Here is a 908,309-nt window from a genome sequence, read left to right on the forward strand (position 1 = left end):
ACCAGGGTGCCGGGCCTTCGCAGCGTTTCAGGACCGGGTGACCAGCCCGCGCAGGAAGAACGCGAGGTTCGCCGGACGCTCGGCCAGCCGGCGCATGAAGTAGCCGTACCACTCGTCGCCGCAGGGCACGTACACGCGCATCGTCTCGCCTTCGGCCGCGAGCCGCTTCTGCTCCTCGGGCCGGATGCCGTACAGCATCTGGTACTCGTGGTCGCCGGACGTGCGGCCGGCGTCGGCGGCGAGCTTGCCCGCGATCGCGATCATCCGCGGGTCGTGCGAGGCCACCATCGGGTAGCCCTTGCCCTCCATCAGCACGCGCAGGCAGCGCACGTAGGACTTGTCCACTTCGGACTTGTCCTGGAACGCCACCGACTCCGGCTCGGCGTAAGCGCCCTTGCACAGCCGCACGCGCGACCCGGGACCGGACAGCTCGCGGCAGTCCTGCTCGGTGCGGTGCAGGTAGGCCTGCAGGACCGCGCCCACCCACGGGTACTCGGCGCGCAGCTCGCGGAGGATGCCGAGCGTCGAGTCCGTGGTGGTGTGGTCCTCCATGTCGAGCGTCACTGTCGCGCCGACCGCTTCGGCCGCCGCGCAGATCTTCCGCGCGTTTTCGAGCGCGACGCCCTCGCCGTCGCCCGGCAGGAACTGCCCGACCGCGGACAGCTTCACCGAGACGTCCGCGCCCTTGGCGAGGCCCTGTTCGGACAGCGCCGTCAGCAACTCCTCGTACGCCTGCACGGTGGCGGTGGCCTGTGCGGCGTCGGTGGTGTCTTCGCCGAGGTGGTCGATGGTGATCTTCCGGCCGTCGGCGGCCAGTTCCCGTGCGGCGCGCACGGCGTCGGCGGTAGCCGAGCCGGACACGAACCGGCGCACTACGGACCGGGTGACCGGTACCGCTTCGACGAGCGCACGCATCCGCTGCGAACGAGCGGCGGCGAGCAACGGGGCACGCAGCATGACGGTGTCTCCTTCTCAGCCCTGGTGCGGGTAGCGCACGGAGGTCGGCGGCACGAACGTCTCCTTGACCGAGCGCGGGCTCGTCCAGCGGAGCAGGTTGAAGACCGAGCCGGCCTTGTCGTTCGTGCCCGAGGCGCGCGCCCCGCCGAACGGCTGCTGGCCGACGACCGCGCCGGTCGGCTTGTCGTTGACGTAGAAGTTGCCCGCGGCGAACCGCAGCGCCTGCGAAGCCTTCGCGACGGCCGTGCGGTCGTTCGCGATGACGGCGCCGGTGAGGGCGTACGAAGCGGTCTCGTCGACCAGCTGCAGCACGGCGTCGAAGTCAGCGTCTTCGTACACGTAGACCGACAGAATCGGGCCGAAGTACTCGGTGCTGAAGATCTCGTGCTTCGGGTTCGTCGACACGAGAACGGTCGGCTGCACGAAGTAGCCGACGCTGTCGTCCGCAGTGCCGCCGACGAGGATCTCGACCTCGCTGTCGTTCTTAACGCGCTCGAAGAGCGAGGCGTGCTTGTCGAAGGCCCGACGGTCGATCACCGCGCCACCGAAGTGCGACAGGTCGGTGACGTCGCCGTACGAGAGCGCGGCGGTTTCGGACGCAAGGCCGTCCTTCAGCTGCTCCCAGACGCTGCGCGGCACGTACGCACGCGAAGCGGCGGAGCACTTCTGGCCCTGGTACTCGAAGGCGCCACGGACAAGCGCGGTGCGAAGCACGTCGATGTCGGCCGACGGGTGCGCGAGCACGAAGTCCTTGCCGCCGGTCTCGCCGACGAGACGCGGGTAGCTGCGGTAGCCGGCAATGTTCGCGCCGACAGTGCCCCACAGGTGCTGGAAGGTCGCCGTCGAGCCGGTGAAGTGGATGCCCGCAAGGTCGCGGTGCGTCAGCGCGACCTCGGAGACGGCCTTGCCGTCGCCCGGCAGCAGGTTGATCACGCCCGGCGGCATGCCGGCCTCTTCGAGCAGCCGCATGGTCAGGTGCGCGGCGAAGCTCTGCGTCGGCGACGGCTTCCACAGCACGGTGTTGCCCATCAGGGCGGGCGCGGTGGGCAGGTTGCCGGCGATGGCGGTGAAGTTGAAGGGCGTGATCGCGTACACGAAGCCCTCGAGCGGACGGTGCTCCATCCGGTTCCACACGCCCGGCGAGCTGACCGGCTGCTGGTCGAGGATGCTGCGGCCGAAGGCGACGTTGAAGCGCCAGAAGTCGGCGAGCTCGCACGCGGAGTCGATCTCGGCCTGCGTCGCGGTCTTCGACTGACCGAGCATGGTTGCCGCGTTCAGCGTCGAGCGCCACGGGCCGCTCAGCAGGTCAGCGGCGCGCAGCAGGATCGCCGCACGGTCGTCGTAGGACAGCGCGCGCCACTCCGGAGCGGCCTTCGCGGCGGCAGCGATCGCGTCGGTCGCGTCCTGCTTCGTGGCGCTCTGGATGGTGCCGAGGACGTGGCCGTGGTTGTGCGGCTGGACAACGTCGATCTTCTCGCCGCCGCCCGCGCGCTGCTCGCCGCCGACGGTGACCGTCAGGTCGACGGGACCGGCCTGACCCAGTTTCTTCAGCGCACCCTCCAGCTCGGCGCGCTCGGCGCTGCCCGGCGCGTACGTCAGCACCGGCTCGTTCTTCGGGGCGGGGGTCTGGGTCACGGCGTCCACGGCGGCTCCCTCGTTGGCTTACTCGTCGGATGCCCGAAAGATAACGCTGCGCGGCGTTCAGGGGTTTGTTCAAGCGGCTAGAATCGCCCATATGGTTTTGTCCGATCGGCCTACGCGATGACGGCCGCCGAACCGTTCGCCAGCACCTCGCTGCGGCACGTGCTCGCGACGCTCGGCGAACCGCTCGTGCGGGTGCTCGTCGCGCCGCGCGGACTGGGCGTTCCGGTGCAGGACGTGGTGATCCTCGACCCCGAGGACCCGCCCGAAACGCACCCCGGCGACCTGGTCCTGGTGATCGGCGCGCGCGGCCGGTCGGCAGCGGCGGCGATCCGGGCGGCCGGACGCGCCGGAGCGGCCGCGGTGGCGGTGAAGGGCGAAGGGGGCACCGACGTCGCGGCGGACGCTGGCGTCGCGCTGCTCACGGTCGGCGCGGAGGCGCGGTGGGAGCAGGTCGAGGCGCTGGCGCGCGGGGTCGTCGACGCGGCCCGCGCGGGCGGCGAAGCGGAGACCGGCGAGGTGCTCGGCGACCTGTTCGCGCTGGCCCAGACGGTCGCGACGCTCACCGGCGGCCTGGTCAGCATCGAGGACACCGCGAGCCGCGTCCTGGCGTATTCACGAGCCGGCGACGAGGTCGACGAGCTGCGGCGGTTGTCGATCTTGGGCCGCGAAGGACCGGAACGGTACCTCGCGATCCTCCGCGAATGGGGCGTCTACCAGCGATTGCGGGCCGGCGAAGGAATCGTGCGCGTGGACGAGCGCCCGGAGCTGGGAATCCGCCGCCGCATCGCCGCCGGGATCCACGCCGGATCGCAGCCGCTCGGCACGATCTGGGTCCAGGAAGGCGCGCAACCGCTGACCGAACAAGCCGAGGTGGCACTGCTCGGCGCGAGCAGAACCCTTGCCCCGCAACTGATCCGCGCCCGAACCCTGCCCGATCCGCAACTTCGGCTGCGCGAGGATTTGCTCGCCGGATTGCTGGAAGGACGCGTCGACGCCGAGTCGGTCGCAGACGACATCGGGGCCGATCCGGCGCGTCCAGCACAGGTTTTGGCGTTCACGCTCTCGCGGCAGCAGTCGACCGCCGCTTCGGACCGGTTGCTGCGCCGGGCCGAATTGGTGCACCTGATCGCCGTGCACACCGCGGCCTATCGGCGGACCGCGCTCGTGAGCGTGCTCGGCGGCCGGGTGTACGCGTTGCTCCCGGATCTGCCGGAACACTCGGATGCGCCAGTGCTGGCGTTGGCGAAGGAAATCGTTGGTGCGGCGCGGAAACACCTCGACGCCCCGGTCCGCGCCGCGCTCGGCGGGGTCGTGCCGAGACTGTCGGACGCAGCATTGTCGCGCGGCGACGCCGATCGGGTGCTGATGGCGATGACGCGCGGTCATTGGCCGTCCGACGTCGCGTCGCTGGCTGACGTCCGGGCGGACGTGTTGCTGTCGGAAGTGTTGGCCTACTTGGGAGATCAGCCCCGGTTGCGCGATCCGCGGCTCGCGCAACTGCGTGCCCACGACGCCGACCACGGTGACATCCTGATCCCCGCGGTGCTGGCGTATCTGAACGCTTTCGGCGACGTCCGCACGGCCGCGCGTTCGCTGAACATCCACCCGAACACCGTGCGCTACCGGGTGCGGCGGGCGTCGGAGGTGTCCGGGATCGACCTGACTGATCCGGCTCAGCGGCTGCTCACTGAACTGTTGCTGCGGCTGTAAATCGGATGCCGCGGGGGTTCGTGATCGCTAAAGTGCCGTCGTGGACCTCTTCTTCCGCTCCTGGAACGCACTTCAGAACGCCGTGAAATCGCTCGAAGGCGGGCAGTGGCTGGCCCCGTCGGGATGCACCGGCTGGCTGGTGCAGGATCTGGTGTTCCACCTGGTCATCGACGCGCAGGACATCCTGATCACGCTCGCGACCCCCGCCGAAGGCGAGCCGACGCACACCGCCGCGCAATACTGGGAACTCGGCACCGACCTGCCGACCGGCATGGACGAAGAAGGCCTGTTCACCCGCCGCGCGGCGCTCAGCTACGGCTCCACCGCCTGGCTGGCGCACCACTTCGACGACCTCGCCCAGGCAGCCGGACGCGCCGCCGCGCTCGCGGACCCGGCGTCGAAGGTCGAAACCCGCGACTACGTGCTCACGGTCGCGGACTATTTCGAGACCTACGTCGTGGAAGCGACGTTGCACCACCTGGACCTCGTCATGCATCTGTCCGGAGTGGACGGTCCAGACGCAGACTGCCTGGCCGCGACCCGGCGAACCGTCGAAACCGCGCTGGGTTCACCACTTCCGGCAGCGCCGGACGACCAAGCCGCGCTCCTGGTAGCGACCGGCCGCCGTGCCGCGACCGACGAGGAAAAAGCGGCGCTGGGGTCGCTGACGGAGAAGCTGCCGATCGTCCTCGGCTAGACCGAAAGCCGTTCCGCCGCAGTCAACTCAGCAAGCGCGGCAAACGATTCGACGCGCGCCGCCGGGTCGTAAGTGCTGGTGCTGACGAGCAACTCGTCCGCCCCGGTCGAGTCGACCAGATCCGCGAGACGTGCGCCGACCTCGTCCGGGGTGCCGCTGATCTGCCCGGCCAACGTGTCGTCGAGACGACGGCGTTCACGGTCGGTCATCGGCAGCGCCAAAATCTCGTCCGCAGGCGAAAGCGGCGGGAAAACGCCATGGCTGCGCGAGTACACAGTGGACCAAGCCTCGGGCACCAGCAGCCGCCGAGCCTCCTCCGCGGTGTCCGCCACCGCGACCGCTGTCGACACGACGACATAGGGATCGTCCACATCGGACCGGAACGTTTCGCGGTACCGCGAAATCGCCTCGACCATCGCACGCTGCCCATGGGCCGGAGCGATCACCAGCGGCAACCCGAGCCCAGCGGCCAACTCCGCCCCCGCACCAGTCGCAAGCAAGAACACCGGCACCGACAACCCCTCGGCCGGGATCGCGTGTACCCCGTCGTGCTCACCCCGGAAGAACGCGAGAAGCTCGCGAACCTGCCCGTCGAAGCCGTCGGCCGCGTCCTTGCCTTGGCCAAGCACACGCCGCACCGGCTCGATGAACCCGACAGAACGCCCGATCCCGAGATCGATCCGCCCGGGAAACAAGGACTCCAGAATCCCGAACTGCTCAGCAACCACGAGCGGCCGATGGTTGGGCAACATCACGCCCCCGGACCCGACCCGGATACGCGAGGTCGCAGACGCAACGGCGGACGCGAGCACCGCAGGCGAAGACCCGGCGACCCCAGGTACGCCATGGTGTTCGGAAACCCAGAACCGGTGATAGCCGAGAGCTTCGATGTCACGCGCGAACGCGACCGTGTCCCGGATCGCCTGCGCGGTCCCCCGCCCTCGCCGCACGGGCGACCGGTCCAGCACAGAAATCGGAACGTCCACGCCCACGGCAACGCCATCCGGACAGCGCGAATTCCCCCGCCCCCACGACCGCCGTGAGGGCCACCCTCACAGCCCCAGATTCCCTCAGGGTTCCCCTCACGGCCCTAAAACCGCAGCCGGTGCACCCAACCATCGAGGCACCCACACCTCCCCCGCACCCCGATACGAAGCTCATCTGCGGTCGGTGGGTGCTTGTCAAGGCATCTTTCCCGCCTTGACAAGCACCCACCGACCGTCAGCACAATCAAACTTCGGGGTGCCCCACGCAACCCTCAAAAGCAATGTCGCCGCCAGGCGACGAGTCGAGCCCGCTCAGGGCCTCCACCGCTCGCTGTAATCCGGATGATCCGCATACGGCAACGCCAGCAACCGCAACGTCAAACACCAATTCGACCCGGCCTCGTCCGCGGGCACATGACAGGTCTCACACCAATACTCGCTGCCGTACAACGGAAACCCAGGCACCTTCTCCGACACCGTGGTCCGATGCGCGAGCATGATCCGCCGCGTCGCCTCGATCTCGTTGATCATCTGGTTGACCACGTCGAGTTCGAGGTCGCCAAGGGAGCGGACCCGCTCCTCGAGCCCGACCTTGGCCTCGCCGCGGTTGAGCGACTCGCCGGCCTTGCCCTTCTGCACCGCCTGCATGATCAGCGCCTGCCGCTGTCCGACGCGCGCGGCCAGGAACGCGATCAGGTCGTCCACGACGTCTCCCTCCTCCGGTCCCGGCTCCCCTCCGGTTCCGGCAATAGTCGCACCTCGACCCCGGCGCGTTACCGCTTAGCGGTGCACCTCACGGTAATCGACCTCGGAAAAACCAGTACGACCTGCGGAAACATTCGCGAAATTCCCCGCAATGTTGATCACCGAGAGTGAACACGCCCGGCGATCGGACGATCACGCCTGGTCGGATCGGGCCTTGCTCGGCTGCACCCGCTTCGGTTCGCCAGGCATTTTCGGATAGTCCGGCGGGTATGGCAGTTCCGCACCGCCGAGGTCGCGGTCGTCGCGCTCGTACCACTCCAGCAGCGTCTCCAGTCCGAACGCCTTCTCGTCCATCGGCGCGTGGAGGTCGCCGTGCTCAGCGAGGAAGCCGGGGACGGTCAGGACGTCGAAGTCGTCCGGGTCGACGTCGGCGAGCAAGTCCCAGGTCAGCGGGGTCGACACGGTCGCGCGCGGGGTGCCGCGCACTGACCAGGTGGAGGCGACCGTCCGGTCCCGGGCCGCCTGGTTGTAGTCGAGGAAGACGCGGCCGCCGCGTTCCTCCTTCCACCAGGACACCGTCGCTTTGTCCGGGATCCGCCGTTCGACCTCGCGGCCGAGCGCGATCACCGCGTGCCGCACCGCGATGAAGTCCCATTCCGGGCGGATCCGCACGAGGACGTGCACGCCGCGGCCGCCGGAGGTCTTCGGGTAGCCGGTGAGCCCGGCGTCGGCGAGCACCTCGCGGACGACGCCGGCGACCTCGACCGCGTCGGCGAACCCGGCGCGCTCCGGCGGGTCGACGTCGATCCGCAGCTCGTCCGGATGATCCAGGTCAGGGCGGCGGACCGGCCACGGGTGGAAGTCGAAGGTGCCGAGGTTGGCCGCCCAGGCGAACACCGCGGGTTCGGTCGGGCAGACCTCGTCGGCGGTGCGGCCGGACGGGAAGGTGATCCGCGCGGTCTCGAGCCAGTCCGGCGCACCCTTGGGCACGCGCTTGGCGTAAAACCACTCGCCGGTGACGCCGTCGACGTAGCGTTTCAGCGTCGTCGGCCGTTCGCCGATCGCGCGCAGCAACGGATCGGCCACGGCGAGGTAGTACTCGACCACCTGCCGCTTCGTGATGCCGCGTTCGGGGAAGTAGACCTTGTCCGGGCTCGACACCCGGACGGTGCGCTCCCCCACCTGGTACTCGACCGGATCGCCGTTTTTGGCCATGCGGCCACCGTAGCCGCGAGTGCCGTACCGTGGCGGGGTGTCCGGGAGAACCAAGCTGATCGCCGCCCTGGTCGTGCTAGCTCTTCTCGGCGCCGCCGCGCTGTGGCTGCCGATTCCGGGACCGGCGCAGCTGCGCACCTGGGCCGCGGAGACCGGATCGATGACTCCGCTGGTGCTCCTCGTGGCTTACTCGTTGCTCACCGTCGCGCCGATCCCGCGCACGGTGTTCAATCTGGCCGCCGGTTTGCTCGTCGGCAGCGTCGCGGGGGTGGTCATCGCCTTGGCGGCCACCACGATCGCCGCCGGGCTCGCGTACGGGCTGGCCCGGCTGCTGGGCCGCGACTTGATCCTGCGGCACCTGCACCGCGCGCCGGTGCGGGCGGTCAACGACCGGCTCTCCGACGGCGGCGTGCTCGCCATCACGTCGCTGCGGTTGATCCCGGTCGTCCCGTTTTCGGCGATGAACTACCTGTGCGGCGTTTCGTCCGTGAAACTCGTTCCGTACCTTGCCGGAACGGCGCTCGGGAGCGTCCCCGGAACCATCGCGGTGGTCGTTTTCGCGGACGCGCTGACCGGCGACACGCCGCCCGCTTTGCTGGCTTGCTACGCGGTCTTCGCCGCGCTCGGCGCGGCAGGATTGGTGCGGGTGCTGCGGAAGCGCGTCCCCGCCGCCGAGCCGGAGGCCCCCGTGCCGTCGGCACCGGCTGGCTGACGGCGGGCAGGTACTTCCGACCGCTACACTCGTTCGGGTGCGCGAGGGGTATCCGCGCTGCGCACGACCACGATCACGGGACTTTCGTCAGGAGCGGGCGTCATCGACACCGGGCAGCTGATCGCGGGGCACTACCGCCTCGTCGAGCACATTGGTAGCGGTGCCATGGGCGTGGTGTGGCGTGCCGTGGACGTGCGCCTGGAGCGGTCGGTGGCGATCAAGCAGATCCTGCCGCAGCCGGGCGTCTCCGAGGCCGAACGCGACAACATGCGCCAGCGCGCGATGCGCGAGGCGAAGAACGCGGCCCGTTTCCAGCACCCCAACGCGATCGTCGTGTTCGACGTCGCCGAGCACGGCGGCGACCCGTGCCTGGTGATGGAGTACCTCAACGGCCCGAGCCTGTCCGCGGTGCTGTCCGAACAGGGCACACTGCCGGTCGGCCAGGTCGCGCGGATCGGCGAACAGGTCGCCGCGGCGCTCGTGGCCGCGCACCGCGCCGGGATCGTGCACCGGGACGTCAAGCCCGGCAACATCCTCATCGACGAAACCGGCACCGCGAAAATCACCGACTTCGGCATCTCCCGCGCGGCCGGCGACATGACGCTCACCCAGACCGGCCTCATCGGCGGCACCCCGGCGTACCTCGCCCCCGAACTGGCCCGCGGCGCCGACCCGGTGCCCAGCTCGGACGTCTTCGCCCTCGGCGCGACGCTCTATCAGGCGATCGAGGGGCAGACGCCGTACGGCAACACCACGAACCAGCTCGCGCTGCTCTACGCGGCGGCGAACGGCCAGGTCAACCCGCCGACGCAGGCCGGTCCGGCGACCGCGTTGCTGATGAGCCTGCTGCGCAGCGAGGCTTCCGAGCGGCCGAGCATGGCCGAGGCACGGGAGCGGCTGGCTCAGCTGGCGACCGGGGAACCGGCTGCGCCGCAGCAGTTGCTGTCGGGGAATCGCGGTCCGGGGAGTAACGGGTCCCGTCCGCCGTGGGCGCGTGCGAGTGCTCCGGCGGCGGCTGCCGCTGCCGCGCCGAAGGCTCCGTCGAACCCGCCTCGGACGCCGACTGCGGCGTTCATGCCGATGGGTGCGCCTTCGCGTCCCGCTCCCCCGGCGAACACTCCGCCGCGTCCGCAGCCCGCTGTGCGGCCTACGCCGACTGCTGCTGCGCCGAACTACTCCGGCGCTGGGTCGGGGGATCGGGTTTCGCCTGCTGCGGCGCGGAAGAAGAAGATGGCGTTCCTCGCTGGCGGTGCCGCGGCGGTCGTTGCGGTGGCGTTGGTGGTGTTTCTCGTGTTGAGCAGCAGCCGGGACAAGGGCGGGGCTGCGTCGAACGCGCAGCCGCCCGCGCCGAACTCCTCCGCTCCGGCGTCTCCGTCGAGCACGCCGAGTTCCTCTGCACCGCCGGTCAAGTCCAGCGGGAACGTGCAGTGGCAGCCCGCAGGCGACCGGGTCATCAAGTTTTACGAGGCCGCAGGATCGCCTGAGGCGTGGGCCATGCTGACCCCCTCGGCACAGGCGGTTTTCGGCGACCAGGCCGCTTTCGCCTCTTACTGGTCACAGAACGAGCTGAGCGGCTACAAGAGCGCAAGCGTTTACAAACGCCAAAATAACCCGGACGGCTCGGCCGACGTGCAGATCCTGCTCACGCCGAAAGGCGGCGCGCAGACGCCGAAGGTCGTCCAGGTCATCGCCACGGAGGACGGCACGCTGATGATCAACAGCGACCCTCGGCTCGGAAGCGGCGCGCCCGCGCAGTGACACTCGCCGCAGAGGTGGGTCCAGCGGGACGAATAGCCTACCTTTGAAGCATGGCCGAGAACGGAGCTCTGCCGCCGGGCTGGAATACTCGGTTCCACGAGGATCTGGTCGGGCTGGATCCGTACGACCCGGAGGCCCGTGCGTTCGCCGCCCATCTCGACCGGATGGAGCGCACCGGGCCGACTTTCACCGTCGAGGCGTGCCTGGACCAGGTCGCCGACTTCGCCGAGTCCAGCAACCGCACCGGCGGGCTCCGCTACTGGGTGTCCGCGCTGGTCGTGGTGCTGATCGTGCTCGGGCTGCTGGTCACCGCCTGGGACATCGCGCTGCACACGGTCGCTTTTCTCTCCAGGTAACGTGGGAAGGGTGAAAGGTATGAAACCCGTCGTCGGCACCACTCCGCGCGTGGTGAAGTCCGACCAGGAATGGCGGGAGCAGCTTGCCCCCGAGGAGTACGCGGTGCTCCGGCAAGCCGGCACCGAACGGCCGTTCACCGGCGAGTACACCGACACCAAGACCACCGGCGTGTACGAGTGCCGGGCTTGCGGCGCGGAGCTGTTCCGCAGCGACACGAAGTTCGAAAGCCACTGCGGCTGGCCGTCGTTCTACGACCCGGCGGACTCCGACGCGGTGCTGCTGCGCGAGGACCGCACCATGGGCATGCGGCGCATCGAAGTGCTGTGCGCCTCGTGCCACAGCCATCTCGGGCACGTGTTCGAGGGCGAGGGCTACGCGACCCCGACCGACCAGCGGTACTGCATCAACTCGATTTCCCTGAAGCTCGTCGAGGACTCCGGCGACTGACGCCGAGGTCCGCTGAAACCGCCCTTCCCGCTCCCGGGGAGGGCGGTTTTTCGTCCGGCGGCAACCCCGGGCAGGCGGGTAACGTGGTTTGTTCATCCGGAGGGGGACCGTGATGGACTGGACGATCGAACGCGCGATGCCGGCCGCGCTGATCCTGGTGCTGGCGCTGGTCTGCTGGTGGCTCGGACGGCGCACCGCCGCCCGGCTGCACCTGGGCAGGCATCCCGAAACCCGGCTGACGTCCGCGGCTCAGGTCGCATTGCTGACGAACGGACCGTTCCGCGTCGCCGAGACGACGGTCGCCTCGATGCTGGAGCGGGAGCAACTGCGCGCGGATTCCGTGGGACGGCTGTATCGCACGCCCACCGAGCCGTCGGACGCGCTGAGCAGGGAAGCTGCCGAGCTGACCGGCACGGGGGTCGGGATCGCGACGGTGCTGCGCGGTCTCGTCTGGGGCGACACGGTCCGCGAACTGGTCGACGACCTCACCAAGCGCGGACTGCTGGTCGACGGCCAGGCGCTGCGCAAGGCGTGGAAGTGGACCGCGATCGGAGAAGCGGTGCTGGCGGCGGCCGGTGTGGCGGCGTTCGTCGGCGGGCTGAACGGCTATGTGCTGGTTTCCGTTCTGCTGCCCGCGTGGTTCGTGTTCGCCGCGCTGTCCCGTCGCCGGGCTGCCCGGCGGATCCGGCCGACCGACGCCGGACGTGAAGCAGCCGAAGCGGCGTGGCCGGATCAGAGCCTGATCAGCGGGCTGACCGGGAGCGTCGCGGTCGGCGGACTGTCGAACCACCCGGATCGCGAGCTGCGGGTCGCCCTGCTCCGCGGTCTCCCGGCGACCCGTCGGGCGGGGGCGGCCATCGCGGGAGCCGCGGGCGGGTTCGCCGGACCGGCGGGGTACTGGGCCGCTGGGACGGGCTGCGGGTCTGGTTGCGGCGGCGGAGCGGGCTGCGGCTCCGGATGCGGCGGTTCCGGGTGCGGGTCGGGATGCGGCGGCGGGGGCTGCGGCGGCGGGAACAGCTGAGCCGGGAACGAACCGGACATCGAGTGCGTCAGTTCTGCCGACAGCCTCCGGCGACCGGCCGGTTAGGGTTCCGGCAACGCTGAAACGAGGGGGAAGCCGTGGACGAACCGTGGGGTATTTCCGGCCCGCAATTCCTGCTGATCTTCGGCCTGGCGCTGGCCGTCGTCCTGCTGGCGCAGATCAGCTGGCCGTCGATCGCGCGGTCGCGGCGGCAGAACGCGCCCGCGACCGTCGACGCGCCGCTGCAGCCGGACGTCTACCAACTCGCGTACCTGGCCGGCGGCTCGGACCGCACGGTCGACACCGCGATCGCGACGCTGCTGGAACAGGAACTGCTGCGGGTGAGCAGCAAGGGCAAGCTGAGCGCGATCGGCAAGCGACCAGCTCGCAAGAGGCTGGAACGTGCGGTGCACGACGCCGCGCAGGGCGGAACGGCGACCGTCGCCATGGTGCGCAAGTCGCCGGCGGTCCAGCCGGAAGTGGAGAAGATCCGCGCGGACCTCGAACGACGCGGGCTGCTCGTCGCCGGCGACGGACTGGACGGCTTCCGCGCCGGCATCGTGGCCGCGTACGCCGTGTTGCTGCTGATCGGGATCATCCGCGCGGTCAACGGCGCGCAGCTGGACCGGCCGATCGGCGGGCTGATCGGGTTGCTCGTCGTGGCCGGGACCCTGACATTGATCGCTTACGCGGTCCGCAAGGGCTCGAAGACCTCCCGCGCCACCGACGCAGGCCACGCGATCGTCGTGCGCGCCCGCGAAGACGCGAAGGCTGCCGAGGAGCGGCCTGAGGAGTTCGCTGCCACGAACCGGAACGGCAACGGGGCGTTGCTCGTCGGCGCCGCGGCGGTGGTCGCGCTCGGCGGAATCGCGCTGTACCCGGACGAGGAGATGAGCACAGCGCTGATCAGCGGCGGCGGCAGCTGGACCGGGGGCGGCGGGTCGAGCGGCGGATCGTCGTGCAGCAGCGGCGGTTCCTCGTGCAGCAGCGGGTCTTCGTGCGGCGGAGGCAGCAGTTGCGGCGGCGGGGGCGGCTGCGGCGGATAACCGAAGGAGGGAGGCGCCGTGCACGAGCCTTGGGGAATCTCCGGCCCGCAGTTCCTGGCGGTCTACGGTTCCGCACTGGCCTTGACGCTGGCGGTGCAGCTTGTCTGGCCGCTGCTGCGCCAAGCGCCTGCGGACATGCACCGTCCGCTCGACGTCTACCAGCTCGCCTGCCTCGTCGGCGGCCCTCACCGCACGGTCGACACGGCGATCGCGGCGTTGCTGGAGCGCGGGCTGCTGCGGGTCGACAGCAGGGGTCAGCTCACGGCCGTCTCCGGAGCGCCGACGGGGCCGGTTGAGCAGGCGGTCTACGAGGGCGTGCGGAAGCGGCCCCACACGGCTTCGACGCTGCGTACGGCGGAAGCGGTCTCCGCGCCGGTGCGGAGCATCGGAAACGACCTCCGCAAACGCGGTCTGGTTACGGTCGCCTCCGCATCCTTCGCGACCGGAGTGGTTCTGGTCTACGCCGCCCTGTTCATAGTCGGTCTGGTGCGCTCAGTGAACGGCTCCGCGCTGCACCGGCCGACTGCGGGATTGAACGTCCTGCTGGCCATCACCGCGATTCTGACGGTCCTGGCGGTGGCCGGCCGCAGGCGGCCGAAAGTCCGCCCGACCAAAGCCGGGCGCGCGCTGGTCGTCGCGGTGCGGACCGACCCAGTGACGCAGCGGGCGCAGTCCGGCGCGCTGCTGTTCGGTGCTGCTTCGCTGGTCGCGCTGGGCGGGTTCGCGCAGTACCCAGACCATGCGACAAGCTTGGCGTTGACGAGCGGTGCGGGAACGTCGTCCGGCGGTGGATCGTCCTGCGGCGGTGGCAGCGGGTGCGGAGGCGGAGGTGGGTGCGGTGGCTGACCGGTTGGGGATCGGCATCGGCTGGCGGCCGGAACTGGACCTGTCGATCGCGCGGCTGCCGGGCGTGGACTGGGTCGAGGTGGTCGCGGAGAATCTGCACGCCCCGCACCTGCCGGAAAGCCTGCTGGCGTTGAAGGATCGCGGGATGCCGGTGCTGCCGCACGCGGTGTCGCTGTCGCTGGGCGGGGCCGAGCCATTGGACACCGCGCGAGTGGAGCACCTGGCCGAACTGGCGCGCGCTCTCGACGCGCCGCTGGTCAGCGACCACGTGTGCTTCGTCCGCGCGGGCGGGCTCGACTCCGGCCATCTGATGCCGCTGCCGCGCTCGCGTGCGGCGCTGGACGTGCTGGTGGACAACGTCCGGCTCGCACAGTCCATTGTGGACGTACCGTTCGCGCTGGAGAACATCGCCGCGCTGCTGGAGTGGCCGGACAACGAGCTGACCGAGGAACAATTCCTCACCGAGCTGACCGAGCGGACCGGCTGCCTGCTGATCATCGACGTCGCGAACCTGTATGCGAACGCGCGCAACGTGGGCACCGATCCAGTGGCTTTCCTGGACGGGATTCCGTGGGAACGGCTCGCGTACGTGCACATGGCGGGCGGCGTGGAGCGCGACGGGGTTTACCACGACACGCACGCGCATCCGGTGCTGCCGGAAGTGCTGGAGCTGCTTGCCGAACTGCGCCGTCGCACGGATCCGCCAGGCGTTCTCCTGGAGCGCGACGACGACTACCCCACCGATTCCGAACTCGCCGCCGAACTGGTCGCGTTGCGCAGCGCGGTGACGTTGTGAGCCGGGAAGAACTGGCTGCTCGGCAAGCTGCGTTGCTGGACTGCTTGCTGACCGGGGCCGAGGCGCCGTCCGGCTTCGATGCCTCGCGGTTGCGCATCGAAGCGGACGTCCTGCTCGCCAAGCGACGGCGGCTGGTGGCTTACCTGCGGCCGGACCTGCCCGAGGCGCTGGGCCCGCGGTATCGGCCATTGTTCGACGCGTATGCGGCGGAGCGTCCGAAGACGACTTCGATCCGGGCGCGCGAGTATGCCGACGCGTTTGCGGAGTGGCTCATCGCCCGCGGTGACCTGCCCAAACCTCGGCGCAGATGGTTCCGGCGCTGAGCCCGTTCGGTTTTTGTCGGTGGTGCTGGCTACGCTGACGACATGTCTGGTTACGGCGGTGTTATCCGATCTCTGCCGAGCCGGGAGGGAGGGAACCTGTCGTGAACGGATTCTGGGCCGCGGTGAGCCCGATGCTGCTCGTCTACGTCGCCACCGCCGCGGGTTTGGCGAGCATTTTGGCCACTGGCAAGGACAAGCTGGCCACACAGGCGTCCGCGCCGGAGTCGGCCGCCGTGCCGCGCGATGTCTACGACGTCGCGTACCTGGCGGGCGGGCGGCCTCGGCTGGTCGAGGCCGTGATCGCGACCCTGCTCGCGCGCGGCCAGTTACAGGTCGGGTCGCTGGGCGAGATCGTCGCCGCTGGTCCGCCGCCAGCGTCGCCGCCGCTTGAGCAAGCCGTGCATCAGGCGGCTGGTCGCGGTCGTCTCGCGTCGTGGGTCGCGCGGTCGTCGGTGCTCAAGCCTTCGATCCGGTCGCTCGAAACCGATCTCGTCCGGCGGCGGCTGGTCAGCAGGCGCAGGCCGTTGACGGGTCTCGGGTACACGCTCACCGCGGTAGCCGTGGTTTTGCTGGCGGCCGGGGTGGGACGGACGGTCTACGACGTGGGCCGGTCTCATCTGAACGCCATGGTGGTGCTTGTTTTCGGCGAGGTGGCGCTGACGCTCTGGCTCTGTCTCGTCGGCAGTCAGCGGATCACCAAGAAGTTCGGCGAACGGAAGGTCAGTTCGCTGCCGCCGACGACTGCGGGGGCGACGGTCCTCGCGCGGGCCGAACAGCAGGCCGCTGCGGGTGGCGGCGCAGGACCGGCTGAACTGGTCGCGGTGGGCGGGCTGGCGGCTTATCCGGACAAGCGGGTTACAGGAGGGCTTATGCCGATTTAGCCGCTGCTTCACGGGCGGCGTTCGCTGGCGGTGCTACAGGAGGCTGGGGGTGGGCACGGCAGCGCTCGCGTGACCGGCGTGCGAGCCGGGACTGGCGGGACGACCGCAGACCTGGGCGCGCGGGAGCTGGCGGTGCTCGCTGGACTGGCAGGTGTCACGCGAGGCTGACAAGGCGCTCGCCGGACCGACGCGACACTCGCGGGGCCGACGGCGCTCACCACACCGGCGGCACCACGCGAAACCACCACGGCGCTCTTGCGGAACGCGGCACCCACGAGACCGGTGCAGCACACCGGTGTCCGTGTCGCCAGCGCGGCCGCTCAACGGGTCTGGCGTCGCTTACGAGACCGGCTGAGGCACGACCGGCGACCACACCGGCGATCCGCCCCGGGTCGGTGCGACGGGTGGTCCCAGTGCGGCGGCGCACCCGGCAGCTCGCCGGCCATCCGCACGCGGGTCACCTGGCCGACGTCGCGCACGAGGCCGGTGCAGCACACCGGTGTCCGCGTCGCCAGCGCGGCCATTCGCCGAGGCTAGCGCCGCTTACGAGAGTGGCTGAGGCACCACCGGCGACCACACCGGCGTGTCCGAGCCAGGCCGGTGCGACGGGTGGTCCCAGTGCGGCCGCTCGCCCGGCAACTCGCCGACCATCCGCACGCGAGTCAGCTCGCCGAAGCCGCGCACGAGGCCGGTGCAGCACACCGGTATCCGCGTCGCCAGCGCGGCCGCTCGCCGGGTCCGGCGTCGCTTACGAGACCGGCTGAGCCACGACCGGCGACCACACCGGCGTATCCGCGCCAGGCCGGTGCGACGGGTGGTCCCAGTGCGGCGGCGCGCCCGGCAACTCGCCGGCCATCCGGACGCGGGTCAGCTGGCCGAAGTCGCTGTCGACCGTCTCGAGCACGTCCGTGTAGTCCACTTCGGACGGTTCCGGATCCTTGCGGCCCAAGGAATCCAGCCACCGTCCGGTGCCGGCGAGGGACAGGCGGGCGTGCCAGGTGCCGCCGTCGGTGACTGTGCGGCGGATGGCCGTCATGATGGCGGCGGCGGTGAGCCAGCCGGTGGCGTGGTCCAGTGCTTGCGCGGGCAGCGGCACCGGGGCGTCGGTGGCGTACTCCTCGGCGATGCCGGACGACATCTGCACGAGGCTGTCGAAGCCGCGGCGGCGGGCCCACGGGCCGGTCCAGCCGTATGCCGAGATATCCGCGACCACGAGGCCTGGGCGGAGTTCGGCGAGCTCTTCCGGGCCGAAGCCGATGCGGGCGAGTGCGCCGGGGCGGAAGGTCTGGAGCAGGACGTCCGCGCGGGCGATGAGCTTCTTCAGCTTCGCGCGGCCGCCCTCGGTGTCGAGTGCGATGAACGCCGAGCGCTTGCCCTGGCCGGTGTCCATGGTCAGGACCGGGATTCGCGGCAGGTGTGCGGCACCGACGTGCAGCACGTTCGCGCCGTGCGCTGCCAGCACGCGGCCTGCGACGGGTCCGGCGAGGACGTGCGTCAGCTCCAGCACGCGGACGCCGCCCATCGGACGGTCCGAGTCGAACAGGGTGCGCTTCGGCGCGTCCCCGATGCGGTTCAGTTCGACCAGCGGCAGGTTCGCGACGGCTTGGCCTTGCGGATGGGCCAGCCAGTCCTCGCGCGAGCGCATCAGCGCTGCCGCGCCGCCCGCGGTCACCACGGCGGATTCGACCTCTGCCATGGATTTCGCGGCCACGGTCTTGGTTACGGCTTCACGGGTCGCCGGGACGCCGAGCGCCCAGCAGACCGCCGCTTCATGCCGTGGGGTGTTGCAGTGCAGCTTGATCCAGCCGTCGGCCGCGCGGTAGTCGCCTGCGATCCTGCCCCACGGGCTCGGTCCGGGCTCGCCGTCGATGCGCAGCAGGTGCTCGCTGCGGAACGCGGCGGCGGCGTGCCGGGTGTCGACCGACACCGTGCCTGGGTCGATGCCGCGCAGCCGCAGCAGTTCACCCGCGGACAGGGTGGCCGCGGCGATGCTCGCGGTCGCCATGGCGGGGACCCGGAAGTGTCCGGGCAGCACCGATTCGTCGCCGGTCAAGGACACGGCGGGCAGCGGTTCCCCGGCGAGCGACTGCCAGGCCCCGGCGAGTACGTCCTGCACCGGCGGTTACGGCAGAGCCGCGACGAGTTCGGCGGGCGGCACCTTCGTGCCGGTGTAGAACGGGATTTCGACGCGCACGTGGCGACGCGCCTCGGTGTTGCGCAGGTGGCGCATCAGGTCGACGATCCGGTGCAGTTCGTCGGCCTCGAAGGCGAGGATCCACTCGTAGTCGCCGAGCGCGAACGACGCGACGGTGTTGGCGCGCACGTCCGGGTAGTCCCGCGCCTCCTTGCCGTGGTCGGCCAGCATCTTGCGCCGGTCCTCGTCGGGCAGCAGGTACCAGTCGTAGGACCGGACGAACGGGTACACGCAGATGTACTTGCGCGCATCCTCGCCGGCCAGGAACGCGGGCACGTGGCTCTTGTTGAACTCGGCGGGCCGGTGCAGCGCGGTCTGGCTCCAGACCGGCGTGGACGCGCGGCCGAGCGGCGTGCGCCGGAACCCGGTGTAGGCAGCCTGAACCTGCTCGATCTCCTCGGCGTGCCACCAGATCATGTAGTCCGCGTCAGCCCGGAGGCCGGACACGTCGTACACGCCCCGGACGACGACGCCCTTGGCCTCGAGCCCGTCGAGGTACTCGGCTGTCTCCCGGCCCGCGGCGCCGCGGTCCTCCCCCAACTTCCCCGGTTCGATCCGGAAGACCGACCACGTGGTGTAGCGGATCGTGTCGTTGAGTTCGTTGTAATTCAGCCGCGCCATGACTCCATCCTGGCACTCCTCGCACGGCGATCGCCATGGGGCTCCGTCACACGAAGAGCTGCTCCGCGATCCGCCGGGCAGCGGCGTCGGCCGTGGCCACGCACGCTGGCAGGCCAACGCCGTGCAGCGTGGCGCCCGCCACGGCCAGGCCCGGGACATCTGCGACTGCCCTCTCGATCCGGGTCACCCGTTCCAGGTGCCCCGTGCCGTATTGCGGGAGGCCGCCGCCCCAGCGCGTCACCAGGGTGTCGATCGGCTTCGCGGTGACGCCGGCGAGCCGGGCCAGATCCGCGCGGACCGCTGCGACCAGGGCATCGTCGTCGCCGTTCAGCGCGCCGGGCTCGCCGAACCGGCCGACTGAACCGCGTACCAGCACCGGTCCGGCGTCGCCGAGGTGAGCCCACTTGTTCGACGAAAACGTGAACGCCTTGGACGCGTACGGCACGCCTTCCGCGTCCCGCTCCCCCGCGCCGATGAGGATTCCGGACGCATCCGGCAGCTCCGTGCCGGGCGGGAACGCGAACGCGACGACGGCCATCGACGCCAGTTCGACCTCGCCGAACGCGGTCGAAGCCGCCGGGACCACCCCGTCGAGCAGTTTCCGGGCGGCTGGCGCGGGCACGGCGAGCAGCACCGCGTCCGCATCCGCCGGGCTGTCGGCAGGCGCGTGCGCTGGCGCGGCAGCACCGAATTCGAGACGCCATCCGGACGGCGTCCGCGTCAGCGCGCGGACCGTCGACGAAGTGCGCAGTTCGGCGCCGGAAAGCTCCAGCAACCGGTCGAGCAAGCCTCGCAAGCCTCCGGTGAGGCTGCCGAAAACCGGTGCGGTGCCCGGCGTTTTCGGCAGCAGCGACGACGCAGCTTCGGTGAGCGAACCCGCTCCGCCGTCGATCGCGTTGGCCAGGCCGGGCATCGTCGCGCGGAGGCCGAGGCCGTCGGCACCGCCCGCGTACACGCCGCCCAGCAGCGGGTCGACCAGCCGGTCTACCAGCTCATCTCCGAAGCGTGTGCGCAGCAAGGGCCCGAGCGGGACGTCGCCCTCGCCCAGTTCGACCGGACCTAGCGAGCGTTCCTTCTCGACCGCGCTCCGGCCGTCCTCGGACAGCACGCCCGCGACCGAGTCCGCGGACGCCGGGACTCCCATCACGGTGCCGGGCGGCAGGCTCTGCACCGAACCGCCGGCGTGGATCTTGGCGCGCGCCTTCGTCGGATGGACCAGGCGATCGGCGAGGCCGACCTCCTCGACCAGCGAAACCATCTCGGGCCGCCGGGCGAGGAACGCCTCGGCCCCGACGTCGTAGCTGACTCCGCCGACCTCCGCCGTGCGCAGCTTGCCGCCGATCGCGGACGTGCTCTCGAAAACGGTGATCGTCACCCGGTCGCCGAGCAGCCGGCGCACCCGGTACGCCGCGGCCAGCCCGGAGATCCCGCCGCCGACGACCGCGACGTGTTTCACAGCGAGTGCACCAGGTCGACGACCCGCTTCAGCACCTCCGGGTCGACGCTCGGCAGCACGCCGTGGCCGAGGTTGAAGACGTGCCCGCGAGCCGCGCGGCCCTCTTCGACGATCCGGCGCACCTCGGCCTCCAGGACCGGCCACGACGCGTACAGCAGCGCCGGGTCGAGGTTGCCCTGCACGGACACCTTGCCGCCGAGCCGGTGGACCGCCACGTCGAGCGGGATCCGCCAGTCGACGCCGACCACGTCCGCGCCCGCCTCGCGCATCGCGCCGAGCAGTTCGCCGGTGCCGACGCCGAAGTGGATCCGCGGCACGTCGTACTCGCCGGCCACGGCCAGCACCCGGGTCGAATGCGGCAGCACGAACTCGCGGTAGTCGCGCTCGGACAGCGCACCGGCCCACGAGTCGAACAGCTGCACCGCGTCGACGCCCGCGTCGAGCTGGGCGCGCAGGAACGTGACGGCGATGTCGGCGAGGCGCGCGGCGAGGTCGTGCCAGACCTCGGGCTGCGAGTGCATCAGGGCTTTGGTGTGCTCGTGGTTGCGGCTCGGGCCGCCCTCGATCAGGTAGCTGGCCAGCGTGAACGGCGCGCCGGCGAACCCGATCAGCGGCGTTTCGCCGAGCCGCTCCACCAGCAGCCGGACGCCCTCGGCGACCTTGCCGACCTGCTCCGGTTCGAGCTTCGGCAGCGCGCGCACGGCGTCCGCGTCGCGCACCGGCGAGGCCACGACCGGGCCGGTGCCGGGGACGATGTCGATGTCGACGCCCGCCGCCTTGAGCGGGACCACGATGTCGCTGAACAGGATCGCCGCGTCGACGCCCAGCCGGCGGACCGGCTGCATCGTGATTTCGGCGAGCATCTCCGGGTCGAAGCACGCGTCGAGCATCGGGACGCCCTCGCGCAGCGCGCGGTACTCCGGCAGCGAACGACCGGCCTGGCGCATGAACCACACCGGAACGTGCGCCGGCCGCTCCCCGCGCGCGGCGGCGAGGAAGGCCGAGCCGGGCAGGGCGCGACGGGGCGAAACGGACGGGGCGCCGACGGGCGCGGACGAAACCTGAGGCACGAACCCCATGGTCCCACGCGGGCCCGACAGTCCCGGGCCGCCCCGTGTCCAACGCGCCCAGCCCCCGGCGGTGCGTCTTCCGCGGAGCGAGAGTCCGCCCAGCACAGCGCCGCCGAGCAGATCCGCGAGGGGAACCCTGGGGGACGCGCCCAGACCCGGCGCTGCGTCTACCGCAGACCGAAGGTGCGCCCAGCACAGCGCGCTGATCAGGTCCGCGAGGGGGACTCTGGAGACGCACCCAGCCCCAGCGCAGCCCCTACCCCAGAACGAGGGTCCGCCCAGCACAGCACGGCTGAACAGATACGCGAGGCGAGCCCTGGGGGAACGCGCCCAACCCGGCACCGCATCTACCCCAGAGCAAGAATCCGCCCAGCACAGCGCAGCACCTACCCCAGAACGAGGGTCCGCCCAGCACGGCGCGCTGATTAGGTCCACGGGGGGAAACTCTGGGGAATCCACGAGGGGAACTCTGGGGAATCTGATTCGCTCTCCCCGCGCAAGGGAAGCGGAGGGCAGCCGGAGCCGTCCCGTGGTCTGATTCCGTCACGGACCTCTACACGCCGCGGCCCACGCCGCGAGGCGGAGGGCAGTCGAAGCGGTCCCGTGGGTCGCGGGTCGGTCTCGCTCGGCGCGCCTGCGTCCGCAACCGGGTGTCGCCGCCCTACAGTCGGAGCGTGACCGCGATGACGCCAGTGCCCGATCTCTTCCGCGAAGCCGTCGCGGCGCTGCAAGCCGTCCGGCCGCGCCCGGAGATCCGCCTGGAGACGATGCGTGCGCCGCAGCGGCTCGCGCCGTGGTCCTATGCGTTGAGCTGCGACGTTTCCGGGCCCGCGGACGTGCTGGCGTCCGGCAGGCTGGTCCTGCTGCACGACCCGGACGGCCAGGAGGGCTGGGACGGCGTGCTGCGGCTGGTCATGTACGTCCGCGCCGAGCTCGACCGCGAGCTGGCCACGGATCCGTTCCTCCCGGCGGTCGGCTGGTCGTGGCTCACCGACGCGCTGGAGGCCTCCGGTGCGTCGTGGAAGGCGCTCGGCGGCACCGTCACCGAGACGTCCTCGGCCCGGTTCGGCGACATCTCCGGTCCGGCCCGCACCGACGACCTCGAGCTGCGGGCGTCCTGGACCCCCACCGACGGCGCGCTCGGGCCGCACGGGCTCGCGTTCTGCCAGGTGATGGCGAGCGTCGTGGGGTTGCCTCCGGTGGGCGTCACGCTGTTCGAGCAGCGGCAGAGTTCCTGATTTCCTAAGTTCACCCGGTCGGGCAGCGTCTCCGCGGCGCTTGCACGCGCACGAACGCGCCTTCCCGGGCGGATCCGGGCCCCCGCGGCGCTCCGGCGGGATCTTCGGCGGGGCTTCCGGGCGTCCGCTCCCGACCGTCCATCGTGGACCGCAGCGGGCGCTGCTCCGGATGCTGCACGTTCGTGGCTGGGCGTGATCACAGGCAGTGAACCCCCGGTAACCAGCTCCGACGCGGTTTCCGGGCCCTTTCCGGGCACTCCGGCCAGGAGCGGGCGGCCGCGCGGCGCGGGCGACAAAACATGAAAGAAAATGATCTTGCCCCGGCCGGGGCGCATTTCCGGATCCGGATCGCGGGGGCGGCGGCCCGGCTCCGCGAGCACCCGCAGGTGCACGGGCCATCTGCACGCCCGTTTCATTGCCGGTAACTCAGGTGCATCGCAGCCCGGTCGTCAGTTGTTAACAAGACTCCGATCGTTAGTCCGATCGTGTTACAACGACCTCGCTGAGTGACGAACTGTTTCGGATAGATACCCATTCGATCCCCCCGCAACGGCGTCCGGACGGCTACAGTGCCTGGGACGACACCACTTTCGGTCTAAAGCTGGCGCGGCTGAACGGCCGAAGGTCCCGGTGCCGGTCGGGGGGCACGACCGACTCCAGGGAGGTAGTGACGTGGCTACCGTCGGCTTATCTCAGGCCGTCCGATCCACGCCAGCCGGCGCCTTGCCGGCGAGCATGGTTCCGCACCCGCGGGAAGAGCTTTTTTCCGTGTTGGTGGTCGATGACCACCCGCTGTTGAGGGAGGCAATCGCAGCACGACTCGCACAAATGGGTGCGGGCACTGTCCACGAAGCCGCCACGGTGGCCGAGGCGAGGGCGCGAGCACAGGCCACCGGCCCGTGCGACCTGGCGATCCTCGATCTCGGACTGCCGGACGGCAGCGGAATCGAACTGGTTACGGAACTCCGTAGCCACGGCTGGCCGCGCGTGGTGGTCCTGGCATCCTCCGACGACCCGTACGCGGTGCGCTCCGCGTTCCAGGCCGGAGCTCAGGCGTACCTGCTGAAGTCGGCGTCGCCGGTGGTGGTCACCGACGGCGTGCGCCGGGTTCTCGAAGGCGGCGTTTACGCCGACCCGAGCGTGGCCCCGGTCCTGGCGACCGGCACGCGAGTGGCGGGCACCGACAACACCCCGCGCGAGCTGTCGGCTCGCGAGGTGGAGGTGCTCCAGCTCGTCGCGGACGGGCAGTCGAACAAGGAGATCGGGGAGGAGCTTTCCCTCTCCGCGCTCACCGTCAAGTCCCACCTGTCCCGCATCGGGCGCAAGCTCGGCACGGGCGACCGGGCGCAGATGGTCGCGCTGGCGATGCGAGCCGGCGTGATCCGCTGACGACGACGAACCACGTCCCTGCGGGGCGGGCGGACCAGGCGCGGTCCGCCCGTCCCGTAGGGTCGTCGGACATGGGAACTGCACAGGCGGACGGAGCCCGGACCGGAGACGAGACCACCGACCCCTCCGGGGACTCCCGAACGCCGGTGCTGCTCAGGGAACCGGCGGAGGGCACCCCACCGGTCGTGGCCGATCCCGACGCGCTCGCCGAGGCGTGCGCGCGGCTCGCCGCGGGCACGGGCGCCGTGGCCGTCGACACCGAACGGGCGTCGGGCTATCGCTACTGGCCCAAGGCCTATCTCGTCCAGCTGCGCCGCGAAGGCTCCGGCACGGTGCTGATCGACCCGATCGCGCTCGCCGACGACCTCGCCCCGCTGCGGGACGTCCTCAACGACACCGAATGGGTGCTGCACGCCGCGTCCCAGGATCTGCCGTGCCTGGCGGAGCTGGACCTGCGGCCGCGTTCGCTGTTCGACACCGAGCTGGCCGGACGGCTGGCCGGGTACGAACGCGTCGCGCTGGGCACGCTCGTGGAGCTGCTGCTCGGGTACACCCTCGAAAAGGGCCACAGCGCCGCGGACTGGTCGAAGCGTCCGCTGCCGATCGACTGGCTCAACTACGCCGCGCTCGACGTCGAGCTGCTCAACGAACTGCGCGCGAAGCTCGAGACCGAGCTGGCCGCGCAGGGCAAGCTGGAGTGGGCGCAGCAGGAGTTCGAGGCCGTGCGCACCGCTCCCCCGCCCGCGCCGCGCGCCGAACCGTGGCGCCGGACGTCCGGGGTGCACAAGATCCGCAGCCCGCGCGGCCTCGCCGCGGTGCGCGAGATGTGGCAGGCCCGCGACGAACTGGCCCGCAAACGCGACCGCGCGCCGAGCCGGATCCTGCCCGACAGCGCGATCGTCAACGCGGTGACCTCCGACCCGAAGACGGTCGAGGAGTTGCAGGCGCTGCCGGTGTTCAGCGGACGCGTGCAGCGCAAGTACACCGCGAGCTGGCTGCGGCACCTCCAGGCGGCCAAAGCGCTGCCGGCGAGCGAGCTGCCGAGCCCGAGCCAGCCCAACGACGGTCCGCCTCCGGTGAACCGCTGGGCCGACAAGGACCCCGACGCCGCCGCCCGGCTGGCCGCCGCGCGTGCCGCGTTGGCCGCGATCGCGGAGGACCGCAAGCTGCCGGTGGAGAACCTCCTGCTGCCGGATTTGGTCCGGCGTACCTGCTGGCGTCCCCCGGCCGATCTCGCGGAGGACTCGGTCGCGGACGCGCTGCGGGCGGGTGGGGCGCGGCCATGGCAGGTCGAGCTGACCGCGGCGGTGCTGAGCAAGGCGTTGCACAGCACGGCTTCCTGACCTGCGCCGGGTGGTTCAGACCTCTAGGTGAGACCTCACGTACGGCGACGCGTCGGTCGGCGGTAGCCGAGCGACCGCGCCACGCCGGTCGCCGTGGTGACCACCGCGGGCACCAGATGGGCTACCGAGGTCGTCTCCCGGCGGCCCACGACCGCGACCGCGGCGGTGACCCGTGCGGTGGCGTCGCGGATCGGGGCGGCGACGGCGACCGCGTCGTCGGCGAGTTGGCGGTCGGCGACGCAGTAGCCGGTGCGGGCGATGTCGGCGAGTTCGGCGCGCAGGGTTTCCGGGTCGGTCGTGGTGTGCGGGGTTTCCGCGGCGATCGGGCTGGTCAGCGCGGATTCGCGGGTGTCGGCGGCGGCGTGCGCGAGCAGGACGCGGCCGGTGGCGGTGGTGGTCGCGGGAAGGCGGCTGCCGGTCGTGGTGAGGATGCCGACGGAACGGTGTCCGGCCAGCCTGGCCAGGAACACGACGTCGGTCCCGTCCAGCACGGACAGGTGCACGTTTTCGCCGGTCGCGTCGAACAGGTCGCCCAGGTACGGCAGGGCGATTTCGCGGATCGACGCCCTGGCCAGCGACAGCGAGCCCAGCTCCCACAGTTTCAGGCCGAGGTGATAGCCGCCGTGTTCGTCGCGGGCCAGCGCTCCCCAGTCGGCCAGCTCGCCGACCAGCCGGTGTGCCGTGCTCAACGGCAGGCTCGCGGACTGGGCGATTTCGGTCAGGGAAAGCACCGGCGTCCGCGGGCTGAAGCAGTCCAGGACCGACAGCAGCCGCGCCGCCGCGGTGGGTCTGGCTTCCATGTGGCGGAAGTCTGATTGAGGCCGGGCCTCGGCGCAAGCGACACTGCGGGCGTGGGTCGGCCAAGCGAGTCAGTTGTGATCACCGGGGCGGGATCAGGTCTGGGGCTGGGAGCGGGACTGACGCTCGCGGCGCGCGGGCATCGGGTGTTCGCCACCGTCGAACGGAACGACCAGATCGAGCCGACGCGGGCGGCGTTCGCCGAGCGCGGGCTCGCCGCGGAGGTCTCCCGGCTCGATCTGCTCGATCCGGCTGATCGCGAGGCAGCGGCGGCGCTCGACGCGTCCGTTCTGCTCAACAACGCCGGATTCGGTGCGGAAGGTCCGCTTCTGCGCACGGATTCCGCGATGGTCCGGAAGACGTTCGAGGTCAATGTCTTCGGCACGCTCGAGCTGACGCGGCTGGTCGCCGATCGGCTCGTCGCCGCCGGGCGTGGCGGGCGGATCGTGTTCGTGACGTCGGTGGCCGGGCTGTTCGTCGCGCCCGGCGCGGGTCCGTACGGGGCGAGCAAGTTCGCCCTCGAAGCCATGGCGCAGGCGGTTCGCCAGGAACTGCGGCCGCACGGGATCGAAGTCCGGGTCGTCGAGCCCGGGCCGTTTTCCACGGGATTCAACGAAAAACTCGTCGAGAACGCGCCTGCCTCGGAGCACGACTTTTCGGATTTCCTCGCGATGCAACGCGATCCGGCGCCGGCGGTCGAGACGATCGCTCGGGTGGCGGTCGAATCGGGGCCGTACCGGACGATCGTGCCGGGCGAATTCGGGGCGATCGTGCGCGAGCAGCAAGATCGGCTGTGGGCCGAGACCGACCTGGTCGATCCGTGAGAAAGTGCGACAGCACACCAGTACGAGACAGGAGCACATGACAGTGAAGATCGCGGTTCTCGGGGGCGGACACGGTTCCTGGGCCACGGTGGCGGAGCTCGCCGAGAACGGCCACGAAGTGCGCTGGTGGCGGCGGAACGCCGAGGCGCTGGAAGCGGTGCGCGCGACCGGAGCAGTGAGCGTCCGGGATTACCGAGGTTCCCGATCGGTGCCGGTGGGCGAGGGCGCCGGGGAAATCAGCCCGGTGGCGGACCTCGCCGAGGCGGTGCGCGACGCGGCCCTGGTCGTGATCCCGCTGCCGTCGACCACGCACGACGACCTGGCTCCTCAGCTCGCCCCGCTGCTGACCGAGGGCCAGGTGGTGTTCATGCCGCCGGGCACGTTCGGTTCGATGGTGTTCGCCAAGGCCGTCGCGGAGGCGGGCGGAAGTGCGGAGATCGCGTTCGCCGAAGCCGGGACGCTGCCTTATCTCGCGCGCCGGCACGGGGACGCGGAAGTGGTGATCAGCGGGTACGCGACCCGGCTGCCGACCGGGGTTTTCCCGTTGCGGCTGGCGGAAAGCGCGTTCAAGACGCTGCGCGAGGCGTACCCGAGCGTCGAGGACGCGGGCGACGGGCTCAGCGGCGCGCTGATGAACGCGGGCCCGATCATCCACCCGCCGCTGATCACGATGAACGCCGGTCCGCTGGAGCATTTCGCCGCCTGGGACATCCACAACGAGGGCACGCAGCCGTCCATCCGCAGCGTCACCGACGCGCTGGACGCGGAGCGGGTCGCGCTGCGCGAGGCGTTCGGCTACGGCGCGCCGCACTTCCCGCTGGCCGATCACTACGCCGCAGACGGCGACGAGTGGATGTACGGCCGCTCGGCGCATGAGCGGCTCACCGACAGCGGCGACTGGCGCGAGAAGATCGACCTCCACACGCATCGCTACATGGTGGAAGACACCCGGCTCGGGCTGTCGCTGCTGGTGTCCGCGGGCCGGTGGGCCGGGGTTCCGACGCCGGTCGCGGAAGGTCTGCTGGCGCTCGGTTCCGCGATCACCGGCCGCGATTTCTACGCCGAGGGACGGACTTTCGAGAATCTCGGCCTGGCGGATCTCGACCGGGCCGGGCTGACCAAGCTGCTGCGGGACGGAGTCCAGTCGTGATCGCCATCGTCGGCGCCGGGCGGATGGGCGAGGGCATCGCGCTGGCCTTCCTCGCGGCGGGACATCCGGTGCTGCTCGCGGACGTCAAGGACCGCACCGAGGAGGAACGCCAGCTCCGGCGCGACGAGGTCCGCAAGCGTCTCGCCGACCGGCTCCGCGCGATGTTCGGCCACGCGGACGCGCTGGAAAGCCTGACGCTGGGCGACCGTTCGGCGAAGGAACTCGCCGACGCGACCGTGGTGTTCGAGGCCGTGCCGGAGGTCATGGACGTCAAGCGCGAGGTGTTCGGCTGGCTCGGTTCGCAGGTGCCGGAGTCGGCGGTGCTGGCCTCGACGACGTCGACCTTCCTGGTCACGCAGATCGCGGAACTCGCCGAACGGCCGGAGCGGGTCGTCAACGCGCACTGGCTCAACCCGGCCGAGTTGATGCCGCTGGTCGAGGTCAGCCGCAGCGACGCCACCGACCCGGCCGCGGTCGGCCGGCTCGTGGAACTGCTGCGCGAAATCGGCAAGGTGCCGGTGGTGTGCGGGCCCGCCGCCGGGTACATCGTGCCGCGGCTGCAGGCGCTGCTGATGAACGAGGCCGCGCGGATGGTCGAGGAAGGGGTGGCCGGAGCCGCCGAGATCGACCTCGCCGTGCGCGCCGGGCTCGGGCCGCGGTTTTCGGTGCTGGGCCCGCTGGAATTCATCGACTGGGGCGGCGGCGACATCCTGTACTACGCCTCGCGCTACCTGACCGGCGAACTCGGCGAGCGGTTCCAGGCGCCCGCGATCGTCGAGGACAACATGACCGGCCGGCGGCGCGGCCTCCAGGACGGAGCCGGGTTCTACCGCTTCGACCAGGACGGAGTGCCCGACTACCGGGCGGCGCGGATGCGGGAGTTCGAGGAGATCTTCCGGCTGCGGGAACCGCATTTGCGGGACGGGACGCCGGTTCCGGTGCGTCCGGAGGACGAATCGGCGGAGTGATCCTTCGGCGGCCGCGGGTTCGGGCCCGCGGCCGTCAGCACTCCTTCAGCCAGCCGGTTGCCTGGACGGTGCGCGGATGGGCATCGCCGAAAACCGCTTTGAAGCCGGATACCACGGATTCCAGCTCGGCCGCGGCACCCGTTCGGTCGCCGCGTTGGGCGGCGGCTCGGGCCAGTGTCGCGCGGAGGCCGAGCACCACGGGGTGTCCGGCTGGCCAAGCACCGGCGGCCAGCACGGTTCGCGCGGAGTGCTCCGCTTCGTCCAGGTTGCCGCTCTCGACGCAGGCTTGCGCGAGGGTGCCGCGCAGGAGCAGCGCGCCTCGGCCTCGCGCTTCAACCAGAAGCTCGCGGAGCAGGTCGGCTGCCTCGGCGGCTTGCCCCGCTTTCAGCAGCACGGTCGCCAGGCTTTCCGCCAGAGCTTGCCGCTTCCCGTGCAACTCGCGCAGCGGAGCGATCGCCGCCTCCGGGTCCCCGGTTTCGGCTTGCACCACCAAACGGAGACCGCGGATCGCGTCCCGTTGCTCGTCGGTCTCGCAGAGCGAATCCTCGTCCGACAGCAGATGCTCAGCCGCCTCGTAGCGGGCGAGCGCACGCAGCACGGTGATCTTCCGGCGTCGACCGGCTCTCGTCCGAGGGTGCGCCGGGCCGAGTTCCGCTGCGCAGTAGTCGACGTGCGCCTCAAGCACCGTCAACGCGTCTTCGTACCGCGCTGCCACGCTGCACGCTTCCGCGAGGAACAGCTGGGTCTTGAAGGTCGCGGGCTGGCGCGCGCCCCACGTTTCCTCGAACAGCTCCGCGGTGCGTTCCAGCAGCGGGATCGCCTCTGCCGGACGGCCCTGCGACGTCTGGCACCACGCCAGATTCGCCCACGCGGCAAGGGTGTTCGGCTCGCGCGGACCGAAGACGTCCGTCAACGCGGGCACCAGGTCCGCGTAGTGCCGTTCGGCGGCGGGCCAGTCCTCGTTCTTGACCAGCGACTGGCCCAGCAGAAGCCGCCGACGCAGGTTCGGCACGCTGTTCGGGTTGCGCGCCTTCGCGAGGGCGGACTGCAGCGCGGCGACCTCGTCGGCCGGCTCTGGCTTCGTGCGGAAGAGTCCCACTTGGACAGTCTGCCTGCTGCGCCGTTCAATCCTTCGGCAACCACCCGGATGCTTCGACGGCATCCGGATGCTTCGGACCAAACGCCTCCGCAAGCAGCAGCCGTGGCCGGGTCGTCAGGGCCGCCCCGCGAACCCGGGAGTGTGCCGTCCCCCACTCGACCGGGCCACTCCCCTGGTTACCCACCGGTAACAAGGGCTAGGGTGCGGGACAGGAACACTCTCGACTTCAGGAGCATTCGTGGCCGCACCAGCAACGCCGCCGCTCGCGCCCACCGCGCGAGGGGTGCGCAATGTCGTCTTCGTCGAAGGGGTACGCACGCCCTTCGGCAAGGCGGGCGACAAGGGCATGTACGCCGGGACCCGGGCGGACGACCTCGTCGTCAACGCCATCCGCGAGCTGCTGCGGCGGCATCCGGAGCTCCCGCCCGAGCGCGTGGACGAGGTGGCGATCGCCGCGACGACGCAGATCGGCGACCAGGGCCTGACCATCGGCCGCACCGCCGCGCTGCTCGCCGGGCTGCCGAAGTCCGTGCCGGGCTTCGCGATCGACCGGATGTGCGCGGGCGCGATGACCGCGGTGACCACCACCGCGAGCGGCATCGGCTTCGGCGCGTACGACATCGCCATCGCGGGCGGCGTCGAGCACATGGGCCGCCACCCGATGGGCGAGGGCGTCGACCCGAACCCGCGGATCGTCGCGGACAAGCTGGTCGACCCGACCGCGCTCGTGATGGGCCAGACCGCGGAGAACCTGCACGACCGCTTCCCGGAGATCACCAAGGAGCGCACGGACGCGTTCGCCGCGCGCAGCCAGGAGCGCTACGCCGAGGCCGTGAAGACCGGCAAGATCGGGCCGGAGCTGGTTCCGGTGGCCACGCGCAGCAAGGAACTCGGCTGGGGCCTCGCGACCGAGGACGAGCCGCCGCGCCCGGGCACGACCGTCGAGCAGCTGGCGAAGCTGAAGACGCCGTTCCGCCCGCACGGCCGGATCACCGCGGGCAACGCGGCCGGGCTGAACGACGGCGCCACCGCGGCGATCCTCGCCGACGAAGACACCGCGCGCGAGCTGGGCCTGCCGATCGGGATGCGGCTGGTCGGCTACTCGTTCGCGGGCGTCGAGCCGGAGGTCATGGGCATCGGCCCGGTGCCTGCCACCGAGAAGCTGTTCAAGCGCACCGGCCTGTCCATCGACGACATCGGCCTGTTCGAGATCAACGAGGCGTTCGCGGTCCAGGTGCTCGCGTTCCTCGACCACTTCGGCATCGCCGACGACGACCCGCGGGTCAACCAGTGGGGCGGCGCGATCGCGTGCGGCCACCCGCTGGCCTCGTCCGGCGTGCGGCTGATGACGCAGCTGGCGCGCCAGTTCGCCGAGCGGCCGGACGTGCGCTACGGCCTCACCACGATGTGCATCGGCATCGGCATGGGCGGCACCGTGATCTGGGAAAACCCGGCCTACAACGGCTCTGAGGGGGCGAAGTAATGACTTTCACCGCTGAAGAGGCGAAGGCCGCGTTCCCGGACGAGGTGGTGACCAACGCGGTCACGAACCTGGTCAAGGTCCCGGGGCTGGACAAGCCGGTCGCACTGATCACGTTGGACAACGGCCACGACCACACGCGGCCGAACACCTTCGGCCCGCAAGGTCTCGTCGCGCTGAACGCCGCGCTGGACGAGGCGTTCGCCGCCGAGCCCGCCGCGATCGCGGTCACCGGCAAGCCGTTCATTTTCGCCGTCGGCGCGGACCTTTCCGGCGTCGAGGCGGTGTCGGACCCGAAGCTGGCGCGGGAGATCGCGCAGACCGGGCACGACGTGTTCCGCCGGCTCACCGAGTCGAAGATCCCGACGTTCGGGTTCGTCAACGGCGCGGTCATGGGCGGCGGGCTCGAACTCGCGCTGTCCTGCCACTACCGGACGCTGTCGGAGAACACCGCGGCGATCGCGTTCCCCGAGGTGTTCCTCGGCCTGTTCCCGGGCTGGGGCGGCACGCAGCTGCTGCCGAACCTCATCGGCCCGGACGCCGCCGTCACCGTGATCATCGAGAACGCGCTGGCGCAGAACAAGATGCTGAACGTGCGCAAGGCCGCCGAACTCGGCATCGTCGACGAGGTCTTCGGTTCCGCGGACTACCTCGAGCAGTCGCTGCTGTGGCTGGCGAAGGTGGTCAACGGCGAGATCACCCCGGCTCGCCGGGAAATCGACCGCGGCGCGGAGTGGGACGCGGCGATCGCGCGGGCCAAGTCCATCGTGGACGGTCGTACGCACGGTGCGTCGCCGGGCGCGACCAAGGCCGTCGAGCTGCTGGAGCTGGCGCGGGAGAACGACCTCGACCGCGGTTACGCGGCGGAGACCGACGGGCTCGCCGAACTGCTGATGTCGGACGTGCTGCGGGCCGGGCTGTACTCGTTCAACCTGGTCAACAAGCGGGCGAAGCGGCCGGCCGGCGCGCCGGACAAGTCGTTGGCGCGCAAGGTGAACAAGGTCGGCATCGTCGGCGCGGGCCTGATGGCCAGCCAGCTGGCGCTGCTGTTCGTGCGCCGTCTCAAGGTGCCGGTGGTGCTCACTGACGTCGACCAGGCGCGCATCGACAAGGGCGTCGGCTATGTCCACGAGGAGATCGACAAGCTTCTGGCCAAGAAGCGCGTGTCCCCGGACGGCGCGAACCGCCTGAAGGCGCTCGTCACCGGCTCGCTCGACAAGGCCGCGTTCGCCGACGCGGACTTCGTGATCGAGGCCGTGTTCGAGGAGCTGGGCGTGAAGCAGCAGGTGTTCGCCGAGCTGGAGCAGCACGTCTCCCCCGAGGCGATCCTGGCCACGAACACCTCGTCGCTGTCGATCACCGCGATGGCGTCGAAGCTGCAGCACCCGGAGCGCGTGGTCGGCTTCCACTTCTTCAACCCGGTGGCCGTGCTGCCGCTGCTGGAGATCGTGCGCGGCGAGAAGACCGACGACGCGGCGTTGGCGACGGCGTTCTCGGTCGGCAAGCAGCTGAAGAAGTCGAGCGTGCTGGTGAAGGACGCGACGGCGTTCGTCGTGAACCGGCTGCTGCTGCGCTTCCTCGGCGAGGTGCTGGTGGCGGTGGACGAGGGCACGCCGTTCGACGTGGCCGACTCCGCGCTGGAGCCGCTCGGCCTGCCGATGTCGCCGCTGAACCTGATGCAGCTCGTCGGCCCCGCGATCGCGCTGCACGTCGGCGAGACGCTGCACGGCTCGTTCCCGGACCGCTTCACCGTGAGCGAGAACCTGGACAAGTTCGTGAAGGCGGGCAAGAAGGGCGTCTGGACCTGGGACGCGACCGGCACGCCGTCGGTCGACCCGGAGGTCGCCGCACTGTGGACGCAGGGCGACCAGCCGTCCACCGCCGAGCAGGTCCGCGACCGCGCGCTGAACGCGATCGCCGAAGAGGTCCGGATCATGCTCGACGAGGGCGTGGTCGCGGAGGCCCAGGACATCGATCTGTGCCTGATCCTCGGCGCGGGCTGGCCGTTCTGGCTGGGCGGCATCACGCCGTACCTCGACCGGGCGGGCGTGTCCGAGCGGGTCAACGGGAAGCCGTTCCTGTCCCAGGGTGTCGCTTCGGTTCCGGCGTAACGCCTTGGCGGAGCCGCCCTGTTCCGTGCAGGGCGGCTCCGCCGTGAACCCGGACACACCGAGCGCTTCGTGACCTTCTGAGCACCAGCCGTTCACCGCTGCCCCATAGCGTCCTGCCGAATCATCGGAGCAGGTCAGGAGCAGGATGAACAGCACGAACCCGGACGGCGTCGGCCGTCGCGGATTCCTCAAGCGCGCGGGACTGGCCGGCGCGGTCGCGGCCGGGGTCCCGGTGCTGACCTCGGGCCAGGCCGACGCGGCGGGCCTCGATCTGGGGCTCGACCTCGGGATCGATCTCGACTGGCTGTTCGGCCGCCGCTACCAGTGGGTCGTCGGCGATCACCACACGCACAGCCAGTACTCGTACGACGCGATGTACACCATCGACCGGATCGCGTCCGGCGCGCGCGAGCACGGCGCGAAGTGGATCGTTTTCACTGATCACGGGCACGCGACGCACGAGAAGTCGTCGGTGGAGCCGACCAGCCGCGACGTGCTCGCCGCGCAGCGCAAGCATCCGGATCTGCTGCTGTGGCAAGGCATGGAGTGGAACGTGCCGGGCGCGGAGCACGCGACCTTGTTCTTCCAGGCCGGCCGCGACCAGGCCACCGTGCTGCGCGAATTCGAGCGCGGCTTCGACTGGCGGCTGACGGGTTCCGAATCGTCCAGCCCGGAGCACGAAGCGCTGGCGCTCAAGGGTTTGCGGTGGCTTGCCGAGCAGGAACGCAAGCGCCGGATCCACGCGCCGGTCGTGCTGATCAACCACCCGCTGCGCAACGGCCGGGTGTCACCGCACGAACTGCGCAACTACCGCGACACCGCGCCCGGAATCGTGATCGGCATGGAAGGCGCGCCCGGTGCGCAGGCCGACGGATTCCCCAAGCCGCAAGGCAATGGCGGCGCACGAGGCGGCTACGCCAACAACCCCGGCGCGGATTCGTGGCCCGGCTTCCCCGCCGAGGCGTACCGCACGTTCGGCGGCTGGGACTGGACCACGGCGAAGGTCGGCGGGCTGTGGGATTCCCTGCTGGCCGAAGGAAAACCGTGGTGGATCACCACGAACTCCGATTCGCACTACAACCGCGGCGACCAGCTGGTGCGCCCGGCGGTGCCGGACGGCTGGTACGAGCAGACCGGCAAGTACCCGGACCCGGTCGACAGCGGGGTCCCGCAATTGTCCGCGCCGTACGCGGATTTCTACCCCGGAGAGTTCAGCCGCACGGTGGTCGGCGTGTCCCGGCCGGGCTTCGAGGGCGTGCTGGAAGGCCTGCGCGCGGGCCGGATTTGGCTGTCCCACGGCGGTTTGGTGCAACAGCTGGAAGTCGGCGTGCACGGCAGCGGCGACTGCGCGACGTTCGGCGGACGGCTGCGCGTGCGCCGGGGCTCGACGGTGACGGTCGCGGTTTCCGCGGTGACCGCATACCGGCCGAACGGGTCAGGTTCGGTGCCGCGCCTCGGCCGGCTGGACCTGATCTCGGGCCCGGTCACCGGCCCGGCGGCGGATCGCGACACGATGACTGCGCCGGGTACGCGAGTGGTCGAGTCGTTCACACCTTCGCGCGGCTACGCAGGACGGCGGGTGACGTTCAAGCACACGTTCCGCAACGTACGGGAGCCGTTCTACGTCCGGGTGCGCGGAACGGACGGGAAGCGGCACGTCGCGGGCGGGATCGAGCCGGCGATGGACGTGATCGGGCAGGCGAACCCGTACGAAGATCTGTGGCTGTACGGGAACCCTACGTTCGTCGACGTCCACTGAGGACAGTCAGGCAGGCGCGGTTCCGGCCGCGCCTGCCTGCTCAGCCGTCACTCCGGGAGATCCCGGCCTTTCCCCTCGCGGGTGCACAACACCGCCGCCAGACAGACGACAAGCGCCCCGATCCACACCATGCCCAGCAGCGTCGTCCCGCCCCCTGCCGTCAGGACCAGGCTGGCGGCGATCGCCGGGGTGAAACCCGCCCACAGGGTCGAGGCGCCTTGGTAGCACAGGGAAGCTCCGGTGAATCGCACCCGCGTCGGGAACAGTTCGGCGAGGAACGCCGCGTACGGACCGAGAACGACACCCTGGAGCCCCTGCCCGACAGCCACCGCCACGGCGTAACCGAGCGCCGACCCGCTGCCGACGAGACGCAGCATCGGGAAGGCGAACGCCATCATGGCGACGATCCCGGCGACCATCACGGGTTTGCGGCCCACCCGGTCCGAGAGCAGCGCGCTGCCCACGGTGGCGCCGAACATGAGGACCGCCGCCCAGGTCTTGGCGTTGAGCACGGCGGTGCGGTCGGCTCCGTGGCCCACCGCGAAATCGACGGCCCACATCGTGGCGATGCCCATCATGCCGAACATGGCCAGCCCGGCGAACAGGCCGAGGACGACCTGGCGGGAGTGCCCGGCGAACACCTCCGCCAGCGGCATCCGGCGTTCCGCCGCCTCGGCCTGGAACCGCCGGAACAGCGGGCTTTCCTCGACCGAGGACCGCACCCACAGCCCGACCGCGACCAGCACGAGGCTGAGCAGGAAGGGGATCCGCCATCCCCAGCTGAGGAAACTCCGGTCCGGCAGCAGGCTGGCGAGCGTCACCGCGCCGCTGGCCAGCACGGCGCCCGCGGGGCCGCCCAGGTTGGCGAAGCTGGCGGCGAACCCGCGTTTGCCGCCGGGCGCGTGTTCGAGCGCGATGGTCATCGCTCCGCCCCATTCGCCGCCGACGGCGAAGCCTTGCAGCACCCGCAGCACGATCAGCAGCGCCGGTGCGGCCGCGCCGATCTGGGCGCTCGACGGGAGCAGTCCGATCAGCGTGGTGGCCAGGCCCATCGTCAGCATCGACACGACGAGCACGCGTTTGCGGCCGAGCCGGTCGCCGAAGTGCCCGAAGACGATCCCGCCGAGCGGGCGCGCGGCATAGCCCGCCGCGAGGGTGCCGAAGGAGGCGAAGGCGGCGAGACCGGGTCCCAGGCCGGTGAAGAAGACGTGCCCGAACACGATCGCGGCGGCGGTCGCGTAGAGCACGAAATCGTAGAATTCGATGGCGCTGCCCAGAAAACTGGACGCCAGGACCCGCCGCAGGTGCTTGCGGCCGAGCCCGTCGACGAGAGCGGGTGCCTCTTGGGCGGAGTTCGCGGTCACGCTTCACCGACCGGCTGCGGGACACGGGATCCGGCCCGCGCGAAACTGATCACCTGCAAGTCGTCGGGCACCAGGACCGGGCCGTCGTAGGTGTCCCGCGCGCCACGCCAGACCGACGGGTCCGCGTCGCCGGGAACGAGGTGGTGCAAGGCCAATGCCCGCGCGCCTGCCTCGGCGGCCACTCGCCCGGCTTGCTGCGGCGAACTGTGCGACTTGTGGTGGTGCTGTTTGGCCGCACGCGCGACTTTCGGGTCTTCGTCGGCGTAGCTTCGCTCGACCCAGTCGAAGTCGATCGCTTCGTGCATCAGAAGGTCGGTGTCCTCGGCCAGCCGGACGAGGTTCTCGCAGTAGGCCGTGTCGCCGGAAATCGTCACCGATCCCCCGTCGGTGTCGAACCGGAACGCGAACGCCGGCGCGACCGGAGGATGCCGCACGAGCGTCGCGGTGACACGCACGAGTTCGTCCCGGTAGACCTCGAACGGCTCCATTCCGGACGGGCAAGGGTTGTCGTTCGGGTGATAGCCGATGCCCTGGGGCACCGCGATGTCGCTGGCGGTGAAGAAGCTCAGCGGGGACGGCCGCAGCGAGTCGAGCATGCGGTCGGTCAGGTCGGTGCTGTAGGCCTGCAACAGCTTCGTCACCATCTCGGCAGTGCCGGGCGTCGGGTTGTCCGGGAACGCCGGACGAGGTGCGACGTCCGCGACCGGCGAGACCGGCGGCAGCGCGCCGCGGTTGCCCGGCCCGAGGATCGCGACCGGACGCTGCCGCGGGCTCCGCATGGACATGAAGCCGAACACGGTCAGCGCCGCCAGGTCGACGGTGTGGTCCGAATGCAGGTGCGTCAGGAAAACGCCGCGCAGCGACCGGAGCGGGATGCCGGCCCGGCTCAGCTGCTCCCCCGCGCCCTGCCCGCAGTCGACCAGGTACGCGGCGCCGCCCACGACGACCGCGGTGGCGATGCCGGACCGGCGCGGACCGGGGCCGGAGCCCCACCACCTCGGCCCGCCCGCGGTGCCGAGCGCGACGGCGTGCGGCGGGGCGGATTCTGGGGATTCTGGCTGCATGCGGACCTCCACGTTGAGCAAGTCCGGCTCAGTATGGGAGGCTCCCGATCTCAGGAAAAGCCATAAAAGATGCGGATCTTTTTAAGAAGAACTGATGAAGGAACTCACTCTCAGACAGCTCCAGTACTTCGTCGCGGTGGCGGAGAAAGGGTCGATCAGCGACGCGGCCCGTGCTCTGCACGTCTCACCCGGGGCCGTTTCGCAAGCGCTGACCGACCTCGAGTCCAGCCTCGCCGTTCAGCTGACCCTGCGCAGACGAGCCACCGGCGTCACGCTCACCCGCGCCGGACGGCTCGCCGCGGACCAGGCACGCGCGGTGCTCGCCGAGACCGACCGGCTGCGCGACACCGCGCACGTCATGCGCGGCGAGTTGGTCGGCACGCTGCGGATCGGCTGCTTCCCGACGCTGTCGCCGTGGCTGCTGCCGAGCATCATCGAGCACTTCCTCCGCGAACATCCCGCGCTGCGCCTGGAGATCGCCGAAGGCCCGTCCGACGAACTCCAGCGGCAACTGGCCGACGGCGACATCGACGCGTGCCTGATGTATTCCGCGCATCTGCGCCGCGGACTCGACCACGAACGCATCGCCCCGGTCCGGCTGCGCCTGGTGCTGCCCGCGAACCACCGCCTCGCCGGCCGCGACGAGATCGCCCTCGCCGAACTCAGCGCCGAGCCCGCCGTGCTGACGTCCCTGCAGCCCGCGCGCGATCTGGTCGAGAACCTGATGCGGCACGTCGGCGTCGAACCGCGGGTCGGCTGGAGCATGTCCAACGTCGACACCATCCGCGCGATGGTCGCGCGCGGGCTCGGCTATTCGCTGCTCATGGGGAGACCGCACGGCGACCTCAGCTACGACGGGCTGCCGCTGATCTACCGGCGCATCGCCGACGACTTGCCCGAGAACGCGGTCGTGCTCGCCCGGGTCCGCGGCAGCAAACCCACGGCCGCGCTCGCCGAGCTCACGGAATTCTGCCTCCGGGAGTTCGGGACCGAAGGCCGTCCAGTCCAATGAGGACAGTCGACGGCCGTGCTCAGACCTCGATGACGGTCAGCAGCCGGTCGAGCCCGGCGAAGTCCTTGAGATTCCTGGTGAGCAACGGGATCTGGTGCGCCGCCGCCGTCGCCGCGATCTGCAGGTCCATCCGGCGGGGACGCGGATCCCGCCCGAACCGCCGGACCAGTCCCGCACCCGTTCCGTACATCTTGGCTTCGTCGACGCCGAACGGCAGCACCGCGAACTGGTCGAGAACACGGCGGTAGCGCTCGATCCGTTCCGCGAGCCGGACCGGATCGTCGGTGACGAGGCCGTAGGCCAGCTCCGCGACGGTCACCGAACTGACCGCGGGCACCGAGGACGCGTACGGGCCCAGATCGATCCGCTCGAGATCGATGACCACCGAAGTGTCGAGCAGCACCCGGGACGGAGCGGTCACTGGTCTTCGCCGGGATCGCCGATGCGGTCCGGCCCGAAGACAGCGTCGTCGGCTTCCCGCTCGCGACGCCATTCGGCGCTGTCCATCGGCGGCAGCCCGCGGAAAGCTTCCTGGATCTCGCCGAGCGTCCGGTCTCGCCGCGGCTCCTCCGGGGCGCGGTGCGGCACCAGGTCGGCTACCGGCTTCCCGTTGCGGGTCACCACAAACGACTCGCCCGCTGCTACGCGACGCATGATCTCCGCGTTGTCGTTGCGCAGCTCTCGCTGGCCGATTGCGTACCCCATAGGCAGGAGTGTAGCAACCTTTTCTCTCATGTGCTACATAAGTGCTACACCGACGGCAGCCGCACCGTCACCGCCAGCCCGCCGCCGACCACTGGCTCCGCGGACACCGTCCCTCCGTGGGCCTGCACCGCCGCCCGCACGATCGAAAGTCCCAGTCCCGCACCGGAACGCGCCGTCCGGGCCACCCCGGCGCGGCGGAACGGCTGGAACAGTTCCGGGACCGCCGCCGGGTCCAGCAGCCCGCCCGACGAACGCACCCGCAGCGTCGACCATTGCGCGCCCGGCTCCGTCGTCACCTCGATCCAGCCGCCGTCGACGTTGTGCCGCACCGCGTTCTCGACCAGGTTCCCGGCGATCCGTTCCAGCAAAGCCGAATCCCCGATCGCGGGCGAGGGCTGCATCGCGAAATCCGCGCGCAGGCCGCGTTGTTCGGCCTCGCCGCGGACCGCGGACCAAGCCCGTTCCACGAGCACGGTCAGGTCGACCAGCTCCCGCGTCACCAGACCGGCTCCGTCGGTCCTGGCCAGCAACAGCAACGAGTTCACCAGCTGTCCCGCCCGGTTCGTCGCGTCCAGCACGACCCCGGCCATCCGGCGGAATTCGGCCACGTCGGCGTGTTCGTCGGACAGCGTGACGTCCAATTCCGTGCGGATCACCGACAGCGGCGTGCGCAATTCGTGGCTCGCGTTGGCGACGAAATGCCGCTGCGAATCGAACGCGTCCTGGAGCCGGTCGAGCATGTCGTCGAATGTCCGCGCCAGCTCGGCCAGTTCGTCGCGCGAGCGGATCTCGCCGATGCGCTCCCCCATCGACTCGATCGACAGCCGCCGCGCGGTCCCGGTGATCTCGCGCAGCGGCCGCAGCACGCGGGAGGTGAAGGTCCAAGCCAGGATCGCCGCCGCGGCCACCACGAAACAGAACGCCAGCGAGCCGAAGATCAGCACCCGGGTGACCGCGTGCTGACGCAGGTGCTGCGCGAGCGTGGACGCGTCCACGTCGATGCCGTCGACCCGCACGATGGTGCCCGGCGGCATGTGCGGCACGGCGTCGACGGCGTCGCCGACGAGCGTCCACGCCAGCCACAGCAGCAGCAACCCGGCCGCGGCGACCAGGACGGTCGCCAGGACGGTGACGCGCACCCGCAGGCTGCGGGCGCCGGGAAGCTTCACTCGGAACCGGCGACCGACACCCGGTAGCCCGAGCCGACCACGGTCTCGATGATGCCCGGTTCGCCGAGCTTCTTGCGCAAGGTCATCACGGTGACCCGGACCGTCGTGGTGAAGGGGTCGGCGTTCTCGTCCCACACCCGTTCGAGCAGTTCCTCGCTGCTGACCACGGATCCGCCCGCGGACAGCAGCACCTCGAGCACGCCGAACTCCTTGCGGGTCAGCTCGACCGGCCCGCTCGCGCGCCGGACGGTGCGCTTCGCCGGGTCCAGCTCGACGTCGCCCGCGGTGAGCAGCGGCGGAGCGGCGGGCGTCGCGCGGCGGCCCAGCGCCCGCACGCGCGCGACCAGCTCCGGGAACGCGAACGGCTTGGCGAGATAGTCGTCCGCGCCCAGGGACAGCCCGTCCACCCGGTCGGACACCGAACTGCTCGCGGTCAGCATCAGCACGCGCGTCAGCTCGCCGGACGTCACGATCTCGCGGCACAGGTCGTCGCCGGACATCCCAGGCAGGTCGCGGTCGAGCAGCACCACGTCGTACCGCGTGACGGACGACTTCTCGTGCCCGTCGTCGCCCGTGAGCGCGATGTCGACGGCCATGCCCTCCCGCCGCAGCCCGCGGGCGATCGCGTCGGCCAACGGCTCTTCGTCTTCGACTACCAGAACTCGCACCAGACCACAATCCCATAGTTTCCTGAGAGCACCTGAGAGAGTCATGCAACGCGTGGATGAGCGTTTGCTTCCGCCGCTGAAGCAGCCGGCGCGGGTGCGACTCGTGGCACCATGGTGTTGCGTCGCTGAACCACATCGGCAAATCTCAGTCCCCAGCGGGCCTGGAAGTCGTTGTCGAGTGCGGTCAGGATGTGTCCACGAGGCCGGTCGAGCCAGTGCCGGTCGAGCTGGGAACGTCCCAGGATTGTGCGGGCGCCGCCGATGTCGGCGTGGACGATTTTTCCGCAGAACCGGCACCGAAAGATGTCCTGGGTTCGGCGGTTGCCAGGGTGCGTGTATCCGCAGCCGTCGCATTCGCGGCTGGTGTGGGCAGGATTGACTTCGACAGTGGACAGTCCCGTGTCTTCACGCAAGGAATCGAGCTTGGCTCGCACAGCCCCGCGTCCCGCGACGGTTATCAGACGGCGCATGCGGCGGGAGAGCTGGCCTTGCCGCACCATGCCTCGCAGGTCCAGCCGTTCGACCGCCAGCGTCGAGATCGCGGGGTCGGCCGCGATGCGGTTGAGGCAGCGGTTGGTTTCGTTGGTGACGAACTCGCGGATGTCGTTGACCAGCGCCCGATAACGCCGGGAGTTGCCGAGCTTGATTCCGTTGCGCTGCAACGCCGCCGCCAAAGGCTGCAATCGGTCGTCGTACGCACGGAGCCGGGCGAGAAAGCCACGTCCGCGCAGATGGCCGTCGCTGGTGGCCAGCAGTGTTGAGAGACCCCAGTCCACGCCGACAGTGCGTCCGCCTTCACGTGGTCTGGCGACGGGGGTATGGACAGCCAGCCGGTAGGTCACGGTGCCGTCCTCCGCAACTCGAACCTGGCAGTGGCTGGCCAGCCGCGCATCCGGTGTGGCGAGGCGTTCGAGGAAGGCACGGTGAGCGTGCAGCGGAATCCGCACCGGCTTGCCCGCCCGCAGCGTGGAAATCCGCACCCAATAGTCGGCGTGCTCCCTTTCGGAGGTCTCCACGGCGGCTATTTTACCGTCCATCACCATCGTGCGGACCCGCCGCAAATCCGGATGCCGGACACGAGTCCTGGCCTGTTTGAAGATACGGCGGGCCAGCCTCAGCACCTCTGCCGGGATACTGCTTTTGCCGGAGATCGCCACCTGCTCGCCGGTCGCGGGAGCATGCCATGCGTGTGCTTTGTTGAGGTAGAACAGGTCGCGCTTGCACGCGGCTGAAAGAGCGGAGCGAGCGACTGTTCGACGGAACTCGTTCTCGCAACTGCCCAGCCACGAACGGTGCGCCGCGATCGCCTGCGCGACGACCGAATCCCACTGGCGCTGCGACAACCCGCCGCCCCATGTTTTGGCGTCGATCCACCGCGGCAGCTTTCCTGTGGTGAAGAAGATAGCGACCGCTTCGGATTGCGCTCGGCCCAGACCGGCTTGCCACCGCGGCAACAGAGCTGCCACTTGAGCGTGCTTGCCCTCGTTGGCACTGGAATGCAGCCGAAACGAACGGACAACAGTCACGATGTCTCAATCCTGCCTTCCATGATCTCGCTGACGCATAGCGGGTTCTGCGCCGATCGGCGCAGTTCCTGCTAAAAAAAGCTCGTTTTCCGGTCTTGAACAGATTTCACGCGGTCCGGCATGCGACCGAGTTCCGGTGGACCAGCACACAATACCGGAGGGGGACGCTCGCGTTCAGCCCCACCGCAACGCGAACCACAGCCGCATTCGCGTTTCCGGGTCGGCCAGTTCGACGCCCAGCGCCCGTTCCACCTGACCGATCCGGTGCCGCACGCTGTTGCGGTGCACGCCGAGTTCGGCGGCGGTCCGGTCCCAGCTTCCGTGGTTCGCCAGCCACGTTCGCAGCGTCGGCACCAGTTCGCGGCTGTGCGCGCGATCCAGTTCTCGCAGCGGGGCCAGCAGACGTTCGGCGAACGCGCCTGCCGCGGCGGGCGGGATCAGTTCGTCGAAGCCGAGCGGGTCGGCGCTGGCGGCCAGCGGACGGGCCAGCGCGCGGGCGCGGGCGAGCAGCAGTTCGGTTTCCGCGACGGCGGCGGGCAGGTTCGCGGCGGGGTGCGGCGGGCTGGCGACCGCGAGCCAGCCGTGGTCCAGGAGACCGTCCAGGTCGCTGGGTTCGCCTGCGATGGCGTAGAACCGGGGGCCGGGCAGGACCTGGACCAGCGGGGTGTCGAGGCGGGCGCGCAGCCAGTCCGGCCGCCGGGCGAGCGCGTCCGGACCCTTTCGGTGGGCGATTCCGGCGACGAGCCGGGCTTGATCGCTGCCGACGACTCCGGCGAGCGCATCCGCGCCGGGACCGCCGAGCAGCAACGCTGTCGCCGCGGCACCGAGTTCCGCGCTGTCCGATCCGGCGCGGCCGACGAGGCCCAGCAGCGCCGCGCCGACGGCCAGGATCGCCCGGTCTCCGCTGTCGAACCGTTGCGCCCGGCCGACCACGACCAGGTGCGCCGCGGTCGCCTGCGGATAGACCGGCTGCGCGACAACATGCGTGCCGTCCGGCAATTCAGTGGAGGCGATGCGGATTCCGGAGCGAGCTCGCAAGGTCGCGAGCAATTCCTTCACCGGCGACGGCAACGGTTGCGGCGCGTCGTAGCCCGCCGCCAGTACGTCCCCGGCACCGACCATCGCGACCCACCCGCGCAATCGTCCGGCGAGCGCGGCGACCAACTCCCCCAGGCCGCCGCCAGCGGCTCGCGTCAGCGCTTCGCGGCCTTCCGCCAGTCGCCGTTCTTCATGCCGCCCGGCTTCGGCGAGCGCGACCGCGACGGCGCGGTTGATCGCCAGGAACGGCGTCGCGGGCGGCACCACCAGCAGCGGCAGGCCGTGCTCCGCGCAGGCGTCGCGCAGCGAGGACGGCAGAGTTTCCGAGACCGTCGGGGTGAGGCCGAAACCGAGCGCGGTGACGCCCGCGTCGCGCAGCCCTCGGACGTACCGGTCGGCGTCCTTCGGCAGGTTCACGCCCGCGGTGAGCACGAGTTCGGCGCCCACCAGGTACGGCGCGGGGTCGGCCAGTTCGCTCACGTGCGCCCACCGCACCGGCCGGTCCAGCGCGCCCGGACGGAGCGTTTCGGGCACGACGTCGAGCGCCAGCTCCGGGTTGCCCGCGACGGTGCGTAGTGGAACTGTCACCTCCGCGGGCAACAGCACGTCCTGGTGGGTCATTTCAACCAATCTCCGGCGAAGTCCTGGATACATCGTCCCATGCCGCCGCGGGGTCGCCCGACCCTACGGTGTCCCGCAAGAACCCCACCCCGTATCGAGGAGGACCCGTGGGCGGCGACTATGCGGTGATCGCGCTGTACATCGCGGGCATGATCGGGGTCGGCTGGATCGGCCTCCGGCTGGCCAAGACCAAATCCGACTACCTGGTCGCCGGACGGCGGCTCGGCTGGTTCATGTACTCCGGCACGATGTCGGCCGTCGTGCTCGGCGGCGCGTCGACCGTCGGCGGCGTGAAGCTCGGCTACACCTACGGCATCTCCGGCGCGTGGCTGGTGATCACGATCGGCGTCGGGATCCTCGTGCTGCACGCGGTTTTCGCGCGGCGGCTGGTGAAACTGCGCGTCTACACCGTCGGCGAGATGCTCGACCTGCGCTACGGCGGCCGCGCGAGCGCGGTGTCCGGCGCGGTGATGTGGGGCTACACGCTGATGCTCACGGTCACCTCGACGCTGGCGTTCGCGTCGATCTTCAAGGTGCTGTTCTCGATCCCGAGCTGGGCCGGGATCGCGATCGGCGGGTCGATCGTGGTGCTGTACTCGGTGCTGGGCGGCATGTGGTCGATCACGCTGACCGACATCGCGCAGTTCGTGATCAAGACGATCGGCATCCTGTTCGTGCTGCTGCCGGTCGCGCTCGTCTCGGCGGGCGGTTTCAGCGGGATGGCCGAGAAGCTGGACGCGTCGTACTTCGAGTTCACCTCGATCGGCGGCGAGACGATCCTGACCTACTTCCTGATCTACACGTTCGGGTTGCTGATCGGGCAGGACATCTGGCAGCGCGTGTTCACCGCGCGCACGCCGCGCGTCGCGACCGGCGGCGGCGTCATCTCCGGCGTGTACTGCCTTGTCTACGGCATCGCTGGCGCGCTGATCGGTACGGCGGCGAAGGTGCTGTACCCAGACCTCGGCAGCGCGCAGGACGCCTTCGCCACCATCGCCGAACGGCTCCTGCCCACCGGCGTACGCGGTCTCGTGCTCGCTGCGGCGCTGTCGGCGCTGATGTCGACTTCGAGCGGCGCGCTCATCGCGTGCGCCACCACGACGACTTCGGACCTGTTCCGCAAGATCGGCCTTAAGAGTGGCGAGGTCTTGCGTAACCGAGTGACGACACTTGTGCTGGGCATCGTGGCCATCGGTATCGCAATGCTCGTGGACGACGTCGTCAACGCGCTCACCATCGCGTACGACATCCTCGTCGGCGGCCTTCTCGTCACGATCGTCGGCGCGCTGTTCTGGAAGCGCGGCACTCGCGAAGGCGCGTACGCGTCGATGGTGGCCGGCACGGTGTCCGTCATCGCCTTCATGATCATCGACGGTGTCGCGGCCAACAGTCCGATTTATTGGGGCCTCGGCGTCAGCCTGGTCGTGTACGTCGGCGTCAGCCTCGCGACACCGCGTACGCCGGACAGCATTCTTTCCGTGTGGACACAACGTCTGCACGGGTCCGAAGCCGCTGAAGATCTCAGCGCATCCGAAACCCGACAGGAGTTGACCCAGTGAGTGAACAGCGTCCGGTCGGCCCGCTCGACTCGTCGCAGATCCCGCGTTTCGCCGGCTTCGCGACCTTCGCGCGGCTGCCGCGGATCGACGAAGTGCCGAGCGCCGACGTAGCCGTGGTCGGCGTGCCGTTCGACTCCGGCGTGTCCTACCGCCCCGGCGCGCGGTTCGGTCCTTCGGCGCTTCGCGAGGCGAGCCGGCTGCTGCGGCCCTACCACCCGGGTCTGGACGTTTCGCCGTTCGCGGAGAAGCAGGTCGTCGACGCCGGCGACATCGCGGTCAACCCGTTCCACATCGGCGAAGCGATCGAGAAGCTGCAGCAGGAAGCCGAAGCGCTTACGGCGGGCGAGACGAAGCTCGTGACGGTCGGCGGCGACCACACCATCGCGCTCCCGCTGCTGCGCGCGGCGGCGAAGAAGCACGGTCCCGTTGCGCTGCTTCACTTCGACGCTCACCTCGACACCTGGGACACCTACTTCGGCGAGCCGTACACGCACGGCACGCCGTTCCGTCGCGCGGTCGAAGAAGGCATCCTCGACACCAGCGCCGTGTCGCACGTGGGCACGCGCGGCCCGCTGTACGGCAAGCGCGACCTTGAAGAAGACCGTCGCCTCGGCTTCGGCATCGTCACCTCCGGCGACGTACTGCGCCGCGGCATCGACGAGACCGTGGACGCGCTTCGGCAGCGCATCGGCGACCGTCCGCTGTACGTGTCCGTGGACATCGACGTGCTCGACCCCGCGCACGCGCCCGGCACCGGCACCCCCGAAGCGGGCGGCATGACCAGCCGCGAACTGCTGGAGATCCTGCGCGGCCTGCGCGGGCTCAACCTGGTCGGCGCGGACGTCGTGGAGCTGGCCCCGGCCTACGACCACGCCGAGATCACCGCTGTCGCCGCTTCGCACGTCGCCTACGACCTGGTCAGCCTGCTGGCGCTGGGACGCGGCGCATGACCCGGATCGGCGGCGACGTTGTCGTAGAGACGCTGCGGGCGCTCGGCGCGGACACTGTGTTCGGACTGCCCGGACAGCACGCGCTCGGTTTGTTCGAAGCGCTGCGCCGCGCTGAAGACGTGCGCGTGGTCAGCTCGCGGGTGGAGAACAATCTCGCCTTCGCCGCGGACGGCCACGCGCGCGCCCGGCTCGCCGCCGATCCGCACGGCCCGGTGCCGGTCACGCCGATGATCGTGTCGACCGGCCCCGGCGCGCTGCTCACGCTGGCGTCGCTGCAGGAATCGCGCGCGGCCTCGGTGCCGGTGCTCGGCATCTCCAGCCAGGTCCCGGTCGCCGGACTCGGCGGCGGACGGCACGGCTACCTGCACGAACTCACCGACCAGCAGGCCAGCTTCCGGGACGTCGCGAAGTCGGTGCACGTGGTCCGGTCGATCAGCCAGATCCCGACCGCGCTGCGCGAGGCGTGGGAATCCGCCGCGACCGCGCCGTACGGGCCGGTGTGGGTGGAAATCCCGCAGGACGTGCTGCTCGCTGAGACGATCCTGCCGCAGCTGACGTCAGTGACCACGGCTCCGGCTCCCCTCGAACCGTTGCCGGAGCTGGTGGCCGAAGCCGCGAAACTCCTTGACGCAGCGAAGAATCCGGTGATCCTCGCCGGTGGCGGCGCACTGCGGTCCGGAGCGCAGGAGGAACTGCGCCAGCTCGTCGAAACGCTGCGCGCACCGGTGGTGTCGACGTTCGGCGGCAAGGGCGTTTTCGCCTGGGACCACGAACTGTCCGCCCAATCGTGGATGGAAGACTGGCACACCACGGAATTCCTCTCCGCCGCCGACGTCCTGCTGGTGCTCGGCTCCGGGCTCGGCGAGCTGTCCAGCAACTACCGCGAGTTCGCGCCGCGCGGCCAGGTCGTGCAGGTCGAAGCGGATCTCGGGAAGCTGGAGTCGAACTACCCCGCGCTCGGGCTGCACGCCGATGTCCGGCACACCCTTCGCGCACTGCTCGGCCAGCTCACGCCGCGCACTCCGGACGGCCGCGCCGAAGCCGCGGTGAAGGATCTGCTCGCGCGCGTCGAGTCCAGGTTGGACAGTCAGCCGCTCACGCTCGAACGGAAGCTGATCGACGACATCCGTGCCGCGCTTCCCGAAGGCACGCAAACCTTCTGGGATATGACCATCGCGGCCTACTGGGCGTGGTCGGTGTGGAATCCGGACGGCGCGCCGATTCATACCGCGCAAGGTGCGGGCGGGCTCGGTTACGGCCTTCCCGGCGCGCTCGGCGCTGCTGCGGCAGGCGTGCGGTCGCTGGCCGTGTCCGGTGACGGCGGCGCGATGTACGGACTGGCTGAGCTGGCCACCGCCGTGCAGCACCAGCTCGACGTGACCTGGCTGGTCGTCGACGACGGCGGCTACGGCATCCTCCGCGAGTACCTCACCGGCGCGTTCGGCCAGACGACCGCGACAGAACTGCCGCGACCGGATTTCGTCGCGCTCGCCGAATCGTTCGGCATCCCCGCCCGAAAGACCACTGTGGACAGTGTCCGCACGGATCTCGCCGAAGCGCTGCGCACTCCGGGGCCGTCGGTCGTCGTGCTTCCCGCGCTGCTGAAGATGTTCGCCCCAACCCATTTGGAGCACTCATGACCCACGTCCGCAACTTCGTCGGCGGCGCCTTGGTCGACACTCCCGACACCGAGGCGACCCTCGAACTGACCAATCCGGCTACCGGCATGGTCTTCGGCACCAGCGTCATTTCCCGGCGGAACGAAATCGACCTGGCGATGGAGTCGGCGGCGCGCGCGTTCCGGTCGTGGCGGCGCAGCACGCCCGCGCAACGTCAGGAAGCGCTGCTCAAGATCGCCGACTCACTGGAAGCCCGCGCGGAAGAGTTCGCCGACGCCGAGGTCCGCGAGACCGGCAAGGTCCGTTCGGTCATGCTGGACGAGGAAATCCCGGAATGCGTGAGCACGCTGCGGTTCTTCGCCGGCGCCGCGCGGCAGCTCGAAGGCACCGGCGCGGGCGAGTACCTGCCCGGGCACACGTCGGTGATCCGCCGCGAGCCGATCGGCGTGTGCGCGCAGATCGCGCCGTGGAACTACCCGCTGATGATGGCCGTCTGGAAGATCGGCCCGGCGCTCGCCGCGGGCAACACCGTGGTGCTCAAGCCGGCGGAAACCACGCCGTCCACCGCGGTGCTGCTGGCCGAGGCCGCGGCGGAATTCCTGCCGCCGGGCGTGTTCAACGTCGTGTGCGGCGACCGGGAAACCGGCCGCGCGCTGGTCCGGCACCCGCACACCGACCTGGTGTCCATCACCGGCTCGACGCGCGCCGGCATCGACGTGGCCACCGTCGCCGCGGCCGATCTCAAGCGCACCCACCTGGAACTGGGCGGCAACGCTCCCCTGCTGGTCTTCCCGGACACCGACCTCGCCGACACCGCCGAGCGGATCGCCGACGCCGCGTTCTACAACGCCGGGCAGGACTGCACCGCGGGCAGCCGCGTGCTGGTGCACGAGAGCGTCCACGACGAATTCGTTGCCGCGCTGGCGAAAACGGCCGCCACCCGCCGTCCGGACATCGACTACGGCCCGCTCAACAGCCGTGCCCAGCTCGACCGCGTGCTCGGCCTGCTGGAGCGGCTGCCGTCGCACGCCCGCGTCGAAACCGGCGGCACCGCGCCCGGACCAGGCTTCCAGCTCGCGCCGACCGTCGTGTCCGGCCTCCGCCAGGACGACGAACTGGTGCAGGAGGAAGTCTTCGCGCCGGTGATCACCGTCCAGCCGTTCGCCGACGAGACGGAAGCGCTGGAACTGGCCAACGGGGTCCCGTACGGGCTGGCTTCTTCGGTCTGGACGAACGACGTCGCCCGAGTCGCACGGGTGTCGCGCGACCTCGATTTCGGCTGCGTGTGGGTGAACACGCACGGCCCGCTGACCGCCGAGATGCCGCACGGCGGGTTCGGCCACTCCGGGCACGGCAAGGACCTCTCGGCGTACTCGTTCGCCGAGTACACCCGGGTCAAGCACGTGATGACGAGGTTCGAGTGATGAGCGACAAAGTCACCGAGGTCGAACAGCACGGCATCGCGCCGATCCCGCCCGCCGAGCAGACGTCCCGGCCGCGCGACCTGTTCCGGCTCGCGTTCGGCGGGGCCAACACGTTCGCCACGATCATCCTCGGCACGCTGCCCATCGCGTACGGGCTGAGCTTCTGGGCGGCACTCGCGGCGACCGTCGTGGGCGTGGTGCTCGGCGCGCTCGTGCTGTCCCCGATGGCCCTGTTCGGCCCGGTCACCCGCACCAACAACGCGGTTTCGTCCGGCGCGCACTTCGGCGTGGTCGGCCGGTGCGTCGGCTCGTTCCTGTCGCTGCTCACCGCGATCACCTTCTTCGCGATCTCGGTGTGGGTGAGCGGCGACGCGGTAGCCGGTGCGGCACAACGGCTTTTCGGCATCGACGGCGGTCCTGTGCTGCGCGCTGTCGCCTATGGCGTGATCGCGATCGCCGTCCTCGTCGTGTGCATTTACGGCTACCGCTTCATGCTGCTGGTCAACCGTGTCGCGGTAACGCTGGGCACGCTCATCATGCTGGTGGGGATCTTCGCCTACGGCGGCTCGTTCGACCCGTCATTCGCGGGCAGCGGCAACTTCGCCCTCGGCGGCTTCTGGCCGACGTGGATCCTCGCCGTGCTGACCGTGATGGCGAACCCGATCTCGTTCGGCGCGTTCCTCGGCGACTGGTCGCGCTACATCCCGGCCACCCACTCGCGCCGCTCGCTGCTGGCCGCGCCGTTCCTCGCCCAGCTGGCGACGCTGCTGCCGTTCGGCTTCGGCATCGCGACCGCGACCCTGGTCGCCGACCCGGCCGACTACGTCACCGGCCTGACCGCGATTTCCCCGCTCTGGTACGCGATCCCGCTGATCGTGGTCGCACTGATCGGCGGGCTGTCCACCGGCACCACCGCGCTGTACGGCACCGGACTGGACTTCAGCTCGATCTTCCCGCGCTTGTCCCGCGTGCGGGCCACGCTGCTGATCGGGACGCTCAGTGTGTTGTTCATCTTCGTCGGCAATTTCGTGCTCGACATGGTGTCCAGCATCAACGCGTTCGCGACGCTGATCGTGCTGTGCACGTCGCCGTGGATGGTGATCATGATGATCGGCTACGTGCAGCGCCGCGGATACTACGACCCGGCCGACCTGCAAGTCTTCAACGAGGGCCGCACCGGCGGACGATACTGGTTCCACCGGGGCGTCAACTGGCGCGCGATGGCGGCCTGGATCCCGGCCACCGGACTGGGCCTGCTGTGCGCGAACACGCCGATGATCACCGGACCGCTGGCAGGCATCGCGGGCGGGGTGGACATCAGCCTGGTGGTGACGCTGTGCACGGCCGCGGTGGCGTATCCGGTGCTGGTGAAGGTATTTCCGGAGCCCCGGGAGGTGTTCCGGCCTTCGACGGCTATCGCTGCGGAAGCGGTGGTTGCCGAAGCGTGAGCGGCGGGCGGCTCCACTGTGCGGACAGGATCGCGTCCGCCAGCGCAGCCGCCGAACCCCGCGCCGTCCCTCGGTGGCTCAGCACGAACGTCACCGATCCCGGATCGGGCAGGTCCGCGATCGGCACCAGCCCGTCCGGGACCACGGATTCCGCGAACAGGCCCACGCCGAGCCCGGCTTCGAGCGCGACCCGCAGGCCGTTCAGCCGTTCGCTGACGCAGCCGATCCGCCACTGGACACCGTTGCGGCGCAACGCGGTCAGCGCGCGGGCCCGGGTGACGCTCGGCTCCGGGTAGAGGACCAGCGGCACCGGCTCGCCCGGGATCAACTCCAGCCCGGCCGCGCCCACCCACACGAGCGGGTCGCGTCGCACGCCCTGTCCGGAATCGCGTTTGGCGAGCACCAGATCGAGGTCTCCGTCGGCGAGCCGGGAATGCAGCACGTCGCTCAACTCGACCGACAGCTCGAGGTCGATCCCCGGATGCGCGCCGCGGAACCGGCCGAGGACGTCCGCGGCGTGGCCGAGCAGGAAGTCCTCGCACACCCCGAACCGGACCCGCCCGCGCGGGCCCGGCCGGGAGAAATAGCGGAGTGCGCGGTCCTGCTGGTCGAGGATGCCGCGGGCGAAGCCGGTCATCGTCTCGCCGTCGCCGGTGAGGCGCACGCTGTGCGTGTCGCGCTCGAACAGCACGCAACTGAGCGCCGTTTCGAGGCGGCGGACGTGCTGGCTCACTGTCGACTGCCCGAGATCCAGCCTGCGAGCGGCTTCGGAGAACCCGCCCGCCTCGGCAACCGCGAGAAAAGTGCGCAGCAGCACCGGATCGATCACTATTCCGGAGTACCACTCTCAGTGTGCGACCGTGCACCAGGTGTGTCGACTGCCACTACCGGCGGCGAGTGATCACCACCGGCTTGAGGTCCTTCGGCACCGCGGCGAACGCGGACACCGGAACCCCGAACGAGGCGGCGAGGATCTCGCGCGGCAGCGAGTTCAGCGTCCCGACGATGCCGATGTCATCGTTCGGCTCCCCGCTGCTGGTGTTGAACATGACGAGCACGTCCAGCCCGTCGGTGTTGCTGGAATTCGCGAAATAATGAAAGAATCCCTGCGGCGCGAAGACGAGCTCCCCGGCTCCCGCACTGAAAACCGCATTGTGGTAACTGCCGTCCTCGTGCGTGCCGAGAATGCTCCAGTCCGCCTTGCCGGAAATGATGTAGTTCAACTCCCACGCAGACGGATGCCAATGCGGCTCGCGCACACCGCCGGGGTCGAGATGCACCAGATACACCGAACCCTGCTGACCTGCAAATATCGGGAAGTTCTTCTCGTGAGCCCCGCGCAACGTCCCGCCGTCGTGGACGGCAGGCGCGGATTTGGCGAGCGGTAAAACGTACGTCGGTTTCGCTGGTTTCTCCGTGCTCGCCCGCGCGGTCCCGCTCGCCCCGAGCGCGGTCGCCGCAGCGATTCCCGCACCTGCCCCGAGCGCGCCCCGCCTGCTGATTTCCGACATTCTCTCCACCTTTCCCATAACCTGCTTCCCTGATTCTTCCGGGAACGCGGAAAACGGAAAGGGCCCAGCGAGGATCACAGCTATCGCGCGCAGCGATGACCAAACACGGTACCCGCGCGGGACAGTTGTGGGAGGATCCCGGAAACCCCGGTCCTGGAGGCGATTCGTGACGTTCGCAGTCGGCATCTTCGACTTGTTCAGCTTCGCCGTGCCCGGAGCGGTCCAGTTGTCGCTGCTGGTCTACGTACTCGACCGGCTGGGTGTGCTGCACGTCGCCGCTCTGACGTCCGCACCGGGCGCGCTGCTGGTCGCCGGTGCTGTAGTGGCGAGTTACTTGCTCGGACACCTCTTCCACCCCCTGGCCGCACAACTGGAGCGACTCCGCCCCCGCCGGGACGCGGAGGCCGCGCGGCAGGAGTTCGTCGCCCAGGTCCCGCAGGCGCGCGAACGCGCTTACGTCCAGTCCAACCCGGCGCTGCTCGTCGCCGCGGCTGAACTGCACGACAAGGACGCGGCGGGAGAAATCGTCCGGATGCGCGCGCAGTCGGTGATGCTGCGCAACATCGCGTTCGCGTTCGCGCTGGCCGCGGTGGTCGCACTCGTCCAGACCGCGACGGGGCCGCACCGGGTGATCGCCGCCGGAGCCGCCGCGCTTTCGCTGCTCGGGGCGGCCGGGGCTCTGGGCAGCAGCCGGAAGGTCTGGCACATGTCGCGGATCAAGACGCTCGAGATTTGCTACTGGATCCCGGACATTGACCAGACCTTCGCTGCCGAGGTCCCGGCCGCTGCCGCTGAGTAATGAACACGGCGGGTTTCTGCGCCGGAGACCCGCCGTTCAAGCGCGGGACTTCTTTCGCTCCTGCCCCACTGCGCGCGGGCTCGCAGCTGGTCCCTCGCGTTCCGCCATGTCAGCAGCCAGCCGACCCCGGAGCCCACTCGGCTCAGACGCGCAACTTCTCCCCGCTGCTCCCTGCAAGTCGGCACCGAGTGCCGACCCCAGCCCCACTCCGCTCAGGCGCGCTTGTCTCCTGCGGTCCCTCCGAGCCAGTGCCGACCCGAAGCCCGCTTTGCTCAAGCGCGCCCTACCTCCGCGCTCCCGCCAAGCCAGCAGCCAGCCGCCCCGGAGCCCACTCCGCTCAGGCGCGCGGCTTCTCGCCCGCCGTCTCCTCCACATCGGCACCCAGCCGACCCGACGCCCACTCCGTGATCCGCCGCGCCACGTCCTGGGCGGTCAGGCCGATCCGGTCCAGCACCTCCGCGCGGGTTCCGTGGTCGTGGAACGCCTGCGGCACCGCGAGGTCGCGCAGCGGGACGTCACACTCGGCGTCGCGCAGCACCGCCGCCAAGGCCGAGCCGAAGCCGCCGTGGCGGCCGCTGTCCTCGACTGTCACCACGAGTTTGTGCTGCTCAGCCAGCGCGACCAGCTCCGCGGGCACCGGGACCACCCAGCGCGGGTCCGCGACCGTCACGCCGATGCCCTGGTCCGCCAACCGGTCCGCGGCCGACAGGGCCAGCTGCGCGAACGGACCCACCGCGACCAGCAGCACGTCCGTCGAACCCGAGGGGCGGCGCAGCAGGTCGACCGTGCCGATGCGTTCCACCGCGGGCACGTCCGGGCCGACGCTGCCCTTCGAGAACCGCAGCGCGGTCGGGCCGTCCTGGACCGCGACCGCTTCGCGCAGTTCCTCGCGCAGCGTTCCCGGGTCGCGCGGCGCGGCCACCCGCATGCCCGGCACCATGCCCAGCAGCGACAGGTCCCACATGCCGTGGTGGCTCGGGCCGTCCGGTCCGGTGATGCCCGCGCGGTCCAGCACGAACGTCACCGGCTGGCGGTGCAGCGCGACGTCCATCAGGACCTGGTCGAAAGCCCGGTTCAGGAACGTCGAGTACAGCGCGACGACGGGGTGGCAGCCGCCCATCGCGAGGCCCGCCGCGGACGTCACCGCGTGCTGTTCGGCGATGCCGACGTCGAACCAGCGGTCCGGGAAGCGCTCGGAGAACTTCTCCAGCCCGGTCGAGCGCAGCATCGCGGCGGTGATCGCCACGACGTCCTCGCGCTCCTCGCCGATCTTCGCCAGCTCGTCGCCGAACACGCCGGTCCAGCTCGGGCCCTTCACCGGGGGCAGGCCGGTCTCCGGGTCGATCGGGTCGGTCTGGTGCATCTGGTCGGCCTGGTGGTTCACCGCGGGCGCGTAGCCGTGGCCCTTCTCGGTGACCACGTGCACGATCACCGAACCGCCGAACGCCCGCGCGCTCTGGAACGCCTTCTCCAGCGCGACCAGGTCGTGGCCGTCGACCGGGCCGAGGTACTTCAGGCCGAGGTCGGAGAACATCACCTGCGGGCTCAACGCATCCTTAATGCCCGCCTTAGCCGCGTGCAACGCCGCGTAGATCGGCTTGCCCACCACCGGGGTGCTGCGCAGCAGTTCGCGACCGCCGTCCAGCAGCCGCTCGTAGCCCGGCTGCAGCCGCAGCGAAGCCAGGTGGTCGGCCATCCCGCCGATGGTCGGCGAGTACGACCGGCCGTTGTCGTTGACCACGATCACGACCGGGCGGTCCTTGCGCCCGGCGATGTTGTTGAGCGCCTCCCAGCACATGCCGCCGGTGAGCGCGCCGTCGCCGACCACCGCGATCGCGTGCCTGCGCGGGCCGCCGGACAGCTCGAACGCCTTCGCCATGCCGTCCACATAGGACAGCGCGGCGGACGCGTGGCTGTTCTCCACCAGGTCGTGCTCGCTTTCGCCGCGGCACGGGTACCCGGTGGGTCCGCCCTGCTGGCGCAGCTTGTCGAAGTCGCCGTGCCGCCCGGTGACGATTTTGTGCACGTACGCCTGGTGTCCGACGTCCCACACGATCGCGTCGCGCGGCGAGTCGAACACGCGGTGCAGCGCCAGCGTCAGCTCGACGACGCCCAGGTTGGGACCGAGGTGCCCGCCGCTGCGGCGGACCTTGTCCACGAGGAAGTCCCTGATCTCGGCCGCCAGCTCCCCGAGGTCCTCGACGCTCATGCGCTTCAGGTCCGCCGGTCCGTGCACCGAGTCCAGCATGGTCACCGCTCCACCCCGTCCGTCTCTTCCTCCGCCGGTTCCGGCCAGTCTACGGACGGCCGCCACCTCGGTCCGGCCGCCCGCGTCCCGGATCACAGCTCCGGCGGAAACGCAACTCCACGAGCGGGGAAGATCACGAGGCCGGTCAGTCAAGTCGCGGTCACCCCGCGTGGCCGTGATAATCCCGGACGGACCCCCGAGCTCGAGAGGACCCCATGGCGGACTTGTACATCGGCGGCGAATGGGTGGACGCGCGTGCGGGAGGGCGGCGCGAGATCCGGTGCCCCGCGGACGGCAGCCTGGTCGCCGAGGTCGCCGAAGCGACCGCGGAGGACACGGAGGCCGCCATCGCCGCGGCTCGCCGGGCGTTCGACACCGGACCCTGGCCGTCGACCCCGGCGGGCGAGCGCGGCAACCTGCTGCTGCGCGCGGCCGACCTGCTCGACCGCGACGCCGAGGAATTCGCCCGCGCCGAATCGCTCGACACCGGCAAACGCCTGGTGGAGAGCCGCTACGACATGAGCGACATCGCGGCTTGCCTGCGCTATTTCGGCAAGCTCGCGGGCAACGACGCGGGCCGGGTCGTGGACACCGGCAGCGCGGACTCGTTCAGCCGGATCGTGCACGAACCGGTCGGCGTCTGCGGCCTCATCACCCCGTGGAACTACCCGCTGCTGCAGACGGTGTGGAAGATCGCCCCGGCCCTGGCCGCGGGCAACACGTTCGTGCTCAAGCCGAGCGAGCTGACGCCGCACACCTCGATCCTGTTCATGCGGCTGCTCGCCGAGGCGGGGCTGCCCGGCGGGGTCGCGAACCTCGTGCTCGGCGCGGGTCCGTCGGCCGGTGCGCCGCTGTCGGAGCACCCGGACGTCGACCTCGTGTCGTTCACCGGCGGCCTGGCCACCGGACGGGTGATCGCGGCGAACGCGGCGGCGACGGTGAAGAAGGTCGCGCTCGAACTCGGCGGCAAGAACCCGAACGTCGTGTTCGCCGACGCGGACTTCGAGACCGCTGTCGACTACGCGCTGACCGCGGTGTTCTTGCACTCCGGGCAAGTCTGCTCGGCCGGTGCGCGGCTGATCATCCAGCAGGAATGGCATGACAAATTCGTCGACGAGCTGGTGCGCCGCGCGGAGCGGATCCGCCTCGGCGGCCCGTTCGACGAGAACGCCGAGACCGGGCCGCTCATCTCCGCCGCGCACCGCGAGAAGGTGGAGCGCTACGTCGCCACCGCCATCGAGGAGGGCGCTGTCCTGCGCACCGGCGGCAAGCGTCCGGACGACCCGGCGCTGCAGGACGGCTTCTACTACCTGCCGACGATCCTCGACAACGTCCAGCAGGGCAGCACCGCGGTGGTCGAGGAGTCCTTCGGCCCGGTGCTGACCGTGGAGACGTTCACCGACGAGGACGACGCGGTCCGCATCGCCAACGACACCCACTACGGCCTGGCCGGCGGCGTGTTCACCCAGGACGCGGCCCGCGCCCAGCGCGTGGCGAACCGGCTCCGCCACGGCACGGTGTGGATCAACGACTACCACCCGTACCTGCCGCAGGCCGAATGGGGCGGCTACAAGCAGTCCGGCTTCGGCCGCGAGCTCGGCCCGACCGGCCTGGCCGAGTACACCGAGGTCAAGCACATCCACCAGAACCTGAAGCCCGGCCCCCAGCACTGGTTCTCCGGCTGATCCCCCCTCCCCCACCGAAAGGACCGTGCCCTTGAGCGACACCGGCGACCGCGAACTCGGCGAATTCGGCTACACCAACCAGCTCAAGAGAACGCTCGGCAGTTTCCACACCTTCGCTGCCGGCATCAGCTACATCTCGGTGCTGACCGGGGTGTTCCAGCTGTCCTACCTCGGCCTGTCCGAGGGCGGACCGGCCTACTGGTGGTCCTGGCCCGCGGTGTTCGTCGGGCAGCTGATGGTGGCTCTCTGCTTCGCCGAACTGGCCGCGCAGTACCCGGTCGCCGGGTCGGTCTACAACTGGGCGAAGAAGCTCAGCAACCCGCACATCGCGTGGATGGCCGGCTGGATGATGCTGCTGGCCTCGATCGTCTCGATCTCCGCGACCGCGCTCGCCTACCAGCGGACGCTGCCGCAGATCACGTCGTTCTTCCAGTTCATCGGCGACGGCACGGGCACCAGCGACGCGGCCAACGGCGTGCTGCTGGCCACTGTGCTGATCGTGTTCACCACGCTGGTGAACGCGTTCGGCGTGAAGCTGATGGCCCGGATCAACAGCGCGGGCGTGTTCGTCGAGCTGCTGTTCGCGGTGCTGCTGGTGGTGTTCCTCGCCTTCCATTTCGTGCGCGGCCCGTCGGTGGTGACCCAGACGAACGGCACCGAGGCCGGGCATTCGTCGGGCTACCTCGGCGCGTTCCTGATCGCCGGCATCGCCTCCTCGTATGTGATGTACGGCTTCGACACCGCCGCCTCGCTCGGCGAGGAATCGCTGAACCCGCACCGCAACGCGCCGAAGGCGATCCTGCGCGCGCTGGTCGCCTCCTTCGTGCTGGGCGGGCTGATCATCCTGTTCGCGCTCATGGCGGTCGGCAACATCAACGCACCGGAACTCGGCACGGTCGGCCTGCAGTACGTGCTCACCGACGCGCTCGGCCCGGCGATCGGACGCGTGTTCCTGTTCGTCGTGTTCATCGCGATCACCGTGTGCGTGCTGGCGGTGCACACCGCGGCGATCCGGATCGCGTTCGCGATGGCACGGGACAACGCGCTGCCCGGCGGCCGGAAACTGGCGCGGGTCAACAAGAAGACCGGCACCCCGGTGCTGCCCGCGATCGTGATCGGCGTGCTCGCGGTCGCCCTGCTGGTGCTGAACATCAACTCCACGCAGATCTTCTCGGCCGTGACCAGCCTCGCCATCATCCTGATCTACCTGTCCTACCTCCTCGTGACTGTGCCGATGCTGATCCGCAGGCTGCGCGGGCGGTGGCCGCGCGAGGGCACCCCGGCCGGCCGGTTCTCCCTCGGCCGCTGGGGTCTCCCGGTGAACGTGCTCGCGGTGCTGTGGGGCGGCGCGATGACGGTCAACCTTGCCTGGCCCCGCAACGAGATCTACAACGCTTCCCCGCCCTTCCACTGGTATCTGAAGTGGATTTCGGTGCTGTTCGTCGGCGTCTTCGCGGCCGGCGGCTTCGCCTACTACTGGTTCGTGCAACGGCACAAGGTCGGGGTGCTGGCGGACCACGCCGCCGCCCCGGCGCCCGATGAGGAGGTTTCCCGGTGAGCGCAAGCGAGTTCGACTACGTGGTGGTCGGCGGCGGAACGGCCGGATCGGTGGTGGCCGCCCGGCTGTCCGAGGATCCGGACGTGACCGTCTGCCTCCTCGAGGCCGGACCGTCCGACACGGACGTGCCCGAGGTGCTGGAGCTGACCCGCTGGATGGGCCTGCTGGAATCCGGGTACGACTGGGACTACCTGGTGGAACCGCAGGAGGCGGGCAACTCCTACCTGCGCCAGGCCCGCGCGAAGGTGCTCGGCGGCTGCTCGTCGCACAACTCGTGCATCGCCTTCTGGGCCCCGGCCGAGGACCTCGACGAATGGTCCTCGATGGGCTTGCCCGGCTGGTCGGCCGCGGATGTTTTCCCGCTGTACCAGCGGCTCGAGACCAACGACGGCCCCGGCGACCATCACGGCCGCTCCGGCCCGGTCACCATCCGGTCGGTCCCGCCGAACGACCCGGCGGGCGCGGCGCTGCTGTCCGCGTGCGCCCAGGCGGGCATCCCGACGACGGAGTTCAACTCCGGCAAAACCGTCACCCACGGCGCGAACTGGTTCCAGATCAACGCCCGCGAGGACGGCACCCGGTCTTCGGCGTCGGTGTCCTATCTGCACCCGATCATGGGCAAGCGGCCGAACCTGGAAATCCGCACCGGAGCCCGCGCGAAACGGCTGCTGTTCGACGGCCGCCGCTGCACCGGCGTGGAGGTGCTGGACGCGGACCTCATCCACCACAGCACGATCACCGCGCGCCGTGAGGTCGTGGTCAGCTCCGGCGCGATCGACACGCCGAAACTGCTGATGCTGTCCGGCATCGGGCCCGCCGAGCACCTGCGCGAGGTCGGCGTGGAGGTGCTCGTGGACTCGCCGGGCGTCGGCTCGAACCTCGAGGACCACCCCGAGGGCCTGGTGATGTGGGACGCGCTGCAGCCGATGGTCACCGAATCCACGCAGTGGTGGGAAATCGGCATCTTCACCATGACCGAGGAGGGCCTGGACCGCCCGGACCTGATGTTCCACTACGGTTCGGTGCCCTTCGACATGAACACCGTCCGGCACGGCTACCCGACGACGGAGAACGGCTTCTGCCTCACGCCGAACGTGACGCGCAGCCGCTCGCGGGGCACGGTGCGGCTGCGCACGCGCGACTTCCGCGACAAGCCCCGCGTCGACCCGCGGTACTTCACCGACGAGTACGACATGCGCGTGATGACCTACGGCGTGAAGCTCGCCCGCGAGATCGCCGCCCAGCCAGCGCTCGACGAATGGGCGGGCGTGGAACTCGCGCCGGGCCGCGACTGCACGACCGACGACGAGATCGCCGACTACCTGCGCAAAACGCACAACACCGTGTACCACCCAGCGTGCACGGCCCGGATGGGCGCGGACGGCGACCCCGAGGCGGTGCTGGACGAGCGACTGCGCGTCCGCGGCGTCGAGGGCCTGCGAGTGGCCGACGCTTCGGTGATGCCGTTCCTCGTGACAGTGAACCCGTGCATCACGACGATGGCGATCGGCGAGAAGTGCGCGGACATGCTGAAGGAAGACCGGGGCTGACCTCGCGGCGGGTGGTGGTGGTGGTGTCCTGACGGTGCACGACCACCCGCCGAACCACCTCGGGTCCGCCTGCGCTGGCTCGATCGCGTGCTGCGCCGACGAAATGGGCAGACTGGGCACATGTCTGGTCTGACCGCCGAACTCGTGGTTGATGGTCGAGCACCGCAGACCCCAGCCCTGTCCCCGAACGGACACTTGCTCTGCTACGTCCTCGCCCCGCTCAGCCGGACCGGCGACCACCTCGACACCGAACTCTGGCTCGTCGATACCGACGGCACCGCCGCGTCGCGCCGGGCGACCCCCGACACCGCAACGGAATCCCGGCCGCGCTGGTCCGCGGACTCGGGCACGCTGTTTTTCCTGTCCGACCGAGGCGACCGCGGCACTCCGCAGGTGTACCGGCTCGCGCTCGCCGACGGTGCGACGACCGCCGTGACGAGTTGGCGCGCAGGCATCGTCGACCACTTGCCGCTCGCGGACCCCAACCTGGTCGCTCTGCTCGCCTACGACGAACCCACCGAACAGGACGCGCGTCGCGCCCGCGACCGCGACGACGCCATCGTCTTCGGCGAGCGCGAACCGCGTGCCCGGTTGCGGCTGCTCGACCTGCGCACCGGCTTGGTCACCACCCCGGACGTGTTCGGCGACCGGCACGTCGTGGAACTGCGGCAACGACCCGACGGCGGCCCGCTCGCCGTGCTGACCCAGGCCAGCGACGACAACGACTACGGCCCTCGCACCGGCCACCTGCACCTGTTCGATCCCGTAACCGGGGCCACCACAGATCTCGGAGCTACGGAGGCTGACGCGGGATCCCTGGCTTGGTGGCCAGGCGAGGACGGCTGGCACCTCGGCTACCTCGCCCTCACCCCACCGGTTCTGCAGGCCGGCACCGCCGTGTTCGACCTTGCGGTGGACAGCTGTGTCCTGCGCAACCGCACGTCCGGCCTCCCGATGTGCCCGACCGAACTGCACGAGACCGATACCGCCCCGCTGGTCGTTTTCGCTGAGGGCCTGAACACGACCTTGGCCCGGCTCGACCCCACCGGCCCCACGACCTTGTCGCAGCACCCCGGTCTCCTCGGCGCACTCACTAGCACCTCCGAGGGCACGACGATCGCGGCGGTCACCGGCAGCCGCTACCAGCCCGCGAACGTTCACATCGGCCCGCCGACTGGACCGCTGCGAAAGATCACCGACACCCGACCCGAACTGAACGGCATCGACTTCGGCACCCAGCGACCGCTGGCCTACCGTGCCGCCGACGGCCTCGACCTGAACGGTCTGCTCGTACTGCCGGTGGGGAAATCCGCTTCGGACGGCCCGTTCCCGCTCATCACGATCGCGCACGGCGGCCCCTACGACCGCTACGCCGATCGCTTGCAGCTGTTCTGGTTCCCCAGCGCGCAGTGGCTCGCCACCGCCGGCTACGCGGTGTTCCTGCCCAATCCGCGCGGCGGACAGGGCCGCGGCCACCAGTTCGCCCTCAGCGCGGCCGGCCGGGTCGGACACGAGGAGTGGACCGACATCCTGGCCGGGATCGACCTGCTCGTCGCCGAGGGCGTCGCCGACCCCGATCGGCTGGGCATCGCAGGCGGGAGCCACGGCGGGTTCGTGTCCGCCTGGGCCGTCGGCCAGACCGATCGGTTCAAGGCCGCGCTGGTCCTCGCCGGCGTCATCGACTGGGGCATGCTCGCCGCGACCGGTGAGTACGGCCAGTTCGAAGCCGCCCTCGGCGGCAGCACCGGGTGGGACGGCGCCGGTCCGCATCCGCACGACGCGGTCAGTCCGATCTCCTTCGCCAGCCGCGTCCGCACTCCGGTGCTCCTTCTGCACGGCGCCGAGGACACCAACGTGCCTCTCGGCCAGTCCGTGTACTTCCACCGGGCGCTGCGCCATTTCGGCGCCGAGCACGAGTTCGTGATCTATCCGCGCGAGGGGCACTCGATCCGGGAGCGCCGTCACCAACTCGACGTCCTGCTCCGGACCCGTGCGTGGTTCGACCGCTGGCTCCGGCTCTGACCGAGGACGCGAGAGCCGGTGCTGACAACCGGTTCTCAACCGGGTGCCGCCGCTCCGGCGGCGCCCCGCCAGCAGAACACCTGCCAGTGACAGAATTTTGCGCAGAATCATGGCCGCCCCTCGCTTCGTCCTCCGGCCCGCTGCCGGAGAACCGCGCATCTTCCGCGATGCACATCCGGTCAGTCGCCAGGGAGCGCGCTGAGGTTCTCGTGTGACCGAATCGTGACCATCAAAGGGGTGCCTCTCCCCTGGGCGAAGCAGCAGATTCCGTTGCGAGACAACCAATCGGAAGCCGACGCAGACTTCCTTTGCGCGGCAGGAAATCGGGCGATCCCGTGGGCCGGAGCGTTCGCGCTGGCGATCCCGACCATCCGCCGACGCCAAGGCGAACCACTGGCGTTCGCCAGTTTGACCGGCATCGCGGTAGCGGGAATCCTCCTGCGCTACCTCGTGATCACGCTCCCGTGGTTTGGCCGCGACAGGACTCGCCGCGGCAGCCAATGTCCAACGGGCGCAATAAAAGTCACTGCAGCAGCGCCACGCACTCCACGTGATGCGTCATCGGGAAAGCGTCAAAAGCCCGCAGATCCGTCAGCGAATACCCGTGTTCCGAGAAGAACTGCACATCCCGCGCGAGAGCCGCCGGGTCGCATGCCACGTAGACGATCCGGTCCGGTTCGCCCTCGGCGATCGCGTTGACGACCGCTCGGCCGGCGCCCTTGCGCGGCGGGTCTAGGACCACGACGTCGACCGGCGTCGGGGCGTCTCCGATGAGGTGTTCCACGCGTCCGGAACGCCAGCTCACCTGCGGCAGGTCGGCGAGGTTGCGCTCGCCGTCGGAGACCGCGCGCCGGCCGGATTCGATGGCCAGCACCTGGCCGTCCGGGCCGACCTGGTCGGCTAGCACCGAGGCGAACAGGCCGACCCCGGCGTACAGGTCCCAGGCGACCCCGCCGCGTGGCGCGGCCGCCCACTCCCGCACGAGTTCCGCGAGTGTGTCCGCCGCCTGCGGGTGGACCTGCCAGAAGCCGTGTGCGTCGAGCCGCCAGTCGCGGCCGGCCGCGTGCTGGATCGCCATGCCGCCGGAGAGCTGCTTGCCTTGCGTCCGCCCGCGCACCGTGGCGAGTTCGCGCAGGTGGAGGTGGTTCTCTGCGTCGCTGGTGACTTCCAGTTCGGTGCCCGGCCGCCAGCGCTTGCTCAGCGCGGTGTCGAGTGAGCCCGGCACCGCGATCGGGCAGTCGTCGATCGGGATGACGCGGTGGCTGTGGTGCGCGCGCAACCCGGCCTGGCCGTCGCGTCCGGCGACGAGGCGGACCCGGCTGCGCCAGCCGAGCGGGCCGCCTTCGAGCGGTTCCACGACCACGTCGCGGGTGATCCCGGCGAGCCGTTGCAGCTGTTCGGCCACCACCGCGGCCTTCAGTTCCCGCTGGTAGGCCGGTTCGGCGTGCTGCCAGTCGCAGCCTCCGCACCCGCCGGGAGCGGCGAGCGGGCACGGCGGCGCCACCCGGTGCTCGGACCCGCTGAGCACCTCGATCGCATCGGCGCGGCAGAACGAGCCGCCCTTGTCCTCGGTCACTTCGGCCCGGACGCGTTCGCCGGGCAGCGCGTGCCGCACGAACAGCACTCGTCCGTCCACACGCGACACACAGTGCCCGCCGTGCGCGACTGGGCCGACTTCCAGTTCCAGGATCCGGCCTAGCCAGCTCTCGGTCATTCTGATGATTCCTTTGTCGCAGGGGCTGGCTTCGGGGCGTCCGGGGGACGCGGCGTCGTCGGCGTGAAGCCGCGCCGGACGTCACCGGCGGACGGGCGGGCCTTGCGCAGCCGCGCCACCGCCTTCTGCGACGACTCCAGCTGCCACGGCACGCTCGCCACGACCACGCCGGGCTGGAACAGCAGCCTTCCCTTGAGCCGCAACGCACTCTGGTTGTGCAGCACCTGCTCCCACCAGTGCCCCACGACGTACTCCGGAATGAACACCGTCACGACGTCGCGCGGATTGGCGCCGCGGACCCTCTTCACGTAATCCAGCACCGGCTTCGTGATTTCCCGGTACGGGGATTCGACGACCTTCAACGGTACCTTGAACTTGTGCGCTTCCCACTCGTGGGTGAGCGCGCGGGTGTCGGCGTCGTCCACATTGACCGTCACCGCCTCGAGCACGTCCGGGCGCATCGCCTTCGCGTACGCCAGCGCGCGCAGCGTCGGCCGGTGCAGTTTGGACACCAGGACGATCGCGTGGTTGCGCGAGGGCAGCACGGTCGGCGCGTCGCCCATGTCCTTGAGTTCCTCGGACACCCGGTCGTAGTGCTTCCGGATCGCGGTCATCAACGCGAAAATCGCCACCATCGCGGCGATCGCGATCCACGCGCCGAGCAGGAACTTGGTGATCAGCACGATCACCAGCACGGTGCCGGTCATGGTGAGGCCGATCGCGTTCACCGTCTGCGAACGGCGCATCCGCCGCCGCGCCGCCGCGTCGGTTTCCTTGGCCAGCAACCGGTTCCAGTGCCGGATCATGCCCGCCTGGCTGACCGTGAACGACACGAACACGCCCACGATGTACAGCTGGATCAGCCGGGTGACCTCGGCGTCGAACGCGATGATCAGCACGAGCGCGAAAATCGAGAGGAACAGGATGCCGTTGGAGAACGCCAGCCGGTCGCCGCGGGTGTGCAGCTGCCGCGGCAGGTAGCGGTCCTGGGCGAGGATCGAGCCGAGCACCGGGAAGCCGTTGAACGCGGTGTTCGCGGCCAGCAGCAGGATGATGCCGGTGGAGAACGAGATGTAGTAGAACGCGGGCGGGAAGTCGGCGAACACCGCGTGCGCGATCTGCGCGACGATCGTCTTCTGCTCGTAGCCGGGAGGCGCGCCGGCCAGCTGCCGCGCCGGGTCCTCGGCGAAGTTCACCTTCGTGACGATCGCCAGCGTGATGATGCCGACGAGCATCGTCACCGCCAGCACGCCCATCAGCAGCAGCGTGGTGGCCGCGTTCTTCGACTTCGGCTTGCGGAACGCGGGCACGCCGTTGCTGATCGCCTCGACCCCGGTCAGCGCCGCCGCGCCGGAGGAGAACGACCGCAGGATCAGGAAGACGAAGGCGATGCCCGCCCAGTTGCCTTCCTCGTGCAGCGTGAAACCCGCGCTCTCGGCGCGCATCTCGGTGCCGGTGACGGTCTGGAAGAGCCCCCAGACGACCATCAGCAGGATGCCGGCGATGAACCCGTAAGTCGGAATGGCGAACGCTTTGCCGGATTCGCGCACTCCGCGCAGATTCAGCGCGGTCAGCACGGCCACGATCACGACCGAGGCGAGCACTTTGTGGTTGGCCACCCACGGAATCGCCGAGCCGATGTTCGCGACGCCGGACGAAGTGGACACCGCGACGGTCAGCACGTAGTCGACCAGCAGCGCGCTCGCCACCGTCAGGCCGAACTTCCCGCCGAGGTTGGTCGTCGCGACCTCGTAATCGCCGCCGCCGCTCGGGTACGCGTGGACGTTCTGCCGGTACGACGCCACGACGACGAGCATGACCAGCGCGACCGCGACCCCGATCCACGGCGCGAAGGCGTACGCGGACAGGCCCGCGACGCTCAGCGTCAGGAAGATCTCCTCCGGCGCGTAGGCCACGCTGGACAGCGCGTCGGAGGCGAAAATGGGCAGCGCGATGCGCTTGGGCAACAACGTGTGGGCGAGACGGTCGCTGCGGAACGGGCGCCCTAGGACCAGTCGCTTCAGCACTGTCGGGAACTTCGACACCACGAGAGCGTAACCGGGTCGCCGCAAGGTAGGTTCGGCGCTGGTGTCCGAGGGTACCCACCGACGGGTCATCCGCACCCTGCGAGGAGGCTAAGCGTGCACGTGGTGATCATGGGATGCGGCCGCGTCGGCGCGTCTCTGGCCGCGGCGCTGGAGCGGCTCGGCCACGACGTGGCCGTCATCGACAAGAACCAGCAGGCGTTCCGCAGGCTGGGCAGCGACTTCCACGGCCAGCAGGTCGTCGGGGCGGGTTTCGACCGCCGGGTGCTCGTCGAGGCCGGGATCGAGCGCGCGGGCGCTTTCGCGGCCGTTTCGAGCGGCGACAATTCCAACATCATCTCCGCGCGGGTCGCGCGCGAGAACTTCGGCGTCGAGCACGTGGTCGCGCGCATCTACGACCACAAGCGCGCCGCGGTCTACGAACGGCTGGGCATCCCGACCGTCGCGACCGTGCCGTGGACGACCGACCGGTTCCTGCGCACCCTGCTGCCCGACGGCGTCGCCTCCGCCTGGCGCGATCCGTCCGGCAACGTCGCGCTGCTGCAACTGCCGCTGCACGAGGGCTGGGTCGGCCGCAGCGTGCACGAGCTGCAGGAGACCACCGGCGCGCGGGTCGCGTTCATGATGCGGTTCGGCACCCCGGTGCTGCCGGACGCGAAAACCGTCGTGCAAGCCGACGACGACGTGTGGGTGGCGGCGCGTTCGGGCACCGTCGGAGACGTGACGAGCCTGGCCGCTCGCGCCCCCGAGGAGGAGAACTGATGCGGGTCGCGATCGCGGGCGCGGGCGCCGTCGGGCAGTCCATCGCCGCCGAGCTCATCGACGGCAACCACCAGGTGATGCTGATTGAGCGGGACGCCGACCAGTTCGAGCCGGAATCCGTTCCGCAGGCCGACTGGGTCCTCGGCGACGCGTGCGAGGTGTCGATCCTCGAGGAGTCCGGCATCGAACGCTGCGACGTCGTGATCGCGGCGAGCGGCGACGACAAGGCCAACCTCGTGGTGTCGCTGCTGGCGAAGACGGAGTTCGCCGTGCGGCGCGTGGTGGCGCGGGTGAACAACCCGGCCAACGAATGGCTGTTCACCGACGCGTGGGGCGTCGACGTGGCCGTGTCGACTCCGCGGATGCTCGCCGCGATGGTCGAGGAGGCGGTGAGCGTCGGCGATCTGGTGCGGCTCATGACGTTCCGGCAGGGGCAGGCGAACCTGGTGGAACTCACCCTGCCGGAGGAGACGCCGCTCGCGGGCAAGCCGGTGAGCGAACTTGCGCTGCCGCGCGACGCGGCGCTGGTGACCATCCTGCGCGGCGACCGGGTGATCGTGCCGCAGCCGGAGGACCCGCTCGAGGCGGGCGACGAGCTGCTGTTCGTCGCGACCTCGGACGTCGAGCCGGAGATCCGGACGGCGCTGGGCTACTGAGACGCGAAAAAGGGCGGACCCGCGACGGGTCCGCCCTTTTTTCGTAAGTCGGATCAGGTCTCCGGAGTCGGTGCCTGCGCGTACTTCTGCCGCAGCCGCGCCTCGACCTGCGCGTCGGTCTCCGGCTCCGGTTCTTCCTCGGCGAGCGCCTTCAGCCGCTTGTCGGACCGGCGGACCGCCCAGACGACCACCAGCAGCCCGATCGCGTACAGCGGGTAGCCCATCGCGATCTTGGCGAACGCGAGCCAGCCGGTCTGGTCGCCGTCGTACAGCCAGCGCTGGACCACGAACCGGGCGGCGAAGATGACGGCCATCGCGAGCGTCGCGACGTCGTAGCCGTAGCGGGACGGCTTGTCCTTGCGCCAGGCGGTGCCGTTGCCGTTGAGCGCGTTCCACACGACGCCCGCCAGCGGCCAGCGCACCACCACCGAGATCACGAACACGGCGCAGTACGCGAGGCTCGCCCAGATGCCGAAGAGGAAGAACCCCTTCGCGGACCCGGTGCGGAACGCGATGAACGCCGCGATCGCGACGCCGAAGAATCCCGAGATGGCCGGCTGCAGCGGCTCCTTGCGCACGACGCGCAGGACGGTGATCGCCACCGCGCTGCCGATCGAGCCCCAGATCGCCACGGTGAGCCCGAAGAACGCGTTCAGCAGGACGAACACGATGACCGGCACCGAGGAGTAGAACAGGCCGGAAACCCCGCCCATCTGCTCCATCAGCGTCGGCTGCCGCTCGGGCTCGTCCCCGTTTCCGGGCGCGTCCTTGTCGTCGCGGGGAGCAGCGGGTTCAGTCACGAGTGTTGATCACCCTACCGGGCTCTGGAGTTCGTAATACGGGTTGTAGAGCACCTTCTGCCCGTCCCGTTCGGCCATCCGGCCGCGAACCTTGACGGTACGGCCGGGCTCGATGCCGGGAATCCGGCGCCTGCCCAGCCAGATTAGCGTCACGCCCTGCGTGCCGTCGAACAGCTCCGCCTGCAGCGAGGCGGGCCCGTCGGTCGGCGACAGCTCGACGCTGCGGAGCCTGCCGAGCACCGTCACCTCTTCGCCGGACCGGCAGTCACAGGCGCGCTGCGCGCCTTCGGCACCCGACCTCTCGGACATCTCGTCGGCGTCGAGGTCCTCGACGTCGCTGGTCAGCTTGCGAACCAACCGGCTGAAGTAGCCGCCGTCCTTGGCGGACATGGTGTGCTCCTGTGCTCCGGGGCCCCCGACTTCGTTCGGCCCGTGCGTATTCCAGCGTAGCTGCGGTCTCAGCCAGGGAAACGGGTTTGCGGCAAGATCGCAACGTGACGTCCGCAATCCGTCTCCCGGCCGCCGTCCTGCTTCCCGGCACCGGCTCGGACGACATCTTCGTGCGCTCGGTGTTCGGCGGCCCGCTCGCGGCGCTCGGCGTGCCGATGATCACGCCCGCGCCGGCGCCCGGGCCGGGTCTCGCGGAAGCGTTTTTGGCCGAACTGGACCGTCTCGCTGACCGGCACGGGACGGTCCTGGTGGGCGGGATCTCGTTCGGGGCGCATCTCGCGGCGGAGTGGGCGGCGGCGAATCCGGGGCGTTGCGGGGGGCTGCTCGCGGCGCTCCCGGCTTGGAACGGGGAATCCGGGCAAGCACCCGCGGCGCTGGCCGCGACGGTCACAGCGGATCTGGTGGCCGCCGAGGGGGTGGACGGGGCGCTGGCGCAGGCCGCGGCAGGGAGTCCGGGATGGCTCGCGGAGGAGCTGGACCGGGCTTGGCGGCGACACGGGGCGGGGCTGGAGGCCGGGCTGCGGGCGGCGGCGGGGAGAGCCGCGCCGGTTTTGGCGGACTTGCGGAGCGTGGACGTGCCGGCCGGGGTGGGCGGATGCGCGGATGATCCGGTTCATCCCGCTTCGGTTGCCCGGGAATGGGCTCGTGCGTTGCCGCGAGGGCGGTACGGGGAGACGTCGCTCGCCGCGATGGGGCGGGATCGCGAGGCGTTGGGGCGGGCGACTGTTTTGGCGTTTTTGCGGGCGTTGTGAGGATGCGCCGAAAAGGCCCTCACGGAACGGTGTCCGCGAGGGCCTTCTGGAGAGCGAAAGCGGTCAGCCCTGTTGTTCGGCGATGTGCTGGGCGACCGCGTCCGGGAGGGTGATCGGCAGCGGGGTGCGCACCGGCATCGGGGAGTTGCCTCGGTCCACGACAGTGCGGCGCACGATCGCCCGCAGCACCTCGGGAGCTTGCGAGGCGGTGGACTGCGGGCCCGCGATCACGCCGCGCAGCATCCAGCGCGGGCCGTCGACTCCGACGAAGCGCAGGGCCACGTCGCCGACGATCGCGGACAGTTCCATGCCCCATTCGCCCCGGCCGACGTTGACCTTCGCGCCGTCCGCGCGGAGCTGGTCGGCCAGTTCGTTGCTCACCTCGCGCCACAGGCCGCCGGATTTCGGGGCCGCGTAGGCGCTGACGGTGATCTGCCCGACCTCGGTCACGACGTGCACCGCGCGCACGCCGCCTTCCTCCGGGTCCATTTCGACCTGCACCTGCGAACCGTCGGGCACCGGCACGCGCACCGAGCCCAGGTCGATGCGCGGGATGCCGTCTTCCTCGGCTTCGGCGGCGTCGAACGGGCCGTCGGTCGTCTCCGACAGCTGGTCCTCGGGTTCGAGCGCGTCGTCGGCGCCGTCAGCTTCGGCGTTCTCGCCGCGCTGGGAAGCGACGCCTCCGGTCTCGTCGTCGCCGGACCGGCGCTTGCGTCCGAAAATCCCCACTATCGTTCCGTTCCTTCCCCGGTGCCCGCGCCGGTGTCTCCGGCGCCGGGTGCCAGTGTGGCGTGCCCGCCGGTCGAGCCGTAACCTCCCGCGCCGCGTTCGGTCGTCTCGAGTTCGGCGACCTCGACGAACTCCGCGTGCTCGACCCGCTGGACCACCAGCTGCGCGATCCGGTCGCCGCGCGCCAGCACGATCTTCTCGCGCGGGTCATGATTGACGAGGCAGACTTTGATCTCGCCGCGGTAGCCCGAGTCGATCGTGCCGGGAGTGTTCACCACGGACAATCCGACGCGCGCCGCGAGCCCCGAGCGAGGATGCACGAACCCGGCGTACCCGGCGGGCAGCGCGATCGCGACCCCGGTGCCGACGACCCCGCGCTCTCCGGGTCCGAGCACGATATCCGAGGTGGTGACGAGATCGGCCCCGGCGTCGCCGGGCCGGGCATAGGCGGGCGGCGGGACTTCGGGGTCGAGCCGCTGGAGGAGGACCTGAACGCTGGACACGGGCGGCGAGACTACCCTTGTCCTGTGGCTGACCGCGTGAACACCGCCGCGACGGGCGTCGTCGCACACTCCGAACGGCTCTACCTGCCGTGGTGGGGCTGGCCCCTGCCGATGGCAGGCGCGATCCTGCTGGGCGTCGAGGTCCACCTGGGCTACCCGTCCATCCCGATGTGGATCCCGCTCGCGATCGCCGTGCCGGTCATGGCCGCCCTCCTGCTGTCGCTGGGAAGGGCGAAAATCAAGATCACCAGCGGAGACGACCCCGAACTCTGGGTCGGCGACGCCCACCTGCCGCTCCGCTACGTCGGCGAGATCACCGTCGTGGAAAAGGACGCCAAACGCCACGCCCTGGGCCGCGACGGCGACCCCGCCGCCTTCGTCCTGCACCGAGGCTGGGTGGGCCCAGCAGTCCGCATCACCCTGACCGACCCGGCAGACCCCACCCCGTACTGGCTCTTCAGCACCCGCAAACCGAAGCGAGTCGTAGAACTCCTCCGCAACAACGCCTGACCCCACGCGCTGGTCGTGAGGGGAACCCTCACAGCCGCTGATTCCCTCAGGGTTCCCCTCACGACCCTAAAACCGCAGCCAGTGCACCCAACGAGCGAGGCACCCAGCCCCTCCCCCGCACCCCGATACGAAGCGCATCTGCGGTTCGGGGGTGCTTGTCAAGGCATCTTTCCCGCCTTGACAAGCACCCCCGAACCGTCAGCACAATCAAACTTCGGGGTGCCCCACGCAACCAAAAGCCGATGTCGCCGCCAGGCGACGAGAACCCCCGAACACGAGTAAGGGGGCCGACCACCGGCCGACCCCCGTGCTTACCCGGTCTTCCCAAGACCGCGAAAACGCTGACCCCGTGAATCTCCCCTAGATCTCCCTGTGAAAATCCCCAGGTCAGGCGCAATCGCGGCAGATCAGCCTGCCGCCGTTGTCCTCGGCGAGCCTGCTCCGGTGGTGCACCAGGAAGCAGACCGAGCAGGTGAACTCGTCCGCCTGCTTCGGCACGACCTTCACGGTCATGTCTTCCCCGGAGAGCCCGGAAAGGTCCGCGCCGGGAAGTTCGAAGTTCTCCGCGGTCGCGTCCTCGTCGACGTCGACGACGCCGGACTGGTTCTCGTTCCGCCGGGCCTTCAGCTCCTCCAACGAGTCTTCGGCCAGCTCGTCGGCTTCGCTGCGGCGCGGAGCGTCGTAGTCGGTAGCCATGGTGTCCCTCACCCCTGCGATTCAGCGTGTCGTCCTGCACCGGTTCCGGAGGCGCCCGATACCGGTCGTGCCGCTGGTCAACGTTCCAGCGCCCCTGTTTGTGCCCGGCCCGCGAGTGACCCAGGTCTCAGCCTGGCGGGCCTCGTTCTGCGGCCGGAGCCCGGGAAGGGTAGCTCACCGCCGGACGCGTCTCGCACCGAGTCGGACATTGCCGGTCCAGCGTCACCCGGGAGGGGGAACGCGCAGGTGAGACGCCTGTCCTCCGTTCGGGTTGCCCCGGCGTCGTAAACATCACCTCGCCGCCGAGTCGGCTTGCTCGCGCGGAGCCGTCCGTGGTGCGATCGCCACCGAGGGGCATTACGCGGAACGGGTGAAGGTGACCCGCGACACCGCGCGTCGCGAACAGCGCCTAGGCTCACCGGCTACCACGCCGGTGCGTACGCTGGCGGTTACCGCGAGGCGCGGCGGGGCGACCGCGGCCGGTTCTGCGAGGGGAAGGGACGGGGCAGGTGGCGTCGGGGAACGGGGCGGGGAACCGTGGTGCGCGGCCTTACCGCAAGCACCGTCCGCTGCCCGCGTTGATCGTGATCGGCGTGCTCGCGCTCGGCGCGGTGTTCGTCTGGGTCAACGCCGTGGTCGGCCGCGGCGACATCGACGAGGCGGTGCGCTGCAGCCCGGAGCCCAAGGCGCCGCCGGGGATCACCTACACCTCGGTCCCGCACAACGGCCTGGACGACCGCTCGCCGATGCCCCCGGACAAGGTCGCGCTGAAGGTGCTCAACGCCAGCAGCACGCGCGGGCAGGGCAGCATCGCCACCAACGCGCTGCGCGAACTCGGCTTCACCGCGATCGGCGATCCCGCCAACGACCCGGCGTACCCGAAGGGCGACGCGCGCTGCCGCGGCCAGATCCGGTACGGCGACAACGGCGCCGCCGCGGCCCGCACGGTCAGCCTGGTGGTGCCCTGCGCGGAACTGGTGCACGACACCCGCAAGGACGCCTCCGTCGACCTGGCCACCGGCAAGCTCTTCACCGACGTCCAGCCGCGGCCCGAGGCGGTCAAGATCCTCAAGCAGCTCACCGCCTGGTCGCAGGCGCATCAAGGGGGCGGCGGCAGCGAGCAGTCCGCCAGCCCCGGCGCGCCGGTGATCGACCAGACGCTCCTGGCCTCGGCGCGCTCCGTCACCTGCTGACCCCGCGGACGAGGTCAGCAGGCCCGGCCCGCGGTCACACCTCCGCCGCACCTCCCGCGACCAGCGCCGCGCGCAGTTCCGTCGCGATCCCCGGCGACGCCGCGAACGTCGCGTCCTCCCCCAGATCCGCCGCTTCGCCCGGCAGCAGCACCGTCGCGCCCGCCTCCTGCGCCACCAGCGCTCCGGCCGCCCAGTCCCAGCGGTGCAGACCGTGCTCGAAGAATCCGTCCAGCCATCCGGCCGCGACCGCGCACAGGTCCAGCGAAGCCGCGCCCCGGCGGCGGATGTCGCGCACCTGCCCGACGAGATCCGCGGTCAGCTTGCCCTGCCGGATCCGGCGGTCCCGCGCGTAGGAGAAGCCCATCCCGACGAGCGCCAGGTCCAGCCGGTCCGCCGCGGACACCGACAGCCGCTCGCCGTCGAGCCACGCACCGCCGCCGCGGACGGCCGTCCAGCGCCGGCCGCTCACCGGCTCCACGACCGCTCCCGCGACCGACACCCCGTCGATCTGCGCCGCGATCGACACCGCGAAGGCCGGCAGGCCGTACAGGAAATTGACGGTCCCGTCGATCGGATCGACCACCCAGGTGACGCCGCCGCCGAGCGCTCCCCCGCCTTCCTCGCCGAGCACCGGTTCCCCGGGCCGGATCCGCTCCAGCCGGGCGCGGACCAGTTCCTCCGACTCCCGGTCCACCGCGGTCACCACGTCGGTCTCAGCGGACTTCGTGTCCACCGCGACCTCGCCGCCGGACCGCATCCGCACCCAGGCCGTCCGGACCAGGTGCGCGGCCTCGACCGCGACCTGTTCGGAGGTGTTCTTCAGGTCGTTCAGCATCGCCTCGTCAACTCCCACGCCCGCCATGTCACCACATCCGGTTAAAGTCTCCGCAGCAGACTTCTGAATCGTGCGAGAAGGGACCACGTCAGTGACGGCGACCCGAGGTTTCGGAATCGACATCGGCGGCAGCGGGATCAAAGGCGCGCTGGTCGATTTGGAACAGGGACAGCTCATCGGGGACCGGCACCGGATCGAAACGCCGCAGCCCTCGACGCCGGACGCGGTGGCGGACGTCGTCGCCGAGATCGTCCGCGCGGCGGAATGGGACGGCCCGGTCGGCGTGACGCTTCCCGCGGTGGTCAAGAGGGGCACCGCGCACACCGCGGCGAACATCGACCACAAGTGGATCGGCACCGACGCCGAGGCGCTCTTCGCGAAGCGGCTCGGCAAGAGCGTCGGCGAGGTCACGATGCTCAACGACGCCGACGCCGCGGGCCTCGCCGAGATCCGCTTCGGCGACGCGGCCGCGCGCACCGGCGTGACCGCGCTGCTCACCTTCGGCACCGGCATCGGCAGCGCGCTGTTCCACGACGGCAAGCTCGTGCCCAACACCGAATTCGGCCATCTCGAGGTCGACGGCCACGACGCGGAAAAACGCGCCGCCGCTTCGGTGAAGGACAACGAGGGCCTGTCGTATCCGCAGTGGGCCAAGCGGGTGCACCGGTACCTCTCGGTGCTGGAGAACCTGATCTGGCCGGACCTGTTCATCGTCGGCGGCGGCGTCAGCAAGAAGGCCGAGAAGTGGGTGCCGCTGCTGGACATCCGCACGCCGGTGGTCGTCGCGTCGCTGCAGAACAACGCGGGCATCGTCGGGGCCGCCGCGGCCGCCGCGGAGGGCGCCGGGCACTGACCGCCGGGTCCGCGCCGGGTCTCGGACCGGTCACCGGGAGGCGCCGGGAAGGGGGCCGGAGGGTGATCGCTTCGCGACGCAGTGGGCCGACGTCGTTACAATGGAACACGGCGCAGGAGCTGCGGAGGCAAAACCGCAGGCCGAGGCGTGTTCCCCGAATGTGAGGCAGCTGAGGTGGCGACATCTCGGCTCGTCATGATCGACCGCTGCGAAAGGGCGTAAGTGGCAGCCGCAAGAACCGCAACCCGAGGCGGGACGAAGACAGCGACCGAAGCCGGCGAGCCGGCCGACGAGGCAGCCACCGGAGCGGCGAAGTCCCCGGCGCGCAAGACCGCCGCGAAGCCGGCGGGCGCGAAGAAGACTCCGGCCAAGAAGGCCGCCGCGAAGGGTCCGAAGACCGACGACGGCGATCCCGACGGCCCGGTCGACCTCGACGAGGCCGAACTCGACAGCCCGGATCTGTCCGATCTCGAAGAGGTCGAGGTCGACGTCGTCGACGAGACGGTCAACGACGAGACCGACGACGATGACGACGACTCCGAGGACGAGGCCGAGGCGACCGAGGGGGCCGCGGGCGCCGCGACGTCCACTGCCGCCCGCCGCCGCGCGAGCGCCGCCGAGAAGGGCGGCAAGTCCTCGGACAACCCGGACTTCGTGTGGGACGAGGAGGAGTCCGAGGCGCTGCGCCAGGCGCGCAAGGACGCCGAGCTCACCGCGTCGGCCGACTCGGTCCGCGCCTACCTCAAGCAGATCGGCAAGGTCGCGCTGCTGAACGCCGAGGAGGAGGTGGAGCTCGCCAAGCGGATCGAGGCCGGGCTCTACGCCGCCGAGCGCGTGCGCACCGCCGAGGAGGAGGGCGAGAAGCTCGTCACCCAGATGCGCCGCGACCTCAAGTGGATCGTGCGCGACGGCGAGCGGGCCAAGAACCACCTGCTGGAGGCGAACCTCCGGCTGGTCGTTTCGCTGGCCAAGCGCTACACCGGCCGCGGCATGGCGTTCCTGGACCTGATCCAGGAGGGCAACCTCGGCCTGATCCGCGCGGTGGAGAAGTTCGACTACACCAAGGGCTACAAGTTCTCGACGTACGCCACGTGGTGGATCCGCCAGGCGATCACCCGCGCGATGGCCGACCAGGCGCGCACCATCCGCATCCCGGTGCACATGGTCGAGGTCATCAACAAGCTCGGCCGCATACAGCGCGAACTCCTGCAGGACCTCGGCCGCGAGCCGACGCCCGAGGAGCTCGCCAAGGAGATGGACATCTCGCCGGAGAAGGTCCTGGAGATCCAGCAGTACGCGCGCGAGCCGATCTCGCTGGACCAGACCATCGGCGACGAGGGCGACTCGCAGCTCGGCGACTTCATCGAAGACTCCGAGGCGGTCGTCGCGGTCGACGCGGTGTCGTTCACGCTGCTGCAGGACCAGCTCCAGTCGGTGCTGCAGACGCTGTCCGAGCGCGAGGCGGGCGTGGTCCGGCTGCGCTTCGGCCTCACCGACGGCCAGCCGCGCACCCTCGACGAGATCGGCCAGGTCTACGGGGTCACGCGCGAGCGGATCCGGCAGATCGAGTCGAAGACGATGTCGAAGCTGCGTCACCCGTCGCGTTCGCAGGTGCTGCGCGACTACCTGGACTGAGCTTCTCCGGTTCCCGCGAGAAACCCCGCCCCGCACTACGCGGCGGCGGGGTTTCTGCGTTTACCGACAACGCCGCCGCGGCATCGGCCCGGCATTTCCGCGAAATCCTTCCTTCGTCTGACCACAGTGGACGCCGACGACTCCGGAAAACCCGGCGACACCGGATCCCGATGCGAATTACGCTGCGGCGCAAGGGTAATCCGCGCAGTGAATCGCGGCGGGCGAACGTGCACCCGAACATGCAAGTCCGCGGCGACTCGGAGCGGCGGTGTCGCGCGCGTGTCCGTTTCCTGTTCACAACCGTTCACCCGGAACCCCCGGAACCGTTCCGGAATACTCATCGCCGGTGCACAGTCGCGCACCCACCGCGACACTGAGACCCGGGCAAGAGGCGAAAGTCGGTTGTTCTCTGCCCGAACACGGAAATCGTGATTGTTTGGTTGCCTGAAAACGAAGATCGCAACGACTGATCGCCATTAGGCTGCGCCCACAACGAGCGTCAGTATTGGAAGGCAGCACCGCCCAGTGTTTTCGACGAAAACTCAATCGCGAGCGAGCCAGGGATGCCCGGCGGCGCGGAGCGGATCCTCCGGCCCCGGTGAAGCGAGGCAACTGTGATCGGGTTCCTCCTCCGCAGACTCGTCAACTACATCGCCCTGTGCCTCGTCGCGACTTTCGCGGCGTTCTCCTTGGCGTCGCTGTCGTTCAGCCCGCTGGACGCGCTCAAGCTGCGCAATCCGCCGGCTCCGCAGGCGACCATCGACGCCAAGGCCGCCGAGCTGCACCTGGACCAGGCGATCCCGCACCGGTTCTTCACCTGGCTGGGCGGCGTGTTCCAGGGCGACTTCGGCCGCACCGTGGCCGATCAGGCGATCACCGACGAACTGTTCCGCCGCGCGGGCGTGAGCCTGCGGCTGTTCCTGCTCGGGATCACGATCGGCATCATCATCGGCGTGCTGGTCGGCGTGGTCAGCGCGATCCGGCAGTACAAGATCAGCGACTACATCGCCACCACGTTCTCCTTCGTGGTGCTGTCGACGCCGGTGTTCGTGATCGCCACGATCCTCAAGGCGGGCGCGCAGTCGGTCAACGACAACCTGCTCGACGGCTACCAGTTCTTCATCGTGCAGGGCGAGGGCGGCGCGGTCGACGGCGGTTTCGGCGACGTCCTGCTCGACCGGCTGCAGCACATCATCGTGCCGACCCTGGCGATCGTGCTGACCCAGGTCGCCTACTACAGCCGCTACCAGCGTTCGGCGATGCTCGACGTGCTCGGCTCGGACTTCCTGCGCACCGCCCAGGCCAAGGGCCTCACCCGCAGGCGCGCGCTGTTCAAGCACGGCCTGCGCACCGCGCTGATCCCGATGGCGACGCTGTTCGCGTTCGGCTTCGGCCTGCTCATCACCGGCGGCGTCTTCACCGAGAAGATCTTCGGCTGGTACGGCATGGGCGACTGGCTGGTGACCGGCATCCAGAAGCAGGACACCAACATCGTCACCACCGTGACCCTGTTCATCGCGATCTGCGTGCTGCTCGCCGGCTGGCTCGCGGACGTGCTCTACGCCGCGCTCGACCCGAGGGTGAGGATCTGATGGCCGCCCCATTGAACGAGGCCGACCTCGCCGACTCGGCCGTCGCCGCCACCGAAACGGACGCCTCGCAGCAGACCGGGAAGTCCTCCAGCCGGGGCAGGCTCGTCGCCCGCCGGTTCTTCCGCAACAAGCTGGCCCTCGTCGGGCTCGTCGTGATCCTGCTGTTCTACGTGCTGGCGTTCACCTACAGCTGGTATTCGCCGTGGGGCTACGACGAACTGGACCCGACCTCGACGCTGATGCCGCCGGACGGCACGCACTGGTTCGGCACCAACCAGATCGGCGGCGACATGTTCGCGCAGACCATGCGCGGGCTGCAGAAGTCGCTCACCATCGGCCTGCTGGCCGCGCTGTTCTCCACCGGCGTGGCCTCGATCGTCGGCTCCGCGGCGGGCTACTTCGGCGGCTGGACCGACCGGGTGTCGATGTGGGTCGTCGACCTGCTGCTGATCCTGCCGCCGTTCCTGATCATCTCGATCCTGTCGCCCGCTTTCCGCGGCAAGACCTGGCTGATCCTGGTCGGCCTGATCGCGCTGTTCCAGTGGATGATCACCGCCCGCATCGTCCGCGGCATGACGCTGACGCTGCGCGAGCGCGAGTTCGTGAAGGCCGCCAAGTTCATGGGCCAGTCCCCGTGGCGGATCATCTTCAAGCACATCGTGCCGAACATGGCTTCGCTGCTGATCATCGACGCGACGATCAACGTCGGCGTCGCGATCATCATGGAGACGTCGCTGTCGTTCTTCGGCTTCGGCGTGCAGGCTCCGGACGTTTCGCTGGGCACGCTGATCTCGGCGGGTTCCGACGCGGTCCGGACGTTCCCGTGGCTGTTCTACATCCCGGCCGGCTTCCTGGTGTTCACCGTGCTCGCGGTGAACTTCGTCGGCGACGGCCTGCGCGACGCGCTCGACCCGTCGTCCAGCCGTTCGCGGCGCAAGGAACGCAAGCGGATCGAAGAAAAGACGAAGTCGACCGCGTCGACGCAGACCGTGGGAGCAGAAGCATGAGCGCCGCACTCGAACTGAGCGCGGAAACGGGCAAGCCGACTGGCACCGTGCTCGAGGTTTCCGACCTCGAAGTGTCCTTCCCCTCCGAGTCCGGCCGCGTGCACGCGGTGCGCGGGCTGAACTACCAGGTCGAGGCCGGCGAGGTGCTCGGCATCGTCGGCGAGTCCGGTTCGGGCAAGTCGGTGTCGTCGCTGGCGGTGATGGGGCTGCTGCCGCCGCAGGCGCGCGTGTCGGGCTCGATCCGGTTCCAGGACAGCGAATTGATCGGCAAGTCCGACACCGAGCTGTCGAAGATCCGCGGCAAGAAGATCTCGATGGTCTTCCAGGACCCGCTGTCGGCGCTGACCCCGGTGTACACCGTCGGGGCGCAGATCGCCGAAGCCCTGCTGGTGCACGGCAAGGGCACGATCACCAAGCAGCAGGCGAACAACCGCGCGGTCGAACTGCTCGACCTGGTCGGCATCCCGAACGCGGCGGCGCGGGCGAAGGCGTTCCCGCACGAGTTCTCCGGCGGCATGCGCCAGCGCGCGGTGATCGCCATCGCGATCGCCAACGACCCGGACCTGATCATCGCCGACGAGCCGACCACCGCGCTCGACGTGACGGTGCAGGCGCAGGTGCTGGAGGTGCTGAAGACCGCGCAGGAGGTCACCGGCGCGGGCATCGTGATCATCACGCACGACCTCGGCGTGGTCGCCGGGTTCGCCGACCGGCTGATGGTGATGTACGCCGGGCGCGCGGTGGAACAGGGTCCGGTCGAGACGATCTACGCCCAGCCGCGGATGCCGTACACGCTGGGCCTGCTCGGTTCGATTCCCCGCGTCGACGCGCGGGAGAAGCAGCCGCTGGTGCCGATCGAGGGCCAGCCGCCGTCGCTGGTGAACCTGCCGCAGGGCTGCCCGTTCGCGCCGCGCTGCCCGCTGGCGATCGACGCCTGCCGGACGGCCGAGCCGGAGCTGTTCACGATCACGCCGGGCAACCCGAACGCGCCGGTCGACACGACGCACCGGGCCGCCTGCATCCGCACCGAGGAACTCGCCCGTCCCGACGCGGACGCCGCCGAGGTCTACGGGGCCGAGGTGATCGAGGAGGCCGAGGTCGCGTCCCTGCCGCGCACCGAGCGCTCGACCGTGCTGGACGTGCAGGACCTGCAGAAGCACTACGCGGTCAGCAAGGGCACCGTCTTCAAGCGCAAGGTCGGCGTCGTGCGCGCGGTCGACGGGATCACCTTCGACATCGTCGAGGGCGAAACCCTGGGCCTGGTCGGGGAATCCGGCTGCGGCAAGTCGACCACACTGATGGAGATCCTCGAGCTGGCGGCCCCGTCGCACGGTTCGGTCGCGGTGCTCGGCAAGGACGTGGCGAAGCTCGCGGGCAAGGACCGCAAGTCGATCCGCCGCGACCTCCAGGTGGTCTTCCAGGACCCGATGGCCGCGCTCGACCCCCGGCTGCCGATCGGCGACATCATCGCCGAGCCGATGGTGACGCACGGGTTCTCGAAGGAGCGCATCGACCAGCGGGTGCCGGAACTGCTCGGGCTGGTCGGGCTGCGGCCCGAACACGCCGACCGGTACCCGGCGGAGTTCTCCGGCGGGCAGCGCCAGCGCATCGGCATCGCGCGGGCGCTCGCGCTGGAGCCGAAGCTGATCGTGCTCGACGAGCCGGTGTCCGCGCTCGACGTGTCGATCCAGGCCGGCGTGATCAACCTGCTGGACGAGCTGAAGGCCAAGCTGGGCCTGTCGTACCTGTTCGTGGCGCACGACCTGTCGGTGGTCCGGCACATCGCCGACCGCGTGGCCGTGATGTACCTCGGCAAGATCGTGGAGATCGGCGACGTCCGCACGGTTTTCGAGGCGCCGCAGCACCCGTACACGCAGGCGCTGCTGTCCGCGATCCCGATCCCGGACCCGGCCAAGGAACGCGAACGCGGCCGGATCATCCTCACCGGCGACCTGCCCAGCCCGGCGAACCCGCCGTCGGGCTGCCGGTTCCGCACCCGGTGTTTCGTCTTCTCCCAACTGTCCGAAGAGGACAAGAAGAAGTGCGTCGACGTCGAACCTCCGCGCGAATCCCGCGCCGAGGACCACGACGTCGCGTGCCACTACGCCAAAACCCGCGAAGTCGTGTAGCCACGATCCGTTGGCACACCAGAAGAAGGAAGGTAAACACATGCGACGGAGAATGGCCGCGATCGTGGCCCCCGTTGCCGCTCTGGGGCTCCTGCTCGCCGCTTGCGGCGGAGGCAGCGGCGGCGGCGACAAGGGATTGCAGGACACCGGTTCCTCGGGCGTCAAGACCGCCGACATCAACGCGCAGCCGATGGACAAGGTGAAGGACGGCGGCGACTTCAAGTGGCCGGTCGACCAGCTGCCGGACAACTGGAACTACTACCAGGTCGACGGCACGGTCCTGGACGGCGCGAGCATGTTCGGCGCGATCCTGCCCTACCCGTTCCCGCAGAACGCGGACGCGACGGTCGGCCTGGACAAGAACTACCTGACCTCTGCTGAGATCGTCAGCAAGGACCCGCAGGTCATCGAGTACAAGATCAACCCGAAGGCCAAGTGGAGCAACGGGCGCCAGTTCTCCTGGGAGGACTTCGCCGCGATGGCGAAGGCGCTGAACGGCAAGGACACCGCCTACCAGGTGTCCAGCACCACGGGTTACGAGGACATCGCCAAGGTCGAGAAGGGCACTGACGACCTCGACGTCAAGGTCACCTTCGCGAAGAAGTTCGCGGAGTGGAAGTCGCTGTTCTCGCCGCTGTACCCGAAGGAGGCGATGGCCGACGCCAACACGTTCAACAAGGGCTGGGCGCAGAAGGCGCTGATCACCGCGGGTCCGTTCAAGATCAAGAGCGTTGACTACACCGCCAAGACCGCGGTGTTCGAGCGCGACCCGAACTGGTGGGGCGACAAGCCGAAGCTGGACACCGTGACCTACAAGGTCGTGGACCGTCCCGCGCTGGCGGACGCGTTCGCCAACGGGCAGATCGACTTCTACCCGCTGAACAACGACATCAACGCGTTCAAGCGGGCCCAGGCGGACCCGAACGCGGTCGTGCGCCAGTCGGCCTACCCCGACTACACGCACATGACGCTCAACGGCGCCCCGTCCTCGATCCTCGCGGACAAGGACCTGCGGCTGGCGGTCATGCGCGGCGTCGACACGGTGACCATCGCGAAGTCGATCCTCGGCCAGATGCAGAAGGACACGACGCCGATCGGCAACCACCTGTTCCTCAAGGGCTCTAAGACCTACGAGGACAACAGCGGCCCGTACAAGTTCGACCAGAACGCGGCCAAGGCCGAGCTGGACAAGCTGGGCTGGAAGCAGTCCGGCGACCTGCGTGCCAAGGACGGCAAGCAGCTGAAGCTGCGCCTGGTCATCCCGTCGGGCACCCCGATCAGCCAGCAGACCGGCCAGATCCTGCAGTCGCAGCTGAAGGCGATCGGCGTGGGCATCGACATCGTCGCGGTCCCGTCGACCGAGTTCTTCAAGAACTACGTGAACGTCGGCAACTTCGACCTCACGCTGTTCCGCTGGATCTCGAACTCGTTCCCGATCGGCGGCAGCAAGGGCATCTACTACCTCGACCCGAAGAACGTCAACCAGAACTACGGCCGGATCGGCAGCGACAAGGAAAACCAGCTGCTCGACACCGCCGCGCAGGAACTGGACGACACCAAGCGGGCCGCGGACATCAACGCCGCGGACAAGGAGATCTGGGCGCTGGGCCACCAGCTTCCGATCTTCCAGTCGGTCGGAGCCTTCGCCGTCCGCAAGACGGTGGCCAACTACGGTTCGCCGGGCTACGCGAACAACCCGTACGACTACCCGAAGATCGGGTTCGTGAAGTAATCCTCCCCCAGCGGGAATCGAAGGAGCGGCGCGGACTCCCCGCGCCGCTCCTTCCTTTTTGGACAGTTAAGGTGATCCTTGTGCGGAAGTTCCTGCGATTGCGGCCGGTGCGGCACATCCTGGTGACGAGCGCGGTCGTGCTCGTCGCGTGTGCCGCGGTGTTCGTGGTGCAGCTGCTGGAGTTCAACAGCGCCCGGCCGCGGCTGCAGGGGCTGATGGCGAACGCGACCGGGATCGTCTCGCGGGTCGACGACAACACGGTCACCGTGCGGTTCCCGGTGCCGAACCAGCCGGAAGCGAGCGCGGCGGTCGAACTGGACACCACTCCCCCGCCGCTGGGCACGAAGGTTCCGGTGCGCTACGACCCGTCGGCCCCCTCGCGCGCGGTCACGACCGGCGCTTCGGCTTTGGTGACCGCCGACCGTGCCTCGACGTACGCGACCGTCACCGTGGTCGCGGTGCTCGCGATGCTGGCGGTGAACGGCTTCCTGCTCTTCACGCGATTCGTGCAGCCCTCTCGGCGCAAGGTGAGCGCGTCGGTGCCGATGCGCCGGGTGAAGGTGCAGCGCGGCTTGCTGACGCGGTCGTGGCTGGAGACCGACACCGCGACGCCGCGCTGGATCCCGGTGTATTTCTCGCCGACGCTGATCGGCCTTCCGTCGCCGTCGCGCGTCGAGGTGCTGGGCGACCTGCGTACGGACCGCCACGTTGCCGTCCGGATCAACGACGAGGTGCTGTACCCAGCGGGTTCGGTGCGCACGGGCGAGCCTCGCGGCCGTCGCCTGGACAACCCTTCCGAGCCGGACGAGGAACGCGCACTCGCCGCTGCCACGCCGGTACGGCTCGCGCGACAGTTCCGTGCCGACCTGCCGGTGCTGGCGGTCGCCCCGGTGGTGGGCGCGTTCTGGGCGCTGGTCGACGGGAGCGGATTCGCGGGCTGGCTGACGGTCAGCGTGCTGATCGCGGCGTTCGGGTTCTGGTGGGCCGCTCTGCGCGGCTCGGACCCGTCACTCTGAGCGGATTCGCTGCTACAGTCGCGCCATGTCGTTCGAACGGCCCTAGGAACCCGGACGGGTCTACCCGTCCCTCGCGACCCTGCCTTGTCCTGAAGGCCGCAGTCCCCTGCGGCCGTGTCGCCGTTCCCAGGAGCTGTTCTTGTCCAGTACATCGAGTGCTGGGAGCTACCGTGCTGTCCTGACGATCCCGCATGCCGCCGCGACCTTCGGCGCGGCGTTGACGGGCCGTCTCGCGTTCGGGGTGCTCCCGCTTGCGTTGTTGTTCACCGTCCAAGAGGCCACCGGATCCTTCACCGCCGCGGGCGCCGCCGTCGCCTGCTTCGGGCTCTCCTCGATTCTCATGCCGTTCAAAGCCCGTGTCATCGACCGCTTCGGGCCAGCCCGAACCCTTCCCGTTCTCGCCACCGCCACTGCCGCCCCACTCGCCGCACTAGCGCTGCTGGCCTGGTCCGGCGTCGCTGCCTCGGCCCCGTATCTGCTGCTCAGCATCTTCTTCGGCGTCTGTGCCCCGCCGTTGGGGCCGGTGATGCGGATGCTCTGGCGAACCCTCACCGAGAACACCGCACTCCTCGAACGCGCGTACAGCCTGGACTCTGCCTGCGAGGAAGCCCTCTATCTCGCGGGTCCGGTCATCACCGGCGCGATAGTCGCGACCGCGTTCCCGGCTGCCGCGCTGCTCGCCGCCGCGGGGTTGCCCGGTCAGCCGTGTCGGCAGAACCGCTCAACTGGAGTCTGGGACCGCTGAGCACCCGTCGATTCGCCGCACTCGCCACGATCATCCTCATTACCGCTGCGGGCACCGGCATCGCTGTCACCACCGTCGTCGCCCGCGCACAAGAGCACGGCAACCCGGGAGCCACCGGTACATCGAAGCCGCGCTCGCCCGCAGGAGCCTCCTCGGCGGACTCGCCTGGGGCCAACGGAAACACCAGCGGCCAGCGTCCACCCAGCAGGCCGCGTTGATCTTCGTGCTCGCCGCGGGGATCGCGCTCGCTGCGACAGCGGAAAACCTGGTGGTACGGGGCATCGTCATGGCCGCCGTCCCGTGTTCGTCGTGTCCTACCTGGCTTCGGACAAGCTGGTTCCCGAACACCAGAGCACCGAAGCCAGCACCTGGGTCGACACCGCCAACAACCTCGGCACCGCAGCGGGCTCCACCACCGCAGAGTTCCTCGTGGCGCAGTCATCCTCGGCGATGGCGAAACCGCTACTCCGATGACTCCAGCGCCGTCAGGATCTCCGCCACCTCCGGATACGACTCCTCGACCTTCCCCTCCTTGCCCAGCCGATACCGCTCCAACCGCACCGCACCGAGATGGCGGGCTTCGTAGTACAACGCCCGCCTCCGCGCCGACGGGGATGCGTCCGGCTGGCCGTAGGTGTCCCAGAACCAGTCCCGCCTCGAGCCGGTTTTCGCTGACGCCATGCGGATCGTCCAGTCCGCCGCCGGGTCGCCCCACCAGCTGCGGTCGTGGTCGAACACCCCGACGATCTCCAGTTCCGGCGTCAGCATCACGTTCACGTGCCACAGATCCCCGTGCAGCAGGCGCGGTTCGGCGATCTCGTCGAGCAGCGCGGCGTCGCGCTTCGCCCAAGCGGCTACCTCGCGCAGGTCCGATCCGTCGAGGCCGAGGTCTTCGACGTCCGCGGCGTTGTCCTCGAAGTACGCGATCAGCGCTTCGCTCCAGGTCGCGAAATGCGGCCCGGCCACGAGGCCGAAACCGGGGGCGCGCACGTCGTGGATGGCGCGGGTGATTTCGCCGAGCTGGCGGAAGTACGGCGCCCGTTCCTCCGGCTCGAAGCCCCGGAGGACTTCCGGGCCGGGCTCTCCGGGGAGAACGGCCTGCAGCACGTAATCGCGGCCGATGACCTGGTGCGTGAAATCGGCCGCGAGCGTGCGCGGCATCAGCGGCGAGATCGGCGCGAAGTACGGCGCGGCAAGGTATTCGTTGCGCATGAACTGGGGCTCGATCCGCGTCTGCCGCGCCGGTTCCGGGGCGACGCGCAGGATCGCCGGGCCGTCGGCCAGCTCCACCCGGTAGGTGTTGTTGTAGCCGCCCCATCCGATTTCGACGGCGGACCGCACGCTGGTGCCGAGCGCGCGGCGGCACAGCAGTTCGATCTGGTCGGCGGAGAGGGGTTGCTGGAACGCGTCCGAGGGCCGGTCTTGAGGCTGGAAGTCCACCGGGGCATCCTGCCACTCCGCTCAGGACAGCACTAATCCTTTACGGCTCAGCGATTCCTCGATCCGCAGCCGTTCGAGATCCCGGTCGGCACCCTCGCGCAAGCCGTCGAGCCGGTGTTCGACGCCGATCTCGCGGCAGGCGGTGACGAGCAGTTCGTCGTACGCCTGCCGGGTGCCGATGCGGCGCGCGGCAGGCGTTCCGGCGGGGAGTTGCGCGAGGGTCCGGCGTACTCGGCGCAAGTCCGCCGCCACCTGCTCTACCGGCGGTGCGGACGGCACGGGAGCGGCACGTCGCCGACGCAGCCAGCGGCAGAGCGCCGGGACGCGGAGGGCAGCCCAGAACAACGCCGAGGGGGCCACGCTGACCACGGCGAACAGCAGAACCGGACCGGCCGCCATGCTCCCGAGTTTAGCCGCGGCGGCGGTTGCGCGCCCGGTTCGCGAACAGCACCGCCACGCCCGCGCCGAGCAGGACGATGCTGGCGATCACGTGCAGCTGCGGCGGCAGCACGTGCAACTGCAGGAACCAGCTCGGATGCTCGGATCCGGCGATCCGGTTGATCAGCCCGCCCGCGCCCTGCACCACCAGGAGAACGCCGATCAGCTCGATCATCGCGACGCCTCCTTTTTCGGCGCGGAGGAACCGAAAATCTCCTGCCACAGCGGTCCGAACACGAACCACAGACCGGTGACCGTGCCCAGCCGCGGCAGCCAGCCCCACAGCGGCTCGACGTGGCCCGATTTGCCGACCACCACGATCGCGAGCAGCAACAGCCCGGCGCTGATCGCGCAGGCCAGCACGCATTTGCCCCATTCGCGCCATTCCTTGCGGGCCTTAGCGCGGCCGTACAGCTTCTCCGGCCGAGGACCGCCGGCGAAGCGGTGCGCGAACCGGACGTCGGCCCACTCCACCATCGACGGACCGAATACCACCGAGAAGCCCAGATACACCGCGGCCAGCCCGTGCGTCACGTTCGGCGTCGCGCCGTTCATCAGGTCGATCACCGTGATCACCAGCAGCACCAGGTCCACCACGGGCACCAGCGCGAGCAGCACGGTGCTGGCCTTCTGCTTGCGCAGCGCGTACCGGGTCAGCAGCCCGGCCGCGATGAAGACCCAGAACCCGATCTCGCACGCCACGATGGCCGCGGTCAGCGGGCTGTTCAGAAACTCGTCCATGGCTTCACTGTCGCGGGCGCGGGAGTCCGCGCGCGTCAGCGGACGGCACGATCGGGGGGTCATCATTTCGTAGGACGACCGGGCCGCCGCGGTGTGCTGTCATGGTCGGGTGCGCCTGCGAGACCTGCGCTCGGCCCTCCCCCGGCCGCGCGAACTGCCGCCGTGGCAGCAGAACGGCCTCGTCGCGCTCGCGGTGTTCGCCGGCGGCACGATGCTGTACCTCACCGGCGGCCACCAGCTGCTGCCGAACGGCGACCCGTTCCCGCTCTGGGTCCGGTTCGCCGAACTCGGCGCGATGTGCCTCGCCGCGTTCCTGCGCCGGACGGTGCCGTGGGGGCTGCTGGCCGCCACCGGGATCGTCGGCGTCGACGTCGCGCTGGGCCTGTCGCTGCCGATCGTCATCGCGTACACGGATTTCCTGTACTCCGCGATGCTGCACGGTTCACGATGGACAACCCGGGTGCTGGTCGGCGTGACCGCCACCGTCACGCTCACCGTGCTGTTCGTGTTCCTGGCCGTGGCGGGCTGGCGGGCGGCGGCGCTGGGCGCGTTCAGCATGTTGTCGTTCCTGCTGGTCCCGGTGTGGTGGGGCGCGAATGTGCGCCAGCAGAGCGACATCGCGGCGAGCGAGCGCGCCAACGCCGAGCAGCTCGCGACGATCGCCGCGCTGGACCGGCGGGCAGCGGTGGCAGCCGAACGCGCGCGGATGGCCCGCGACCTGCACGACGTCGTCGCCGGGCATCTGTCGGCGATCGCCATCCAGTCGGAGGCGGCACTGTCCATGGCGGACGATCCGAAGACCGCGCAGACCGTGCTCGTCGCGGTGCGGGAGAACAGCGTGCGCGCGCTGGAGGAAATGCGCGCGATGATCGGCCTGCTGCGTTCGGAATCCGCCGAGGACGAGGTGACCGCTCCGGCCCGGCTTGCCGAACTGGCCAGGCTGGTGGAATCGGCGCGCGCGGCCGGCATGACGGTCGCCGTGGATTCCACTGTGGACGAAGAACTGCCGACCGCGGTCGACCTCACCGCGTACCGGATCGCGCAGGAGTCGCTGACGAACGCGGTCAAACACGCGCCGGGCGGCCGGGTGACGGTGCGGCTTCGCGTGGCCGACAGCACGCTGACCGTCGAAATCGGCAACGAACTGCTCGGCGCGCCGACCCCGTCCGACAGCGGCGGGCACGGTTTGCTGAGCATGCGCGAGCGCGCGCACGCCGTCGGCGGCACCCTGCGAGCAGGACCGTCCGGGCCGCGCTGGCTTGTCCACGCCGAACTTCCCCTCGCCGGAGAGCCGTCATGACCGTCCGAGTCCTCGTCGCCGACGACCACGGCGCCATCCGCGCCGGGCTCGCGCTCATCCTCGGCAACGCCGAGGGCATCGAGGTGGTCGGCGAGGCCGCCGACGGCGAGGTAGCCCTGCGCCAGGCCCGCGCGCTGCGGCCGGACGTCGTCCTGATGGACGTCCGGATGCCCGGCACCGACGGGATCACCGCCACCCGCCAGCTGATCGCCGAGGGGCTCGCCGAAGTCCTCGTCCTCACCACCTTCGACCTCGACGAGTACGTGCACGCCGCCCTGCGCGCCGGGGCCGCCGGCTTCCTGCTGAAGTCGGTCGAGGCGCCGCGGCTGATCGAGGCAGTCCGGCTGGTCGCGGCGGGCGAGGGCGTGCTCGCCCCGCAGGTCACGAAACGGCTGATCACCGCGTTCGCCAGCACCCCGGCCGGACCGTCGCCCGCCCCGACGGGTCTCGCCGACCTCACCGAACGCGAACGCGAGGTGCTCGGCTGCCTCGGCGCGGGACTCTCGAATGCCGAGATCGGCGCCCGGCTGTACATCGGCGAGGCGACGGTGAAAACGCATGTTTCCCGGGTGCTGGCCAAGCTCGGCCTGCGGTCCCGGGTGCAGGCGGCGATCCTCGCCCAAGACCATGGCATTGAGCCACCCGGCTGACCGTTCTGCGCATCCGCGCGCGACCTTCTAACGTTCCCCCATGGGTGAGCGGAGAACTCTCGACGTCGACGAAGTCCTCAAGCGACAGGAATCCGGCGAGCTGAAGCGGCGGCTCAGGGGACGCGACCTGATCGGGTTCGGCGTCGGCATCATCATCGGCACCGGGATCTTCACCCTCGCCGGGGTCGAGGCGAAAACGCACGCCGGGCCGTCGGTGACGCTCTCGTTCGTGATCGGCGCGGTGGTCGCCGGCCTCGCCGCGCTCTGCTACGCCGAGCTGGCCTCCAGCGTGCCGACCGCGGGCAGCGCCTACACCTACGCCTTCGCCACCCTCGGCGAGGTCTTCGCCTGGATCATCGGCTGGGACCTGCTGCTGGAGTTCGCGCTCGGCGCGGCCGTGGTGTCGCGCAGCTGGTCCGGCTATCTCGCGAACCTGCTCGGGCTGTCGCCGGACTGGTTCGGCGAGAGCGCGACGGTCAACGTCGGCGCGGTGCTGATCATCGCGGTGCTGACGGTCGTGGCCGTGGTCGGCATCAAGGAGTCCTCGTGGCTCACGAACCTGCTGGTGCTCGTCAAGGTCGCCGTCTGCGTGCTCATCCTCGCCGTCGGCGTGTTCTTCGTGAAGGGTTCGAACCTCACCCCGTTCGTCCCGCCCGCGCAGCCGCCGTCGAGCAGTGCGAACGCGTTGCACCAGCCGGTGGTCCAGGCCGTGCTCGGGCTCGAGCAGTCGGTGTACGGCATCGCCGGCATGGTCACCGCCGCGGCGGTCGTGTTCTTCGCCTACACCGGGTTCGAGGCGCTCGCCAACCTCGGCGAGGAGACCATCAACCCGCGCAAGGACCTCCGCGTCGGCATCCTCGGCGCGCTGGCCGTGTGCGCGGTGCTCTACATCGGGGTCTCGATCGTGCTGACCGGCATGGTCCACTACACCGACATCGACTCCGGCGCGCCGCTCGCGGACGCGTTCGACCGGGTCGGCCAGCACTGGGTCGGCGCGCTGATCTCGCTGGGCGCGGTCACCGGGCTGACGTCGGTGATGATGGTCGAACTGGTCACGATCGGCCGGATCGGCTTCGCGATGGGCCGCGACGGCCTGCTGCCCAAGGCGATCGGCACGGCGCACCCGCGCTGGGGCACGCCGCACCGGATGACCATCGGCGGGGCCGCGCTGATCGCCGTGCTGGCGGCGTTCGTGCCGATCTCGGCGCTGGCCGACATGGTCAGCATCGGGGCGCTGTCGGCGATGATCATCGTCGCGGTCGCGGTGCCGGTGCTGCGCAAACGCCGCCCGGACCTGAAGCGCCCGTTCACCGTGCCGTTCTCGCCGGTGGTGCCGATCATCGCCGCGGTGGCGTGCTTCTACCTGATGCTGAACCTCGACGTGATGACCTGGATCCGGTTCGCCGCGTGGCTCGTGATCGGCCTGCTGATCTACTTCTTCTACGGCCGCAAGCACTCCCGCTTCGCCAAGTAGGTTCAGGCCACTGCCAGGTGCACGCGGTGGTGCCGCGGGTTCTCGACCTCGTCGAGCAGCGCCACGGCGAAGTCGGCGTACGAAATCTTGGCGGAGAAGTCGAACTGGTCGCCGATTTCGTAGCGGCCGGTGCGCTCGCCGTCGTGGTCGAAGTCGCCGACCGGGCTGACGTACACCCAGTCCAGCCCGGTGCCTTCGGCGCGCAACACCTCGAGCCCCGCCGCGTGTGCCAGGCAGAAGGGCCGGAACTCCGCCGGACCCGAGTCCAGCGCCCGGGTTCCGTCAGCGGTGGGCAGCAGCACGGACAGCCCGACCGCGACCAGCCGAGCCTGCGCTAATCCGGCAACGAGAGCGTGTGCGGCGTTGGTGAAGAACGCGTGCGGGTCGGTGCCCTCGCCGTAAACAGCGGCCGCGTTGATGACCGCGTCGTGCCCGGCGGCGAGGGCTGCGACATCGTCCGCGCTGGTGACATCGCCTGCGACGACGTCGGCCAAGTCTCGGTAGCGCGCGGGATCGCGGACCACCGCGGTGACGTCGTGCCCGCGCCGCCGTGCCTCCGCGACCGCCTGCCGTCCGGCCCGGCCGCCCGCCCCGAAAACAACGATCTTGCTCATCGTGGGAATACCTCCTGAGGTGTCGATGCTCTGGAAGGTAGCCAGGGGGCCGGTTCCCTCCGGGATACTTCGAGAGGAGACCGCGATGACCGTTCGGCAGCCCTTGCCTCCCGACCTGTTCGAGGAGCTGTGCCCGTCCGCGCTGGTGCCGTTCCGGTTCGGGGACAAGTGGTCCGCGCTGGTCATCCGCTGCCTGGAGGACGGGCCGCGCCGGTTCTCCGAACTGCGGGTGCCGCTGCATCGCGTCACGCCGAAGGTGCTGACCCAGACTTTGCGCGGCCTCGAACGCTCCGGCCTCGTCTCCCGCACGGCGCACGCCGACCCGGCGTCAGGCGTCGAATACGCGCTGACGCCGCTGGGCCGCAGCCTGTTGGAGCCGATGAAGACGGTGTACGGCTGGGTCGCCGAGCACTGGGAAGAACTGCTGGACGCGCAGGAACGCTACGCCGCGCCGGTGCGCAATCCGGCGTAGGAAACCGCCTGCGCCAACGCCTCCGCGTACCGGGAATCCGCGACCAGCAGCACCGATTCGAGCCCCGCCGCGATCCATTCCACCGGCTGGTCGTGCACGCCGTCGTCGCCCAGTTCGCGGTAAGTGTCCACAACGGACAGCAGCGTTCCCTCCGCGCCGAGCCGGACTCCGGCGATCAGCACGTGATGCGGCGCGGGCGGCCGCCACCGGTTCGTCCACAGTGGAGGGATGCCGGTGTCGAGGTAGTCCAGCAGCGCTCGTTCCGGCGTGTCCGGAGATCCCAGTTCCGCCGGGTCGACCCGCGCCAGCACCGCCACTCGCGGCAATTCCCACAGGCCCAGCAGCAAATCCGAGACCGTCGACGCGCTCCACGCCCCCAGCGCCGGAACCACCGCCAGCTTCTCTTCCGACAGCGTCCGGATAGCTGCGGCCAAGCCGTCCAGCGAGGTGCCCGCAGCTGTCTCGTCGAACGGCACCGGAAGGCGGAAGTCGTTGCGGGACAACGCACCTGCCGGACGACTGGGCGATGCGCGCACGGTCCCGGCAGCGATCGCGACCTCGTCCTGGTCCGGCACCGCGATGTCCGCCGCGCGCAGCGTCACGAGCCCGGTGAAGGCCGCCGCCAACCCGTCTTTCTGCGGCAGTTCCGCCCGGGCCTCGGCGACCAGGCGCGCACCGCCGGGAAGCCAGTGGACGTCGGAAAGCCCCGTGTTCAGTACCGCCACAGATGCGCCGCCACGATCTCCTCAGGCGCCCGCTCGGCGGCCCACGCCGCGTCCGAGGCGCGCACCGCGCGGAACGCGCCGAGCAGCTCGTCCCCCAGCGCCCCGGACACGCGCGGATTCGCCAGCAGCGCAGTGTCCTGTTCGGACGGACTCGCCGGCAGCGGCAGCACGCCCGCGGTGTTCCGTTCCCCTTCGCTCCAGCCGCCCGGGTCCTCCGCGATCGGCTCCGGCAGCACCGCCGAATCCTCGATCCCGGCCATTCCGGCAGCGAGCACTACCGCCAGCGCGAGATACGGATTGGCCGACGCGTCCGACGTCTTCAGCTCGACATTCGCGTGCTCCGTCCCGAGCAGCGCCGTGCCCGGGACGTACCGCAGCGGCGCTTCGCGGTTCTCGACGCCCCAAAACGCATACGCACCAGCGAAAAACCCTGGCCGCAACCGCATCGTCGACGGCACGCTCGGCGCGGTGATCGCCGTCAGCGCGGGCAAATCCCGCAGCAGCCCGCCGAGGTACGCCGCGCCGTCGCCTTCCGGCACCCCGTCACCAGCCAGGAGGTTGCGGCCCTTGCGACGGACCGAAGTGTGCAAGTGCCAGCCGTTTCCCGCAGCTCCGAGACCGATCATCGGCGCGAAAGCCGCCACCAGCCCGTGTGCGTGCGCGGCCGCGTGGATGGTCTGGCGCGCCAAAAGCTGATCGTCCGCCGCGGAGACCGGATCCGTGGCAGCGAGCGACAATTCCAGTTGCGCGACGCCGTATTCCGCGTGCAGCTGGCCGATCTGCAGGCCGTTCGCGGAGAAATCGTGCAGCAGCGCGGCGATGAAGTCGTCCAGGCCGATCAGCGCGTGCGGACTGTAGGCCGGACCGCGGTGTCCCGGCGCGGACACGACGTCCTCGCTGCCCGCTGGCGCTACGGAAAACTCCAGCTCGTACCCCGCCCGGAATTCGAGACCACGTTGTGCTGCCTCGGCGACCTGCCGCTCCAGCACGGAACGCTGGCAGTACGGCCACGGCGAACCGTCCGCCGCGATCTGCCGCACCGGTGCCCAAGCCAGCGCAGGCTGCCCGGCGAGCCGGCGGAGGCGTTCCACGACCGGTACCAGCCGGATGTCGCCCGACGGAGTGCCGAGGCCGGAATGGGCGTACGTGATGGCGTCGTGGCTGTCGAAGACCGCGAACAGCGAGGTCGCGCCCACGCCGCGGACCGCCGCGTCGGCCAGCCCGCCGACCGGGACCACCCGCGAGCGCGGGATGCCGTTGTTGTCCGCCCAGGCCAGGTGGACGCCACCGACCCCCGCCGCGGCCAGGTCTTTCGCCGCCGCCGACGCCGCCTTGGTCATGGCAACCTCCTCGGGATCAGTATCGCGGGCCCGCGCCGTCCGGGCCATCCGCGAATGTTCACCCGGGCGGCTCAGTGACCGGCCCGGAGTCGTCACGGCTGCGCAACGCCACTCCCGCGACGACGGCGAGCGTCCCGATCGCTTCGACGACGCTCGGCACCTGCGCGAGCACCACGAACCCGACGACCCCCGCCGTCACCGGCAGCAATGCCAGCAGCACCGCGAACCGCGCCTGCCCGAGACGGCGCAGGACCACTTGGTCGAGCGCGTACGGCACAACGGTGGACAACACGCCGACGCCGATCCCGAGCAGCAGCATGCGTGGCGAACCCCACACTTCGCCGGTGCCCAGCGCGAGCGGCGACAGCACGACGGTCGCCACCACGAACCCGACCGCGAGCGAATCCAGCCCGTCCCCGCCGATCGCGACCCGCTTGCCCAGCACGATGTACCCAGCCCAAGCAGCCGCCGCGGCCAGCGCGAACACGACGCCGAGGGGACTGCCCGCGATCCGCACGTCCGCGATCGCGACCACCCCGAGCGCCACCAGGACCAGCGCGATCAAATCGCGCCGGGTCCGTGACCCAATCGCCGCTACGACCACCGGACCGGCAAACTCCAGCGCGACGACCGTGCCCAGCGGCAACCGCGCGATGGCCTCGTAAAAGACCACGTTCATCCCCGCCGTGACGACGCCGAAAGCGCCCGCGAGCAGCAGCCGCTTGCCCCGCCAGGCTGCTTTCGGTGGCCGCCGCCACAGCAGCAGCACGACGGCCGCACCGAGACAGCGCAGCCACGCAACCCCGGAGGGCGTGGCGTGCCCGAAGAGGTCGACCGCGATGGCCGCACCGGCATACATGGAAATTCCGCTGAGAACGAACAAGACCGGTGCCGGAATCGCGTTCACGCGTTTCCAGGAGAGTGCAATGCCCACTCCCGCATGGTGCCTGACCACGGAAAACGCCAAGCGGCGGGTGGTCTGGTCCTACGGGTTGGGACGCCGCTGCGGCAACCGGGCTAATTCGGCGTGACGCACCTCCCACCGGCGCGGGAACACTTGCGGGCCGCCAAACGTCTGCAAGAGTGGAAGCACGAACACAGCGGAGCCGGAAGCGATCCCCGCCGAAGGCATCGACACCGAAGTGGGCGTAGCTGGATCGAGGCACCGGGCGACCGGTGCCGGGACGGAGGGAGACCCCCATGACAACGCCGACGCTCACCCGCCCCGAATTGACCGCAGCCGACCGATGCGACCGGTGCGGAGCAGCAGCTCAGGTACGCGCTGTCCTCAGCTCCGGAGGCGAGCTGCTCTTCTGCGGGCACCACGCCCGAGAGCACGAGGCCAAGCTCAAGGAACTGGCCGCGGAGATCCAGAAGTAAGTTCGCTCACCCGACAACAGCTACCCGGAGGCGGCAGGCGCAGCGCGCTTGCCGCCTCCGGCGTTTTCGGGCCGAGTTACGCGCTCGGTTTGCTGTGGCCGCGTCAGGCAGTGAGGCGCGAACCGGCTCCACTCGGCTGCCTGAGCGAGTCCTAGGCCTCCACACTGGCCCCGCACGCCCGCCACGGCGGCAAGTGCTGACCTCCGCACGTGGGCACCACGCCGGACCCCCACCTCGCCGCGTTCCTGCCCCCGTCAACCGGGCAATGCACGCTCCGCATCCGAGACGCTTCCCCCACGTCAATGAGGGGAACCCTCATTGACTCTGATTCCCTCAGGGTGGCCCTCACGACCAGCCACCGGCGGTGAGGGGCCCCTTCACGGACCTAGATTCCCTCAAGGAGCCCTTCACGGACCACCCTCGCCGCAGCCCCGCCAGCGATGCGCCCCCAATGCGGCATTGGGTGCATCCCACGCACCGAACGCCACATTGGGTGCATCCCACGCACCCAATGTGGCATTGGGGCCGCTAGCCGCCACCACCCACGAGACCGAAGCTGGTGCATCCGACGGTGGAGGAGGCACCAATCCGCTCCCGCAGCCGATGCACCCAAAGCATCAAGGCACCCAGCCCAAACCGCAGCCGGTGCACCCAACGAGCGAGGCACCCAGCCCTCCACCGCAGCCGATGCACCCGCTATCGAGACACCCAGCCCCTCTCTACCGCAGCCGATGCACCCAAACATCGAGGCACCCAGCCCCTCCCCCAACCCCGATACGAAGCTCCCCTGCGGTTCGGGGGTGCTTGTCAAGGCATCTTTCCCGCCTTGACAAGCACCCCCGAACCGTCAGCACAATCAAACTTCGGGGTGCCCCACGCAACCAACGGGCGCAATGTCGCCGCCAGGCGACGAGCCGAAGAGGACGAGCCGAAGAGGACGTCAAACCGTATCCAGAACCACCTCAAAAGCCACCTCAGCAGCCCCCAGCAGCTTCACATCCGCCCCCAAAGCCGAACTCACGATCCGCGTCCCCCCAACAGCCCGAGACACCAAACTCCGCCCCCGAACCTCCTCGGCAACCGCCCGCATCACCGACTCCGGCAGCACAGTCAGCAAATCCCCCAGCACCACCAGCTCCGGCCCTAGCAGGTTGACCACGTTGACCAACCCCAACGTCAGCCATTCCGCATACTCAGCCAACCGAGAGGAAGCCGCGACAGCATCCAGCCCCAGCTCCCGCAGCTCAACGAGAATCACCCCGCGCGGCGTGTCCTCCGGCAACCCCAGAGCCCGGCACAGCGCGGCCTCGCCGATCTCGGTCTCCCAGCATCCGCGGCTGCCGCAATAACAAGCCCGCCCGCCAGGCCGGATCGCCATGTGCCCGATCTCGCCGACATACCCAGCGCCGCCGCGCAGCGAAGACCCCTGCGAAATCACCCCGCCGCCGACACCGACGTCCGCGGACACGTACACCGAGTCCGAAGACCCCCGAGCCGCCCCGCGCAAATGCTCGGCAACCGCGCCCAGTTCGGCGTCATTGGCCACCAGCACCGGAATCCGCAGCACCGCCGACAGCCGGTCCCCGAGCGCCACATCGGTCCACCGCAGGTTGGGCGCTTCGTGCACCAGCCCGTCGGCCCGTCGCACCACCCCGGGCACCGACACGCCGACCGCGATCGGTTCCACGCCCAGGTCGCTCGCCAGGACCCGGGTCGACTCGATCACGTGCGTGATCACCTCGTCCGCGGTCCGCGTCCGGGTGTGCAGGTTCCAGCTGTTGCGCCCGAGGATCTGCCCGCCGAGCCCGACCAGCGCGATCGCCACGTGTTCGACCTGCAAATCGACCGCGAGCACCACCGCGGCGTGCGGCTGCGGCAGGACCAGGAGCGAGGGGCGGCCCGCCCCTCGCCCTGGCCTCGGCACTTTTTCCTCGACCACGCCTGCCTCGGCGAGACCGTCGACGAGGGTCTTGATGGTGCTCCGGTTGAGCCCCAGTTCGGTGGCCAGGGCAGCCCGCGTACTGGGCCCGCCGACGTGCAGCAGGCGCAACAGAGTCGTGCGGTTGTGCCGGCGCACCTCGTCCGGGCGGGCGACGGGCGGGCTGCTCACCGGATCATCTTCCCATCTGCCCTCAGCGTGCTGACGCCTCAGCCCGCCGTCGCGACAACGCGTCCACCGAAGCGGCCAGCAGCAGCACCAGGCCGGTGATGATGTTGACCACCGCGGCCTTCTGCTGAAGCAGGCCGAGACCGTTGTTCACGATCGCCAGCACCGCGCCGCCGATCACCGCGTCCATGATCCGGCCCTTGCCGCCGAACAGCGAGGTGCCGCCGATGACCGCCGCGCCGACCGCGAACAGCAGGGTGTTCAGACCGCCGGACTGGCCGCTGACCGAACCGACCTTCGACGAGTACACGATCGCGCCGATCGCCGCGAACGACGAGCTGATCACGAACACGCTGGTGCGCAGCTTCGGCACGTTGATGCCGGCGCGACGCGCGGCTTCCTTGTTGCCGCCCACCGCGTACAGGTGCCGGCCGTACTTGGTGCGGTTGAGCACGTAGGTGCCCGCCACCAGCAGGACCAGGACGATCGGCACCACGTACGGCACGCCCGCGATCACGACGAGGTCGTTCGACGCGCGGTTGATGGTGAGCAGATAGGTCGCGACCGCGGCGACGACCGCGATGGCGCCGACCTTCGCCAGCACGATCGGCGTCGGCTGGACCACCAGCCCGCGCTTCAGCCGCGAGAAGTGCTGTCCGAGCGCGAGAACCGCGTATCCGCCTGCCGCGACGACGAAAAGCACCCAGCTGCCGACGATCGAGAGGTTGCCGTTGGCGACCGCGTTGAGCGTGTCGCTCGTGCTGATCGGCAGCGTGCCGCCTTCGCCGACGAACTGCAGGATCACGCCCTGCCAGACGATGAACAGCGCCAGCGTGACGACGAAGGACGGCATGCCGATCTTCGACACCAGGAAACCCGTGATGCAGCCGATCGCGGTGCCGGTGCAGACCGCGATGAGCATTTCGACCCACGCGTTGACCGGCGCGCCGACCATGATCACCACGATGCCGACCAGCGAAACCGCCGCCCCGGCCCAGATCTTCTGCAGCAGCGCCAGCACCACCGCGAGCACGAGCACCGCGATGAACGTGATGAAGACGCCGGTTCCCATGGAGCCCAGCAGGTTTCCATTGTGGACATAGTGCAGCGCCATCAGCGACGCGCAGACGCCGGACGCGGTGCCCGCGGACAGGTCGATCTCGCCCAGCAGCAGCACGAACACGATGCCCATCGCGATGATGGTCTGGCCCGCGCCCTGCTCGAGCAGGTTGGCGATGTTCTGCAGGGTGAAGAAGTCGCCGGACAGCGCGCTGAACAGGACGGCGAGCACGATCACGCCGAGCACGGCGGGAATCGAGCCGAGCTGCCCGTCCTTCATCCGCGCGAAGTAGTCCTTGATCGCCTCGCCGGTGGACAGCGAGGTCGTGTCGATGCCGAAGTCGGCGATCGCCCCGGAGGGCGCGTCCGGCGTCTGCGGCTTCTCGGAAGTTTCGGTCATGGCGGGTTCTTTCTCGCTCACAGCGCGACAGCTTCGGGACGGGCCAGGCCGAGATCGCCCGATCGGCCCGCGGTGATGAGTTCGACGACCTGGCTGTGCGTCACGTCGCCGGTCTGCACCTCCGCGACCAGCCGGCCGAGGTACAGCACCGCGATCCGGTCCGCGACCTCGAACACGTCGGCCATGTTGTGGCTGATCAGCACCACGCCGAGGCCCTGTTCGGCCAGCCGGCGCACCAGATCGAGCACCTGCTTGGTCTGCGCGACGCCGAGCGCCGCGGTCGGTTCGTCGAGGATGACGACTTTGCTGTTCCACAGCACGGATTTCGCGATCGCGACAGTCTGGCGCTGACCGCCCGACAGCGAGGAAACCGGGGTGCGGACGGATTTCACCGTGCGCACGCCGAGCGACGCCAGCGTCTCGCGCGCGGCCTTCTCCATGCTGGCCTCGTCGAGCAGCCAGCTGCTGCCGCGCTCGCGGCCGAGGAACATGTTCTGCACGATGTCGAGGTTGTCGGCGAGGGCGAGGTCCTGGTAGACGACCTCGATGCCGAGTTCGGCGGCGTCCTTGGGGCCGCGGATGTGCGCGTCCGCGCCGTTGAACCGCACGGCTCCGGTGTCGTACGGGTGGATGCCCGCGATGCATTTGACCAAAGTGGACTTGCCGGCCCCGTTGTCGCCGACGAGCGCGGTCACTTCGCCCGCCCGCACGGCGAAGTCCACGTCGTGCAGGACGTGGACCGGGCCGAAGCTCTTGTTCAGGCCGGTGATGTCGAGAATGGGCTCGCTCATGGGATTCGCTTGTCTCTCGCGTGGATACCGGGCCGGGACGCGCGTCGGGGGAACGCGTCCCGGCCCGGCTGCTCTGGCGGGGAGTTACTGCTGCGTCAGGAGATGCCGTTTTCGGTGCACTTGGCGGCGAGGTCGCCGGTGCAGATGTCGGACGCCTTGACGTAGCCCTGCTGGACGACGGTCTTGATGTCCTTGATCGTGATCAGCTGCGGCTGCAGCAGCACCGACTTCAGGTCGCGGTTGTTCTTCGGGTCGTGCAGCTTGCCGGTGGCGATCGCGTCGGCGGCGGCCTTGTCGCCCTTGGCCAGCGCGGCGGCCAGCTTCGCGGTGTTCTCGGCCTCTTCCTTGATCGGCTTGAAGATCGTCAGCGTCTGGTCGCCGCGCAGGATCGCCTGCAGACCGGCCGCGGTCGCGTCCTGGCCGGTGACCGGGACCTTCCCGTTGAGGCCGTTCTTCTTCAGCACGGTGATCACCGCGCCCGCCAGCTCGTCGTTCGCCGCGACGACGCCGTCGACCTTGCCGCCGACGCGGGTGAAGATCTGCTCGAACGTCGTGCCGCCGACCTGGGCGTCCCAGTTGTCGATGGGCTGCTTCTGCACGAGGTTCAGCGCCTTGGACTCGTACAGCGGCTTGAGGACCTTGTCGTGGCCGTTGGCGAACAGGGTCGCGTTGTTGTCCGTCGGCGCGCCCTCGATCTGGACGACGTTGGCTCCCGGCTTGCTCTTCAGCGCGTCCGCGAGGCCCTGTGCCTGGATTTCGCCGACCTTCTCGTTGTCGAACGAGACGTAGTAGTCGGCCGAACCGCCGAGACTCGGGCGGTCGTAGTCGATGACCGGGATGCCGGCGTTCTTGGCCTTGGCCTCGATCGCCGCGCCGACCGCGGGGTCGGACGGGGCGATGACCAGCACCTTGACGCCCGAGCTGATGAAGCCGTCGGCCAGAGTGGAGAACTTCTGGTTGTCGCCCTGGGCGTTCTGGATGTCGGCGCTGAAGCCCTGCGCGGAGAGCGCGGCCTGCAGCATCGGCTTGTCGAAGGCTTCCCAGCGGGCCGAAGTGGCGGTCTCCGGCAGGATCACGCCGACCTTGCCGTTGGCGCCGCCGCCTGCCGGGGCGGAGGCGGAGCTCTTGCTGTCCCCCGAGTTGCCGGAGCCCGCGCTGTTGGCGCCGCACGCCGAAAGCGCCAGGCCGGCGCTCACCGTCGCGGCGAGGAGGGTAAGGGTTCTGGTGCGCATCCTCGTTCCTTCTCCGATCATGCTCGCGGGGTGATCGGGAGGGGTCCCCGTGCACCGTCGCAGATATGTTGTGGCCGACAACATATGCCGCGGAGCGGCTCTGCGGAAGATGGCGGGATCGAGTAACCGACACCAAATGGACACGGTTCGGCAACGCAGCCCTCATCAGGGGCTTGCGCTGACTGAGTGATCCCTGCCACGCACCGAGCGTAACGAGAACTTGTCCGGTCTTGTCCGGTCCGCAGGGCAGGGGTGCCCGTTCAGGCGCCCGGATCGAACCGGACGAACCGTTCTACCTGGGGAAGGGGCGCACGGACCCGCCGTGCGCCCCGCTGTTTCGCCCGGAGAACTACCAGGAGCGCAGCGTGACGATGCGCTCTTCGAGCTGCTCCACCGTCGCCATCGCGGTGGGCGGGCCGCCGCACTGGCGGCGCAGTTCGTTGTGGATCGCGCCGTGCGGCTTCTTCGTGCGGTGGTGGTACACGCCGACCAGCGCGTTGAGCTCCTTGCGCAGCGCGCCGAGCCGTTCGCTCACCGACTGCGACCGGACCGGCGGCGCGGCCGGCTGCTCGTCCTTCGGCTTGCGCCGCTTCTCGTCGGAGATCTGCTCTTCCTGCCGCTTGCGCAGCAGCGCGCGGACCTGGTCCGGCTCCAGCAGCCCGGGAAGGCCGAGGTACTCCTGCTCCTCGTCGGATCCGGAGAAGACCGCGGTGCCGAACGAGTTGCCGTCGTAGATGACCTGGTCGAGCTCGGCGGAGGCGTGCAGCGAGGTGAACGCCTTCTCCTCCTCGCCCGGTTCGTCCTCGGTGCGGTTGGCCTGGGCGAGCAGTTCGTCGTCCCAGCCTTCCTTCTCCCGGTGCGGTTTGCCGAGCACGTGGTCGCGCTGCGCTTCCAGCTCGCTGGCCAGTTCCAGCAGCACCGGCACGCTCGGCAGGAAGATGCTCGCCGTCTCGCCTTTTTTCCGGGCCCGCACGTAGCGGCCGATGGCCTGTGCGAAGAACAGCGGGGTGGACGCGCTGGTCGCGTACACGCCGACGGCCAGCCGCGGGACGTCGACGCCTTCGGACACCATCCGGACCGCGACGATCCAGCGTTCCTTGGTCTCGGAGAACTCCTTGATCCGCCCGGACGCCTTCGGGTCGTCGGACAGCACCAGCGTCGGCGTTTCGCCGCAGATCCGCTCCAGGATCTTGGCGTAGGCGCGCGCGGTTTCCTGGTCGGTGGCGATCACCAGGCCGCCCGCGTCCGGGATTCCTTGCCGTACCTGGCTGAGCCGCGTGTCGGCGGCCTGCAGCACCGCCGGGATCCACTCGCCCGCCGGATCGAGCGCCGTGCGCCAAGCGCGCGCGTTCTGCTCCGCGGTGAGCGGCTCGCCCAGCCGCGCGGTGAACTCCTCGCCCGCGCTGGTGCGCCACGACGCCTCGCCGGAGTAGGCGAGGAAGACGACCGGCCGGACCACGCCGTCGGCGAGGGCGTCGGAGTAGCCGTAGGAGTGGTCGGCCTTGCTGCGCTGGAACCCGCCGCCGTCCGGTTCGTAGGTGACGAACGGGATCGGCGAGTCGTCGCTGCGGAACGGGGTCCCGGTGAGCGCGAGCCTGCGCACCGCGGGCGTGAACGCCTCGCTGGTCGCGTCGCCCCAGGACTTCGCGTCGCCCGCGTGGTGGATCTCGTCGAGGATCACCAGGGTCTTGCGGTTCTCCGTGCGCACCCGGTGCAGCGTGGGGTGCGCGGCGACCTGCGCGTAGGTGACCGCGACGCCGCGGTAGTCCGACGACGTGACGCCGGTGGTGTTGCGGAAGTTCGAGTCGATCGGGATGCCCGCCGCCGCGGCCGAGGCCGCCCACTGGTGCTTCAGGTGCTCGGTCGGGGTGACGATCGTGACCGCCTCGACCGTGCGGTCCGACAGCAGTTCGGCGGCGATCCGGAGGCCGAAGACGGTCTTGCCCGCGCCCGGCGTCGCGACCGCGAGGAAGTCCTTCGGCTTGCTCGACAGGTACTTCGTGAGCGCTCGGCGCTGCCAGGCGCGCAGCGGGCGCGCGGTGGAGTCCGTCGCTGCGGGCGGCGCCCCGAGGACCGGCTGGGTCGTCTCGGACAAAACTCGGTTCACCCCCTCCTCGGGCCGCTCCGCGCGGCCGTGACGTGCGAAAACCCCCACTGTGGCACCGGCTTCGCCGCCGGGCGCCGCGATGAGGGCACGTCGGCCAGCTTACCTTCCGAGTCCCCGGGCGCCCGCCACCGCCACGGGTGGTGTCCTCCGACACGCCCCCTCTCGGCGGGGGTGACGAGCCAAAACCGCGCGCATGGACCATGCTGGGACACACCATGGGCGAGGTGACACCGGACGCCGGCGAGGCAGAGCCGGACGGCAAGGCAGTGCCGAAGAAGAGCGTGCCGGAGAAGACCGTGCGCAGGGGGCCGTGGCGGCTGCTCACCCGCACGCTCGCGAAAGCGTGGGACGGCAACATCTTCTCCGAGGCCGCCGAGGCGGCGTTCTGGCAGACGCTGTCGCTCCCGCCGCTGCTGCTCGGGCTGCTGGGCAGCGTCGGGTTCATCGGCGAGTGGTTCGGCCAGAACGTGGTCACCGCGGTGCACGACCGGATCATCACCTTCAGCCACACCATCTTCAGCGCCAACGCCGTGCAGGAGATCATCGAACCGACGGTGAACAGCATCCTCACCGTGGGCAAGGGCGAGATCGTGTCCGTGGGCTTCGTCATCTCGCTGTGGGCGGGTTCGTCGGCGATGTCGTCGTTCGTCGACGCGATCACCGTCGCGCACGACCAGTACGGCGTCCGCAACGAGGTGTGGCAGCGGATTTTCGCGCTGCTGCTGTACCTGTGCGCGCTGATCGGGCTCGTGATCGGGCTTCCGCTGCTGGCGATCGGGCCGGACCTGCTGCCGGAGTTTTTCCCGGTCGACTGGCGGCCGACGGTCTCGTCCTGGGTCGGCACGCTCTACTACCCGGTGCTGGGCGTGATGATCGCGCTCGCGCTGACGACGCTGTACAAGCTCGCGCTGCCGCGCCGGCTGCCCTGGCACCGCGGGCTGCCGGGCGCGATGCTGGCCGGCGTGGTGTTCCTGGTGTCGAGCATCGGGCTGCGGATCTACCTGAACTGGATCACCAAGACCGGCTACACCTACGGCGCACTGGCCGCGCCGATCGCGTTCCTGCTGCTGATGTTCTTCATCGGCCTCGCGGTGGTCGGCGGCGCGTACTTCAACAGCGCGATCCAGGAGCTGTGGCCCGCGAAGGCGACCCGGCGGCAGCGGCGCAAGTGGCGGCGGCTGGAGATGGAACGCGCGAACGAGCGGATGCGGGCCGAGGAGGGCCGCCGCCTGTGGGACCGCACGACGATGCCGTTGCGCCGGCCGAAACGGCACCCCGAAGACGACACCGCCGAGTCCGAGACCGGCCACGACGAGCCGAACGGCGCCGAGGTGCAGCGCCCCGGATCGGAGACCGTGCAGCTCGCGCGGCCTGAGCGTGCCCCGGACCAGCGCGGCTCCGAGCCTTCTTCCGGCTCAGAACCGCGCTCGCAGCAGGGCTGAGGTCAGCCCTGGCGGAACCGCCACGTTTTGCTGTCGAAGGCGATGCAGACGCTCGGCGACATCACGACCACGCGCAGGGTGCCGCCGTCGCGTTCGTCGTAGTCGATGCCCTCGACCTCGAAGTTGCCGCTGCAGCCGCTTTCCAGCGGCAACTGGCCGAGCGAGGTGACGTGCCCGGTGACGTCGGAGCCGGAGACCGAACCGGAGAGATCGACCTGCAGCAGCGGTTTGGTGGTGCCGAAGAGGCTGCCGTCCGGGTCGTCGGAGGAGCACATGAGCCGGGTCGCGGAGACGAAATCGCAGCCCTGGACGTCGCGTACCTGGTGGTCGAGCCGGATCGCCGAGGCGTACGGCAGGTTCTGGCCGGGATCGGTGGCCGCGACGCCGGGCATCGGGTAGACGAGCAGGCGGTCCATCGTGCCCCATTCGCCGGACACGAGCCAGCGCGCGTCGGGCGACACCGCGGCGAACGAGTTGTTGTTGGCCTCCCACGATTCCAGCGCGTGCTGGTAGTCGGCGCGGGAGCCGTCCGGGGCTTCGACGCGGAAGAGCTTCGCGCCGCGGTCGTCGCGCTGATAGGGCTCGACGTACCAGCCCTTCGCCGACCCCGGGTCGCCGATGTGGTTCCAGCCCTTCGCGGCCAGACCCGGGTCGACGGTGCCGATGCCGGTGTAGCGGATGCTGGTGCCGGACGAGCGCTCGACAGTGGCGAGGCCCTGGCTCTCGTCGAGCGGACGGGCCCGGTCCGAGCCGACGGTGGTCCATCCGGTCACCGCGTCCGCGGCGCCCGCCGCGACGGCGCTGAAGGCGGACATCAGGACGACGAGGGAAAGCACGATCCCGGTTGCGCGCATGCGGGGACACTCCTGCGGGGAGGCGACTGGCCGGACTGCAGGTCTACCAGTTCCTCCCCGGGTGCACAGCCACCGAGTGAAGGATTTTCACCTTTGTTCCCGCGCACCGGGACGCGCGGGAAGCGCGCTCAGTCGTCGCCGCCGGGACGGAGGCCCTCGTAGATCTTCTTGCACTTGGGGCAGACCGGGGACCCCGGCTTGGGCGACTTCGTGACCGGGAAGACCTCGCCGCAGAGCGCCACGACGTGCGTGCCCATGACCGCGCTCTCGGCGATCTTGTTCTTGCGCACGTAGTGGAACATCTTCGGCGAGTCGTCGTCGGTCGACTCGGTGCTGTCGGTCTCCGGCTTGGTCAGCGTTTCGGTGCTCACCCCACCATCATGCCTCAGCGCCGCGCCCGCGGTAATGCCCGGCTAGGCTCGCCTGACCTGCCAAGGGACCCCTCAGGAGCCCGGATGCCGCACGAGTCCGCACCCCGCTGGCACAGCTGCCTCACCCGCCTCGGCGGCGACCACCGCGTCGGCCACGACGCCTGGGCCGACCTCGAAACGCGCTACACCGAACCGCACCGCCGCTACCACGACCTCGCCCACGCCACCGCCGTCGCGCACGACGCGGAGCAGCTAGCGGCCGACCTGCCCTTCCAAGAACGCGCTGTCGTCGTACTCGCCGCGTGGGCACACGACGTGGTCTACGACGCCGTACCCGGCGAAGACGAGCAGCGCAGTGCGGAGTGGCTTCGCCGTTGGCTCACGCGCACAGGGGTTGCCGACGCACACATTGAGCGAGCCGAAGCCCTCGTACTCGCCACCGCCGCCCACGAAGCCCCTGAAGGCGACTTAGCCGCAGCAGCCCTCCTCGACGCCGACCTAGCCATCCTCGGCGCACCGCCCGCTGCGTACGCCGCGTACGTGGACAACGTGCGCCAGGAGTACGCGCGCTATCCCGACGATGCCTGGGCGACCGGCCGCGCCGCGGTACTGGAAAGCCTCCTCGCGCGGCCCGCGCTGTACCTCACCGAAAGCGCGCGCTCACGCTGGGAAGCCGCCGCGCGGCGAAATCTGCAGGCAGAGCTGACCCGATGCCGCAGCGTGCGCGGCGATCACAGATGATGTCCGTTCGTGACCACCCAGACCACTCCCCTGTTCGTCCACGAGGAAGTCGCCTCGGCGTTGCGTGACGGTCACCCCGTCGTCGCGCTCGAGAGCACGATCCTTTCGCACGGCCTCCCGTACGGACGGAACCTCGACGTCGGCCGCCGTATCGAGCAAACCGTGCGAGACGGCGGCGCCGTCCCGGCCACCATCGCCGTACTGGACGGACGGCCGGTCATCGGCCTGTCCCCCGCCGAACTGGAGCGCGTCTGCGCCCCCGACGCCGGCCTGGACAAGCTGTCCTTGCGCGACCTTGGCCCCGCAGTCGGCCTCGGCCGCTCCGGCGCCACGACCGTCGCCGGCACCTCGGCGCTCGCCGCGGCAGCCGGGATCGGCGTCTTCGCCACCGGCGGCCTCGGCGGCGTGCACCTGGGCGCGGCACAGAGCTGGGACGTCTCGGCCGACCTCGGCGTCCTCGCCAAGGTGCCGACCGTGGTCGTGTGCTCCGGCGTGAAGTCCGTCCTGGACATCCCCGCGACCCTGGAAGTTTTGGAAACGAACTCGGTGCCCGTCCTCGGCTACCGCACCGACGACTTCCCCGCGTTCTACCTCCGCTCGTCCGGCCACCCCGTCGGCTGGCGCGTGGACGATCCGAAGCAGGCCGCCGCGGTCATCTCCGCGCACCGCCGGTACGCGAATTCGGGCGTACTGTTGACAAATCCGATCCCGGAAGAGTCCGAAATGGACCGTGCACTGCACGACCGCCTGCTGCGCGAGGGCCTGGCAAAACTGGCCGACGGCGACGTACACGGCGCGGACGTGACCCCCGTGCTGCTCGAACACTTCCACACCGCCAGCGAAGGCGTCAGCATCGACGCGAACGAGGCTTTGGTGCTGTCCAACGCCAAACTCGCGACCGAGGTAGCGGTGGCCCTGTCGTGACCGGAATCGTAGTAGTCGGCGACGCGGGCCTAGACGTCGTCGCACGACACGACCAGCCCCTCCCCCACGGCGGCGACGCCCGAGCAGCAATCCGCTTCACCGGCGGCGGCGCCGGAGCGAACACCGCCCTGTGGCTGCGCTCCCTGGGCGCAGAAACCACCCTGGTCGCCCGAATCGGCAACGACTCGGGCGGCCGCCTGATCCGAGCCGAGCTGGAAGCCGCAGGAGTCCGCTGCGCCTTCGCGACCGATCCGGAAGCCCCGACGTGCTGCGTAGTAGTCCTGGTAGACGGCGAAGGCCAACGCAGCATGCTCGCCGACCGAGGCGCGAACAAACGCTTCGCCCCCGAAGACGTCACCCCCGAGGCACTGGCCGGCTCCACCCACCTGCACCTGTCCGGCTATGTCCTGCTGGACCCGTCCTCCCGCCCCGCAGGCCTAGCCGCACTGGCCGCCGCGAAGAAAGCCGGGCTGACGACCTCCGTGGACCCCCAAGCAGCCGCCCACATCCACGACCCGTCAGCCTTCCTGGACGACGTACGCGGCACCGACCTGCTCATGCCGAACACCGAAGAACTAGTCGCCCTGACCGGCTCCGCAGACCCGTCCTCGGCCACCGAACTGCTGAACACCGTAGGCGCAGTAGTAGTAACCGCAGGCCTGGACGGCGCAAGCTGGATCGACGCAACCGGCGTCTCCTCAGTCCCAGCAGTAGAAACAACCTGCGTGGACTCCACCGGCGCAGGCGACGCCTTCGACGCAGGCGTCCTCACCACCTGGCTAGCCGGAAAGTCCACAGTGGACGTACTACGCACAGGCACCCAACTAGGCGCACTGGCAGTAAGCCGAATCGGCCCGCAACCCTAAAACAAGGTCCGTGAGGGGCCCCCTGACAGCCCCAGATTCCCTCAGGGCCCCCCTCACGGCCCCACCCTCGCCGCCCGGGATGCGCCCCAATGTGGCATTGGGTGCGTCAGACGCACCGAACGCCACATTGGGTGCGCCACATGCACCCAATGCCACATTGGGGCGCTAGCCCCGCCCGAGAACCGGCAGCCGACGCACCCAAACCAGCGAGGCACCCAGCCCTCCCCCGCACCCCGATACGAAGCTCATCTGCGGTCGGTGGGTGCTTGTCAAGGCATCTTTCCCGCCTTGACAAGCACCCACCGACCGTCAGCACAATCAAACTTCGGGGTGCCCCACGCAACCCTCAAAAGCAATGTCGCCGCCAGGCGACGAGCCGAATCACCCGTCAATCACCCGTCAATCACCCGATGCTTCCGCCCCTCAATCTGCCGAGCATCCCGCGCATACCGATTGACCTTCTCCGACTTCTTAGGCGGCCGGTCATTCGCAATCAACACCGCGATCCAAGGCAACGGCACGGAAATCACCAAAAACAAAATAGCCAGCCACCACGTGTGATAAGTCAGCCCGGCCAAAATAAGACAGGGAATCCGGCACACCATCATGATGACGTACTTCCGCTTCCGCGACGCCAGCTGATCGTCCAGCGACGGCTCGGCCTCGGTGATCAACACAGGTTCGGGGCGGGGATCGGCTCCGTGGGGTGCGTTCACAGCACCACCTCCGTGTTCCATCGTCTCACTCACCGGCCTTCCGCGACACCCGGGCGGGCAAACCGGGACAACGCGGCGACGACCAGCGTCTCGACCCCGGTCCGCAGCGTCGGGTGCAGCACCGGCGCGAACTTGGACGAGTGATTCGAGGGCACGTCGGTCTCGAACCGCCCCTCGGTCATCGCCGTGATCACCTGCTGCGCGTCGAACCCTCCGACCAGCCAGAACACCGACGGCACCCCGGCCGCCCGGCCGAATTCGCTGAAGTCCTCACTGCCGGTGACCAGCGGCGCGGGCATCGTCGCCTCCGCACCGAAGTGCCCGCGAAACACCTCAGTCAACTCGTCCGACGCGGCAGTGTCGTTCGCCGTGACCGGATAGGACGCGACGACCTCCACCGTCGGCGGCTGAGGGGCCCCCGCGGCCGCGGCTTCACCGTTCACGATCCGCTCGATCGCCTTGCGCAGCCGCACCAACACGGCGTCGTCGAAGGCACGGGTATTGACCTCGAGCACGGCATGGTCAGCAATCACGTTCGCTGCGGTCCCGACATGCATCGAGCCGACAGTCACCACGGCAGGCTCAGTCGCCGCGATCTCGCGCGACACGATCGTCTGCAGCTTGAGCACCACGGACGCCGCCAGCACCGCCGGATCGACTGTGGTTTCCGGCCGCGACCCGTGCCCGCCGCGACCGTGCAGGGTGATCCGCAAGGTGTCGGTCGCCGCCATGATCACGCCCGGCCGGGTCAGCACCCACCCGGCCGGACCAGGCACGATGTGCTGCCCGAAGACCACGTCGGGACGGCCGACCCGGTCGAAGAGACCGTCGCGGACCATTCCGGCAGCCCCGTCCCCGGCCTCTTCCCCAGGCTGGAACAGCGCGAGCAGCGTGCCGGACCACTCGTCCCGCGAAGCCGCGAGAAGATGCGCGGCACCGGAGAGCCACGTCGCGTGCATGTCGTGCCCGCAGGCGTGCATCAGCGGCACTTCGCGACCCTCGGAGTCGACGCCGCGCGCAGTGCTCGCGTACGAGAGCCCCGTCTGCTCCTCGACCGGCAACGCGTCGATGTCCGCACGAAGCAGCACAGTCGGTCCTTCGCCGTTGCGCAGGACGCCGACTACACCGGTGCGACCGATGCCGGTGTGCACCTCGAAGCCGTCTTCAGTCAGCCGTCGGGCCAGCTCGGCTGCCGTGCGGGTTTCGGTGAACGCCAGCTCGGGATGACGGTGCAGATCGACGTACAGCGCTTCAAGCTCCGGCAGTGCCGCTTCAAGCGGAGCCAGGACACGCTCGGTGGTCTCGGTGGTCACGATGCTCATCGTGGCAGGCTTACCCACCGTGAGCACGAACACGCCTCTTCCTGACCTTTCCGACGACGTCTGCGCGCGGCTGCGCGAAGCGTTCCGACGCACCGGCTACGACGCTGACGGCGTCGTCGACGCGCTCGGCGGCGCAGCGCACACGGCGCTCGGCCGCGGCGAGCCCGAACCCGCCCGCCGCGCGAGCCTCGACGCCGGCGACCTCGGCGTCTTCATCCGGCTGTTCCTGCTCGGGCTCGCCGAGCCGGAGAAGGCCGTCTCGTCGGCGTTCGCCCCGCTCAGCGCGGACGAGGCGGTGGCCGCGGGCATCCTGCGGACGGCCGGGGACGAGTTCCGCGCCGCGCTCGACATCCGCCCGCACGGCGACGAGGACGGTTCGTGGTGGGTCGTCTCCGACCTCGACGCCGACATGCTCGGCCACGTCGTGCCCGAGGACCACGTGCTCGGCGTCGGGCACGCGTCGCTGAGCCTGATCCGCGCGACCAGCCGCCGCCCCGTCGGCACCCTGCTCGACCTGGGCACCGGCAACGGCGTCCAAGCGCTGCACGCGACCCGGCACGCGCAGCGAGTCACCGCGACCGACGTGTCGGCCCGCGCGCTCGCGCTGGCCGCGGGCACGTTCCGGCTGAACGAGCTTGACGTCGAACTGCTGCGCGGCGAATGGTTCGCGCCCGTCGCGCGCCGCCGCTTCGACCAGATCGTGTGCAATCCGCCATTCGTGGTCGGTCCGCCGCGCGTCGACTACACGTACCGCGACTCCGGCTTGGCCGGCGACGACGCGAGCGCGCTGGTCGTCCGTCAGCTGCCGAGCTTCCTCAACGACGGCGGCACGGGTCAGCTCCTCGCGTCGTGGCTGCACCGTCGCGGCGAAGACTGGGGCGACCGCGTCGCGCGCTGGCTGCCGCCTGAGACCGACGCCTGGTTCGTACAGCGCGACGTCGCCGACCCCGGGCTGTACGTCGGCACCTGGCTTCGCGACGAAGGCATCGACCCACGCTCACCCGAAGGCCGCGCGAAAGCCGCCGCGTGGCTCGACTGGTTCACCGAAAACGACGTACAGGGCATCGGATTCGGCTTTGTGACGCTGCGGCGCGCGAACGGTCAGACGCCGACTGTTGTCTGCGAAGATCTGCGACAGGCTTACGACGACCCGCTGGGCCCCGAAGCAGCGAACTGGCTCGACCGCGTCGAGTGGCTGCGTACGCACGGCGACAATGTGTTGGACGTAGCGTTTCGGGTACCCGAGACAGTGCTGCTCGAACGCGTCGACTCTCCCGGAGATGAGGGCTGGGAAACAACCGTGCGGCGGTTGCATCGCACCGACGGACCCGGTTGGCAGCACGAGGTCGACGAACTCACCACGCGCCTTCTCGCGGGTTGCCGCGGCGCGTTGCCGCTGTCGGATCTGCTGGATCTGCTGTCCGCCGCGCAGGGCCTCGATTCGGCCGAACTGACCGCCGCCGCTTTGCCGATCGTCCGCGAACTTGTGCGGCACGGCATGCTCGTGCCGGGTTCGCCGCGGTGAGGGCGGTGGCGGCGCGGGTCACCCGCGCGAGCGTGACCGTCGCGGGGGAGATTGCCGGAGAGATCAAGGAACCCGGACTGCTCGTGCTGCTGGGCGTGCACCGGGACGACGATCCCGGGAAAGCCGAAACGATGGCCCGCAAACTGCACGAGCTCCGGTTGCTGCGCGACGAGGAATCGTGCGCGACGACCGGCGCGCCGCTGCTCGTGGTGTCGCAGTTCACGCTCTACGGCGACACCCGCAAGGGCCGCCGCCCGTCGTGGACCGCCGCCGCCCGGCCGGAAATCGCCGAACCCCTGGTGGACGCCGTGGTCGCGGAACTGCGCGGCCGCGGCGCGACCGTCTCGACCGGACGGTTCGGCGCGGAGATGGCGGTGGAAAGCGTGAACGACGGCCCGTTCACCGTTCTCGTTGAGGTCTAGACCACATTGGAGAAGGCCGCGTAACATCGAAGGCACGGAGCGCGATTCGAGCGCATTCCCCGGAGCGCAGCGGTTCTCAGCAAAACCTCAGTTTTGGTGGAGCAACCGCGAGGCGGGTACGCCCGTCCTCATTTCAGCGAGCCGGGAACGTTTCACCTACCCGGAGCGTTGAGACCAGTGTCCAGCCAAGCCGGCTGGGCCCGCGGACACGGGATTCCACAGGCCCCGTCCCGCAGGCGCCGGCGAGACACGTTCAGCCCGTGACCGGGGAGGCAGAATGTCAGTCCAGACTCTCGAACGCGAAGCGCGCGGGATTCGCGAGCGCGGGATTCCAGCACAGCAGACCGAGGAGCGGGTGAGCGTGGGGGCGCTCACCGACGCCGACCTCGACGCCCAGAGCCCCGCCGCCGACCTGGTGCGCGTGTACCTGAACGGCATCGGCAAGACCGCGCTGCTCACCGCGGCCGACGAGGTCGAGCTGGCGAAGCGGATCGAAGCCGGGGTCTTCGCCCAGCACATGCTCGACACCGCCGAGGGCCTCACGCCGCAGCGCCGCAAGGAACTGCGCGCGCTGGTCCGCGACGGCCACGTCGCGAAGAACCACCTGCTGGAGGCCAACCTCCGGCTCGTGGTGTCGCTCGCGAAGCGCTACACCGGACGGGGCATGCCGCTGCTCGACCTGATCCAGGAGGGGAACCTGGGCCTGATCCGCGCGGTGGAGAAGTTCGACTACTCCAAGGGGTTCAAGTTCTCCACGTACGCCACGTGGTGGATCCGCCAGGCCATCACCCGCGGCATGGCGGACCAGGGCCGCACCATCCGGCTGCCGGTCCACCTGGTCGAACAGGTGAACAAGCTGGCCCGGATCCGCCGCGACCTGCACCAGCAGCTGGGCCGCGACGCGACGCACGAGGAACTGAGCGCCGAATCGGGCATTCCGGTGCACAAGATCTCGGACCTGCTCGACCAGTCGCGCGACCCGGTGAGCCTCGACATGCCGGTGGGCACCGAAGAGGACGCCCCGCTGGGCGACTTCATCGAAGACTCGGAGGCGACCGACGCCGAGAGCGCCGTGATCTCCGGCCTGCTGCAAGACGACCTCCGCCGGGTTTTGGCCACGCTGGACGACCGCGAACAGCACGTCATCCGCCTGCGCTACGGCCTCGACGACGGCCAGCCGCGCACGCTCGACCAGATCGGCAAGCACTTCGGCCTGTCGCGAGAACGCGTGCGGCAGATCGAACGCGAGGTCATGGCGAAGCTGCGCCAGGGCGAGCGCGCCGACCGGCTGCGGGCGTACGCCAGCTGAGTTTTCTTCCCTCCCCGGATCCGGGCCGGGGTTCGGGCTCGGGTTCGGGTTCCGGGGAGGGCGGAGAAGCCGGTCAGCGAGCATTCGGGCTGGCGCGGCGGACTGACCGGGCGCGGGGTCCGGTGAGCCCGGCCGCGGCAAGCACGCGGACAGGCACGGTGAGGGTTTCCGTGGGGATCGGGTGGGGCCCGGTCAGGCGGGACGGGACTCTTCGACCACAGATTGTTTCGATGGGCAGCGGTTCGCGCCGCTGGTTGCGCAAGACCCTCGGTTCGGCTTTCGGACCGGGGGTCTTGTCGTGTCCGGACCCGGATTTCCACTGCCTGCCGCTCCGAGGACGGCGGAGTCGCCCGCCTTTGGGCTGGGGCCGGGTGTCCGGCCCCGGATTTCTCGCATCCACCGCTTCGACAACGGCGAGGTCGCCCGGCTTCTGGGCCGGGGCGTCGCGTCCAGCCCCGGATTTTCGCCATCCGCCACTCCGATGGCGGCGGCATCGCTTCGCTTCCGGACTGGGTGCCGGAGCCAAACCCTGGATTTCCCCGTCCGCCGCTCCGATGACGGCAGCGTCGCTGGCTTCGTCGTCTCCAACCCCGTCCGTCTCCCTGGAGACGGCGGAGTCGCGCGGCTCTCGGACTGAGGGCGTGCCCAGCCCTCTCACCTGCTGCCCCGGCGCCAGCGGCCTCCCCGACTCCCGGACCAGCGGCTTCGTCCTACCCAGCCCCGATTTCCCCCGTCCACCACCCCGCCGAGGGCGCCGTCGAATTGCCGACAAATCGCCTCATCAACACCACCAGCCCCACCAGCCACTTTGAGCCCCACAAGCCACTTCAGCCCCTTTTGAGCGCATCCTCCACCTTCCGTGCCCCGTTTCCTCCCCTTGATCCGATTCGTCCTGACACCCACCGCAACCCCGTCACCACTCCGCGCACCCGATCGTGGAATTCGCGTCTCGTTCGCGTTTGGCGGTTCTGGGCAGTGGGTAGCAAGCGTTCGCGACCCCGCTGTGCGGCGTCCGGTCAACGCGCCGGCGGGGGTCCCGTTGGTCACGCGGGGCGGGTGTGTGCGCATCCGGTCCGCTTTCCCCGGGAGGTCGGGTCCGTCGGGGTGGGCCCGGCCTCCCGACCATGCCTGCCCGAAACCCGCGGGAAGCACCGCTGGCGTGCGCTATCCCACAGCGTCCCCGCGCCCGTGCGACCGGGCGGAACCCGCTGAGTACCGTGAGCCAATCCCGATCAGGGCAAAGGAGCCTCGCTGTGCCGCCCACCACGTTCCAGCACACCGAAGTCCTGCCGCTCGGCAAGGACACCACCACCGAATACCGGCTGGTCACCGCCGACGGCGTCGAGACCGTCGAAGCCGCCGGGCGGAAGTTTCTGAAGGTCGATCCGGAAGCGCTGACGACGCTCGCGCGCACGGCGATCACCGACATCCAGCACCTGTTGCGTACGTCACACTTGCAGCAGCTGCGCGCGATCGTCGACGACCCCGAAGCCAGCGGCAACGACCGGTTCGTCGCGATGGACCTGCTCCGCAACGCGGCCATCTCGGCAGGCGGCGTGCTGCCGATGTGCCAGGACACCGGCACCGCGATCGTCATCGGCAAGCGCACCGAGGGCGTGCTCTCCGGCGGCGACGACGAGCGCGCGCTGTCTCAGGGCATTTTCGACGCCTACCAGCAGCTGAACCTGCGCTACTCGCAGATGGCCCCGATTAACTTCTGGGAAGAGCGCAACACCGGCACGAACCTCCCGGCGCAGATCGAGCTGTACCACAAGGACACCGACGCGACGGACCCGTCGTACGAGTTCCTGTTCATGGCCAAGGGCGGCGGCAGCGCCAACAAAACGTTCCTGTACCAGGAAACGAAGGCGGTTCTGAACCCGAAGCGGCTCGCCCGGTTCCTGGACGAGAAGCTGCGCAGCCTGGGCACCGCCGCGTGCCCGCCGTACCACCTGGCGATCGTCGTCGGCGGCATGTCGGCCGAGTTCAACCTCAAGGTCGCGAAGCTGGCTTCCGCGCGCTACCTGGACAACCTGCCCGCCGAGGGTTCCGAGCTGGGCCACGCGTTCCGCGACCGCGACCTCGAGCAGCAGGTGCTGGAGATGACGCGCCAGTTCGGCATCGGCGCACAGTTCGGCGGCAAGTACTTCTGCCACGACGTCCGCGTGATCCGCCTGCCCCGGCACGGCGCGAGCTGCCCGGTCGGCGTCGCGGTGTCCTGCTCGGCCGACCGCCAGGCGAAGGCGAAGATCACGAGCGAGGGCGTGTTCATCGAACAGCTCGAGCGCGATCCGGCCCGCTTCCTGCCGGACGTCACCGAGGAAGACCTGTCCGACGAGGTCGTGTCGGTCGATCTGAACCAGCCGATGGACCAGATCCGCGCCCAGCTGGCGCAACTGCCGGTGAAGACGCGCCTGTCGCTGACCGGCCCGCTGGTCGTGGCGCGCGACATCGCCCACGCGAAGATCGCCGAGCGCCTCGACGCCGGCGAGGAGATGCCGCAGTACCTCCGCGACCACCCGGTCTACTACGCGGGCCCGGCGAAGACCCCCGACGGCTACGCGTCCGGTTCGTTCGGCCCGACGACCGCGGGCCGGATGGACTCGTACGTCGCCCAGTTCCAGTCCGCGGGCGGTTCGCTCGTGATGCTGGCGAAGGGCAACCGCTCGAAGCAGGTCACCGCGGCCTGCAAGGAACACGGCGGCTTCTACCTCGGCTCGATCGGCGGCCCGGCCGCACGGCTGGCGAAGGACTGCATCAAGAAGGTCGACGTGCTCGAGTACGCCGAACTCGGCATGGAAGCGGTCTGGAAAATCGAGGTCGAAGAGTTCCCCGCGTTCATCGTCATCGACGACAAGGGCAACGACTTCTTCTCCGAAACCAGCGAACCAGTCCTGCAGATCAGCTTCCGCTGATTCCGGCCGACGCCGAGGTCATCCGGGAAACATCCCGCCCAACCGGGCGAGAGTCTTCTCGATGGCCTCGGCGTTGCGCTTGGGAAACCCGAGCAACCGAATAGCCAGCGGCGACCGCGCAGTAGACCAGTCGAAGGTCTCGGTGACCTCGGTGCGCCCGTCCTCGGTCGGCTCGAGCAGCCAACGCCACCGATGCCCGGAGAAGTGCCGCCAAGCAATCAGCCGATTCTCCTCGAACTCGACCACGGTGTTCTGAATCCGGTACGGCGCCCCCATCCGCATCTCCATGCCGAACCGCGCCCCCAACGACAACCGCGCCGGCGCCGACCCCTGACTGGCCCGCACCGTGCCCGACCCGTCAATGAGCGGATGCTGCGCCGGATCGACGAGCAACGCGAAAATCCGTTCCGGCGCCGCAGCAACAACAGCACTGCGCGAAACCTGGCGAGTACCCATTCACGCAGCCTAAGGCCGCACCCCTCCCCCTGCCATCGACGCACACAACAAGTCCACTATGGACTTCCGAAGGAAGTCCAGACCCGCGCCGATGCACCCAACGATCAAGGCAGCCACCCCCCCCCCAACCCCGATACACAGCCAAAAACACGGCGCGGAGGTGCTTGTCAAGGCATCTTTCCCGCCTTGACAAGCACCTCCGCGCCGTAGTCACAATCAGGCTGAGGAGTGGTGGCCAACCTCAAGGCGCAATGTCGCCGCCAGGCGACGAGCCGAACGACCCCCCGACGAAGCCGTCCGACCCCTCACCCCACGACCTCACCGAGGCGGAGACTGCTTCAACACCACAGTCCTCTCCCCCAACGGCGCCCCCAACGGCACCGAAATCACCGGATGCCGCAAATCCATCGTGCACATCTGCCCGGTCTGCGCCTTGGTCTCGCTCAAATCCACCACCACCCGCTGCGCAGACTGCTCCACAGCGGACCCGAGCGCATGCCCGCACCCGCCTTCCTCAGCCCGCACCACGAGCACCTTCCCCCCGCTGTCCGAATAAACCTCCTTGGGAAACGTCTTAGGCAACGCAGCCCCGTCCACCTGTTTGTCCGGAACCCGCACCGCCCCCGCGGGCGGGTTGAACTGGGGCTTGCCCGGCGACGACGGCGGTGCCGAAGCACTGCCGCTCGGCGGCGCAGTCTCGGTCCCGGACGCTGGTGCGTTCGCCATGCTCGTCGGACTGCCGCACGCGGCTGCCATCGTGAGCACCAGTGCCGCGCCCGCCAGTCGTGTCGTTCCGATCAGCTTCGTCGAGTACCTCATGATCCCTGGACGGACCGACCGCCCCGCCGGGTTGCACCCGATCTTCACGGACCGGGTTTCAGCACCAATTCCCGTCCGCCCAGCGGCGCGGCGAGCCGCACCGGCAGCGAAATCTCCCGGATGTGCATGGGACACATCTGCCCGTGCGGCGCCTTGGTGAGCGTCACCAGCACGACAACCTGAGTCGCCGTCTGCTCCCCCGCCTTCGCGCTGAGCTTGTCGCATCCGCCTTCCTCGGCCTGGATCACCACGACCGAGCCGCCCTCGGCGAGCGTGACGTCGTGCGGATAGCCAGCCGGAAGGGCCGAAGCGTTGATCTGCCCGGCCGCAGGCGCGGTGTCCCCCGGCGGCACGCCCTGCGTCGGACGGCTCTTCGGCGGCGCTGAAACCGGCGGCGGAGACACCGACGGCGAAGAAGACGGCGGCGAGGAAACCGACGTCGAACTAGCTGGCGGCCCCGAGGAAACCGGCGCAGCGACGGTTCCGTTGCCCCCGCACGCCGCGACCGTCAGCAGCAGCGCGCTCGCTCCCACGATTTTCCCTGTAGTCCGCATGCAACGCGGACGGAATCGCGCCCCGGAAGGTTGCATCCGGGCGGGAAACTATTTCACCGGGCCGCAGCCTTCCCCCGCACCAGCCCCAGCAGCACCACCCCGGCCAGTGTCACCACCAGCAACAGCACCGTGCTCGCGGACGCGAGAAACACCTGTCCCCGGTCAGTGAGGGAGAAAATGGTCGCCGGGAGCGTCCGCCAGTCGGGCGGGTACAGCATCATCGTCGCGCCCAATTCGCCCATCGACATCGCCAGCGCCAAACCGGCCGAAGCCGACATCGCGGGCAGCAGCACCGGCAACCGCACGCGCACCAGCACCCGCAACGGACGCGCGCCGAGGCTCGCCGCGGCCTGCGCGAGCAGCGGATCAACGCGTTGCAGCGCGGCCGAAACCGTGCTGTACGCGAAGGGCAGCAGGATCATCAAGTGTCCGGCGAGGACGATCCAGCGCGTGCCGTTGAACGCCACCGGCGGACGGCTGAACGCCACCAGCAACGCGAGCCCCAGCACCACCGACGGCACCGCGAGCGGGAGGTGGAACAGCGAATCCGCGATCCGGCGCAGCCGCGGCGGCGCGTGGTCGACGGCCAGCGCGGCCCAGGTGCCGAGCACCACCGAGACCAGCGACGTGATCACCCCGGTCTGCACGCTCACCGACAAGCTCGCGAACGTCTCGCCGGACAGCGCGTCGGCGTAATGCGCCCCGGTGAGTCCGCTGGGCAGCACACCGGTCCAACTACCGGCGAACGACGCCAGCACGATCATCACCAGCGGCGCGGCCACCACCCCGAGGAAAACCACGCCGAACACCAGCCACACCAGCAACCGGCTACGCCGCGTCCACAGCAGCACGACGGCCTCCTCCCCTGACGACGCGCCGGTAAACCGTGTAGAGCACCAGCGACAGCACCACGTTCACCACCGCGACCACGGACGCAGCCGGGAAGTCGAACGTGACGATTCCCTTGCCGTACACCAGCATCGGCAATGTCGAGACACCCTTGGCACCGAGGAACAGCACGATGCCGAACTCGTTCATCGTCAACAGCAGCACCAGACACGCACCGGACGCGAGCGACGGCAACGCTTCCGGCAGCACCACGCGCCACAGCACCCGGCCCGGCCGCGCGCCGAGGCTCGCCGCGACGTCCAGTTGAGCCGACGGAACCTGGCTGAACGCCGCAAGAGCGGGCCGCATCACGAACGGCGTGTAGAAGGTGATCTCGGCGAGCAGCACGCCCCACGGCGAGTACAGAAACCCGGCGGTGCCGAAGACTCCCGCGCCGCCGTAGAGGAAGGTGAAGGCCAGCGCGATCAGGAACGACGGGAACGCCAGCACCGTGTCCACGAGGCGGGCGAGCAGCGTCGCCCCGGGAAACGGGACGAACGCGACAACCAACGCGAGAAATCCGCCGAGCAGCACGCAACCGGCGGTGGAACCCAAGGCCAGCAACACCGTCTGCCACACCGCGCGGCCGAATTCCGGTGACGACAGCACTTGCGTCCACACCGAAAGCCCGAAGCTGCCGTCCTGCGCGGTGAACGACTGCAGGATCACCAGCACCAGCGGATAGCCGAAGAACCCGGCGACCACGATCGCGGGCGGGAGCAGCCAGCCGATCCGGTACCGGCGGGGCCGCGTGCTGCGACGGGCCGGGGCGACCGCGGCGGTGCCGAGGGCGAGGCCGGTCATCCGCCCACCCCCACCAGCGGGCAACCGTCCGGAATGGACACTCCGACCCGGTCGCCGACCGCGGGCAGCACCGGACTGTCCGGCACCTCGGCGCGGATGTCGCACACCTCGTCGGTGAGCCGCAGGTCGAGCCGGTATCCGGAACCGCGCCACTGCACGCCGCGCACCAGTGCCGGGAAGGTGCCCGGTCCGGGTTCGCCGACCGAAATCCGGTGCGGCCGCACGCCGAGCGCCACCGGCCGCTCCGGCTGAAGCGTGCCGGACGGTTCGGCGGACAGCTCGCGCCCGGCCAGCCGGACCGTCGCGACGGTCCCGGCCGCGCGCACCAGTTCGACCGGGATCAGGTTCGCCGCGCCGAGGAAGCTCGCGGTGAACTCGGTGGCCGGACGACGGTAAAGCTGTTCGCACGGACCGAGTTCGACCAGCCGGGAGTCGCGCAGCACCGCGATCCGGTCGGCGAGCGCGAGCGCTTCGCTCTGATCGTGGGTGACGTAGATCAGCGTCGTGTCCGGCAATTCGGCACGCAGCCGCAGCAGTTCCGCGACCATGTCCTCGCGCAGCGCGGCGTCCAATGCGGACAGTGGCTCATCGAGCAACAGCACGTTGGGCCGGATCGCGAGCGCCCGCGCCAGCGCGACCCGCTGCTGCTGCCCACCGGACAGCTCACGGGGATACCGGCGCGCGTACTCGCTCATCCCGACCAATTCCAGCACCTCGCCGACGCGCTTCGCGACGTCCGCCCGGCGCGTCTTCCGCGCCTTCAGTCCAAACGCGACATTGTCGGCGACCCGCTGGTGCGGGAACAGCGCGTAGCTCTGCACCACCACGCCGAGACCGCGCCGGTGGGGCGGCAGATCGGTGACGTCCTGGCCGTCGAGCAGCACCCACCCGGCGCTCGGCCGGAGGAATCCGGCGAGCGCCTTGAGCGCGGTCGACTTGCCGGATCCGGACGGTCCCAGCAGCGCGAGGGTTTCGCCGCGCGCTACCGAGAGATCCAGCGGGGCAAGCGCTTGCGTCGCTCCGAAGTGGACGGATACGCCGCGGAACTCTACTGCCGGAGTCACTGCCCGGTGGCCTTCCGGTACGCGGCGAGGTCGGCGTCGAGACGGCTGAGGACGGAGTTCCAGTCCGGGGTCCAAATGTCCACTCCGGACATCGCGGCGGTGATCTTCTCCGCTTTCGGGCCCTGCGGCTTGACGTCGGAGCGGGCCGGGATGCCGTACGCGTCGCTGGCCTTCGCCTGGGTTTCCGGCGAGAACAGGAAGTCGAGCAGCTTGCGCGCGTTGTCCGCGTGCGGAGCGTTGTTGACCAGACCGGCGAAGTACGGCAGCGCGAAGGTGGACCGCTTGCCCTGCGCGTCGGCCGGGAAGAACACCGAGAACCCGCCGCTCTTGTCGATCTCGGCGAGGTTCATCTGCAGGTCTCCGTTGGCGACCAGGATCTCGCCCTTCGCGACCTTCGGCTGCAGCTTGCCGGTGGACGACGACGGCCCGACATTGTTCGCCTGCAGGCGGCCGAGGTAGTCAAGCGCGCCCTGCTCGCCGAACACGTGCTGGGCCTGCAGCAGCACCGCGGTGCCGTCGCCCGCTTCGCCCGGCGTCGAGTACTGGAGCTTGCCCTTGTACTTCGGGTCGAGCAGGTCGTTCCAGCTCTTCGGGGCCGGATTCGCCTGCTTCGGGTTGTAGATGAAGCTCAGATAGTTGTTCATCATCGCGTAGTAGCGGCCCTGCGGGTCCTTCTGCGCGGCTGGAACCTGGTCGACGCCCTTCGGCGCGGACGCCGCGAGCAGGCCTTCCTTCGCCGCCTGCTGGACGAACGGCGGGAGCGTCACGAGGACGTCAGCCTGGGTGTTGGCCTTTTCCTTGCCCACGCGCGAAACGACCTCGGCGGAACCGGCGGTGACGGCCTGGACGGTGATCCCGGTCTGCTGCTTGAACTCGGCGAACCGGGCGTTGTACCAGTCCTCGAGCCCGTCCGCGGTGTACACGGTGACGGTCTGGTCGCCGGACGCGCCGCCCGCCGTGCCGCCGCACGCGGACAGCAGGCCGGCGAGGGCCGCGACGAGAGCGACGACGGTCGCTTTCCGGATTCTCATGGCTGGGTGGCTCCTTCGAGTACGGCGGGGAGGGCGGAGACGGAGTCGAGAACGTGGGTCGCGCCTGCTGCTTCCAGGTCGGCGCGGTTGCTGGCGGCGGTGAGCACTCCGGCGGCGATTCCGGCGCCGGCGGCGAGACCGGTGCGGACATCGGTGGGGGTGTCGCCGACCACCGCGATGTTGCGGACGTCGGTGACCTGCAGTTTCAACGCGACGGCGAGGATCAGGTCGGGATACGGCCGGCCGCGCACGCCGTCGCCGGGAGCGAGCGCGAGGTCGGCGAGGTCGTGCCAGCCGAGCGCGTCCAGCAGCGCGCGCTGCGTCGTGGGCGCGAATCCGGTGGTCAACGCGACCCGGATGCCGTTCTCCCGCAGGCCGCGGATGGTTTCCTCGGCACCGGGGATCGGCTTGCACTCCCCGGCCGCGACCAGCCGTCCGTACGAGCCCTCGAATTCGGCGTTCGCGCGCTGGGCGAGGTCTTCGTCGCCGAGCAGCGCGCGGAACACGGTGATCTTCGACTGACCCATGGTTTCCCGAACGTAGTCGAGCATTCCGGCGTACTGTTCGTCCTCTTCGGACACTCCGGCGGCGGCGATCGCCGCGGTGAAGGCGCGTTCGACCAGTCCGTCGTCCGCGACGGTGGTTCCGGCCATGTCGAGCACGACGAGTTCGGTGGTCACCAGCCCAGCTCCTTTGCGGTGTCTTCGGCGATTGCGGGCGAGCAGGTCATTCCCCGGCCGCCAGGACCGGTGACGAGGAAAGCGTTGCCGGACAACCGTTCCCGGTGCACCACCGCGGCCGAGTCGGTTGCCTGGGCGTAGACGCCTGCCCAACGGCGGCGGATTCGCGGCAGCGGACGGCCGAGCAGGGCACCCGCCACTTCGGCGAGGTGTTCGTACGGGTCTTCGGTGACGTCGAAGGAGAACGGCTGCGCGTACTCGTGCGTGTCGCCGATGGTGAGCGAGCCGTCGCGGCGCTGCACCATGAGCAGCTGCATCGCGTTCTGCGCGGCGATTTCGCCCTGTGGCTGGCCTTCGTTCATCACGTCGAGCGCGGCGCCGCGGTAGGCCGGGTAGTACCGGAAGCTGTCGCCGTCCGCGACGCTGGTGGGCAACGGCTCGTCGAGAGGTTCGGTCTGCGCCATCTGCAACCGGACCCGCCGCACCGGGATCTCGCCCGCGATCTCGCGGACCAGCCCGCCGAGCCACGCGCCGGTGCAGAACACCACGACGTCGCCTTCGTGGCGCTCACCGTGATCGTCCACGACGCCGTTTTCGGTCAGGTTCCGCACCTCGCGGCCCGGCAGCCACTCGTAACGCCCGCTCGCTTTGAGCGCTTCACGGAGCGCAGGCTGCGCGGTCCGCGGTTCGACCGCCGCGTCGCGCTCGCACCACAGCGCGCCGGTGAAGTTGCCGCGCAAAGCCGGGTTCAGCGCCCGGGTTTCCTTCGCGTCGAGGAGCTTGAAGCCGCGCTCCGCCGCCTCCGGCCCGGCGACGACCTCCTGCGCGACAGCCAGCTCAGCGTCGGTCCGGACGACCGTCAGTGAGCCGTTGGGCCGGAAACCCAGCGCGGGCACGCGTTCGCCGATCCGCTCCCACAGTTCCCGGGCGCGCACCGCCGTCTCCAGCTCCGGACCGGCAGCCCGCCCGCCGACCCAGACCAGCCCGAAGTTGCGGACCGACGCTCCGCGCGCCTCCGGCTCGCGTTCGAGCTGAAGGACTTCGTGGCCGCGTTCCACGGCCTGCCAGGCGTGCTGGGTGCCGAGCACGCCGCCGCCAACGATGAGGATTCGCACGGCCGCAACAGTCGCCGCCCGCGCTCAACGGAGCCTGTCGGCACGGGGAACGCCAGGTGAAGCAGCCTCGAATATTGGACCAGATGAGTTACCGTTCCGTTATCTTCAGAGCCGGCCGACTGCGACGAACACGCAGACCGCCAGGATCACGACATTCGCCGCGACGTTGCGGTACTCCTTCGGGCGGTGTTCCGTGACCGCCAGCCGCGCGTGCCCCGCCATCGCCCCGATCATCACCACGGCCAGGCCGACCGCCGCCCACCCGGTGAGCACCGGGGCGATCCCGGTCAGCCGGGGCAGGATCAGACCGGCCGCCGCGAGGAGTTCGCAGATCGCGGTGAAGCGCACGACCGGCATCGGATAGGCCGCCACCCCGGTTTGCCCCGTTTCGAGCAGCCGCTCGCGCGACATCGCCGACTTCAGCACGCCGGACAAAGCGAAGAGCAAGGCGAGAGCCGCCTGCGCGGTCCACAATGCGATGTCCATGGTTGTCCCTCCGTTCGATGCAGAGGGAACGAACCGGCGGAACGGACTGTGACAGCTACTCGACGCGGCTCAGTCGCGTGACGAAACTCAGCCGGTCCCCGCGGTAAAGCGACCGGACCCGCTCGAACGGCTCGCCGTCCGGGCCCCACGACACGCGGTGCATCAGCAGCATCGGCAGCGCCGGGTTCGTGCCGATGAGCAGCGCCTCGCGGGGCGTCGCGAGGACGGTCTCCACGCGTTCCTCGGCCCCGTCGAAGACGACACCCAGTTCGTCGCGCAGATACGCATACAGCGACTGCTCCGGGTCGAAATCCTCCGGCAGCGTGGGGAACCTGTCGGCGCGGAGGAAGGTCGATTCGAGGCCGACGCGTTCGTCGTCGGCGAGCAGGACGCGTTCCAGGTGGATCACCTCGGCGGCCGGTTCGATCCGCAGGTCGGCGGCCAGTCCGGTGCCCGCGGCGCGGCGTTCGAGCGTGATCACCGTGCGCCCCGGCCGGATTCCTTGGCGGCGCAGGCCTTCGGTGTAGCTGACAAGCGCGAGCGGCTGGACCAGCTTCGGCGCGGCGACATACGTGCCGCTCCCCTGCCGTCGCGACAGCCTGCCTTCGAGGACCAACTCGCCGACCGCCTGCCGGACCGTCGCGCGGGACACCTCGAACCGTTCGCACAGTTCGCGTTCCGTGGGCAGCGCGCTCCCCTCGCCCAGTTCGGCGATGACGGCCAGCAGTTCGACCTTCACCGCGTAGTAGCGCGGCACGCGGCCGTGATCCGGGATGCCGTCGCGGACCGGTCCGTCGGCGGACAGGCGGGACAGCGGCGAAGACGTGGGCACGAGACCCGAGCCTATGCCAGACGCGCGGCGCGTGGTTCGCTGTCTCGCGAACTGACCCCACGGGAGGACCCCGCAATGCCTTTGGCCCGCCGGTTAGGCCTCGCCGACGCCGTATTCATCGGACTCGGTTCGATGATCGGCGCGGGCGTTTTCGCCGCGTTCGCCCCGGCCGCGCGCGCCGCGGGCGCGGGATTGCTGCCCGCGCTCGCCGTCGCCGCGTTAGTCGCCTACTGCAACGCGACTTCTTCCGCCCGGCTTGCCGCGCTGTATCCGGAATCCGGTGGCACGTATGTGTACGGACGCGCTCGCCTGGGTGAATTTTGGGGATACTTAGCGGGTTGGGGCTTCGTCGCCGGGAAAACGGCGAGCTGCGCCGCCATGACGCTGACCGTCGTCGCTTACGCCGCGCCCGGGCTCGGGCAGCCCTGGCGGAGCATTCTCGCGGTCGGCGTGATCGGTTTGGTCACCGGCGTGAACTATCTCGGCGTGCACCGGTCCGCTTTGGCTACCCGGGTGATCGTGTGCATCACCCTTCTCGTGCTTGCCTTGGTCGCGGTTTTCGGATTTTCCGGCCCGCACGTTTCGCCGTGGACTCCGTTTCACGGCGGCGGAGTGCTCGAGGCCGCCGGATTGCTGTTCTTCGCATTCGCCGGTTACGCCCGGCTGGCCACGCTGGGCGAGGAAGTCCGCGATCCAGCCCGCACGATTCCGCGCGCCATTCCGCTCGCTTTGGGACTGACGCTCGTGGTGTACGCCGTGGTGGCGGTGGTGCTGCTGGTGTCGTTGGGGCCGGACGGGATCGGCGCGAGTCCCGATCCGCTCGCTTCGGCCGTGCCGTCGCTGTCGCTCGTGGTTCGTGTCGGTGCCGTGGTGGCCGCGTTGGGATCGTTGCTGGCGCTGGTGCTGGGCGTTTCGCGGACGACGCTCGCGATGGCGCGGGACGGGCATCTGCCTCGGTTCTTGGCCGCGGTGCATCCTCGGTTTTCGGTGCCGCATCGGGCTGAACTGGCGGTGGGCGTGGTGGTGGCGGTATTGGCGACGACGACGGATTTGCGTGGTGCGATTGGGTTTTCGTCGTTCGCGGTGCTGGCTTATTACGCCGTGGCGAACGCTTCGGCGTTGACGCTGCGCCGGGACGAGGGAGCAGCGCCGAAGGTGGTCGCGGCCGGTGGGCTGGCGGGGTGCGCGGTGCTGGCGTTCAGTTTGCCGGTCGCCTCGGTGATCAGCGGGTGTTTGGTGCTGGGGCTCGGAGTGGTGGCGTACTTGGTGCGCCGCCGAGGGGTTGCGCGCTGAGTTTTGGCTTTCTCGCACGGGATTCCGGCTCGTGCGCAGCAGGCGGTGCGCGAAAGTCCCCCTCGCGCCGTCTCCGGCGGGTTACTCCGATTCTCCTACATCCCCAGGTCAAGGCTGCTTTTTCGCGTCGTCTGCGGCGGCGAAATCTGCCGGATCCGGTGAAGAATCCGAAAGATCCGAAGAAAGTTGGTTGTCCACTTACCGCCGCTCTGGTGTAGTCGATTCGTCACGCACGACACCTCCCCGCCCCCGGGAGCGGAAGCTCCACTGTGGACACCGGAAGGACAATCCCCTTGGCCGACAAGCGAAACTTCAGCATGCTCACGCGAGTACTGGCAGGCGCGGCAGCACTCGCGGCCGCCGCCGGACTGGCGACACCCGCCGTCGCGTCGACGCCGCCGTCGCCGGGTGCGGAGCCTCAGGTCGTCGGCGGGACCCGCGCCGACCAAGGGGAATTCCCGTGGATGGTCCGGCTTTCGATGGGCTGCGGCGGCGCGCTGTACACCGACCAGATCGTGCTGACCGCCGCGCACTGCGTCGACCGCACCGGAGCGGACTCGTCGATCACCGCGACGCTCGGCGTGGTCGATCTGCAGAGCTCGAGCGCGAAAAAGGTGCGCTCGACCTACGTCTACCGCTCCCCGACGTACGACTCCACCGGCGGCGACTGGGCGCTGATCAAGCTGGCGAGCCCGGTGAGCGGAATCCCGACGCTGCCGATCGCGAAGAACGCCGACAACAACTCCGGCACCTTCACCATCGCCGGCTGGGGCGCGGCCCAGGAAGGCGGCGCGCAGCAGCGCTACCTGCTGAAGGCCGAGGTCCCCTTCGTGGACGACTCGACGTGCCAGTCCCAGGGCGGCGACTACGCCGACCTGAAGCCGGACGCGGAACTGTGCGCGGGCAAGCTGGACACCGGCGGAGTCGACACCTGCCAGGGCGACTCCGGCGGCCCGATGTTCCGCCGCGACGGAGCGGGCGAATGGATCCAGGTGGGCATCGTCAGCTGGGGCGACGGCTGCGCCAGGGCCCACGCACCCGGCGTGTACACCGAGGTGAGCACGTTCGCCTCCGACATCGCCGCGGCGGCCGGGAAGATCTGACCCCTGCGCCGACGAGCCGGGTGCGGAACTCCGCTGGGGTTCCGCACCCGGTTTGTGCGGCGTTGTGCCGGGCACGTCGCAGAATCTGGCCCCTGCAGTGACGAGCCGGGCACGGAACTCCGCCGGGGTTCCGCGCCTGGCTTGCGCGGCGTTGTCCCGGGCACGCCGCAGAATCTGACCCCTGCAGTGACGAGCCGGGCACGGAACTCCGCCGGGGTTCCGCACCCGGCTTGCGCGGCGTTGTGCCAGGCACGCCGCAGAATCTGACCCCTGCAGTGACGAGCCGGGCACGGACTCCGCCGGGGTTCCGCACCCGGCTTGCGCGGCGTTGTGCCAGGCACGCCGCAGAAGCGGAGAGGCCTGGACTGCTGCTGGAAGGCACAGCTCGCGAACCTCCGTCTGAGACAAAGCCTGCGATGCCACGCTGGCAACCCGCCCGGAGTCGCCGAGTTCCGCGCCGCCGCGTCGGAACCAACCCCGCCACCAGAACCCGCGAAACCTAGCCCGCAGGAAGCCCCGCTCCCCGCTCCTCCAGCACTCCCCGCAGCTCGGCGAGCACGGCGACGACCTCCGCGACCCGGTCCTCCCCCACCACCGAGCCGATCAGCAGCTCGAGCTGGTCCTGGAACGTCTTCTCCATCGCCTCGGCCAGCTCGCGTCCGGCGGGAGTCAGCTCGAGCAGCGACGACCGGCGGTCCTCCGGGTTCGGCACCCGGCGCACCCATCCGCGTGCTTCGAGCCGGTCGACGCTCTTGCTGGTCGCCCCGATCCCGACGGCGAAGTTCACCGCGAGGTCCGCGACCCGCGACTGCGGATGCCGTCCCAGGTACTGCAGGAATTCGAACTGCGACGCGCCGATGCCGTGCTCGGCCTTGAGACCGTCCGTCAGCGCGTTGTAGATCCGGGTCTCGCAGCGCACGAGATGGTCGAAGAACTGCTCGTTTGCCGAAGTACCTGCCATGGCATATAGTCTAGCATTAGATGCCTCGGCATATACTTCCACGGAATCCTGAGGGGACCCCATGAGCAGGGAACAGCGCCGCGCGGTGGACGAAAAACTGCGAAACGCACCGGAGCGGCCCGAAGCGACTTCGATCGATCAGATGCGGGCCGGGTTCGCCGCGTTCATGAGCCAGTACCCCGTGCCGGCCGAACATCGCGAGACTCCGACCACGCTCGCCGGGAGACCGGCCGTCCTCGTCGAACCTCCGGGCACGCCGCGGCCGGGCACGATCCTGTACTTCCACGGCGGATCGTTCGCGCTGGGTTCGCCGCACACCGCGATGGGGCTGACCGCGAACCTGGTCCTGCGCACCGGAATCCGCGCGCTCTCGCTGGATTACCGGCTCGCGCCCGAGCACCCGTTCCCGGCCGGGATCGAGGACTGCCTCGCCGCCTACCGCAGCCTCCTGGAAGACAACGACCCGTCCTCGATCGTCTTCGCCGGCGACTCCGCGGGCGGCGGTCTCTCCGTCACCACCACCCTCGCCGCGCGCGACGCGGGACTGCCGATGCCTGCGGGGATCGTCGCGTTCTCGGCGGGACTCGACCACACGCATTCCGGAGCGTCCGTGGCGGACAAGGAAGCCGCCGACCCCTTCTTCACCGGGGAAAGCTTGCGCAAGACCGGCAAGTTGTACCTGGCAGGCGCGGACCCGGCCCAGCCGCTCCTCGCCCCGGCGGTCCACGCCGACCTGACCGGCTTCCCGCCGATCCTGCTGCAGGTCGGCACGAACGAGGTCCTGCTGGACGACTCGGTCCGGCTGGCAAAACGCGCCCGCGAGGCGGACGTCGACGTGATCCTCGACATCACCGCCGACGTCCCGCACGTCTTCCAAACCTTCACCGACACCCTCGACGAAGCAGGGCAAGCCCTCGACCGGGCCGCCCTCTTCGTCAAGCAGCGCCTCGCCTGAAGCTCAGCGGAGCTTGTCCAGCCGGGACACCGTCTCGTCGAACCCCTGCACCAGATCCGCCATCACGTCGGCCACCGGGCGGACCCGGTCCATCCTGCCGACGATCTGGCCCACCGGCATCGACACCACCGACGGGTCCGCGGCGGCGTGGATCCGGTTGTGCGCGTGGGAAACCAGCAGGTTCTGCAACGGCATCGGCAGCGGTTCCGGCGCACCCGGCGCCGCCCAGGCCTCCGTCCAGCGGGTCTTCAGCAGGCGGGCTGGCTTGCCGGTGTAGATCCGCGTCCGGACGGTGTCCGCGGAGGTCGCCGCGACCAGTGCGTCCTGCATCGCCTCCGATTCGGGCATGGTCTGGAGGTACTCCTGCGTCGCGAGCCAGTACGAGCCCATCCACGCACCCGAAGCGCCCAGTGCCAGCGCGGCGGCGACCTGGCGGCCGGAGCCGATTCCTCCGGCTGCCAGGACCGGGGCGCGATCGCCCACGGCGTCCGCGATTTCCGGCACCAGCACCATGGTCGCGATCTCGCCGGTGTGGCCGCCTGCCTCGTGTCCTTGTGCGACAACGAGATCCACGCCGTTGTCGACGTGCCGAGCCGCGTGCGAGCCCTTGCCCGCCAGCGCTGCCACCGGGACGCCCGCGTCGTGGGCTCGGGTGATCACGTCGACCGGGGGCGAGCCCAGTGCGTTGGCGATCAGGCTGATCCGGTGGTTCAGCGCGACGTCCACATGGGACCGGGCGACCGAGTGCAGCCAGCCCAGCACCCCGGCGCGTTCGTCGGTGTCGTCGGGCAGCGGCGGGACCGCGAGGTCCTTCAGCACTTTATCGACAAATTCCCGGTGTCCCGGCGGGATCAGCTCGTTCAGGTCGGTCTGGGTGCCTTCGGACGGGATCTTCGCCGGCATCACGATGTCGACGCCGTAAGGCTTTCCGTCGGTGTTCTCGTCCATCCAGGACAGCACCGCGTCGAGTTCGGCGGCGTCGTTGAACCGGACGCAGCCCAGCACGCCCATGCCGCCCGCGCGGCTGATCGCGGCCGCGACGTGTTCCGACGGGGTGAATCCGAAAATCGGCACCTCGATGCCGAACCGGTCGCACAACGATGTGCGCATGCGCCCTCCTAGGCGGGTTCGTGTTCGGCGGCGTACCGCTGGGCCCACGGATAATCCGGTTTCCCGCTCGGCGAACGGCCGATTTCCTCGGCCAGCCACACCGTTCGCGGCACCTTGTATCCGGCGACCTCGGTCCGCACGTGCGCTTCCAGCGCCGCCAGATCAGGCCGCACGCCGGGCCGCGGCTGGACGACGGCGGCGACGCGCTGGCCGAGCCGGTCGTCCGGGATGCCGATGACCAGCGCGTCGAAAACGTCCGGATGCGATTTCAGCGCGCCCTCGACTTCTTCGGGATACACCTTTTCGCCGCCGGTGTTCACGCACTGCGATCCCCGGCCCAGCAACGTGACCGTGCCGTCTTCCTCGTAGCGCGCGTAGTCGCCGGGCACGACGTAGCGGACGCCGTCGATCTCGGTGAAGATGGTGCGGCTTTTCTCCGGGTCGCCGTAATAGCCGAGCGGGACGTGCCCGCGGCGGCCGATCAGCCCGATCGCGCCGGGCTTCGGTTCGACCAGGTTGCCGTCGTCGTCGAGCAGGATGGCGTCCTTGCCGAAGTTCACCCGCGGCCCGGCGGAATGGTCGGAATCCTTGCCCACCATGCCGATTCCGGTGAACCCGCTCTCCGACGAACCGATCGCGTCGGTGATCACGACGTTCGGCAGCATCTCGAGGAATTCCTGCTTCACCGAATGCGAGAACAGCGCCGCGTGGCTCGACACCGCGACCAGCGACGACGCGTCGTATTCGCCGGAGCGGTACGCGTCCACAAGCGGCCGCGCCATCGCGTCGCCGACGATCGTCAGCACCTGCACCTTGTGTTCCTGCACCGCGCGCCACACGTCGTGCGCGTCGAACTGCGGGACGAACACCACCGGGCTGCCGGTGAACAGCGCACCGAACGCGGCCCACTGCGCGGCCCCGTGGATCAGCGGCGCGGCGGGCAGGCGCACGAGCGAACCGGATTTGCCTTGTTCGCTGAGCGTCCATTCGTCCGGGACGTACTCGCCGGTGACGAAGTTGATGCCGCCGCCAAGCGCGCGCCAGATGTCCTCGTGCCGCCACAGCACGCCCTTGGGGTAACCGGTGGTGCCGCCGGTGTAGAGGATGTACAGGTCGTCGGCGCTGCGCTCGCCGAAGTCGCGTTCGTCCGACTCGCCCTCGAGCGCCGACTCGTACTCGACGCCCGTCTCGTACGGCGTGTCCGACCCGTCCTCGACGACTACAACGTGTTTCAGTTTTGGCGTTTCCGGCAGCACCGCCGCCACCCGGTCGGAGTAGCGCCGCTCGTGCACCAGCGCCACCAGGTCGGCATTGGTGAACAGATAGCGGAGTTCTCCGTGGACGTAGCGGTAGTTCACGTTCACCGCGATCGCGCGCAGTTTGTACGCGGCGAACATGACTTCCAGCGCCTCGATGGAGTTCCGGGAATAGACACCGATGTGGGAACCGGGTCCCACGCCGTGCGCGGACAGATGGTGCGCCAGCCGGTTCGCGCGTTTCTCCAGCTGCGCGAAGGTGACCTGGCGTCCGCCGCACACGACCGCGACGCGTTCCGGCACGGCGTCGACGGCGTGCTCGAGTAGATCCGCGATGTTGAGTGCCACGCACCCAAAGTAGAACATGTTATCGTTCTGGGCAATGACCCCGGCCAGCTGAGAAGGAGGCCCCGGTGGCCGAACCCCACGCACTCGTCAGCCTCGAAGGCCACACGCTCGTGGTGACGATGAACCGCCCGGAAGCCCGCAACGCCCTCACCGGCGAAATGCTTTCGATCATGGTCGAGGCCTGGGACCGGGTGGATTCGGACGACCAGGTGCGCAGCTGCGTCCTCACCGGCGCCGGCGGCGCGTTCTGCGCGGGCGCGGACCTGAAATCCATGTCCCGCAACGCCCCCGACAAGTCCTTCTCGAACGGCTCCTTCGACCCGAGCCGCATCGAGGGCCTGCTGAAGGGCCGCCGCCTCACCAAACCGCTCATCGCCGCAGTCGAAGGCCCGGCCATCGCGGGCGGCACGGAAATCCTGCAGGGCACGGACATCCGGGTAGCCGCGGAGAGCGCGAAATTCGGCGTCTCCGAACCCCGCTGGGGCCTGTTCCCGATGGGCGGCTCAGCCGTGCGGCTGCCCAGGCAGATCCCGTACACCGTCGCCGCCGACCTCCTCCTCACCGGCAGGCACATCACCGCCGCGGAGGCACGCGACATAGGCCTGGTAGGCCACGTCGTCCCCGACGGTCAAGCGCTGGCTCGCGCGCTGGAACTCGCTGAACTGATCAACGACAACGGCCCCCTCGCGATACGCGCGATCCTCAAGACCATCCGCGACACCGAGGGCATGCACGAGGAAGAAGCCTTCAAACTGGACGCCAAATACGGCATCGAAGTCTTCGCCTCCGCCGACGCGAAGGAAGGCCCGAGGGCCTTCACGGAAAAACGCAAGCCCGACTTCCAAGGCCGCTGACGAAGGTACGTGAGGGGACCCCTCATTGACTCTGATTCCCCCAGGGTTCCCCTCACTCGCCTCCCGCACCTCCCGCACGCCGTGAGGGACCCCTTCACGGACCGCCCGCCCCCGTACGCCGGACGCCCGCGATGCGCCCCAACGCGGCATTGGGTGCGTCAGATGCACCGAACGCCACATTGGGTGCGCAGGATGCACCCAATGCCACATTCGGTGCGTCACATGCACCCAATGCCACATTGGGGCGCTAAACCGCCACCCGCGAACCCCACCGCAACCAACCACCCAAGCCGCGCACCAACCGCAGCCGACGCACCCAACCAATCAAGGCACCCACACCCCCGCAACCCCGATACACAGCCAAAAACACGGCGCGGGGGTGCTTGTCAAGGCATCTTTCCCGCCTTGACAAGCACCCCCGCGCCGTAGTCACTGAGGTTTCCCCCGGCGGTCGGACACCGGGTTTCATGCCGCGTGGGCGTGGTGGTGACGATAGTTCAGGCGGGTTTCGTGTGGTGTGCGGTAGCCGAGGGTGGAGTGCAGCCGGTCGTGGTTGTAGTAGGCGAGGTAGGCGAAGACGGCTTCGCGTGCGTGGTGGCGGGTGGTCCAGGAGCGGGTGCCGATTTCGGTTTTGAGGGTGGCGAAGAAGGACTCGGCGGCGGCGTTGTCGTAGCAGGACCCGGTCCGGCCCATCGACGGGCGGATGCCGTGTGCGGCGAGGGTGGCGCGGAATTCCGCTGAGGCGTATTGGGTGCCGCGGTCGGAGTGGAACACCGCGCCCGCGTTGACCAGGCCGCGGTCCGCGGCGAGGGTGATCGCGTCGCAGACCAGGCCGGCGCGCATGTGCGGGGCGAGGGCGTGGCCGACGATTTCGCGGGTGTGCAGGTCGAGCACGGTCGCGAGATAAAGCCAGCCTTCCTGCGTGGGCAGGTAGGTGATGTCCCCGACCAGCCGCTGTCCCGGCGCGTCGGCGGTGAAGTCGCGGCCGATCAGATCCGGCGCGGCCGCGGCGGTGTCGGGGCGGGTCAGCGACTGCCGCCGGCGACGGGTGAATCCGGCGATCCCGCGTTCGCGCATCACCCGCTCGACGCGCTTGTGGTTGACCGCTTCGCCGCGGCGGCGCAGTTCCGCGGTGATTCTCGGACTGCCGTAAGCACCCTGGTGAGCAGCGTGGATCTCGATGATCTCCCCGGCCAGCCGGTCCTCGCCGGCGGCCCGCTGTTCGCGGGCCGGGCCGGCGGCGAGCCACTCGTAGAAACCGGGACGGCGCACATCGAGGACACGGCACAGCCGGGCGACGCCGTAGGCGCCGCGGTGTTCGGAGATGAACCGGTAGCTGCGGGTCAACGATCCATCTCCTGCGCGAAATAGGCGGCCGCTTTCCGCAGGATCTCCTTCTCTTTCTCCAGCTCCGCCACCCGCTTGCGCAGCTGCCGCAGTTCCCGCTCCGCGGCGTCGCCGCCGGTCGCGGCCGCCTGGTCGGCGCGGTCGGCGGCCCGCACCCACGTCCGCAGGGTCTCGTGATTCACCCCCAGCTCACGAGCCACCTGCGCCAACGGACGAGACGCCGACCGCGCCAACGCGACCGCGTCCCGCCGGAACTCCTCCGGATACCTCGACGAACCAGACACAACAACATCCTTCCCCAGGCCAAAGCCAAGGATCAGAGTGTCCGGCACACCGGGGGAACCTCACACAATCAGGCTGAGGGGTGGTGGGCCCCACCTAGCGACCAGCTGACGGGCGGTGAGCCCCCATCCCACGACAGGGCCGAAGGCCAGCGGCCCACCCAACGACCAGCCTCAGGGGTGATGGGCCCATCCCACGACCAAGCCGAGGGACGGCGAGCCCCCACCCCACGACCAGTCGAGGGACGGTGAGCCCCACCCCACGACCAGGCCGAAGGCCAGCGACCCACACAGCCACCAGGCCGAGGGTCGATGGGCCCATCCCACGGCCGGGCCGAGGGGCGGTGAGCCCGACCCAACGACCAGTCGAGGGGCGGCGAGCCCCCGCCGAAGCGCAGCGGACCCACCGCACGCTCCGCGTGCGAGACACCAGGCCCAGCCGCAACAACTCACCTCAAGAAACGTACAACTCCCGCAACTTCCGCTTATACAACTTCCCATTCGGATCCCGAGGCAATTCCGGCAAATAATCCACCGACCGAGGCAACTTGAACCGAGCCAGCCGAGTCTCCGCATAAGCCAGCAGCTCAGCCGTCAACTCCTCCGACCCCTCAACCCCCTCCGCGGGCTGCACCACCGCCTTGATCTCCTCCCCCCAATCCTCATGCGGCACCCCGAACACCGCGACGTCCGCGATCTTCGGATGCATCACCAACTCCCCCTCGATCTCCGCGGGATAAATGTTCACCCCGCCGGAAATGATCATGTCGGCCTTGCGGTCATGCAGGAACAAATACCCGTCCTCGTCGAGATGCCCGACGTCACCCAACGTGAACAAATCCCCGACCCGGGCCTTCTCCGTCTTGGCCTTGTCCCGGTGATACTCGAACTTCGAGTCGCCCATCTTCATGTACACCGCACCGGTCTCGCCGACCGGCACTTCTTCCCCGGCATCGTCGAGAATCCGGATCGTCGACCCCGGCCACGGCAACCCGACCGACCCGGGCTTCCGCAACCAGTCCTCGCCGGAAATCACCGTCCCGCCGCCCTCAGTCGCCGCGTAGTACTCAGTAACGACAGGGCCCCACCACTCGAGCATTTGCCGCTTCACCTCAAGCGGGCAAGGCGCGGCCCCGTGAATCATCACGCGCAGCGAACTCAGATCGTATTTCGTGCGCACGTCGTCCGGCAGGGCAAGCAACCGCCGGAACTGAGTCGGCACCATATGGCTGTGCGTGACCCGATGCCGCTCGATCAGCCGCAGCATTTCCTCGGCGTCCCAACGATCCATCAGCACCGCGGTATGCCCCAGCTGCAGCGAAATAGCCACAAAATTCAGCACCGCCGTGTGATACAGCGGCGACCCGCACAGATGCACGTGCTCGTCGAACGGCTGCAGCCCGAACACCCCGAAGAACCACGTCGAAGCAGCAGGCACCTGATCCGGATCCGCTCCGGTCAACGGCCGCTTGACTCCCTTGGGCCGTCCGGTCGTGCCCGAGGTGTAGAGCATCGGCGACCCGGCGGTCCGGTTGTCCGGCCGCCCGTCCCCGAGCCCGGCACCCAATTCCTCGACCCGGCGGAAGCCCGGCACCGAACCGACGGCGAACCGCGCCGAAGCAGGCAGTTCGGCCTCGTCAGCCGCAGCCACCGCGACGTCGGCGAACCGCTCGTGCGCCAGAAACGCCTTGGCTCCGCTGTCGGAGAGGATGTACGCGACTTCCGGTCCGACGAGATGCCAGTTCACCACCACCACGTACAGCCCGGTCTGGATCGCCGCGAAGTACGCCGCGACCAGGTCGTCGCCGTTCGGCAGCAGCAGCACTACCGCGTCGCCGACGCCGAGGCCGAGCTCGCGCAGCCCCGAGGCGTACCGGTTTGCTTTCGCCGTCAGATCGCCGTAGGAAATTTCCCGCCCGTCCGGATCCACCAGCGCCACCCGGGCGGGCTCGGCCGCGGCGATGGTCCACAGTCCCAGGTCCATAGCTCCCAAATCTAGAACGCGTTCCACATAGACACAACAGGTTCCTTGCCTCGGATTCGAGAACGTGTTTCACTCGGAGCCGTGACGGTTTCGGATGCCCCTCTGTCGGCGCCGCTCAACGTCGGCTTCGACTACACCCGTTCGACCGGCCCCGTGCTCGGCCGGTTCGTCAACGCGCTTCGCGAACGCCGGATCGAAGGCGTGCGCGGCAGCGACGGTCGCGTGCACGTGCCGCCGGTCGAGTACGACCCGGCCACCGCGGACCCGTTGACGGAGTTCGTCCCGGTCGCCGACGAAGGCACCGTCGTTTCCTGGTCCTGGTGCGCGGATCCGCTCGACGGCCAGCCGCTGTCGCGCCCGTTCGCCTGGGTGCTGGTGAAACTCGACGGCGCGGACACGAGCCTGCTCCATGCCCTCGACGCCGGCTCCCCGGACAATGTCCACATCGGACAGCGGGTGCGCGTACGGTGGGCCGACGAAACCGTCGGCCACATCCGCGACATCGCGTACTTCCTGCCCGCCGACGCGCCGGACACCACGCCCACCGAGGCCGCACCGCCGGTGGCGGAACGCGAGGAAGGCGCGCCGGTCAGCGTGATCATCACGCCGGTGCACCTGAAATACCAGCATTCCGCGTCGCCGGAGGAAAGCCGGTACCTGCGCGGTCTCGCCGAAGGCCGGATGCTCGGCCAGCGCTGCCCCGAATGCGGCAAGGTCTACATTCCGCCGCGCGGCGCGTGCCCGGTCGACGGCGTGCCGACCACCGACGAGGTGGAACTGCCCGACACCGGCATCGTCACGACGTTCTGCATCGTCAATGTGCCGTTCCTCGGCCAGCGCATCAAACCGCCGTACGTCGCGGCCTACATCCTGCTGGACGGGGCCGACATCGCCTTCCTGCACCTGGTGCTCGGCTGCGCCGCCGAGGAGGTCCGGATGGGCATGCGCGTGCGCGCCAACTGGCGGCCGCGCGAGGAATGGTGGACGTCGCTGGAGAACATCAGCCACTTCGAGCCCACCGGCGAGCCGGACGCCGAGTACGAGACCTTCGCCCACCACCTGTGAGGAACCATGCCTGAAGTAGCCGTAGCCGGTTTCGCGCAGGCGCCCAACGTCCGCAAGACCGAGGGCACCACCAACGGCGTGGAAATGCTCGTGCCGATCCTCGCCGAGGCCTTCGCCGCGACCGGACTGTCCAAACAAGACATCGGATTCTGGTGCTCCGGCTCGTCGGATTACCTTGCCGGGCGCGCGTTTTCGTTCATCGCCGCGGTCGACGCGCTGGGCGCGTTCCCGCCGATCAACGAGTCCCATGTGGAAATGGACGCCGCCTGGGCGTTGTACGAAGCCTGGCTGAAGATCCGCACCGGCGAGGTCGACACCGCGCTGGTGTACGGATTCGGCAAAGCCAGCGCCGGACAGCTCCGCCGGGTCATGGCGATGCAGCTGGACCCGTACCTCGTCACCCCGCTGTGGCCGGATTCGCTGGCGATCGCTGGGTTGCAAGCCCGGTTGGGTCTCGAAGGCGGGCTGTGGTCCGAAAAGGACTTGGCCGAAGTCGCTGCCCGCTCACGGGCGGACGCGGCGAACAACCCGGCCGCACAACTGTCCGGAACGGTGGACGTCGCCGAACTGCTCGACACCCCTTACGTCGCCGATCCCCTTCGCGCACATGACATCGCGCCGGTGACAGATGGCGCTTCGGTGATCATCCTGGCTTCGGAGGAACGAGCCCGCGACCTCGTGGAGCGGCCCGCGATCATCTCCGGGCTGGACCACCGCATCGACTCCCCCGTTCTCGGCGCGCGCGACCTCACGCGTTCCCCGTCGACCGCCGCAGCCGCGGCCCGGCTGGATCTCGACGGGGTCGAGCTGGCCGAACTGCACGCACCGTTCACGCACCAGGAACTCATCCTGCGCCGCGAACTGAGTCTTGATGACAGCGTCCGGATCAACCCGTCCGGCGGCGCGCTCACCGGCAATCCCATGTTCTCCGCCGGGCTCGCGCGCATCGGCGAGGCCGCCGCGCGCATCCACCGCGGCGAGGCGGCGAAGACGCTCGCCCACGCGACCAGCGGACCTGCCCTGCAGCAGAACCTCCTCGCCGTGCTGGAGGCACGATGACGAAACAGCTCGCCGCGGTGCTCGGGACCGGGCAGACGCACCACCGCGCGAAGCGCACCGACGTGTCGATGGCCGGTCTGCTCCGCGAAGCGATCGACCGCGCGATGGCGGACGCCCAGGTCGGCTGGGACGACATCGAGGCCGTCGTGATCGGCAAGGCGCCGGACCTGTTCGAGGGCGTCATGATGCCCGAACTGTTCCTCGCGGACTCGTTGGGCGCGAACGGGAAACCGTTGATTCGCGTGCACACCGCGGGTTCGGTCGGCGGGTCGACCGCGCTGGTCGCCACTTCGCTGATCCAGTCCGGCGTGCACCGGCGCGTGCTGACGGTGGCGTTCGAGAAGCAGTCCGAATCGAACGCGATGTGGGGCCTGTCGATCCTGCCGCCGTTCCAGATGCCGGTCGGCGCTGGCGCTGGTGGCTATTTCGCGCCACACGTGCGGTCGTATATTCGTCGTTCTGGTGCGCCCGAGCACATTGGGGCGATCGTGGCGGCGAAGGATCGGCGCAATGGCGCGCTGAATCCGTTCGCGCACTTGCAACAGTCCGACATCACGGTCGAGTCGGTGCAGGCGTCGCAGATGCTGTGGGACCCGATCCGGTACGACGAAACGTGTCCGTCCTCCGACGGCGCCTGTGCGATGGTGCTCGGCGACGAAGCCGCCGGCGACGCGGTGCCGGGCGGCGCGGCGTGGATCCATTCGACGGCGATGCGGACCGAGCCCACGACGTTCGCCGGACGCGATCAGGTCAGCCCGCAAGCCGGTCGCGACGCGGCCGCCGCGTTGTGGCGCGACGCGGGCATCAAGGACCCACTGTCCGAAGTGGACGTCGCGGAGATCTACGTGCCGTTCTCCTGGTTCGAGCCGATGTGGCTGGAAAACCTCGGCTTCGCCGCCGAGGGCGAGGGCTGGAAGATCACCGAAGCAGGCGACACCGCGATCGGCGGACGGCTGCCAGTGAACCCGTCCGGCGGCGTGCTGTCGTCGAATCCCATTGGCGCGTCCGGGATGCTGCGGTTCTCCGAGGCGGCCAAGCAGGTGATGGGCCGCGCTGGCGACTACCAGGTGGATGGCGCCCGGATCGCGATGGGGCACGCCTACGGCGGCGGCTCGCAGTACTTCAGCATGTGGGTCGTCGGCTCGGAAAAGCCCTAGTCTCTCCGCCGCCCCCGCAAGGCGAACAACGTCCCCAGCGCCCCGACCACCGCGCCCAGCACGGCCGCCTTCGCGCTGTCCTGCTTGGGCGCGATGATCGGGCGCAGCTGCGTCGCCGCCGGGGGCTGGATCGGTTTGCGCGGAGCGTCGCGGGCGGTGGCGGTCCAGGCGGTGATGTACACGAGCATCCGCGCGATCAGCGAGATGAAGAACAGCAGACCGATCACCGAACCGAACGCCACGCCGGACGGCGACTTGCTGATCAAGTTCAGGTAGAACCCGCCGGCAAGTTTGAGCAGCTCGAATCCGATCGCCGCGGCGACCGCGCCGCGCATCGCGCTGCGCCATCCGACCCGCTCGCGCGGCAACCGGGTGAGCACCCACAGGAACACCATCCAGTCCGCGAGCAGCGCCAGCGGCACCGACACGAACGACAGCAGGTTGTGTCCCCAGCTCGTGTCCTCGACCCCGACCAGCCCGAGCAGGGAACGGCCGACCGCGGTGCCGGACACCGAGATCCCGAACGACACCAGCAGCGCCGCGGCGAGCCCGAGCAACGCCAGGATGTCCATGAGGATCGTGCGCAGCAGCGGCCCGTCGGACCGGTTCTGGCCGTACATCGCGGTGAGCGCGTCCCGCAGCGCGTTCATCCAGTTCCAGCCGGAGTACAGCCCGACCACGAGACCGGCGACCCCGACGCCGGTGCGCTGCTCCACGAACCCGGTCAGGATCGACGACACCTGGGTGCCGATCGGGCCGGGCAGCGATCCGGAAATGCCGCGCACCAGCGCGTCCAGCAGATGCGGCTGCGTCGCGAGCACGAACCCGGCCGCCGACGAGGACAGCATGAGGATCGGCACCAGCGAGAGCAGGCTGAAGTAGGTGATCGACGCGACGTAGTGGTAGCCGCCGTAGTCGATGTACCGGTTGGTGGCGCGCGCGATGTGGTCCAGCCATCGGTACCGGGCACGCGCGCGGGCCCACTTGCTCGGCCCGGGGGTCCTGCGGGAACGCTTCACCGTCACTGTTTACCCAGCGGACGCGCTGTTTGTCGCAAAAGACACGCATTCAGGCCAGTACGACCGGGGCGTGCCCGTCGTCACGCGGCAGCGGCTCGTCGGTCGTGGCGAAGACGGTCGCGCCGAGGAAGTCGAGTTCGCAGCCCAGCGTCGCGAGGAACGGGGTGTCGGCGGCGTCGCGTCCGGTCGCGATGCGGAGCATGGTCTGGCGCGGGGCCAACCGGGTGGCGTCGAAGACGTACCAGCGGCCGTCGATGCCTGCTTCGAAGACTGCGTGGAAGTCCATCGGCTGCAAACCCGGCGCGTAGACCGAGGTGTAGCGCGCGGGTACGTCGACGAGTCGGCACAGCGCGACGCATACGTGCGCGAAGTCGCGACAGACGCCTTCGCCGGCGAGGAGCGTGTCGATGGCGTCGTGGGTGGGGCCGCCGGAACCGACGGCGTACACGAGCCTGCGGTGTACGTGGTCGACGATCGCCTGCACTCGTGCCCGCGCGCCGTCCAGTTCTCCGATGCCCGGCGGCAGCAGTCCGCCCATCCGGTCGGACGGGCAGTACCGGCTGGGCCGGGTGTACCGCGCGATGTCGGCGAGCGTGACGGGTTCGGCGTTGCCGCGGTGCAGCACGCGTTCGCCGTGATAGGCGACGCGATGCTCGCCCTCGGCGAGGTCGTACACCTCCGCGCGCGTGCCGTGTTCGAACTCGGCGGTGCGCGCGGAACCGGCGTCGGACACGGTGAGTTCGCCGGCGTCCGCGCGCACGGCGGCGACCGAGATCGCGGCGAGACCGGGTTTCGTCACCCGGACGCCGAATTCCGCGTCTACCGTCGTGCGCACGGGGCCATCATGCCGGTGCGCCGCGCTCCTTGCCGGTCAGGTCGTGTCCCCGGGCGTTTCGCCTGCTCAGGCGTAGCGGACCTGGTAGTGCTTGATCCCGTTGAGCCAGCTGGAACGCAGCCGCTCGGGAGCGGACACCTCGGCGATGTTCGGCATGACCTCGGCGATCGCGTTGAAGATCAGGTCGATCTCCAGCCGCGCCAGGTTCGCGCCGATGCAGTAGTGCGATCCGGTGCCGCCGAAGCCGACGTGCTGGTTGTCCTCGCGCAGGATGTCGAATTTGCCGGGCTCGTCGAAGACCTCGGGGTCGAAGTTGGCCGAGCTGTAGAACATCCCGACGCGGTCGCCCTTGCGGATCTGCGCGCCGCCCAGTTCGGTGTCGCGGGTCGCGGTGCGCTGGAACGCGACGACCGGCGTCGCCCAGCGGACGATCTCGTCCGGCGCGGTCTTCGGGCGCTGCTCCTTGAAGACGTCCCACTGGTCCGGGTGGTCCAGGAACGCCTTCATGCCGTGCGTGATCGCGTTGCGGGTGGTCTCGTTGCCCGCGACGGCCAGCAGGATCACGAAGAAGCCGAACTCGTCGGAGCCGAGCGATTCGCCGTCGACGTCGGCCTGGACGAGCTTCGTGACGATGTCGTCCATCGGGCAGCGGCGGCGGTCCTCGGCCATGTTCCAGGCGTAGCCGACGAGTTCCGCCGACGCGGCGATCGGCTCGAGGTCGTATTCCGGGTCGTCGTAGGCGATCATCTGGTTGGACCAGTCGAAGATCTTGAGCCGGTCCTCCTGCGGCACGCCGATCAGCTCGGCGATCGCCTGCAGCGGCAGCTCGCACGCGACGTCGGTGACGAAGTCGCCGGAGCCCTTCTTCTTGGCCTCGTGCACGATCCGCTCGGCGCGGTCGCGCAGGGTGTCCTCGAGCTTCGCGATCGAGCGCGGGGTGAACCCCTTCGACACGATGCGGCGGAGCTTGGTGTGCTGCGGCGCGTCCATGTTCAGCAGGACGAGCCGGTTCGCGTCGAGGCCCTCGGCGGTCATCTGGTCGTCGAACCGGATGATCGCGGTCTTTTCCCTCGACGAGTAGAGCTCGCTGTCGCGCGAGACCGCCTTGACGTCGGCGTGTCGCGTGACGACCCAGTAGCCGTCGTCGCCGAATCCGGCGGTGTTGTGCGGCTGCGGGTTCCACCAGACGGGCGCCGTGCGGCGGAGTTCGGCGAACTCCTCCAGGGGCAGCCGGCTGGCGTAGAGGTCCGGATCGGTGAAGTCGAAACCGGCGGGCAAAAGCGGGGCTGCCACGGCTTGGCCTCCTGCGCGGGATCGGCGGTGATACCCAACTGCAACGCGTTCTATGACCCCAGTAGAGCATACGGTGTTAACCAACGGAACCCGCTTGAGTGAAACCTGTTTACTTTACCGTTCCAGAAGCTGTTGGCGCAGGTGAGCGCTCGCTCATCGGTTCGTGATCGACTTCCGCGCTGTCGTGCGCTCGCTTGTCATTAACAGGAACGTGTTCTAGTTTTGCGAGGTACAGGGCTTCCGGAAGGGGACACTCGTGGGCGAACCGGTGATCGTGGCCGCGGCACGCACGCCGATCGGCAAGCGCGGCGGGTGGCTGTCCGGCCTGCACGCGGCCGAACTGCTGGGCGCGGCGGTGCGCGGGGTGGTCGAACGGGCGGGCATCGATCCGGCCGAGGTGGAGCAGGTGATCGGCGGAGCGGTCACGCAGGCGGGCGAGCAGTGCGGCAACCTGACCCGCACCGCGTGGCTGCACGCGGGCCTGCCGGAATCGACCGGGGCCACGACGATCGACGCGCAATGCGGTTCGGCGCAGCAGGCCGCGCATCTGGTCGCCGGCTTGATCGCGGCGGACGCGATCAGCGTCGGCGTGGCGTGCGGTGCGGAAGCGATGAGCCGGGTGCCGCTCGGCGCGAACCGCGGCGAGGGCGTCGGCTCCCCCAAACCGGACGCGTGGTCGATCGACATGCCGGACCAATACGGTGCGGCGGAACGGATCGCGATCCGGCGAGGCATCACGCGCGAGGACGTCGACGCGTTCGGAGTGCGGTCGCAGGCCAACGCCGCCGCCGCGTGGTCGGCCGGGCATTTCTCGCGGGAAATCGTGCCGGTCACGACGGAAGCCGGTGTGGTGGACCGGGATCAGGGCCTGCGAGAGACCACAATGGACGGTCTGGCGCGGTTGAAGCCTGTGGTGCCGGACGGAATCCACACGGCGGGCTCGTCGTCCCAAATCTCCGACGGCGCCGCGGCGGTGCTGATCATGGACGCGTCGCTGGCCCGTTCGCTGGGCCTGCACCCGCGCGCCCGGATCCGGCGGCAGGCATTGGTCGGCGCGGAACCGTACTACCACCTGGACGGCCCGGTGCAAGCGACGACGCGGGTCCTCGAGGCGGCCGGCATGAAGATCGGCGACGTGGACCTGTTCGAGGTGAACGAGGCCTTCGCGTCGGTCGTGCTTTCGTGGCAGCGCATGCACAATCCGGACGAGACGCGAGTGAACGTCAACGGCGGAGCGATCGCACTGGGACACCCGGTGGGCAGCACCGGCGCGCGACTGCTGACGACCGCCCTGCACGAACTGGAACGCCGCGACGCGACGACGGCGCTGGTGTCGATGTGCGCGGGCGGGGCGATGGCTACGGCGACGATTCTGGAGCGGATCTGAGCTGGACGGGCAGGGCCGCTGCGACGGATTGGGGCTGAGCTGGCGGAGCAGCGGCCTTGCGACGGATTGGGGCCGGAGCTGAGCTGGCGGAGCGGTGCCTCCGCGGCAAACCCGAAGCCCAGCCGGGCCAACAGGACACCGCCGCTGCGACAAACCCGAAGCGCCGAGCACCGTGGCCGCGACGAACCGGAAGCACGGCCGAGCCAGCAGAGCACCGCCCGCCGCCACAATCCGGAACCCCCACCGAACCAGCAAAGCACCGCCCGCCGGAACAAACCGGAAGCGCAACCGAGCCCACAGAACACCACCCGCCGCCACAATCCGGAAGCGCAACTGTGCCAGCACAGCACCGCTGGCCGCGACAAACCGGAAGGGCAGCCGAACCAACAGAACACCACCCGCCGCGACAAACCGGAAGCGCAGCTGTGCCAGCGGAGCGCCGCGGCCGCGACGAACTGGAAGCGGAGCTGAGCAGGCAGCCCGGGCCCGGTCGGGTCCGGGCTCGCTTCTTGCCGCGCTGGCACAATTCAGCTGCGGCAAGGCAACTCTCACCCGGGACGCGGCGGAAAAGGGGCGTGCGATGCCACGGCTCTAGAGCGCCAGCGACCGAAACTTCCGCCGCCGGTGCGGTGGCGGTTAAGGCCGGTCGTCAGTCCAGAAGCAGAACGGATGCCCAACCGGATCCAGCAGCACGCGCACGTGCTGTTGCGGCTGAAACTCGGCCATCCGAGCCCCGGCCGCGACCGCCTTCGTGACTGCGGCTTCCAGCGCGGCGCGTCCGTCGACCTCGAAGTCGAGGTGCAGTTGCATCTGCTGCTTCCCCGCGTCGACAGGCCACACTGGCGGCACGTACTGCGTCTCCAGCTGAAACGACAGACCAGCCCCACCGCCGGAAGGACGCAACGTGACCCACTCCGGTTCGTCGGCGCCGATCGGCCATCCGAGCAGTTCCCGGTAGAACTCGGCCAGCGCTCGGGGGTCGGGCGCGTCGAGGACGGTGGACGTGAGTTTCATCAGCCCAGGCTAGGGCTCCGCGGGGTCCGCTCCACGCTCCTCAACCGTTCTCCTCCCCCGTCAACCCCAGCTCCGTCCGGACCGCGGGACCGTTGTCCGGCCTCGCGAAGCGCACCCAGCTCCCGGGGTGCCACGATTCGATCCACAGCGTGTTGTCCTCCACCCACGTGACCACGGCCTCCCGCAGATCCAGCCGGAACAGGTGGCTCTCCTGTCCCTCCTGGATGCGCGCGACCTCCGCCGGATCGGTGATCTCCACCGCGTGGCCGGCGATTTTCGCGTCCCCGCCTTCCTCGATGCCGGGGTAGGCGTGCAGGGCGAAGCGGCCGTCGCGCTGGAGGTCGCGGGCCTTGCGGGCGTCGAGCATCGACCCGATGTACGCCTCGCCGTCGCGGAAGTCGATCTCCGAACCGCTCACTCGCGGCGAACCGTCGCTGCGCAGGGTGGCCAAGACGTGCGAATCCGCGGCGGCGAAGCGGGCTCGTACGCGCGAGGCCAATGCCGGGGCGGCGGCACTGAACTCATCCCAACTCGTCATTCCCGGAGTCTCGCACCCCCCACCGACAAAAACCGGCGTCCCGGAAGCGATCAGGTGACCCGGGTTGTGCTTGACTCTCGGCATGATCGCGGAAGATGCGGAGACTGCCGAGCATCGCTGTCCGGTCGAGGGCGGCGAGCTGGCCGTCCGCACGACCGGCGAGGGACCGCGGCTGCTGCTGGTCCCCGGCGGGACCGGTGCGGCGGACTCGTTCCGGGCGCTGGTCAAGCTTTTGCGCACGGACTTCACCGTGATCACCTACGACCGGCGCGGCCATTTCGCCAGCACGGACACCACCACCGGGCCCGTTCCGGTGGCGCTGCAGGCGGACGACGCGCTCGCGGTGCTCGACCACGTCGGCGGGAGCGGGCCGGTGTCGATGTTCGGGACCAGTGCCGGTGCGTTGATCGGGCTGGACCTCGTCGCGCGGTATCCGGACCGGGTCGCCGTGTTCGTCGCGCACGAACCGCCCGCGATCCAGTTGATGCCGGACGCCGAGGGGATTCTCGAGGCCGCCGCGGCGCAGGTCCGGCTGGCCCGTTCGGGTGATCTGATGGGCGCGGTCACGCGGTTCGCGGACGGGATCGCCGGCGCCGCGCTGCCCGACCTGCCGCATCTGCGGCTGCCGAACGAGGGCGACTGGCTCCGGCTGTTCGACCGCGAGCTGACCGAGTTCTTCGACTACCTGCCGGACTTGCGCGCACTCCGCCGGACGAACACCGAGATCGTGCCGGTCGCCGGGGAGGGCAGCCGCGGCTGGTACCACTACCAGCCCGCCAAAATCCTCGCGCTCGAACTCGGGCTGCCGTTCACCGAGACGCCGGGCGCGCACCTGGCGCCGCAGCGCAATCCGGCGAAGTTCGCGGCCGCGTTGAAGGATCTCCTCGCCAACGTCTGAAAGCCGTGAGGGGGTCCCTCACGACCAGCGCGCCGTGAGGGGCCCCTTCACGGAACTGGATTCCCTCGAGGAGTCCTTCACGGGCCTTCCGCGCCCGACGCAGCAACCGGCCGACGCCGCGGAAACTCCCGCACCAGCCCGGGCACGATCGCGAGCAGCAGCAACCACAAGAACCGCGCCGGGGTCAGCGTCGCGCCGGCCAGGCCCAGCGCGGCCGGAACCCCCACCCCGGCGAGCACCGCGACGAAGTCCCACGGCTTCCACCTCCCGGAAGCCACCCGCGCCACCACGCCCACGACCGTGAACGCCGCGACGCACCCGCACAGCAGCCATCGCGTCCCCGCCGCGAGGTGTCCGTGCGCGACCGACTCCACGGCGTCCCCGAACCCCGCCGCCAGCGCCGCCAGCAATCCGGCCACCAGGCAGTGCACCGGCAGCAGGACCCGCGGGCCCCAGGCAGTCTGGGACAGATAGGGAATCCCGCCGAATCCCTGGAACAACGCCGCTCCCCACAACGCCGCCAGCAGCGCCAGCACCCCGAGCACGGTCGAGAGCAGCGGCCATTCCCAGTCGGGGATCTCCGTCATCGCGTCGGTGACCGTCAGGACGCCCTCGCCCAGCACGATGATCGTGAACAGCCCCAGCCGCTCGCCGAAGTGCGCGAGGTCCAGGTGCGCGAAGGCCAGCCCCGGCACCGGCCGCTTCGACTGGGTGGCCCGTTCCGCCACCTTGGCCGCGACCTGCTCCCCCGACATGGTCAGCCCGGCCACCAGGTCGATCGCCAGCCCGAGTGCCCACAGCAGGTACTTCCCCGGCGCGTCGACCCAGAACGAGACGACCCACGGCACCACGCCCATCCCGGCGTGCACCACCGGCCATTCGACGATGATCCGCGTGTTTTCCCGGCCTTCCCAGACCCGGCTGGCGAGCGCGCGCACCGCCACGTAGGAGATGGCGAAGCCCTGTGCGTGCTCGCCGATGTCGTGCACCGAACCGGCCATGAAAACCAGCCCGGCCATCGCGAGCAGCACCGGCATCGCGCGCGCCGCTTCCCCGGTGACGTTGCCGTACACGGTGAAGCACATCCACGCGGTCCAGAACGCGAGGAAGCACACGACGTAGAGGCCGGCGTCGCTCCAGGAAGTCGTTCCGCGCACGAGGTGCGAAAGCTGGGCGACGCCGGCGACCGCGACCAGGTCGAAGAAAAGCTCGAGCCAGGACGCGTGGCGTTCCTCGGTTTTCATGATCACGGCGGCAAGTATGCCGTGCTCGGGAATGCCCCGCCCTAAACCGCGCGCGCTCCGTCCTGCCACACTTCCCGAACATTCCCCGCCAGAGCCGGGAAATCGTAAATATCGCCCGAAACAACCACGAGGTCCGCGCGATACCCCGGTGCCAAGCGGCCCAGTTCGGCGTCCTTGCCCAGCAGCCGAGCGGCCGACGACGTCGCGGCGACCAGCACGTCCGCCGGGCTCATCCCGGCCGAGCGCATCAGTTCCAGCTCTTCGAGATTCGTCCCGTGCGGGCCGACGCCGCTGTCGGTGCCCATCGCGATCCGGACCCCGGCTTCGACGGCCCGGCGCACCGACTCGAGGTGGACTTCCGCGACCTCTTTCGCCTTCTGCACCACCGCATCCGGCAACGCGGCGCCGGCGGCCGCCGCGCGGATGACGTTCACCGGAGCGACCAGCGTCGGGACGAGCCAGGTGCCGCGCGCGAGCATGAGCTCGATCGCCTCGTCGTCGAGGTAGATGCCGTGTTCGATCGACCGGATCCCGGCGCGGACGGCGTTCTTGACCCCCTCCGCGCCCTGTGCGTGCGCCATCACCGCCCGCCCCTGCATGGTCGCTTCGGCGACCAGGACGTCCAATTCCTCCGGCGTGAACTGCGAATGCCGAGGATCGTCCCGAGGGGACAGCACGCCGCCGGTGGTGCAGACCTTCAACACGTCCGCCCCGGCGCGCAACAGCGTGCGCGCCACCCGGCGCATCTCGTCGGGGCCGTCGGCCAGCGCGCTCGGACGGCCGGGATGCGGGAGCGACAGCGGGACGCAATGCCCGGACGGCATCCACCCGTCGCCGTGCCCGCCCGTCGGGCTGATCAGGCCGATCGCGATTTCCAAGCGGGGACCGGGAATCAGGCCGTCCGCGACGGCCTGCTTGATGCCGAGATCGGCCCCGGCGGCGTCGCGCACGGTGGTGATGCCGAGCTTCAGCGTGGTCCACAGGTTCCGGGCCGCCTCGTAGAACTGGTACGAGAACGGCTTCTGGACGCGCTGCAGCAACCCGAGGTCGGAGACCGTGACGTGCACGTGGCAGTCGAACATCCCGGGCAGCAGCATCGTGCCGGCGCAGTCCACCGCGCGGTCGCCGTCGAGGCCGGTGCCGACCTCGACGATCCGGCCGTCCTCGACCACGACGTCCGCGGGGGCGGGCGCGCTGCCCGTCCCGTCGAACACCGTGCCGCCGGTGAAAAGGGTCCGCGTCATACCGGTTCTCCTGTCTGCACAACGTTTCCGGACCGGGTCACGGCCCGTTCGACGGCTGCCGCGATGGCGAGCACGACCACGTTGACCGCGAGCCCGACCAGCCCGACGTTCACCGTGCCGACGAGCTTGGTGTCCACGAAGGTCAGCCAGATCACCACGACCTCGCCCGCCAGCAGCCCGGCGAACACCGGGACCTTGCCGACCGGGACCTTCTTCAGGAAGCCCAGCAGGTTCGCCGGGGCCAGCTGCACCGAGCCGGAGTAGGTGAGCAGCAGCAGGTTCGCCAGCAGGTCCGGCCGGAAGATGCCGAGCACCAGGGCGAGCGCGCTGGCCAGCACGACCGTCCCGTGGTTGATCCAGAACTGCTTGCGCTCGCTGCGCACCCGGGTGATGTTCCGTGCCACCAGCGAGGAAATGCCGATCAGGATGCCCGCCGCGGGCACCATCGCGGTGGCCGTCGCGGCGACCACCACGAGCCCGGTGACCCAGCCCGGCAGCGCGTCCTTGCTCAAGGTCAGCAGCACGCCGTTCGGGTCGCTTCCCTTGGGCACCACCAGGACCGCCGCGAACCCGATGATCATCGGCAGCAGCAGGCACAGCTCGTACACCGGCATCCAGGTGTAGTTGCGGCGCAGCACCTTCGGGTCGCGCGCGGACATCAGCGCGGGCCAGGTGTGCGGCAGCGTCATCAGCCCGACGCCGATCGCGCTGACCAGCATGCTCGTGATGAACCACGTGTGGTCGTTGGCCCCGGCGTGCACGAACAGCTTCTCCGGATGCAGCTGGTCGATCTTGTGGAAGACCCCGGACACGCCGCCCGCGAAGTGCGCGGGCACCGCGATGATCAGCACCACCAGGACGACGAGCATGATCGCGTCCTTGAAATACGACGTCGCCGCGACGCCGCGCAGCCCGGCCCACAGCACGAACGCGACCACCAGCACGCTGCCCGCGATCATGCTGAGCGTGCCGGACGCGTGGTCGCCGGTCACGAGCCGGACGATCAGCCCGAGCCCGGTGATCTGCAGTTGCAGGTACGGCAGCACGAACACGACGCCGAGGATCGCCGACACGGTGCCCAGCGCGCGGCTCGAATACCGGTCTTCGAGGAAGTCGCCCTGGGTCAGGTAGCCGCGTTCCTTGCCCATCCGCCAGATCCGCTTGGCGAGGAAGAACAGGATCACGTAGGCGATCGGCACGTACGGCAGCGCGTACATCGCGGCCACGCCGCCGGAGAACGCCAGCCCGGCCATGCCGAGGAAGGTGAAGGTCGTGAAGACCTCGCCAGCTTGCAGGAACCACATGGTCAGCGCGCCGAACTTCCGGCCGCCGACGGTCCATTCCGCGAGGTCCGCGGCGGGACGGCGGCGGCCGACGAAGCCGAGCACGCCGATGAGCACGATGCCGGCGAGAGTGAAGGCGAGGATCATCGTCAATCCTCCTCGCCGCTGCGGGACAGCAAGCGTTCCGACAGCAGCAGCGCCGGAGTGAACATGAGACACCAGAACGCGCCCCAGACCATCATCTTCGGCAAGCCCAGCCACAGGCCGGAGGAGTTGACGAAGGGGAGGAACGGCATGAGGACGAGAGCGACTACGGGGACGATCGGGGGGAGGTAGTAGCTGCGCATGCGCACACGCTGCCAGACGGCGCGGCACTCGGCAGGTTAGTTTCATACCGGTTTCGCAGCCCTCGAGCCGCAGTCCGGTTTACAGCGGGATGGCGTGTTCGGTCGCGTAGTGGTGGATCAGCGACTCGATGGTCCGGCGGAACGCGTCCTGGCGGCTGTCGCTCAGGGTTGCCGCCAGCTGGCCCAGTTCGGTGTCGATCGCTTCGCGCACCTGGTGCACCACGGCTCGCCCCGCCGAGGTGACCGTGACGTGGACGGCTCGGCGGTTGCCGGGGACCGCGATGCGCTGGACCAAGCCGCGGCGTTCGGCCCGGTCCACCAGCCCGGTGACGCTGGACTTCTCCAGTTCGAGGATCCCGGCCAGTTGCCGCATGCCGATCTCGCGGTCGTCCAGCACGGCGAGCATGCGCAGCTGGGTGACGGACAGTCCTTCGTCCCCGGCCAGGCGGCCCAGCACGGCTTGCACGATGAACGACAGCTGGACGAGGGCGTCGGTGAGGTTCAGCTCCGGCGGCGGTGCGTCTGCGGGCGGGGAAGCGGTCACGGGACCAGGTTAGCTTGACTTAGTTCGTGACACCAACTATTTTGGTTCGTGTCACCAACAGTCCGTGAGACGAACCGAGGGAAACGCGCTGATGGCAGGCACGAAACGCATTGCCGTCGTCGTGGGCAGCACCCGTCCTTCCCGGATTTGCGCGGATGTCGCGGCCTGGACGCGGGCCCGGCTGCAGGAGGACAGCGAACTCGGCTACGGGCTGGTCGACCTCGCGGAGATCGCGTTGCCGTTCCTGGACGAGCCCGTCAAGGCCGCGGCGCAGCAGTACACACACGAGCACACGCGGGCCTGGAGCGAGCTCGTGCAGAGCTATCACGGGTTCTTTTTCGTGTTCCCGCAATACAATTGGGGCTATCCGGGGGTGCTCAAGAACGCGCTGGACTATCTCTACCGGGAGTGGCGCGATCGGCCCGCGAGCCTGCTCGCCTACGGCGCCCGCGGCGGCGGGAAGGCCGCCGAGCAGTTCGTCACCGTCCTGCACGGGCTGCACATGCGAGTACTCGACACCCACGTCGAAGCCATCATCACCGACGCGGACGTGGACGACAACGGACAGCTGCGCGACGTCGAAGGAACGCTGCGTCCGAACCGCGCGCTGCTGCGCAAGATCGACGAAGAAATGACCGAAGCGCTGAGCTGTCAATGACTGGAGGAATGATCATGACCGAGCAATCACGCCGGGTAGGTTTCATCGGGCTCGGAAGGATGGGCACCGCCATCGCCGGACGCCTGCTCGACGCGGGCTACGACGTCACCGTGTGGAGCCGCAGCGCGGGCAAAGCGGACGAGCTGGCCGCCCGAGGCGCAACCGTGGGCGAAACTCCCGAGGACGCGATCGCCACCGGAACAGTCTTCTCCATGCTGAGCGACGAAGCCGCGGTGCGGCAGGTGTTCACCGCCGAGCGGCTCCGTTCCGCTCCGGAGGGTTTTGTCCACGTCAACCACGCGACGATCAGCCCGGGCGGGGCGCGCGAGTTCGCCGCACAGGACGGGCGATACCTCAGTGCACCGGTGGTCGGCCGTCCGGAAGCCGTGGTGGCCGGGAACCTGACCGTGCTGGTGTCCGGCGCCGCGGACGTCCGGGCCGAAACCGCGCCGATGCTGGCTGCGATCGGACGGCGGGTCTGGGAGTTCGGCGACGCCGTGGACGCCGCGCCGACGGCGAAGATTTCGGTGAACTATCTGATCATTCACGCGTTGCAGGCGCTGTCCGAGTCGATCACCTTGCTGGAGAACGCCGGACTGGACGCCGGGCAGTTCGTCGACATGATCAATGATTCCGTCTTTCCCGGCGCGGTGTACCGAGGCTACGGCGACGCCATCGCCACCAGCAGTTACACGCCGCCGGGGTTCACCGCCGCGCTCGGGCTGAAAGACCTGAAGCTCGCGCTGGACACCGCCGGCGAACTGGGCGTCGAACTGCCCGCCGGACCGGTCCTTCAGGACGTGTTCGCCACCGCGGTCGAGCAGGGAGGCGCGGACCTCGACTGGGCGAGCATCGCGGAGGTGACCCGGCGGCGGTCGCACTGAGCAGCGGCCGCTTCGCGGAGGGGCAGACCGCCGAACGATGGAAATTTCCCTGGCACCTGGAGTAACCCTGCTGCCCCCGGAGGCCGTTCCGGAGCCGTCGCCCGGCACCTCGGCAAGCGCTTGAGCAGCACCGCGCCGGGAATGCACAGGAGCGGGGTGGGGACAACCCCAGCACGAGCCGTCGGGTCTGCTGGTTTCCCGCCGGGGCGCCGCGCCGCAATACTCGCCCGGGTGACCACCGAAAAGCTCGTCCTCCCCTCGCCCCCACGGCCGGGAAGCGACTTCGCCCGGCTCTGCCGCCGGATCACCGACGCCGGTCTGCTCGACCGCCGCCCCGGCTACTACACCGCTCGAATCGCGCTCCTGACCGTGCTGTTCGCGGGAGGCTGGGTCGCGTTCGCGCTGCTCGGCGACTCGTGGTGGCAGCTCGCCGTGGCCGCGTTCCAGGCGTTCATGTTCGGGCAGATCGCCCTGCTTTCGCACGATCTCGCGCACCGGCAGGTGTTCCGGACGCGCCGTCCCGCGGAGATCGCCGGGCGTCTCGCCGGGAACCTCGGCATCGGGATGAGCTACGGGTGGTGGATGGACAAGCACACCCGCCACCACGCCAACCCGAACCACGAGGAACTGGACCCGGACGTCGACCCGGACGTCCTCGTGTGGTCCCAGCGCCAGGCCCGGGAGGCGCGCGGCGTACCCCGGTTCATCGGCCGCCACCAGGCGGTGCTGTTCTTCCCGCTGCTCACCCTCGAAGGCCTCAACCTGCACTGGTCCGGCATCCGCGCGGTCGCGCGCCCCGGCCTGCGCCGTCGCGGGCTCGAAGCGACGCTGCTGTTCACCCACGTCGCGGTCTACCTCGCCGCGCTGTTCATCGTCCTCCCGCCGGGTCTGGCGCTGCTGTTCTTCGCGGTCCACCAGGGACTGTGGGGCGTCTACATGGGGTCGATCTTCGCGCCGAACCACAAGGGCATGCCGACCCTGACCGGCAAGACGGACCTGGACTTCCTGCGCAAGCAGGTGCTCACCTCCCGGAACGTCGCGGGCGGACCGGTGATCGACGTCCTGCTCGGCGGCCTCAACCACCAGATCGAGCACCATCTGTTCCCGAGCATGCCGTCGGTGCACCTGCGCCGCGCCCAGCCGATGGTGCAGGCGTACTGCGCCGAGATCGGCATCCCGTACCTGCGCACCGGGCTGGTGTCCTCCTACCGGCAGACGCTGCGTCACCTGCACGAAGCTGGGGCTCCTCTCAGGAACGCTTCGTAGACTCGGTGGCATGACCTTCCAAGCATTGACTCCGGCGGCCTTCGGCGCGAAGGCCGCCGGAGCTCGTGCTGAGCGGATGCGCCAGTCTCCGCAGTACGCCGACGGCGTCTTCCACAACGCCGCCGCCACGCGCGCGACGCCCTCCTCCCCCGGCGGGCTCGTCCGCGAGTTCCTGTTCGGCGAGGACCGCGCCCGCCGCCGGCCGGGCGGTGAGATCCCGCTGGTCTCCTCGCCCGCCGCCTCCGCCGCAGACGGTCTTTTCCTTACCTGGTACGGACACGCGTCCACGCTGGTGGAGATCGACGGCGCCCGCGTGCTGTGCGATCCGGTGTGGGGCGACCGGGTTTCGCCCGCCGCGTTCGCCGGGCCGCGGCGGCTGCACGCTCCCCCGGTTTCGCTGCGCGAACTGGGCAGGCTGGACGCGATCGTGATTTCCCACGACCATTACGACCATCTGGACCTGCCCACCGTCCAATCCTTGATTTCGCTGACGGACGCACCGTTCCTCGTCCCGCTCGGCGTCGGCGCGCATCTCGAACGGTGGCACGTCCCGGCCGCGCGGATCATCGAACTCGACTGGCACGAGGACGCGCACGTCGCCGGGATCCGGTTCGTCGCCACGCCCGCGCAGCACTTCTCCGGCCGCGGCCTCGCGAACGACAGCACGCTGTGGGCGTCGTGGGTGATCGCCGGTCCGGAGCATCGCGTCTACTACAGCGGCGACACCGGATACTTCCCCGGTTTCGCCGAGATCGGCGCGAAGCACGGCCCGTTCGACGCGACGCTGATCCAGGTCGGCGCGTACGCCCCGCATTGGCCGGACATCCACATGACGCCGGAAGAAGGCGTCGCCGCCCATCTGGACGCGCGCGGCGGGCTGCTGGTCCCGGTGCACTGGGCGACGTTCACGCTGGCCATGCACACCTGGTCGGATCCCGCGGACCGGGTGTGGCGGGAGGCGAAGGCGAACGACCTCCCGCTCGCGATCCCGAAACCCGGGCAGCGGATCGACGCGGCCGCCCCGCCGCCGGTGGACGGATGGTGGCAGACCCTGGGCTGACGGACGGCCGCCCCGTCCGTCAGCGTCCGGATCCCGCCGCGCTGATCCACGCCGTCACGAACGGACCCGATTGGCGCGCCGACGACCTGCTGCGGGCCTCCGAACGGACCCAGCTCCGCGTGATCCGGGCCGGCGGTCCCCCGGATGCGTTGACGGTGCTGGGATTGCTCGGCCGCACCGCCCTCGTGCGCCGGTCCGCGCTCGCGTGCCTCCGCTAGACGGCGGCGCGAGAGGACCCGAATTCGATCCGGTGCCGATGCACGCCGCCGAACATCTTTTCCGGGCTCATCACGGTCTTCATCATCAACGGCATCAGCAGGTCACGCATGATCCGCGCGACCGGCCCCGCCGCCTTGTCGTTGTTGATCTTCGCCGCCCGCGCGATGATCCGCTCGACCCGTTCCCGCCGGGCCGCCTCGTATTGAGCGAAAGCCGTTGCCACGTCCGGAGAATCCCGCAGCGCACGAGCCAGTTCGAGCGAGCTCTCGACCGCCTGCGACGCTCCCTGCCCGGAACTCGGCGACGTCGGATGCGCGGCGTCGCCGACCAGGACGACCCGGCCGCGATGCCACGTCCGCACCGTCGGGATGTCCTCCAGGACCCCAGGCTGGCCAACGTCTTCCGGCTTCAGCAGGGCGATGATGTCGCGCGCCGGGACGTCGTCCGCGTGCCGTTCGCGCAGCACCGAGAGCCAGTGCTCCGGCGACGCGGTCTTCGCCTCGGCCGGGTCGGCGGCGGGGACGTTGCTGAACCAGAGAATCTCGTCCGCGTCGATGAAGTAGCCGAAGAACGCCCGCTTGCCGAAGGCGAAATGCTGGTAGTTCCCGGTGACCGGCAGGCCGGGGTTGCGGATCCAGCCGCCGAGACCGAGCAGTCCGGTGTAGCGCGGAGCAGGTGCCGCCGGGTCCAAAGTGGACCGGACAGCCGACCGGATGCCGTCCGCGCCGATCAGCACGTCGCCGGTCGCGGAAGAACCGTCCGCGAAGTGCGCGATCACCCGGTCTGCTTTGTTCTCCACGGACTTCAGCCGCTTGCCGAATTCGACCGTGATCCCCCGACCCAGCGCTTCGTCCATCAGGGCGCGGTACAGCCGGTCCCGGCGCAGCAGCAGGCTCGACGGCAGACCCGGCAGCCCGTCGAATCTGCCGACCACCCGGCCTCGGTGATTCTGCATTATCATCCCGGGCACTTCGATGCCGACCGCGGCTACCGCGTCGTCGGCATCGATCTGCCGCAAAGCGTTGCGGCCGTTGGGAGACAGCGTCAGCGCGCTGCCGACTCCGTCCGCCGACTTCGGGTAAGCCTCGTAGACAACCGCTTCGATTCCCGCTCGCTGCAACGCCATCGCGGTAGTCGCACCGGCGATGCCGCCGCCGATCACTAGTACGTTCATGTTCTCCCCTTGAAATAGGTTTCCCACGCCTGCCGGTAGTCCTCCCCGGCAACCGACTCGGCGAGCCGTTCGACGAAGCCGCGCTCCGCCTCGACCTTCGTCAGCCGGTAGTCCTCCTCGACCAGGAACCACCAGGCGAGCCCCTGCTCCCGCGCGGCGCCGATCGTCGCGCGGATGTCGTCGGCGATCGCGGTGAGCGCGGCCAGCCGCTGCTGGAGCAGCTCCCGCACCTCGTCCGCCGGCAGCACCACGAACAGCGACAACGCCGCCCCGAACAGCGGATACTCGGTGGCCGGTTCGGCGACGAGCTCGCGCATCCAGTCGAACAGCTCGAGCCGCCCGGTGGGAGTGATGGCGTAAACGGTCCGCTCCGGACGCGCCGAATCGCGCAGCGTCTCCTGCGCCGCGATGAACCCGGCCTTCTCCAGCTGCCCGACCACCATGTACAGCGAGCTGCGGGTGTACTTGAAATCCCGCTCCTTGCCGTACTCCACGAACCGCCGTGCCATCTCGTACGGATGCATCGGCTCCTCGAGCAAGCCCGCCAGCACGGCCAGCCCGAGCGGATTCCCCACCACGCGTCGCTTCACCCACGAACTCCTTTAGTCAGGATCGACTATACGCAGAAGAGTAGTCGATGTCGACTATGCGGGCGTGGGGTAGGAAGGAGGCATGAAGCTCAAGCTCGATCTTCACGACATCTACAACCGCGGCGGGGAGATCGACCGGGCGCTGCGCGCGGTCATCGACGAGGCGGTCGCGAAGAAGGCGCCGCTCGTGGAGATCATCCCGGGCAAGGGGTCCGGGCAGCTGAAGAAGCACGTGCTGCGGTTCCTGGAGCGCAAGGACGTGAAGGCGCTCTACCACCGCGTCGAGAAGGACAAAGACAACTTCGGGCGGGTGTTCGTGCACTTCCGCTGGAAGTAGCGCGAACACCCGCGCGGAGTCAGAGCCAGTCGTCCGGGCGGGGCCAGGGCATCAGCGCGGTGAGCGCGTCCGGCACCGGCTCGGTGACCGTGTACTGGCCGCGGTGGAACAGCAGCGGGCGCGCGTCGGACGTCTCGCCCAGCGCGGTCACGCGGCCGACCACCACGTAGTGGTCCCCGGCCGGATGGACCGCCTGCACTGCGCAGTCCACCCAGGTCAGGGCTCCGTCCAGCAGCGGCGCACCCGACGGAGCCGGTCGCCAGGACACTCCGGAGAACTTGTCGCCGCCGCGGCGGCCGAACTCGGCGCAGACCGCCTGCTGGTCCTCGGCGAGCACGTTCACCGCGAACGTGCCCGCCGCGGCCAGCGCGGGCCAGGTGCGCGACGTGCGGGCGACGCAGAACAGCACCAGCGGCGGGTCCAGCGACAACGCGGCGAAGGACTGGCAGGCGAAACCCACCGGTCCGGTCGGCGCGACGGCCGAGGAGTCCTCGACGTAGCCCGTCACCACGGTCACTCCGGTGCAGAAGTGGCCCAGCACCTCGCGAAACCGGTCCGGCACGGCGTCGGAGACCGCGGCTGTCATTGCGCGCCCACGGAGAAGTCGTGGCCCCACAACGAAACCGCGGTGCTCTCGCGAGCGATCCACGCCTCGTCCTCGACCTGCCTGCCCTCACAGCCGAACTCGACGTCGAAGCCGCCGGGGGTCTTCATGTAGAACGACAGCATCAGGTCGTTCACGTGCCGGCCGAGCGTCGCCGACATCGGGACGTTCTTGCGCTTCGCGCGGTCCAGGCACAATCCGACGTCGTCGGTCTCCTCGACCTCCACCATCAGGTGCACGATCCCGCTCGGCGTCGGCATCGGCAGGAACGCCAGGCTGTGGTGGCGCGGATTGCAGCCGAAGAACCGCAGCCACGCCGGGTCGCCGTCGGCCGGGCGGCCGACCATCTGCGGCGGGAGGCGCATCGAATCGCGGAGCCGGAAGCCCAGCACGTCGCGGTAGAACCGCAGCGCGGCCTCGTCGTCGTGGGTCGACAAAACCACGTGGCCCAAGCCCTGCTCGCCGGTCACGAACCGGTGCCCGTACGGGCTCACCACGCGCCGGTGCTGCAGCGCGACGCCGTGGAACACCTCCAGCGTGTTGCCGGACGGATCGGTGAAGCTGATCATCTCCGCGACCCGGCGGTCCGCCAGTTCCTCCGGCGTGCCTTCCTTGTACGGCACCGAAGCCGCGTCGAGGCGGGCGCGGACGTCGTCCAGTTCCGCGGCGTTGGCCGCTTCCCAGCCCGCCTGCGCCAGCCGGTCCTTCTCTCCCGGCACGATCACCAATCGCGCCGGGAAATCGTCCATGCGCAGGTAGAGCGCGTTCGGGTCGGTGCCCGAACCCTCCACCATGCCGAGCACCTTCAGCCCGTAGACGCGCCAGGCGTCCATGTCCGTGGCTTCGATGCGCAGATATCCCAGCGAACGGATAGCCATCACGAACTCCCGAGGAAGTCGAGGGCGAGTCGGTTGAACTCGTCGAACTTCTCCAGCTGCGCCCAGTGCCCGCAGCCGCCGAACACGTGCAGTTGCGCACGCGGAATCGTCTTCAACGCCAGCAGTGCGCCGTCGAGCGGGTTGACCCGGTCCTCCCGGCCCCACACGAGCAAAACCCGTTGGCGCAGGCGGTAAGCCTCGCGCCACAACATGCCTTCCTCGAAGGAATCCGGCAGGCTGAACGACTTGCCCATCGCCCGCATCGCGGCGAGCGATTCCGGCGAACGCGCGATCTCGAAGCGTTCGTCGATCAGCTCGTCGGTGACCAGAGCCTGGTCGTGCACCATGATCCGGAGGAACGCTTCCATCCGCTCCCGCGTCGGGTCCCCGGCGAACTTCGACAGCAGCCGCACGCCTTCGGTCGGGTCCGGGGCGAACAGGTTGACGCTCAACCCGCCCGCGCCCATCAGCACCAGCCGCCCCGCGCGTCCCGGATGGTTCAACGCGAGCCGCACCGCCGCGCCCGCGCCGAGCGAATTGCCGACGAGGTGCGCCTTTTCGATGCCGAGCTGGTCCATCAGGCCGACGACCGCGTCCGAGCTGTGCCGGAAGTACTGCGGGTGGTCAGTCGGCTTGTCCGACCGGCCGAACCCCGGCTGGTCGACCGCCAGCGTCCGGTAGGACTTCCCGAACACCGGCAGGTTCCGGCCGAAGTTGCTCCACGCCGAAGCACCGGGACCGCCGCCGTGCAGCAACAGCACCGTCTCGGCGTTTTCGGCACCGGACTCGTGGTAGTGCAGGCGAATACCGCCCGCAGTGTCTACATAGGAACCTTCAGGCGCCATCAGACCATCGCATTCTCAACAGGCAAGCCGAACTCGCCGGTGCCGAACATGACGTACGCGCGCTCCGCGTCGTTCGCCGCGTGCACCCGGCCCGCGTGCGCGTCGCGCCAGAAGCGCTGGATCGGCGTGCCCCGCTGCAGCGCGCGGCCGCCGGAGTTCTCGAAAAGCCGGTCGATCGCGGAGATCGCCCGCTCGGTGCCGCGCACCTGGTCCCGGCGCACCCGCAACCGCGTGCTGAACGGCAGCTTCTCGCCCTTGCAGGCCAGCTTGTACAGCTCGTCGATGTTGTGCGTCAGCTGCAGCCAGGCCGCGTCGATCTCGCTGCCCGCCTCGGCGATCCGCACCTTCGAGAACGGGTCCTCTTTGGACTGTTCGCCCGCGTACGCCGCCCGCACCCGCTTGCCCTGGTGCTCCACGTGCGCGTCGTACGCGCCCTGCGCCATCCCGATGATCGGCGCGGTGATGGTGCTCGGGTGCACGGAACCGTACGGCAGCCGGTACAGCGGACCCGGATTGACTTCCTGGCCCGGGGTCTTGCACTTCGACGTCGCCATGAAGCTCAGCGCGCGGTGCTTCGGCACGAAAACGTCCTCGACGACGATGTCGTTGGACCCGGTGCCGCGCAGCCCGACCGTGTCCCAGACGTCCACAATGGAGTAGTCCGAGATCGGCACGAGATACGTGCAGAAGTCCACCGGCTTGCCGTCGGCGAACGCCGGACCGCCCAGCAGCACCCACGTGCAGTGGTCGCTTCCGGACGAGAAGCTCCATCGCCCGGACAGCCGGTAGCCGCCCTCGACGACGGTCGCCTTGCCCATCGGCGCGTACGAAGAAGAAATCCGCACGTCGTGATCCTCGCCCCACACGTCCGCCTGGGCTTGCGCGTCGAACAACGCGACGTGCCACGGGTGCACGCCGAGAATCGACGCGACCCAGCCGGTGGACCCGCAGGCGCTCGCGATCATCTTGACCGCGGTGTAGAAGGTGACCGGGTCGGCTTCCAAGCCGCCGTACGGTTTCGGTTGCAGCAGGCGGAAAAATCCGGTCTCCTGCAGCGCTTTCACTGATTCGGCGGGGATCCGACGGGCATCCTCGGTCTCCTGTGCGCGTTCCCGCAGCACGGGAAGCAGGTCGCGCACCCCCGCGATCACGGCAGCCAGCTCGCTCATCGGCCGTCCTCTCTCGCTCGACACGCTCAAGACTAGAACACGTTCTCGTTTTTGTCGACGCGGTCCGCCCCGCGCGCGCCGTGCAACCCTGCCCGGCGGCCGGAAAACACGCAGTCAGCCAGCGAAAGGCCGCTCACATACGACCTGGAACAGATTCCCACCGCGGTGCGTCCGGCAGCGTAGAGACCGCGGACGCCGGCCACCGCGCCGGTGTCCTCGTCGACCACCAGACCGCCCAGCGTCAGCATCGGGCACGGGTAGCCGAGGTTCGGTTTCACCGACACGTCGATCAGCGAGTACGGCGGCGTGTCCAGCGGGCGCGCGAAGTCCGCCGGCTTGCCCGCCGGATCGGGACCGCGCTGGTACTCGGCGTAAGTCGCCGCCAGCCCGTCCGGGTCGATTCCGGCGCGCGCGGCCACCTCCTCGATGGTCCCGGCGGTCACCCGGCCCTTGCCGAGCAGATACCGCAGTTGCAGCGTCGCGAACCACTGGCCTTGTTTCCGCCCGTCGCGCCGCGCTTCGGCGACGATCGGCTCGTCGACCAGCAGCCAGCCGCGTCCGCCGTGCTCGGCGATCATGCGCTCGCCGATCGCCGCGCCGTACCGGGATTCGTCGATGATCCGGCGGCCGTCCGCACCCACCAGCAGGCCGCCCAGAAACGCCGACGGCGGCGTCAGGAACCGCCACGCCGACACCCGGTCCAGCTCCGCCGTGCGCCCGCCGACCTCCACGCCCATCCGGATGCCGGAACCGTCGTCGGCGGAAGTTCCCAGATCGAGCCCGCCGCGGTACGCGGGCGCGTGCTCGCGCACCATCGCCCGGTTCACGATGAACCCGCCCGCCGACAGCACCACGCCTCGGCGTGCACTGATCCGCAGCTCACGCGCGTGCTTGCGTTCAATCCGTTCCACCCGCTGGTGCAGCGACCGGCGCATCGCGGGCACGTAGATACCCGGCTTCGCCGCCCAATCCGCGAGCCGCGCGTGCCGTGCCCGCACCCACGAAGGCGCGTCCCGCAAACTGTGCGTGAGCACCCCGTTCACCGTGCCCGAGTCGTCGGTGATCAGGTTCATCGCCTGCGTCTGCGGCAGCACCCGCACGCCGCGCTCGCGAGCCGCCGCCAGCAACTGCTTCATCAGCAGCTTCCCGGACGTGCCCGGCCCCTTGACCCGGTGTCCCCGCGGCGCGGGTTTCGCCACGTCGCGGAAGCCGCCGGACAGTTCGCTGCCGGAGTAGTACAGATAGTGCTTGTTGCTGGGATACGACGTCTTGTAGTCGCACATGCTGCCCTCGAACGGCACACCTTGGCGCTCCAGCCACGCGACCATGTCGACGCTTTCCTCGCAGAACCGCCGCAACGTCCGCTCCGACACGACCTCGCCGGTTTCCATCCGCAGGTACGCGTACATCGCGTCCACGCTGTCGTCGACGCCCGCGGCGCGTTGCTGCGGCGTCCCTCCCCCGGCGTAGACCACGCCGCCGCTCACGCGACTGGCCCCGCCGCCGGAAAACCGGTCCACGAGGAGCACGCTGGCGCCCGCGTCGGCCGCTTCGATGGCCGCGCACACGCCGGCCGCGCCGGCTCCGATGATCACGACGTCCGCCCCGAGCTCGTCCATAGTCCGCCACCCTAGAACTGGAACACGTTCTCGTCTATGGTGACGGAAGTGGCCCCGAGCAGGCCAGCTTTAGCCGATAACACGTTGCATGTGAGGTGGCATGTCGGACGAGTACGACGTGGTGGTGGCCGGCAGCGGCGCCGCCGGGATGACCGCCGCGCTCGCCGCCGCCCATCGCGGGCTTTCCGTGGTGGTGCTGGAAAAGGCAGCCTGCTTCGGCGGTTCGACCGCCCGCTCCGGCGGGGGCGTCTGGCTGCCCGGCAACCACGCGCTGCGGGCCGCGGGCATCGAAGAACCACCCGAACGCGCGAGGCAGTACCTGGAGTCGATCGTCGGCGACGTCGTTCCGGAGCACCTGCGCACGACCTTCCTCGACCACGGCCCCGAGGTGCTCGAGTTCGTCACCCGGAACACGCCGTTGGAGTTCAAGTGGGTGCCCGGGTACAGCGATTACCACCCGGAGGCGCCCGGCGGACGCCCCGGCGGCCGGTCGGTCGAGCCGAAGCCGCTCGACGGCAAACTGCTCGGCAGCGACCTGGCACAGCTCGAACCGCCGTACAGCGCGCCGCCGCTCGGCGTGCCGATCACCCAGTCGGACTATCGCTGGCTGAGCCTGATCGCCCGGCATCCGCGCGGCTTCGCCCGGATGCTGTCGCTCGGGATGAAGTGGCTGGTCGGGCGCGTCCGCGGGCAGCAGCCGCTGTCCATGGGGCAAGCGCTTGCGGCCGGGTTGCGGAAGGGCCTGCGAGACGCGGGCGTCGAGGTCCTGCTGGACACGCCGCTGGTCGATCTGCAGGTGGAGAACGACGTCGTCACCGGCATCGTGGCCCGGCACGACGGCGAGGAAAAGCTGTTCCGCGCGCGGCGCGGTGTGGTGCTGGCCTGCGGCGGCTTCGAGCACAACGAAGAGATGCGCATCAAGTACCAGCGCGCGCCGATCGGCACCGAATGGACCGTCGGCGCGGAGGCGAACACCGGCGACGGCATCAACGCCGGGCTCAAGCTCGGCGCGGCGACCGACCTGATGGACGACGCCTGGTGGGGCCCCTCGTTCCCGCTCACCGGCGGCCCGTGGTTCGCGCTCGCCGAGCGCTCGCGGCCCGGCTGCCTGATGGTCGACGCCGCCGGTACCCGGTTCGTGAACGAATCCGCGCCGTACGTCGAGGCTGTGCACGCGATGTACGGCGACGGCGACGGCCCGGGCAAGCACGTCCCCGCGTGGCTGGTGTTCGACCAGCGCTACCGCGACCGCTACCTGTTCACCGGCCTCGGCCCGCGGCAGCCGCTGCCCGGGCGCTGGTACAAGGCCGGGATCGTGGCGAAGTCCGCGACGCTGGCCGGGCTCGCCGAGAAGATCGACGTGCCCGCCGATGCGCTGGAGCAGACCGTCACGCGGTTCAACGGCTTCGCGCGCAAGGGCGTCGACGACGACTTCCAGCGCGGGCTCAGCGCCTACGACCACTACTACGGCGACCCGCGCAACCGCCCCAACCCGAGCCTCGGCGAACTCGCCAAGGCCCCGTACTACGCGGTCCGCGTGGTGCCCGGCGACCTGGGCACCAAAGGCGGGCTGCGGATTGACGAGAACGCCCGCGTCCTGCGCGAGGACGGCACGGTCGTGCCCGGCCTCTACGCGGCGGGCAACACCAGCGCGCCGGTGATGGGCCGGACCTACGCCGGGCCGGGCGCGACCATCGGCCCGGCGATGGTTTTCGGCTACCTTGCGGCGCAGGCGCTGGCGAACGAAGATCAGACCGGCACGGGAGGCAGGCAGTGACGCCGAAGACCGATGGATCCGAGATCCGCACGATCGACGCCGGGGCGCCCCCGGCGCGGTACGCCCGCGGCTGGCACTGCCTCGGGCTTGCCGACAGCTTCCGCGACGGCAAACCGCACGCGGTGCAGGCGTTCGGCACGAAGCTCGTCGTGTTCGCGGACACCGCGGGCAAGCTGAACGTGCTCGACGGGTACTGCCGGCACATGGGCGGCGACCTCACCCAGGGTTCGGTGAAGGGCGACGAGATCGCCTGCCCGTTCCACGACTGGCGGTGGGGCGGCAACGGCAAGTGCAAGTCGATCCCCTACGCCAAGCGGGTCCCGCTGCGGGCGCGCACCCGGGCGTGGCAGGTGCTGGAGGAGAACAAGCAGCTGTTCGTCTGGCACGACCCGGAGGGCAACCCGCCGCCGGAGAACGTCGTGATCCCGCGCGTCGAGGGCGCGTTCAGCGACGAGTGGAGCAACTGGACCTGGGACTCGATCCTGATCGAGAACGCCAACTGCCGCGAGATCATCGACAACGTGGTGGACATGGCGCACTTCTTCTACATCCACTACGCCTTCCCCACGTATTTCAAGAACGTGTTCGAGGGCCACATCGCCACCCAGTACCTCAACACCAAGGGCCGCCCGGACATGGGCATGGCGTCCAATTACGGCGGCGAGGAAAACCTGCTGCGCTCGGAGGCGTCGTACTTCGGCCCCTCCTACATGATCAACTGGCTGGTGAACTCCTTCCAGGGCTTCGAAATCGAGAACGTGCTGATCAACTGCCACTATCCGGTTTCGCCGACGTCGTTCGTGCTGCAGTGGGGCATCATGGTCAAGAAGATGCCCGGCATTTCCGACGAGCACGCGGACAAGATCGCGCAGAAGCTCGCGAAGGGCATCGGCGTCGGCTTCCTGCAGGACGTGGAGATCTGGAAGAACAAGACCAAGATCGACAATCCGCTGCTGTGCGAGGAGGACGGCCCGGTCTACCAGCTGCGCCGCTGGTACGACCAGTTCTACGTGGACGCCGCCGACGTCACCGAGGACATGACGCGCCGGTTCGAGTTCGAAGTGGACACCACGAAGGCGAACGAGGTGTGGGCGGCCGAGGTGCAGGAGAACCTGGCGCGCCAGCGCGCGGAGGCCGAGGCGGAGGAGGCTGGGGTGTGACGGCCGAAGCGACCGAATTCCTCACCTCCGGGCTGCGGCCGCACGAGTGCCGCAGCTGCGGGACCTGTGTGCTGGTCAAGAAAAACAGCCTGAAGCACACCAGCATCCAGTGGACCACCGACGCCTCGACCAGCTGTCCGGTGTTCGCCGCGCATGCCGCTTCCGGCGGCACCACTGCGTTGCTGGACACCTGCGAGAAACTCGCGGACAGCATCGACAGCGCGGTGCGCGACGGCGATTTCGGGCCGGTGCGCAATGGCTGACGTCGTCACACTTACCGTCGCCGAGGTGATCGAGGAAACCGCGGACGCCCGGTCCATTGTGTTCACCGTCCCGGACGAGCATCTGGAGCGGTTCGCGTACTCCCCCGGGCAATTCCTCACGCTGCGGATTCCCAGCGACCGAACGGGTTCGGTCGCGCGGTGCTATTCGCTTTCGAGCGCGCCGCACGAGGGCCGGGTGCAGGTCACGGTCAAGCGGACTGCCGACGGGTACGGCTCGAATTGGGTTTGCGACGAACTGCGGGCGGGCGCGACGATCGACGTGCTGCGGCCGTCCGGCGTGTTCTGTCCGTCCTCTTTGGACTCCGATTTTCTGTTGTTCGCCGCGGGCAGCGGGATCACGCCGGTGATGTCGATTCTCAAGTCCGCGCTGGAAAAGGGCGCCGGACAGGTGGTGCTGGTCTACGCGAACCGCGACGAGCAGTCGGTGATTTTCGCCGCCGAACTGCGCGAACTGGCCGAGCGGTTCGGCGATCGGCTCACCGTGGTGCATTGGCTGGAAAGCTTGCAGGGCTTGCCGACCGTCACCGCATTGCGGGCGCTTGCCAAGCCTTACGTCGGGCACGAAGCGTTCCTCTGCGGCCCAGCGCCGTTCATGGCCGCCGCACAGGACGCGTTGCGCGAACTCGGCGCGCCGCGGGAACGTGTGCACGTGGAGAAGTTCCACTCGCTCACCGGGAATCCCTTCGCGGACGAGCCCGAACCCGTAGACGACACAGCGGACGAAGGCGGCGAGACGACCGCGCTCACCGTCGACCTCGACGGCGAGACCCGGCAGCTGTCCTGGCCGCGGCAGCGGAAGCTGCTCGACCACCTGCTCGCCGAGGGCCTCGACGCGCCGTACTCCTGCCGCGAAGGACAGTGCAGCGCGTGCGCGTGCCGCATCGTCTCCGGCGAGGTGAAAATGCTGAACAACGAGGTGCTGGACGCCGAGGACATCGCCGACGGGATCGTGCTGGCCTGCCAGTCGGTACCGTTGACCGACGAGGTGTCCGTCAGCTACGAGTGAGTGGAGAGCCCGTGCCCATCGACCCCGCGGTCGCGATCGGAGCCGATCTCGGCGAGGTCAATTTCGCCTGGACGCCGTCCGACGTGCTGCTGTACCACCTGGCCGTCGGCGCGGGCGCGGACCCGGTGGACGAGCGCGAACTGCGCTACACCTACGAGCGCGACCTGCGCGTGCTGCCGACCTTCGCCACCGTCGCGGCGAACCTCCGCACCTTCGAACCGCCCGCGCTCAAGTTCCCCGGCATCGACGTCGACCTGGCGAAAGTGCTGCACGGCAAGCAGGAGATCGAACTGCACCGGCCGATCCCGGTCGAGGGCAAGGCGGTCGCGCGGACCCGGATCGCCGACGTCTTCGACAAGGGCAAGGCTGCGGTGCTGGTGCAGGAGACCGAGGTCGCCGACGAGTCCGGCACTCCACTGTGGACAGCCCGGTCCAGCATCTTCGCCCGCGGCGAGGGCGGCTTCGGCGGCGAACGCGGGCCGTCGGACAAGATCGAGTGGCCCGACCGCGAACCAGACGCCGTGCTCGACGTGCCGACGCTGCCGCAGCAGGCGCTGTTGTACCGGCTGTGCGGCGACCGCAACCCGCTGCACGCCGACCCCGCGTTCGCCAAGGCCGCCGGGTTCGACCGGCCGATCCTGCACGGGCTGTGCACGTACGGCGTGGTCGCGAAGGCCGTGGTCGACGCGTTCCTCGACGGCGACCCCGAGCGCGTCTCGGCATTCGGGACGAAGTTCGCCGGCGTCGTCTTCCCCGGCGAAAACCTGCGCGTGCGCGTGTGGCGCGAAACCGGACGTCTGCTGGTCACGACCACCGCGCCGGAGCGTGCCGACGCGCCTGTGCTGGCCGACACAGTGCTGCGGTCCCGCTGAGCGTCGGGACCGTTATACGGTTGTCCCATGGCGGACGAGCGAGACGGCACCTTCTTCGTGGTGCGCGGGCCAGTCGAGCCGGGCGACAAGCGCGGCCGTGAGCTGGGCTTCCCCACCGCGAACATCGCGCTGCGCGACCAGCGCGGCGAACTCGGCGACGGGGTGTGGGCCGGCTGGGCGGAACGCGCGGACGGCACGCGCGTGGCCGCCGCGGTGTCCGTGGGCCGCCGCCCGACCTACTACGGAGCCGACGGCTACCGCCTGGTCGAGGCCTTCCTGCTCGACTTCGAGGGCGACCTGTACGGCGAACGCCTCATCGTCTGGCTCGGCAAGCACCTGCGGGACCAGGAGGCTTACGGCTCCGCGCAGGAACTGATCGACGCGCTGGGGCGCGACGTCGCCGCGGCTCGCGAGTGGGTCGCCGCACATCCGGCCGAGGCGCTGCCGACGCTGGCCGAGCTCCCGCCGGACGGGGAAGTCCAGCGGCTCGGCTGAGTCAGCCTGCCCGGCTGTGCGTCGCAGGGCCGGGCTGAGTCACACGCCAGCGAGCAGCATGACGCCCATGCCCGCGCCCATCGCCGCCCGGCACAGCGTGCGCGACGCGTGCCCTGGCGCCGCCGTGCCGCGCGACCGCAGCGCCACCACGCCCGAGCGCGCCGCGTCGAGCGCGAAGTAGGCCGCCGCCACCAGCGCGACCACCGGCCACGCCAGCCTCGTGTCCATTGTGGACATCGTGAGCCACGGCCCGTGGACCATCCCGCCGTGCGGCATCGCCGTGACCATGTACAGCATCGCCGCCGCCGACAATGCGTGGTGCGCGCAGCCATGCCCCTCGGCCCGGCCTCGCCAGGCGGAGACGGCGAACCAGCCCGCGGTCAGCACCAGCACGGCCTGCCAGCCCGCGGCCGGGATCGGGCCGCCGACCGGCGACAGCATCGCGACCATCGCCACCACCAGCAGCAGTTCGGCGAGGTCCCCGTTGCGCACCCGGTGGCCGAGGCTGACGTAATCGAGTCTCACCAGCCGCAGCACGCACGGCAGTGCCAGCAACGCGAACAGCACGGTGAACAGCCACGCCAGCGGCACAGTCACCTCGGCACCTCGCTCTTCGGACACGCTGCGTCACACGGTCCTCACTACCGTGACACGCGTGAGAAGGAGGCACCAGCCAGCAATGAGGTGATCCGCGTTGACCCACAAGGGTTATGCGCGCACCGGCAAGCCCAGGTCAGGGAGTTGTCAACACCAGCCCGCTCGTCGGGACGCCAGTCCCCGCCGTGACCACCGCCGTACCGGCACCGGCGACCTGGTTGGCCGCCGTTCCGCGCAGCTGCCGGACCGCCTCCGCGATGCCGTTCATGCCGTGGATGTACGCCTCGCCGAGCTGGCCGCCGTGCGGGTTGAGCGGCAGTTTCCCGTCGAGGGTCAGCGTGTCGCCCGCGATGAAGTCCTTCGCCTCGCCGCGACCGCAGAAACCCAGCTCCTCAAGCTGCATCAGCACGTACGGGGTGAAGTGGTCGTACAGCACCGCGACGTCCACATCGGATGGTCCGATCCCGGATTGCGCCCACAGCTGCCGTCCGACCACGCCCATCTCTGGCAGCGCGGCGAGATCGTCGCGATAGTAGCTGGTCATCACGTACTGGTCCGGCCCGCTCCCCTGCGCCGCCGCCGAAACCACCACCGGTGCCTGCCGCAGGTCACGCGCACGCTCGAGACTGGTGATCACGAGCGCGACGCCACCGTCGCTTTCCTGGCAGCAATCGAGCAGGTGCAACGGTTCCGCGACCCAGCGCGACGCCTGGTGCTCCTCCAGCGTGATCGGCCTGCCGTGGAACCAGGCGTTCGGGTTGGTGGCCGCGTGCGCCCGGTCGATGACCGCGATCTTGCCGAAATCCTCGCTGGTGGCCCCGTATTCGTGCAGATACCGCTGCGCGACCATGGCCACCGTCGCGGCCGGGGTCGCGATGCCCATCGGATAGTGGAACGCGTTGTCCACCCCGGACGTGTTCACCTGCTGGGCCGCGGCCGCCGACACGCGTCCGAACCGCATTCCGGACCGCTCGTTGAAGGCCCGGTACGCCACCACGACGTCGGCGATCCCGCTGGCGACCGCCATCGCCGCCTGCTGCACGGTCGCCGCCGCCGCGCCGCCGCCGTAATGCACGCGGCTGAAAAACGTCAGCTCCGGGATGCCCAGTTCGCGGGCGAGCGCGATTTCCGCGTTGCCGTCCATGGTGAACGACACCATGCCGTCCACATCGGACGGTTTCAGCCCGGCGTCCGCCAGCGCGTGGCTGACGCATTCGGCGGCCAGCCGCAGCTCGCTGCGTCCGGAATCCTTGGAGAATTCCGTCGCGCCGATCCCGGCGATGGCGGTGGTCCCGGTGAACGTCATGCATCCTCCTCCGGCAGCGTCAGCGAAACCGTGCCGGTCACGTGCGCACCTAAACTGTCCACAGCGGACACTTCGAGTTCCACCTCGTTGCCGTCGCGGGCGGTGACCCGGCCGGAGAAAGTGAGCGTGTCCCCGGCGTAGCAGGGCACGCCGAGCCGGATCTTGATCGAGCGGATGAGCGCCTGCGGACCGGCCCACTCGCTCACGTATCGCTGCACCAAGCCAGTGTCGGTCAGGATGTTGAGGAAAATGTCCTTCGATCCGCGTGCGACCGCGGCGTCGCGGTCGTGGTGCACGTCCTGGAAATCCCGGGTCGCCAGCGCGGTGCTGATCACGAATGTCGGCGTCGCCTCGAGCACCATCGGCGGCAGTTCGGTCCCGACCGCGGCAGTCATCGCGCCACCTTCCACGCGGGCAGGGTCAATTCGTCGTCGACGCGCACGAACGCGGCGACGACCGGGAGTCCGATGTGGACCTCGTCCGGATCGGCGTCCAGCAGTTCGGCCATCACTCGCACGCCTTCCTCCAGTTCGACGAGCGCGACCACGAACGGCAGCCGCTTGCCCGGCACCGCCGGATGGTGGTGCACGACGAAGCTGTAAACGGTTCCGCGTCCGCTCGCGACGACGTAGTCCGGCACCGTGTCGAGCGATCCGTCCGGCGGCATCGGGCCGGGCGGATGCCGCAGGACCTCGCCCCACCGCTGGATGCGCAGTTCGCCTTCACGGAGACCGTCCCAGAAGAACTTCGTGTCGTGGCTGATCACCGGCCGCAGCACCGGCGACGGCGGCGGTTCCGGTTCGCGCGGGCGGAACTTCAGCACGCGGAACACCATGTCCGCCACCAGTTCCCCGTCGACATACCAGTTCGTCCGGGTGGTCACGAACCAGCCCTCGCCGAGCCCGGTGCGCTTCGGGCCGGAGACGTCCTCCAGCGTGTTCGTGGTCGAAACGTGCTCGCCGGGCCGCAGGTAGCGGTGGTAGGTCTGCTCGGAGTTGGTGGCCACAATGGACGTGTACCCGGCGTCGTCGAGCACCTTGAGGATCAACCCGAGCGGGTCGTCGTCCCCGCGCACGCCGTGCAGCCCCGGCATCGTCCACACCTGCGCCATCGCCGGCGGCGCGACGAGTCCCTTGTGGACACTCGTTTCGGCGAAGTCCGCGTCGGTGTAGACCGGGTTGGCGTCGCCGATCGCCTCGACCCAGTTGTGCACCATCGCCTGGTTCACCGGATCGCGCGCGTACCTCGGCGCGCTTTCGCCCTGTGCGGCGATTTTCGCGGCGGCTTCCTCGATCGTCATCGCGGCACCCTCGGCAGTTTCAGTCCGGCGGAGGCGATCAGTTCGCGCTGGATCTCGCTGACGCCTCCGCCGAACGTCAGCACCAGGTTCCGTTTCGCCAGCACGTCGAGCCATTCGGCGAGTTCCGCGGTGTCCGGGTCGGCGAGATCGCCGTGCCGCCCGACCAGCTCTTCCAGCAACCTCCCGATCCGCTGGATTCGCTCGGAGGCGAACACTTTCGTCGCCGAGGCGTCGGCGATCTCGACCGACCCGTGCGCCGCTGCCGCCGCGACCTGCCAGTTCAGCAGTTCGTTGACCCGCGCGACCGCGAACGTCTCGGCCAGCACCGCGCGCACGTCCGGAAGGTCGAGCAACGCCGCGCCGTCCGGGGTCCGGCGCGCCGCCGCCCACGCCCACACGCGGTCGTGCAGGCCGCCGATGCGCCCGGCTGGGCCGAGCATCACGCGCTCGTGGTTGAGCTGCGTCGTGATCAGCCGCCAGCCGCGGTTTTCCTCCCCCACCAGCATGTTCGCCGGCACCCGGACGTCCTCGTAGAACGTCGCGTTGACGTGGTGCGCGCCGTCGCAGGTGATGATCGGCGTCCACGAATAGCCGGGATCGCGGGTGTCCACGATGAGGATCGAGATGCCCTTGTGCTTCGGCGCGTCCGGATCCGTGCGCACGGCGAGCCAGACGTAGTCCGCGTCGTGGCCGCCGGTGGTGAAGATTTTCTGGCCGTTGATCACGTAATCGTCGCCGTCGCGGACCGCGCGCGTGCGCAGCGAGGCGAGGTCCGTCCCGGCTTCCGGTTCGGTGTACCCGATGGCGAAATGCACTTCCCCGGCCAGGATTTTCGGCAGGAACAAGGCTTTCTGCTCCTCGGTGCCGAACGCCTGCAGCGTCGGCCCGACCGTCTGCAACGTCACCGACGGCAACTGGACGTCCGCGCGGGCGGCTTCGTCGACGAAGATGTGCTGCTCGATCTCGCCGAAACCGCCGCCGCCGTACTCCTTGGGCCAGCCGACGCCGAGCTTCCCGTCGCGGCCCATCCGGCGCACGACGTCGCGGTACACCTGCCCGTGCCGCTCCCGCAGCAACGCGCGGCGCTCGTCGGCGGTCAGCAGGCCCGCGAAGTACTCGCGCAGCTGCGCCCGCAGTTCTTGTTGCGCGGCCGTCAGTTCGATGTGCATGCTCATCCCGCCACTCGTTCGCCCAGCCGGCCGAGCCGGTGCGCCGCTCCCCCGACCGCGCGGCCGAGGTCCTTCACCGCCGACGAATACCGATGCAGCGGATAAGTGCGGTCGACGCCGACGCCGCCGTGCAAGTGATGACAGATCGCGAGCGCGGACGGCGCTTCCTCGGCCAGCCAGTACGCCGCGATGTCGAGCTCGGTGTCCGCGTCCAATCCGGACGCCAGCCGCCACACCGCCGACACCGCGGCCAGATGCACGGTGCGGGACGCGACGTAGACGTCCGCGATTTGCTGTGCCACCGCTTGGAAAGTCGCCAGCGGACGGCCGAATTGCGTGCGCTCGCCGACGTGCTGGGCAGTTAACGCCAGCGCTCCGGCAAGCAGTCCGTCGCCGAGCGCGAGCGCTCCCGCTAACGCATAGCGGTGCAGCGTCTGCAACGCATGCCCTGCCGTGCGGTCACGCAAGAAATCCGCTTCGCTCACCCGCGCGCCGTCGAACCGAACGGTGTACTCCGGCGTGCCAGTCGCGTTGTACGCAGGCAGGACTTCGACCCCGTCGGCGCGCGGATCCACCAGCGCGACGCCGGTGCCTCCCGGCAACGCGATCGGCGTGAGAATCCGCTCTGCTTCCGCGGCGTACGGCACATGCGTTTTGACGCCGGTCACCGCCCATGCGCCGTCCGCCGCCGCACCGCTGGTCCCGGGGATGGAGGTCAGCGGTGCGGACGGCTCGTGCAAGGCAGCAGTGAGAATGGTCTCCCCCGCCGCCGCGGGCGGCAGGAACTCAGCGCGCTGCGCCGGGGTGCCGAGCGCCTCGACCGGCAGGATCCCGAGCGCCAGCACGGCGTACGCGGGCACCGCCGCCGCGGCCCGGCCCACCTCGGTGAGCACGGGGGCCACGTGGTCGACGCCGAGCCCGTCACCCCCGAGGTCGGCGGGCAGGGGCAGCGCGAGCAGGCCCGCGTCGGCCAGCGCTCGCCACTGGTCCGCGGGCTCGTCGGCCTTCCCGAGCACTTGCGCGGCGAGCGAGGTGATCTCGCTCTGCGTATCGTCGGGGGTGAAGTCCACTCCGGTCTCCCTCCACCTAGGTGGAACACGTTCTATTTTTAGCCGGAATGGGCTGGCTCGGCAACCCCCGGGACCGGGGCCCGAGCGGTGGATCGACCGCGAAGCGGAGAGGGGCGGCACGCCGACGTGGGTGCGGAACAAGTTCTCAAATCAGCGCTGGGCGACGTCGGCTGGCAAGCAACGCGGAAACTCGCGACCATCCCGCCCACCGCGGGCGTGCCCGACCCGAAGCCGCTGTCCCTGCCCGGCCGCGGCCAAACCGTCGTGGTCGACGTCGGCCCCCGGCACGCGCCCGCGGTGCTCCTGCTGCACTCGGTCGCCTGCACCGGGCTGCTCACCTGGTATCCCGTGCTGAAACGGCTGTCGGCGAACCACCGGGTGGTGGTGTTCGACCAGCGCTGGCACGGCCAGGGCATCCGCTCGCACGACTTCAGCCTCGAGGACTGCGCGGACGACGTGGTCGCGGTCGCGGACGCGCTGGGCATCGACGAGTTCATGGTCGCGGGCTACTCGATGGGCGGCATGGTCGGCCAGCTGACCGCCCACCGCTATCCCGACCGCGTCACCGGCCTCGTCCTGTGCTCGACGGCGAGCAACTTCCGCCGCGGCGTCCGGCAACGCGTGGCGCTCGACCTGTTCGGCCGCACCCTGCATTTGCTGCGCGACCAGGCTCGCATCGGCCTCGTCCCCGGCGAACCCCGCCGCGAACGCCTCGCCCGGCTGGAGGACCACCGGTGGGCGCTGGAGGAATTCCGCTCGACGAGCCCGTGGGCGATCGCGGTCGCGCTGGACGAGATCGGCCGCTTCGACTCGACGCCGTGGCTGCACACCCTGACCCTGCCGACGGCGGTCGTGGTGACCTCGCGGGACGGGTTCATCGCGCCCGCGCATCAGCGGAGCCTGGCGCGCAGGATTCCCGGGGCGGCGACGTACGAGATCCCGGCGGGGCATACCGCGTGCGTGTTCGCGGCGGACCAGTTCGTGGCGGCGTTGATGGCGGCGTGCACCTCGGTGCAGGCGGCGATCGGCGGACAGGAGCGGGCGGCGGAGATCGCGGACTCGGCCTAGGAGTTCCCGCGCCTGCCACGACGGCGCGCCCGCGTCCGCCGGGCCAGTGTCTTGCTGCCGTTGAAGAAGTCGTTGAGCCGGTCGAGTCCCCAGATGGCCCGGAGGACGAACGGCTGCATCAGCAGCGCCATCGACGGCGGGTACTTCGCGGCGTCCGACCAGATGCCGGCGAGGTCTTCCGACATCTCGCCGTCGACGATGTAGTCGGCGATCTGACGGGCCACGTACGGCACCTGGCAGAGGCCGTGGCCGTTGCAGGCCATCGAGTAGAAGACGTTGTCACCCACCTGCCCGGCGACCGCCAGCCAGTCCGGGCTGATGCCGATCCACCCGCCCCAGGCCCGCTCGATGGCCACGTCGGACAGGGACGGGAACCGGCGGGCCAGGTCCTTCCCCATGTCCTGCACGACGCGAGGGTCCGGGACCCGGTCGGGGAGCGGGTAGGTCTGGCCGCGCTGCGCTTGGCGCACCCCGCAGACAATGGTGTTGCGCTCGGTGAGCCGGTAGTGGGTCATGAGCTGGTGCTGGGTGATGATGCCGGACCGGCTGGTCCAGTCCAGCTCGGCGAGCCGCTCCGGCGCGATGGGTTCCGACTCGGTCTCGATGACGTACAGCGGGGTCGCGAGGTTCTTGGGCGTGATGTCCCACTCGCCGCCGTAGACGCTGGTCGCGAGCACCACCTTGTTGGCCCGCACGGTGCCGTGCGGTGTCGTGATCTCGACGACGCGGCCGGTCCGCCGGACGTCGCTCACCCGCGACTGCTCGAAGACCCTGGCCGAGGAAGCGAGCAGCGCGCGGCGCACCCCGCGGGCGAGCTTGCCCGGGTTCAGCATCCCGCCGATGGATTCCCGCATCCCGCCCACGAAGCCGGCGGGGAGGCCGAGTTCCTCCCGGCTGCCGACGGTCCCCTGCCCGCCGAAGGCGCGCAGGACCGCCGCCTGAGTGCGCACCCGGAGCATCATGAGGGGCGAGACCGCACCCCACACCAGGCCGTTCGGCACGTAGTCGCAGTCGATGGCGTGCGTCTTGATGAGGTCTTCCACGTAGTGGCCCGCGTGCTCGGCCAGCTTGACCATGACCGGCATCTTCTTCGGGGACTGGACGCTGAGCATCCGCAGGTCGCCGCCCGGAGCACCGGCGATCTGACCGCCGTTGCGCGAGGCCGAGCCGTAGCCGCAGAACTCGGCCTCCAGCAGGACCACGTCCTGGTCGCGCTCCGCGAGGCGCAGCGCGGCCGCCATGCCGCCCATGCCGCCGCCGATGACCGCGATATCGCAGGTGAGATCACCGTCCAGCGCGGGCCGCACGTCGTCCGGCCGGTCGATCCAGCCGCTGAAGTTGCTGTATTTCGTGCCGTCGGTCTTCATGCTGTCCCGATTTCCTTCTGGGGGTCCGTGCCGCTTCGTGCTCCGAGCCAAGGCGTGGGCGGTTGCCTCGTGCCTCATTGTCGACAGCCACGGCCGCGGTGAAAACGACACTGCGCACCGGCTTCCGCTGGGCGCAGTGCACTGTGCACTCATCGCCTACCCGCGGAACTGCGGTCCCAGGTGTCCACAGTGGACTTCGAGCGACGGCGGACAGCGTCGGCATTCCGCGCGTCCTCGATCAGACCGGCGCGGCCTTGCTCAGCTCGTCCATCGCCTCCGGCAACGCGTCCGCCAGCGGCCACAGGTCCTTCACCAATTCCTTGGCCCCCAACAACCCGACGCCGACCTTGCCGTCGTTCGACAGCACCGTGATGTTGAGCCCCGCCCCGTGGAACACCGGCCCCAGCGGATACAGGCCGGTGATCCGCGCGCCCAGCAAATACAGCGGCATCGGCGGTCCGGGCACATTCGAGATGATCAGGTTGTGCACCACCGGGTGCCGTTCGGCCAGCCGCAGCGCCGAATACGCGCGCACGCCGAGCCCGAAGACCGTCGCCGGGGAGAATTGGGCCCAGTCGGCGAGCATGTCGGCGTCGATGTCGTAATGGTGGTCCTTCGCCCGCCGGTTCGCCTCGGCCAGGAAGAACACCCGCGCCGCCGGGTCGGGCAAATGCGTGGGCAGCGAAGCGAAAAAGGCCGAAACCCGGTTGCTGCCGCGATCGCGTTCCGTGCGTTCGTGCACCGACACCGGAACCGTCGCCACCAGCGGGTCGCCCGGCAGTTCGCCGCGGCCGAGCAGGAATTGCCGCAGGGCACCGGAAACCAGCGCCAGCACCACGTCGTTCACGGTGACGCCGAAAGCGTCCTTCACCTGCTTCACCGCGTCGAGGTCCAGCTGCGCGAACGCGACCGAACGGTGGCCGGTGATGGTGCCGTTCAGCGAGGTCCGCGGCGCGGTGAAAGGCACCGGCATTCCCTTGCCGCGCACAGTTTTCATCGCCCACTTCGGCACCAGACCCAGCAGCTCGGGCAGCAGCCGGGCGATCTCGAACGGCCGGTGCAGCAGCGAATCGGCGCTCTCGCGCAGCAGCCGCAACCGGGTGGGGAGACCGTCGTTCTCGCGCTCGCCGTCGGGCAGCTCCGGCAGCGGCGCGTCGGGTTCGAGACCGGCGAGGTAGCCGATCAGGCTGGCCCCGCCGACGCCGTCGACGCTCGCGTGGTGCATTTTCAGCAGCACCGCCAGCCGCCCGTCCGACAGGCCCTCGATCACGTAGCACTGCCACAGCGGATGCGCGCGGTCGAGCCGCTGCCCGGCGATGTGCGCGCACATCTCGGCGAGCTCGCGGTCGTCGCCCGGCGCGGGCAGGCCGATGCGGTGCACGTGGTTGTCGAGGTCGAAATCCTCGTCCTCGACCCACACCGGATGGTTCAGGTTCCAGAGCGGATTGTGGAGTTTGCGGCGGAACGCCGGGATCACCGCGACGCGTTCGGCGAGGCGGCGCTTGAACTCGGGGAACGCGTAGCCGCCGGGCATGGTCGAACCGTCGAGGGTGAGCAGGCCGCAGACGTGCAGGACCTGCGAGGGCGTCTCCAGGTAGAGGAAGCTCGCGTCCAGCCCGCTCAGTCGCTGCATGTCTTCCAGCGTAAGGCAGAACCCTGGCGACGGCGCTCGGCGGAGGTAGCATCGGGCAGGTGAAACCGGACTTCGTGACCCGCCGGGCGGCGCAGCTCGGTCTCGCCGCACTCGCCCTGCGGCCGCCGAAACCGCGACCGACCTCGATCCCGGTGTTCTTCGCCGGCTGGCTCACCGGCGAACTCGCGCCGCACCTGCTCGCGCTCACCGCGGCCGACACCGTGCAGCACGTCGCGCGCCACGGGGTGCGCCGCCCGAGCGACCGGATCGGGCTGGCGCTGGCCGGGCTGTCCGCGGCCGGTTTCGCGTCGCTTATCGGGACCTCGCTGAAAGCGCGCCTCGAGGTCGAGGCCGCGCTCGTCGAAGCGCTCGGCGAGGACTACCGGGACAGCCTGGAGAACCCTTCGGACTTCTCGACGCCGTGGGGACGCCTGCTGATGCCGTTCCGGATGCACGAGCCGGACGTCGTGCGCGACCGGAACGTCGCGTACGCCCCGGGCGGCAAACGGTTCCTGCTGGACGTCTATCGTCCGCGCGAAACCGTCCGCGACGCCCCGGTGCTGCTGCAGATCCACGGCGGCGCGTGGACCATCGGCAACAAGGAACAGCAGGGCCTGCCGCTGATGCGCCACCTCGCCCGCCGCGGCTGGGTCTGCGTCGCGATCAACTACCCGCTCTCCCCCGCCTCGCGCTGGCCGGCGCACATCGTGGCGGCCAAGCAAGCGCTCGCCTGGATCCGCGAACACATCGCCGAGTACGGCGGCGACCCGCGCTTCGTCGCGGTGACCGGCGGTTCGGCGGGCGGGCACCTGGCCGCACTGCTCGCGTTGACCCAGAACGACCCGGCGCTGCAGCCCGGGTTCGAGGAGGCGGACACGAGCGTGCAGGCCTGCGTGCCGCACTACGGCGTGTACGACATCGCCGCGTCGACCGGCGAGGAGGAAAGCCGGTACCGCCTGGAGAGCCTGATGGCGCGCCGGGTGTTCGCGCCGGAGCACCGCCTGGACGACTACCTCGCCGCGTCCCCGATGGACCGGATCGCCGAGGACGCACCGCCGTTCTTCGTGATCCACGGCAAGCACGATTCACTCGTCCCGGTCGCGGAGGCGCGGGAGTTCGTCGCCCGGCTGCGCGCGAAATCCGCCCATCCGGTCGCGTACGCGGAACTCGCCGGGGCGCAGCACGCGTTCGACGTGTTCCCGTCAATCCGCAGCGCCCACGTGGTGCGCGGGGTCGAACACTTCCTCGACTGGGCCCACGCTCAGGCGTTGACCCCGGTCAACGAGAAAAACTCCTGACGCGACCGGGCATCCTCACGCAGCGTGCCCATCAAAGCGGACAAGCCCGTCGCCGAGACGCGGGAATTCGTCCGCCCGATTGCGCACTAAACCCCGCCCCTCCGGTCGCGTACGCGGAACTCGCCGGGGCACAGCACGCGTTCGACGTGTTCCCGTCAATCCGCAGCGCCCACGTGGTGCGCGGCGTCGAACACTTCCTCGACTGGGCCCACGCTCAGGCGTTGACCCCGGTCAACGAGAAAAACTCCTGACGCGAGCGAGCGTCCTCACGCAGCGTGCCCATCAGAGTGGACGTCACCGTGGACGAGCCGGTCGCCTGCACGCCGCGCAGGGTCATGCAGGTGTGTTCGGCCTCGATCACCACGCCGACGCCCTTCGGGGACAGCTGGTCGCCGAGCCAGCCCGCGATCTGCTTCGTCAGCCGTTCCTGCACCTGCGGGCGGCACGCGAAATGCTCGACGACCCGCGCCAGCTTCGACAGTCCGAGGATCCGCTCGCCCGGCAGGTACCCGACGTGCGCGACCCCGATGAACGGCAGCAGGTGGTGTTCGCAGACCGACCGGACCGGGATGTCGCGGGCCAGCACCAGTTCGTCGTAGCCCTCGTCGTTGGGGAACGTCGTGAGGTCGAACGCGCGCGGCGTGAACAGCTCGGCGTACGCGCGGGCCATCCGGCCGGGGGTGCCGCGCAGGCTCTCCGAGTCGAGGCTGATGCCGAGCGCGCGCAGGAAGTCCCCCGCCGCGTTTTCGGCCGCGGCCAGGTCGAAGCCGGGGACGGGCTCGTGGACGACGCGGAGGGCGGTTCCGGACGACTGCATGGGCGATCCTCGGGCTTCAGGCGGCGACAGGACAGGGTTTCGCCGATAAATCTTTGTCTTATTGCCCGGCGGAGTCAATGTGACCAGGTGAACAAGCCAGGTGGAGGGTTCCGGGAACCTCGCTGGGCGTTATCGTGGGTGTGTGACGAGTGACCTGGCGACCATCCGCGCGGTAGCGGCGCTGGACGAGGACCTGCGCCGGGGGATGTACGCCTTCATCCGCGACGCCGGCCGCCCGGTGACGCGCGAGGAGGCGGCCGCGGCGGTCGGCATCTCGCGCAAGCTGGCCGCGTTCCACCTGGACAAACTCGTGACGGCCGGCCTCCTGCGCGCCCGCTACGAGACCGTCGGCGGCGTCCGCAAGGTGGGCCGCGCCCCGAAGGTCTACGAACCCGCCGCGACCGACTTCGCGATCTCCATCCCGCCCCGGCAGCCGGACGTCCTGGCCGCGATCCTGGTGGACGCGGTCGCGTCGGCGGCCCCCGGCGAACCGGCCAGGGACGCCGCCCTGCGCGAAGCCGGACGGCACGGCGCCGCCGCCGGAGCCGCCGAACGCGAACGCTCCCGCCCGGGCCGGCTGGGCACGGAACGCGGGCTGACCCTGACGAGCACGGTTTTGGCCCGGCATGGTTTCGAGCCGAACCGCGAGACGCCGGTGTGCCTGCGCCTGCGCAACTGCCCGTTCCAGCCGCTGGCCGGCCGCGCGCCGGACCTGGTGTGCGGGATGACGGACCGATTCTTGAGCGGAGTCGTGGAAGGACTCCAAGTACCGGGGGTGACGACGGCCCGGGTCGCGCCTCGCGACGGCGGGTGTTGCGTGGAACTTCGGGGGACCGAGTCAGCCGGTAGCTGACCTGGCCTGCGCGCGGTTCGGATCGAGCTCCCGGCTGAATCGCCGCGCAGGGGCGCCAGGGAGGTCGCCAAGCGGCGCGCGAATCGTCTCTGGGCTGGTTCTGCTGCGGAGAATCAGCCTTGTTCCGTGGCACCGCGCGGTCAGCACTCAGCAGTACACAGTGCCCGACGCGAAACTAGCCGCCCGGCGACACCGCGCGCAGCACCCTTTCCACGTGGGCGGCGGGCCAGTCCTCCGTGAACGGCCGGGTGCGCAGGAGCCAGCGGTGGAAAACCGGGCCCAGCAGCAGTTCCGCGCCGTCTTCCGGGCATGCGACTTCGGCGCGGGCCAGGCGGTCGGCGATCGCGCGCAGTTGCGGGCCCAGCAGGCGGTCCAGGACTTCGGCGCCGATGGCCGGATCGGTTTGCAGTTCGGCGGTCACCGCGCGGAGCAGGCGGTCGGTCGCCGGATCAGTCAGTTCGGCGATCATGCCGCGGACCAGGGTTTCCAGATCCGCTCGAAGATCGCCGGTGTTCGGGATGGCGACTTCGCCGGAAGCGTCGAGGCTTTGCTCCAGCAGCGCGTCAAGCAGCACCGCGGCGGGCGAGGACCATGTGCGGTACAGCGTTTGCTTCCCGGCACCGGCGCGGGCCGCGATGCCCTCCATGGTCAGGCCGCCGAAACCGGATTCGGCGGCGAGGGAGAGCACCGCGGCGTGCACTCGGGCTCGGGTGCTGGCGCGTGCCATCTCAGATCTCCGCGTCGGAGAAACGCTTGTCCTGACGGTAATCCGTCAGCCGTCCGGACAGTGCTGCCGCGACCATTCCGGGGGCATCGGCACCGGTCAGGACGCGCAGACGCTGGTCGGCGGGGTCGTTGACGTGCTGCAGGATCTCCGCGGCGATCTCGGCGGGCGGAGTGCCGCCGCCGGTGCCGGCGGTCGCCCACGGGACGGTCGTCGTGCCGAACATCCGCTCGCGCAACCCGTCGTACGCCGGGTTCGGGGCGGTGAACCGCATGCTGCCGGTCGCCCATTCGGTGTCCATCCCGCCCGGTTCGACAATGCTCACGCGCACGCCGAACTCCGCGACCTCCTGCGCGATCGCCTCGCTCATCCCCTCCAGGCCCCATTTGCTCGCGTTGTACAGCCCGAATCCCGGCACCGAACCGGCACCGCCGACCGAAGAGATCTGCACGACGTGCCCCGATTTCTGCTCGCGCAACACCGGCAGCGCGGCTTGGGTCAGCCACAACGCGCCCAGCAGGTTCGTCTCCAGAATGTCCCGCGCTTCCGCCTCGCTTACCTCCTCAGCCATGCCGACCAGTCCGTACCCGGCGTTGTTCACCACGACGTCCAGCCGGCCGAACTCGGCCACGGCCCGCTGCACGGTTTCCCGCGCGGCGGCCCGGTCCCGTACGTCGAGCACGTGCTCCACGACGTTCCGGTGTTCCGGCGCGCTGCCCGGCGTGCGGACGGTCGCCAGCACTCGGTCGCCCGCCTCCGCCGCGGCCAAAGCCAGCGCCTGCCCCAGGCCGCGGCTCGCTCCGGTGATCACCCATGTTCTCGTCATGCCGCCGACGCTAGCACGAAACGAGACGTACCGTCTCGTTTCACTCTCCGTAAGCGACTCAGCCCTCCGCGGGATAGGCGAGATCGACTGGCTGCTCGGCCGGAGGTCCGTCCGGCCACCACTGCCCCGCGACGCGCACGAATCGGTACCACCGGCTGTCCCGTCCGTATCGCAGCTGCACTGGCCCGGCCGTCACCCGGTTGCGCCACACCTTCACCTCCCCCGCCAACTCCGCGAGTTCCGCCCGAGCCGCCGCCAACGGTCCGGGGCCGGGACTCCACACGTCCCGCAGCGCCGCGAGCCCGCTGCGGCCCGCTTCTCGCCATGCCTGCGCCGACACGATCAGCTCCGACGGCGCGACCTCGGCGGCAGCGGCCAGCCCGAAGACGTCCGCGCCCGGCCGGGCGGCCCGGCGCGCCAGGTCCTCGGCGAAAGTCAAGTCCGCCAAGGCATCCCGGGCATGCAGCAGGTCTAGCGCGAGCGACGCGGCGTCGGCGGCCAGAGCGGCGAGGCCGGCGGACGTCAGGCCGGAGCGCGCGGGCGGGTCGAGGTCGAGCACGGCGGGCGGACCGGGTTCGCCGGGGATCGCGGGCAGGGGCGGCAGCGGCGCGATCCGCCGTGCGTACGCCTTTTTCGGCGTCAGCCCGACCTCCGGCGCGCGAGCCGGGCGAGCGGCGCTGGGGGTCCGCAATTCGCGCAGTTGAGCCAAAACCTCGTCCCGGCCCCGGCCGCGCAGGGTGAACAGCACGAACGGATCGGCGTCCACCTCGTCGGCGACCAGGTAGTACACCGCCGCCACGTGTTTGCACGGATTCGCGCTGTCCGGACAGGAACAGCGCGGCCGCAGATCGCCTGGTCCGGGCAGCAGGTCGGCTCCGGCCTCGCGCGACTGGACGGCCAGTTCCTCGGGCAATTCGCCGTCGAGCAACGCGGCGGCGTGCCCGAGGCGGCGACCGGCGACGTCGAGCAGCTTGTCCCATTCCGACGCGCTGAACTCGCGCATCCGGATCGCGACGCGGTACGGATCCGGACGGCTTCCCCGCACCCACGCGGTGATCTCGCCCGCGCTGATCGCCAACTGGTCCACGACGCCCTTGCGCGCGTACGTCCGCCCGCGCGGCAGCCGGTTCGGATCCAGTTTGGCGCGCTGCTCCAGCGCCTCCACCCACGCCCGCCCCCACCACCGGTGGCCGAACGTCCGCCGCGGCGGCATCAGCCGCTCCCGAGCCGGACCAGGTCGGCGAGCTGGTCGTCGGACAGTTCGGTGATCCAGTCCTCCCCCGCCCCGACGACCGCGTCGGCCAGCCCGCGCTTGGTTTCCAGCACCGCGGCGACGCGTTCCTCCAGCGTGCCCTCGGCGATCAGCCGGTGCACCTGCACCGGCCGGTCCTGCCCGATCCGGTACGCGCGGTCGGTGGCCTGGTCCTCCACCGCCGGATTCCACCAGCGGTCGTAGTGGATCACGTGCGTGGCCTGGGTGAGGTTGAGCCCGACGCCGCCCGCCTTGAGCGACAACAGGAACACCGGCACCTCGCCGGACTGGAACGCGGCCACCATCTCGTCCCGCTGCTTCGGCCCGACCTCGCCGGACAGCAGCGCGGTCGGCAGCCCGCGTTCGGCGAGCCGCCGCTCCAGCAACCGGCACAGCCGCACGTACTGGCTGAACACCAGCACGCTCTCGCCCTCGTCGAGGATGACGTCCAGCAGTTCCTCGAACGCGGCGAGCTTGCCCGAACGTCCGCTCAGCGCGCCGGTGCTTTCCTTGAGGTAGTGCGCCGGGTGGTTGCAGATCTGCTTGAGTTCGGTGAGCAGCTTCAGCACCTGGCCGCGCCGCTGGACCCCTTGTGCTTCCCGGATCTGCGCGAGGTTCTCCCGCACCACCGCCTCGTACAGCGTGGTCTGCTCGGCGGTGAGCGGGACGTACCGGTCGGTCTCGGTTTTCCGCGGCAGTTCCGGCGCGATGTCCGGGTCGGTTTTGCGGCGGCGCAACAGAAACGGGCGGACCGTCGCGGCGAGCCTTCCGGTGACCGTCTCGTCCCGGTCCCGCTCGATCGGCCGCGCCACGGTGCGCCGGAACTTCTCCAGCGGACCGAGCAGCCCCGGCGTGGTCCAGTCGAGCAGCGACCACAGTTCGGTGAGCCGGTTCTCCACCGGCGTGCCGGTGAGCGCGACGCGAGCCGCCGCCGGTACCTGCCGCAGTTCTTTCGCCGTGGCGGACAACGGGTTCTTGACGTGTTGCGCCTCGTCCGCGGCGACCATGCCCCAGTCCACTTCGGACAGCAGCTCCCGGTCGCGGCGCAGCACCCCGTAGGTGGCGAGCACGACCTCATCCGGGGCCAGGTCGTCGAGATGCCGTCCGCCGCCGTGGAATCGGCGCACCGGCACGTCCGGCGCGAACTTGCCGAACTCGCGTTCCCAGTTGCCCAGCAACGACGTCGGGCACAGCACGAGCGTGGGACCCGCGGCCTGCGCGCGGCGGTGCAGGTGCAGGGCGATGAGCTGGATTGTCTTGCCCAGCCCCATATCGTCGGCGAGGCAAGCGCCCAGGCCGAGTTCGGTCATCGCGATGAGCCAGCCGAGCCCAGCCCGTTGATACGGCCGCAGAGTGGCGGTGAGCCCAGCCGGTTCCTCGACCGGCGCGGGTTCCCTCTCCCGCAACCGTTCGGCGAGCCCGGACAGTGCTGGCTGCGGGGCGAACTCGACGCGTTCGCCGTCGACCTCCAGCTCACCGGTGAGCGCCGCGGCCAGCGCTTCCGCACCGGTGAGCCGCGAGCGCCGGGCCCGCATCCGCGCCAGCAAGGCGGGATCGAGCTTCACCCACTGCCCGCGCAACCGGACCAGCGGACGTTTGGCTTCGGCGAGCGCCGCGACCTCCTCGTCGGTGAGTTCGCTGCCGCCGAGGCTGAGCCGCCAGCGGAACTCCAGCAGGCCGTTGAGCGGGAACGCCGGACCGGATTCGCTCGCCGGAGCCTGCGTGACGCTCGCCTTCGCCCGTACTTCTCCGGCGAAAAGATCCTTGGGCCACAGGACTTCGATGCCCGCGCCGCCCAGGTCGCGTGCGCCGGTGCCGAGCAGGTCGACTACCTCGTCGTCGGTGAGCGGGAGCGTGGTGGGCGCGGGTTCGGACAGGATCCGGCCCAGCGGCGGCCAGGCTCGGGCACCTCGCCTCAGGCCCAGCAGGAGCTGCGTTTCGACCTGGTCGCCCAGCCGGTGCAGGACCGCTTCCGGTGCGTCCCAGAGGGTGGCCGCTTCGACGACCAGGCTCGGTTCCAGGGTCGAGCGGACGGCGAGGACTCCGGAGAATTCCTCGTCGGTCGCTTCGATCCGCAGCAATAGTTGTGCGCCGTCTGGGCTGCGGGCTTCCAGCTCGGTGAGCCAGGCCGCGCCGTCTGGGTCAAGCAGGGTGGGCTGTGATTCCGCGAATGCTGCGCCGCCGGAGCCGATCGCTGCGGCCGGGCTCCGCACGAGGACGTCCGCTGCCGCGTCCCATACTGCGCGGACCAGGGATTCCGGTGAGTGCAGGCGGATTTTTTTCACGCCGGATAGGGGGAGGGCGTGTGCTTCGGGCGGCAATGCGGCGGCTAGTCCGCGGAGGAGTTCTTCGTCGGATGCGTCGAGGGGGCCTACTCGCCAGGTGCCCAGGCCGCTCGGGGTCGACGCTGGACGCAGGCGGCCGCGCGCTACCAGGTTCACGCCGGCGTTTACTACTGCTGACCAGGCTGACAGCGCGGGGCTGGTTTCGTCCGGTACTACGAGGAGGCGGGGGATCGCTTTCTCCAGTGGGACGAGTCTCGCCATGACCTCGGTGCGGGAGAATTTTCCGCCGCCGGGCAGGACTAGCTGGATCGGAGTGTCTCCCTCGATCTCGTCGCCCCACAGCGCCAGGACTCCCTCTCGCGGGGGATCCGAGGGGAGGTAGGTGGCTTGGGTGGTCTGGTCGAACTCCACGGGGGCACGGTAGCTCGTGGGTCTGACAGTTTTGCTCGTCGCCTGGCGGCGACATCGCTTTTGGGGAGTGCGGTGGGGCACCCCGAAGCTTGATTGTGTGAGGTTCCCCCGGTGTGCCGGACACTCTGATCCTTGGCTTTGGCCTGGGGAAGGATGTTGTTGTGTCTGGTTCGTCGAGGTATCCGGAGGAGTTCCGGCGGGACGCGGTCGCGTTGGCGCGGTCGGCGTCTCGTCCGTTGGCGCAGGTGGCTCGTGAGCTGGGGGTGAATCACGAGACCCTGCGGACGTGGGTGCGGGCCGCCGACCGCGCCGACCAGGCGGCCGCGACCGGCGGCGACGCCGCGGAGCGGGAACTGCGGCAGCTGCGCAAGCGGGTGGCGGAGCTGGAGAAAGAGAAGGAGATCCTGCGGAAAGCGGCCGCCTATTTCGCGCAGGAGATGGATCGTTGACCCGCAGCTACCGGTTCATCTCCGAACACCGCGGCGCCTACGGCGTCGCCCGGCTGTGCCGTGTCCTCGATGTGCGCCGTCCCGGTTTCTACGAGTGGCTCGCCGCCGGCCCGGCCCGCGAACAGCGGGCCGCCGGCGAGGACCGGCTGGCCGGGGAGATCATCGAGATCCACGCTGCTCACCAGGGTGCTTACGGCAGTCCGAGAATCACCGCGGAACTGCGCCGCCGCGGCGAAGCGGTCAACCACAAGCGCGTCGAGCGGGTGATGCGCGAACGCGGGATCGCCGGATTCACCCGTCGCCGGCGGCAGTCGCTGACCCGCCCCGACACCGCCGCGGCCGCGCCGGATCTGATCGGCCGCGACTTCACCGCCGACGCGCCGGGACAGCGGCTGGTCGGGGACATCACCTACCTGCCCACGCAGGAAGGCTGGCTTTATCTCGCGACCGTGCTCGACCTGCACACCCGCGAAATCGTCGGCCACGCCCTCGCCCCGCACATGCGCGCCGGCCTGGTCTGCGACGCGATCACCCTCGCCGCGGACCGCGGCCTGGTCAACGCGGGCGCGGTGTTCCACTCCGACCGCGGCACCCAATACGCCTCAGCGGAATTCCGCGCCACCCTCGCCGCACACGGCATCCGCCCGTCGATGGGCCGGACCGGGTCCTGCTACGACAACGCCGCCGCCGAGTCCTTCTTCGCCACCCTCAAAACCGAAATCGGCACCCGCTCCTGGACCACCCGCCACCACGCACGCGAAGCCGTCTTCGCCTACCTCGCCTACTACAACCACGACCGGCTGCACTCCACCCTCGGCTACCGCACACCACACGAAACCCGCCTGAACTATCGTCACCACCACGCCCACGCGGCATGAAACCCGGTGTCCGACCGCCGGGGGAAACCTCAGTGACTACGGCGCGGGGGTGCTTGTCAAGGCGGGAAAGATGCCTTGACAAGCACCCTCAGACCGCAGGAGAGCTTCGTATCGGGGTGCGGGGGTGGTGTGGGTGCACCGACAGTTGAGTGCATCGGCTGCGGTTTGGTTTGGGGGTTGGGGCTAGCGCCCCAATGTGGCATTGGGTGCGTGGGATGCACCCAATGTGGCATTCGGTGCGCGGGACGCACCCAATGCCGCATTGGGGCGGCATCCCGAGCGGGCGCGAGGTGAGCGGGCGCGAAGCGAGTGGGCGCGGGGCAAGCGGGCGTGGCGCGGGCGGGACCGAGCGAGCGGGGCGAGCGGGCCGTGAAGGGCTCCTTGAGGGAATCCAAGTCCGTGAAGGGGTCCCTCACGGCCGTCACGGGGCGTCGCGGGCTAGCCGAGGGTCGTGAGGGGAACCCTCACGGAATCTGATTCCCTCAGGGTGGCCCTCACGCACGCGGCTATTTGTCCAGCAGCAGGTGGACGGAGAGCTCCAGGCGGCTGGCCACATCGGCGGCGGAGGCGCGGCGGGTCACCCAGGCGACGAGGTTCGCCATCCACACATCGGCGACTACGTGGAAGATGTCGCGGTCCGCTTCGGTGGGGTCGTCGATGCCCATCGCGCTCGCGAACATGTCTTCCATCAGCCTGCCGACCAGTTCGACCTCGGCGGCCGCGGACGTGTCGGCGAACATGAACGCGCGCACCATCGCCTCGGTGAGGTGCGGATCGCGCTGCATCAGGCGGGTGTTGCGGCCCAGGACGAACATCAGGCGTTCGGCGGGGGTTTCGCCGGGGATCGCGCTTCGTTGAATCTTTTCGTGCGCGGCCTCGAACTGCTGGGCCAACCCTGACACGAGCAGGTGAATCTTCGACGGGAAGTACCGGTAGAGCGTGCCCAGCGCGACGTCCGCCTTTTCGGCGACCGCGCGCATTTGCACCGCGTCGTAGCCGCCCTTCGAGGCCAGCGAGAGCGTCGCGTCGATGATGCGGCGGCGGCGGTCCCGCTGGGCCGCGGAGCCCAGTTCCTCGCCCATCGCGCCGAGGCCGTTCGCCCGCGTTTTCGCCGCCGGCGTCTTCGCCTTCCCCGGCATCGCAATCCCCTCTGTCGTCACGCAAGCCGTCTTGCGGAACTCGTTCCAGTTTCCGGCTAAGCGTACCTGCCCTGGAGAAAGGTTCAACTCTCGACCGCCTGGCGGAAAAACTGTAACACGTTCTACACTCGCCAGTAGCTCTGTACCCCGCGAGGAGGAGACCGATGCCGGTCGCGCTCACCGAGGAACAAACCGCGCTCGCCGCCGCCGTGCGGGATTGGGCGGCGGCACACGATCCGGTCGCCGCTGTGCGCGCGGCCGAAACCACGGGGGCCAGTCTCCCGGACGGGTTCGCCGCGCTCGGCATTACCGGCGTTGCGTTGCCAGCGTCGGTGAACGGTGCGGACGGGACTGTCGCGGATCTCGCGGCCGGGCTCGCCGCCGCGGCGGAAGCGCTGGTGCCGGGGCCGCTGCTGAGCACCGCGCTGGCGGGACTGCTGCTCGCGGAGCATTCGAAGGAACTCGCCGCCGAGATCGCCGAGGGGACCGCGCAGGTCGCGGTGCAGTTGGAAGAGTCGGCGACCGTACCCGGTGCGGACGCTAGGTCGTGGTTGCTCGTGCCGCGCGGTGATCGGTACGTCCTGAGTCCGCCCGGAACAGCGGTGGAACCGTTGGCGCCCTTCGACTTTTCCCGGTCGCTGGGGCGGGTAAGGGCCGACGTGCCGGGCGAGGTGCTGGACCTGCCGGACGTCCGCGATCTCGCGGCGACGCTCGCGGTCGCGGAAGCGGCGGGCGTGGCGCGCTGGTGCCTGACGACGGCCGTCGAGTACGCCAAGGTCCGGGAGCAGTTCGGCCAGGTGATCGGTGCTTTCCAGGCAGTGAAACACCTCTGCGCGGAGATGCTGTGCCGCACCGAAGCGGCCGAGGCGCTGGCGTGGGACGCGGCTTCGTCGGTCGGCGACCCGCTGGCCGTCGCGAGCGCTGCGGCGGTGGCGTTGGACGCTGCCGTCGAGAACGCGAAGGACTGCATCCAGGTGCTCGGCGGGATCGGGTTCACCTGGGAGCACGAGGCGCACCTGTACCTGCGGCGCGCGTTGGCGTTGCGGCAGTGGCTCGGCGGTTCCCGGAAGTGGCGGCAGCGGGCCGCGGACCTGGCGTTGGCAGGGAAACGGCGGACGCTTGGGGTGAACGTCGGCGAGGATGCCGAGGTGACCCGGCTGGTCGCGGAAATCGCTGCCCTGCCGGAAGAAAACCGCCGCACCGCGCTCGCGGACTCGGGGTTGCTGGCCCCGCACTGGCCCCAGCCGTACGGCATGGGTGCGGACGCGGCGACGCAGCTGCGGATCGACGCCGCCTTGACCGCGGCGGACATCCGGCGGCCGGACATGGTGATCGGCGGCTGGGCAGTGCCGACGATTCTCGCGCACGGCACCGACGACCAGCGCGAACGCTTCGCCAAGCCGACGCTCCGCGGCGAAGTGACGTGGTGTCAGCTGTTCAGCGAACCGGGTGCCGGCTCGGATCTGGCGTCGCTGCGCACCGTGGCGCGCCGGACCGACGGCGGCTGGCTGCTGACCGGGCAGAAGGTGTGGACGTCGCTGGCGCACGAAGCGGATTGGGCGATCTGTCTCGCCCGCACCGACCCGGATGTGCCGAAGCACAAGGGAATCACGTACTTCCTCGTCAACATGCGTGCCGACGGCATCACCACGCGGCCGCTGCGCGAGATCACCGGGCGGAGCGTGTTCAACGAGGTTTTCCTGGACGACGTCTTCGTTCCGGACGCCGATGTCGTCGGCGAACCCGGCGCGGGCTGGAAGCTCGCGCGCACGACGCTGGCGAACGAACGCGTCGCGCTGGGCCGTGGTTCCGCGGTCGGCGAGAACGTGGAAGCACTGCTGGAATCCGCGCCCGAGAACGTGGATCGCGACCGGCTCGGCGCGTTGATCGGACAAGGCAGTGCGTGTTCGGTGCTCGACCTGCGGGCGACGCTGCGGCGGCTGGACGGGCTCGGGCCGGGGGCGGAATCGTCGGTGGCGAAGCTGCTCGGGGTGCGGCATCGGCAGGAAACAGCCGAGTTCGCCCTCGAACTCGCGCCGGAGCTGGTCGCGGAAACCCCGGCGGCGCAAGAGTTTCTGCTCACCCGCTGCCTCTCCATCGCGGGCGGCACCACGCAGGTCCTGCTCTCCGCGGCCGCGGAACGCGTGCTCGGGCTCCCCCGCTGAACGTCCGTGAAGGACTCCTCAAGGCGATCGAGGAGTCCTTCACGGCACGTCACTCGGCGCGGAAAGCAGCGGCGAGTCGGGCGTATTCGTCCAGCAGCGCCAGCGTTTCCGCCTCCGGCAGCGTCGGCAGCATGATCCCGTAGTGGTCCAGCCCGGCGTCGGCGTACTGCTTGATCGCGTCCGCGTCGGCCGGCCCGCCGAAGAGCTGCGACGGCATGTCCCCGCGGCCCGCCTCGGCGAGCTGCTGCCGCACGCGGCGCACGTCGTCCGGCGACACCGCGGGGTTCGGGATCCAGCCGTCGCCGTGCTCGATCAGCCGCTTCAGCGCCGCGTCGCTCGCGCCGCCGACCAGGATCGGCGGATGCGGCGTCCGCACCGGCTTCGGCCACGCGAAGATCGGATCGAAGTCGATGTGCTTGCCGTGAAACTCCGCCTGCTCCTGCGTCCAGATCGCCTTCAGCGCGGCGATCTGCTCGTTCAGCAGCGCGCCCCGGGTCTTCGGGTCGGTGCCGTGGTTGGCCATCTCCTCGCGGTTCCACCCGGCTCCGACGCCGAAGGCGAACCGTCCGCGCGACACCAGGTCGAGCGACGCCGCCTCCTTCGCGGTGTGGATGACGTCGCGCTGGATCAGCAGCACGACGCCGGTGCCCAGCACCAGCTCCGAGGTGTTCACCGCGGCCGCGGTCAGCGCCACGAACGGGTCGAGCGTGCGGTAGTAGATGCGCGGCAGCTCGCCCCCGCTGGGGTACGGCGTTTCGCGGCTCACCGGGATGTGCGAGTGCTCCGCGAGGAAGAGCGACGCGAACCCGCGCTCCTCCGCTGCCTCGCCCAGCACGTCGGGCCGGATGCCTTCGTCGGTCACGAACGTCGAGATCCCGAAATCCATGCCTCCTTCTACTCCGCGGATCGGGCAGGTATTCCCGCGGGCTGTTGACAGATCACCGGTCCGGTCCGCTAGCGTTAAATCATCACCCGTTGAATAGGGAGGCTCCGGATGGACGTGACGGACGTCGACTTCGAGGAGATGTACCAAGGCAAGACCCCGATCGGGGAGAAGATCCCGTGGGACATCGCCGGCCCGCAGCCCGCGGTGGTCGCGCTCGAAGCGGACGGCGGATTCCGCGGCGAAGTGCTCGACATCGGTTGCGGCCTAGGCGAAAACGCGCTGTACCTCGCGTCTCGCGGACACCGCGTCACGGGCCTCGACGGCGCGCCGACCGCGCTCGCACGGGCCCGCGAAACCGCCGCGAAGCGCGGCCTGGAGGTCACCTTCGACCAGGCCGACGCAACCCGGCTCGACGGGTACGAAGGCCGCTTCGACGCGGTCCTCGACAGTGCGCTTTACCACTGTCTCGACGAAGAACAGCGGCACGCGTACGTGGCGGCGCTCGGGCGCGCGACCAAGCCCGGCGCGCGGCTGAACATCTTCTGCTTCTCCGACTCAGTGCCGGCGAACTTCCCGGTGCCGTACCGGATTACCGAGCAGAATCTGCGCGAAACGGTCGGCGACGGCTGGACGATCAGCGCGCTCGAACCAGCCGTCTACACCACCGCGATGAGCCGCGAGGGCCTCATCGCCGCGGTCGCCGCCGTTTCGGAGGACGAAAAGCCGGACCCGACCGCGCTCGACGCGTTGGACGTCGACGAGCAGGGCCGGGTCCTCGTCCCGATGTGGCGGCTGGCGGCCGACCGGGCGTGACGGGTCAGACGTTGCGCCGGTACTGGCCGCCGACCTCGAAGAACGCCTCGGTGATCTGACCGAGCGAGCACACCCGCGCGGCATCCATCAGCACGTCGAACAGGTTGCCGCCGCGGGTGGCCGCGTCGCGCAGCGCCTTGAGCGCCTGCTGGGCCTCCTCGCGGTGCCCCTGCTGGAATTCGGCGAGCCTGCGCAGCTGGGACTGCTTCTCGTCCTCGGTCGCGCGGGCCAGCTCCACCTCGACGTCGTCCTCCCCCGCCTTCGGGTTGCGGAAGGTGTTGACGCCGATGATCGGCAGCGAGCCGTCGTGCTTCTTGCGTTCGTACAGCAGCGATTCGTCCTGGATCCGGCCGCGCTGGTAGCCGGTCTCCATCGCGCCGAGCACGCCGCCGCGTTCGGAGATCCGGTCGAACTCGGTGAGCACGGCCTCCTCGACCAGGTCGGTCAGCTCGTCGATGACGAACGAACCCTGCAGCGGGTTCTCGTTCTTCGACAGGCCCCACTCCTTGTTGATGATCATCTGGATGGCCATCGCCCGGCGCACCGAGGACTCCGACGGCGTGGTGATCGCCTCGTCGAACGCGTTGGTGTGCAAGGAGTTCGCGTTGTCGTACAGCGCGCACAGCGCCTGCAGCGTGGTGCGGATGTCGTTGAAGCTCATCTCCTGCGCGTGCAGCGACCGGCCCGAGGTCTGCACGTGGTACTTGAGCTTCTGCGACCGGTCGTTCGCGCCGTAGCGCTCGCGCATCGCCACGGCCCAGATCCGCCGCGCGACCCGGCCGAGCACCGAGTACTCCGCGTCCATCCCGTTGGAGAAGAAGAACGACAGGTTCGGCGCGAAATCGTCGATGTCCATGCCGCGCGCCAGGTACGACTCGACGTAGGTGAACCCGTTGGCGAGCGTGAAGGCCAGCTGCGAGATCGGGTTCGCCCCGGCCTCGGCGATGTGGTAGCCGGAGATCGACACCGAGTAGAAGTTGCGCACCCCGTGCTGGATGAACCACTCCTGGATGTCGGCCATCATCCGCAGGCTGAACTCGGTGGAGAAGATGCAGGTGTTCTGGCCCTGGTCTTCCTTGAGAATGTCCGCCTGCACGGTGCCGCGCACGTTCCGCAACGCCCATTCGCGCAGCTGCGCCGCCTCGTCCGCGGCCGGCTCGCGCCCGTGCTCCTCGCGGAAGGCGGCGAACTTCTGGTCGATCGCGGTGTTGAGGAAGAACGCGAGGATCGTCGGCGCGGGGCCGTTGATCGTCATCGACACCGAGGTGTTCGGCGCGGTCAGGTCGAACCCGTCGTAGAGCGCCTTCATGTCGTCCAGCGTCGCGATGGAGACGCCGGAGGTGCCGACCTTGCCGTAGATGTCCGGGCGGGTGTCCGGGTCGTGGCCGTAGAGGGTGACCGAGTCGAACGCCGTCGACAGCCGCTTGGCCTCGGAATCGGCCGACAGCAGCTTGAACCGGCGGTTGGTGCGGAACGCGTCGCCCTCGCCGGCGAACATCCGCGCCGGGTCCTCGCCCTCGCGCTTGAACGGGAACACGCCCGCGGTGTACGGGAAGTAGCCGGGCAGGTTTTCCCGGCGCAGGAAGGAAAGCAGCTCGCCGGACTCGGTGTAGCGCGGCAGCGCCACGCGCGGGATCCGGTTGCCGGACAGGGTTTCCCGCCACAGCTGGGTGTGCAGTTCCTTGTCGCGGATCTTCACGACCAGCTCGTCCTGGCGGTATTCCGCGGCGAGCGCTTGGAACCGCTCGAGCAGCTTGGTGGTCTCGCCTGCCACGTCGGACTCTGCGGCGGCGAGCAGGCCGTCCAGCGCGTCCGTGTTCGCGTCCACTTCGGACAGTGCAGCCTTGGCCGCGGCGAGGTGCTCGCGCTTGCGGACCGCGGCGACCTGCTTCTCGGTCTGCTCGTGGTACCCGCGCACCGTCTCGGAAATGTCGGCGAGGTAGCGCGCCCGGTTGCCCGGGATGATCGTGCTGGCGTCCGTCGAGACCTTGCCCGAAACCGCCGGCAGGGTACCGGCGGACACCGACAGCCCGCGATCGGCGAGCATGTCGCGCAGGTGCTGGTACAACGCGGTCACGCCGTCGTCGTTGAACTTCGCCGCGCTCGTGCCGTACACCGGCATCTCTTCGGGCGCGGAGCCGAACGCCTCGCGGTTGCGCACCAGCTGACGCGCGACGTCGCGACGCGCGTCCTCGGCGCCGCGGCGCTCGAACTTGTTGATCGCGACCACGTCGGCGAAGTCGAGCATGTCGATCTTCTCGAGCTGCGACGCGGCGCCGAACTCCGGCGTCATCACGTACAGCGACTCGTCCACGTAGTCGACGATGCCCGCGTCGCCCTGGCCGATGCCCGGTGTCTCCACGATCACCAGGTCGAATCCGGCCGCCTTGCAGGCGAGGATCGACTCGCTCAGCCCGGCCGGGATCTCGCCGCTGGTGGTGCGGGTGGCGAGCGAACGGAAGTACACCGGCGAACCGTCGAGGCAGTTCATCCGGATGCGGTCGCCGAGCAGCGCGCCGCCGCCCTTGCGCCGCGACGGGTCCACCGCGAGCACCGCGATGCGCAGCTTGTCTTCCTGGTCGAGGCGGAAACGGCGGATCAGCTCGTCGGTCAGCGAGGACTTGCCGGAACCGCCGGTGCCGGTGATACCGAGAACCGGCACGTGCTTCTTCCCGGCGGCCTCGTTGATCGCCGACAGCCATTCGGCGGGCAGATTTTCGCGCTGCAGCTGGGTGATCACCCGGGCAAGCGCCTGAACGTCGCCGGACAGCAGCTTGTCGACCGAGGCGGGCGGCTGCGCGGACAGGTCGCTGTCGCACTCCTTGATCATCAAGTTGATCATGCCCGGCAGGCCCATCTCGTAGCCGTCTTCCGGCGAGAAGATCCGCGCCACGCCGCGCGAATGCAGCAGGTCGATCTCCTCGCGCACGATGACGCCACCGCCGCCGCCGAACACCTTGATGTGCCCCGCGCCGCGCTCGTTCAGCAGCTCCACGAGGTAGCTGAAGTACTCGACGTGCCCGCCCTGGTAGGCGGAGATGGCGACGCCCTGGACGTCCTCGGCGATCGCGGCCGTGGCCACCTCGTCGACGGACCGGTTGTGGCCGAGGTGCACCACCTCCGCGCCCTGGGACTGCAGGATCCGGCGCATGATGTTGATCGAGGCGTCGTGGCCGTCGAACAAGCTGGATGCCGTGACGAACCGGACCGGGTTCGCGGGACGGTACAGGTCGCTGCCGCTCATCCTCTCAATTTACTAGGACTTCCTACTATTGGAAACCCGAGCCCGAAGTGACCCGGCTCTCAAGGGTTGACATCGGAGCTATATTCAACCGGATAGTTAATTAACCAAGTGATTGAGCGCCGATGCCGACAGATCAGCTGAGCACCACGTTCGCCGCCCTGGCGGACCCGACCCGGCGCGCGATCCTCGCCCGGCTCACCCGCGGCGAGGCCACCGTCAACGAGCTGGCCGAGCCGTTCGAGGTGAGCCTGCAGGCCGTCTCGAAGCACCTGAAAGTGCTGGAGCAGGCCGGATTGATCAGCCGGGGCCGCACCAAGCAGTGGCGCCCGTGCCGTCTGGAAGCGGGCCCGCTGGCGGACGTCGCCGGCTGGGTCGCGGAGTACCGGCGGTTCTGGGAGTCCGGATTCGACCGCTTGGACGAGCACCTGCGGCAGTTGCAGGAGGGGGCGGAATGAGCGAGCTGACCATCGTGCGGGTCTTCGACGCACCGCGGGACCTGGTGTTCCAGGTCTGGACCGACCCGGCGCACCTCGCGAGCTGGTTCGGCCCGCACGGCTTCGTCGCGTCCGAAACCAGCACGGACCCGCGCCCCGGCGGGACCTGGCACACCCGGATCACCAGCGCTGATGACGGCATCGACCGCCGGGTGTCCGGCGTCTACCGCGAGGTTTCTGCACCGTCCCGGCTCGTGTTCACGTTCCGCTGGCAGCACCCGGAGGACGAGGTCGGCGAAACGCTCGTGACCATCGATTTCGCTGAGCTGGCAGGAAAAACTTCGATGACGTTCCACCAAGCCCCGTTCCCGGACATCGCCGAGCGCGACGGCCACATCGACGGCTGGCAGTCCGGGTTCGAAGATCTCGACCGCATCCTGGAGGACCTGAAATGACCGCCGCACTCCCCCGCGTCGTCTCGCCCGAAGAATGGGCCAGCGCCCGCGAATCGTTGCTGCGCAAGGAAAAAGAACACACGCGCGCAGGCGACCGGCTGGCCGCCGAACGTCGCCGGATGCCCATGGTCCGCTTCGCGAAGCAGTACGAATTCACCGGTCCGGAAGGCACGCGAAGCCTGCTCGACCTGTTCGACGGCCGCCGCCAGCTGATCGTCTACCACTTCATGCTGTACGCCAGCGACGAAGCGGGCTGCCCCGGCTGCTCCCTGCTCGTGGACAACATGAGCAACCTCGCGCACCTGCACGCCCGCGACGTCACGCTCAAGGTCGCCGCGCCCGCGACGCCGCCGGAGATCGAGCGGTACTGGGCCAGGATGGGCTGGACGATCCCGTGGGTTTCCGCCGCGGGCACGGATTTCCCGGCGGACTGCGGCATCGACGGCGGCTTCGGCGTGAGCGTGTTCCTCCGCGACGGCGACGACGTCTACCGCACCTACTTCACCGACGGCCGCGGCGGCGACCAGTTCATCAGCACGCTGCGGTACCTCGACGTCACCCCGTTCGGACGGCAGGAGGCGTGGGAGGAAGAGTCCCGCGGCACCGACGCACCCAGCAGCTGGTGGCGCCGCCACGACGAGTACTGAGAACTTTCCGTGCGACGGCCGCGCGGAACTGCAGTTGCTCGACGTCAAGCGCTCAAGGCAGAGAAAAACCGGGCCACCCAAGCGTGACCCGGTTTTCGCTTACTGGTGCGCTTTCGCCGCGCGCAACGCGATCCACTGCCGCATCGCGTACTCGACCAGCGTGATCAGCGTCTGCTTGGTCGATTCCCGCTCCCGGGCGTCGCACCGGACGATCGGGATGCTCGCATCGATCGACAGCGCCTCGCGCACATCATTGATGTCGTGTTCCAGCACGCCGTCGAACGTGTTCACGCCGACGATGTACGGCAGGCCGCGGTCCTCGAAGAAGTCGATCGGCGCGAACGAGTCCGCGAGCCGCCGGGTGTCGGCGAGCACGACCGCTCCGATCGCGCCGCGCACCAGGTCGTCCCACATGAACCAGAACCGCTGCTGGCCGGGCGTGCCGAACAGGTAGAGGATCAGGTCCGCGTCGAGCGAGACGCGGCCGAAGTCCATGGCGACCGTGGTGGTCGTCTTGTACGGCGTCTGGTCGAGGTTGTCGATGCCGCGGCTGGCGTCGGTCATCATCGCCTCGGTGGTGAGCGGGACGATTTCCGACACCGAGCCCACGAAGGTCGTCTTGCCCGCTCCGAAGCCGCCCGCCACCACGATCTTCGCCGATGTCATGGTCGGGGGCGCGGTTTCCCGCGGTGCCTTAAAGCCGACGGAGTCCACTCAAAACCCTTTCCATCAACATCAAGTGTGCTTCGGCGCCGTCCTGGCCCGAGATCGTCCGGTGCACGGTGACGAGACCGGCGTCGGCCGCGTCGCTGATCAGCACCCGCGCCACCCCCAGCGGCACCGACAGCACCGCGGCGATCTCCGCCACCGAACGCGGGGTCCGGCACGCTTCCATGATCGAGATGCTCTCGATCTGCTCCGCCGCCGCCTGGGGGAAGCCCCCCGCGGCGACATGGTCCTTGGTGGAGATCAACGTCTCCAGTTCGAGCGCGTAGTTCGCCCGGGTGCGCCCGCCGGTGAGAGCGTACGGGCGCACGATCGACGTCTCCTCGGCCGGGTCCACCCGATCGTGGCGCTCGGGCCGGACGATCGCCGACGGCATCGAGAACTCGCCGCTCGGCGGTCCCGGGTCGAAGAGCCCGCCTGGTCTGGGGCCGTCGGAGTCCGTACTGCCCGGTGGAGAGACGAGAGAGGTCACACCATCTCCTTGGTCGGCCTGCGGCGCAGGTGCCGCAGGCGGGTCCGCTGCCGCGTGCGCTCCCGCGGCGGGCGGCACTGGGGACTGGGATTCCTTCTTTTCTTTGCCGCTCTTCTTCCGTTTTCTGCGCGAGCGGCCCGAATCAAGGCTGAACCCGTTGAGGACGTCGGCGAACGTGCCGTCGTCCCCGGCGGCGGGCTCGTCCCCGCGCGGGGGCTCGCCGCCGGTACCGGGCTCTTCGCCGAACAATCCGGACCCCTGGCTCATCGCGCCATCATCCCACCGGTTCGCCGATCAGCGAGCCCCCGGCGCCCTGCAGCTGCGCGCGCAGCTCCGGGGTCAGGATCTGGCCGACGCGGTCGACGAGCATCGTCATCTCGTAGGCGACCTGCCCGATGTCGCAGTTGGGCGCGGCGAGGATCGCCAGGCAGGAGCCGTCGCTGATGGACATCAGCACCATGATGCCGAGCTCCATCTCGACCACGGTCTCGCGCACCGAGCCCGCCTCGAAACAGCGGGCGGCCCCCTGGGTGAGGCTGACGAGCCCGGACGCCACGGCGGCGAGCTGGTCGGCGCGGTCGAGCGGCAGCCGGTTGGAGGCCGTCAGCAGGAGACCGTCGGCCGACACGACGACCGCGTGCGCGACGCCCGGGACGCGGTCGGCGAAGTCGTTCACCAGCCAGCCGAACTGGTTCTGCTGCGGCTGGGCCGCATTCGGCGAGGTCATTCACCCTCCAATGTTTCGTGGTTCTTCTCAGCGGCCTGCGCGGTGCGGTGCCTGCCGCGCTGGATCCCCTGCTGGAAACTGCTCAGGCGACCGCGCACGTCGTGCGCATCGCGGGACGGACGGGGGCTCGCCGACCCGGCGGGCGGCGGTGCGCTGCCGGGAAGAAGCTGTTCTCCTCGGCGGCGCCGAGGCAATCCTGCCGAAGTGAAGGAAGCGGGTGTCGACTGGGACACCGACTGGACCGTCCGCCACCCTTCGTCGGAACCGAAGTTCCACTCAGCGGCGCCTTCGGCAGGAGTCGTGGAGGGGCTGGCCGACCCGTCCGAACCGGCGGGCTCGGCGGGGGTCTGCGGGGCGTCCTGCCCGGCGGAGGACTGCCGCGACGGAGCCTGTCCCGGCACCAGCGGCTGATCCCACAACCCGGTCTGCTGCCCCGGCGTCGCGGGCTCGCCCGGCACGTTCTGCCCGGGCACCCGGGTCTGCCCCAGTCCCCCGGCCAGTCCCTGCGCCGAGGCCGAAGCCGCCGGAGCCGAAGTCGGGTCCGCCGTCGTGCCGGACTGTTCCGCCTTCTCCGCCTGCTGCCTCGGCGCCGCGGCCGGAGGCTGCGCGGCGCGCCACGTCGTCAGCGGCGAAGCCTGGCCCGGGTTCTCGGCGGGCTTGCCCCACAAGGAGGTCTGCTCCGTGCTCGGGGACTCGGCAGGCGCGGAAGCCTGTCCGTTCGCCGAAGCCGGGCTGTCCGTCTTCTCCGGCGCCGCGGTCTGGCCGTTGGCCGAAGCCTGCGCCGCCTGCGAAGCAGGAGTCTGCCCGGTGCCGGAGACCGCGGCCTCGAGCCCGGCCACAGCGGCCGGGACCTGGTTCGGGTCGGCGGTCGGCGGAGGCGGCGGGAGGCTGCTCGCGCCCTTGCGGCGGGTCGGCAGGCTGTCCGGCTTGTCCGGCCGGACGGTCCGATCCGGTTGCGGCGCGGGCAGTTCCGTGCGCGCGGCGGGCTCCTGGCGCGGCCAGCCGCCGTCCGGGTCGAACGCCGGGGGCACGGCCGGGACGGGAGCCGTCTCGTCCGGCGAGTCCGCGTCCGCGGGCCGGGTGCCGAAGCCGGCGGGCGCGTCCGTCGCGCCGAACGGGGCGGTCGAACCCGGGGTGCGCTGCGGCATCCCGCCGGGCCGGTTCTGCTCGGCGGGAACGCCGAACGCACCCGCGACCGTCTGCCGCCGCCGGACCGCCGCGTCGTGGGCGCGGGCCCGCTCGGGCGAGGGCGCCGTCGTAGCGCTGGAGGCGTCCGCGGCCGGGGAATCCGCTGCGGCGCCAGTGGTTTCCGGCGCGGTCCCGCGGACTTCCTGACGGCCGCGCGTGACGCCGCGCTGGAAGCTGTTCAGCCGTCCCCGCACGTCCGCGGGGTCGCGGACCGGGAGGTCGCTGCCCTGCGTTTCGGCCGCGGGAGCCGCCGGTTCCGGCGTGGCGCTGCCCGGCATGAGCTGCTCGCCGCGACGGCGCCGGGGCAGGCCCGACTTGGTGAACGCGGTCGGCTCCACTTGGGACAGTGCCTGCACCGTCCGCCAGTTTTCGTCGCTCGCGAAATCCCAATTGCGCTGCTGCTGATCGGAATCCGCCTCCGGCTCCGCGGCGGCTGTGCCGGACGCGGGCGAAGCCGCCGGGGAGGCGGCCGCGGGCGGCGGCTGCGCGGGCGAACGGAACCAGGCCGACAGCATCTCGTCGAAGATCGGCGTGTTCTCGATCGTCGTCTCCGCCGCGGACGGCGGCGGGACCTCCGGCACCTGCTGCGCGGCCTGGTTCCACCAGTCGCTCAGCGTCGTCGCGTTGGCCGCGGAGAACAGGTCCTTGCCCGAGGGCAGTTCGCCGTCGCGCTCGTCGCGGGTTTCCGCGGCCGGTTCCGGTTCGGGCTCCGGACGCGGCGGCGGGACGTCGACGGTCTGCGGCAGCTTCGGCGCGGGCGGCGGCGGGGCGGGCGTGTCGTCGTCGCGCGGGATCGGGCTGAACAGCGCGGTCCCGGACACCTCGAGGTCGGACGGCGGACGCGCGACCTTGTCCCCGGAGAACCCGGCGAGGTCGCCCGCCGAGGGCCAGCGCTGCGTTTCCTCGGAGTTGCTGCCCTGCTGCGGAACGAGACCCGGCACGGCCGAACCGTTGGAAGCCGGACGCTGGCGCCGGGGCAGTCCGCCGGGAGCGGCGGGCGGGGCGGCGAGGCTTGCCTTGGGCCCGGGCAGCTGACCGGGCTCGCCCCGGTCGCCGGGCACCGTGGCCAGTCCGGTCATCACCAGCTCCGGCGGCACCACCACGGTGGCCCGCACGCCGACGATGTCCTTGCCGCCGTGCAGCGAAACGCCGATGCGGTGGCGGCCGGCGAGGCGGCCGACCACGAACAGGCCCATCCGGCGCGAGGTCGCGAGGTCGACCGAGCCCGAGTCGGTGAGCCGGCCGTTGGCCTCCACCACCTCGTACTCGTTCATGCCGATGCCCTTGTCGAGGATGTCGACGTTGAGCGAACCGTCCTCGGCGAGCCGCGTCGCGACCGTCACCTGCGTTTCCGGCGCGGAGAACGCGGTCGCGTTGTCCAGCAGCTCCGCGATGAGCCGCTGGACGTCGCTCGCGGCGAACCCGACGATCTTCACCGCGGGCGGGTGCTGCACCGAAACCCGTTGGTACTGCTCGATTTCCGACACCGCGGCGCGCAGCACGTCGTGCGTGGCGACCGGCTGGCCGGAACGGCGGCCCGGCTCGGCGCCGGAGAGGACCATCAGGTTCTCGTTGTTGCGCCGCATCCGGGTGGCGAGGTGGTCGAGCTGGAACAGCGTGGCGAGCTGGTCGGCGTCCTCCTCGTCGCGCTCCAGCCGCTCGATCAGCTGCAGCTGCCGCTGCACGAGGCTCTGGCTGCGCCGCGACAGGTTGACGAACACGCTGGAGTAGCCGGCGCGCATGGCGGCCTGTTCGGTCGCCAGCTTCAGCGCCTGGCTGTGCACCTTCTCGAACGCCCGCGCGACCTCGCCGACCTCGTCCTGCACCTGGACCGGCACCGGTTCGACCTCGACGCTCTGCGCGCGGCCCTCCTGGATGTTGCGGACCGCCTCGGGCAGGTCCTTCTCCGCGACGTCCAATGCGGACCGTCGCAGGACCTTCAGCGAGCGCAGCAGCTGGCGGGCGATGACGAACACGACCGCGGCGGCCGCGGCGAGCGCCGCGAACAGCAGCACGGCGAGCAGACCGGCGCTGCTGCCCGCGTCCTCGACCAGCTGGGACGACGCGGCGGTGAGGTCGGTGCTCATCCGGCCGGAGACCTCGGACAGCTGCGAGGTCACCGCGTTCGAGGCGTTGTTCCACTCCTGCGCCGAAATCCGCTTGAGCGCGTCGTCGGTCGAGACGCCCTGACCGCCGAGCACGGTGCCGAGCATCCGCTTGCGGTCGTAGGAAGTGTCCGGCTTGATCGTGCTCTCGAAGTCGAGGCGCTGCGGCGCGGTGGCGGCGGCGTTGAAGTCGGCGACGCGGTCGTCGAACCGCAGTTCCGCGTCGCGCACGTCGCTCAGCTGCTGCGGGGTCAGCGTGCCCGCGGAGATGCCGTAGCCCACCAGGGACTGGGTGACCGACACCTGTTCCTTGGCCGCTTCGAGGTCGTGCAGCGCGCTCGGGGTGCTGCCGAGCGCGTCGGCGCTCGCGCCCGCCGACACCGCGGTGTCGGCTCCGATCAGCGCGCTGGTGACGGCGTTGTAGTCGCCGACCGCCTCGGCCGCGTTCAGCAGGCCGGCCCCGACCTGCTGGCGGATCACCGCGATCTCGTTGACCTGCGCGTTCGCCGAGTTCACCGCGCCGGACACGCTCGAACCGTCGGCCCCGACCCGGGCGGCCGCCTCGGTGAACGGCGCGACCGCGGCGTCGGTGGCCGCGCGGGCGGCCTTCAGTTCCGGGGTGACGCCCGAGGTGCCCGCGATCAGCTGGGCGGCGGTCTGGGTGCGTTCGCGCTGAAGCCCGTCGGTGAGCGCGCGCAGCTGGGTGCTCAGCGCGACGAGCCGGTCGATCCGCTGGTAGTCGCTCGAGCGCGAGACCTGGCCCGCGATGGCGGTGATGCCGAGGACGAGCGCGAGCACGATGGGGACGATCGTGACCGCCGACAGCTTGACCGGCAGGCTCCAGTCCCGCCAGCGCAACGCCGCCCGCCAGCCCGACGACCAGCGCGGCCGCTTGGGCGGGCGGCCGAGCAGCTTTTCCACAGGCACTTGGCCTTCTCCTGCAACGGTCACGAAAGTGACTCCCTGTCCGGCGTCGTGGCGGCCCGTCGGCGGTCCCCTCGGTCCTCCGTGCTCCCGGTGCGCAGCGCGCTCCCGGCGCGGAGTCCCGCGGTCCGCCTGCCCGCGCGTCCGACCGGGGGCGGGCACGACCGGGTCGATCCTTCACCGGTCCGGGAGACGATCGGCTTCCCGGGACTATGCACGTGCACGACGCAACTTGCGGACTGCACGGCGGTGGTCGAGATCAACTTGTCTGCGCCTATCGATCGCTGCGGGCGGCTGGGGCCAAAGAATCGTACACCAATCGCCGCCTGCGTTATTGCGTTCCGCATCGGGGGGCTGACCTGGGAAAATAGTCAAAACTCGGAAACTCGGAGCCACGGATTCGCACCCGGCCGCCCGGCGCGGGAATTCCGGTTACCCGGCGCTCTCGGCCTCGGCGTCCGGCCGTCACCCGATTAGCCCACACAGGGTAAGCAACACCCTCGATGGGACTACGCTCCGTGCCCCCATCGGGTGGGTGCACCCGGAAGTTGAACCCGATGTTGTGGAGATGCAGCGACGCGCCGCCCGACCCGGTGATTTTTGCCAGCCTCCCTTCCCTGCCTGGGAATCCCCGCCCGGCCGGCCACCTGCCCGCCGAAACGGAGCGGCCGCCCCGCCCGGCGGCTACGACCGGTCACCGTAATGGATCTTGACCGGCCCGTCACTCCGCCGTCTGCCGCAACCCGGACCGGCACCGGCGACTCCCCGTGACATCGGTGCTCACTATTCCGAGTGATCAGCCTGTGATCTGCCCGGACGCGCCGTTCCGCGCTATTTCCCGGGCGAAAAGGAATTTCCGGTGCCCTCGCGAACCGGCTTTTTCCGCGTTCCGGCGCCGTCGTTACTATGGCCGCCTCCCAGTCCGCAAGGGCGATCCGGGCGCTTTCTCGAACGATGCCCGCCGCCTTCCACCGCGCAAGTTGCCGGAGGCAGCCATGCACAACGTCGCGCGCACCACCGGACCGGCCTCCGCGGCCGAGGACACCGGTCAGATGCCCGCGCTGTTCGACCGCGAAGGAGGCGACGCCGCACCGCGCGGCAGGCGCCGCAAGCGCGGCCCGGACTACGAGCAGATCCAGCGCAGCCCCCAGTTCCGCGCGCTGCGCAGCCGCTTCCGCCGGTTCGTGTTCCCGATGAGCATCGGGTTCTTCGTCTGGTACCTGGTCTACGTCGTGCTCGCCGCCTACGCGGGCGAGTTCATGAGCACGCCGGTCTTCGGCCTGGTCAACGTCGGCATGCTGCTCGGCCTCGGCCAGTTCCTCACCACCGCGGTCATCACCGCGCTGTACGTCCGCTTCGCCGACCGCGAGATGGACCCGCGCGCCGCCGAGATCCGAGCGCAGGCCGCCCCTGTCACGGAAGGAACGCCCCAGTGACCACCGTTTCGCTCGCCGAAGGAGCTTCGGAGAGCAACCCGCTGATCAACACCGGGGTGTTCGCGCTGTTCGTCGCGATCACCCTCTACGTGGTGTACCGCGCGGGGAACCGCCGCTCGTCGACGTCGGGCTACTACACCGCCGACAGCGCTTTCACCGGAAGGCAGAACGGCGTCGCGCTGTCCGGCGACTTCCTGTCCGCGGCGTCGTTCCTCGGCATCGCGGGCGCGATCGCGATGAACGGCTACGACGGCTTCCTCTACTCCATCGGCTTCCTCGTCGCGTGGCTCGTCGACCTGCTGCTGCTCGCGGAACTGCTGCGCAACACCGGCCGCTTCACCATGGGCGACGTGCTCAGCTTCCGGATGAAGCAGCGCCCGGTGCGCGCCGCGTCGGCCACGTCGACGCTGGTGATCTCCTTCTTCTACATGCTCGCGCAGATGGCGGGCGCGGGCGGCCTGGTCGCGCTGCTGCTGGACGTCCACTCCAAGTGGGGCCAGGCGGTGGTGATCACCGTGGTCGGGCTGGTGATGATCTCCTACGTGCTGCTCGGCGGCATGAAGGGCACCACCTGGGTCCAGATCATCAAGGCCACCATCCTGCTCACCGCGGCGTCGCTGATCACGGTGTTCCTGATGGGCAAGTACGGCTTCAACTTCTCGAGCCTGCTGCGCGCGGCCGCCGACCGCAGCCCGATGGGCAAGGACCTGCTCTCCCCCGGCGGCTCCTACGGCAAGGACGGCACCACGAAGCTCGACTTCGTGTCGCTGTCGCTGGCGCTGGTGCTCGGCGTCGCCTCGCTGCCGCACGTGCTGATGCGCTTCTACACCGTGCCGAACGCCCGCGAGGCGCGCCGCTCGGTGGTGTGGGCGACCGCGTGCATGTTCGTGTTCTACCTGTGCACGCTGGTGATCGGCTTCGGCGCGGCGGCGATCGTCGGCCCGGACGAGATCAAGGCCGCGCCCGGCGGCGAGAACTCGGCCGCGCCGCTGCTGGCCCTGCACGTGGGCGGGACGGTGCTGCTCGGCGTCATCTCGGCGGTCGCGTTCGCGACGATCCTCGCCGTGGTGGCCGGGCTGACGCTGACCGCGTCCGCCTCGTTCGCGCACGACGTCTACGCGAACGTCATGAAGCGCGGCAAGGCGGAGCCGGAGGACGAGGTCCGGGTCGCCCGGCTGACCGCGGTCGTGATCGGCGTGCTCGCCATCCTCGGCGGCATCCTCGCCAACGGCCAGAACATCGCGTTCCTCGTGGCGCTCGCGCTCGCGGTGGCGGCGTCGGCGAACCTGTCGACCCTGCTGTACTCGCTGTTCTGGAAACGGTTCAACACCACCGGGACGCTGTGGAGCATCTACGGCGGGCTCATCGCCTGCGTCGTGCTGGTGCTGTTCTCGCCGGTGGTGTCGGGAGCCTCGGACTCGATCTTCCCGAGCGTCGACTTCCACTGGTTCCCGCTGAAGAACCCGGGCCTGGTGTCGATCCCGGTGTCGTTCCTGTGCGGCGCGATCGGCACGTTCGTCGGCCGGTCGAAGAGCGATCCGGCCAAGCACGCGGAGATGGAGGTCCGGTCCCTGACCGGTGTCGGCTTCGGCTCCTGATCCCCTGGCACAAGAAAACCGCGGCGTCCGGATTTCCGGGCGCCGCGGTTTTTTCGGTGCTCAGAAGACGTCGCGCCCGGCCTGCACCCGGTGCGTCACCCGGCGCTCGACGACGAACGACACGAACGGGACGCACCCGGCCAGCAGCACCAGGACGGTGCTCTTGATCGACCAGCGGGCCTTGATCGCGAGGTCGATGGTGAGCACCAGGTAGATCATGTAGAGCACGCCGTGGATCGGCGAGTACACCTGCGCCGGCGTGGCGTTGCCGAAGCCGTACTCGATGATCATGGTGGCGCAGAGCGCGAGCAGGCCGACACCGGTCACGTACGCGCTGGCCCGGAACCGGGTCAGCGAGCCGGACACCTTCGACTGGCGAGCGGGGGCGGCACCGTCGGTGCTGGTCGTCATGGGAGCGTCCTCATTTCCGCGGGCGTTCAGGACTGCTGGTCGCGGGCGTTGAGCTCGCGCAGGTAGCGGTTGTAGGCGGCGAGTTCGTCGTCTTCTTCGACGGGAGCCGCGGCCGGTCGCGGCGCGGGCACGCGGACCGGGGCCGGAGCAGGCGGTTCGGGCTGGCCGGCGGCTTCCTCTTCGCGTTCGCGCAGCTTCTTGATGCGCCAGAACATGAACGCGGGGAAGAGCCCGAAAAGCGGCCATTGCAGCACGTAGCCGAGGTTCTGGAAGGTGCCGGTGGCGGACGTGAACCGGTCCCACTGCCACCAGGCCAGCCCGCAGCACAACGCCAGGCTCACGAGGCTCGTGGCGACGATCATGAGCCGGCGCCCGAGCGGGGACGCGGCCGGGCCGGGATCTGCGGGCACGGTATCGACGCTAGCACTGGCCGGGGACGACGTTGCTGAGAGGCGGCGAGGTCGTGACCGGGGCCCCATCCGGCGTTCGCGGCCGGATTCGCCGGGTGGCCGGCCGCTGACTCGCCGCTCCGGCACCCCGTCGCGCTGGAAAGACCCGGCAGCTCGATCCGGGCAAACACCCCAGCGCGGCATCGAGGCGCATGCCGGACTGTGGCGGACGTGGTCCGTGAAGGACCCCTTGGGGGAATCCAAGTCCGTGAAGGAGCCCCTCACCGACCGGTAACGGGAGGCAGACCCGGGCGTCAGCCCGCTTGCACCTTCTGCGCTGCCTTCGCATAGCCGTCCGCCAGGCCGAAGACCTTCTGCGCGTACTCCGTCGAGTTGTTGTACGACAGGATCCCCGACCACCAGCCCGCCGGGCTGGCCATGTCGCGGCCGCCCGCGCACAGGTAGCGGGCGGCGGTGAGGGCGGCGTCGTCGATCTGCTGCGGGTCGGCGCGGCCGTCGCCGGTGGCGTCCGACGCCCACTTCCGCCAGGTGCCCGGGATGAACTGCATCGGGCCGACCGCGCGGTCCGCGACCGGGTCGCCGTCGAGCTGGCCGCCGTCGGTGTCGCCGATCGCGCGGACCCCGGAGGAACCGTCGAGCGGGACGCCGATGATCGGCTTCGACGGGCGGCCGTCCGCGCCGAGGACCGCCCCGCCGTACTGGCCGTGGTTGGACTCGATGCGGCCGATGCCGGCGAGCGTCGCCCAGGAGATGTGGCAGCCGCGGTCGACCTCGCGCATCGCGAGCTCCGCGTTGCCGTACGCGCGCACTGCCCGCGCCGGGATGCCGGTGGCGGGCGCGACCTTGTCCGCCCAGGCCTGCAGCGGGTCGCCGCCGGTCGGGCGCGCCGACTGCGGCGCGGTGCCCTGGTCCGCCGCCCCGCCCGCGACGACGGCGTTGACCGGCGCGATCGAACCGGGTTTGACGTCGACCGCCTTGACGCTCAGCGCCGGGATGTCCGTCGTGGTCGGGCTGGCTTCCGGGGCGGTCGCCCTGGTGACGATCCAGACCCCGCCGCCCGCGACGGCGAGCACCGCGACGACGACGGCAAGCCGCACCGCGAGCGCGGCGCCATGACCGCGACGGGCGGGCGACGGGGCGGCAGCGGGAGCCGCGGTCTCGTCCCCGGTCCGCTCGGTGTCGGGGGTCTGTCCGGTGGCGGGCACGAAACTCCGGTCCTCCAGCATGGCTTGGGGTTCGCAACACACAACGAGCCCGCGCAGGTTAGCGTTACGCACGCATCGCCATGGCCCCCGCCACGCCGGTTCACCCGGCCGGGTAACCCGGTTCCGTCAGGTGGACGGTTCACGCCGCACAAACACTCACCAGCCCGCTGCCGAGGCGGGGTTGGCCGAAGCTAAGCCCCACGTCGAGGCGGGGTTCAGTCGGAACGGCTGCCGTCGGGCTTCGCCGACCGGACGCGCCAGGCGGGCTTCGCCGCGGTGCGGCACCGCCAAACAAAAACGTCCGCCGCATGCGGCTTCCGGCGCTCCCGGCAAGGAGTGCTTTCCACCGCACCGCGACGGGCGCTTCGCCGTGTTGCCTGGCCGATTCGCCGACCAGGCAACACAGCTGTCAAACAGGCTTCTTCCCGCACGAACCGCGGGACGAACAATCAGGCACTTCTTCCGGCGCGAGCCGGATGGAACGAACTATGAGGCGCTTCCTGCTGCGCGAGCCGCACGGACGAACGACCAGCCACGCCCTCCCGCACGAGCCGCACGGAACGAACCATCAGCCACATCCACCCGCACGAACCGCACGGAACGAACGACCGCCCGCTTCCTCCCGCACGAACCGCGGAACGAACGATCAGCCACATCCGCCCGCGCAAGCCGCACGGAACGGACGTTCAGGCACTTCGCCCCGCGAGAACCACGCGGAACGAACGGTCAGGCAGGCTTCTGCTGCCGCGCCAGCCGCGCGACGCACCACGCGGGCGCGCTGCCCCGGCGGAGGTGCTGCAGCACCGTCATCGGGCCGAGCCGCCGCGCGAGGTCGGACGGTGCGAGACCGGCCGCCCGGTAGTCGAGGGCTCGCTGGTCCAGCGGGCTGATCCCGGCGTCCCACCACTGCTGCGCTTCGGCGACGTCGCCGACCATCTGCCACCAGCCCGCGGCGGCGACGAGCAGTTCTTCCGGGACCTCCGGCAGCCGGGCGCGCATCGCGTCGAGGTAGCCGGGGTCGGCGGCCTCGACCGGGGCCCAGCGGGCGGGTCCGGACCGGGCGCGCTGGCCGGGGATGCCGGGCGGAGCGGCCGGCGCGTCGGCCAGCCAGGCCGAGGCGATGCGATCGACCTCCTGCTCCTCAGGGGTCTTCTCGCGCTCGGCCGACCACTGCCGGATCAACGCGTCCACTCCGGGATCTCCGGTCATCCCTGCCTCCTCATCGCTCCCCGACGGGCAGGCATTTCGACCGCCTGCCCCGTTGCGCGTCCACGATTGGCTCCCCACGCGTGACCGGGCCGAAAACCCGCCGTGACCCGGCTCCCGGGGGACCGGAGAACCGGCTGATCACGCAATGTGAGCACCGTAGGGCGGCACCCGCTTTCTCCGCCATACCCCGGACCCCGGAAATTCGGTGACCAGGCGGTTTTACGGGCCAATCCACCCGGATGGTCGAGCGAAGTGCCCGAATCCCGGGATCCGGTGACAAAGCGTGACTAAGTGGCCGGACGGGCGCGCGAGGGCGGTCCGGCGAGCGGGAAACCGGGGTCAGGCGAAGAGGCTCTTGAAGAACGTGACGATCGCTTCGGCGCCGTCCTTGAGCCAGCCGAGCACGCGGTGCACGAAGGCCGCGGAGTTGGTGGGCTGCGTGATCAGGAAGAACAGCACGAGCGCGACCACTCCGACGACGACGATCTTCTTCAGGCCGCTCGACATGGTTTCGTTCCCCTCCGCTCCCCCGGCGCCCGGTCGGACGCCGGCCCCGCCTCGGCAGAGTCGGCTCCCACTGTAGTGACGGCACGCCGGAATGGCCCGTCGCAGGCCCCGATCCAGCCAGAAAGCTCACGGCCGGGTGACCCCGGTCACCATCGGGTGGCCCGGGCCCGGCGAGCGCCCCCGGTACGCTCCGGCGATGGACGACGGCCCAGTGACTCTCCGCCCGGTGCGCGAGTCCGACCTCGGTCTGCTGGAGGCCCTGACCAACGACCCGGAGACGGTCGGCGAGCACCAGTGGTTCGGCTGGCACGACCCCGGCTACGTCCGGCGGCTCTGGCGCGAGAACGGCATGCTGACCACCGACAACGGCATGCTCGTCCCCACGCTCGACGAACGCCCGCTCGGGCTCGTTTCGTGGCATCGCACGCGGACCGGCCCGCACACCTACTGCTGGAACATCGGCATGGTCCTGCTTCCGGAGGCGCGCGGGCACGGCCTCGGCGCGCAGGCGCAGCGGCAGCTCGTGCGCTACCTGTTCGCGCACACGCAGTTCAACCGCGTCGAGGCCAGCACCGAGGTCGGCAACCGGGCCGGCCAGCGTTCGCTGGAGAAGGCCGGGTTCACCCGCGAGGGGATCCTGCGCGGGTTCGATTTCCGCGACGGGCAGTGGCGCGATCACATCCTCTACTCGGTGATCCGGTCCGATCTGCCGTCGTGAGCGGTCAGGCGATCGCTCCGGCCTCCTTCAACGCCGCGACACCCGCGTCGTCGTAACCCAGCTCCGCCAGCACCTCCGCGGTGTCCGAGCCCTTCTCGTGCGGTGCTTCCGGCGTGGCCGCGGGCGTCCGGTCGAACCGCGGCGCCGGAGCGGGCTGCACCGTGCCGCCGATGTCCACGAACGTCCCGCGCGCCGCGTTCTGCGGATGCTCGGCCGCTTCCCACGGCGACAGGACCGCGGTGAGGCACGCGTCGGTGCCTTCCGCCCGCGCGACCAGTTCGTCGCGCGTGAACCGGCCGACCGCCTCGGCCAGGATCTTGCGCAGCCGCGGCCACTGGCTCTGGTCGACGTGCATCGGCAGGTCTTCGTTCTCCAGCCCGAGCACCTTGACGAGGTCGCCCCAGAACCGCATCTCGATCGCGCCGACGGCGACGTACTTGCCGTCCGCGGTCTCGTAGGTGTCGTAGAACGGGGCGCCGCCGTCGAGGAGGTTCTCGCCGCGCTCGCCCGGCCACACGCCCGCCGCGCGCATCCCGTGCAGGCTCGTGGTCAACAGCGCCGCGCCTTCCACCATCGACGCGTCCACGACTTGGCCGCGTCCGGACGTCGTGCGCTCGTGCAGCGCGGCCAGCACGCCCATCGCGAGCATGAGACCACCTCCGCCGAAGTCGCCGACCAGGTTGAGCGGCGGCACCGGACGTTCGCCCGCGCGGCCGATCGGGTCGAGCGCACCGGCGACGCTGATGTAGTTGATGTCGTGCCCGGCCGCCGACGCGAGCGGACCGTCCTGGCCCCAGCCGGTCATCCGGCCGTAGACGAGCCGCGGATTGCGGGCGTGCACCTGCTCCGGGCCGATGCCCATCCGTTCCGCGACGCCCGGCCGGAAGCCTTCGATCAGCACGTCGGCGCGCTCGGCCAGCTTCAGCACGAGCTCGACGCCCTCGGGCGTTTTCGTGTTCACCCCGACCGACCGCCTGCCGCGGGCGAGCGGGTCGTTCGGGATGCCGAGCACGTCGGCGCCCGGGGTGGCGCGGTCGACGCGGATCACGTCGGCGCCGAGGTCGGCCAGGATCATGCAGGCGAACGGAGCCGGCGCCAGTCCGGCCAGCTCCACCACCCGCAGCCCGGCGAGCGGACCCTGTTTCACGGAGAAGTCCTTTCGCTGCAACGGATTTCAGAGCGTGCGGGAGATGATTTCCTTCATGATCTCGCTGGTGCCGCCGAAGATCCGCGAGATCCGCACGTCGGCCCAGGCGCGCGCGATCGGGTACTCGGTCATGTAGCCGTAGCCGCCGAACAGCTGCAGGCAGTCGTCCACGACCTTGTTCACCCGCTCGGTCGTCCACAGCTTCGCCATCGCCGCGCCCTGCACGTCGAGTTCGCCGCGCAGGTGCCGTTCGATGCACTGGTCGAGGAACGCGCGCGACACCGCGGCTTCCGTCGCCGCCTCGGCGAGCTTGAACTTCGTGTTCTGGAAGTTGAAGATCGGGCGGCCGAACGCGGTGCGTTCCTTGGTGTAGTCGATGGTCAGGTTCACCGCGGCTTCCAGCCCGGCCACCGCGGTCACCGCGATGATCAGCCGTTCCTGCGGCAGCTGCAGCATCAGCTGGATGAAGCCCTGGCCCTCGGCGTCGCCGAGCAGGTTCGCGGCGGGCACGCGGACGTCGTCGAAGAACAGCTCGGCGGTGTCCTGCCCCTTGAGCCCGACCTTGTCGAGCACGCGGCCGCGGCGGAAGCCCGGGGTGTCGGTCTCGACCACGATCAGCGAGACGCCCTGCGCGCCGGCGTCCGGGTCGGTCTTGCACGCGACCACGACGAGGTCGGAGTGGAAACCGTTGGTGATGAACGTTTTCGCGCCGTTGATCACGTAGTGGTCGCCGTCGCGGACCGCGCGGGTCTTGATGTTCTGAAGGTCTGAACCAGTGCCGGGCTCGGTCATCGCGACCGCGCCGACCATCTCGCCGGTGGCCATCTTCGGCAGCCACTCGCGCTTTTTCTCCTCCGACGCGTACGCCAGGATGTAATGCGCGACGATTCCACTGTGGACGGTGACGCCCCACGCGCTGTCCCCGGCCCGGGCCTGCTCCTCGTACAGCACGGCCTCGTGCGCGAACGTGCCGCCGCCCCCGCCGTACTCCTCCGGGATCGACAGGCACAGCAGGCCGAGTTCGCCCGCCTTGGTCCAGATCTCGCGGTCGAGCTTCTTCTCCGCCGCCCAGCGCTCCTGGTTCGGCACGAATTCCTTCTGCAGGAACGACCGGGCGAGCTCCCGGAGGTCTTCGAGTTCGGTGGTGCTCCACGAGCTCTTCTGGATCTGCAACGGCACGGCTTGGCCTCCCGCGGACTGGAAAACATGACGCTTGGCAGGTAAGTTCTAGCCGGAATGTACATCCCATCCGTCCGGTACGTAAAGCAGGAGCCGCGATGACCGAGGTCGCCCGGGGACACCGCACCCAGGCCGAACGCCGCGAGCAGACGCGCACCGCACTGCTGGACGCGACGATCGACTGCCTGGTCGAGATCGGGTATTCGCGGGCGTCGGTGCAGGAGATCTGCACCCGGGCCGGCGTCTCGAAGGGTGCGGTGCAGCATTACTTCGCCACGAAGGCGGAGCTGATGGCGGCCGCGGTCGAGCACCTCACCACGAAGCTGCGCACCCAGCTCGCCGCCTCGCTCGGCTCGCTGCCGGGCGGCGCGTCCGGCGTCGCGGCGGCGATCGACCTGCTGTGGGAGGGCTATTCCGGCACGCTGTCCACCGCGGTCACCGAGCTGTGGGTCGCCGCCCGCACCGACCCGGAGCTGCGCGCCGCGATCCGGCCGGTCGACCGCGCACTGGGCCGGGCGACGCTGGAGCACATCAGCGACGTCGCGGGCGACCTGCCGAAAGAACGTGCGGAGATGCTGTTCTGGCTCACCGTGAACCTCACCCGCGGCCTCGCACTGGACGCCGAACTGGGCGGCGACCCGCGCCGTCGCCGCCAGCTGCTGGAGGAGTGGAAGCGGATCGCCGTGCTGCTGTACTCGGGCGACTAGTGTCCATACCGCCGGTATGGTGTACTCGTCGGTAACACCCGGCCCCGCACGGAAGAAGGTGCGCTCGATGACGAGTACGACCCCGGCGAACCTCACCGGCCAGCCCCTGCCCGCAACCGTCGGCGGCGTAGCAGGCGCCCCGTCCGCGTCCCGCGCGGCCGCACTCGTAGCCCGCGTAACCGGCGGCGCCGACAACGCGCCGGTGCAGATGACCGCGCCTTTCACCGGCCAGCCGATCACCTCCCTCCCCCAGGCCGACGACGCCGAAGTACGCGCCGCCTTCGCCTCTGCCCGCGACGCGCAACGCGAGTGGGCAGCGTTGCCGGTGACCCGCCGTCAGCAGTTCCTCGTGCGACTGCACGACCTGGTCCTCGCGCGGCAAGCGGAAGTCCTCGACCTGGTCCAGGTCGAAGCAGGCAAGGCCCGGATCGACGCGTTCGACGAGGTCAGCGCCACCGTGCTGGTGGCGGCTTACTACGGCAAGCACAGCGCGAAAATCCTCTCCCCGCGCCGCGCCCCCGGCGTCATCCCGGGCTTGACGCGAGCAGGCGAACTGCGGCACCCCAAGGGCGTCGTCGGGATCATCTCGCCCTGGAACTACCCGCTGGCCCTGACCGCGATGGACGTCTTCCCCGCGCTCGTCGCCGGGAACGCAGTCGTGCAGAAACCGGACAACCAGACCGCGCTGTCCGCCCTGTGGCTGCAAGAGCTGGCGGAAGAGGCAGGTCTGCCCTCCGGTCTGTGGCAAATCGTGCTGGGCCGAGGCTCGCAAATCGGCAATGCTCTGCTGGAAGAATGCGACTACCTGTGCTTCACCGGCTCGACCCCGACCGGCAAGGACCTGGCAGGCCGCATCGCGCAACGGCTCACCAGCTATTCGCTGGAACTGGGCGGCAAGAACCCCATGATCGTCTTGCCGGACGCAGACATCGCCAAAACCGCCGCCGGCGCCGTCACGGCGTGCTTCTCGTCGGCAGGCCAGCTGTGCGTGTCGGTGGAGCGGATCTACGTGCACGACAGCATCCGCGAGGAGTTCACCCGCGAATTCGTGGCCCGCACAGCAGCATTGCGTTTGGGCGGCGCACTGGATTACCACGCCGGAATGGGTTCGCTGACGTCGAAGAGCCAACTGGAAACCGTGACGGCCCACGTGGAAGACGCCCGAGCAAAAGGCGCCCGCGTCCTGACCGGCGGACGCCCCCGCCCAGACCTGGGCCCGCTGTTCTACGAACCGACGGTCCTGACAGACGTACGCCCCGGAATGACCCCGTTCGCTTCGGAAACCTTCGGCCCAGTGGTGTCGATCTACGGATTCAGCGACGTCAACGACGCGATCGAACGAGCAAACGACACCCCCTTCGGTTTGAACGCAAGCGTCTGGACCAAAAACGGCCGCGCAGGCTGGGAAGTAGGCGCCCGCCTGAAAGCAGGCACGGTCAACGTCAACGAGGGTTACGCAGCAACCTTCGGAACAGTAGGCGTCCCCATGGGCGGCATGAAGGAATCCGGCGCCGGCCGACGAAACGGCGCAGAGGGATTGCTGAAGTACACGGAAGCGCAGTCCATCGCAGTACAACGAGGCCTGGCCCTACGCCCGCCTAAGGGAGTGCCGGGCTCAGTGTGGGCCCGCTTCATGACCGTAAGCATGAAACTTCTGCGCCACCTACCCGGCCGCTAAGGGTTCGTGAGGGCCACCCTCATTGACTCTGATTCCCTCAGGGTTCCCCTCACGACCCACCGACCCACCCGCAGCCAGTGCACCCAACGAGCGAGGCACCCAGCCCCTCCCCCGCACCCCGATACGAAGCTCCCCTGCGGTTCGGGGGTGCTTGTCAAGGCATCTTTCCCGCCTTGACAAGCACCCCCGAACCGTCAGCACAATCAACCTTCGGGGTGCCCCACGCAACCAAGGCAGGCAATGTCGCCGCCAGGCGACGAGCCGCCGAGCTACTCCGGCACAGTAAGCAACCCCCGGTCATAAGCAATAGCCACAGCCTCAGCCCGCCGACTGGCCCCCAGCTTCGCCATCACCCGGGAAAGGTGCACGCTCACCGTCTTCTCGCTGATGTACAACTCCTCCCCCACCTGCCGATTAGTCCGCCCCAGCGCAACCCGCTCCAGCACATCCCGCTCCCGGTCAGTCAACGGATTCACCTGCGCCCGAGCAACGGGAACGACCTCAACCCCAGCCAACTCGACCCGAGCCCGATGCGCCAACTCCCGCACCGCATCCCGCAACGGAACCGCATCCAGCTTCACCGCCACCGAATGCGCCGCCTCCAACGCCTCCGCCGCCCCCGGCTGTCCGGCGGCCAGTAACGCCTCCCCCTGCCGCCACCGGCAAACCGCCTGTTCGTAAACCGCCCCGTACGAATAAGCCTCGGCCGCCGCACCCCACAGCTCCGGATCGGCCGGGCCCTCCAGCCCGGACGCCGCGGCCTCCATCCGGGCCAGCCAAGCCCGCCCCTCCGGCCCGATAGTCCCCGACCGGGGATGCCCCTCGGCAGCACAACGCCGCCCGTGCTCCACCAGCCGTCGCCCGACAGCCACAAACCGATCGGCCGCGGCCAGATCCCCCTTGGCGCGTGCCTCCGCGGCCAACGCCGCCGCCGACGGAATCGCCAGCGCCACGATCCGGATCCCGCCGAGCAGCGCCGTCTCGACCTTCTCCAGCCAGGACACCAATTCGTCGGTAATCCGCAGCGCCTCGGCATGCTCCCCGCGCCAAGCGGCCAGCTCGATCGCCGCGTCGCCCGCCGACAAGGCGATCTGCGGATCCGCCATCCACTGCTGCCGCAATCCCGGCAACGCCTTGGCCGCGTCCGCGAATCGCCCGCGCCCCACCAGGAACAGGACCCAGTTGGCCAAGATCCGCGCAGCGACCGCACTGGACACGCCTCGCCGGGCACGCCCCGCGGCATCCTCCTTCGGCCAATCTCCGCTGAGATACCGCAAATACAGGAGCCGGGCACGCAGCTCCAGCCCGTACGCGCTCCAGGTCAGCCCGACCGCCTCGGCCCGCTCGACCCCACGGGCGGCGTGGGCGAGCGCCAGATCCATCTCCGCCTGGTCGTCGTAGCTGAGGGCGAGGAAGTACATCGCCCGGATCTCGACGTTCAGCGCACCGGCGTTGTGCGCCTTGCGTTCGGCCTCGCACAACCGTTCGCGAGCCTCGACCGGATCGCCCGCGCCGTCCGCCAGCGTGCCCAGCGTGACCAGCGCCGACGCCTCCGCACCGACCGCCCCGACGGCACGTGCGTCGGCAACCGCGGTGTGCGCGCTGGCCAACGCCTCGGCCGGCTGGTCGAGCAGCCGCTGGAACCCGGCGCGGGACGCCAGCACCCAGGCCCGCGCCCCGCTCGGCTCCCGATCGGCGACCAGCTCCCAAGCCCGCTCGATCGCCCGAACCGCCTCGTCGAACGTGCCTTCCAGGGTGAGCAGCGTTTCGGCCAGCCGACGCCAGACCTTCGCCGCGTGCTCGGGCGACGCGTCCGGCTTGAGTGCTTCGGTCGCTGACCGCGCGTACGCGACCGCGCGCTCCGGCTCGCCTGACGTGCCGGCGAAGTACGACGCCTCGCTGAGCAGCTTCAGCTCGTCCACGCCTTCCGGACGATTCTCCGGAGCCACGGCGTCCCAAATGGACTGTGCCTGCTCGATATGCCGCAGCGCAGCGCCCGGCGCGCCGAGCTTTTCCGCTTCGTCGGCGGCACGCAGCAACGCGGACAAGGCAGTGTCGAAGTCCCGGCTCTCCAGGCTGTGGAAGGCGAGCTTCGCGTCGTGGCCGCGCCCCTGCGGCATCGACTTGATCCGCGCGGCATACCCCGCGTGCATCCGCGTGCGCTCGCCGGGAAGCAGATCCGCGTAGACCGCCTCCTGCAGCAAGGCGTGCCGGAAGGTGTAGAAACCGCGCTCGATGACCAGGACGTGGTGTTGCACGGCTTCCCGCAGCGCCTCGTCCAGCTCCAGGTCGCCGATGCCCGCGACTTGCGCGAGCGCGGCATGCGACACCGATTCGTTGGCCACCGAGATGACCCGCAGCACCCGGCGCGTCTCGGCCGGGAAGCGTTCGAGCCGGGCGAGGAGGACTTCGGCGAGCCCGGCGGGGAGATCTTGGCAGTCGGCGCCGGTGGCGAGGAGTTCCTCGACGAAGAACGGATTGCCCTCGGACCGTTTGGCGATGTCCGCGACGACGTCCGGCGACAGCGGTTCCTCCGCCAGCGCCGCGACGAACGCCCGTGCGTCAGCCGGTCCGAACGGGGCGAGCGAGAGCTGTTCCACGGTGTTGAGCCGGACCAGCTCGGACAGCAGGCCACGCAACGGATGCCTGCGGTGGACGTCCTCCTCGCGATAGCTGCCGACCACCAGCAGCCGCTGCGCGCGCAGGCGGCTGAGCAGGAAGGACAGCAGGTTGCGGGTGGAGGAGTCCGCCCAGTGCAGGTCTTCCAGCAGGACGACCACCGGCCGCTCCTGGCCGACCTCGGTCAGCACCCCGAGCACCGCGTCGAACAGCTGGAGCTGGCCGAGGTCCTGCTCGGGCCGCACCCGGCGCCCGCCCTCGCGCTCCCCTTCCGAAACCTGTCCGTGGTCGCCGGTGGCGGCGGGCCGCGGATCGCCTTGCGGCAGCAGCATCCCGAGCGCGGACCGCGCCCGCACCGCAGCCGACACCGCCGGATCGGCCGACGACCCGAGCGGAGCCAGTGCCTCGGCGAACGGAAGGTAGGGCAGGCCGCCGTCGCGCACGTCGATGCACCGGCCGGTGAGCACGAGCCCGCCGCAGCCCGCGACGTGCTCGCCGAGCGCGGTGAGCAGGCGGGTCTTGCCGACCCCGGCGTCGCCCGCGATCAGCACCGCACCTGCTTCTCCGCGTTCAGCGCGCGCGAAGGCCGCGCGCAGCCGCCGCATCTCCTGCGTGCGGGCGACGAGCGGAATACCGGAACCGAGACGAGGCACGAGATGCATTCTCACCTACACCCCCGACAGTTCCGACATGGATTTCCTCGTGGCGGCCGGTTCGGGCCGTGATCTCCGTCCAATGGGCGGCTCCGCCGTGTCGCCGGGGCCGGTCCGGGCGGTGCTCCGGGACCGATCGGCGCGCGGGCCGCGGCACGTTTCCGGCGGGGACCCCGGTTGCCTCGCGGCGGCGCGCCCGGCACGCGATGCGGAAAGTCCGTGAAGGGCTCCTTGAGGGAATCTGATTCCCTCAAGGAGTCCTTCACGGACCTCTGCGGGAGATTCGCACGGGCGGGGGCCGGGTGCGTCCGGCGGGCGGAGCGGCCCCGGAACCCCCGTCCCGGCTCGGCCGCCCCGCCCGACCCCCTTACCGTCCCCGACACCCTGAGGCTCATGCGCTATGTCGTGCCCTGGCCTCCGGTACCGTCGCCGTGCGCCTTTCCTGGCGGGGCACCTCGACGTTCGTGATGCGGTGTGTGCGCACCCAGCGGACCACCCGGTTGCCCCGGCTCAGGCGGGCCTGGCGGGCGGCGCGGCGCAGTTCGGTCATCCGGTAGTCGACCTCGGCGCGGGTGGCGTCCCAGTTGTAGTCGCTCATTTTCTTCTCCCCAGCGGGTCTCGTTGTCTGACGAAGACCACTTTCGTGCTGAGGGGCCGCCCCGGGCATCGGGTGATCGCCTACACCGGGACGCGAAAAGACCCCTTACCCGCGGCTTCGACCGGGGAAGTCCAGGTCGAGCGGGGTAAGGGGTCTCAGCTGAGCGATCAGCCGGGCGAACGGGTCAAGCCTGCCCCTGGCCGCGCACCGCGTCCAGGAGCGCCTGCCAGCCGGCGGCGGGAAGCCGGAACGCCCCGCCTTCCGGGTCTTTGGAATCGCGCACCGCGGCGCCGCCTGCGACGAAGGCGACCTCGACGCAGTCGTTGCCGCCGCCGCTGTAGCTGCTCTTGCGCCACTGGGCACCGGAAAGGTCGGCCATCATGGTCCCCACATCCTCACTGTCTCGGGTCGGTGTTCCTCGGTTCCTGAACCACGGCGGCCTGTTCGGCGAACCGGCCGGCCGCGTCGGTGATCAGCGCCACCGAATCGTCCGGTTTCAGCGCTGCTGCGCGCAGGTGGTCGAACATCAGCGCGTAGCGCCGGACGTCGTCGGGCTGTTCGAGGTACAGGCCGCTGGAAGTGCTGTCGTCGACGTAGACCACGTCGGGATCGGCCTGCTCGGGGAAGCCCATGATGAGGAACGGTCCCTCCATGCCAGGGTGCGCCCCGGCGCCGAACGGCACCACCTGGACGGTCACGTTCGGCTTTTCCGCCATCGCGGTGATCCGGTACAGCTGCTCGGCCATCACCTCGGGGCTGTCGACCACGCGGTGCAGCACCGCCTCGTCGATCACCGCCCAGTACTCGACCGGCGGGTCGTCGGTCAGCAGCTGCTGGCGCGCCATCCGCGCGGCGACCCGGCGGCGGGTCTCGGACTCTTCGGCGTCCGGGCGCAGCGCGCGGATCACCGAGAACGCGTAGCGCTCGGTCTGCAGCAACCCCGGGACCAGCAGCGCCTGGAACGCGCGCAGCGAGCTCGCGTCGGCTTCGAGGCCGACGAAGGTGCCGGTGAAGACTTCGTTGTACGCGTGCCACCAGCCGCGTTTGCGTGCTTCGCGCGCGAGCTGGACGAGCGCTTCCTGCTCGTCGCCGGTGATGCCGTACAGCGCGAGCATGTCGCGCGCGTCGCGCGGGGTGACGCCGACGTGGCCGGTCTCGATGCGGCTCACTTTGGACGCCGAGCACTCCAGCTTTTCGCCGACCTCGTCGATGGTCAGATCGGCGGCTTCGCGCAGCCTCCGCAGTTCGCTCGCGAGGCGCCTGCGGCGAACAGTCGGTCCCTGGCCTCTCGCCACGGCAGCACCTCCGGTTCGTATTGTTGCCCGCACTGCATATCTAACCAGGTGATCGACTTGTCAGTGGAGTAATAACACCGGCGAATTCCCACTGTCGCGGCGGGAGCCCGCCGTCGCCGGTTCCGACCTGCTTCCGACCTGCATTGTGCAGAGTGCGCTTGTACTCTGGCATCCTGCGGGCCGAGACGCGAATCCAGCCGCGCCGACAGCCCTGAGCAGCGTAGACGACGGCCGTCCTCGGCTATTCGCGGAGACCGCGGTAAAGCGGACGACCACGGTGTCCGGGGCCGCCCCCCGACCGGTCCCGGGCACCTTCCTTTGCTTCGCGGCATTACTCAAACGGGTATTCCCGCGCAATTTCGCCACGGGAGTGTGACGGTTTCCGACGTTTTCCTCTGCAGACAGCCACTCTGAGTGGTCATCGCCGGGGCGGCCGTCCTTATCGGACCCGAAGCAGTCCTTCTTGGACCACGGTGGCGACGTGCAGGCCGTCGCGGGTGAAGAACCGTCCGGTGGCCAGCCCGCGGGCGCCCGAGGCGCTCGGCGAGGTGCTGTCGTAGAGGAACCACTCGTCGGCCCGGAACGGACGGTGGAACCAGAGCGCGTGGTCGAGGCTCGCGCCGAGCACCTTGTCGACGTCCCAGTACACGCCGTGCCGCGCGAGGACCGAGTCGAGCAGGGTCATGTCCGAGGCGTAGGTGAGCACGCAGACGTGCAGCAGCTGGTTGTCGGCGAGGGTGCCGTCGGCCCGCATCCAGACCCGGTGGTGGGTCGGGCGTTCGCCGGTGGTGCGGGTGACCCACGGCGGCTCGCCGACGTAGCGGATGTCGATCGGCCGCGGGATCTCGCTGAAGCGCAGGCCGTAGCCCGCGGTCAGCTCGGGGAAGGTCGGCAGCGACTCGGGGTCGGGCACGTCCGCCGGCATCGTCTCGGCGTGGTCGATGCCCGGTTCGTCCTTCTGGAACGACGCGGACAGCGAGAAAATCGCCTTGCCGTGCTGGACGGCGACCACGCGCCGGGTGGTGAACGAACGGCCGTCGCGGATGCGGTCCACTTCGTACACGATCGGGACGCTCGGGTCGCCGCCGCGGATGAAGTACGCGTGCAGCGAATGGACCCGCCGCTCCTCCGGAACGGTCCGGCCCGCCGCGACGAGCGCCTGCCCGGCGACCTGCCCGCCGAACACCCGCACCGACGAGTGCGCGGGCGAAACGCCGCGGTAGATGTTCTCTTCGATCTTCTCCAGGTCGAGCAGCGCGACGAGCTTGTCCAGCACGGGCTGCCCGCCGCCACCGGGGCTCGTGTCGAGTTCGGTGGCGGCTTCCCTGGCCATCTCAGTCATGCCAAAAATTTACAGCGGCGCCCAGCGCCTCCGTTGAGGGTGGCGGAGGGGAGGAAGGCGGAGCCTATGCAACAGGGTTCCGGCATGTCCCTTATGCGTGGTCGTCTTCACCGAGCCGGTGGACGTGGATCAGGTTGGTCGACCCGACGGTCCCGGGCGGGGAGCCCGCGACGATCACCACGAGGTCGCCGCGCTGGTACTTGCCCATTTCGAGCATCGCGTGGTCGACCTGCTGGATCATCTGGTCGGTGGAGTCCACGCGCGGCACGATCTGCGTCGTGGTGCCCCAGGTCAGCGCCAGCTGGCTGCGGACGCTCTGCTCCGGCGTGAACGCCATCAGCGGCAGCCGCGTGTGCAGCCGCGCGAGGCGGCGCACGGTGTCTCCGGACTGGGTGAACGCGACCAGCGCCTTGGCGTTGAGCCGCTCGCCGATGTCGCGGGCGGCGTAGGAGATCACGCCCCGCTTGGTGCGCGGCACGTGCGACAGCGGCGGCACGACCGGCGAATCCGTCTCGACGGCCTCGACGATCCGGCCCATCGTCTGGACCGTCTCGATCGGGTACCGGCCGACGCTCGTCTCGCCGGACAGCATCACCGCGTCGGCGCCGTCGAGGACCGCGTTCGCGACGTCGGACGCCTCGGCGCGGGTCGGGCGGGAGTTGCTGATCATCGACTCCAGCATCTGCGTGGCGACGATGACCGGCTTCGCGTTCTCGCGGCAGATCTGGATGGCGCGCTTCTGCACCAGCGGGACCTGCTCGAGCGGCAGCTCGACGCCGAGGTCGCCGCGGGCGACCATCACCGCGTCGAAGGCCAGCACGATGGCCTCGAGGTTGTAGACCGCCTCGGGCTTCTCGATCTTCGCGACGACCGGCAGCCTGCCCTTGCCGACGCGGTCCATCACCTGGTGCACGAGGTCGATGTCGGCGGGCGAGCGCACGAAGGACAGCGCGATGAAGTCGACGCCCAGGTGCAGCGCGAACTCCAGGTCCTCGATGTCCTTGTCGGACAGCGCAGGCACCGAGACGTCCATCCCGGGCAGCGACACGCCCTTGTTGTTGCTGACCGGACCGCCCTCGGTCACCTCGCACACGACGTCCGGGCCCTCGACGTCCTTGACCACCAGGCCGACCTTGCCGTCGTCGACCAGCAGCCGGTCGCCCGGCTTGGCGTCCTTGGCGAGGCCCTTGTAGGTGGTCGAGACCCGGTCGTGGGTGCCCGCGACGTCCTCGACGGTGATCCGGACGACGTCGCCGGTGTGCCATTCCGCCGATCCGCTGGCGAACGTGCCCAGCCGGATCTTCGGTCCCTGCAGGTCGGCGAGAATCCCCACCGCCCGGCCGGTTTCGGCGGCCGCGGACCGGACCAGGTCGTAGACCTGCTTGTGGTCGCTGTGGCTGCCGTGGCTGAAGTTCATCCTCGCGACGTCCATCCCGGCGTCGACGAGTGCCCGCATCTTCTCCGGCGTGGAGGTCGCGGGACCCAATGTACAAACGATCTTCGCGCGTCGGCTCACGTCCGGAGAGCCTAGTCGCTCGGGCCGCTCGCGTCTGTACCGATCCCGAAACTCCGGCCGGAGAACGCGGGAAGGATTCAGTTCCGGGCACCGGCGTGCGCTGGGCCGCCGCGCCGCACGGGGCCGCTCGGAATCACCCGAACGGGGGAGGCCGGGTTCAGCGCCGCGGTTTCTCGCTCGGACCCACGTGGTCGCGGGCCCATTCGTTGAACTTCCGCAGCTGGCGCCACGATTTCCGCACCCGGTCGAGTGCCTCGCGCTCGTGCAGGAAGTCGTCCGGCTCCCAGGCTCGGACGGCGTACACCGAGCGGTGCCGCAGCAGGTCGAGGCGCGGGTGGTCCTCGGCGAACCCGCGCGGTTTGGACTTCAGCCGGTCACCGAGAATTTCCCAGCCCGCCTTCCGCAGGCTCGCCAGGATCTTCTCCAGCGCGGGCCCGTGCAGTTCGGTGTCGACCGCCGTGCGGTACCGGGCCAGCTGGTCCGAGGCCAGGTGGAAGCAGCCGCCGCCGACGCGCAGCCCGGCCGGGCCGACCTCGACGTAATACGCTCCCCCGCCGCGGCCGGCCTCGATCACGCCGCCGCAGTGCGTCTTGTACGGCGTCTTGTCCTTGGCGAACCGGACGTCGCGATAGGGCCGGAACACCTTCGCCTCGCCGAAGCCCGCGCCGAACTCCGGCTCCAGTTCGGCCAGCAGCGCCTCCATCGGAGCCCGCACGTGCTCCTTGTAGAGCGCCACGTGGTCGTCCCAGTAGGCCTTGGTGTTGTCCGCGAGCAGCCCGTCGTAGAACTCGACGGCGTGCTCCCCGAATCCGCTGAACTTCACCCGCAGCACGATAAACCGGGGCACCGACAGAATCGGCGCCCCGGCTGCATCGAACGGGGTTACTTGGCGAGTGCCGTGATCAGCTCGCCGTTCGAGGTGTCGCCGGACAGCTCCCAGAAGAAGGTGCCGCCGAGGCCCTGGGACCTCGCGTAGGAGGTCTTGCCCGCGATGGTCGACGGGGTGTCGTAGCTCCACCAGTTCGAACCGCACTTGGCGTACGCGGTGCCCGCGACGGTTCCGGTCGCCGGGCAGCTCGTCTTGAGGATCTTGTAGTCCTCGATGCCCTGTTCGTACTTGCCCGGGGCCGGTCCGGTCGCGGTGCCGCCCGGCGCGCTCTGCGTGACGCCGGTCCAGCCGCGGCCGTAGAAACCGATGCCCAGCAACAGCTTCGAGGCCGGGACGCCCTTGCTCTTGAGCTTCTGGATGGCCGCGTCCGAGTAGAAGCCCGGCGTCGGCAGGCCGTTGTACGACGTCAGCGGCGAGTGCGGCGCGGTCGGGCCTTGCGCGGCCCAGCCGCCGAAGAAGTCGTACGTCATCACGTTGTACCAGTCGACGTACTGCGCGGCGCCCGCGTAATCGGTGACGTCGAGCTTGCCGCCGTTGCTGCCGTCGGCGGTGATCGCGGCGGTGACGAGCTTCGACGAGCCGAACTTCGCCCGCACTGCCGCGAGAAGCTTCTTCAACGCGTCGGGACCGCTCGTGTCACAGGTGAGACCGCACGCGTTCGGGTACTCCCAGTCGAGGTCGATGCCGTCGAACAGCCCGGCCCAGCGCTGGTCGTTGACCAGGTTGTAGCAGGAATTCGCGAAGGCTTCCGGGTTCTTCGCGGCCTGGCCGAAGCCGCCGGACCAGGTCCAGCCGCCGAACGACCAGATGATCTTCAGCCCGGGATGCTTGGCCTTCAGCTTCTTGAGCTGGTTGAAACTGCCCGCGAGCGGCTGGTCCCAGGTGTCGGCGACGCCGTCGACGCTGCCCGCCGCGTCGTAGGTCTTCTGGTAGTCGGCCCACGCGTCGCCGATCGCGCAGCCGCCGTTCGTGACGTTGCCGAAGGCGAAGTTGATGTGCGTGAGCTTGTTCGCCGACCCGGACGTCTCGATGTTCTTCACGTGGTAGTTGCGGTCGTAGATGCCCCAGTCGGTGAAGTAGCCGACGACCTTGCCGGACGCGGCCTCGGTTCTCGCGGGGGCGGCGGCCGAGGCGGCGGGGACGAGCGCGGCCGCGGCGGCGAACGCCGCGGTCGCCAAGGCCAGCAGGCGGGTTCTGCGCAAGCGAAGCATCGTTGCTCCCTTCAGGAGTCACCGTCGGTGACGAAGCAGTGACGGCGGGGACAAATGCACCGTAAGTGGACTAGACCACCAGGTCAATGGTTTAGACCATAAAACGGACATTTGGCGGTACGCGCATTCCTTGACAGGCATATGCGCCGCGAGGCAGATTTCCGGGGTGATGCAGACCTTCGACGTGCTGGCCGAACCCCGCCGCCGCGCGCTGCTCGACCTGCTGCTCGAGGGCGAGCGGTCGGTCGGCGAACTGGTGGCCGAACTGCGGCTCAGCCAGCCCGCCGTGTCCAAGCACCTGCGCGTCCTGCGCGAGGCGGGGCTGGTGACCGTGCGGGTGTCCGCGCAGCGCCGCTGCTACCGGCTGCGCGCCGAGCCGCTGGCCGAAGTGGACGCGTGGCTCGCGCCGTACCGGCAGTTCTGGGCGGACCGGCTCGACGCGCTCGAACAGCGGCTGGACGAAACCGAGTGAGGAGCACGCCGTGATCCGAGTGGACGGCCAAACCCTGCGGTGCGCCGACGTGGTCACGGCGGCGCACACCGAGGGCCCGCTGGCGATCGACGTGTCCATCGCCGCGCTGCGCGCCGCCGAGCACTCGTGGAAGCTGGCCGAGGACCTGAGTACCCGGCGAGTGGTCTACGGCCGCACCACCGGCGTCGGCGCGAACAAGGACGACGCGGTGGACGAGCCCGCCGAACACGGACTTCGCCTGCTGCGCAGCCACGCCGGCGGCAGCGGCGAACTGCTGCCCGACGGCCAGATCCGCGCGATGCTGCTGATCCGGCTCAACCAACTGCTGGCCGGACGCTCTGGAATCAGCCCCGAGCTGATCAGCGCGCTCGCCGAAGCCGTGCGCACCGGTGCCTTGCCTGTCGTGCACCGTCTAGGCGCGATCGGCACCGGCGACCTCGCTCCCCTCGCGGAGACCGCGCTGGCATTGGCCGGGGAACGCGAGTGGGCGATCGGCACGGTGCCACCCGTTCCAGTGCACGCGGGCGACGCGTTGGCGTTCATGAGCAGCAACGCCGCGACGCTCGCCGAAGCGACCCTCGCCGCGATGAGCCTGGACACGCTCACCCGCGCGAGCCACGCCGTCGCCGCGCTCACGTACGTGGCTCTCGACGGCAACCCCGAGGCATACGCGACGCCTGTGCACGAAGCACGTCCGCACGCCGGACAGGTGGCGTGCGCGGCTGAGATGCGTCGGCTGTTGGGCATGCACGGCACGCCTAAGCCGGGGCGTCGGCTTCAGGATCCCTTCGGGCTGCGCGCTTTTCCACAGGTGCAGGGTCCCGCGTTGGACGCGATCCACTATTTGCGCGATGTGCTCGCCGTGGAAATCAATGCCAGTACGGAGAATCCGATGATCTCCACCGTGCATGGCGATGCGTACCACCACGCGCATTTCCACACCGCGTACGTATCGACTGCGCTCGACCAAGCCCGCGCGACGGTGCATCAGGTCGCGGAGCTGTCCGTGGCCCGGTTGGGAGACTTGGTGGAACCGGAGTTCACCGGGTTGCGGCCGTTCCTCGCAGTCGGTCCGCCGGGGAGTTCCGGGGTGATGATCCTGGAGTACGTGGCGCACGACGCGCTGACCGAACTGCGGCAGGCGGCGTTGCCCGCGACGCTCGGGACCGCCGTGGTGTCGCGCGGGATCGAGGACCACGCGAGCTTCTCGACCCAGGCCGCACGGGCGGCTACTGCGGCTGCTGGGGCTTATCGGCAGGTGCTGGCGTGCGAACTGGTCGCGGCGGTGCGGGCGTTGCGGATTCGGAAGGCGGAGCTGGTGGACCTCCCGGTGCGGGCGGCGTACGCGGCCGCGGTGGAGGTGTTGGACGAGCGGTTGGAGGATCGGCCGTTGACTGAGGACATCGCGAAAGCGGCTGGGGTGTTGGACGAGCTGGCGCGGATCTGAACCCCGGCGATACGGATTCAGCCGCGGGGCCACGCTCCGCGCTTCGCGATCTCCAGCACCAGCGCGGCGATGTTCCACGCGTCGTCGTCGCCGCGATGGTGGCGGCCTTCGAGCGGGAGGCCCGCGACGGCAAGCGCTTGCGCCATTCCGGGGCGGCGACGCAGACCGCAGGCCGCGGTGAACGCGACCTTCGCGTTGGTGTGCTGTCCAGTGAACGGGTACTCGGTGCCGGTGTGGCGGCATTGCCGAGCGAATTGATTGCGGTCGTAGTCTCCCCAGCTGGCCCACGGCAACTCCGCCGTGCGATGCCGCACCGCCAGCGTCCGGCAGGCCTCCTGGAACGACAAGCCGCCGTCCACTTCGGACTGGGTCAACCCGGTCAGCTCCGTGCAGAACGGGCTCACTTCCGACCGGCCCGGACGGACCAGTATCCGGTGCTTGGCCACCCGCTCGCCCGCGCGCAGATCGACGACCGTCAATCCGATCTCGATGATCTCGCTGGCCTGGCCGGGCGGCGGCTGTTTCTCCCAGCAGGTCGCCTCGACGTCGACCACGTTCAGGAGGTCCGCTTCCATGCCAGCGAGTGTAGAAACCGAAGACAGCCGAGGCACTCGAGTTTCCGCGCAGACTCAGTCCTCCGCCAAAGCGTCCCGCCGCAAAGCCGTGAACAACTCCTCCGCCCGCCCCCGATCCCGGGCCGCGGCAGCGCAATCGCCACGGCTGTCCCACAGAGCAGCATGCGCCGCACTCACCCGTGCGTGCAGGTAAGGCGAACCCACCCGCTCAGCCAGCGCACCCGCCTCCTCCAAACTCTCCCCCGCCGCCGAAAAGTCCCCGCGCCGAAGAAAAGCCAGCCCCTGCACTCGAAACGCGTCCGTGCGGGCGAGGATGTGCTCGATGTGCTCAGTGCAGGCAACAGCCTCCGCAGCAGTCTCCCCGGCAGCAACCGGATCCCCGGCCGCCAGTTGTGCTTCGGCGAGGAACGGCAGTGCGTCGGTCATCTGCCAGCTCCGTTCCCCTTGCAGCGCAAGCAAAGGCAGCAACCGGCGCACCCCTCGCTCAGGACGGCTCGCGCGGACGTCGTTCTCCGCCAGTTGGGCGGACGCGTTGCAGATGATATCGGCATTGTCGCTCTCTTCGCCCAGCCGGATCACTTGGGTCAGATCGTCGGCCGCCACGTCGTAGCGGCCGCAGGCTGACCACAGTGCGCCTCGGCCAATGAGGGCCATAGCGCCGCACATCGGCGAGCGGCCGTGTCCCGCCAGTTCCAGCGCCTGGCTGAACCGGCGCAGCGCGGCGCCCCAACGGCCGACGTAGACCGCGCTCGCGCCGACGTTGCAGACGGCCCGGCTGAGCAGCTCCCGGTCGCCCAGTTCTTCGGCCAGCCGGAGGATTCGCTCGAACTGCCGGTCCGCCCGGGTCAGTTCGCCGCGGTAGTGGTGCAACACGGCGACCCCGGTCAGCGCGCGGACGACGATGTCCCGGTCGCCGCACAGTTCCGCCGTGGCCGCGGCGGTGTGCAGATCCGCCAGTGCTTCCTCGTTGCGGCCGAGCAGGCGCAGCGCGAGTCCGCGGCGTAGGTGACCGCCCGCTAGACCATGCTCGTCCCCCACCGACTCCGCCGCGACGATCGCGGCCGTGGAGACCTCGACGGATTCCCGGTAGCGCGTGCTCTGGTAGAGGTTCGCGGCGCGAGCCAGCCGCAGCCGCACGGACGATCCGCCGGGGCGGTCTTCGGTCAGGGTCGGCGCGATCCGGGCCAAACCTTCGCGCGGAGTGCCGCGTTGGTAGTGCAAATACCCGATCCTCGCGATCACGAGGCGTTGCCGTTCTTCGTCGCCTTCCTTGCGGTACACCAAAAGCGCGCGTTCGGCGGCGGCGAGCGCGGCGTCGTACCGACCGGCTGCGGCGAGTGCGTCCGCCCAGGCTTCGGCGGCTTCGGCGACGGCGGCCTGGGAACCGGTGCGGTCCAGCAGATCGACCAACGCACCCAGATGCTGGGCGGCCGTGTCGTGCGCGGCTTGCCTGCTGGCTTTTTCCGCTGCGTGCCTTAAGGTCTGCGCGGCGCGTTCGGTGTCCTGTGCGTGCGTGTAGTGGTAGGCCGCCGCCGCGCCGCCCAATGCCTCGGCGAGTCTGCGGTGCAGTGCGTGCCGACGGCTTGGCGGCAAGTCTCCGTTCACTACCTCGGCGACCAGTTCGTGGGTCAGCCGGACGCCCTCGGCGTTCTCGTCCAGCAGCCGTGCGGTGTGCGCGGGAGCGAGCACTTCGGACAATTCGGCCGGATCGAGCCCGGCAGCCGCGGCCAGGACGTCCGGGTCCATCCGCTGCTGCCCCACCGCCAGCAGGGTGAGGACCTCGACCGTCCGTTCGGGCAGCGAACCGACCTGCCGCCGCACCGCGTGGGCGAGTCCCCACGGCAGTTCCTCGGGCGGTTTGCCGGATCTGCCCAGTACGTGTCCCAGTTGGACCAGGAACAACGGGAGCCCGCCTGCCAATCGGAGCACGCGATCGCGGGCGGACTGCCCGACCTCAGTTCCGGCGCTGTGGTGCAACAGCATCGTCGCGTCGTCGTCCGCCAGCGGGGCGAGCGAATGCTGTGTCACCAAGCCCTTCCGGTACAAATCGAGCAGCGTGTCGGCCAACGGCTCGGCCGCGGCGATTTCGGTGTCGCGGTAGGCGGCGAGAAAGCGGACTCGATCCGGCCGGACGTCCTGGACGAGCGAAGCCAGCAGCGCCAGCCCGTCCGGACCGGCCCATTGCAGGTCGTCCAGGATCACGAACACGCCGCGGCGTCGCGCCAGCGTGTCGAGAAACCGCGCCGCTTCGGCGAACATCTGCCAGCGGGCCGGAGCCGGTTCGGCCGTGCGTTGTTCGGGAAGCAGGAACGCAAGGCCGGGTCCGGCGGGATGCTCGGAAACGTGCCGCGCGAACGCTTCGGAGAGCGGCGCGTACGGCTCTCCGCCATAACGCGAGCACGCCGTCGAGAGCACCACCGTTCCCCGCGCTTCGGCCAGCGTCGCGGCTTCGGCGAGCAGCCGGGTCTTGCCGATTCCGGTTTGTCCCGCGAAGACCAGAAACGGCCTTCCTGTCCCGGAAATGTGCTTGTCCAGCAAGGCGTGTTCCTCGGTGCGGCCGATGAGGTCCGGCGCCGGACGGGAAGGCGGAACCGGGTGGTCCGGCGGCTGTTGCCTGCCGCGCCGGGCGGCCGCGAGCAGTTCGGCCCGGCTGTCCTCGGGCAGCGCGAGACCGTCGGCGAGGAGTTGCACGGTGACTCGCCGCGGATGCCGTTGCCCGCGTTCGAGATTCCCCACGCCGCGCGTGCTCAGCCCGCAGCGCTGGGCCAGTTGTTCCTGCGTCAGCCCGGCTGCCCGGCGCAACCGGACCAGCGTCCGGTCGAACGTTTCCGCAGCGCCGTCCGGCATGTCCCGCACCTCCTGCCGCTCCATCGTCGCTCGCGCCGGGGCGCGGGGCATCCTCCGAAGGTCGGGTTCCTCCTCCCGGCACAACAGCCGGTTGTGCCGGTTGTTCCTGGTTCCGCACCGCCTCGGTGAAATCCAATGGCGGCACCGCTTTTCGCCCGTCTTCCGGGCAGCGGCGTACGAGGAAGGACGCGATGATGCGTGCAGGAATGACCTTGAGACGGCTGGCCGCCGCCGGTGCCGCGCTCGCTCTCGGAGCGGGGGTGGCGGCGCTGTCGGCCCCGGCCGCGGACGCCGGACCCCAGCTGAGCCCGGCGTCGTGTGCCAACGCGCCCGCCGGCTACGCGAAATGCCAGGCCGTGCAACTGGTTTCGTCGGGAGCCCGCCCGGCCAGCGCGATGAGCCCGGCCGACCTGCAGAAGGCCTACGGCGTCGCCGGGATGAAGAGCGGCGGGACCACCGTCGCGATCGTCGACGCCTTCGACGACCCCGGCATCGAGAAGGACCTGAACGACTACCGCTCCCACTGGAACCTGGGCTCCTGCACCAAGGCGAACGGCTGCCTCACCGTGGTCGGCCAGGACGGCACGAGCACGCTTCCGACCAAGACCGACTCGGGCTGGGCGACCGAGATGGCCATCGACGTCGACGCGGTCAGCGCGCTCTGCCCGGACTGCAAGATCCTGCTGGTGGAAGGCAACAGCAACGAGGACAGCGACCTCGCGGCGGCCGTCGACAGCGCGGTCCGGCTCGGTGCGAAGATCGTGTCGAACAGCTACGCCGACCACGAGAGCGCGATCCCCTCGGACGCCGAGCAGCACTACAACCACCCGGGCGTCGCGATCCTCGGCGCCACCGGCGACTGGGGCAGCGAAAGCGGTTCCCAGGCGGAATACCCGGCCACGTCGCCCGAGGTCGTCGCGGTCGGCGGCACCACGCTGACCGCGTCCGGCAGCGGCTACTCCGAAACCGCCTGGAGCAAGGCGGGCAGCGGCTGTTCGAGCAAGTTCAGCAAGCCCGCGTTCCAGAACGGGATCAGCACCGCGTGCGACAATCGGGCCACTTCGGACATTTCGGCGGACGCGGACCCCAACAGCGGCATCACGATCTACGTCAACGGCCAGCAGTCGCAGTACGGCGGCACCAGCCTCGCCACCCCGATCGTCGCAGGCATCTGGGCGCTCGCGGGCGCACCGAAGGACGGCGACAACGCCGCGACCTACCCGTACGCGCACACCGGCGACTTCAACGACGTCACCTCGGGCAGCAACGGCAGCTGCGGCACGGTGATCTGCGACGCCGGCACCGGCTGGGACGGCCCGACCGGCCTCGGCACCCCGCACGGCGTCACCGGCCTGACCCCCGGCGGCGGCACCAACGGCAAGCTGAGCGTCAGCAACCCGGGCAACCAGAACAGCGTGGTGGGCAAGGCGGTTTCGCTGAAGGTCACGGCGTCGGGCGGCACCTCGCCCTACACCTACTCGGCCGACGGCCTCCCCGCCGGGCTGGCCATCGACGGCAAGACCGGCTCCATCACCGGCACGCCGAGCGCCGCGGGCACCAGCAACGTCACCGTGACTGCCACCGACTCCGCCGGGGCGACCGCGCAGGCTCCGTTCACCTGGACCGTCACGACGGCTCCGGTGGGCAAGCTGACCGCGAAGTTCACCACCGACTACGACTACGGGTTCGGCGCCTTCGCGCACTTCACGATCACCAACGGCGGTTCGTCGGCGTCGAACGGCTGGACACTGTCGTTCGACCTGGCTTCGAACGAATCGCTGTCGAACACGAACCCGGGCACCGCGTCCAGCTCGACCGGGCACGTCGTGATCACCGGACAGGACAGCATCCCGGCGGGCGGCAGCCTCACCGTCTCGCAGATCTACCAGGTGTCGGGCGGCTCGTTCACCGCTCCGGCCAACGTTTCCGTTTCCTGACCCGGCAGCCGCCGTGCCGTCGCCTCGGGCGCGGCACGGCGGTTTCCGTCAGTCCAGGCAGAACTCGTTGCCCTCGACGTCCTGCATCGGGATGCAGGACTCGTTCACGCCGTCCGCCTCCAGCACCTGCACGATGGACGCGCCCAGCGCGACCAGCCGGTCGGCCTCGGCTTTCAGCGCCGCCAGCCGTTCCTCGCCCACCAGACCGGTGCCTGCGCGCACGTCGAGGTGCACCCGGTTCTTCACCACGCGGCCCTCGGGCACCCGCTGGAAGAACAGCCGCGGTCCGACGCCGTTCGGATCGACGCAGGCGAACGCCGAGCCCTGATGCTCGGCCGGCAGCGAACGGTCGAACTCCGCCCAGTCGGCGAACCCTTCCGGCGGTGGCGGCACGACGTAGCCCAGCACCTCGCACCAGAAGCGGGCGACGCGCTCGGGCTCCGCGCAATCGAAAGTGACCTGGACCTGCTTGACCGACCCCATGCGCTCACCTTACCGGCGGGCCGCGGCCAGCGCCGGATCCCGTCCGGCGGCGAGATCGTCCGGGGCGAAGACCGGGACCTGCAGGTCCGGGCTGATGCCGGTGCCGTCGTAGGTGCGGCCGTGCGGGTCGAGGTACTCCTCATTCGGCAACGCCACCTTCCAGCCCGGCTTAGGCAGCGTCCGCTCCAGCAGGTCCGAGAAGGTGCCCTGCGTGGACTGTCCGATCAGGACCGGTCGAGGATGCCGGTTCAGCAGCGCTTGCAGGAAGGTCTCCCCCGCCGAGACGTCCAGGCTGCCGGTCAGGACCGTGAGCGGGCCGGTGTAACGCGGTGCCGCGGCTGGCTGCACGAAGAACGGTTGCGGGACAGTGAATCGCGTCGGGTCGTCCGGGTCGTTGCGGGCACGTTTCGCGTAGGCGAAGTGCGGGACGTCGGTCAACCGGGCGGCGACTTGCAAGCCGAGCGGGTCGTCCCCGCCGCCGTTGACGCGCAGGTCGAGGATCAGGCCGCGCAGCGTGTGCACCCGGTCGGCGGTGAAGATCTCGTCCAGCGCTTTCGCCAGGACCTTGCTGCTGGCGGCGAAAGTGTCGGCGTAATCGTGGAATCCGCTGATCCGCAGGTATCCCCGACCCTCGGGAAGATCTGCATAGGCGATGGCTCCGTCGGCCCAATGCTGAATCGGCGCGCCGAGATTCGCGTCGGCTACGGCGATCGCGCGCGGGACGGTCGTTTTCAGATCGGGAGTGCCGGGTCGCGGAAAAGAGCAGTGCTGGCCTGCGGCGAGCAGACCGACATGGGCGTCGTGCAGCGGACGGATCAGTCCACAAAGGACGTCGAAGAGGCGCTCCGGATGCGCGGCGATCTCGCGGCGGGCAGCGTCCCCCTCGGACTTCCAGTCGACGCCTTTCGCCCGGAAGAAGGGATAATTCTCGGCGAAGGTGTGCCAGAAGACGTCGAACAGGTCCGCGGACGGAGCCTGGCACGCGGGCGGCAATCCACCCGGGACGCGACGCAACGACCGCGCGCCGAGGTTGTCGTCGAAACTCATCCGGCCCGCCCGGATGGTGACGACCGAGCCTTCGTTCGTGGAAAACGTTGTGCCGTCGCCAGTTCCGGAAAGCGTGCCGGGCAGGCAACTGACCTCAGTGACGTCGTAAGTGGTCAGCTTGCCGCCGGACACGTGGACCAGCTGCCCGTACCCGTCGGTCCGCCAGAGACCGTCCACAGTGGATGGAGGGGCCGCGGCCACCGAGAGAATCGCCAAGCCCGCCAGGAAGATTCGCACGAGCCGAGGGTAGAAAAAAGCCGGGGGCGCACGGAATACCGCGCGCCCCCGGCACTGTGGTGGGGTTGCCCCTACCACGGGAGAACTCAGCCGAAGAAGACTTCGGCTTCCTGGTACCGCTCCAGCGGAACGGTCTTCAGCTCGGCCGTCGCCTCGGACAGCTTCACGCGCACGATCTCGGTGCCCTTGAGCGCCACCATCACGCCGAAGTCGCCGTCGGCGACGGCGTCCACCGCGTGCAGGCCGAAGCGCGTCGCGAGGACCCGGTCATAAGCGGTCGGGGTGCCGCCGCGCTGGACGTGGCCGAGCACGACCGCGCGCGATTCCTTGCCGGTGCGCTCGGAGATCTCGTCGGCCAGCCAGTTGCCGATGCCGCCGAGCCGGACGTGCCCGAAGGCGTCCTTCTCGCCGGTCAGCAGCTTCTCCTCGCCGCCCTCGGGCAGCGCGCCCTCGGCCACGACGATGATCGGCGCGTACTCCTTCTCGAAGCGCTGCTCGACCCACTGCACGACCTGGTCGACGGAGAACTGCCGCTCCGGCACCAGGATCACGCTCGCGCCGCCGGCGAGGCCGGAGTGCAGCGCGATCCAGCCCGCGTGCCGTCCCATGACCTCGATGACGAGCGCCCGGTGGTGCGATTCGGCCGTGGTGTGCAGCCGGTCGATCGCCTCGGTGGCGATGGAGACCGCGGTGTCGAAGCCGAACGTGTAGTCGGTGGCCCCGAGGTCGTTGTCGATCGTCTTGGGCACGCCGACGACGCCGATGCCGTCGTCGGTCAGCCGCTTGGCGACGCCGAGGGTGTCCTCGCCGCCGATCGCGATCAGCGCGTCGACCTCCTGGTCGGCGAGCACCTTGCGGATCTGGTCGACGCCGCCGTCGACCTTGTACGGGTTCGTCCGCGACGACCGCAGGATGGTGCCCCCGCGGGTGAGGATGTCCTCGACGTCGGCGAGGCCGAGCGGCCGGCTGTCGCCGGTCAGCGGGCCCTGCCAGCCGTTGCGGAAGCCGACGAACTCCCAGCCGTGCACTTCGACGCCCTTGCGGACCACCGCGCGGATCACCGCGTTCAGGCCGGGGCAGTCGCCGCCCCCCGTCAGCACACCGACACGCATCTGTTGCCTCCGTCTTTCCTCGCAGGGAGAGTGCAGTCACAGTCCGCGGACAGCGTAGCGGCTTTCATCTGGATCGGTGCAGGGCGGACCACCTGCCCAATCCGGTCCGGGCCGGGGCGGCTCGGAGGTGTGTTACGGTGGCGGCGTGCAGCGCTATTTCTGGTTTACGAAGCCGGCCCCGGGTGGGCACGGCGGCGTGAACCTGCGCTGACCTCCACCCCGAGCCGGATCTCGAACCGGCTCGGCGAATCCCCCGCGGGTCGGTGTCCACCAGGAAGGAACCACCCGCTCATGAGCACCCGCCTCGTCGCCGCCCCCGCCGACGCGAGCACGCTGGACAACCGCCGCACGACGTCGGTCAGTCCCCTCATCTCGCCCGCGCTGCTGCGCGAAGACCATCCCGTGGACGCCGCGGTCGCGAAAGTCGTGGAAAACGGCCGCACGGAAACCGTCGACATCCTCGACGGCCGCGACGACCGTCTCGCCGTGATCGTCGGCCCGTGCTCGGTCCACGACCCCGAAGCCGCCCTCGACTACGCCCGCCGCCTGGCCGCCAAGGCGGAGGCTCTGCGCGAAGACCTGCACATCGTGATGCGGGTGTACTTCGAAAAGCCGCGCACGACGCTGGGCTGGAAGGGCCTGATCAACGACCCGGATCTGGACGGGACCTTCGCCGTCAACAAGGGCCTGCGCCTGGCCAGGAAACTCCTGCTGGACGTCTCCGGGCTGGGCCTCCCGGTCGGCTGCGAATTCCTCGACCCGATCACCCCGCAGTTCATCGCCGACATCGTCACCTGGGGCTCGATCGGCGCCCGCACCGCGGCCAGCCAGGTCCACCGGCAACTGTGCAGCGCCCTGTCCATGCCGGTCGGCATCAAGAACTCGACGGAAGGCGACATCCAGGTAGCCGTGGACGCGACCCGCGCCGCCGCCGCCTCGCACGTCTTCCCCGGCATCAACGTGGACGGCCTGGCCGCCCTGGTGACGACCTCCGGAAACCCGGACTGCCACGTCATCCTGCGCGGCAGCTCCGCGGGCCCGAACCACGACCCGGCCTCAGTCGAGGAAACCCTGGCCCGCCTGGCGAAATCCGGCCTCCCGGAACGCCTGGTGATCGACGCGAGCCACGGCAACAGCAACAAGGACCACGTCCGCCAGGCAGAAGTAGTCCGCGACCTGGCCGCCCGAATCTCCTCGGGCGAACGCGGCATCGCAGGCCTGATGCTGGAAAGCAACCTGGCCGCCGGCCGCCAAGACCTGGTGCTGGGCCACTCGGCGGACCTGACCTACGGCCAGTCGATCACCGACGCCTGCATGGACTGGGACACGACAGCAGACCTGCTGGACACCCTGGCCACCGCAGTCCGCACCCGCCGCGGCTGACAGCCCCGCTCCCGCTCCGCTGGCCGTGAGGGGAACCCTCACGAACCCTGATTCCCCCAGGGTTCCCCTCACGACCACCGAAGTACGTGAGGGCCCCCTTCACGTACCTAGATTCCCTCAAGGAGCCCTTCACGGACCTCAACGCACCCAATGCGGCATTGGGTGCGTCACATGCACCCAATGCGGCATTCGGTGCATCTAACGCACCCAATGCCACATTGGGGATTTTTCATCCTGTTGGTGCTGGTCAGGCGGGGTTGACGGTGGCGGGAGTGGTTGTGCGGCAACGGGCCTGCCGGTTGCCTGCCCGTGGCCGGAACGTGGCGGAGCCCCCGGATGTTGATCAAGTCGTGACTCAAGAAAGAACGTCCGGGGGCTCCGGTCCCACTGTCTCACAGCAGGTTCTGGCCTCGTATCGCAGCGTGTTGCCGGTGTCGCCGCCCACGATCGCGATGCTGGCCGGGTTGATCGGCCGCCGCCGCCGGGCGATCGGGTCGCGGTGGCGCAAGGCGTCCCCGGCCGAGCAGGCGGTGCTGGTGCTGGCGATGCTGCGCCACGACCAGCGGCTGCTGGACCTGTCCCGCGCCAACGCGGTGTCGGCCGCCACGATCCGCCGCTGGCTGCTGGAAGCCATCGACCTGCTCGCGGCCCGGGCGCCGCGGCTGGACCGGGTGCTGCGGCGGCTGGCCGCCCGCGGCGCGGCGGTGGTGCTGGCCGACGGGACCCTGATCCGCACCCGCCGCCGCACCGGCACAGACAATCGCCGCAATTACAGCGGCAAGCACAAACACCACGGCCTCAACGTCCAAGGCCTCACCGACGAACACGGACGGCTGCTGTGGGTCTCGGCCGTGCTGCCGGGCAGGACCGCCGACATCACCGCCGCCCGCCGCCACCGGCTGCGCGACCGCATCCACGCCCGCGGCCTGACCCCCGCCGCGGACAAGGGCTACCAGGGCTGGCGCAAAGACGTCCGCGACACCCGCCGCTGCGACCAGTGCGACGGGCCGTGCGAACAGGTCGTGCTCACCCCCTACAAAGCCGAAACGAACCGGCCGCTCACCCACGCCCAGAAAACCGCCAACTCCGTGTTCAACGCCATGCGCTGCGCGGTCGAGGGCGGCTTCGCCGCCCTCAAAACCTGGCGCGTCCTCGACAAACTCCGCATCGCACCACGCCACGCCACCACCCTCGTCCGCGCCCTGCTCGTCCTCACCCAGCACGAACAACACACCCGCGACACCGCCCAGCCCACCCCGGCCTGACAACTACCACACCCCGCCAACCCACCATGACCAGCACAAACCAGGATGAAAAATCCCCATTGGGGCGCTAGCCCCAACCCCACCCAACCCGCAGCCGATACACCCAACAATCAGCGCACCCAACCCTCAACAGCAGCCGATGCACCCAACCATCGAGGCACCCAGCCCCTCCCCCAACCCCGATACGAAGCTCCCCTGCGGTTCGGGGGTGCTTGTCAAGGCATCTTTCCCGCCTTGACAAGCACCCCCGAACCGTCAGCACAATCAACCTTCGGGGTGCCCCACGCAACCACTCCGTGCGCAATGTCGCCGCCAGGCGACGAGCCGAGACACGACCTTCACCGCCGACGAAACGCCTCCTCAATAACCCCCCACCGCTGCAAATTATGCCGAGCATCAGCCAACGCATCGTGCTGATCCCCAGGCGCAGCAGGCAACTTAGGCTTCCCCGCATCCTCCCACCGCTGCCTCAAATCCCGGGTGAACCGGGGCAACTGCCGAGGCAACGCAGGCATCGGCCCCCACAACTGCGCCAACGCCACATGGTCGTAAGCCGCGAACCAAGCCCACAGCTCGATCCCCCCAGGCGGCTTCCCGAAGAACTCCAGCAGATCCGCCCGGATCCGCTCCCGGCTCCGCCAAGCCGGATCCGCCGGCGACGGCAGCTTGGGCAGCACATTCTCCCGCACCCAAGCCCCGGCCCTCCCGGGGTCGAAATCAGTGGACACGGCATAGAACTCGCGTCCGCGCTCGTCAACGACACCGATCGACACCAGGTCAATCGTCACGCCGTCCTCAATAAACTCGGTGTCGTAGAAAAAACGCACCGGGGAACTCTAGTGGGGCGCTACCCGGCCTTCGTCTCCGGCACCCGATCGGCGTCCAGCGCCCTCGGCTGGGCCGGCACCGCGGGCTTCACCCCGGCCGCCTCGGCGGCGAGCAGTTCCTTGGCCTTGGCCGCGTAAATGTCCACGTACTCCTGGCCGGAGAGCTCCATCAGCGCGTACATGATCTCGTCGGTGATGGACCGTTCGATGAACCGGTCGCCGGCCAAGCCCTCGTAGCGGGAGAAGTCGAGCGGCTTGCCGAAGCGCACCTCGAGCCGCCGCGGCCACCACATCTTGGAACCGATCGGGTTGACCTTGTCGGTGCCGACCATCGCCACCGGGACCACCACGCCGCGCGATTCGAGCGCGATCCGGGCGACGCCGGTCTTGCCCTTGTACAGCCGTCCGTCCGGGGAGCGGGTGCCCTCGGGGTAGATGCCGAGCAGGTGCCCGTCCTTGACCAGCCGGATCGCGGTGTCGAGCGCGGCCTGCGCGGCGTTGCCGCCGGAGCGGTCGATGGGGAACTGGCCGACGCCGGTGAAGAACCACTTCTTGAGCAGGCCCTTGAACCCGGGTTCGGTGAAGTACTCCGACTTCGCCGGGAAGGTGACCTTGCGCTTGACCCGCAGCGGCATGAAGAACGAATCCGCGACCGCGAGGTGGTTGCCGGCGAGGATGGCGCCACCCGTCTCGGGGATGTTTTCGGCGCCGACGACTTTCGTGGGCCACAGCGTCTTCAGCAGCGGCCCGATGAACACCCACTTCATCAGCCAGTACAGCACCGGGTTCCAGTCCTTTCCTGCCCGCGCGGGCCCCGGCAGGTCAGCGTACGGAACAAGCACCGGCCCGCACAACGCGAGAGCGGGCGGTCACCCGGGGGCAGCGACCGATCTCACAGCGGAACCGGACGGATCCTCGCTTCCGCGACTAGGCCACACAACCCGGCTTCGGCGTGAGAGCATGGAGAGACTCCACCGCTTCGATTCGGAAGGGCGTTCGTGATGGGCGTGCTCGCCGGCGCGGAACCGTTCTCCCACCCGGGATCCTCCGGGGCCGGCTTCCTGCTCTGCCACGGATTCACCGCGACGCCCGACGGCATGCGCGCCTGGGGCGGGCACCTGGCCGGAGAGGGCTTCGCGGTGCGCTGCCCGCTGCTGCCCGGCCACGGCACGCACTGGCGCGACCTCAACCGCACGACCTGGCAGGACTGGTACGCCACCGTCCGCGAGGCGCTCCTGGCCCTGCGCGCGGAATGCGACCAGGTGTTCGTCGGCGGGATGTCGATGGGCGGGACGCTCAGTCTCCGCCTCGCCGAGGAGTTCGGCGCGGACATCTCCGGCCTCGTGCTGGTCAACCCGTCGGTCACGCGGCTGAGCCTGGACGCCAAGGTGCTGCCGCTGCTGTCGCGGGTGGTCCCGTCGATCCGCGCGATCGGCAACGACATCGCGAAGCCCGGCGAGGTCGAACTGGCCTACCCGCGCACCCCGGTGCGGGCCGCGGCGAGCCTCGCCCGGCTGTGGAAGATCGTGCGCGCCGACCTGCCGAAGGTGACGCAGCCGGTGCTGCTGCTGCACTCGCGGGTCGACCACGTCGTCGAACCCGAGAACTCGCAGATCGTTCTGGACGGCATCTCGAGCACGGACGTGACCGAGGTGGTGCTGGAGAACAGTTTCCACGTCGCGACGCAGGACCACGACGCGGAACTGATCTTCAGCCGCAGTGTCGACTTCGCCCGGCAGCTGCGGGCGGGACAGGTGGGTGCCGGATGAACCGGGGGAAAGGCGCGGACGGGCCCGAGGACGTCGACGCCACGTTCGCCGAGATCGTGGCCGACCTCCGGGCCGAGGGCGTGGGCGTGTTCCTTGACGAGGACCCGTTCTCCGGCGCCGGTCCCAAGGCCGCCGAGCCCGAGGCGTCCTCCGGAGCCGAACCCGAAGCGGGCAAGACCAAGCCGAAGCCCGCCGCGGACCCGCCCGCCGCTCCCCCGGTGTCGTCCTCGGAAGGCTGGCGCACCGGCGGCACCGACTGGGACACCACGATGTTCTCCGGCGACCCGGCCGAGGACGACGAGCACTACGTGCCCCCGGAGCCGCCGCCGCTGCCGCGCTGGCGCAAGGGCGCGTTCATCGTGCTGCTGTTCTTCGTCGTCGGGCTCCTGCTGCTGATCGTGCCGAGCCTGATCGGGGTCGGCCCGGCGCTCGCCACCCCGCTCGGCATCCTCTCGCTCGCCACCGGCATCGCGCTGCTCCTGCTGCGCGTGCGCCAGGGCCCGCCGCCCGGCGCGGACCCCAGCAACGGCGCCCAGGTCTGACCGGACGGGCATGCGGATCGACTTCCGGGCGTCCCGGCGTTCCACCGTCGGCGCGGAATGGGAACTCGCGCTGGTGGACCGGCGCAGCGGCGAACTGCGGTCGGTCGCGGAGGAACTGCTCGCCGCGGTCCGCCCGGACGGCGCGCCCGAGCATCCCCGGATCAAACAGGAACTGCTGCTCAACACCATCGAGGTGGTCAGCGGCGTCTGCCGCACGGTCGGCGAGGTGAAACACGACCTCGCCGAGGCGCTGGACGAGGTGCACCGCGTCGCCGACCCGCTGGGCGTCGAGCTGTTCTCCGCGGGCTCGCACCCGTTTTCCTCGTGGTACCGGCAGAAGGTCACCGACAAGGAGCGCTACGCCAAGCTGATCGACCGCACCCAGTGGTGGGGCAGGCAGATGCTGATCTACGGCGTGCACGTCCACGTCGGGCTCGACCACCGGGACAAGGTGCTGCCGGTGCTCGACGGACTGCTGCGGTACGCGCCCCATCTGCAGGCGCTGTCCGCGTCGTCGCCGTACTGGTCCGGCGAGGACACCGGGTACGCCTCGAACCGGGCGCTGATGTTCCAGCAGCTGCCGACCGCCGGGCTGCCGTTCCAGTTCCGCGAATGGGCGGAGCTAGAAGGCTACGTCGAGGACATGTTCACCACCGGCGTGATCGATCATTTTTCCGAGATCCGCTGGGACATCCGCCCGGCCCCGCATTTCGGCACCATCGAGATGCGCGTGTGCGACGGCCTGCCGACGCTGCAGGAGGTCGGCGCGATCTCGGCGCTCACCCAGTGCTTGGTGGACGATTTCAGCGACCGGCTCGACAAGGGCGAGGCGCTGCCGGTGCTGCCGCCGTGGCACGTGCAGGAGAACAAGTGGCGAGCCGCCCGCTACGGCCTCGACGCGATCGTCATCCTCGACGCCGCCGGACGCGAACGGCTCGTCACCGAAGACCTCGCCGAACTGCTGGACCGGCTGGAACCGGTCGCCAAGCGGCTGGACTGCGTCCGCGAGCTGCGCGATGTCGAGAACATCCTCCAGGTCGGCGCGAGTTATCAGCGGCAGCGGGCGGTCGCCAAGCAGTACAACGGATCCTTGAAGGCCGTGGTCGCCGCGCTGGTCACCGAGATGCGCGAGGGCGTCCCGCACGTTTAGCTGTGGCCCGGGAGGCAGCGATGTCGCATACGTTCAGCACGCTTGTCGAGCTCAACGGCAAGACCGCCACCGGATTCCGGGTCCCGGCCGACGTTGTCGAGGCGCTCGGCCAGGGACGGCGGCCGAAAGTGCGGGTGACGATCGGCCCGCACACCTACCGCAGCACCGTCGCGGTCTATTCCGGCGACTTCATGCTGCCGCTCAGCGCGGCGAACCGGGAGGCGGCCGGGGTCGCCGCCGGGGAGACGGTCGAGGTCACGCTCGAAGCCGACCTCGCCGAGCGGACCGTCGAACTGCCGGACGAGCTGGCTTCGGCGCTGGCGGCGAGGCCCGGTGCGCGGGCGGCATTCGACAAGCTTTCCTTTACCGCCCAACGGGAACGGACTGAAGCGGTCACCTCGGCCAAGCGCGCCGAAACCCGGGAACGGCGGATCGCGAAGATCGTCGCCGAGCTCGCCGGGGACGGGCTCCCCTAGCTGATCGTGACGCCGGGTTTGCCGAACCCGCCGAGCACGGTGTCGACGACGCGGGTGGCCAGCGCGTCCGGGTCGGCCGAGTCCTGGTCCTGCGCGGCTTCGTGGATGAGCGCGCAGTAGACGCGGCGCGCCCAGACCAGGTCGACGCCGGGCCGCAACGCGCCGCTCTCCTCCAGCCGCCGGAAGAAGACGTCGCATTGGGCGAGCACGTCCGGGGTCAGGACGCCTTCTTCGGCCGGGTGCGCGTTCATCGCGAAGCCCCACCGGAGCTTGACGCTCAGCACCTTCGCGGTGACCTGGTAAAGCGCGACCAACGGCGGCGTGACGTCGGGCCGGACGCTGGCGAGCGCGTTGTGGAACTGCTGCGTCGCCCACAGGGTCATCGCGTCGACCAGCGCCTCCCGGCTGGCGAACCGGCGGTGCACCGTGGTCCGCGAGACGCCCGCGGCCTCGGCGATCTGCTCCATGGTCGCCGCCGGGTTGTCGCTGAGCACCCGTTCGGCCGCCTCGAGGATCGCCTGGGCCGTCCGTTCCGAGTCCGCGCGCAGGGCCCGTTTCTCCATGCTGTCCAGTTTACGCCATGGTTGCCACTCGGTTCATAGTTGCGACACTGATGTTGCAACTGCTAGCTTAGCTGCATCGCCTTTGACACGACTTTTGGGGGTTTCGCGATGGACCTGCAGCTGACCGGCAAGACCGCGGTAGTCACCGGAGCGAGCCGGGGAATCGGCCTGGCCACGGTTTCCGCGCTGCTCGGCGAAGGAATGCGCGTGGTGGCCGCGGCCCGGACGATCACGCCGGAACTCAAGGAAACCGGCGCGGTGCCGATCTCGGTGGACCTCTCCACACCCGACGGTCCCGGACGGTTGATCGACCAAGCCGTCGCGGAACTCGGCGGCTTGGACGTCCTGGTGAACAACGTCGGCGGCGGCGACAGCGCCAGCGGACAGGCCGGCGGTTTCCTGTCGATCGCGGACCAGCAGTGGACGGACCTGCTGGAACTGAATTTCCTCGCCGCGGTCCGGGCTTCCCGAGCCGCATTGCCCCACCTGATCGAACGCCGGGGCACGATCGTCACGGTGTCCTCGAACGGCGCGCGGATTCCGCATTCGGGCCCGATCGCTTACACCACCGCGAAAGCCGCGCTGACCGCTTTCGGGAAGGCATTGGCGGAGGAGTTCGGCCCCCAGGGCGTGCGAGTCAACACGGTCTCGCCCGGGCCGGTGCGCACCGCGCTGTGGGAAGGCCCGGACAGTTACGGTGCCGAGCTGGCTTCGTCGATGGGGTTGGCGCAGGAGGATCTGCTAGCCGCGCTGCCCGCCGGTGCCGGAATGCTGACCGGACGCCTGATCGAACCGGACGAGGTGGCTACGTTGATCGCGTACCTGGCGTCGCCGCTGGCTGCGAGCATCACCGGGACGGACCACCTGGTGGACGCGGGCTCGGTGAAGACCGTGTGACGGCTAGCGCTGGCGGGGCGGATGGCTGACTTGGCTGCTTGCGATTTGTCGCCGCCACCACGACACGAGCCGGAAGGTAGCCGCTCTCGGCTAGCTGCTCGATGCCTCGCGAGGGCGCTTTGCCGAGCGATTCACGATCGGCTGCCACGGGCGTGATCATGCGGAGCGCTGCCGGGCTATGGCCGGGGCCGGGCGGCGTTCGCTCGATCATGCCGCTCCCGCACCAGGATTCCCGACCCGGCCACGCGACTCGCGACCAACCACCACCACGGAGGTGATCCGCCGAAGCCCCATCGGACAGCAGTCGCATCCGCCCGACGTCCGCTCAGCTCGCGCGGCAAGATCGCCGACTCGGGCGCGCAGCTCGCGAGCAGCCGCCACCACAGGCGTGATCCCCCGCAACGCTGCTGAGCGGCGGCCGAGACCACGCGACGTTCGCTCACAGCGCCGCTCCCGCAGCAGGATTTCCCGACCCAGCCACGCGACTCGCGCCTAACCACCACCACGGAGGTGATCCCCGAAGCCACACCAAACAACAGCCGCGGCCAAGCGAGCCCCGCTCAGCCGCCCAGTTCCCGCAGCAGCGTCCCCGGTCCGAGCACCAACGCGCCGAGATCGCCGACCCGGCCGCGCAGTTCGCGGTCGGCCGTCACCACCACGACGTGGTCGTCCGGGCGTTGGCGGGCGGCGGCGGTCACCTCGACGATCTTCGAATCGCCGTCCGTCTCCGCGGCGACGACCTCGACTCCGGGGATCGGCTCGACTCCCCTGGCCTTGCCCTCCACCACCAGCACCACCCGGGGCCACCAGGACCACGCCGGGCCCGCGCCGATTCCGGTTACGGCGTCGCGCAGACCTTGTTCGGCCGGACCGGTCAGCTGGTCGCGCAGTCGTTCCGCGGCGCCGTGGCGGTCGCGCCACCAGCCGTCGGGGCGGGAGCCCATCACGTTCGCCGCGTCGACGACCAGGACCAGTTCGCGGCCTAACTGCTCGCGCAGCACGGGCCAGGCGGCGGCGAAATCTCGGTGGAGGTCCAGGGCAGCCACCTCGTCCGGCGGGACCCAGCGCATCTCGGCGCTTTCCTCGTTCGCGACCTGGGCTTGCAGCGCACTGTCGGCCAGGCCGAGGACCGTCGTGTACTGCCATTCGCCGTGGTCCAGCACCGAGGCAGACATCGCGCGGAACGCGGACGCGGGGATGGCGGCCTCTTCCCACGCCTCGCGGGCAGCGGCCTCGTGCACGGTCTCGCCGACTTCGAGCGCGCCGCCGGGCAGGGCCCACGTGCCGCCGTTGTGCACCCACGACGCGCGCTGCTGCAACAGCACCCCGCGGCTGGGATCGCACAACAACAAGCCGGCCGCGCCGAACGCGCCCCAGTGCTGCCTGCCGCAGGAGCACCGCACGAAGCGGTTGGCGGTCATCGGCGTCACCCGGCCCAGCCTTCCACAGAACGTCGTGCGTGTTAATCCCGGCGAGAACCGCACGAGACACCTCGCCCTGCGGAACCTCGTGCGCGCCTAGGCCGGTTCTAACCGGCGTACGCACTCACAACGTGTCCATCGCCAACGCCGCCGCCCCGACGATCGCCGTGTCGTCGCCCAGGTGCGCGGTCCGGATCCGGGCCAGCGGACGGTGCCGTGCGCCCGTGATCGCTCCGGAGTAATGCTCCCGGGCCTCGTCCAGGAACAGCGGCGCGGACTCCGACACTCCCCCGCCGATCACGATGATCTCCGGGTCGAAGACGTCCGCCACCAGGGCCAGTCCCTCGCCCAGCCATTTCGCGAGTTCCGCCATGGCGCGCAAGGCGATCGGGTCGCCGTCGCGGGCCGCGCGGGCTACTCGGCGGCCGGTGACCGAACCGGGGTCGCCGGCGATTTCCCGGGACAGCACAGTGGACCGGCCGGGGTACCGGGCGAGCAGTTCGACGGCGGTCGCGGCCAGCGCGGTGCCGCTGCAGTAGCGCTCCCAGCAGCCGTACTTGCCGCACGGGCAGGCGCGGCCGTTGCGCACCACCGTGAGGTGGCCGAGTTCCGGCGCGACCCCGTGGGCGCCCCGGTAAATCTCGCCGTCCAGCAGCAAACCCGCGCCGATTCCGGTGCCCAGCGCGACCAACGCGGCCACCCCCGCACCGCGGGCGGCGCCGAAGCGGTGTTCGGCGACGACCGCCGAATTGACGTCGTGCTCCAGCGTCACCGAGAGGCCGACGCGCTTCGCGATCCGGTCCGCCACCGGGGCGTTGCGCCAGGCGAGATGCGGCGCGAACATCACCGAGCGCCGGTCGCGGGTCACGAAACCGGCCACGGCCAGGCCGACCGCGGCGACGTCGTGCCGGTTGCGCAGGTCTTCGACGACCCCGGCGATGGCGTCTTCGAGCGCGTTCTCCTCGCTCGGCGTCCCGACGCGCGCCGTGTCGAGCAGCGAGCCGCGCTCGTCCACGACGCCGGCGCGCACGCTGGTTCCGCCGACGTCCACCCCTACGGTCAGCAATCAGTTCTCCCGCTCCGGCTGCCAGTCCGCGCGCTTGCGGACGGCGATGTGCTGGACCCGCGACGCCGCCTCCGAAGAGGACGCCGCGGTCGCGGGCGGATGCGCGACAGGCCGGAACCCGGGCATGTGCACGCCCTCCTCCGGCTCCCACCGGTCCGCGAGCACCGCCCGCAGCAGCGCGACGAGCTGGGCGGCCTGTTCGAGGACCCTCGCCACGAACTCCGGCCGCTCGCCGCGCACGACGGCGACGATCGCACACAGCGGGCACCACCCGCATCCCGAAGTGCTGTCCTCCACACCGGACCCGCCCGGCGCGCCCGGTTCCTCCGGCGAACCGTGCCCGGCGGCCATGACGCCTTCCAGCCAGGGCGCGGCCCGTTCGATCACCATCTCGACCAGCAGCCGGATCTCCTCGGCCAGCTTCAGGCCGTCCGAAAAAGACCCCGCCGCCTGGTCGTCGCCGTGTTCTTCGCTCATCCGGCTCCCCGGTTCCCGGCCAGGCTGACCACCAGGCCGTCGGCGTCGGATTCCGCGCCGGTGATCCGGCACGGGCGCAGCGTCTCGGGCAGGGCGACCAGGCGGCGGAACCCGTCCACGGTGATCGCCAGGTCGTCGTCGACGCGGGCGAGGTCGACCGCCGAATCGCGGTCCAGCGGGAGCGCGACCCGCAGCCGGAAACCGTCCCCGTCGGCGGCCACCGACAGCAGCGGCGTGACCGGTTTCCCGTTGCCGGACAACGGATCCCGGGTGCCGTACAGTTCGCGGGCCAGTTCGGCGAGCGCCTCGGCGCCCACCGGTTCGCTCGCCCGGTGCTCGACGCGGGCCAGCTCGCCGGGGCCGAATCCGGCCTCGGCCAGTTCCGCCAGCACCGCGTCCTGCTGGTCCCGCCGGGTGCGCAGCCATTTCGCCGCCGATCCGCGCCAGAATCCGGGCGCGGGCATGAGCCGGTTGGCGATCAGGCCGTCGACCGCGATGCCGCGCAGCGCCAGCGACGTCAGCGTGCGCCGCGCCTCGGCGACCACCACTCGTTCCGGCGTCAGAACCAGCCGCACGGTGGTCACGCGCGGGTCGGTGAGCAGTTCGCGCAGCGCGTCGAGATGCGCGCCGAGCCGACGCACCGAAGCCGCGACGCGCCGGTTGCCGAACACCCGGCCCAAGTAGCCCGACACGGCTTCCGGCAGCGAAAGCAAGCGCAGCGTTTCAGCGGTCGGACCGCAGTCGACCACCACGGTGTCCCACGGCCCCTGCGACGCCAGCCGCCGCACCTCGCTCAGCGCGAGCAGTTCGTCGACGCCGGGCAGCACGGTCAGCTCTTCCGCGTCCAGCACGTCCAGACCGGCTCCGGCCAGCACTTTCCGCAGTTCGCCGCGCAGTTCGTGCCAGGTGCGGTCGGCCAACGCGCGCGAGTCGACCTGCGCCGCCCAGAGACCGGCCGGCGTGCCGTCGCGGCGGAGGTCCACTTCGGAGGGTTCGGCGCCGAGCGGCGTGCCGAACGCGTCGCCGAGCGAATGCGCCGGGTCGGTGGACACGACCAGCGTCTTCCTGCCGCGGCCGGCGAGCGCGGCAGCGGTAGCCGCGGCGAGCGTCGTTTTCCCGACACCCCCCTTGCCGGTGAACAGCAGGATGCGCATCTAGCCCTCAGCCCTGCGCTTGAGCTCCTTGAGCGCGGTGTCCATGACCATCTTCTCCGCCTTGCGCCGCAGCAGCCCGATCATCGGCAGCGCCAGCTCGACCGACAGCGTGTAGGTGACGCGGGTGCGCCCGCCGCCGAGCGGCTCGAGCGCGTACCGGCCGTTCTGCGCCTTCTGCATCTGGCCCTTGACCAGGTGCCAGCTGACGCCGAGACCGGAATCGTCCCAGTCGTATTCGAGCGTGTACACGTCCTTGATCGGCCCGGCGTCGAGGGTGAGCTTCACCTGTTTCGCCCGGCCCGCGTCGTCGGTCGCGAGCACCTCGGTCTCGCGGACCGCCTTGGCCCACTCCGGGTACGCGGGGAAATCGGAGATCACCGACATGACCCGCGCGGGCTCGGCGTCGACCTCGATGGACTGCGTGGACTGCTCGGCCATGGGACGAAGCGTAGCCGGACCGCACCGTCACCAGCGCAGCACGTAGGGCTGCCCGGTCTCCTTGAAGTGACCCACGTTACGGCACTCGGTGTGCCCGACCCGGCGCCGCACGGCCAGCGGCTGGTGCACGTGCCCGAACACCGACCAGCGCGGACGCTGCCGCCGGATCAGGTCCAGCAGCGCCTTCGAACCGAGTTCGGCGCGGCGCGCGACCACGTCGTAGGTCAGTTCGGGCACCGCGGGAGGGATGTGCGTGCACAGCACGTCGACCTCGTCCAGCAGCGAAACCGCCGCGTCGAACTCCTCGCGCGCCCGCAGGTACGGTCGCCACGCCGCGCCCTTGCGCGGACGCGGGAGCACGCCGTCCGGCAGCACCGCGCCGCCCGCGAAGCCGAACCGCAGCCCGCCGATGCTGACGACCTCGCCGTCGACCAGGTGGACGCCCTCGCCGGCGAACTCCGGCCACGCCGAAGGCGCGTCGACGTTGCCGGGGATCGCGTACGTCGGCGCGGTCATCGACGCGAACAACGTGGAGTACTGCTCGCGGACCGCTTCGTCGACCGCGGCGGCCGGGTCGTCCAGGGTGGCCCACAGCGTGCGCGAATAGGCGACCGTCTCGTCCCTGGTGCCTTCGCGGCGCAGGCGGGCGAACTCGCCGACCTTCTCCGCGCCGAACAGCACGCCCATGATGCCTTTGTCGTGGTCGTGGTAGTCGACGAAGTCGAGCAGGTCGCCCAGCACGACCAGCGCGTCCGCCCCGTCCCCCGCCCGTTTCAGCGCGTCGGCGTTGCCGTGCACGTCCGAAACGACGTGAACCCGCACAAGAGCCTCCTACTCGACGGGCCGGGGCGGAATCCCCGGCTCGCGCCCGTCCTCGAGGATCTCCTTCAACCCCAGCGCCACGTCCTTCGCCGCGCGCGCCCGCCGGTCGAATTCGCGGCGCAGTTCGCGCGGGCTCAGCTCGCGCGGGACGCCGCCGGGACCGGCAGGCGTGGCCCGCAGGAAGTAGTGCAGCACCGTGCCGTCGAGAACAGGTTCCAGCCAGACCTCCATGGTACCGATCAAGGCGCCCGTGACGGTCCAGCGCAGGCCCTTGTCCCCCCGGTCGGTGTAGACCTGCAACTCCAGGTCGGGCCAGTAGCGCCGCCACGAACGCGGGTCGGCGAAGGCGGCCGCGACGGTCGACGGGGGCACGACGAGGAAGGTCTCGTCGACAAGATCGAGAGCTGGCGGTTCGTGCACCCGGACACGATGTCACGACCTCGCCGCGCGCCCCGTGCCAGCATGGTCTTAAGGTCTACGGCACGCTAAGTTGACTGGCGGGTAACCGCACGCGTCGAACACGGAGGTCCACGTGCGCGAATACAGCGCCCCCGCCGGGAAACCGGTGACCGACGACGAGAACCTGGCCGATGTCGTCTGGGCGAACGCGGAGCGGTTCTCCGACGTGGTCAGCTTCCGGAGGCAGGTCGAGGGCACCTGGCTGGACGTCACCGCGAAGGACTTCGCCGACCAGGTCGCGGCCGTGGCCAAGGGCCTGATCGCGGCGGGCGTCGGGCACGGCGACCGCGTCGCGCTGATGTCCAAGACCCGCTACGAGTGGACTCTGGTCGACTTCGCGATCTGGGCCGCGGGCGCGGTCACGGTCCCGATCTACGAGACCTCGTCGCCCGAACAGGTGTACTGGATCCTTTCCGACTCGGCGGCCAAGGCCGTCGTCGTGGAGACCGGCGCGCACCGCAAGGCGGTCGACGAGATCAGCGGGCGGCTCAGCGCGCTCGAGAACATCTGGCAGATCGAGGGCGACTCCCCCGCGGTCGACGAGCTGACCGCGCTGGGCGCCGAGGTCTCCGACGAGGACCTGCACACCCGCCGCCGCGGCGTGACCGCGAACGAGACGGCCACCATCGTCTACACCTCGGGCACCACCGGGCGGCCCAAGGGCGTCGAGCTGACCCACCGGAACCTGCTCGCCGAGATCCGCGCGGACATCGAGGCCTTCCCGGAGCTGATGGAGCAGGGCAACTCGCTGCTGTGCTTCCTGCCTCTCGCGCACATCCTCGCCCGCGCGATCGCCATCACCGCGCTCACCGCCCGGGTCACCCTCGGCCACACGCCGGACGTGAAGAACCTGGTCCCGGACCTCGGCACGTTCCGGCCGACGTTCGTGGTCGCCGTGCCGCGCGTGTTCGAGAAGGTCTACAACACCGCCAAGCAGAAGGCGCACGCCGACGGCAAGGGCAAGATCTTCGACGCCGCCGAGGCCACCGCGGTCGCGTACAGCGAGGCGCAGGAAAAGGGCGGCGCCGGACTGGGTCTGCGCGCGAAGCACCTGGTGTTCGACAAGCTGGTGTACGGCAAGCTCCGCGCCGCTTTGGGCGGCCGCTGCATCGCCGCGGTGTCCGGCGGGGCCCCGCTGGGCGCGCGGCTGGCGCACTTCTTCCGCGGCATCGGCGTGCCGGTGTTCGAGGGCTACGGCCTCACCGAAACGTCGGCCGCGGCGAACGTGAACACCAGCGCGGCGTTCCGCGTCGGCACCGTCGGGCGTCCGGTCGCGGGCACCTCGGTGCGCATCGCGGAGGACGGCGAGGTCCTGCTCAAGGGCGACGTCGTGTTCGGCCGGTACTACAACAACCCGGAGGCGAGCGCGGAAGCCCTCACCGACGGCTGGTTCCACACCGGCGACCTCGGCGAACTCGACGCGGAAGGCTTCCTCAAGATCACCGGCCGCAAGAAGGAGATCATCGTGACGGCGGGCGGCAAGAACGTCGCCCCGTCCGGTCTCGAGGACACCATCAAGGCCTCGCCGCTGGTGAGCCAGGTGATGGTGGTCGGCGACCAGCGGCCGTTCATCGCCGCGCTGGTGACGATCGACGAGGAGTACTTCCCGGCCTGGAAGTCCCAGCACGGCAAGCCGGAAGCGGCGACGGTGTCGGAACTGGCCGAGGACGCGGACCTGCGCGCGGAGATCCAGGCGGCGGTCGACGAGGCGAACAAGCAGGTGTCGCACGCGGAGTCGATCAAGAAGTTCACCGTGCTGGCGAACGACTTCACCGAAGCCGGCGGCGAGATCACACCGAGCCTGAAGCTGAAGCGGAACGTGGTGAACAAGAACTACGCCTCCGACATCGAGGCGCTGTACCGGAAGTGACCCGGTCCCGCGAAAACGGGCCCGCGCCGATCGCCGGCGCGGGCCCGTTTTCCGTCTGTCGCCCAGACTGCGGGAGTCAGGCCTGCGGCGGCTGAGCCTGGTACTGCTGCTGCGGCGCCTGCGCGTACTGCTGCTGCGGGGCGGCCTGCTGCTGTTGCTGCGGCGGCTGTTGCTGCTGAGTGCCGTCCGGGACCACGTACACCGCGGTGCCGTAGGCGGCGATCTCACTGGCCGTGCCGGCGATCTCGTTGCAGTCGAAGCGCAGCGCGAGCACGGCGTTGGCCCCGTGCTGCATGGCCTCCTGGCACAGCCGGAAAAGAGCTTCGTGGCGCGAGTCGGACAGCAGCTTGGTGAGGCCCTTGAGCTCGCCGCCTCCCATCGCCTTGAACCCGGAACCGATGTTGGAGAACATGTTGCGGCTGCGGACGGTGAGCCCGAAGACCTCGCCGAACACGCGGACGACGCGGTACCCGGGCAGATCGTTCATGGTCGACAGCAGGATCGGGAACTGCTGCGGTGGCGCGGCTTGAGTCATGCGCGGATCGTATCGTCGGCGGGCCGCTCACGCTGTGATTCGCGCGGTCCAGTCCAGATGATGCCGATATGCCCAGCCTCGTTCCTCGCCGACGTCCTGGCCCGCGCTGGCCGCCACGAGCTTCTCGACCCGGGCGCGGCGCAGCCGGTCGTAGGCCGCGAACGCCGCGGACGCGTCCGGCAGATCGCGCAGGCACTGGCCGAGCACCACCGCGTCTTCCAGCGCCATCGACGCGCCCTGTCCCGCTGCGGGGGACGCCGCGTGCGCGGCATCGCCGGCCAGCACCATCGACGGCGTCGACCAGACGCGGGTGGTCGGCAGGTCGTAGGAATGGCCGCCGTGCACGTCGTCGCCGGTCGCGGCCACGATCGCGGCGCACGGCAACGGGTCGTCCGCGAACGCGGCGTGGGTGAACTCACGCCAGCCTTCCGGGGTGACGGCGGCGATCTCGGCGCGCGAACGTTCGGAGTCGGGGACGCGGGCGAACCAGAACGTCGCGCCGTCCGGGTCGGTGGTGTAGCCGAACGCGGCGCGGCTGCCGCGGAACATCCGGTAGCTGCCCTGCGCGGCAGGAAGTCCTTCAGCGCGGGTGTAGCCGTAGACCACGGTGAGGCCGGTGAAGCGCGGCGGCTCGGCCTGCGGGTCGATGAGCGTGCGGACGACGGAATGCAGCCCGTCCGCGCCGACGAGCACATCGCCGGACGCGGTGGTGCCGTCCTGGAAAGTCGCGGTGACGCCGTCGGTCGCGGAAACCAAGCGCTTGCCGTGGACGATTTCGACGCCGCGGCGTTCCGCTTCCTGTTGCAGCGCACGGTAAAGCGCGGCGCGGGTGAGGGTGCGCGGGCCGTCGAGTTCGCGGTCGAACTCGTGCGCGCCGAGAGTGGTTCCGTCCGGGCCGACGAGTTCCATGCCGGTCGAGGGGAAGGACGCCTCGATCACCGGGGTGTCGGCGTCGATCGCGCGCAACGCGTTCATGCCGTTGTGCATGACGACGAGGAACGCGCCCGCGTCCGCTCCCCCGCTGGGATGCGCCTCGTACACGACCGGCTCGTGCCCGGCGCGTTGCAGCGCCATCGCCGTGACCGTGCCCGCGACTCCGCCGCCTGCGATCAAAACCCGCATCGTGCCCCCTGGAAACGACCGTGCCGCCGCCACCGTAGCGGGTGGCGGCGGCACGGAACCAGCGAAGCTCAGGCGCGCTGCGCGACCGCGAGCCGCTGGGGCGAGGTTTTGCCGTCGGTGAGGGTCTCCCTGAGGGAATCAGATTCCCTCAGGGAGACCCGCACAGACCAGCAGAAACGGTCACTCGGGTAGGAAACCGGTCATTTCGCCGCCTGTTTGCGTCCTTTGTGGACGGTCACCATGCCGGGACCGCCCGGGCCAAGTCCCTGGCAGGGGAATCAGATCCCCTCAGACCTGAAGACGCATTTCGCGCGCGGCTTGCGACCAGCGAAGATCAGGCGCGCTGCGCGACCGCGAGCCGCACGCAGACGGCGAGGGCGCGAACGGCCTCCTCCACCTCGGCCAGCTCGGGGAAGGTCGGCGCGATGCGGATGACCGCGTCGGCCGGGTCGTCGCCGTGCGGGTGGGTGGCCCCGGCCGGGGTCAGCGCGACGCCCGCCTCCTTGGCCAGCCGCACGACCTCCTTCGCGGTGCCCTCGGGCACGGTCAGCGAGACGAAGTACCCGCCGGTCGGCTTGGTCCAGGTCGCCAGGTCGCTCAGCTCCTCGGTGAGGATGCGCTCGACGGCGGCGAACTTGGGCGCGATCAGCTCGGCGTGCTTGCGCATGAGCGCGCGGACGCCGTCGGCGTCCTTGAGGAACAGCGCGTGGCGCAGCTGGTTGACCTTGTCCGGGCCGATGGTGCGCTTGCTCAGCACGCTCTGCCACCAGGCGAGGTTCGCCTCGGACGCGCCGAAGAAGCCGACGCCCGCCCCGGCGAAGGTGATCTTCGAAGTGGAGCCGAACACGAACGCGCGGTCCGGGTTCCCGGCCTCGGCGCAGAGCGCGAGGATGTCGGCCAGCTCCGGCTCGTCCTCGGTGAGGTGGTGGACCGCGTAGGCGTTGTCCCAGACGATCCGGAAGTCCGGCGCGGCGGTGGGCATCGCGGCGAGCCGGCCCGCGACCTCGGCGCTGAAGGTGACGCCGGTCGGGTTGGAGTACTTCGGCACGCACCAGATGCCCTTGACCGCGGCGTCCTCGGCGACCAGCCGCTCGACGACGTCCATGTCCGGGCCGGTCTCGGTCATCGGCACCGGGACCAGTTCGATGCCGAACCGCTCGGCGAGCGCGAAGTGCCGGTCGTAGCCGGGCACCGGGCACAGCATCGCGATCCGGGGCTCGTCGGCCCAGCGGCGCGGCGCGCCCGGCAGGGTGCTGAGCATCGCCTGCGCGATCGTGTCGTGCATCAGCTCCAGGCTCGAGTTGCCCGCGGCGAACAGCTGCTCGACCGGCACCTGCAGCGCGCCGGCGAAGATGCGGCGCAGCTCCGGCAGCCCCTTGAGCCCGCCGTAGTTGCGGGTGTCGGTGCCGTCCTCGGCCTTGTACTGGCCGTTCGGCAGCGTCAGGAGATCCGCGGAGAGGTCGAGCTGCCGGGGCGACGGCTTGCCGCGGGTGATGTCCAGGGACAGTCCGCGCTCGACCAGCGCGGTGTAGTCGCGACGGGCAGTGTCGACATCGACAGGAGCTGTGGTCATACCACCACGCTAAACCGCGAGCGCAAGCCAGTTCGGGTGACCCCCGGCTCTCGTGGGCTAGCGTGGGGCCCGTGCGGTACCTGGTGCATGCCGAGCAGCGGCAGTTCTCCTTGCGGGACAAGGACGCCTGGCGTCCCGGCGACGGCGGGTGGACCGACGAGGCGGTGTCGGCGCACCGCGTCGCGGTAGAGCCGTCGTCGCTCTCCGTGGCGACCGCGCGCTCCGACTGGGTCGAGGTCGATGTGTCGGTGAGCACAGCGATACCGCCGGTGCTGCCGGACGCGTCCCACGTGGTGGAAGCCGATCTCGACGTCCCCGGCGGCGTGGCGACGCTCGCCGGCCCCGCCGACTACGCCCGCCAGGAACACCGGATCGCAGTCCCGCCCGGGCGGTACCGGGTCCGAGTGTCCTATGTGGAGAGCGGCCCGCCGGACGCGGAATGGCACGACCACGAGTTCGGCGAGCATTTCCGGTACGTGCTGGACCTGTGGCCGTCCGCCGGGGCCGCCCCGGTCGCGGTGCTGCGCGCGGGCCCCGGGGTCTGGGACGGCTGATATCCCGTTGGCGGCGAGGGGCCGCGGACGGCAGACTCGGCGGCATGCAGTGGATCACCACCGAGATCGGCGAAGAGTTCGTGCGCGGTGCACTCGAGCTGGAACGCACGCCGCAGGGCTTGCTGCCGCACCGGCTGACCGCGCGGGCGCGGGCGCAGAACACCGACAGCAGGCTCGCGATGGCGGAGACCCAGCCGTCCGGCGTGCGCCTGGCGTTCCGCACCGAGTCGACGGCGATCGAACTGGACACCCACCGCACGAAGGTCGGCTACGTGGGCGTGCCGCCGTTGCCGGACGGCCTCTACGACCTGGTGCTGAACGGGCGTCCGGCAGGTTCCGCGACCGTCTCCGGCGGCGACGACCTGATCCTCGACATGATGAGCGGCGAGGGCGAAACCCGCCCCGGCCCGCCCGGCACGGTCCGGTTCTCCGACCTGCCTTCGGGCGTCAAGGACGTCGAGATCTGGTTGCCGCACAACGAAACCACCCGGCTGGTCGCGTTGCGCACCACCGCCCCGATCACTCCGCTGCCGCGCGCCCGGCGCGTCTGGCTGCACCACGGCAGCTCGGTCAGCCACGGCACCGGCGCGGCAGGCCCGTCGCAGACATGGCCCGCGCTTGCCGCCGCTGCCGCCGGGGTCGATTTGATCAACCTGGGCTTCAGCGGGAGCGCGCTGCTGGACCCGTTCACCGCTCGGGCTCTTCGCGACACACCCGCCGATCTGATCAGCGTGAAGCTGGGAATCAACATCGTGAACGCGGACCTGATGCGGTTGCGCGCTTTCGGCCCGGCGGTGCACGGATTCCTGGACACGATCCGGGAGGGCCATCCGGACGTGCCGCTGGTGGTGGTTTCCGCGCTGCTGTGCCCGATCCACGAGGACACGCCGGGTCCGGGAGCGCCGGATTTCAGCACGGGAACGCTCCGGTTCAAGGCCACCGGCGATCCCGCCTCCGTCGCGGAGGGAAAGCTGACGCTGAAGGTGATCCGGGAGGAACTGGCACGGGTCGTCCGCGACCGGGAGGATCCGGCACTGTCCTACGTGGACGGACTCTCGCTGTACGGGGAAGCGGATTTCGCCGCGCATCCGCTGCCGGACGCGCTGCACCCGGACGCGGCGACGCACCGGTTCGTGGGCGAACGGTTCGCCAAGCAGGTGTTCGGACCAGGCGGTCCCTTCGCCGGCTGAGGTGCGCTGCTAGTTTTCGAACCATGGCGGACCACACTCTCCGGACACAGCTGACCCACCCCGATCGCGGCGTCCTGCTGTTCGGCATCACGCCGCCCCGCCTCAGCAACACCCCCGAGCGGATCCGGGAGATCACCGCCGCCACCCTGGCACGGCTGAGCGACCTCGACGTCGACGGGCTCGCCCTGTACGACATCGACGACGAGAGCGACCGCAACCCCGAGGAGCGGCCGTTCCCCTACCTGCCGACCCTCGACCCGGTGCGCTACCACGCGGACTATCTCAGCGAGTGGGACCGTCCGGCGGTCATCTACCGGTGCGTCGGCAAGTACCCCGAGGCTGAGCTGCGGGACTGGCTGCGGAACGCCGACGCCGACCGTGTGCTGTCGGTCTTCGTCGGGGCTTCGTCGAAGGGCAAGGAGGTGCACACCCGGCTGTCCGAGGCACAGGCGTTGCGCCGGGAAGTGCGCCCCGACCTGCTCCTCGGCGGCGTCGCGATCACCGAACGGCCCGACGAGCACCTGCGGCTGATCGCCAAACAGCAGGCGGGCTGCGCGTACTTCATCTCGCAGGTGATCTACAGCGCCGACGCGGCGAAGAGCATGGTCTCCGACTACTTCTACGCGTGCCGAGAGCAGGGCCTCGACCCGAAACCGGTCCTGTTCACGCTCTCGGTCTGCGGTTCGGCGAAGACGCTGGCGTTCCTCAAGTGGCTCGGCGTGCACGTCCCGCGGTGGCTGGAGAATTCCCTGCGCCACGCGGACGACACGCTGGCCGAGTCGTATGACCAGTGCCTGGCGAACGCCCGGGAACTGGCGGCGTTCTGCCGCAAGCTCGGGATGCCGTTCGGGTTCCTCGTGGAGAGCGTGTCCATCCGGAAGGTCGAGATCGAGGCGTCAGTGGCTCTCGCGCGCGAGGTGAGCGGGCTGCTCGGCCGCAGCGCTACAGCGGATCCAACGCAGTGATCTTCCACCGCCTGGCAAGATCGTCTGCTGATCCAGGAAAAGCAGCAAACTCGCATCATCACGTGCAACGAACGAACCCCGATCGCCCGCACCGTCGTGGTCCGGACGAGCTTCTCAGTCGCCGCACGCTGCCGAGCTGCGGTGAACTGGCTCTGGTACTGCCCCACCGCCGAACCAGTCAACACGTCAGCCGCCGCGCGCAGTACGGTCCAAATTCGCGTAGCGACAGCAAGGTCGAGATCGAGGCATCGGTCGCTCTCGCGCGCGAGGTTAGCGGGTTGCTCGGCCGCAGCGCTACAGCGGATCCAGCGCAGTGATCTTCCACCGCCCGTCAGTCCGATGCGCAGTCACCGACAACTGCCCCACCGACGACTGAGGCGCACCACCACCCGGCAAGATCGTCTGCTGATCCAGGAAAAGCAGCAAACTCGCATCATCACCGTGCAACGAACGAACCCCGATCGCCCGCACCGTCGTGGTCCGGACGAGCTTCTCAGTCGCCGCACGCTGCCGAGCCGCGGTGAACTGGCTCTGATACTGCCCCACCGCCGAACCAGTCAACACGTCAGCCGCCGCGCGAGCAGTACGGTCCAAATTCGCGTAGTCGTAGGAAAAAAGCGCCTTAACCGCAGCACCGACCTGGTCGGTGACCTGCGATGTCGCCTCCGTATCGACCATCGCCTCGTCATCCTCAGGCTGCAGCAACGACGCCTGCACGCCGAACCACACCGCGCACGCCAGCGCGACTGCGGTCACTCCCGCGGCGATCGTCCGCCGGTTCACGAGCCCACCGCCTGGACGCCGCCGATTTTCCACGTGTCGCCGTCTCGCGCGAAGTCCACGGCCAAGCGCGCCTGTTTCGCCGAGGGCGCGCCGTCGCCAGTGCTCACGCGGACGTTCAGGACCGCGATCAGCCGGGCGGTTCCTGCCGAAGGATTCAGGTCGGTGACGGCGGCCTGCACCAGGGAAGCCGTCGACACGGTTTTGGTGCGTTTGGCGCGGTCGATCTGCAGTTGCCGGTCGCCGGAGAGGTCCTTGCCGTACTGCCCGGTCGTCGCGGCGATCCAGCGGTCCACGTCGACCGCGCTCGTGCGGTAGTCGATCGTGTTGAGCGTGACCAGTTCCGTGCTCGCGGCGGCCAGCACGGCGTCGCGCGCGCGGCCGCGGGCGAGGCTGTCGTCCTGCGCCGCGCTCCACCACGACCAGCCGAACCACGCGGCGGCCAGCACCGCGACGACGGCCAGCGCGGTCAGCACCCGTCCGCTCAGGAAGGAACCCTCAGCCGAATCAGCCATCACGAACCGCCCAGCAACGCCCCGAGCCCGCCCTTCAACGGCGCGGTCAGCTGGCCCAGCAGACCCGGCAGCTGCTGCTGCGAACCCTGGTCCGAAGGCGCGGAAGCCTTGGGCGCGGCCGGAATCGCGGGCGGCTTCCCCGCGTACGGCGCGTTCTGCGCACCCCGCACCTCGGTCGGGCTGCCCGGCGGCTCCGCGCAGTAGGCGTTCATGTTGACCGGCGCTTCGCTCGTGTCGTTGGCCGGACGCTGTTTCGTGCCCTCGTACCCCTTCGTGCACGAATGCGGATCGAAGAAGTTGAACACCACGCCAAGGTGCCCGGTGCCGTCCGGCGAGGTCGAAGGCGAGAACGCCGAGATCACCGGGTACGCCACCAGCAGCTCCTCGATCGCGTCCTTCCGCATCGACGTGACCTGCGCGGTGGTGAGCGAGTTCGCGAACAGCACCCCGAGGTCGGTCCCGGACGTCGCGAGCACGTCGCTGATCTGCCGGCTCAGCTGCGGAGCCTCGTCGATCACCTTGCGCACCGCCGGATCCGACGACTTCAGCTGTCCGGCGATCGTCTTCAACCCGGACGCGAACGCCGTGATGTTCTGCGCCTGCCGCTCCTGCGTGGCGAAAACCGTGCGCGAATTCGCCAGCAACCCCTGCGTGTCCGGCACGTACTGGGCAGCCGTCGCGGTGAGCGAACTGGTGCTGTCCAACAGTTTCTGCAGCTGCGGGCCGGAACCGGCGAACGCGTCGTACGTCTCGTCCACCACGGTCTTCAGCGATTCCGGATGGACGCTGGCGACCAGTCCGTCGAGATGCGTCAGCACCGAATCCGGCGTCGCGGGCAGCGAGGCGCGGTCCTGCGTGATCACCGCGCCGTCCTCCAGGTACGGCCCGGATTCGCGGTCCGGCAGCAGGTCCACGAACTGCTCGCCCACCGCCGACCGGTTCGCGACCTGCGCGTGCAGCGCCGACGGGATGTCCGGGCCGCCGGAGTCGATGTCGAGCCGGACGTCGATGCCGTGCGGCGTGAGCGTCATCGCCCCGACCCGGCCGACCGTCACGCCGCGGTACGCGACCTCGGAGTTCACGAACACCCCGCCGGAGTCGGGAAGCTGGAGCGTCACGTGATAGCCGCGGTTGCCGAAAATCCGGTCGAGACCGGCGTAGTGCCCGCCCGCGTACGCCACCGAAACGACGGCGATCGCGAAGAACACCAGCAGCTGGATCCGGACCTTGCGCGTGTTCATCAGCCGCCTCCCACCAGACCGCCGAGCAATCCGCCCAGCACCCCGCCGTAGCCGGGCTTCGCGCCGCCCGTGGCGGGGGTGTTCGGCAGCGGCAACGGCAGCTGCGGCATCCCTTGCCCGGCAACGGGCGGGGCGGCGCCGGACGTCGAGGGCGTCGGCAGCTGGAACGGCGGCTGCGACGAGTTCGTGAAGTTCTGCACGAGCTTGTCGAGATCGAGGTTGATCCGCGCGTCGACGTTCGCGTAGTCGCCCTTGATCACGTTGCCCGCGTAGTCCGGGAACGGGTAGGTCAGCAGGATCCGCAGCGCGTTCGGCAGGTCCTGGCCCGCCGCGCTGAGCTGGCGCAGCGTCGGCTCCAGCGCCTTGAGGTTCGCGACGAGCTGGTCACGGCTGCGGTTCACCGTGTCCACCGCGACCCCGGACAGCTTGTTCAGCGCGTTCAGCATCCCCACCAGCTGGTCGCGCTGGTCGGCGACGATCTTCAGCCCGGGCGCGAGTTTGTCCAGCGCGGTGGCGAGATTCTGCTTCTGCCCGACGAGCGTCGTGGACAGCTTGTCCAGCCCGTCGATCGCGCGCAGGATCTCGCCCTTGTGCCCGTCGAGCTGGGTGGCGAGTTCGTCCACCCGGGACAGCAGCGCGCGCATCTGCGGTTCGTTGCCCGACAGCGCGTCGTTGAGTTCGTGGCTGATGTTCTGCAGCTGGTCGACGCCGCCGCCGTTGAGCAGCAACGACAACGCGCCCAGCACCTCTTCGATCTCCGGGTTGCGGTTCGTGCGCCCGAGCGGGATCTGCGCGCCGTCGGCGAGTTTGCCCGCCGGTTTCTCCGCGGTCGGCGCGCTCAGCTGCACGAACTTCTCGCCGAGCAGGCTGGACTGGCGCAGTTCGGCGTGCGCGTTGGCGGGCAGCTGGACATCGCCGTTCACCGTCATCGACACGAGCGCGGACCGGGTGTCCGGGGTGAGCGCGATCCGGTCGATCCGGCCGACCGCGACGTCGTTCACCTTCACGTTCGCCTGCGGCACCAGGTCCAGCACATCGGTGAACAACGCGGTGACGTGATACGGGTGGTCGCCGACGTCCGGGCCGCCGGGCAACGGCGTCGAGTACAGCCCGTTGAACCCGCCGTCGCTGCACCCGGCGAGCACCAGCACCCCGGCGAGCACGCCCGCCAGCCGTTTCCGGAGGCGTTTCACTTGGCGCCTCCGGGTTTCTGCGTCAGCACGTCCGACAGCGGCAGCGGCAACGGCGGCAGCTGGCCGTTCTGCAGGGAGTTCAGCGCCTGCGGGATCGACGGCAGCTTGAGCGTGCCGTCGAGCACCGGCGCGAGCTTCTTGCAGATGTTGCCGAGTGTGTCCGGCAGCGGTTTCGGCGTGCCCGCGCTGATCAACCGGCAGACGGTGAGGATCGGCGGGTTGGTGATCTCGTTCAGGTTGTCGCGCACCGCGATCGTGCCGGACGCCGCGTCGTAGGTGTTGATGAAGTTCGTCGCCCCGGTCGGCGCGATGTCGAGCACCTCGGCGAGCGCGGCGCGCTGGTCCACCAGCACCTTCGTCAGCGACGCCAGTTTGGCCACATTGGACGAAAGCCCGTTCTTGTTGTCCGCCACGAACTGTTTCACGTCCTGCAGCGACGTCGACAGCGATTCGAGCGCGGCCCCGACGTCGTGCGAATCGTCGGCGAGGAAGCCGCTGACGTCCGCGAGCCGCTGGTAGAACTCGTTCAGCTGACTGTCGCTTTGCGACAGTGCGGAGGTGAAGGAGTTCAGGTTCTTCACCGTGGAGAACAGGTCGTCCTTCGAATCGTCGAGCGTGCCGGCCAGTTCGGCGAGCCTGCTGACGGTCGAGTTCAGGTCCTTGCCGTTGCCCTTGAGGTTGGCCGCGGCGGTGTCCAGGAGATCGGAGAACGCGCCGTTTTTGTTGGCCCCGTTGGGTCCCAGGGCGGTGGACAGCTTGTCGAGGCTCGCGTAGAGGTCGTCCAGTTCGACCGGCGTCGCGGTTTTGTCGCGCGCCAGCACGGTTCCGCTCGCGAGCGTCGGGCCGCTGTCGTACGCCGGGGTCAGCTGGACGTACCGGTCGCTCACCAGGCTCGGCGACACGACGACCGCGCCGACGTCCTTCGGGATCGGGACGTCGTCGTTCACCTTCATGTCCACGCGCACCGCTTGGCCTTGCGGCGTCACCGCGGTGACCTCGCCGACCGCCACGCCCAGCACCCGCACGGACGAACCGGCGTACAGGCCGACGGTCTTCCCGAAGTACGCCGAGATTTTGGTGCCGCCGGTGTCGCGCAGCACCAGGTAGATGCCCGCGGTGAGCAAAAGCGCTGCCACACAAGCGAAGCCAAGCCAGGTGACCAGACTCCGTCCGGCGCGAGTTTCGACAGTCATCGTCCACCCACCCCCTGGTCAGGCGCGGAGATCGGCGGCGTGCAGCCCTCCGGATTGATCGAGATCCCGCCTGCCGTGATCGTCGGCGGCAGCAGACCGCACAGGTACCCCTCGAACCAGCGCCCGTTGCCGGTCGCGTTCGCGCCGACCCGGGCGAACGGGGCCATCAGCTGCAAGCTGCGGTCGAGGTTGCCCTGGTTGCGCTGCAACACGTCGGTCACCTTCCCGAGCGCGGCGAGCGTCGGCCCGATCTGCGTGCGGTTGTCCGCGACCAGCCCGGACAGCTGCTTCGAGATCTCCTGCGTGCCCTTGAGCAGCGTGCTGATCTGCTCGCGGCGCTGCTGCAGTTCGCTGAGCAGGAGGTTGCCGTCGCTGATCACCTGCTGCAGCTGCGCGTTCCGGTCGGACAGCGTCTTCGAGATCTTGCTCGTGTTGGACAGCAGCGCGTGCAGATCGGCGTCGCGCGAGGACACCGTCTTCGACAACGCCGACAGCCCGGACAGCGTGTCCTTCAAGTACTTCGGACTGTCCTTGAGGGAATCCGACAGCGCGGTGAAGCTCTGCGCGAGCTGCTGCGTGTCGATGTCGCCGACCGTCGTGGACAGCTGGTTGAACGCGTCCTGCAACTGGAACGGCGTCCGCGTGCGCTGCACCGGGATCGTGTCGCCGGGCTTCTGCGTGCCGCCGCCTTTCGTGTCCAGCGCGAGGTACTTCTCCCCCAGCAGCGTCTTGATCTCGATCGACGCCGTGGACGCGTCGCCCACCCGCACGCCCTTCACCCGGAACTTCACGAGCACCTGCTTGTGCCCGAGCTCCACCGACGTCACCTGCCCGACCTTGACGCCGGCCACCTGCACCTCGTTGTCCGGCGCGAGCCCGGCGGACTCGGCGAACGCCGCGGTGTAGGTGGTGCCGCTGCCGAACATCGGGATGCTGTCGGAAAAGTACGTCACGGCGGTCACCAGCACGATGAGCACGAGCGTCACCGCGCCGACGCTCGCCTGGTTCCGGTCCTTCAGTCGTTTCACGGGCCACACCTCGGCGCGCGTTCGGTGCCGGGGATCGGCACGATCGGCAGCGTCACGTCCAGCGAGGAAATGCCGATGGTGCCTTCGATCCCGCACAGGTAGTAGTTGAACCAGCTGCCGTAGCTCAGGGTCCGGGTGAACTTCTCCAGGTTCCCCGGCAGCACTTGCAGCAGATGCTCGACGAGCGGCTGCGCGTCGTTGAGGTTGTTCGCCAGCTTCCCGAGCTGGGTCACGTCCTGCTGCACGGCGGGACGGGCGTCGGCGAGCAGCCCCGCGGTCGCGTTGGTGAGGTCGCCGAGCGCGCCCACCGCGTCGCCGATCGGCTTGCGCTGCTCGGCCAGCCCGCTCACCAGCCGCTGCGTCTGGTCGACGAGGTCGCCCAGCTGCGGGCCGCGCGCGTTGACCGTGCTGAGCACCTGGTTGAGGTTGTCGATGACCTGCCCGATCACCTTGTCCTTGCCCGCGATCGACGTCGTGATCGACGCGGTGTGCGACAGCAGGCTGGTGATCGTGCCGCCCTCGCCCTGGAACACCTGCACGATCTCCGCGGAAAGCTGGTTGACCTCCTTCGGGTCCAGCGCCTTGAACAGCGGCTTGAACCCGTTGAACAGCACGGTCAGGTTCAGCGCCGGCTTCGTGCGCTCCGGCGGGATGGTGTCGCCGGGAGACAGCGTGTCGCCGCCGCTGACGTCGGTGCCGAGCGAGAGGTAGCGCTGGCCGACGAGGTTGCGGTACTTGATGGTCGCGGTCGCGAGCGAGGGCAGCTTGTACGCCGATTCGACGAGGAACCGCACCTCGGCGTAGTTCTGCTCGCCCTGGTCGACCCCGATCGTCTCGACCTGGCCGACCTTCACGCCGGAGATCCGCACGTCGTCGCCTGCTTGCAGGCCGGACGCGTCGGTGAACTTCGCGACGTAGGAGGCGGTGTTGCCGAAGTTCGTGTTCGCGATCGTGGTGGCCAGGATCCCGGTGAGCAGCACGGTGACCACGGCGAAAATGCCGATCTTGATCAGCGCGGGAACGAACGACCTCATTTCAGCTCCACCTCCGCCCCGCGGTACAGCGGCCCGACCAGCAGCGCCGACCAGCCCGGCACGTTTTCCGGCGCGGTGTTCAGCGTCGGCGAGGCGAGCAGGTCGAGCAGCTTCTGCTCGTCGGCCGACCCGACGATGCTCGGCGCGCCGCCGGTCGACCCGGACCCGCCGGGCAGCGGGCCGTTCGTGAAGTCGCTGGGCAGCGTCCCGTCCGGATCGTGCGGCGGCGCGGGCTTGCTGGCCCCGTCCTTCACCGCGCCGTCCGGCGGATACTGCGGCCAGCGCCCGGGTTTCGGCACCTGCGGATAGCAGCGCGGGCCGCGTTTGTCGTCGTACTTCGGCTCGTCGACGCCGGGCAGGTACTTGCCGCGGCTCGCCGAGAACTCGATCGTCACGCGGCTGACCTCCGGATGCGCGGTGCCCTTGCCGAACGCCAGCTCCGCGTTCGGCACCGTCCCGGCCAGCTGCTTGAGCAGGCACGGGTATTCCGGCGCGTACTTCGCGAGCACGTCGAGCGTGGGCTGCACGGCGGTGGTGAGGCGGATGATGTTGTCCTTGTTCACTTCCAGGAAGCGCGTCAGGTCGGTGGCGGTGCCGGTGACCGAGGAGTACAGGTCGGTCAGGCCGCGCTGTTTCTCCACGATGGTCTGCGTCGTCGTGGTGAGATCCGCCAATGCCTGCAGCGCGTCCGGCGCGGCCTTGTCGTAGATGCCGGAAACGTTGGCCAGCCCGGTGATGTCCGCCTTGAGATCGGGCAGCGACGGGTTGAGCTTGCCGAGGTAGTCCGACAGCTGGGTCAGCGTCTCGCCGAGCTTCTTGCCGCGTCCGTCCAGCGCGGTGGACACGGCGTTGAGCGTGCTGGACAGCTTTTCCGGCTGCACCGCCTGCAACAGCGGCATGACGTGGTTGAGCACCTGCTCCAGTTCGATCGCGGTGCTGCTGCGGTCCTGCGGGATGACGTCGCCCGCCTTGATCGGCCGCTGCGGCCGATCCGGCAGCTGGAGCGCAACGTACCGTTCGCCGAACAGGGTTTTCGGCAGCAGCCGCGCCGAAACGTTCGACGGGATCACGTCGGTCTTGTCCGGCTGCAGCGCCAGTTCGAGCTCCGCGTGGTCGCCGACCGGCCGCACGTCGCGGATCTCGCCGACCAGCATGCCGCGCACCTTCACGTCGCCGCCGACGCGCAGCTGGCTGCCGACGTGGTCGGTCTCCAGCTTCACCATCGTGACCGGCGTGAACACCTTGCGGTACGCGGCGATCGTCGTGGTGAAGAACAACGCCGCCACGACCAGGAACACCAGCCCCAGCAGCTGGTACTGGAGCCGTTTGCGCAACTCTCGACGGGTGCTCATCCGGATATCCGCACTGTCGTGTTCGCGCCCCAGATCGCGAGGCTCAGGAAGAAGTCCAGCACCGAGATCAGCACGATCGACGTCCGCACCGCGCGGCCCACCGCGATGCCCACCCCGGCCGGTCCGCCGGACGCGGTATAGCCGTAGTAGCAATGGGAAAGGATCACCAGCACGCTGAACACGATCACCTTGGCGAACGACCACAGCACGTCCTCCGGCGGGAGGAACAGCGTGAAGTAATGGTCGTAGGTGCCCGCGGACTGGCCGTAGAGCCAGATGGTGATCTGCCGCGACGCGAGATACGAGGACAGCAGGCCCACCGCGTACAGCGGGATCACCGCGGTCACGCCGGCGAGCACGCGCGTGGTGACCAGGTACGGCATGCTCGGCACGGCCATCACTTCGAGCGCGTCGATCTCCTCGGAGATCCGCATCGCGCCGAGCTGGGCGGTGAACCCGCAGCCGACGGTGGCCGACAGCGCGAGCCCGGCCGACAGCGGTGCGACCTCGCGGGTGTTGAAGTAGGCGGAAATGAACCCGGTGAGCGCGGCGGTGCCGAGCTGGTTCAGCGCCGAATACCCCTGCAGGCCCACGATGAGGCCGGTGAAGAGCGTCATGCCGATCATCACGCCGAGCGTCCCGCCGATCACCGCGAGCCCGCCGGTGCCGAAGCAGACCTCGGTGAGCAGCCGCGTGGTTTCGCGGCCGTAGCGGCGGATCGTGCGCGGCGACCAGGCGAGCGCCCGGCCGTAGAACGACAACTGTTTCCCGAGTCCCTCGAGGCTCGCGCCGGGGCGCGCGATGATCTCCAGCGTCCGGTCGGACGCGCGCGTCTGCTCGATCGGTTCGGCCGTCATGTCACAACGCCTTCGGGGGCACGACTTTGAGGTACACGGCGGTCAGCACGACGTTGATCAGGAACAGCAGCAGGAAGGTGATCACCACCGCCTGGTTCACCGCGTCGCCGACGCCCTTCGGCCCGCCCGCCGGGTTCAGCCCGCGGAACGCGGCGACCACGCCCGCGACGAAGCCGTACAGGAACGCCTTGATCTCGCTGATCCAGAGGTCCGGGACCTGCGCGAGGGCGTTGAAGCTGGCCAGGTACGCGCCGGGCGTGCCGCCTTGCAGGACCACGTTGAAGAAGTAGCCGCCGAGCACGCCGACCACGCTGACCAGGCCGTTGAGCAGCACCGACACCACGATCGCGGCGAGCACCCTCGGCACCACGATGCGCTGCACCGGGTTGACGCCGAGCACTTCCATCGCGTCGATCTCTTCGCGGATCTTGCGCGCGCCGATGTCCGCGCAGACCGCGCTGCCGCCCGCTCCGGCCACCAGCAGCGCGGTGATCAGCGGGCTCGCCTGCTGCACGATGGCGAGCGCGCTGGCCGCGCCGGTGAAGGACTGCGCGCCGATCTGCGTGGTCAGCGATCCGAGCTGCAGCGCGATGACCGCGCCGAACGGGATCGCGACCAGGGCCGTCGGAAGAATGGTCACGCTCGCGAAGAACCAGCACTGCTGGATCCATTCGCGGAACTGGAACGGGCGCTTGAAGATCGCCCGCAGGACCTCCCAGGACAGCGTGGCGAGCCTGCCGACCTGGGTCAGCGCCGCGGTGCCCGGGAGAGTGACCGAGCCGCTTCCGCCCACCGCACCTCCCAGTAGTCACCCCCGAGTCTTGCCCATCCCCGCCCGCCGATTTCGGTTAGCGGTGTTCACTCCCGTCCCTTCAGCCCCCGGCGGTCACCCTAGGCGCACCAGCACCCGGCCTGCTCACAATTTCAGCGCGTGCGTGGCGGTGGCCCCGCCGTCGGCGACGAACTCGCCGCCGGTGCAGTACGAACTCTCGTCGCTGCCGAGGAACACCAGCAGCGGCGCGATCTCGTCGGCGCGGCCCACCCGGCCGAGCGCGACCTTCTTGCCCACCCAGGACACGTCCACGTCCGCGCCCGCCGCGTCGGACACCATCTTCGTGTCGATCATGCCCGGGTGCACCGAGTTGACCCGGATCCCGCGCGCGCCCAGCTCCAGCGCGGCGACCTTGGTCATCCCGCGGATCGCGAACTTGGTCGCGGTGTAGGCGACGAGGAACGGCATCCCGGCCAGACCCTCCACAGAGGACACGTTGACGATGGAGCCGCCGCCGGCCCCGGCCATGGGTTCAACGACCGAGCGCATGCCGAGAAACGCCCCGATCTGGTTGATCCGCACGACGCGTTCGTATTCGGCGAGCGGCGTCTTCGCGAGCTCCGAAAAGTACAGCACCCCGGCGTTGTTGACCAGCACCGTCGGCGGTCCGAACTCGGTCACCGTGGTCTCGACCGCGGCGGTCCAGCCGTCCTCGTCGCTCACGTCGAGATGGCAGAACACCGCCGCCTCGCCGAGTTCCGCGGCAAGGGCTTTGCCTTCGTCGTCGAGGACGTCGGCGATCACCACCTTCGCGCCCTGCGCGACGAACGCTCGCGCGGCGGCGGCGCCCTGTCCGCGGGCCGCGCCGGTGATGAGGGCGACCTTGCCGGACAGCCGGTGCTCAGTCATGCGTCCTCCGGGTTCAGGGCAGCGAAAGCAGATCGGTCGCGGCGAACATCCGCTCCGGGTCGCGGCCGGCGAAGTGCCCGCCGACCTTTTCGGCGAGTTCTGCGGTGGTCCAGGCACCGTTCGCGGTGTCGAACCGCTCCTCCACCGACGGCGGTTTCAGCAAGGCGACCATGCCGCCGTGCACGACGAAGACCTGGCCGTTGATCGCGTCCGCCTCCGGCGAGGCGAGGAATGCGACAAACGGAGCAACGTGCTCTACCGACAACGGATCGAGCCCGTCCTCGGGTGCCTCGCCGAAGACATCCGCGGTCATCGCGGTGCGGGCGCGCGGGCAGATCGTGTTGGCGCGCACGCCGTACTTCGCGAGCCCGCGCGCCGCGGACATGGTGAGCGCCGCGATCCCGGCCTTGGCCGCCGAGTAGTTGGGCTGGCCGGGCGAACCGACCAGGAACGCCTCGGACGCGGTGTTCACGAGCCTGCCGTACACCGGCTGACCCTCCATTTTGGAGCGATCGCGCCAGTACGCGGCGGCGTTGCGGGACAGCAGGAAATGCCCGCGCAGGTGCACCGCGATGACCTTGTCCCAGTCCTCGTCGGACATCGAGAACAGCATCCGGTCGCGAAGCACGCCCGCGTTGTTCACGACGATGTCGAGGCTGCCGAAGTGGTCGACCGCGGCCGACAGCAGTTCCTTCGCGGTTTCGGCCGCCGAGACGTCCCCGGCCACCGCGAGCGCCTTGCCGCCCTGCTTTTCGATCTCGGCGACGACATCTTTCGCCTCGCCGATGTCGTTGACCACGACGGACGCGCCTTCGCGGGCCAGCGCGAGCGCCTCGGCCCGGCCGAGCCCCGCTCCGGCCCCGGTGACGACAGCGACCTTGCCTTCGAGCGTCATCGAACCGCTCCAGCCCGGTCGCCGTGCGTGTTCCCTGCGGTCGGTTCCACCCGCGAGCCTCCTCGTCGAAGCCTGCCTGACGCAGCACAGACTAGAATCTGTTCTCGTATTGAGCAAGCCCCGATTAACCGGTCGTGAACAGGGCGTTCTTCGGGCAGTTCGTCACCGCTTGCGAAACACGTTCTACTTCTTCCTCCGGAACCGGCCCGATCACCAGGTTCTCGTCGTCGTCGAGATCGAACACCTCCGGCGCGAACCCGACGCAGACCGCGTTCGCCTCGCAGAGCGACCGGTCGACACTGACCTCCATGCTTCCTCCCGTCCGCCACTCCTGGTACAACTAGAACAGGTTCTAGCTTACCGCCGGGGCCCGGTACGACACCACAACGAGACCGGCGGGGTGGAGGTGACGGGTGCGGATCGACTACACGCCGCGGCAGCGGGAACTGGCCGCTGAGCTGCGGGAGTACTTCGCCGAACTGATGACCCCGGCGCGGCGGGAAAGCCTCGCCGCGCCCGGCGGCGAGTACGGCGACGGCTTGGCGTACAAGGAAATCGTGCGGCAGCTCGGCAAGGACGGGTGGCTCGCGCTGGGCTGGCCGCGCGAGTACGGCGGCCAGGACCGCAGCATGCTCGACCAGCTGATCTTCACCGACGAAGCGGCGGTCGCCGGGGTGCCGGTGCCCTTCCTGACGGTGAACACGATCGGCCCCACGATCATGCGGTTCGGCACGCCGGACCAGAAGGCGTTCTACCTGCCGAAGATCGCCGCCGGCGAACTGCATTTCGCGATCGGCTACTCCGAACCGGGCGCGGGCACGGACCTCGCGTCGCTGCGCACGCGGGCGACCCGCGACGGCGACGAGTACGTGGTCAACGGGCAGAAAATGTGGACCAGCCTGATCGAGTACGCCGACTACGTGTGGCTCGCCGCGCGCACCGATCCGGAGGCGCGCAAGCACAAGGGCCTGTCGATCCTGATCGTGCCGACCTCCGCGCCGGGGTTCTCCTGGACGAAGGTGCACACCGTCGCCGGCCCGGGCACCAGCGCGACCTACTACGACGACATCCGCGTGCCGGTCACGTCGCGGGTCGCCGAGGAGAACGCGGGCTGGCCCCTGATCACCAACCAGCTCAACCACGAACGCGTCGCGCTGACCTCGGCCGCGCCGGTGCGGAAAGCGCTGGCCGACGTCGTGGAATGGGCGCGCGCGGAGTCGCTGACCGACCGCGAGTGGGTTCGGACGCATCTCGCGCGCGTGCACGCCTACGCGGAGTATTTGAAGCTGCGGAACTGGAAAATCGCCTGGGCGGCCGCGGCCAGCGAACTCGGCCCGGCGGAGGCGTCGGCGACCAAGGTGTACGGCACCGAGATGGCGATCGAGGCGTACCGGCTGCTGATGGAGGTGGTCGGCGCGGCCGCCGTGGTGCGCGACGGCTCCCCCGGCGCGGTGCTCGCGGGACGGCTGGAACGGCTGCACCGCTCGGCCTTGATCCTCACTTTCGGCGGCGGCACCAACGAAGTGCAGCGCGACATCGTCGCCGCCACCGCCCTCGGCCAGCCCGTGACCCGTTAATAACCCGACCAAAAGTAGGCCGACCCCCCACACGGCACGTAACCGTTGCCACGAAAGCCATTCGGCCGTGGCTGTGGTCGGGTTATTAACAGTCTGCACAGTAAGGAGTTCTCCTGGTGGACTTCTCTCTCACCGAAGCACAAACCGACCTCTCCGCACTGACCCGGCGCATTCTCGCCGACCAGGTCACCGCGGAATCGCTGGGCCCGCACGGATCCGGCGGTTTCGACGCTCCACTGTGGACCACCCTGGCCCGCTCCGGCGTCCTCGACGCGGCCCTGCCCGAGACGGTGGGCGGCGGCGGTTTCGGCTTGCTGGAACAGTGTTCAGTCCTGATCGAGATCGGCCGCGCGGTCGCCCCGGTCCCCTATCTGTCGTCCGTCGTCCAGGCTGGCTCGGTGCTCACCGATCCATTGCTCGCCGAGCGCTGGCTGCTGCCGGTTTCGCGCGGTAAAGCCGTGCTCGCGGTCGCTTTGGGCGGTTCGTTCCTCGCTTCAGACGGACGCCTCACCGGTACGCAGACCGCGGTCCCCTTCGCAGCCTTCGCAGACGCCTTATTCGTCGAAGCCAACGACGGCGTGTACATCGTCGAGAAGGACGCTTCCGGGGTCTCGATCGAAGCGCAGTCCACCACGGACCACGCCGACGCAGCTTTGGTGACGCTGTCCGACACCCCCGGAGTCGCACTCGGTGACGTCGGCGAGCAACTGCGCCTTCGCGGCACTCTCGGCGCTTGCGCGCAGCAGTTGGGCGTCTTGGAACGCGCGCTCGAACTGACAGCTGCGTACACGCGTGAGCGCAAACAGTTCGACAAGGTGCTGGGCAGCTTCCAAGCTGTCCGACACCGGCTCGCCGACGCGTACATCGACGTCGAAGCCGTACGGCTGACGCTGTGGCAGGCAGCCTGGAAACTCTCCGAAGGCCTCCCCGCCGCCGCTGACGTGGCCACCGCGAAGTTCTGGGCCGCCGAAGCCGGACACCGCGTCGCGCATACCGCAGTGCACCTGCACGGCGGCGTCGGCATCGACGTCGAGCACCCCGTCCACCGCTACTTCGCCGCCGCGAAGCGCCTGGAGTTCACCAGCGGCGGCGCGACGGAGCAACTGCTGGGTCTCGGCGAACTGGTGGTCAGTCCACCGGCGTGATGTGCCGCAGCCGACGCGGTCCGGTATCCGGCCGCGTCGGCGGTGCGCCGACCACCAACCGCGCGTTGGCGACAAACGCCCCGTCCGGCGACGCGAGGATCGGGTCCAACGCCAACGACCGCACCTCCGGGTTGTCCTCCGCGAGCGCCGCGACGCGCAACACCATGTCCTGCAACGCCGCGAGGTCCGCAGGCTCGTCACCGCGATACCCGGTCAACAAGGGCGACGTACGCGGCTCCCGGATCAGCGTCGCCGCGTCAACGTCCGTCAACGGCACCGCCCGATACGCGCGGTCTCCGAGCAGCGTGCTGACCAATCCCGACAGCCCGAACGAAACCAGCGTGCCGAACGACGGGTCGTCCTGCAGCCCAATGGCGCACGACAGCCCCTTCGGCGCCATCTGTTGCACGTACACGTCTTCGTCGCCAGACACCGCACACAGGTCTCGGTACGCGACACGTACGGACTCTTCGGACATCAGGTCAAGCCGTACGCCTGCGAAGTCCGGCCGCCCGCGCAGCCGCTCGTCGACGGCCTTCAGCGTGACCGGATACCCCAGCTCCGCCGCCGCGGCCACTGCCTTGCTTTCGCTGGCCGCCACCCGGAACGGCACCACGTCCACGCCGTAACAGCTGAGCAGCCGCACCACGTCGTCGTCGGAGAGCAGCGTCGAACTGCCGTCCTCCGGCAGCAACTCGCGCACGATCTCCTGCGCCTGCTCCACGTGCAGACCGCTAGGCCGCACCAACGTCCCCTGCGGCCGCTGCCGCCACGCGGCGTACCGCACGACGCGCGCCAACGCGTTCACCGCGCGCTCCGGACTCGAGTACGACGGAATCGACCCACGCGTCGGTACCCCGTCGTCCGAAAGCACCGCCAACTCGTGCGGCACGCCTTCCGCGGCGAGGAACGTCGAGACGATCGGCTTCGACTGCTTCACCTCCGACACCGCTTCGCGCAACGCTCGTGCGTACGCGGCCCCAGGAATCGCCACCGGCGGCGCGAACACCGCGATCAAGGCGTCGGTATCCGGCGAATCCAACGCCTCCCGCACCGCCGTCGCGAACTCGTCCGGCCCAGCCTGCGGCCCGATGTCCACCGGATCGAACGCGAGCCGCAACCCTTCCGCACGGGCGGTGTCGGCGGCCAGCAACCCGATCGCACTGGAGTTCCCGACAATCCCGATCCGCGGCCCCGCCGGCAACGGCTGATGCGCGAACACGAGCGCCGTGTCGAACAGCTGCGCCAACGACTCGACCCGTACGACGCCAGCCTGCTCGAACAACGCCTGCACACTGGCCTCGTCGACCTCCGCCGACGTCGCCGCGAGCTGCGGCCGCACCGCATGCCGCCCCGACTTCACCGCGACGATCGGCTTCGACCGCGCCAACCTGCGCGCCAGCCGCGCGAACTTGCGCGGGTTGCCGAACGATTCCAGATACAGCAACACCAGATCGGTATCCGGATCGGTTTCCCAGTACTGCAGCAAGTCGTTGCCGGACACATCCGCCCGGTTGCCCGCCGACACGAACGTCGACAACCCCAGCCCACGCGACCCCGCGTCGGCGAGAATCGCCGTCCCCAACGCCCCCGACTGGCAGAAGAACCCGGTCCGCCCCCGCTTCGGCAACCGCGGCGCGAGCGTCGCATTGAGCCGCACGTCCTTCGCGGTATTCAACACGCCCAGCGCATTCGGCCCGACCACGCGCATCCCGTGCGCCCGAGCCTCGCCGACCAGCCGCAACTCCGCGTGCAACCCCAGAGGCCCCGACTCCGCGAACCCGCCAGACACGATCACGAGCGTCTTGACGCCCTTGGCCAAACAAGCGTCCAGCACGGACTCGACGGCCTCCGCCGGAACCGCCACCAACGCCAGATCCACCGGATCCGGAATGTCCAGCACCGACGGATACGCCCGCACCCCGCGCACCGACCGATGCTCCGGATTGACCGGATACACCGCCCCCGCGAAATCGGCCGCGAGCATGTTCGCGAACGCGACATGCCCGACCTTGGTGGGATCGGCGGACGCCCCGATCACCGCCACCGTGTTTGGATGAAGCAGATTGTGCACACTCCGCGCCTCCGCGGCTTGCTCCCGCGACCGCGCAACGGCGAGCGACTCCTCCGTCGGATCGATGTCGAACTCGAGATGCAGCACGCCTTCCTCGATCGCACGGCTGACCTGGTAGCCCGCGTCGCGGAACACGCGCACCATCGCCGCGTTCTCGCTCAACACCTCGGCGACAAACCGCCGCAACCCGCACTCCGATGCCGCGGCGGCGAGATGCTCCAGCAGAATCGACCCGAGCCCGCGCCCCTGATGCTTGTCGTCGACAACGAACGCGACCTCCGCCGAAGGCCCGTGATCGAGCCGCTCGTAACGCCCCACCGCGACCACGTCGTCCCCGAGCAAGGCCACAAAAGCAACCCGATCGTGGTGGTCCACAGTGGAAAACCGCTCCAGATCCCGCGGCGGGATGCGAGGATAGGCACCGAAATACCGGAAATACCGGGTGCGGTCGGAGAGCCTGCTGTGCAGGGCCACGAGCCCGTCAGCGTCGCTCGGCACGACGGGTCGCAAGTGGACAGTGCCGCCGTCGGAGAGGACTACGTCGGCTTCCCAATCGCGGGGGTAGTCGTAGGGATCACGCTTCCCATCGGGGGTGGGGCTCGCGTTCTCCCCCGACGCGCTGCCGCCCGGCTTCGCTGCCGCAGACTCTTCAGGCGTCGTCTTGCCTTCTGCTGCAACGGAATCCCCTGCGGAACCAGGCTGGTCCGACTCCGCGCCACCCGCAGCCGGGTCCGCGGCTGGCTCGCCCCGGCCAGGCCCGCTTGGCGAACCGCTTTCTCCGTGCCCGCCCTCCGCAGCCGACGCAGCCGCTCCGGTAGGCGTTCCGGCCGCGCTGGGCCCGTCCGTCGCGTAACGAGCGGCGTGCCCGGAAGCGCCGCCGGAATTCGGGCCATCGGTTCCGCCGGGACCGCTCGTCGGGTGAGTGCCGGGAGCGGGGTCGCCCGGGCCGGGGTTGCCGGGGCCGGGGCGGCGAGGTTGGTCGGGCATGGTCAGTCCCTCGGATCGTCCGGGTCGAGGCCGTGCAGCGGGAAGATCGCGCGGCGGGTGTCGCGGATCGCGATGTCCACCGGGTCGTCCGCGTCGTCGCCCCACGGTTTGAAGGCGGTGTCCTTGCCGTCGGTCATCGCGGCGGGGAGGTCGGCGGCCGGGGCGGCGCGGCGGACCGTCGAGACCCAGCCGGGCGGCAGTGGCGTTTCCGGCGGGACGTCGCGGTCCAGCACGGTCGCCATCAGGTGCGTCCACGAGCGCGGCACGACGCGGATCAGCTGGTATCCCCCGCCGCCGACGGCGAGCCAGCGGCCGTTCGCATAGCGTTCGGCCAGGTCGCGCAGCGTGGAGTAGATGGTGCGGTGGCCGTCTACCGACAGGGACATGTCGGCCATCGGGTCTTCCTCGTGCGAGTCCACCCCGCACTGGGTGACCAGCAGCTGCGGCTGGAACTCCTGCAGCACAGCCGGAACCACCGCGTCGAACGCCCGCAGCCACCCGGGATCCTGCGTATGCGGCGGCAGCGGGACGTTCACCGCGGTGCCCGCTGCCTTGCCCTTGCCGACCTCGGCGGAGTAGCCGGTGCCGGGCCAGAGCGTGAACGGGTGTTGGTGCATCGAAACGGTGAGGACGCGCGGGTCGTCGTAAAACGCGGCCTGGACACCGTCGCCGTGGTGCACGTCGGTGTCGACGTACGCGATGCGGTCGAAGCCGTGGTCGAGCAGCCACGAGATGGCGATCGCGCAGTCGTTGTAAATGCAGAAACCGGACGCGTGATCGCGCATCGCATGGTGCAGCCCGCCCGCGATGTTGACCGCCCGCCGCACCTCGCCGTCGGCGATCTTGCGCGCGGCGAGCAGCGTCGAGCCGACGACCAGCGCGGTCGCGTCGTGCATCCCGGGGAACACGGGATTGTCGTCGGTGCCGAGCCCGTGCCCGACGTCCCACCCGACATCCGGCGCTTCCCGCACGGCGGCCAGGTACTCGGGTGCGTGCACGCGGAGCAGTTCCTCGTCGCCCGCGGCGGTGGGCACGAGCAGTTCGACGCCGTCGAGCACGCCCAGCTCAGTAGCGAGCCGCACGGTGAGGTCGAGCCGGACGGGGTTGAACGGATGCTGCCCGCCCAGGTCGTACTTCAGCAGCGACGGATCCCAGACAACTGCAGGCGACGACATGCTTCGCACTGTACTTCCCCGCCACGCCCCGAGCCGGGTTTCGCGGCGGGGCAGGACTCACCCGCGCGTCACTCCGCATCGCCTCCCCGAGTTACGCAGCAAGACAGCCTCGGCTGCGCGTCATGCCCTAAGCCGGATTTCGCGGCCAGGCAGGTTTCAGCCGCGCGTCCAGACGACGCCGCGTGCTTCGTATTCGAGCATCTCCTCCAGCCCGGCCGCCGCGTCGGAGCCGAGTTCTCGTTTCACCAGCCACAGGGCCAGGTCCAGCCCGCTCGTGATGCCACCCGAGGTGACCACGTCTCCGTCGTCGACCACGCGGGCTTTCTTGAGCACGCCGCCCTGCTGAACGAGCGTGTCGACCGCGCCGTGGTGTGTCGTGCACGGGCGGCCGCGCACCAGTCCGGCCGCGCCGAGCAGCAGGGTGCCAGTGCAGAGCGACGCGAGCGTCAGCCCTTTGCGCGGCGCGGCCGCGAGCGCGTCTGGCAGCACCTTGCGGTCGATCTCCGCCCAGATGCCCGGGCCTTTCCGCTTCCCGTAACCGCCGCCCGGCACGACGATGACGTCGGCGTCCTGCGGTGACCAGCCGCGCTCGACCTCGACCTTCGTCCCGTACGCCGCGCGCACGACGCCCGGCCCGTCCACGCGCACGTATGACACGTCCGTGCCGCGCTTCGCGTGCATGCCCGCTGCGGAGAACACCTCGTACGGACCGGCGAAGTCCTGCTCCTCGACGCCGTCGAACAGCACGACCTGGACCCGCAACGGTCGACGCTCGGCCGTTGCCCCGGTCGTCGCCGCAGCCTCGGCCGGCAACGCAGCCATCGCCGCTCCGGCTGCCGCCGACCCGCGCAGGAATGTTCTCCGCTCCATGAACGCCGCCTCTCGCCTGGAAAAGCCTTCCGGACGAGAAGTCGGTGCACGGCGCGGAAAGTTCCGGCGGAGTCAGCCGCGTTCTGGACCGGTGGCCGCGGGACGCTCCGGATCGCGCGACCAGTGCGACCACGACCCCGCGTACAGCGCGGCCGGCTCCGGATGCCCGGCGACCTCCAGCGCGAGCACCACCGACGACGCCGTGACGCCCGAACCGCAGTAGGCGCCGACCGGGACCCCGTCGGCCAAGCCCAGCGACGCGAACCGCTCGGCAAGCTCGGACGGCGACTTCCAACGCCCGTCCGCACCGGCGTGCTCGGACGACGGCGCGCTGACCGCACCGGGGATGTGCCCGGCACGCGGGTCGACGGGCTCGGTATCGCCGGTGTAGCGGACGTGCGCCCGCGCGTCGAACAGCACGCCTTCGCGAGCGAGCGCCGCCGCGTCGTCCGCCGACAGGACCGGCATCGCGCCCGGCCGGACCTCGATGTCGCCCGGCTCCGGCGAAGGCACTTCGGTCGTCACTTCCCGCCCCTCGGCCAGCCACGCTGCGTAACCGCCGTCGAGCACCGCGACCTCCGGATGGCCGACCCAGCGCAGCAGCCACCAGGCGCGCGCGGCGACCGAACCGTCGGCGTCGTCGTAGACGACCACCGGACGCCCGGCCCGGACCCCGGCTTTCCGCAGCTCACGCTGCAGCACCGCCGGATCGGGCAGCGGGTGGCGGCCGCCCTCGCCGGGCGGCGCGGCCAGCGCCGTGTCGAGGTCGGCGAACACCGCCCCGGGCACGTGTCCCTCCTGGTAAGACTCGGCTCCCGGCGGTCCGCCGAGCCGCCAGCGGACGTCCAGCACGACAGGACGGTCTCGGTCGGGGAACGCGGCGAGCTCAGCGGGCGAAATCAACGGTCGCATGCCCCCATCCTGCTGGTCCGGACGCGGTTCGCGCATCAGGGCAGGACTTTTCGCCGGGGCCGGGCCGTTACGCCGAGGCGGGCCGTCGCTGTCGGGGCCAACGACTACGATGAGCTACGCGGACGAAGGGGACAGCGTGAACGATCTCATCGACACCACCGAGATGTACCTGCGTACCATCTACGAGCTCGAAGAGGAAGGTGTCGTCCCGCTGCGGGCCCGGATCGCGGAGCGCCTGCAGCAGAGCGGGCCCACCGTGAGCCAGACCGTGGCCAGGATGGAGCGCGACGGGCTGGTCGTCGTCGCGGACGACCGGCACCTGCAGCTCACCGACCACGGCCACGACCTCGCCGTCGCGGTCATGCGCAAGCACCGGCTCGCCGAGCGCCTCCTCGTCGACGTCATCGGGCTCGAGTGGGAGCACGTGCACAACGAGGCGTGCCGCTGGGAGCACGTGATGAGCGAGGCCGTCGAGCGCAAGCTGGTGAAGCTGCTCGACCACCCGACCACGTCGCCGTACGGCAACCCGATCCCCGGCCTCGACAAGCTCGGCGACGGCGATCCCGCGCCGCGCGCCGAGGACGGCCTGGTGCGCCTCGACGAGTTCGCCCGCACCGGCGGCGGCGAGGTGGAGATCCGCCGCATCGCCGAGCACGTGCAGCTGGACGAGTCGCTGCTCACCGAGCTGCGGACGGTCGGGATCGTGCCCGGCGGCCTCGTCACGGTCGGCAAGGCCGTCGGCGGCAGCGTCACCGTCGAGGTCAAGGGCACCGAAACCACGGCTCAGGTGTCCACCGCGGCGCTGCACGCCGTGCTGGCGCTCGCCAAGTGACCCCGGCTGCCGACGCGGCGCGCGCGTTCCAGGAAGTCCACGGGCGGGCCCCGGCAGGCGTGTGGTCCGCGCCCGGCCGGGTGAACCTGATCGGCGAGCACACCGACTACAACGACGGTTTCGTGCTGCCCTTCGCCCTCCCCCACCGGCTGGCCGCGGCCGCGTCCCCGCGCGAGGACGGCAAGCTCCGGGTCGCCACCCTCGGCGACGACGGGCAGCTGCAGCACTCCGGGCCGCACGACATCGCCGCGCTCGAACCGGGTTCGGTCGACGGATGGGCCGCGTATCCGGCCGGGGTGGCGTGGGTGCTGCGCGACCAGGGCTACGCGGGCGGCGCCGACCTGGTCATCGCGGGCGACGTGCCGTCCGGGGCGGGGCTTTCCTCCTCTCACGCGCTGGAATGCGCGGTTTCGCTGGCCCTGCTGGGCGTGGCCGGGGTGGAACTCGAAGACGGCGGAGCGGACACTCCCGCACGACCGGAGATCGCGCGCTGGGTGCAGCGGTCGGAAAACGACTTCGTCGGCGCGCCCACCGGGCTGCTCGACCAGACGGCGTCGCTGTGCTGCGAGGAGTCGCGGGTCCTGTTCCTCGACGTCCGCTCGGGCGAGATGGAGCAGGTGCCGTTCCCGCTCGGCGAGGCCGGGCTCCGGGTGCTGATCATGGACACCCGCACCAAGCATTCCCACACCGACGGCGGCTACGGCGCACGGCGGAGCGGAACCGAGCGCGCGGCGGAACTGCTCGGCGTGAAGGCCCTGCGCGACGTCGCGCTCGACGGGCTCGACGAGGCCCTCGCGCGGCTTCCCGAGGACCTGGTTCCGCTGGTGCGCCACGTGGTCACCGAGAATCAGCGGGTGCTCGACGTGGTCGCGTTGCTGCGCGAGAAGAAGCTCGCCGAGATCGGGCCGCACCTCGACGCCTCGCACGTGAGCATGCGCGACGACTACCGCATCTCGACGCCGGAACTGGACCTCGTGGTCGATTCGGCCCGCTCGGCCGGCGCGCTGGGCGCGCGGATGACCGGCGGCGGGTTCGGCGGCTCGGCGATCGCGCTGGTCCGCGACGAGGATCTGGACGCAGTGCGCACCGCGGTCGAAACCGCCTGCGAACAGGCCGGGTTCCGCCGCCCGCGGATGTTCACGGCGGTGCCGTCGCGCGGCGCGGGCCGCGACGAAGCCTGATTTCCGGAGCAACCCCCGGAGGGTCCGTCGCGTCGCTCTGAGGGGAGACTGTGCCGCAGAGTCGCCACCCCTCAGCAGAAAGGCCTTGACGTGACGGACCAGCAAAGCCCCCTGAAGCTCATCGTGACGGGCGGCGCGGGGTACGTGGGCAGCGTGTGCGCCGCCCGCCTCATCGAAGCGGGTCACCAGGTCACCGTCGTGGACGACCTGTCGACCGGGCACGCGGACGCGGTGCACCCGCAGGCGCGCTTCGTCGAGGGCGACGCCGCCGAGGTCGCCGCGGACCTGCTCGGCGAAGGTTTCGACGGCGTGCTGCACTTCGCCGCGAAGTCGCTGGTGGGCGAGTCGATGGCCGACCCGGCGAAGTACTGGGAAGGCAACGTGGTGACGTCGCTGCGGCTGCTGGAGGCGATGAAGAAGCACGGCACGCCGCGCCTGGTGTTCTCCTCCACCGCCGCGACCTACGGCGAGCCCGACGTGTCGCCGATCCCGGAAACGGCCCCGACGCAGCCGACCAACACCTACGGCGCGTCGAAGCTCGCCATCGACCACGCGATCACCAGCTTCGCCCGCGCCCACGGCCTCGCCGCGGTCAGCCTGCGCTACTTCAACGTCGCCGGAGCGTACGGCGCGTTCGGCGAACGGCACACCACCGAAACCCATCTCATCCCTCTCGTCCTCCAGGTCGCGACCGGCGACCGCGAGCACATCTCCATCTACGGCGACGACTACCCGACGCCGGACAAAACGGCCGTCCGCGACTACATCCACGTGGTCGACCTCGCCGACGCCCACCTCCTCGCCCTGCGCCACGCCGCCGCCGGCGAGCACCGCATCTACAACCTCGGCAGCGGCACCGGGTTCTCGGTGCTGGAGGTCGTGGAAGCCTGCCGCCGGGTCACCGGGCACGCGATCCCCGCCGTGGTGGCCCCGCGCCGCGCCGGCGACCCGTCGGTGCTGGTCGCGTCGAGCGACAAGGCCAACGGCGAACTCGGGTGGACGCCCAAGCTGACGGACCTCGACGGGATCGTGTCGGACGCTTGGCAGTTCACCCGGTCGCGTCAGTCCTGACGGCGGTTTCCGGCCGGGCTTCGCGAACTGCGGGCCGGATGTGCTTTTCGGTGCGGGGCGGGGATTCGGAGGGATCCCCGCCCCGGCATCGTTATGGCGAGCGTTGACCGAAAGTCCACTTAGGACTTACCGGCGCGACGGCAACTGGGCGACGCGGGCGGAATTCGCCTCGCGCGCTTCCAACTCCGGCATCCGTCATCTCATCCCCCTCGGCGCCCCCGGTCTTCGACCCTGGCCAGGATCCTCAGCGCTCCCCGGCTCCGGCGGCGGGGTCAGACCGAGATCGGCCACCGTGCTGAAGTCGGCTAGGCCGGTCAGTTTCGCTGGGTCCGTGCCGATGTTCCAGGCAGTCTGCAGCAGCTGCGCCACCAGATGTTCCGGGTCGGCTTCCACGGCGTTCGCCAGTGCCATCCCGGCTAGTGCGCCTTCCCCGCGCATCAAGGCGGTATAGCCGAGATGCAGTGCGGCTTCGGCTCGGTGCGGCGGGGGCAGTTCGCGGACCAGGGTCAGCCATACCTCCTCCGCCTCGCGGGTCAGCGACGTGTGCGGCGGGACCGCGAGGGCCATGCAGGCGTCGCGGATCGGGATGAGCATCAGCGCGTGGGCGAGGCGGACCGCTTGGTCGTCGTCGGGAGGGCCTTCGCCGTGGCGTTGGCGGAGGAATGCGGCGCGGAGTTCGGTTACCGCGGCGTCCAGGACGTCGCTCGCTGACATGTCCGGGCCGCACAACGGTTCTGGGGATGCCGCCAGCAAGTCGGCGCGGCGGGCGATCGCTTCCGGGGAGCGCGGTTCCAGCACCGCGGCCAGTTCTTCGCGGCTGCGGAAGACGACAAAGCCAGCCTCGGTGGTCGCGGCGGCGAGGACGGTTTCCTGCGGATCTGGCAGCACACCGCCGCAGTCCGGGTCCCGGTAGCACAACCATGGCGCGCCGGGTTCGATCTCAGGGGTCCACAGTGCGTGGAACAGGCGGAGGTTGTGCCGTGCCAGGCCGCGTTCCAGTTCGGCCGCGAGTGTCTGGTGGGGTGGGCCGTTTTCGTCTGCTGAACCGCCGACGATGACGGCGGTGACGCCGTTGTGCTCGGGGTCGTCGAAGCGCGGGATCAGCGCATCCGCTTGCTGTGCTTGGAGTTCTCGCGGCGGGAGGTCGGCGCGCACCATCAGGCCGATCGTCGTGCCGGGGACGCGGTGGCCCAGCAGCACAAGGGAATCAGCGGGACGGAAACCGAGGAGGTACGGGAGCGAGGCGATGAGGTCGGCCGGGTTGCTGAGGGTGGCCCGGGAGATGCCGGGCGGCGTCGAGGTGGTCACGCCTCCACTCTGCGCCGCGCACAAGCGAATCGGGGCCGGCAAAGCAAATCTGTGGACCACAGCAGGCAGTTGTGGACAACCAGGTCCCGAGTGAAGAGGACCGAAGGAAATTGTCGGTGCCGTGTGCATCAAAGACGAGCGTCCACAATAGACAAAAATGCTGCCGGAGCCGATCGGGCTCCGGCAGCATTGTCAGAGGAAACTCAGCCGCAGTGTTCGAACGGGCTCTCGTACGCGGACGAGCCGACCGAACCTCCCCACCTGACGCACGTCGAACCGGCGCTCTTCTTCACCGGGCCGGCGTAATAGGTGAAGTTCCCGGAATCCGTCGCCCTGGTCGAGCCCTTCACCTCCAGGAACGCCGAAACCGGGCTGGCCGTCCCGAGGGAGACCGCCTTCAGGGTCGTCACGCAGTTCTCTTTGGAGGACGAGTTGTACAGCAGATACGCGGTGCCCGCGGTCCCCAGCGCCTGCTGGTCGATCACCGAGAAGCCCGACCCGCACACCTGCGTCGCCGAGTACGGGTTGCCGCCGCAGCCGTTCTTGCTCGTGAAGTCCTTCTTGCCGTAGTACGGCACCGCGACGCCGTTCAGCACGGCCTTCTGCGTCACGCCGTTCAAGTTCTCCTCGAAATGCAGATGAGGCCCGGTCACGCCGCCGGTCGCGCCCGCCTTGCCGATCTCCTTGCCCTGCCCGACGCTCTGGCCCACCGAGACTTCCTGCTCGGACAGGTGCGCGTACCGGGTCCGCCAGCCGCCGCCGTGGTCCAGTTCGATCCAGCGGCCGTAGCTGGTGCTGCCCTCGTTCGCGACGCGGGTGACCGTCCCCGGCGCGGCCGCGAGGACCGGCATGCCGGTGATGCCGGACTTCTGGAAGTCGACCGAGTTGGCCGGGTTGTGGCCGCTGAAGGTCGCCGCGGTGACCGTGACGCCGCATTTGAACGGCACCTGGAAGTTGGGGGCCGCGGACGCCGTCGACTGGGCGGCGAGCGTCAGGCCGCACGCGGGCAAGGCCACCGCGGCCGCGACCGCCGCGAACCGTCTCAATCTGGACATGGGGCGTACCTCCTGGTGGGGGAAATGTCCGAGCGCCTCCAGCCAAGCCCGAGCCAGTACATTTTCCGTACAAGACGACTCGGGAGGGCCCATGGGCACACCGGCGGCCTCGCTCGCGAAGGCGCGGCGGCGGTTCGAGGGCGCCGACTGGGTGCGCTGGGGCGTGCTCGCCGTGCCGGCCCTGTTCGCCATCCCGAACGCGCGCCCCTGGTCGTGGCCGCTGATCGGGCTGGTCCTCGTCCTGTCCGTCCCGGCGCTCTGGCTCACCCGCGAGTCGCGGCCGCGCTGGCTGATGCCCGCGACCATGATCGCCGTCGTCGCGGGGGCGGGCGCGCTCTGGATCCTGCAGCCAGGCAGCTGGACCTCGACGACGATGTTCGGCGCGACCTTCTACGCCCTGCGCGTCTCCGGCCGGATCGCGGCGGCGATCTCGCTCGCCGCGGCTTCGGCGACGATCCTCGCCTGGTCGATCGTCTACGACCTCGACTGGCTGAACGCTGTCGCGCTCTTCGCGATCCTCGTCGTGATGGTGCTGCTCGCCGCCAACCGCCGGAGCCGCGCGGAACGGCTGGAACAGACCGAGCTCGCGCTCGCCAGGGCCCAGACCGCCAGCGAGGAGCACGCCCGCGCGGCCGCGCTCGCCGAACGCACGCGCATCGCTCGCGAGTTGCACGACGTCCTCGCGCACTCGCTCGCCGGTCTCGCGCTCAACCTTCAGGGCGCACGCCTGATGATGGTTCGCGACGGTGCGAGTGAAGAGTCTCTCGCGCAGATAGAACGCGCGCAGAAGCTGGCAACCGACGGTCTCGCCGAAGCACGCAAGGCTGTCGCTGCGCTGCGCGAAGACGCCGTACCAGTCGAGCGCTCGGTCTCGGACCTTGTCGCCGCGTACAGGCTCGACACCGGCTCTCGCGCCGACCTCGTGATCGAAGGCGAACCGCGCGAGCTGGACGCAGCTGTCGGCACGACGCTCGTACGCGCCGTACAGGAAGCCCTGGCGAACTCGCGCAAACATGCCGCAGGTCCCGCTGTAGACGTCACGGTGGCCTTCAAGAACGAAGAAGTCGACTTAACGATCATCGACCACCAGGGCCGCCGTCCGCTGGAGCCGCCGTCGCCGGGATACGGTTTGCGAGGCATGGGCGAACGGGTCGCGCTGTTGAACGGGAAGCTCGAATGCGGCCCTGGGGAGGACGGATGGCGGATTCAGCTGACGGTGCCGGCGTGACGCTGCGCGTGGTGCTGGCCGACGATCAGGCTGTAGTGCGCGAAGGTCTCGTCACGCTCCTCGGGCTGCTGCCCGGCATCGAGGTGGTAGGCGCGGCCGTAGACGGCGTACAGGCTCTCGAGCTGGTCTCCGAGCATCAGCCGGACGTACTGCTCGTCGACCTGCGCATGCCGCACCGCGACGGCGTCGAGACGACTGAACTGGTGCGCGCGCAGCATCCGAAGACTGAAGTCGTCGTCCTCACCACGTACGCCGACGACGACTCACTGCTCGCCGCGCTCAAGGCCGGTGCTCGCGGGTTCCTCACCAAGGACGCCGACGCTGAAGCGATCGCCCGCGCCCTCCGCTCAGCGGCCGCTGGTCAGTCCACTGTGGACGGCGCGCTCCAGCAACGGCTGGTAGCCGCCGCGACGAGCCGCGCGCCGGTGCGCACGAAGGAACTGGAAGGCCTCACCGCGCGCGAAGTCGAGGTGTTGCGGCTGATCGCGGCCGGCCTGTCGAACACGGAGATCGCGCGCACCCTCGTGGTCAGCGAGGCGACGGTGAAGACGCACGTCAACCACTTGTTCTCCAAGGCAGGCCTGCGCGACCGCGCGCAGGCCGTCGCCTTCGCCTACCGCGCCGGGATCGCCGAGTAGAACGCCTTCTTCCCGCCGACGATCGGCAACGTCACCGTCGTCCCGGTCAGGTCCAGCGACAGCCCGGCACCCGGCTGCGGCCGCAGCGTGAAGTCGTGATCGCTGGACGCCAGCACGAACTCCAGACGGTGTCCGACAGCCACGATGTAGTCCTTCGGCATCAGCGAAACCTCGATGCGGTACCGCTGTCCGGGGGTGATCGGCGAGGTGACCGACGGGCTGATCCGGTTCTGCGGATCCGTCCAGCCGCGGCTGATCACGTGGGAGGTGCCGTCCGGCGCGCGGTCAAGCAGCACCGCGGTGACATTCGCGGCCGGACGATCGAACGACAGCCGAAGCTCGGCCTTCGCCGTGCCGGACAACCGGACCGGCTCCGTGGTCGCGGAAGTGCGGTAGCGCAAGCGGTTCCCGGACGACGCCGCGTCGGCGAGCTGTTCGATCTTCTTGCTCGCGTCGTCGGCCAGCGTTTCGACGGTCGGACGGCCGGGCACTGGCTGCCGGTCGAGTGCCCCGGTCGAACGTCCGCCCGGCCACGGGTGCAGTTCGACGTCGGAAGTGCCCGGCGCGGGCCAATCGGCCTCGTCGACCCACGACTTGTCCTCGCGCTGAATGGTCGCCTTCGGCTCGCGTTCGATGCCGTTGTCGACCCCGTAGAGGTAGTGCGACATCCACTTGTTCAGCGTCGTGAGCCAGACGTCGCGGCGCAGCGAGATCGGGTCCGCGTGGCCGGACTGGTGCAGCCAGATCTTGTGCTCGACGCCGTGCTTCTTCAGCGCTTCGTACCAGGTGGCGACCTGCTCGGTCTTCACGTTCCAGTCGTTCAGCCCGTGCACCGCGAGCACCGACGCGTGGACCTTGCCGACGTCGTTGCGGTAGTTCCGCACGTCCCAGAACTTGCTGTAGTCCCCGGTCAGCCGGTCCTGCGCGGCAGTGAGGCCGTCGAGCACCGGACGGCAGACCTGCTGGTCAGCGCGCGAGTAGACGTAGCCGGCGAGCACGTCCGTGTCCTCGCCCTGGTAGCCGCCGGGGGCCACGACCGCGCCGGCGTTGCGGTAATAGCCGTACCAGCTCGAAATGGCGGCGATCGGCACGATCGTCTCGAGCCCTTCGACGCCGGTGCTGGCGACCGCGTTGGGCAGTGTGCCGTTGTACGACACGCCCATCATGCCGGTCTTCCCGGTGCTCCAGCTCGCCGCGACGGGCGCTCCGGCCTGGTCGTGCGCGGCAGCGCGGCCGTTCAGCCAGTCGACCACCGAACGCGCACCGATCGTCTCGTTCACGTCGCCCGTCGTCGGGCAGCCGGTGGACAGCCCGGTGCCGAGGGATTCGCCGTACACGACAGCGAATCCGCGCGCGGTGAAGTAGTTCTGGTAGCTCCAGCCGATCGGTGCCGCGACGTGCGGACCCGGCACGTACAGCTCGGTGTCGACGTTGTGGTTGGGTACGTCGTTGCCGCCCGCGAAGTACGGGCTCGCTTCGTACACGACCGGCACCTTCATGCCCCGCTCCGTGGCGCGCGGACGCACCACTTGCGCGTGTACGAGGTCAGGCTTGCCGTCGTGGTCACTGTCGACGGGCGCGGTGACCCAGACGTCTTCGCGGATGACGTCAGCCGGATCGAAGACCGGCTGCGCCTGGCCGTCGGTGAAAACCGGCGCTGGCGGCGAAGCAGCTTCAGCGACCGCGGGCACGGACAACGTGGCCACTGCGACGAAAACGGCAGCGACCCGAGCGGCAACTCCCACCAGAACCCCCAAGCTGGACGAAGCAGGCGAGCAAGTTGAGAGTTCCGTCAACCGCAACTCGCGTCAACCGACTAACGTCGGAGCCATGGACGCACCGATAGTCACGGTCACGGTCTATCCGCAGCACGCGCGCGTCACCCGCCGCTGTCAAGTCACTCCGGCCGACGGGTCCCGCGTAGAGATCACGGGTCTCCCCTTGTCGCTCGACGCTGCTTCAGTGCGCGTCAGCGGCGCGGGCGACGCGTTGGTCACGGGCGTCGACGTCGCGTACGCGCAACACGCCGCGCCTGCGGACCCAACGCTGCGCGCGCTCGTGGAGCAGCGTCGCGCGGACCAAGCGACTGTCGACGAGGTTGCGGACGACGAGAGCGCAGCGGCTGCGCGCGTCGACCTGTTGACCGGCGTCTCGCGACGCAGCGGAGCAAGCTTCGCGAAGGCGTTGGCTGGCGGCGATGCAGAACCGGGGCGTGTCCAGGAAGTGAGCGAAGCGCTCAGCACGCAATTAGCCGCAGCGCTCAAGGAACGTCGCGCGCTCGCCACGAGGCTGGAACGGCTGCGCGAAGACCTCGCCGCGCTAGACCGCCAGATCGAAACTCGCAGCGCACAGTCCGAACAGGACAGTTCGACCATCGTCGTGGAGCTGGAATCCCCTGCCACCGCGGAAATCGAACTGTCCTATGTGGTCCCCGGCGCGCGCTGGGAACCCGGGTACGACGTGCGGGTGCGCGGCACCGACGTCACCGTCACCTCGTACGGGCTGGTCAGCCAGCACACCGGCGAGGACTGGCCGGAGTGCGAGCTGACGCTGTCCACCGCGCGCCCGGCGAACACCGTCGTGATCCCGGAGCTCCAGCCCTGGTACCTGGATCGGCAGCAGCCGGAACGGCGCTCGATGGTGCCGCCCGCACCCGCCGCGATGGCGGCCTACGGCGGTGCCGCGCCCGCCGGTCGGGACGGCTTCGCCGCGCACCTCTCCGAAGTCGAGCAAGGCGCCACCGCGGTCACCTTCCGGCCCGCTCGCCCGGTCGCGATCCCGTCCGGCGCGCAAGGTCACCGGACGACGCTCGCGCAGCTGGACTTCACCGCGGAACTGGACTACGTCACCGCGCCGACGCAGGCCGAAGAGGCTTATCTGCGCGCGAAGGTGGTCAACACCGGCGAGCACACGCTCCGCGCCGGTCGCGCCGCGGTGTTCCACGAAGCCGAATTCGTCGGCAGCACGCAGCTGGAACTCTGGGCTCCCGGCGAGGAACGCGAACTCGCGCTGGGCGTCGACGACCGGATCCGCGTCGAACGCGAACTGGTGAAGCGCAGCGCCAGCAAGGCGACGTTCTCCGCGCAACGCCGCCGCGAAGCCGATTACCAGACGACGGTGACCAACCACAGCCCCCGCGAAGCCGTGGTGGCCGTGCTGGACCAGGCCCCGGTCTCGCGGGACGACGCGATCACCGTGCGGGACCTGCGGCTCAGCCCGGAGCCGGTCGAGCGCACCGAGCTGGGCCAGTTCACCTGGCGGCTCACGATCGCGCCCGGGGCGTCCGCGACGGTCTCTCTCGGCTACCGGGTGGACGTCGCGAAGGGCGTCGAACTCAGCGGCTGGCGCGAGTGAGCGCTCAGCCCTGCGAGATGTAGGCCTCCAGCTGTTCCTGGCTCTGTTCCAGCTGCTCCATCCGGATTTTCACCACGTCGCCGATGCTCACGATGCCGGCGAGGCGCCCGCCGTCGAGCACCGGCACGTGCCGGATCCGCCGTTCGGTCATCACGACGCTGAGCTGGTCCACCGGATCGTCCGGGGTGCAGCTGGCGACCATGGTGGTCATGATGTCCGCGACCGGCCCTTGCAGGACGGCGGGCCCGTGGTCGTTGAGCTTGCGCACGACGTCGCGTTCGGACACGATCCCGGCGATCCCGCCCTCGGCGTCCACGACGACCATCGCGCCGACGTTGTGCCGGGCGAGTCCCGCCAGCAGCTCGGCGACCGTCGTCCCCGGCGACACAGTGGCGACCGTCGCGCCCTTGCGCTGAAGCACATCCGCAATCCGCATGGCGATGCCCTCTCCTCGGTGAGTCGGGTCACATCAGGTTAGGGCCCCGGTGCCGACTGCGAAAGTCCAGCGGGACGCGTCCGTTCGTGGTAACAGGCTCAGCCGTCGAACACCCGGCGCAACCGGGCGAGACCGGGTCCGATCTCCTCCGCCGCGATCGCGCCGTAGCCGAACAGCAGCCCGTGCCGCCGCGACGCCACGGAGAAATCGCCGAGCGAAAACAGCCGCACGCCCGCCCCGGACGCCTTCCGCGCGAAGCCGCGCAAATCCCGGTCCGCCGACGCGCTCAGGTGCAGACCCGCCGACGCGGGAACCGGCTCCAGCACGTCGGCGAATTCCGCCCGGAGGCGGTCGACGAGGAGGTCGTGGCGGGTGCGGTAGATGCCGCGCATCCGGCGGACGTGCCGGGCGAACCCGCCTTCTGCGATGAACGCAGCCACCACGGCTTGTTCGATGCCCGGGGAATGCCAGTCGGCGAGGTATTTCGCCTTCACGATCGCTTCCGCCAGAGCGGGCGGCGCGGCGAGGAAACCCAGTCGCAGCGCGGGAGACAGGACTTTCGAGAACGAGCCGACGTAGACCACTCGGCCGTGAGAATCCAAGCTGTGCAACGGTTCCAGCGGTCGCCCGGAGTAGCGGAACTCGGTGTCGTAGTCGTCCTCGACCACGACTGCGCTGTTGTCCTCGGCCCAATCGAGCAGCTCTCGTCGGCGAGACGGCGACATCGCGACACCGAGCGGGTACTGGTGCGACGGCGTCACGTGCACCAGTCGAGTGCCCCGCGGGATCGCGTCGACCACGAGGCCCTCGTCGTCCACCGGAACCGGCGCGACGCGCACCCCGAGCGTGCCCAGCAGCAGGCGCGGCGGCGGGTAGCCGGGATCCTCGACGGCAGCCAGGTCGCCGGGTCGCAAGAGGACGCGGGCGACGAGGTCGATCGTCTGTTGCGCGCCCGAAGTGATCACCAGGTGCTCCGGGCGCACGCGAACGTTCCGGGACACCGCGAGGTGCCGCGCGAGTTCGGTGCGCAGCCGGGGATCGCCCTGGGGTTCGCCGTAAGTCATCAGTTCGGCGTGGGAGCTGCGCAACGCCTGGGTCGTCAGCCGACGCCAGGTGTCGAACGGAAACAGCCGCACATCCGGTACTCCGGCACGGAAATCGAACTCCGGCGGGTTCGTGAACGCTTTCGGCGGCGCGGGCACGTCTGTCCACTCTGGACGCGGTTGGACGCCCTCGGCGAACCCGGTCGGTTCGGCGGGCCGCGGCGCGGCACCGGCGCGCACGTAGGTACCTGCGCCGACTCGGCCGGCGAGGAATCCTTCCGCGGTGAGGCGTTCGTACGCCGCGGTGACGGTGGTGCGCGAAACCGCCAGCTGGCGTGCCAGTTCCCGGGTCGGCGGCAGCACGTCGCCGTCGCGCAGCCGCCCGTCGAGCACCGCTTCGCGGATCTGGCGGTAGATCTCGTCGCGATGGCCGCGAGCGCCGGACAGGTCCAGGTGCAGGTCCACGCGTCCAGCCTAGATTGGTCCACCGCAGTTGGCCCGGTTTTGGCTCTCTTCCTGGACCGATCTGGCGGTTAGCGTGAGCCTATGACCACGTTCGACCTCGACCGGCAGTCCCTGCTCGTTCTCGACCCGATCGTCTCGAAGATCACCGCGGCGGACCTCGACCGGCCCACGCCGTGCGCCGGCTGGACGCTCGCCGACCTGCTCCGCCACCAAGTCAGCGAAAACCACGCCTTCGCCGAAGCAGCACGCAACGGCTCCGCGAAGGACTGGGACAGCGGTCAGCTCGGCGAAGACCCGTACGCCGCGTACGCAGCTTCGGTGACCGACTACGTCGCCGCGTACGGAGAAGCCGACGTCGCGGAACGAGAGATCGCCATCAACACCTTCGGCACTTTCCCGGGCACAGTCGCGATGGGTATGCACCTCGTCGACACCGTCGCGCACGGCTGGGACCTCGCCAAGACCCTCGGCGTCGCGTACCACCCGGTGCCGGACGCGGTGCACGCCGTGTGGAAGTCCGCGCTCATGATCCCGACCGACCCGAAGGAACGCGTCGAACGCGGAGCCTTCGCGCCGGTGGTGCCCGTCGACACCGGCGAAAGCGAACTGGACCAGTTCCTCGGCCGGCTGGGCCGCGACCCGCAGTGGCGCGTCAGCTGACCTTGTCCGCAGGGGCCGACCAGGTGTCGCAAGCGGCCGGGCCGGCTCCGGTGTAACCGGCCTTCGCCCAGGCCAGCTGGTTCGCGCGGGTGCCGTGGTCGCCGCTGTCGTCGGCGCGGCCGTAGTCGGCGACGGCGGCGTTCGCAGTGGCCCGGCTGATCGACCCGCGGTCCGCCGCGGCGTTGAGGAACAACGCGCCGAAACAGTTCGCCTGGAGCTCGATCCGGCGCACGACCGCCTTGTCCGCGTCGCTGCTCGGTTCCGGCGAACCCATCTCCGTGCTCGCCGCGTCGAGGATGCCGCTCTCGCGCTGCACGTGGTGGCCGTACTCGTGCGCGAGCGTCGCCAGATGCCGGGCTCGGCTCAGCCCGGCGTCCGACAGCATCCACTCGGTGGGCGCGTAGATCGTGGCGTCGCCGCCGCAGTAGTACGCGACCGCCTCGTCCCGGGACGGCGCGTTGCCGCACGCACTGGTCTTCGGCAGCGTGACCGACACCTTGACCGGCAGGTTCGGCTCGTCCGCTTTGTCCAGCGCGGGCTGCCACGCCTGCTTCAGGCAGCCCACGAGCGCGGTGTAGAACGTTTTGAGCTGCTCCGGGTCCCGGCTCAGGTCCGGCAGGTCGCACGACACCGGGCCGAGCGCGACGCCCTCGGCCAGCAACGGGTTGCCGCTGAGCTTGCGCACCGGTTTGGCGTCCTGGCGGTCCGGCATCGCGTCGGCGTCCGGGGCCGCGATCGCGTGCCCGGACACCTCGTGCGGCACCACGGCCATGAGCGCGAGCGTGACCGCGACGACGGCCACCGCCGCCACGGCGCCCAGCGCTTTGCCCGCCTTCCGGCGCGGCGGCGGCTGCGGTGCTGCGGGAGGCCACGGGCCTCCGGCGTAATACGTCATTCCTCCCCCTCCCGACCAGCATACGGAGACCGCGCGCGGGCCTGGATCACGAAACGGGAACGCCGGGATCCTGGCCGGATCCGCGAGCGGCAGCGAGACTGGACGCTATGACTGTCGAAGATCCGTACCTGTGGCTTGAAGACGTGACGGGCGACGAGGCGCTCGAATGGGTCCGTTCGCGCAACGCGGAGACGCTCGACGCGCTCACCGCGAGCGAGAGGTTCGGGCAGCTGCGGGACTCGATCCGCGAGGTGCTCGACGCGGGCGGGCGGATCCCGTACGTCGCGCGCCGGGGGACGCACTACTACAACTTCTGGCAGGACGCCGACCACCCGCGCGGGCTGTGGCGGCGCACCACGCTGGAGCAGTACCGCACCGCCGAACCGGACTGGGAGATCCTGCTCGACGTCGACGCGCTCGCCGCGGCCGAGGACGAGAACTGGGTCTGGAAGGGCGCCGCGGTGCTGCGTCCCGGGCACCGGCTCGGCCTGGTCCAGCTGTCGAGGGGCGGCGCGGACGCGACCGTCGTCCGCGAGTTCGACCTCGACGCGCACGAGTTCGTGGAGAACGGTTACACCCTGCCCGAGGCGAAACACCGGATCGGGTGGATCGACGCCGACCGGGTGTACATCGGGACGGACTTCGGCCCGGGCTCGCTCACCACGTCCGGCTATCCGCGGCTGGTGAAGGAATGGCGGCGCGGCACCCCGATCGAGGACGCGGTGCTCGTCGCCGAGGGCAAGCCGGACGACGTCGCGGTGTTGGCGTACCACGACCCGACCGAGGGTTTCGAACGCGATTTCGTGCACCGGGCGATCGATTTCTACCGCACCGAGTACTTCGAGCGGACCCCGTCCGGGCTGGCCAAACTGGACCTGCCCGAGGACGTCGAGGTCTCCACGCACCGCGAATGGCTGCTCGTGCACCCGCGCAGCGCGTGGACCGTCGGCGGCACCGAACATCCCGCGGGCACGCTGCTCGCGATCGGCTACGAGGCGTTCAAATCCGGCGACCGAGAGTTCACCGCGCTGTTCACGCCGGACGCGCACACGTCGCTGGACTACTACACGTGGACCCGCAACCACCTGCTGCTCGCGACGCTGCACGACGTCAAGTCGGAGCTGCGCGTACTGACTCCCGGCCCGGACGGCTGGGCCGAAGCGGAACTGGGCGGCGCGCCGGAATTCGGCAGCGCGCAGATCGTCGACACCGAACCGGACGTCGACGACGAGTACCTGGTGGATTCCTCCAGCTACGTCCAGCCGTCCACGCTCACCCGCGGCGTCGTCGGCGGCGACGTCGAGGTGCTGAAGCAGGCGCCCGCGTTCTTCGACGCGGCCGGGATCGAGGTCAGCCAGTACTTCGCGACCTCGGACGACGGCACGAAGATCCCGTACTTCGTCGTCCGCCCGCCCGGCGCGGAAAACGGCCCGACGCTGCTGTACGGGTACGGCGGTTTCGAGGTTTCGCTGACCCCTTCGTACGGCGGGGTCGTCGGCCGGTCCTGGCTGTCGCGCGGCGGAACGTACGTGGTCGCGAACATCCGCGGCGGCGGCGAGTACGGCCCGGAATGGCACATGCAGGCGGTGAAGGAGAACCGGTACAAGGCGTTCCAGGACTTCGCCGCGGTCGCGCGCGATCTCGTCGCGCGGGGCATCACGACGAAGGAACGGCTCGGCATCCAGGGCGGCAGCAACGGCGGGCTGCTGATGGGCGTCATGCTCACCCGTTACCCGGAACTGTTCGGCGCGATCGTGTGCCAGGTGCCGCTGCTCGACCTGAAGCGCTACCACCTGCTGCTGGCCGGTGCGTCGTGGATGGCCGAATGGGGCGACCCGGACGTCCCGGAGGAGTGGGAGTACATCTCCAAATACTCGCCGTACCAGAACGTTTCCGCGGACGGCGAGTATCCGCCGATCCTCTTCGTCACCTCTACCCGCGACGACCGCGTGCACCCTGGGCACGCGCGCAAGATGTTCGCGCGGATGCAAGAACAGGGCCACGACGTGGAGTACTTCGAGAACATCGAAGGCGGCCACGGAGCGGCGGCGGACAACGAACAACTCGCGTTCCGTTCAGCGGTCGCGTACGAATTCCTCTGGTCGAAGCTTTCCTAGACCAGCCCCCGGGGCCGCGCCCGCACGCGCGGCCCCGGGCGGATCGACGGTCCTCTGCGGACTTCCGCGAGCGCCCGCTCGAACCGCGCCCAGGCGTCGGTGACGAACGCCAGCCACGGCACGCCGAGCCGCCGCAGCGCGCGCCCGTGGCCGACTAACACGCCGCCGGTTTCCAGAATCGCTTTGGCTCGCCATCTCGCACTCGCTGAGATTCTTTGCCGCCGCAACAGGTCCACGTGATAGCTGAGCCGCCGTTCCACCCCGGCGAACACCCGGGCGGCGACCTCCACGGTGACCGGGTCGCGGGTGCCGTCCCGCAACGCGCTGTAGTAGCCGAGCGCGAGCACGTCGGAGATCAGCTGGCTCATCACGTCGCTTTTCGCTGACTGGCTTGCGGTTTCGAGAAGCCTCAGCTCGTCCGGCGGGTGCCGGAACCTCCGGACGCTGCGCGCCACCACCGGATCCAGCGGAACCACGCTCCCCCACACCGGCCGCGGCCGGACCTTCCGTCGCCGCGCCTCCGCCTCGAACACCGCACTCCAGTCCACGGCGGCCATGCTGCCGCCCGGATGTGCCGGTGCCGCGGGGAGAATGTGGAGATTCAGTGGGGGGAGAGCTCGCACCCGGTCTTGTCTCTGTACCTACTAGTATGTACGGTGAGCTTATGTCCACGAGAGACCAGCTCATCGCGAGCACTCAGGACCTGCTGTGGGAGCGGGGGTACGTCGGCACCAGCCCGAAGGCGATCCAGCAGCGCGCCGGGGCCGGGCAGGGCAGCATGTACCACCACTTCACCGGCAAGGCCGACCTGGCGCTCGCCGCGATCCGGCAGAACGCCGACGACCTGCGCGCCTCCGCCGAGGCAGCGTTCGCCCAGGGCACGACGGCGGTCGAACGCGTTTCGGCTTACCTGCTGCGCGAACGGGACGTCCTGCGCGGCTGCCCGGTCGGACGGCTGGCGCTGGACCCCGAGATCGTCACGAACCCGGAATTGCGTGCGCCGCTGGAGGAAACGTTCGACTGGCTGCGCGGTCGTCTCGCCGAAGTGCTCGCCGAGGGCATCGCGAACGGCGAACTGCCGAGCGACCTCGACCCAGCGGCAACGGCAACCACGCTGGTCGCGGTGCTGCAGGGCGGGTACGTCCTCGCCCGGTCGTCCGGGACGGTCGAGCCGTTCGACCAAGCGATCCGCGGCGCGCTCGCACTCCTCGAGCGGCGGTGACGTCGATGTACGCCATGCAGTACGAGATCGATTTGCCCGCTGGATACGACATCGAGCACCGAGTCGCGACCCGAGGCCACCGCACTGACGCGTTCCCCGGCTTGGGACTCAAGGCGTATCTGGTGCGCGACAACCAGTACGCGCCGTTCTACCTGTGGGCCGACACCGCCGGAATGAGCCGATTCCTTTGGGGAGGCGGCGGATTCGACGGCATAGTCCAAGACTTCGGCCGACCGCCAGTGCACCATTGGACCGGCGCGCGCTGTCTTCCCGGCCCAGCGCGCGCGACCGCCCCGGAGTTCGCGACTAAACGCGTAGGGCAGTTTTCGGAAGACATCGACCGCGAATTAGTCGAACTCGCGCAGCTGTCCCAAAACCCAGCCGTGCACACCACCGCACTGGCCATCGACCCGCAGCGCTGGGAAACCGTGCGCTTCACCCTCTGGACCACCATCCCGGACGAGGACAGCGACGTCCAGTACCGGGTGCTTCACCTGTCCCGCCCCGAAATCGACCAGCTGAGCTGAGAGGTCCCCATGCCGCTCGTCCGCATCGACGTGCTGTCCGAACCGAACGCCGACCGTCTCCCCGCCATCGGCGAAGCCGTGCACCAGGCGATGACCGAAACGATCGACGTCCCCGCCGACGACCGGTTCCAGATCCTGAACAGCCACGCCCCGGACCGATTGCGTTACGACCCAGGCTATTTCGGCGTCCAGCGCGACGACGACATCGTGTACATCGCCATCACAATGCGCGCCGGCCGCACCAATGAACAGAAAACCGCGTTGTACCGGCGAGCGACCGAACTCATCGCCGAAGCGACGGGGATCGAACCGCGGAACGTGTTCTTCAGCCTGACGGAAAACCACGAGGTGGACTGGTCGTTCGGCGAGGGTGTCGCGCAAATGCTGTCTTGACGCTTTCTTGCGCAAGGAACTGCCGTGACTCCTCATCACGGAAACCGCTCCCCGGCAAGGCACCGCTGTGCCAAACTGCGGTTGGTCGTTTGCCGTTGAGGGGGTCCCCGTTGACCGAGGAACGTTACCAGCCCGATAGTCGCGCTAACCACCTCGAAGCTTGGAAGCTCACTCGGTCAGGATCCGCGTGGTTCCTCCAGTATCGCGGCGTCCCGGCGGTCACTGATCACGTTCTCGGTATTCTGCCCAGGGCGAAAGCCGTCGGCACCCTCAGCCACGACCCTCAGTGGCCTTACCGGATCCGCATGGATTTCAATCCGGACGGATCCTTGGCGGAGTTCCTGGATTTCTTGCAGGAAGTGCTCGTCATCCACATCAGGCAAAAAGGCTATCTGGATGCCGCGATTGCACTGGACTTCTACACGCGACCAGCCAAGAATGGGGCAGGCGACCTGGTTTACACGCCGACAGCGCAGTCGATCCGGCTGATCAAGCATTACGAATCCGCCGAGCAAGGCGAAGTGGACCGGGCCGGGCAGGAGCTGTGCCGTTCGCTGAGCGACGCGATAGTTCGCCACGAGTGGTTCAACGAAGCCACTCGGATTCTCGCCGTTCCCGGACATGTCCGGGACAAGCCGTCCGTCAGCGTCCTGCTCGGCACGCTGCTGTCGCGGGAGCTCGGCATCGAACTGACCCCGGTCAGTTGCACAACCCCGCTGCGGAAACCCGCGAAACTCATGTCGCCGCGCGAGCGCGCCACCATGCTCCATGAGTTTCGAGTCGACGAAGACCTTGCCGGCGAGACAATCCTTGTCTTGGACGACGTCTACCACACCGGCTACACCATGGCGGGCGTCGCGAACGCGGCGCGAAGGGCCGGGGCCGGCACAGTGCTCGGACTCGCCGCCGCTAGGAATCTACGCCGCTAGCTCGCGTGTACGTCCGATTCCTGCCGGGACAAACGTCGGCCGGGAAGGGACAGGCACACTGCCCCTTCCCGGCTGTGTCTCGCTTAACGACCGATCAGCTGCAGCCGGACGTCGCCCCGCAGCCCTCGCAGGCGTAGCACGATCCCGCGGGCCGCATCTTCGTGCCGCAGGTCATGCAGAGTGGTGCGTCCGCGGCCTTGCCGAGGTGCAGTTCCATCAGCTCGGCCGTGCTGTGCGCGTCACGTCCTGAAGTGTCCGTTGTGGACTCTTCGGTGCGAGCGGGCGACGCGTCGACACTGCTGCGCAACGCGTCGATGTCGAGGCTCTGGCCGCCGTAGTTCGCCTCGACCTCGGCCGAGCGTTCGTCCGCGGTGAAAATGCCCAGTTGCGCGCGCTTTTCGTACGGCAGGTAGTCGAGCGCCAGGCGGCGGAACAGGTAGTCCATGACGCTCGTGGCGATCCGGATGTCCGGGTCGTCGGTCATGCCAGCCGGTTCGAAGCGCAGGTTCGAGAACTTCGAGACGTAGAACTCGAGAGGGATGCCGTGCTGCAGGCCGACCGAGATGGACATCGAGAAGGCGTCCATCACGCCGGACAGCGTGGAACCCTGCTTGCCGAGCTTCACGAAGATCTCGCCGAGGCCGTCGTCCGGGTACGAGCCCGCGTGCAGGTAGCCCTCGGCGCCGCCGACGGTGAACGACACCGTCTGGCTCGGGCGCTTCTTCGGCAGGCGGCGGCGCACCGGGCGGTATTCGACGACCTTCTCCGGCTCGGTCTCCGCCGCGGCTTCCTTCTTCTTCCCCGTCGACAGCGGCTGGCCGACCTTGCAGTTGTCGCGGTAGATCGCGAGCGCCTTGAGGCCGAGTTTCCAGCCCTGGAAGTAAATCTCCTCGACGTCCTCGACGGTCGCCGACTCCGGCATGTTGACCGTCTTCGAGATCGCGCCCGAGATGAACGGCTGCACCGCGGCCATCATCCGCACGTGGCCCATCGGCGCGATGGACCGGTCGCCGACCGCGCAGTCGAACACCTCGTAGTGCTCGGGACGCAGGCCCGGCGCGTCGACCACGTGGCCGTGCTGCGCGACGTACTCGACGATCGCCTCGACCTGCTCGGCCTGGTAGCCCAGCACCTGCAGCGCGCGCGGCACGGTCTGGTTCACGATCTGCATCGACCCGCCGCCGACGAGCTTCTTGAACTTCACCAGCGAGAAGTCCGGCTCGATGCCCGTGGTGTCACAGTCCATCATGAAACCGATGGTGCCGGTGGGCGCGAGCACCGAGGCCTGCGCGTTGCGCCAGCCGTTGCGGGTGCCGAGCTCGATGCCCTTCTGCCACTCCTCCGACGCGAGCGCGCGGACCGCGGCGTCATTGCTGTGATAGGTGCGGACGAGCTCGTTGGCCGCGGCGTGCTTGCGCATGACGCGCTGGTGCGCTTCGGCGTTGCGCGCGTAGCCCTCGTACGGCCCGACGACGCCGGCCAGCTCGGCCGAACGACGGTACGACACGCCGGTCATCAGGGACGTGATCGCGGCGGCGAGCGCGCGGCCACCCTCGGAGTCGTAGGCGTGGCCCAGCGCCATCAGCAGCGCGCCGAGGTTGGCGTAGCCGATGCCGAGCTGGCGGAACTTGCGCGTGGTGTCGGCGATCGGCTCGGTCGGGAAGTCGGCGAAGCAGATCGAGATGTCCATCGCGGTGATGACGAACTCGACGGCCTTCGCGAACAGCGGCGCGTCGAACGTGCCCTCCTCGGACACGAACTTCAGCAGGTTGAGCGACGCGAGGTTGCAGCTCGAGTTGTCGAGGTGCATGTACTCGCTGCACGGGTTCGACGCGGTGATCCGGCCCGATTCGGGGCAGGTGTGCCAGTCGTTGATCGTGCTGTCGTACTGGACGCCCGGGTCGGCGCATTCCCACGCCGCCTGCGCCATGCTGCGGAACAGCTTCTTCGCGTCGGTGCGGTCGATGACCTCGCCGGTGAGCCGGGCGCGCAGGCCGAAGTCCGTGCCGTTCTCGACGGCGTGCATGAACTCGTCGGACACGCGGACCGAGTTGTTCGCGTTCTGGTACTGCACCGAGGAAATGTCGGAGCCGGAGAGGTCCATGTCGAACCCGGCGTCGCGGAGGACCTTGATCTTTTCCTCTTCGCGCGCCTTGGTCTGGATGAATTCCTCGATGTCCGGGTGGTCGACGTCGAGCACGACCATCTTCGCCGCGCGCCGGGTCGCCCCGCCGGACTTGATGGTGCCCGCGGACGCGTCGGCGCCGCGCATGAACGAGACCGGACCGGACGCGGTGCCGCCGGAGGTGAGCAGTTCCTTCGAGGACCGGATGCGCGAGAGGTTGAGGCCCGCGCCGGAACCGCCCTTGAAGATCAGGCCTTCCTCGCGGTACCAGTTGAGGATCGACTCCATCGTGTCGTCGACGGCGAGGATGAAGCAGGCGGACACCTGCTGCTTCGAGGACGTGCCGACGTTGAACCACACCGGGGAGTTGAAGCTGAAGACCTGGTGCAGCAGCATCCAGGTGAGCTCGTGCTCGAAGATCTCGAGGTCGGACGGACCGGCGAAGTAGTCGTGCTCGGCGGCGGCCTTCACGTAGGTGCGCACCACGCGGTCGATGAGCTGCTTGAGGCTGCTCTCGCGCTGCGGACTGCCGACCGCGCCGCGGAAGTACTTGCTGGTGACGATGTTGGTCGCGTTGACCGACCAGAACTCGGGGAATTCGACCCCGCGCTGCTCGAAGTTGACGCTGCCGTCGCGCCAGTTGGTCATGACGACGTCGCGGGTCTCCCACGCGACCTCGTCGTAGGGGTGGGTCCCCTCGGTGGTGAAGACCCGCCGGACGGTGAGGCCCTTGTTCGGCTTCTTGTTCTGTCCGGCCGCGGCGCCGGTTCCCACGGTTTCGGTCATGCGGTCCTGTCCCTCGCTCCCCGCGACCCGGTGACGGCTCAGTCGTCGCCGGCGCGCTCGCCTTCCTGGTCCTCCGCAGTTCCCGCCATGGCTTTCCGCAGGTCGGAGATCTCCTTCTCGAAGTCCTCGACCGAGGAGAAGGAGCGGTAGACGCTGGCGAACCGGAGATACGCGACGCCGTCCAGTTCCCGCAGCGGGCCGAGGATGGCGAGGCCGACCTCGTGGCTGGGGATCTCGGCGAGCCCGGCGGACCGGATCGACTCCTCCACGCGCTGCGCGAGCTTCTGCAGCGCGTCGTCGTCGACCGGGCGGCCCTGGCAGGCCCGCCGCACTCCGTTGACCACCTTGTCCCGGCTGAACTGCTCGGTGGCGCCGGACCGTTTGACCACGGCCAGCACCATCGTCTCCGACGTGGTGAAACGCCGTCCGCACTCGGCGCACGAACGCCGCCGCCGGATCGCCTGTCCCTCGTCCACCTCTCGGGAGTCGACGACCCGAGAGTCCGCATGCCGGCAGAACGGGCACCTCATCCGCCGATCACCTTCCCCTCCGCGCCGGTCGATTCCTGTCCCGACCGGCCCCTGCCGCCACGCTACGGCCTGGACCGCGGTCACCGCGCGCGACCCCGCGCCTGGTGATCGACTTGTGGACATCCGGTGGGCAACTGCCGACCAGCTGTGGACAACTGCCGCCAGTCTACCCCTACCTGTGGACCAACTACAGCGGTGTAACTACTAGATATAGGGGTAGACCATAGATCGCCTCCGGGGCGGGCGCAAGAAACCCGAGAGGGTGAAAGAGCGGTTGCGCAAGATGCGACCGGGTGGTTTCCGAGAGTCATGGCCCCGACGCGCCGCCTGTTCCTTCGCCCGAACCGGCCCCGGACCAGGCAACCGGCACGGTGAGCGGCATGCCGGGCAGCAGCGCGGTGTCGTCGAGGTTGTTGAGCTCCTTGATGCGTTCGACGACCGCGCTCTGGTCGGCGTTCGGCGCGAACCGGGCGGCGAGCGCCCCGAGCGAATCGCCGGGCTGCACGGAAACGGACGCGGTCCGCGACGGCACCGGGCCGCTGGACACGCCGGCGCCGAACACGCCGAGCCCGGTGACGATGAGGCAGGCCGCGAAGGCGATCGCGAACAGCCACGGCCACCGCACCGACGGCCGGGCCTCGGTACGGCAGGCCACGCCACCGCGCCGCCCGGCGACGACCCGCTCCCGGGACGGCGGCCGCAACGGCTCGCCACGCCGCTCGCGCGCGGTGCGCCCGGGGTTGCCCGGGACGGCGGCGGGGATGTGCCGGACTGTGCGACGGGCCTCGCGAGGAAGGGTCTCTTCGGTTTCGACGGCGGAGGGGGCGGAGGTCTGGAATCCGGCTCGTTCGGCGGACCGGACCGCCGCGCGGCCGCGCGCCGCACGCTCTTCAGTTTTGACGCCAGAGGGAGCCGAGGTCTGGACCCCGGCACGCTCGGCTGACCGCACCGCAGCGCGGCCGCGTGCCGCACGGGTCGGGTGTGCTTCGGTTCCGACAACAGAGGGGGTCCGGAACCCAGCTCGCTCGACAGGCCGCGCCGCACGCTCTTCAGCTTCGGCACCAAAGCGGGCGGATGCCTGGAACCCGGCCCGCTCACCAGAGCGCACCGCAGCGCGGCCGCCGACCGCACCGGTCGGGCGCTCTTCAGCTTCGACAGCAGAGCGCGCGGACGTCTGGAACCCAGCCCGTGCGACGGACCGAACGGCGGCGGCAGAGCGCAGTCCGGCATCATCGCTCGGCACCGATCGCTGGAGATCGGCTCGCTCGCCGCCTCCGAGTCCGGCTTCCTCTGCTGCCAGCCAGGCACGCCGCCGCCCGGCCGCGCCGCGTGCGCCTTCCCGGGGCTCGCGCGCACCGCGTCCGCGCCGTGCGTCAACCCGGACGGACTCGCCGCGCGCAGCCTCGCCGGGCCGATCCGCGCCAGGGCCGCGCCGCGCGCCGGTCCGGCCGTGAAGGTCGACCACCTCGGCAGAACCGGCCGCGGAGCCCGGAACCTCGCCGGATTCGGCTTCGGAGCCCGAAGGAACACCATCCTTTCGGGTGGCGTCTATCCGCTCCGCGCGTCGCCGCGAACGGCGCGTCGGGCCGCCCCGCCCGGGTTCCCTCCGGGCGGGGGCCGTCCCGTCCGACGCGGCGCCGCCCTCGACAGGGCGGACGGCAGGGACGGGCCGAAGCGGGCGGACCAGCCCGCGATCTGCCAGGATCGACATTCCGGAACCTCCTCGTGACCTGCGAATCCGTCCGGTCCGGGCCGTACACCTGCGCCGCAGCGGTCCAGATCGAACAGGCGTTCTATCGAACGTCCGTGCGAAGGTCTACCACCCCGCACCGACAAAATCGAGAGGACACGGCGTGTCGATCGAACAGATGTTTGAAATCGTCGCGCGCGGTGGCTAACGTCGGTGACCAGGACATCTGCCGGACCGGCTCCGGCGGGTGCCGCCGGACGGGCGTTCGCGGAAAACGCGGATCCCGGACCGGCGCACGCGGACACGCGCGGGACGCCGACACGGCGACCGCGGGACGGCTGGAGGCGACGCAGCGTTGGAGAAGGACACGGTGAAGGGCACCGCGGCGAAGGGGGCCAAGACGGCCTCGCGAGGCAAGGCGTCCGCACAATCCGCGCGCGAGTCCGGCCACGAGAGCACGGGGAAGGTGAGCGCCATGCCGGAGGTGTACGACGTGGACGAGACGCTGACCGTCCGCCAGCAACAGGTGCTCGACGTCATCCGCACGTGGGTGAGCCGCTTCGGCTACCCGCCGAGCGTGCGCGAGATCGGCGAGGCGGTGGGGCTCACGTCCACGTCGTCGGTGTCGCACCAGCTGCGGGCGCTGCAGCGCAAGGGCTACCTTCGCCGCGACGCCAACCGGCCGCGCGCGGTGGGCGTGCTCGCGTCCACTGACGACAACCCGATGGGCATCGACATCGACCAGCAGCCGTCCGTGCCGAAGGCGGCGTACGTGCCGCTGGTCGGCCGGATCGCGGCAGGCGGTCCGGTGCTCGCCGAGCAGGCCGTCGAGGACGTTTTCCCGCTGCCGCGCGAAATCGTCGGCGAGGGCGAACTGTTCCTGCTGAGCGTCACCGGCGATTCGATGGTCGACGCCGCCATCACCGACGGCGACTGGGTCGTCGTCCGGCAGCAGCCCGCCGCGGAGAACGGGGACATCGTCGCCGCGATGATCGACGGCGAGGCCACGGTGAAGACGTTCAAACGCAAGGACGGACACGTGTGGCTGATGCCGCACAACGAGGCGTACGAGCCCATTCCCGGTGACGACGCTTCGATCCTGGGCAAGGTCGTGGCGGTACTGCGGCGACTCTGAGCCGTGGCGCGCTCCCCTCCCCCGAAGCCCGGGTGAGGGGAGCGCGCGCTGGGGTTGGGGTTCGCTGCCGACTGTCGTGAGGCTGCGCGAGGCCGGAAGCAGCGCTACGGCAGGAACGGCCGCAACTCTGGCGCAGTTCGTGCGGAGCGGTGGCGCGGCGGAAGTGGCGGCGCAGCGACGGGCGGCATGCAAGAGCATCGCGGATGAGCGGTGTTCTGGTTCGGTGTTGCGGCAGGAACGGCGGCACGCAAAAGCGGTGCGGCGAGCGCGGTGCCGCACAAAAGCGGTGCGGTGAGTGCGGTGCCGCGGCAGGAGCGGTGCGGCGAGAGCGGTGCCGCGGCAGGAGCCTGCCGTCAGGAACGGTGCTGCGGCGGGAGCGGCAGCGCGCGGCGGCGGCGCATGAGGAACGGTGCCGCGCCCGGGGGTAGCACCTCTGGAACGGCGGCGCGCGCAAGAGCGGCATGCCAGGAACCGCGCCACGGCAAGAACGGCGTGTCAGGAACGGGCGTCACGGCGGTAACGGCGCGCAAGAACGAGCAGCGAGCCGTGGCGAGCACCGCGAGTCAGGCGCGGCGACGTTTCCTGGCCAGCAAAAACCAAGCACCGAGAACAACCACCGCAGCAATGGCAGCAGCGGGAATCAGCGGAAAGCCACCCGACTCCTGCTCAGCTGGCTGAGGAGTAGCAGCACCACCGGGCTTAGGCGCAGGCGCTTGCGGCGTGACCAAAGAAGTCGCGTTCTTGATCGCCCGCACCGGTTCGCCGACGCCTTCGCTCGCGGACAGCAACGTTCCGTCCGGCTCGAAAGCAATAGCCTCGCCCTGCTTTTCATTCGGCAGCGCAATCCGGACCGGCTCTCGTTGCAGAGCAGCCGCAACATCCCCGTCCGGGGCCGCGTACAAATACGCGTCCGTGTAGGTCCGCAGTGCGATGACCTTCCCGTCCGCGCTCGTCGCGCCTCCAGTGATCAGCGCCGACCCGAACGAGCCCACCGGGCCGCCTGGGGTGTCGGTGCTGTGGACGCGCAGGGTGCCGACCTGCTCCAGCTTCGTCGGGCCGGGAGTCGCCAGCGGGGCTGACGGCCGATAGACCTTCGAGGTGCCCAGCAGATCCTTGGTCACCAGGAACGGCGTGCCGGACTGGTCCAGAACCAGGGTCTCCGTGTCGTGCGGGCCGTCCGGGTAGGTCAGGCGATGCACGACGGCCGGGCCGCCAGTCGGTTTCAGTTCCAGCAGGGCGATCGTTTCGCGTTTAGCGCGGTTGTCGCCGGTATCGGAAAGCCAGAGGGTGCCGTCTTTGCCGCGGGCCAGGTCCTCGACGTCGTACGGGTCCGTCGAGTCGGTCAGGACGTCCGTCACCTGGCATTTCCGGTCCAGGACGAAGACCTGCACTTTGGTGCCGCCGTCGTTGATCGCGTACCAATGCTCACCGTCGGAGGCAAGGCCGGACAGTTCGTTGAGGCGCTTGTCCTTGACCTGGCACAGCGTCTCCGGAGCGGGAGCAGCCGCAGCGGGGACAGCTCCCGCGAGCATCAGGACAGCCGTCAGTGCCAGGACGACCCGCACCAGTTCACCTCCGTAGTGCACGGCCCGCTCGGACCGTGCACTACGGAAGACGTTCAGAGCGCCGAGGCGTTGGTCTCGAACGCCCGGAGAGCCGCGGCGAGATCCGGCCGGACTCGCGCCTTCAGGCGCGTGCCGTCGGCGACGTGCTCTTCTTCCAGCACCTCGCCTTCCGCGTGCGCCCGGGACACGAGCTCGCCCCGCGCGTACGGGACCAGCACGTCGATCACCGTTTCCGCGCGCGGCAGCCGTTCGGCCAGCACCTCGGCCAGGTCGGCCACGCCCGAGCCGGTGCGCGCGGAGATCTGCACCGAGCCGGGCAGCGCGTGGCGCAGCCGGGCCAGGGTGACGTCGTCGGCCGCGTCGGCCTTGTTGATCACCAGCAGCTCCGGCGGGAGCGGCTCCTTGCGGCTGCGGGTGATCTCGGCGAGCACCTCGCGCACCGCGTTGACCTGGTCCTCCGGGGCCGCGTCGGAACCGTCCACGACGTGCACGAGCAGGTCGGCGTCGGCCGCCTCCTCCAGCGTCGAGCGGAACGCGTCCACCAGCTGGTGCGGCAGGTGCCGCACGAACCCGACGGTGTCGGTGAGCGTGAAGGTGCGCCCGTCGGCCGTCTGCGCCCGGCGCGTGGTCGGGTCGAGGGTGGCGAACAGCGCGTCCTCCACCAGCACCCCGGCCCCGGTCAGGGCGTTGAGCAGGCTCGACTTGCCGGCGTTGGTGTAGCCGACGATCGCCACGCTCGGCACCTCGTTGGCCACGCGCTTGCCGCGCTTGGTCTCGCGGATGGTGTCCATCGCGGCGATCTCCCGGCGGAGCTTCGCCACGCGCTTGCTGATCCGCCGCCGGTCCGTCTCCAGCTTCGTTTCACCAGGCCCGCGCAGGCCCACGCCGCCGTTCGCGCCGCCCGCGCGGCCACCGGCCTGCCGGGACAGCGCCGAACCCCACCCGCGCAGCCGCGGGACGAGGTACTGCAGCTGGGCCAGCTCGACCTGTGCCTTGCCCTCCTTGGACCGGGCGTGCTGGGCGAAGATGTCGAGGATCAAGGCGGTCCGGTCGATCACCTTGACCTTGACCTTCTCCTCCAGCTGGCGCAGCTGGCCGGGCGAGAGCTCGCCGTCGCAGATCACCGTGTCGGCGCCGGTCGCCACGACCACGTCGCGCAGCTCGCGGACCTTGCCGGACCCGACGTACGTCGCCGGATCGGGCTTCTGCCGCCGCTGGACGAGGCCTTCGAGCACCTCCGAGCCCGCCGTCTCGGCCAGTCGCGCCAGTTCGGCCAGCGACGCCTCGGACTGCTGGGCGGTGCCTTCAGTCCACACGCCGACCAGCACAACGCGCTCCAGCCGAAGCTGCCGGTACTCGACCTCGGTGATGTCCTCGAGCTCGGTGGACAGGCCCGCGACCCGGCGCAGCGACGCGCGGTCCTCGAGCTCCATCTCCCCGACCGAGGGGTCGTAGGGGTCGTTGTCGTCGCAAAAGTCTTCGTGTGTCTGTTCTGTCATCGTGCCTCCATGGTCCCACGTTTCGGCGCGGGAACCGAACGGATTACCTGCTGGGATAAACCGAGACGTACACGGCCGTGCGTTCCGAGGCCGGATCGCGGGGCCTGGCCTTGAATTCTTCGAGCAGCCCCTCGAGCCGCCGCTTGAACTCCGCGACGTCCTCGGCGCCCACCTGGACCACGAGCCGGGTCGTCTCCGTCTCCGCCAGGTCGGCCTCCGCCATTTCGGCCAGATAGGCCTCGAGCATGGCCTGGTTGACCGCGACCGCTTCGGCTTCGGCGTTGTCCAGCTGCCACGAAAGCCCGGTGGACAGGTACGGGATCTCCTTCGCCCCGCGCGCACCGCGCCGAGGTTCCTGTGCCACGAGAAAACCGGTGTCGACCAGGCGCCGCACGTGGTGCAGCGTCGTCGCCGGGTCGCGGCCGAGCCGGGCTGCCAACTCCTTGTTCGTCATCGCTTCGAAAGAGGTCAACCGGATGATGCGCAGCCGTATTCCGGACGCGAGCGCGGCCGCCTCGGCTTCGGTGGAGGGACGTCGGTGGAACGGCATCCCCGCAGCCTAGACAAAGTGATTGACACTTTCCAATCACTCGGCAACACTCGATCGGGTGCGTCGCGACTCACTCTTCTTCCACGCCGATTTCCGCAGGCTGTGGGCCGGGGACACGGCGAGCCAGCTGGGGATGTTCGTCGGCGTCACGGCCATTCCGCTGCTCGCCGCCGTCACGCTGGCCGCCACGCCGTTCGAGATGGGCCTGCTGACCATGGCCGAGACGCTCGGCTTCCTGGTCCTCGGCCTTCCCGCGGGCGTGTGGGTGGACCGGATGCGCAAACGGCCGCTCATGCTCGCCGCCGACCTGGTCCGCGGGGTGCTGCTGCTCAGCGTCCCGTTCGCCTGGTGGGCCGGCGTGCTCACGATGGCGCAGGTCCTGGTGGTCGTGCTCTTCGTCGGGTTCGCGACGGTCTTCTTCGACGTCTCCTACCAGGCGTATCTGCCCGCGCTGGTCGGCCGCGAGAAGCTGCTGGAGGGCAACGCGAAGCTGCAGGGCGTGCAGTCGTCGGCGCAGATCGCCGGGCCGAGCCTCGCCGGCGTGCTCGTGCAGTTCATCGGCGCGGCCAGCACGGTCCTGGTCACCGGGCTCGGCTACCTCACTTCCGCGCTGTGCCTGTGGCGCATCCGCACCGTCGAAACCCTCCCGGAACGCACCGAGCACGACCGCCTGGTGCCGCAAATGCTCGAAGGCCTGCGGTTCGTCGTCGCCGACCGGCCGCTGCGCGCGATCGTCGCCTGCACCGCCACGTCGAACTTCTTCGGCGGAGTGGTCCAAGCCGTCCAGGTGCTGTTCCTGACGCGCACGGCCGGGCTGAAACCGGCCGAGGTCGGCGGCCTGCTCGCGGTGAGCGGCATCGGCGGCATCGCGGCCGCGCTCTGCGCCGGGCCGATCATCCGGAAGATCGGGCAGGCCCGGTCGATCTGGCTGGTCCCGGTGCTGTTCTGGCCGGGCGAGATCCTGGTCCTGGCGGCCGCGCCGGACTGGCGGATCGCGCTCGCCGGGCTCGGGATGGCCGCGTTCGGGTTCGGCGTGATCCTCTACAACATCGCGCAGGTCTCCTACCGCCAGGCGATCACGCCGGACCGGCTGCTGGGCCGGATGAACGCGAGCGTCCGGTTCGTCGTCTGGGGAGCCCTGCCGCTCGGCGGGCTGCTGGGCGGCGGGCTCGGCGAATGGCTCGGGCTCGCCGGCGCGCTGTGGATCGGCACCGCCGGGCCGATCGCGGGCGCGCTGTGGGTGATCTGCTCGCCGCTGCGGCGCATGCGGGACCTGCCGACGGGCGGGGAAATCGCTGTACCCGCCCCGTAAAGTGCGGGCATGGACGAGAAGATCCCGCACAAAGCCGGCGTCGACGGCCTGACCGCCAAATGGGTGCCGGTGTGGGAACGCGAAGGCGTATACCGGTTCGACCGGACGCGCCCGGACGTCTACTCGATCGACACGCCGCCGCTGACCGCGAGCGGCTCGCTGCACATCGGGCATGTCTTCTCCTACACGCACACCGACGTTCTCGCGCGCTACCAACGGATGCGCGGCCGTTCGGTCTTCTACCCGGTCGGCTGGGACGACAACGGCCTGCCCACCGAACGCCGCGTGCAGAACCATTTCGGCGTGCGCTGCGAGCCGTCGCTGCCCTACGACCCGGCTTTCACCCCGCCGGAAAAGCCCGGCAAGAACGCGATTCCGGTGTCCCGGCGCAATTTCGTGGAACTGTGCCGCCAGCTGACCGAAACCGACGAGAAGGTGTTCGAGGAGGTCTGGCGGAGCATCGGGCTTTCGGTGGACTGGACGCTGGCGTACCAGACGATCGACCCGGCGACCACGGAAATCTCGCAGCGCGCGTTCCTGCGCAACCTCGCGCGCGGCGAGGCGTACCAATCCGAAGCCCCGACGCTGTGGGACGTCACCTTCCGCACCGCTGTCGCGCAGGCTGAGCTGGAAGACCGCGAACGGCCCGGCGCGTATCACGACCTCGTGTTCACCGCGGAAGACGGCGCGGAAGTGCTCATCTCCACCACGCGGCCCGAATTGCTGCCCGCGTGCGTCGCGCTCGTCGCGCATCCGGATGACGAGCGCTACCAAGGCCTTTTCGGGAAGACCGTGCACACGCCGGTGTTCGGCGTCGAGGTGCCGGTGCACGCGCATCACCTCGCGGATCCGGAAAAGGGCACCGGTATCGCGATGGTCTGCACCTTCGGCGACACCACCGACGTCACCTGGTGGCGTGCGCTGCAGCTCGAAACGCGTCCGGTGCTGGGCCGCGACGGCCGATTCCGCGCAGAACCGCCGCACGGCGTCCCGGCCGACGAATACGAACCGCTGGCGGGCAAGACTGTCCACACTGGACGCCAAATTCTGGTGGACCTCCTGCGCGAGGCGGGCGCGCTGCGCGGCGAGCCGAGGCCGATCACGCATCCGGTGAAGTTCTACGAAAAGGGCGACAAGCCACTGGAAATCGTCACGAGCCGCCAGTGGTACCTGCGCAACGGCGGCCGCGACGACGCGCTGCGCGCGAAACTGCTCGAGCGCGGCGAGGAGCTGAACTGGGTCCCGCCGCACATGCAGGTCCGCTACCGCAGCTGGGTCGAGGGCCTGACCAGCGACTGGCTGGTGAGCCGCCAGCGGTTCTTCGGAGTGCCGATCCCGGTCTGGTACCCGCTGGACGCCGACGGCGAGCCGGATCACGACGCGGTGCTGACGCCCGACGACGCGAACCTGCCGGTGGACCCGAGCACCGATGTCCCGCCGGGCTACACCGAGGACCAGCGCGGCGTCCCGGGCGGCTTCGTCGCCGAGGCGGACGTGATGGACACCTGGGCGACGTCGTCGCTGACGCCGCAGATCGCCGGCCGCTGGAGTCTCGACGACGACCTGTTCCGCCGCGTGTTCCCGTTCTCGCTGCGGCCGCAGGCGCACGAGATCATCCGCACCTGGCTGTTCTCCACCGCGGTCCGCGCCGAACTGGAAGAAGGCGTGCTGCCGTGGCGGGACGCGGTGATTTCCGGCTGGGTGCTCGACCCGGACCGCAAGAAGATGTCGAAGTCCGTCGGCAACGTCGTCACGCCGGCGGATCTGCTGGAGCGGCACGGTTCCGACGCGGTGCGCTACTGGGCGGCGAGCGCGCGGCCGGGCGTCGACACGGCGGTCGACGAAGGCCAGATGAAGGTCGGGCGACGGCTGGCGACGAAGCTGTTGAACGTGAGCCGGTTCGTGCTCGGGCTCGGGATCCCCAAGCCGGAGTCAGCCGTCACGGAGCCGCTGGATCAGTCTGTGCTCGCCACGCTGGCGAAGGTGGTCGAGGAAGCGACGGCCGCGTTCGAGGCGCTCGACCAGGCGCGTGCACTGCAGGTGACCGAGACGTTCTTCTGGACATTCTGCGACGACTACGTGGAGCTGGTGAAGGGCCGCGCGTACGGCGATCTCGGCGCGGAGGCAGCCGAATCGGCGCAGGTGGCGCTGCGGACGGTGCTGTCGGCGCTGGTGCGCATGTTCGCGCCGGTGCTGCCGTTCGCCGCCGAGGAGATCTGGTCGTGGTGGCAGGAAGGTTCCGTGCACCAGGCGGCGTGGCCGTCGGTGCCGGTGGTCGACGGTGACCCGTCGCTGCTGACGCTGGCGGGCGAGGTGATCGCGGCGGTGCGTCGGGCGAAGTCGGACGCGAAGGTGTCGATGCGCTCGCCGGTCGAGACGCTGACCGTGGGCGGCCCGGCGGAGACGCTGGCCCGGTTCGCCGCGGTGGCCGCGGACGTCCGGCTCGCCGGGGCGATCGGCGAGATCACCACGCGCGACGGCGACTTTTCGCTCGATGCCAAGATCGTGACCCCGTAGGGTGGTTTCCGTGGATTCCTACGTGCTCGTCGTCGCCGATGTGTCCAGCAGCCCCGAGAACTCCGAGGAGTTCGGCCGGGCGCTGCACGAGTTCGCGGCCGCCTGCCGCGAAGAACCGGGCTGCCTGTCGTACGAAGTGTTCCGCTCCGACGAAACGCCGGGGCGGTACGTGAGCATCGAGAAGTACGCCGACGACGCGGCGTTCAAGGCGCATCGCGAGTCGGACCACTTCCGGGAGCTCGGCCTGGGCCGCGTGCTGCCGCTGACCATCGACCGCGATGTGCGGATGTACGACCGGCCGCGGGAAATCCCGCCGGCGAACTGACTCTGCCGCGGCTGGCCGTGGGCGGCGAGCCGGGTTACGACCCCGGCTTGCCGCTCACAGCGGCGAACCGGCGGCAGCCCACCAAGCCTCGTCGATCTCGCCGCGGGCCACGATCTCCGCGGGGCCGGACAGCGTCGAGTCCCCGCGCGAGATCGTCACCGACACCTGCCCGCCCGGGATGTCCACTGTGGACTCGCCGGTGTCCTTGCCCGCGAGGTGCAGCGAGGCGGCCACCGCGGCGACCGTGCCGGTGCCGCAGGCGCGCGTCTCCCCCACGCCGCGCTCGTGGACGCGCATCCGCAGCGCGCCCTCGCCGAGCACGTTGACGAATTCCAGGTTGACCCCGGCCGGGAAGACGTCGTGGTCGAAATCAGGCTGGTCGCGCAGGTCGAGGCCGGCGATATCGGTGTCGGTGACCGAAACCAGGTGCGGATTGCCGACGTTCACCGCGACCCCGGAGAACGCCTGCCCGGCCACCATGGTGACCGACGTGCCGGTGATCGCCGCCGGGCCCATCTGCACGGTGACCGAACGGTCCGGGTGCACGACGACCGGCCGGTCGCCCGCCCGGGTGCCGATGACGAACTCGCCGTCCGATTCCAGACCGGCGTCCACCAGGTAGCGCGCGAAAACGCGGGTGCCGTTGCCGCACATCTCGGCGATCGAGCCGTCGGCGTTGCGGTAGTCCATGAACCACTCGCCGGCCGATTCTTCGCCGATCGCCTTCGCGCGCACGACGCGCAGCACGCCGTCCGCGCCGAGACCCCGCTGCCGGTCGCACAGCGCCGCGACGCGCTCCGCCGTGAGGTCGAGGCGGCCGGCCGCGTCAGGCAGCAGCACAAAGTCGTTCTGCGTGCCGTGGCCCTTGAGGAATTCGATGCCGCCCATGCGTCCAGGTTACTGGTCGAGCGCGGCGCGGACCCGCGCGGCCAGGTCCGCCGATCCGCCGTCGAACCACCGGATCCGCTTGTCCCGGCGGAACCACGAACGCTGCCGCCGCACGAACCGGCGGGTGGCCTGCGCGGTCGCCGCCGCGGCTGCCGCGAAGTCGCCTTCGCCGTCCAGTTCGGCCAGCACCTGCTGGTAGCCGAGCGCCCGCGAAGCGGTTTTCCCCTCCCGCAGCCCGCGGCCGAGCAACGCGCGCACCTCGTCCACGAGACCGGCCTCGAACATCCGCTCCACCCGCAGGTCGACGCGCTCGTCCAGCTCGGCGATCTCGCGGTCGACCCCGATCAGCACGGTGTCCCAGCGGGCCGGACCCGGTTTCGGCAGGTTCGCGGAGAACGGCTCGCCGGTGATCTCGATGACCTCCAGCGCCCGCACGATGCGGCGGGTGTTCGTGGGCAGGATCGCCGCCGCCGCGACCGGGTCGCGCTCCCCCAGCCGGGTGTAGAGGGCGGCGGTGCCGAGTTCGGCGGCCTCTTCGTCGAGCCGCGCGCGCACCGCGGGGTCAGTGCCGGGGAAACGGAGATCGTCCAGCACCGCTTGCACGTACAGCCCCGAGCCGCCCGTCAGCACCGGGACCCGGCCCGCGTCGAGAATCCGCTCGATCGTGCTGCGGGCGTCACGCTGATAGGCGGCGACCGACGCCGTCTCGGTCACGTCGAGTACGTCCAGCAGGTGGTGCGGGACCCCTCGCCGTTCCTCCGCGGTCGCTTTGGCGGTGCCGATGTCCATGCCCCGGTAGAGCTGGAGCGCGTCGGCGTTCACCACCTCGCCGTCCAGCGCCAGCGCGAGTTCGACGGCCAGTGCCGTCTTCCCGGTGGCGGTGGGGCCGACGACGGCCACCGGACGGGGCCGTTGAGCTGGGCTGATCACGCCGCAGAACGGTACCCGGCCGGGGCGGGACGCGGGCACGGAGCGTCAAGGAGAAGTAGGATCAACGCTTTCAGGCGGCTCATCCAGTACCACGGCGCGCGCTGAGCTGCTTGAATGCCGCTGGGGCCCCATGCCCCCGGCAGAGCACGACAACAGCGTAACCCGGCCCCGCTCACGCGGCGGGGCGCCCGCAGCCGCGGGCGTACAGGCGATAAGGAGCCTGCGATGGCCCAGGAGAACACGTCCCCCGGCACCCCGGCACCGCACCCGGTGCCGCACGCGCAGGGCGCCGGCCATGCCGCGCCTCCGGTGCCGCCCGCCGAGCCCGCCCCCGCCACCTGGGGCCGGGTCGACGGGGAAGGCACCGTTTACGTCTTCACCGCCGACGGCGAACGCGAGGTCGGGGTCTGGCAGGCAGGCACGCCCGAGGAAGGCCTGCTGCACTACGCGCGCCGCTTCGACGACGTGCGCACCGAGGTCGAACTGCTCGAAACGCGGCTGAACTCCGGAGCGGGCGACCCGAAGCACGCCCTCTCCAGCGCCACCCAGATCCGCGACGGGCTCGGCGAGGCGGCCGTGGTCGGCGACCTGAAGGCGCTCGCCGCGCGGCTCGAGTTCGTGATCGGGCTGGCGGAGAAGGCGCTGGTCAACGTCAAGCACGAGCGAGAGGAAGCCCGGGCGGCGGCCGTGGCGCGCAAGCAGGCGCTGGCCGACGAGGCGGAGAAGATCGCCGCCGAGTCCACCCAGTGGAAGGCCGCGGGCGACCGGCTGCGCGCGATCCTCGACGAGTGGAAGACGGTCAAGGGCGTCGACCGCAAGACCGACGACGAGCTGTGGAAGCGCTTCTCGAAGGCGCGCGAGGCGTTCAACCGCCGCCGCGGCTCGCACTTCGCCGAACTGGACAAGCAGCGGGCCAGCGCGAAGCAGCGCAAGGAAGAGCTGATCGCCGAGGCCGAGGCGCTGTCCGACTCGGACGACTGGGGCGCCACCGCGGGCCGGTACAAGGACCTGATGGCCGAGTGGAAGGCCGCCGGACGCGCGCCCAAGGACAGCGACGAGGCGCTGTGGCAGCGGTTCCGCGCGGCGCAGGACGCGTTCTTCGCCCGCCGCTCGGCCGTGTTCTCCGAGCGCGACGCGGAGTTCGCCGGCAACGCTCAGCGCAAGGAAGAACTGCTGGTCGAGGCCGAGAAGATCGACGTGGCGGCCAACCTCGAGGCGGCCAAGTCGGCGTTGCGGCGGATCCAGGAGCAGTGGGACGAGATCGGCAAGGTCCCGCGCGAGCGCATCCGCGAACTGGACGGGCGGCTCAAGGCGGTGCAGGACGCGGTGAAGTCGGCCGAGGACAGCCGCTGGCGCCGCACCGACCCGGAGGCGCAGGCGCGAGCCGCGCAGTTCCGCGAGCGCGTCGAGCAGTTCGAATCGCAGGCCGCCAAGGCGCGGGCCGCCGGGGACGAGCGGCGGGCGAAGAAGGCCGAGGAGCAGGCCTCCCAGTGGCGGGAATGGATGGAGGCCGCGGAAGCCGCGGTCGCCGATCGCTGATCCGACGACACGAAAAGGGCCGGTACCCGCGGGTACCGGCCCTTTTTCATGCAGTTGGGTTCAGGTGCGCGAGAACGCGGTGCGCATCCAGAGCGTCGCCAGGACGATCGTCGCGATCCACGCCACGATCATCCCGATCCCCGGACCGTCCCCCGCCGCTCCGCTGGCGTGCGCGGACTGCTGCGACCAAATCGCCAGCAGGCCGTCGACCGAGGCGAACCAGCCGCCCGCGGCGCAGCACCACGCGACCCACCAGCGGCGCGACACGAGCGCGACCGCGCCGATGAACACGCCGACGCCGGTGGACGTCACGGCGAACAGCTGCGGGACCCCGCCCGCCTCGCCGGCCAGCGTCTCCCAGCCCGCGCGGCCCTGGGCCCACGGCAGGATCTGCGCCACGAGCAGCACGAACATCAGCACCGAGATGGTGAAGCCGCGCCTGCCCAGCTCCACCGTGCGCGCGGCGCGGCGGCCCGCGTCGTCGATCTCGTCGCTCAGCCTGCGGTCGACCTCGGCCGGCGTTCCCGGTTCGCTCATCCTGCACACCCACTCACCGGGGCCGGCTGCGCCGCCGGGGCTCCGAAGCCCGGCAGTCCCAGGGTGACCCCGCTCGTCTTGGGCCGAAGACCGGCTTCGGCGTTGTCGCCCGCTCGCGTGCGGCGATGGGTCAGGAGGTCGCCGTCCGCGACCAGGTGGTGCGGCGCGCCGTAGCTGATCACCGTCTCCACGACGTCGCCCGGCCGGACCGAACGGTCGACGGCCGCACCGGACGGCGTGAAGTGCACCAGCCGTCCGTCGCGGGCGCGCCCGCTCATCCGGTGCGTCTCCGCGTCCTTGCGCCCCTCGCCCGCGGCGACCAGCAGCTCGACCCGGCGGCCGACCAGCTTGCGGTTCTCTTCCCAGGAGATCCCGTTCTGCAGCTCGACCAGCCGGTCGTAGCGCTCCTGCACGACCTCCTTCGGCAGCTGGTCCGCCATCTCCGCGGCGGGCGTGCCGGGGCGCTTCGAGTACTGGAAGGTGAACGCGCTGGAGAACCGCGCGGCGCGGACGACGTCGAGGGTCGCCTGGAAGTCTTCCTCGGTCTCGCCGGGGAACCCGACGATGATGTCGGTGGTGATGGCGGCGTCCGGCATCTTGGCGCGCACCTCGTCGAGGATGTTCAGGAACCGCGTCGACCGGTACGACCGGCGCATCTCGCGCAGCACCCGGTCCGAACCGGACTGCAGCGGCATGTGCAGCTGGTGGCAGACGTTCGGGGTCTCGGCCATCGCGTCGATCACGTCCGAGGTGAACGCGGCCGGATGCGGCGAGGTGAACCGCACGCGCTCCAGCCCGTCGATCCCGCCGGTCGCGCGCAGCAGCTTGCCGAACGCGAGCCGGTCGCCGAACTCGACGCCGTAGGAGTTCACGTTCTGGCCCAGCAGGGTCACCTCGAGCACGCCCTCGGCGACCAGCGCCTCGACCTCGGCGAGGATCTCGCCGGGACGGCGGTCGCGCTCCTTGCCGCGCAGCGACGGCACGATGCAGAAGGTGCAGGTGTTGTTGCAGCCGACCGAAACCGACACCCAGCTCGCATAGGACGATTCGCGGCGCGCGGGCAGCGTGGACGGGAACGTCTCGAGCGATTCGAGGATCTCGACCTCGGCCTCGGCGTTGTGCCGCGCGCGCTCCAGCAGTGCCGGCAGCGAACCGATGTTGTGCGTCCCGAAGACGACGTCGACCCACGGCGCGCGCTTGACGATGTCGCCGCGGTCCTTCTGCGCGAGACACCCGCCGACGGCGATCTGCATGTCCGGATTGGCGACCTTGTCCGGGCGGAGGTGCCCGAGGGTGCCGTAGAGCTTGTTGTCCGCGTTCTCCCGCACGGCGCAGGTGTTGAACACGACCAGATCCGGCTTCGCCTGCCCGGGAGCGGGGACGTAGCCGGCTTCCTCGAGCTGCCCGGCGAGCCGTTCGGAGTCGTGCACGTTCATCTGGCAGCCGAACGTGCGGATCTGGTACGTTTTCGCGTTCATCGCGCTCCAGCCTAAACCCCGGGTCCCGCGCCGGACCCGGCACCCGGTCGGCGGACGTTATGCGACGCGGTCCGCCACGTATTCCGCTAATCGGGAAATGTGCCGTTGACCGGGAACGGAAATGCACCGGAACGGTCGTCGCCGAACAATTTTCGCTATTGTTTTCCGCGCCCGCCCGAAGATAAGATCACCGCCATTGTTCCGAATCGGACCGCCGCCGCTCTGGAGGAAATGTGCGCAAGGTTTTCGCCTGCTCCGCGGCCGCTGTCGCGAGCACGCTCGTCGTCGCCGCGCTGGCGGCCGCCCCGGTCTCCGCGGAACCGGTTCCGCAGTCGGTCACCTGGTCGGCCGACCCCGCCGACGGCCCCGGCGCGTTCAACTCGGTCCAGTGCGCCGACGGCCACTTCAAGACCGCGACCGACGCCGCGAAGGGCAAGGTGTGGGTCGCGGAGCAGCTCGCCCAGGAGGAGCGCTGCGAGGCGGTCGGCCCGGATCTCGCCGCGGGCAAGACGTTCTACCTCGGCTGGTCGTCGAAGTACCGGATCACCGACTCCACCAGCCGGTACGTGTTCCAGCTGAAATGCAGCCCGAGCACCGGCACCGCGAACCATCCGATCGTCCTCAAGATTTCCGGCGGCAAACTCCAGCTCGAGGAGTGGACGACCGACCACACCAGCGTCAAGCTGTGGAACGCGCCGGTCTCGAACGACGAGTGGCACGACATCGCGTTCCGGATCTCGACCGACCGCACCCAGGGCACCATCCAGTTCTGGTTCGACGGCAAACGCCAGACGTTCGCCGACGGGTCCACCACCTACACCGGAACCACGATCGACGGAACGCGGAACTACCTGAAGTGGGGCGTCTACCACCAGGCCGACGAGACGGCGACGCAGTGGTTCAGCAAGATCCGGATGGGCGACAGCCTGGCCGACGTCACCGGCTGACCTCTGGCACCATCGCTGCATGCGATGGAGGCTGACGGCGGCGCTGGCAGTGCTCACGGTGCTGCTGAGCGGGTGCGGGCCGAGCTTCGCGAACCTGCACCTGCGCGTCGCGGCCGGGTCGGTGGGCGGCGTCTACCACGATCTGGCCGGGCCGCTGGCGTCGGCGTGGGCGGGCGAACTCGGCATCGAGACGCCCGAGGTGCTCGCCACCCAGGGGTCGCGCGACAACCTCAACCGAGTGCTTTCCGGGGGCGCGGACGTCGCGTTCGTCGCCGCGGACCTGGCCGCGGACGCGGCGGCCGCGCACCCCGGCAAGCTCGCCGCGCTGGCCCGCATCCACGACGACTACCTGCACATCGTCGTCCGGAAGGACTCGCCCTACACGTCGGTCTCCATGCTGCGCGGCCGCCACATCGCGGTCGGCTCCCCGGAGTCGGGCGTCGAGTACATCGCCGACCGGGTGCTGCAGGTCGCCGGGCTGAAAGGCGCGGTCACGGTCAACCAGCTGAGCCTGGAGGACTCGCTCACCGCGCTGGAGAACCGCAAGGTCGACGCGATGTTCTGGTCCGGCGGGCTGCCGACGCCGCTGATCACCGAGTACAACCGCAAGGTCGGGCTGCGGCTGCTCGACATGTCCAACCTGATGCCGGGCATGCAGCGGTTCAGCCCGGTGTACGGCACCGCGACCATCCCCGGCAGCACCTACGACCAGCCCGGCCCGGTCACGACGCTCGTGGTGCCGAACTTCCTGGTCGTGCCCACCTCGATGTCCGCCGACGTCGCCGAAGCGCTCACGAAGGGCCTGTACGACGCCCGCCCGCAGCTCGCGGCGGTCAACCGGGCGGCCCTGTCGATCGACGTGCATCCGGGCATCGAGACCGGACCGCTGCCGTTGCATCCCGGCGCGCTGGCGTATTACCGCGCGGAGAAGGTCTAGCGCGCGACCGGGAAGTCCATCGCGATCCGCAACCCGCCGCCTTCCGGCAAGGACAGCTGGATCTCCCCGCCGGAATGCCGCACGATCTCGGTCACGATCGCCAGCCCCAGCCCCGATCCGGGCACGTTCTGATGCGCTGTGCTCCGCCAGAACCGGTCGACCGCCCGCTCCAGCTCGTCCTCGCGCAGTCCGGGCCCGTGGTCGCGCACCGAAACCGTCACCCGGTCCTCGGCAACGCTCGCGGCCACCTCGACGGAAGTACCGGAAGGGCTGAACTTGAGCGCGTTGTCCAGCAACGCGTCGAGCACGACCTCCAGCCCCCTCGGCGGCACGAGCACGCGCGCGCCGCCGACGTCCACCGCGCTCTCCAGCGAGACCTCGCGAGCCGCCCCGACCACCGACCAGTCGGCGACGCGATCGGCGATCACCTCGGCGAGGTCTTCGGAAACCAGCTCGCCGCCGGCGGATTCCGCGCGGGCCATGGACAGCAGCTCGTCGAGGATCTGGTTCAGCCGCTTGGCGTCCACCTGCGCCGCTTCGAGATCGGCCGCCGCGGCTTCGTCGGTGACCTGGCCGTCGAGATTGCCCAGCCGGATCTTCAACGCGGTCAACGGATTGCGCAGCTGATGCGAGGCGTCGGCGACGAACGCGCGCTGCGCGGCCAGCGCTTCCGAGACACTCGCCGCCATCCGGTCGAACGACCGTCCCAGCTGCCGCAGCTCCGGCGGGCCGCCGCTCTCCCCCACCGGCTCCGCTTCCCGGCCGCTGACCACGGACGCGACCAGCGCGCCGGTCGCCTCGTCCAGCCGCCGCACCGGGCGCAGCGTCCAGCGCACCACCGGCAGCGCGACGAGCAGCGCGAGCCCGAACGCGACCAGCGCGCACGCGGCCAGCAGCAGCCACTGCCACAGCAACTGGGTGCGGACGTGATCGGTCGCGGACTCCGTCACCACCGCGCCGCGCACCTCGCCGTCGATGAGGATCGGCTCGGCCAGCACCAGCGGTTTGCTCGCCCACGGCATCAGCAGCGGCCCGGCCTCGGGCGGACGGGCGGCGAGCGCCTCGTTCACCGGCACCCGGATCGCGGTCCGGTCGACGGCTCCGCCCACCGAGCTCAGCACCGGCTCGCCGTCCTGGTTCACCACGACCACTTTCACGCCGTACACCTCGGTGTACCGGCGCAGTTTGGGTTCCAGCAGCCCGAGCTCGTTGTCGAGCAGCGGACGCTGGGCGAGCGAGGCGAACCGCGAGGTGTCGGTGAGCCGGTCGAGGAAAAGCTTCTGCTGGAGGCTGCTCGCGATGCTGAGCGCGAGCGGGATGCCGAGCCCGAACACGAGCAGGGCGACGAGCGTGACGACGATGCCCTGCAGCCGGACGCGCACCGGTCAGTCCCGTCCGTTGCCCAGCCGGTAGCCGACGCCGCGCACCGTCTCGATCAGCGCCGGACGGCCGAGTTTGGTGCGCAGGGTGGCGACATGGACGTCCAGCGAACGGCTCTCGGCCGCGCCGCGGTGCCCCCACACCTCGTTCAGCACCTGTTCGCGCGAGCACACCGCACCGCCCGCCGCCGCGACCAGCGCGAGCACCTGGAACTCCTTGCGGGACAACGCGATCGGCTCGCCCGCGACCAGCACCTCGTACCGGGCGAGGTCGATCCGGACGTCGCCGACCTCCACCACCGGCACGGACGGCGCGGGCCGTTCGACCCGCCGCCGGCGCACCGCTTCGACACGCGCGAGCAGTTCCTCCACGTCGTACGGCTTGACCAGGTAGTCGTCGGCGCCGGCGCGCAGGCCGTGCACCCGGTCGTTCACCTCGCCGCGCGCGGACACGACGATCACCGCGACGTCGCTGACCGCGCGGATCTGCCGGCACAGCACCACGCCGTCGACGTCGGGAAGCCCCAGGTCGAGGAGGATCACGTCGACGTCGTGGACCCGGTCGAGCACCCCGGCCCCGGACGGCAGCCGCTGCATGGTGAGCCCGCGGCGGACCAGCGCGGGCACGAGCGCCCCGGCGACCCGGTCGTCGTCTTCCACCAGCAGCACGCGCACGCTTGCTCCTCCCCGGTGATCCAGACCACGGTAGCCGGACTCTAGGGCGCCACGCCCCGCGGACACGGTGCGTGGCGGCCGCCACAGTCCGGACTAGGCTGAACGCCGCCACGACGGCCGCATCCGATACGTAGTTGAAACCCTAAGTATTGCTCAAGCCGTCTTTACAAGAGATGTCCCGGTAGTAGGTTTCCGCAAGCGTTGCGGAACCCCGGTTCCGCGGACGCCGACGACCAACGGAGCTCTGGAGGCCACGATGACCACCGAGGTGGCGACGCCGATGATCAAGGCGGCCGCCGTGAACAAGTACTTCGGCGAGCTGCACGTGCTGCGCGAGATCACGCTCGAGGTGCCGCGCGGCCAGGTCGTCGTCGTGCTCGGGCCGTCCGGGTCGGGCAAGTCGACGCTGTGCCGCGCGATCAACCGGCTCGAGCCGATCAACTCCGGCGAGATCGCCGTCGACGGCGTGCCGCTGCCCGAGGAGGGCAAGGCGCTCGCCTCGCTGCGCGCCGACGTCGGGATGGTCTTCCAGCAGTTCAACCTGTTCGCGCACAAGACGATCCTCGAGAACGTCATGCTCGCGCCGGTGAAGGTGCGCAAGACCGCGCAGGCCGAGGCCCGCAAGACCGCGATGGAACTGCTCGAGCGCGTCGGCATCGCGAACCAGGCCGACAAGTACCCCGCCCAGCTGTCCGGCGGCCAGCAGCAGCGCGTCGCGATCGCCCGCGCGCTCGCGATGAAGCCCAAGGTGATGCTGTTCGACGAGCCGACCTCGGCGCTGGACCCGGAAATGGTCCAGGAGGTGCTGGACGTGATGACCGGCCTGGCGAAGGACGGCATGACCATGCTCGTGGTCACCCACGAGATGGGCTTCGCCCGCCGCGCCGCCGACCGGGTCATCTTCATGGCCGACGGCGAGATCGTCGAGGACACGACGCCGGAGGAGTTCTTCACCAAGCCGAAGTCCGACCGCGCGAAGGACTTCCTCGGCAAGATCCTGACCCACTGACCCGTTCGGGGGAATCCCCCGGCGCCCCGCGTCCGGGATGGCTGTAATCGGCCGTACCCGGACCGGTCCCGACGTTCCCGGACAGATGTTTCCCGGACAGATATTGGAGAGACTGACATGAGGATCCGCACCCTCGCGGCCGCTCTGCTCGCCGGCGGGCTGCTGCTCACGGCCTGCGGCAAGGAAGGCGCCCCGGCCGGCCCCGGCGGGGACAACAACGCGAGCGCCGCGCCGCTGCCCACCTACGAGGTGGCCAAGGACGTCAAGCTCGACGGCTCGCCGACCTTCACGAAGATCAAGAACGCGGGCACGATCACGATCGGCGTCAAGGACGACCAGCCCGAGCTGGGCCAGAAGGACCCGAAGACCGGCAAGTTCCAGGGCTTCGACATCGAGATCGCCCGGATGGTCGCGGCGGGCCTCGGCTTCAGCGAGGACAAGATCAAGTACACGACGGTCGACTCGGGCGCCCGCGAGCAGGCCATCTCCAACGGCCAGGTCGACCTCTACGTCGGCACCTACACCATCAGCGACAAGCGCAAGAAGCTCGTGTCGTTCGCCGGCCCGTACTTCCAGGCCGGGCAGGACCTGCTGGTGCGCAAGGACGACAACTCGATCACCGGCCCGGAGACGCTGAAGGGCAAGAAGGTCTGCTCGGTCACCGGGTCGACCCCGATCCAGCGCGTGCGCGAGCAGAAGCTGACCGACCAGATCGTCGAGTTCCAGAAGTACTCGCAGTGCGTCGAGAAGCTGCAGACGAAGGACGTCGACGCGGTCACCACCGACGACGCGATCCTCAAGGGCTACGCGGCACAGGACCCGGACACCTTCAAGGTCGTCGGCAAGCCGTTCTCGAAGGAGCCCTACGGCATCGGCCTGAACAAGGACGACAAGGTGCTGCGCGACAAGATCGACGACCTGCTGCAGGCCGCCGAGACCAACGGCACCTGGAAGAAGATCTACGACGCGACCCTCGGCAAGTCCGGCGCGCCCGCGACGCCGCCTGCCATCGAGCGGTACTGATCTGACCCGGCGGCCGGTGGGCGAAGCTTTCGCCCACCGGCCGCGGTACACCCACTATCGGCACACGGACGCGGGGAAGGCTCCATGGACGTCCTGCTCGACAATCTGGACCTCTTCGGTCCGTTCTTTCTCACCACGATCGAACTGTTCCTGATCGCGGGGGCGTGCAGCCTGGTGCTGGGCACGATCCTCGCGATGCTGCGGGTGAGCCCGGTCCCGGTGCTGCGCGCGATCGGCACGACCTACGTCACCGTCCTGCGCAACACGCCGCTGACGCTGGTGTTCGCGTTCCTCGTGTTCGCCTACCCGCTGCTCGACATCGTCAAGATCGACTACTTCCCGACCGCCGCGGTGGCGCTGACGATCTACACGTCGGCGTTCATCTGCGAGGTCGTGCGCTCGGGCATCAACACGGTGCCGATCGGCCAGGCCGAGGCGGGCCGCGCGCTGGGCCTGTCGTCCGGGCAGATCCTCGGCGGCATCGTCCTCCCGCAGGCGCTGCGGTCGGTCGTCCCGCCGCTCGTCAGCATGCTCATCGCGCTGCTGAAGAACACGACGATCGCCAGCGGGTTCTCGGTCGCCGAGGCCGGCGCGATCCGGCAGTACGTGTCCGAGCGCGGCGACAACCAGATGATCGCGCTGCTGTGGGTGGCACTCGGCTTCATCATCCTCGTGTCGGTGCTGTCGCTGGTGCAGCGCAGCCTGGAGAAGCGCTGGAGCGTGGCCCGATGAGCACGGTTCTTTTCGACACCCCGGGCCCGAAAGCGCGGGTGCGGCACCGGATCTACGCGGTGCTGGGCATCCTCGTCGTGGCGGCGCTGATCGCGTTCATCATCTACCGCTTCGTCGACAGCGGCCAGTTCGCCGGACGCAAATGGGAGTGGCTGCAGTACTCCCAGGTGCAGAGCGACCTCGCGAACGCCGTGCTGGCGACCGTGAAAGCCTTCGCACTGGGCGCGGTGCTGGCCATCGTGTTCGGCGCGGTCTTCGCAGCCGGACGGCTGTCCGATCACGCGTGGGTGCGCGGGATCTGCACGTTCGTCGTGGAGTTCTTCCGCGCGATCCCGCTGCTGATCCTGATGTTCCTGTTCTACTACGGCCTCCCGACCCTCGGCGTGGACACGTCGCCGCTGTTCGCGGTGGTGCTCGGCCTCACGCTGTACAACGGCTCGGTGCTGGCGGAGGTCTTCCGCGCGGGCATCCTGTCCCTGCCGAAGGGCCAGAGCGAAGCCGCGTACGCGCTCGGCATGCGCAAGACCCAGGTGATGTTCACGGTCCTGCTGCCTCAGGCGCTGCGCGCGATGCTGCCGACGATCATCAGCCAGCTGGTCGTGCTGCTCAAGGACACCGCGCTCGGCTTCCTCGTGACGTACCCGGAGCTGCTGTACTACGCCCGCTACATCGGCAGCCAGGGCGCCTTCGGCCGCCCGATCGTCCCGTCGACCCTCGTGGCCGCCGCGATCTACATCGCGATGTGCCTGCTGCTGACCGCGCTCGCGACTTACCTGGAGCGACGCAACCGGCGCAGCAAGAAGCACATCGACACGGACGCCGGCATCGAGCAGGCGGGGCTCACCGCTGCCGCGGGCAGCAACGTGATCGGTGGCGCTGGACCTGGCTGACGGTTCGTTCCGTTTCTCTTGAAGCCCCTGGCGCTGCTTTCCTTGCGGTGCCGGGGGTTTCTTGTTTCAGCCGTGTGCTGTCGGATGCCGCGGCTGGTACAGGGGCAGCACGCTGCCGCTGGGGAGGCGGATCGATGCTCGCGTGCCCCAGGATGCTGTGGTCGCCTCGCTCTCCACTTCGGCTCCCTTCGCGGTCAGCTGCCGGACTGTTTCGTCCAGGTCGTCGCACATCAGGTAGAACTCTTGCTGCGGCGTTCCTTCGGTTGGGTGCACGGCTAGTTCTGTTGGGGGCAAACGGAAGATGAGCCAGCCTTCGCCTGCGTCTACGTTTCCTAGGTCCAGTACGTCCCTGAGGAACTGTCGGTCTGCTGCTGCGTCTTTGCTGTAGAGGATGACGTGGGCGCCGGTGATCATGGTTCTTGTCCTTCCGGGAAGTCCTTTGACCGCAACGGAAATCGGCCCCGCCGTGGTCGAGCCGATCGAGTGATGCCGTCCGGTCGTGGGTGGTGCTAGCATTGGTTTTGTTGAAGTAAGTACATCGCATGTGATGTGAGCCCGCGAGCGTTCTCGTGGCGGCCGTCGCGATTCCCTTTCTCTCCCAGTGCGTTGGCCAGCGCATTGGTCGGTGCGATCTCGCCTGCGCGCGGTGAGTTCACGCTGTCTGGGGATCGCGACGTGCCGCTCGGGAGCCAGCCTCCAGGAGCGGGCCGCTGGGACCGTTCCGGTGACCCGACATCACGACCAGACTCATCAGCCGCCAGGAGGACTGCCTATTGCCGACCCACAACTTAATACGCCTGAATACGCCCGCAGCGCATGCGCGTAGTGGACCGCGTCTGCGAGAGCCCCGGCCCGCGGTTTCCGAACGGGCAAGGCCACTGTCGGCACTGTGCATGCCTGTCGTTCGCGGGAGGGCAAGGCTGCTGTCGGCAAACGTTGCAGGCCCACCGCTCGCGAGAGAGCATGCTCGCTGTCGCCAACAGCGCCCGCTCGCCGCTGCGAGAAGCACGCCCACTGTCGGCAACGTTGCAAGCCCGCCGCCCGCGAGAGAGCACGCCGCTGTCGCCACCAGCGCCCGCTCACCACCCGCGAGAACGCAAGCCCGCTGGCACCGCGTGTGCCCGCTCGCCGCCCGCGCCCGCTCGACGACTGCGAACGAGCAAGCCTGCCGTCGGCAACTGCAGACGCCCGCGGTCGACGAGGGCACGGAACCGCCGTCCGCAAAAGGGCAAGGCCGCTGCCGTGGTCAAGCAAGCCCGCCGCCCGCGAAAGCAGCCCTGCCTCCCGCGAACGGGGCAAGCCCGCAGCCGTCACGCCGCCGGGCCCGCACCCGCGAACCCGGCCACCGTGGCAGCGGACATCACCGATTGCGGCGGAACAGCTTGTCCCCCAGCCAGACAATCGGGTCGTACTTGCGGTCGGCGACGCGTTCCTTCATCGGGATCAGCGCGTTGTCGGTGATGTGGATGCCTTCCGGGCACACCTCGGTGCAGCATTTGGTGATGTTGCAGAACCCGAGCCCGTGCTCGTCCTGGGCGGCGTCGCGGCGGTCGGCGACGTCCAGCGGATGCATCTCCAGTTCGGCGATCCGCATGAGGTAGCGCGGCCCGGCGAAGCTCTCCTTGTTCTCCTCGTGGTCGCGCACGACGTGGCAGGTGTTCTGGCACAGGTAGCACTCGATGCACTTGCGGAATTCCTGCGAGCGCTCGACGTCCACCTGCTGCATCCGGTACTCGCCGGGCTTGAGTCCCTCCGGCGGGGTGAAGGACGGGATCTCGCGCGCCTTCGTGTAGTTGAACGACACGTCGGTGACGAGGTCGCGGATCACCGGGAAGGTGCGCATCGGCGTGACCGTCACGATCTCGGCCTCGGTGAACGTCGACATGCGCGTCATGCACATCAGCCGCGGCCTGCCGTTGATTTCCGCCGAGCAGGAGCCGCATTTGCCTGCCTTGCAGTTCCAGCGCACCGCGAGGTCGGCGGCCTGGGTGGCCTGCAGGCGGTGGATGATGTCGAGCACGACCTCGCCCTCGTTCACCTCCACGGTGAAGTCCTGCAGGTCGCCGCCGGTCGCGTCGCCTCGCCACACGCGGAACTTCGCCTGGTAGCTCACGCGGTCCTCCCGGGGTGGGTCTCCAGCTCGCCGTCGGTGAAGTACTTGCCCAGCTCGTCGAGTTCGAACAGCTCGAGCAAGTCCGGCCGCATCGGCACCTGTTCCTCCACGGACACGTCGACGTCCGGCACGAGCGGGTTGTCGCCCGGGCGCGCGGAGCAGACGAGCAGCCGGTGCCGCCATTCCGCGTCCATGGACGGATAGTCGTCGCGGGTGTGGCCGCCGCGGCTTTCGGTGCGGGTCAGCGCCGCGCGGGCGACGCATTCGCTCACCAGCAGCATGTTCCGCAGGTCGAGCGCGAGGTGCCAGCCGGGGTTGAACTGCCGGTGGCCCTCCACCGTCACCTGACCGACCCGGCCGCGGATGTCCGCGAGCTTGTCCAGCGCCTGCCGGATTTCCCCGGCCTTGCGGATGATGCCGACGAGATCGTTCATCGACTGCTGCAGCTCGGTGTGCAGCGTGTACGGATTCTCCGGCGCACCGTCGGCAGGCGGGTTGAACGGCTCGAGCGCCATCACGGCCGCCGCGTCCACATCGGACTGCGAGACCGCGGGCCGGTCCTTGAGTCCGTCCACATAGGACGCCGCGCCCAGTCCGGCCCGCCGGCCGAACACGAGCAGGTCGGACAGCGAGTTGCCGCCGAGCCGGTTCGACCCGTGCATGCCGCCGGAGCACTCCCCCGCCGCGAACAGGCCGGGGACGCTCGCCGCGCCGGTGTCCGGGTCGACCTCCACACCGCCCATCACGTAGTGGCAGGTGGGGCCGACCTCCATGGCCTCCTTGGTGATGTCGACGTCGGCGAGTTCCTTGAACTGGTGGTACATCGAGGGCAGCCGCCGCTGGATCTCCTCGGCGGGCAACCGGCTCGCGATGTCGAGGAACACGCCGCCGTGCGGGGATCCGCGCCCCTCCTTGACCTCGGAGTTGATCGCCCGCGCCACCTCGTCGCGCGGCAGCAGGTCCGGCGTGCGGCGGTTGCTCTCCTGGTCGGTGTACCAGCGGTCGGCCTCGTCCTCGCTGTCCGCGTACTGGCCCTTGAACACCTCGGGCACGTACTCGAACATGAACCGCTTGTCCTCGGAGTTCTTGAGCACCCCGCCGTCGCCGCGCACGCCCTCGGTGACGAGGATGCCCTTGACGCTCGGCGGCCAGACCATCCCGGTCGGGTGGAACTGCACGAACTCCATGTTGATCAGCTTCGCGCCGGCGCGGAGTGCCAGCGCGTGCCCGTCGCCGGTGTACTCCCACGAATTCGACGTCACCTTGAACGATTTGCCGATGCCGCCCGTCGCGAGCACCACCGCGGGCGCCTCGAACAGCACGAACCGGCCGCTCTCGCGCCAGTAGCCGAACGCACCGGCGATCGCGCCGTTGTCCAGGAGCAGTTCGGTGACCGTGCATTCGGCGAAGACCTTGATCCGAGCCTCGTAGTCGCCGTACTTCTTGAAGTCTTCCTGTTGCAGCGAAACGATCTTCTGCTGCATCGTGCGGATCAGCTCGAGCCCGGTCCGGTCCCCGACGTGCGCGAGCCGCGGATACGTGTGCCCGCCGAAGTTTCGCTGGCTGATCCGTCCGTCCGCGGTGCGGTCGAACAGCGCGCCGTACGTCTCGAGTTCCCAGACGCGGTCCGGCGCTTCCCGGGCGTGCAGCTCGGCCATCCGCCAGTTGTTGAGGAACTTCCCGCCGCGCATGGTGTCGCGGAAGTGCACCTGCCAGTTGTCGTTCGAGTTCGCGTTGCCCATCGACGCCGCGCAGCCGCCCTCGGCCATCACCGTGTGCGCCTTGCCGAAAAGGGATTTGCACACCACCGCGACGCTGAAACCGCGTTCGCGCGCTTCGATCACCGCACGCAGACCGGCGCCGCCGGCACCGATCACCACCACGTCGTAGCTGTGCCGTTCGACATCGGTCATGGAATAAGCCACCTCACGAGCTGGGGAGAACTGCCTTGCGCTGCTGGATTTCCGGGGGTCAGCCCACGAATCGCAGGTCCGAGATCGCGCCGCTGGACACGAGCATCACGTAGAAGTCGGTCAGCACGAGCGTGCCGAGCGTCGTCCACGCGAGGGTCATGTGCCGGGTGTTGAGCTTCGTGACCTGCGTCCAGATCCAGTACCGGACGGGATGTTTCGAGAAATGCTTGAGCCGCCCGCCGGTGACGTGCCGGCACGAGTGGCAGGACAGCGTGTACGCCCACAGCAGCACGACGTTCAGCACGAGAATCACGTTGCCGAGCCCGAAGCCGAACCCGGTGGGACTCTGGAAGGCGACGATGGCGTCGTAGGTGTTGACGAGCGAAACGACGCACGCGACGTAGAAGAAGTACCGGTGCACGTTCTGCACGATCAGCGGCAGCCGCGTCTCTCCGGTGTAGCGCGCGTGCGGTTCGGCGACCGCGCAAGCCGGCGGGGAAAACCACACCGAGCGGTAGTAGGCCTTGCGGTAGTAGTAGCAGGTCAACCGGAACCCGAGCAGGAACGGCAGCACCAGCACGCCGAGCGGCAGCCAGGACGGCATCTCGCCGAACCAGTGCCCGAAGTGGCTCGAGCCCGGGACGCAGGAAGTGGACACGCAGGGCGAGTAGAACGGCGTCAGGTAGTGGTATTCGGGCACCCAGTAGGCGGTGCGCACGAATGCCCGGACAGTCGCGTAAACGACGAAAGTGGCCAGCCCCAGCACAGTGAGCAGGGGCGACAGCCACCACCGGTCGGTGCGCAGTGTCCGGGCGGCGAGGCGCGCCCGCCCCGGCGCTCGAACACCGGTGCGGGCGCGGCTGACGTCGTTGTCAGCGGGGGCGCTCACCGCTGGTCGCGCTTGTAGCCACCGACACCTTCGTCGTCAGCGCCGCTCCACAGCGCCGGATCGTAGGGAGTATCCGGGACAGGCACGCGTTCGACAGGCTTCGCCTGCGCGGGCACAGCGGGCGGGTGCCCGTCCAGATCGGCGGTGTCGATGTCGAGCCGCTCGACGTCGTTGGCCAGCCGGCGCACCGCGGACGCGTCGCCGTAGCGCGATCGCAATGCGCCCACGCACTGCCGCAACTGGCCGATGGTGCGCCGGAGTTCGGCGATCTCTGTGGTGGACATCGGAAGCCTCCCTGATGGTGGGGCCGGCAGTTCGGGTGACGATCAACGTCGCCAAGTACGACTCTGCCTCGCGCGGTGCACTGTGACAAGTAGCACATCTACCAGAAGGAAGCATCCTGTACCGGTTGACCTGGGGATTTATGACTAGATAGGGGCCGAAAGTGGGGTCCAGGACGTCACCAGGACGTCAGCCGAACAACTCAAGCCGCCGACGCGAGATCGGCCGACGGGCGGAACACGCTGTCGATCGCCGCCCGCGCCCGCTCGTAACTCGTCTCCATGAGGTGGGTATAGACACGGAGCGTGAACGCTTCACTGGAGTGCCCGAGGTAAGCGGAGAGTTCTTTGATACTCACCCCGCGTGACAGCATCAGCGAGGCGAACAGGTGCCGGAGCGCGTGCATACCGTCCCGGTCACTGACATACGCCAGCCCGGCCGCGACGAACGCGGGCAGCCACACGCCCATGTGAAACGACTGGTTCTTGTACGGCACGCCGCTCGGCTTGGTCATGAGCAGATTGACCGTCTCGTACGCCTGCCCGTCCCGCTCGCCCCAAGGAAGCGTGACCGCGACGGGCGGATACTCCTCGATGTAGGCGTCGATCTTCTCCAGCAACCCGTAACCGAGCGGGATCTCCCGCACCTTCCGCCCTTTCGGAAGCTTGAACTTCTGCACACCCTTGACCATGACCAACTGGCGGGTGCACCGGTAGATCATCTTCTTCCGGTCGATGTTGTCCGGGCTGAACGCCAGCACCTCACCCGGCCGCAGCCCGAGGCCCGCGCCGATGACGACCGCTGGCTTGAACCGGTCCTCGACGGCTTCCTCCAGGGCGTGCACCCGCTTCTCCGGCCAGACCTGCACCTCCTTGGTCGTCGCCTTCGGCCGAGGGATCGTCGCCTTCTTGAGCGGGTTGGATCGCATCTTCTCGTCGACCACCGCAGCGTCCCAAATGGACAGCACGAGGTCGAACACCTGACGCTGGTAGGTGCCCGACAGCTTCCGCTCATCGTCGTTGAGCCACGCCAGCCACTTCCGGGCAAGATCAGAACTCTCGCACATGTCGAGACTCCGCTCCCCGAAGAACGGAAACACGTACTTGTCCAGTTGCGACGTCATGGTGTTCAACGACGATTCGCCAAGCGGACGGCTCTTCAGAACTTGCGCGGCATAGGTCCGGAACTTCTCCCTGCCCGCGCTCGAATCCCGGTACACCCCCGCGTAAAGCTCGTTCTCGATCTTGGTCTTGAATTCCTTCGCCGCGCCCAGCTTCTTGTCCGGGAAGGACCGGGACGCCTCCGACTTGTCCGGCTTGACCCAGCGCACCTTGTACCGCATGCCTTTCCCATAGTCCGCGGTGCGCTCTTGAACCGGCTTTTTCTTGTCGTTGAGCACGACTTCCCCGGTTTCGGGATCGACCTTGTCGCGAAACCAGCGATCTTCGATGTGTGCCATCAGATTCGCTCCCCCTCGTCCCTCACGCGGCAGGCATGGTTTCGGGACCGTCCAGCCATTCCCGAACCGCGTCGGGGTGATAGCGGACGTGCTTGCCCATTCGCCGCCACGGCGGGCCGTAGTTCTTGTAACGCCAGTCCTTGAGCGTGTCCTCGGGAATGTCGAGGTAGGCGGAGAGGTCTTCGGGGCTCCACAGGCCCTCCACACTGATCAGCCGCACACGCGAGTTGTTGTTCATGTCTCCCCCTTCCCAGGTCAGGCAGCCAGAGCCGGAGTTGCCGAAGTTTCGGTCGGCTCAGGCGGTGATCCGGACGCGGCGAGCCGGGCCGCTTCGTATTCGGCCTTCCAGGCGCGGCGTTCAGCGATGGCGCGCATCACGAGCTGATCCCGGGGCGGACAGTGCGGGTCGCCGGGCTCGACCTTGCGCCACGCCAGCTTTTCCGGATCGGGGCGTGGTTTCTCGATCCCGACCGCCGCCAGGGCGGACAGCACGAACCCGAGCCGATCTGCTTTGTGGTCGGCCACGGTCTTGCCGGACCACTTGCGCGACACCAGCACCCGACGGCCGGGCAGCCCGAGCGTGGTCCGCCGATGCGCACGACCCCGGCAATGCCCCGGGGTGGTCTTCGCATTGGCTCCCTTGGGATTGATTCCGTAGAGCAGCCACACCGGGCAGCGCGGCGAACACGGGGTGACCGCCAGCTCAGCGTGAAGCCGGTCGTGGTGATCCCGCTGCGCCGAGGTGTCCGCGTCCACCACCTCACCCGTGGACTTCGTGAGGTACTTGGTCAGGTAGCCGATGTGCCGTCCGGCTTCCTCGGTGCCGCCGAGGATTCCCTTGGAATGCACCTGTTCGCCGAACCGCACGACGTGCGCCGGTTCCTCCACTTCGGACACAGCGTCATCCCACGCCGTCAACGGCTCCCGGGTGTCCGGGTCCACAAAGGAACGAACATCCGGGTCCCACAACGGTTTGCGATCCCAGCCGTAGACCATCACGTCGTGATTGGGCCACCACACCTGGTGGTAGGTCGCTTCGGTCACGAGCCGGATCACGTCGTGCGAGATCGCTCCCCGCAACGCGGTATGAAGGTGGGGCGCGGCCCGCCGCTGGGGTTCCACGGTCGCGAAGTACTGCACGTCGAACCCGACCACCCGGCGCAAGTTCTGCCACCACCGATCCACCAGCGCCGCGAAGTGCACCGCATCCCGCGCAGCCCGCCGGTAGTCATAGCTGACGGGATCGACCGGGGAGCCGTCCGGGCGCACGCGGCCGTAGGTATCGCAGGTGAGGGTGACGAACATCGACGGCCGAAACCGGCCAGCGAACTCCCGCCCCACAGTGGTTTTCGCGACCTTCTTCCGGGGCAGGTTCGGCGCGTCCTGCCGCCGCCGTGTGGACCTCTTCACCCCTTTCTTGGCGGGTGCGTCGAGGGCGGGCAGACGGCCGGTCATGCCCGACTCACGCAACTCTGCGTCCACACTGGACACTTCCGTGCGCAGTTCCTCCGCTTCAGCCTCGTTTCCTGCCGCGACCGCCTCCCGATAGTGCGCGGCCAGGTCCGCGCGGTAGGTCAGCAGCTCTCGTTGCGTCTCGCTCGGCTCCGCGCGGGTAATCACGGGCTCTTCGGTCAGGTGCCAGCCTTCCCGGCACTGGGCCTGCCGCAGGGCCTTGGCCTTGCGGGCACACGGGAGGCACACCGATTCCACCGTCGAGCCACACGGCACCGGGACGTAGCGCAGCTCACCGGTCTCGGTATCGGCGACCTCCATCGTGAACGGCCGCACGCACACCCCGTGCTGCTCCGCCGTCGCCTTGACCACGTCAGCAGCAAGGGCACCGCGGATTCGTTCCCGACGTGCCCCGGCCGGCAGCGCCTGACCAGCGGTTTCCTGTCCAGAGGTCGTCATGCCGCCGCCTCCCCGGCACGCGCCCACTCCCGCAACAGCCAGACCGGCAGGTCTTGATCCGTTTCCGGAAGCAGGTCGGGAAAGGTGCTCGGATCGAACGGCACTCCGCCGTAAACCCGGACCGGGATTCCGCACGGAGTCCGCCCGGTTAGCTCCAGTTGAACTCGCGCGCCGTCCGGCGTGCGCCACAGACTCACCCGCGCCCCATCGAGCGTCGCCGCCCAAGTGGCCAGTCCCGCCACGACGCCGGGCACGGTGTCGGTGTCCAGAGCCACGGTGACCGGTGCGGCCCAAGTGGTGACCTCGACCGAGCAAGCCGGAGGCAACGCATGCGAGTCGAGGTGATCCCGGATCGCGTCGAGAAAGACCATCAGCCGGTTCATGCCGTCCCCCTCTCCGCGCTGTGGGCAAGGTCGATCACCTGCGCCCCGCCGTTGGTGACGTAGTTCTCCAGTGCCTTCACCGTCGCGTCCGACACCCACCCGGCACGGATGCGCAGGGGTTCGCGGATGCCCTCGCCCCACACGTAGCCGACACCGGGTGTGCTCTCGGGGATGCGGTTGGCCCATGCCCCGCGTTCGTACGCGCCGTCGCCGAGCACCATGGACACCTGAGACTTCGAGGTGACCCGCAAGCAGACGCGGCGGGTGAACAACTCCCGCACCGGAACCGTTTCCTTCGTCGGGTCCTGCACGTAGCCGCGCACCGAGATCAGCGCGGCCCGGCCCTGGGTGTTAAGCACCGACACGTGTTCGGTGATCGCGTCGCGGGTCTTGCGGTCGGTGTAACGGGTCAGCGCCGCCAGCTCATCGAACTCCAGCAGCTCCAACGGAAACTCTTGCGAGAGCGGCACTTCCCGCGTCTGTCCCGCGAATGCCCGCTTGCGCCGTTCCAGTTCGTCCCGCAGCGCCCCCAGCACTTCCAATACCTCTTTGCCCGAGACCGCATAGCGGCAGAAGATCCCGCGCCCGTAGGCGAGTTCCATGCCCTTCGGGTCCACACCGGACACCCGCACCAACCCCGAACGGATCGCCGGAGCAGCCGACACTAACGGCGACCACATCACCGAGTTCTTTCCCGCTCCCGAGGCTCCGGCCACGAGAGTGTGCGCGCCGCCGCCGAGCAGAGGCAGCCGCCAGGCCGTCCCGTACTCGGTGGAACCGGCGAACACCCGCCGCAGATCCACCGCCGACGCCTCGGCCACGTCCGGCAGCGGCAGACAGGACACCGCCGAGGCCAACAGGTCCCGGCGCATGAAGTCCACCGAGACGACATCCGGGGAGATCTCCCGAACCTGCACCCGAGTGACCCGCCGAGCCGTCGCCAGTGCACGGGCAGCCTCGCCGAAGTCCTCCGGAGTCTGGCCGGGCACCAGTCGCACCCGCACCTCATCCCACGACGGACCGGAACGGACCCGCAGCACGCGAGGGAAGGCCACGCCCGCGTCACGCCGAGACTGGGCCACCGCTTCGTGCTTGCGACGGCGAGACACCAGGTTCACGGTCACGTCTACCGGGATCGCTTCGTCCCGCACGGTCAACCCGCAAGCGTGCAACCAGCCCGGGAACTTGCGCCCGTAGACGGCCCAGCGCAGCCACCACGCCCGCACCCAGCGACCACACCAGCGCTCGAACCCCACCGGCCAGCCCTGCCGCCACACGAGCGCCACCAGGCCGACAGAGCCCGCCGCAATCGCGAGCGAAGGCCAGCCGAGCCAACGCCACCACGCGCCCAGAGCGAGCACAGCGAGGCAAGTCCGCCAATGCGTGGCCAATTGCCGAACAATCCAGCCACCCACACGCACGAGACCCCACAGGGCCAGGCCGAGGAACGCCAGCGCGGCCAGGGTTTCCGCGATAGCCGCGAGCGCGCGGCCGAGCTTGGCCAGGACCCACACCAGCACCGCCAGGCCAGCGCCGCCGATCAGCACCGTCGCCGCGTTCATCGCCGCTCACCGCCCGAGGCCGAGGTGAGGTCAAGCGGCAGCATTCCTTGGCATGCCGCGCATTTCGTTTCACCCCGCACGAGTCGGGCGAATTTCTTGCATGCGGCGCAACGCATCCGGGTGACCCCCGTTGACGCACGCCGTCCAGAACCGGTTATGTTCGTCATTGTTCACTTCCCAGTGGACAGCGCAGAACCGGTGAAGGTTGGTAGCCAGAGGCCGGTTCTGCGTTTATACGGAACAATTCCAAGCGCACATGGGCGCGTTGAACACAGCACACGTCGCCGTGCGCTTTTTTCAGTACTCGCTGAGGTTTTGCGGCTAGTCCTCGGGTTCCTCGCCGGTCAGGAGCCGGTTCAGCCCCGCGTCAGTCGCCCGCCGCTGCGCCTTCACCTCTTTCAAGAGCTGATCGACCACGACCGACAGGCGCGCTTGCGATTCCGCCGGGGACAACGCCGCCGCCGAAAGCCGCTCGATCGTCACCGTGTACGAGGCCGCTTCATCGCCGACCAGGAACACGCCCATCGCGCGATGCGGGCAGTACACGACGTCCGAGGTGTCCTTCAGCGTGTACCGGCTGAACGCCTCCTCCGTCACCGCCTGGCTCGGGGCCAGCCGGATCGTCATCGTCCGCGAAAGTCCGATCAGGTCCTTGAGGAACCTGGTCTGCCGCAGCATCACCTCCGCGTCGCCGAAATGGTTCCGCAGCGCCTCCGACCCGATGAACATCTCTGCTTTGACCGCGCCCGCGCCGAACAAGATCCGGTTGCGGTCCATGCGGCTCTCCACGACCTGCTCCAGCTTCTCCTTGTCCCGCAAATCCGGGCCGAAGACGAGCCGCGCGTAATCCGGGACCTGCAACAGATCCGGGATCAGCAGCGGAGCCCACACCGTCACCGACCTCGCGACCCGCTCGTGCGCGGTCAACATCGTGTAGTGCGCCGGGTCCGCCTGCGACCCCACCGACGACCAGCTCGGCCCCGTCACGCCGTGAGCCAGCAGCATGATCCAGGCTTTTCGCTCCCCGGTCACGCCGAGCGCGCCGAGCACGTTAGACACCTCCTCCGGGGTCGGGACCCGCTGCCCGAGTTCCCAGTTCGACAACAACGCCGGGTTCACCCCGATCCGCCGCGCCAGCTCCCGCAGCCCGAACCGGGCCTCGATCCGGGCATCCCGCAACGCCGCACCCAGGCCGCGTGCGCGCGGGCTCGCCATCTCCGTCCCACGCATCTATGCCGCCTTGCTGTCACCAGTTGCAGACGCAGAACGAGACGGCTTTCCGGCCGCAGCCTTGAAGCCGGTCGCCCGGAAAACATACGTCTGATACTTGAACTCGCCCTGCCCGCCGACACGCGGCTCAGCCGTCAAGCCCTCCAGCTCCACCGGCCGCATGCCCGGCAGCGCTTCCGAGGTAGTAGGCACCGGCTGCACGTCCGCCAGGAACGTCACCTCGAACGAAGCGCGCTTCGCCTTCGTCTCGCCCGGGTCCGTCACCGCAGCCCGCCACTGCCGCTTCCCGGTCGCTTCGTCAATGCGCTGCCGGACCGGCCGACCCGCCGCACGATCCTCACGAGACTGAAACTCGTTGTCCGGAATCACTTCCCCCACCATCACAAGCCCCTGCGGGAACGCCTCGTCGAAGTCGATCGCGAACCGGTGTCCCTTTTCGATAGCCATAACCGCTAGCTCCCTGTGTTCTCTGTCAGTCAGTCGTTTCCGGCGCCTCGCCGCCGTAGTTCGTTCGTGTCGCCGCGCCCAGCGCCATCCCTGCTTCTTCGAGTTGCTTGCCCAGAACCGCGATCGCGTCGGCGTCGACGAGAAGGACCACGGGGAACGCCTTGCCGAAGCGGATCTCCGCTCGGTTCGCGTACGTCAGCGCGCGGACGCGGATCGGCAGGTCTGCCGTCACGTGGATCTGGACCGTGTCGCGCATGTCGCCCGCGCCTAAACCACGTGCTTGCGAGAAACCCGCGCAGCCGAACCGCTCGACCAGTCGCCGAGCGTCGAAGCCGTGCTTGCAGTCGTCATGTCTGCCTCCCTTGGGCTCTGCCGCCGAGCGAGTCTCGGCAACGTGCCACCCAATCTCCGCCAAAAGGCGGGACATGATCACCACATGGCGGGACATCTTGGGACGTCCCTGGTACGGTCGAAGACGTCCCTAAAAGTCCCAAGGGGGTGCGAATGCCGAACGAACGGCTGCGTGACGCACTGCTGCGCAACGGGCTCACGCTGGAACAGGTCGCCAAGGCGCTCAGCGTCGACCAGAAAACAGTCGAGCGGTGGATCACCAAAGGCCGCACCCCGTACCCGAAGCACCGGCACAAAATCGCCGCAATGGCGCGCGAATCAGAGACCTACCTCTGGCCGGACTCCGTCGCTCCGGAGCGCAGGGCCGAGACGGCCGCCGCCGAGGTCGTGAGCGTGTTCCCGCACCGGAACGCGATCCCGGTCGAGCTGTGGGACCGGCTGATCAACGACGCGTCAGAGACCGTGGAGATCCTGGTACACGCGGCCCTGTTCCTGGTCGAACGACCGCGGTTCATCAAAGACCTCGCAGCCAAAGCCGCGGCCGGCGCGAAGATCCGACTGGCGTTCGGCGACCCGGACGGGGACAGCGTCGCCTTGCGCGGAGAAGAAGAGCAACTCGGCGACGGGACGCTCCCCGCGCGTGTGCGCAACGCGCTGGCGTTCTACCGGCCGCTTGTCGGCGTCGAGGGAGTCGAGATGCGGTTCCACAACACGACGCTCTACAACTCGATCTTCCGCTTCGACGACGAGATGATCATCAACACGCACGTCTACGGGTTCCAGGGCGCGCACGCGCCGTCGCTCCACCTGCGTCGACTCTCCGCTGGAGACCTCTTCGAGACCTACTCGGAGAGCCTCGAGACCGTCTGGAACCTCGCCAAGCCCGCCACCATCTAGGAGGCACCACATGGCACGCGTCGACTACTACAACGACCCCAACGCACCCAAGGCCAACAGCATCGCCGTCGCGGTGTCCGCGTTCATTCAGGACGACGAAGGCAGGATCCTGATGATCCGCCGGACGGACAATGACCTGTACGCAATACCGGGCGGACAACTCGAACTAGGCGAAACTTTAGTACAAGCAGTCGTCCGCGAGGTTCGCGAGGAAACCGGTATAGAGTGTGAGGTCACGGGCGTCGTCGGCCTCTACTCGAACCCCGACCACGTCATCGCTTACGACGACGGCGAGGTGCGGCAGGAATTTTCGATTTGCTTTAGAGCCAAGGCAACTGGTGGCAGCCTGCGCACCAGCACAGAGAGTTCCGAAGTTAGCTGGGTGCATGTCGAGGATATACCTAAGGCGAACATCCACCCTTCCATTACTCGACGCATCCACGACGCCCTGTCGTACCGTGCCACACCATTTTACTCCTAGACCCAAGCTGATAATAGGATTATAATGCTGAGATATACAGTGCGACAATTACATTTCCTAGACAACACGACCGAAGACTTGGTCGAAGACGGAATAACTGTAATTGTCGGACCGAACAACTCCGGAAAAAGTGTACTACTCGGCGAGATATCTTCTCTTGCTCAAAATGGGTCGATCCATTCCGCAAAGTGGCTTAGCCATGCGACAATCGATCGAAACGGGACTACCGAGGATTTAACCGATTGGTTCAACCGGGTCGCTAAAGTTGTTCCAAGCTGGCAGCGTGAACAATTTGGAGCAGACTTCGGAATCTGGGACAGTAGCTCAGGTCAACAGTTCTACTCCCTAGAGACAGCACAGAACATCTGGTTCTCATCCATGCCCCTCGGATCAATCGCGCACCATTTCGTTGCACACCTCGACGCGAGAAGTCGCAGCGGAATATCGCTTGGCGGAGCAGCTCGCGATCCACTCACTTCTGCCGTTCAGCCAATTCACAAGCTTTGGGATAGCAGGGAACTTGAGGCCCACTTCTCCATGATGGTGCGCAGGGCATTTGGTTTCGATATATGTATCAATCGATACGCACAGAGCCTGAATCTCCTAGTTGGCAAGACCACAATTCCCGACGAACCACTTCCGCCGAGCAATGCGTTAATGGAACAGTATGCGCGCATGCCCGCCGTAGATGAACAAGGAGACGGGGTACGCAGCTTCGTTGGACTATTGCTAGCAACAGTTGTTGCAGGTACTTCAGTGACACTAATCGACGAACCCGAGGCATTTTTACATCCTCCACAAGCTCGCCTAATCGGAAAATACCTTTCCGAAGAGACCCCACCAGGCAGCCAGATATTGATAGCAACGCACAGCGCCGACGTCCTCGACGGAATTCTTGACTCAAAGCACCGAAGGCCCGTAAAAATCATCAGAGTATCGACCGACCCGGTTACCAACTCCCGCCGTCGGACAACACTGCCAGCAGATAGAGTCGAAAAGCTTTGGTCTGACCCGCTTCTGCGGTATTCAAGACTCATGAATGGACTTTTTCATAAAGGAGTTATTGTATGCGAAGCGGATGGTGACTGCCGCTTCTACGCTGCGGTTCTAGATGTCATCCTAAACAAGGAGCACGAGCACGACTTATTTTTCACGCACGTAAACGGTAAAGCGAGACTTCACCGCGCGGTCGAAGAGATGCGATCTTCCGGAGTGCGCGTTGCAGCAATAGCGGATATTGACATCCTAAACGACGCCTCCACGATGAAGACCATCATCAATGCAGCTGAAGGGCAGTGGTCAGACTTTGAATCGGATATTCGTTCACTGATTAACGAAAACCGCGGACGTTCCACGGTTATGACCGTCGGCGGCCTTCGACAATCAACTAGCGAAATCCTACGCCGAGGCGACGGAAGTCAAATTAGCGACCTGGAAGCAAAAAAATTAATCAGCAATCTCAAGCCCAAGTCCGGGTGGGCAGAGGCAAAGCGGAGCGGACTGGCGGCATTCGAAGGATCAAGCGCGCTCACAATTCGACGAGTTCTCGAAAAGCTCCGCGAAATCGGCATCTTCGTAGTTCCAGTTGGCGAGCTTGAAAGATGGTTTCCCCAGGTCATCGGCAACCACGGCCCTGGGTATGTAACCGCAGTCCTGGAAAGTGCCGCCCATGAAACCCCTTCTCCAGAACTACGCGGTTTTGTCAACCAACTGCTCGCTTATTTCGGAGTAGGAAGCCCAGAATACCTATAGACTCATGATCTAACAAGTAAGGTTTCTCTGCCGAACTTGGCTCTATAGGATCAAGAGTGCCGCGCAAGCGCGGCACGGGCCGAACGGCCTCCGCTCCGCTCCGGCCGGCGGCCCTTCCGCTACTGAGCCGAAACGTCCGGAGCCACCGCGTCCGCACCACCGTCACACTGTGCAGCTTCTCCACCCTCAGTCGGCTCTCGCCCCGTCACCGCTTGGTAGACAGCGCTGTCAGACAGCTTCCGCACGAGAAATTTGACCCATGCGTCGGTATACACGTACTGCTTGAACGCGCGGTTGTAACGACAGAACTCAGACTTCGTACGTTCCGGATGCTCGGCTTCGCTTGACGGCCTCACTTGCCAATGACGCCAGGCTGAGGCGTGGTCGTTCACCGTGAACCTCCAGGGAAGTTGCGGTGCCACCTTCTCAACCACCTTGCGTGGCAGGAGCGAATCAAGGTCCTCGACTGGAACCTGCTTTTCACGGATAACTGTCTGCATCCGCTCCATCAGATGGGCTTGCTCCGCATCGAGATCTTCCAAACGAACGAAACTCATCGCGACGTCAGCGCTCGTTTTTGGCCCGACCTGAGGCACGAGGTAGATCCTAAACTCGTAGCGTTGGTCGGCGCTCAACTCGGGCTCCAAGGCAGCGTCGAAGTCCTCCACGTACTCCAGAACAGCCTTCGGCACCCGTCGCCGGACAGCTTTGAGAATCTCCACCGCGTCGTCTGTGATGGTTGATATGAACAGCGGCAACCGAAGACGATCAGATAGCCCTTCGTCATCCCCGAACTCATCGACGATGACCCGCTCGTAATTAACTAGCAACGCCTGGCTTTTGCCTGCGACCAACGCTGCGACGTCGTGATCGTGACGATGTTCCACTTTGTTCCGGAGCCCGACGAAGAATTCGACGTTCGCACGGACAGGGTCACCATCCGGGAAGGCTTCCCTTACCAACTCGCGCAAGGGTTTCATCACCCAGTCACCATCCTGCGTGCGCCTCCTGCGGCCGTTGATGTCACGCACGTAAAGCTCGTCGCCGTCTCGGGTGCACTTCGCCTGCAAGAGCTTCAACCAGGCTAGGCACATGTGGACAACGAACGCCTCCATCTGACGCTCGTGCGCAGATCGGTTATAGAGATCAACTGCCAAGACTGCTTCATTTTTGGAAGCTTGCAGTTGATGCCACCAACGGGGTCTAGGTGCCATAAAGGACAGACTAGGTGCCGAGGCGCAATCTCTGTAGTCTTTTCTGCCGCGCTCTGGCTCCATCCTGGCTCGGCTTCGGATGTGAAGAGGACCAAGCCCGATCGTCTCTACCCGACAGGCTACGACCGTTGCAGACGGCGCAGCCCCAGCCGCCCACCTCCGACGTCGGGCCGTCATCCTCGCGCCCGATGTTCGAACGCCGCGCCACCGGCCTCAAGGGCGCCTCCGGCGTCGCTACGCGATGAGCTGCGCTCACCCTTGACCCCGGCACCGCCGCACTCAAGCTGGCAAGGGCGAGAACGACGGATCAGACCGCCCGACGCCTCCCGCGGCCCCCGGTTCGCCACTCCGAGTAGCCAGGCGACAGGCACGGCTAGAGGCCGGTCCGCCAGGCCGCGAAGGGGCTCAAGCAGACCGGCCTCAGGACGTCTACAGGACGTCAGAGATCCAAACCGGACCGGACTCAACCGGTCCCGACCGACCCAAAAACGCAGGTCAGAGCGTTATCCGGGTGAATGTCCGCAGGTCAGGAAACCCCCTCGGCAGAAGTAACACATTTACCAGAGCGGGGCATGTTGTATCGGTTGACCTGGGGGTTTATCGCCAGATAGGGGCCGAAAGTGGGGTTTCGGGCCGCCTCTGGGCCGTCAGCCGCACGGCTCAAGCCCAGCAGCAGACAGAGAGTCATCAGGTGATCACCCCAAGCGACAGCCGCTATTCAGCCGGATCCTCGCCCGTCAGGAGCTTCGTCAGTCCGGTCTCGTTCGCGAGCCGCTGGGCCCTCACCTCCTCCTCGAAACCGGCAGCCGCGGCCGACAGATGGTGCAGTGAATCCTCCGGGGACAACGCGGCCTCGGCTAACTGCTCGATGAGGTCCTCGTACGGAGCGGCCTCCCGACCGGACAGGAACACACCCGCGTGCTGGTGCGGGCAGTACACGACTTCCGTCGCGTCCCACAGCCGGTACCAGCTGAACGCGCCCTCCGTCACGGCCTCGCTCGAGACGAGCCGGATCTTCACAGTCGGCGAAATCTCGATGAGGTACCGCACCTGTCGCAGCATCACCTCGGCATCTCCGAAGTGCTGCCGCAGCGCCTCGGTCCCGACGAAAATCTGCACCTCAGCGGGCTCCGCGTCGAACAGAATCTCCTTGCGGCTCAGGCGATTCTCGACGACGTGTTCCAGGATTTCGTTGTCCCACAAGGCCGGACCGAACACCAGCCGCGCGTAATCGGGGATTTGCAGCAGCTCCGGGATCTGCAGCGGAGCCCACACGGTCATCGACTCGGCGTTTCGCTCGTGCCCGGCGACCATCGTGTAGTGCGCCGTGTCCGCCTGCGACCCGTACATGATCCAGCTCGCCCCGGCGACCTCGCGCGCCAGTTCCATGATCCGCGACTTCTTCTCGCCGACCACTCCGAGCGCGCCCAGCACCCCGGCCACGTCCTCCAACGTCGGAACTTCCTGGCCCAGCTCCCAGCTCGACAGCTGGTCCGGCTCCACCCCGACCCACCGACCCAGTTCGCGCAAACCGAAGCACGCCTCGAGCCGGGCATCCCGCAATGCCATGCCCAAAGCGTGCTCGCTCGGGTCGGGCATCTCCGAATCTCGCATCCACCGTCACCTCCAGCCGCGGATAGTGCCTGTTTCGCGCTGATGACACCTATCGATCGTCATCAGCCGCAGACACCGCCTTCCGCTGCGGCATATCCCCAGCTCAGCGGCAGTAGCCAGCGAACCCGTCGACAGCGGGACACCCCGCCCAGCGCTCCCGGCGACCCCACAGGGGGTTTCTGAATCGATTTTGTTTCCGGAGGGTTCTCGGGTTACCGTGTGCACCGTCACGTTCCCGCGACGCCAGCGCCGCCGTCTCGCGAACCCGTCACGAGCCGGGAGCTTGAGATGAGCAGCAGCCCGAACCCGACCGCCGCGGTGCACCGCGTGCTTGCCGACGTCACCGACCGGATCGCCGAGCGCAGTGCGGACACGCGGGCGGCGTACCTCGCCCGCAGTGCGGCCGCTTTCGAGGAGGGGCCGGTCCGCCGCGGCCTCGCTTGCAGCAACCTCGCACACGGATTCGCCGCCATGGACGGCGTCGACAAGCAGGCGCTGCGCCAGCTGCGCGCGCCCGGTGTGGCCATCGTGTCCTCCTACAACGACATGCTCTCCGCCCACCAGCCGATGCAGGAATACCCGGCGTGGCTGAAGAAATCGGCCCGCGAAGCCGGTGGTGTCGCGCAGTTCGCGGGCGGGGTGCCCGCGATGTGCGACGGCATCACGCAGGGCCGTCCGGGCATGGAGTTGTCGCTGTTCAGCCGCGAAGTGATTGCGATGGCGACGGCGATCGCGCTGTCCCACGACATGTTCGACGCGGCGTTGCTGCTGGGCGTGTGCGACAAGATCGTCCCGGGGCTGTTGATCGGCGCGCTCTCGTTCGGGCACCTGCCCGCGGTGCTCGTGCCTGCCGGTCCGATGAATTCGGGCTTGCCCAACAAGGAAAAAGCCCGGGTGCGGCAGCTGTACGCGGAGGGACTCGCGACGCGGGAGGACCTGCTCGACGCGGAAGCCGCGTCGTACCACTCAGCAGGCACCTGCACGTTCTACGGCACCGCCAACTCGAACCAGATGGTCGTCGAGGTGATGGGCCTGCACCTGCCGGGGGCCAGCTTCGTGCCGCCGAACACGCCGTTGCGCCAGGCGCTCACCGAAGAGGCTGGCCGACGCGTCGTCGAACTGTCCCGGGGCGAGGCGTACACGCCGATTTCTCAGGTACTGGACGAAAAAGCGTTTGTGAACGGCATCGTGGCGCTGCTGGCCACCGGCGGGTCGACGAACCACACGATGCACTTGGTGGCGATCGCCGCGGCGGCCGGGATTCAGCTGAGCTGGGACGATTTCTCGGACCTGTCCGCGGTCGTGCCGCTGCTGGCGCGCGTGTATCCGAACGGCAGCGCGGACATCAACCACTTCCACGCGGCGGGCGGCATCCAGTTCCTCGTCGGCACGCTGCTCGACGCGGGCCTGCTGCACGAGGACGTGCTCACCGTCGCGGGTCCCGGGCTGCGCCGGTACACGCAGGAGCCGATCTTGTCGGACGGCGAACTGGTGTGGCGTGACGTGCCGACGCGCAGTCTCGACGAAGAGGTGCTGCGTCCGGTGTGGCGGCCGTTCGCGCCGGACGGTGGGCTGCGGATGGTGGAAGGCAACTTGGGCCGAGCGGTCACCAAGGTGTCGGCGGTCGCCCCGGAGCACCATGTCGTGGAGGCACCGGCGCGGGTGTTCACTTCGCAGGAGGCGTTCCGGGTCGCGTTCGAGGCCGGGGAACTGGACCGGGACGTGGTCGTGGTGCTGCGTCAGCAGGGTCCGCAGGCGAACGGCATGCCGGAACTGCACGGTCTGACGCCGGCGTTGGGGGTGTTGATGGACCGGGGTTTCCGGGTCGCGCTGCTCACCGACGGGCGGATGTCGGGCGCGTCGGGCAAGGTGCCGGCCGCGATCCAGGTGACGCCGGAGGCCGCGGTGGGCGGGCCGATCGCCCGGATCGCCGACGGCGACGTGGTCCGGTTCGACGCGCGGTCCGGAAGCCTGGACGTGCTGGTCGCGGACGACGAACTGGCGCGCCGCGACCTGGCGGACGCCCCGCCGTCGGAGGCCGCGTGGAGCGGGACCGGGCGGGAGCTGTTCGGGGCGTTGCGGCGCGCGGTCGGCCCGGCTGACCAGGGCGCGAGCGTGTTCGGGGCGCTCACTCCGGAGCTGGACCTCGCCCGGGGCGTTCCGCCATTCGGAAGCGGGACAATGGGCGAGTCCTCGTATGCTCTCCAGACCCAGGAGGTCGGTCAGTGACCACCGGCACGGACCTGCTCGCCCTGTCCCCCGTGATGCCCGTCGTGGTGATCGACGACGTCGACGACGCGGTGCCGACGGCCCGCGCCCTGCTCGCCGGCGGGATCGGGGTGATCGAACTGACGCTGCGCACGCCGGTCGCGCTGACCGCGATCGAGCGGGTGGCCGCGGAGGTGCCGGACATCGTCGTGGGCGCCGGCACGGTGACGTCGCCGGAGCAGGCGAAGCAGGCCGCCGACGCGGGCGCGAAGTTCCTGGTGACGCCGGGCTGCACGGATTCGGTGCTGGACGCCGCGTTCGCCACCGGACTGCCGTTCCTGCCGGGCGCGGCCACGGTGTCGGAGGCGATGCGGCTGGCCGAACGCGGGCTGAGCGCGCTGAAGTTCTTCCCGGCGGAGGCCAGCGGGGGCGCGGCGTTCCTGAAGTCGATCGCCGGACCGCTGCCGGAGCTGCACTTCTGCCCGACCGGCGGGATTACGGTGTCGTCGGCCCCGTCGTACCTGGCGCTGCCGAACGTCGGCTGCATCGGCGGCTCGTGGCTGACGCCCGCGAAGCTGTTGGCGGCCAAGGACTTCGCCGCCGTCGAGAAGCTGGCCGCCGAAGCCGCCGCGCTGCGCTGAGCCCTTCCGGAAACCCGTCGTCTTCGTACCGGAGGCGGCGGGTTTCTCGGTGCCGCGAGGCGATCAGTCGACCGGCACGTCGTCCAGCATGCTGGATTCAGCCCCGAACTCGCGAAGTTCGTCGCGGATCACCGTGTACGCCAGCCCTTGCGGATAGCCCTTGCGCGCGAGGAACCCGAGCAGCCGGCGGATCGTGGTCTGCTCGTCGACGTTCCCGAGCGACCTGAGCCGTTTGCGCACCAGTTCGCGGGCACGCTGTTCCTCGGCTTCCCGGTCGACTTCCTCCGCCGCTTGCGTCGCGATCTCGTCGTCGACGCCCTTGCGCCGCAGCTCCGCGACGAGCGCGGTACGCGACAGCCCTTGGTTGGCGTGCCGGTCGCGGACCCAGGCTTCGGCGAACTCGGCGTCGTTGACGAGACCGGCACGGTCGAGCTTGCCGAGCAGGGTTTCCACGGTGTCGCTGTCGAACCCCTTGCGCTGCAACGTCTGTCGCAGCTCCTCGGCCGCCCTCGGCCGGGCGGCGAGGAGGTCGAAGCAGATCTCCTTGGCCTTCTTCGCCCGTTCCTCCGGAGGCAACTCCATCGGCTCGACCTTCGGCGCCCTGGCCACGACCACACTCCTTGTTCACGGTGCCGCCCTCGGACGACGGCACCTCCACCTCAACACCAGTTTCCCGGCGCCGAACACCGCGATTCGTACGGTTCGCCACCCGCCGACCGAAGCGCAGCCGCCGGAACTCGCACCGGCTCAGGCGACAGCCCGCACCGATGCTCGTCACCACCGGCCAGCGCTCACCCGCGGAGCTTGCCCGCGCGCACCGCTTCAGACCGGCCAAGCACGTCGTACCCGGGAGATCCCCACCGCACCGGCAGAGATCCCGGCCGCAATCCCCGCACGACCCACTGGCCGCGCCCAGCCGGAGATGGCCACGCCCAGCCGCCGCGCACCCAGCCGCAGATAGCCGCACCCAGCCGCTGCCGCACACCCAGCCGGAGAACCGCCGGGCAAGGGCACACCTGCGCATCCGGAACACCGTCGCGCCCGAAGATCCCGTCGCGGCGAAACCGCGCTGGTCCCCGGTTTCAGCGGCGGATCGGTGCGCGACCCGAGCACCGGGGAGGGAACCTGCCGATCCCCTCCCCTCCCCGGATCAGAAGTCGACCGGCGCGGGCGCTGCCTCGGCTTCGGCATCGACCTGCGGACCGATGTTGAGCTTCTCCTTGATGCGCTTCTCGATCTCGTTGGCGATGTCCGGGTTGTCGCGCAGGAACTTCCGCGCGTTCTCCTTGCCCTGGCCGAGCTGGTCGCCCTCGTACGTGTACCAGGCACCCGACTTGCGCAGAATGCCCTGGTCGACGCCCATGTCGATGAGCGAGCCCTCGCGGGAGACGCCCACGCCGTAGAGGATGTCGAACTCGGCCTGCTTGAAGGGCGGGGCCATCTTGTTCTTGACGACCTTGACGCGGGTGCGGTTGCCGACCGGCTCGCCGCCGTCCTTGAGCGTTTCGATGCGGCGGACGTCGAGGCGGACCGAGGCGTAGAACTTCAGCGCCTTGCCGCCCGTGGTGGTCTCCGGCGAGCCGAACATGACGCCGATCTTCTCGCGCAACTGGTTGATGAAGATCGCCGTGGTGCCGGAGTTGTTCATCGCACCGGTCATCTTGCGCAGCGCCTGGCTCATCAGGCGAGCCTGGAGGCCGACGTGCGAGTCGCCCATCTCGCCCTCGATCTCGGCGCGCGGCACGAGCGCGGCCACGGAGTCGATGACCAGGATGTCGAGCGCGCCGGAGCGGATCAGCATGTCCGCGATCTCCAGCGCCTGCTCGCCGGTGTCCGGCTGGGAGACGAGCAGCGCGTCGGTGTCCACGCCGAGCTTCCTGGCGTACTCCGGGTCCAGCGCGTGCTCCGCGTCGATGAACGCCGCGATGCCGCCGTTGCGCTGCGCGTTGGCCACCGCGTGCAGGGCGACCGTGGTCTTGCCGGAGGACTCCGGGCCGTAGACCTCGATGACCCGGCCGCGCGGCAGGCCGCCGATGCCGAGCGCGACGTCGAGGGCGATCGCGCCGGTGGGGATGACGGAGACGGGCGGGCGGTTGTCCTCGCCGAGGCGCATCACCGAGCCCTTGCCGTACTGCTTGTCGATCTGCGCAAGGGCGAGCTCGAGCGCCTTGTCCTTGTCGGGTGCTGCTGGCATGGAAGTCCACCTCGCTGGTTGGGGCCTGTGTGTTCGGTTGTCCAGATCAAGCTTGTCCGGGGTCCAAGCTCTGTCCGGTCCGACGCTACGGGGAGGGACCGACAATTCCAGGCGCGGCGACTGATCTGTGGATCGCTGGCCCCGTTGTGCACAACACCATAGACGAACAGGTGTTCGAGGTTTACAGCGACACGCCCATCCGCCGAGGTTTTCGCCCTCCGCCGCGTCCGGACCCGGAACTCGCAGGTCAGCGCCGCTCCGGCGGCACCTCGAACTCGACGCAGACCGCTCGCCAGATCTCTTTGGCCGGCGTTCCCGCGCTCAGCGCCTCTTCGACCGTGCGCCCGCCGAGCCCGCTGAACACGTGGTCCTTGGCGAGCATCTCGGCGCGTCCGGACCCGAACTCGTCGGCCATCAGCCGTCGGAACACCGTGATACGCATCGGGCGAATGCTAGCTTTCCCGCTCCGGCGGGGATCACTCCCCCGGCTGGACGTTCTGCTCGAAGTAGTCGGCCAGTGCGCCCGGCGTGGCCGCCTGCCCGCCGGAATTCACCTGGTAGAGGAATCCGACGAGGGGCCGGTCCTTCACGGTGAACACGAGGACCGCCGACGACTGCCCGGCCGCCGCCGCGTAGTGCCCTTCGAGCGCGTTGCCCTTCCAGTCCGCTTCGGTGCGGTCGCCGCCCGCGGAGGAGAGCAGTCCGTCGGTGTACTGCTTCAGCTCCGCTGCCGACTGTCCCTGCACGTACGTCACCTGAGTGCCCGCGCGCCCCGGCGCGGCGCACGTCGACGCGGTCCCGAGGCTCTTCGCCGGCGCGGCGGGGCCGTTGCCCATGCCGGGAGCACAGCCGCCGTTGTCAGCGACCTTGCCGGCGAGCTGACGCATGCAGCCGGTCAGTCCGGACGAGTCGGCTTGCCCCGGCGTACGGCACTCGTCGGCGGTGTACGTCTTCACTGACGAACCCTGTGTTGTCAGGAACACGGTCAACCCCGCGGCGAGCACGACCACCACAGCTGCCGCGATGCCGATCCACAGCTTGGTGCGGCTCTTCTTCTCCGGCTTAGCGGGCGTGTACGTCGGGAAGTTGGACGGTGCCGGCGAAGGCTGGAACGGCGGCATCTGCTGTGGCTGCGTCGGCGAGTACGCCGGGTAGCCGCCCTGGGGCGCGGCAGGCGGCGCGTACGGCGCACCTGACGCCACCTGGCCCTCGACGTTCTGCGTACGCATCGACAGTCCGTCTTTAGCGACGTGCTGTGCACCCAGGGCGACGGCCGTCTCGGGCTGGTCAAGACTCGTGGGGACGACGCCGAGCTTCTCCGCGATCATCGACCCGACCAGCGGCAACCGGCTCGAACCGCCGACGAGGTAGATGCCGGCGAGACGCTCCGAGGTCAGCCCAGCCGAACGAAGTGTCCGCGAAAGCAGCTCCACGCTGCGCAGCATTGCCGGACGGACCAAGCCTTCGAGCTCTCCGCGCGTGACGAGCACGTCCTTGAACGGCTCCGGCATCGGCACCTCTGTCTGCGGGTGCCGAGACAGTGCCTCCTTCGCGGCCTTCACGTCTTCTTGCAGCGCGCGTCGCGTACGCCGGTCCGCAGTGGACTCGGGGCGAAGCAGACGCTGCCAGCGCTGCGGGTCCGAGTGGGACACCTCACGTCCTACGTGGACCATCAGCGCCTGGTCGACGTCGAGGCCGCCGAGGTCGGGCAGACCGTCCTCGGCGAGCACTGTGTAACCGTTCTGGTTCGCGCCGACGACTGCGACGTCGAACGTGCCCGCGCCGAGGTCGTACACCGCGAGAGCCTGCCCTGGAGCCAACGCGCGCTCGGGGAACGACGCGAAGTGCGCCGCGGCCGCGACGGGCTCCGGCACGAGGATCACGTTTCCGCGGATGCCAGCGAGCCGCGCCGCGCTCAGCAGCACGTTGCGGCGCACCGGACCCCACTGCGCGGGGTGGGTGAGCCGGACCTCGTCCGGCTGTTCGCCGCCGAGCTGGCGCGTGGTCTCGTCGAGCACGCGGCGCAGGATCGCGGCGAGCGCTTCGTTGACCGGCACGACGTCTGTGCCGAGCAGCAGCGTCTGCTCGTCGATGCGCCGTTTAGGGTTGGGCTCGAACCGTGTCGGGTCGAGCCGCGCACGACGTTCGGCGTCCCGGCCGACCATGAGCGTGCCGTCTTCCCCGGCGAACACCGCGGAGGGCATGTTGGCCGACCCGTCGACCTCGACGACGCGTGGCGGCCTGCCGTGCGCGGAAAGGACGGCAACGGTGTTGGACGTCCCGAGGTCCACCGACAGGATCCGCACAGTAATTTCCCCTCGACTCAAGCAGCGCTGGCGGAGATGCTGCCACGTGCCCGGTCACCGTGCGTGCGGACCCGCGAAACTCGCGACGCGCGCAACCCCGGGGAACAACGGAACGTCTCGTCTTCCGAGGACGGGGAGGCAATGACAGAGCTAGTGGACAAGACCCGCCGGGAGCAGTTCGAACGGGCAGCGGACGGTCCGGCGCGCTCGCTGCGGGTCGCGGCGGGCAGATGGAGCAGCTCCGGCTACCTGCACGCGGCGGTGCTGTACCTCGTGGTGCGGCTGGTCGGTCTCGGCGCGCTCGCGGCGATGGCCGCGCCCCGGGACCTGCCGTTCGGCGAGCGGCTGAAGGCCTGGGACGGCTGGTGGTACCTGCAGATCGCGGAGCACAGCTACACCGGCGTGAGCAATCCGCTCGACGCCGCCGGGCTGCCGTATCCCGACGCGTCGTACGGCTACTTCCCCTTGTATCCGGCGCTGACCGGGCTGTTCGAGAAGCTGCCCGGGGTGACGTACTACGGAGCGGGCCTCCTGGTGTCGACGCTCGCCGGAATCGCGGCGGCGGCGGCGATGTACCGGATCGGCCGGCTCGTCCACAGCCAGCGGGCGGGGCTGCTGCTCGCGGTGTTGTGGGGCGCCGCGCCGATGGCGATCGCCGAGAGCATGGTGATGACCGAGGCGCTTTTCACCGCGCTCGCCGCGTGGGCGCTGGTCGGCGTGCTCGAACGCAGGTGGTATCTCGCCGCGACCGCGACGCTGTTCGCCGGGCTCACCCGGTCCACCGCGTGCGTGCTGGTCGCCGTCGTGGTGATCGCCGCGGCCGTCGACGTGTGGCGGAACAGACAGCGGTGGAACGCGCTCGCGTGCGTCTTCGTCGCGCCGCTCGGCCTGCTCGGGTACTGGCTGTTCGTCGCGGTGCAGACCGGCAGTGTGACCGGCTGGCAGGACGTGGAGCTGCGCGGCTGGAACACGCGATTCGACGCCGGGGCCGAAGCCTGGCAGTGGATCACGCAGACGCTTTTCACCTCGGGCAACGCGTGGGAAACGCTCGTCGTGCTGGTGATGGTCGCGGCGATCGCGCTCGCGGTTGTCTGCGTCACCGGCCGGCGGATGCCGTGGCCCCTGGCCGCGTACGCGGTGGGTGTCCTGGTGCTGGTCCTGTGCAGCGCCGGGCTGCCTGCCCTGAAGTCGAGGTTCGTCCTTCCCGACTTCGCGCTCCTGCTGCCCGTCGCGATGGGGCTGGCCGGGCGCAAGAAGTCCACGATGATCGCCGCGGCGACCGTGTTCGTGCTGGTCGGGGCCTGGTATTCGGCTTATTCGCTGACCGTGTGGAAGTACGCGATCTAAGCCGATCGGTCACCCACACGAGGGGATCCGGCACGGGGTCCGCTGCCGGGGCCCCGGAAATTGTCGGGGGCGCCGCGCATGATGGATCCCGTGGCAAACGACGTCCTCGACCTCTTCTCCCCGGCGACCAGCACCTGGTTCGCCGGAGCCTTCGCCGCCCCGACGGCCGCGCAGGAAGGGGCCTGGCGGGCCGCACACGCCGGGCAGCACGCCCTGGTCGTGGCGCCCACCGGGTCCGGCAAGACGCTGTCCGCGTTCCTGTGGGCACTCGACCGGCTGGCGGCGGAACCGCCGCCGGCGAACCCGCGCGAGCGGTGCCGGATCCTGTACGTCTCGCCGCTGAAGGCGCTGGCGGTCGACGTGCAGCGCAACCTGCGCGCGCCGCTGGCGGGCATCTCCCAGGCCGCGCACCGGCTCGGCCTGCCCGTGCCGGAGATCGAGGTCGGCATGCGCACCGGCGACACCACGGCGGCGGAGCGCCGGTCGTTCGGGAAAACCCCGCCGGACGTGCTGGTCACCACGCCGGAGTCGCTGTTTCTCATCCTCACGTCCTCGGCGCGGGAATCGCTGAAGGGCGTCGAGACGGTCATCGTCGACGAGGTGCACGCCGTCGCGGGCGGCAAACGCGGCGCGCACCTGGCGTTGTCGCTGGAACGGCTCGACGCGCTGCTGCCCAAACCGGCTCAGCGCATCGGATTGTCGGCCACCGTGCGGCCGGTCGACGAGGTCAGCGCGTTCCTCGCCGGCGGCCGTCCGGTCACGGTCGTGCAGCCGAAGCTCGCGAAGACGATCCAGGTGCGGGTGGAGGTGCCCGTCGAGGACATGGCGAACCTCGACGGCCCGGCGCCTTCGCCGCTGGAGCGGCTCGACGACCTCACGTCGTTGTCGCAGTTGCCTTCGGAGGGCGGGATCGGCACCCAGGAAGAAGTGGCCGGCGCGGCGGTGCAGCGGCCGTCGATCTGGCCCGCGGTCGAGGAACGGGTGCTGGAGCTGATCCGCGCGCACCGCTCGACCATCGTCTTCGGCAACTCGCGGCGGCTCACCGAACGGCTCACTGCGCGGCTCAACGAACTCGCGTCCGAGCAGACCGGTCTGTCCCGGAGCGACGCGTTCCCGGCGGAGGCGGTCGGGCAGTCCGGCGTCACGACGGGCACGGAGCCGGTCATCGCGCGGGCGCACCACGGGTCGATGTCCCGCGAGCAGCGCACCCATGTCGAAGAAGAACTGAAGTCCGGGCGGCTGCCGTGCGTGGTGGCCACGTCGTCGCTCGAACTCGGCATCGACATGGGCGCGGTGGACCTGGTCGTGCAGATCGAGGCTCCGCCCACGGTGGCGTCCGGGCTGCAGCGCGTCGGCCGGGCCGGGCACCAGGTCGGCGCGGTGTCGTCCGGCGTGATGTTCCCGAAGTTCCGCGGCGATCTGGTGTCGTGCGCCGTCGTCGCGGAACGGATGGCGACCGGGGCGATCGAGGCGGTGCGGTACCCGCGCAACCCGCTCGACGTGCTGGCCCAGCACGTCGTCGCGATGGTGGCGCTCGAACCGTGGACGGTGCCGGAGCTGGCGGCGCTCGTCCGGCGGGCGGCACCGTTCAGCTCGCTGCCGGACGACGCGCTGCACGCGGTGCTCGACATGCTCGCCGGCCGCTACCCGAGCGAGGAGTTCGGCGAGCTGCGGGCGCGGATCACGTGGGACCGGGTCGGCGGCGAACTGCGCGGGCGGCCGGGTTCGCAGCGGCTGGCGGTCACGTCCGGCGGCACGATCCCCGACCGCGGGCTGTTCACCGTGATGACGCCGGGCGACGAGGGCAAACCCGGCTCGCGCGTGGGCGAGTTCGACGAGGAGATGGTGTACGAATCGCGGGTCGGCGACACGATCCTGCTCGGCACCTCGTCGTGGCGGATCACCGACATCACCCATGACCGGGTGATCGTCGTGCCCGCTCCGGGCCAGCCCGCCCGGATGCCGTTCTGGAAGGGCGACGCCGCCGGACGCCCGCTGGAACTGGGGCGGGCGCTCGGCGCGTTCGTCCGCGAACTGTCCACTTCGGACACCGCGACGGCGCGGGACCGGGCCGCCGCGGCCGGGCTCGACCAGCGCGCCTGCGACAACCTGCTGGCGTATCTGGAAGAACAGAAGTCGGCGACCCGGCACGTGCCCAACGACCGCGTCATCCTGCTCGAGCGCTACCGCGACGAACTGGGCGACTGGCGGATCGTGCTGCACTCGCCGTTCGGCGCGCAGGTGAACGCTCCGTGGGCGCTCGCGATCGCCGCCCGGCTGCGGGAAAACCGCGGCGTCGACGCCCAGGTGGCGCACTCCGACGACGGCATCGTGCTGCGGCTGCCCGACGCGCTCGACGCCGACGGCGGCGAGGTCACCATCACCGCCGACGACGTCCTGCTGGATCCGGAGGAGGTCGAGCAGCTGATCGTGGCGGAGGTCGGCGGCTCGGCGGTCTTCGCGGCGCGGTTCCGGGAGTGCGCGGCCCGCTCGCTCTTGCTGCCGCGCCGGGATCCGCGGCGGCGCACACCGTTGTGGCAGCAACGGCAACGGGCGTCGCAACTGTTGTCGGTGGCGGCGAAGTACGAGCGGTTCCCGGTCGTGCTGGAGGCGATGCGCGAGGTTCTGCAGGACGTCTACGACGTCGGCGGGCTGCGGGAGCTGATGTCGGACGTCCGGGCGCGCAAGGTGCGGCTGGTCGAAGTGGAGACGCCTGCCGCGTCGCCGTTCGCCCGAAGCCTGTTGTTCGGGTACGTCGGGATGTTCCTGTACGAGACGGACGCTCCGCTGGCCGAACGGCGAGCCGCGGCGCTGTCGCTGGATTCCGCGCTGCTGGCCGAATTGCTGGGCACGGAAGCGATTCGCGAGCTGCTCGATCCGGAAGCCGTGGCCGAGGTCGAACGGTCGTTGCAGCGGCTCGAACCAGATAGGCACGCCCGGTCGGCGGAGGACGCGGCCGACCTGCTGCGGTTCCTCGGCGATCTGTCCATCGCCGAAGCCGCGGAACGCGGGATTCAGCCGGAGTGGCTGGAAGAACTCGCCTCGGCACGGCGTGCGATCCAGGTGCGCATCGGCGGCGAGGAGCGGTATCTGGCCATCGAGGACGCCGGGCGGGTGCGGGACGCGCTGGGCGTCGCGCTTCCGGTCGGTCTGCCCGAGGCGTTCACCGAGCCGGTGGCGGATCCGCTGGGCGACCTGCTCGGCCGCTACGCGCGGACCCGCGGCCCGTTCTCCGCGACGGCCGCGGCGGATCGGTTCGGATTGGGTTCAGCGGTCGTCACCGGCGTGCTCGACCGGCTCACCGGTGAAGGCAGGCTGGTCCGCGGCGAGCTGAGTCCGGTCGGACATCCGGAAACCCATGGCGTGGGCGTCGAATACTGCGACGCGGCCGTGCTGCGGCGGTTGCGGCGCGCGTCGCTCGCCCGGCTGCGGGCAGAGGTCGAGCCCGTGGAGCCGGCGGCGCTGGGCCGGTTCTTGCCCTCGTGGCACGGAATCGGCGCGCGGCTGCGGTCCGCGCCGACGGCCGACGACGTGCTGTCGGTGGTCGAACAGCTTGCCGGTGCGCCGTTGCCGGCGAGCGCGGTCGAGTCGCTGATCCTGCCGAGCCGATTGCCGGGCTACTCCCCCGCGCTGCTCGACGAACTCACCACCGCGGGCGAGGTCACGTGGGCAGGCTGCGGTTCGCTCTCCGGCGGGGACGGGTGGCTAGCGCTCGCTCCGTCGGACGTCGCGGATCTGCTGCTGCCCGAGGTCGAGGAGAATCCGCCGACGAGTCCGCTGCACGACGCCATCGTGACGGCGCTGGAAGGCGGAGCGTTGTTCTTCCGCCAGCTCGTCGACCGGGTCACGCCGGGTCTGGAACAGCCGCCGGACGACGGTGCCGTGGTGGCCGCGCTGTGGGATCTGGTGTGGGCCGGGCTGGTCACCGGCGACACGCTCGCGCCGCTGCGCGCGCAGGTCGCCGGGCACGGCGCGCACAAACCCCGGCGGCAAGCGCCACGCGGCCGCTACGCCCGTATGCGCGCCGGCCGTCCGGCGATGCCGTCACGCACCGGGCCGCCGACCGCGGCCGGCCGTTGGGCGCTGACCCCGCCTCGCGAAGCCGACCCGACCCGCCGCGCACATGCCCGCACCGAGGCATTCCTGGAACGGCACGGCGTCCTCACCCGAGGCGCGCTCGACACCGAACGGGTCACCGGCGGGTTTTCCGGGATCTACAAGGTGTTGCGCGGCATGGAGGACACCGGGCAGGTCATCCGCGGCTATGTCGTCGAAGGTCTCGGTGCCGCACAGTTCGCCGCGAAGGGCGCGGTCGACCGGCTGCGGGCGCTCTCCAGCACCGCGCCCGCCTCGGCAGCCCGGAATGACAACGCACGTGCCGTGGTGCTCGCCGCCGCGGATCCAGCACAGCCGTACGGCGCGGCTCTGTCCTGGCCCGCCGCGACAGGCGACACGAAACACCGCCCGGCGCGCAAAGCCGGAGCGCTGGCGGTGCTGGTCGACGGAATCCCAGCCCTGTACGTCGAACGCGGCGGCCGCTCGTTGCTGAGCTTCACCGAGGAACGCAGCTCACTGCAAGCCGCCGCGGCCGCGTTGTCGACCGCGGTTCGAGAAGGCTGGCTGGGACAGTTGGCCGTCCAGCGCGCGGACGGAGAACACGCGCTGACCTCGGAACTAGCCGAAATCCTGCAGGAGGCCGGCTTCCGCGCGACGCCGAAGGGACTCCGTTTGAGAGCTTGATCCTTGCCCCGTGCTGCTCGGCCGAGGCGCGAGCGGGTGTGGCCTGTGGGTCCGCCGTACGGGCGGTGCCGTCGGGCTTGCCTGGTGGACCCGCGTCGGCGAAGCAGGTGGTGTCACTAGACTTCTCGTGGCCCCTCGGTGGACAAAAGGACGTTCGATCATGGCGATGCGCGAGTTGCGCTACTTCGGTGACCCGGTGCTCAAGTCCGCGTGCGACCCGGTGACCACGTTCGACAGCAAGATCGAGGCGCTGGTGAAGGACCTCCTCGACAGCGTGCAGCCGGAGGGCCGGGCAGGGCTCGCCGCGCCGCAGATCGGGGTCGGGCTGCGGGTGTTCAGCTACGACGTCGGCGGGCTGACCGGGTACGTCATCAACCCGGAGATCGCCCACCTGTCCGAGGAAACGCACGAAATCGGCGAGGGCTGCCTGTCGGTGCCGGAACTGTGGTTCCCGACGGTCCGCGCGAAGCACGCCGTGGTGCGCGGCGTCGACCTGCGCAACGAGCCGATCGAGGTCGAGGGCGTCGACGTGCTGGCCCAGTGTCTCCAGCACGAAACCGACCATCTCGACGGCAAGCTCTACCTCGACCGGCTCACTCCCGACCGGAAGAAGCAGGCGCTGCGCGAGGCGCGGGGCAAAGACTGGTTCTGGAACCGCTGACCGTCCGCGACGTCCGGTCGGCGACGAGCCGCAGCACCGTGCCGTCGTCCGGGCTGGTTTCGACCCGCAGTCCGGCGCGAACAGCGGTCCGGGCCATCGCGTCGTTGCCCGGAAGACGGAACGCAGTCAGTTCCGTGATCCCGTCGGCTCCGGCGAGGGCGACCAGCCGAGCGAGCAACGCCGTGCCGATTCCCTGGCGCTGCCATGCATCCTCGACGAGAAGCGATACCTCGGCCGTACCGTCGCGCTGGGAAATCAACTGCCCGAACCCGATCACGTCCCGGCCGCACACCGCGAGCAAGCTGGTTCCGCGCGGAGGCATGAGCAAGCGGTGCAGCCATTTCCGGGGAACCGTGCGCAGCCCTGTGTGGTAGCGGTTGAACAACGTCTTCGCCGAACAGCGAAGATGCACCGCACCGATCGCGTCGGTGTCGCGCGGAGTACCGAGGCGCAGAACGACCGCCGCCCCGTCCGGACGGTTGAGCACCGCCGGACCGGCCAGATTCTGCTCCGCCGCGGCGAGCAGTTCCAGGAAGGCTGCGGCCTGGGCAAGTTCGGGTTCAGCGAATGCCACCCATCGCCGCCGGGCGACAAACGCCTGCCCTTCCCCAAAGGCGAATACCGCCCGGTGGCCGCCTTCGGTGCGCCCTGGGTTGGCCTCGCTCATCGGGACGAGCGTCACGAGATCCGCGGACAGCACCATCCGCAGCATCGGAGCGCGGCAATCCGGATCAACAATCGCCCGCCGAGCGGCGACGAGCGCTGTCGCGGCTGAATCGCGAAGTCCGCGAACGGTAGTTTCGGCAATCGGCGCTCTCCCGACGGCATTGGCAATTGCTTCGGTGACCGCCGTGTCGTCGGCGGTGCTGGAAGTTGCTGCCGGAGTGGACAATTCCCGAGCGTCGGCCCCGATGCACAGCTCGCCCGCGACGGGAAGCGCAGTGGCCGCCGGAACACGGCGTGCTCCGGCATCGAGTGCAGAAGCAGTTTCTTGATCTATGGCCGTCGGGACTGAAGGAGCGCGGAGTTCGCGCGCGGAAGCCTCGGTGGGCGGCTTCCCACCGGTGCGGGACGCAGATGCCGCCTGAGCACCGCGTAGCCGAGTGTCGGAGGTTGCCTCTCGATCAGTCGCTGCCGGTGCGTGGAGTGGCCCTGAAGACGGCTCAACGCGTGCCACCGGAGCATCGGATCTTCCGACCTCAGCTCTAGAAGTTGCCTGTCGATCAGAAACTGCCGGAGCGTCGAGTGGCCCCTTCGCGGCGCGGGTCTCCGTATCAACAGTTGCTGGGGCATCGAATGGCGGAGAAGAAGGCTTGAGGCGTGTCGCCGGGGCAGGGAGTTTCCGGATGCCAGCGGTTGTCGGCAATTCAGGGGACGGTGATTCCGCGATGGGGGTGAGGAGTTCCCGGGCGGCGTCGGCGATCGGATCCTCGGCGGCGAGCGTGGTGGCAGCGGAGGCGCGGACGTCCGGGATGGTGGTTTCAGTCATCCCCAGGCAATCGCCGCCTTCGTCGCGGAGGGCGTCTATCAGGAGGTGCTGGGGCAAGCCTGCTGCTGGGCGCAGGACGAATTCGTCCAGGACGCCGCCGGGGGCTGGATGTCTGGTCAGGCCGAGGATGCTGCATTCGAGGTCGGCCAGGCGGATTGCGAAGCGGGCCAAGGTGCCGGGGTGGGCGTCGGAGCGGACGCGTACTCGCCAGGCTTGTGCTGGCGCGAGGTTTTCGTTGGGGTGGCGGTGGTTTGACGGGTGCGCGGGGATTGTGTTCGCGAGGAGGCTGCGGGGGGTGGAGGGCGTGTCCATGGACGTACCGTCGCCGACGTACGTAACCGGGGGCGTCTTGTGGTGTTTCGGGTCTGTCAGAGGGTGGCCGGGAATGTGTGATCTGCGGGAAACAATGGTGCGGGTCAGTTTGGGAGTAGGACGCGGAATTCGTTGTCTTCCGGGTCGGTGAAGTCGGCCTGAGCGGCGTTGGGCTGAGTGGTACCGAGTGGGCGGGCACCGGCGGCTTGGATGCGGTCGGTTTCAGCTGGGTCGTCACCGGATAGGTCTAGGTGAAGGCGGTTTTTCCCGTATTTTGGGGTGTTCACGCGCAGGAATTCGAGAGTGGGGCCGCGGCCGGTGGGGTTGCGCAGGGTGGTGATGGCGGGGTCGTCCGCGGTGATCGGCCACGCGGTGAACGGGGACCAGAAGCGGGCCAGGCGCGCGGGGTCTTGTGCATCGACGACGATCGCTGCGATGGCACCGGAATTGGCGTATTCCTCGCGGGGTTCGAGTACGCAGAACTCGTTGTCTTCGGGGTCGGCCAGAACGATCCACGGGACGTTGCGCTGGCCGATGTCGATCGGGCGTGCTCCTGAAGAAACGGCTCGGGAGACTGTTTCGCGCTGGTTCTCGCCGGAGGTGCTGGAGAGGTCCAGATGGAGGCGGTTTTTAGTGGTCTTCGGGCGGGAGGTCGCGGCGAAGACCAGGGTGAGGTCGCAGCCGTCGCCGGGTGGGGGCTGGATTGCTGCCTCGGCTGGGGATTTCGTGGTGAGCTGCCAGCCTAGGAGGTCGGACCAGAAGCGGGCCAGGCGTGCTGGTTGTTCGGCGGCGATGACCAGGCTGGCCAGACGTGTTGCCATGTCGCCACGGTAGCGGGCAGGGCCGACAAAAACGGCGGGTCGCGGGGTCGGTAAAAGAACTGTGCCGACAAGCGCGGGGGTATCACGCTTGCCGGCACAGCCGGATCGCCACGGTGGTCGAGGAAACAGCGCAGAACCGGGAAGCTTCCCCGCTTTCAGTTCTCGAACGCTATCTGGTGGCCAGTCGCAGCAGGGCCCAGGTTTGGGCGGACAGCTCGTGGTCTCCGTCGGTGTGGACCATGGTCACCGGGACTCTTCCCCACAGCCAGAGGTACACGTTCGCGGGCGAGCCGGTGACGATCGCGTCCGCGGCGTCGGCTTCTCGGGGAGAGCAGCGCCAGGCCTCCGTTTCGCCGGGGCCTGCTCTCGCGATCCAGCTGTGGCCGCCGGTGTGGAAACCCACTGTGCCGTTGCGGGTTCCCGAGATGCCCATGGTGGTGAGCTTGTGTCCAAAGTAGAGAGTGAGGGCCTCGTCGACGCCGTCGGCGGCCAGGTCGTCGGGCACCGTCGAATCGCCGATTCCGGCTGCGTTCTCGGCGTCCACTCGGTGCACGAGGGTTTCGTGGAGCATGCGGCGGCGCCAGAAACCGTGGGTCGGGTCGGCGGACCACCAGGTGGCGGTTCGGGTGGCCGGGTCGTGGTTGGCCAGTTCGACTTCGAGTTCGGTGCGGGCGACGGAGTAGAAGTCGACCACGGGCTGGCCGGGCAGGGGCTCGCGCCACGGTTCGGGGCGGTGGCCTTCGCGGATCCAGCCGAGGACCTGCCAGTAGACGGAGCCGACGTGTTTGAGCAGCTCGTTCAACGTCCAGCCGGGGGCGGTGGGCACCGGCGAATCGGGTGACGCCGAGTGCGCCACCTCCCCCAGCAGGTGCGCCTCCGCGGAGAACGCCTCGAGCAGCCGGCCGTGGTCGACCGTGCCGAGTTCACGCGACATGGGCTTCCCCGGACATCGGCAGGTCGTGCACGACCCGGCGGACCAGTTCGAGGAACTGGGCGGTCGCCTGCAGCAGACTCTCGGCCAGCTCGGCGGTGACACGACCGCTGATGCCGGCTTCGGCGGCGGCCCGGGTTTCCGAGTGGTCGGCGAAGAACGCTGACCATTCGCGCAACTCGGGGGCGACGGCGTCGAGCAGCACCCAGCCGCTGGCCGGACGGCCCCGGCCCCGGCGCGGACGGCCCCGGACGGCGAGCACCGCACCCGCACCGCGCAGGGCGGCCAGGTAGGCGCCGATGAAGCGTTCGGCTGGGTCGCGTTCGTTGTCCGCGTGGTCGAGTCCGCGGTTGGCCTGGGCGAGAAGGGTGACCGCCTCGGGCGGGGCCGGCGGGCGCAGGGACAGCGGAAGTTGCGGCTGGACCTTGGCGCCGGAGCGGCGGGCGGACGGCTCGGCGGAGGGCCGGACCGCGGCCCGGGTGCGGTGGACGACCTGCCTCGGGGGCGGGGCGCTGGGCACGGTGTTTTCGGGGACGTGGTGCACGGTGGGCTTGAGGGTTGAGGGGCGTTCGGACTGGGGGGCTGGGGTGTTTTCCGACGCGAAGGGCAGCGCGGGGGTGGTTGCCGGAGCAGAGAGGTTGGCTGCCAGGGACGCTGGTTCGGACGACGAGTCGAGGCTCGGCTCCGCGGAAGCGGGCTGAGCGGGACCAGCCGCCGAAGCAGGTTTGCCAGAACCGGACTGCGAAGGAGACGAGGCGGGCGGCAGACCGGCCTCGCTCGCTGGAACACCACGCTGGCCAGCGTCGGTCACCGAAGCGGACGACTCCGCAGAGTCGATTTCCAGCGCGGGCGTCAAGCCAGGGCCAGTCGCCGGAGCAGCAGGCCCGTCGAAATCGGACGACGAAAGAGACGACGCAGACGGCAAGCCAGACTCGGCCCCTGGAACACCAGACCGGCCAGAGTCGCTCACCGAAACGGACGACGCCGCAGAGTCGCTTCCCGGCGCGGGGGTCAGGCCCGGGCCAGTTTCCGAAGCAGCGGACCGGGCGGGGCCAGCCGCCGGAGCAGCAGCCTCGTTCTCCGACGCGAGCCAAAGATCGAGCCCGGGCTGAGCAGAGCCAGTCACCGAAGCAGGCGACGGAACCGAACCAGCACCCGAACGCGACGCCTGAGCAGCGCTGCCCTCGGAGCCAGCAGCACCCTCTGCAGCAGCACCAGCAGCACCTGGCCGTTCCACCGGCGCGCCGAACGTCAGCTGTTCGCCCACCGCGCCAGGTCGGTGTGCCTCGGGGGCACGGTCCGCGGGGGACACGACCGAGACGGACATGGCGACCCTCCTCCTGCTCGGGTGGGCCGGCCGGAGGCCCGAGGTGCTTCCCCCACCCCGGGACCGGCCGGTGCGTTCCCACCGGGTATCGAACGTCTGTTCGATCTGTTTCCAGAGTAGCCGCGCCGGCGAGTCCGCTCAACCCCGCCGGTGGAATCCGGGCACGTGGTGCGGGACACGGCTGCACTGGCGTGGTCTCATAACCGGGTGAGCACCCACGACCATCCCGCTGTCGCCAAGGTCACCGCCGCACTGGGCGAGGCCGGGCTGCACGCTGCCGCTGCCGGAGTGCGGGTGCTGCCCGCTGAAGTGCGCACTGCCGCGCAGGCCGCGGAGGCGCTCGGGGTGCCGGTCGGCGCTATCGCGAACAGTTTGGTTTTCCGGGGCCGCGCGGCTGACGGGGCCGAGGTCGCGGTGCTCGCCCTCACCTCGGGGGCGCATCGGGCCGAGGAGTCCCGGCTGGCGGAACTCGCCGGGGTCGCCGAAGTCGGCAAGGCGGACGCGGCGTTCGTCCGGGAGCACACGGGGCAGCCGATCGGGGGCGTCGCGCCGGTCGGGCATCCGGAGCGGCTCGTGACGCTCGTGGACACGGCGTTGCGCGGGTACTCCGAGGTGTGGGCCGCGGCGGGGCATCCGAAATCGGTCTTCCCGACGACGTTCGACGAACTCGTCACCCTCACCGGGGGCACCCCCGGCGATCTCGCGGGCGAAGGGGAGGATGGTCGACTGTGACCGCGATGTCCTCCTCCGGGTGCTCCCGGTACGTGCAGTTCTCCGCCGACGAGTTCCGGTCCCGGCTGCCGGAAGCGCTGGCGATCTACGTGAACGCCATGCGCTACCCCGAGGGCACGGCGGAGCAGCGCGCGCCGATGTGGCTCACGCACGCGTTGCGCGAGGGCTGGCGCTGCATGGCCGCTCTCGACGACAACGGCGTCCTGCTCGGCATCGCGTACGGCTACAAGGGCCGCGCCGGGCAGTGGTGGCACGAGCAGGTCCGGCACGGTCTCACCCGCCGCTCCGGAACGGAGGAAGCCGAACGCTGGCTGACGGACTACTTCGAGCTCACCGAGATCCACGTGCGCCCGGAGAACCAGGGCAAGCAGATCGGCGAGGACCTGCTGCGCCGGCTGCTCGACGGCGTGCCCAGCGCGAACGTCCTGCTCTCCACTCCGGAGGGCACCAGCCGGGCGTGGAAGCTGTACCGGCGCATGGGGTTCGTCGACGTTCTGCGCGACTACCAGTTCACCGGCGATCCGCGGCCGTTCGCGATTCTCGGGCGGGCGCTGCCGCTCGAAACGCAGTAGGACCGCCGCGCGCCCGATGTCGGACCGGGCGCACGGCGCGCTCGCCTACCGCGTTAACCGGCCCCCAGAAGGCCCGCGCGATTCGCGAGTGATCAGGCGTGGCCCAGCGACGGTGCCACTGTCTTGGCCACGGCGACCGCCTTCGTGCAGGCGGTGGCGGTGTCGAGTCCGCTGGTGGGCTCGCCGCTGAACTCCACGGAGACGATCTCGCCGTACCCGTGCGCTTCGTCGTCCTCCGGGGTTTCTATCTTGCGCCAGGTCGCGTCGCAGCTGACTACGCTGCTGTCCTCGTCCTTTTTCTGGATGGCCGTGACTCCGTTGCCAAGGTCGGCGGGCTGGCCGTCCTCGGCGTCGGCGGGCAGGCCCTGGTAGAGGTGCACCGAAACCTGCGGGTAGTGGGTGTCGTCGCCGGACCAGAAGTCGCATTCGTGCAGGCTCTTGGGCTCCACAAAGGACTTCTGTCCCAACGCGGTCTCCACCGCCTGCTTGCCGGCCACCGCGCACGGGTCGGTGGTCAGCACGGAACCGGGTGCCTGCTTGTACTGCGGAGGAGCGCTGTGCAGTGCCTGCACGACCTTGGTCAGCGCCGCGCGGCCGGGCGCGCAGGCGTCGCCGCCCGGGGCCTTGGTCTGGAAGGTGATCCCCAGCGACTGTTCGAACGACGTCACGACCGAGACCCAGCACGACCCGGGCTTGTCGTCGTCGACGACCAGCGGCAGGCCTTCGAGCTTCTCGACCGGGTCCTTCGACATGATCAGCTGGTCGCCGACGCGCAGCACCAGTTCGACGGTCTTGCCGCCGGAGTCCTTGACGTTGACGCTGCACTCGCCCCATTCGGACGACGAAAGGCTCGACTGGTCCGGAGTGCCGACGCCGCCGAGAGTCTTGGCGTCCAGCAGCGCGCACGGATCCACGGTCCGCAGGGCCGCCGCCTGTACCGCGGGGTCGGTGATCGGGGGTTTCGCACTGGCAGGCGGAGCGGTGCCCGCGGCCGAGCCACCGCCGCAGCCCGCGAGCAAGGCCAGCAGTGCCGCCCCCGTGACCAGCGCCGATGTCCGGAATATTCGGTTTTCGGTGAACATAGGCGGCACCGTAGCGGAATCCGTCACCCGTTCGTGGCGAAATCTCCAAGAATGCGGACAGTCCGTGAAAGTTGCGCAACCGGCCGCGCGCGGGCGTCGTCATCGGGGCTCCGGCCGCCAGTAGCCGACCGCGAGCGCCGCGACGAGCAGCACCGCACCGCCCCACGCGAACGCGCTCAGCCGTTCGTGCAGGAAAATGACCGAAAGCACGGTCCCGGTAAGCGGTTCCAGCAGCGCGGACAGCGCGCCCAGCACCGGGTGGGCACCGCCGAGGCCGCGGAAGTACGCGGCATACGCGACGGCTGTCGGGACAACGCCGAAGTACCCGGCCAGCAGCAGCACGTCGGCGTGGGCGGGCAGGCTCATGCCGAACCACAACGCGGCGGGGGTCAGCAGCAAACCGCCGGTCAGGCAGCCGAATGCCGTGGTAGCCAACGGTTCCAGACCGGCGACGGGCTCCGCTGTGACGAGCGTCAGCACGGCGAAACCGGTCGCCGCGAGCAGCGCGAAGGCTAGGCCGCCGACCAGTTGGGCGGGTGACGTCGCGGTCTCCGGCGACCACCGCAACAGCACCAGCCCCGCGACGGAACCGCCGACCGACACCAGCGTCCACAACCGCGGCGCGCGGCGGTGCTGTACCGCGGAGACCACCGTGAGCACGACGGGTGCGGCACCGATCGTGGTCATGGTCGCGACGCTGACCGAACTGAGCGCGACGGCAGCGAAGTAGCTGGTTTGGAAAAGCGCGAAGAGCGCGCCGACAAGGAGGAGACGACGCCAGGTTTCCTTGGCGGGAAGGCGAAGTCCGCCGGCGAGAGCGACGAAGGCGGCGCTCGCGGCACCGCCGATGAGCAGGCGGTAGGCGGCGACGGCCAGCGGGTGCAGGCCGGCTTGCTGGCCGAGAAGCGACCCGGACAGGCCACCGGTTCCCCAGAGCACGCCGGCGACGACTAGGGCGGCCGACGAGCGGGCGCGCGAAGGTACGGCAATAGACATTCGGAAGTGGGCTCCTGCGTCGAAGGAATCGGAAATCGACGACGCGGGGCAGCGTGTGCCGGCCGGTTCAGGACGTCATCCGGTGGCCGCGGGCCCGGTTCGGGCGCACGCGGCGAAAACTGCCCCGCTCAGGAGGCTGGTGGTGGGATGACGACGAGGAGCCACTGCACGGGCGGGAGCTTAACCAGAGGCCGGGGAGCCGATCAACGGGTTTGTGGCGCGCGACGCCAGCGGATCTCGCCGTCCTGCCGCTCGTCGGTGGCCGTGAGGCCGACAGCGGCGGCGACCGCGGCGGAGGCCCGGTTCTCCGGGTGGATGTGGGCGACGATCGCGTCCACCGGCTGCCGGTCGAGCCACGCGACAAGCCCGCGCGCGGCTTCGGTGGCGATGCCCCGGCCCTGCCACGGAGTCCCCACCACCCAGGCGATTTCGGCGACCGAGCCGCTGACCGTCGCCTGGACAGTGCCCGCCAGGCCGGAATCGCGCGGCCGGATCACCCAGTTCAGCCAGGACACCGCCGGGTCGGGCGAGCCCGCGGTCATCCGCTGGTAGCTCGAGCGGAGGGCGGCCAAGGAATCCGGAGCGCCGCCGATGTAGGTGTGCAGGGCCGGATCCGACAGCACGACGGCCATCTCCTCGGCGTGCAAGACGGAAAGCGGTAGTAGGTCCAGCCGGGCCGTTTCGATGAGCTGAGCGGTAACCATGCGGGAAAGACACCCGGGCCGGTGCGGGAACACCGGCCCGGGAAAGCAGTCTCAGTCCAGCTGCGCCAACTGCTCGCGCAGGGTGTCCAGTCCCATGCCGCCCATCTGCAGGGCCTTGGTGTGGAACTGCTTGATGTCGAACGCCGCACCCTGCCGCGCCCGGGCGTCGTCGCGCGCGGCGAGCCACAGGCGTTCGCCGAGCTTGTACGAGGGGGCCTGGCCCGGCCAGCCGAGGTAGCGGTCGATCTCGTCGCGGATGTGCGCCTGGTCGGTGATCGTGCGGGTGAGCATGAACTCCAGGCCCAGGTCCGGCGTCCAGCGCGAACCCTCGTGGAATCCGGTGCCCGCCGGGATTTCCAGCTCCAGGTGCATGCCGAGGTCGACCACGACGCGGGCGGCGCGGAACAACTGCTCGGACAGCATGCCGAGCAGGTTGCCGTCGTCGGAGAGGTAGCCCAGTTCCTCCATGAGGCGTTCCGCGTACAGCGCCCAGCCCTCGCCGTGCGCCGAGATGAACGTCATCAGCCGCTGGTACTTCGTGAGGGTCTCGGCCTGGTTGACCGCCGTCGCGATCTGCAGGTGGTGGCCGGGGACGCCCTCGTGGTAGACCGTCGACACCTCGCGCCAGGTCGTGAAGTCGTTGCGGTCGGCGGGAAGCGACCACCACATCCGGCCGGGACGGCTGAAGTCCTCGCTCGGCCCGGTGTAGTACGCGCCGACGCCGCCGCCGGGCGGGGCGATCTTGCACTCCAGCGCCATCAGCCGGTCCGGGATGTCGAAGTGCTTGCCGCGCAACGACTTCAGCGCGTCGTCGGACAGCTGCTGCATCCACGCCTCGAACTGCGGGCGGCCCTGGATGCGATAGCGCGCATCGGCGTCGAGCACCGCCGCGGCCTCCGCGGGCGTCGAGCCGGGCTTGATGCGGTTCGCGACCGCGCGCATTTCCGTTTCCAGCCGCGAGAATTCGTGCCAGCCCCACTCGTAGGCCTCGCGCAGGTCCAGCTCCGCGCCGATGAAGTAGCGCGACCACAGCCGGTAGGTGTCCTCGCCGACGGCGTCCTTGACCGGGGCCTTCGGGGCCAGTTCGGCGCGCAGGAATCCGGCGAACTCCGCGAACGCCTCGTCCGCGGCCCGCGCGCCCGCGGCCAGGTCGGACTTCAGGGAATCCACGCCCGCGTCGGCCACCATGCTGGCGAAGAAACCGGGGCCGTCCTTGAGCCCGGCCCACGTCTCGCACTGCTCGGCGACCTTCGAGACCTGCCGCAGCGCGGAAACCCGCCCCTTGTCGGCCGAGGCCAGCAGCGCCGCGCGGACCCCGGCCAGCGCCTCGGGCACCTTCGGCAGCCGGGCCGCGACGTTCGCCCAGTCGTCCGGGGTGTCGGTCGGCATCAGGTCGAAGACCATCCGCAGGCCCTGCACCGGGCTCTCGATCACGTTGAGCGAGGCCGCGTCGAGACCCGCGTCGTGGATCTCCAGCTCGAGGCCGATCCGCTCGGTGAACACGGCCTTCGCGACCCGCTCCCCCGCGTCCGCCGGTTCCGCGGCGTTCACCGCGGCCAGCGCGCGCCGCGCCAGGTCCGCGCGGGCGTCGTGGCCCGCGGGCGAATAGTCGGTCAGCTGGTCGTCGTAGCCCGCGACGCCGAGCATGGTGGCCGCGACCGGGTCCACGGCCACGTAATCGTCGACGTACCGGTCGCAGATCTCCGGAACGCTCTGTTCGGTGGAAGCCATGTCCGGCACGCTACCGGCCGGAGGCGCCCCCAGCCCACGGAGTTACGCGCGGGCGGGCACCAGTCCGAGCCGGGTGACGACCTCGCGCGTCGCCTTGGACCGGTTGAAGGTGTAGAAGTGCAGGTCGGGCACGCCTTCGGCGATCAGTTTCTCGCACAGTTCGGTGACCCAGTCCAGACCGGCCGCGCGGAACGCCTTGGGGTCGTCGGAGAACGGTTCGAGCCGGTCCAGCAGGCGCTGCGACGCGGGAGCGCCGGAGAGCTTGATCGTGGTGTGCAGCGTGCGCAGGGTGGTCAGCGGCATGATGCCGGGCAGCACGAGCGCGTCGCAGCCCGCAGCGGCGACCCGGTCGCGCAGTCGCAGGAAGTCCTCTGCCTCGAAAAACAGCTGTGCGATCGCGAAATCGGCTCCCGCGCGGAACTTGCGGACCAGGTGCTTCGTGTCCGATTCCAGGTCCGCCGAACGCGGGTGGCCGTACGGGAAGGCCGAGACGCCGACGCAGAAGTCGCCGAGCGAGCGGACCAGCTCGACCAGTTCCTCGGCGTAGGTGAGGCCCTCGGGGTGCGGCACCCAGTCGCCGTAGACGTCGCCGGGCGGGTCGCCGCGCAGGGCGAGGATGTTGCGCACGCCGACCGCCGCGTACCAGCCGATCACGTTCCGCAGTTCGGACACCGAATGGTCGACCGCCGTCAGGTGGGCCATCGGGCAGAGCGTGGTTTCGGTGGCGACGCGGGCGATGCTGCGGATGGTGCCGTCACGGCTCGAACCGCCCGCGCCGTAGGTGATCGACATGTACGCCGGGTCCAGCGGTTCCAGCTCGCGGATGGCCTTCCACAGGACGGCCTCGTCGGCCTCGTCGCGGGGCGGGAAGAACTCGACGGAGAACGCGGGCCCGTCCCCCCGCAGCCTTTCGATCACCGACGTCATGGAGGGAAATGGTAGTGGCTCGCTTCGGCCCGCGGCAGAGTTGACGGGTGGGCTTGGCCACGGCGCGTACCGTCAGGGGCGAACCCTGCGGGGAGGCGAGCCATGAGCAGTGAAGACGACCTGGCCTGGGACGACGACGTGCGCGTGGCGGTCTACCGCGCGTTCTCCACCCGCGGCCGCCCGCCCACCGCGCCCGAGCTGGCGGACGCCGCGCACGGGTCGCTCGCGGTGGCGAAACAGGCCCTGCACCGGATGGCCGACCCGAGATGGCTGTGGCTGGACGAATGCGAGCACGTGGCGCTGGCCGCGCCGTTCGCGGCGGTCCCGCTCGGGTTCGCGGTGATGGGCGAGCACACCATGTGGTGGGGCGGGTGCGCCTGGGATTCGTTCGCGATCCCGCACCTCGTGTCCGGCGAGCCCGAGGTGCTGGTGGCGACGCGCTGTCCCGGCTGCGGCGAGCCGTCCGCGCTGGTCGTGCGGCGGGACCGGCCGCCGGGCGGCGCGCAGGTCGCGTACTTCCCTGCCCCGCCCGACCAGCTCGCGGGCGACCGGGCGAAGCAGCGGCTGTACTGCGCCGAATCCTGTGTGGACAGTCCGGGCGAGCTGCTCGGGCTCGACGCGCTGTGGCATCTCGCGAAGGACTGGTACGAGGGCTGTCTCGAACCCGGCTACCGGCCGCGCGGACCGGCCGAAGCGGCGGAGTACTTCGCGGCGAGCGGCCGTCCTGACGCGTTCCGGACCGGCTGACCGCGTCTGGTGCGCCACATCCGGGGGCGCCCGGCGTGACCCCGGCCGCCCTCGTCCCGGAGGATGAGGGCATGGACGCGCCCGGATTCGACGCCGACCTCCCCGCGCACGTGGAGCGTGCGCTGGCCGATTTCCTCGGCCGGGCGGGGAGCGAGATCCTGCGCACCGAGCCGAGCGTCGCGGCCGGGATCGAGGCGCTGTCCGGTTTCGTGCTGGGCGGCGGCAAGCGGATCCGGCCGACGTTCGCCTGGTGGGGCTGGCGCGGCGCGGGCGGCGCGGCGTCCGGCCCGCTCGCCGAGGGCGCGCTGCAGGCGGTCGCGAGCCTGGAGCTGATCCAGGCGTGCGCGCTGATCCACGACGACCTCATCGACTCCTCCGACTCGCGCCGCGGCAAGCCGACCGTGCACGTGGCCGCCGAGAAACTGCACGCCGACCGCGGCTGGCTCGGCACTCCGTCGGTGTTCGGGCTGGCCAGCGCGGTGCTGGTGGGAGACCTGGCGCTGGCCTGGGCCGACGATATGTTCGCCGACGCCCCGCTGCCCGCGGAGACGATCGCGGCGGCCCGCCCGGCCTGGCGCGCGATGCGCACCGAGGTGCTCGCCGGGCAGTACCTCGACGTCCGCACGCAGGCGGTCGGCGACGCTTCGCCCGAGGCCGCGCTGCGGATCGACCGGCTCAAGACCGCCGCGTACACCGTCCAGCGGCCGCTGCACCTCGGCGCCTCGCTCGCCGGGGCGGACGACCGGCTGATTTCCACGCTGCTGGAGTTCGGCGGCGACGTCGGCGTAGCGTTCCAGCTGCGCGACGACCTGCTCGGCGTGTTCGGCGACCCGTCGGTCACCGGCAAGCCCGCCGGGGACGACCTGCGCGAGGGCAAGCGCACCCTGCTCGTGGCGCTCGGTCTGCAGCTCGCCGCGGAGAAGGGCGACCACGCCGCGGCCAAGGCGATCGCCGGCGCGATCGGGGCCGCCGACCTGACCAGCGGCACCGTGGACCAGGTGCGCGAGGCGCTGACCTCGGTCGGCGCGGTCGCCGCGGTGGAGCGTCAGATCGACGAGCTGACCGCGTCCGCGAACGCCGCGCTCGACCGCGCGCACCTGGCCGAGCCCGCTCCGTCGGCGCTCGCCGAGCTGATCCGTCTGGCTACCCAGCGGAAGTTCTGATGCGCACGGTGAACGGGCCCGCCGACCACGTCGTGGTCGTCGGCGCCGGGCTGGCCGGGCTCTCGGCGACGCTGCACCTGCTCGGCGCGGGACGGCGGGTGACGCTGCTGGAGCAGCAGAAGATGCCCGGCGGACGGGCCGGTCAGCAGGACTTCGGCGCGAACGCGGTCGACACCGGGGCCAGCGTGCTCACCATGCCGGAACTGGTGGACGAAGCACTGCACGCGGTCGGCGAATCGTTGGCCGACACGGTGCCGCTGACCAGGCTCGACCCGGCGTACCGGGCTCGGTTCGCGGACGGCAGCACGCTCGCCGTGCACACCGACGGCGAGGCGATGGAGGCCGAGATCCGGTCGTTCGCCGGTCCGGCCGAGGCGGACGGTTACCGGCGGCTGCGCCGGTGGCTCACTGACCTGTACGCGGCGCAGAAGGACCACTTCATCGGCGCGAACTTCGATTCGCCGCTGGATTTGGTCCGGCCGGAACTCGTGAAGCTCGCGGCGTTGGGTGGCTTCGGCCGGTTGGGGCCGCGCGTTTCCAGCTTCTTGCGCGACGAGCGCGTACGGCGGCTCTTCTCTTTTCAGGCGCTGTACGCAGGTCTCGATCCGACGCGTGCGCTTGGCGCGTACGGCGTCATCGCGTACATGGACACTGTCGGCGGCGTGTACTACCCGCGCGGCGGCATGGGGGCGATCGCCCGCGCGATGTCTGACGCTGCGACGCGCGCTGGTGCCGAACTGCGCTTCGGTACGGAGGCTGCGTGGCTTGAGCGAGTGTCGTCCCGCGTACGCGCTGTACGGACGCGCTCGGGCGAGCGTATTGAGTGTGATGCCGTGGTGCTCGCGACAGAGCTTTCGGCGGCGTACCGGCTGATTGGCGCGCGTCCGCGGCGGGTGCTGCCGTTGAAGTACTCGCCGTCGGCTTTCGTGTTGCACGGGCACGCGGACCGTTCGTGGCCGGAACTGGACCACCACACGATCTTCTTCGGCCAGGCGTGGGAACGGACCTTTGCCGAGATCGTCCGCGAGGGCAAGCTGATGAGCGATCCGTCGCTGCTGGTCACGCGCCCGACCGCGACGGAGCCGACGCTCGCCGGCGACGGCGGCGAGATCGTCTCCGTGCTCGCTCCGACCCCGAACCTGACCACCGGCCCGATCGACTGGGCGCGCGTCGGCCCGGCTTATCGCGAAGAACTGCTGCGTACGCTGGAAGCGCGCGGGCTCACCGGGTTCCGCGACGAGTACATTGTGGACGAACAGCTGACTCCGGCCGACTGGGCGGCGCGCGGGTTGGCCGCCGGGACGCCGTTCTCGCTCGCGCACACCTTCCGCCAGACCGGCCCGTTCCGGCCCGCGAACTTGGTGCGGGCGGCGGAAAACGTGGTGCTCGCCGGGTGCGGGACGACGCCGGGGGTCGGCATCCCGCCGGTGCTGATCTCCGGACGGCTCGCCGCGCAAAGGATCACCGGCCGGTGAGCGAGCTCGACGCGGCCGGTATCGCCGAGCCCGCGCTGCGTGCTGCCTACACGACGTGCCGGCGCATCAACGCCCACCACGGGCGCACGTTTTTCCTTGCCACCCGGCTGCTTCCGGCGCGGGCCCGGCCGGCCGCGCACGCGCTGTACGGCTTCGCGCGGATGGCCGACGAACTGGTCGACAACCCCGAGCCCGGCACCGATCCGGCGGTCGCGCTGGACAAGGTCGCCGGGCTGGTGGACGAGGTTTACGACGGGCGGGTGCCAGCCGATCCGGTGCTGGCGGCCCTTGCCGATACGGTGCGCCGGTACGACATCGGTCGTCCGCTCATCGATGCGTTCCTGCATTCCATGCGGATGGACCTGACGGTCGCGGAATACGCGACTTACGCCGATCTCGGGGAGTACATCTACGGTTCGGCTTGCGTGATCGGGCTGCAGATGCTGCCGGTGTTCGGGACTGTCGCGCCGCTGGAGGAAGCCGCGCCGAGCGCGGCGGCGTTGGGGGAAGCGTTTCAGCTGACCAATTTCCTGCGGGATGTCGGCGAGGACCTCGATCGCGGGCGGTTGTATCTGCCTACCGAGGAATTGGCGGCGTTCGGGGTGGACCGCGAGAGACTGGTCGACGCGCGTCGCCAGGGCCGTGCGGATCCACGGGTGCGGGCGGCGCTCGCGGTGGCGGTTTCCCGGACGCGGGCGGTTTATCGGCGCGCTGAGGCCGGGATTTCGTTGCTGCGGCCGGAGTCTCGGCCTTGTGTGCGGACGTCGATCACCTTGTACGAAGGCATTTTGGACGAGATCGAAGCCATGGACTACGCCGTGCTGAACCGACGCGCCGTGGTGGGCAAGGGGCGACGGGTCGCGGTCGCGGTGCCTGCGCTGGTGCAGCGTGCGCTCAGTGCCAGGCCGGGGCGCCTTCGCTGACTTGGGCTGGATCGGCGCTGGCGTCGTAGGAGCGCAGCCAATCCGGGGTCAGGCGGATGAGGGCGAAAGCCTCGTCGAGGGCGCGGGAGCCGGGGAACTGTTCCAGGTACACCTCGCCTGCGTCGCGACGGGAAGTGCCGGATTCGATAACCGCCTCGCCTTCGACTTGGACAGAGATCGTGTCGGTGCAGCCGATGACCGCGGCGGTGCGCGGGTTGGCGCGGAGGTTGGCCACTTTTCGGGCGGTGCGGTGGGTGTTGAACAGCAGCGAGCCGTCCGGGGTGACGGCGAAGCTGACCAGGGCCGCTTCGGGGCGGCCGTTCGCGGTGGTGGTCGCGACGACGCCTAGCGGGTTGGCTCGGACGAAGCTCGTGAAGTCCGCCAGGGACAGGATTTCCATGAGCGTCAGGTTAGCCGGGCCCGGTGGGCGGCGACGCGTTCCCTTGTGGCGCAACGGGAAGAGCAGTACTGGCGCGGGCTGCCGCCGCCTAGGTGGGCGAAGGGTTTTCCGCACGACGGCGACGCGCACAGGCCGCCGGGGGCGCTTTGGCGGTCGGCTAGCAAGGTGGCCAAGGCCAGCGCGGAGGACGTGATCAGCCAGGTGCCCCACGGGCCGTCGTCGGATGCGTCGACGTGGAGGTGCCAGCCGAAGTTGTCGTCGTGTGCGGTCAGGCGCGGGGGTCCGGCGTAGGCGGTGAACAGCGCGTTCAATACCTCGGCGGCCGAAGCGGCGTCTGGTGCGGCGAAGACTTCCCGCAGTTCCAGTGCGGCGGCGCGTAGCTCGGCCACCTCGCGCGGGGAAAGTTGGAGTTGCGGTTCTCCGTGCTCGACCAACACTGCGGCTACCGATTCCGGCGCAGGGTCCTCCGTCAGCAGCACATCGAGCAGCGCTACGGCACGACGGACCGCGTCCCGGGCGGAGCGGCCCGCGAAATCCGGCTGCGTTCCTGGCATGCCTCACTGTAACATCTTGATAGTGACAAGCCGTTACAGATTCGCGGCGTATCTCACCGGGGCCACTGCCGCGCGCACTGGGGACGAGCTGTCCGGCCCGGCGGTGTTGCTGCTGGGCGTGGGTGCTTCGGGAGCCGTCGCGGGGTCGACGTTGCTGGCCGGGCTCACGATCGCGGCGGCGGTGGGCGGGCCGGTGCTGGGTGCGGTTCTGGACCGGTCGCGTATGCCGGGCCGGATCCTGGCGGTTGGGTTGGTCGGGTATGCGGTGGGGCTGACGGCGATCACGGCACTTTTCGGACAGGTGCCGTTTGCCCTGGTGGTGACGATTGCGGTGGTGACCGGGTTGCTCGCACCGGCGATCGGCGGCGGGTGGACCGCGCAGGTGCCCTCGCTCGTACCGACGGAGAAGCTCGGCAAGGCGAGCACGATTGACGCGATGACGTTCACTGCGGCAGCGCTCGTCGGGCCGGGGCTGGCCGGAGTGCTCGCCGCGACTGCGGGGGCTCCGGTCGCAGTGGTCCTCGCGGGTGGGTTGATGCTGGTTGCGGTGCCGTTCGCGTGGCGGCTGCCCGGGAGTACCGAGAAACAGCCGTCGCGATTCTTCGCCGCGGCAACGGTTCTCGTGCGCAATCCCGCGTTGCGGCAGTCGACCGCGACCTCCACGTTGTCGTGTGTCGGGATCGGGATGGCGTTCGTCTGCTATCCGCTGGTCGGCGCGCAGCGGCTCGGCAGCGCGGGGTACGGGACGTTGCTGCTCGTCGGGTTGTCAGTCGCGTCGTTGCTGGCGAACGCGGTCCTTTCGCGACGGTCGTATTCTCCGGACCGTGCGGTGCAGTTGAGCACCATTGCGATCGGGATCGGGCTCGCGGGGGCGGCAGCGGCACCGAACGCAGTGCTGCTGGTGGCTGCGGTGGCCCTCACCGGAGTTGGCGAAGGACCGCAGCTGGCGTCGTTGTTCGCGGTGCGGCATCGGGAAGCGCCGCCGGAGATGCGGGCGCAGGTGTTCACGACAGCGGCGAGTATCAAGATCGCCGGAATTGCGCTGGGGAACGCGGTGGCTGGGCCGTTGGCTGCCTGCTCCCCCACCGCCGGATTGGCCGCGGCGGCGGGGATGCAGGTGGTCGCGGCGGTCGCGCATCCGTTGTGGACGGTCAGAAAGCAGCTAGTCCGTTAGGAGTTCCGTTGCCGGTCGGTCCGTCGTATCCCGGGACACCAGTGCACAGGTAGTCACCGCATTCCTCGAAGCCGACGTTGTTTCCGCTGACGACATCGTTGAGCTTCCCCGAATACAGCCGCGAAGCGTCCGGATACTGGTCGTGGTGTCCGGCCAGCGCGATGACTCCGGCGATGAACGGCGCCGACGCGCTGGTGCCGCCGACCACACTCCAGCCCGACAGGACTGTGGTCTCGTAAACGGCGGGTCCGGTGGCGGGATCGGCTACCGCGGCGACGTCGGCGACGGTCCGGCCGGGACAGTTCGGATCCTTCTGCCACGACGGTTTCGCCACCCAAGCCGAACATCCGCTCGACGCACCGATCCACACCGATTCGGTCCAGCCGCGCGCGTTGTCCGCTTTGGACAGTGACGTGCCGCCGACCGCGACGACACTCGAGTACACCGCGGGCGCGTTGGGTGCGGCGAATCCGCCGTCACCGCTCGACGCGACGATCGCGACGCCGGGATGCTGATAATGCGCGGCGAAATCGCCGGACCAGTGGCTTTCGGGCGCGCCGTAGCTGTTCGACACGATCGTCGCGCCGAGTTTCACGGCGGTGTCCACGGAGGTGCCGAGTGCATCGAAGGACGCGTCGTCTCCTTCTACCAGCAGGATTTTGCACTGGGCGCAGGCGGCGGAAGCCATGTCCAGGTCCAGCGCGGTCTCCACCGGCCAGTCGCCTTGCTGCGGCGGGAGCGGCGTGGCGTCGCCGTGCTGGTTGACTTTGCGGAAGCAGCCGTTCGCCGTGGTGCAGGGCGGGAGACCGTAGGTTTGTCGATATACCGCCAGGTCTGCTTCGGCGGTCGGGGCGTCGCCAGCGTCGACGATGGCGATCGTTTCGGCAGCGCCGCCAGTGTCGGGCAGGCGATAGGCGGAACGCAGGTCAGCGGGGCTGTAGCCGGTGGCGCGCAAGGCAGAACGACTGTCCACTTTGGCGTAACAGCGGGCGAATCCTGGCGCAGCGGGACCACAGATGTCTCGTGGGGCGGCGGACGCGACGGACGGGATGAACGCGCCGAGGAGAATCAGCACAGCCAGGATGCGTTTCATCGCTGGGCCTGCCCGACGGTGTAGGCGTTGCTGATCGTTTGGGTGATCGCGTTGCCCGCCAGGTCCTGCGCGGTCACCTTCAACGAGGGCGAAGTCCCGGCCGGTGGATTCCGCCAGACCGCCACGTATTCGCCGAACAGTCCGAAGACCTGCGCGGGCTGCCAGGTGGCTCCGTTGTCGACGGACACCGAAACCGTCGCCGAGGTGATCGGCGAATGCGAACCGGCACCGCTGTACGCCGCGTGGCCGACGTGCAGTTCCAGCATCTGCACCGGCGAGGACGACGTCGTGGAGAGATCGGAATCCAGCCGGTAGTCGACGGTCAGCGCACCGAGGATCCGGCACGGCTGCGTCGGGTCGCTGGCCCGGCAGCGATGCGGGGACGGCAGCGCGGTGCCCGCCGCCAGGTCGTATCGCAGGGTCAGTTCGGTGCGCAGTTTTCCGGCTTGGCTGACGCCGGGAATAGCGGTCCGGTCGACGTCCAGTACGCCGCGGAAGGTCGCGGGCGTCTTCGGCACGTCGACCGACACACCGTAGGTGCCGTCCTGATCGAAGACCTGCTGATCGTCGCGGTACAGGGAGAAATGCAGCCGCGGGGCGTAGAACAACGGAACCGCGGTGTGGTCCGGCACGCTGTCGCGCAATGCCGGAATCGCGACCGAAACGGTGCCGCCGGAGTAGCAGGCCTCGCAGAGCCGGTCCCGCTGCCACTGGCCGAGACCGGCGGAGAGCGGACCGCGGGACCAGTCGACGGTCGTGGTGCCGCCCGGCCGATAGGGGCGCGAATCTGCGGTCATCAGCTGGTACGACGAGCCTTTTTGCTCGTACTGCACCCATTCCCTGGTGTGCGTGGTGCCGAGGTAGTCGGTCAGCACCCCGGGAGCGGGGATGAAGAAGCCGCTCGCGCCGAGGCCGTGCCGCCGGATCACCGGGTCGACCGGACCGCTGTCGATCGCGACCGGCATCTTGTCCGCGGGATCGGCGTACATCCGGTCCCGGACCGTCGCGAGTTCACTGTCCTTTGTGGAGAAGGACTGGTTCTCGGAGATGCCCTCGGTGGCGAAGGAAAGATCGACGCGGTACCGGTCTTCGGGCTTGGGTGCTTTGCCGCCCCATTGCACGACGTAGTGCAGCAAGCCCTGATCCGGCTTCGGCACCGGCCGCACGTACTGCTTGGTCTTGCCGCCTGAGATGCCGACGGCGAATCCGCGGCCGGTCAGGTCCTCGCGGAAGAAGTTGGTAGTGAGCAGGTCCTGCGTGGCCGACTTCGGCGCGGCCACCTTGACCTCGGCGGTCGCGTACTTCTCCTCGACGGTCAGGGTCTGCACGTCCGGCGAGTCGCCGACGACGAAGCCCTCGACCCACGAGGTCCGCGTCGCGGTCACGCTGCCGGCGCTGTCGAAGTCGGAGAAGGTCGCGGACGCGGCGTAATGGCCCTCGGGAACCGCGATCCGGGTGACGCCGTCGACGTCGACGTGCCGCAGCAGCTTGGCCGAGGAATCGGTGTTGATCAGCGACACCATTCCGTTGACCGAGCGGCCCTGCAGATCGGCGAGGCGGAGTTCGAGGATCTTCATCGGGTAGCGCGGCTGCTGTTCGCGAGGCGCACCGGCCAGCCGGATCGTCGCGGGCAGCACGCTGCTGCCTGCCGGACGGCCGGCGGACGCGTCTTCAGCGAGACGTCGGTGCAGGTCAGCGGTGAATTCGGCGGCGGAAACGAGGGTGCCGGTCGCCGTGTTCCCGGCGGCCGAGCCGAGCGTGATGCCGGGCAGCGCCGCCGGGGCCGCGCCCGCCGGGAAAGTGATCTCCAGCGGGGTGTTCCCGGACTGCATCCGCGCGAGCGCGGTGACGTCGAACAGCGATTTGTCCAGCTTTCCGAGAAACGGAACGGCGTCGCTCGGAATGACGTAACGGTCGCCACCATCGGCTTGATAGGACTGAAAAGTGGTGCGAGGCGGCGACGAAAGGGCGTAATTCGTACCGCCGTTCGGTCCCGGGAAAACCGTGACCCGGTCCCCCGTCACCAGCGTCACTTCCCGCGCTTGCGGCGCTGCCGCGAAGGGCACGGTCTCAGCGGCCGCAGGCGGTGCCGGCAAAGCGGAACCGCCCAGCACCAGCACTGCCGACGCGAGCGCGCAGCGTCTTCCGGAAACCCGTCCTCCCATGCCCGATGCTCCTCTCCAGCATGCGGCCGAGCAGGATTTTCAGGACGGTTTCCGACGATGGACCAGACCAATTGACCGCGTCAACGAAAAACGCGGGTTCTGTCCGGAAGGGCAATTGTTGTCAGCCCGACCGGAGCAATGCGGGACGGGGCTAGAACGCCATCGCCTGCGCGCGCCGCTTCACCTCGGTGCCGTGGCTGGTGCGCAGCGCGTTGATCGGCGTGCTGCCCGGGAGCGTGTCGTCGGCGGTGAAGAGCCAGCGCAGCATCTCGGTGCGGCTGAACCCGGAGTCGGCGAGCACGGTGATCGTGCCGCCCAGCCCCTTGACGATGCCGTCCTTCACGAAGAAGTCGCCGGGCACGCAGAGTTCGCCTTTGCGCCGGACAGCGATCAGCTCGCCGTCCCGCAGCATCTGGCGCACCTTGTTGGCCGACACGCCCAATGCGGCCGCCACCTCCGGCAACGGCTTGACCGCGACCGCGGCGTCGAGGATGTCGTCGGCGACAGGAATCCCACTCACACGTGACACTGTGCCACATTCCCCCGTCCGGACCACTGCTACGCACGGGTGACCCGCCCCGGCACGCGCGGCCTTCCGTACGATTGCCCACCGTGACGCGCACCCAGCCCAGCCTCGTCGGCACCCTGCTCGAACGCCGGTACCGCGTTGACCAGCTGCTGGCCAGGGGCGGGATGTCGGCCGTCTACCGGGGCCTCGACACCCGCCTGGACCGGGCGGTGGCGATCAAGATCATGGATCCGCGGTTCGCCGACGACCGGTCGTTCGTCGACCGGTTCGTGCGCGAAGCGCGTTCGGCCGCCCAGCTGCATCACCCGAACGTGGTCGCCGTGCACGACCAGGGCTTCGACACCCCGGCCGGTCAGGACGCCGGTCTCGCCTTCCTGGTGATGGAGCTGGTCAACGGCGGCACGCTGCGCGACCTGCTGGACGAGCAGGGCCAGCTGGACGTCTCGCTGGCGCTGAGCGTCGCGGAGCCGGTGCTGGCCGCGCTGGCCGCCGCGCACGCCGCCGGGCTGGTGCACCGCGACGTCAAGCCCGAGAACGTGCTCATCGGCCGCAGCGGGCAGCTGGCGGGCGGCGTGGTCAAGGTCGGCGACTTCGGACTGGTCCGCGCGGTCGCCAGCGCGGGCACCACGAGCTCGAGCGTCATCCTGGGCACCGTCGGCTACCTGGCCCCCGAGCAGGTCGCCACCGGCGACACCACGGCCCGGAGCGACGTCTATTCGGCGGGCATCCTGCTGTACGAGATGCTCACCGGCCGGCTGCCCTACACCGGCGACACCGCGATCTCGGTCGCCTACCGGCACGTGAACGACGACGTCCCGCGCCCGAGCGAGCTCCGGCCGGACCTGCCGCCGGCGCTCGACGACCTGGTCCTGCGCGCCACCCGCCGCGATCCCGAGCAGCGCCCGGCCGACGCGAACGAGTTCCTCGCGCAGTTGCAGGCCGCGCGCGCCGAACTGGGGCTGCAGCCGGTCGCGGTGCCGGTGCCCCCGCCGCCGGACGGCGACCGCGTGTCGGACGTCGAACGCACCCTCCCGAACATCCCGGCCGTCCAGCAGAACGTGCCGGTTGACCAGCAGACCATGCCGGTCTCCGGACCCCGCGGCACGCGCGCCCTGACCCGGGCCGTGCCCGCCGCGCCGCCGCCTCCGGTACCGCCGCGCGCCGGGCCCTCCGCCGCGCCGGACGAGCCGCGGAAGCCGCGCGACAAGCGCAAGCTGATCGCGCTGGCGATCGCCGGGGTGCTCGTGCTCGGCGGGCTGATCGGCGCGTTCGCGTTCATCCTCAGCGATTCCAAGGTCACGACCACGACCGTGCCGAAGCTCGCCGGGCTGACCCAGGCCGAGGCGGGCGACCAGCTGCGCGCGGCGAAGCTGAACCCGCGCTACAGCCAGGAGTTCGACAACACGGTCGAGGCATACAAGGTCATCAAGGTGGATCCGGCCCCTGGCACCACGCTCGACCAGGACGCCACCGTGTCCGTGGTGGTGTCCAAGGGCAAGCCGAAGGTGCCGAACATCCAGGTCGGCACCGCGCTCGACACGGCGACGAAGGCGATCCAGGAGCAGAAGCTCACCGTCGTCCAGGGCACGCCGGAGTACAGCGACACCGCGCCGCAGGGCACCGTCGTGAGCGTGAGCCCGGCGGTGGGCACCCCGGTGGACGTCGGCGGCCAGGTCACGCTGGTGCTGTCCAAGGGCCCGGAGCCGCTTCCGCCGGTCCCGGACGTGACCGGGCGGTCCAAGGACGAGGCGTTCCAGATCCTCAAGCAGGCCGGATTCCAGCCGCAGGACGGCGGCGAGGAGTTCTCGCAGACCGTGCCCGCCGGGGCGGTCACCCGTACTGACCCGGGCGCGGGCTCGCCGGGGACGAAGAAGGTCAAGGTCTACGTCTCGAACGCGGTGCAGGTCCCGGACGTCCGGTACCGCCCGTTCGACCAGGCCGCGGACGCGCTCAAGGCGGCCGGGCTCGAGGTCGACCGCAAGGGCGGCGACGGCAACGGCCACGGGCACGGCGGCTTCGACTTCGTCCTGCAGCAGGACCCGGCCCCGGGCACGTTCGTGCCCAAGGGCACCAAGGTCAAGATCCGGGGGTTCGGCGGATGATCGGCAGCCGCGGCCGGGTGACCGGCACCGTCGGGCCGGGGCTGATCGGCGAGGTGCTGCTCAGCGTCCGCGGCGGCACCGAGGCCTTCTACGCCTATCCGGCCGAGCCGGACACCACGTTCGCCGTGGGAACACCCGTTCTGGTGGTCGATTTCGAGCCCCCGCGCACGGTCTACGTGGAAAGGTGGCAACCGTTGCGCGCTTGACCGCGTCGCAGTGCTGACGGCGTCTGAGCGCCGTGCCAGCTGAATACGGAAAGTGCGGCGAGGGCTATGGAAATCTGGGTCATCGTGGTGATCGCGGTCGTGGCCGTGATCCTGCTGTTCGGGCTCCTGCGGATCCTGTACAAGGTCGCGGAGCCGAACGAAGCGCTCATCATCTCCGGCTGGGGCGTCCGGGTCGAGCGCACCGAGACCGCCGACAGCCTCGGGTTCAAGATCGTCACCGGCCGCGGCGTGAACGTGCTGCCGGGCTTCCAGACCGCGCGCAGGCTGTCGCTGGACACCCGAGGGGTGAACCTGCAGGTCTCGTGCGTGACGAAACAGGGTCTGCCGGTGACCGTGCGCGCGGTCGTGATCTACAAGGTCGGCGACGACTTCGCGTCGATCGCGAACGCCGCCCGCCGGTTCCTCGACCAGCAGAAGGGCATGAACGACACCATCCACGAGCTGTTCTCCGGCCACCTGCGGTCGATCGTGGGCGGGCTGACCATCGAGGAGATGATCCACAACCGCGACGCGCTGACCGGCGAGGTCCGCCAGTCGTCGGCCACCGAGATGATCAAGCTCGGGCTGATCGTGGACTCGCTGCAGATCCAGGAGATCGACGACGAGTCCGGCTACATCGTCAACCTCGGCAAGCCGCACGCGGCCGCGATCGCCGCCTCCGCGCGGATCGCCGAGGCGCAGCGCGACCAGGAGGCCACCGAGGCCGAGCAGATCGCCGCCGCGCGCAAGGCGGGCGCGATCCGGGAAAGCCAGATCCAGCAGGCCGGGTACCAGGCCGAGGTGGACCAGGCCAAGGCGAAGGCGAGCCAGTCCGGTCCGCTGGCCGAGGCGACCGCGCGCCAGGAGGTCGTGGTCCAGGAGACCAGGGCCGCCGAACTCGAGGCGGCGCTGTCCGAGCAGCGGCTGCAGTCGCAGGTCCGCAAGCCGGCCGACGCGAAGGCGTACGAAACGCGCACCACGGCGGACGCGGAACGCGACGCGCAAATCGCCCGTGCGCAGGCACAGGCGAAGGAAACCGAGCTGCGGGCCGGCGCGGACGCGACCCGGGTCAAGACCGCGGCGGACGCCGAAGCGCAGGCCACGAAGGCACGCGCGGAAGCCAGCGCGAGTGCGACGAAGGCCACTGGCGAGGCGGAAGCGGCGGCGGCCAAGGCAAAGGGTCTCGCGGACGCCGAGGCGGCGAAAGCCAAGGGTCTGGCCGAAGCCGAAGCGGCGAAAGCGAAGGGGCTCGCCGAGGCTGAGTCGATCAAGGCGCGCGCGGCCGCACTGGCGGAGAACCAGGAGGCTGTGGTAGCACAACAGCTGGCCGAGCGCTGGCCGGAGATCGTCGAAGCGGGCGCGCAGGCCTTCGGCAATGTCGACCACATGGTGGTCCTGAACGGCGCGGACGGGATGTCGGACATGTTCACCAAGGCGCTCTCCCTCGGCGGCACGGGCCTCGGCCTCGCCCGCCAGCTGATGGACGCCATGGGCCCCAAGCAGTCCGGTTCCGACGGCAGCGTCGCCCCTCGCGAGGACTGATGAGCTTCTTCACGGACGGTCCTCGCGAGCGCCCCCTGTTCCCGGTGCGGGAACGGGAGCTGTTCGGCTACGAGGGCCGTCCGTGGACGGGCCCGCCCGCCGACCACATCGTGCCCGCGCTGGTGCCGTGGGCGACGCCGCTGGGCCGGTCCGAGCGCACCATCGTGGCGCTGCGCGCGGTCGAGGTGTGGCCGGAGGCGATGACGCTGCGGATCGCGGTGTATTCGCGCGACCGCATGGACGGCGCGCCGCTGATCGGCCACCGGCGCGTCCCGGACTACAACTCGCTGCTGGTCGGCGTGCTGTTCCCGGACGGCGGACGGGCCAGTTCCGAAACCGTTTCGGTGCCGAGCGCGGGCGAACCGCACGAGCCGGTGCTGCGCGTCGAGGAAGGCAGCGGCTCGGAGTTCCGCTACGAGCATCCGGTGTTCGTGTGGCCGCTGCCCAGCGCCGGTCCGCTGAAGGTGATCGTGCAGTGGCTCGACCGCGAGATCGCCGAAACGCACACCAAACTCGACGGCGGACGGCTGCGTGCCGCCGCGCTCGAAGCCAGCGAGCTGTGGCCCGGGCTGCCGAAGCGGCCGGGCAACGGCGTCGCGATGCGCCAGATCGCCGCCGAGGTCACCGAGGCGGGCGGCCCCGGGCCGACCGCCGGGCCCGGTCTGCCGCAGCGGCGGCGCTCCACTGGCGAGTGAAATTTCGCGGAATTAGCGTCCTCGCAACATCACGGCCGTGCGCCGGTCACACCCGGGCGGTGTCGTTGCACTCGCCCTCGACGCCCGACGTTGGAAGGTGGACCATGGCGCCTGCCCCGCTCAGCTCGCTCGATGTCGCTTTTCTTTGCCTCTCCAGGGAAACCGCGCCGATGCAGATGGGCGCGGCGCTGGTTTTCGCGCCGGAGGAGGCGGTCGATCCGGACCGGCTGACCGCGCTGCTCGCGCGCCGGGCGGCGGATATTCCGCCGCTGCGCCGGAAAATCCGCGCCGGACTGTTCCCGCCCGGCTCCGCGACGTGGGTGGACGACCCGGATTTCCGGGCAGTGAACCACATCCGGCACCACCGGCTCACCATGCTGTACGACCCGGACCCGCTGCCGGAGTTCGCGGCGAGGTGGATCGCCGAACCGCTCGACCCGCACCGTCCGTTGTGGGAACTCACTGTGGTGACCGGCTTTCCGGACGGGAGCTTCGCGGTGCTGCTCAAACTGCACCACGCGTTGACCGACGGGGCGGGCGCGTACGCCGTCACGGCGGGGCTTCTGGACGGATTGCCGATCCCGGAGCCCGCACCGGTGATTCCGCAGCCGCGTTCGCCGCTGAGCGCGGTGCGGGACACGTGGGAGACAGCGGGAATCGCGTCGGCGGTGGTCCGGGCGGCGCGTCCGCCGTGCCTGCCGCTGGCCGCGCCCGCCACCGCCGAACGACGCCTCGGTTTCACCCGGTTGGCGTCGGCCGATCTTCGCCGGATCCGGCGAACGCACGGCGGCACCACCAACGACGTGGTGCTCGCGGTGCTTTCCGGCGCGTTGCGCGAATGGTTCGTCAACCGCGGCATTCGCGCGACGGGACGGTCGGTGCGCGCGCTGATTCCCGTGAGCGTCCGCGGGAGGGCGGCTGAGCAACGGGGCGGGAACAAGCTTTCCGGCTATTTGTGCGATCTGCCGATCGGAACCGACGATCCGGTGCGGCGGCTGGCCGAAGTGCGCGCCTCGATGGCACGCAACAAAGCCGCTGGCCCTGCTCGCGGAGCCGGGGCGTTTCCGCTGCTGGCCGACCGGATGCCCGCGGCATTGCACCGGCTCGGGACGCGGACTGCGGGGTTGGCCGCGCCGTTGCTGTTCGACCTGGTGGTGACGACCGTTCCGGTGCCGCGCGCCCAGCACGCGCTCGATGGTGCGCCGCTGACGCAGGTGTATCCGTTCGTGCCGTTGGCTCCGCGCCAGGCGGTGGGCATCGCGGTCGCGCCTTATCGCGACAGTGTCCACATCGGACTGCAGGCGAACGCGGACGCGGTGGCGGACCTTGGCTCGCTGCGCGACGCGGTGGCCAAGTCGGCGGCGGAACTGCTGGACGTCTCGTGAGTGGCTAGGCCGGTTCTCACCGGCCTAGCCACTCACCAGCTGTGGTCAGCCGCGCAGCATCTCCGCGACCAGGAAGGCCAGTTCCAGCGATTGCTGGGTGTTGAGCCGGGGGTCGCAGGCGGTCTCGTAGCGGCCGGAGAGGTCGACGTCGGAGATTTCCTGTGCTCCGCCGAGGCATTCGGTGACGTCCTCGCCGGTCAGTTCGACGTGGATGCCGCCCGGGTAGGTGCCGAGCTTGTGGTGCACCTCGAAGAAGCCCTGGACCTCGTCGACGATGCGGTCGAAATGCCGGGTCTTGTAGCCGGTGGACGATTCGTGCGTGTTGCCGTGCATCGGGTCGCACTGCCAGATGACCTTGTGCCCGGACGATTCGACCTTCTCCACGATGGCGGGCAGCACCTCGCGGACCTTGCCGTTGCCCATCCGGGAGATCAGCGTGAGCCGCCCCGGTTCGTTGCGCGGGTCGAGCCGCTCGACGTACTCCAGGGCCTGTTCCGGCGTGGTCGTCGGGCCGATCTTGAGCCCGATCGGGTTCGACAGCAGTTCGGCGAACGCGATGTGCGCGCCGTCGAGCTGGCGGGTGCGCTCGCCGATCCACAGGAAGTGCGAGGACAGGTTGTACAGCTTCGGGTTCGCCGCGTCGGCCTGGTCCAGCCGCAGCATCGCGCGCTCGTAGTCGAGCAGCAGCGCCTCGTGGCTGGCGAAGATCTCGGTGTACTGCAGCGACGTGTCGGTGACGCCGCAGGCGTTCATGAACCGCAGGCCGCGGTCGATCTCGGCGGCGAGCGCCTCGTACCGCTCCCCCGCCGGCGACGAGGACACGAAGTCCTTGTTCCAGTCGTGCACCTGGTGCAGGTCGGCCATGCCGGCCCCGGTGAGCGCGCGGACCAGGTTCATCGCCGCGCCCGCGTTCGCGTAGGCGCGGATCATCCGGCCCGGGTCCGGCACCCGCAGCTCCGGCTTGGCGACGAGCGAGTTGATGATGTCGCCGCGGTAGACCGGCAGCCCGAGCGCGTCGGTGCCGGACGAGCGCGGCTTCGCGTACTGGCCCGCGATCCGGCCGACCTTCACCACCGGCAGGCTGGCCCCGTAGGTGAGCACGACGGCCATCTGCAGCAGCGTGCGCAGGTTCGCCCGGATGTGCGGTTCGGTGTTGGACTCGAACGTCTCCGCGCAGTCCCCGCCCTGCAGCAGGAACGCCTCCCCGCGAGCCACCATGGCGAGCCGGCTCTTCAACCGGTCGATCTCGGCGGGCACGGTGATCGGCGGCACGCTCTCCAGCACGCCGCGCACCCGCTTGGCCAGCGCGGCGTCCGGCCACTCCGGCTGCTGCGCGGCGGGCAGCGACAAGGCGGTGTCGAGGCGGTCCCGCAGCTCAGGAGGCAACGGCGGCAGCTCGGGGAGAGTGTCTACGGGAACGTCGACTGTCCAGTTCACGCGTCTCAGGATAGGGTCTGCCGCCTTCGCCCGGGCCGGTGGGCGGCGAGGGTCACGCGTCCGGGGCGTCTTCGCGGTACAGGGCGCCGAATCGGTCGGCCACGTCCAGCAGACCTGCGAGTTCGGCTGTTTCAAGGGCTGGGACGATGACCGACCAGTGGTCGAGGCTGACCGCTTCGGCGAGGATCCGGCGGCGCTCGTCCGGCGGGGCGGCGGCGGAGATCTCGACCAGCAGACGGGCGCGGTCGTCCGCGGATTCGACGAGACGGGTCCGGGCGAGTGCGCGGGGCAGGTCGTGCTTGGCCAGTTCCGGCAGGAACGCCAGGGTGAGCCGTTCTCGTTCCTGATCGCTTTCGACGCTCTCGAAGACAGTCTCGGCCTGGTCCAGGTGCCCGGCCGCGGCCAGGCCGCGGACCAGGAGCCGCCGGGCAGACACCCGGAACGCCTCGTTCAGGTATCCGCACAGCTCGAGGGCCGCGGCGACCTCGCCGCGCGCTGCCAGGTCCTCGATCGCGTCCTCGATCGCCAGCTCGGAGTTGTCCTCCTCGCGACCGGCGGCCACCAGTTCGACGACCTCGGCGGGTTCGCCCACCGCGGCCAGCATCACGATGGCCGCGCGCCGGTCGAGCCGCACGAACTCCCGGTCCGGGGACTTCTCCGCCATCCCGCTCCGTACGTACTCCGCGATCCGGGCCAGCGCGGCCCGGTCGCCGTCGGCCCGGAGCCTGCGGGCGAGCAGGACCACGGGTTCCCGCATCGCCGACCAGAATCCGACGCCGCGGATCAGCTTCTCGGCGATCAGCGGATCTCCCTTTTCCGCGAGAAGGCACGCCAGCGACTTGATTTCCCTCAGCCCCTGCCATTCCGAGCGCACCAGCGGGGCGAGCAGTTCGGCCCGGCGGACGTCGCCTGCCGCGACGACGGTTGTGCTCAGCGCACCGATCGCCGCTGCCGCCCGCGGATCGTCCGCCGCACGGCGGGTCATCGATTCCGCCCGCTCCGCCGCCTCATGCGCGCGGGCGCGGTCCCCGGTCGCCAGCAGAGCATCCGCCAGGGACACGAACCGGTCCGCGTCGCTTTGCAGTTCGCGGGACGACCGGCGGGTGGAGAGGTGGCGGGCAGCCCACTGGAAGGCCTGGTCGGGCTGGCCCGCGGCCACGAGTGCCTGGACGAACCGGTTCACCGCGTTGCGCCGGGCGAAAGGGTCGGTCATCGCATCGAGCACTGGGGGAATGTCCGCCAGCCTGCCCGCATCGGCCAGGAAATCGATCAGAACAGGCACCAACGTGTGCTCGCGGTGCGCCTCGGCGGATCTCGCGTCGACAGTTGCAACCGGGTCGTCCGACGCGGCCAATTCAGCGGTGACGTCGAGGCGAAACAGCACTCCGGACGCGCCGTGCTCCTGTGCGAAGGCGCGTGCCCGCTCGACTTCGCCCCGCTGGACGAGCTGCTGCGCGATCTCCGCGAACGCCTTGTCCCGGCTCATTTCGCGAGTCACCGCACCGGCCAGTTCCGCGGCCGCAGCCACGTCGTCGACAGCCTGCACCGCCAGTTCGCTCAGTGTCCGGTCCCGGAGGTCTTCGCGGGAAATCTCCCTGGCCAGCTGCCCGGCCCGGGAGAGGTCCGGTTCGGCGACGGCGGCGATCCGCCGGCGTTGATCCGCGCTGACCCGCACGGCGATCCGCTCGGCCGCGTCAGGCTTCCCGCCGTACCCCAACGCGACCGCGGTTTCCGCGAGCAGGGAGTCGCGCAACTCCGGATCGTGCTCGTCGTCGGCCAGCTGCTCGGCTCGCTCCGGCTGTCCGGCGCGGACCAGCTCGCCGGACAGCTCGAGCAGTGCTCGCCTGCGCGAAACGGGATCGGTCATGGACTGCGCGAGCGCCACGGCGTGGTCGAACTGCCCCAGTGCGGCCCACACCGCGGGCAAGCGCACCGGCGTGATCTTGTTGCGGTCGCGGAAATTGTCCCGGTACGTGTCGAGTGTGACGAGCCGGACGAGGTCGGGATCGTCGGAGGCGAGCAGAGCCGCGCGGGCGATGTCCAGCTCCCCCATCGCGGCCAGGTCGCCGCCGGAGACGTCCAGCAGGCGTTCGTGCCTCGCCGGGTCTCCGGCCAGGTCGACGAGAGCGGTCACGTCGCCGCTTTCCTGGACCAGCCGGAAGTAGCCGCGCAGCAGGAATTGGGGAGTGTCCGGCGGCCAGCCCGCCGACCGGTATCCGGCGGCCCATTCGTCGATCGCCGCGCGGTACCGGGACAGTTCGCCGCCGAGGGCTTCGACGGCCTCGCGTTGCAGATTCTCGTGGCCCAGCAGGAAAACCGCCGGGGCCTCGCGGGGTCGCCAATGCGCTGGGCGACGGGTGAACGAACGACTCGCCACACTGTTCAGCACTCGTTCGACGTCGCGTGGGCGCCGCTGGGTCAGCTGCGCCAGGTCGTCGCTGCTGAGGCCGCCGCGAGCCGCGACGAGGAAACCCAGCAGGTCCTCTTGGTCGCGGAGCAGTGCGTCTAACTCTTGCTCCATATCGGCCTTCGCCGCGACGGCTGCGGGCGAAGGTGCCAGGGAACGCTCGATTCCGGGAGCCCGCAACGGATGATCACCGCGGACGTCGGGCGGGACGCCGGGGTTGAGGCGGCTCGCGACGATCACGCGGAGGCCGTTTTCGGGGAACGGCAGCAGCGCGGCGATGCTGTGGCCGCCAGAGCTGGCGCCGCGATCCTCATCCAAGCCGTCGACGACCAGTACCAAGCGCTCGCCGCGGTTTCGGCAGTGTGCGGCGGCTTCGGCGAAGACCGCGTTGAGGTTTCGCGCCTCGGAGTCCTTCGCCGCGCCCAGGACTTCGGCCAATTGCTCCTGGACGACGTCTACGAACGCCTCACGCGTGTCGTCGCCGAGCGAACGCGCCGTGACGAAGAACGACACCACCCGCACTCCCTCGGGCGGCGAGAGGACGAACGAGGCCATCAGAGCCGACTTGCCGGTCCAGGGAGCCGCGCGCCACCAAACGTACGCGGGAGCGTCGTCCGGGGCGGTGCAGAAGCGGGCGAGTTCAGCCAGTTCCGTTTCGCGGCCGACGAGCTGGTCCGGGGCCACCTGGCGCACCCATTGCCGGTAGCGGGACCGGGCAGGCGGAGCCGCGTGGACGACGACCGAGTCGGCGTGACCCACCTGCACGACCTTGCCCGTGACCGGGCCCAAGACCTGGTTCGTGATCCGCTCGTCCACCTGGGCGTCCCCCTCCGACGCGGTTCAGCTTCGCACGAACCGTGTCGGCTGGGTCACATCGGCTGGAACATGACACCGGTGTCAAGAAATAGCGTCGTTCCCGAACCGAGCCTGCCGCGGAAGGGACAAGCGAATGAGCACTGCCTTGGGATACCGGGCATTCGGCGCTGCCGACGTCCAGGAGTTCTTCGACCGGCCTGACCCGGTGCCCGGCCCCGCCGAGGTGCTGGTCCGGGTCGCGGCCGCCGGGGTGAATCCGCTCGATCATCTGCTGCGGTCCGGGCACGTCCCCGATCTGAACGGGCACCTGCCGTTCCCTCAGGTCATCGGGATGGAAGCGGCGGGGACGGTGCTCGCGCTGGGCGAGGACGTCACGGGTCTAAATGTCGGCGACCGGGTCACCGGGTTCGCGCTGACCGGCGCGGGGACGTACGCGGAAACGACGCTGCTGCTCGGCGAGTCCACCGCTCGCATTCCCGACGCTCTCCCGTGGACTTGGGCGGCGACCATTCCCGTCGCGGGCACCACGGCGCTGGACGTGCTCGACCAGCTCGATCTGCCGAAGGGCGCGTCGCTGCTGGTGAACGGGATCGGCGGGGGCGTCGGCATCGCGTTGGCGCAGCTGGCGCGGGACCGGGGGCTCGTCGTTACAGGCACGGGCAGCACGGCCAAGCGGCCTCTCGCGGCGAAGTACGGCGCTGTGTTCATCGACTACACGACGGAAAGCGTCGAGGGCAGTTTCGACGCCGTGGTCGACACCGTCGGCGGCCAGTCCCTTCGCGATGTCGCGCCGTTAGGGAAGAAGCTCGTCGCGGTCGGAGATCCGTCGGTGACCGAACTCGGCGGCGAGTTCGTCCGTCGTCGGCTCGATCGGGCGAGTCTGGAACGCGTCGCTGAGCTGATGGCCGAAGGGCGGCTCGATCCGAACATCACCGGGACCTATCCGCTCGCACGGGCCCATGAAGCGTTGGCGCTAGTCGAGTCCCGGCATGCCGCGGGCAAGCTAGTCATCAGCATCTAGCACGAGACGGACTCGCCTTGCCGGTACCGGGTGTTCGCCTCGATCAGCACGTCCAGCGCGGCGCGGGCGTCGGCGAGGCGTGCGATGTCGGCGGTCAGCCGGTCGCGTTCGGACACCATGGTGGTGAAGGCGTCTTCGATGACGTCCTCGTCGTCGCTGTGCACGCAGGGCAGCAGCCGGGCGATCACCTTGCTGTGCAAGCCCGCGTCGAACAACCGGCGGATCAGTTCGACCCGTTCGACCTCGGTCGCCAGGTAATGCCGCTGCCCGCCCGCGGACCGGGTGCTGTGCACCAGGCCCTGCTGCTCGTAGTACCGCAGCGAGCGGGCACTGACCCCGGTCTTCCGGGCTAATTCACCGATTCGCACGCTCTCCAGCGTAAAGAAACGGGCCCCGGCGCGCCGTTGCGCCGGGGCCCGAGCTCGAGCCGATCACACCACCGCGAGCGGCAATGCGGTCGGGTGCACCGGAGCGGGAAGGTCCGAAGCGCCGGTCAGGAAGGTGTCCACCGCGGCCGCCACCGAGCGGCCTTCCGCGATGGCCCACACGACCAGCGACGCGCCGCGGTGGGCGTCGCCGCAGACGAAGACCCCGGGGGTTTCCGTCTGCCAGTCCGCGCCGCACGACAGGGTGCCGCGGCGGGTCAGGGTCAGGTCGAGGCCTTCCAGCAGCGGCATTTCCTCGACGCCTTCGAAGCCGATCGCCAGCAGGACCAGGTCCGCGGGCAGCGTTTCGACCGCGTCGTTCACCGGGATGACCTCGCGGCGGCCGGTTTCCGGGTCCTTCTGCACGCGGACTTCCTGCAGTTCCACGGCTTTGACGCGCCCGTTGCCGTCGTCGACGAACTGCTTGACCGCCACCGCGAACTTCCGCTCGCCCGCTTCCTCGTGCGCGGGGTAGGTGCGCAGGATGTAGGGCCAGGTCGGCCACGGCGAACGCTCGTCGTCGCGGATTTCCGGCGGCGTCGGGTACTGGTCGAGCTGGGTCACCGACAGCGCGCCCTGGCGGGTGGCGGTGCCGTAGGAGTCCGCGCCGGTGTCGCCGCCGCCGATGATCACGACGTGCTTGCCGTTCGCGTCGACCGGGGACGGGCCGTCGCCCTCCACGAACTTGTTGGCGGGCACCAGGTGTTCCATCGCCAGGTGGATGCCCTGCAGCGAACGGCCCGGCGTGGTGCGGTCGTCGCGGCCGCGCAGGGCGCCGACGGCGAGCACCACCGCGTCGTATTGCGCGCGCAGGTCTTCCACCGACAGGTCGACGCCGACCTCGCAGCCGGTGACGAACTTCGTGCCCTCCTTGCGCAGCTGCGCGAGGCGCCGGTCGAGGACCTTCTTCTCCATTTTGAACTCGGGAATCCCGTACCGCAGCAGGCCGCCGAGCCGGTCGTCCCGTTCGAACACGGTGACCTCGTGGCCCGCGCGGGTCAGCTGCTGCGCCGCGGCGAGCCCGGCCGGGCCGGAGCCGACGACGGCCACCTTGCGGCCCGAGGACACCTCGGAGACCTGCGGCTGCACGTACCCGGCTTCCCACGACTGCGCCGCGATCGTCTCCTCGACGCGCTTGATCGCCACCGGCCCGCCGGACAACGGCGAAATCGACAGCACGCAGCCCGCCTCGCACGGTGCGGGGCACAGCTTCCCGGTGAACTCCGGGAAATTGTTGGTGGCGTGCAAGCGATCGCTGGCCGCCGCCCAGTCGCCGCGGCGGACGAGGTCGTTCCATTCCGGGATCAGATTGCCCAGCGGACAGCCGGAACCGCCGGAGTGGCAGAACGGGATGCCGCAGTCCATGCACCGCGACGCCTGCGTGCGCACCTGCTCGTTGCGCTCTTCGGGCGCGACGTCCGCGTAGACCTCGCCCCACGAGGAAAGCCGTTCCTCGTAGGACTTCTTCTTCGGTTCTTGCCGTTCGTGCTTCAGAAAACCGGTGGGGTCAGCCACGAGCCGCCTCCATGATCGCTTCGTCGACATCGCGGCCGGCGGCGCGTGCCGCCTTCGCCGCATCGAGGACCCGCTGGTAATCGCGCGGCATCACCTTGGTGAACGCCGCCGCGCGCCGGGTCCAGTCGCCCAGGAGCGACGCGGCCACGGCCGAGCGGGTGAGGTCGTGGTGCTGCTGCACGATCTGCTTGAGCCAGGCCAGATCCTCCGGAGCGGGCGGAAGCAGGTCCACCATCTCCCGGTTGACCTTCGCCGGGTCCAGGTCGAGCACGTACGCGCTGCCGCCGGACATGCCGGCCGCCAGGTTCCGCCCGGTCGGGCCGAGCACCACCGCGCGGCCGCCGGTCATGTACTCGAACGCGTGGTCGCCCACGCCCTCGGCCACGACCGTCGCACCGGAGTTGCGGACGCAGAACCGCTCGCCGACCTGCCCGCGCAGGAACAGCTCGCCCGACGTCGCGCCGTAGGCCAGCGTGTTGCCCGCGATCGTCTGCTGTTCGGCGGCGAAGCTCGCTTCCGGATGCGGGCGGACCACGATCCGGCCGCCGGACAGGCCCTTGCCGACGTAGTCGTTGGCGTCGCCGACCATTTCCAGCGTGATGCCGCGCGGCAGGAACGCGCCGAGCGACTGCCCGGCCGAACCGGTGAGCCGCACGTGGATCGTGCCCTCCGGCAGGCCCTCGCCGCCGTAACGGCGGGTGATCTCCGAGCCCAGCAGCGTGCCGACGGTGCGGTTCACGTTGCGCACCGGCAGTTCCAGGCGCACCGGATGCGCGTCCTCCAGCGCCGCCTCGGCGAGCTGGATGAGCGTGCGGTCGAGTGCGTGCGCCAGACCGTGGTCCTGCTCGCGCACACGCCGCTTCGCACCGCCGTACGGCGTCTCCGCGGGCATCTCGAAGACCGGGCTGAGGTCGAGCCCGGAGGCCTTCCAATGCTGCACGGCCTCGTCGGTGTCGAGCATCTCGGCGTGCCCGATCGCCTCGTCGAGCGTGCGGAATCCCAGCTGTGCCAGGGTTTCCCGCACCTCTTCGGCGACGAACTCGAAGTACCGCACCACGTGGTCGGCCTGTCCGGTGTAGCGCTTGCGCAGCTCCGGGCTCTGCGTGGCGACGCCGACCGGGCACGTGTCGAGGTGGCAGACGCGCATCATGATGCAGCCCGCGACCACCAGCGGCGCGGTCGCGAAGCCGTACTCCTCGGCGCCGAGCAGCGCCGCGATCACGACGTCGCGGCCGGTCTTCATCGCACCGTCCACCTGGACCGTGATCCGGTCGCGCAAACCGTTGAGCAGCAACGTCTGCTGCGTTTCGGCGAGCCCGATCTCCCACGGCGTGCCGGCGTGCTTGAGCGAGTTCATCGGCGACGCGCCGGTGCCGCCGTCGTGCCCGGAAATCAGCACGACGTCCGCGTGCGCCTTGGACACGCCCGCCGCGACCGTGCCGACGCCCAGCGAGGACACCAGCTTCACGTGGATGCGGGCCTGCTCGTTGGCGTTCTTGAGGTCGTGGATCAGCTGCGCCAGGTCCTCAATGGAATAGATGTCGTGGTGCGGCGGCGGGGAAATCAGCCCGACGCCCGGCGTCGAATGCCGCGTGCGGGCGATCCACGGGTACACCTTGTTGGGCGGCAGCTGCCCGCCTTCGCCCGGCTTCGCGCCCTGCGCCATCTTGATCTGGATGTCGTCGGCGTTGACCAGGTACTCGCTGGTGACACCGAACCGGCCCGACGCGACCTGCTTGATCGCGCTGCGCCGCTGCGGGTCGTACAGCCGCTCCGGGTCCTCGCCGCCCTCGCCGGTGTTGGACCGGCCGCCGATGCGGTTCATCGCGATGGCGAGGGTTTCGTGCGCCTCGGCCGAAATCGAGCCGTACGACATCGCCCCGGTGTTGAACCGGCGCAGGATCGCCGACGCGGGTTCGACCTCGTCCAGCGGGATCGGCTCGCGCGCGCCGTCGCGGAACTTGAACAGCCCGCGCAGCGTGCCGCCCTCGCGGTAGAGCCGGTGCACCTCTTCGGTGTACTTGCGGTACACCTCGTCGCGCCCGGTCTTCGACGCGTGCTGCAGCAGGAACACCGTCTCCGGCGTGAACAGGTGCAGCTCGCCCTCGCGGCGGTACGCGTACTCGCCGCCGGTGTCGAGTCCACGATGGACCCGGTCGGTCGGGTTGTCCGGGTACGCCCGGCGGTGCCGTACCGCGACCTCCTCGGCGAGCACCTCCATCCCGACGCCGCCGAGCTTCGACGACGTTCCGGTGAAGTACTCGTCGAGCAGTTCCTGGCTCAGGCCAAGGGATTCGAAGACCTGCGCCGCGGTGTACGCGCCGACCGTCGAAATGCCCATCTTGGACATGATCTTCAAGACGCCCTTGACGAGCGCCTGCACGTAGCTGCGGATCGCCTTCGCCGGCTCGATGCCGGTGATCGCGCCCTGGCTGATCATGTCTTCGATGGTTTCGAAGGCCAGGTACGGGTTCACCGCCGCCGCGCCGTAGCCCAGCAGCAGCGCGATGTGGTGCACCTCGCGGGCGTCGCCGGTCTCCACGACCAGCGCGACGCGCAGCCGCTCCTTGGTGCGCACGAGATGGTGGTGCACCGCGGAAACCAGCAGCAGCGACGGGATCGGCGCCATCCGGTGGTCGGAATCGCGGTCGGACAGCACGAGCGTGCGCGCGCCCGCCGCGATCGCCTCGGACGCGTCGCGCCGCACCCGTTCGATCGCCGCCGCCAGCGCGTCCGCCCCGCCGTCCACTTCGTACAGTCCGGAAAGGACAGTGCAGGCGAAACCGGGCAGATCGCCGTCGTCGTTGATGTGGATGAGCTTGGCCAGCTCGTCGTTGTCGATCACCGGATACGGCAGGTTCAGGTGCCGGCACGACGCGGGCCCCGGCGCGAGCAGGTTGCGCTCCGGCCCCATGATCCGGCTCATCGACGTGACCAGCTCTTCGCGGATCGCGTCCAGCGGCGGGTTGGTCACCTGCGCGAAGTTCTGCTTGAAATAGTCGTACAGCAGCCGGGAGCGCTTGGAGAGCACCGCGACCGGGGTGTCCGACCCCATCGACCCGATCGGCTCGGCCCCGTTGGCGGCCATCGGCGCGAGCAGGATCTTCAGTTCTTCTTCGGTGTAGCCGAAAGCGAGCTGGCGGCGCAGCACCGAATCGTGGCTCTGCACCACGTGGTCGCGGTCGGGCAGCTCGGCGATCTTCAGCAGCCCGGCGTGCAGCCAGTCGCTGTACTGCTGCTTGCGCGCCAGCGCGGACTTGACCTCTTCGTCGTCCACGATCCGGCCCGCGGCGGTGTCCACGAGGAACATCCGGCCCGGCTGCAGCCGGCCCTTCGCGACGACGTTTTCCGGTGCCACGTCGAGGACTCCGGCCTCGCTGGCCAGCACCACGCGGTCGTCGGCGGTGCGCCACCAGCGCGCCGGGCGCAGTCCGTTGCGGTCGAGCACCGCGCCGACGAGCGTGCCGTCGGTGAAGGTGACGCACGCCGGGCCGTCCCACGGCTCCATCAGACTGGCGTGGAACTGGTAGAAAGCGCGCCGTTCCGGATCCATCGAGGTGTGGTTCTCCCACGCCTCCGGGATCATCATCAGCACCGCGTGCGGCAGCGAGCGGCCCGCGAGGTGGAGCAGCTCCAGCACCTCGTCGAAGGACGCCGAGTCCGACGCATCGGCCGAGCAGATCGGGTACAGCCGGGAAAGATCGCCTGGCAGCAGATCGGATTCGAGCAGCGCCTCGCGGGCGCGCATCCGGTTGCGGTTGCCGCGGATCGTGTTGATCTCGCCGTTGTGGGCCACGAACCGGAACGGGTGCGCGAGCGGCCACGACGGGAAAGTGTTGGTGGAGAACCGGGAGTGCACGAGCGCGATCGCGCTGGCGAGCCGGGAATCGCGCAGATCGGGGAAGAACCGCGGCAGCTGCTCGGGAGTGAGCATGCCTTTGTAGACGATCGTGCGCGCGGACAGCGACGGGAAGTACGTGCCGCAGCCGGAAGCGAGGCTCTCGTGCTCGACGCGCTTGCGCAGGCAGAAGGCCAGCCGGTCCAGCTCCAGGCCGGTTTCGCCGTGCGGGGACGACACGAACAGCATCGCGAAGCGCGGCATCACCGAACGCGCGGTGGGGCCGATGTCCGCGCCGTCGGCGTCCACCGGGACCTCGCGCCAGCCGAGGACGGCGAGCCCTTCCTCGGCCGCGATCCGTTCGGCGAGCCCGATCGCCTTGCGGCGCTGCTCGTCGTCGGAGGGCAGGAAAGCGATCCCGGCGGCGTAGGCGCCGGTGGGAGGCAACGGGAAACCCGCCTCGGCACGCAGCAGTTCGTCGGGCAGCTGCAGCAGGATCCCGGCGCCGTCGCCGCTCGTCGGCTCGGCTCCCGCGGCTCCGCGGTGGTCGAGATTCGTGAGCGCGGCGAGACCGTCGGTGACGATGCCGTGCGTGCGGCGGCCCTGGACGTCGGCGACCATGGCGACGCCGCAGGAATCCTGCTCGGTGTCCGGGTCGTACAGACCCTGCTTGCCGGGGATGGCGGAGAAGATCATGGAAAAGGGACCTCCTTCGTCGTTTCGTGCGGTGGCCGGCGAACCGGCCGCGGGGAGCGCACGGGACGACGATGGCCCGCTTGTTAGCGCGACTTTAACACCTGGGAAACACCCCAGCAGCGCCTCGGAGCTCCCCGAACGGGGAAGAACGGTAACGATCCGGCAGCGCGGAACGACATAGTTCCGGATGGGTCCTGAGATGCTTCGGTCCGCGAAGCATAAGCCCCGGGGCCGCCTCGCGCACCCGGCACGTGACGAAGTCGATGCGCCCGCTTCGTCCCCTTCGCCCGATCTTCCCAGGTAATCGCACAAATTTCGGGGAACCGCCCACGCCCGGTGATCGTCGGTTGCCATAGTGTTCGGCAACCGAATAGCTCACGGGGAGGGCGGTTTCTTTCATGTCCGGCATAGAAGTCGACGTCGAGACGATGAACCAGTACGCCGAGGTGCTCGACAGCCTCCACGAGAAGATCAGCAAGATCAACGACTACATGCGCTCCACCGCGTGCGACACGTCCGGGTTCACCGGCCTGTTCGTGGTGCTGCAGCCGGTGGTGCAGCTGGTCGCGAACCTCTACGGCGGAACGCTCGACTTCGGCCACTCGCGGCTGACCTCGTTGTCGGACGGGGTCAAGCAGGCGGCGCAGGCCTACGCGCACCACGACGCCAATTCCGCGCAGCTGCTCCAGCAGTTCATCGACCAGTTCGACGGCATCGACTCCGGCCGCGGCGCGGCCTGATGCGCATCCGCACCGCACGGTTCTGACGAGGGGGAAAAGACATGGCACGGCACGGCGGAGGGCATGGCGGCGGCCACGGCGGCGGCCACCACTCCGGGGGATCGGGGACGACGCATCCGCCGTCCCATCCCGGCGGCAACCAGCCGCACCCCGGGAACCAGCCGCATCCGGGAAACCAGCCGCATCCCGGCAACCAGCCGCCTCCGGGCGGCCATCAGCCCACCCATCCGGGAGGGAACCAGCACCCCGGCACCGGCCCGGACGGACGCCGTCCGTCCGGAGGGGACGACGGGACGCATCCGAGCGGCACCGGGGGAAACTCCGGCGACGGCAACGGCCGGGACGGCCGGGACGGTCGCGACGGCCGTGATGGCCGTGATGGCCGGGATGGCCGGGATGGCCGGGACGGTCGAGACGGCCGGGACGGTCAGGACGGCGGCGACGGCCGGGACGGCGGCGGAGAAGGCGGCGACGAGCGGGGCCGCGACCGCGGCAACGAGGGCGGCGACGAAGGCGGCGGCCGGGGCGGCGACGAGGGCGGCTCCGGTGACGAGGGCGGCTCCGGAAGCGAAGGCGGCGACGGGGGCGGCGAAGGCGGCGACGAGGGCGGTTCCGGCAGCGAGGGCGGCGAAGGCGGCGGCAGCGAAGGCGGTGAAGGCGGCGGCAACGGCGGTGAGGGCGGCACCGGGGCTTCGGGCGGCGAGCCCGGCGGAGTTCCCGGCGGCACCGGCGACTTCGACCGCGGCGATTCGATCGTCGAACTGCTGCAGCCGCCGGAAGACACCTCCGGCGAGGACATCCAGGCGCTGGTGCAGGACGCCGGCGTCGAGGTGATGGCCGTCGAGTGGGTGTACCAGAAGTTCACCGGCACCACGCTCACCCAGCAGTTCATCGAACCGCTCACCGGCGACTTCTCGAAGATGTCGGCCGACGCCGAGGCGTGGCGCAACATCTCCGAGGCGATGAAGGCGTTCTCCGAGGTGATGGTCGCCAACGAGAAGACCGTCAGCGACTCCTGGCACGGCATGGCTTCCTTGGAGCACAAGGCCTACGTGCAGGCCGGGTGGCGGGCCGGGCTCGCCGCCGAGGCCGGGATCGCGTCGCTGATCGCCAAGGGTTTCGACCTCCTGTCGGACACGTCGAAGAAGCTCGCGGCCAAGGCGCTCGACCTGCTGAAGAGCCTGATCGACCGGCTGCTGGTGATGGCCGCGGAGGCGTGCGTCCCGATCGCGGGCTGGATCGCCGACGCGATCACCGCGTTCAGCGAACTGCTCCCGCTGATCAACGCCCTGATCTCGATCATCGAGATGATCCAGGACATCATCACGAAGGTCCAGGACATCTGGAACTCGATCAAGGACATCGGGTCGCAGCTGCAGAAGATCAAGGACGTCGGCAGCATCGGCGATCTCGTCGACATCGCGAAGAACATCGGCGGCGACGTCGGCGACATCAAGGACAACGCCAAGGGCATCGGCCAAGACGCCAAGGACGCCGTGCAGGCGGGCAAGGACGGCGTCAACGAGTCGCGCGAGGCGCACGCGGAAAACCGGCGCTCGCGCGAAGGCGGAGACGACGAAGGCGACCGCACGTCCGGCGACGAGGGGAACGGCGACCGCCGCTCCGGCGACGAAGGCGACCGGTCGCAGGGAGACGGCGAGCGCGGGCAGAACCAGCGGTCCCAACCGGACGGTCCGCAGCACCAGCCCCCGCAGAACCAGCAGAACCACCAGCCGCCCCAGCAACCGAGCCACCCGCCGTCCCAGCCGAACCACCCGCCCGCGAACCATCCGCCGTCCCATCCGCCCCGGCGCTCGGCGAGCGGCCGGATCCACGGCCGCATCGACTAAGGAGGAACTGCCGAGATGTCCTACCCCGTCACCGCGGACGATTCGTGGAAGACGCCCGAGCTGCGGGAGGCCGAGGCCGCGCTCGACCGGACGGTCCGCAAGTCCCAGCAGCTGCTGAAGGACCTGGAGAAGATCAAGCTCCGCCCGCTGCCCAAAACCGACACCCCGGAACGGATCGAGGCGATCAAGCGGGCCGCCTCGCGTCCGGACGCGCCCGCTCAGCTGCGGCTGGTCAAGCGGAAGGTCGACGCGGGCGAATACTCGTGGGAGGACGTCGCCGCGGGCCGGGCCTTCGCCGACCCCGAGGTCCGCGCGCTCGCCGACGAGAAGCTCAGCGAGGCCAAGGACATCCTCGAGGAGCTGGAGGAGGGCCAGAGCCCCGAGGAGATCCTCGAGGCGCGCACCGGCGGCGCCGGGAACCCGTTGTCGGACACCGGAAGGTCGACGTATCCGGACACGCCGGACAAGCCCGCCGGGTTCTCCGCCGCGGACCCGCTGGCGACCAGCGGCCGTCCGCAGTCCCCGCCTCCGCCCGCGCCGGAGCCCGCGGAGTACTCGAACGACAATCCGCTCGTCGACCGGACTCCGCCGCCCCCGCCCCCGGCGCCGGCTCCGGAGAAGGAAGCACCGCCCGCTCCGCCTCGGCATCGCGCCCCGGAACCGGAGCCGGAGGACGATTTCGCCGATCCGCTCGCGGATCGAGGCGACCGGCCGAAGCGGTCCGCACCGCAGCCGCCGCCGTCGTCGGGCCGCCGCGCCCGGCGTCAGGACTCCGGCAATGACGACGACTACTTCGGCGGTTCGTTCCTCAGCTGAACCCCGGTGCTGCAAAAAAAGAGGTCCCCGCCCAACCCGGGCGGGGACCTCTTTTTCGGCTCTGCGCCTAGGACTTCTCGGACTTGCCGTTCTCGGCTGAAGAAGACCCGGCGTCCACAGTGTCCTCCGCGGCCTTCTCGTCCGGTTCCGGCTTCTCCCCCGCGTCGCCCGGTTCGGACTCGACGGCGGCGTTCCGCTCGTCTCCCTTGCTGCGCAACGTCTCCGGAGCCTCGCGCGGACCACGTTTGGCCGCGACGACGAAGTACGCCATCGCGCCGATGAACAGCAGGATCGAGGTCCACACGTTGACCCGCAGGCCGAGGATGTGGTTGGCGGTGTCGGTGCGCATCAGCTCGATCAAGCCGCGGCCGACGGTGTAGCCCGCGACGTAGAGCGCGAACGCGCGGCCGTGGCCGAGCTTGAACTTGCGGTCCGCCCACACCACGAGCAGGGCGATCAGCAGGTTCCAGATCAGCTCGTACAGGAACGTCGGGTGCACCGGGCTTTCCGGCAGCGGGATGTGCCCGGTCGCGACGCCGCCGAGGGCGTCCGGGGCGCCGGTGGCCGGGTCGAAGCGCTGGTAGATCTCCAGGCCCCACGGCAGGTCGGTGTGCGCGCCGTACAACTCCTGGTTGAAGTAGTTGCCGAGCCGCCCGATCGCCTGCGCGACGATGATGCCGGGCGCGATCGCGTCGGCCATCGCGGGGAGCGGGATCCCCCGGCGGCGGCAGGCGATCAGCGCGCCGACGGCGCCGAGCGCGACCGCGCCCCAGATGCCGAGCCCGCCGTCCCAGATCGCGAAGGCGTTCCAGGGGTTCTTGCCCTCGGTGAAGTACAGCTCCGGGTCGGTGATGACGTGGTAGAGCCGGCCGCCGACCAGGCCGAACGGCACCGCGAACACCGCGATGTCGAGCACCGTGCCCTTGGTGCCGCCCCGGGCCTCCCAGCGCCGCTCGCCCCACCAGATCGCGACGATGATGCCGGCGATGATGCAGAGCGCGTACGCCCGGATCGGGATCGGGCCCAGGTGCCAGACGCCTTGGTCGGGGCTCGGGATCGTGGCCAGGAATGCTGCGGAGTACACGCGGCCACCGTAGCGCGTCGGGCCCCGGTCGTGGTCCCGGTGCCGCGGAACCCTTAGTCAAGACCCGGTCACAGCCCGGTCACGGCCGCCTCCGGGTACTCCAGGTCCGAAGCCGCGGCCAGGTATCCGGCGAGCAGCGCGTCCGCGACCTGGCCGACCGCCGCGTCCTCGGGCAGGAACGTTTCGCCGTGCAGGCTGGGCGCGCCCGCGGTCTCGCCGAGTCCGACGAACAGCATCAGGCCGCGGACGCCGTCGCCGCAGTAATGCGCGAAATCGTCCGCGCCGAAAGACCGGAAATCCACGTCCACGTCCGCGCCGCCGCGTTCGAGCCAGGTCCGCGCGGCGGCGGCCAGCGCCGGATCGTTGACCAGGACCGGTTCGCACGGGCTGATCCGGAGGTCGGCAGTGCAGCCGTACGCGCGGGCGGTGGCGTGCACGACCTCGTCGAGCGCCTCCAGCGCACGTTCGCGGTCGCTCGCGCGCATCAGCCGCAGCGAGCCGAACGCGGACGCCGAATTCGGCACGACATTCGCCGCGGTGCCCGCGCTGAGCCTGCCGATCGTGCAGACCGCACCGTGCATCGGGTCGATCCGGCGGCTCGCGATCTGCTGCAGGCTCACCACCAGTTGGCTGAGCGCCAGCACCGGGTCGCGCAGCAAATGCGGATACCCCGCGTGCCCGCCTTCGCCGTGCACCACGACCTCGAACTCGTCCGTGGACGCGTTCACCGGCCCCGGCGCGGCCGAAACGACGCCGTAGGGCAGCCGCGGCTGGACGTGCGCGCCGATGACGGTGTCGATGCCGCGCTCCTCCAGAATGCCCGATTCGACCAGGTCAAGCGCTCCGGACGGCGACGTTTCCTCACGCGGCTGCAGGATCGCGTACAGCGGACGCGGGAGTTCGACGCGCCGCGCCGCTCGGCAGACCGCGGTCAGGGCGGCGAGGTGGACGTCGTGGCCGCAGGCGTGCATCAGGCCGGTTTTCGCGGCCCATTCGACGCCGGTGCGCTCTATTACCGGGAGCGCGTCGAGCTCGGCACGCAACGCTACGGCTGGGCCGGGGTGCGGTGCGGCGATTTCGATCAGCCGCCCGGTCTTCGCGACCCGCTCGCCTTCACCTAACGCGGCCGCCACGATCCGGGCGGTGTCGTCTTCGTCGCCGGACGCACGCGGGTCGGCGTGAATCCGATGGCGCAACTCGACCGCAGCGGGCAACTCCTCGGCCAACGCCGCGCGCCAAGCCTCGACCAGGTCCTTCATTTCCGCTCCAGCCGGTAAATCCGGGCCGCGTTCTCATGGCCAGCCAGGCGGGCCAGCCGGATCGCGTCTACTTCGGACAGTGCGTCGGCGGCGAGGGCGGTGCGGAGGAAGTCGGACAGTCCTTGCCGGAACAGCGCGGTGCCCAGGTGATACAGCTCGGCCAGGCCGAACGCGTCCGTGGAGAACAGCAGTTTCCCGAACGGGGCGAGTTCCAGCGTCTCGGCCAGGATCGCGGGGGCGCGGAAGCCCGCGTTGTGGGTGACGAGGCCGACGTCGACGAAAACGTGCTCGAAGACCTGCGCGAGGTAAGCGGCGTTGCGGTGGAACGGGTAGTTGTGCAGCAGCAGGATCGGGACGCCCGCGTCGCGGGTCGCGCGCAGCAAACCGGTGAGCCGCAAGGGATCGCAGCGGTGGAGGTCGACGTCGGAGTCTCCGTAGCCGACGTGGAACTGCACGGGCAGCCGCCGGTCGATACCGGCCCAGATCAGGTGGCGGTGCAGCACCTCGTCAGCCAGCCGGACCGGTTCGCCCGCCTCGATCCGGGACAGCCAGCGTCCGGCGGCGGCTTCGACCTCGGCCGGAGCAGGACGTTCCCCGGACAGCTCCAGCCCGACCCGGTACGCCGCGATCGACTTCACGCCTACTGCGGTGGCAGTGCGACGGTCGAGCTCGGCAGCGAAGTCCTCGGCGAAACCGGCGGCGCTGGTGCCCCGGATGACGTCTTCGGCGACCTGTTCGAGCCGGACGATGTCGTGCGCGCGGGCGTCGGCCAGTTCGGCGAAGTCTTGGGTGGCGGTGAGGGATTCGGGGAGGAAACCGCCGTCCAGCAAGTAATCCGTGCTGCCGGTGCTGCGAAGGAACCGCCGGTTGACCTCTTGCGCGCCCAGTTCTTCACGGCGCGCAAGATAGTCGTCGGCCGGGGCGTGCTTCGGCAGGTCGAGGATCGGCGCACAGCGTTCGCGCACGGCGAGACCGATGAGCGAATCGAAGAGCGACGTCCCCAGCGGCGACACGGTGTCCGCCTCGGTCAGCATCCGCTCGAACCCGTCGCGGTCGACGCCGCCGGTGCGCACGCCGTGGCAGTGGTGATCGACCAACGGCAGGTCCGCGACGAAATCCAGCAGATCGGTCATGCCTCTCCTTCAGCGAGCCTCTCCCCCACCCTACGGGCGAATCCGGGCGCCAACGCCACCACGACCACAGCCAGCACCAGCACCCCGCCCGCTACCACCGGGAACCAGCGCGGCGGGCCCTCCGTCGGGTATGGCACGACGTTGACGTACACGGTGTAGCCGAGCAGCACCAGTGCACCGATCGGGAACACCAGATGCCACCACGGCACGCGCATCCGTCGCCGCACGAACAGCAGCAGGATCGCGCCGACTGTGGTGAGCAGGTAGATCACCAGCAACAGCAGGGTTCCGATGGATCCGGCCCACGAGAAGGTGTCGTCCGCGGTCGCGCCGAAGAACACCGCGCACACCAGGATGATCAGCGCCGCCGCGAGTGCGACCGCGGTTACCGCGACGGCGGGGATGCCCTTGGCGGAGATCCGGCCGATGCCGCGGCCGTCGAAGGCGTCTCGGCCGAGCGCGAACAGCAGGCGCGAGCCGCCGACCACGCAGGCCAGGCAGCAGCCGAACGCGCTGATCGCGGCGCCCGCGCTGATGACGTCGCCGACCCACGGGCCGACGAAGCGGCTGCCCAGGTCGCCGAGCAGCGACGGGGAGTCGTGGAACGCGGTGGCGTTGCCGCCGAACGCCATCATCTCGACGGCGGTCACGAGGACGAAGTAGGCGCCGCCGAAGATGGCCGTGCCGAGGATCGCGCGCGGGATGTTGCGGCGCGGGTCACGGGTTTCCTCGCCGAGCGTCGCGGCGGCCTCGAAACCGGCGAACGACAGGAAACCGAACACCGCGCCGACGAAAATGCCGGAGATTCCGGTGTCCGGCACGAAAACCTGGAGGGTGAACCGGCCGCTGGGGGCGTCGCCCGCGATCAAGCGGACCAGGATGACCACGGTGACCAGCAGGATGAGCGCGATGGTCGCGCCCTCGACGGCGAGCAGCGTGCTAGTGCCGCGGCGGGCCGGGGCGACCGCGAGCAGCCAGCTGCCGATCAGCGCGACCGCGGTCAGCACGAACGGCCCCCACGACGGCGGATGCGGCCAGATCCCGACCTGCGTCAGGAACGCCGTGCCCAGCACGCCCGCGGCGGAACTGGTGACCACCGCGTAGAAGGTGTACGTGCCGAGAAGCCCGATCCCGGACACCACGCCCGCACGCGGGCCGAGGGTCGCGCCGACGAAGGCGTAGACCGATCCGGCGTGCTGGTAGTGCCGGCAGAGCTGGACGAAGCCGTACGCGACCAGCAGCACTCCCGCCGCCGAAAGCAGGAACGCCAGCGGCACCGCGCGTCCGGCGGCCGCGGCTGTTTGCTGTGGATTGATGTTCGCGGCCATGCTGGGTGCCATGAGCGCGACGGACAACCCGACGGCCTGCCAGACTGACAGGGTGCGCCGCAATTCGGGACGGTCTCCGGACACGGATGCGCTCCTTTCCCCGCGGAGTACACAGTGAACATCCGAGGCGGCGCGGACAACCAGCGCCGACTGGCTGAACCTCGTCCGGTATCGAAGGAGCGCGCCTTGCCGTCCACCCCCTCGCACCTCGACCGCGACCGGCTCGCGGAACTCGGCGCTGCCGCCGCCTGCCGGATGAAGGAAGCGGGCGTCGAGCTCGTCGCGCTGAGTTTCGTGGACAACTCCGGGATTTCGCGGGTCAAAGCCGTCCCGGTGGCGAGGCTGGCGACGGTCGCGGCGTGGGGCGTCGGCGCGTCCAATTCGTTCGACTTCTTCCTCGGCACCGACAGCATCGCGAACGGCGAGCACTCCCTCGGACCGGTCGGCGACCTGCGGTTGCATCCCGACCTCGACGCGCTCACCGTCCTCGCCGCCCAACCCGGCTGGGCGTGGGCCCCCGCGTGGCGGTACGACCAGGACGGACAGCCGCACCCGCAGGACACCCGCGCGCTCGCCGCGACCGCCGTGGCCCAGCTCGCCGACCGCGGCCTGACCGCGCGGATGGCGTTCGAACTGGAGTGGATCGCGACCGACGCGGACGGGGTCCCGCTGCCCGGACCGGCTTACGGATACTCCCGGTTGAGCGCGAACCACGAGTACCTGCGTGCCCTTGTGTCCACTTTGGAGCGTTGCGGGGTGACGGTGGAGCAGATCCACCCGGAGTACGCGGCGGGCCAGTTCGAGCTGTCGATCGCAGCGACGGATCCCTTGCGGGCAGCCGATTTAGCCGTGCTGACAAGGGAAACCGTGCGGACGGTGACCGCCGCGCACGGGTTGCGCGCGTCGTTCACGCCGAAGTTCGAACCCGGCGGCGTCGGCAATGGCGGGCACGTGCACTTGAGTCTTTGGGACGACGAGCGGAATCTGTGCGCGGGCGGAACTGGCGCGTTCGGATTGACCTCGACCGCGGAATCCTTCGGTGCGGGGATTTTCCGCCGATTGCCCGCGTTGCTGGCGGTGGGCGCGCCGTCGGTGGTCAGCTATCTGCGACTGGAACCGCACCACTGGGCAGGTGTGTTTACCGCGTGGGGATTGGAAAACCGCGAAGCACCGCTGCGGCTGATCCGCGGCGCGGCCGGACAGCGCGACACGGCGGCAAATCTGGAAGTCAAGTGCTTCGACCTCACCGCGAACCCGTATCTGGTGGTGGCTGGCCTGCTTTTCTCCGGACTGGCTGGGATCGACGCCGAGGCACGCCTGCCGGAACCAGTCAGCGTGGATCCAGGCTCGCTCTCCCCTGCTGACGCCGCCGCGGCCGGAGTCGCCCGGTTGCCGAAGTCGTTGTCGGAGGCGGTCGACGCGTTCGAGGCCGACGAGGTGCTGCGGACGGCGTTCGGACCCCAGCTGGCTACCACGTTGGCGGACGTGCGCCGCGCCGAGGTGGCCGAGCTGGGATCGCTGGAGCCCGCGGAATTGTGCCGGGCAATGCGTTTCCTGCACTGAACCCGCTCAACGAAGCAAGGCCGCCACCCTCGACTGCAATTCCGGCAGCATCGCGTACAGCTTGTCGCCCGGGCAATCCGTGTTGTAGAAGTCGCGGTGTCCCTTGATTTCCTTCACCGGGATGCCGTACTGGCGGCACACGTACGCCACGAACACGACCAGCGAATCGAACTGCGCTTTCGGCGGGGCGACCTGCATGTAGGTGCCCTCGTTCTCGATGCCGATCGCGTTGTCGTTCTGGCCGGGGCAATGCGCCGCGCGGACGAGCTTTTTGCCGCTGCGCAACGCGTCCAGGCTGCCGTGGCGGCCTTCGAGACGGTAGCCGCCGCGGGAGACCGTGAAGTGCTGGCCGGTGTCGGACCAGCCGTTGTTGTCGATGTGGTCAGCCTGGTCGTCGCGCGCGACCTGGAACGCGTGCTCGAGCGAGTAGTCGGTGCTGTTGGGGCAGTCGATGTGGTGGATGAGCACGCGGTTGGCGGGATGGTCGAGCGTGGTGAGCGGATCCGCGGGCGGGCGCGCACCCCATTCGGCACAGCTGTAGATGCGCGGCGCGTCGGCGGCGTCCGCGAGACCGGGCAGCACGAGCCCCGCCGCCGCGGCAGCGCTCACGCCGGCCGCCCCGCGCAGGAACGTCCTCCGGGGAACTTGTCCGATGTCGAAAGCCATGCGCCGCACTGTGCGCGGACGGCGTACACGATGCGTACAACTGGCCGCTCAAGCCCGCAGATCCAGCTCCGCGGGAAACGGTTCGGCCAGGGTGAGCACCCCGCCTTCGCTCTTCGCGTGCGGCAGGTAGTCGCCGTCGGAAAGCGCGTAGACGGTGGCGGCTTCCTGCTCCGGGTCGACGAGCAGGTAGTACGGGATGAGGGCTTCGGCGTAGAGGGCTTTCTTGAAGATCCGGTCCTGCACCCTGGTGGAGGGCGATTCGATCTCCGCGGCCAGCAACACCTCGGACGCCGGGTACCAGGTCGTCGCGACGTCCGGGCAGGTGACGATCACGAAGTCCGGGATCAGCAGCCGAGTTTCGCCGCAACGGACATTGACTCCGGGGAGCAGTTCAAGATCGTCCGGCAGCTTCGGCACCATCGCCAGCTGGAGCCGCTGTAGCAACCGCTGGTGCAATGAGGTCGGGGCGGGGCTCATGAGGAGCGCCCCGTCAACCGCCTCGATCCGGGTGCCGAGAAGCTGTTCTTCCGGCAGCGCAAGCACTTCCGAAAGCCACGGAGCAGCAGGTTGGCCGGTGTCGTGCTCAGCAGGTGCTGACATGCGAAGTCACCTCCACCCGCGCTTGATCTCTCGTGCCAAGTCCAGTCTGCCATAGCCGTCGCACTCCCCCTCGATTCTTCTGCATACCGAGAGAGTACGAACGACCACCGACAGTTTCCGACGACCGGCCCGTGATCAGGCCGGAGCGACCGCCTCGCGCACGCCCTTCGCCAGCTCCGCGGCCAGCTTCGCCACGCCGTCCGGACCGTCCGCCGCGGCTGTGACCAGCGCCGACCCGACGATCACCGCGTCCGCGAACCCGGCCACCTGCGCGGCCTGCTCGCGCGACCGAACCCCGAGGCCGACGCCGATCGGCAGCTCCGTGTGCGCGCGAGTCCGCCGCACCAGGTCCTCCGCGTGCACACCCACCGCGTCGCGGGCGCCGGTCACGCCCATCACTGCGGTCGCGTACACGAAGCCCGACGAGGCCGCCGTGGTTTTCGCCAGGCGCTCCTCCGACGACGACGGCGCGACCAGGAAGATCCGGTCCAAGCCGTGTTCCGTAGACGCGGCCATCCACTCGTCCGCCTCGTCCGGGATCAGGTCCGGCGTGATCAAACCCAGCCCGCCGGCCGACGCCAGGTCGCGCGCGAACGCGTCGACCCCGTAGCGGTGCACCGGGTTCCAGTACGTCATCACGACCGCGCGGCCGCCGCGCGCGGACACCGATTCCACGACGTCGAACAGCTGCTTCAGCCGGAATCCGCTGGCGAGCGCCGACTCGGCGGCCGCCTGGATGGTGGGGCCGTCCATGACCGGGTCGGAGTACGGGACGCCGACCTCGACCAGGTCCGCTCCGCCGTCGATCGTCGCGGCCAGCAGGTCCTTCGACCCGTCCACGGAGGGGAATCCGGCGGGCAGGTAGCCGACCAGCGCGGCCCGGTGTTCCGCCCGCGTCGCCGCGAACAGCTCGTCGAGGCCGCTCACTTGCCCTCCCCGTCCACGAGCCCGAACCACTGGGCCGCGGTGTCCATGTCCTTGTCGCCCCGGCCCGACAGGTTGACCACGATCAGCCCGTCCGGGCCCAGCTCGCGGCCCAGTTCCAGGGCCCCGGCCAGCGCGTGCGCCGATTCGATCGCCGGGATGATGCCCTCGGTGCGCGACAGCAGCCGGAAGGCGTCCATCGCGGCCGCGTCGGTGACCGGGCGGTACTCGGCGCGGCCGGAGTCCTTGAGCCACGCGTGCTCCGGGCCGACGCCCGGGTAGTCGAGCCCGGCGGAGATCGAATGCGATTCGACCGTCTGGCCGTCCTCGTCCTGCAGCAGGTACGACATCGCGCCGTGCAGGTTGCCCGGGCTGCCCTTGGTGAGGGTCGCGCCGTGCCGGTTGCCCTCGATGCCCTCGCCGCCCGGCTCGAGGCCGACCAGCCGCACCGACGGGTCGTCGTAGAAGCCGGAGAAGATGCCGATGGCGTTGGACCCGCCGCCGACGCACGCCGCGACGACGTCCGGCAGCCTGCCCGCCTTCTCCAGGATCTGCGCCCGCGCCTCCTCGCCGATGACGTGGTGGAAGTTGCGCACCATCATCGGGAACGGCGACGGACCGGCGGCGGTGCCGAAGAGGTAGTGCGTGGTGTCGGCGTTGGTGACCCAGTCGCGCAGCGCCTCGTTGATCGCGTCCTTGAGCGTCCGCGACCCCGTCTTCACCGGGATGACCTCGGCGCCGAGCAGCTTCATCCGCGCGACGTTCAGCGACTGCCGCTCGGTGTCGACCTCGCCCATGTACACGACGCAGTCGAGGCCCAGCAGCGCGCACGCGGTGGCCGTGGCGACGCCGTGCTGGCCCGCGCCGGTCTCCGCGATGACGCGCTTCTTGCCCATCCGCACGGTGAGCAGTGCCTGGCCCAGCACGTTGTTGATCTTGTGCGAACCGGTGTGGTTGAGGTCCTCGCGCTTGAGGAACACCCGCGCGCCGCCGGCGTGCTCGCCGAACCGCTTGGCCTCGGTGAGCAGCGACGGACGGCCCGCGTACTCGGTGAGCAGCCGGTTCAGCTCGTTGGTGAACGCGGGGTCGTGGCGGGCCTTCTCGTACTCCGCCGCGACCTCGTCGACCACGCCGATCAGCGCTTCCGGCATGAACCGGCCGCCGTACGGGCCGTAGTAGCCGCGCTCGTCCGGGTCGTGCTTGCCTCGTTCGGTCACCGCGAGGGCCTCGGGCAGGCGGGGTGCGAACCGGCGGTGACGAGCTTGACGACCGCGCCCTTCGGGTCTCCGGAGGCGACCAGGCCCTCGCCGACGAGCACCGCGTCCGCGCCGTGGCCGGCGTACGACATCAGGTCGCCCGGGCCGCGGACGCCGGACTCGGCGACCTTGAACACGTCCATCGGCAGGCCGGGCGCGAGGCGGGAGAACACGTCGCGGTCCACTTCGAGGGTGTGCAGGTTGCGCGCGTTGACGCCGATGACCTTCGCGCCCGCTTCGAGCGCGCGGTCGGCCTCCTCGGCGTTGTGGATCTCCACGAGCGCGGTCATGCCGAGCGATTCGACGCGGTCGAGCAGCGCGGCGAGCGCGTTCTGCTCCAGCGCGGCGACGATCAGCAGCACCATGTCCGCGCCGTGCAGCCGGGCCTCGTGCACCTGGTACGGGCTGACGATGAAGTCCTTGCGCAGCACGGGAATGTCGACCGCGGCGCGCACCGCGTCGAGGTCGGCGAGCGAGCCGCCGAAGCGGCGCTGCTCGGTGAGCACGCTGATCACGCGCGCGCCGGCGTCCTCGTAGTCGCGGGCCAGCGCGGCCGGGTCGGGAATCGTGGCCAGCTCGCCCTTGGACGGGCTGCGCCGCTTCACCTCGGCGATGACGCCGATGCCGGATTCGCGCAGCGCGGACATCACGTCACGCGGCGGGACGGCCTTGGCCGCCCTTGCCTTCAGTTCGTCGAACGGCAGCGCGGATTCCCGCTGCGCGAGGTCCTCGCGCACGCCGGCGACGATGTCTTCGAGCACGCTCATCGGACGCCCCTACTCGCTGCCGCACTCCTGGGTCCACTCGCAAGCTCGCTCACAAAAACCTTCCCCTTCCCGCCGAAACGATGCTAACCCCCGCTCGATGACCGGCCGGTTCCGGGTTGCTCAGCGCCGCGGATCCGGCGGATCGGTCGGGTCGTCCCCCTCCGACAACGCCTCCCACAGCTCGGTGTCCGGATCCTTGCGCGCCGCCTTGGCTCCCGGCGCGGCGTAACGGGCCCCGAGCTTCCGCGCGGCTCCCGCCCACTTGATCGCTGCCAACCCGCCGAGCGCGACGAGAATTCCGCCGAGCACGGCGATCAGGTGGCCGAGCACGATTTCCGTGCCCGGCAGCCCCGGCGCGAACCCGCCGAACTTGATCCCGTCGACGCCGTTCCAGACGCCTGCCGCGCCGGCGAGCACCAGCACGAGCCCGAGCGCCCGGCGCAGCCAGCCGCCGGTCGCGACCGCCCCGGCGACGCCCGCGAGCGCCAGGAGCGCCAGCGGCACGAGCGCGGTGGCGCGCTGTTCGCCCGGCTCGGTGTACAGGACGGTGCCGCGCACGCCCTCGTCGCGGAATTCGGCGAACCACACCATCCGGGACGCTCCCCACAGCGCCAGCGCACCGAGCAGGAGGGCGAGAATGATCGTCCACAGTGGACGCTTCGCCTTCGCCCCGTTCGCGGGCCGGGCTTCCGGGCCCGCCGCTTCCGCCTCGGCGCCGCCGCGCCGTGGTTCCGCCTCGCCGGACTGCTCAGACACCGGCCGCGTCCTCAGCCGGGTCCAGTTCCCCCGCCGGGATCATCGTGCCCGCCGCGGCGATCGCGGACAGCACCGTGCGGGCCTTGTTGAGCGACTCGGTGTCCTCGTAGTCCGGGACCGAGTCCGCGACCACGCCGCCGCCGGCCTGGACGTACGCGGTCCCGTCACGCATCAGCGCGGTGCGGATCGCGATCGCCGTGTCCGCGTCTCCAGCGAAGTCCAGATAGCCGACCACGCCGCCGTACAGCGCGCGGCGCACCGGTTCCAGCTCCTCGATCAGCTGCATCGCCCGGACCTTGGGCGCGCCGGAAAGGGTGCCCGCCGGGAAGCAGGCCGCGACCGCGTCGAACGCCGTGGCGTCGTCCTTCAGCTCGCCGGTCACCGTGGACACGATGTGCATGACGTGGCTGTAGCGCTCGATCTGGAAGAAGTCGACCACGTGCACGGTGCCCGGCTTGCAGACCTTGCCGAGGTCGTTGCGGCCGAGGTCGACGAGCATCAGGTGCTCGGCGCGTTCCTTCTCGTCCGCGAGCAGGTCCTTGGCCAGCTGCGCGTCCTCCTCCGGATCCGCGCCCCGCCAGCGGGTGCCCGCGATGGGATGCGTGGTGGCGCGGCCGTCGCGGACGGTCACCAGCGATTCCGGGCTGGAGCCGACGATGTCGAAGCCCTCCAGCCGCAGCAGGTACATGTACGGGCTCGGGTTGGAGGTGCGCAGCACGCGGTACACGTCGAGCGCGTCGGCCCCGGTCTCGATCTCGAATCGTTGCGACGGCACGACCTGGAACGCTTCGCCGGCCTTGATCGCCTCGACCGCCTTGTCGACCGCCGCGTGGAAGTCTTCCTTGCTGCGGTGGCGGCGGAATTCCGGCGCGGGACGGTCGAACGTCGCGACCGTGGGCGGCGCGGGCACCCGCAGCTGCTCGGTCATCGCGGACAGCCGGGCCAGCGCGTCGTCGTAGGCGGCGTCCACGCGTTCGGCCGAGTCGTCCCAGTTGACCGCGTTGGCGATCAGCGTGACGGTGCCCTCGTGGTGGTCGAACGCGGCGAGGTCGGTGGCGAGCAGCATGGTCAGCTCGGGGATGTCGAGGTCCCGTTCGGCCAGCTCGGGCAGCTTTTCCAGCCAGCGCACGGAATCGTAGCCGAGGTAGCCGACCATCCCGCCGGTCAGCGGGGGCAGGCCGGGAAGCGGTTCGGTGTGCAGCGCCTCGACGGTCGCGCGCAGCACCTGCAGCGGGTCGCCCTCGGTCGGCAGGTTGTCCGGCGGGGTGCCGGTCCAGACCGCCTTGCCGTCGCGCACGGTCAGCGCGGCCGGGCTGCGCACGCCGACGAACGACCAGCGCGACCACGATTTCCCGTTCTCGGCCGATTCGAAGAGGAACGTGCCGGGCCGGTCGGCGGCGAGCTTCCGGTAAATCCCCAGCGGGGTCTCGCCGTCGGCGAGCACCCGGCGCACCACGGGGATCACGCGGCGGCTCTCGGCCAGCGTGCGGAACTCGGCGCGGGACGGGCTGACCGGGCCGGGCCCGGCCGTGGACGTGGCTGCTGAGCTGACCATGCGTCTCATTGTGCCGCTACGCCCGGGTGCGCCGGTCAGCGGGCTCTCAATTCAATGACTGTTGAATTCGAGGCGGCGACCGGTCAAGATGGTCCGGTGAGCACCGAAGACACTACCGCGCGCCGCCGCGGCCGCCGCCCCGCTGGTCAGGACACCCGCGCGGTGCTGCTCGAAGCGGCCCGCGCGGTGTTCGCCGAGAACGGCTACGAACGCGCGACGGTCCGCTCGATCGCCGCGCGCGCCGGCGTCGACGCGGCCATGGTCAACCACTGGTTCGGCGGCAAGGAGGGCCTGTTCGCGCAAGCGGTGCTGAAGCTGCCGTTCGAACCGGCGGAGCTGGTCACGGTCCTGCGCGCCGGCCCGGTCGAGGAACTGGGCACCCGGATCGTGCACACGTTCCTGACCCGCTGGGACGGCGTCGGCGGCGACACGTTTCAGGCGCTGATCCGCAGCATCGCCAGCCACGAGGCGGCGAGCACCGTGCTGCGCGAGTTCTTCTCCGGATTTTTCACCGGACTGCTGAGCGACCTCGGCGGCGACCGTCAGGAGCTGCGGGTGGCGTTGTGCGCTTCGCAGCTGGTGGGGGTCGGGTTGATCCGGTACGTGGCGCGGTTCCCGCCGATGGTGGAGGCGGAGGTGGACACGCTGGTCACGGCGGTGGCGCCGACGTTGCAGCGTTACCTCACCGGGAACATCGACTAGCGCGACAGCAGCAGGAAAACCAGCGCCAGCACGCCGGGCAGCACCTGCACGAACAGGATCCGCTTCGACGCGGTCGCGGCGCCGTACAGACCGGCGACGATCACGCACGCCAAGCCGTACAGCTTCAGCTGGAAACCCGCCGGGTCGGCCGCGATCAGGCCCCAGATCAGCGCGGCGGCGAGGAATCCGTTGTAGAGCCCCTGGTTCGCGGCCAAAGTCTTGCTCTCGCGGGCGAATTCCTCCGTGGTGCCGAACGCCGCGCGCGCCCGCGGCGTGGTCCACAGGGCCATCTCCAGCACCACGATGTACAGGTGGATCAGGGCGACGAGCCCGATCAGCACGTTCGCGACGACGGCCATCACGCGTTCTCGTCCGCGAGCAGCAGCCGGTCGTCGGTGTCGAAGCACGTGTGCGTGCCGGTGTGGCAGGCCGGGCCGGTCTGGTCCACGCGCAGCAGCACCGTGTCGCCGTCGCAGTCGATGCGGACTTCGCGGACGTGCTGGACGTGGCCCGAGGTCTCGCCCTTCACCCACAGTTCCTGCCTGCTGCGCGACCAGTACGTGCCGCGGCGCGTGGTGAGCGTGGATTCCAGCGCGTCGTCGTTCATCCAGGCCATCATCAGCACGTCGGACGTCGCGTGGTCCACCACGACCGCGGCGATCAGCCCGTCCGCGTTGCGCTTGATCCGGGCGGAAAGTTCTGGCGAGAGGCTCATCGCACGACCACCCCTCCGGTGCGCAGCGCGCCCTTCACGTCGCCGATCGTCAACTGTCCGAAGTGGAATACGCTCGCCGCGAGCACCGCGTCCGCGCCCGCTTGCACGGCGGGCAGGAAGTGCTCGGTCGCGCCCGCGCCGCCGCTGGCGATCACCGGGACCCGCACCGCCTTGCGGACCAGGTCGATCAGTTCGAGGTCGAAACCGGTTTTGGTGCCGTCGGCGTCCATCGAGTTGAGCAGGATCTCGCCCACGCCGAGTTCCTCGCCGCGCGCGGCCCACTCCACCGCGTCGATGCCGGTGCCGCGCCGGCCGCCGTGCGTGGTGACCTCGAAGCCGGACGCGGTCGGTTCGCTGCCTTCGGGCACTCGCCGCGCGTCGACGGACAGCACGACGCACTGCGCCCCGAACCGGCGCGACGCCTCGCGCAGCAGCTCCGGGCGGGCGATCGCGGCCGTGTTGATGCTCACCTTGTCCGCGCCGGTGCGCAGCAGCCGGTTGACGTCGTCGGTGGAGCGCACGCCGCCGCCGACGGTGAGCGGGATGAAGACCTGCTCGGCGGTGCGGCGGACCACGTCGAAGGTGGTTTCGCGGTCGCCGGAGGACGCGGTGACGTCGAGGAAGGTCAGCTCGTCGGCGCCTTCGGCGTCGTACCGGCGCGCGAGCTCCACCGGGTCGCCCGCGTCGCGCAGGTCGGCGAAGTTGACGCCCTTCACGACCCGGCCCGCGTCGACGTCGAGACAGGGAATCACCCGAACCGCCACAGCCATGCCCGCCAGCCTAGTCGGCCGCCCGGGCAGGCCCGCCGCGACGGCTTCGTCACCAATTTGCGGATCCGAAGCATCAAAACCGGCCCCTCGCGCGTCTGATGATCGTGACCACCGGTTTCGACGATTTCGTGGCGGAACGCCTCGACGGGCTGCTGCGCTACGCGACCGTTCTCGCCGACGACCCGCATCTGGCGCAGGACATCGTCCAGGACGTGCTCCTGCGCGCGCAGCAACGCTGGTCGAAGATCGAATCGCCGCCCACCTACGTCCGCCGGATGATCACCAACGAGTACCTGTCGTGGCGCCGCCGCGCCGCCCGCCGCGTGGTCCCGTCGAACCACACGGTGCTCGACGCGCTCGGGCCGCCGACCGCCGATCCCAGCACCGCCTACGACGAACGCGACGAAATGCTCGCCCTGCTGGCCACGCTGCCGCGGAAACAGCGCGCCGCGGTCGTCCTGCGCTACTACGAGAACTACACCGACGCCGAGATCGCGGATTTCCTCCGCTGCGGCGTCTCGACCGTGCGCAGCCAGATCTCGCGCGCGCTGGCGACGCTGCGCGCCGGGATGCCCTCGTTGCCGGCCGCCCTCACCACCGGAGCAGGAGAATGACCCCCTCGAACGAGACCGAGACGCTGGTGCGCGACAGCCTCGAACGGCTCGCCGAGCGGGCACCGGACGGCAACCAGGTGCTCAACGCGCTCGCCCGGGCCCGGCAACGCCGACGCCGTCCTCGCCTCGCGCTGGCCGCCGCGGCCGCCGCCGTGATCGCGGTCGCCGCCGGGGTGCCGCTGGTGGTCGAAACGGTCGCCGAAGCGCCCGCGCAGCTCACGCCCGCCGCCGGACGGCCGGTGCTCGCGTACACGCCGGGCTGGCTGCCGGACGGCTTCACCGAGCAGTACCGCTCCGGCGGGCCCGGAACGACCGCGCAGGTGCGGCAATGGCAGTCCGGCGCAAGCCGGGTGGAACTCGCGGCGCACTCGACGGCCGATCCGGAATGGGCGCAGACCGCACTGCGCATCTCGGCGGTGAAGGACCAGGTCGTGGTGCACGGCCGGATCGCCATGGTGACCGGCCCGAGCGACACGATCGCCACGCTGACCTGGATGCCGGACAACCGCTACGTCCTGACCGCCAAGGTGGAAGGCGTCCCGGACGCGCGCGAGGCGGCCCAGCAAGTAGCCGATTCCGTGACCGTCGAACCAGTCCGGATCCGCGGCGAGGCGCGCTTCGGACCGCTGCCCGCCGGTCTGCACGAAGAGGCCACGACCGTTCGTGGCACCAGTTCCGACAACGCGACGACGGTGCTCGACGCGAGCGGCCCGAGCGGCAAGGTGCGCGCGACGATCAGCGGCGGCTCCCCGGCGCTCAGCGGGTCCGGGCCGGTACAGGTGCGCGGCCTCCCCGGCGCTTACGTGCCCGCTTCCGGACCGGCCGACGCGCAGGTCACCGTGCGATTGTCGACCGGGCGATGGCTGACCGTTTCCGGCCGCTTGCCGCGCGAGCAGCTGGTCGCGGTGGCGGACGGGATCGTGCTCGATTCGGCACCGGAATACGGATGGCTGGGCGCCCGCTGACCGCTACCGTGAAGCCATGTCCGAACTGGGGGAGTCTCGGAGCACGCTTTCGCGAGTGGCGTACGCCGTCGGGCTCGGGGCCGCGATCATCGCCGTTCTGGTGACCTGGTGCGTGGGTGCCAACTACCTCGCCCAGCTCACTGCGAGCGAGCAGCTGACCTGCCAGTTGCGCCAGCTCGTGCCGTGGTCCGGCCTGGGCGTGACGCTGTGGCAGGTCAGTTCCCTCTTGCTGTTCCTGCTCGCCGGAGCCGGGATTTCCGCGCTCCTGGGGCGAATCGGGAGCCGAAAGGCGGCGCTCGGCGTGTGTGCGGCCGTGGTCGTGCTGTTCACCTGGGGCTATGTGGCGGCGACGCACGTGGTGATGGAGAAGGTGGCCGGCCACGGCACCTCGGTCGCCGTGCCGACGACGCCCGGCTCGCCGCAGCCCGCCGACCGCTGCCAAGGACTGTGACGCGGTCTACCGTAGGGCTATGTCCGAACTGGAGCGTCTCGGCGCCGAGAAGTACGTCGTGCTGACCACTTTCCGCCGCGACGGCCGCGCGGTCCCGACCCCGGTGTGGGCCTCCCGCGACGGCGACGAGCTGGTCCTGTTCTCCGAACGCAACGCGGGCAAGGTCAAACGCATCCGCAACAACGGCGACGTCCGGCTGCAAGCCTGCGACGTCCGCGGCCGCCGAGTGCACGGCGCCGAAGTCAGCGGCACCGCCCGGCTCCTCGACACCGCCGACAGCGACCGCATCCGCGGTGTCATCGCCCGAGACTACGGCCTCGTCGGACGCGTGACCATGTTCTTCAGCCGCCTTCGCGGCGGACCCGAGCGGACGATCGGGATCGCGATCAAAATCGCCGGGTAAGTCACCGGGCCTCTTCACGGAGCCGGGCGCCCATCGCGGCCGAATCGTGGTTCGGTCCGCAGCCCTCCACCAGGATCACGTCGCCCACCAGATGATCGGTGCGCAGGTGCAGGATCTTGCGGTAGTCCGCCGACGCGTACCACTGCTCGGCGGCGGCGAAATCGGGAAATTCGAGCACCACGGTCGCGCCCGGCCAGGTGCCTTCCAGTACGCGGGTATCCCCGCCGTGCACCAGGAACCGGCCCTCGAACGGGTCGAGCGTCGCCTGGATCAGTTCCATGTACTCGTAGACCTCGGGGTCCACGGTTCCCGGCTGGCGCAGGTGGGCGATGGCGTAGGCGGTCATGTCAGCTCCTTGGCTCGATTCCGTTGTCTGCCAAGCAATCCTGTCCCCTCCCGGGAATGGAGTCGATTACCTCGCGGGTAATCGTTCAGCCCCCGTAACGGGCGGTCAGCTCGCGTCCGATGCGGGCGAGTTCGGCGCGGACCGAGCCCGGTTCCACCACCTCGACCAGGTCTCCCCACCCCGCCAGTTGCTCCGCGATCGAACGCACCCAGTGCGCCGCCACCTTCACGCGTACCCGGCCGTCCTGCTCCCCGAGCACCTCGCAATGCCGCCCGAAATGGGACCGCAGCACGGACAAGTACCGCGCGTCGATCAGCACCGTGGCCGACACGAGCGAACGCCGCTGCTCCATCTCCTCCACGACCCGGGCCCACTGTTCGCGGAGATCGAAGTCGTCCGACCACTGCGAAGGCAGGTCCGTGGTCGTCGCCGCCGACATCCGGTCGACGCGGAAAGTCCGTTGTCCCGCAGGGGTTCCGGCGATGAGATACCAGACGCCGTCCTTGTCGGCGAGGCCGTACGGATCCACTAAGCGGTCCTTGCCGCTGTAGTCGAACCGCACCTTGCGCCGCTGCACCACCGCCTGCTGGAGGGATTGAACGAGCGCGGGCGGTTCGCGATCCCGCTCGCCCCACCCCGCCGGATCGGACACGACAGCCCGCGCGGCGGCTTCGGCGTCGGCCCGGAACGTGGCGGGCAGCGCACGGACAAGCTTGCGCAGCGCGGACGACAGTTCCGGACCGCCGGACGCCGCCGGTCCCAGCATCAAGAACAACGCCTGCGACTCGGCCGCGGTCAGCCCGCTGAGGTCGGTGCGCGCCCCGCCGACCAGCGACCATCCGCCGCCGCGTCCGGGCTGCGGATAGACCGGGATCCCGGCCGCCGACAACGCCTCCAGGTCGCGGCGGGCCGTGGCCACGGAGATCTCCAGGTCCTCGGCCAGTTCGGCAGCGGTCACCCGGCCGCGGGCCTGAAGCAGCAGGACGGCAGCGACGAGACGGTCAGCGCGCATGGTTTCGATTCTCTCCCTAAAAGTGCTCAGAAGATGAGCACTTTGGCGGAGAAGCTAGTCCCACAACCGAGCAGACAAGGACTCAGAGATGCTTCGAGGACTCAGCACCGTCACCTTCTACTCCCCCGACTTCGACGCGGCGAAGCGCTGGTACACCGACCTTTTCGGCGTCGCGCCATACATGGACACCCCGGCATACCTGGAGTGGCGCATCGGCGACTACCAGCACGAATTCGGCATCATCCACAGCTCGTACGCCACCAGCGAGCTGTCCCGGACCGCCGATCTCGCCACCGTCGGACAGCCCGCGGGCGCGGTCGTGTTCTGGCACGTCGAGGACGTCCCCGCGACGCTGGAGCGAGTCGTCGCGATGGGCGCGAAGGTCCACGACGCCCCGCGCGACCGCGGCACCGGGTTCATCACCGCGTCGGTGATCGACCCGTGGGGCAACGTCCTCGGCCTGATGTACAACCCGCACTACGTCTCAGTCCGCGAAACGCTGGTGCAGGCATGACGATCTTCGCCGACGCCGCGGCATGGCGGAACTGGCTGGCCGAGCACCACGATTCCGCCACCGAAGTCTGGGTGGTGCTGGCGAAGAAGGGCGCGCCCGGCCTCACCTACGAGCAGGCGCTGCGAGAAGCGCTCTGCTACGGCTGGATCGACGGCCTGACCCGCCGCCGCGACGACTCGACCTACACCCAGCGGTACACGCCGCGACGGCCGAAAAGCCCGTGGTCGCCGCGAAATCTCGCCCGGGCCGAGCTGCTCCGGCAGGAGGGCCGGATGCGCCCGGCCGGGCAGCTCGCGCTCGACCGGGCCGCGATTCCGGCGTGATTTCCGGTGCTCGCCGACGATTCCCGCGGTCAGCGGACCGCGGCGAGGGCTTCCGGGAGAGTGAAAGCGCCCGCGTACAGCGCCTTCCCGACGATCGAGCCTTCGACGCCGTCCGACGCCAGCCCGGCGAGCGCCCGCAGATCGTCCACACTGGACACTCCGCCGGAGGCGATCACCGGGGCGTCGGTGCGGGCGGTGACCTCGCGCAGCAGGTCCAGGTTCGGGCCGCGCAGGGTGCCGTCCTTGCTCACGTCGGTGACGACGTACCGGCTGGCCCCGTCGCGGTCGAGCCGCTCCAGGACCTCCCACAGGTCGCCGCCGTCGGACGTCCAGCCGCGCGCGGACAGCCGGTGCCCGGCCTCGGTGATCCGCACGTCGAGGCCGATCGCGACGCGGTCGCCGTATTCGGAGACGACCTTCGCCGTCCAGTCCGGGTCCTCGAGCGCGGCGGTGCCGAGGTTGACCCGGCGCGCGCCGGTGGCGAGCGCCGCCTCGAGCGACGCGTCGTCGCGGATGCCGCCGGACAGCTCCACCTGCACGTCGAGCCGCTTGACGACGTCGGCGAGCAGCTCGCGGTTGCTGCCCTTGCCGAAGGCCGCGTCGAGGTCCACGAGATGGATCCACTCGGCGCCGTCGCGCTGCCACTGCAGCGCCGCCTCGAGCGGGCTGCCGTAGGAGGTCTCGGTGCCCGCCTCGCCCTGGACGAGTCGGACCGCCTGGCCGTCGGCAACATCAACTGCGGGAAGGAGCGTGAAAGTCACGCGCACAGCCTAAGCGGCGCGGCCGGGCGCACCTTCCGGGGGATATCCGCGCGGCCGGACGGCCTCGGCGACCTGGCGATGCGGCGCACGCCACGGACCGGCGAAGTGAGCGGCGGCACAGTCGCCTCCTGGCGGAAACTCCCGGCTAGGCCAGCGTGCCCAGCCAGTTGCGCAGCAGCTGCGCACCCGCGTCCCCGGACTTCTCCGGGTGGAACTGGGTGGCCCACAGCGGCCCGTTCTCCACCGCCGCGACGAAGTCCTCGCCGTGGTTCGCCCAGGTCACCTTGGGCTGCTGCCCGGCGAGGCCGGAGTCCAGTTCCCACTTCCGCGCCGCGTAGGAGTGCACGAAATAGAACCGCTCGTCCGGGTCGATCCCGGCGAACAGCTGCGAATCGGCGGGCGCGCGGACGGTGTTCCAGCCCATGTGCGGGAGCACGTCGGCGTGCAGCCGCTCGACCGTGCCCGGCCATTCGCCGGTGCCCTCGGTCTCCTCGCCGTGCTCGACGCCGCGCGAGAACAGGATCTGCATGCCGACGCAGATGCCCAGCACCGGGCGTCCGCCCGCCAGCCGCTTGCCGATGATCCGGTGCCCGTGCACGCCCAGCAGCCCGCTCATGCACGCCGAGAACGCGCCGACGCCGGGCACCACGAGGCCGTCGGCTTCGAGCGCGGCATGCGGGTCCGCGGTGACTTCCACGTCGGCGCCCGCGCGCGCGACGGCGCGTTCGGCGGAGCGGAGGTTTCCGGAGCCGTAATCGAGGATCACCACACGAGACACGCCCCGAGCCTAGCCTCCCGGACAATTTCGTTCCGAGCCCGTTTCGTTCTCGCCCCGAACGGGTACCCATTGGGCTATGTGCGGGCGCCGCCGGCGCCCCCGGACCCGGAAAGAGGACGAAATGTCCGAGTCCGATCTGCTCTGCCGGATGTTCCAAGCATGGCGGGAAGACATCGACAGCGTGCCGTTCCCGCAGTTCAGGGAGCTGACCATCCCGCTGCAGAAGACCCGCGCGGAGATCGACCTCGCGCGCCGGTCGACCGCGCGCACGGTGAACCCCGTGCGGCGCGCCGACAGCGGCTGGTGACCCCGGGCGGTTGCCTGTTGCCGGGGTCTCTCCTCATCCGGTGAAGAATTCCTTGAGGGACAACGCGATCGAACCCGCGTCGAGCCCGTGCACGAGATCGTGGTCGGCGAGCGTGCCGTAGATCCGCACCTCGGCGTCCCGGCGGGTGCCGAGGTTCAGCAGCCGGTGCGGCCGGTCCGCGAGCGCGTCGGCGACGCAATGCGCGGAGGTTCCCCTGAGGTACGGCTCCACCAGCGCCACATCAGCCACCTCCGGCATCGCGGCACGCAGTCCTTCGGCATCGAACGGGCGCACCGTCGAGGTGTAGAGCACCGTCACGTCCATGCCCTCGGCCGCCTCCAGCACCCGGTCCAGCATCGGCCCGACCGCGATCACCACGCCGCGCGTGCCCTGGCGGATGGTCTGGAGCCCGACGCCGAGGTGCGGCTCGGAATTCTCCTGCGCGGACAGCCGCAGGTACGTCCGGCTGTCCCCGGGCACCGAGTCGAGCAGCAGCCGCCGCGCCTCCTCGGGATGCCCGGGCACGTGCACGTACCAGCCGGGCAGGGAATCGATCAGCGCGATGTCGCCGGGAGCCTGGTGCGTGCGGCCTTCCATCGGCATGTCGTAGGAAGCGCCGTACGAAACCAGCACCGCGCCGAGGTCCTGGTGGCTGAGGTCCAGTTTGATCTGCTCGAACGCGCGCTCCACGAGGAACGCGTTGAAGGTGTGCACGATCGGCCGGAGCCCGGCGAGCGCGAGGCCGGCGCCGGTGCTCACGAGCAATTGCTCGCGGATCCCGACGTTGATCACCCGGTCGGGATGCCGTCGCGCGGCCTCGGCGAGCGACGCGGCCGAGATGTCGGCGAGGACGATCGCTACGTCCTGGTCGCGATTGACGATTTCCTCGGCGGTGGTCAGGAAGGTGTCCCGCATGTTCGGCATCAGTGCGCGCCTTTCGGTTCCACGACGGCGACGACCGCGAGCGGCCGTCCGGGATGAGGGGTGGTGAACGCGTCGTACAGCGCTTCGTGGTCGCGGCCGGAGACTGTGCGCACGGCCCAGCCTTCGGTTTCGAAACGGCGCGCGATGCCGCCCGGCCAGCCGTGCGTCGAGGATTGGTTGTCCACGACCACCGTGGCCAGCTTGTCGAGCCCGAGCCGTGCGGCGACGACGATCGCCTCATGGTTGGAGCCCTCGTCGAGTTCGGCGTCGCCGACCAGCGTGACGATGCGCGAGCGGAACCGGCGGGCACGCAGGCCGAGCGCGGTGCCGACGGCGATCGGCAGGCCGTGCCCGAGCGAACCGCTGGAGATTTCGACGCCGGGCGCGCGGACGCGGTCGGGATGGTGGCCGAGCCGCGAACGCGCCGAACTCCAGCCGGCGAGTTCGTCCTCGTCCAGCCAGCCTTTCGCGACGAGCACCGCGTAGTACGCCATCGGGCCGTGCCCCTTGGACAGCAGGAACCGGTCGCGGCCCGGGTGCCGGGCGGTGTGCGGGCCGAGGTCGAGGACCCGGTCGAACAGCACCCACAGGACGTCCATTGTGGACTCCGCGGCCGCGTGGTGTTTGTCGTCGCCGGTCATCAGCGAGATCAGCCGGGGCAGGTCCGCGCAGCCCGGCTCGTGCGTCGTCGTGGTCATGGTCCCGACCATGCAACCTCGACCAAACTGAAGGTCAAGCGCTAACCTGGACTAATGACGAGGTTGGCGGACAAGCTGAGCATCGGCCAGGTCGCGGAACGCAGCGGGGTCCCGCACACGGCACTGCGCTTCTACGAGGAGCGCGGCCTGATCACGTCCGAGCGCTCGGCGGGCAACCAGCGCCGCTACGCGCGTTCGGTGCTGCGGCGGATCGCGTTCATCCGCGCCGCGCAACGGGTCGGGTTGTCGCTGGAAGACATCAGCGCGGCGTTGGAGACGCTCCCCGCCGACCACGCGCCGACGAAGGCGGACTGGGCCCGGCTGTCGCGCGAATGGCAGACCGAACTCGACGCCCGGATCGACGCGCTCCAGCGGCTGCGGGACCGGCTGACCGGATGCGTCGGCTGCGGATGCCTGTCGCTGCGCAGCTGCGGCCTGTACAACGCGGACGACGAACTCTCCCGGTTCGGGCCCGGGGCCAGCAAGCTTCGTCCGGTCCTGGAGGGCGGCATCTGAATTCCGTTGCGCGCCAGTGCTTCGGTGTGGGTTACTGGGGGCAGAGATGAACGAGAAATATCGAACCCGGGTGTCCAAACGGCTGTCCCGGCACCTGCGCCACGACCCCGGCGGGCTCGGCCTCACCCTCTCCCCCGGTGGCTGGGTTCCGGTCGACGAGTTGCTCGCGGCACTGGCCCGGAACCGGTTCCCGGTGAGCCGCGCGGAGCTGGACGAGGTCGTCGCGAACTGCGCCAAACAGCGGTTCGCCTTCGACGAGACGGGCACGTTGATCCGCGCCAGCCAGGGGCACAGCGTCCGGGTGGATCTGGAACTGGCGGACGCGCCGCCGCCGGAAATCCTCTTCCACGGCACGGCGACGCGGTTCCTGCCGTCGATCCAGGCGGAGGGATTGCGCCCGATGAAGCGGCACGCGGTGCATTTGTCGGCGACCCGCGAGACGGCGTGGAAGGTCGGTTCGCGGCACGGGAAACCGGTCGTGCTCACGGTGGCGGCCGGGGAAATGGCCGCGCGCGGGCACGTGTTTCAGGTGAGCGACAACGGGGTGTGGCTGACTTCGGCGGTTCCGGCGGAGTTTCTGACGGCACCCGAGTAGCGCATACTGAACGGGTCGCGCCCGAGGAGGTGGCCATGCCGGACTACACGATCGTCCAGTGCAGCGAAGGCCATTATTTCTCCACGATCTGGCTGCCGTTGGTGTCATTCAAGGCGATCCGGCTCGGCGACCGGCGGCTGCAGCGCTCTGCCCGGTGTGCCGCCGTTTCCGCTCTGTCGTCCGGGTTCCCGCGGATCAGTTGACGGCCGAGGAACTGCGCGCGGCTGAAGCGCTGAAGGACTCCCGGCTGCCGTAACCGACCGCCTCGGCGAGTTTCCCGGGGGCGGACGTTGCGGAGGTGCGTGAGCGCTCCCGCGGTTCAGCCGGCTTCGCCGACCCGGCACAGGATTTCCCCGTGCGGGATCGAGAACCAGCCGTCCGGATCGGCCGCCCACGCACGCCACGCGGCGGAGATCTCGCGGAGGTCTTCCGCGGACGCGTGTCCGCCCGCCACGGCTTGTTCGGCAATCTTGGAATCCAGGATCCGTTCCGCCCACATGCCGCCCCACCACGCGCGTTCCTCGGGCGTGGAATGACACCAGATCGAGGCGCTCGGCTTCACGTCGCGAGCGCCCGCGGCGTGCGCCCAGGCCAGCAATCGCCGTCCCGCGTCCGGCTCGGCACCGTTGCCGTGCGCGACCGCGCGGTACACCTCGAGCCAGCGGTCCAGCCGCGTATCCGCCGGCCACCAGAACGCCGCGGCGTAGTCGGTGTCGCGCGCGGCGACCACACCGCCGGGTTTCGCCAGCGCCAGCATGTGCCGCAGCGCTTCCACCGGTTCGGTCAGGTGCAGCAGCACCTGGTGCGCGTGCACGACGTCGAACCGGCCGACCGCCGGGGCCGCGGTGATGTCGGCGCGCTCGAACCGGACATTGGACACGCCTTCGCTCCGCGCGTGCGCCCGCGCCTGCTCCAGAACGGATTCCGACACGTCGATGCCGACGACCTCGCCCGGAGCCACCCGGCGGGCGAGATCCACCGTGATCGTCCCGGGCCCGCAGCCGACGTCCAGCACGCTGCACCCGGGAAGCAACTCCGGTGCGAGGTAGGCGGCCGAATTGTCGACGGTTCGCCAAACTTGCGACCGTACAACGCTTTCCGCGTGCCCCTGCCCGTAAGCGCTATCCGAAGACATGCTTCGAGGTTAGGAGCCTCGTCCCAGATACTGCAACAGGATTCTCAACAGTTGAGAAGCGGTCTCAGCAGACCCGGCGACGCGGCCTGCCCAGCAGCCGCCGCCCCACTCCGACCAACTCCTGGCGCAGCGTTTCGTCGTCGACCTCGGCCAGATCGGGCGCGCCGCCCGCCATCGCGATGCCGGTGAACGCCACGATCGCCGTCACGCGAGCGGTCACGTCCGGCTCCGGCTCCCCGGCCACGATCGAGATCAGCGCCTGTTTGAACCCTTCGACGCCGTGCCGCGATTTCGCGAGCGCCGCGTCGATGCCCGGGTCGCTGGAGAACAGCGCGACCAGCACCCGGTGCCGCACGACGAGATCGACGAAACCGTCCAGCAGATGGTCCACGCGCGCGCCGTGGCGGCGGTGCTTCGCCGCCTCGACGACCAGTTCGTCCAGTTCCCGGATGCCCGGTTCCGCGACCGCCTCGGTGATTTCCGACTTCGTCTTGAAGTGGTAGTACACCGCGGCCTTGGTGACGCCCAGCTCGTCGGCGATCATCTGCAGCGACGTGCCCTCCACGCCGTGCTCCGAGAACAGCCGCAGCGCAGTGGCGAGCAGCCTGGTCCGGGTGTCCGCGACCGGTTCGACGGTCGTCATCGCGCCCTCCTCGTCAAGCGGAGTGCGCTGCTCCGCAGCACATCATCGTACTTGCCGGGCGACTAGTCCGAAACTTGCCGTGCGGCTAGTCACATCCTAGCCGATCGGCTTGGCAGCCCCTTGCCGAACGGCTAGCTTCGAAAGGGCGATTCCCAGTGCGGAGAGCCCGCTTCGGGCGCGAAACGGAGACGACTCGTGGCACCCTTCCTGTACCGGCTCGGCAGGCTGTCGTTCCGCCGCCGGGTCCTCGTGGCGGCGGTCTGGGCGCTTGTCCTCGCGGCGGTGGGCGCGGGCGCGCTCACGCTGTCGGGCAAGCTGTCCGATTCGGTGACCATCCCCGGCACCGAATCCCAGCAGGCGATCGACCGGCTGGCCGAGCACTTCCCGCAGGCCGCGGCGGGCGGCGGCACCGCGCGCGTGGCGATCGCCGCGCCGGAGGGGCACAAGGTCACCGACCCGGCGGGGCAGGCGGCTGTCGAGTCGGTGGTGGGCAAGCTGAAGTCCGCGCCGAAGGTGGCCGCGGTGGTCGACCCGTTCCAGGCGAAGTCGGTGTCCCCCGACGGCCGGGTCGCGCTCGCGCAGGTGAGCTACCAGGTCAAGGGCTTCGAGCTCAGCGATTCCGACCGGTCCGCGCTGCTGGCGACGGGTGATCACGCGAAGCAGCAGGGATATCAGGTCGAGTACGGCGGCGACGCGGTGCAGGGCATCCCGGCGACCGGGGCCACCGAGGGACTCGGCGTCGCGGTCGCGGCGGTCGTCCTGATCATCACCTTCGGTTCGCTGCTCGCCGCCGGGATTCCGTTGCTGACCGCGCTGATCGGGGTCGGCGTCGGGATGGCAGGCATCATGCTGGCGTCCGGTTCGCTGGAGCTGAACTCCAACACTCCGGTGCTGGCGTTGATGATCGGGCTCGCGGTGGGCATCGACTACGCGCTGTTCATCGTCTCCCGTTACCGGCACGAACTGGCCGAGGGCCGCGAGCCCGAGGAAGCCGCCGGCCGAGCCGTTGGCACCGCTGGTTCCGCCGTGGTGTTCGCCGGGCTGACGGTGATCATCGCGCTCGCCGGGCTGACCGTCGTCGGTATTCCGTTCCTCGGCCAGATGGGCGTCGCCGCCGCGGCGACCGTCGTGATCGCGGTGCTGATCGCGTTGACGCTGCTGCCCGCCGTGCTCGGCTTCGCCGGCGGCCGGGTCGCCAGCAGCAAGATCCGCGTGCGCCGCCGTACCGAAGGCCCGACGCACGGTGAACGCTGGGCGCGTTTCGTTGCGCGGCACCGGGTTCCGGTCCTGCTGACCGCGCTGGTCGGGTTGGCCGTGGTCGCGGTTCCCGCGCTGAGCATGCAGCTCGGCCTGCCCAACGACTCCACCGCCGCGCCGGACACCACCCAGCGCAAGGCCTACGAACTGGTCAGCAAGGGCTTCGGCGAGGGCGCGAACGGACCGCTGCTGGTCGTCGTCGACACCGGCCCGAACCACAATCCGGCCGCGTTGAAGCAGGCCGCGGCGGACATCGGCAAGCTGCCGGACGTCGCCGCGGTGACGCCGCCCCGGGTCAACCCGGCCGGGGACACCGCGGTGCTCACGGTGATCCCGAAGAGCGGCCCGAGCAGCACGCAGACCGAAGACCTCGTGTCCGCGATCCGCGCGCAATCCGCGCCGTTGCAGGAAAACACCGGCGGCAGCCTCGCGGTGACCGGCCAGACCGCAGCCAACATCGACGTGTCGCAGAAGCTGTCCGACGCGATGCTGCCCTACCTCGCACTGATCGTCGGGCTGGCGTTCCTGTTGCTGATGCTGGTGTTCCGGTCGGTCGTGGTGCCGTTGAAGGCGACGCTCGGGTTCCTCGGCTCGGTGGTCGCGACGTTCGGCGCGGTGGTCGCAGTGTTCCAGTGGGGCTGGCTGACCGACCTGCTCGGCGTCGCCTCGACCGGCCCGATCATGAGCATGCTGCCGATCCTGCTGATCGGCGTCCTGTTCGGGCTCGCGATGGACTACCAGGTGTTCCTGGTGACCCGGATGCGCGAGGAACACGTGCACGGGGCCGAGCCGCAGGAAGCGATGGTGACCGGATTCCGGCACGGCGCACGGGTTGTCGTGGCGGCCGCGCTGATCATGATCTCGGTGTTCGCCGGGTTCGTCCTGGCCGAGTCGACGCTGATCCAATCGATCGGGTTCGCGCTGGCCTTCGGCGTGCTGGTGGACGCGTTCGTGATCCGGATGACCATCGTGCCCGCGGTGATGTCCCTGCTCGGCCGCGGCGCGTGGTGGCTGCCCAAGTGGCTCGACCGGATCCTGCCGAACGTCGACGTCGAAGGCGAAGGCCTCGTCCGCGAACTCGGCGCCCGCGGCGACGACGAACGCGAGCTGACTCGAGTCTGAGTTTTTGTCGGTGGTGGTTCGTACCCTGGTTTCATGATCGAGGACACAGTACGAACTTGGGTCGCGGGATGGGCGTTGTCACGGCAGACGCCGGCGCCGGTCGAGAAGCCATGGGGGCTTTTCGTCGAGGTGCCGGACAATCCTGCGGAAGTGGGCAGGCACGTCCTGCCCGAGGCTGAGGAATCGCTGGTCCGCGCTGCTGCGGGCGCGGTCAGCGAACCTCGGACGTGGCTGAAAACGCCTGCCGAGCCGGAAACGATCGAGCCGTGGATGCCGGATGGCTGGATAGTCGCCTGGGAAGAAACCGGCCACCTGATGGCGACGGATCTGCTGGCGACGAACCCGGTCGCGCCGGAGGGCTACACGGTGACGGTGGAGGTCAGCGGCGCCGTCACGTTTCTCCGCGTGCTGGACGCGACAGGCGAGCAGGCAGCGAAGGGCCAGATGGCGACTGTCGGCGACGCGGTCGTTGTGGACCGGGTGGTGACCGAGGAGGCGCACCGGCGCCGCGGACTGGGCGGGTTCGTGATGCGCTCGCTCGCCGACCGCGCGGTCTCGGACGGAGCGGTGCTGGGCGTGCTCGGGGCGACGGATGCGGGGCGGGCGCTGTACGAGACGTTGGGGTGGAAGAAGCACGCGACGCTGGCTGAGTGCATTTATCAGCCGTTGGCTGCTTAGTCGCGGGCGCGCTTGGGGAGGTGTTTCATTGACAGGAGTCACGCGCTAGGCGTGGGGAGATTCGCGTTCGTTGCGGGAAAGGCGTGCTTCAGGAGCGGCGAGAGACCCGTGCTCGTCGCCGCGCGTTACGCGCTTGCCGTGAGGGGCCTGCGCTAGCTGTGGGAGGCATGCGGTGGGAGGGGAAGTCCGCGTTTCGTTGCTGGGAGGGCACCACGAGCGACAAGGGCCGCGTTAGCCGCCGCGAACCATGGGCTGCTGTGGAAGGGCTCGCGTTAGCTGCCTGGGCAAGTCTCGGGAGGCGCGAAGGTCCGCATCAATTGCTGGGCCGCATAGGGCAGGCGCGGGCCCGCACCTGCGCGAGAGGGTCCGCGTCGGCGGCCAAGTCCGCGTAGGCAAGCAGGCCCGTGTCGGCGAGCAGGTCCACGTCGGCGAGCAAGCCCGCGTCAGCAGCCAAGTCCGCGTCGGCGACCAAGCCCGCGTCGGCGAGCAGGTCCGTGTCGGCGAGCAGGTCCGTGTCGGCGAGCAGGTCCGCGTAGGCAAGCAGGCCCGTGTCGGCGAGCAGGTCCGCGTCCGCGAGCAGGTCCGCGTCAACAGTGCGGCAAGCGCGCGTCGGAAGCGGGAAGATCCCGGAGTGGTCAGCTGACCAGCCAGGCGATGGCCCCGCCGATCGCCAGCACTGCCGCGATGCCCAGCACCACGGCGAAGAACTTCGCGGTCTTCCACAGCGAGTAGACCCCGCCGGCCAGGAAGCCGCCGAGGGCCAGCAGCAGGACCGCGATCAGTTCTTTGCTCACAGGGGTTAGCGTGCCACATGGCTTTCACCGTGACGGTACTGGGCAGCGCGACGCCGTACCCGCGCCCGGACGCTCCGTGCTCCGGGTACCTGGTGCGCCACGAGGACACCGCGATCTGGCTCGACGCCGGGCCCGGCACCCTCGCTGCCCTGCAGGAACACGTCTCGCCGGCCGAGCTGGACGCGATCTGGATCTCGCATCTGCACGCGGACCACGTCGCGGATCTGTTACCGGCGGTGTACGCACTGTTGTTCGCGGATCTCCACCCGCGGCGGCCGATCCCGCTCTACGGCCCGCCGGGGACAGCGGCGCGGATCTCCGCGTTCCTCAGCAACACCGGCCGCGCGCCGATCGAGGAGGCGTTCGCCGTCCGGGAACTCCACGACGGACATCGGACCCGGGTCGGCGGGCTGCGCCTCGAGACGGTGGCCGTATCGCACGGGTTCCCGGCGTTCGGGGTGCGGATCACTGACGGAGAGCGGACTTTCGCGTACTCCGGAGACACCGGGCCGTGCTCGGCGCTGTCGGAGCTGGCGAAGGGGACGGATCTGTTCCTGTGCGAAGCGGACAGCATCGAGCCGTCCGCGGAACACCTGACTCCGGCGGAAGCGGGCCACGCGGCTGCCGGAGCCGCACGGCTGGTGCTCACGCATCTCGGCCACACGGTCACCGCCCGCGACGCGGTTCGCCTTGCCGCCGAACACTTTCCCGGGCCGGTGGCTTATGCCGCGCCGCGGACGGTGTTCCGCGTGTGAGCGGTCAGAACGAGAACTGAGTGCGCGGTGCCGGTCCGCTGGGGCGAGCTTCCCCGCGAATTACCGACCTGAATATCGCGAGGTCGATTCCCGCTTCTCCTGCTCGATGCGGGCCGCATTCCCCGGTGCGGCCACCGTGCGCGGCGTCCAGAGCAACGCCGCGCACGTTCGTAGCCGTTAAAGCACGCCCTTCGTGGACGGAATCCCACCGGCGCGCGGGTCCGGCTCCGTGGCCGCGCGCAGTGCCCTCGCCACGGCCTTGTACTCCGCTTCCGCGATGTGGTGCGGGTCGCGGCCGTGGATGACGCGGACGTGCAGGGCGATCTGCGCGTGGAACGCCAGCGAGTCGAAGACGTGCCGGGTCAGGACGAACGGGTAGTTGTTGCCGATCGTGAAGGTGTTGAACTGCTCCGGCTCCCCGACGTGCACGCAGTACGGGCGGCCGGAGACGTCGATCGCGGCGTGGGCGAGGGTTTCGTCCATCGGGATCCACGCGTCGCCGAAACGGCGGATGCCGCTCTTGTCCCCGAGGGCCTGGCGCAGCGCCTGGCCGAGCACGATCGCGGTGTCCTCGACGGTGTGGTGGGCGTCGATGTGAACGTCGCCGGTCGCTTCGACCTTCAGGTCCAGCGAGCCGTGCACGCCGAACGCGGTGAGCATGTGGTCGTAGAACGGCACGCCGGTGGCGATCTCCACCTGGCCGGTCCCGTCGAGGTCCAGCTGGACCAGGATGGACGATTCCTTGGTGGTGCGCTCCACCTTGCCGACGCGGCTCATCGCTTGACTTCCTTACTCGCTTCGAGGAAAGCGTCGTTCTCTTCCGGGGTGCCGACGGTCACCCGCAGGTGGCCTTCGATGCCCACGTCCCGGATCAGCACGCCGTGGTCCAAATAGGACTGCCAGCTGGCCGGCGCGTCGCTGAACCGTCCGAAGAGGACGAAGTTGGCGTCGCTCGGCACCGGGGTGAATCCCAAGCCCAGCAAGGCTTCCACGACGCGGTCGCGTTCGGCGGAGAGCCGGTGCACCGACGCGAGGGTGGCGTCGGCGTGCCGGAGGGCGGCGCGGGCGGCCGCCTGGGTGACCTTGGAAAGGTGGTACGGCAGCCGGACGAGCTGCAGCGCGTCCACGATGGCCGGTGCGGCGGCGAGGTAGCCCAGCCGTCCGCCGGCGAAGGCGAACGCCTTGCTCATCGTGCGCGACACGATCAGCTTCGCCGGGTACTCCGCGATCAGCTCGATCGCGGAGGCCTGCGACGAAAACTCCGCGTACGCCTCGTCCACCACGACGATCCCCGGGGCCGCGTCGAGCACGCCGCGCAGCTGGTCCAGCGGGATCGACCCGCCGGTGGGGTTGTTCGGGCTGGTCACGAAGACGATGTCCGGCTTCCGCTCGGCGACCGCCTTGGCGGCCTGCTCGGTGTCGAGCGAGAAGTCCGCGCGGCGCGGCACCGGCAGCCAGTCGGTGCGCGTGCCGGTCGCGATGATCGGGTGCATCGAGTACGACGGCTCGAAGCCCAGCGCGGTGCGGCCGGGACCGCCGAACGCCTGCAGGATCTGCTGCAGGATCTCGTTCGACCCGTTCGCCGCCCACACGTTCGCCTCGGACAGCACGACCCGGGTGGACACCGTCAGGTAGTCCGCCAGATCGGTGCGCAGCGCCACCGCGTCGCGGTCCGGGTACCGGTGCAGCGACGCGGCTTCGGCGCGCACGGCCTCGGCGACGTCGTCGACCAGTTCGGGCGGCGGCGGGTACGGGTTTTCGTTGGTGTTGAGCCGGATCGGGACGTCCAGCTGCGGCGCGCCGTACGGGGTGCGGCCCCGCAGGTCTTCGCGCAGCGGAAGTTCGGCGAGGGTGACCTCGCCGCCGGGAGTGGCTTCGTTCATCGGCCGTCTCCTTCGAAACGTGCGGTGACGGCTTCGCCGTGCGCGGGCAGGTCTTCGGCGTCCGCGAGCGCGACGACGCGGGGAGCGATCTCGCGCAGGGCGTCCTCGGAGTAGTCCACGACGTGGATCCCCTTCAGGAAGCTCTGCACCGACAGGCCCGAGGAGTGCCGCGCGAACCCGCCGGTGGGCAGCACGTGGTTCGAGCCGGCGCAGTAGTCGCCCAGCGAAACCGGGGCGTACGCGCCGACGAAGATCGCTCCGGCGTTGCGCACCCGTGCGGCCACTTCGCGGGCGTTCGCGGTCTGGATTTCCAGGTGCTCGGCGGCATACGCGTCCACGACGCGCAGTCCGTCGTCCACAGTGGACACCAGGATGACGCCGGACTGCTTGCCGCCCAGCGCCTGGCCGACCCGTTCGGAGTGCTTCGTCGCGGGGACGCGGGCGGCCAGTTCCGTCTCGACCGCGTCGGCCAGCTTCTCGGACGTGGTCACCAGGACGCTCGCGGCCAGCGGGTCGTGCTCGGCCTGGCTGATCAGGTCGGCGGCGACGTGCGCCGGGTCGGCCGTCTCGTCGGCGAGGATCGCGATCTCGGTCGGACCGGCCTCGGAGTCGATCCCGATCACGCCGCGGACCAGGCGTTTGGCCGCGGTGAGGAAGATGTTGCCGGGACCGGTGACGATGTCCACCGGGGCCAGTTCGGCGCCGTCGGTGTCGACGCCGCCGTAGGCGACCAGCGCGACCGCCTGCGCGCCGCCGACGGCCCACACCTCGTCCACGCCGAGCAGCGCGGCGGCGGCCAGGATCGTCGGGTGCGGCCGCCCGCCGAACGCGGCCTGCGGCGGCGAGCACACGACCAGCGAGCGCACGCCGGCCAGCTGCGCCGGGACGACGTTCATCACCACGGTCGACGGGTACACCGCCAGCCCGCCCGGCGCGTACAGGCCGACGCGGTCGACCGGCACCCAGCGCTCGGTGACCGTGCCGCCGGGCACGACCTGGGTCGTGACGTCCTGGCGGCGCTGGTCGGAGTGCACCTTCCGGGCGCGCTTGATGGACTCCTCCAGCGCGGCGCGGACCTGCGGGTCCAGCTCGGACAGCGCCTTGGACAGCTCTTCGGCGGGCACCCGGACCGTCTCCGGACGCACCTTGTCGAACCGCTCGGTGAACTCGAGGACCGCCTCGACCCCGCGGTCGCGGACCGCCTCGACCACCGGCCGGACCTGATGCAGCGCCGCGTCCACGTCGTACTCGGCGCGCGGAAGCGCGGCACGGAGCTCGGCAGCGGAGGGGACCTGCCCGCGCAGGTCGGTGCGGTTCAACATGGACACCAGGGTACGAGGTGGCCCGCGCGCGCCCGGCAGGGATACTCGATGCCGACCCGCTGTCCCCGGACCAGGGAGGCTCGTGTGCCCCGGATCGCGTTGTGCCAGCTCAACTCGGGCGACGACCCGGAAGAAAACCTGAAAACGGTTCGCTCCGGAGTGGAGGCCGCGGCGGCCGCCGGAGCGCGGGTGGTGGTGTTCCCGGAGGCGACGATGGCCCGCTTCGGCCGCCCGCTCGCCCCGGTCGCGCAGCAGCTGGACGGCCCATGGGCGACGGCGGTCGCCGAGATCGCCTCGGAGCACGACGTGCTGGTGATCGCCGGGATGTTCACGCCCGCGGACAACGGGCGGGTGCGGAACACGCTGCTGATCACCGGGCTGGGACAGCATCTCGGGTACGACAAGATCCACCTGTACGACGCGTTCGGCTTCGCCGAATCGGACACCGTCGCGCCGGGTGCGGAGGTCGTGACGTTCTCCGCGGAGGGGACCGTGTTCGGCGTCGCCACCTGCTACGACCTGCGGTTCCCGGAGCTGTTCCGACGCCTGGCCGACGACGGCGCGGACGTGGTGACGGTCCCGGCTTCGTGGGGCGCGGGGGCCGGGAAGCGGGAGCAGTGGGAAGTCCTGGTGCGAGCGCGGGCCCTGGACTCGGGCTGCTGGGTAGCGGCTTGCGGGCAGGCCGACCCGGCGGCGACCGGGGTGGAGGTCAATCCGAAGGCACCGACCGGCATCGGGTACTCGCTGGTGGCGGACGGTTTCGGGCGGGTGGAAGCGCAGGCTGGGGCCGGGGTGGAGATGCTGGTGGTGGACGTGGACCCGGAGGTGGCGGGGAAGGCCCGGACGGCTACTGGGGCGTTGGCCAACCGGCGGCTGTAGAGGTCAGTTCTGCAGGTGGCGCTGGAAGGCTTCGAGCGCCTGGTCGAACTGGGCTGACGCTTCGGGAGCGATTTCCAGCGGGAGCGTCAGCTGGATCGTGACGTCCTCGCCGTTGAGCAGTTGCGCGTGCAGGGGGTCCGCACGGTCGCGGAGCTCGTACACGAAGGATCTCAACCGCTCCACAGGCCGATCCGCCTACCGGGCGAGCGCCGCGAAGACTTCATGCACCTCGTCCGACGGGGTCGCATAGCCGCGGAGCCGGTAGGACCATTCGAGGAATGATCGGTAGACGGCGACGTAGCGGCTCGCCACGTGGATTATTCGCGGGACATCCCCGGCTTCGCCGACAACCCCGAACGCGGCCGTTTGCGCGTCGTCGGAAAGCACCGCCGCGAAGTTCCTGATCACGCTCAGAACTGTCGCGAGTTCTCGCTGTATGGTCGACGGGACCTGGTCGACCGGCACGTAATCGGCCGGATGGGAAAAGCCCATGCAATGATCGAGATAGGCGTCGTGCAACCGCTCGATTCCGCACACCAATTCATACGAAAATAAGAGGTATTCCCAGGCCGCGGGGCGTTCGCCGATCAGCACCGTGGCTTCGTGTTCATTACGGGGGACGTACCCGTTGAAGCCTCCTCTTCCGCCCGCCGCCGCTTCGCTGCCCAATTTCTCGCAGATAGCGCTCGCGATGCCGCTCGTCCCGACGATGTTCCCGTCCAGGTAGCTGATGCTCTCCCGGACACCGTCGAGCCGGGTAGCGTCCAATCGCACCGGGAGCAGATACGGTTCCGGCTGATTGAGCGCCCGCAGCAACACGCTTCGCCGCTCGAATCTCGTCCAGGGTTTCGCCGCGTAGTGCCGGGAAACGAACACCACCGCGTATCGCGCGCGTTCCTCGTAGACTTTCGGCAGGTACTCGACCATCTCCTCGCCCCAGAGGGCGACCTGCTCGTCCTGGTCGTAGAACACCTTATATCCGGCGTCGACCACCTCCCGGACCACCGCCTCGACGAAAACGCGGTCTTCCCCGGCGAAGGACACCGCGACGTCGTAGTCGTAGGCCCGCGCCGGGTCTCTCACCGTCAACGCAGCAACCCTTCCCGGATCGCCACCCGCACGAATCCCGCCCTTCGCCGCTCTCCCGTCTTGTCCCGGATCCGGTCCAGATACGACCGCACCGTCCGGACGCTGATGTCCAGGATCTCGGCGACGTCGACGTCCCGCTCCCCCGCCGCCACCAGGCGCAGGACCTGTTTTTCCCGTTCCGACAGCACGATCTTCGGTCCCGCGTGCCGTTCGTCGCTGTCCTGGATGATCATGCCGGCCAAGGTCGGCGAGACGTACGCGTTGTCCTCCGCGATCGTCCGGATCGCGCGCAGCAGTTCGTCGCCGTCGACGTCCTTCGACAGGAAGCCCTTCGCGCCGGCTTGCATCGCGCCGAGGACCTCGGGCTGTTCCGCGTGCGCGGACACCACGAGCACCTTGTGTCCCATCTGCCCCACCTCGAGCACCGCGGCCGCGTCCTGGACGCCGCGCAGTTTCAGGTCGAGCACGACCACGCTGCCCTTCGGCTGGTCCTGCACCGCGAACCGCGCCACGGAGTCGGCTACCGCGCCCAGTTCGATGTCCGGGGCGTCGTTCAGCACGCGCGCGACCGCGTCCCGGTACAGCGGGTGGTCTTCGATCACCCCGACCTGGATGGGTCCGCTCCGGCGCCGCCCCTCGTCGGCTTTCACGTCACTGTTTCCTTCCCCACCAGGCCGCGGCGGATCGCTTCCTTCACGAGGCCGGGGCGCCGCCGTTCGCCGGTCTTGTCGCGGATCCGGTCGAGGTAGCCGCGCACGGTGCGGACGCCGATGCCGAGGATCCGCGCGATGTCGACGTCCCGTTCGCCCGCCGCGACGAGCCGCAGCACCTGCACTTCGCGCGGCGACAGTTCCATTTCCGGCCGGGTGACCGGGCGGTCGGTGTTGTCCTTGATGATCATTCCGGCGACCACGGCCGACACGTACGCGCCGCCGCCCGCGACCGCGCGGATGGCGATCAGCAGCTCGTCGACGTCGACATCCTTCGACAGGAATCCCTTGGCTCCGGCGGCGATCGCGGCGAGCACCGTCTCCGGCTCGGCTTGCGCCGACACGACCAGCACGTGATGGCCCAGCTCGGCGACCTCGAGCACCGCGGCCGCGCCGGCGACGCCCGGCAGGCCGAGGTCGAGCAGGACGACGCTTCCGGCGGGCTGGCGCGCGACGTGGAAGCGCGCGACCGAATCGACCACCGCGCCCAGTTCGACGTCCGGGGCCTCCATGAGGACGCGTTCCACCGACCGGCGGTACAGCGGATGGTCTTCGATCACTGCGACGTGGACGCTGCCGGAAGCTGGGGATTCGGGGCGGTCCGGCACGTCGCTGGGTCGCTGCGCTGTGGTGGTCACCGGCTCGCTCACCCCGTTCCCGCAGGCTGCCCGGCCGCGGCGGGATCGAGCGCGGGACCGGTCGGCATCAGCGCGAGAAGCCCGCCCGCGACCGGATGCCCGGACCCAGAACCGTAGCCCAGCGACGTGAGCGCCGTCCCGTTCGCCACCGGATATTTTCGCCCCGTGTCCGTGACGAGATAAATGGTTCCCGACCCGGGATCGGTCGCGACCGCGCCGCGCGAGGGCGGGACGTAGACGACATCGGCGACCCGGGCGTCGGTCCGGCTCTGCACCGGCAGTGCGCGGGCGCCGGGCGGGACCGGCAGATCCGCCGAGACCGTCACGCGGCCGTTCTGCGCGCACAGGGTCACCGCGCTGCCGGTGATCGGCGCTTTCCCGGGGATCCGGTCCGGGTACGCCGCCGGATCCGCGCCGCCGGAACGGGGTTCGCTCACCTTCTTCACCGAAGCGACGTCCGCGGCGCGCACCCGCGCCGGTTCCGGACGGCCCGGATACGCCGGTTCGTTCGCCGGAGTCGTGACGAGCAGCGCGGCCTCGGTCTGGCCGACGGGTTCGAGGCCGTCCGGGCGGACGAGGTAGTAGGTCGAGGCGGTGGCGGGCCCGGCCATCGGGTCGACGACCGACAGCACCTGGCCGACGCGCGTCTCCTGCGTCCCGACACGCGGGCCGGGGTTTCCCGCGCCGTCGACGGGGATCTCGCCGAGGTCGCGTCCGGCGGGCACGGTGTCGATCCAGCGCGCGGACACGGTGATCGTCGGGTAGCTGTCGAATTGCAGGGCCGCCGCGGCTTCGTCGCTCAGCCGGTACCGGTGGCCGCCCGCGAGCAGGAACCGGCCGCCCTGCGGAACGCGCACGATCACGCCCGAATCGCGCGGCAGCTCGACCCCGGACGCGGCCGGTTCCAGCAGCACGGCGACGAGCGGTTCCGCCGACGCGGGCGCGTCCTGGGTGGTGCGGCTGCAACTGGCCCACGGGGTGGTGATCAGCGTGCTGGGCAAGGAATCCGGCGCGCCGACGATGCCGATCTGGGTGCCGCGCGGGGCCGTGCCGAGCTTCTCGGCGGGCACCGTGACGGTCTCGTGGCCGTTGCCGCCGGCGAGCAGCCGCGCGGACGCGTAGTTGAGCACCGGGTGCACCGCGCCGTCCGCGCCGAGCACGAACCGCGCCCCGCTGTCCTCCTCGACGATCACCTTGCCGCCGGCCAGCCAGTCTTTCCCGCCGGACGGGCTGACCAGGCCGATCACCCCGAACACCGCGGTCACGAGCAGGGCCGCGCCGACGCCGAGCAGCGTGCCGAGCACGAGACGGCGGCTGGGCGACACCGGATGGTTGGCGTCCGCGGCGACGAGCGCGGACACGAGACGGCGGCGCAGGAACTGGTACGCCTGGATCTGGTCCCGCTGCGTCCACACGCTGTCCCGGCCCCCTGGAGATCACATCCGCTTCCCGCGCAGGCTAGACAGCTCTCCGGACGCGCACGAGGGTAATTTTTACGCCCACGCGCCCGCGCGAGGACGCTAGCGTTCGCGGGGCCGGGTCTCCGCCCGGGGAAGAGGGGAATGCGTTGTCCGTGTCCGCGCCGCCTGCCCCGGCTCCTGCCCGAGCCCCCGGGACCGCCGGGATTTCGGGCACCGCGCCGTGGCCGTGGCTGCTGCCGATCCGCCCGTTGCAGGCGGCCGGGTGGGAGATCGCCGCGCTGGCGCTGCTGCTCGCGTTCACCGTGCACGGCCTGGCCCAGCCGATGCGGATCACCATCGCCGCGCTGGCCGGGCTGCTGGTGGTGACGACGTCGGTACGGGTCGCCGGACGGCATTTCGCCGGCTGGGCGTGGACGTGGCTCGCGCATCGGCTGCGTCGCCACGACAGCCGCCGCGACAGCCCGGACGCCTTGCTGCGCATCGCCGGTCCGGTGAAGGTGCGTCAGCACGTCGACCGCGCGGGCAACCGCTTCGGCGTCGCCGAGGTCGACGGCGACTGGAGCGCGATCGTCCGCCTCACGCCCGGCGCCGGGGAACCGTCGACGGACGAACTGCTGGCCATCCTCCGCACGACGTTCCGGAACCCGGACATCCCGCTGGCCGCCGTGCAGCTGCTGACGTGGGCGGTGCCCAGGGATTCGCGGGTGTACCGGGTGCGCTGGCTCGCGGTGCGCTACCGGCCGGAAGACGCGCCGATCGCCGCCCTCGCCCGCGGCGGCGGCGAACTGGGGGCGCTGCGGAGCACGGCGAGCGCGGCGCTGAGCTTGATGGTGGCGCTGGCGGAGGCGGGCTTTCCCTCGACGGTGCTGGAGGCTGGCGAGCTGACCAACGAGCTCCGGGTGGCGCTGGGGGTTTCCGCCGGCAACCCGGAGTCCGACGGGGATTTCTGGCGCGCCTGGCAATGGGGCGGGCTGACGCAGACGTGCTACTCGCCGCGGTCCTCGCGGGGGCTCGCCCGGACGCTCGGATTGGCGGTGCCGGGGGCGGCGTTTACCGCCACGTCGGCGACCGTGCGGCGGACGCCGGGCGGGCGGGAGAAGCTGGAGCTGACTGTCCGGGTGGGGGCGAGGGCGGCGGAAGTGCCTGTGCCGCAGTGGGTTTCGGTCGTGCCGCTGCACGGCGGACACGCCACCGCAGTACGACGGACCCTGCCGCTCGCCCTCACCTGACAACCCGGCCTCACGCGGCAGGGAAGTTGCTCTCCACCCACTTCCAGCTCGCCCGCGCGCTGGCCAGCGGTTCCATCGAAGGCCGGTCGACTTCCACGATGATCCAGCCGTCGAACGCGGCGGGCAGTTCGCCTAGGCAGTCGAGCAGCGGCACGCCGCCGAGGCCCGGTTCGAGGAACAGGTTGTCGGTCGAGCGGGTGTAGGGCCCCGGCGAGGCCTGCAGAGCGCGGACCCGGTCGACGTCGAGGTCCTTGATGTGCAGTGCGGCGATCCGGTCGCGGTGTTCGCGCAGCATCCCGCGGACGTCCGCGCCCGCCCAGAACAGGTGTCCGAGGTCGAATCCCGCGCCGAGAACGGAATCCGGGATCCCGGCGAGGACGTGCTCGATCTCCTCCCGCGTTTCGACCCACGAGCCGACGTGGTTGTGGAACGCGGGCCGGATCCCTTCCGCGGTCAGGATTTCCGCGGCTCGGCCGAGGAGGTCGGTGTAGTGCTCCAGCCGGGCCCGGTCGAAGGCGCGTCCGACGCCCGCCGCCTCGTCGAAGCGCGGCATTCCGCCGCCGGTGACCATCTCGGCGGACAGGAAGATCGTGTCGAGGCCGAGGGCGTGCGTTTCGTCGGCGCGGCGGCGCACGCCGTCGAACCAGCGGAATTCCGCCGCGGAACCCGGTTCGAGCGTCACGCCGTGCGATTCCGGCAGCGGGACCTGCAGGTAACCCGGGGCCGCGCGCAGGCCGTTCTCGGCGAGCAGTTCGCGGTAGGCCCGGATGGTCTGGGTGGGCAGGACTTCCATCATCACCGCGGAAAACCCGGATTCGGCGGCCTCGCGGAGCACCCGCGGCTGCTTGTCCAGGAAGGCCGGGTCGTCGTACTCCCAGCCCTTGGCCAGGTCCGTCCACTGGAGGGTGTTGATGGCGAACTGGGAACGGTCGAGCGTCATGGCTGCTCCTGCTTCGTCGAAGTCGAAGATGTCCGGCCGAGCACGGCGCGGGCGGCGCGCACGGCGGTCGTCATGCCGGTGAGGGTCGAGTTGCAGACCAGCGCGGTGGGCACGACGCCGTTGCCTGCCACGTAAAGGTTGTCGAAGCCCCACACCCGGCAGTCCGGATCGCAGACGCTCGTGCCGTCGTCGGCGGGCCCCATCCGGACGGTTCCGGTGAAGTGCAGCGAGCATCCCGGGTCGAGCAGCGCCGATTCCGTCGCCGGGTCGAACGAGCCGAGTGCGTCGCCGAGCGCCTGCTGGGTGCGCCGGGCCTGCTCGATGAGTTCGCGGTCGCGCTCGGACCATCCGAAGTGGACAGTGAGGCGCGGCATGCCCATCGCGTCGGTCTCCTCGTCGGAGAATTCCAGCCGGTTGTCCGCCTGGATTTCCGTCGGGATGTAGAAGCTCGCGCCGACCTGGTACGCCAGGCGGGTGCCGTCCTCGGCGGTGAACGTCTGCGTGCCGATCTGGGCCTGGAACGGTTGTGCGGCACCGCTGTGCGGCAGCCAGTAGTGCTCGACCATGATCTCGCCGTCGGCCGGCGCCGGCAGCGCGGACAGGTCGAACCCGAGCCGCTGGGGGTCGGCGAGTACGCGTCCGGTGAGGAAGGCGTGTTCGTTGAGGTAGCGGCCCAGCGCGGGCGGCCTGATTCCGGAGGCGAACAGCAGCTGAGGGCTGCGCATCGTGTCGGCGCAGACGACGGTGGCGGCGGCCCGGATTTCCCGGGTGGCACCGGATCGCACGTCCTGCAGCACGGCGCCGCGCACCTCGCCGCCTTCGTGGATCAGCCGGATCGCGCGGGTGCCGGTCAACAGGGTGAAGTTCGGATCCGTTGCGGCGTCGGCGATCGGCGGGAAGATCACGTTGGGCCCGGTGCGGCGGAGCACTCCCTCGGCGTCCCGCTGGGCCGCCATCGGCATCGGCTGGATGCCGCGGCCAGGAGCGTCGACGTCCGCGAACAGCTTCTCGATCGTCGCGGTCACCACCCGGCCCGCTTCGGTGTCCGGGAAGGGATTCCGGTTGACCCGCAGCAGTTCTCCCGCCCGGTCCAGGTCGTTCCGCCATTCCGTGGAGTCCACAAAGGACGGTATCTCGTCGCCCCACGGCGCGGGGGTCGCGGCGGTCCAGTGGACGCCCATTCCGCCCGCGTTCCAGGCGATCGAGGCGGCGGGCATCTCGGCGGCGTTCTCGCCGAGCGATGTGAGGTGGTACATGCCGGGCTCGACATCCACGATGGTGGCGCCGACGTCCGCGGTCGGCGCGACGCCGGTGTAGAAGCCCTGGATGCCGGAGGCGACGCGCTGGTTGTAGCGCTCCCAGATCTCCGGGTCGGCGACGTCGTGCAGGTGCTGGCCCGGGGTCGGGCCGATCACCGGGCCGCCGTCGGCGATCACGATGCGGACGTCCGGGTCGGCGTCGCGCAGTTCGCGGGCGACGGCGGCACCCATGAGCCCGCCGCCGACGATGAGCACGTCGTTCACGCTTCCTCCGGGGTTTCGATCACGTGCGGCCGCAGCGTCCGGTGCGCGATCTCGAGACCGCGCGTGACCTTTCCGGGAGTGCCGCCCCAGACCGGGTCCTCGTGCTCGACCGAGAGCGTGCCGTCGAACCCGTGCTCGTGCAGCCGGTCGACGACCTTCGCCCAGTCGACCTGGCCGAGCCCCGGGATCCGGTAGCGCCACCAGCCGGTTTCCCACGGGTCGGTTTTGGCGGTCTTGCCGAAGAAGCCGTAGCGCTGGCGGGCGCGCGGGTCCAGTTCGACGTCCTTGGCCTGGGCGTGCAGGATGCGGTCGGCGTACGGGGCGATGGTCTCCACCGGGTCGATGCCGATCCAGGTGAGGTGCGACGGGTCCCAGTTCAGGTACAGGCCGAGGCTGAACATCCACTCCCACAGCTCGGGCGAGTAGGCGAGGTTGCCCGGATAGCCGTCCGGATGCCAGCCCTCCATCACGCAGTTCTCGATGATCAGCCGGACCCCGCGCTCCCCCGCGTACTCGACCAGCGCGGGGAAGACGGTCTCGGCCTCGGCCTGGTTCTCCCGGACCGACTTGCCGGGGTCCCGGCCGACGAAGGTGCCGACCAGCCCGACGCCGAGCTCCTGCGCGGCGTCGATGGAGGCCCGCAGGTGGGTGTGGATCTCCGCGCGCCGCACCGGATCCGGGTGCAGGTTGTTCTCGTAGTAGGCGAGCGCGGAAATGCCGAGACCGTGGCGCGCCATCAGTTCCCGGGTCCGGTCTGCCTGCTCCGGCCCGAACTCGGCGACCGGCAGGTGGGACGCTTCGAAATCACGGCCGCCGGTCGAGGGCCAGCAGGCCACCTCGAGCGCTTCGTAGCCCGCGCCCGCGGCCCACTTCGCGATCCGTTCGAGGTCCCATCCGGGCAGGCACGCGGTCAGCATTCCGAGTTTCATCGTTCCACCTTCGTCCACGATCCGTCGCGGGCCGAGCGCAGCACCGCGTCGACCAGCCGAGCCGAACGCAGCCCGTCCGCGAAGCCGGGCAGGCCGTCGGGCACGGCGCCGTCCACCGCCGCGTAAGTGTCGGCGACGAATGCTTCGAAACACTGGGCGTACCCCTGCGCGTGCCCGGCGGGCAGCTGGGACAGCCTGCGCTGCTCCGGCGAGCCGGTTCCGCTGTCCCGCACGACGATCCGGGACTCGTCCGCGCCGCCGAGCCAGATCGACTCGGGCCGTTCCTGGTCGAAGACCGCGCTGCCGCCGGAGCCGTCGAGTTCGAACCACAGCCGGTTCTTCCGGCCGGCGGCGACCTGGGAGATCGTCGCCGAAGCCAGCACCCCGGTTCCGGTGCGCAGCAGCAACGTCGCCGAATCCTCGGTCCGCACCGGGACCCGTTCCCCGGAACCGGATCCGCCGAAGCTGAGGCCGCCGGAGCCCGGGCGGTCGGGCACGGCGACCGAGGTCGCGGCGGTCAGTTCGGCGAACGGGTCGCCGGTGATCCACTCGACCAGATCGCACCAGTGCGAGCCGATGTCGGCGAACGCCCGCGACGGCCCGCCGGAGTCCGGGAAGACGCGCCAGCCCGAAACGTCCGGGGAGAGCATCCAGTCCTGCAGGTAGCTCCCGTGCACCAGCAGCAGCCGGTCGCCCAGTTCGCCGCTGCGCACGCGGGCCCGCAGTTCGCGGACGATCGGGTGGTAGCGGTAGACGAACGGCACGGTCGCCACGAGCCCGCTCTGCTCGGCGAGGGCGGCCATCCGCCCGGCCTGCTCGACCGAGACGCCCAGCGGCTTCTCGCAGATCACGTGCTTGCCCGCCCGCAGCGCGGCCTCGGCGTATTCGGCGTGCGTGGCGTTGGGCGTGCAGACGTGCACGACCTCGACGCGCTCGTCGTCGAGCACTTCGGCGAGGTCCCGGTATCCGGTGCTGATCCGCCATTGGTCGGCGACCTCGCGGGACCGCTCCGGCGTCGAGGCGAGCACCCCGGTCACCTCCGCGCCCGCCAACAGCGCGGCCCGGCGGTGCACGGCGGCGATCATCCCCGCACCGAGCACGGCGACGCCTCGCCGGGGTTTTCTCCGGGGGTCCTGCTCCGCCATACGTGTCCTTTCACCTGCGAAGACGTGGCCTGGGGTCTCACGCCCTGCTCCGTCGTGGCCCCACGCTAAGCCGCCGCTTTATGTCGGATCAAGTCAAAAATAAAGGCACTTTCAGTCAAAAAGAACGGCATTAATGGTCTAACATCCGGGCTATGACCGACTGGACCCCCGTCCGGCTCTCCTCCCCGCCCGCCCCGGAAAACGACGCCGCCGACCGGGCGCACAGCCAGCTGCTGCGGCTGATCGCGTCCGGTTCGGCGGACACGCGCGCGGCGCTCGTGCGCTCGACCGGCATGTCGCGGTCCACGCTGAACGGGCACCTGGACGCGCTGCTGCGCTCCCGCGTCCTGGTCGAATCGGGCACCTCGGCGCACGCCGGCCGCGGCCGTCCGGCGCACCGGCTCCGGCTCGCCGCGCGGGCGGGAGTGGTGCTGGCAGCGGACCTCGGCGCGCACAGCACCCGGGTCGCCGTCGCCGACACGGCGCAGACGATCCTCGCCGAGCAGCAGTTCCCGCTCGCGCTGGAGCAGGGTCCGGAAGCCGCCCTGGACGCGTTGACCGACCGGCTGCGCGAACTGCTCCGCGAGGCCGAGGTCGAGCCCGGCGAGGTCACCGCGCTCGCCATGGGGCTGCCCGGCCCGGTCGACGCGCAGACCGGTTCCCCGGTGCGGCCGCCGATCATGCCCGGCTGGGACCGGTATCCGGTCGGGCAGGTGATGGGCGAGCGGCTTTCCTGCGCCGTGCTCGTCGACAACGACGTGAACCTGATGGCGCTCGGCGAGGCACGGGCCCGGCCCGCCGAGGCGAACCCGTTGCTGTTCCTCAAGATCGGCACCGGGATCGGCGGCGGCCTCGTGCTCGCGGACGGGCGCATCCACCGCGGCTCCGACGGCGCGGCCGGCGACATCGGGCACGTGCGCGTCCCCGGCGACGACCAGACCGTCTGCCAATGCGGCAACGTCGGCTGCGTCGAAGCCGTGGCCTCCGCCGGAGCCGTGCTGCGCATCGTCCAGGCCGAACTGCCCGCGCTTCAGTCCATTGAGGACCTCGCCCGCGCCCTCCGCGACGGGGAGCCGACCGTGGTGCGCCACGTCCGCACCGCGGCCGAGACGATCGGAGAGGTCGTCGCGATGCTGGTGCACTTCTACAACCCGCGCACGATCGCGCTCGGCGGCCTGATCACCGCGGCGGGCGACGACGTGCTGGCCGGGATCCGCAGCGTCGTCTACCGCCGCGCGCTGCCGCTGGCCACCCGGAACCTGGTGCTGACGCACAGCGAACTCGGCAGGCACGCGGGCGTCGCGGGCGGGATCGTCTCGGCGGTCGAGCACACCCTTTCGCCGTCCGGGATCCGGGCGCTGAAGGAATCCGTACTTGACAGGGTGCCCGGCGCGAGGTGAACATCCTTGCTGTCTCACGCCCGAGAACGTCGGAACCGCCACCGCGGGTGGCGTCTGCGTCGCCCCGGCGACCCGCGGAACCGATCCCCTCTCGGAGAAAGCCATGACGCACACGGTCAGTGCGGACCGGTCCGTTCGCACGGCAGGCCCGAAATTCGTCGTCGCCTACATCGCGGCACTGCTCGGCTGCTACTTCGCCCTCATCACCCCGGCGTCGGTCACCGTCGCCCTCCGGCTCCAGCAGATCGACCCCGAGCACAAGGTCGGCGCCCTCGCGCTCGCGCTCGGCCTCGGCGCGCTGCTCGCCGTCGTCGCCAACCCGCTCTTCGGCCACCTCTCCGACCGCACGACGTCCCGGTTCGGTATGCGCAAACCCTGGCTGATCGCCGGGATCTTCGGCGGCACCGGCGGACTGCTCGTGGTCGCGTTCGCCACCACGACGGCCATGGTCGTGGTCGGCTGGTGCCTGACGCAGATCCTGTTCAACGCCGCGCTCGCCGCGATGGTCGCCCTGCTGCCCGACCAGATCCCGGCGGAGCGGCGCGGCGTGGTGAGCGCGCTGATGGGCGTCTGCTTCCCGGTTTCGATGATCGGCGGCAGCTACGTCGCGCAGGCCGTGACCGGGCTGCCGCCGTTCTGGATGTTCCTGCTCCCCGCGATCGCCGCGCCGATCACCGTCGTCATCCTGTGCGCCGTCCTGCGGGACCGCCGCCTCGACCCGGCGGAGCGGACCCCGTTCGGCATCCGCGACCTCGGCCGGATGTTCTCGTTCCGGCCCCGGCACAACCCGCCGTTCGCGTGGGCCTGCCTGATGGTTTTCCTGCTGTCGATCGGATTCTCGACCTTCACCACCTACCTGGTCTACTACCTGTCCGACGTGCTGGGCGTGGGCAGCGGCGAGGTCGCGCACGCCGCGTTCGTCGTGAACCTGATCGCCTTCGGCATCGCTCTGCCCGCGAGCCTGGCCGGCGGCTGGATCACCGACCGGTTCGGCCGCCGCGGGCTGATGATGCTCTCGTCAGCGGTGATGCTGGCGCTCGCGCTGGCGGTGCTGATCGTGGCGAAGAGCGTCCCGATGCTCTACGTCAGCGCCGCGATCGCCGGAGTCGGGCTGGGCGGGTACTTCTGCGGCCATTTCGCGGTCCCGGCTGCGCTCCTCTCGGGGGACGGCGAGGCGGCGCGCGAGATGGGGGTGGTGAACATCGCGCTCACGCTGCCGAGTTCGCTGGTTCCGGTTTACGGGCCCGCGCTGCTGTCGTTCGGGTCGAGCACGAGCACGAATTACCCGCTGCTGTTCGGGTCGGGTGTGGTCGCTTGCCTGCTGGCGATTCCGGTGATGCGGAAGATCCGCGGGCTCAACCGGCCGCCTGTGGGGTGACGGGAGGTTCGTGAGGGGAACCCTGACGGAATCAGATTCCGTCAGGGTTCCCCTCACGACCTGGGGAAAGCAGGCGCTCCAGTTCGGTTTCGGCCTCGCTGCTTCCGGCGTCCGAAAGCCGTTGCAGTTCCCGCAGATCACGGTTCGCCACCGCCCGGCGGGTCAGCAAGCGTCCGGCGTGTTCATTGCCCTCGTCGAGCGGCTCGGCCAGGTCGCCGCGGCGGTCGGCGAGATCGGCGAGACGGTCCAGTGCGGTTTCGTTCCCCTCGTCAGCGAGGGCGCGCAGGGTGTCGTAATCGTGCATGCCGCCAGCTTCCAACCTTGCCCCTGGGACAAGGTCAAGCGCGATACTGGAGCCATGCTCACCATCGGCCAGCTCGCGCGCCACGCCGGGGTTTCGGCCAAGGCGGTCCGCGTCTACCACGCGAAAGGGCTCCTGCCCGAGCCCGCGCGCGACGCCTCCGGATACCACCGCTACGACGCGCAGGCGGTCATCGACCTGGCCCGCATCGTCACGCTCGCCCAGGCCGGGGTCCCGTTGGCGCGCATCCCGGAGGTGCTGAACGCCGACGAGGACGCCCTCGACCGGATCGACGCCGAGTTGCGGGATCGCATCCGGCAGCTCGAACAACGCCGCGCCCGGTTGCGGGACCTCGATCGGCCCGACCGGCTCTGTCTGCCGCCCGAAGCCATCGCGTTCATGGACCGGCTGAAGCGAGCAGGACTGTCTGCGCGGCACGAGAACGCCATCCGCGACGGATGGATCCTTGCCTGCGCGCTCGCCCCGGACGTCGCCCACGCCATTCTCCCCAGCCGCACCGCGTTGCTGGACGATCCGGAGTACGTCGCCGTTCTCCGCGCGTACGACGAGGCGATCGAGTGGAGTCCCGACGATCCCCGGCTCGAAGCGATCGCCGACGCGGCCGCCACGCTCGGCCGGCGGATGACGTTGCCGTCTGACCTGCCGGACTTCCGGAAGGTGCCCCGCCAGGTCGTCGAGCTTCTCGCCACGCATCTCGACAGCCCCGCCTGGCAGCGCATCGACCAGCTCGTCGCCCAGCGGATCAGCGAAGCGAAGAACGCGCCGTCGGAGCCAAGCGAAGCCGCTGCACCTCGGCACCGATAGCCAGCTGGGACTCGAACACCCGCAACGACGCGAGATCCGGGAAAACCCAGACCCCGACGCGGACGTTCTCCCCTTCGCGCACCGGCAGCGCACGGAAGGTGTTCTCCGCGGGCTCGGTGACGAAGGAGGCAAGCGGCGCAACGAAATCAGCACCAGGCGGGCCGATCAGGACCAGGATTCGCGAGGGCGGTTCGACGGCATCGACGGGCCGGGGCATCGGCGGGAAGTCGGTCTCGGGGCGGAGCAGCAGGACGTTGTCGCTGTCGAGCATGGTGGCGTTCGCGGCGGCGCGGTGTTTCCGCCAGGCCTCGCCTTCGAGGTAGAACGCGGTCAGCGCGGCGTGCCGGGCGGCCAGGTCCGGGAAGGAACGGAACCACACGAAACGGTCCGGGTCGTCCTCGTCGCGGAATTGGCCGACGACGGTGCAGCCCGCGGCCTCCTGCGGTTCCACCAGCGCACGGTCGAACAGGTCGATCAGGACGTCCCGTTGCCCGGGCCGGAGGGTGTACTGGCGGAGTTCCACGACGGTCACGCGAGCGAATCTGCCACCCCGTCGCGGCGCGAGCGAGTGGCAGGACTGACTCCTTCCGCAAAATTCCTGCCGTATCCTCACAGCATGCGAACCGTCGCGGTCGCGCTGGTCGACGACATGCCGTTGTTCGAGCTGGCCATCGCCGCCGAGGTGTTCGGGCCGTCCCGGACCGACCTCGCCGACCCCTGGTACGAGCTGCGGTTCTGCGCGGAGAAGCCGGAAACCCGCACCGAATTCGGCTTCCGGCAGCACGCCAGTCACGGTCTCGAGACACTCAAAGACGCCGATACCGTGCTGGTTCCCGCCTTGCCGTACGCGTGTGTCCAAACTGGACAACCGATCCCGGCGCACCTGGTCGACGCCATCCGGGAGGCAGCGGCCCATGGCGCCCGGATCGTTTCGCTGTGCACGGGCGCGTTCGCGCTCGCGGCGGCGGGGCTGCTGGACGGTCGGCGAGCGGCGACGCATTGGATGTACGCCGCCACGCTCGCCATGCTGCATCCGCGGGTCCAGGTGGACGCGTCGGTGCTCTACGTGGACGACGGACAAGTGCTCACCAGCGCCGGACGCAGCGCGGGCATCGACCTCTGCCTGCACGTCGTGCGCAGCGACCTCGGCGCGCACGTCGCCAACGAGGTCGCCCGCCGGATGGTGCTGCCCGCGCATCGCGGCGGCGGGCAGGCGCAGTACGTCTCCGCGACGGTGCCGGACACCGACGACGCCGGGCTCGGTCCGGTGCTGCACTGGGCGACGCGCCACCTCGATCAGCCGCTGACTGTCGTGCAGCTGGCCCGCCGAGCCGGGGTCAGCCCGCGCACATTCGTCCGCCGGTTCCACGACGCCACCGGGACCACGCCGTTGCAATGGCTGCTCGACCAGCGCGTCCTGCGCGCCCGCAGCCTGCTGGAATCCACCGATCTGCCGGTCGGCCTGATCGGCGAACGCAGCGGCCTCGGTTCGGCGGCCAACCTCCGCCGCCATTTCACACTCCGGCTGGGGACGGCTCCGACGGAATATCGGCGCGCGTTCCGCGGATGAGCCCCAGCGCGGTCACCCCGGCCGCGACGGTCAGGACGACCGCTGTCCAGCACGCGACCGTCACGCCGGCGTCGAGGAAAACCGTCGTCAGCATGGCGACTCCGACGGTTCCGCCGAGTTGCTGCACCGCGTTCAGCAGCCCGGCCGCCGAACCTGTCTCCGAGGGACGGACGAGGGCGAGCGCCGCGGTGAAGAACGGCACGGTGAACAACCCGGTTCCCGTTCCCGCGATCGCCAGCGGGAGCAGCAGCGGCCAGCCCAGTGCGATCCCGGTGATTCCCGCGGCCAGGAAAGCCACGCCAGCAAAGAGAATCCGGGTGCCGAAGCGCGGGACGAGCCAGCGTCCGGCCACAAAGGACGATACTGCCAGTCCGCACGACCACGGCAGCAACGAGAGTCCGGCGGTCCGGGCGTCGGCGTGCTGGGTCAGTTGCAGGAACAGGACGACAACCTGGGTCAGACCGGTCATCACGGCGAAGAACAGCACTGACGTCGTCAATCCAGCCGGGAAACCGAGGCCGCGGAAGAGGCTGCGCTCGATCAGGCCGCCGCGAAACCGTTGCTGCAGAGTGAAAACCACGAGCACCGCCACTCCGGCGGCAACGAGATAACCGTTCCACTGCGTGAGCAGCGGATAGACGACGAGCCCGGCCCCCAGCACGACCAAACCGGTCCCGAGCAGGTCGAGCCGCGGCCGGGAGGCGGACCGGTCTTCGGTCAGCAATCCGGACGCGGCGAGCACGGCGACCCCGAGCGGGACGTTCACCAGGAACACCGACCGCCACGACCAGGCGTCGGTCAGCAGTCCGCCGAGGACCGGACCGCTCACCGCGGCCAGCCCCATCACCGGGCCGATCATGCCGAGTGCGCGCGCCCGGGCCGCGCCGTCGAACAGGACGCGGATGAGGCCGATCGTCTGCGGGATCACCAGGGCGGCCGAAGCTCCCTGCAGGGCCCGGAAAACGAGCAGGAACCCGGGCGTGGTCGCCGCCGCGCACAAGGCCGAGGAGAGCACGAAACCGGCCACGCCGAGTTGGAAGGTGCGGCGTCGGCCGATGATGTCGCCAAGGCGTCCGCCGGTGATCAGCAGGAGCGCGAAGGGCAGCGTGTACCCGGCGGTGTAGAAGGAGATCGTGCTGGGCGCGCCGCCGAGTTCGGCGTGCACCGCGGGCGCGGCGACCTGGACGATGGTGGTGTCGAGGAGGTTCATCGCCTCCGCGACGAGCAGGACCGCCAGCGCGGCCCAGCGACGTGAATCGTTCATGCCGCCAGCCTGGGCAGCGATAAGGCAAGATTCCAGCCGCTGAGGTAAACGAGCAGAAATCTTCCACTCAGGACAGTCTGGTGCAGAATCAAGCCATGCTCGACGACCTCGACCACGCCTTGGTCCACGCACTCCAGATCGACGGCCGCGCCCCGTTCGCGCGGATCGGCACCGTCCTGGGCGTCTCGACGCAAACCGTCGCGCGCCGCTACCAGCGGCTGCGCACTGAAGCCAGACTGCGCGTCGTCGGGCTCGCCGCACCCCATCGCGCCGGACAGACGCAGTGGCTCGTGCGGCTCACCGTCGTCCCGGCAGTCGCGCAACGGGTCGCCGACGCGCTCGTCCGGCGCACCGACACGACCTGGGTCAAGCTCGCCGGCGGTGGCACGGAAATCTGCGTCATCGTCCACACCGCCAACGGGTCCGCCCCGGAGCACGGCCTGTTACTGCACGACATCCCGCGCACGACCGGCATCACCGCCGTGTCCGCGCACCAGCTGCTGCACCTGTACCACGGCGGCCCGACCGCCTGGCAAGGTCGCGCCGAGATTCTCACCGACGCCCAACGTCGCCAACTGGAACCGGAAACCCGCGCCACGGCTACCGAAGCGACCACCGCCGACGAGCCCTTGCTCACCGCATTGCAGCGAGACGGCCGCCTCGGCCAGACCGAACTGGCAGCCATCACCGGCTGGTCCGCCGCAACCGTCGCCCGCCGGATCGCCGACCTGCGCGCGGCGGAAACCCTCTATTTCGACGTGGAAATCGACGCCCGGCTCTTCGGCGCGACCACGCAGGCACTGCTGTGGATGGCCGTAGCCCCCGCCGACCTCGACGCGGTCGCCACCGAACTCGCCACCCACCGCGAACTAGCCGTCGTCGCCGCGACCACCGGACCGACGAACCTGCTCGCGCACGCGCTCTGCGCCGATCCCCCAGCGCTGCACCGCTACCTCACCCACCAACTCGGCGCACTCCCCGGCATCCGCTCCTGCGAAACCGCACCAGTCCTGCGCACCCTCAAAGCCGCCAGCCCGCTCACCCGCTAACCGCCTCGTACACCCCAGCGATCAACGCCACGAACGGCACCAACGACAACAACACCAGAAACTCGGAAATATCCAGCAACCGCGACCAGTACGGCGATCGCACCCCGCGCGCGACCCGCGTCGCGTAGAAGAGGGACACCACCGCGGCCAGCACCAGCGCCAGTCCGGCTGCGAGGAGCGCGATCCGCTGGTTTTCCGCGATCAGCCAGAAACCCGCGGTCAGCAATGCGGCAAGACCAAAACCCACCAGCACCAGCCGTTGCGTGCGTCCCGCGTACGCGCGCGAACGCTGGATCCACGCCGTCCCGACCAACGCCGCCAGCCCGGCTTCCCACGGTCCGCCGGTGGTGAGCACGATCGACGAACCGATCACCACCAGCCCGAGCGCCACCAGCAGGCTGGTGAGCAACGCCTGTGCGTACGTCGTCCGCCCGGCCATTTCCGCGCCGAGCGACGGCTGTTCGTTGGCGCGGAAGGATTCCATGTCGTCCGGCACGCGCGGGAGCGGCATCCGGCCCAGGCGCAGCGCGAGCATCGGCGCGACAGCCGCCAACGCGGTCGCCAGCACGGCCGCGACAGCCGCCGCGGCAACCGGCTTCGCGCCGGTCAGCAGCACCACGCCGGTCGCGATCGCGCCGATTCCAGCCGAACCGACCACCGCGACGAAGAACGGCAACCGGTCCGCCACCGAAACCGCGGCCAGCACCCCGTAAACAGTCACCGCGGCGAGCCCGGCGGCAAGCGGCCCGGCGGAGAGCGAGAACATCGAATGCGGTGGCAGCAAAGACATTCCGGACAGGAACGCCACTCCGACCCCGGCCAGCGCACCGGCCGCACCCGCGCCCGAATCGCCGTACGCGCGGCTCAGCGCACCGCCGCCGAGCAGCAGCACGACCGCGAGCAGACCGGTGCCGATCGGCGCGAGCACGCTCCCCGCCAGCGACGCCTGGATCAGCAGCCCGCCCGCGAACAACAGCAGCGCGGCCGCGGTGATCCCGGCCCGCCGCGCGACCTTCGGCCCCCACGCCGTCGACGCGGATTCGCCGACGCTCGCGATCGAGTCGACCACGTCGTCGAACAGCAGCGGGCCGCGCGGACGTTCGCGCGGGGTCAGGTGCAGCACCTCGCCGTCGCGCACCTGCGCGGCGGCCACGGTGAGCCCGAGCGCGAGCGGCGCGCCGCCGAGCCGCGACAGCACCCAGCCCGGATGCTCGGCCGACGCCTGCCCGGCCGCCCCGGCGAGCCGGACCAGCTGCGGCACCAGCTCGGCGAACGTGCTCTGCTGCGGCAGCGCGACGTCCACCCTGGCGCGCGGGGTGACGATCGTGACGCGCCGGGTCGACCCGGCGACGGCCGGCGCGCTCACTGCTGGGACCTGGACGCCTCGATCACCGGCGCGAACTTCGCGCTGCTCGCCTCGGCGAGCTTCTGCAGGCCGGCGTTCACCGCTTCGAGCACGATCTCCGACAGCGTGCGCGCGTCGTACTCGCGGATCGCGCGCTGGTCGATGTCGACGGAGGTGAACCGGCCGTCGCCGCGCAGCGTCACGGTCACCTCGTTCTGCCGCGAGGCGGCCTTGACCTCCATCGCCTCGACCGTGCGCTGGATCCGCTGGACCTCTTCGGTCTGCTTGCGGACCTGCGCGAGCAGCTCGTCCATGTCCGGCACGGCATACGGTTCAGTCACCGTCGTTCTCCTTCTCCTGCGGGGTTTCGCGGCGGACGTGCACGCTGGCGACGAACTTCCGGAAGTCGGGGACGAGCGTGCGCGCGTCCCGCGGATCGGCCGTGCAGACCAGTTCCAGCACGACCCGTCCGGCCGGACCGGGCACGGTCAGGAACACCTGGATCTGCACCAGATCCTGGCCTTCTCCGGTGCGCATCCGCAAGGTCTGGGTGCAACCGGGCGCGACCGCGCTGCCGACCTCTTGGCGGTCGAGGACGTCGAGCAGCGCCATCGTCCGGCCGAGCCGTTCGACCGCCTCGTCGGCGATGTCCTTCATCGGCAGGGAATCCTGGCGCTGCTGGATGCCGAGCGTGATGTTCGGGGTGAACTCCGTCCGCGGATTCGGGTGCACGGCAACGAAAACGAGACCGGGTGCGATCGGCGGCACCGGCGTCCAGCCCTCCGGGACGTCGAAGCCCAGCGGGAGCGTCACCAGATCCGCCATGGCGCTCACCACGAACCCACATACTGCACGGCGTCGTCCCAAGCCCCGCCGAGCGCGTCCGCCGCCTGACCGGCTGCGTCGCCGACCGCGTCGACCGCCGCGCCGCCGTATTCGCTGACTGCCGCGCCGACCTTCGGCAGATCGATGTCGATCTTCGCGCCGACTCCGGCCCCGAGACCCAGCGCGGCACCGGCCTTGAAGTTCATCTTCAAATGCCCGTTGTCATACACGAACTGGCCGTCGAGCTGCGCCCCGATTCCATATTGGACACTCCCGCTCGCGCCGACGCCGACCCCCGCGACATCCGCCGCGACCTGGCCCTCCAGCTTGCCGCCCGCGAAAGCGTTGGCGTGCACGCCAAGCCCGTGTATCCCCAACTGCCCCGACGCGCTGACCTCTCCGCCAGCGAAAGCCGAACCGCGAGCGCTGCCGTGCGCGACGCCGTAGCTTCCGCTGGTCCCGATGTCCTCCCGGAACCCCAGCTCGGCATGACCGGACGCCTTCGCGTCCCAGCCTTGCGAGGAGATTTTCCCGTCGTACTCCGGAATGAAGCCGTCCTGCTCGTGCGCCGTCTTGAGGTAAGTGATCTCGGTGGCGCGGGCGATCGCGCTCTTCTGCTTCGGCTGCCCGAACGGCGTGTCCGCCTTCTTCGGCGCGCGGGTGCCTTCGAGCCCGTTCCAGGTCAGCTTCTTCCAGCCGGAATTGCCGAACCACGACGGCACCGAACGCGGCCGCTTCCGTCCGTCCAGCGTGTCGCCATTCACCCACGACAGCGGGCCGTAGACGCGTTTGCCCAGCTTGCCGGGCTTGCTCATCGGCCCGGCCCACGGCGCGGGGAACAACTCCGCCAACGCGTCCGACAGTTCGTCGGCGACCTGCCCGGCCGCCGCGACCGCCTGCTCGCCCAAATCCCTTGCCGCGGCGATAAAAGCGCCCACCGCGTTCGGATCCGCCGACCGGGCTTGGTTGATCAGTTGCGCGCCGTACTGATCGAACTGCGCGGCGACGGAGTCAACACCAGAACGCGCCCACCGCAACAGCTGTCCGGCCATCGACAACCGCTTGCTTTGGTCGGCCAGCTTCGTGCCGTCTTCGGTCAACGCGTGCGCGACGTCGGCCGCCGCTGTCGCGTACGCGGTGTACGCGGCACCGTCCCAGTCAGCGTGCAATGCCGTGGCAGCGTCCGCGATTTCGGTGGCTTTGCCGGTGATCGTGGACGCGTTGGTGCCACAGCGGTTCGCCGCCGCTTCGAGCGCCGCCGGGTCGCCCGTGACCCGGCGCTGGTATTCGACCAGCACCTGCCGGTAGTTCGACAGCACCGAGCTGACGACTCCGGACGCGTCCACGGCCACCGGCTACGCGCCCTTCGCGTCGATGTCGACGTGCTGCTGGAAGTGTTTGCCCTGGTAGGTGACGTCGACATCGATGTCCACGTCCTGCCCGGCCGGGGCCTCGACGGTCGACTGCCCGGTGTTCAGGTCGGTGTGGATCACGACCTCGTGCGCACCGGTCGACTGACCCGGCACCGAAGGCACCGAAGGCGCGGGGGACGGTGCCGGAGCCGGGTGGTCCACCGGAATCCAGCTGTTCCCCGCATTGGCCCCCACACCCGCACCGCCCCCAGAAGGCCAGCCACCAGAACCGCCGCCAGTCGGCCAGCCGCCGTTGGCCAACGCGGGCGGCGTGTAGTTCGTGAACGACGGGTTCCCGCCGGGCACTCCCCCGCCGCTGCCGCCGATGGCCGCCTGCCCGGACGCGCTCGCGACCGGCGCGGGCATCTGCGGCGCGGTGACCGGCGTGCCGGAGACCGCCGCATTGCCCGCGGCACCGCTCGCGTCGGAAGAACCGTGGTGGAACAGCTTTTCGAGGTCGCCGATGATCGTCGCGACCTGGGTGATCTGGTTCGCGAGGTCGCCCGCGCCGAGGGCCTTCAGCAACCCGCCGACCGCGGTGATGAATCCGCGCAGCGTCGCGCTGGTAGCGGTGGAAAGCGCGACCGCGGCCCCGTAAGTCCACCAGTTCGACATGAGCGACGCGACGGTCGGGTTCACCGCCGCGACCACCGACCGGTACGCCTCCTGCGCCGTCTTCACCAGCGTGCCGGAAACGCCGAGCAGTTCAGCGCCCTTCTCGATCACGGTGATGATCTTCGTGAGCTGGTCGAGCGAGTGGGAGATCTTCTGCAGCGCTGATTCCGACGCCCCGCCGGACCAGACCTTGCCGAGCTGGTCGGCGGCCTTGCTGAGCTCGGTGTAGAGCGAGGTCAGCTCAGCGGCCTTGTGCAGCAGGTCGAGGACGTGCTTCGCGATCTGCTCCGGCTGGCCGGTGACGATCTGCGGCAGCACGGTGATCGGGCCCCCGCCGGAAGCGGTGGCGTCCATCGCGCTGGAGTTCGGGAAGAGCATCGGACCTCACTTGGTCGGGGTTCGGGGTCAGACGGAGGCGGGCCGGTACACGCTGACCTTGGCCAGTCCGCCGAGGCCCGGATCGACAGGGCCGTGGTTGTAGAGAGCGCCGCCGTCCCCGGCGACGCCGATCACCGGATGCTGGTCGGCGAGCAGAAGCGGTTCCACCACGACGACATCGCCGCTGTGCACGCCGCCGGGCACGTCGCCGAAGGTGCGCGCGGTGCCCGAGTAGACCTCGATCAGGCCGACGCGCGCCTGGTTGTCGGCGTCGCCGGCGAGCCAGTCGTTGAAGTCCGCGACGCCGTGGAACCGGGCGTCGGTGAGCGGATGCTCGGCGAGCCTGCCGAGGTCGGCGTCGCCGAGGTACCGCAGGACGTTGCCGACCGACGACGGTTCGCCGTGCGCACCGGCGCTGTCGGTGATCGCCGCCTCGGCCAGGTGTGCGGCGTGCGGTGTTCCCCAGATTGACGTCAACGACGGCGACGAGGACTGCGCGTGGCCGCCGCCGTAGCCGTCGGATACTGCTTCGTCGGCGCTTTGGTAAGCGTCCGCGCTGTGCTTGACCAGGCCGTTGATCTCCTGCAGCAATTGCAGCAGCGAGCGCACCGCGGTCACCTGCTGCGAGTGCAGCGCCTCGTTCGCCGCCGCGACGACGCTGCCGAAACTGGCGAACGTCGTCGGCTGCAGGACGAGTTTTTCCAGGTCCGCGACGGCGTTGATGCCGTGGGCGATGACGGCGCCCACGTTGCCGACGGTGGAGCGCATGGCCTCCGGCTCGGCCCGGTACTCGCCGGTCGTGCCCATGGCGCTCCCTCCCGCTCTCCCGCGATCGACGCACCGGTGCGGGGCGTCAGCGCAGAGCGTAAGTTCGCGCCGCCGGGCGAGCGGACGGCAAAAGTACCCACCGCGACCGGACAGCGGACGGCCAAAATACGGGGCATGAGTGCCCCCCGCGACCGCCTCGGCCTGCTCGGCGAGCAGCCTGGGGAGATCATGCTGCAGTCCCCGCCGATGCTGCCCAAGAGCGGCTCCGGCGGCGTGATGCAGCTCATGATGTTCCTGCCGATGATGCTCGGGATGGGCGCGATGTCGTTCGTCTACATCGGACGCGACGGCGGGGTGATGACCTGGATCTTCGGCGCGCTGTTCGTCACCGCGATGGGCGGCATGATCGTGATGTCGCTCGGCCGCGGCGGCATGGCGAAGAAGGCGCAGATCAACGAGGAGCGCCGCGACTACCAGCGGTATCTCGCGGGCCTGCGCACGCGCGTGCGCGCGGTCGCCGACTCCCAGCGCGCCACGCTGATCGCGCAGCAGCCGGATCCGGCCGACCTGTGGGCGTACGTCGAAACCGACCAGCACTGGGACCGCCGCCGCGGCGACCGTTCGTTCGCGATGGTGCGCGCAGCCACCGGCCCGCAGCCGCTCGCGACGCCGTTGCGCGCGCCGCAGATCGCGCCGCTGGAAGAGCTGGATCCCGTTTCGTCCACCAACCTCAAGCACTTCATCCAGACCTTCTCGACCGTCGAGGGCCTGCCAGTTTCGATCTCGCTGCGCTCCTACGCGGCCGCGACGCTGTCCGGACGCCGGTTCGAGGTGCTCGGGATGACCCGCGCGGTGCTGGCACAACTGGTGACTTTCCATTCCCCGACCGATCTGCGCGTCGCGTTCTGCGTTGCTCCGGACCGTTCACACGACTGGGAATGGGCGAAGTGGCTGCCGCACGCCACCGCGCCGGTGCTTTCCGACGCGACCGGCCCGCGACGGTTGTTCGCCGACAGCGCGGCGGAACTGGCTCGCCTGCTCGGCCCGGACCTCGGCGACCGCCCAGCGTTCTCGCGCCGTGGTGCCGCCGCCGATCTGCCGCACATCGTGCTCGTCGTCGACGGCGGAGACTCCCACGGCGAACCGCGGCTGCTGGCCGAAGAAGGCCGGCTGGGCGTCACGGTGCTGGAGATCGGCGGCGACCAGCCGCGCGCGACGTCGACCGACCGGTTGCTGAGCCTGCACGTCGCACCGGATCAGCTCGGCATGGTGGTGCTCGACGGCACCGAAGCGCGGCTCGGGTTCCTCGGCATGCCGGACCGGCTCGACCACGGCGCGGCCGAAGCGCTGGCCCGGATGCTGACGCCGCTGCACCAAGGCGGCGCGGTGGTCAGCGAACAGCCGATGTCCTCGACGTTCGGGCTCGCCGGGCTGCTCGGCATCGGCGACCCGCGCGACACCGACCCGACTGTCACCTGGGCCCCGCGCCCGGCACGCGACCGGCTGCGGATCCCGCTGGGCGTCAACCCCGACGGCCGCCCGGTCGACCTGGACCTCAAGGAATCCGCCGAGGGCGGCATGGGCCCGCACGGGCTGGTGATCGGCGCGACCGGGTCCGGCAAGAGCGAACTGCTGCGCACGCTGGTCACCGCGCTGGCCGTCACGCATTCTTCGGAGAAGCTGAACCTCGCGCTGATCGACTTCAAGGGCGGCGCGACGTTCGCGGGCATGACCAACCTGCCGCACACCTGCGCGGTGATCACGAACCTGTCCGACGACCTCGCGCTCGTCGACCGCATGGCGGACGCGCTGAACGGCGAACTGCTGCGACGTCAGGAACTTCTGCACGCGGCCGGGAACTACGCGTCGGTGCGCGATTACGAGAAGGCGCGCGCGGACGGTACGCCGCTGCAACCGTTGCCGTCGCTGCTGGTGATCATCGACGAGTTCTCCGAGCTGCTTTCGTCACGGCCGGAGTTCATCGACCTGTTCGTCGCGATCGGACGACTCGGCCGTTCCCTCGGAATCCACCTGCTGCTCGCTTCTCAACGACTGGAGGAAGGCCGCCTTCGCGGGCTCGACTCGCACCTGTCGTACCGGATCGGCCTGCGCACGTTCTCCGCCGCGGAAAGCCGTGCGGTGCTGGGTGTCGCGGATGCCTACCAACTGCCGCCGGTACCGGGATCGGCTTACCTGAAGTCCGACAACGACACCCTGATCCGGCTCAAAGCCGCTTACGTCTCCGGCGAACTCCCGCCGCGCAGCCGGATCGTGCGCTCGGACGGACAACAACTCGGCGTGCTGCCCTTCACCCTGGGCCCGGTTGAGGTCCCGGTCGCCGAACAACCCGCCGCCGAGGCGCCGGAGAAAGGCACCGGCGAGACCATCATCGGCGCGATGCTGTCCCGTTTGGAGGGACGCGGCCCGGCCGCGCACCAGATCTGGCTGCCGCCGCTGGCCGAACCGCCCACTTTGGACCAGCTGCTGCCGCCCATCGGCGAGGACCCGCGCCGCGGTCTGTGCCCGCTCGGCTGGGGCGGCAACGGCAAGCTGACCATTCCCGTCGCGTTGGTGGACAAGCCTTTCGAACAGCGCCGCGACATGCTGTGGGCGGATTTCTCCGGCGCCGCGGGCAACGCGGTCATCGTCGGCGCACCGCAAAGCGGCAAGTCGACATTGATGAAGGACATCGCGGCGATGCTCGCGCTCACCCACACCCCCGCCGAGGTGCAGTTCTTCATCCTGGACATGGGCGGCGGCGCACTGGCCCCGATCGCCGGCCTCCCGCACGTCTCGGGCTACGCCACCCGCCGCGACCCGCAACGCTGCCGCCGGGTCGTCGCGGAACTGGTCACTTTGCTGGAACAGCGGGAAGAATTCTTCGCCGCGCACGGCATCGAGTCGATGGCCGCCTTCCGCAGCCGCCGCGGCGAGTTCACCGAAAGCAACGACGACCGCGAGTTCGGCGACGTCTTCCTGTTCGTGGACAACTGGACCACCATCCGGTCCGAATACGAACGCCTGGAAGAACAAATCACCGCGCTCGCCCAACGAGGTCTCGGTTTCGGCATCCACGTCCTGGTCTCGCTCAACCAGTGGATCGGCGCCCGTGCGCAGCTCCGCGACGCCATCAGCACCCGCTTCGAACTGCGCCTGGGCGACCCGGCGGATTCGTCGATCGACCGCAAGATCGCACAAAACGTCCCCACCGACCGCCCCGGCCGCGGCCTGACCGCCGACAAACTGCACTTCCTCGCGGCTCTCCCGCGCATCGACTCCGACCAACGCCCGGAAACCGTCGGCGCCGGCGGCCTGGACCTGGTCCGCCGAGTCTCCGCGGCTTGGACTGGCCCCCGCGCCCCTCAAGTTCGCCTCCTCCCGCCGGAAGTCCCGCTGGACTCGCTTCCCGCCGCCCCGTCCGGCCGGATCACGTTGGGATTGGCGGAATCCACCCTGCGCCCCGTCCACCTGGACTTCCGGACGGACCCGCACTTCCTGGCCTTCGGCGACGTCGAATCGGGCAAGAGCTCGCTGCTGCGCGCGCTCGTCACCGGCATCTGCCAGGCGAACACCCCCGACGAGGCATTGATCCTGGTCGGCGACTACCGCCGCGGCCTGCTAGGCGTGGTAGACCGACCGCACCTGCTCGGATATGCCGGCGCCGAGAACACGTTGACCGACCTGGTGAACCAATGCGCGACCGCGATGCGCAACCGCCTCCCCGGCCCGGACGTCACGCCCGACCAGCTGCGCAACCGCTCGTGGTGGCGCGGCCCAGACCTGTACGTAGTCATCGACGACTACGAACTCGTCGCCACCGCGGGCCGGAACCCAGTGCTGCCCTTGCTGGAATTCCTGCCGCAAGCGCGGGACATCGGCCTACACCTCATCCTGGCCCGCTCCTCCGGCGGCGCCGGACGCGGCCTGTACGAGGCGGTAATCCAGCGAGTGCGGGAACTGGGCTCGCCAGGCCTGGTCATGTCCGGCGGCAAGGAAGAAGGCGCGCTGCTGGGCGATGTGAAACCTTCGCCGCAGCCCGCGGGCCGGGGAACGCTGGTGTCGCGGCGGCACGGGACTGAGCTGGTGCAGGTGGCGTGGACCAAGCCGGTAGAGGACTGAACGGGCTCAGTCGAGGAAGACCTCTAGGTGGGTCAGGTGGCTCACGTAGGAAACGTCCCAGTCCGCGGGTACTTCACTCCGGACCCGCCGGGCCAGCTCCCAACCTCGCTCGTCGAAACGGCGCCCCGCTTCCTCCGAGGGGAAGGCAGGCGCCGGGTCGGCGTAGTTCAGCGTGTCCTCCCATTCGTCCTGCCACGCGGACAGGTCACGAGCCAGTTCCTCGCTCAGCCCCAGCTCCGGCGACGCAGGATCCGTAGAAGTGTCCACGCCGTGCACGTACGGATCGAAGAACCACACCGGGTGGGCGCTCCATTCCGCCATGATCTTGATCGACCGCCACTGGATCTCCGGCCGTTCCACGGGGAGCGACTTCCGGCGCGTGGGCCAGGAGAAGATGTCCGAGATCCGGTGGAAATCCCAGAAGCTGACGGGCCGCACAGGCTCTGGCGCAGACATTCCGGCCGCCATCAGCTCGGGATGTTCCGCATCAAGTCCCGGCTGCCAGCCACGTCCGGCGGCACGTCGTCGACCGGGATCCCGGACCGTTCCAGCAGAACCAGGCAGACCCCGAGAAACCCGCGCGCCAGTTCCCGGTACACGTGATGAGTCATGACTGAGCCGTCGAGCATCGTCCGGACGAACACGGCGAGCCGGGGCGGATCGACGTAGTAGTAGTCGGCGGCCATCGCGCTCAGCCCGGCGTCGCTGATGTTCAGGTCGAAGTTGTCCGCGAGCGTCACCGCCATGTTCACGAACAGCCGGCCGACCCGAAGCGACGGACTCCAGACGACCTCGTCGCCGACAGCGAAGATATAGCTCATCCGGCCCCCACAGTCACAGTTCGTCGAGGTCCACCGCGAAGCCGGAGCCGTCGTCGTACGGAACCACGTCCCACAAAGACTTCGCTGCCCGCCACACCGTCGTTACCGTCGGCCATTCGTCGTCGCCGATCACCGTGAGCGTCACCACCGCGTCAGCCGCACCGACCCGGCCCGACGGGTCGTCCGGTGCCGCCTCCGCGATCATCGCTGCGACCAACGGCGTGCCTGCCGAGAACTCGATACGGCAGCCCGCCTCCGCGGACACCCAGCCTTCGCCGCTGCACCGATCCTCGACCGGCAGACCCGCTGTCAACGCATCGAACCCGGCAGCAGCGTCGAGCCCGCCGGTCCGGCAGTACAGCTGGATCTCATACGCCACCAGGCACCAACTCTCGCAACGCAACCTGCACTTCAGCGAGCAACTCCGCGTCCGTCACGTCGCCAGGCTCTCGCAGCGTCGGGTCGATCGGATAGTCCTCCAACACGAAGAAGAGGTGATTCAAGACCCGCTCGAGTGGCGCCCGCAGCCGTTCCCCTCGTTCCTGGGACATCCGCCAAGCCTCGAACCACGTCCTCGCGAACTCCGGCCCTGGCAACTCCCCGCGGACGAACGATTCCATCGCCGCCAGCTGCCGCGCCACGAAGGAATCAGCACGTACATCCCCCGGCTTGGCCCACGCATGATCCACCGGCGGGTACTCCGCCGCGACGCCGGGCAACTCGGGGTACCGCTCCGCCAACCGCCGCGCCGTCCGCCCGAAGCGAGCCCGAGCAGCGTCGACGCCTCCGGGCACGGCACCGGAGAGGAACGACCGGGTGCCCGCCACCAGCACGTATCCTCCGCCGCTGGCGAGTACCGCCCCGGACAAGTCGGGGACGACGAACAGCACCGAGGCACCGCCGGTCAGCCTCGATTGCACGGCCAACCGCTCCACCGCCGTTCCCGGCTCAAGACCGCAGCGCAGCACCTCACTCGCGCCGACGGATTGTGCCCCCATGCGCAAGCGGTCCAGAACCACACTGTCCACTCCGGACGGAGCGATGATCGGAGCGACCGATTTCCCGCCTGCAGCAAGCCATTCGTCGGCAAAGCGCCGCGGCCCCGCAAGAACAGCCTCGCCGGGCCACGGCACCGCCGCAGAGGTCACCCCCATCGAACTCCCCTCCCCCACCTGGTCACGAAGCCAGCCGCCGCAGCGCCTCGTGCACCCCGGCGACCAGTTCCTCGTCCGTCGGGTCGCCCGGCTCTCGCAGCGTCGGGTCGATCGGATAGTCCTCCAGCAAATAGAAAACCTCGTGCAACACCCGCGCGAACGGCGGTCGCACCCGTTCCCCTCCTTCGATGGACAACCGCCAAGCGGTGCCCCACGCCTTCGCGAACTCGGGCCCGGACTGCTCCCCGCGGACGAACGACTCCATCACCGCCAGCACCCGCGCCATGGAGGAATCAGCGGGCACTTCGCTCCGTGTGGCCCACGCGCGCACCACCGGCGAGTACTCCGCCGACACGGCAGGCAAGCCGGGATACTGCCCAGCCCACCGCTGAGCTTCCTCCTCGAACGCGTCCCGGGCGTAGTCAACCCCCGCGAGCGTGACTCCGAGGAGGAACTCCCGAGTGCCCGCCGCCAGCACGTATCCCTCGCCACTCGCGAGAAGCGCCCCGGAAAGATCCGGCAGGACGAACAGCACCGGCAGTTCCTCCGGCGCCAGCGCGGAATCCACTGTCAGCCGCACCGGAACCGACCCCGGTTCGAGCGCGCAGCGCAACACCTCGTCCGCACCGGCCGACCGCGCTCCCGCGCGCAGCCGATCGAGCACCGCATCGTCCGACCCGGACGGAGCGATGATCGGAACGACCGATTTCCCGCCCGCAGCAAGCCATTCGCCGGCAAAGCGCCGCGGCCCGGCAAGGACAGTCTCGCGCTCCCCGTTCACGGCAGTACCCGATCCAGCGGTTCCCAGCGCGACACCAGGGCCCTGACCTCCGGATCGGAGAGATGGTCCCGCAGCCCCACCGCGACCCGGACGAGCTGCCGGACCCGGTGCAGCCGAGCGATCTCCGGGGTGGACAACGTCTTCCACCCCGGACTCAGCCGCACCGACTCATCGATCCGCTCCGGCGTCAGGACGGCGATGACCCGCTGGATCGCGTCGTCGGGCTCGCACCCGCTGCCCGGCAGCGAAATCCCGGACTCGCCGATCATCAGCGCCAGCTGCAGCCGCCGGTTGAGCAGGTCGTCCGCTTCGATCAGATCATGGTCCTCCAGGTACGAATACAGGTCGCCGACCGCACGCAGATACCGCTCCTTCTCCGCCGTCGACAGCGCCGGTTCGCCGAACCTGAGCGCCGACGCCAGGCTGGGAACCAGCATCCCCAGCAGGGAGTTCCAACCGCGCGGATGGGTCCCGTCGGGCAGCCGTCCGCCGCCGATCCACCACTCGAACCGCTCCTGCCAGGACAACCCGGCCAACGGCTCCATCCAGGGCCACATCAGAACTGAATGCCCATCGGCCGGATCGAGTCGTCCTCGCCTGGCGAACGCACGCTGCGAACAGCCTGCGAGATCTCTTGCGTCTGAAGGGTATGCGGCACGACCACGAGGCTACCGTCCTTGAGGATCGCATAGGAATTCTGATTCCTTCAGGGTTCCCCTCACGACGTCACGAAAGCCCAGGCACGGGATAACTGGCCTACCCCACCGGCGGAGGCGTCGTCGGCGCCGCACTGACGAACTACCTCACCAAGATCCAAGACCGCCGCCAGCTTCGCGCCGAGGTCTACCGGCGACTCGAAGCGGCCCGCGCGATCTCCGGCGGTGTGCGCGAAATCCGGATCGGTTTGCCCCCGAATACCTTGACCAGCCGGAAAAACCTCGCCGACGCGCTCGGGATCGTCGCCGTCCTCGAAGACGGAACAGACGCCCACCGCGCCCTCCGCGAAGCCCTCTCCGAACTGCTCACCGCCGTGCTGGTCGCCGGAATCCCCCGCCGCGTAGCCGATTTCGCCGTCAACTCGGCGGAATCGCCGACTCCGGTCGACTGGCCCAAGCCGCCCAGGCCTACCGGACGGAAACCACCGGCCTCCTGCTCGCCGTCCTCTGGCATCCGTGGCGGGCCCGGCTCCGCACCCGCGGCCGGATCCGCAAGCTTCGCGTCGCCGTGCACGCCCTGCACCGGACGCAGGAAGCCGCCGCCGCGGTGCTCACCCGTCCGGAGCAAGCCGATGCCCTCCACCGGCGACTGGACCCCGACGGCGCGCTCCGCGAAACGTGGATCGAAGACCGACTTCCGTAGGTTACCGGATTTCCACTTGCCGCCTACGGTCGGGAAATCACCACCGAGGCGGAGGGATTTTCCATGCGTTACGCGAAAGCGGCGGCCGTGGTCGCCGGGGCTGCGATGGCGTTCGGGGTCGGGGCGGTCGTCCCGGCGAGTGCCGACACGCACATCATCGGCGGCGACACCGTGAAGTCGGCCCCGTGGGGCGCCCAGGTGTTCTGGGACGACGTCACCGACTACGGCGGCTTCGAATGCTCCGGCACAATCATCGCCTCGCAGTGGGTGCTCACCGCGCAGCACTGCCTGAACAAGGGCGGCATGCACGTCAAGGTCGGCGACGTCGCGCTGGGCCAGGGCACCGAGGCCGCGGTCGACGAGCAGAAGGCCTCGCCCAACGGCGACATCGCGCTGCTGCACCTCAAGTCCGCTGTGGACACCACGTTCATGAAGCTGGCCGACAAGGACCCGGAAAACGGTGCCACCAACCAGATTTACGGCTGGGGCCGCACCAAGGACCAGAGCCCGCCCTCGGACACGCTCAAGACCGCGGACGTCCAGGTGACCGGCGAGAGCACGGACGCCTTCAACGGCAAGGCGATCGCGAGCAAGGGCGTCACCGGCTCGTCGTGGCACGGCGACTCCGGCGGCCCGCAGCTGGCCGACGGCGTCCAGGTCGGCGTCTGCTCCACCGGCGAGAACTCCGGCAGCGACGAACACGGCACCCAGAACTACGCCAGCGTCGCCAACAGCCGCGACTGGATCAAGCAGACCGCGGGCGTCTGATCCGCGCGTTCCGGCCTGCCGCCCCCGTGCGCGGCAGGCCGGAACCCCGCGGCGATCACCGGGCGAGGGCGCGCAGCGCGGCCTTGTCCGGTTTTCCCGACTCCGCGACCGGAACCTCGTCCAGCACCGTGAACGAAGCCGGAACCGCGGCCTCCCCCAATTCCGCGGCCACCGCCGCCCGCAATTCCCCCGGATCCGGAGTACGCCCCGGCGCGGCGACCACGAACGCGTGCGCCGCTTCCCCGGTCCGTTCGTCCGGAACCGCGACGACATACGCCTGATCCACGGCGGAATGCGCGGCGAGCGCGCGCTCGATCGGCCCGGTGTAATGAATCACCGCGTTCACGATCACCACATCCCGGGCGCGGCCGGTCAAATACAGAAAACCGTTCTCGTCGAGCCGCCCGATGTCCTGCGTGCGGACCCAGCCGTCGGCCAACACCGTCCCGCTCAGCGAAGGATCGCGCCAGTACCCCGCGAAAGCCCTTGCGGTACGGGCGAAAACCTCCCCTGTCTCCCCAGCGGGAACCGCACGGCCCGAAGCATCCCGCACCTCCAGCGAAACCCCTTCGACCGGCAATCCGACCGAAGCTATCGCCTCCGGATGCGCAGCCACGTCCGCCGTGTCCAGCACCGTCAGTTTCCCGGTCTCGGTCTGCCCGTATCCTTGCCGCAACGCCGGTCCGATTCGCTTGAATCCCTCAGCCAGCAATCCGGGTTCCACTGGAGACCCGGCGACGGTCAGCATTCGCAGCCCGGAAAGATCGATTTCCTCCTCCCGCAGCACATCCAGCATCCGATACAACCGGGGAACCGTCACCAGCGCCGCCGTGATGTCCAACCGCGGCAGAATCCAGGGAAAGTCCGGCAATCCCTCCGGAATCACCGCGGTACCGCCAGCGAGCAAACAAGCCTGCAAATGCAGCACCATCACCGCGCTGCTCAAAGTCCCGAACAGCAGGAACCGCCGGTAGTCCGCCGCCGAATCCCCGGCCCGCTGCTCGAGCCCGAACTCCCCCAACGCGTCGAACCGGTACGCGACCCCCTTGGGCACCCCCGTGCTCCCGCTGGTGAACACCACCCAGCCAACGTCCGACGGTTTCCCGCACGGCACCGGTTCCTCATACGCGGCAAGGAGTTCCGGCCCGATCGGAAGCGTCCGCACCCCCGCCAGCTCCGGCAGTTCGGCGTCGGTCACCACCGCGGCCACCCCGTCCAGCACCGCGTCGAGATGCGCCGCGGGCAACCCGGCCCGCACCCCCACCGCCCGGGCTCCCAGCGTCTGCACCGCGATCTGGGCGGCCCAGCCCTCCGGCGTCACCCCGGTCGCGAGCCCGACGCCGTCTCCCTGCCGGACCCCGGCCGCCCGCAGCCCGGCAGCGAACCGGCCGATCAGGTCGAGCACCTCGCCCCGGCGCACCCGCCGGTCCCCGTGCTCGAACGCGATCGCGTCCGGCGCGCGCCGCAGCGCGTCCAGCAGGTCTTGAGGAAATGCCATCACACCGTCCTCCCGTCGGGCCAACCCGCCAAGGCGTACCGGAGAGATCTCAGAATCCCCTCAGCGCATGCCGCTCATCGGGAACACCCGCGCGAGACCGGACCGACAGCAAGCCACCGAGCGCCACCACCGCGACCAACCCAAAAGCCACAGCCAGTGTCCAAAAGTCCGGCCGCACAATCGACTGACCGCGCATCGCCTGCCACGCCGTAATCGCGATGACCCCCGCGTACCCGACCGCCCCAGTCCACACCAGCCGACGCCGCACCAGTTCGTGCGACAACACCGGATACCGCCGGGACAACGCGACCAACGCCAAAGCGAGCAGGGGCAACGCCTGAATCGCGTGGATCCCCACGAAATGCGGGATCCGCAGGTCCCCGCCGGCCGTGCTCCAGCCCAGCAGCGGCAGCCCCGGCCCGCCGTCCTCGAGACCGATCGTGTGCCCGCCGATCATCGCCGGTTTCCCACCGCCGTCCAGCACCCGCTGCTGCGCCGGGCTGGCCGAGAACATCAGGAGCGCCAACCCCATTCCGCCTGCCGCGAGCGCGGTTCCCCACCGCAGCGCGGACGTCAGCGCGCGGTCCGGCAGCTTCTGGAACAACAGCAGCACGACCACCGCCGCGGTCGCGCCCCACGCGGTGAACGCGCCGGTGGCCAGGATGTTGCCGATCGTGACGTCGGCCGGCGTCGCGTGGTTGAAGTGCAGCGGCCGGTCCTGGAACAGCACCTGCCACACCAGCAACGCCATGTCCGTGCCCATGCCGACCGCGAACGCCGTGCCCATCCACCAGCCGGCCCGGCGGCCGCGCTTCACCAGCGAAAGCAACCACGCCAGCGTCGGCGCGTACAACGCCACCGAAACCGCGAATTTGAACGGTTTCGCCCACAACGGCGCGTTGACGAGCGTGCGATCATCCAGGAGCAACCCGAACCCGCACGCGACCAGCAGCACCGCCATCGCCCCGGCCAGCACGCCGAGCGGGCGGTGCAGCCGGAACAGCCGTGATCCCCAGGAAGTCATGGGGGTCAGCCTGGCCGCGCGCGGGGCCGCGAGCACTGGCGTCGTCCCCCGTCTTGCTGGTAGGGAGCGCCCCACCTGTGGGTAATAGTGCCGTCAAAGCGACCGGCAGTTGTGCCGTTTGACCACACCCGCTCTTTTTCTAGCGTGACATTCACACCGCGCGGCCCGCCGCGCACCGGGATTTTCCACGAGAGGGAAGGAGGTGGCCCGTCAGATGTCCAGTCCGGGATTCCAGGCAGATTCCGCTGCCATGACGCGCGCCGTCCAGGGCTTCGAGGAAACCGCTTCGAACGCTAAGACGACCATGGCCAGCTTGGAGTCCGAGCTGACCGAGACGCTGCGGAACTACAAGGGCGACCAGGCGGTCGCCTTCTGGGACCTACAGCGCAGGCTTCAGGAGAAGATGGGCGCCGCCGTCCGGGAGCTCGACACCATGTCGCAGCTCGTGCACACCAGCCACGCGAACTACAACTCGGGCGACTCCGACGTGCACCAGAGCTTCCAGAGCGTCAGCCACACCGTCGAGGGCAACGTGATCCCTCGCCTCAACCCCTGAGAGAGGACTAGACACCATGGCTGACGTCGTAGAAATCAGCTTCGGGGCCCTGCAGCACAGCTCCGCGTCGCTCGCCGCCAAGGCGAAGGCGCTGACCTCCCAGCTGGAGCAGCTGCACCAGAACCTGCAGCCGATCACCCAGACCTGGTACGCCTCGGGCAGCTCCGCCGGTGAAGCCGCGCGCGCGTCCGAGACCCGGCTCCGCCAGGCGACCGCCGACATCGTCGCGATCATCGCGCAGTTCGGCACCAAGGTCGGCGACGCCCACGATCTCCAGCACCAGCTGGAGAACCGCAACCAGGGCCTGTTCGCCTGATCCGGCCCCGACGCCGGCCGTCCGGGGCGGGACCACCCCCCGCCCGCTCCGGACGGCCGGCTTTCCCGCGTCCTGCCGCACGAGAGGTCACCGGCCGATGCCCGACCAGTCGTACTACGTCCACCTGGAATCGCTGACGGACTTCGTCCGGGAGCTGGAAACCCAGATCCACGCGATGTCCCGGCCGAACGACTTCCTGCGCACCCTCGGGGAGCATCCGCTGCTGTTCGGGGAGTTCGGGGAAGCCGCTTCGCTCGCCGACGCCCACCGCGCCGCGGTCGCCGAGATGCAGGGCCTGCTCGAGCAGGTCCGCGGGGCGATCACGTTCGCGCAGGACGTCACCACCACCGTCGCCGACGGATACGCCCAGGCCGACCAGTCGGTCGCGGGCGATCTGCACCAATCGGGTCAGCAGACCGGTCTGCTGGACCCGCTTTTCTCGTTGCTGGGCCTTGATTCTTCAGGGGGTAAGAACGCATGAGCGGGCCTCGCACCAACTTCGCCGGCTACACCCACCAGCAGCTCTACGCGATGCTGCAGGCGGGCGACCCGACCACCGCGCGCGCCGCGGCCGAACAGTGGAGTTCGGCCTCGCGCGGGCTGTACGACCAGGCCGAGAACCTGTCGGACCAGCTCACCGACTTCTCCAGCTCGTGGACCGGCGGCGCGGCCGACCAGTACCGGACCATGATGACCGACCTGGTCGGCGGCATCCGCAAGGTCGCGGTCACCGCGCAGGGCATGCGCGACATGCTGGAGGACGCCGCGGACGCGCTGGTCAAGGCGAAGGCCGAGATGCCGCCGCCGGTCGCGGTGCCGGACGTCTCGCCCGCCGACGTCGCGCTCGCGGTCAACCCGCCGCTGCTCCCGGCGGACACCCCGCCGGCCACGATCATCGCCGCGACGCAGCAGCGGCAGCAGGCGATCGCCAACGTCGAAGCGCAGCAACAGGCCGCCAACGCCGCCGGCTCCGCGCACGCGAAGGCGATCGTCGTCATGAACAACCTCGCGACGAACTACGACACCGCCGAGGACTCGATCCCGGTCTCGCCGAACGCGGCCGCCCCGCCGCCCAAGCCGGTTCCCGGCGGCGGCGCTTCGACCGGCGGCACCGGCGCGATCGGCAACACCCCGGACGGCGGCACCGCGGTCGGCGCGCCGGTCGACTCGCACCCGCTGCCCACCGACGGCACGCAGGTTCCGGGCTCTTCGCTGCCCGGGCACCCGGCGCAGAATCCGGGCAGCCCGCTGTTCGGCGACATGTTCACCGCCGGTCTCGCGGCCGCTTCCGCGGCGGCGTTCGGCCGGTTCGGGTCGATCATGCCGAAGGTTCCGCCGTGGGCCTCGGGCAAGGACAAAGACAAGGACGGCAAGGACAAGGAGCAGGACGCGCCTCCGGGCACGAAGCTCGGCGGCGGGGCCGGTCCCGCGGGCGGTGGCGGCGGCGGGATCCCGGTCGGCGGCGGGGAAGCCCCGTCGATCGACGGCGGCGGCATTCCGTCCGGCGGCGGTCTGAGCGGCGCCGGGGAAGCTCCGGCCGCGCACTCCGGGCTCGCCGGGAACGCGCAGTCGAACGTCCTCAGCGGACTCGCGGGCGGTGCCGCCGGGGCAGCGGGCGCGGCGGCCAAGAGCGCCATGCCGATGATGCCCATGATGCCGATGGGCGGCATGGGAGCGGGCGGTGACCTGGGCTCCGGCCGCCGGATCCCGGCGTGGCTCGTCGAAACCGAGAACGTGTGGGGCCAGCAGGCTCCGGTCGCGCCCTCGGTCATCGGCGAAGAGCCGGCCGACCAGCCGTGACCGACGGCTACCGGGTGGCACCGGCGAAACTCGCCAGTGCGGCGTCCGAATTGGACACTCGCGCCGGCGCGCTCCGGACCGTGCAGCAGGCCGTGGCGGGCGAACGAATCCCCGCCACGGCCTTCGGCCAAGTGTCCGCGTCGTCCGGATGTGCCGCCGGGCTCGCGAAAACGCTCAACGCACTCGCGGCGGACGTCGACCAGCGCGTCGTCCGCGCCCAGGTCCTTCGCGACGGCCTCACGGCTTCGTCCGCGGGCTACCGGCGCGCCGACGAGCAGGTGGCGGCGATGTACCGTTCGCTGCTGCCCGAAGACCCGGTGCCGGCAGCCGGGAAATCGGCCGCGAGCGGCGGCTGGGCCGGGACCATCGCGGCCAACCGGATGAAGGTGTCCGACGCGCTCGCCGCCGAACGGACCCGGCTGGCCGGACTGTCCGATCCGGACGCCATCGCCCGCTCGAAGCGGCGGATAGCGTTGTACCAAAGCATTATCGACGACCACCGGCAGATCCTGCGGTTCGATCCGTCCGGCAACGGCCGGATCGTCGAACTGGTCGGCACGATCCAGCCGGGCACGCGCAACGTCGGGCTGTTCGTGCCCGGCGTGCACACCCGGATGGACACCTTCCAGTCCTACGCCGACCTCGGCCGCAGCCTCGTCGCCGCCGACCCGAGCGGCCGGACCGCGATGGTCGTCTGGGCCGACGGCGTGTTCCCGCAGAACGTGACCACCGAGGGCGCCGAAGCCAGTTACGCACAGACAATGGCCCCGAACCTCAAGGCGTTCGGTGACGAACTGCGCGGCCAGGTCGACTCCCAGACCGGCGGCGCGGCCACGATCACCGCGATCGGCCACAGCTACGGCGGCGCCACCGTCGGGCTCGCTGACCAGCAAGGCTTGCCAGTGGACCGGGTGCTGCACGTAGAGTCGGCGGGCATGGGACACGGCGTATGGAGCCCAGCAGACCTGCCGCCGAGCCAAGCCGGCGTGCAGCGGTACTCGATGACCGCCCCGCTGGACCCGATCATCCTCGCCCAGGGCAACGCCGGGGCACTGGAATGGACCGGCATCGGCCACGGCGCCGACCCGGACACCTTCCCTGGCGTCACCGAGCTGACCACCGGCCGCGACGCCGCCGGAAACGTGCAGTGGGGCCTGTCCTCGCACAGCGGCGTGCTCAAACCGGGTTCGGATTCGTGGGAGAACATCTACGGCGTGCTGACCGGCGGTCACGTCACTGAAGCGCCCGTGCCGGTTCCGGCGGTGCTGCCGTGATCACGCGCGAGTTGAAGGATTTGGCTGCTGAGCTGACGAACGTCATCGACAGCGTCGCCGCCGTGTTCGGCTCCCGTGCACTGCCCACAGTGGACGGTGAGCTGGACTGCGATCCCGCGCAGCCGGGGCATTTGGTGTGCTGGCAGTACGGGGTTCGGTTGGAGGACAGCCCCGGCGCGCTGCGGGTGCTGACCGAAGCGGTGCGGCCGACGCTGGAAAAGGCGGGCTGGGAATCCTACGACCGCAGCACCTATCGGGAAGTGATCGCACGGTTTTCCCGGGACGGCGCGGATTTCAGTGTGCACATCGCCCGCGACGGCCGCGGGGTAGCGATCATCGGCTCGACGCGTCTCGTGACTGTCGATCCCGAATAGAATCGTGATCGCCGCTCACGAGGCCCGAAACCGCGACGGCCGCCAGCCACGCCGCCGTCCTCGCCGGAACGCCGCGACACCAATCCCCGCCCCCGCAGCCACTACAACCCCACCCACTGCAACAACTCCAGCCGCCACATCAGACCTCGGCCGAACCTGAGCCGCAGCCGGAACCACCGCGGGCAACGCAGACCGCACCGCAGCCGCACTCGGACCCGGCGCGTTGGCAGGCAACGTCGAAGACACCGCAGCGTAAGCGTCGAGCATTCCCCAACCGCGCCGCGGATCGTGCGCCCCGGACGGCGGACGGGAAGCGGTGAGCATCAACCGGTTCACCACTTCCTCGCCTTTCAGCTCCGGATGCGCCGAACGAACCAACGCCGCCACCCCGGCGACATACGCCGCGGCGAGGCTCGGGTCGGTGATCGGCCAGCGATGCGCGACCGCGCCCCCGCCCCCGGCCGACGTGCTCACCAAATTCGCGCCAGGCGCGGCGATTCCGAGGTAATCCCCGGCTTCGGACTGCACCGGCGCGCCGGATTCGTCCGTCGAACCGACCGCGAGGACGCCCTTCGAAGCGGTCGGATAAGTATGCGCCCCTTGCTGAGTCGCCGCCGCGGCCGAAATCACCACGGCCCCGCGCGACTTCGCGTGGTCGAGCGCCGCACCGAGCGCCGGGCTGTCCGAACCCGCCGGGACCGCCACGAGAATCACTCCCGCGCCGCGGTCGACCGCCGTGTCGATCGCGCCCGCCAGCGCGACTGGATCGCCGCCGCCGTCCGACGATGAACCGTTGCTTTCGGTGTAGCGCAAGGGAAGCAGCTTCACCCCCGGTGCGACACCGGTGAAAGTGGTCTCGTTCGCCGGCTGCGCACCGACGATGCCCGCGGCGATCGTGCCCCGGCCGTCGCAATCGGAATCCGCGGTGCCGGCACCGCCGAGCACCTGTCCGGGCCCGAATTGCGCGTTCTGCTTGTCGACCCCGGTGCCGATCACCGCGACAGTCTGACCCTCGCCTCTGGTCAGCGCCCACAGCCGCGGCGGGTTGACCAGGCGCTGCCCCCAGGACACCGCCCCGGTATACAGACCGGACGGATTCGCGCACGAAGCCGCTCCGGCCGAGGCAGCCGTGACGGGCAGGCCGAGCGCCACGAGCGCGGCCACCGCTCCGGCGGCAATTCCCCGCACCGCGGCCCCCTCCCCTTGTCGGACAAGGAGATTCTAGTGGAGAGCGGGCCGCGGCGACAGGGTTACCGCAGGTCCATCCCGAGATCGAGAGCCGGCGAGGAATGCGTGAGCCCGCCGACGGACAGGTAGTCCACTCCGGACTCGGCGTACGGTCGCGCACGGTCGAGCGTCAGCCCGCCGGACGACTCCAGCCGCGTCTTCGGCGACACTTCATTCCGCCGCGCGACCGCCTTCACGCACTCCTCCGGCGTGAAGTTGTCGAGCAGCACCTCGTCCGCCTCGGCGGCCAGCGCCTCGTCCAGCTGCGCCAGATCGTCCACCTCGACCTCGCACGCCAGCTGCGGCGCGAGTTCCCGGGCCGCCGCCAGCGCCGCGGTGACCGAACCGGCGGCGACCACGTGGTTGTCCTTGATCAGCACCGCGTCGCCGAGACCCATCCGGTGGTTCACGCCGCCGCCGCATCGCACCGCGTACTTCTGCAGCAGCCGCAACCCCGGGATCGTCTTGCGCGAATCCCTTACCGCAGCACCGGTTCCCTCGATCGCAGACACCCACGCCGCGGTCGCCGTCGCCACTCCGGACAGCAGGCACAACAGGTTCAGCGCCGTGCGCTCCGCGGTCAGCAACCCGCGCACCGGACCGCGCAGCACGAGCACCGGCTCCCCCGCGACGGCGGGCGAACCGTCCTCGCGGATCGAGACCACCTCGTAGTCGGAGCCGAGCACCTCGTCGAAAACCGCCAGCGCCACCGGAATCCCGGCCACGACCCCGGCGACGCGCGGCGTCAGTTCGGCCACCGCGCGGGCGTCCGCCGGGACCGTGGACGCCGTCGTCGCGTCCGGCCCGTACCGCAAATCCTCTTCCAACGCGGTGGTCACGACCCGCCGGACGTCGGCGACGTCCAGCCCGTCCACCACCAATGCCCGCACGACCGCTTCCGAGAATTCCCCGCTCATGCCACCCCTTCCAACGACGCCGCCTCGACCAGCACCGGCTGTCCCGACGGGCTCAGCCGGATCAGCTGGCTCCGCCGCAGCCCTTCGACCCGCTCCGGGAAGTCCGTCCGCACGTGACATCCCCGCGATTCCGTCCGCCGCTCCGCCGCCGCGAGCAACGCCTGCGCCGCCACGGTGAGCGCCGCGTCCTCCACTGCGGAATGCGTCCACAGCGGACTGTCCTTTGTCGACAAATCGAGCGCCGAGCCCGCCGCGGCGAGCCCGTCCGCGTCCCGGCCGATCGCCGCGTACCGGCTCATCACCCGTTGCAGCACATCGCGTTCCGCCGCCGGCGCGGTGGTCCGTTCCGGAATCCGGCCGCGCGAAGGATCCGGCAGCAACCCAGCGGCCAGATCCGCAGCCACCGCCTCCGCGGCCCGCTGCCCGACGACCAACCCTTCGAGAAGGCTGTTGGACGCCAAGCGGTTCGCCCCGTGCAGCCCGGTGCGAGCCACCTCGCCCGCCGCGTACAGCCCGCGCACGGTCGAGCGTCCGTCCACAGTGGCCACCACGCCGCCGCACGCGAAGTGCGCCGCGGGAGTCACCGGAATCGCGTCCACCGCCGGGTCGATCCCCAGCACCGCGCACGCCGCGTGCACCGTCGGGAACCGCTTCGCGAACCCGGGAATGCCAGTGGCGTCAAGGAAAACGTGATCGTCGATGCCGCCGGGAGCCAACGCCTGCCGCCGGGTGATCGCCGCCGCCACGACGTCGCGCGGAGCCAGATCGCCGAGCGGATGCACCCCGGCCATCACCGACGCGCCCGCTCCGTCCACGAGCGTCGCACCCTCGCCGCGCACCGCCTCCGTGACGAGCGGACACCGCCCGCGCGCACCCGGCGTGTACAGCACCGTCGGGTGGAACTGCACGAACTCGATGTCGGCCACCGCCGCACCGGCGCGCAATGCGAGCGCCAGCCCGTCACCGGTCGCGATTTCGGGATTGGAGGTCGCCTGGTACAGCTGCCCGTACCCGCCGCTGGCCAGCACGACTGCGGACGCGCGCACCACCCCGGGCACGCCGTTGCGGTCGAGCACCGTCACCCCGGCCACCTCGCCCGCGGACGTGCGCAGCGCGTCGACCGCGATGTGGTGCTCCAGCACCGGAATCCGCCGTTCGCCGGCCTGCGCGACGAGCGCGCGCTCGACCTCCGCACCGGTCGCGTCGCCGCCCGCGTGGATGACCCGGAACGCGCTGTGCCCGCCCTCGCGAGCCCGCGCCAGTGCACCGGCGCTGTGGTCGAACACCGCGCCGTTCTGCCGCAACTCCGTGACCGCCGCCGGACCGCCGCCGACGATCGACCGCACCGCGTCCTCGTCGCAGAGCCCGGCTCCGGCGGTGAGCGTGTCCGCCGTGTGCTTCTCGACCGTGTCGCCCTCGTCGCGCTCGCCGTCCAGCACCACGGCCACGCCGCCCTGCGCCCACCGGGTGTTGCCGTCGGCGACCGCCGCCTTGGTCACGACCAGCACATGCAGCCCGAGTTCGCGGGCCCGCAGCGCCGCCGACAACCCGGCCACGCCGCTGCCGATCACGACCACATCGGCCCGGGCCTCCCACCGCGGATTTGGTGAGGTTTTCGCCTCATCGGCGTTAACTAGGCCGCTCATTCCCCACCGCCAGGCTGCCCGATTTCGATCATCCGCTGCACCGAGGCGCGGGCCCGCGAGGCCGTCTCCGGGTCGACGTGGACCTCGTCCGCGCCCTCGGTGAGGCTCCGCAGCAGCGCGGCCGGGGTGATCATCTTCATGTACCGGCACGACGCCCGGTCGTTCACCGCGCGGAAGTCGATCTCCGGCGCGGCCTTGCGCAGCTGGTGGATCATGCCGATCTCGGTGGCCACGAGCACCGAGGTCGCCTTGGTGTCGCGCGCCGCGTGCACCATGTCGCCGGTGGACAGGATCTTGACCCGCTCCGGGGCCACCGCACCCTCTCCGGCCAGGTAAAGCGCCGAGGTCGCGCAGCCGCATTCGGGGTGGATGAACAGGTCGGCGTCCGGGTTCTCCTCGGCGCGCGCGGCCAGCTCGGCCCCGTTGATGCCGGCGTGCACGTGGCATTCCCCGGCCCAGACGTGCATGTTCTCGCGCCCCGTCACGCGCTTGACGTGCGCGCCGAGGAACTGGTCCGGCAGGAAGAGAACTTCCTGGTCAGCCGGGATGGAAGCGACCACGTCGACCGCGTTCGACGACGTGCAGCAGATGTCCGTCTCGGCCTTGACCTCGGCCGTCGTGTTCACGTACGACACGACCACCGCGCCCGGGTGCTCGGCCTTCCATTCGCGCAGCTGAGCGCCGGTGATGGAGTCGGCGAGCGAGCAGCCTGCCCGCGCGTCCGGGATCAGCACCGTCTTCTCCGGAGCCAGGATCTTCGCGGTCTCGGCCATGAAGTGCACGCCGCAGAAGACGATCGTGGACGCGTCGCTGCTGGCCGCGATGCGGCTGAGCGCCAGAGAGTCGCCGGTGAAGTCCGCGATGTCCTGGATCTCCGGGACCTGGTAGTTGTGCGCGAGCAGCACCGCGTCGCGCTTGCGGGCGAGCTCCCGCACGCGGGCGGCCCAGTCGGCGTCCGCCTCGACCCCGCCGTAAGGGGTCAGATCCTGGTCAAGCGTGGTGGTCATGTGTTCGGCCCTCTCGAGAATCGCCGGCCTCGGAACCGGATCGACCCCGGTTCCTGCCCAACCCGGTTTTCGCCTTATAATCGAAAACCGTGCGAAGCCATCTTAACACCCGAGCCCCCCTCGCCCACGAGGTTCTGGCGGCAGTCCTTCAAGTGCGCTCGGACACACTGCGCGTGCTGCTGTGGCGCCGAGCGCTCGATCCGCACCTGGGCCGCTGGTCGCTCCCCGGCGGCCGATTGCGCCCCGACGAGGACGTCGAAACCTCCATCCGGCGGCAGCTCGCGGAGAAGGTGGACGTCCGCCAGCTGAAGCACGTCGAGCAGCTCGCCGTGTTCAGCGCCCCCGACCGCGTCCCCGGCCCCCGCGTCGTAGCCACCGCGTTTCTCGGGCTGGTCCCCTCCGACGTCGACCCGGCCGTCCCCGAAGACACCGAGTGGCACGACGTGAACGCCCTGCCCCGCACCGCCTTCGACCACGAGGCGATCGTCCTGCGCGCCCGCGACCGCCTGCGCTCGAAACTGAGCTACACCAACCTCGGTTTCGCGCTGGCCCCAGAGGAATTCACCATCTCCGCGCTACGGGGCCTGTACTCCGCCGCGCTCGGCTACAAAGTGTCCGCGACGAACCTGCAACGCGTGCTCCAACGACGTGGTTTGCTGGTCCCCACGGGCCACACCGCGGCCCCCGGCCGGACCGGCGGACGACCTGCGGCGCTGTTCTCCTTTGCCGCGAAAGACATGCACATCACCGACCCTTTCGCGGTCCTGAAGCCCCCGCCGCGACGGTAAACACGAACTGCGGCGGGGCCCCGCAGCCCGTACCGTGGACGCCGTGACCGAGTCTGAGCAGTGCCCCAGCGGAACGGCGACCCTGCCGTTGTTCCCGCTGCAGACCGTGCTGCTCCCCGGGACGCACCTGCCGCTGCACATCTTCGAACCGCGCTACCGGCAGCTCACCGCGGACCTCGTCACGGGCAACGTCCCAGAACACGAGTTCGGCGTGGTCGCCCTGCGCGCCCCGCTCGTCCGCGAGGTCAGTGGTTTGGACCACGTGTACAGCGTGGGCTGCAGCACGATCCTCCGCGAAGCGAAACGCCTCCCCGACGGCCGCTACGACGTAGTCACCCGCGCAGCCCGCCGCTTCCGCCTGCGCGAACTGCACCGAGCATCCGCGCCGTACCTGATGGCCGTGGTCGACTGGCTCCCCGACGACCCAGTCCCCACCACCGCGGAGTCAACGGCCCGCCAACTGGCCGACGTAGCGAGAGGCGCCCACCAGCGATACTGCGAAGCCGCCTGGCACGCAGACGACTGGCGCCCACCCCACGACGACGCCGACCTGGGCGAACTCGCCTACCAACTAGCCGCCGACTGCCTCCTCCCGCTGGAAGACCGGCAGCTGCTGCTGGAGGAAACGCACCCGCTGCGCCGCCTGCGCATCGCCTGCCGCCTGCTAACCCGAGAAGCCGGTTTCCTGGAAACCCTGGGCGCCGTGCCCCTGCCGCCGACCGAACTGGCGACCTTCACCAAACCCGCAGACCTGAACTAGCTCTCCCCTGGGGTTGCGCCTGCGGTGAGGGCCACCCTCATTGCCCCTGATTCCCCCAGGGTTCCCCTCACGCCCTCCCGCGCGCCGTGAAGGCCCCTTCACGTACCTAGATTCCCTCAAGGAGCCCTTCACAGCCCGCCCCACCCGCCGCCGCAATGCGCCCGAATGCCGCATTGGGTGCGTCCCACGCACCCAATGTGGCATTCGGTGCGTCACATGCACCCAATGCCACATTGGGGCGCTAAAACCGCCACCGCGAACCCCACCGCAACCCACCACCTAAGTCGCGCACCTACCGCAGCCGATGCACCCAACGAAGAAAGGCACCCACGCCCCCACAACCCCGATACGAAGCCAAAAACACGGGCGGCGGGTGCTTGTCAACGCATCTTTCCCGCCTTGACAAGCACCCGCCGCCCGTAGTCACAATCAAGCTGAGGGGTGGTGGGCCCACCTAGAAGCGCAATGTCGCCGCCAGGCGACGAGCCGAACTCACCCCAACCGCCGCCCAAGATCCTCCCGCCCATTCCACGCCGTCATCAACGCATAAACCAAACACGTCACCAACGGCGCAGCCAGCACCACCCACCCAGTCTCCAGCCGAGGCGCCTGCTCGATCACCGCCCCCAACGCAGGCGGCGCGTCCACCGAATACTTCGAATTGGCGAACGCAGGCCCCATCTGCGTCCCCAGCCAAGCCGCGACCAACGCCCCGCCAGCAGCAGCCACCAAAACAACGGGCCCCCGCCGCTCCCGCAGGAACCACACCACCAGCCCGATCAACAACCCAGCAGCCATCGCCAAAAACCCGAACACAGCCAGATCGTCGAACCGATGCCAGCTCTCCAGTTCCAGGGGCGCCAGCTGACCGTTGGTCCCGATCACCCGAACCTTCTCCGCCGGAGCCAGCAGCGACCACAACCACCCCAGCGGAATCCCCAGCAACGCAGCAGTCGAGAGAACGCTCACCGCGGGAAGCAGATCAGCCTTCACCACCACCCGCGGCCGCTGCGGCGGAAACAACACCGGCACCGACCACCCCTCGGCCGCCGCCGAAGACCGGTGTGCCGAAGACCGATGCGCCGCCTTGCCCGCGGAATCGACCACCCGAGGCTCCCTTCCCTGCGCGTGTGCGGAACTGAGGGTAACCGGTTGCCTCGCGTCCGACCGCCGCGACTCGTGTCTGATTGCCCCGAGTCCGCGAAGAAATCGCCTTCACCCGGCCCGCGAGCCGATGAGATCGCTCAATCCGCGCGACGCTAGTTCTGCGCGGAAGCAGCAGCCGTGAACGCCTGGGGATCGAACTCCCCGCCGAACCACGGCGACAACCCCTGCCGAGCCTGCGCGGCGAAGGTCTCCCGGTCCGCCGCGCCCAGCCCAGCCGGAAGAACCCCAGCAAGGGCGCGCCGCCAGCGACCGGCAGATCCCGAAGATTCTCCAAGGCCGCCAGATCCGGATCCGCCGGCCAGGACCCGATGATGACCCCCACGACATTCAGCCCACGTCGAGTAGCCACCTCAGCGGTCAACGCAGTCGTGTTGAGCGTCCCCAGCCCGGCTTGCGCGACGAGAACCACCGGCGCCCCCAGTGACCACGCGACGTCCGCCAGCGTGCTCCCCTGCGAGTCGAATCGGACCAGCAGCCCGCCAGCGCCCTCGACCAGGGTCAGGTCGTGCGCCGCGTCCAGGTCGCTGGCCGCCGCGGCGATCTCCCCGGGGCCCACAGTCGGGAGCCCGGAGCGCCGGGAAGCGGCTTCCGGCGACAACGGATCCGGATACCGCCGCAGCTCCCGGATCGTCAGGTCCTTGCCTGCCAGCCGCACCACCTCGGCGAGGTCTCCCGCCTCGCCGGGGAGCACGCCGGTCTGCGCGGGTTTCAGCACCGCGACGCGTTGTCCCTGCGCGAGGGCCAGCGCCGCGATCGCCGCGGTGGCGACCGTTTTGCCGACGTCGGTCCCGGTTCCGGTCATCACGAGCGTCGTCACGAGCCATCAAGATATTGCCGTGCTCCCCGATGTCAACACTCGGGGCTCCCTCGCGCGCACCCGGGGGCACGCGCGAGGGCCCGGGTCAGCCGGCCGGGGCCGCCGCGGGCGCTCCCGCGGCCACGAACTCGCCCTTCGCCGGATCGGCGAGGTACACCTGCGCCTCGCCCACGTCGAAGTACAGCCCGGTCAGCGCCAGCTCGCCGCGCGCTTCGGCCTCGGCCACCAGCGGGTACTGCCGCAGATGCGTCAGTTGCTGCAGGACGTTGTGCAACGCCAGCCGGTCCGGTTCGCGCTCCGGCCGTTCCCCGTCGAGGGTCACCGCGCCCGCCCGCTTCCGGCTCGGCTCGGCGTGCACCAGCCAGGACGCGAGCGCCGTGTCCGCGGGCGGACCGCTGGCCAGCGCGCCCATCGCACCGCACGAGGAGTGCCCGCACACCACGATTTCCCGCACACCCAGCACCCCGACCGCGAATTCGATCGCCGCGTTGGTGGACGGATCGGCCTGCCCCGGCGGCACCAGGTTGCCGATGTTGCGGATGGTGAACAGGTCGCCCGGACCGGACGTGGTGATCAGGTTCGGCACGATCCGCGAATCACCGCACGTGATGAACAGCGTGTGCGGTTCTTGCGCGTGCGCGAGCCCGCTGAGAACGTCCTTGAGCAGCGGCGCGGCCCGGCGCTGGAACTCGGTCGCGCCCCGGTGCGTCCGCTGCCCGGGCACCCGCACGTCCGCGGCCTGCCAAGCCGACCACGGCGCCAGCCACCTGGGCATCGCACCGGCCGCCGCGGTGCGCCGGAGCGTCGGACGGCCTTCCTTGCCCTTCGCGAACCACGGATGCCCGATCTCGTCGACGACCACCGTGCCGCCGGTCCGTTCGTGCGCCTGCTGCCAGGCGGAAAGGCTCTCGAACGCCGCGTGGTCGAGGTAATCGGCGACCAGCTCCAGCGTCACCTTCGAGCCCGCCGGGATCGTGCCGAGCACCTTCGTCAGCCGCGGCACGGACAGGAACGTCAGCACGCCTTCGACAATCACGCGCCATTCGCCGCCGTGGTGTTCGGCGTGCACGCCCGACCACACGGTCCGGCGCAGCATCAGCAGGACCGCCAGCACGATCCCGGCGAGCACGCCGGTCAGCAGGTCGAACACGACCACCCCGGCGACGGTCACCAGGTAGAGCGGCAGATCGCCGTGGCGCAGCACCTGCCGCAGATGACCGGGGTTCACCAGCTTCGCACCGACGTGCACGAGCAGCCCGGCCAACGCGGCCAGCGGAATGGACTTCAGCACCCCGGCGAGCGCGACCACGAACACCAGCACCCACACGCCGTGCAGGATCGCCGACGCCCGCGTGCGCGCCCCGGCCGCGACGTTGGTGGAACTGCGCACGATCACGCCGGTGACCGGCAGACCGCCGAGCGAGCCGGACACCATGTTCGCCGCGCCCTGACCGATCAGCTCGCGGTTCAGGTTGGCGCGCGGACCGTTCTGCAGTTTGTCGACCGCGACCGCCGACAGCAGGCTTTCGACGCTGGCGATCAGCGCGATCGTGATCACCGCGACCGCGACCTGGCCCCATCCGCCGTCCGGCAGTTGCGGCGCGAAGCGGATCTGCAGCAGGTCGCCGGACAGTTCGACGCGCGGCAGCGTCATCCCGGCGACCAGGGACACCGCCGTCGCGACCGCGATGGCCGCGAGCGGTCCGGGGATTTTCCTTACCGCAGCGGGAAGTTTGGGCCAGGCCAGCAGGATGGCGAGGGTCAGGATGCCGATCAGGGCGGCGGCGTCGTGGTGCGCGGCGATCTGCGCGGGCAGCTGGGCGATGTTCTCCAGCGCCGAACTCTGCGCCTTCCCGCCGAACAGCACGTGCAGTTGGCCGAGCACGATCGTGATGCCGATCCCGGCGAGCATCCCGTGCACGATCGCCGGCGAGATCGCCAGCGCCGCCCGCGCTACCCGGCTCAGGCCGAACAGGATCTGCAGCGCCCCGGCGAGGACGGTGATCAGGCAGGTGACCGCCCAGCCGAAGGTCGAGATCGTCTCGGCCATCAGCACGGTCAGCCCGGCGGCGGGCCCGCTGACCTGCAGCGGAGAGCCGCCGAGGGCGCCGGCGACCACGCCGCCCACCACGGCGGCGATGAGCCCGGCGACGATCGGCGCGCCGGACGCGAGGGCGATCCCGAGCGAAAGCGGGACCGCGACGAGGAAAACCACGAGCGAGGCGGGCACGTCGTGGCGAAGCACGGCAAGTCGTCTCATGATCACCAGGAAACCGGGATCCCTGTGAAATGTCCGCTATGTACCACTCTATGGAGTGGATCTTTATCGAATTACCCACGATCGGGTTGCGCGACCCGGCAAGATCCACTACAGGCAGCCACGCCAAACCCGAAGTAACCTCAGGCCTTCGCCGCGGCGGCCCGCATCGCCGACGTGATCACCGCCAGGTCCGCGTCCGTGCTGAGGTACGGCGGCATCGCGTAGATCAGATCCCGGAACGGCCGCAGCCACGCCCCTTCGGCGGTCACCACTTCCGTCGCGACACCCATGTCCACCTCGTGGTCCAGCTGCAGCACGCCGATCGCGCCCAGCACCCGCACGTCCACGACGTGCGGCAGCTCCCGAGCCGGCTCGAGCCCTTGGCGCAGCGCGGTTTCGATCCGCTCGACGTCGGCCTGCCATCGGCCTTCGGCCAGCAAACCGAGCGACGCGTTGGCGACCGCGGAAGCCAGCGGATTCCCCATGAACGTCGGGCCGTGCGCGAGCACCGGAAGCTCGCCGCGCGTGATGCCGTCGGCGATTTCGGGCGTGCACAACGCGGCGGCCATCGTGAGGTAGCCGCCGGTGAGCGCCTTGCCGACGCACAGCACGTCGGGCGTCACGCCGGCGTGTTCGGCCGCGAAAAGCCTTCCAGTACGGCCGAATCCGGTCGCGATCTCGTCGAACACCAGCAATACGTCGTGTTCCCGAGTCAGCTCGCGCAGCGCGCGCAGATAACCGGGATGGTGAAACCGCATGCCGCCCGCGCCCTGCACCACCGGTTCCACGATCACCGCGGCCAATTCGTCCGCGTGCTGCTCGAGAGCCTTCGCCAGTTCGTCCACATAGGACTCATCGACCGGCGTGTCGAACCCGGACGGCGGCGCGGGCACGAAAACCTGTTCCGGCAGTACTCCGCGCCACAGCGAATGCATGCCGCCGTCGGGATCGCAGACGCTCATCGGCGTGAACGTGTCGCCGTGGTAGCCGCCGCGCCAGGTCAGCAGCCGGTGTTTGCCGGGCAGCCCGCGGGAACGCTGGTACTGCAGGCACATTTTCACCGCGACCTCGACCGAAACCGAGCCCGAATCGCACAGGAACACGTGCTCGAGCCCGTCCGGGGTCATCGCGACGAGCGTCTTCGCGAGCGTGATCGCCGGTTCGTGGGTGAGCCCGCCGAACATCACGTGGCTCATCCGCCCGGCCTGCTCGGCCAATGCCGCGTCGAGCACCGGGTTCCGGTAGCCGTGCACCGCCGCCCACCAGGACGACATGCCGTCGACCAGTTCCCGTCCGTCGGCGAGCTTCAGCCGCACCCCGCTCGCCTCTTCCACGAGCAGGGGCGGCACGCGGCCCGGCATCGGCGCGTAGGGATGCCACACGTGGGCGGCGTCGAGGGCGAGGAGGTCGGCAGCACTGGGTTCCACCCGCCGACCCTAACCGGGCGGCGGGCGGCTCCGCAGTGACAGCCGCTACGCCCCGTTCAGCCGCACCGGCAGCGACAGCACGCCGTGCACCAGCGAACTCGGCCGGTAGACGATGTTCTCGGCGGGCACGGCCAGGCTCAACTCCGGGAACCGCGCCAGCAGCGAGCCCAGCGCGATCTGCGCCTCCAGCCGGGCCAGCGGCGCGCCGACGCAGTAGTGGATGCCGTGCCCGAACGCGAGGTGCCCGCCGGGCGCGCGCGTGACGTCGAGCGTGTCCGGGTCGGGGAACTTCTCCGGGTCGCGGTTGGCCGACAGCAGCGAGATCTGCACGAACTCGTCGCGCGGGACGGTGACGCCGCCCGCCTCGATCTCGTCGACCGTGTAGCGCAGGGTCGCGAAGTTGATCGGCCCGTCGTACCGGAGGAACTCCTCGACCGCACCCGGCAGCAAGCTCGGGTCGGCGCGCAGTTTCTCCGCTTGGTCCGGCGCGCGCAGCAACGCGAACGTGGCGTTGGCGATCAGGTTGACCGTGGTCTCGTGCCCGGCGACCAGCAGCAGGAACGCCATCGAGATCAGTTCGTCCTCGTCGAGCGAATCGCCTTCGTCGCTGGCGTGCACGAGGTCCGACAACAGGTCTTCGGCCGGTTCGGCGCGCTTGCTCTCGACCAGTTGCTGCAGGTAGTCGTGCATGTCGCGCGCCGCCGCGGCCTGTGCCTCGTGGTCCTCGGAGAACGACAGCAGCAGGTGCGACCAGGCGGTGAACTGGCCGCGGTCCTCGACGCGCACGCCGAGCAATTCGCAGATGACGGTGATCGGCAGCGGCTCGGCGAACGCCTGCACCAGGTCGACCTGCTCGTGCCGGGCCATCTCGTCCAGCAGCGTGTCGGCGATCTCCTGGATCCGCGGCCGCAGCCGCGCGACGGTGCGCGCGGTGAACGCCTTGTTCACCAGCTTGCGCAGCCGGGTGTGGACCGGCGGATCGCTGTTGAGCATGTGCCGGGTGAGCAGGTTGCCGAACTCCGGCACCTCGACGTCCTGGCCGATCTTCGCCGCGTACACCCGGTGCACGTCGGCGCTGTCCTTGCTGATCCGGGGATCGTTGAGCAGCTCGCGCGCCTGCTCGTATCCGCCGACCAGATACGACGGGATTCCGCGGCGGGCGGTGATCGGGCAAACCGCGCCGGATTCGCGCCGCTGGGCGAGCCATTCGTGCGGGCGCTGCCAGAATTCCGCGTCCGCGTAAGGGATTTCCTCGGTGTGTTCGTCGACGCTCACTGCTGGAACCCCCTGGGCAGTTCGGTCAGCGTTCGGCCAATGCCGCCTCGACGCGCTCGACCACTTGTTTCCAATATGCCCGCTGCTCGGCCTTTTCCGCCACGTCCGCGAGCTGTTCCTGGCGGATCTTCAGCGTGCTGCGCTTGCCGAGATCCGCGACCTCGAGCTCCAGCAAGGAATCGTGGTCCCAGTCCGTCGGACGCCACGTGAGCCGCAGCCGGTCATCGGAATAGCTGCGGATTTCGCCGGTCGTGCCGTGTTCGGTCTCGTAGCCCGCCCCGCGTTCGCGAGGCAGGTCGACGCCAGGGCCGAGCCAGATCTCCACCCCGTCCCCCACCAGGAACTCCCACACCCGGCTGCCCGGGTACGGCATCGTGCGGGAAACGGCTGTCTCCCAACCACTCCGCCCGGTCTTGCCCTCCTCGTTGGCCATGCCGCCATCATGGCATCGGGGACCGACTGAAACCGGTGCGGGATCATGCGATCGTGCGCTACCGCCCCATCTCCCCCGATGCCCTCGCCGCCGAGCTGACCGAGCGCGTCGACGCGCTCACCCACCGCAGGCGAATCGCCGTCGCCGTCGACGGAGCGGCCGGAACCGGCCCGCTCGCGGAGGCGTTGACCGACCCGCTGAAGCTGCTCGGCCGGGCCGCGCTGCACGTGCCCGCCCGCGGTTTTTTGCGACCAGCGTCACTCCGTTTCGAGCACGGGAAACAGAATCCGGACGCACGGTATACCGATTGGCTCGATTTAGGCGGTCTGCGCCGGGAAGTCCTGGACCCGCTCGCCGACGACGGAAGCGGCGAAGTCCTGCCCGCGCTGTGGGACGCCGAACGCGACCGGGCGACCAGATTGCCGCGCGTCCCGGTCCCGGACCGAGGCGTCGTCCTGGTCGACGGAGAGTTCTTGCTGGGCGCGGGATTGGCGTTCGATTTCGTGGTGCATTTGTGGCTTTCGCCGGGTGCGCTGCGCCGCCGCGTGTCCGACGAATGGGCGCTGCCCGCCTACGAACGCTACGAAAACGAAGTCGACCCGAGCGCCCTCGCGGACGTCGTGGTCCGCATGGACGACCCGCGCCATCCGGCTATTTACGAACCCTGAGCCCGGGTCAGCGCACCGCCGCCACCGGATCGCCGTCCAGGAGCGTCGAGAGGCGCTGCGCCATCGTGTCCCAGCGCCAGCTCTCGGCGACCCACGAACGGCCCGCCTCGCCCATCCTGCGGGCGCGGACCGGGTCGGACAGGAGGGCCGCGAGGGTCTCCGCGAGCTGGCCCGGGTCGCGGCCGTCGACCACGTGCCCGGTCACCTCGTCCAGCACCGCCTCCGGCGCCCCGCCGGACGTGCCCGCGACCACCGGCAGCCCGGTCGCGGACGCCTCCAGGTAGACGATGCCGAGCCCTTCCACGTCGAGCCCCTTGCCGCGCGTGCGGGCGGGCATCGCGAAGACGTCGCCCGCGTTGTAATGCGCGGGCAGTTCCTCCCACGGCACCGAGCCGGTGAAGACCACGTCGTCGGCCACCCCCAGCGCGGCAGCCAGCTGGTTGAGCCGCTTGCGATACGGCCCGCCCCCGACGAGCAGCAAGGCCGCGCCAGGCACGCGCTCCCGGATCGCGGGCAGCGCGGAGATCAGCATGTCCTGGCCCTTGCGCGGAACCAGCCGCGAAACGCACACGACGGTCGGCCGATCGCCAAGCCCGTGCCGAGCCCGGATTTCCTCGCGACCAGCCGGGTCCGGCGCGAAAACCGTGGTGTCGACACCGCTCGGCAGCATTTCGAGCCCAGCATGCCGCCCGAACGCGGCGGCGAACCGGTTGCGCGTGTACTTGCTGACGTACGTGACGACGTCCACCGTCTCGCCGATGCGCCGCAGCGCTTGCCGGGAGCCAGGAAGCATCGACCAGCCGACTTCATGCCCATGCGTGGACGCGACGATCCGGCGCGCACCGGCCTGCCGCAACGGATGCCCGAGCAGCGCGAGCGGAGCGGCCGCACCGAACCAGACGGCCTCGCAGTCGCGGGCGCGCATGATCTGCTTCGCACGCCGCAGGACGTCGGGGGTGGGCAGCATCAACGACGTCGGATGGCGTACCACTTCGAACGGCGCGGCCGCGTCGAACTCGACGTGCGAGCCGCTGCTGCGCTCCCAGGAGGGCGCGTAAACGACGAGGTCGTCCGCGGGCAGCCGGGTGGCCAGCGAATTGAGGTAATTCTGGATACCCCCGGGGCGCGGCGGGAAGTCGTTCGTCACGAGCAGGGTCCTCAGCACCCCCGCAGGCTACCGACGAGCGATTCCGCGGGCCCGCCGTGGTGAAGCGGGAGCCCGCCCGGCTTCTTCAGCTCGGGCTGGGGTCTTGGCCGCTTTCGCCGGTGGCGGGGCGCAGTCTCAGGCACGAAACCGACGCGCGGCTCGACTTGATCCGCCACACGCCCGCGCATCGGCTCATAGCCGTGTGATCGGCGCGCAGTCCCACACACGAAACCGACGCACGGCTCGCATCGACCCGCCACTCGCCCGCGCACCGGCCCATCACCGGGTAGTCGGCGCAGAGTCCCAAGCACGAAACCCCTGAACCGTCCCCACAAAAAACACCGGGGCGGCGCCGCGCAATGCGGCACCGCCCCGGTGGGAGCGAGAGCGTCCGGTCAGGCGACCCGGCGGGCGCCCACGTACTGGCTCTGCAGCGGCGAGATCTTGACGACGTCGCCGGTGGTCGGCGCGTGCACCATCATCCCGTTGCCGATGTACATGCCCACGTGCGAGACCGGCGTGTAGTAGAACACCAGGTCGCCGGGCTGCAGCTGGCTGCGCGGGACCGGCGTGCCGGTCTGGCTCTGCTGCTGGCTCGAGCGCGGCAGCGAGATGCCGGCCTGCCGGTAGGCCCACTGCATGAGGCCCGAGCAGTCGTACGAGCTCGGCCCGGTGGCGCCCCACTCGTAGGGCTTGCCCCGCTGGCTCAGCGCGGCCTGGACGGCAGCTGCCGCGGCCGGGCCCGCGTTCGCGAGGTCCACCGAGATGTCGCCGCCGGTGTCCTTCTGCGCGTTGCGGTCGGCCGCGCTCAGCGCCGACGAGGTCTTCTTCAGCTCGGCGACCTGGTCGTCGAGCGACTTCTTCTTGGCCGTGATGTCCTCGGTCAGCTTCGCCGCCGCGTCGCGCGCCGCGGTGGCCCGCTGTGCGGCGTCGGCGGCCAGCTTCTCGGCGGACTTGGCCTGGTCGACCGCGCCCTGGAGCTTCTCCAGCGCGACAGCCTTCTGCGAGGCGATCTGGTCCAGCGCCGACGAACGGTCGAGGAACTCCTGCGTCGACGTGCCCGCCAGCAGCGCGGACAGCTTGTTCATCTGCACGCCGGACAGGAACGACGCGTTCGCGAACTTGTCGACGTCGACCTTGTACTTCTTCTCGTTCTCGGCGGCCTGCGCGGAGAGGTTGTGGGCGTTGCCCACGTCCGCGTTGGCCTTGTCGAGGTCGCCCTGGCGGGCAGTGAGGTCGTCCTTGGCTTTCAGGAGGTCCTCGTTCGCCTTCTCCGCCTGCGCCGCGAGGTCGCGGTACTTGGTGAGAGCGTCCGAACCGGAGTCCGGCGGGGCCTGGAGGACGGGGAGGGGGGAAGCGGCTGCGGTGCCCGCTGGCTGCGCCACGGCGACGACTGCGATCACCGAGGCGGCCGCGAGGGCGCCTGACACCACGCGCTTGACTGGATGCGACTGCACGGCCGCGCGGGTCTCCTTTGCTCGTCGGGCCGCCGTGGCCGGAACCCCGGCGCGGAAGAGGTCGGGGGCCCTCTTCGCGCACGCTGTCCGTCCGCGTTCCGGCCGTCGTGTGTCACAACAGCTTTTCCCGCGCACGGTGATTGGTTCCGGTCCTGACTCCCCGACAAAGCCGAACCGGCGGCGATCCCGCGTCGCCGTCGTCCGACAGCTGACTGGCGCGAGATCTCGGCCAGGTTACGAAAAGACCGTCGGCGCGTCCACCGGGCCCCCCGTAAAAACTCTCCGTAGTCCGGCGAAACACCATCGGACCAGCACAGCAGCTACACGTGACTTAAGTCACACGCTCTGGCAGCACAAACGACCCCTTCGACTACTTACCGTTCACCGCACCGAGGCGACCGCTCGGCGAGCCAGTGTCACCCACTGGTGTCACGCCGACCTACTGTCGGTCTCCGGAACCAGGCGCAGCCGCGGCACCATCCCCGCCTCGGCGAGCGCGTCGACAGCCCGCCGCTCGTCCGCGTCCCAGACGAGGCCGACCGGCGGCCCGAGCAGCACGCTGACCACGCAATCGGCACACGCCGCCCCGCGCACCGCACACCGGTCGCAGTCGACGACGAACGTGTCGATGTCCTCGACCGCGACGTCCACCGCACCGGCCGGACGCCGCTCTTCCTGGCGGGAGGCAACGGGTTTCGCCCGCTTCGCGCTTCGTGCCGCGCCCGGGTGCTGTCGCGCTGAGCGCCGTTGACTGACAGGCTCCGCGCACTCGCTTTCGCCGGACGAAGCCGCAGCAGCAGCGCTTCCGCCAGAAGCCGACGAAACGGTGGTTTCCCGGCGCGCCTCCAGGTCCCGGTCCCGCGCTTGGCCCGTGGCCGGACTCACCCCAGTGGCAAGACTCACCGCCGGACCCTCCCCGCCCGGGTGACCGCTCCGGTCCGGCGGCCGGGACCGTTCAGCCGCCTCGCCATGCCGACGGTGCGGCAGCCGGGAGTGGTCAGCCTCCCCGCCAAGCTCGTGACCCGGCGGCCGGAACAGCTCGGCAGCCCCACCCTCCCGATCATCCGGCGGCTGATAGCGCTCAGGCTCGCCTCCGCCCCCATGGTCCGGTTGGCGGGAGCGCTCAGCAGCCACGCCAGCCCCACGACCAAGCGGCCGGGACCGTTCAACCGCTCCGTCAGCCTGATGGTCCGGCGGCCGAGAGCCCTCAGCCCCAACGTCCGGCGGCCGCGACCGCTCAGCAGCCCCATGATCCAACGGCCGAGAGCGCTCAAGAGCCCCGCCACCAACCCCGGCGTTCCGATCCCCCGGCCCCGCCGCGAACCGAACTCCCCCGCTAACCCCAGCCGACTCCGCCGCACGCATGCCGGAACCGACTCCGAACCGCTCCTGCTTGTTCTCGCCCATTGCCGGGCCTCCGTTCGTCCGCGAGGCCCCGGACCGGTTCCGGGAATCGCCTCGGGAACAAACGGTAGGAAGCACCACCGACAATTTCCGGAGCCGCGAGGGCGGCCAGGATCAGACACGACCCAATCGGCTGACGAGAACCGCCGACGCCACCGGGTGCGCGCCGCCCGCGCGGACCGAGTCCGCGACCGCCCGGTCGGATGTCGCGACGACCATCGGACGGCCCTTCGGCTCGGCCGCGACCAGCGACCGGATCACGTCGTCGGCAAGCACGCCACGCTCGGAAAACAGCACCCGCACCCCGCGCGGCACCGCGGCGGGCACCGACAGCACGCCGGCCCCGTCGAACACCACCGTGACCTCCGCCGACGTGCGCGCCGCCAGTGCCGAGAGCTGATGCACCAGCCGGTCTCGCTGATCGGCCAGCGCCAGTTCCGGGTAACCCGTTTTGGTGACGTTGTAGCCGTCCACGATGAGATGGACGTTCGGCAACGCCAGATGCCGGTCGAGCGCCGTGACGTCCTGGATCCGCCCGCCCGGGCCGAGTCCGGACCGCGCGCCGCTCACCATGTCGGCAGGGCGCGCGCCGCGGTCGCCCAAAGCCAGTTCGCGGCGCAGGCCGTGCACCGCGCCGTCGATCGTGTCCACCAGCAATGCCAGCCGGACCTCGTCGGCCTCCCTGGCTTCGCGCGCCGACTGGCGGGCCATCTCCGCGTCCGCGACCGCCCGTTCGGCGCGAGTGCGTTCCGCGGCGACCCGGCGACGTTCCCGGTCGAGTTGCACGTTCAGCATCTCGATCTCGCGTTCCCGCGTCGCGCCCCCGTCGGCCAGTTCGGCGCGCGCCGCCTCGGCCGCGTCCTTGGCCTGCCGCAGCAGCACGCCCTGCTCGCGCAGCCGGCGCAGCAGCTTCTCGACCTCGGCCTCGCGTTCGCCGCGCGCGCTCTCGACCGCTCCGCGCGCCTCTTCCAACTCGGCGCGCAGCTCGGCGATTTCGACTTCCAGCCGCTGGTTCCGGGCCAGCGCCGCGTCCCGCTCAGCGCGCAGCGCGGTTTCCTCGGCGTTCTTCGCGACCAGCCGCACGCGTCCGGCCGCGCCGGATTCGCCGAGCAGCACGGCGGCGGCAGCGGCCGAGACGGAGTCCGAAACGTTCGGGTCCAGCGCGTCGGTCCGGTGCTCGCGCAGCCATTCCAGGACCGCGGTCCGGAACTGCGCCGAATCCCCTAACGCCGTGAGCAGCGCGGTGCCGCCAAGCTTCGCGCGCTTGGCGGGGGCGAATTTCGCGACCGGCCGCAGCTGCCGCGGCACGTCGGCGACCGGCAGTTTCGCGACCGCGGCCGCGGCCAGTTCGGCGATCCGCTCGCGCACCGCCTCCGGCAGGCTCGTCCACGTCGCCGGTTCCGGACACGTCCCCGGTTCGGCGGCCTCGGCGTCCTCTCCCGCCCGCGCCGGAACCGCCGAGGGGCCGACGGCCTCCGCGGCTTCTTCCGGTTCGACGGGCTGAGGGTGCATTGGTCCAGGGTAGGCCCCGCCGCCGGATCCCGCGCCGCACCGGCCCGTTCCGCTGGTCACCATCGGGCCACGGGCGGCGCGCGCGAAGATTGTCGGTGGTCGGCCCTACTGTGCGCGATCATGGAGACCCGACCGAGGCCGGACCAGGCTCAGCTGGCGTTCGACGAGCTCGGCACCCCGCTGCGGGACACCACGTTCGTCGTGTTCGACCTCGAGACCACCGGCACCAAACCGGGGCCGGACGGGATCACCGAGATCGGCGCGGTCAAGGTCCGCGCCGGCCAGGTGCTGGGCGAGTTCGCGACGCTGGTCAACCCGGGCACGCCGATTCCGCCGCAGATCGTCGAGCTGACCGGGATCACGCAGGCGATGGTCTACGACGCGCCGCGGATCGAACGCGTGCTGCCCGCGTTCCTGGAGTTCATCGCGGGCACCGTGCTGGTCGCGCACAACTCCGGCTTCGACACCAGCTTCATGAAGGCCGCTTGCGAAGGACACGGCTACGTCTGGCCGCGTCCCACCGTCGTCTGCACGGTGAAGCTGGCGCGCCGCGTCATCCCGAGAGAAGAAGCGCGCAGCTACCGGTTGTCGTCGCTGTCCATGCTGCTCGGCGCGCGCACCCGGCCGACGCACCGCGCGCTCGACGACGCCCGCGCCACCACCGACGTCCTGCACGCGTTGCTGGAGCGCGTCGGCAACCTCGGCGTGCACACCGTCGAGGAGCTGATCGACTACCTCCCGGACGTCACGCCAGCCCAGCGGCGCAAGCGAAACCTCGCCGCCGACCTCCCGTCGCGGCCCGGCGTGTACCTCTTCAAGGGTCCGCGCGACGAAGTCCTGTACGTAGGCACCGCGCGCGACCTGAGACGGCGCGTGCGCACGTATTTCACCGGTTCCGAGAGCCGGGGCCGGATCCGGGAAATGGTCGCGCTGGCGGAGCGGGTGGACGCCATCGAGTGCGCGCATTCCCTCGAAGCCGAGATCCGCGAACTGCGGCTGATCGCCGCGCACCGGCCCGCCTACAACCGGCGTTCGAAAAACCCGCACCACGGCTGGTGGATCAGCCTCACCGACGAGGCTTTCCCGCGGCTTTCCGTGGTCCGTCTGCCGCGCGCGGGCACGCTCGGGCCGTTCCGCAGCCAAGCCGACGCGCGCACGGCCGCCGAGACTCTCGCCGACGCTTCCGGGTTGCGCACCTGCACCCAACGCATCTCCGCCACCGCCGCGTCCGGCACACCGTGTGTCCTGGCGGAACTCGGCCGTTGCGGAGCCCCGTGCGCGGGCAGACAGACCGTCGCCGACTACTCCCCCGCTGTCGAAGCTGCTCGCGGGCTCATCGCCGGTCATGACGGCCGTCCCCTGCACCTGGCGGCGGCGCGGCTGGAGGAGATGGCCGAGCGAAGGCATTACGAACAGGCCGCGCGCCACCGCGACGAACTGGCCGGGCTGGTCCGCGCCGTCGGCCGCGCGCACCGGCAGGCCGCGCTCGCGTCGGTCGCGGAACTCATCGCGGCGGCCCCGGACGGCAATGGCGGCTGGGAACTGTCCGTCATCCGCTACGGCAGGCTCGCCTCCGCGGGAGTCGCCCGCCGTGGGGTGCCGCCGATGCCGGTGGTCGAATCCCTCGTCGCCGCCGGGGAAACCGTGCTGCCCGGCGACGGTCCGCTGCGTGGTGCTCCCGGCGAGGAGGTCGGGATCCTGCTGCGCTGGCTCGCCCGGCCGGGGACCCGGCTCGTCCGCACCACCCGGCCGTGGGCCGAGCCCGCCGCTGTCGCCGGATGGCAATCCTGGCTCGCCCGGGTCGCCGACGCCCGGTCACTCGAACACGTCGCGGGCTGAGAAGCCCCGCCGCACCATGCGCGGGCGTGTTCCCGGCTACGATCGCGCACGTCGGTTACCGCCAGGAAGTGGGAGGAACGCTGTGATCACGGCGATCGTGCTGATCAACGTAGAGGCCGAGGAAATCCCGCAGGCCGCGCAGGCGATCGCGGACCTCGACCAGGTGTCCGAGGTCTACTCGTGCGCCGGGGACGTCGACCTCATCGCCACCGTGCGCGTGCAGGCCCACGAAGACCTCGCCGACCTGATCCCCGGCCGCATCGGCAAGGTCCGCGGCGTCCTCGACACCGTCACCCACATCGCGTTCCGCTCCTACTCCCGCGCCGACACCGACTCCGCGTTCGAGATCGGCGTCGAAGGAGCCTGAGAATTGTCGTACCCCCGGGCTAACGTCCGGGGCATGACAACACTGCGGCTGGCCGAGGTCACCACCGACAACGTGGGCGCGGCCTGCGATCTGTCGGTGGCGCCGCACCAGGAGCGCTACGTGGCCCCGGTCGCCCGTTCGCTGGCAGAGGCCTACACCCAGCCGGGCGTCGCGTGGCCGAGGCTGGTCTACGCCGGCGACGATCTCGTCGGCTTCGTCATGGCCGCCTTCGATCCGGGCTGTCCGATCGACTACTTCCGCTGCGGCATCTGGCGGCTGAACATCTCGGCCGAGCACCAGAAAAAGGGCTACGGGAAGTTCGCCGTCGAAGCGGTACTGGCCGAAGCGCGTCGCCGCGGACAAGAATCGGCGACAGTGCTGTGGGTGCCCGGCGAGCACAGTCCGGAGCCGTTTTATCTGCGGCTGGGATTCCAGCCCACCGGCCAGCAGCACGAGGGCGAGGTCGTGGCCCGCATCCAGCTCTGAACCCCGGCGGCAGCGCTACCGTAATTCGCATGACGACCCCGAGACTGGTCGAAGTCACGGTCGACAACGTGGAAGACGCCTGCGATCTCAAAGTGGCGAAGCATCAACGCGACTACGTCGCTCCGGTCGCCTGCTCGCTCGCCGAAGCCTATGTCCAGCACGAAATCGCCTGGCCGAGGCTGATCTACGCCGGGAAGAAACTCGTCGGCTTCGTCATGGCCGCGTTCGACCCGGACAACCCGACCGACTACTACCGCCACTACCTGTGGCGGCTGAACATCGCCGCCAAACACCAGAAAAAGGGCTACGGACGGTTCGCCGTCGAGGCGGTGCTGGCCGAAGCGCGCCGCCGCGACGCCGAATTCGTCACGGTCAGCTGGATGCCGGGCAAGCACAGCCCCGGCCCCTTCTACCAGCAGCTGGGCTTCCGGCCGACCGGCGAAATGGACGACGACGAGATCGTCGCCCGCATCCAGCTCTGAAACACGAGAAGGCCCCTCCCTCTCGATGAGGAAGGGGCCTTCCGGCGTTCTGCGGGACTCAGTGCCCGGAACCGACCTCGGTCGACTCCTCGGTGCCCTCGCGCTTCCCGTGTCCGTTCCCGTGGCCGTTGCCGCGAGCGCGCTCGAGCGCCTTCGACTCCTCCGCCGGGTCCGGCGTCCAGATCGAACCCGGGACAGCGGTGCCCGCGGTGCCGAGCTTGTTCATCTTCTTCGGCACCGCCGCGCCCTGGTACTCGAGCGGGATGGCGTGGCCGTGGCTGTCCGTGCCGGCCAGCGGCTGGTGGATCTCGATGAACTCGCCGTGCGGGAGCCGCTTGATGATGCCGGTCTCGACGCCGTGCTCCAGCACTTCCCGGTCGGACCGCTGCAGGCCGAGGCAGATCCGGTAGGTGACGTAGTACGCGATCGGCGGCACGATCAGCACGCCGATGCGCCCGGCCCACGTCGTCGCGTTCAGCGAGATGTCGAACTGGTCGGCGATGATGTCGTTGAAGCCGGACAGTTCGAGCATCGCGAAGAACCCGAGCGCCATCATGCCCAGCGAGGTGCGGACCGGTGCGTCGCGCGGCCGCTGGAGCAGGTTGTGGTGCGCGTTGTCCTTCGTCAGCTTCCGTTCCAGGAACGGATACGTCAGCAGGATCGCGAACAGCACCGGCATCCCGATACCGCCGGCGAAGAACACCGCCGGGACCGTGTAGTTGCCCAGGTAGAGCTCCCACGCGGGCCAGATCCGGAGGATGCCGTCCGCCCAGGCCATGTAGAAGTCCGGCTGGGATCCCGCGGACACCATCGACGGGTTGTACGGCCCGAAGTTCCACACCGGGTTGATCTGGAACAGGCCGGACATCAGCGCCAGCACGCCGACGACCAGGGTGAAGAACGCGCCGCCCTTGAGGGCGAAGTACGGCATGATCCGCACGCCGACGACGTTGGTCTCCTTGCGCCGCACGCCCGGGAACTGCGTGTGCTTCTGGTACCAGACCAGCGCGAGGTGCGCGCCGATCAGGGCCAGCATGATGCCCGGGATCAGCAGGATGTGCAGCGTGTAGAGCCGCGGGATGATCTGGTCGCCGGGGAACTCCCCGCCGAACAGCGCCCAGTGGATCCAGGTGCCGATCACCGGCACCGACAGCACGATGCCGGACAGGGTCGCGCGGATACCGGTGCCGGACAGCAGGTCGTCCGGGAGCGAGTAGCCGAAGAAGCCCTCGAACATGCCCAGGATCAGCAGCAGGCCGCCGATGACCCAGTTCGCTTCACGGGGCTTGCGGAACGCGCCGGTGAAGAAGATCCGGAGCATGTGCACCATCATCGACGCGACGAAGATCAGCGCCGCCCAGTGGTGCAGCTGCCGCACGAACAGGCCGCCGCGCACGTCGAACGAGATGTCCAGCGTGGTGCGGAACGCCTGGGACATTTGCATGCCCTGCATGTTCGTGAAGCTGCCGTGATACGTGACCTCCTGCATGGAGGGGTCGAAGAACAGCGTCAGGTACACCCCGGACAGCAGGATGACGATGAAGCTGTACAGCGCGATCTCGCCCAGCAGGAAGGACCAGTGGGTCGGGAACACCTTGTTCATCTGGTGCCGCAGGCCCTTGGCCAGCTTGTACCGCTGGTCCGCGTTGTCCGCGGCCTCGCCCAGGTGCTTCTGGAGTGCGCTCGTGCCCTTGGTCGGCGTGGTGAGTGAACTCATGACTTACGCTCCCAGAAGGCCGGTCCGATGGCCTCGATGAAATCGCCCTTCGCGATCAAGTATCCCTCTTCGTCAACCGTGATCGGAAGCTGGGCGAGCGGACGGGTCGCCGGGCCGAAGATCGGCTTCGCGTAGTGCAGGGCGTCGAACTGCGACTGGTGGCACGGGCAGAGGATGCGGTTCGTGCGCTGTTCGTACAAGGAGGTCGGGCAGCCGACGTGGCTGCAGATCTTCGTGTACGCGTAGTAGTCGCCGAAGTTGAAGTCCTCCTGGCCCTTGCGCTTGACCACGCGCGCGGCGTCGGTCGGGCGCAGCCGGATGAGCATGACCGGGTTGTCGACCCGCATCAGCGCCTCGGACAGCTTCTTCTCGTCGCCCTTTTCCGACTCGCGGTAGGGGAAGACCGTCTCCATCGCGCCCGCGTCCAGGTCCTCGGCCTTGACCAGCGCGACGCCTTCCTTGACGTCGGCTTCGAGGTTGCCGGTGTTGCGGCGCAGGTAGACCTTCTCGCCGGGGAAGTTCGGCAGCCAGCCGGTGTGCCAGAGGCCGTCCCGGTTGTCGGAGTCCGTCCACGGGCTCTTGATGAAGGACGCGATCGGCAGCGCCGCCACCGCGAGGCCGAGCGCGCCCGCACCCGCGCCCGCGGTGCGCTTGATCAGCGACCGGCGGGCGATGCCGTTGCGGGTCCCGGCGTCGGCGAGGTGGGCCAGGATGGTGGCCCGGTCGACCTCCGCGGACGGGCCGTCGCTGCGCTGCTGCACCGAGACCTCGTGCGGGACGAACTTCTTGGTGTAGAGGATCACGCCGATGCCGAGCGCCAGCACCGCGAGACCGAGCGTGACGCCGAGCGCCGGGGTGTAGAGGCTGTAGGTCGAGTGCCCGCTGGGGTCGCTCGGGTCCTTGTACTCCCACCACTTCGGCCAGGCCATCACGACCACGAACGCCAGGCCGGCGAGCGCCGACAGGGCGAACCAGAACGCGACGAGGCGCTGCGCGCGACGCTCCGCGCGGGTGCCCTCGACCGGCCACGGCTCCGGGTACTCGACGATTTCGACGCCGTCCAGCTGACCGCCGAGCTTGAGCAGCTCGTCGCGGTCCATCTCAGCCAGCTCCGCCTCCGAGGGCGGCTTGGGCCCTTCGGCACTCATGCCTTCGATCCAATCCACAGCGTAATGCCGACGAGCGCGGCGATTCCGACGACGAAGGCGATGACGCCTTCGGAGGCGGGGCCGACCCCGCCGAGACCGTTGCCGCCCGGGTCGTTGTTGCCGTCGGACACCGACTTGACGTAGGCGATGATGTCCTTCTTCTCCTCGGCGCTGAGCTGGCGGTCGGAGAACTTCGGCATGTTCTGCGGCCCGGTGAGCATCGCGTCGTAGATCTGCTCCTCGGTGGCCGGGTCGAGCGGCGGCGCGTACTTGCCCGCCGACAGCGCGCCCCCGCGGCCGGTGAAGTTGTGGCACGAGGCGCAGTTGAGCCGGAACAGCTCGCCGCCGCGCGCCGGGTCGTTGCCGCGCAGCGCCTCGCCGCGCTCCTCCGGACGCTGCGCGCCGCCGCCGTGCGCCTGCACGTAGGCGCCGACCGCGTCGATCTCGCTCGGGGTCAGCTTCGGCGGCTTGCGGGCGATCTGCGCCTCCTGGCGCGCCGCGGGCATCCGGCCGGAGGAAGTCTGGAAGTAGACGGCCGCGTCGCCGATGCCGATGAGGCTCGGACCGCGGTCCTTGACGCCCTCGAGGTTCGCGCCGTGGCACTCGATGCAGGTGTTGTTGTAGACCTGCTCGCCCTGGCGCAGCAGCGCCGGGTCGCCCTGCGCCTGCGCGGTCTGCGGTTCCGGGGCGAACACGGCGTACAGGGCGCCGGCCCCCACCAGGGCGACGCCGAGTGCGAGCACGCCCGCGAGGCGCCTGCGCATCTTCGAGCGCGCGCGGAACCGGCGCTCCGAGGATTTGGTGCTGGTGGTCATCTTGCGGCAACCCTTGCTGTCAGTTCAGGCCGTTTTGTGGTGGGCGGTGCGGAGATCAGGGAAGGATGTAGATCACCGCGAAGAGGCCTACCCACACGATGTCGACGAAGTGCCAGTAGTACGACACGACGATCGCCGAGGTGGCCTGCGCCGGAGTGAACTTGCTGAGCTTCGTGCGGACCAGCAGGAACACGAAGGCGATGAGCCCGCCGATCACGTGCAGGCCGTGGAAACCGGTCGCGAGGTAGAACACCGTGCCGAACGGGCCGGACGGGATCGTGAGCCCTTCCTCGACCAGGTTGTGGTACTCGTTCGCCTGCCCGAACACGAAGATCGCGCCCATGATCAGCGTCACGATGTACCAGCGCCGCAGGCCGTAGACGTCGCCCCGCTCCGCGGCGAACACGCCGAACTGGCAGGTCAGCGACGACAGCACGAGGATCACCGTGAACGGGATCGCGTACGCGACGTTGAGGTGGAACTCCTCGCCGTGCAACGGCGGCGGCCAGGACGCCCCGGCCGGGTTCTGCGCCTTGACGGTGAAGAACATGGCGAACAGTCCGGCGAAGAACATCAGTTCGCTGGACAGCCACACGACGGTGCCGACACTGACCATGTTCGGCCGGTTCAGCGAGTGGACCCGCTGGCTGATGGTGGGAGCTGCCGTTGTCACGGATCGCATTATGTCCTCTCGCGACCGCACCCCGCCCGCCGGGTCTGCGGCGGGTCGTGGGAGCTTCGCGTCACACCCGCGCGCGAGACGCGGACCAGCGACGGAAGGAGCTACTCGTGAGTTGGCTGGAGAAGCTCCGTGACCTGGTGAGAAAGCCGGAGAAAGCGGTTCTCGACCCGGACGCGCCCGGTCTGCGGACGGTCGTTTCGGCGTTCGATCCGGCCGTCGCGGATTCCGCGGTGCTCGCCGATTCACCCGGCTGGGCAAGCGAAGCGCCCGCAGTGCTCGTCCATCACCTCGTCCTCCCGGCGGACCGGATCGACGAGGCGGCGGCGATTCTCGCGCAGGACGGCTACGACCTGCGCGAACAAAGCCGCGACGGCGACCGGGTGCTCGCGCACGCCCGGCGGGTGCAGGTCCTGGACGCCCTGCACTGCGCCCAGGAACGGTCCCGGATGGCCGGTCTGGCGCAGCGGCTCGGCGGCGACGCCCCGGGCTGGGAGGCGCGGCAACCGGGTGACTCGCCCACCGCGTCCGCGTGAGATGCGTCTCGGCCGATACGATCGCGGCTGTTCCACCCGTGACGAGACGGAGGCGTGCTCAATGAGCGAGCAGTCCCAGCGGATCCTGGTGTTCAGCCACAAGGCCGAGGTCCGCGAGGCGATCATGAACGCCGTCGGCAGGCGCCCGGCGGCCGACCTCGGCCGCGTCGAGTGGGTCGAGGCGGCCGGCATCGCCGACGTGCTCGCCGAGATGGACGCGGGCTCGGTCGACCTCGCGATCCTCGACGGCGAGGCGCAGCCGACCGGCGGCATCGGCCTGACCCGCCAGCTCAAGCACGAGATCGACGACTGCCCGCCGATCGTGGTGGCCGTCCGCCGCCGGGACGACCGATGGCTCGCCACCTGGGCGCTGGCCGACGCCGTGCTGGTGCACCCCCTCGACCCGCTGACCGCGGCGGAAACCGTCGCCGGCGTGCTGCGCGCCGGGCGGGTCCCCGCCGTCAACGGCGGCTGAGCCCGGTGGGCGCCACCCCGCACACCTGGCCCGCGCTGCTGACCCGGCTCATCGCCGGCGAGGACCTGTCCGCGGAGGACACGGCGTGGGCGATGGACCAGATCATGTCCGGCAGCGCCGGGCAGGCGCAGATCGGCGGCTTCGCGGTCGCGCTGCGCGCCAAGGGCGAAACGCCCGCGGAGATCGCCGGCATGGCCGACGCGATGCTGGCGCACGCCCGGCGGATCACGCTGAGCCGTCCCGCGGTGGACATCGTCGGCACCGGCGGCGACCGGTCGAACTCGGTGAACATCTCCACGATGGCGACGATCGTCACGGCGGCGGCGGGCGCGCCGGTGGCCAAGCACGGCAACCGGAGCGCGTCGTCGAAGTCCGGCGCGGCCGACGTGCTGGAAACCCTCGGCGTGAAGATCGACCTGCCGCCGGAAGCGGTGCTCGCGTCGCTCGAGGAGATCGGCATCGGGTTCTGCTTCGCCCCGGCGTTCCACCCGGCGTTCCGGCACACCGGCCCGCCGCGGCGCGAGCTGGGCGTGCCGACCACGTTCAACCTGCTCGGCCCGCTCACCAACCCGGCACAGCCGGAAAGCGCGCTGATCGGCTGCGCGTACGCGGACAAAACCCGTGCCCTGGCGGAGATTTTCGCCCAGCGCGGGATGTCGGTGCTGGTGGCCCGCGGCGACGACGGGCTGGACGAGATCACCACCACCACGACGACCTCGGTGCTGGTGGTCTCCGGCGGCACGGTGACGGAACGCACCTTCGACCCGCAGTCGCTCGGCATCCCGCGCGCCACGGCGGAGGACCTGCGCGGCGGCGACGCCGCGGCGAACGCGGAGGTAGTCCGGGAACTGGTCAGCGGCAAGACCGGCCCGGTGCGCGACGCGGTGGTGCTGAACGCCGCCGCCGCGCTGGCCGCCTTCGCGGGCTTCTCCGATTCGCTCGAGGACGACTTGGCGGCCGGACTGGACCGAGCACGCCAGGCCATCGACAACGGCGCGGCAGCGGCGCTGCTGGACCGGTGGATCGCGTTCTCCTCGGCTGAGCGCTGACCGTTCGCATCGGCTGAACGCCGCATCGGGCGCTTTTCCGCGTCCGGTGCGGCGTTTGTCGTTTTCAGCGAGTCGTTGGGTGCGAGGGCCCCAATGCGGCGTTCGGTGCGTCACATGAGCCCAATGCCACAGCAGGATCGCGACGAGCCGGACCAATGCTCACGAACGGAAGGCGGTCCGGTAAGCGCTCGGCGTAGTAGCGCGCAACCGCGAAAACTGGTGCCGCAACGCCGCCGCCGACGCGTATCCGCAGGCCACCGCGATGTCCTCCACCGAAAGCGAGCCCTCCTCCAGCAGCGCCTGCGCCCGGTCGAGGCGGCGTTCGGTCAGCCAGCGGTGCGGCGTCGTCCCGGTCGCGGCCGAGAACCGGCGCAGGAACGTCCGCTCGCCCAATCCGCTGCGGCGAGCCAATTCCGCGACCGTGAACGGCTGATCCAACCGTCGTTCCACCCATTCGAGCGCTTCGGCGACCACCGCGTCGTCCGGGGCGGCCGTCGCGGGCACCGGCGCCTGCACGAACTGCGCCTGCCCGCCCGCGCGGTGCGGAGCGGCCACCATTCGCCGGGCCAGCGCCGTCGCCGCCGTGACTCCGCGCAGGCGGCGCACCAGGTGCAGGCAGAGGTCCACCGCGGCAACGGTCCCGGCGCTGGTGAACACGCCGTCGTCGTCCGCGTAGAGGGCTTGCGGGTCCACTTCCGCGGCGGGGAACAGGCGGCGGAATTCCGGTTCGTAGATCCAGTGCACGGTGCAGCGACGGCCGTCCAGGAGGCCCGCGTAGCCGAGTGAAAAAACTCCCGCGCAGAACCCGGCCACCCACGCGCCGCGTTCCCGGGCGGCGCGCAAGGCGTCCAGCAGCGGCTCCGGCGGCGGCGCGGTCCGCGGCGCTTGCGTGGGCACAATCACCAAATCCGCCGACGCCGCGAAGTCGAGGTCGCGCAGTCCAGCCAGGCCGAATCCAGACCAGCTGGCCACGTCCGCGCCGCCCGGCGAGCACACGCCGAAGTCCCAGCCGGGCATGCCGTCCGCACTGCGGTCGGTGCCGAACACCTCGCACGCGACCCCCAGCTCGAACGGCGAAACCCGGTCCGCGAGCAGCACGGCGACCCGTTGCACGTCCATGCGGCCCAGCATGTCACAAGTTTCGCGGTCATTGTCATCTCTGACACTGGTTGAGCGTCGCCGCGGAGACGAATCTGGGTCGCATGAAGAACCCCGAATCCCGCCCGGTCCTGCAGTGGTCCGCGGCGATGGCGTTGTCCGGCACGATCGGCGCGGTCGTGCTCGAAAGCGGCGCCGCCGCACCGGCGGTCGCGTTCGCCCGCTGCCTCGTCGGCGGCGTCCTGCTGGTCGTGTGGTCCCTCGCCAGGGGCTGGTTCCGCGACTGGCGGCCGACCCGCCGCGACCTGCTGCTCGCGATCGCCGGCGGGCTGCTGCTGGTCGGCAACTGGGTGCTGCTGTTCGCGTCCTACTCGCTGTCGTCCATCGGCGTCAGCACGGTCGTCTACCACACCCAGCCGCTGATCCTGGTCGGAATGGCGGCGGTGTTCCTCGGCGAGAAGGTCGGCCGTTCGCACCTCGCGCGGGCGGGCATCGCGTTCGCCGGAGTTGTGGTGATTTCCCTTTCCGCACAAGGAGATGACGGACAACCCGTGCGATTCGCCGGAATCGCGCTCGCGCTCGGCGCGGCCCTGCTCTACGCCGGTGCGTCCTTCATCGCGAAGCAGCTCAAGCACATCCGGCCGCATCTGCTCGCGGCGGTGCAGCTGACGGTCGGCGTGATCGTGCTCGCCCCCGCGCTGATGTTCACGCCGCTGCCGAGTTCGGCTCCGGGACTGCTGTGGCTGCTGCTCCTGGGCACTGTCCACACCGCGGTGATGTACGTGCTGATGTACGCCAGCATCGGCAAGCTGCCGACCACGACGGTCGCGCTGCTGTCTTACCTGTACCCGGTGGTCGCGGTCGTGGTGGACATGCTGGCGTTCGGGCACCGGCTCACCTGGCCGGAGGGCCTGGGCATGCTGGCGGTGCTCGCCGCGGCGCTCGCTCCGCAGCGCGTGAAGCCGGATACGCGAAACGCCCGGCCGGGGATTCCCAGCCGGGCGTCGCGGTGAAGCGGAAGAACTCAGTCGTGCTCGGGACCGGTGTGGTACTCGAACACCAGCCCGCCCACGGCGATGAGCAGCGCCACGATCGCCATCACGAGCAGCCAGATGTGGAAGAACGCGAGGGCGAGGCCGGCCAGCCCGGCCGCCGCGGCCAGCGCGACCGGCCAGTAGCTGCCCGGGCTGAAGAAGCCCAGCTCGCCGGCGCCGTCGCTGATCTCGGCGTCCTCGCGGTCCTCCGGGCGCTCTTCGATCCGGCGGGACACGAACTGCATGTAGCTGCCGGCGAGGAACGCGAGGCCGCCGGTCAGGAACAGCGCGACGATGCCGACCGGCTCAGCCTTCTGGTCGGTGGTGAAGAGCGCGGTCATGACCCAGTAGACGGCGGTCATGAGGACGGCAAACCCCGCCACCATGTAGAAAATCCGGGCTTCGACCTTCATGGGATTGGTCCCCTGCTCCTTCTGGTTCGCCGTCAGTTGGACGCGGTGCGCGCGGTGCGGTCGGTGTTGAACGGCTTCGTGGTCACCGCGTACGGGCTGCACAGCTCGCCGCAGTTCATCGAAGCCAGTGCCTCAGACGCGGTGTTCGGCTTGCCGGTCTTCGGGTTCGTCTCGGTGCGCAGCTTGAGGTACTGGTCGAACTTGTCCGGGGACAAGGCGCGCACCTCGAAGTTCATCACCGAATGGTACGTCCCGCACAGCTCGGCGCAGCGGCCGACGAACGAGCCTTCGCGGTCGATCGAGTTCTGGAACGAGCTGTCCTGGTTGTTCTTCTCCGGGTCCGGCATGACGTCGCGCTTGAAGTTGAACTCCGGGACCCAGAACGAGTGGATGACGTCCGTCGAGCGGAGCCGGTACTCGATGGTCTTGTTCGTCGGCAGCACGAGCAGCGGGATCTCGCCGGAGGAGCCGACGGTGCTCACCTGGGTGCCGTCGGCGCGCTTGGCGGCGTCGCCCTCGTACTTGAACTCCCAGTTCCACTGGAAGGCGATCACGTCGACCACGACGTCCGGGTTCGGCTTCTTGTCGAGGACCTTGCTCTCGGTCGTCGCCGTGAAGAAGAACAGCACGCAGACCATGATCGTCGGCAGGACGACCGTGAAGATCTCCAGCGGGATGTTGTACTGGAACTGCCGCGGGAGGTCCTCGGGGCCTTCGGCGGCCGCGCCCTTCTTCTTGCGGTGGAAGATCGCGGTCCAGAAGATCAGGGCCCACACGATCGCGCCGACGACGAGCGCGGCGACGACCGTCCACGTCCAGAGGGTGCGCATCTGGTCGGCCTGCGGCGTGACGCCCTTGGGCCAGCCGAAGCGGAGGATCTCGTCTCCCGAGCAGCCCGTCGCGGTCAGCGCCACCAGCACGGCCAGCGCGGCGACACGCCCGACCCGCTTACCCACCGGGGTGCGCTCTGGTTTTCCCACTGCGCCCTGCCCTTTCACCCAACAGGCCCTCTCACACCGGGCCTTCTTCGACCGATCTTCGTGACAGGCGGAGCCTAGCCGAGTTGGCCGCTCCCGCTGACCAAGGGGTGACCAGTTGCGCCACGCGTCACCCGCTTTCCGGGCGAGTCGCCCCGCACCGGCATACTGGGCCCTTCCCCGGACCGGCCCGACCCTGAGGTGTGTGAGTACACGTGTGCGGCCTGCTTGGACTGATCTGCGCGACCGAAAACGACGCCGCGGCGGCCCGTGCGAGCGTCGGCGCGGCGATGCGCTGCCAGCGTCACCGCGGCCCCGACGAGCAGGACACCTGGGCCGATGCCGAGGTCGTGTACGGCTTCAACCGGCTCGCCTTCATCGACGTGGACCACGCGCACCAGCCGCTGGTGTGGGGCCCGCCGGAGGCTCCCGGCCGCTACACGCTGAACTTCAACGGCGAGATCTACAACTACCGCGAGCTGCGCGACGAGCTCGCCGAAAAATTCGGTGCGAAATTCGCCACTGAAGGCGACGGCGAGGCGATCGTCGCGGCATATCACTACCTCGGGGACAAAGCGGTCGAAAAGCTGCGCGGCATGTTCGCGTTCCTGATCTGGGATTCGGCGGAAAAGACCGTTTTCGGCGCGCGCGACCCGTTCGGGATCAAGCCGCTCTACTACAGCGAGGGCCCGAAGGGCACGGCGTTCTCCAGCGAGAAGAAGAGCCTGCTGGAGCTGTCGGACACGCTCGGCGTCGCGCAGGAGCTGGACCGCAAGGCCCTGCAGCACTACCTGGTCCTGCAGTACGTGCCGGAGCCGGAGTCGCTGCACACCGCGATCCGCCGCGTCGAGTCCGGCACCTCGTTCCGGCTCTCGCCGGGCGGGAAGCCCGAGTTCACCCGCTACTTCCACCCGAAGTTCGCCGCGAAGCCGGTGAACGGCCCCGCCGAGGCCGAGGCGCTGTACGAGCGCATCGCCGATGTGATGCGCGACTCGGTCGGCAAGCACATGATCTCGGACCCGGACGTGACGGTCGGCGCGTTCCTCTCCGGCGGCATCGACTCCACCGCGACCGCGACGCTCGCCAAGGAGCACAACCCGAACCTCATCGCGTTCACCACCGGCTTCGAGCGCGAGGGCTACTCCGAGGTGGACGTGGCCGCGGAATCGGCCGCCGCGATCGGCGTGAAGCACGTGGTCCGCACGGTGTCGGCGGACGAGATGATGGAAGCGCTGCCGCTCATCGTCTGGTACCTGGACGACCCGGTCGCGGACCCGGCGCTGGTCCCGCTGTGGTTCATCGCGCGCGAGGCCCGCAAGCACGTGAAAGCGGTGCTGTCCGGCGAAGGCGCGGACGAACTGTTCGGCGGCTACACGATCTACGGCGAGCCGATCTCGCTGGCCCCGTTCGAGAAAATCCCCGGCAGCGTGCGAAAACTGCTGGGCAAGGTGTCCACGAAGATCCCGGAGGGCACCCGAGGCAAGGACCTGCTGCGCCGCGGCGCGCTCCCCCTGGAAGACCGCTACTACGGCAACGCCCGCAACTTCCGCGACGAGCAGCTGCGCGCCGTGCTGCGGACGTACCAGGAAGGCGTCGGCTTCAAGGACGTCACCGCCCCCTGGTACGACGTGTCCCGAGGCTGGGACCCGGTGGCCCGCATGCAGCACGTGGACCTGTACACCTGGCTGCGCGGCGACATCCTGGTCAAGGCGGACAAGGTGACCATGGCGAACTCGCTGGAGCTGCGCGTGCCGTTCCTGGACGCCGAGGTGTTCAAGGTCGCCGCTTCGATCCCGCTCGACCAGAAACTCGCGCACGGCACCACCAAGTACGCACTGCGCCAGGCCCTCGCGAAGATCATCCCCGGCCACGTTTTGAACCGGAAGAAACTGGGCTTCCCGGTCCCCATCCGCCTGTGGCTGCGCAACGAGATGTACGACTGGGCGCGCGGCATCATCAACGACTCGAAGACCGACGAGCTGCTGGACAAAACCGCAGTGCTGCGCCTGCTGGACGAACACAAGGAAGGCCAGCTGGACCGCAGCCGCCAGCTCTGGGCCCTGCTGGTCTTCATGCTGTGGCACGGCATCTTCGTGGAACACCGCATCAAGCCGGAAATCCCGGAACCGGCCTACCCAGTCAAGCTCTGACCGGACGTGAGGGGAACCCTCATTGACTCTGATTCCCTCAGGGTTCCCCTCACGGCCCTAAAACCGCACCGGCGCACCCAACGAGCGAGGCACCCAGCCCTCCCCCGCACCCCGATACGAAGCGCATCTGCGGTCGGTGGGTGCTTGTCAAGGCATCTTTCCCGCCTTGACAAGCACCCACCGACCGTCAGCACAATCAAACTTCGGGGTGCCCCACGCAACCACCAAGCGATGTCGCCGCCAGGCGACGAGCCGATCACCGAGACTCAAGCAGGCAAAACCGCCGCAATCTCCTCAGCAGCCTCAGGCCCGAACGCCTCCCGCAACCGAGTCAACGCCTCGCCCCGCTCCAGCCGCCACTCCTGCGTCCCCACAGTCTCCAGCACCAGCACAGCGATCAAACACCCCAACTGCGCCGCCCGCTCCAAACTCAACCCGCCGTCAACCGCGGCAAGGAACCCAGCCCGGAACCCATCCCCCACCCCAGTGGGATCAGCCTTCCCGCGCTCCGGCACGGCCCCGATCTGCAACGCAGTCCCGTCCCGCCCGACGATCTCCACGCCCTTCTCCCCCAGCGTGGTGATCCGCAGCCCGACCCGCTCCAGCACGTCGGCCTCGGTCCAGCCAGTCTTCTGCAGCAGCAACTCCCACTCGTAGTCGTTGCTGAACAGGTACTTGGCCCCCTCCACGAACGACCGCACCTGCGCCCCGTCCATCCGGGCCAGTTGCTGTGAGGGATCGACCGCGAACGTGTACCCCCGCTGACGGCACTCCTGCGCGTGCCGGACCATCCCCTCGGGGTCGTCCGGGCTGATCAGCACCAGCCCCAGCCCGCCGACGCGATCCGAAATCGGTCCCATCTCGATGTTGCGGGACTCCGCCATCGCGCCCGCGTAGAAGGTCGCGATCTGGCACATGTCCTCGTCCGTGGTGCACACGAACCGCGCGGTGTGCGCGACCTCGGACACCAGCACGCCCGAGGTGTCCACGCCGTGCCGCTGCAGCCACGACTGGTAGTCCGCCCAGTCCTGGCCGACGGCTCCGACGAGCACCGGCTCGACGCCGAGCACTCCGAGGCCGAACGCGATGTTCGCGCCGATGCCGCCGCGGCGCACGACGAGGTCGTCGGCGAGGAAGCTCAGCGACACCCGGTGCAGCTGCTCGGCGACGAGCTGCTCGGCGAACCTCCCCGGGAAGTGCATCAGATGGTCCGTAGCGATGCTGCCGGACACGGCGATCCTGGGCTTGTCTGCCACCGGTTCTCCTCACGGGGTGGATGAGCTGTCGTTTTCGCGCCCTGACGCAAGTTACCCGCTGGTCATGACCCTTCCGGGTAGTTTCCGCGCCACGTTCCGACACTACCGGCCGGTACTCGTTTCCCGTTCAAGTCCGGCTGAATAGCGTGGCTGGAGTGAACCTCGCGACCGAACCGGAAACCCTCGGCGACCTGATCGCCGACTGCGCCCACCTGCCGTCCACGCTGCAGCCCGAACAGCCCGCCGACCAGGCCCGGCTGCCGCGCCCGAGGGCCGCGCGGCCGTGGACGGTCGACGACGCCTGCCACGCGCAGGTCGCCGATCTCGACGCCTACGTCTGAGCCGGCCGGGAACGCCGGAAACGAGAACGGGCCCCAGCGCGGATCGCGCGGGGCCCGTTTTCCGGCTCTGGGCTCAGTGGAAGCTGTCGCCGCAGGCGCAGGAACCCGTGGCGTTCGGGTTGTCGATCGTGAAGCCCTGCTTCTCGATGGTGTCGACGAAGTCGATCACGGCCTCGGACACGTAAGGCGCGCTCATCCGGTCCACGGCGACCTGGAGGCCGTCGAAGTCGCGGAACAGGTCGCCGTCGAGCGTGCGCTCGTCGAAGAACAGCTGGTAGCGCAAGCCAGCACAGCCGCCGGGCTGCACGGCGATGCGCAGGTGCATGTCGTCGCGGCCCTCCTGTTCGAGCAGCGCCTTCGCCTTGGCGGCCGCGGCGTCGGTCAACGTCACGCCGTGGGTCTCCTCGGCGGTCTCGGCCGCAGCCGCACCGGTCTGCTCAGCGGTCGTCATGGCACTCCCTCTTGGTCGAACTCGCTGCGGGTACATCTCGTGTCCTAGGCACAACACGGGACTCGCCCGATCTGTTCCCCTCCATCGTCGCATATGGAACGACCTGGTGAACAAAGCCGTGACGCCTGCAATACCCTGGTGAGGTGAGGTTCCTGCGCCGAAGCACCACTGACCCCGCCGCCGAAGACTCCGCGGCCGAGGCCGCCGCTGACGATTCCCCGGTCACGAGCAAGTCGTACACGCCGGGAAAGGGCAAGGCGACGCCCAAGCGCCGCGAGGCCGAAGGACGCAGGCGCGGGCCGGTCGCGGCGCCGCCCACCTCCATGCGCGAAGCGATGAAGCGCAACAAGGAGCTGCGCAAGGCCAACCCGGTCAGCAAGGAAGACCGCAAGGAAGCCGCCCGCGTGCGCCGCGAGCGGATGATGTCGGGCGACGACAAGTACCTGCCGCCGCGCGACAAGGGCCCGGTCAAGGCGTACGTGCGCGACCTGGTCGACTCCCGGCGCAACATCCTCGGCCTGTTCATGCCGCTGGCGATCCTGGTGTTCCTCGCGCTGCTGGTCCCGGCGCCGGCGGTGCAGCAGTACATCACCCTGGTCTGCATGGCGATGCTGCTGGTCATGGCCATCGAGGGCTTCGTGAACGGCCGCAAGATCTCGAAGCTGGTCCGCGAGCGCTTCCCGAAGGAACCGGCGACCGCCACCCGCGGCGTCGGCTGGTACGCGTTCGTCCGGGCGAGCCAGATCCGCAAGCTGCGCGTGCCGAAGCCGCGGCTCAAGGCCGGGGACCCGATCCCGAACTGAGCCGTGCGGCACACAGGTCGTTAGCCTCGCGAACGAAACGTTTACGCTGTCGGCATGGAGTTTCGACGTCTCGGCCGCAGCGGCCTCAACATCAGTGAGATCTCCTACGGCAACTGGCTGACCCACGGGTCCCAGGTCGAGGAGGACCAGGCGCAAGCCTGCATCAAGGCGGCGCTCGACGCGGGCATCACGACCTTCGACACGGCTGACGTCTACGCCAACACCGCCGCGGAGTCGGTGCTCGGGCGCGGGCTGAAGGGGCAGCGCCGGGAGAGCCTGGAGATCTTCACCAAGGTCTTCTGGCCGACCGGCCCGAAGGGCCCGAACGACAAGGGCCTCTCGCGCAAGCACATCCTCGAGTCGGCCAACGCGTCGCTCAAGCGGCTCGGCACCGACTACGTCGACCTGTACCAGGCGCACCGGTTCGACCGCACGGTGCCGCTGGAAGAGACGATGCAGGCGTTCGCCGACCTGGTCCGCCAGGGCAAGGCGCTCTACATCGGGGTCTCGGAGTGGAACGCCGAGCAGATCTCCCGCGGCGCGGCGCTCGCCCGCGAGCTGAAGATCCCGTTCGTGTCGAACCAGCCGCAGTACTCGATGCTGTGGCGCGTCATCGAGTCGCAGGTCGTGCCCGCTTCCGAGCGCGAGGGCCTGAGCCAGATCGTCTGGTCGCCGGTGGCGCAGGGCGTGCTGACCGGCAAGTACAAGGTGGGCCAGCCGCTTCCCGCCGGTTCGCGCGCGACCGACGAGAACGGCGGCGCGAACATGGTGAAGCGCTTCCTCGACGAGAAGACCCTCGCCGCGGTAGCGAAGCTGGAGCCGCTGGCGGCCGACGCCGGGCTGTCGATGGCGCAGCTGGCCGTCGCGTGGGTGCTGCAGAACCCGAACGTCGCGTCGGCGATCATCGGGGCCTCGCGGCCGGAGCAGGTGCACGACAACGTCAAGGCCGCGGGCGTGAAGCTGGAGCCGGAGCTGCTCACGGCGATCGACGAGGCGCTGGGCGACGTCGTGGTCACCGACCCGGCGCTCACCGTTTCCCCCTGATCAGCGCAGCAGGAACCGCTCCGCCACCGCGAGGTCGTGCGGATAGGTGATCTTCACGTTCTCCGCGCTGCCGGGCACCCACCGCACCGGCAGCGCGGAGAACCGCTCCATGCACGAAGCCGTGTCGGTGCCCAGAAACCCTTCCTCGGCGGCCTGTTCGTACGCCGCGAGCAGCGGTCGCGCCCGGAAGCCCTGCGGGGTCTGCACCCGGATCGCGCCGGGCAGCGGGCCGGCCACCGTGTCCGGCCCGGCCATCGAGACCACGTCGTCCGCGGCCAGTCCCGGCACCGCTCCCCCGTCTTCCCTGGTCCGTTCCAGCACCGCGGCGATCAGCTCCGGCGTCACCAACGGCCGGGCGCCGTCGTGCAGCAGCACGGAATCCACTGTCCCGTCGGCGATCCGCGGCGCGAGATGGCGCAGCGCGTTCAGCTCGGAGGCCTGCCGTGTCGGGCCGCCGGTCACGATCTCCACCGGAGCGCTCGTCCCGGCCAGCACCTCCTCGGCCAGCGGCGCGTCCTCGGGCCGGATCACCAGCACCAGCACGCCGATCCCGGCCACGGCGGCGAACGCGTCCAGCGACCACGCCACCACCCGCCTGCCCGCGACCGGCAGGTAGACCTTGTTCAGCGCGGCCCCGACCCGGGTCCCCGCACCACTCGCCAGCACGACCCCGGCCGCCGTCGATTCCCGCACGCCGACCGACCCTAAGGGCCCTGCCCGCGCGGCGGTAGGTTGGGCGCCGGGACGCCCAGCGGCGAAAGGAAACCTGGCTGTGGACACCGGCGAAACGGGCATCGAGTTCGGCGAGATCGAACCGCCGAGCGACCTGGCCCGGTCGGGCGCGATCGCGCTGCACGACAAGCTCGTCAAACCGGCGGGCTCGCTCGGCAGGCTGGAAGAGCTGGGCGTCTGGATCGCTTCGTGCCAGGGCCAGGCGCCGCCGCGGCCGTTCACCCGCCCGCGCGTCGTCGTGTTCGCCGGCGATCACGGCATCGCGAAGAAGGGCGTCTCGGCGTATCCGCGGGAGGTCACGTCGCAGCTCGTCGGGACGATGCTGACCGGCGGCGCGGCGATCAACGTGCTCGCCGCGGCGGCGGGCGCGGGCGTGCGCGTGGTCGACATGGCCGTGGACACCGAGGAATCCGCGATGCGGTCGATCGGCGAGTTCAAGGTGCGCCGCGGTTCCGGCTCGATCGACGTCGAGGACGCGCTCACCGACGCCGAGGTGCGCGCCGCGGTCGAAGCCGGCCGCAAGATCGCCGACGCGGAGGTCGACGGCGGCGCGGACCTGCTGATCGCGGGCGACCTGGGGATCGGGAACAGCACCCCGGCGTCGGTGCTGGTCGCGGCGCTGACCGGCAGCGAACCGGTCGCCGTGGTCGGCCGGGGTTCGGGCATCGACGACAACACCTGGATGCGCAAGGCCGCCGCGGTCCGCGACGCGCTGCGCCGGGCCCGCGCGGTGCTGGCCGACCCGCTCGCGCTGCTGCGGACGTCCTCGGGGGCCGATATCGCCGCGATGACGGGCTTTCTCGCGCAGGCAGCGGTTCGCCGCACGCCGGTGGTGCTCGACGGGCTCGTGGTCTGCTCAGCCGCGCTCGTCGCCGAAGAACTCGCGCCCGGCGCGCGCCGCTGGTGGATGTCCGGTCAGCTCACCGGCGAACCCGCGCACGCGCTCGCGCTGGAGCACCTGGACCTCGGGGCGCTGCTCGACCTCGACGTCCGCCTCGGCGAAGGAACCGGCGCGGTCACCGCGTTGCCGCTGCTGATGATGGCCAGCCGCGTGCTCGCCGAGATGACCACGCACGAGCAATCCGGCGTCTCCGGCCCGCTCACGTCCTGAAAACCGTGAAGGGCTCCTTGCGGGAATCAGATTCCCGCAAGGAGCCCTTCACGGACAGCTGGAGCGTCAGGTGAGCGGGGTCATCCAGCCGGACGGGGCCGGGCGGGTGCCTTCCTGGATGCCGACGAGCTGCTCGCGCAGGGCCATGGTGACCGGGCCCGGCTGCCCGCCGGAGATCGAGAACTCGCCGCCGCCGTGCTTCACGTGGCCGACCGGCGTGATGACCGCCGCCGTGCCGCACGCGAACACCTCGGTCAGCTCGCCCGAGGCGGCCGCCTTCTCCCATTCGTCGGTGGAGATCCGGCGCTCCTCGACCTTGTGCCCGGCGTCCTTCGCCAGCTGCAGCAACGACTTCCGGGTGACGCCCGGCAGCAGCGAACCGGTGAGCTCCGGGGTGACCACGCGGACGTCGTCGCCCGAGCCGAAGACGAAGAACAGGTTCATCCCGCCCATCTCCTCGACCCAGCGGCGCTCGACCGCGTCCAGCCACACCACCTGGTCGCAGCCCTTTTCGACGGCCTGCGCCTGCGCCACGAAGGAGGCCGCGTAGTTGCCGGCGCACTTCGCCGCGCCGGTGCCGCCGGGGGCCGCGCGCACGTACTCGGTGGACAGCCACACGCTGACCGGCTTGACGCCGCCGCTGAAGTACGAGCCGGCCGGCGAGGCGATCACCGCGAAGACGTACTCGTCGGCCGGGCTGTTCACGCCGAGACCGGCCGAGGTGGAGATCATGAACGGGCGCAGGTACAGGGAGTCGCCCTGGCGGGTCGGCACCCAGCGCTCGTCGACGGCGATCAGCTCGCGCAGCGCGTCGACGAAGGTCTCCACCGGCAGCTGCGGCATCGCGAGCCGCTCGGCGGAATCGCGGAACCGCTGCGCGTTGGCGTCCGGCCGGAACGCGGCGATCGTGCCGTCCGGCTGGCGGTAGGCCTTGAGGCCCTCGAAGATCGCCTGCCCGTAGTGCAGCACGGACGTGGCCGGGTCGAGGGTGAACGGTTCGTACGGCCCGACCTTGGCGTCGTGCCAGCCCTTTTCGGTGCTGTAGCGCACGGTGACCATGTGGTCGGTGAAATGCGTGCCGAACCCCGGCTTGGCAAGTACCTCGGCGACGCGTTCAGGACTCGCGGGGCTCGGGTTCGGAACGTGGGTGAACTGCGTCGCTGTGGTCATGCGTAAACGATAGCGCTTGGTCGGAAGCACGTTAGTCGGAAGTCCTGTGGTTTTACTCGCCGCACTGTCCCGCGCTCGCAGCGTCACCCCACTACGATGGTCGGCGTGAGCACTCAACCAGCACGCCAAACCGGGCCCGGGGCCGGGCCGGACGTCAAGACCTTCGGCGCCGCCGCCCTGCTGACCTTCGGCGCGGGACTGCTCGGGATGGTCGGCTGGGGCCTGCTTTCGAGCGGGTTCGGCTTCTTCCTCGGACTGGTCGTCGCCGGATTCGGCATCTACTGGTGGAAGAACCTGCACGGCAAGGTGATCACCAAGAACCTGCCGACCAAATCCGTGGTGATCCTGCTCGTCGTCAACATCGTGCTGTTCATCGCGCTGGTCCTGCTGGCCCAGTAAGCGGCAGCGGTCAGCACAGCCCGGCGGGCAGCGCCGGGGCGGGCCAGTCCGGGTCCGGGCGGAAATCGGTGTGCGTGCCGTCGAACGGGTACGCGCCCCGCTCGGCCAGCGCGCCCATCCGTTCGCCTTCCGCGCGCAACTGGTCGAGGTCGGCGGTGGTCAACCGCCCCGCGTCGAGGGCCGCCTCCGCTTCGTCCTCGTCCTTCCATTCCCAGCCCGCGCCCGGCGTCACGACCAGGTCGAGGACGCCGTCGATCCGGTCCGGGCCGGTTTCGGTGCGCCCGCGCGGCAGTTCGAGGTTCACGTACCAGTCGCGGAACCGGCCGTCCGGCTCGAAAAACCACCACACCGACGACCACGCCCGGTCGGGGATCAGGCGCAGCGTCGAGGAGCCGTGCCAGATGTCCGGCACGCATACGCGCGGCTCGCGGAACCGTTGTTCCAGCGGCGCTTCCCGCAGTGAGCGGCCGTCCGCGAGCCTGCTGCCGACGATCGGCGTGCCGACCGGGAGCCAGCCGAGCAGCGTCTCGCCGTCGTCGGAGAGCACGCGCAGGGGATGATGCTGGCCGATGCTGCCGTCCGGACGGATGAAACGTTCGACGACTGTCTCTCCCGGCGCCCAGCGGTGCTCAGTCATGGACGCCACGGTAGCGGCGAACCCGCACCCGCAGCAGCAGTTCCGCCACCGCGCCGAGGCCCGCCACGAGCAGTACCGCCGGCAGCGGAACGAACGCCGCGGCTACCGCTGCCAGCACCGCGGCTATCGCGACCGGAGCCCCGCCAGACGGCGCAAACCGCTGTCGAGCACCGACGAAAGTCGTGAATGCCGAGGGAAGAGTCGCCAGCACTGCGATCACCGTGAGCAACGGCTGGAGCTGTCCGGCGTCCGCCGCGGAGAGCAGATCCCGCATCGCGGTCCCGGACAGTCCGAGCCGGACCGGACCCAGCTGCAGCAGGGTCACCGCCGTGACCGCCACCGCGACCAGACTCAGCACGAGCGCACGTCCGGTGCTCCGCTCCCCTGGTTCCGGAACGAGGAACGGCAGCAGGAACAACGCCGCGACCACGATCCCGGCCACCGGCGGCGTGCCGATTCCGCCCGTTTGCGCAACCGGAGCGACCGCCAGGCACATCGCCACGAGCACCGCCGCGGCGGCCAGCAGCACCCCGAGCACCCACTTGACCAGCAGGTCCGGCAGCCGCAGCCCGGCGAAGTCCGCCGCCGCGACGAACACCACGAGCGCAGCGGCGGCGTATCCGGGCTGCACTGGGAACACGTACGCGCCGAAGGCCTGCGCGAGCACGACGATCTGGGCCAGCCGGGATAATCCGCCGGCGATCCGGGCGGCCGGATCATCGCCGAGCGCGGGCAGCCGGGAAGCCGCGACCGCGATCAGCGCGGCGAGCAAAACCCCGCCGAGCACCCAAAACCCGGCCCCGGCGGCGCCTGCCGCCAGCGTCACCAGGAGTGCTCCCGCGAGCCGCACCGCGATCCCCCTTCCCCCGTCCGGATGGCTTTGTCATTAGCATGGCTCACGATCGACCGGGCAGATCGCCCGGCGCCACCGCGACGTCGCGAGGAGCCAGAAGTGACCGTGCCGAAGCTTGCCCTCTCCGAGAACACGGGTGCGGCATTGGGCAAGACCCGCGCCGACGTCGTCGTGATCGGCACTCTCCAGGGCGAGGGCGGCCTCGAGCTCGCCGCTGGCGCGGAGGTCGCCGACGCGGCGTTCGACGGCAAGCTCGCCGAGGTGCTGGGCACGCTCGGCGCGACCGGCAAGGCCGAGGAGATCGTGAAGCTGCCGACGCTGGGCAAGCTGCCCGCGGGCGTCGTGCTGGCGGTCGGCCTCGGCAAGCCGCAGGACGGCGTAATCACCGCCGAGCAGGTGCGCCGCGCGGCCGGCGCCGCGGCCCGCGCGCTGAACGGCACCGAGCGCGCGTTCGTCACGCTGTCGGCGCTCGACCTGCACGCCGCCACCGAAGGCATCGCGCTGGGCGCGTACGTCTTCACCGAGTACCGCTCGGAGAAGGGCGAGGGCCCGCTGGCGAAGGCCGACCTGGTCAGCCCGGCCGAGGGCACCGCGCGCGAGCACAAGGCCACGCTGAAGGCGGCCGGGTTCATCGCCGAGTCGGTGATCATCGCCCGCGACCTGATCAACACCCCGCCGAACGACCTGTTCCCGGCGTCCTTCGCCGACCGCGCGAAGAAGCTCGCCGACGAGAACGGCCTCGACTTCGAGGTGCTCGACGAGAAGGCCCTCAAGCGCAAGGGCTTCGGCGGCATCCTCGGCGTGGGCGGCGGTTCGTCGCGGCCGCCGCGTCTGCTGCGGGTCAGCTGGAAGCCGGCCAAGGCGCGCAAGAAGGTCGCGCTGGTCGGCAAGGGCATCACCTTCGACTCGGGCGGCATCTCGCTGAAGCCCGCCGCGAACATGGACCACATGACCTCCGACATGTCGGGTGCGGCCGCCGTGCTCGCGTCGGTCGTGCTGGCCGCGAAGCTGAAGTACCCGCTCGAGGTCACCGCGCACATCCCGCTGGCCGAGAACCTGCCCTCGGCCACGTCCTACCGTCCCGGCGACGTGCTGACCATGTACGGCGGCAAGACCGTCGAGGTGCTCAACACCGACGCCGAGGGACGCCTCGTGCTGGCCGACGCGATCGTGCGGGCGGCCGAGGAGAACCCGGACTACCTGATCGAGACCGCCACGCTGACCGGCGCGCAGGTGGTCGCGCTGGGCAACCGGATCTCCGGCGTGATGGGCTCGGACGAGTTCCGCGACCGCGTCGCGGGCATCATGCAGGCCACCGGCGAGGGCGGCTGGGCCATGCCGCTGCCCGACGAACTGCGCGCCGACCTGGACTCGCGCCTGGCGGACATCGCGAACGTCACCGGCCAGCGCTGGGCAGGCATGCTCGTCGCGGGCGTGTTCCTGCGCGAGTTCGTGCCCGCCGACCTGCCGTGGGCGCACCTCGACGTCGCAGGCCCGGCCTTCAACTCCGGCGGCCCGTGGGGCTACACCGGCAAGGGCGGCACCGGCATCCCGGTCCGCACCATCGCCGCGGTGCTGGCGGACATCGCCGACCAGGGCTGATCGACCTCTTTGACCCCGGAGGCCCCGCAGCCACGCCCGGTGCGGGGCCTCCGTCGTGTCCGCGGCCGTGTGGCACGCTCGCGACATGCAGCGCGACGACTACCTCGAAACCGCCGTCCGCGACGTGCTCACCGCCGACGAGGCCGCCGCTGACCGCAGGATCGCCCACGCCGCACTCCTCCTGGCCACCGCAGGCGCGACCGACGCCTCCGACCGCCTTGTCACGCAATGGCACGCGGTAACCGGCCGCCCAACGTCCGCCCTCGCCGACGACGCCGTGCACGCCCGCGCCTGGGCAATGCTCTTCGAGGCCCGCGGCGACCGTCCACAATGGGCAGACGCCCTTGTCCCGCTAGACCTGGACGCAGAAGAGCAAGCCCACCAAGCTTTCCTCGTCCGCCGAGTGTCCGATTTGGACGGTCTCTTCGACGGCTCACCAGTCGCAGGCGCAGTCTCCGCGATCGCCCCCAAGCGCCCCGACCCGATACGCGACGCACTCGCCGCCGCCGACCTCGACGCGTGGGCCACCCTCGTGGAAAACCACCCCACCCCAGACGTCGCCACCCTCGCCGCCACCCGCCCGCTAGCCACCCAACTAATCAACGGCGCAGATCCACTCGCCCTCGGTTCCGAATGGCCGGACCAATGCGCAGGCGCACTGATCGCCGCCCTGCGCGAACGCCACCCGACCGGCCCAGCCAGCCTCCCGGAACTGCTCGCAGCAATCCTCCGCCTGCGCGGACAACGCGCCCCCGCCCCGACGCCACCCGCCGATCTAGCCGCCGCCGAACAACGCCTCGGCCTCCGCCTGCCCGACGACTACCGCGAGTTCCTGACACTCACGGACGGCTTACCCGCGGACGTAGTGTTCCCCCGCCTACTGCCCGCCCGAGACTTGCGCGCCGACGGATCCGTCGTGATCGTCTCCGACCCCGCGACAATCCTGCTCACCCACACCGGTGACAACTGGCGAGCAGTCGAAGTGGACCTCACCTACGGCAGCACCGCGCACGCATCATTTCGCGCACTGCTGGAACACCACCACCGGCTTCTGGAAGCAAGCGCTTGACTCACCCACCCGCCGAAGCCCGTGAGGGCCACCCTCACGAACCCAGATTCCCCCAGGGTTCCCCTCACGACCAGCCACCGGTCCGTGAAGGGCTCCTTCACGGACCTAGATTCCCTCAAGGAGCCCTTCACGACCGCGACGCACCCAATGTGGCATTCGGTGCATCCCACGCACCCAATGCCACATTGGGGCGCTACCACCCATCCAACCGCAGCCGATGCACCCAACAAACGAGACACCCAGCCCGGCTCCCGCAGCCGACATCGATGCACCAACCGCTCACCGCATCCGATGCACCCACTATCGAGGCACCAAGCCGACCCGCAGCCGATGCACCCACTATCGAGGCACCAAGCCGACCCGCAGCCGATGCACCCAACGAGCGAGGCACCCAGCCCTCCCCCGCACCCCGATACGAAGCTCCCCTGCGGTTCGGGGGTGCTTGTCAAGGCATCTTTCCCGCCTTGACAAGCACCCCCGAACCGTCAGCACAATCAAACTTCGGGGTGCCCCACGCAACCAACGCCCGATGTCGCCGCCAGGCGACGAGAAGTCACCGACAACAGCCCAACCTCAACCACCAGGCCGCCGCTTCTGCCTCTCCGTGTACTCCCGCATCCGCTTCGGATAACCAACCCGCGCAGCCTCATACACCGGAATCGTGTGCTTATGCCCGAACCGCTGCGCCGCGTCGAAGCTCCCAATACGCCGGCGGGTCCATTCCCCGTCATGGGCGACAAGCACCACAGTGGTGTCAGTCACCGTGGTCGGCGGCTCGACATACGCCTCCACCCCACGACGCGCAGCAGCCCATTCCTCCAGGTAACGGGTATCGCTCGAGCCCCCGGAGCGGCCCGCTCCCGTGCCCGCGCCGCGTCTGCCGCGGCGGCGCAACGAGTCGAAGATCCCCACTTCGACCACCTTTCTTCCGGCGAGAGTCCGGACTTCATTATTCCCGGGTTCGTGTGTGGCCGGTGTCGCAGCACCGCCTTGGCCCGGCTAGGTCGCAACGCCGATCGGCGTAGTGACAAGATGGCTGTTGTCGCGCGCGCGGTTATACCGGGTGCCGCGGCGACCGAAGCTCCACCCCTATCGCTGCCGAGGAGTTATTGAAGTGAGCGACACCTCCGCCGACCTCGTGATCCTGGGAGGCGGATCGGGCGGCTACGCCGCGGCCTTCCGCGCGGCCGAGCTGGGCCTTTCCGTCACGCTGATCGAGAAGGACAAGCTGGGCGGGACCTGCCTCCACCGGGGCTGCATCCCGACCAAGGCCCTGCTGCACGCCGCCGAGGTCGCCGACGAGGCCCGCGACGCCGAGACCTTCGGCGTCAAGGCCGTGTTCGAGGGCATCGACATCGCGGGGGTGAACAAGTACAAGGACGGGATCGTCTCCCGGCTGTACAAGGGCCTCCAGGGCCTGGCCAAGGCGCACAAGGTGAACCTCGTCGAGGGCACCGGCCGGTTCGTCGGCGGCACCACCGTCGAGGTCGACGGCACGCGCTACACCGGCAAGAACGTCATCCTCGCCACCGGTTCGTACTCGCGCACCCTGCCCGGCCTGGAGCTCGGCGGCCGCATCATCGCGAGCGAGCAGGCGCTGACGCTGGACTACGTGCCGAAGAAGGTCGTCGTGCTCGGCGGCGGCGTGATCGGCGTGGAGTTCGCCAGCGTGTGGGCTTCCTTCGGGGTCGACGTCACCGTGGTCGAGGCGCTCCCGCGGCTGGTCCCGAACGAGGACGAGTACGCCTCCAAGCAGCTCGAGCGCGCGTTCCGCCGCCGCAAGATCGCCTTCAAGACCGGCGTCCGGTTCACCGGCGCGAAGCAGGACGACAACGGCGTCAGCGTGTCGCTGGAGTCCGGCGAAACGCTGGAGGCCGACCTGCTGCTGGTCGCCGTCGGCCGCGGCCCGAACTCGGCCGGGCACGGCTACGAGGAGGCGGGCGTCCAGATCGACCGCGGCTTCGTGCTCACCGACGACCGGCTGCGCACCAACCTGCCGAACGTCTACGCGGTCGGCGACATCGTGCCGGGCCTCCAGCTCGCGCACCGCGGCTTCCAGCAGGGCATCTTCGTGGCCGAGGAGATCGCCGGGCTGAACCCGCGCGCCATCGACGAGCGCGGCATCCCGCGCGTCACCTACTCGCACCCCGAGGTCGCCTCGGTCGGGCTCACCGAGGCCCAGGCCAAGGAGAAGTACGGTTCGGACGTCACCACGTTCACCTACGACCTCGGCGGCAACGGCAAGAGCCAGATCCTCAAGACCTCCGGCGGCGTGAAGCTGGTGAAGGCCCCGGACGGCCCCGTCGTCGGCGTGCACATGGTGGGCGACCGGGTCGGCGAGCTGATCGGCGAAGCGCAGCTGATCTACAGCTGGGAGGCGTTCCCGGAGGACGTCGCCCCGCTGATCCACGCGCACCCCACGCAGACCGAGGCACTCGGCGAAGCGTTCCTCGCCCTCGCGGGCAAGCCGCTGCACGTGCACAGCTGACGCGCAACCAGCACAATCCAGACCACGTCTTAGCGATCAAGGGAGCCAGCGAACAATGGCCTACTCCGTCACGCTGCCGGAGCTCGGCGAGAGCGTCACCGAGGGAACCGTCACCCGGTGGTTGAAGCAGGAGGGCGACACCGTCGAGGTCGACGAGCCGTTGCTCGAGATCTCGACCGACAAGGTCGACACCGAAGTACCGTCGCCGGTGGCAGGCACGGTCGTGAAGATCAGCGCCAAGGAAGACGACACCGTCGAGGTCGGCGGCGAGCTGGCGGTGATCGACGACGGCACCGGCGGCGTGCCCGAGTCCTCCGCCCCGGCCCAGCAGGCCGAGCCGGAACCGGAGCCCGCGCCGCAGCAGCAGGAAGCCCCTGCCCAGGCCGAATCCGCCCCGGCCGAATCCGCGCCGTCGCAGCCGGACACCGCTCCGGCCGCGGGCGGTTCGGGCACCGAGGTGAAGCTGCCCGAACTGGGCGAGAGCGTCACCGAGGGCACCGTCACCCGCTGGCTGAAGCAGGTCGGCGAGTCGGTCGAGGTCGACGAGCCGCTGCTCGAGATCTCCACCGACAAGGTCGACACCGAGGTCCCGTCGCCGGTCGCCGGCACCGTGCTGGAGATCCGCGCGGGCGAGGACGAGACCGTCGAGGTCGGCGGAGTGCTCGCGGTCATCGGCGACGCGAGCGCCGCCCCGGCCGCCGCGCCCGCGCAGGAGAGCAAGCCCGCTCCGGCTCCGGAACCCGAGCCCGCCCCGGCCCCGGTCCAGGAAAGCAAGCCCGCCCCGGCCCCGGCGGCTCCGGCTCCGGCGCCTGCCGCTCCGGCCCCGGCTCCGGCGCAGGAGAGCAAGCCCGCTCCGGCCGCCCAGGCCCCGGCGGAATCCGCCGACGGCCCGTACGTCACGCCGCTGGTGCGCAAGCTCGCCTCCGAGCACGGCATCGACCTCGCGTCGCTGACCGGCAGCGGAGTCGGCGGCCGCATCCGCAAGCAGGACGTGCTCGCCGCGGCCGAGGCGAAGCAGAAGGCGGCTCCGGCCCCGGCTGCTTCCGCTCCGGCAGCCGCCCCGGCCGCCGCCGCTCCGTCCGCGCCGCGCGCCGCCGCGGTGTCGCCGGAGGTCGCCGCCCTGCGCGGCACCGTGCAGAAGGCGAGCCGGATCCGGCAGATCACCGCCACTAAGACCCGCGAGTCGCTGCAGGTTTCCGCGCAGCTCACGCAGGTGCACGAGGTGGACGTCACCAAGATCGCCAAGCTGCGCCAGCGCGCGAAGGCGGCGTTCAAGGAGCGCGAGGGCGTCAACCTCACGTTCCTGCCGTTCTTCGCCAAGGCGACCGTCGAGGCGCTCAAGCAGCACCCGAACGTCAACGCGTCCTACAACGAGGACACGAAGGAGATCACCTACCACGGCGCCGTGCACCTGGGCATCGCGGTGGACACCGAGCGCGGCCTGCTCTCGGTCGTGATCCACGACGCGGGCGAGCTGAGCCTCGCCGGTCTCGCGCACCGCATCGCCGACCTGGCGGCGCGGGCCCGGGCCAACAAGATCAAGCCGGACGAGCTGATCGGCGGCACCTTCACCGTCACGAACATCGGCTCCAACGGGGCCCTGTTCGACACGCCGATCATCGTGCAGCCGCAGTCCGGCATGCTCGGCACCGGCACCGTGGTGAAGCGCCCGGTCGTGGTGAGCGACGCCGAGGGCAACGACACCATCGCGGTCCGCTCGATGGCGTACCTGCCGCTGACCTACGACCACCGCCTGGTCGACGGCGCGGACGCCGGCCGCTTCCTGACCACGATCAAGCAGCGGCTGGAAGAGGGCAACTTCGAGGACGAGCTGGGTCTCTGATCCGGTAGTTCTTCGGCCGAAGGCCCCCGCACTCGCCCGAGTGCGGGGGCCTTCGCCGTTTCTCCTACTTTCGGCTAATCCGGAATTCCGGAATACCGGAGTAGGCTGCTCGGCATGCTCACTCGACGAAGCTTGCTCACGTCGGTCGCAGCAGCGGGGGCCGCCACGTTCGTCCTGCCCTCGCTCGCACTGGCCGATCCCCCGGACCAATCCACTCCCGAAGGCTGGCTCGCCCGGCTCGCGGCCCACCGCGACGACGTGTCAGCGGTTTTCTCCGACGGCGCCGGCCGCCGGTTCAGCCATCTCGCGGACCGGTCGCTCGTCGTCGCGTCCGCGATCAAGGTGGTCCATCTGCTCGCCTACGCCACGGCAGTCGCCGAAGGACGGCTCGATCCGGACGAACAGGTGCGCGTCGGCGACTGGGACGCCCGGCATCCGTACATCGGCGACGGCGAGGTCGGCAAGGGCGACCACCACACCGCGCTGACTTATCTGGGAATCCCGTGCGACGAGTACGGCGTCGCGCAGAACCCGGACCAGCGCGTGCCGCTGCGGAGCATCGCGGAAACGATGATCCTCTGGAGCGACAATGCCGCCGCGGACTACCTGCGCGCCCGGCTCGGCGACCGGGCTTTGCGTGCGGCGGCAGCCCGCGGCGGCTGGCGGATGCCGGACGTGCGGATGTTCGGCGGCGAAACGTTGCTGCTGTTTTTCCCCGAGTACTGCCCGCCGCCGGGCAGCCCGGTCGCGCTCCGCCGCGCGGCGGGAGACGCGCTGTCGAACCGGTTCGCGTGCGATCCGTCGTTCCGTGCCCAGGTGCTCCCCCGGGTCGCCGAAAAGCCGCCCTCCGTCGAAGCGATCATGGCGTGGTCGGCCTCGACCGGACAGGGCAGCGCCGAGCAGTTGTTCCGGCTGCACCACGAGATCGCCACGAACCGCGATCGCGCGGCCGTTCTCGCGCAGCGAGTCCTCGGCGAACAGTTCGCGGGACACGAGCCGTCGGGCACGAAAGCCGTGCTGTACAAGGGCGGAAACCTTCCCGGCTTCCTCGTGCTCGGGTTCGATCTGCTGTGGCCGGACCGCCGTCCCGGCACCTGCACGGTCTTCATCAAGAACTCCACGCCGGAGGATCTCCAGTACGGCGGAGTGCTGCAGCAGTTGTGCGTCGGCGCGCTGTTCCGCCCGGACACCTTCGCGGCTTTGGAGCGTGCGCTGGGACACTGACCGGCATGACCGAAGACCTCGCCGAGCGTGTCGCGGCGCTCGAACGCCGGATGGCCGCATTGGAGGGGCGGCCCGCCGAACCCGTCCAGGACGGTCCGCCGGGGATCGTGGGCTATCAGGGTGAATTGACCGATCCCGAGCTGCGCTGGGAAATCCGGCTCACGACCCCGGCGGTCCTGTCGCTGCCGGACGGGCCGCGCGCCGAGGTGCTCGCCGCGCTGGCGAACACCGACCGGATCGCGCTCGTCCGGCTGCTCGCCCGCGACGGCGCGCAAACCGGGGCCGCGCTGCAGGAAGCCGCGGAACTCAGCTCGCCGGGACGGCTCTACCACCATCTCAAGGCGCTCACCGCGGCCGGGCTCGTCGAGCAGGACCGCCGCGGCAGCTACCGGCTCAAGCCGACCGCCGCGATCCCCGCGCTGGTGCTGCTGACCGCCGCCGCCGACGTCGCCGGTCAGCTCCGCCCGGGTGTGCGCGAACCGGGCCGATAGGACACGATCAGAGGCATGCGGGTACTCATCGCGGGCTCCGGCGGCCTTATCGGCACCGCATTGACCGGACGGCTGCGCGAATCCGGGCACGAGGTGCGCCGGCTGGTGCGGCGGACCGCGCGGGCGGAAGACGAGCGCGGCTGGGACCCGCCGTCGGGACGGATCGACGACGGCGCGTTCGACGGCATCGACGCGGTGGTGAACCTGTGCGGCGCCCCGCTGCTGCCCGGCCGCTGGAGCGGAATGCGCAAGCAGCAGCTGCTCGACAGCCGGGTGGAGCCGACCGAAGTGCTCGCCGAAGCGGTGGCGGAGCACGGCATCGGGGTGCTGGTGAACGCCTCCGCCGTCGGCTACTTCGGCAACACCGGGTCCACTGTGGTCGATGAGGACACCAAGCCGGGCAACGGTTTTCTCGCCGAGATGTGCGTCGAGTGGGAGGACGCGACCGCCGCGGCGGCCGGCGCCCGCGTGGTCTCGGTCCGCACCGGTCTCGTCCTGGCCCGCAGCGGCGGCCTGCTCGACGTGCTGCGCCCGCTCTTCCGTTTCGCACTCGGCGGACGGCTCGGCGACGGCCGCCAGTTCATGCCGTGGATCGCGCTGGACGACGAAATCGGTGCCCTCGTGCACATCCTAGAGCACGAGACGCTGTCCGGCCCGGTCAATCTCACCGGCCCGATCCCCGTCTCCAACGCCGAGTTCACCAAGGCCCTCGGCCACGCCGTGCACCGGCCCGCGCCGTGGTGGGTGCCGGAAATCGCGATGAAGATCGCCCTCGGCCAGGCCGCCGAAGAGATGGCGTTGTTCGGGCAGCGCGCGGTGCCGCGGAAGCTGGAGGCGAGCGGGTACGAATTCCGGCACCGCACCGTCGACAGCGCGCTCGCCGCGGCGACGTGACGATGCCGCGCGTCCGGTGGATCGTCACCGGAGTGGTGCTGTTCGCCGCGTTCCTCTGGCTCGGCTTCCTGGTGGACCGGCAGCCGCTGCAGCTCGACGTCGAGGTCGCCACGGCCTTGCGCGGACAGGACACGCACCCGGCCGGTCAGATCGCGGGCGTGGTGACGAACGTCCTCGGCCCCGTGCTGCCGTACGTGCTCGGCGTGGTGCTGCTGGCGATCGTGCTGCGGGACCGGTCGCAGCTCTCGCTGTGCGTGCGGCTCGCCGTGGTGCTGGTGCTGTGCCGGCTGACCAGCCTGGCGTTCAAGCCGGTGTTCCAGCGGCAGCGCCCGCGCGTGTACCCGGATCTGAGCTACCCCAGCGGCCACGTCGTCTCGGTGGCGACGACCAGCCTGGTCGTGGTCCTGCTGTGCGCCTGGCTCCGGCCGCGGGCCGTGCGGTGGGCGATCTGGCTGTCCGCCGCCGCGACCGTGCTGGCGGCTGCCTGCCGGATCGTGCTCGGTGTGCACTGGGTCACCGACACGATCGGGGCCGTGCTCGCGGTGCTCGGCGTGGGACTGGTGTCAGCGACCGCACTCCGGCTGATCCCCTTTCCGGTGCGCGAAAGGCGTAGCCTCGACGGGTGAGTTCTTCGAGCGCAAGCTGCCGCATCGCCACCGAGCCCCTCGTCGTGCGCGAGATCGGGACGATCGACTACACCGAGGCCTGGGACCTGCAGCGGGAGATCCTCGCCGCGCGGGCGGACGAAACCGGGCCGGACACCATGCTGCTGCTGGAGCACCCGTCGGTCTACACCGCGGGCAAGCGCACCGAACCCGAGGACCGGCCCGCCGACGGCACCCCGGTGATCGACGTCGACCGCGGCGGCAAGATCACCTGGCACGGCCCCGGCCAGCTGGTCGGCTACCCGATCCTGAAGCTCGCCGACCCGATCGACGTCATGCACTACGTGCGTCGGCTGGAAGAGGCGCTGATCGCGGTGTGCGACCGGTTCGGCGTGCGCACCGGCCGCGTCGAGGGCCGCAGCGGCGTGTGGATCCCGGCCGACGAACGCGGCATCGAACGCAAGATCGCCGCGATCGGCATCCGCGTCCAGCGCGGCGTGACCATGCACGGCTTCGAGCTGAACTGCAACGCCGACCTGGCCGCGTTCGACAACATCGTGCCGTGCGGCATCCGCGACGCGGGCACCACATCGCTGTCCTGGGAACTGCAGCGCGACGTCCCGGTCGCCGAGGTGCTGCCGGTGGCGAAGGAGCTGGTGCTGGCCGCGCTCGAAGGCGAACTGCAGGTGAGCGACGACCGCTGGCTGCCGCGCCCGGAGGCCCCGAAGGCCCCCGGCGTCACCTTCGCCCTGCAGAACTGACCTTCTCCACGACAAAGGGGCCTCCCGCGGGAGGCCCCTTTTCGCGTCAGTCCAGCTGCGGTGCGACCTCGGAGGCCACGAACTCGATGTGGTCGAGGTCGGAAAGGTCGAGCACCTGCAGGTACAGCCGGGTGATCCCGGTCTTCTCGCGCCACTGCCCGATCCGGTCAACGATCTCCGCCGCGGTCCCGGCCAGCCCGTTGGCCCGCAGTTCGCCGGTCTCCCGGCCGATCGCGGACGCGCGGCGCGCGACCTCGGCCTCGTCCCGGCCCGCCGCGAGCACGAGCGCGACCGAACGCAGGATCTCCTTGGGGTCGCGGCCGATCGCCTCCGCCGCCGCGTCCACCCGCTGGAACTGCGCGAGCGCGGTTTCGGCGTCCACGAACGGCAGGTTGAACTCGTCGGCGTACTGCGCGGCCAGCGCCGGGGTGCGCTTCTTGCCGCCCCCGCCGATGATCACCGGCGGCGCGGGCGACTGCGCGGGCTTCGGCAGCGCGGGCGAGTCGGCGAGCGTGTAGTAGTCGCCGGAGTAGGAGAAGGTCTCGCCGACCGGGGTCTTCCACAGGCCGGTGATCACCGCGAGCTGCTCGGCGTAGCGGTCGAAGCGCTCCTTGAGCGGCGGCAGGGTGAGGCCGTAAGCGGTGTGCTCGTCGTCGTACCAGCCGGTGCCGAGGCCGAATTCCACGCGCCCGCCGGACATCTGGTCCACCTGCGCGACCGAGATCGCGAGCGGGCCGGGGTGGCGGAAGGTGGCCGCGGTGACGAGCGTGCCGAGCCGGACGCGCTCGGTCTCGCGCGCGAGGCCGGCGAGGGTGATCCACGCGTCGGTCGGCCCGGGAAGGCCGTCCGCGCTGCCCATCTTGAGGTAGTGGTCGCTGCGGAAGAAGGCGTCGTAGCCCGCGGCTTCGGTGGTCCGCGCGACCCGCAGCAGGTCGTCGTAGCTCGCCCCCTGCTGGGGTTCGGTGAAGATCCTCAAGTCCATGTCCGCCAGCCTAACGGCGGATCGGTCAGCCCGCGGCGGGCCGTTCTTCGTGTCCCGCGGGGCGGCGCAGCCTCGACAGCATCCGCGTGATGACGTCCTCGATCTCGGCCCCGACCTTCTTCGGGTCGGCCGCGCCCGCGATCTCGGTGGCCGCGCTCGACAGCGCGCCGAACAGCAGCCGCGCGGTGAGGTCGACCGGCACCGGCTCCACCTCGCCCGCGTCGACGAGCAGCTGGAGCCCGGACCGCACGAGCCCGAAACTCGACTGTTCCTCGGCCTCGCGCCAGCGTTCCCAGCCCATCACGACCGGTCCCTCGTGGATGGCGATCCGCTGGTAGGAGGGGTCGAGGCAGCTGCGGATGAACGCCTGCAGCCCGCCCATCGCGCGCTCCCACGGCTCGCCGTCGCCGGTCATGATCTTCTGCAGCCGGTCGTAGACCAGGCTTTCGACCTGTTCGAAGGCGGCCTCGAAGAGCGCCTGCTTCCCGCTGAAATGGTGGTACAGCGCGCCTTTCGTGACGCGGGCGCGTTTGGCCACCTCGTCGAGCGAGGTGCCCGCGTATCCGCGTTTTGTGAACAGTTCGACCGCGCTGTCGACCAGGGCGGATCGGGTCGACTCGGAGTAGTCGAGTCGTCGGGACCTCATTGTCGGCACGCTCACAACCTTACGCCGGGGCCCGACGGACCATACCCGTGGTATGTTGGCTGCGTCAGGTCCGTACCGGGAGTATGCCGCAGACCGGCAGTATGACCCGGGTCACGGAAGGGGAGCCACACCATGAGCTGGACCGACTTCTACCGGCGGCGAGAGATCCTCGATGCCGCTGTCCGCCAGGCGAGGCGCGCGCCGCAGGCACCGCTGTCGCTGGCCGAAATCCCGGGTGCCGCCGACGAGTTCGGCACCGAAGAGAACCTGTTGCTGGCACTGCAGTACAAGTGGACGCAGCTGCTCAGCGGCTACCTGCGCGCCGAGTTCGCCGATCCCGACGAGGCGGATCTTCCCGGCGACCAGGTCGACGCCGTCACCCGCGCGTGGCGGCAGGCGCAGCACGACCACGAAGACCTTCGTGCGGCACTGGACGGCGCGCTGGAGCGCTGCCCCGCGCTGGAACCGCTGCACCGCACCGAACTGCACATGCTGGCGCTCACCGCGGGCCTCGCCGAACCGGACGAGCCCGCCGAAGAGATCGTCAAGGTCGGGCGGACGCTCGACGCGCTGATCCGCGCCGGCGACACCGGCCCGGTCCGCAGGCGCGGCCCGGTCGGGCATCTGATGCGGCTGCTCGCGCCGAGTGCGTGACGTGTAGTTAGCTGACCCGATGAACGAACGCTGGACCGAGGCCCGGATCCCCGACCAGAGCGGCCGGACCGTCCTGATCACCGGAGCGAATTCCGGCCTCGGCCTGCGTTCGGCGGAAGTCCTCGCCGCGCACGGCGCCCGCGTGCTGCTCGGCTGCCGCTCGCCGGAACGCGGCGAAACCGCGCTCGAGCGAGTCCGCGCCGCAGCTTCCGGAGCCAAACCCGAACTCGTGCGCGTGGACCTCGCCGACCTGGCATCCGTCCGGAAAGCCGCCGCGGCCGTGCGCGAACTCACCGGCGACGCGCTGGACGTGCTGATGAACAACGCCGGGGTCATGGCCACCGCACAAGGCCGCACCGCGGACGGCTTCGAGCTCCAATTCGGCACGAACCACCTCGGGCACGCCGCGCTGACGTGGCTGCTGATGCCCGCCCTGCGCGGCGCACCGGCCGGCCGCGTCGTCACGCTGTCCAGCGTCGCCGCCCTCGGCGCGCACCTGCACCTGGACGACCCGAACGCCGAACGCCGCCCGTACCGCGCTGCCGCTGCGTACGGCCAGGCGAAGCTGTCGAACCAAACCTTCGGCATCGAACTGGACCGACGCCTCCGCGCGGCGGATTCCACCGTGCGCAGCGTGCTCGCGCATCCCGGCTACAGCGCGACCGGCTTGACCACGAACATGGCGAGCTCGTACCGGAATCCCGTGCTGCGCACCGCACTCCGGGAAATCGGCAAGCTCGGCGGAATGCTGCTGGCCCAACGCGTCGAGCACGGCGCACTGCCGCAGCTGTACGCCGCGACCGCCCCCGACGTCGAAGGCGGCGACTACATCGGACCGGTTTTCGCGGTCCGCGGCCGCCCGACGAAGGTGCGCACCCTTGCCCCGGCCCGGTATCCGGAAGCCGGGACCAGGCTGTGGGAACTGACTGCCGAGCTGACCGGCGTCACTCCCGATCCGCACTGAACTCCAGCAGCGGCAACACGATCCGGAAACACGCCCCCTCGCCCAGCGCGGTCTCCAGCTCGATCTCGCCATCGTGCGCCCGCGTCAGCGACCGGGCGATCGCGAGCCCCAGACCCGCGTCCGCCCCAGGTGTCCTCGCTCGCGAACGGTCCCCGCGATAGAACCGGTCGAAGACGCGTTCTGCTTGCGCCGCAGTCATTCCCGGTCCTTCGTCGGCAACCTCCAGCACCGCCCGACCGCCCACAGTCCCGACTCCGACACGAACCGCAGTGCCCGGCGGAGTGTGCGCGGCAGCATTGCCGACGAGGTTCGTGACCACCTGCCGCAGCCGCGCCTCGTCGGCGTTCACCGGAGCCGGTCCAGACCCGCCCTCGCCGCCAGGTCCGGTCAGCTCGATCGGCCGTGACGGGTCGAGCGCGCGCAACGCGTGCCGGGCATCGCCAGCCAGCGTGCGCAAGTCCATCGGCGCTCGGTCGAGCTGCGCTTCCGGAGCTTCGTCAAGCTGGGCAAGCAAAAGCAGGTCCTCGGTGAGCGCGGCCAGCCGGACCGCTTCCCGGTCGATCCGGTGCATGGCTTCGTCCACATCGGACTGTTCCGGGAGCGCGCCCATCCGGTACAGCTCGGCGGTGCCCTTGATCCCGAAAAGCGGCGTGCGCAGTTCGTGGCTGACGTCCGCGACGAAGGTCCGCATCCGCGCCTCGGAAGCGGTCCGGTCGGCGAACGCGCGCTCCAGCTGTCCGAGCATGGTGTTGAGCGACCCCGCCAAGCGGCCGATTTCCGTTCCCGGCGCGGCGATCCCGGGCACCCGGCGGCTGAGGTCGCCGCCCGCGATCGCCGCCGCGGTGTGCTCGATCCGGCGCAACGGACGCAGCCCGCCGCGCAGCGCGAACCAGCCGGCCCCGGTCAGCAGCACGAGCAGCACGGACCCGGTGACCACGCTGCTGGTCCGCAACCGGGAGATCAGGGCGTCCGCCTCGGCGAGCGGAGCCGCCGCGATCACCGTCCCGCCCGGCGCCGGTGCCGCGACCGCGCGCCAGCGCTCCGAACCGTTCGCGGCCCGCAGGTCGGCAGGCGGGCCGTGCACCGGGACCGATCGCAGTTCCTCGGGCGAGGGCAGGGTTTCCGCCGCCAGCCGTGAAGAATGGACGCCGCCGGTCACCGCGCCGTTCGCGCCCAGATAGACCACGTACGGGGCGCCGATCAGGTCCAGCGCCGGGTCCAGCGCCGACGTCCGGGGGTCGCCCGCGGGCAGCACGCCGGACGGCACGCGCGCGATCAGCTCGGTGAAACCGCGCAACTGCGTGTCGATCCGGTCGAGCTGGTAGCGCTCCAGACGGTCCGAGACGACGGCGCTGATCAGCGTCAGCCCGGCCAGCAAGAGACCCGCCGTGATCAGCAGGAGCCGGGTGCGCAACGACATCCGGCGCAGCGGATGCCTCACCGCCGCGGTTCCCGCATCACGTAACCGACGCCGTGCACGGTGTGGATCAGCTTGGGCTCGCCGGTGTCGACCTTGCGCCGCAGGTAGGAGATGTAGGTGTCGACGATGCTGGCGTCGCCGCCGAAGTCGTACTGCCACACCCGGTCGAGGATCTGCGCCTTCGACACCACGCGTCCGGCGTTCTCCATCAGATACCGCAACAGCCGGAACTCGGTGGCGGAGACGCGGACCGGCTGCCCGGCCCGCGTCACCTGGTGGCCTTCCGCGTCGAGCACCAGCTCGCCCACCGTCACCACCGCCTGGTGTCCTTGCGTGCGCCGGAGGATCGCGTGGATCCGCGCGATGAGCTCCTCCAGGTCGAACGGTTTGGTGACGTAGTCGTCGGCGCCCAGCGACAGGCCGGCGACCTTGTCCGCCTGCCGGTCGCGGGCGGTGAGGAAGAGCACCGGCACCGGTCCGCCGCGGCCGGGCCGGTGCCGTTCGCGCAAACGCCGGGCGACCTCGAAACCGTCCGCGTCCGGCAGCATCACGTCGAGCAGCACCAGGTCAGGCGGCTCTTCCGCAGCGGAGGTGACGGCCTCGCCCGCCGTCGCCGCGGACCTCACCTCGAACCCGGCGAACCGCAACGCCGCCGACAACAACTGCCGCACGGTGGCCTCGTCGTCGACCACCAGCAGCCGAGCGGGCGTCATCCCTGCCATGAACGCCAGCGTACGGAGACCACGGTCACACGTCCCGCCTGCGGAACGCCGCGAACGCGACGGCCAGCACCACGGCCACGCCGACGTACAGACCGGCGAGGTTGAGCCACGGATCCGGGTACGCCGGGTCGAGCTTGCCGGAGAAAATCGCCGCCGCGCCCTTGGACGGCCAGAACGTGAACAGCCACTGCATCCAGGACGGGAAAAGGTCGGCGACGGCAGGCACCAGCAGCACGATCCCGACCAGCGCGGCCAGCGCACCCGCGGTCGCCCGGATCAGCGTGCCGAGACCGACCGCGAGCAACGCGATCGCGGCGAGGTACAGCCCGCCGCCCACCACGGCACCGAGCACGCCAGGGTCGCCGAGACTCACGTGCGGCAACTGCTGTCCGGCGAGAAACCCTTGTCCGATCAGGAAAGCAGCGAACATCAGCACCTGCCCGGCCACGACGGCGACCGCGGCGGCGAGCACCACCTTCGCCGCGAGCAGCCGGGACCGCCGCGGCGTCGCCGTAAGCGATGTCTGAATCAGCCCGGTCGCGTATTCCGACGTGACGACCAGGACGCCCAGCACCCCGATGATCAGCTGCGCGACGATGAAGGACTTCAAGCTGAGACCGGTCGGATCCCAGGCCGCGCGTTCCGCGGCCGTCGCCTTGGCGTACTCGGCACCCGCCGAAGCCGTCGCCAGCGCGGTGATGCCGAGCCCGGCGGCGAACAGACTGGCCACGGTGTACCAGGTGGAACGCAGGCTGCGGAGCTTGATCCACTCCGATCTGAGCGTGCCGGAGACGATCACGCGGCAACCCCCTGGTACTCGATGCTGTCCTCGGTGAGCGCGAGGAACGCGTCCTCGAGCGAAACCCGCTGCGGCGTGAGCTCCCCGAGCGCGACCCCGTGGTACGCGGCCAGTTTTCCGATCTCGTCGCTGGTCAGGCCGGAGACGACCAGCGCGTCTCCGGCGCTGTCCCGCACGGTGGCTCCGGCGGCGAGCAGATGGCGGGCGAACCCGTCCGGATCGGCGGCGCGGACGAGCACCGAACCCGCCTGACCGGCCAGTTCGGCGGTGGCGGTGTCGGCGAGCAGCTTGCCCCTGCCGATGACGATCAGCCGGTCGGCGGTCTGCGCCATCTCGCTCATGAGATGGCTGGACACCAGCACCGCGCGGCCGTCGCGGGCGAGCGAGCGCATGAAGTCCCGGATCCAGCGGATGCCCTCGGGGTCGAGGCCGTTCACCGGTTCGTCGAAAATCAGCACCCGGGGGTCGCCGAGCAGCGCGGCCGCGATGCCGAGCCGCTGCCGCATCCCGAGCGAAAACCCGCCTGCCCTCCGCCCGGCCACGCTCTCCAGACCGGTGCGGGCGAGCACGTCGTCGACCCGGCTCCGCGGCAGCCGGTTGCTCGCCGCGAGCGCGAGAAGGTGGTCGCGCGCCTTGCGGGCCCCGTGCACGGCACCCGCGTCGAGCAGCGCGCCGACCTCCGTGAGCGGCACTGCGAGGTCCCGGTAGCGCCGTCCGCCGATCGTCACCGACCCGCGCGTCGGGGCGGCGAGACCGGTGATCATCTTCAGCGTCGTGGACTTGCCCGCCCCGTTCGGCCCGAGGAACCCGGTGACCTGCCCGGGCTCGACGCTGAACGACAGGTCGTCCACCACGGTGTCGGGCCCGTACCGTTTCGTGAGCCCGCGTACTTCGATCGCTGTCATGCCGGCGAGCGTGCCCGGCCGGTCCGGGCGAATCCGCAGAGCTTCTGGGAGAACCCTGTGCGTTTCCGGTCGTCCACGGGCTGGATTGGGTCCCGTTCACAGGAAAACCTCGGCGTAGGGTGGGGATCGTGACTGCTGCACCGGAGGGGCGGAAGTTGTTGCGGCTTGAGGTGCGCAACAGCGAGACGCCGATCGAGAAGAAGCCGTCGTGGATCAAGACGCGGGTGCGGATGGGTCCGGAGTTCACCGAACTCAAGGGGCTCGTGCGCCGCGAAGGCCTCCACACCGTCTGCGAAGAGGCCGGTTGTCCCAACATCTACGAATGCTGGGAGGACCGGGAGGCCACGTTCCTGATCGGCGGGGACCAGTGCACCCGGCGCTGCGATTTCTGCCAGATCGACACGGGCAAGCCCGCTGCGCTGGACCGCACGGAGCCGCGGAAGGTCGCCGAGTCGGTGCAGGCCATGGGGCTGCGGTACTCGACCATCACCGGCGTGGCTCGCGACGATCTCGAGGACGGCGGTGCGTGGCTGTACGCGGAAACCGTCCGTCAGATCCACGCGCTGAACCCCGGCACCGGCGTCGAGCTGCTGATCCCGGACTTCAACGCCGAACCCGACCAGCTGGCCGAGGTGTTCGGGTCGCGTCCGGAGGTGCTGGCGCACAACGTGGAGACGGTGCCGCGGATCTTCAAGCGGATCCGCCCCGGCTTCCGCTACGCGCGGTCGTTGGACGTCATCACCCAGGCCCGCGCGGCCGGGCTCGTGACGAAGTCGAACCTCATCCTCGGCATGGGCGAAACCCCCGAAGAGGTCAGCGTCGCGTTGCAGGACCTCTTCGACGCGGGCTGCGAGATCATCACGATCACCCAGTACCTGCGCCCCTCGCCCCGGCACCACCCGGTCGACCGCTGGGTCAAGCCGGAAGAATTCGTGGAGCACGCCAAGACCGCCGAGGCGATCGGCTTCCCCGGCGTCATGGCCGGTCCCCTGGTCCGCTCGTCCTACCGCGCCGGACGGCTCTACGCCCAGACCAAGGCACACCGAGGCGAGGAACTCCCGGAGAACCTCGCCCACCTGACCGCCGAAGGACCCGCTGCGCAGGAAGCCAGCAGCCTGCTGTCCCGCTGAACCCTGTACCGACGAGGGGCCCCGGTTACGCACCGGGGCCCCTTATTCGTCTCCGCGTCCCCTGAACGTGGCACGCTATTCCCAAGAATCAGTAAAGTGATGGTGTGGCTTTAGTAACGGACATCCTCGACTGGTTGCAAGCACTCCCCCAACCGGGTCTCGTCGCGGCGGCAGGCGGGCTCGTGCTGGCCGAGTGCACGATCGGCCTCGGCTTCATCGCCCCGGGCGAATCGGGCCTGCTGATCGCGGCGACCACGGCGACGTCCGTGCCCCGCTTCCTGACGCTGTGGGCGGTCGTCACCGTCTGCGCGGCGCTGGGCGATTCGATCGGGTACGCCCTCGGCCGGAAGTTCGGGCCGCGGCTGCGGGAGACGAAGCTCATCCGCAAATACGGGCTGGACGCCTGGGACAAGGCCACCGGCGTCCTCGAACGCCGGGGCGCGTGGGCGGTGTTCTTCGCGCGGTTCCTGCCGGTGCTGCGCACCCTGACGCCGGCCGCTGCGGGAGCGTCGAACCTGCCGTTCCGCAAGTTCCTCCCGGCGACCGCCGCCGGCGCGTTCTGCTGGTCGCTTGCGCACATCAGCCTCGGCGCGGCGCTGGGCGAGGCGGCCAAGCAGGTCGAGAGCGCGATGAACACCGGGTTCCTCGTGGTGGCCGCGCTGGTGATCGGGGTGCTGGTGTTCTTCTTGCTGCGCATGAAGAAACGCAAGGCGCTGGGCATCACCGGTCCCGCCGCTTCGCCGGACGAGCAGCCGGAAGAGCCCGCCCGCACCGGCAATTGACCGAGGTCACTCGAAGTCACCCGCCCGGGAGCCGTCCGGCTGATTAGATTCGACCGTATGCAGGCACTTGACCTCCCGAAGCCGGTCGCGTTCGTCCTCGGCGGGGGCGGCAGCCTCGGCGCGCTGCAGGTGGGCATGCTGCAAGCCCTCGACGAAGCGGGCATCGCGCCGGATCTGGCGGTCGGCACGTCCGTCGGCTCGCTGAACGCCGCGGTGCTCGCGTTGGCCGGCGACGACCGGCTCCGGCGGCTCCGCGACATCTGGGCGCACATGACGAAGGCCGAGGCTTTCCCCGGCGGCGTGCTCAGCCAGGTCCGGACGCTCCGGCACAGCAAAACCCACCTGTTCCCGAACACCGGCCTCGCCAAGATCATCGACGACCACCTCGGCGCCGGCCGCCGGTTCGAGGATCTGGCGATGCCGCTGGGCGTCGTCACCACCGACGTCGACACCGCCGAACCGGTCCTGCTCACCTCCGGCCTGCTGCAAGCACCGCTCCTGGCGAGCTGCGCGATCCCCGGCATCTACCCGCCGGTGCCGTACGAGGACCGTCTCCTCTACGACGGCGGGTTGGTCGCCAACGTCCCGATGCGGCAGGCGTTGCGCATGGGCGCGAAGTCGCTGGTCGTTCTCGACTGCGCATTTCCCGGCAAAATGCCCGGCGCGCCCCGGACGTTCGCCGAGGTGATGATGTTCACCGCGATGATCAGCATGCGCAACCAGGCCGTGCTGGAAGCGCCGGTCGCCGCCCGGACGGTGCCGGTGGTCTACCTGCCGGGCCCGGCGCCGGTCCAGGTGAGCCCGCTGGACTTCTCGCGCACCGACGACCTGGCGTCGCAGGCCTACCACGCCGCGCGGGACCACCTGAACGAACTGACCGTCGACGGCCCCGGCTTGTACGGGGCGCCCGGATTGCTGCGCCCCTGATCCGCGCGACGCGGAATTCGCGAACGTGATCCGCGTCACCCTAATGCACCGATCCGCCGGTCGGGGCGTCTTTCCGATCGCGTAGTTTTGCAGTTGAACCTGCCGGTCCTGGACCCTCACAAAAGAGACATAATGTTCCCGAAGAAGACATTTTTTCCGCTCGCCGGAATTCTTGCGGCGACCGTGCTGCTTTCCGCCTGTTCCTCCGGGGACGGCGGCAGCAACGCTGGCACGCCCGGTGCGCCGGGCGGGTCGAGCCAGACCGCGACACCGGCTTCGGTGTCGATCGAACCGGCCAACGCGTCCGGGATCAGCCCGAGCACGCCGATCGTCGTGAAGGCGGCGAACGGGAAGCTCACGGACGTCACGGTCACGAGCTCCAAGGGCAAAGCCGTCGCGGGCGAGTTCTCTCCGGACAAGCTCAGCTGGACGACCACCGAGGTCCTCGGCTACGGCGGCACGTACCAGGTGAAGGCGCATGCCCAAGGCGCGGACGGGAAATCCGTCGAACAGCAGGGCCAGGTGACCACGCTGTCGCCGAAGAAGCAGGCGAACGCGAACCTGATCCCGGCCCCGAACGCGGTGAAGAGCTCGGGCGTCGGCGTGGGCCAGCCGATCGTGTTCAGCTTCGGCGTCCCGGTGAAGAACAAGGCCGCGGTGGAGAAGGCGCTCACGGTCGAGTCGTCGCCGAAGCAGGACGGCAGCTGGTATTGGATGGACGACAAGAACGTCCACTACCGGCCGAAGGAATACTGGAAGCCGGGCACCACGCTGACGGTGACCGCGAAGATTTACGGCGTCGATTTCGGAAATGGCGTGTACGGAGCGGACGATCGCACCGAATCGTACAAGGTGCACGATTCGTGGATCGCGAAAGCCGACGGCAACAGCGAACAGATGCAGATCTTCCACAACGGTTCGATGGTGAAGTCGATGCCGATCTCGATGGGCAAGGACGCGACCCCCACCCACCTCGGCCCGCACGTCATCTCGGACAAGCAGGCGAACTACACGATGGACTCCTGCACGTACGGCGTGTGCCCGCCGGACCCGAAGGCGTACCGCTCGAACGAGAAGTTCTCCGAACGCATCTCGAACGACGGAGAGTTCGTCCACGAGAACCCGAACAGCGTCGGGCAACAGGGCAGCTCCAACGTCTCGCACGGCTGCATCAACCTGAACGCCGCGAACGCGGAGTGGTTCTTCAACAACTTCGGCCTGGGAGACGTCGTAGAAGTCACCAACTCAGGCGGCCCGCAACTCCCGGTGTGGGACCTGTACGGCGACTGGTCCAAGTCCTGGACCGACTGGCAGAAGGGCTCGGCCCTGAAGTAGCCCCTCACGGCCCGGCTTGGGTTGGGCAAGGTTGAGGCTGGTTCGGCTGAACGGTTCGACTGAGAAGGGTGCCGGAGCTTCTTGCTCCGGCACCCTTTTTGCTGCCCTGGGGTTGGAGGGGTTACCGGGGCTGGGCTGGGCTGCGTTGCTGCGAGGTAGTGATCGGGACCGGGCTGCGTTGCCGCGGAGCAGTGATCGGGACCGAGCCGTGTCGCCGCGGAGCAGTTAGCGGCACCGAGTCGCGTTGCCGCGGAGCACTGATCGGGACCGGGCCGCGTTGCCGCGGAGTAGTGAGCAGCTCCGGGCCTTGTCGCCCCAGAACAGTTAGCCGCACCGAACCGCGTCGCCGCAGAGTAGTGAGCGGCACCGAGTCGCGTTGCCGCGGAGCAGTTAGCGGCACTGGGCTGTGTCGCTGCCGAGCAGTGACCGACACCGGGCCATGCCGCTGCGGAGCGGCTATCGGCACCGGGCCGCAGTGCCGTCAGATCGGCTGCGGAGACGAAGCCCGGCCCACCGTTGCCGGTCTTGCTGCCTCGATCTCATCGCCTAGTGCCGCCCATTGCTCCCTGGCGCGGACGCCTTCCCTCGCAGCGCCGCTTTGCCGGCGGTGCTGGACGTTTCTCTGCGTGTCGCATCGCTTCCCCGCCGCCGGTGCTGGGAGCCGCCACCTCCGTGGTGAGCGCACAAGGCAGGCGAAGCTCGCCCAGGACTAGTTGCTCCGTTGTCTGCCCTGCTGGCTGGATCTTGTTGCCTCGTGCCGCCACTGCCTGCACTGCTGAATGGGGCCAACCAGTTGCTCGCTTCCGCGGGATGCGTTTCCCTCTCACGCTCCTGGGGTCTTGAAGCCCAGTCCTGCGCACGCCGCGGCGCGATCCAGTTGCAGCTTTCGGGAGGCTCCGAAGAAATAGCTTGGGCATGACGAAGGCCCGAACTCGTTGCCGGGTTCGGGCCTTGTTCTGGTCCGGATACGAGTCTGGGCCCCGGGAGAACCACCAGGGGTTCTCGGACCGGGGCCCAGACCTATCAGGTTAAGTTCGGCGGTGTCCTACTCTCCCACAACCCTTCGGTTGCAGTACCATCGGCGCAGTCAGGCTTAGCTTCCGGGTTCGGAATGGGACCGGGCGTTTCCCTGACGCTAAAACCACCGAAACACTCCGAAACAACACACACCCACCACCTTTGATGGTGGGGCCGGTGTGGTGTTTCAGAACCGTAGAGTGGATGCGAGCGATCTTTGTGGGCAAGTCCTCGGCCTATTAGTACCAGTCAACTCGACAACACATTACTGTGCTTCCATTTCTGGCCTATCAACCCAATCGTCTCTTGGGGGCCTTAACCCACAAAGGGGTGGGATACCTCATCTTGGAACAGGCTTCCCGCTTAGATGCCTTCAGCGGTTATCCCTTCCGAACATAGCCAACCAGCCATGCCACTGGCGTGACAACTGGCACACCAGAGGTCCGTCCGTCCCGGTCCTCTCGTACTAGGGACAGCCTTCCTCAAGTATCCTGCGCGCGCGGCGGATAGGGACCGAACTGTCTCACGACGTTCTAAACCCAGCTCGCGTGCCGCTTTAATGGGCGAACAGCCCAACCCTTGGGACCTACTCCGGCCCCAGGATGCGACGAGCCGACATCGAGGTGCCAAACCATGCCGTCGATATGGACTCTTGGGCAAGATCAGCCTGTTATCCCCGGGGTACCTTTTATCCGTTGAGCGACACCCCTTCCACCAGGAGGTGCCGGATCACTAGTCCCGACTTTCGTCCCTGCTCGACATGTCTGTCTCACAGTCAAGCTCCCTTGTGCACTTGCACTCGACACCTGATTGCCAACCAGGCTGAGGGAACCTTTGGGCGCCTCCGTTACCCTTTAGGAGGCAACCGCCCCAGTTAAACTACCCATCAGGCACTGTCCCTGAACCAGATCATGGTCCGAGGTTCAGATTCCCAATCCGACCAGAGTGGTATTTCAACAACGACTCCACACCCACTAGCGTGAGCGCTTCACAGTCTCCCACCTATCCTACACAAGCCGAACCGAAAACCAATACCAAACTATAGTAAAGGTCCCGGGGTCTTTCCGTCCTGCCGCGCGTAACGAGCATCTTTACTCGTAATGCAATTTCGCCGGGCCTGTGGTCGAGACAGCCGGAAAGTCGTTACGCCATTCGTGCAGGTCGGAACTTACCCGACAAGGAATTTCGCTACCTTAGGATGGTTATAGTTACCACCGCCGTTTACTGGCGCTTAAATTCTCAGCTTCACCCACAAAGTGGGTTAACCGGTCCTCTTAACGTTCCAGCACCGGGCAGGCGTCAGTCCATATACATCGTCTTGCGACTTCGCATGGACCTGTGTTTTTAGTAAACAGTCGCTTTCCGCTGGTCTCTGCGGCCAACCACCCCTCCGTCCGCAAGGGACTTCAAGATGCTTGGCCCCCCTTCTCCCGAAGTTACGGGGGCATTTTGCCGAGTTCCTTAACCACAGTTCACCCGATCGCCTTGGTATTCTCTACCTGACCACCTGTGTTGGTTTGGGGTACGGGCCGTGCATGCACTCACTAGAGGCTTTTCTCGACAGCATAGGATCACCCACTTCGCCTCAAACGGCTACGCATCACGTCTCAGCCTATATGCCATGCGGATTTGCCTACATGACGGCCTACACGCTTACACCAGGACAACCATCGCCTGGCGGAGCTACCTTCCTGCGTCACCCCATCGCTTGACTACTACGGAATCAGGTCCCACGCTCCACACACGGAATCCGTCCGAAGACTTCAACCGCGGCTTCGGGTGGTTAGTGTCAACCGCCTCGCCATGGGCGCACATGCTCGGGTACGGGAATATCAACCCGTTGTCCATCGACTACGCCTGTCGGCCTCGCCTTAGGTCCCGACTTACCCTGGGCGGATTAGCCTGGCCCAGGAACCCTTGGTCATCCGGCGGCAGAGTTTCTCACTCTGCATTCGCTACTCATGCCTGCATTCTCACTCCCGCACCCTCCACGACTCGCTTCCGCGGCCGCTTCCCTGGATGCAGGACGCTCCCCTACCCATCCACACCACTGCACAAGAACCCGAAAGCTCTTGCGGATGTATTGTGTGAATGACACAGCTTCGGCGGTGTGCTTAAGCCCCGCTACATTGTCGGCGCAGGACCACTTGACCAGTGAGCTATTACGCACTCTTTCAAGGGTGGCTGCTTCTAAGCCAACCTCCTGGTTGTCTGGGCAATCCCACATCCTTTCCCACTGAGCACACACTTAGGGGCCTTAGCTGGTGTTCTGGGCTGTTTCCCTCTCGACGACGAAGCTTATCCCCCGCCGTCTCACTGCCGCGCTCTCACTAACCGGTATTCGGAGTTTGGTTGATTTCGGTAACCCGGTAAGGCCCCTAGACCATCCAGTAGCTCTACCCCCGGCAAGAAACACGCGACGCTGCACCTAAATGCATTTCGGGGAGAACCAGCTATCACGGAGTTTGATTGGCCTTTCACCCCTACCCACAGCTCATCCCCTCAGTTTTCAACCTAAGTGGGTTCGGGCCTCCACGACGTCTTACCGTCGCTTCACCCTGGCCATGGGTAGATCACTCCGCTTCGGGTCTAGACCACGCGACTCAATCGCCCTATTCAGACTCGCTTTCGCTACGGCTACCCCACCCGGGTTAACCTCGCCACGCAGCACTAACTCGCAGGCTCATTCTTCAAAAGGCACGCCATCACGCCGAAACGCTCTGACGGCTTGTAGGCACACGGTTTCAGGTACTCTTTCACTCCCCTCCCGGGGTACTTTTCATCTTTCCCTCACGGTACTCGTCCGCTATCGGTCTTCAGGAAGTATTTAGGCTTACCGGGTGGTCCCGGCAGATTCACAGCAAATTCCACGAGCTCGCTGCTACTCGGGAACACCAGACAAACACACGCAACATGTTTTCGCGTACGGGACTCTCACCCACTCCGGTCCGCCATCCCAAGCGGTTCCACTAACACGCGCGCACATTCCGAGGACTGTCAGATCCTCGACGCTGGGTCCCACAACACCGCCTGCACAACGCCTGACAGCTTGACATGCAAACGGTTTAGCCTCTTCCGCTTTCGCTCGCCACTACTCACGGAATCACTTTTGTTTTCTCTTCCTGCGGGTACTGAGATGTTTCACTTCCCCGCGTTCCCTCCGCGCCGGCTATATATTCACCGGCGGGTAACACCACATCACTGGTGCTGGGTTTCCCCATTCGGAAATCCTCGGATCACAGCTCGGTTGACAGCTCCCCGAGGCATATCGCAGCCTCCCACGTCCTTCATCGGCTCCTGAAGCCAAGACATCCACCATGTGCCCTTAACAACTTGACCACAAAGATGCTCGCATCCACTCTACAGTTCTCAAACACCACACCAGAAACAACGTGTGTTGCCTCAGGACCCAACAGCGTGCTGAGTGAACAAGAACCCGCCCGGATCCGCGGCCGCCGTTCCACGCGAAGCCGAAGCCCCGCAGTACTAAGTCGGCGGCATCACCACCGCGAGAACCCATAACCAGTAGTTCCACAATTCCTTGAGCAACCAGAACAGACCTGCATTCGAGGCCTAAGCTCCGGCCACTCCCAGCACGATGACTGGGATGTGTTGTGCTCCTTAGAAAGGAGGTGATCCAGCCGCACCTTCCGGTACGGCTACCTTGTTACGACTTCGTCCCAATCGCCAGTCCCACCTTCGACCACTCCCTCCCTTGCGGGTTGGGCCATGGGCTTCGGGTGTTACCGACTTTCATGACGTGACGGGCGGTGTGTACAAGGCCCGGGAACGTATTCACCGCAGCGTTGCTGATCTGCGATTACTAGCGACTCCGACTTCACGCAGTCGAGTTGCAGACTGCGATCCGAACTGAGACCGGCTTTAAGGGATTCGCTCCACCTCGCGGTATCGCAGCCCTCTGTACCAGCCATTGTAGCATGTGTGAAGCCCTGGACATAAGGGGCATGATGACTTGACGTCATCCCCACCTTCCTCCGAGTTGACCCCGGCAGTCTCCCACGAGTCCCCGCCATGACGCGCTGGCAACGTAGGATAAGGGTTGCGCTCGTTGCGGGACTTAACCCAACATCTCACGACACGAGCTGACGACAGCCATGCACCACCTGTACACCAACCACAAGGGAAGCCCCATCTCTGGGGATGTCTGGCGCATGTCAAGCCCAGGTAAGGTTCTTCGCGTTGCATCGAATTAATCCACATGCTCCGCCGCTTGTGCGGGCCCCCGTCAATTCCTTTGAGTTTTAGCCTTGCGGCCGTACTCCCCAGGCGGGGCGCTTAATGCGTTAGCTACGGCACGGACAACGTGGAATGTCGCCCACACCTAGCGCCCAACGTTTACAGCGTGGACTACCAGGGTATCTAATCCTGTTCGCTCCCCACGCTTTCGCTCCTCAGCGTCAGTATCGGCCCAGAGACCCGCCTTCGCCACCGGTGTTCCTCCTGATATCTGCGCATTTCACCGCTACACCAGGAATTCCAGTCTCCCCTGCCGAACTCAAGTCTGCCCGTATCGACTGCACGCTGAAGGTTAAGCCTCCAGATTTCACAGCCGACGCGACAAACCGCCTACGAGCTCTTTACGCCCAATAATTCCGGACAACGCTCGCACCCTACGTATTACCGCGGCTGCTGGCACGTAGTTAGCCGGTGCTTCTTATCCAGGTACCGTCACTTGCGCTTCGTCCCTGGCGAAAGAGGTTTACAACCCGAAGGCCGTCATCCCTCACGCGGCGTCGCTGCATCAGGCTTGCGCCCATTGTGCAATATTCCCCACTGCTGCCTCCCGTAGGAGTCTGGGCCGTGTCTCAGTCCCAGTGTGGCCGGTCACCCTCTCAGGCCGGCTACCCGTCGTCGCCTTGGTAGGCCATTACCCCACCAACAAGCTGATAGGCCGCGGGTTCATCCCATACCGCCGGAACTTTCCACCCCCGAAGATGCCTCCGAGAGTCGTATCCGGTATTAGACCCAGTTTCCCAGGCTTATCCCAGAGTACAGGGCAGATTACCCACGTGTTACTCACCCGTTCGCCACTCATCCCCGGCCGAAACCGGTTCAGCGTTCGACTTGCATGTGTTAAGCACGCCGCCAGCGTTCGTCCTGAGCCAGGATCAAACTCTCCAACAATGAACAGTTCGATCGAGACTACTTCTCAATCATTTCTCAAAGGAAACCCCGACGAGGGGTTTCATATATAAGCTCTACTGGCTTAGTTCACTAGCACACTGTTGAGTTCTCAAGCAACACACCCCGAACCAGCCCCGGAATCAACCAGGCCAAGCTCGATGCGTTATTTCAAGCTTTTGTTTTTCCGGAGTCCAACTCTACACCCTGGGAAGCTCGAGGCTTCGCCGGGGGCTGGTTCAGCTCCGGAGGTTTGGGACCACCCACTCTACCACTACTGTGGGAGCTTGGTTCGTGTTCCCGGTGGCCGCCCGGTCTCCCTGGCGACGAAGAGAACATTACACGCCCCGAAACAGCCCTCGAACAGGGGGGTCCCTTTTTTCGCGCCAAGCCGCTGACCTGCGTCGATCCGGCGGTCGCGGCCGGAAGCCGGTCAGCCGGGCTCGCGCTCGCCGTGCGTCGCGATCACCGTGACGCCGACGAGGATCGCCGCGAGGGCCGCCGTCACGTGGATCGGCGCCGGGCCGAACGACGCGGCGAGCACGAGCACCGCGGCCGCCGGGAAGCCGATCGCGATCGGGCGGCATTCGTTCGTCGGGCCGATGTGCAGCAGCCACACGCTCAGCAGGAAGACCGCGACCGGGATCGTCACGGCCAGCGCCGTCACGATGCCGCTGACGTGCACCTGCCCGCTGTCGAATCCGACCGCCAGTTCCAGTCCGGCGCCGACCGCCGCGGCCGAACCGAAAATCAGGTAGTGGCCGTACCCCCAGCTCAACGCGGTCCACCGCGAGTTGCCGCGTTCGAGGCGGGCGTGCCCCGGCTGGTCGAAATACAGCCACCACATCGAGAACACCAGGACCAGGCCGGCGACGGCCAGCGACACCAGCTCGCCGGTGTGCTCCCCCTCCGCGATCCCCTCCTTCACCGCGTTGGTGGCGCTGAGCACGGTTTCGCCGAGCACGATCAGCGTGAAAAGCCCGTACCGCTCGGCGATGTGATGCGAGTGCCACGGCGTGGTCGTCCGCGCCTCCGCCACCGCGGGCACCGCGAGTTCTAGGACCAGCACCACGAAGAAGCCGACGAACCCCGCGGTGCCGGGCAATGCCAGCCGGGCGATCCACAGGATCTGGCAGAACGTGATGCCTGCCGCGTAGAAGTACGCGGTCGTGCGGATTTCCGGTGACTGCCGTGCCGCGCGAAGCCACTGCGTGACCGCGGCCAACCGCATCAGGACGTACCCGATGACCACGATCGTGAAGTCGCCCTCGAAGGCTTTGTCCACGCCGGCCGCGACGGTGAGGCCGCCGCCGATCTGGACGAGAGTGGCCAGCCGATAGGGCACGTCGTCGGTGTCGAACGCCGACGCGAACCAGCTGAAGTTCAGCCAGCCCCACCAGATCGCGAAGAACACCATCCCGAAGCTGAGCACCCCGTGCCCGACGTGCCCCTCGGTAAGCGCGTGGTGCAGCTGCGCGGCAGCCTGGCCGACGGCGACCACGAAACACAGGTCGAACAGCAGCTCCAGCGGCGTCGACGCGCGGTGCCCCTCGCTGGTGTCGCGTGGTCGCATCGGCCGGTACCACACCCGGATCCGGTTGCCCGGCACTGACTCGTGGGCCATGTGCGCTCCCCTTTCCGCAGAACGCGGCCATCCCAACATGATCGACGGCGCGGCGCGAGCGCGACATCCCGAGCAGCCGGAACCGGGTGAAACCGGACGCCTCAGCGCAGCCGGACCGCCAGTTCGAAGACCGGATCGTCGAGGGCGGCCTGTCCGGGATCGCACAGGAAGATCTGCCGCGGCTTCCAGTCGGCCCGCACGTCCCGGTCGGTCAGCCAGCGGTGCAGCGATTCGGCCCCGAGCGCGGTGTTCATGTTCGCCTTCGGCACGGTGACGTACGCCTCGCGGCCCGCGTCGTCGCTGCTGAGCGTCATGTCCGGGAAGGCGAGGTCCCCGCCGTCGGGGTCGATCGGACAGCAGAATTCGACCAGGCCGTCGCTGTCATCGCTGATTTCCCCGTGGTAGCGCAGGAAAGGCCTTCCGGCATCACCGGACGGACGCGGGACCGCCGGGCCGCCGAAGAACGCGAACAGCGGGGCGGCGAATGCGCCGATCCGGTCGGCGGTCAGGTGCTCGGAGGCGACGAGCAGCGTGCGGGCGGGCATTTCGCGAACGGACACGTCGTACATCGGGGTTTCCTTCCCGGCCAGTCGGTCGAGGAAGAACCCGGCGAGTTCCCGCTTGGCGCGCCACTCCCGCTCCTGCTCGTCCCAGTACGCGCGGACCTCGGCCGCCGCCGCTTCCGGCGGCAGATCGAGGACGGTCCGGATCCGCGGCAGCGGCATCCCGATCCGGCGCAGCTGGACGACGCGGCGCGCCCGCTCGAGCTGGTCCGGCGAGTACCAGCGGTAGCCGGTGTCCGGGTCGACGCGGGCCGGCGGCAGCAGGTTCATCTCGTCGTACAGCCGCAGCGCTTTGGGCGAAAGACGGGCCAGGCGTGCGAACGCACCGATGGTCAGCAGGTCCGGCATGGGTTCTCCCTCGTTCGGAACACCCTGAGCGTGGGGCCGGCCCCGAGGGGAAGGTCAAGCGCGCGGCGGCCCCGGCGTTGCGGAGCCTCGCGGAACCGGGGGAAGGCCGGGGAGGAAGAAAGGCGGGCGGGCCCGGTTCCCCCTCGCCCGGGCCCGCCCCGTTGCCTTCGCACGCACTCGGCCTGCCACTCCGGGCAGTGTCCCGGCGATTCGCCGTACGGTCCCCCGCGGACGCCGACGAATTTCGTACCGGGATGCGACTCCGGGTGTCCATTCCCCGGAACTTCGGACTCCCGGGCCGTCCGGCCGATCGACCCATCCCCGGTCGATCGAGCGAATTGCCACTGTCGGTAGCCAAAGTGCCGTTCTGAAGGCTCCATAAGGTCTACTCGGTTGCTCTGAGTAGCACTAGGGGCGAAGGTCACCTGTCACCCGGATGGAGTATCACCTGGTGGCGGTAAGTAGCTCACCGAATAGGCAGGATCAGCGTTGCGTGGTCACGTTCGGTGAATATTCGCCGCAGACTGCGCCGCTTGCTGGTCCTCCGTCAGGATGGCACGCCGCCGGCGGGCGCGGAGTTCCAGGGTCGCGAAAGCCAGCGCGACCAGGGTGAGCCCGCCCGCGCAGCACATCGCCGCGGTGAGCGCGGTCTGGTGCCCGGCGGTCGCGACCACCGATTCGAACACCGACGCCAGCACGGCCGTGCCGATCGCGGTGCCGATCCGCTGGCCGGTTTGCAGCGCTCCCCCGGCGACTCCGGCCAGCCGGTTCGGCACGCATTCGAGGGTGAGCGTCGTGTTCGGCGAGATCACCATCCCGCCGCCGATCCCGCCGATCAGCAACGGTCCGGCCACCGCGAATCCCGCGGCCGACGGCGGCACCAGCTGCACGACCAATCCCACCGAAAGCAGCGAGAGCGCGACGATGCTCAGGCCCATGACGGTCAGCTTCCGGCCGAACCGGGCCACGAGCCGTCCGGCGACGGCCGCCGTCACGGCCGAGCTCAGCGCGAACGGCGTGACAGCCAGCCCCGACTGCAGCGGCGTGTAGCCGAGGCCCTGCTGGAAGAAGAGCGCGAACACCAGCCAGATCCCGGCGAACCCGCAGAAGTACAGCGCGCCGACCGCCGCGCCGCTCGCGTAGCCCGGAGTGCCGGTGAAGAGCCGGATGTCCAGCAACGGCGGCCGGTTCTTGCGCACGACGCGCCGTTCCCACCACACGAAGGCCACGCCGAAGACGATCGCCACCCCGAACAGCCACCAGAACCGGCCGAACCCGCCCCGTTCGGATTGCACGAGCGGCAGCAGCACCCCGAGCACCGCGACGGCCAGCAGCACGATCCCGGCGTAGTCGATTTCCGTGCGCAGCCGGAGTTTTCGCCGGTCTGTGCGCGGCAGCAGCTTCATCGCGAGCCCGAACGCGATCGCGCCGATCGGCACGTTCACGTAGAACACCCACCGCCAGCCGTCCGGGTCGCCGAACAGCGCGAGGATCACGCCGCCGAGCACCGGCCCGACCGCGGTGGAGATGCCGACGACCGCGCCGAACATGCCGAACGCCCGCCCGCGCTCCGCGCCGTGGAACAGATCCTGGATCAGCCCGCTGTTCTGCGGCGTCAGCATGCCCGCGGCGCAGCCCTGGGCCAGCCTGGCGGCGACGAGGGTCGCCGGGTCCGGAGCCGCGCCGGCGAGCGCGCTCGTCGCGACGAACGCGGCCAGCGCGATGAGGAACATCCGGCGGCGGCCCAGCGCGTCACCGAGCCTGCCGCCGGTGACCAGGACCAGGCCGAAGGCGAGCGCGTAGCCCGAGACCACCCACTGGATGGTGCCCGCGCCGGTGTTCAGGTCGCGCTGGATCGAGGGCAGAGCCGTGTTGACGATGCTGACGTCCAGCAGCGTCATGAACCCGGCGGCGAGGGTGACCGCGAGCGCCCGCCAGCGGCGGGGATCCGGCTCCGCCCCGGTCATCAGGTGTTGGCGGTGATCCCAGGGATGCCCTTGAGCTCACCGATGAGCATCGAACTGACCTTCACCGGGTAATCGTAAAGCGCGAAGACCGTCTGGTTCTTGCCGACGAGCTTGAGGTGCACCGGCGTATCGCCCTTGTGCGCCAGCAGGGTCGACTTCAGCTCGCTGACCACGGCCTGGTCGATCTTCTCGGCGGCGGCCAGCAGCACCAGCGGCGGTTCCTCGTCGCCGTTGCCGATCTCGGACAGGTCCAGCGGCACGAGCCCGCCGCCGAACACCGACATCTTGTCCTCGCGCCAGTTGACCCGGCCCTTCACCAGCACCGCGTTGTCCTCGACCAGGTCCGCGGCGAACATCGAGTACGCCTTGGCGAAGAACAGCACCTCGAGCGCGGCGTCCATGTCCTCGACGGTGCAGATCGCCCAGGGCTCGCCCTTCTTGTTGACCCGGCGTTCGAGTGAGGTGAGCAGGCCGGAGATGACGACCTCGCCCTCCTTCGGCGGGTCGGCGAGCAGCGCGGCGATCGGCTTCGGCGCGTGTTTGCGCAGGATGCGCTCGGCCCCGTCGAGCGGGTGCGCCGACACGTACAGGCCCAGCATCTCGCGTTCATAGGCGAGGAGCTGCTTGCGCGGGTACTCCTCCTCGCCGAACTTGAGGTGCGCGAGCGGCGAGGACGACGGCGCTGCCTCGGCCGCGTCTCCGTCGTCGGCCCCGAACGAGCCGAAGAGGTCGAACTGGCCCATCGCTTCCTGGCGTTTGAGCGGGACGACGGCTTCCACCGCGTCCTCGTGCACCTGGATCATCGACAGCCGCGTGTGCCCCATCGAATCGAACGCGCCCGCCTTGATCAGCGACTCGATCACCCGCTTGTTGCAGGCCACCAGCTCCGACTTGTCCAGGAACTCGGTGAACGACGAGTACTTGCCCTTCTCCTCGCGCGTCTTGATGATCGACTCCACCACGTTCGCGCCCACGTTGCGCACCGCGCCCAGACCGAACCGGATGTCGTTCCCGACGGCCGCGAACCGCAGCGCCGACTCGTTCACGTCCGGCGGCAGCACCTTGATCCCCAGCCGGCGGCACTCCGACAGATAGATCGCCGACTTGTCCTTGTTGTCACCGACCGACGTGAGCAGCGCGGCCATGTACTCCGCGGTGTAGTTCGACTTGAGGTAGGCGGTCCAGTACGCGATCAGGCCGTACGCGGCGGCGTGCGACTTGTTGAACGCGTACCCGGCGAACGGGAGGATCGTGTCCCACAGCGCCTTGACCGCTTCCGGCGAGAAGCCGCCCTCGACCAGCGGGCTGGACTTCATGCCCTCTTCGAAGCCCTCGTACTCCTTCTCGAGGACTTCCTTCTTCTTCTTGCCCATCGCGCGGCGGAGCGTGTCCGCTCGGCCCATCGTGTAGCCCGCGACCTTCTGGGCGATCTGCATGATCTGCTCTTGGTAGACGATCAGGCCGTAGGTCTCGGACAGGATCTCCCGCAGCGGTTCCTCCAGCTGCGGGTGGATCGGCTTGATCTGCTGCCGGTTGTTCTTGCGGTCGGCGTAGTCGTTGTGCGCGTTCATGCCCATCGGGCCGGGCCGGTACAGCGCGAGCACCGCGATAATGTCCTCGAACCCGGTCGGCTGCATGCGCCGCAGCAGGTCGCGCATCGCGCCGCCGTCGAGCTGGAACACGCCGAGCGTGTCGCCCCGGCCGAGGAGCTTGTACGCCTCGGGGTCGTCGAAGCCGAGCCGGTCGAGGTCGATCTCCTCGCCGCGGTTGGCCTTGATGTTCTCCAGCGCGTCGCCGATGACGGTGAGGTTGCGCAGGCCGAGGAAGTCCATCTTCAGCAGGCCGATGGCCTCGCAGGAGGGATAGTCCCAGCCGGTGATGATCGACCCGTCGTCGCGCTGCCACACCGGGATCGCGTCGGTGAGCGGCTCGCTCGACATGATGACCGCGCAGGCGTGCACGCCCGCGTTGCGGATCAGGCCCTCGAGGCCGCGGGCGGTGTCGAAGATCGTCTTGCACTCTTCGTCGGTCTCGACCAGCGTGCGGACCTCGGCGGCCTCGGCGTAGCGCTCGTGCTTCGAGTCGACGATGCCCGACAGCGGGATGTCCTTCGCCATGATCGGCGGCGGCAGCGCCTTCGAAATCCGGTCCGCGATCGAGTAGCCCGGCTGGCCGAAGTGCACGCGGGCGGAGTCCTTGATCGCCGCCTTGGTCTTAATCGTGCCGAAGGTGATCACCTGCGCGACCCGGTCCGAGCCGTACTTGTCGGTGGCGTACCGGATCATCTCGCCGCGGCGGCGGTCGTCGAAGTCGATGTCGATATCGGGCATCGACATGCGCTCCGGGTTCAGGAACCGCTCGAACAGCAGCTTCTGCGGGATCGGGTCGAGGTTCGTGATGCCGAGCGCGTACGCGACGAGCGCGCCCGCGGCGGACCCTCGGCCGGGGCCGACCAGGATGCCGACCTCCCGCGCGTGCTGGATGAGGTCGGCGGTGATGAGGAAGTAGGACGGGAAGCCCTTGCCCTCGATGACGCCGAGTTCGTAGTCGCAGCGTTCCTCGTAGCCGTCCGGGATGCCTTCGGGGAACCGCCACTTGAGGCCCTCGGCCACCTGGTGGCGCAGCCAGGAGGCGTCGGTGTGTCCTTCGGGGACGTCGAAGACCGGCATCCGGTCCTTGTGCGTGTACACGTCCTCGTACGACTCGACCCGCTCCGCGATCAGCAGCGTGTTGTCCGCCGCGCCGGGGACTTCCTTGTCCCAGTACTCGCGCATCTCCTCCGCGGACTTCAGGAAATAACCGTCCCCGTCGAACTTGAACCGCGTCGGATCGTTCAGCGTCTTGCCCGCCTGCACGCACAGCAACGCCGAGTGCGTGTCCGCCTGGTCCTTCGTCACGTAATGCGAATCGTTGGTCGCCAGCGGCGGCAGGTCCAGCAGCTTCCCGATCTCCAGCAAACCCTCCCGCACCGACCGCTCGATCGGCAGCCCGTGGTCCATCAACTCCAGGAAGAAATTCCCCGCCCCGAAAATGTCCTTGTAATCCGAGGCCGCCTGGATCGCCGCCTCCCGCTGCCCCAGCCGCAACCGCGTCTGCACCTCGCCCGACGGACACCCCGTCGTCGCGATGATCCCGGACGCGTTCTCCGCGATCAACTCCCGATCCATCCGCGGCTTGCGGTAATACCCCTGAATCGACGCCAGCGACGACAGCTTGAACAGATTCCGCAACCCCGTCGCGTTCCCCGCCACCATCGTCATGTGCGTATACGCACCGCCACCCGAGACGTCGCCGCCCTCGCCGAACTCGTCCGACCCCCGCTGCGACGCCTGCCCCCAGAACACCGGCTTCTTGTGAAACCGCGACTCCGGCGCGATGTACGCCTCGATCCCGATGATCGGCTTGATCCCGTGCTTCTTCGACGTCTGATAAAACTCGTCCCCGCCGTACATGTTCCCGTGATCGGTCATCCCGACCGCCGGCATGTTCAGCCGGGCCGCCTCCGCGAACAAGGGACCGATCTTCGCCGCACCGTCCAGCATGGAGTACTCGGTGTGGACGTGCAGGTGGACGAAAGAATCGTTCGACACCAGCGAAAACCTCCCCTAGGCAGACGGCTTCCCGGCTCCGGTCGACGCGGCGGGCCCGGGCTGTCCACCCTAGTCCGCCGCGGTCTGAGCGCTCCGTCTGGATCCTCTCTCTTCCGTAGGCCGGGCGCGGCTCCGACGCGCCGGGCGCGTTCGGCGTGGTGATCGCCGGTGCGCCCCTCAGTACCCGGACACGGTCGCACCCGGCACCGACAAAAACCGGTGCCTCGGACAGCCGGGCCGCCCAGAGTCACCCGGGAGCGTGAACCAGCCCACAACCGCCGAGCAAGGGGCCATGGCTCCGCTTGACAGCGGCCGGGCCGGAACCGACGATCCGTCGCGTGAACCTGTCTGACAGCCGGGCAGCCGGACCGCTCCCCCGGCGCGTCAGCGCGATGGAGGCCGTCCTCGGCCATCTGCGGCAGGCGATCGAACACGGCGAGTACGCGATCGGCGACCAACTGCCGTCGGAGGCCGCGCTGAGCAGGGAGTTCGAGGTCAGCCGCTCGGTCGTGCGCGAGGCGCTGCGCGGGCTGCAGGCGCTCGGGCTGACCGTGTCGCGCACCGGCCGAGGCACGTTCGTCACCGCGAGCGGCCCGCCGGAGAACCCTACGTTCGGCGACTACTCGGCCCGCGACCTGGTCGAAGTGCGCAGGCACGTCGAGGTCCCGGTGGCCGCGTACGCCGCGCGCCGCCGCGATGCCGACCAGCTCGCCCGGCTCGCCGATCTGGTCGACCGGATGGACGCCGAGACCGCGGACGCCGCCTGGGTGGCGCTCGACTCACAGTTTCACGTCACGATCGCACGGGCATCTGGCAATCCGGTGTTCGCGAAGGTGATCGAGGAGATCCGCGACGCACTGGCCCGCCAGTCGGCGTTCCTGAACCAGCTCGGCGGACGGCGCACCCAGTCGAACGTCGAGCACCGGCGCATCGTCACGGCGATCGCCGAAGGCGAGGAAGACGCGGCGGCGGCCGCGATGACCGAGCATCTCGATCACGTCGAGAAGACCCTGACCACGATCGTCCGACCGGCGCGCGCCGGCGAAGCAGAAACAGGTACCACCGCGTGAGTGAAGAAACCCTGCCCGCCACTGCCGAGGCGGGTCCCGCCGACGCGGGCGACGCCGGATACAACAAGGCGCTGAAATCCCGGCACATCAACATGATCGCCATCGGCGGCGCGATCGGCACCGGCCTGTTCCTCGGCGCGGGCGGACGGCTCGCACAGGCCGGTCCGGCGCTCGCGATCGTGTACGCGGTGTGCGGGCTCTTCGCGTTCTTCGTGGTGCGCTCGCTCGGCGAACTGATCCTGCACCGTCCGTCGTCCGGCGCGTTCGTGTCCTACGCGCGCGAGTTCATGGGCGAGAAGGGCGCGTACGTCGCGGGCTGGATGCACTTCCTGAACTGGTCGACGACCGGCATCGCGGACATCACCGCCATCGCGCTGTACGCGCACTTCTGGTCGTTCTTCACGCCGATCCCGCAGTGGGTGCTCGCGCTGATCGCGCTGGCGGTCGTGCTGTCGCTGAACCTCGTGTCGGTGAAGCTGTTCGGCGAGATGGAATTCTGGTTCTCGATCGTCAAGGTCGCCGCGCTGGTGCTGTTCCTGATCGTCGGCATCGTCCTGCTGGTGACGCAGCATCCGATCGACGGCCACATCCCCGGCCCACAGCTGATCTCCGACCACGGCGGCGTGTTCCCGGCGGGCATCGTGCCGATGATCCTGATCGTGCAGGGCGTCGTGTTCGCCTACGCCTCGTGCGAGCTGGTCGGCGTCGCGGCGGGCGAAACGGAGAACCCGAAGAAGATCGTGCCCAAGGCGATCAACTCGATCATGTGGCGGATCGCGCTGTTCTACGTCGGCTCGGTCGTGCTGCTGGCGATGCTGCTGCCGTGGGACGCCTACTCGGCAGACCAGAGCCCGTTCGTCACCGTGCTGGCGAAACTGGGCGTGCCCGGCGCGGACAGCATCATGAACCTGGTCGTGCTGACCGCCGCGCTGTCGAGCCTCAACTCCGGCCTGTACTCGACCGGGCGGATCCTGCGCTCGATGTCGCTGGCCGGGTCCGCGCCGAAGTTCACCGGCGTGATGAACCGCAACCAGGTGCCCTACGGCGGGATCCTGCTGACGTCGTCGGTGTGCGTGGTCGGCGTCGGGCTGAACTACGTGGTGCCGAAGGACGCGTTCGAGATCGTGCTGAACTTCGCCGCCGTCGGCATCCTCGGCACCTGGGCGATCATCGTGCTCAGCCACCTGCTGTTCGTGCGGAAGGCCAAGCGCGGCGAGGTGACCCGGCCGCACTTCCGGCTGCCGTTCTCGCCCTACACCGAAATCGCGACGCTCGCCTTCCTCGCCGCGGTCGTCGTGCTGATGGGCTTCGACAAGACCGGCCGGATCACCCTCATGGCGCTGCCGATGATCGTCGTCGCGCTCGTCGCCGGCTGGTTCGTCGTGCGCAAGCGGATCGACATGAGCGCGTTCGACAAGGCAGAGGCGTCGTGATCCCGCAGGAACGCGAACCGCGGCACGTCCCGCTGGTCCACCTTCTGCGCGATGGCATGGTCGAGGGCGTCCACCACGGTTCCGTCGTCGTGTTCTCTCCCGACGGTTCGACGCTGTTCGAGGCAGGCGACCCGGACGTCGCGATGTACCCGCGCTCGACCGCGAAGCCGTTGCAGGCCGCCGCGATGGCCCGGCTCGGACTGCGCCTCGATCCGTCCGGTTTCGCGATCGCCGCGGCCAGCCACTCCGGCGAACCGCGGCATCTCCAAGCAGCCGCCGCCGTGCTGAAAAGCCGCGGCTTCACCGCAACCGATCTGGGCAACCCCGCTGACCTGCCCTACGACCCGGTCGAGCGGGACGCCTGGATCGCTGCTGGACGGCAGCCGTCGCGACTCGCGCACAACTGCTCCGGCAAGCACGCCGCGATGCTGGCCGTCTGCCAAGAGCAGCGGTGGGACGTCGACGGTTACCTCGATCCGGCACACCCGTTGCAGCGTGCGACCCGGGAAACCGTCGAGGAACTGACCGGGCAAACCGTGCCGCGCGTAGCCACGGACGGCTGCGGTGCGCCACTGTTCGCGCTCTCTCTGCGAGGTTTGGCGAAGGCTGCTTCGCGGATCGCGACCGCGCCAGAGGGTTCGCCGGAATCGTTGGTGGCCAACGGGATCCGGCAACATCCGGATCTGGTGGCCGGGAGCCGACGCGACGTCACCCGGCTGATGCGGGCCGTGCCGGGACTGATCGCGAAGGACGGTTTCGAGGCCGTGCAGCTCGCCGCGTTGCCGGACGGAACCGCAGTGGCGCTGAAGATCGCGGACGGCGGCGACCGAGCCCGTCCCGCGGTACTCGCGGCGGCGTTGGCACGAGCAGGCGTCGATCCGGAACTGCTCGCCCCGTTCCGCAACCCCGCTCTCCAGGTGACGGACGCACTCGCCGCCTAGGTACGTGAGGGGAACCCGCACAGCCGCTGATTCCCCCAGGGTTCCCCTCACGGACCGCCTTCTCCGCAGGAGCGGAACGGTAGCGACTCGCGTACGTTCGATTACGTGCTGAACCGAATCGTCGACCGACTGCTCGGTCTCCCCGCCGCCGAGGGTCCGGCTCCGACCGCAGCCAAGGGCCTCCGCGTCCCGATGCACGACGGCGTGCACCTCCTAGCCGACCGCTACACCCCGGCGGGCCTGACGAACGGCCCCGTAGTCCTGATCCGCACCCCCTACGGCCGCACCGGCCCCCTCGCCAAACTCTTCGGCGAAACCTTCGCGCGCCACGGCCTGCAAACCGTCCTGCAAAGCACCCGCGGCACCTTCGGCTCCGAAGGCGAATTCCGCCCGTTCCACCTCGAACGCGAGGACGGGATCGCCACCGTCGAATGGCTGCGCGCACAGCCCTGGTGCGACGGGCGGATCGCGATGGCGGGCGCGAGCTACCTCGGGCACACGCAATGGGCAGTCGGCCCGTATCTCGACCCGCCGCTGGAAGCCATGTGCCTCGGGATCACCGCGTCGGAATTCGTCAGCACGTTCTATCCGGGCGGGGTGCTCGCGGCGGACAACATGGTGTCCTGGTCGGCGATGATCGGGAAGCAGGAGGAGCGGTTCGCCGCGCTGCCGAACCCGTTGCAGACGCGGCGCACGCGCAGTGCGATGGCGTACCTGCCGATCGCGGGCGCGGACGTGGCGGCGATCGGCAAGCCGGTGCAATTCCTCCAGGACGTCACCGAGCACGCCGACCCGGACGACGATTTCTGGCAGATGTCCGACCACAGCGCCGAAGTCGCGAAACTCGACGTGCCGGTCAGCATGGTCACCGGCTGGTACGACCTGTTCATCCGCGCGCAGATGCGGGACTTCCGCACGCTGCAGGACGCCGGACGGTCGCCGCGGATCACCGTCGGCCCGTGGTCGCACGGCGAACCGGCCAGCTTCCGCGTGCTGATCCAGGACCAGCTCGGCTTCCTGCGCGCGCACCTCGCCGACGACCGCACCCAGTTGCAGCGCTCCCCCGTGCGGATCTTCCTGCAGAAGGCGTCGACCTGGCTCGACTTCGACCACTGGCCGCCGGCTTCCGAGCCCACCCACGCACACCTGCGCCCGGTCGGCGGTCTCGGCGAAACGGTGCCCGGCGAGGCCCTGCCCACGCCCTTCACCTACGACCCGGCGGACCCGACGCCGGCCGTCGGCGGGCCGTTGCTGATGGGAAAGTCCAAGCAGCGCGACAATTCCGAGATCGAGGCGCGCGACGACGTGCTGGTGTTCACCGGCGAACCACTGGTGCACGACGTCGACGTGATCGGCGACGTGTCCGCCACGGTGTTCGTGCGGACCGAATTGGCCGACGCCGACGTGTACGTGCGGCTGTGCGACGTCGATCCCAGCGGCATCTCGCGCAACGTCACCGACGGGATCCTGCGGCTGCGTCCCGGCCTGCCGGAAGCCGACGCCGACGGAGTGGTGCGGGCCGAGGTGGAGCTCGACCCGACCGCGTACCGCTTCCGCCGAGGGCACCGCTTGCGGGTTCAGGTCGCGGGCGGCGCGTTCCCCCGGTTCGCGCGCAATCACGGTACGGGAGAACGGGTTTCGTCCGCGGTGCACGGCACGCCGAACCGGTTCGAGGTGTTCCACGACGAGACCCGGCCCTCGCGGGTCACGCTGCCGGTCTTTACTCGGTGACCGCGCGCTGATGCGTCGTCAGCCTGCCGTCGTCGTGCAGCACGTGCAGCAGCAGCGACGGCGGGCTGTCGAAGTCCAGCGGCCCGCCTTCGTCCCAGCCGCGGCCCGCGCCGGGTTCCACCGGCAGCAGTGAACCGGACACCACGCCCGGCGCGATCCGCACCGGCACGCCCGCGAACTCTGTTGCAGCGCCGGTGTGCACGTGCCCGCACAACAGCGCCACGACGCCGGGGTGCCGCTTCAGCACGGCAGCGAGACGGTCTTCGCCGGTCTGGCGGATCGCGTCCACCAGCGGCACCCCGACGTCGAGCGGCGGGTGGTGGAACGCGACGAACGACGGACCGTCGTGCCCGGCGAGCGTGTCGTCCAGCCAGGCGAGCGTCTCGTCGGCGAGGTAGCCCGCGCCCTTGCCCGGGATCGTCGAATCGCACGACACGAGCAGGACATCGGCCACCTTGGTCGCGGAGTTCACCGGTGCGTCGCCAGCCGGCTCTCCCAACAGCGCTTCGCGAAACTGCGCGCGGACGTCGTGGTTGCCAGGGCAGACCACCACCGGCACCGGAAGGTCCAGCAGTGCGGCCGCGCGACGGTATTCCTCGGGCAGGCCGTGATCGGCGATGTCGCCGGTGGCGAACACAGCGTCGACCGGCGCTTCGAGGTTTCGCAGGTACCGCGTCACTGCGGCGGCCCGTGCGTCGGCGCGCTCGCTGCCGTCGAGGTGGATGTCGGAAAGATGCGCGAAAACCCGCACCGGATCAGCTCCCTTGCAAGTACGTCAACGCTTTCACCCAGTTCCGGACCAGCAGCGCGGACGCGCCGGGCAAATCGTTCGCCCGCAAGGCCGCCGCGATCTCGCGGTGTTCGGCCACGCTCTCCGCCACTCGGTCCCGCCCGCCGAAGTATGCCGTCTCGTAGCGTTTGAGCAACGGCTTTGTCTGCTCGATCAAGCGCAGCAGATGGGGGTTGCCGCAGCGGGACGTGAGCAGCGCGTGCCACCGGTCGTCGGCCGCCGGGAGATCGCAGGAATCGGCTATCTCGTCGGAAATCCGGTCGAGCGCGTCCGGCAGCGAGGCGAGTTCCAGCGGCGACGTCCAGCGCAGCGCGAGCGCTTCCAGTTCGGCGATCAGCGGGTACAGCCGGCGCGCTTCCTGCGGATCGAGTGGCGCGACGAGGAATCCGCGCCCCGGAGCGGCGACGAGCAGCCCGCGGTCGGCCAGTCCGATCAGCGCCTCGCGCAACGGCGTGCGGGAGACGCCCAGCTCGTTCGCCAGGTGGACCTCGTTGATCCGGGTCTCGGCGGGGAACCGTCCGTCGAGGACGCGCGCGGTGATCTCCTCGATGAGTTCACCGCGCAGGAGTCTCTTGCCCATGCGGCGAGTATTGCACACAGTTCACTCGTACTGTATTCAGTTCATATGGCCAGCTCTTTCGATGTCGCCCGCGCACGGTCCGAAACCCCAGGGTGCGTCGGAGTCACGCACTTCAACAACGCCGGCTCCGCGCTCCCGCCCGCACGCGTCACCGACACCGTGATCGACTACCTGCGCACCGAATCCCTGCTCGGCGGCTACGAAGCGGTCGAACAGGCCAAGGACCGCATCGACGGCGTATACGCCTCGATCGCGCGGTTGCTCAACGCCGCTCCGGACGACATCGCGCTCAGCGACAACGCCACCCGCTCGTGGCAGGCGATCTTCTACGCGCTGCCGTTCGGACCGGGCGACCGGATCCTCACCGCGAGCGCCGAATACGCCAGCAACGCCATCGCCTACCTCCAGATCGCGCGCCGCACCGGAGCGACCGTCGAGGTCGTGGGCGACGACGAAACCGGCCAGCTCGACGTCGCCGACCTGCGCCGCCGGATCGACTCCGACGTCAAGCTCATCGCGGTGACCCACGTGCCCACCCAGGGCGGCCTGGTGAACCCCGCCGAGGAAATCGGCGCCGTCGCGCGCGAGGCGGGCATCCCGTTCCTGCTCGACGCGTGCCAGTCGGCCGGACAGCTGGACCTGGACGTCGAACGCATCGGCTGCGACGCCCTGACCACCACCGGCCGCAAGTACCTGCGCGGGCCGCGCGGCACCGGATTCCTGTACGTGCACCCGCGGCTGCGCGACCGTCTCGAACCGGCGATGCTCGACCTGCACTCGGCCAAGTGGACCTCCCCCACCGAGTACGTCGTCGACCCGACCGCCAAACGATTTGAGGTATGGGAACGCGATTACGCCGCGGTACTCGGCCTCGGCGCGGCTGTGGACTACGCGCTGGAATGGGGCCTGCCCGCGATCGAAGAACGTGTCACCGCCCTGGCCGCGACCCTCCGCTCCCGCCTGGCCGAACTGGACCGGGTCACCGTGCACGACGCGGGCGCGCGCAAATGCGGCCTCGTGACCTTCAGCGTCGACGGACTGCCCGCGGACGAGATCAAGGACCGGCTGAACGCGGCGAAAATCAACACGAGCGTGGCGCGCCCGCCGTCGGCGCAGTACGACTTCACCGCCCGCCACTTGCCGGATCTGGTGCGCGCGTCGGTGCACTACTACAACACCGACGAGGAGATCGACCGGCTGATCGGAGAGGTCGCCGCACTCACGCGGTGAGATCACCCGGTTGGCGCAGTATCCAGCGCCGCCGAAGCCGCCTCTTGTCTCGCGTACACCCGCGGAGTGCGCTGCGGCCGGGCCTGTCGAGGGGGCAGGCCCGACGGGGCAAGGGGAGGAACGAGAAGGCCTCTTGGGCCGGGAACGATGGGGGATCCCGGTTCGAGGGGCCTTCTCTTGTGTCCGCGGACACCGCACCGGATGCTCGACAGTCCAGCAACGAAAACAAGCCGACCCCATCCGGTAAAGCTTTCACCGGATGGGGTCGGCTCGAGAACGGTGGGCGCAGCAGGGATCGAACCTGCGACCGCTCGGGTGTAAACCGAGTGCTCTCCCGCTGAGCTATGCGCCCGCGCGCCGGAACGGGGAGTCCCCGCCCCGGCGAGCGAAAAGAATTCAGGCGGTCAGTTCCTCGACCGCCTTCTTCCACCCGGACTGGTCGCGCGCCTCGCCCGGCGCGTTGACCTCGGCGAAGCGGACCACGCCTTCGGTGTCGATCAGGAAGGTGCCGCGGACGGCGAGCCCTGCCTGGTCGTTGAACACGCCGTACTTCTGCGCCACCTCGCCGTGCGGCCAGAAGTCCGACAGCAGCGGGAACTGGTAGCCCTCGACCTCGGCCCACGCCTTGAGCGAGAACGGCGTGTCGACCGAGACGCCCAGCACCTGGACGCCCTTGCCGTCGTAGTCGCCGAACTCGTCGCGCAGCTGGCACAGTTCGCCGGTGCAGATCCCGCTGAAAGCGAACGGGTAGAACACCAGCAGGACCGGCTTGTCGCCCTTGAACTGCGACAGCGTGACCGGCTGCTTGTTGTAGTCGTTGAGCGTGAAGTCAGGGGCCTGCGAACCGACCTCGACGGCCATACCGGCGATTCCTCTCCAGAGCGAACACGAGCGTGCCGCCCACCCTATCGCGGCCTCAGCGCTGCTTGGCCTTCGAGGACTTCGGCGACACCAGCCGGGTGCCCAGCCAGCCGGGGCCCACGCTGATGTTGGCCGTCTGGGCGAGCCCGACCTGGGGCACCGCCTCGGCGATGTCGCTGGGCTCGACGTGCCCGGGCTGCCCGGTCTTCGGGGTCAGCACCCAGATCACGCCGTTCTCGTCCAGCGGGCCTCGCGCGTCGACCAGCGCGTCCCCGAGGTCTCCGTCGTTGTCGCGCCACCACAGCAGCACAACGTCGATGACCTCCTGCGCGTCTTCGTCGAGGAGCTCACCGCCGATGGTTTCCTCGATCGCCGCGCGGACGCCGTCGTCGACGTCCTCGTCCCAGCCGATCTCCTGGACCACCATGTCCGGCTTGATGCCAAGGCTCTCGGCGACGCCGGCGTTGCCTGCGTCTCCCGCGGCGACCACTGCTTCCACTCCTCCAACTACGACGGAGCGCGGCGGTAGGTCCGCCGCACTCGGATACACGGTTGTCGAACAGCGAACACTGACGCGGCGCTGCGCGCAACCGTCCACACCGGATCTTTGGCAAGTCGTGTCTGCAGCGTAGGGGCTTGCCGCCTCCCCGCCCGACTCCGGGTGGCACTCAGTACCCACCGCTGCGACGCCCTCCCCGGGAGCCTCCTTTAGGGTGGAGGAGAGAAAACGCGCGCGCGATACACCGTGCGCGGGGAGTGGCGACACTCGGGCGGCCGATGTTACCGGGCAGTACAGGTGACGGGAACCCCAACCGGGACGACCATGGACGTCGGCGAGCACTCCCGCCCACCAGCTACAACGGCTACAACCAGCTACAAGGAGACCCCTTGGCCCCGCAGAACGACGGCGCCTCCGGCAAGGAGACCCCGGCTCGCGTACGCGTCATCCGTGACGGACTCGCGGCGCACCTTCCCGACATCGACCCGGAAGAGACCAGCGAATGGCTGGACTCCTTCGACGAGGCGCTGGCGCGAGGGGGCCAGCAGCGGGCCAGGTACCTGATGCTGCGCATCCTCGAGCGCGCCCGGGAGCGCAACGTCGGCGTCCCGGCGCTCACGTCGACCGACTACGTGAACACGATCCCCACCGAGAACGAGCCGTGGTTCCCGGGCGACGAGGAGATCGAGCGCCGCTACCGCCGCTACATCCGCTGGAACGCGGCGATCATGGTGCACCGCGCGCAGCGGCCGGGCGTCGGCGTCGGCGGCCACATCTCCACCTACGCCTCGTCGGCGGCGCTGTACGAGGTCGGCTTCAACCACTTCTTCCGCGGCAAGGACCACTCCGGCGGCGGCGACCAGGTCTTCTTCCAGGGCCACGCCTCCCCCGGCATGTACGCCCGCGCGTTCCTCGAGGGCCGCCTTTCCGAGCAGCAGCTCGACGGGTTCCGCCAGGAGTACAGCCACGCGGGCGAGGGCGGCGGCCTCCCGTCGTACCCGCACCCGCGGCTGATGCCGGAGTTCTGGGAGAACCCGACGGTGTCGATGGGCCTCGGCCCGATGAACGCGATCTACCAGGCGCGGTTCAACCGCTACCTGCACGACCGCGGCATCAAGGACACCTCCGACCAGCACGTCTGGGCGTTCCTCGGCGACGGCGAGATGGACGAGGCCGAATCGCGCGGCCTGATCCACGTGGCCGCGGGCGAGGGCCTGGACAACCTGACCTTCGTGATCAACTGCAACCTGCAGCGGCTCGACGGCCCGGTGCGCGGCAACGGCAAGATCATCCAGGAGCTGGAGTCCTACTTCCGCGGCGCGGGCTGGAACGTGATCAAGGTCATCTGGGGCCGCGAGTGGGACGCGCTGCTCTCGGCCGACCGCGACGGCGCGCTGGTCAACCTGATGAACGTCACGCCGGACGGCGACTACCAGACGTACAAGGCCAACGACGGCGCCTTCGTCCGCGAGCACTTCTTCGGCCGCGACCCGCGGACGAAGGAACTGGTCAAGGACCTGTCCGACGCCGACGTCTGGAACCTCAAGCGCGGCGGGCACGACTACCGCAAGGTGTACGCGGCGTACAAGGCGGCCATGGAGCACCACGGCCAGCCGACGGTGATCCTGGCCCACACCATCAAGGGCTACGGCCTCGGCCCGTCGTTCGAGGGCCGCAACGCCACGCACCAGATGAAGAAGCTCACCCTCGACGACCTGAAGCTGTTCCGGGACGCGCAGCGGATCCCGATCAGCGACGAGGAGCTCGAGAAGAACCCGAAGCTGCCGCCGTACTTCCACCCCGGCCCGGATTCGCCGGAGATCGAGTACATGCGCGGCCGCCGCAAGGCGCTGGGCGGGTACCTGCCGGAGCGCCGCCCGAAGACCGCCAAGGCGCTCGTGCTGCCCGGCGACAAGGTCTACGAGGGCGTCCGCAAGGGCTCGGGCAAGCAGGAGGTCGCCACCACGATGGCGATCGTCCGGCTCATCCGCGAGCTGGCGAAGGACTCGGAGATCGGCAAGCGGATCGTCCCGATCATCCCGGACGAGGCGCGCACGTTCGGCCTCGACTCGATGTTCCCGACCGCCAAGATCTACAACCCGCACGGCCAGACCTACACCTCGGTCGACGCGAGCCTGATGCTGGCGTACAAGGAGTCCGAGAAGGGCCAGCTGCTGCACGAGGGCATCAACGAGGCGGGTTCCACCGCGTCGTTCACCGCCGTCGGCACGTCGTACGCGACGCACGGCGAGCCGATGATCCCGATCTACATCTTCTACTCGATGTTCGGGTTCCAGCGCACCGGCGACGGCCTGTACGCGGCGGCGGACCAGATGGCCCGCGGTTTCGTGCTGGGAGCCACTGCCGGCCGCACCACGCTGACCGGTGAGGGTCTGCAGCACGCGGACGGGCACTCGCTGCTGCTGGCGGCGACGAACCCGGCCGTGGTGGCGTACGACCCGGCGTACTCGTTCGAGATCGCCCACATCGTCAAGGACGGCCTGCGCCGGATGTACGGCGAGACCGGCCCGGACGGCAACGGCGAGAACGTCTTCTACTACATCACCATCTACAACGAGCCGTACCAGCAGCCGGCGGAGCCGGAGAACCTGGACGTCGACGGCGTCCTGAAGGGCCTCTACCGGTACGCCGACGCCCCTGAGGGCGACGGCCCGGAGGTCCAGGTGCTGGTCTCCGGCGTCACGATGCCGGACGCGCTCAAGGCGCAGAAGATGCTGGCCGAGGAGTGGGGCGTGCGGGCCGCGGTGTGGTCGGCGACGTCGTGGGGCGAACTGCGCCGCGAAGCGGTCGAGATCGACCACGAGAACCTGCTGCACCCGGACGCGACGCCGCGGGTTCCGTACGTCACGCAGAAGCTGGCCGAGGTTTCCGGCCCGGTCGTGGCGGTGTCGGACTGGATGCGCGCGGTGCCGGACATGATCCGCCCGTGGGTGCCCACCGACATGCTCACGCTCGGCACCGACGGGTTCGGGTTCTCCGACACCCGCCCGGCCGCGCGGCGCAAGTTCCTGGTGGACGCCGAGTCGATCACCGTCGGGGCGCTGTCCGCGCTCGCCAAGCGCGGCGAGTTCGACCAGGCGAAGGTCGCCGAGGCGGCGCGCCGCTACCGGCTCGACGACGTGGCGGCCGCCGGGCCGCAGACGTCCGACTCCGGCAACGCGTGACCGCTGCCTGACCGCGGAGGCCCCTCCCGGGACGATGTCCTGGAGGGGCCTCTGCCTTAAGGTAGACATCGGATGTATCTGGATGCCTGACGAAAGGTGGTCGAGCGTGACCCAGCGTCGCCTGCCCCGGCCCAGCGAGCTCAAAGAGATCCTGCGGCCGAAGCCGATCGTGCTCAACCCGACCGACCGGCGCCTGGCCGGCGCGCACACGATCGCCGACCTGCGGATGATCGCGCGCAAGCGGACCCCGCGCGCGGCGTTCGACTACACCGACGGCGCGGCCGAACTCGAGGACAGCCTGCGCCGCGCCCGGCAGGCCTACCGCCGGGTGGAATTCCAGCCCAACGTGCTGCGCGGCGTGTCCGATGTGGACACCAGCAGGGAGATCCTCGGCAAGCGCTCGGCGCTGCCGTTCGCGTTCGCGCCCACCGGGTTCACGCGGATGATGCAGACCGAGGGCGAGCGCGCGGTGGCCAGGGTGGCGCAGCGCAACAACATGCCGATGGCGCTTTCGACGATGGGCACCACGTCGATCGAGGATCTCGCGGCCGCCGCGCCGGATGCGCGGAAGTGGTTCCAGCTGTACGTGTGGCGCGACCACGGCGCGGGCGAAGATCTGATGAATCGCGCGTGGGAGAGCGGATACGACACGCTCCTGCTGACCGTCGACACCCCGGTCGCGGGACAGCGGCTGCGCGACGTCCGCAACGGCCTCACCATCCCGCCCGCGATCACGCTGAAGACGTTCGTGGACGGCGCGATGCACCCGGCGTGGTGGTTCAACATGCTGACCACCGAGCCGCTGAACTTCGCGTCGCTCAACCGGTTCGGCGGCACCGTCGCGGAACTGCTGGACAAGCTTTTCGACCCGACGCTGAACTTCGACGACCTCGACTGGGTGCGCCAGACCTGGCCGGGCAAGCTCGTGATCAAGGGCGTGCAGAACGTCGACGACGCCCGCGAAGTGGTGAAACACGGCGCGGACGCGGTCCTGCTGTCCAACCACGGCGGCCGTCAGCTCGACCGGGCCCCGACGCCGATCGAGCTGCTGCCCGCGACGCTGGACGCGGTCCAGGGCAGCGCCGAGGTCTGGGTCGACACCGGCATCCTGTCCGGCGGCGACATCGTGGCCGCGCTCGCCCGCGGCGCGAACGCGGTGCTGATCGGCCGCGCGTTCCTGTACGGCCTGATGGCGGGCGGCGAACGCGGCGTGCAGCGCTGCGTGGACATCCTGCGCACCGAGATGATCCGCACGATGCAGCTGCTCGGGGTCCGGCGGGTGGACGACCTGCGCCCCACCCACGCCACGCTCCGCTGAGCGGGGCGCGGGCGCGGACTGGTGCGGTCGGCGTAATCGCGTATCCAGTGACGGACATCACGTCTCCTGCCTTCGGAAGATCCGAGGGGGAAAGACCATGTCCGTCACGCTGAACCGCCGCGCGCTGGCGATGCTCCGCGCGATCGCCGCCGGCCGAGCCGAACTCACCCGCAGCTGCGAACCGGATCTGAGGGTCGACGGCCTGCCCTGCTGCGACCAGACGACCGCGCACGATCTCGTCCGGGAAGGCCTGGTCCGCCCGGTGTCCGCACTGGGCGGGCCGGTCGGGCAGTGGACGCGGGCCGAGCTGACCCCGGACGGGCAGCTCGCGCTCGGCGCCTGACCTCAGCGCGCCGCGGCGACGGCCTTCTCGCCGGACACCGCGGTGCGCGCCGAGCGGTTCCAGGTGACCCAGCCGTGGACGACCAGCGCGGCGAAGACAATGTAGATCGCGGCCGAGAAGTACAGGCCGGAGCTGATCTGCAGCGGCACGCCGATCGCGTCGACCACCAGCCACACGCCCCAGAACTCCACGAGCCCGACGCCTTGCGCGGCGAACGCGACGAGCGTTCCGACGAAGATCGCGGCGTCCGGCCAGGGCGCCCACGAGGCGTCGAGTGCCTGGAGCGTCAGCGCCATCGCGACCGTGCCCAGCCCGAACGCGCCGAGCATCACGGCCCGCTCGGTCCAGCGGCCCTTGCGCACCACGACGCCGTACACCGGGTCGGTCCTGCGGTTCCAGGCCCACCAGCCGTAGAGCGAGATGAGCAGGATCGCGACCTGCCGTCCGGCGAGACCGCCGAGATGCGCGGACGCGTAAACGGAGAAGAGCAGGACCGTCGCGCCGACCTGCACCGGCCAGGTCCACAGCGTCCGCCGCTGCGCGAGGAACACGACCGCGAGCGCGAACACCTGCCCGGCCAGCTCGGCGATCGAGATCCACTGGCCGAACACGGTCACGCCGTGATGCAACAGGAAGTCCACGTCGGCACCCCTTCCGATCTACGCCTCCCAACATGCAACACGGAGCCGCCATTCCCGTGCCGATGTGAGACTGAAGACAGTCCCGCTGAGTGGACGCCGGAGCCGGACATGGCGGAGGCCCGGCGCCGGGGTGGCGCCGGGCCTCCATCGCCCGAACGGCGGGGCCGGCTGTGGTGATCGAGCCCCAGCCCTACGTGCCGCCCTTGCCGACCGCCACGAGCGGAATTGCACCGGGCAGACCGCGGGGCCGCGCTGCCGAAGCAACGCGGCCCCTTGTCCCGACCCGCGGATCGGGGAAGGCCGTCAGCGAAGCCGCCGGCCGGGTTCGAATCCGGTCAGCAGCACGGCCCGGAGCCGGTGAAGCTCCGCGGATCAGCTCGCTGTCCGCGGAATCCCCGGCTCGACTGGCGCCGGATCAGCGGTCCACGCGGCCGAACCCGGCGGGCGGGGTCGGCGGCTCCGGCGGGCGTCCGCCGTCCGCGGGCATCTGGCGGGTCTGCTCGCCCGGCTGCGGAAGGCTGCCCGACTGCGACTGCGGATAGCTCTGCGTCCGGGCCTGCCCGGCGTGCGCGTGCTGCCCGCTCACCTGGCCCGGCTCCCGTGCACTGTTGCCGGAGCCGACCTGGCCCTGCAGGTTCGCCAGCCAGCCGCCCCAGCGTTCCTGGGCCGGCTTGATCAGGCCGCCGCCGAAGCCGACCACGATCACGCCGCCCGCGGTCGCCAGCACCGCGATCAGGATCGGGCCGGTCACCGCCGTCGCGATGTTCACCTGGCCCAGCGCCGCGATGATGCCGAACGCCATCACCAGCCAGTACGCGATCGTGCTGAGCAGCCGCCCGGCCGAACGGCCCGACAGCGCGCCCGCGACGACGTCCCGCACGACCTTCGCGATCGCCGCCGCGACGATGATCAGCACCACCGCGACCAGGATCCTCGGCAGGAACGCGATGATGTCGTTCAGCAGCTGGCTCACCGGGTTCGACTGCCCGAACACCCCGAACGCCAGCTGCAGCGCGATCAGCAGAATGAAGTAGTAGACGAGTTTCACGAGCACCGCGGTGGCGTCGAGATTCGCGCCCTTCACCATTCCGGTCAGCCCGGTCTTCTCCACCATCCGCGTGAAACCGAGCTTTCCGAGAACGAGCCCGACCGCTTTGGACACGGCTTTCGCGATCAGCCAGCCGATCAAGAGGATGATCAGAAAACCCACGAGTTTCGGGACGAACGTGGCCACCAGATTCCAGGCCTGTCCGAGTCCGTCCTTGAGTTGTTCACCCACGCTGGCTCCCTTCGCCGCGGTTCGACGTGGATTCCGGCACCGTCCTGTCGCACCGGGTCGCAGGACAGGTACCCACTGCGCCCGAGTGCTGTGCACCACGATCGAGTGAGACGACTGGCGCGGGAAGATCAATCGCCGCCATACTTGTCCTACCGGTGGGGACCGGGGAGACGAGGCCGCTCGGCGCAGCGAAAACCGCAAGCGCCGAGCGGCCTCGAACATTTTCCGCTCTTTATCGCCGCGCGCGGGCGCTTCCGAGACGAATGCGGTTCGGGTTTTCTCCGCCGTTCATCTGGCCTTCATGTTCGGGCGATTGGCGAGTCGCCGACGGATTTGCGTGCCGACCAGCGGACGGCGGCGGAGATGTCCGGACGGGAATCCCGTGCGGGCGCGCTCTGTGCGGTGCGAATTCGCGTCGTGCGACAGTCCGCGGCGGCGAATTGCGCGGGTCTTCCGCACGCGTGCCGGATAACCGCGCGGCGGCAATAGCGAGCGGCGGAGATGCCGCGCGAAGGTCATTAACCGGCGCTCGGCCGGGTGACCGGAACGGCGGGTTCGCGAGGGCGGCGTTCACGCAACTCACCCGATGCCGCTAACCCACGTGGGTTAGGGCCTCCGCTGCCCAGGTCCCTCACTGGGCCGGCAGGTCCACCGAGAGTAGAGGCTTTCGCAAAGAAACGGCGGGCCGCGGCATTCCGCCGCGGCCCGCCGTCCGGAACTTCGCGGTCAGGCCGCGCGCAGGGCGTCCCGCAGCTTCACCTTCGCGCCGGTGCGCATCACCGCGTTGCGGTAGATCCGCGCGGCCAGCCAGATCAGCGCCGGGATCAGCACGATCACCAGACCCACCGACAGCACCGCCTCCCACACCGGCACGCCGCCCATCGCGAGCCGCATCGGCATCAGCGTCGGCGCGAACACCGGGATCAGCGACAGCACCTCGGCCAGCGGGCTGCCCGGATTCGACGGCAGAATCGAAATCCCCACCACGTACCCGGCGATCACGAACATCAGCGCGGGCATCGTCGCGCCGCCCACGTCCTCCTGCCGCGACACCAGCGCGCCGAGAGCGGCGAACACGATCGAATACATGAAGAACCCGAGCAGGTACCAGACGATCAGCCAGATCACGGTGCCGACCGCGGCGTTCACCGAGATCGTCAGCACCCCGAACCCGAGCCCGGCCGCGACGCCCGCCACACCGATCGCCAGCATCTGGATCAGCCCGACAACGCCGATGCCGAGCACCTTCCCGGCCATCAGCTGCCACGGTTTGATCGTCGACAGCAGCAGTTCGACCACCCGCGAGGTTTTCTCCTCGACCACGCCCTGGGCCACGCTCTGCCCGTTGAGCATCAGCGAGAGGTAGATCAGGATGCCCGCGATGATGCCGAGCACCAGCTGCTGCCCGTTGTAGTCGTACGGTTTCTCGAGCGGCGGCAGTTCGTCGATCGTCGCCTCGGCGGTCGCCTGGCGCACCTTCGCCGGATCGCCGCCGAGGGACTCGATCTGCTGGTTGAGCGCCAGCTGCCCCTCGAGCACGGTGAACGTGTTCTTCAGCTTCGCGTCCAGGTCCTTCTTCACCTGGACGTGCACCCGCTTCGCGTCCTGCACCAGGAGCGCGTCGATCGAACCGTCCCGCAGCTTGTCCTGGCCGGTCTTCTCGTCGGGCACCTGCTGCGTCGCGACGGTCTGGCCGATCGACTTCGCCGTCGCGCTCAGCGGCTGCGCCAGCGGCGAGGCGGCCGGCACGTAGCCGACCGTCGCGTCGGCGCCCCCGCCGCCGTTGAAGAGCTTGAAGACCAGCGCCAGCCCGACGACGATGACCACCATCACCAGCGTGGTGATGCGGTAGGCCTTGGAATTGACCCGTGTGGTGATTTCCCGCCCGGCGACGAGGCCGACCGCGGACATCGGGCTCATCTGGATGTTCGACCCGGTCATGCCGCGGCCTCCTGCTGCTCGGACACGACAGAACGGAACAACTCGGTCAGGGACGGCAGTTTGCGGGCGAATTCCCGCACCGGGCCGGTCGCCAGCGCGGCGCGCAGCACCGCCTGGTCGTCGGCGCCGTCAGCCAGTTCCAGTTCGGTCACCGGGCCCTTGCGGCCGAGCACGGTCACGCCGGGCAGCGCGGCGGCCCAGTTTTCCGGAGCCTCCGGCGCGTCGACGAGCAGCCGGACGGTCCCGCCCGCGCGCAGTTCCGCCACCGTGCCGGACGCCTCCATCCGTCCACTCCGGACAATCCCGATCCGGTCGCACAGCCGTTCCACCAAATCCAGCTGGTGGCTGGAAAACACGACCGGAACGCCCTCGGCGGCCTTCTCCTTCAGCACGTCGCTCATCACGTCGACGGCCACCGGGTCCAATCCGGAAAACGGTTCGTCCAGCACGAGAATCCGCGGTTCGTGCACCAGCGCGGCGGCCAGCTGCACGCGCTGCTGGTTGCCGAGGCTGAGCTTCTGCACCTCGTCGTCGCGGCGCGCGGCCACGCCGAGGCGTTCGGTCCACCGTTCGCTCGACGCCTTCGCCGCGGCGGCGGGCATTCCGTGCAGCCGGGCCAGATACGTGAGCTGTTCGCCGACCTTCATCTTCGGGTACAGGCCGCGTTCCTCGGGCATGTAGCCGATCTGCCGGCGCGTTTCGTGCGTGATGGGCTCGCCCGCGTAGCGAACCTGGCCCGCGTCGGCGCTCAGCACCCCGAGCGCGATGCGCATGGTGGTCGTTTTGCCCGCCCCGTTGCTGCCGACGAATCCGAAAAGCTCCCCCGGCCGCACGTCGAACGTCATTTTCTCGAGCGCCACCACGGCGCCGTACCGTTTGGAGATCCCGTCGATCTCCAGTCCGGGCTCTGGCATGGCCCGTCCCCCTGTTCTTTTTTCGCGCGGGGTGATCCCCTACCACCCCACCCCGGATCCTAGGCACTTCGTCCAGGCGCCGCCCACCGCCTGAGGTCGCCGTCGCATCCGCCTAAAGTTGCGGGTCGCGCGCGGCACGTAGGATCGGATCCGACATGGCCGACACCACGGGACGCCCAGCGCGCAAGCACCACGGACTGTCCGCGAAAACCCTGCGCAGCCTGGAGCACGCCTCCGGGCGGCTGGCGAGCGCGAGCGTCGCGGAAATGGAACGCCGGCTGGTGTGGTTCGCGCGGCTCCCCGCCGACCAGCGCGCCAGCGTTCTGCTGATCACGCAGACCGGGGCCAGCGGATTCGTCGCGTGGCTGCGGGATTCGAAGGAAGCGCTGAAGCTCACCACCGAGGCCTTCCGCGACGCGCCAACCGAAGTGTCGCGCTGGATCAGCCTGCGCCAGGCCGTCGCGATGGTGCGGCTCGCGATCGAGGTATTCGAGGAGCAGCTCCCCGAATTCGCCGCTTCGGAAGCCGAACGTGCCGCGTTGATCGAAGGAATTCTGCGCTACGGCAGGGAAATCGCTTTCGCCGCGGCCAATTCCTACGCCGCGGCGGCGGAAGCGCGCGGCGCGTGGGACGCCCGGCTCGAAGCGCTCGTGGTGGACGGAATCGTCCGCGGGGACGCCGAAGAATCCGTCCTTTCGCGAGCCGCGGCGCTCGGGTGGGATCCGGCCGCGGCGGCGACTGTGCTGGTGGGAAATCCACCGTCGGACGACCCGCCGACGGTGGTTTTCGACGTCCGCGCCCGCGCCGCCCGCGTCGGCCGCGCGGTACTGCTGTCGGTGCAAGGCTCGCGGCTGGTGATCGTGATCGGCGGCCCCACCGAGGGCGGGCCGAAGGAACGCGAAATCCTGGCCCGGATGTCAACGGTGTTCGCCGACGGCCCGGTCGTGGCCGGTCCGACGGTGCCGACGCTGGCCGAGGCGCACCACAGCGCGGCCGAGGCGCTGTCCGGCCTGCGCGCGGTGGTCGGCTGGCCCGCAGCCCCGCGCCCGGTGCGCTCCGACGACCTCCTCCCCGAACGAGCCCTCTCCGGCGACCCCGGCGCGGAACGGCTGCTGGTCGACCTCGTGGCCCGGCCGTTGGAAGAAGCCGGAGCCGCCCTGCAGCGGACGGTCGAGACCTATCTGGACACCGGAGGGGTGCTGGAACGCTGCGCGCAAACGCTGTTCGTGCACCCGAACACGGTCCGGTACCGGCTGCGCAAAGCCGCCGAACTCACCGGCCGCAACCCGACCGACGCCCGCGACGCACTGGTGCTGCGGGTCGCGCTCACGGTGGGCAGACTCGCCCGGGCCCGCGGGCTTTGGTGACCGCCACAGTGAGGTTTTCTCACTAACGCGGTGCGCGGTGAGTAAGAGGTGCTGCGGGCCCGGCCAGCAAGGCGCGCCGGGGCGGAGCCTCTCCCGTTTCGGCCCGGTCGACGCCGCCCGCGCATCGCCGCAACAACGCCGCACGCCTCGCTGCTGAAAAACCCCAATGGGGTTTTTTCATCCTGGTTTGTGCTGGTCATGGCGGGTTGGCGGGGTGTGGTAGTTGTCAGGCCGGGGTGGGCTGGGCGGTGTCGCGGGCGTGTTGTTCGTGCTGGGTGAGGACGAGCAGGGCGCGCAGCAGTGTGGTGGCGTGGCGTGGTGCCATGCGGAGTTTGTCGAGGATGCGCCAGTTTTTGAGGGCGGCGAAGCCGCCCTCGACCGCGCAGCGCATCGCGGCGAACGCCGCGTTCGCCTGTTTCTGGCCTTTCGTCAGCGGCCGGTTGGTTTCGGCTTTGAACGGGGTGAGCACGATCTGCTCGCAGGGCCCGCCGCAGTGCGGGCAGTCGCGGGCGGTGCGGACGTCTTTGTGCCAGCCGTGGAAGCCCTTGTCCCCGGCCGGGGACAAGCCGCGGGCGTGGAGCCGTTCGCGGATCCGCAGCCGGCGGGCGGCGGTGATGTCGGCGGTGCGGCCCGGCAGGACCGCGGAGATCCACAGCAGCCGGCCCGCCTCGTCGGTCAGCCCGAGCACGACCAGCCCGTGCTGTTTGTGCTTGCCGCTGTAATGGGCCCGGTTGGCGCGCCCGGCCCGGCGGCGGGTCCGGATCAGCGTCCCGTCCACCAGCGCCACCGCCGCGCCGCGGGCGGCCAGCCGGTCCAGGACCCGGTCCAGCCGGGCGGCGCGGGCGGCGAGCAGGCCGACGGTTTCCAGCACCCACCGGCGCACCGTGGAGGCCGAGACGCCGTGACCGCCGGCGATGTGCGCCAGCCGCGGATCGTGGCGCAACACCGCCAGCACCACCAAAGCCTGCCCGGCCGGGCCGGCTTTGCGCCAGCGGGACCGCAACCGCCGCCGGCGCCCGCGGATCAACTCGGCGACCAGCTGCAGGGTCTGCCGCGAAAGAGGAAGAACGACCTGGTAGGAAAGAGGGTCGAAGCCCTCGGCGGATGGTTGACTCACATCTCGATCCTGCCGAGGGCTTCACCCATGCCCACGCCGCCACGCCGGGCCTCGACAGCACTTCCCCTTGCCCCACAACCCAACCAACCCGCAACCACCGCCCCCACCAGCCACAACCACGATGAAACAACCCCAATGTGGCATTGGGTGCATGTCACGCACCCAATGTGGCGTTCGGTGCATCTGACGCACCCAATGCCACATTGGGAGCATCCCGCTCCGCCCCTCCGAGCCGAGGCGCGACCACGGCGTGACAGGGACGCGGCGAGCGCGTGGCGGGTGACAGACTTCACGGCAAGCGCTGGTTGAATCCCACAAGGCGGATGGGTTAAGGGCCGGGTTCTCCGGCGGGTCTTTGGAGGTTTCCTCCAATAACGCCGCGCGGACTTGGTGACCGCCCGCAGCCGAAGCGCGACGGGTCCCGTGGTCTCATAGACAGCGTGACAGTTGCAGTCCTCTCCCCCGGCCAGGGTTCCCAAGCCCCCGGCATGCTCGCTCCGTGGCTCGAGCTCGACGGCGCCCGCGCGCGCGTCGAAGAGTGGTCCGCCCGCTGCGGGCTCGACCTGATCCGGCTCGGCACCGAGGCCGGCGCCGAGGAGATCCAGGACACCGCTGTCGCGCAGCCGCTGATCGTCGCGCTGTCCCTGCTGTCCTTCGAGCACCTCCCGGTCGCCGACGACGCTCCGGTCGCCGGCCACTCCGTCGGCGAACTGGCCGCGGCCGCGATCGCCGGGGTGCTCAGCCCGGCCGACGCCGTCGCGCTCGCCGCGGTCCGCGGCGCCGAGATGGCCAAGGCCTGCGCGCTCGAACCGACGTCGATGGCCGCGGTGATGCTCGGCGATCCCGAGGAAGTCGCCGCGTGGCTGGAAAGCCAGGGCCTCGCCGCCGCGAACCGCAACGGGGCCGGGCAGATCGTCGCTTCCGGGTCCGCCGCCGCGATCGAGAAGATCATCGCCGAGCCGATGGAGGGCACGAAGATCCGTGCGCTCAAGGTCGCCGGCGCCTTCCACACGCCCTACATGGCCCCCGCGGAAGACGCCCTGCGCGAGCACGCCGCCGGTCTCTCCCCGGCCGACCCGACGCGCCCGCTGCTGTCCAATGCCGACGGCCAGGTCGTCACGAGCGGCGCGGAGTACCTGCGCAGGCTCGTCGCCCAGGTGACCCGCCCGGTCCGCTGGGACCTCACCATGGACGGGCTCGTCTCGCTCGGCGTGGACCGCACCGTCGAACTGGCGCCCGCAGGCACCCTGACCGGACTGGTCAAGCGGCAGCTCAAGGGCGTCGTCACCACTACCACCGCGCTGAAGTCGCCCGCCGAGCTGGCGGCGCTGCGCGAGGAGGACGCCCAGTGACCGCCCGCCCCACCCTGCGCCTGGCCCAGGGCGCCCCCGCCGCCCGCATCCTCGGCTTCGGCAGCTACCAGCCGGACCGGATCGTCACGAACGACGACCTGTCGCAGGTCATGGACACCAGCGACCAGTGGATCCGCGACCGCGTCGGCATCATCGAGCGGCGGTTCGGCGAGAAGGACGACGTGCTGGTCGACTACGCCGTCGCCGCCGGGTCCGAAGCGCTCGCCGACGCGGGCCTCGACGCGTCCGAAGTGGACACCGTCATCGTGCCCAACTGCACCATGCCCTCCCAGATCCCGAACGCGGCCGGGCAGGTCGCCGCGCGGATCGGCGTCGCGGCCCCCGGCGCGTTCGACCTCAACGCCGCGTGCGCCGGATTCTGCTACGGCCTCGGCGTCGCCTCCGACCTCGTGCGCGCGGGCTCGGCGAAGAAGGTCCTCGTGATCGGCGCGGAGAAGCTCACCGACGTCGTGGACCCGACCGACCGCGCGAACGCGATCATCTTCGCCGACGGCGCGGGAGCCGCGGTGGTCGGCGGGTCCGACGAACCGGGCATCGGCCCGGTCGTGTGGGGCAGCGCGGGCGACCTCGTCGACCTCATCTACATGCGCGACCACCAGTGGATCTACCAGGAGGGCCAGTCGGTCTTCCGCTGGGCGACCACGCAGATCGCGCCGATCGCGCTGCGCGCGCTGGAAGCCGCCGGGCTGCAACCGTCCGATGTGGACGTGCTGGCGCCGCACCAGGCGAACCTCCGGATCGTCGAGTCGATCGCCAAGAAGCTGCGCGCCAAGGGAGCGCGCGAGGACATGGTGGTGGCCGACGACATCAAGTACTCGGGCAACACCTCGTCCGCTTCGATCCCGATGGCGCTGGACCACATGCGCAAGGCGGGGACGGCGAAAAGCGGCGACGTGGTGCTGGCGGTCGGCTTCGGAGCCGGGCTTTCCTATGCCGCGCAGGCGTTCGTCCTGCCCTGAGCGATACTTCCCCCGCGGGCGCCGTGCCCGCGAGCGGACCTCCAGAAGAACCGAGAAGGGAACAACACCGATGGCTGACAACACTGAGATTCTCGCCGGCCTCGCCGAGATCGTCGAAGAGGTCGCCGGCGTGGCTCAGGACGACGTCACCGCCGAGAAGTCGTTCGTGGACGACCTGGACATCGACTCGCTGTCGATGGTCGAGATCGCCGTGCAGGCCGAGGACAAGTTCGGCGTCAAGATCCCGGACGACGAGCTGGCCAACCTGAAGACCGTCGGCGACGCGGTGAACTACGTGTCCGCCAACTCGAAGTAAGTCCTCTTCGTACCCGGGCCCCGGTCCGGAGCCGACCTTGGGGAGACACCCATGAGCAACATCGACGTCGTGATCACCGGAATGGGCGCGACCACGCCGCTCGGCGGGGACGTCGCGTCCACCTGGGACGGTCTGCTGGCCGGCCGCAGCGGGATCCGCACGATCGAGGCGGACTGGGCGGCGGAGCTGGACCTGCCGGTGCGGATCGCGGCGCAGCTCGCCGTCGAGCCGACCGACATCCTGCCCCGCGTGCAGGCCCGCCGGCTCGACCGGTGCGAGCAGGTGGCGATCATCGCCGCCCGTCAGGCCTGGGCCGACGCCGGGTTCGCCGAGCAGACCGACGAGCACGCCGACGTCGAACCGGAACGCCTCGGCGTCTCGATCGGCACCGGGGTCGGCGGGCCGGTGACCCTGCTGACCCAGAACGATCTGTTGCACCAGCAGGGTCTTCGCAAGGTGTCGCCGCTGACCGTGCCGATGCTGATGCCGAACGGGCCCGCCGCGCACGTGGGCATCGACCTGAAGGCGCGGGCCGGGGTGCACTCGCCCGCGTCGGCGTGCGCGTCCGGGGCCGAGGGCATCGCGAACGGCTTCGAGATGATCCGGTCCGGACGGGCCGACGTGGTGGTCGCGGGCGGTTCCGAGGCGTGCATCCACCCGATCACCGTCGCCGGGTTCGCCCAGGCGCGCACGGTATCGACGCGCAACGACGACCCGGCCGCGGCGTCGCGTCCGTTCGACGTGAGCCGCGACGGCTTCGTGCTCGGCGAGGGCTCCGGCGTCGTCGTGCTCGAGCGGGCCGACCGCGCGAAGGCCCGCGGCGCGCGGATCTACGCGAAGCTGGCCGGCTACGGCCTGACGTCCGACGCCTACCACATCACGGGCAACCACCCGGAGGGCATCGGGCAGATCGCGGCGATGCGCGCGGCGATGACGATGGCCGGACTGTCCCCTTCGGACGTCGGCCACGTGAACGCGCACGCGACGTCCACTGTGGTCGGCGACATCGGCGAGGCGGCCGCGATCCGGTCCGCGATCGGCGAGCACCCGGTGGTCACCGCTCCGAAGGGCGCGCTCGGCCACCTCGTCGGCGGTGCGGGCGCGGTCGAGGGCATCGCGACGATTCTCGCGCTGTACGAGGGCGTCGTTCCCGCGACGCTGAACCTCACCGAACTGGACCCGAAGGTGCAGCTCGACGTCGTGGCCGGGGAGAACCGGAAGGTCGAACTCGCCGCGGCGCTGTCCAACTCGTTCGGTTTCGGCGGGCACAACACCGCGCTGCTGTTCACGCCGGCGAACTGAGTCCTTTTCACGCTGAAGGGCCCCGCGGAAATCTTCCGCGGGGCCCTTCAGCGTTTCACCGGGTTCTCAGCACTTGTCGTGTTCGGTGGCCGTGCCGTCGACGGTGTCGATCCGGTACGAGCCGTGCTCGAACTTCAGCGGCAGCACCAGCCGCCAGTGGATGCACTTCTCCTGGAAGTCGACCGGGGCCTCGTTGAGCGACTGGGTGCTGGTGAACCCGACCAGCGCCCGCAGCGTTCCCTGCGCGCCCGGTTCGATGCGGTACAGCATCACGTCGACGTCCTTAGTGGACTGGAAGCTCCGGTGGAAGTCGTACTCCGGCATCTTGCTGCGGCGAGCGTCGCTGACCGTCTCCGCCCAGGCCTCGTAGTCCTTCTGGTTCACCGCGGTGAAATAGGACTTCAGCACCGTGCGGACGGCGTCGTCCTGCGGGTGGTTCTCGGCGTCCGGGGTGGCCCCGACCTCGACCGCGCCGGACTTGTCGGCCGCACCGCCGCTGGTGGTGGCGGACGGAGCCATGGCTTCGCCGTCGGCCGCACGCGGCGAATCGGGGCGGCGGTACAGCTCGCGGGCGAGCAGACCCCCGGCGACGGTGATGGACAGCACCACCACGAGCACGGGGATCAACCACCGCTGACGGGAAGGCGGGGCCGGGTGAACGCTCACCCGGGTGAGGGTACCGCCCCCGCTCACCCGACCTGGTGCAGCCAGGTGACCGGGGCGCCGTCGCCCGCGTGCCGGTACGGCTCGAGCGCCTCGTCCCAGGCCGCGGCGAGGAGTTCGTCGAGCTTGTGCGCGAGGGTTTCGCCGCCGCGGGTCATGCTGACGAGCGCGCGCAGCTGGTCCTCGCCCACGACGATGTCGCCGTTGGCGCTGGTGCGGCCGTGCCAGAGCCCGAGTCCGGGCGCGAAGCAGAACCGCTCGCCGTCGACGCCCGCGCTGGGTTCCTCGGTGATTTCGAAGCGCACCATCGGCCACGCCTTGAGCGCGCCGGCGAGTTTGCCCGCGGTTCCTGCGGGCGCGCTCCAGCTGCATTCGGCCCGGAGCTGTCCCGGACTGGCCGGCTGGGCCGTCCACTTCAGCTCGACACGGGCACCAAGGGTGCCCGAAATCGCCCACTCGACGTGCGGACATACCGCAGACGGCGACGAGTGGACGTACACCACGCCTCGGGTGCTGCCACGGGTGCTCACTGCTAACCTCCGCTTGTTCGACGAGGGACGTCTTCCCCTACGACCTCTCGAACCCTGCGCAGGTTGCGTAGCCTCCACGGCAGTTCCCGACCTGTGTAGCACATTCTGCACCCCAACCGTGCCGTTTGGCCACATGAACACCACAAGTCGCAGCGGACGACCCATTGTGGTGAGCCACGCCGACGCGAGGGCGCGAAGCACGGTTCCGGCGGCCCGGCACGCTAGCGTGGTGCACCGGAAACGCTGCGGATTCGACAGGAGAATTTCGGTGCGACTGGTCCGTCTCGGGCAGCAGCCCTCGCGCGTCGCGGAAGACGTGCGGGCCGCACTGGCCTCCCTCGGCCGGGGGAGCACGGTGATCGGCGGCGTAGCGCTCGTCGGCGCCCGGCCGACCGGAGACCGTCCGGTCGAGGCGGTCGTGGTGCTGCCCGCGGGCGTGCTCGTCGTGATCGGCGTCGACCTGCCCGACCCGGCCCTGCGCCTCGAAGCCCCGCTGAGCGGCCCGTGGAAAGCGGACGGCTGGCCCCTGGTCCATGGCGACGACGTCAACCCCGCCACCGAAGCGCTCGACCTGTCCCAGGAATGCGAACGCCGCATCGCGGAACTAGGCGGAGGCCCAGTCGGCACGATCGTGGCGGTCGGCCCGTACGTCGAGACGGTCGACCAGCCCCCCGGCGACCTCGCGGGCCCGGTCCGCGTCCTGCACCCGACGCCGACGACCATGCTGGCAGCAACGGTCTCCCTCGCCACGGCCCGGCATCCGCGCTCGGTGGACCAGGCCCGCGCGTTGATCGCGGCGCTGGCGCCGGACGCGCCGGAGCTTTCGGACGAGGTCCTGCGCGGGGAAGGGTTCGTCCGGTTCGCGGACGACGTTCCGGTTCCTCCTGGGCCCCGGTCTCCTGGGGGTTCGGCTGGTTCTGGTGCTGCCGCTGCCGGGGTGGCTGGCGGTGCTTCGGCTGGTTCGGCTGCTGCCGGGGTAGCTGGCGCTGGTTCGGCTGGTTCGGCTGCTGCCGGGGTGGCTGGCGCTGGTTCGGCTGGTTCGGCTGCTGCCGCGAGCGCAGTCAACACTGGCCCGGCGAGCAATGGCACTGCCGCCGCGAATCCCGGTTCCGTGGTCGGAACGGGGGTCTCCGCTGGGACTGCGGCCGCAGGGCTCGGAGCTGCTGCGGCCACCGCGGCGACATCCGGCCCTGCTGGAACCGCCGCCAAGCCCGATCCCGCTGGGGCCGTCGCCGGTTCCGGCTCGCCAAGTCCGGGAAACTCCGCTCCAGCATCGGCCCGGGCCGATGCTGTCGGGTCCGGCGCAGCCCCATCCAGTGCCGCGGGATCGAACACCGTCGCTCCCGGCACAACACCTTCCAGTGCCGCTGGATCGAACGCTGTCTCTCCCAGTACCGCTCCATCCACTGCGGAGACCGTCCCAGGCGGCACTGCGGGGCCGCAAACTCCAGCCGGTGCCGGAGATGTCCGAGGGCTTCCCGTCTTCCCCGGTGCCCCGACGTCGGGATCCGCTGGCACCGCTGCTGGTTCCCCCAGCAACCCTTCCGCCGCACCGAAGTCCGCCACTCCCCCGGTACCGAGGCCGAAGATCATCGCGGTGCGGCCGCCTCGGCCGGAGATTCCGTCGATCGAACTGGAGTCGCTTTCCGAAGCGCCTACCGAGTCCGCGGACCCGCCCGAGGCTCCGACCGAGAAGATGCCGTCCCCGGCGAAGCCGCAGCCTGCCGGACGCCCGCGCGGAGCCGTTCCGCCGGTCGTGCCGAGCAGTCCGCCTCAACCCCCGCGACCGGCTCCCTCCGCAAACTCGGCCGCCAGCCCCGGTACCGGATCGAAGGCAGTCAGTCCCGGAACCGGAACAACCGCCGCGGCAGGACCTGCGCCTGGGGCAACCGGAGCGGGAGCAGGTGCACCCTCCGCTGCCGGAACACGCGCGACCGCCACGCCAGGAACCGGCACCGGGACAGCAGGGGCAGGACCTGAGGCAACCGTCATGGCCGGACCCGGCACTGGGGCAAGCTCAGCCGCAACCGCCACGCCAGGAACCGGCGCTGGGGCAACCGGGGCGGGCGCTGCGACAACTCCCGCAGGAAACCGTGCCGGGGCGGCCGGGGCAGGAGCAGCGACAACCCCCGCGGGAACCGTGGCCGGGGCGGGAGCTGCGGCAACCTCCGCGGGGACCGGCACCGGGGCAGGAGCAGCGACAACCGCCGCGGGAACCGGTGCCGGAGCCGGGCCGAACTCCCCGGCTGGGCCGAACTCCCCTGCCGGACCTGGGAAACCGGGCTCCCGAACCGTCAAGTGGGTGCCGATCGCGGCGATCGTCTTGCTGGTCGTCCTGGTGGTGTCGGCGATCGTCGTGGCGACCAGCGGCGGTGACGACACCGCCGCCGCGCCCGTCAGCAGTGCACCGCCGAGCAGTGTTCCGAGTCCGGTGCCTAGCAGTGTCCAGTCGAGCGCCCCGCCGGCCCCGACTCTCACCTTCGAACCCCGCGCGAGCAGCGCTGACCAGAAGTGCGCCTCGCACGCGTTCGGGGACGTCCAGGCGAGCCTCCAGCAAACCAGCTGCTCCGCGGTCCGCCGCGCGAGCTACACGGCGCTCGTGGACGGGCGGCCGGCCGCGGTGACCGTCGCGGTAGTCGAGTTTTCCGATGCCGGGCAGGCCGATCATCTCAAGCAGATCGCCGACATCCCGGGCGGCGGCGGAATCCTGGACGTCGCCACGGAAACCGGCAAGTGGCCTTCGGGGCCGCCGCAGTTCGACGGTGCCGCCTACGCCAGCAAGATCGACGGGAAGGGCGTCCGGATCGTGCAGGCGGTCTGGCAGCCCGGACCGTCCACTCCGGACGATCCCGGTCTTGCCCGCGCGGCGAAAGGCGCGCTCGACTTGCAGCTGCCGTCCTGAGGGAGCGGCTCAGCGGCCGACCGCGTTCAGTTCGGCCCTGCCGTCCTGAGGGAAAGCCTCAGCAATCGCCCGCCGCCGCGGCACCAGGTGAACGGCGCAGCAACCGGACGGCACCACCACACCCGGCGAACGACTCAGCAATCGACCGCCACGGCGGCACCGCGCGAACGACCCACCAACCGATCTCCGCTGCAGCACCGAGCTAACAGCTCACCGACCGCCCGCCACCACAGCACCGCGCGAACAACTCACCAACCAACCGCCACCACACCACCGCGCGAACAACTCACCAACCATCCGCCACCGCAGCACCGAGCCAACAGTTCGCCAACCGACCTCCACGGCAGCACCGCGCGAACGGCTCACCAACCAACCGCCACCACACCACCGCGCGAACGGCTCACTGCCACCCGTTCTCCAGCAGGTCGAACGCCACGTCGACAACCCGCGGCGGGTCGTCCGAGCGGTCGGCCAGCGAGGCCGTCTCCAGTGCGAAATGAGCCAGCACCGCGCATCGCGGGTCGTCCTCCGGCGCACCGGTTTCCGCGGCGATCACGCGGCTCAGCGTGTGCTCGTGCCCCATCCACATCTTGTGCCAGTACTCGGAAAGCGCGGGCGTCTCCCGCACCAGCCGCAGCAGCGGTTCGGCTTCCGCGCGGATGCCGGAGGTCGCCCGCACGTGGATGTGCGTGCGGAGCGCCTCCAGCACCGACGTGCCCTCCGGCCGGTCGCGCACAGCCGAGACCAGCGCCTCGTCCACCTCGGGCTCCCGGTCGAACACGAGCGCTTCCTTCGTCGGGAAGTGCTTCATCAGCGTGGTGGTGGACACGTCGGCGGCGTCGGCGATCTCGCGCACGGTCACCTGGTCGTAGCCCCGCTCCAGGAACATCCGCAGGGCAGCGTCGGCCAGCGCCTGGCGGGTCGCCGCCTTTTTGCGTTCACGCCGGCCGGGAACGGGGGCACTGGTCATGCCCCGACGCTACCGGACCGCACCGACATTCAGAGCCCGTAAGCCTCCAGCAGCCGCAGCCACACCTCGCTGATCGTCGGGAACGCGGGGACCGCGTGCCACAACCGGTCCAGCGGCACCTCGCCGACGACCGCGATGGTCGCCGAGTGCAGCAGTTCCGCCACGTCCTGCCCGACGAACGTGACACCCAGCACGACACCGCGTTCGGTGTCGACGACCATGCGCGCTTTGCCCTGGTACCCGTCGGCGTGCAAGGACGAACCGGCGACCGCGATGTCGATGTCCACCACTCGGTCGGCAGATCCGTCGCGCGCCTCGGTCAGGCCGACTGACGTCACTTCCGGGTCGGTGAACACCACTTGCGGCACCGCGTGATGATCGGCGGTCGCGCTGTAGCGGCTCCACGGTTCGGTCGAGATCTCCTCGCCGCGGGCGCGGGCGGCGACCGAGTCCCCGACGACGCGAGCGGCGTATTTTCCCTGGTGGGTCAGCAAAGCGCGGCCGGTGACGTCGCCCGCGCCGTACAGCCAGCCACCCTCCACAGCGGACGCTCGGCCGCTTTCGTCCACCTGGAGCGGGCCGTCGGTGGGCAGACCGAGGACGTCCAGCCCGATTGTGCTGGTCGCGGGCGCGCGGCCGGTGGCGACCAGGAGTTCGTCCACGACGATCTCCCCGCCGTCGGAGAGCTTCAGCCGGGTTCCACCGTCCACACTGGACACTTCGCTCAGGCCCGAATTCGCGTGCACGCGGACGCCCGCCTCGCGCAATCCGTCCAGGACCAGGTCTCCGGCGAACTCCGGCAGCCGGGGCAGCGGGCGCTCGCCGGTGATCACGAGGTCGACCTGCGCGCCGAGCCGGGCCCACGCCTGCGCCATCTCGACGCCGACCACGCCGCCGCCGAGCACGCCGAGCCGTCCGGGCACCTCGGTCGCCGACGTCGCTTCCCGCGAACCCCACGGCTTGATGGTGTCCAGACCCGGAATCCGCGGCGTGCGCGGGACGCTGCCGGTGCACACGATCACCGCGTGCCGGGCGGCGAAAACGCGGCCGTCGTCAAGCGTGACCTCGCGTTCTCCGCTGATCCGGCCGTACCCGCGCACGGGTTCGATGCCCGCACCGCGCGCCCATTCGACCTGGCCGGAGTCGTCGCCCTTGCCGGTGAACCAGTCGCGGCGGGCGAGCACCTTCTCCGCGTCGAGCGCGTCGCCGATCGGCACCCCGGGCATCCGCTTGGCCGCGGCGAGCAGGTTTCCCGGGCGCAGCAACGCCTTGCTCGGGATGCACGCCCAGTACGAACATTCCCCGCCGAACCGTTCGTGTTCGACCAGGGCCACCTTCAGCCCGCCCTTGGCGGCCCGTTCGGCGGCCACTTCCCCGACCGGACCCGCGCCGATGACCACCACGTCGAAAGTCTCTGCTGCCATTGCCCCAGCGCACACCACCGCGCAGGTTCGCGCAAGCCTGCCGGTATTCTCGTACGAGAGCTGCAAGAAACCGGCGGCACCGCGAAATCCGGGTCGTCGCCGTGCCGGTTGCACGCACGACCACGATCGAGCACGGGAGGCTCCCATGGCGAGGAACACTGCTGTCCGCACTCAGGACGACCTGACCGGAGGACGCGCGGCCGAGACCGTAGCGTTCGCGCTGGACGGCATCGAGTACGACATCGACCTCGGCGCCCGCAACGCGGCCGCGCTCCGGCGGTTGCTGGAGCGGTACGCCAAGGCAGGCCGCCGGACGGGCGGGCGGAAGCTGCGGCCGCGGCTCGTCGCCGGGGCGAAGAAGGCCGAGGCGAAGCCGGTGGCGGAGAAGGCCGCCGCGGCGGGCAAGGGCGGGAAAGCCGTTGCTGGCAAGAAGACCGCTGCCGCCGGTACCCCGAAGACCGCGGCGAAGACTGCCCGAACGGGTGGCGCGACCGGCACCGCGCGCAAGACCGCCGCCAAGCCGACGAAGGCCGCCGCCAAGACCACCGCGAAGTCGACGAGCGCCGCGGCGACCAAGTCCGCGCCCAAGTCGGCGAAGACCGCCGCGGTCAAGACTCCCGCCGCGACGACGGCGAAGACCGCGACGGCCAAGGCACCTGCCAAGACTTCGACTGCCAAGGCACCCGCAGCTGCAAAGACCGCGTCCGCCAAGGCACCCGCAGCTGCAAAGACTGCGTCCGCCAAGGCACCGGCACCCGCGAAGACCGCCACCGCCAAGGTCTCCGCACCCGCGAAGACCGCCCCGGCGAAGACCGCCGCTCCGGCAACGGCCAAGCCGCGCCGCCGTGCGGCCAGCGCGGTGCCGCAGGTGCTGTTCTCCTCCTCCGCAACCTGATCCGTCCGTGAGGGGAACCCTCAGGGAATCAGATTCCCTGAGGGTTCCCCTCACGCACTTTCAGCCAGGGCAAGGCGATTACGAACGCTGACGTCCCTCGGCGTGCCAGTCCGGGTATTCGTAGCGGCTCCACAGCAATGCCCGCTGCCGTTCCAACTCCCCCGCCGTCGGTTCGCGCGGCGGGAGCGGGCCGAGCAGTCCCGCCGCGGCCGCGCGGACGGTGTCTTCCACTTCCGCCAGCGGCAGCCGCACGCCGTGGTCGAGCAGGGACGCGACCTTGCTCCGGTGCGAATCCAGCGGCTTCGGGTCCGGCGGCGGACCGGTGAGGTAAGCGCCGACGCGAGCGGCGTCGGTGTCGACCAGCAGCGTCGAATGCGCCAGCAGCACGTCTTTGGTCCGGAACACCGCGAACCCGCACAGTTTCGCGTCGCCGACGAAGATCCCGCGGTCGCCGATTCTGGCCGGCAGACCGAGTTTCTCCACCGCGGCCGACATCACGAGGCCGAGCATTTCCAGCGGACGCGGCGCGGGGCCGGGCAACACGAGCGTCACGTTGAGATTGCCCGGGTCGTGGAACACCGTGCCGCCGCCGCTGGCCCGCCGCAGCACGGGAACGCCGTCCCGGGCGCATTCGTCCACGCGGACTTCGCGGGCGATTCGCTGACCGCGGCCGACGACGACGCACACCGGGTTGCGCCACAGCCACACCACCGGCGCGGTCGGCCCCTCGCGCAGCAGCGCCTCGTCGAACGCCAGGTTGAGCACTGGGTCGGTGAATTCGGTTCGGACTTCCGACCCGCTCGGCATAGCGTTCCTCCACGATCTGCTGGACCCCGGGATCGTAGAACAGGCTCAGGAAGCGGCCGGTCCGAGCAGGTCCCAGCGGTTGCCCGCGACGTCGCGGAACACGACGACCTGGCCGTACGGCTCGGTCCGCGGTTCGCCGAGAAACTCGACCCCGGCGTCCCGCATCCGCGCATAACTGGCCGCGAAGTCGTCCACCCGCAGGAAAAACCCGACGCGACCGGCGTGCTGGTCGCCGACCGCGCGGGACTGCCGGTCCCCGTCGGCTTGAGCGAGCAGGATGCCGGTTTCGCCGCCGGGCGGGCGGACGACCACCCACCGCTTGGGGCGGCCGTCGTTGGTGAGCGACGGCGAGTCCTCGACCAGGTCGAAGCCGAGCGCGCGGGTGAAGAAGGCGATCGCCTCGTCGTAGTCGTCGACGATGATCGCGGTCAGGTGCAGGAAGGCCATGCCGCTAAGGCTGCCAGTGCGGCACCCCGAGCAGGATCATCCGGAGCCGTTTTTCCGCCGCGGCCAACGTGCGCTCGTCCGCGGCGGTGTCGCCGGGACGGATTTCCAGCAGTTCGGCGACCGTGCCGAGCATCGCGGTGACGATGAGGTCGGCGAGCAGGTGCAGGTCCTCGGTGGGCCAGGTGCGCAGCGGATCGAAGCGCGCCAGGTCCAGTGCGAGGTCGCTGGAGAACATCCGCATCTCGACCGCGATCGCCCGGGACACCGCGCCGGCGCCGGCGTAACGCTCGCGCGTGACGAACCGGAAGTGGTCCTCGTGCTCGCGGACGTGCCGGTGCAGCGTGTGCACCGAAGCCCGGATCATCCCGCCGTAGCCGCTCTGCTCGGTGCGCGCGCCGCGGAGCAGGCCGCGAAGCGTGCGCGTGGTCTCCTCGACCAGCGCGACGCCGAGCTCCTCCATCGACGAGAAATGCCGGTAGAACGCCGTCGGCACGATGCCCGCGCCCTTCGCGACCTCGCGCAGCGAAAGGCTGGCGAAACTCCGGTCGGCGAGCAGGTCGAGCGCCGCGTCGAGCAGCGCCTGACGGGTGCGCTGTTTGCGCTCCTGCCGGCTCACCGGGCCGGCCGGCTCCTCGGCTGCGGACACGTCGAGCAGCGTACTGGCGATCGCCGCATGGCCCACGTCACATCACCTCGCTTCCGCGTTGACAGGCCCCGGGGCCTTGCCCCCACACTAGTCAGTGTACGACTGTGCACTCAACTTCTGGAGGGGTGATGACCGCACTGCTCCCGCGCCGCGTGCGCGGACTCGTCTCGCTCGCCGAGGCGCTGCTCACCCCGCACGGCGCGGACCGGTACCTCGAACTGGTCGACCCGATGCTGGTGCGGCGCGAGATCCGCGGCCGCGTCACCGCCGTGCGGCATCAGACGCCGGACACCGTCACCTTCACGGTGCGCCCGAGCCGGGCGTGGCAGGGCTTCCGCGCCGGCCAGTACGTGCGGATGCAGGTGGAGATCGACGGCGTGCGCCGGACCCGCTGCTACTCGCCGTGCGGCGCGCAGGGCACTGGCGACCTGGAGTTCACCGTGAAAGCCGACCCGAAGGGCCTGGTGTCGCGGCATCTGCAGGACACCGCCGTCGGCGCGGTGGTCGGCCTTTCGCCGGCGGACGGCGAGTTCACTCTGCCGTCGCCGCGGCCGGACCGGATCGTGCTGATGAGCGGCGGCAGCGGGATCACGCCGGTGCTCGCGATGGCCCGGACGCTCGTCGCCGAGGGACATCCCGGCGAGATCGTGTTCCTGCACTACTCGAACACCCCCGCGGACGCGCTCTACCGGGAGGAACTGGCCGAACTCGCCGCCCGGCACCCGGCGTTCCGCGTGGTCCACGCCCACACCCACGCCCGCAGCGGCGGCGACCTGCACGGCCTGTTCTCCGTCAAGCACCTGGAGAAGGCCGCGCCGTGGTTCCGCGAGGCCGAGACGTTCCTCTGCGGCCCGGCTCCGCTGATGGCCGCCGCGCGCGAACTCTTCGAAAGCGAAGGGTTGAGTGCACAACTGCACACCGAAGAGTTCACGGCAGCGCCGCTGACCTTCGCCGCGGAGGCCGCCGAAGGCCGGGTGCGCTTCGCCCGCAGCGGCCGGGAGTGCGACAACTCCGGCAAGCCGCTGCTCGAACAGGCCGAGGACGCGGGCCTGACGCCGGAGCACGGGTGCCGGATGGGCATCTGCTTCTCCTGCACGCAGCTCAAAACCGCCGGCCGCGTCCGCAACGCCCGCACCGGCGAGGTCTCCGGCGAGGAGAACGAAGAAATCCAGCTCTGCGTCAGCGTCCCCGTCGGGGACGTCGAAATCGACGCCTGACCACCGGAGGAAGCATCATGACCGGTCTGCAGGACCGCCTGACCCCCGAACAGGTCGAGGAATTCGGCCGGGAACTCGACGCGCTGCGCCAGCGGATCGTCGACGACCTCGGCGAGGAAGACCTCGAATACATCCGCAAGATCATCAAAACCCAGCGCGCGCTGGAGGTGACCGGCCGCGGCCTGCTGTTCGCCGGCTTCCTGCCGCCCGCGTGGCTGGCCGGCGTCGCGGCGCTGTCGGCGGCGAAGATCCTGGACAACATGGAGATCGGCCACAACGTGATGCACGGCCAGTACGACTGGACGCGCATCCCGGAGCTGAGCTCGCAGCGCTTCGAATGGGACACCGTCGCGCCGGCGGAGAACTGGCGGCATTCGCACAACTACATCCACCACACGTACACGAACATCGTCGACAAGGACCGCGACGTCGGCTACGGAATCCTCCGGATGGACCCGGCGCAGAAGTGGCATCCGTACTACCTGGGCAACCCGGTGTACGCGACGCTGCTCGCGCTGCTGTTCCAGTGGGGCGTGATGCTGCACGACCTAGAGGTCGAGCGGGTCGTGAAGGGCGAGCGAACCTGGGCGGAGAACGTGCCGGTGCTGCGCCGGATCGTCCGCAAGGCGTCGCGCCAGATCGGCAAGGACTACGTCCTGTTCCCGCTGCTCACCGGCCCGCTGGTGCCGCTGACGCTGCTAGGCAACGCGAGCGCCAACCTCGTCCGCAACCTGTGGGCGTTCTCGATCATCTTCTGCGGCCACTTCCCGGCGGACGTCGAGAGCTTCACCGAGGAGGAAACGGAGAACGAATCGCGCGGCCAGTGGTACCTGCGCCAGATCCTGGGCTCCGCGAACATCACCGGCGGCCCGCTGTTCCACATCCTGTCGGGGAACCTGTCGCACCAGATCGAACACCACCTGTTCCCGGACCTGCCCGCCCGCCGCTACCCGCAGATCGCGGGCGAGGTGCGGGAAATCTGCGAACGCTACGGCCTGCCCTACAACACCGGCCCCCTGCGCAAGCAGCTGTGGTCGGTAGCGAAGAAGATCGCGCGGCTGGCCCTCCCCGGAAAACCGGCGGCGCCCGCTACCGTGGACCCGGAACGGCAACTCCGAGCAGCCTGAGGAAGCCCATGGTCGGCCCATTCGAAAGTGGCAAGGACACCGTGCAGGAGCTGACGGAGTCCGCAGCCACCCACATCGGCAACATCGCCACGATCATCACGGGAGCAGTCCGCGACATAGCCCGCGAAACCGGAGACTGGTTCACGGACATGATCGAAATGCGCGAAGCAGCCCAACGCGCAAAAGAAGACGCCCCCAACCTGACCCAACCCCCCAAAACAGACTGACGCGACCCAACACGTGAGGGGAACCCTCCGGAACTCTGATTCCGTGAGGGTTCCCCTCACGCACGTCCAGAGCTCCCCAAACAGGCACCAGTGCACCCAACGAGCGAGGCACCCACACCTCCCCCGCACCCCGATACGAAGCTCATCTGCGGTCGGTGGGTGCTTGTCAAGGCATCTTTCCCGCCTTGACAAGCACCCACCGACCGTCAGCACAATCAAGCTTCGGGGTGCCCCACGCACGCCCGAACCAATGTCGCCGCCAGGCGACGAGGTAGGGCTACCCCCCACCCAACAACACAGGCCACCCCGCTACCAGCCACCCCCACAACCCGGCAAACTCAGAAGGTGACCACCACCAAGCAACCCCACCCAGGTCACCTAACCCCTGCCCAACTCCGCCACCTCTGGCCAGCCACCCCCCGCCAAACCCTGACCGAAGCAACCTGGATAGCCACAACCGGCCTACTCCTACTACTCTCCGTAATCATCCTCCTAGCAGGAACAACCCTCGGCCTAGCCCTAACCCCGATCTTCCTAGGCCTCCTAATCCTCACCACAGTCCTGAAAACCGCCAATCTCCTAGGCAGCCTCCACCGCCGCCTAGCCGCCAAACTCCTCAACCTCCCCCTCCCACCCCCACCGAGAACCACCCTCAAACCAGGCCTCTGGAACTGGCTAACCGCCCGCCTCTCCGACCGAACAGCCTGGCGCTCCGTCGCCTACCTCCTGGTCCGCCTCCCCACCGCCCTCCTGGCCCTCCTGGGCACCGGCACCCTCGGCTTCTACGGCCTGGCCTCCTTCACCTACCCCTTCACCTGGCTCCTCGAGACCAGGCCCGGCCACGGCCTCCCGGTCTTCAACATCCAGAGCGACAACTGGATCGGCTCCCTGGTCTGGTGCGTCTCCGGCATCCTGATCCTGGCCGTCTGGCCCGCCGTGGTGCACCTCGTCGCCGGAGTGGACCGCCTCCTCCTCCGCCTGCTGGTAGCCGACCCAGGTCTGCGCGAACGCGTCCGTTTCCTCGAAGAAACCCGCGCCACCGCCCTGGACGAAGCAGCGGAACAACTCCGCCGCATCGAACGCGACCTCCACGACGGCGCCCAAGCCCAACTGGTCGCCATGGCCATGAAACTGGGCCTGGCAAAGGAAGAACTGGCCACCGACCAGGTCAACCTCGACCAGATCCGCACCCTGGTCGACGCCGCGCACAGCAACGCCAAACAAGCCCTCACCGAACTGCGCGACCTGGCCCGCGGCATCCACCCCGCGGCACTGGACAAAGGCCTGAGCCTCGCACTGTCCACATTGGCCAGTTCCGCCGATTTCTCCGCGAAAGTCACCGTGGAACTGAGCCGCCGTCCGCCACCGTCGCTGGAAACGATCGTCTACTTCGCCGCCGCCGAACTCATGACCAACGCGTCCAAACACGGTGCCGGACGCTGCACCGTCCTGGTCGAAGACCGCGAAGACGTCTTGCGCCTGACCGTAATCGACCACGGTTCCGGCGGCGCCGCGATCATCCCGGGCGGCGGACTGTCCGGCATCGCCGAACGCCTCCGCCCCGCCGACGGAGAACTGACCGTGTCGAGCCCGCCCGGCGGCCCGACCGTCGTCACCGCCACGCTCCCGCTGCCCCGCTAAACTCGGTGAAATGAGGGGGAAACCGTGCGGATCGTGATCGCGGAGGACTCGGCCATCCTGCGCCAGGGTCTCGTCGAATTGCTGGGCCTGCGCGGCCACGAGGTAGCGGCGGCGGTGAAGAACGCCGACGACCTCCGCACCGCCGTCCGCGAGCATCGGCCCGATGTGTCCATTGTGGACATCCGAATGCCGCCGACCCACACCGACGAAGGCCTGCGCGCGGCGATCGACCTGCGCGCCGAACGGCCCGGGTGCGCGATCCTCGTATTCTCGCAGTACGTCGAGACCAACTACGCCAAGCAACTCCTCGCCGGGGAAGCGGGTGCGGTCGGGTATCTGCTGAAGGACCGCGTCGCCGAGGTGTCGGACTTCCTCACCGCGCTGGAACGCGTCGCCGCCGGGGAGACGGTGCTCGATCCGGAAGTCGTCCGCCAGCTGTTCGCGACCACCGGCCAGGCCGGTCCGCTCGCCGAGCTGACGCCGCGCGAACGCGAGATCCTCGGGTTGATGGCGCAGGGCCGGTCGAACTCGGCGATCGCGGCGGAGGCGTTCCTGTCCGCGGGCTCGGTCGAAAAGTACGTGACGAGCATCTTCGGCAAGCTGGGCCTGCCGCCGTCGGACGGGCACAACCGGCGCGTCCTCGCCGTGCTCCGCTATCTCGATTCCTGACGCCTACGCTGACGGGATGTACTCCACCGAGATCGAGGTGCACACCGGCAACACTGCGGTCGTGCACAACCTGACCCGGGAAGCGGAGAAGTTCCTGCGCGACGCCGACGCCACCGACGGCCTGCTGCACGTGTGGGTGCCGCACGCGACGGCCGGGCTCGCGGTGCTGGAAACCGGCGCGGGCAGCGACGACGACCTCCTCGCCGCGCTCGACGACCTGCTCCCCCGAGACAACCGCTGGCGCCACCAGCACGGCACCGGCGGGCACGGCCGCGACCACGTGCTCCCGGCGTTCCTCCCGCCGTACGCGACCGTGCCGGTGCTCGGCGGCGTGCTGCTGCTCGGCACCTGGCAATCGGTGTGCCTGGTGGACACGAACGTCGACAACCCCGTCCGCCGCGTCCGCTTCAGCTACCTCACCGGCTGAGCCCGCCGTAGCATCGCGGACGTGACAGCCATTCGCACGCACCGGCTGGTGCTCTGGGACATCGACCACACGCTCGTCGACTACACCGGGCTGGGCATCGGCTGGTACGGCACCGCGCTCGCCGCCGCGACCGGCACGGAGTTCCGCACGCCCCCTGACTTCGGCGGCCGGACCGAACGCGCGATCACCGCCGACGTGTTGGCAATGCACGGGATCGAACCGGACGAGGAAACCATCCAGCGGATGTGGCGGGAGCTGATCGCTGCCGTCGAACGCGCCCGGGAAACGCTGGCCGAGGAAGGCCGGGCGCTCGACGGCGCGGCGGCCGTGCTCGCCGACTTCGCCGGCCGCGAGGGCGTCGTGCAGAGCCTCATCACCGGGAACCTGCCGGAGATCTCGCTGCACAAACTCGCCGCGCTCGGTCTCGACGAACATCTCGACCTGGAGATCGGCGGCTACGGTTCGCTTTCGGCCCGCCGCGCAGATCTCGTCCCGCACGCCGTCAAAGCGGCGGAAACGAAGCATGGCACGGAATTTCCTGCCGAATCCGTAGTGATTCTCGGGGACACGCCGCACGACATCGAGGCCGCGCTCGATTACGGCGCGGTGGCGATCGGCGTTGCTACTGGCCGGTTTTCCGCCGAACAACTGACCGGCACCGGTGCGCACGCGGTTTTGCCGAATCTCGCCGACCTTTCCGCCGTCCGCGCGGCAGTGCTCGGAACGCCGTGAGGCAAGCGACCGGAATCACTCGTTCGGGCGGCTTTCGGCGTCAACCCCTACTCCGGGTCGGAGGCGCCGCTTACTAGCCGAACGCCAGCCCCTTTCCGCTGGTGAGAGCGTTGCCGCACACCGCGGGTCAGTCTTGGGACCAGGGTCGGGTCCCCCTGGGGTAGCAGTCCCTTAGGGGGAGAAGTAGGTCCGACGGCCGATGACCGCTTAAGATCGCCGCGCCAAACTTTCCCCATGACGATCGCACAGGGGGGAACCGGCCTCACGGCCGGAGAGGCACGCGGGCGGCTAGCAGTGCTGTGGCACCGGATTCCGTTCACGACGACCGTGGTGCTCGCCATCTTGATCGTGGGGGTCGCGACCGGTTCGCTCTGGCACGCCGCCGAGCACCAGCACGCTTTCCACTATTACGCCTACGGCCTTCCCTCGCTCGAACACGGACGCTGGTGGACGCTGTTCACCGGCCCGTTCTACGCCCTGCGCCCGTGGTTCTACCTGCCGATGGCGGGCAGTTTCGCGCTGATGGCCGGATTCGCCGAATGGCACCTCGGCACCCGGCGGGCGATGGCGGTGACCATCGGCGGACAATTGGTGTCGACGGTCGTGGCGGTGCAGTTCCTCGAGCTTTCCCGCAATTCCGGCTGGGCCTGGGCCGACCGGATCGCCGGCACGCTCGACGTCGGCTTCTCCGGCGGTGCGCTCGCCGCGATCGCCATCACCAGCGCGACCCTGCGCACGCCGTGGCGGCTGCGCCTGCGAGCCGGGCTGTGCGTGTACGCCGGGGTAGCGATCGTCTATGTCGGCACGCTCGCCGATCTCGTGCATTTCTTCGCGCTCGTTCTCGCGCTGCCGCTGGGCCGACGCCTCGCCGGACCCGCCGCGCGCAACGCCAACAAGCCGTCGCTGCGCGAATGGCGGCTGCTCGCGTCGGCCGGGCTGGTGCTGCTGGTCGTCGCCGAAGTGGTGATGTGGCTGGTGCCCGGCGACGGACCGTTCGGCTCGTCCGACTCGATCTCGATGTCCGGCAACGAGCTCATCCCGCTGTGCCTCATCGCGGTGCCGATCCTCAACGGCCTGCGTCGGGGTTCGCGGTTCGCCTGGCGGTGCGCGATCACGCTGTGCGTGCTCGCCGCGTCGCAGATGGCGGTGCTGGCCGGGGTCGTCGCGATCACGCAGGTCGTCCGGCAGGAAGCCGAACTCAGCAACCCGCCGCTGTTCATTGTGGACAATCTCTTGTGGGGCGTGGAACTGGTGCTGCTGATCTCCGCGCGGCGCGCGTTCCGCGTGCCCTCGCGGCGCAGGCGGCGCAAGCTGTTCCGCGGCGGTCCGGACCCGGCCTTCGCCCGGCTTCTGCTGGGCCGCAACGGCGGCAGCACCATCTCGTGGATGACGACGTGGCCGCAGAACACCTACTTCGTCGCCTCCGACGGTGCTTCGTACCTGGCCTACCAGCGGCACGCCGGCGTCGCGGTGGCGCTCGGCGACCCGGTCGCGCCGGACGGGACGAGCGACCGCACGCTGCGGGAATTCGCCGCGATGTGCGAGAACACCGGGCTCGTGCCGTGCGTCTTCTCCGCGACCGCGGGAACCGCCGCGCAGACCGCGAACCTGGGCTGGCAGCACGTGCAGGTCGCCGAGGACACGTTGGTGGACTTGGAAAACCTCGAATTCCGAGGCAAGGCGTGGCAGGACGTACGGACCGCGCTGAACCGCGCGAAGAAGGACGGGATCGAGTTCCGGCTGGTGCGGCTGGCCGAGCAGCCGTGGTCGATCCGCGACCAGGTGCGCGCGCTGTCCGAGGAGTGGATCTGCGACAAGGGCTTGCCGGAAATGGGCTTCACGCTCGGCGGCGTGGACCAGGCAATGGACCCGGCGACCCGGGTCGGTCTCGCGGTCGACGCCGACGGCACGGTGCACGGCGTGACGTCGTGGCTGCCGGTGCACACCGGCGACGGCGAGGTCGGCGGCTGGACGCTCGACGTGATGCGCCGCCGCACCGGCGGGTTCCGGCCGGTGATGGAGTTCCTGATCGCCTCGGCCTGCCTGGCGTTCCGCGAGGAGGGCGCGCAGTTCGTGTCGCTCTCGGGCGCGCCGCTGGTCCGCAGCAACGACAGCACGCCGCGGCAGATGGTCGACCGGATGCTGGACGCGCTGGGCTCGATGATGGAGCCGTACTACGGATTCCGTTCCCTGCACGCGTTCAAGGCGAAGTTCCAGCCGCGGCACGAGCCGCTGTATCTCGCTTACCGCGACGAGGCCGATCTGCCGCGGGTCGGGATCGCGCTCGGCCGCGCGTATCTGCCGAACGCCGGGCTGATGGACTTCGCGAAGCTGGCGCTGCGCCGTCAGCGCGTGGTCGGCGGCGGCGTGGTCGTGGACCGGTCCGCGGCCGGGACGCCGCGGTAACTGTGCAGAATCCGGACGAGGTCGTCCCGGGACGCGGATCCCGGGCGGCCTTGTTCGGAATACGCGACCAGCACGGCCGACTTTTCGCCGGCGGTGAGCGCGAGCGCCCCGACCAGCGCGCTCTTTGGCTGGCATGGCGCGTTGCTCGGGGCGACCTCGGCGACCACGAGCGTGCCCTCGCGGCTTTCGTTCTCGATCTTGACTTCGGTCTTCTCCGGCGCACCAGGCGTCACCTTCGCGGCCGGAGCGCCTTCACCGGTGTACGCGCTGACGCCCAGGTCGGTGACGGCCTTACGGGCGGCTTCAGCGGCGTCGCTGGTCTTCTCGGTGGTGAAACCCGAGCCGCCGATCTGGCCGACCGGATCTTCCTTGCAGCTGCGCTTGCCGAGGAACGCGCTGGTGGACAGGTTGATGCCGGGCGATCCGGCGACCGGGTCCCAGCCGTGCAGCGTGGTCGGAGCCGGTTCCCAGGACGGCGGCACGTCGTACGCGTAACTGCCGTCCTTGCCCGCCACTGACTGCCATCCCGCGACCACCGGCGGCACGACGACCCGGGGGTCCGGCTGGTAGGTGTACGGGGCGCGCGGAGTGTCGTCCGTGCTGGCGGAATGGCGGCTGTTGGCGGAGAAGACGTTGTAGCCGAACACCCCGATCAGGATGACGATCGGGACCGCCTTGACCAGGCGGAGATTGGTCTTGCGGGGCGTCCCTCGCCGCAACTGCGCCGGGGTGAGGGACTGCCGCATCGGGTCGGCCCGCGGCTCCGGGGCTGGTTCGGACGGCGCCGGGTCCGGTTTCCCGTACCCGGCGCTCGGGAACTTCGGCGCGTCGGACGGCTCGTACCCGCCGAAGCCGCTCAGCGCGGCGTTGTCCCGGTACCCGCCGTCGTCGCGGCGTTTGCGCCCGAACCAGCCCACCGGCTTCAGCCGCGGACGAGCTTCGCGAGGTGGTCGACGACCGAGTCGACGGCGATTTCCTCGCGTTCGCCGGTGCGCCGGTCCTTGACCTCGACCAGCCCGTTCGCGAGGCCACGGCCGACGACGAGGATCGTCGGGACGCCGACCAGCTCCGCGTCGGCGAACTTCACGCCCGGGGTGGCCTTGCGGTCGTCGAGGATGATTTCGAGGCCGGCGGCGTCGAGTTCGGCGGCGATCTTCTCCGCGCCCTCGCGCACCGTCTCGTCCTTGCCCGCGATGACCACGTGCACGTCGAACGGCGACACCTCGCGCGGCCACACGAGGCCCTGCTCGTCGTGGTTCTGCTCGGCGAGCACGGCGACCAGGCGGGAGACGCCGACGCCGTAGGAGCCCATGGTGATGCGGACCGGCTTGGAGTCCGGGCCGAGCGCGTCGACCTCGAAGGCATCGGTGTACTTGCGGCCGAGCTGGAAGATGTGCCCGATCTCGATGCCGCGCGCGGCGACGAGCGTGCCGTGCCCGTCCGGCGACGCGTCGCCCTCGCGCACCTCGGCGGCCTCGATGGTGCCGTCCGGGGTGAAGTCGCGGCCCACGACCAGGTCGAGCACGTGGTGGTCGCGCTCGTCGGCGCCGGTCAGCCAGGCAGTGCCCTCGACCACGCGCGGGTCGACGAGGTAGCGGACCCCGTTCTCCTGCAACGCCTTCGGGCCGATGTAGCCCTTGACGAGGAACGGGTTCTTCGCGAAGTCGGCTTCTTCGAGCAGCTCCACCTCGGCGGGTTCCAGCGCGGCTTCGAGGCGCTTGAAGTCCACCTCGCGGTCGCCCGGGACGCCGATGCCGAGCAGCTCCCACTCCTTCGCGCCCGGCTGGCGCGTCTTGACCAGGACGTTCTTCAGCGTGTCCGCCGCGGTGAACTCGCGGCCGAGCCCGGCGGCGTTGAAGAACGCGACGAGGGTCTCGATGGTCGGCGTGTTCGGCGTGTGGTGGACCTGCGCCTCGGGCAGCCCCTCGAGCGGGCGGGCAGCGGGCGCGGGCGTGACGACCGCTTCGACGTTCGCCGCGTAGCCCGACTCGGTGCTGCGGACGAAGGTGTCCTCGCCGTTCTCCGCGACCGCCAGGAACTCCTCGGACGCCGAACCGCCCATCGCGCCGGACGTGGCGGACACGATGACGTACTCGATGCCGAGCCGGTCGAACAGCTTGATGTAGGCGTCGCGGTGCTTCTGGTACGAGCTGGCGAGGCCTTCATCGTCGAGGTCGAAGGAGTAGGAGTCCTTCATGACGAACTCACGGCCGCGCAGGATGCCCGCGCGGGGACGCGCCTCGTCGCGGTACTTGGTCTGGATTTGGTAGAGCGTGACCGGGAAGTCCTTGTAGGAGCTGTACTCGCCCTTCACGGTGAGCGCGAACAGCTCCTCGTGCGTCGGGCCGAGGAGGTAGTCGGCTCCCTTGCGGTCCTTGAGGCGGAAGAGCGTGTCGCCGTACTCGGTCCAGCGGTTGGTGGCCTCGTAGGGTTCGCGGGGCAGCAGCGCGGGGAACTGGATCTCCTGCGCGCCGATCGCGTTCATCTCCTGGCGCACGGTCTCCTCGACCCGGCGCAGCACGCGCAGCCCGAGCGGCAGCCACGAGTAACCACCCGGGGCGACCCGGCGGACGTAGCCGGCGCGTACCAGCAGCCGGTGGCTGGGTACCTCGGCGTCCGCCGGATCCTCGCGCAGCGTGCGGAGGAACAACGACGACATCCTGGTGATCACTGGGAACTCCCTGCGCTGAGCGGGCCTTAGACGTTTCGCACAGAGTAGTCAACCCCCTGGCCGCGACGCATGCGGGTTATCGGCGGACGCCGTTTTTGTCGGTGGTCGCGGTTAGCGTGCGGGCATGGGTTTGGAAATGGGCATGATCACCGTCGACTGCGCCGAGCCGCAGCGCCTGGCGGAGTTCTGGACGGCGGCGCTGGGCGTTTCGGTGGCCGCGGACTACGGCGAGTTCGTGATGCTGGAGGACCCGGCGTCCGGCGGCCCTCGGCTGGGCTTCCAGCGGGTGCCGGAGCCGCGGGCCGGGAAGAACCGCGTCCACGTGGACTTCGGAGCGGACGACCGGGAAGCCGAGGTCCGGCGGCTGGTGGGGCTGGGCGCGGTGGAGCGGGGAGGGCATTCGGTGCCCGGGCTGGAGTGGACGGTGCTGGAGGATCCGGAGGGGAACGTGTTCTGAGTGTCGGCGAAGGGGGCGCATTGAGGATGTGGTGAGGGGTCGCGCTGGGCGCGAACGGCGACGGCCCAGCTGGACCGAACGCGACCGGCGGCGAACTGCGACCGGTGCCGAACGCGGCTGAACCCGCGTCACACCCGGCTGGACCAGGCGCGGGCGACGGAACGCCCGGCAGCGCGCGGCTAGGCGAGCACGTCTGGGCCAGCGAGTCTGTGCGAGCGCGTTTGGGCGAGCACGTCTAGGCGGGCGCGTCTGGACCAGCGGGTCCGCGCGAGCACGTCCAAGCGGGCGCGTCTCGACGAGCGGGTCTGCGCTCGTGGGTGCGGATCAGCGCGACCGCCGGTCCGCTCAGGCGGCGGGCAACTGCCGTCGGGCAGCTCCCCGCTCACCGCCCCGCCGCAGCCCCGCACCGGCGGTCAGTTGAGCGGCAAAACGTACCCGTAAACGCGCGCGTCCGTCCGATACCCGCACCGCTCGTACACCGCGAGCGCGCGATGAGTGTTGTCCACGTCCACCGACAGCGACGACCTCTCGAAACCGGCCGCGCGACCGGCTTCGAGGGTGTGGGCCAGCAGGGCCGACGCCAGTCCTCGCCCGCGGGCCTCGGCCAGGGTCCCGACGTAGTTGACGTGCAGTTCCCGCACGCCGGTCGCCTGTGCGTCCGCCTCGAAGAACGACGACATCACGAACGCCACCACCCGGTCGCGCTCCGGAGAAAGGAGGAGGAACGACAAGTCGGGCTGGAAGTCCTTGCTGTCGCGGAACCGGTGCTTCCACTCGTTGGCCGAGAGCCACGTGCTGCCCCAGTGACCGGCGAAGGCGGCGTTGCGCGCGTCGAGAACCAAGGCGTCGTAGCGCTCCTCGCAGGCGACCAGCGGAAGGTCGTCCGGGAGCGGCGGTGCGGCGGGCAGCGAGGTGAGGTCCGCACGCATCTCCACGAAGGTGCGTTCCTGCTTGAACCCGCCGCGTTCGAGGAGCGAGAGGTACCAATGCTCGTTCTCGTGCGCACCGGCGTGGAGTTCGAGCTTCGCGTCGGGAAAGTGCTGCGCGTGGACACTCCGGGCCGTACGCACGAGCCACTCCGTCAGCACCGAAGCGACCTCGTCCGTCCGGTAGTCCGGGTCGGTCAGCGCCGCCACGTGTGGCTGGTGCACTGGGTCAGCGGCGTCGCGCGGGATGACCAGGGCGTAGCTCACGAGACGCGAACCGTCCCACGCTCCGATGCTCGCGCCGGGCAGGTCGACCGACGGGCCCGACATTTCCTGGCGCACGTCACCCTCGTCCCAATGCTCACCGGTCCGGTCGGTTTCCTCCGCGACCGCGCAGAGCCGGGTGACGGCCTCGACGTCGGCGAGCGCGAGCGGGCGCCAGGTGAGTTCCATGCGGCCAGGGTAAGGAGCGGCACACGGCCGCCGCACCTGGATTACCGGGCGGTTACGCTCCGGGGGTGCTGGTGCTCCTCCCCCCTTCAGAAACCAAAGCCGACGGCGGCAAAGGCGCGCCGCTGGACCTGGACGCATTGTCGTTCCCAGAGCTGAACCCAGTGCGCGCCAAACTGGCCGACGCCCTGGTCGAACTCGCGGCGGACGTCCCCGCGAGCCTCGCCGCACTGGGCATCTCCGCACGCCAAGCGGACGAGGTCACCCGCAACGCCCAGCTCTGGACCTCCCCGACGATGCCCGCCCTGCGCCGCTACACCGGCGTCCTCTACGACGCACTAGACGTCAAAAGCTTCACCCGCGCCGGACTAGCGAAAGCACAACAACGTCTGGCCGTCACGTCGTCCTTGTTCGGCGTCGTAGCGGCAACCGACCCCATCCCCGCCTACCGCCTCTCCGGCGGCAACACGGTCCCCGCACTAGGAACCGTACGAGGCCTGTGGAAGCCAGTCCTGGAACCAGTGCTGCACAACGTAGAAGGCCTGCTGGTAGACCTCCGTTCCGGCACGTACGCAGCCTTCGCAAAGCTTCCGTCGGACGCAGTAACCGTCCGCGTAGTAACCGAAGACGCCAACGGCAACCGCACCACAGTCAGCCACTTCAACAAGGCCTACAAGGGAAAACTGGCAGCAGTACTAGCCACCTCACGCACCGAACCGTCCACTGTGGACCAGCTAGTACGCGTAATCACCAAAGCAGGCCTAACAGTAGAACGCACAGGCGACCACGCCCTAGAACTACTAACCGACTAACCACCAGCACCGACGCACCCAACGAGCGAGGCACCCAGCCCTCCCCCGCACCCCGATACGAAGCTCATCTGCGGTCGGTGGGTGCTTGTCAAGGCATCTTTCCCGCCTTGACAAGCACCCACTGACCGTCAGCACAATCAAACTTCGGGGTGCCCCACGCAACCACCCGGGCGCGATGTCGCCGCCAGGCGACGAGCCGAACACGATTCAAGAAAACCTCCCCACCCCGAACCCAGCCAGCAACTCCCCAGGAACATCCGCCCCCAAAACCAACTCCGCCACCAGCTTCCCGGCAAACGGCCCCAACGTAAGCCCAGCCGGCCCAAACCCAGTAGCCAAAAACAACCCAGGCGCCACCTGCCCCAACAACGGCAACCCGTCGGGCGAAACCGGCCGAAACCCCACCCGAGTCTCCACCAAGCCCGCATCCCCCAACCCAGGCGCAACAGCCAACGCCTGCTCCAGCACTTCCCGCTGCCCAGCCGCAGTCACCCGATGGTCAAACCCGGCCCCGCTCTCCCGAGTAGCCCCAGCCACCACCCGACCACCGGGAAACGCCAGCAGGTAATGGCTGCTCCGAGGCAACACCACCGGCCACCCGGCAGTCTCCACTCCAGGCAGATCAAAGTGACTGATCTGCCCCCGCTGCGGCACAACCGGCACCGGCACCCCCAACGCCTCAGCCACCTCCCCGGACCAAGCCCCGGCCGCAAGCACCACCGCGTCCCCGGAGAGCTCCTCCGCCCCAGCCCGCACCCGCAGCCCAGGCTCCAACGCAGCCTCAGCGGTCACGAACTCAACGCCCCGGTCAATCGCCGCGGAGATCAGCGCACGCCGCAGCACCTGCCCGTCCACCCGACCGGCCCCCGACAAATGCACCGCAGCCAGTTCCGGAGCCAACGGCGGAAAAAGCTCCCGCGCCTGCTCGGCGTCAAGTCGCTCGACAACCCCAGCTTCCGGCGCATCCGCCGCCCGCCCGGCAAGCCGGTCATAAGCCTCAGTCAGCTCCCCTTCAGAAGCCGACACCACCATCCCGCCGACCACTTCATACGACGATTCGTGCCCCGCCTCGCTCAATTCGGCCGCCAAAGCCGGGTAATACCGCCCAGCAGCAGCCGCGAGCGGATAAACCGCTTCGTCCCAGGAAGACGTCCAAGGGCTGACGATCCCGGCGCCGGCATCGGTCGCCACCCCGGCCCGGTCCGCGTCCACCACGACGACGTCCGCTCCACGCAGCGCCAGGTGGTAAGCCGTCGAAGCCCCGCCGATTCCGCTGCCGATCACGATCACGCGCATGTCTTCACCCTGCCTGTCCGCCGCCGAAACGTCGACCGAGCACCGCCATCGCCGCGTTGTGCCCGGGAATCCCGCTGACCCCGCCGCCCCGGACCGCGCCGGCCCCGCACAGCAACACCCGCTCGTGCCCGGTCTCGACACCCCAGGTCCCCGCCGTCTCGTCATCCCCATACGGCCACGACAGGTCGCGGTGGAAGATGTGCCCGCGCGGCAACCCCAGCTCCGCCTCCAGATCAAGCGGCGTTTTGGCTTCAATACCCGGTTTTCCGTCGCCGTCCAGCAGGAGACAGTCCTCGATCGGCTCCGCGAGCACGCTGTCCAGCGACGCCACCGTGGCCCGCAACGCCTCCGCCCGCGCCCCGTCGTTGTCCGCCTCGAACAGCCGAGCAGGCAGGTGCAGGCCGAACAACGTCAGTGTCTGCACGCCCGCCGCCCGCTCAGCCGGGCCGAGAATCGACGGATCAGTCAGCGAATGGCAGTAGATCTCGCACGGCGGCACCGTCGGGATCCGGCCCGCCGCAGCTTCCCGGTAAGCAGTTTCGAGCTGGGCAAACGATTCGTTGACGTGGAAGGTCCCGCCGAACGCATCGCGCGGATCGACCGCCGTGTCCCGCAACCGAGGCAACCGGCGCAGCACCATGTTCACCTTCAGCTGCGCACCCTCCGGCGACTCCGCGGGCTCCTCGCCGAGCAACCGGGCGAGCGTGCGCGGCGCGACATTCGCCAGCACATGCCCACCGACCACCACGTGTTCCGCATCGCCTGCGCGGTAACGAACTTCTCCGTCCGGCGTCACAGACAGCACCTCCGCGCCGGTGACCAGCATCGCCCCGGCGCGACGGGCTGCATCGGCGAGCGCATCGGTGACCGCGCCCATTCCGCCGACCGGCACGTCCCAGTCGCCAGTCCCGTTGCCGATGAGGTGATAGAGCAGGCAACGGTTCTGCCGAAGCTGATCGTCGTCCGCGGCGGCGAAAGTGCCGATCAGCGCGTCCGTGAGCACGACGCCGCGCACGACGTCGTGCTCGAACAGCTCGCGCAGCGTTTCCCCTGCCGGACGCTCGAAAAACGTCGTCCACGCCTCGTCGTCGCCAATCCGTCGACGCAGCTCAGCACGCGTCGGCAACGGCTCGGTCAGCGAATCGAAAGTCGCGCCCGCCACCTGTGCGGCCGAGGCGTAGAAGCGTTGCCAGGCCGCATAGTCCTTTGTGGACCCAGTGACCGCACGGAACGACGCGCCGGTCCGCTCGTCGTCGCCCGTGTCGACAAGGAGACCCGTGTCGCCGGCCGGGGTATAGGACGACATCCGCCGCCTTCGCAGCTGGACATTCAGGCCCAGCTCGGCCGCGATCCGCCGGGGCAGCAGGCTGACCAGGTACGAATAGCGCGAGAGCCGGGCGTCCACGCCAGGGAAAGCGCGGAACGACACCGCCGCGCCGCCGATCTCCGCACGCCGTTCGAGCACCAGCACCGACTGTCCGGCCCGGGCCAGATAAGCAGCGGCGACGAGCCCGTTGTGCCCGCCGCCGACGATCACCGCGTCGTAGTCCACCGCCGCGAGCCTAATGCTTGACCCGGAGCGCGCTCCAGGATTTAGCGTCGCCGGGGACAGGATCCAGCGCAGAAGGAGCGACCATGACCGACGTCCCGACCCGGAACCTCGGCGGCCTGACGGTTTCCGCACAGGGCTTGGGCTGCATGGGAATGAGCCACGGCTACGGCGCGACCGACGACGCGCAGTCGATCGAGACGCTGCGCCACGCCGTCGACCTCGGGGTGAACTTCCTTGACACCTCTGACTTTTACGGCTCCGGCCACAACGAGGAACTGATCGGCCGCGCGATCGCCGACCGTCGCGACGAGGTCGTGCTGGCCACGAAATTCGGCATCGCGAACCGCCTCGGCGAACCGACCAAGGTCCGCGGCGACGCCGCCTACGTGCACCAGGCCTGCGACGCCTCGCTGCGACGGCTCGGCATCGACCACATCGACCTGTACTACCTGCACCGAGTCGATCCGGACGTGCCGATCGAGGAAACCGTCGGCGCGATGGCGGAGCTGGTTCAGGCCGGGAAAGTCCGCCACCTGGGGCTTTCCGAGGCGAGCGCGCAGACCGTCCGGCGCGCCCACGCGGTGCACCCGATCGCGGCGCTGCAGAGCGAATGGTCGCTGTGGACCCGCGGCCTGGAGGCGGAAATCGCACCGGCCTGCCGCGAACTGGGCATCGGCATCGTCCCGTTCTCGCCGCTCGGCCGCGGTTTCCTGACCGGCCGCTACCGCTCCACCGAAACGATGGCGGACAACGACGTGCGCCGCTACCAGCCCCGTTTCGCCGACGGCAACCTCGACCGCAACCTCGCGATCGTGGCGAAACTGGAGGAGCTGGCCGCCGCGAAGGAGGTCACGACCGGACAGCTGGCGCTCGCGTGGGTGCAGGCGCGCGGCGAGGACGTGGTGCCGATCCCGGGCACCCGGCGGAAGCAGTACCTGGAGGAAAACCTCGCGGCTCTGACGGTAGACCTCACCACCGACGATCTCGCCGCGATCGAGGCGGTCGCCGCGCCGGAGAACTTCGCGGGCGAGCGCTACGACGCCGCACACCTCGCGTTCGTCAACGGCTGACTTGCCAGAGGCGGCGCTGGATCCTCCGTTCCAGCGCCGCCTCAGCCGCCCCCTGACCGAGGCGAGACCTGGTCAGCGGCGTGCCTCAGCCGCTGACCAGGCGATCGACCATGTCGAACGCCCGCGTCAACCGCTCCCGGTGCGACGCCGCCAGCTCAGCCAGATCCTCCCCCTCCAGCCGCCGTCGGATCGTCTCCACCGCCACGGTCCGGTAAGCCGCCACCACCAACGCCGCGAGCAGCGTCGAGTCCCCGGAGAACCGCGCGTCCGCGGCGAGTTCCGCGGCCAGTTCGGCTTCCATCTCGTACCCGAAGGCCCGCAGCCGCGCGATCAGTGCGGGCGACTCCGCGACCGTCCGCATCAGCGGCTCGATGTCGCCGCCAACGCCGGACAGCACGTGCCCCTCTTCCTGCAGCGTCAGCGCGAGCTGCCGGAGCGCGTCCACCACGCCGCCAGTCCGTTCGCGGACCGCCGACCGCACCAGGTCGATCGCCTCCGGCAGGCGGTCCAGGAGCAGGTCTTCCTTGCGCTCGAAGTGCGAAAACACCGTCACCTTGGACACCCCGGCCGCGGCGGCGACCTCGGCGATCGTGACCGCGTCGAACCCGCGCTCGAGGAACAGCCCGGTCGCGACCTCGGCGATCCGCGCCCGCGTCTTGGCCCCGCCTCGATCGCCGCGATTGGGCATGAGTCCACCCTTCCGTGTTACCTTTACCTGGTAAGCTTACCCAGTAAGCACACTTGGTTAAGCCGTCAGGCAAGGGTAGAGGGGAGAACGACATGGAGCGGACTGAGGTGATCGTCGCGGGGGCCGGGCCCACCGGGCTGTTCCTCGCCGGGGAGCTGGCGCTGCGCGGGGTGGCGGTGACGGTGCTGGACCGGCTGCCGGAGCCGGATCCGACCATCAAGGCCGGGTCGGTCAACGTCGCGAGCGCCGAACTGCTCGACCGGCGCGGCCTGCTGCCCGCGGCGGAGGCGGCGCAGCGGCGGTTCCTCGCGTCAGTCGGCAAATTCGGCCCGACGGTCGAGGCGGCCAAACGGGGCGGCCGCCGGTTCCTGGCCGCCGGGCACTTCGCCGGTTTCCTGTTCGACAACGACCTGATCGACCAGAGCGATCCCGTGCTCGCCGCGCACCGGGCGGTGTCGAACGGGCTGGGAGTGCCGCAGCAGGAAGTCGAGCAGATGCTCGGCGAACACTGCGCCACGCTGGGCGTCGACCTCCGGCGCGGCGTCGAAGTGCACGGCGTGCGCGCCGCCGACGAGTCCGTGACAGTCGAAACGAGCGCGGGCGAGTTCGCCGCGAACTGGCTCGTCGCGGCCGACGGTGGGCGGAGCGTCATCCGCAAGCAACTCGGGATCGAGTTCGACGGCACGGATCCGGAAATGACCGGCTACCAGGCCATCGCCGACTTCGAAGACGCGACCGGCCTGCGCCCAGGCTGGACCTGGACACCCCGCGGCGTCTACGCGTACGGCCCGGTCCCCGGCCGCATCTTCCTCAGCCGCTTCCGGCAGCCGCCGGAAGACCGCGACGCCCCGGTGTCGGTCGAAGAGCTGCAGGAAGCCGTCCGCGACGTCACCGGTGTCCCGGTCACCATCACGGGAATCCAGGGCCGGGCAACGCGCTTCACCGACAACGCGCGCCAGGCCCGGCACTACCGCCACGGCCGCGTATTCCTGGCCGGCGACGCGGCACACGTCCACTCGCCACTCGGCGGCCAGGGCCTGAACCTCGGCCTGGGCGACGCGGCAAACCTCGGCTGGAAACTCGCCGCGACCATACAAGGCTGGGCACCGGCAGGACTGCTCGACACCTACGAAACCGAACGCCACCCCATCGGCGCAGCAGTGCTCGACTGGACCCGCGCCCAAGTCGCGCTCCTCCGCGGCGACGAACGCACCGAACAACTGCGCACCATCGTCGGCGGCGAACTGCTCCGAGTGCCCGCCGCGATGAACCGCATCGTCGCGCTGTCGTCCGGAATCCTGCAGCACTACGACGTCGCCGACGACGCCCCCGCCCCAGTCGGCTCAATCGCCGGAGACGTCGACCTGACCTCCGGCTCCCGCCTCGCCGACCACGCTCACGACGGCCACTTCGTCCTCGTCGACCGCTCCCCCGACGGCCGCTTCGCAGTCACCGGCTTGACCGACCGGCTCACCCGCGTAGCCGACCCAGCCGACGAACAGAGCCTTCTCGTCCGCCCGGACGGAGTGATCGTGTGGGCCAGTTCCGGAAGCGACGACCAGAAGCTCCTCGACGCCGCCCTCGCGCGATGGGCAGGCGCGAAATGACCAGCCACGCTGTCCAACCGACAAGCCGAGCCCCGGGCCATACGCCAGCCCCAGAACCGACACCTGCTCGACTCCGCACTCTCACGGAGGCTGGCACGAAATGACCAGCGGCGCGGGCCAGCCGACAAACCAAGCCCCTCGCCCGCGCAGGACGGAGCGAGCCCGTAGGCCAGACCCGGAAACAACAACCGGAAACTTCCCGGCACCGCACTCACACGCTAGGCAGGCACGAAACGATCAGCCACGAAGTCCAGCCGACAAACCAAGCCCCTCTCCCGCCCGGATCGCCCCAGCCGAGTCCCGGGACCGACAAGAAGCTCCCCGACCCGCACTCACACGGCAGACGGGCGCGAAACAGTCCAGTCACGCGGCCCAACCAACGAGCCACCCCACCCACCCAGACGGAGTGATCCCCTAGACCAGTCCCGGAAACAACAACCAGAAGCCCCAACGCCGCACACGCGCGCCGAGCGGGCGAAATAAATCAGTTGCGCGAGTTCGAGACGGTCGGCAAGGTAGTCGGCGTCCGACGGGTTGCCGTCGGCTGCCGGAAGCAAGGGAGGTGCGTCGTGGAGTTTGTCCGGGCGCTGTCCTGCCCTCTTCCGCCCGCCCGCCTCGGCTAGAGCACGCGCTCGCCCGGTGGGCACCCTCATCTAGGAGAACCCACCAGTGCGCGAGCACGATTTCGACGAATTTTCCGACGCCTCCGACTACACCGACCGCCGGATGCGCCGTCGCCCCCGCTTCGACGACGGGCCCGCCCCCGCTCGCCGGGGACGGCTCACCGAAGCCGAGCGAGTCCGTCTCGCTCAGCTTCGCGAAGACGCCTACACCGAAACCGCACTGCCCGACGGTGCCGACCGATGGACCAACTGGGACGACGCCGACCAGGGTCCGCATCCGCGGCCCGATTGGGTGGTCACCGAACTCGCCGCGGTCGACACCGACCTCGGCGTGCTCAAGACCGGCAAGGAAGCCGACGTGCATCTGCTGCGCCGCAACCTTCCCGGAGAAGACGGAGTTCTGCTGGCAGCCAAGCGATACCGCTCAGACGAGCACAAGCTGTTCCACCGCGACGCGGGTTATCTCGAGGGCAGGCGGATGCGCCGGTCCCGCGAGATGCGGGCGATGGCCGGGCGCACCTCGTTCGGCCGCAACCTGATCGCCGAACAGTGGGCGGTGGCGGAGTTCGCCGTCCTCAGTCGCTTGTGGACGATCGGCGCGCCGGTGCCGTATCCGGTGCAGCGGCACGGCACCGAGATCCTGCTGGAGTTCCTCGGCGAGTCCGACGGCACCGCCGCGCCGCGGCTGGCTCAGCTGCGGCCCGGGCCGGACGAGCTGGCCGACCTGTGGGAGCAGGCCGTGTCGGCGCTGGAACTCCTGGCGGGGCAAGGACTCGCGCACGGCGACCTGTCCGCGTACAACCTCCTGGTGCACGAAGGCCACCTGATGGTGATCGACCTGCCCCAGGCGGTCGACGTGATCGCGAACCCGCGCGGCCGGGAATTCCTCGCCCGCGACGTCGCGAATCTCGCCGGCTGGTTCCACAGCCGCGGACTGTCCGAACAGGTCACCGGCACCGATGACCTGGTGCGGGAACTGGAAAACGCGGCCGGTCTCGGCTGAGTCCCCGGGCGGGGCCGCGGGTTGTGCGACAGGCCACACCTGCGACCCCGCCCACAACCACGCACCTGGGTGCGGGGCAACCGCTCTCTCTCAGGTAGAGTGTGTCAAGACCGCAACGGCGGCGTGGATGAGTTGGTGTCCGTCGCCTCCACAGTCCGCAGAAGGACTCGCGGCCATCCGAAGCAATTTCCGTCGGTGTGCCATGCCATGGCTCGGCACACCGGGTCCGTCCCTGTGAACGCCCATCGCCACACCATCTTGCCCTGCCTGCGCGCGGGCAGCCCGGGCCTCCTTGCGACGTGCCACGTCCGAGAGGCATTTGTGACGATCACGTACGACTCCGGCCAGTCCGCCCGCTCCCGAGCGGGCCGCCCCGAGCGCAAGCCGCGGCACCGGCCGGCCGGTGGAGACGTTCTCCACGACGACACGGTGGAAACCCCCGCCGTGAAGACCTTCGCCCAGCTGGGCCTGCCCGAGCCGCTGCTGCGGGCGCTTTCCGAGGCGGGCATCGACGCTCCGTTCCCGATCCAGTCCGCGACCATCCCGGACGCTCTGGCCGGCCGCGACGTGCTGGGCCGCGCCCAGACCGGCTCCGGCAAGACGCTGGCCTTCGGCCTGGCCATCCTGGCCCGGCTCGACGGCGGCAAGGCCCGCCCGAAGCGCCCCCGCGCGCTCGTGCTGGTGCCGACCCGCGAGCTGGCCATGCAGGTGGCCGACTCGCTGACCCCGCTCGCCAAGTCGCTCGGCCTGTGGTGCCGCACCGCGGTCGGCGGCATGTCCTTCGGCCGCCAGGCGGAGTCGCTCGCCCGCGGCGTCGACCTGCTGATCGCCACCCCGGGCCGGCTGTCGGACCACGTCCGCCAGGGCACCGCCTCGCTCGGCGACTGCAACTTCATCGCGCTCGACGAGGCCGACCAGATGGCCGACATGGGCTTCATGCCGCAGGTCCGCGAGATCATGGACCTCACCCCTCCGGGCGGACAGCGGCTGCTGTTCTCCGCGACGCTCGACGGGGACGTCGACAAGCTGGTCCGGCAGTACCTGGCCGACCCGGTCACGCACTCGGTCGCGCCGTCGACCGCGAGCGTCACCACGATGGACCACCACCTGTTCCAGGTGTCGCACTCCGACAAGCAGGACATCATCACCCGGATCGGCGCCCGCGAGGGCCGCACGATCATGTTCGTGCGCACCAAGCACCACGTGGACCGGCTCACCGAGCGGCTGCGCGAAAGCGGCGTGCACGCGGTGGCCCTGCACGGCGGCAAGACCCAGGGCCAGCGCAACCGCGTCCTGTCCGACTTCAAGGAAGGCCACGCGGCGGTCCTGGTGGCCACCGACGTCGCCGCCCGCGGCATCCACGTCGACGACATCTCGCTGGTGCTGCACGTCGACCCGGCCGCGGACCACAAGGACTACCTGCACCGCGCCGGCCGCACGGCCCGGGCGGGCGCGTCCGGCATCGTCGTCACCCTGGTGACGCACGACCAGCGGCGCACCGTCCGCCGGATGACCGACCGGGCCGGCGTGCGCGCCGAGACCACGATGATCCGCACCCACGACGACGACCTGTCCCGCATCACCGGCGCCCGCGAGCCGAGCGGCGAGCCGGTCGTGGAGCGTCGCCGGGAGTCCCCGCGCCGCTCCGGCGGCCGAGGCTTCGGCGGCGACCGCGGCGGCTACCGCGGCCCGCGTGAGGGCGGCGGCTACCGCGGCGGACGCGAAGGCGGCGGCTACCGCGGCTCGCGCGAAGACCGCGGCGGTTACGGCTCGCGCGAGGACCGCGGTCCCCGCGAAGGCGGCTACAACCGCGGCTCGAACGAAGGCCGGGGCTCCCGCGAAGGCGGTTACGCCCGCGAGGGCGGCTACTCGCGCGAGGGCGGTCGCGAAGGCGGCTACGCCCGCGAAGGTGGCTACGGCTCCCGCGAGAACCGCGGCGGTGGCGGCTACAGCCGCAGCCGCCAGCAGTCCCGCTCCGGCGGCGGCTTCGGCCGCCCGAGCCGCGGCCCGCGCCGCGGCCACGACGCCTGATTGATTTCTGGAGAACGGCCCCGCTTCGGCGGGGCCGTTCTTCGTTTCCGGGCCGGGTCCGCCTGCTGAACCAGGTCGCATGCCGCGGCCGGGCCTGGGCTCGGCGTCAGGCCGGGACGCCATCGCACCCCGACAGTCGCGCTTCGACGCAGCAGTCTTCTTCGAGCAGGGTTTCGCGCGCCAGCCAGCCCGCGCCCGAACCCCGACACGGCGGCCGTCGCTGAGGGCGGATCTCGCCCACCGAACCACGCTCCGCCAACCCGTACCCCGGGACAGCGACTGTTGCTGAGCAGGGGTCGCGCGCGGCAGCCAGTCCCACGCCGCAAAGCGCGCCTCGACACAGCGATGTTGCCCAAGTAATGGCCTGCCCCGGGCGTACCGGCAATCCACAGCGGTCACCGCACTCCCAGCAGCCACGCCTCGACGCAGCGATCGCCGCCGAGCACCGGCCTCTCTCGCCAGCCAGCCCACGCCCCGCCACAACGATCCTCGCCAAGGAGGCGTCGCGCTCGCCAAACCACGCACCGCCAGCTCGTACCGCCAGCTCGTACCGCCACCGCTGAGCAGGGGGTCACACGCTAGCCAGCACCCCCGAACACCCGCTCCGACACAGCACAGCCGAACCACGGGTCTCGTTCGTCGGAGCACCGCTCCACCAGCCAGCCCGCACCCCGACAGCCGCGCCCGACACCCCATCACCGCCAACTAGAGCCCGCGCCCACCCCGCCCAACCCCTCCGCACCAGTCTGTTTCCGTTGCCCTGCCCCGCTTCCCGTCCGTCTCGAAGCGGGGGTGGGGAACGCGGCACCCGGCCGGATGCGACACTGCCTCAGTGACTGACACTCCGCCGCTGCCGCCTGAGAACGTCTTCGACTGGATTGAAGCCGAAGGCCAGCGGCGGGCGGAAGCCGGTCTCTCGCGGCGGATGAATCCTCGGCCCGCGCAGCACTCCGTGCTCGACCTCGCTGGCAACGACTACCTCGGCCTCGCCCGCGACAAGCGCGTCGCCGGGGCAGCCGCCGCGGCTGCGTTGCGGTGGGGGGCCGGGGCGACTGGATCGCGTCTTCTCACCGGGTCCACCGAGCTGCACGTCGAGCTCGAACACGAGCTTGCCCGCTTCTGCGGGGCCCAGGCGGCGCTCGTCTTCTCCTCCGGATTCACTGCCAACCTCGGCGCGGTGACCGCCCTGTCCGGGGCCGAATCGGCGATTGTCACCGACAAATACGTCCACACGTCGCTGGTCGAAGGCTGTCGGCTGTCCCGCGCGGACATCGCGGCTGTCGAGCACTCGACTCCGTCGGCGATCAAGCACGCGCTGGCCACCCGACGCAAACCGCGGGCGATTGTGGTTACTGACTCGGTGTTTTCCGCTGACGGTGAGGTCGCGCCGCTGGGCGAACTCGCCGAGATCTGTCGTGCGCACAGTGCTGCGCTGGTCGTCAACGACGCGCACGGGTTCGGTGTCCTCGGCGAAGGCGGCCGGGGCGCGGTGAGCGCTGCGGGATTGTCGTCAGCGCCGGACGTCGTCACCACGCTCACGCTTTCCAACGCCTTGGGCGCGCAAGGCGGCGCAGTGGTCGGTCCGCGCCGTGTGATCCGGCATCTCGTCGACACGGCTCGCAGCTTCATCTTCGACACGGCTCTCGCGCCGGCCAGTGCCGCTGCGGCGCTGACGGCGTTGCAGGTGCTCAAGTCCGAACCGGAGTTGCCGGCGAAGGTCGTCGAGAACGCCGGGAACCTGGCGATGAGCCTGAAGCACGCCGGTCTGCCGGTCGATCTTCCGGAGGCTGCCATGGTCGCGGTGCGGACGCCGTCGCCGCAAGCTGCGACCGCGTGGGCGGAAGCCTGTGCGGAGCAAGGGATTCAGGTCGGCTGCTTCCGCCCGCCCGCGGTGCCGGACGGCGTTTCCCGGCTGCGGCTTACCGCCCGCGCGGATCTGTCCGAGGCGGACATCGACCGCGCGGTGAAGGTGATCGCCGCGACCGCGCCCCGCGGTTAAGCCGGGCGGCGCATGGTGATGTGCGGGATCCCGTCTTCGAGGAATTCCTCGCCCTCAGCCACGAAACCGAACCGCGCGTAAAGCTGCTGCGCATAGGTCTGCGCGTCCAGTACGAACGCGCCGGTCGCCCCTTCCAGCGCAGCCGCCATCAGCTGCGCCGCCAAACCCTGGCCGCGGGCGGACTTCGCGGTCACTACTCGGCCGATGCGCCGTCCGCCGCTCGGCTCGGCCAGGACACGCAGGCACGCGAGAACCTCGGTATCGGAGGCCACCCAGAAATGCTCCGTCTCCGGAAGCAGATCGAGCCCGTCGATGTCGGCGTACACGCAGTCTTGTTCCACCACGAACACGTCCGACCGCAGCCGGAGAATCGCGTACAGGTCGGCCGCGGAGAGGTCGGGCCCGGCGGCGCGGTGCAGAGTCGTCACGCCGCCTTGCTTAACACAGCTCAGCCGAACAGCCGCGCCTGGGACTGGGCCGCGATGTCGTCGGAGAACTGCGAAACCCGCGTGTACACCCCGGGCTTGCCCGGTTTTCCGCAGCCGTCGCCGAAGGACACGATGCCGATCAGCGTGTCGCCCTCGACGAGCGGGCCGCCGGAGTCTCCCTGGCAGGCGTCCTGGCCGCCCTGCGGGTAGCCGGCGCACACCATGCTCGACGGGTCGTAGGTGTCGTAGGCCGTCTTGCACGTGGAGTCGCTGACCAGCGGCACCTGGGCGCTGCGCAGCACGTCCGACCGCTCCCCGCCTTCGGACAGCCGTCCCCAGCCGAGCACGGTCGCCTGCGTGCCTTCCGCGTACAGCGACTGGTCGCTCTTGTCCGCGATCTTCGCCGCGCGGTAGGGCAGCCGTCCGCGCACGGTGAGGACCGCGATGTCGTCGCCCCTCGTCGGGTCGCTGTAGTCCGGGTTCACCCAGACCCGCGAGACGCCGAGTTCCACGCCGTCGCTGCTCCGCTTGTCCTGGCGGCCCGCGACCACGTGGACGGACGACTTCGGCAGGGCTTTCGCGCAGTGCGCGGCGGTCGCCACCGCGGACGGGCTCACGATCACCGCGCCGCAGAACTGCGAACCGCTCTGATCGGTGAGGTAGACCGCGTACGGGTGGTCGGCCAGCGAAGCCTCGCTGCCGCCGACGATCCGGGGCTGCGCGTGCGAACCCGGGTCGGACGGCGTCGCCGCCCAGGCCGAGCCGACCGGGACCGCGATCGCGGCGGCGAGCAGCGAGCCCGCCGCGAGCAGGACCGGACGACGGAACTTCGCGGGCATGGGCTTTCCCTTCATCGGCACTACGACGGCACAGCCTGGACGCGCACGGGAATCAACCGACTCCGGCGCGTGCACACACGGCCGCGATTACCCTAAACGGGCCAAGCCCAAAACGGTGTCACTGGAACGGGTGGAGTCTCTATACACCGAGCGCATTCGCTTAGCTGGGGGCATGCGACGGAAAACAGCCGCGACGGCCGGCGCGCTGACGCTCTTTCTGCTGGCCGGATGTGCCACCAGCACCCCCGCGGCTCCCCCGCCCAGCCCGTTGAGCGCGCCGTCGGCACCGCCCAGTCCGACACTTCCGGCAACTCGGACAGCGACGAGCGCGCCCGCCGTCACCTGGCAGGTGGGTGCTCATCCGCTGCCGCGCCGCCCGGACGGCTTCGGCGAGATCCGGCCGACTCCACCCGAACTGGTGAACCGTTCGCTGCCGACCCAGGACTTCCTCCCGCCGCCGTCCGGCACGACGTACACCTCGAAGATCGCCGACGTCCCTGACGCCGTGCTCAAGCGCAGCACCTGGCAAGCCGCCTGTCCGGTGTCGTCGGCCGACCTCCGGTACGTCACGCTTTCCTTCTGGGGCTTCGACCATCGCACGCACACCGGCGAGCTCCTGGTGAACAAGGACGCGGCTCCAGGGGTGGTCAAGGCGTTCGGCGAGCTCTACGCGCAGCAGTTCCCCATCGAGGAAATGCGCATCACCTCCCCCGCCGAACTCGACGCCCCGCCGACCGGCGACGGCAACGACACCAGCGCGTTCGTCTGCCGCCCGGTGCGCGGGCAGAAGAACTGGTCCGCGCACGCGTACGGGCTCGCGGTGGACGTCAATCCGTTCTGCAACCCCTACACCAAGGACGACCTCGTCCTCCCCGAACTGGCGTCCGCCTACGTCGACCGCGCGAACGTGCGGCCGGGGATGGTCACCGCGGGCGGCCCGGTCGTGCGCGCGTTCGCCGCGGCGGGCTGGCAGTGGGGCGGGGCGTGGAAGTCGCCGGTCGACCGGATGCATTTCACAGCCAACGGCGAGTGAGCCGGGAACACCGGGGCGGGCATCCGGGGTTGACTAGGCTGGCAGCAGACCGCTTTCGGGAAGGACCGCCGTGCCGCACTACGACCTGGTGATCATCGGGACCGGATCGGGGAACTCGATCCTCGGGCCGGAGTTCGCCGACCTCCGGACGGCCATCGTCGAGAAAGGCGTGTTCGGCGGGACCTGCCTGAACGTCGGCTGCATCCCGACGAAGATGTTCGTCTACGCCGCCGACGTCGCCGCGACGCCCGAGCACAGCTCGCGCTTCGGCGTGGACGAAGAGCTCACCGCGGTGCGCTGGCCGGACATCCGCGACCGGATCTTCGGCCGGATCGACCCGATCGCCGAGGGCGGCGCGGAGTACCGCGAGAACCACGAGGACAACCGCAACGTCGACGTCTACCGCGGCGAAGGCCGGTTCACCGGCATGAAGGAGCTGCGGGTCAGCTTCGCCGACGGCCGTCCGGACGAGGTCGTCACCGCGGACCGGTTCGTGCTCGCCGCGGGCGGGCGGCCGGTGATCCCGGACGTGCCGGGGCTGGCCGAAACCGGCTACTACACCTCCGACACGGTCATGCGGCTCGACACGCTGCCGGAGCGGATCGTCATCCTCGGCGGCGGGTACATCGCGGCGGAGTTCGCGCACGTCTTCGCGTCGTTCGGCGTCGCGGTCACCATGGTGAACCGTTCCGGCGCGCTGCTGCGCCAGGAGGACGCGGACGTCAGCGCCCGGTTCACCGAACTGGCTTCGCAGCGGTTCGACGTCCGGCTGGACCGCAAGACAGTTCGCGCGCGCAGCACGGACAACGGGGTCGCGCTGGATCTCGAAGGCCCGCAGGGCGCGGAGACCGTCGAGGCCGACCTGATCCTGGTCGCCACCGGCCGCAAGCCGAACTCGGATCTGCTCGACGTGGCCGCCACCGGCGTCGCCACCACCGAGCGCGGGCACGTTGTGGTGGACGACTACCAGCAGACGTCCGTCGAAGGCATCTACGCGCTCGGGGACATCTCGTCGCCGCTGGAGCTGAAGCACGTCGCGAACCACGAAGCCCGCGTGGTGCAGCACAATCTGGCGCACCCGGACGACCGCATCAAGGCCGACCACCGGTTCGTGCCGCACGCGGTGTTCACCTCGCCGCAGGTGGCGTCGGTCGGGCTGACCGAGGCGCAGGCGACCGAGCGCGGACTGTCCTTTGTGGTCTCGAAGCAGGACTACGCGGGCATCGCCTACGGCTGGGCGATGGAGGACACCTCCGGCTTCGCGAAGCTGCTGGCCGATCCGGCGACCGGGCAGCTGCTGGGCGCGCACATCATCGGCCCGCAGGCGTCGACGGTGATCCAGCCGCTGATCCAGGCGATGAGCTTCGGCCTCGACGCGCGGTCGATGGCGCGCGGGCAGTACTGGATCCACCCGGCGATGCCGGAACTGGTGGAGAACGCGCTGCTGAATCTGCCGCTGGACTGACTCCGGGGATACCCAGAGTTGATCACCCGGGGCGGGGATTCCCGAATCGGGTAACAAGGATGTCGCGTTGTTACTGTTCTCCGCGGAGGTGCGGGGACTGACATGACCGACATGATCGCCGGGGAAATCGTTGCGGCCGCGGAGAATCTGGCCGCTCGCTGGACCGACGTGACGGATCTCGAGCTGGTGTTCGCCGTGCGGCGGGCCGAGCTCGGGACGACAGCCGCGACGCTCGCGTTGCTGGAGGAGCTTCGGGCGATGCCGTCCGAACGGGCCGCGGAATGCCTCGCGGTCGCGGTGGCCGCGCTGGACGACGTCCGGCGCACTGGCCAGCTGCCCGAGGCGGCGCTGGCGAGCTGAGAGAGGTTCAGCTGTGCGGCGGATCCGACCCGCGCAGCTGAGCCTCGAAGCTTTCGTCCCGGCGGCGCAGGACGTCGCGGATCGCCAGAAAGACAGGCGCGACAATGAGAAACACGCTGAGACCGAACATGACGGCCACGATGAAGGCGTTTTGATCCCACTGGTCGGCGACGGTCGCGGTCTTCCCGCTGTCCACCCATTGGCAGCGCACCTCCGGCGAGGGCTGGCACTTCGGCTTCCAGCTCACGAAAAAGACGTCGATGGTGAACCACATCAGCGCGACCCCGGCGACGGCCATCAGGCACAAGAAGACCGCTCGGCTCACTATGCCGCTCCGTCGTGGCCGCGCCGTCATGGCCTCAGCGTGACACAGTCACGCCAGCCTCACACGAAACGGCGCCGCCCGGACAGCGCACCGAAGATCATCTGCGTCACCATCACCACGAGCAGCACGATCAACGACACCGTCCAGCTGCCCGTCGCGTCGTGCAGCAGGCCGAACACGAACGGCCCCACCGCGGCCAGCAGGTAGCCGAAGCCCTGCGCCATTCCCGACAGCCTCGCCGTCTCGGCGCCGGTCCGGGCTCGCAGCGCGATCACCGTCAGGGCCAGCGAGAAGACGCTCATCCCGATGCCGAGCAGGATGCTCCACAGCAGCGGCGAGAACCCGGGCGCGATGACGAGGCCCAGCATGCCGGCCGCGCCGAAGACGCCCATGCCGACGATCCACGGGCTCTGGCTTTTCTGCCGCGCGGCGATCGGCGGGATCACCAGGCTGATCGGCACCGCGATCACCGAGATCAGGCCGAGCAGCAGACCGGCGTCGGCCTTGCTGACGCCCGAGTCGATGAACACCTGCGGCAGCCAGCCCATCACGACGTAGGCGATGAACGACTGCAGGCCGAAGAAGATCGTGACGATCCATGCGAGCGGGCTGCGCATCAGCGACCGGGCGGGAGCGGAGCCCGCGGCCGGACGCGGCGGACGGCCGGTGCCGCGCGAAGCGATCAGCCATGCCACCAACGCGATCGCCGACAGCACTCCCCAGCTGCCGAGCGCGGCGCGCCAGCCGCCGAGGGCCGATTCCAGCGGCGGGCTCAGCGCGGAACCCGCCGCGCCGCCGCCCTGCAGCGCCGCGGTGTAGACGCCGGTCATGAGCCCGACGCGAGCCGGGAACGAATCCTTGATGACCACCGGGATCAGCACGTTGACCAGCGCGATTCCCGCGGTCGCGACGAGCGTGCCGCCGAGCACGACGTACGGTCCGTCGAGCACCCGCACCGCGAGGCCCGCGGTCAACACCGCCAGCGCGAGGCCGATCGCCGGGCCGATGCCCAGGCGGCGCGACAGCACGGGCGCGGCCAATCCGGCGCCGGCGAAACAGAGGCCGGGCAGGGTCGTGAGGATGCTCGCCCACACCGCGGACGCGCCGAGGCTGCCGCGCATTTCCGCGAGCAGCGGGCCGACGCTCGTGATCGCCGGCCGCAGGTTCATCGCCGTCAGCACCACCGCGACCGCGAGCAGCACGCCACCCGCCACCACGCCCGGACGGCGACCGGCGGGCACCTCCTCCTCGAGGCTGCCTTCCAGCTCGAGCTCGAGCCGGTCGGAATAGGTGGCAGTGGACACGGCTGCAGCGTCTCGGGAGTCGGCGGGCATGTGCGCTACTATTCCATACGTAGGATGATTGGATGAAGGGATCAGGCTGTGCCGTTGGCCACCACCCGCCGCGCCGGACTCGTCGACCAGGTCATCGATCAGCTGCGCGAGGCGGTCACCGCGGGCGAATGGCCGATCGGGCACCGGATCCCGACCGAGCCGGAGCTGTCCGCACAGCTGGGCGTCGGGCGCAACACGGTCCGCGAGGCCGTGCGCGCGCTGGCGCACACCGGGATCCTGGAAGTCCGCCAGGGTGACGGCACGTACGTGCGCGCGACGAGCGAGGTGTCCGGCGCGATCCGCCGCCTGTGCGGAACGGAACTGCGCGAGGTGCTGCACGTCCGGCGGCTGCTGGAGGTCGAGGGCGCCCGGCTGGCCGCGACCGCGCGCACCGAGGAAGACCTGGCTGAGCTGCGCGTCCTGCTCAACCGGCGCGACACCGACTGGGACGAGGGCCGCCTCGACGATTTCGCCCGCAGCGACGCGGAATTCCACCAGGTCGTGGTCCGGTGCGGGCACAACGGGCTGCTGCTGGAGCTCTACCGCGGCCTGATGGAGGCGATCACCGCGAGCGTGGCGTCCACTTCGGACAATCCGGAACACGCGGAGATGATCCGGCACCGGGAACTGGTGGACGCGATCGAGGCGCGCGACGCCGGGCGGGCTGCCGAGGAGGCGGCTGGGTTCCTGGACGAGTTGATCGCGCGGGCTGAGGGTTTGTGAGTGCGTAGGCCGATTAGAACCGGCCTACGCGCTCACGACAACCGGCGCACTGTCACGGAGCGGCGGTGCGGCGGAGGCGGGGCAAAAGCTGCTGTGGTGGCTGGTCAGGCCTCGTGAGCGGCTATCCCGGTTCTAACCGGCATGGCCACTCATGACCGCCCAGCTCGACGCAACCCGCAGCGGCTCGTGAGTGCTGGCGCCGGTTAGAACCGGCACCGCCGCTCACGAGGCGTCTCACGGAAGCGTCAGGATCTCCGCGCCGTCAGCAGTCACCACGAGGGTGTGCTCGAACTGCGCCGTCCACTTCTTGTCCTTCGTGGTGACCGTCCAGTCGTCGGCCCACAGGTCGTAGTCGATGGTGCCGAGCGTGATCATCGGCTCGATCGTGAAGGTCATGCCCTCTTCGATCAGCGTCTGGACCGAGGGCTCCTCGTAGTGCAGCACCGTCGGCGCGGTGTGGAAGGCCGGGCCGACGCCGTGGCCGGTGAAGTCGCGGACCACGCCGTAGCCGAAGCGCTTCGCGTACGCCTCGATCACGCGGCCGATCACGTTGAGCTGCCGGCCCGGGCGGACCGCCTTGATCGCGCGTGCGGTCGCCTCTCGGGTGCGCTCGACCAGGAGCCGCACCTCCTCGGAGACGTCGCCGGCGAGGAACGTCGCGTTGGTGTCGCCGTGCACGCCGCCGATGAAGGCCGTCACGTCGATGTTGCAGATGTCGCCGTCCTCGATCACGGTCGAGTCCGGGATGCCGTGGCAGATCACCTCGTTCAGCGAGGTGCAGCACGACTTCGGGTAGCCGCGGTAGCCGAGCGTGGACGGGTACGCGCGGTGGTCGAGCAGGAACTCGTGCACGACCTTGTCGATGTCGTCGGTGGTCGCGCCCGGCTTGACCGCCTTGCCGCCCTCCTCGAGCGCCTGCGCGGCGATCTTCGACGCGACCCGCATCGCCTCGATGACCTCGGGCGTGCGCACTCCGTTGCCGGTGTCCCGTTTCGGCGCCGGCCGGTCCACGTACTCGGGACGGGCGATGTCGGCGGGGACGGCACGGCGCGGCGTCTGGACGCCGGGCTTCAACGGGGCGCGAACGGACATGTCCCCCAGCCTACGACCTCGCCCGGCCGCGGCGCAGCCAGCTCAGAACAGCACCGTCGCGTACTGGCCGACCTGCTGGAACCCGATCCGCCGGTATGCCGCCAGCGCGGGCGCGTTGAACCCGTTCACGTACAGGCTCGCGGTCCGGCCGAGGCCGTGGACCAGGCGGTTCACCACCGCCGCGGTGCCCGCGGTGCCGAGCCCGCCGCCGCGCCGGTCCGGGTGCACCCACACGCCCTGGATCTGGCCGACCCGCGCGGACATCGCGCCGATCTCGGCCTTGAACACGACCTCGCCGTCCTCGAACCGGGCGAACGCGCGGCCGGTGGAGATCAGCTCGCTGACCCGGGCGCGGTAGCTGGCCCCGCCGTCGCCCGCGCGCGGGTCGACGCCGACCTCCTCGATGAACATCGCGACGGCTGCGGGGAGGTAGCGGTCCAGTTCGTGCGGCCGGACGGTGCGGACCTGCGGGTCGGCGGGCACCAGCGGGTCGCCTTCGAGGGCCATCAGCGGCTGGTCGCCGCGCACCTCGCGGGCCGGGCCCCATTCCGAGGACAGCTCGTCCCACAACCCGAGCACCTGCGGGGCGGGACCGACGAGCGAGGAACAGGTGCGCTGGCGGCGCAGCGCCCGGTCGGCGAAGGACCGGAGCGCCGAAGCGTTGCCGCGCAACGGGATCAGGTTGGGCCCGGCGAAGCACAGCCCGGTGAGCCGTCCGGCGCGCACCGGACGGGCGTCGGCCGCCCACAGCTCGCCACCAAGACGCCACGGGTCGAGACCGGCCGCCTCGACCCGGGCGCTGACCATGCAGCTGCCCACCGGGTCGGCGGCGAGTGCAGCGCGCACCGCCGGATAGTCCCGATCATCGAGCAGCCGTGCACCTGCAAGCCGCAACACGGGGTCCAGAGTGCCAGATGAACCGGGTGAACGGAACGCGAGCCGGCCGACACGCTGAGATGAACGGCCCTCGCACCCGAACGGCGGCGCCCCGGCGGGCTCCGCCACCGACCGTGCCCGAATCCGCGGAAGAGGGCTCCGGAGGCACCCCGCCCGGGTGCCCCCGGAGCTTCCCCGGGGATCCGTGAAGGGCTCCCCGAGGGAATCAGATTCCGTGAAGGAGCCCTCCACGGACATCCGGGCACGGCAAGGTCCGTGGGGGCCACCCTCACGGACGCAGATTCCCGCAGGGTTCCCCTCACGACGACGCCTGCGGGCCGTGAAGGGCCCCTTCCCGGACTTGGATTCCCGCAAGGAGCCCTTCACGGACGCCCGGGCACGGCAAGGTCCGTGAGGGCCACCCTCACGGACGCAGATTCCCGCAGGGTTCCCCTCACGACCCGCAGCCGGTCGCGAAGGAGCCCTTCACGGACGGCGGCCGCCGCGTGCGGGAGCTCAGTGATGCCGCGGGACCAGGTGCAGCAGCCGCGAAGCGTGCGGCGCGAGCGTCGCGGTGAAGCTGTCCCGGCTCACGCCCAGGTTCCGGTGCGTCCACAGATCCCGCACCGCCGCCGGGCCGCGCAGACCCAGGTCCTGCCAGGACGCGGTCACCGGGGCCTCCGTCGAGCCCAGGTTGAACAGCGCGACCGTCACTCCGCCGCGGCCGTCGGGGCTGAACCACACCTGCTGCTGGGTCGCCTGCGAAACCGGACGCGCTGCCCGTCCCGCCTGGTCGACGGCCAGCACCTCGCGGTTGGTGAGCAGTTTCAGGTCGTCCGGGTCGAGTTTGGTCAGGTCGGTGCCGAGCAGCAGCGGCGAGGCTTCGATCGCCCACAGCGTCATGACGCTCTGCCGTTCGTCCGGGGTGATGCCGTTCGCGTCGCCGTTGCCGATCTCGATGGAGTCCAGGTCGTTCCAGTGACCGGGGCCCGCGAAGCCAGTCCACTTGGGAGCGTCGGCGAAGCGCAGCTTGACCCGCACGTCCCAGTTCGTGAGGCCGACGCAGTGCGAGTAGCACTCGATGTCGCCCTCGATCCGCCACCCGTTGCTGTAGCGCTGCCAGGTCGCGGCCTCGGCGATGCTGAGCGAGTTCGACAGTTCCAAGTGGATCGGGCGGCCGGTCGCCTGGATCGCCGCGTGCCACTGCCGGATGTCCTCGCGGTTGTCCGCCGGGATCTTGCCCCCGCCGGGTCCGACGAAGTCCATCTTGATGTAGTCGACGCCCCACGACGCCAGCTGCCGCGCCTGCGAGCGGACGTACGCGGCCGCGCCGGGCTTGCTGAAGTCGAGTTTCGCGGATTTGTCGTCCGCGGTGTTGCCCGCGCCCGCCATGACGATGTCGTGCACCCGGTACGGAGTGCCCTCGATCGGCGAATCGGCCGCGACCGCTTGCGCCGGGACGCCAGGCACCAGGTAGATGCCGAATTTGAGGCCGCGCTGCTGCAGGTACCGGGCCAGCGACGCGATGCCGTTCGGGAACTTCTTCGGGTCCGGCGCGACGCGGCCGAATTCGTCGACGTGGTCGTTCCAGCCCGCGTCGATGTTGATGTAGCGGTAGCCGTACGCGGCGAGCCGGTCGTGCATGACGTCTGCCTGCGCCTTGATCGTTTCCTCGGTGAACTTCCGGCGCAGCGCGCTCCAGCTGCTCCAGCCCATCGGCGGCGTTCTCGCCACCGGCGTCCAGGATTCGATCGACTGGCTGTCCGCGGCGGCTGTTCCCGCCAGCGCTCCGGCCAGCACCGCTACCGCCGCGGCCAGCACACCGATCCGCCTTCGCTTCATCGCGACCACCTCTCCCGGGGATCGCTTCGTTGTACAAGCGGCGCGGCGGCCGCAGCAATGATTCATCGGATCACTGACCGCTAGCCGGGACGGAACCCGCCGACCGGATCAACCCTGTTCACCACCGTGAATGCTGGGAATATCCATCGGAGACCTCTCGACACGATCGCGAATAGATCCTATCTTTCTTGCGGCGCGCCCCAGCGTCGTTCACTGGCGAACACGGAGGTCCCGGATGAAGTTCAGACCAGCGCGCACCCTCGGGCTCGCGGTCGCGGCGCTGACCGCGACCGCGCTGCTGCCCGCCGGTGCGGCGGCCGCGTGGCCGGGCAGCCAGGACGTGTACGTCTCGCCGTGGGGCAACGATTCCGGCTCCGGGGCCGTCTGGTCGCCGGTGCGCACGCTCCCCCGCGCCCAGCAGCTCGTCCGGCAACGCGCCGCGCACCTGAACTCCGACCTGACCGTGCACGTCGCCTCCGGCACCTACCGGCTCGACAAACCGCTCGAACTCGACGCCTCCGATTCCGGCACGAACGGCCACCGGGTCGTCTGGCAGGGCTCGCCGGGCACCGTGGTCAGCGGCGGCAAGCAGGTCACCGGCTGGCATCCGGTCGCCGGACGCCCCGGCCTCTACTCCGCGCCCGCGCCCGCCGGACTGGACAACACTCGCCAGCTGTACGTCGACGGCGTCCGCGCGCAGCGAGCGTCCGGGCGGCTTCCGGTCACGGTGAAGGCGACTGACACCGGGTACACCGCGTCCGCGGACACCATGGCGCACTGGCGGAACCCGAGCGACCTCGAACTGGTGTACACCAGCGGCGAGGAGCTGTGGAACGTCGAGCGCAACGGCCTGGGCCAGTGGACCGAGCCGCGCTGCCCGGTCGCCTCGGCGCAGGGCACGACGATCACCATGGCGCAGCCGTGCTGGGACAACTCGACCCGGCGCGTGATGTTCGCCGACATCCCCGGCCGTTCGGTCAACATGGTCGGCCCGGGCGATCTCACCAACGGACGGCAACCGTCCTATGTGGAGAATGCGTTCGAGCTGCTGGACACGCCCGGCGAGTGGTACCTCGACCGCTCCGCGCACACCGTGTACTACCTGCCGCGCAAGGGCGAGAACCTGCACTGGGCCGACGTCGAGATGCCCGCGCTGGAGAAGCTCGTGGACGGTCGCGGCACCGCCGAAGCGCCGATCCACGACATCTCGTTCCGCGGCATCCAGTTCTCCTACGCGACCTGGCTCGAACCGTCGTCGCCGGAAGGCTTCTCCGAAATCCAGGCCGGCTACCGGATCACCGGCGAGCGCGGCTGGGCCACGCAAGGTCTCTGCCAGTTCACACCCGGCGGCACGTGCCCGTACGCGGACTGGACGAAGGAACCCGGCAACGTCTCGATGTCGCACGGGCACCGGATCGAATTCCGGGACGCTGTGTTCGCGCACCTCGGCGCGGCCGGGCTCGATCTCGGCGAGGGCGCGCAGGACAGCAGCGTGTCCGACAGCGTGTTCACCGACATCTCCGGCAACGGCGTCGAAATCGGCGGCGTCAGCAAGCCGACCGCCGCCGGCGCGGACCTGACGGCGCGGGTCAAGGTGACCAACAACCACCTGTACGGCATGCCGCGCGAATTCACCGGCGGGGTGCCGATCGTCAACGGGTACTCGCAGGACAATGTCGTGTCGCACAACCAGATCGACCACGTCGCGTACTCCGGCATCTCGATGGGCTGGGGCGGCTGGCCGGACAAGATCAAGCAGGCCGCGACGCCGAACGTCTCGCGCAACAACGTGGTGTCGGACAACCTGATCCACGACTACATGCTTTCCCTCGACGACGGCGGCGGCATCTACACCCAGGGCATCACCGGCCCGTCGCAGGCCGAGGGCGAGAAGGTGACCGGGAACGTCATCTACGACCAGTGGGGCCTCGGCAAGTCGGTCTACACCGACAACGGCTGCACCTACGAAACCGTTTCCGGCAACGTGCTTTACCACGCGGCGTACGCCAACGTGGCCTCCACGCACGTCGACTACCGCGACTCGCTCGGCAACAACGACCCGACCGTCATCTCCGGAAACTACTGGGAGCAGGGCGATCCGGACGGCGACAAGAAGGGCGTCATCACCTCGGGCAACCACCTGCTGAACAACCCGGCCGCCGCGCCTAAGTCCATTGTGGACAACGCGGGGATCGAACCGGGCCACCGCTCGGTGCTGAACCGCCGGATCGACGGCGCGTCCGCTCCGCAGGCCCCGACGCGGATCGGCACCTTCTCGGTGTCCGGCCAGCTGTACGCGACCTGGAACCCGACTGTCGCGGAAAACGGTGCGCCGGTGCAGGATTACCTGCTGACCGCGTCGGACGGCAAGCACAGTGTCACGAGTTCGGTGTCTGCCAAGGACTTCGCGCGCACCGGGTACACGGTGATCCCGAAGCTGACTGACGGCCAGACCTACACGGTCACGGTGGCGGCGCGCAACCGGTACGGGGTTGGCCTGCCGTCGCTGCCTTCGGCGCCGGTCACCGTCGCGCAGCCGGGCACTCAGCTCGCTGCTGTCCCGACCAAGGCGAAGGCGCTGCCGAGCACCGACGCGGCGAGCATCCACTGGACGCCGCCGGCGGAAACCGGGTCGACCCCGGTGATCGGCTACCGGATCACCGTGTCCGACGGCCGCACCATCGAGGTCACCGGACGCGACACGATCGTCAGCCAGCCCACCCAGAAGGGCCTGACCCGCGTCGTGGACGGGTTGAAGTCCGGCACCGCGTACACGTTCACCATCGCCGCCGTCACCGGAAACGGCGTCGGCCCCGCGGTGACGGTGCAAGCCACCACCGCGTAACCGGTGATCGGCGCGTACCGGACCTCCCTGCCGGTGCGCGCCGATCACCCTATCCGGAAAGCCCTTCGATAGGCCCCCGGAGTCGTCCCCACCTGCGCCCGGAACCGGCGCCGCAAGTTCACCGCCGACGCCAGGCCGACCCGCACCGCGATCGCGTCCACCGGCAGGTCCGTCTCCTCCAACAGCCGCCGTGCCTCGGCCACTCGCCGCGACAACAGCCACGCACCCGGGCTCGTCCCGAGCTGATCAGCGAACCGGCGAGCCAGCGTCCGCGGCGAAATCCGCAAGCGGGCAGCCAAATCCTCCACCGACAGCGGCGTGCCCAACCGCTCCCCCGCCCAGTCGAGCAGCCCGTCCAACGTGTTCGCGGACGCTTGCGGCGGCGCGTACTGCACTTGCCCGCCCTCGCGATGCGTCGGCATCACCATGTGCCGCGAGACCAGCGCCGCGTGCGCCGCTCCGTGATCCTGACGGACGAGGTGCAGGCACAGGTCGATGCCCGCTCCCGCACCTGCGCTGGTAGCGACGTCGCCGTGGTCCACGTACAGCACGTCCGGTTCCACCTGCACCGCCGGGAAATCCCGGCGCAGCTGTTCGGCTCGCGCCCAGTGCGTTGTCGCCGTTCTTCCGTCCAGCAGTCCGGTCTGCGCGAGCGCGAAGACGCCCGAACAGATCGTGACCAGCCGCGCGCCTCGTTCGTGCGCGCTCAGCAACGCCCGGCGCACCTTCGGGGAAAGCGACGTCTCGACCGGGAGCCAGCCGGGGATCAGTACCGTGTCGGCCGTGGCGAGCTTCGAGAGCCCGTTGGACACGTGCATCGCATACCCGGCCGACGTCGGTACCGGGCCGGGATTCTCGGTGCACACCTCGAATTCGTAGTACTGCGGCACGCCGTCTCTCGGCGTGCCGAACACTTCGGCGCCGCAGCCGAGTTCGAACGTCGACTGCACCGGCCGGACGAGTGCGACCACGCGATGCATGGCAAGAAAGTACCCGATGACGTCTTTCCTGACACTGTCCCGCGCGGGCACGGGACGCCAACCTGGGTGTCATGCACTCCGAAATCCTTGCCCAGCCGGGCTACACCTCAGTCCCGGCCGGCGAAGCCCCGGTGAAGGACCTGTTCCCCGGCATCCGTCTCCGCCCGCTGTGGAAGGGCGAAAACGGCGCGCACGCCAACGTGGTCGAGTTCGATCCCGGCAGCACGTGGCCCGAACGCGACGTGCACGAGCCCGGTCCCGAAGAGGTCTTCGTCGTGTCCGGCACCTTCAACGACGGCGCCCGCGACTACCCGGCCGGCACGTTCATCCACGCCCCGGCGGGTTCGTGGCACGTCCCGGCTTCGGCGACCGGCTGCACCCTGTTCGTCTTCTACCCCGAGGGCTAAGCGCCGCGGTAACTCCCGATCGTCCAAGCGTTCCCCTCGGGGTCGCGAACGGTGAACGTGTGCGAGCCGTAGTCGGTGTCGTGCAGCTCCAGGCTGATTTCGGCACCGGCTTCGCGCACGCGGGCGTAGATCTCGTCGACCCGATCCGAGACCACGTACACCGCGCTGGCGCCGGGTTTCATCTCGTCGTGCACGCCGTCGGCTGGGCCGCCGCAACTGCCCAGCATCACGGCACCGCCTTCGGGCCAACGGAGTTCGGCGTGCGCGACGCCGTTTTCTCCGGGCACCACGAGGGTTTCTTCGAATCCGAGAACGTCAGTGAGGAAACGGATCGCGCCGCGCGCGTCGTTGTAACGGAAAGCGGGCCAGACTGTCGGTTGCGGAGTCATGCCACCGATTCTGCGGCGGCGGTCTTCGACTCGTCTTGGAGAAACGGGAGCTCCTCAGCCATCCACGTCCGCGGCGAACACCCCGCCAGCGCACGCCACTCGTTCGAGAAGTGTGCCTGGTCGTAATACCCTGCGGCATAAGCGATCCCAGCCAAATCGCGATGTCCGGTGCGCAGCAACCGAACCGCCCGCTCGAATCGCAGTACGCGGGCCGCCTGTTTCGGGGCCAATCCCAGCTCGGCGCGGAACCGCTCCCCCAGGTGACGGCGGCTCCAGCCGACCTCGTTCGCCAGCTCGCCGACCCGCAACAGCCCGCCGCTGCGGCGCAGCTCGTGCCACGCGCGGTCCAGCTCCGGCGGTTGTTCGGCGCGCTCGACCGCCCGCGCGGCCAGCACCTCGTCGAGGATCGCGAACCGGGTGCGCCAGTCGTCCGCCGCGGCCAGCCGGTCCGGCAAACGGGCGAGGTCGCCGCCGAAGTCGGCCAGGTCGGTTACCCGGCCGGTCAGCTCCGCGGCGGTGACGCCGAGCAGCGTCCGCGCCCCCAGCGGATCCAGCTCCAGCTGCACCCCGCGCTGCACCCGGTCCTGCGTGATCAGCGCGGGTTCGGTGTGCAGGCCGCCGACCACGCTCTGCAGTGCTCCCGCCCCAGCCAGCCCGGCGTACCGGATCGGGTCTTCGAGGCTGATCACGAGCGTGATGTGCCGCGAGGGCAGCCCGCGGTGTACCTCGAGGGTGACGTTCTCCTGCGCGTACCCGACGTAGCGCGTGACCAGGCCCCGCAGCACCGGATGCGGCGGACGGGCGGCCCAGCTGTGACTCACGCGACCAGGCTAGCCCCGATGCGGGCGAATTCTGCTACCACGGGAGAGCGGTCCCCACGATGAGGAGAAGCCCGATGACGATCCAGGAACAGGCGCAGCAGCTCGAACTGCTCGCCGACCAGGTGCCGACCGGAATCGCCCTCGCCACCAAGGGCGAACTGGAAGACCTGCAGGCCCAGGTGCTCGGCCTGCTCGGCGAAACCGGCTCCGCGACCGCCATCCAGGGTTCGGTGCAGATCGCGATCCGGCAGATCGACGAGGTCGCGGCCTCGCTGGAGAACGTCCGGATCCAGATCCGCGAAGCCGCCCAACATCACCTGCGCGGCTGACATGGTCGCGCACGCCGGCGAGTTGGCGGAAGTCGCGCTGGCCAATGTCGTACGCGAGTATCCGCACTACGAGAGCCACTGGCGCCTCGACGACACTCCCGTCCCGGCGATCCGCGAGCTGCACCCCTGCTTCTACGGCAGCTTCGACTGGCATTCGTGCGTGGAAATGTTCTGGGTGCTGGTGCATCTGCTGCGCCGATACCCGACGTTCGTCCCGGCCGACGAGATCCGTGCCGTACTGAACGCGCACCTGACTGAGCCCGCCTTGGCTGCCGAAGCCGCCTACTTCGCGCCGGAGCAGCACCGTACGACCCAGCGTCCGTATGGCTGGTCGATCCTGCTGGCGCTGACGTTCGAGACCGCCACCTGGGACGACCCGGACGCCACGCGCTGGTCCGCGGCGCTGCAACCGTTGAGCAGGCTTTTCGTGACCCGCTTCCTCGACTGGCTGCCGAAGGTCACGTACCCGATTCGGTACGGGCTGCACGAGAACGGCGCTTTCGGACTCTCTCGTGCGCTTCCCTACGCTCGGTACCTGGCCTCCCGGGGCGAGCCGCAGTTGCTGCAGGTCCTCACCGAAACGGCGTGGCGCTGGTTCGGGAAGGACCGCGACTACCCCGGGGCTTGGGAACCGTCCGGTGCTGATTTCCTCAGCCCCGCCCTGGCCGAAGCCGAGCTGATGAGCCGGCTGGTACCCGATTTCGGTGCCTGGCTGGAGGGTTTCCTGCCGGGGATCGGCGAGCGGAACCCGGCGGCGCTCTTCACTCCCGCGGTGGTGACCGACGCTTCCGACGGGTTGATCGCCCATCTGCACGGGCTCAACCTCCACCGCGCGTGGTGCTGGCAACGGATCGCGGCGGCATTGCCGGAGGGAGACGGCCGGATCGCGGTGATTGAGGCGGCTTCGCGCGAGCATGCGGAGGCTGGGCTGCCGCAGGTTACGGAGGGGCCGTATGCGGTGGAGCATTTCCTGGCTTACTACGCACTGCTTCTGTTGAGCGACGCCGAAGCGGAGAGGGCCTGAAGCAGTGTCGGATCCATGGTTATCCATCGAAGTGCTCGACGGAGAATCCTCCGCGAGCGATTGGCGACGCACCTACTCCGACGCGTTGCTCAAAGCCGCGATCATCGACCGCGCCGTGCGATGGTCCTGGCGGACGCACGAACGCGGCGTCGTCTTCGAGATCGCCTTCAAAACCGAGGCGATCCGCAACGAATTCTGCGACCAGCCGTCTGTCAGGGCAGCGCTCGACGCCGTGCCGGATCCGCGCCACGGGCTCACGATCACCCCTGGCGGCTAGCTTTCCGGCAACGGCTCCCGATGTTCCGCCCGCAATCCGTCGAGGGATACCCGCAGCAGCCGGTTCCACATGTGCGGCCGGCAAGCGTCCGTGAACTGCGCCGCGTACCCCAGCGAGATCAGCAGCAGCACCAGATCGTCCGTAGTCACCCCGGGCCGCAGCAACTCCTCCGCGCGCGCCCGTAGCTCCTCCAGAACCGCACGGAGTTGCGGGATCCCCGTCGGATCGGGGTCCGTCCACGTCAGCGCGAAGCTCTCCATGATCGCGCAGTGCCGGGCGCAGCCGGACAACGCCTGCCGATAGAAATCGGTCAGCGCCGCCCACGGGTCGTCCGCCTCGATGGCTGCCTGGCGCGCGGACTCGGCCCACCGGGAGAAGTCCTGGTCCAGGACCGTCCGGACGAGGTCTTCCTTCTTCGGGAAATGCCGGTACAGCGTGCCCATGCCGACCCCGCTGCGCCGGGCGATCTCGCGGACGTCGACGGCGGCTCCCTGCTCGGCCATCACCTCGGCCGCGGCTTCGACGATCGCCTCCCGGTTGCGGATCGCGTCCGCACGGAGGGCGCGACGGCGGGTGGGGGTCTGCGGGTCAGCCACGGCCATGTGCCGAGCATACTCGCTTACCCGGAGCACATGCTCCGGGTAGTGTGCTACTTTGCGGAGCAAGTGCTCCGCCTAGTGAAGGAGATGCCGTGCCCACCCTCGACGACTGGAATGTCCGGATCCTCGCCGAATTCCGGGAGAACGCCGGACACGTCGCCTGGAGCAGTCCGGAGGAATTCGCCGCGGGCCGGCCAGTTCCGCCGTATCTGCCGGGGTTTCCGGAAAAGGGGATGCCGCTGATCCTCGTGCACCACATCGGGGCGAAAACCGGGAAGGCGCGGATCAGCCCGCTGTTCTACCAGCCGGTCGGCGACAGCTGGGCGGTCTTCGGCACGCACGGCGGCAGTCCGCGCGATCCCGCGTGGTACCGCAATCTCATGGCGAACCCGCGGACGGTCATCGAGGCGGGCGCGGAGGAAATCCCGGTCGAAGCACGGCTGACCGCCGGGGAGGAACGCGCCAAGATCTGGGCCGAGCAGATCGCGCAGGTCCCGAAATTCGCCGAGTTCGAAGCCGCTTCCGGGCGGCAGGTTCCGGTCGTCCTGCTGGAACGTCGCTGAAAAAGAAAGGGCTCCCCGACCTAAGCCGGGGAGCCCTTTCGCAGGGAAAACTCAGCCGACGGTGACGCTCGGAGCGCCCTCGCCGATCGACTCGCCGGATTCCTCGGCGATCCGCATGGCTTCTTCGATCAGAGTCTCCACGATCGCGTGCTCAGGCACGGTCTTGATGACTTCGCCCTTGACGAAGATCTGCCCCTTGCCGTTGCCGGAGGCGACGCCGAGGTCGGCTTCGCGGGCTTCGCCGGGGCCGTTGACGACGCAGCCCATGACCGCGACGCGCAGCGGGATTTCCATGCCTTCCAGACCGGCGGTGACCTGGTCGGCGAGGGTGTAGACGTCGACCTGGGCGCGTCCGCAGGAGGGGCAGGACACGATCTCCAGCTTGCGGGGCCGCAGGTTGAGCGACTGCAGGATCTGGGTGCCGACCTTGACCTCTTCGACCGGCGGGGCCGACAGGGAGACCCGGATGGTGTCGCCGATGCCCTGGCGCAGCAGCGCGCCGAACGCGACGGCGGACTTGATGGTGCCCTGGAACGCGGGCCCGGCCTCGGTGACGCCGAGGTGCAGCGGGTAGTCGCACTGGTCGGCGAGGATTTCGTAGGCGCGGACCATCACGACGGGGTCGTTGTGCTTGACCGAGATCTTGATGTCGTGGAAGTCGTGCTCGGCGAAGAGCGAGGCTTCCCACATCGCCGATTCGGCGAGGGCTTCCGGGGTGGCCTTGCCGTATTTCTCGAGCAGCCGCTTGTCCAGCGATCCGGCGTTGACGCCGATCCGGATCGGCGTGCCGTGGTCCTTCGCCGCCTGGGCGATTTCTTTGACCTGGTCGTCGAACTTGCGGATGTTGCCCGGGTTCACCCGCACGGCGGCGCAGCCGGCCTCAATCGCGGCGAACACGTATTTGGGCTGGAAGTGGATGTCGGCGATCACCGGGATCTGCGATTTCTTCGCGATCGCGGGCAGCGCCTCGGCGTCGTCGGCCGACGGGCACGCGACGCGCACGATGTCGCAGCCCGCCGCGGTCAGCTCGGCGATCTGCTGCAGGGTGGCGTTGACGTCGGAGGTCAGCGTCGTGGTCATCGACTGCACCGAGATCGGGTGGTCGCTGCCGACCCCCACCGACCCCACCATCAGCTGGCGGGTCTTGCGACGCTCGGCGAGAACGGGCGGGGGCAGAGCGGGCATACCTAACGCGACGGTCACGCTTCCAGCGTACCCACCCCACCCGGGCACGGTTCAACGAAGTCAGCCGACGCGGTGAGCAGCGTTACCCCCGGTCGGGCGGCCGGGAACGCACGCGTGACCCGCCAGGTGCGCGCGGTTACTGCAGGCGGATCGGATTGACGATGTCGGCCGTCACCGTGAGCAGCGTGACGCCGCCGCCGATGACCACTAACACCATCGTGATCGCGGACAGCTTCGTGTAGTCGACCGGGCCGCCCGCGGGTTTGCCGCGCAGGCCGCGCAGCCAGTCGCGGACCCGCTCGTACCAGACGATCGCGATGTGCCCGCCGTCCATCGGCAGCAGCGGCAGCAGGTTGAACACGCCGATGAAGAAGTTCAGGCTGGCCAGCAGCAGCAGGAACACCTGCCACAGCCCGGCCTCGACCGCCTCGCCGCCGAGCCTGCTCGCGCCGACGACGCTGACCGGGGTGTCCGGGTCGCGCTCGCCGCCGAAGATCGAGTTGAAGACCGCCGGGATGCGCTTCGGGAAGGCCATCAGGCCGTCCCACGTGCGGGCGAACATGTCGCCGGTGAACGACGCCGCGCCGCCGAACGCGCCGAGCGGGCTGTACTGGATGCTCCGCGCGACCCCGACGCCGACCGCGCCGACCGATTCGGTGCCGCCGTTCGCGGCCGGGCGGGTCACCTTCGGCACGTCGACGACGAACGTCTCCTGCTTCCCGCCGCGGTCCACGACCACCGGGACCTTCCCGGAGACCGCCTTGACCTGGGTCACCATCGCGTCCCAGGTCGGCGTCGGCTTGCCCGCCACCGAGACCACGACGTCGCCGGGCAGCAGGCCCGCCTTCTTCGCCGGGGCCGGGTCGCCGGGCTGGCAGACCGGGTTGTTGACCTGCTCGACCGTGGTGCCGCCGCGCACGCAGTCCGAAATGGTCGAAACGATCGGCTTCTGGTCGACGTTCGGCAGGCCCATGGTCGCGGCCATGACGAACAGCACGATGAAGCCGAGCAGGAAGTGCGTGATGGAACCGGCCGACATCACGACGGTCCGCTTCCAGGCCTTGAACCGCCACATCGCGCGCGGGGCCTCTTCCGCGGTGACCTCGTCGAGCGCGGTCATCCCCGCGATGTCGCAGAAGCCGCCGAGCGGGATCGCCTTGAGGCCGTACTCGGTCTCGCCGCGCCGGAAGGAGAACACCGTGGGCCCGAAGCCGACGAAGTACCGGCGGACCCGCATCCCGAACATCCGGGCGGTGACCATGTGGCCCGCTTCGTGCAACGCGACCGAAACACAGATCGCGAGCGCGAAGAGCACCACGCCGATCACATAGGCAAGCACGGGCCCTGCACCTCACCCCTCAGCCGCGGCCCGCGATGCGGTGGCGGCAGGTTCGTCGTCTTCCACGGCTCCAGGCGGTGAGACCACCCGAGAAAGTTCCGGGTTCAAGTATCCGCCGCCAGCGTGAAACCAGTGTTGCATCGACCGGCGCGGCTTCGCGCACCGGTCGCGCTCATCCCAGCAGCTCGGCGGCCCGGGTGCGCGCCCACTGCTCCGCGGCCAGCACGTCCGCGACGTCGCGGGGTTCGCGCCGCCATTCGTCCGCGTCGGACACCACCTGCGTCACCGTGTCCACAATCGACAGGAACTTGGCCTTGCCCGCCAGGAACGCGGCCACCGATTCCTCGTTCGCCGCGTTGTAGACCGCGGGGAGGCAACCGCCCGCGGTACCCGCTTCGCGAGCCAGCTCGACTGCGGGGAACGCCTCGTTGTCGACCGGTTCGAAGGTCCAGCTCGCCGCGGTCTCCCAGGAGCACGCGGCGGCCGCGCCCGGCACACGATGCGGCCAGTTCAGCGCCAGCGCGATCGGCAGCCGCATGTCCGGCGGGCTGGCCTGGGCGATCGTGGAGCCGTCGGTGAAGGTGGCCATCGAGTGCACGATCGACTGCGGGTGCACCGTCACGTCAATCCGCGCGGGTTCGATGCCGAACAGCAGCGACGCCTCGATCAGCTCCAGGCCCTTGTTCACCAGGGTGGCCGAGTTGATGGTGATCAGCGGGCCCATCGACCACGTCGGGTGCGCCATCGCCTGTTCGACGGTGACCTCGCCGAGGTCCGCGCGCTTCTTTCCCCGGAACGGACCGCCGGACGCGGTGAGCACGAGCCGCGCGACCTCGTTGTCCTCGCCGGAACGCAGCGCCTGCGCCATCGCCGAATGCTCGGAGTCGACCGGAACCAGCTGTCCCGGCTTCGCCGCGGCGAGCACCAGCGGACCGCCGGCGATGAGGGATTCCTTGTTGGCCAGCGCGAGCGTCGCGCCGGTGGCGAGCGCGCGCAGCGTCGGGTCGAGGCCCTGCGAACCGGGCAGCCCGTTGAGCACGACGTCGACCGGCACCGATTCGATCAGCTCGGCCACCGCGTCCGCGCCGGCGAGGATGCGCGGGAGGCGGAACTCGCCCTTCGCGTACCCCCTGCGCTGGGCCTCGGCGTACAGCGCGAGCTGCACGTCTTCGACCGCCGTGGGCTTCGTCACGGCGATGGCCGCTACTTCGTGCGCGATCGCTTGCTGGGCGAGCGCCGCCGGATCGGAACCTCCGGCGGCGAGGCCGGAGACGGTGAACAAATGCGGATTACGTGCGGCGACGTCGAGCGCCTGGGTTCCGATGGACCCGGTGGAGCCCAGCACGAGGATGCTTCGCGAAGTAGTCATCAGCAAGCATTATGGCCCGGGTCGTGTCCGCGTGGCGGCCAGCGGTGTGGGATCATGCGAGGGCACAACGTCAGGCGGTTTGAAGGAGTGGTCGTGGCAGGCAAGGCGGTCGAGAAGCGCCCCGAGGTCGACCCGCGCGACGAGCCGTCGGCGGAGTGGGGCTGGCACGGCTCGTTCCCGAAGGCCACCCGCATCGCGGGCTGGGTGTCCGCGGCCATCCTGCTGGTGATGATCAAGGGCAACCACGAGAACAACACCGAGAACGTGTGGCTCGTCGGTCTGGCCGCGTTCCTCGTCCTGCTCCTGCTGCTCGACCTGCGCAAGAGCCGCACCGCCTGGCGCAAGTAAGCCCTGGCGCCGGCGGCCCCGGGTTCGCTAGTTTCCGGGCTCATGAAGCCACGCTGGGCCGCGCTCGCCGCCGCCGTCATCGCCGGTCTTTCCCTGTGCACCGCGGCCCCGGCCAGCGCTGCCCCCTCGGTGAAGCCGCCGGTGGTGAGCTGCACCTTCACGCCGACGCCGGACAACCCGGCGGCGCGTCCCGTGCTGCGCCCGCTGCCGTTCGCGTTCACCCGCGGGACGGTCGACGTCACCTTCCACTACAACTACGGCCCGGTCACCGTGCGGCTCAACCGCGCCGGGGCGGCCCCGTGCGCCGTCGCGAACATGACCAGCCTGGTGCTGCAGCACTTCTACGACCGTTCGCAGTGCTGGCGGCTGTCGAACTCCGCGCGTCTCGGCGTCCTGCAGTGCGGCGACATCTACGAGGTCGAAAAGGGCGGACCGGGCTACAAGTTCCCGGACGAGGTCACCGGAGCCGAGACCTACGAGCGCGGCACCGTCGCGATGGGCAACCAGGGCCCCGGCACCAACGGCAGCGAGTTCTTCATCGTGCATTCGTTCGCGCACATCCCGGCGAACTACTCGGTGCTCGGCAAGGTGGTGCGCGGCATGGAGGTCCTCGACCGGATGGTCGCCGACGGCATCATCCCGACCGACCCGAACGGCCCGCTCGACGGAGCGCCGAAGCATCCGGTGAAGATCCGCTCGGTCAGCTTCAGCTGGTGAGCCTGCAGGCTCACAGGAAGACGCCGACGAACCGGCCGTGTACGGGAACCGAAACCCTCGCCTCACCAATACTCGTCGGGGTTGGCCGCGACATCCCGCGCCAGCTCACGCACCTGAACACGGTCATCGTCCACCAACGAAGCGATCACCGCCCTCGACTCAGGCGTGTCGATATGTCGTAGTCCGCAAACCGCTGCGACCGCCAGCCGATGGCCCGAGCGAGCACCCCCACAGAATCGGGCGAAGCCAGGTCGATCGCTATCACATACCAGGAGAACTTTGCCCAGTCGCCGGTACGGAAACTGTCCCGCAACGCGGCTTCATCACAACTTTCTCCACCTCCGCACAGGTAAGCATCAGCCCGCAAAACCCTTCAGCTCGTCATATCGATATCCGAGGATTCGCGTCCAGTGAAGATCCGCTCGGTCAGCTTCGGCTGGTGACGCCCGGCGCGTAAGCGCGCAGGAACACGCCGACGCCGGACCGGACCAGCGCTTCCCAGTCCTCCCCCGGTTCGGCCGCGGCGGCGCTGCCCGCGGTGAGTTGCACGAGGTGCACCGCGGCCAGCGACGGGTCGTCCAGCTCGAGGCGGCCTTCCGCGGCGAGCCTGCGGAGATGCCCGGCCAGCGCCAGCCGTACCCGGGTCGGGCCGCGTTCCTTCCACGCGGCGACCGTTTCCGGAGCGATGTGGTCCAGATCCGCCTGGATCTGGCGCACCAGTGCCCAGTGCGGTTCGGTTTCCGGATCGCGTTTCGCCCACTGGAGGCCGAACTCGACGAGGTCGGCCTCCAGGTCGGCGATCCGGCCGAGGAGCTTGTCCGCGACCGCGATCTGCCGCTCGGCGACCCGGTCCGAGCTGTCCAGGATCACGGCGCGGAAGAGCCCGGCCTTGTCGCCGTAGTGGTTGTAGATCGTCCGCGACGAGACGCCGGCCTCGGCCGCTAGCACGTCGATGCTGGCGCGCGAGTAGCCGTCCCGCGCGAAGACCCGCAAGGCGCCGTCGAGCAGAGCGCGTTGTTTGTCCGTCCGCACCGGCTCAGTATGCCGAAGTACAACGACCGTTGCAAAAACTACAACGAGCGTTGTACCTTCGGGGCATGACTTCTCCGCTTCGCATCGCCGTCGTCTCCGGAAGCACCCGCCCCGGCCGCCGGGCGACGCAGGTCGCCGAATGGACCCGCGCCCGCGCCGCCGCCTTCCTCGGCGACCGGGCCGACGTGCGGGTGCTCGACCTCGCCGAAATCGACCTCCCGTTCCTGGACGAACCGCTGCCCGCCGCGCTCGGCGGCTACCGCAACGACCACACCCAGCGCTGGGCCGAACTGATCGACGGCTTCGACGGCTACGTTTTCGTGACGCCCGAGTACAACCACTCCATGCCCGCGGCGCTCAAGAACGCCATCGACTTCCTGTTTTCCGAATGGGCCGACAAAGCCGCCGGTTTCGTCAGCTACGGCACCAACGGCGGCACGCGCGCGGTGGAACACCTGCGGTTGACGCTCGCCGAGGTGAAGGTCGCCTGCGTGCGCTCGCAAGTCGCGCTGGGACTGTTCACCGACTTCGCCATCCCGGACATGGCCGAGCCCGGCACCTTCACTCCCGCCGAGCACCACGAAGGCATCCTGACCCGGATGCTGGGGGAACTTGTCGACTGGTCGACCGCGCTGCGCACCCTGCGAGCTTCGCGATGACCACGGTTGCCGCTCCGATCGACCGCGCGACGTGGCGGATCTGCTGGATCATCGTGTTCGGCGCGTTCGCGAGCGGACTCGACGCGTCCGTGGTGACGATCGGCCTCGACTCGATCAGCAGCGATCTGGGCGCGGATCTCTCGGTGACGCAATGGATCGCGAGCGGCTACCTGCTCGCGCTCGCCCTGTCGCTCCCCTTGACCGGCTGGCTCGCGCGACGTTTCGGCGCCGGCCGCGTGTGGCTCGTCGCGCTGGCCGCGTTCACCGTGACGTCCGGCTTGTGCGCTGCCGCGCCGGACGTCGTGCTGCTCATCGCTTTCCGGTTCCTGCAAGGCTTGGCGGGCGGTGTCCTGATCCCGGCCGGGCAAACCGTTCTGGGACAACAGGTCGGCGCCGCCCGGCTGGGCCGGGTGATGGCGACGCTCGGGATCGCGGTGAGCGTCGCGCCCGCGCTCGGCCCGCTCGCCGGAGGCCTGATCCTGCACGGGCTTTCGTGGCCGTGGCTGTTCCTGATCAACCTGCCGATCGGGGCGGTCGGCCTGGTTCTCGGCCTCCGGTACGTGCCCCGCGGCTCTCGCGAGAACCCTGGCGGGATCGATTTCGTCGGCCTGGCCCTGATCGCTGCCGGGCTGCCGTTGGTCCTCTACACCATCACGACCTGGGGCGACACCGGACAACTCGAGTGGCCGATTCTGGTGCCCGGTCTCGTTTTGCTGGTGTGGTTCGTGCGGCGACGGCATCCGCGTCCGCTGCTGGACTTTTCCCTGTACCGCAACCGGCTTTACCGTGCCGCCAGCCTCGCCGCCGCTTTCAACGGGGCGCTGATCTTCGGCAGCGGGATCGTGGTGACGTTGTATTTCCAGCTGGGTCGGCACCTGGATTTCGTTGACACCGGCCTGAGTTTGCTCGGTTTCGCCGGTGCTACGGCAGCGATCGCGCCGGTGACTGGGCGAGCGGTGGATCGGTACGGCGCCGCACCGGTCGCGTTGGTGGGCGCGGTGCTGGCGGTGGTGTGCACGGTGCCGTTCGCGTTCCTGCCGGTGGACGCACCGGGTGTGCTCGTGCAGATTCTGCTTGCCGGGTATGGGGCTTCGGTGGCTTTGGTGAGCATGCCGATGGGGATCGCGGCTTACAAGACTGTTGAACCGTCCCGGCTTCCGGACGCGGCCGCGCAGGTGACGATCCTGCTGCGGGTGGGCGGCTCGCTCGGGGGCGCGGTGTTCGCGGTGCTGATCGCTGGACGGTTGCCGGACGTCGACGCGGCGTTCCGGCTGGGATTCGCGGCGATCAGCGTGGGAGCGGTGGGGGCGCTGGGGACGGCGTGGATGGTGCGGAGGGCCTCGTGAGCGGCACTCCGGTGAGAACCGGCATCGCCGCCCACGACATCATGACCGCATGAGCACACCCCCGGACGGTCTCCCCGTCTACCGAGTCCTCACCGGTCCCGACGACGCCGCCTTCTGCCGCCGGGTCAGCGAAGCCCTCGCGCTCGGCTATCGCCTGCACGAGGGCCCCGCGTTGACCTTCAACGGCGAGAACGTCATCGTCGCCCAAGCCGTGCTGTGGCCCGCTACCGATCGCTCCGCGGAGACACCAGCTCGCTAGGCCCGCCGCCGGATTCCCCGGCCACCGCGGCCAGTTCCTCGCCCACCGACTCCGACGACTTCTTCGTGTCCTTCGTCAGCAGCGACGCCACCGCGCCGATCAGGCACACCACGATCGCGAAGCCGAACGCCACCGCCAGGCCGTCCTGGAACGGGCCCGAGATCAGGTTCGGGAAGAAGCTGCGTCCGGTCAGGAAGCTCGCCTGGTCGGCGGGCAGGTGGGCGAGCTGGCCGCCGAGCAGCTGCTGGATCGGGTTGTATCCGAGGAACGCCGCGAACAGCACCGCGACCGCGGGCAGGTGGGCGACCTGCTGCGCGGCCGCCTCGGGGACGCCGTGCTGGGTCAGGCCCTGCGACATCGCGATCGGCAGGTGGTCCGACAGGCCGGCGATGATCAGGCTGAAGAAGAAGCCGATCGACAGCACCATCGCCGCGTTCTGGAAGGTCGTCATCATGCCCGCGCCGGAACCTCGCGCGTCGGCCGGGAGGCTGTTCATCACCTCGGCCCGGTTCGGCGAGGAGAACATGCCCATGCCGATGCCGTTGAGCAGCAGGATCCCGGCGAACGCCCAGTAGTCGAAGTTCACCGGCAGCAGCGTCAGCAACAGGAACGTGAGCGCGGTGATGACCAGGCCGCCGGAGGCGAGCGCACGGCTGCCGATCCGGTCGGACAGGATGCCGGACGTCGGCGCGGCCACCAGGAAACCGATGGTCAGCGGAAGCATGTAGATCCCGGCCCACAGCGGCGTCTGCTCGAAGGTGAAACCGTGCTGCGGCAGCCAGATTCCCTGCAGCCAGATGATCAGCACGAACTGCAGCCCGCCGCGCCCGAGCGACGCGGTCAGGTTCGCCAGGTTGCCCCAGCTGAACGAGCGGATCCGGAACAGCGACAGCCGGAACAGCGGGTTCGGCACCTTCGTCTCGATCACCACGAACGCGATCAGCACCGCGACCCCGCCGATCAGGCAGGACAGCACCATCGGGCTGCCCCAGCCGGTCTGCGACGTGCCGTACGGCTGGATTCCGTAGGTGATCCCGACCAGCACCGCGATGAGGCCGACCGCGAAGGTGATGTTGCCCCACCAGTCCATTTTTGCGTGCTGGCGGACGCCGGTGTCGTGCAGTTTGACGTACGCCCAGATCGTGCCGATGACGCCGAAGGGCACCGACACCAGGAAGATCAGGTTCCAGTTCACCGGCGCGAGCACGCCGCCGACGACGAGGCCGAGGAACGAGCCCGCGATCGCCGCGACGCCGTTCATGCCGAGCGCGAGCCCGCGCTGGTTGGCCGGGAAGGCGTCGGTGAGGATCGCCGACGAGTTCGCCATCAGGAACGCGCCGCCGACGCCCTGCACGATCCGCCAGCCGATCAGCCACAGCGCGGCCGCGTCGCCGTCGAACCAGGTGATCGCCAGCATGATCGAGGAAACGGTGAAGACGGCGAAGCCGAGGTTGTACATCCTGGCCCGGCCGTACATGTCGCCGAGCCTGCCGAACGCCACCACGAGCACCGCGGTGACCACGAGGAAGCCCATGATCATCCACAGCAGGTAGCTCGTGTTCGACGGTTCCAGGGGGTTGATGCCGATGCCCTTGAAGATGTCGGGCAGCGCGATCAGCACGATGGACGAGTTGATCGTCGCGATCAGCATCCCGAGCGTCGTGTTGGACAGCGCGATCCACTTGTACCGCGGACCGAGTTCCGCGATCGAATACGTCCTGCGCTCCGCCACTGTCGAAAACCCCTCTCCCAGCCGTTCCCTTAGCTAGGCTAAGCAAGTTGCTTGCGGTAGGCAACCAACAAAAGAAAACGACTGGGAGACAAGGGTCACAAACGGATGACTATCCTTTGTGGACTGTTTACTTTCACTCGGTCGAGTTACCGCTGGACGGGACCGCCGACGACCTTTCCGGGGTTCAGGATCCCGTGCGGGTCGAGGGCGTTCTTGACCGCGTGGTGCAGGTCGAGAACCGCTGGTCCCAGCTCCTTTTCGAGACCGGGCCGCTTCAGCAGGCCGACCCCGTGCTCGCCGGTCACCGTCCCGCCGAGTTCGAGCGCGTCGGCGACGATGTCGTCGAACGCGGCCTGCGCGCGGCGCTGCGCGTCGTCGTCCCCGGTGGGCGTGATCAGCAGCGGATGCAGATTCCCGTCGCCGATATGCGCGATATTGGCGATTTGCGTATTGTGCCGCTGCGCCGCCAGATCGATCCGGGCGAGCATTTCCGGCACCAGGTGCGTCGGCACGCAGACGTCCTCGGTGAGCACCGGGCCGAGCCGTTCGAGCGCCGGGTACGCCAGCCGCCGGGCGGCGAACAACGCGTCCGCCTCGGCCTCGTCGGTCGACTGCGCGGCCCAGGTCGCGCCTGCCTTCTCGAAGCACTCCACCATCACCGCGGCCTCGTGCCCGCCCGGCACGTCGCTGCGGCCGAGCAGCACCACGTTCGCGTCGGCGGACAAGCCCATGTTCTTCCAGGCGTCGACCGCGGCGAGGCAATGCCGGTCCACCAGTTCCAGCGCCGACGGCACGATCCCGGCCGCGCGGATCGCCGCCGCTGCCTCCCCCGCCGCGACCGTCGAGTCGAAATAGCCCGCGACGGTCGCCTCCGCCGCGCGTTTCGCCCGCAGCCGCACGGTGATTTCGGTGATGACGCCGAGCGTTCCCTCCGAACCGACCATCAGCCCGGCGAGGTCATACCCGGCGACGCCCTTCGCGGTGCGGCGGCCGAGCCGGACGAGTTCGCCGGTGCCGGTGACGACCTGCAGCCCGAGCACGTAGTCGCGGGTCACGCCGTACTTCACGCAGCACACGCCGCCCGCGTTGGTCGCGACGTTGCCGCCGATCGTCGACCACGGCGAGCTGGCCGGGTCCGGCGGATACCAGAGCCCGTGTTCCGCGCAGGCCGCGCGGAGATCGTCGTTGACCACGCCGGGTTCGACGACGGCGAGCCGTTCCACCGGGTCGATCTCCTTGATCTTGGTCATCCGGTCGGTCGCCAGCACGACGCAGCCTGCCAACGCGTTCGCGCCGCCGGACAGTCCGGTTCCCGCGCCGCGCGGGACCACCGGGGTGCCGTGTTTGATGCATTGCCGCACGGTCGCCTGCACCTCGTCCGCGGTGCGCGGGCGGACCAGGACCGCCGGTTCGCCGTAGGGGGCCCACTCCGCCTCGTCGTGCGCGAAGCTGCGCAGCACATCGGGGTCCCGCACGATCCGGTCGTCCGGCAGGACGGTGTGCAGGTCGTCGATCAGCATGGGGGCTCCCGTGTTCTTCCGGTCCGCTTTTCCCCGTCAGGTTAGGTCGAAATCCGGGCGGCTCGTTCGACGTATCGGTGAGAGCGAGCTTCGAGGAGGCAGCCATGAACCGCACCGACACCACCGTCACCCGCCGCGGGATCTCGATGCTGCGTGCCGTCGCCGCCGGGCGCGGGCGGCTGACCTGCAGCTGCGAGCCGGATCTGTTCGTGGACGGCCTGCCGTGCAGCGACCAGTTCACCGCGCACGCGCTGGCGCGCGCCGGTCTGCTGCGCGCGCGGGAGTCCGGGCCGTTCGGGCAGCCGGTGCCCGCCGTGCTGACCCCGGCCGGGGAAGCGCTGCTCGCCGCCGCCTGACCCGGCTACGCTGACCAGCGAGAAACGGGAGGGCGGAGCAGATGGCGTCCGGAGCATCCGGGACGGAGTCGGCGCGGCGCAGGCGGCGCACCACGGTGGCCCTCAAGGAGTCGCTGCGGGAACTGCGCAATCAGCTGTCGCTGCTGAACCACCAGGTCGGCGGGCGGCTGAAGCTCAAGGACGTCGACCTCGACTGCCTCGAACTGATCTCGACCGGCGGCCCGCTGAGCCCGAGCGCGCTCGCCCGCCGCGCGGGTCTGCACCCGGCGACCGTGACCGGCATTCTCGACCGCCTGCAACGCGGCGGATGGGTGGTGCGCGAACGGGATCCCGACGCGGCCGACCGGCGCGCGGTCACCGTGCGGGCGGTGCCGGGCCGCACGCAGGAACTGTTTCGCGTGTACGGCGGGATGAACTCGGCGATGGACGACCTGTGCGCCGGGTACACCGAAGACGAACTCATGCTGATCGCCGGGTTCCTGCGCCGCACCGCCGAAGCGGGCCGGGCCGCCACCGAGGAGCTCTCCGGGGAATGACAGAAGGGCCTCGCCGCTTCGCCCGAGCGCGAAACGACGAGGCCCCGGTATCTGTGCGGCTCAGCTGTCGAGCGTGCCGTACACGATGATGTTGTCGAGATAGCTCTTCTTTTCGGCGTCGAACGCGCCGCCGCACGTGATCAGGCGGATCTGCGAGTCGGTCGTGTTGCCGTACACGGCTTCGGTGGGGAACGTCTTCTTCGCGATCTGGTCCACCTTGGTCACCGTGAACGTGGCCTTCGACCCGTCCTTGCGGCCGATGACGACCTTGTCGCCCTTCTTCATCTCGTGCAGCCGCCAGAAAATGCCCTTCTGGTGGTTGCCGTCGATGTGGCCGAGGACGACCGCCGGTCCGACCTGGCCCGGTTTGGGCCCGAAGTGGTACCAGCCCGCCTGCAGCGGCTGGTCCACCGGCGGCACCTGCACGGTCTTGTCGTCGTTGAGGCCGAGCGGCACCAGCGACGAATGCGCGTCGATGCTGGGAACGTCGAGCGAGACCGGGTCCGCGACCTGCTGCGCGGCCGCCGCGGAACTCGCCGGGGCCGCGGCCGGCGGAGCCTGATCCGCCGAACCGCAGCCGAGGAGGGCGAAGTTCGCGACGAAAGCCAGCAGCAGCGCGAAAAGCCCGAACCGGGAACGCGTCACCGGGCGGTCACCGCGGCCAGCGTGCCGTCGCCGGTCTCCGGCGCGCCGACCGGCACGACCGTGACCTGTCCGGGGCCTTCGGCGGGCGGGGTGCCCGGCTTGCTCGGCTGGGTGGTCGGCGGCGTGGTGGGCGGGGTGGTCGGGTTGCCCGCGACCTTGGCGCAGGTGGCCGAGGCGAGGACGATGTCGCCCTTGCCGAGCGCGCCGGTGGCGGTGCCGCCGAGCAGCTTGACGTGCAGCGCGTTGACGGTGAGGCTGCCGTCGGAGTGCTTGATCTGCTCGTTGACGATCACCTGCAGCACGCCGTCGATGCCGAGCTTCTGGTTCGGCTTGGTCGACACCGGGAGCTTGCCGATCTTGCCGAGGTCGAGGCCGGCCAGCTCGGACGAGGCGGTGATGCCGTCCGGGGTGGACTTGCACTCGGAGCTGATCACGCGGGCCTTGGGGGTGGAGCCGGCGAGCGGGGCGAGCACCGGGAGCGCGGCGTCGACGATCGAGGCCTTCGCGTCGACCGGGCCGTTGCTGCCGTCCTGCTTCGCCGAGCTGCTGATCACCTTGGCCGTGACCAGGCCCTTCAGCGGCACGTTCACCACCTGCGCGGACTCCGGGCCCTCGGTCGAGGAGGGCGCGATCTTGCCGGTGTCGACGGTGATTCCCTTGTCGCCGAGCACGCCGGGCAGCAGCGAGACCGAGGCGGACGCGCCGTAGGCCGAGCCGGCCGGCGCGTCGGCGGCGAGCGCCGGCGGGGCGACGGCGGCGGCGAGCAAAGCCAGCGCGGGAACGGCGACCGCGACGGTCCGTCCGCGCAGCAGGGCAGAACGCATGAATTGTCCTTCCGAACATCAAGAATGGAGCCGCCGCACGGATCCCCGAATCCACGCGTGACCGAGCACAACTGTCGGTCCCTGGCAGGCCGCGACATTATCAAGACGCCCGGGAAACGCAAAGCAAGATCCGTCGCGCACCGCGCCCGCCCGCCGGTTCCGGTGACCACAATTATCGCAATTTCACCACTAAAGAGTGATGTAACGCGGCGCTCGCTCCGCGGTTTTCTCACGCTGAGCTACCGGAACCGAGGCCCCGATGGCGGATTGCCCTTCGCCCCACCCGGAGGAGTGATCCTGCGGAGGGTATTCGTTGACCACCCTCCGCAATGTGACCGCTACCGTCGCCGACGCCGCCATTCCCGGTTCGCCAATTCGTCCCACGACCGGGGTTCGGGCGGGCGGAAATTGTCCACAATGGAATCAGCCGGAACGGAACGAGCGAACGGGAAAAAGGGTACGATTTTCTTGCCCAGGGCGGTGACCTGCGGCGACGCTCAATCCGCGGCGTCGCTCCGCACCCGCCGGGCCAGTTCGCCCAGCAGTCCTGCTGCGACGAACACGGCCCGGCCCTCTTCCTGTCTCTGCGGCTCACTCCTGATCCGCGCTCGAGCTCCCGGGGTGGGCGACGCGATCGGTCTGCTCTCCCGGCGCACCAGGATCCGGCCAGAGCAAAGCCGGTTCCGCGCCGTCGTGCGGCGAGCCGGAGCCCGGCCTCCCGTCCGAGTTGTCGTGCCTTGCTTCCGGAACCTCTGGTTGTGTGCCGTCGCCCCCGCCGTCCGAAACCGGATCAGGTGTCTCACCCCGACCGAACTCCGCCTCGTCGTCCGGAACTCGGCCAGCCGCGACGTCGTGCGGCGACCTAGCATCAGCGTCGGCACCTTCTTCGTCCCGTTGAAACCATGCCCGCGCAGCCCCGCTGTCTTGGGCCTGCTGAGCGTCGCCGTCGTAAGCCGGGGAAGCCGAGCTTCCCTGGGCCGATCCGTCCTGGGGCAGCTCCACCTGAACCGGTCCGGACGGCGACGGGTCCGGGTCCAACGCGCCGAAGGCCTCGCGGACCTCATCGGCCGGGTCCGGTTTGCCCGCCGCGGCAAAAGAACTGGCCAGCCGTTCAGCCAGCAGCTCCCGTTCGGGTGCGTCTGCGTCCAGGCCAATCCCGTTCATCAGCGCTTCGACGAGATCGACCACGCTGTCCCGCGGTGACGGCTCGGAGACCGCTGGCGTGCGCTCGGGCACGGTCAGGTCCTCCGGAAACGCCATCTGCCCATAGCCCAGTTCCCGGCCGGCCACCGGCCGCACGTTGTTGGCGGCCGCCGTCAGCTCGGCGAGAGTGTTGATGTCCTTCACTACGTTCGCCACGTCGTTGTTCTGCTTCACCAGCCACCAGACGACCGCACTGCCAGTGTCGCTGAGAACATCTTCTCCGAGATAGCGCCGCCGGTCTTCCTCATGCTTGCGCTCGTACTCCCACACCAGCGCGTCTTTGCGCGTCCTCGCGAACAGCTCAAGCCGCTCCCGGTCGGCGGTCTCGAGATCGAGGCGCACGTCGGCAGCCGAAACCTCGACGAATCCGGAGCTGTCCGGCTGGACCTTGCCCAACACGCTGTTCAACCGGTGGCGGACCTGTTCGTGGTCAAGAGGCAGTTCACCCGCGGTGATCGCCTTCGCTCGTTCCACGACCTCGTTGATCGCTACCGCACCGGGGCTGGCGTGCACCGGCCCGCGCACCCCTGGGCACAACCGCCACCACACCGTCGCCGAGAACAGGAACCGGTAGTCCTCGGACCGGCTCGGCAACGCTGTCGCGGTCACTTCAGCCCGCTCGAACTGAATCGGAGCAGGCTCCGGCACCGGCTCCGGCACGGGCGGTTGCACAGCAGCCAGGTGCGCCGTCATGCGCCGGTCGAGCTCGGACTCGTAGGCGATCCGGGCCCTGATCCGCTTGTAAACGGCTGCCGGGACGATCGCCAGCGGAAGCACGAGCAGAAGCCAGAGAAAAGAGTCCAGTGCGATCGTGAGACCGATCGGAACACCGGCGCAGACAAGCAGTGCGATGGAGAGCGTGGCCTTGTCCGATGAAGTCATGATCGGCCTTTCTTCTCGCGGAGAGTGGCATCCGGATCGACCACACCCTGCGCTTCGTTGATCAGCTGGATGACAAGGAGCGCGAGGCGGGCGTCTGAAACGCGATCACCGCTCCGCGCCCAATCCCTGGCAGCCACATAGACGGCGGCGAGGGTCCGGGGGTCGCCGCCTGCTCCGGCGAGCACCTCGCGAACGAGCATGGCCGCGTCCGGAGCTTCCGCATCAACGCATTCGGTCAGCCAAGCCCGCAGAAGCTCCTGCCATTCCCGTTCGGGCAGGCTGGTCATGAGCGCGCGCCAGACCGCTTCTACGCACCTGCGCACAGTGGGATCGGCCCCGAAGCGGCGGCCTCGGACGTCAGTGCTCAGCACCAGCTTCGGACTGAGCACTCGCAGCGCCAGCTCGGTCTCGGATCGCCCGCGCCCCGGCCGGGGAGGATGCTGCCGCAACCGCCAGGCGAGACGGCGGTAGAGCCGGAGATCGCTCGCGACCAGTTCGAGCAACCGCTCCAGCGCATAACTGTCGATGCTGTCCCGATTTCGCTTGACCAAGTGGTTGAGCCTGGTGAGCGCCTCTTCGGGGTACTCCGCCGCCATCTCCGCCGCACACAGATCGGCCAGCACCGCGGCAAACTGGTCCGGCAGGTCGCGCGCCCGCGCCCACGTGTAGAACTGCTGCCGGAAGAATCGGCCGTGCCGCGGATGTGCCAGGCTTCTCGACAGGACGGTCTGCACCTGGTCCGGCCAATCCCGCGCCCGCGGCCAGTTCCTGACCAGCTTCGCCAGGTCGTCGTGCAGATCCGCGTCGAGCAGTTGGATCGCCACCCGGTCAGCCAGCCGAAGCCGGGACCGCCTGCTCAATTCCTCCATGCCTACGAGGCTGGCGCTCCAGTCGCGGAGAACATTGTGCAACCGCGGGTATTCCCGCCAGAAGTAGGCGGCGACCGCGGCGCCGTATCCGGCTTCCCGAAACCGGATCCCGCCGTGCTCGTCCACGGCCACCGCGGTGACCTCGCCCAGGTATCCGGACAACGAGGTGCGTTCCAGCAACGGAACCTCGCTCTCCGGGTGCTCAACCTGCGTCAGCAGCTTGGCGGCAGCCGCGAAGACCACTCTGCGATGCTCGCCCTCCAGCATCGCCACGGCCAACGCGAGCGCGCGGACCACGCCGTCCTTCTTGCCGTCGAGGAGCTTTCGCGCTTCTTCAGTCCGGTCGGCAACCGCCTGCTGCGCTTCCCTGAGCAGATCCAGCAGCCGTTCGCCACCTCGCGCCAATAACCGCGCTCTGTCGGCAAGACGTGCCAGGTCGTTCATGCTCGACGAAACCAGCGAAGCGCAGAATGCCTGGTACTCCGCCGGATCGAGGTCGCCGGACAGCCCGTCCGCAGCGAGATGCCGCCGCAGCACCACCGCCGGGTCGGGCCGCCCCAGCGGAACCAGGAACTGGCGGCTCTCGTCGAATTCGAACTGCTCCTCCACCGCTCGATCGACGATGATCACCAATCTGGTCGATCGGGCTTTCGTGTGCGCCCGGAGGTAAAGCGCCTTCTCCTTCAGCTTCGCGTAGTGCTCGCTCTCGACCGCGGAAAGGTCAAGGAGAAGCAGGTCTCCGTCGGCAACGCTTTCCGGATCGAACGCGTCTTCCTCGACCTCTGTCGGCAAAACCCGGAACAGATGACTGGAATCAGCGTAAGTGCGCAGGAGCATCTTCGCCGCGGTACGCGTCCCAGCTCCGGCCGGCCCGGAGATGAGGACCAGCCCGCACTTCTCCAGCTTGTGCTGAGCGTGCGGAAAACCTTCCGGCGGTTCGAACCTTCGATAGAGCCAGCCGAGGTCCGACTCGTGAAGCAGGCCGAACGGCCGGCGCCGGTTGTGCGGGCCAGCGGTGCCAATGTTGTTGATCTGGGTGTACTGATTGACCGGTGCGCCTGCGCCTGGCCAGGGAAACGGGCCGGGCGACTCGCGCTCGCTCGCAGTCAAGGCCGCTCCTCGCCCTCCGCCGAGCCGTCGTCTTTCCCGACGTTGATCGTGCGTGCGTTGTTGAACGTGCCCGTTCCGGCATGGGTCGGGCCGTTGAACTGGGAACCGCCGAAAACGTCGCCGTTGTACTGGTTGCCCGGGCCGCTGATGATCGTCCCGATCGACGGGTCGCCCCAAACCCCGCCTATACCTCCGCCATGGACTTCGTTCCGCGTGGCAGATTCGCCTGCCTGTTTCGCAGGCTGAGTAAGATCTTTCAGCCCAGGGACGGAATCGAGCACATCCTGAGCGATCCGGTTCAGCACAGTGTCAGGGTCCCGGTGGTGGTAAATCTTGTACTGCAGATCCGCAAGCCGTTTGAGCGGCTGGGGCAACTCTTTGACCGGCAGCGGCGACTGCGCCTGTTCGTCGATCACGGGGATCACCCGCACCCCGTGGTCGAAGGCCATCACCAACTCGCGGTGGATCCAGTCTTCCGGATTGTCGATCTTGCGCCTTCCGGTCCCGTCGGCGGCGGTCAGCCAGGCAGGCCCGATGACGCACAACAAGACTTTGCTGCCCCAGACGCCGTTCTCCAGCGCCTTCTGGAACACCGCGCCTGCCTGAATCGACCGATGATCCTTGAAAACGGCTGCGTCGCCGAAGCGACGGCGCAAATCCTGGTCGATGATCGTCGCCAGCTGCTCGCCGTCCCCGGTGCGGTAGTTCACAAATACTTCAGGCATGACAAATAAACCTCCATACACAAAGAAATCAAAAAATGGGCACGCCCAGTGCGACTAGTCCAGTTGGCCGGTCAGCAGCGGATAGATGTTTCGAACCGCTTTATTTCCGTGGAAGCGGGCTAGCGTCCGCCGCAACCGGCGAAGGTCCTGCGCCACGGTCGCCGAGCCGATCGCCCGCAACGGGCCCTGCAACTCGGCGGTGATTTCACAGGCTCTTTCGACCTCGTTCTGCATCGCGTACGCGAGCGCCCTGCGGACGCCGTAGCGGGCTCTGGTCCGCAGCGCGTGCTCCGGCACCGTGAGGAGCTGCCGGTCGAGCACCGCGGCGGCTTCCCGAGGGCGGCCGAGATCGAGCAAGCACCACCCTGCAGCCATGGCCACCGGGTCCTCGAGGTGCATGGCGCCCAGCACCGGCAACGCGGAATCACCGCGGTCGTCCGGGATCACCAGCAGCGAACGCGCGCGGTCGAGAACTCGCATGCACGATTCGTAGTCGCCTGCCAACGCATGCCCTTGCGCCTCCAGTTGCGCGGCCATGCCTTGGATTCGCGCCGGCGTCGGCCCCGCCTGTGCCTCGCGGCTCAGTGCGATCGTCTTCCCGGCATCCTCCTGGTACAAGGCGACGACTGCCTTCCGCACCAGCGCGTAGCGGGCCAGATGACGGTCTCCGCCGGATTCGGCCATGCGGACCGCCTGGTCAGTCCACCACAGCGACGCCCGCTCGTCTCCGCTTTCCTGTGCCATCCAGCCCGCGTACTCCGCGAACCGGGAAGCGAGCAGGAAAAGCTCCGAGTGGTCGCGGCCGACCGCCTGCCTGGCCAACTCGCGAAGCGTGTGCGTCTGCGCGATGACCGTGGGGATGACCGCGCCGGGACTAGCGGCCTGCCCAAGAGCCCGCATCTGGTCGAACTGGAGGCGGAACACGGACAACGCCGTTCCCCCGGCCGAACGCGCCAAAGCCGGCGCCCCCACGCTGAACCCCAGCCCGGCGCCCAGCGCGATCGCCTCGCGTCTTCCCATCGGACGGAACCAGCTGCCGTCCCTGCCGTCGAGATTCACTATCCAGGCCTCTCCGTCCTCGGCCTCGTCGGCCCATTCGGTTCGGTGCTCCCCGGTTTCGGCCAAGGAAGCAAGCCTGCCTCCTGCCCCCAATTCGGCATCGCACCGGCGCGCGAGATCGGGATGCGCTCGTTTCAGCCCGTTCTCGATTTTGCTCAGATAGCCCTTGCTGTAGTGCACCACGACCGCAAGGTCCGCGAGCGATACTCCAGCTCTGGTCCGCCACCGCCGAAGTTCGGCGCCGAACTGTGCGCGGCTATCCGCCACCGACCCCTCCCCGTTGCCTGATGCCCGTGGCGGAGGACTGGTCAAATGCCTCCGCGCGGTGCTGGCACCGCGGCACTTCGCACAGTCCAGCACAGCGAAGCCCCGCATGGGCAGACGAACTCGGCGATTTACAACGGATGGAGTCATGAATTGGCAGCCGGTCAGCGCGAAACCGCACGAACTCGCGCTCACCGGCGTGGAACAGTCGGCTGTCCCGTCGTCCTCGTGCTTTCCGGCCTTTTTCCGCATGTCGCGACTCAGAGCGCACGAAACAGCCACGGCTCGCGTGCGCTGAATGACATCGTCCACAGCGACGATTTTGCAGATCACGACAGCGCGGCACGAGCGTGAAGCGGGGGTTTCCCAGCGCCTGCGCGATGGGAAACGGGAAACCCCCTAGTCAGGCCGCTTGCCCGACAGCGAGCCGAAACCCGGTTGGGGAATATTCCGCGTTCTCGGCTACTCCACGGTGACGGTCACCTGATAGAAAATCCCGGTCCGGTCCGGGAACACGAGCGCGCCGCGTTCGTCGACCATCTTCCACAGGACGTGGCAGACGCCGGTGCCGGTCGGCGTCACCGGGACGCTCACCTCCACCAGTTGCCCCGGCTCGGCGTCCGGGACCGGGACGCGCGGCGGCGACGGGCACAGCACGGTGGTGCCGCCCGCGACCTGCAAGAAGCGGCTGCGCCACGGGACCGAGCCGGTGTTCTTCAGCCGCCAGATCTTCGTGAACGTCTGGCCGTAGCGGGCTTTCGCGCCGTCCGGGAAGGTGACGTCGCCGGGCAGGCCGTCGCCGCCGAAGCCGGACGAGTCGCCGGGCAGCGGGTAGTGCGGGGCGGCGGCTTCCTTGTCGCGGGCGGACGGCGTGGCCAGGACCACGACGGCGGCCACGAGTCCGAGGACGACCAGCACGGTCGCGGCGACGACGATCGAACCCCAGCGGCGGGTCTTGGCCGCGGCCGGAGCGGGAACGGCGGCCGGTTCGGGTGCGGCGGACGCAGCCGGAACGGGGGTCGCAGCGGGGACAGCGGTCGGTTCAGCAGGAACGGCGGACGGCGCAGGATCGGCATCGGGCGGCGGTTCCGGCGCGGAGGAAGTATCGCCCGCCGACGGCATCCGCTCCCCCGCACTGGGCCGATCGGCGGACGAAGCACCGTCTGCCGAGTCGGCGCCCCAGCCCGACTGCCCCTCGGTCGCCTCTTCCCAGCGCGCCAGCCACTCGCGGCGCACCGTCTCCTCGTCGCGGCCGAGGCCGGTCACCGCGAGGCTGCGGACGAACTCCCAGGTCGTCGGCCAGGACGGCGCGCTGCGGCCGCGCGTGGCGGCCGAAAGAGCGGACTTGGACGCCGCCGCGCCGAGTTCCGTGCGCATGCGGTCGTAGGACGGGTCGCCCGCTTCCCGCTTCAGGTCCAGCAGAGCGCAAGCGAAACGGGCCACCGGGCCCGAGCCGGCGTCGGGCACGATGTGCTTGCGACCCCGGCGGGCCCCGGGCTGCCCGGCCGCGGGCTCGCTCATGACACCTCCAATGATCGACATCGACCCTTGGAGGTTGCCAGGCGGCCCGGGGCGGCGCAGCCCCGGGCCCGCCCGGCGAATCAGCCGCGGAGGCTCAGAGCTTGCAGCCCTTCTGGATGCGCGCGACCGTGTGGTCCGCGCCGATGTGGAACTTCTTCTTGCCGCTGGTGCCGCCGTTGGTGGTCATGCACTGGACGCTCAGCGCGCCGTCCATGTCCTTGAGCACGATGCCCGCGGACACCTTGTGCGAACAGTGGTTGTTGAAGTAGACGGTGACGTTCGTCAACCCGTCGCCCCAGGAGTAGTTGGCCTTCTTCCCGGACGGCTTCGTGCACTTGATGCTCGCGGTGTGCTTGCTCTGCGCGCTCGCCGGAGCCGCGGTGTCCGCCGACGCGGCGGGCGCGGCGATCCCGGCGAGTGCGATCCCCAGCGCGGAGGCGGCCATCAGCGTCTTGCCGATCTTCATGGGTGTTCCCCTCGGACGAATCGGAATGGAGTACAGCCGGGAAATCCCGGTGCACTCATCCCAGCGCGCCGTCCGTTTTGTCCTCAACCGCTCGCTGTCCACGGTCAATGTCCGGGGCTGTCCACGCAGGTCAGCGAATTGTCCACGGCTCAGTCAGCCGGGCCGCGCAATGTCAGGACGACGCGTAAGACGTGTTCGACCGCCGACTCGAACATCGCGGCGCGCAGTTCGCCGCGCGTCTCGAGGTTGCGCGCGGCGAAATCGAGCATCCGTTCCGGTCCGGCGCGGCGGACGAGCAGCGCCGCGACCTCCTCGAGGTCGAGGCTCGGGTTGTCGAGCCGGGCGAGGGCGAACTCGATGATGAGCTCTTCGTCGGTCACACCTGTCAGGGTAATCACAAAGCTGGGGTCAGCCGTCGTTTCGATAGCGGCCGTAGGGATAAGCCTCGACCAGCGTCACCCGCACAAGCGCGCCGCTCGGCACCTCGTACTCGCGCTGCTCCCCCGGCTTCGCGCCATGCAGAGCCCGCCCAAGCGGCGAATCCGGCGAATAAACCTCGAGTCCGCCGCCCACCTCGTCGCGCGCGGCCAGCAGGAACGTCTCGGTCCCGCCGTCGTCGTAGCGGACCGTCAGGACCATCCCGGGCTCGGCGACCCCGTCGTCGGGCGGGTCCTCGCCGACGACCGCGTTCTGCAGCAGGTCCTGGAGCTGCCGGATCCGCGCCTGCCGGTGCTGCTGCCGGTCGAGCCGGTCGTGTTCGCCCGCACCCTCGTCGAGGTCGGGTTCGCGTTGCAGGTCAGCGAGTTCCGCGGCGAGGCGGGCGTGCGCGTCGGCGGTCAGCCAGGGACGCGAAGAGGTCGTCGACATGAGAGGTGCCTTTCGGATGACGTCCGTGGGGGCCGGGCAAGCAGGAGGCGTCCAGCCCCCACGGACTTTCGAGGAGTCCCGCGGCGGTCAGCGGGGCTCGGGCTCGGTGCGGCGGTCGAGCACGCCGGCGTCGGCGGCGAACCAGCCCGCCGCTTTCACCAGGATGTCCCTTTCGGTGCGCAGCAAGGCGTTCTCCGCGCGGAGGAAGAGCAGTTCGGCGTGCTCGTCGCCGGTCAGCGGGACGGGTTCGGCGGACACGCGCGGGTCACCGCAGCGGGTCGAACGGCCGCAGCGCTTCCGGGAGCCTGCCGGTGACCATCTGCTCGGCGAGCAGCTTCCCGGTGACCGCGCCGTGGGACAGGCCCCACATGCCGTGCCCGCCCGCGACGTACATCCCGGGCGCGCCGGTCCGGCCGATCACCGGCCGCCCGTCGGCGCTGACCGGGCGCGAGCCGACCCAGACGTCGGTGCGCTGGTCCCAGCGCAGGCCCTTGAGCAGCGGCCGGGCCGAGGCGATGATCGCGTCGACGCGGGCGGGGTACAGCGGGTCGTCCGGCTTGCGGAACTCCATCGTCCCGGCCACCCGCAGCCCGCCTTGGTACGGCGTGCACGCGACCCGGATGTCGGGCAGGTACATCGGGCTCGGCACCGGCTCGTCGGTCGGCACGGTGAAGGAGTACCCGCGGCCGGCGCGCACCGGAACGCGTACGCCCCACTTGCGCGCCAACTCGCCCAGCCAAGCGCCGGTCGCGAGCACGACGGCATTGGCGTTGACGGTCTGCCCGTTCGCCGACAGCACGGTGTAGGCGTACTCGTGCCGCCGGATCGCGGCGACCTCGAACCGGTGCCGGATCGTGCCGCCTCGGCTGACCACTGCGCGGGCGAGCGATTCGACGAACCGGCCGGGGTCGACGTACCGCTGGCCGTCGAGCCGGATGCCGGCCCCGATCCGGTCGGTGACCTGCGGGAAGTGCTCGCGCAGCTCCGGTCCGGCGAGATGGGTCCAGGACACCTTCTGCCCGGCGTCGCCGAGCCGGTCCAGTTCCTTGACCAGCGTTTGCGCCTTGTCCGAAGTCTCGAACAGGGCGGTGATGGGCGCGTCGATGGTCGGCGCGTCGACGCCGTTCGCGGTCAGGATGTCGAACGCTTCGAGGCATTCCTCGTTGAACGGCAGGTTCGCGCGCACCGCGCGGTTCCAGGACCGATGGGTGCAGTTCGCCGCGAAGCGGGCGAGGAACTGCCACAGCCGCGGGTCCGGGGTGGCCGGGACGTGCAGCGGAGCCTGCCGGTCGAGCAGGGTGCGCAGGCCGTAGCGCAGGACGGCGGGTTCGTTGAGCGGGATCGCGAGCCCGGGCGAAAGCCAGCCCGCGTTGCCCCAGGACGAGCCCGCCGCGATGCCCTCGCGGTCGACGACGGTCACCCGCACGCCGCGTTCCTGCAGGAACCAGGCGGTCGACAGGCCGACGATGCCCGCGCCGACCACGATCGCCGAACGCGGCCCGCCGTCCTTCCGGTCGAGATCGCCCATGTGTTCCTCCGCCGATGCCGTGCCGCTGGTTGTGCTGGTGCGGCCAGGATGACCCGGATCCGGCGGACGGGCTTTGTCGAGTTCGGCCAAACGGATCAGGTCCGTTTGTCGGGATCGGTCAATCCTGCGGGTCGGCGACGGCCAGTTCGATGATCATCGCCAGCCGTTTCGCGGGCAGATCGAGCCGCAGCGGCGTCACGTCGGCCATCTTCCGCAGCCGGTAGCGGATGGTGTTGGGGTGCACGCCGAGCCGTTCGGCGGCCTCGGTGAGATCGCCCTGGGTCTCGAGCCACGCGCGCAGGGTCGCGACGTAGCTGGTCGAGTTGGCCGCGTCGTGCCGGGCCAGATCGGCGATCGGACCGCGCGCCGGGGCTCGTCCCGCTGCCGCCGCGGCGCGCAGGCGGAGGATCAGGATGTCGTCCCAGGACTCGTCGTACGCGACGGTCGCGCCCGGCTTCGGGCGGACGTCGTGCAGCGCGAGGCACTCGTCGGATTCCCGCCTGCTCGCGGGCAGGTCCGCGGTGGACGCGGGCGCGCCGATCCCCGCCGCGACCGTGACCTGCGCGGGCAGCGCGTCGCGGATCCCGCCGATCCACGCGCGGGCGGTTTCGACGTCCTCACCGGGCAGAACGGTGTAGACGGTGTTGCTGAACAGCGTGCTCCGGCCCGGCCGTGACCAGCCGAAACCGGTGGTCGCGCGCTCGAACGCGAGCAGCAGCGCGGCGTGCCGTTCGTCGGCGATGTGCGCCTGGAGCGCGACCACGCGGAACCGGCCGGGCGGCAACCCGAGCCTGCTCAGCACGGCCGCCGCGTCCGGAGTGCCTTCCAGCAGGCGGATCACCAGGTCCGATTCGACCTGCCGTTCGAGGTCGGCGCTCGCTCGCGACCGCAGCAGATGCAGCCCGACCGTGCGGGAACTGTCGTGCAGGACGGTGCGCCGGACGTCGGACAGCGGCTCCTCGCACTCCACCCAGATCGACCCGAGCGTCTCGCGCCCGGCCCGGACCGCGACGACCATGCGCCCGGTGAGCCCGTGCTCGGGATCGGCCTCGACGAACAACGGCTCGTCCGAAACGGCGAGATGCGCGAACACTCCGCGGCGCTCGAACAGCTCGCGCACCTGGTCCGGCACTCGCCGCCCGAGGATCGTCTCCAGCCGCACGCGGTCCGCGCCCTGCTGACGGCTGGAGTACGCGAGCACGCGCGACAGCTGGTCCTCGATGGTGACCGCGCTGCCGAGTGCGTCGGCGAGGCTGTCGGCCAGCGCGAACAAGTCGGTCGGCCCGCGACCGGATTCCGTCTCGCGGCCTTCGAGCACCAGGCCGTAGACCACGCCGGCGAGCTGTCCCCACGACACTTCCGGGTCCACGAGCAGCACCGCGACCTGGCTGTCCACCTCGGGTCCGGGCGGCGTCACTCCCCGCACCAGCACCACCGACGCCCGTGCTTGAGCGGCCCGTTCGACGGCTTCCGCCACCGAATCGACGCCGACCGCGAGGTAGACGTCGCCGCGCAACTCGCGCGGGTCGGCGGGGTCGTCCATCACCACGTCCCGCAACGCCGTTTCGCGCGCGACGGGACAGCAGCACAACCGCGCGCCGTACCCACCGAGGACGTTGACGAGCCGATCCAGCGTGACCATGCCCTGTTCATACCTGACGTATCGTGGGGGGTCATGCGAGCGCGGGTCGAGGACGTGCACGAGCTGGCGCTGGGGATGCCCCACGTCACGGTGGTGCGCGGCTCGCGGGAAAACCCCGTCTACCAGGTCGGCGGCAAGTCGTTCGTGTTCTTCCGGACGCCGCGGCCGGACGCTTTCGATCCCGAGACCGGCGAACGGTATCCGGACGTGATCGTGTTCTGGGTGCCGTCCGAATCGGACAAGCAGGCCCTGGTCCAGGACCCGGACAGCCCGTTTTTCACCACTCCGCACTTCGACGGCCACCTGTCGGTGCTGATCCGCGCCGCGCATCTGGGCTCGCTGACGCGGCAGGAACTCGCCGAGGTCGTCGAGGACGCCTGGCTGTCCCGAGCGTCACCGCGCCGGCGCGAAGCGTGGTTGGCCGGGACTCGGGCTCGGTAAGCGATCAGGAATCAAGAAGCATCCGGGGTGGCGCCGGATTTAGCGTTTACCGCATGACCTCCTTCGAATTCGTCACCCTGGACGTTCCCGATGTCGCCGCCGCCGAGCGCTTCTACACCGCCGCGTTCGATCTGGGCGACCGGCTCCGCTTCCGGCAGGCCTCCGCGCCGAGCACCGGTTTCCGCGGATTTACCTTGTCGCTCACCGTTTCCCAGCCCGCGAACGCCGTCGCTTACCTGGACGCTGCCCTCGCCGCGGGTGCCACCTCGCTGAAGCCGGCGGCCAAGTCGCTGTGGGGTTTCGGCGGAGTGGTGCAGGCTCCCGACGGCGCGATCTGGAAGGTCGCGACTTCCACGAAGAAGGACTCCGGCGCGGGGGTCCGGGAATACGACCAGATGGTTTTGCTGCTGGGCGCGTCGGATGTGGCGGCGACCAAGCAGTTCTACGTCCAGCACGGGCTCGCGGTCGGCAAGAGCTACGGACGCAAGTACGTGGAATTCGAGACGAGCCCGATCAAGCTGGCGCTTTACGGCCGGAAGGCGCTGGCGAAGGACGCCGGGGTGCCGGAAGAGGGCTCGGGCGCGCACCTCCTGACCGTCGGCGGGGACGCGGGACGGATCACGGACCCGGACGGGTTCGCTTGGGAGACTTCGGTTCTTGCCGAGTGAGGGCGCGGGGGGTCGTGAGTGTTCATGCCGGTTAGAACCGGCGTAAACACTCACGAGAACGAACTCAGCGCGCCCCGCTCTCCGGGCAATAACCGGAACACAGCAACACCATCCGCGTGAACTGCCCGTCCGCGTCGTTGTCCACGTATGCCTGCTGTTCCACCGCGAACCACCCCTCGCCGAGCCGTTCCGCTCGCACTCGTGCCCGCCAGCGCAGGTGCAGTCGCGGGCCGACCCGGTCCACCTCGCCCTCGGCGAGTTCGAAGTCGTCGACCTCGCCGAACCAGTGGGTGAACGCGGCGGTGATCTCGGCCGGTCCGTGGAATTCGCGCAATCCCGGCGGCAGCAGGGCGGTCAGCCGCACCGCACTGTCCATTGCGGACGACATCCGCGCGAAGTCCTGTCTGCTCAATGCTTCGATGAAGGCGCCCGCTCGGGAGATGCGGGAGGCCTGGAGTTGTGTAGTCATGCCTCAGGTTTACGGCGCGCCGCACCGCCGGGGATCGGGCAACTGCCCGATCTTTCATCCGGTCAGACCGCGGCGCATCGCGACCAGCGCGGCCTGCGTCCGAGTCGTCACCCCGAGTTTCGCGTAAATGTGCTCCAGATGCGTCGAAACCGTCTTGCGGGACACCGTGAGCGCGGCGGCGATCTCCGGATTCGAGAGTCCGCGAGCCAGGTGCAGCAGGACCTCGGTCTCCCGCGCGGTCAACCCGTCCGGCGTTCGACGGACCCGCTGACCCGCCGCTGCCAGAACCGCGCTCACCGCATCGGGATCGAGACGTCCGGCGCGGGCTTCGGCGGTCAGCACCTGCGCGGCCGCGTCGGGAACCAGCGGCGCGCGGTGCGGACGTGGTTCGCCGAGTGCGTGGTAGACGTCGGCGGCGGCGAGAACCCGGGACGGCATCGGCAGGGCGTCGCCGGAAAGCCCGTGCGGGTAACCGGAACCGTCGAGGCGTTCGTGGTGGTGCGCCGCGCAGCGGGCGACCGCGGCGAGGCCGGGCATTCCGGCGAGCATCCGTTCGGTCAGGTACGGATGCGTGCGGGCGCGTTCGGCCTGCGTGAGCGACCACGGCCGGGTCGCGTTCCAGATCGCGCTCGGGATGCCGATCATCCCGATGTCGTGCACCCAGCCCGCGCGCCGGACCAGCCGGACGTCCGGTGCCGGGAGACCGAGCCGGGTCGCACCGTCCGCGGCGAGTGAAGCGACTCCGCGGGAATGCCCCAGCCGAGGCGGGGATTTGAGGTCGGCGAAGTCGGCGAACGCCTGCAATGCGCGGTCAAGTTCGTCCTCAGTCAACTGCGCGCCGAGCCTCGGGTCGAGGGCGATGACCTCGTCCCAGGCCTGGATCCGGTCCAGTTCGGCCAGGATGTCGCCGCGGTGGTTCAGGAAGCAGTCGACCAGCTCCGGATCGAACTGGGTGCCGCGGCGTTCCCTGGCGACGGTGACCGCGCCGTCGACGCCCGCGCTGTCGTGGAAAGCCTCGACGTTGTCGGCGAGCTGCACCAGCCGGATCGCCGGGTCGAGGTCCGCGCCGCCGGCATCGCCGGGGACGCCGCGGCCGTCCCAGCGTTCGAAGGACTGCAGCAGCGGACGGCAGACGTCCTCGCCGAGGTCGAGCCGTCCGGCCAGTTCGCTCGCGCTTTGGCAGTGCGCCTGCATGACCTGCTGCACCGACCGGCCCGCCGTCGCGAGGAACCGGCCGACGAGCGCGGCGCGGCGGAGTCGCGGACCGCCGCGCCCGAGGTGCCGCAGGACGAACATCGCCATCGCGACCCCGGCGAGGTCGCCGTCGTGGCTGTCGGCGTACAGCTCGGTCTCGTCGCCGAACAGCTCGGCCAACTCGCTGGTGTCGGCGGCGCAGCCCACCCAGGTCAGCAACGACGTGTAGTAAGCCGCCGCGCGCACGCTGTCGTCGGCACCCGCCGCGTCGGCCAATCGCAAAGCGATCACGGTCTGCCGCAGCACCCGCTCCATCGGGCGGCCCATACCGAGATCGGCCACCAGCGACAAGGTGGCGACCAGCTCGGACAACCGCACCGGCGCGGCGTTGCTCACCCCGGAAAGTCGCCGCTGAAACTCCCGCTGTTACGCCGGACGGGGCAGCGCCGACTTCCAGACAGAGTCCGGAGGTGCGCGATGGCGACCGAGGTGCCGACGTTCTGCCCGCTGTGCGTGTCGAGGTGCGGGGCCACCGCGACGGTCGAGGACGGGCGGCTGCTCGCACTCCGCCCGCTGCCCGGCCATCCGACCGGTGCCGCGATCTGTGTCAAAGGCAAGGCCGCGCCGGAGATCGTCGCGCATCCGGACCGGCTGCTGCATCCCCTTCGCCGCACCGCCCCGAAAGGCGCGGCCGACCCCGGATGGGAGCGCGTCAGCTGGGATGAAGCACTGGCGACGGTCGCGTCCCGGCTGACAGCGATCGCGGAGGAATCGGGTCCGGAAGCGGTGGTGTTCGGCAGTTCCTCGCCCTCGACGTCGGCGATGTCGGACACCGTCGAATGGCTGACCCGGCTCCGGCGCGCCTTCGGGAGTCCCAACTTCGTCAGCTACATGGAACTCTGCGGCTGGGGCCGCCACCTGGCCACGCTCTACACGTGGGGCGAGCCGGTCCCCGGCGCTTACCTGCCCGATCTCGAAAACGCGCAGTGCATCCTCTACTGGGGCTACAACCCGTCGGTCTCGCGGCTCGCGCACGCCACTGCGACCACCGCCGCGCTGCGGCGAGGGGCCAAGCTCGTCGTGGTCGATCCCCGGCGCGCCGGGCTGGCCAGCAAGGCCGACGAATGGCTGCGCGTCCGCCCCGGAACGGACGCGGCGCTGGCGTTGTCGCTCACGCACGTGATGATCGAGAATGATTGGTACGACAAGGAATTCGTCGAACGGTGGACCAACGCGGCGAAACGGGTCAGCCCGTCGCGCCGGGTCTGGGACCTGATCACCGAGGAGTGCGCGAAGTACCCGCCCGAGGTCGCGCAGGAGATCACCGGCGTGCCCGCGGAGCAGATCGTCGCCACGGCCCGGCTCCTCTGGGAACACCGTCCGGTCGCGTTCTACACCTGGAGCGGACTGGAACAGCACAGCAACGCGACCCAGACCGTGCGCGCCATCGGCCAGCTCTACGCGCTCACCGGATGCATCGACGCGCCCGGCGGGAACGTGCTGTTCACGCCCGTGCCGACCAACCCGGTCGACGGCCGGGAGCTGCTGGCGCCCGAGCAGCGCGCCAAGGCCATCGGGGTGCGGGAGCGTCCGCTCGGACCCGCCCGGTTCGAGTTCGTCACCGGCGAGGACCTCTACCGTGCGGCGCTGGACGGCGTGCCTTACCGGGCCCGGGCGCTGGTCAACTTCGGCGGCAACCTGGTCATGGCGCACGGTGACAGCGCGCGAGGCCGGGACGCTCTCCGTGCGTTGGATTTCTTTGTCCACACGGATTTGTTCCTCAACCCGACCGCGGAGCAAGCGGATCTCGTCCTGCCCGCGACGAGTGCGTGGGAGACCGAAGCGCTGCGGATCGGTTTCGAGACCAGCCAGGCCGCACAGTCGACTGTCCAATTGCGACAGCCGCTGGTCGCCGCCCGCGGCGAGGCGCGGCCGGATCTGCGGATCATCTTCGATCTCGCCGTCGCGCTCGGGGTGGGCCATCAGTTTTTCCACGGCGACATCGAGGCGGCCTGGCGACACCAGCTCGAGCCCAGCGGCCTCACCCTCGAACAGCTGCGCGCCGCCCCGGAAGGAATCCGCCTGCCGTTGCGGACGGTCTACCGCAAGTACGAACGGAGCGGCTTCAAGACGCCGTCCGGGCTGGTCGAGTTGTACTCAGAACCGTTGCGGACACACGGGTATCCGCCGCTGCCGACCTTCGCCGAACCGTCGATCAGCCCGCGGTCCCGGCCGGATCTGGCGACGCGCTACCCGTTGATCCTCACCTGCGCGAAGTCGCTGTTCTTCTGCGAAACCCAGCACCGGGAAATCACCAGCCTGCGCAAATCCGCACCCGATCCGGTCGTCGAACTCCATCCCGAAACCGCCGCGGACCGGGGAATCTCCGCCGGGGACTGGGTGCGGTTGGAGACGCCGTTGGGGAGAATCCGCGCGAAGGCGAAGTTCAACGGCAACCTGCGCCCCGACGTCGTGTGCGGGCAGCACGGCTGGTGGCAGCCCACCGCCGGACTCGGCCAGCCCGGCTACCCACCGTTCGGCGACGACAGCGCGAACCTCAATCTTGTGCTGAGCCAAGGCCCGAGCGACCCGACCAGCGGCAGCTCGCCACTGCGCGCTTCGCTGTGCGAGATCACCAAAGACGGCTAGCCCAGTGCCCGCGAAAGCGCACCCAAGCTGATGTCGACGATCGCGCGAAGCTGCTTCTGGCTCGCCCCTGCCCGGCTCATCACCGCCAATGACTGGTTGACCGCCGCGAGGTGCACGGCGAAGTCGTCCGCGTCAAGCACCTTCCCGGCACGCAAGGCGGTCCGCAGCCGCGCGTGCTGACGGCCCAGCACTTCGGTCGCGCGCGCCGCGATGCCCGGGCTCAGCACCGGAATCGCCATCGCGGTCTGGGCGACGAGACATCCGTCCGGCACTTCGGGATCGGCGATGCGGCTCAGGGTGACGTCGAAGAATTCCCGTATCGCCCCCAGCGGTTCCTCGGCCGCCTTCGCCAGAGCTTGGTCGTACTTGTCCCCGTAGCGCGTCGCGTACCGGTCCAGGCAGCGCAGGTACAGCGCGTCCTTGTCGCCGAGCGAGGAGTAGATGGAACTGCGGTTCAGCCCGGTCGCTTTGGAGAGGTCGTCGAGCGAGGTGTCGGCGTATCCGGCTCGCCAGAACTGGACCATCGCCGCGTCGAGCACGACGTCCACATCGAACTGCTTCTTCCCGGCCATCTGCCCAGCGTAGCTCATCTTGGACTGATCAGTTCAAGATGAGCTACGCTGAAGTCATGACTGCCGCCGCGAACCCGATTTCCGCACTGCCGCTGCCCGACCTGCCCGGCTTCACGCACCGCTGGGTCGATGCGGACGGCATCCAGCTGCATGCCGTGGAAGGCGGTCAGCCGAACGGCCCCGCCCTGGTTTTGCTCGCCGGATTCCCGCAGACCTGGTGGGCTTGGCGCAAAGCGATGCCCGGCCTCGCCGAGCGATTCCGCGTCGTCGCGATCGACCTGCCCGGGCAAGGACACTCCGACCGTCCGCACGACAGCTACGACACCCACACCGTCGCCGCGCAAGTCCAGGCCGCGGTGACGGCGCTCGACGTGCCGAAGTACTGGCTCGCCGCCCACGACGTCGGTGCCTGGGTCGCTTTCTCGCTGGCCCTTCAGCACGAAGCGCACCTGCACGGGGTCGCGCTGCTGGATGCCGGCATCCCCGGAGTCACCCTCCCCGAATCCATCCCGACGGATCCCGAGCGGGCTTGGAAGACCTGGCACTTCGCGTTCCACCTGGTGCCCGACCTTCCCGAGACCCTGCTCACCGGTCGCGAACGCGAGTACGTCGACTGGTTTCTGAAAGCCAAAACCCTGTCCCCGGATACCTTCGACAGCGCCGAAACCGACCATTACGCCGCCGCCATCGCAGCTGAGGGCGGTCTCCGGGCTTCGCTCGCTTACTATCGCGATGCCGCCGAGTCAGCGCAGAAGAACCGCGCCGCTCTGGAGCAGCGGCGTCTGACCGTCCCAGTCCTGGGCATCTCCGCCTCCCACGGCTCGATCCCCGACATGGCCGCTTCCCTCCGCCCCTGGGCAGCCAACACGACCGGCGTCGTCATCCCGGATTCCGGACACTTCATCCCGGACGAACAGCCCGATGCCGTCGTGGCCGCGCTGACCGAGTTCATCGAGCGCTAGTGCGACGTCGGATTTGCGCCAGCGCATGAGGTCCTCGCGGCGGAAGACTGGCGGGCATGATCGACGTTCTCGACCGATTCCTCGCCGCCAGCACCGAATTCGGCCAGCGCTTGCCGTCCGTCCGCCCCGGCCAGTGGACTGCGCCGACGCCCTGTGCGGAATGGAACGTGCGCCAGCTGGTCAACCACATGGTGCGGGGGAATCTCAACTACGTCGATCTGCTGGCCGGGAGCAGCCGGGAGGACTTCCTGCGCATGCGCGACGCCGACGCCCTCGGCGGCGACCCGCTCGCTGCTTATGCCGCGTCGGTGCGGCTGGTCGCCGACGCCTTCGGCCGTCCGGGCGCGCTGGATCAGGTGCTCGACTACCCGTTGGGGAAGGTGACTGGGTGCCAGGCGCTGGCCGTGCGTGCTACGGATTCCGCCATTCACGCTTGGGATCTCGCCCGAGCGCTTGGGGTGGATGACCGGCTTGATGCTGACCTGGTCGCTTGGATCAGCGACGGGCTTGGGGAGATTTACGCCGGGTTGGCGGAATCCCCCGTCGCGGCTGAGACGACGCATCGGTTCTTCGCCGCGCCGGGGGTGGTCAGCGGGTCGGTGTCTCGGCAGGAGCGGTTGTTGAACTTGATGGGTCGGAATCCCCGGCAATTCAGCGAGCGGTGATAGATCACAACCGGCGCAGCACCCTCTCAAGCGCCTCCCCCGTCGCCTCGATATCCGACGCCGTGTGCGCCGTGCTGAGAAAAACCTTCCCCGACGGCATCAACAGCACCCCCTCCCGCACCATCCCCTCCAGCAGCACCGTCCACAGCCCACCCGTGCCGTGCAGACCCGTCGCCCCACCCGCAGGTACGTACTGCAGCAGCGACCCGACCCGGTTAAAGCTCCCGCTGTCAGGAACCGAACCGAGAACACCGCCGACCACGGATTCGAACTCGCCCGAGGTCTTCTCCAGCGTCTCGTAGACAGCCGGATCAGCCAGGACCCGCATCGTCGCCTCGACGGCCGCGAGCGCGATCGGGTTGGCATTGAAAGTCCCGGCATGAGTCACGCCATCCGTCACCTGATCGACCAACTCCGCCCGGCCGACGACGGCGCTCTGCGTGAACCCACCGGCCATCGCCTTTCCGTAGACGGACAAGTCCGGAAGCACCCCGTACTTCTCCGCCGCCCCACCACGCGCAATGCGGAACCCAGCGATCACCTCGTCGAAGATGAGGACGACGCCATGCCGATCGCACAAAGCTCGCAGCGTGGACAGGAACTCCGGCGTGGGTGCCTCGACCCCGGCATTGCTCATCACTGGATCGACGAGCACCGCGGCGATGTCGCGTTCGACAGACTCGTTCAGAAGCCGCGAAGCCAGCGCGACGTCGTTGAAACGCGCGACCACCAGATCGTCCAGAACGCTCGGCGACTGCCCTTTGCTTGCTGGCTCCGCAGAACGGTCGCCGTCGGACATCCCGGCGTAAACGGTGTCGTGCCAACCGTGGTAGCTCTTCGCGAATTTCAGGATGCGACGCCGGCCCGTCGCGGCTCGGGCCAGGCGCAGGGCTACTTGCACCGCTTCGGTTCCGGTGTTGCTCCACAACAGCCGCTCGCCGTGGGGCACGGCTTCGAGGACCGCCTCCGCGGCGAGGTACTCGAGGGCGTGACCCGTGCCGACTACCTGCATCTTCTTCGCGGCCTCGGACACGGCGTCCAGCACGCGCGGGTCGCCGTGTCCGAGTACCAGTGGGCCCCAGGCCATCACGTAGTCGACATAACGATCTCCGTCCAGGTCCCAGACATGCGCGCCTCGGGCCTCCCGCACGAAGAGCGGATGAGGACGCATCGCGGCGCGCAGGCCTGACCCGACCCCGCCGCCGACGCTGCGCCGGGTCCGTTCGTAGGCGATCCGCGAAGATTCCAGAGCCATGCGGCGAATCCGTGCCTTTCTTCAGCAGGGCTTCAGTATTTGATCACCGAGCGGATGCCGATGCCGCGCTTCATTTCGTCGAACGCCTCGTTGACCTCCGCCAGGTCGATCACGCGCGTCACCAGCGAGTCGAGATCGAGGCGGTGATTCATGTAGTGGTCGACCAGCAGCGGGAAATCGACGTCCGGCTTGCTCGAGCCGTAGTTGGAGCCGACGAGCGAAAGCTCCTGATCGGACATGACGAACGGGTCGATCGAGATCCGCACGCCGTCCGCCACCTGCCCGGCCACCACGGCTTTTCCGCCTCGCGCGAGCACCTCGTAGACCGCCTCGATGGTGCGCGGCAACCCGATCGCCTCGATGGCGACCTCCACCCCGCGTCCGCCGGTGAGCTGGCGCACCCGGTCCGCGAGGTTCTCCCGCCCGCTGTTGACCAGGTCGGTCGCCCCGAAAACGCGGGCCTGCTCGAGCTTCTCGTCGGAAAGGTCCGCGGCGATGATCTTCCGCGCGCCGACCAGGCGAGCGCCCTGGATCGCGTTCAACCCGACCCCGCCGCAGCCCAGCACCAGCACGGTGTCGCTCGGCCGGATCTGCGCGGTGTTGACCGCCGCCCCGACGCCGGTGGTCACGGCGCATCCCACCAGGGCGGCCTGCTCGAACGGCGCGTCGTTCCGGATCGCGATCGCGGCCGATTCGGGCACGAGCGTGTACTGGCCGAACGTTCCGAGGCCCGCGAAGCTGTAGACATCCCGTTCGTCCGTCGACGTGACGCGGGTCCGACCGTCGAACGACAGGTGGTTGGCCGAGTGCTGGCTGACCATGTCGCAGAGAACGGGCCGACCGCTGACGCAGTAACGGCATCGCCGGCAGGAAGGCGTCCAGGACAGGACGACGTGATCGCCCTTCGCCAGGGTCGTGACTCCTTCGCCGACGCTCTCGACGATTCCGGCGCCTTCGTGGCCGAGAATCATCGGCGTGGGCGTCTCCCATTCGCCGACGAGGACGTGGAAGTCGCTGTGGCACACCCCGCTCGCTTTGAGCCGCACCAGCACTTCGCCCGGCGGCGGCGTGCTGGGAAGCGAAACTCGCTCGACGGTCAGCGGCGCGTCCGGCGAGGTGAAAACGGCGGCATCGAATTCAACAGTCATCAGAGAGTCCCTCCGGGTTCACGCCCGAGCCGTGCGGATGAGCTTCTTGTTGGCGAACTCGTCGATCCCCGCCCGGCCGAGTTCCCGGCCGAATCCGGACCGCTTGACCCCGCCGAACGGCAGTTCCGCGCCTTCGAGGCCGACGCCGTTGACGAAAACCATGCCCGCCTCGATCCGGTCGGCGACCCGCATCGCCTGCTCCGGATCCGTGGTGAACACGTACGAGCCCAGCCCGTACGGGGTGCTGTTGGCCAGTTCGACGGCCTCGGTTTCGGATTCCGCGCGATAGACGGTCGCGACCGGGCCGAACAATTCCTCGGCGGCCGACGGCGAATTCGGCGACACCCCGGTCAGGACGCCTGGCGGGAAGAACGCGCCCTCGCGCCGCCCGTCGCAGACCAGGGTCGCGCCGTCGTCGACAGCCCGCTGCACCTGTGCTTCGAGACGCTCGGCGGCCGCCACCGAGGACAGCGGAGCCAGTCCGTTGGCCGTGGCGAGCACCTTTTTCGTGAATATCTCCAGGAATTCGTCGTAGAGTTCGGCGGCGACGATGACCCGCTTGCCCGCGTTGCAGGCTTGTCCGGCGTTCTCGAATCGCGTGTCCACTGCGGCCTGCGCCGTCGCGTCCAGGTCGGCGGAAGACAGCACGAGGAACGGATCCGAGCCACCCAGTTCGAGCACTACCTTTTTGAGGTTGCGGCCCGCCTTTTCGGCGACTTCGGCGCCAGCCCGTTCGGAACCGGTGAAGGACACGCCGCGCACCCTGGGGTCGGCGATGGCGTCGGCGGCCTGGTCGTTGGTCGCGTAGACGTTGACGTAGCAGCCCTCGGGACAGCCCGCGTCGGTGAAGATCCGCTGCAGAGCCGCGGAAGATTCCGGACATTGCGGCGCGGGCTTGAGCACGATGGTGTTGCCCAGCACGAGATTCGGCGCGGCGAACCGGGCGACCTGGTAGTACGGGTAGTTCCAGGGCATGATGCCGAGCAACGTGCCGATCGGCTGGCGGCGGACGAACGCCGTGCCCTCCCCCTCGAGCAACTCGACCGGCTCGTCGGCGAGGAACTTGTGCGCGTTCGCGGCGTAGTACGCGTAGATCGACGCGCTGAACTCGACCTCAGCGGCGCCTTCTTCCAGCGGCTTGCCCATTTCCCGTTGTGCGATGCGAGCAAGTTCGCCACTGCGCTCGTTGTGCAACGCAGCGACGGCGTTCAGCACCTCGGCGCGCTCGGCCAGAGTCGTCTCTTGCGACCACTGCCGGTACGCGTTCGCAGCCGCGTCGAGGGCCTGGTCCACGGCCGCGTCAGTCGCGGCCGGATACTCCTGCTCCAGCTCGCCGGTAGCCGGGTTGACCACGGCGTACAACTGCTTACTCATGACGCCGCACCCGCTTCCTGCACCGTCTTCACGCTTGAGGCCGCGTTGTGGTTATGCAGCGCGCGGTAAGCGAAGAAGTAGACGAATCCCTGAGTACCCCACGTCGCCAGTGCCGCGGTGTAGAAGAACGTGCGGTTGGCATCGTCGAACGGGAAGGGGAAGAAGTCGTAGGTGATCGCGATGGTCGTTGCGGCAGCGGTCACCAGTCCGGTCCAGATCGCCGGCCATTTCGCGCCGGCGTTCCAAAGCCGTTTGACGAAGTACGCCAGGAAGACCGCCGTGGCGAGGTTGACTGCGACGTAGAACGCGGCGACAGCGAACGCACCGTGGTCGACGCGGGGGTCTTCGCCGTGGAAATGCCGGAGGAACAGCCCGGCCACGGTGGCGAGCGCGAACACTCCGACGTCGACAGCAGCGCTCGGCTTGTAGTTCCGGGTCACCTTCATCAGACCCATCACGAGGATAAGCGTGACGCCGAGCGACCGCGAGAACGCGTCGAAGAAATACGCGATGTCGTAAAGGATGCTGCCCGGGTTGGCGCCGAGCAGCGACCAGACGAGAAAGTTGGTGCCCGAAGTCGCGACGACCATCAATTCGAGACCGAGCAGGTAATTTCCGTAGCGGCGGATGAATTTCCAGCCGAAGAAGTAGCCGACGAAAATCATCCACAGGTCGGCGAGCAGGAAAAGAATGTCCTTCATCGCGCCAGCACCTCCTGGGATTCGCGCGCCACCGCGGCCGCGACGCGCTCGGCGGTGCGCTGCCCGGTCAGGACGGCGCCGTTCATGCAGCCCGCCCACTCGCCCGCGGTTTCGGTGCCCGCCCAGTGAACGCGCCCGTGCGGCTCCGTGAGAGCGGGACCGTAAGTCGTGGTCGCGTAAGGACCGACAGCCGGGTTCGGGCCGCCAGGAGCGAACGGTTCCTCTCCCCAGCAGTGGTCCAGGTAGTCGATCGGCGCGCCCGCTTGCGTGCCGTACAGCTGGACGAGCTGCTGGAGGACCATGCTGCGGCGCCGGTCGGGGCTGAACCCGTCGAACACCCGGGGGTCGCAGAACGTCATCAGAATGCCCGGCCCGTTGGCGTCGGGCGAAACGTCGAAGGTGATGAACACGGTCCCGGTGTCGGTCACTCCCTCGCCGGAAAGTCCGTTTGCCCGCCAGAACGGCTTTTCGTACGCGACGAATGCCTTGCTCAGGATGCCCATCCGCCAGTTTTTCGCGAGCCCAGCGGCCAGCTCGGGCAGGGCGGGGCTGAATTCGATCTCGGCACGCTGTGGCGTCGCGACCGTGACAATCGCGTACTTCGCCGTGATTTCTTCCGAATCGGTGCTCACTGTGACGCCGTTTTCGTCTTGCGAGATCCGGCGAACCGGCGTCCCGAGGACAACGCGGTCGCCCAGTTGCTCCGCGACGCGCTTGGCGATCTCCTGGGTGGTTTCGACGTACCGCTCCTCTTGCTGGCCGCCCTCCACGTCGAGCATGTGGTCGACCCCGCCCACCGCGCGGATGTAGCGCAAGGCGTGCAGCAGCGAAACGTCTCCCGGGCTGCACCCCCACTGCACCTTGCTGACGATGGTCATCATGGCGCGGGTGGCCGGCGTCGCATGCTTCCGGTCGAGCCATTCGCCGAACGAGATCGCGTCGAACTCGCTTGCCTGGGGAGAATTCCAGGCCGCTTCGACGTCGATGCTCGCGACCAGCTTGTTCAGCGCCAGCTGCACGCGCGCCATGTCGACCAGCACCGCGGGCGAGACCTTGGGAATCGTGCCCTGATAGGTACGGCGCCGTCCGGCCATCCAGAGCACGTTGCGGCCTTCGGCGAACTGGGCGGTCAGGGTGCAGCCCGCCCGGCTCGCGAGGTCGCGGATCGCCGTGTGCCTGCGGGAAACCCAGGTCGCGCCGAGATCGACCCGCACCCCGGCCACCTCGCCGGAGAACGACCTGCCGCCGACGCGGTCGCGGCCTTCCAGGACGAGGACGGACTTGCCCATGCTCACGAGCCGGTCGGCGGCGCTCAGCCCGGCGAATCCGGCGCCGACGACCACGACATCGACCGAAACGGCCTTGGTGCGCGTATTCCGGGAACTCGACATGATTTCCTCCTTTGCCCACGCAGATGCGTGCAGCGAGATGTAGTGCGGGTGAGGCCAGTGGCCGCGGACCGCGCGGGCCGGCCATCGCCAAGGGAGGGAATTTCGGCTTCTCCGCCCAAATCCCGTCAAAAATCCTCGTGCCGCGAACCGTCCGCGATCAGGTCGGCGATCAGCGACCCGGCGTACGGGCCGATGTCGCCCTCAGGAGATGCGGGCGTGGTTCCCGCCTTCGGTCACCCGCTTGGCATGTTCCGCGATGTACTGCGTGATGGGCTCGACCAGCGCCTCGGGGATGTGATGCCCCATGCCGGGAATGACCACGTGCTGCGCGGAGCGGATCGCCCGCACCGTCGCGGCACCGCCGCTGGGGGCGACCAGCAGGTCCCGGTCGCCGTTGATCACCAGGGTGGGAGCGGTGATCCGGCTCAGCTGGGCGGTCCGGTCCCCGGAGGCCTGGATCGCCTGGATCTGCCGGGCCGAGCCCGCGGCCAGGTCCCCCGCGGCACGGTCCCAGCCGCCCGCCGCGACGGCTGCCTCGGCCGCGTCGTCGATGGGGTATCCGGTTCCGGCGATGTGACTGGTGATCCGCAGGTGGGCACGCACCGCCGCGGTCCGGGTCCGCGCCGGCGGGGCCGCGAGCAGCCGCATCGTCGACCAAGCCGGCTGACCGATCTTCTTCGCGCCCGTGGTCGAGAAGATCGAGGTCAGGGACAGGACTCGCGCGGGTTCGGCCGCGGCGACCGTCTGCGCGATCATCCCGCCCATGGACCGGCCGGCGAGGTGCACCTGCCCGATCCCGAGGTGGTCGAGGACGCCGGCAGCGTCGGCGGCCATGTCCGCCAGCGAGTAGGCGTCCGCGCGGGGGCGGGCGAGCAGCTGCCGCCACAGCGCGGGCGGCGGGGTGGCCGCGAACGTGGACTGGCCGACGTCGCGGTTGTCCAGCGTGACGACACGGAAACCCCGGTCCACCAGCGAACTGACGAACGAGCCCGGCCAGAAGGTGAGGTCTTCGCCCAGACCGGCGATCAGCAGGATCGCGGGATCGGCCTGGTCACCGTGGTCGCGGAAGCAGATCGTCGTGCCGGACGGCAGGGCCGCGTACTGGTCGATGGATTCCTCAGACATGGGCCGACCGCCTCTCGCCGGGCAGCGCGACCACGCGGGCGCTGCCGAACTCGAGGTTCTCGTCGGCGACCGGGCCGCGCAGCGCCTTGGCGTCCTCGGGGAAGGACATCGCCATCCGCCAAGGCGCGGCGTGTCCTTGTTTGGGCAGGGTCTTCTCGGCCCGTTTGGCGTACCCGGCCTTCAGGTCCATCACCGGCTTGCGCGGCATCCCCGGCACCGCGACCGGGACCACCCGGTCGTGGCCGTGTGCGTCCATGTGCCGGACCAGGTCGATGAAGTAGCGGCACATGAGGCTCACCTTGAGGGTCCAGGACGAGGTCGTGTAGCCGAGCGCCATCGCCCAGTTGGGAATCCCGCTCAGCAGCATCCCGCGGTAGGAGACCGAGTCCGCGATGTCGATTTCGCGCCCGTCGACCACGATCGGCATCCCGCCGAAGAGCCGCATGTTCAACCCGGTCGCGGTGACGATGATGTCGGCTTCGAGCTCCTCGCCCGATTTCAGGACGATGCCGCGCTTGCTGAACCTCGTGATGGAGTCGGTGACGACCGAGGCGGTACCGGCCGAGATAGCGTCGAAGAAATCGCCGTCCGGGGCCAGGCACAGCCGCTGGTCCCACGGGTCGTACGGCGGGTTGAAGTGCTTGTCGACGTCGAACCCTTTGGGCAGCCGCTTGAGGTTCTCCCGCCGGATCAGTGCGCGCCCGATCTTCGGGAACGCGCGCAGGCCCTTGACGATCCCGTGTTCGATCCAGATGTTCTTGAACCTGGTCGCGGCGTACCCGCGCTTTTCTCCCAGCAGCTTCGTGAGAGTCAACGCGAGCCGGTCGACGCGGGCCAGCGACATGATGTAGGTGGGCGTGCGCTGCAGCATCGTGACGTGCTGGGCAGTTCCCGCCATCGCGGGCACGAGCGTCACCGCGGTCGCGCCGCTGCCGATGACGACGACCTTTTTGCCGCTGTAGTCGAGGTTCTCCGGCCAGTGCTGCGGGTGGACGATCGTGCCCCCGAAGTCTTCGCGACCGGGGAACTCCGGCGTGTACCCCTTGTCGTACCGGTAATAACCGGTCGCGGCGAACACCCAGCCCGCCCGGATCGTCTTCGTCGTGACCGACCCGGTGGCCGGGTCCGCCGCCTCGACGCGCAGCGTCCACCGCGAGTCCACTGTGGACCATTCCGCCCGGACGACCCGGTGGCGCAGCCTGATCAGCCGCGCCAGGTCGTTCTCCGCCACCGTTTCCTGGAGGTACTCCCGGATCAGCGGAGCGTCCGCGATCGCGGCCTCGTGGCGCCACGGCTTGAACTCGTAGCCGAACGTGTGCAGGTCCGAGTCCGACCGGATGCCCGGGTAGCGGAAAAGATCCCAGGTGCCGCCGATGTTGTCGCGGCCCTCCAGCACGACGAGCGATTTGCCGGGAAGCTCCCGGCTGAAATACGCGGCCGCGCCGATCCCGGAGATTCCCGCACCGATGACGACGACGTCGAACTCCTCGATCGCGTCCGACACCTCATCTGTCATGTCTGCCTCTCCTCGTTGAGCCGGCTGCTGATGTGGGCTTCACTGTCGCGAGCCGCGACGCCGGTCACAACGACAGCGGGCACCGGCTTCGCCGGGAGCGTGTGCACGATGCACTCCCCCCGGGGCGTGCCGTGCCGATTCGGCGGAGCCGAGGCACACTTCGGGGATGGAAGAGCTGTGGCCCCCGCCCACCGCCGAGGCCGCCGAAGCGATCCGGGCCGTGTGCCAGCGGCTCCTGGCGGACGCCGAAGCGCTGGCCGAGGCCGTCTCCGCGTCCACCCGCCGGGTGCAGTACAACCCGATGGCGCTCACGGACGCGTCGCTGGGCGAAGAGGACCACGAGCTCAACCGCTCGGACCTCGTGCAGTGGCTGACCTCGAACATCCAGCGTCCGGGACAACGGGTGGAGCCCTACGTCGGGCCGAGGATCGCCGCGTACATCGGCGATCTCGTCGCGCGCGGCATCGCACCCGACTTCGCCGAGGGCTGGCGGGCGGCGCTGGGGCTCGGCTGGCGCCGCTGGCTGGAGGAATGCTCGGCGCACTGCGCGGACCGGGACCTGCTCGTCGACGTCCTGGACGTGTCGGCGAAGTCGCTGATGCAGTACGCGCTCGACTCGGTCGCGACCCTGCACGAGACCAGCCTTGCCGCCGCGATGGGCAACGCGGACGCCGAGGCGATCGCCCTGATCCAGATGATCGCCAGCGGCACGCCGGTGTCGGAGGATCTGGCCGAGCGGCGGTTGCGCTACCGGATGGGGCGGTGGCACGTGGGTCTCGTGCTGTGGGTCGACGATCCCGGCCGGCAGGACTGCCTGGAGGAAGCGACCGCGGCCCTGCGCTCCCCCGACGCGAGCCGGAGCACGCTGGTCGCCCGTGCCAGCACCAGCTCGCGCTGGATCTGGCTGTCCGGAGCGGACGTCCCGGACCTGCATCCGGCGGAGAAGATCTTGTCGGTCAACGAGGTTCGCGTCTCAGCGGGACGGCCGGGACGCGGGCTCGACGGGTTCCGGTCCAGCCACCAAGACGCGCTCTCGGCGCAGGCGCTGATCGTCCGGCTCGGCTCCGACCGCCGGTTCACGGCTTACGCGGATGTCGAATTGATCGACGCGCTCACGAAGGATCGCGACAGCGCGCGCCGGTTCGTCGTCAACACCCTCGGTCCGCTGACCGAAGCCGACCCGGCGCTGCGGCAGGCACTCCTCACCTACGTGCAATGCGGCTTCAACACCACGCGGGCAGCCGCCAACCTCTACGCACACCGCAACACCGTGGAGCGGCGAGTCTCGCGCGCCAACGAACTCTCGGTCGTCAAGGTCGAGAACAACCCCACGCACGTGGCGGCCGCGCTGCTGGTGCTGGACATCGCGCCGGAAGTCATGACCGACGGTTCCGACTGAGCTCGCTACTGCTCCAGCTTCCGGAACCAGTGCAGTGCCGGAAGCGCGAGCAGGGTCGCCCCGGCCAGCGCCGCGAACGCGATGGCCGGGCTGGCAACGAGGAAGCCGACCACCGTCGCCAGCAGCACTCCGCCCAGATTGCCCGACATCCAGATGAGCCCGGCCGCGGTGCTCTCCGCGTCGAGGGCGTGCCGCTCGCTCAGCGAAAGCACGATCGGCAGCGCGGGCAGCAACACGAAACCGATTCCCAGCAACGCGAGGTAGGCCATCGGCACACTCGGCACCAGGGCCAGGTGCAGGCACGCCACGGCGGTGAACGCGATCCCCGCGCCCATGAGCCCGACCTCGCGGCCCCGCCGATCCGCCCATACCGGCACGACCGCGCAGCCGAGCACCCCGGCGATCATGGTGAACGCGAGAATGAGCCCCGCGGTGGATTCCGGAATTCCCGCCGGCGCCAGCAACGGTTGCGCGAACGTCGCGAGAGCGATGAACGTGCCCATGGGAATGGCAACGCCCGCACACAACCGGCGGACGTACCGATTCCCGAACGCCGCGCGGAAGGCCCGCAGGCCGCCGCTGGAGCTCGCCTGCGCCGGTGGCACGCGCAGCGCTCCGACGACGCACAGCCCGGCGTCCAAAGCGATCAGCGCGGTGATGAGCGTGAGGGTGCGGATGTTGCTCTCGCCGGGAAGAAACGCGCCGAGCAGATACCCCACGACCATGCCGCCGAAGGTGGCCGACGACGCGGCGGCGATTCCCGTCGCGCGGTCCTTCGCGGCCAGGTACCCGACCGCGAGCCCCGGGATGGCGTTGAGGATGAGCGGCTGCCCCACCGCGGCGACGACCTGTCCGGCGAAGGCCCAGGTGAAGTCGTCATTGACCAGCCGCAGGAAGGCCCCGCACGCAGTGAGGACCGCACCCGCGATCAGCGCCGGCCGGAGAAACCGGTCGAGCGCGAGCCCGGCCGGGATGGCGAGAACGACGTAGATCAACGGGAAAACCTGGGACAGCCACCCGATCTCCCCGACGGAAACCCCGAAATGCCGCGCGGCATCCGCGGTCACCGGCGCGTAATTCACGAAAAGCGCCTGGCTCGCGGCGGCGAGCAACCCGTAGGCGAGAAAAACCGACCACCGGCTCTTCACCTGCGGCAACGCCTGGGGGATCTTGCGCACGACCCGGGCCTTGCGAGGCCGCGCCTGCAGACCGAACGACTCGTCACGCCTGCGGGCATTGCTTCCGATCAAAACGGTGGCGACCGCGACCACGCCTGCGGCGGCAGCACCACGCACTCGTCGTTGAGTGGGCATCTGAGTGTCCTTGTCGGTCGAACGTGAGGACTCACTGTCGCCATCGCGTTCGCCCTTGGGTACGACACTCCGCACCCCGATTCGAGCCAGGCAGTGCACCCGGCACCACCCGACGAAGCGACTACGGCCGTTGAGGCACGAAACGGTCAGCGGGCAAGCCAGGGAGATCCCCGACCACGGCCGAGCCCGACCCGGTCTTGTCCGGAATGCTCACGCGGCCTCGGCCTGAAGCGCGGGGCCGAGGAGGAGCCCACCGTCGATGACGTACTCCGACCCCGTGACGAACGACGCGTCCGACGACGCGAGGAACAGCAGAAGACGGCTGACGTCAGCAGGTTCCCCGAGCCGTGGGACAGCGAACGGCTCGGGCGAGTAGAAATCAGCGATCGCCGCCGCAGCACCGACTGCCGGTTCGTGGATGAACGGAGTCGAGATCACGCCAGGATGGATGGTGTTCACGCGGATGCCGTCGCGGCCAAGCTCGAGCGCGGCCGTCTGGGTGAGACCTCGCACGGCCCACTTGCTGGCGACGTACGGCGCGTAGTGCGCTGTGCCGCCCAGGCCCATCACCGAGGCGATGTTGACGATGGCTCCCCCAGCCGCGCGGCGCAGAGCGGGGGCTGCGGCCTTGATGCCGAGGAAGGTCCCGGTGAGGTTGATGTCGAGGATGCGCGACCACGTGGCCTGGTCCGTGTTTTCGATTGTCGCAGGCGGATTCTGCACACCCGCGTTGTTGACGAGGACGTTCAGCGCCCCGAAAGCGTTCTCCGCGGCCAGCACAGCGGCGGACCACGAGCTCTCGTCTGCAACGTCAAGACGGACGAAGCGTGCGCGCGTCCCGAGCTCGTCGACGAGCGCGGCACCGCGTTCCGCATTGAGGCCGCCGATCACCACGTTCGCTCCCTCCGCGTGAAAGGCGCGCACGTGGTTCGAGCCCTGGCCGCCGGTCCCGCCGGTAACGAGCACGGTCTGATTTTCGAAGCGGGGCATCAGATGTTCCTTCGGTACGAGGGGAATGGCCGGCTTCGATGAGCGACAGCCGATGGTGAGCCGGTTGACTCACCTCTCCGAGGCTAGGTCGGCGGCAGTGGCGAGTCAAGCCACTCACCTCGTATGCTCGGCTCATGAGCAAGGTCGTGCCGACGTATCACCAGCGCGTCGCCCAGGAGAAGCGCGCGCTGATCGTGACGGCCGCGACCGCCCTGTTTCTCGAGTTGGGCTACGACCGGACATCGCTGGCGCGGATCGCGGAGCGCTCGGGCGTTTCGCGGGCCACTTTGTTCAAGCAGTTCCCGAGCAAAGCCGCGCTGTTCGACGCCATCGTGACCGAGTCCTGGTCGACCGCTGACGAGGTGGATCCCCCGCCGCCGGGCAACGTCGTCGACGGGCTCGGCATCATCGGCCGCCGTTACGCCGAACTGCTCGGCCGCGCCCAGATGACCGACCTGTTCAGGATCGTCATCGCCGAACTGCCGCGGTTCCCCGAACTGGCGCATGCGCAGTTCTCGCAGGGAAAGATGCCCTACTTCGAGTCCGTGCGCAGCTACCTCCTGGCCGAACACGAGGCGGGCACGGTGCGGATCGAGGACGCGGACCTCGCGGCCACCCAGTTCCTGGGCATGATCTCGAACTACGTCTTCTGGCCGACGCTCCTGGTGCCAGGCTGGGAAGTGACCGCCGAACGCGTCGCGCAGGTAGTCGACGAGGCCGTCCGCACCATCGCCGCCCGGTACGCCGTGAGCTGATCTCGGCGTTACCTCCGGGACAGAGATCAGCAACACTCTTGTCCAGACCGCCCTGGACACGGTAAAAGCAGCAGGTCACACCGAAAAATCCGCCGCACGCAGCGGGCACGTCCGGCAGGCCGCCGACCGGGTGACTCCAGATCGCTAGGAGAGGTCTTGACCGCGCTCGCTTCCCCCGCCGCCGTGCTGCCCGCCGCCCGAAGACCCCGCGTCGGAATCGCCGCCCTGGCAGCCTTCGCCGCCCTCCCCGCCGCTCTGGCGTTGTGGACCGCCCTGCACGCCCCGCGCGCACACGTCCTGCTCGACTACTGGCACGTCCTCGCGAAAATCACCGACGACCGCGGAAACCTCGTGCTGGGCCAGGTGCTCACCTACCACCTCGACCAGCCCTTCGTGATCCCCTCGCTGCTCTTCTACGCCGACGCCGCCTGGTTCGGCGGCGACAACCGCGTCCTCACCGTCCTCACCGTCGCCCTCGTCGCCGGGATTGGTGCCTGCCTCTACTCGATGCTGCCCGCGTCCCTGTCCCCGCACCGGAAAGCCGCGCTCGCCGCCGGGATGTCGTGGCTGCTGTTCACCTCGCACCTGGCCGAGATCTGGCTGCAAGGAACCAACGGCATCAGCTGGATCCCCGCGGTCTTCTTCACCGTCCTCGCCGCCTCCCAAGCCCACCGCGGCCGCCTGTGGACCGCAGCGACCGCTGCGCTGCTCGCCAGCCTCAGCTTCGGCGCCGGACTCCCCGCGTTCTTCATCGTCGCCGCGATCTTCCTGCTCCGCCGGGAACACCGCAGCAAAACCATCGCCATGGCTGCCGCCGGGGTCGTCGTCCTCGCAGGCTGGCTGCTCACCAAACCCGCCGGCGCCCAATCCTTGGCCACCACCGCTCTCGACCCCGACGGCCGCCTCTCCGTCGCCGCCGCCGCGCTCGGCAGCCTCTGGTCCGGAGACCACGCCGTCACCGCCGTCCTCGCCGGAGCCCTCACCGCCGCGCTCCTGGCCGCCTGTGCGACCTCAGCGAAGAACGACCCGCGCGCCGCCGGATGGATCGGCATCGCCGGATACGCCGCCGCCCTCGCCGTTCTCGTCGCCCTCGGCCGCACCAGCGCACTCGCCCCTGGCGGGAACATCGGCCTCATCAGCCGCTACGCCATCGCCAGTGCTCTAGCTACCTCTGCGCTCCTCGCGCTCGCGACGTTCGTCCGTCCACAATGGCCGCTCACCGCCGTTGTCATCGGGATCTGCACGATCTCCCTGACCACCCACGCACTCGGCGGCGCCAAAGCAGACCTCACCCGCCGCGGCTACGCCCCGCTCGCCCTGGCCCCCGTCGCCCTGCGCACCGAAGCCACCGGCGTCCTGGACCAACTCCACATCCAAAGCCAAGTCATCCCCGCCGCGAAAGCCCTCGGCGCCTACCCCTTCAACCCCCACTTCACCCTCGGCTGCCACGGCCCCGAACTCGGCACCCCCATCAACCCGGCCACCGCCACCGACCTGCCCGCCGCCCACGGCGCCATCACCACCCCGCAACCCGGCGCCCTCATCACCGGATGGACCGACCTGCACCCCGACTGCATCCTCACCACCAACCCCACCGGCACCGTCACGGGCGGCGGCATCACCAACCTGCCCTCCCCGGCCCCCGGCATCCCCGACGGAAACGCCTGGCAAGCCACCGCACAACCCGGCACCGGACCGATCACTGTCTACGCGGTAGTCGGCGACCGCCTTTACCGGGTGCACGAATCTGCGGGTAGCGCGAACTGAGCAAGAAAGCGAATCCGTTGGCACGGCGCGACTGCACCTCACGTGCCGGAGACGCTCACAGTCGCCGCCGAAGCTTCATGGTGCGGCAAGTCGCCCACGCACATCGGCCATTTGACGCTGGAGTCACTCATCGGCAATGTCGTGAGCGCCTGCGCGGCCTTTCCGATGCAAAACGAGTGAAGAGCTTGAAGCTGTCGTTTTCCGGATTGGCCGCCCCGGACCTGGACGGCCGTTCGCGAACGGAAGTGTTCGTCAATGTGGGAAGCCGACCTCACTGCGCTGGACGGCGATCCGGACGCCTTCAGACGCCGCGATCGACGAATTCGCGACCCGTTTGCGGGGCGACTGCCTACGGCTGCTCGGCCCATGGATCGAGCCCTACTTCGACTAAGACACCGATAGCCGGTTCAGGGGCGCGGTCGCCCGTCGTGCAGTGTCTAAATCAGCGACCGAGCCACGGTGCGAGCAGCTTCTCCAGCGCGTCGTCCGACAGCGCCGCCGCTCCGCCATGGAATTCGTGCCACCGCGACGCCTCGCGGGCCGCGTGGTAGTCGACCTCGAAGGCGCGCATCAGGACGTACATGAAACTGCCCGAGTCGAACCGCTCGCCCAGCAGGGTACGAGCCGTCCGGGCCACGTCCACTGCGGTGTGGGGGCCGTTCACGTCAGCCAGCTTCAGTTCCTCAGCCGCCGGATCGAGCAGGCTCGGCGCACACAACAAGACAACTACTCCACTCTGAACTGTTCGCTCAACCTTCGGCGGCAAGCTGCCCGCAGGCCGCCGCGATGTCCTGCCCGCGCGTGTCCCGCACCGTGCACGCAACCCCACCGGCATTCACCAAGCGCACGAACTCGCGCTCCACCGGCTTCGGCGACGCATCCCACTTGCTGCCCGGCGTCGGGTTCAACGGAATCACATTGACATGCACCAACTGGCCCAAATGCTTCCGCAACCGCTTCGCCAGCAACTCCGCCCGCCACGGCTGATCATTGATATCCCGGATCAACGCATACTCGATCGACACCCGCCGACCCGACGTGTCCGCGTAATACCGGGCAGCAGACAGCACCTCGTCCACCGACCAACGATTGTTCACCGGCACCAACGTGTCCCGCAGCTCATCGTCCGGCGTGTGCAGCGACACCGCGAGACGCACCTGCATCCGCTCGTCCGCCAGCTTCCGAATCGCCGGAGCAAGCCCCACCGTCGACACCGTCACCGAACGCTGGCCAATACCCAGACCACCCGGCGGGGGATCAGTGATCCGACGCACCGCAGCCACCACGCGCTTGTAGTTCGCCAGCGGCTCGCCCATGCCCATGAAGACGATGTTCGACAGCCGCCCCGGGCCGCCGGGCATCGAGCCGTCTCGCATGACCGCGGCGGCGTCGCGGACCTGGTCCACGATTTCCGCGGTCGAGAGGTTGCGGTCGAGGCCGCCCTGGCCGGTCGCGCAGAACGGGCACGCCATGCCGCAGCCGGCCTGGCTGGAGATGCACAGCGTGGCGCGGTCCGGGTAGCGCATGAGCACGCTTTCCAGCAGCGTCCCGTCGTGCGCGCGCCACAGGGTCTTGCGGGTCGCGCCGCCGTCCGCGGCCAGTGCGCGGACCTCGGTGAGCAGCGGCGGCATCAGGTCCGCGACCAGCTTCTCGCGCGAGGCGGCCGGGATGTCGGTCATCTCCGCCGGGTCGACGGTGAGCCGCGAAAAGTAGTGGTTCGACAACTGCTTGGCGCGGAACGCCTTCTCCCCCAGTTCGACGACCGCCTCGGCTCGCTCGGCCACCGTGAGGTCGGCGAGATGGCGCGGCGGCAGGCCGCGCTTGGGCGCGTCGAAAACAAGAGGGAGGGCAGTCATGACCGATCAAGTGTCTCATACGCGCGAACCCGGCGCTCCGCCCCCTCGCGGGCGGCGGGCGAACCGGGTCAGCGGGCGGCCTCGGCGCGATCCGGCCGCCGGGTCGCCGGAACGGCGGCCGACGAAGGGCGGGCGGGATTCAACGGAAAAACACCCTACGAAAGTCGGATTGCCGAATGCTTTCCGGGATGAATTCCCTTATAGTCGATGCCGGGCGCGCAAATAATCGACCGGCGTAGAAATATCCGCCGCGGCACTTCGGCAACGGAATACCCCCGTTAGTCGGTAGTCGCCGCAAACTTCGCGCGCGTACCGTTCGCGGCGCATCTCCCCTTCCCCACCGGTCCGGAATTCCCCGGACCGGCCGGGCTTCCCCGTTGGAGGATCCCGTGAAAGTGCGTTCTTCGATTCTGCGCGCAATAGCGGCGGTCGCGACCGCCGCGGCCGCCGCGCTCGCCGTTCCCGCCGCCGCGGACGCGGGCGAAACGAACATCTCGATGCAGGCCCAGCAGAAAGACCAGTGGTGCTGGGACGCCAGCGGCAACACCATCGCCGCGTACTGGGGCTATTCCCTGACCCAGACCCGGTTCTGCCAGATCGCGCACAACGAGTCCGGCAGCGACTGCGCGAACAACCAGGGCTATCTCAGCGACCAGCAAAGAGTTTTCCGCTACCTCGGGTTCCGCAGCGTCGGCTCCTACAATTCCAACGGCTACCGGCTCTCCTTCTCCGGCATCAAGAACCAGATCGACGCCGGGCAGCCCATCGGCACGCGGATCGGCTGGACGTCGGGCGGCGGCCACATGCACGTCCTCTACGGCTACGACGACTCCAACGGCCGCAGCATCGTCGAATACGGCGACCCGTGGCCGTCGAACAACCGCTACAACTCGATGAACTACAGCTCCTACGTCTCCAACAACCAATTCGCCTGGACCCACACCGTCTACGGAATGGTGGGCTGACTCATGCTGCGAACCATCCTCCGCACCGCTGTCGCATCGGGAGCCATCGCTGCCGCCGTGTTCGCCGCGAACCCGGCGTCCGCCGCGCAGTCGCCGACCGGGCCGTCCTCCTCGGACACCGCGGCGATCTCCGGTCTGCTCGCCAGCCCGGACACCGCCGCCCGCCTCGCGCACACCAAGTTCCCCGGCGCGGCCCCTGCAGCCGCGCACGCCACTCGGGCCGCGGCTGACGCCAACACCCAGATCCCGGTCTACGAACCGACCGCGGCGTTCATCAACGGCGAATCCGACGTTCCGGCCGCCCTCGCGTACGTCGCGTCTCCGGCCCACCTCGCCGACGGGCGCGCCGCGACCGTGTGGGCGCAGCCGAGCAAGGCCGGATGGCAGGTCATCAACGTCGCTTCCGGCAACGACGAACAGGTCCACGCGGCGGCCGCGCACGGCGGCTACCTGCTGCACGAACCGCAGGTCAACGCCTGGTACTCGGTCAACGGCGACACCGTGACCGTCCTCGACGGCGCGGTCTCCGGCGTCCCGGCAGGCACCCGCGTCACCTTGGCGGGCTATCGGGCCGAACTGCAGAAACGCTACGGCGACAAGCTGCCCGGCTCGACGTATGACAAGACCGGCGCGGGCGGCGGTTATGCCGTCACCGCCCCGAACACCGGCGGGGACGGAAGCCCGGCCACCGCGCTCGCCGTCGGCGGGGCGGCCGCGGCAGCCGCGGGCGGAGCGTTCCTCCTGCGCCGCCGTTCCCAGCACAGCAAGTGATCCGTCGGCGGCAGGGGTCCGCCCCTGCCGCCGATCACTCGCCGCCGTCGAGCGACGCGGCCCACCGATCCGCCCACGACACGAGCGGCCGCAGCGCGTCGAACGCCTCGCGGCCCAACGTCGTCAGCGCGTAATGCGATTCGCCGGTCTGGTGCACCAAGCCCGCCTCGCCGAGTTCGACCAGGCGTTGCCGCAAGACGCTCGAAGACATCCCGTCGCACCGTTGCTGCAACGCGCGAAAACCGAGCGTGCCGACCTGTAGCTCCCACACGATCCGCAGGCACCACCGCCGCCCGAAGAGGTCGAGCGCGGCCATCAGCGGACGGCCGGTCGTGGAGCCCCGGACCGGCTGTCCCGGCTTCGGCGTCGCCATCCGAATCTCCTTGTGCTTCGATTTCCGAAACACTAACATCGGCCGCCATGATTCGATTTCCGAAGCAGGTCTGCGCCGCGCTCGGCATCGACGTGCCGATCGCGCAGGCCCCGATCGGCTCCGCTTCGACCCCGGCGCTCGCCGCGGCGGTCTCGAACGCGGGCGGGCTGGGGACCCTCGCACTCACCTGGACCGACCCGGACGAGGCGGTCCGCCGGATCCGCGAGGTGCGCCGCCGCACCGACCGTCCGTTCGCGGTCAACCTCGTGCTCGACTTCCCGATCGACGACGTCCTCGACGCCTGCCTCGCCGAAGATGTCCCGATCATCTCGACGTTCTGGGGCGACCCCGCCAAGGTCGCCGCCCGCGCGAAGGACACGCGGCTGATCCACACCGTGGGCTCGGTCGCCGAAGCACGACAGGCGGCGGAAGCAGGCGTCGACGTCGTGGTCGCGCAAGGCTGGGAAGCGGGCGGACACGTCCGCGGCCAAGCGTCGACCCTCGTGCTGGTGCCCGCCGTCGTGGACGCGGTCGGCCCGATCCCCGTGCTCGCGGCAGGCGGAATCGCCGACCGTCGCGGGCTCGCCGCAGTACTCGCCCTCGGCGCGCAAGGCGGCTGGCTGGGCACCCGATTCCTGACCGCGACCGAAGCGGCGACCCACGATTCCTACCGTGAAGCCGTGCTCGTCGCGGAACTCGAGGACGCCGTCCACACCCGCTGCTTCGACGGCGGTTGGCCCGACGCGCCGCACCGCGTCTTGCGCAATTCGACGCTTACGCATTGGGAAGCGGCAGGCCAACCACGCACGGACCGCCCCGGCGAAGGCGACGTCGTAGCAACGGATGCGGCCGGAAACCCGTGGCAGCGCTACGACGACATGATTCCCGTGCCAGGCATGACCGGAGACCTCGAAGCCTTGGCGCAGTACGCCGGACAGGCCGCGGGATTGGTCCGAAACGTCGCTCCAGCCGCGCAAATCATGGCGGACCTCGTCGGCTAAACCTGTTCCACCGCCGCCGGAAGCTCGACCGGTTGCTGCAGCGCGTCGAGCACCGCGTTCACCGCCGCCCGCCGCGGCGATCCGCGCCGGGTGACCGCGACGATCGTGCGCGTCACCGGCGTCGACAGCGCCTTCGTCGCGACCCGGTACCGCGGATCCACCGCCAGCCCGGGCAGCAGCGCGATCGACAGCCCGGCCTCGACGTGCTGCAACGTCATCAGATAGTTGCTGAACCGGCACACCGCGCGCGGCTCGAAGCCCGATTCACGGCAGAGCCGCAGCGTCAGAGTCGCCATGTAGGACTGGGGAATGTCGAGCGCCCACGGTTCGCCCGCGTAGTCCGCGAGCACCGCCGGCCCGGGCGGCTCCGGCCGGTCGAGCGCGGTGACCAGCACAATCGGATCGGTCGCCAGCCGGATGATCTCGAGGTCGGGGCCGAGCGGCAGGTCGACGAAATCGGTGGTGGTGATGATGACGTCGCTGTCGCCCGCCCGCAGCGCCGGGACGCTTTCGTGCGGTTCCCGTTCCGCCAGTTCGGTTTCCAGCCGCGGATAAGCCTGCGCGAGACGCGTCGCGGCGGGCACCGCGAAGGTGTGGATCGCGCTCTGGAACGCGCCGATCCGCACCAGCCCGGCCGGTTCGTCGCCGCGCAGTTCGGCCTCGACCGCGTCGAGATGGTCGAGAATCGCCCGCGCCTGCCGGGCCAGTTTCTCCCCGGCGGGCGTCAGCCGGACGCGGCGGCCGGTGCGTTCCAGCAGCCGGGTGCGGGTTTCGGTCTCCAGCAGCGCGAGCTGATGCGACACCGTGGAGGCGCTGAGATTCACGTCCTGCGCGACCGCGCGAACGGTGCCCAGCACGGCGAGCCGGCTCAGCAGCCGCAGCCGCCACGGGTTCAACATGCCCCCATCGTTGTTCGACGCCATCGCACAGGCAAGCGGAAACTGTGAGATGGACGCGGCGCTCGGTCCGGCCCTACCGTCGAAGCCATGGCCACCGACACCTTCTGGTCCGACGTCGACCGGCACCTCGTCCGCTACGCCGGCCCCGGCTCGTTCACCGGCGAAATCATCGACCGCGCCGAGGGCAGTTTCGTCTTCACCGAGGACGGACGGCGCATCCTCGACTTCACGTCCGGGCAGATGAGCGCGATCCTCGGGCACGCGCATCCGGAGATCGTCGAGACCGTCCGGAAGCAGGCCGCGAAGCTCGACCACCTGTTCAGCGGGATGCTGAGCCGTCCGGTGGTCGACCTCGCCCGGCGGCTCGCGGAAACGCTGCCGGCCCCGCTGGAGAAGGCGCTGCTGCTCACCACCGGCGCCGAGTCCAACGAGGCCGCGCTGCGGATGGCCAAACTGGTGACCGGCAAGCACGAGATCGTCTCGTTCGCCCGGTCCTGGCACGGGATGACGCAAGCCGCGGCGAGCGCCACCTACAGCGCCGGCCGCAAAGGCTACGGTCCCGGCGCGCCGGGCAACTTCGCCATCCCGGTGCCCGGTGCGGACTGGGAGCACCAGCTGGACCTCGCGTTCGACCTGATCGACGCGCAGTCCGTCGGCAGCCTCGCCGCGTGCCTCGTGGAGCCGATCCTCAGCTCCGGCGGGATCCTCGTTCCCCCGCCGGGCTATTTCCAGGCCCTGCAACGGAAATGCCGGGAACGCGGCATGCTGCTGATCCTCGACGAAGCACAGACCGGGTTGTGCCGCACCGGAACCTGGTACGCCTTCGAGCACGACGGCGTGGTCCCGGACATCCTCACGGTGTCCAAAACGCTCGGCGCCGGACTGCCGCTGGCCGCGGTGCTGACGAGCGCGGAAATCGAGCAGGAAGCCCACGAACGCGGGTACCTGTTCTTCACCACGCACGTCTCGGACCCGCTTCCCGCCGCGGTCGGGAACACGGTGCTGGACGTCCTGATCCGCGACCGTCTCGACGAACGCGCCCGCGACCTCGGCACCCGGCTGCGCACCGGACTGGACGAAATCGCGACGCGGCACGAGGCAGTCGGCGAGATCCGCGGCCGAGGCCTCCTCGCCGGACTGGAACTGAGCGGCGGCGGCCCGGACGCGGACAAACTCGGCGCGCGCGTGACGCAGCGCTGCCTCGAACTCGGGCTGCACATGAACATCGTCCAGCTGCCCGGCATGGGCGGGGTGTTCCGGATCGCGCCGCCGCTGACCGCCGCCGACAGCGAGATCGACCTCGGACTGTCCATTCTGGACGAGGCGATCGGGGACGTCTCGTAGCTCAGCGCGGAACGCGGCCCGCGACGGCGGTCGCCACCTTCTTGGCGAGGTCGCAGGTGTCCACGGCGACGGTCACCAACTCGCGGGTCGTCCCCGCGAGGACGACCCCGTAGCCGCGCTGCCCTGGCACCAGCGGCCGACCGTCTTGGGCGCGGTACCGCTCCCGTGGCTGAGTTCGGGCCCAGTACAGTCCGGTTCCCCCTACTCGTCCCGGTTCAGGGGTGGGTCCCCGCGCTCGCCGCGATTAGCGTGCGCGGGGTCAACGCTGCTGCCGGGGGTGGGGAAATGCGGTCCAAAGCTACCGTCCTGATACTCGTTCTGACGCTGCTCGGCACCGCCCCGGCCGCGTCGGCGAGCAGCGGGCACACCGTCGCGCTGGACGGTCTTTCCCGGCCGGTCGACCTGCTCGTCGACAAGTGGGGCGTCCCGCACATCTACGCCGCCAACACCGCGGACCTGTTCTACGCGCAGGGATTCACCGTCGCCCGCGATCGGCTCTTCCAGCTCGACACCTGGCGCCGCCGGGGGCTCGGGTTGCTCAGCGAGGTCCTCGGCGAGTCCTATGTGGACCAGGACCGCGCCGCCCGGCTTTTCCTGTACCGCGGCGACATGCAGAAGGAATGGGCCTCCTACGGTCCCGAAGCCAAACTCGCCGCCACCCGGTTCGCCGCGGGGATCAACTCCTACCTCGACTGGCTCGCCAAGCACCCCGAGGCCGCCCCGCCGGAGTTCGCCAGGCTCGGCTACCAGCCGTCGCGCTGGCAGCCCGAGGACATCGTCCGCATCCGCTCGCACGCGATCGGCGAGAACCTCACCTGGGAGGTCGCCCGCGCGCAAATGGTGTGCCACGCCGGGCCGGGCGCGAGCAAATATCTCCGCAGCCTGCACCCCGACCACGAGGCCGCGGTGCCCGAAGGCCTCGACCCCTGCTCGATCCCCGGCGACGTGCTTTCCGTGTACAACAAGGCGACCGCCGGCGTCACGTTCCCGAAGGGCGTCGCCTCGGACCGGGACATCGCCGACGCCACCAGCGGCAGCAACTCGTGGGCGATCGGCCCCGGCCGCACCGCCACCGGACGGCCGATCCTCGCCAGCGACCCGCACCGCCGCTCCGACTCGTTGCCCTCCGGCCGTTACGTCGCCCAGCTTTCCGCGCCCGGCTTGAACCTCACCGGCGCGGGCGAGCCGTGGAATCCGGGCATCGCCATCGGGCACAACGATTCCGTCGCGTTCGGCCTCACGAACCTGCCGGTCGACCAGACCGACCTCTACGTCTACGACCTCGATCCCGCCGACCACAGCCGGTACCGCTACCGCGGCGGCTGGGAGCCGATCACCAAGCTCACCGAAACCATCCCGGTGCTCGGCGGACAGCCGGTGACCCGCGAACTGTCCTTCACCCGGCACGGCCCGATCGTGAAGGTCGACGAAGCAGCCCACCGGGCGTTCGCCGTGCGCACCGTCTGGACCGAACCGGGCAGCGCAGCGTATCTCGGCAGCCTCAACTACCAGCGGGCCCGCAACTTCACCGAATTCACCGCCGGAATGCGCGAGTGGGGCACGCCCGGATCGAACCTCGTCTACGCCGACGTCCACGGCGACATCGGCTACGTCCCCGGCGCGCTGACCCCGCGCCGCACCGGGACCGCTTACGACGGTCTGCTGCCCGTTCCCGGCGACGGCCGCTACGAGTGGAACGGGTTCCATCCCAACTCCGAACTCCCGTGGCAGCACAATCCGCCTGCCGGATTCTTCGCCTCCGCCAACGACTACAACCTCCCGCCGGGCTTCCCGGTGGTGTCCAACTACGAATGGCAGCAGCCGTACCGCAAGGAGCGGATCGACGAGCTGATCAAGTCCACACCGTGCGCCCGCGTCGCCGATTCGCTCGCCATCCAGCGCGACGAAAAATCCCTGCTGGCACCCCGGCTCGCCCCGTTCCTGCGGAACCTCTCCTCCACGGATCCGGACACCGCGAAGGCGCTCGAAGTGCTGCGCGGTTTCGACGGCGTCGCCTCGGTGGACTCCGCACCCGCCCCGCTGTACGAAACCTGGCTGCTGAAGTACCTCCACGGCGGCTGGGCGCACGCGACGCTCCCGCAAGCCGCCGCAGACGTCCTGGCCAGCACCATCAATCCGGATTTCAGCCTCGTGCTCGCGTCCTTCGCCGATCCGGACGCGTGGTTCGGCCCCGGCGGCGCGGCCAAACGCGACAAGCTGATCCTCGCCACTCTCCAGCTCGCTTTCCGCGACGTCGCCGGAAAACTCGGCAGCGACCCGGCGAAGTGGCGCTGGGGCGCGCTGCAGCACCAGGAATTCGTGCACCCGGCAGGCGGCCCGAACGTCGGCCCGAACCCGGTCGGCGGCGACTACCAGACCGTCCACCCGTCGTTCTTCCACCCGTTCACCTACCAGCAGCTCAACGGCGCGACCTTCAAAATGGCGCTCGACGTCGGCGACTGGGACGCGTCGCGGGCGATCAACGCGCCCGGCCAGTCCGGCGACCCGCGCAGCCCGCACTACCGCGACCTGAACGACCTGTGGGCGTCCGGCGGCTCGTTCCCCCTGCTCTCGAGCCGCTCGGCCGTCGAACGCAACCTCGACACCCGGATCAGGCTGGTTCCGAGGTCCGCTTCGGGAAGTTAGCCCGCATCCGGACGAGCGGGACCGCCGCGCCGGCCAGCAGGACCGCACAGGCGGTCTGCAGCAGCAGGAACCAGACCGGGCACGCACCCGGGATCAGGTCGACGCCGACGAGCGCGACCGGAGCGATGATCGAGATGAACCGAGCCCGCTCATAAGCCCGGCGCGACCCCTTCACCGCGAGCGTGACCAGCCAGTACATGATCGCGGCGCTGACCGGCACCAGTGCGGAGCGCGTCCACATGAAGCCGGTCGCGCTCCCGTCGACGACGGCCAACGCGACGATCGTGCCGAAGACGGCCGCGCCCATCGCTCCGTAGGCCACGACGAACTTCTTCGTCAAGCCGAACCGGTCTTGTACGGCGGCGCGTTCGATGGTCTGCATCGCTGTCCTCCCTTGTGGTTTCCCGTTGTGCCAGCAACGCTAGGAAGCCGCGGCCCGGCCCGGTATGGGTCTGGCCGCACAAGGGGGTGGGGCTGGACCCACTCCTGTCCCGCGACGGCGGGAATCCGGCGTTTCGTGGTGCACAGTGGACCGCGAAGCCGGATGGACAGGGGGAAGAAACGATGCGACAGCTACGGTCCTGGATACGGGACTGCGGGGTGGGATTCGTCCGCGCCGCCCAGGCAGCGGGCGTGGCGCTGCTGATCCCGGTCGTGTGGGCGGCCGCGGTCGGCCTGTGGCAGCTGTGGGGCGGCAGCCCGTGGTCGTGGATCGCGCCGTTCATCTGGGCGGCGATCGGGACGCTGGCGCTGGCGCGTCCGGTGTGCCGGATGACGCGGGTCATGGTCGCGAACTGGACCGGCATCGTGCTCCCGCCCGGATACCGGAAGCTCCCGCCGATCACCCAGCTGTCGACCGGATACTGGTGGAACGGCCACTCCTACTCGCGCACCCAGGAAGAGGCCCGGCGCGAGCAGCGGTTGAAGAACTGGCGCTACGACCCGGCGACCTGGCGGGACCTGCGGTTCGCGCTGATCGCGCCGGTCTCGTTCGGTCTGGTCGCGCTCGTGCCGCTGCTCGGGGTCGTCGCGGCGGTACTGACGCTGGTGAACCTGCCGGAGGGATATCTCGCCGGTCTGCTGGTCACGATCGCGACCGCGCCGTACGCCTGGCGCAGCGTCATCCCGGTGGCCACGCGATTCCTGGGCGCGTCCGCCACGATGGAACTGGCCGACCGCGTCGACACCCTGACCGCCTTGCGCGCGGACACGACCATCGCGCAAGCCGCGGAAATCCGTCGCATCGAACGGGATCTGCACGACGGCGCGCAAGCCCGGCTGGTCGCGCTCGGCCTCGCGCTGGCGACGGCGGAGAAGCTGATGGAGACCGATCCTGAGCAGGCCAAGGAATTGCTGCGCGACGCCCGGGCCGGCGCCGCCACGTCGCTCACCGAATTGCGCGAGCTGGTCCGCGGCATCAGCCCGCCGGTGCTGAACGAACGCGGGCTCGCCGACGCGGTCCGCGCGATGGCGATGGACCTGCCGCTCGACGTGACAGTCGAAGCCGATCTGCCGCAGCCGCTCGATCCGCCGATCGAATCCGCGCTGTACTTCGGAATCGCCGAACTGCTCGCCAACACGGTGAAGCACGCGCACGCGTCGCACGTCCAGGTTTCCCTGGTGCAGGAAGGGAATCGGCTGTGCGCCGCGGTCGAAGACGACGGTCTCGGCGGGGCCGGGATCCACCCGGACGGCGGGCTTGCCGGGCTGCGCCGCCGCCTCGCGGTCTTCGACGGCACGGTGGAGATCACCAGCCCGGCGGGCGGGCCGACCCGAGCGTGGATGATGGTGCCATGCGCATCGTCGTAGCCGAAGACCTCTACCTGCTGCGGGACGGTTTGGTCCGGCTCCTCCATGCCTACGGCCACGAGGTGGTGGCGACCGCGACGACCGGCCCGGAAACCGTCGCCGTGCTGCGCGAACACCGGCCGGACGTCGCCGTGGTCGACGTCCGGATGCCGCCGACGCAAACCGACGAAGGCCTCCGTGCGGTCCTCGCCGCGCGCCGCGAGACGCCCGGGCTGCCGGTGCTGATCCTGTCGCAGCACGTCGAACAGCTCTACGCCCGCGAACTGCTGGTCGGCGGGGCCAGCGGCGTCGGATATCTGTTGAAGGACAGCGTTTTCGAGGCCGAACAGTTCATCGACGCGCTCGAACGCGTCGCGGCCGGCGGCACGGCGATGGACCCGGCGGTGATCTCGAAACTGCTCACCAGCGGATCGCCGGACCAGCGCCTCGGCTCGCTGACCGAGCGCGAGCGTTCAGTGCTGGAGCTGATGGCGGAAGGCCTGTCGAACGCGGAGATCGCCCGGCGGCTGTTCCTGAGCGAAAGCGCGATCAGCAAGTACACGACGTCGCTGTTCGGCAAACTCGGCATCACCGACGACGACACCGGCAACCGGCGCGTCCTGGCGGTGCTGACCTACCTCAACTCGTGAGTGCTGAGGCCGCCCAGAACCGGCCTCAGCGCTCACGAGCTGGTCAGCTCACCAGATTGTCGAAGCGGCGCAACGTTTCCTCCGCGCCCAGCGCCTGCGTGATCGAGTGCAGGTCCGGGCTGCGGGTCGACCCGGTGATCGCGATCCGGATGATCTGCGAGGCCTCGCGGATCGAACCCGGGTACGCGTCCGGGTCCTTCTTGTATTCCTTGGCGTTCTTGGCGAACCCGTGCTTCGCCGCGACCTCGCGGATCTGCTGGAACCACTCCTGGCCGTCGTCGAGCTGCTGGTACGCGGACACGAAGTCCGACGCCACCGCGCGCACGACGTCCGCCGGAACGCCCAGCGCCGCGATCCGCTCGTCGTCCGGACCGGTCGCCGCCTGGTGCAGCTGCGGGAAGAAGAACCCGTAGACGGCGCGGAACTCGCTCCACTTCTTCAGGTCCTTGCGCGGGTTCTCGACGCCCTCGCGCTCCACCGCCAGCGCACGCAGCGCCAGCTCGCGGGAGGACTCCAGAACCGCCTTGAGCTCCGGGTCGAATCGCTCAGCCCACTCCAGCACCGACGCGAGGATCTCCTCGCCGGACAGCGTCGCGACGTAGTCGGCGGCGAGGTCGTCCAGCTTCACCAGGTCCACGAGCGGACCGGCGACGCCGCACTCGTCGAGGTTGATCGGCGCGTCCAGCGCTTCGGCGAGCGGCATCTCGGCGAGCCGTCCGTTCGCCAGGCCGCGCAGGTAGTACAGCACCGCCGGGACCGGGTAGCCGGCTTCGAGGTAGAAGTCGACGGAGGCTTCCGGGTCCTTGCGCTTGGACAGCTTCCGCTTGCTGCCGCCCTCCTGCTTCATCAGCGGCGCGATGTGCGCGTACTGGATCGGCTCGAAGCCGAGCGCTTCGAAGAGCTGCTGGTGCGTCGGCACCGACGAGATCCACTCGTCGCCGCGGATCACGAGGTTCACCCGCATCAGGTGGTCGTCGACGGCGTGCGCGAAGTGGTAGGTCGGCAGCCGCGGGCTCTGGTCGGAGCTCTTGAGGATCACCACGTCGTTGCGGTTGGCCTCGGCCTCGATGGTGCCGCGGATCGCGTCGGTGAAGCGCACGCGCTGCCCGGTGTCGTCCGGCGCGCGGAAGCGGACCACCCACGGCTCGCCCGCGTCGAGCTTCGCCTGCACGTCGGCCGGGTCGGCGTCGCGCCAGATCGCCCACGAGCCGTAGTAGCCCGTCGGGAGCTTCGTGGCCTGCTGCCGCGCGGTGATCGACGCCAGCTCGTCCTTCGTCGCGAAGTCGATGTACGCGCGGCCTTCGCGCAGAAGGTGCCGTACGTAGGTGAGGTAGATCTGCTCGCGCTCGGACTGCCGGTACGGCCCGTACTCGCCGCCGCGCACCGCGTCCTCGTCCGCCTGCAGCCCGAAGTACGCGAAGCCGCGTTCGAACTGCTCCAGCGCCCCCTCGACCTCGCGAGACTGGTCGGTGTCCTCGACGCGCACCAGGTAGCGGCCTTCGGATCGGCGCGCGACGTCCTGGTCGATCGTCGCGACGTAGATGCCGCCGATGTGCACGAAGCCGGTCGGCGACGGGCCGAACCGGGTCACCTTCGCGCCGTCGGGCAGCTGCCGGGCCGGATAGCGCTGTTCCCAGTGCTCAGGCTCGGGCAGATCCGCGGGGAACAGGGCGTCGATGACCGCACGGTCCAGCATCGGAGGTCGGGTCTCCCAGGTCGTTCGGGTGTTTTCGCTAGTGCTTCGAGTATCGCCGACCGCCGTCCTCCCCGGTCGGCCAGGTCCCCGGGTTGTCGGCACGGTTGCGAACCGACCGTTTCCGATATATCGTGAACGTGTCGCAACAGTTCGAGAAAGGAACTCAAGACCATGAACCGACGACGACACCCCTTCCCCGGCGGACGCGCGTTCCCCGGCGGACATCACGAACACGGAGAACACGAACAGCACGGCCGGTCCTCCTTCGGCCCGTGGGGCCGGGAATTCGGCGAGTTCGGCTTCGGGCCCGGCGGTCGCGGACGACGCGGCCACGGTCCGGGCGGACGCCGCGGCTCCCGGCGCGGCCGGCGCGGCGACGTGCGGGCGGCGATCCTCACCCTGCTCGCGGAACAGCCGCGGCACGGGTACGAGATCATCCGCGAGATCGGCGAGCGCAGCGGCGGGCTCTGGAAGCCCAGCCCCGGCTCGATCTACCCGACCCTGCAGATGCTGGCCGACGAGGGCCTGGTCGTGAGCCGCGACGAGAGCGGCAAGAAGCTCTTCGAGCTCACCGACGAGGGCCGCACCACCGCCGAACAGCAGACCGGCACGCCGCCGTGGGAGCACTTCACCGACGACGTCGAACCGATCGAGCACGACCTGCGCAAGGCGGGCGCGACGCTCGCCGCGGCGGTCGTGCAGGTGATGCGCGCCGGCAGCGAGAACCAGCAGGCCCGCGCGGTGGACGTGCTCAACGAGGCACGCCGGTCGATCTACTCGATCCTCGGCGAGGTCGAGGAATCGGAGGGCTCGGCCGAGTCCGGAGAGGCAGCCGAGTGACCGGGCAGGACGAGGCCGGTGGGTTTGACGCGGCAGTGCACGCGATAACCCACCGGCAGCGTCACCTCGCCCGATCCCGGGTTCAGGCGGCGCGTGTCAGCGATCGCCCGCTGCGCGACTTTCGCGCTGAACTCGATCTTCAACACTGATTCAGCCGCGGCGAAGTCCGCGAAGCGCCAACGCGTGCGTACGCGCCGACAGTTGAAGCCGTGCGCGGCGAAGAACCGTTCCACCGCAGGCGGGTCGTAGTGCGGCAAGTCCGCCCGCATCCACCCGCCGTAGGGCTCGCTGGTCACGTCGAGGTCGACGATCATGATCGATCCTCCGGGCCGCAGCACCCGTTCCGCTTCGCGCAAACCGGGTTCGCATCCAGGGCCGAAGAAATACGCGGTGCGCGCGTGCACGATGTCCACACTGACGTCGTCCGCCGGCAGCCGCTGCGCTCGTCCCACGCGGACCCGCACGTTCTCCAGATCCCGCACCCGTCGCTCCGCGTCTCGCGCGAGCGGCGGGTGCGGTTCGATTCCGAGCACCGAACGCGCATCCGCGGCGAAGAGCGGCAAGTGGTATCCGTCACCGCAGCCGAGATCGAGCACGTCGAGGCCGGTCCAGTCGTGCTCCTCGCGCAGTACGCGCCAGATCTCGCCGTCCGCGTCCTGCGCCCGGTTCTCCACGTCGTAAACGTCCTGGTAGTACCAGATGTTCGGACTGGGAACGACTTCCTTCGACGCCGCCGGGCCGCGGAACAACCAGCGCACGGCACTCCTCTCCGCCTCCAGGGCTCCGACGGGCGCGGCAGCTTTCCCGCTCAGAGCGTAGAACGCCGCTCCGCCGAATAGACTTCACCCTCTCGGGGAGGAGAACGCGATGTCGACCGACTGGCAACTCGCCCGCACGCTCCCGGCAGGCCTGCCCTGCTGGGTCGAGGTGGCGTGCCGCGACGAAGCCCGGACCCAGGACTTCTACTCCCGGCTTTTCGGCTGGGACTACGAAACCCGGCGCGATCCCGCGTCGCCGACCGGCCGGTACTCCATCGCCCTGTGCGACGGGGTTCCCGCCGGCGGCCTGTACGAAGCCGGCGCCCGCAGCGCACCCGGCTGGACGATGCAGCTCGCGGTGCCGCACACGGCGAGCGCCGCCGAATGGGTCGAGCACCTCGGCGGGCAGGTGACGCTCGGGCCGATCGCGATTCCCGAGCGCGGCAGCATCGTGCACGCGATCGACGCGTGCGGCGCGCCGGTGGTGTTCTGGGAAGCCCCGCCGGACTGGCAGTTCGCGGGCGGCGTGCCCAACACGTTCAGCGGCGCGGACCTCAACACGCACGACGGCGTGGCCGCGGACCACTTCTACACCAAGCTGTTCAACTACTCGAGCCGTCAGGTCGGCGACGGCGAAAGCGTCGACTATGCGGAATATTCCATTGAGCACACGGCGGTGCTGTACCGCTACGTGATGGGTCCCGAGTACCGCCGGGACACTCCCCCGCACTGGCTCGTGTACTTCGAGGTCGACCCCGCGCGCGGCGCGGACGCGGCGGCGGGCGAGGCGCTGATGCTGGGCGGTTCGGTGGTGATCGAGCCGTACGACACCCCGTTCGGCCGCACCGCGATCCTCGCCGATCCGGACGGCGCGGTGTTCGCGGTGATCGACCACTCGCAGGTGCTGGAAGACGTGGGCCGCGCCGAGGTCGACGACCCGTACGACGACTGAGGATTCAGACGGGGATTCAGACGGGGGCTCAGGCCGGGACGAAGGCCGACAGCAGCAGCCACGACACGACGGCCGAGGGCAGCAGCGAGTCGAGGCGGTCCATGATGCCGCCGTGGCCGGGCAGCAGCGTGCCCATGTCCTTGATGCCGAGGTCGCGTTTGATGAGCGATTCGACGAGGTCGCCGAGCGTCGCGGTGAGCACGATGGCCGCGCCGAAGATGACGCCCTGCCACGCGTGGCCGTCCAGCATCAGGCTGATCGTGAGCACGCCCGCGACGATGCCCGCGATCATCGAACCGGCGAAGCCCTCCCAGGACTTCTTCGGGCTGATCGTGGGCGCCATCGGGTGCTTGCCGCCGAGCACGCCGGCGATGTAGCCGCCGGTGTCGGAGGCGACGACGCCGATCAGGAACGTGAGCACGCGCCCGACCCCGTCGTGCGGCGGCACGAGCATGGCCGCGAACGCGCCGAACAACGGCAGGTACGCGGCGGCGAAAACGGAAGCGCTGACGTCGCGCACGTAGCCCTTCGCGCCGCCGGGCAACCGCCACAGCAGGCACGCGAGCACGGTGAGCACGAACGCGGTGAGCGCGCCTTCCCGGCCGAACGGCCAGGCCAGCCAGATCATCGCCTGCCCGCCGACGAGCACCGGGATCAGCGCGACCTTGGTGTCCGCGACCCGGCGCAGCACGCCGGAGAACTCGAACGTGCCGACCGCGATCGCGGCGGCGATGACCCCGATGAAAATGAACCGGACGGTGAGCAGGGAAACGATGATCGCGGCCCCGAGCAGCAGCCCGACGCCGATCGCCGCGGGAAGATTGCGCCCGGCCCGGGAGGCTTTCTTCTCCGGTTCGGCTTTCGCTTCGTCGCTGGCTTTCCCGCCGTTCACCGGCCCAGTCTTCGTGCCGCGCTCGGGTTTGCCCCCGGGCATGACGGATTCGCCTTCGGCCGCACCTTTCGCTGATCCGCCCTTGGACGCAGCTTTCGCGCCTTCGGCCAACCCGCCCTCAGTGGTGCCTTTCGAGCCCTTCGCCGACCCGCCCTGGGACGCAGCCTTCGCGCCCTTCGCCAGTCCGCCCGCGGGAACGCCCTTCGCACCCTTCGCCGACTCGCCCCCGGATTCCCCGGGATTCCCCGCCGCAGCACCGGATTCCGCGCGCGCGTTCGTCGCGGAATCCGATTTCCGCTGCCCAGCAGGGGTTTCCGAAGCCGGTTCCAGCCGCGAAACCGGGTCCGGCTCGGCGGCCGGGCCCAGTGGCGGGGTGTCGCTCACCCGCTCGTCGCGTTCCTCGCTCACCTGGCTCATCAGACCTCGAGCAGCTCGGCTTCCTTGTGTTTCACCAGCTCGTCGACCTGGTGCACGTAGGTGTCGGTGAGGTTCTGCAGTTCCTTCTCCGCGCGCGCGACCTCGTCCTCGCCCGCTTCGCCGTCCTTCGCGATGCGGTCGAGTTCTTCCTTGGCCTTGCGGCGGACGCTGCGGATCGAGACGCGGGCGTCCTCGCCCTTGCCCTTCGCGACCTTCACCATCTCCTTGCGCCGCTCCTCCGTGAGCTGCGGGATGACGATGCGGATGACGTTGCCGTCGTTGCTCGGGTTGACGCCGAGGTCGGACTCACGGATCGCCTTCTCGATGGCGTTCAGCTGCGTCTGGTCGTAAGGCTTGATCAACGCCATCCGGGCCTCCGGCACGTTGACGCTGGCCAGCTGGTTCAGCGGGGTCGGCGCACCGTAGTACTCGACGACGATGCGGGAGAACATCGACGGGTGGGCCCGCCCGGTGCGCACCGACGTGAGGTCTTCCTTCGCGACGGACACCGCTTTTTCCATCTTCTCCTCGGCGTCGAGGAGGGTCTCGTCGATCACGGCTACTCCCGGTGTTGTGTTGTCGGACCTGAGCTTGATCCCAGCAGGTCTAGGCGGACGCCTCGTCGGCGGGGGTCGAGACCAGCGTGCCGATCCTCTCACCGCCCACCGCGCGGGCGATGTTGCCCTCGGTGAGCAGGTTGAACACGATGATCGGCATCTTGTTGTCCATGCAGAGGCTGAACGCGGTGGCGTCGGCGACCTTGAGGCCGCGCTCGAGCACCTCGCGGTGGGTGATGTCGGTGAACATCTTCGCGTCCGGGTCGGTCTTCGGGTCGGCGGTGTAGACGCCGTCCACGGCCTTGGCCATCAGCACGGCTTCGCAGCCGAGTTCGAGCGCGCGCTGCGCGGCGGCGGTGTCGGTGGAGAAGTACGGCATGCCGACGCCGGCGCCGAAGATGACGACGCGGCCCTTCTCGAGGTGCCGTTCCGCGCGGCGCGGAATGTAGGGCTCGGCGACCTGGCCCATCGTGATCGCGGTCTGCACGCGGGTCGGGAGGCCTTCCTTTTCGAGGAAGTCCTGCAGCGCGAGGCAGTTCATCACGGTGCCGAGCATCGCCATGTAGTCGGCGCGGTCGCGGTCCATGCCGCGCTGCGACAGCTCCGCGCCGCGGAAATAGTTGCCGCCGCCGATCACCACCGCGATCTGCACCCCGGTGCGCGCGACGTCGGCGATCTGCTGGGCGACGGAGTGCACGACGTCGGGGTCGACGCCCACCGCGCCGCCGCCGAACATCTCGCCGCCCAGTTTCAGCAGCACCCGGCGGTACCCGCCCTCGACCCGGTCCTCACCCATGTCTGTCGCCTCCTGCCCCTCGGTAGACCCGACTGTGCCCCGTCCCCGATGCGCGGAGACGGGGCACAGTGCCAGAACCTAGTCCCAGTGCCTCGCTCAGGCCTGGCCGACCTCGAACCGGGCGAACCGGGTCAGGGTCACGCCCGCCTCGTCGAGCAGGGCCTTGACGGTCTTCTTGTTGTCCTTGACCGACGGCTGCTCGAGCAGCACGTTGTCCTTGTAGTACGCGTTGACCTTGCCCTCGATGATCTTCGGCAGCGCCTGCTCGGGCTTGCCTTCCTCGCGGGCGGTCTGCTCGGCGATGCGGCGCTCGTTCTCGATGATCTCGGCCGGCACCTCCTCGCGGGTCAGGTACTTCGCGCGCAGCGCGGCGACCTGCATGGCGGCGCCGCGGGCGGCGTCCACGTCGTCACCGGTGAACTCGACCAGCACGCCGACGGCGGGCGGGAGGTCGGAGCCGCGGCGGTGCAGGTAGGTCGCGGTCTTGCCCTCGAACGACACCACGCGGCGCAGCTCGAGCTTCTCGCCGATGCGGGCCGACAGCTCCTGCACGACCTCGTTGACCGGCTTGCCGTCCAGGTCGGCGGCCTTCAGTGCCTCGACGTCGCTGGACTTCAGCGCCTTCGCGGTCTCGACGATCTTCGCCGCGAGCTGCTGGAAGTCATCGTTCTTGGCGACGAAGTCGGTCTCGGAGTCGAGCTCGATCATGACGCCGCCGTCGCCGGCGACCAGGCCCTCGGCGGTGGCGCGCTCGGCGCGCTTGCCGACGTCCTTGGCGCCCTTGATGCGCAGGAACTCGACAGCCTTCTCGAAGTCGCCGTCGTTCTCCTCGAGGGCCTTCTTGCAGTCCATCATGCCCGCGCCGGTCATCTCGCGCAGGCGCTTCACGTCAGCGGCGGTGTAGTTCGCCATCGTGTTGAATCCGTCCGTTTCAGGTACGTGTGCGGTGAGCGCCGTCCGGGCGGCCCTGCGCGGACCGCCCGGACGGGGTGGATCAGGAGTTGGCCGGAGCCTGCTCGCCGGTCGCTTCCGCGGTTTCGGTCGCGGCGGTCTCGGTCGCGGCGGCCGTCTCGGTGGCGGCAGCGGCCTCGGTCGCGTCGGCGGCGGCGGTCTCCGAGCCCGCGAGGAGCTCCTTCTCCCACTCGGCCAGCGGCTCGTCCGAAGCACCGGTCTCCGGCTTCGCGTCGGCCGAGGCGCCGTTGCGGCCGGAACGGGCCATCAGCCCGGCCGCGGCGGCCTCGGCGACGACCTTCGTCAGCAGCGCGGCGGAACGGATCGCGTCGTCGTTGCCCGGGATCGGGTAGTCGACCTCGTCCGGGTCGCAGTTGGTGTCCAGGATCGCGACGACCGGGATGTTGAGCTTGCGAGCCTCGCCGACGGCGATGTGCTCCTTCTTGGTGTCGACGATCCACACCGCGGACGGCACCTTGGCCATGTCCCGGATGCCGCCCAGGGTCTTCTCGAGCTTGTCCTTCTCGCGGGTCAGCGTGAGGATCTCGCGCTTGGTCAGCCCGGTGAAGCCGCCGGTCTGCTCCTGGGCCTCGAGCTCCTTCAGGCGGAGAAGGCGCTTGTGGACGGTCTGGAAGTTGGTCAGCATGCCGCCGAGCCAGCGCTGGTTCACGTAGGGCATGCCCACGCGCGCGGCCTCGTTGGCGATCGCTTCCTGAGCCTGCTTCTTCGTGCCGACGAACATGATGGTGCCGCCGTGCGCGACGGTTTCCTTGATGAACTCGAACGCACGGTCGATGTACGTCAGCGTCTGCTGCAGGTCGATGATGTAGATGCCGTTGCGCTCGGTGAAGATGTAGCGCTTCATCTTCGGGTTCCACCGACGGGTCTGGTGCCCGAAGTGCACGCCGCTGTCGAGCAGCTGCTTCATGGTGACGACGGCCATTGCCGGAATCACACCTTTTCTGTAGTCGCGCGCTCCCGCTGCCGGTGTTCGTTCCGCCCGCGGAGGCGCTGTTCCGGTTAGTCGCCCCCGACCGGGAGGTCGTGGGCCCTGGTGCCGCAGCCGATGCCCGGACCCGTGGGTTCGGCTGTGCGAAACCCCAGGGACCGCCGGACACCGTGCGCCCCTCCGTCCGGGTTCCCGCCAGAAGCGGCCCGTCCGGGGACGCGCGCACGTGCACGCGAAGTCAGCCCAGCGAGTGGACTGCGGAATTGATTCTACCCCCTGCCACCAGGCCCGCCCCTGCGGGCAGCCTTCGCCCGGCCCGGAGTTGTCCACAACCGCGCCCACCTGTGGACAACCCCCGCTGAACAGCGGGTTCCGGTCGGTCGGCGCCCGAGGATGGGGACATGACCACTACGCGATCTTTTCCCGTTGCCGCCGTTGCTTCCCGCACTGCCGATTCTCCTGCGGATTCCCTGGTGCTTGCGCCCTCGGTTCCTGCACCCTCGACGTCGAGTTCTCTGCCCAATCCCGCCGCTGTCTCCGCTGAATCACGCACGGCTTCCCGTGTGCGTGAGCCCTCGGCACCGAATTCTGTGGCCCACGCTCCTGCTTGTCCCGCCAACTCCCGCACGGCTTCCCCGTCGCATGCGCCCTCGATGCCGAGCTCGGCCAGTTCAGTGCCCTCCCCTGTGCCTCGCCCGGACAGAGAAGCGAGCAGCCGATCCGGCCCCTCTCCGAATCCGTCGCCGCTCTATCGGCCGCCTGCGACACCACCGCCAGCGTCGTCAGTGTCACTGCCGTCGTCGCCGTCATCGACTGCGGTGGCGGCCGAGTCGGCGGGGCCGGGATCAGAGGGATCGGAATCGGCCGGGTTGGGGTCGGAGCCAGCGGTGTCGGCCTCGGCAGCGACGGTGCCGGATTCGCCTCATCCGGTGGTCCTGGCAACCGCGGCCCTGCTCACTCAGCACCCATCGGCAGGTGCTGCCCTCCTGAGCCCGGACGACGCCATCCCGCCCCCGACCTCAACGGGTCCGCTCCCGCGCGGCGGCCGCCACCGACGACCACCCGCCAGGCCGCCCAGAATCCGCACCGCGCTCCGCCTCAAGTGGACCCGCGCGAGGTCCGCCGCGAGCACCGTCACCCGGTACGCCCTCTTCGCCTCCCGCAGGCTCCTGCGCCCTGCCCGCCCAAGACCCGCGACTCTCTTGCCGAGCATCCGAATCTCCCTGCCCTGCGATTTCAGCTGGGGTCACCCACCACTGCGACTGGCCGGAGCAGGCGGCGAACTCCCGATGTTCGCCCCGCGCAGCCGCAAAGTCACCCGAACGTGGCTGATCTTCGCGACGGTCTTGACCTTGTCCGCGGGCTCAGCAGCCCTGCTCCACTCCCGAGCCGACGCCGCGCCCCTCCAGCCCGTTCCGGAAGAACCCGGGCGGCTGGCCTGGCCCCTGACGCCCCGCCCGCACGTCACCCGCAACTTCGAACCGCCCGCGACCCCGTTCGGCCCCGGTCACCGAGGCGTAGACCTGGAAGCCGCCACCGGACAACAGGTGCTGGCCGCGGACATGGGAGTGGTGGTCTTCGCCGGTCAAGTCGCGGGCCAAGGCGTAGTCGCCGTCGACCACGACGGCGGCCTCCACACGACCTACCTCCCGATCACCCCGACAGTCGCCGCCGGAGACCAGATCTACCGCGGCCAGCCGTTGGGAACCGCCGTCCCCGGCCATCCCGGTTGCCCGACCGCCACCTGCCTGCATTGGGGAGCTCGCCGCGGCACGGAATACATCGACCCACTCGCCTTGGTCGGCACTCCCAGCCGAGTACGCCTCAAGCCGTGGGCGGAAGGCCCGTGACACCAAGGCAGCCCCAGCTACCGGCCGATCGATCCGTAGGAGGTCACTAGGCTCAAACCACCGCCGCGTCGACAGTGGTCCGCAACCACCGCCGCGTCGGCCCGTGCTCCGCTCCGACCGCGCCTCAGCACCGGACAGCGTTGCGAACAAGGCAATCGTTGCGCCGGTTGCGGATCCGGGGGTCAGCCGCTGGGCTGCTCCATCAGCTTGGCGCGCAGCCGCATCACCGCGCGGGTGTGCAGCTGGCTTACGCGCGATTCCGTGACTCCTAGGACCTTCCCGATTTCCGCGAGGGTCAGGCTTTCGAAGTAGTAGAGGCTGACGACGATCTTGTCCCGGTCGGTCAGCTGCGCGATGGCTTCGGCGAGCTGGCGGCGGTTGTCCTGGTCCACGAGGACGGCGACCGGGTCGACCGCGCCGTCGTCGGGGAGGGTGTCGACCAGCGAGCCGGCGTCTTTGCCCGCGGCGACAAGGTCTTCCAGCGCCACCACGCTGGTGAGGCGGAGCTGGCCGTAGAAGTCGCGCAGGTCGTCGAGGCTGATGCCCATTTCGCCGGCGAGTTCGGCGTCGGTCGGGGTTCGGTGCAGGCGGGCGCCGAGGCGTTCCAGGGCGCGGGCCGTTTCCTTCGCCTTGCTGCGCACCGCGCGGGGGACCCAGTCCTGGGAGCGCAGGTCGTCCAGGATGGCGCCGCGGATGCGTTGCATCGCGTACGTCTCGAAGCGCAGGCCGCGTTCCGGGTCGAACTTCTCGATCGCGTCGACCAGACCGAAAATGCCTGACTGCACAAGGTCGCCGACGTCTACGTGCGTCGGCAGACCGGTGCCGACCCGGCCCGCGACGTACTTCACCAGCGGTGCGTAGTGCAGCACCAGCCGGTCGCGCGACGTCTGGTCCGGTTTGTCGGCGAACTGCTGCCACAGCGCCTGAATCCCCGCGTCGACGTCCTGACCAGGACGACCGTCCCCGCTGACGGCGTCCTGCACGCCGGGGCGTGCCGCCCCGGCTTCCGTGACCTGCGATGTGGAAGTCATTGCACGGTCGTTCTCGGCGTGCTGCTCAGTGTTGTCTCCGTGCTCGTGCGGATGCGCGTGCGCCGACGGTTCGGCCCTGCCGTCCCCGGCCGAGCCTCCGCCGGCCGCGTCAGGCCCGCGGGTGTGCTCGGTCATGGATCGCCTTCAGCCGATCGACGGTCACATGAGTGTAGAGCTGGGTCGTGGCCAGCGTAGCGTGACCAAGCAGTTCCTGAACGCTCCTGAGATCGGCACCTCCTTCGAGCAGATGCGTCGCGGCGGAATGCCTTAGCCCGTGCGGCCCCATGTCTGTTGCGCCCGGCACCGCGGCCACCGCCTCGTGCACCACCCGGCGCGCCGCGCGCGGGTCGAGACGCTTGCCGCGAACGCCCAGGAAAAGCGCCGCCGGCGGCGTTTCCCCAGCCAGCGCAGGCCGTCCGTCCTCCAGCCACGCGGTCAGCGCCTCGGCCGCCGGGACGCCGAACGGAACCGTCCGCTCCTTGTCTCCCTTGCCCACCACCGAAACCACGCGGCGGGAAAAGTCCACGCTGCCGACGTCCAGTCCGCACAACTCCGACACCCGAATGCCGGTTGCGTACAGCATTTCGACCAACGCGCGGTCACGCAGAGCGACCGGATCCCGTTCGGCTGCCCCTTTCGCGGAGGCGTCCATGAGCGCGTCGGCCTGCTCGGCGCGGAGCACCCCGGGCAAGGTCCGGTGCGTGCGCGGCGCGGCCAGCCGACCGCCCGGGTCCGACTTCAGCAAACCGGTGCGGTGCGCCCAAGCCGTGAAGGTGCGCGCGGCCGCGGCGCGGCGCGCGAGGGTGGTGCGCCCGGCGCCGTCCGAGCGCTGCCCCGCGAGCCACGCGCGCAGCTGGGTGACATCCAAGTCCTCAAAGCGCCGCGCGGGACGGTCGCCCTCCCCCACGGTCAGGAACGCCAGCAGCGAAACGACATCGCCGACGTACGCGCGCACGGTGTGCGGCGACAGCCCACGCTCCAGCGACAGATGCCGTTCGTAACCGGCCACCACCGATTCGGCGGACTCCGGCAATTCGGCGCGAAGTGCACGAAGATCGGGTCGTGGCGGGCGTTTCCGGTGTCCACCGGGACGCGGGACCGCGTCCTTGCGTGCACTCGCTGACGGCATGACGATTACGCTGCGCGAACCATCGCCATTGGTCAAGCATCGCCACGCCCATCATCGGTTGGCCGTTCGGACTATCTGCCGCCAGCCGGTCTCGCCGCGCACCGCGAAACCGTCGACTTCCAGTGCGGGCAACAAGGCGCGAACTCGGGAAACAGGCACTCCAGCGCTTTCCGCTACCTCTTCCGGAGCCCGGCCAGCCCGCGGAAGCAGCGCGTCGTAGACCCGTGATGCCTCCGGACCGAGATTGTCCGTGGGCCGCCGACTCGACTCGGCCGCGGGAGCAGCGGTGCCGAACCTGCCCACGGTTTCGAGCACCTCGTCAACCGAAGTGACCAACGTGGCCTTGCAGTCCCGGATCAGTGCGTGGCAACCGGCTGAACTGCCCGAATGCACTGATCCCGGCAACGCCATCACGACCTTGCCGAGCGCACCCGCGATGGTGGCGGTATTGCGCGCACCGCTACGGATTCCGGCCTCCACAACGACTGTGCCGTCGGTAAGACCTGCGATAAGGCGATTTCGCACCAGAAATCGATGGCGTGCGGGCGGGGTCTTCGGCGCGTACTCGCTGACGATCGCACCGCCCTCGGCGACGATGCGGTCCAACAAGCCGCTGTTCCCAACCGGATAGGAATAGTCGACTGCGCAACCGAGGAGCGCGACCGTGATCCCGCCGCCGCTGAGCGCGCCTCGGTGGGCGGCGGCGTCGATGCCCAGGGCAGCACCGGAGAAGACCGGTACTTGGCGGGTTGCCAAGGCGTGGCCGATCTCGACGGCGTTGTGCAGGCCGTAGTCCGTGGCCATCCGAGCGCCGACGACCGCCACCGCGCGGTCCGCGACTTCGGCCAGGCTCGCGTCGCCGCGCACCCAGAGCCCGAGCGGCGCCGCCACGTGCTTTACGCCGTTTCCGGTTGCTACCGCTAGCGACAGCAGTGGCCACGCGGGCCATTCGTGGTCTTCGGGAACCACGAGCCGGGCACCGGCTTTGGCGGCTGCCTCGAGATCTTGTTCCGCGATCGTGGATTCCCGCCGCGCGGCTGTTTCGCGGAGAACCTTCTCGGGACAGTCCCCGGCCCGTACGCGCTCGGCGGCCGCGACCGGCCCTTGTTCGCCGACGAACTCCAGCAGATGCGGTGCCGGTGGCTCCGCGACGCCGAGCAGATACGCGCGGGCGAGGCGTTCGGAGTCGGTCGCCGCAGTCTGGTCCTCAACGGCGATGCTCACGCCGCACCTCTTCGGCTACCGGGGTTTTCGGGGCGGACGACGGCGAGGTGGCGGTGCAGCGCTAACCGTTCTCGGACCCGGACCGGATCGTGCTCGGGGCGGACTTCCCGGTGCCGGACCGGATGCAGATGCCGGACGATCTTGTGCTGCGGCGTCTTCGGCCTGCGGTGCCGGGTGCGCTGGGACGAGGACGGGATGGCTCGGTGGGACATGGTGCTTTCCTTTCGTTGGGATTCCGGACGGGCAGGCTTGCCGGTCCGAGACTGGGGGGCCGCGGCTGGGCTGGGCTGGGCTGGGCTGGGCTGGGCTGGGACGCAGGATTGCGGGTCTAGGAGTTGGGACATCTGGTCCGGACATCGGCGAGAAGGTGCTGGGCGGACCTCCGGGGACCGCCGCGGTCAGCGCACACGGCCGCTTACTCGGCCTGTTCGCCGGGCACGGCTGAGCAGACGGCAGAACCTCTTGCCGGAGGCGGGTCATGCACCGAAGCGAGCTGATGCCCGCCGAAATTTCCTGGCGCTCGCGTTGGGCGGGCTCGGTGTGCGGGGTGGATCAGCCGGTTTTGCGTTCTCGGAAGTCCAGGGCCGCGGTGACGTGGTCGGTGTCGGGTTGGGACAAGGCGGCCAGGTCGGCCAGCGTCCAGGCGATCCCGTGGCACGTGATTTAGCTGTTCTTTTTCCCACGCCCGGTCAGCCGTCCGAGAACTTGTTCCCGAACTTCTCCAGCTCTGCGGCGAGGGCCAGGTAGAGAATGCGCGCCTTCTCTGTGCCGACGACGCCGAGCGCGCCGAGGATGCCCGCCACGTCCAGCGGCTTCGGCGTCCGGTGCCCAAGTTCCCACGCCGAGATCAGGCTGGGGGTAACCCCGACCCGCCGAGCCAGTTCCCGGACGCCCCAGTGGGCGGACTCGCGGGCCTCGCGCAGCGCACGGCCCAGCTCGTTCGACAGCGGGGCGTCGTCACTGCGCACGAGAGCTGCGCCCGGGTTCCTCCGGGCCGTCGTGTTCGGCGCATTCAGGGCACGCCGGGGCGTCGCCGATGGGCGGCGCGGGGATCAGCCACCGTCGGCACATCGCCTTGACGATCGTCCCGTCGGTGTGCCGCAGAACCTGCACTACCAGGTGCCGCAGCCCGTCCGTAGTCACGGTCCAGACCGGCATGACGGCCGCTCGTCCGCTCATGGCCACCTCCCCGAACACGGCGAAACGCGACAACTGTACGTGAATGCGTTTGTTCGCGGGTGAGCGCGGTGGAGTGCGTCACTCCAATGGACGACTGCGACATCTGCGGGCGAAAGTAGGCGAATGCCCGCCCGCCTAGTTCCGACCGCCGACGCCGCCAAGGCCATTGGCGTCGACCGCCGAACGCTGCAACGGTGGTGGAAAGCCGGAGAGGTCAGTCCGGAAGTCGTGACGCCGGGAGGGCACGCCCGGTGGGACGTGGAAGACCTCAAACGTCAGCTGCACGACCGCCGCTGACCGGCTCGCGTCGCGACCGCGGAGTCCTGCGGCAGTTAGCAGCCGCAGTTCGGCGCAACCGCTGCCCTAAGGCAGCTTGAGCCCCCGAACCAACTCGGCCGGGTCGACACCCAATCCGGCGGCAAACTTGAGCAGGCTGTGCAGGTTGACGTTGCGCAAGCCTCGCTCCACCTGGCTGACGAACGTCCAGTGGATTCCGGCGCGCCGGGCAAGCTCCTCCTGACTGATGCCCTGCTGCTCCCGCAGATCGCGCACGCGCGCGCCCAGCTCCCGCGTGGCTTCCGACTGCGGTTCCTTCGCCATGCGCAGCAACCTACCCTTCCCGTTCTGCCCCACCGGGGGTCGGCGATCCGATACCATCCGTGACTGTCTGCAAATGCAGACACTGGCCGGGGAGGGGCTGCACCGATCAATGTGGGAAGACACCGCGTTCACCGTCGCCGCGACCCGGGACGACAAAGCCAACGCGCCGGACGGCTTCGTCTTGGAGCCCGATGAAGCTCGGATGCTGCTCACGAAGCTGACCGGCGTCCAGCAGAAGCTCAAGAAAATGCAAGCCAAGGCCGCGTACCTGTGCTCGATGCAGACGCCGTCGCAAGACCCGTCGACCGCCGCCGCGCACAAGGCGATGCACGGCGACGGCCAAGGACAGCTCGGGGCCTACTCCTACGGCGGCGGGCACATCGATCTCCAGCTCGAATACGTCACCGAGCTTGTCGAACGTATCCAGACTGCGCTCGGCGTCACCGTGGCCAGCGACGAGGACCAGGGCGGCTTGATCACCGGAGCAGGAAAGAGCGAATGAAGTCCCGTATCTTCCTCACCGCCGCAGCGGCCGGGTTGTTGCTCGCCGCGTGCTCGACCCCTACGGGCGGTGTCCCTTCACCCGCGACGAGCGCACCCGGATCGACCTCCGCAGGCTCGCTGCCCTACGCCGGAGCACCGAAGGTCGAGCACCCGTTGCCGGACAGCATCATCTCCGGGAGCCCGTGCGACGCGCTCACCCCCGAACAGGTCAAGGCCGACGTGGGCCACGCCGCCGACGGCGAGCCGGAAACGCTGCCGATCGGCTCGTCGTGCACCTGGTCCAACACGGCCGGAGCCAGCCTCGGCGTCTTCTTCACCAACAAGCGGCACGAGGGTTTGAGCCCGTACTACGCCCAGACGCGGAAGCAGATGAAGCGGTTCGACGTGCTGCCGCCGGTCCAGGGCTACCCGGCCGTCGCGTACTCCGACAAACCGGGCTCGGTCTCGCCCTTCTGCCAGGTCGCGGTCGGCATCGCCGACACCGCCGATTTCGTCGTCAGCGTGTCCGTGGGCAACGGCAGCACCGCCGACGCCTGCCCGATCTCGACCCAGATCGCCGGGCAGGTGCTGACCAACCTCAAGCAGAAGGCGGGCCGCTAGCCGCTGTGGAAGGATCGGCGACGCGGGTCCGGTGCCCACCCTCCCCCTCGGGTCTCCGGGCCCGCCCCGTCGATCGTGGAGGCGCTGTGACCGAGGACGAGCTGAGCTGGGAAGCGCAGCCGAAGTGGTTCCGGGTGCGCGTCGAACTGCCCGCGATGGAAGGGCGTCCGCGCGCGACCACGACGCATCACAACATCCACGCGATGTCGGAGGAAGACCTGATGGCCGGAATTCCGGCCGCGCTGCACGAGTTCGTGACCGTCGTGGGCCTCAGGCACCAGGGCAAGTTGACCGACTCCGAAGACGACACGGCCATGTTCAACGCAAAGGCCACGGCTGAAACGATCGGGTGGGCAGCTGGCCGGGGCGTGCGCAAGGCGTGGCGATGGGCAGCGTCGAAGGACGCGAGGTAGGGCCGCCCTTCACCGGCCGCCTGTAGCTGCGACGCCGAACTGTGACCGCCCAACGCGTAGCGTGACCGCCGTGCCGGACGACAATCACGACGTGAGCGACGAAAACGACAAGGGTGCTGAGCCCACCAGCCTTGAGCGCCTACGGGAGCGCGCCGAGGGGATGAGCGACGAGGAAGCGATTCGCATCGCGCGCAAGGCGATGAGCGACATCGTGGACACCGCAAAGCGGGGCATTGTGCAGGCGGTCCAGTTCCCCAAGATCAACATCACGCCGCCGGAGATGAAGCAACTGTCGGCAGACATGCAGCGGGCGGAGAAGGAACTTCTCGCCCCGCACAACACGATGGCCGACGCGATCGAGAAGGCGTCCTTCCAGTCAAGCCAGGTGATGGCCGATTTCGAGGCCGCAATGGACGAGAAACGGGCGGAGGACGCCCGCAAGGAGGCTGTGCGGGAAGCGCGCGAAGCCGAGCGGGTAGAACGCGAGAAGCGGGCGCTGGAACTGGCCGAGGAAGGACAGCGCGCCGCCGCCGAATCACAGGCGGTCGCGGAGAAATCTCGCGACTACGCCAAACGGTCATACGTCGTGGCGTTCCTCGCGTTGATCGTCGCGATCGTGGCCATTGTGGTGCCGCTGGTCATCCGCTAGCGGGTCACAGGCCGATCCCGGCCACCGCGTTGTCCGACCACTGGTCCACCGTGCGCAGGTAGTCGTACAGCGCCTTGGAACGCGGGGACCACCCGCCTTGCTTGGCGATCGCCGACACGTCGTGCCCGGCCCGGCGCGCTTCCGTCGCCAGCCCCGCCCGCGCGGAGTGTCCGGTGTAGACGGTCTCCACCCCGGCGCGTGTGCCCGCCCGCTTGAGAATCTCGCTGACGGCCTCGCCCGACAGCCCGGCGTCGGCCATCGTGCCGTGGCGGTTGATGCGCCGGAACGCCGGACCGTCGGTGATGCCCGACGCGTCGAGCCACGCCTTCCACGCCAGCACCGGGCACGTGCCGGGGTGGGTGCCGCGCGGGATGGCGACCTTCCGCGCACCGGTCTTGCCGAACCGGACCGTGACGACCAGCCCTTCCGGCTCCACCGCGATGTCCGGCACCAGCAGCGACGCGACTTCCGAGCGGCGGCCCGCGATGCCGAAGTCGACCAGCACCAGCGCCCGGTCACGGTAGCCAGCCAGCGTGTCCGGGCAAGCCGCGGTGATGGCGCGCAAGTCGCGCATAGTCAAGGCGGGGGCCTGACCCCGGCCGCGTTGCTCGCCTGCTTCGGCCAGTCGGCGGCGAATGCCGTTCAGCGCCGCGCGGGCGGCCATCGTGGCGACCTTCGGCGGTTCGGCCCCGCGTGCGCGCAGGCCCACCACAGCGCCGGACAGGCGGCCGTCGATGGTGTTGGGCGCGAGCCCGCGTTCCTCGTCCAGCCACACCACGAACCCCACCAGCGCGCCCGCCGTCGCGGTGTCCTCCGGAATGTCCACGGCGGCGGTGAAGTCCTGCCACGCGCGCCAGTCGGCGGCCCGTGCCCGCTTGGTGTTGGCCGGGACGACCGACGCGACGTACTCGGCGGCGGCCCGCTCCAGCGCCTCGACACGGGTGGGTGCGGGGACGATTTCGGGGTGGCTCATGCCCAGATTCTAACCCGTGACATGTGACCGTGTCGCGGGTTAGGGCTCGACGCGGCGAAGCGGGGCGGCGGCGGCCATCGTCCCGTCGATCATGGCCGCGATGTCCGCTACGGCGGCATCGACCGCGCCGATCTGGACCTGCCCGGGGTTGGCGACGGGCGCGATTTTGAGCAGGCTCGTCAGCTCCCGCTGGTATCCCGCGACCATGACGGCGGCGTGCTGGTCGCCCTGCTGCGCGGCTTCGAAGTACGTCTTCACGAGTGTCTGCATCTTGGCGATGCTCAGCATGATCGTCCGGATACGGAGCGCTTGGTGGTCCTCTGGAGAGGGCTGCCACACCGACCGGCCCGCCACCTTCTCTGCCCGGTACTCCGCCAGCTTCTCCCGCACGATCACGTCGGCGGCAGGCGACGGGCGCAGGTGGTTGCGGCACACCGTCCCGCCCATCACCGCGAACGCGCCGCAACGGCTGCCGTCGCGCTTCTCCTTCTGGCACCGCTGTGCTGGGCGTTTCTTGGCCATCGTTCCTCCGGGGGCGGTTGGGGGCGGTTGCAACGGGGGCAGTTGTGAGACGCAAGTGCCCCCGTGCCGGTCAGGCGAGGGAAGGCCCCGCGCCGGGTGGTGCGTGTGGTGTTGTGTCGGAACCCCTTGCAGGGCGGGAAAGTTCGGTTCGCGGTTCACAGGTCGTCCTGGTCGAGCACCCACGCCAGCAGGTCCGCTTCCTGCTGGGCTATCAGCGCCAGCAAGTCCCGGGCTTCCTCGGCGGTGGTGTGGTGCGGGACGGTGCGGTACTCGTCCCCGTCGCTGTCGAGGTCCCAAGCCTCCATTCCCGGTCACCACGAGAAGCAGTGCGACGACACGGGGGCTACCTCGATGGTCTGCCCGGAGGTGGGGTTGCCGTTGGCGTTGGTGATCTGCACGTCTACGAACACGTTGTAGCGGATCAGCGCCTGCGCCCACAGGTCGCTCAGGCTGGTGTCGATGGTCAGGTCGTACTGGTAGGCGGGGCCGGTGAACGTCACGGGGGCGGAGAACTGGGTGATGAGGCTGCCGAACGCTGGTGTCCCGGACACCACGAGCCGTGCCTGAGTGGTGTAGGCGTACGGGCAGTACACCCGTCCGCGTGCGGTGACCACGTGGCCGTTCTTGTACGTCTCGCCACCGGCGACGGTCTGCCAGCCGGACACCGTCGCGGACGCGGTGAAGTTGTCCGTCAGGCTGTAGAGCACCACGGCCATCTGCGGGGCGGTGAGGCCGCCCAGTTCGCCTTCCTGGACGATCCGGTTGCCCAGGTAGTCGAAGATGGCCACCTTCTGCCGCAGCGGCCCGGACGGGTGCTGTTCGGCGGTGTGGTCGTACACGCGGATGGCTTCGGACCCGGTGGGATCGTCGCGGCGGACGGAGAACCCGCGCTGCGGTGCGTTGCGCACCGGGTCACGCGGGGCGTCGTCCTGCTCGCCGATCTTGACGAAGTACGAGTCACGCCCCAGCGAGTTGTACGCGCCGCGCCAGCGCACGACGCCTTCGTCCACGACCGCGTTTCGCAGCGGGTTGGTCCGCACGGCCGCGTCGATCACGCGCTTGGCGTCGGCGATGGGGTCCACGATGGACGCTCCGCGCGGGGTGAGCGTCTGGAGCTGGGCGTAGGGATCTACGTCCATCACGGTTCCTCGCTTTCGACAGGGAAGGTGCCGGTCCACTCGGACCCGCACGCCTCGCACCGGTAGGCCAGCGTGAGGTCCGGGTGCGGCGGCCCCAACCGGGCAGCCGGCAGTGTGAGCACCGGACGCCGGTGGCCCGCGAAGTTCATGCAGTTCGCCGAGTGCTCAGCCATGTCCAGGCCGTCAGGCAACGGCAGCTCCGGCGCGGTCACTTGTCGGTCCGCTTCGTGGCCTTACGGGCAGCCTTGGAGGCCTTGCGCTTCTGCCGGGTCTTACGGGCGTCCTCCTTCGCGGCGGCCTGACGGCGGGCAAGCTCCCGGCCGCGCGGGCAGGTCGCGTCGTGGGTGAGCTTGATCAGCGGCGGCATGGTGTCGGTCGAGGGAACGACCTCCCGTTCCCCGATGCAGTCCGGGCACTCCATCGCCGCGACGGCGTCGGCCTCGGTGACCGGCGGGATGGGCGCGGCACCGTACTCCACGGCGCGGTCAGTGGTCTTCACGGGGTTCCTCCCGGGTGATGGCGTCGGCGTGTTCGCGGTGTTCGCGTTCGAGTTCGGAGATTTCCGCGGTGAGCGGACCGCCCGGCCAGGACGCGGCGAGATCCAGGAGCGCGGCATAGGCACCGTCCACAAGGGTCAGCAGCTCCTGGCGGCGAGCGGACAAGCGCGGGACGACGGCGGTCATTCCTCACCGCCAGGGGCGGGCTGGTCCGCGTCCGGCTCGTAGCGCAGGTCCGCTTCCATCGCGTCGGCTTCGGCGGTGAGCCGGTGATAGTCGGCCAGCCGCCGGGCCGCCGCCTTCCGCTTCTGGCCGATCCACGCGTAAACAGGGTTCGGCTTGCTCCGCTTCACCGGTTTCTCTTCCATACCAACAAGTTTGACGGATTGGCCACGACCAGGCGGAAAGTCACGTGACTTCACGCGACCACCCGCCCAACCAAGTCGTAGGCCTTCGCCCGGTGCAGCATCCGCACGGCTTGGGGGTCGTCCGGCGCGGTGCGCAGGTACTTCTCCCACGCGTTCGGCGTCACCCATGACAGACCGTTGTCGCCCCTGACGCGGGCTAGCACCTCCGTAACCGCGTCGCCCAACGTGAGGGGTTGGGATTGCGCCTCCGGCGCAGCAGGGACCGGTGACAGGGCATCGGTAGCCGCGTCGGCCGTCAGTTCCCCGTCCCTGCCGTCTTTGGACTCGGCCACGACGGCGGGCGAGTTGTCCGCGTCGGCCTCCGCGTCGGCCAGTTCGTCCGCCCAGTCGCGCCCCTGCTCGTCGTCGGCGTCCTCTTCGGTGTGGGGCGGAAACACACCGTCGGCGTCAGCCGACCCGTCGGAGACGAGGCCATAGCGGCCGGTGGAGCGATTTTCCTCAAGGGCAGTTTCTAGAGGGTTGTTTGGGTTAAGGGCTTGTTTCACCCCGGCTGACAGCGTTACGTAACGCTGTCCGGGTGCGTTACGTAACGCCTCCCCGGTGCGTGACGTAACGCTGTCCGACGGCGTTACGGGGCCAAACTCCGGCGTCTTGCCTTCCTCGGAGTCCCCCGCGTAACGCTCTCCCACGGCGTTACGCGTAACGGTGTCCGACGGCGTTACGGCCTTGGCACGGCGAGCATCGCGGAACCGCTTCTGCCGTTCGGCGTTCTTCGCGCGCTGCCGTTGCCGGGCTTCCTCGCGCGGCGACTTCACCGCGTCGCCGTGGTCCTCGAACACGGGCAGCTTCCACCGCGTGGTGCCCCACGCACTCTCGCCGTCCTTGGCGACCAGCCCTGCCGCTTCCAAGCGTCCCAACGCGGCGCGCACCGCCGTCGTGCCGTACCCGCTCTCTTCGGAAAGCGTGCCGATGGACGGGTGCGCGTCGGTGCCGTCCGCTTTGGCGTGGCTGGCCAGGAACATCAGCACGGACCGGGCGGTGGTGTCCGGGCGGTCGTCCGCGCGGTAGACGTGCTTCGCGCTCCGCGCCCATTCGACGGCCCGGTAACGACCTCCGCCGGAATTGCGGGGCGATCCGCTAGAATCGGAACTCTGCTGTTGGTCCTGGATTGCCGCCCCACCCCCGCCGGGGCGGCTTTCCTTTGCCCCGGTCACGCCGCACCGCCGTTCGACGGCACCAGCAGTGCGGCCAGGCGCACGCGTTGTTCATTGGTCAGCGGCGGCCAGGTGCTGACCATCTCGGTGATGTGCTCCTGGAGCTTCGCCTCGCGGTGCTCCAGAGTTAGGCGCTCAACCTCTTCGGTGTTGCCCCAACGCTTCGCGATGGCAAGCCGACCGTTGCGGCGGCGGGACTCCGCGTCCTTCGCGGCCATGAGCCGCACCTCCCTTTCGGGCCAGTGCGGTTCTTCGGCGAGCGTTGTTCCGCGTGTTCAGTTGCAAGGGGAATACTACCTTTGGTCGTATTCATTGTCTCGTGGAGTCTCGCGTGACTCGACACTTTTCCGTCAGGTTTACCCACCAATGGGCTGGAAATATTAAGACGTTTCTCCTGGTGGCAGACTCGCGTGGTGGGTAAACATTTTTGTTACCAAGTCACGTGTCGCGGGGCGCTCGTTTGCCAGTGTCCGCGATCGTATTTCAAGCTCGGTGACATGAAGATTTCTACGATCAAGCAGGGAACCGAGATCCTGGCCCAGCTCACGCGTCAGGGCCGGGAGTACGGCACGAAGCCGTTCACCGAAGAGAACGTGCTCACGATGGAGAAGCTGGCTGCCGAGAAGCGGGATGTAGAGAGCCAGCTCGCGGCGCTGCGGGCGTCCTCCGGCCCGGCGCGCACCGTCACCGAATTCCAAGGCCGCCCGGTCAACCAGGCCGCGCTGGTGGACGAGCTGGCGAAGGTGCTCACGGACCCCAACGGCGGCCTCCAGCACGGGCGCAACGCCCTCGTGCACGTCACCACCGAGTACCCGACCGGCCGTCAGCTGGACAACGGGCCGGGGGTCATGGCCAAGATCCGCGCGGCCATGACCCCCGAGGCGATCACCGCCGCCGGTGGGCTGTGCGCGCCGCTCGACGTGGTGTACGACGTGCCGGTGATCGGGTCCGAGGACCGGCCGATCCGCGACGCGCTCAACCAGTTCCAGGCAACGCACGGCGGCATCCGCTACCGCCGCGCCATCGACGCGTCCTCGCTGACTGCCGGGGTGTGGACCACCGCCGACGATGCGCTCGTCGGCACCGAGCAGGAGGTCACCAAGGCCGTTCAGTCGTTCGCCTGCCCGGAGGTGGAAGCCGCGGAAGTCGCGGCGGTGTACTCGCTGCTGGAGCTGAGCAACTTCACCGCCCGATTCGACACCGAGTACGCCACGGCCGCGCTGCGGGCGTCGGTGATCGCTCACGCCAAGGTGTCGGAGAACCGGCTGTTGAGCCAGATCCTGGCCGGTTCGACCCCGGTCACGCTGGCCAAGCGGCTCGGCGCTGCCCGCGACGTTCTGGCCGGATTGGACCAGGCAGTCAGCTACTTCCGGTCGCGTCGGCGGTCGCGGGTCACGCCGCAACTGACGTGGATCGTGCCGGTCTGGGTGCGCGACATGCTGCGCGCGGACATCGTCCGGCAGCAGGCATCGGCTGACACCGAAACGGCGCTCGCCGAGTCCGACAGCGCCATCGCCCGGTGGTTCGCCGCGCGCAACGTGACCCCGGTGTGGCACCTGGACGGGCTCCCCGCACAGGCCGCGTCCGATCCGCTGCCCGCCATCCCGGCGCAGACGTTCCCGGCCGCGACGCCGGGTGCGGCGCTGCCGACGTGGCCGACGACGGTGGACACTGCGCTGTTCCCCAGCGGTGAATGGCTGTTCCTGGACGGAGGGCGGCTCGACCTCGGCGTGGTCCGGGACAGCACGCTGAACGGGAAGAACCGCTACCAGACGTTCACCGAGACGTTCGAGGGCACGGCGTTCGTCGGCGTCGAGTCTCTGCGGCTGATCATGACCGTGGCCGCCACCGGCGAGGCGCAAGCGCCGATCACCCCGGCCGCCTGAAACGCGCAACGGCCCCCGTCCGTCATGGCGGGGGCCGTTGGTGTGTCCGGGGCTATTTCGGGGTGACCTCGACTGACTCAGGCCGGAACATGCTCCTTCCCCTGCCTACCGGCATGATCCGGACCGTCATCAGCGTGTCGATCACCGCGCGCTGGCGGTCGGTGACAAGGCTGTCCCACACCGCTTGCACGTCCTCAGCTCCCACCAGCGGCCCCAGGACGCTCGTCCGGCCCGCGTCTGCCAACTCGGCTTCCACAGCGGCCAGCCGGTCGTTCAGCCGCTTGTTCATCGTGCGGAACTGGCTGGGCGTCATCTCGTCGTCGTCCGCGAACTCCGCGGCTAGTGCGTCCCGCCGGTTCAAGATCGACAGCAGCTGCTTGTTCAGCTCGACGGCGTCGGGGCGCTTGCGATCGGTCAGCAGTTCCCGGGCGTCCGGGCGCGACAGCCGGGCGACGACCACCGCCGACACGAACTCGTCAATAGGATCGAGCTTCCGCGAGATGTGGCCGCCCGCCTTCGAGCACCGATAGATGCGGTAACCACGCGCTGCGGTATTCCCGCCGCCCGCGTGCACCGTCGCACCACAAACCCCGCACAACGCCACGCCTGTCAGCAGCTGCTGGTTTGCCCGTCCCGCCGTCGGGTGCCCGGTGCGGGCGCTGAGCGTGGCCTCGGCCGCCGCCCAGATCTCTTCGTCCACGATCTTCGGCCAGATCGCCTTGCCGACGACCTGGCCCTTGTACCGCCGCAGACCAGCGTTGCGCGGGTTGCGAAGCACTAGCCGCACCGTGTCGTGGCTCCACGCTGTCGGCTGCCCCTTGTCCGGCCCGGCCCATTTGGTCTGCCCGGAGCGCAGTCCGGCCGCGTTCCACTCCCGTGCGATCGTCCCCAGCTTCACCCCGGCGTTGAAGTCGTCGTACGCCTTGGCCACGGCGGCGGCCTCTTCGGGGTGCAGCTCCAGGCCGTTGGGCATGTATCCGAACGGCTTCCGGCCGCCGACACGTCGCCCCTGCTGCGCGGCCTGTAGCTGGGCGTCCTCCTGGCGCTCGCCTTTCAGCTTGATCTCCGCACGGGCCTGCCCGGCGAGGAAATCAGCGATCATCTGGCCCATCGGCGTGGACATGTCCAAGTCGCCGCCGTCGATGAAGCACAGCATCATCCGGTGCTGTTCGGCGGCCGTGAAGAGGCGCATCTGGTCGTGGCGGTTGCGGATCAGCCGGTCCATCCGGCGGGCGATGATCCGTTTCACCTTGCCCGCCTCGACCCGTTCCATCATCGCCTCGAACCCGGGGCGGCGCTTGCGGTGGTCCGCCGCCGACCGGTCGTTGTCCACGTGCTCGACGCCCATCGGCCAATCACGTGCTTCCCGCATCTTGTGGGCGCGCTCACGCTGCCGCTCGATGCCCAGCTCGTCGTCGTCGCGGTCCTCGGACATCCGCAGGTAGATGTCCGTTTCCGAAGGCTCAGGTTCCACGTCAGCTACTTTACGTTTCAGGCGATGCGGAGGCATCTGTCGGCTCCTCGGGCGGTCAGCAAACCTCGGTCCAGGGCTCTGTCTAAAACCGCGGTGGCGGGGGGTGGCAGGGCGAAATCTCGGCGCAGGATCGGGCCTGGGACTTCGGTGTTGGACTGCCAGCCGTGTTCGTGCCAGCGGTGTTTGGCTCTTTCGCGGGCGGCCAGGACGCGGGCTCGGACGGTCGAGGACGGTTCTGGGGTGGTGGATTGGTGGGCGGAGATCGCAGTCAGAGGGCGCAGGCGGACGCGGAGGTCTACTCGGTCCAGGAGAGGGCCCGAAAGGCGCGACAGGTAGCGGCGGCGGGTGGGTACTGAGCAGGTGCAGTCGGTTTCTCGCGGTGGGGCGCAGGGGCAGGGGTTGGTGGCCAGCACCAGTTGGAACTGGGCGGGATAGCGGACGACGCCCTTCGCGCGGGCGATGCGGACTTCGCCTTCTTCCATGACGGTGCGGAGCGAGTCGAGGCGTTGGTTGCCGAATTCGCAGGCCTCGTCTAGGAAAAGGACGCCTCGGTGGGCTCGACTGATGGCACCCGGAGCCGCTAAGCCGGTGCCGCCGCCGATTAGGGCTGGTGGGCTGATCGAGTGGTGTGGGGCGACGAAAGGCGGGACTGTTACCAGGGGCGATGACTTGGACAGGGAGCCGTCTACTGAGTGGATGGCGGTTACTTCCAGGGACTCGGCTGGGGAGAGGTCGGGCAGCAGGCCGGGGAGGCGTCTGGCCAGCATGCTTTTGCCTACGCCAGGCGGGCCGGTGAGCAGGAGGTGGTGGCCGCCTGCTGCGGCGACTTCCAAGGCCCATCTGGCTTCTGGTTGGCCTACTACGTCGGCTAGGTCGGGGACTTCCACTGGGGTGGCGGCTGCGGGAGCGGCGGGTGGTTCTAGATCGGCTTCGTCTTTGAGCCAGGCGATGAGTTCTGCCAGGCGGGTTACTCCGGAGACTTCCAGGCCGTCTACCAGAGCGGCTTCTACCAACGACTCCGTGGGCACTACGGCGCGTTCGTGGCCGGCGGCTTTGGCGGCCAGCAGGCCGGGGAGGACGCCGCGTACGGGGCGGATTCGGCCGTCCAAGGCCAGTTCGCCCAGCAGGATTGTGTGCAGGAGCTTTCGGGCTGGGACGGCGCCGATGGCGGCTAGGACGGCGGCGGCGATGCCCAGGTCGTAGCCGGAGCCCATTTTGGGCAGGTTGGCGGGAGACAGGGCCAGCGTGATCTTGCCGTCGGGCCAGGATTGGCCGGAGTTGCGGACTGCGGAGCGGACTCGGTCTTTCGCCTCGCGGAGGCCGGCGTCGGGCAGGCCGACCAGGGTGACTCGGCTCAGGCCGCCGCCTAGATCGGCTTCGATTTCCACTACGCGGCCTTCGATGCCGAGCAACGCGACGGACCAGGTTTTGGCGTGTGGCATCAGAAAGCACCCACCAGGTGCCGGACGACCGGCTCTTCGCCGTCGGGGGCGTAGACGGTCACGACGTCGTAGCGGATGCGGCACCAGCCGACTCGATGTTCCTTGAGCCAGCGCATCGCGGCGCGGTGCACGCGGTCGATCTTGTCCTGCGTGACGGATTCGGCGGGAGTGCCGTATTCGGTGCTGGAGCGGGTTTTGACCTCGCAGAAGATCACCCGGTCGCCCTCGGACAGGACTAAATCCAGCTCGCCCTCGCGGCAGTGCCAGTTCCGGCTGAGCAGGACCATGCCGGCGGCCTGCAGATGCCGGGCGGCGAGGTCCTCGCCCCAGCGGCCGAACGTCCGTCGCCAGACAGCGCCGGGGTGCGGGCCGTCGTTCATGGTGTCCCCCTCGGACAGCGTGAGCACCGTCGATCACGGTGCGTGTGCTTTCACGATCGCAGCGTGATCGAACGCTGCGCCAGGGGGGTTCCGGGCAGCTGTGGATAACCCGGGGGTTGTGGATCAAGCGCTGGTCCGCGGACGAGAAACCCGGCGGATTGTCGGTGCGGTGTGCGTGAGGGCAGGAAACGACGAAGGCCACCCGGGCAGGTGCCGGGTGGCCTCCGTGGTGAGAGAAAGCGGGGGTCAGCCCGAGAACGGACCGTCCTCGGGGAGCCGCAGATCAGGCTTGTCCAGTTCTTCGACGTTGACGTCCTTGAAGGTGATGACCCGGACGTGCTTCACGAATCGGGCGGGGCGGTACATGTCCCACACCCAGGCGTCCGACATCCGCACCTCGAAGTACACCTCGCCCCCGCCGTCGCGGACCTGGACGTCCACCGCGTTGGCCAGATAGAACCGCCGCTCGGTCTCCACCACGTACGAGAACTGGCCCACTATGTCGCGGTACTCGCGGTACAGCGAGAGCTCCATCTCGGTCTCGTACTTCTCGAGATCCTCTGCGCTCATGAAATCCGCGCCCCTCCTCGCATTCGTCCTGCTCCGGCGGCGGAGCGTTCATTCTTACCCACCGAGCGGCCCGGGGCACGGACCGGCCCGCCCGCTTTTTCCAGGGCATTCTCCAGTGCAGCGTAGGTGAGCACGACCGGATGCGGGGCAGTGAGTCCGTGTGCGAGGGCGACAGTGGCGACATTCGTGTAGGACCAGCGGTGCGCCGGGCTCGGGCCGTGCTCACTCAGCGCAGCCAGATGGTCCGAGGTGCTGTAGCCCTTGTGCACGTCGAAGCCGTACGCCGGCAACTCTTCGTGCAGGCCGGCCATGATCCGGTCCCTCGTCACCTTCGCGAGGACCGACGCCGCCGCGATGCTCGCGACGCTGCGGTCTCCCTTGATCACCGCGACATTCGGCGCGGGAATGCCGGGGACCGGGAAGCCGTCGGTGAGGACGTACCCGGGATGCGTGCGCAGTCCGGCGACGGCGCGGCGCATGCCTTCGAGGTTCATCACCCGGATGCCGAGCAGGTCCACCTGCTCGGAGGGGATGACGATCACCGAGTAGTCGAGGGCGCGCTGCAGGACCCGGTCGTAAACCCGGTCCCGGGCCTTCGCGGTGAGCATCTTCGAATCGGTCAGCTCGGGCAGGCGCGCGCCGTCGCCGGGACGGAGCACGCAGGAAGCCACCACGAGCGGGCCCGCGCAGGCACCGGCGCCGGCTTCGTCCACGCCGGCGACCGGGCCGAGGCCGCGTCGTTCGAGTGCGCCTTGCAGACCCCAGAACAGCTCGCCGCGCACCACGGCACGGGGCGGGCGCAGCGGTTCCGCCGGAGTGCGGGGAGGAGGGAGAGTCACCGAAACACCACCCGGGAGTCGCGGACGACGGAGCGCACCGCTCAGCGTCTCCGGCCGGCCGCCTTGCGGAGGCCTGCCTTCAACCGGCGTCCGACGAAGAGCGTCGGCACCGCGGTGGCGAAACCGATGCCGAGCGGCAGCCCTTGCTGCCACGCGGGCGCGCCGAGCGCGACCGGCTGGGCGTTCTGCTGCGGATTGTGGTCCGAGATCCCGCCCCAGCGGCTCGGCGGCAGCACGATGATGCGGGCCTTGCCGATGACGTCGTCGACCGGAACCGCGCCGTTGGGCCCGCCGCCGCCCTGGTAACGCGAGTCGGCGGAGTTGTTGCGGTTGTCGCCCATCACCCAGAGCGCGCCCTGCGGGACCTTCACCGGGGCGAACGACTCCTGCACGCGGTGGTTGTCGTCTTCCCAGTGGATGTAGGGCTCGTCGAGGGCCTTGCCGTCCACGATCACCCGGTTGCGGTCGTCGCAGCACTGGACGGTCTGGCCGCCGGTGGCGATGACGCGCTTGACGAAGTCCCGCTCGTCCGGCGGCGCGAAGCCGACCAGCGAGCCGAGACCGCGCAGCGCGCGCACGACGATGTTGCTCGACTCCTGCGGCGCGATCTCGTTCTCGGTCCACGCGGGCGGGCCCTTGAACACGATCACGTCCCCCGGGGAGGGGTCGGTGAAGTCGTAGGTGACGCGGTCGACCAGAATCCGGTCGCCGGTGCAGCTCGGGCAGCCGTGCAGCGTGGACTCCATGGACCCCGACGGGATCATGTAGACCTTGGCGAGGAACGCCTGGATCAGGATCGTGAGCACCAGGGCGATCACGATCAGGATCGGCAGTTCCTTCCAGAACGACCGCTTTTTCGAGGACTTGCCCCGCCGGTGCGACCCCCGACGCCCGCCGGACCGTTCCTGGTCCTCCTCCGGGCGTTCGGGGCCGTCCTCATCGGCGTTCCGCGACACAGGTTCGACCACGTCGCCAGGCTACCGGTAACCGGCTCGTCACTCAGGAGGCGGAGGTGGTCTCGCGGTTCTCGCGGCGCTCCTTGATCTTGGCCTTCTTGCCGCGCAGCTCGCGCAGGTAGTACAGCTTCGCCCGGCGGACGTCGCCGCGCTTGAAGACCTCGACCTCGGCCAGGTTCGGCGAGTGCACCGGGAAGGTGCGCTCGACGCCCACGCCGAACGAAACCTTGCGCACGGTGAAGGTCTCCCGGATGCCGCCGCCCTGACGGCGGATCACGACGCCCTGGAAGACCTGGTTGCGCTCGCGGTTGCCCTCGATGACGCGGACGTGCACCTTGAGCGTGTCGCCGGGGCGGAAGTCCGGGATGTCGGAACGCAGTGACTGCGCGTCCAGCGCGTCCAGGGTGTTCATCGGTGGTCCGTCCTCGTATTCGTGTGGCTTACGTACAGCTTGAGCGCACAGTGAAGCTCACTGCGACTAGCCCGGGGCTGATGGCATTCACGGTTGGCTTCGCGACTTAACAGCCGATACGAGCGTTTGTTAAGTTACGCGGCACGCCAACTAATCCATTATGGCAGAAGCCCCCGGAGACCTCGCACGGGGCCTATCCGGGCTGGTCGTCCAGCCCTTCGAGGACCTCGCGGTCCCGCTTGTCCAGGCTGCCCTCGGGCAGCCGGTCCAGGAGATCCGGCCGCCGCTGGGCGGTGCGAGCCAGCGCCTGGTCGCGCCGCCAGCGGTCGATGAGCGCGTGGTTGCCCGAGCGCAGCACGTCCGGCACCGCCAGGTCGCGCCACACTTCCGGGCGGGTGTAGCTGGGGCCTTCGAGCAGGCCGTCGGAGAACGAGTCCTCGGCCGCCGAGCGCGCGTTGCCGAGCACGCCCGGCAGCAGCCGGACCACGGCCTCGACGATCACCAGCACCGCGGCCTCGCCGCCGACCAGCACGTAATCGCCGATCGACACCTCGTCCACCGGCATCCGGCGGGCCGCGTCGTCGACGACCCGCTGGTCGATGCCCTCGTACCGGCCGCAGGCGAACACCAGGTGCTTTTCCTCGGCGTAGGAATGCGCCAGCTCCTGGGTGAACGGCTTGCCCGCCGGGGTCGGGACCACGAGCCGGGTCCCCTCGCCGCACACGTCGTCCAGCGCCGGGCCCCAGATCTGCGGCTTCATGACCATGCCGGGGCCGCCGCCGTACGGCGCGTCGTCGACCGCGCGGTGCACGTCGTGGGTCCAGTCGCGCAGGTCGTGCACGCCGACCTCGATGAGGCCGCGGTCGATCGCCCGGCCCAGCAGCGCCGCGCGCAGCGGGTCGAGGTACTCGGGGAAAATGGTGACGACGTCGATGCGCAAGCGGTTACCAGTTCCAGTACTCGGTGGCCTGGGCGTGCCACGGGCTCGGGACGTCCTGGTCGATCGCGAAGGCCATGCCCAGCCCCTTCGCGATCTTGATGCTGCGGTGCAGGGTCTTGCGGATCGGCGACCCGGCGGGCAGCCCGTTGTCGTCCGACCACGTCTCGGTCTGCGTGACGCAGGTGCGCGCCCCGAAGCGGGCGTTCGAGCACGGAGCGGGCGCGCCCCACGTCTGCAGGTGCTCGAAGTGGACGACCTTGCCCGAGCTCTTCTCGGTGATCGTGCCGCGCGCGACGAGCCGGTAGTCGGTGGACGGCACCGTCCAGCGGACGTAGTGCTGGCGGCCGCCGTCGGACGGGATCGGCGTGCAGGTGGAACCGGTGCACGCGAGTTCTTCGGTGACCCGCTCCGTGTAGTACGTGCCGTTGCCGTCCCAGCCGTCGATCAGCACCCAGTCGCCCGAGCGGACGAAGTGCTCGGCGGTCGCGGGCGGCCACGTGACCGGGTCGCCCCAGGTGATCTGCGATTCGGTGGCCGACTGCGGCGACCACGCCCACTGGAACGCCTTCTCCCCCGGCGGCGCGTACTGTCCGGCGCTGCGCTGGAACATCATCGAGAAGTCGCCGTACACCGGCGAAGCGGCCTGCGCGGGCGGCGCGGCGAAAGCGGTGGCCAAAACGGCTGCGAAGACAGCCTTCGTCCAGAACTTCACGAACTCCCCCTCAGTCAGCGTCGAGGAGGCCTTCGGGCGGATCGAGCACGACCCGGCCCCCCGCGACGTCCACCACCGGAACGATGGCGCGGACGAAAGGTACCAAGACCGAGCGTCCGTCATGATCGAGTTCGAGCAATTCCCCGGCCGGCGAGTGGACCACCTCGACGACCTTGCCCACGGCCGTCCCGTCGGCGAGTTCGGCGCGAAGCCCGGCCAGCTCGTGGTCGTAGAACTCGTCCGGGTCGCCGGTGGGCGGCAGCGAATCGGTGTCCGCCAGCAGCAGGGCGCCGCGCAAGGTTTCCGCGACGTCGCGCGTGAGCACTTCCTCGAAACGCACCAGCAGCCGCCCGCTGTGTTCGCGGGCGGCTGCGATGGTGAGTTCTCTCGTGCTGCCGTCGCGCAGCTTCGTCGTGACGACCGCACCGATCGCGAACCGCTCCTGCGGCGAATCCGTGCGCACGTCGACCGCGAGCTCGCCGCGGATGCCGTGCGCCTTCGCGATACGGCCGACTACGACGTCCATACCTGACCGTTTCCGAGAATCCGGGTCAGCGATCGGTGTCGACGACGTCCACGCGGACGCCTCGGCCGCCGATGCCGCCCATCACGGTGCGCAGAGCGGTCGCGGTGCGCCCGCCCCGGCCGATCACCTTGCCGAGATCGTCGGGGTGGACGTGCACCTCGAGCGTGCGGCCACGACGCGTGGTCAGCAGCTCGACCCGGACCTCGTCCGGGTTGTCGACGATCCCGCGCACCAGGTGCTCGAGGGAGTCGGCGAGGAAGCTCACTCGGACTTCTCGCCCTCGGCAGCCTCGGCCTTGTCGGCTTCGGCCTTCTTCGGGGCCGACTTCTTCTTCGGCGTGACGGCCTCGGTGGAGGGCTCCTCGCCCGCCGCGGCCAGCGCCGCGTTGAACAGGTCCTGCTTGGACGGCTTCGGCTCGGCCACCTTCAGGGTGCCCTCGGCTCCCGGCAGGCCCTTGAACTTCTGCCAGTCGCCGGTGATCTCGAGGATGCGCTGGACCGGCTCGGTCGGCTGCGCGCCGACGCCCAGCCAGTACTGCGCCCGCTCGGTGTCGACCTCGATGAAGCTCGGCTCTTCCTTGGGGTGGTACTTGCCGATCGTCTCGATGGCCTTGCCGTCCCGGCGGGTGCGCGCGTCGGCGATGATGATGCGGTAGTACGGCGCACGGATCTTGCCGAGGCGCTGCAGCTTGATCTTGACGGCCACGGGTGTGGGTACTCCTCAGTGCTGTGTGGTGCAGGGCGCGCGCGAAACCCGTGGGGACAGGCTCACGGCGCCCGGAGGTCAGGAGCTTCCACACGGCGAGAGGGTCCGGCGGAAGCGGGCAAGCGAACATTCTGCCAGATGCCGTCGTTGTGCCTGCGCAGGGGCCTCAGAAGGACGCGAGGCCGAGCGCGCCGAGCAGGATCGCGACGGCGGGCAGGAAGTTGTTGACCGCGTGCGCGACGATGCTGCCCGCCAGCCGCCCGGTGGACAGCCGGGCCAGCCCGATCGGGATGGAGATCACCAGCAGCAGGGTGGTGCGCAGCGGTTCCAGGTGGCTGGCCGCGAAGACCGCGGTGGACAGCAGGAACGCGGCGACCCGGCCCCAGCGCTCGCTGCGCCACTGCAGCCGCTCGACCGCGCCCCAGAGCAGGCCGCGGTAGATGATCTCCTCGCAGATCGGCCCGAGCAGCCACAGGTAGCCGAACATCACCGCGGCGGCGGGCACGGACATCTTGCGGTCGTCGACCAGCGCGCTGATCGCCGACGTCGCGTCCGCCGTGCCGACCAGCTGGGTCCACACGTAGGCGCTCAGCGAGGTGAGCACGAGGCCGAGCATCCCGAATTTGAGCCCGGTCCAGACGTCCGCCCAGCGCCATTCGAGCCGCAGGTCGAGCTTCGGGCCGTTCCCGCGCACGACCGTGATCAGCACCGCGACGCCGGCGGCGATCATGGTGGGCAGCATCGTGCCGAGCAGCACCGTGCCGATCGGGAGCGGCTTGCCGGGAGCCGTGGGGCCGGCGAGCGCGCCGATGAACGCGGCCGACGCCAGCAGCACCGCCTCGACCAGCAGGAACGCCCCGAATCCCCAGCGATGCGCCGGGAACGCGGTCGGTTCGGCCACCAAGTCCTCCGGGGAGAGCGCGCGGGAGAAAGGTTCACGGGGCTGTGATGTGGTCACGCCCGCCTCCCCGTGCTCGCTCTGCTCACCGGTCGAGCCTAGCGGCCGAAATGGTTTCGCACAGTACTCGACCGGTCACCGGTTTCCCTCAATGCCCGGTGAAGAGAAGGACGGCGGGCGGCAGGTTGTTCGCCGCGTGCGCGAGCACGCTCGCCGAGGTCCGGCCGGAAAAATGTCGCGCCAGCCCGAGGACGAGACCCTGGCCGAACAGCGCGATCGTGCGCGTGGTCTCGCCGTGCAGCAGCGCGAACACCAACGACGTGAGCACGAGCACCACCCACGGCGGGATCCGGTAGTGCAGCAGGGCGTTCCACAGCGCCCCGCGCAGCAGCAGTTCCTCGGTGAGCGGGACGGCGACCACCAGCACCAGCGCGGTCGCGATCAGCCAGACCGGGCTGCCGCCGGACACGTCGGGCAGGTCGGTGAGCGGGCTGTCGGACACCTCGTCGCCGCCGAAGACCGCGATTTCGGCGGCGTTCAGCACGAAGCCGACGACGAGCGCGAGCAGGCCGCAGGCGAGGCCGATGCGGAGGTCGCGGCCCCGGGTGCGGAGCCCGAAGTCGCGTTCGAGGCCGGAGCCGTACCGCAGCGAGGCGGTCGCCGGGCCGAGGCCGAGGACCAGGTTCGGCAGGAACGCCAGCAGCAGCAACGGTCCCGCGTACGCCTCGACCGGGTCGTCGTCGCCGACGTGCCGGTTGAACGCGGCCGCGGTGAGGAGGGTGACGAGGTAGTAGCCGGCTACTCCGAAGAAGAACGCGGCGAAAGCCCAATGTGCGCCCAGGATTCGCTTTCCCCCACCGTCTTCGGCCACGGGTTCACGCTATGTGGCTGGGGTGTGGCGCATCGAGGCGGGGTCGTCTCGCGCTCCTCGACCGGACTGCCCCTCGCCCCGGCGCGGACGCGAGGTCCGTGAGGGTCGCCTTGAGGGAATCTGATTCCCTCAAGGCGACCCTCACGGACTTCTGCGGAGCGGGAAGGCCACTGGGCCACCTCGTGCCCCGACGGGTATCGCATGCAACGAACGCCACATTGGGTGCGTTCAGCGCAACCAATGCCACATTGGGGATTTTTCATCCTGTTGGTGCTGGTCAGGCGGGGTTGACGGTGGCGGGAGTGGTTGTGCGGCAACGGGCCTGCCGGTTGCCTGCCCGTGGCCGGAACGTGGCGGAGCCCCCGGATGTTGATCAAGTCGTGACTCAAGAAAGAACGTCCGGGGGCTCCGGTCCCACTGTCTCACAGCAGGTTCTGGCCTCGTATCGCAGCGTGTTGCCGGTGTCGCCGCCCACGATCGCGATGCTGGCCGGGTTGATCGGCCGCCGCCGCCGGGCGATCGGGTCGCGGTGGCGCAAGGCGTCCCCGGCCGAGCAGGCGGTGCTGGTGCTGGCGATGCTGCGCCACGACCAGCGGCTGCTGGACCTGTCCCGCGCCAACGCGGTGTCGGCCGCCACGATCCGCCGCTGGCTGCTGGAAGCCATCGACCTGCTCGCGGCCCGGGCGCCGCGGCTGGACCGGGTGCTGCGGCGGCTGGCCGCCCGCGGCGCGGCGGTGGTGCTGGCCGACGGGACCCTGATCCGCACCCGCCGCCGCACCGGCACAGACAATCGCCGCAATTACAGCGGCAAGCACAAACACCACGGCCTCAACGTCCAAGGCCTCACCGACGAACACGGACGGCTGCTGTGGGTCTCGGCCGTGCTGCCGGGCAGGACCGCCGACATCACCGCCGCCCGCCGCCACCGGCTGCGCGACCGCATCCACGCCCGCGGCCTGACCCCCGCCGCGGACAAGGGCTACCAGGGCTGGCGCAAAGACGTCCGCGACACCCGCCGCTGCGACCAGTGCGACGGGCCGTGCGAACAGGTCGTGCTCACCCCCTACAAAGCCGAAACGAACCGGCCGCTCACCCACGCCCAGAAAACCGCCAACTCCGTGTTCAACGCCATGCGCTGCGCGGTCGAGGGCGGCTTCGCCGCCCTCAAAACCTGGCGCGTCCTCGACAAACTCCGCATCGCACCACGCCACGCCACCACCCTCGTCCGCGCCCTGCTCGTCCTCACCCAGCACGAACAACACACCCGCGACACCGCCCAGCCCACCCCGGCCTGACAACTACCACACCCCGCCAACCCACCATGACCAGCACAAACCAGGATGAAAAATCCCCATTGGGGTGGTCAGTGGAAGACCGTGCCGCCCAAGACGATGTGGGTCGGGTGGTGCAGGGCGGCCAGGTCGGTGCGCGGGTCGTCGGCGTAAACGATCAGGTCCGCCGGGGCGCCGTGTTCGATACCGGGGTGACCCAGCCATTCGCGCGCTTCCCAGGAAGCGCTCGCGAGAGCCTGCGTACGCGACATGCCCGCGCGGTGGAGCGCTTCGACCTCGTCGGCGATACGGCCGTGCGCGACCATGCCGCCCGCGTCCGTTCCCGCGAAGACGCGTACGCCCGCTTCGACCGCTGAGGACACCATCTCGCCCACACCGGCGTGCAGTGCGCGCATATGGGCCGCGTACGTCGGGTACTTGCCTGCCTTGTCCGCGATGCCCGGGAAGTTCTCGATGTTGATGAGCGTGGGCACCAAGGCGACGTCGCGGCGCGCGAGTTCGGCGAGCTGGTCTGGCGACAACGCGGTGCCGTGCTCGAGACAGTCGATGCCCGCGCCGATCAAGCCTGGCAGCGCTGCTTCGCCGAAGACGTGCGCCGTGACGCGTGCGCCGAGGTCGTGGGCGATGCGGATGGCTTCAGCCAGCACGTCGTCCGGCCAGAGCGGCGCGAGGTCGCCTTGGCCGCGGTCGATCCAGTCGCCTACGAGCTTGACCCAGCCGTCGCCGTCGCGAGCCTGCTCGGCGACCGCTTCGGGCAGCAGAGCCGGGTCGTCCAGTTCGATCGCGAAGCCGGGGATGTACCGCTTCGGCAACGCCAGATGCCGTCCGCAGCGGATGATCGTGGGCAGGTCGGCGCGGGATTGCAGCGGGCGGACGTCCAGCGGCAGGCCGCAGTCGCGGATCAGCAGGGTGCCCGCGTCGCGGTCGGTCGCGGCCTGGTCCGCCGCCTCCTCCACCGACAGTCCGCCGCTCGGGCCGAGGCCCGGGTGGCAGTGCGCGTCGACGAGCCCGGGGACCACGAATCCGCCGGTGGACAGCGTTTCCGCGCCGGGAACCGGCTCGAAGGACAGCTTTCCGTCCTGGATCCAGAGGTCACGCGGCTCGCCGTCGGGCAGGACGGTGCCGTGCAGGTGCAGCGGGCTCAATTGTTCTTCGGGTCCTTCGGCAGCTTGAACTTGGACGGGTCGAAGCCGGGCACGTCGTTCATGCCGCCGAGCTGCGACAGGTCCGGCATCCCGCCGGGCATCCCGCCGCCGGGGGGCAGCATCGGCATGCCGCCGGGCATCCCGCCGCGCATCCTCGGCTGCGTGGGGCCCTTCTTGCCCTTCTTCCCCTTCTTGCCCTTGCGGTTCTTGCTCCCGCCGCCTCCGCCGCCGAAGCCGAACCGGCCCGCCATCTGCGCCATCATCTTGCGCGCCTCGAAGAAGCGGTTGACCAGGTCGTTGACCTCGCGGACGGTCACGCCGGAGCCGTTCGCGATGCGCAGCCTGCGCGAGCCGTTGATGATCTTCGGGTCGGCGCGCTCGGCGGGCGTCATGCCGCGGATGATCGCCTGGAGCCGGTCGAGCTGCTTGTCGTCGACCGCGGCGAGCTGGTCTTTCATCTGGCCCGCGCCGGGCAGCATGCCGAGCAGGTTGCCGATCGGGCCCATCTTGCGCACCGCGAGCATCTGCTCGAGGAAGTCCTCCAGCGTGAGCTGCCCGCTGGTCAGCTTCTGCGCGGCCTGTTCGGCCTGTTCCTGATCGAAGTGCTGTTCGGCCTGCTCGATCAGGGTCAGCACGTCGCCCATGCCCAGGATGCGCGAGGCCATCCGGTCCGGGTGGAACGTGTCGAAGTCTTCGAGCTTCTCGCCGTTGGACGCGAAGAGGATCGGCTGGCCGGTGACCTCGCGGACGGACAGCGCGGCACCACCTCGGGCGTCGCCGTCGAGCTTCGTGAGCACCACGCCGGTGAAGCCGACGCCGTCGCGGAACGCCTCGGCCGTGGTGACCGCGTCCTGACCGATCATGGCGTCGACCACGAACAGGACTTCGTCCGGCTGCACGGCCTCGCGGATGTCCACGGCCTGCTTCATCAGCTCTTCGTCGACACCGAGGCGACCGGCGGTGTCGACCACGACGATGTCGTGCTGCGCGTGCTTGGCCTCTTCGATCGCGCGGCGGGCGACGTCGACCGGGTCGCCGACACCGTTGCCTGGCTCCGGCGCGAACGTGACGACGCCGGCGCGCTCGCCGACGACCTGCAGCTGGGTGACCGCGTTCGGCCGCTGGAGGTCACAGGCGACCAGCATCGGCGCGTGGCCCTGCTTCTTCAGCCACATCGCCAGCTTGCCGGCCAGCGTCGTCTTACCAGCGCCCTGGAGACCCGCGAGCATGATCACCGACGGCGGGTTCTTCGCCAGGTTCAGCCGCCGCGTCTCGCCGCCGAGGATGCCGACGAGCTCCTCGTTGACGATCTTCACGACCTGCTGCGCCGGGTTCAGCGCCTGCGAGACCTCGGCGCCCTTCGCGCGGTCCTTGATCTTCGCGATGAACGCCTTGACCACCGGGAGCGCGACGTCCGCTTCCAGCAGCGCGATGCGGATCTCGCGCGCGGTGGCGTCGATGTCGGCGTCGGACAGCCGGCCCTTGCGCGAGAGCGACTGCAGGGCCGAGGTGAGCCGATCGGAGAGGGTGTCGAACACGGGGGTGCACGCTCCAGCTGGGTCGAAAGTTCGCGTGCCGGGCGGTGCTCGGCACCCCCGGCATCTTCCGAGGGTAGCCGCCCCGGCCACCCGGCCTTCACGGGTACGGGAAGGGTACTACGCATGCGCGTATTAATTGACCCCGCGACAACAGCTCAACCACGCGAAAACCGCTCGACCAGCGTCGGAAATTAAGTAAACATAGGCGTATGACATCAGCTACGGCCCGCCGTCCGACGCTCGCCGAACCGGCAGGGGACGAGGACGACCAGGTCCCGTTCCGCCGCATCGCGGGCCTCTTCCGGCCGCACCGGCGGGCGCTGGCCGGGCTGTGCGCGCTGCTGGTCGTGCAGGCCGGGCTGGGCGTCACCTCGCCGTTCCTGCTGCGCGAGATGCTCGACGACGCGCTGCCGCACCGCGACGCCCTGCTGGTCAGCCTGCTGGCGGCCGGGATGATCGCCGCCGCTGTCGGGTCGGGCGCGCTGAGCGTGCGGACCACCGGGCTGTCCAACACCATCGGCCAGCGGGTGATGAACGAGCTGCGGGTCGCGGTGTACAGCCATCTGCAGCGGATGTCGCTGGGCTTCTACACCCGGACCAAGACCGGCGAGGTGCTGTCGCGGGTGTTCAACGACATCGGCGGCGTGGACAACGTCGTCACCGGGACCGCCGCGTCGATCGTGCAGAACGGCACCACGGCGCTGGCGATCGCGGTGGCGATCCTGGTGATGGACTGGCAGCTGGCGCTGTTGTCGCTGGTCGTCGTGCCGTTGTTCCTGCTGTTCACGCTGCGCCTTGGCGGCAAGCAGCGGAAGCTCGCCCGCGGCCGGACCCGGCGGATGGCGCGGCTGACCACCATCGTCGAGGAATCGCTGTCGGTCACCGGCGTGCTGCTGGCCAAGACGATGGGCAACGCGAAGCTGATGCGCGACCGGTTCGCGGAGGAATCGCGCGAGGTCGCGGCGCTGGAACGCAGTGCCGCGCTGGCCGGGCGGTGGCAGCGGGCGGCGCGGTCGATGAGCCTGACGATCATCCCGGCGCTGGTCTACTGGGCGGCCGGACTGGAACTCGCCGGGGGCGCGGCGCCGATCTCGCTGGGCACGGTCGTCGCGTTCACCAGCATGTTGAACCGGCTGCTCGCGCCGGCGACGGCGATGCAGACGGTGGGACAGAACGTCTCGTCGGCGAAGGCGTTGTTCGGGCGGATCTTCGAGGTGCTCGATCTACCGGTGGAGATCGACGACCGGCCGGGCGCGCGGACGCTGCACCCGAGCGGCGGAGCGGTCTCGATGCGCGGAGTCTCGTTCCGCTACGACGACGAGGGGCCGTGGACGTTGCGCGATATCGACCTCGACGTGCCGGCGGGGACGACGACGGCGTTCGTCGGGTCGACGGGTTCGGGGAAGACGACGCTCGCCTATCTGGTCGCCCGGTTGTACGAGGTGACCGAGGGAAAGGTGTGCGTGGACGGGACGGATGTCCGGGATGTCACGCTCGCGTCGCTGGCCGCCGGGGTCGGGCTGGTGTCGCAGGAGACGTATCTGTTCCACGCGTCGGTGCGGGAGAACCTGCGGTTCGCGAAGCCGGACGCCACCGACGAGGAGCTGGAGAACGCCGCGAAGGCCGCGCACATCCACGACACGCTGGCCGCGCTGCCGGAGGGATACGACACCGTCGTCGGGGAGCGCGGCTACCGGTTTTCCGGCGGGGAGAAGCAGCGGATGGCGATCGCGCGGATCCTGCTGCGCAATCCGCCGGTGCTGATCCTGGACGAGGCGACGAGCTCGCTAGACAACCGCACTGAACGCGCGGTGCAGGCGGAACTGGACCGGCTCGCCGCGGGCCGCACGACGATCGCGATCGCGCACCGGCTGTCCACTGTGGAGCACGCGGACCAGATCGCGGTGCTGGACGCGGGACGGATCGTCGAACGGGGAACGCACGCGGAACTCCTCGCCTCCGGCGGCAGGTATGCCGCGCTGGTGCGGGGAGAAACCGCCTAATGTGGCCGCATGGAGACCGAACCCGACGCGCACCGGGCCGACGAGCTGGCGACGCTGGCCCGGACGGTGCGCGAGGGCGTCGGGCGGCTGAACTGGCGGATGCGCTCCGAGGCGGGCTCGCCCGCTCCGGGACCGGCCGTGCTGGCGGTGCTGTCGCGGCTGTACCGCGGCGGCACGCACACGCCGGGCGAGCTGGCCGAGGCCGAGCGGATCCATCCGCAGTCGCTGACGCGGATCCTGGCCTCGCTGGCCGAACGCGAGTGGATCACGCGCACCCCGGACCCGGCGGACGGGCGGCGGTCGCTGATCGAGATCACCCCGGCCGGGCTGCGGGAACTGCGCACCTACTCGATCGCGCGGGAGAACTGGCTGGCCGCGGCCGTCGAACGGACGCTGAGCCCCACCGAACAGGAGCTGCTCCGGCTCGCGGCCGGGCTGCTGACGCGGATCGCGGATTCCTGAGGCCCGGGAGTTCCGGGGCGGCCGCTCCCCACGGCCGTCCCCGGAACCGTGGCGGAAGAGCTCACCTCCCCAGGAGGCCTTCCGCCGCGGGCACGCGGAGCGGTTCCCCCTCGGCCGCCCGGCGTTGGGGAGAAGTCTGCCGTCCGGGGGCGGGCGCGCGGCAGCGTGAAGTCCCCCAATCCGGACTGAGTAGGACTACTCAAACGCGGGTGTCGGGTCCCGCGGAGTCGCTCGCGAACTCGAAGAGCGGTTCGGCGTCGGCGAGTTCCTCGGCGGAGCAGCTGACCGCGCACGCGGCGGCTTGCAGGACCTCGGTGAGGACCTCGACCTCGGACGGCGAGACCGTGGCGAGCGCGGGATTGCGGACGTCCATGCGCCCGGCGAGACCGGCCAGGGCGTGGGACAGCGCGTGCTGGCCCGCGACCAGCTGGGTGACCACCTCGGAGAGTTCGCCGAGGGTGGCGGCGGATCCGTCGCCGCGGAGCAGGGCGGAGAGCTCCTCGGCGCAGGTCCGGAGGTGCCCGGCCACGACTGTCGGGGGCAGCGAAAGCTCCGGCAGGTTCTCGTGCCCTCGCATCGCGTTCACCTCGCCCCTTGCCCGGACCTGCCATCCTGCCATCGGAACCGGGGTCGGCGCCGCCGACACCCCGGACGGGTGAGCCCGGATGGCGCAATGCGGCCGGGTCTGCCCTGGTCATTCGTCCGTGAAGGGCTCCTTGAAGGAATCTGATTCCTTCAAGGAGCCCTTCACGGACGGTCAGGAAACGGCAGCTAGGACGGCGTCGGTGATCGCGGTGCGCCACGACGGGGTGACGTGGCCGGTGCGCGGCGAGAGGGCGAACGAGTCCACGACGGCGCCGCCCAGGGTCGCGGCTTTCGCCCAGTGGACGTCGGCCTCCGCGCGGCGCAGGGCGCTCGCCACGCGGAACAGCAGGCCGATCCGGTCGGCGGCGCGCAGTTCCAGCACGACGGCGTCGGGACCGCTCGTTTCGTCGTCGAACCAGCGCACCACCGGCTTGACCACGACCGGCGACGCGGTCGCGTAGTCGCGTTCCTTCGCCGCCAGGCGCTGGGTGAGCGGCATCGTCCCGGCGACCGCGCGGGCGAACTGTTCCCGCAGGAGCGCGGGATCCGGCAGCGACCCGAACTTCGGCGACGCGGTGAACACGCCCGCCCGGCCGTAATGCTCGCGCAGGACCGCCGAGTGGACCTCCAGGGAGTTCAGCGCCAGCACCCCGGCCGCGGGAGCGAGCAGTTCACGGTCCGCGGGCACGGCCAGCAGTACCGTGACGACCTTGCCGTGCGCGGAGATCCGGATTTGGCCGACGCCGGTCCGGGTGGCTTCGGCGACCAGCTCGCGTTGGTCGTCGTCCAAGGGCTCCGGCGGCGTGAAACCCTTGCCGTGCACGGCTTCCTCGCAGCCGCTGACCAGCTCGGCGAGCAGGCGGTCCTTCCAGTCGGTCCAGACGCCGGGTCCGGTGGCCAGCGAATCGGCGCGGGTGAGGGCGTGCAGGAGTTCCAGCAGGACGACGTCGCGGTCCAGGGTTTTCACCACGCGCGAGATGGTCGCGGGGTCGCCGATGTCGCGTCTGGTCGCGGTGTGCGGCAGCAGCAGGTGGTGGCGGACCATCGCGGAGACCGTCGCGACGTCCGCGGGCGGCAGGCCCAGGCGTTGCGCTACCGAGGCGGAGATCTTCGCGCCCAGCTCGGAGTGGTCGGCGTCGCGGCCCTTGCCGATGTCGTGCAGCAGCGCGCCGATCAGCAGCAGGTCCGGCCGCGACACGGTAGTGGTCAGTTTCGCTGCTTCGACGCACGCCTGGACGAGGTGCCGGTCGACGGTCCATTGGTGCACTGGCGACCGCGGCGGCAGGTCGCGCACGGCGCCCCATTCCGGGAACAGCCGGGCCCACAAGCCGGTGCGATCGAGGGCTTCGACCGCGTCGACCAGTCCCTCCCCCGCGCCCAGCAGTTCGACGAGGGCGTTGCGGGCGTCGTCCGGCCACGGTTCGCGCAGCTCGGGGGCGGACTCCGCGAGGGTACGCAAAGTGCCTGGTGAGATGGGTTTTCCGGTCCGAGCCGAGGCTGCTGCGGCGCGGAGCAGAAGCGCGGGGTCTCGGGCGGGAAGAGCGTCTCGGGCCAGCGCGACCTCGTCGCCGTGCAGTACGACGCCTTCAGCCAACGGGCGGCGAACCGGGCGTCGGCCGAAGAGTGGACGCGGTTGCTCCACAGTGGACCGAAGAGCGACATCGACCGCGTACGCGATGGTTCGGCCTGCGCCGGAAAGCTTGCGCGCCAAGGCGAATCGGTCGCCCAGCTCCAGTTCGTGCGCTACGACGTCGGCGTCGGCCGCGCTGAGGATGTCTCGTTCGCGACGTGCTTCGCGGCGGAGTTCGGTGCGGACGTCGAGCAGGAGTTGCTTTGCTGCCAACAGTTCTTCGCCCGGTCGCGCGGTGAGTTGTCCGGCCGCGAGGGCTTCCAGCACGCCGAAGTCGCGAAGACCGCCGCGGCCGTGTTTCAAGTCCGGCTCGGCGGATTGGGCGATCTCACCGCTGCGCCGCCATCGTCCGTGGACGGATTCAGCCAGCTCCGGCAAGCGTTTGCGGGCGGTGCGCCGCCACTGGTCGCGGGCGGCGGACGCGAGGCGTTCGGTGAGGCCGGGGTCGCCGGCGAGATGCCGGGCGTCGAGCAGACCGAGCGCGGTACGCAGGTCCTCCGCGGCGACTTTCAGTGCTTCGCCGGGCGTGCGGACCGAATGGTCGAGGCCGACCCGCGCGTCCCACAACGGGTACCACAGCGCGTCGGCGATCTCCCCGACCTGGTTGTTTCCGTTGTGCAGCAACACCAAATCGAGATCGGAGTACGGCACCAGCTCGCGCCGTCCCAACCCCCCTACGGCGACCAGCGCGACACCTGGGTCCGCGGTGTCGACGCCGGCCGCCGTCGCTCCTTTCCCGAGCCAGAACTCGTAGAGATCGACCAGGGAGTTCCGCAGCGCGGGAGCTCCGTGCCGTCCTTCGAGCAGCAGCGCAGTGGCTCGGGCGAGTTCGCCCCCGTCGGTCATCGGCTACAGCGCGTCCGTGCCGCGTTCGCCGGTGCGGACCCGGATGACCGTCTCCACCGGCGTCACCCAGACCTTCCCGTCGCCGATCTTCCCGGTGTGCGCGGCGGTGGTGACCGCGTCGAGGACCTTCTCGACCACGACGTCGTCCACCACGACCTCGATCTTCAGCTTGGCCACGAAATCCACCGAGTACTCGGCCCCCCGGTAGACCTCGGTGTGGCCCTTCTGCCTGCCGTAGCCCTGGACCTCGCTCACCGTCATCCCGAGCACGCCCAGCTGCTCCAGCGAGGAGCGGACGTCGTCGAGCGTGAACGGCTTGACGATCGCGGTGATGAGCTTCATGCCTTGGTCTCCTCGAGTTTCGTGACGGGCTTGGCCGGGAACGTCGCCGAGTGGCCGAGGCCGCCCATGCCGGTGAAGTCGTAGGCGCTCTCCGCGTGCTGACCCTCGTCGATGCCGCTGACCTCGTGTTCGGTGCTGACGCGGAACCCGCCCGCCTTCTTGATCGCGAAGCCGATGATCAAGGTCATGATGAACGAGTAGCCCAGCACCGCAAGCGCGGCGACCACCTGGATGCCCAGCTGCTTGAAGCCGCCGCCGTAGAACAGCCCGTCCGCGCCCGCCGGGTTCACGCTCTTGGTGGCGAAGAACCCGATCAGCACGGTGCCGACGAGACCGCCGACGAGGTGCACGCCGACGACGTCGAGGGAGTCGTCGAAGCCGAAGCGGAACTTCAGCGAGATGGCCAGCGCGCACAGCACCCCGGCGATCACGCCGATCGCGATCGAGCCGAGCGGGCTCACGAAACCGCAGGCGGGGGTGATCGCGACCAGGCCGGCCACCGCGCCGGACGCCGCGCCGAGCGTGGTCGGCTTGCCGAACTTCAGCTGTTCCACGACGAGCCAGCCGAGCACCGCGGCCGCGGTCGCGACGGTGGTGTTGGTGAACGCGACGCCCGCGAGGTCGTTGGCGCCGAGCGCGGAACCGGCGTTGAAGCCGTACCAGCCGAACCACAGCAGCGACGCGCCGAGCAGGACGAACGGGACGTTGTGCGGACGGCCGGTGTCCTTCGGCCAGCCCTTGCGCTTGCCGAGCACCAGCGCGAGGGCGAGACCCGCGGCTCCCGCGTTGATGTGCACCGCCGTGCCGCCCGCGAAGTCGAGCGCCTTGAGCTGGTTGGCGATCCAGCCGCCCACCGAATCCTTGCCGGTGAATCCGTCGAACGAGAACACCCAGTGCGCGACCGGGAAATACACGACAATGACCCAGATCGTCACGAAAAGCGTCCAGCCCCAGAACTTCGCGCGATCCGCGATGGCCCCGGAAATGAGCGCCGGGGTGATGATCGCGAACATCAGCTGGAACATGCAGAACGCGAGCAGCGGCAACGCGTCCGGGCCGGGCCACGGGACGGCGGGCGGGCCCGCGCTGGCGAGGCCGACGAGCTTGCCGAACGCGTCCGTCAGGCCGGCGTAGTCGAAGTTCCCGACCAGGCCGCCGAAAGCGTCGTCGCCGAAGGACAGCGAGAACCCGAAGAGCACCCACAGCACCCCGACTATCGCGAGTGCGATGAAGTTCATCATCAACATGTTCAAAACGCTCTTCGCGCGGACCATGCCGCCGTAAAAGAACGCGAGGCCTGGGGTCATGAGCATGACCAGCGCGGCGCTGATCAGCACCCAGGCGGTGTCTCCGGCGTTCAGCACAATCGTCCTCCCGTGCCGTGGGCAACTGCAGAGGAAGTGTTGGCCGCGGGTGTTTCACCAGGCTTCGGTTCACGTTTCCCTCGCGTGAACTCCGGCACGTGGGTTGTTACGGGGACGTTTCCGGGGAGCCGGGGTGAAATGTCCGGTCAGGCAACCTCATGGTCGAATAGCGCCATGTCTTTGCCTGATCGGGTGATCGAAGCGCTGCGCTGTTCGGTGTGCGCGGAGCCGGTCTCGCTGACCGGCCGGACGCTGCGCTGCGAGCGGCGGCATTCGTTCGATCTGGCCCGGCAGGGTTACGTCAATCTTCTCCACGCGCGCATCCCGGCGGGAACGGCCGACACCGCGCCGATGGTGGATGCGCGGGCGGCGTTTTTGTCCTCCGGGGCGTACGCACCGCTCGCCGAGGCGGTCGCTGAGGTTGGTTCTGCTCCCGGATTGATCATCGACGCCGGAGCCGGGCCGGGCTATTACCTCTCGCGAGTACTGGACGCCGCACCGGACGCGGTCGGGCTCGCACTGGACGTGTCGGCGATCGCGCTGCGACGGGCCGCGCGGGCGCATCCGAGGCTGGGCGCGGCGGTGTGGAACCTGTGGGAACCGTGGCCGGTGGGCGACGGGGTGGCGTCGGTGGTGTTGGACGTGTTCTCGCCGCGGAACGCCGCGGAGTTCCACCGGGTTCTGGAGCCGGGCGGGAAGCTGGTGGTGGCGTCGCCGTTGCCGGGGCATCTCGCGGAGCTGGGCGATCTGGTGCTCGCGGTGGACGCGCGGAAGGAAGAACGGCTCGAGGCCGCGTTAGGCGGGTTGTTCGAGCGGGAGTCCGGGGTGGAGGTGGTCCGGACGCAGGAGTTCAGCGCGGCGCAGGTGCGGGATGTGGTGGCGATGGGGCCCGCGGGCTTCCATCTGGACCGGGACGGACGGCGGGAGCGCCTCGAAGCCGCGGCTGGACGGGACGTGACGCTGGCGGTTTCGGTGAGCGTGTGGCGGAAGAGGGACGACGGGCCGTGAGCCGGGTGCGCGTGGCCGAGCTGAGCGACGTCGAGGCGATCTGCCGTTTCGGCGAGACGCACATCCCACCGCACTACACCCCGCTGATCGGCGAAGCGGCAGCCCAGCGCCAAGTCCGTCGGTGGTGGAACGAAGCGCATATCGGCGCCGCCGTGGCCGACGGGCGCGTTGTCGTCGCTGAAGCCGAGGCGCGCATCGTCGGCGTCGGACAGCGCGGACCCGACCACGTCGTCTACAAGCTCTACCTCGACCCGGAACACCGCGGCCACGGATTGGGCCCACAACTGCTCGATGCCCTAACCAGCCACCTGCCAGAAGGCGTCGACCGGCTGCGCATCGAACACTTCGCCGCCAACGAGCGGGCCGCGGCTTTCTACGAACGGGAAGGATTCGCCGTCGAGCGGATCGAGCCGGACCCCGCTGGCGATCCGGCGCTCGCCGTGGTCTGGCGCGCCCGCCCGATCACTCTCCGGGAGGAATGGCCGCCACCGCCGCCGCTGGGTTAGCGTGGCCGTCGATGAGCGAACGTACCTGGGGCTTCCGCACCCGCGCCCTGCACGCCGGCGGCACTCCCGACCCTGCTACCGGGGCTCGTGCGGTGCCGATTTACCAGACGACCAGCTTCGTGTTCGAGGACGCGGCCGACGCGGCCAATCTGTTCGCGCTGCAGAAGTACGGGAACGTCTACAGCCGGATCGGCAACCCGACCGTCGCGGCGTTCGAAGAGCGCGTCGCGAGTCTCGAAGGGGCCATCGGCGGGGTCGCGACGGCCAGCGGGCAGGCGGCGGAGTTCCTCACCTTCTCGGCGCTCGCGGAGGCCGGCGACCACATCGTGTCCGCCGCCGGGTTGTACGGCGGGACGGTCACGCAGCTCACCGGGACGCTCGCGCGGTTCGGTGTCGAGACGACGTTCGTGCACGGTGACACCGAGGACTACGCCAAAGCGGTGACCGACCGCACGAAGCTGATCTACACCGAGGTGATCGGCAATCCGAGCGGCGCGATCGCGGACCTCGCCGGGCTGGCCGATCTCGCGCATTCGCACGGCATCCCGCTCGTGGTCGACGCGACGCTCGCCACGCCGTATCTCTGCCGCCCGATCGAGCACGGCGCGGACATCGTCCTGCACTCGGCCACGAAGTTCCTCGGCGGGCACGGCACGACGCTCGGCGGGGTCGTCGTCGAGGCCGGGACTTTCAACTGGGGCAACGGAAAGTTTCCTCGGATGACCGAGACCGTCGACAGTTACGGCGGGCTCAAGTACTGGGAGAACTTCGGCGAGTACGCGTTCTGCACGCGGCTGCGCGCGGAGCAACTGCGCGACATCGGCGCGGTGCTGTCGCCGCATTCCGCGTTTTTGCTGCTGCAAGGTGTCGAAACTCTGCCGCAGCGGATGGACGCGCATGTCGTCAACGCGCGGGCGATCGCGGAGTACCTGAACGCGGACCCGCGGGTCGCGTGGGTGTCTTACGCGGGGTTGCCTGATCACCCGGATCACGAGCGGGCGGCGCGGTATCTGCCGCAGGGGCCGGGCGCGGTGTTTTCGTTCGGGGTCAAGGGCGGACGCGCGGCGGGCGAGAAGTTCGTGGAGTCGGTGGAACTGTTGTCGCACTTGGCGAACGTCGGCGACGCGCGGACGTTGGTGATCCATCCGGCCTCGACGACGCACGCGCAACTGTCCGAGGACCAGCTCGCCGCGGCGGGCGTCGGCGCGGACCTGATCCGGCTGTCGGTCGGGCTGGAGGACGTCGAGGATCTGCTGTGGGACCTCGACCAGGCTCTCGACAAGGCGGTGAACGCGTGAGCTACGACGTCGGGGCGGTCGAACGGCGGCGTCTTCTCGGGCGCACGAAATCGGTGACGGTCGTGGGCGCGTCGGCGAATCCGGCGCGGCCGAGCTACTTCGTGGCGACGTATCTGCTGTCTTCGACGCGTTACGAGGTCAACTTCGTCAACCCGCGGCTCGACACGTTGCTGGGGCGGCCGGTGTATCCGTCGCTGGCGGACGTGCCGGGCGAACTGGATCTGGTGAGCGTGTTCCGCAAGCACGACGACCTCCCCGGGGTCGCCGAGGAGGTCATCGAGGCCGGCGCGCGGACGTTGTGGCTCCAGCTCGGCCTGTGGCACGAACCGGTGGCGGACCGCGCCCGCGAAGCCGGGCTGGACGTGGTGATGAACCGCTGCGTGAAGATCGAGCACGCGCGGTTCGCGGGCGGGCTGCATCTCGCGGGGTTCAACACCGGGGTGATCAGCTCACGGCGGCAAACCGCGCCCTGAACACGCTAGGTTCGGCGAGGTGAACCCGAACTGCCCGCACGGCTGGCCGCGGCCGGAAACCGAGATGACCTGCCTGGACGACCGGGAAGTCGTGTTCCGCGGCGACCAGGTCTCGGTGCGGTTCGGCGAACGGCACGCCGCCGGCCACCACCTGGACCGGCGGTTGTTCTTCGCCGTCCGCGTCCAGGCGCCGGGGCTCGACGCCCGGCTGGACCACGTCACCAACTACGTCACCGGCCGCGGCCTCGCCCGGTTCCTCGACGGGCTCGACTTCCGCGGCTGGGAAGGCGAGCGACGCTGGGTCAACGCCGACCGCGACCTGATCGTCTGCGCGACCCACCACTCCGGCGGCCGCGTCGAACTGGCCTGGACGCTGCGGCCGTGGCGGCATTCCGTCTACGGCGAATGGGAAGCCACCGTCACGACCACGATGGAGGCTGGCGCGGAGAAGGACGACCTGGCCGCCCAGCTGCACGATTTCCTTACCGCCGAAAGGTTTCCGGTCGAATACCGCGACGCCGAGTTCAGCTGACCGTCGCCACCAGGAACTCCTCCCCCGACGTCTTCAGCCCGTCCGACCGACCGGACAGATACCGCTTGTTCAGCTCGGCCGCGCTGACATGCCGGACGTCCTGGAAACCGCACTCCCGCGCGAAATCCAGCATCTCGTCCGGCGCGAAGAAGCTCACGAACGGCGTCCCCGCTGCCTTCGCGCCCTTCATCGCCGCTGCCCGGGCCGCGCGATCGGGTTCGTCCAGGTACTCCTCCGGCATCTGGAACGTCATCGCCACCACGGTGCCCGGCGCGAAACCGGCGAGCGCACGCAACGTCGCGGCGTTCGCCTCGCGCGTCAGGTACATGCTGACTCCCGTCGACGCCACCACGGCGGGTTTCTCCAGCTCGAAACCGTTGGCAGCCAAGCGTTCCGGCCACTGTTCGCCGGATTCGAAGTCGACCGGCACGAACCGGTACGGGGCGGGCAGCCCGAGCTCGGCCAGCCGCGCGCGCTTCCACTCCTGCGTGCCCGGCTGGTCGATTTCGAACACCCGCACGCCCAGCTCCGGTTCCCGCTGCGCGAACGTGTCCAGCCCGGCGCCGAGCAGGACGTACTGCGAGACCCCGCGTTCGCGCACCAGATCTTCGACAAACCGGCTGCGCAACGCGATTCCCGCGCGGAACCGGCGGGTGAAGTCCCGGTCCATGTCCGGCCGGGAGCGCCAGTCCGGACCAGGATCGGCCAACTGGAGCCCGATCTCGTCGGCCAGCGCGTGCGGCGGCGGATCGGCGAGCACGTGCAGCGCGCGCCACAACGCGACGCGCACCGCGGTGTGATCCGGCTCGCTCACTTCGGGGCCCGCAGGGTCCAGATCCGGCCGTCCGGGTCCCGCACGGTCATCTCGCGCGTGCCGTAGTGAGTGTCTTCGAACGGGGTGACGACGTCGAGTTCCGCGTCGACCGACTCGTCCGGCACCGCCACCACCACGGCCGTGCGCGGTTCCTGGTTTTCCGGCACCTCGACGACGAACACCGGTGCGCCGTCGCCGTTCGAGAGCTGACCCGAGTTGTGGTCGGTCTCGAAGTCGAGGCTGAACCCCACGCGCTGCAGGAACTTCGCGGTCTTGCCCCAGTTGTGCGTCTCCATGACGAACATCGTGATGCCGTCGCTCATGTCAGCCGTCCTCTCGTTGGTCGGGCGAGGTGTCGAGATAAGCCCGCAAGGCCGCGGTGACCAGTGCGGACAGTGACTGCTCGGTCTCGATCGCCCGGTACTTCACCTGCTTGATCAGCTCGACCGGCAGGTAGACGTTGAATTGTTTGACCTCTTCACCGGCCATTCTAGGATGCTAGCAATCTAGCCAGCGGCGGACAAGGCCCGCCCCTCGCGCTCGTGAGAAGGTGGAGGCATGGCGAAACCCTCCGGGCTGCAGATCAGGAACATCATCGCCGCCGTCCTGATGGCTGCCGCGTTCGTGTTCAACCTCGTGACCGGCGGCCCGTGGTGGGTCACCGCGATCGTCGGCGTCGCGGCTCTGCTGTCGTCCTTCTCCGCCTACCTGAACCGCCCCAGCGCGCGCGGCTGACCCGTCCGTCCCTTCCGGCCCGCACGCTCGGGCAGGAAGATCGTCTCGTTCAGCCTTCGTCCGCACGCACGTCGCCTCCGGTTCAGCCGCCGCTGCTCTACTCGGCGCGGCCCGATCGCGGCAGGCGAAGGAGTGTTGGTGGCAGGGAACGGCTTCACCGTCCACCCGGACGAGTTGCACACATTCAGCGAGTACCTGGACACGACCACCGTGCCGACGGTGAACGACTCCGCGAAGGCGGTGGACGACGCCAACGGCGGGGACATCGACGCGTTCGGCGTCGTGCTCGCGCAGGTGCTCGCGATTCCGGCGCGGATCGCGCTGAAGGCCGTCTCCGACAATCTGCACGGCGTCGCGAAGGACGTGACCGACAGCGCGGACAAGACGCGCCAGGCCAGCGAGCAGTACAGCAAGGGCGACCAGGACCTCGCGAAGGCGTTCGACAAGTTCAAGCCGGAGCAGGTGAAATGAGCGTCGTCGAGCCCATCACCGATGCGAACAGCACCACCGGCGCCGGGGTCGCGGACAGCTGGCACAGCGTCGTCTCGTCGATCCAGGAAATCCAGCACCTGCACGGCGCCGACGCGGCCGCGGTGGGGGTCGAGATCGGCGTCTCGATCGTCGGCGCGATCGCGGACACCGCGGCCTTCGTTCTCGACCCGTTCGGCAAACTGATCGCGGCCGGGCTCGGCTGGCTGATCGAGCACATCTCGTTCCTCAAAGAGGGCCTCGACAAGCTCGCCGGCGACCCCGCGGCGATCAAGAAAATGGCCGAAGAACTGCACAAGACCGCGCAGAACCTCCGCAACGCCGCGAAGGACCTCGACACCACGCTGCAGAAAACGGTCACCGACTGGCAGGGCGACGGCGCCGAGGCGTTCAAGAAGAACATCGGCGACCGGCGCGGCCAGATCGACAGCGCCGGACAGGCGGTCGACGTCGCCGGTTACGTCGTCGAGACGACGATGGCCCTGGTCACCGTGGTGCGTTCGCTGATCCGCGACCTGATCACGACGTTCCTCGGCGACGTCATCGCGACGATGCTGATCGCCCTCGCGATGGCGGCGTTCACGTTCGGCGCGTCGATCGTGGTCGGGGTCGGCAACGTGATCCGGTCGGGGATCTCGCTGGCGCTGACGATGGCGTCCAAGATCGCCCGGGTGGTCGGCCTGGGAGGGCGGACCGCGAGCCGGTTGGCGCAACTGGCGGAAAAGGTGAAACCCGGACGCGGCGGCGGCTCGCACGGCGGCGGGAACAACCACGAGATGACCGACCTGGGCGGCAACCACGGCGGCGGCCATGGCGGCGGGACCGGTGGCGGCGGTGGCGGTCAGGGCGGGCAGGGTGGTCACGGCGGGAACAACACGCCGCATGACGACACGCCGGGTGGCAGCAACAACCACCACGACGACACCCCGGACGGGAACAACACCCCGCACGACGACACCCCCGGCGGCAGCAACACCCCGCACGACGACACGCCAGGTGGCAGCAACCACCACGACGACACCCCGGGCGGAAACAACACCCCGCACGACGACACCCCCGGGAACAACACGCCGCACGACGACACGCCAGGCGGCAACAACCACCACGACGACACCCCCGGCGGAAACAACACCCCGCACGAAGAGCGGCCGAACAACCAGCCGCACGAGGACGATCCGTTCGACACCTGGCTGGCCGCGGATCAGCACTTCAACCCGCCGCCCAACCGCCCCCACGACAGTCCGGGCGGCAATCCGCACCACGAAGACACCCCGGGCGGGGGCGGCAACCACGAGAACACCCCGGGCGGCCACGACAACACCCCCGGCGGGAACAACCAGCACCACGACAACCCCGGTGGCAACAACACTCCGCACGATGAGACTCCCGGCGGGAACAATCACCACGAGGACAACCCGGGCGGGAACCAGAACCACGAGACCAACGGCGACCATCACGGCGACAACGCGGGCGGCGGCAACCAGCACAACGAGAACACCGGCGGCGACCACCACGGCGACAACGCAGGCGGCAACCACCAAGAAGGCAACGCAGGCGGGAACCACCAAGAAGGCAACGCAGGCGGCAATCACCAGGAAAACAACCAAGGCGGCGAGCACGGCAACACCCAGGGCAACGGAGGCGGATCCGGTCGTCCCCCAGGCCCGCAGTCGCCGCTCAAGCCTTACGAGTTCAGCTGGATGAAGAAGCACGAAAGCTGGCTCGAGAACATGTGCAACCTCCCCCAGGTCCAGAAGTACACCGGGGGCAAGAACGTCTGGAAGGACATCGTCAAGGCCCCGGACGAGTTCTTCAAGAGCCGCCCGGAGCTCTACCCCTTCCTCAAGGGTCTGGCCGACGCCAAGAGCAGCAAGAACTTCGTGGGCTGGATCGGCAAGGACGCGATCAACTTCGACAAGGCGATCACCGACATCCACATGCAGGCCGAGGAAGCCTGGAAGACCTCCGACGAGGAGTGGCGCAAGGAGCACCCGGACCCGGCCGCCGAAGGAAGCACCGCGGAGTAACGAAAAAAACCGTGCGGGTCACCCGGAAGGAATTCCAGGGTGACCCGCACGGCTGAGACCGAGCCGAAAGGTCAGTCGGACGTCTCCGCGAACCGTGCCGTCATGGCTTCCCTGCCGCGTTTGCTCAGTTCGCCGAACAGGCGCAGCCGGGCGAGGCCGCCGTCGGGGTAGATGTCCAGGCGGACTTCCGTTACCTCGGGGCCGTCGTCCGCCAGGGCGAAGCGGTGCCGGGTGTCGGGCTGCAACCTGGTGCGCGGCAACAGTTCCACCCACTCGCCCTCGTCCAGGCGGCCGCTCACCGACGCCCAGCCGGGGGCGTTTCCCTTGAGGTTGCTGGTGTCCAGTTCCACGAACCGGACCAAGCCCGCGCCCGCCAGGGAGACCGTCGCCCAGTCGTTGCCGTCGTCGCGGCGGCGGGCGGTTTCCCAGCCCTCCGCCTGGTGCGCGGCGAGGCCCGGCGACAGCATGTTGTTCGGCGACGAATAGAACATGTCGCTGCACCCGGTGACGACCGCGCCGTTCTCCAGCGCCGCCAAGTCCAGGGAGCGCGGGTCGAGCAGCGAAGGGTCGGGAACCGGCGAACCGTGTACGCGCAGTCGGGCTACGCCGCCGTCGGGGTGCTGGGTGAGGCGCACGTGGGTGTAGCGCCGCGGGGACGTCACCTTGTAGTAGTTCTCCGAGTCGCCGACCGCCGGTTCGTGGTCGACCAGGATGTCCCAGTCGGCGTCCTGCAGTTCGGCCGCGCTCGGGTAGCCGGGGACGGACGTCGCCGCCACGGACACGAATGGCGGGTAGTTGCCCTTGAAGAACGCCGTGTCCACCACCACGCCGGACACCACGCCGCCGAGGCCGAGGCGGATCAGGGCGTGGTCGTCGCCGGGTTCGCGGTGCCGCCGGGTCTCCCAGCCGTCGTACACCTGGCCTTTCGGGCCGAACGTTTCGGCACGGTGCGCCGGCCGCCACGGGTTGACCAGGTTTTCCTTCTCGGCGAACAGTTCGTCGCTCGCCCACATCACGGTGCCCCCGAACAGGCGCGAGGCCAGATCGGGCTGGGTAGTCCACTCCGGACGGTCGGACACGTGCTCCTCCATCTCTTCAGCAATTGCCCCGGGTCAGCAGAGTCCCCCTCGGTTCGCCGCCGGTCACCGGCTCGCCGCGCAGCCACGTGCCGCGCACGACGCCGGCCAGCGGACGCTGGTCGTACGCGCTCACCGGGTTGCGGTGCTTGAGCTTCGCGACGTCCACGACGAAAGCCTCGTCCGGCGCGAAGACGCAGAAATCGGCGTCGCAGCCCACTTCCAGCTTGCCCTTGCGCGTCATCCCGACCTGCGCGGCCGGTCGCTCGGCCATCCACCGCACGACATCGACCAGACCGAAGCCGCGCTGGCGGGCCTGCGTCCAGATCGCGGGCAGACCGAGCTGCAGGCTGGAAATACCGCCCCAGGCAAGACCGAAATCGCCGGTGTCGAAGCGTTTCAGCTCCGGCGTGCACGGCGAATGGTCGCTGACGATCGTGTCGATCACGCCGTCCGCCAAACCCTGCCACAGCAATTCCCGGTTCGCCGCCTCGCGGATCGGCGGGCAGCACTTGAATTGCGTTGCCCCGTCCCGGATTTCCTCCGCGACGAACGACAAATAATGCGGACAGGTTTCCACCGTCAGCGCGACACCTTCGCGGCGAGCACTGGCAATCAGCGGCAGAGCATCCGAAGAGGACAGATGCAGGATGTGCGCGCGGGCGCCGGTGCGCCGCGCCGCTTCGATCACGTGCGTGATGGCCAGGTTTTCCGCGCCGCGCGGGCGGGAACCGAGGAAGTCGTGGTACTTCTCGCCGTGCGGGTCGGGAGCGGCATCGATCGCGTCGGAATCCTCCGCGTGCACGATCATCTGCGCGTCGAACGATTTCAGCTCGCGCAGCGCGGATTCCAGGCTGTCCGCGTCCAGGGGCGGGAACTCGTCGACGCCGGAGTGCAGCAGGAAGCATTTGAAACCGAAGACGCCTTCGTCGTGCAGCCCGCGCAAATCGCCTTCGTTGCCCGGAATCGCGCCGCCCCAGAACCCGACGTCCACGTGCACGCGACCGCTCGCCGCCTTGCGCTTGACCTCGAGCGCGGCCACGTCGACCGTCGGCGGCAGGCTGTTGAGCGGCATGTCCACGATCGTGGTGACGCCACCGGCGGCGGCCGCGCGCGTCGCGGTCTCGAAACCCTCCCACTCGGCCCGGCCGGGGTCGTTGACGTGCACGTGGGTGTCCACGAGACCGGGCAGCAGCACCTCGTCCTCGGCCAGCTCGACGAGCCGCGTGCCCGGCATCTCGACAACGCCGGGTTCCGCGGCGACAATCCGGCCGTCCCGCACGCCGATCGTCGCCGGCCCGAGACCGGCGGGGGTCACCGCATGCGCGGCCCGCACCACGAGGTCCATCGACGGTCTCCTCCACTTCCACGTTACGGAAAGACTCTTTCGCTCACCGAGATTAGACACGTCCTTCCCGGCTCGTCAACGCCGTCCCTCCCACGTTACGGTCACCAGGTGGAGTTGGAAGCCGAGTTCACCAGCGAGCCGTTTCGCGGCGAGGGCGCACCGCCGGAGCACGCCGTCCGCGCCCGCGACGCCGCCGACGCGGCCGGGCTCGACACCGACTTCGGCCCCCTCGGCACCCTGGCCCGCGGCACCGCCGACGAGCTGTTCGCCGCGTTGCCCTCGATCGCCCGCGCCGCCCTCGAAGGCGGGGCCACCCGGGTGACGCTGCAACTGCGCCGAACCGACGATTCCGACACCGTTCCCGCGGTCGAACTCAACAGCGCGCTGTCGCGATTGATCTCCGACGTGGAACGCGAACTCGGCTCGAAACTCCGCGATCTCGACCGCCCGGAAAAGCAGCGCGCGGTCCGCCTCCTGCGCGAGCGAGGGGCCTTCAACCTGCGGAAATCGGTTTCGGCGGTCGCCGAGGAACTGGGCGTCACGCGGTTCACGGTCTACAACTACCTCAACCGGGAAGCCGACTGAGCCGCGATTCAACAAAGTGTTGACGCACGCTCGACCCGGCCGTACGGTCAGCGGAACACCACCTCCCCGGAGGAGATTCCGTTGCCGCTCGCACTCGCCGAGTTCAACTCCGCATCCGCCGCCGAACTCCGGCCGACGCTCACCGCCTGCCTGGCCGTGCCGCGCTGGGTCGACACCGTGCTCGACGGCCGTCCGTACGCCGATTTCGCCGCGCTGAGCAAGAGCGCGGACAGCGCGACCCCGTTGCGCCGCAACGAGATCCGCGACGCGATCGCCGCGCACCCGAGGATCGGCGAACGCCCGACCAGCAAGGGCAGCGACGCCGACTGGTCGCGTTCGGAGCAGTCCGGCGTGGACAACGCGGACGAATTCGCCGCCGCCAACGCCGAGTACGAAGCCCGTTTCGGCCACGTCTTCCTGGTGTGCGCGAGCGGGCGCAGCGGCGAGGAGCTGCTCGCGAACCTGCGCTCCCGGCTCGGCAACGACCCGGACACCGAACTCGACGTCGCCGGCGCGGAGCTGGCCAAGATCGCGCAACTGCGCCTCGCGAAAGCGGTAACGGCATGAGCCTTGTGACCACGCACGTCCTCGACACCGCCACGGGCAAGCCCGCCGCCGGGATCGCCGTGCGCTTCGAGCGCGAGGACGGCTCGCTCGTCGCCGAAGGCAAGACCGACGACGACGGCCGCATCCGCGACCTCGGCCCGGACACGCTCGACCCCGGGGTGTACCGGCTGATCTTCGACACCGGGAGCTACCTCGGCCCGGAAGCGTTCTTCCCCGACGTCACGATCGCTTTCCGGATCGTCGACGGCACGTCGCACCACCACGTGCCGGTGCTGCTGAGCCCGTTCGCCTATTCCACCTATCGCGGGAGCTGACATGGGAATCTCGTTGGGCCCCAACCAGTACGGCAAGGCCGAGGTCCGCCTCGTCACCGTCCGGCGCGCCGGCGGCGTGCACCACCTGCGCGACCTCACGGTGTCCTCGGCCCTGCGCGGCGACCTGTCGGCCACGCACCTCACCGGCGACAACTCCGCCGTGCTGGCCACCGACACGCAGAAGAACACGGTGTACGCGTTCGCCAAGCAGCAGGACGTCGGCGAGATCGAGGACTTCGCGCTGCGGCTCGGCCAGCACTTCGTCGGCACGCAGGAAAAGATCACCGGCGCGCGGATTTCCGTCGAAGAGCAGGAATGGGACCGCATCACCGTGGACGGCGCGCCGCACGACCACTCGTTCAGCAGCTCCGGCGGCGAACGCCGCACCACGACCGTCACCGTGCACGCCGACCGCGCCTGGGTGGTGTCCGGAGTGGACGGTCTGGTGGTGCTCAAGTCCACCGGGTCCGAATTCCACGGATACCCGAAGGACGAATACACCACGCTCGTCGAAACCGACGACCGCATTCTCGCCACCGCCGTCACCGCGCGCTGGCGCTACGAGGGATTCACCGGGATCGACTGGGCCAAGAGCCATCGGGAGATCCGGCGCACGCTCCTGGAGACGTTCGCCACCAAGCACAGTCTTTCGCTGCAGCAGACCCTGTACGCGATGGGCGAAGCCGTGCTGCGGGCACGGCCGGAAGTAGCCGAGATCCGGTTCTCCCTGCCCAACAAGCATCACTTCCTCGTCGATCTAAGCCCCTTCGGCCTCGAGAACCACAACGAGGTGTTCTACGCCGCCGACCGCCCGTACGGCCTCATCGAAGGCACGGTGGTCCGCGACGAAGCCGAAGAGCCCGGCCCGGCCTGGACCGACGCCGTGCTCTAGCCCCGAGTCCCCTCCGGGAGAGCGCATGTCAGTTGCACAGGAACGACCTTCTCGGCACCCCGTGGACGCGGCGCCTCCGCTGCCGCAGTTGATCCTCGGCGGAATCCAGCACGTAGCGGCCATGTACGCCGGAGTGGTGGCACCACCGCTCGTCATCGGCGCGGCCGTAGGCCTCTCCCCCGGCCAGCTCGCGCTGCTGATCAGCGCGGCGTTGTTCACCGCGGGGCTGGCCACTCTCTTGCAGACCCTCGGCTTCTGGCGTTTCGGCGCGAGACTGCCGCTGGTCAACGGCGTCACTTTCGCCGCTGTCGCACCCATCCTGTCCATCGCGGCGCAGCATCGCGACGGCAACGCGCTGGGCGTCGTCTACGGCGCCACGCTCGTCGGCGGCGTGTTCGTCGTGTTCGCCGCACCGTTTTTCTCCAAGCTGACGCGGTTTTTCCCGCCGGTGGTGACGGGGACGGTCATCACGCTCATCGGGATTTCGCTGCTGCCGGTCGCCGTGCAGTGGATCGCCGCGCAGCAGAAATCGGCCAAGCCCAGCGGGCTCCTGCTGGCCGGGATCACGCTGGTCGCGGTGCTGGTCTTCACCCGGTTCCTGACCGGGTTCTGGAGCCGGATCGCGCTGCTGCTCGGCCTGGTCGCCGGTACCGCGGTGGCGTGGCCGATGGGCCAGGTCGACACCTCGACGCTGAAACAGGCCCCGGTGTTCGGCATCGTGACGCCGTTCCATTTCGGCACGCCGGCGTTCGACATCGCGGCGATCGTCTCGATGCTCATCGTGATGCTGGTGATCATGGCGGAAAGCACCGCTGACCTGCTGGCACTCGGCGAGATCGTGGACCGGCCGACCACCAGCCGCGTGTTGGCCGACGGCCTGCGCGCGGACGGGCTCTCCACCGCCGTCGGCACGATCTTCGGCGGGTTCGCCTGCACGGCGTTCGCGCAGAACATCGGCCTCGTGTCGCTCACCCGCATGGTCAGCCGGTACGTGGTCGCGGCCAGCGGCGTCGTGCTCGTGCTGCTGGGCGTGTTCCCGGTGACCGGCGGGATCGTCGCGCTGGTGCCGCAGCCGGTGCTCGGCGGGGCCGGGCTGGTGCTGTTCGGCAGCGTCGCGGTGAGCGGCGTCCGGACGCTCGCGAAGGCGTCGTTCGAGCATCCGATCAACGTCGCGATCGTCGCCGCGTCGCTCGGGGTCGGGCTCATCCCGATCGCCATGCCGGACTTCTACTCCGGGTTCCCGGCGGCGCTGCAGGTCGTGCTCAACTCCGGGATCAGCGCGGGCTGCGTGACCGCGGTGGTGCTCAACCTGGTGCTCCGGCCGCGCTTGATAGAACGCTCTACTGTCCAGGAGCTATCCTCGGTGTCGTGACTGGCACCAAGGACCGGATCCTCGCCGCCGGGGCGGAACTGTTCCGGCAAGGCGGGTACGCGGGCACCGGCATGAAGCAGATTGTCGAAAAGGCCGGCGCGCCCTTCGGGTCGGTGTACCACTTCTTCCCCGGCGGCAAGGAGCAACTGGGCGAAGAAGTGGTACGCACCTCGGGGATGCAGTACGCGCAGCTGTTCGAGGTTTTCATCGCGCCGGCACCGGACCTGATCACCGGTCTCGAAAGCTTCTTCGCGGGCGCGGTCACCACGCTGCTCGACACGGACTACGTCGAGGGCTGCCCGATCGCGACCGTCGCGCTCGAAGTGGCGACCACGAACGAACCCCTGCGCAAGGCCACCGCGGACGTGTTCGAGGCATGGACCCAAGCGGGCACCAAGGGGTTCTCCGCGTTCGGGCTTCCCGACGAGCACGCCCGCACGCTCACGCTCGCGTTGGTGACCAGCCTGGAAGGCGCGTTCGTGTTGTGCCGCTCCATGCGGACGACTGAACCGATGGCGGTCGCGGGCGCGGCGGTGGTCGACGTAGCGCGACGGCTGCTGACCGAACTGGGTGACGACGGGAAGCGCCGTCCCTCCGGCGGCTAAGCTGGAACCAGCATCCGGGTCCGCAGGAGGTGGCCGGTGTTCGGTCTCAGCATCGACCACATCGTGATTTTGCTGCTCGCCGGGTTGTTCATCCTCGGCCCGGAGCGGCTGCCCGAGGCGGCGCACTGGGTCGCGCAGGCCCTGAAACGCGCGCGCGGGTTCGCCGCGGGCACCAAGGCCCAGCTCGAGGCGGAACTCGGCCCGGAGTACCAGGAGCTGCGGAAACCGTTGCAGGAACTGCAGTCCCTGCGGATGGGCAACCCCCGGGCGGCCGTGACGAGGTACCTGTTCGACGACACTCCCCCGGCCGCGACGCCGCCGCCGGTCCCGCCGGTTCCGGCTCCGGTTCCGTTGCGGGCGAACGAGCGGCCGCCGGTCGATCCCGACGCCACCTGATCATTCGGCCGCGCGCCACGCCCATCCGGCGAGCACGAGCAGTTCGACGAGTTCCAGCACGGCCATCAGCCGTTCCACGAGCCCGGTCGCGACGGTCGGCAGATGCTGCCCGAATGCGACATTGGCCGCGAACGGAATGAGAAACGGCAGAAAGAACGGCACGGCCGCCAACCCCAGAATACGCGACCAGCGCGCATAACCCCGCCAATCCGGCGAATTGCGGTGTGCCCGGCCGAGCAGCCATCCGGCCAACGGCAAACTCACGCAACTGATCCCGGTCGCGCCGAGATGCACTTTGCCGACCCACGACACCGCATTTCCCTGCGGGTCCTTCGTGAACAACGCGACCGCCGCGAGCCCGGCGCACCAGGCGGTCATCGCGACGACCGTCAGCGCTCCGCGCAGCAGCCCCCGGCGGTGCAGGATCACGGCTACCACGACCGAACCGGCCGACGTCAGCAGCATCGCCGCCGCCCACATCCACCAGCCGGGAGTCCAGGCGTAGTCGCTGAGCATCGCACTGACCGGGTCGATCGGGCCCCAGTAGCGGTCGACGTGCAGCACCACCAGGAACGCCGCGGCGAGCAGCACCGCGGCCACCGCCGCGCCGAGCGCGCGTTTCGCGGCTTTCGCCGACGGGGCCGACACCAGCACCGGAGTCAGTTCTGTCGTCACCGCTGGTTCTCCGCTCGCCCGCCCGCTTTCCCGAAAGCATATCCCGGCCGGGCTCCCGTCGCTTTCGGACAGTCCGCCCGAATTGCCGCGCATTCTCAGCGTCCTGCCAGAAATCGCGACTACCCTCGCGGCGGTTCACCGATTTCTACCGACGGGAAATCCATGCCTGCCGCGCGCGGTACGGAATTGCGGCTGCTTCTGTTCGCGGTGGCGATCGTCTGGTGCGCGTTCCTGCTCGTGGACGCGAACGCCTTGGCGCGGCTCAGCTTCTCCATTGTTGGCTACGGCGCGGCGTTCACCGCGGTGGTCGCGGCGGCGCACCTCGCGGTCCGGCGCTGGGCTCCGCACGCGGACCCGCTGATCCTGCCGTGCACCGTGCTGCTCAACGGGCCGGGACTGGTGGTGATCCACCGGATCGACCTCGGGCTCGCCGAACAGGCGGTGCAGCGGGGCAAGACGTACTCGGCCGTCGCCGGACAGCAGGTGCTGTGGACCGTCGTGGCGCTGGCCTTGTTCCTGGCAGTGCTCGGTTTCGTTCGCGATCACCGCGTGCTGGCCCGGTACGGCTACCTCGCCGGGCTGGCCGGGATCGTCGCGGTGCTCCTGCCCGCGCTGCTGCCGTCGTCGCTTTCGGAGGCCAACGGCGCGAAGGTGTGGATCAGGATCGGCCCGCTGTCGCTCCAGCCGGGCGAGTTCGCGAAGCTGCTGCTGATCGTGTTCGCCGCGACGACGCTGGTGGCGAAACGGGAGCTGTTCCGGGTCGCCGGGCGCAAGGTGCTCGGCGTCGAACTGCCGCGGGCGCGCGACCTCGGGCCGATCGTGCTCGCCGCGCTCGGCTGCGTGGCGGTGCTGGCGTTCGAGAAGGAACTCGGCGCCTCACTGCTGTTCTTCGGGATCGTGCTGGTGATGATCTACCTCGCGACCGAGCGGGCGGTCTGGGTGTATGCCGGGCTGACTGTGTTCGCGGGCGGCTGCGTGCTGGCGTACTTCCTGTTCAACCACGTGCGGCAACGAGTGGCGAACTGGATCGACCCGCTCGCGACCTACGACCAGGCCGGCGGCGGGTACCAGATCGCGCAGGGCCTGTTCGGCCTCGGCACCGGCGGCATGGGCGGAACCGGCCTGGGCGCGGGCAGGCCGGACATCGTGCCCGAGGCGAACAGCGACTTCATCACCGCCAGCATCGGCGAGGAACTGGGTTTCCTCGGGCTGGCCGCGGTGCTGATGCTGTACCTGCTGATCGCCCTGCGCGGAATGCGCCACGCGCTCGCCGTCCGCGACAGCTTCGGCAAACTCCTCGGCGGCGGGCTGGCGTTCACCGTGGTGATGCAGATTTTCGTAGTCGTGGGCGGGGTGACAAAGCTGATCCCGGAAACCGGCATCACCGCACCGTTCCTGTCGAAGGGCGGTTCGTCGCTGCTCGCGAACTACATCCTGGTCGCACTGCTGCTGCGGATCTCGGACGCGGCCCGCAAGCCGAGCACGACGGAACCAGTGCAGGCGGTGCGAGCCCCACTGGCGGATGCCGGGACCGTGCTGGTCAAACGGACTCGGTGAGCTGTCAGTCTTCGCGGAGCCGGGCGCTCGCCTTCGCCAACTCGCCCGCAATCGACGTCGCGTCGGCCGTCCTGAGCTGACCCGTCTCCACCACCGTTTTCCCGCCCACGAACAGCCTCCGCAGCGGCGGCGGCGCGGCCAGCACCAGCGCCGCGACCGGGTCCTCGATGCCCGCGTAGTTCAGCCCGTTCAGATCCCACACCGCCAGATCCGCGAGCTTCCCGACCTCCACCGAGCCCATGTCGCGCTCCCGGCCGAGACACCGCGCGCCGCCCATTGTGCCCAGCCACAACGCTTCTCGCGTGGTCAATCCCTTCGGCCCGCCGCGTTGCCGGGCCTGCAGCAACGCCTGATGCAACTCCTCCGCCAAGCCGCCGGATTCGCTCGAAGCCGCGCCGTCGACGCCCAACCCGACCGGAGCACCGGCGTCGAGCAGGTCGCGCACCGGGGCGATTCCGCTGCCCAGGCGGCCGTTCGACGTGGGGCAATGTGCGGAACCCGTCGCGGTCGCGCCGAAGCGGCGGATCGCGTCCGGCGCGAGGTGGACGGTGTGCGCCAACCAGACATCCGACGCCAGCCAGCCCAGTTTGTCCGCGTACTCGGCGGGCGTGAGGCCGGTTTCGGCGAGGCATTGCTTTTCCTCGTCCTGGGTTTCGGCCAGATGCGTGTGCAGCCGGACGCCCTTGCGCCGGGCCAGCTCGGCCGAAGCGGTCATCAGCCGCTCGGTGACGGTGAACGGCGAGCACGGGCCCGCCGCGATCTGCAGGTGCGCGCCCGGCGAGGCGTCGTGGTAGCGGTCGATCGCGGCTTCGGTGCCGAGGAGGGCGTCCTCGGCGGTCTCGACCAGGCTGTCCGGCGGCAGCCCGCCGTCCGATTCGCCGCGGTCCATCGAGCCGCGGACCAGGTGCAGCCGCAAGCCGATCCGCTCCCGCGCGGCGACGAGCGCGGCCACCTGGCCGCCGCCGTCGGACGGGAAGACGTAGTGGTGGTCGGCGACCGTGGTGCAGCCGCTCAGGGCGAGCCGCGCCATTCCGGCGGTACCCGCGGCGTGCGTGATCTCCTCGTCCAGCTTGGCCCACACCGGGTACAGCGCGACGAGCCACTCGAACAGCGTGTGGTCGGCGGCGAGGCCGCGGGTGGCCCATTGGTAGAGGTGATGGTGCGTGTTCACGAGGCCCGGCGTGACGAGGCAGCCGCTCGCGTCTACGCGTTCGTCCGCGTCGCCGGTGAAGGCGCCGTCGCCGACGGCCGCGATGCGGTCGTCCTCGAGCACGACGTGTCCGTTGCGGTATTCGGGACCGCTGACCGTCGCGATCGCGGCGTTCTCGACGACTGTCCTCATGCGACACTCACCTCCGGAAGGTCTCGTGAGTGGCTACCCCGAACCCGCGGCAGCCACTCACGAAACCCGTCACAACGCCTTGGCCGCGCGATCCGCCACCAGGTTCAGGAACCGGCTCGGGTCGCTCAGCTCGCCGCCCTCGGCGAGCAACGCCATGCCGTGCAGCAGCTCCGCCGTCTCGGCCAGCGAAGTGTCCTCCGGGTGCTCGGCGAACGCCTTGCGCAGACCGGTCACCAGCGTGTGCTCCGGGTTCAGCTCCAGCACGCGCTTCACCGGCGGCAGCTCCTGCCCCATCGCGCGGTACATCTTCTCCAGCGTCGGGGTCAGATCGCCCGCGTCGCCGACGATGCAGGACGGCGACGTCGTGAGCCGCGACGACAGGCGGACCTCCTTGACGGTGTCGGACAGCGTCGCCGACATCCACTTCAGCAGGTCCTCGTACTCGGCCTTCTTCTCGTCGGACGTCTCGTCGCCGAGGTCGACCTCGCCCTTCGCGACCGACTGGAACGTCTTGCCGTCGAAGCCGCTCGCCGACTCCGTCCACATCTCGTCCACCGGGTCGGTGAGGATCAGCACCTCGTACCCCTTGGCGCGGAACGCTTCCAGGTGCGGCGAGTTCTCGATGACGGTGCGCGAATCGCCGGTCAGGTAGTAGATGTGCTCCTGGCCCTCCTTCATCCGCGACACGTAGTCGCGCAGCGAGGTGGGCTTGTCCGCGTGATGCGTCGAATCGAACGACGAGATCTCCAGGATCTGCTCCCGGTTCTCCGGGTCGTCGATCAGGCCTTCCTTGACCGCGCGGCCGAACTCGGACCAGAACGTCGCGTACTTCTCGGCGTCCTCGGTCATCATCGTCTTGACCGTGGAGAGGATCTTCTTCTCCAGCCGCCGCCGGATCGCGCGGATCTGCCGGTCCTGCTGCAGGATCTCGCGCGACACGTTCAGCGACAGATCCGCCGCGTCGACGACGCCCTTCACGAAGCGCAGGTAATTCGGCATCAGCGCTTCGCAGTCGTCCATGATGAACACGCGCTTGACGTACAGCTGCACGCCGCGCTTCGCGTCCCGCATGAACAGGTCGACCGGCGCGCGCGAGGGCAGGAACAGCAGCGCCTGGTACTCGAAGGTGCCCTCGGCCTGCATCCGGACCGTCTCGAGCGGGTCGGTCCAGTCGTGGCTGATGTACTTGTAGAACTCGTGGTACTCCTCGTCGGAGACCTCGTCCTTCGAACGCGCCCAGAGCGCCTTCATGGAGTTGACAGTCTCGAGACCGCTCTCTTCGTCATCCTTGGCTTCTTTGGCCATCTGCACCGGCCAAGTGATGAAGTCGGAGTAGCGCTTGACGATCTCGCGGACCTTCCACGGCGACGTGTAGTCGTAGAGGTGGTCCTCGTCGTCGGCGGGCTTGAGGTGCAGCGTGACCGACGTGCCCTGCGGCGCGTCGGAAAGCGACTCGATCGTGTAGGTGCCCTCGCCGGTGGATTCCCAGCGGACGCCCTCGTCCGTGCCCGCGCGCCGGGTCACCAGCGTGACTTTGTCCGCGACCATGAAGCTCGAGTAGAAGCCGACGCCGAACTGCCCGATCAGGTCCTGTCCGGCGGATTCCTTCGACTCCTTCAGCTTGCGCAGGAAGTCGGCGGTGCCGGATTTCGCGATGGTGCCGATCAGGTTGACGACGTCGTCGCGGCTCATCCCGATGCCGTTGTCGCGCACGGTGAGGGTGCGCGCCTCGGCGTCGAGGAGGATCTCGATGTGCAGGTTGTCGGTCTCGGCCTGCAGATCCTTGTCGCGGTACGTCTCCAGCCGCAGCTTGTCCAGCGCGTCGGAGGCGTTGGAGACCAGCTCGCGCAGGAAGATGTCCTTGTTCGAGTAGATCGAGTGGATCATCAGCTGCAGCAGCTGGCGCGCCTCGGACTGGAACTCCAGCGTTTCGACCGTCCCGGTTTCCTCAGCCATGTGTTTCCTTTCCCGCCCCTGAAAAGACCGGCGTGAAGTCTACCCAGCGCGACCGGCAGAACGTGCGGAGACCGCGAAGTCCGATTGCCGCCAGCAGCGTCCGCCTGGGACGGCCAGGCTGATGCCCGTGACTGATCCCGCAGCCGTGCTCAACGGCATGTATCAAGCCGAGGCCGAGTATTTCGCCGCCGGCGGCCCCGGTTCGGCTTCGTTTGCCCCGCTGGCCCCGTATTTCGCCGAGGATGTCGTACTGCACCAGGCCGCCGGGCTGCCGTTCGGCGGCGACTGGCACGGCCACGCCGGGCTGGAGAAGTTCTTCCTCGAGATGAGCCGGATCTGGGAGTCGTTCGACATCGGCGACCAGGAGTTCCTCGCCGTCGGCGCGACGTCGGTGGTGCTCACCCAGGTGCGCGCCCGGACGCGGGCGACCGGGCGGGACCTGGAGTTCCCGATCCTTCAGGCGATCCGGATCGAGAACGGGCGGATCGCCGAGGTGCGGCCGTTTTACTGGGACACCGCGGCGATCGCGAGTGCCTGCGCGGAGTAGCACAGGCACTCGCGACCGTTCACGCTTGTCGCCGCGCGTACGCGTCCAGCCGCGCCGGTTCGAACGGCAGCTCCGACTCCGCCAGCGCACCGCAGTGGAACCCGCCGAGCAGATACCGGGCCAGCGCTTCCGCCGTGGCGGGCTCGTCCAGCACTCCCCCGGAGGTCTTCGACGCGTAGTCCTGCAACCGCTTGGCCGCCGCCGGGGCGCCCTCGCGGTAGAAGGCGTACGTCGCCGCGTACCGGGTCGGCAGCTGGTGCGGATGCAGGTCCCAGCCCTGGTAGAAGCCGTTCTCCAGCGACCGCCGCACCAGGCGCAGGTGCTCGGCCCACGCGCCCGGCAGGTCGTCGCCCACCGGGAGCCGGTTGGTCGAACCGTCGGACAGCCGCACACCCGTTCCGGCAGCCGCGACCTGCATGAACTGCTTCGCGAAGTCGGCGGCGGGGTGCGCCATGCTCTGGTACGCCGCGCTGATCCCGAGACCCGCGCTGTAGTCGTAGGTCCCGTAATGCAGCCCGGAGCACCGGCCGTCCGCGGCCTGGATGATCTGCGCGACCGAGACCGTGCCGTCGGTCGAAAGGATCGACTGCGCGGTCTCGATCTGCACCTCGAACCGCAGCGCGCGGTCCGCCAGTCCATACGCGGTTTCCAGCCGCCCCAACACTTCCGCGGCGACCTCGACCTGCTCCACCGCGGTGACCTTCGGCAGCGTCACCACGAATCCGTCCGGCAGCGATCCTTCGGACAGCAAACCGGACAGGAACAGGTCGAGCGTCCGGATGCCCCGCCGCCGCGTCGCGGCTTCGAAGCTCTTGAACCGGATTCCGACGAACGGGGTGCCGCCGGTGGTCGCGAGGGTGCGCCCGGCGGCCTCGGCGGCCGCGTCCTCCGCTTCGTCGCCGGGACGGCCGTAACCGTCCTCGAAGTCGATGCGGAGGTCCTCGATCGGCTCGGTGAGGAGCTTCTCGCGGACCCGCTCGGCCACCGCCGGGTCGAGGTTCAGCAGGTCGCCGTGCTCGACGAAGGCCCGCATCGCCTGTTTGCCCCAGTCGGCGACCAAGCGCGTGCGGTACTGCGACGCCGGCACGTAAACCGTGTGCACCGGACGACGGCCCGGAGACTCACCGGGATACCGCGCCGCCACGCGCGCGTCGGCCTCGGCCAGCCGCGCGTCGGCGGTGCGGTAGACGTCCTCGGCGAGTCGTCCGCCAGCCATTACTGGATGTGCTCGTACGCCGGCAGGGTCAGGAAGTCCGGGAACTCGTCGGCCAGCGCGACCTGCTCGAACAGTTCGACCGCGGGCTTCAGCAGGTCGTCGGAGACCTCCGCCGCCAGCTCGCCGCGGACGTCGGCGACGACGCCGCGCACCAGCTCCGCGGTGACCTTCTCGCCGTTGTCCAGCTGCGTGCCGTTCTTGACCCACTGCCACACCTGCGACCGCGAAATCTCGGCCGTGGCGGCGTCCTCCATGAGGTTGTGGATCGCCGCCGCGCCGTTGCCGCCCAGCCACGAGGCCAGGTAGCGGATGCCGACGTCGACCGCCGCGCGCAGACCGGCCGCGGTGGCGCTGCCCGGCGTCGAGGCGACGTCCAGCAGCTGGTCGGCGGTCACGCTCACCTCGTCGCGAGTGCGGCCCAGCTGGTTGGGCTGGTCGCCGAGGACCTTGTCGAACTCTTCCTTGCAGAGTGCGACCATGCCCGGGTGCGCGACCCACGAACCGTCGAAGCCGTCCCCGGCCTCCCGCGACTTGTCGGCGTGCACCTTGTCGAAGGCGCCCTTGTTGACTTCCGGGTCCTTGCTCGGGATGAACGCGGCCATGCCGCCGATCGCGAACGCGCCGCGCTTGTGGCAGGTGCGCACGAGCAGTTCGGTGTAGGCCCGCATGAACGGCGCGGTCATGGTGACCGAGTTGCGGTCCGGCAGCACGAACTTCTCGCCCGCGTCGCGGAAGTACTTGATGACGCTGAACAGGTAGTCCCAGCGGCCCGCGTTGAGGCCCGAGGCGTGCTCGCGCAGCTCGTAGAGGATCTCTTCCATCTCGAAGGCGGCCGGGATGGTCTCGATCAGCACGGTCGCGCGGACGGTGCCGTGCGGGATGCCGAGCGCCTTCTCCGCGTGCGTGAACACGTCGTTCCACAGCCGCGCTTCGAGGTGGCTTTCCATCTTCGGCAGGTAGAAGTACGGGCCCTTGCCGCGGTTGAGCAGCTCCTGCGCGTTGTGGAAGAAGTACAGGCCGAAGTCGACCAGCGCGCCGACGCCTTTGCGGCCGCCGAAGGTCAGGTTGCGCTCGTCGAGGTGCCAGCCGCGCGGGCGGACCACGATGGTGGCGTGCTCGACGTCCGGCTTCAGCTCGTAGTGCTTGCCGTTCTGGTCGAGCGTGATGGTGCCGCGGATCGCGTCGGACAGGTTGACCTGGCCGCCCACGACGTTCGCCCAGTGCGGCGTGTTGGCGTCCTCGAAGTCGGCGAGCCACACCTTGGCACCGGAGTTGAGGGCGTTGATGGTCATCTTGCGATCGGTCGGGCCGGTGATCTCCACGCGGCGGTCGCGCAGCGCTTCCGGTGCGCCCGCGACCTGCCAGTCACCCTCGCGGATTTCCTTGGTCTCGGCGAGGAAATCGAGGCGGCCGGTGGTCCGGGCCTCCTCGCGCCGCTTGCCCCGCGCGACGAGGAGTTCGTCGCGCCGCGCGGCGTACTCGTCGTGCAAGCCCGCTACGAAAGCGAGGGCTTCCGGCGTCAGAATCTCGTCCCCACGCTCGACGGACCCGCCGAGAACCTGGACCTCAGACATGCGCAACACCCCGAGTAGTGCTTTGGATAACGTCCCTACGGTTTTTACCTGACGGACTATAGTTTCTGCATAGCGGAACATCAATCGGGTCTGTGAGGAGGACCACTGGTGGCGGCTGAGAAGAGCGGACGAGACGGCGGCGTCCAGTCCCTGCAGCGCGCGTTCGAGCTGCTGGAGCACCTGGCGGACACCGGCGGCGAAGCCAGCCTGTCGGAGCTGGCGACCCTGTCCGGGCTGCCGATGCCGACGATCCACCGGCTGATCCGCACGCTGGTGTCGCTGGGCTACGTCCGGCAGAACACCAACCGGCACTACGCGCTGGGCGCCCGGCTGATCCGGCTCGGCGAGAACGCCAGCATGCAGTTCGGCGCGTGGGCACGGCCGCTGCTGGTGGAGCTGGTCGAGGAGGTCGGCGAGACGGCGAACCTGGCGGTGCTGGAACGCGACGAGGTGGTGTATGTCGCACAAGTGCCCTCGAAGCACTCGATGCGCATGTTCACCGAGGTCGGCCGGCGCCTCCTGCCGCACGGCACCGGCGTGGGCAAGGCGATGCTGGCGGAACTGCCCGCCGACGAGGTCGCGTCGCTGCTGGAACGCACCGGAATGCCCGCGTACACCGAGCACACCTTCACCGACCCGGACGCGCTGGCGGTGGAGTTGAAGAAGATCGCCGGCCAGGGTTACGCCCTCGATGAGGCAGAGCAGGAATTGGGTGTGCGCTGCATCGCCGTCGCGATCCCCGGTGCCCCAGTGCCCGCCGCGGTGTCGGTGTCGGGCCCGTCCGGCCGCCTGACGGCGGACGCGGTGAGCCACATCGCGCCGGTGGTGCAGAAGGTGGCGGACCGGCTTTCGCAGCAGCTGCCGGTTACTTGAGTTCGCCCCTGAGTTCGCCTTTGAGGAGGTCCATCAGCAGACCGTCGTGCCAGGTGCCGTCCGGCCCTTGCTCGTAGTCGCGGAGAATCCCGACGCGCCGGAAGCCGAGCTTCTGGTACACGTGAATCGCACGGTGGTTGGCCGCCGCCGGATCGATGGTGATGCGGTGGTGCCCCTGGTCGAACAGACGCTGCGCGAGGATCCGGATCGCCTCCGAGCCGAGCCCGAGCCCGTAGTGGCCAGGGTGCACAGCGAGGTCGATCCCGGCGTGCCGGTAGCGGGGGGTGGTTTCTTCCCAGCTCTGGATGATGCCGACGGTCTGGCCGTTGTGCTCGATGGCGTAGGCGTGTTCTTCGTCCTTGGCGAGAAGCCCGTCGGTTTCCTCGTCGGGATCGCCCCACCACTGCGAAACTTCCGGGGCGGAGAGGATCTCGCGCACTCGCGACCGGTCGGCTTCGGTGAGCTGGCGAAGGGTTACTCGGGTCACTGCATGGGTTTCTGATCGACCTGGACGTCGTACTTCACCTCGGTGCCGTTCACCGCGCCGATTTTCGCGGTGAGCCCGACTTTCTGTCCACCCGCGGTGAGGACGCAGCGCATCGACTCCCCCTCGACAGCCTTGATCGGCCCCGGGCAGGCGACGGTGTCCGGCCGCTTGCCGATGGACTGCTGGAGAGCGTCGGAAATGCCCTTTTCGAAGTTCTCCTTGGAGACTTCCTTGCCGACGCTCACGTGCGCGGAACAACCGGCGAGAACCAGCGCGCAGGCGGCGATCAGGACAGGACGAATCCGAGGGTGCATGGAGGTTCTCCTAGAGCTGGTTGAACCGAGCGGACCGTCCCGCGCAGCGTGCCGCCGCCCACCGTGGCAGGCAGACCCGCGAGAGATGTCCGCTTTAGCCGGTATTCACCCAGCCAGGCGAATCAACCCAGCAAAGCGTCCACGAACGCCCCGGGCTCGAACGGCGCCAGATCATCCGGCCCCTCGCCCAGCCCCACCAGCTTCACCGGCACTCCCAGTTCCTTCTGGACCTGGAACACGATCCCGCCCTTGGCGGTGCCGTCCAGTTTGGTCAGGACGATGCCCGTCACGTCGATGACCTCGGCGAACACCCGGGCCTGCGCGAGCCCGTTCTGTCCGGTCGTCGCGTCCAGCACGAGCAGGACCTCGTCCACCCGCGCCTGCTTTTCCACGACTCGCTTCACCTTGCCGAGTTCGTCCATCAGGCCGGTCTTCGTGTGGAGGCGGCCCGCGGTGTCGACCAGGACCGTGTCCACGCCCTCGCTGATGCCCTGCTTGACCGCGTCGAACGCGACTGCCGCCGGGTCTGCGCCTTCCTTGCCTCGCACCACCGAGGCACCTACGCGTTCGCCCCACGTCTGGAGCTGGTCGGCGGCCGCGGCGCGGAACGTGTCGGCCGCGCCCAGCACCACGGTGCCGCCCTGGGCCACCAGCACTCGCGCGAGTTTGCCGGTCGTCGTGGTCTTGCCGGTGCCGTTCACGCCCGCCACCAACACGACCGCGGGCTGCTTCTTGCCGTCTACCTCGTGCGGGAGGGCCCGGACCGAGCGCTCGGCGTCCGTGGACAGCGCCGCGGTCAGCACCTCGTGCAGCAGTTCGCGGGCTTCCCCTGACGTGCGCACCGCGCGGCGGTTCAGTTCGTCGCGCAGGCGGTCCACGATCTGGGTCGTCGTGGCGGCGCCGAGGTCCGCCATGAGCAGCGTGTCTTCGACGTCCTGCCACGAGTCCTCGTCCAGGTCGCCGCCGCCGAGCAGGCCCAGCAGGCTCTGCCCGAACACCGAGCGGGACTTCGACAGGCGGCCGCGCAGGCGCTCGAGCCGGCCGGTCGGGGACTCGATCTCCTCGATCGGCTCGACCGTTCCCGGCACGACCGCTTCGGGAGCTTCTTCCTCGACCGGCTCGGGGAGCTTGACGTCGCGCACCGTGCGCTGGTCGGAGTCGCGCGGGACCGCGGCGTCGTCGCCGACCGCGGGCTGGCCGTCGACTTCCGGCCGGTCCTCGACGGGGTGCTCGACCACCGGCTCGGGCGAAGGCTCCGGCGAAGGAGCAGGCTCGGGTTTCGCCTCGACGGCCGTTCCGCCGGACGCGAAGGAGATCCCGCCGGACGCGGCATACCCGCCGCCCTTCGGCTTCTCCTCGACCTTGCGCTGTTCGGCGATGCTGATCCGCCGCTTGCGCGCGATGAGCAGCCCGGACACCAGCACGGCGACCAGGACGACGACGGCGACGACAACGATCCAGAACCAGGTGCTCGACACGCCACCATCCTGTCATCCGCGTGCACAAGCCACCGGACACCCCACCGCGAGGCCAACGAGTAACGCGAACGGTTCCGATTCGGCCAAGACTCCACGAAGCGTCTTGCGCCACCCCTTCCGCGTTGACTAGACCACATCGGATGACCACCCCCGCCGGCCACTGTTTCCGCGTCCTCGGGCTGCTGTCGGGCACGTCCGTGGACGGAATCGACGTCGCGGTCGCCGAAATCCGCGAAGACGACGGGACCGTCGTCCTCACCCCGCTCGGCGAGCTCGACGTGCCCTATCCCGCCGACCTCCGCGCGGACCTCCTCGACGCGTTCCCGCCGCGGCCGAGCAGCGCGCGGCAGCTGACCGTCCTCGACACCCGGGTCGGCCAGGCGTTCGCGGACGCGGCCGCGCGCGGGATCGCCGCGTACGGGCCGGTGGACGTGATCGCCTCGCTCGGCCAGACCGTCTACCACTGGGTCGAAAACGGCGTCGCGCTCGGCACGCTCCAGCTCGGCCAGCCGGCGTGGATCGCCGAGCGCACCGGCGTGCCGGTGATCGCCGACCTCCGCATCCGCGACATCACCGCGGGCGGCCAGGGCGCGCCGCTGGCGAGCACGCTCGACGCGATGTGGCTGCGCGGCCTCGCCGAGGAGACCGGACGCCCGGTGGCCGCGCTCAACCTCGGCGGCATCGCGAACATCACCGTGGTCACGCAGTCGGACAAGGTGCTCGCCTACGACACCGGCCCGGCCAACGCGCTGCTCGATCTCGCCGCCGCCCACGTCAGCGACGGCAAGCTGTCCGCCGACGTCGACGGACGGCTCGCGCTCGCCGGCTCGGTCCGGAAGGACCTGCTCGACCGGTTGCTCGCCGACCCCTATTTCGCCGCCCCTCCCCCGAAATCCACGGGCAAAGAGCACTTCCACGGCGGATACCTGAACGCAGCCCTGTCCGGACTGCCGTCGTTGTCCGCGGAGGATCTGCTGGCGACGCTCACCGAACTGACCGCCGCGACGGTCGCCGCGGAATGCCGGCGGCACGGCGTCGCGACCGTTGTCGCGTCCGGCGGCGGCGTCGCGAACCCGGCGACCATGGCGGCGCTGGCGCGTCATCTTCCCGAAGGCGCGCTGCGCACCAGCGACGACCTCGGCCTCCCCGGCTCCGGCAAAGAGGCCTACTTGACCGCGCTGCTCGGCTGGCTGAGCTGGTGCGGCGTCCCGGCGACGCTGCCCTCGGCCACCGGCGCGAGCGGTCCCCGCCTGCTCGGCGCGCTGACGCCGGGTGCGACGCCCCTGAATCTCCCCGCCCCGCTGGGGGGCGCCGCGACCCGGCTCCGGGTCGCGGAATCCGGGCAACCACGGTAGGAGAACCCCATGAATCCAGTCGATCTGGTGATCGTCATCGTGTACCTCGCGGCGATGCCGGTCATCGGCGTGCTGGTCGGACGCAGACAGAAGTCCGCGAACGACTACTTCGTCGGCGAGCGCAGCATGCCCTGGTGGGCGGTCACGCTCTCGGTGGTGGCCACCGAGACGTCCACGCTCACCGTCATCTCGACGCCCGGGCTCGTGTTCGGCAGCGCCTTCCTGTTCCTCGAAGTCGCGTTCGGCTACATCATCGGCCGCGTGATCGCCGCGTTCGTGCTGCTGCCGCGCTACTTCCGCGGCAACTACGTGAGCGCGTACGAATTCCTCGGCCGCCGCTTCGGCCGCGGGCTGCAGGGCACCGCGTCGGTCACCTTCGTGGTGACGCGGCTGCTCGCCGAGGGGCTGCGGCTGTTCGCCGGGGCGATCCCGATCAAGGCGATCCTCGGCCACTACGGCATCCACACCGAGTACTGGCACATCGTCGTGCTGCTGACCGCGCTGACCGTGGTCTACGCGTTCGTCGGCGGCATCAAGTCGGTGATCTGGGTGGACGTCATCCAGTGGTCGCTCTACATCCTCGGCGCGATCGGCGCGGTGATCTTCCTGTCCACGAAGCTGCCGTCCGGCTGGACGCAGATCGCTTCGAGCCAGGGCCGGTTCCAGCTCACCGACTTCGCGTCGAACCTGCTCACCAACCCGTACGCGTTCCTCTGCGCGGTAGTCGGCGGCGCGTTCCTGTCGATGGCCTCGCACGGCGCGGACCAGCTGATCGTCGGCCGCCTGCTCTCCTGCCGGAACCTGCGCGACGGCCAGCGCGCGCTGATCGGCTCGTCCATCGTGGTGTTCATCCAGTTCGCGCTGTTCCTGCTCGTCGGCGCGATGCTGTGGGTCTACACCGGCGGCAAGACCGGCTCGACGGCCACCGCGGTCGCGGCCGGGAAGATGTCCGGCGACGACGTGTTCTCCAACTTCATCGTCAACGACCTTCCGGTCGGCCTCGCCGGGCTCTTGATCGCCGGCATCCTCGCCTCGACGATGGGCGCGCTCGCATCCGCGCTCAACGCGCTGTCCACCTCCACGATCGCCGACCTCTACCAGCGGTTCACGCACAAATCGATCGAGGACGCCAAACTGCTCCGGCACGGTCGCATGTGGACACTCATCTGGGCGGCCGTGTTCGCCGTGTTCGCCTCGATGTTCACCAACTCGAAGGACCCGGTGATCCAGCAGGGCCTCGGGATCGTCGGCTACACCTACGGCGCGCTGCTCGGGTCGTTCTTCCTCGGCCTGCTGGTGCGCAAGGCCCGCCAGTCCGACGCGGTGATCGCGTTCGCCTGCTCGGTGGTCGGGATGGCGTTCCTGATCCTGTTCGTGAAATTCGACAAGGCGACCACCGAGGTGCACATCCAGTTCGGCGCGGCGACGAAGACGCTCGTGCCGCTGGCGACCTACTGGTACACCTTCGCCGGCGTGCTGATCACGCTGATCGTGGGCGGGCTGCTGTCGCTGCGGCGGCGCGGTGCCGACCCGAACGTCGAGCAGGTCGAGGAGCCCGCGGAAACCCCCGCCTAACAAGGGCTTTTCTCTCGCCGGGTTCCCTCGGGAGCCCGGCGAGAGCGCGTTTTACGGCTGCGTGTAGAAGACCATGCCGTCCTTGTCGCAGCCGATCCGGCCGCTGCCCTGCGCGCCGGTGTCGGCCATGCACCGCCAGCCGCTCACGTTCAGCACGTGCGCGGTGCCCTCGGCCTTTTTCGGCGCGTCCTCGAAGTACTGGGTGATCACGTTGATCGCCTCGGTGCAGCCGGGGCGACCGGCCTTGGTCTCGGCGGCGGCCAGGCCGACCTTGCCGTTGGGCGCGTCGATCGGGCCGCAGTCGACCGGCGGGCCGACCGTTTCCCCAGCGTCCGAGCTGCTGTCCTGGGATTCGCCCGGGCTGTGCGTCTTGCTCGACGGCGCTGCTTTGCTGCTCGGCAGGGGGCTCGCCGGCACGGACGTGACAGTGAGCGCGACCGACGGCGGGGACGAGACGGCGGCCGCCGGGTCGCTGCTCCCGCCGCAAGCCGCGAGCAGGGTGCCGACCGCGAGAATCGACGCCGTGACAACGGCTTTGGGCACCATCGCGCGCATGAAGAAGTACCTCCCCGGCTCTCGGCCGCCGTTCGGCCGGATTCACTCTATGGGGCCAACGCCGGGTCGGCAGTGTGACAGCGAACGGCCCGGCCTCCCCTCGATGCGGGAAAGCCGGGCCGCCGGCGGAATCGCTTAGTGGATCACGACCTGCCGCACGTGCACGAAGTTCAGGTCGCCGCCCTGCCAGCGGCCGAGGTCGGTCCGGCCGCCGTCCCAGTACAGGGTGACCGAGTTGTTGCCGGAGTCGACCCGGGTGACGCCGCCCAGGTCCACGTACGTCGCGCCGCTGTTGGCGAAGCAGGCGACATCGCTGCCGTCCCACGGGCTTCCGCCGGCGAGGCGCAGCTGGACGAAGTCGGTGCGGCCGTTGCACGCGACCCGGTCGATGGCGAACGCCTGACCGGCCGGAACGGTGACGGCCAGCGCGAGCGCCGCGGCGCCGCCGATCGCGAGTCTCTTGACGAGTGAAGGCATGATCGCTGTGGAACCTTTCTCCCAGTGCTGCCTTGAAGGTGCGCCCGGCTCAACCGCGCCGCCGGACAAGACCGACCGTGCCAGCCCCGGACGGCGAGCGGACAGCCGCGGCGCCCGCTTCTACCCGTTCGTACCCGGGGCGCGAGAGAAAAGTGCCGCGCTCACACCGCCTTGCCGTGGAACGAAAGCCCCTTGCTGCCGCAGAAAATCTGCTTGCTGCCGCCGTTTCCGCCGTCGTATCCGCAGTTCCAGCCGTCGACGTCGAGGAAACGCCCGGTGCCCTCCGCCTTGGTCGGCGCCTGGGCCAGATAGTCGGACATCACGTTGATCGCTTCGGTGCAGCCGACGGTTCCGGCGGGCATCGCCTCGGTCACCACGTCGACCTTGCCGCCGGGGCCGTCGATGGGGCCGCAGTCCGCGCCGTTGCCGAGTTCTCCCTTGCCCGGCAAGCGGTCGCCGGGCTGCTCCTTGGCCGGGCTCGAGTGCGGCTTGGGCTTGCTCTGGTGCGCCGGGGCCTGAGCGGACGGCGTGGGCGTCGCGGAAGAAGTCGGTGCGGCCACGGAGGAAGCGGTCGGCGCGGCCGAGAGCGCAGTAGGCGCGGCTGCGGCCTGCCCGGTCGGCGAGCCGCTGCCGCACGCGGCGACCGCGAGGGCGGCGCCGAGCAGCGAACCGGAAATCAGGGTGCGGGCCACGATGGTGCGCATTGTCGAATCCCCTCCAGGATGTGTTTCCTTCGAACACCCCTGAAGACGTGCGGGCACCGCGGCAGTTGGCCGATCGGACGGCAGTCCGGCCAGCCCTGCCCGTTCGGGCAGGATCGGCTGAACGGCGCAACCCCGCTCAGGAAGCCGGGACGGGTTCCTCTTCCGCGGTGCGCAGCCGCTGCGAGATCACCTTGGTGATGCCGTCGCCCTGCATGCTCACGCCGTACAGCGCGTCGGCGATCTCCATCGTCGGCTTCTGGTGCGTGATGATGATCAGCTGCGACGAATCGCGCAGCTGCTCCAGCAGGCCGATCAGCCGGCGCATGTTGGTGTCGTCCAGCGCCGCCTCGACCTCGTCCATCACGTAGAAGGGCGAAGGGCGGGCGCGGAAGATCGCCACCAGCATGCCGACCGCCACCAGCGACTTTTCGCCACCGGACAGCAGCGACAGCCGCTTGACCTTCTTGCCCGGCGGGCGCGCCTCGACGTCGACGCCGGTGGCGAGCAGGTCGTTCGGCTCGGTGAGCACCATCCGGCCCTCGCCGCCGGGGAACAGCACGCCGAAGACGGTCTCGAACTCGCGCGCCACGTCGGCGTAGGCCGAGGTGAAGACCTCCAGGATCTTCTCGTCGACCTGCTTGATGACGGCCTCGAGGTCCTTGCGGGTGTCCTTGAGGTCTTCCAGCTGGGTGGAGAGGAACTTGTACCGCTCCTCCAGCGCCGCGAATTCCTCCAGCGCCAGCGGGTTCACCTTGCCCAGCAGGGTCAGGTCCTTCTCCGCGCGCTTGGCGCGGCGGGCCTGGGTGTCGCGGTCGTACGGCATCGGCGGCGGCGGGGTGACGTCCTCGCCGCGCTCCTTGGCCGCCTCGTACTCGGCCATCTCGCCCGCGCTCGGCGGCACCGGCACGTTCGGCCCGTACTCCTCGACCAGGTCCGCCAGCCCGATGCCGAAGTCCTCGGCGATCTTCGCTTCCAGCGTTTCCAGCCGCAGCTTCTGCTCGGCGCGCAGCACCTCGTCGCGGTGGACGGCGTCGGTCAGCTTCTCGAGTTCGCCGGACAGCTCGCGCACCTTCGCGCGCACCGCGGTGAGCGCGGTTTCGCGGGTTTGGCGCTGCGCCTGGGCTTCGTCGCGCTCGGCGGCCGCGCGCTGCACGGACAGCTCGATCCGCTCCAGCGCGAATTCACCGGCGTTGACGACCGCGTTCGCGATTTCCGCGCCACGCTCGCGCGCTTCCCGGGCCTTGGCCGCGCGCTCGCGGGCCTGCTGCTCGGCATAGGCCGCGCGGCGCAACGATTCCGCGCGCCCGGCGATGCTGCGCGCGCGTTCCTCGGCAGTGCGCTGCGCGAGCCGCGCTTCGACTTCTTCCTGCCGCACCACGGCAAGCTGCTCGGCGGCTTCGTCGCGCTCGGCGGTGTCCGGGTCGTCTTCGACCGGCTGCTCGGCGACCGCGGCGAGGCGTTCTTCCAGCTCTGCCAACTGTTCCAGCGCCTGCTCGCGGCTTTGCTCGACCTTCGCACGCTGCTGGGTGAGCCGTTCGACCTCGGCCTGCGCGGACCGCGCCGCCTGCTGCAACCGGTTGAGCCGCTCGGAGGAACGGGCCTTGCGCACCTTGGCTTCGCCCAGCGCGTCCTTCGCCTGTCCGACCTCTTCGCGCCGGGACTGCTGCTCGGCGCGCGCGCCTTCCAGTTCGGCGGAGTACTGCTCCAACGCGCGTTCCGCCGTACGCAAACGTTCCTGCGCCTCGTCGACCGCCGCCTGGACCTCGATCACGCTCTCGCGAGCGGCGGAACCACCGGCGATCCAGTCGGCCCCGAAGACATCGCCCTCGGCGGTGACCGCCCGCACCTGCGGGTGCTGCGCCACGAGCTGACGCGCGCCTTCCAGGTCCGGCACCAGCGCGAGGCGGTCCAGCGCCTTCTCGACCGCGGGACGCAACTGCTCCGGCGCGCTGACGACCTCGCGAGCCCAGCGGGCGCCCTCGGGCAGCGGCGGCCACGAGCTGGTGTCCACAGTGGACCCAGCACCAGCAGGCACGATCCCGGCGCGACCGGAATCGGTTTCCTTCAAGTACTTCAGCGCGGACAGCGCGTTCTCGCCGCCGGACACCGCGACCGCGTCGGCCACCGGTCCGAGCGCGGCGGCCAGCGCGACCTCGTGCCCCGGCTGCACGGTAAGCAACGCGGCGACCGAACCGAGCAGGCCCGGCAATTCCGCGGACGCGCCGAGCAGCGCACCCGCGCCGTCCTTGCGCTTGAGCCCCATCGACAGGGCCTCGACACGGGCCTTCTCCGACGCGATCTCGCGCTCGGAACCGCGCTCGGCCTTCACCAGCTCTTCGACGCGAGCCTTGGCGGCGTTGTTCGCCTCCACCGCGCGGTCGTGGCGCTGCTGCAGCTCGGCGTCGTCGGATTCTTCCGTGCCGCCAACGGCTTTGGCTTCTTCCAGCTCCTCGACCGCGATCTCGGCGCGCTCGGCGGCTTCCTGCAGCCCGACCGTCAGCCGGTCGACTTCCTCCGCGGTCGCCCCGTTCTTGCTGCGCAACGCTTCGACCTGACCGGTCAGCTTCGCCATGCCCTCGCGACGGTCGGCGATCGCCCGGACCGCGGCCCAGTGCGCGCGCTCCGCGGCCTGCACCCGCTGTTCGAGATCTTCCCGGCGCAGCACGGTTTCCGCGAGAAGTTCGCGGGCCTCCATGACCGCTTCGGTCAGCTCCTGCTCGCGCTCGGCGGCCTGTTCGGCCTCGGCGAGCAGTTCCTCCGGGTCACGGCCGCCGGTGGGCGCGGAGACGTCGGAAGAAAGGTGCCGCTGCCGTTCGACGGCCAGCCGCACGGTGCCGCGCAACCGTTCGGTGAGCGCGGACAGCTTGTACCAAGTCTCCTGCGCGATCTGCAGCCGCGGCGCGTCCTCGGCGAGCGAAGCCTCCAGCTCGGTTTCTTCCGCGGACACGATTTCCAACGCCTGCTCGACCTCGGCGCGGCGCTGGCGGGCGGTGCGCTCGTCGGCTTCGTCCCGCTGGATGGACTCGCGCTGGGTGACCAGGTCGTCGGCGAGCAGCCGGAGCCGGGCGTCGCGCAGGTCGGACTGCACCGACTGGGCCTTGCGGGCGATCTCGGCCTGTTTGCCCAGCGGTTTGAGCTGGCGGCGCAGTTCGGTGGTGAGGTCGGTGAGCCGGTCGAGGTTGCCCTGCATGTTGTTGAGCTTGCGCAGGGTCTGCTCTTTGCGCTTGCGGTGCTTGAGGACGCCCGCGGCCTCCTCGATGAACGCGCGCCGCTCCTCGGGCTTGGATTCCAGGATCGCCGACAGCTGGCCCTGCCCGACGATGACGTGCATCTCGCGGCCGATGCCGGAGTCCGACAGCAGTTCCTGGACGTCCATCAGCCGGCAGCGGTCGCCGTTGATCTCGTACTCGCTCGCGCCGTCGCGGAACATCCGGCGGGTGATGGAGACCTCGGCGTACTCGATGGGCAGCGCGCCGTCGGCGTTGTCGATGGTGAGCGTGACCTCGGCGCGGCCCAGCGGGGCGCGTCCCGCGGTGCCGGCGAAGATGACGTCTTCCATCTTGCCGCCGCGCAGGTCCTTCGCGCCCTGGGTGCCCATGACCCAGCGCAGCGCGTCGAGGACGTTCGACTTTCCGGAGCCGTTCGGGCCGACCACGCAGGTGATGCCGGGTTCGAAGCGCAGCGTGGTCGCCGAGGCGAAGGACTTGAAGCCCTTGAGCGTCAGGCTCTTCAGGTGCACGTGCTGCCGACCCCTCTTGGCCACGGGTACTGGATGGCTACCGGTTCCCCCGGTTCGGGACAGGCTACCCGGGGGTTCTCCGGCGCCGTGGGAGGCCGGGCCGCCCGGGCGCGCCTAGCACAGGACCGACCGCCCCGGCAACCCCAAGCACCCCGTCAGCCGCAGCCGCCCCACCCGCCTCAGCGTTCGGCGAAGCCCTCCAGCCCGCCCTTGGCGGCGGTCCAGCGTTCAACTACCTGATCCACTCTTCCGGGTGAGGTTCCGGAGCGCAGCGCGCTCAGCAACTGCGCACAGTTGCCCCGGCTACCCTCCGCGACCACCTCGACACGGCCGTCCGGGAGATTCCTGGCGAATCCGGTCAGCCCGAGTTCCAGCGCCCGGCTCCGGGTCCACCAGCGAAAACCGACACCCTGCACCTGCCCGTGCACCCAGGCGGCCAGCCGGACGGGCGATTCCTGCTCGTTCACCGGCCCCATCCTGCCGCACACCCCCGGCTGCGGACGGTGACGGCCCCGTCCCTCGGTCGCGCGAACGGGTGCTGAGCAGTGATAACCTCCCGCCTGGCATCCGGGGCCGGAGCCCCGCTCCCCCGTTGCCGCCCCTCGACTTGAGCGTTGACCCCTTCTAAGGAGCCTGCATGTCCCGTCCCGACGGGCCTGAACCAAGCTCAGCGTCGCCCGAGATCGCGGTGAGCGCTGCCCCCACCGCTCCGCCGAAGGGCGCGAGCGGGAGGCTGAGCCGCTCCGGCTACGCGATCCTGGGCGTCAGCGGCCTCGTGGTCGCGACGGCCTTCGCCGCGGTCGCCGAACTCGCCGGCCCCGGCTCGGTCACCGACACCGCGACGAACACCACCGGCGGCGGCCAGGGCGGACTGCAGGGCAGCTCCCAGGTAGTCGTGCCGGGCAACGCCGTCCCCGGCGGCCCGATGACCGTCCCCGGCTCGCCGACCCCCGGCCAGACCTCCCCGCCGACCCCGACCACGGTGGTGGCGGTGGGCCCGGACGGGAAGCCGACGACGAGCGTGATCACTCCTCCGCCGAACGCTGGTCAGCCCGGCGGACAGCCGGGTGGCGGGCAACCGGTGCCGGGTACGACGTCGGACCGCAGCGACCCGCCGACCAGCCACCCGACGACGCCGAAACCGCCGACCAGCTCCACGGCCTCGACGACGCCGTCCACCCCGCCGAGCACCCCCTCGTCGCCTCCGGACAGCCCGCCGCCCAGCTCTGGCAGCAGTTCGACCGGCGGCCAGCCGTCGTCGTCCTCGTCGCCGAGCGCGTCCACTTCGGACACCAACCCGACGAGTTCCACCAGCCGCTGAAGTACGTGAGGGGAACCCTGAGGGAATCTGATTCCCTCAGGGTTCCCCTCACGGCTTTTCTGGCAGCTCAGGCCTCGAAGCGGTACCCCATCCCAGGTTCGGTGAGCAGATGCCGCGGCCGTGAAGGCTCCGGCTCCAGCTTCCGCCGCAATTGCGCCAGATACACCCGCAGATAATGGGATTCCGTCTCATACGACGGGCCCCACACCTCGTGCAGCAGCTGTTTCTGCGCCACCAGCCGGCCGCGGTTGCGGACCAGCAGTTCCAGCACTCCCCATTCCGTCTTGGTCAGGTGCACCTCGCGTCCCTCGCGCAGCACCTTCTTCGCCGCCAGGTCGATCGTGAACGAGCCGGTGTCCACCACCGCTTCCGCGCCGTCCGTGCCGCCGACCGACGAGCGGCGGACCGCGGCTCGCAGGCGGGCCAGGAGTTCGTCCATGCCGAACGGTTTGGTGACGTAATCGTCCGCACCGGCGTCCAGTGCCTGGACCTTGTCCGCCGAATCACCGCGCGCGGACAGCACGATGATCGGCACCGTCGTCCAGCCGCGCAGGCCTGCGATCACCTCGGTGCCGTCGAGATCAGGCAGGCCGAGATCGAGCACCACTACGTCGGGTTTCGTTTCGGCGACCGCTTTCAGCGCAGCGGTGCCGTCGTGTGCGGTGATCACCTTGTACCCGCGTGCGTTGAGGTTGATCCGCAACGCACGCACGATCTGCGGTTCATCGTCGACGACCAGCACCGTCGCCGCTGGATCGGCAGTCATCGCGCCACCCCCTCCTCCGCCGGTTCGGCTTCCACGAGTTCCCGGCCGGTACAGGCCGGCAGCGAGATCACCACCGTCAACCCTCCACCAGGTGTGTCCTCCGCGCGAACGGTACCGCCCATCGCCTCGGTGAACCCCTTCGCGACAGACAATCCGAGCCCGACGCCCGGCGTCGAGTCCCGGTCGCCGCCCAGCCGCTGGAACGGCGCGAACGCGGACTCCGCGGTCCCCTTCCGCAGGCCCTTTCCGTGGTCGACGATCCGCAGTTCCACAAACTCCGAATGCGCGCTCGCCCGCGCGGAAACGTCGCCGCCGCCGTGTCGGAGAGCGTTGTCGAGCACGTTCGCGATCACTCGTTCCAGCAGGCCGGGATCCGCTTGCACCGAAGGCAATCGCGCGTCCACCGATACCTGCACCTGCTGCGAATTGTCCACATTGGACAGTGCATGCGCGACTACTTCGTCGTAACCGACCGGCCGCAGGTGCGGGGTGACCGCGCCGGTCGCCAGCCGCGAGGAGTCGAGGAGGTTGTCGATCAGCCCGGCGAGCCGGTCCGCGGAAAGCTCCACCGCTTCCATCAGTTCCTCAGTGTCCTCATCGGACAGCGAAAGATCCGGCGCGCGCAGGCTGCCGATCGCCGCCTTGATGGACGTGAGCGGCGTCCGCAGGTCATGTCCGACCGCGGACAGCAACGTCGTGCGCAACTCGGTCGCCTCGGCCTTGCGTTCGGCGGCCGCCGCAGCCGCTGCCATTCGCTGCTGCCGCAAAGCGAGCAACGCTTGTCCCGCAACGGCTTCGAGCACCCGACGGTCCGCCGCGGGCAATGCGCGACCGCGCAATGTCAGGTGGACGTCAGCGGTCACCGCAATGTCCACATCGGCCTCATCCGGATCCGCACACGGCTCGCCGCCGGACAGCGCGACCTTGTCCCACTTGCCATTGCGTTTCTCCAGCAGCGTCACGGAAGTGAGGCCGAAGTTCTCTCGTACCTTCTCCAGCAACCGCTCGATCGGGTTCGGATTGGTCAACACCGTTCGCGCATAAGACGCCAACAACGACGCCTCCGTGCGAGCCCGCGCCGCCGCCACGCCCCGCCGGGCGGCGGAAGCGACGACCAGCGCCACCATCACCGCCACCACGATCATCACGATCAGCGTCACGACATTCTGCGGACTGTGCACATTCAGCGTGTACAGCGGCGGCGTGAAGAAGAAATTCAGCAGCCCGGCCCCGAAAATCGCAGCCACCAGCGCCGGACCGAGCCCACCCACCAGCGCGACGATGACGGTGGCCAGCACGTAAAGGATCACATCGGTGGAGAACTCGACCGCGTCGCGCAGCAGCACGCCGAGACCGGTCGCGATGACCGGTGCCACGATGCTCAGCACCCAGCCCAGCACGAGCCGCGACGGCGCGAGCGGGCTCGTGCCCAGCCGCGCCCGCAGCCGTCCGCCGGCGTAGGAGTGCGTGACCATGTGCACGTCGATCGGCCCGGACTGCTGCACCACGGTCGCGCCGATCCCCTGGTCGAAAAGCCGCGCGATCCGCGACCGCCGCGAGGTGCCGATAACGAGCTGAGTCGCGTTGACCCCCCGCGCGAAATCGAGCAGCGCCGTCGGCACGTCGTCGCCGACCACCGCGTGAAAGGTCGCGCCGACCTCCTCGGCCAGCGTGCGGCAGCGGGCCATCGCGGTCGGCCCGAGCCCGGCCAGGCCGTCGCCGCGCAGGATGTGCACGACCTGCAGTTCCGCGCCCGCCCGGGTGGCGATCCGGCTGGCGCGCCGGATCAGCGTCTCGCTTTCCGGACCGCCGGTGATCGACACGACCACCCGTTCGCGCGTTTCCCACGTATCGGTGATCTTCTGCTCGGCGCGATAACGCTGCAGCGCGACGTCGACCTGGTCAGCCACCCACAGCAGCGCCAGCTCGCGCAAAGCGGTGAGGTTGCCGGGCCGGAAGTAGTTGCCCAGCGCGGCGTCGATGCGCTCGGCAGGGTAGACGTTGCCGTGCGCGAGCCGCCGCCGCAGCGCCTCCGGCGTGATGTCGACCAGCTCCAGCTGCTCCGCGCGGCGCACGACCTCGTCCGGCACGGTTTCCTGCTGGGTGACGCCGGTGATGCGCTCGACGACGTCGTTGAGGCTCTGCAGGTGCTGCACGTTGACCGTGGACAGCACGTCGATGCCCGCGTCGAGCAGCTCGTCGATGTCCTGCCAGCGCTTCTCGTGCCGCCCGCCGGGCACGTTCGTATGGGCCAGCTCGTCCACGACGACGACCTCGGGCGCGCGGGCGAGCACCGCGTCGAGGTCCATCTCGGCGAACTCGTGCCCGCGGTGGCTGACCGTGCGCCGAGGCACGACCTCCAGCCCGTCGAGCAGGTCGGCGGTCTTCTCGCGGCCGTGCGTTTCGACCAGGCCGACGACCACGTCCGTGCCGCGGTCCAGACGACGGCGGGCTTCGCCGAGCATGGCGAAGGTCTTGCCGACGCCCGGAGCCGCGCCGAGGTAGATGCGCAGTTCGCCTCGGCGCGGCTTCGGGGGTGTGTCAGGGGTGCTCACTGTGTCAGTGTGCGCCAGGAGCGGCCGAATGCACGGCAAGGTTGAGCCGGAGCACATTCACGCCCGGCACCCCGATCCCGTTGCCGCTCGTGTTGTCCGCGACCAGCTGCCGCACCTTCTCCTCGCTCAACCCGGTGTTGCGGGCCACGCGGAGCACCTGGAGATCGGCGTAGGCGACGCTGATCGCCGGGTCGAGGCCCGAGCCCGAAGCGGTCACCGCGTCGGCTGGCACCTCCGCCGGGGTGACGCCCTCGCGTTGGGCGATCAGCGCCCGCCGCTGCGCGATGGCCTTGGTCAGATCCTCGTTGTACGGCCCCTTGTTGGACGGCCCCGACGTCGACGGGTCGCCCGGCCCGAGCACGTCCTTCGAACCGGCCGAGGGCCGGTTGTGGAACCACGGGTCGCGCGCCGGGTCCGCGGCGACCGGGTCGATCCCGATCAGCGACGAGCCGACGGCCTGGCCGTGCAGCGTCACCACCGAACCCTCCGCGTGCCCTTGGAGGCCGGGGATGCGGGACACCGCCCACACGCCGAGCGGGTAGACGACGCCGAGCAGCACGGTCATCGCGAGGAGCAGGCGCAGGCCCGCCCAGGTCTGCTTGAGCAAGACGTTCATGTCAGCCAATCCCTGGAATGTGGCGCACGATCAGGTCGATCACCCAGATCCCGAGGAACGGGCTGACGATCCCGCCGAGGCCGTAGACGAGCAGGTTGCGGCGCAGCAGCGCGGACGCCGACGACGGCCGGTACCGCACGCCGCGCAGGGCGAGCGGGATCAGCGCGACGATGATCAGCGCGTTGAAGATCACCGCGGAGAGGATCGCCGACTTCGGCGTCGCCAGGTGCATGATGTTGAGCGCGCCGAGCTGGGCGAAGATGCCGGTGAACATCGCGGGCAGGATGGCGAAGTACTTCGCCAGGTCGTTCGCCACGCTGAACGTGGTGAGCGCGCCGCGGGTGATCAGCAGCTGTTTGCCGATGCCGACGATCTCGATCAGCTTAGTCGGGTTCGAGTCGAGGTCGACCATGTTCCCGGCCTCCTTGGCCGCCATGGTCCCGGTGTTCATCGCGACGCCGACGTCGGATTGCGCGAGCGCGGGCGCGTCGTTCGTGCCGTCGCCGGTCATCGCGACGAGCCGCCCGCCCTCCTGTTCCTTCTTGATGAGCGCCATCTTGTCCTCGGGCTTGGCCTCGGCGAGATAGTCGTCGACGCCCGCGTCCTCGGCGATCGCGCGTGCGGTGAGCGGGTTGTCGCCGGTGATCATCACCGTCTTGATGCCCATCGAGCGCAGTTCCTCGAACCGCTCCTTCATGCCCGGTTTCACCACGTCCGACAGCCGGATGACCCCGCGCACGAACGCCGTCCCGTTCGCCGCTTCCGCGACCACCAGCGGGGTTCCGCCCTGCTGGCTGATCTCGTCCACGACGCGTTCGGTCTCGTCCGGAACGTCGCCGCCGCGGTCGCGCACCCACTGGCGCACCGCCGAGGTCGCGCCCTTGCGGACCTCGCGGCCGTCCAGGTCGACGCCGCTCATCCGGGTCTGCGCGGTGAACGGAACGAACTCGGCGAGCTTCTCGCTGTCGTCCGCCGCGCCCGGAAGCCCGTGCTGCTCGGCGATCAGCTCGACGATGCTGCGCCCTTCCGGCGTGCCGTCGGCGAGGCTGGACAGCCGGGCCGCGCGCGCCAGATCGTCCATAGTGGACTTCCCGACCGGGATCAGCTCGGTCGCGCGCCGGTTGCCGAAGGTGATCGTTCCGGTCTTGTCGAGCAGCAGCGTCGAGACGTCGCCGGCGGCTTCGACCGCTCGACCGGACGTGGCGAGGACGTTGCGCTGCACCAACCGGTCCATTCCGGCGATGCCGATCGCGCTCAGCAGCGCGCCGATCGTGGTCGGAATCAGGCAGACCAGGAGCGCGCTCAGCACGATCACCGACTGCTGGCTCCCGGAGTACGCCGCCATCGGCTGCAGCGCCACGACGGCGAGCAGGAAGATGATGGTCAGCGTCGACAACAGGATGGTCAGCGCGATCTCGTTCGGCGTCTTCTGCCGGGAAGCGCCTTCCACCAACGCGATCATCCGGTCCACAAAGGACTCGCCGGGCTTGGTGCTGATCCGCACGACGATCCGGTCGCTCAGCACCGTGGTGCCGCCGGTGACCGCCGAACGGTCGCCGCCGGACTCGCGGATCACCGGGGCCGACTCGCCGGTGATGGCCGACTCGTCGACCGTGGCGATGCCTTCGACGACGTCGCCGTCGCCCGGGATCACCTCCCCGGCCTCGACCACCACGCGGTCGCCGACCCGCAGGTCCACCCCGGGCACCTGCTCCTCGGAACCGTCCTCGGTGAGCCGCCGCGCGACGGTCTCCTTTTTGGTCCGCCGCAACGATTCCGCCTGCGCTTTGCCGCGTCCTTCGGCGACGGCCTCGGCCAGGTTCGCGAACACGACGGTGAACCACAGCCACACCGCGATGAGGATCGAGAACACGCTCGGGTCGGTGACCGCGAAGACGGTGGTCAGGACCGAACCGGCCCACACCACGAACATCACCGGGTTCTTGAGCTGGTGGCGCGGATTCAGCTTGCGCAGCGCGTCCGGCATGGACGACCACAGCTGCTTCGGACTGAAAACCCCGGCGCCGACGCGTCCGGCGTTTTCGACGTGGTGCTGCGTCTCCTCTTCCGGAGTCCGCTCTTGGGTGATGGTCATGCCAATGCCTCTGCAATCGGCCCCAGCGCGAGCGCCGGGATGAAGGTGAGGGCCGCGACGAGGACGACAGTGCCGGTCAGCAACGTCCCGAACAGCGGCCCGGTGGTGGGCAGCGTGCCCGAGGTCTCGGGAACTTTCTTCTGCGAGGCAAGCGATCCCGCCAGGCAGAGCACCGCGACGATGGGCACGAACCGGCCGATCAGCATGGCCACCGAAAGCGACGCCTGGAACCAGTCGCTGGTCGCGGTGAGACCGCCGAACGCGCTGCCGTTGTTGTTGCCCGCGGACGTGTAGCCGTAAAGGACCTCCGACAGCCCGTGCGGGCCCGAGTTGCCGAGCGCGTCCCGGGTGCCCGGCAGCAGCAAGGCGATTCCGGAGCCGAGCAGGACCACGGTGGGCATCGCCAGCATCGAGATCGCCGCGCAGGTGACCTCGCGCTTGCCGAGCTTCTTGCCCAGGTATTCCGGCGTTCGCCCGACCATCAGCCCGGCCAGGAACATCGCGATCACGGCCATGACGAGAATCCCGTACAGCCCGGTGCCGACGCCGCCCGGCGAAACCTCGCCGAAGAGCATGTTCAGCAGCGTGCCCCCACCGCCGAGGCCGGACAGGCTGTCGTGCGCGCCGTTGACCGCGCCGGTCGACGTGCCGGTGGTGGTGTCGGCGAACAGCGACGTGCCGCCGATGCCGAACCGCTGTTCCTTGCCCTCGAGATTCGCTCCCGCGGCCAGCGCCGCCGGGCTGTTCGTGCGCGCCTCGGACGTCCAGATCACCGCGAGCATCGCCGTCCACAGACCGGCCATCACCGACAGCAGGACGTAGCCCTGCTTGCGGTTGCCGACCAGCTGCCCGAAGGCGCGGGTCAGGCAGACCGGGATCACGAGGATCAGGAACATCTCGATGACGTTGGTCCAGACGTTCGGGTTCTCGAACGGGTGCGCGGAGTTGGCGTTGAAGATGCCGCCGCCGTTCGTGCCGAGTTCCTTGATCGCTTCCTGGCTCGCCGCCGGGGCCAGCGCGATCGTGCTGCCGGAACCGTCCGGGTTCGTCACCGCGACGCCGGACCGCAGGCTCTGCACGACGCCGAGCGCGACGAGGACGAGCGCGAACACGAACGCCATCGGCACCAGCACGCGGATCGTGCCGCGGGTCAGGTCGACCCAGAAGTTGCCGAGCCGGTCGGTGCGCGAGCGGACGAACCCGCGCGTCACCGCGATCGCCACGGCGAGCCCGACGCCCGCGGAGAGGAAGTTCTGCACGGTGAGCCCGGCCATCTGGACGAAGTGGCCCATGGTCGACTCGGGCGTGTAGGACTGCCAGTTCGTGTTGGTCACGAAGGAAACCGCGGTGTTGAACGCGACGGCGGGCGAAACCGGCCCGCGGTCGAAGTTCCACGGCAGGATCGACTGCAGGCGCTGCAGCAGGTACAGCAGGATCACCGAGACGAACGAGAAGCCGAGCACGCCCGAGGCGTAGGTCTTCCAGTGCTGTTCGGTGTTCGGGTCGACCCGCACGATCTTGTACAGGGTCCTCTCGATCCGCAGGTGCTTCTCGGTGGAGAAGACGCGGGCGAGGTAGTCGCCGAGGGGTTTGTAGACCACCGCGAGGGCGACCAGGAGCACGCCGGCTTGCAGGAAACCGGCCGCGACGTCACTCATCTCAGAATTTCTCCGGCCTCACGAGGGCGACGAACAGGTAGCCGAGGAGGCCAAGCGCCAGCAGCCCGCCGACGATGTTGGCCACGGTGCCCGCGCCGCTCACAGCTTCTCCAGCCCGCGCAGGACACCGGCGAGCACCGCGAAAACGCCGATGAGCAATAGGGCGTACAGCAAATCCGCCACGAGGCACCTCTCAGGAAGGGTCACCCGGCACGGGCGACCGTCGGTCGAGAGCCACTGTGCGGTCGTCGCGGAGGGTGAGCACCCGCGTCTGACGCCTCCTTGACGCCGCGACCTGGGGGCGTTTACGCGATCTTGACGGCCGGTGACCCGGGCCACTGCGGCAAGCGCCATCCGGGTCAGCGGAGTCACGTGACGGTCCGTAGTTGGTGGGTGACTTGCGGCACAGCTGGTAGCGGATCAAGGACAGAGAGTGCAATTCGGGCAGACAACGGTCGGGGGTCCGTGTTACACCTGAGTAACCAATAGTTGTATCAACTAACTAACTAGGTTCAGGGAGGGCTCGTATGTGCGGAATCGCGGGCTGGGTTTCCTACGACACGGATCTCACGCGGCAGCAGGAGATCGCGGACGCGATGACCGAGACCATGGCCTGCCGAGGACCGGACGACCGCGGGACCTGGGTCCGCCGCTCGGTCGCTCTCGGTCACCGCCGGCTCGCCATCATCGACCTGCCGGGCGGACGCCAGCCGATGAGCGTCAAGACCCCGAACGGCGAGGTCGCGATGGTCTACAGCGGCGAGGCGTACAACTTCTCCGAACTTCGTGAAGAACTCACCAAACTGGGCCACCGCTGGGAGACCGACAGCGACACCGAGGTCGTGCTGCACGGGTACCTGCAGTGGGGCACCGAGGTCGTGGACCACCTCAACGGCATGTACGCGTTCGCGATCTGGGACGAGCGCGACCAGAAGCTCGTGATGATCCGCGACCGGATGGGCATCAAGCCGTTCTACTACTACCCCACCCGCGACGGCGTCCTGTTCGGCTCCGAGCCGAAGGCGATCCTGGCGAACCCGTTGGCGCGCAAGGCGGTCGACAGCGACGGCCTGCGCGAGCTGATGGGCTTCACGAAGCGTCCGGGCTGGTCGCTGTGGAAGGGCATGCACGAGGTCGACCCGGCCACCGTCGTGACGGTGACCCGGGAGGGCATCAACACCCGCACCTACTGGAAGCTCGACGCGAAGCAGCACACTGACGACCAGGAGACGACGGTCGAGCGCGTGCGCGAGCTGATGACCGACATCGTCCACCGGCAGCTGGTCGCCGACGTCCCGCGCTGCGTGCTGCTGTCCGGCGGCCTCGACTCGAGCGCGGTCACCGGTCTCGCCGCCGCGCGGCTGGCCGAGGAAGGCGAGCAGCTGCGCACCTTCTCGGTCGACTTCTTCGGGCAGGAGGAGAACTTCCAGCCCGACGAAATGCGCGACACCCCCGACTCGCCCTACATCCGCGACGTCGCCAAGCTGGTCGGTTCCGCGCACCAGGACGTGATGCTGAACCCGGCCGACCTGAGCGACCCCGAGGTGCGCCGCAAGGTGCTGCGCGCCCGCGACATCCCGACGGGTCTCGGCGACATGGACACGTCGTTGTACCTGCTGTTCAAGGCGATCCGGGCGGAGTCGACGGTCGCGCTGTCCGGCGAATCGGCCGACGAGGTGTTCGGCGGGTACCGCTGGTTCCACGACGAGGCCGCGGTGAAGGCGGACACCTTCCCGTGGCTGGCGTTCCGCAACAGCCTGATGGACGACCGTGCTTCGCTGCTCGAACCGGGCCTCGCCGCGAAGCTCGACCTGGATTCCTACATCGACGACCAGTACCGCACCGCGGTGTCCCAAGTGGACTTGCTGGACGGCGAATCCGAGCGGGAATCGCGGATGCGGGTCATCTGCAACCTCCACCTGACCCGCTTCGTGCGGCAGCTGCTCGACCGCAAGGACCGCATGTCGATGGCGGTCGGCCTGGAAGTCCGCGTGCCGTTCTGCGACCACCGGCTCGTCGAGTACGTCTACAACACGCCGTGGTCGCTCAAGACCTACGACGGCCGGGAAAAGAGCCTGCTGCGGCACGCGACGAAGCACGTGCTGCCGGCGTCGGTGCGGGACCGGGTGAAGAGCCCGTATCCGTCCACTCAGGACCCGGGGTACGCGATCGCGCTGCAGGAGCAGGTCAAGGAAGCCTTGGCGCAGAAGGACAACCCGCTGTTCCAGATGGTCAGCCGGGAATGGCTGCAGCAGTCGGCGGCGACGGACCCGGCGGCGATCAGCCAGGCCCAGCGGGTCGGCATGGACCGGGCGCTGGACCTGCACCACTGGTTCGACATGTACTCGCCGGAGCTGGAACTCAACTGACCTCTTGCTCGACCGGCGAGCGCCCCAATGCCGCATTGGGTGCATGCGACGCACCCAATGCGGCATTGGTTGCGTTCAGCGCACCCAATGCCACATTGGGGTTATCTCAGTAGCGCGATGTGCGGTGGGTTCGCGGCAGCGGCGCTTGCCAGGGCGCTGCGGGCACCGGCCGACGAGACGCACCCGGGGCTCCTCCCGCTGAGGTCCGTGAAGGACTCATTGAGGGAACCTGATTCCCTCAATGAGCCCTTCACGGACCTCGCCAGCCCGCCGCGCGCGAGAAACCCCCGCGAGCGCGGCGCATGAAGCTGCCCCTGGTCAGTGCGAACGTCCGTGAGGGCCACCCTGAGGGAATCTGATTCCCTCAGGGTGGCCCTCACGGCCATCGGAATCGCGCGCCGGGCGGCGGTTGGTGCAGGAGCTCCGGCACCCGGCGGAAAAACCCCATCGGGCGCTCGCAGGACCGAGCCGAGCAGTCAGAAGTCCAGGTGTGCGTCGATCTCCGTGCCGCGCACGTCCAGTTCCGCGCCGGCCCCGCTCAGCAGTCGCTGGGCCGCCGCGTTGTCCACAGTGGTCGTCGCGACGAACTTCGCCGCTCCGCCGTCGCGGGCCGCGTCCAGCAGGACCGCGGTCACCTTGCGGCCGATTCCGCGGCCGCGCGCCGAGCGGCCGAGCCACACTCCGGCCTCGACCTCCAGCGCGGCCCGTCCGGACACCGGGCGCAGGCGGGCCGCTCCGCAGACCCGGCCGTCGACTTCCACGACCCACGTCGTCTCGATGGCGGTGTCCGGATTGAGCGATCGCCGGCGGTGGAACGCGAGAAACGCTTCGCGGCGGGCTTCGGTCCACCCGGCGGGACCTTCCACCGGCGGCATGACCTCGGCCGGTTCGGCGTCGGCCACCGCGGCTTCCAGAAGCCGCTCCAGCCCCTGCTCGTCGAGCGGGATCAGCACGATCTCGGATTCTCCGGATCCAGGCACGCCCCGCAGCTTGGCACGCGAAGCCGTCCCGCGCTACCCGATCGGCCCAGTCGTTACCAGGGAACCGGCTTGCCGAAGCGGTCGAGGAACCGCAAGCCCGGCTCGCCTGCCTGTGCTTCCAGCACATCGACGACCGCGGGCACGCTTTCCTCCGGCAGCAACGGCGCGTCCGGACCGCCGAGCCGCGTCCGGTTGTGCCCGGGGTCGATGAGCAGTTTGGTGCGCCCGTCGCCCTCGTGCCGAGTGGCGTAGCTGCGCATGAGCTGGTTGAGCGCGGCCTTGCTCGCCTTGTACAGCTCGTATCCGGGTTCGACGTTCATCGAAATGCTGCCCTGCTCCGACGACATCACCGCGATCGTGCCGCCCGGCGCGACCAGACCGTGCAGTCCTTCGAGGACTCTCAACGGGCTCAACGCATTGGTGATCATCACTTCCGCGAACATCTCGGCGGGCACTTCGCTGATCGGCAGATTCCCGCGGTCGATCGCCGCGTTCACAAAGAGCAGATCAAGCGGGCCGTCCACTCTCTCGCGCAACGCGGTTATCTGTGCGTCGTCGGTCATCTCCAACTGCTCGGTCCGCATTCCTTCCTGCGGCACCGATCCGTCGCGGGTCGTCGCGATGACCTCCCACCCGCGCCGGTCCAACTCGGTGACCAGCACCAATCCCAAGCCCCGCGAAGCCCCGACCACCACTGCCCGGCGTGCTGCCATGACCCTTCCTTTGTCTAGACGCAACGTCACGTCTAGACAGTAGCACGGTAAGGTGCCCGGTATGCCCGCAGTCAATTCCCAGCCCCGCAGGGCACGCTCCGGCAACCGGCGCGACGAGGCCGCTCGCCTGGCGGTGCTCCACGCCGCCGACGACCTGCTCGTCGAGCACGGCTTCGGCGGGCTGACCGTCGAGGCGATCGCGCGCCGGGCCGGCGTCGCGAAGCAGACGATCTACCGCTGGTGGCCGTCGAAGGTCGAAATTCTGCTGGACACGCTGATCGAGGACAGCGAGAAACGCCTGCCGGTGCCGACGGAACTGCCGACGGCCGACAGCATCCGGGCGTACCTGCGCGACTTCGCGCACTTCCTCTCCGAAGACCCGGCTGGCAAGTGCCTGCTCACCCTGCTGGCCGAAGCACAGCACGATGTGGGGACTGCGGCTCGCTTCCACGAGCGTTACCTGGAGCCGCGACAGATCGCGGAGCGCGAGATGCTGACGCTGGCTGCCGAAGCGGGCGAGGTTTCTCCGGTACTGGATCCGGAGGCCACAATGGACGCTCTGCTGGGACCGATCGTCTACTGTGCACTCACCGGGGCTGCGGTACCGGGAGATCTGGTGGATACGTTGGTGGAGAGGCTGCTTCGCCCGCGAGCTTGACCTACCGGCGCACCTCGGCGACCCGCACCGGACGGTTCTCCTTCCGCGAGACCTCGCACGCCTCCGCGATGTAGAACGCCTCCAACGCGTCCGCCGCTCCCGCGGGCGACGGGATCCGCCTGGCGGCAACATCCAGGAACGTCCGCAGTTCAGCGGCATAAGCCGTCCGGAAGCGTTCCATGAAGCCCGGATACGCCGGTCCTGGCAACGGTTCGACGCCTGGCTCCACCGACCGCAGCGGTGCCTGGTCGTCCAGGCCGACCACGGCATTTCCGAGCGACCCGAGGGCCTCGAAACGCACGTCGTAGCCCGCGCCGTTGTAGCGCGTCAGCGAGACCGTCGCGAGAGTTCCGTCGTCGAGGGTCAGCGCGACCGCTGCGGTGTCGACGTCTCCAGCGTCGGTGAAGAACTGCTCGCCTTTGTTGCGCCCCAAGGCAAACACCTCCTCGACCTCCCGGCCGGTCACCCATCGGAGGATGTCGAAGTCGTGCACCCCGCAGTCCCGGAACAGACCGCCGGAATGCGCGATATACGCGGCGGGCGGCGGCGCCGGGTCCAAAGTGGTCGCCCGGACACTGTGCAGCCAGCCCAGTTCGCCGCTCTCCACCGCGGCCCGCGCGGCCTGGTAGCCCGCGTCGAACCGGCGCTGGAAGCCGATCTGCACCGGGACGTCCGAGTCCGCGATCCGGTCGATCACCGCGAGCGTGCCGGGGATGTCCGCGGCCACCGGCTTCTCGCAGAACACCGGCACCCGCGCGTCGACCGCTTGGATGATCAATTCCGGATGCGCGTCCGTGGCCGCCGCGATGACCAGGCCGTCGAGACCAGCCCGGAACAGCGCGTCGATTCCGTCGGCCGCCTCGACATCGAGCCGAGCGGCGACCGACTGGGCGCGCGCGGGATCCACGTCCGCGACGACCACCGACGTGACCTCGTCGAATCCCGCGAGCGTTTCCGCGTGCGCGGCGCCGATCCGGCCGGCTCCTGCCAGTCCCACCCTCATCGCTGCGCCTCTCCTGAGTTGGGCCCCGTGGTCTCCCGCACGACCAGGGACGGATGAAGCAGATGCCGCACCGGTTCAGTGCGTTCACCGCGGATGCGCGCCAGGAGCGCGTCGAAAGCCAGCCGCGCCATTTCCGCGCGTGGCTGGTCCACTGTGGTCAATGAAATGTGCCGCAGGGAAGCCAAGGACGTGTTGTCGTAGCCGACCACCGAAACGTCGTCCGGTACCCGCAACCCGTGTTCCTCGAGCGCCGAGATCGCGCCGACCGCGTTGAAGTCATTGCCCGCCACCAGTGCGGTCGGGGTCGGAGAGCACGAGGACAGCAATTCCTGCACGGCTTTTTCGCCCGCAGTATCGGTGTGTTCGCTGCGCACCACGATCGGCTCCAGCCCGTGCGCCCGCATCGCCTGCCGGAACCCTCGCCGCCGGGCCGCGGCACCGGCCGCTCCCCCGCCGTCGAGATGCGCGATCCGCCGATGTCCCAACTGGACCAGATGCTCGACCGCCAATGCGGCACCAGTCTCGCCGTCGTCGTTCACGGTATCCACAGTGGACAGCCGAGAAGTCCGGGACACCAATACTACCGGACACTGCCGTGCCGCGGCCTCGATCGCAGCGGCCGGAACCACCGGCGACAACAGCACGACGCCAGCCGGACGGAACGACAGAAGACTGCGCAACGCCGCGCCTTCCCGAGATGGCATCCGCCCGCCGGTGTTGAGGATCAGATCGAAACCGGCCGCTTGCGCCGCCGCGTCCAGCCCTTCCACCACGTCGGCGAAGAAGGCGTTGCGCAGGTCGTTCACCATCACGCCGAGCACCGTCGACGTCCGGCTCGCCAGCGACCGCGCCATCACGTGCGGCGAATAACCCAGCTCCTCGGCCGCTTTCACCACCGCCGCGCGTCGCTGCGCCGACACGTTCGGCGCGTTGCGCATCACGAGCGACACCAAGGCCCGCGAGACCCCGGCTCGCGCGGCGACGTCCTCCATGGTGGGCTTCCCCATTTCGAAAACCTCCCCGGAGAAGCGCTTGACGCGACGGGTCGGACGCTACAAGATTAGAGCGCTCTAATCAAGAGCGTGTCCCCCGACCGGAGAGGGATCCATGACCGCGAAGATCCGCGTCGCCGCCGCCCCGATCTCGTGGGGAGTCTGCGAGGTTCCCGGCTGGGGCCGCGTGCTCGACGCCCCGGCGGTGCTCGGCGAGATGGCCGAATTGGGCGTCACCGCAACAGAACTGGGCCCGCCCGGCTATCTGCCGCGCGAACCGGCCGAGTTGAAGAAGCTTCTGGAAAGCCATCGGCTCGACCTCGTCGGCGGCTTCCTGGCGGTGCCGCTGCACGAAAACCCGGACGCGGCCGTCGCCGAAGCCGAGGATTCGGCCGCGCTCTTCGCGGCTTGCGGCGGTGGAATGCTCGTCCTCGCCGCGGCAACCGGCCTCGACGGCTACGACGAACGGCCCACTCTCACGGACGCCGAATGGTCCACTTTGGTCCGCACGGCAGGCAAGATCCGCGACGTAGCGGCAAAACACGGCCTGGAAACCGTTCTGCACCCGCATGTCGGCACGCACGTGGAGACCGAGGCCGAGGTGGAACGCTTCCTCACCGATTCGGATCTCCCGCTCTGCCTGGACACCGGCCACCTGCTGATCGGCGGCACTGACCCGGTCGCGCTCGCCCAGCGGCATCCCCAGCGGATCGGGCACCTGCATCTCAAGGACGTCCGCGGCGAGCTGGCGAACGCCGTCCGGGCAGGCGAGCTCCCGTACGCCGAAGCAGTCGGCAAGGGTCTCTACGTGCCGCTCGGCGAGGGTGACGTGGACATCGAAGCCATGGTCCGTTCCGTCGCGGAAGCGGGCTACGACGGCTGGTACGTCCTGGAGCAGGACACCGCGCTGAGCGACGACAGCCCGGTGGACCGCCCCGGCCGCGACGTCGCGGCCAGCCTTTCGTACCTGCGCACCATCACCGGCTGACGTCGGAAAACAAGCGAGGAGAGACAACGATGTCCCATCGCTGGGAGCGCGCACGGCGCTCCGGCCGCGCGGTGGCGGGCCTGCTGGCCGCAGGCTTGCTGCTGGCGGCGTGCACCGGTCCGGCCGCCGAACCGAAGACGACCGCGCCCGCCGCCGCGCCGACACCGTCCGGGCCGCTGAAGGTCTCGGTGATCACGCACGGCACCGCGGGCGACGCGTTCTGGAACGTGGTGAAGAACGGCGCCGAACAAGCGGGCAAAGACCTTGGCGTACAAGTGGAATACACCTCGGACGGCGATCCGGGCGCGCAGGCGAAGCTGATCGACAACGCGGTCGCGCAGCAAACCGGCGGGCTCGTGGTGTCGATGGCGAACCCCGAGGCGCTGCGTCCGTCCATTGAGGCCGCGGTGCGCGCGGGGATCCCGGTGATCACCATCAACTCCGGCGAGGACAAAAGCGCGGCGTACGGCGCGCTCACCCACGTCGGGCAGAACGAGTCGATCGCGGGTGAAGAAGCCGGGAAGAAGTTCAAGGAACTCGGCAAGCACAAGCTGTTGTGCGTGATCCACGAGGCCGGGAACGTCGGGCAGGCGCAACGCTGCGACGGCGCGAAGACCGGGTTCGCCGGCACCGTGCAGACGCTGCAGGTGGACATCTCCAACCCGACCGACGCCGAGTCCCGCATCCGCGGCGCGGTCCAGACCGATTCCTCGATCGACGCGGTCCTCACACTGAACTCGCAGGTCGCCGCCCGTGCGGTGAGCGCGATCAAATCGGTGAACTCGAAGGCGCAGGTCGCCACGTTCGACCTCAACTCCGACGTGGTGGCCGCGATCAAGGCGGGCGACGTGCTCTTCGCGGTCGACCAGCAGCAGTACGAACAGGGCTATCTCCCGGTGCAGTTCCTGAAGCTGTACCGGGACAACGCGAACGTCGTCGGCGGCGGCAAACCGGTGCTCACCGGACCCGACCTGGTCGACAAATCCACAGTGGACAAGGTCGGCCAGTACGTGCAAAGGGGCACCCGATGACGACCCTCGACGAACGGCTGGAGAAGCCGCGGCTGACCGACCGGCTGGTGATCCGCCCGGAGATCGGCGCGCTGCTCGGCGCGGTCGTGGTCTTCCTGTTCTTCACCTTCGCCTCTGACAAGTTCTTCAGCGCGAGCGGAGCCGCGACCTGGCTGGACGACGCTGCGACGCTGGGCATCATGGCGGTGGCGGTGTCGCTGCTGATGGTCGGCGGCGAGTTCGACCTGTCGGCGGGCGTGATGACCGCGTCCACCTCGCTGGTCACCGCGATCCTCGCCACCCAAGCGGGCTGGAACGTGTGGCTCGCGCTGCTCGTCTCACTGGTCTTCGCACTGGCGGTCGGCGCGTTCAACGGCTGGCTGGTGATGAAAACCGGCCTGCCGAGCTTCATCGTCACGCTCGGCACTTTCCTTGCCCTGCAAGGGTTGAACCTCGGCGTCACCCGGCTGGTGACCGGCACCGTGCAGGTCTCCGGCATGCGCTCGACCGACGGCTACGCGTCCGCCGGTTTCGTCTTCGCCTCCACTGTGGACGTCGGCGGCACCCCGTTCCAGATCTCCATCGTCTGGTGGCTCGGCGCGATCGCGGTGGCCGCGTGGCTGCTGGTCCGGACGCGCTTCGGCAACTGGATCTTCGCGGTCGGCGGTTCCGCCACGAGCGCCCGCTCGGTCGGCGTTCCGGTGGTGCGCACGAAAATCCTGCTGTTCATGGGCACCGCGCTGGCCGGCTGGCTGGTCGGGTCGATCAACATCCTGCGGTTCGCGAGCGTCCAGGCGAATCAGGGCATCGGGCTGGAATTCCAGTACATCATCGCCGCGGTGATCGGCGGCTGCCTGCTGACCGGCGGGTTCGGCTCGGCCGTCGGCGCGGCGATCGGCGCGCTGATCTTCGGCATGGCACGCCAGGGCATCGTGTTCGCCGGCTGGGACAACGACTGGTTCATGCTGTTCCTCGGGATCATGCTGCTGGCGGCGGTCCTGGTCAACAACGCTCTGCGGCGGCGCGCGGAAAGGGTCCGGCGATGAACGCTCTCCTCGAAGTCAAGGACGTCGGCAAGCGTTACGGCACCGTGGTCGCGCTGCGCGAAGTGTCCACTGTGGTCAACGCGGGCGAGGTCACCTGCGTGCTGGGCGACAACGGCGCGGGAAAGTCCACTTTGATCAAGATCCTCGCCGGGGTGCACCAGCACGACGAAGGCGAGTTCCTCGTCGAAGGCGCACCGGTGCGGTTCGCCTCGCCGCGGGAAGCGCTAGACCGCGGGATCGCCACGGTGTACCAGGACCTCGCGGTGGTGCCGTTGATGAGCGTGTGGCGCAATTTCTTCCTCGGCTCCGAGCCGACCGTCGGGTTCGGCCCGTTCCGCGCCCTGGACCGGCGCAAAGGCCGGGAGCTGACCAAGAAGGCCCTCGCCGACCTCGGCATCGACCTGCGCGACGTCGAGCAGCCAGTCGGCACGCTGTCCGGCGGCGAACGGCAGTGCGTCGCGGTCGCCCGGGCCATCCACTTCGGCGCGAAGGTGCTGATCCTGGACGAGCCGACGGCCGCGCTGGGCGTGAAGCAGGCCGGGGTGGTGCTGAAGTACGTGGCCCAGGCCCGCGACCGAGGCCTGGGCGTCGTCCTGATCACGCACAATCCGCACCACGCGTACCCGGTAGCCGACCGCTTCCTGCTGCTCAAACGCGGCACGGCGCTCGGGTCTTACGAGAAGTCGGAGATCGAGCTGCCCGAGCTGACGCGGCAGATGGCCGGTGGCGCGGAATTGGAGGCGCTGGAACACGAGCTGCGGCAATAGCTCACGAGACCGCTTTCTCCAGCCACGGCCGCACCACCGGCAGCACCGCGGCCGCCTGCATCGCGCTCATGTGGTCCAGGCCGTCGAGCACCTCGACGGTCCACCCGCGCGCCTCCAGTTCGGCGCGCTCGCGCAGCAGCGGCCCGGCGATGTCGACGGTTACCCCGCCCCACCGTTCGCTGTACACGATCCGGTCCTCCGAACCCGCGAAGCACAACCGCGGGCAGGACAGCTCGATCGCCCGGTCGTCGAAATCCCGCAATGCCTCATAAAGCGTCACGAACTGCTTCGTCTGCCCGGTGGACAACGTGACGTCCACCGAATCCCAGTCCCCCGGCTCGCCTTTGGTTTCAGCAGTAGGCCCGGCGAGCGCCATCTCGTGCGTCGCCCGCGTCACCGCGAGCATGGCCGCATACGGCCCGTCCAGCGGCGGATACCCGCCCATCACCAGCGCGTCCAGCCGATCCGTCCGCAAGGCCAGCTGCAACCCGGAAAGCGCCAGCCACGAATACCCGTAATAGGAGAACCGCGCCGCCCCGACCGCATCTGCCACGGCGAGGAAGTCCGCCGCGACCGCGTCCGGCGTCAGCTCGGCCGGATGCGCCATCCGGTGCCCCTGGTAGTCGAAGGCCACCACCCGGAACCCGGCGAATCCCTCGATCAGCGAACGGCCCAGCTCCGGATCGGCGCCCCACTGCCGGGCCGCCTCGGCCTCCGGTCCTTCCGCCGGCCGGGGGTCGACCGGGAGCAGCAGCACCGGCCCGTCCCCGTGCACCTGCGCTTCGATCCGCGTTCCGTCGTGCAGAGTCGCTTCAGCCATCTCATCTCTTTACGTCGTAAAGTATCACCGGACGCGAGGGTACTATACGACGTAAAGAGATGTCGAATCAGTGGGTGACGGCCGGCGACGCGGCGTCGGAGACCAGCTTGCGCGGGGCTCCGGACCCGTCCGCGGGCACCGACCACACGGCGTTGTCCAGTCCGTAGAGGATCGTGTGGTCGTCCTGCCAAAGCGCCTGGTCGTCGACGCTGCGAGTCTCCGCGAGCGCGGTCTCCCGCATCGTCTTGAGGTCGAGCACGGACAGCCGCCAGACGCCCTCGCCGACCTTCTTCTTGAACGCGATCCGCGTCTCGTCCGGCGACAGCGACGGGCATTCCACGTTTTCCCGCAGCGCTTTACCGCGGTAGGTGTCGTAGTCGCCTTCGATCAGATACGTCTTGCCCTTGGTGCCCAGTGTCGAGTAGAACCGCTTGCCGTCCTTGCTGAACGTGATGCCCCAGTAGTTGACGTCCGAGGAGAAGTACCGCTTCCCGTCGACCAGGACCGGCAACTCCTCGATCGTCTTCTCCAGTTCGCCGTTGTCCAGCTGGTAAATCCCGGCGCGCGTCGAAAACCCGGTGGCGGCATAGGAATCGCCGGTGACGAACACCGTCCAGTACACCCGCTTGCCGTCCGGCGAAACGCGCGCGCGGCTCGGCGTCCCCGGCAGGTAATCCTTGTGCGTAGTGGCGAAATTCCGGTCGAGGATGCTGAAATCGCTGACCGCGGGCAAGGTGCCGGGCCGCACGGCGAGGCACATCCCCGTCGACGCGGACACGGCGAACCGGTCGCACTTCAGATCGCTGAACTTCGGCGCGGCACCAGGATTCGCGAGCGGAACAACGCCGACGTTGCCCGTTTTAGTGCTACGAAAGAACAACTGCCCCGGCGCGAGCGAAAGGTGCTCCACTTTCGCGGGTTCAGCCGGACTGGGCCGCGCGGCAACGGTGTAAACCACCGCGGCAGCCGCGAGCACCACAGTTCCGACGACGGCGAGAAGAACCTTTTTCATTTGCGCACCGGCCTTGCGAAAGCGGCGCCGAGCGCCACGACAGCGAGAGCTCCGGCCGCCACAAGAACTGCGGGCTGCAGATCCCACAACGTCCAGGCGAGTCCGAAGAGGACTGACGAAAGCATCCGGGCGGCGGCCTGTCCAGTTTGGACCACCGCGAGGCCGGTCGCCCGGAGGTCAGCGGGCACCAACGGTCCGGCCGCGGCCATGAGCACCCCGTCGGTAGCCGCGTAGAACACGCCGTGCAGGCCCAACGCAAGCGCCGCGAGCCAGAACCCGGAAACCGGCCCGCACAACGCGATCAACGCGGCGACGAGCGCGACGTGCCCGCCGAGGAACACCGGCCAGCGCCCGATCCGGTCGGCCAGCTTGCCCAGCGGGACCGCCAGCACCAGGTACACCCCGGCGGTGCCGAGCGGCAGCAACGGGAAGAACGTCGCCGCGACGTCCCAGCGCCGCTGAAGCACCAGGTACACAAAGGAATCGCCGAGCGTCACGAACCCCAGCAGCGCCGCCCAGATCGCGACGCGGCGGAAACCCCGCTCGCGCAACAGCCCGAACGCCGCCCGCACGGACACCGCGGCCCGGTCGGCGATTTCCTGCTTGTGGTCCCGGACGAACAACACCAGCAGCATGACCGCGATCCCCGCGATGCAGAAACTGGTGAAGAACACCGACGTGTAACTGCCGAGGCTCAGAGCGAGCACGGCCATCGCGACCAGCGGGCCGAGGAACGCGCCGACGGTGTCCATCGCGCGGTGCACGCCGAACGACCGGCCGAGAGTGTCGGGCTCGCTGCTGAGCGAGATCAACGCGTCGCGCGGGGCGGTGCGCAGCCCCTTGCCGGTCCGGTCGGCGGCGAGCACCACGCCGATCGCCGCGACCGACGAACCGGCCGCGACCAGGCCGAGCTTGCACACCGCGGACAAGCCGTAGCCGAACCCGGCGACCGCCTTGAGCCGCCGCCACCGGTCGGCCAGATGCCCGCCGAGCACGCGGACCACGGCGGTGGCTCCCGCGTAAAGCCCGTCGAGCAGGCCGAACTGCAGCGGGTTCAGCCCGAGGCCGAGCACCAGATACAGCGGGAGCACCGCGGTCACCATCTCCGAGGAGATGTCGGTGACCAGGCTGACCGCGCCGAGTGCGACGACGTTCGCCGACACCCGGCGCAGGCCGGCCTTCCGGTCGGTGCCCGCCGCGACGTCCGAACTACGGCTTGTCGCGATGTACATGACCGGCCCCTAGTTGTGGCAGGTGTAGGTCGGGCTGCTGTCCTGGACCTTGCCGTCGAGACCGATCAGCTGCTCGGAGAAGGTGTTGTCGGTCATCGTCAGCTTTAGCACGCCGAAGGTGTCCTTCAGCAGCTTCGCCGTGGTCGGATGCGCGGAGTGGACCGGGTACGGGTTCGCCCCGCCCATGCCGCCGATGATCTCGACCGGGCCGGCCGGGTTCGCCTTGCCGCTCGCGTCCTGCGGCACGAACCGCTCGTAGTGGTGGTCGTGGCCGTTGAGGATCAGGTCAACCTTGTTCTGCGCGAACAGGTCCCACAGCTGCTTGGAACCGCGCTGGTCGCCGTGGTCGCCCGAGCTCCACCGCGGGTGGTGGTAGTACGCCGCGACGCAGCCCTTGGTGTTCTTCGCCAGATCCTGCTTGATCCAGTTCATCTGGTCGGTGTCCTTGAGCTCGCCGCCGTCCTTGTCGTCGACGAAGCCGTTGGAGTCGAGGGCGATGAAGTGCCAGTTGCCCATTTCCCAGCTGTAGTACCGCTTCCCGTTCGGCGTGGCGATCTTGCCGAAGTACTGCTCGTAGGCCTCGAACGGCTTGTTGTCGTCGTAGGTCTCGTGGTTGCCCGGGATCGGGTGCGTGATGCTCTTGAACTTGCCCCAGGTCTTGTCGTAGTAGTCCTTGAAGTTCTGCAGCGTCAGACCGGTGTCCTCGGCGTCGTACTGGTTGTCGCCCATGGTGATCACCGCGGCGGGGTTCATCGACTGGACGAGCTTCGCGGTCTTCGGGTGGATGCAGCTGGAGCTGCTGGCGGTGCACTGTTCGGCGATGTCGCCGGCCGCGGCGAGGACGAACGTGTTGCCCGCGGTCCCCGGCTTGGTGTGCACCTTGACCGCGCTGCTGGCCGGTGACGCGTTGCCAGCGGCGTCCTTCGCGCGGACGGTGTAGGTGTAGTCGGTGTCCGGCGAGAGGCCGTTGTCGGTGTAGGACGTGCTCGTGCTGGTAGCGATGGACTTGCCGTCCCGCAGCACTTCGTACCCGCTGACGCCGACGTTGTCCGTCGCAGCGGCCCAGGTCAGCCCGACGCTGTTCGAGCCGATCTCGCCCGCGGCGAGGTTCGACGGAGCGGTGGGCGCCTGAGTGTCACCGGACGAGTCCGGCGTGCCGTACGCCTGAAGCTCCCACAGGGAGTAGCCGTACTTCGTGGCGCGCTCGGTGCCGACGAAGCGCAGGAACCGGCCGTGCCCGGACAACCCGGTGAGGTCGTCGGTGCCGCCGTCGCCGCTGGTGATCGTCGCGATCGACTTGAAGTTCTCGCCGTCGTCGGAGATCTCGATGCGGTACTTCTTGGCGTAGGCCGCTTCCCAGTTCAGCTTGACCCGGTGGATCGTGGCGGCCTGCCCGAGGTCGACGCGCAGCCACTGGGCGTCGGCGCTGACCGCACTGGCCCAGCGGGTCTTGAGATTCCCGTCGACGGCGTTCTCGCCGCTCAACGTGGACGTCTCGAGCGTGGACGTGCTGACGGGTTTTCCTTGGGACAGCAGCACATCGGCGGCAGCGGCGCTGGCGTCGCGCGCGGGCGAGACCGCGGTGGGCAGCAGCACCACCGCGGCCGCCGGCAAGGCGAACCGGGCGAGACTTCGGACACGGGACGAGGACACGTCGCACTCCTTCGGGCCGGACGGGAACAGGGCGGCGGCGTTACGGTTCTGCGGCGTCTCGTTGCGTTAAGAAAGTTTCCTAACTAAAACGGCAGAGTAGCGGGCCCGGTTTCCCCCGACAAGCCCGGAACGGACGTGAAACGATCAAGACCGCCCGATCAGCGGAACGTCCCGCTCCCGTCCGGGGAAGTGCCGTGAAGGACTCCTTGCGGGACGCAAATCTGGAGGAAACCCGCCCGCTGCGCCGCCTGCGCATCGCATGCCGCCGAGCCTGCCGTGAGGGCCACCCTCATTGGCTCTGATTCCCCATGCCAGGAACTTAAGGCGAGGTTGCGGGTGCGGTTGAGGCGTGGCTGCCCGGGCCCGTGTGACCCCGGTGAACGTACGTGAGGGGAACCCTCAGGGAATCAGATTCCCTCAGGGTGGCCCTCACGGCCCTCCCGCACGCCGTGAAGGAGCCCCTCACGTACCTAGATTCCCTCAAGGAGCCCTTCACGGACCGTCAGTGCTGGAGCAGCCGCCGCACTTCCTGCACCGCGGCGCGTCCGGCCCGGTTCGCCCCCACCGTGCTCGCCGAGGGCCCGTACCCGACCAGATGCAGCCGCGGTTCCGCGACCACGCGAGTCCCGTCCATCCGGATCCCGCCGCCGGGAGTCCGCAGATGCAGCGGAGCCAGGTGGTCGATCGAAGCCCGGAACCCGGTCGCCCACAGGATCATGTCCGCGGGCTCGAAACTGCCGTCCTCCCAGACGACGCCGTCGGCGACCAAGCGCGAGAACATCGGCCGCCGGTCCAGATATCCCGCCGCCCGGCCCGCGAGCACCTGCGGCGTCACCGGCAGGTCCGTCACGCTCACCACGCTCTCCGGCGGCAGCCCGGCCCGCACCCGCTGGTCGACCTTCGCCACCGCCATCCGTCCCCAGTCCTCGCTGAACTCTTCCTCGCGCCACACCGGCGGACGCCGCGTCACCCACACCGTCGAACGGGCGACCGGACCGATCTCCATCAGCAACTGCACCGCCGACGTCCCGCCGCCCACGACCACCACGCGCTGGCCGCGAAATTCCTCCGCGCCGCGGTAATCCGCCGTGTGCAGCTGCCGTCCGGCGAAGGTGCCGGGATAACGCGGCCAGAACGGCCGGTCCCACGTCCCGGTCGCGCTGATCACCGCACGCGCCGCCCACGTCTCCGCGGGCGATTCGACCACCAGCCGCTCCCCCGCGCGCCGCACCGCGGTCACGTCGACCGGGCGATGCACCGGCAGGTCATACGTCTTCTCGAAGCGCCCGAAGTACTCCGACACGGCCTCGCTCGCCGGGCGCGCCGGATCCGGGGTCCCGAACGCCATCCCCGGCAGGTCGTGGATCCCGTGCACCTTCCCGACCACCAGCGACGGCCACCGGTACTGCCACGCCCCGCCCGCGCGTTTGCCGTGGTCGAGCACGACGAACCCGCGTTCGTTCGCGAACCCGGCCCGGCGCAGGTGATACGCCGCCGACAGTCCGGCCTGTCCGGCCCCGATCACCACGACGTCGGTCTCGTGATCCGCAGTGCTCATACAACGTTCAACAATTGTCCGCGCCCGGTATTTCCGGCTCAGACCGCGACCCGGTTCCGGCCGCCGTCTTTCGCCCGGTACAGCGCGGCGTCGGCCGACCGGAGCACCTCGTCGAGCGTGTTGCCCGCCTGCGGATAACACGCGACCCCGACGGACACGGAGAGTCCGCTGATCCGCAGCGGACCTCCCACCGCGACGGTCAGCTCCCCCACCGCGACCCGCACCCGTTCGGCGATCCCGAGCACGTCAGTGCCGCCGGTCGCGGGCAGCAGGACCACGAATTCCTCGCCGCCGAACCGGCCGACGGTGTCGCTTTGCCGCACCGAAGCCTCGATCGCCACGGCCACCGCGGCCAGCACCTCGTCGCCGGTGAGGTGCCCGTACGTGTCGTTGATGCGCTTGAAGTGGTCGAGATCGATCATCAGCACGGCGAACCCGCTGCCGGTCCCGCGTCGCCGGGCCCGGGTGAATTCCCGGGTCGCCAGCTCGTGCCAGCCCGCGGTGTTGAGCAGCCCGGTCTTCTCGTCGGTCACGACCGCCACCTGCAACTGCTGCTTCAGCAGGAGATAGCGGTGCAGCAACAGCAACGGCGGCAGCACGAACACCACCAGCACCGGCTGATGCACGAACGCCAGCGCAGCGAGCCCGCCGAGACACAGCGTCGCCAACTCGAAGGCGTTGTCCTCCCAGGTGCCGATGAGGTCCGCGGGCGAGCGGCTGTTCGTGTACAGGTAGATGCCCGTCGCTACGAGCACGACGTTCACCAGTTCAAAGGCGGCTGCTGCCAGTACGAGCGCGAGGACGCCGTACGCGGTGTCGAGCCGCGCTTGATCCAGACCGCCGATGGTCAGCACCGCAGATGCCGCGAAGCACGACAGCATCGCCCACGCGGTACTGGCCGCGAAGCGATGCGCGGGCCGCGTACGCACGTGTCGCCACACTCGCAGCCACAGATGCAGGTACAGCACCAACGCCAGCAACGCGACCCACGCTGGCGGAAGCAGGAACGCACCGGCGAGGTACCAGACGGACGTGACGTTGATGTGCGTCTGGCCGCTCATCCACCGCCGCAGCCGCTCGATCCGGCGCGACATCTCGGCCTGCGCGATGCCCAGCCCGACGAGGACGCCGAACGAACTGAACTGCACCGGCCCGCCGAACCCGGTCGCGAGGCCCGTCGCCGTGAGCGCCACGGCGAGGGCCTCGCACGCCATCGCGTAGCCGATCCATCGCCGCCGCGCGACCGCCCACATCGCCCAGCGCGGCGGCCAGCCTCTCCAGGACGTCACCGCGCCGCGCACCCCGATGGGGACAGGTGCCTGGGTCACGGGCGCCCCCACGCGAAATTCGGCCTACGGAAGTTGCCCAGGGTAGCGGGTCCGCTCCGCAGCTAGCCGAACCGAGCGAAAACTCCTTCGCGAACTGCCCACCGGGCACGCTCTGGGTAGAGCGGGCGGGTAACTTCCCGAGTGGATCAGCGACGGCGCAGCTTCCGCACGATGGCCAGCACGATCAGCAGCACGACCGCGCCCGCGGCCACCGGAGCCAGCCGCTTCGCGACGGACTGGCCCGCGTAGTCGAGCAGGTCGATCGCCTCGGTCTCGCCGGTCGAACCGCCCGCCGGAACGCTCCGCAGATGCGGCTTTTCGTCGGCGACCGGCTCGGCCGCGGGCTTTTCCGCGGGCTTCTCTTCGGCCTTCTCCTCCGGCTTCGCCGCGGGAGCCGACTCGGCGGGGGTCTCCAGCGACGCCGCGAGGTTCCCCGCGAACGTGTCGAGGATCTTGCCGCCCACCTCGGAGATCAGGCCGCGGCCGAACTGCGCCGGACGTCCGGTGATCGCCAGGTCGGTGGCCACCGCGCCGTGCGTGCCGCCGTCGCGCTCGGTGAGCGTGAGGGTGACCGTCGCGGCCGCCGTGCCGCCGCCGCGGGAGTCCTTGCCGGACGCCTTGATGACGACCTTGCGCGCCGCCTCATCCTTCTCCAGGAACTCGCCGGTTCCCTTGTACAGCAGCGAAATCGGCCCCAGCTTGACCTTCACCGTGCCCGCGAAGGTGTCCCCCTCCACCTTGGTGAGCGAGGCGCCCGGCATGCACGGGGCGACGCGCTCCGGGTCGATGACGGCCTGCCAGACCTCCCCGATCGGGGCGGGGACGGTGAATTCGTGGTCGAGCCGCACGGGCCGACCTCCTCTCCTGCACACTGCTTCGAGCCGTTGCCGTCCACCTTACGGCCGTCTCCCGCGAAGCGGTCCGTGAAGGACTCCTTGGGGAATCAGAGTCCCCCAAGGAGTCCTTCACGTCCCGGTCAGCTCAGGCGCCCACCGCCGCCGCGACGGCACGCCCGGTCAGCACCCGCGCGAGGTGCTGGCGGTATTCGACGTCGGAATTGCCGTCCGCGACCGGGTTGGTGCCCTCGGCCGCGTGCGCGGCGGCCGCCCGGATCGTGTCCGCGTTGGCCTGCGCGCCGAGCAACGCCTGCTCCACGCCGGTCGCCCGGACGGGGGTCGCGCCCATGTTGGTGAGCGCCACCCGGGCTTCCTCGATCACGCCGCCCTCGGTGCGCACGGTGGCCGCCACCGCGCACATCGACCAGGCCTGGGCGACCCGGTTGAATTTCTCGTAGTGCGCCCGCCAGCCGGTGTGCTTGGGCAGCCGCACCTCGACGAGCAGTTCGTCCGGGGCCAGCGCGGTGGTGAAGTAGTCCTGGAAGAACTCCGCCGCGGACACCGTGCGCCGCCCGTTCGGCCCGGCCAGCACCAGCTCGCCGTCCAGCGCGAGCACCGGGGCCAGCAGGTCGCCCGCCGGGTCCGCGTGCGCGATCGCGCCGCCGAACGTGCCGCGGTGCCGCACCTGCGGATCCGCGACCGTGTCGGTCGCCTCCTTCACCAGCGCGGCGTGCTCGGCGATCAACGGGTCGCGCTGGACCTCGTAATGCGTCGTCATCGCCCCGACCACGAGCGCGTCGCCGTCCTCGCGCACTCCGCGCATTTCGGCGACTTTCCCGAGGTCGACCAGCGTGGTCGGCGCGGCCAGGCGCATCCGCAGCACCGGCAGCAGGCTTTGCCCGCCCGCCAGCACCTTGGCGTCCTCGCCCGCCGCGGCGAGCGCCTGCACGGCTTCGTCCACCGTGGACGGAGCGACGTAGTCGAACGGAGCCGGGATCACTGGGCACCTCCGGAGGCGTCGATCGAACCGAGGCCGCCGCCGGCCTCGCCGCCGGGTCCGCCGGCATTGGCGGTGCCGTGGCGCACCGCGTTCCACACGCGCATCGGCGTGAGCGGCATTTCGATGTCGTTCACCCCGAACTGGCGCACCGCGTCGACCACCGCGTTGACCACGGCCGGCGTCGAGGCGATCGTGCCCGCCTCGCCGACTCCCTTGGCTCCCAACGGGTTCGTGGTCGACGGCGTTTCCGTGCGGTCCGTGGTGAACGACGGCAGGTCAGCCGCCGAGGGCAGCAGGTAGTCGGCGAACGTGCCGGTGGTGAGCGTGCCGCTCTCGTCGTGCACGGCCTCCTCGAACAGCGCCTGCGCGATGCCCTGCGCGAGCCCGCCGTGGACCTGTCCTTCCACGATCAGCGGGTTGACCACCTTGCCGACGTCGTCCACGCAGACGTACGAACGCAGTTTCACCTGGCCCGTTTCCGTGTCCACTTCGGCCGCGCACAAGTGGGTGCCGTGCGGGAAGGAGAAGTTCTCCGGGTCGAAGGTGGCGTCGGAATCGAGCGACGGTTCGACGCCGTCCGGCAGGTTGTGCGCGGCGAACACGGCGAGCGCGATGTCCTGGATCGTCGTCGACGAATCCGTGCCCTTCACGGTGAACTTGCCGCCGGAGAACTCGAGGTCGTCCTCGGAACACTCGAGGAGGTGCGCGGCGATCGGCTTCGCCTTCGCGACCACCTTCTCCGCCGCCTTCACGATCGCGATACCGCCGACGACCAGCGAACGCGAACCGTAGGTGTCGAGGCCCTTGTGCGAGGACTGCGTGTCGCCGTGCAGCACCTCGACGTCCTCGAAGGACACCCCGAGCTGGTCGGCCACGATCTGGCTCCACGCCGTCTCGTGCCCCTGACCGTGCGCCGACGCACCCGTCGTGACCTCGACCTTGCCGGTCGGCAACATCCGCAGCGACGCGTACTCCCAGCCGCCGGCGCCGTAGTCGAGCGAACCCAGCACCCGCGACGGCGCGAGCCCGCACATCTCGGTGAACGTCGAGATCCCGATGCCGAGTTGCACCGGGTCGTTCGCCTCGCGGCGTTCCTTCTGCTCGCGGCGCAGCGCGTCGTAGCCGAAGAGCTCCTTCGCCTTCTCGGTCGCGGCCTCGTAGTTGCCGGAGTCGTAGGTGAGCCCGCAGACCGTGGTGAACGGGAATTCCTCGTGCTTGATCCAGTTCTTTTCGCGCAGCTCCACCGGGTCCATGCCCAGCTCGTCGGCCAGCTCGTCCATGATCCGCTCGATCGCGAACGTCGCCTCCGGACGGCCCGCGCCGCGGTAGGCGTCGGTGAGCGTGGTCGTGGTGAACACGTTGGTGCAGGCGAAGTGGTAGGCCGGGATCTTGTAGATCGCGTTGAACATGAACGCGCCGAGGATCGGCACGCCCGGCCCGACCAGGCCGTTGTACGCGCCGAGGTTGGCGAGCAGTTCGACCTTGAGCCCGGTGACCGTCCCGTCGGCCTTCGCCGAGATCGTGATGTCCTGGATCTGGTCGCGGCCGTGGTGCGCGGCGAGCATCGTCTCGGACCGGGTTTCGTTCCACTTCACCGGCTTGCCGAGCTTGTTCGCGACCAGCACGGCCATCATTTCCTCGGGCAGCACGCCGATCTTGCCGCCGAACCCGCCGCCGACGTCCGGCGCGATCACGCGCAGCTTGTGCTCGGGGATGCCGAGCGTCAGCGCGGACATCACGCGCAGGATGTGCGGCACCTGGGTGGCCGACCACATGGTCAGCTGCGCGCCGGTCGGGTCGACCACGCACGCGCGCGGCTCCATGAACGCGGGCACCAGCCGCTGCTGGCGGAACCGCCGTTTCAGCACGACCTCCGAAGAGGACAGTGCTTCCTCGACATTCCCGCCGGTCCCGGCCTCGGCCGAGTCGAAGACCCAGAGCGCGTTCTTGTTGCTGCCCAATTCCTCGTGCACGAGCGGCGCGTCTTCGGCGAGCGCCGCTTCCAGGTCGAGGACCGGCGGCAGGTCTTCGTACTCGACCTCGATCGCCTCGAGCGCGTCATGCGCCTCCGCGGCCGATCGAGCGACCACCACCGCCACGCCCTCGCCGGCGAAATTCACCCGGTCCGAGGCCAGCACCGGACGCCGCGGCGCAGCCATGTCCGGCGTGATCGGCCACGCGCACGGCATGCCGATGGCACCCTCGGGATCGAGGTCGGCGGCGGTGTAAACGGCGACGACACCAGCGGATTCCTTGGCCGCGGACGTGTCGATCGAAACGATCTTGGCGTGTGCCAGCGGACTCCGCAGCACCGCGAGATGCAGCATCCCCGGCAACGCGATGTTGTCCGTCCACCGGGTGCGCCCGGTGATCAGCCGCTCGTCTTCCTTGCGGCGCCGGGACTTCCCTACCTCAGGCTCGATCGTGGCAGTCATCATTCACCACCCACGCCGACGTGGTTGGGTTGATCGATCTTCTCGGCGTCGGGCCCCGCACCGGGACTCATGTGCTTCGCGGCGTCGCGCACCGCCTTCACGATGTTCTGGTAGCCGGTGCAGCGGCAAAGATTGCCCTCGAGCCCCTCGCGAACGGCCTGCTCGTCGGGGTCCGGGTTGTCCGCCAGCAGGTCGATCGACTGCATGATCATGCCCGGCGTGCAGAACCCGCACTGCAGGGCGTGGTTGTCGTGGAAAGCCTGCTGGACCGGGTGCAGTTGCCCGTCGCGAGCCAGCCCCTCGACGGTGGTGACCTCGCATCCGTCGGCCTGCACGGCGAGAACGGAACAGGATTTCACGCTGTGCCCGTCGAGATGGACGGTGCACGCGCCGCAGTTGCTGGTGTCGCACCCGACGACGGTGCCCACCTTCCCGACGCGTTCCCGTAAGTAGTGGACGAGCAGGGTGCGCGGCTCGACGTCATCGGTGTATTTCGTGCCGTCGACAGTGACGGTGATGCGCATCAAAGGCCTCCAAGTGCAAATGCCCGCCAGCCCCGGCGGAGGCGGCGGGCCGGTTCGGGAACGGCCAAGGCGCGATCGTGATCGGCCTCACAGGGGAGCGTGCTACGCCTTTCGCGCGCGGACAAGTCCTGATGTCGCACGTCGCCCTGACGGTTCCGCAGATGCGGGTTTTTTGCATTTCCGGAGACGCAGATGCGTGAAGCCGGACGGGTGATTTTTCGAGCGGCGGATCTTCCCGAGGGCCCGCGGTTTCGAGTCGGGGGTTCACCGGGTTTCGTTGCTGGACGGGGTTTTCCTCGCGGATCGCACTGCCTGGCGGGTGCGTGGTGGCAAGGCTGTGGGGGTCTCGGTCTGGACGGTTCGGCTTGGTGCTGTGGTTTCGGCTAGCTGCGTCCTCGATGCACCTGCGGCCGGGTTCTCACAGCATCTGCCGCGTTGTCTTGGTGCCCATGCTTCTCACCTTTGCTGCTGCATGACTGGCGGCTGCTGCCCGCCGCAGCCGCCGGGGATGCGCCATTCCGGGTCGCCGCGCACAGTGCCAAGCCTCGGTCCGGATGGTTCGCCCTGCGGGTCGCCCAACTGCGGTACACCTGCTGCCGGGTCCTCGCAGCAACTGCCGCGTCGGCTGCGCATCCGGCCTGTTGCGGCCCCGCTGCTACATCCCGACCCCGGAATCACCTGCCGCGTCAACTGCGTGCACAGCGCCGTCAGGCACCAAAGTCCGGCCAGGCAGCACCGCCGGAAGCCCCGCATGCCCGCCCGCACCAGCCACCGAGCGACCGCAAACGCTTGCCCGGCCTCCCAGCTCACCAGCCAAGTCAGCTAGGAATCCGCCTGCCCAACACCGCCAGCCGCCAAGCCCGCCGCGACAGTTCCCCAACCTCCCAGGCCACCAGCCAGGTCGGCTAGGAATCCGCCTGCTCAACGCCACCAGCCGCCAAGCCCCGCCGCAACACTTCCCCAGCTTCCCAGGCCACCAGCCAGGTCAGCTGTGAATCCGCCCGCTCAACGCCGCCAGCCGCCGTCCGGTGCCGCTCCAGCGCAGCGCAATGATCTCCGCCGCGATCGACACCGCCGTCTCCTCCGGCGTGCGCGCGCCGAGGTCGAGGCCGATCGGCGACGACAGGCGTTCCAGCTCGCCCTCGGTGATCCCCGCCTCGCGAAGCCGCGCGAACCGGTCGTCGTGCGTCTTGCGCGAACCCATCGCGCCGACGTACCCGACGTCGAGCCGCAGCGCGACCTCCAGCAGCGGCACGTCGAACTTCGGATCGTGTGTGAGGACCGCGATCGCCGTCCGCGCGTCGATCCGGCCCGCGTCGGCCTCGGCCTTCAGGTAGCGGTGCGGCCAGTCGACGACGACGTCGTGCGCCTCCGGGAACCGGCTGCTGGTCGCGAACACCGGACGCGCGTCGCAGACCGTCACCTGATACCCGAGATAAGCACCCATCCGTGCCATTGCGGCGGCGAAATCGATGGCCCCGAACACCAGCAGTCGCGGCGGCGGTTCGAAGGAGTTCACGAAAACAGCCATGCCCTCGCCGCGCCGCTGCCCGTCCGGTCCGTAATGGAGCGTCCCGGTGCGTCCAGCGGCAAGAAGCCCGCGCGCGTCGTCCGCGACCGCATCGTCCATCCGGGACGAGCCAAGGGACCCCTCGACCCGGTCCGGCCACACAATCATGTGCTCGCCGACCAGCCCCGGCGTCTCGTGCTCCACGATCGTGACGACCGCGACCGGCTCGCCGCTGCGCACCGATTCGACGACGCGCTCCAGCTCCGGCATCGACTCGCGGTCCACCGGCTCGACGTAGATGTCGATGATCCCGCCGCAGGTCAGCCCGACCGCGAAGGCGTCGTCGTCGCTGACGCCGTAGCGCTGCAACACCGGCTTCCGCTCGGCGACGACCTCGTTGGCCAGCTCGTACACCGCGCCCTCGACGCAGCCGCCGGACACGCTCCCGACGACCGTGCCGTCCGGCGCGACCATCATCGACGCACCCGGCGCCCGCGGGGCCGACGAAAACGTCGCCACCACCGTGCCGAGCCCGACCGTTTCGCCCGCCTGCCAGCGGCGGTACACGTCGTCCAGTACGTCACGCATCGGCAATCTCCCCGAGGAGTCGTTCCAACGTCGCCAGGCTGTGCCCGGCCAGCAAGCGGTCGATGTGCGGCAGGGCGGCCACGATGCCGGATTGGACCGGAGCATAACCCTCGTGCCCTGCGTGCGGATTCACCCAGAATACGGCGTGCGCGAGCCGGCGCAGCCTGCCGAGCTGCTCGGCCAGCAGGCTGACGTCGCCACGCTCCCACCCGTCGGAGAACACGGTGACTACCGCGCGTCGCGCAAACCCGCGCTGGCCCCACCGGTCGAGAAACACCCGCAATGTCTCGCCAAGCCGTGTCCCACCAGCGAAATCGGGCACCGCGGTACCGGCCGCGAGCATCGCCTGCTCCGGATCGCGCTGCCGGAGTTGCCTGGACACTCGCGTCATCCGAGTACCCAGCGTAAACACCTCGACCGACATCGGAGCAGCCCGCGCGACGACGTGCGCGAACCGCAGCAACGCGTCGGCATACGGGCTCATCGAGCCGGAAACGTCGATCAGCAAGACGACCTTCCGCGCCCGCGTCCCCCTTCGATGATGCGCCAGCCGCACTGGCTCACCACCGGACGCAAGCATCGCCCGCAGAGTCCGCGCGGGGTCAAGCGCACCACGATGCGCGGGCGCCCGCCGCGCCGCCCGCCGCCGGGGCAGCACCGGACGCAGCGTCGCGAGCAACTCCCGCAAATGCGCCCGCTCAGCTTTGGTCAACTCGGCGAGATCCCGATGCCGGAGAACCTCGTGATCGCTAGCCGCGACCCGAAGCGTGTCGTGCGATTCCTCGGCACTGTCCCCGTCCCCGGCCGCCGCGACCAGCGGAGCGATCCGGGCTTGCTTCCGCACCGGAGTCCCCGACGTCGCCTTCGGACTGTCATCTCCTTCGAACCACCGCGCGAACGCTTCCTCGTACCGAGGCAGATCGTCGGGGTCGGAGCAGAGCGTCAACCGCCCAACCCAGTACAACTGCGTCGGCCGGGCGACGTCGACCTTCGCCACCGCAGACAGGTAAGCCTGCACCCGCCGCGCGTCACAGGCGACGCCCGCCTCCCGCAATGCCGCCGCGAACCCCGCATAGCCAGCAAGCGGGTCAGCGACTTCGGTGCTCATGCCCCCCATTGTGACCCCAACCCCGAAAACCGCGCCGCGACAGCCGATCCTGCCTGGTTCGGACGCCTTTCACTCACTCCGGCGGCGAGCGGTTCAGCTGCCTGGAGCCGCGGTCGTCTGGCTGCGGGCTGCGAGTTGTCAGCCGCGGTCTTGGCGCGCAACGGTTCTTGATCGAGTTCTTGGCCGGGCTCCCGACCGCGCGGCGGTTCTTGGCCGAGTTCCGGTTCGTACAGAGGCTCTTGGGCAAGTTCTCGCCTGCGCGAACGTTCTGGGGCAAGCGCTCGGCCGCTCGAAGGTTCTGGGGCGGGTTCTTGGGCACGCCAAGATCCCGGCTTGAGCTGCTCCAGCTCGCCAGTGTTCCTCCGCACCGCCATTCCAGTGTGAACCGCGTCGGCCCCGCAGATGTTCCGGCTTGCGCCAACTCGCCGCTCCGCGCGACCCGCACACCGCTCCATCCAGCTGAACCGTCGCCAGCCCAATTTCGCCCGCGTTCAAGCCCGCAGACATCCCGCGCCCGTCGGCCAACCCCACACCGCGCCAAGGCTTGCCGACGTTTCCGCCCGCTAGCCGCCTCCGCGCCGCGTCCAGGATTCCCGACACCGCCGCCAGCCAGCCAACCTCCGCGCCGCGTTCCCGGGCGGTTCGTTCAGCCAGCCCTCCGCCGCGCGAAACTCCCCAAGGCCCCACCACACCGCTCACGGCGGCGACGAAGGGCGGCCGCGCACGCCGTCCCGCCTCCGGGACAGCGTGCGCGAGCCGTGGTTGCGCGCAGCGGCCAGCCTCGGTAGCGCAAGGCGGGCGCGCGGAACCTTCAGGAAAGAACGGGAACTCAGCGGACAGCCGGGAGGGCAGTCCGGACGAAGTCGGTCACGAGCCCTCCTTCCGGCACAGTCGCAGTCACAAGATCAGGCACTAATCAATGAAGTCGGCGAAGTCATCCAGTGATGCTTCAAGCATGCCCGATCCCGCACCCCGCCGCAACGGAATTACTCGACCGTCCACAGTAGACAAAACTCAAGAGAACAGCGTGTCCAGCTTCGCCCGCACCCGGTCAAGATCCTCGCTGTACTTCAGCACCGCACCGAGGGTCCGCGCGGCCGTCGCGGCGTCCAGTTCGTCGCGCTGGAGCGCGAGCAAAGCCCTTGCCCAGTCGAGAGATTCGGCGACCCCGGGCGGTTTGAGGAGGTCCATCGCCCGCAGCCGGTGCACCGCGTCGGCGATCTGCCGGGCGAGCGTCTCGCCGATCCCCGGCAGCCGGCGGCGCAGGATGCTGATCTCCCGAGCCAGGTCCGGGTGTTCGAGCCAGTGGTAGAGGCACCGTCGCTTGAGCGCGTCGTGCACCTCGCGAGTCCGGTTCGACGTCAGCACAACCAGCGGCGGCTGCTCCGCCCGCACCTCGCCGTACTCCGGGATCGTGACGGTGTACTCGTCCAGCAACTGCAGGAGGAACGCCTCGAACTCATCGTCCGCGCGATCGATCTCGTCCACCAGCAGCACACACGGTGTCGTGGTGAGCGCAAGCAGCAACGGCCGCGCAAGCAGGAAACGCTCCGTGTACAGCGAACGCTCGGCAGTTTCCGCGTCGAGCCGCCCGCCGTCTGCCGCTTCGAGGGCACGCAGGTGCAGCAGCTGACGAGGGAAGTCCCATTCGTAAAGCGCCTGCGCGGCGTCGATGCCCTCGTGGCACTGAAGCCGCACCAACGGCCACTTCAACGCCTCGGACAAGGCAAGCGCCAGCGAGGTCTTCCCGGTGCCGGGCTCGCCTTCGCAGAAGAGCGGCCGCTGCATCTGCGTCGCGAGAAATCCCGCGGTGGCCAGCCCCTCGTCGGCGAGGTAACCGGTGGTGTCGAGGGCGGCCGCGAGCGCGTCGGGCGAGGCGAGGGACTCTGTCACGCCCCCGATCGTAGATCCGAGACCGCCAAGTTCGCCGTTCACCGCGTCGCTCAGCGGCTCGTAACGCACGCATTCCGGACCAGGCAAGCTCCGTCAGCGACCCAACGCAGCCAGGCACCCGACCGCCCCGGCACCGTTCATCGCCGCTCCGCCCCAGGCCCGGCCAGGTCCCCAGGCCGATCGACATCGCTGCCGCTCCCGAGGTCACCGCACTCGACAAGCCGCACGTCGCCGCGCCCGCGCAACCAGTCCCGCGCCCCGTGGTCACCGTGCGCCGACTCCGCGATCTCTCCCCACCAACGCCGCCCGAACAGCACCGGATGTCCCGGAACCCCCTGGTACGCGGCCCGGACGACGGCGTCCTCGGAAGCCTCCCCGACGATCCGCGCGAGCGCCGCCGCCGGTACCCACGGCAGATCCACCAGGTGCACGAGCACGGCCGCCGACGGCTCCCCCGCCAACGACTCGAGCCCGGCTTTCAGTGACTCGCCCATCCCGTCCTGCCACCGCGCCGCGGACACCGCGGTGACTTCCGGCGGCAGCAGCTCCCGGACCTGCTCAGCCGACGCACCGACGACCACCCGCACCGAGGCGCATCCTGCCTCGGCCAGGTTCCGGACCGCCCGCTGGACCAGCGGCTCCCCGTCGTACTCGACCAGCGCTTTAGGCCCGCCGAATCGCCGCCCCGCCCCGGCGGCGAGCAGCAATCCGGCAACCGGTTCCGGCATCAGCGCTCCTCAGCCCTTGATCGCTCGCCCGGGCGCGACCGCGGCGAGCTCTGCCGAAATGGCAGCCGCGGTCTCGAGCAACGGCGGAACGAACTCGGTCCGGACGGTCTCCACCGGCGTCCGGCTCGCGTGCGTCGAGATGTTCACCGCGGCGACCGCGCGCCCCGCCCGGTTGCGGATCGGCGCGGCGACCGAACGCAGGCCTTCTTCGAGCTCCTGGTCGACCATCGCCCAGCCCTGCTCCCGGACCTTGGCCAGCTCGGCTTCGAGCGCGGTGCGGTGGGTGAGCGTGTGCGGGGTCAACCGGTCGAGATCGGCGACGACGAAGTAGGTGTTGAGTTCGGTCCGGTCCATGTCGGCGAGCAGCACGTGCCCCATCGACGTGGCGTGCGCAGGGAACCGCGTGCCGACGTTGATGCTCACCGTCATGATCCGCGACACCGCGACGCGCGCGACGTACACGATGTCGGCGATCTCCAGCACCGACACCGAACTCGACTCGTGGACCTCCGCCGACAGCCGTTCCAGGTGCGGTTGCGAGATCTCGGCCAGGCTGAGGCTGGACAGATACGCGTAGCCGAGTTCCAGCACACGCGCGGTGAGCGAGAAGTACTTGCCGTCGGTGCGGACGTAGCCGAGGTCCACGAGCGTCAGCAGGAACCGGCGCGCGGCCGCGCGGGTCAATCCGGTGACGCGCGCGACGTCGCTGAGCGTCGGATGCGGCGCCTCGGCGCTGAACGCCTTGATCACCGCCAGTCCGCGTTCCAGCGACTGCACGTGGTGCGCACCGCGTTCGGCCTGGTCGTCGGATTCCATGCGGCGAACCCTATCCGGCCGGCGGCTGAGCGGTGGGTTCTCCCAGCTCCGCGAGGACGCGTTGGGCGATCCCGATCGCCGTGTTCGCCGCCGGAACCCCCGCGTATACGCCGGTGTGCAGCAGGACTTCGCGGATCTCGTCCGCGGTGAGCCCGTTGCGCACCGCCGCGCGGACGTGCATCGCCAGTTCGTCGTGGCAGTGCAGCGCGGTGAGCGCGGCCAGCGTGATGCAGCTGCGGGTCCGCCGGTCGAGGCCGTCCCGCGTCCACACCGAACCCCACGCCGCCTCGGTGATGTACTCCTGGAACGGCTTGCTGAACTCGGTCGTCCGCGCGACCGCCCGGTCGACATGGTCGTCGCCGAGCACCTCGCGGCGCACCCGCATGCCCGCCTCGTAGCGGTCTCCGGTCACTGCTCCTCCGTGATCCGGTCGAGGATCAGCCGGGTGAATTCCTCCGGCTGCTCGTAGCTGCCCAGGTGCGCGGCGGAGGCGACGACCTCGAGCCGGGCGCCGGGGATCCCGTCCGCGATGACCCGACCGTGCGGCTCGGCGGGCGTCGACGGGTCGTCGGCACCGGCGATCACCAGCGTCGGGACGGAGACCTTCGGCAGGTCGCCGGTGAGGTCCATCCGCTCGATGACCTCGCAACATCCGGCGTATCCCTCGTCCGGCTGGGCCGCGACCATCTCGCGCAGGTACGCGACCTGGTCCGGATGCGCCTGCGCGTAGCCCGGCGTGACCCAGCGCCCGACACTGGCTTCCGCGACCGCACCGGTGCCCTCGGCCCGCACGAGCCGCGCGCGATCGGCCCACATCTCGGGCGGCCCGAGCAGCGCTGACGTGCAGCACAACGTGAGGCTCGACAACCGCTCGGCGGCGTTGATACCGAGCCACATCCCGGTCATCCCGCCGAGCGACAGGCCGACGAAATGCGCGCGCTCGACACCGAGGTCGTCGAGCAACCCCAGCACGTCGCCACCCAGATCGGCCAGGTCGTACGGCCCCGGCGGAACCGGCGACGACCCGTGGCCCCGCGTGTCGTACCGGACCACGCGGAATCCGCGTTCGGTCAACGGCGCGACCTGCGGCTCCCACATCCGGTGGTCGCTGCCGATCGAGTTGGAGAACACCACCACCGGACCCGCCGCCGGGCCTTCGACGACCCGGTGCACCCGGACACTGCTCACGCTTGAACCTCCACAATGGACACGGCCGGTCAGACCGCGAAGAACACCGTCTCGCCTTCGCCTTGCAAACGCACGTCGAACCGGTAGCCGGAACCGTCCTTCTTGGCCAGCAACGTATCCCGCCGTTCCTCGGGAACGCTCGCCAGCACGGCGTCGCCGGCGTTGTCCTGGTCCTCGAAGTACACCCGCGTGACGACCCGGTTCAGCAGCCCGCGAGCGAACACCGACACGTCGATGTGCCGCGCCTGCGGAGCCCCGGACGCGTCCGGCACGATCCCGGGCAGCAGCGTCAGGATCCGGTACTGGCCCTGCTCGTCGGTGGGGCACCGGCCGAATCCGCGGAACGCACCGGCGGGCTTGCCGCGCGGGTCGTCGGGGTGGTCGAACCCGCCGTCCGGATCGGCCTGCCACGTCTCGATCATCGCGTCGGGAACCGGGTTGCCCGCGCCGTCATACACGCCGCCGCGGATCCACACCGCGCCTTCGGTGCCTTCCGGGACCACGAACGGCCCGTCGTCCCACGGCAGCCCGATGGACAGGTACGGCCCGACGGTCTGCGAAGGCGTGCCTTCCAGCCTCACTCGTCCTCCTCCTCGTCCTCGAACACCGACTGTTCCCGCCCGCGCACCACGATGTCGAACTGGAACGCCAGCGCCCATTCCTCCTCGGTGCGGTCGAGGTCGAACCGGGAGATCATCCGCTGCCGCGCCTTCTCGTCCGGAATGGAGTTGAAGATCGGGTCCTGCGAGAACAGCGGATCGTCCGGGAAGTACATCTGCGTGACGAGCCGCTGGGTGAACGCCGAGCCGAACACCGAGAAGTGAATGTGCGCGGGACGCCAGGCATTGTCGTGGTTCTTCCACGGGTACGCGCCGGGCTTGATCGTGGTGAACTCGTAGCGCCCGTCGTCGTCGGTCAGCGTGCGGCCGAGCCCGTCGAAGTTCGGGTCGAGCGGGGACGGCCAGCGGTCGCCGGTGTGCCGGTAGCGGCCGCCCGCGTTGGCCTGCCAGATCTCCACGAGCGAGTTGCGGATCGGCCGTCCGTCGCCGTCGAGCAGCCTGCCGGTGACGATGATCCGCTGGCCCTGCGGCTCGCCCTCGTGCTGGCGGGTGAGGTCGTTGTCGAGCTCGCCGAGCCGTCCCGGGCCGAGCAGCGGACCGGTGACCTCGGTGAGCATCTGCGGCAGCAGGACCAGCGGCTGCTTCGGATGCCGCAGCGCGGTGGAGCGGTACGGCGCGTAGTCGAGCGGCGGGTGGGTGCCCTCCGGATCGGGCCGGTACTGCGGCAGGCGCCGCCCGGTCGGTGTGGCCACGATGCCTCCCCTTTCTCAGCGGTTCTCGAGCACGACAGCGAGTCCCTGGCCGACGCCGATGCAGATCGCCGCGAGGCCCCAGCGGCCGCCGGTGCGGCGGAGCTGATGCGCCAGCGTGCCGATGATCCGGCCGCCGGACGCGCCGAGCGGGTGCCCGATCGCGATGGCCCCGCCGTTGACGTTGACGATCTCCGGGTCCAGCTTCGACCATTCTTTCAGGCAGGCCAGCGATTGCGCCGCGAACGCCTCGTTGAGTTCCACCGCGGCGAGGTCGTCCCAGCCGATGCCCGCCCGTTCGAGCGCGATCTCCGCCGCGCGCACCGGGCCGATGCCGAACACGTCCGGGTCGACCCCCGCGGCGCCGCGCCCGGCGATGCGGGCCAGCGGCGTCTTGCCGAGCCGCTCGGCCGCGGCCGAGTCGCCGAGCAGCAACGCCGACGCACCGTCGTTCAGCGGTGACGCATTGCCCGCCGTGACGGTGCCGTTTTCCTTGCGGAACACGGTTTTCAGCTTCGCGAGCTTCTCGGGCGAGGAATCCGGCCGGATGCCCTCGTCCCGGGTCAGCTCGACGCCTTCGACCGGGACCACGTGGTCGTCGTAGAAGCCCTCGTCCCACGCCCGCGCGGCGTTCACGTGGCTGCGCGCGGCGAACGCGTCCTGCTCGTCGCGGCCGATGCCGTAGCGTTCGGCGAGAAGTTCGGTGGACTCGCCGAGGGAAACGGTCCACTGCGACGGCATCGCCGGGTTGACCATCCGCCAGCCGAGTGCCGTGTTGTAGAGCGTCTGGTTGCCGGCCGGGAAAGCCTTGTCCGGCTTCGGCATCACCAGCGGCGAGCGGCTCATCGATTCGACGCCGCCCGCGACCACCAGCGAAGCGTCGCCGACCTGGATCGCCCGGCTCGCCTGCATGGTCGCCTCGACGCCGGACCCGCACAGCCGGTTCACCGTCGCACCGGGCACCGACGTCGGCCAGCCGGCGAGAAGCGCGGCCATCCGCGCCACGTTGCGGTTGTCCTCGCCCGCCCCGTTGGCGTCGCCGAGCACGACCTCGTCCACAGTGGACGGATCGAGCCCGTTGCGCTCGGCCAGCGCGCGCAGGACGCCCGCGGCCAGGTCGTCGGGACGCACTCCGGAGAGAGCGCCGCCGTAGCGCCCGAAGGGAGTGCGGATCGCGTCGAGTACGTAAGCGTCGCTCATTCGCCGGCCTTCTTCAGTTCGCGGAGCAGGGTCAGTTCGCGTTCGGTGGGCGCGGGGGTGGTCTTGAGATCCGCGGCCGTCTTCAGTGTCCACCCCGTCGCTTCCACGACCTGGTCCAGTTCGACCCCGGGGTGCAGTTCGGTGAGCGTGAGCTCCGCGGTGTCCGGGTCGGGCCGCATGAGGCCGAGGTCGGTGACCACGAGCGTCGGCCCGGCTCCGCGCAGGCCGAGCCGTTCGCGGTCGCCGCGCCCGGAGCCATGGCCGAACGACGTCACGAAGTCGACCTTGTCCACGAACGTCCGCTTGCTTTGACGCAGCACGACGAACACTTCCTTGCAGGACGCGGCGATCTCCGGCGCCCCGCCCGCGCCGGGAAGGCGCACCTTCGGATCGTGGTAGTCGGAACCGATGACCGTGGTGTTGATGTTGCCGAACTTGTCGAGCTGCGCCGCGCCGAGGAACCCGACGTCGATCCGGCCGGGCTGCAGCCAGTAGTTGAACACCTCGGGCACGCTGACCACCGCGTCGGCGGTGTCGGCCAGCTCGCCGTCGCCGATCGACAGCGGCAGCCTGCTGGGTTTCGCGCCGAGACAACCCGATTCGTAGATCAGCGTGAGGTTCGGGGCGTGCGTGCGCCGGGCCAGGTTCGCCGCCGTGCTGGGCAATCCGATCCCGACGAAGCACGACATGCCCTCGCCGAGCGCGCGGGCCGCGGCGATGCTCATCATCTCGTCGGCGGTGTACTCGCTCATGCCTTCACCCCGGTCAGATCGTTCAGCCACTGGGCGAATTCCTTTCGGTCCCGCCCGATCTCGTCCCACGCCTGGTACGCCGCGTTGTCCCGCTCGTAGTACCCAGCGGCGTACGACGGCGCCGCGCCGCGCGGCACCTCGGCCACCGCGGTGACCGCCCAGGACGGAAGGACCAGCGCGCCCGGCCGGGGCTCCAGCTCGTCGACGACCTCTTCGACGGTGACCAGCGACCGCTTCGCCGCGAGCACCGCTTCCTTCTGCACACCCGCGATGCCCCACAGCTGGACGTTGCCCGCCCGGTCGGCGCGCTGCGCGTGCACGATCGTGACGTCCGGGTTCAGCGCGGGCACCGCGGTGAGCTGTTCGCCGGTGAACGGGCAGGTGATCGGCTTGATCGTGTCCGTCTGCGCGGGAAGATCGGTGCCGGTGTACCCGCGCAGCACGGCGAACGGAAGCCCGGAAGCGCCTGCGACATAACGGTTCGCCATGCCCGCGTGGCTGTGCTCCTCGATCTCCAGCGGCACCGGCCACGAGTGCTGCACGGCGTCGCGGAACCGGTGCAGCGAGCCGACCCCGGGGTTGCCGCCCCACGAGAAGATCAGCTTGCGCGCACAGCCCGCGCCGATGAGCTGGTCGTAGACGATGTCCGGCGTCATCCGCACGAGCGTGAGGTTCCGCCTGCCCTGACGGATGATCTCGTGCCCGGCCGCCACGGGGATGAGGTGCGTGAAGCCCTCGAGAGCGACGGTGTCTCCGTCGTGCACCAGCTCGGCGACCGCCTCGCCGAGCGACAGCACCCTTGCCATCACGAGCCCTTCCGTCTGGATCTTCCTGCTTCTGCCGTTCCGTGCTAGCGTGTTCGCATAGCGCACAGAAGTTCTGCATGAGAACATAGCACGATCCGGCCGCCCGCGGGAGTGCCAAAGGGTGAAGCGGACGTCCGGAGAGACGGCACAAGACGACGCGAGGTTTTGCGAACTGCGAGAGAAGAGAGGTGATGCGATAAGACAACACGGTGCGCTAGGAGTCGGCGAACGGGTTTCGCGGCGGCACAGGGCGGCGCGGCCGTCGGCAGACCGGGATTTCGTTGCGTGGTACCGCAATGCGGAATTCGGGCCCTGCCGGCGTCAGTGGCGTTCTGTCGCGGTTGGACGCTCCGTCGCAGCTCAGGCGGGTGTCCGGCGGTGAGCGCGCCGCGAACCTCGCTCGGGCGGCACGGTCGGCATTAGGCTGCTCGGCATGCCGAAGATCGCTGTCACCCGCTGGATCCCGGACGAGGCCGTGCAGGTGCTCGGCGAAGCAGGCGAAGTCGAAATCTCGCCGGAGGACCGGCCGCTCACGCCCGAGGAACTGCGGAAGTTCGTCGCCGGATCGGCCGCGGTGGTGTCGATGCTGCACGACCGGATCGACGGCTCAGTCGCGGACGCGGCGGGTCCCGGACTGAAGGTCGTCGCGAACGTCGCGGTGGGCTACGACAACGTGGAGGTCAGTGCACTGGCCGAACGCGGGGTCGTGGTCACCAACACGCCGGGCGTGCTCACCGACGCCACCGCGGATCTCGCGTTCGGACTGCTGCTGGCCGTCTCGCGGCGGCTCGGCGAAGGCGAACGTTTGCTGCGCGCGCGGCAGCCGTGGTCGTTCCACCTCGGCTTCCTGCTCGGGTCCGGGCTGCAGGGCAAGACACTCGGCATCGTCGGGCTCGGGCAGATCGGCCGCGCGGTGGCGAAGCGGGCGGCGGCGTTCGGGATGCGGGTCGTCTACTCCGGACGGTCGGCGAAACCGGACTTCGACGGCGAGTTCGTGTCGTTCGACGAACTGCTGCGGCGTTCCGACTTCGTGTCGCTGCACTGTCCGCTGACTCCCGAGACCCGACACCTTGTCGACGCGGATGCCTTGCGGGCCATGAAACCGAGTGCGTACCTGGTGAACACCACTCGTGGTCCGGTCGTTGACGAGTCGGCGCTGGCCGACGCGCTCGCGGCCGGAGAGATCGCGGGCGCGGCGTTGGACGTGTTCGAAAACGAACCGGACGTCGAGCCTCGATTGCTGGAGCGCGACGACGTGGTGGTCACACCGCACCTCGGCTCGGCGACGGTGGAAACGCGTACAGCGATGGCGGTGCTGGCCGCACGCAACGTCGTCTCGGTGCTCGCCGGTGCCGATCCGCTGACGGAGGTGGGCCGATGACCCGGGTCGTGATCGCACCGGACAAGTTCAAAGGAAGCCTGACCGCGGTCGAGGTGACGAAAGCGATCGCGCACGGCGTGCGCGATGCGTTGCCGGATGCCGAGATCTCCGCGTGCCCAGTCGCCGACGGTGGCGAAGGGACGCTGGAGGTGCTCGAGAACGCGGGCGGCTCCATGGTGCGGTTGTCGGTGCGCGGTCCGCTGGCCGAACCGGTCGACGCTCGGTACGTGCTGCTCGACGGCACGGCCTACGTCGAATCGGCGCGGGCGTGCGGGATCGAGTTCGTGATGCCGAGCCGGGAAGTCGCACTGGCCGCGCACACGTGGGGCGTCGGCGAGCTGCTGAACGACGCCCTCGCCCGCGGAGCGCGGCGGCTCGTGCTGACCGTCGGCGGCACCGCGAGCACCGACGGCGGTGCCGGGATGCTGGCTGCGCTGGGTGCCGAGGTCCTCGACGCGTCCGGTGCGCCGGTTGGTCTCGGCGGCGGGTCGCTGGCGCAAGTCGCGCGCGTCGACTTGGGCCCGGTGCGGGAGCGGCTGGGCGCAGTGCCGGTCGCAGTCGCGACGGACGTGACGAATCCGCTGCTCGGCGCGAACGGGGCGGCGGCCGTGTTCGGTCCGCAAAAAGGTGCGGCGCCGGACGACGTCCGCACGCTGGACGAAAGCCTGTCCCACTGGTCTAGGGCGCTTGTGCAGGCTGGCGCACCGGACGTCTCCGACCTGCCCGGAGCCGGGGCCGGCGGAGGTGTCGCGGCGGGAGCGATCGCGGGGTTCGGTGCGACGGTCGAGTCCGGCTTCGATCTGATCGCCGCGTTGACCGGCGTCGACACCGCGCTGACCGGTGCTGACCTGGTGATCACCGGGGAGGGCTCGCTGGACGAACAGTCGCTGTCCGGCAAGGCCCCGGCAGGCATCGCGGCTCGCGCGGGGCAGACGGGCGTCCCGCTTCTGGTGCTCGCCGGACGGATCCAGCTGGACGCGGACGCGCTGGCCGGCTTGGGAGTCGTGGGCAGCAGCGCGCTGATCGACCACGCGCCGTCGCTGGACTACGCCCGCTCGCACGCCGCGGAACTGCTGCGCGAACGGGCCGGAGTGCTAGTGCGGGACTGGCTGCGCACTACGTAGCAGAACGCCCCCGCGATCAAGCCGCGGGAGCGTTCCACACAACAACGCAGCCACCCCGCCGTCTGGACAACCCGCCTCTTGGGCGGCAGCACCGCCCAGGGATCGGCCATGAATCAACTCACCGGCCCCGGACGTCCTGAGACCTCCGGAGGCGCCGGCGAGCGGCACACGGGATCAGCGGACGGACACCGCCGCGCCGACCCCCGTGGCCGGGAGCTTGCTCGCGCAGCCCGTCAGGCGGACTGCTGCTGCGGCAGGACGGCGAAGGCGACGTCGCCAGTGTCGTCCTGCTGAACGTCGAGGACCTTGTCGTCGAGCAATGCCGCTGCCTGCGGCTCGAGGAAGACCTTGGCTCCGCCGTCGGCGCCGACGATGCGGTCGCCGTCCTCCGGGGCCGGGGCTACCGACAGCGCCAACTGGGCGCCGTCGCCTTCCATGCTCTGCAGCGCGAAGCGCAGGCCGCTCTTCTCGGAGTCACTGCCTTGTTCAGCGGTCAACGCGGTGATCGCCTCGGCGGCGGCTTCGGTAACGGTCAGCATCTTTCGGCCTTCCCTTCGTCGCAGTCGGATGCGCGCGGTTGGTTGCAGGGTGGTTTTTCACGCTAAAGGCGGCATGACGGTCGCGCAGTGTGAGCGCTAGGCCGTTTGCCGCGACGGTGGAACCTGTCACAAATACGTTTGAGATCAGGATCTTCGGGCCATGGCCGACCGGATCGCGTCGGCAACCGTGCCTCCTCCGTGGTCGACCCGTTCGCCCTGTCCGGGCACCGGGGGCCAGCCATCCCCGGCCGAGCCGAGCGACCCCAGTTCGGGGTCGCCTCCGCCGGCCTCCCCAGCAGCGTGGACCGGCGGCCGAACCTCCGGCTCGTCCCCGGCACGCTGGCTTTCCCGGACCTCGCCGGAAGCTGACGCGCCCATGGAGCCGGACGCACGAAACGAGTCGACACGAGAGCCGTCCGCACCGGGCGCTTCACTCTCGCGGAGAGTGTCGTCACCGGGATCGCTCACGGGCACCTCCCGAAAGTCCGGATTTGTTCGTGGTGAGCTACCCGAGGCGACTTCGAGTGAAACGGGCCGAACGGCTGTCGTCGGAATCACAGCGTTTCCTTGGGTCTGCCAGGGCGTCAGCAGGCGAAGCAGAGCTAGCGTCAGGACATGACCACCACCCGGTGGAAGCCGCGCGGCCGGATCGGTCTCCGCCCCCGACGCAAAGCCAGCGACGACCCGGTCCGCGATGACGCGCAGCCGGAGTTCCGCACGCTCGACGAGATTCCGAGCCACCGCTCCCCGGCCTTCGACGAGGCCACCGACCAGCACCGCGCAGCCGCCAACGACCTGGCCGCGCTCGCCGACGAGATCGACACTCGCCGCGATCTGCTGGACTCCGCCGCCGACCGCCACGTGGAGAACACCCGTCGCCACTCAGCGGCAACTACGAACGCCCGTCGCCTTCCGCTAGCAACTGACGACGCCGAGCTGCCGCGATCGGAAGCCAACAGCGACCACGCCAGTCGCCGCTCACCGGCGAATCCGAACGGCGCTCGCCATGCGACGCCGTCCGCCGACGCCGAACCGCACCGGCCGGAAGCCAACAGCGACCGCGCCAGTCACCGCTCACCGGCGAATACCCAGGCCGATCGCCATGGAGCCGCAACCGGCAACACCAGACCGCGGCGAGCGAAGGCCAGCGGTCAGCGCTCCAGGCCCAACACGAGCGCCCTTAGCCGTGAAACGGCAACCGACTCCGCCGAACAGCCACTGCGGGAGTCCAGCGACAAATCCAGTTGCCATTCAGCGGCGAAACCGACCCAGGCACCGAGCGACACTGACCTGCTGTCGTCACAACCCGCCAACTACAGCGCCGCCGAAGCCCGCCAACCGCGAGCAGCGACGAATCCAGCAGCCGAGCCGAGCCACCACCAGCCCCGCCCGATTCCCGCCGCGGCCCCCACCACGCACCCAGCACCTCCGAGCGTTGCCGATAATCGGCCAAACCCCGAAGACCGCACCACTCGCCGCCGCGAGATGGGCAGTCATGCTGCCTGGTACCTGGCCGCCGGTGTCGTCACCACCGGACTCCAGGCCGTTCTCTTCCTGGCCTTCCGGCCGGAAATCGGCGCGCAATGGGCGAATCTCGCCGCGCTCGCGATCACGACGGTCGGCAACACCGAGTTCCATCGCCGCGTCACGTTCGCCAACCGGAGCAGCCGCGCGGGCAAGCGCCACCTTCAGGATCTCGTCACTTTTGCCTTCTACGCCGGCTACGGATCGGTCGTTCTCGCCGCTCTCGACGCAGTCGTCCCGCATCCCTCCGCCGGGCAGCAAACCGCCGTGCTTCTCGCGGCCAGCTTCGTCGGCGGGGTCGTCCGGTTCGCCGTTCTGCGGTGGTGGGTGTTCGCGCGGGCTCGGCGAGCGGACGCGGCACAAGATCACCAACGGTAGTGGAACCCGTTCTACCCGCAGTGCGACCACTCTCTGTTGCGCTACCCCGCTATCACTCTTCGTGACATACAAAACCGGACATCCGCACATGCTGCGAGGCCGGATTCGTACTGTGCGTCGGCTGGTCTCGTTTGTGTCAAGACCACTGCTGCTAACGGGGTATTCGTAGTTGAAATGTGGACGGTCGGCCTCCGGCCGCTTAAGGTTACGGAGCGTCGCAACGATCGCAGTGCTCCCCCCGTTCGATTGGAGTACTTGCGACCGCAACATCACAGAGTGTTGACCCCGAGACAGCGACGGTCGCAGGGTTGCCGGGGAGACGACCATGACAGCACCGTCGAAGACGTCCCGAACTGCGGTGTCCGGCGTCGAGGGCTACGTGAGCCCCGCGACGCTGCCCCGGTCCGGCGGACGCCTGACCAAAGAAGACCTCGACCCGCTCGTACGCGCGGCAGGACAGGGCGATCAAGCCGCGGTCGCCGACCTGCTGCACGTGCTCCGCCCCGTCGTCGCCCGCTACTGCCGGGCCCGGATGGGCGGCCGCGACCTCTCCTACCTCGCCGCCGACGACGTCGCACAGGACGTCTGCATGGCTGTCCTCAAGGCCCTTCCGGACTACCAGGACCGCGGCGGTTCCTTCCTTTACCTCGTGCACGCGATCGCGGCCAACAAGGTCGCTGACGCCTACCGGGCGGTCGCGCGCGACCGGTCCGAGCCGGTGCCCGAGCTTCCGGAGCACCCGCTCTCCGGCGGCAACGAGCCGGAATCGCATGCGCTGCGCCTCGACCTCGGCAGCCGCCTCCAGGAACTGCTCACCCGCCTCGCCCCGCTGCAGCAGGAGATCCTGGCGCTGCGCATCGTTGTCGGCCTCAGCGCGAACGAGACGGCCGAGACGCTGGGCATTTCGGCCGGCAACGTCCGCGTCACGCAGCACCGTGCGTTGTCCAAGCTCCGCGAGATGGTGCAGGGCCAGGACTTCTGAGCCGTTTGGTCACTCGAACGGCTGGAAGGCCGCCGCGGACCGCCGAATAGGTCGACAGGCTCGGTTTCGCGCGGCACTCTGGTTTTACCCGCCGCATCTCTCAGCTCAACTCATAAACTCGTGCCGCCGTGTGCTCGAAGACGTCGAGCCGTTCCGGGTCGCTCAGCGCACCGGTCAGCGACACCGCCGCGTCCAGTACGACTTCGTACGCTGCCGCCAGTTCGCACACTGGCCAGTCGGAGCCGAACATGACCCGGTTCGCGCCGAACGACTCGAAAACGTGGTCTGCGTAGCGGCGCAGATGGCCCACCTGCCATTCGCGCCAGTCGGCTTCCGTCACCAAGCCGGACAGCTTGCAGTGCAAGTTGCCGTGCTCGGCGAGCGAGGCCACGCCGTTCGCCCACGGCTGCCACTCGCCAGCTGCGATGCCAGGTTTCGCGGCGTGGTCGAGGACCAGCCGCAGGTCCGGCAGGCGTTCGGCTACCTGCCGGGCGGCGGCGAGCTGCGCTGGTGCCACCAGCAGGTCATAGACCAGGCCCGCAGCGGCGACCGCGGTCAGGCCGCGCAGGATTTCCGGGCGCAGCAGCCAATCCGGGTCCGGTTCGTCCTCGACCTGGTGTCGGATGCCGACCAGCGGGCCGAGTTCGCGCAGCCGCGCGAGCCGGTCGGCCACGTCCGGAGCGGCGAGGTCGACCCAGCCGACGACGCCGGCCACCACGGGTTCGGACGCGGCTGTGGCAAGGAATTCCTCGGTTTCCGCCTCGTCCGAGACGGTCTGCACCAGCACGGTAGCGTGGACGCCCGCCGCAGTGGTCACCGCGCGCAGATCGTCGACGGTGTACGGCTTGCGGATCGGGGCCAGTGCGTCACCGGACATCCACGGGTACTCGCGACGCGCGGGATCCCACAGGTGGTGATGCGAATCGATCACTGGGTTCCTCCGGACACGACGGGGCGGGCAGCCGGCCGCAGGAGGCCAGCGTCGGCGAGGTCGTCCCACAGTACGGCCGGGATTTTCGCCGCGGCGCGGCGAACGTTCAGCGACACCTGCTCGGCGTCATGGGCCCCGACGACCACCGACACCACCGCCGGGTGCGTACGCGGCAACGCGAGCGCGGCCTCGGGCAGCGAAACACCGTGCCGTGCGCAGATTTCCGCGATCTTCTGGGCTTTCTCCACGAGATCCGCGGGCGCGGCCGCGTAATCGTAGATCGCGCCGGGTTGTTCAGTGGCGAGGATTCCACCGTTGAACACCCCGCCCGCCACGACGCCGACGCCGCGTTCGACGCACAGCGGCAACAACTCGTCCAACGCCGGCTGGTTCAGCAAGGTGTAGCGACCGGCCATCAGAACATGGTCAAGATCGAATCGGCGCACGAATTCCGCCAGCATCGGAGCCTGGTTCATCCCAGCCCCGATCGCCCCCACGACGCCCTGCTCGCGCAACTCCAGCAATGCTGGGAACGCACCCGAAACCGCTTCCTCGAAATGATCGTCCGGATCGTGCACGTACACGAGATCGACGTGGTCGAGACCCAGCCGATTCAGGCTCGATTCCAGCGAACGCAACACCCCGTCGCGGCTGAAATCCCAGCGGCGCCGGTAAGTCCCCGGGACATCGAAGCCCTGGTCGTCGCGTTCCCCGGGGGCCGCCGCGCGCGGTTCCAGGACGCGACCGACTTTTGTGGACAGGACGTATTCGCCGCGCGGATACGCCGCCAGCGCGGCTCCGAGCCTGCGTTCGGACAGCCCGAGCCCGTAGTGCGGCGCGGTGTCGAAATAACGGATCCCCTCGTCCCACGCCCGTCGCACGCTCGCCGCGGCGGTTTCGTCCGGCACCGCGTGGTAGAGATTGCCCAGCTGAGCGCCGCCGAGTCCCAGCGGAGGAAGGTCCACGGTCACGCCTCCGCCGGGAGTTGCCACACCAGCCCGAGGCCGTGCGCGACGTCGGAGTGGTCGAGGTCGAGCAGTTCGTTGATCCGCTTCTGCCACGCGATGTCGGCCGGATCGCCGGCGAGTTCCGCGCGCATCCGCTCGAAATCGTCCACCTCGACGAAGTGGAACAGGTCGAGCCCGTCGCGCCAGATCCGCCACGACCGCACGCCGGCGCGGCGCAGTGCGGCGTCCAGGTCCTGCGGGATCACCGCGTGCACCTCCTCGTACGTTTTCTCCATTCCGGGCTTGAGCCGGGTGCGCAATGCGACCGTTTGCGGCGCCGGGCCGTGGGTCATCGTTCCTCCTGACGGGAGTCGTGGCACGCTGTAGGGGGTAAACATCCGAGGTCTCTGCAGGGAGGGCGGTCCCGATGCCCGTCACCGATGTCGCGATCGACAAGATCAAGGACATGATCATTTCGGGCGAGCTGGCCCCGGGCGACCGGCTCCCCAAGGAGGCCGAGCTCGCGCAGCGGCTGGGGCTTTCCCGCAGTTCGCTGCGGGAAGCGGTGAAGGCGCTGTGCCTGATCCGGGTGCTGGACGTGCGCCAGGGCGACGGCACGTACGTCACCAGCCTGGAACCGAACCTGCTGCTCGACGCGATGACCTTCGTCGTCGACTTCCACCGCGACGACACCGTGCTCGATTTCCTTGCTGTGCGGCGGATTCTGGAGCCCGCTGCCACCGCGATGGCAGCGCTGCACATGCGCGACGAGGACGTCGCCGAACTCGGCGCGCTGCTCGGCGAGTTGGAAGATTCGCCGACCGTCGAGGCACTGGTGGCCAACGACTTGCAGTTCCACCGCAAAATCGCGGACGGCTCGGGCAACCCAGTGCTCTGCTCGCTTCTCGAAAGCCTGTCCGGCCCGACGGCGCGAGCCCGCATCTGGCGCGGCCTCACCCAGGAGGGCGCGGTGGCCCGAACCCGGGAACAACACGCCGCGATCTACGACGCGATCGCCGCACGGGAACCCGAACTGGCCCGCTCGTGGGCGACGGTGCACGTCGCGGGAGTCGAACAGTGGCTGCGAAGCACGCTGGTCGAAGACGACGCGCCCGGCGATGAGGCCGAACCCGCTGCTTCCTGACCGAGCGGCGACGGCTCCTGAGCGGTTTGTTGCAGTGACGGGTCCCTTCACTCCTTGCTGATAGGAGTGAAGGGACCCGTCACTTTTGTTCGAGGGACGCGAGGGGGACTTTCGCGCCTGAGCGGCGGGAGCGACGGGACCCGTCACACAATGACCATCGGAGCGAGGGGACCCATCGCGCACGCGTGACTGGAGCGAGGGGAACTTTCGCACCCGCACGGTAGGGGTGACGGAACCCGTCACACCACGACCGCCGAAACGAAGAGCCCCACCCCGCACGCCTGACTGGAGCGAAGGGGACCTTCGCACCCGAACAGCGGGAGCAGCAGGGGCCGTCGCTCCGGGACCATCGAAGCGAAGGGACCCATCGCGCACGCCCAGCCGGAGAGAGGGGGACTTTCGCACAGCGGGCACGGCGTAGACCGGCATGCGTCGAAATGGGAACGGCGAGGGGACCCATCGCGCGCGCTCGGCTGAAGCGGTGGGGACTCGCTCGTCGACGGGCGGAATGAAGGGGCCCTTCATTAACTCCGGCGCTGGTGATGCGGAGGTTGCTTCCGCCGCACCACCAGCGGAGGCGAAGGGCCGTGCGGCGGAAACGGGAGCGCAACTGGCAGCAACGGCACCGGCACCAGTCGCGGCACCGGCACTGGCACTGGCACTGGCACTGGCACTGGCACTGGCACTGGCACCAGCCAATCGCTCGCCCACCGAACCCGACGGCAGCGGCCACCCCGGCCCCGGCGGCAGCGAGGTCGGAGACGAAGCCGCCGACCAGGCCGAGCGCAAGCCCCCATAAGGTCGGATGATCACCGAACCTCCGCCGATCAGGTCTGGGGCTTTCCGCCCGCGTACCGGCTGATGATCAAGGCGATCAAAATGATCCCTCCGTAAATCGCCTTCAGCCATTCCGCCGGGACCTGGGCGATGCGCAGCAGGCTGTCCACCGACTGCAGCAACAGCACCCCGGTCAGCGCCCCGACCAGCGTGCCTCGCCCGCCGTCCAGGGAGACACCGCCGATGACCGCTGCGGCGAAGACCTGGAGGATCAGGCCGTCGCCCTGGTCAGCGCCGAGGGCGCCGACGTAGCCGGTGTATGCCAGGCCGCCGATCGCAGCCAGCACTCCGGCCACCACGAACACCGCCCACGAAATCCGGTCCACTCGGATGCCCGCGGCCCGCGCGGCTTCTCGGTTGCCGCCGATCGCGTACAGGGAGCGGCCGACTCGGTGGTATCGCAAGCCCAGCCCGAAGAGCACGAACAGGGCCGCGGCGAGCCAGACTGACATCGGCAAGCCGGCAAACGTCGTGGTCGCCAGCGCGGTGAACGCGTCCAACTGGTCGAACAGCGTCTTGCCGTTCGTCGTGCCGATCTGGGTTCCGCGCAGGACTGTCAGCATCGCCAGCGTCACGATGAACGCGTTCAGCTTCAGCTTCACGATCAGGAAGCCGTTCACGAAGCCGATCAAGGCACCCACCACGGGGATCGCCACCAGGCCGAGCACCGAAGGCCATTCGGTGCCGAAGCCGGACGACGCCGCGGGAATGACCAGCATCGCGCCGATCGCAGGGGCGATGCCCATCGTGGATTCCAGCGACAGGTCGAACTTGCCGGTCAGCAGCACCAGCGACTCGCCCAGCACGACCAGCGACAACGCGGCCGCCGCGGAAAGGATGCTGATGATGTTGTCGAAGGTGAAGAACGTGTCGCTGATCAGCCCGCCGATCACGAACACCACCACGAGCGCGGGCAGCAGCGCCAGTTCGCGCAGCCACGCCGACTTCCGGCGTTTCGGCCGGACCGCGGGCAGCGCCGTCTGCGGGTCGCTCATCAGGTCAGTCATGGAGCCCGACTCCTTCGATATCCGCCACCAGGTCCCCGTCGGACCAGCCGGCCTGGTGAACGGCGGCCACCTCGCCGGCGCGCAGCACCAGCACCCGGTCGGCCAGGCGCAGGTCGTCCAGCTCGTCGCTCACGAGCAGCACCGCCTTCCCCTCGGCCCGCACCCGGTCCACGACCGCGAGCAGGGCCTCCTTCGACTTCACATCCACTCCCGCGGTGGGGTTGATCAGCACCACCACGCGCGGATCGCTCTCCAGAGCCCTGGCGAGCACGACTTTCTGCTGGTTCCCGCCGGACAGATCCGAAACCGGCTGGTCCGGGCCGGCCGCGACGATGTCGTAGTCGGCCAGGGCGCGCGATCCGCGTTCGCGGCGGGACTTCGGGGACGCCAGACCGGCGCGGCCCATCCGGTCGAGCACCGACAGGGTCGCATTGTCCATAATGGAGTGTTCCAGCACCAGACCTTCGTGGTGCCGGTCCCGCGGGACACAGCCGATGCCTGCGCGCAGGGCAGCGGTAATGTCACCGGCGGGCAAGCGTTTTCCGTTTACCGCAACGGTTCCCGCAGTCGGCTTGCGCAGGCCGTAGACCGTCTCGGCTACCTGGTGCTTGCCGCTTGCGTTGCTGCCCGCGAGTCCGACGACCTCACCGCGGTGGATCCGTAGCGAGACGTCGTGGAATCCGTCGCCGGAGAGGTCATCTACGGCGAGGACCTCTTCGGCGTCGACCGCGAGCGGGTCGCGGGTGGCGGCGTCGCGGACGGCGAGGCCGCCCTGCTCCCCCGTCATCGCGTCGACCAGTGCCGCGCGGCTGACCTCCTCGACGGGTGCGGTGAGCACGTGACGGGCGTCGCGCAGGACGGTAACCGCTTGGCACACCTCATAAACCTCGTGCAAGTGGTGCGAGATGAACAGGAACGTGACGCCGTTCTCCTGCATCTGCCGCATGCGCTCGAAAAGCCGCTCGATAGCCTGGCTGTCCAGCTGCGCGGTCGGTTCGTCCAGCACGATGAACCGGGCACCGTAACTCAACGCGCGGGCGATCTCGACGAACTGACGGTCCTCAACCGACAGATCGCCCGCAGGAGTGTCCACATCGACCCGTACGTCCCACGAGTCCAGCAGCTCCCGCGCCTGGCGGCGAAGCTTCTTCCAGCCGATCGCGAATCCGCCCCGGGCCTGCCGGTTCAGGAACAGATTCTCCGCGACGGTCAGCTGCGGTACCACCATCGCGTGCTGGTACACGCACGCCACGTGCGCCTTCCAGTCGTCCTGTTTGGACAAGGAAGGTGCCGGTACGCCGCCGAAGGAAACGCTGCCGGTGTCCGTTTCGGACAGTCCAGTGAGGATGGACACCAGTGTGGACTTGCCCGCCCCGTTGCGGCCGACGAGTGCGTGTGACTCGCCTGGCCGCACGGTGAGGCTGACATCGTGCAGCGCCACGGTGGGCCCGTACCGCTTCCCGACGCCGTCCGCCTGCACTACCGGCGCGCTCACAGGTTGTTACCCCACAACGCTTTGTCGTCCACGTTGTCCTTGGTCACGACCGGTGCGGGCAGCTGGTCTTCCAGGATGCCGGGGCTGATCTCGACGATCGTGGAGTCGTGGTCGGTCGGGCCGGGCTTGAACGTCTCGCCCGCCATCGCCTTCTTGAGCCAGTACATCCCGTACTTGGCGTAGGCGTCGGCAGGCTGCGAGACGGTCGCGTCCAGTTCGCCGTTGCGGATCGCGGTGAGCTCCTGCGGGATGCCGTCGTTGCTCACCAGCACCACGTGCTTCGGGTCGCCGACCGGGAAGAACAGGTTCTTGCGCTTGAGCGCCTGCTCGGTCGGCGCTAGGTAGACACCGCCCGCCTGCATGTACACGCCCTTGATGTCCGGGTTCGCGGTCAGCAGACTGTCCAAACCGGACGAAGCCTTGTCCGCCTTCCATTCCGCGGCGACCTCGAGAACCTTGACGTCCGGGTACTTCTGCTTCATGCATTCGCGGAACGCCGCCGACCGGTCGCGGCCGTTGACCGACGCGAGGTCGCCCATCACCTGCACGACCTTGCCGCTCTTCACGCGCTTGCCGATTTCCTCACACGCCTTGGTTCCGTACGCCTTGTTGTCCGCGCGCACCACCATCGCAACCTTGCCGCTCTCCGGCGCGACGTCCACCGCGACCACCGGGACGCCCTTGTTCTCGGCCTGCTTCAGCCCGGCGACAACCGCGGCCGAGTCGAGCGGGGTGACGACGAGACCCTTCACGCCCTGGCTGAGCAGCGTGCCGATGTCGGTGATGAGCTTCGCCGGGTCGCTGTCGGCGTTCACCGTGGGCAGCGCGTCGAGGCCCTGCTCCTTCGCCATCTGCGGCACGTATTTGTTGTAGGCCTGCCAGAACGGCGAGGTCAGCAGGGGCAGCGTCGCCCCGACCTTGCCGGTGCCGCCGCCGCTCGCCGCGGCCGCCGGTTTGTCCTTAGTGGACCCGCACGCACCGAGCACCAAACCGCAGGCGGCCACCGCGGCGGCCAGCCGGATCACCTTCGTACGCACCGCATCCTCCTTGATGACAGGCCTTGTTGGCTAAGCAGATCAGTTCTGCACGGGTCCGCGCGGGCGCAGGCCGTACATGCCGCCGTCCACCGCGAGCGCGGTGCCGGTAGTCGATGCCGAAAGCGGGCTGGCCAGGTACGCGATCGCGTTCGCGACCTCGTCCGCGGTCACCAGCCTTCCCATCGGCTGGCGGGCGGCGAGCGCCTCCCGCTCGGCCGAGGGGTCCGCGGCGGTGTCGAGCAGCCTGCCGACCCACGGGGTGTCCGCGGTGCCGGGGCACACGCAGTTGACGCGGATCCGGTCCGGCAGGTGATCGGTGGCCATCGCGAGGGTCAGCGACAGCACCGCGCCTTTCGTTGCCGAGTACAGCGCCCGCGCGGGCAGTCCGGCCCACGCGGCGATCGAGCACGTGTTCACGACCGCTGCCGCAGGCGAGTTTTTCAAGTGCGGCAAGGCTGCCCGTGCAGTGCGCACCATGCCGACCACGTTCACGTCGTACGCACGGTGCCACTCGTCGTCGTCATTCGCGGTGACGTCGCCCTGCGCGCCGATTCCCGCGTTGTTGATCAGGATGTCGAGCCGGCCGAAGCGTTCGGCCACCGCGTCGACGGCGGCGCGAACCTCGGCGTCGGACGTCACGTCGCAGCGGAATCCGGCCAGCGGCTCGGGCACCTCGTCGGTCTTGAGGTCGAGCACGGCCACCTGCGCGCCGCGCTGGGCCAGCAGGTTCGCCGTGGCCAGGCCGATGCCCGAAGCGCCGCCGGTGACCGCGGCGACCAGGCCGTCGAATTCGCTCACTGCGCGTTCTCCGTCCATTCAGGACCGTCCGGGAAGCTGAACCGGCGCAGCGTAGCGTCGTGCATGCGCGCGGAAAAGCCCGGTGCGGTCGGTGCCAGGTAGCGGCCGTCGCGGACGACGGCCGGGTCGGTGAAGTGGTCGTGCAGGTGGTCGACCCATTCGATGGACCGGTCACTGTCCGAACCGGACACTGCCACGAAGTCGAACATGGAGAGATGCCGCACCAGTTCGCACAATCCGACACCACCGGCGTGCGGACACACCGGTACGCCGAATTTGGCTGCCAGCAACAGGATCGCGAGATTCTCGTTCACCCCGCCGACGCGTGCGGCGTCCAGCTGCAGCACGTCGATCGCGTTAGCCTGCAGCAATTGCTTGAACACCACGCGGTTCTGGACATGCTCGCCGGTGGCGACCTTGATCGGTGCGAGCGCCTTCGCGATGGCCGCGTGGCCAAGAACGTCGTCCGGCGAGGTTGGCTCTTCAATCCAATATGGATCGAACGGCGCCAGCGCGGTCATCCACGATACTGCCGTCGCGACATCCCAGCGCTGGTTCGCGTCGACCGCGATCCGGATCTCCGGGCCGACAGTCTCGCGGGCCAGCTTCATTCGTCGGACGTCGTCTTCGAGATTCCCGCCGACCTTCAGTTTGATCATCTCGAAACCGTCGGCAACGGCTTGTTCGGCCAGCCGCACCAGTTTCGCGTCGGAATAGCCGAGCCAGCCCGCAGACGTGCTGTACGCGCGATAGCCGTCGGCTTCGAGCTTGGCGATCCGCTCCGCTTTCCCGGGTTCGGCGGCGCGCAGGATGTCGAGCGCTTCCTCTTCGGTGAGCGCGTCGGAGAGGTAGCGGAAGTCCACAAGGGACACCAGCTCCTCCGGGGTCATCCGCGACGCGAACTTCCACAATGGAAGTCCGGCTCGCCGTGCGGCGAGGTCCCACGCGGCGTTGACGATCGCGCCGATCGCCATGTGCGCCACGCCTTTTTCCGGCCCCAGCCAACGGAATTGCGAGTCGCCGACCAAAGCCCGTGAGAGCGCACCGAGCGCTTCTGCGTCTTCAGGAACATCGCGGCCGACCACATGCGGCGCGAGCGCGCGGATCGCGGCTGCCTGCACGTCGTTGCCCCGGCCGATGGTGAACGCGAGGCCGTAACCGTCCGGTCCGGCGTCGGTGTGCAACTCGACGTAGGCCGCCGAATAGTCCGGATCCGGGTTCATCGCGTCCGAACCGTCGAGGTCGCGCGACGTCGGGAACCGGACGTCCCGGACCTCCATGGCCACGATTTTCGCCATGTCAGGCCTGCCCGAAGGTCTGGCGCTGCTTGCCGAGGCCGTCGATTTCCAGTTCGACGACGTCGCCCGCGCGCAGGTACGGCTTCGGCTCCGGCTGCCCGAGCGCGACGCCCTCCGGGGTGCCGGTGTTGATCAGGTCGCCGGGGCGCAGCACCATGAACTGGCTCAGGTAATGGATGATCTCGGCGACGCCGAACACCATGTCCTTTGTGGACGAATCCTGCACTTTCTCGCCGTTGACCCAGGTGCGCAGGCCGAGCGCCTGCGGGTCGGGGATCTCGTCGGCGGTCACGAGTTCCGGGCCGAGCGGGTTGAAGGTCTCGCAGTTCTTGCCCTTGTCCCACTGGCCGCCGCGGTTCAGCTGGAAATCGCGCTCGGAGACATCATTGGACACGACATACCCGGCGACGTGCGCCAGCGCTTCGTCCACGCTTTCCAGGTACCGCGCGGTTTTCCCGATGACGACGCCGAGTTCGACCTCCCAGTCGGTGGCCGTGGAGCCGCGTGGGACGAGCACTTCGTCGAACGGTCCGACCATCACGTCGGGCGCCTTCATGAACAGCACCGGTTCGGTCGGCACGGCCGCGCCGGTTTCCTCGGCGTGGCGGCGGTAGTTCATGCCGATGCAGACGATCTTGCCCGGCGCGGCGATCGGCGCGCCGACCCGCAGCCCGGCCTCGTCGGCGACCGGCAGTTCCCCGGCTTCGAGCGCCCGCGCGGCCTTGGCCGGTCCGTCGCCGGCGAGGAACGCGCCGTCGATGTCCGGCGTGACCCCGGAGAGGTCGTGGAGGGTGCCGTCACCGGCACGGACGAACGGACGCTCAGCCCCCGCTGCCCCGAGACGCACAAACCGCACGGACGAACCCCTCTCTCGACACCGTTCTCGCGATACATCCGATGTATAGCGCACCGGAGGGCACAGATCTAGAGGGAAGCGGGATTTGGTGCGGAAATTGATCCGATCACCGGGCTGGCGGGCGGATAACGGACACTCGTCGTGGCGGGGTGGTCCCGTCAGAGCGAGGGAGACGGTGCGGCGCGGATGGCGATTGGGGATGCGGCTGGGCCGCGGGGACGGGCGAGCGGCGACAGAAGCTGGGAGGAAGCGGAGGGGGCCTGGGACAGCTCCGACACGGAAGTCGGGCGGGGCGTCGACGAGGACGATGTGCACGAGCCCAGCGACAAGAACCGGCCCGATCGCCGGGAAGACCCGAACACGGCCGACGCTCCGGCGGACGGCGCGGACGTCGAATCGTGTGCCGATGAGCGGGCAGTGCCGTTGCCGGACGGCTCGTGGATGCTCGCTCCGGAACGCTCCGCTGCTAATTATTCGGCGGACGATCAGGTGGCTCTTGATCATTCCGCGACGGATCACTCCACGGCGGACCGCGTGACGTCGGATCATTCCGGAGCTGAATACTCCGCCGCTGGTGCCTCCGGCGCGGAGCATTCCAGGGCTCAGCGATCCGTGACGGATCATTCGACGCCCGATCACTCCACGGCAGACCACTCCGCCACGGAATACTCCGACGCGGAGCATTCCGTGGCCGAACCCTCCACCGCGGATCACTCCGCGCCCGGCCACTCCGCAGCGGATCAAACCGCGGCAAACCACCCCACCCCGGACTACTCCGCAGCCGACCACCCCACCGCAGCCAGCGCGGAATATCCCTCCCTCGAACACTCCGTCACCCTCCCCGAGCACCCCCGCCGGGGCAAGATCCGGCGTCTTCTCATCCTCGGTGGCCTCTCCGCCTTCGGGCCGCTCTCCATCGACATGTATCTCCCCGCCCTGCCCCGGATGGCGGGGGATTTCCGGGCCTCCGACACGACCGTCCAGCTGACGCTCACTGCGTTCGTCGTCGGGCTCGCGGTCGGGCAGATCGTCGCTGGGCCCTTGTCGGATTCCTTCGGGCGGCGGCGGCCGTTGCTGGTCGGGTTGGGGTTGTACATCGCCGGGTCGGTCGCGGCGGCCTTGAGTCCGGGCGTTGAGCTGCTGATCGCGGCGCGGAGTGTCCAGGCACTTGGCGCGGCGGCGGGGATCGTGATCGCCCGCGCGACCGTCCGCGATCTTTACACCGGTACGGCGATGACGAAGTTCTTCTCGCTTCTCCTGCTGGTCAACGGTCTCGCGCCGATTCTTGCTCCGGTGCTCGGCGGGCAGTTGCTCACGTTCACGTCCTGGCGCGGGGTGTTCGTCGTCCTCACCGGGTTCGGTGCGCTGTTGCTCGCCGCGGTCGCGTTCGCGCTGCCGGAACCGTTGCCGGTCGAGCGGCGGCATCCGGCGCGGTTGGGTGGGGTCCTTCGGACGTACTGGCACCTGCTCACCGACCGCACGTTCCTTGGTTACGCGCTCACCGCCGGGCTGAACTTCGCCGCGTTGTTCGCGTACATCTCGGGATCGTCGTTCGCGCTGCAGGACGTTTACCGGCTGAGTCCGCAGGAATACAGCGTCGTCTTCGGGCTCAACGGGGTGGGCATCGTGCTCGCTGGGCAGCTCAACGGGTGGCTCGTCGGCCGATTTCCCGAACGGACGCTGCTGCGCACGGGGCTGACGGTGTCGACCCTCTCCGGTCTGGCCACGCTGGCGGCCGCGGTCATGCGGCTGCCGTTGCCTGCGTTGCTGATTCCGTTGCTGCTCATGGTTTCCTGCATCGGAATCATCAACCCGAACGCCAGTTCGCTCGCGCTCGCGGGGCACGCGCGCACGGCGGGGGCGGCGTCGGCACTGCTGGGCGTGCTGCAGTTCGCGATCGGCGGGATCGCGACGCCGCTGGTCGGGCTCGGCGAGCCCGGCACGGCGGTGCCGATGACCGCGGTGATGGCCGGGTTCGGGGTGGTCGCTTGGCTGTCGTTCGCGACGCTGGCGGTCAGCCCAGATCGGCGAGATTTCCGCTCCGCAGCTGGTCGTCGGTGACCGCGATGCGTTCGTCGACCAGCTTTTGCAGCGCGTCCCCGTCGTCCCACTGGTTGACGTTCATCGCAGCCGAGACCTCGCTCTCCGGGGTCACCCAGAACGCCGTGAAGTCGTAGCTCGCGAGGTCGCCGCGCACGACGACGCGGTCTCGGTCCAAGACGGGCAGGCCGCGGTATTCGCACCCGATCGCCGGGCCGCCGCGGTCTGGGTCGTATTGGTCGGAGAAGAAGTACGGGCTGTTCAAGTACGGCTCGTTCGCGCCAAAGAGATTGGCCGCCACGTGCTCGCCTTGCGTACGCGCTGTCGCCCAGTGCTCGACGCGTACGCGGCGGCCGTAGCGCGGATGAAACTGCGAAGCGATGTCGCCGATCGCGTAAACGTCAGGTGCCGCTGTACGCAGACCTGCGTCGACATCGACACCGCCGTCATCTGCCAGCTCGAGACCGGCGGCGTGCGCCAGTTCGACGCTCGGGGCCGCGCCGACGGCGATAAGGACAACGTCGGCGTACAGCTCTTCGCCGCTCGACAGTCGGACGCCGGTCGCTTCGGTGTCACCGGTGATCGCTGCGACGCCTTCGCCGAGGCGCCACTGCACACCGTGTTCTTCGTGCAGGCGGTAGAACGCTCCGGCCACTTCGTCGCCCAACACGTTCGCGAGCGGCAGCTTCTCCGGGGCGACCACAGTCACCTCGGCACCGTGCGTACGCGCGGCAGCGGCGGCTTCGGTACCAATCCAGCCCGCGCCGACGATCAGTACGCGCTTCGCAGCCTCGAAGGCCGCGCGCAGCCGCAGGGAGTCGTCGAGAGTGCGAAGCATGTAGAGGCCGGGTAGGTCGCCGCCGGGCACCTTCAGCGTCCGCGGGTGTGAGCCGGTCGCTAAGACCAGGCGGTCGTAGCGGTGTTCGTCGCCAGCGTCGTCGAGGACCAGTCGGGCACCCAGTTCAACCCGGGTTGCGGTGGTGCCGGAGAGCAGCTGGATGTCGTGCTCGCTCCAGTAGCCCTCTTCGCGCACCCAGTCGGGTTCGTCGGCGTTGCCGAGCAGTACCGCCTTCGACAGCGGCGGCAGCTCGTACGGCCGGTGCGTGTCCGCTCCCAGCAGCAGGATCTCACCGTCGAAACCGCGTTCTCGCACCGTCGCCGCCGCGGTGGCACCGGCCAGTCCGGCTCCGACGATGACGATTTTCCGAGGTTCCGACATGCGTCCTCCTGAGTGCCCGCGGCGTGCGGTGGCCGACGCTACTCCGGTACGCGGCTGGTCACACCCCGTGGAAAACCGGCCGGTAGGCAATTCGGGTGAACCGGCGTAAGCCGCCGCGGAGCGCGCGGTCACACCCCCGCACGAAGGACACGGGTGCTACGTGATCGGAAGGCGAGGGCCGTGACAGCGCGGGACGACAGTGCGGTGCGGAACGAGTGGACGGTCGGCTGCCGGGACCTGGCGGGCAGGCGGCGCGACGTGACGGTGTTCGTGAGCAGCGACGACAAAGTCGTCCTGGTCGCGCCGCCGGGAGAGGCGGCCGTGCTGGGGCCGCTGGAGGTCGGGCGGCTGCGCGCGGCCCTGCGCGACGCCGTGGTGGCCACCGCGACGTCGGCGCGACGCACCGGAACCGACTGACAACTACCGTTCCTACTCATGAGTAGGTAGAGTCGGCACCCGCAGACCCCGAAAGGTGCCGGCCATGACCACCTACTTCGTCACGGGCGCGACGGGCTTCCTCGGGAAGCGCCTGGTCGCCCGCTTGCTCTCGCGGCGGGACACGACCGCCGTCCACGTGCTCGTCCGCAACACCTCGCGCGACCGCCTGGCCGCGCTGGCGCGGGACTGGCCGAACGCCGACCGCCTGGTCCCCGCCGTCGGCGACCTCACCGAACCGCTGCTGGGCCTCGACCCGGCCGGCTACGACGGGGTCGATCACGTCGTCCACCTCGGCGCGGTCTACGACTTCACCGCCGACGACGCGGCGAACCAGGCCGCGAACGTCGAGGGCACCCGGAACCTGCTCGCCTTCGCCGCCGCTGCGGGCGCGGGACTGCTGCACCACGTGTCGTCGATCGCCGTCGCGGGCGATCACGCCGGACGCTTCACCGAAGCCGATTTCGACCTCGGACAGTCCTTCAGTTCTCCGTATCACGCCACGAAGTTCGAGGCCGAGAAGCTGGTCCGCGCGCAGTCCGACGTGCCGTTTCGCGTCTACCGGCCCTCCGCGGTCGTCGGCGATTCGCGCACCGGTGAGATGGACAAGATCGACGGTCCGTACTACTTCCTGCCCGCCATCTCGCGTCTTGCCGCGCTGCCGAAGCAGCTGCCGCTCGCCGCGCCCGATTTCGGGGCCACCAACCTCGTCCCGGTCGACTACGTCGTCGCCGCGATGGAAAACCTCATGCACCGCGAAGCGCCTTCGGGCAGTACGTATCACCTCGCTTCGCCGCGACCGCAGAAGCTGCACGAGGTCTACAACGCCTTCGCCCGCGTTGCCGGAGCGCCGCGCGTACGCACGACGGTGCCGTCCGGTCTGCTTCGCAGCACAGCGTCCCGCCTCGCGACCGCTGTCGACCGCCTGCCGACTGGACGTGCGACGCGCGCAGCAGTGTTGACCGAGCTGGGAATTCCGCTCGAAGTACTCCCCCACCTGAACATGGAGGTGGAGTTCGACACCGCGCGCACCACTTCGGAGCTGTACGGCAGCGGCGTCCACCTTCCCGAGCTTCGCGACTATGCAGAACCGCTTTACCGCTACTGGCGCGCGCATCTCGATCCGGACCACGCTCGCCGCCCAGGGCTTGAAGGACGCGTTGTCCTCATTACCGGTGCGTCGTCGGGCATTGGCCGCGCTAGTGCGCTCGCTGTCGCGCGACGCGGTGCGAAGGTGCTTCTCATCGCGCGCCGCGCCGAAGAACTCGAAGACGTGCGTAGCGAGATCACCGCAGCAGGCGGCGAAGCAGCGACGTACCCGTGCGACCTCACTGACGGCGACGCGGTCGACGGTCTCGTGAAGGCGGTCCTCGCCGACCACGGCGCGGTGGACGTCTTGGTGAACAACGCCGGACGCTCCATCCGACGCTCGGTGCAGCTGTCGACGGAACGGTTCCACGACTACGAACGCACCATGGCCATCAACTACTTCGGTCCGGTACGGCTGATCCTCGGCCTGCTGCCGTCGATGACCGAACGCCGGTTCGGCCACATCGTGAACGTCACCACGCAGGGCCTGCAGACCGACACCCCACGGTTTTCCGCTTACCTGGCTTCAAAAGCCGCGCTCGAGGAGTTCAGCCTGACCGCCGGGCGCGAGACGCTGTCCGACGGCGTCACCTTCTCCTCGGTCCGGATGCCGTTGGTGCGCACGGACATGATCGCGCCGACCGGGTCGTACCGCGGGCTGCCCGCGAGTTCGCCGGAACGCGCCGCGGCGCTGGTGGTGAAGGCGATCGAACGGCGGCCGCAGATCCTGAGCCTCCCCGAGGGCCGGGCCGCGGAACTGGCCTCGCTGGCAGCGCCGGACCTCGCGCGGTTCGCGGCGCACCTCGTCTACCGGGTGATGCCGGAATCCGCGCCGGAAGCCAAAAAGCTGCCCCGCCAGCCCGCTTCGGCAAAGGTCGCGGCGACGCTGACGCGGCTGGTCTGGCGACGAAAGGCCTAAGGACGTCGTGAGTGTTCAGCACGGTGAGAACCGGCAACGACACTCACGAGTCCACCAGCATGTCGTCCGGCGATCCGCTGGCCAGCCCGGCCAGCACGTCCAACGCACCCGCCAACGTCTCCTCCGAGGGCGCGGACACCGCGATCCGCACCGCGTTCGGCGCGTGCCCAGGAACCACCGAAAACGCCGCCGCCGGGGACAACGCGATTCCCCGGCGAGCAGCGGCTGCCACGAACGTCTCGGCCCGCCACTGGTCCGGCAGCACCCACCACCGGTGGTAGGCCGAGGCGTCGCCGTACACCTGGAAACCCGCCAGCCGCTCCGCGACAATCCGGGCCCGCGCCCCGGCGTCCGCGCGTTTCGCCGCTTCGACCTCCGCGAGCACGCCGCCGGTGATCCACCGCCGCGCCGCCTCCACCGAGAACCGCGACGCCGACCAGCCGCCGGACCGGATCGCGCTCGCCAGCCGCGCGACCCACGGCGGCGGCGCCACGAGGAACCCGGCGGTGAGCCCGGGCGCGACGCGTTTCGACAGGCTGTCCACGAACACCGTCCGCTCCGGCATCAGCGCGGCGAGCGGTTCGGTGTCCGGGCGGAGGAAGGTGTAGATGCCGTCCTCGATCACCGGCAGGTCCAGCCTGCGGACGGTCTCGGCCAGTTCGGCGCGGCGCCGCGGCGGCATCGTGGTGCCGAGCGGGTTGTGCAGGGTCGGCTGGACGTACAGCGCCCGCACCGGAGCGCTCGCCGCGAGCGCGGCCGGGACCAGGCCGTGCGCGTCGGTTTCGATCGGCACCAGCTCGATGCCGAGCCGGGTCGCCGCGGCCTTGACCACCGGATACGTCAGGGATTCGACCGCCAGCCGCTCGCCGGTCGGCACGAACGCCGCGAGCGCGGCCGCGATGCCCTGCCGCCCGTTTCCCGCGACCAGCACCTGGTCCGGATCCGGCTGCCAAGTGCCCCGAGCGAGCATCGAGACCGCCGCCTCGCGGACCGCTCTGGTGCCGGCCGCGCCGAGCGGATGCAGGGCGTCGGTGAAGACGTCCGCGCGCAGCACAGGTTCGAGCGCCTGCGCCAGTTTGGCCGATTGGGTCGGCAGCACGGCGAAGTTGAGTTCGAGATCCACGCGCGCGTCGCCGGGTTCGGACAGCGCCGGTTCCGGGCCGGGCTTCGCCGCGCGCACGAAGGTGCCCCGGCCGACCTCGCCGACCGCCAGGCCGCGGCGGACGAGTTCGCCGTACACGCGGGCCGCGGTGGAGCCGGCGATGCCGCGGTCGCGCGCGAACCTGCGCTGCGGCGGCAGCCGGTCGCCGGGCCGCAGCCGGCCGGCTTCGATGTCGGCGGCGAGTTCGTCCGCGACGACGCGGTAGTCGTCCATCCCACCCTCGCTCTGCCGGGATTCTCCGGACGCATCATGGCACCGGCCGGTCACTGTTCGCTAATGCGACCCACGGAACTCCCCGGACGAGGGTCACTAGGTTAGCCTTACCTGTGTGGCACGGACGAGCGAAGACACCCGACTGCACGCCGAGGACCTGACGCTGGCCTACGACGGCCGCACGGTCGCCGAACGGCTCGGCGTGGTCATCCCGGACAAGTCGTTCACGGTCATCGTCGGCCCCAACGCCTGCGGCAAGACCACGCTGCTGCGCGCGCTCGCCAGGATGCTGAAGCCGCGCGCGGGCTCGGTCTACCTCGACGGCGAGGTGATCTCCAGCTACGGCGCGAAGGAGGTCGCGCGGCGGCTCGGCCTGCTGCCGCAGAGCTCGATCGCGCCGGACGGGATCACCGTGTCCGACCTCGTCGCGCGCGGCCGGTACCCGCACCAGAAACTGCTGCGCCAATGGTCCCGCGAGGACGCGACGGTGGTCGCCGATTCGATGCGCGCGACCGGCGTCGACGACCTCGCCGAGCGGATGGTCGACGAGCTGTCCGGCGGGCAGCGCCAGCGCGTCTGGATGGCGATGGCGCTGGCCCAGCAGACCGACCTGCTGCTGCTCGACGAGCCGACGACGTACCTGGACATCGCGCACCAGCTCGACATCCTCGACCTCTGCGCGACCCTGCACAGCGAACAGGGCCGCACGCTGGTCGCGGTGCTGCACGACCTCAACCACGCGGCCCGGTACGCGACGCACCTGATCGCGATGCGCGACGGGAAGGTGCTGGCCACCGGGACGCCGGAGGAGGTCGTGACGGCGGAGAACGTGGAGCGGATTTTCGAGCTGCCGTGCCGGGTGATGGAGTGCCCGGAAAGCGGGAGCCCAATGGTGATCCCGAAGGTCAGCCGCCGCGCGGCGTGATTCAGCGGCGGGACATGAACGACCGCCACACGTCCGCCGATACCGACGAACCCGTCACCTTCTTGCCCGTCGCGTCGAGCAGCTTGCGGTTGTCATCGGTGCCGAGCCACACCGCCGTCGCCAGCTGCGGCGTGTAGCCGACCGCCCAGGCGTCCTGGTTGTCCCGCGAATTGCCCCGCTCGAACTCGCCGGTGCGCAGAGCCGCCGCGCGACCGTCCGGCAACGTCGTCTGCAGAACGGACGTCAAGTCCTGCGCGACCTGCTCCGGAACGGCGGAGACCGGTTGGTTTTCGTGCTGCCACACGACTTTCCCGGACTGATCGAGCACCTTGTCCACCAGGTGCACCGGTGCGTGCATCCCGTTGGCGGCATAGGTCGCGTACGCCCCGGCGACGTCGAGCGGCCGCATCGGGTACCGGCCGACGACGATGCCCGAGCCGATCGTGGCGCCGTCCTGTTCGCGCATGGTCGGCGCGCCGTCCACCTCGTCCGGGATTCCGGCTGACCGGGCCGCCTCGCTCACCTCGTCGACGCCGATCTTCTTCGAGACTGTGATGAACGGCGTGTCCGCTCCGGACGTCAACGCGGTGCGCAAGGTGCACGGCTGCGGGCATTTCGGCGGATAGTCGAACTTCTCGCCGAGGTACTGGATCTCCCGGGGAGCAGTCACTTTCTCGTCCAGCGACATCCCGTTCTTCAAGCCGGCCGCCGCGGTGAACGGGTAGAACGCGGAGCCGAGCGGGTGGCCGGTTGCCGCGTAATCCCGGACGCCGTGGTTGCCGCCGTCGTACGCGCGCACCCCACCGCTGGCCGGATCGACGGCCACCAGCGCGCCGCGGAACTCCGCTGGTTCGCCCTTCAACCGGTCGCTCAGCGCGGCGTGCGCGGCGGTCTGCAACCCTGGGTCCAGGGTGGTCTGGACGGTCAGATTCCCTTGCTGCAACCGGGAAAGCGAGAACCCGGCCGCCTCCAGTTCAGTGAGCACTCGCTGTTTTAGGTGGTACTGGTCGTAATTCAGGCTCACCCGGGTCTCGGCAGGCGGCTTGATCTCCGCGCCGGGATAAGCCATGCCGTCGGAGTTCTTGAGATAGCCCCGCTCGACCAGCTTGTCGCGCACGTACCGCCAGCGTTTCGCCGCGTGTTCGTCGCCGGACACCGCCGGATCGTGCACCGACGGCGACTGGATCATCCCGGCCAGGAACGCGGCTTCGCTCCAGGTGATGCTGTTGTCCAGCGGGCGGCCGAAGAACGCGTTCATCGCCGCCGCCGGGCCGAAAGTGTTGCGGCCGAAGGAGATGATGTTGACGTAGCTCTCGAAGATCTGTTCCTTGCTCTGCTCCTGGGTGATCTTCGTGGCGAGCACGAGTTCCTGCATTTTCCGGGAGAGCGTCGAATCCTCGTCGCCGGTCGACTTCTTGATGTACTGCTGGGTGATCCCGGACCCGCCGCCGACGCCGGTCAGGAACGCGCGGCCGATCCCGGTCGGGTCGAAGCCGGAGTTGGCCCAGAAGGTCGGGTCTTCCGTGGCGACGATGGCGTCGCGCAGCTTCTGCGGGATCTGGTCGAACGGCACGAACCGCCGGTCGCCTTCCGGGGGCACGATACGCAGCAGCTCGCTGCCGTCGGCGTACTTCAGCGTGACGGTTTTGCCGAGCGAGGCGAGGACGTCCTGCGGACTGCGGACGTCCAGCAGCAGGTAGGCGATCCAGAACGCGATCAGCGGCACGCCGACCGCGAAGCCGGTCAGGTAGTAGGCACCCTTGCGGATGCGGCGCCACGTGCTACGGGCAACAGCGGATTGCTCACTCTCCGGGGCTGGCTCCACGAATGGAGGACGGCTGAACTAGTGACAAGGTTCTGTCGACCCGGTGAATTGATCACGAGAGGAACGCGCGAAGCAAGGACGCGGTGCCCTCGATGTGCTCGGCCATCGCCTGCCGCGCGGCGACCGGATCGCCGGCCAGGATCGCGTCGACGATCGCCTCGTGCTGCGCGTTCGAATGCTCCAGATTGGGTTCGAGCAGCGGAATCCGGTCGAGCAGCTGGTTGACCCTGGTCCGCGCGTCGGCGACCGTGCTGGTGAGCGACGCGGACGCGGTGACCTCGGCGATCGCCAGGTGCAGCCGCGAATCCTTGCGCCGGTAATCGGCGAGACTGGCCGCCGACGCTTCCGCGAGGGTGCCGGTGAGATGCTGCCGATCGGCCGGGCTCAACGTGCGCGCCGCGGCCGCCTCCGCGGCACCGGTCTCCAGGACATGCCGCAGGCACAACGCGTCTTCCAGCCCAGCCGCGTCCACCTCGCCGACCGCGCGTTCGGCAGGCTCCGGCAGTTTCTCGTTCACGAACGTGCCGCCGTACCGCCCACGCCGCGACTCGACGTACCCCGCGTCGGCCAGCGCGCGAATCGCCTCCCGCAGCGTCACCCGGCTCACGCCGAGCCGTTCCGCCAGCTCGCGCTCGGAGGGCAACCGGTCCCCCGCGCCGACGACCCCGAGCCGAATCGCCTGCAACAGCCGCTCGACGGTCTCCTCGAAGGCGTTCCCGGCACGCACCGGCCGGAACAGGGCCGCGTTCGCGCTCACCACCGAGGTCGACTCCACCTGCCCGATTCTATGCTGCCCGATTGCAGAGAAGTCTTTGCAAAGAGTTCTCTGCGGTCTACAGTACGGAGCATGCCCGACGAACGCCGCGCTCGCCAGATCGACGCCCGCACCCTGCGCGCGCTGGCGCATCCGCTGCGCATGGAACTGCTCGACCTGCTGACCGTCGACGGCCCGGCCACCGCGACCGGGCTCGGCAAGCGCGTCGGCGAAAGCTCCGGCACCACGTCGTGGCACCTGCGCCAGCTCGCGGACGCCGGGCTGGTCGAGGAAGACACCAGCCGCGGCTCGAAGCGCGAACGCTGGTGGAAGGCGGCGCAGGAATCGACCCGGATGCGCGCGGCCGACTTCGTCGACGACCCGGAGATGGCCGGGCCGCTCATGGCTTTCCTGCACCAGCACGTGGACATCCGCTACCGCGAACAAGCGCAGTTCGTCTCGGAACTGCCGCGCTGGGCGGACGAATGGCGGGACAGCGCGACGCTGAGCAGCACCCGGATGCCGCTCACCCCGGACGAATCCCAGCGGCTGATCGAAGAAATCGAAGCGGTGATCGAACGCTACCGCCGTCCGGCCCGGCCCGGCGACGAAACGGTGATCACGCAGTGGGCGGCGTTCCCGCACGCGACCGTCGCATCCGAAGACCAGGGGGAATCCTGATGCACCCGTTCCTGCCCGAATTCGCCGCCGACCGCCAGGGCGAACTCCTCGCCGCCGCCGTCCGCCTCCCGCCCCGAACGCCTGCCCGGCAACGGTTCGGCTGGTGGCTGATGGAACTAGGCCTTCGCCTCGCCACCCCGAAACGCCGTGAAGGGCTCCTCGAAGGAATCTGATTCCCGCAAGGAGCCCTTCACGGAACGAAAATCAGCACTCGATGACGTTCACGGCCAACCCGCCGCGTGCCGTCTCCTTGTACTTCACCGACATGTCCGCGCCGGTCTCGCGCATGGTCTTGATCGCCTTGTCCAGCGTCACCACGTGGCTTCCGTCGCCGCGCATCGCCATGCGCGCGGCGTGGATCGCCTTGGACGCGCCGACTGCGTTGCGTTCGATGCACGGGATCTGCACCAGCCCGCCCACCGGGTCGCACGTCAATCCGAGGTGATGCTCCACCCCGATTTCCGCCGCGTTCTCGACCTGGGCGGGCGACCCGCCGAGCACCTCGGTCAACCCGGCAGCTGCCATCGCCGAGGCCGAGCCGACCTCGCCCTGGCAGCCGACCTCGGCGCCCGAGATCGAGCCGGTCTGCTTGAGGATCGAGCCGATCGCGCCCGCGGTGAGCAGGAAGGTGACGATGCCGTCGTCCGAAGACCCGCGCACAAACCGTTGGTAGTAATGCAAAACCGCCGGAATGATCCCGGCCGCGCCATTGGTCGGAGCGGTGACGACGCGTCCGCCCGCGGCGTTTTCCTCGTTGACCGCGAGGGCGTACAGGCTGACCCAGTCCATCGCGTACAACGGATCGTCCGCGCCGTCTTCGGCGAGCAGCTTGTCGTGCAACGACTTGGCCCGCCGAGGAACCTTCAGACCGCCCGGCAGCACGCCCTCGTGCGTGTACCCGTTGCGCACGCACTCGGCCATCACCTGCCAGATCTGCAGCAGCCCAGCCCGGATTTCCTCGCGGCTGCGCCAGGAAAGCTCGTTCTGCAGCATGATCTCGCTGACCGGAAGCCCGGTGTCCGAGCAATGCTTCAGCAGGTCCGCCCCGGTGCGGAACGGGTACGGGACCGGCGTGGAGTCCTCCACGAACACCGTGTCGGTCTCGTACGACTCGTCCCGCACGAAACCGCCGCCGACCGAGTAGTACGTGCGTTCCCGCACCAGCGAACCGTCGGCGGCGAACGCGCGGAACACCATCCCGTTGGGGTGCGCGGGCAGCGACTTCCGCCGGTGCATCGTCAGGTCGGTGTCCTCGACGAACGCGACCTCGTGCGTTCCGCCGACCGCCAGCCGCCCGGATTCCCGGATCGCCGCCACCTTGGCGGGCACGGTGTCGGTGTCGATTTCCTCCGGACGCTCCCCGGAAAGCCCGAGCAGCACCGCCTTGTCGCTGCCGTGCCCGAACCCGGTCGCGCCGAGGGAGCCGAACAATTCGGCCTGCACTCGCGCGACCGTCTCGAGCACGCCGTCCTCGACCAGACCGTCCACAAAGGTCTTGGCCGCGCGCATCGGGCCGACCGTGTGCGAACTCGACGGCCCGATGCCGATCGAAAACAGGTCGAAGACGCTGATCGCCATTGATCCGCCCCTTCTCTTAGTTCCTCGCCAGCACGCTGCTGGCTTCTTGCGCCGCCGGTCCTTCGGCGGTCAGGTGGGCGAGGTTCTCCGGGAGCGCCTCGCCGCGGTGCGCCTTGGTCTGCGCGTACAACCGGCCCGCGCGGTACGACGACCGCACCAGCGGTCCCGCCATCACGCCCGGGAACCCGATGGCCTCGGCGGTCTTGGCGTGCTCGACGAATTCTTCCGGCTTGACCCAGCGGTCGACCGGGTGGTGGCGCGGGGAAGGCCGCAGGTACTGGGTGATCGTGATGATCTCGCAGCCCGCGTCGAACAGCTCCTGCAACGCCACGCTGACCTCGTCCGGGGTTTCGCCCATGCCGAGGATCAGGTTCGACTTCGTCACCAAACCGGCCGCACGGGCCTGCGTGATCACGTCCAACGACCGCGCGTAACGGAAGCCGGGGCGGATCCGCTTGAAGATCCGCGGCACGGTCTCCACGTTGTGCGCCAGCACCTCCGGACGCGACCCGAACACCTCAGCCAGCTGGTCCGGCTCGGCGTTGAAGTCCGGGATCAACAGCTCCACACCGGTGCCCGGGTTCAGCGCGTGGATCTGACGCACCGTCTCCGCGTACAGCCACGCACCGCCATCAGCCAGGTCGTCACGGGCGACACCGGTGATGGTCGAGTACCGCAAGCCCATGGCCTGCACCGACTCGGCGACCTTCCGCGGCTCAGTGCGGTCCAGCGCAGCGGGCTTGCCCGTGTCGATCTGACAGAAATCGCAGCGCCGGGTGCACTGGTCCCCGCCGATCAGGAACGTGGCCTCCCGGTCCTCCCAGCATTCGTAAATGTTGGGACAACCGGCCTCTTCACAAACCGTGTGCAGACCCTCGCGCTTGACCAGGCCCTTGAGTTCGGTGAACTCCGGACCCATCCGCACCCGCGTCTTGATCCACGACGGCTTCTTCTCGATCGGCGTCTCGCTGTTGCGCACCTCAAGCCGCAACAACTTCCGCCCTTCGGGCTGCGCGCTCATCGGCTCAGGTCCGCGTACAGCGGGTGCTTCTTCGCCAGCAGCTCGACCCGGGTGCGCAGCGCCTGCTGCGCGGCCTCGTCGAAGTCCGGCTTGAGCGTCTCGGCGATGATGTCCGCGACCTCGGTGAAGTCGTCGGCGCCGAAACCGCGGGTGGCCAGCGCCGGGGTGCCGATCCGCAGGCCCGAGGTGACCATCGGGGGACGCGGGTCGAACGGCACCGCGTTGCGGTTGACGGTGATCCCGACCGAGTGCAGCCGGTCCTCCGCCTCCTGGCCGTTGAGCTGGGAGTTCACCAGGTCGACGAGAACCAGGTGCACGTCGGTGCCGCCGGTGAGGACGCGGACGCCCGCCTCGGCGCAGTCGGTGCGCGACAGCCGGTCGGCGAGGATCTTCGCGCCTTCCAGGGTGCGCTCCTGGCGCTCGCGGAACCCGTCGGTCGCGGCGATCTTGAGCGCCACGGCCTTGGCCGCGATCACGTGCTCCAGCGGACCGCCCTGCTGGCCGGGGAACACCGCCGAGTTGATCTTCTTCGCCAGGTCCTGGCGGGAGAGGATCAGGCCGCCGCGCGGACCGCCGAGGGTCTTGTGCGTGGTGGTCGTGACGATGTCCGCGTGCGGCACCGGCGACGGGTGCAGCCCGGCGGCCACGAGGCCGGCGAAGTGCGCCATGTCGACCATCAGCTTGGCGTCGACCAGGTCGGCGATCCGGCGGAACTCGGCGAAGTCGAGCTGGCGCGGGTAGGCCGACCAGCCGGCGACGATCAGCTTCGGCTTGTGCTCGACCGCCAGCCGCTCGATCTCGGCGACGTCGACGATCCCGGTCTCCTTGTCGACGTGGTAGGCGACCACGTTGTACAGCTTGCCGGAGAAGTTGATCTTCATCCCGTGCGTCAGGTGGCCGCCGTGCGCGAGGTCGAGGCCGAGGATCGTGTCGCCCGGCTTCAGCACCGCGAACATCGCCGCCGCGTTGGCCTGCGCGCCCGAGTGCGGCTGCACGTTCGCGTGCTCCGCGCCGAACAGCGCCTTGGCCCGGTCGATCGCGAGCTGCTCGACGACGTCGACGTGCTCGCAGCCGCCGTAGTAGCGGCGGCCCGGGTAGCCCTCGGCGTACTTGTTCGTCAGCACCGAGCCCTGCGCCTCGAGCACGCCGACCGGCGCGAAGTTCTCCGAGGCGATCATCTCGAGCGTCGACTGCTGGCGGTCCAGCTCCGCGGCCACCGCGGCGGCGACCTCGGGGTCCACCTCGGACAGGGGGGCGTCGAACGGGGCGGTCATCAGTTCTCCTGGGTCAGCTCGGCGTACGCGGACGCGTCGAGCAGCTCCGGGACGTCGCCCGAGAGCCGCACCTGCAGCAGCCATCCTTCGGTGTAGGGGTCGGAGTTGATGACCTCGGGGGTGTCCGATGTGGCCTCGTTCACCGCCACCACCTCGCCGCTGACCGGCGAGTACAGCTCGCTGACCGACTTGGTCGACTCGACCTCGCCGAACACCTCGCCCGCGGTGACGGTGTCGCCGACGCCGGGCAGCTGCACGAACACGATGTCGCCGAGCGAGCCGGCCGCGAACGCGGTGATGCCCACCGTCGCGACGCCGTCGTTGACCGACAGCCACTCGTGTTCCTTGGTGTAGGACAGGTTCTGGGGAATGCTCACGGTGCTAGGGCCTCTCAGGCTCGGGAGTAGAAGGGCAGGGCGACGACCTCGACCGGCTCGACGCGGCCCCGGATGTCGACGGACAGCGCGGTGCCGGGCTCGGCGTGCTCCCGGTCTACATACGCCATGGCGATCGGGTAGCCCAGCGTCGGCGACAGCGCGCCGCTGGTGATCTCCCCGATAGTGGCATCGCCGGACAGCACGGCGTACCCGTGCCGCGGGGCGCGGCGGCCGGTGCCGCGCAGGCCGACCCGCACGCGCGGGACGTCGGCCTTCTTCAGCTCCTCCAGGGCCGCGCGGCCCACGAAGTCGCCCGGCTTCTCGAACTTCACGACCCGGCCGAGACCGGCGGCGAACGGGTTCAGCTCGCGGCTGAGTTCGTTGCCGTACAACGGCATCCCGGCTTCCAGCCGCAGCGTGTCGCGGCAGGCGAGCCCGCACGGGACCAGGCCGTGCTCCTGCCCCGCCTCGGTCAGCAGCTGCCACAGCGCCGGAGCCTGCGCCGCGGGCACGAACAGCTCGAAGCCGTCCTCGCCGGTGTAGCCGGTGCGGGCCAGCAGCACGTCGATGCCCTTCACGACGGCGGGCACGCTCGCGTAGTACTTCAGCGACGCGAGGTCGGCGTCGGTCACCGCGGCGAGCACGTCGACCGCCTTCGGGCCCTGTACCGCGATCAGCGCGGTGTCCGCGGACCGGTTCTCGACCACCGCGTCGAACCCGGCGACCCGCTCGGCCAGCGCGTCCGCGACCACGGCGGCGTTGCCCGCGTTGGCCACGACCAGGTACTCCTCGTCGGCGAGCCGGTAGACGACCAGGTCGTCCAGCACGCCGCCGTCGGCGTCGCAGATCATCGTGTAGCGGGCGCGGCCCGGCTTCACGCCGGTCAGGTTGCCGACCAGCGCGTAGTCGAGCACGTCGGCGGCCTGCGCGCCGCGGACGTGGATCTCGGCCATGTGCGACAGGTCGAACAGCCCGGCCGCCTCGCGCACGGCCTTGTGCTCGGCCAGCTCGCTGGCGTAGCGCACCGGCATCGACCAGCCGGCGAAATCGGTGAACAGCGCCCCGAGGTCCTGGTGGACCTGGTGCAGGGGGGTTTCCGTCACAGGAAGCCTTTCGTTGTCGCGAGCGGAGGTCGCGCTCACGCGTCGTACGCGTCGAGGGGCGGGCAGGAGCAGACGAGGTTGCGGTCGCCGCGCGCGCCGTCGATCCGCCGCACCGGCGGCCAGTACTTGGTCTTGCGCGCCACGCCGACCGGGTACACCGCCAGCTCGCGGTCGTAGTCCGCGGTCCACTCGCCGACGATCGACGACGCGGTGTGCGGCGCACCTCGCAGCGGGCTCGTCTCGGCGGTCCAGCGGCCGGCCGCGACCTCGTCGATCTCGTGCCGGATGGCGATCATCGCCTCGCAGAACCGGTCGATCTCGGCCAGGTCCTCGCTCTCGGTCGGCTCGACCATGAGCGTGCCCGCGACCGGGAAGGACATGGTCGGCGCGTGGAAGCCGTAGTCGATGAGCCGCTTCGCGACGTCGTCCACGGTCACGCCGGTTTCCTTGGTGATGCCGCGCAGGTCGAGGATGCACTCGTGCGCGACCAGGCCGTCCTGCCCGGTGTAGAGCACCGGGTAGTGCGGCGCGAGCCGGGCGGCGATGTAGTTGGCCGCGAGCACCGCGACCTTGGTGGCCTCGGTGAGCCCGGGCGCGCCCATCATCCGCACGTACGCCCAGGAGATCGGCAGGATCGACGCCGAACCGTAGGGCGCGCCGCTGATCGGGCCGACGCCGGTGTCCGGTCCGGCCTGCGCGAGCAGCGGGTGGTTCGGCAGGTACGGGGCGAGGTGTTCGCGCGCCGCGACCGGGCCGACGCCGGGACCGCCGCCGCCGTGCGGGATGCAGAACGTCTTGTGCAGGTTCAGGTGCGAGACGTCGCCGCCGAACTCGCCCGGCTTCGCCAGGCCCAGCAGGGCGTTGAGGTTCGCGCCGTCGACGTACACCTGGCCGCCGCCGTCGTGCACGATCTTGGCGAGCCGCTCGATGCCGTGCTCGTAGACGCCGTGCGTGGACGGGTAGGTGACCATGATCGCGGCGAGGTCGGAGCTGTGCTGGTCCACTTTGGACTGCAGGTCTTCGAGGTCGACGTTGCCCTCGTCGGTGCACTTGACCACGACGACGCGCATCCCGGCGAGCACCGCGGACGCGGCGTTGGTGCCGTGCGCGGACGACGGGATCAGGCAGACGTCGCGCTCGGGCTGGCCGTTCGCCTGGTGGTAGGCGCGGATGGCCAGCAGCCCGGCGAGCTCGCCCTGGCTGCCCGCGTTCGGCTGCAGCGACACCTGGTCGTAGCCGGTGACCTCGGCCAGCCAGCCGGACAGCTGGCGGACCAGCTCGTGGTAGCCCTCGGCGTCCTCGGCGGGCGCGAACGGGTGGATGCCCGCGAACTCGCGCCAGCTGATCGGCTCCATTTCGGTGGTGGCGTTGAGCTTCATCGTGCAGGAGCCGAGCGGGATCATCCCGCGGTCGAGCGCGAAGTCCTGGTCGGCGAGGCGGCGCAGGTAACGCAGCATCGACGTCTCGGACCGGTGCGTGCTGAACACCTCGTGCGTCAGGTAGCCGCTCTCGCGAGCGAGACCGTTCGGGAGTGCCTGCGCGGCTTCCCACGCACTGTCGACGCCGAAGGCGCGAAGCACCTTCGCGAGCGTGTCGGGACGCGTGACCTCGTCGCAGGCGATGCGCACGTGGTCAGCATCGATGTGGCCGAGGTTGATCCCCGCCTCGCGCGCAGCCGCGTGCACCTCAGCGGCACGGCCAGGCACCTTCGCGACGACAGTGTCGAAGAAGGCTTCGTGCGCGACTTCGACGCCACCGGCGCGCAGCGCCTTCGCGAGACCGGCCGCGAGCTCGTGAACCCGCGTCGCGATCGCCTTCAGCCCCTCGGGACCGTGGTAGACCGCGTACATCGCCGCGAGCACCGCGGGCAGCACCTGCGCGGTACAGATGTTGGAGGTCGCCTTCTCACGACGAATGTGCTGCTCGCGCGTCTGCAGCGCGAGGCGATACGCAGTGTTGCCGTCCGCGTCCACGGACACGCCCACAAGCCGACCCGGCAGCGAGCGCTCCAGACCAGCGCGCACCGCCATGTACCCGGCGTGCGGACCGCCGTAGCCCAGCGGCACACCGAAGCGCTGCGTGGAACCGACAGCGACGTCCGCGCCGAACTCGCCGGGCGCGGCGATCAAGGTGAGCGCGAGCAGGTCGGCAGCGACCGTGTACAGCGCGCCCGCGGCCTTCGCCGCTTCGGAAACCGCGTGGTAGAAACCGCGCCCGCGCAGCACGCCGGACGCGCCCGGGTACTGCACGATGACGCCGAAGAACTCCTCGGGCAGCCCGGTGAGCAGGTCGCGCACCTGCACGTCGATGCCGAGGCCGGCGGCACGCGTCCGCACGACCTCGATGGTCTGCGGAAGGCATTCGGCGTCGAGAACGACCACATTGGACTTCGACTTCGACGCGCGGCGCATCAGCGTCATCGCCTCGGCGGCCGCGGTGGACTCGTCGAGCATCGAGGCGTTGGCGATCGCCAGCCCGGTCAGGTCGGACACCGCGGTCTGGAAGTTCAGCAGCGCCTCGAGCCTGCCCTGCGAGATCTCCGGCTGGTACGGCGTGTACGCGGTGTACCAGGCCGGGTTCTCCAGCACGTTGCGGCGGATCACGCCCGGGGTGACGGTGTCGGAGTAGCCGAGGCCGATCATCTGCGTCATCGGCCGGTTGCGCGCGGCGAGCGCACGCAGTTCGGCGGTGGCCTCTTCCTCGGACGCGGGCGCGGGAAGCGCCAGGTCACCGGCCGTGCGGATGGCGGACGGCACCGCCGCTTCCACGAGGGCGTCCAGGCTTCCGTAACCGCATTCGGCGAGCATCTTCGCCCGCTCGGCCTCGCCGGGACCGATATGGCGGGTGTCGAAGGGGGTGGAGGTGATGGGAGCTCCTCGGGACGGGCACCGGGCGCGGCGGTGCACTGGGAACTCCCCCTCTGTCATGGGCACCTGAGAGTTTCACCGCGCTCGGCGCGGCTTTCACCTTGGGTGAGGCGCGGGTGCGCCTGCTTTCCAGAGTGGCCTCGCCAAAAGCGGTAGCGGTTACCTGAGAGATTCCGGGGAGTTTGCTCCTTCGGTGTCCCACTGATCGCATGGGACTCTCCCGCTCCGGCTCGAACGGCCCTGTGTTCAGTTGTGGGTGCGGCCACTCTACCTGCCGCTTCGCGCACCAGTCTACCGCTCCCGGCCTACGCCACAAACGTCCGTGAAGGACCCCTTGAGGGAATCGGATTCCGGCAAGGAGCCCTTCACGGACCGTCACAGCGGGGTTACATAGGCGCCGGAGATGCCGCCGTCGACGAGGAACTGCGCGGCGGTGATGAAGCTGGCGTCGTCGCTCGCCAGGAAGGCCACCGCGGCGGCGATCTCCTCCGGTTCGGCGAAGCGGCCGACCGGGACGTGCACCAGACGGCGAGCCGCGCGCTCCGGGTCCTTCGCGAACAGTTCCTTCAGCAGCGGAGTGTTGACCGGCCCCGGGCACAGCGCGTTGACCCGGATGTTCTCGCGCGCGAACTGCACGCCCAGCTCGCGCGTCATGGCGAGCACGCCGCCTTTCGAAGCGGTGTAGGAAATCTGCGACGTCGCAGCGCCCATCACGGCCACGAACGACGCGGTGTTCACGATCGAACCGCGGCCCTGGCGCTGCATGTGCGGCAGGACCGCCTTGCAGCACAGGTACACCGAGGTCAGGTTGACCCGCTGCACCTTCTCCCAGGCTTCGATGCCGGTGGTGAGGATCGAGTCGTCCTCCGGCGGCGAGATGCCCGCGTTGTTGAACGCGACGTCGACCGCGCCGAACTCGTCGACGGTCGTCTGGAAAAGGGCTTCGACCTGGTCCGCGTCGGTGACGTCGACCTGGACGAAGGCCCCGCCCACCGCGTCGGCGGCCGCCTTGCCCTGCTCCGGCGCGACGTCGCCGATCACGACCTTCGCGCCCTCGCTCGCCAACCGCTTGGCGGTGGCGAGGCCGATGCCGCTCGCACCGCCGGTGATCACCGCGACGCGGCCGTCAAAACGCTGCACCATCGTGAGTCATTCCTCCGTGCTCAGGAAAACGTTCTTGGTTTCGGTGAAAGCGGCCGCGGCGTCCGGGCCCAGTTCGCGGCCGAGACCGGACTGCTTGAAGCCGCCGAAGGGCGTCCAGTACCGGACCGAGGAATGCGAATTCACCGACAGGTTCCCGGATTCGACACCGCGCGCGACCCGGAAGGCGCGGCCGACGTCGCGGGTCCAGATCGAACCGGACAGGCCGTATTCGGTGTCGTTCGCCATCCGCACCGCCTCGGCTTCGTCGCGGAAGCGGACCACCGCGACGACCGGGCCGAAGATCTCGTCGCGGGCCAGCGGATCGTCCAGTCCCGGCGGGAGCACGACGGTCGGCGCGAACCAGTAGCCCGGCCCGGACGGGGCGCTGCCGCGGAAGGCGACCGGCGTCCGCTCGGTGACGTAGGAGGAGACTTTCGCGTGGTGGTCCGCGGAAATCAGCGGGCCCATCTCGGTCGCCTCGTCGCCCGGATCGCCGACGACCACGCCCTGCACCGCGGGTTCCAGCAGTTCGAGGAACCGGTCGTAAACGGTGTCCTGCACCAGGATCAGCGACCGCGCGCAGCAGTCCTGCCCGGCGTTGTCGAACACTCCGTACGGCGCGGTCGCCGCGGCCTTCTCCAGATCCGCGTCGGCGAACACGATGTTGGCGTTCTTGCCGCCGAGCTCCAGCGTCACCCGTTTCACCTGCGCCGCGCAGCCGGCCATGACCTGCTTGCCGACCTCGGTGGACCCGGTGAACACGACCTTGCGCACCGCCGGATGCGTGACAAACCGTTGTCCGACAACGGATCCCTTGCCCGGCAGCACCTGGAAGACGTCCTCGGGGATACCCGCCTCGCGAGCGAGTTCAGCCAGCCGCAACGCGGTGAGCGGGGTCAGCTCGGCCGGTTTGAGCACGACGGTGTTGCCCGCCGCGAGCGCCGGCGCGAAGCCCCAGCCCGCGATCGGCATCGGGAAGTTCCACGGCACGATCACGCCGACCACGCCCAGCGGCTCGTGGAAGGTCACGTTGACGCCGCCGTCGACGGGGATCTGCTTGCCCAGCAGCCGTTCCGGCGCGCCCGCGGAGTATTCGAGCAGGTCGCGCACGTTGCCCGCTTCCCAGCGGGCGTTGCCGATGGTGTGGCCGGAGTTCTCGACCTCCAGCCGGGCCAGGTTCTCGACGTCGGCGTCGACCGCGTCGGCGAACCGGCGCAGCAGCCGCGCCCGATCGCCCGGGGCGACCGCCCGCCAGGCCGGGAACGCGGCGTGCGCGCGGGCGATCGCGGCGTCGGTCTCCGCCTCGGTGGTCAACTCGACCTGGCGCACCACTTCCGCGGTCGCCGGGTTGCGCACGTCGAACGTCGTCATTTCCCCTCCTGCGCGGCGTTCGCCAGCGCGGCGAACAGCCGGACGTCGTCGCCGTCCTGCTCCGGATGCCACTGCACGCCGAGCACGAACTCCCCCGGCATCTCCGCGGCCTCGATCGTCCCGTCCGCCGCGTGGCCGGACGCGACCAAGCCGGAGCCGAGCCGGTCGATCGCCTGATGGTGGTAACACTGGACTTTCGTTTCCCGGCCGAGGATCGCGGCCGCCCAGGTGCCGTCGACCAGGTTGACGGTGCTGGTGCCGAACGTCGCCGGAGCGGGCTGATGCGTTGCGTCGCCCAGGGTTTCCGGCAGGTGCTGCGAGAGCGTGCCGCCGAGCGCGACGCTCATGACTTGCAGCCCGCGGCACACGCCGAGCACCGGCTTCCCGGCCGCGCGCGCCGCCGCGAACAGGCCGAACTCGAACGCGTCGCGCTCGGGGCGGATGTACGTCGCCGGGTGCGGCTCCTGGTCGTACCGGCTGGGTTCGACGTCCGCGCCGCCGGTGAGAACAAGACCGTCGATGCGTCCGACGAGCGCGTCGTAGGCCGTGCTTACCGGCGGCAGCAGCACCGGGATCCCGCCCGCCTTGACCACGCAGTCCGCGTACACCCGGTGCAGCAGCGTCGCTTCGGTGTCCCAGGCCAGGAACTTCGCCTGTTCCGAATACGTGCTGAGCCCGATGACGGGTGGGTCAGAGTCGTTCGAAACCACGGATGCGCTCCCAATCGGTCACAGCTCGCTCGTACGCTTCGCGCTCGATCCGCGCGGCGTTGAGGTAATGGTCGACTACATCGGCACCGAAGGCATCTCGCGCGATACGGCTGCCTTCGAGAGCTTCAGCCGCTTCAGCAAGCGTGACGGGCACGGTCGGCTTGTCGGACGCGTACGCGTTGCCGACGAACTCAGGCTCCAACGGCAGTTCGTTCTCGATGCCGTGCAGCCCAGCAGCGACCATCGCGGCGACAGCGAGGTACGGGTTCACGTCTCCGCCGGGTACGCGGTTCTCGACACGCAACCCGTCACCGTGTCCGACAACGCGCAACGCGCACGTACGGTTGTCCGTGCCCCACGCGATCGCTGTCGGCGCGAAGCTGCCAGGGACGTAACGCTTGTAGGAGTTGATGTTCGGGGCGAAGAAGTACGTCAGCTCGCGCAACGCTTCCAGCTGTCCGGCGAGGAAGTGCTGCATCAGCTTCGAGAAGCCGTGGTCGCCGTCGCCGGGAAGCACCGCTTCGCCGGACTTGCTGCGAAGGCTCAGGTGGATGTGACAGGAGTTGCCTTCGCGCTCGTTGTACTTCGCCATGAACGTGAGGCTCTTGCCCTCCTGCGCGGCGATCTCCTTCGCACCGTTCTTGTAGATGCCGTGGTTGTCGCAGGTCGCGAGCGCTTCGGCGTAACGGAAGGCGATCTCGTGCTGACCCGGGTTGCACTCGCCCTTCGCCGACTCCGGATACAGGCCCGCGCCCGCCATCTCGTTGCGGATCCGGCGCAGCAGCGGCTCGATGCGCGCGGTGCCGAGCATGGAGTAGTCGACGTTGTACTGATTGGACGGTTTGAGATCGTGGTAGCGCTTGTCCCAGGCGGACTCGTAGGAGTCGTCGAACACGATGAACTCGAGTTCGGTGCCCGCGTACGCCTTCAGGCCGTGCTCGGCGAGCCGGTCGAGCTGACGGCGCAGCACCTGGCGCGGCGATACGGAAACCGGGCCGCCCTGCACGCGCTCGACGTCCGCGAGCACCAGCGCGGTGCCCTCCTGCCACGGGATCTCCCGCAGCGTCGCGAAATCCGGCCGGAGCACGAAGTCGCCGTAGCCGCTCTGCCAGGACGAGATGTCGTAGCCGTCGACGGTGTTCATGTCGACGTCCACCGCGAGCAGGTAGTTGCACGCCTCGGTCGCGTGGCCGGCCACCTCTTCGAGGAAGTACTCCGCCGAACAGCGCTTGCCCTGGAGCCGCCCCTGCATGTCGGTGAGCGCGACGAGCACCGTGTCGATCGTGCCCGCCGTCACCCGTTCGCGGAGTTCTTCGAGCGTGAGCATTCCTCGCCTGGCCGCCATCGCATCGCCCCAAAGGTTCGGATCAGGTCCTTTGCGGCTTCTTCCTACCGGGCCGTCGGGCCTCGGTCAATCCACTGAAAGGTATTTTCTCATACCTTTGAACGCGTGCTCGACCGGCCTCCCCCGCGCGGTGCCTGCTATGTCCGGGTTGCCCGGCTGAGAAGATACTGTGAATCGGGTGCGTCCGGGACCAAATCCGCCGCCTCGTGCGTTGGACCGGGCAAGAGAGGTGAGAGGGATGACTGAAGCATTCACGCAGACCACGTTCAGCCAGCAGCAGGCGCGGCCGCAGCTCCCGACGCTGCCCACCGGGTGGCCGATCGGGTCGTACGAGTCCTACGAACAGGCCCAGCAGGCCGTCGACCACCTCGCGCACGCTGATTTCCCGGTCACCGACGTCACGATCGTCGGGGTCCAGCCGATGCTGGTGGAGCGCATCGCGGGCAAGATGAGCTGGAGCCGGATGCTCAGCAGCGCGGCCATGTCCGGCGCGGTGTTCGGCCTGTTCCTGGGCCTGGTGCTGAGCATGCTCAACCCGGCCGCCGGACTGCTGTCGATCGTGCTCGGCCTCGCCGCGGGTGTCGTGTTCAACGTGGCCTTCGGCGCACTGGGCTACGCGGCGAACCGCAACAAGCGCGGGTTCATCTCGCAAAGCCAGCTGGTCGCCCAGCGCTACGACGTGCTGTCGCAGCCGCGCAACGCCGAGAAGGGCCGCCAGCTGCTGGCAGACCTGGCCGCGCGCTCCGCGTTCAACCACTGAGTTCCGGCGACTCGCCTCCCGGGCGCCCCGGCCGTTCGCGGCCTGGGCGCCCGGTTTCGCGTTCCGGGGCTTTTCCGGGAGGCGAGGTCTCGTGAGCGGCGATGCCGGTTCTCACCGGAATCAACGCTCACGAGGGCGCGCTTACCGCGTCGGCGGAGCGGCCTTCGTCGGAGCAGTCGGCGGAACCGGCGTCGGGGCCTTCGGAATCACCGCCGCGAACGGCACCCCGGCGTCCTCCCGGCAGTATCCGCGATAACCGTTGTAGCCGTTGACGTTCCCGTGGTCGTCCTGCACTCCCTCGACGACCTTCGGGCGCGGGAACTGGTTGTCCTGGCCGGTCATCTGGCTCGTGCCGGTGTCCTTCTCGCAGCCGTAGCGCGTGATGGTGAGCGGGCGGCCCCGGTCGTCGTACAGGTAGACGTTCTCGAGCGGTTTGCCGTTCGCGTCGAAGACGTACAGGTTGGTCAGTTCGTGCTGGCCGTAGCGCAGCGAGTCGTTGCCGTGGGAGTCCTGGTACATCGACGAGGTGTAGATCGGGGTGGAGTTCGACGAGTACGAGCGGTCGCGGACGAGGTTGACCGCCGCGCCGAGGCCGCCGAACGCGCTGCCCACCACGAACGCCGACACCGGAACCGCGATCCACAGCATCCGCCCGTCGGCCTTGGTGCGCGGGCCCGCCCACATCACCAGGCCCGCGCCGACCAGCAGCACCGGCAGCAGCAGGATCGCGTGCAGGTTCCGGACCATCAGCAGCAGCCCGAAGGCCAGCAGCGCGAACCCGCAGACCACCCACCACGCCGGCTTCAGCGAGTTGAGATACGTGAGCGCGCGGTCGGCCGACCGGTCCTCCCGCATCGACTTCACCATCGCCTTGGCGCGGACCACCTCCGGCAGCTCCCGCATCGCGTCGACGCCGCGGAGCAGCAGGAACGCCACGCTCACCGCGAAGACCGGGGCGAGCACGAGCATCCCGATCAGCACCTCGGCGTCGAAACGCACCGCGGCGGAGAACGCCACCAGCGCCGTCCCCGCCGCACTGAACAGCAAGCCCCACAGGGCAAGCCGCGGTCCGACCCGGCCCGGCTTCGCCGCCGGGAGCACCTCGGTCGCGGCTTCCGGAGCTGCCGGGGCGGGCGGGTAGCCGCCGGACGCCCGCAACTCGGCCGCGTAGCTCTCCGGGGTGCCGAGCCGCGCGACGAGGTCCTCGACCTTCGCCGCCGCCCCGAGTTCCGTCTCCATCTCGGCCAGCTGCGGCCGGACGTCCTCGAGCAGTTCCTCGATCTCGTTCGCGGGCAGATCCGCGAGCGCGGTGCGCACCCTCGACAGGTACGCCCGCGCGGCCGTCGGCTTGTCCGTGCTCATTGCTGCCTCTCCCCGATTCGTGCCGCGTTCCGCCTGTCCGCGCGGTCAGGCCCGCTCTTTCACCAAACTGTCCATAGTGGACGCGAAGCTGCGCCACGTGCGCGCCGATTCGGCGAGCCGCGCCCGGCCCCGCTCGTTCAAGCTGTAGTACTTGCGGTGCGGGCCTTCTTCGCTCGGAACCACATAGGACGTCAGCAACCCCGCCTTGTACAGCCGCCGCAGCGTGCCGTACACCGATGCGTCCCCGACCTCGCCCAGGCCGGCGACCCGAAGTCTTCGCAGCACGTCGTAGCCGTACCCGTCGTCGTCGCGCAGCACCGCGAGGACCGCCAGGTCCAGCACTCCCTTGAGCAGCTGACTGATCTCCACGGCGTTCCTTCCCCGGTGTTACGCGAGAGAAGGTACCACGCATAGCGCAGTAGTGTGCGCGGCGAGCGGCCATCCGGCGGTATCGCCGCCCATCCGGCCAGGTCAGCGGGAGACAAACGGTCAGGTATACGGCGTAGACCTCCTGGTCTACAGTGTAGACATGGCCGAGATCCCGACAGCCGAACGGCTCGCGTCGGCGGCGCGCGAGATCATCGCCGCCGAGGGCGCGGCGGCGGTCAGCATGCGCCGGGTCGCCGAAGCCGCCGGAGTCACCGCGATGGCGATCTACCGGCACTACGAGAACCGAGAGGTCCTGCTGCGCGCGGTCGCCGACGCCACCGGCCGCGAACTGGGCGCGGCGTGGAAAGACCCGGCCCCGGACGGCGACTGGTTCGACCGCTTCGACGCGCTGCTGGCCCGGTTCCTGGATTTCGCACTCGGCCAGCCGCACCTGTACCGCTTCCTGATGACCGACGACGGCGCCCAAGCCCGGCTCTACCCGGACGGTTTCCGCGAGCCCGGATCGCCGCCGTTCACCGCGCTGGTGCGCTTGATCGAAGAAGGCATGCGCGACGGCGTGCTGCGCGAGGACGATCCGCTCGAAGCCGCGCTGACCGTGAGCACGCAGACGCAAGGCATGGTGCTGCACTACCTCGCCGGCCGGATGGGGGTGGCGGAACCCGAGTTCCGCGCACTGTGCCGGCGTACTTCCCGGAGGATTTTCGATGGCCTCAGAACGTAATGCCCGCCCAGAGATCCGGGCCGCGCGCCCTCGGCCGACGGAGCTCCCGGAGGGTCTCCGATGACCTCAGACCCTCACGCCCGCCGAGAGATCCAGGCCGCGCGCCCTCGGCCAACGGAGCTCCCGGAGGGTCTCCGATGACCTCAGACCCTCACGCCCGCCGAGAGATCCAGGCCGCGCAACCTCGGCCAACGGAGCCCCAAGGATCTCCGATGACCTCGAAACCTCACGCCCGCTGGCACATCCCAGCCGCACTCCTGTCTTCGGCGGCGCTCTTCTACTTCGGCACCGGCCTCGCGCCGATCGCCGCGTTGACCTGGTTCGCGCCGTTTCCGGTGCTGCTGCTGGCAACCCGCGTCGGCGGATGGACCGCCGCGGGCACCGCGTTCGGCGCTTTCCTGCTCGGCACCGTGAATATGTGGGCCTACCAAGCACATTCCGGCGACGAACCGCTGTGGCCGTTCGGCGCCGCCATCGATGTCGGGATGTCGCTGGTGTTCACGTTCGCGGTCTGGCTTTTCTGGGCCTTGGCGCGCCGCCGCCGGACGCTGCTGGCCAGCCTGGCCGCCCCCGCGGCGTGGACTGCTCTCCTGTACCTGATCGCGACCTTGAACCCGATGGGAATGATGGGTTCCCTCGCCAACGACCAAGGCGACGCGCCGCTCGTACTGCAAACCGCGTCGTGGGCCGGAATGTGGGGCGTCGAGTTTTTGGTGCTGCTGCCCGCCTGTGCGGTCGCCGCGATGTGCGCACCCGGCGCTTCCCGACTGCGCACCGGTGTGGTCGCCGCAGTCATCGTGACGCTGTCCCTCGGCGGCGGTGCCCTACGCCTTTCCGGCACGGGCGGCCCGACGGTGCGGATGGCCGCAGTCACGCAAAACGCCGGCTACCACTGGGGTCCTGAACTCGGCACAGCTCGCGGCCGTGCCCTGGTGCAGGAGTACCTCGACCAGATCTCCGCCATGCCCGACGGCGTGCAGCTCATTGTCTTGCCGGAAGCCGCTTTCAGCGCCGAAGAAGAATGGCCCGCCGCACTGGTCGAGCCGATGCGACGCGCGGCAAAGGCCCGTGGTGCGGCGATCGTGGTCGGCTTCGAGTACTACGACCGCCCCGGCAAGCACAACTACGACTACGCACTGGCCTTCCCCGCTGACGGCTCGGCGCCCGCTCGCTACCTGAAGCATCACGACCTGGTGAGCCCGCCCGGCCGGGACCTGGTGTTCGTCCCCGGCACGAAGGTCCCGACCGGCTTGGTGATCTGCGGCGACACGACGTTCCCCTCCCCCAGCCGCGACTACGCCGCCGCCGGTTCGCGGATCCTCGCCATCCCCGCGGAACTGGCGGTCCCACCAGGCACCAACGACGAGGGCGGCTGGCAGCACACCCGCAACGCGCTGCTGCGAGGTGTCGAAAGTGGACAGTCGATAGCCCTCTCCGACGCGAACGGCAGCCTGATGCTGTCCGACGGCTACGGCCGCGTCCTCGGCGAAGCCCGCACCGGCGGCCCAGCCCCGTTCACGTCAGTCACCACCGACGTCCCCGCTGGCCCCGGCCAGACCTTCTACACCCGCTTCGGCGACTGGTTCGCGTGGCTCACGCTGGCGATGACCGCTGCTGGCTTGGTCTTCGCCCGACTCCGCGCTGCTAAGCGGCCCGCGCCCACCGCTGACACCGCGACGCGACCGGCAGCCTGACGCTGCCCGACGGCTACGCCCACGTCCTCGACTAGGCCCGCACCGGCGGCCACCGACGTTCCCGCCGATCCCGGCCAGACACTCCACACCCGCTTCGGCGACCGGTTCGCATGGCCCACACGCGCGACAACCCTTGCTGACTTGGCCTTCACCCGCCTCCGCGCGACTAAGCGGCCCGAGCCCGCCGCTGACACCGCGGGCACGAGAACGACGACCGGTTCATGAACGGCTCCCTCCGGATCGGCGACCCGCACCGACGGCACGGCATCCCTTCCTGGCCGTACGCGTCGAGCGAGCGCTCGAAATACCCAGACTGTCCGTTCACATTCACATAAAGCGCGTCGAACGACGTCCCGCCCGCGAGCAACGCCGCCGACATCACGTCACTGGCCGCGGACAACAGCGTTCGCCCTTGCGCGGCAGTGAGTTTCTCGGTCGGCCGGGACCAATGCAGCTTGGCCCGCCACAACGCCTCGTCGGCATAGATGTTGCCCACCCCGGACACCAACGTCTGGTCCAGCAGCGCACGCTTCACCTCGGTCCGCCGCGAGCGCAGTGCGCGCACCGCCGCCTCCGGATCGAACTTCGGGTCCATCGGGTCCCGGGCGATGTGCGCGATTGTGCCGGGCAGGCTGTCGCCGTCGACCTCGACCAGTTCGTCCAGCGCCAGCCCGCCGAACGTGCGCTGGTCGACGAACCGCAGTTCCGGTCCGTCGTCGGCGAACCGGACCCGGACGCGCAGGTGTTTCTCGTCCGGCGCGTCCTCGGGCTGCACCAGCATCTGGCCGCTCATGCCGAGATGCGCCAGCACCGCCTCGCCGTCGGACAGTTCCAGCCACAGGTATTTGCCGCGCCGCCGGGCGGCTTCGATCGTGACTCCGGCGAGCCGTCCGGTGAAGTCGGCGGCTCCCTGGGCGTGCCGCCGGATGGCGCGGTCGTGCAGCACCTCGACGGCCCGGACGGTACGGCCGGCGACGTGCGCTTCGAGACCGGCGCGGACGGTCTCGACCTCGGGTAGTTCGGGCATGCGCTCATTCTGCCCGGCACCACCGACAAAAAACGGGGCCGGTCGACCTAGGTCGACCGGCCCCGGGAAGAGTGCGACGCGTCAGCTCGCGTCGTCGCCCGTGCCGAGTTCCTCCGACAGGGCCCGCCAGGCGGTCTCCGCGGCCTTCTGCTCGGCTTCCTTCTTCGTGGTGCCGTTGCCTTCGCCCAGCGCACGGCCAGCCACCAGCACGGTGGCGGTGAATTCCTTGCGGTGGTCGGGACCGCTGTCCTCGACGCGGTACTCGGGCACGCCGAGTCCCCCGGAGGCGGTCAGCTCCTGCAGGCTGGTCTTCCAGTCGAGGCCTGCCCCGCGCAGCGGAGCCTCGGCCAGCAACCCGTCGAAGAGGTGGTGCACGAGCTTGCGCGCGACCTCGATGCCGTGCGCGAGGTACGTGGCGCCGATGACGGCTTCGAGACCGTCGGCGAGGATGCTCGCCTTGTCCCGGCCGCCGGTGAGCTCTTCGCCCTTGCCCAGCAGCAGATGCGCCCCGAGCCCGCCCTCGCCGAGCCCGCGCGCGACGCCGGCCAGCGCGTGCATGTTGACGACGCTGGCGCGCAGCTTCGCGAGCTGACCCTCGGGCAGGTCGGGGTGGGTGGTGTAGAGGTGGTCGGTGACGACGAGGCCGAGCACCGCGTCTCCGAGGAACTCCAGTCGCTCGTTCGGCGGCAGGCCGCCGTGCTCGTACGCATACGAGCGGTGCGTGAGCGAAAGACGGAGCAGCTCGGGGTCGAGAACGACCCCGAGCGCCTCGAGCAACGATGCGGGATCGGCCGCGGGTCCTCCGACGGGCTTACCCCCCATGGTCGGCTGCCCGCTCAGGCGGGCTCGACGACCTGGCGGCCGTTGTGCTGGCCGCAAGCCGGGCAAGCGACGTGCTGGATTTTCGGCTGGCGGCAGGCGCGGTTGGAGCAGGGCACCAGCTGAACCGGAGCCGCCTTCCACTGGCTGCGGCGGGAGCGCGTGTTGGATCGCGACATCTTCCGCTTCGGGACGGCCACGAGTAGATCTCCTTCAAACGGTCTGCTCGCGGATGCGAGCGAACTTACTTCTCCCGGATCGAGCTGGACGCTCGTCAGGCTTGCTCTCCGGAGCCGTGCGCAGGCTTTTCGCCCGCGTTCTCGTCGAATCGCTCGACCAGCGCGGCCCACCGAGGATCTATCTTCTCATGCCCGTGTCCGGGCTCGAGATCGGCCCACTTGACGCCGCATTCGATGCACAGACCCGGGCAGTCCTCGCGGCACAGCGGGGCGAGCGGGAGCGCCAGCACCACGGCGTCGCGGACGGTCGGCTCGAGGTCGATCCGGTCGTCGACCAGGCGGGGGATCTCGTCCTCGTCGGTGGTCTCCTCGGTGGCCGAGCCCGGGTAGGCGAACAGCTCGGTGAGGTCGACCTCGACGTCCTCGGTGACCGGGTCGAGGCAGCGCGAGCACTCGCCGGTGGCGACCGCCGAGGCGGTGCCGGTGACGAGGACGCCCTCGACGACGGATTCGAGCATCAGGTCGAGCTCGACCGGCTCGCCTTCGCGGATTTCGAGCACGCCGGGGACGCCGAGCGAGGTCGGCACGGGCGCGCTGCGGCGCAACTCCCGGCTGAGTCCCGCGCGGCGGCCGAGCTCACGGGTGTCGACCACCCACGGGCTGCGGTCGTCGAACTGCGCGGGGCGGGGGTTCTGGGCAGGGTTTTCGGACATCGCCTACCAGCGTACGCAGCGCCCGCAACCTCGTTAGAGCTGGCCGGGGCTAGTGCGCGGTGAAGCCGGTTCCGACCGGCATCCGCACCTGCAAGGCTCACCCCGCCGGGCGCGCATTCAGCCGGTTCCGCCAAGCGCCACCGCGGGTCAGACCTGGTAGTCGTACAACGTCGAGCGCCCCCCGCCATGGCCGGTCGAGGGCGAGCGCAAGTGGTTGCGGCCCGAGTCGACGGTGCGCAGCGTGGTGGCCAGCAACTCGGAGAACTCGGCCAGTTTGCCGTCCACGTACGCGTCGCAGTGCGCGGCCGGTCGCGCCAAGCGCCGCCGCGAGTCAGACCTGGTAGTCGTACAGCGTCGAGCGACCGCCGCCATGGCCGGTCGAGGGCGAGCGCAGGTGGTTACGGCCCGAGTCGACGGTGCGCAGCGTGGTCGCCAGCAGCTCGGAGAACTCCGCCAGCTTGCCGTCCACGTACGCGTCGCAATCGGCGCGCTGGCGGTCGGCTTCGGCGTGCGCCTCGTCGACGATCCGCGCGGACTCGGCGTGCGCGGCCTGCACGACCTCGGTCTGCGAGACGAGCCGGGCCTGTTCGGCGCGGGCGTCCTCGATCGCGCGGTCGTAGGCGTCGCGGCCGGCCTGGATCATCCGCTCGGATTCGGCGCGGGACCGTTCGGTGAGGTTCTGGTACTCGGCCTGCCCGCCCGCGACCATGCGCTCGGCCTCGTTGTGCGCGTCGCCCAGCATCTGCTCGGCGCGGGCGCGCGCGTCGGCGAGGATGCGCTCGGCCTCGGACGTGGCGTCCGACACCGTCCGCTCGGCTTCCTCGTTCGCGCTCGAGACGGTCTCCCCCGCCTCCTTGCGCGCGGCAAGCAGCAGGTCGTCGCGCTTGTCGAGCACGTCCTGCGCGTCGTCCACTTCGCCGGGAAGCGCGTCGCGGACGTCGTCGAGCAGCTCGAGGACGTCGCCGCGGGGCACCACGCAGCTGGACGTCATGGGAACCCCACGGGCCTCTTCGACGATCGTGACGAGCTCGTCGAGTGCCTCGAAAACCCGGTACACGGCCACTCCCTCAAGCAGTTTCCCCGATCACTGGCTTCCAGTCTGCCCGCTTCGCAGCCTGAACCGGTGAACGAGCACCCGACCGGGCGTGTCCTGGTGCGCACGGGAAGGGGCGGCCTCACTCGTCGGTGAGACCGCCCCTCCCGAACCAGCGTCAGCTGTTGAGATCGATCTTCTTGAAGGTGGCGTAGTGGTCCGGCGTGTAGACGAGCTCGCCGCCCTTGCCGGAGATCACGCGGTCTTCCGAGCCGACGTCGTACAGCGTGTAGTAGCCGGCGTCGCACGCGGGCAGGACGCCCTCGCGGTTCTCGTAGGTCGTGCCGTCGTTGAGGGTGCCCTCACGGACGCCGTCGACGACCTTCTTGGCGTCGGCGGACAGCGTCGAGTAGCCGACCGGGCTCAGCTTCGACAGGTCGCCGCACTTCGTCGGCGTGCTGCCGCCGTCGATGTCGATGACCTGGAAGGACTCGTAGTGGTCGCCGGTGTAGAAGTACTCGCCGCCCTGGCCGGTCACGATCCGGCGGGTGCCGCGGTTGCTCGAACCGGGCGTGGGCACGGTGTACTCGTGGTAGTAGCTCGACGCGCAGGAGGGCAGGATCCCCTCGCGGTTGGTGAAGACGACGCCGTCGTTCTTCGGGTACGGGAACGGCCCGTTCGTCTGGATGAGCTTGTAGGTGTCAGTCGCCTGCGCGGGCAGCGCCGACAGCTTGACGTGCGTGAAGCCGGACAGATCCCCGCAGGAGTTCTGCTTCGGCTGCACGGACGCCGGAGCCGCCGGGGACAGCGGGACGGCCTCCGCGGCCGTGCCGAACCCCAGGAAACCGACCAGCAGTGCGAAAAGGACACCGACTATGCGGCTGCGGTTGTTGGTCATTTTCGGACGGTAACCCGGACGGGTGGTCTGCAGAATGACGCGAGGTGAACAGCTTCGGGCCGCGGCCGAAGTCCCGACGAAGGCAGTAATCCGTTCAGGCTAAATCGGCCGCTGGACTGGCCTTCCGGCCGGACGCGGTGCTCAGTCCCGCTTGGCGTAGACCGCGACGAGGCGTTCGTAGACCACCGGCGGCACCAGGTTCTCGATGTCGCCGCCGAGCGCCGCGATCTCCTTGACCAGCGAGCTGGACACGAAGCCGTACGCCGGGTTGTTGGCCATCAGCAGCGTTTCGAGGCCGGTGAGCTCGCGGTTCATCTGGGCCATCTGCAGCTCGTAGTCGAAGTCGCTGACCGAGCGCAGGCCCTTCGCGACCGCGGCGATGTCGTTCTCGCGGCAGTAGTCCACGAGCAGGCCCTGCCACGAATCGACGCGCACGTTCGGCAGTTTCGCGGTGATCTCGCGCAGGATCTCCATGCGTTCCTCGACGCTGAAGAGGCCCTTCTTGCTCTTGTTCACCCCCACGGCGACGACAACCTCGTCGAAGAGCGCCGAAGCCCGCTCGATGATGTCGAGATGTCCGTTGGTGGCCGGATCGTAAGAGCCGGGACAGACCGCACGCCGCATGGCGCGGACGCTATCAAGCCCCGCCGTCGCGCGCGCTCTCGTGACGACTGCGTCACACCTCAGATGAGCTGTCGTACTCAGCCCAGTACAGCGCCGTGTCGCCGTAGCGCTTGTCGCGAAGCGGCTTGAAGGTCGACGGCCAGTCCGGAGCACCGTCGCGCGCAGCGCGTTCGATCACTGCCAACGCGCCTTCGGTGAGCCAGCCGCCACTGTGTAGCGAAGCGAGCACTGTGCCCAGCGAAGCAGCGTCGACCGCGTACGGCGGATCTGCCAGCACCACGTCGAACTGCACCGTCGCAGGCGCGGCGACCACTGTCTCCACTTGTTCAGCTCGCACCGTGCCGCCCAGCCGCAGCTCGGCGACGTTGCCGCGAAGCACGTCCGCGGCCCGACGGTCGGCTTCCACGAACCACGCGTCCGCGGCGCCGCGCGAAAGCGCTTCGAGACCGAGCGCGCCCGAGCCGGCGTAGAGGTCGAGCACGCGAGCTCCGTCCAGCTCACCGGCCACTTCGAGGGCGTTGAACAGTGCTTCCCGCACCCGCTCCGACGTCGGGCGGGTGCCTTTGGGCGGCACCTTCAGCCGCCGTCCGCCCGCCTTCCCCGCCACGATCCTCGTCACCCGGCCATCTTCGCCCAAGGTCGCGATGTGGCGTTGGGCAGGACTTGCCGAACCCGCGCGCGCGGGCGCGTAGAGTCGTCCTTCGCCCTTCAGAGGCGCGTTGATGGAGTTCAAGGGAGCGTTGCGTGTCGGAACCCCGGGTGAGACGGGCTGAGATCGCCGTCGAGCAGGCACACGTCGACCGGGTCTACACGCGGCTCGCCGAGCTGCGGACCCAGGCCGAGGCGATGCGGGCCAAGGGCTACGAGCTGGGCCAGGGCGCACAGCGCGAAGCGATCTTCGAGCAGGCGTCGATGCTGTTCGAGCGCGACATGATGGTCTACCACGCGAACCAGACCCTGCAGACGCTCGACGCCGAGTACGAGGGACTGGTCTTCGGCAGGCTCGACCACCTCGACCGCGAGCACATCTACGTGGGCCGGCTCGGGATCCGCGACACCGAGTTCGACAACCTGGTCACCGACTGGCGCGCGCCCGCCGCCGCCGCGTTCTACCAGGCCACCGCCGAAGAGCCGATGGACGTCGTGCGCCGCCGGGTGATCCGCTGCTCCGGGCAGACGGTGCTGGACGTGGACGACGACGTGCTGATCGCCGACGCCGTCCCCGAGGACATGCAGATCGTCGGCGAGGGCGCGCTGATGGCCGCGCTCGGCCGCTCGCGCGGCGAGAAGATGCGCGACATCGTGGCGACGATCCAGAAGGAACAGGACGACGTCATCCGGGCGCCGTGGCGCGGTGTCACCGAGATCACCGGCGGGCCGGGCACCGGCAAGACCGCCGTCGCGCTGCACCGTGCCGCGTACCTGCTGTACCGGCACCGCCGTCAGCTCGGCGGCGCGGGCGTTCTCGTGATCGGTCCTTCGGGCGTCTTCACCACGTACATCTCGCGCGTGTTGCCGTCGATGGGCGAAACGAACGTAGAGCTGCGCGCGCTCGGCGAAGTCCTCGACGGTCTCGAAGCGACTCGACAGGACACGGCCGCGCTGGCCGCGATCAAGGGTTCGCTTCGGATGCGAAAGGTGCTTCTGCGCGCGTTGCGCGACACCCCGCCCGAAGCGCCGACGGAGTTGAAGATCGTCTATCGCGGCGAAGTACTGAAGCTCACCGCGCGCGAGTTGGAGAAGGTTCGGCGCAAGGCGCACACGCAGGGCGCGCCGCCGAACCGGTCGCGCGTACGCGTGGCAGAGCTGCTGCTGGCCGCGTTGGCGGACAAGGCCGAGGAGTACGCGAAGGCGGACGGCAAGGAGATTGACCGCGCGGAGCTGATCAACGATCTCGGCGAGCGCATCGACTTCCACCGGTTCCTGGTGGTGTGGTGGCCGGTGCTGTACCCAGCGCAGGTGCTCAAGTGGCTGGGCAACGAGAAGCGGATGGCCGCCGCGTCGAAGGGCATCTTGAACCGCACCGAGATCAGCCTGCTGTCGGCCGATTTCGCGGACCGTTCGCGCGGCTGGTCGGTCGCCGACGTCGCGTTGCTGGACGAGCTGCGCGTGCTGGTCGGTCCGGAGCCGAAGCGCCGCCGTCGCCAGACCGTCGTCGAGGTGGCCCCGGAGCGCGGCAGTTCCGGCGGCGCGCCGCACCGTCCGGAGCACTACGACGAGTACTCGCACGTGGTCGTCGACGAATCTCAGGACCTTTCGCCGATGCAGTGGCGGATGATCGGCCGTCGCGGCAAGTACGCGAGCTGGACCGTCGTGGGCGACCCGGTGCAGAGTTCGTGGCCGGATCCGGACGAGGCGGCGCAGGCGCGCGACCAGGCGTTCGGCGTGAAGACCACGCGACGGCGCTTCACGCTCCGCACGAACTACCGGAACTCGGCGGAGATCTTCGACCTGGCGGCGAAGGTCGTGGCAGGCCACGCGCAGGCCGACGAACTGCCCAAGGCCGTGCGCACCACCGGAATCGAGCCGGAAGTCCGGCCGGTCGACCAGGCGGCGCTGGCGACGGCGACGCAGACCGCGGCGAAGGAACTGCTCGGCGCGGTCGAGGGCACGGTCGGGGTGATCACCGCCATGGACCGCGTCGAAGAGGTCGAAGGCTGGCTCGCCGGGCAGACCGACGAGCGGCTCAAGGTCGTCGGGTCCCTCGATTCGAAGGGCCTCGAATACGACGCGGTCGTGCTGGTCGAGCCGATGGACCTGGTCACCGAGTCCTCGACCGGGCGGCGCGTGCTGTACGTCGCGCTCACCCGCGCGACCCAGCAGCTGATCGTGCTCGCCTCGAACCCGGATTGGCTGCCGCACGCGTAGGCGGGAAGGGAATCGCGGCCGCGTGCGTTACGGCTGTACGTGACCTCCCTGCCTGACGTGCCGCTGTCCGTGCTCGACCTCTCCCCCGTTTCCGAAGGGAAGGGGGTCGGCGAGGCGCTGCGCAACACCCTCGATCTCGCCCGCAACGCCGAGCGGCTGGGCTATCACCGGTACTGGCTCGCCGAGCACCACAACATGCCGGGCATCGCCAGCTCGGCCACGGCGGTGCTGATCGGGCACGTCGCGGACGCCACCGAGAGCATCCGCGTCGGGTCCGGCGGGATCATGCTGCCGAACCACGCGCCGCTCGTGGTGGCCGAGCAGTTCGGCACGCTGGAGGCGTTCCACCCGGGCCGGATCGACCTGGGCATCGGCCGCGCGCCGGGCACCGACCAGCGCACCGCACTCGCGCTGCGCGGGCCGGGCGGGCTGTCCGCGGAGAACTTCCCCGAGCACCTGATGGAGCTGATCAGCTACTTCGAGCCGGACGCGGCGCGCGGCGTCAACGCGGTCACCGCCGAGGGCAACAAGCCGCCGGTGTGGCTGCTCGGCTCGTCCGGCTTCAGCGCGCAGCTGGCCGGACGGCTCGGGCTGCCGTTCTCCTTCGCGCACCACTTCGCGGCGGAGAACACGCTGCCGGCGGTGCGGCTGTACCGGGAGAACTTCCAGCCGTCCGAGGTGCTTTCCGAGCCGTACGTGATGCTGGGCGTGCAGGTGATCGCCGCCGAGACCGACGAGCGCGCGGAGTACCTGGCCGGGCCGAGCGGGCTGACCTTCCTGAGCCTGCGCCGCGGCCGCCCCATCGCGCTGCCGACGCCGGAGGACGCCGCCGAGTACCCGTACACCGAAATGGACCGCGCGTTCCTCGCCGAGCGGTTCGGGTCGAGCATCGTCGGCGGTCCGGAGAGCGTCCGCAAGGGACTGGACCAGCTGCTGGCCGACACCGACGCGAACGAGCTGATGATCACCACGATGGTGCACGGGCACGAGGACCGGGTGCGTTCGTACGAGATCGTCGCGGATCTCAAGCGCTGATGGAGGTCTTCGACTGGCACGGCCAGCAGGTGCGGTGGTCCCGGCAGGGTTCGGGGCCGCCGCTCGTGTTCTGTCACGGCACGCCGTGGTCGTCGAAGCTGTGGGAGCCGATCGCGTCGACGTTCGCGGCGGACTTCACCGTGTACCTGTGGGACATGCCGGGCTACGGCAGTTCCACCATGGCCGAGGGACAGGACGTCTCGCTGGCCGCGCAAGGCGAGACGTTCGCCGCGCTGCTGGACCATTGGGGGCTCGAAGAGCCGGACGTGGTGGCGCACGACTACGGCGGTGCGGTCAGCCTGCGCGCGTTTCTGTTGCACGGAGCTGCTTACCGATCGCTGGCGCTGGTGGACGTCGTCGCGCTGGCCCCGTGGGGTTCGGAATTCTTCCGTCTGGTGGCGGAGAACGCGGCCGTGTTCGCGCAACTGCCGCCTAATCTGCACGAGGCGCTGGTGCGGGAGTACATCGCCGGCGCCGCGCATCGTCCGTTGTCCGCCGAAGCGCACGAGATGCTTGTCGCACCGTGGCTCGGCGAAGCTGGGCAGGCCGCCTTTTACCGGCAGATCGCGCAGGCCGATCAGCGGTACACCGACGAAATCGAGCCGCGCTACCGCGACGTCAGCGTGCCCACGCTCGTCGTGTGGGGCACCGAGGACACCTGGATCCCGGTCGATCGCGCACACCGGCTCGCCGGGGCGATCCCGGGCGCCGGACTGGAATTGGTCCGTTCGGCCGGACACCTCATCCAACTCGACGCACCCGAGGCGCTGACCGCTTCGCTGCACCGCTGGCTCGCGCGCTGAAATACCCGGAAACCGCCGCACCGGTTTTTATTTTCCGGCACTGACAACCGCATTCCCGGCAGTTGTCACAACCGCACAAGAATTCGGCGGTTACTGCGCCGTGACCCCGGATGCCGGGGCAAGTTCTTGTCTGCGGGCAAGGCCCTCGTTAGCGTACTGACCAGTAACGAAACCGCACGGTAACCCCGCCGCAGTTTCCGCACCGGACCGGTCCGCCATTCGGACCAGCATCGGAACGGGCGTTCGGCGGGCATTCCGCCGTGCCCGGAAATTGCTGGGAGGTCGGGCGATGGCGTTTCCCGGTGCCGCGGCACTGCACCAGACCGGCCGGCTTTACGCGCTGGGGCTCGACGTCGTCCGGCTGACGTTCCGCCGCCCGTTCCAGTTCCGCGAACTCGTGCAGCAGTTCTGGTTCATCGCGAGCGTGTCGATCCTGCCGACCGCGCTGGTGTCGATCCCGTTCGGCGCGGTGATCGCGCTGCACATCGGGTCGCTGACCACGCAGATCGGCGCGCAGTCGTTCACCGGCGCGGCGAGCGTGCTCGCGATCATCCAGCAGGCCAGCCCGATCGTGACCGCGCTGCTGATCGCGGGCGCGGGCGGCAGCGCGATGTGCGCCGACCTCGGTTCCCGCACCATCCGCGAGGAAATCGACGCGATGGAGGTGCTGGGGGTTTCGCCGATCCAGCGGCTGATCGTGCCGCGAGTGCTGGCCGCGATGGGCGTGGCGGTGTTCCTCAACGGCATGGTCAGCGTGGTCGGCGTGCTCGGCGGCTACTTCTTCAACGTGATCATGCAGGGCGGCACCCCGGGCGCGTACCTGGCGAGTTTCTCCGCGCTGGCGCAACTGCCGGACCTGTGGATCAGCGAGATCAAGGCGCTGCTGTTCGGGTTCGTCGCCGCGGTCGTCGCGTCGTATCGCGGACTGAACCCGCGCGGCGGGCCGAAGGGCGTCGGCGACGCGGTGAACCAGTCCGTCGTGATCACGTTCCTGCTGCTGTTCGTGCTGAACCTGGTCCTCACCACGGTCTACCTCCAGCTCGTGCCGCCGAAGGGAAGCTGATGGCCACCCCGACTCCGACGCGCGTGCTCGAGGCCATCGACCGCAGGCTGGGCTTCCTCGACACCCTCGGCGACCAGATCCTGTTCTTCCTGCGCGCGCTCGGCTGGGTGCCGCGCGCGGTGCGCCGGTACCTGCGCGAGATCGTCCGGCTGCTGGCCGAGGTGAGCTTCGGCAGCGGCGCGCTCGCGGTGATCGGCGGGACCATCGGCGTGATGGTCGGGATGACCGTCGCGACCGGGACTGTTGTTGGGCTGCAAGGGTATTCGGCGCTGAACCAAGTGGGCACGTCGGCGTTCGCCGGGTTCATTTCGGCGTACTTCAACACCCGCGAGATCGCGCCTTTGGTGGCTGGGCTGGCGTTGTCGGCGACGGTCGGCTGCGGGTTCACCGCGCAGCTGGGCGCGATGCGGATCTCGGAGGAGATCGACGCGCTCGAGGTGATGGGCATCCCGAGCGTGCCGTATCTGGTGACCACGCGGGTGATCGCCGGGTTCATCGCGGTGATTCCGCTGTACGCGGTGGGCCTGTTGTCGTCGTATCTCGCGTCGCGGCAGGTCACGGTGTGGGGCTTCGGGCAGTCGGCGGGCACGTACGACCATTACTTCCTGCTGTTCCTGCCGCCCGGCGACGTGCTGTGGTCGTTCGGGAAAGTGCTGATCTTCAGCGTCGTCGTGGTGCTCGCGCATTGTTATTACGGCTTCCGCGCGAGCGGCGGCCCGGCCGGCGTCGGTGTCGCGGTCGGCCGGGCGGTGCGGACGGCGATCGTCGCGATCAGCGTGCTGGACTTCTTCCTCAGCCTCGCGATCTGGGGCGCGACGACGACCGTGCAGGTGGCCGGATGAACCGGCGCTGGCACAAGACCCGAGTCCGCACCGCCGGGGTGCTGTTCCTGGCGGCGCTCTCGGCGTTCGTGCTGCTCACGGTGAAGATCTACAACAAGGACTTCACCACGACGGTCCCGGTGACGCTGCAAGCCGACCGCGTCGGCAACCAGCTGCGAGCGGGCGGGCAGGTGAAGGCGCGCGGCGTCGTGGTCGGCGAGATCCGCGGCGTGCGCGCGATCCGCAGCGGTGCGGAGATCTCGCTCGCGCTGGATCCGGAGCAGGTGAAATGGCTGCCGGTCAACGTGTCCGCGTTGCTGGTGCCCAAGACCCTGTTCGGCGAACGGTACGTCCAACTGTCCATTCCGGACACCGGCCGGAAGCGCCCGTTGCAAGCCGGAGACGTGATCTCGCAGGACCGGTCGGCGAACGCGATCGAACTGGAGCGCGTCTTCGACAACCTGCTCCCGGTGCTGAAGGCCGTGCAGCCGCAGAAACTGGCCACCACTCTGACCGCGGTTTCCACTGCCCTGCAAGGCCGCGGCGAACAGCTGGGCCAGACGTTGGCGACCGCGTCGGACTACCTGCGGCGGTTCAACCCGAACCTGCCGCAGCTCGACCGAAACGTGCGCGACCTCGCCACCGTCACCCAGATGTACGGCGACATCGCACCCGATCTGCTCGACGCGCTCACCGATTCGTCGGTCACCCTCGGCACGATCAACGCCAAGCGCACAGACCTCGGCTCGCTGTATCAGCAGGTGACCACGTCGTCGCAGGACCTCACGACGTTCCTGCGGCAGAACCGGAACAACATCATCGCGTTGTCCGCGGACAGCCGCCGTCCGCTCGAAATCGGTGCTAAGTACTCCCCCAGCTTCCCTTGCACTCTACAGGCGCTCACCGACTTAAAACCGTCGATGGACAAGGTCCTCGGCGCCGGAACAAAAGAGCCTGGGCTGCACGTCGAGGTCACCGTGTCCAAGTCGCGCGGGAAATACGTGCCGGGCAAGGACGACCCGGCGTACACCGAGAAGACCGGCCCGCGCTGCTACCCGAGCGGGGTGACGCCGACCGCGGGCACTCCGGCGACCGTGCCGTCGACCGGCGACCTCGGCATCGCGAATTCCCCGCAGGAGCAGCAGTTCCTGGGCCCGTTGCTCGCGCCCCAGCTGGGGATTTCGACCGCTGACGTGCCGATGTGGAGCAGCGTCCTGGTCGGCCCGCTCTATCGCGGAACGGAGGTGACGGCGAAGTGAGAAACCTTGCCGCTCCCCTGGTCAAAAGCCTGATCTTCATCCTGGTCACCGTGCTCGCGACGGTCGTTCTCGCGTTGTCGATCACCGGCGGCTCGGTCGGCGGGAGCCAGCGGTACGGGGCCACTTTCGTCGACGCCACCGCGCTGAATGTCGGCGACGACGTGCGGATTTCCGGGGTGAAGGTCGGGCAGATCGAAGGCCTCGACGTCGTCGACCAGAACCGCGCGCACGTCAGCTTCTCGCTGGAAGACGGCCGCACGGTGCCCGCCAACGTGACCGCGGTGATCAAGTACCGCAACATGGTCGGCCAGCGCTATCTCGCTTTGGAACGTCCCCGCGACCCGGCCGGAGTGTTGCCGTCCGGCGGCGAAATCCCGCTGGACCGCACGACTCCGGCGCTCGACCTGACCGACCTGTTCAACGGCTTCAAACCGCTCTTCCAGGCCCTCTCGCCGAAGGACGTCAACGACCTGTCCGGCGAGATTGTCCAAGTGCTGCAAGGAGAAGGCGGCACGGTGACGGAACTGCTGCAGCACACCGGATCGCTCACCAGCACGCTCGCCAGCCGCGACCAGGTCATCGGCGAGGTGATCGGCAACCTGAACTCGGTGCTGAAAACCGTGAACGGCAAGGGAGATTCGCTCGCGACGCTGGTTTCGACGCTGCGCCAGCTCGTGTCCGGGCTCGCCGAGGACCGCACGGCGATCGGCGACGCGGTGTCCGGGCTGGCCGAGCTGACGCAGTCCACCAGTGGGCTGCTCACCGAGATCCGGCCCGGGCTCAAGGACAGCATCTCCGGTCTCGACGCGCTGACCCGGAACCTGAACAAGGGGGAGGCCGACGTGGACAAGGCACTGACCACGCTGCCCAAGAAGATGGACCGCATCGGCACGCTCGGGTCGTACGGCTCGTGGATGAACTTCTATCTGTGCAAAGCCGTCCTGGAGACGTCGCCGCCGCGCGGCGTCGCGGAGACCGCGGCGAGGTGTGGCGCGTGAAGTCGTTCAGGGAGCGCAATCCGCTCGTGCTGGGCGTCGTCGGCAGCCTCGCGCTGGCCGCGGTGCTCACCGGCACGCTGAACTACAACCGCCTGCCGTTCCTCGGCGGCACCACCTACCAGGCCGAATTCAGCGAGGCCGCCGGGCTGCAGGCGGACGACGAGGTGCGGATCGCCGGGATCAAGGTCGGCGAAGTGTCCCAGGTGGACCTGGACGACGACCACGTGCTGGTCAGCTTCCGGGTCAAGAACGCCTGGATCGGCAACCGGACGTCGGCGCAGATCAAGATCAAGACGTTGCTGGGCCGCAAGTTCCTGGCCCTCGACCCGGCCGGGCGGGCGGAGCAGAACCCGGACCAGCCGATCCCGCGCGACCGCACGGTGACCCCGTACGACGTCACCGACGCGTTCAACGGCCTCGCCGACACCGCGGGCGCGATCGACACGAAGCAGCTCGCGACCAGCTTCTCGACGATCAGCGACACCTTCCGCAACTCGCCGCAGCACGTCCGCACCGCGCTGGACGGGCTGAGCGCGCTGTCGAAAACGATCTCCTCGCGCGACAACGAGATCTCCGAACTGCTGGCCAACGCGCGCAAACTGACCACCACGATCGCCAATTCCAACGACGACTTCGAGAAACTCGTCAAGGACGGCGACCTGCTGCTCACCGAACTGGACCACCGCCGCGACGCGATCCACCAGCTGCTCGTCGGCACCCAGCAGCTCGCGAAGCAGCTCTCCGGGCTCGTCGCGGACAACACCGCGCAGCTCGCTCCGGCGTTGCAGCAGCTCGACCGCGTGACCGATCTGCTGCAACGGCAGGACGAGAACCTCGCGCAGAGCCTCAAGCTTGCCGGGCCGTACTTCCGCGTGCTGACCAACACCGCCGGCAACGGCCGCTGGATCGACAGCTACCTGTGCGGCCTCCTGCCGGAGAACCGCGATCCGTGCACCCCGCCGAAGGAAGGCGCGAAATGACCACGCGCGCATACCGTTTCGTCGTCTTCCTGCTGGTCATGGCCTTGGTGGTCTGCGGCGTCCTGTGGTGGGTGTTCTCCGGGTCCGGCCGATACCGCGTCACGGCGTACTTTTCGCGGGCCGTCGGCGTCTACAGCGGCTCCGACGTCCGGGTGCTCGGGGTGAAGGTCGGCGAGGTCACCGCGGTCCTTCCGCAGGGCGGCCAGGTTCGTGTCGACTTATCGGTAGATCCGCACATCCCCGTCGCCGCCGACACCACCGCGCTGGTCATCGCGCCGAGCGTGGTCGCCGACCGCTACGTCCAACTGGGCAAACTCGCCCGGGGCGGCCCACGTTTAGCCGACGGCGCGGTGATCGGTACTGCCCGCACGGGCACGCCAGTGGAGCTGGACCAGCTGTATTCGAGCCTGGACACGCTGAGCAAGGCGCTCGGCCCGAACGGCGCGAACTCGCACGGCGCGCTGTCCGATCTCCTCCGCACCGGCGCGGCGAACCTGGACGGCAACGGCAAGGCGTTCAACACGTCCGTCCGCGACTTCGCCCGCCTCGCCCGCACCCTGGCGGGCAACTCCCAGGACCTGTTCGGAACCGTCGACGAACTGCAGAAGTTCACCACCATGCTCGCCACGAACGACCGCCAGGTCGCCGACGTGAACCAGCAGTTGGCGAAGGTGTCGGCCACCTTGGCGGAGAACCGCGGCGAACTGTCCGACGCGTTGCGCTCGCTCGGCGGCGCGCTGGCTTCGGTCCAGGGCTTCATCCGGGACAACCGGGCCGCGATCAAGTCCAATGTGGACAAGCTGGCCAAGACGACGCAGACGCTGGTCGACCAACGCGCGTCGCTGGCCGAAGCGCTGGACGTCGCGCCGCTGGCCGCGCAGAACGTGCTGAACGCGGTCGATCCGGAAACCGGACGTCTGCAAGGCCGCGCTGACCTGCTGGATTACCTGCCGTTCCCGACGACGGACGCGGCCGTGACGGGAGGTGGCCAATGAAGGCGCGAAGGCTCTTCCTGGCGCTGGCGGTGAGCACGCTGGCCGGCTGCGCCGCACCCGGCGGCTTCCGGGGCGTCTACGACCTCCCGCTGCCCGGCGGCGCGGACCTAGGCGCGCATCCGTACGAGGTCACCGTCCAGTTCGCCGACGTCCTGGACCTGGTGCCGCAAGCCGCGGTGAAGGTGGACGACGTCCCGGTCGGGCGCGTTCAATCGATCCGCCTGGGCGCGGACGGCTGGACCGCCGAAACCGTCCTGGCGGTGAACGGCGACGTCCACCTGCCCGCGAATGCCGTCGCCCGACTGCGGCAATCGTCGCTGCTGGGCGAGAAGTTCGTGGAACTGGCCGCGCCGGTCGCGTCCCCTTCTGGGCAGCTGGGCGACAAGGCGGTCATCCCGGTGTCGCGAACCAACCGGAACCCGGAGTTCGAGGAGATCTTCGGCGCACTGTCGCTGCTGCTCAACGGGGGCGGGATCGGGCAGCTGCAAACGATCAACCGCGAACTGACGAAGGCCATGGACGGCAACGAGGAGGAGATCCGCAGCTTCCTGTCCGGGGTCAACCAGCTGATGACGAACCTCGACGCGCACCGCCGCGACATCACCGCCGCACTGGACGGCCTCAACCACCTGTCGGCGTCGCTGGCCGACCGGAACCAGCAGATCGCCGACGCCCTCACCGACCTGACCCCCGGCCTGAAGACCCTCACCGACCAGCGACCGCAGCTGGTGACCATGCTGCAATCGCTGGACCAACTGTCCACAGTGGCCACTGATGTCACGAACAAGAGCCGCGACGACCTGGCCGCCGACCTGCGCGCACTCGCGCCCATCCTGCGCCGCCTGGCCGATGCGGGGCAGAACCTGCCGAAGGCGCTGGAAATCCTGCCCTCGTTCCCCTTCACCGACCCCGTCCTGGACGCGATCAAGGGCGACTACCTGAACGTCTACGCCACGGTCACGCCCGGTGCCGGTGTCCCGCTGCCGCCGCCGGGTCAAGGCGTCCCGCCCGGCCTTCCGACGCTGCCTCCCCCTTCCGGGGGCCAGTGATGCTCACCAGACGGATCCGGATCCAGGTCATCGCCTTCGTGATAGTCGCGCTGGCCGCGACTTCGTTCGTCGGCGCGAAATACGCCGGGATCGCGCGTCTTTTCGGAGCCGGGACCTACACCGTGCACCTGGAACTTTCCGAAGGCGGCGGCATCTTCACCAACGGCGAGGTCACCTACCGAGGCGTGGCAGTCGGTCGGATCGGCCAACTACACCTGACCGAACACGGCATGGAAGCGGACCTGTTGCTGGACACCTCCGCCCCGCAGATCCCCTCGAACGCCCGCGCAATCGTCGCGAACCGCTCCGCCGTCGGCGAGCAATACGTCGACCTGCAACCGACCACCGACCGGGGTCCCTATCTGGAGGACGGCAGCGTCATCCCCCGGAGCTCCACCACCCTGCCCCTTCCCGTGCAGACCTTCTTGTCCGACGTGGACTCGCTAACGTCGTCGGTCCCGACCGAGGACCTGCGCACCGTGGTCAACGAACTGGACAACGCCCTGCAAGGCAGCGGCCCAGACCTGCAGTTGCTGATGGACACCGCGAGATCCTTCACCGATTCCGCCTCCGCCCACCTGCCCCAAACCACAAAACTCCTCGACGACGGCTCGACAGTCCTGAAAACGCAAGCCGCGTCCTCAACCGCGTGGCGCGACTTCAGCCGCAACGCCCACCTGTTCGCCTCGCAACTAGCGTCGTCGGACGGTGACCTGCGCCAGCTGATCGCGACCGCCCCACCGGCTGCTACCCAGGTGACGGGCTTGCTGCGCGACAACAGCCCCGGCCTCCCCATCCTGATGGCCAACCTTTTGACGACAGCCGACGTCTTCAGCGCCCGAACGGACGGCCTGGAACAGTTGCTGGTGACGCTGCCGAAAACCGTAGCCGCAACGTCGTCGGCCATCACCCCCGAGAGCGGACGGCTGTCACTGGCCCTGACGTTCTTCGACCCGCCGCCGTGCCGGAAAGGCTACGAGAGCACGAAGATCCGCAGCAGCGCCGAACTGCCGGTGCTCCCGTTCAACACCTCGGCGGCCTGCACGCTGCCCGCCGGAGACCCGTCGTCGGTGCGCGGCTCCCAACACGCACCACACCCCGGAGTCCCAGAGCCCGCCCACCCAGGCGGCCTCCCCGCGGCGGCTGCGGGACTTCCGACGTCGACTGATCTGGAGGAGATGCTGTGGCTACGCCGGGGAAACTGACGGCCTCGCCGGACGAGGCTTCCTCCGTCGACGACGCTTTGCTGCCTGACGCGGAGTCTTCGCTTGTCGCCGACTCGTCGACCGACACAACCTCCTCCGATTTGCTGCCTGACGCGGAGTCCTCACGCGTCGCCGACTCCGCGACCGACACAACCGCGTCCCCCACGACCGCAAAATCCCCTCGCATGCGGACGTGGGCCGCCGGAATCGCCCTGACCGCAGCCGCCGCTTTCGCCGCCTGGTCAGCCTGGTCGTGGCACGCCGCCGCGACCGATCCCGCCTCGACCGCAGGCGCGACCCGCGACGAAGCCGTCACCGCTGGCCGCACCCTGATCACCACGGTCACCACCTTCGACCCCCAACACCGCGACCAAACCCTGACCCACTGGCAATCCGCGACGACCGGCTCTCTCCAGTCGACCCTGCCAAGCAACGTCCCGCCCGACGGCTCCGCCACCACAGGCCACGTCCTCGACGCCGGACTCTCCGACCTAGACGCCGACGCCGGTACCGCGAAACTCCTGGCCTCCGTGGAAATCACCGTCACCAAAGACGGCACCGCACAGCCCATCCGCCGCACCCGCCTGGCCGCGACGATGACCCGCACAGCTTCCGGCTGGAAACTCAGCTCACTGGAGCAACTGGGGGTGGCGGGGTCATGAAGCTCTCCCTGCACCGGCGGAAGCCACGCACCGAACCCGCTGACTTCGCTGCGGCCGCAACCGACTCCGCGCCGCCGAGCGCTGTTGCTGCCGATTCCGCGCAGCCGCATGCAGCAGGCACCGACCAGCCACCAGCCGAATCCGCCCAGCCACTCGCGAACCCCGCCCAAGCCTCGGCCACCAACCAGCGAACCACCGCGGCAACCATTCAGCCAGCACACATCACCACTCACCCACCCTCCCCCGCGACCGCCACCTCCTCCCGCACCGACTCAACTCCCCACACCACAACAACCTCCGATCCCCACCAACCACCCGCCGACACCGAACCCGCCGAACATCCCGCTCGCGACCCCAATGCCGGGCATCCCCGCAACACCCGCCTCCTCGCTCTCCTCCTGTCCTTGACCGTCCTGCTCACCGCCGTCGGCGTCTGGTGCACCGTCGAAGCCCGCTCCACCAGCGCGTCCGCCGCCGCATCGAACCGCGCGCTGACCGATCAGCCCGCGACCGCCGCGGTCACCTCCGCCATCAGCCTCACCCTCAACAAGATCTTCTCCTACACCTACGACAAAACCGACGCCACCGAGAACGCCGCCGCCACCCTGCTCCGCGGCCACGCCCGCGATTCCTACGAAAAACTCTTCGCCCAAGTCCGCACGATGGCCCCGAGCCAACGCCTGACTCTCACCTCCCGCGTCTCCGCCGCCTCCGTCCAGCAGCTTACGAACGATCACGCACAGTTGCTCGTTTTCCTCGACCAGTCCGCCACGAGGGGGAATTCCGCCACTCCCGAGACAGCCGCCGCACAACTGGCCGTCACCGCTGAGCGCATTGACGGAAACTGGTTCGTCACCGATCTAGCTCCCCGATGAAATTCTGTTTCCTCACCGCCGAAGGAGTACCGTCATGCCCATTTCCCGGATCGCCAGAATCGGCGTGCTCGCAGCGGCCGCCGCGACCGCGGTCAGCCTCGACTCCGCTGTTCCCGCATCAGCGACCGAAATACCCATTCCGATCTCCTACTCGGTAACAGGAAGCACGGTCGTGAAGAAGACCGGAAGCACCCTCGACCTCGGCCCCGGAAGTCTCGCCGGAAATCTCCTGGTCGACGATCAAACCGGAGCCGTCGGTCTCAACGCCAATCTGCAATTGCCGCCGGCCACCGCGCACATTTCGCTGCTCGCGGGCGGCTTCAAGATCAAGGCGAAGGTCACCGTCACCCCGACCGCACCCGCTACTGGCACCCTCGCGAACGGCACCCTCACCACTCACGAAACCGCGAACATGGAGATCAGCGACATCTGGGCGGGCCCGATCGTGCCGGTCTTCCCGGTCCCGACCGTGCCCGGCAGCTGCACGACCGTCAAGCCAATCGACCTGACCCTGACCGCGGCGAACGTCGACATCACCAAGCCGATCACGCTCACCGGGAATTACACCATCCCGGACTTCAAGAACTGCTTCATCGCCGACCTCGCGCTCGGCGCACTGGTGTCCGGACCGGACAACACCATCTCGCTGACCTTGACCTCCAAGAACTGATCAACCACCCGAAAACGGAGTGCCGGAAAGCGTTTCCGGCACTCCATTTTTGCATATCCGGCCTGAGCACAATTGTCATGCTCACACGAAACGCCGATACTGTTTACGCGGCCGATGACAAAAGAATCGGTCCAGTCGCCGACTCGCGGACAAGGCGCTGACCAGGGTTGTTGCCGACTGAACTCGCGGGTAACCTTGGGCTCGCGGCCGGTATTGCTCACCGAGCCGATCCCCGTTCCCGAAAACCTGGTCCGGAACGGAATCCGCGGAAACCTCCGTCCCCACTGCGCAGGATCGCCGCGAAAACTGCAGTCCGATCTAAGGAGAATGGTATGCCCCGGCTCAGCAAACTGTCCACGGGCGTGGTGACCGGCGTCGCGGTAGGCGCGATCGCGGTCCTCACCGCAGGCACGGCCTCGGCCGCCACCGCGACCTACCAGGCCGGCCCCGCGAACTACAGCTGCACGTTCCCGGCCATCCCGGCACAGAACGTGGCGATCACCGCGCAGTTCGGCGGCCCGGACACGATCCCCGTCAACGGCACCACGACGCCGTCCAATGTTTCCGGCACCGCGACCATCACCGCGCTGGTCCACGCGCTGCTCACCGCCGCGGGATACGACGGAATCCGCGGCACCGCCGACGTCCCGATCACCGTCGACAACGGTTCGCTCTCCCCGTCGGACGCCTCCGGCCTGCAGATCCCGGAGCAGATCTACCCGGCGGGCGGCGCGATCACGGTGAACATCGCCCAGACCTCGACGTCGTCGATCCCGACCTACACGGCGCCGAGCACCCCCGGCACGGTGACGTTCGGCCTCGACACGGGACTCTCCGCGCAACTCGAGTTCCACAAGGCGTCAGACGGCAGCTGGACCCCGTGGACCATGCAGTGCAGCGCCCCGTCGGGCACCAGCTTCAGCCCCTCGGGCACCATTTCCTGACCCATTCCGGCGGAGGGGCGGCCGAGTGCCGCCCCTCCGCCGTCGTATCCAGGACCGGCGCAGCCAACCAGAAGACCAGCTCCCGCCCGGCCGTGTGCCCCGGTCTGGCACCTGAGAACCGCTTCCCGTCGTGACACGGAGAAGCGCCTTCCTCAGCATGCGGGCAACGATCCGCTGGTGCGGCGAACGAGAAACCGGTTCAACGCCCGAGCTTCCCAGCGCACCGGAAACCGGCTCCGTTCAACGTCCGGCAACCGGCTCGACCCGAGACGAACAGTCGTGACCCCGTTCCAGCGCACCGGAAACGCGGCCCTGCACCCTCGCCGCCTGGCGCTTCACCGACGGCAGCGGATCGACAGATCCGTGATCACCAGGTTGTACTCGTAGCCCGCCGACGCACCGGTGACCGGCCCGCACACCGGCGGTTTCGGCACCGTCGCCTGGCTGTAAGTGTTGTTGCCCCAGAGGACCATCGACCCGTCCGCCTTGACCACCAGGTTGTGGTTCCACCCCGCATCAATGGCGACAACCCCGCTCTTGGCCGCCGCGGGGACCTCGGTCTGGCCGTCGTTGTCGTGCCCCCAGGCGATCACTCCGCCGTCTTTCAGCGCGAGGCCGTGCTCATACCCGGCCGAAATCGCAGTCACCCCGGACCGCGCCGCCTCGGGAACCGTCGCCTGGCCGAAAGTGTTGCTGCCCCAGGCGAATACGGAGCCGTTCTTCAGTACGAGGCTGTAATCCCCGCCCGCCGAGATCGCGCTGACGCCGGACTGCGCGAAGTCCGGAACGTCCGACCGGTTCCCCCAGCTGACCACCCGGCCGTCCGCCAGCAACGCGAGACTGTGCACCGCACTGGTGGAAATCGCCGTGACCCCGCTGGAGACCGACGCGGGAAGCTCCGTCTGGCCGTACCAGTCGTTCCCCCACGCATACACCTTGCCGTTCTTGAGTCCAAGGCCGTGCGTCCAGCCCGCAGCGATCTGGCTGGTGCCCGACGACAGTTCCGCCGGCACTTCGCTTTCGCCGAAATTGTTGTCGCCCCAGGCGAGCACGGCACCGTTCTTGAGCGCCATCGCGAACTCTCCTCCGGCCGAAACCGCGGAGAGACCCGAGGTCAGGGCCGGTGGCATGGGCGAGGGCGCTTTTTGCGTCCCCCACTGGTAAAGCCCGCCCGCGGCGGTCAATTGCGGCACGTTCGCCGCGCCGGCCGCACTGCCTGCCTCCCGCTGCGCTCCCGCCGCATTCGGTCGCGTCGGCTGCGGCGCCGACGTCGCGGCTGCCGGACCGCTCGACGAGGTCCCTGCGCCCACTACGACGACCGCGAAGACCGCCGTCGCTGCCTTGCGCCATCTCCGGCGTCCGGCCGCCATCGCAGCTCCTTCCTCCGTGCTTCCCGCAGAGATGTTCCCAGTCCCGCGGCCTGCGCGGGGAACGCGCGAATTCTTTGTCAGTTTCCGATGAAAAACCGGCTCCAGACTAGCTCCCGGCCATAAGAAAACCCTTTTCCCGCAACGGAAAACGACCGTCCGCCACCCATGCTTGCGCACCGGCGAAACTCACCGGTAACTTCGCTCGGAACCCATTTTCCGGACCGCAGGGCGAGGAGGTACACGATGCCGAACCCACGCGGGCGCTCCGCCCGCCGCCGCCCAGCTTCCCTCGCCCTTGCAGTACTCGGCGCACTGTCGATCGGCACCGGCGCCCTCACCGGCGTCAGCTCCGCCTCGACCGAGACACCCACCCCCGCCGCACCGCCCCCGTTGTCAGCCAGCGAACAGAGTGTCAGCAAGGACATCGTCCTCGACTGCCCGTTCGCCGCCCCCGCCGGCTCGCAGCAGATCACCCTCACCGTCTCCGCGACCGTGCCCGCGACGGTGCCGGTCGGGTCCGCGCTGAAATTCCGTTCCCTGACCGCGTCTTTCACGCTTCCGCGCGCCGTCGCCGTCCAGCTGGCACCAGATGCCCCAGACGGTATCCGCGGCGGCCTGACCCTCGACCTCACCGCGCGCCAAGGCGACAAGAGCACCGCGATCCCCGCTCCGTTCACGATCGCCGCGACCCCGTTGCCGCCGGCCGGCGACGTGAAGCTCACCGCGACCGCGGACCTGCCGGAACAGGCAATTACCGTCCCCGGCAAGGTCAGCTTCGACGTCGGAGCCCCGACCATCGCGGTGAAACCGGCTGCCGACGGCGCCACCGAGACCGCACCGGTCGCCTGCACCCTTCTTCCCGACCAGACCACCACCCTCGTGTCGATCCTCGCCACCGGAGCGCCCACGACTGCCCCGAAGAAGCCGGCTGAGCCGAGCACCGCGCCGTCGCCGCCGCCTTCATCCCGCCGCGACGCGGCTTCGCCGCAGGACGACCCTCCTTTCCCGCTCATCACCCCGCTCGACTACGTCCAGGTCGCGGCGACTTCGTCCGTCTACCGGCTGGGCGCGACCGTCGCCAGCGCCCGGACCGGGGTGCTCAACGGAACCTGGACGGTGCTGCTCATCCCGCCCGACTATCTCCAGCACGACCCGAGCACGATCAGCGGAAACGTCGGCTTCCGCCCGGTCGACGCGACGTTCCTCGGCTTCGGCTTCGTTCCGGTGACCGCCACCGTCGAGTTCCTGCCCGTCGACTACCGCAACTCCAAGCTGATCGAGTTCACCGGCAAGCTCGTCCTCTCCGGCGATTTCCTGACCACTCACATTCAGGTCATGGCCCGGATGAGCAACGCCAGAATCAACGGCGTGCCGCTTGACCTCGGCCCGGACTGCGTCACCGCCAAGCCGATCTCGCTCAGCCTGTCCGGTGCGTACAGCGCCTTGAAGGGCGGCATCCTCAGCACGGACCCGAACTCGCCCGACCCCGACTACCGGGGTTTCGCCCTGCCGCCGTTCGTCCACTGCGGAACCGCCGAACCGCTCAGCCCGCTGCTCACCGGCATGGCCTCCACCACGACGAACGTCAACCAGGCCAAGGTCGTCAACGTCAACTTCGGCTCCTGCCCCGCCAAAGACTATCCGGATCACACCAAGTGCAAGCCCATCCCCAGCACACCGCCTCCTGGCTGAGACCGAACACCGCACCGACCCGCCGGAACGGTCTTCGGTCCAGGTTCCGCCAGCCCGCCGAAGACCGGGCATCACCGGTTTCGCTCCGCTGCTTCACCCGGTGGTCGCCAACCACGAACCCGGCGGCCCGGCCCCGGCACCCGCACCGGTCGCCGCTCGTCCAGCAGCATCGCGGCACGCGGCCGATCGGTCATCCGCTCGCCCGAGAGGGAGCCGCCAGCACCGGAATGCGCGGCACGCTCAGACCATGACAATCCAGCCAAGCGCGCACCGCCACGAAGGCAACGTCAGTGAAGGGAGGAAATCTGTGCCGTCATCAGTCAGGAAATTATGCGTGGCAACAACCGCGTTAGCCGCCACCGTATTGACTGGATCCCCACCGGCCTCAGCCGCCGGCGGAACGGAGTACACACTCGAAGCGGATCAGCCGGTGCGACTGTCGTGCCTGCTAGGCCCGCTCGGGCCCGAGCCCGCCCAGATCACGGCGCACTTCACGGGACCAGCGTCTGCCGGACGGGGAGACACCGTCACGTTGACGGAGTTCGGCGGAACCCTCACCCTTACCGGGTTCGTCAGCGCAATCCTCCAAGCCGCAGGAATCGACGGACTACGAGGCGCCGCGGACGGACACACCTTCGACTTGTCGCTGTCGGCCTCCGCGGGCTCGCTGTCGCCGCCTTCTGTCACCGGGTTCACGATCCCCAAAACCGCTACCTCGGCAGGCAAGGGAAACGACCCCATCGCGCTGCCGATCGTGCCGACTGCCTCGTCGGCCGTCTCCTACACCGCTCCCGGTAATCCCGGAAGCATCTCCTTCTCAACTACCGGAAACGTCCCCGGCATCGACGACTTCACCTTTCGCCTGCAAACCCACTACAAAAGTTCTGGCTGGCAAGACCTTCTGGTGCAGTGCCATCCGACAGCCGAAATACCCGACTTCTCTCCCAGCCTGACGATCTTGTGAAACCGCGAAGGGTCGTCGCAAGCCAAGCCGAACGCCCCTAGGCCGCCAACGTCTACCGGCGCTTATCGCACACTGCTCCAGTCTCACCCGCAAACCACACAAGATTCGCCATTGAGCGGCTACGTTGGCTGCTACCAGCGATTCCGACGCTGTCCGTCCTGGTGTTCGCCGGGTTGCGTTCCCTCCCCGCCGGGCCCTCTGCTCGAGACAAAGCGACCCCGGAAATACTGGCGAACCTGAATCACCTGCCCGACCTTGGACCGGACGAATTTTCGAGCGAAGTCGGCCGACGGCTGGCGGGCACCATATTCGCCCCGGCGAGAGGCTGCGGCCAAGACAGCCCCGAACGTGGCCGATCGTCCGCGGCCGCGCGCAAGACCAGTTCCATTTCGAACCGCGCGGCTGGATCGCGCAGCAGCTCGCCGAAGGTCGCCTGCAATTGGCGCATCCGGTACCGCACCGTCTGCGGGTGAACTTGCAGGCGTTCGGCGATCTCGACCACGTTCCCCTGACTGTCGAGCCAAGCGCGCAGCGTTTCGAGAAGACGCTCCTGTTGCTTGTCGGTCATGTCCGCCAAGGGGGCGAAAAGGCGGGTGCGGAGGAGGTCGGTGAGCGCGCCATCCGAGTGCACCAGCAAGGAAGCGAGATGTTCCTCCGCGCGGAGCACCCGCTCACCAGGGATTCGCCCCCGATCGGCGAGAACCAGCGTCCGGCGTGCCCAGCGCAGGGAATCAGCGAGGCTCGCCAACGGCACACACGGCCCGACGGACAGTCGGCAATTCGGCAGTGCAGCCTGAAGTGTCGCCAGCCGCGCGCCATTGACCGCGCCGGGCACGACGATGCACGGCTCGGCGGAGTCCAGTTCCGCCAGGACGTCCGAGTCCAACGTCGCGTGCCGACGAGCCCTGCCGTTCAGCGGCGATTGGACGGCAATCGGCGACGCCTGCTCCGGCACGGCCCATCCGGTCAGCTGGGCCAGCTCCGCGATCGCCTTCGGCGGAGCGGCCGGGACCTCCAGCAGGACGCCGAGCAACCGTCGCCGCCAAGTGTCCAATGCGCCGGCGGTGCGAGCTTTCGCCTCTAAATAGCCATCCAGTGCGACCGACGCCAGTTCGTCCATGAACGCCAACATCGCGTCAGCCAGCTGCGACATCACCGCCGACGAAAGGCCAGCCCGCCGTCCGACGCGCATGATCCGGCGCCACGACACGCGCGCGCCGACCCGGTAGGCCGACTGCAGAGTGTCGAGGCTCCGCCCTTCCCGCATCTCGTTCTGCCCGAGCCGATGGTGCACCTCGTGCGACTGTTCCTTCGACGCCCGCGGGTCGGCGATCTGCGCGACGAACAACGTGATCGCATACTCGACGCCCGCGCGGATCGATCTCCCATACGGACCGTCGAGCGGCCGCGCGTAGGCGGGAATCGTCGCGCGGATTTCGTCGACGATCTCGGCGGACAGGCTCGCCAGCTCGGGCCGCAGGATCTCGGCGAGTTTGCGCGGCAGCGCAGCCGACGGCACAGCGTGATCGAGTCCCCGCTCCACCGACATCGCAGCTCCTTCGCTCCGCCCCGGTTCCCCGACCGCGCCGCGGCGCCGCCGGAAGCCCCCGCATCCATTGAGGGGTGACACCCGACACATCGAAAAACCAACGCCAAACGTGTCACCACTCCCCGAAGAAACCGATTTCTTGTCACGTTCGTGACAAGTTCACGAGGTCGGAGGGGCACATCGCGACAACACACCACCAGGTGCGCTACGCGATGCCTGCAAACGGGCGAACCTGGACACCTGCCTTCAGCGGGGGCCCGCCGGGTCGCCAAAACGACCACAGAGCGTCACGCGGCAAAGCCCACGGCCCTCTTGTAACATGTACTTGATACAAGAGGGAGGGGTCCACGATGCAACTCGACTCGGCGCTCGCCGTCGCGGGCATTACCGGCCTGTTCGGGCTGATCATCCTCGTCGTGTTGTGGCCAGGCGAGAAACAAGGCGCTCGGCTGCTCGCGAAATGGGGCGTGCGGAACCCGACTGCCGACCAGGTGCCGGTAGCCGTGCGCTATCTGCGCCGTCGTCGATTCTGGTATCCGTGGCTGTTCCTCGGTCTCCCCCTCATCCCGGGCGCGACGAATCTCGTCGGAGAACGGACAGCGAACTCGCTCGTGTTCGTGGTGCTGCTCGGCGGGCTCGCCGCCGAAATCCTCGCTCAGCGTCCCTCGCGGGAACCCCGCAGGGAAGCCGTGCTGGCACCACGCGCCGTGCTCGATTTCGCTCCGTTGTGGACGGTCATCGTCTCCGGGCTGGCCACTGTCGCCGCCGTCGTGCATCTCGCCGTTTTGCGGCAATGGGGCCCGCTGGCGGTGACTGTCGGCGCGGCGGCGGTGTCGTGGATCATCGTGCTCCTCGCGGTGCGGCGTCCGGCCGCCGGCGACCCGGAAGTCGACCAGGCACTGCGCGTGCGCAGCGCCCGCGTCGCTCTCGGGCTCGGCACCGGAACGGCTGCCACCCTCGGCTGGACAGTCGGCGACCTCGCCTCGTTCCTCGCGTTCGTGGCCACCGTCGCCGCGTTCCTCGCGATCGTCGGCCCGCCGCCCAAGCAGCGCGCGACAACCACGGCAGCGCGGTAGATGCCGCTGCGAGTAGTGGTCGACGCCGAAAGCGGGGTTCCGCCCTGGCGTCAGGTGCACGACCAGATCATCCGCGCGATCACGACCGGCTCCCTCGTCCGGGACGCCCGTCTGCCGCCGATCCGTCAGCTTTCAAGGGACCTCGGACTCGCCTCCGGGACCGTCGCCCGCGTGTATCGCGAGCTCGAGGCCGCCGGCTGGGTCACCACCGCACGAGCACGCGGAACCGTCGTGACCGGCCCGGCCGAACGACCGGATCCGGGCACGCTGCTTCTCAACGCGGCCGTCGAATACGCCCGGCACAGCCGGGAACTCGGGGTCGCGCCGGACGAAGCCGTCGACGCCGTGCGCGTGGCTTTGGCGAGCCTGGACGCACCGTCGCGGTGAATCCCGGCGATCGTCCGGCCGGCGTGGTTTTCGCCGTTCTGTGAACCGTCTTCCGCACGGTCTCGGGCACACCTCCTTCTTGCCCGTGCGTTCCCGTGGTCCATTCACCGGACGAGGCGCGGATCCCGCCGCCTCGGCGCGGAGGTTCAGCCCTCCATCAGCACCCTCCCCACCGCGGCCAGCACGGGTTCCAGCGCGGCGACTTCCGTGCCGACGCATTCCGTGATGCCCGCACCGACGACCTCCATTCCGGAAAGCCCGTCGATTGCGTCAACCAATTCAGCGATCGTGAGCCCGCCGGGCTCCGGATAATTCACTCCGGGGAACTCGCCGGGATCAAGAATGTCCAAATCCACATGCAGATAAACGCGGTCGGCTCCGGCGGTGTTCAGCGCTCCGGCGACATCGTCGGAGCGCACGGCGAGGCCGCCGGCAATGGCTTCCTCTTCCGCGGGATCGAGCGAGCGGGCGCCGAACAGCACCGCTCGGCCGCGTTCGATCGCCGGACTCGCGGCGAACTCCTTGTCGCCCTCGCCGAGCAACGACCGCAGCACCATGCCGTGATACGCGCCCGACGGCGAGGAATCCGCTGTGTTCAAGTCCGCGTGCGCGTCGAACCACGCGACGCCAAGCGTTGCGCCGTAACGGAAACGCGCGACGCCGACCGGGACCAGCTCAACGCCGCAGTCGCCGCCGATCGTGAGCACCGGGCCTTCCGGCGCTTCGAGCGCAGCGAGCTGCAACTGCCGGTTCGTGCCCGTGAGCACGGACCGGTTGGCTATCCCGGCGACGACGTCGGACGCCGCTGCGTCCTGGCGTACGTGGTGCACCGGCTTGCCGAGCACGTGCCCGGCCAGTTCGGAAAGTGCGCGGCAGCCCTCGATCAGCCCCTTCGCCCCGGGGCTGATCGCGCCCTGCCATTGCGGCACCGCGTTGATCAGCATGCATCGACGCTAGCGCGAACACCCCGGAAAAAGCGAGCCGTAAATGGTGCGAGGGGTCCCTTCGCTCCGTTTTGGAGCGAAGGGACCCCTCACACAGGAAAAAGTGGCGCGGGAGCCGGTTATTCGAGGACGATGAGAAGGTCTCCGCCCTCGACCTGCTGAACGGAGGTGATTGCCAGCCGACCGACTTTGCCCGCCGCCGAAGCGGTGATCGACGCTTCCATCTTCATGGCTTCGATCGTCGCCACGGTCGCCCCTGCCGCCACCTGGTCGCCTTCGGCCACCTGCAGCGTCACCACGCCCGCGAACGGCGCGGCGATCTGCTTCGGGTTGCCCTTCTCGGCCTTTTCGGTGGCCGGGATGTCCGAGGCGATGGACCGGTCCCGGATCTGGATCGGCCGGAGCTGGCCGTTGAGCGTGGACATGACGGTCCGCATGCCGCGTTCGTCTGCCTCGCCGATGGCTTCCAGCTCGATGAGCAGCCGGACGCCGGGCTCGAGGTCCACCGAGTACTCCTCACCCGGGCGCAGACCGTAGAAAAAGTCCTTGCTCGGGAGCACACTGGTGTCGCCGTAGGCGTCGCGGTGCGCGAGGAATTCCTTGGTGGGCCCGGGGAACAGCAGCCGGTTCAGCGCGCCGCGGCGGTTGTCGGCGAGTTCCTTGTGGTCCTCTTCGGACAGTTCGGCGACCGGTTTGGCCGCCGAACGGCCTTCGAGCGCCTTGGTGCGGAACGGTTCCGGCCAGCCGCCGGGCGGGTCGCCCAGTTCGCCGCGCAGGAAGCCGATCACCGAGTCCGGGATGTCGAACTTGTTCGGCTCCGCCTCGAAGTCCGCCGGGGAAACGCCGGCGCCGACGAGGTGCAGCGCGAGGTCGCCGACCACCTTGGACGAAGGCGTGACCTTCACGAGGTGGCCGAGGATCTTGTCCGCCGCGGCGTACATGGCTTCGATGTCCTCGAACCGGTCGCCGAGGCCCAGCGCGATCGCCTGCGTGCGCAGGTTGGAGAGCTGGCCGCCGGGGATCTCGTGGTCGTAGACGCGCCCGGTGGGCGACGCGAGACCAGCCTCGAACGGGGCGTAGATCTTGCGGACGCTCTCCCAGTACGGCTCCAGGTCGCCGATCGCGTGCAGGTCGAGGCCGGTGCTGCGATCGGAGTGGTCGGTGGCCGCGACGATCGAGCCGAGCGACGGCTGCGACGTGGTGCCCGCCATCGACGACACGGCGCCGTCCACCGCGTCGGCGCCTGCCTGGATCGCGGCCAGGTAGGTGGCGAGCTGACCGCCGGCGGTGTCGTGCGTGTGGATGTGCACCGGAAGGTCGAATTCCTTGCGCAGCGCGGTCACCAGCCGAGCCGCGGCGGGCGCGCGGAGCAGGCCGGCCATGTCCTTGATGGCCAGCACGTGCGCCCCGGCTCCGACGATCTGCTCGGCGAGCTTGAGGTAGTAGTCGAGCGTGTAGAGCTTTTCGTTCGGATCCGACAGATCGGAGGTGTAGCAGAGCGCGACTTCGGCGACCGCGGTGCCGGTGGCGCGAACGGCTTCGATGGCCGGCCGCATCTGCTCGACGTCGTTGAGCGCGTCGAAGATGCGGAAGATGTCGATGCCGGTCGCGGTGGCCTCCTCGACGAAGGCCGTGGTGACCTCGGTCGGGTAAGGCGTGTAGCCCACGGTGTTACGACCGCGCAGAAGCATCTGCAGGCAGATGTTCGGTACGGCCTTGCGCAGCTGCTCCAGGCGTTCCCACGGGTCCTCGGCGAGGAATCGCAGCGCGACGTCGTAGGTCGCGCCGCCCCAGCACTCCAGGGACAGCAGCTGAGGCACCGTCGCGGCGACGACCGGGGCGACGGCGAGCAGATCCTTCGTCCGGACGCGCGTCGCGAGCAGCGACTGGTGCGCGTCGCGGAAGGTGGTGTCGGTGACGCCGAGCTGCGGAGTTTCCCGCAGCCAGCGCGCGAATCCCTCCGGCCCGAGTTGGGTCAGCTTCTGCTTGGAGCCGTCCGGCGGGACGAGATCCGCGGGCAGCTTCGGCAGCTTCGTCGCGGCCTCGGGAGTGCGCGGACGCTCGCCGTGCGGACGGTTCACCGTCTGGTCGGCGAGGTAGGTCAGCAGGCGCGTGCCGCGGTCGGCGGAGTGCCGTGCGGTCAGCAGGTGCGGCCGTTCCTCGATGAACGACGTGGTGACGTTGCCCTCGCGGAAGTCCGGGTCGTCCAGCACCGCCTGGAGGAACGGGATGTTCGTCGCCACGCCGCGGATCCGGAACTCGGCGACCGCGCGGCGGGCGCGGCCGACCGCGGTGCGGAAATCGCGGCCGCGGCAGGTGAGTTTCACCAGCAGCGAGTCGAAGTGGGCGCTGATCTCGGTGCCGGAGAACGCGGTTCCGCCGTCGAGCCGGATACCCGAGCCGCCCGGCGAGCGGTAGGCGCTGATCATGCCGATGTCCGGCCGGAAACCGTTGGCCGGGTCCTCGGTCGTGATGCGGCACTGGAGCGCGGCGCCGCGCAGGTAGATCTTGTCCTGCGACAGGCCGAGGTCGGCGAGGGTTTCCCCGGAGGCGATCCGCAGCTGGGACTGCACGAGGTCGACGTCGGTGACCTCTTCGGTGACCGTGTGCTCGACCTGGATGCGCGGGTTCATCTCGATGAACACGTGCTTGCCTTCGCGGTCCAGCAGGAATTCGACGGTGCCCGCGTTGCGGTAGCCGATCTGCCGGGCGAATTTCACGGCGTCGGCGCAGATGCGGTCGCGCAGTTCCGGGTCGAGGTTCGGGGCGGGGGCCAGCTCGACGACCTTCTGGTGGCGGCGCTGCACCGAACAGTCGCGCTCGAAGAGGTGGATCACGTTGCCCTCGCCGTCGGCGAGGATCTGGACCTCGATGTGCCGCGGTTCGACCACGGCCTTCTCCAGGAACACGGTCGGGTCGCCGAACGCGGATTCGGCCTCGCGCGCGGCGGCCTCGATCGACTCGCGCAGCTGAGCAGGGTCCTCGACGCGGCGCATGCCCCGGCCGCCGCCGCCGGCGACCGCCTTGACGAACACCGGGAAGCCGAGTTCGTCGGCCGCCGCGACCAGTTCGTCGACGTTGCTGGACGGCTCCGACGAGCCGAGCACCGGGACGCCGGCCTCGCGCGCCGCCTTGACCGCGCGCGCCTTGTTGCCCGTCAGTTCGAGGATTTCGGCGCTCGGGCCGACGAAGGTGATCCCCGCTTCTTCGCAGGCCATGGCCAGGTCGGGGTTCTCCGACAGGAAGCCATAGCCCGGATAGACCGCGTCCGCGCCCGCCTTCTTGGCGGCCTTGACGATCTCCTCGACCGACAGATAGGCGCGGACCGGATGGCCCGGTTCGCCGATCTCGTAGGCCTCGTCGGCCTTCAGCCGGTGCAGCGAGTTGCGGTCTTCGTGCGGAAACACGGCGACTGTGCCCGCGCCCAGTTCGTAACCTGCGCGGAACGCCCGGATCGCGATTTCGCCGCGATTGGCCACCAGCACTTTGCGGAACATGCCCGGTCCTTCCCTTTTCGGATCGGTATCGAAGGCACGTTACCCGGTTCGTCCCGCGGTGCGGGAGCCGTAGTCCAAGTGATGGACATCATGCACGCCGACCTGCATGCATGATGCTGGTCGGGCCGCGGTGCCGCAACCGTCAGGGCGTTCCCGCAGGCAGTGTGCACAGCAGCCGATTCGCGGTTCCGGAGGGCGCATTCTTGACCACGTTCTGCGTTGCGTCCTGCACAATTGCTTCGCCGACCGCATTGGGCGCGGCGTCGGGATGTGCGGACCGGTAGAGGGTCACCGCGCCAGCGGCCACCGCGGCGGCCATCGCTGTGCCGGACAAGGTCCCGACATCGGCTGTTCCGGCGATCGGCGCGGGAATGTCGACGCCTGGGGCGTACAGGTCGAGCGACGTGCCGAAGTTCGAGAACGGCGCGACCTGGTCCTGGACGTCGGTCGCGCCGACGGTGAGCGCTTCCGGCACTCGCGCGGGCGAGGTCTGACTGGCGTCGGTGCTGCCCTCCCCCGCCGGAAGCACGATCGGCATCACGGCGGCGACTCCCTTGACCGCGTTGTCGAGCTGCTCGTTGGGCACGCCGCCGATGCCCAGCACCGCGACCGCTGGTTGGTGTGCGTTCTGGGCGACCCAGTTCAGCCCGGCGATGATCGTGTCGGTCGCGCCGCCGCCTGCCTTGTCGAGCACTCGGACCGGGAAGATCTGCGCGCCTTTGGCGACGCCGTAGCTGTGTCCCGCAACGATTCCCGCGACGCGGGTGCCATGGCCGTTGGTGTCCGACGTGTCCGTGCCGGTGGTGAGGAAATCCTTGCCGGGCAGGACCCGGCCCTGCAGATCCGGGTGTTTGGCGTCGACGCCGCTGTCGATCACGTAGACGGTGACGCCGGAGCCGTCCGAGTCGTAGTGGTACTTCTGATCGAGGCCGGTTCGCTGGTCGATCCGGTCGAGCGCCCAGCTCGGCGGGTTGTCCTGCGTCCCGCTCGCCGCCAGCGCGGCCGGTTGCACCCCGGCGACCAGCAGGAATGTCAGAGTTGCCGAAAAAAGGCCACGCGCCGCTCGGTTCCGCATGCCTGCGGTCGTATCCCGGTGGCCATTCGGCGGCAACTCGACGTCACACGATGGGCTGGTCCGAGTCCAGCAGCCGCCCGCCCCGACACACTGATAGGTAAAAGGCAAGGGGGGGGGACGATGCACGGCACCTATCTCGCAGTTAAGAGGCAAACCGCTGTCCGACCGACGCGTTTCGCCGCTTCGTGGCCAACGGTTGACCGGCTGAGAGCTTTAGCCGCTAGCCGGCCAACAGTTGGCAGACCGACAATTACTTCGCCGCCGGGACGTGCGCGCTCACCGACATCGTCGGCAAGTAGACCAGCGCGTCGAAGGCTTGCACGACATCGACCTTCGTGAACATGTGCGCGTGCCGCACGCTCGACGGTCCGGTCAGGCCCTGCGCCCGGTCTTGCCGCAAATCGACCACGCACGGATCCGCGCCGGCCAATGCCGCTTCGACACTGCCCTCGGCGGGCGGCTCCAACTCCTGTGCGTAGACCCGGAAGCCGAGCCGCTCGCTCTCGTCCGGTTCGAGGCCGGTGGTCGTACCGGTGCCCGCAGTCAGGCCGAGCGCGAAGTAGTCGTCGCCGAACTCCTCGGCGAGGTGTGTGCCCGCGGAAGGGAACGTCATGGTCGGCATAGCGGCGAACGGCACTCGCTGCAGGTGTCCGTTGTGGACCATCATCACGATCTTCTCACCTTCGCCGTACAGCTTGCGAAGCAGCTTCACGGTTGCGGCCATGTACGTGTCGCGAGACGACCCCTGGAGCGACGGTGCCGTTCCCGACATCATGGCGCTCAACTCGCGCAGGTACGCGTCAACGCGAAGCGCGCCGACCGCGTGGTGCTCGGCGATCGCATACCGGGTTGGCTCGCTCCGTTGCCGATAAACTGGCGAAAGAGAACGAAGGTGCGCAACGAGCGTCGTCAATGCAGCCGTGGCCGCGTCCCGGTCCGCGGCGGTCATTGCCGCGTAACGGCCAGGCGCGACCGCGCTGCTGACCGCCGAGTACGGCTCGGACGCGGCGATCGCGGCGTCGACCAGCGGCAGAACCTCCGGATCGACCTCCTCCACGAAGCCGCGGACAATCTTCAACGCCGGCTGCGGCGAACCGCTCGAACTGGGCAGGTCGAGTCCGGAAAACCGGACGCCGCCGTGGCTGCGCATCCACGTCAGCATCTCGTGCACCTCGGCCGACTCGCCGAGGGAGAAGGTGAATCCTTCTCGCGCGACCTCGTCGACGGTGCCGGGAGCGCCGTCGAGCCACTGCTGCACCAGGTCGCCCTCGGCGAAGCCCGATTCGAAGCCGAGCACCGTGAACCCGTGGTCCTCGACGAGGCGGCGGAGCAACCGGTCGCGGAGTTCGCCGAACTCGCGGATGTGGTGGTTGTTCTCGCCGATCGCGACGATGCGCGCGTCGCCGATGAGGCCGGTGATCGAGGCGACGTCGCCGTCCAGCGGCGAACGGGTGCTCAGCGGTGTCATACTGAGGACACTAATGCAACAGGGGTAGCGATTGGCCACTGAGGTACCGGGGACCAGCAGGCCGGGCGGGCGCACGGAACGCACGCGCGTCGCCGTTTTGCGGGCGACGCTCGATCTGCTGGCGGAGGTCGGGTTCACGGACCTGACGGTCGAGGCCGTCGCCGAACGGTCGGGCGTGCACAAGACGACGGTTTACCGGCGATGGGAGTCGCGCGAAGGACTGGTCGCGGCCGCACTGCGGTTCGGTGCCAGCGAACCGTGGAGCCCGGCGGACACCGGTTCGCTTGTCGCCGATTTGCGGCGAATGGCGTTGGACGTGGTGCACGCGTTGACCACCCCGGGGCAACGCGAGCTGCCGACCGCTGCGGTGCTGGCGGCCTTCCACTCGGAACGGGCGGCCGAGGCGTTGCGGGATTTCTATCAGGATCGGCATGCCCGAGCCGCGGTGATCGTGGAGCGAGCGGTGGCGCGCGGGGAGGTGCCAGCCGACACGGACCCGGACGAGGTGACGCGGACGGTGTGCGGGCCGGTGTTCTATCGGTTGTTCGTGTCGCGGGAGCCGGTGTCGGAGGAGACGGCTGAGATCGCGGCGGAGGCTGGGGCCGCGGCTGCTCGGGCGGGGGTGTTGTGCAGGCGGTTGCCGGCGGATGGCGACCGGGGTTGATTCCGGGGTGGGGTTTGTTGCCGGAAAACGGCGACGGGCGGAGGGCGCCGCCGGGTGGGGTGGTTTGGTCGCGGAACGGCGAATGCATAGCGCGGCTGAGCTATGGGCTGGCTCGGCGCTTGCGGCGAAGCTGGGACAAAGCCGGGCAGCGGGCAGAGAGGCACGGTTGGTGATTCGGTTTTGCTTTCGCCGCGGAACGGCGAAAGCCGAATGCGGCTCAGCGACGGGCTGGCTCAACGCTCGCAGCAAAGCGGGGACGAACCAGACGAAGCCGGGCACCGGGCACCGGGCGATGGGCAGCAACGAGCGGCATACCGAGCGACCCTGACGGGCGAGATGCACAGAAAGTCACCGTCGAAGGCGGCAACGCACGATGCGGGATTGCGGCCAGGCTGAGCAGGCAATCGCCGCTAAACGGCAACAACCGAAGCCCGCTCAAAGAAGCACGCCTACCCCAACGGCAGCCGGTACCGGACCTCCTCCAAGGTCACCGCTCCGTCGGACACCGATTCCACCTTGGTCTTGCCGTCCGCAACCCACCCGGCCCGTTCGTAGAACTTCCGGGCCTGGGTATTAGTCGAGAGCACCCACAGTGTCGCCGACTCGAACTGGGACGACAGGCCGCGTACGCACTCCTCGTGCAGGGCTCGGCCCATCCCCTGGCCCCACTCGGACGGGAGGAGGTAGATCGACGACAGTTCGCCCGTCTCAGGGGTGGCGTCGTCGTCTCGGCTGGGGCCGAAGACCGCGAAGCCGGTGATCTTCTCGCCGGTGCTTGCGGTCAGGACGGTGTGCGGGCGGGAAGTGTCCGCGAGACTCGAAGCCCAGAACTGTTCCCGTGTCTCGACCGACAGGCCGGACAGGAACTCGTCCGGCAGCAAACCCGCGTAGGCCGCTTGCCAGGAGCCGACGTGGACGGCTGCGATGTCTGCCGCGTCTTGCGGGGTCGCGGGGCGGATGACCAGGTCGGGCACCATTCCTCCAGAGGATCGGCACGAAGGGCGATCGGGCTGGGAGCAGTTCAGCACACAAGCAGGTCGGCCCGCATGCGGTTTACCGGAGTGACCACAAAGGACAGTCAGGGAACCGGACAAGGGCGGCTGGGCCAGCGGGGCGTGAGTGTGTTCGGGCAAGGGTTCCGGGACTTCAGGCATCGCCGCCCCGCCTGGGAGGCTCGTCGGGACTCCGGCCGATAGCCTCGTCGGATTGGCGGGTCAGGCTCCGCTCGTTCGTCATGCCCGTGCGCACCAGGAAATGGGACTATCGATGACCAACCCGTTGATCGCGCCGGTGAAGGACTCCACGACCGCGATGTCCGGGATTCCTTTGCTGGAGGACGCGACCGGCCTCAAGACCGCGATCGAGAGCAAGAACTGGGCGGCCGTCGCGATCGGGGCGGTGGGCACCGCGATCGACGTGCTCACCGCGGTGATGGATCCGTTCGGCGCGATCTTCGCCGCGGGGGTCGGGTGGCTCATGGAGCACGTCGGGCCGCTCAAGGAGGCGCTCGACGCGCTCACCGGCAAAGCGGACGAGATCAAGTCCCAGGCGGAGACCTGGACGAATGTCGCCAAGGAGCTCGAAAGCGTCTCGGCGGAGCTGACCGAACTGGTCAAGAAGGACCTGCAGGACTGGAACGGCGAAGCGGCCGACACCTACCGCAAGAAGGCGGAAGACACCTCGGCGCTGATCGCCAGCGCGCAGAAGGGCAGCGAGGGCGCGGCGAGCGGGGTCAAGACCGCGGGCGAGATCGTCGCGGCCGTGCGGTCGCTGGTGCGGGACACGATCGCCGACCTCGTCGGGCACCTGATTTCGTGGGCGTTGCAGGTGCTGTTCACCGCGGGGATCGGGATGGCCTGGGTGGTTCCGCAGGTCGTCACCGCCGTCGCCAAGACCGCGTCGAGCATCGCGAAGGTCACTTCGAAGCTGGTCAAGGCGCTCAAGGCGTTGGTGCCGCTGCTGAAAAAGGCCGGCGTGCTGTTCGAGGACGCTGGCAAAGCGTTGAAGGGCCTCAAGAGCGGCAAGGCAGCGCCGACGCACACTCCCAAGGACATCAAAACCGGGAACAGGTCTCACCCCGGCGGAGACGAGGGCACGCATACTTCCAGCGCCGGAGGAGACAGCGGGCACCACGGCGGCAGCCACTCGAGCGGCAGCCACGAAAGCGGCGGCGAGCACGGCGGCAGCGGAGGGTCGGGCGGGCACACGTCGGCTTCCAGCAGTTCCTCCTCAGACGGGGCCAGGGGGAACAGCGACGCCTCGCGGTCGCTCGACAAGCAGGGCGAGAATTCGCGCAGCCTCGACAACATCTGCACCACCGGCGACCCGATCGACGTCGCGAGCGGCCAGATGGTGATGGCCGAGACCGACGCGACCTTCCTCAGCGCGCTGCCGATGGTCTTCGAGCGCACGCACTTCTCGTCGTTCCGTGCGGGCGGCTGGCTCGGCCCCGCCTGGGTGTCCACTTTGGACGAACGGATCGAGGTGCACGAGGACCAGGTGTGGTTCGCCGGCGCGGACGGGATCGTCCAGGTGTTCCCCCGGCCGCGCGGAGACCAGTGGGTCGCCGCCGAGCACGGGCCCGCGCGGTATCTCGCCGAGGAGCCCGGCGGCGGATTCGTCCTCGAGGACCGCGAAAGCGAGCGGGTCCTGACCTTCGAGCGCGGCAACGGCCCGGTCCGGCCGATCCGCTCGATCAGCGGCCGCGGCAAGGAGCACATCTACTTCCAGCGCGACCAGCACGGCACGCCGGTCGCGATGCGGCACAGCGGCGGCCACCTGATCCAGATCGCCACCGAAGGCGGGCTCGTGACCGGGCTGTCCACCGTCACCAAGGACGGGGACGAGGTGCCGTTGGTCCGCTACGGCTACACCGCGGGCAATCTCACCGAGATCACGAACGAATCCGGTCTCCCGTTCCGCTACGCCTACGACAATCTGGGACGGATCGTCGAGTGGACCGACCGCAACGGCGAGTGGTACCGCTTCCACTACGACCGCGACGGCCGCGTCGTGCGCACCGAAGGCTCCGGCGACTGCCTCACCGTCACGATGCACTACGACCTGGCCGCCCGGATCACCCACGTCGTCGACTCGCTCGGCCGCCGCAGTGCCTACCACCTCAACGAAACCGGCCGGGTCGTGCGCGAGGTGGACCCGACGGGCGCGGCGCGCGCCTACGAATGGGACGCGCTGGACCGCCTGGTCGGCGAAACCGACGAAATGGGCAGGCAGCGGACCTACCGCTACGACGAGATGAACAACCTGGTCGCCCTCCAGCGGCCGGACGGCACGGAATTGACCATCGAGCGCAACGACTTCGGCCAGGCCGTCCGCATGGCTGAGGCGCCCGGCGTCGAAACCCGCTGGGAGTACGACGAACGCGGCAACGTGACCCACGTCATCGAACCGGGCGGCGCGACCACCAGCTATACCTACGACGAGTGGGGACACGTCGCGTCGGTCACCGATCCGAACGGCTCGACGCTGACCGTGGTGTCCGACGACGCGGGCAACCCGATCACCGTCACCGACGCCCGCGGCGCGACGACCGCCTACGCCTACGACTGTTTCGGCAGGCTCTCCGCGATCGTCGATCCGAACGGCGCGGCCGAGGAATTCGGTTACACCGTCAGCGGCGCGCTCGCCTGGCACCGCCTCCCAGACGGCTCGACGGAGGAATGGTTCTACGACGGAGAAGGCAACAACCGCCTGCACTCCGACGCTTCCTCGGCGATCGCCCAGCAGGAGGTGACCCACTTCGACCTGGTCTCGGCCGAGATCCGGCCGGACGGCACGCGGCTCGAATACTCCTACGACACCGAACTGCGGCTCACCGCGGTGACCAACGAACAGGGCCAGGTCTGGCGCTACGAATACGACCTGGCGGGCAACCTCTCCCGCGAGACCGACTTCGGCGGGGCCAGTTCGTCTTACGGCTACAACGCCGCCGGCGAGCTGACCGAGATCCGCAACCAGGAAGGCGAGATCGTCACCCTGCGCCGCGACGTGCGCGGCAACATCGTCGAGGAAACCGTCGAAGGACCGTCCGGGACGCTGCACACCCGCTTCGAATACGACGTCCTCGGCGAGCTCGTCGCCCTCGACGACGGGACGACCCGCATCGAGTACACCCGGGACGCGGCGAGCCGGATCGTCGGGGAAACGGTCAACGGACGCGCCGTCCGCTCCGAACTCGACCCCGCGGGCAACCAGGTTCGGCGGCAGACGCCATCCGGGGCGGAAAGCGTCTGGGAATACCGTGAAGCCGGGCTCCCGGCCGCGGTGCGCGCCGCCGGCCGGACCACGCGATTCGAGTACGACCGGGCGGGCCGCGAAACCCTCCGCGCGTTCGGGCAGGACGCGGCGATCGTCCGCTCGTGGACCCCGGCCGGACGGCTCGCCCGGCAGGCGGTCCGGTCCGCGAACGGCGAATTCGGCCAGGACCGGCAGTACCACTACCGGCCCGACGGCCTTCCCGACCGGATCGACGACGGGACGGCCGGGTCGCGCTGGCTCGCGATGGACGTCCGCGGCCGGGTGATCTCGGTGCGTGCCCAGGGCTGGAACGAGCAGTACGCCTACGACCCGACCGGACGGCTCGTCGACGCCGACTGGCCCGCGCCCGAGGACGAGGACCGCCGCGGCAGGCGGGCCGGGCCGGCTTCGGTGATCACCGAGGCGGGCGGCGTCCGCTACACCTACGACCAGTCCGGCCGGATGCGCACCCGGCGCCACGAGGACGGCCGGACCTGGACCTACACCTGGGGCCCGCTGAACCGGCTCGTCGCGGTCGAGGTCCCGGACGCCACGACCTGGCGCTACACCTACGACCCGCTGGGCCGCCGCATCCGCAAGGAACACTTCGCCGCCGACGGGACGTCGCTGCTCGAACGCGTCGATTTCGCGTGGGACGGCGAAACGCTGGCCGAGGCGACCAGCTCCGGCCCCGGCGCCGCCGAAACCACGGTGTGGGACTACGAACCGGGCAGCTTCGTGCCGCTGCTGCAGCGGCGGCGCACCGGTTCCGCGGACCAGAAACGCGTCGACGAGCAGTTCTTCGCCATCGTGGCCGAACCCTCGGGCACGCCGACCGAACTGCTCGACGACCGCGGCGAGATCGCGTGGCAGTCCCGCAGCAGCCTGTTCGGCGTCGTCGTCGCCGAGTCCGGCGGCACCGGGATCCCGCTCCGGTTCCAGGGCCAGTATTTCGACGAGGAAACCGGGCTGCACTACAACTTCCACCGGTACTACGACCCGGTGCTCGCCCGGTACCTCAGCCCCGACCCGCTCGGGCTCGGCGGCGGACTGGACCCGCACGCCTACGTCAGCAACCCGCACGTCTCGGTCGACCCGCTCGGTCTCGTCGGGGGATCCTGCAACACCCCGCGCGGGTCCGGCGGCTCCGGCGGCGGTTCCCAGCGCGGCCGGGGCCGCACCCGCTCGCCCAGCCCCGGCCCGAACGGGGAGCGCCGCGTGCGCTCCCCCGGCGGCCGGGTCTACCAGGAGGGACCGCCCACCCTCGCGGCCGGCGCGCGCAGGCGCGAGCACTACGGCTACAAGAACCTGTCGCACAAGCATTCCAAGATGCGGCCGCTGTTCGAGCGGAACGCCGTTTCGCCGCCGCCGAAGTTCCGCAGGCGCGGCGACGACACCAAGTGGTACATGG

Annotated in this window: 857 protein-coding genes, 1 tRNA gene, 3 rRNA genes, 5 pseudogenes and 1 riboswitch (1 of these 867 only partly in view); of the genes and pseudogenes, 355 read left to right on the forward strand and 511 right to left on the reverse strand. The window is 69.6% G+C overall.

Annotation, left to right across the window (positions count from 1 at the left end; all coding sequences use genetic code 11):
- Nucleotides 1–27: 27 nt before the first annotated feature.
- Nucleotides 28–957, reverse strand: coding sequence for a proline dehydrogenase family protein (locus FKO37_RS36640; RefSeq protein ID WP_043838311.1), 930 nt, complete (start codon nt 955–957; stop codon nt 28–30).
- A gap of 15 nt (nt 958–972) precedes the next feature.
- Nucleotides 973–2,601: an L-glutamate gamma-semialdehyde dehydrogenase gene (gene pruA / locus FKO37_RS36645; RefSeq protein WP_238607477.1), complete on the reverse strand. Its 1,629-nt coding sequence runs from the start codon at nt 2,599–2,601 to the stop codon at nt 973–975.
- Nucleotides 2,602–2,718: 117 nt separating this feature from the next.
- Between pruA and FKO37_RS36650 the strand changes: the two genes are divergently transcribed.
- A complete protein-coding gene (locus FKO37_RS36650) occupies nt 2,719–4,311 on the forward strand; it encodes a CdaR family transcriptional regulator (protein WP_238607478.1) in 1,593 nt (530 codons plus the stop codon).
- Nucleotides 4,312–4,351: 40 nt separating this feature from the next.
- Nucleotides 4,352–5,008: a maleylpyruvate isomerase N-terminal domain-containing protein gene (locus tag FKO37_RS36655; RefSeq protein ID WP_238607479.1), complete on the forward strand. Its 657-nt coding sequence runs from the start codon at nt 4,352–4,354 to the stop codon at nt 5,006–5,008.
- Here the strand turns inward: FKO37_RS36655 and FKO37_RS36660 are convergent.
- From FKO37_RS36660 to FKO37_RS36670, 3 genes are all read right to left on the reverse strand, one after another.
- On the reverse strand, nt 5,005–6,000 hold the full coding sequence (locus FKO37_RS36660; RefSeq protein ID WP_238607480.1) for an LLM class flavin-dependent oxidoreductase: 996 nt from the start codon (nt 5,998–6,000) through the stop codon (nt 5,005–5,007). The genes FKO37_RS36655 and FKO37_RS36660 overlap by 4 nt on opposite strands.
- 306 nt (nt 6,001–6,306) lie before the next feature.
- The gene (locus FKO37_RS36665) at nt 6,307–6,699 is read right to left on the reverse strand and encodes a DUF6221 family protein (RefSeq protein ID WP_134666391.1); all 393 of its coding nucleotides are present in this window, start codon (nt 6,697–6,699) and stop codon (nt 6,307–6,309) included.
- Between the two features lie 192 nt (nt 6,700–6,891).
- Nucleotides 6,892–7,914 (reverse strand): DNA polymerase domain-containing protein, encoded by a 1,023-nt coding sequence (locus FKO37_RS36670; protein ID WP_238607481.1) that lies wholly within the window; start codon nt 7,912–7,914, stop codon nt 6,892–6,894.
- A gap of 37 nt (nt 7,915–7,951) precedes the next feature.
- On the opposite strand from FKO37_RS36670, the gene FKO37_RS36675 reads away from it, so the two are divergent.
- From FKO37_RS36675 to FKO37_RS36720, 10 genes are all read left to right on the forward strand, one after another.
- The gene (locus FKO37_RS36675) at nt 7,952–8,626 is read left to right on the forward strand and encodes a TVP38/TMEM64 family protein (protein ID WP_037819040.1); all 675 of its coding nucleotides are present in this window, start codon (nt 7,952–7,954) and stop codon (nt 8,624–8,626) included.
- 165 nt (nt 8,627–8,791) lie between these two features.
- The gene (locus FKO37_RS36680; protein ID WP_238607482.1) at nt 8,792–10,384 is read left to right on the forward strand and encodes a serine/threonine-protein kinase; all 1,593 of its coding nucleotides are present in this window, start codon (nt 8,792–8,794) and stop codon (nt 10,382–10,384) included.
- 50 nt (nt 10,385–10,434) lie between these two features.
- Entirely contained in the window at nt 10,435–10,740 is a 306-nt protein-coding gene (locus tag FKO37_RS36685; RefSeq protein ID WP_238607483.1) for a hypothetical protein, read from the forward strand.
- Nucleotides 10,741–10,759: 19 nt separating this feature from the next.
- Nucleotides 10,760–11,188, forward strand: a complete 429-nt coding sequence (msrB, locus tag FKO37_RS36690) for a peptide-methionine (R)-S-oxide reductase MsrB (protein WP_037819046.1) — start codon at nt 10,760–10,762, stop codon at nt 11,186–11,188.
- A gap of 112 nt (nt 11,189–11,300) precedes the next feature.
- Nucleotides 11,301–12,209 (forward strand): TIGR04222 domain-containing membrane protein, encoded by a 909-nt coding sequence (locus tag FKO37_RS36695; RefSeq protein ID WP_238607484.1) that lies wholly within the window; start codon nt 11,301–11,303, stop codon nt 12,207–12,209.
- 98 nt (nt 12,210–12,307) lie between these two features.
- Nucleotides 12,308–13,255, forward strand: coding sequence for a TIGR04222 domain-containing membrane protein (locus tag FKO37_RS36700; RefSeq protein ID WP_238607485.1), 948 nt, complete (start codon nt 12,308–12,310; stop codon nt 13,253–13,255).
- Between the two features lie 18 nt (nt 13,256–13,273).
- Nucleotides 13,274–14,101, forward strand: coding sequence for a TIGR04222 domain-containing membrane protein (locus tag FKO37_RS36705; RefSeq protein ID WP_238607486.1), 828 nt, complete (start codon nt 13,274–13,276; stop codon nt 14,099–14,101).
- Nucleotides 14,094–14,897 (forward strand): DUF692 domain-containing protein, encoded by an 804-nt coding sequence (locus FKO37_RS36710; protein ID WP_238607487.1) that lies wholly within the window; start codon nt 14,094–14,096, stop codon nt 14,895–14,897. Before FKO37_RS36705 ends, FKO37_RS36710 begins: the two co-directional genes overlap by 8 nt.
- Nucleotides 14,894–15,220 (forward strand): hypothetical protein, encoded by a 327-nt coding sequence (locus tag FKO37_RS36715; protein ID WP_238607488.1) that lies wholly within the window; start codon nt 14,894–14,896, stop codon nt 15,218–15,220. Before FKO37_RS36710 ends, FKO37_RS36715 begins: the two co-directional genes overlap by 4 nt.
- 101 nt (nt 15,221–15,321) lie before the next feature.
- Complete coding sequence (locus tag FKO37_RS36720) at nt 15,322–16,101, forward strand: TIGR04222 domain-containing membrane protein (RefSeq protein ID WP_238607489.1); 780 nt, start codon at nt 15,322–15,324, stop codon at nt 16,099–16,101.
- Nucleotides 16,102–16,849: 748 nt separating this feature from the next.
- Here FKO37_RS36720 and FKO37_RS36725 read toward each other — a convergent pair.
- Genes FKO37_RS36725 through hemE form a run of 4 tightly spaced genes read right to left on the reverse strand, consistent with a single transcriptional unit; the run spans nt 16,850 to nt 21,451 of the window.
- Nucleotides 16,850–18,217 carry a CoA transferase gene (locus FKO37_RS36725; protein ID WP_037819060.1) on the reverse strand — a complete coding sequence of 456 codons (1,368 nt, stop codon included), beginning with the start codon at nt 18,215–18,217 and terminating at the stop codon, nt 16,850–16,852.
- A gap of 6 nt (nt 18,218–18,223) precedes the next feature.
- The gene (gene hemQ, locus FKO37_RS36730) at nt 18,224–18,916 is read right to left on the reverse strand and encodes a hydrogen peroxide-dependent heme synthase (protein WP_238607490.1); all 693 of its coding nucleotides are present in this window, start codon (nt 18,914–18,916) and stop codon (nt 18,224–18,226) included.
- 46 nt (nt 18,917–18,962) lie between these two features.
- Entirely contained in the window at nt 18,963–20,372 is a 1,410-nt protein-coding gene (gene hemG, locus FKO37_RS36735) for a protoporphyrinogen oxidase (RefSeq protein ID WP_238607491.1), read from the reverse strand.
- Nucleotides 20,369–21,451, reverse strand: coding sequence for a uroporphyrinogen decarboxylase (hemE, locus tag FKO37_RS36740; RefSeq protein WP_238607492.1), 1,083 nt, complete (start codon nt 21,449–21,451; stop codon nt 20,369–20,371). The genes hemG and hemE overlap by 4 nt, the downstream gene beginning before the upstream one ends.
- Nucleotides 21,452–22,116: 665 nt before the next feature.
- Between hemE and FKO37_RS36745 the strand changes: the two genes are divergently transcribed.
- From FKO37_RS36745 to FKO37_RS36755, 3 genes are all read left to right on the forward strand, one after another.
- Entirely contained in the window at nt 22,117–22,680 is a 564-nt protein-coding gene (locus FKO37_RS36745) for a DUF3000 domain-containing protein (protein WP_037819065.1), read from the forward strand.
- A gap of 672 nt (nt 22,681–23,352) precedes the next feature.
- Nucleotides 23,353–24,069: a response regulator transcription factor gene (locus FKO37_RS36750; protein WP_033291604.1), complete on the forward strand. Its 717-nt coding sequence runs from the start codon at nt 23,353–23,355 to the stop codon at nt 24,067–24,069.
- A 71-nt stretch (nt 24,070–24,140) separates the two neighbouring features.
- On the forward strand, nt 24,141–25,412 hold the full coding sequence (locus FKO37_RS36755) for a ribonuclease D (RefSeq protein ID WP_238607493.1): 1,272 nt from the start codon (nt 24,141–24,143) through the stop codon (nt 25,410–25,412).
- 35 nt (nt 25,413–25,447) lie between these two features.
- Here FKO37_RS36755 and FKO37_RS36760 read toward each other — a convergent pair whose 3' ends face one another.
- Entirely contained in the window at nt 25,448–26,212 is a 765-nt protein-coding gene (locus FKO37_RS36760; RefSeq protein WP_238607494.1) for an IclR family transcriptional regulator, read from the reverse strand.
- Between the two features lie 75 nt (nt 26,213–26,287).
- On the opposite strand from FKO37_RS36760, the gene FKO37_RS36765 reads away from it, so the two are divergent.
- From FKO37_RS36765 to FKO37_RS47645, 3 genes are read left to right on the forward strand one after another with little or no spacing between them, the layout of a single operon-like run.
- Nucleotides 26,288–27,034: an SDR family NAD(P)-dependent oxidoreductase gene (locus tag FKO37_RS36765; RefSeq protein WP_238607495.1), complete on the forward strand. Its 747-nt coding sequence runs from the start codon at nt 26,288–26,290 to the stop codon at nt 27,032–27,034.
- A gap of 37 nt (nt 27,035–27,071) precedes the next feature.
- A complete protein-coding gene (locus FKO37_RS36770; RefSeq protein ID WP_238607496.1) occupies nt 27,072–28,184 on the forward strand; it encodes an NAD/NADP-dependent octopine/nopaline dehydrogenase family protein in 1,113 nt (370 codons plus the stop codon).
- Nucleotides 28,181–29,152, forward strand: coding sequence for a 3-hydroxyacyl-CoA dehydrogenase NAD-binding domain-containing protein (locus FKO37_RS47645; RefSeq protein ID WP_238607497.1), 972 nt, complete (start codon nt 28,181–28,183; stop codon nt 29,150–29,152). Before FKO37_RS36770 ends, FKO37_RS47645 begins: the two co-directional genes overlap by 4 nt.
- A 34-nt stretch (nt 29,153–29,186) precedes the next feature.
- Here FKO37_RS47645 and FKO37_RS36780 read toward each other — a convergent pair whose 3' ends face one another.
- Complete coding sequence (locus FKO37_RS36780; protein WP_238607498.1) at nt 29,187–30,251, reverse strand: tetratricopeptide repeat protein; 1,065 nt, start codon at nt 30,249–30,251, stop codon at nt 29,187–29,189.
- 283 nt (nt 30,252–30,534) lie between these two features.
- Between FKO37_RS36780 and FKO37_RS36785 the strand changes: the two genes are divergently transcribed.
- The 3 genes from FKO37_RS36785 to FKO37_RS36795 all read left to right on the forward strand — a co-directional run bounded on the left by FKO37_RS36785 (nt 30,535) and on the right by FKO37_RS36795 (nt 35,601).
- A complete protein-coding gene (locus FKO37_RS36785; RefSeq protein ID WP_037819076.1) occupies nt 30,535–31,734 on the forward strand; it encodes a thiolase family protein in 1,200 nt (399 codons plus the stop codon).
- Nucleotides 31,734–33,842, forward strand: coding sequence for a 3-hydroxyacyl-CoA dehydrogenase NAD-binding domain-containing protein (locus FKO37_RS36790; protein ID WP_238607499.1), 2,109 nt, complete (start codon nt 31,734–31,736; stop codon nt 33,840–33,842). The genes FKO37_RS36785 and FKO37_RS36790 overlap by 1 nt, the downstream gene beginning before the upstream one ends.
- Nucleotides 33,843–33,987: 145 nt before the next feature.
- Nucleotides 33,988–35,601 carry a PHP domain-containing protein gene (locus FKO37_RS36795; protein ID WP_238607500.1) on the forward strand — a complete coding sequence of 538 codons (1,614 nt, stop codon included), beginning with the start codon at nt 33,988–33,990 and terminating at the stop codon, nt 35,599–35,601.
- A 47-nt stretch (nt 35,602–35,648) separates the two neighbouring features.
- Here the strand turns inward: FKO37_RS36795 and FKO37_RS36800 are convergent, their stop codons facing one another.
- Nucleotides 35,649–36,965, reverse strand: coding sequence for an MFS transporter (locus tag FKO37_RS36800; protein ID WP_238607501.1), 1,317 nt, complete (start codon nt 36,963–36,965; stop codon nt 35,649–35,651).
- Nucleotides 36,962–38,029, reverse strand: a complete 1,068-nt coding sequence (locus FKO37_RS36805) for an MBL fold metallo-hydrolase (RefSeq protein ID WP_238607502.1) — start codon at nt 38,027–38,029, stop codon at nt 36,962–36,964. The genes FKO37_RS36800 and FKO37_RS36805 overlap by 4 nt, the downstream gene beginning before the upstream one ends.
- Before the next feature lie 94 nt (nt 38,030–38,123).
- On the opposite strand from FKO37_RS36805, the gene FKO37_RS36810 reads away from it, so the two are divergent.
- On the forward strand, nt 38,124–39,041 hold the full coding sequence (locus FKO37_RS36810; protein WP_051729680.1) for a LysR substrate-binding domain-containing protein: 918 nt from the start codon (nt 38,124–38,126) through the stop codon (nt 39,039–39,041).
- Between the two features lie 19 nt (nt 39,042–39,060).
- On the opposite strand, the gene FKO37_RS36815 is transcribed toward FKO37_RS36810, so the two are convergent.
- From FKO37_RS36815 to FKO37_RS36840, 6 genes are all read right to left on the reverse strand, one after another.
- Complete coding sequence (locus tag FKO37_RS36815) at nt 39,061–39,462, reverse strand: type II toxin-antitoxin system VapC family toxin (protein WP_238607503.1); 402 nt, start codon at nt 39,460–39,462, stop codon at nt 39,061–39,063.
- Nucleotides 39,459–39,746, reverse strand: a complete 288-nt coding sequence (locus FKO37_RS36820; protein WP_238607504.1) for a type II toxin-antitoxin system Phd/YefM family antitoxin — start codon at nt 39,744–39,746, stop codon at nt 39,459–39,461. The genes FKO37_RS36815 and FKO37_RS36820 overlap by 4 nt, the downstream gene beginning before the upstream one ends.
- 44 nt (nt 39,747–39,790) lie before the next feature.
- Nucleotides 39,791–40,915, reverse strand: coding sequence for a cell wall metabolism sensor histidine kinase WalK (locus FKO37_RS36825; protein ID WP_238607505.1), 1,125 nt, complete (start codon nt 40,913–40,915; stop codon nt 39,791–39,793).
- Nucleotides 40,912–41,583, reverse strand: a complete 672-nt coding sequence (locus FKO37_RS36830) for a response regulator transcription factor (protein WP_009075614.1) — start codon at nt 41,581–41,583, stop codon at nt 40,912–40,914. The genes FKO37_RS36825 and FKO37_RS36830 overlap by 4 nt, the downstream gene beginning before the upstream one ends.
- 41 nt (nt 41,584–41,624) lie before the next feature.
- Nucleotides 41,625–43,049, reverse strand: coding sequence for a transposase (locus FKO37_RS36835; RefSeq protein ID WP_238607506.1), 1,425 nt, complete (start codon nt 43,047–43,049; stop codon nt 41,625–41,627).
- Nucleotides 43,050–43,283: 234 nt separating this feature from the next.
- A complete protein-coding gene (locus FKO37_RS36840; RefSeq protein ID WP_238607507.1) occupies nt 43,284–44,768 on the reverse strand; it encodes a PucR family transcriptional regulator in 1,485 nt (494 codons plus the stop codon).
- 107 nt (nt 44,769–44,875) lie between these two features.
- Here FKO37_RS36840 and FKO37_RS36845 point away from each other — a divergent pair, with 107 nt between their 5' ends.
- Genes FKO37_RS36845 through FKO37_RS36865 form a run of 5 tightly spaced genes read left to right on the forward strand, consistent with a single transcriptional unit; the run spans nt 44,876 to nt 51,768 of the window.
- Entirely contained in the window at nt 44,876–46,327 is a 1,452-nt protein-coding gene (locus FKO37_RS36845; protein ID WP_043838344.1) for a sodium:solute symporter, read from the forward strand.
- Nucleotides 46,324–47,277: an agmatinase gene (speB, locus tag FKO37_RS36850; protein ID WP_037357511.1), complete on the forward strand. Its 954-nt coding sequence runs from the start codon at nt 46,324–46,326 to the stop codon at nt 47,275–47,277. The genes FKO37_RS36845 and speB overlap by 4 nt, the downstream gene beginning before the upstream one ends.
- Entirely contained in the window at nt 47,274–48,917 is a 1,644-nt protein-coding gene (locus FKO37_RS36855; RefSeq protein WP_037819092.1) for a thiamine pyrophosphate-binding protein, read from the forward strand. Before speB ends, FKO37_RS36855 begins: the two co-directional genes overlap by 4 nt.
- Nucleotides 48,914–50,320 carry an aminobutyraldehyde dehydrogenase gene (locus tag FKO37_RS36860; protein ID WP_238607508.1) on the forward strand — a complete coding sequence of 469 codons (1,407 nt, stop codon included), beginning with the start codon at nt 48,914–48,916 and terminating at the stop codon, nt 50,318–50,320. Before FKO37_RS36855 ends, FKO37_RS36860 begins: the two co-directional genes overlap by 4 nt.
- Nucleotides 50,320–51,768, forward strand: coding sequence for a cytosine permease (locus FKO37_RS36865; protein WP_238607509.1), 1,449 nt, complete (start codon nt 50,320–50,322; stop codon nt 51,766–51,768). Before FKO37_RS36860 ends, FKO37_RS36865 begins: the two co-directional genes overlap by 1 nt.
- Here the strand turns inward: FKO37_RS36865 and FKO37_RS36870 are convergent.
- Nucleotides 51,734–52,597, reverse strand: a complete 864-nt coding sequence (locus FKO37_RS36870) for a LysR family transcriptional regulator (protein WP_238607510.1) — start codon at nt 52,595–52,597, stop codon at nt 51,734–51,736. The genes FKO37_RS36865 and FKO37_RS36870 overlap by 35 nt on opposite strands.
- Before the next feature lie 55 nt (nt 52,598–52,652).
- On the reverse strand, nt 52,653–53,279 hold the full coding sequence (locus FKO37_RS36875) for a cupin domain-containing protein (protein WP_238607511.1): 627 nt from the start codon (nt 53,277–53,279) through the stop codon (nt 52,653–52,655).
- Nucleotides 53,280–53,445: 166 nt separating this feature from the next.
- On the opposite strand from FKO37_RS36875, the gene FKO37_RS36880 reads away from it, so the two are divergent.
- Complete coding sequence (locus tag FKO37_RS36880) at nt 53,446–54,078, forward strand: hypothetical protein (protein WP_238607512.1); 633 nt, start codon at nt 53,446–53,448, stop codon at nt 54,076–54,078.
- Nucleotides 54,079–54,415: 337 nt separating this feature from the next.
- On the opposite strand, the gene dxs is transcribed toward FKO37_RS36880, so the two are convergent.
- The gene (dxs, locus tag FKO37_RS36885) at nt 54,416–56,332 is read right to left on the reverse strand and encodes a 1-deoxy-D-xylulose-5-phosphate synthase (protein ID WP_037819106.1); all 1,917 of its coding nucleotides are present in this window, start codon (nt 56,330–56,332) and stop codon (nt 54,416–54,418) included.
- Nucleotides 56,333–56,541: 209 nt separating this feature from the next.
- On the opposite strand from dxs, the gene FKO37_RS36890 reads away from it, so the two are divergent.
- From FKO37_RS36890 to FKO37_RS36905, 4 genes are all read left to right on the forward strand, one after another.
- On the forward strand, nt 56,542–58,011 hold the full coding sequence (locus tag FKO37_RS36890) for an aldehyde dehydrogenase family protein (RefSeq protein ID WP_134666443.1): 1,470 nt from the start codon (nt 56,542–56,544) through the stop codon (nt 58,009–58,011).
- Between the two features lie 31 nt (nt 58,012–58,042).
- The gene (locus FKO37_RS36895; protein ID WP_037819112.1) at nt 58,043–59,569 is read left to right on the forward strand and encodes an APC family permease; all 1,527 of its coding nucleotides are present in this window, start codon (nt 58,043–58,045) and stop codon (nt 59,567–59,569) included.
- The gene (locus FKO37_RS36900) at nt 59,566–61,119 is read left to right on the forward strand and encodes a GMC family oxidoreductase (RefSeq protein ID WP_043838358.1); all 1,554 of its coding nucleotides are present in this window, start codon (nt 59,566–59,568) and stop codon (nt 61,117–61,119) included. The genes FKO37_RS36895 and FKO37_RS36900 overlap by 4 nt, the downstream gene beginning before the upstream one ends.
- Before the next feature lie 120 nt (nt 61,120–61,239).
- On the forward strand, nt 61,240–63,141 hold the full coding sequence (locus FKO37_RS36905) for a prolyl oligopeptidase family serine peptidase (RefSeq protein ID WP_238607513.1): 1,902 nt from the start codon (nt 61,240–61,242) through the stop codon (nt 63,139–63,141).
- Nucleotides 63,142–63,664: 523 nt separating this feature from the next.
- Here FKO37_RS36905 and FKO37_RS36910 read toward each other — a convergent pair.
- Entirely contained in the window at nt 63,665–64,855 is a 1,191-nt protein-coding gene (locus FKO37_RS36910) for a class I SAM-dependent RNA methyltransferase (RefSeq protein ID WP_134666447.1), read from the reverse strand.
- Nucleotides 64,852–66,900, reverse strand: coding sequence for an APC family permease (locus FKO37_RS36915; RefSeq protein ID WP_134666449.1), 2,049 nt, complete (start codon nt 66,898–66,900; stop codon nt 64,852–64,854). Before FKO37_RS36915 ends, FKO37_RS36910 begins: the two co-directional genes overlap by 4 nt.
- A 96-nt stretch (nt 66,901–66,996) precedes the next feature.
- On the opposite strand from FKO37_RS36915, the gene FKO37_RS36920 reads away from it, so the two are divergent.
- Together FKO37_RS36920 and FKO37_RS36925 are read left to right on the forward strand one after the other, a co-directional pair.
- Nucleotides 66,997–67,662 (forward strand): TrkA family potassium uptake protein, encoded by a 666-nt coding sequence (locus tag FKO37_RS36920; RefSeq protein ID WP_037819124.1) that lies wholly within the window; start codon nt 66,997–66,999, stop codon nt 67,660–67,662.
- Nucleotides 67,662–68,318 carry a TrkA family potassium uptake protein gene (locus FKO37_RS36925; RefSeq protein WP_009075577.1) on the forward strand — a complete coding sequence of 219 codons (657 nt, stop codon included), beginning with the start codon at nt 67,662–67,664 and terminating at the stop codon, nt 68,316–68,318. Before FKO37_RS36920 ends, FKO37_RS36925 begins: the two co-directional genes overlap by 1 nt.
- Nucleotides 68,319–68,371: 53 nt before the next feature.
- On the opposite strand, the gene FKO37_RS36930 is transcribed toward FKO37_RS36925, so the two are convergent.
- Nucleotides 68,372–69,118, reverse strand: coding sequence for a DUF3159 domain-containing protein (locus FKO37_RS36930; RefSeq protein ID WP_037819126.1), 747 nt, complete (start codon nt 69,116–69,118; stop codon nt 68,372–68,374).
- A gap of 9 nt (nt 69,119–69,127) precedes the next feature.
- Complete coding sequence (locus tag FKO37_RS36935) at nt 69,128–69,508, reverse strand: OB-fold nucleic acid binding domain-containing protein (protein WP_009075573.1); 381 nt, start codon at nt 69,506–69,508, stop codon at nt 69,128–69,130.
- Nucleotides 69,509–69,612: 104 nt separating this feature from the next.
- Between FKO37_RS36935 and FKO37_RS36940 the strand changes: the two genes are divergently transcribed.
- Nucleotides 69,613–70,320 (forward strand): alpha/beta hydrolase, encoded by a 708-nt coding sequence (locus FKO37_RS36940; RefSeq protein ID WP_238607514.1) that lies wholly within the window; start codon nt 69,613–69,615, stop codon nt 70,318–70,320.
- 63 nt (nt 70,321–70,383) lie between these two features.
- On the opposite strand, the gene FKO37_RS36945 is transcribed toward FKO37_RS36940, so the two are convergent.
- Both FKO37_RS36945 and dut read right to left on the reverse strand, forming a co-directional pair.
- Nucleotides 70,384–71,049, reverse strand: coding sequence for a DUF3710 domain-containing protein (locus FKO37_RS36945; RefSeq protein ID WP_037819129.1), 666 nt, complete (start codon nt 71,047–71,049; stop codon nt 70,384–70,386).
- Nucleotides 71,049–71,552: a dUTP diphosphatase gene (gene dut, locus FKO37_RS36950; protein ID WP_043838363.1), complete on the reverse strand. Its 504-nt coding sequence runs from the start codon at nt 71,550–71,552 to the stop codon at nt 71,049–71,051. Before dut ends, FKO37_RS36945 begins: the two co-directional genes overlap by 1 nt.
- 24 nt (nt 71,553–71,576) lie before the next feature.
- On the opposite strand from dut, the gene FKO37_RS36955 reads away from it, so the two are divergent.
- Nucleotides 71,577–72,062 carry a DUF3093 domain-containing protein gene (locus FKO37_RS36955; protein ID WP_134731847.1) on the forward strand — a complete coding sequence of 162 codons (486 nt, stop codon included), beginning with the start codon at nt 71,577–71,579 and terminating at the stop codon, nt 72,060–72,062.
- 387 nt (nt 72,063–72,449) lie between these two features.
- Here the strand turns inward: FKO37_RS36955 and FKO37_RS36960 are convergent, their stop codons facing one another.
- On the reverse strand, nt 72,450–72,758 hold the full coding sequence (locus FKO37_RS36960; RefSeq protein WP_013224476.1) for a DUF4193 domain-containing protein: 309 nt from the start codon (nt 72,756–72,758) through the stop codon (nt 72,450–72,452).
- A gap of 509 nt (nt 72,759–73,267) precedes the next feature.
- Here FKO37_RS36960 and cei point away from each other — a divergent pair.
- Nucleotides 73,268–73,951, forward strand: a complete 684-nt coding sequence (cei, locus tag FKO37_RS36965; protein WP_037819138.1) for an envelope integrity protein Cei — start codon at nt 73,268–73,270, stop codon at nt 73,949–73,951.
- Between the two features lie 34 nt (nt 73,952–73,985).
- On the opposite strand, the gene FKO37_RS36970 is transcribed toward cei, so the two are convergent.
- On the reverse strand, nt 73,986–74,813 hold the full coding sequence (locus tag FKO37_RS36970; RefSeq protein ID WP_134731129.1) for an inositol monophosphatase family protein: 828 nt from the start codon (nt 74,811–74,813) through the stop codon (nt 73,986–73,988).
- A gap of 64 nt (nt 74,814–74,877) precedes the next feature.
- Between FKO37_RS36970 and ppgK the strand changes: the two genes are divergently transcribed.
- The 9 genes from ppgK to FKO37_RS37015 all read left to right on the forward strand — a co-directional run bounded on the left by ppgK (nt 74,878) and on the right by FKO37_RS37015 (nt 85,969).
- Nucleotides 74,878–75,639, forward strand: coding sequence for a polyphosphate--glucose phosphotransferase (gene ppgK, locus FKO37_RS36975; protein WP_037819144.1), 762 nt, complete (start codon nt 74,878–74,880; stop codon nt 75,637–75,639).
- 222 nt (nt 75,640–75,861) lie between these two features.
- Nucleotides 75,862–77,274, forward strand: coding sequence for an RNA polymerase sigma factor (locus FKO37_RS36980; RefSeq protein WP_238607515.1), 1,413 nt, complete (start codon nt 75,862–75,864; stop codon nt 77,272–77,274).
- A gap of 614 nt (nt 77,275–77,888) precedes the next feature.
- Nucleotides 77,889–78,866 (forward strand): ABC transporter permease, encoded by a 978-nt coding sequence (locus FKO37_RS36985; protein WP_037819149.1) that lies wholly within the window; start codon nt 77,889–77,891, stop codon nt 78,864–78,866.
- Complete coding sequence (locus tag FKO37_RS36990) at nt 78,866–79,873, forward strand: ABC transporter permease (protein WP_134666457.1); 1,008 nt, start codon at nt 78,866–78,868, stop codon at nt 79,871–79,873. The genes FKO37_RS36985 and FKO37_RS36990 overlap by 1 nt, the downstream gene beginning before the upstream one ends.
- Nucleotides 79,870–82,002: an ABC transporter ATP-binding protein gene (locus FKO37_RS36995; protein ID WP_037819153.1), complete on the forward strand. Its 2,133-nt coding sequence runs from the start codon at nt 79,870–79,872 to the stop codon at nt 82,000–82,002. The genes FKO37_RS36990 and FKO37_RS36995 overlap by 4 nt, the downstream gene beginning before the upstream one ends.
- A 40-nt stretch (nt 82,003–82,042) precedes the next feature.
- A complete protein-coding gene (locus FKO37_RS37000; RefSeq protein WP_238607516.1) occupies nt 82,043–83,734 on the forward strand; it encodes an ABC transporter family substrate-binding protein in 1,692 nt (563 codons plus the stop codon).
- A gap of 80 nt (nt 83,735–83,814) precedes the next feature.
- Complete coding sequence (locus FKO37_RS37005; RefSeq protein WP_037819158.1) at nt 83,815–84,750, forward strand: DUF3592 domain-containing protein; 936 nt, start codon at nt 83,815–83,817, stop codon at nt 84,748–84,750.
- 139 nt (nt 84,751–84,889) lie between these two features.
- A complete protein-coding gene (locus FKO37_RS37010; RefSeq protein WP_238607517.1) occupies nt 84,890–85,495 on the forward strand; it encodes a hypothetical protein in 606 nt (201 codons plus the stop codon).
- A 309-nt stretch (nt 85,496–85,804) separates the two neighbouring features.
- Complete coding sequence (locus tag FKO37_RS37015) at nt 85,805–85,969, forward strand: hypothetical protein (RefSeq protein ID WP_238607518.1); 165 nt, start codon at nt 85,805–85,807, stop codon at nt 85,967–85,969.
- Here FKO37_RS37015 and FKO37_RS37020 read toward each other — a convergent pair.
- Genes FKO37_RS37020 through FKO37_RS37035 form a run of 4 tightly spaced genes read right to left on the reverse strand, consistent with a single transcriptional unit; the run spans nt 85,958 to nt 88,114 of the window.
- On the reverse strand, nt 85,958–86,935 hold the full coding sequence (locus FKO37_RS37020; RefSeq protein ID WP_238607519.1) for a phosphotransferase: 978 nt from the start codon (nt 86,933–86,935) through the stop codon (nt 85,958–85,960). The two genes, FKO37_RS37015 and FKO37_RS37020, sit on opposite strands and share 12 nt — an antisense overlap.
- Nucleotides 86,936–86,956: 21 nt before the next feature.
- Entirely contained in the window at nt 86,957–87,334 is a 378-nt protein-coding gene (locus FKO37_RS37025; protein ID WP_238607520.1) for a hypothetical protein, read from the reverse strand.
- Between the two features lie 10 nt (nt 87,335–87,344).
- On the reverse strand, nt 87,345–87,548 hold the full coding sequence (locus FKO37_RS37030) for a hypothetical protein (protein WP_037819169.1): 204 nt from the start codon (nt 87,546–87,548) through the stop codon (nt 87,345–87,347).
- A complete protein-coding gene (locus tag FKO37_RS37035) occupies nt 87,545–88,114 on the reverse strand; it encodes a hypothetical protein (protein ID WP_238607521.1) in 570 nt (189 codons plus the stop codon). The genes FKO37_RS37030 and FKO37_RS37035 overlap by 4 nt, the downstream gene beginning before the upstream one ends.
- A gap of 124 nt (nt 88,115–88,238) precedes the next feature.
- Between FKO37_RS37035 and FKO37_RS37040 the strand changes: the two genes are divergently transcribed.
- From FKO37_RS37040 to FKO37_RS37050, 3 genes are read left to right on the forward strand one after another with little or no spacing between them, the layout of a single operon-like run.
- Complete coding sequence (locus tag FKO37_RS37040) at nt 88,239–89,414, forward strand: sensor histidine kinase (RefSeq protein WP_374204467.1); 1,176 nt, start codon at nt 88,239–88,241, stop codon at nt 89,412–89,414.
- Complete coding sequence (locus FKO37_RS37045) at nt 89,411–90,064, forward strand: response regulator transcription factor (protein ID WP_134731139.1); 654 nt, start codon at nt 89,411–89,413, stop codon at nt 90,062–90,064. The genes FKO37_RS37040 and FKO37_RS37045 overlap by 4 nt, the downstream gene beginning before the upstream one ends.
- Before the next feature lie 40 nt (nt 90,065–90,104).
- Entirely contained in the window at nt 90,105–91,538 is a 1,434-nt protein-coding gene (locus FKO37_RS37050; protein WP_238607523.1) for an APC family permease, read from the forward strand.
- A 2-nt stretch (nt 91,539–91,540) separates the two neighbouring features.
- Here the strand turns inward: FKO37_RS37050 and FKO37_RS37055 are convergent, their stop codons facing one another.
- Nucleotides 91,541–92,338: an NAD(P)-dependent oxidoreductase gene (locus FKO37_RS37055; RefSeq protein ID WP_255807056.1), complete on the reverse strand. Its 798-nt coding sequence runs from the start codon at nt 92,336–92,338 to the stop codon at nt 91,541–91,543.
- Between FKO37_RS37055 and FKO37_RS37060 the strand changes: the two genes are divergently transcribed.
- A complete protein-coding gene (locus tag FKO37_RS37060) occupies nt 92,238–92,624 on the forward strand; it encodes a helix-turn-helix domain-containing protein (RefSeq protein ID WP_037819180.1) in 387 nt (128 codons plus the stop codon). The genes FKO37_RS37055 and FKO37_RS37060 overlap by 101 nt on opposite strands.
- Here the strand turns inward: FKO37_RS37060 and FKO37_RS37065 are convergent.
- The 3 genes from FKO37_RS37065 to FKO37_RS37075 are packed head-to-tail and all read right to left on the reverse strand — an operon-like array spanning nt 92,594 to nt 95,548.
- Nucleotides 92,594–93,349: a hypothetical protein gene (locus tag FKO37_RS37065; RefSeq protein ID WP_238607525.1), complete on the reverse strand. Its 756-nt coding sequence runs from the start codon at nt 93,347–93,349 to the stop codon at nt 92,594–92,596. The genes FKO37_RS37060 and FKO37_RS37065 overlap by 31 nt on opposite strands.
- Nucleotides 93,337–94,689 (reverse strand): glutamine synthetase family protein, encoded by a 1,353-nt coding sequence (locus FKO37_RS37070; RefSeq protein ID WP_238607526.1) that lies wholly within the window; start codon nt 94,687–94,689, stop codon nt 93,337–93,339. The genes FKO37_RS37065 and FKO37_RS37070 overlap by 13 nt, the downstream gene beginning before the upstream one ends.
- 58 nt (nt 94,690–94,747) lie before the next feature.
- Nucleotides 94,748–95,548 carry a DMT family transporter gene (locus tag FKO37_RS37075; RefSeq protein WP_037819232.1) on the reverse strand — a complete coding sequence of 267 codons (801 nt, stop codon included), beginning with the start codon at nt 95,546–95,548 and terminating at the stop codon, nt 94,748–94,750.
- 341 nt (nt 95,549–95,889) lie between these two features.
- Here FKO37_RS37075 and FKO37_RS37080 point away from each other — a divergent pair, with 341 nt between their 5' ends.
- Nucleotides 95,890–96,069, forward strand: a complete 180-nt coding sequence (locus tag FKO37_RS37080) for a hypothetical protein (RefSeq protein WP_037358805.1) — start codon at nt 95,890–95,892, stop codon at nt 96,067–96,069.
- A gap of 940 nt (nt 96,070–97,009) precedes the next feature.
- On the opposite strand, the gene FKO37_RS37085 is transcribed toward FKO37_RS37080, so the two are convergent.
- From FKO37_RS37085 to FKO37_RS37105, 5 genes are all read right to left on the reverse strand, one after another.
- Nucleotides 97,010–98,179, reverse strand: coding sequence for an ROK family transcriptional regulator (locus FKO37_RS37085; RefSeq protein WP_043829305.1), 1,170 nt, complete (start codon nt 98,177–98,179; stop codon nt 97,010–97,012).
- Between the two features lie 22 nt (nt 98,180–98,201).
- On the reverse strand, nt 98,202–99,635 hold the full coding sequence (locus FKO37_RS37090; protein ID WP_037819236.1) for a sugar ABC transporter permease: 1,434 nt from the start codon (nt 99,633–99,635) through the stop codon (nt 98,202–98,204).
- Nucleotides 99,636–99,652: 17 nt separating this feature from the next.
- The gene (locus tag FKO37_RS37095) at nt 99,653–100,426 is read right to left on the reverse strand and encodes an ATP-binding cassette domain-containing protein (RefSeq protein ID WP_037819184.1); all 774 of its coding nucleotides are present in this window, start codon (nt 100,424–100,426) and stop codon (nt 99,653–99,655) included.
- Nucleotides 100,427–100,521: 95 nt separating this feature from the next.
- Complete coding sequence (locus FKO37_RS37100) at nt 100,522–101,658, reverse strand: sugar ABC transporter substrate-binding protein (protein WP_037819186.1); 1,137 nt, start codon at nt 101,656–101,658, stop codon at nt 100,522–100,524.
- A gap of 349 nt (nt 101,659–102,007) precedes the next feature.
- Nucleotides 102,008–103,753 carry a DEAD/DEAH box helicase gene (locus FKO37_RS37105; RefSeq protein WP_037819238.1) on the reverse strand — a complete coding sequence of 582 codons (1,746 nt, stop codon included), beginning with the start codon at nt 103,751–103,753 and terminating at the stop codon, nt 102,008–102,010.
- A gap of 227 nt (nt 103,754–103,980) precedes the next feature.
- Here FKO37_RS37105 and FKO37_RS37110 point away from each other — a divergent pair, with 227 nt between their 5' ends.
- Nucleotides 103,981–105,207, forward strand: coding sequence for a YihY/virulence factor BrkB family protein (locus FKO37_RS37110; protein ID WP_238607527.1), 1,227 nt, complete (start codon nt 103,981–103,983; stop codon nt 105,205–105,207).
- Nucleotides 105,208–105,209: 2 nt separating this feature from the next.
- Here FKO37_RS37110 and FKO37_RS37115 read toward each other — a convergent pair whose 3' ends face one another.
- Nucleotides 105,210–106,061, reverse strand: coding sequence for a hypothetical protein (locus FKO37_RS37115; RefSeq protein ID WP_238607528.1), 852 nt, complete (start codon nt 106,059–106,061; stop codon nt 105,210–105,212).
- 128 nt (nt 106,062–106,189) lie between these two features.
- Nucleotides 106,190–106,432 carry a DUF3039 domain-containing protein gene (locus FKO37_RS37120; protein WP_020657970.1) on the reverse strand — a complete coding sequence of 81 codons (243 nt, stop codon included), beginning with the start codon at nt 106,430–106,432 and terminating at the stop codon, nt 106,190–106,192.
- Between the two features lie 84 nt (nt 106,433–106,516).
- Here FKO37_RS37120 and FKO37_RS37125 point away from each other — a divergent pair, with 84 nt between their 5' ends.
- Genes FKO37_RS37125 through FKO37_RS37135 form a run of 3 tightly spaced genes read left to right on the forward strand, consistent with a single transcriptional unit; the run spans nt 106,517 to nt 108,963 of the window.
- On the forward strand, nt 106,517–107,173 hold the full coding sequence (locus FKO37_RS37125) for a hypothetical protein (RefSeq protein WP_238607529.1): 657 nt from the start codon (nt 106,517–106,519) through the stop codon (nt 107,171–107,173).
- A 9-nt stretch (nt 107,174–107,182) separates the two neighbouring features.
- Nucleotides 107,183–108,097: a pseudouridine-5'-phosphate glycosidase gene (locus FKO37_RS37130; RefSeq protein WP_037819193.1), complete on the forward strand. Its 915-nt coding sequence runs from the start codon at nt 107,183–107,185 to the stop codon at nt 108,095–108,097.
- Nucleotides 108,094–108,963 (forward strand): PfkB family carbohydrate kinase, encoded by an 870-nt coding sequence (locus FKO37_RS37135; protein ID WP_238607530.1) that lies wholly within the window; start codon nt 108,094–108,096, stop codon nt 108,961–108,963. Before FKO37_RS37130 ends, FKO37_RS37135 begins: the two co-directional genes overlap by 4 nt.
- 392 nt (nt 108,964–109,355) lie before the next feature.
- On the opposite strand, the gene FKO37_RS37140 is transcribed toward FKO37_RS37135, so the two are convergent.
- Both FKO37_RS37140 and FKO37_RS37145 read right to left on the reverse strand, forming a co-directional pair.
- Complete coding sequence (locus FKO37_RS37140) at nt 109,356–109,700, reverse strand: DUF3099 domain-containing protein (protein WP_134668229.1); 345 nt, start codon at nt 109,698–109,700, stop codon at nt 109,356–109,358.
- Between the two features lie 8 nt (nt 109,701–109,708).
- Nucleotides 109,709–111,001 carry an amidohydrolase gene (locus tag FKO37_RS37145; protein WP_037810035.1) on the reverse strand — a complete coding sequence of 431 codons (1,293 nt, stop codon included), beginning with the start codon at nt 110,999–111,001 and terminating at the stop codon, nt 109,709–109,711.
- Between FKO37_RS37145 and FKO37_RS37150 the strand changes: the two genes are divergently transcribed.
- The 4 genes from FKO37_RS37150 to FKO37_RS37165 all read left to right on the forward strand — a co-directional run bounded on the left by FKO37_RS37150 (nt 110,994) and on the right by FKO37_RS37165 (nt 117,172).
- On the forward strand, nt 110,994–112,526 hold the full coding sequence (locus FKO37_RS37150; protein WP_134731247.1) for a class I SAM-dependent methyltransferase: 1,533 nt from the start codon (nt 110,994–110,996) through the stop codon (nt 112,524–112,526). The genes FKO37_RS37145 and FKO37_RS37150 overlap by 8 nt on opposite strands.
- Nucleotides 112,523–112,948, forward strand: a complete 426-nt coding sequence (gene dtd, locus FKO37_RS37155; protein WP_037810034.1) for a D-aminoacyl-tRNA deacylase — start codon at nt 112,523–112,525, stop codon at nt 112,946–112,948. Before FKO37_RS37150 ends, dtd begins: the two co-directional genes overlap by 4 nt.
- Nucleotides 112,949–113,225: 277 nt before the next feature.
- Entirely contained in the window at nt 113,226–114,257 is a 1,032-nt protein-coding gene (locus FKO37_RS37160) for a sigma-70 family RNA polymerase sigma factor (protein ID WP_037810032.1), read from the forward strand.
- A gap of 1,253 nt (nt 114,258–115,510) precedes the next feature.
- Nucleotides 115,511–117,172, forward strand: coding sequence for a fumarate hydratase (locus FKO37_RS37165; RefSeq protein WP_238607531.1), 1,662 nt, complete (start codon nt 115,511–115,513; stop codon nt 117,170–117,172).
- An 18-nt stretch (nt 117,173–117,190) separates the two neighbouring features.
- On the opposite strand, the gene FKO37_RS37170 is transcribed toward FKO37_RS37165, so the two are convergent.
- The 11 genes from FKO37_RS37170 to FKO37_RS37220 form a co-directional block, all read right to left on the reverse strand.
- Nucleotides 117,191–117,628 carry an SRPBCC family protein gene (locus tag FKO37_RS37170; RefSeq protein ID WP_037810029.1) on the reverse strand — a complete coding sequence of 146 codons (438 nt, stop codon included), beginning with the start codon at nt 117,626–117,628 and terminating at the stop codon, nt 117,191–117,193.
- Nucleotides 117,629–117,946: 318 nt separating this feature from the next.
- Nucleotides 117,947–118,447, reverse strand: a complete 501-nt coding sequence (locus tag FKO37_RS37175; RefSeq protein WP_235146630.1) for a hypothetical protein — start codon at nt 118,445–118,447, stop codon at nt 117,947–117,949.
- A gap of 44 nt (nt 118,448–118,491) precedes the next feature.
- On the reverse strand, nt 118,492–118,980 hold the full coding sequence (locus tag FKO37_RS37180) for a hypothetical protein (protein WP_238607532.1): 489 nt from the start codon (nt 118,978–118,980) through the stop codon (nt 118,492–118,494).
- Between the two features lie 74 nt (nt 118,981–119,054).
- Complete coding sequence (locus tag FKO37_RS37185; RefSeq protein WP_238607533.1) at nt 119,055–119,852, reverse strand: ABC transporter permease; 798 nt, start codon at nt 119,850–119,852, stop codon at nt 119,055–119,057.
- Nucleotides 119,830–120,693 carry a 2-aminoethylphosphonate ABC transporter permease subunit gene (locus tag FKO37_RS37190; RefSeq protein ID WP_238607534.1) on the reverse strand — a complete coding sequence of 288 codons (864 nt, stop codon included), beginning with the start codon at nt 120,691–120,693 and terminating at the stop codon, nt 119,830–119,832. The genes FKO37_RS37185 and FKO37_RS37190 overlap by 23 nt, the downstream gene beginning before the upstream one ends.
- The gene (locus tag FKO37_RS37195) at nt 120,690–121,757 is read right to left on the reverse strand and encodes an ABC transporter ATP-binding protein (protein ID WP_238607535.1); all 1,068 of its coding nucleotides are present in this window, start codon (nt 121,755–121,757) and stop codon (nt 120,690–120,692) included. Before FKO37_RS37195 ends, FKO37_RS37190 begins: the two co-directional genes overlap by 4 nt.
- The gene (locus tag FKO37_RS37200) at nt 121,754–122,788 is read right to left on the reverse strand and encodes a 2-aminoethylphosphonate ABC transporter substrate-binding protein (protein ID WP_238607536.1); all 1,035 of its coding nucleotides are present in this window, start codon (nt 122,786–122,788) and stop codon (nt 121,754–121,756) included. The genes FKO37_RS37195 and FKO37_RS37200 overlap by 4 nt, the downstream gene beginning before the upstream one ends.
- Nucleotides 122,785–123,471 carry a phosphonatase-like hydrolase gene (locus tag FKO37_RS37205; RefSeq protein ID WP_238608393.1) on the reverse strand — a complete coding sequence of 229 codons (687 nt, stop codon included), beginning with the start codon at nt 123,469–123,471 and terminating at the stop codon, nt 122,785–122,787. The genes FKO37_RS37200 and FKO37_RS37205 overlap by 4 nt, the downstream gene beginning before the upstream one ends.
- Entirely contained in the window at nt 123,465–124,583 is a 1,119-nt protein-coding gene (locus tag FKO37_RS37210) for a TIGR03364 family FAD-dependent oxidoreductase (protein WP_134731157.1), read from the reverse strand. Before FKO37_RS37210 ends, FKO37_RS37205 begins: the two co-directional genes overlap by 7 nt.
- A 105-nt stretch (nt 124,584–124,688) precedes the next feature.
- Nucleotides 124,689–125,069: a DoxX family protein gene (locus tag FKO37_RS37215; protein WP_037810020.1), complete on the reverse strand. Its 381-nt coding sequence runs from the start codon at nt 125,067–125,069 to the stop codon at nt 124,689–124,691.
- Between the two features lie 55 nt (nt 125,070–125,124).
- Complete coding sequence (locus FKO37_RS37220; RefSeq protein ID WP_043829271.1) at nt 125,125–125,901, reverse strand: GntR family transcriptional regulator; 777 nt, start codon at nt 125,899–125,901, stop codon at nt 125,125–125,127.
- A gap of 75 nt (nt 125,902–125,976) precedes the next feature.
- Between FKO37_RS37220 and FKO37_RS37225 the strand changes: the two genes are divergently transcribed.
- Together FKO37_RS37225 and FKO37_RS37230 are read left to right on the forward strand one after the other, a co-directional pair.
- Nucleotides 125,977–127,194, forward strand: a complete 1,218-nt coding sequence (locus tag FKO37_RS37225; protein ID WP_238607537.1) for an APC family permease — start codon at nt 125,977–125,979, stop codon at nt 127,192–127,194.
- A 293-nt stretch (nt 127,195–127,487) separates the two neighbouring features.
- The gene (locus tag FKO37_RS37230) at nt 127,488–128,297 is read left to right on the forward strand and encodes a trypsin-like serine protease (RefSeq protein ID WP_043829269.1); all 810 of its coding nucleotides are present in this window, start codon (nt 127,488–127,490) and stop codon (nt 128,295–128,297) included.
- A 499-nt stretch (nt 128,298–128,796) separates the two neighbouring features.
- Here FKO37_RS37230 and FKO37_RS37235 read toward each other — a convergent pair whose 3' ends face one another.
- The gene (locus FKO37_RS37235; RefSeq protein ID WP_134668182.1) at nt 128,797–129,258 is read right to left on the reverse strand and encodes a MarR family winged helix-turn-helix transcriptional regulator; all 462 of its coding nucleotides are present in this window, start codon (nt 129,256–129,258) and stop codon (nt 128,797–128,799) included.
- A 61-nt stretch (nt 129,259–129,319) separates the two neighbouring features.
- Here FKO37_RS37235 and FKO37_RS37240 point away from each other — a divergent pair, with 61 nt between their 5' ends.
- Entirely contained in the window at nt 129,320–130,213 is an 894-nt protein-coding gene (locus tag FKO37_RS37240; protein WP_238607538.1) for an alpha/beta hydrolase, read from the forward strand.
- Between the two features lie 3 nt (nt 130,214–130,216).
- Here the strand turns inward: FKO37_RS37240 and FKO37_RS37245 are convergent, their stop codons facing one another.
- Nucleotides 130,217–131,323, reverse strand: a complete 1,107-nt coding sequence (locus FKO37_RS37245) for a nitronate monooxygenase family protein (RefSeq protein WP_238607539.1) — start codon at nt 131,321–131,323, stop codon at nt 130,217–130,219.
- Between the two features lie 8 nt (nt 131,324–131,331).
- The gene (locus FKO37_RS37250) at nt 131,332–132,927 is read right to left on the reverse strand and encodes an acyl-CoA synthetase (protein WP_238607540.1); all 1,596 of its coding nucleotides are present in this window, start codon (nt 132,925–132,927) and stop codon (nt 131,332–131,334) included.
- A gap of 65 nt (nt 132,928–132,992) precedes the next feature.
- Here FKO37_RS37250 and FKO37_RS37255 point away from each other — a divergent pair, with 65 nt between their 5' ends.
- Nucleotides 132,993–133,781: a crotonase/enoyl-CoA hydratase family protein gene (locus FKO37_RS37255; protein ID WP_238607541.1), complete on the forward strand. Its 789-nt coding sequence runs from the start codon at nt 132,993–132,995 to the stop codon at nt 133,779–133,781.
- Between the two features lie 465 nt (nt 133,782–134,246).
- On the opposite strand, the gene FKO37_RS37260 is transcribed toward FKO37_RS37255, so the two are convergent.
- Together FKO37_RS37260 and FKO37_RS37270 are read right to left on the reverse strand one after the other, a co-directional pair.
- Nucleotides 134,247–135,412, reverse strand: a protein-coding gene (locus tag FKO37_RS37260; RefSeq protein ID WP_374204288.1) for an IS3 family transposase whose coding sequence is annotated in 2 segments (ribosomal slippage) — nt 134,247–135,143 and nt 135,146–135,412 — 1,164 coding nt in all. Because the reading frame shifts where the segments join, the coding sequence is not laid out codon by codon here.
- 451 nt (nt 135,413–135,863) lie between these two features.
- Nucleotides 135,864–137,393, reverse strand: a complete 1,530-nt coding sequence (locus tag FKO37_RS37270) for an acyl-CoA synthetase (protein WP_238607542.1) — start codon at nt 137,391–137,393, stop codon at nt 135,864–135,866.
- An 81-nt stretch (nt 137,394–137,474) separates the two neighbouring features.
- Here FKO37_RS37270 and FKO37_RS37275 point away from each other — a divergent pair, with 81 nt between their 5' ends.
- The 3 genes from FKO37_RS37275 to FKO37_RS37285 are packed head-to-tail and all read left to right on the forward strand — an operon-like array spanning nt 137,475 to nt 140,674.
- The gene (locus FKO37_RS37275; RefSeq protein ID WP_037809997.1) at nt 137,475–138,458 is read left to right on the forward strand and encodes a Zn-ribbon domain-containing OB-fold protein; all 984 of its coding nucleotides are present in this window, start codon (nt 137,475–137,477) and stop codon (nt 138,456–138,458) included.
- A gap of 6 nt (nt 138,459–138,464) precedes the next feature.
- Nucleotides 138,465–139,517: a thiolase domain-containing protein gene (locus FKO37_RS37280; RefSeq protein WP_238607543.1), complete on the forward strand. Its 1,053-nt coding sequence runs from the start codon at nt 138,465–138,467 to the stop codon at nt 139,515–139,517.
- Entirely contained in the window at nt 139,514–140,674 is a 1,161-nt protein-coding gene (locus FKO37_RS37285; protein WP_134731192.1) for a thiolase domain-containing protein, read from the forward strand. The genes FKO37_RS37280 and FKO37_RS37285 overlap by 4 nt, the downstream gene beginning before the upstream one ends.
- Here FKO37_RS37285 and FKO37_RS37290 read toward each other — a convergent pair.
- The 3 genes from FKO37_RS37290 to FKO37_RS37300 form a co-directional block, all read right to left on the reverse strand.
- Nucleotides 140,671–141,699: a YhjD/YihY/BrkB family envelope integrity protein gene (locus tag FKO37_RS37290; protein WP_134668190.1), complete on the reverse strand. Its 1,029-nt coding sequence runs from the start codon at nt 141,697–141,699 to the stop codon at nt 140,671–140,673. The genes FKO37_RS37285 and FKO37_RS37290 overlap by 4 nt on opposite strands.
- A 43-nt stretch (nt 141,700–141,742) precedes the next feature.
- A complete protein-coding gene (locus FKO37_RS37295; protein WP_037809991.1) occupies nt 141,743–142,528 on the reverse strand; it encodes a transglutaminase family protein in 786 nt (261 codons plus the stop codon).
- 66 nt (nt 142,529–142,594) lie between these two features.
- On the reverse strand, nt 142,595–143,821 hold the full coding sequence (locus FKO37_RS37300; protein WP_037809990.1) for a cytochrome P450: 1,227 nt from the start codon (nt 143,819–143,821) through the stop codon (nt 142,595–142,597).
- A 256-nt stretch (nt 143,822–144,077) separates the two neighbouring features.
- On the opposite strand from FKO37_RS37300, the gene FKO37_RS37305 reads away from it, so the two are divergent.
- Nucleotides 144,078–145,208, forward strand: coding sequence for a steroid 3-ketoacyl-CoA thiolase (locus FKO37_RS37305; RefSeq protein WP_238607544.1), 1,131 nt, complete (start codon nt 144,078–144,080; stop codon nt 145,206–145,208).
- 636 nt (nt 145,209–145,844) lie between these two features.
- Here FKO37_RS37305 and FKO37_RS37310 read toward each other — a convergent pair.
- Together FKO37_RS37310 and FKO37_RS37315 are read right to left on the reverse strand one after the other, a co-directional pair.
- Nucleotides 145,845–146,222 (reverse strand): VOC family protein, encoded by a 378-nt coding sequence (locus tag FKO37_RS37310; protein WP_134668192.1) that lies wholly within the window; start codon nt 146,220–146,222, stop codon nt 145,845–145,847.
- A 40-nt stretch (nt 146,223–146,262) separates the two neighbouring features.
- On the reverse strand, nt 146,263–146,760 hold the full coding sequence (locus FKO37_RS37315; protein WP_037809986.1) for a pyridoxamine 5'-phosphate oxidase family protein: 498 nt from the start codon (nt 146,758–146,760) through the stop codon (nt 146,263–146,265).
- Nucleotides 146,761–146,842: 82 nt separating this feature from the next.
- Between FKO37_RS37315 and FKO37_RS37320 the strand changes: the two genes are divergently transcribed.
- Nucleotides 146,843–147,658, forward strand: a complete 816-nt coding sequence (locus tag FKO37_RS37320) for an alpha/beta fold hydrolase (protein WP_037810129.1) — start codon at nt 146,843–146,845, stop codon at nt 147,656–147,658.
- Nucleotides 147,659–147,735: 77 nt separating this feature from the next.
- Here FKO37_RS37320 and FKO37_RS37325 read toward each other — a convergent pair whose 3' ends face one another.
- The 5 genes from FKO37_RS37325 to FKO37_RS37345 form a co-directional block, all read right to left on the reverse strand.
- Nucleotides 147,736–148,902: a low temperature requirement protein A gene (locus FKO37_RS37325; protein WP_238608394.1), complete on the reverse strand. Its 1,167-nt coding sequence runs from the start codon at nt 148,900–148,902 to the stop codon at nt 147,736–147,738.
- Nucleotides 148,903–148,943: 41 nt separating this feature from the next.
- Nucleotides 148,944–150,146 (reverse strand): amidohydrolase family protein, encoded by a 1,203-nt coding sequence (locus FKO37_RS37330; RefSeq protein WP_238607545.1) that lies wholly within the window; start codon nt 150,144–150,146, stop codon nt 148,944–148,946.
- Nucleotides 150,143–151,576, reverse strand: coding sequence for a sodium:solute symporter (locus FKO37_RS37335; protein WP_051171808.1), 1,434 nt, complete (start codon nt 151,574–151,576; stop codon nt 150,143–150,145). Before FKO37_RS37335 ends, FKO37_RS37330 begins: the two co-directional genes overlap by 4 nt.
- Before the next feature lie 2 nt (nt 151,577–151,578).
- Nucleotides 151,579–151,776, reverse strand: a complete 198-nt coding sequence (locus FKO37_RS37340; protein ID WP_037713222.1) for a hypothetical protein — start codon at nt 151,774–151,776, stop codon at nt 151,579–151,581.
- A 79-nt stretch (nt 151,777–151,855) separates the two neighbouring features.
- On the reverse strand, nt 151,856–152,320 hold the full coding sequence (locus FKO37_RS37345) for a MarR family winged helix-turn-helix transcriptional regulator (RefSeq protein ID WP_238607546.1): 465 nt from the start codon (nt 152,318–152,320) through the stop codon (nt 151,856–151,858).
- 91 nt (nt 152,321–152,411) lie between these two features.
- Between FKO37_RS37345 and FKO37_RS37350 the strand changes: the two genes are divergently transcribed.
- The 5 genes from FKO37_RS37350 (at nt 152,412) to FKO37_RS37370 (ending at nt 156,406) form a co-directional block, all read left to right on the forward strand.
- Nucleotides 152,412–152,978: an NADPH-dependent FMN reductase gene (locus FKO37_RS37350; RefSeq protein ID WP_238607547.1), complete on the forward strand. Its 567-nt coding sequence runs from the start codon at nt 152,412–152,414 to the stop codon at nt 152,976–152,978.
- A gap of 14 nt (nt 152,979–152,992) precedes the next feature.
- Nucleotides 152,993–153,862 (forward strand): NAD(P)-dependent oxidoreductase, encoded by an 870-nt coding sequence (locus FKO37_RS37355; protein WP_238607548.1) that lies wholly within the window; start codon nt 152,993–152,995, stop codon nt 153,860–153,862.
- A gap of 231 nt (nt 153,863–154,093) precedes the next feature.
- Nucleotides 154,094–155,128 (forward strand): acyl-CoA desaturase, encoded by a 1,035-nt coding sequence (locus tag FKO37_RS37360; RefSeq protein ID WP_037809977.1) that lies wholly within the window; start codon nt 154,094–154,096, stop codon nt 155,126–155,128.
- Nucleotides 155,129–155,138: 10 nt separating this feature from the next.
- Nucleotides 155,139–156,188 carry an MBL fold metallo-hydrolase gene (locus FKO37_RS37365; RefSeq protein ID WP_238607549.1) on the forward strand — a complete coding sequence of 350 codons (1,050 nt, stop codon included), beginning with the start codon at nt 155,139–155,141 and terminating at the stop codon, nt 156,186–156,188.
- Nucleotides 156,167–156,406, forward strand: a complete 240-nt coding sequence (locus tag FKO37_RS37370) for a hypothetical protein (protein ID WP_037809972.1) — start codon at nt 156,167–156,169, stop codon at nt 156,404–156,406. The genes FKO37_RS37365 and FKO37_RS37370 overlap by 22 nt, the downstream gene beginning before the upstream one ends.
- On the opposite strand, the gene FKO37_RS37375 is transcribed toward FKO37_RS37370, so the two are convergent.
- Nucleotides 156,403–157,581: an NAD(P)/FAD-dependent oxidoreductase gene (locus tag FKO37_RS37375; RefSeq protein ID WP_238607550.1), complete on the reverse strand. Its 1,179-nt coding sequence runs from the start codon at nt 157,579–157,581 to the stop codon at nt 156,403–156,405. The genes FKO37_RS37370 and FKO37_RS37375 overlap by 4 nt on opposite strands.
- A complete protein-coding gene (locus FKO37_RS37380; RefSeq protein ID WP_134668201.1) occupies nt 157,578–158,171 on the reverse strand; it encodes a PadR family transcriptional regulator in 594 nt (197 codons plus the stop codon). The genes FKO37_RS37375 and FKO37_RS37380 overlap by 4 nt, the downstream gene beginning before the upstream one ends.
- An 82-nt stretch (nt 158,172–158,253) precedes the next feature.
- Between FKO37_RS37380 and FKO37_RS37385 the strand changes: the two genes are divergently transcribed.
- Nucleotides 158,254–158,508: a Smr/MutS family protein gene (locus tag FKO37_RS37385; protein WP_009075408.1), complete on the forward strand. Its 255-nt coding sequence runs from the start codon at nt 158,254–158,256 to the stop codon at nt 158,506–158,508.
- A 19-nt stretch (nt 158,509–158,527) separates the two neighbouring features.
- Here the strand turns inward: FKO37_RS37385 and hsaB are convergent, their stop codons facing one another.
- From hsaB to FKO37_RS37410, 5 genes are read right to left on the reverse strand one after another with little or no spacing between them, the layout of a single operon-like run.
- A complete protein-coding gene (gene hsaB / locus FKO37_RS37390) occupies nt 158,528–159,094 on the reverse strand; it encodes a 3-hydroxy-9,10-secoandrosta-1,3,5(10)-triene-9,17-dione monooxygenase reductase subunit (protein WP_037809967.1) in 567 nt (188 codons plus the stop codon).
- Nucleotides 159,091–159,990, reverse strand: a complete 900-nt coding sequence (hsaC, locus tag FKO37_RS37395; RefSeq protein WP_134731208.1) for an iron-dependent extradiol dioxygenase HsaC — start codon at nt 159,988–159,990, stop codon at nt 159,091–159,093. Before hsaC ends, hsaB begins: the two co-directional genes overlap by 4 nt.
- On the reverse strand, nt 159,990–160,835 hold the full coding sequence (gene hsaD / locus FKO37_RS37400; RefSeq protein WP_238607551.1) for a 4,5:9,10-diseco-3-hydroxy-5,9,17-trioxoandrosta-1(10),2-diene-4-oate hydrolase: 846 nt from the start codon (nt 160,833–160,835) through the stop codon (nt 159,990–159,992). The genes hsaC and hsaD overlap by 1 nt, the downstream gene beginning before the upstream one ends.
- Nucleotides 160,835–162,004, reverse strand: coding sequence for a 3-hydroxy-9,10-secoandrosta-1,3,5(10)-triene-9,17-dione monooxygenase oxygenase subunit (gene hsaA, locus FKO37_RS37405; protein ID WP_238607552.1), 1,170 nt, complete (start codon nt 162,002–162,004; stop codon nt 160,835–160,837). The genes hsaD and hsaA overlap by 1 nt, the downstream gene beginning before the upstream one ends.
- Nucleotides 162,005–162,036: 32 nt before the next feature.
- Nucleotides 162,037–163,623, reverse strand: coding sequence for an FAD-binding protein (locus FKO37_RS37410; RefSeq protein WP_238607553.1), 1,587 nt, complete (start codon nt 163,621–163,623; stop codon nt 162,037–162,039).
- A 100-nt stretch (nt 163,624–163,723) separates the two neighbouring features.
- Here FKO37_RS37410 and kstD point away from each other — a divergent pair, with 100 nt between their 5' ends.
- Genes kstD through FKO37_RS37440 form a run of 6 tightly spaced genes read left to right on the forward strand, consistent with a single transcriptional unit; the run spans nt 163,724 to nt 169,217 of the window.
- On the forward strand, nt 163,724–165,400 hold the full coding sequence (gene kstD, locus FKO37_RS37415; protein WP_238607554.1) for a 3-oxosteroid 1-dehydrogenase: 1,677 nt from the start codon (nt 163,724–163,726) through the stop codon (nt 165,398–165,400).
- Nucleotides 165,397–166,560 carry a Rieske 2Fe-2S domain-containing protein gene (locus FKO37_RS37420; RefSeq protein ID WP_134668205.1) on the forward strand — a complete coding sequence of 388 codons (1,164 nt, stop codon included), beginning with the start codon at nt 165,397–165,399 and terminating at the stop codon, nt 166,558–166,560. Before kstD ends, FKO37_RS37420 begins: the two co-directional genes overlap by 4 nt.
- Complete coding sequence (locus FKO37_RS37425; RefSeq protein WP_037809957.1) at nt 166,557–166,823, forward strand: hypothetical protein; 267 nt, start codon at nt 166,557–166,559, stop codon at nt 166,821–166,823. Before FKO37_RS37420 ends, FKO37_RS37425 begins: the two co-directional genes overlap by 4 nt.
- Nucleotides 166,816–167,850 (forward strand): ferredoxin--NADP reductase, encoded by a 1,035-nt coding sequence (locus FKO37_RS37430; protein ID WP_238607555.1) that lies wholly within the window; start codon nt 166,816–166,818, stop codon nt 167,848–167,850. Before FKO37_RS37425 ends, FKO37_RS37430 begins: the two co-directional genes overlap by 8 nt.
- A gap of 11 nt (nt 167,851–167,861) precedes the next feature.
- Nucleotides 167,862–168,722: a MaoC/PaaZ C-terminal domain-containing protein gene (locus FKO37_RS37435; RefSeq protein WP_238607556.1), complete on the forward strand. Its 861-nt coding sequence runs from the start codon at nt 167,862–167,864 to the stop codon at nt 168,720–168,722.
- A 27-nt stretch (nt 168,723–168,749) separates the two neighbouring features.
- The gene (locus FKO37_RS37440) at nt 168,750–169,217 is read left to right on the forward strand and encodes a riboflavin kinase (RefSeq protein WP_238607557.1); all 468 of its coding nucleotides are present in this window, start codon (nt 168,750–168,752) and stop codon (nt 169,215–169,217) included.
- Nucleotides 169,218–169,256: 39 nt separating this feature from the next.
- Here FKO37_RS37440 and FKO37_RS37445 read toward each other — a convergent pair whose 3' ends face one another.
- The 6 genes from FKO37_RS37445 to FKO37_RS37470 form a co-directional block, all read right to left on the reverse strand.
- Nucleotides 169,257–169,814, reverse strand: a complete 558-nt coding sequence (locus FKO37_RS37445; RefSeq protein WP_162473044.1) for a DUF5134 domain-containing protein — start codon at nt 169,812–169,814, stop codon at nt 169,257–169,259.
- Nucleotides 169,815–169,950: 136 nt separating this feature from the next.
- Nucleotides 169,951–171,120 (reverse strand): lipid-transfer protein, encoded by a 1,170-nt coding sequence (locus tag FKO37_RS37450; RefSeq protein ID WP_238607558.1) that lies wholly within the window; start codon nt 171,118–171,120, stop codon nt 169,951–169,953.
- The gene (locus FKO37_RS37455; RefSeq protein WP_037809943.1) at nt 171,117–171,515 is read right to left on the reverse strand and encodes a MaoC family dehydratase; all 399 of its coding nucleotides are present in this window, start codon (nt 171,513–171,515) and stop codon (nt 171,117–171,119) included. The genes FKO37_RS37450 and FKO37_RS37455 overlap by 4 nt, the downstream gene beginning before the upstream one ends.
- Complete coding sequence (locus tag FKO37_RS37460) at nt 171,512–172,420, reverse strand: bifunctional MaoC family dehydratase N-terminal/OB-fold nucleic acid binding domain-containing protein (RefSeq protein WP_238607559.1); 909 nt, start codon at nt 172,418–172,420, stop codon at nt 171,512–171,514. The genes FKO37_RS37455 and FKO37_RS37460 overlap by 4 nt, the downstream gene beginning before the upstream one ends.
- Complete coding sequence (locus tag FKO37_RS37465) at nt 172,417–173,589, reverse strand: acyl-CoA dehydrogenase family protein (RefSeq protein WP_134668234.1); 1,173 nt, start codon at nt 173,587–173,589, stop codon at nt 172,417–172,419. The genes FKO37_RS37460 and FKO37_RS37465 overlap by 4 nt, the downstream gene beginning before the upstream one ends.
- 2 nt (nt 173,590–173,591) lie before the next feature.
- Nucleotides 173,592–174,659, reverse strand: a complete 1,068-nt coding sequence (locus FKO37_RS37470; RefSeq protein ID WP_238607560.1) for an acyl-CoA dehydrogenase family protein — start codon at nt 174,657–174,659, stop codon at nt 173,592–173,594.
- A 126-nt stretch (nt 174,660–174,785) separates the two neighbouring features.
- On the opposite strand from FKO37_RS37470, the gene FKO37_RS37475 reads away from it, so the two are divergent.
- On the forward strand, nt 174,786–175,727 hold the full coding sequence (locus FKO37_RS37475; protein WP_051171806.1) for an alpha/beta fold hydrolase: 942 nt from the start codon (nt 174,786–174,788) through the stop codon (nt 175,725–175,727).
- Here the strand turns inward: FKO37_RS37475 and FKO37_RS37480 are convergent.
- On the reverse strand, nt 175,724–177,094 hold the full coding sequence (locus tag FKO37_RS37480) for an FAD-binding oxidoreductase (protein ID WP_238607561.1): 1,371 nt from the start codon (nt 177,092–177,094) through the stop codon (nt 175,724–175,726). The genes FKO37_RS37475 and FKO37_RS37480 overlap by 4 nt on opposite strands.
- Before the next feature lie 238 nt (nt 177,095–177,332).
- Nucleotides 177,333–178,727 carry a wax ester/triacylglycerol synthase family O-acyltransferase gene (locus tag FKO37_RS37485; protein WP_037809934.1) on the reverse strand — a complete coding sequence of 465 codons (1,395 nt, stop codon included), beginning with the start codon at nt 178,725–178,727 and terminating at the stop codon, nt 177,333–177,335.
- Between the two features lie 59 nt (nt 178,728–178,786).
- On the opposite strand from FKO37_RS37485, the gene FKO37_RS37490 reads away from it, so the two are divergent.
- Complete coding sequence (locus FKO37_RS37490) at nt 178,787–180,025, forward strand: alpha/beta hydrolase (RefSeq protein ID WP_037809933.1); 1,239 nt, start codon at nt 178,787–178,789, stop codon at nt 180,023–180,025.
- A 101-nt stretch (nt 180,026–180,126) separates the two neighbouring features.
- A pseudogene (locus tag FKO37_RS47820) lies at nt 180,127–180,276 on the forward strand (alpha/beta hydrolase); the annotation flags it as partial.
- Here the strand turns inward: FKO37_RS47820 and folE are convergent.
- Nucleotides 180,240–180,842, reverse strand: coding sequence for a GTP cyclohydrolase I FolE (gene folE, locus FKO37_RS37495; protein WP_037809932.1), 603 nt, complete (start codon nt 180,840–180,842; stop codon nt 180,240–180,242). The pseudogene FKO37_RS47820 and the gene folE overlap by 37 nt on opposite strands.
- Before the next feature lie 142 nt (nt 180,843–180,984).
- Between folE and FKO37_RS37500 the strand changes: the two genes are divergently transcribed.
- Nucleotides 180,985–181,695, forward strand: a complete 711-nt coding sequence (locus tag FKO37_RS37500) for a metalloregulator ArsR/SmtB family transcription factor (protein ID WP_134668215.1) — start codon at nt 180,985–180,987, stop codon at nt 181,693–181,695.
- 175 nt (nt 181,696–181,870) lie between these two features.
- Here the strand turns inward: FKO37_RS37500 and FKO37_RS37505 are convergent, their stop codons facing one another.
- The 4 genes from FKO37_RS37505 to FKO37_RS37520 are packed head-to-tail and all read right to left on the reverse strand — an operon-like array spanning nt 181,871 to nt 187,193.
- Nucleotides 181,871–182,422, reverse strand: a complete 552-nt coding sequence (locus FKO37_RS37505) for a TetR/AcrR family transcriptional regulator (RefSeq protein WP_134668216.1) — start codon at nt 182,420–182,422, stop codon at nt 181,871–181,873.
- A 1-nt stretch (nt 182,423) separates the two neighbouring features.
- Nucleotides 182,424–183,245 carry an SDR family NAD(P)-dependent oxidoreductase gene (locus FKO37_RS37510; protein ID WP_238607562.1) on the reverse strand — a complete coding sequence of 274 codons (822 nt, stop codon included), beginning with the start codon at nt 183,243–183,245 and terminating at the stop codon, nt 182,424–182,426.
- 58 nt (nt 183,246–183,303) lie between these two features.
- Complete coding sequence (locus FKO37_RS37515; protein WP_238607563.1) at nt 183,304–184,458, reverse strand: SWIM zinc finger family protein; 1,155 nt, start codon at nt 184,456–184,458, stop codon at nt 183,304–183,306.
- Nucleotides 184,458–187,193: a DEAD/DEAH box helicase gene (locus tag FKO37_RS37520; protein WP_238607564.1), complete on the reverse strand. Its 2,736-nt coding sequence runs from the start codon at nt 187,191–187,193 to the stop codon at nt 184,458–184,460. Before FKO37_RS37520 ends, FKO37_RS37515 begins: the two co-directional genes overlap by 1 nt.
- 161 nt (nt 187,194–187,354) lie before the next feature.
- Between FKO37_RS37520 and FKO37_RS37530 the strand changes: the two genes are divergently transcribed.
- Nucleotides 187,355–188,520, forward strand: a protein-coding gene (locus FKO37_RS37530; RefSeq protein WP_374204288.1) for an IS3 family transposase whose coding sequence is annotated in 2 segments (ribosomal slippage) — nt 187,355–187,621 and nt 187,624–188,520 — 1,164 coding nt in all. Because the reading frame shifts where the segments join, the coding sequence is not laid out codon by codon here.
- Between the two features lie 506 nt (nt 188,521–189,026).
- Here FKO37_RS37530 and kstR read toward each other — a convergent pair.
- Nucleotides 189,027–189,659 carry a cholesterol catabolism transcriptional regulator KstR gene (kstR, locus tag FKO37_RS37535; protein WP_037809922.1) on the reverse strand — a complete coding sequence of 211 codons (633 nt, stop codon included), beginning with the start codon at nt 189,657–189,659 and terminating at the stop codon, nt 189,027–189,029.
- A gap of 164 nt (nt 189,660–189,823) precedes the next feature.
- Here kstR and FKO37_RS37540 point away from each other — a divergent pair, with 164 nt between their 5' ends.
- Nucleotides 189,824–191,824, forward strand: a complete 2,001-nt coding sequence (locus tag FKO37_RS37540; protein WP_238607565.1) for an acyl-CoA dehydrogenase — start codon at nt 189,824–189,826, stop codon at nt 191,822–191,824.
- A 49-nt stretch (nt 191,825–191,873) separates the two neighbouring features.
- Here the strand turns inward: FKO37_RS37540 and FKO37_RS37545 are convergent, their stop codons facing one another.
- Complete coding sequence (locus tag FKO37_RS37545) at nt 191,874–192,710, reverse strand: LLM class F420-dependent oxidoreductase (RefSeq protein WP_134731224.1); 837 nt, start codon at nt 192,708–192,710, stop codon at nt 191,874–191,876.
- A 108-nt stretch (nt 192,711–192,818) separates the two neighbouring features.
- On the opposite strand from FKO37_RS37545, the gene FKO37_RS37550 reads away from it, so the two are divergent.
- Entirely contained in the window at nt 192,819–193,523 is a 705-nt protein-coding gene (locus FKO37_RS37550; RefSeq protein ID WP_037809918.1) for a class I SAM-dependent methyltransferase, read from the forward strand.
- Nucleotides 193,524–193,527: 4 nt separating this feature from the next.
- Here FKO37_RS37550 and icmF read toward each other — a convergent pair whose 3' ends face one another.
- On the reverse strand, nt 193,528–196,767 hold the full coding sequence (icmF, locus tag FKO37_RS37555; RefSeq protein WP_238607566.1) for a fused isobutyryl-CoA mutase/GTPase IcmF: 3,240 nt from the start codon (nt 196,765–196,767) through the stop codon (nt 193,528–193,530).
- Between the two features lie 122 nt (nt 196,768–196,889).
- Between icmF and FKO37_RS37560 the strand changes: the two genes are divergently transcribed.
- The 3 genes from FKO37_RS37560 to FKO37_RS37570 are packed head-to-tail and all read left to right on the forward strand — an operon-like array spanning nt 196,890 to nt 198,303.
- Complete coding sequence (locus tag FKO37_RS37560) at nt 196,890–197,222, forward strand: helix-turn-helix transcriptional regulator (RefSeq protein WP_043829165.1); 333 nt, start codon at nt 196,890–196,892, stop codon at nt 197,220–197,222.
- Nucleotides 197,219–197,656 (forward strand): SRPBCC domain-containing protein, encoded by a 438-nt coding sequence (locus FKO37_RS37565; protein ID WP_238607567.1) that lies wholly within the window; start codon nt 197,219–197,221, stop codon nt 197,654–197,656. Before FKO37_RS37560 ends, FKO37_RS37565 begins: the two co-directional genes overlap by 4 nt.
- A complete protein-coding gene (locus FKO37_RS37570; RefSeq protein WP_238607568.1) occupies nt 197,653–198,303 on the forward strand; it encodes a DUF899 domain-containing protein in 651 nt (216 codons plus the stop codon). The genes FKO37_RS37565 and FKO37_RS37570 overlap by 4 nt, the downstream gene beginning before the upstream one ends.
- Nucleotides 198,304–198,402: 99 nt before the next feature.
- On the opposite strand, the gene FKO37_RS37575 is transcribed toward FKO37_RS37570, so the two are convergent.
- Genes FKO37_RS37575 through FKO37_RS37590 form a run of 4 tightly spaced genes read right to left on the reverse strand, consistent with a single transcriptional unit; the run spans nt 198,403 to nt 204,472 of the window.
- On the reverse strand, nt 198,403–199,017 hold the full coding sequence (locus FKO37_RS37575) for an ATP/GTP-binding protein (protein WP_081654960.1): 615 nt from the start codon (nt 199,015–199,017) through the stop codon (nt 198,403–198,405).
- Nucleotides 198,998–199,768, reverse strand: coding sequence for a DUF742 domain-containing protein (locus tag FKO37_RS37580; protein WP_199817431.1), 771 nt, complete (start codon nt 199,766–199,768; stop codon nt 198,998–199,000). The genes FKO37_RS37575 and FKO37_RS37580 overlap by 20 nt, the downstream gene beginning before the upstream one ends.
- A gap of 7 nt (nt 199,769–199,775) precedes the next feature.
- On the reverse strand, nt 199,776–200,228 hold the full coding sequence (locus FKO37_RS37585; RefSeq protein ID WP_037809909.1) for a roadblock/LC7 domain-containing protein: 453 nt from the start codon (nt 200,226–200,228) through the stop codon (nt 199,776–199,778).
- A complete protein-coding gene (locus FKO37_RS37590; protein WP_374204428.1) occupies nt 200,225–204,472 on the reverse strand; it encodes a nitrate- and nitrite sensing domain-containing protein in 4,248 nt (1,415 codons plus the stop codon). The genes FKO37_RS37585 and FKO37_RS37590 overlap by 4 nt, the downstream gene beginning before the upstream one ends.
- Before the next feature lie 968 nt (nt 204,473–205,440).
- Between FKO37_RS37590 and FKO37_RS37595 the strand changes: the two genes are divergently transcribed.
- A complete protein-coding gene (locus tag FKO37_RS37595) occupies nt 205,441–205,881 on the forward strand; it encodes a DUF485 domain-containing protein (RefSeq protein ID WP_037809904.1) in 441 nt (146 codons plus the stop codon).
- A complete protein-coding gene (locus tag FKO37_RS37600; RefSeq protein WP_134668226.1) occupies nt 205,878–207,479 on the forward strand; it encodes a cation acetate symporter in 1,602 nt (533 codons plus the stop codon). The genes FKO37_RS37595 and FKO37_RS37600 overlap by 4 nt, the downstream gene beginning before the upstream one ends.
- Nucleotides 207,480–207,539: 60 nt before the next feature.
- On the opposite strand, the gene FKO37_RS37605 is transcribed toward FKO37_RS37600, so the two are convergent.
- From FKO37_RS37605 to FKO37_RS37625, 5 genes are all read right to left on the reverse strand, one after another.
- Nucleotides 207,540–207,890 (reverse strand): DUF3817 domain-containing protein, encoded by a 351-nt coding sequence (locus FKO37_RS37605; RefSeq protein ID WP_037809898.1) that lies wholly within the window; start codon nt 207,888–207,890, stop codon nt 207,540–207,542.
- Nucleotides 207,891–207,916: 26 nt separating this feature from the next.
- Nucleotides 207,917–208,252 carry a hypothetical protein gene (locus tag FKO37_RS37610; protein WP_238608396.1) on the reverse strand — a complete coding sequence of 112 codons (336 nt, stop codon included), beginning with the start codon at nt 208,250–208,252 and terminating at the stop codon, nt 207,917–207,919.
- A 341-nt stretch (nt 208,253–208,593) separates the two neighbouring features.
- Nucleotides 208,594–209,526 carry a lytic transglycosylase domain-containing protein gene (locus FKO37_RS37615; protein ID WP_238607569.1) on the reverse strand — a complete coding sequence of 311 codons (933 nt, stop codon included), beginning with the start codon at nt 209,524–209,526 and terminating at the stop codon, nt 208,594–208,596.
- 705 nt (nt 209,527–210,231) lie between these two features.
- Nucleotides 210,232–210,714: a hypothetical protein gene (locus FKO37_RS37620; protein ID WP_037713183.1), complete on the reverse strand. Its 483-nt coding sequence runs from the start codon at nt 210,712–210,714 to the stop codon at nt 210,232–210,234.
- A gap of 339 nt (nt 210,715–211,053) precedes the next feature.
- The gene (locus FKO37_RS37625) at nt 211,054–211,221 is read right to left on the reverse strand and encodes a hypothetical protein (protein WP_162836029.1); all 168 of its coding nucleotides are present in this window, start codon (nt 211,219–211,221) and stop codon (nt 211,054–211,056) included.
- Nucleotides 211,222–211,417: 196 nt separating this feature from the next.
- Between FKO37_RS37625 and FKO37_RS37630 the strand changes: the two genes are divergently transcribed.
- The gene (locus tag FKO37_RS37630) at nt 211,418–211,939 is read left to right on the forward strand and encodes a GNAT family N-acetyltransferase (protein ID WP_009075302.1); all 522 of its coding nucleotides are present in this window, start codon (nt 211,418–211,420) and stop codon (nt 211,937–211,939) included.
- A 4-nt stretch (nt 211,940–211,943) separates the two neighbouring features.
- Here FKO37_RS37630 and FKO37_RS37635 read toward each other — a convergent pair whose 3' ends face one another.
- Together FKO37_RS37635 and FKO37_RS37640 are read right to left on the reverse strand one after the other, a co-directional pair.
- Nucleotides 211,944–213,086 (reverse strand): CaiB/BaiF CoA-transferase family protein, encoded by a 1,143-nt coding sequence (locus FKO37_RS37635; protein ID WP_037809896.1) that lies wholly within the window; start codon nt 213,084–213,086, stop codon nt 211,944–211,946.
- A 27-nt stretch (nt 213,087–213,113) separates the two neighbouring features.
- Nucleotides 213,114–214,265 carry an acyl-CoA dehydrogenase family protein gene (locus FKO37_RS37640; RefSeq protein WP_037809891.1) on the reverse strand — a complete coding sequence of 384 codons (1,152 nt, stop codon included), beginning with the start codon at nt 214,263–214,265 and terminating at the stop codon, nt 213,114–213,116.
- Nucleotides 214,266–214,363: 98 nt separating this feature from the next.
- On the opposite strand from FKO37_RS37640, the gene FKO37_RS37645 reads away from it, so the two are divergent.
- Nucleotides 214,364–214,972 (forward strand): TetR/AcrR family transcriptional regulator, encoded by a 609-nt coding sequence (locus FKO37_RS37645; RefSeq protein ID WP_037809889.1) that lies wholly within the window; start codon nt 214,364–214,366, stop codon nt 214,970–214,972.
- Between the two features lie 67 nt (nt 214,973–215,039).
- Nucleotides 215,040–216,650, forward strand: a complete 1,611-nt coding sequence (locus FKO37_RS37650) for a succinic semialdehyde dehydrogenase (protein ID WP_238607570.1) — start codon at nt 215,040–215,042, stop codon at nt 216,648–216,650.
- Nucleotides 216,651–216,919: 269 nt separating this feature from the next.
- On the opposite strand, the gene FKO37_RS37655 is transcribed toward FKO37_RS37650, so the two are convergent.
- From FKO37_RS37655 to FKO37_RS37690, 8 genes are all read right to left on the reverse strand, one after another.
- On the reverse strand, nt 216,920–219,931 hold the full coding sequence (locus FKO37_RS37655; protein WP_238607571.1) for a LuxR family transcriptional regulator: 3,012 nt from the start codon (nt 219,929–219,931) through the stop codon (nt 216,920–216,922).
- Between the two features lie 382 nt (nt 219,932–220,313).
- Complete coding sequence (locus tag FKO37_RS37660) at nt 220,314–220,520, reverse strand: hypothetical protein (RefSeq protein WP_043829145.1); 207 nt, start codon at nt 220,518–220,520, stop codon at nt 220,314–220,316.
- Nucleotides 220,521–220,704: 184 nt separating this feature from the next.
- Nucleotides 220,705–220,902 carry a DUF397 domain-containing protein gene (locus tag FKO37_RS37665; RefSeq protein ID WP_037809881.1) on the reverse strand — a complete coding sequence of 66 codons (198 nt, stop codon included), beginning with the start codon at nt 220,900–220,902 and terminating at the stop codon, nt 220,705–220,707.
- 13 nt (nt 220,903–220,915) lie between these two features.
- Nucleotides 220,916–221,815 (reverse strand): helix-turn-helix transcriptional regulator, encoded by a 900-nt coding sequence (locus FKO37_RS37670; protein ID WP_037809879.1) that lies wholly within the window; start codon nt 221,813–221,815, stop codon nt 220,916–220,918.
- A gap of 439 nt (nt 221,816–222,254) precedes the next feature.
- Complete coding sequence (locus FKO37_RS37675; RefSeq protein ID WP_134731237.1) at nt 222,255–223,157, reverse strand: acyl-CoA thioesterase II; 903 nt, start codon at nt 223,155–223,157, stop codon at nt 222,255–222,257.
- 91 nt (nt 223,158–223,248) lie between these two features.
- Nucleotides 223,249–224,673 carry a pyruvate kinase gene (pyk, locus tag FKO37_RS37680; protein WP_037809875.1) on the reverse strand — a complete coding sequence of 475 codons (1,425 nt, stop codon included), beginning with the start codon at nt 224,671–224,673 and terminating at the stop codon, nt 223,249–223,251.
- Between the two features lie 157 nt (nt 224,674–224,830).
- Entirely contained in the window at nt 224,831–225,496 is a 666-nt protein-coding gene (locus FKO37_RS37685; RefSeq protein ID WP_037810119.1) for a DUF2461 domain-containing protein, read from the reverse strand.
- Nucleotides 225,497–225,555: 59 nt separating this feature from the next.
- Nucleotides 225,556–226,773, reverse strand: a complete 1,218-nt coding sequence (locus FKO37_RS37690) for a glycoside hydrolase family 18 protein (protein ID WP_238607572.1) — start codon at nt 226,771–226,773, stop codon at nt 225,556–225,558.
- Between the two features lie 169 nt (nt 226,774–226,942).
- On the opposite strand from FKO37_RS37690, the gene FKO37_RS37695 reads away from it, so the two are divergent.
- On the forward strand, nt 226,943–227,245 hold the full coding sequence (locus FKO37_RS37695; protein WP_182890918.1) for a helix-turn-helix transcriptional regulator: 303 nt from the start codon (nt 226,943–226,945) through the stop codon (nt 227,243–227,245).
- A 10-nt stretch (nt 227,246–227,255) separates the two neighbouring features.
- Nucleotides 227,256–228,692 carry an aromatic amino acid ammonia-lyase gene (locus FKO37_RS37700; RefSeq protein WP_238607573.1) on the forward strand — a complete coding sequence of 479 codons (1,437 nt, stop codon included), beginning with the start codon at nt 227,256–227,258 and terminating at the stop codon, nt 228,690–228,692.
- A gap of 17 nt (nt 228,693–228,709) precedes the next feature.
- Here FKO37_RS37700 and FKO37_RS37705 read toward each other — a convergent pair whose 3' ends face one another.
- Together FKO37_RS37705 and FKO37_RS37710 are read right to left on the reverse strand one after the other, a co-directional pair.
- A complete protein-coding gene (locus FKO37_RS37705; RefSeq protein ID WP_238607574.1) occupies nt 228,710–229,267 on the reverse strand; it encodes a 3'-5' exonuclease in 558 nt (185 codons plus the stop codon).
- A 54-nt stretch (nt 229,268–229,321) separates the two neighbouring features.
- The gene (locus FKO37_RS37710; protein WP_238607575.1) at nt 229,322–232,114 is read right to left on the reverse strand and encodes an AAA family ATPase; all 2,793 of its coding nucleotides are present in this window, start codon (nt 232,112–232,114) and stop codon (nt 229,322–229,324) included.
- A 191-nt stretch (nt 232,115–232,305) separates the two neighbouring features.
- Between FKO37_RS37710 and FKO37_RS37715 the strand changes: the two genes are divergently transcribed.
- Nucleotides 232,306–234,051 carry a putative Ig domain-containing protein gene (locus tag FKO37_RS37715; protein WP_238607576.1) on the forward strand — a complete coding sequence of 582 codons (1,746 nt, stop codon included), beginning with the start codon at nt 232,306–232,308 and terminating at the stop codon, nt 234,049–234,051.
- 48 nt (nt 234,052–234,099) lie between these two features.
- Here FKO37_RS37715 and FKO37_RS37720 read toward each other — a convergent pair whose 3' ends face one another.
- From FKO37_RS37720 to FKO37_RS37730, 3 genes are all read right to left on the reverse strand, one after another.
- Entirely contained in the window at nt 234,100–234,534 is a 435-nt protein-coding gene (locus tag FKO37_RS37720; RefSeq protein ID WP_134668536.1) for a VOC family protein, read from the reverse strand.
- 9 nt (nt 234,535–234,543) lie between these two features.
- Entirely contained in the window at nt 234,544–235,818 is a 1,275-nt protein-coding gene (locus FKO37_RS37725) for a S41 family peptidase (protein WP_238607577.1), read from the reverse strand.
- Between the two features lie 86 nt (nt 235,819–235,904).
- A complete protein-coding gene (locus FKO37_RS37730; protein ID WP_134668539.1) occupies nt 235,905–236,930 on the reverse strand; it encodes a 6-phosphofructokinase in 1,026 nt (341 codons plus the stop codon).
- A gap of 291 nt (nt 236,931–237,221) precedes the next feature.
- Here FKO37_RS37730 and FKO37_RS37735 point away from each other — a divergent pair, with 291 nt between their 5' ends.
- Nucleotides 237,222–238,313 (forward strand): 3-deoxy-7-phosphoheptulonate synthase, encoded by a 1,092-nt coding sequence (locus tag FKO37_RS37735; RefSeq protein WP_037809861.1) that lies wholly within the window; start codon nt 237,222–237,224, stop codon nt 238,311–238,313.
- A 431-nt stretch (nt 238,314–238,744) separates the two neighbouring features.
- Nucleotides 238,745–239,578, forward strand: coding sequence for a transposase family protein (locus FKO37_RS37740; RefSeq protein WP_238603485.1), 834 nt, complete (start codon nt 238,745–238,747; stop codon nt 239,576–239,578).
- 338 nt (nt 239,579–239,916) lie between these two features.
- Here the strand turns inward: FKO37_RS37740 and FKO37_RS37745 are convergent, their stop codons facing one another.
- Entirely contained in the window at nt 239,917–240,405 is a 489-nt protein-coding gene (locus tag FKO37_RS37745) for a polyadenylate-specific 3'-exoribonuclease AS (protein ID WP_067595152.1), read from the reverse strand.
- 20 nt (nt 240,406–240,425) lie between these two features.
- Entirely contained in the window at nt 240,426–241,187 is a 762-nt protein-coding gene (locus FKO37_RS37750; RefSeq protein ID WP_037809856.1) for a 1-acyl-sn-glycerol-3-phosphate acyltransferase, read from the reverse strand.
- Between the two features lie 219 nt (nt 241,188–241,406).
- Here FKO37_RS37750 and FKO37_RS37755 point away from each other — a divergent pair, with 219 nt between their 5' ends.
- Genes FKO37_RS37755 through FKO37_RS37770 form a run of 4 tightly spaced genes read left to right on the forward strand, consistent with a single transcriptional unit; the run spans nt 241,407 to nt 244,342 of the window.
- The gene (locus FKO37_RS37755) at nt 241,407–242,174 is read left to right on the forward strand and encodes a carboxylesterase (RefSeq protein ID WP_238607578.1); all 768 of its coding nucleotides are present in this window, start codon (nt 241,407–241,409) and stop codon (nt 242,172–242,174) included.
- Nucleotides 242,171–242,716, forward strand: a complete 546-nt coding sequence (locus tag FKO37_RS37760) for a hypothetical protein (protein ID WP_037809852.1) — start codon at nt 242,171–242,173, stop codon at nt 242,714–242,716. The genes FKO37_RS37755 and FKO37_RS37760 overlap by 4 nt, the downstream gene beginning before the upstream one ends.
- A gap of 10 nt (nt 242,717–242,726) precedes the next feature.
- Nucleotides 242,727–243,866 (forward strand): glutamate--cysteine ligase, encoded by a 1,140-nt coding sequence (locus tag FKO37_RS37765; RefSeq protein WP_238607579.1) that lies wholly within the window; start codon nt 242,727–242,729, stop codon nt 243,864–243,866.
- Between the two features lie 20 nt (nt 243,867–243,886).
- The gene (locus FKO37_RS37770; protein WP_043829118.1) at nt 243,887–244,342 is read left to right on the forward strand and encodes a YdeI/OmpD-associated family protein; all 456 of its coding nucleotides are present in this window, start codon (nt 243,887–243,889) and stop codon (nt 244,340–244,342) included.
- Here the strand turns inward: FKO37_RS37770 and FKO37_RS37775 are convergent.
- On the reverse strand, nt 244,339–244,905 hold the full coding sequence (locus tag FKO37_RS37775; RefSeq protein WP_043829116.1) for a TetR/AcrR family transcriptional regulator: 567 nt from the start codon (nt 244,903–244,905) through the stop codon (nt 244,339–244,341). The genes FKO37_RS37770 and FKO37_RS37775 overlap by 4 nt on opposite strands.
- A gap of 108 nt (nt 244,906–245,013) precedes the next feature.
- Here FKO37_RS37775 and FKO37_RS37780 point away from each other — a divergent pair, with 108 nt between their 5' ends.
- A complete protein-coding gene (locus FKO37_RS37780) occupies nt 245,014–245,802 on the forward strand; it encodes an oxidoreductase (protein WP_238607580.1) in 789 nt (262 codons plus the stop codon).
- Between the two features lie 560 nt (nt 245,803–246,362).
- On the opposite strand, the gene FKO37_RS37785 is transcribed toward FKO37_RS37780, so the two are convergent.
- From FKO37_RS37785 to FKO37_RS37815, 7 genes are all read right to left on the reverse strand, one after another.
- On the reverse strand, nt 246,363–247,232 hold the full coding sequence (locus FKO37_RS37785; RefSeq protein ID WP_238607581.1) for an NUDIX domain-containing protein: 870 nt from the start codon (nt 247,230–247,232) through the stop codon (nt 246,363–246,365).
- A 115-nt stretch (nt 247,233–247,347) separates the two neighbouring features.
- Nucleotides 247,348–248,274 carry an ROK family protein gene (locus FKO37_RS37790; RefSeq protein WP_037810117.1) on the reverse strand — a complete coding sequence of 309 codons (927 nt, stop codon included), beginning with the start codon at nt 248,272–248,274 and terminating at the stop codon, nt 247,348–247,350.
- Between the two features lie 15 nt (nt 248,275–248,289).
- Entirely contained in the window at nt 248,290–248,766 is a 477-nt protein-coding gene (locus FKO37_RS37795; protein ID WP_238607582.1) for a hypothetical protein, read from the reverse strand.
- Nucleotides 248,763–249,920: an ArsA family ATPase gene (locus tag FKO37_RS37800; RefSeq protein WP_037809842.1), complete on the reverse strand. Its 1,158-nt coding sequence runs from the start codon at nt 249,918–249,920 to the stop codon at nt 248,763–248,765. The genes FKO37_RS37795 and FKO37_RS37800 overlap by 4 nt, the downstream gene beginning before the upstream one ends.
- Nucleotides 249,921–250,358, reverse strand: coding sequence for an SRPBCC family protein (locus FKO37_RS37805; protein ID WP_037809841.1), 438 nt, complete (start codon nt 250,356–250,358; stop codon nt 249,921–249,923). It lies immediately after the preceding gene.
- A gap of 27 nt (nt 250,359–250,385) precedes the next feature.
- Nucleotides 250,386–251,180: a metallophosphoesterase gene (locus FKO37_RS37810; protein WP_037809840.1), complete on the reverse strand. Its 795-nt coding sequence runs from the start codon at nt 251,178–251,180 to the stop codon at nt 250,386–250,388.
- 9 nt (nt 251,181–251,189) lie between these two features.
- A complete protein-coding gene (locus FKO37_RS37815) occupies nt 251,190–251,600 on the reverse strand; it encodes a hypothetical protein (RefSeq protein WP_037809839.1) in 411 nt (136 codons plus the stop codon).
- Nucleotides 251,601–251,712: 112 nt separating this feature from the next.
- Between FKO37_RS37815 and FKO37_RS37820 the strand changes: the two genes are divergently transcribed.
- Nucleotides 251,713–253,509 (forward strand): long-chain fatty acid--CoA ligase, encoded by a 1,797-nt coding sequence (locus tag FKO37_RS37820; RefSeq protein WP_238607583.1) that lies wholly within the window; start codon nt 251,713–251,715, stop codon nt 253,507–253,509.
- A 76-nt stretch (nt 253,510–253,585) separates the two neighbouring features.
- Here the strand turns inward: FKO37_RS37820 and FKO37_RS37825 are convergent, their stop codons facing one another.
- From FKO37_RS37825 to FKO37_RS37835, 3 genes are all read right to left on the reverse strand, one after another.
- Nucleotides 253,586–254,044: a YbjQ family protein gene (locus tag FKO37_RS37825; RefSeq protein WP_037809835.1), complete on the reverse strand. Its 459-nt coding sequence runs from the start codon at nt 254,042–254,044 to the stop codon at nt 253,586–253,588.
- Between the two features lie 27 nt (nt 254,045–254,071).
- Complete coding sequence (locus tag FKO37_RS37830) at nt 254,072–255,166, reverse strand: FAD-dependent monooxygenase (RefSeq protein WP_238607584.1); 1,095 nt, start codon at nt 255,164–255,166, stop codon at nt 254,072–254,074.
- Nucleotides 255,167–255,500: 334 nt separating this feature from the next.
- Nucleotides 255,501–256,739, reverse strand: a complete 1,239-nt coding sequence (locus FKO37_RS37835) for an aminotransferase class I/II-fold pyridoxal phosphate-dependent enzyme (RefSeq protein WP_043829104.1) — start codon at nt 256,737–256,739, stop codon at nt 255,501–255,503.
- 71 nt (nt 256,740–256,810) lie between these two features.
- Here FKO37_RS37835 and FKO37_RS37840 point away from each other — a divergent pair, with 71 nt between their 5' ends.
- The 3 genes from FKO37_RS37840 to FKO37_RS37850 are packed head-to-tail and all read left to right on the forward strand — an operon-like array spanning nt 256,811 to nt 259,448.
- A complete protein-coding gene (locus FKO37_RS37840) occupies nt 256,811–257,293 on the forward strand; it encodes a hypothetical protein (protein WP_238607585.1) in 483 nt (160 codons plus the stop codon).
- Between the two features lie 44 nt (nt 257,294–257,337).
- Nucleotides 257,338–258,483 (forward strand): GDSL-type esterase/lipase family protein, encoded by a 1,146-nt coding sequence (locus tag FKO37_RS37845; protein ID WP_238607586.1) that lies wholly within the window; start codon nt 257,338–257,340, stop codon nt 258,481–258,483.
- A gap of 23 nt (nt 258,484–258,506) precedes the next feature.
- The gene (locus FKO37_RS37850) at nt 258,507–259,448 is read left to right on the forward strand and encodes a methylenetetrahydrofolate reductase (protein WP_238607587.1); all 942 of its coding nucleotides are present in this window, start codon (nt 258,507–258,509) and stop codon (nt 259,446–259,448) included.
- Between the two features lie 294 nt (nt 259,449–259,742).
- On the opposite strand, the gene FKO37_RS37855 is transcribed toward FKO37_RS37850, so the two are convergent.
- The 13 genes from FKO37_RS37855 to FKO37_RS37915 all read right to left on the reverse strand — a co-directional run bounded on the left by FKO37_RS37855 (nt 259,743) and on the right by FKO37_RS37915 (nt 271,527).
- Nucleotides 259,743–260,231: a hypothetical protein gene (locus tag FKO37_RS37855; RefSeq protein ID WP_238607588.1), complete on the reverse strand. Its 489-nt coding sequence runs from the start codon at nt 260,229–260,231 to the stop codon at nt 259,743–259,745.
- Complete coding sequence (locus tag FKO37_RS37860) at nt 260,228–260,743, reverse strand: hypothetical protein (protein WP_238607589.1); 516 nt, start codon at nt 260,741–260,743, stop codon at nt 260,228–260,230. The genes FKO37_RS37855 and FKO37_RS37860 overlap by 4 nt, the downstream gene beginning before the upstream one ends.
- Nucleotides 260,743–261,984 (reverse strand): MCE family protein, encoded by a 1,242-nt coding sequence (locus FKO37_RS37865; RefSeq protein WP_134730198.1) that lies wholly within the window; start codon nt 261,982–261,984, stop codon nt 260,743–260,745. Before FKO37_RS37865 ends, FKO37_RS37860 begins: the two co-directional genes overlap by 1 nt.
- On the reverse strand, nt 261,984–263,177 hold the full coding sequence (locus FKO37_RS37870) for an MCE family protein (protein ID WP_134668586.1): 1,194 nt from the start codon (nt 263,175–263,177) through the stop codon (nt 261,984–261,986). Before FKO37_RS37870 ends, FKO37_RS37865 begins: the two co-directional genes overlap by 1 nt.
- Nucleotides 263,174–264,370 carry an MCE family protein gene (locus tag FKO37_RS37875; RefSeq protein WP_238607590.1) on the reverse strand — a complete coding sequence of 399 codons (1,197 nt, stop codon included), beginning with the start codon at nt 264,368–264,370 and terminating at the stop codon, nt 263,174–263,176. Before FKO37_RS37875 ends, FKO37_RS37870 begins: the two co-directional genes overlap by 4 nt.
- Entirely contained in the window at nt 264,367–265,398 is a 1,032-nt protein-coding gene (locus FKO37_RS37880) for an MlaD family protein (RefSeq protein ID WP_167754205.1), read from the reverse strand. The genes FKO37_RS37875 and FKO37_RS37880 overlap by 4 nt, the downstream gene beginning before the upstream one ends.
- On the reverse strand, nt 265,395–266,432 hold the full coding sequence (locus FKO37_RS37885) for an MCE family protein (RefSeq protein WP_043829092.1): 1,038 nt from the start codon (nt 266,430–266,432) through the stop codon (nt 265,395–265,397). The genes FKO37_RS37880 and FKO37_RS37885 overlap by 4 nt, the downstream gene beginning before the upstream one ends.
- Complete coding sequence (locus tag FKO37_RS37890) at nt 266,429–267,784, reverse strand: MCE family protein (protein ID WP_238607591.1); 1,356 nt, start codon at nt 267,782–267,784, stop codon at nt 266,429–266,431. The genes FKO37_RS37885 and FKO37_RS37890 overlap by 4 nt, the downstream gene beginning before the upstream one ends.
- Nucleotides 267,781–268,641 (reverse strand): ABC transporter permease, encoded by an 861-nt coding sequence (locus FKO37_RS37895; protein ID WP_009075203.1) that lies wholly within the window; start codon nt 268,639–268,641, stop codon nt 267,781–267,783. Before FKO37_RS37895 ends, FKO37_RS37890 begins: the two co-directional genes overlap by 4 nt.
- 1 nt (nt 268,642) lies before the next feature.
- A complete protein-coding gene (locus tag FKO37_RS37900; protein WP_037353718.1) occupies nt 268,643–269,434 on the reverse strand; it encodes an ABC transporter permease in 792 nt (263 codons plus the stop codon).
- A gap of 123 nt (nt 269,435–269,557) precedes the next feature.
- On the reverse strand, nt 269,558–270,322 hold the full coding sequence (locus FKO37_RS37905) for a glucose 1-dehydrogenase (RefSeq protein WP_238607592.1): 765 nt from the start codon (nt 270,320–270,322) through the stop codon (nt 269,558–269,560).
- A gap of 13 nt (nt 270,323–270,335) precedes the next feature.
- Entirely contained in the window at nt 270,336–271,217 is an 882-nt protein-coding gene (locus tag FKO37_RS37910) for a 3-oxoacyl-ACP reductase (RefSeq protein ID WP_037809817.1), read from the reverse strand.
- A gap of 124 nt (nt 271,218–271,341) precedes the next feature.
- Nucleotides 271,342–271,527, reverse strand: a complete 186-nt coding sequence (locus FKO37_RS37915; protein WP_037809816.1) for a ferredoxin — start codon at nt 271,525–271,527, stop codon at nt 271,342–271,344.
- A gap of 103 nt (nt 271,528–271,630) precedes the next feature.
- Between FKO37_RS37915 and FKO37_RS37920 the strand changes: the two genes are divergently transcribed.
- Together FKO37_RS37920 and FKO37_RS37925 are read left to right on the forward strand one after the other, a co-directional pair.
- Entirely contained in the window at nt 271,631–272,794 is a 1,164-nt protein-coding gene (locus tag FKO37_RS37920; RefSeq protein ID WP_037809815.1) for an acyl-CoA dehydrogenase family protein, read from the forward strand.
- Between the two features lie 116 nt (nt 272,795–272,910).
- Nucleotides 272,911–273,939, forward strand: a complete 1,029-nt coding sequence (locus tag FKO37_RS37925) for an acyl-CoA dehydrogenase family protein (protein ID WP_238607593.1) — start codon at nt 272,911–272,913, stop codon at nt 273,937–273,939.
- Here FKO37_RS37925 and FKO37_RS37930 read toward each other — a convergent pair.
- The 4 genes and pseudogenes from FKO37_RS37930 to FKO37_RS37945 form a co-directional block, all read right to left on the reverse strand.
- Nucleotides 273,923–276,592 (reverse strand): annotated as a pseudogene (locus FKO37_RS37930) (GNAT family N-acetyltransferase); the annotation flags it as partial. The gene FKO37_RS37925 and the pseudogene FKO37_RS37930 overlap by 17 nt on opposite strands.
- A 410-nt stretch (nt 276,593–277,002) precedes the next feature.
- Nucleotides 277,003–278,175 (reverse strand): acetoin utilization protein AcuC, encoded by a 1,173-nt coding sequence (locus FKO37_RS37935; RefSeq protein WP_037809812.1) that lies wholly within the window; start codon nt 278,173–278,175, stop codon nt 277,003–277,005.
- Between the two features lie 156 nt (nt 278,176–278,331).
- Nucleotides 278,332–279,045, reverse strand: coding sequence for a DJ-1/PfpI family protein (locus FKO37_RS37940; RefSeq protein WP_134730210.1), 714 nt, complete (start codon nt 279,043–279,045; stop codon nt 278,332–278,334).
- 72 nt (nt 279,046–279,117) lie between these two features.
- Nucleotides 279,118–279,957: a sulfurtransferase gene (locus FKO37_RS37945; protein ID WP_134730212.1), complete on the reverse strand. Its 840-nt coding sequence runs from the start codon at nt 279,955–279,957 to the stop codon at nt 279,118–279,120.
- Between the two features lie 109 nt (nt 279,958–280,066).
- Between FKO37_RS37945 and FKO37_RS37950 the strand changes: the two genes are divergently transcribed.
- The 3 genes from FKO37_RS37950 to galE all read left to right on the forward strand — a co-directional run bounded on the left by FKO37_RS37950 (nt 280,067) and on the right by galE (nt 283,041).
- Nucleotides 280,067–280,789, forward strand: a complete 723-nt coding sequence (locus FKO37_RS37950) for a metal-dependent transcriptional regulator (RefSeq protein WP_078870312.1) — start codon at nt 280,067–280,069, stop codon at nt 280,787–280,789.
- Entirely contained in the window at nt 280,786–281,970 is a 1,185-nt protein-coding gene (galK, locus tag FKO37_RS37955) for a galactokinase (protein WP_238607594.1), read from the forward strand. Before FKO37_RS37950 ends, galK begins: the two co-directional genes overlap by 4 nt.
- Before the next feature lie 90 nt (nt 281,971–282,060).
- Complete coding sequence (gene galE / locus FKO37_RS37960) at nt 282,061–283,041, forward strand: UDP-glucose 4-epimerase GalE (protein WP_238607595.1); 981 nt, start codon at nt 282,061–282,063, stop codon at nt 283,039–283,041.
- Between the two features lie 195 nt (nt 283,042–283,236).
- Here the strand turns inward: galE and FKO37_RS37965 are convergent, their stop codons facing one another.
- Nucleotides 283,237–284,349, reverse strand: coding sequence for a DUF4192 family protein (locus tag FKO37_RS37965; protein WP_238607596.1), 1,113 nt, complete (start codon nt 284,347–284,349; stop codon nt 283,237–283,239).
- A 203-nt stretch (nt 284,350–284,552) separates the two neighbouring features.
- Nucleotides 284,553–285,404 carry a M23 family metallopeptidase gene (locus tag FKO37_RS37970; RefSeq protein WP_037809802.1) on the reverse strand — a complete coding sequence of 284 codons (852 nt, stop codon included), beginning with the start codon at nt 285,402–285,404 and terminating at the stop codon, nt 284,553–284,555.
- A gap of 91 nt (nt 285,405–285,495) precedes the next feature.
- Here FKO37_RS37970 and FKO37_RS37975 point away from each other — a divergent pair, with 91 nt between their 5' ends.
- Together FKO37_RS37975 and FKO37_RS37980 are read left to right on the forward strand one after the other, a co-directional pair.
- Nucleotides 285,496–286,632, forward strand: coding sequence for a sensor histidine kinase (locus tag FKO37_RS37975; protein WP_238607597.1), 1,137 nt, complete (start codon nt 285,496–285,498; stop codon nt 286,630–286,632).
- Nucleotides 286,629–287,270, forward strand: coding sequence for a response regulator transcription factor (locus FKO37_RS37980; protein WP_238608397.1), 642 nt, complete (start codon nt 286,629–286,631; stop codon nt 287,268–287,270). The genes FKO37_RS37975 and FKO37_RS37980 overlap by 4 nt, the downstream gene beginning before the upstream one ends.
- Here FKO37_RS37980 and FKO37_RS37985 read toward each other — a convergent pair.
- The gene (locus FKO37_RS37985; protein ID WP_238607598.1) at nt 287,246–289,015 is read right to left on the reverse strand and encodes a Xaa-Pro dipeptidyl-peptidase; all 1,770 of its coding nucleotides are present in this window, start codon (nt 289,013–289,015) and stop codon (nt 287,246–287,248) included. The genes FKO37_RS37980 and FKO37_RS37985 overlap by 25 nt on opposite strands.
- Nucleotides 289,016–289,100: 85 nt before the next feature.
- Here FKO37_RS37985 and FKO37_RS37990 point away from each other — a divergent pair, with 85 nt between their 5' ends.
- Nucleotides 289,101–290,624 carry a DUF4139 domain-containing protein gene (locus FKO37_RS37990; protein WP_037809800.1) on the forward strand — a complete coding sequence of 508 codons (1,524 nt, stop codon included), beginning with the start codon at nt 289,101–289,103 and terminating at the stop codon, nt 290,622–290,624.
- Nucleotides 290,625–290,628: 4 nt separating this feature from the next.
- Here FKO37_RS37990 and FKO37_RS37995 read toward each other — a convergent pair whose 3' ends face one another.
- Nucleotides 290,629–291,060 carry a CBS domain-containing protein gene (locus FKO37_RS37995; RefSeq protein WP_037809798.1) on the reverse strand — a complete coding sequence of 144 codons (432 nt, stop codon included), beginning with the start codon at nt 291,058–291,060 and terminating at the stop codon, nt 290,629–290,631.
- 98 nt (nt 291,061–291,158) lie between these two features.
- Nucleotides 291,159–292,568: a PLP-dependent aminotransferase family protein gene (locus FKO37_RS38000; protein WP_238607599.1), complete on the reverse strand. Its 1,410-nt coding sequence runs from the start codon at nt 292,566–292,568 to the stop codon at nt 291,159–291,161.
- An 81-nt stretch (nt 292,569–292,649) separates the two neighbouring features.
- Between FKO37_RS38000 and FKO37_RS38005 the strand changes: the two genes are divergently transcribed.
- Complete coding sequence (locus FKO37_RS38005; protein WP_238607600.1) at nt 292,650–293,228, forward strand: TIGR03086 family metal-binding protein; 579 nt, start codon at nt 292,650–292,652, stop codon at nt 293,226–293,228.
- Here the strand turns inward: FKO37_RS38005 and FKO37_RS38010 are convergent.
- On the reverse strand, nt 293,221–294,123 hold the full coding sequence (locus FKO37_RS38010; RefSeq protein ID WP_238607601.1) for a neutral zinc metallopeptidase: 903 nt from the start codon (nt 294,121–294,123) through the stop codon (nt 293,221–293,223). The two genes, FKO37_RS38005 and FKO37_RS38010, sit on opposite strands and share 8 nt — an antisense overlap.
- 107 nt (nt 294,124–294,230) lie before the next feature.
- Here FKO37_RS38010 and FKO37_RS38015 point away from each other — a divergent pair, with 107 nt between their 5' ends.
- Nucleotides 294,231–296,240: a prolyl oligopeptidase family protein gene (locus tag FKO37_RS38015; protein WP_238607602.1), complete on the forward strand. Its 2,010-nt coding sequence runs from the start codon at nt 294,231–294,233 to the stop codon at nt 296,238–296,240.
- Here FKO37_RS38015 and FKO37_RS38020 read toward each other — a convergent pair.
- On the reverse strand, nt 296,237–296,797 hold the full coding sequence (locus FKO37_RS38020) for a hypothetical protein (protein WP_238607603.1): 561 nt from the start codon (nt 296,795–296,797) through the stop codon (nt 296,237–296,239). The genes FKO37_RS38015 and FKO37_RS38020 overlap by 4 nt on opposite strands.
- 107 nt (nt 296,798–296,904) lie before the next feature.
- Between FKO37_RS38020 and FKO37_RS38025 the strand changes: the two genes are divergently transcribed.
- From FKO37_RS38025 to FKO37_RS38040, 4 genes are all read left to right on the forward strand, one after another.
- A complete protein-coding gene (locus FKO37_RS38025; protein WP_037809788.1) occupies nt 296,905–297,462 on the forward strand; it encodes a TetR/AcrR family transcriptional regulator in 558 nt (185 codons plus the stop codon).
- 5 nt (nt 297,463–297,467) lie between these two features.
- Nucleotides 297,468–297,989, forward strand: a complete 522-nt coding sequence (locus FKO37_RS38030; protein ID WP_238607604.1) for a DUF4865 family protein — start codon at nt 297,468–297,470, stop codon at nt 297,987–297,989.
- Between the two features lie 9 nt (nt 297,990–297,998).
- On the forward strand, nt 297,999–298,382 hold the full coding sequence (locus FKO37_RS38035) for a tautomerase family protein (protein WP_037809786.1): 384 nt from the start codon (nt 297,999–298,001) through the stop codon (nt 298,380–298,382).
- A gap of 110 nt (nt 298,383–298,492) precedes the next feature.
- Entirely contained in the window at nt 298,493–299,311 is an 819-nt protein-coding gene (locus tag FKO37_RS38040) for a phosphoribosyltransferase (protein WP_158714422.1), read from the forward strand.
- A gap of 94 nt (nt 299,312–299,405) precedes the next feature.
- On the opposite strand, the gene FKO37_RS38045 is transcribed toward FKO37_RS38040, so the two are convergent.
- From FKO37_RS38045 to FKO37_RS47650, 3 genes are all read right to left on the reverse strand, one after another.
- Nucleotides 299,406–302,222, reverse strand: a complete 2,817-nt coding sequence (locus tag FKO37_RS38045; protein WP_037809785.1) for a vitamin B12-dependent ribonucleotide reductase — start codon at nt 302,220–302,222, stop codon at nt 299,406–299,408.
- Between the two features lie 38 nt (nt 302,223–302,260).
- Nucleotides 302,261–302,752: a transcriptional regulator NrdR gene (gene nrdR, locus FKO37_RS38050; RefSeq protein ID WP_037809784.1), complete on the reverse strand. Its 492-nt coding sequence runs from the start codon at nt 302,750–302,752 to the stop codon at nt 302,261–302,263.
- 307 nt (nt 302,753–303,059) lie between these two features.
- Nucleotides 303,060–303,701, reverse strand: a complete 642-nt coding sequence (locus FKO37_RS47650; RefSeq protein WP_238607605.1) for a LysM peptidoglycan-binding domain-containing protein — start codon at nt 303,699–303,701, stop codon at nt 303,060–303,062.
- Nucleotides 303,702–304,917: 1,216 nt separating this feature from the next.
- Here FKO37_RS47650 and lexA point away from each other — a divergent pair.
- Nucleotides 304,918–305,577 carry a transcriptional repressor LexA gene (gene lexA / locus FKO37_RS38060; RefSeq protein WP_167754212.1) on the forward strand — a complete coding sequence of 220 codons (660 nt, stop codon included), beginning with the start codon at nt 304,918–304,920 and terminating at the stop codon, nt 305,575–305,577.
- Nucleotides 305,578–306,140: 563 nt separating this feature from the next.
- Here the strand turns inward: lexA and FKO37_RS38065 are convergent.
- Genes FKO37_RS38065 through FKO37_RS38075 form a run of 3 tightly spaced genes read right to left on the reverse strand, consistent with a single transcriptional unit; the run spans nt 306,141 to nt 309,191 of the window.
- Complete coding sequence (locus FKO37_RS38065) at nt 306,141–307,142, reverse strand: esterase-like activity of phytase family protein (protein WP_238607606.1); 1,002 nt, start codon at nt 307,140–307,142, stop codon at nt 306,141–306,143.
- A 53-nt stretch (nt 307,143–307,195) separates the two neighbouring features.
- Nucleotides 307,196–308,641, reverse strand: a complete 1,446-nt coding sequence (gene hflX, locus FKO37_RS38070; RefSeq protein WP_238607607.1) for a GTPase HflX — start codon at nt 308,639–308,641, stop codon at nt 307,196–307,198.
- Nucleotides 308,642–308,684: 43 nt separating this feature from the next.
- Nucleotides 308,685–309,191, reverse strand: coding sequence for a transcriptional regulator (locus FKO37_RS38075; protein WP_238607608.1), 507 nt, complete (start codon nt 309,189–309,191; stop codon nt 308,685–308,687).
- A gap of 58 nt (nt 309,192–309,249) precedes the next feature.
- Between FKO37_RS38075 and FKO37_RS38080 the strand changes: the two genes are divergently transcribed.
- Genes FKO37_RS38080 through FKO37_RS38090 form a run of 3 tightly spaced genes read left to right on the forward strand, consistent with a single transcriptional unit; the run spans nt 309,250 to nt 313,345 of the window.
- Complete coding sequence (locus tag FKO37_RS38080) at nt 309,250–310,503, forward strand: MFS transporter (RefSeq protein ID WP_134668637.1); 1,254 nt, start codon at nt 309,250–309,252, stop codon at nt 310,501–310,503.
- Between the two features lie 9 nt (nt 310,504–310,512).
- Complete coding sequence (gene valS, locus FKO37_RS38085; protein ID WP_238607609.1) at nt 310,513–313,020, forward strand: valine--tRNA ligase; 2,508 nt, start codon at nt 310,513–310,515, stop codon at nt 313,018–313,020.
- 10 nt (nt 313,021–313,030) lie between these two features.
- On the forward strand, nt 313,031–313,345 hold the full coding sequence (locus FKO37_RS38090; RefSeq protein ID WP_238607610.1) for a putative quinol monooxygenase: 315 nt from the start codon (nt 313,031–313,033) through the stop codon (nt 313,343–313,345).
- Between the two features lie 54 nt (nt 313,346–313,399).
- Here the strand turns inward: FKO37_RS38090 and dapF are convergent, their stop codons facing one another.
- Both dapF and miaA read right to left on the reverse strand, forming a co-directional pair.
- Entirely contained in the window at nt 313,400–314,233 is an 834-nt protein-coding gene (dapF, locus tag FKO37_RS38095) for a diaminopimelate epimerase (RefSeq protein ID WP_078870310.1), read from the reverse strand.
- 9 nt (nt 314,234–314,242) lie between these two features.
- Nucleotides 314,243–315,163, reverse strand: a complete 921-nt coding sequence (gene miaA, locus FKO37_RS38100) for a tRNA (adenosine(37)-N6)-dimethylallyltransferase MiaA (RefSeq protein ID WP_037809770.1) — start codon at nt 315,161–315,163, stop codon at nt 314,243–314,245.
- A gap of 225 nt (nt 315,164–315,388) precedes the next feature.
- On the opposite strand from miaA, the gene FKO37_RS38105 reads away from it, so the two are divergent.
- A complete protein-coding gene (locus FKO37_RS38105; RefSeq protein ID WP_037809767.1) occupies nt 315,389–316,702 on the forward strand; it encodes a DUF349 domain-containing protein in 1,314 nt (437 codons plus the stop codon).
- A gap of 60 nt (nt 316,703–316,762) precedes the next feature.
- On the opposite strand, the gene FKO37_RS38110 is transcribed toward FKO37_RS38105, so the two are convergent.
- Together FKO37_RS38110 and miaB are read right to left on the reverse strand one after the other, a co-directional pair.
- Nucleotides 316,763–317,239 carry a membrane protein gene (locus FKO37_RS38110; protein ID WP_037809765.1) on the reverse strand — a complete coding sequence of 159 codons (477 nt, stop codon included), beginning with the start codon at nt 317,237–317,239 and terminating at the stop codon, nt 316,763–316,765.
- Nucleotides 317,236–318,717 (reverse strand): tRNA (N6-isopentenyl adenosine(37)-C2)-methylthiotransferase MiaB, encoded by a 1,482-nt coding sequence (gene miaB, locus FKO37_RS38115; protein WP_238607611.1) that lies wholly within the window; start codon nt 318,715–318,717, stop codon nt 317,236–317,238. Before miaB ends, FKO37_RS38110 begins: the two co-directional genes overlap by 4 nt.
- Nucleotides 318,718–318,950: 233 nt before the next feature.
- Here miaB and FKO37_RS38120 point away from each other — a divergent pair, with 233 nt between their 5' ends.
- Together FKO37_RS38120 and FKO37_RS38125 are read left to right on the forward strand one after the other, a co-directional pair.
- Nucleotides 318,951–319,664: a heparin lyase I family protein gene (locus FKO37_RS38120; protein ID WP_037809761.1), complete on the forward strand. Its 714-nt coding sequence runs from the start codon at nt 318,951–318,953 to the stop codon at nt 319,662–319,664.
- A gap of 19 nt (nt 319,665–319,683) precedes the next feature.
- The gene (locus FKO37_RS38125) at nt 319,684–320,601 is read left to right on the forward strand and encodes a TAXI family TRAP transporter solute-binding subunit (protein WP_238607612.1); all 918 of its coding nucleotides are present in this window, start codon (nt 319,684–319,686) and stop codon (nt 320,599–320,601) included.
- Here the strand turns inward: FKO37_RS38125 and FKO37_RS38130 are convergent.
- Nucleotides 320,598–321,983, reverse strand: coding sequence for a HAMP domain-containing sensor histidine kinase (locus FKO37_RS38130; RefSeq protein ID WP_037809757.1), 1,386 nt, complete (start codon nt 321,981–321,983; stop codon nt 320,598–320,600). The two genes, FKO37_RS38125 and FKO37_RS38130, sit on opposite strands and share 4 nt — an antisense overlap.
- Before the next feature lie 3 nt (nt 321,984–321,986).
- A complete protein-coding gene (locus FKO37_RS38135; protein ID WP_037809755.1) occupies nt 321,987–322,655 on the reverse strand; it encodes a response regulator transcription factor in 669 nt (222 codons plus the stop codon).
- Between the two features lie 280 nt (nt 322,656–322,935).
- Here FKO37_RS38135 and FKO37_RS38140 point away from each other — a divergent pair, with 280 nt between their 5' ends.
- The 4 genes from FKO37_RS38140 (at nt 322,936) to FKO37_RS38155 (ending at nt 326,309) form a co-directional block, all read left to right on the forward strand.
- Nucleotides 322,936–323,664 carry an amino acid ABC transporter ATP-binding protein gene (locus FKO37_RS38140; protein ID WP_199817444.1) on the forward strand — a complete coding sequence of 243 codons (729 nt, stop codon included), beginning with the start codon at nt 322,936–322,938 and terminating at the stop codon, nt 323,662–323,664.
- A gap of 117 nt (nt 323,665–323,781) precedes the next feature.
- Nucleotides 323,782–324,687 carry a glutamate ABC transporter substrate-binding protein gene (locus FKO37_RS38145; protein ID WP_238607613.1) on the forward strand — a complete coding sequence of 302 codons (906 nt, stop codon included), beginning with the start codon at nt 323,782–323,784 and terminating at the stop codon, nt 324,685–324,687.
- An 84-nt stretch (nt 324,688–324,771) separates the two neighbouring features.
- Entirely contained in the window at nt 324,772–325,419 is a 648-nt protein-coding gene (locus FKO37_RS38150; protein WP_037809751.1) for an amino acid ABC transporter permease, read from the forward strand.
- Nucleotides 325,416–326,309, forward strand: a complete 894-nt coding sequence (locus FKO37_RS38155) for an amino acid ABC transporter permease (RefSeq protein ID WP_238607614.1) — start codon at nt 325,416–325,418, stop codon at nt 326,307–326,309. The genes FKO37_RS38150 and FKO37_RS38155 overlap by 4 nt, the downstream gene beginning before the upstream one ends.
- Nucleotides 326,310–326,375: 66 nt before the next feature.
- Here FKO37_RS38155 and FKO37_RS38160 read toward each other — a convergent pair whose 3' ends face one another.
- The 13 genes from FKO37_RS38160 to FKO37_RS38220 form a co-directional block, all read right to left on the reverse strand.
- Nucleotides 326,376–326,723: a VOC family protein gene (locus FKO37_RS38160; protein WP_238607615.1), complete on the reverse strand. Its 348-nt coding sequence runs from the start codon at nt 326,721–326,723 to the stop codon at nt 326,376–326,378.
- A 946-nt stretch (nt 326,724–327,669) separates the two neighbouring features.
- Nucleotides 327,670–328,422, reverse strand: a complete 753-nt coding sequence (locus FKO37_RS38165) for a succinate dehydrogenase/fumarate reductase iron-sulfur subunit (protein WP_037809745.1) — start codon at nt 328,420–328,422, stop codon at nt 327,670–327,672.
- On the reverse strand, nt 328,419–330,335 hold the full coding sequence (locus FKO37_RS38170; protein WP_238607616.1) for a fumarate reductase/succinate dehydrogenase flavoprotein subunit: 1,917 nt from the start codon (nt 330,333–330,335) through the stop codon (nt 328,419–328,421). The genes FKO37_RS38165 and FKO37_RS38170 overlap by 4 nt, the downstream gene beginning before the upstream one ends.
- 58 nt (nt 330,336–330,393) lie before the next feature.
- Nucleotides 330,394–331,224, reverse strand: a complete 831-nt coding sequence (locus FKO37_RS38175; protein WP_037809742.1) for a hypothetical protein — start codon at nt 331,222–331,224, stop codon at nt 330,394–330,396.
- Nucleotides 331,221–331,508, reverse strand: a complete 288-nt coding sequence (locus FKO37_RS38180; protein ID WP_037809740.1) for a hypothetical protein — start codon at nt 331,506–331,508, stop codon at nt 331,221–331,223. Before FKO37_RS38180 ends, FKO37_RS38175 begins: the two co-directional genes overlap by 4 nt.
- Nucleotides 331,509–331,708: 200 nt before the next feature.
- On the reverse strand, nt 331,709–332,965 hold the full coding sequence (locus FKO37_RS38185; protein WP_238607617.1) for a site-specific integrase: 1,257 nt from the start codon (nt 332,963–332,965) through the stop codon (nt 331,709–331,711).
- Between the two features lie 22 nt (nt 332,966–332,987).
- A complete protein-coding gene (locus tag FKO37_RS38190) occupies nt 332,988–333,203 on the reverse strand; it encodes a helix-turn-helix domain-containing protein (RefSeq protein WP_238607618.1) in 216 nt (71 codons plus the stop codon).
- A gap of 17 nt (nt 333,204–333,220) precedes the next feature.
- On the reverse strand, nt 333,221–334,876 hold the full coding sequence (locus FKO37_RS38195; protein WP_238607619.1) for a replication initiator: 1,656 nt from the start codon (nt 334,874–334,876) through the stop codon (nt 333,221–333,223).
- Nucleotides 334,873–335,259 (reverse strand): hypothetical protein, encoded by a 387-nt coding sequence (locus FKO37_RS38200; protein ID WP_238607620.1) that lies wholly within the window; start codon nt 335,257–335,259, stop codon nt 334,873–334,875. The genes FKO37_RS38195 and FKO37_RS38200 overlap by 4 nt, the downstream gene beginning before the upstream one ends.
- Entirely contained in the window at nt 335,256–336,821 is a 1,566-nt protein-coding gene (locus tag FKO37_RS38205; protein ID WP_238607621.1) for an FtsK/SpoIIIE domain-containing protein, read from the reverse strand. The genes FKO37_RS38200 and FKO37_RS38205 overlap by 4 nt, the downstream gene beginning before the upstream one ends.
- Nucleotides 336,822–337,142: 321 nt before the next feature.
- Nucleotides 337,143–338,051 (reverse strand): Scr1 family TA system antitoxin-like transcriptional regulator, encoded by a 909-nt coding sequence (locus FKO37_RS38210; RefSeq protein WP_238607622.1) that lies wholly within the window; start codon nt 338,049–338,051, stop codon nt 337,143–337,145.
- Nucleotides 338,052–338,498: a hypothetical protein gene (locus FKO37_RS38215; RefSeq protein WP_238607623.1), complete on the reverse strand. Its 447-nt coding sequence runs from the start codon at nt 338,496–338,498 to the stop codon at nt 338,052–338,054. It abuts the gene before it with no gap.
- Between the two features lie 25 nt (nt 338,499–338,523).
- Nucleotides 338,524–338,946 carry a hypothetical protein gene (locus tag FKO37_RS38220; RefSeq protein ID WP_238607624.1) on the reverse strand — a complete coding sequence of 141 codons (423 nt, stop codon included), beginning with the start codon at nt 338,944–338,946 and terminating at the stop codon, nt 338,524–338,526.
- A gap of 56 nt (nt 338,947–339,002) precedes the next feature.
- Between FKO37_RS38220 and FKO37_RS38225 the strand changes: the two genes are divergently transcribed.
- From FKO37_RS38225 to FKO37_RS38235, 3 genes are read left to right on the forward strand one after another with little or no spacing between them, the layout of a single operon-like run.
- Nucleotides 339,003–339,746 carry a helix-turn-helix transcriptional regulator gene (locus FKO37_RS38225; RefSeq protein WP_238607625.1) on the forward strand — a complete coding sequence of 248 codons (744 nt, stop codon included), beginning with the start codon at nt 339,003–339,005 and terminating at the stop codon, nt 339,744–339,746.
- A 10-nt stretch (nt 339,747–339,756) separates the two neighbouring features.
- Entirely contained in the window at nt 339,757–340,227 is a 471-nt protein-coding gene (locus FKO37_RS38230) for an NUDIX hydrolase (RefSeq protein ID WP_238607626.1), read from the forward strand.
- A gap of 24 nt (nt 340,228–340,251) precedes the next feature.
- Entirely contained in the window at nt 340,252–341,979 is a 1,728-nt protein-coding gene (locus FKO37_RS38235; RefSeq protein WP_238607627.1) for an ATP-dependent endonuclease, read from the forward strand.
- 119 nt (nt 341,980–342,098) lie between these two features.
- Here FKO37_RS38235 and FKO37_RS38240 read toward each other — a convergent pair whose 3' ends face one another.
- Nucleotides 342,099–343,370, reverse strand: a complete 1,272-nt coding sequence (locus FKO37_RS38240; RefSeq protein ID WP_374204429.1) for a DUF3644 domain-containing protein — start codon at nt 343,368–343,370, stop codon at nt 342,099–342,101.
- Between the two features lie 537 nt (nt 343,371–343,907).
- A complete protein-coding gene (locus FKO37_RS38245) occupies nt 343,908–344,807 on the reverse strand; it encodes a helix-turn-helix transcriptional regulator (RefSeq protein WP_051728698.1) in 900 nt (299 codons plus the stop codon).
- Nucleotides 344,808–345,095: 288 nt separating this feature from the next.
- Between FKO37_RS38245 and edd the strand changes: the two genes are divergently transcribed.
- Nucleotides 345,096–347,036 carry a phosphogluconate dehydratase gene (edd, locus tag FKO37_RS38250; RefSeq protein ID WP_238607629.1) on the forward strand — a complete coding sequence of 647 codons (1,941 nt, stop codon included), beginning with the start codon at nt 345,096–345,098 and terminating at the stop codon, nt 347,034–347,036.
- Nucleotides 347,033–347,656: a bifunctional 4-hydroxy-2-oxoglutarate aldolase/2-dehydro-3-deoxy-phosphogluconate aldolase gene (gene eda / locus FKO37_RS38255; protein ID WP_238607630.1), complete on the forward strand. Its 624-nt coding sequence runs from the start codon at nt 347,033–347,035 to the stop codon at nt 347,654–347,656. Before edd ends, eda begins: the two co-directional genes overlap by 4 nt.
- Nucleotides 347,657–347,719: 63 nt before the next feature.
- Here the strand turns inward: eda and FKO37_RS38260 are convergent, their stop codons facing one another.
- The 4 genes from FKO37_RS38260 to FKO37_RS38275 form a co-directional block, all read right to left on the reverse strand.
- Complete coding sequence (locus tag FKO37_RS38260; RefSeq protein WP_238608398.1) at nt 347,720–348,238, reverse strand: regulatory protein RecX; 519 nt, start codon at nt 348,236–348,238, stop codon at nt 347,720–347,722.
- A 568-nt stretch (nt 348,239–348,806) separates the two neighbouring features.
- The gene (recA, locus tag FKO37_RS38265) at nt 348,807–349,850 is read right to left on the reverse strand and encodes a recombinase RecA (RefSeq protein WP_037809735.1); all 1,044 of its coding nucleotides are present in this window, start codon (nt 349,848–349,850) and stop codon (nt 348,807–348,809) included.
- A gap of 247 nt (nt 349,851–350,097) precedes the next feature.
- Entirely contained in the window at nt 350,098–350,292 is a 195-nt protein-coding gene (locus FKO37_RS38270) for a DUF3046 domain-containing protein (RefSeq protein ID WP_037809733.1), read from the reverse strand.
- A gap of 34 nt (nt 350,293–350,326) precedes the next feature.
- On the reverse strand, nt 350,327–352,156 hold the full coding sequence (locus FKO37_RS38275) for an Hsp70 family protein (RefSeq protein WP_238607631.1): 1,830 nt from the start codon (nt 352,154–352,156) through the stop codon (nt 350,327–350,329).
- 141 nt (nt 352,157–352,297) lie between these two features.
- Here FKO37_RS38275 and FKO37_RS38280 point away from each other — a divergent pair, with 141 nt between their 5' ends.
- The 3 genes from FKO37_RS38280 to def all read left to right on the forward strand — a co-directional run bounded on the left by FKO37_RS38280 (nt 352,298) and on the right by def (nt 358,904).
- The gene (locus FKO37_RS38280; RefSeq protein WP_238607632.1) at nt 352,298–353,503 is read left to right on the forward strand and encodes a glycosyltransferase family 39 protein; all 1,206 of its coding nucleotides are present in this window, start codon (nt 352,298–352,300) and stop codon (nt 353,501–353,503) included.
- An 81-nt stretch (nt 353,504–353,584) separates the two neighbouring features.
- Nucleotides 353,585–358,243: an ATP-dependent helicase gene (locus tag FKO37_RS38285; RefSeq protein WP_238608399.1), complete on the forward strand. Its 4,659-nt coding sequence runs from the start codon at nt 353,585–353,587 to the stop codon at nt 358,241–358,243.
- Nucleotides 358,244–358,403: 160 nt separating this feature from the next.
- Nucleotides 358,404–358,904 carry a peptide deformylase gene (def, locus tag FKO37_RS38290; protein WP_238607633.1) on the forward strand — a complete coding sequence of 167 codons (501 nt, stop codon included), beginning with the start codon at nt 358,404–358,406 and terminating at the stop codon, nt 358,902–358,904.
- On the opposite strand, the gene FKO37_RS38295 is transcribed toward def, so the two are convergent.
- The 4 genes from FKO37_RS38295 to FKO37_RS38310 form a co-directional block, all read right to left on the reverse strand.
- A complete protein-coding gene (locus tag FKO37_RS38295; protein ID WP_238607634.1) occupies nt 358,837–360,705 on the reverse strand; it encodes a GNAT family N-acetyltransferase in 1,869 nt (622 codons plus the stop codon). The genes def and FKO37_RS38295 overlap by 68 nt on opposite strands.
- 104 nt (nt 360,706–360,809) lie before the next feature.
- Nucleotides 360,810–361,526 (reverse strand): VOC family protein, encoded by a 717-nt coding sequence (locus FKO37_RS38300; RefSeq protein ID WP_238607635.1) that lies wholly within the window; start codon nt 361,524–361,526, stop codon nt 360,810–360,812.
- A 169-nt stretch (nt 361,527–361,695) separates the two neighbouring features.
- Nucleotides 361,696–362,460 (reverse strand): maleylpyruvate isomerase family mycothiol-dependent enzyme, encoded by a 765-nt coding sequence (locus tag FKO37_RS38305; protein WP_238607636.1) that lies wholly within the window; start codon nt 362,458–362,460, stop codon nt 361,696–361,698.
- A complete protein-coding gene (locus tag FKO37_RS38310) occupies nt 362,450–363,001 on the reverse strand; it encodes an SAV_6107 family HEPN domain-containing protein (protein ID WP_238607637.1) in 552 nt (183 codons plus the stop codon). Before FKO37_RS38310 ends, FKO37_RS38305 begins: the two co-directional genes overlap by 11 nt.
- Nucleotides 363,002–363,991: 990 nt before the next feature.
- Here FKO37_RS38310 and FKO37_RS38315 point away from each other — a divergent pair.
- Nucleotides 363,992–364,516 carry a YbaK/EbsC family protein gene (locus FKO37_RS38315; protein ID WP_238607638.1) on the forward strand — a complete coding sequence of 175 codons (525 nt, stop codon included), beginning with the start codon at nt 363,992–363,994 and terminating at the stop codon, nt 364,514–364,516.
- A complete protein-coding gene (locus tag FKO37_RS38320) occupies nt 364,513–365,088 on the forward strand; it encodes a GNAT family N-acetyltransferase (RefSeq protein WP_238607639.1) in 576 nt (191 codons plus the stop codon). Before FKO37_RS38315 ends, FKO37_RS38320 begins: the two co-directional genes overlap by 4 nt.
- Before the next feature lie 92 nt (nt 365,089–365,180).
- Here FKO37_RS38320 and FKO37_RS38325 read toward each other — a convergent pair whose 3' ends face one another.
- The 5 genes from FKO37_RS38325 to FKO37_RS38345 form a co-directional block, all read right to left on the reverse strand.
- Complete coding sequence (locus FKO37_RS38325) at nt 365,181–366,170, reverse strand: DUF3558 family protein (RefSeq protein ID WP_238607640.1); 990 nt, start codon at nt 366,168–366,170, stop codon at nt 365,181–365,183.
- A 99-nt stretch (nt 366,171–366,269) separates the two neighbouring features.
- Nucleotides 366,270–367,166: a DMT family transporter gene (locus tag FKO37_RS38330; RefSeq protein ID WP_238607641.1), complete on the reverse strand. Its 897-nt coding sequence runs from the start codon at nt 367,164–367,166 to the stop codon at nt 366,270–366,272.
- Between the two features lie 203 nt (nt 367,167–367,369).
- Nucleotides 367,370–367,870 (reverse strand): GNAT family N-acetyltransferase, encoded by a 501-nt coding sequence (locus FKO37_RS38335; protein ID WP_238607642.1) that lies wholly within the window; start codon nt 367,868–367,870, stop codon nt 367,370–367,372.
- Nucleotides 367,871–367,921: 51 nt separating this feature from the next.
- Nucleotides 367,922–369,601 carry a DUF885 domain-containing protein gene (locus FKO37_RS38340; RefSeq protein WP_238607643.1) on the reverse strand — a complete coding sequence of 560 codons (1,680 nt, stop codon included), beginning with the start codon at nt 369,599–369,601 and terminating at the stop codon, nt 367,922–367,924.
- A 42-nt stretch (nt 369,602–369,643) separates the two neighbouring features.
- On the reverse strand, nt 369,644–370,528 hold the full coding sequence (locus tag FKO37_RS38345) for a methylenetetrahydrofolate reductase (protein WP_037809712.1): 885 nt from the start codon (nt 370,526–370,528) through the stop codon (nt 369,644–369,646).
- Between the two features lie 102 nt (nt 370,529–370,630).
- On the opposite strand from FKO37_RS38345, the gene merB reads away from it, so the two are divergent.
- The 4 genes from merB to FKO37_RS38365 all read left to right on the forward strand — a co-directional run bounded on the left by merB (nt 370,631) and on the right by FKO37_RS38365 (nt 374,836).
- Nucleotides 370,631–371,275: an organomercurial lyase gene (gene merB, locus FKO37_RS38350; RefSeq protein WP_238607644.1), complete on the forward strand. Its 645-nt coding sequence runs from the start codon at nt 370,631–370,633 to the stop codon at nt 371,273–371,275.
- A 71-nt stretch (nt 371,276–371,346) separates the two neighbouring features.
- The gene (locus tag FKO37_RS38355; protein ID WP_238607645.1) at nt 371,347–372,438 is read left to right on the forward strand and encodes a polyprenyl synthetase family protein; all 1,092 of its coding nucleotides are present in this window, start codon (nt 371,347–371,349) and stop codon (nt 372,436–372,438) included.
- Nucleotides 372,438–373,913 carry a phytoene desaturase family protein gene (gene crtI, locus FKO37_RS38360; protein WP_238607646.1) on the forward strand — a complete coding sequence of 492 codons (1,476 nt, stop codon included), beginning with the start codon at nt 372,438–372,440 and terminating at the stop codon, nt 373,911–373,913. The genes FKO37_RS38355 and crtI overlap by 1 nt, the downstream gene beginning before the upstream one ends.
- Nucleotides 373,910–374,836: a phytoene/squalene synthase family protein gene (locus FKO37_RS38365; protein WP_238607647.1), complete on the forward strand. Its 927-nt coding sequence runs from the start codon at nt 373,910–373,912 to the stop codon at nt 374,834–374,836. Before crtI ends, FKO37_RS38365 begins: the two co-directional genes overlap by 4 nt.
- Here FKO37_RS38365 and FKO37_RS38370 read toward each other — a convergent pair.
- Both FKO37_RS38370 and FKO37_RS38375 read right to left on the reverse strand, forming a co-directional pair.
- On the reverse strand, nt 374,808–375,236 hold the full coding sequence (locus FKO37_RS38370; RefSeq protein WP_037809702.1) for a pyridoxamine 5'-phosphate oxidase family protein: 429 nt from the start codon (nt 375,234–375,236) through the stop codon (nt 374,808–374,810). The genes FKO37_RS38365 and FKO37_RS38370 overlap by 29 nt on opposite strands.
- A gap of 5 nt (nt 375,237–375,241) precedes the next feature.
- Nucleotides 375,242–375,790, reverse strand: a complete 549-nt coding sequence (locus FKO37_RS38375; RefSeq protein WP_037809700.1) for a CGNR zinc finger domain-containing protein — start codon at nt 375,788–375,790, stop codon at nt 375,242–375,244.
- A gap of 22 nt (nt 375,791–375,812) precedes the next feature.
- Here FKO37_RS38375 and FKO37_RS38380 point away from each other — a divergent pair, with 22 nt between their 5' ends.
- Nucleotides 375,813–376,964 carry an MFS transporter gene (locus tag FKO37_RS38380; protein WP_238607648.1) on the forward strand — a complete coding sequence of 384 codons (1,152 nt, stop codon included), beginning with the start codon at nt 375,813–375,815 and terminating at the stop codon, nt 376,962–376,964.
- Here the strand turns inward: FKO37_RS38380 and FKO37_RS38385 are convergent.
- The 3 genes from FKO37_RS38385 to FKO37_RS38395 all read right to left on the reverse strand — a co-directional run bounded on the left by FKO37_RS38385 (nt 376,942) and on the right by FKO37_RS38395 (nt 380,742).
- A complete protein-coding gene (locus FKO37_RS38385; RefSeq protein ID WP_037809699.1) occupies nt 376,942–378,057 on the reverse strand; it encodes a S8 family serine peptidase in 1,116 nt (371 codons plus the stop codon). The two genes, FKO37_RS38380 and FKO37_RS38385, sit on opposite strands and share 23 nt — an antisense overlap.
- Nucleotides 378,054–380,222: a hypothetical protein gene (locus FKO37_RS38390; RefSeq protein ID WP_158714421.1), complete on the reverse strand. Its 2,169-nt coding sequence runs from the start codon at nt 380,220–380,222 to the stop codon at nt 378,054–378,056. The genes FKO37_RS38385 and FKO37_RS38390 overlap by 4 nt, the downstream gene beginning before the upstream one ends.
- 151 nt (nt 380,223–380,373) lie before the next feature.
- Nucleotides 380,374–380,742: an Rv2175c family DNA-binding protein gene (locus tag FKO37_RS38395; protein WP_037809697.1), complete on the reverse strand. Its 369-nt coding sequence runs from the start codon at nt 380,740–380,742 to the stop codon at nt 380,374–380,376.
- 92 nt (nt 380,743–380,834) lie between these two features.
- On the opposite strand from FKO37_RS38395, the gene pknB reads away from it, so the two are divergent.
- The 5 genes from pknB (at nt 380,835) to FKO37_RS38420 (ending at nt 386,681) form a co-directional block, all read left to right on the forward strand.
- A complete protein-coding gene (pknB, locus tag FKO37_RS38400; protein ID WP_037809695.1) occupies nt 380,835–382,853 on the forward strand; it encodes a Stk1 family PASTA domain-containing Ser/Thr kinase in 2,019 nt (672 codons plus the stop codon).
- Nucleotides 382,850–383,059, forward strand: a complete 210-nt coding sequence (locus FKO37_RS38405; protein WP_037809693.1) for a hypothetical protein — start codon at nt 382,850–382,852, stop codon at nt 383,057–383,059. Before pknB ends, FKO37_RS38405 begins: the two co-directional genes overlap by 4 nt.
- 66 nt (nt 383,060–383,125) lie before the next feature.
- Nucleotides 383,126–384,601 (forward strand): flotillin family protein, encoded by a 1,476-nt coding sequence (locus FKO37_RS38410; RefSeq protein ID WP_037809691.1) that lies wholly within the window; start codon nt 383,126–383,128, stop codon nt 384,599–384,601.
- A complete protein-coding gene (locus tag FKO37_RS38415) occupies nt 384,601–385,296 on the forward strand; it encodes a hypothetical protein (protein WP_134730328.1) in 696 nt (231 codons plus the stop codon). Before FKO37_RS38410 ends, FKO37_RS38415 begins: the two co-directional genes overlap by 1 nt.
- Nucleotides 385,297–385,400: 104 nt before the next feature.
- Nucleotides 385,401–386,681, forward strand: coding sequence for a wax ester/triacylglycerol synthase domain-containing protein (locus FKO37_RS38420; RefSeq protein ID WP_255807059.1), 1,281 nt, complete (start codon nt 385,401–385,403; stop codon nt 386,679–386,681).
- A gap of 45 nt (nt 386,682–386,726) precedes the next feature.
- Here FKO37_RS38420 and FKO37_RS38425 read toward each other — a convergent pair whose 3' ends face one another.
- Both FKO37_RS38425 and FKO37_RS38430 read right to left on the reverse strand, forming a co-directional pair.
- The gene (locus FKO37_RS38425) at nt 386,727–388,118 is read right to left on the reverse strand and encodes a class II 3-deoxy-7-phosphoheptulonate synthase (RefSeq protein WP_037809686.1); all 1,392 of its coding nucleotides are present in this window, start codon (nt 388,116–388,118) and stop codon (nt 386,727–386,729) included.
- A 52-nt stretch (nt 388,119–388,170) separates the two neighbouring features.
- Nucleotides 388,171–391,341 carry an ATP-binding protein gene (locus FKO37_RS38430; protein WP_238607649.1) on the reverse strand — a complete coding sequence of 1,057 codons (3,171 nt, stop codon included), beginning with the start codon at nt 391,339–391,341 and terminating at the stop codon, nt 388,171–388,173.
- A 133-nt stretch (nt 391,342–391,474) separates the two neighbouring features.
- Here FKO37_RS38430 and FKO37_RS38435 point away from each other — a divergent pair, with 133 nt between their 5' ends.
- On the forward strand, nt 391,475–392,362 hold the full coding sequence (locus tag FKO37_RS38435) for an NADP-dependent oxidoreductase (RefSeq protein WP_238607650.1): 888 nt from the start codon (nt 391,475–391,477) through the stop codon (nt 392,360–392,362).
- On the opposite strand, the gene FKO37_RS38440 is transcribed toward FKO37_RS38435, so the two are convergent.
- From FKO37_RS38440 to gltB, 3 genes are all read right to left on the reverse strand, one after another.
- Nucleotides 392,359–392,730: a MerR family transcriptional regulator gene (locus tag FKO37_RS38440; protein WP_238607651.1), complete on the reverse strand. Its 372-nt coding sequence runs from the start codon at nt 392,728–392,730 to the stop codon at nt 392,359–392,361. The genes FKO37_RS38435 and FKO37_RS38440 overlap by 4 nt on opposite strands.
- Before the next feature lie 63 nt (nt 392,731–392,793).
- The gene (locus FKO37_RS38445; protein ID WP_134730336.1) at nt 392,794–394,302 is read right to left on the reverse strand and encodes a glutamate synthase subunit beta; all 1,509 of its coding nucleotides are present in this window, start codon (nt 394,300–394,302) and stop codon (nt 392,794–392,796) included.
- A complete protein-coding gene (gene gltB / locus FKO37_RS38450; RefSeq protein WP_037809679.1) occupies nt 394,295–398,836 on the reverse strand; it encodes a glutamate synthase large subunit in 4,542 nt (1,513 codons plus the stop codon). The genes FKO37_RS38445 and gltB overlap by 8 nt, the downstream gene beginning before the upstream one ends.
- A 398-nt stretch (nt 398,837–399,234) precedes the next feature.
- On the opposite strand from gltB, the gene FKO37_RS38455 reads away from it, so the two are divergent.
- From FKO37_RS38455 to FKO37_RS38465, 3 genes are read left to right on the forward strand one after another with little or no spacing between them, the layout of a single operon-like run.
- A complete protein-coding gene (locus FKO37_RS38455) occupies nt 399,235–399,576 on the forward strand; it encodes a hypothetical protein (RefSeq protein ID WP_037809678.1) in 342 nt (113 codons plus the stop codon).
- A 41-nt stretch (nt 399,577–399,617) separates the two neighbouring features.
- A complete protein-coding gene (locus tag FKO37_RS38460) occupies nt 399,618–401,426 on the forward strand; it encodes a hypothetical protein (RefSeq protein ID WP_238607652.1) in 1,809 nt (602 codons plus the stop codon).
- A 15-nt stretch (nt 401,427–401,441) separates the two neighbouring features.
- A complete protein-coding gene (locus FKO37_RS38465; RefSeq protein WP_238607653.1) occupies nt 401,442–402,242 on the forward strand; it encodes a hypothetical protein in 801 nt (266 codons plus the stop codon).
- Between the two features lie 67 nt (nt 402,243–402,309).
- On the opposite strand, the gene lgt is transcribed toward FKO37_RS38465, so the two are convergent.
- The 4 genes from lgt to FKO37_RS38485 form a co-directional block, all read right to left on the reverse strand.
- Nucleotides 402,310–403,326 carry a prolipoprotein diacylglyceryl transferase gene (gene lgt / locus FKO37_RS38470; RefSeq protein WP_238607654.1) on the reverse strand — a complete coding sequence of 339 codons (1,017 nt, stop codon included), beginning with the start codon at nt 403,324–403,326 and terminating at the stop codon, nt 402,310–402,312.
- Nucleotides 403,327–403,394: 68 nt separating this feature from the next.
- Complete coding sequence (locus FKO37_RS38475; RefSeq protein WP_037809673.1) at nt 403,395–404,585, reverse strand: M20 family metallopeptidase; 1,191 nt, start codon at nt 404,583–404,585, stop codon at nt 403,395–403,397.
- On the reverse strand, nt 404,582–405,718 hold the full coding sequence (locus FKO37_RS38480) for an amidohydrolase family protein (protein WP_238607655.1): 1,137 nt from the start codon (nt 405,716–405,718) through the stop codon (nt 404,582–404,584). Before FKO37_RS38480 ends, FKO37_RS38475 begins: the two co-directional genes overlap by 4 nt.
- The gene (locus FKO37_RS38485; RefSeq protein ID WP_238607656.1) at nt 405,715–407,130 is read right to left on the reverse strand and encodes an APC family permease; all 1,416 of its coding nucleotides are present in this window, start codon (nt 407,128–407,130) and stop codon (nt 405,715–405,717) included. The genes FKO37_RS38480 and FKO37_RS38485 overlap by 4 nt, the downstream gene beginning before the upstream one ends.
- 171 nt (nt 407,131–407,301) lie before the next feature.
- Between FKO37_RS38485 and FKO37_RS38490 the strand changes: the two genes are divergently transcribed.
- Nucleotides 407,302–408,609, forward strand: coding sequence for a glutamine synthetase family protein (locus FKO37_RS38490; RefSeq protein WP_308196590.1), 1,308 nt, complete (start codon nt 407,302–407,304; stop codon nt 408,607–408,609).
- Nucleotides 408,610–408,615: 6 nt separating this feature from the next.
- Here FKO37_RS38490 and FKO37_RS38495 read toward each other — a convergent pair whose 3' ends face one another.
- The 7 genes from FKO37_RS38495 to FKO37_RS38525 form a co-directional block, all read right to left on the reverse strand.
- Nucleotides 408,616–409,275 carry a peptidoglycan recognition family protein gene (locus tag FKO37_RS38495; protein ID WP_238607658.1) on the reverse strand — a complete coding sequence of 220 codons (660 nt, stop codon included), beginning with the start codon at nt 409,273–409,275 and terminating at the stop codon, nt 408,616–408,618.
- A gap of 48 nt (nt 409,276–409,323) precedes the next feature.
- Complete coding sequence (locus tag FKO37_RS38500) at nt 409,324–409,875, reverse strand: Uma2 family endonuclease (protein ID WP_037809666.1); 552 nt, start codon at nt 409,873–409,875, stop codon at nt 409,324–409,326.
- Between the two features lie 135 nt (nt 409,876–410,010).
- Nucleotides 410,011–410,802, reverse strand: coding sequence for a tryptophan synthase subunit alpha (gene trpA / locus FKO37_RS38505; protein WP_238607659.1), 792 nt, complete (start codon nt 410,800–410,802; stop codon nt 410,011–410,013).
- Entirely contained in the window at nt 410,799–412,016 is a 1,218-nt protein-coding gene (gene trpB / locus FKO37_RS38510; RefSeq protein WP_370318170.1) for a tryptophan synthase subunit beta, read from the reverse strand. The genes trpA and trpB overlap by 4 nt, the downstream gene beginning before the upstream one ends.
- Nucleotides 412,013–412,822 carry an indole-3-glycerol phosphate synthase TrpC gene (trpC, locus tag FKO37_RS38515; protein ID WP_043828938.1) on the reverse strand — a complete coding sequence of 270 codons (810 nt, stop codon included), beginning with the start codon at nt 412,820–412,822 and terminating at the stop codon, nt 412,013–412,015. Before trpC ends, trpB begins: the two co-directional genes overlap by 4 nt.
- Before the next feature lie 120 nt (nt 412,823–412,942).
- The gene (locus FKO37_RS38520; RefSeq protein WP_308196591.1) at nt 412,943–413,461 is read right to left on the reverse strand and encodes a Trp biosynthesis-associated membrane protein; all 519 of its coding nucleotides are present in this window, start codon (nt 413,459–413,461) and stop codon (nt 412,943–412,945) included.
- 109 nt (nt 413,462–413,570) lie between these two features.
- Nucleotides 413,571–415,133, reverse strand: a complete 1,563-nt coding sequence (locus FKO37_RS38525; RefSeq protein WP_238607660.1) for an anthranilate synthase component I — start codon at nt 415,131–415,133, stop codon at nt 413,571–413,573.
- Nucleotides 415,134–415,229: 96 nt separating this feature from the next.
- Here FKO37_RS38525 and FKO37_RS38530 point away from each other — a divergent pair, with 96 nt between their 5' ends.
- On the forward strand, nt 415,230–415,835 hold the full coding sequence (locus FKO37_RS38530; protein WP_037809657.1) for a TetR/AcrR family transcriptional regulator: 606 nt from the start codon (nt 415,230–415,232) through the stop codon (nt 415,833–415,835).
- Here FKO37_RS38530 and FKO37_RS38535 read toward each other — a convergent pair.
- Genes FKO37_RS38535 through hisF form a run of 3 tightly spaced genes read right to left on the reverse strand, consistent with a single transcriptional unit; the run spans nt 415,832 to nt 417,320 of the window.
- The gene (locus tag FKO37_RS38535; RefSeq protein ID WP_037809656.1) at nt 415,832–416,194 is read right to left on the reverse strand and encodes a DUF1304 domain-containing protein; all 363 of its coding nucleotides are present in this window, start codon (nt 416,192–416,194) and stop codon (nt 415,832–415,834) included. The two genes, FKO37_RS38530 and FKO37_RS38535, sit on opposite strands and share 4 nt — an antisense overlap.
- Nucleotides 416,194–416,550, reverse strand: a complete 357-nt coding sequence (gene hisI / locus FKO37_RS38540) for a phosphoribosyl-AMP cyclohydrolase (RefSeq protein ID WP_037809655.1) — start codon at nt 416,548–416,550, stop codon at nt 416,194–416,196. Before hisI ends, FKO37_RS38535 begins: the two co-directional genes overlap by 1 nt.
- The gene (gene hisF, locus FKO37_RS38545; protein WP_037809653.1) at nt 416,547–417,320 is read right to left on the reverse strand and encodes an imidazole glycerol phosphate synthase subunit HisF; all 774 of its coding nucleotides are present in this window, start codon (nt 417,318–417,320) and stop codon (nt 416,547–416,549) included. The genes hisI and hisF overlap by 4 nt, the downstream gene beginning before the upstream one ends.
- A gap of 98 nt (nt 417,321–417,418) precedes the next feature.
- On the opposite strand from hisF, the gene FKO37_RS38550 reads away from it, so the two are divergent.
- From FKO37_RS38550 to FKO37_RS38565, 4 genes are read left to right on the forward strand one after another with little or no spacing between them, the layout of a single operon-like run.
- Nucleotides 417,419–417,934 (forward strand): SigE family RNA polymerase sigma factor, encoded by a 516-nt coding sequence (locus FKO37_RS38550; RefSeq protein ID WP_037809651.1) that lies wholly within the window; start codon nt 417,419–417,421, stop codon nt 417,932–417,934.
- Nucleotides 417,931–418,899, forward strand: coding sequence for a hypothetical protein (locus FKO37_RS38555; RefSeq protein WP_238607661.1), 969 nt, complete (start codon nt 417,931–417,933; stop codon nt 418,897–418,899). Before FKO37_RS38550 ends, FKO37_RS38555 begins: the two co-directional genes overlap by 4 nt.
- Nucleotides 418,900–418,915: 16 nt before the next feature.
- Nucleotides 418,916–419,350 carry a hypothetical protein gene (locus FKO37_RS38560; RefSeq protein WP_238607662.1) on the forward strand — a complete coding sequence of 145 codons (435 nt, stop codon included), beginning with the start codon at nt 418,916–418,918 and terminating at the stop codon, nt 419,348–419,350.
- Between the two features lie 19 nt (nt 419,351–419,369).
- Entirely contained in the window at nt 419,370–419,753 is a 384-nt protein-coding gene (locus tag FKO37_RS38565) for a PPOX class F420-dependent oxidoreductase (protein ID WP_238607663.1), read from the forward strand.
- Nucleotide 419,754: 1 nt separating this feature from the next.
- On the opposite strand, the gene FKO37_RS38570 is transcribed toward FKO37_RS38565, so the two are convergent.
- Together FKO37_RS38570 and FKO37_RS38575 are read right to left on the reverse strand one after the other, a co-directional pair.
- Nucleotides 419,755–420,099: a DUF1330 domain-containing protein gene (locus FKO37_RS38570; protein ID WP_037809646.1), complete on the reverse strand. Its 345-nt coding sequence runs from the start codon at nt 420,097–420,099 to the stop codon at nt 419,755–419,757.
- An 85-nt stretch (nt 420,100–420,184) separates the two neighbouring features.
- Nucleotides 420,185–421,111 (reverse strand): YafY family protein, encoded by a 927-nt coding sequence (locus FKO37_RS38575; RefSeq protein ID WP_238607664.1) that lies wholly within the window; start codon nt 421,109–421,111, stop codon nt 420,185–420,187.
- An 88-nt stretch (nt 421,112–421,199) separates the two neighbouring features.
- On the opposite strand from FKO37_RS38575, the gene FKO37_RS38580 reads away from it, so the two are divergent.
- Complete coding sequence (locus FKO37_RS38580; protein WP_238607665.1) at nt 421,200–421,625, forward strand: VOC family protein; 426 nt, start codon at nt 421,200–421,202, stop codon at nt 421,623–421,625.
- Complete coding sequence (locus tag FKO37_RS38585; RefSeq protein ID WP_238607666.1) at nt 421,622–421,948, forward strand: YdeI family protein; 327 nt, start codon at nt 421,622–421,624, stop codon at nt 421,946–421,948. The genes FKO37_RS38580 and FKO37_RS38585 overlap by 4 nt, the downstream gene beginning before the upstream one ends.
- Before the next feature lie 29 nt (nt 421,949–421,977).
- Here FKO37_RS38585 and priA read toward each other — a convergent pair whose 3' ends face one another.
- Complete coding sequence (priA, locus tag FKO37_RS38590; protein ID WP_037370068.1) at nt 421,978–422,709, reverse strand: bifunctional 1-(5-phosphoribosyl)-5-((5-phosphoribosylamino)methylideneamino)imidazole-4-carboxamide isomerase/phosphoribosylanthranilate isomerase PriA; 732 nt, start codon at nt 422,707–422,709, stop codon at nt 421,978–421,980.
- A gap of 145 nt (nt 422,710–422,854) precedes the next feature.
- A complete protein-coding gene (gene hisH, locus FKO37_RS38595) occupies nt 422,855–423,478 on the reverse strand; it encodes an imidazole glycerol phosphate synthase subunit HisH (RefSeq protein WP_134730385.1) in 624 nt (207 codons plus the stop codon).
- Nucleotides 423,479–423,608: 130 nt separating this feature from the next.
- Here hisH and FKO37_RS38600 point away from each other — a divergent pair, with 130 nt between their 5' ends.
- Nucleotides 423,609–423,794 (forward strand): hypothetical protein, encoded by a 186-nt coding sequence (locus tag FKO37_RS38600; RefSeq protein WP_037809637.1) that lies wholly within the window; start codon nt 423,609–423,611, stop codon nt 423,792–423,794.
- A gap of 33 nt (nt 423,795–423,827) precedes the next feature.
- Here FKO37_RS38600 and FKO37_RS38605 read toward each other — a convergent pair whose 3' ends face one another.
- Both FKO37_RS38605 and FKO37_RS38610 read right to left on the reverse strand, forming a co-directional pair.
- Nucleotides 423,828–424,718, reverse strand: a complete 891-nt coding sequence (locus FKO37_RS38605) for a transketolase family protein (protein ID WP_238607667.1) — start codon at nt 424,716–424,718, stop codon at nt 423,828–423,830.
- Complete coding sequence (locus FKO37_RS38610; RefSeq protein ID WP_238607668.1) at nt 424,718–425,416, reverse strand: thiamine pyrophosphate-dependent enzyme; 699 nt, start codon at nt 425,414–425,416, stop codon at nt 424,718–424,720. The genes FKO37_RS38605 and FKO37_RS38610 overlap by 1 nt, the downstream gene beginning before the upstream one ends.
- A 54-nt stretch (nt 425,417–425,470) precedes the next feature.
- Here FKO37_RS38610 and soxR point away from each other — a divergent pair, with 54 nt between their 5' ends.
- Genes soxR through FKO37_RS38625 form a run of 3 tightly spaced genes read left to right on the forward strand, consistent with a single transcriptional unit; the run spans nt 425,471 to nt 426,730 of the window.
- On the forward strand, nt 425,471–425,932 hold the full coding sequence (gene soxR / locus FKO37_RS38615) for a redox-sensitive transcriptional activator SoxR (RefSeq protein ID WP_037809633.1): 462 nt from the start codon (nt 425,471–425,473) through the stop codon (nt 425,930–425,932).
- A gap of 46 nt (nt 425,933–425,978) precedes the next feature.
- A complete protein-coding gene (locus FKO37_RS38620; protein ID WP_238607669.1) occupies nt 425,979–426,527 on the forward strand; it encodes an RNA 2'-phosphotransferase in 549 nt (182 codons plus the stop codon).
- 35 nt (nt 426,528–426,562) lie between these two features.
- Nucleotides 426,563–426,730 carry a hypothetical protein gene (locus FKO37_RS38625; protein ID WP_238607670.1) on the forward strand — a complete coding sequence of 56 codons (168 nt, stop codon included), beginning with the start codon at nt 426,563–426,565 and terminating at the stop codon, nt 426,728–426,730.
- Nucleotides 426,731–426,846: 116 nt separating this feature from the next.
- Here FKO37_RS38625 and FKO37_RS38630 read toward each other — a convergent pair whose 3' ends face one another.
- Together FKO37_RS38630 and FKO37_RS38635 are read right to left on the reverse strand one after the other, a co-directional pair.
- Entirely contained in the window at nt 426,847–427,662 is an 816-nt protein-coding gene (locus FKO37_RS38630) for a class I SAM-dependent methyltransferase (RefSeq protein WP_238607671.1), read from the reverse strand.
- A 64-nt stretch (nt 427,663–427,726) separates the two neighbouring features.
- Complete coding sequence (locus FKO37_RS38635) at nt 427,727–428,305, reverse strand: TetR/AcrR family transcriptional regulator (RefSeq protein WP_037809627.1); 579 nt, start codon at nt 428,303–428,305, stop codon at nt 427,727–427,729.
- 195 nt (nt 428,306–428,500) lie between these two features.
- Here FKO37_RS38635 and FKO37_RS38640 point away from each other — a divergent pair, with 195 nt between their 5' ends.
- A complete protein-coding gene (locus FKO37_RS38640) occupies nt 428,501–430,684 on the forward strand; it encodes an MMPL family transporter (protein ID WP_238607672.1) in 2,184 nt (727 codons plus the stop codon).
- 33 nt (nt 430,685–430,717) lie between these two features.
- A complete protein-coding gene (locus tag FKO37_RS38645) occupies nt 430,718–431,362 on the forward strand; it encodes a GNAT family N-acetyltransferase (protein WP_238607673.1) in 645 nt (214 codons plus the stop codon).
- Nucleotides 431,363–431,675: 313 nt separating this feature from the next.
- Here FKO37_RS38645 and FKO37_RS38650 read toward each other — a convergent pair whose 3' ends face one another.
- Nucleotides 431,676–431,816, reverse strand: a complete 141-nt coding sequence (locus FKO37_RS38650; protein ID WP_238607674.1) for a hypothetical protein — start codon at nt 431,814–431,816, stop codon at nt 431,676–431,678.
- 181 nt (nt 431,817–431,997) lie between these two features.
- On the reverse strand, nt 431,998–432,156 hold the full coding sequence (locus FKO37_RS38655) for a hypothetical protein (protein ID WP_162836028.1): 159 nt from the start codon (nt 432,154–432,156) through the stop codon (nt 431,998–432,000).
- A gap of 17 nt (nt 432,157–432,173) precedes the next feature.
- Between FKO37_RS38655 and FKO37_RS38660 the strand changes: the two genes are divergently transcribed.
- Nucleotides 432,174–432,911 carry an MBL fold metallo-hydrolase gene (locus FKO37_RS38660; protein ID WP_134665793.1) on the forward strand — a complete coding sequence of 246 codons (738 nt, stop codon included), beginning with the start codon at nt 432,174–432,176 and terminating at the stop codon, nt 432,909–432,911.
- 177 nt (nt 432,912–433,088) lie between these two features.
- Here FKO37_RS38660 and hisB read toward each other — a convergent pair whose 3' ends face one another.
- Genes hisB through hisD form a run of 3 tightly spaced genes read right to left on the reverse strand, consistent with a single transcriptional unit; the run spans nt 433,089 to nt 436,116 of the window.
- On the reverse strand, nt 433,089–433,688 hold the full coding sequence (gene hisB / locus FKO37_RS38665) for an imidazoleglycerol-phosphate dehydratase HisB (protein WP_037367102.1): 600 nt from the start codon (nt 433,686–433,688) through the stop codon (nt 433,089–433,091).
- On the reverse strand, nt 433,685–434,794 hold the full coding sequence (locus FKO37_RS38670) for a histidinol-phosphate transaminase (protein ID WP_238607675.1): 1,110 nt from the start codon (nt 434,792–434,794) through the stop codon (nt 433,685–433,687). Before FKO37_RS38670 ends, hisB begins: the two co-directional genes overlap by 4 nt.
- Entirely contained in the window at nt 434,791–436,116 is a 1,326-nt protein-coding gene (hisD, locus tag FKO37_RS38675) for a histidinol dehydrogenase (protein WP_238607676.1), read from the reverse strand. Before hisD ends, FKO37_RS38670 begins: the two co-directional genes overlap by 4 nt.
- Before the next feature lie 84 nt (nt 436,117–436,200).
- On the opposite strand from hisD, the gene FKO37_RS38680 reads away from it, so the two are divergent.
- Nucleotides 436,201–436,995, forward strand: a complete 795-nt coding sequence (locus FKO37_RS38680) for a carbon-nitrogen hydrolase family protein (RefSeq protein WP_238607677.1) — start codon at nt 436,201–436,203, stop codon at nt 436,993–436,995.
- Between the two features lie 3 nt (nt 436,996–436,998).
- Here the strand turns inward: FKO37_RS38680 and FKO37_RS38685 are convergent, their stop codons facing one another.
- The 5 genes from FKO37_RS38685 to eccB are packed head-to-tail and all read right to left on the reverse strand — an operon-like array spanning nt 436,999 to nt 440,847.
- On the reverse strand, nt 436,999–437,157 hold the full coding sequence (locus FKO37_RS38685; protein ID WP_238607678.1) for a hypothetical protein: 159 nt from the start codon (nt 437,155–437,157) through the stop codon (nt 436,999–437,001).
- A gap of 33 nt (nt 437,158–437,190) precedes the next feature.
- A complete protein-coding gene (locus tag FKO37_RS38690; protein WP_238608402.1) occupies nt 437,191–438,078 on the reverse strand; it encodes a TIR domain-containing protein in 888 nt (295 codons plus the stop codon).
- Nucleotides 438,079–438,080: 2 nt separating this feature from the next.
- The gene (locus FKO37_RS38695) at nt 438,081–438,734 is read right to left on the reverse strand and encodes a response regulator transcription factor (protein ID WP_037809611.1); all 654 of its coding nucleotides are present in this window, start codon (nt 438,732–438,734) and stop codon (nt 438,081–438,083) included.
- A complete protein-coding gene (locus FKO37_RS38700) occupies nt 438,731–439,402 on the reverse strand; it encodes a response regulator transcription factor (RefSeq protein ID WP_037810075.1) in 672 nt (223 codons plus the stop codon). Before FKO37_RS38700 ends, FKO37_RS38695 begins: the two co-directional genes overlap by 4 nt.
- Before the next feature lie 38 nt (nt 439,403–439,440).
- On the reverse strand, nt 439,441–440,847 hold the full coding sequence (gene eccB, locus FKO37_RS38705) for a type VII secretion protein EccB (RefSeq protein WP_037809609.1): 1,407 nt from the start codon (nt 440,845–440,847) through the stop codon (nt 439,441–439,443).
- A 152-nt stretch (nt 440,848–440,999) separates the two neighbouring features.
- Here eccB and FKO37_RS38710 point away from each other — a divergent pair, with 152 nt between their 5' ends.
- Nucleotides 441,000–442,082, forward strand: coding sequence for a type VII secretion protein EccE (locus FKO37_RS38710; protein WP_238607679.1), 1,083 nt, complete (start codon nt 441,000–441,002; stop codon nt 442,080–442,082).
- Between the two features lie 10 nt (nt 442,083–442,092).
- Here FKO37_RS38710 and FKO37_RS38715 read toward each other — a convergent pair whose 3' ends face one another.
- From FKO37_RS38715 to FKO37_RS38730, 4 genes are read right to left on the reverse strand one after another with little or no spacing between them, the layout of a single operon-like run.
- Complete coding sequence (locus FKO37_RS38715) at nt 442,093–443,022, reverse strand: sugar phosphate isomerase/epimerase (RefSeq protein WP_238607680.1); 930 nt, start codon at nt 443,020–443,022, stop codon at nt 442,093–442,095.
- On the reverse strand, nt 443,019–444,545 hold the full coding sequence (locus FKO37_RS38720; protein ID WP_238607681.1) for a GMC oxidoreductase: 1,527 nt from the start codon (nt 444,543–444,545) through the stop codon (nt 443,019–443,021). The genes FKO37_RS38715 and FKO37_RS38720 overlap by 4 nt, the downstream gene beginning before the upstream one ends.
- A complete protein-coding gene (locus tag FKO37_RS38725; RefSeq protein ID WP_238607682.1) occupies nt 444,542–445,474 on the reverse strand; it encodes a sugar phosphate isomerase/epimerase in 933 nt (310 codons plus the stop codon). The genes FKO37_RS38720 and FKO37_RS38725 overlap by 4 nt, the downstream gene beginning before the upstream one ends.
- A complete protein-coding gene (locus FKO37_RS38730; protein WP_238607683.1) occupies nt 445,471–446,619 on the reverse strand; it encodes a Gfo/Idh/MocA family protein in 1,149 nt (382 codons plus the stop codon). The genes FKO37_RS38725 and FKO37_RS38730 overlap by 4 nt, the downstream gene beginning before the upstream one ends.
- A 152-nt stretch (nt 446,620–446,771) precedes the next feature.
- Here FKO37_RS38730 and FKO37_RS38735 point away from each other — a divergent pair, with 152 nt between their 5' ends.
- The gene (locus tag FKO37_RS38735) at nt 446,772–448,019 is read left to right on the forward strand and encodes an ROK family transcriptional regulator (RefSeq protein ID WP_051171783.1); all 1,248 of its coding nucleotides are present in this window, start codon (nt 446,772–446,774) and stop codon (nt 448,017–448,019) included.
- Nucleotides 448,020–448,122: 103 nt separating this feature from the next.
- Nucleotides 448,123–449,397: an MFS transporter gene (locus FKO37_RS38740; RefSeq protein WP_051728691.1), complete on the forward strand. Its 1,275-nt coding sequence runs from the start codon at nt 448,123–448,125 to the stop codon at nt 449,395–449,397.
- 31 nt (nt 449,398–449,428) lie between these two features.
- Here FKO37_RS38740 and FKO37_RS38745 read toward each other — a convergent pair whose 3' ends face one another.
- Entirely contained in the window at nt 449,429–449,701 is a 273-nt protein-coding gene (locus FKO37_RS38745; protein WP_238607684.1) for a hypothetical protein, read from the reverse strand.
- Between the two features lie 54 nt (nt 449,702–449,755).
- Here FKO37_RS38745 and FKO37_RS38750 point away from each other — a divergent pair, with 54 nt between their 5' ends.
- Nucleotides 449,756–450,523, forward strand: coding sequence for a MerR family transcriptional regulator (locus FKO37_RS38750; RefSeq protein ID WP_238607685.1), 768 nt, complete (start codon nt 449,756–449,758; stop codon nt 450,521–450,523).
- Here FKO37_RS38750 and FKO37_RS47315 read toward each other — a convergent pair.
- The gene (locus FKO37_RS47315) at nt 450,462–451,055 is read right to left on the reverse strand and encodes an NIPSNAP family protein (protein ID WP_238607686.1); all 594 of its coding nucleotides are present in this window, start codon (nt 451,053–451,055) and stop codon (nt 450,462–450,464) included. The genes FKO37_RS38750 and FKO37_RS47315 overlap by 62 nt on opposite strands.
- Nucleotides 451,056–451,139: 84 nt before the next feature.
- Here FKO37_RS47315 and FKO37_RS38760 point away from each other — a divergent pair, with 84 nt between their 5' ends.
- Nucleotides 451,140–452,093, forward strand: a complete 954-nt coding sequence (locus FKO37_RS38760; RefSeq protein ID WP_238607687.1) for a helix-turn-helix domain-containing protein — start codon at nt 451,140–451,142, stop codon at nt 452,091–452,093.
- Here the strand turns inward: FKO37_RS38760 and FKO37_RS38765 are convergent.
- The gene (locus FKO37_RS38765) at nt 452,038–453,357 is read right to left on the reverse strand and encodes an MFS transporter (protein ID WP_238607688.1); all 1,320 of its coding nucleotides are present in this window, start codon (nt 453,355–453,357) and stop codon (nt 452,038–452,040) included. The genes FKO37_RS38760 and FKO37_RS38765 overlap by 56 nt on opposite strands.
- Before the next feature lie 95 nt (nt 453,358–453,452).
- Between FKO37_RS38765 and FKO37_RS38770 the strand changes: the two genes are divergently transcribed.
- Nucleotides 453,453–454,406: an AsnC family transcriptional regulator gene (locus FKO37_RS38770; RefSeq protein WP_238608403.1), complete on the forward strand. Its 954-nt coding sequence runs from the start codon at nt 453,453–453,455 to the stop codon at nt 454,404–454,406.
- Here FKO37_RS38770 and eccD read toward each other — a convergent pair.
- The 6 genes from eccD to FKO37_RS38800 are packed head-to-tail and all read right to left on the reverse strand — an operon-like array spanning nt 454,396 to nt 459,788.
- Nucleotides 454,396–455,772 carry a type VII secretion integral membrane protein EccD gene (gene eccD / locus FKO37_RS38775; RefSeq protein WP_238607689.1) on the reverse strand — a complete coding sequence of 459 codons (1,377 nt, stop codon included), beginning with the start codon at nt 455,770–455,772 and terminating at the stop codon, nt 454,396–454,398. The two genes, FKO37_RS38770 and eccD, sit on opposite strands and share 11 nt — an antisense overlap.
- Nucleotides 455,769–456,092 (reverse strand): YbaB/EbfC family nucleoid-associated protein, encoded by a 324-nt coding sequence (locus FKO37_RS38780; RefSeq protein ID WP_037809598.1) that lies wholly within the window; start codon nt 456,090–456,092, stop codon nt 455,769–455,771. Before FKO37_RS38780 ends, eccD begins: the two co-directional genes overlap by 4 nt.
- A complete protein-coding gene (locus tag FKO37_RS38785; protein ID WP_238607690.1) occupies nt 456,085–456,576 on the reverse strand; it encodes a hypothetical protein in 492 nt (163 codons plus the stop codon). The genes FKO37_RS38780 and FKO37_RS38785 overlap by 8 nt, the downstream gene beginning before the upstream one ends.
- 5 nt (nt 456,577–456,581) lie before the next feature.
- Nucleotides 456,582–457,928, reverse strand: coding sequence for a WXG100 family type VII secretion target (locus tag FKO37_RS38790; RefSeq protein ID WP_308196568.1), 1,347 nt, complete (start codon nt 457,926–457,928; stop codon nt 456,582–456,584).
- 3 nt (nt 457,929–457,931) lie between these two features.
- A complete protein-coding gene (locus FKO37_RS38795; RefSeq protein WP_037809592.1) occupies nt 457,932–458,981 on the reverse strand; it encodes a WXG100 family type VII secretion target in 1,050 nt (349 codons plus the stop codon).
- A gap of 27 nt (nt 458,982–459,008) precedes the next feature.
- The gene (locus FKO37_RS38800; RefSeq protein ID WP_037809590.1) at nt 459,009–459,788 is read right to left on the reverse strand and encodes a WXG100 family type VII secretion target; all 780 of its coding nucleotides are present in this window, start codon (nt 459,786–459,788) and stop codon (nt 459,009–459,011) included.
- Nucleotides 459,789–459,923: 135 nt separating this feature from the next.
- Here FKO37_RS38800 and eccCa point away from each other — a divergent pair, with 135 nt between their 5' ends.
- A complete protein-coding gene (gene eccCa, locus FKO37_RS38805; protein WP_238607692.1) occupies nt 459,924–463,868 on the forward strand; it encodes a type VII secretion protein EccCa in 3,945 nt (1,314 codons plus the stop codon).
- 6 nt (nt 463,869–463,874) lie between these two features.
- Here eccCa and FKO37_RS38810 read toward each other — a convergent pair whose 3' ends face one another.
- The 7 genes from FKO37_RS38810 to FKO37_RS38840 form a co-directional block, all read right to left on the reverse strand.
- Nucleotides 463,875–464,324: a hypothetical protein gene (locus FKO37_RS38810; RefSeq protein WP_238607693.1), complete on the reverse strand. Its 450-nt coding sequence runs from the start codon at nt 464,322–464,324 to the stop codon at nt 463,875–463,877.
- Between the two features lie 11 nt (nt 464,325–464,335).
- A complete protein-coding gene (locus tag FKO37_RS38815) occupies nt 464,336–464,689 on the reverse strand; it encodes a DUF6086 family protein (RefSeq protein WP_051728689.1) in 354 nt (117 codons plus the stop codon).
- Between the two features lie 13 nt (nt 464,690–464,702).
- Nucleotides 464,703–465,068, reverse strand: coding sequence for a hypothetical protein (locus tag FKO37_RS38820; protein ID WP_238607694.1), 366 nt, complete (start codon nt 465,066–465,068; stop codon nt 464,703–464,705).
- On the reverse strand, nt 465,058–465,843 hold the full coding sequence (locus tag FKO37_RS38825) for a colicin immunity domain-containing protein (RefSeq protein WP_238607695.1): 786 nt from the start codon (nt 465,841–465,843) through the stop codon (nt 465,058–465,060). Before FKO37_RS38825 ends, FKO37_RS38820 begins: the two co-directional genes overlap by 11 nt.
- Before the next feature lie 22 nt (nt 465,844–465,865).
- Entirely contained in the window at nt 465,866–466,624 is a 759-nt protein-coding gene (locus FKO37_RS38830; protein ID WP_238607696.1) for a hypothetical protein, read from the reverse strand.
- Entirely contained in the window at nt 466,621–467,169 is a 549-nt protein-coding gene (locus FKO37_RS38835; RefSeq protein WP_238607697.1) for a hypothetical protein, read from the reverse strand. The genes FKO37_RS38830 and FKO37_RS38835 overlap by 4 nt, the downstream gene beginning before the upstream one ends.
- Nucleotides 467,170–467,342: 173 nt before the next feature.
- Entirely contained in the window at nt 467,343–467,615 is a 273-nt protein-coding gene (locus tag FKO37_RS38840) for a hypothetical protein (RefSeq protein ID WP_238607698.1), read from the reverse strand.
- Nucleotides 467,616–468,046: 431 nt separating this feature from the next.
- On the opposite strand from FKO37_RS38840, the gene FKO37_RS38845 reads away from it, so the two are divergent.
- The gene (locus FKO37_RS38845) at nt 468,047–468,751 is read left to right on the forward strand and encodes a trypsin-like serine protease (protein WP_037809585.1); all 705 of its coding nucleotides are present in this window, start codon (nt 468,047–468,049) and stop codon (nt 468,749–468,751) included.
- 55 nt (nt 468,752–468,806) lie between these two features.
- Here the strand turns inward: FKO37_RS38845 and FKO37_RS38850 are convergent, their stop codons facing one another.
- Both FKO37_RS38850 and FKO37_RS38855 read right to left on the reverse strand, forming a co-directional pair.
- Nucleotides 468,807–470,249: a class I adenylate-forming enzyme family protein gene (locus FKO37_RS38850; RefSeq protein WP_238607699.1), complete on the reverse strand. Its 1,443-nt coding sequence runs from the start codon at nt 470,247–470,249 to the stop codon at nt 468,807–468,809.
- A 49-nt stretch (nt 470,250–470,298) separates the two neighbouring features.
- On the reverse strand, nt 470,299–471,273 hold the full coding sequence (locus FKO37_RS38855) for a hypothetical protein (protein WP_037809583.1): 975 nt from the start codon (nt 471,271–471,273) through the stop codon (nt 470,299–470,301).
- A 214-nt stretch (nt 471,274–471,487) separates the two neighbouring features.
- On the opposite strand from FKO37_RS38855, the gene FKO37_RS38860 reads away from it, so the two are divergent.
- From FKO37_RS38860 to FKO37_RS38885, 6 genes are all read left to right on the forward strand, one after another.
- A complete protein-coding gene (locus FKO37_RS38860; protein ID WP_078870305.1) occupies nt 471,488–471,829 on the forward strand; it encodes a WXG100 family type VII secretion target in 342 nt (113 codons plus the stop codon).
- A 16-nt stretch (nt 471,830–471,845) separates the two neighbouring features.
- A complete protein-coding gene (locus FKO37_RS38865) occupies nt 471,846–472,145 on the forward strand; it encodes a hypothetical protein (protein WP_037809581.1) in 300 nt (99 codons plus the stop codon).
- Nucleotides 472,146–472,242: 97 nt separating this feature from the next.
- On the forward strand, nt 472,243–472,626 hold the full coding sequence (locus FKO37_RS38870) for a hypothetical protein (protein ID WP_043828864.1): 384 nt from the start codon (nt 472,243–472,245) through the stop codon (nt 472,624–472,626).
- Nucleotides 472,623–473,945 carry a WXG100 family type VII secretion target gene (locus FKO37_RS38875; RefSeq protein ID WP_238607700.1) on the forward strand — a complete coding sequence of 441 codons (1,323 nt, stop codon included), beginning with the start codon at nt 472,623–472,625 and terminating at the stop codon, nt 473,943–473,945. The genes FKO37_RS38870 and FKO37_RS38875 overlap by 4 nt, the downstream gene beginning before the upstream one ends.
- A complete protein-coding gene (locus tag FKO37_RS38880) occupies nt 473,942–475,219 on the forward strand; it encodes an alpha/beta hydrolase (protein WP_238607701.1) in 1,278 nt (425 codons plus the stop codon). The genes FKO37_RS38875 and FKO37_RS38880 overlap by 4 nt, the downstream gene beginning before the upstream one ends.
- Nucleotides 475,216–475,593: a hypothetical protein gene (locus FKO37_RS38885; protein WP_238607702.1), complete on the forward strand. Its 378-nt coding sequence runs from the start codon at nt 475,216–475,218 to the stop codon at nt 475,591–475,593. The genes FKO37_RS38880 and FKO37_RS38885 overlap by 4 nt, the downstream gene beginning before the upstream one ends.
- Before the next feature lie 15 nt (nt 475,594–475,608).
- Here FKO37_RS38885 and FKO37_RS38890 read toward each other — a convergent pair whose 3' ends face one another.
- From FKO37_RS38890 to nadA, 4 genes are all read right to left on the reverse strand, one after another.
- On the reverse strand, nt 475,609–476,781 hold the full coding sequence (locus FKO37_RS38890; protein WP_238607703.1) for a S8 family serine peptidase: 1,173 nt from the start codon (nt 476,779–476,781) through the stop codon (nt 475,609–475,611).
- Nucleotides 476,782–476,843: 62 nt separating this feature from the next.
- Nucleotides 476,844–477,737: a carboxylating nicotinate-nucleotide diphosphorylase gene (gene nadC, locus FKO37_RS38895; protein WP_043828856.1), complete on the reverse strand. Its 894-nt coding sequence runs from the start codon at nt 477,735–477,737 to the stop codon at nt 476,844–476,846.
- A complete protein-coding gene (locus FKO37_RS38900; protein WP_238607704.1) occupies nt 477,734–479,383 on the reverse strand; it encodes an L-aspartate oxidase in 1,650 nt (549 codons plus the stop codon). Before FKO37_RS38900 ends, nadC begins: the two co-directional genes overlap by 4 nt.
- Nucleotides 479,380–480,390: a quinolinate synthase NadA gene (gene nadA, locus FKO37_RS38905; RefSeq protein WP_037809568.1), complete on the reverse strand. Its 1,011-nt coding sequence runs from the start codon at nt 480,388–480,390 to the stop codon at nt 479,380–479,382. The genes FKO37_RS38900 and nadA overlap by 4 nt, the downstream gene beginning before the upstream one ends.
- Nucleotides 480,391–480,524: 134 nt before the next feature.
- On the opposite strand from nadA, the gene FKO37_RS38910 reads away from it, so the two are divergent.
- Entirely contained in the window at nt 480,525–481,178 is a 654-nt protein-coding gene (locus FKO37_RS38910) for an NUDIX domain-containing protein (protein ID WP_240015912.1), read from the forward strand.
- Between the two features lie 43 nt (nt 481,179–481,221).
- A complete protein-coding gene (locus tag FKO37_RS38915) occupies nt 481,222–481,938 on the forward strand; it encodes an LON peptidase substrate-binding domain-containing protein (protein WP_037810052.1) in 717 nt (238 codons plus the stop codon).
- 492 nt (nt 481,939–482,430) lie between these two features.
- Here the strand turns inward: FKO37_RS38915 and FKO37_RS38920 are convergent, their stop codons facing one another.
- From FKO37_RS38920 to FKO37_RS38945, 6 genes and pseudogenes are all read right to left on the reverse strand, one after another.
- On the reverse strand, nt 482,431–483,045 hold the full coding sequence (locus FKO37_RS38920) for a DUF2567 domain-containing protein (protein WP_037809565.1): 615 nt from the start codon (nt 483,043–483,045) through the stop codon (nt 482,431–482,433).
- Nucleotides 483,046–483,197: 152 nt separating this feature from the next.
- Nucleotides 483,198–483,922: pseudogene (gene bioD / locus FKO37_RS38925) on the reverse strand (dethiobiotin synthase).
- An 85-nt stretch (nt 483,923–484,007) separates the two neighbouring features.
- A complete protein-coding gene (locus tag FKO37_RS38930; RefSeq protein ID WP_199817409.1) occupies nt 484,008–486,182 on the reverse strand; it encodes a bifunctional SulP family inorganic anion transporter/carbonic anhydrase in 2,175 nt (724 codons plus the stop codon).
- A 140-nt stretch (nt 486,183–486,322) separates the two neighbouring features.
- Nucleotides 486,323–487,609 carry an adenosylmethionine--8-amino-7-oxononanoate transaminase gene (locus tag FKO37_RS38935; RefSeq protein WP_134733527.1) on the reverse strand — a complete coding sequence of 429 codons (1,287 nt, stop codon included), beginning with the start codon at nt 487,607–487,609 and terminating at the stop codon, nt 486,323–486,325.
- Between the two features lie 45 nt (nt 487,610–487,654).
- Nucleotides 487,655–488,884, reverse strand: a complete 1,230-nt coding sequence (locus FKO37_RS38940; RefSeq protein WP_134733529.1) for a cytochrome P450 — start codon at nt 488,882–488,884, stop codon at nt 487,655–487,657.
- Between the two features lie 25 nt (nt 488,885–488,909).
- Nucleotides 488,910–489,317: an SRPBCC domain-containing protein gene (locus tag FKO37_RS38945; protein ID WP_078870303.1), complete on the reverse strand. Its 408-nt coding sequence runs from the start codon at nt 489,315–489,317 to the stop codon at nt 488,910–488,912.
- A gap of 53 nt (nt 489,318–489,370) precedes the next feature.
- Here FKO37_RS38945 and FKO37_RS38950 point away from each other — a divergent pair, with 53 nt between their 5' ends.
- Nucleotides 489,371–489,985, forward strand: a complete 615-nt coding sequence (locus tag FKO37_RS38950) for a uridine kinase (protein WP_037810047.1) — start codon at nt 489,371–489,373, stop codon at nt 489,983–489,985.
- 7 nt (nt 489,986–489,992) lie between these two features.
- Here the strand turns inward: FKO37_RS38950 and FKO37_RS38955 are convergent, their stop codons facing one another.
- From FKO37_RS38955 to FKO37_RS38970, 4 genes are all read right to left on the reverse strand, one after another.
- Nucleotides 489,993–491,150: a glycosyltransferase family 4 protein gene (locus tag FKO37_RS38955; RefSeq protein ID WP_200864282.1), complete on the reverse strand. Its 1,158-nt coding sequence runs from the start codon at nt 491,148–491,150 to the stop codon at nt 489,993–489,995.
- Between the two features lie 377 nt (nt 491,151–491,527).
- Nucleotides 491,528–492,589, reverse strand: coding sequence for an NlpC/P60 family protein (locus FKO37_RS38960; RefSeq protein ID WP_238607705.1), 1,062 nt, complete (start codon nt 492,587–492,589; stop codon nt 491,528–491,530).
- A gap of 429 nt (nt 492,590–493,018) precedes the next feature.
- Nucleotides 493,019–493,240: a hypothetical protein gene (locus FKO37_RS38965; protein ID WP_037358162.1), complete on the reverse strand. Its 222-nt coding sequence runs from the start codon at nt 493,238–493,240 to the stop codon at nt 493,019–493,021.
- Nucleotides 493,241–494,107: 867 nt separating this feature from the next.
- The gene (locus tag FKO37_RS38970; protein WP_037809553.1) at nt 494,108–495,505 is read right to left on the reverse strand and encodes an NYN domain-containing protein; all 1,398 of its coding nucleotides are present in this window, start codon (nt 495,503–495,505) and stop codon (nt 494,108–494,110) included.
- A gap of 120 nt (nt 495,506–495,625) precedes the next feature.
- Here FKO37_RS38970 and FKO37_RS38975 point away from each other — a divergent pair, with 120 nt between their 5' ends.
- The 4 genes from FKO37_RS38975 to FKO37_RS38990 all read left to right on the forward strand — a co-directional run bounded on the left by FKO37_RS38975 (nt 495,626) and on the right by FKO37_RS38990 (nt 498,679).
- On the forward strand, nt 495,626–497,344 hold the full coding sequence (locus FKO37_RS38975) for a DEDD exonuclease domain-containing protein (protein WP_238607706.1): 1,719 nt from the start codon (nt 495,626–495,628) through the stop codon (nt 497,342–497,344).
- Between the two features lie 82 nt (nt 497,345–497,426).
- Nucleotides 497,427–497,711, forward strand: a complete 285-nt coding sequence (locus FKO37_RS38980) for an Lrp/AsnC family transcriptional regulator (RefSeq protein ID WP_009074830.1) — start codon at nt 497,427–497,429, stop codon at nt 497,709–497,711.
- A gap of 33 nt (nt 497,712–497,744) precedes the next feature.
- Nucleotides 497,745–498,197, forward strand: coding sequence for a GNAT family N-acetyltransferase (locus FKO37_RS38985; RefSeq protein WP_037809549.1), 453 nt, complete (start codon nt 497,745–497,747; stop codon nt 498,195–498,197).
- 29 nt (nt 498,198–498,226) lie between these two features.
- Complete coding sequence (locus FKO37_RS38990) at nt 498,227–498,679, forward strand: GNAT family N-acetyltransferase (protein WP_037809548.1); 453 nt, start codon at nt 498,227–498,229, stop codon at nt 498,677–498,679.
- A gap of 58 nt (nt 498,680–498,737) precedes the next feature.
- Here the strand turns inward: FKO37_RS38990 and FKO37_RS38995 are convergent, their stop codons facing one another.
- Genes FKO37_RS38995 through FKO37_RS39010 form a run of 4 tightly spaced genes read right to left on the reverse strand, consistent with a single transcriptional unit; the run spans nt 498,738 to nt 503,041 of the window.
- Nucleotides 498,738–500,396 (reverse strand): cytochrome bc complex cytochrome b subunit, encoded by a 1,659-nt coding sequence (locus FKO37_RS38995; protein WP_037809547.1) that lies wholly within the window; start codon nt 500,394–500,396, stop codon nt 498,738–498,740.
- Nucleotides 500,393–501,544, reverse strand: a complete 1,152-nt coding sequence (locus FKO37_RS39000; RefSeq protein WP_037809545.1) for a ubiquinol-cytochrome c reductase iron-sulfur subunit — start codon at nt 501,542–501,544, stop codon at nt 500,393–500,395. The genes FKO37_RS38995 and FKO37_RS39000 overlap by 4 nt, the downstream gene beginning before the upstream one ends.
- The gene (locus tag FKO37_RS39005; protein ID WP_037809539.1) at nt 501,541–502,359 is read right to left on the reverse strand and encodes a c-type cytochrome; all 819 of its coding nucleotides are present in this window, start codon (nt 502,357–502,359) and stop codon (nt 501,541–501,543) included. Before FKO37_RS39005 ends, FKO37_RS39000 begins: the two co-directional genes overlap by 4 nt.
- 55 nt (nt 502,360–502,414) lie before the next feature.
- Nucleotides 502,415–503,041: a heme-copper oxidase subunit III gene (locus FKO37_RS39010; RefSeq protein ID WP_009074819.1), complete on the reverse strand. Its 627-nt coding sequence runs from the start codon at nt 503,039–503,041 to the stop codon at nt 502,415–502,417.
- A 107-nt stretch (nt 503,042–503,148) separates the two neighbouring features.
- On the opposite strand from FKO37_RS39010, the gene FKO37_RS39015 reads away from it, so the two are divergent.
- From FKO37_RS39015 to trpD, 3 genes are all read left to right on the forward strand, one after another.
- Entirely contained in the window at nt 503,149–503,574 is a 426-nt protein-coding gene (locus FKO37_RS39015) for a ribonuclease E inhibitor RraB (RefSeq protein WP_134733539.1), read from the forward strand.
- 61 nt (nt 503,575–503,635) lie between these two features.
- On the forward strand, nt 503,636–504,049 hold the full coding sequence (locus FKO37_RS39020) for a hypothetical protein (protein ID WP_009074814.1): 414 nt from the start codon (nt 503,636–503,638) through the stop codon (nt 504,047–504,049).
- Nucleotides 504,050–504,054: 5 nt separating this feature from the next.
- On the forward strand, nt 504,055–505,098 hold the full coding sequence (gene trpD / locus FKO37_RS39025) for an anthranilate phosphoribosyltransferase (protein ID WP_205673406.1): 1,044 nt from the start codon (nt 504,055–504,057) through the stop codon (nt 505,096–505,098).
- Nucleotides 505,099–505,257: 159 nt separating this feature from the next.
- On the opposite strand, the gene FKO37_RS39030 is transcribed toward trpD, so the two are convergent.
- Entirely contained in the window at nt 505,258–506,217 is a 960-nt protein-coding gene (locus tag FKO37_RS39030; protein WP_134733541.1) for a GlxA family transcriptional regulator, read from the reverse strand.
- Between the two features lie 83 nt (nt 506,218–506,300).
- On the opposite strand from FKO37_RS39030, the gene FKO37_RS39035 reads away from it, so the two are divergent.
- Nucleotides 506,301–507,209 carry a DMT family transporter gene (locus FKO37_RS39035; RefSeq protein WP_134733543.1) on the forward strand — a complete coding sequence of 303 codons (909 nt, stop codon included), beginning with the start codon at nt 506,301–506,303 and terminating at the stop codon, nt 507,207–507,209.
- Nucleotides 507,210–507,220: 11 nt separating this feature from the next.
- On the opposite strand, the gene FKO37_RS39040 is transcribed toward FKO37_RS39035, so the two are convergent.
- Together FKO37_RS39040 and FKO37_RS39045 are read right to left on the reverse strand one after the other, a co-directional pair.
- Complete coding sequence (locus FKO37_RS39040) at nt 507,221–507,643, reverse strand: cytochrome c oxidase subunit 4 (RefSeq protein WP_037809532.1); 423 nt, start codon at nt 507,641–507,643, stop codon at nt 507,221–507,223.
- A gap of 32 nt (nt 507,644–507,675) precedes the next feature.
- Entirely contained in the window at nt 507,676–508,623 is a 948-nt protein-coding gene (locus tag FKO37_RS39045; RefSeq protein ID WP_051728682.1) for a cytochrome c oxidase subunit II, read from the reverse strand.
- A 212-nt stretch (nt 508,624–508,835) separates the two neighbouring features.
- Between FKO37_RS39045 and asnB (FKO37_RS39050) the strand changes: the two genes are divergently transcribed.
- On the forward strand, nt 508,836–510,770 hold the full coding sequence (gene asnB / locus FKO37_RS39050) for an asparagine synthase (glutamine-hydrolyzing) (protein WP_134665713.1): 1,935 nt from the start codon (nt 508,836–508,838) through the stop codon (nt 510,768–510,770).
- 266 nt (nt 510,771–511,036) lie between these two features.
- Here the strand turns inward: asnB (FKO37_RS39050) and FKO37_RS39055 are convergent, their stop codons facing one another.
- Nucleotides 511,037–512,026, reverse strand: coding sequence for a carbohydrate kinase family protein (locus tag FKO37_RS39055; RefSeq protein ID WP_037809531.1), 990 nt, complete (start codon nt 512,024–512,026; stop codon nt 511,037–511,039).
- Nucleotides 512,027–512,181: 155 nt separating this feature from the next.
- On the opposite strand from FKO37_RS39055, the gene FKO37_RS39060 reads away from it, so the two are divergent.
- Nucleotides 512,182–512,367, forward strand: a complete 186-nt coding sequence (locus tag FKO37_RS39060) for a hypothetical protein (RefSeq protein WP_037810040.1) — start codon at nt 512,182–512,184, stop codon at nt 512,365–512,367.
- 73 nt (nt 512,368–512,440) lie between these two features.
- Here FKO37_RS39060 and FKO37_RS39065 read toward each other — a convergent pair whose 3' ends face one another.
- A complete protein-coding gene (locus FKO37_RS39065; protein ID WP_037809530.1) occupies nt 512,441–512,818 on the reverse strand; it encodes an iron-sulfur cluster assembly accessory protein in 378 nt (125 codons plus the stop codon).
- A gap of 143 nt (nt 512,819–512,961) precedes the next feature.
- Here FKO37_RS39065 and FKO37_RS39070 point away from each other — a divergent pair, with 143 nt between their 5' ends.
- Nucleotides 512,962–513,621, forward strand: coding sequence for a DUF3043 domain-containing protein (locus FKO37_RS39070; protein ID WP_037809528.1), 660 nt, complete (start codon nt 512,962–512,964; stop codon nt 513,619–513,621).
- Nucleotides 513,622–513,675: 54 nt separating this feature from the next.
- A complete protein-coding gene (locus FKO37_RS39075) occupies nt 513,676–514,665 on the forward strand; it encodes an aldo/keto reductase family protein (RefSeq protein WP_037809525.1) in 990 nt (329 codons plus the stop codon).
- Here FKO37_RS39075 and FKO37_RS39080 read toward each other — a convergent pair whose 3' ends face one another.
- Nucleotides 514,666–515,358, reverse strand: coding sequence for a 2-C-methyl-D-erythritol 4-phosphate cytidylyltransferase (locus FKO37_RS39080; protein ID WP_134733545.1), 693 nt, complete (start codon nt 515,356–515,358; stop codon nt 514,666–514,668).
- Between the two features lie 79 nt (nt 515,359–515,437).
- On the opposite strand from FKO37_RS39080, the gene cobT reads away from it, so the two are divergent.
- Complete coding sequence (cobT, locus tag FKO37_RS39085; protein WP_037809521.1) at nt 515,438–516,508, forward strand: nicotinate-nucleotide--dimethylbenzimidazole phosphoribosyltransferase; 1,071 nt, start codon at nt 515,438–515,440, stop codon at nt 516,506–516,508.
- 66 nt (nt 516,509–516,574) lie between these two features.
- On the opposite strand, the gene FKO37_RS39090 is transcribed toward cobT, so the two are convergent.
- Nucleotides 516,575–517,678 carry a branched-chain amino acid aminotransferase gene (locus FKO37_RS39090; protein WP_037809520.1) on the reverse strand — a complete coding sequence of 368 codons (1,104 nt, stop codon included), beginning with the start codon at nt 517,676–517,678 and terminating at the stop codon, nt 516,575–516,577.
- Nucleotides 517,679–517,774: 96 nt separating this feature from the next.
- Between FKO37_RS39090 and FKO37_RS39095 the strand changes: the two genes are divergently transcribed.
- A complete protein-coding gene (locus FKO37_RS39095; RefSeq protein ID WP_037809519.1) occupies nt 517,775–518,077 on the forward strand; it encodes a hypothetical protein in 303 nt (100 codons plus the stop codon).
- A 10-nt stretch (nt 518,078–518,087) separates the two neighbouring features.
- Here FKO37_RS39095 and FKO37_RS39100 read toward each other — a convergent pair whose 3' ends face one another.
- Entirely contained in the window at nt 518,088–518,714 is a 627-nt protein-coding gene (locus FKO37_RS39100; protein ID WP_238607707.1) for a DUF402 domain-containing protein, read from the reverse strand.
- Complete coding sequence (locus tag FKO37_RS39105; RefSeq protein WP_134733549.1) at nt 518,707–519,564, reverse strand: sulfatase; 858 nt, start codon at nt 519,562–519,564, stop codon at nt 518,707–518,709. The genes FKO37_RS39100 and FKO37_RS39105 overlap by 8 nt, the downstream gene beginning before the upstream one ends.
- A gap of 102 nt (nt 519,565–519,666) precedes the next feature.
- On the opposite strand from FKO37_RS39105, the gene FKO37_RS39110 reads away from it, so the two are divergent.
- Together FKO37_RS39110 and FKO37_RS39115 are read left to right on the forward strand one after the other, a co-directional pair.
- Nucleotides 519,667–521,169 (forward strand): leucyl aminopeptidase, encoded by a 1,503-nt coding sequence (locus tag FKO37_RS39110; protein WP_043827644.1) that lies wholly within the window; start codon nt 519,667–519,669, stop codon nt 521,167–521,169.
- 85 nt (nt 521,170–521,254) lie between these two features.
- Nucleotides 521,255–522,238 carry an SMI1/KNR4 family protein gene (locus FKO37_RS39115; RefSeq protein WP_238607708.1) on the forward strand — a complete coding sequence of 328 codons (984 nt, stop codon included), beginning with the start codon at nt 521,255–521,257 and terminating at the stop codon, nt 522,236–522,238.
- Nucleotides 522,239–522,811: 573 nt separating this feature from the next.
- On the opposite strand, the gene FKO37_RS39120 is transcribed toward FKO37_RS39115, so the two are convergent.
- On the reverse strand, nt 522,812–523,159 hold the full coding sequence (locus tag FKO37_RS39120; RefSeq protein ID WP_043827645.1) for a hypothetical protein: 348 nt from the start codon (nt 523,157–523,159) through the stop codon (nt 522,812–522,814).
- Nucleotides 523,160–523,352: 193 nt separating this feature from the next.
- Between FKO37_RS39120 and lpdA the strand changes: the two genes are divergently transcribed.
- The 7 genes from lpdA to lipB all read left to right on the forward strand — a co-directional run bounded on the left by lpdA (nt 523,353) and on the right by lipB (nt 530,544).
- Nucleotides 523,353–524,726 (forward strand): dihydrolipoyl dehydrogenase, encoded by a 1,374-nt coding sequence (lpdA, locus tag FKO37_RS39125; RefSeq protein WP_037809512.1) that lies wholly within the window; start codon nt 523,353–523,355, stop codon nt 524,724–524,726.
- A gap of 55 nt (nt 524,727–524,781) precedes the next feature.
- A complete protein-coding gene (gene sucB, locus FKO37_RS39130) occupies nt 524,782–526,569 on the forward strand; it encodes a 2-oxoglutarate dehydrogenase, E2 component, dihydrolipoamide succinyltransferase (protein WP_238607709.1) in 1,788 nt (595 codons plus the stop codon).
- 114 nt (nt 526,570–526,683) lie between these two features.
- Nucleotides 526,684–527,793 (forward strand): serine hydrolase, encoded by a 1,110-nt coding sequence (locus FKO37_RS39135; RefSeq protein ID WP_238607710.1) that lies wholly within the window; start codon nt 526,684–526,686, stop codon nt 527,791–527,793.
- 5 nt (nt 527,794–527,798) lie between these two features.
- Entirely contained in the window at nt 527,799–528,284 is a 486-nt protein-coding gene (locus tag FKO37_RS39140; protein WP_037809509.1) for a helix-turn-helix transcriptional regulator, read from the forward strand.
- Between the two features lie 15 nt (nt 528,285–528,299).
- Entirely contained in the window at nt 528,300–529,178 is an 879-nt protein-coding gene (locus FKO37_RS39145; protein WP_238607711.1) for a TIGR01777 family oxidoreductase, read from the forward strand.
- Nucleotides 529,175–529,804 carry a phosphatase PAP2 family protein gene (locus FKO37_RS39150; protein ID WP_238607712.1) on the forward strand — a complete coding sequence of 210 codons (630 nt, stop codon included), beginning with the start codon at nt 529,175–529,177 and terminating at the stop codon, nt 529,802–529,804. The genes FKO37_RS39145 and FKO37_RS39150 overlap by 4 nt, the downstream gene beginning before the upstream one ends.
- Entirely contained in the window at nt 529,801–530,544 is a 744-nt protein-coding gene (lipB, locus tag FKO37_RS39155; RefSeq protein WP_238607713.1) for a lipoyl(octanoyl) transferase LipB, read from the forward strand. The genes FKO37_RS39150 and lipB overlap by 4 nt, the downstream gene beginning before the upstream one ends.
- Before the next feature lie 46 nt (nt 530,545–530,590).
- Here the strand turns inward: lipB and FKO37_RS39160 are convergent, their stop codons facing one another.
- Nucleotides 530,591–531,526 carry an LLM class F420-dependent oxidoreductase gene (locus FKO37_RS39160; RefSeq protein ID WP_043827651.1) on the reverse strand — a complete coding sequence of 312 codons (936 nt, stop codon included), beginning with the start codon at nt 531,524–531,526 and terminating at the stop codon, nt 530,591–530,593.
- 25 nt (nt 531,527–531,551) lie between these two features.
- The gene (locus FKO37_RS39165; protein ID WP_037809498.1) at nt 531,552–532,172 is read right to left on the reverse strand and encodes a TetR/AcrR family transcriptional regulator; all 621 of its coding nucleotides are present in this window, start codon (nt 532,170–532,172) and stop codon (nt 531,552–531,554) included.
- Nucleotides 532,173–532,304: 132 nt separating this feature from the next.
- On the opposite strand from FKO37_RS39165, the gene FKO37_RS39170 reads away from it, so the two are divergent.
- Together FKO37_RS39170 and FKO37_RS39175 are read left to right on the forward strand one after the other, a co-directional pair.
- Nucleotides 532,305–532,826 (forward strand): hypothetical protein, encoded by a 522-nt coding sequence (locus tag FKO37_RS39170; protein ID WP_037809496.1) that lies wholly within the window; start codon nt 532,305–532,307, stop codon nt 532,824–532,826.
- Nucleotides 532,827–532,845: 19 nt separating this feature from the next.
- The gene (locus FKO37_RS39175; RefSeq protein WP_238607714.1) at nt 532,846–533,790 is read left to right on the forward strand and encodes an oxidoreductase; all 945 of its coding nucleotides are present in this window, start codon (nt 532,846–532,848) and stop codon (nt 533,788–533,790) included.
- Here FKO37_RS39175 and FKO37_RS39180 read toward each other — a convergent pair.
- Genes FKO37_RS39180 through FKO37_RS39195 form a run of 4 tightly spaced genes read right to left on the reverse strand, consistent with a single transcriptional unit; the run spans nt 533,771 to nt 537,636 of the window.
- The gene (locus tag FKO37_RS39180; RefSeq protein WP_238607715.1) at nt 533,771–535,210 is read right to left on the reverse strand and encodes a cell wall metabolism sensor histidine kinase WalK; all 1,440 of its coding nucleotides are present in this window, start codon (nt 535,208–535,210) and stop codon (nt 533,771–533,773) included. The genes FKO37_RS39175 and FKO37_RS39180 overlap by 20 nt on opposite strands.
- Before the next feature lie 17 nt (nt 535,211–535,227).
- A complete protein-coding gene (locus FKO37_RS39185; protein WP_134665939.1) occupies nt 535,228–535,923 on the reverse strand; it encodes a response regulator transcription factor in 696 nt (231 codons plus the stop codon).
- 34 nt (nt 535,924–535,957) lie between these two features.
- Nucleotides 535,958–536,731 (reverse strand): ABC transporter permease, encoded by a 774-nt coding sequence (locus FKO37_RS39190; RefSeq protein ID WP_238607716.1) that lies wholly within the window; start codon nt 536,729–536,731, stop codon nt 535,958–535,960.
- On the reverse strand, nt 536,728–537,636 hold the full coding sequence (locus tag FKO37_RS39195) for an ABC transporter ATP-binding protein (protein WP_037809491.1): 909 nt from the start codon (nt 537,634–537,636) through the stop codon (nt 536,728–536,730). The genes FKO37_RS39190 and FKO37_RS39195 overlap by 4 nt, the downstream gene beginning before the upstream one ends.
- A gap of 128 nt (nt 537,637–537,764) precedes the next feature.
- Here FKO37_RS39195 and lipA (FKO37_RS39200) point away from each other — a divergent pair, with 128 nt between their 5' ends.
- The 4 genes from lipA (FKO37_RS39200) to FKO37_RS39215 all read left to right on the forward strand — a co-directional run bounded on the left by lipA (FKO37_RS39200) (nt 537,765) and on the right by FKO37_RS39215 (nt 541,810).
- A complete protein-coding gene (gene lipA / locus FKO37_RS39200; protein WP_238607717.1) occupies nt 537,765–538,766 on the forward strand; it encodes a lipoyl synthase in 1,002 nt (333 codons plus the stop codon).
- 104 nt (nt 538,767–538,870) lie between these two features.
- Nucleotides 538,871–539,548: a DedA family protein gene (locus FKO37_RS39205; RefSeq protein WP_238607718.1), complete on the forward strand. Its 678-nt coding sequence runs from the start codon at nt 538,871–538,873 to the stop codon at nt 539,546–539,548.
- Between the two features lie 57 nt (nt 539,549–539,605).
- Nucleotides 539,606–540,475, forward strand: a complete 870-nt coding sequence (locus FKO37_RS39210) for a patatin-like phospholipase family protein (protein ID WP_238607719.1) — start codon at nt 539,606–539,608, stop codon at nt 540,473–540,475.
- Nucleotides 540,476–540,607: 132 nt separating this feature from the next.
- Nucleotides 540,608–541,810 (forward strand): Ig-like domain-containing protein, encoded by a 1,203-nt coding sequence (locus tag FKO37_RS39215; protein WP_037820778.1) that lies wholly within the window; start codon nt 540,608–540,610, stop codon nt 541,808–541,810.
- A 1,032-nt stretch (nt 541,811–542,842) separates the two neighbouring features.
- Here the strand turns inward: FKO37_RS39215 and rrf are convergent.
- From rrf to dnaE, 7 genes are all read right to left on the reverse strand, one after another.
- A 5S ribosomal RNA gene (gene rrf / locus FKO37_RS39220) occupies nt 542,843–542,959 on the reverse strand.
- Nucleotides 542,960–543,046: 87 nt separating this feature from the next.
- Nucleotides 543,047–546,166, reverse strand: a 23S ribosomal RNA gene (locus FKO37_RS39225).
- Between the two features lie 286 nt (nt 546,167–546,452).
- Nucleotides 546,453–547,972 (reverse strand): 16S ribosomal RNA (locus FKO37_RS39230).
- Together the 16S, 23S and 5S rRNA genes form the textbook arrangement of a ribosomal RNA operon.
- A gap of 430 nt (nt 547,973–548,402) precedes the next feature.
- Nucleotides 548,403–549,593 (reverse strand): low temperature requirement protein A, encoded by a 1,191-nt coding sequence (locus tag FKO37_RS39235; RefSeq protein WP_037820765.1) that lies wholly within the window; start codon nt 549,591–549,593, stop codon nt 548,403–548,405.
- Nucleotides 549,594–549,694: 101 nt separating this feature from the next.
- Nucleotides 549,695–550,504 carry a MerR family transcriptional regulator gene (locus tag FKO37_RS39240; protein ID WP_238607720.1) on the reverse strand — a complete coding sequence of 270 codons (810 nt, stop codon included), beginning with the start codon at nt 550,502–550,504 and terminating at the stop codon, nt 549,695–549,697.
- A gap of 497 nt (nt 550,505–551,001) precedes the next feature.
- Complete coding sequence (locus FKO37_RS39245; RefSeq protein WP_134670240.1) at nt 551,002–552,471, reverse strand: MFS transporter; 1,470 nt, start codon at nt 552,469–552,471, stop codon at nt 551,002–551,004.
- The gene (gene dnaE / locus FKO37_RS39250; protein WP_238607721.1) at nt 552,471–556,061 is read right to left on the reverse strand and encodes a DNA polymerase III subunit alpha; all 3,591 of its coding nucleotides are present in this window, start codon (nt 556,059–556,061) and stop codon (nt 552,471–552,473) included. The genes FKO37_RS39245 and dnaE overlap by 1 nt, the downstream gene beginning before the upstream one ends.
- Nucleotides 556,062–556,453: 392 nt before the next feature.
- On the opposite strand from dnaE, the gene FKO37_RS39255 reads away from it, so the two are divergent.
- The 4 genes from FKO37_RS39255 to FKO37_RS39270 all read left to right on the forward strand — a co-directional run bounded on the left by FKO37_RS39255 (nt 556,454) and on the right by FKO37_RS39270 (nt 561,236).
- Nucleotides 556,454–557,131 carry a FadR/GntR family transcriptional regulator gene (locus tag FKO37_RS39255; protein ID WP_043835998.1) on the forward strand — a complete coding sequence of 226 codons (678 nt, stop codon included), beginning with the start codon at nt 556,454–556,456 and terminating at the stop codon, nt 557,129–557,131.
- The gene (locus FKO37_RS39260) at nt 557,128–558,564 is read left to right on the forward strand and encodes an amino acid permease (protein WP_238607722.1); all 1,437 of its coding nucleotides are present in this window, start codon (nt 557,128–557,130) and stop codon (nt 558,562–558,564) included. Before FKO37_RS39255 ends, FKO37_RS39260 begins: the two co-directional genes overlap by 4 nt.
- Nucleotides 558,561–559,505 carry an asparaginase gene (locus FKO37_RS39265; protein ID WP_238607723.1) on the forward strand — a complete coding sequence of 315 codons (945 nt, stop codon included), beginning with the start codon at nt 558,561–558,563 and terminating at the stop codon, nt 559,503–559,505. Before FKO37_RS39260 ends, FKO37_RS39265 begins: the two co-directional genes overlap by 4 nt.
- A gap of 105 nt (nt 559,506–559,610) precedes the next feature.
- Nucleotides 559,611–561,236, forward strand: a complete 1,626-nt coding sequence (locus FKO37_RS39270) for a CocE/NonD family hydrolase (RefSeq protein WP_238607724.1) — start codon at nt 559,611–559,613, stop codon at nt 561,234–561,236.
- On the opposite strand, the gene FKO37_RS39275 is transcribed toward FKO37_RS39270, so the two are convergent.
- Nucleotides 561,226–561,987, reverse strand: coding sequence for a metallophosphoesterase (locus FKO37_RS39275; protein WP_043835973.1), 762 nt, complete (start codon nt 561,985–561,987; stop codon nt 561,226–561,228). The genes FKO37_RS39270 and FKO37_RS39275 overlap by 11 nt on opposite strands.
- Nucleotides 561,988–561,991: 4 nt before the next feature.
- On the reverse strand, nt 561,992–562,606 hold the full coding sequence (locus FKO37_RS39280; protein ID WP_037820499.1) for a GntR family transcriptional regulator: 615 nt from the start codon (nt 562,604–562,606) through the stop codon (nt 561,992–561,994).
- Between the two features lie 45 nt (nt 562,607–562,651).
- On the opposite strand from FKO37_RS39280, the gene FKO37_RS39285 reads away from it, so the two are divergent.
- Nucleotides 562,652–563,836, forward strand: coding sequence for an aminotransferase class V-fold PLP-dependent enzyme (locus FKO37_RS39285; protein WP_238607725.1), 1,185 nt, complete (start codon nt 562,652–562,654; stop codon nt 563,834–563,836).
- Between the two features lie 280 nt (nt 563,837–564,116).
- Here FKO37_RS39285 and FKO37_RS39290 read toward each other — a convergent pair.
- The 3 genes from FKO37_RS39290 to FKO37_RS39300 all read right to left on the reverse strand — a co-directional run bounded on the left by FKO37_RS39290 (nt 564,117) and on the right by FKO37_RS39300 (nt 565,187).
- Nucleotides 564,117–564,188 (reverse strand) — tRNA-Val (locus FKO37_RS39290).
- Nucleotides 564,189–564,232: 44 nt separating this feature from the next.
- Nucleotides 564,233–564,697 carry a peroxiredoxin gene (locus FKO37_RS39295; RefSeq protein WP_238607726.1) on the reverse strand — a complete coding sequence of 155 codons (465 nt, stop codon included), beginning with the start codon at nt 564,695–564,697 and terminating at the stop codon, nt 564,233–564,235.
- Nucleotides 564,698–564,752: 55 nt separating this feature from the next.
- Complete coding sequence (locus FKO37_RS39300) at nt 564,753–565,187, reverse strand: DUF3052 domain-containing protein (protein WP_238607727.1); 435 nt, start codon at nt 565,185–565,187, stop codon at nt 564,753–564,755.
- A gap of 398 nt (nt 565,188–565,585) precedes the next feature.
- Here FKO37_RS39300 and aceE point away from each other — a divergent pair, with 398 nt between their 5' ends.
- From aceE to FKO37_RS39315, 3 genes are all read left to right on the forward strand, one after another.
- A complete protein-coding gene (aceE, locus tag FKO37_RS39305; protein ID WP_043835979.1) occupies nt 565,586–568,381 on the forward strand; it encodes a pyruvate dehydrogenase (acetyl-transferring), homodimeric type in 2,796 nt (931 codons plus the stop codon).
- Nucleotides 568,382–568,487: 106 nt separating this feature from the next.
- Nucleotides 568,488–569,699: an alpha-hydroxy acid oxidase gene (locus FKO37_RS39310; protein ID WP_238607728.1), complete on the forward strand. Its 1,212-nt coding sequence runs from the start codon at nt 568,488–568,490 to the stop codon at nt 569,697–569,699.
- A gap of 97 nt (nt 569,700–569,796) precedes the next feature.
- The gene (locus tag FKO37_RS39315) at nt 569,797–570,042 is read left to right on the forward strand and encodes a hypothetical protein (RefSeq protein WP_037820494.1); all 246 of its coding nucleotides are present in this window, start codon (nt 569,797–569,799) and stop codon (nt 570,040–570,042) included.
- Between the two features lie 2 nt (nt 570,043–570,044).
- On the opposite strand, the gene FKO37_RS39320 is transcribed toward FKO37_RS39315, so the two are convergent.
- The 4 genes from FKO37_RS39320 to FKO37_RS39335 all read right to left on the reverse strand — a co-directional run bounded on the left by FKO37_RS39320 (nt 570,045) and on the right by FKO37_RS39335 (nt 574,817).
- Nucleotides 570,045–570,683, reverse strand: a complete 639-nt coding sequence (locus tag FKO37_RS39320; RefSeq protein ID WP_037820491.1) for a nicotinamide mononucleotide transporter family protein — start codon at nt 570,681–570,683, stop codon at nt 570,045–570,047.
- Nucleotides 570,684–571,098: 415 nt separating this feature from the next.
- Complete coding sequence (locus tag FKO37_RS39325) at nt 571,099–571,962, reverse strand: hypothetical protein (RefSeq protein WP_134669558.1); 864 nt, start codon at nt 571,960–571,962, stop codon at nt 571,099–571,101.
- 726 nt (nt 571,963–572,688) lie between these two features.
- The gene (locus FKO37_RS39330; protein WP_134733728.1) at nt 572,689–573,903 is read right to left on the reverse strand and encodes an ABC transporter permease; all 1,215 of its coding nucleotides are present in this window, start codon (nt 573,901–573,903) and stop codon (nt 572,689–572,691) included.
- Nucleotides 573,900–574,817 carry an ABC transporter ATP-binding protein gene (locus FKO37_RS39335; protein WP_043835984.1) on the reverse strand — a complete coding sequence of 306 codons (918 nt, stop codon included), beginning with the start codon at nt 574,815–574,817 and terminating at the stop codon, nt 573,900–573,902. The genes FKO37_RS39330 and FKO37_RS39335 overlap by 4 nt, the downstream gene beginning before the upstream one ends.
- 155 nt (nt 574,818–574,972) lie before the next feature.
- On the opposite strand from FKO37_RS39335, the gene FKO37_RS39340 reads away from it, so the two are divergent.
- Nucleotides 574,973–576,184: a CdaR family transcriptional regulator gene (locus tag FKO37_RS39340; RefSeq protein WP_037820487.1), complete on the forward strand. Its 1,212-nt coding sequence runs from the start codon at nt 574,973–574,975 to the stop codon at nt 576,182–576,184.
- Nucleotides 576,185–576,410: 226 nt separating this feature from the next.
- On the opposite strand, the gene FKO37_RS39345 is transcribed toward FKO37_RS39340, so the two are convergent.
- On the reverse strand, nt 576,411–577,301 hold the full coding sequence (locus FKO37_RS39345) for a transposase family protein (RefSeq protein WP_238603392.1): 891 nt from the start codon (nt 577,299–577,301) through the stop codon (nt 576,411–576,413).
- A 440-nt stretch (nt 577,302–577,741) separates the two neighbouring features.
- Between FKO37_RS39345 and FKO37_RS39350 the strand changes: the two genes are divergently transcribed.
- From FKO37_RS39350 to FKO37_RS39365, 4 genes are all read left to right on the forward strand, one after another.
- Nucleotides 577,742–578,653, forward strand: coding sequence for an ACP S-malonyltransferase (locus FKO37_RS39350; protein WP_078870821.1), 912 nt, complete (start codon nt 577,742–577,744; stop codon nt 578,651–578,653).
- Nucleotides 578,650–579,633, forward strand: a complete 984-nt coding sequence (locus FKO37_RS39355; protein ID WP_037820483.1) for a beta-ketoacyl-ACP synthase III — start codon at nt 578,650–578,652, stop codon at nt 579,631–579,633. The genes FKO37_RS39350 and FKO37_RS39355 overlap by 4 nt, the downstream gene beginning before the upstream one ends.
- 70 nt (nt 579,634–579,703) lie before the next feature.
- Nucleotides 579,704–579,949, forward strand: coding sequence for an acyl carrier protein (locus tag FKO37_RS39360; protein WP_037820481.1), 246 nt, complete (start codon nt 579,704–579,706; stop codon nt 579,947–579,949).
- Nucleotides 579,950–580,000: 51 nt separating this feature from the next.
- A complete protein-coding gene (locus tag FKO37_RS39365) occupies nt 580,001–581,251 on the forward strand; it encodes a beta-ketoacyl synthase (RefSeq protein WP_037820479.1) in 1,251 nt (416 codons plus the stop codon).
- Nucleotides 581,252–581,317: 66 nt separating this feature from the next.
- Here the strand turns inward: FKO37_RS39365 and FKO37_RS39370 are convergent, their stop codons facing one another.
- Nucleotides 581,318–581,917, reverse strand: coding sequence for a hypothetical protein (locus tag FKO37_RS39370; RefSeq protein WP_037820478.1), 600 nt, complete (start codon nt 581,915–581,917; stop codon nt 581,318–581,320).
- 23 nt (nt 581,918–581,940) lie between these two features.
- A complete protein-coding gene (locus FKO37_RS39375; protein WP_093576929.1) occupies nt 581,941–582,444 on the reverse strand; it encodes a DUF3145 domain-containing protein in 504 nt (167 codons plus the stop codon).
- Between the two features lie 2,302 nt (nt 582,445–584,746).
- Between FKO37_RS39375 and FKO37_RS39380 the strand changes: the two genes are divergently transcribed.
- Complete coding sequence (locus tag FKO37_RS39380; protein ID WP_238607729.1) at nt 584,747–585,346, forward strand: hypothetical protein; 600 nt, start codon at nt 584,747–584,749, stop codon at nt 585,344–585,346.
- Nucleotides 585,347–585,746: 400 nt separating this feature from the next.
- Here FKO37_RS39380 and FKO37_RS39385 read toward each other — a convergent pair whose 3' ends face one another.
- Both FKO37_RS39385 and FKO37_RS39390 read right to left on the reverse strand, forming a co-directional pair.
- On the reverse strand, nt 585,747–586,316 hold the full coding sequence (locus FKO37_RS39385) for a TetR/AcrR family transcriptional regulator (RefSeq protein ID WP_238607730.1): 570 nt from the start codon (nt 586,314–586,316) through the stop codon (nt 585,747–585,749).
- Between the two features lie 29 nt (nt 586,317–586,345).
- Nucleotides 586,346–587,740, reverse strand: a complete 1,395-nt coding sequence (locus FKO37_RS39390; protein ID WP_238607731.1) for an NAD(P)/FAD-dependent oxidoreductase — start codon at nt 587,738–587,740, stop codon at nt 586,346–586,348.
- A 145-nt stretch (nt 587,741–587,885) separates the two neighbouring features.
- Here FKO37_RS39390 and FKO37_RS39395 point away from each other — a divergent pair, with 145 nt between their 5' ends.
- Entirely contained in the window at nt 587,886–588,635 is a 750-nt protein-coding gene (locus tag FKO37_RS39395) for a histone-like nucleoid-structuring protein Lsr2 (protein ID WP_238607732.1), read from the forward strand.
- 78 nt (nt 588,636–588,713) lie between these two features.
- On the opposite strand, the gene FKO37_RS39400 is transcribed toward FKO37_RS39395, so the two are convergent.
- Genes FKO37_RS39400 through FKO37_RS39410 form a run of 3 tightly spaced genes read right to left on the reverse strand, consistent with a single transcriptional unit; the run spans nt 588,714 to nt 590,571 of the window.
- Nucleotides 588,714–589,442, reverse strand: coding sequence for a lipoate--protein ligase family protein (locus tag FKO37_RS39400; RefSeq protein ID WP_238607733.1), 729 nt, complete (start codon nt 589,440–589,442; stop codon nt 588,714–588,716).
- 45 nt (nt 589,443–589,487) lie between these two features.
- Complete coding sequence (locus tag FKO37_RS39405) at nt 589,488–589,889, reverse strand: VOC family protein (RefSeq protein ID WP_037820462.1); 402 nt, start codon at nt 589,887–589,889, stop codon at nt 589,488–589,490.
- Nucleotides 589,890–589,893: 4 nt separating this feature from the next.
- The gene (locus tag FKO37_RS39410) at nt 589,894–590,571 is read right to left on the reverse strand and encodes a TetR family transcriptional regulator (RefSeq protein WP_037820460.1); all 678 of its coding nucleotides are present in this window, start codon (nt 590,569–590,571) and stop codon (nt 589,894–589,896) included.
- Nucleotides 590,572–590,663: 92 nt separating this feature from the next.
- Between FKO37_RS39410 and FKO37_RS39415 the strand changes: the two genes are divergently transcribed.
- The 8 genes from FKO37_RS39415 (at nt 590,664) to FKO37_RS39455 (ending at nt 598,981) form a co-directional block, all read left to right on the forward strand.
- Nucleotides 590,664–591,752: a ferredoxin reductase gene (locus FKO37_RS39415; RefSeq protein WP_238607734.1), complete on the forward strand. Its 1,089-nt coding sequence runs from the start codon at nt 590,664–590,666 to the stop codon at nt 591,750–591,752.
- Between the two features lie 17 nt (nt 591,753–591,769).
- Nucleotides 591,770–592,879 carry an acyl-CoA desaturase gene (locus FKO37_RS39420; RefSeq protein ID WP_238607735.1) on the forward strand — a complete coding sequence of 370 codons (1,110 nt, stop codon included), beginning with the start codon at nt 591,770–591,772 and terminating at the stop codon, nt 592,877–592,879.
- Between the two features lie 8 nt (nt 592,880–592,887).
- Complete coding sequence (locus tag FKO37_RS39425) at nt 592,888–593,106, forward strand: hypothetical protein (RefSeq protein WP_134733710.1); 219 nt, start codon at nt 592,888–592,890, stop codon at nt 593,104–593,106.
- A 345-nt stretch (nt 593,107–593,451) separates the two neighbouring features.
- Nucleotides 593,452–594,747, forward strand: coding sequence for a sensor domain-containing protein (locus FKO37_RS47035; RefSeq protein WP_308196569.1), 1,296 nt, complete (start codon nt 593,452–593,454; stop codon nt 594,745–594,747).
- Between the two features lie 24 nt (nt 594,748–594,771).
- The gene (locus FKO37_RS39440) at nt 594,772–595,416 is read left to right on the forward strand and encodes a response regulator transcription factor (RefSeq protein ID WP_043834330.1); all 645 of its coding nucleotides are present in this window, start codon (nt 594,772–594,774) and stop codon (nt 595,414–595,416) included.
- Nucleotides 595,417–595,432: 16 nt separating this feature from the next.
- The gene (locus FKO37_RS39445; RefSeq protein ID WP_043834328.1) at nt 595,433–595,843 is read left to right on the forward strand and encodes a YjbQ family protein; all 411 of its coding nucleotides are present in this window, start codon (nt 595,433–595,435) and stop codon (nt 595,841–595,843) included.
- A 30-nt stretch (nt 595,844–595,873) separates the two neighbouring features.
- Nucleotides 595,874–596,575: a haloacid dehalogenase-like hydrolase gene (locus tag FKO37_RS39450; protein WP_308196592.1), complete on the forward strand. Its 702-nt coding sequence runs from the start codon at nt 595,874–595,876 to the stop codon at nt 596,573–596,575.
- A 234-nt stretch (nt 596,576–596,809) separates the two neighbouring features.
- Entirely contained in the window at nt 596,810–598,981 is a 2,172-nt protein-coding gene (locus tag FKO37_RS39455) for a bifunctional lysylphosphatidylglycerol flippase/synthetase MprF (protein WP_238607737.1), read from the forward strand.
- Here the strand turns inward: FKO37_RS39455 and FKO37_RS39460 are convergent.
- Together FKO37_RS39460 and FKO37_RS39465 are read right to left on the reverse strand one after the other, a co-directional pair.
- Nucleotides 598,921–599,898 (reverse strand): hypothetical protein, encoded by a 978-nt coding sequence (locus tag FKO37_RS39460; protein ID WP_238607738.1) that lies wholly within the window; start codon nt 599,896–599,898, stop codon nt 598,921–598,923. The two genes, FKO37_RS39455 and FKO37_RS39460, sit on opposite strands and share 61 nt — an antisense overlap.
- A gap of 5 nt (nt 599,899–599,903) precedes the next feature.
- The gene (locus tag FKO37_RS39465) at nt 599,904–601,652 is read right to left on the reverse strand and encodes a proline--tRNA ligase (RefSeq protein ID WP_238607739.1); all 1,749 of its coding nucleotides are present in this window, start codon (nt 601,650–601,652) and stop codon (nt 599,904–599,906) included.
- A gap of 124 nt (nt 601,653–601,776) precedes the next feature.
- Here FKO37_RS39465 and FKO37_RS39470 point away from each other — a divergent pair, with 124 nt between their 5' ends.
- Nucleotides 601,777–602,109, forward strand: coding sequence for a VOC family protein (locus FKO37_RS39470; protein ID WP_238607740.1), 333 nt, complete (start codon nt 601,777–601,779; stop codon nt 602,107–602,109).
- A 413-nt stretch (nt 602,110–602,522) separates the two neighbouring features.
- On the opposite strand, the gene FKO37_RS39475 is transcribed toward FKO37_RS39470, so the two are convergent.
- On the reverse strand, nt 602,523–603,488 hold the full coding sequence (locus tag FKO37_RS39475) for a GNAT family N-acetyltransferase (RefSeq protein ID WP_238607741.1): 966 nt from the start codon (nt 603,486–603,488) through the stop codon (nt 602,523–602,525).
- Between the two features lie 65 nt (nt 603,489–603,553).
- Here FKO37_RS39475 and yaaA point away from each other — a divergent pair, with 65 nt between their 5' ends.
- Complete coding sequence (gene yaaA / locus FKO37_RS39480; protein ID WP_238607742.1) at nt 603,554–604,297, forward strand: peroxide stress protein YaaA; 744 nt, start codon at nt 603,554–603,556, stop codon at nt 604,295–604,297.
- Nucleotides 604,298–604,504: 207 nt separating this feature from the next.
- On the opposite strand, the gene FKO37_RS39485 is transcribed toward yaaA, so the two are convergent.
- Together FKO37_RS39485 and FKO37_RS39490 are read right to left on the reverse strand one after the other, a co-directional pair.
- On the reverse strand, nt 604,505–605,593 hold the full coding sequence (locus FKO37_RS39485) for an FAD-binding oxidoreductase (protein ID WP_238607743.1): 1,089 nt from the start codon (nt 605,591–605,593) through the stop codon (nt 604,505–604,507).
- Nucleotides 605,594–605,597: 4 nt separating this feature from the next.
- Nucleotides 605,598–607,145 (reverse strand): FAD-dependent oxidoreductase, encoded by a 1,548-nt coding sequence (locus FKO37_RS39490; protein WP_238607744.1) that lies wholly within the window; start codon nt 607,143–607,145, stop codon nt 605,598–605,600.
- Nucleotides 607,146–607,228: 83 nt separating this feature from the next.
- On the opposite strand from FKO37_RS39490, the gene FKO37_RS39495 reads away from it, so the two are divergent.
- On the forward strand, nt 607,229–608,215 hold the full coding sequence (locus tag FKO37_RS39495) for an aldo/keto reductase (protein ID WP_238607745.1): 987 nt from the start codon (nt 607,229–607,231) through the stop codon (nt 608,213–608,215).
- Between the two features lie 85 nt (nt 608,216–608,300).
- Here FKO37_RS39495 and FKO37_RS39500 read toward each other — a convergent pair whose 3' ends face one another.
- Nucleotides 608,301–608,903 carry a TetR/AcrR family transcriptional regulator gene (locus FKO37_RS39500; RefSeq protein ID WP_037820363.1) on the reverse strand — a complete coding sequence of 201 codons (603 nt, stop codon included), beginning with the start codon at nt 608,901–608,903 and terminating at the stop codon, nt 608,301–608,303.
- Between the two features lie 92 nt (nt 608,904–608,995).
- Here FKO37_RS39500 and FKO37_RS39505 point away from each other — a divergent pair, with 92 nt between their 5' ends.
- The 4 genes from FKO37_RS39505 (at nt 608,996) to FKO37_RS39520 (ending at nt 616,166) form a co-directional block, all read left to right on the forward strand.
- Nucleotides 608,996–610,510, forward strand: a complete 1,515-nt coding sequence (locus tag FKO37_RS39505; protein ID WP_238607746.1) for an FAD-dependent oxidoreductase — start codon at nt 608,996–608,998, stop codon at nt 610,508–610,510.
- 669 nt (nt 610,511–611,179) lie between these two features.
- Nucleotides 611,180–612,136, forward strand: a complete 957-nt coding sequence (locus tag FKO37_RS39510; RefSeq protein ID WP_037820360.1) for a serine protein kinase RIO — start codon at nt 611,180–611,182, stop codon at nt 612,134–612,136.
- Nucleotides 612,137–612,457: 321 nt separating this feature from the next.
- Nucleotides 612,458–614,167: a DEAD/DEAH box helicase gene (locus FKO37_RS39515; RefSeq protein WP_238607747.1), complete on the forward strand. Its 1,710-nt coding sequence runs from the start codon at nt 612,458–612,460 to the stop codon at nt 614,165–614,167.
- A gap of 832 nt (nt 614,168–614,999) precedes the next feature.
- Entirely contained in the window at nt 615,000–616,166 is a 1,167-nt protein-coding gene (locus tag FKO37_RS39520; protein ID WP_238607748.1) for an 8-amino-7-oxononanoate synthase, read from the forward strand.
- On the opposite strand, the gene FKO37_RS39525 is transcribed toward FKO37_RS39520, so the two are convergent.
- The gene (locus FKO37_RS39525; protein ID WP_238607749.1) at nt 616,163–616,594 is read right to left on the reverse strand and encodes a GNAT family N-acetyltransferase; all 432 of its coding nucleotides are present in this window, start codon (nt 616,592–616,594) and stop codon (nt 616,163–616,165) included. The two genes, FKO37_RS39520 and FKO37_RS39525, sit on opposite strands and share 4 nt — an antisense overlap.
- A 20-nt stretch (nt 616,595–616,614) precedes the next feature.
- Nucleotides 616,615–617,433 (reverse strand): trypsin-like serine protease, encoded by an 819-nt coding sequence (locus FKO37_RS39530; protein ID WP_037820351.1) that lies wholly within the window; start codon nt 617,431–617,433, stop codon nt 616,615–616,617.
- Nucleotides 617,434–617,605: 172 nt separating this feature from the next.
- On the opposite strand from FKO37_RS39530, the gene FKO37_RS39535 reads away from it, so the two are divergent.
- The 3 genes from FKO37_RS39535 to FKO37_RS39545 all read left to right on the forward strand — a co-directional run bounded on the left by FKO37_RS39535 (nt 617,606) and on the right by FKO37_RS39545 (nt 620,291).
- On the forward strand, nt 617,606–618,466 hold the full coding sequence (locus tag FKO37_RS39535; RefSeq protein WP_238607750.1) for a M15 family metallopeptidase: 861 nt from the start codon (nt 617,606–617,608) through the stop codon (nt 618,464–618,466).
- A 70-nt stretch (nt 618,467–618,536) separates the two neighbouring features.
- The gene (locus FKO37_RS39540) at nt 618,537–619,931 is read left to right on the forward strand and encodes a mycothione reductase (RefSeq protein WP_134669602.1); all 1,395 of its coding nucleotides are present in this window, start codon (nt 618,537–618,539) and stop codon (nt 619,929–619,931) included.
- Between the two features lie 102 nt (nt 619,932–620,033).
- Nucleotides 620,034–620,291, forward strand: coding sequence for a hypothetical protein (locus tag FKO37_RS39545; RefSeq protein WP_043830355.1), 258 nt, complete (start codon nt 620,034–620,036; stop codon nt 620,289–620,291).
- Between the two features lie 7 nt (nt 620,292–620,298).
- On the opposite strand, the gene FKO37_RS39550 is transcribed toward FKO37_RS39545, so the two are convergent.
- On the reverse strand, nt 620,299–620,616 hold the full coding sequence (locus FKO37_RS39550; RefSeq protein WP_238607751.1) for a hypothetical protein: 318 nt from the start codon (nt 620,614–620,616) through the stop codon (nt 620,299–620,301).
- 59 nt (nt 620,617–620,675) lie between these two features.
- On the reverse strand, nt 620,676–621,950 hold the full coding sequence (locus FKO37_RS39555; protein WP_374204430.1) for a CynX/NimT family MFS transporter: 1,275 nt from the start codon (nt 621,948–621,950) through the stop codon (nt 620,676–620,678).
- A gap of 48 nt (nt 621,951–621,998) precedes the next feature.
- On the opposite strand from FKO37_RS39555, the gene FKO37_RS39560 reads away from it, so the two are divergent.
- Nucleotides 621,999–622,673, forward strand: coding sequence for a FadR/GntR family transcriptional regulator (locus tag FKO37_RS39560; protein ID WP_037820340.1), 675 nt, complete (start codon nt 621,999–622,001; stop codon nt 622,671–622,673).
- Nucleotides 622,674–622,907: 234 nt separating this feature from the next.
- On the opposite strand, the gene map is transcribed toward FKO37_RS39560, so the two are convergent.
- The 3 genes from map to FKO37_RS39575 form a co-directional block, all read right to left on the reverse strand.
- The gene (gene map / locus FKO37_RS39565) at nt 622,908–623,765 is read right to left on the reverse strand and encodes a type I methionyl aminopeptidase (protein ID WP_037820338.1); all 858 of its coding nucleotides are present in this window, start codon (nt 623,763–623,765) and stop codon (nt 622,908–622,910) included.
- A gap of 42 nt (nt 623,766–623,807) precedes the next feature.
- The gene (locus tag FKO37_RS39570) at nt 623,808–624,662 is read right to left on the reverse strand and encodes a GNAT family N-acetyltransferase (protein WP_037820337.1); all 855 of its coding nucleotides are present in this window, start codon (nt 624,660–624,662) and stop codon (nt 623,808–623,810) included.
- A gap of 495 nt (nt 624,663–625,157) precedes the next feature.
- Nucleotides 625,158–626,483 carry a glycoside hydrolase family 27 protein gene (locus FKO37_RS39575; RefSeq protein ID WP_238607752.1) on the reverse strand — a complete coding sequence of 442 codons (1,326 nt, stop codon included), beginning with the start codon at nt 626,481–626,483 and terminating at the stop codon, nt 625,158–625,160.
- A 235-nt stretch (nt 626,484–626,718) separates the two neighbouring features.
- Between FKO37_RS39575 and FKO37_RS39580 the strand changes: the two genes are divergently transcribed.
- The gene (locus FKO37_RS39580) at nt 626,719–629,328 is read left to right on the forward strand and encodes a fibronectin type III domain-containing protein (protein ID WP_238607753.1); all 2,610 of its coding nucleotides are present in this window, start codon (nt 626,719–626,721) and stop codon (nt 629,326–629,328) included.
- Nucleotides 629,329–629,372: 44 nt separating this feature from the next.
- Here the strand turns inward: FKO37_RS39580 and FKO37_RS39585 are convergent, their stop codons facing one another.
- On the reverse strand, nt 629,373–630,308 hold the full coding sequence (locus tag FKO37_RS39585; RefSeq protein WP_238607754.1) for a GlxA family transcriptional regulator: 936 nt from the start codon (nt 630,306–630,308) through the stop codon (nt 629,373–629,375).
- Nucleotides 630,309–630,379: 71 nt separating this feature from the next.
- Here FKO37_RS39585 and FKO37_RS39590 point away from each other — a divergent pair, with 71 nt between their 5' ends.
- Nucleotides 630,380–630,715, forward strand: a complete 336-nt coding sequence (locus tag FKO37_RS39590; protein WP_238607755.1) for a cupin domain-containing protein — start codon at nt 630,380–630,382, stop codon at nt 630,713–630,715.
- Here the strand turns inward: FKO37_RS39590 and FKO37_RS39595 are convergent.
- Together FKO37_RS39595 and FKO37_RS39600 are read right to left on the reverse strand one after the other, a co-directional pair.
- Entirely contained in the window at nt 630,712–631,104 is a 393-nt protein-coding gene (locus tag FKO37_RS39595; protein WP_043830372.1) for a VOC family protein, read from the reverse strand. The two genes, FKO37_RS39590 and FKO37_RS39595, sit on opposite strands and share 4 nt — an antisense overlap.
- Nucleotides 631,101–631,925, reverse strand: coding sequence for an AraC family transcriptional regulator (locus tag FKO37_RS39600; protein ID WP_134733672.1), 825 nt, complete (start codon nt 631,923–631,925; stop codon nt 631,101–631,103). Before FKO37_RS39600 ends, FKO37_RS39595 begins: the two co-directional genes overlap by 4 nt.
- A 74-nt stretch (nt 631,926–631,999) precedes the next feature.
- Between FKO37_RS39600 and FKO37_RS39605 the strand changes: the two genes are divergently transcribed.
- From FKO37_RS39605 to FKO37_RS39615, 3 genes are read left to right on the forward strand one after another with little or no spacing between them, the layout of a single operon-like run.
- Entirely contained in the window at nt 632,000–632,254 is a 255-nt protein-coding gene (locus tag FKO37_RS39605; RefSeq protein WP_037820327.1) for a hypothetical protein, read from the forward strand.
- Nucleotide 632,255: 1 nt separating this feature from the next.
- Nucleotides 632,256–633,278 (forward strand): DUF2891 domain-containing protein, encoded by a 1,023-nt coding sequence (locus FKO37_RS39610; protein WP_238607756.1) that lies wholly within the window; start codon nt 632,256–632,258, stop codon nt 633,276–633,278.
- A 31-nt stretch (nt 633,279–633,309) separates the two neighbouring features.
- Nucleotides 633,310–633,555 carry a hypothetical protein gene (locus FKO37_RS39615; RefSeq protein WP_238607757.1) on the forward strand — a complete coding sequence of 82 codons (246 nt, stop codon included), beginning with the start codon at nt 633,310–633,312 and terminating at the stop codon, nt 633,553–633,555.
- Here FKO37_RS39615 and FKO37_RS39620 read toward each other — a convergent pair.
- A complete protein-coding gene (locus FKO37_RS39620) occupies nt 633,552–634,157 on the reverse strand; it encodes a TetR/AcrR family transcriptional regulator (RefSeq protein WP_238607758.1) in 606 nt (201 codons plus the stop codon). The two genes, FKO37_RS39615 and FKO37_RS39620, sit on opposite strands and share 4 nt — an antisense overlap.
- Before the next feature lie 89 nt (nt 634,158–634,246).
- On the opposite strand from FKO37_RS39620, the gene FKO37_RS39625 reads away from it, so the two are divergent.
- Nucleotides 634,247–634,717: a nitroreductase/quinone reductase family protein gene (locus FKO37_RS39625; RefSeq protein ID WP_238607759.1), complete on the forward strand. Its 471-nt coding sequence runs from the start codon at nt 634,247–634,249 to the stop codon at nt 634,715–634,717.
- Between the two features lie 51 nt (nt 634,718–634,768).
- Here the strand turns inward: FKO37_RS39625 and ispG are convergent, their stop codons facing one another.
- The 3 genes from ispG to dxr all read right to left on the reverse strand — a co-directional run bounded on the left by ispG (nt 634,769) and on the right by dxr (nt 638,610).
- A complete protein-coding gene (gene ispG / locus FKO37_RS39630) occupies nt 634,769–635,920 on the reverse strand; it encodes a flavodoxin-dependent (E)-4-hydroxy-3-methylbut-2-enyl-diphosphate synthase (RefSeq protein ID WP_238607760.1) in 1,152 nt (383 codons plus the stop codon).
- 118 nt (nt 635,921–636,038) lie between these two features.
- Nucleotides 636,039–637,241: an RIP metalloprotease gene (locus FKO37_RS39635; RefSeq protein ID WP_134668094.1), complete on the reverse strand. Its 1,203-nt coding sequence runs from the start codon at nt 637,239–637,241 to the stop codon at nt 636,039–636,041.
- 172 nt (nt 637,242–637,413) lie between these two features.
- A complete protein-coding gene (gene dxr, locus FKO37_RS39640; RefSeq protein ID WP_037810411.1) occupies nt 637,414–638,610 on the reverse strand; it encodes a 1-deoxy-D-xylulose-5-phosphate reductoisomerase in 1,197 nt (398 codons plus the stop codon).
- Nucleotides 638,611–638,703: 93 nt separating this feature from the next.
- Here dxr and FKO37_RS39645 point away from each other — a divergent pair, with 93 nt between their 5' ends.
- Both FKO37_RS39645 and FKO37_RS39650 read left to right on the forward strand, forming a co-directional pair.
- Nucleotides 638,704–638,958 carry a DUF2631 domain-containing protein gene (locus FKO37_RS39645; protein WP_037810410.1) on the forward strand — a complete coding sequence of 85 codons (255 nt, stop codon included), beginning with the start codon at nt 638,704–638,706 and terminating at the stop codon, nt 638,956–638,958.
- A 42-nt stretch (nt 638,959–639,000) separates the two neighbouring features.
- Complete coding sequence (locus FKO37_RS39650; RefSeq protein ID WP_238607761.1) at nt 639,001–639,675, forward strand: peptidylprolyl isomerase; 675 nt, start codon at nt 639,001–639,003, stop codon at nt 639,673–639,675.
- Nucleotides 639,676–640,101: 426 nt separating this feature from the next.
- Here FKO37_RS39650 and FKO37_RS39655 read toward each other — a convergent pair whose 3' ends face one another.
- Nucleotides 640,102–640,707 carry a TetR/AcrR family transcriptional regulator gene (locus FKO37_RS39655; protein ID WP_134734562.1) on the reverse strand — a complete coding sequence of 202 codons (606 nt, stop codon included), beginning with the start codon at nt 640,705–640,707 and terminating at the stop codon, nt 640,102–640,104.
- Between the two features lie 65 nt (nt 640,708–640,772).
- Here FKO37_RS39655 and FKO37_RS39660 point away from each other — a divergent pair, with 65 nt between their 5' ends.
- From FKO37_RS39660 to FKO37_RS39670, 3 genes are read left to right on the forward strand one after another with little or no spacing between them, the layout of a single operon-like run.
- A complete protein-coding gene (locus tag FKO37_RS39660; RefSeq protein ID WP_238607762.1) occupies nt 640,773–641,366 on the forward strand; it encodes an NADPH-dependent FMN reductase in 594 nt (197 codons plus the stop codon).
- Complete coding sequence (locus FKO37_RS39665) at nt 641,363–642,712, forward strand: DHA2 family efflux MFS transporter permease subunit (protein WP_199817480.1); 1,350 nt, start codon at nt 641,363–641,365, stop codon at nt 642,710–642,712. The genes FKO37_RS39660 and FKO37_RS39665 overlap by 4 nt, the downstream gene beginning before the upstream one ends.
- A 49-nt stretch (nt 642,713–642,761) precedes the next feature.
- The gene (locus FKO37_RS39670; protein ID WP_043827737.1) at nt 642,762–642,971 is read left to right on the forward strand and encodes a DUF1737 domain-containing protein; all 210 of its coding nucleotides are present in this window, start codon (nt 642,762–642,764) and stop codon (nt 642,969–642,971) included.
- Here the strand turns inward: FKO37_RS39670 and FKO37_RS39675 are convergent.
- Together FKO37_RS39675 and FKO37_RS39680 are read right to left on the reverse strand one after the other, a co-directional pair.
- A complete protein-coding gene (locus tag FKO37_RS39675) occupies nt 642,937–644,703 on the reverse strand; it encodes an MFS transporter (protein ID WP_037810399.1) in 1,767 nt (588 codons plus the stop codon). The genes FKO37_RS39670 and FKO37_RS39675 overlap by 35 nt on opposite strands.
- A 146-nt stretch (nt 644,704–644,849) precedes the next feature.
- A complete protein-coding gene (locus FKO37_RS39680) occupies nt 644,850–646,223 on the reverse strand; it encodes an FAD-binding oxidoreductase (protein ID WP_134668088.1) in 1,374 nt (457 codons plus the stop codon).
- A gap of 104 nt (nt 646,224–646,327) precedes the next feature.
- Here FKO37_RS39680 and FKO37_RS39685 point away from each other — a divergent pair, with 104 nt between their 5' ends.
- Both FKO37_RS39685 and FKO37_RS39690 read left to right on the forward strand, forming a co-directional pair.
- The gene (locus FKO37_RS39685; protein ID WP_037810395.1) at nt 646,328–646,579 is read left to right on the forward strand and encodes a hypothetical protein; all 252 of its coding nucleotides are present in this window, start codon (nt 646,328–646,330) and stop codon (nt 646,577–646,579) included.
- Between the two features lie 41 nt (nt 646,580–646,620).
- Nucleotides 646,621–647,115, forward strand: coding sequence for a MarR family transcriptional regulator (locus FKO37_RS39690; protein WP_037810394.1), 495 nt, complete (start codon nt 646,621–646,623; stop codon nt 647,113–647,115).
- A 60-nt stretch (nt 647,116–647,175) separates the two neighbouring features.
- On the opposite strand, the gene FKO37_RS39695 is transcribed toward FKO37_RS39690, so the two are convergent.
- From FKO37_RS39695 to FKO37_RS39755, 13 genes are all read right to left on the reverse strand, one after another.
- Nucleotides 647,176–647,760 carry a class F sortase gene (locus FKO37_RS39695; protein WP_037810391.1) on the reverse strand — a complete coding sequence of 195 codons (585 nt, stop codon included), beginning with the start codon at nt 647,758–647,760 and terminating at the stop codon, nt 647,176–647,178.
- Nucleotides 647,757–648,584 carry a choice-of-anchor P family protein gene (locus FKO37_RS39700; protein ID WP_043827742.1) on the reverse strand — a complete coding sequence of 276 codons (828 nt, stop codon included), beginning with the start codon at nt 648,582–648,584 and terminating at the stop codon, nt 647,757–647,759. The genes FKO37_RS39695 and FKO37_RS39700 overlap by 4 nt, the downstream gene beginning before the upstream one ends.
- 591 nt (nt 648,585–649,175) lie before the next feature.
- Complete coding sequence (locus FKO37_RS39705; protein WP_134733237.1) at nt 649,176–650,669, reverse strand: hypothetical protein; 1,494 nt, start codon at nt 650,667–650,669, stop codon at nt 649,176–649,178.
- Nucleotides 650,666–652,648 (reverse strand): hypothetical protein, encoded by a 1,983-nt coding sequence (locus FKO37_RS39710; protein WP_134733235.1) that lies wholly within the window; start codon nt 652,646–652,648, stop codon nt 650,666–650,668. Before FKO37_RS39710 ends, FKO37_RS39705 begins: the two co-directional genes overlap by 4 nt.
- Nucleotides 652,645–653,358: a TIR domain-containing protein gene (locus FKO37_RS39715; protein WP_167754359.1), complete on the reverse strand. Its 714-nt coding sequence runs from the start codon at nt 653,356–653,358 to the stop codon at nt 652,645–652,647. The genes FKO37_RS39710 and FKO37_RS39715 overlap by 4 nt, the downstream gene beginning before the upstream one ends.
- A 69-nt stretch (nt 653,359–653,427) precedes the next feature.
- Complete coding sequence (locus tag FKO37_RS39720) at nt 653,428–654,699, reverse strand: helix-turn-helix domain-containing protein (protein WP_238607763.1); 1,272 nt, start codon at nt 654,697–654,699, stop codon at nt 653,428–653,430.
- A 459-nt stretch (nt 654,700–655,158) separates the two neighbouring features.
- Complete coding sequence (locus tag FKO37_RS39725) at nt 655,159–656,217, reverse strand: NBR1-Ig-like domain-containing protein (protein WP_238607764.1); 1,059 nt, start codon at nt 656,215–656,217, stop codon at nt 655,159–655,161.
- Nucleotides 656,218–656,311: 94 nt separating this feature from the next.
- Nucleotides 656,312–656,683, reverse strand: coding sequence for a hypothetical protein (locus FKO37_RS39730; RefSeq protein WP_051728743.1), 372 nt, complete (start codon nt 656,681–656,683; stop codon nt 656,312–656,314).
- Nucleotides 656,684–656,832: 149 nt separating this feature from the next.
- Complete coding sequence (locus tag FKO37_RS39735) at nt 656,833–657,063, reverse strand: hypothetical protein (protein ID WP_037810389.1); 231 nt, start codon at nt 657,061–657,063, stop codon at nt 656,833–656,835.
- Between the two features lie 28 nt (nt 657,064–657,091).
- Nucleotides 657,092–657,550 carry a GreA/GreB family elongation factor gene (locus FKO37_RS39740; RefSeq protein WP_037810388.1) on the reverse strand — a complete coding sequence of 153 codons (459 nt, stop codon included), beginning with the start codon at nt 657,548–657,550 and terminating at the stop codon, nt 657,092–657,094.
- 87 nt (nt 657,551–657,637) lie between these two features.
- The gene (locus FKO37_RS39745; protein WP_037810387.1) at nt 657,638–657,808 is read right to left on the reverse strand and encodes a hypothetical protein; all 171 of its coding nucleotides are present in this window, start codon (nt 657,806–657,808) and stop codon (nt 657,638–657,640) included.
- A gap of 7 nt (nt 657,809–657,815) precedes the next feature.
- Entirely contained in the window at nt 657,816–659,078 is a 1,263-nt protein-coding gene (locus FKO37_RS39750) for an FAD-binding oxidoreductase (RefSeq protein WP_238607765.1), read from the reverse strand.
- Nucleotides 659,079–659,196: 118 nt separating this feature from the next.
- On the reverse strand, nt 659,197–660,720 hold the full coding sequence (locus FKO37_RS39755; protein ID WP_238607766.1) for a CdaR family transcriptional regulator: 1,524 nt from the start codon (nt 660,718–660,720) through the stop codon (nt 659,197–659,199).
- 33 nt (nt 660,721–660,753) lie between these two features.
- On the opposite strand from FKO37_RS39755, the gene FKO37_RS39760 reads away from it, so the two are divergent.
- Together FKO37_RS39760 and FKO37_RS39765 are read left to right on the forward strand one after the other, a co-directional pair.
- Nucleotides 660,754–661,161, forward strand: coding sequence for an MmcQ/YjbR family DNA-binding protein (locus FKO37_RS39760; RefSeq protein WP_238607767.1), 408 nt, complete (start codon nt 660,754–660,756; stop codon nt 661,159–661,161).
- 53 nt (nt 661,162–661,214) lie between these two features.
- Nucleotides 661,215–661,829 carry a glyoxalase gene (locus tag FKO37_RS39765; RefSeq protein ID WP_238607768.1) on the forward strand — a complete coding sequence of 205 codons (615 nt, stop codon included), beginning with the start codon at nt 661,215–661,217 and terminating at the stop codon, nt 661,827–661,829.
- A 64-nt stretch (nt 661,830–661,893) separates the two neighbouring features.
- On the opposite strand, the gene FKO37_RS39770 is transcribed toward FKO37_RS39765, so the two are convergent.
- Nucleotides 661,894–662,298: a nuclear transport factor 2 family protein gene (locus tag FKO37_RS39770; RefSeq protein ID WP_238607769.1), complete on the reverse strand. Its 405-nt coding sequence runs from the start codon at nt 662,296–662,298 to the stop codon at nt 661,894–661,896.
- A gap of 54 nt (nt 662,299–662,352) precedes the next feature.
- The gene (locus FKO37_RS39775) at nt 662,353–663,888 is read right to left on the reverse strand and encodes an HD domain-containing phosphohydrolase (RefSeq protein WP_238607770.1); all 1,536 of its coding nucleotides are present in this window, start codon (nt 663,886–663,888) and stop codon (nt 662,353–662,355) included.
- 81 nt (nt 663,889–663,969) lie between these two features.
- Here FKO37_RS39775 and FKO37_RS39780 point away from each other — a divergent pair, with 81 nt between their 5' ends.
- Nucleotides 663,970–666,141 (forward strand): molybdopterin-dependent oxidoreductase, encoded by a 2,172-nt coding sequence (locus tag FKO37_RS39780; RefSeq protein WP_238607771.1) that lies wholly within the window; start codon nt 663,970–663,972, stop codon nt 666,139–666,141.
- On the opposite strand, the gene FKO37_RS39785 is transcribed toward FKO37_RS39780, so the two are convergent.
- A complete protein-coding gene (locus FKO37_RS39785) occupies nt 666,138–666,713 on the reverse strand; it encodes a TetR/AcrR family transcriptional regulator (protein ID WP_238607772.1) in 576 nt (191 codons plus the stop codon). The two genes, FKO37_RS39780 and FKO37_RS39785, sit on opposite strands and share 4 nt — an antisense overlap.
- 56 nt (nt 666,714–666,769) lie before the next feature.
- Between FKO37_RS39785 and FKO37_RS39790 the strand changes: the two genes are divergently transcribed.
- Nucleotides 666,770–667,675 (forward strand): alpha/beta fold hydrolase, encoded by a 906-nt coding sequence (locus FKO37_RS39790; protein WP_238607773.1) that lies wholly within the window; start codon nt 666,770–666,772, stop codon nt 667,673–667,675.
- Nucleotides 667,676–667,731: 56 nt separating this feature from the next.
- Nucleotides 667,732–668,340 carry a TIGR03086 family metal-binding protein gene (locus tag FKO37_RS39795; RefSeq protein WP_238607774.1) on the forward strand — a complete coding sequence of 203 codons (609 nt, stop codon included), beginning with the start codon at nt 667,732–667,734 and terminating at the stop codon, nt 668,338–668,340.
- Nucleotides 668,341–668,344: 4 nt separating this feature from the next.
- Here FKO37_RS39795 and FKO37_RS39800 read toward each other — a convergent pair whose 3' ends face one another.
- The 7 genes from FKO37_RS39800 to FKO37_RS39830 all read right to left on the reverse strand — a co-directional run bounded on the left by FKO37_RS39800 (nt 668,345) and on the right by FKO37_RS39830 (nt 676,850).
- Nucleotides 668,345–669,595 (reverse strand): aspartate aminotransferase family protein, encoded by a 1,251-nt coding sequence (locus tag FKO37_RS39800; RefSeq protein ID WP_238607775.1) that lies wholly within the window; start codon nt 669,593–669,595, stop codon nt 668,345–668,347.
- 32 nt (nt 669,596–669,627) lie between these two features.
- Nucleotides 669,628–670,743 carry a Zn-dependent alcohol dehydrogenase gene (locus FKO37_RS39805; protein WP_238607776.1) on the reverse strand — a complete coding sequence of 372 codons (1,116 nt, stop codon included), beginning with the start codon at nt 670,741–670,743 and terminating at the stop codon, nt 669,628–669,630.
- Nucleotides 670,744–670,761: 18 nt separating this feature from the next.
- Nucleotides 670,762–672,117: an NAD-dependent succinate-semialdehyde dehydrogenase gene (locus FKO37_RS39810; protein WP_037810361.1), complete on the reverse strand. Its 1,356-nt coding sequence runs from the start codon at nt 672,115–672,117 to the stop codon at nt 670,762–670,764.
- The gene (locus tag FKO37_RS39815; protein ID WP_037810356.1) at nt 672,114–672,818 is read right to left on the reverse strand and encodes a hypothetical protein; all 705 of its coding nucleotides are present in this window, start codon (nt 672,816–672,818) and stop codon (nt 672,114–672,116) included. Before FKO37_RS39815 ends, FKO37_RS39810 begins: the two co-directional genes overlap by 4 nt.
- Nucleotides 672,815–674,209: a flavin monoamine oxidase family protein gene (locus FKO37_RS39820; protein WP_037810353.1), complete on the reverse strand. Its 1,395-nt coding sequence runs from the start codon at nt 674,207–674,209 to the stop codon at nt 672,815–672,817. Before FKO37_RS39820 ends, FKO37_RS39815 begins: the two co-directional genes overlap by 4 nt.
- Nucleotides 674,210–674,410: 201 nt before the next feature.
- Nucleotides 674,411–675,334 carry an alpha/beta fold hydrolase gene (locus tag FKO37_RS39825; RefSeq protein WP_238607777.1) on the reverse strand — a complete coding sequence of 308 codons (924 nt, stop codon included), beginning with the start codon at nt 675,332–675,334 and terminating at the stop codon, nt 674,411–674,413.
- Nucleotides 675,327–676,850, reverse strand: a complete 1,524-nt coding sequence (locus FKO37_RS39830; protein WP_238607778.1) for an NAD(P)/FAD-dependent oxidoreductase — start codon at nt 676,848–676,850, stop codon at nt 675,327–675,329. Before FKO37_RS39830 ends, FKO37_RS39825 begins: the two co-directional genes overlap by 8 nt.
- A gap of 166 nt (nt 676,851–677,016) precedes the next feature.
- On the opposite strand from FKO37_RS39830, the gene FKO37_RS39835 reads away from it, so the two are divergent.
- Nucleotides 677,017–678,249: a helix-turn-helix domain-containing protein gene (locus FKO37_RS39835; RefSeq protein ID WP_238607779.1), complete on the forward strand. Its 1,233-nt coding sequence runs from the start codon at nt 677,017–677,019 to the stop codon at nt 678,247–678,249.
- A 5-nt stretch (nt 678,250–678,254) separates the two neighbouring features.
- Here the strand turns inward: FKO37_RS39835 and FKO37_RS39840 are convergent, their stop codons facing one another.
- Entirely contained in the window at nt 678,255–679,562 is a 1,308-nt protein-coding gene (locus FKO37_RS39840; RefSeq protein WP_238607780.1) for an MFS transporter, read from the reverse strand.
- Nucleotides 679,563–679,772: 210 nt separating this feature from the next.
- Nucleotides 679,773–680,552, reverse strand: coding sequence for a glucose 1-dehydrogenase (locus tag FKO37_RS39845; protein WP_238607781.1), 780 nt, complete (start codon nt 680,550–680,552; stop codon nt 679,773–679,775).
- Nucleotides 680,553–680,686: 134 nt separating this feature from the next.
- On the opposite strand from FKO37_RS39845, the gene FKO37_RS39850 reads away from it, so the two are divergent.
- Nucleotides 680,687–681,307, forward strand: coding sequence for a TetR/AcrR family transcriptional regulator (locus tag FKO37_RS39850; RefSeq protein WP_238607782.1), 621 nt, complete (start codon nt 680,687–680,689; stop codon nt 681,305–681,307).
- Between the two features lie 156 nt (nt 681,308–681,463).
- Complete coding sequence (locus FKO37_RS39855; protein WP_238607783.1) at nt 681,464–683,074, forward strand: DUF2079 domain-containing protein; 1,611 nt, start codon at nt 681,464–681,466, stop codon at nt 683,072–683,074.
- A gap of 442 nt (nt 683,075–683,516) precedes the next feature.
- Here the strand turns inward: FKO37_RS39855 and FKO37_RS39860 are convergent, their stop codons facing one another.
- Nucleotides 683,517–683,795, reverse strand: a complete 279-nt coding sequence (locus FKO37_RS39860) for a hypothetical protein (RefSeq protein ID WP_238607784.1) — start codon at nt 683,793–683,795, stop codon at nt 683,517–683,519.
- A 28-nt stretch (nt 683,796–683,823) separates the two neighbouring features.
- Nucleotides 683,824–684,930 (reverse strand): 23S rRNA (adenine(2503)-C(2))-methyltransferase RlmN, encoded by a 1,107-nt coding sequence (rlmN, locus tag FKO37_RS39865; protein WP_037810339.1) that lies wholly within the window; start codon nt 684,928–684,930, stop codon nt 683,824–683,826.
- A gap of 389 nt (nt 684,931–685,319) precedes the next feature.
- Between rlmN and FKO37_RS39870 the strand changes: the two genes are divergently transcribed.
- Both FKO37_RS39870 and FKO37_RS39875 read left to right on the forward strand, forming a co-directional pair.
- Entirely contained in the window at nt 685,320–685,895 is a 576-nt protein-coding gene (locus FKO37_RS39870) for a papain-like cysteine protease family protein (protein ID WP_051171572.1), read from the forward strand.
- Between the two features lie 3 nt (nt 685,896–685,898).
- Nucleotides 685,899–686,666: an LPXTG cell wall anchor domain-containing protein gene (locus tag FKO37_RS39875; protein WP_238607785.1), complete on the forward strand. Its 768-nt coding sequence runs from the start codon at nt 685,899–685,901 to the stop codon at nt 686,664–686,666.
- A gap of 34 nt (nt 686,667–686,700) precedes the next feature.
- On the opposite strand, the gene FKO37_RS39880 is transcribed toward FKO37_RS39875, so the two are convergent.
- Nucleotides 686,701–687,039 carry a helix-turn-helix domain-containing protein gene (locus tag FKO37_RS39880; protein ID WP_037810336.1) on the reverse strand — a complete coding sequence of 113 codons (339 nt, stop codon included), beginning with the start codon at nt 687,037–687,039 and terminating at the stop codon, nt 686,701–686,703.
- Nucleotides 687,040–687,086: 47 nt separating this feature from the next.
- Here FKO37_RS39880 and FKO37_RS39885 point away from each other — a divergent pair, with 47 nt between their 5' ends.
- Nucleotides 687,087–688,040, forward strand: a complete 954-nt coding sequence (locus tag FKO37_RS39885; RefSeq protein WP_238607786.1) for a nitronate monooxygenase family protein — start codon at nt 687,087–687,089, stop codon at nt 688,038–688,040.
- Here the strand turns inward: FKO37_RS39885 and FKO37_RS39890 are convergent.
- Nucleotides 688,037–688,939 carry a LysR family transcriptional regulator gene (locus FKO37_RS39890; RefSeq protein ID WP_037810332.1) on the reverse strand — a complete coding sequence of 301 codons (903 nt, stop codon included), beginning with the start codon at nt 688,937–688,939 and terminating at the stop codon, nt 688,037–688,039. The two genes, FKO37_RS39885 and FKO37_RS39890, sit on opposite strands and share 4 nt — an antisense overlap.
- Nucleotides 688,940–689,026: 87 nt before the next feature.
- On the opposite strand from FKO37_RS39890, the gene FKO37_RS39895 reads away from it, so the two are divergent.
- Nucleotides 689,027–690,283 carry an aspartate aminotransferase family protein gene (locus FKO37_RS39895; RefSeq protein ID WP_238607787.1) on the forward strand — a complete coding sequence of 419 codons (1,257 nt, stop codon included), beginning with the start codon at nt 689,027–689,029 and terminating at the stop codon, nt 690,281–690,283.
- A 1-nt stretch (nt 690,284) separates the two neighbouring features.
- Here the strand turns inward: FKO37_RS39895 and FKO37_RS47320 are convergent, their stop codons facing one another.
- Complete coding sequence (locus FKO37_RS47320; RefSeq protein WP_255807061.1) at nt 690,285–690,413, reverse strand: hypothetical protein; 129 nt, start codon at nt 690,411–690,413, stop codon at nt 690,285–690,287.
- Between the two features lie 155 nt (nt 690,414–690,568).
- Here FKO37_RS47320 and FKO37_RS39900 point away from each other — a divergent pair, with 155 nt between their 5' ends.
- Nucleotides 690,569–692,929, forward strand: a complete 2,361-nt coding sequence (locus FKO37_RS39900; RefSeq protein WP_238607788.1) for a penicillin acylase family protein — start codon at nt 690,569–690,571, stop codon at nt 692,927–692,929.
- Here FKO37_RS39900 and FKO37_RS39905 read toward each other — a convergent pair.
- The gene (locus FKO37_RS39905) at nt 692,895–693,311 is read right to left on the reverse strand and encodes a hypothetical protein (RefSeq protein ID WP_238607789.1); all 417 of its coding nucleotides are present in this window, start codon (nt 693,309–693,311) and stop codon (nt 692,895–692,897) included. The two genes, FKO37_RS39900 and FKO37_RS39905, sit on opposite strands and share 35 nt — an antisense overlap.
- Before the next feature lie 218 nt (nt 693,312–693,529).
- Between FKO37_RS39905 and FKO37_RS39910 the strand changes: the two genes are divergently transcribed.
- Complete coding sequence (locus FKO37_RS39910; RefSeq protein WP_238607790.1) at nt 693,530–694,738, forward strand: sensor histidine kinase; 1,209 nt, start codon at nt 693,530–693,532, stop codon at nt 694,736–694,738.
- Nucleotides 694,723–695,367, forward strand: coding sequence for a response regulator transcription factor (locus FKO37_RS39915; protein ID WP_238607791.1), 645 nt, complete (start codon nt 694,723–694,725; stop codon nt 695,365–695,367). Before FKO37_RS39910 ends, FKO37_RS39915 begins: the two co-directional genes overlap by 16 nt.
- A gap of 43 nt (nt 695,368–695,410) precedes the next feature.
- On the opposite strand, the gene FKO37_RS39920 is transcribed toward FKO37_RS39915, so the two are convergent.
- Nucleotides 695,411–697,063 (reverse strand): glutamate--tRNA ligase, encoded by a 1,653-nt coding sequence (locus FKO37_RS39920; RefSeq protein ID WP_037810321.1) that lies wholly within the window; start codon nt 697,061–697,063, stop codon nt 695,411–695,413.
- A 171-nt stretch (nt 697,064–697,234) separates the two neighbouring features.
- Here FKO37_RS39920 and FKO37_RS39925 point away from each other — a divergent pair, with 171 nt between their 5' ends.
- Entirely contained in the window at nt 697,235–697,903 is a 669-nt protein-coding gene (locus FKO37_RS39925; RefSeq protein WP_238607792.1) for a PadR family transcriptional regulator, read from the forward strand.
- On the opposite strand, the gene FKO37_RS39930 is transcribed toward FKO37_RS39925, so the two are convergent.
- The gene (locus FKO37_RS39930; RefSeq protein WP_238607793.1) at nt 697,837–698,661 is read right to left on the reverse strand and encodes a class I SAM-dependent methyltransferase; all 825 of its coding nucleotides are present in this window, start codon (nt 698,659–698,661) and stop codon (nt 697,837–697,839) included. The genes FKO37_RS39925 and FKO37_RS39930 overlap by 67 nt on opposite strands.
- Before the next feature lie 109 nt (nt 698,662–698,770).
- Between FKO37_RS39930 and FKO37_RS39935 the strand changes: the two genes are divergently transcribed.
- Nucleotides 698,771–699,613, forward strand: a complete 843-nt coding sequence (locus FKO37_RS39935; RefSeq protein WP_238607794.1) for a VOC family protein — start codon at nt 698,771–698,773, stop codon at nt 699,611–699,613.
- Between the two features lie 28 nt (nt 699,614–699,641).
- Here FKO37_RS39935 and FKO37_RS39940 read toward each other — a convergent pair whose 3' ends face one another.
- From FKO37_RS39940 to rpsB, 5 genes are all read right to left on the reverse strand, one after another.
- Nucleotides 699,642–700,547 (reverse strand): phosphatidate cytidylyltransferase, encoded by a 906-nt coding sequence (locus FKO37_RS39940; protein WP_238608407.1) that lies wholly within the window; start codon nt 700,545–700,547, stop codon nt 699,642–699,644.
- A gap of 374 nt (nt 700,548–700,921) precedes the next feature.
- The gene (frr, locus tag FKO37_RS39945) at nt 700,922–701,479 is read right to left on the reverse strand and encodes a ribosome recycling factor (RefSeq protein WP_037810317.1); all 558 of its coding nucleotides are present in this window, start codon (nt 701,477–701,479) and stop codon (nt 700,922–700,924) included.
- A gap of 49 nt (nt 701,480–701,528) precedes the next feature.
- Nucleotides 701,529–702,275, reverse strand: a complete 747-nt coding sequence (gene pyrH, locus FKO37_RS39950) for a UMP kinase (RefSeq protein ID WP_037810316.1) — start codon at nt 702,273–702,275, stop codon at nt 701,529–701,531.
- 96 nt (nt 702,276–702,371) lie between these two features.
- A complete protein-coding gene (gene tsf / locus FKO37_RS39955; RefSeq protein WP_037810315.1) occupies nt 702,372–703,187 on the reverse strand; it encodes a translation elongation factor Ts in 816 nt (271 codons plus the stop codon).
- Between the two features lie 82 nt (nt 703,188–703,269).
- A complete protein-coding gene (gene rpsB, locus FKO37_RS39960; RefSeq protein WP_037810313.1) occupies nt 703,270–704,169 on the reverse strand; it encodes a 30S ribosomal protein S2 in 900 nt (299 codons plus the stop codon).
- 1,295 nt (nt 704,170–705,464) lie between these two features.
- On the opposite strand from rpsB, the gene FKO37_RS39965 reads away from it, so the two are divergent.
- Entirely contained in the window at nt 705,465–706,025 is a 561-nt protein-coding gene (locus FKO37_RS39965; protein ID WP_238607795.1) for a murein hydrolase activator EnvC, read from the forward strand.
- A 182-nt stretch (nt 706,026–706,207) separates the two neighbouring features.
- Here FKO37_RS39965 and FKO37_RS39970 read toward each other — a convergent pair whose 3' ends face one another.
- The 6 genes from FKO37_RS39970 to FKO37_RS39995 form a co-directional block, all read right to left on the reverse strand.
- On the reverse strand, nt 706,208–707,056 hold the full coding sequence (locus FKO37_RS39970; RefSeq protein ID WP_374204433.1) for a FliA/WhiG family RNA polymerase sigma factor: 849 nt from the start codon (nt 707,054–707,056) through the stop codon (nt 706,208–706,210).
- 109 nt (nt 707,057–707,165) lie between these two features.
- The gene (locus FKO37_RS39975) at nt 707,166–708,185 is read right to left on the reverse strand and encodes a tyrosine recombinase XerC (RefSeq protein ID WP_037810310.1); all 1,020 of its coding nucleotides are present in this window, start codon (nt 708,183–708,185) and stop codon (nt 707,166–707,168) included.
- Nucleotides 708,186–708,236: 51 nt separating this feature from the next.
- A complete protein-coding gene (dprA, locus tag FKO37_RS39980) occupies nt 708,237–709,409 on the reverse strand; it encodes a DNA-processing protein DprA (protein ID WP_051728739.1) in 1,173 nt (390 codons plus the stop codon).
- Nucleotides 709,406–709,621, reverse strand: a complete 216-nt coding sequence (locus tag FKO37_RS39985) for a hypothetical protein (RefSeq protein WP_238607797.1) — start codon at nt 709,619–709,621, stop codon at nt 709,406–709,408. The genes dprA and FKO37_RS39985 overlap by 4 nt, the downstream gene beginning before the upstream one ends.
- A gap of 477 nt (nt 709,622–710,098) precedes the next feature.
- Nucleotides 710,099–710,377 (reverse strand): helix-turn-helix transcriptional regulator, encoded by a 279-nt coding sequence (locus FKO37_RS39990; RefSeq protein WP_238607798.1) that lies wholly within the window; start codon nt 710,375–710,377, stop codon nt 710,099–710,101.
- Nucleotides 710,367–710,588, reverse strand: a complete 222-nt coding sequence (locus tag FKO37_RS39995; protein ID WP_238607799.1) for a hypothetical protein — start codon at nt 710,586–710,588, stop codon at nt 710,367–710,369. The genes FKO37_RS39990 and FKO37_RS39995 overlap by 11 nt, the downstream gene beginning before the upstream one ends.
- A 123-nt stretch (nt 710,589–710,711) precedes the next feature.
- Here FKO37_RS39995 and FKO37_RS40000 point away from each other — a divergent pair, with 123 nt between their 5' ends.
- Nucleotides 710,712–710,885: a MerR family transcriptional regulator gene (locus FKO37_RS40000; RefSeq protein WP_238607800.1), complete on the forward strand. Its 174-nt coding sequence runs from the start codon at nt 710,712–710,714 to the stop codon at nt 710,883–710,885.
- A gap of 66 nt (nt 710,886–710,951) precedes the next feature.
- On the opposite strand, the gene FKO37_RS40005 is transcribed toward FKO37_RS40000, so the two are convergent.
- Complete coding sequence (locus tag FKO37_RS40005; protein ID WP_238607801.1) at nt 710,952–711,188, reverse strand: helix-turn-helix domain-containing protein; 237 nt, start codon at nt 711,186–711,188, stop codon at nt 710,952–710,954.
- A gap of 73 nt (nt 711,189–711,261) precedes the next feature.
- Between FKO37_RS40005 and FKO37_RS40010 the strand changes: the two genes are divergently transcribed.
- From FKO37_RS40010 to FKO37_RS40025, 4 genes are all read left to right on the forward strand, one after another.
- The gene (locus FKO37_RS40010; RefSeq protein ID WP_238607802.1) at nt 711,262–711,690 is read left to right on the forward strand and encodes a hypothetical protein; all 429 of its coding nucleotides are present in this window, start codon (nt 711,262–711,264) and stop codon (nt 711,688–711,690) included.
- Nucleotides 711,687–712,292: a DUF3558 domain-containing protein gene (locus FKO37_RS40015; RefSeq protein ID WP_238607803.1), complete on the forward strand. Its 606-nt coding sequence runs from the start codon at nt 711,687–711,689 to the stop codon at nt 712,290–712,292. The genes FKO37_RS40010 and FKO37_RS40015 overlap by 4 nt, the downstream gene beginning before the upstream one ends.
- 86 nt (nt 712,293–712,378) lie before the next feature.
- Nucleotides 712,379–712,705: a hypothetical protein gene (locus FKO37_RS40020; protein ID WP_238607804.1), complete on the forward strand. Its 327-nt coding sequence runs from the start codon at nt 712,379–712,381 to the stop codon at nt 712,703–712,705.
- 70 nt (nt 712,706–712,775) lie between these two features.
- Nucleotides 712,776–713,354, forward strand: a complete 579-nt coding sequence (locus FKO37_RS40025; RefSeq protein ID WP_238607805.1) for a hypothetical protein — start codon at nt 712,776–712,778, stop codon at nt 713,352–713,354.
- 4 nt (nt 713,355–713,358) lie between these two features.
- Here FKO37_RS40025 and FKO37_RS40030 read toward each other — a convergent pair whose 3' ends face one another.
- From FKO37_RS40030 to FKO37_RS40075, 10 genes are all read right to left on the reverse strand, one after another.
- Nucleotides 713,359–714,327 carry a site-specific integrase gene (locus tag FKO37_RS40030; RefSeq protein ID WP_238607806.1) on the reverse strand — a complete coding sequence of 323 codons (969 nt, stop codon included), beginning with the start codon at nt 714,325–714,327 and terminating at the stop codon, nt 713,359–713,361.
- 39 nt (nt 714,328–714,366) lie between these two features.
- Nucleotides 714,367–714,849: a hypothetical protein gene (locus tag FKO37_RS40035; RefSeq protein WP_238607807.1), complete on the reverse strand. Its 483-nt coding sequence runs from the start codon at nt 714,847–714,849 to the stop codon at nt 714,367–714,369.
- A gap of 155 nt (nt 714,850–715,004) precedes the next feature.
- Entirely contained in the window at nt 715,005–715,154 is a 150-nt protein-coding gene (locus FKO37_RS40040; protein ID WP_238607808.1) for a hypothetical protein, read from the reverse strand.
- A gap of 6 nt (nt 715,155–715,160) precedes the next feature.
- On the reverse strand, nt 715,161–715,988 hold the full coding sequence (locus FKO37_RS40045) for a hypothetical protein (protein ID WP_238607809.1): 828 nt from the start codon (nt 715,986–715,988) through the stop codon (nt 715,161–715,163).
- Nucleotides 715,988–716,200 carry a hypothetical protein gene (locus FKO37_RS40050; protein ID WP_238607810.1) on the reverse strand — a complete coding sequence of 71 codons (213 nt, stop codon included), beginning with the start codon at nt 716,198–716,200 and terminating at the stop codon, nt 715,988–715,990. The genes FKO37_RS40045 and FKO37_RS40050 overlap by 1 nt, the downstream gene beginning before the upstream one ends.
- On the reverse strand, nt 716,197–716,487 hold the full coding sequence (locus tag FKO37_RS40055; RefSeq protein ID WP_238607811.1) for a hypothetical protein: 291 nt from the start codon (nt 716,485–716,487) through the stop codon (nt 716,197–716,199). Before FKO37_RS40055 ends, FKO37_RS40050 begins: the two co-directional genes overlap by 4 nt.
- On the reverse strand, nt 716,474–716,671 hold the full coding sequence (locus FKO37_RS40060; RefSeq protein ID WP_238607812.1) for a hypothetical protein: 198 nt from the start codon (nt 716,669–716,671) through the stop codon (nt 716,474–716,476). Before FKO37_RS40060 ends, FKO37_RS40055 begins: the two co-directional genes overlap by 14 nt.
- Entirely contained in the window at nt 716,668–716,853 is a 186-nt protein-coding gene (locus FKO37_RS40065; RefSeq protein ID WP_238607813.1) for a hypothetical protein, read from the reverse strand. Before FKO37_RS40065 ends, FKO37_RS40060 begins: the two co-directional genes overlap by 4 nt.
- Before the next feature lie 50 nt (nt 716,854–716,903).
- Complete coding sequence (locus FKO37_RS40070) at nt 716,904–718,067, reverse strand: helix-turn-helix domain-containing protein (RefSeq protein ID WP_308196570.1); 1,164 nt, start codon at nt 718,065–718,067, stop codon at nt 716,904–716,906.
- Complete coding sequence (locus tag FKO37_RS40075; RefSeq protein WP_238607814.1) at nt 718,064–718,285, reverse strand: hypothetical protein; 222 nt, start codon at nt 718,283–718,285, stop codon at nt 718,064–718,066. The genes FKO37_RS40070 and FKO37_RS40075 overlap by 4 nt, the downstream gene beginning before the upstream one ends.
- Before the next feature lie 279 nt (nt 718,286–718,564).
- On the opposite strand from FKO37_RS40075, the gene FKO37_RS40080 reads away from it, so the two are divergent.
- Complete coding sequence (locus FKO37_RS40080; RefSeq protein WP_238607815.1) at nt 718,565–719,953, forward strand: major capsid protein; 1,389 nt, start codon at nt 718,565–718,567, stop codon at nt 719,951–719,953.
- A gap of 52 nt (nt 719,954–720,005) precedes the next feature.
- On the opposite strand, the gene FKO37_RS40085 is transcribed toward FKO37_RS40080, so the two are convergent.
- From FKO37_RS40085 to FKO37_RS40150, 14 genes and pseudogenes are all read right to left on the reverse strand, one after another.
- Nucleotides 720,006–721,427 carry a recombinase family protein gene (locus FKO37_RS40085; protein ID WP_238607816.1) on the reverse strand — a complete coding sequence of 474 codons (1,422 nt, stop codon included), beginning with the start codon at nt 721,425–721,427 and terminating at the stop codon, nt 720,006–720,008.
- Nucleotides 721,428–721,447: 20 nt separating this feature from the next.
- Nucleotides 721,448–722,869: pseudogene (locus FKO37_RS40090) on the reverse strand (YifB family Mg chelatase-like AAA ATPase); the annotation flags it as partial.
- Nucleotides 722,869–723,249, reverse strand: coding sequence for a YraN family protein (locus FKO37_RS40095; RefSeq protein ID WP_238608409.1), 381 nt, complete (start codon nt 723,247–723,249; stop codon nt 722,869–722,871). The pseudogene FKO37_RS40090 and the gene FKO37_RS40095, both read right to left, overlap by 1 nt.
- A 246-nt stretch (nt 723,250–723,495) precedes the next feature.
- Nucleotides 723,496–723,819: a DUF2469 domain-containing protein gene (locus FKO37_RS40100; RefSeq protein ID WP_003096226.1), complete on the reverse strand. Its 324-nt coding sequence runs from the start codon at nt 723,817–723,819 to the stop codon at nt 723,496–723,498.
- Nucleotides 723,816–724,604, reverse strand: a complete 789-nt coding sequence (locus FKO37_RS40105; protein WP_051171578.1) for a ribonuclease HII — start codon at nt 724,602–724,604, stop codon at nt 723,816–723,818. Before FKO37_RS40105 ends, FKO37_RS40100 begins: the two co-directional genes overlap by 4 nt.
- 95 nt (nt 724,605–724,699) lie before the next feature.
- Nucleotides 724,700–725,626 (reverse strand): signal peptidase I, encoded by a 927-nt coding sequence (lepB, locus tag FKO37_RS40110; RefSeq protein ID WP_037810276.1) that lies wholly within the window; start codon nt 725,624–725,626, stop codon nt 724,700–724,702.
- A gap of 31 nt (nt 725,627–725,657) precedes the next feature.
- Complete coding sequence (gene rplS / locus FKO37_RS40115) at nt 725,658–726,026, reverse strand: 50S ribosomal protein L19 (RefSeq protein WP_009074470.1); 369 nt, start codon at nt 726,024–726,026, stop codon at nt 725,658–725,660.
- 193 nt (nt 726,027–726,219) lie between these two features.
- Nucleotides 726,220–726,966 (reverse strand): tRNA (guanosine(37)-N1)-methyltransferase TrmD, encoded by a 747-nt coding sequence (trmD, locus tag FKO37_RS40120; protein WP_238607818.1) that lies wholly within the window; start codon nt 726,964–726,966, stop codon nt 726,220–726,222.
- 4 nt (nt 726,967–726,970) lie between these two features.
- Nucleotides 726,971–727,678, reverse strand: a complete 708-nt coding sequence (locus FKO37_RS40125; RefSeq protein ID WP_037810273.1) for a hypothetical protein — start codon at nt 727,676–727,678, stop codon at nt 726,971–726,973.
- Between the two features lie 10 nt (nt 727,679–727,688).
- Nucleotides 727,689–728,204: a ribosome maturation factor RimM gene (gene rimM, locus FKO37_RS40130; RefSeq protein ID WP_037810270.1), complete on the reverse strand. Its 516-nt coding sequence runs from the start codon at nt 728,202–728,204 to the stop codon at nt 727,689–727,691.
- Between the two features lie 25 nt (nt 728,205–728,229).
- Nucleotides 728,230–728,469 (reverse strand): RNA-binding protein, encoded by a 240-nt coding sequence (locus tag FKO37_RS40135; protein ID WP_003103110.1) that lies wholly within the window; start codon nt 728,467–728,469, stop codon nt 728,230–728,232.
- Nucleotides 728,466–728,909 (reverse strand): 30S ribosomal protein S16, encoded by a 444-nt coding sequence (gene rpsP, locus FKO37_RS40140; RefSeq protein ID WP_037810269.1) that lies wholly within the window; start codon nt 728,907–728,909, stop codon nt 728,466–728,468. Before rpsP ends, FKO37_RS40135 begins: the two co-directional genes overlap by 4 nt.
- 166 nt (nt 728,910–729,075) lie before the next feature.
- Entirely contained in the window at nt 729,076–729,867 is a 792-nt protein-coding gene (locus FKO37_RS40145; protein WP_037810267.1) for a CPBP family intramembrane glutamic endopeptidase, read from the reverse strand.
- An 88-nt stretch (nt 729,868–729,955) separates the two neighbouring features.
- Nucleotides 729,956–730,678: a CPBP family intramembrane glutamic endopeptidase gene (locus tag FKO37_RS40150; RefSeq protein ID WP_043827770.1), complete on the reverse strand. Its 723-nt coding sequence runs from the start codon at nt 730,676–730,678 to the stop codon at nt 729,956–729,958.
- Between the two features lie 461 nt (nt 730,679–731,139).
- Between FKO37_RS40150 and FKO37_RS40155 the strand changes: the two genes are divergently transcribed.
- Nucleotides 731,140–731,973 carry a transposase family protein gene (locus FKO37_RS40155; protein WP_238603485.1) on the forward strand — a complete coding sequence of 278 codons (834 nt, stop codon included), beginning with the start codon at nt 731,140–731,142 and terminating at the stop codon, nt 731,971–731,973.
- A gap of 68 nt (nt 731,974–732,041) precedes the next feature.
- Here the strand turns inward: FKO37_RS40155 and FKO37_RS40160 are convergent, their stop codons facing one another.
- The gene (locus FKO37_RS40160; protein WP_238607819.1) at nt 732,042–733,115 is read right to left on the reverse strand and encodes an amidohydrolase family protein; all 1,074 of its coding nucleotides are present in this window, start codon (nt 733,113–733,115) and stop codon (nt 732,042–732,044) included.
- Nucleotides 733,112–734,653 carry a signal recognition particle protein gene (gene ffh, locus FKO37_RS40165; RefSeq protein ID WP_238607820.1) on the reverse strand — a complete coding sequence of 514 codons (1,542 nt, stop codon included), beginning with the start codon at nt 734,651–734,653 and terminating at the stop codon, nt 733,112–733,114. Before ffh ends, FKO37_RS40160 begins: the two co-directional genes overlap by 4 nt.
- A gap of 209 nt (nt 734,654–734,862) precedes the next feature.
- On the opposite strand from ffh, the gene FKO37_RS40170 reads away from it, so the two are divergent.
- Nucleotides 734,863–736,656, forward strand: coding sequence for an ABC transporter ATP-binding protein (locus tag FKO37_RS40170; RefSeq protein WP_238607821.1), 1,794 nt, complete (start codon nt 734,863–734,865; stop codon nt 736,654–736,656).
- A 9-nt stretch (nt 736,657–736,665) separates the two neighbouring features.
- A complete protein-coding gene (locus FKO37_RS40175; protein ID WP_037810262.1) occupies nt 736,666–737,118 on the forward strand; it encodes a MarR family winged helix-turn-helix transcriptional regulator in 453 nt (150 codons plus the stop codon).
- A gap of 199 nt (nt 737,119–737,317) precedes the next feature.
- Here FKO37_RS40175 and FKO37_RS40180 read toward each other — a convergent pair whose 3' ends face one another.
- The 4 genes from FKO37_RS40180 to FKO37_RS40195 form a co-directional block, all read right to left on the reverse strand.
- Nucleotides 737,318–737,695: a hypothetical protein gene (locus FKO37_RS40180; protein WP_037810443.1), complete on the reverse strand. Its 378-nt coding sequence runs from the start codon at nt 737,693–737,695 to the stop codon at nt 737,318–737,320.
- A 180-nt stretch (nt 737,696–737,875) separates the two neighbouring features.
- Nucleotides 737,876–740,179, reverse strand: coding sequence for a [protein-PII] uridylyltransferase (locus FKO37_RS40185; protein WP_037810260.1), 2,304 nt, complete (start codon nt 740,177–740,179; stop codon nt 737,876–737,878).
- Between the two features lie 3 nt (nt 740,180–740,182).
- A complete protein-coding gene (locus FKO37_RS40190; protein WP_043827775.1) occupies nt 740,183–740,521 on the reverse strand; it encodes a P-II family nitrogen regulator in 339 nt (112 codons plus the stop codon).
- Nucleotides 740,518–741,885 (reverse strand): ammonium transporter, encoded by a 1,368-nt coding sequence (locus FKO37_RS40195; protein ID WP_238607822.1) that lies wholly within the window; start codon nt 741,883–741,885, stop codon nt 740,518–740,520. Before FKO37_RS40195 ends, FKO37_RS40190 begins: the two co-directional genes overlap by 4 nt.
- Before the next feature lie 174 nt (nt 741,886–742,059).
- Between FKO37_RS40195 and FKO37_RS40200 the strand changes: the two genes are divergently transcribed.
- Genes FKO37_RS40200 through FKO37_RS40220 form a run of 5 tightly spaced genes read left to right on the forward strand, consistent with a single transcriptional unit; the run spans nt 742,060 to nt 745,702 of the window.
- Nucleotides 742,060–742,893: a putative RNA methyltransferase gene (locus FKO37_RS40200; RefSeq protein WP_238607823.1), complete on the forward strand. Its 834-nt coding sequence runs from the start codon at nt 742,060–742,062 to the stop codon at nt 742,891–742,893.
- Nucleotides 742,890–743,399 (forward strand): GNAT family N-acetyltransferase, encoded by a 510-nt coding sequence (locus FKO37_RS40205; protein WP_238607824.1) that lies wholly within the window; start codon nt 742,890–742,892, stop codon nt 743,397–743,399. The genes FKO37_RS40200 and FKO37_RS40205 overlap by 4 nt, the downstream gene beginning before the upstream one ends.
- An 11-nt stretch (nt 743,400–743,410) precedes the next feature.
- Nucleotides 743,411–744,697 carry an O-acetylhomoserine aminocarboxypropyltransferase/cysteine synthase family protein gene (locus tag FKO37_RS40210; protein ID WP_134733153.1) on the forward strand — a complete coding sequence of 429 codons (1,287 nt, stop codon included), beginning with the start codon at nt 743,411–743,413 and terminating at the stop codon, nt 744,695–744,697.
- Entirely contained in the window at nt 744,694–745,170 is a 477-nt protein-coding gene (locus FKO37_RS40215) for a CoA-binding protein (protein ID WP_037810257.1), read from the forward strand. The genes FKO37_RS40210 and FKO37_RS40215 overlap by 4 nt, the downstream gene beginning before the upstream one ends.
- A gap of 19 nt (nt 745,171–745,189) precedes the next feature.
- Complete coding sequence (locus FKO37_RS40220; RefSeq protein ID WP_238607825.1) at nt 745,190–745,702, forward strand: DUF6228 family protein; 513 nt, start codon at nt 745,190–745,192, stop codon at nt 745,700–745,702.
- Here the strand turns inward: FKO37_RS40220 and FKO37_RS40225 are convergent.
- Genes FKO37_RS40225 through FKO37_RS40235 form a run of 3 tightly spaced genes read right to left on the reverse strand, consistent with a single transcriptional unit; the run spans nt 745,695 to nt 747,005 of the window.
- Entirely contained in the window at nt 745,695–746,516 is an 822-nt protein-coding gene (locus tag FKO37_RS40225) for a class I SAM-dependent methyltransferase (protein WP_238607826.1), read from the reverse strand. The two genes, FKO37_RS40220 and FKO37_RS40225, sit on opposite strands and share 8 nt — an antisense overlap.
- Nucleotides 746,513–746,839 carry a glyoxalase gene (locus FKO37_RS40230; RefSeq protein WP_037810255.1) on the reverse strand — a complete coding sequence of 109 codons (327 nt, stop codon included), beginning with the start codon at nt 746,837–746,839 and terminating at the stop codon, nt 746,513–746,515. Before FKO37_RS40230 ends, FKO37_RS40225 begins: the two co-directional genes overlap by 4 nt.
- Before the next feature lies 1 nt (nt 746,840).
- Nucleotides 746,841–747,005: a ribbon-helix-helix protein, CopG family gene (locus tag FKO37_RS40235; protein WP_037810254.1), complete on the reverse strand. Its 165-nt coding sequence runs from the start codon at nt 747,003–747,005 to the stop codon at nt 746,841–746,843.
- Nucleotides 747,006–747,074: 69 nt separating this feature from the next.
- Here FKO37_RS40235 and FKO37_RS40240 point away from each other — a divergent pair, with 69 nt between their 5' ends.
- From FKO37_RS40240 to FKO37_RS40250, 3 genes are all read left to right on the forward strand, one after another.
- Nucleotides 747,075–747,251, forward strand: a complete 177-nt coding sequence (locus FKO37_RS40240; protein ID WP_167441866.1) for a hypothetical protein — start codon at nt 747,075–747,077, stop codon at nt 747,249–747,251.
- A 138-nt stretch (nt 747,252–747,389) separates the two neighbouring features.
- Entirely contained in the window at nt 747,390–747,722 is a 333-nt protein-coding gene (locus tag FKO37_RS40245) for a type VII secretion target (RefSeq protein ID WP_051728726.1), read from the forward strand.
- Nucleotides 747,719–749,767, forward strand: coding sequence for a hypothetical protein (locus FKO37_RS40250; RefSeq protein ID WP_238607827.1), 2,049 nt, complete (start codon nt 747,719–747,721; stop codon nt 749,765–749,767). The genes FKO37_RS40245 and FKO37_RS40250 overlap by 4 nt, the downstream gene beginning before the upstream one ends.
- Before the next feature lie 71 nt (nt 749,768–749,838).
- Here the strand turns inward: FKO37_RS40250 and alc are convergent, their stop codons facing one another.
- Nucleotides 749,839–750,858, reverse strand: a complete 1,020-nt coding sequence (gene alc / locus FKO37_RS40255) for an allantoicase (protein WP_238607828.1) — start codon at nt 750,856–750,858, stop codon at nt 749,839–749,841.
- Between the two features lie 4 nt (nt 750,859–750,862).
- Nucleotides 750,863–752,191, reverse strand: coding sequence for an allantoinase AllB (gene allB, locus FKO37_RS40260; RefSeq protein WP_238607829.1), 1,329 nt, complete (start codon nt 752,189–752,191; stop codon nt 750,863–750,865).
- Nucleotides 752,192–752,299: 108 nt separating this feature from the next.
- On the opposite strand from allB, the gene FKO37_RS40265 reads away from it, so the two are divergent.
- The 7 genes from FKO37_RS40265 to FKO37_RS40295 all read left to right on the forward strand — a co-directional run bounded on the left by FKO37_RS40265 (nt 752,300) and on the right by FKO37_RS40295 (nt 756,922).
- Nucleotides 752,300–752,776, forward strand: coding sequence for a helix-turn-helix domain-containing protein (locus FKO37_RS40265; protein ID WP_043833120.1), 477 nt, complete (start codon nt 752,300–752,302; stop codon nt 752,774–752,776).
- Between the two features lie 81 nt (nt 752,777–752,857).
- Nucleotides 752,858–753,343: a 2-oxo-4-hydroxy-4-carboxy-5-ureidoimidazoline decarboxylase gene (gene uraD, locus FKO37_RS40270; protein WP_037810249.1), complete on the forward strand. Its 486-nt coding sequence runs from the start codon at nt 752,858–752,860 to the stop codon at nt 753,341–753,343.
- Nucleotides 753,340–753,657: a hydroxyisourate hydrolase gene (gene uraH, locus FKO37_RS40275; protein WP_238607830.1), complete on the forward strand. Its 318-nt coding sequence runs from the start codon at nt 753,340–753,342 to the stop codon at nt 753,655–753,657. The genes uraD and uraH overlap by 4 nt, the downstream gene beginning before the upstream one ends.
- A 1-nt stretch (nt 753,658) precedes the next feature.
- On the forward strand, nt 753,659–754,549 hold the full coding sequence (gene pucL / locus FKO37_RS40280) for a factor-independent urate hydroxylase (protein WP_037810247.1): 891 nt from the start codon (nt 753,659–753,661) through the stop codon (nt 754,547–754,549).
- A gap of 25 nt (nt 754,550–754,574) precedes the next feature.
- Entirely contained in the window at nt 754,575–755,921 is a 1,347-nt protein-coding gene (locus FKO37_RS40285; protein ID WP_051728724.1) for a nucleobase:cation symporter-2 family protein, read from the forward strand.
- Entirely contained in the window at nt 755,918–756,526 is a 609-nt protein-coding gene (locus FKO37_RS40290) for a TetR/AcrR family transcriptional regulator (RefSeq protein ID WP_037810245.1), read from the forward strand. The genes FKO37_RS40285 and FKO37_RS40290 overlap by 4 nt, the downstream gene beginning before the upstream one ends.
- A 36-nt stretch (nt 756,527–756,562) precedes the next feature.
- Nucleotides 756,563–756,922 (forward strand): Sec-independent protein translocase subunit TatB, encoded by a 360-nt coding sequence (locus FKO37_RS40295; RefSeq protein WP_037810243.1) that lies wholly within the window; start codon nt 756,563–756,565, stop codon nt 756,920–756,922.
- Here the strand turns inward: FKO37_RS40295 and FKO37_RS40300 are convergent, their stop codons facing one another.
- Nucleotides 756,923–757,597, reverse strand: a complete 675-nt coding sequence (locus FKO37_RS40300) for a DUF998 domain-containing protein (RefSeq protein ID WP_238607831.1) — start codon at nt 757,595–757,597, stop codon at nt 756,923–756,925.
- 162 nt (nt 757,598–757,759) lie between these two features.
- On the opposite strand from FKO37_RS40300, the gene FKO37_RS40305 reads away from it, so the two are divergent.
- Entirely contained in the window at nt 757,760–759,154 is a 1,395-nt protein-coding gene (locus FKO37_RS40305) for an FtsW/RodA/SpoVE family cell cycle protein (protein WP_238607832.1), read from the forward strand.
- A 4-nt stretch (nt 759,155–759,158) separates the two neighbouring features.
- Here FKO37_RS40305 and FKO37_RS40310 read toward each other — a convergent pair whose 3' ends face one another.
- Together FKO37_RS40310 and htpG are read right to left on the reverse strand one after the other, a co-directional pair.
- On the reverse strand, nt 759,159–760,496 hold the full coding sequence (locus FKO37_RS40310) for an 8-oxoguanine deaminase (RefSeq protein WP_238607833.1): 1,338 nt from the start codon (nt 760,494–760,496) through the stop codon (nt 759,159–759,161).
- A 69-nt stretch (nt 760,497–760,565) separates the two neighbouring features.
- A complete protein-coding gene (gene htpG, locus FKO37_RS40315) occupies nt 760,566–762,452 on the reverse strand; it encodes a molecular chaperone HtpG (RefSeq protein WP_238607834.1) in 1,887 nt (628 codons plus the stop codon).
- Between the two features lie 121 nt (nt 762,453–762,573).
- On the opposite strand from htpG, the gene FKO37_RS40320 reads away from it, so the two are divergent.
- A complete protein-coding gene (locus FKO37_RS40320; protein WP_037810238.1) occupies nt 762,574–762,999 on the forward strand; it encodes a nuclear transport factor 2 family protein in 426 nt (141 codons plus the stop codon).
- Between the two features lie 19 nt (nt 763,000–763,018).
- On the opposite strand, the gene FKO37_RS40325 is transcribed toward FKO37_RS40320, so the two are convergent.
- Nucleotides 763,019–764,215, reverse strand: a complete 1,197-nt coding sequence (locus FKO37_RS40325) for an aldolase/citrate lyase family protein (RefSeq protein ID WP_037810236.1) — start codon at nt 764,213–764,215, stop codon at nt 763,019–763,021.
- The gene (aceB, locus tag FKO37_RS40330; RefSeq protein WP_037810234.1) at nt 764,215–765,789 is read right to left on the reverse strand and encodes a malate synthase A; all 1,575 of its coding nucleotides are present in this window, start codon (nt 765,787–765,789) and stop codon (nt 764,215–764,217) included. The genes FKO37_RS40325 and aceB overlap by 1 nt, the downstream gene beginning before the upstream one ends.
- 108 nt (nt 765,790–765,897) lie before the next feature.
- On the opposite strand from aceB, the gene FKO37_RS40335 reads away from it, so the two are divergent.
- Entirely contained in the window at nt 765,898–766,662 is a 765-nt protein-coding gene (locus tag FKO37_RS40335) for an IclR family transcriptional regulator (RefSeq protein ID WP_043833101.1), read from the forward strand.
- Here FKO37_RS40335 and FKO37_RS40340 read toward each other — a convergent pair.
- The 3 genes from FKO37_RS40340 to ftsY form a co-directional block, all read right to left on the reverse strand.
- On the reverse strand, nt 766,655–767,149 hold the full coding sequence (locus FKO37_RS40340; RefSeq protein ID WP_238607836.1) for a GNAT family N-acetyltransferase: 495 nt from the start codon (nt 767,147–767,149) through the stop codon (nt 766,655–766,657). The genes FKO37_RS40335 and FKO37_RS40340 overlap by 8 nt on opposite strands.
- The gene (locus tag FKO37_RS40345; RefSeq protein ID WP_238607837.1) at nt 767,146–767,463 is read right to left on the reverse strand and encodes a DUF4333 domain-containing protein; all 318 of its coding nucleotides are present in this window, start codon (nt 767,461–767,463) and stop codon (nt 767,146–767,148) included. Before FKO37_RS40345 ends, FKO37_RS40340 begins: the two co-directional genes overlap by 4 nt.
- A 122-nt stretch (nt 767,464–767,585) precedes the next feature.
- A complete protein-coding gene (gene ftsY, locus FKO37_RS40350; protein ID WP_238607838.1) occupies nt 767,586–768,941 on the reverse strand; it encodes a signal recognition particle-docking protein FtsY in 1,356 nt (451 codons plus the stop codon).
- Between the two features lie 140 nt (nt 768,942–769,081).
- Between ftsY and FKO37_RS40355 the strand changes: the two genes are divergently transcribed.
- On the forward strand, nt 769,082–770,296 hold the full coding sequence (locus FKO37_RS40355) for an anhydro-N-acetylmuramic acid kinase (protein ID WP_238607839.1): 1,215 nt from the start codon (nt 769,082–769,084) through the stop codon (nt 770,294–770,296).
- A gap of 9 nt (nt 770,297–770,305) precedes the next feature.
- Nucleotides 770,306–771,871: a sodium:solute symporter gene (locus tag FKO37_RS40360; RefSeq protein ID WP_134727895.1), complete on the forward strand. Its 1,566-nt coding sequence runs from the start codon at nt 770,306–770,308 to the stop codon at nt 771,869–771,871.
- Nucleotides 771,872–771,922: 51 nt separating this feature from the next.
- Here the strand turns inward: FKO37_RS40360 and FKO37_RS40365 are convergent, their stop codons facing one another.
- The 13 genes from FKO37_RS40365 to kdpF form a co-directional block, all read right to left on the reverse strand.
- On the reverse strand, nt 771,923–772,426 hold the full coding sequence (locus FKO37_RS40365) for a hypothetical protein (RefSeq protein ID WP_238607840.1): 504 nt from the start codon (nt 772,424–772,426) through the stop codon (nt 771,923–771,925).
- A gap of 135 nt (nt 772,427–772,561) precedes the next feature.
- Nucleotides 772,562–772,903, reverse strand: coding sequence for a beta/gamma crystallin domain-containing protein (locus FKO37_RS40370; protein WP_134668037.1), 342 nt, complete (start codon nt 772,901–772,903; stop codon nt 772,562–772,564).
- A 161-nt stretch (nt 772,904–773,064) separates the two neighbouring features.
- Nucleotides 773,065–773,607, reverse strand: coding sequence for a hypothetical protein (locus tag FKO37_RS40375; protein WP_238607841.1), 543 nt, complete (start codon nt 773,605–773,607; stop codon nt 773,065–773,067).
- A gap of 136 nt (nt 773,608–773,743) precedes the next feature.
- The gene (gene smc, locus FKO37_RS40380; protein ID WP_238608410.1) at nt 773,744–777,346 is read right to left on the reverse strand and encodes a chromosome segregation protein SMC; all 3,603 of its coding nucleotides are present in this window, start codon (nt 777,344–777,346) and stop codon (nt 773,744–773,746) included.
- Between the two features lie 179 nt (nt 777,347–777,525).
- Complete coding sequence (locus tag FKO37_RS40385) at nt 777,526–777,822, reverse strand: acylphosphatase (protein ID WP_078870324.1); 297 nt, start codon at nt 777,820–777,822, stop codon at nt 777,526–777,528.
- 271 nt (nt 777,823–778,093) lie between these two features.
- The gene (locus FKO37_RS40390; protein ID WP_078870323.1) at nt 778,094–778,375 is read right to left on the reverse strand and encodes a hypothetical protein; all 282 of its coding nucleotides are present in this window, start codon (nt 778,373–778,375) and stop codon (nt 778,094–778,096) included.
- Between the two features lie 18 nt (nt 778,376–778,393).
- Nucleotides 778,394–778,657 carry a hypothetical protein gene (locus FKO37_RS40395; protein ID WP_158691431.1) on the reverse strand — a complete coding sequence of 88 codons (264 nt, stop codon included), beginning with the start codon at nt 778,655–778,657 and terminating at the stop codon, nt 778,394–778,396.
- A 77-nt stretch (nt 778,658–778,734) separates the two neighbouring features.
- Nucleotides 778,735–779,433 (reverse strand): response regulator, encoded by a 699-nt coding sequence (locus FKO37_RS40400; protein ID WP_037810222.1) that lies wholly within the window; start codon nt 779,431–779,433, stop codon nt 778,735–778,737.
- Nucleotides 779,430–781,988 (reverse strand): sensor histidine kinase KdpD, encoded by a 2,559-nt coding sequence (locus tag FKO37_RS40405; RefSeq protein WP_238607842.1) that lies wholly within the window; start codon nt 781,986–781,988, stop codon nt 779,430–779,432. The genes FKO37_RS40400 and FKO37_RS40405 overlap by 4 nt, the downstream gene beginning before the upstream one ends.
- A 4-nt stretch (nt 781,989–781,992) precedes the next feature.
- Nucleotides 781,993–782,604 (reverse strand): potassium-transporting ATPase subunit C, encoded by a 612-nt coding sequence (locus tag FKO37_RS40410; protein ID WP_238607843.1) that lies wholly within the window; start codon nt 782,602–782,604, stop codon nt 781,993–781,995.
- Nucleotide 782,605: 1 nt separating this feature from the next.
- The gene (gene kdpB / locus FKO37_RS40415; RefSeq protein WP_238607844.1) at nt 782,606–784,699 is read right to left on the reverse strand and encodes a potassium-transporting ATPase subunit KdpB; all 2,094 of its coding nucleotides are present in this window, start codon (nt 784,697–784,699) and stop codon (nt 782,606–782,608) included.
- Nucleotides 784,696–786,357 (reverse strand): potassium-transporting ATPase subunit KdpA, encoded by a 1,662-nt coding sequence (gene kdpA, locus FKO37_RS40420; RefSeq protein ID WP_238607845.1) that lies wholly within the window; start codon nt 786,355–786,357, stop codon nt 784,696–784,698. Before kdpA ends, kdpB begins: the two co-directional genes overlap by 4 nt.
- 1 nt (nt 786,358) lies before the next feature.
- Complete coding sequence (gene kdpF, locus FKO37_RS40425) at nt 786,359–786,460, reverse strand: K(+)-transporting ATPase subunit F (protein WP_037358287.1); 102 nt, start codon at nt 786,458–786,460, stop codon at nt 786,359–786,361.
- 424 nt (nt 786,461–786,884) lie between these two features.
- On the opposite strand from kdpF, the gene asnB (FKO37_RS40430) reads away from it, so the two are divergent.
- Nucleotides 786,885–788,726, forward strand: coding sequence for an asparagine synthase (glutamine-hydrolyzing) (gene asnB, locus FKO37_RS40430; protein ID WP_238607846.1), 1,842 nt, complete (start codon nt 786,885–786,887; stop codon nt 788,724–788,726).
- A gap of 476 nt (nt 788,727–789,202) precedes the next feature.
- Here asnB (FKO37_RS40430) and FKO37_RS40435 read toward each other — a convergent pair whose 3' ends face one another.
- A complete protein-coding gene (locus FKO37_RS40435; protein WP_238607847.1) occupies nt 789,203–789,706 on the reverse strand; it encodes a GNAT family N-acetyltransferase in 504 nt (167 codons plus the stop codon).
- 53 nt (nt 789,707–789,759) lie between these two features.
- Nucleotides 789,760–790,419, reverse strand: a complete 660-nt coding sequence (locus FKO37_RS40440) for an SDR family NAD(P)-dependent oxidoreductase (protein ID WP_107050949.1) — start codon at nt 790,417–790,419, stop codon at nt 789,760–789,762.
- 61 nt (nt 790,420–790,480) lie between these two features.
- Between FKO37_RS40440 and FKO37_RS40445 the strand changes: the two genes are divergently transcribed.
- Nucleotides 790,481–791,077 carry a TetR/AcrR family transcriptional regulator gene (locus FKO37_RS40445; RefSeq protein ID WP_238607848.1) on the forward strand — a complete coding sequence of 199 codons (597 nt, stop codon included), beginning with the start codon at nt 790,481–790,483 and terminating at the stop codon, nt 791,075–791,077.
- Nucleotide 791,078: 1 nt separating this feature from the next.
- On the opposite strand, the gene FKO37_RS40450 is transcribed toward FKO37_RS40445, so the two are convergent.
- Nucleotides 791,079–792,080, reverse strand: a complete 1,002-nt coding sequence (locus FKO37_RS40450) for a Gfo/Idh/MocA family oxidoreductase (protein WP_238607849.1) — start codon at nt 792,078–792,080, stop codon at nt 791,079–791,081.
- Nucleotides 792,077–793,087: a LacI family DNA-binding transcriptional regulator gene (locus FKO37_RS40455; RefSeq protein WP_238607850.1), complete on the reverse strand. Its 1,011-nt coding sequence runs from the start codon at nt 793,085–793,087 to the stop codon at nt 792,077–792,079. Before FKO37_RS40455 ends, FKO37_RS40450 begins: the two co-directional genes overlap by 4 nt.
- A 100-nt stretch (nt 793,088–793,187) precedes the next feature.
- Here FKO37_RS40455 and FKO37_RS40460 point away from each other — a divergent pair, with 100 nt between their 5' ends.
- From FKO37_RS40460 to FKO37_RS40475, 4 genes are read left to right on the forward strand one after another with little or no spacing between them, the layout of a single operon-like run.
- Entirely contained in the window at nt 793,188–794,060 is an 873-nt protein-coding gene (locus FKO37_RS40460) for a sugar phosphate isomerase/epimerase (RefSeq protein ID WP_238607851.1), read from the forward strand.
- A 29-nt stretch (nt 794,061–794,089) separates the two neighbouring features.
- Nucleotides 794,090–795,091 carry a sugar ABC transporter substrate-binding protein gene (locus tag FKO37_RS40465; RefSeq protein ID WP_037810206.1) on the forward strand — a complete coding sequence of 334 codons (1,002 nt, stop codon included), beginning with the start codon at nt 794,090–794,092 and terminating at the stop codon, nt 795,089–795,091.
- Complete coding sequence (locus FKO37_RS40470) at nt 795,088–796,116, forward strand: ABC transporter permease (protein ID WP_037810205.1); 1,029 nt, start codon at nt 795,088–795,090, stop codon at nt 796,114–796,116. The genes FKO37_RS40465 and FKO37_RS40470 overlap by 4 nt, the downstream gene beginning before the upstream one ends.
- Complete coding sequence (locus FKO37_RS40475) at nt 796,113–796,883, forward strand: ATP-binding cassette domain-containing protein (RefSeq protein WP_238607852.1); 771 nt, start codon at nt 796,113–796,115, stop codon at nt 796,881–796,883. Before FKO37_RS40470 ends, FKO37_RS40475 begins: the two co-directional genes overlap by 4 nt.
- Before the next feature lies 1 nt (nt 796,884).
- On the opposite strand, the gene FKO37_RS40480 is transcribed toward FKO37_RS40475, so the two are convergent.
- The 22 genes from FKO37_RS40480 to FKO37_RS40585 all read right to left on the reverse strand — a co-directional run bounded on the left by FKO37_RS40480 (nt 796,885) and on the right by FKO37_RS40585 (nt 821,179).
- Nucleotides 796,885–797,703 carry an alpha/beta fold hydrolase gene (locus FKO37_RS40480; protein WP_037810202.1) on the reverse strand — a complete coding sequence of 273 codons (819 nt, stop codon included), beginning with the start codon at nt 797,701–797,703 and terminating at the stop codon, nt 796,885–796,887.
- Between the two features lie 67 nt (nt 797,704–797,770).
- Nucleotides 797,771–798,715 carry a PD40 domain-containing protein gene (locus FKO37_RS40485; protein ID WP_134665445.1) on the reverse strand — a complete coding sequence of 315 codons (945 nt, stop codon included), beginning with the start codon at nt 798,713–798,715 and terminating at the stop codon, nt 797,771–797,773.
- The gene (locus FKO37_RS40490) at nt 798,712–799,947 is read right to left on the reverse strand and encodes an MFS transporter (RefSeq protein WP_037810198.1); all 1,236 of its coding nucleotides are present in this window, start codon (nt 799,945–799,947) and stop codon (nt 798,712–798,714) included. The genes FKO37_RS40485 and FKO37_RS40490 overlap by 4 nt, the downstream gene beginning before the upstream one ends.
- A 9-nt stretch (nt 799,948–799,956) precedes the next feature.
- Nucleotides 799,957–801,600, reverse strand: coding sequence for a discoidin domain-containing protein (locus FKO37_RS40495; protein WP_238607853.1), 1,644 nt, complete (start codon nt 801,598–801,600; stop codon nt 799,957–799,959).
- Nucleotides 801,601–802,102: 502 nt separating this feature from the next.
- Nucleotides 802,103–803,158 carry an NAD(P)-binding domain-containing protein gene (locus FKO37_RS40500; protein WP_134727878.1) on the reverse strand — a complete coding sequence of 352 codons (1,056 nt, stop codon included), beginning with the start codon at nt 803,156–803,158 and terminating at the stop codon, nt 802,103–802,105.
- 38 nt (nt 803,159–803,196) lie between these two features.
- Nucleotides 803,197–804,411 carry a diguanylate cyclase gene (locus tag FKO37_RS40505; protein WP_037810195.1) on the reverse strand — a complete coding sequence of 405 codons (1,215 nt, stop codon included), beginning with the start codon at nt 804,409–804,411 and terminating at the stop codon, nt 803,197–803,199.
- A 221-nt stretch (nt 804,412–804,632) separates the two neighbouring features.
- Complete coding sequence (locus FKO37_RS40510) at nt 804,633–805,334, reverse strand: SRPBCC family protein (RefSeq protein ID WP_238607854.1); 702 nt, start codon at nt 805,332–805,334, stop codon at nt 804,633–804,635.
- Between the two features lie 133 nt (nt 805,335–805,467).
- Entirely contained in the window at nt 805,468–806,322 is an 855-nt protein-coding gene (locus tag FKO37_RS40515) for a xanthine dehydrogenase family protein subunit M (protein ID WP_037810193.1), read from the reverse strand.
- The gene (locus tag FKO37_RS40520) at nt 806,319–808,757 is read right to left on the reverse strand and encodes a xanthine dehydrogenase family protein molybdopterin-binding subunit (protein ID WP_238607855.1); all 2,439 of its coding nucleotides are present in this window, start codon (nt 808,755–808,757) and stop codon (nt 806,319–806,321) included. The genes FKO37_RS40515 and FKO37_RS40520 overlap by 4 nt, the downstream gene beginning before the upstream one ends.
- Complete coding sequence (locus FKO37_RS40525) at nt 808,757–809,281, reverse strand: (2Fe-2S)-binding protein (RefSeq protein ID WP_134665451.1); 525 nt, start codon at nt 809,279–809,281, stop codon at nt 808,757–808,759. The genes FKO37_RS40520 and FKO37_RS40525 overlap by 1 nt, the downstream gene beginning before the upstream one ends.
- A gap of 985 nt (nt 809,282–810,266) precedes the next feature.
- Nucleotides 810,267–811,379, reverse strand: a complete 1,113-nt coding sequence (locus FKO37_RS40530; protein WP_037810189.1) for an XdhC/CoxI family protein — start codon at nt 811,377–811,379, stop codon at nt 810,267–810,269.
- Nucleotides 811,372–812,487 (reverse strand): VWA domain-containing protein, encoded by a 1,116-nt coding sequence (locus FKO37_RS40535; RefSeq protein ID WP_238607856.1) that lies wholly within the window; start codon nt 812,485–812,487, stop codon nt 811,372–811,374. The genes FKO37_RS40530 and FKO37_RS40535 overlap by 8 nt, the downstream gene beginning before the upstream one ends.
- 1,014 nt (nt 812,488–813,501) lie before the next feature.
- Nucleotides 813,502–814,380, reverse strand: a complete 879-nt coding sequence (locus FKO37_RS40540; RefSeq protein ID WP_238607857.1) for an AAA family ATPase — start codon at nt 814,378–814,380, stop codon at nt 813,502–813,504.
- Between the two features lie 137 nt (nt 814,381–814,517).
- Entirely contained in the window at nt 814,518–815,108 is a 591-nt protein-coding gene (locus FKO37_RS40545; protein WP_238607858.1) for an NTP transferase domain-containing protein, read from the reverse strand.
- Nucleotides 815,109–815,117: 9 nt separating this feature from the next.
- A complete protein-coding gene (locus FKO37_RS40550; RefSeq protein WP_037810187.1) occupies nt 815,118–815,924 on the reverse strand; it encodes an IclR family transcriptional regulator C-terminal domain-containing protein in 807 nt (268 codons plus the stop codon).
- 10 nt (nt 815,925–815,934) lie between these two features.
- A complete protein-coding gene (pcaC, locus tag FKO37_RS40555; protein WP_037810186.1) occupies nt 815,935–816,336 on the reverse strand; it encodes a 4-carboxymuconolactone decarboxylase in 402 nt (133 codons plus the stop codon).
- Complete coding sequence (gene pcaD, locus FKO37_RS40560; RefSeq protein WP_134665457.1) at nt 816,333–817,112, reverse strand: 3-oxoadipate enol-lactonase; 780 nt, start codon at nt 817,110–817,112, stop codon at nt 816,333–816,335. Before pcaD ends, pcaC begins: the two co-directional genes overlap by 4 nt.
- A 29-nt stretch (nt 817,113–817,141) precedes the next feature.
- Nucleotides 817,142–817,693 (reverse strand): protocatechuate 3,4-dioxygenase subunit alpha, encoded by a 552-nt coding sequence (gene pcaG / locus FKO37_RS40565; RefSeq protein ID WP_134665459.1) that lies wholly within the window; start codon nt 817,691–817,693, stop codon nt 817,142–817,144.
- Nucleotides 817,690–818,424, reverse strand: a complete 735-nt coding sequence (gene pcaH, locus FKO37_RS40570) for a protocatechuate 3,4-dioxygenase subunit beta (protein WP_043833036.1) — start codon at nt 818,422–818,424, stop codon at nt 817,690–817,692. The genes pcaG and pcaH overlap by 4 nt, the downstream gene beginning before the upstream one ends.
- A 15-nt stretch (nt 818,425–818,439) precedes the next feature.
- Nucleotides 818,440–819,621 (reverse strand): thiolase family protein, encoded by a 1,182-nt coding sequence (locus FKO37_RS40575; protein ID WP_134665461.1) that lies wholly within the window; start codon nt 819,619–819,621, stop codon nt 818,440–818,442.
- Nucleotides 819,618–820,373 carry a CoA-transferase subunit beta gene (locus FKO37_RS40580; RefSeq protein ID WP_043833033.1) on the reverse strand — a complete coding sequence of 252 codons (756 nt, stop codon included), beginning with the start codon at nt 820,371–820,373 and terminating at the stop codon, nt 819,618–819,620. The genes FKO37_RS40575 and FKO37_RS40580 overlap by 4 nt, the downstream gene beginning before the upstream one ends.
- Nucleotides 820,370–821,179, reverse strand: a complete 810-nt coding sequence (locus FKO37_RS40585; protein WP_134665463.1) for a CoA transferase subunit A — start codon at nt 821,177–821,179, stop codon at nt 820,370–820,372. Before FKO37_RS40585 ends, FKO37_RS40580 begins: the two co-directional genes overlap by 4 nt.
- A gap of 433 nt (nt 821,180–821,612) precedes the next feature.
- Between FKO37_RS40585 and FKO37_RS40590 the strand changes: the two genes are divergently transcribed.
- Both FKO37_RS40590 and FKO37_RS40595 read left to right on the forward strand, forming a co-directional pair.
- Nucleotides 821,613–822,560, forward strand: coding sequence for a D-glycerate dehydrogenase (locus tag FKO37_RS40590; protein ID WP_134665465.1), 948 nt, complete (start codon nt 821,613–821,615; stop codon nt 822,558–822,560).
- On the forward strand, nt 822,557–823,684 hold the full coding sequence (locus FKO37_RS40595; RefSeq protein ID WP_238607859.1) for a glycerate kinase: 1,128 nt from the start codon (nt 822,557–822,559) through the stop codon (nt 823,682–823,684). The genes FKO37_RS40590 and FKO37_RS40595 overlap by 4 nt, the downstream gene beginning before the upstream one ends.
- Before the next feature lie 233 nt (nt 823,685–823,917).
- Here FKO37_RS40595 and FKO37_RS40600 read toward each other — a convergent pair whose 3' ends face one another.
- Entirely contained in the window at nt 823,918–824,223 is a 306-nt protein-coding gene (locus tag FKO37_RS40600; protein ID WP_009074268.1) for a hypothetical protein, read from the reverse strand.
- Between the two features lie 1,392 nt (nt 824,224–825,615).
- On the opposite strand from FKO37_RS40600, the gene FKO37_RS40605 reads away from it, so the two are divergent.
- Both FKO37_RS40605 and shbA read left to right on the forward strand, forming a co-directional pair.
- Nucleotides 825,616–826,125 carry a GtrA family protein gene (locus tag FKO37_RS40605; protein ID WP_374204468.1) on the forward strand — a complete coding sequence of 170 codons (510 nt, stop codon included), beginning with the start codon at nt 825,616–825,618 and terminating at the stop codon, nt 826,123–826,125.
- A 325-nt stretch (nt 826,126–826,450) separates the two neighbouring features.
- Nucleotides 826,451–827,107, forward strand: a complete 657-nt coding sequence (shbA, locus tag FKO37_RS40610) for an RNA polymerase sigma factor ShbA (protein WP_037810171.1) — start codon at nt 826,451–826,453, stop codon at nt 827,105–827,107.
- A gap of 100 nt (nt 827,108–827,207) precedes the next feature.
- Here the strand turns inward: shbA and FKO37_RS40615 are convergent, their stop codons facing one another.
- From FKO37_RS40615 to FKO37_RS40625, 3 genes are read right to left on the reverse strand one after another with little or no spacing between them, the layout of a single operon-like run.
- Nucleotides 827,208–828,038 (reverse strand): amidohydrolase, encoded by an 831-nt coding sequence (locus tag FKO37_RS40615; protein WP_037810169.1) that lies wholly within the window; start codon nt 828,036–828,038, stop codon nt 827,208–827,210.
- Nucleotides 828,035–829,009, reverse strand: a complete 975-nt coding sequence (locus FKO37_RS40620; RefSeq protein ID WP_037810168.1) for an aldo/keto reductase — start codon at nt 829,007–829,009, stop codon at nt 828,035–828,037. The genes FKO37_RS40615 and FKO37_RS40620 overlap by 4 nt, the downstream gene beginning before the upstream one ends.
- Nucleotides 829,006–829,338: an L-rhamnose mutarotase gene (locus FKO37_RS40625; protein WP_037810167.1), complete on the reverse strand. Its 333-nt coding sequence runs from the start codon at nt 829,336–829,338 to the stop codon at nt 829,006–829,008. The genes FKO37_RS40620 and FKO37_RS40625 overlap by 4 nt, the downstream gene beginning before the upstream one ends.
- A gap of 74 nt (nt 829,339–829,412) precedes the next feature.
- Here FKO37_RS40625 and FKO37_RS40630 point away from each other — a divergent pair, with 74 nt between their 5' ends.
- The gene (locus FKO37_RS40630; RefSeq protein ID WP_037810166.1) at nt 829,413–830,129 is read left to right on the forward strand and encodes a FadR/GntR family transcriptional regulator; all 717 of its coding nucleotides are present in this window, start codon (nt 829,413–829,415) and stop codon (nt 830,127–830,129) included.
- Between the two features lie 827 nt (nt 830,130–830,956).
- On the opposite strand, the gene FKO37_RS40635 is transcribed toward FKO37_RS40630, so the two are convergent.
- From FKO37_RS40635 to FKO37_RS40660, 6 genes are read right to left on the reverse strand one after another with little or no spacing between them, the layout of a single operon-like run.
- Nucleotides 830,957–831,973 (reverse strand): ABC transporter permease, encoded by a 1,017-nt coding sequence (locus FKO37_RS40635; RefSeq protein WP_037810165.1) that lies wholly within the window; start codon nt 831,971–831,973, stop codon nt 830,957–830,959.
- Nucleotides 831,966–833,468: a sugar ABC transporter ATP-binding protein gene (locus FKO37_RS40640; protein ID WP_238607860.1), complete on the reverse strand. Its 1,503-nt coding sequence runs from the start codon at nt 833,466–833,468 to the stop codon at nt 831,966–831,968. Before FKO37_RS40640 ends, FKO37_RS40635 begins: the two co-directional genes overlap by 8 nt.
- Entirely contained in the window at nt 833,465–834,505 is a 1,041-nt protein-coding gene (locus FKO37_RS40645) for a sugar ABC transporter substrate-binding protein (protein WP_037810163.1), read from the reverse strand. Before FKO37_RS40645 ends, FKO37_RS40640 begins: the two co-directional genes overlap by 4 nt.
- Nucleotides 834,506–834,544: 39 nt before the next feature.
- Nucleotides 834,545–835,303 carry an SDR family NAD(P)-dependent oxidoreductase gene (locus tag FKO37_RS40650; protein ID WP_134665473.1) on the reverse strand — a complete coding sequence of 253 codons (759 nt, stop codon included), beginning with the start codon at nt 835,301–835,303 and terminating at the stop codon, nt 834,545–834,547.
- Complete coding sequence (locus FKO37_RS40655) at nt 835,300–836,601, reverse strand: enolase C-terminal domain-like protein (RefSeq protein ID WP_238607861.1); 1,302 nt, start codon at nt 836,599–836,601, stop codon at nt 835,300–835,302. Before FKO37_RS40655 ends, FKO37_RS40650 begins: the two co-directional genes overlap by 4 nt.
- A gap of 1 nt (nt 836,602) precedes the next feature.
- Complete coding sequence (locus tag FKO37_RS40660; protein ID WP_238607862.1) at nt 836,603–837,457, reverse strand: fumarylacetoacetate hydrolase family protein; 855 nt, start codon at nt 837,455–837,457, stop codon at nt 836,603–836,605.
- 864 nt (nt 837,458–838,321) lie between these two features.
- Here FKO37_RS40660 and FKO37_RS40665 point away from each other — a divergent pair.
- Complete coding sequence (locus FKO37_RS40665; RefSeq protein WP_238608411.1) at nt 838,322–839,518, forward strand: multidrug effflux MFS transporter; 1,197 nt, start codon at nt 838,322–838,324, stop codon at nt 839,516–839,518.
- Here FKO37_RS40665 and FKO37_RS40670 read toward each other — a convergent pair.
- A complete protein-coding gene (locus FKO37_RS40670) occupies nt 839,472–840,716 on the reverse strand; it encodes an NAD(P)/FAD-dependent oxidoreductase (RefSeq protein WP_238607863.1) in 1,245 nt (414 codons plus the stop codon). The two genes, FKO37_RS40665 and FKO37_RS40670, sit on opposite strands and share 47 nt — an antisense overlap.
- Nucleotides 840,717–840,896: 180 nt before the next feature.
- On the opposite strand from FKO37_RS40670, the gene FKO37_RS40675 reads away from it, so the two are divergent.
- Entirely contained in the window at nt 840,897–841,133 is a 237-nt protein-coding gene (locus FKO37_RS40675) for a hypothetical protein (RefSeq protein ID WP_037810157.1), read from the forward strand.
- A 64-nt stretch (nt 841,134–841,197) separates the two neighbouring features.
- Complete coding sequence (locus tag FKO37_RS40680; RefSeq protein WP_134665481.1) at nt 841,198–843,159, forward strand: SDR family oxidoreductase; 1,962 nt, start codon at nt 841,198–841,200, stop codon at nt 843,157–843,159.
- Nucleotides 843,160–843,202: 43 nt separating this feature from the next.
- On the opposite strand, the gene FKO37_RS40685 is transcribed toward FKO37_RS40680, so the two are convergent.
- Nucleotides 843,203–844,534, reverse strand: a complete 1,332-nt coding sequence (locus FKO37_RS40685; RefSeq protein ID WP_238607864.1) for a PLP-dependent aminotransferase family protein — start codon at nt 844,532–844,534, stop codon at nt 843,203–843,205.
- A 115-nt stretch (nt 844,535–844,649) separates the two neighbouring features.
- On the opposite strand from FKO37_RS40685, the gene FKO37_RS40690 reads away from it, so the two are divergent.
- Nucleotides 844,650–845,459: an ABC transporter ATP-binding protein gene (locus FKO37_RS40690; protein WP_037810152.1), complete on the forward strand. Its 810-nt coding sequence runs from the start codon at nt 844,650–844,652 to the stop codon at nt 845,457–845,459.
- A 1-nt stretch (nt 845,460) separates the two neighbouring features.
- Here FKO37_RS40690 and FKO37_RS40695 read toward each other — a convergent pair whose 3' ends face one another.
- Nucleotides 845,461–847,284 (reverse strand): transglycosylase domain-containing protein, encoded by a 1,824-nt coding sequence (locus FKO37_RS40695; protein ID WP_238607865.1) that lies wholly within the window; start codon nt 847,282–847,284, stop codon nt 845,461–845,463.
- A 52-nt stretch (nt 847,285–847,336) separates the two neighbouring features.
- On the reverse strand, nt 847,337–848,059 hold the full coding sequence (locus FKO37_RS40700; RefSeq protein ID WP_037810150.1) for a FadR/GntR family transcriptional regulator: 723 nt from the start codon (nt 848,057–848,059) through the stop codon (nt 847,337–847,339).
- 72 nt (nt 848,060–848,131) lie between these two features.
- Here FKO37_RS40700 and FKO37_RS40705 point away from each other — a divergent pair, with 72 nt between their 5' ends.
- Both FKO37_RS40705 and FKO37_RS40710 read left to right on the forward strand, forming a co-directional pair.
- Nucleotides 848,132–848,719 (forward strand): helix-turn-helix transcriptional regulator, encoded by a 588-nt coding sequence (locus FKO37_RS40705; protein ID WP_037810149.1) that lies wholly within the window; start codon nt 848,132–848,134, stop codon nt 848,717–848,719.
- Entirely contained in the window at nt 848,719–848,892 is a 174-nt protein-coding gene (locus FKO37_RS40710; RefSeq protein ID WP_158714425.1) for a hypothetical protein, read from the forward strand. The genes FKO37_RS40705 and FKO37_RS40710 overlap by 1 nt, the downstream gene beginning before the upstream one ends.
- A 31-nt stretch (nt 848,893–848,923) precedes the next feature.
- Here FKO37_RS40710 and FKO37_RS40715 read toward each other — a convergent pair whose 3' ends face one another.
- From FKO37_RS40715 to FKO37_RS40760, 10 genes are all read right to left on the reverse strand, one after another.
- The gene (locus FKO37_RS40715; protein WP_037810147.1) at nt 848,924–850,297 is read right to left on the reverse strand and encodes an L-serine ammonia-lyase; all 1,374 of its coding nucleotides are present in this window, start codon (nt 850,295–850,297) and stop codon (nt 848,924–848,926) included.
- A gap of 16 nt (nt 850,298–850,313) precedes the next feature.
- Nucleotides 850,314–851,318 carry a lipoyl synthase gene (lipA, locus tag FKO37_RS40720; RefSeq protein ID WP_238607866.1) on the reverse strand — a complete coding sequence of 335 codons (1,005 nt, stop codon included), beginning with the start codon at nt 851,316–851,318 and terminating at the stop codon, nt 850,314–850,316.
- Complete coding sequence (gene glyA / locus FKO37_RS40725; protein WP_043835362.1) at nt 851,315–852,592, reverse strand: serine hydroxymethyltransferase; 1,278 nt, start codon at nt 852,590–852,592, stop codon at nt 851,315–851,317. The genes lipA (FKO37_RS40720) and glyA overlap by 4 nt, the downstream gene beginning before the upstream one ends.
- Nucleotides 852,592–852,969, reverse strand: coding sequence for a glycine cleavage system protein GcvH (gene gcvH / locus FKO37_RS40730; protein WP_037811636.1), 378 nt, complete (start codon nt 852,967–852,969; stop codon nt 852,592–852,594). The genes glyA and gcvH overlap by 1 nt, the downstream gene beginning before the upstream one ends.
- Nucleotides 852,970–852,983: 14 nt before the next feature.
- Nucleotides 852,984–854,072, reverse strand: coding sequence for a glycine cleavage system aminomethyltransferase GcvT (gcvT, locus tag FKO37_RS40735; RefSeq protein ID WP_037811638.1), 1,089 nt, complete (start codon nt 854,070–854,072; stop codon nt 852,984–852,986).
- A 35-nt stretch (nt 854,073–854,107) separates the two neighbouring features.
- Nucleotides 854,108–856,999, reverse strand: a complete 2,892-nt coding sequence (gene gcvP / locus FKO37_RS40740) for an aminomethyl-transferring glycine dehydrogenase (protein WP_238607867.1) — start codon at nt 856,997–856,999, stop codon at nt 854,108–854,110.
- A riboswitch (glycine riboswitch) is annotated at nt 856,983–857,082 on the reverse strand. Its footprint overlaps the gene before it by 17 nt.
- Nucleotides 857,083–857,314: 232 nt before the next feature.
- Nucleotides 857,315–858,082: a 3-oxoacyl-ACP reductase gene (locus FKO37_RS40745; protein ID WP_037811639.1), complete on the reverse strand. Its 768-nt coding sequence runs from the start codon at nt 858,080–858,082 to the stop codon at nt 857,315–857,317.
- Between the two features lie 6 nt (nt 858,083–858,088).
- Nucleotides 858,089–859,453, reverse strand: a complete 1,365-nt coding sequence (locus FKO37_RS40750; protein WP_238607868.1) for an aldehyde dehydrogenase — start codon at nt 859,451–859,453, stop codon at nt 858,089–858,091.
- A complete protein-coding gene (locus tag FKO37_RS40755) occupies nt 859,450–860,163 on the reverse strand; it encodes a gamma-glutamyl-gamma-aminobutyrate hydrolase family protein (RefSeq protein ID WP_238607869.1) in 714 nt (237 codons plus the stop codon). The genes FKO37_RS40750 and FKO37_RS40755 overlap by 4 nt, the downstream gene beginning before the upstream one ends.
- Nucleotides 860,144–861,508: a glutamine synthetase family protein gene (locus FKO37_RS40760; protein WP_238607870.1), complete on the reverse strand. Its 1,365-nt coding sequence runs from the start codon at nt 861,506–861,508 to the stop codon at nt 860,144–860,146. The genes FKO37_RS40755 and FKO37_RS40760 overlap by 20 nt, the downstream gene beginning before the upstream one ends.
- Nucleotides 861,509–861,746: 238 nt before the next feature.
- Here FKO37_RS40760 and FKO37_RS40765 point away from each other — a divergent pair, with 238 nt between their 5' ends.
- Complete coding sequence (locus tag FKO37_RS40765) at nt 861,747–862,268, forward strand: general stress protein (protein ID WP_009074217.1); 522 nt, start codon at nt 861,747–861,749, stop codon at nt 862,266–862,268.
- Nucleotides 862,269–862,409: 141 nt separating this feature from the next.
- Here the strand turns inward: FKO37_RS40765 and FKO37_RS40770 are convergent, their stop codons facing one another.
- Together FKO37_RS40770 and FKO37_RS40775 are read right to left on the reverse strand one after the other, a co-directional pair.
- The gene (locus FKO37_RS40770) at nt 862,410–863,630 is read right to left on the reverse strand and encodes a hypothetical protein (RefSeq protein ID WP_037811645.1); all 1,221 of its coding nucleotides are present in this window, start codon (nt 863,628–863,630) and stop codon (nt 862,410–862,412) included.
- 45 nt (nt 863,631–863,675) lie between these two features.
- Nucleotides 863,676–863,999, reverse strand: a complete 324-nt coding sequence (locus FKO37_RS40775; RefSeq protein WP_134665495.1) for a PadR family transcriptional regulator — start codon at nt 863,997–863,999, stop codon at nt 863,676–863,678.
- Between the two features lie 160 nt (nt 864,000–864,159).
- On the opposite strand from FKO37_RS40775, the gene FKO37_RS40780 reads away from it, so the two are divergent.
- Nucleotides 864,160–864,741 (forward strand): TetR/AcrR family transcriptional regulator, encoded by a 582-nt coding sequence (locus FKO37_RS40780; RefSeq protein WP_238607871.1) that lies wholly within the window; start codon nt 864,160–864,162, stop codon nt 864,739–864,741.
- 212 nt (nt 864,742–864,953) lie between these two features.
- Entirely contained in the window at nt 864,954–866,435 is a 1,482-nt protein-coding gene (locus FKO37_RS40785) for a nitrilase-related carbon-nitrogen hydrolase (RefSeq protein ID WP_238607872.1), read from the forward strand.
- 166 nt (nt 866,436–866,601) lie between these two features.
- Here the strand turns inward: FKO37_RS40785 and mutM are convergent, their stop codons facing one another.
- The 9 genes and pseudogenes from mutM to rsmD form a co-directional block, all read right to left on the reverse strand.
- Nucleotides 866,602–867,462 (reverse strand): bifunctional DNA-formamidopyrimidine glycosylase/DNA-(apurinic or apyrimidinic site) lyase, encoded by an 861-nt coding sequence (gene mutM / locus FKO37_RS40790; RefSeq protein ID WP_043835378.1) that lies wholly within the window; start codon nt 867,460–867,462, stop codon nt 866,602–866,604.
- 81 nt (nt 867,463–867,543) lie between these two features.
- A complete protein-coding gene (gene rnc, locus FKO37_RS40795) occupies nt 867,544–868,284 on the reverse strand; it encodes a ribonuclease III (protein WP_182892148.1) in 741 nt (246 codons plus the stop codon).
- Between the two features lie 14 nt (nt 868,285–868,298).
- Nucleotides 868,299–868,481, reverse strand: a complete 183-nt coding sequence (rpmF, locus tag FKO37_RS40800; RefSeq protein WP_009074209.1) for a 50S ribosomal protein L32 — start codon at nt 868,479–868,481, stop codon at nt 868,299–868,301.
- A 74-nt stretch (nt 868,482–868,555) separates the two neighbouring features.
- Nucleotides 868,556–869,173 (reverse strand): DUF177 domain-containing protein, encoded by a 618-nt coding sequence (locus tag FKO37_RS40805; RefSeq protein ID WP_238607873.1) that lies wholly within the window; start codon nt 869,171–869,173, stop codon nt 868,556–868,558.
- 147 nt (nt 869,174–869,320) lie between these two features.
- Nucleotides 869,321–869,470 (reverse strand): annotated as a pseudogene (locus FKO37_RS40810) (DivIVA domain-containing protein); the annotation flags it as partial.
- Nucleotides 869,471–869,504: 34 nt separating this feature from the next.
- Nucleotides 869,505–870,230, reverse strand: coding sequence for a DivIVA domain-containing protein (locus FKO37_RS40815; protein ID WP_037812104.1), 726 nt, complete (start codon nt 870,228–870,230; stop codon nt 869,505–869,507).
- A 154-nt stretch (nt 870,231–870,384) separates the two neighbouring features.
- Nucleotides 870,385–871,104 carry a ribonuclease domain-containing protein gene (locus FKO37_RS40820; protein WP_037811656.1) on the reverse strand — a complete coding sequence of 240 codons (720 nt, stop codon included), beginning with the start codon at nt 871,102–871,104 and terminating at the stop codon, nt 870,385–870,387.
- Nucleotides 871,105–871,245: 141 nt separating this feature from the next.
- On the reverse strand, nt 871,246–871,728 hold the full coding sequence (gene coaD / locus FKO37_RS40825; RefSeq protein WP_037811658.1) for a pantetheine-phosphate adenylyltransferase: 483 nt from the start codon (nt 871,726–871,728) through the stop codon (nt 871,246–871,248).
- Between the two features lie 52 nt (nt 871,729–871,780).
- Complete coding sequence (gene rsmD / locus FKO37_RS40830; RefSeq protein ID WP_238607874.1) at nt 871,781–872,347, reverse strand: 16S rRNA (guanine(966)-N(2))-methyltransferase RsmD; 567 nt, start codon at nt 872,345–872,347, stop codon at nt 871,781–871,783.
- A 125-nt stretch (nt 872,348–872,472) separates the two neighbouring features.
- Between rsmD and FKO37_RS40835 the strand changes: the two genes are divergently transcribed.
- From FKO37_RS40835 to FKO37_RS40905, 15 genes are all read left to right on the forward strand, one after another.
- Nucleotides 872,473–874,596, forward strand: coding sequence for an AAA family ATPase (locus FKO37_RS40835; protein ID WP_037811662.1), 2,124 nt, complete (start codon nt 872,473–872,475; stop codon nt 874,594–874,596).
- Nucleotides 874,597–874,635: 39 nt separating this feature from the next.
- Nucleotides 874,636–875,631, forward strand: coding sequence for an LLM class flavin-dependent oxidoreductase (locus FKO37_RS40840; protein ID WP_205673051.1), 996 nt, complete (start codon nt 874,636–874,638; stop codon nt 875,629–875,631).
- Nucleotides 875,631–876,434 carry an alpha/beta fold hydrolase gene (locus tag FKO37_RS40845; RefSeq protein ID WP_238607875.1) on the forward strand — a complete coding sequence of 268 codons (804 nt, stop codon included), beginning with the start codon at nt 875,631–875,633 and terminating at the stop codon, nt 876,432–876,434. The genes FKO37_RS40840 and FKO37_RS40845 overlap by 1 nt, the downstream gene beginning before the upstream one ends.
- Nucleotides 876,435–876,723: 289 nt before the next feature.
- Complete coding sequence (locus FKO37_RS40850) at nt 876,724–877,497, forward strand: ABC transporter permease (RefSeq protein WP_037811666.1); 774 nt, start codon at nt 876,724–876,726, stop codon at nt 877,495–877,497.
- Nucleotides 877,497–878,339, forward strand: a complete 843-nt coding sequence (locus FKO37_RS40855) for an ABC transporter permease (protein ID WP_037712855.1) — start codon at nt 877,497–877,499, stop codon at nt 878,337–878,339. Before FKO37_RS40850 ends, FKO37_RS40855 begins: the two co-directional genes overlap by 1 nt.
- Nucleotides 878,336–879,577, forward strand: coding sequence for an MCE family protein (locus FKO37_RS40860; protein WP_238607876.1), 1,242 nt, complete (start codon nt 878,336–878,338; stop codon nt 879,575–879,577). The genes FKO37_RS40855 and FKO37_RS40860 overlap by 4 nt, the downstream gene beginning before the upstream one ends.
- Entirely contained in the window at nt 879,574–880,575 is a 1,002-nt protein-coding gene (locus FKO37_RS40865) for an MCE family protein (protein ID WP_037811670.1), read from the forward strand. Before FKO37_RS40860 ends, FKO37_RS40865 begins: the two co-directional genes overlap by 4 nt.
- A complete protein-coding gene (locus FKO37_RS40870; RefSeq protein ID WP_238607877.1) occupies nt 880,572–881,555 on the forward strand; it encodes an MCE family protein in 984 nt (327 codons plus the stop codon). The genes FKO37_RS40865 and FKO37_RS40870 overlap by 4 nt, the downstream gene beginning before the upstream one ends.
- Nucleotides 881,552–882,550: an MCE family protein gene (locus tag FKO37_RS40875; RefSeq protein WP_238607878.1), complete on the forward strand. Its 999-nt coding sequence runs from the start codon at nt 881,552–881,554 to the stop codon at nt 882,548–882,550. Before FKO37_RS40870 ends, FKO37_RS40875 begins: the two co-directional genes overlap by 4 nt.
- Entirely contained in the window at nt 882,547–883,599 is a 1,053-nt protein-coding gene (locus FKO37_RS40880) for an MCE family protein (RefSeq protein ID WP_037811674.1), read from the forward strand. The genes FKO37_RS40875 and FKO37_RS40880 overlap by 4 nt, the downstream gene beginning before the upstream one ends.
- Nucleotides 883,599–884,804 carry an MCE family protein gene (locus tag FKO37_RS40885; RefSeq protein WP_238607879.1) on the forward strand — a complete coding sequence of 402 codons (1,206 nt, stop codon included), beginning with the start codon at nt 883,599–883,601 and terminating at the stop codon, nt 884,802–884,804. The genes FKO37_RS40880 and FKO37_RS40885 overlap by 1 nt, the downstream gene beginning before the upstream one ends.
- A gap of 185 nt (nt 884,805–884,989) precedes the next feature.
- Nucleotides 884,990–885,466, forward strand: coding sequence for a hypothetical protein (locus tag FKO37_RS40890; protein ID WP_238607880.1), 477 nt, complete (start codon nt 884,990–884,992; stop codon nt 885,464–885,466).
- Entirely contained in the window at nt 885,463–886,341 is an 879-nt protein-coding gene (locus tag FKO37_RS40895; protein ID WP_238607881.1) for a hypothetical protein, read from the forward strand. Before FKO37_RS40890 ends, FKO37_RS40895 begins: the two co-directional genes overlap by 4 nt.
- 34 nt (nt 886,342–886,375) lie before the next feature.
- A complete protein-coding gene (locus tag FKO37_RS40900; protein WP_238607882.1) occupies nt 886,376–887,011 on the forward strand; it encodes a hypothetical protein in 636 nt (211 codons plus the stop codon).
- 332 nt (nt 887,012–887,343) lie between these two features.
- A complete protein-coding gene (locus tag FKO37_RS40905) occupies nt 887,344–887,955 on the forward strand; it encodes a DUF6801 domain-containing protein (RefSeq protein ID WP_238607883.1) in 612 nt (203 codons plus the stop codon).
- 335 nt (nt 887,956–888,290) lie between these two features.
- Here FKO37_RS40905 and FKO37_RS40910 read toward each other — a convergent pair whose 3' ends face one another.
- Nucleotides 888,291–889,325, reverse strand: coding sequence for a hypothetical protein (locus FKO37_RS40910; protein WP_238607884.1), 1,035 nt, complete (start codon nt 889,323–889,325; stop codon nt 888,291–888,293).
- A gap of 243 nt (nt 889,326–889,568) precedes the next feature.
- On the opposite strand from FKO37_RS40910, the gene FKO37_RS40915 reads away from it, so the two are divergent.
- Complete coding sequence (locus FKO37_RS40915; RefSeq protein WP_205670068.1) at nt 889,569–891,017, forward strand: DUF6801 domain-containing protein; 1,449 nt, start codon at nt 889,569–889,571, stop codon at nt 891,015–891,017.
- A gap of 532 nt (nt 891,018–891,549) precedes the next feature.
- Nucleotides 891,550–891,981, forward strand: coding sequence for a hypothetical protein (locus FKO37_RS40920; protein WP_238607885.1), 432 nt, complete (start codon nt 891,550–891,552; stop codon nt 891,979–891,981).
- Between the two features lie 241 nt (nt 891,982–892,222).
- Here the strand turns inward: FKO37_RS40920 and FKO37_RS40925 are convergent, their stop codons facing one another.
- A complete protein-coding gene (locus FKO37_RS40925) occupies nt 892,223–893,530 on the reverse strand; it encodes a CdaR family transcriptional regulator (protein WP_238607886.1) in 1,308 nt (435 codons plus the stop codon).
- A 350-nt stretch (nt 893,531–893,880) separates the two neighbouring features.
- On the opposite strand from FKO37_RS40925, the gene FKO37_RS40930 reads away from it, so the two are divergent.
- Both FKO37_RS40930 and FKO37_RS40935 read left to right on the forward strand, forming a co-directional pair.
- Nucleotides 893,881–894,606 carry a hypothetical protein gene (locus FKO37_RS40930; RefSeq protein WP_037811688.1) on the forward strand — a complete coding sequence of 242 codons (726 nt, stop codon included), beginning with the start codon at nt 893,881–893,883 and terminating at the stop codon, nt 894,604–894,606.
- On the forward strand, nt 894,607–894,993 hold the full coding sequence (locus FKO37_RS40935) for a GntR family transcriptional regulator (protein WP_134665521.1): 387 nt from the start codon (nt 894,607–894,609) through the stop codon (nt 894,991–894,993).
- Nucleotides 894,994–895,139: 146 nt separating this feature from the next.
- On the opposite strand, the gene FKO37_RS40940 is transcribed toward FKO37_RS40935, so the two are convergent.
- The 4 genes from FKO37_RS40940 to FKO37_RS40955 all read right to left on the reverse strand — a co-directional run bounded on the left by FKO37_RS40940 (nt 895,140) and on the right by FKO37_RS40955 (nt 901,977).
- On the reverse strand, nt 895,140–895,937 hold the full coding sequence (locus FKO37_RS40940; RefSeq protein ID WP_238607887.1) for an arginase family protein: 798 nt from the start codon (nt 895,935–895,937) through the stop codon (nt 895,140–895,142).
- A 119-nt stretch (nt 895,938–896,056) separates the two neighbouring features.
- Entirely contained in the window at nt 896,057–899,434 is a 3,378-nt protein-coding gene (locus FKO37_RS40945; RefSeq protein ID WP_134727847.1) for a pyruvate carboxylase, read from the reverse strand.
- 142 nt (nt 899,435–899,576) lie between these two features.
- On the reverse strand, nt 899,577–900,509 hold the full coding sequence (locus FKO37_RS40950; RefSeq protein ID WP_107051010.1) for a S8 family peptidase: 933 nt from the start codon (nt 900,507–900,509) through the stop codon (nt 899,577–899,579).
- Nucleotides 900,510–900,759: 250 nt separating this feature from the next.
- The gene (locus FKO37_RS40955) at nt 900,760–901,977 is read right to left on the reverse strand and encodes an erythromycin esterase family protein (RefSeq protein ID WP_238607888.1); all 1,218 of its coding nucleotides are present in this window, start codon (nt 901,975–901,977) and stop codon (nt 900,760–900,762) included.
- Between the two features lie 31 nt (nt 901,978–902,008).
- Between FKO37_RS40955 and FKO37_RS40960 the strand changes: the two genes are divergently transcribed.
- The gene (locus FKO37_RS40960) at nt 902,009–902,641 is read left to right on the forward strand and encodes a TetR/AcrR family transcriptional regulator (RefSeq protein WP_238607889.1); all 633 of its coding nucleotides are present in this window, start codon (nt 902,009–902,011) and stop codon (nt 902,639–902,641) included.
- A gap of 449 nt (nt 902,642–903,090) precedes the next feature.
- On the opposite strand, the gene FKO37_RS40965 is transcribed toward FKO37_RS40960, so the two are convergent.
- Nucleotides 903,091–903,618, reverse strand: a complete 528-nt coding sequence (locus FKO37_RS40965) for a GNAT family N-acetyltransferase (protein WP_037811698.1) — start codon at nt 903,616–903,618, stop codon at nt 903,091–903,093.
- A 289-nt stretch (nt 903,619–903,907) separates the two neighbouring features.
- Here FKO37_RS40965 and FKO37_RS40970 point away from each other — a divergent pair, with 289 nt between their 5' ends.
- A protein-coding gene (locus tag FKO37_RS40970; protein WP_238607890.1) for an RHS repeat-associated core domain-containing protein crosses the window boundary here: on the forward strand, nt 903,908–908,309 show its 5' portion. It continues 566 nt past the right edge of the window; only the first 4,402 of its 4,968 coding nucleotides appear in the window; the start codon lies at nt 903,908–903,910; the stop codon falls past the right edge of the window.

The sequence above is a fragment of the Amycolatopsis sp. Poz14 genome (assembly GCF_006704225.1).
GTDB classification, from domain to species: Bacteria; Actinomycetota; Actinomycetes; order Mycobacteriales; family Pseudonocardiaceae; genus Amycolatopsis; species Amycolatopsis nivea.

Coding starts and splice junctions, on each gene's coding strand:
- FKO37_RS40910 (WP_238607884.1), bottom strand. CDS start 889,325: ATGGCGGCCGGACGCCGGAGATGGCGCAAGGCAGCGACGGCGGTCTTC.
- FKO37_RS37730 (WP_134668539.1), bottom strand. CDS start 236,930: ATGCGTGTCGGTGTGCTGACGGGGGGCGGCGACTGCCCCGGCCTGAAC.
- FKO37_RS39165 (WP_037809498.1), bottom strand. CDS start 532,172: ATGAGGTCCCGACGACTCGACTACTCCGAGTCGACCCGATCCGCCCTG.
- glyA (WP_043835362.1), bottom strand. CDS start 852,592: ATGACCGCCCCGTTCGACGCCCCCCTGTCCGAGGTGGACCCCGAGGTC.
- FKO37_RS39665 (WP_199817480.1), top strand. CDS start 641,363: ATGACCACGGTTGCCGCTCCGATCGACCGCGCGACGTGGCGGATCTGC.
- FKO37_RS38335 (WP_238607642.1), bottom strand. CDS start 367,870: ATGGTTACCGCTCAGCTCATCGAAACGGCCCGGCTGGACCTACTACCG.
- FKO37_RS39400 (WP_238607733.1), bottom strand. CDS start 589,442: ATGCCGAGCGGGTCGGAAGTCCGAACCGAATTCACCGACCCAGTGCTC.
- FKO37_RS36755 (WP_238607493.1), top strand. CDS start 24,141: ATGGGAACTGCACAGGCGGACGGAGCCCGGACCGGAGACGAGACCACC.
- FKO37_RS40445 (WP_238607848.1), top strand. CDS start 790,481: ATGCCCGCAGTCAATTCCCAGCCCCGCAGGGCACGCTCCGGCAACCGG.
- FKO37_RS38030 (WP_238607604.1), top strand. CDS start 297,468: ATGTACGCCATGCAGTACGAGATCGATTTGCCCGCTGGATACGACATC.
- FKO37_RS38990 (WP_037809548.1), top strand. CDS start 498,227: ATGACGACCCCGAGACTGGTCGAAGTCACGGTCGACAACGTGGAAGAC.
- FKO37_RS37545 (WP_134731224.1), bottom strand. CDS start 192,710: ATGGATTTCGGGATCTCGACGTTCGTGACCGACGAAGGCATCCGGCCC.
- hemE (WP_238607492.1), bottom strand. CDS start 21,451: ATGGGGTTCGTGCCTCAGGTTTCGTCCGCGCCCGTCGGCGCCCCGTCC.
- FKO37_RS40900 (WP_238607882.1), top strand. CDS start 886,376: ATGCCCATTTCCCGGATCGCCAGAATCGGCGTGCTCGCAGCGGCCGCC.
- FKO37_RS39095 (WP_037809519.1), top strand. CDS start 517,775: ATGGTCGGCGTGAGCACTCAACCAGCACGCCAAACCGGGCCCGGGGCC.
- FKO37_RS37755 (WP_238607578.1), top strand. CDS start 241,407: ATGGGCGTGCTCGCCGGCGCGGAACCGTTCTCCCACCCGGGATCCTCC.
- FKO37_RS38385 (WP_037809699.1), bottom strand. CDS start 378,057: ATGAAACGCATCCTGGCTGTGCTGATTCTCCTCGGCGCGTTCATCCCG.
- FKO37_RS36960 (WP_013224476.1), bottom strand. CDS start 72,758: ATGGCTACCGACTACGACGCTCCGCGCCGCAGCGAAGCCGACGAGCTG.
- FKO37_RS38150 (WP_037809751.1), top strand. CDS start 324,772: ATGGACGTCCTGCTCGACAATCTGGACCTCTTCGGTCCGTTCTTTCTC.
- FKO37_RS38405 (WP_037809693.1), top strand. CDS start 382,850: ATGATCGGCAGCCGCGGCCGGGTGACCGGCACCGTCGGGCCGGGGCTG.
- FKO37_RS38225 (WP_238607625.1), top strand. CDS start 339,003: ATGCCGAACGAACGGCTGCGTGACGCACTGCTGCGCAACGGGCTCACG.
- FKO37_RS40895 (WP_238607881.1), top strand. CDS start 885,463: ATGAAGCTCTCCCTGCACCGGCGGAAGCCACGCACCGAACCCGCTGAC.
- uraH (WP_238607830.1), top strand. CDS start 753,340: ATGAGCCTTGTGACCACGCACGTCCTCGACACCGCCACGGGCAAGCCC.
- FKO37_RS39835 (WP_238607779.1), top strand. CDS start 677,017: ATGGAAGAGCTGTGGCCCCCGCCCACCGCCGAGGCCGCCGAAGCGATC.
- FKO37_RS40365 (WP_238607840.1), bottom strand. CDS start 772,426: ATGCGCGCGATGGTGCCCAAAGCCGTTGTCACGGCGTCGATTCTCGCG.
- FKO37_RS37150 (WP_134731247.1), top strand. CDS start 110,994: ATGCTCATCGTGGCAGGCTTACCCACCGTGAGCACGAACACGCCTCTT.
- FKO37_RS40670 (WP_238607863.1), bottom strand. CDS start 840,716: ATGTCGGAACCTCGGAAAATCGTCATCGTCGGAGCCGGACTGGCCGGT.
- edd (WP_238607629.1), top strand. CDS start 345,096: ATGAGCAGCAGCCCGAACCCGACCGCCGCGGTGCACCGCGTGCTTGCC.
- nadA (WP_037809568.1), bottom strand. CDS start 480,390: ATGACCACCACGCTTGACCAGGATCTGACCCCTTACGGCGGGGTCGAG.
- FKO37_RS37515 (WP_238607563.1), bottom strand. CDS start 184,458: ATGCCGCCGCGGCGGACGTTCGGCCACCGGTGGTGGGGGCGGGCGTGG.
- FKO37_RS39970 (WP_374204433.1), bottom strand. CDS start 707,056: ATGACTTCCACATCGCAGGTCACGGAAGCCGGGGCGGCACGCCCCGGC.
- FKO37_RS40170 (WP_238607821.1), top strand. CDS start 734,863: ATGACATCAGCTACGGCCCGCCGTCCGACGCTCGCCGAACCGGCAGGG.
- FKO37_RS40820 (WP_037811656.1), bottom strand. CDS start 871,104: ATGACCAACAACCGCAGCCGCATAGTCGGTGTCCTTTTCGCACTGCTG.
- FKO37_RS37335 (WP_051171808.1), bottom strand. CDS start 151,576: ATGATCCTCGCCTTCACTCTCGCCGGCATCGTGCTCATCGGCGTGCTC.
- lexA (WP_167754212.1), top strand. CDS start 304,918: ATGCCGGAGGTGTACGACGTGGACGAGACGCTGACCGTCCGCCAGCAA.
- FKO37_RS39760 (WP_238607767.1), top strand. CDS start 660,754: ATGCGAGCGCGGGTCGAGGACGTGCACGAGCTGGCGCTGGGGATGCCC.
- FKO37_RS36695 (WP_238607484.1), top strand. CDS start 11,301: ATGGACTGGACGATCGAACGCGCGATGCCGGCCGCGCTGATCCTGGTG.
- FKO37_RS39285 (WP_238607725.1), top strand. CDS start 562,652: ATGGCCAGCTCTTTCGATGTCGCCCGCGCACGGTCCGAAACCCCAGGG.
- FKO37_RS38390 (WP_158714421.1), bottom strand. CDS start 380,222: ATGGGAGGACGGGTTTCCGGAAGACGCTGCGCGCTCGCGTCGGCAGTG.
- sucB (WP_238607709.1), top strand. CDS start 524,782: ATGGCCTACTCCGTCACGCTGCCGGAGCTCGGCGAGAGCGTCACCGAG.
- FKO37_RS38140 (WP_199817444.1), top strand. CDS start 322,936: ATGATCAAGGCGGCCGCCGTGAACAAGTACTTCGGCGAGCTGCACGTG.
- hisD (WP_238607676.1), bottom strand. CDS start 436,116: ATGTTGAACCGCACCGACCTGCGCGGGCAGGTCCCCTCCGCTGCCGAG.
- FKO37_RS37940 (WP_134730210.1), bottom strand. CDS start 279,045: ATGGAGCGGAGAACATTCCTGCGCGGGTCGGCGGCAGCCGGAGCGGCG.
- FKO37_RS36640 (WP_043838311.1), bottom strand. CDS start 957: ATGCTGCGTGCCCCGTTGCTCGCCGCCGCTCGTTCGCAGCGGATGCGT.
- FKO37_RS40370 (WP_134668037.1), bottom strand. CDS start 772,903: ATGCCTTCACTCGTCAAGAGACTCGCGATCGGCGGCGCCGCGGCGCTC.
- FKO37_RS40100 (WP_003096226.1), bottom strand. CDS start 723,819: ATGAGCGCAGAGGATCTCGAGAAGTACGAGACCGAGATGGAGCTCTCG.
- FKO37_RS40930 (WP_037811688.1), top strand. CDS start 893,881: ATGCAACTCGACTCGGCGCTCGCCGTCGCGGGCATTACCGGCCTGTTC.
- FKO37_RS37995 (WP_037809798.1), bottom strand. CDS start 291,060: ATGCGGATTGCGGATGTGCTTCAGCGCAAGGGCGCGACGGTCGCCACT.
- FKO37_RS40905 (WP_238607883.1), top strand. CDS start 887,344: ATGCCCCGGCTCAGCAAACTGTCCACGGGCGTGGTGACCGGCGTCGCG.
- FKO37_RS38435 (WP_238607650.1), top strand. CDS start 391,475: ATGAGCACTGCCTTGGGATACCGGGCATTCGGCGCTGCCGACGTCCAG.
- FKO37_RS37570 (WP_238607568.1), top strand. CDS start 197,653: ATGACCGCCGCACTCCCCCGCGTCGTCTCGCCCGAAGAATGGGCCAGC.
- FKO37_RS39685 (WP_037810395.1), top strand. CDS start 646,328: ATGAACCGCACCGACACCACCGTCACCCGCCGCGGGATCTCGATGCTG.
- FKO37_RS40805 (WP_238607873.1), bottom strand. CDS start 869,173: ATGTCCGAAAACCCTGCCCAGAACCCCCGCCCCGCGCAGTTCGACGAC.
- FKO37_RS40950 (WP_107051010.1), bottom strand. CDS start 900,509: ATGCGGAACCGAGCGGCGCGTGGCCTTTTTTCGGCAACTCTGACATTC.
- FKO37_RS38180 (WP_037809740.1), bottom strand. CDS start 331,508: ATGTCCACCACAGAGATCGCCGAACTCCGGCGCACCATCGGCCAGTTG.
- FKO37_RS40480 (WP_037810202.1), bottom strand. CDS start 797,703: ATGGCTGAAGCGACTCTGCACGACGGAACGCGGATCGAAGCGCAGGTG.
- rimM (WP_037810270.1), bottom strand. CDS start 728,204: ATGGACGTCGTAGTCGGCCGTATCGCGAAGGCGCACGGCATCCGCGGC.
- FKO37_RS38490 (WP_308196590.1), top strand. CDS start 407,302: ATGAAGGAAGCGGGCGTCGAGCTCGTCGCGCTGAGTTTCGTGGACAAC.
- FKO37_RS40490 (WP_037810198.1), bottom strand. CDS start 799,947: ATGTACATCGCGACAAGCCGTAGTTCGGACGTCGCGGCGGGCACCGAC.
- FKO37_RS37775 (WP_043829116.1), bottom strand. CDS start 244,905: ATGGAGAAACGGGCCCTGCGCGCGGACTCGGAACGGACGGCCCAGGCG.
- FKO37_RS38235 (WP_238607627.1), top strand. CDS start 340,252: ATGCTGAGATATACAGTGCGACAATTACATTTCCTAGACAACACGACC.
- FKO37_RS40890 (WP_238607880.1), top strand. CDS start 884,990: ATGCGGACGTGGGCCGCCGGAATCGCCCTGACCGCAGCCGCCGCTTTC.
- FKO37_RS38625 (WP_238607670.1), top strand. CDS start 426,563: ATGCCGGACTACACGATCGTCCAGTGCAGCGAAGGCCATTATTTCTCC.
- FKO37_RS39360 (WP_037820481.1), top strand. CDS start 579,704: ATGGCTGACAACACTGAGATTCTCGCCGGCCTCGCCGAGATCGTCGAA.
- FKO37_RS39755 (WP_238607766.1), bottom strand. CDS start 660,720: ATGGTCACGCTGGATCGGCTCGTCAACGTCCTCGGTGGGTACGGCGCG.
- FKO37_RS38660 (WP_134665793.1), top strand. CDS start 432,174: ATGGCTTTCACCGTGACGGTACTGGGCAGCGCGACGCCGTACCCGCGC.
- FKO37_RS36790 (WP_238607499.1), top strand. CDS start 31,734: ATGACTTTCACCGCTGAAGAGGCGAAGGCCGCGTTCCCGGACGAGGTG.
- FKO37_RS39620 (WP_238607758.1), bottom strand. CDS start 634,157: ATGGCCGTGGCTGACCCGCAGACCCCCACCCGCCGTCGCGCCCTCCGT.
- FKO37_RS40310 (WP_238607833.1), bottom strand. CDS start 760,496: ATGAGGACAGTCGTCGAGAACGCCGCGATCGCGACGGTCAGCGGTCCC.
- FKO37_RS37355 (WP_238607548.1), top strand. CDS start 152,993: ATGACCGAGCAATCACGCCGGGTAGGTTTCATCGGGCTCGGAAGGATG.
- FKO37_RS37565 (WP_238607567.1), top strand. CDS start 197,219: ATGAGCGAGCTGACCATCGTGCGGGTCTTCGACGCACCGCGGGACCTG.
- FKO37_RS37620 (WP_037713183.1), bottom strand. CDS start 210,714: ATGACCGGAGATCCCGGAGTGGACGCGTTGATCCGGCAGTGGTCGGCC.
- FKO37_RS39840 (WP_238607780.1), bottom strand. CDS start 679,562: ATGCCCACTCAACGACGAGTGCGTGGTGCTGCCGCCGCAGGCGTGGTC.
- FKO37_RS38415 (WP_134730328.1), top strand. CDS start 384,601: ATGAGCTTCTTCACGGACGGTCCTCGCGAGCGCCCCCTGTTCCCGGTG.
- FKO37_RS39900 (WP_238607788.1), top strand. CDS start 690,569: ATGCGGTCCAAAGCTACCGTCCTGATACTCGTTCTGACGCTGCTCGGC.
- FKO37_RS36810 (WP_051729680.1), top strand. CDS start 38,124: ATGAAGGAACTCACTCTCAGACAGCTCCAGTACTTCGTCGCGGTGGCG.
- FKO37_RS37215 (WP_037810020.1), bottom strand. CDS start 125,069: ATGGACATCGCATTGTGGACCGCGCAGGCGGCTCTCGCCTTGCTCTTC.
- FKO37_RS38075 (WP_238607608.1), bottom strand. CDS start 309,191: ATGCCGTTCCACCGACGTCCCTCCACCGAAGCCGAGGCGGCCGCGCTC.
- FKO37_RS37975 (WP_238607597.1), top strand. CDS start 285,496: ATGGGCACACCGGCGGCCTCGCTCGCGAAGGCGCGGCGGCGGTTCGAG.
- FKO37_RS38645 (WP_238607673.1), top strand. CDS start 430,718: ATGATCGAGGACACAGTACGAACTTGGGTCGCGGGATGGGCGTTGTCA.
- FKO37_RS37970 (WP_037809802.1), bottom strand. CDS start 285,404: ATGTCCAGATTGAGACGGTTCGCGGCGGTCGCGGCCGCGGTGGCCTTG.
- FKO37_RS38495 (WP_238607658.1), bottom strand. CDS start 409,275: ATGGCTTTCGACATCGGACAAGTTCCCCGGAGGACGTTCCTGCGCGGG.
- FKO37_RS39885 (WP_238607786.1), top strand. CDS start 687,087: ATGATTCGATTTCCGAAGCAGGTCTGCGCCGCGCTCGGCATCGACGTG.
- FKO37_RS37090 (WP_037819236.1), bottom strand. CDS start 99,635: ATGACCGAAACTTCCGAGAAGCCGCAGACGCCGGACGCGCCCTCCGGG.
- FKO37_RS37340 (WP_037713222.1), bottom strand. CDS start 151,776: ATGCGCAGCTACTACCTCCCCCCGATCGTCCCCGTAGTCGCTCTCGTC.
- FKO37_RS40355 (WP_238607839.1), top strand. CDS start 769,082: ATGACCACCCCCGCCGGCCACTGTTTCCGCGTCCTCGGGCTGCTGTCG.
- FKO37_RS39985 (WP_238607797.1), bottom strand. CDS start 709,621: ATGTCCCACCGAGCCATCCCGTCCTCGTCCCAGCGCACCCGGCACCGC.
- FKO37_RS37735 (WP_037809861.1), top strand. CDS start 237,222: ATGAGCACCCGCCTCGTCGCCGCCCCCGCCGACGCGAGCACGCTGGAC.
- FKO37_RS40180 (WP_037810443.1), bottom strand. CDS start 737,695: ATGCGAGGGCACGAGAACCTGCCGGAGCTTTCGCTGCCCCCGACAGTC.
- FKO37_RS40450 (WP_238607849.1), bottom strand. CDS start 792,080: ATGAGGGTGGGACTGGCAGGAGCCGGCCGGATCGGCGCCGCGCACGCG.
- FKO37_RS37720 (WP_134668536.1), bottom strand. CDS start 234,534: ATGGGGTCGGTCAAGCAGGTCCAGGTCACTTTCGATTGCGCGGAGCCC.
- FKO37_RS40705 (WP_037810149.1), top strand. CDS start 848,132: ATGCCCGACGAACGCCGCGCTCGCCAGATCGACGCCCGCACCCTGCGC.
- FKO37_RS38995 (WP_037809547.1), bottom strand. CDS start 500,396: ATGAGTTCACTCACCACGCCGACCAAGGGCACGAGCGCACTCCAGAAG.
- FKO37_RS39650 (WP_238607761.1), top strand. CDS start 639,001: ATGAAGCCACGCTGGGCCGCGCTCGCCGCCGCCGTCATCGCCGGTCTT.
- FKO37_RS37610 (WP_238608396.1), bottom strand. CDS start 208,252: ATGATCGTCGCCACGAGCCTCGTGAGCCTGGCGTTGTGCTGCGGGCTG.
- FKO37_RS40000 (WP_238607800.1), top strand. CDS start 710,712: ATGCCCGCCCGCCTAGTTCCGACCGCCGACGCCGCCAAGGCCATTGGC.
- FKO37_RS40030 (WP_238607806.1), bottom strand. CDS start 714,327: ATGAGCCACCCCGAAATCGTCCCCGCACCCACCCGTGTCGAGGCGCTG.
- FKO37_RS40360 (WP_134727895.1), top strand. CDS start 770,306: ATGAATCCAGTCGATCTGGTGATCGTCATCGTGTACCTCGCGGCGATG.
- FKO37_RS37310 (WP_134668192.1), bottom strand. CDS start 146,222: ATGAAACTCACGTCCACCGTCCTCGACGCGCCCGACCCCCGAGCGCTG.
- FKO37_RS38015 (WP_238607602.1), top strand. CDS start 294,231: ATGACTGTCGAAGATCCGTACCTGTGGCTTGAAGACGTGACGGGCGAC.
- FKO37_RS37175 (WP_235146630.1), bottom strand. CDS start 118,447: ATGAGGTACTCGACGAAGCTGATCGGAACGACACGACTGGCGGGCGCG.
- FKO37_RS39140 (WP_037809509.1), top strand. CDS start 527,799: ATGACCGAAGACCTCGCCGAGCGTGTCGCGGCGCTCGAACGCCGGATG.
- FKO37_RS39820 (WP_037810353.1), bottom strand. CDS start 674,209: ATGTCGAGTTCCCGGAATACGCGCACCAAGGCCGTTTCGGTCGATGTC.
- FKO37_RS39555 (WP_374204430.1), bottom strand. CDS start 621,950: ATGCCCGCCGACTCCCGAGACGCTGCAGCCGTGTCCACTGCCACCTAT.
- FKO37_RS38610 (WP_238607668.1), bottom strand. CDS start 425,416: ATGACCACGACGACGCACGAGCCGGGCTGCGCGGACCTGCCCCGGCTG.
- FKO37_RS37030 (WP_037819169.1), bottom strand. CDS start 87,548: ATGATCGAGCTGATCGGCGTTCTCCTGGTGGTGCAGGGCGCGGGCGGG.
- FKO37_RS38190 (WP_238607618.1), bottom strand. CDS start 333,203: ATGAACAACAACTCGCGTGTGCGGCTGATCAGTGTGGAGGGCCTGTGG.
- FKO37_RS38460 (WP_238607652.1), top strand. CDS start 399,618: ATGGCACGGCACGGCGGAGGGCATGGCGGCGGCCACGGCGGCGGCCAC.
- FKO37_RS38020 (WP_238607603.1), bottom strand. CDS start 296,797: ATGGCCGCCGTGGACTGGAGTGCGGTGTTCGAGGCGGAGGCGCGGCGA.
- FKO37_RS40625 (WP_037810167.1), bottom strand. CDS start 829,338: ATGACCCACGGCCCGGCGCCGCAAACGGTCGCATTGCGCACCCGGCTC.
- FKO37_RS36860 (WP_238607508.1), top strand. CDS start 48,914: ATGACCCACGTCCGCAACTTCGTCGGCGGCGCCTTGGTCGACACTCCC.
- FKO37_RS39690 (WP_037810394.1), top strand. CDS start 646,621: ATGGCGTCCGGAGCATCCGGGACGGAGTCGGCGCGGCGCAGGCGGCGC.
- FKO37_RS38745 (WP_238607684.1), bottom strand. CDS start 449,701: ATGCACGATTACGACACCCTGCGCGCCCTCGCTGACGAGGGGAACGAA.
- FKO37_RS39590 (WP_238607755.1), top strand. CDS start 630,380: ATGCACTCCGAAATCCTTGCCCAGCCGGGCTACACCTCAGTCCCGGCC.
- FKO37_RS38670 (WP_238607675.1), bottom strand. CDS start 434,794: ATGAACGAAGCCACTCCCGGCGGCGAGGTCACCCTCGCCGAACTTCCG.
- FKO37_RS37050 (WP_238607523.1), top strand. CDS start 90,105: ATGGGTGAGCGGAGAACTCTCGACGTCGACGAAGTCCTCAAGCGACAG.
- FKO37_RS36795 (WP_238607500.1), top strand. CDS start 33,988: ATGAACAGCACGAACCCGGACGGCGTCGGCCGTCGCGGATTCCTCAAG.
- FKO37_RS39610 (WP_238607756.1), top strand. CDS start 632,256: ATGGTCGCGCACGCCGGCGAGTTGGCGGAAGTCGCGCTGGCCAATGTC.
- FKO37_RS37550 (WP_037809918.1), top strand. CDS start 192,819: ATGGACGTGACGGACGTCGACTTCGAGGAGATGTACCAAGGCAAGACC.
- FKO37_RS39475 (WP_238607741.1), bottom strand. CDS start 603,488: ATGGAACTCACCTGGCGCCCGCTCGCGCTCGCCGACGTCGAGGCCGTC.
- FKO37_RS40585 (WP_134665463.1), bottom strand. CDS start 821,179: ATGGCAAGGGTGCTGTCGCTCGGCGAGGCGGTCGCCGAGCTGGTGCAC.
- FKO37_RS39845 (WP_238607781.1), bottom strand. CDS start 680,552: ATGCCCCGCTTCGAAAATCAGACCGTGCTCGTTACCGGCGGGACCGGC.
- FKO37_RS40075 (WP_238607814.1), bottom strand. CDS start 718,285: ATGGCCGCGAAGGACGCGGAGTCCCGCCGCCGCAACGGTCGGCTTGCC.
- FKO37_RS37070 (WP_238607526.1), bottom strand. CDS start 94,689: ATGACCAAGGCGGCGTCGGCGGCGGCGAAAGACCTGGCCGCGGCGGGG.
- FKO37_RS39145 (WP_238607711.1), top strand. CDS start 528,300: ATGCGGGTACTCATCGCGGGCTCCGGCGGCCTTATCGGCACCGCATTG.
- FKO37_RS38305 (WP_238607636.1), bottom strand. CDS start 362,460: ATGTCGCGTGAACTCGGCACGGTCGACCACGGCCGGCTGCTCGAGGCG.
- lipA (WP_238607866.1), bottom strand. CDS start 851,318: ATGAGCGCGCAGCCCGAAGGGCGGAAGTTGTTGCGGCTTGAGGTGCGC.
- valS (WP_238607609.1), top strand. CDS start 310,513: ATGGACGAGAAGATCCCGCACAAAGCCGGCGTCGACGGCCTGACCGCC.
- FKO37_RS38525 (WP_238607660.1), bottom strand. CDS start 415,133: ATGGTCAGCTCAGCAGCCACGTCCACGGCCGGGCCCGGCCCGGTCAGC.
- FKO37_RS39875 (WP_238607785.1), top strand. CDS start 685,899: ATGCTGCGAACCATCCTCCGCACCGCTGTCGCATCGGGAGCCATCGCT.
- FKO37_RS37780 (WP_238607580.1), top strand. CDS start 245,014: ATGGACCTGCAGCTGACCGGCAAGACCGCGGTAGTCACCGGAGCGAGC.
- FKO37_RS37240 (WP_238607538.1), top strand. CDS start 129,320: ATGAGCAGGGAACAGCGCCGCGCGGTGGACGAAAAACTGCGAAACGCA.
- FKO37_RS39245 (WP_134670240.1), bottom strand. CDS start 552,471: ATGACCGGGGCGGAGCCGGATCCCCGCCGCTGGCGGGCGCTCGCGGTC.
- FKO37_RS39880 (WP_037810336.1), bottom strand. CDS start 687,039: ATGGCGACGCCGAAGCCGGGACAGCCGGTCCGGGGCTCCACGACCGGC.
- dapF (WP_078870310.1), bottom strand. CDS start 314,233: ATGGGCGGCATCGAATTCCTCAAGGGCCACGGCACGCAGAACGACTTT.
- FKO37_RS37140 (WP_134668229.1), bottom strand. CDS start 109,700: ATGGAACACGGAGGTGGTGCTGTGAACGCACCCCACGGAGCCGATCCC.
- FKO37_RS38985 (WP_037809549.1), top strand. CDS start 497,745: ATGACAACACTGCGGCTGGCCGAGGTCACCACCGACAACGTGGGCGCG.
- FKO37_RS40965 (WP_037811698.1), bottom strand. CDS start 903,618: ATGGTGCCCGACCTGGTCATCCGCCCCGCGACCCCGCAAGACGCGGCA.
- FKO37_RS37315 (WP_037809986.1), bottom strand. CDS start 146,760: ATGACGAGTTGGGATGAGTTCAGTGCCGCCGCCCCGGCATTGGCCTCG.
- htpG (WP_238607834.1), bottom strand. CDS start 762,452: ATGGCTGAGGAAACCGGGACGGTCGAAACGCTGGAGTTCCAGTCCGAG.
- FKO37_RS39995 (WP_238607799.1), bottom strand. CDS start 710,588: ATGAGCGGACGAGCGGCCGTCATGCCGGTCTGGACCGTGACTACGGAC.
- FKO37_RS37710 (WP_238607575.1), bottom strand. CDS start 232,114: ATGCCGGACGGCGCTGCGGAAACGTTCGACCGGACGCTGGTCCGGTTG.
- kdpB (WP_238607844.1), bottom strand. CDS start 784,699: ATGACCATCACCCAAGAGCGGACTCCGGAAGAGGAGACGCAGCACCAC.
- FKO37_RS37690 (WP_238607572.1), bottom strand. CDS start 226,773: ATGCTTCGCTTGCGCAGAACCCGCCTGCTGGCCTTGGCGACCGCGGCG.
- FKO37_RS37715 (WP_238607576.1), top strand. CDS start 232,306: ATGATGCGTGCAGGAATGACCTTGAGACGGCTGGCCGCCGCCGGTGCC.
- map (WP_037820338.1), bottom strand. CDS start 623,765: ATGTCCGTTCGCGCCCCGTTGAAGCCCGGCGTCCAGACGCCGCGCCGT.
- allB (WP_238607829.1), bottom strand. CDS start 752,191: ATGGACCTCGTGGTGCGGGCCGCGCATGCGGTGACCCCCGCCGGTCTC.
- alc (WP_238607828.1), bottom strand. CDS start 750,858: ATGGAGGAGCACGTGTCCGACCGTCCGGAGTGGACTACCCAGCCCGAT.
- FKO37_RS39420 (WP_238607735.1), top strand. CDS start 591,770: ATGACCGGTCTGCAGGACCGCCTGACCCCCGAACAGGTCGAGGAATTC.
- FKO37_RS39390 (WP_238607731.1), bottom strand. CDS start 587,740: ATGGCAGCAGAGACTTTCGACGTGGTGGTCATCGGCGCGGGTCCGGTC.
- FKO37_RS36650 (WP_238607478.1), top strand. CDS start 2,719: ATGACGGCCGCCGAACCGTTCGCCAGCACCTCGCTGCGGCACGTGCTC.
- FKO37_RS40005 (WP_238607801.1), bottom strand. CDS start 711,188: ATGGCGAAGGAACCGCAGTCGGAAGCCACGCGGGAGCTGGGCGCGCGC.
- FKO37_RS38455 (WP_037809678.1), top strand. CDS start 399,235: ATGTCCGGCATAGAAGTCGACGTCGAGACGATGAACCAGTACGCCGAG.
- FKO37_RS38215 (WP_238607623.1), bottom strand. CDS start 338,498: ATGGCTATCGAAAAGGGACACCGGTTCGCGATCGACTTCGACGAGGCG.
- FKO37_RS38535 (WP_037809656.1), bottom strand. CDS start 416,194: ATGGCCGTCGTCGCGAACGTGCTGATCGGGCTCGTCGCCCTGATCCAC.
- FKO37_RS39660 (WP_238607762.1), top strand. CDS start 640,773: ATGACTTCTCCGCTTCGCATCGCCGTCGTCTCCGGAAGCACCCGCCCC.
- FKO37_RS39495 (WP_238607745.1), top strand. CDS start 607,229: ATGACCGACGTCCCGACCCGGAACCTCGGCGGCCTGACGGTTTCCGCA.
- FKO37_RS40575 (WP_134665461.1), bottom strand. CDS start 819,621: ATGAGCGACGCTTACGTACTCGACGCGATCCGCACTCCCTTCGGGCGC.
- FKO37_RS38475 (WP_037809673.1), bottom strand. CDS start 404,585: ATGAAGGACCTGGTCGAGGCTTGGCGCGCGGCGTTGGCCGAGGAGTTG.
- recA (WP_037809735.1), bottom strand. CDS start 349,850: ATGCCAGCAGCACCCGACAAGGACAAGGCGCTCGAGCTCGCCCTTGCG.
- FKO37_RS38550 (WP_037809651.1), top strand. CDS start 417,419: ATGATCGTGACCACCGGTTTCGACGATTTCGTGGCGGAACGCCTCGAC.
- FKO37_RS36935 (WP_009075573.1), bottom strand. CDS start 69,508: ATGTCCGCCAAGGACGGCGGCTACTTCAGCCGGTTGGTTCGCAAGCTG.
- FKO37_RS37650 (WP_238607570.1), top strand. CDS start 215,040: ATGACGAGTACGACCCCGGCGAACCTCACCGGCCAGCCCCTGCCCGCA.
- FKO37_RS39700 (WP_043827742.1), bottom strand. CDS start 648,584: ATGCGTTCTGCCCTGCTGCGCGGACGGACCGTCGCGGTCGCCGTTCCC.
- FKO37_RS39115 (WP_238607708.1), top strand. CDS start 521,255: ATGCAGCGCGACGACTACCTCGAAACCGCCGTCCGCGACGTGCTCACC.
- FKO37_RS38760 (WP_238607687.1), top strand. CDS start 451,140: ATGCGAACCGTCGCGGTCGCGCTGGTCGACGACATGCCGTTGTTCGAG.
- FKO37_RS37505 (WP_134668216.1), bottom strand. CDS start 182,422: ATGGCACGCGCCAGCACCCGAGCCCGAGTGCACGCCGCGGTGCTCTCC.
- FKO37_RS38930 (WP_199817409.1), bottom strand. CDS start 486,182: ATGAGACGACTTGCCGTGCTTCGCCACGACGTGCCCGCCTCGCTCGTG.
- FKO37_RS38555 (WP_238607661.1), top strand. CDS start 417,931: ATGACCCCCTCGAACGAGACCGAGACGCTGGTGCGCGACAGCCTCGAA.
- FKO37_RS38575 (WP_238607664.1), bottom strand. CDS start 421,111: ATGCGCGCTGACCGTCTCGTCGCTGCCGTCCTGCTGCTTCAGGCCCGC.
- FKO37_RS39040 (WP_037809532.1), bottom strand. CDS start 507,643: ATGAAGGTCGAAGCCCGGATTTTCTACATGGTGGCGGGGTTTGCCGTC.
- FKO37_RS38005 (WP_238607600.1), top strand. CDS start 292,650: ATGACCACGTTCGACCTCGACCGGCAGTCCCTGCTCGTTCTCGACCCG.
- FKO37_RS38410 (WP_037809691.1), top strand. CDS start 383,126: ATGGAAATCTGGGTCATCGTGGTGATCGCGGTCGTGGCCGTGATCCTG.
- FKO37_RS39280 (WP_037820499.1), bottom strand. CDS start 562,606: ATGGGCAAGAGACTCCTGCGCGGTGAACTCATCGAGGAGATCACCGCG.
- FKO37_RS37145 (WP_037810035.1), bottom strand. CDS start 111,001: ATGAGCATCGTGACCACCGAGACCACCGAGCGTGTCCTGGCTCCGCTT.
- kdpA (WP_238607845.1), bottom strand. CDS start 786,357: ATGAGTGACGTCGCGGCCGGTTTCCTGCAAGCCGGCGTGCTCCTGGTC.
- FKO37_RS37170 (WP_037810029.1), bottom strand. CDS start 117,628: ATGGGTACTCGCCAGGTTTCGCGCAGTGCTGTTGTTGCTGCGGCGCCG.
- FKO37_RS36910 (WP_134666447.1), bottom strand. CDS start 64,855: ATGACCGAGAGCTGGCTAGGCCGGATCCTGGAACTGGAAGTCGGCCCA.
- FKO37_RS40590 (WP_134665465.1), top strand. CDS start 821,613: ATGCCGAAGATCGCTGTCACCCGCTGGATCCCGGACGAGGCCGTGCAG.
- def (WP_238607633.1), top strand. CDS start 358,404: ATGGCGATGCGCGAGTTGCGCTACTTCGGTGACCCGGTGCTCAAGTCC.
- rnc (WP_182892148.1), bottom strand. CDS start 868,284: ATGGGGGGTAAGCCCGTCGGAGGACCCGCGGCCGATCCCGCATCGTTG.
- FKO37_RS37320 (WP_037810129.1), top strand. CDS start 146,843: ATGATCGCGGAAGATGCGGAGACTGCCGAGCATCGCTGTCCGGTCGAG.
- FKO37_RS40250 (WP_238607827.1), top strand. CDS start 747,719: ATGAGCGTCGTCGAGCCCATCACCGATGCGAACAGCACCACCGGCGCC.
- FKO37_RS37455 (WP_037809943.1), bottom strand. CDS start 171,515: ATGACTGCCGCGGTCGGGACCGAACTGCCGCCGATGGTGCTCGAGGCG.
- FKO37_RS39535 (WP_238607750.1), top strand. CDS start 617,606: ATGCGACGGAAAACAGCCGCGACGGCCGGCGCGCTGACGCTCTTTCTG.
- FKO37_RS39500 (WP_037820363.1), bottom strand. CDS start 608,903: ATGCCCAATCGCGGCGATCGAGGCGGGGCCAAGACGCGGGCGCGGATC.
- FKO37_RS40060 (WP_238607812.1), bottom strand. CDS start 716,671: ATGACCGCCGTCGTCCCGCGCTTGTCCGCTCGCCGCCAGGAGCTGCTG.
- FKO37_RS38295 (WP_238607634.1), bottom strand. CDS start 360,705: ATGGACACGCCCTCCACCCCCCGCAGCCTCCTCGCGAACACAATCCCC.
- FKO37_RS40780 (WP_238607871.1), top strand. CDS start 864,160: ATGGCCGAGATCCCGACAGCCGAACGGCTCGCGTCGGCGGCGCGCGAG.
- FKO37_RS36970 (WP_134731129.1), bottom strand. CDS start 74,813: ATGGCGGGCGTGGGAGTTGACGAGGCGATGCTGAACGACCTGAAGAAC.
- FKO37_RS39850 (WP_238607782.1), top strand. CDS start 680,687: ATGAGCAAGGTCGTGCCGACGTATCACCAGCGCGTCGCCCAGGAGAAG.
- FKO37_RS38010 (WP_238607601.1), bottom strand. CDS start 294,123: ATGACGTATTACGCCGGAGGCCCGTGGCCTCCCGCAGCACCGCAGCCG.
- FKO37_RS36855 (WP_037819092.1), top strand. CDS start 47,274: ATGACCCGGATCGGCGGCGACGTTGTCGTAGAGACGCTGCGGGCGCTC.
- FKO37_RS39210 (WP_238607719.1), top strand. CDS start 539,606: ATGCAGGCACTTGACCTCCCGAAGCCGGTCGCGTTCGTCCTCGGCGGG.
- FKO37_RS40485 (WP_134665445.1), bottom strand. CDS start 798,715: ATGAAAAAGGTTCTTCTCGCCGTCGTCGGAACTGTGGTGCTCGCGGCT.
- FKO37_RS37510 (WP_238607562.1), bottom strand. CDS start 183,245: ATGACGAGAACATGGGTGATCACCGGAGCGAGCCGCGGCCTGGGGCAG.
- FKO37_RS39090 (WP_037809520.1), bottom strand. CDS start 517,678: ATGACCACAGCGACGCAGTTCACCCACGTTCCGAACCCGAGCCCCGCG.
- FKO37_RS37000 (WP_238607516.1), top strand. CDS start 82,043: ATGCGACGGAGAATGGCCGCGATCGTGGCCCCCGTTGCCGCTCTGGGG.
- FKO37_RS37950 (WP_078870312.1), top strand. CDS start 280,067: ATGAGCTACGCGGACGAAGGGGACAGCGTGAACGATCTCATCGACACC.
- FKO37_RS38355 (WP_238607645.1), top strand. CDS start 371,347: ATGGACGCGCCCGGATTCGACGCCGACCTCCCCGCGCACGTGGAGCGT.
- FKO37_RS37800 (WP_037809842.1), bottom strand. CDS start 249,920: ATGCGCATCCTGCTGTTCACCGGCAAGGGGGGTGTCGGGAAAACGACG.
- FKO37_RS37905 (WP_238607592.1), bottom strand. CDS start 270,322: ATGACTGAGCACCGGCTGTCCGGCAAGGTCGCCCTCATCACCGGCGCG.
- FKO37_RS39185 (WP_134665939.1), bottom strand. CDS start 535,923: ATGACGCCCGCTCGGCTGCTGGTGGTCGACGACGAGGCCACCGTGCGG.
- FKO37_RS39330 (WP_134733728.1), bottom strand. CDS start 573,903: ATGACCGGGTCGAACATCCAGATGAGCCCGATGTCCGCGGTCGGCCTC.
- FKO37_RS40400 (WP_037810222.1), bottom strand. CDS start 779,433: ATGACTGCCGATCCAGCGGCGACGGTGCTGGTCGTCGACGATGAACCG.
- FKO37_RS40230 (WP_037810255.1), bottom strand. CDS start 746,839: ATGAGCGACGGCATCACGATGTTCGTCATGGAGACGCACAACTGGGGC.
- FKO37_RS39545 (WP_043830355.1), top strand. CDS start 620,034: ATGACCGACATGATCGCCGGGGAAATCGTTGCGGCCGCGGAGAATCTG.
- FKO37_RS37835 (WP_043829104.1), bottom strand. CDS start 256,739: ATGACCACAGCTCCTGTCGATGTCGACACTGCCCGTCGCGACTACACC.
- FKO37_RS37045 (WP_134731139.1), top strand. CDS start 89,411: ATGACCGTCCGAGTCCTCGTCGCCGACGACCACGGCGCCATCCGCGCC.
- FKO37_RS37460 (WP_238607559.1), bottom strand. CDS start 172,420: ATGACGATCGAGGAAGCCGCCGCGAAAATCGCCGCACAGGGCGAAAGC.
- FKO37_RS39940 (WP_238608407.1), bottom strand. CDS start 700,547: ATGCCCGGGGGCAAACCCGAGCGCGGCACGAAGACTGGGCCGGTGAAC.
- hisI (WP_037809655.1), bottom strand. CDS start 416,550: ATGAGCCTCTCGCCAGAACTTTCCGCCCGGATCAAGCGCAACGCGGAC.
- FKO37_RS38465 (WP_238607653.1), top strand. CDS start 401,442: ATGTCCTACCCCGTCACCGCGGACGATTCGTGGAAGACGCCCGAGCTG.
- FKO37_RS37990 (WP_037809800.1), top strand. CDS start 289,101: ATGGACGCACCGATAGTCACGGTCACGGTCTATCCGCAGCACGCGCGC.
- FKO37_RS38480 (WP_238607655.1), bottom strand. CDS start 405,718: ATGACCGATCTGCTGGATTTCGTCGCGGACCTGCCGTTGGTCGATCAC.
- FKO37_RS37705 (WP_238607574.1), bottom strand. CDS start 229,267: ATGGAAGCGGACCTCCTGAACGTGGTCGACGTCGAGGCGACCTGCTGG.
- mutM (WP_043835378.1), bottom strand. CDS start 867,462: ATGCCCGAACTACCCGAGGTCGAGACCGTCCGCGCCGGTCTCGAAGCG.
- FKO37_RS39800 (WP_238607775.1), bottom strand. CDS start 669,595: ATGGCTCTGGAATCTTCGCGGATCGCCTACGAACGGACCCGGCGCAGC.
- hsaB (WP_037809967.1), bottom strand. CDS start 159,094: ATGACAGCCGCGGTCTCCGACGCCGTGCCGGACCGGTTTCGCGAGGTG.
- FKO37_RS38565 (WP_238607663.1), top strand. CDS start 419,370: ATGTCCGAACTGGAGCGTCTCGGCGCCGAGAAGTACGTCGTGCTGACC.
- FKO37_RS37200 (WP_238607536.1), bottom strand. CDS start 122,788: ATGAGAATCCGGAAAGCGACCGTCGTCGCTCTCGTCGCGGCCCTCGCC.
- FKO37_RS39445 (WP_043834328.1), top strand. CDS start 595,433: ATGTACTCCACCGAGATCGAGGTGCACACCGGCAACACTGCGGTCGTG.
- FKO37_RS40465 (WP_037810206.1), top strand. CDS start 794,090: ATGTCCCATCGCTGGGAGCGCGCACGGCGCTCCGGCCGCGCGGTGGCG.
- FKO37_RS38200 (WP_238607620.1), bottom strand. CDS start 335,259: ATGAACCGGCTGATGGTCTTTCTCGACGCGATCCGGGATCACCTCGAC.
- FKO37_RS40010 (WP_238607802.1), top strand. CDS start 711,262: ATGCAGACACTGGCCGGGGAGGGGCTGCACCGATCAATGTGGGAAGAC.
- FKO37_RS40785 (WP_238607872.1), top strand. CDS start 864,954: ATGACCTCGAAACCTCACGCCCGCTGGCACATCCCAGCCGCACTCCTG.
- FKO37_RS36905 (WP_238607513.1), top strand. CDS start 61,240: ATGTCTGGTCTGACCGCCGAACTCGTGGTTGATGGTCGAGCACCGCAG.
- FKO37_RS38270 (WP_037809733.1), bottom strand. CDS start 350,292: ATGCGTATCACGGTGTTCCGACGGCTGATGGCCGACGAGTTCGGGTCC.
- FKO37_RS37075 (WP_037819232.1), bottom strand. CDS start 95,548: ATGTATGCCGGTGCGGCCATCGCGGTCGACCTCTTCGGGCACGCCACG.
- FKO37_RS39170 (WP_037809496.1), top strand. CDS start 532,305: ATGAGCTGGACCGACTTCTACCGGCGGCGAGAGATCCTCGATGCCGCT.
- asnB (WP_238607846.1), top strand. CDS start 786,885: ATGTGCGGAATCGCGGGCTGGGTTTCCTACGACACGGATCTCACGCGG.
- FKO37_RS38630 (WP_238607671.1), bottom strand. CDS start 427,662: ATGTCTTCGGATAGCGCTTACGGGCAGGGGCACGCGGAAAGCGTTGTA.
- pucL (WP_037810247.1), top strand. CDS start 753,659: ATGGGAATCTCGTTGGGCCCCAACCAGTACGGCAAGGCCGAGGTCCGC.
- rplS (WP_009074470.1), bottom strand. CDS start 726,026: ATGAACACCCTGGACGCGCTGGACGCGCAGTCACTGCGTTCCGACATC.
- FKO37_RS38735 (WP_051171783.1), top strand. CDS start 446,772: ATGACCGACTGGACCCCCGTCCGGCTCTCCTCCCCGCCCGCCCCGGAA.
- hisB (WP_037367102.1), bottom strand. CDS start 433,688: ATGAGCCGCGTCGGCAAGGTGGAGCGCACCACCAAGGAATCGTCCATC.
- FKO37_RS37325 (WP_238608394.1), bottom strand. CDS start 148,902: ATGAAAACCGAGGAACGCCACGCGTCCTGGCTCGAGCTTTTCTTCGAC.
- FKO37_RS38330 (WP_238607641.1), bottom strand. CDS start 367,166: ATGTCTATTGCCGTACCTTCGCGCGCCCGCTCGTCGGCCGCCCTAGTC.
- FKO37_RS40685 (WP_238607864.1), bottom strand. CDS start 844,534: ATGGACGACTACCGCGTCGTCGCGGACGAACTCGCCGCCGACATCGAA.
- FKO37_RS38185 (WP_238607617.1), bottom strand. CDS start 332,965: ATGGCACACATCGAAGATCGCTGGTTTCGCGACAAGGTCGATCCCGAA.
- FKO37_RS37125 (WP_238607529.1), top strand. CDS start 106,517: ATGCCGCACGAGTCCGCACCCCGCTGGCACAGCTGCCTCACCCGCCTC.
- FKO37_RS39240 (WP_238607720.1), bottom strand. CDS start 550,504: ATGCCGGACCTGCTGACCATCGGTGCGTTCGCACGCCTGGCCCGTCTT.
- FKO37_RS37540 (WP_238607565.1), top strand. CDS start 189,824: ATGCCGGTCGCGCTCACCGAGGAACAAACCGCGCTCGCCGCCGCCGTG.
- FKO37_RS40470 (WP_037810205.1), top strand. CDS start 795,088: ATGACGACCCTCGACGAACGGCTGGAGAAGCCGCGGCTGACCGACCGG.
- FKO37_RS40600 (WP_009074268.1), bottom strand. CDS start 824,223: ATGCTGACCGTTACCGAAGCCGCCGCCGAGGCGATCACCGCGTTGACC.
- FKO37_RS37235 (WP_134668182.1), bottom strand. CDS start 129,258: ATGGCAGGTACTTCGGCAAACGAGCAGTTCTTCGACCATCTCGTGCGC.
- FKO37_RS39195 (WP_037809491.1), bottom strand. CDS start 537,636: ATGACAGCGATCGAAGTACGCGGGCTCACGAAACGGTACGGGCCCGAC.
- FKO37_RS40190 (WP_043827775.1), bottom strand. CDS start 740,521: ATGAAGCTCATCACCGCGATCGTCAAGCCGTTCACGCTCGACGACGTC.
- FKO37_RS38245 (WP_051728698.1), bottom strand. CDS start 344,807: ATGCGAGATTCGGAGATGCCCGACCCGAGCGAGCACGCTTTGGGCATG.
- eccCa (WP_238607692.1), top strand. CDS start 459,924: ATGAGTGCCCCCCGCGACCGCCTCGGCCTGCTCGGCGAGCAGCCTGGG.
- FKO37_RS37080 (WP_037358805.1), top strand. CDS start 95,890: ATGACAACGCCGACGCTCACCCGCCCCGAATTGACCGCAGCCGACCGA.
- FKO37_RS37630 (WP_009075302.1), top strand. CDS start 211,418: ATGGACGACGGCCCAGTGACTCTCCGCCCGGTGCGCGAGTCCGACCTC.
- FKO37_RS38975 (WP_238607706.1), top strand. CDS start 495,626: ATGGAGACCCGACCGAGGCCGGACCAGGCTCAGCTGGCGTTCGACGAG.
- FKO37_RS40925 (WP_238607886.1), bottom strand. CDS start 893,530: ATGTCGGTGGAGCGGGGACTCGATCACGCTGTGCCGTCGGCTGCGCTG.
- FKO37_RS38280 (WP_238607632.1), top strand. CDS start 352,298: ATGACAGAGCTAGTGGACAAGACCCGCCGGGAGCAGTTCGAACGGGCA.
- FKO37_RS38945 (WP_078870303.1), bottom strand. CDS start 489,317: ATGGCCAACGAGGAGGGCAAGACCGGGCGGAGTGGTTGGGAGACAGCC.
- FKO37_RS38635 (WP_037809627.1), bottom strand. CDS start 428,305: ATGACGACCGTCGAACCGGTCGCGGACACCCGGACCAGGCTGCTCGCC.
- FKO37_RS39395 (WP_238607732.1), top strand. CDS start 587,886: ATGGCGAGGAACACTGCTGTCCGCACTCAGGACGACCTGACCGGAGGA.
- FKO37_RS39215 (WP_037820778.1), top strand. CDS start 540,608: ATGTTCCCGAAGAAGACATTTTTTCCGCTCGCCGGAATTCTTGCGGCG.
- FKO37_RS37765 (WP_238607579.1), top strand. CDS start 242,727: ATGCGGATCGACTTCCGGGCGTCCCGGCGTTCCACCGTCGGCGCGGAA.
- FKO37_RS38260 (WP_238608398.1), bottom strand. CDS start 348,238: ATGGAGTTGCCTCCGGAGGAACGGGCGAAGAAGGCCAAGGAGATCTGC.
- FKO37_RS39905 (WP_238607789.1), bottom strand. CDS start 693,311: ATGCAGACCATCGAACGCGCCGCCGTACAAGACCGGTTCGGCTTGACG.
- FKO37_RS39340 (WP_037820487.1), top strand. CDS start 574,973: ATGGCCGACACCACGGGACGCCCAGCGCGCAAGCACCACGGACTGTCC.
- FKO37_RS39030 (WP_134733541.1), bottom strand. CDS start 506,217: ATGGACGTGCAACGGGTCGCCGTGCTGCTCGCGGACCGGGTTTCGCCG.
- FKO37_RS38160 (WP_238607615.1), bottom strand. CDS start 326,723: ATGATCACCGGCGCCCACGTCATCCTCTACAGCAAAGACGCAGCAGCA.
- FKO37_RS38105 (WP_037809767.1), top strand. CDS start 315,389: ATGGCCCAGGAGAACACGTCCCCCGGCACCCCGGCACCGCACCCGGTG.
- FKO37_RS37860 (WP_238607589.1), bottom strand. CDS start 260,743: ATGGCTGATTCGGCTGAGGGTTCCTTCCTGAGCGGACGGGTGCTGACC.
- FKO37_RS39575 (WP_238607752.1), bottom strand. CDS start 626,483: ATGAAGCGAAGGCGGATCGGTGTGCTGGCCGCGGCGGTAGCGGTGCTG.
- FKO37_RS37605 (WP_037809898.1), bottom strand. CDS start 207,890: ATGACGACCAGCACCGACGGTGCCGCCCCCGCTCGCCAGTCGAAGGTG.
- FKO37_RS38750 (WP_238607685.1), top strand. CDS start 449,756: ATGCTCACCATCGGCCAGCTCGCGCGCCACGCCGGGGTTTCGGCCAAG.
- kstD (WP_238607554.1), top strand. CDS start 163,724: ATGTCGGACGAGTACGACGTGGTGGTGGCCGGCAGCGGCGCCGCCGGG.
- FKO37_RS37450 (WP_238607558.1), bottom strand. CDS start 171,120: ATGACGTTCACCGGGACCACCGCCATCGCCGGGATCGGCGCGACGGAA.
- FKO37_RS40745 (WP_037811639.1), bottom strand. CDS start 858,082: ATGGTGCAGCGTTTTGACGGCCGCGTCGCGGTGATCACCGGCGGTGCG.
- FKO37_RS36805 (WP_238607502.1), bottom strand. CDS start 38,029: ATGCAGCCAGAATCCCCAGAATCCGCCCCGCCGCACGCCGTCGCGCTC.
- FKO37_RS37935 (WP_037809812.1), bottom strand. CDS start 278,175: ATGTCGTCGCCTGCAGTTGTCTGGGATCCGTCGCTGCTGAAGTACGAC.
- FKO37_RS39160 (WP_043827651.1), bottom strand. CDS start 531,526: ATGGACTTGAGGATCTTCACCGAACCCCAGCAGGGGGCGAGCTACGAC.
- FKO37_RS38125 (WP_238607612.1), top strand. CDS start 319,684: ATGCGATGGAGGCTGACGGCGGCGCTGGCAGTGCTCACGGTGCTGCTG.
- FKO37_RS39405 (WP_037820462.1), bottom strand. CDS start 589,889: ATGGCCTTCCTGCACCTGACCGCGATCATCGTCGACGACTACGACGAG.
- FKO37_RS37410 (WP_238607553.1), bottom strand. CDS start 163,623: ATGGACGAGCTCGGGGCGGACGTCGTGATCATCGGAGCCGGCGCGGCC.
- FKO37_RS40045 (WP_238607809.1), bottom strand. CDS start 715,988: ATGGACGTAGATCCCTACGCCCAGCTCCAGACGCTCACCCCGCGCGGA.
- FKO37_RS37885 (WP_043829092.1), bottom strand. CDS start 266,432: ATGAGGTCGTTCGTTCCCGCGCTGATCAAGATCGGCATTTTCGCCGTG.
- FKO37_RS36925 (WP_009075577.1), top strand. CDS start 67,662: ATGCGGGTCGCGATCGCGGGCGCGGGCGCCGTCGGGCAGTCCATCGCC.
- FKO37_RS40715 (WP_037810147.1), bottom strand. CDS start 850,297: ATGGCGATCAGCGTCTTCGACCTGTTTTCGATCGGCATCGGGCCGTCG.
- FKO37_RS39830 (WP_238607778.1), bottom strand. CDS start 676,850: ATGACAGATGAGGTGTCGGACGCGATCGAGGAGTTCGACGTCGTCGTC.
- FKO37_RS37480 (WP_238607561.1), bottom strand. CDS start 177,094: ATGAAGACCGACGGCACGAAATACAGCAACTTCAGCGGCTGGATCGAC.
- FKO37_RS38620 (WP_238607669.1), top strand. CDS start 425,979: ATGAACGAGAAATATCGAACCCGGGTGTCCAAACGGCTGTCCCGGCAC.
- FKO37_RS40580 (WP_043833033.1), bottom strand. CDS start 820,373: ATGAGCGAGTACACCGCCGACGAGATGATGAGCATCGCCGCGGCCCGC.
- FKO37_RS37830 (WP_238607584.1), bottom strand. CDS start 255,166: ATGCGGGTTTTGATCGCAGGCGGCGGAGTCGCGGGCACGGTCACGGCG.
- FKO37_RS40545 (WP_238607858.1), bottom strand. CDS start 815,108: ATGCCGGAACCGGTTGCCGGATTGCTGCTCGCCGCCGGGGCGGGGCGG.
- FKO37_RS37915 (WP_037809816.1), bottom strand. CDS start 271,527: ATGGAGGTCAGTGTCGACCGGTCGCTCTGCGAGGCGAACGCGGTCTGC.
- FKO37_RS40345 (WP_238607837.1), bottom strand. CDS start 767,463: ATGCACCCTCGGATTCGTCCTGTCCTGATCGCCGCCTGCGCGCTGGTT.
- FKO37_RS39255 (WP_043835998.1), top strand. CDS start 556,454: ATGGAGGCCGTCCTCGGCCATCTGCGGCAGGCGATCGAACACGGCGAG.
- dxr (WP_037810411.1), bottom strand. CDS start 638,610: ATGACTACTTCGCGAAGCATCCTCGTGCTGGGCTCCACCGGGTCCATC.
- hsaC (WP_134731208.1), bottom strand. CDS start 159,990: ATGGCTATCCGTTCGCTGGGATATCTGCGCATCGAAGCCACGGACATG.
- FKO37_RS40095 (WP_238608409.1), bottom strand. CDS start 723,249: ATGAACGACGGCCCGCACCCCGGCGCTGTCTGGCGACGGACGTTCGGC.
- FKO37_RS38420 (WP_255807059.1), top strand. CDS start 385,401: ATGGCGCCTGCCCCGCTCAGCTCGCTCGATGTCGCTTTTCTTTGCCTC.
- FKO37_RS39730 (WP_051728743.1), bottom strand. CDS start 656,683: ATGAAGATCGGCAAGACGCTGATGGCCGCCTCCGCGCTGGGGATCGCA.
- FKO37_RS39100 (WP_238607707.1), bottom strand. CDS start 518,714: ATGACTGAGCACCGCTGGGCGCCGGGAGAGACAGTCGTCGAACGTTTC.
- FKO37_RS39075 (WP_037809525.1), top strand. CDS start 513,676: ATGGAGTTTCGACGTCTCGGCCGCAGCGGCCTCAACATCAGTGAGATC.
- FKO37_RS37675 (WP_134731237.1), bottom strand. CDS start 223,157: ATGACTGAGATGGCCAGGGAAGCCGCCACCGAACTCGACACGAGCCCC.
- FKO37_RS39670 (WP_043827737.1), top strand. CDS start 642,762: ATGAGCACACCCCCGGACGGTCTCCCCGTCTACCGAGTCCTCACCGGT.
- FKO37_RS37350 (WP_238607547.1), top strand. CDS start 152,412: ATGGCAGGCACGAAACGCATTGCCGTCGTCGTGGGCAGCACCCGTCCT.
- FKO37_RS36685 (WP_238607483.1), top strand. CDS start 10,435: ATGGCCGAGAACGGAGCTCTGCCGCCGGGCTGGAATACTCGGTTCCAC.
- FKO37_RS38795 (WP_037809592.1), bottom strand. CDS start 458,981: ATGCTCTTCCCGAACTCCAGCGCGATGGACGCCACCGCTTCCGGCGGG.
- FKO37_RS38870 (WP_043828864.1), top strand. CDS start 472,243: ATGCCCGACCAGTCGTACTACGTCCACCTGGAATCGCTGACGGACTTC.
- FKO37_RS39680 (WP_134668088.1), bottom strand. CDS start 646,223: ATGCTGATCGACGACCTGCACACCGTCCTGCCGGACGACCGGATCGTG.
- FKO37_RS38815 (WP_051728689.1), bottom strand. CDS start 464,689: ATGAGCTATATCTTCGCTGTCGGCGACGAGGTCGTCTGGAGTCCGTCG.
- FKO37_RS38300 (WP_238607635.1), bottom strand. CDS start 361,526: ATGGCAACACGTCTGGCCAGCCTGGTCATCGCCGCCGAACAACCAGCA.
- FKO37_RS39895 (WP_238607787.1), top strand. CDS start 689,027: ATGGCCACCGACACCTTCTGGTCCGACGTCGACCGGCACCTCGTCCGC.
- FKO37_RS37190 (WP_238607534.1), bottom strand. CDS start 120,693: ATGACCGGCCTCGCCCTCGGCACCGCCGCGGTCGCCCCGGCCCGTCGC.
- FKO37_RS39595 (WP_043830372.1), bottom strand. CDS start 631,104: ATGACTCCGCAACCGACAGTCTGGCCCGCTTTCCGTTACAACGACGCG.
- FKO37_RS38375 (WP_037809700.1), bottom strand. CDS start 375,790: ATGCCAGGAACGCAGCCGGATTTCGCGGGCCGCTCCGCCCGGGACGCG.
- hisF (WP_037809653.1), bottom strand. CDS start 417,320: ATGGCTGTGGCGGTTCGGGTGATTCCCTGTCTCGACGTCGACGCGGGC.
- FKO37_RS39175 (WP_238607714.1), top strand. CDS start 532,846: ATGAACGAACGCTGGACCGAGGCCCGGATCCCCGACCAGAGCGGCCGG.
- FKO37_RS39000 (WP_037809545.1), bottom strand. CDS start 501,544: ATGAGTGCCGAAGGGCCCAAGCCGCCCTCGGAGGCGGAGCTGGCTGAG.
- FKO37_RS40235 (WP_037810254.1), bottom strand. CDS start 747,005: ATGGCCGGTGAAGAGGTCAAACAATTCAACGTCTACCTGCCGGTCGAG.
- FKO37_RS39470 (WP_238607740.1), top strand. CDS start 601,777: ATGGGTTTGGAAATGGGCATGATCACCGTCGACTGCGCCGAGCCGCAG.
- FKO37_RS36890 (WP_134666443.1), top strand. CDS start 56,542: ATGGCGGACTTGTACATCGGCGGCGAATGGGTGGACGCGCGTGCGGGA.
- FKO37_RS40520 (WP_238607855.1), bottom strand. CDS start 808,757: ATGACTGCCACGATCGAGCCTGAGGTAGGGAAGTCCCGGCGCCGCAAG.
- FKO37_RS40940 (WP_238607887.1), bottom strand. CDS start 895,937: ATGCTGATCAACGCGGTGCCGCAATGGCAGGGCGCGATCAGCCCCGGG.
- FKO37_RS40765 (WP_009074217.1), top strand. CDS start 861,747: ATGACTGAAGCATTCACGCAGACCACGTTCAGCCAGCAGCAGGCGCGG.
- FKO37_RS39455 (WP_238607737.1), top strand. CDS start 596,810: ATGACGATCGCACAGGGGGGAACCGGCCTCACGGCCGGAGAGGCACGC.
- FKO37_RS40875 (WP_238607878.1), top strand. CDS start 881,552: ATGACCACGCGCGCATACCGTTTCGTCGTCTTCCTGCTGGTCATGGCC.
- FKO37_RS38340 (WP_238607643.1), bottom strand. CDS start 369,601: ATGGCTTCCACCGAACAGAGCGTTCCGGAGATCTGCGACCGGTACGTC.
- FKO37_RS40750 (WP_238607868.1), bottom strand. CDS start 859,453: ATGACGACGTTCGACGTGCGCAACCCGGCGACCGCGGAAGTGGTGCGC.
- FKO37_RS37095 (WP_037819184.1), bottom strand. CDS start 100,426: ATGAGCGAGCCCATTCTCGACATCACCGGCCTGAACAAGAGCTTCGGC.
- FKO37_RS37945 (WP_134730212.1), bottom strand. CDS start 279,957: ATGCGACCGTTGATTTCGCCCGCTGAGCTCGCCGCGTTCCCCGACCGA.
- FKO37_RS40320 (WP_037810238.1), top strand. CDS start 762,574: ATGCCCGTGACTGATCCCGCAGCCGTGCTCAACGGCATGTATCAAGCC.
- FKO37_RS38285 (WP_238608399.1), top strand. CDS start 353,585: ATGGATCCCGTGGCAAACGACGTCCTCGACCTCTTCTCCCCGGCGACC.
- FKO37_RS38205 (WP_238607621.1), bottom strand. CDS start 336,821: ATGAACGCGGCGACGGTGCTGATCGGCGGCGCTGGCCTGGCGGTGCTG.
- coaD (WP_037811658.1), bottom strand. CDS start 871,728: ATGCGGCGTGCGGTCTGTCCCGGCTCTTACGATCCGGCCACCAACGGA.
- FKO37_RS38845 (WP_037809585.1), top strand. CDS start 468,047: ATGCGTTACGCGAAAGCGGCGGCCGTGGTCGCCGGGGCTGCGATGGCG.
- FKO37_RS36990 (WP_134666457.1), top strand. CDS start 78,866: ATGGCCGCCCCATTGAACGAGGCCGACCTCGCCGACTCGGCCGTCGCC.
- FKO37_RS40525 (WP_134665451.1), bottom strand. CDS start 809,281: ATGCGCATCACCGTCACTGTCGACGGCACGAAATACACCGATGACGTC.
- FKO37_RS37560 (WP_043829165.1), top strand. CDS start 196,890: ATGCCGACAGATCAGCTGAGCACCACGTTCGCCGCCCTGGCGGACCCG.
- hemQ (WP_238607490.1), bottom strand. CDS start 18,916: ATGGCGCGGCTGAATTACAACGAACTCAACGACACGATCCGCTACACC.
- FKO37_RS38900 (WP_238607704.1), bottom strand. CDS start 479,383: ATGAGCGGCCTAGTTAACGCCGATGAGGCGAAAACCTCACCAAATCCG.
- FKO37_RS40065 (WP_238607813.1), bottom strand. CDS start 716,853: ATGGAAGAGAAACCGGTGAAGCGGAGCAAGCCGAACCCTGTTTACGCG.
- FKO37_RS36760 (WP_238607494.1), bottom strand. CDS start 26,212: ATGGAAGCCAGACCCACCGCGGCGGCGCGGCTGCTGTCGGTCCTGGAC.
- FKO37_RS38855 (WP_037809583.1), bottom strand. CDS start 471,273: ATGACTTCCTGGGGATCACGGCTGTTCCGGCTGCACCGCCCGCTCGGC.
- FKO37_RS40040 (WP_238607808.1), bottom strand. CDS start 715,154: ATGGAGGCTTGGGACCTCGACAGCGACGGGGACGAGTACCGCACCGTC.
- tsf (WP_037810315.1), bottom strand. CDS start 703,187: ATGGCGAACTACACCGCCGCTGACGTGAAGCGCCTGCGCGAGATGACC.
- FKO37_RS40015 (WP_238607803.1), top strand. CDS start 711,687: ATGAAGTCCCGTATCTTCCTCACCGCCGCAGCGGCCGGGTTGTTGCTC.
- FKO37_RS39385 (WP_238607730.1), bottom strand. CDS start 586,316: ATGACCAGTGCCCCCGTTCCCGGCCGGCGTGAACGCAAAAAGGCGGCG.
- FKO37_RS37805 (WP_037809841.1), bottom strand. CDS start 250,358: ATGGCCGAGCAGTCCACGCAGTCCATCGAGGTCGACGCCGAGCCCGCG.
- FKO37_RS40845 (WP_238607875.1), top strand. CDS start 875,631: ATGGAGGTCTTCGACTGGCACGGCCAGCAGGTGCGGTGGTCCCGGCAG.
- FKO37_RS38570 (WP_037809646.1), bottom strand. CDS start 420,099: ATGACCGCCTACGCCATCGCCCACCTGCGCCAGCCGGGAACCGTGGAC.
- FKO37_RS39935 (WP_238607794.1), top strand. CDS start 698,771: ATGTCGACCGACTGGCAACTCGCCCGCACGCTCCCGGCAGGCCTGCCC.
- FKO37_RS40385 (WP_078870324.1), bottom strand. CDS start 777,822: ATGGGGCCGGTGAACGAGCAGGAATCGCCCGTCCGGCTGGCCGCCTGG.
- FKO37_RS38605 (WP_238607667.1), bottom strand. CDS start 424,718: ATGCCGAACATGCGGGACACCTTCCTGACCACCGCCGAGGAAATCGTC.
- FKO37_RS38345 (WP_037809712.1), bottom strand. CDS start 370,528: ATGACGTCGGTGATCGAAAGGCTGCGGGGGGACGGGCCCGCGTTCTCC.
- FKO37_RS37865 (WP_134730198.1), bottom strand. CDS start 261,984: ATGAACACGCGCAAGGTCCGGATCCAGCTGCTGGTGTTCTTCGCGATC.
- FKO37_RS38585 (WP_238607666.1), top strand. CDS start 421,622: ATGACGATCTTCGCCGACGCCGCGGCATGGCGGAACTGGCTGGCCGAG.
- FKO37_RS40680 (WP_134665481.1), top strand. CDS start 841,198: ATGACCACCTACTTCGTCACGGGCGCGACGGGCTTCCTCGGGAAGCGC.
- FKO37_RS37875 (WP_238607590.1), bottom strand. CDS start 264,370: ATGACTGTCGAAACTCGCGCCGGACGGAGTCTGGTCACCTGGCTTGGC.
- FKO37_RS39315 (WP_037820494.1), top strand. CDS start 569,797: ATGTCCGTCACGCTGAACCGCCGCGCGCTGGCGATGCTCCGCGCGATC.
- FKO37_RS38785 (WP_238607690.1), bottom strand. CDS start 456,576: ATGGCGGATCTGGTGACGCTCCCGCTGGGCTTCGACGTCCCGGAGGGC.
- FKO37_RS39780 (WP_238607771.1), top strand. CDS start 663,970: ATGGCGACCGAGGTGCCGACGTTCTGCCCGCTGTGCGTGTCGAGGTGC.
- FKO37_RS39425 (WP_134733710.1), top strand. CDS start 592,888: ATGGTCGGCCCATTCGAAAGTGGCAAGGACACCGTGCAGGAGCTGACG.
- FKO37_RS37485 (WP_037809934.1), bottom strand. CDS start 178,727: ATGCAGCGACTGAGCGGGCTGGACGCGAGCTTCCTCTACCTGGAGACG.
- FKO37_RS38035 (WP_037809786.1), top strand. CDS start 297,999: ATGCCGCTCGTCCGCATCGACGTGCTGTCCGAACCGAACGCCGACCGT.
- FKO37_RS38765 (WP_238607688.1), bottom strand. CDS start 453,357: ATGAACGATTCACGTCGCTGGGCCGCGCTGGCGGTCCTGCTCGTCGCG.
- FKO37_RS40710 (WP_158714425.1), top strand. CDS start 848,719: ATGCACCCGTTCCTGCCCGAATTCGCCGCCGACCGCCAGGGCGAACTC.
- FKO37_RS38740 (WP_051728691.1), top strand. CDS start 448,123: ATGACGCACACGGTCAGTGCGGACCGGTCCGTTCGCACGGCAGGCCCG.
- FKO37_RS40035 (WP_238607807.1), bottom strand. CDS start 714,849: ATGGCCAAGAAACGCCCAGCACAGCGGTGCCAGAAGGAGAAGCGCGAC.
- FKO37_RS37655 (WP_238607571.1), bottom strand. CDS start 219,931: ATGCATCTCGTGCCTCGTCTCGGTTCCGGTATTCCGCTCGTCGCCCGC.
- FKO37_RS38155 (WP_238607614.1), top strand. CDS start 325,416: ATGAGCACGGTTCTTTTCGACACCCCGGGCCCGAAAGCGCGGGTGCGG.
- FKO37_RS36995 (WP_037819153.1), top strand. CDS start 79,870: ATGAGCGCCGCACTCGAACTGAGCGCGGAAACGGGCAAGCCGACTGGC.
- FKO37_RS40595 (WP_238607859.1), top strand. CDS start 822,557: ATGACCCGGGTCGTGATCGCACCGGACAAGTTCAAAGGAAGCCTGACC.
- FKO37_RS39605 (WP_037820327.1), top strand. CDS start 632,000: ATGACGATCCAGGAACAGGCGCAGCAGCTCGAACTGCTCGCCGACCAG.
- FKO37_RS37365 (WP_238607549.1), top strand. CDS start 155,139: ATGACCTTCCAAGCATTGACTCCGGCGGCCTTCGGCGCGAAGGCCGCC.
- FKO37_RS38825 (WP_238607695.1), bottom strand. CDS start 465,843: ATGGGGGTGACCTCTGCGGCGGTGCCGTGGCCCGGCGAGGCTGTTCTT.
- FKO37_RS37375 (WP_238607550.1), bottom strand. CDS start 157,581: ATGAACGTACTAGTGATCGGCGGCGGCATCGCCGGTGCGACTACCGCG.
- FKO37_RS37795 (WP_238607582.1), bottom strand. CDS start 248,766: ATGAGCGAAGAACACGGCGACGACCAGGCGGCGGGGTCTTTTTCGGAC.
- FKO37_RS39805 (WP_238607776.1), bottom strand. CDS start 670,743: ATGACTGTTGAATTCGATGCCGCCGTTTTCACCTCGCCGGACGCGCCG.
- FKO37_RS39810 (WP_037810361.1), bottom strand. CDS start 672,117: ATGAGTAAGCAGTTGTACGCCGTGGTCAACCCGGCTACCGGCGAGCTG.
- FKO37_RS39415 (WP_238607734.1), top strand. CDS start 590,664: ATGACCGCACTGCTCCCGCGCCGCGTGCGCGGACTCGTCTCGCTCGCC.
- FKO37_RS40655 (WP_238607861.1), bottom strand. CDS start 836,601: ATGGCGAAAATCGTGGCCATGGAGGTCCGGGACGTCCGGTTCCCGACG.
- FKO37_RS39795 (WP_238607774.1), top strand. CDS start 667,732: ATGATCGACGTTCTCGACCGATTCCTCGCCGCCAGCACCGAATTCGGC.
- FKO37_RS38835 (WP_238607697.1), bottom strand. CDS start 467,169: ATGGAGCCGTTGGCCGGGTTGTCCTGGCAGGAGCGGTTCGAGTGGTGG.
- folE (WP_037809932.1), bottom strand. CDS start 180,842: ATGCAGTCGTCCGGAACCGCCCTCCGCGTCGTCCACGAGCCCGTCCCC.
- FKO37_RS37110 (WP_238607527.1), top strand. CDS start 103,981: ATGGGCGAGGTGACACCGGACGCCGGCGAGGCAGAGCCGGACGGCAAG.
- FKO37_RS38045 (WP_037809785.1), bottom strand. CDS start 302,222: ATGACCGAAACCGTGGGAACCGGCGCCGCGGCCGGACAGAACAAGAAG.
- FKO37_RS40935 (WP_134665521.1), top strand. CDS start 894,607: ATGCCGCTGCGAGTAGTGGTCGACGCCGAAAGCGGGGTTCCGCCCTGG.
- FKO37_RS40850 (WP_037811666.1), top strand. CDS start 876,724: ATGGCGTTTCCCGGTGCCGCGGCACTGCACCAGACCGGCCGGCTTTAC.
- FKO37_RS39965 (WP_238607795.1), top strand. CDS start 705,465: ATGTTCGCCCCGCGCAGCCGCAAAGTCACCCGAACGTGGCTGATCTTC.
- FKO37_RS39005 (WP_037809539.1), bottom strand. CDS start 502,359: ATGACCACCAGCACCAAATCCTCGGAGCGCCGGTTCCGCGCGCGCTCG.
- gltB (WP_037809679.1), bottom strand. CDS start 398,836: ATGATCTTCTCCGCCATCCCCGGCAAGCAGGGTCTGTACGACCCGGAC.
- FKO37_RS40200 (WP_238607823.1), top strand. CDS start 742,060: ATGTCTTTGCCTGATCGGGTGATCGAAGCGCTGCGCTGTTCGGTGTGC.
- FKO37_RS39035 (WP_134733543.1), top strand. CDS start 506,301: ATGAAGAACCCCGAATCCCGCCCGGTCCTGCAGTGGTCCGCGGCGATG.
- FKO37_RS37465 (WP_134668234.1), bottom strand. CDS start 173,589: ATGCACATCGAACTGACGGCCGCGCAACAAGAACTGCGGGCGCAGCTG.
- FKO37_RS40760 (WP_238607870.1), bottom strand. CDS start 861,508: ATGGCGGCCAGGCGAGGAATGCTCACGCTCGAAGAACTCCGCGAACGG.
- FKO37_RS37060 (WP_037819180.1), top strand. CDS start 92,238: ATGACCGTTCGGCAGCCCTTGCCTCCCGACCTGTTCGAGGAGCTGTGC.
- FKO37_RS37330 (WP_238607545.1), bottom strand. CDS start 150,146: ATGACGCGGACCCTTTTCACCGGCGGCACGGTGTTCGACGGGACGGGC.
- FKO37_RS40885 (WP_238607879.1), top strand. CDS start 883,599: ATGCTCACCAGACGGATCCGGATCCAGGTCATCGCCTTCGTGATAGTC.
- FKO37_RS39530 (WP_037820351.1), bottom strand. CDS start 617,433: ATGCCCGCGAAGTTCCGTCGTCCGGTCCTGCTCGCGGCGGGCTCGCTG.
- FKO37_RS37160 (WP_037810032.1), top strand. CDS start 113,226: ATGTCAGTCCAGACTCTCGAACGCGAAGCGCGCGGGATTCGCGAGCGC.
- FKO37_RS37440 (WP_238607557.1), top strand. CDS start 168,750: ATGGCGGACGAGCGAGACGGCACCTTCTTCGTGGTGCGCGGGCCAGTC.
- kstR (WP_037809922.1), bottom strand. CDS start 189,659: ATGCCGGGGAAGGCGAAGACGCCGGCGGCGAAAACGCGGGCGAACGGC.
- FKO37_RS39010 (WP_009074819.1), bottom strand. CDS start 503,041: ATGCGATCCGTGACAACGGCAGCTCCCACCATCAGCCAGCGGGTCCAC.
- FKO37_RS39740 (WP_037810388.1), bottom strand. CDS start 657,550: ATGTCGACGACCTCTTCGCGTCCCTGGCTGACCGCCGACGCGCACGCC.
- FKO37_RS40855 (WP_037712855.1), top strand. CDS start 877,497: ATGGCCACCCCGACTCCGACGCGCGTGCTCGAGGCCATCGACCGCAGG.
- FKO37_RS37695 (WP_182890918.1), top strand. CDS start 226,943: ATGCAGACCTTCGACGTGCTGGCCGAACCCCGCCGCCGCGCGCTGCTC.
- FKO37_RS38220 (WP_238607624.1), bottom strand. CDS start 338,946: ATGTCCCGCCATGTGGTGATCATGTCCCGCCTTTTGGCGGAGATTGGG.
- FKO37_RS37770 (WP_043829118.1), top strand. CDS start 243,887: ATGTCGCATACGTTCAGCACGCTTGTCGAGCTCAACGGCAAGACCGCC.
- FKO37_RS36820 (WP_238607504.1), bottom strand. CDS start 39,746: ATGGGGTACGCAATCGGCCAGCGAGAGCTGCGCAACGACAACGCGGAG.
- FKO37_RS37890 (WP_238607591.1), bottom strand. CDS start 267,784: ATGAGCACCCGTCGAGAGTTGCGCAAACGGCTCCAGTACCAGCTGCTG.
- FKO37_RS38730 (WP_238607683.1), bottom strand. CDS start 446,619: ATGGCGGAGCAGGACCCCCGGAGAAAACCCCGGCGAGGCGTCGCCGTG.
- FKO37_RS39815 (WP_037810356.1), bottom strand. CDS start 672,818: ATGAAGGACATTCTTTTCCTGCTCGCCGACCTGTGGATGATTTTCGTC.
- FKO37_RS40185 (WP_037810260.1), bottom strand. CDS start 740,179: ATGACCGACGGGGGCGAACTCGCCCGAGCCACTGCGCTGCTGCTCGAA.
- FKO37_RS36670 (WP_238607481.1), bottom strand. CDS start 7,914: ATGGCCAAAAACGGCGATCCGGTCGAGTACCAGGTGGGGGAGCGCACC.
- FKO37_RS38145 (WP_238607613.1), top strand. CDS start 323,782: ATGAGGATCCGCACCCTCGCGGCCGCTCTGCTCGCCGGCGGGCTGCTG.
- FKO37_RS37895 (WP_009075203.1), bottom strand. CDS start 268,641: ATGACGGCCGAACCGATCGAGCAGACGCGCGCGTCCGACCGGACGCTG.
- FKO37_RS38810 (WP_238607693.1), bottom strand. CDS start 464,324: ATGTCTGCGCCAGAGCCTGTGCGGCCCGTCAGCTTCTGGGATTTCCAC.
- FKO37_RS38770 (WP_238608403.1), top strand. CDS start 453,453: ATGCTCGACGACCTCGACCACGCCTTGGTCCACGCACTCCAGATCGAC.
- FKO37_RS37625 (WP_162836029.1), bottom strand. CDS start 211,221: ATGTCGAGCGGCCTGAAGAAGATCGTCGTCGTCGGAGTGGTCGCGCTC.
- FKO37_RS38860 (WP_078870305.1), top strand. CDS start 471,488: ATGTCCAGTCCGGGATTCCAGGCAGATTCCGCTGCCATGACGCGCGCC.
- FKO37_RS40325 (WP_037810236.1), bottom strand. CDS start 764,215: ATGGCTGGCGGACGACTCGCCGAGGACGTCTACCGCACCGCCGACGCG.
- FKO37_RS40175 (WP_037810262.1), top strand. CDS start 736,666: ATGGAGACCGAACCCGACGCGCACCGGGCCGACGAGCTGGCGACGCTG.
- FKO37_RS39705 (WP_134733237.1), bottom strand. CDS start 650,669: ATGACTTCATCGGACAAGGCCACGCTCTCCATCGCACTGCTTGTCTGC.
- FKO37_RS38580 (WP_238607665.1), top strand. CDS start 421,200: ATGCTTCGAGGACTCAGCACCGTCACCTTCTACTCCCCCGACTTCGAC.
- FKO37_RS39920 (WP_037810321.1), bottom strand. CDS start 697,063: ATGCTGGACCGTGCGGTCATCGACGCCCTGTTCCCCGCGGATCTGCCC.
- hsaD (WP_238607551.1), bottom strand. CDS start 160,835: ATGGCGCCTGAAGGTTCCTATGTAGACACTGCGGGCGGTATTCGCCTG.
- FKO37_RS40945 (WP_134727847.1), bottom strand. CDS start 899,434: ATGTTCCGCAAAGTGCTGGTGGCCAATCGCGGCGAAATCGCGATCCGG.
- merB (WP_238607644.1), top strand. CDS start 370,631: ATGAGCAGTGAAGACGACCTGGCCTGGGACGACGACGTGCGCGTGGCG.
- FKO37_RS38715 (WP_238607680.1), bottom strand. CDS start 443,022: ATGACGCTCGACCGTTCCCAGTTCGCCATCAACACCCTCCAGTGGACG.
- FKO37_RS39925 (WP_238607792.1), top strand. CDS start 697,235: ATGAACCGACGACGACACCCCTTCCCCGGCGGACGCGCGTTCCCCGGC.
- FKO37_RS37225 (WP_238607537.1), top strand. CDS start 125,977: ATGCCTTTGGCCCGCCGGTTAGGCCTCGCCGACGCCGTATTCATCGGA.
- FKO37_RS38195 (WP_238607619.1), bottom strand. CDS start 334,876: ATGACGACCTCTGGACAGGAAACCGCTGGTCAGGCGCTGCCGGCCGGG.
- FKO37_RS38210 (WP_238607622.1), bottom strand. CDS start 338,051: ATGCGTGGGACGGAGATGGCGAGCCCGCGCGCACGCGGCCTGGGTGCG.
- FKO37_RS37760 (WP_037809852.1), top strand. CDS start 242,171: ATGAACCGGGGGAAAGGCGCGGACGGGCCCGAGGACGTCGACGCCACG.
- FKO37_RS40505 (WP_037810195.1), bottom strand. CDS start 804,411: ATGTGGGCGGTCGCGCGGCGGCGATGGATCGGCTACGCGATGGCGTGC.
- soxR (WP_037809633.1), top strand. CDS start 425,471: ATGACGAGGTTGGCGGACAAGCTGAGCATCGGCCAGGTCGCGGAACGC.
- FKO37_RS40460 (WP_238607851.1), top strand. CDS start 793,188: ATGACCGCGAAGATCCGCGTCGCCGCCGCCCCGATCTCGTGGGGAGTC.
- FKO37_RS39065 (WP_037809530.1), bottom strand. CDS start 512,818: ATGACGACCGCTGAGCAGACCGGTGCGGCTGCGGCCGAGACCGCCGAG.
- FKO37_RS39485 (WP_238607743.1), bottom strand. CDS start 605,593: ATGCGCGTGATCGTGATCGGCAGCGGAATCGGCGGGGCTTCGACGGCT.
- FKO37_RS39180 (WP_238607715.1), bottom strand. CDS start 535,210: ATGTCGTTGCGCACCCGGCTCCTGCTGATCACGGCGGGTCTCTTGCTG.
- miaB (WP_238607611.1), bottom strand. CDS start 318,717: ATGAACGCGAAAACGTACCAGATCCGCACGTTCGGCTGCCAGATGAAC.
- FKO37_RS37270 (WP_238607542.1), bottom strand. CDS start 137,393: ATGGACCTGGGACTGTGGACCATCGCCGCGGCCGAGCCCGCCCGGGTG.
- FKO37_RS37845 (WP_238607586.1), top strand. CDS start 257,338: ATGCAGTGGATCACCACCGAGATCGGCGAAGAGTTCGTGCGCGGTGCA.
- FKO37_RS40475 (WP_238607852.1), top strand. CDS start 796,113: ATGAACGCTCTCCTCGAAGTCAAGGACGTCGGCAAGCGTTACGGCACC.
- FKO37_RS37580 (WP_199817431.1), bottom strand. CDS start 199,768: ATGAGCCAGGGGTCCGGATTGTTCGGCGAAGAGCCCGGTACCGGCGGC.
- FKO37_RS39975 (WP_037810310.1), bottom strand. CDS start 708,185: ATGCCGTCAGCGAGTGCACGCAAGGACGCGGTCCCGCGTCCCGGTGGA.
- FKO37_RS40550 (WP_037810187.1), bottom strand. CDS start 815,924: ATGGAATCCGACGACCAGGCCGAACGCGGTGCGCACCACGTGCAGTCG.
- FKO37_RS36865 (WP_238607509.1), top strand. CDS start 50,320: ATGAGCGACAAAGTCACCGAGGTCGAACAGCACGGCATCGCGCCGATC.
- pyrH (WP_037810316.1), bottom strand. CDS start 702,275: ATGGGTGAGGACCGGGTCGAGGGCGGGTACCGCCGGGTGCTGCTGAAA.
- FKO37_RS39505 (WP_238607746.1), top strand. CDS start 608,996: ATGGAGCGGACTGAGGTGATCGTCGCGGGGGCCGGGCCCACCGGGCTG.
- FKO37_RS38370 (WP_037809702.1), bottom strand. CDS start 375,236: ATGGAAATCCTGTCCCTGGCGGACTTCACGAGCTTCGTCCGAGCCAAC.
- FKO37_RS37245 (WP_238607539.1), bottom strand. CDS start 131,323: ATGCGCACATCGTTGTGCGACCGGTTCGGCATCGAGGTGCCGATTTTC.
- FKO37_RS36770 (WP_238607496.1), top strand. CDS start 27,072: ATGACAGTGAAGATCGCGGTTCTCGGGGGCGGACACGGTTCCTGGGCC.
- FKO37_RS39770 (WP_238607769.1), bottom strand. CDS start 662,298: ATGACTACACAACTCCAGGCCTCCCGCATCTCCCGAGCGGGCGCCTTC.
- FKO37_RS37615 (WP_238607569.1), bottom strand. CDS start 209,526: ATGCTGGAGGACCGGAGTTTCGTGCCCGCCACCGGACAGACCCCCGAC.
- crtI (WP_238607646.1), top strand. CDS start 372,438: ATGCGCACGGTGAACGGGCCCGCCGACCACGTCGTGGTCGTCGGCGCC.
- FKO37_RS39750 (WP_238607765.1), bottom strand. CDS start 659,078: ATGGGCGATCTCGACCGGAAGGACGGCGGGCCGCGTTCGGCGATCGTG.
- FKO37_RS36680 (WP_238607482.1), top strand. CDS start 8,792: ATGGGCGTGGTGTGGCGTGCCGTGGACGTGCGCCTGGAGCGGTCGGTG.
- FKO37_RS36875 (WP_238607511.1), bottom strand. CDS start 53,279: ATGTCGGAAATCAGCAGGCGGGGCGCGCTCGGGGCAGGTGCGGGAATC.
- FKO37_RS39135 (WP_238607710.1), top strand. CDS start 526,684: ATGCTCACTCGACGAAGCTTGCTCACGTCGGTCGCAGCAGCGGGGGCC.
- FKO37_RS38500 (WP_037809666.1), bottom strand. CDS start 409,875: ATGTCAGCACCTGCTGAGCACGACACCGGCCAACCTGCTGCTCCGTGG.
- FKO37_RS37585 (WP_037809909.1), bottom strand. CDS start 200,228: ATGACCTCGCCGAATGCGGCCCAGCCGCAGCAGAACCAGTTCGGCTGG.
- FKO37_RS40770 (WP_037811645.1), bottom strand. CDS start 863,630: ATGAGCACGGACAAGCCGACGGCCGCGCGGGCGTACCTGTCGAGGGTG.
- FKO37_RS39890 (WP_037810332.1), bottom strand. CDS start 688,939: ATGTTGAACCCGTGGCGGCTGCGGCTGCTGAGCCGGCTCGCCGTGCTG.
- FKO37_RS40455 (WP_238607850.1), bottom strand. CDS start 793,087: ATGGGGAAGCCCACCATGGAGGACGTCGCCGCGCGAGCCGGGGTCTCG.
- FKO37_RS40915 (WP_205670068.1), top strand. CDS start 889,569: ATGCCGAACCCACGCGGGCGCTCCGCCCGCCGCCGCCCAGCTTCCCTC.
- FKO37_RS37100 (WP_037819186.1), bottom strand. CDS start 101,658: ATGCGCACCAGAACCCTTACCCTCCTCGCCGCGACGGTGAGCGCCGGC.
- nrdR (WP_037809784.1), bottom strand. CDS start 302,752: ATGAGGTGCCCGTTCTGCCGGCATGCGGACTCTCGGGTCGTCGACTCC.
- FKO37_RS39765 (WP_238607768.1), top strand. CDS start 661,215: ATGACCTCCTTCGAATTCGTCACCCTGGACGTTCCCGATGTCGCCGCC.
- rlmN (WP_037810339.1), bottom strand. CDS start 684,930: ATGACTGCCCTCCCTCTTGTTTTCGACGCGCCCAAGCGCGGCCTGCCG.
- FKO37_RS38800 (WP_037809590.1), bottom strand. CDS start 459,788: ATGGGCACGACCGGCGAGTACCGGGCCGAGCCGGAGGCCATGCGCTCC.
- FKO37_RS38875 (WP_238607700.1), top strand. CDS start 472,623: ATGAGCGGGCCTCGCACCAACTTCGCCGGCTACACCCACCAGCAGCTC.
- FKO37_RS39585 (WP_238607754.1), bottom strand. CDS start 630,308: ATGCATCGCGTGGTCGCACTCGTCCGGCCGGTGCAGTCGACGTTCGAA.
- FKO37_RS39825 (WP_238607777.1), bottom strand. CDS start 675,334: ATGTCTGAGGAATCCATCGACCAGTACGCGGCCCTGCCGTCCGGCACG.
- FKO37_RS38025 (WP_037809788.1), top strand. CDS start 296,905: ATGTCCACGAGAGACCAGCTCATCGCGAGCACTCAGGACCTGCTGTGG.
- FKO37_RS37595 (WP_037809904.1), top strand. CDS start 205,441: ATGCACAACGTCGCGCGCACCACCGGACCGGCCTCCGCGGCCGAGGAC.
- FKO37_RS39295 (WP_238607726.1), bottom strand. CDS start 564,697: ATGGCCGTCGAGGTCGGTTCGCAGGCCCCTGACTTCACGCTCAACGAC.
- FKO37_RS38240 (WP_374204429.1), bottom strand. CDS start 343,370: ATGACGGCCCGACGTCGGAGGTGGGCGGCTGGGGCTGCGCCGTCTGCA.
- FKO37_RS39335 (WP_043835984.1), bottom strand. CDS start 574,817: ATGCCAGAGCCCGGACTGGAGATCGACGGGATCTCCAAACGGTACGGC.
- FKO37_RS36840 (WP_238607507.1), bottom strand. CDS start 44,768: ATGACCCACCAGGACGTGCTGTTGCCCGCGGAGGTGACAGTTCCACTA.
- FKO37_RS38865 (WP_037809581.1), top strand. CDS start 471,846: ATGGCTGACGTCGTAGAAATCAGCTTCGGGGCCCTGCAGCACAGCTCC.
- FKO37_RS40375 (WP_238607841.1), bottom strand. CDS start 773,607: ATGCGCACCATCGTGGCCCGCACCCTGATTTCCGGTTCGCTGCTCGGC.
- FKO37_RS40210 (WP_134733153.1), top strand. CDS start 743,411: ATGAGCGAACGTACCTGGGGCTTCCGCACCCGCGCCCTGCACGCCGGC.
- FKO37_RS37645 (WP_037809889.1), top strand. CDS start 214,364: ATGACCGAGGTCGCCCGGGGACACCGCACCCAGGCCGAACGCCGCGAG.
- FKO37_RS40530 (WP_037810189.1), bottom strand. CDS start 811,379: ATGCGTGACGTACTGGACGACGTGTACCGCCGCTGGCAGGCGGGCGAA.
- FKO37_RS39785 (WP_238607772.1), bottom strand. CDS start 666,713: ATGGCCGGGAAGAAGCAGTTCGATGTGGACGTCGTGCTCGACGCGGCG.
- FKO37_RS37370 (WP_037809972.1), top strand. CDS start 156,167: ATGGTGGCAGACCCTGGGCTGACGGACGGCCGCCCCGTCCGTCAGCGT.
- FKO37_RS38170 (WP_238607616.1), bottom strand. CDS start 330,335: ATGACCGATGTCGAACGGCACAGCTACGACGTGGTGGTGATCGGTGCC.
- FKO37_RS40285 (WP_051728724.1), top strand. CDS start 754,575: ATGTCAGTTGCACAGGAACGACCTTCTCGGCACCCCGTGGACGCGGCG.
- FKO37_RS40860 (WP_238607876.1), top strand. CDS start 878,336: ATGAACCGGCGCTGGCACAAGACCCGAGTCCGCACCGCCGGGGTGCTG.
- FKO37_RS40080 (WP_238607815.1), top strand. CDS start 718,565: ATGAAGATTTCTACGATCAAGCAGGGAACCGAGATCCTGGCCCAGCTC.
- FKO37_RS38560 (WP_238607662.1), top strand. CDS start 418,916: ATGTCCGAACTGGGGGAGTCTCGGAGCACGCTTTCGCGAGTGGCGTAC.
- FKO37_RS40535 (WP_238607856.1), bottom strand. CDS start 812,487: ATGAGCACCGAAGTCGCTGACCCGCTTGCTGGCTATGCGGGGTTCGCG.
- FKO37_RS37385 (WP_009075408.1), top strand. CDS start 158,254: ATGAAGCTCAAGCTCGATCTTCACGACATCTACAACCGCGGCGGGGAG.
- nadC (WP_043828856.1), bottom strand. CDS start 477,737: ATGAGCGGGGAATTCTCGGAAGCGGTCGTGCGGGCATTGGTGGTGGAC.
- FKO37_RS38325 (WP_238607640.1), bottom strand. CDS start 366,170: ATGTTCACCGAAAACCGAATATTCCGGACATCGGCGCTGGTCACGGGG.
- FKO37_RS37910 (WP_037809817.1), bottom strand. CDS start 271,217: ATGACGCTCGAAGGCAAGGTCGCTGTCGTCACCGGGGCCGGAGCGGGG.
- FKO37_RS37850 (WP_238607587.1), top strand. CDS start 258,507: ATGGCGGACCACACTCTCCGGACACAGCTGACCCACCCCGATCGCGGC.
- FKO37_RS37035 (WP_238607521.1), bottom strand. CDS start 88,114: ATGGACGAGTTTCTGAACAGCCCGCTGACCGCGGCCATCGTGGCGTGC.
- rpsB (WP_037810313.1), bottom strand. CDS start 704,169: ATGGCCGTCGTCACCATGAAGCAGCTGCTCGACAGCGGCGTGCACTTC.
- FKO37_RS40440 (WP_107050949.1), bottom strand. CDS start 790,419: ATGGCAGCACGCCGGGCAGTGGTGGTCGGGGCTTCGCGGGGCTTGGGA.
- msrB (WP_037819046.1), top strand. CDS start 10,760: ATGAAACCCGTCGTCGGCACCACTCCGCGCGTGGTGAAGTCCGACCAG.
- FKO37_RS37115 (WP_238607528.1), bottom strand. CDS start 106,061: ATGCGCGCAACCGGGATCGTGCTTTCCCTCGTCGTCCTGATGTCCGCC.
- FKO37_RS40880 (WP_037811674.1), top strand. CDS start 882,547: ATGAAGGCGCGAAGGCTCTTCCTGGCGCTGGCGGTGAGCACGCTGGCC.
- FKO37_RS39725 (WP_238607764.1), bottom strand. CDS start 656,217: ATGAGCGAGCCCGCGGCCGGGCAGCCCGGGGCCCGCCGGGGTCGCAAG.
- FKO37_RS40305 (WP_238607832.1), top strand. CDS start 757,760: ATGCCTGCCGCGCGCGGTACGGAATTGCGGCTGCTTCTGTTCGCGGTG.
- FKO37_RS37660 (WP_043829145.1), bottom strand. CDS start 220,520: ATGAGCGACTACAACTGGGACGCCACCCGCGCCGAGGTCGACTACCGG.
- hflX (WP_238607607.1), bottom strand. CDS start 308,641: ATGACAGAACAGACACACGAAGACTTTTGCGACGACAACGACCCCTAC.
- FKO37_RS39235 (WP_037820765.1), bottom strand. CDS start 549,593: ATGGCCCACGAGTCAGTGCCGGGCAACCGGATCCGGGTGTGGTACCGG.
- FKO37_RS38970 (WP_037809553.1), bottom strand. CDS start 495,505: ATGCACCCTCAGCCCGTCGAACCGGAAGAAGCCGCGGAGGCCGTCGGC.
- icmF (WP_238607566.1), bottom strand. CDS start 196,767: ATGAGCGGCAGCGACCTGTACCGTCCCGCGAACCCGGTCCGGTTCGTC.
- FKO37_RS38850 (WP_238607699.1), bottom strand. CDS start 470,249: ATGGCATTTCCTCAAGACCTGCTGGACGCGCTGCGGCGCGCGCCGGAC.
- FKO37_RS39915 (WP_238607791.1), top strand. CDS start 694,723: ATGCGCATCGTCGTAGCCGAAGACCTCTACCTGCTGCGGGACGGTTTG.
- FKO37_RS37055 (WP_255807056.1), bottom strand. CDS start 92,338: ATGACCAGCGCGGACCACTTGTCCCCGAACCGGAACGGCACCAGCGCG.
- FKO37_RS37285 (WP_134731192.1), top strand. CDS start 139,514: ATGACGAAACAGCTCGCCGCGGTGCTCGGGACCGGGCAGACGCACCAC.
- FKO37_RS38600 (WP_037809637.1), top strand. CDS start 423,609: ATGTCCGAGTCCGATCTGCTCTGCCGGATGTTCCAAGCATGGCGGGAA.
- gcvP (WP_238607867.1), bottom strand. CDS start 856,999: ATGACAGAGGGGGAGTTCCCAGTGCACCGCCGCGCCCGGTGCCCGTCC.
- shbA (WP_037810171.1), top strand. CDS start 826,451: ATGACAGCACCGTCGAAGACGTCCCGAACTGCGGTGTCCGGCGTCGAG.
- FKO37_RS38110 (WP_037809765.1), bottom strand. CDS start 317,239: ATGAGCGAACCGGGAACGCCGGCCGAGGTCGACCGCAGGCTGAGCGAC.
- FKO37_RS37665 (WP_037809881.1), bottom strand. CDS start 220,902: ATGATGGCCGACCTTTCCGGTGCCCAGTGGCGCAAGAGCAGCTACAGC.
- FKO37_RS40410 (WP_238607843.1), bottom strand. CDS start 782,604: ATGAACGTCTTGCTCAAGCAGACCTGGGCGGGCCTGCGCCTGCTCCTC.
- FKO37_RS40635 (WP_037810165.1), bottom strand. CDS start 831,973: ATGACTGACCTGATGAGCGACCCGCAGACGGCGCTGCCCGCGGTCCGG.
- FKO37_RS38725 (WP_238607682.1), bottom strand. CDS start 445,474: ATGAAACTCGGAATGCTGACCGCGTGCCTGCCCGGATGGGACCTCGAA.
- FKO37_RS39365 (WP_037820479.1), top strand. CDS start 580,001: ATGAGCAACATCGACGTCGTGATCACCGGAATGGGCGCGACCACGCCG.
- FKO37_RS40630 (WP_037810166.1), top strand. CDS start 829,413: ATGCCCGTCACCGATGTCGCGATCGACAAGATCAAGGACATGATCATT.
- FKO37_RS37025 (WP_238607520.1), bottom strand. CDS start 87,334: ATGGCGGCCGGTCCGGTTCTGCTGTTCGCCGTGGTCAGCGTGGCCCCC.
- FKO37_RS37280 (WP_238607543.1), top strand. CDS start 138,465: ATGCCTGAAGTAGCCGTAGCCGGTTTCGCGCAGGCGCCCAACGTCCGC.
- hsaA (WP_238607552.1), bottom strand. CDS start 162,004: ATGAGCGAGCTGGCTGCCGTGATCGCGGGGGTGCGCGACCTGCTTCCC.
- aceB (WP_037810234.1), bottom strand. CDS start 765,789: ATGTCTGAGGTCCAGGTTCTCGGCGGGTCCGTCGAGCGTGGGGACGAG.
- FKO37_RS40955 (WP_238607888.1), bottom strand. CDS start 901,977: ATGACACCGCTGAGCACCCGTTCGCCGCTGGACGGCGACGTCGCCTCG.
- FKO37_RS38230 (WP_238607626.1), top strand. CDS start 339,757: ATGGCACGCGTCGACTACTACAACGACCCCAACGCACCCAAGGCCAAC.
- FKO37_RS40500 (WP_134727878.1), bottom strand. CDS start 803,158: ATGAGCACTGCGGATCACGAGACCGACGTCGTGGTGATCGGGGCCGGA.
- FKO37_RS39790 (WP_238607773.1), top strand. CDS start 666,770: ATGACTGCCGCCGCGAACCCGATTTCCGCACTGCCGCTGCCCGACCTG.
- trpC (WP_043828938.1), bottom strand. CDS start 412,822: ATGAGCGTGCTCGAAGACATCGTCGCCGGCGTGCGCGAGGACCTCGCG.
- FKO37_RS40240 (WP_167441866.1), top strand. CDS start 747,075: ATGGCGAAACCCTCCGGGCTGCAGATCAGGAACATCATCGCCGCCGTC.
- FKO37_RS39020 (WP_009074814.1), top strand. CDS start 503,636: ATGAGCGAGCAGTCCCAGCGGATCCTGGTGTTCAGCCACAAGGCCGAG.
- FKO37_RS37430 (WP_238607555.1), top strand. CDS start 166,816: ATGGCTGACGTCGTCACACTTACCGTCGCCGAGGTGATCGAGGAAACC.
- FKO37_RS39580 (WP_238607753.1), top strand. CDS start 626,719: ATGAAGTTCAGACCAGCGCGCACCCTCGGGCTCGCGGTCGCGGCGCTG.
- FKO37_RS37825 (WP_037809835.1), bottom strand. CDS start 254,044: ATGACTCAAGCCGCGCCACCGCAGCAGTTCCCGATCCTGCTGTCGACC.